General features: G+C 71.3%; 818 protein-coding genes, 22 tRNA genes, 3 rRNA genes, 1 other RNA gene, 21 pseudogenes and 3 riboswitches (2 of these 868 running past the window's edge). Of the genes and pseudogenes, 415 read left to right on the forward strand and 450 right to left on the reverse strand.

Annotated elements, in window-relative coordinates:
- The 6 genes from RNL97_RS14660 to RNL97_RS14685 all read right to left on the reverse strand — a co-directional run.
- Window positions 1-1,027 carry the 5' portion of an FAD-dependent oxidoreductase gene (locus RNL97_RS14660; RefSeq protein WP_030581916.1) on the reverse strand. Its footprint begins 632 nt before the window's first position, so 1,027 of the gene's 1,659 nt are visible here — the first part of the coding sequence; it begins with the start codon at window positions 1,025-1,027; its stop codon lies off the left edge, out of view.
- Window positions 1,028-1,036: 9 nt separating this feature from the next.
- On the reverse strand, window positions 1,037-1,951 hold the full coding sequence (locus tag RNL97_RS14665; RefSeq protein ID WP_030581918.1) for an AurF N-oxygenase family protein: 915 nt from the start codon (window positions 1,949-1,951) through the stop codon (window positions 1,037-1,039).
- A 255-nt stretch (window positions 1,952-2,206) separates the two neighbouring features.
- Window positions 2,207-2,992: an ABC transporter permease gene (locus RNL97_RS14670; protein ID WP_030581921.1), complete on the reverse strand. Its 786-nt coding sequence runs from the start codon at window positions 2,990-2,992 to the stop codon at window positions 2,207-2,209.
- Window positions 2,989-3,990 carry an ATP-binding cassette domain-containing protein gene (locus RNL97_RS14675; RefSeq protein WP_030581924.1) on the reverse strand — a complete coding sequence of 334 codons (1,002 nt, stop codon included), beginning with the start codon at window positions 3,988-3,990 and terminating at the stop codon, window positions 2,989-2,991. Before RNL97_RS14675 ends, RNL97_RS14670 begins: the two co-directional genes overlap by 4 nt.
- Window positions 3,991-4,597: 607 nt before the next feature.
- A complete protein-coding gene (locus tag RNL97_RS14680; protein ID WP_243314303.1) occupies window positions 4,598-5,488 on the reverse strand; it encodes a DUF4097 family beta strand repeat-containing protein in 891 nt (296 codons plus the stop codon).
- 112 nt (window positions 5,489-5,600) lie between these two features.
- Window positions 5,601-6,125, reverse strand: coding sequence for a toxin-antitoxin system HicB family antitoxin (locus RNL97_RS14685; protein ID WP_243314304.1), 525 nt, complete (start codon window positions 6,123-6,125; stop codon window positions 5,601-5,603).
- Window positions 6,126-6,429: 304 nt separating this feature from the next.
- Between RNL97_RS14685 and RNL97_RS14690 the strand changes: the two genes are divergently transcribed.
- Window positions 6,430-6,750, forward strand: a complete 321-nt coding sequence (locus RNL97_RS14690) for a hypothetical protein (RefSeq protein ID WP_313750778.1) — start codon at window positions 6,430-6,432, stop codon at window positions 6,748-6,750.
- 137 nt (window positions 6,751-6,887) lie between these two features.
- On the opposite strand, the gene RNL97_RS14695 is transcribed toward RNL97_RS14690, so the two are convergent.
- Window positions 6,888-6,961: transfer RNA gene (locus RNL97_RS14695), tRNA-Thr, on the reverse strand.
- 177 nt (window positions 6,962-7,138) lie between these two features.
- Between RNL97_RS14695 and RNL97_RS14700 the strand changes: the two genes are divergently transcribed.
- From RNL97_RS14700 to RNL97_RS14710, 3 genes are all read left to right on the forward strand, one after another.
- Window positions 7,139-8,275 carry an ABC transporter ATP-binding protein gene (locus RNL97_RS14700; RefSeq protein ID WP_030581935.1) on the forward strand — a complete coding sequence of 379 codons (1,137 nt, stop codon included), beginning with the start codon at window positions 7,139-7,141 and terminating at the stop codon, window positions 8,273-8,275.
- 232 nt (window positions 8,276-8,507) lie between these two features.
- Window positions 8,508-8,921: a hypothetical protein gene (locus tag RNL97_RS14705; RefSeq protein WP_243314306.1), complete on the forward strand. Its 414-nt coding sequence runs from the start codon at window positions 8,508-8,510 to the stop codon at window positions 8,919-8,921.
- Between the two features lie 89 nt (window positions 8,922-9,010).
- Window positions 9,011-9,727, forward strand: a complete 717-nt coding sequence (locus RNL97_RS14710; protein ID WP_030581939.1) for a nucleotidyltransferase family protein — start codon at window positions 9,011-9,013, stop codon at window positions 9,725-9,727.
- 83 nt (window positions 9,728-9,810) lie between these two features.
- On the opposite strand, the gene RNL97_RS14715 is transcribed toward RNL97_RS14710, so the two are convergent.
- The 7 genes from RNL97_RS14715 to RNL97_RS14745 form a co-directional block, all read right to left on the reverse strand.
- Entirely contained in the window at window positions 9,811-11,397 is a 1,587-nt protein-coding gene (locus RNL97_RS14715) for a DoxX family membrane protein (RefSeq protein ID WP_030581942.1), read from the reverse strand.
- A 213-nt stretch (window positions 11,398-11,610) separates the two neighbouring features.
- Entirely contained in the window at window positions 11,611-12,567 is a 957-nt protein-coding gene (gene rlmB, locus RNL97_RS14720) for a 23S rRNA (guanosine(2251)-2'-O)-methyltransferase RlmB (RefSeq protein ID WP_030581944.1), read from the reverse strand.
- 114 nt (window positions 12,568-12,681) lie between these two features.
- On the reverse strand, window positions 12,682-14,082 hold the full coding sequence (cysS, locus tag RNL97_RS14725; RefSeq protein ID WP_313750779.1) for a cysteine--tRNA ligase: 1,401 nt from the start codon (window positions 14,080-14,082) through the stop codon (window positions 12,682-12,684).
- A gap of 167 nt (window positions 14,083-14,249) precedes the next feature.
- Complete coding sequence (locus RNL97_RS14730) at window positions 14,250-14,654, reverse strand: PPOX class F420-dependent oxidoreductase (RefSeq protein WP_010063550.1); 405 nt, start codon at window positions 14,652-14,654, stop codon at window positions 14,250-14,252.
- 143 nt (window positions 14,655-14,797) lie between these two features.
- Window positions 14,798-15,346, reverse strand: a complete 549-nt coding sequence (ispF, locus tag RNL97_RS14735; RefSeq protein ID WP_030581947.1) for a 2-C-methyl-D-erythritol 2,4-cyclodiphosphate synthase — start codon at window positions 15,344-15,346, stop codon at window positions 14,798-14,800.
- Entirely contained in the window at window positions 15,336-16,103 is a 768-nt protein-coding gene (gene ispD, locus RNL97_RS14740) for a 2-C-methyl-D-erythritol 4-phosphate cytidylyltransferase (RefSeq protein ID WP_032765436.1), read from the reverse strand. The genes ispF and ispD overlap by 11 nt, the downstream gene beginning before the upstream one ends.
- Window positions 16,104-16,442: 339 nt before the next feature.
- Complete coding sequence (locus RNL97_RS14745; RefSeq protein WP_003953493.1) at window positions 16,443-16,925, reverse strand: CarD family transcriptional regulator; 483 nt, start codon at window positions 16,923-16,925, stop codon at window positions 16,443-16,445.
- A gap of 687 nt (window positions 16,926-17,612) precedes the next feature.
- Between RNL97_RS14745 and RNL97_RS14750 the strand changes: the two genes are divergently transcribed.
- Window positions 17,613-18,326: a hypothetical protein gene (locus RNL97_RS14750; RefSeq protein ID WP_030581953.1), complete on the forward strand. Its 714-nt coding sequence runs from the start codon at window positions 17,613-17,615 to the stop codon at window positions 18,324-18,326.
- Window positions 18,327-18,439: 113 nt separating this feature from the next.
- On the opposite strand, the gene RNL97_RS14755 is transcribed toward RNL97_RS14750, so the two are convergent.
- Window positions 18,440-19,120 carry a two-component system response regulator PhoP gene (locus tag RNL97_RS14755; RefSeq protein WP_003968183.1) on the reverse strand — a complete coding sequence of 227 codons (681 nt, stop codon included), beginning with the start codon at window positions 19,118-19,120 and terminating at the stop codon, window positions 18,440-18,442.
- Window positions 19,117-20,379 carry a two-component system sensor histidine kinase PhoR gene (locus tag RNL97_RS14760; RefSeq protein ID WP_030581956.1) on the reverse strand — a complete coding sequence of 421 codons (1,263 nt, stop codon included), beginning with the start codon at window positions 20,377-20,379 and terminating at the stop codon, window positions 19,117-19,119. Before RNL97_RS14760 ends, RNL97_RS14755 begins: the two co-directional genes overlap by 4 nt.
- Before the next feature lie 197 nt (window positions 20,380-20,576).
- On the opposite strand from RNL97_RS14760, the gene phoU reads away from it, so the two are divergent.
- Complete coding sequence (phoU, locus tag RNL97_RS14765) at window positions 20,577-21,254, forward strand: phosphate signaling complex protein PhoU (RefSeq protein ID WP_006125649.1); 678 nt, start codon at window positions 20,577-20,579, stop codon at window positions 21,252-21,254.
- Window positions 21,255-21,766: 512 nt separating this feature from the next.
- On the opposite strand, the gene RNL97_RS14770 is transcribed toward phoU, so the two are convergent.
- Window positions 21,767-23,095 carry an MDR family MFS transporter gene (locus tag RNL97_RS14770; protein WP_243314308.1) on the reverse strand — a complete coding sequence of 443 codons (1,329 nt, stop codon included), beginning with the start codon at window positions 23,093-23,095 and terminating at the stop codon, window positions 21,767-21,769.
- A gap of 218 nt (window positions 23,096-23,313) precedes the next feature.
- Here RNL97_RS14770 and RNL97_RS14775 point away from each other — a divergent pair, with 218 nt between their 5' ends.
- Window positions 23,314-24,075, forward strand: a complete 762-nt coding sequence (locus RNL97_RS14775) for a phosphoglyceromutase (protein ID WP_030120681.1) — start codon at window positions 23,314-23,316, stop codon at window positions 24,073-24,075.
- A 238-nt stretch (window positions 24,076-24,313) separates the two neighbouring features.
- Window positions 24,314-24,736, forward strand: coding sequence for a hypothetical protein (locus RNL97_RS14780; protein WP_313750780.1), 423 nt, complete (start codon window positions 24,314-24,316; stop codon window positions 24,734-24,736).
- A 70-nt stretch (window positions 24,737-24,806) separates the two neighbouring features.
- Here the strand turns inward: RNL97_RS14780 and RNL97_RS14785 are convergent, their stop codons facing one another.
- Entirely contained in the window at window positions 24,807-25,544 is a 738-nt protein-coding gene (locus RNL97_RS14785; protein ID WP_243314309.1) for a class I SAM-dependent DNA methyltransferase, read from the reverse strand.
- Window positions 25,545-25,617: 73 nt separating this feature from the next.
- On the opposite strand from RNL97_RS14785, the gene RNL97_RS14790 reads away from it, so the two are divergent.
- The 3 genes from RNL97_RS14790 (at window position 25,618) to RNL97_RS14800 (ending at window position 26,641) form a co-directional block, all read left to right on the forward strand.
- Window positions 25,618-26,004 carry a YunG family protein gene (locus RNL97_RS14790; RefSeq protein WP_243314310.1) on the forward strand — a complete coding sequence of 129 codons (387 nt, stop codon included), beginning with the start codon at window positions 25,618-25,620 and terminating at the stop codon, window positions 26,002-26,004.
- 149 nt (window positions 26,005-26,153) lie between these two features.
- Entirely contained in the window at window positions 26,154-26,402 is a 249-nt protein-coding gene (locus tag RNL97_RS14795) for a hypothetical protein (RefSeq protein ID WP_010063563.1), read from the forward strand.
- Window positions 26,399-26,641, forward strand: a complete 243-nt coding sequence (locus RNL97_RS14800; RefSeq protein WP_030581963.1) for a hypothetical protein — start codon at window positions 26,399-26,401, stop codon at window positions 26,639-26,641. Before RNL97_RS14795 ends, RNL97_RS14800 begins: the two co-directional genes overlap by 4 nt.
- Window positions 26,642-26,704: 63 nt before the next feature.
- Here the strand turns inward: RNL97_RS14800 and RNL97_RS14805 are convergent, their stop codons facing one another.
- From RNL97_RS14805 to mshA, 3 genes are all read right to left on the reverse strand, one after another.
- The gene (locus RNL97_RS14805; protein ID WP_243314311.1) at window positions 26,705-27,514 is read right to left on the reverse strand and encodes a hypothetical protein; all 810 of its coding nucleotides are present in this window, start codon (window positions 27,512-27,514) and stop codon (window positions 26,705-26,707) included.
- 336 nt (window positions 27,515-27,850) lie between these two features.
- The gene (locus tag RNL97_RS14810) at window positions 27,851-28,363 is read right to left on the reverse strand and encodes a type III secretion system chaperone family protein (protein ID WP_030581965.1); all 513 of its coding nucleotides are present in this window, start codon (window positions 28,361-28,363) and stop codon (window positions 27,851-27,853) included.
- 67 nt (window positions 28,364-28,430) lie between these two features.
- Entirely contained in the window at window positions 28,431-29,783 is a 1,353-nt protein-coding gene (mshA, locus tag RNL97_RS14815) for a D-inositol-3-phosphate glycosyltransferase (protein WP_030581967.1), read from the reverse strand.
- A 202-nt stretch (window positions 29,784-29,985) separates the two neighbouring features.
- Between mshA and RNL97_RS14820 the strand changes: the two genes are divergently transcribed.
- The 3 genes from RNL97_RS14820 to RNL97_RS14830 all read left to right on the forward strand — a co-directional run bounded on the left by RNL97_RS14820 (window position 29,986) and on the right by RNL97_RS14830 (window position 33,791).
- On the forward strand, window positions 29,986-30,771 hold the full coding sequence (locus RNL97_RS14820; protein ID WP_030581970.1) for a hypothetical protein: 786 nt from the start codon (window positions 29,986-29,988) through the stop codon (window positions 30,769-30,771).
- A gap of 239 nt (window positions 30,772-31,010) precedes the next feature.
- Window positions 31,011-32,096 (forward strand): C40 family peptidase, encoded by a 1,086-nt coding sequence (locus RNL97_RS14825; RefSeq protein ID WP_313750782.1) that lies wholly within the window; start codon window positions 31,011-31,013, stop codon window positions 32,094-32,096.
- Window positions 32,097-32,441: 345 nt separating this feature from the next.
- Entirely contained in the window at window positions 32,442-33,791 is a 1,350-nt protein-coding gene (locus RNL97_RS14830; protein WP_030581975.1) for a PP2C family protein-serine/threonine phosphatase, read from the forward strand.
- On the opposite strand, the gene RNL97_RS14835 is transcribed toward RNL97_RS14830, so the two are convergent.
- From RNL97_RS14835 to RNL97_RS14850, 4 genes are all read right to left on the reverse strand, one after another.
- Window positions 33,773-34,108 (reverse strand): DUF2516 family protein, encoded by a 336-nt coding sequence (locus RNL97_RS14835; protein WP_030581978.1) that lies wholly within the window; start codon window positions 34,106-34,108, stop codon window positions 33,773-33,775. The two genes, RNL97_RS14830 and RNL97_RS14835, sit on opposite strands and share 19 nt — an antisense overlap.
- 139 nt (window positions 34,109-34,247) lie before the next feature.
- Window positions 34,248-34,949 carry a hypothetical protein gene (locus tag RNL97_RS14840; RefSeq protein ID WP_030581981.1) on the reverse strand — a complete coding sequence of 234 codons (702 nt, stop codon included), beginning with the start codon at window positions 34,947-34,949 and terminating at the stop codon, window positions 34,248-34,250.
- A 34-nt stretch (window positions 34,950-34,983) separates the two neighbouring features.
- Window positions 34,984-35,463 carry a helix-turn-helix domain-containing protein gene (locus RNL97_RS14845; protein ID WP_030581984.1) on the reverse strand — a complete coding sequence of 160 codons (480 nt, stop codon included), beginning with the start codon at window positions 35,461-35,463 and terminating at the stop codon, window positions 34,984-34,986.
- Between the two features lie 107 nt (window positions 35,464-35,570).
- Window positions 35,571-36,749: an alpha/beta fold hydrolase gene (locus tag RNL97_RS14850; protein WP_030581987.1), complete on the reverse strand. Its 1,179-nt coding sequence runs from the start codon at window positions 36,747-36,749 to the stop codon at window positions 35,571-35,573.
- 103 nt (window positions 36,750-36,852) lie between these two features.
- Between RNL97_RS14850 and RNL97_RS14855 the strand changes: the two genes are divergently transcribed.
- On the forward strand, window positions 36,853-37,707 hold the full coding sequence (locus RNL97_RS14855) for an alpha/beta hydrolase (protein WP_030581990.1): 855 nt from the start codon (window positions 36,853-36,855) through the stop codon (window positions 37,705-37,707).
- Window positions 37,708-37,825: 118 nt separating this feature from the next.
- Window positions 37,826-38,521: an HAD-IA family hydrolase gene (locus tag RNL97_RS14860; protein ID WP_243314314.1), complete on the forward strand. Its 696-nt coding sequence runs from the start codon at window positions 37,826-37,828 to the stop codon at window positions 38,519-38,521.
- An 11-nt stretch (window positions 38,522-38,532) separates the two neighbouring features.
- Here the strand turns inward: RNL97_RS14860 and RNL97_RS14865 are convergent, their stop codons facing one another.
- Both RNL97_RS14865 and RNL97_RS14870 read right to left on the reverse strand, forming a co-directional pair.
- The gene (locus RNL97_RS14865) at window positions 38,533-39,222 is read right to left on the reverse strand and encodes a TetR/AcrR family transcriptional regulator (RefSeq protein WP_030581996.1); all 690 of its coding nucleotides are present in this window, start codon (window positions 39,220-39,222) and stop codon (window positions 38,533-38,535) included.
- A gap of 19 nt (window positions 39,223-39,241) precedes the next feature.
- Window positions 39,242-40,045 (reverse strand): TetR/AcrR family transcriptional regulator, encoded by an 804-nt coding sequence (locus RNL97_RS14870; protein ID WP_050500028.1) that lies wholly within the window; start codon window positions 40,043-40,045, stop codon window positions 39,242-39,244.
- Window positions 40,046-40,174: 129 nt separating this feature from the next.
- Here RNL97_RS14870 and RNL97_RS14875 point away from each other — a divergent pair, with 129 nt between their 5' ends.
- Entirely contained in the window at window positions 40,175-41,176 is a 1,002-nt protein-coding gene (locus RNL97_RS14875) for an ATP-binding cassette domain-containing protein (protein WP_313750783.1), read from the forward strand.
- The gene (locus RNL97_RS14880; RefSeq protein ID WP_243314315.1) at window positions 41,169-42,002 is read left to right on the forward strand and encodes an ABC transporter permease; all 834 of its coding nucleotides are present in this window, start codon (window positions 41,169-41,171) and stop codon (window positions 42,000-42,002) included. The genes RNL97_RS14875 and RNL97_RS14880 overlap by 8 nt, the downstream gene beginning before the upstream one ends.
- Window positions 42,003-42,005: 3 nt before the next feature.
- Here the strand turns inward: RNL97_RS14880 and RNL97_RS14885 are convergent, their stop codons facing one another.
- The 3 genes from RNL97_RS14885 to RNL97_RS14895 are packed head-to-tail and all read right to left on the reverse strand — an operon-like array spanning window position 42,006 to window position 44,978.
- Window positions 42,006-43,262, reverse strand: a complete 1,257-nt coding sequence (locus tag RNL97_RS14885) for a GNAT family N-acetyltransferase (protein WP_030582009.1) — start codon at window positions 43,260-43,262, stop codon at window positions 42,006-42,008.
- A 24-nt stretch (window positions 43,263-43,286) separates the two neighbouring features.
- Complete coding sequence (locus RNL97_RS14890) at window positions 43,287-44,273, reverse strand: asparaginase (protein WP_243314317.1); 987 nt, start codon at window positions 44,271-44,273, stop codon at window positions 43,287-43,289.
- 51 nt (window positions 44,274-44,324) lie between these two features.
- Window positions 44,325-44,978 (reverse strand): RsiG family protein, encoded by a 654-nt coding sequence (locus RNL97_RS14895; RefSeq protein ID WP_030582015.1) that lies wholly within the window; start codon window positions 44,976-44,978, stop codon window positions 44,325-44,327.
- Between the two features lie 115 nt (window positions 44,979-45,093).
- Here RNL97_RS14895 and dtd point away from each other — a divergent pair, with 115 nt between their 5' ends.
- A complete protein-coding gene (dtd, locus tag RNL97_RS14900) occupies window positions 45,094-45,543 on the forward strand; it encodes a D-aminoacyl-tRNA deacylase (protein ID WP_030582018.1) in 450 nt (149 codons plus the stop codon).
- Window positions 45,544-45,558: 15 nt separating this feature from the next.
- On the opposite strand, the gene ygfZ is transcribed toward dtd, so the two are convergent.
- From ygfZ to RNL97_RS14930, 6 genes are all read right to left on the reverse strand, one after another.
- Window positions 45,559-46,524 carry a CAF17-like 4Fe-4S cluster assembly/insertion protein YgfZ gene (ygfZ, locus tag RNL97_RS14905; protein ID WP_243314318.1) on the reverse strand — a complete coding sequence of 322 codons (966 nt, stop codon included), beginning with the start codon at window positions 46,522-46,524 and terminating at the stop codon, window positions 45,559-45,561.
- A 9-nt stretch (window positions 46,525-46,533) separates the two neighbouring features.
- On the reverse strand, window positions 46,534-46,998 hold the full coding sequence (locus RNL97_RS14910) for a Fur family transcriptional regulator (RefSeq protein ID WP_030582024.1): 465 nt from the start codon (window positions 46,996-46,998) through the stop codon (window positions 46,534-46,536).
- 61 nt (window positions 46,999-47,059) lie between these two features.
- On the reverse strand, window positions 47,060-47,632 hold the full coding sequence (locus RNL97_RS14915; protein WP_030582028.1) for a heme-binding beta-barrel domain-containing protein: 573 nt from the start codon (window positions 47,630-47,632) through the stop codon (window positions 47,060-47,062).
- A gap of 280 nt (window positions 47,633-47,912) precedes the next feature.
- Entirely contained in the window at window positions 47,913-48,863 is a 951-nt protein-coding gene (locus tag RNL97_RS14920) for a hypothetical protein (RefSeq protein ID WP_030582030.1), read from the reverse strand.
- Window positions 48,860-49,681 (reverse strand): hypothetical protein, encoded by an 822-nt coding sequence (locus RNL97_RS14925; protein ID WP_243314319.1) that lies wholly within the window; start codon window positions 49,679-49,681, stop codon window positions 48,860-48,862. The genes RNL97_RS14920 and RNL97_RS14925 overlap by 4 nt, the downstream gene beginning before the upstream one ends.
- On the reverse strand, window positions 49,678-50,520 hold the full coding sequence (locus RNL97_RS14930; RefSeq protein ID WP_374115131.1) for a hypothetical protein: 843 nt from the start codon (window positions 50,518-50,520) through the stop codon (window positions 49,678-49,680). The genes RNL97_RS14925 and RNL97_RS14930 overlap by 4 nt, the downstream gene beginning before the upstream one ends.
- Window positions 50,521-50,626: 106 nt before the next feature.
- Here RNL97_RS14930 and RNL97_RS14935 point away from each other — a divergent pair, with 106 nt between their 5' ends.
- Window positions 50,627-50,989 (forward strand): DsrE family protein, encoded by a 363-nt coding sequence (locus RNL97_RS14935; protein ID WP_093807666.1) that lies wholly within the window; start codon window positions 50,627-50,629, stop codon window positions 50,987-50,989.
- A gap of 4 nt (window positions 50,990-50,993) precedes the next feature.
- Here RNL97_RS14935 and RNL97_RS14940 read toward each other — a convergent pair whose 3' ends face one another.
- The 8 genes from RNL97_RS14940 to RNL97_RS14970 form a co-directional block, all read right to left on the reverse strand.
- The gene (locus RNL97_RS14940) at window positions 50,994-51,251 is read right to left on the reverse strand and encodes a DUF3099 domain-containing protein (RefSeq protein ID WP_313750784.1); all 258 of its coding nucleotides are present in this window, start codon (window positions 51,249-51,251) and stop codon (window positions 50,994-50,996) included.
- A 139-nt stretch (window positions 51,252-51,390) separates the two neighbouring features.
- A complete protein-coding gene (locus RNL97_RS14945; protein WP_003968135.1) occupies window positions 51,391-51,678 on the reverse strand; it encodes a DUF1416 domain-containing protein in 288 nt (95 codons plus the stop codon).
- A 39-nt stretch (window positions 51,679-51,717) separates the two neighbouring features.
- Complete coding sequence (locus RNL97_RS14950) at window positions 51,718-52,557, reverse strand: sulfurtransferase (protein WP_030582040.1); 840 nt, start codon at window positions 52,555-52,557, stop codon at window positions 51,718-51,720.
- A 186-nt stretch (window positions 52,558-52,743) separates the two neighbouring features.
- Window positions 52,744-52,824 carry a putative leader peptide gene (locus tag RNL97_RS33105; RefSeq protein WP_350310325.1) on the reverse strand — a complete coding sequence of 27 codons (81 nt, stop codon included), beginning with the start codon at window positions 52,822-52,824 and terminating at the stop codon, window positions 52,744-52,746.
- Window positions 52,825-53,053: 229 nt separating this feature from the next.
- Complete coding sequence (locus RNL97_RS14955; RefSeq protein ID WP_030582043.1) at window positions 53,054-53,743, reverse strand: LmeA family phospholipid-binding protein; 690 nt, start codon at window positions 53,741-53,743, stop codon at window positions 53,054-53,056.
- Between the two features lie 149 nt (window positions 53,744-53,892).
- On the reverse strand, window positions 53,893-55,284 hold the full coding sequence (locus RNL97_RS14960; protein ID WP_313750785.1) for a hypothetical protein: 1,392 nt from the start codon (window positions 55,282-55,284) through the stop codon (window positions 53,893-53,895).
- Window positions 55,285-55,294: 10 nt separating this feature from the next.
- A complete protein-coding gene (locus RNL97_RS14965; RefSeq protein WP_006125697.1) occupies window positions 55,295-55,549 on the reverse strand; it encodes a MoaD/ThiS family protein in 255 nt (84 codons plus the stop codon).
- A gap of 58 nt (window positions 55,550-55,607) precedes the next feature.
- A complete protein-coding gene (locus tag RNL97_RS14970; RefSeq protein ID WP_234313389.1) occupies window positions 55,608-56,558 on the reverse strand; it encodes an alpha/beta hydrolase in 951 nt (316 codons plus the stop codon).
- A gap of 269 nt (window positions 56,559-56,827) precedes the next feature.
- On the opposite strand from RNL97_RS14970, the gene RNL97_RS14975 reads away from it, so the two are divergent.
- The 5 genes from RNL97_RS14975 to RNL97_RS14995 all read left to right on the forward strand — a co-directional run bounded on the left by RNL97_RS14975 (window position 56,828) and on the right by RNL97_RS14995 (window position 62,125).
- Entirely contained in the window at window positions 56,828-57,634 is an 807-nt protein-coding gene (locus tag RNL97_RS14975; RefSeq protein ID WP_030582052.1) for a response regulator transcription factor, read from the forward strand.
- A gap of 24 nt (window positions 57,635-57,658) precedes the next feature.
- The gene (locus tag RNL97_RS14980; RefSeq protein ID WP_030582056.1) at window positions 57,659-58,699 is read left to right on the forward strand and encodes a LacI family DNA-binding transcriptional regulator; all 1,041 of its coding nucleotides are present in this window, start codon (window positions 57,659-57,661) and stop codon (window positions 58,697-58,699) included.
- Between the two features lie 90 nt (window positions 58,700-58,789).
- Window positions 58,790-59,851, forward strand: coding sequence for a S1C family serine protease (locus tag RNL97_RS14985; protein ID WP_313750786.1), 1,062 nt, complete (start codon window positions 58,790-58,792; stop codon window positions 59,849-59,851).
- Between the two features lie 70 nt (window positions 59,852-59,921).
- The gene (locus RNL97_RS14990) at window positions 59,922-60,662 is read left to right on the forward strand and encodes a response regulator transcription factor (protein WP_030582061.1); all 741 of its coding nucleotides are present in this window, start codon (window positions 59,922-59,924) and stop codon (window positions 60,660-60,662) included.
- A complete protein-coding gene (locus RNL97_RS14995) occupies window positions 60,659-62,125 on the forward strand; it encodes a HAMP domain-containing sensor histidine kinase (RefSeq protein ID WP_030582064.1) in 1,467 nt (488 codons plus the stop codon). The genes RNL97_RS14990 and RNL97_RS14995 overlap by 4 nt, the downstream gene beginning before the upstream one ends.
- A 22-nt stretch (window positions 62,126-62,147) precedes the next feature.
- On the opposite strand, the gene RNL97_RS15000 is transcribed toward RNL97_RS14995, so the two are convergent.
- Window positions 62,148-63,083 carry a phosphatidylinositol-specific phospholipase C gene (locus tag RNL97_RS15000; protein ID WP_243314324.1) on the reverse strand — a complete coding sequence of 312 codons (936 nt, stop codon included), beginning with the start codon at window positions 63,081-63,083 and terminating at the stop codon, window positions 62,148-62,150.
- Window positions 63,084-63,463: 380 nt separating this feature from the next.
- On the opposite strand from RNL97_RS15000, the gene RNL97_RS15005 reads away from it, so the two are divergent.
- The gene (locus RNL97_RS15005; protein WP_313751630.1) at window positions 63,464-64,129 is read left to right on the forward strand and encodes a fascin domain-containing protein; all 666 of its coding nucleotides are present in this window, start codon (window positions 63,464-63,466) and stop codon (window positions 64,127-64,129) included.
- A 124-nt stretch (window positions 64,130-64,253) separates the two neighbouring features.
- Here RNL97_RS15005 and RNL97_RS15010 read toward each other — a convergent pair whose 3' ends face one another.
- Window positions 64,254-64,595: a cupin domain-containing protein gene (locus RNL97_RS15010; RefSeq protein ID WP_030582072.1), complete on the reverse strand. Its 342-nt coding sequence runs from the start codon at window positions 64,593-64,595 to the stop codon at window positions 64,254-64,256.
- Between the two features lie 71 nt (window positions 64,596-64,666).
- Between RNL97_RS15010 and RNL97_RS15015 the strand changes: the two genes are divergently transcribed.
- Together RNL97_RS15015 and RNL97_RS15020 are read left to right on the forward strand one after the other, a co-directional pair.
- Window positions 64,667-65,665 carry a GlxA family transcriptional regulator gene (locus RNL97_RS15015; RefSeq protein WP_313750788.1) on the forward strand — a complete coding sequence of 333 codons (999 nt, stop codon included), beginning with the start codon at window positions 64,667-64,669 and terminating at the stop codon, window positions 65,663-65,665.
- 243 nt (window positions 65,666-65,908) lie between these two features.
- Window positions 65,909-66,703, forward strand: coding sequence for a hypothetical protein (locus RNL97_RS15020; protein ID WP_313750789.1), 795 nt, complete (start codon window positions 65,909-65,911; stop codon window positions 66,701-66,703).
- A 63-nt stretch (window positions 66,704-66,766) separates the two neighbouring features.
- On the opposite strand, the gene RNL97_RS15025 is transcribed toward RNL97_RS15020, so the two are convergent.
- Window positions 66,767-67,756 carry a GlxA family transcriptional regulator gene (locus tag RNL97_RS15025; RefSeq protein WP_243314326.1) on the reverse strand — a complete coding sequence of 330 codons (990 nt, stop codon included), beginning with the start codon at window positions 67,754-67,756 and terminating at the stop codon, window positions 66,767-66,769.
- A 153-nt stretch (window positions 67,757-67,909) separates the two neighbouring features.
- Here RNL97_RS15025 and RNL97_RS15030 point away from each other — a divergent pair, with 153 nt between their 5' ends.
- Entirely contained in the window at window positions 67,910-68,497 is a 588-nt protein-coding gene (locus tag RNL97_RS15030) for an isochorismatase family protein (RefSeq protein WP_243314327.1), read from the forward strand.
- Window positions 68,498-68,524: 27 nt separating this feature from the next.
- Here the strand turns inward: RNL97_RS15030 and RNL97_RS15035 are convergent, their stop codons facing one another.
- On the reverse strand, window positions 68,525-69,115 hold the full coding sequence (locus RNL97_RS15035; protein ID WP_030582087.1) for a helix-turn-helix domain-containing protein: 591 nt from the start codon (window positions 69,113-69,115) through the stop codon (window positions 68,525-68,527).
- Between the two features lie 122 nt (window positions 69,116-69,237).
- Here RNL97_RS15035 and RNL97_RS15040 point away from each other — a divergent pair, with 122 nt between their 5' ends.
- The 3 genes from RNL97_RS15040 to RNL97_RS15050 are packed head-to-tail and all read left to right on the forward strand — an operon-like array spanning window position 69,238 to window position 71,498.
- Window positions 69,238-70,074, forward strand: a complete 837-nt coding sequence (locus tag RNL97_RS15040; protein ID WP_030582090.1) for a DMT family transporter — start codon at window positions 69,238-69,240, stop codon at window positions 70,072-70,074.
- Between the two features lie 29 nt (window positions 70,075-70,103).
- A complete protein-coding gene (locus RNL97_RS15045; protein ID WP_243314328.1) occupies window positions 70,104-70,751 on the forward strand; it encodes an FMN-binding negative transcriptional regulator in 648 nt (215 codons plus the stop codon).
- A 39-nt stretch (window positions 70,752-70,790) separates the two neighbouring features.
- Complete coding sequence (locus tag RNL97_RS15050) at window positions 70,791-71,498, forward strand: B3/B4 domain-containing protein (RefSeq protein WP_030582095.1); 708 nt, start codon at window positions 70,791-70,793, stop codon at window positions 71,496-71,498.
- A gap of 135 nt (window positions 71,499-71,633) precedes the next feature.
- Here the strand turns inward: RNL97_RS15050 and RNL97_RS15055 are convergent, their stop codons facing one another.
- From RNL97_RS15055 to RNL97_RS15065, 3 genes are all read right to left on the reverse strand, one after another.
- The gene (locus RNL97_RS15055; RefSeq protein ID WP_313750790.1) at window positions 71,634-72,002 is read right to left on the reverse strand and encodes a hypothetical protein; all 369 of its coding nucleotides are present in this window, start codon (window positions 72,000-72,002) and stop codon (window positions 71,634-71,636) included.
- Window positions 72,003-72,050: 48 nt separating this feature from the next.
- A complete protein-coding gene (locus RNL97_RS15060; RefSeq protein ID WP_030582101.1) occupies window positions 72,051-72,734 on the reverse strand; it encodes a hypothetical protein in 684 nt (227 codons plus the stop codon).
- Window positions 72,735-72,844: 110 nt separating this feature from the next.
- The gene (locus RNL97_RS15065; RefSeq protein ID WP_313750791.1) at window positions 72,845-74,650 is read right to left on the reverse strand and encodes a bifunctional metallophosphatase/5'-nucleotidase; all 1,806 of its coding nucleotides are present in this window, start codon (window positions 74,648-74,650) and stop codon (window positions 72,845-72,847) included.
- A gap of 251 nt (window positions 74,651-74,901) precedes the next feature.
- On the opposite strand from RNL97_RS15065, the gene mshD reads away from it, so the two are divergent.
- The 9 genes and pseudogenes from mshD to pstB all read left to right on the forward strand — a co-directional run bounded on the left by mshD (window position 74,902) and on the right by pstB (window position 84,710).
- Entirely contained in the window at window positions 74,902-75,825 is a 924-nt protein-coding gene (gene mshD, locus RNL97_RS15070; protein WP_030582106.1) for a mycothiol synthase, read from the forward strand.
- A 52-nt stretch (window positions 75,826-75,877) separates the two neighbouring features.
- Window positions 75,878-76,097, forward strand: a pseudogene (locus tag RNL97_RS15075) (AAA family ATPase); the annotation flags it as partial.
- A gap of 421 nt (window positions 76,098-76,518) precedes the next feature.
- Complete coding sequence (locus RNL97_RS15080; RefSeq protein ID WP_030582112.1) at window positions 76,519-78,756, forward strand: RNA degradosome polyphosphate kinase; 2,238 nt, start codon at window positions 76,519-76,521, stop codon at window positions 78,754-78,756.
- A complete protein-coding gene (locus RNL97_RS15085; RefSeq protein WP_313750792.1) occupies window positions 78,743-79,954 on the forward strand; it encodes a CHAD domain-containing protein in 1,212 nt (403 codons plus the stop codon). The genes RNL97_RS15080 and RNL97_RS15085 overlap by 14 nt, the downstream gene beginning before the upstream one ends.
- Window positions 79,951-80,376 carry an NUDIX hydrolase gene (locus RNL97_RS15090; RefSeq protein ID WP_030582118.1) on the forward strand — a complete coding sequence of 142 codons (426 nt, stop codon included), beginning with the start codon at window positions 79,951-79,953 and terminating at the stop codon, window positions 80,374-80,376. The genes RNL97_RS15085 and RNL97_RS15090 overlap by 4 nt, the downstream gene beginning before the upstream one ends.
- Window positions 80,377-80,574: 198 nt before the next feature.
- Window positions 80,575-81,711 carry a phosphate ABC transporter substrate-binding protein PstS gene (gene pstS, locus RNL97_RS15095; protein WP_030582121.1) on the forward strand — a complete coding sequence of 379 codons (1,137 nt, stop codon included), beginning with the start codon at window positions 80,575-80,577 and terminating at the stop codon, window positions 81,709-81,711.
- 102 nt (window positions 81,712-81,813) lie between these two features.
- Window positions 81,814-82,815: a phosphate ABC transporter permease subunit PstC gene (gene pstC, locus RNL97_RS15100; protein ID WP_030582124.1), complete on the forward strand. Its 1,002-nt coding sequence runs from the start codon at window positions 81,814-81,816 to the stop codon at window positions 82,813-82,815.
- A complete protein-coding gene (gene pstA / locus RNL97_RS15105; RefSeq protein WP_030582204.1) occupies window positions 82,812-83,894 on the forward strand; it encodes a phosphate ABC transporter permease PstA in 1,083 nt (360 codons plus the stop codon). Before pstC ends, pstA begins: the two co-directional genes overlap by 4 nt.
- A 39-nt stretch (window positions 83,895-83,933) precedes the next feature.
- Window positions 83,934-84,710, forward strand: coding sequence for a phosphate ABC transporter ATP-binding protein PstB (gene pstB / locus RNL97_RS15110; RefSeq protein ID WP_030582127.1), 777 nt, complete (start codon window positions 83,934-83,936; stop codon window positions 84,708-84,710).
- Between the two features lie 150 nt (window positions 84,711-84,860).
- On the opposite strand, the gene RNL97_RS15115 is transcribed toward pstB, so the two are convergent.
- On the reverse strand, window positions 84,861-85,859 hold the full coding sequence (locus RNL97_RS15115; RefSeq protein ID WP_030582130.1) for an inorganic phosphate transporter: 999 nt from the start codon (window positions 85,857-85,859) through the stop codon (window positions 84,861-84,863).
- A 5-nt stretch (window positions 85,860-85,864) separates the two neighbouring features.
- Window positions 85,865-86,485, reverse strand: a complete 621-nt coding sequence (locus RNL97_RS15120; protein ID WP_030582136.1) for a DUF47 domain-containing protein — start codon at window positions 86,483-86,485, stop codon at window positions 85,865-85,867.
- A gap of 187 nt (window positions 86,486-86,672) precedes the next feature.
- Here RNL97_RS15120 and RNL97_RS15125 point away from each other — a divergent pair, with 187 nt between their 5' ends.
- Window positions 86,673-87,077: a metal-sensitive transcriptional regulator gene (locus RNL97_RS15125; protein ID WP_030582139.1), complete on the forward strand. Its 405-nt coding sequence runs from the start codon at window positions 86,673-86,675 to the stop codon at window positions 87,075-87,077.
- 18 nt (window positions 87,078-87,095) lie between these two features.
- On the opposite strand, the gene RNL97_RS15130 is transcribed toward RNL97_RS15125, so the two are convergent.
- Entirely contained in the window at window positions 87,096-87,299 is a 204-nt protein-coding gene (locus RNL97_RS15130; protein ID WP_243314332.1) for a hypothetical protein, read from the reverse strand.
- Between the two features lie 183 nt (window positions 87,300-87,482).
- Complete coding sequence (locus tag RNL97_RS15135; protein WP_030582150.1) at window positions 87,483-88,364, reverse strand: SCO4651 family lipoprotein; 882 nt, start codon at window positions 88,362-88,364, stop codon at window positions 87,483-87,485.
- A 113-nt stretch (window positions 88,365-88,477) separates the two neighbouring features.
- On the opposite strand from RNL97_RS15135, the gene RNL97_RS15140 reads away from it, so the two are divergent.
- Window positions 88,478-88,726: a hypothetical protein gene (locus RNL97_RS15140; protein WP_078652012.1), complete on the forward strand. Its 249-nt coding sequence runs from the start codon at window positions 88,478-88,480 to the stop codon at window positions 88,724-88,726.
- A gap of 128 nt (window positions 88,727-88,854) precedes the next feature.
- Here RNL97_RS15140 and RNL97_RS15145 read toward each other — a convergent pair whose 3' ends face one another.
- From RNL97_RS15145 to RNL97_RS15175, 7 genes are all read right to left on the reverse strand, one after another.
- On the reverse strand, window positions 88,855-89,586 hold the full coding sequence (locus RNL97_RS15145; RefSeq protein ID WP_030582153.1) for a phosphatase PAP2 family protein: 732 nt from the start codon (window positions 89,584-89,586) through the stop codon (window positions 88,855-88,857).
- A 343-nt stretch (window positions 89,587-89,929) separates the two neighbouring features.
- Window positions 89,930-90,901: a C40 family peptidase gene (locus RNL97_RS15150; RefSeq protein ID WP_050500031.1), complete on the reverse strand. Its 972-nt coding sequence runs from the start codon at window positions 90,899-90,901 to the stop codon at window positions 89,930-89,932.
- A 175-nt stretch (window positions 90,902-91,076) separates the two neighbouring features.
- Window positions 91,077-91,667, reverse strand: coding sequence for a hypothetical protein (locus RNL97_RS15155; protein WP_030582165.1), 591 nt, complete (start codon window positions 91,665-91,667; stop codon window positions 91,077-91,079).
- Complete coding sequence (locus RNL97_RS15160) at window positions 91,664-94,024, reverse strand: alpha/beta hydrolase (RefSeq protein WP_313750794.1); 2,361 nt, start codon at window positions 94,022-94,024, stop codon at window positions 91,664-91,666. Before RNL97_RS15160 ends, RNL97_RS15155 begins: the two co-directional genes overlap by 4 nt.
- Window positions 94,025-94,257: 233 nt before the next feature.
- Complete coding sequence (locus RNL97_RS15165) at window positions 94,258-94,713, reverse strand: hypothetical protein (RefSeq protein WP_030582176.1); 456 nt, start codon at window positions 94,711-94,713, stop codon at window positions 94,258-94,260.
- 80 nt (window positions 94,714-94,793) lie between these two features.
- Window positions 94,794-96,614: an alpha/beta hydrolase gene (locus RNL97_RS15170; protein ID WP_243314334.1), complete on the reverse strand. Its 1,821-nt coding sequence runs from the start codon at window positions 96,612-96,614 to the stop codon at window positions 94,794-94,796.
- A complete protein-coding gene (locus RNL97_RS15175) occupies window positions 96,611-97,027 on the reverse strand; it encodes a hypothetical protein (RefSeq protein WP_243314335.1) in 417 nt (138 codons plus the stop codon). Before RNL97_RS15175 ends, RNL97_RS15170 begins: the two co-directional genes overlap by 4 nt.
- 751 nt (window positions 97,028-97,778) lie before the next feature.
- On the opposite strand from RNL97_RS15175, the gene RNL97_RS15180 reads away from it, so the two are divergent.
- The 6 genes from RNL97_RS15180 to RNL97_RS15205 all read left to right on the forward strand — a co-directional run bounded on the left by RNL97_RS15180 (window position 97,779) and on the right by RNL97_RS15205 (window position 105,154).
- The gene (locus RNL97_RS15180; protein ID WP_003968086.1) at window positions 97,779-98,087 is read left to right on the forward strand and encodes a hypothetical protein; all 309 of its coding nucleotides are present in this window, start codon (window positions 97,779-97,781) and stop codon (window positions 98,085-98,087) included.
- Between the two features lie 181 nt (window positions 98,088-98,268).
- Window positions 98,269-99,141, forward strand: coding sequence for a hypothetical protein (locus RNL97_RS15185; RefSeq protein ID WP_243314336.1), 873 nt, complete (start codon window positions 98,269-98,271; stop codon window positions 99,139-99,141).
- Complete coding sequence (locus RNL97_RS15190; RefSeq protein WP_243314337.1) at window positions 99,131-100,501, forward strand: hypothetical protein; 1,371 nt, start codon at window positions 99,131-99,133, stop codon at window positions 100,499-100,501. The genes RNL97_RS15185 and RNL97_RS15190 overlap by 11 nt, the downstream gene beginning before the upstream one ends.
- Window positions 100,498-102,048 (forward strand): SCO6880 family protein, encoded by a 1,551-nt coding sequence (locus RNL97_RS15195; RefSeq protein ID WP_030582194.1) that lies wholly within the window; start codon window positions 100,498-100,500, stop codon window positions 102,046-102,048. The genes RNL97_RS15190 and RNL97_RS15195 overlap by 4 nt, the downstream gene beginning before the upstream one ends.
- Before the next feature lie 78 nt (window positions 102,049-102,126).
- Window positions 102,127-103,554, forward strand: a complete 1,428-nt coding sequence (locus RNL97_RS15200; protein ID WP_030582198.1) for an ATP-binding protein — start codon at window positions 102,127-102,129, stop codon at window positions 103,552-103,554.
- A 1-nt stretch (window position 103,555) separates the two neighbouring features.
- Window positions 103,556-105,154 (forward strand): type IV secretory system conjugative DNA transfer family protein, encoded by a 1,599-nt coding sequence (locus tag RNL97_RS15205; protein ID WP_243314338.1) that lies wholly within the window; start codon window positions 103,556-103,558, stop codon window positions 105,152-105,154.
- Window positions 105,155-105,221: 67 nt separating this feature from the next.
- On the opposite strand, the gene RNL97_RS15210 is transcribed toward RNL97_RS15205, so the two are convergent.
- Window positions 105,222-105,782, reverse strand: coding sequence for a GNAT family N-acetyltransferase (locus tag RNL97_RS15210; protein WP_243314339.1), 561 nt, complete (start codon window positions 105,780-105,782; stop codon window positions 105,222-105,224).
- 207 nt (window positions 105,783-105,989) lie between these two features.
- Between RNL97_RS15210 and RNL97_RS15215 the strand changes: the two genes are divergently transcribed.
- The 4 genes from RNL97_RS15215 to RNL97_RS15230 are packed head-to-tail and all read left to right on the forward strand — an operon-like array spanning window position 105,990 to window position 109,725.
- Window positions 105,990-106,946, forward strand: a complete 957-nt coding sequence (locus tag RNL97_RS15215; protein ID WP_243314340.1) for an ABC transporter ATP-binding protein — start codon at window positions 105,990-105,992, stop codon at window positions 106,944-106,946.
- Window positions 106,943-107,737: an ABC transporter permease gene (locus RNL97_RS15220; protein WP_243314341.1), complete on the forward strand. Its 795-nt coding sequence runs from the start codon at window positions 106,943-106,945 to the stop codon at window positions 107,735-107,737. Before RNL97_RS15215 ends, RNL97_RS15220 begins: the two co-directional genes overlap by 4 nt.
- 42 nt (window positions 107,738-107,779) lie before the next feature.
- Entirely contained in the window at window positions 107,780-109,063 is a 1,284-nt protein-coding gene (locus RNL97_RS15225) for a sensor histidine kinase (RefSeq protein ID WP_313751631.1), read from the forward strand.
- Window positions 109,060-109,725 (forward strand): response regulator transcription factor, encoded by a 666-nt coding sequence (locus RNL97_RS15230; RefSeq protein WP_313750795.1) that lies wholly within the window; start codon window positions 109,060-109,062, stop codon window positions 109,723-109,725. Before RNL97_RS15225 ends, RNL97_RS15230 begins: the two co-directional genes overlap by 4 nt.
- Before the next feature lie 81 nt (window positions 109,726-109,806).
- Here the strand turns inward: RNL97_RS15230 and rrf are convergent.
- The 4 genes from rrf to RNL97_RS15250 form a co-directional block, all read right to left on the reverse strand.
- A 5S ribosomal RNA gene (gene rrf / locus RNL97_RS15235) occupies window positions 109,807-109,923 on the reverse strand.
- A 78-nt stretch (window positions 109,924-110,001) separates the two neighbouring features.
- Window positions 110,002-113,125 (reverse strand): 23S ribosomal RNA (locus RNL97_RS15240).
- 303 nt (window positions 113,126-113,428) lie between these two features.
- Window positions 113,429-114,956, reverse strand: a 16S ribosomal RNA gene (locus RNL97_RS15245).
- Together the 16S, 23S and 5S rRNA genes form the textbook arrangement of a ribosomal RNA operon.
- A 674-nt stretch (window positions 114,957-115,630) precedes the next feature.
- Window positions 115,631-116,188 carry a MarR family winged helix-turn-helix transcriptional regulator gene (locus RNL97_RS15250; RefSeq protein WP_006125761.1) on the reverse strand — a complete coding sequence of 186 codons (558 nt, stop codon included), beginning with the start codon at window positions 116,186-116,188 and terminating at the stop codon, window positions 115,631-115,633.
- A gap of 132 nt (window positions 116,189-116,320) precedes the next feature.
- On the opposite strand from RNL97_RS15250, the gene RNL97_RS15255 reads away from it, so the two are divergent.
- A complete protein-coding gene (locus tag RNL97_RS15255) occupies window positions 116,321-117,649 on the forward strand; it encodes an MFS transporter (protein ID WP_313751632.1) in 1,329 nt (442 codons plus the stop codon).
- A gap of 35 nt (window positions 117,650-117,684) precedes the next feature.
- Here RNL97_RS15255 and RNL97_RS15260 read toward each other — a convergent pair whose 3' ends face one another.
- Both RNL97_RS15260 and RNL97_RS15265 read right to left on the reverse strand, forming a co-directional pair.
- On the reverse strand, window positions 117,685-119,349 hold the full coding sequence (locus RNL97_RS15260) for an ATP-binding SpoIIE family protein phosphatase (protein WP_313750796.1): 1,665 nt from the start codon (window positions 119,347-119,349) through the stop codon (window positions 117,685-117,687).
- 265 nt (window positions 119,350-119,614) lie between these two features.
- Window positions 119,615-121,066, reverse strand: a complete 1,452-nt coding sequence (locus RNL97_RS15265) for an NAD(P)/FAD-dependent oxidoreductase (protein WP_199814217.1) — start codon at window positions 121,064-121,066, stop codon at window positions 119,615-119,617.
- Window positions 121,067-121,409: 343 nt separating this feature from the next.
- Between RNL97_RS15265 and RNL97_RS15270 the strand changes: the two genes are divergently transcribed.
- Window positions 121,410-122,339, forward strand: coding sequence for a TetR/AcrR family transcriptional regulator (locus RNL97_RS15270; protein ID WP_390332227.1), 930 nt, complete (start codon window positions 121,410-121,412; stop codon window positions 122,337-122,339).
- Window positions 122,340-122,687: 348 nt separating this feature from the next.
- Window positions 122,688-124,685, forward strand: coding sequence for a sigma-70 family RNA polymerase sigma factor (locus RNL97_RS15275; protein WP_243314345.1), 1,998 nt, complete (start codon window positions 122,688-122,690; stop codon window positions 124,683-124,685).
- Between the two features lie 39 nt (window positions 124,686-124,724).
- Here RNL97_RS15275 and RNL97_RS15280 read toward each other — a convergent pair whose 3' ends face one another.
- Window positions 124,725-126,836, reverse strand: coding sequence for an asparagine synthase-related protein (locus RNL97_RS15280; RefSeq protein WP_030585504.1), 2,112 nt, complete (start codon window positions 126,834-126,836; stop codon window positions 124,725-124,727).
- 858 nt (window positions 126,837-127,694) lie between these two features.
- Between RNL97_RS15280 and RNL97_RS15285 the strand changes: the two genes are divergently transcribed.
- The 4 genes from RNL97_RS15285 to RNL97_RS15300 all read left to right on the forward strand — a co-directional run bounded on the left by RNL97_RS15285 (window position 127,695) and on the right by RNL97_RS15300 (window position 133,189).
- Complete coding sequence (locus RNL97_RS15285; protein ID WP_313750798.1) at window positions 127,695-129,278, forward strand: sporulation protein; 1,584 nt, start codon at window positions 127,695-127,697, stop codon at window positions 129,276-129,278.
- A 141-nt stretch (window positions 129,279-129,419) separates the two neighbouring features.
- The gene (gene lhgO, locus RNL97_RS15290; protein WP_313750799.1) at window positions 129,420-130,676 is read left to right on the forward strand and encodes an L-2-hydroxyglutarate oxidase; all 1,257 of its coding nucleotides are present in this window, start codon (window positions 129,420-129,422) and stop codon (window positions 130,674-130,676) included.
- The gene (trmB, locus tag RNL97_RS15295) at window positions 130,669-131,607 is read left to right on the forward strand and encodes a tRNA (guanosine(46)-N7)-methyltransferase TrmB (RefSeq protein ID WP_030585512.1); all 939 of its coding nucleotides are present in this window, start codon (window positions 130,669-130,671) and stop codon (window positions 131,605-131,607) included. Before lhgO ends, trmB begins: the two co-directional genes overlap by 8 nt.
- A gap of 76 nt (window positions 131,608-131,683) precedes the next feature.
- Window positions 131,684-133,189 (forward strand): PrsW family intramembrane metalloprotease, encoded by a 1,506-nt coding sequence (locus RNL97_RS15300; protein ID WP_313750800.1) that lies wholly within the window; start codon window positions 131,684-131,686, stop codon window positions 133,187-133,189.
- On the opposite strand, the gene RNL97_RS15305 is transcribed toward RNL97_RS15300, so the two are convergent.
- The 5 genes and pseudogenes from RNL97_RS15305 to RNL97_RS15325 all read right to left on the reverse strand — a co-directional run bounded on the left by RNL97_RS15305 (window position 133,170) and on the right by RNL97_RS15325 (window position 137,523).
- Window positions 133,170-134,117 carry an aldo/keto reductase gene (locus RNL97_RS15305; protein ID WP_030585517.1) on the reverse strand — a complete coding sequence of 316 codons (948 nt, stop codon included), beginning with the start codon at window positions 134,115-134,117 and terminating at the stop codon, window positions 133,170-133,172. The two genes, RNL97_RS15300 and RNL97_RS15305, sit on opposite strands and share 20 nt — an antisense overlap.
- Before the next feature lie 210 nt (window positions 134,118-134,327).
- Window positions 134,328-135,359 carry a M23 family metallopeptidase gene (locus RNL97_RS15310; RefSeq protein WP_030585520.1) on the reverse strand — a complete coding sequence of 344 codons (1,032 nt, stop codon included), beginning with the start codon at window positions 135,357-135,359 and terminating at the stop codon, window positions 134,328-134,330.
- A gap of 12 nt (window positions 135,360-135,371) precedes the next feature.
- A riboswitch (cyclic di-AMP (ydaO/yuaA leader) is annotated at window positions 135,372-135,523 on the reverse strand.
- 284 nt (window positions 135,524-135,807) lie between these two features.
- Window positions 135,808-137,034 carry a PP2C family protein-serine/threonine phosphatase gene (locus tag RNL97_RS15315; protein ID WP_030585523.1) on the reverse strand — a complete coding sequence of 409 codons (1,227 nt, stop codon included), beginning with the start codon at window positions 137,032-137,034 and terminating at the stop codon, window positions 135,808-135,810.
- A 142-nt stretch (window positions 137,035-137,176) separates the two neighbouring features.
- Window positions 137,177-137,332 (reverse strand): annotated as a pseudogene (locus tag RNL97_RS33110) (TipAS antibiotic-recognition domain-containing protein); the annotation flags it as partial.
- Between the two features lie 117 nt (window positions 137,333-137,449).
- Window positions 137,450-137,523 (reverse strand) — tRNA-Met (locus tag RNL97_RS15325).
- Window positions 137,524-137,791: 268 nt separating this feature from the next.
- On the opposite strand from RNL97_RS15325, the gene RNL97_RS15330 reads away from it, so the two are divergent.
- The 6 genes from RNL97_RS15330 to RNL97_RS15355 all read left to right on the forward strand — a co-directional run bounded on the left by RNL97_RS15330 (window position 137,792) and on the right by RNL97_RS15355 (window position 143,055).
- Window positions 137,792-138,643, forward strand: coding sequence for a hypothetical protein (locus RNL97_RS15330; RefSeq protein ID WP_063834865.1), 852 nt, complete (start codon window positions 137,792-137,794; stop codon window positions 138,641-138,643).
- Between the two features lie 112 nt (window positions 138,644-138,755).
- A complete protein-coding gene (locus tag RNL97_RS15335) occupies window positions 138,756-139,616 on the forward strand; it encodes a SigB/SigF/SigG family RNA polymerase sigma factor (RefSeq protein ID WP_030585531.1) in 861 nt (286 codons plus the stop codon).
- A 221-nt stretch (window positions 139,617-139,837) separates the two neighbouring features.
- Window positions 139,838-140,881, forward strand: coding sequence for a fatty acid desaturase family protein (locus tag RNL97_RS15340; RefSeq protein ID WP_313750802.1), 1,044 nt, complete (start codon window positions 139,838-139,840; stop codon window positions 140,879-140,881).
- 358 nt (window positions 140,882-141,239) lie between these two features.
- Entirely contained in the window at window positions 141,240-141,440 is a 201-nt protein-coding gene (locus tag RNL97_RS15345; RefSeq protein WP_390332240.1) for a hypothetical protein, read from the forward strand.
- Window positions 141,440-142,699: a PP2C family protein-serine/threonine phosphatase gene (locus RNL97_RS15350; protein ID WP_030585540.1), complete on the forward strand. Its 1,260-nt coding sequence runs from the start codon at window positions 141,440-141,442 to the stop codon at window positions 142,697-142,699. The genes RNL97_RS15345 and RNL97_RS15350 overlap by 1 nt, the downstream gene beginning before the upstream one ends.
- Window positions 142,696-143,055, forward strand: a complete 360-nt coding sequence (locus RNL97_RS15355) for an STAS domain-containing protein (protein WP_313750803.1) — start codon at window positions 142,696-142,698, stop codon at window positions 143,053-143,055. The genes RNL97_RS15350 and RNL97_RS15355 overlap by 4 nt, the downstream gene beginning before the upstream one ends.
- A 102-nt stretch (window positions 143,056-143,157) precedes the next feature.
- On the opposite strand, the gene RNL97_RS15360 is transcribed toward RNL97_RS15355, so the two are convergent.
- The 6 genes from RNL97_RS15360 to RNL97_RS15385 form a co-directional block, all read right to left on the reverse strand.
- A tRNA-Lys gene (locus tag RNL97_RS15360) sits at window positions 143,158-143,231 on the reverse strand.
- A 252-nt stretch (window positions 143,232-143,483) separates the two neighbouring features.
- On the reverse strand, window positions 143,484-145,637 hold the full coding sequence (locus tag RNL97_RS15365; protein WP_398866718.1) for a DEAD/DEAH box helicase: 2,154 nt from the start codon (window positions 145,635-145,637) through the stop codon (window positions 143,484-143,486).
- Between the two features lie 209 nt (window positions 145,638-145,846).
- Entirely contained in the window at window positions 145,847-146,434 is a 588-nt protein-coding gene (locus tag RNL97_RS15370) for a hypothetical protein (protein ID WP_030585551.1), read from the reverse strand.
- 203 nt (window positions 146,435-146,637) lie between these two features.
- On the reverse strand, window positions 146,638-147,012 hold the full coding sequence (crcB, locus tag RNL97_RS15375; protein ID WP_030585554.1) for a fluoride efflux transporter CrcB: 375 nt from the start codon (window positions 147,010-147,012) through the stop codon (window positions 146,638-146,640).
- Window positions 147,009-147,488 carry a FluC/FEX family fluoride channel gene (locus tag RNL97_RS15380; RefSeq protein WP_030585557.1) on the reverse strand — a complete coding sequence of 160 codons (480 nt, stop codon included), beginning with the start codon at window positions 147,486-147,488 and terminating at the stop codon, window positions 147,009-147,011. Before RNL97_RS15380 ends, crcB begins: the two co-directional genes overlap by 4 nt.
- The gene (locus RNL97_RS15385; protein WP_030298144.1) at window positions 147,485-147,835 is read right to left on the reverse strand and encodes a metallopeptidase family protein; all 351 of its coding nucleotides are present in this window, start codon (window positions 147,833-147,835) and stop codon (window positions 147,485-147,487) included. The genes RNL97_RS15380 and RNL97_RS15385 overlap by 4 nt, the downstream gene beginning before the upstream one ends.
- A 136-nt stretch (window positions 147,836-147,971) precedes the next feature.
- Between RNL97_RS15385 and RNL97_RS15390 the strand changes: the two genes are divergently transcribed.
- The 4 genes from RNL97_RS15390 (at window position 147,972) to RNL97_RS15405 (ending at window position 149,947) form a co-directional block, all read left to right on the forward strand.
- Window positions 147,972-149,585, forward strand: coding sequence for a metallophosphoesterase family protein (locus RNL97_RS15390; RefSeq protein ID WP_243314349.1), 1,614 nt, complete (start codon window positions 147,972-147,974; stop codon window positions 149,583-149,585).
- Between the two features lie 80 nt (window positions 149,586-149,665).
- A tRNA-Glu gene (locus tag RNL97_RS15395) sits at window positions 149,666-149,738 on the forward strand.
- A 38-nt stretch (window positions 149,739-149,776) separates the two neighbouring features.
- Window positions 149,777-149,851 (forward strand) — tRNA-Asp (locus RNL97_RS15400).
- 22 nt (window positions 149,852-149,873) lie between these two features.
- Window positions 149,874-149,947 (forward strand) — tRNA-Phe (locus RNL97_RS15405).
- A 41-nt stretch (window positions 149,948-149,988) separates the two neighbouring features.
- On the opposite strand, the gene RNL97_RS15410 is transcribed toward RNL97_RS15405, so the two are convergent.
- From RNL97_RS15410 to RNL97_RS15420, 3 genes are all read right to left on the reverse strand, one after another.
- A complete protein-coding gene (locus RNL97_RS15410) occupies window positions 149,989-150,858 on the reverse strand; it encodes a cytochrome c biogenesis CcdA family protein (protein WP_243314350.1) in 870 nt (289 codons plus the stop codon).
- On the reverse strand, window positions 150,855-151,649 hold the full coding sequence (locus tag RNL97_RS15415) for a DsbA family protein (protein ID WP_313750804.1): 795 nt from the start codon (window positions 151,647-151,649) through the stop codon (window positions 150,855-150,857). Before RNL97_RS15415 ends, RNL97_RS15410 begins: the two co-directional genes overlap by 4 nt.
- Window positions 151,650-151,721: 72 nt before the next feature.
- Window positions 151,722-152,204 (reverse strand): hypothetical protein, encoded by a 483-nt coding sequence (locus tag RNL97_RS15420; RefSeq protein WP_030585567.1) that lies wholly within the window; start codon window positions 152,202-152,204, stop codon window positions 151,722-151,724.
- Between the two features lie 132 nt (window positions 152,205-152,336).
- On the opposite strand from RNL97_RS15420, the gene hrpA reads away from it, so the two are divergent.
- The 3 genes from hrpA to RNL97_RS15435 all read left to right on the forward strand — a co-directional run bounded on the left by hrpA (window position 152,337) and on the right by RNL97_RS15435 (window position 156,898).
- Entirely contained in the window at window positions 152,337-156,269 is a 3,933-nt protein-coding gene (gene hrpA / locus RNL97_RS15425; protein ID WP_313750805.1) for an ATP-dependent RNA helicase HrpA, read from the forward strand.
- A gap of 128 nt (window positions 156,270-156,397) precedes the next feature.
- Window positions 156,398-156,472, forward strand: a tRNA-Asp gene (locus tag RNL97_RS15430).
- A 153-nt stretch (window positions 156,473-156,625) separates the two neighbouring features.
- Window positions 156,626-156,898, forward strand: coding sequence for a DUF6274 family protein (locus RNL97_RS15435; RefSeq protein WP_313750806.1), 273 nt, complete (start codon window positions 156,626-156,628; stop codon window positions 156,896-156,898).
- A 582-nt stretch (window positions 156,899-157,480) separates the two neighbouring features.
- On the opposite strand, the gene bldC is transcribed toward RNL97_RS15435, so the two are convergent.
- Window positions 157,481-157,687, reverse strand: coding sequence for a developmental transcriptional regulator BldC (gene bldC, locus RNL97_RS15440; RefSeq protein WP_003949541.1), 207 nt, complete (start codon window positions 157,685-157,687; stop codon window positions 157,481-157,483).
- Window positions 157,688-158,343: 656 nt separating this feature from the next.
- Window positions 158,344-159,189: a hypothetical protein gene (locus RNL97_RS15445; protein WP_243314352.1), complete on the reverse strand. Its 846-nt coding sequence runs from the start codon at window positions 159,187-159,189 to the stop codon at window positions 158,344-158,346.
- Between the two features lie 175 nt (window positions 159,190-159,364).
- Between RNL97_RS15445 and RNL97_RS15450 the strand changes: the two genes are divergently transcribed.
- A complete protein-coding gene (locus tag RNL97_RS15450) occupies window positions 159,365-160,456 on the forward strand; it encodes a Leu/Phe/Val dehydrogenase (protein ID WP_030585576.1) in 1,092 nt (363 codons plus the stop codon).
- 281 nt (window positions 160,457-160,737) lie between these two features.
- On the forward strand, window positions 160,738-160,995 hold the full coding sequence (locus RNL97_RS15455; RefSeq protein WP_006125824.1) for a DUF3073 domain-containing protein: 258 nt from the start codon (window positions 160,738-160,740) through the stop codon (window positions 160,993-160,995).
- Between the two features lie 146 nt (window positions 160,996-161,141).
- Here RNL97_RS15455 and purM read toward each other — a convergent pair whose 3' ends face one another.
- From purM to purS, 9 genes and pseudogenes are all read right to left on the reverse strand, one after another.
- Window positions 161,142-162,215: a phosphoribosylformylglycinamidine cyclo-ligase gene (gene purM / locus RNL97_RS15460; protein ID WP_030585579.1), complete on the reverse strand. Its 1,074-nt coding sequence runs from the start codon at window positions 162,213-162,215 to the stop codon at window positions 161,142-161,144.
- Window positions 162,216-162,275: 60 nt separating this feature from the next.
- A complete protein-coding gene (gene purF / locus RNL97_RS15465; protein ID WP_030585582.1) occupies window positions 162,276-163,802 on the reverse strand; it encodes an amidophosphoribosyltransferase in 1,527 nt (508 codons plus the stop codon).
- Window positions 163,803-164,133: 331 nt separating this feature from the next.
- A complete protein-coding gene (locus tag RNL97_RS15470; RefSeq protein WP_313750807.1) occupies window positions 164,134-164,973 on the reverse strand; it encodes an META domain-containing protein in 840 nt (279 codons plus the stop codon).
- Window positions 164,974-165,049: 76 nt separating this feature from the next.
- Window positions 165,050-165,847, reverse strand: coding sequence for a maleylpyruvate isomerase family mycothiol-dependent enzyme (locus tag RNL97_RS15475; protein ID WP_030585588.1), 798 nt, complete (start codon window positions 165,845-165,847; stop codon window positions 165,050-165,052).
- Between the two features lie 10 nt (window positions 165,848-165,857).
- Window positions 165,858-166,751 carry a M23 family metallopeptidase gene (locus RNL97_RS15480; RefSeq protein WP_243314354.1) on the reverse strand — a complete coding sequence of 298 codons (894 nt, stop codon included), beginning with the start codon at window positions 166,749-166,751 and terminating at the stop codon, window positions 165,858-165,860.
- A 39-nt stretch (window positions 166,752-166,790) separates the two neighbouring features.
- A pseudogene (locus tag RNL97_RS15485) lies at window positions 166,791-166,918 on the reverse strand (ArsR family transcriptional regulator); the annotation flags it as partial.
- Between the two features lie 141 nt (window positions 166,919-167,059).
- A complete protein-coding gene (purL, locus tag RNL97_RS15490) occupies window positions 167,060-169,309 on the reverse strand; it encodes a phosphoribosylformylglycinamidine synthase subunit PurL (RefSeq protein ID WP_030585594.1) in 2,250 nt (749 codons plus the stop codon).
- A complete protein-coding gene (purQ, locus tag RNL97_RS15495) occupies window positions 169,306-169,986 on the reverse strand; it encodes a phosphoribosylformylglycinamidine synthase subunit PurQ (protein WP_030585597.1) in 681 nt (226 codons plus the stop codon). The genes purL and purQ overlap by 4 nt, the downstream gene beginning before the upstream one ends.
- Window positions 169,983-170,234, reverse strand: a complete 252-nt coding sequence (gene purS / locus RNL97_RS15500; protein ID WP_010056446.1) for a phosphoribosylformylglycinamidine synthase subunit PurS — start codon at window positions 170,232-170,234, stop codon at window positions 169,983-169,985. Before purS ends, purQ begins: the two co-directional genes overlap by 4 nt.
- A gap of 420 nt (window positions 170,235-170,654) precedes the next feature.
- Between purS and RNL97_RS15505 the strand changes: the two genes are divergently transcribed.
- From RNL97_RS15505 to RNL97_RS15540, 8 genes are all read left to right on the forward strand, one after another.
- The gene (locus RNL97_RS15505) at window positions 170,655-170,990 is read left to right on the forward strand and encodes a histone-like nucleoid-structuring protein Lsr2 (protein WP_030585600.1); all 336 of its coding nucleotides are present in this window, start codon (window positions 170,655-170,657) and stop codon (window positions 170,988-170,990) included.
- Between the two features lie 182 nt (window positions 170,991-171,172).
- Window positions 171,173-171,244 (forward strand) — tRNA-Gly (locus RNL97_RS15510).
- 79 nt (window positions 171,245-171,323) lie between these two features.
- A tRNA-Gly gene (locus tag RNL97_RS15515) sits at window positions 171,324-171,396 on the forward strand.
- A gap of 128 nt (window positions 171,397-171,524) precedes the next feature.
- A complete protein-coding gene (locus tag RNL97_RS15520; protein WP_313750808.1) occupies window positions 171,525-172,532 on the forward strand; it encodes an ABC transporter ATP-binding protein in 1,008 nt (335 codons plus the stop codon).
- Window positions 172,529-173,350, forward strand: a complete 822-nt coding sequence (locus tag RNL97_RS15525) for an ABC transporter permease (RefSeq protein ID WP_030585606.1) — start codon at window positions 172,529-172,531, stop codon at window positions 173,348-173,350. Before RNL97_RS15520 ends, RNL97_RS15525 begins: the two co-directional genes overlap by 4 nt.
- Before the next feature lies 1 nt (window position 173,351).
- The gene (locus tag RNL97_RS15530; RefSeq protein WP_243314356.1) at window positions 173,352-174,788 is read left to right on the forward strand and encodes a sensor histidine kinase; all 1,437 of its coding nucleotides are present in this window, start codon (window positions 173,352-173,354) and stop codon (window positions 174,786-174,788) included.
- Window positions 174,785-175,405: a response regulator transcription factor gene (locus tag RNL97_RS15535; RefSeq protein WP_030585612.1), complete on the forward strand. Its 621-nt coding sequence runs from the start codon at window positions 174,785-174,787 to the stop codon at window positions 175,403-175,405. Before RNL97_RS15530 ends, RNL97_RS15535 begins: the two co-directional genes overlap by 4 nt.
- 23 nt (window positions 175,406-175,428) lie before the next feature.
- Window positions 175,429-175,504 (forward strand) — tRNA-Gly (locus tag RNL97_RS15540).
- A gap of 55 nt (window positions 175,505-175,559) precedes the next feature.
- On the opposite strand, the gene RNL97_RS15545 is transcribed toward RNL97_RS15540, so the two are convergent.
- From RNL97_RS15545 to ffs, 6 genes are all read right to left on the reverse strand, one after another.
- Window positions 175,560-176,474 carry a phosphoribosylaminoimidazolesuccinocarboxamide synthase gene (locus RNL97_RS15545; RefSeq protein ID WP_030585615.1) on the reverse strand — a complete coding sequence of 305 codons (915 nt, stop codon included), beginning with the start codon at window positions 176,472-176,474 and terminating at the stop codon, window positions 175,560-175,562.
- A 97-nt stretch (window positions 176,475-176,571) separates the two neighbouring features.
- Window positions 176,572-178,026 (reverse strand): N,N-dimethylformamidase beta subunit family domain-containing protein, encoded by a 1,455-nt coding sequence (locus tag RNL97_RS15550; protein ID WP_030585618.1) that lies wholly within the window; start codon window positions 178,024-178,026, stop codon window positions 176,572-176,574.
- 276 nt (window positions 178,027-178,302) lie between these two features.
- Window positions 178,303-179,997 carry a hypothetical protein gene (locus RNL97_RS15555; RefSeq protein WP_313750809.1) on the reverse strand — a complete coding sequence of 565 codons (1,695 nt, stop codon included), beginning with the start codon at window positions 179,995-179,997 and terminating at the stop codon, window positions 178,303-178,305.
- A 408-nt stretch (window positions 179,998-180,405) separates the two neighbouring features.
- Complete coding sequence (purD, locus tag RNL97_RS15560; protein WP_313750810.1) at window positions 180,406-181,656, reverse strand: phosphoribosylamine--glycine ligase; 1,251 nt, start codon at window positions 181,654-181,656, stop codon at window positions 180,406-180,408.
- Window positions 181,657-181,747: 91 nt separating this feature from the next.
- On the reverse strand, window positions 181,748-184,015 hold the full coding sequence (locus tag RNL97_RS15565; protein ID WP_313750811.1) for a DNA polymerase III subunit gamma and tau: 2,268 nt from the start codon (window positions 184,013-184,015) through the stop codon (window positions 181,748-181,750).
- 58 nt (window positions 184,016-184,073) lie between these two features.
- An RNA gene (ffs, locus tag RNL97_RS15570) (signal recognition particle sRNA small type) lies at window positions 184,074-184,170 on the reverse strand.
- Window positions 184,171-184,324: 154 nt separating this feature from the next.
- On the opposite strand from ffs, the gene RNL97_RS15575 reads away from it, so the two are divergent.
- The 3 genes from RNL97_RS15575 to RNL97_RS15585 all read left to right on the forward strand — a co-directional run bounded on the left by RNL97_RS15575 (window position 184,325) and on the right by RNL97_RS15585 (window position 187,325).
- Window positions 184,325-184,412 (forward strand) — tRNA-Ser (locus RNL97_RS15575).
- A gap of 505 nt (window positions 184,413-184,917) precedes the next feature.
- Window positions 184,918-186,549 carry an Eco57I restriction-modification methylase domain-containing protein gene (locus RNL97_RS15580; protein WP_313750812.1) on the forward strand — a complete coding sequence of 544 codons (1,632 nt, stop codon included), beginning with the start codon at window positions 184,918-184,920 and terminating at the stop codon, window positions 186,547-186,549.
- A 26-nt stretch (window positions 186,550-186,575) separates the two neighbouring features.
- On the forward strand, window positions 186,576-187,325 hold the full coding sequence (locus tag RNL97_RS15585) for a PaeR7I family type II restriction endonuclease (protein WP_313750813.1): 750 nt from the start codon (window positions 186,576-186,578) through the stop codon (window positions 187,323-187,325).
- 26 nt (window positions 187,326-187,351) lie between these two features.
- Here the strand turns inward: RNL97_RS15585 and RNL97_RS15590 are convergent, their stop codons facing one another.
- The 6 genes from RNL97_RS15590 to RNL97_RS15615 form a co-directional block, all read right to left on the reverse strand.
- A complete protein-coding gene (locus tag RNL97_RS15590) occupies window positions 187,352-187,942 on the reverse strand; it encodes a hypothetical protein (protein WP_313750814.1) in 591 nt (196 codons plus the stop codon).
- A gap of 455 nt (window positions 187,943-188,397) precedes the next feature.
- Complete coding sequence (locus tag RNL97_RS15595) at window positions 188,398-189,450, reverse strand: hypothetical protein (protein WP_313750815.1); 1,053 nt, start codon at window positions 189,448-189,450, stop codon at window positions 188,398-188,400.
- A 181-nt stretch (window positions 189,451-189,631) separates the two neighbouring features.
- Complete coding sequence (locus RNL97_RS15600; protein ID WP_030632948.1) at window positions 189,632-190,144, reverse strand: hypothetical protein; 513 nt, start codon at window positions 190,142-190,144, stop codon at window positions 189,632-189,634.
- A gap of 55 nt (window positions 190,145-190,199) precedes the next feature.
- The gene (locus RNL97_RS15605) at window positions 190,200-191,963 is read right to left on the reverse strand and encodes a tyrosine-type recombinase/integrase (protein ID WP_313750816.1); all 1,764 of its coding nucleotides are present in this window, start codon (window positions 191,961-191,963) and stop codon (window positions 190,200-190,202) included.
- Complete coding sequence (locus RNL97_RS15610; RefSeq protein WP_313750817.1) at window positions 191,960-192,256, reverse strand: helix-turn-helix domain-containing protein; 297 nt, start codon at window positions 192,254-192,256, stop codon at window positions 191,960-191,962. Before RNL97_RS15610 ends, RNL97_RS15605 begins: the two co-directional genes overlap by 4 nt.
- Before the next feature lie 177 nt (window positions 192,257-192,433).
- The gene (locus tag RNL97_RS15615) at window positions 192,434-192,922 is read right to left on the reverse strand and encodes a helix-turn-helix domain-containing protein (RefSeq protein ID WP_313750818.1); all 489 of its coding nucleotides are present in this window, start codon (window positions 192,920-192,922) and stop codon (window positions 192,434-192,436) included.
- A 321-nt stretch (window positions 192,923-193,243) separates the two neighbouring features.
- Between RNL97_RS15615 and RNL97_RS15620 the strand changes: the two genes are divergently transcribed.
- From RNL97_RS15620 to RNL97_RS15635, 4 genes are all read left to right on the forward strand, one after another.
- A complete protein-coding gene (locus tag RNL97_RS15620; RefSeq protein ID WP_161322221.1) occupies window positions 193,244-194,761 on the forward strand; it encodes a DnaB-like helicase N-terminal domain-containing protein in 1,518 nt (505 codons plus the stop codon).
- Window positions 194,762-195,013: 252 nt separating this feature from the next.
- Window positions 195,014-196,354 (forward strand): hypothetical protein, encoded by a 1,341-nt coding sequence (locus RNL97_RS15625; protein WP_313750819.1) that lies wholly within the window; start codon window positions 195,014-195,016, stop codon window positions 196,352-196,354.
- 165 nt (window positions 196,355-196,519) lie between these two features.
- On the forward strand, window positions 196,520-197,014 hold the full coding sequence (mobC, locus tag RNL97_RS15630) for a plasmid mobilization relaxosome protein MobC (RefSeq protein ID WP_313750820.1): 495 nt from the start codon (window positions 196,520-196,522) through the stop codon (window positions 197,012-197,014).
- On the forward strand, window positions 197,015-198,664 hold the full coding sequence (locus tag RNL97_RS15635; RefSeq protein WP_313750821.1) for a relaxase/mobilization nuclease domain-containing protein: 1,650 nt from the start codon (window positions 197,015-197,017) through the stop codon (window positions 198,662-198,664). It abuts the gene before it with no gap.
- A 312-nt stretch (window positions 198,665-198,976) separates the two neighbouring features.
- On the opposite strand, the gene RNL97_RS15640 is transcribed toward RNL97_RS15635, so the two are convergent.
- From RNL97_RS15640 to RNL97_RS15655, 4 genes are read right to left on the reverse strand one after another with little or no spacing between them, the layout of a single operon-like run.
- On the reverse strand, window positions 198,977-199,381 hold the full coding sequence (locus RNL97_RS15640) for an NUDIX hydrolase (protein ID WP_313750822.1): 405 nt from the start codon (window positions 199,379-199,381) through the stop codon (window positions 198,977-198,979).
- 53 nt (window positions 199,382-199,434) lie between these two features.
- Entirely contained in the window at window positions 199,435-200,349 is a 915-nt protein-coding gene (locus tag RNL97_RS15645; RefSeq protein ID WP_313750824.1) for an FAD-dependent oxidoreductase, read from the reverse strand.
- Window positions 200,350-200,353: 4 nt separating this feature from the next.
- Complete coding sequence (locus RNL97_RS15650) at window positions 200,354-200,923, reverse strand: cysteine hydrolase family protein (RefSeq protein ID WP_313750825.1); 570 nt, start codon at window positions 200,921-200,923, stop codon at window positions 200,354-200,356.
- A 22-nt stretch (window positions 200,924-200,945) separates the two neighbouring features.
- Complete coding sequence (locus RNL97_RS15655; RefSeq protein WP_313750826.1) at window positions 200,946-202,079, reverse strand: helix-turn-helix domain-containing protein; 1,134 nt, start codon at window positions 202,077-202,079, stop codon at window positions 200,946-200,948.
- Between the two features lie 210 nt (window positions 202,080-202,289).
- Between RNL97_RS15655 and RNL97_RS15660 the strand changes: the two genes are divergently transcribed.
- The 8 genes from RNL97_RS15660 to RNL97_RS15695 are packed head-to-tail and all read left to right on the forward strand — an operon-like array spanning window position 202,290 to window position 209,449.
- Window positions 202,290-202,757 (forward strand): NUDIX hydrolase, encoded by a 468-nt coding sequence (locus RNL97_RS15660; RefSeq protein ID WP_313750827.1) that lies wholly within the window; start codon window positions 202,290-202,292, stop codon window positions 202,755-202,757.
- Window positions 202,758-202,760: 3 nt separating this feature from the next.
- Window positions 202,761-203,408, forward strand: coding sequence for a hypothetical protein (locus RNL97_RS15665; protein ID WP_313750828.1), 648 nt, complete (start codon window positions 202,761-202,763; stop codon window positions 203,406-203,408).
- A complete protein-coding gene (locus RNL97_RS15670; protein WP_313750829.1) occupies window positions 203,405-205,204 on the forward strand; it encodes a DUF4254 domain-containing protein in 1,800 nt (599 codons plus the stop codon). The genes RNL97_RS15665 and RNL97_RS15670 overlap by 4 nt, the downstream gene beginning before the upstream one ends.
- Window positions 205,205-205,251: 47 nt before the next feature.
- Window positions 205,252-205,827: a phosphoribosyltransferase family protein gene (locus RNL97_RS15675; protein ID WP_313750830.1), complete on the forward strand. Its 576-nt coding sequence runs from the start codon at window positions 205,252-205,254 to the stop codon at window positions 205,825-205,827.
- Window positions 205,824-206,984 carry a glycosyltransferase family 9 protein gene (locus RNL97_RS15680; protein ID WP_313750831.1) on the forward strand — a complete coding sequence of 387 codons (1,161 nt, stop codon included), beginning with the start codon at window positions 205,824-205,826 and terminating at the stop codon, window positions 206,982-206,984. Before RNL97_RS15675 ends, RNL97_RS15680 begins: the two co-directional genes overlap by 4 nt.
- Window positions 206,981-208,117 carry a hypothetical protein gene (locus RNL97_RS15685; protein ID WP_313750832.1) on the forward strand — a complete coding sequence of 379 codons (1,137 nt, stop codon included), beginning with the start codon at window positions 206,981-206,983 and terminating at the stop codon, window positions 208,115-208,117. The genes RNL97_RS15680 and RNL97_RS15685 overlap by 4 nt, the downstream gene beginning before the upstream one ends.
- Complete coding sequence (locus tag RNL97_RS15690; protein ID WP_313750833.1) at window positions 208,102-208,863, forward strand: SDR family NAD(P)-dependent oxidoreductase; 762 nt, start codon at window positions 208,102-208,104, stop codon at window positions 208,861-208,863. The genes RNL97_RS15685 and RNL97_RS15690 overlap by 16 nt, the downstream gene beginning before the upstream one ends.
- Window positions 208,856-209,449 (forward strand): histidine phosphatase family protein, encoded by a 594-nt coding sequence (locus RNL97_RS15695; protein WP_313750834.1) that lies wholly within the window; start codon window positions 208,856-208,858, stop codon window positions 209,447-209,449. Before RNL97_RS15690 ends, RNL97_RS15695 begins: the two co-directional genes overlap by 8 nt.
- Window positions 209,450-209,603: 154 nt before the next feature.
- Here the strand turns inward: RNL97_RS15695 and RNL97_RS15700 are convergent, their stop codons facing one another.
- Window positions 209,604-210,296 (reverse strand): DUF6907 domain-containing protein, encoded by a 693-nt coding sequence (locus tag RNL97_RS15700; RefSeq protein WP_313750835.1) that lies wholly within the window; start codon window positions 210,294-210,296, stop codon window positions 209,604-209,606.
- A 591-nt stretch (window positions 210,297-210,887) separates the two neighbouring features.
- On the opposite strand from RNL97_RS15700, the gene RNL97_RS15705 reads away from it, so the two are divergent.
- The 3 genes from RNL97_RS15705 to RNL97_RS15715 all read left to right on the forward strand — a co-directional run bounded on the left by RNL97_RS15705 (window position 210,888) and on the right by RNL97_RS15715 (window position 215,352).
- Window positions 210,888-211,772: a phosphorothioated DNA-binding restriction endonuclease gene (locus RNL97_RS15705; protein WP_030585685.1), complete on the forward strand. Its 885-nt coding sequence runs from the start codon at window positions 210,888-210,890 to the stop codon at window positions 211,770-211,772.
- Between the two features lie 209 nt (window positions 211,773-211,981).
- Window positions 211,982-213,145, forward strand: coding sequence for an outer membrane protein assembly factor BamB family protein (locus RNL97_RS15710; protein WP_243314372.1), 1,164 nt, complete (start codon window positions 211,982-211,984; stop codon window positions 213,143-213,145).
- A gap of 389 nt (window positions 213,146-213,534) precedes the next feature.
- Window positions 213,535-215,352, forward strand: a complete 1,818-nt coding sequence (locus RNL97_RS15715; protein ID WP_313750836.1) for a lysyl oxidase family protein — start codon at window positions 213,535-213,537, stop codon at window positions 215,350-215,352.
- 110 nt (window positions 215,353-215,462) lie between these two features.
- Here RNL97_RS15715 and RNL97_RS15720 read toward each other — a convergent pair whose 3' ends face one another.
- Together RNL97_RS15720 and cobN are read right to left on the reverse strand one after the other, a co-directional pair.
- Window positions 215,463-216,656, reverse strand: a complete 1,194-nt coding sequence (locus tag RNL97_RS15720; protein ID WP_032765833.1) for a hypothetical protein — start codon at window positions 216,654-216,656, stop codon at window positions 215,463-215,465.
- Window positions 216,657-216,750: 94 nt separating this feature from the next.
- Window positions 216,751-220,356: a cobaltochelatase subunit CobN gene (gene cobN, locus RNL97_RS15725; protein WP_313750837.1), complete on the reverse strand. Its 3,606-nt coding sequence runs from the start codon at window positions 220,354-220,356 to the stop codon at window positions 216,751-216,753.
- Between the two features lie 93 nt (window positions 220,357-220,449).
- Window positions 220,450-220,535: riboswitch (cobalamin riboswitch) on the reverse strand.
- Window positions 220,536-220,806: 271 nt separating this feature from the next.
- On the opposite strand from cobN, the gene RNL97_RS15730 reads away from it, so the two are divergent.
- The 3 genes from RNL97_RS15730 to RNL97_RS15740 are packed head-to-tail and all read left to right on the forward strand — an operon-like array spanning window position 220,807 to window position 224,313.
- Window positions 220,807-222,111 carry a cobalamin biosynthesis protein CobG gene (locus tag RNL97_RS15730; RefSeq protein WP_313750838.1) on the forward strand — a complete coding sequence of 435 codons (1,305 nt, stop codon included), beginning with the start codon at window positions 220,807-220,809 and terminating at the stop codon, window positions 222,109-222,111.
- Window positions 222,112-222,168: 57 nt separating this feature from the next.
- Window positions 222,169-222,795 carry a precorrin-8X methylmutase gene (locus tag RNL97_RS15735; protein WP_243314374.1) on the forward strand — a complete coding sequence of 209 codons (627 nt, stop codon included), beginning with the start codon at window positions 222,169-222,171 and terminating at the stop codon, window positions 222,793-222,795.
- 3 nt (window positions 222,796-222,798) lie between these two features.
- Window positions 222,799-224,313, forward strand: coding sequence for a precorrin-2 C(20)-methyltransferase (locus RNL97_RS15740; protein WP_030585704.1), 1,515 nt, complete (start codon window positions 222,799-222,801; stop codon window positions 224,311-224,313).
- On the opposite strand, the gene RNL97_RS15745 is transcribed toward RNL97_RS15740, so the two are convergent.
- A complete protein-coding gene (locus tag RNL97_RS15745; RefSeq protein WP_030585707.1) occupies window positions 224,298-225,068 on the reverse strand; it encodes a cobalt-precorrin-6A reductase in 771 nt (256 codons plus the stop codon). The genes RNL97_RS15740 and RNL97_RS15745 overlap by 16 nt on opposite strands.
- Before the next feature lie 17 nt (window positions 225,069-225,085).
- On the opposite strand from RNL97_RS15745, the gene RNL97_RS15750 reads away from it, so the two are divergent.
- Complete coding sequence (locus RNL97_RS15750; protein WP_030585710.1) at window positions 225,086-226,195, forward strand: cobalt-precorrin-5B (C(1))-methyltransferase; 1,110 nt, start codon at window positions 225,086-225,088, stop codon at window positions 226,193-226,195.
- Between the two features lie 103 nt (window positions 226,196-226,298).
- Here the strand turns inward: RNL97_RS15750 and RNL97_RS15755 are convergent, their stop codons facing one another.
- On the reverse strand, window positions 226,299-226,943 hold the full coding sequence (locus RNL97_RS15755) for a dihydrofolate reductase family protein (RefSeq protein ID WP_243314376.1): 645 nt from the start codon (window positions 226,941-226,943) through the stop codon (window positions 226,299-226,301).
- A gap of 159 nt (window positions 226,944-227,102) precedes the next feature.
- Between RNL97_RS15755 and RNL97_RS15760 the strand changes: the two genes are divergently transcribed.
- The 3 genes from RNL97_RS15760 to RNL97_RS15770 all read left to right on the forward strand — a co-directional run bounded on the left by RNL97_RS15760 (window position 227,103) and on the right by RNL97_RS15770 (window position 229,484).
- A complete protein-coding gene (locus RNL97_RS15760) occupies window positions 227,103-227,660 on the forward strand; it encodes a flavoprotein (RefSeq protein WP_030585714.1) in 558 nt (185 codons plus the stop codon).
- Window positions 227,661-227,724: 64 nt separating this feature from the next.
- The gene (locus tag RNL97_RS15765; RefSeq protein ID WP_030076978.1) at window positions 227,725-228,195 is read left to right on the forward strand and encodes a cation:proton antiporter regulatory subunit; all 471 of its coding nucleotides are present in this window, start codon (window positions 227,725-227,727) and stop codon (window positions 228,193-228,195) included.
- Window positions 228,196-228,197: 2 nt separating this feature from the next.
- Window positions 228,198-229,484 (forward strand): cation:proton antiporter, encoded by a 1,287-nt coding sequence (locus tag RNL97_RS15770; protein WP_030585719.1) that lies wholly within the window; start codon window positions 228,198-228,200, stop codon window positions 229,482-229,484.
- A gap of 115 nt (window positions 229,485-229,599) precedes the next feature.
- Here RNL97_RS15770 and hemC read toward each other — a convergent pair whose 3' ends face one another.
- Entirely contained in the window at window positions 229,600-230,532 is a 933-nt protein-coding gene (gene hemC / locus RNL97_RS15775; RefSeq protein WP_030585722.1) for a hydroxymethylbilane synthase, read from the reverse strand.
- Window positions 230,533-230,725: 193 nt separating this feature from the next.
- Here hemC and RNL97_RS15780 point away from each other — a divergent pair, with 193 nt between their 5' ends.
- Window positions 230,726-231,181 carry a tellurite resistance TerB family protein gene (locus RNL97_RS15780; RefSeq protein WP_030585724.1) on the forward strand — a complete coding sequence of 152 codons (456 nt, stop codon included), beginning with the start codon at window positions 230,726-230,728 and terminating at the stop codon, window positions 231,179-231,181.
- Between the two features lie 34 nt (window positions 231,182-231,215).
- On the opposite strand, the gene RNL97_RS15785 is transcribed toward RNL97_RS15780, so the two are convergent.
- Entirely contained in the window at window positions 231,216-232,289 is a 1,074-nt protein-coding gene (locus RNL97_RS15785) for a PucR family transcriptional regulator (protein WP_243314378.1), read from the reverse strand.
- 416 nt (window positions 232,290-232,705) lie between these two features.
- Here RNL97_RS15785 and RNL97_RS15790 point away from each other — a divergent pair, with 416 nt between their 5' ends.
- The 4 genes from RNL97_RS15790 to RNL97_RS15805 all read left to right on the forward strand — a co-directional run bounded on the left by RNL97_RS15790 (window position 232,706) and on the right by RNL97_RS15805 (window position 243,094).
- Window positions 232,706-233,359, forward strand: a complete 654-nt coding sequence (locus tag RNL97_RS15790; protein WP_030585728.1) for a hypothetical protein — start codon at window positions 232,706-232,708, stop codon at window positions 233,357-233,359.
- A gap of 91 nt (window positions 233,360-233,450) precedes the next feature.
- Window positions 233,451-235,565, forward strand: coding sequence for a hypothetical protein (locus RNL97_RS15795; RefSeq protein ID WP_030585730.1), 2,115 nt, complete (start codon window positions 233,451-233,453; stop codon window positions 235,563-235,565).
- Between the two features lie 377 nt (window positions 235,566-235,942).
- A complete protein-coding gene (locus tag RNL97_RS15800) occupies window positions 235,943-241,060 on the forward strand; it encodes a DNA repair ATPase (RefSeq protein ID WP_313750839.1) in 5,118 nt (1,705 codons plus the stop codon).
- Window positions 241,061-241,090: 30 nt separating this feature from the next.
- A complete protein-coding gene (locus RNL97_RS15805) occupies window positions 241,091-243,094 on the forward strand; it encodes an NAD-binding protein (RefSeq protein WP_030585735.1) in 2,004 nt (667 codons plus the stop codon).
- Window positions 243,095-243,130: 36 nt separating this feature from the next.
- Here RNL97_RS15805 and trpS read toward each other — a convergent pair whose 3' ends face one another.
- Window positions 243,131-244,186 (reverse strand): tryptophan--tRNA ligase, encoded by a 1,056-nt coding sequence (gene trpS / locus RNL97_RS15810; RefSeq protein WP_030585738.1) that lies wholly within the window; start codon window positions 244,184-244,186, stop codon window positions 243,131-243,133.
- Window positions 244,187-244,567: 381 nt separating this feature from the next.
- Here trpS and RNL97_RS15815 point away from each other — a divergent pair, with 381 nt between their 5' ends.
- From RNL97_RS15815 to RNL97_RS15830, 4 genes are all read left to right on the forward strand, one after another.
- Window positions 244,568-245,659 carry an LLM class flavin-dependent oxidoreductase gene (locus tag RNL97_RS15815; protein WP_243314380.1) on the forward strand — a complete coding sequence of 364 codons (1,092 nt, stop codon included), beginning with the start codon at window positions 244,568-244,570 and terminating at the stop codon, window positions 245,657-245,659.
- 4 nt (window positions 245,660-245,663) lie between these two features.
- Window positions 245,664-246,323, forward strand: coding sequence for an FMN reductase (locus RNL97_RS15820; RefSeq protein WP_313750840.1), 660 nt, complete (start codon window positions 245,664-245,666; stop codon window positions 246,321-246,323).
- Window positions 246,324-246,437: 114 nt separating this feature from the next.
- The gene (locus RNL97_RS15825; protein WP_030585746.1) at window positions 246,438-246,860 is read left to right on the forward strand and encodes a universal stress protein; all 423 of its coding nucleotides are present in this window, start codon (window positions 246,438-246,440) and stop codon (window positions 246,858-246,860) included.
- Between the two features lie 143 nt (window positions 246,861-247,003).
- Window positions 247,004-250,516, forward strand: coding sequence for an ATP-binding protein (locus RNL97_RS15830; protein ID WP_313750841.1), 3,513 nt, complete (start codon window positions 247,004-247,006; stop codon window positions 250,514-250,516).
- Window positions 250,517-250,595: 79 nt separating this feature from the next.
- Here the strand turns inward: RNL97_RS15830 and RNL97_RS15835 are convergent, their stop codons facing one another.
- The 4 genes from RNL97_RS15835 to RNL97_RS15850 form a co-directional block, all read right to left on the reverse strand.
- Complete coding sequence (locus tag RNL97_RS15835; RefSeq protein WP_313750843.1) at window positions 250,596-251,453, reverse strand: ABC transporter permease; 858 nt, start codon at window positions 251,451-251,453, stop codon at window positions 250,596-250,598.
- Window positions 251,450-252,421 carry a daunorubicin resistance protein DrrA family ABC transporter ATP-binding protein gene (locus RNL97_RS15840; RefSeq protein WP_030585754.1) on the reverse strand — a complete coding sequence of 324 codons (972 nt, stop codon included), beginning with the start codon at window positions 252,419-252,421 and terminating at the stop codon, window positions 251,450-251,452. Before RNL97_RS15840 ends, RNL97_RS15835 begins: the two co-directional genes overlap by 4 nt.
- A gap of 77 nt (window positions 252,422-252,498) precedes the next feature.
- Window positions 252,499-253,068, reverse strand: a complete 570-nt coding sequence (locus RNL97_RS15845) for an NADPH-dependent FMN reductase (RefSeq protein WP_030585756.1) — start codon at window positions 253,066-253,068, stop codon at window positions 252,499-252,501.
- 94 nt (window positions 253,069-253,162) lie between these two features.
- The gene (locus RNL97_RS15850; protein WP_313750845.1) at window positions 253,163-253,570 is read right to left on the reverse strand and encodes a hypothetical protein; all 408 of its coding nucleotides are present in this window, start codon (window positions 253,568-253,570) and stop codon (window positions 253,163-253,165) included.
- Between the two features lie 131 nt (window positions 253,571-253,701).
- Between RNL97_RS15850 and RNL97_RS15855 the strand changes: the two genes are divergently transcribed.
- Window positions 253,702-254,631 (forward strand): hypothetical protein, encoded by a 930-nt coding sequence (locus RNL97_RS15855; protein ID WP_313750846.1) that lies wholly within the window; start codon window positions 253,702-253,704, stop codon window positions 254,629-254,631.
- A 78-nt stretch (window positions 254,632-254,709) separates the two neighbouring features.
- The gene (locus tag RNL97_RS15860; RefSeq protein WP_030585761.1) at window positions 254,710-254,955 is read left to right on the forward strand and encodes a DUF2630 family protein; all 246 of its coding nucleotides are present in this window, start codon (window positions 254,710-254,712) and stop codon (window positions 254,953-254,955) included.
- Between the two features lie 45 nt (window positions 254,956-255,000).
- Here RNL97_RS15860 and RNL97_RS15865 read toward each other — a convergent pair whose 3' ends face one another.
- Window positions 255,001-255,402 (reverse strand): RNA-binding S4 domain-containing protein, encoded by a 402-nt coding sequence (locus RNL97_RS15865; protein ID WP_030585764.1) that lies wholly within the window; start codon window positions 255,400-255,402, stop codon window positions 255,001-255,003.
- 85 nt (window positions 255,403-255,487) lie between these two features.
- The gene (locus RNL97_RS15870) at window positions 255,488-257,557 is read right to left on the reverse strand and encodes a PhoX family protein (RefSeq protein WP_030585766.1); all 2,070 of its coding nucleotides are present in this window, start codon (window positions 257,555-257,557) and stop codon (window positions 255,488-255,490) included.
- A 294-nt stretch (window positions 257,558-257,851) separates the two neighbouring features.
- On the opposite strand from RNL97_RS15870, the gene RNL97_RS15875 reads away from it, so the two are divergent.
- Window positions 257,852-259,429, forward strand: a complete 1,578-nt coding sequence (locus RNL97_RS15875) for a VWA domain-containing protein (protein WP_313750847.1) — start codon at window positions 257,852-257,854, stop codon at window positions 259,427-259,429.
- On the opposite strand, the gene RNL97_RS15880 is transcribed toward RNL97_RS15875, so the two are convergent.
- Complete coding sequence (locus RNL97_RS15880; protein WP_030585771.1) at window positions 259,363-260,628, reverse strand: sensor histidine kinase; 1,266 nt, start codon at window positions 260,626-260,628, stop codon at window positions 259,363-259,365. The two genes, RNL97_RS15875 and RNL97_RS15880, sit on opposite strands and share 67 nt — an antisense overlap.
- On the reverse strand, window positions 260,625-261,278 hold the full coding sequence (locus RNL97_RS15885) for a response regulator transcription factor (protein WP_030585774.1): 654 nt from the start codon (window positions 261,276-261,278) through the stop codon (window positions 260,625-260,627). Before RNL97_RS15885 ends, RNL97_RS15880 begins: the two co-directional genes overlap by 4 nt.
- 182 nt (window positions 261,279-261,460) lie before the next feature.
- Here RNL97_RS15885 and metG point away from each other — a divergent pair, with 182 nt between their 5' ends.
- A complete protein-coding gene (gene metG, locus RNL97_RS15890) occupies window positions 261,461-263,074 on the forward strand; it encodes a methionine--tRNA ligase (protein WP_030585777.1) in 1,614 nt (537 codons plus the stop codon).
- Window positions 263,075-263,159: 85 nt separating this feature from the next.
- On the opposite strand, the gene RNL97_RS15895 is transcribed toward metG, so the two are convergent.
- Both RNL97_RS15895 and aspS read right to left on the reverse strand, forming a co-directional pair.
- On the reverse strand, window positions 263,160-263,951 hold the full coding sequence (locus RNL97_RS15895; RefSeq protein ID WP_030585781.1) for a L,D-transpeptidase family protein: 792 nt from the start codon (window positions 263,949-263,951) through the stop codon (window positions 263,160-263,162).
- A 254-nt stretch (window positions 263,952-264,205) separates the two neighbouring features.
- On the reverse strand, window positions 264,206-265,999 hold the full coding sequence (gene aspS / locus RNL97_RS15900; protein WP_313750848.1) for an aspartate--tRNA ligase: 1,794 nt from the start codon (window positions 265,997-265,999) through the stop codon (window positions 264,206-264,208).
- Between the two features lie 164 nt (window positions 266,000-266,163).
- Here aspS and RNL97_RS15905 point away from each other — a divergent pair, with 164 nt between their 5' ends.
- Window positions 266,164-268,299, forward strand: a complete 2,136-nt coding sequence (locus tag RNL97_RS15905) for an ATP-binding SpoIIE family protein phosphatase (RefSeq protein WP_030585786.1) — start codon at window positions 266,164-266,166, stop codon at window positions 268,297-268,299.
- A 65-nt stretch (window positions 268,300-268,364) separates the two neighbouring features.
- On the opposite strand, the gene RNL97_RS15910 is transcribed toward RNL97_RS15905, so the two are convergent.
- From RNL97_RS15910 to RNL97_RS15920, 3 genes are all read right to left on the reverse strand, one after another.
- Window positions 268,365-269,459 carry an AI-2E family transporter gene (locus tag RNL97_RS15910; protein ID WP_030585787.1) on the reverse strand — a complete coding sequence of 365 codons (1,095 nt, stop codon included), beginning with the start codon at window positions 269,457-269,459 and terminating at the stop codon, window positions 268,365-268,367.
- Window positions 269,460-269,524: 65 nt separating this feature from the next.
- Window positions 269,525-270,481: a pirin family protein gene (locus RNL97_RS15915; RefSeq protein ID WP_030585789.1), complete on the reverse strand. Its 957-nt coding sequence runs from the start codon at window positions 270,479-270,481 to the stop codon at window positions 269,525-269,527.
- A gap of 176 nt (window positions 270,482-270,657) precedes the next feature.
- Window positions 270,658-271,125 carry an SseB family protein gene (locus tag RNL97_RS15920; RefSeq protein WP_006125898.1) on the reverse strand — a complete coding sequence of 156 codons (468 nt, stop codon included), beginning with the start codon at window positions 271,123-271,125 and terminating at the stop codon, window positions 270,658-270,660.
- 168 nt (window positions 271,126-271,293) lie between these two features.
- Here RNL97_RS15920 and RNL97_RS15925 point away from each other — a divergent pair, with 168 nt between their 5' ends.
- The 5 genes from RNL97_RS15925 (at window position 271,294) to RNL97_RS15945 (ending at window position 278,793) form a co-directional block, all read left to right on the forward strand.
- On the forward strand, window positions 271,294-273,120 hold the full coding sequence (locus RNL97_RS15925; protein ID WP_030585792.1) for an acyl-CoA dehydrogenase: 1,827 nt from the start codon (window positions 271,294-271,296) through the stop codon (window positions 273,118-273,120).
- A gap of 153 nt (window positions 273,121-273,273) precedes the next feature.
- Window positions 273,274-274,572, forward strand: coding sequence for a M18 family aminopeptidase (locus RNL97_RS15930; RefSeq protein ID WP_030585796.1), 1,299 nt, complete (start codon window positions 273,274-273,276; stop codon window positions 274,570-274,572).
- Between the two features lie 101 nt (window positions 274,573-274,673).
- A complete protein-coding gene (locus RNL97_RS15935) occupies window positions 274,674-274,895 on the forward strand; it encodes a DUF6458 family protein (RefSeq protein WP_030585799.1) in 222 nt (73 codons plus the stop codon).
- A 106-nt stretch (window positions 274,896-275,001) separates the two neighbouring features.
- Window positions 275,002-277,908 (forward strand): AfsR/SARP family transcriptional regulator, encoded by a 2,907-nt coding sequence (locus RNL97_RS15940; protein ID WP_313751634.1) that lies wholly within the window; start codon window positions 275,002-275,004, stop codon window positions 277,906-277,908.
- A 162-nt stretch (window positions 277,909-278,070) separates the two neighbouring features.
- Entirely contained in the window at window positions 278,071-278,793 is a 723-nt protein-coding gene (locus RNL97_RS15945; RefSeq protein WP_030585804.1) for a DUF4232 domain-containing protein, read from the forward strand.
- Window positions 278,794-278,805: 12 nt separating this feature from the next.
- Here the strand turns inward: RNL97_RS15945 and RNL97_RS15950 are convergent, their stop codons facing one another.
- Window positions 278,806-280,623: an NHL domain-containing thioredoxin family protein gene (locus RNL97_RS15950; protein WP_030585807.1), complete on the reverse strand. Its 1,818-nt coding sequence runs from the start codon at window positions 280,621-280,623 to the stop codon at window positions 278,806-278,808.
- Between the two features lie 64 nt (window positions 280,624-280,687).
- Here RNL97_RS15950 and RNL97_RS15955 point away from each other — a divergent pair, with 64 nt between their 5' ends.
- Window positions 280,688-281,179 (forward strand): LURP-one-related/scramblase family protein, encoded by a 492-nt coding sequence (locus tag RNL97_RS15955; RefSeq protein ID WP_313750849.1) that lies wholly within the window; start codon window positions 280,688-280,690, stop codon window positions 281,177-281,179.
- Between the two features lie 82 nt (window positions 281,180-281,261).
- On the opposite strand, the gene RNL97_RS15960 is transcribed toward RNL97_RS15955, so the two are convergent.
- Complete coding sequence (locus RNL97_RS15960) at window positions 281,262-282,053, reverse strand: carbon-nitrogen family hydrolase (RefSeq protein WP_030585813.1); 792 nt, start codon at window positions 282,051-282,053, stop codon at window positions 281,262-281,264.
- 201 nt (window positions 282,054-282,254) lie between these two features.
- Here RNL97_RS15960 and RNL97_RS15965 point away from each other — a divergent pair, with 201 nt between their 5' ends.
- On the forward strand, window positions 282,255-283,079 hold the full coding sequence (locus tag RNL97_RS15965) for a maleylpyruvate isomerase family mycothiol-dependent enzyme (protein WP_030585815.1): 825 nt from the start codon (window positions 282,255-282,257) through the stop codon (window positions 283,077-283,079).
- Between the two features lie 46 nt (window positions 283,080-283,125).
- On the opposite strand, the gene RNL97_RS15970 is transcribed toward RNL97_RS15965, so the two are convergent.
- Together RNL97_RS15970 and RNL97_RS15975 are read right to left on the reverse strand one after the other, a co-directional pair.
- Entirely contained in the window at window positions 283,126-284,433 is a 1,308-nt protein-coding gene (locus RNL97_RS15970; RefSeq protein WP_030585817.1) for an MFS transporter, read from the reverse strand.
- Complete coding sequence (locus tag RNL97_RS15975) at window positions 284,430-285,113, reverse strand: GntR family transcriptional regulator (RefSeq protein WP_313750850.1); 684 nt, start codon at window positions 285,111-285,113, stop codon at window positions 284,430-284,432. The genes RNL97_RS15970 and RNL97_RS15975 overlap by 4 nt, the downstream gene beginning before the upstream one ends.
- A 337-nt stretch (window positions 285,114-285,450) precedes the next feature.
- Between RNL97_RS15975 and RNL97_RS15980 the strand changes: the two genes are divergently transcribed.
- Window positions 285,451-286,350, forward strand: coding sequence for a D-alanyl-D-alanine carboxypeptidase family protein (locus RNL97_RS15980; RefSeq protein WP_030585820.1), 900 nt, complete (start codon window positions 285,451-285,453; stop codon window positions 286,348-286,350).
- Between the two features lie 288 nt (window positions 286,351-286,638).
- Window positions 286,639-287,514 (forward strand): D-alanyl-D-alanine carboxypeptidase family protein, encoded by an 876-nt coding sequence (locus tag RNL97_RS15985; protein WP_243314386.1) that lies wholly within the window; start codon window positions 286,639-286,641, stop codon window positions 287,512-287,514.
- 88 nt (window positions 287,515-287,602) lie between these two features.
- On the opposite strand, the gene RNL97_RS15990 is transcribed toward RNL97_RS15985, so the two are convergent.
- From RNL97_RS15990 to pdhA (RNL97_RS16000), 3 genes are read right to left on the reverse strand one after another with little or no spacing between them, the layout of a single operon-like run.
- Window positions 287,603-289,057 (reverse strand): dihydrolipoamide acetyltransferase family protein, encoded by a 1,455-nt coding sequence (locus RNL97_RS15990; RefSeq protein WP_313750851.1) that lies wholly within the window; start codon window positions 289,055-289,057, stop codon window positions 287,603-287,605.
- 11 nt (window positions 289,058-289,068) lie between these two features.
- Complete coding sequence (locus tag RNL97_RS15995; RefSeq protein WP_030585828.1) at window positions 289,069-290,049, reverse strand: alpha-ketoacid dehydrogenase subunit beta; 981 nt, start codon at window positions 290,047-290,049, stop codon at window positions 289,069-289,071.
- A 2-nt stretch (window positions 290,050-290,051) separates the two neighbouring features.
- The gene (pdhA, locus tag RNL97_RS16000) at window positions 290,052-291,212 is read right to left on the reverse strand and encodes a pyruvate dehydrogenase (acetyl-transferring) E1 component subunit alpha (RefSeq protein ID WP_243314387.1); all 1,161 of its coding nucleotides are present in this window, start codon (window positions 291,210-291,212) and stop codon (window positions 290,052-290,054) included.
- A gap of 348 nt (window positions 291,213-291,560) precedes the next feature.
- Here pdhA (RNL97_RS16000) and RNL97_RS16005 point away from each other — a divergent pair, with 348 nt between their 5' ends.
- The 3 genes from RNL97_RS16005 (at window position 291,561) to RNL97_RS16015 (ending at window position 293,921) form a co-directional block, all read left to right on the forward strand.
- Complete coding sequence (locus tag RNL97_RS16005) at window positions 291,561-292,220, forward strand: response regulator (protein WP_030585833.1); 660 nt, start codon at window positions 291,561-291,563, stop codon at window positions 292,218-292,220.
- A gap of 88 nt (window positions 292,221-292,308) precedes the next feature.
- Window positions 292,309-292,761, forward strand: a complete 453-nt coding sequence (locus tag RNL97_RS16010; RefSeq protein ID WP_030585836.1) for a pyridoxamine 5'-phosphate oxidase family protein — start codon at window positions 292,309-292,311, stop codon at window positions 292,759-292,761.
- Between the two features lie 128 nt (window positions 292,762-292,889).
- Window positions 292,890-293,921: a phosphotransferase gene (locus tag RNL97_RS16015; RefSeq protein WP_030585838.1), complete on the forward strand. Its 1,032-nt coding sequence runs from the start codon at window positions 292,890-292,892 to the stop codon at window positions 293,919-293,921.
- A 42-nt stretch (window positions 293,922-293,963) separates the two neighbouring features.
- Here the strand turns inward: RNL97_RS16015 and RNL97_RS16020 are convergent, their stop codons facing one another.
- On the reverse strand, window positions 293,964-295,556 hold the full coding sequence (locus tag RNL97_RS16020; protein WP_243314389.1) for a protein kinase domain-containing protein: 1,593 nt from the start codon (window positions 295,554-295,556) through the stop codon (window positions 293,964-293,966).
- A gap of 353 nt (window positions 295,557-295,909) precedes the next feature.
- Here RNL97_RS16020 and RNL97_RS16025 point away from each other — a divergent pair, with 353 nt between their 5' ends.
- The 6 genes from RNL97_RS16025 (at window position 295,910) to RNL97_RS16050 (ending at window position 303,556) form a co-directional block, all read left to right on the forward strand.
- Complete coding sequence (locus RNL97_RS16025) at window positions 295,910-297,550, forward strand: protein kinase domain-containing protein (RefSeq protein ID WP_030585843.1); 1,641 nt, start codon at window positions 295,910-295,912, stop codon at window positions 297,548-297,550.
- 188 nt (window positions 297,551-297,738) lie between these two features.
- The gene (locus RNL97_RS16030) at window positions 297,739-298,479 is read left to right on the forward strand and encodes a hypothetical protein (protein WP_243314390.1); all 741 of its coding nucleotides are present in this window, start codon (window positions 297,739-297,741) and stop codon (window positions 298,477-298,479) included.
- Window positions 298,480-298,549: 70 nt separating this feature from the next.
- Window positions 298,550-299,173 (forward strand): PadR family transcriptional regulator, encoded by a 624-nt coding sequence (locus tag RNL97_RS16035; protein ID WP_030585848.1) that lies wholly within the window; start codon window positions 298,550-298,552, stop codon window positions 299,171-299,173.
- A 92-nt stretch (window positions 299,174-299,265) separates the two neighbouring features.
- Window positions 299,266-300,045: an ABC transporter ATP-binding protein gene (locus tag RNL97_RS16040; protein WP_243314391.1), complete on the forward strand. Its 780-nt coding sequence runs from the start codon at window positions 299,266-299,268 to the stop codon at window positions 300,043-300,045.
- Window positions 300,042-302,897, forward strand: a complete 2,856-nt coding sequence (locus RNL97_RS16045) for an FtsX-like permease family protein (RefSeq protein ID WP_243314392.1) — start codon at window positions 300,042-300,044, stop codon at window positions 302,895-302,897. Before RNL97_RS16040 ends, RNL97_RS16045 begins: the two co-directional genes overlap by 4 nt.
- Before the next feature lie 110 nt (window positions 302,898-303,007).
- Window positions 303,008-303,556, forward strand: a complete 549-nt coding sequence (locus tag RNL97_RS16050) for a bacterial proteasome activator family protein (protein ID WP_006125928.1) — start codon at window positions 303,008-303,010, stop codon at window positions 303,554-303,556.
- Between the two features lie 51 nt (window positions 303,557-303,607).
- On the opposite strand, the gene RNL97_RS16055 is transcribed toward RNL97_RS16050, so the two are convergent.
- The 7 genes from RNL97_RS16055 to pdhA (RNL97_RS16085) form a co-directional block, all read right to left on the reverse strand.
- Window positions 303,608-304,597, reverse strand: coding sequence for an NAD(P)H-quinone oxidoreductase (locus RNL97_RS16055; protein WP_030585856.1), 990 nt, complete (start codon window positions 304,595-304,597; stop codon window positions 303,608-303,610).
- A 49-nt stretch (window positions 304,598-304,646) separates the two neighbouring features.
- Window positions 304,647-305,789, reverse strand: a complete 1,143-nt coding sequence (locus RNL97_RS16060; RefSeq protein ID WP_030585858.1) for a potassium channel family protein — start codon at window positions 305,787-305,789, stop codon at window positions 304,647-304,649.
- Complete coding sequence (locus RNL97_RS16065; RefSeq protein ID WP_243314393.1) at window positions 305,747-307,381, reverse strand: molybdopterin molybdotransferase MoeA; 1,635 nt, start codon at window positions 307,379-307,381, stop codon at window positions 305,747-305,749. Before RNL97_RS16065 ends, RNL97_RS16060 begins: the two co-directional genes overlap by 43 nt.
- The gene (locus tag RNL97_RS16070) at window positions 307,378-308,316 is read right to left on the reverse strand and encodes an NTP transferase domain-containing protein (RefSeq protein WP_243314394.1); all 939 of its coding nucleotides are present in this window, start codon (window positions 308,314-308,316) and stop codon (window positions 307,378-307,380) included. The genes RNL97_RS16065 and RNL97_RS16070 overlap by 4 nt, the downstream gene beginning before the upstream one ends.
- Before the next feature lie 85 nt (window positions 308,317-308,401).
- Entirely contained in the window at window positions 308,402-309,820 is a 1,419-nt protein-coding gene (locus RNL97_RS16075; RefSeq protein ID WP_243314395.1) for a dihydrolipoamide acetyltransferase family protein, read from the reverse strand.
- Window positions 309,820-310,851 (reverse strand): alpha-ketoacid dehydrogenase subunit beta, encoded by a 1,032-nt coding sequence (locus RNL97_RS16080; RefSeq protein WP_030585868.1) that lies wholly within the window; start codon window positions 310,849-310,851, stop codon window positions 309,820-309,822. The genes RNL97_RS16075 and RNL97_RS16080 overlap by 1 nt, the downstream gene beginning before the upstream one ends.
- Entirely contained in the window at window positions 310,848-312,008 is a 1,161-nt protein-coding gene (gene pdhA / locus RNL97_RS16085; RefSeq protein WP_030585870.1) for a pyruvate dehydrogenase (acetyl-transferring) E1 component subunit alpha, read from the reverse strand. The genes RNL97_RS16080 and pdhA (RNL97_RS16085) overlap by 4 nt, the downstream gene beginning before the upstream one ends.
- Window positions 312,009-312,247: 239 nt before the next feature.
- Between pdhA (RNL97_RS16085) and RNL97_RS16090 the strand changes: the two genes are divergently transcribed.
- Complete coding sequence (locus RNL97_RS16090; protein ID WP_078652073.1) at window positions 312,248-312,817, forward strand: Lrp/AsnC family transcriptional regulator; 570 nt, start codon at window positions 312,248-312,250, stop codon at window positions 312,815-312,817.
- 74 nt (window positions 312,818-312,891) lie between these two features.
- Here the strand turns inward: RNL97_RS16090 and RNL97_RS16095 are convergent, their stop codons facing one another.
- Window positions 312,892-313,491 carry a TetR/AcrR family transcriptional regulator gene (locus RNL97_RS16095; protein ID WP_030585874.1) on the reverse strand — a complete coding sequence of 200 codons (600 nt, stop codon included), beginning with the start codon at window positions 313,489-313,491 and terminating at the stop codon, window positions 312,892-312,894.
- A gap of 123 nt (window positions 313,492-313,614) precedes the next feature.
- Between RNL97_RS16095 and paaN the strand changes: the two genes are divergently transcribed.
- Entirely contained in the window at window positions 313,615-315,315 is a 1,701-nt protein-coding gene (gene paaN, locus RNL97_RS16100) for a phenylacetic acid degradation protein PaaN (RefSeq protein ID WP_030585876.1), read from the forward strand.
- A 3-nt stretch (window positions 315,316-315,318) separates the two neighbouring features.
- Here paaN and RNL97_RS16105 read toward each other — a convergent pair whose 3' ends face one another.
- The 3 genes from RNL97_RS16105 to RNL97_RS16115 are packed head-to-tail and all read right to left on the reverse strand — an operon-like array spanning window position 315,319 to window position 318,211.
- Window positions 315,319-316,002 (reverse strand): TrmH family RNA methyltransferase, encoded by a 684-nt coding sequence (locus RNL97_RS16105; protein WP_030585878.1) that lies wholly within the window; start codon window positions 316,000-316,002, stop codon window positions 315,319-315,321.
- Window positions 315,999-317,372 (reverse strand): HTTM domain-containing protein, encoded by a 1,374-nt coding sequence (locus RNL97_RS16110; RefSeq protein ID WP_313750852.1) that lies wholly within the window; start codon window positions 317,370-317,372, stop codon window positions 315,999-316,001. The genes RNL97_RS16105 and RNL97_RS16110 overlap by 4 nt, the downstream gene beginning before the upstream one ends.
- Window positions 317,369-318,211, reverse strand: a complete 843-nt coding sequence (locus RNL97_RS16115) for a DUF5819 family protein (protein WP_390332961.1) — start codon at window positions 318,209-318,211, stop codon at window positions 317,369-317,371. The genes RNL97_RS16110 and RNL97_RS16115 overlap by 4 nt, the downstream gene beginning before the upstream one ends.
- Before the next feature lie 115 nt (window positions 318,212-318,326).
- Here RNL97_RS16115 and paaA point away from each other — a divergent pair, with 115 nt between their 5' ends.
- The 6 genes and pseudogenes from paaA (at window position 318,327) to RNL97_RS16145 (ending at window position 323,246) form a co-directional block, all read left to right on the forward strand.
- Entirely contained in the window at window positions 318,327-319,436 is a 1,110-nt protein-coding gene (gene paaA / locus RNL97_RS16120) for a 1,2-phenylacetyl-CoA epoxidase subunit PaaA (protein ID WP_243314400.1), read from the forward strand.
- Window positions 319,433-319,723, forward strand: a complete 291-nt coding sequence (paaB, locus tag RNL97_RS16125; protein WP_010060350.1) for a 1,2-phenylacetyl-CoA epoxidase subunit PaaB — start codon at window positions 319,433-319,435, stop codon at window positions 319,721-319,723. The genes paaA and paaB overlap by 4 nt, the downstream gene beginning before the upstream one ends.
- Window positions 319,720-320,436, forward strand: a complete 717-nt coding sequence (paaC, locus tag RNL97_RS16130) for a 1,2-phenylacetyl-CoA epoxidase subunit PaaC (protein ID WP_313750853.1) — start codon at window positions 319,720-319,722, stop codon at window positions 320,434-320,436. The genes paaB and paaC overlap by 4 nt, the downstream gene beginning before the upstream one ends.
- Entirely contained in the window at window positions 320,430-320,927 is a 498-nt protein-coding gene (gene paaD, locus RNL97_RS16135) for a 1,2-phenylacetyl-CoA epoxidase subunit PaaD (protein WP_006125944.1), read from the forward strand. The genes paaC and paaD overlap by 7 nt, the downstream gene beginning before the upstream one ends.
- Window positions 320,928-321,986, forward strand: a complete 1,059-nt coding sequence (locus RNL97_RS16140) for a 2Fe-2S iron-sulfur cluster-binding protein (RefSeq protein ID WP_243314402.1) — start codon at window positions 320,928-320,930, stop codon at window positions 321,984-321,986.
- A 93-nt stretch (window positions 321,987-322,079) separates the two neighbouring features.
- Window positions 322,080-323,246: pseudogene (locus RNL97_RS16145) on the forward strand (acyl-CoA dehydrogenase family protein).
- Window positions 323,247-323,388: 142 nt separating this feature from the next.
- Here RNL97_RS16145 and RNL97_RS16150 read toward each other — a convergent pair.
- The 4 genes from RNL97_RS16150 to RNL97_RS16165 all read right to left on the reverse strand — a co-directional run bounded on the left by RNL97_RS16150 (window position 323,389) and on the right by RNL97_RS16165 (window position 326,811).
- The gene (locus RNL97_RS16150) at window positions 323,389-323,733 is read right to left on the reverse strand and encodes a rhodanese-like domain-containing protein (protein WP_030585891.1); all 345 of its coding nucleotides are present in this window, start codon (window positions 323,731-323,733) and stop codon (window positions 323,389-323,391) included.
- Between the two features lie 93 nt (window positions 323,734-323,826).
- Window positions 323,827-324,807: a J domain-containing protein gene (locus tag RNL97_RS16155; protein WP_313750854.1), complete on the reverse strand. Its 981-nt coding sequence runs from the start codon at window positions 324,805-324,807 to the stop codon at window positions 323,827-323,829.
- A gap of 101 nt (window positions 324,808-324,908) precedes the next feature.
- Entirely contained in the window at window positions 324,909-326,207 is a 1,299-nt protein-coding gene (locus RNL97_RS16160; RefSeq protein WP_313751635.1) for a DUF2252 domain-containing protein, read from the reverse strand.
- 253 nt (window positions 326,208-326,460) lie between these two features.
- A complete protein-coding gene (locus RNL97_RS16165) occupies window positions 326,461-326,811 on the reverse strand; it encodes a winged helix-turn-helix transcriptional regulator (RefSeq protein WP_030585897.1) in 351 nt (116 codons plus the stop codon).
- 147 nt (window positions 326,812-326,958) lie between these two features.
- Between RNL97_RS16165 and RNL97_RS16170 the strand changes: the two genes are divergently transcribed.
- Window positions 326,959-327,570 (forward strand): FMN-dependent NADH-azoreductase, encoded by a 612-nt coding sequence (locus RNL97_RS16170; protein WP_030585899.1) that lies wholly within the window; start codon window positions 326,959-326,961, stop codon window positions 327,568-327,570.
- Window positions 327,571-327,702: 132 nt separating this feature from the next.
- Here the strand turns inward: RNL97_RS16170 and RNL97_RS16175 are convergent, their stop codons facing one another.
- Both RNL97_RS16175 and RNL97_RS16180 read right to left on the reverse strand, forming a co-directional pair.
- The gene (locus RNL97_RS16175; protein WP_243314403.1) at window positions 327,703-328,533 is read right to left on the reverse strand and encodes a ScbR family autoregulator-binding transcription factor; all 831 of its coding nucleotides are present in this window, start codon (window positions 328,531-328,533) and stop codon (window positions 327,703-327,705) included.
- A 275-nt stretch (window positions 328,534-328,808) separates the two neighbouring features.
- Window positions 328,809-328,891, reverse strand: a tRNA-Leu gene (locus RNL97_RS16180).
- Between the two features lie 313 nt (window positions 328,892-329,204).
- Between RNL97_RS16180 and RNL97_RS16185 the strand changes: the two genes are divergently transcribed.
- The 6 genes from RNL97_RS16185 (at window position 329,205) to pknB (ending at window position 337,263) form a co-directional block, all read left to right on the forward strand.
- On the forward strand, window positions 329,205-330,062 hold the full coding sequence (locus RNL97_RS16185) for an FhaA domain-containing protein (protein WP_030585901.1): 858 nt from the start codon (window positions 329,205-329,207) through the stop codon (window positions 330,060-330,062).
- A gap of 10 nt (window positions 330,063-330,072) precedes the next feature.
- Complete coding sequence (locus tag RNL97_RS16190; protein ID WP_010060367.1) at window positions 330,073-330,591, forward strand: FHA domain-containing protein FhaB/FipA; 519 nt, start codon at window positions 330,073-330,075, stop codon at window positions 330,589-330,591.
- Between the two features lie 129 nt (window positions 330,592-330,720).
- Entirely contained in the window at window positions 330,721-332,220 is a 1,500-nt protein-coding gene (locus tag RNL97_RS16195) for a PP2C family protein-serine/threonine phosphatase (protein ID WP_030585903.1), read from the forward strand.
- Between the two features lie 22 nt (window positions 332,221-332,242).
- Complete coding sequence (locus RNL97_RS16200; RefSeq protein ID WP_030585906.1) at window positions 332,243-333,643, forward strand: FtsW/RodA/SpoVE family cell cycle protein; 1,401 nt, start codon at window positions 332,243-332,245, stop codon at window positions 333,641-333,643.
- Entirely contained in the window at window positions 333,640-335,097 is a 1,458-nt protein-coding gene (locus RNL97_RS16205; RefSeq protein ID WP_030585908.1) for a peptidoglycan D,D-transpeptidase FtsI family protein, read from the forward strand. Before RNL97_RS16200 ends, RNL97_RS16205 begins: the two co-directional genes overlap by 4 nt.
- Window positions 335,098-335,268: 171 nt before the next feature.
- Window positions 335,269-337,263: a Stk1 family PASTA domain-containing Ser/Thr kinase gene (gene pknB / locus RNL97_RS16210; RefSeq protein ID WP_313750855.1), complete on the forward strand. Its 1,995-nt coding sequence runs from the start codon at window positions 335,269-335,271 to the stop codon at window positions 337,261-337,263.
- A 91-nt stretch (window positions 337,264-337,354) separates the two neighbouring features.
- Here the strand turns inward: pknB and RNL97_RS16215 are convergent, their stop codons facing one another.
- The 6 genes and pseudogenes from RNL97_RS16215 to RNL97_RS16240 form a co-directional block, all read right to left on the reverse strand.
- Window positions 337,355-338,083: a class E sortase gene (locus RNL97_RS16215; protein ID WP_030585914.1), complete on the reverse strand. Its 729-nt coding sequence runs from the start codon at window positions 338,081-338,083 to the stop codon at window positions 337,355-337,357.
- A gap of 25 nt (window positions 338,084-338,108) precedes the next feature.
- On the reverse strand, window positions 338,109-339,437 hold the full coding sequence (locus RNL97_RS16220; protein ID WP_030585916.1) for a class E sortase: 1,329 nt from the start codon (window positions 339,435-339,437) through the stop codon (window positions 338,109-338,111).
- On the reverse strand, window positions 339,434-340,072 hold the full coding sequence (locus RNL97_RS16225; RefSeq protein ID WP_030585917.1) for an aminodeoxychorismate/anthranilate synthase component II: 639 nt from the start codon (window positions 340,070-340,072) through the stop codon (window positions 339,434-339,436). Before RNL97_RS16225 ends, RNL97_RS16220 begins: the two co-directional genes overlap by 4 nt.
- Window positions 340,069-340,257, reverse strand: coding sequence for a hypothetical protein (locus RNL97_RS16230; RefSeq protein WP_010060377.1), 189 nt, complete (start codon window positions 340,255-340,257; stop codon window positions 340,069-340,071). Before RNL97_RS16230 ends, RNL97_RS16225 begins: the two co-directional genes overlap by 4 nt.
- A gap of 65 nt (window positions 340,258-340,322) precedes the next feature.
- A pseudogene (locus RNL97_RS16235) lies at window positions 340,323-340,733 on the reverse strand (sortase domain-containing protein); the annotation flags it as partial.
- Window positions 340,734-340,781: 48 nt separating this feature from the next.
- On the reverse strand, window positions 340,782-341,549 hold the full coding sequence (locus tag RNL97_RS16240) for a DUF881 domain-containing protein (RefSeq protein ID WP_199814218.1): 768 nt from the start codon (window positions 341,547-341,549) through the stop codon (window positions 340,782-340,784).
- A gap of 151 nt (window positions 341,550-341,700) precedes the next feature.
- On the opposite strand from RNL97_RS16240, the gene crgA reads away from it, so the two are divergent.
- On the forward strand, window positions 341,701-341,955 hold the full coding sequence (gene crgA / locus RNL97_RS16245; protein WP_003967902.1) for a cell division protein CrgA: 255 nt from the start codon (window positions 341,701-341,703) through the stop codon (window positions 341,953-341,955).
- Window positions 341,956-342,288: 333 nt separating this feature from the next.
- Here the strand turns inward: crgA and RNL97_RS16250 are convergent, their stop codons facing one another.
- Together RNL97_RS16250 and RNL97_RS16255 are read right to left on the reverse strand one after the other, a co-directional pair.
- A complete protein-coding gene (locus RNL97_RS16250; RefSeq protein ID WP_313750856.1) occupies window positions 342,289-343,191 on the reverse strand; it encodes a rhomboid family intramembrane serine protease in 903 nt (300 codons plus the stop codon).
- A 175-nt stretch (window positions 343,192-343,366) separates the two neighbouring features.
- Window positions 343,367-343,894 carry a peptidylprolyl isomerase gene (locus RNL97_RS16255; protein ID WP_030585925.1) on the reverse strand — a complete coding sequence of 176 codons (528 nt, stop codon included), beginning with the start codon at window positions 343,892-343,894 and terminating at the stop codon, window positions 343,367-343,369.
- A 280-nt stretch (window positions 343,895-344,174) separates the two neighbouring features.
- On the opposite strand from RNL97_RS16255, the gene RNL97_RS16260 reads away from it, so the two are divergent.
- Window positions 344,175-344,894 (forward strand): DUF5324 family protein, encoded by a 720-nt coding sequence (locus RNL97_RS16260; protein ID WP_030585928.1) that lies wholly within the window; start codon window positions 344,175-344,177, stop codon window positions 344,892-344,894.
- A gap of 111 nt (window positions 344,895-345,005) precedes the next feature.
- Here the strand turns inward: RNL97_RS16260 and RNL97_RS16265 are convergent, their stop codons facing one another.
- The 3 genes from RNL97_RS16265 to RNL97_RS16275 all read right to left on the reverse strand — a co-directional run bounded on the left by RNL97_RS16265 (window position 345,006) and on the right by RNL97_RS16275 (window position 346,620).
- Window positions 345,006-345,590 (reverse strand): TerD family protein, encoded by a 585-nt coding sequence (locus RNL97_RS16265; RefSeq protein WP_010060390.1) that lies wholly within the window; start codon window positions 345,588-345,590, stop codon window positions 345,006-345,008.
- Window positions 345,591-345,771: 181 nt separating this feature from the next.
- A complete protein-coding gene (locus tag RNL97_RS16270) occupies window positions 345,772-346,371 on the reverse strand; it encodes a DUF6058 family natural product biosynthesis protein (protein WP_243316342.1) in 600 nt (199 codons plus the stop codon).
- Window positions 346,372-346,547: 176 nt separating this feature from the next.
- Window positions 346,548-346,620, reverse strand: a tRNA-Ala gene (locus RNL97_RS16275).
- 135 nt (window positions 346,621-346,755) lie between these two features.
- Here RNL97_RS16275 and RNL97_RS16280 point away from each other — a divergent pair.
- Window positions 346,756-347,304, forward strand: a complete 549-nt coding sequence (locus RNL97_RS16280) for a helix-turn-helix domain-containing protein (RefSeq protein WP_030585932.1) — start codon at window positions 346,756-346,758, stop codon at window positions 347,302-347,304.
- A 185-nt stretch (window positions 347,305-347,489) separates the two neighbouring features.
- The gene (locus tag RNL97_RS16285) at window positions 347,490-348,848 is read left to right on the forward strand and encodes a serine/threonine protein kinase (protein WP_313750857.1); all 1,359 of its coding nucleotides are present in this window, start codon (window positions 347,490-347,492) and stop codon (window positions 348,846-348,848) included.
- 39 nt (window positions 348,849-348,887) lie between these two features.
- Here the strand turns inward: RNL97_RS16285 and RNL97_RS16290 are convergent, their stop codons facing one another.
- Together RNL97_RS16290 and RNL97_RS16295 are read right to left on the reverse strand one after the other, a co-directional pair.
- Entirely contained in the window at window positions 348,888-350,216 is a 1,329-nt protein-coding gene (locus RNL97_RS16290) for a hypothetical protein (RefSeq protein WP_313750858.1), read from the reverse strand.
- 750 nt (window positions 350,217-350,966) lie between these two features.
- Window positions 350,967-351,101, reverse strand: a complete 135-nt coding sequence (locus RNL97_RS16295; RefSeq protein WP_003958712.1) for a DLW-39 family protein — start codon at window positions 351,099-351,101, stop codon at window positions 350,967-350,969.
- A gap of 290 nt (window positions 351,102-351,391) precedes the next feature.
- Here RNL97_RS16295 and RNL97_RS16300 point away from each other — a divergent pair, with 290 nt between their 5' ends.
- Window positions 351,392-351,769, forward strand: a complete 378-nt coding sequence (locus tag RNL97_RS16300) for a DUF6344 domain-containing protein (RefSeq protein ID WP_030585938.1) — start codon at window positions 351,392-351,394, stop codon at window positions 351,767-351,769.
- 264 nt (window positions 351,770-352,033) lie between these two features.
- Here the strand turns inward: RNL97_RS16300 and RNL97_RS16305 are convergent.
- The 9 genes from RNL97_RS16305 to dnaA form a co-directional block, all read right to left on the reverse strand.
- Window positions 352,034-352,110, reverse strand: a tRNA-Ile gene (locus RNL97_RS16305).
- Between the two features lie 78 nt (window positions 352,111-352,188).
- Entirely contained in the window at window positions 352,189-352,809 is a 621-nt protein-coding gene (locus tag RNL97_RS16310) for a DUF3566 domain-containing protein (RefSeq protein ID WP_030579525.1), read from the reverse strand.
- A 94-nt stretch (window positions 352,810-352,903) separates the two neighbouring features.
- On the reverse strand, window positions 352,904-355,546 hold the full coding sequence (gene gyrA, locus RNL97_RS16315) for a DNA gyrase subunit A (RefSeq protein ID WP_030579522.1): 2,643 nt from the start codon (window positions 355,544-355,546) through the stop codon (window positions 352,904-352,906).
- Window positions 355,547-355,593: 47 nt separating this feature from the next.
- Window positions 355,594-357,666 carry a DNA topoisomerase (ATP-hydrolyzing) subunit B gene (gyrB, locus tag RNL97_RS16320; RefSeq protein WP_030579519.1) on the reverse strand — a complete coding sequence of 691 codons (2,073 nt, stop codon included), beginning with the start codon at window positions 357,664-357,666 and terminating at the stop codon, window positions 355,594-355,596.
- Between the two features lie 469 nt (window positions 357,667-358,135).
- Window positions 358,136-358,720, reverse strand: coding sequence for a DciA family protein (locus tag RNL97_RS16325; protein WP_374115135.1), 585 nt, complete (start codon window positions 358,718-358,720; stop codon window positions 358,136-358,138).
- Window positions 358,717-359,847, reverse strand: a complete 1,131-nt coding sequence (gene recF, locus RNL97_RS16330; RefSeq protein ID WP_313750860.1) for a DNA replication/repair protein RecF — start codon at window positions 359,845-359,847, stop codon at window positions 358,717-358,719. The genes RNL97_RS16325 and recF overlap by 4 nt, the downstream gene beginning before the upstream one ends.
- A gap of 107 nt (window positions 359,848-359,954) precedes the next feature.
- Window positions 359,955-360,839 (reverse strand): phosphogluconate dehydrogenase (NAD(+)-dependent, decarboxylating), encoded by an 885-nt coding sequence (gene gnd, locus RNL97_RS16335; protein WP_313750861.1) that lies wholly within the window; start codon window positions 360,837-360,839, stop codon window positions 359,955-359,957.
- Window positions 360,840-361,003: 164 nt separating this feature from the next.
- The gene (gene dnaN / locus RNL97_RS16340) at window positions 361,004-362,134 is read right to left on the reverse strand and encodes a DNA polymerase III subunit beta (protein WP_003967886.1); all 1,131 of its coding nucleotides are present in this window, start codon (window positions 362,132-362,134) and stop codon (window positions 361,004-361,006) included.
- A gap of 979 nt (window positions 362,135-363,113) precedes the next feature.
- On the reverse strand, window positions 363,114-365,009 hold the full coding sequence (dnaA, locus tag RNL97_RS16345) for a chromosomal replication initiator protein DnaA (RefSeq protein WP_078651973.1): 1,896 nt from the start codon (window positions 365,007-365,009) through the stop codon (window positions 363,114-363,116).
- 380 nt (window positions 365,010-365,389) lie between these two features.
- Here dnaA and rpmH point away from each other — a divergent pair, with 380 nt between their 5' ends.
- The 9 genes from rpmH to RNL97_RS16390 all read left to right on the forward strand — a co-directional run bounded on the left by rpmH (window position 365,390) and on the right by RNL97_RS16390 (window position 372,300).
- On the forward strand, window positions 365,390-365,527 hold the full coding sequence (gene rpmH, locus RNL97_RS16350; protein ID WP_003967884.1) for a 50S ribosomal protein L34: 138 nt from the start codon (window positions 365,390-365,392) through the stop codon (window positions 365,525-365,527).
- A 19-nt stretch (window positions 365,528-365,546) separates the two neighbouring features.
- Complete coding sequence (gene rnpA / locus RNL97_RS16355) at window positions 365,547-365,918, forward strand: ribonuclease P protein component (protein ID WP_006125985.1); 372 nt, start codon at window positions 365,547-365,549, stop codon at window positions 365,916-365,918.
- Window positions 365,915-366,274: a membrane protein insertion efficiency factor YidD gene (gene yidD, locus RNL97_RS16360; protein ID WP_006125986.1), complete on the forward strand. Its 360-nt coding sequence runs from the start codon at window positions 365,915-365,917 to the stop codon at window positions 366,272-366,274. The genes rnpA and yidD overlap by 4 nt, the downstream gene beginning before the upstream one ends.
- 3 nt (window positions 366,275-366,277) lie before the next feature.
- Complete coding sequence (gene yidC, locus RNL97_RS16365) at window positions 366,278-367,543, forward strand: membrane protein insertase YidC (RefSeq protein WP_030579501.1); 1,266 nt, start codon at window positions 366,278-366,280, stop codon at window positions 367,541-367,543.
- A gap of 14 nt (window positions 367,544-367,557) precedes the next feature.
- A complete protein-coding gene (locus RNL97_RS16370; RefSeq protein WP_030579498.1) occupies window positions 367,558-368,073 on the forward strand; it encodes a Jag family protein in 516 nt (171 codons plus the stop codon).
- A gap of 109 nt (window positions 368,074-368,182) precedes the next feature.
- Entirely contained in the window at window positions 368,183-368,899 is a 717-nt protein-coding gene (rsmG, locus tag RNL97_RS16375; RefSeq protein ID WP_030579495.1) for a 16S rRNA (guanine(527)-N(7))-methyltransferase RsmG, read from the forward strand.
- Window positions 368,900-369,213: 314 nt separating this feature from the next.
- The gene (locus tag RNL97_RS16380; RefSeq protein WP_078651972.1) at window positions 369,214-370,290 is read left to right on the forward strand and encodes a ParA family protein; all 1,077 of its coding nucleotides are present in this window, start codon (window positions 369,214-369,216) and stop codon (window positions 370,288-370,290) included.
- A complete protein-coding gene (locus RNL97_RS16385) occupies window positions 370,287-371,378 on the forward strand; it encodes a ParB/RepB/Spo0J family partition protein (RefSeq protein ID WP_243314408.1) in 1,092 nt (363 codons plus the stop codon). The genes RNL97_RS16380 and RNL97_RS16385 overlap by 4 nt, the downstream gene beginning before the upstream one ends.
- 304 nt (window positions 371,379-371,682) lie before the next feature.
- Entirely contained in the window at window positions 371,683-372,300 is a 618-nt protein-coding gene (locus RNL97_RS16390; protein ID WP_243314409.1) for a GNAT family N-acetyltransferase, read from the forward strand.
- A 99-nt stretch (window positions 372,301-372,399) separates the two neighbouring features.
- Here RNL97_RS16390 and trxA read toward each other — a convergent pair whose 3' ends face one another.
- The 7 genes from trxA to RNL97_RS16425 form a co-directional block, all read right to left on the reverse strand.
- Complete coding sequence (trxA, locus tag RNL97_RS16395) at window positions 372,400-372,732, reverse strand: thioredoxin (RefSeq protein ID WP_030579479.1); 333 nt, start codon at window positions 372,730-372,732, stop codon at window positions 372,400-372,402.
- A 46-nt stretch (window positions 372,733-372,778) separates the two neighbouring features.
- Window positions 372,779-373,750, reverse strand: coding sequence for a thioredoxin-disulfide reductase (gene trxB, locus RNL97_RS16400; RefSeq protein WP_030579476.1), 972 nt, complete (start codon window positions 373,748-373,750; stop codon window positions 372,779-372,781).
- 125 nt (window positions 373,751-373,875) lie between these two features.
- Window positions 373,876-374,841 carry an anti-sigma factor family protein gene (locus tag RNL97_RS16405; RefSeq protein ID WP_030579473.1) on the reverse strand — a complete coding sequence of 322 codons (966 nt, stop codon included), beginning with the start codon at window positions 374,839-374,841 and terminating at the stop codon, window positions 373,876-373,878.
- Complete coding sequence (gene sigM, locus RNL97_RS16410) at window positions 374,838-375,554, reverse strand: RNA polymerase sigma factor SigM (protein ID WP_030579470.1); 717 nt, start codon at window positions 375,552-375,554, stop codon at window positions 374,838-374,840. The genes RNL97_RS16405 and sigM overlap by 4 nt, the downstream gene beginning before the upstream one ends.
- A 207-nt stretch (window positions 375,555-375,761) precedes the next feature.
- Window positions 375,762-377,492, reverse strand: coding sequence for a protein kinase family protein (locus RNL97_RS16415; RefSeq protein WP_243314411.1), 1,731 nt, complete (start codon window positions 377,490-377,492; stop codon window positions 375,762-375,764).
- Between the two features lie 129 nt (window positions 377,493-377,621).
- Window positions 377,622-379,781 carry a murein biosynthesis integral membrane protein MurJ gene (gene murJ / locus RNL97_RS16420; protein WP_313750862.1) on the reverse strand — a complete coding sequence of 720 codons (2,160 nt, stop codon included), beginning with the start codon at window positions 379,779-379,781 and terminating at the stop codon, window positions 377,622-377,624.
- Window positions 379,782-379,831: 50 nt separating this feature from the next.
- Window positions 379,832-382,126, reverse strand: a complete 2,295-nt coding sequence (locus tag RNL97_RS16425) for a DUF6049 family protein (protein WP_313750863.1) — start codon at window positions 382,124-382,126, stop codon at window positions 379,832-379,834.
- Between the two features lie 180 nt (window positions 382,127-382,306).
- Between RNL97_RS16425 and RNL97_RS16430 the strand changes: the two genes are divergently transcribed.
- A complete protein-coding gene (locus RNL97_RS16430) occupies window positions 382,307-383,749 on the forward strand; it encodes a CCA tRNA nucleotidyltransferase (RefSeq protein ID WP_313750864.1) in 1,443 nt (480 codons plus the stop codon).
- A 98-nt stretch (window positions 383,750-383,847) separates the two neighbouring features.
- Here the strand turns inward: RNL97_RS16430 and RNL97_RS16435 are convergent, their stop codons facing one another.
- From RNL97_RS16435 to RNL97_RS16450, 4 genes are all read right to left on the reverse strand, one after another.
- Window positions 383,848-385,116: an MFS transporter gene (locus RNL97_RS16435; protein WP_030579456.1), complete on the reverse strand. Its 1,269-nt coding sequence runs from the start codon at window positions 385,114-385,116 to the stop codon at window positions 383,848-383,850.
- A 126-nt stretch (window positions 385,117-385,242) separates the two neighbouring features.
- On the reverse strand, window positions 385,243-386,325 hold the full coding sequence (locus RNL97_RS16440; RefSeq protein WP_030579453.1) for an inositol-3-phosphate synthase: 1,083 nt from the start codon (window positions 386,323-386,325) through the stop codon (window positions 385,243-385,245).
- Window positions 386,326-386,384: 59 nt separating this feature from the next.
- Window positions 386,385-387,092, reverse strand: coding sequence for a PadR family transcriptional regulator (locus RNL97_RS16445; RefSeq protein ID WP_030579450.1), 708 nt, complete (start codon window positions 387,090-387,092; stop codon window positions 386,385-386,387).
- Between the two features lie 521 nt (window positions 387,093-387,613).
- Window positions 387,614-387,853 (reverse strand): hypothetical protein, encoded by a 240-nt coding sequence (locus tag RNL97_RS16450; RefSeq protein ID WP_078651981.1) that lies wholly within the window; start codon window positions 387,851-387,853, stop codon window positions 387,614-387,616.
- On the opposite strand from RNL97_RS16450, the gene RNL97_RS16455 reads away from it, so the two are divergent.
- Together RNL97_RS16455 and RNL97_RS16460 are read left to right on the forward strand one after the other, a co-directional pair.
- Entirely contained in the window at window positions 387,833-390,253 is a 2,421-nt protein-coding gene (locus tag RNL97_RS16455; RefSeq protein WP_030579448.1) for a transglycosylase domain-containing protein, read from the forward strand. The genes RNL97_RS16450 and RNL97_RS16455 overlap by 21 nt on opposite strands.
- Window positions 390,254-390,433: 180 nt before the next feature.
- Window positions 390,434-391,936, forward strand: coding sequence for a glycosyltransferase family 87 protein (locus RNL97_RS16460; RefSeq protein WP_243314412.1), 1,503 nt, complete (start codon window positions 390,434-390,436; stop codon window positions 391,934-391,936).
- Between the two features lie 27 nt (window positions 391,937-391,963).
- Here the strand turns inward: RNL97_RS16460 and RNL97_RS16465 are convergent, their stop codons facing one another.
- The 3 genes from RNL97_RS16465 to RNL97_RS16475 all read right to left on the reverse strand — a co-directional run bounded on the left by RNL97_RS16465 (window position 391,964) and on the right by RNL97_RS16475 (window position 394,707).
- Window positions 391,964-392,995: an alanine racemase gene (locus tag RNL97_RS16465; RefSeq protein WP_003967862.1), complete on the reverse strand. Its 1,032-nt coding sequence runs from the start codon at window positions 392,993-392,995 to the stop codon at window positions 391,964-391,966.
- A 79-nt stretch (window positions 392,996-393,074) separates the two neighbouring features.
- Window positions 393,075-394,193 (reverse strand): lipid II:glycine glycyltransferase FemX, encoded by a 1,119-nt coding sequence (locus RNL97_RS16470; protein WP_030579441.1) that lies wholly within the window; start codon window positions 394,191-394,193, stop codon window positions 393,075-393,077.
- Between the two features lie 172 nt (window positions 394,194-394,365).
- Complete coding sequence (locus RNL97_RS16475) at window positions 394,366-394,707, reverse strand: hypothetical protein (RefSeq protein WP_030579439.1); 342 nt, start codon at window positions 394,705-394,707, stop codon at window positions 394,366-394,368.
- A gap of 328 nt (window positions 394,708-395,035) precedes the next feature.
- Between RNL97_RS16475 and rpsF the strand changes: the two genes are divergently transcribed.
- The 4 genes from rpsF to rplI all read left to right on the forward strand — a co-directional run bounded on the left by rpsF (window position 395,036) and on the right by rplI (window position 396,763).
- Window positions 395,036-395,326: a 30S ribosomal protein S6 gene (gene rpsF / locus RNL97_RS16480; RefSeq protein WP_006126011.1), complete on the forward strand. Its 291-nt coding sequence runs from the start codon at window positions 395,036-395,038 to the stop codon at window positions 395,324-395,326.
- A gap of 74 nt (window positions 395,327-395,400) precedes the next feature.
- A complete protein-coding gene (locus RNL97_RS16485; RefSeq protein WP_313750865.1) occupies window positions 395,401-396,018 on the forward strand; it encodes a single-stranded DNA-binding protein in 618 nt (205 codons plus the stop codon).
- 43 nt (window positions 396,019-396,061) lie between these two features.
- On the forward strand, window positions 396,062-396,298 hold the full coding sequence (rpsR, locus tag RNL97_RS16490) for a 30S ribosomal protein S18 (RefSeq protein WP_003967857.1): 237 nt from the start codon (window positions 396,062-396,064) through the stop codon (window positions 396,296-396,298).
- An 18-nt stretch (window positions 396,299-396,316) separates the two neighbouring features.
- On the forward strand, window positions 396,317-396,763 hold the full coding sequence (gene rplI / locus RNL97_RS16495) for a 50S ribosomal protein L9 (protein WP_030576021.1): 447 nt from the start codon (window positions 396,317-396,319) through the stop codon (window positions 396,761-396,763).
- 160 nt (window positions 396,764-396,923) lie between these two features.
- Here rplI and RNL97_RS16500 read toward each other — a convergent pair whose 3' ends face one another.
- The gene (locus tag RNL97_RS16500) at window positions 396,924-398,261 is read right to left on the reverse strand and encodes an MATE family efflux transporter (protein ID WP_313750867.1); all 1,338 of its coding nucleotides are present in this window, start codon (window positions 398,259-398,261) and stop codon (window positions 396,924-396,926) included.
- 457 nt (window positions 398,262-398,718) lie between these two features.
- Between RNL97_RS16500 and dnaB the strand changes: the two genes are divergently transcribed.
- Window positions 398,719-400,197 carry a replicative DNA helicase gene (gene dnaB, locus RNL97_RS16505; RefSeq protein ID WP_030579434.1) on the forward strand — a complete coding sequence of 493 codons (1,479 nt, stop codon included), beginning with the start codon at window positions 398,719-398,721 and terminating at the stop codon, window positions 400,195-400,197.
- Between the two features lie 5 nt (window positions 400,198-400,202).
- On the opposite strand, the gene RNL97_RS16510 is transcribed toward dnaB, so the two are convergent.
- Window positions 400,203-400,922, reverse strand: coding sequence for a dienelactone hydrolase family protein (locus RNL97_RS16510; RefSeq protein ID WP_106978399.1), 720 nt, complete (start codon window positions 400,920-400,922; stop codon window positions 400,203-400,205).
- Between the two features lie 308 nt (window positions 400,923-401,230).
- On the opposite strand from RNL97_RS16510, the gene RNL97_RS16515 reads away from it, so the two are divergent.
- Complete coding sequence (locus tag RNL97_RS16515; protein WP_243314413.1) at window positions 401,231-402,607, forward strand: serine hydrolase domain-containing protein; 1,377 nt, start codon at window positions 401,231-401,233, stop codon at window positions 402,605-402,607.
- Window positions 402,608-402,672: 65 nt separating this feature from the next.
- Here RNL97_RS16515 and RNL97_RS16520 read toward each other — a convergent pair whose 3' ends face one another.
- Complete coding sequence (locus RNL97_RS16520; RefSeq protein ID WP_313750868.1) at window positions 402,673-403,125, reverse strand: GNAT family N-acetyltransferase; 453 nt, start codon at window positions 403,123-403,125, stop codon at window positions 402,673-402,675.
- A 41-nt stretch (window positions 403,126-403,166) separates the two neighbouring features.
- Complete coding sequence (locus RNL97_RS16525; protein WP_313750869.1) at window positions 403,167-403,625, reverse strand: MarR family winged helix-turn-helix transcriptional regulator; 459 nt, start codon at window positions 403,623-403,625, stop codon at window positions 403,167-403,169.
- 140 nt (window positions 403,626-403,765) lie between these two features.
- On the opposite strand from RNL97_RS16525, the gene RNL97_RS16530 reads away from it, so the two are divergent.
- Window positions 403,766-404,977 (forward strand): MFS transporter, encoded by a 1,212-nt coding sequence (locus tag RNL97_RS16530; RefSeq protein WP_030579422.1) that lies wholly within the window; start codon window positions 403,766-403,768, stop codon window positions 404,975-404,977.
- Window positions 404,978-405,094: 117 nt separating this feature from the next.
- Here RNL97_RS16530 and RNL97_RS16535 read toward each other — a convergent pair whose 3' ends face one another.
- From RNL97_RS16535 to RNL97_RS16555, 4 genes are all read right to left on the reverse strand, one after another.
- On the reverse strand, window positions 405,095-406,036 hold the full coding sequence (locus RNL97_RS16535) for a GNAT family N-acetyltransferase (protein WP_313750870.1): 942 nt from the start codon (window positions 406,034-406,036) through the stop codon (window positions 405,095-405,097).
- A gap of 649 nt (window positions 406,037-406,685) precedes the next feature.
- Window positions 406,686-407,165 (reverse strand): NUDIX domain-containing protein, encoded by a 480-nt coding sequence (locus tag RNL97_RS16545; protein WP_010060465.1) that lies wholly within the window; start codon window positions 407,163-407,165, stop codon window positions 406,686-406,688.
- Window positions 407,166-407,221: 56 nt separating this feature from the next.
- Window positions 407,222-408,346 carry a cystathionine gamma-lyase gene (locus RNL97_RS16550; RefSeq protein WP_313750871.1) on the reverse strand — a complete coding sequence of 375 codons (1,125 nt, stop codon included), beginning with the start codon at window positions 408,344-408,346 and terminating at the stop codon, window positions 407,222-407,224.
- 138 nt (window positions 408,347-408,484) lie between these two features.
- A complete protein-coding gene (locus RNL97_RS16555) occupies window positions 408,485-408,862 on the reverse strand; it encodes a phage holin family protein (RefSeq protein WP_243314417.1) in 378 nt (125 codons plus the stop codon).
- 87 nt (window positions 408,863-408,949) lie between these two features.
- On the opposite strand from RNL97_RS16555, the gene RNL97_RS16560 reads away from it, so the two are divergent.
- The 4 genes from RNL97_RS16560 (at window position 408,950) to RNL97_RS16575 (ending at window position 411,322) form a co-directional block, all read left to right on the forward strand.
- A complete protein-coding gene (locus tag RNL97_RS16560; protein WP_006126030.1) occupies window positions 408,950-409,267 on the forward strand; it encodes a cupin domain-containing protein in 318 nt (105 codons plus the stop codon).
- Window positions 409,268-409,423: 156 nt separating this feature from the next.
- Window positions 409,424-409,636, forward strand: coding sequence for a DUF5326 family protein (locus RNL97_RS16565; RefSeq protein ID WP_029182270.1), 213 nt, complete (start codon window positions 409,424-409,426; stop codon window positions 409,634-409,636).
- Window positions 409,637-410,006: 370 nt separating this feature from the next.
- Window positions 410,007-410,783, forward strand: a complete 777-nt coding sequence (locus RNL97_RS16570) for an IclR family transcriptional regulator (RefSeq protein WP_313750872.1) — start codon at window positions 410,007-410,009, stop codon at window positions 410,781-410,783.
- Between the two features lie 101 nt (window positions 410,784-410,884).
- The gene (locus RNL97_RS16575; protein ID WP_024263706.1) at window positions 410,885-411,322 is read left to right on the forward strand and encodes an SsgA family sporulation/cell division regulator; all 438 of its coding nucleotides are present in this window, start codon (window positions 410,885-410,887) and stop codon (window positions 411,320-411,322) included.
- Between the two features lie 65 nt (window positions 411,323-411,387).
- Here the strand turns inward: RNL97_RS16575 and RNL97_RS16580 are convergent, their stop codons facing one another.
- Window positions 411,388-412,734, reverse strand: coding sequence for a YibE/F family protein (locus RNL97_RS16580; protein ID WP_030579404.1), 1,347 nt, complete (start codon window positions 412,732-412,734; stop codon window positions 411,388-411,390).
- A gap of 198 nt (window positions 412,735-412,932) precedes the next feature.
- Between RNL97_RS16580 and thiC the strand changes: the two genes are divergently transcribed.
- Both thiC and RNL97_RS16590 read left to right on the forward strand, forming a co-directional pair.
- Window positions 412,933-414,723, forward strand: a complete 1,791-nt coding sequence (gene thiC / locus RNL97_RS16585) for a phosphomethylpyrimidine synthase ThiC (RefSeq protein ID WP_243314418.1) — start codon at window positions 412,933-412,935, stop codon at window positions 414,721-414,723.
- Window positions 414,724-415,039: 316 nt separating this feature from the next.
- Window positions 415,040-415,396, forward strand: a complete 357-nt coding sequence (locus RNL97_RS16590; RefSeq protein ID WP_030579399.1) for a DUF805 domain-containing protein — start codon at window positions 415,040-415,042, stop codon at window positions 415,394-415,396.
- Window positions 415,397-415,486: 90 nt separating this feature from the next.
- On the opposite strand, the gene RNL97_RS16595 is transcribed toward RNL97_RS16590, so the two are convergent.
- The 3 genes from RNL97_RS16595 to RNL97_RS16605 all read right to left on the reverse strand — a co-directional run bounded on the left by RNL97_RS16595 (window position 415,487) and on the right by RNL97_RS16605 (window position 418,984).
- Complete coding sequence (locus tag RNL97_RS16595; protein ID WP_030579396.1) at window positions 415,487-416,311, reverse strand: hypothetical protein; 825 nt, start codon at window positions 416,309-416,311, stop codon at window positions 415,487-415,489.
- A 204-nt stretch (window positions 416,312-416,515) separates the two neighbouring features.
- Window positions 416,516-417,712, reverse strand: coding sequence for a metallophosphoesterase (locus RNL97_RS16600; protein ID WP_243316350.1), 1,197 nt, complete (start codon window positions 417,710-417,712; stop codon window positions 416,516-416,518).
- Between the two features lie 159 nt (window positions 417,713-417,871).
- Complete coding sequence (locus tag RNL97_RS16605; protein ID WP_006126041.1) at window positions 417,872-418,984, reverse strand: LacI family DNA-binding transcriptional regulator; 1,113 nt, start codon at window positions 418,982-418,984, stop codon at window positions 417,872-417,874.
- Between the two features lie 405 nt (window positions 418,985-419,389).
- On the opposite strand from RNL97_RS16605, the gene hisC reads away from it, so the two are divergent.
- The 5 genes from hisC (at window position 419,390) to RNL97_RS16630 (ending at window position 428,672) form a co-directional block, all read left to right on the forward strand.
- Window positions 419,390-420,469, forward strand: coding sequence for a histidinol-phosphate transaminase (gene hisC, locus RNL97_RS16610; protein WP_030579390.1), 1,080 nt, complete (start codon window positions 419,390-419,392; stop codon window positions 420,467-420,469).
- Window positions 420,470-420,722: 253 nt separating this feature from the next.
- The gene (locus RNL97_RS16615) at window positions 420,723-422,234 is read left to right on the forward strand and encodes a cytochrome ubiquinol oxidase subunit I (RefSeq protein ID WP_030579387.1); all 1,512 of its coding nucleotides are present in this window, start codon (window positions 420,723-420,725) and stop codon (window positions 422,232-422,234) included.
- Window positions 422,235-422,250: 16 nt separating this feature from the next.
- On the forward strand, window positions 422,251-423,252 hold the full coding sequence (gene cydB, locus RNL97_RS16620; protein WP_030579384.1) for a cytochrome d ubiquinol oxidase subunit II: 1,002 nt from the start codon (window positions 422,251-422,253) through the stop codon (window positions 423,250-423,252).
- 87 nt (window positions 423,253-423,339) lie between these two features.
- Complete coding sequence (gene cydD / locus RNL97_RS16625) at window positions 423,340-426,864, forward strand: thiol reductant ABC exporter subunit CydD (RefSeq protein WP_313750873.1); 3,525 nt, start codon at window positions 423,340-423,342, stop codon at window positions 426,862-426,864.
- 101 nt (window positions 426,865-426,965) lie between these two features.
- Window positions 426,966-428,672 carry a sensor histidine kinase gene (locus RNL97_RS16630; RefSeq protein ID WP_030579378.1) on the forward strand — a complete coding sequence of 569 codons (1,707 nt, stop codon included), beginning with the start codon at window positions 426,966-426,968 and terminating at the stop codon, window positions 428,670-428,672.
- Between the two features lie 30 nt (window positions 428,673-428,702).
- On the opposite strand, the gene RNL97_RS16635 is transcribed toward RNL97_RS16630, so the two are convergent.
- Window positions 428,703-429,572, reverse strand: a complete 870-nt coding sequence (locus RNL97_RS16635) for an HAD family hydrolase (protein ID WP_313750874.1) — start codon at window positions 429,570-429,572, stop codon at window positions 428,703-428,705.
- Between the two features lie 149 nt (window positions 429,573-429,721).
- Here RNL97_RS16635 and RNL97_RS16640 point away from each other — a divergent pair, with 149 nt between their 5' ends.
- Window positions 429,722-430,624 carry an LLM class flavin-dependent oxidoreductase gene (locus tag RNL97_RS16640; protein WP_030579372.1) on the forward strand — a complete coding sequence of 301 codons (903 nt, stop codon included), beginning with the start codon at window positions 429,722-429,724 and terminating at the stop codon, window positions 430,622-430,624.
- Between the two features lie 51 nt (window positions 430,625-430,675).
- On the opposite strand, the gene RNL97_RS16645 is transcribed toward RNL97_RS16640, so the two are convergent.
- The 4 genes and pseudogenes from RNL97_RS16645 to RNL97_RS16660 form a co-directional block, all read right to left on the reverse strand.
- Window positions 430,676-431,218: an RNA 2'-phosphotransferase gene (locus tag RNL97_RS16645; protein WP_030579369.1), complete on the reverse strand. Its 543-nt coding sequence runs from the start codon at window positions 431,216-431,218 to the stop codon at window positions 430,676-430,678.
- A gap of 148 nt (window positions 431,219-431,366) precedes the next feature.
- Window positions 431,367-432,326 (reverse strand): MerR family transcriptional regulator, encoded by a 960-nt coding sequence (locus tag RNL97_RS16650; RefSeq protein WP_313750875.1) that lies wholly within the window; start codon window positions 432,324-432,326, stop codon window positions 431,367-431,369.
- A complete protein-coding gene (locus RNL97_RS16655) occupies window positions 432,323-434,095 on the reverse strand; it encodes an SDR family oxidoreductase (protein WP_313750876.1) in 1,773 nt (590 codons plus the stop codon). The genes RNL97_RS16650 and RNL97_RS16655 overlap by 4 nt, the downstream gene beginning before the upstream one ends.
- A pseudogene (locus tag RNL97_RS16660) lies at window positions 434,092-434,223 on the reverse strand (M24 family metallopeptidase); the annotation flags it as partial. The pseudogene RNL97_RS16660 and the gene RNL97_RS16655, both read right to left, overlap by 4 nt.
- A gap of 347 nt (window positions 434,224-434,570) precedes the next feature.
- Here RNL97_RS16660 and RNL97_RS16665 point away from each other — a divergent pair.
- The 5 genes and pseudogenes from RNL97_RS16665 to RNL97_RS16685 all read left to right on the forward strand — a co-directional run.
- Window positions 434,571-435,572, forward strand: a complete 1,002-nt coding sequence (locus tag RNL97_RS16665; protein WP_030579361.1) for an ABC transporter ATP-binding protein — start codon at window positions 434,571-434,573, stop codon at window positions 435,570-435,572.
- Window positions 435,562-436,470, forward strand: coding sequence for an ABC transporter permease (locus tag RNL97_RS16670; protein WP_030579358.1), 909 nt, complete (start codon window positions 435,562-435,564; stop codon window positions 436,468-436,470). Before RNL97_RS16665 ends, RNL97_RS16670 begins: the two co-directional genes overlap by 11 nt.
- Window positions 436,467-437,378: an ABC transporter ATP-binding protein gene (locus tag RNL97_RS16675; protein WP_006126057.1), complete on the forward strand. Its 912-nt coding sequence runs from the start codon at window positions 436,467-436,469 to the stop codon at window positions 437,376-437,378. Before RNL97_RS16670 ends, RNL97_RS16675 begins: the two co-directional genes overlap by 4 nt.
- A 30-nt stretch (window positions 437,379-437,408) precedes the next feature.
- Complete coding sequence (locus RNL97_RS16680) at window positions 437,409-438,128, forward strand: ABC transporter permease (protein WP_006126058.1); 720 nt, start codon at window positions 437,409-437,411, stop codon at window positions 438,126-438,128.
- A 270-nt stretch (window positions 438,129-438,398) separates the two neighbouring features.
- Window positions 438,399-439,015: pseudogene (locus RNL97_RS16685) on the forward strand (hypothetical protein); the annotation flags it as partial.
- Window positions 439,016-439,087: 72 nt separating this feature from the next.
- Here the strand turns inward: RNL97_RS16685 and RNL97_RS16690 are convergent.
- The 9 genes from RNL97_RS16690 to RNL97_RS16730 form a co-directional block, all read right to left on the reverse strand.
- A complete protein-coding gene (locus RNL97_RS16690; RefSeq protein ID WP_030579351.1) occupies window positions 439,088-439,912 on the reverse strand; it encodes an HAD family hydrolase in 825 nt (274 codons plus the stop codon).
- Window positions 439,909-441,186 (reverse strand): serine--tRNA ligase, encoded by a 1,278-nt coding sequence (serS, locus tag RNL97_RS16695; protein WP_243314424.1) that lies wholly within the window; start codon window positions 441,184-441,186, stop codon window positions 439,909-439,911. Before serS ends, RNL97_RS16690 begins: the two co-directional genes overlap by 4 nt.
- 641 nt (window positions 441,187-441,827) lie before the next feature.
- On the reverse strand, window positions 441,828-442,763 hold the full coding sequence (gene pheA / locus RNL97_RS16700; RefSeq protein ID WP_030579345.1) for a prephenate dehydratase: 936 nt from the start codon (window positions 442,761-442,763) through the stop codon (window positions 441,828-441,830).
- Between the two features lie 81 nt (window positions 442,764-442,844).
- Complete coding sequence (efeB, locus tag RNL97_RS16705) at window positions 442,845-444,170, reverse strand: iron uptake transporter deferrochelatase/peroxidase subunit (protein WP_030579342.1); 1,326 nt, start codon at window positions 444,168-444,170, stop codon at window positions 442,845-442,847.
- A 4-nt stretch (window positions 444,171-444,174) separates the two neighbouring features.
- The gene (locus tag RNL97_RS16710) at window positions 444,175-446,100 is read right to left on the reverse strand and encodes a copper resistance CopC/CopD family protein (RefSeq protein ID WP_243314426.1); all 1,926 of its coding nucleotides are present in this window, start codon (window positions 446,098-446,100) and stop codon (window positions 444,175-444,177) included.
- A 14-nt stretch (window positions 446,101-446,114) separates the two neighbouring features.
- Entirely contained in the window at window positions 446,115-446,576 is a 462-nt protein-coding gene (locus RNL97_RS16715; protein WP_030579335.1) for a copper chaperone PCu(A)C, read from the reverse strand.
- Entirely contained in the window at window positions 446,573-447,232 is a 660-nt protein-coding gene (locus RNL97_RS16720) for an SCO family protein (protein ID WP_030579332.1), read from the reverse strand. Before RNL97_RS16720 ends, RNL97_RS16715 begins: the two co-directional genes overlap by 4 nt.
- A gap of 43 nt (window positions 447,233-447,275) precedes the next feature.
- On the reverse strand, window positions 447,276-448,022 hold the full coding sequence (locus RNL97_RS16725) for a YcnI family copper-binding membrane protein (protein ID WP_030579329.1): 747 nt from the start codon (window positions 448,020-448,022) through the stop codon (window positions 447,276-447,278).
- A gap of 150 nt (window positions 448,023-448,172) precedes the next feature.
- A complete protein-coding gene (locus tag RNL97_RS16730; RefSeq protein WP_243314428.1) occupies window positions 448,173-449,039 on the reverse strand; it encodes a hypothetical protein in 867 nt (288 codons plus the stop codon).
- A gap of 292 nt (window positions 449,040-449,331) precedes the next feature.
- Here RNL97_RS16730 and RNL97_RS16735 point away from each other — a divergent pair, with 292 nt between their 5' ends.
- Window positions 449,332-449,826 carry an ATP-binding protein gene (locus tag RNL97_RS16735; RefSeq protein WP_030579325.1) on the forward strand — a complete coding sequence of 165 codons (495 nt, stop codon included), beginning with the start codon at window positions 449,332-449,334 and terminating at the stop codon, window positions 449,824-449,826.
- 37 nt (window positions 449,827-449,863) lie between these two features.
- On the opposite strand, the gene RNL97_RS16740 is transcribed toward RNL97_RS16735, so the two are convergent.
- Together RNL97_RS16740 and RNL97_RS16745 are read right to left on the reverse strand one after the other, a co-directional pair.
- Window positions 449,864-451,345, reverse strand: coding sequence for an aminopeptidase P family protein (locus RNL97_RS16740; protein ID WP_030579322.1), 1,482 nt, complete (start codon window positions 451,343-451,345; stop codon window positions 449,864-449,866).
- Between the two features lie 128 nt (window positions 451,346-451,473).
- Window positions 451,474-452,961, reverse strand: a complete 1,488-nt coding sequence (locus RNL97_RS16745) for a PP2C family protein-serine/threonine phosphatase (RefSeq protein ID WP_243314429.1) — start codon at window positions 452,959-452,961, stop codon at window positions 451,474-451,476.
- Window positions 452,962-453,579: 618 nt separating this feature from the next.
- Here RNL97_RS16745 and RNL97_RS16750 point away from each other — a divergent pair.
- Complete coding sequence (locus RNL97_RS16750) at window positions 453,580-454,332, forward strand: bifunctional DNA primase/polymerase (protein WP_030579317.1); 753 nt, start codon at window positions 453,580-453,582, stop codon at window positions 454,330-454,332.
- Window positions 454,333-454,726: 394 nt separating this feature from the next.
- On the forward strand, window positions 454,727-455,122 hold the full coding sequence (locus RNL97_RS16755; RefSeq protein WP_313750877.1) for a hypothetical protein: 396 nt from the start codon (window positions 454,727-454,729) through the stop codon (window positions 455,120-455,122).
- A gap of 241 nt (window positions 455,123-455,363) precedes the next feature.
- On the opposite strand, the gene RNL97_RS16760 is transcribed toward RNL97_RS16755, so the two are convergent.
- The 3 genes from RNL97_RS16760 to RNL97_RS16770 all read right to left on the reverse strand — a co-directional run bounded on the left by RNL97_RS16760 (window position 455,364) and on the right by RNL97_RS16770 (window position 458,081).
- Window positions 455,364-456,329: a DUF5926 family protein gene (locus RNL97_RS16760; RefSeq protein ID WP_030579310.1), complete on the reverse strand. Its 966-nt coding sequence runs from the start codon at window positions 456,327-456,329 to the stop codon at window positions 455,364-455,366.
- A 115-nt stretch (window positions 456,330-456,444) separates the two neighbouring features.
- The gene (locus RNL97_RS16765) at window positions 456,445-457,149 is read right to left on the reverse strand and encodes an ATP-binding protein (protein ID WP_313750878.1); all 705 of its coding nucleotides are present in this window, start codon (window positions 457,147-457,149) and stop codon (window positions 456,445-456,447) included.
- Between the two features lie 95 nt (window positions 457,150-457,244).
- Window positions 457,245-458,081, reverse strand: a complete 837-nt coding sequence (locus tag RNL97_RS16770; RefSeq protein WP_030579304.1) for a glycerophosphodiester phosphodiesterase — start codon at window positions 458,079-458,081, stop codon at window positions 457,245-457,247.
- A 201-nt stretch (window positions 458,082-458,282) separates the two neighbouring features.
- Here RNL97_RS16770 and RNL97_RS16775 point away from each other — a divergent pair, with 201 nt between their 5' ends.
- Together RNL97_RS16775 and RNL97_RS16780 are read left to right on the forward strand one after the other, a co-directional pair.
- Complete coding sequence (locus RNL97_RS16775; protein ID WP_313750879.1) at window positions 458,283-460,055, forward strand: S1C family serine protease; 1,773 nt, start codon at window positions 458,283-458,285, stop codon at window positions 460,053-460,055.
- An 86-nt stretch (window positions 460,056-460,141) separates the two neighbouring features.
- Window positions 460,142-460,231: transfer RNA gene (locus RNL97_RS16780), tRNA-Ser, on the forward strand.
- Window positions 460,232-460,419: 188 nt separating this feature from the next.
- On the opposite strand, the gene RNL97_RS16785 is transcribed toward RNL97_RS16780, so the two are convergent.
- From RNL97_RS16785 to RNL97_RS16850, 14 genes are all read right to left on the reverse strand, one after another.
- Window positions 460,420-461,601, reverse strand: coding sequence for a DUF5677 domain-containing protein (locus tag RNL97_RS16785; RefSeq protein ID WP_313750880.1), 1,182 nt, complete (start codon window positions 461,599-461,601; stop codon window positions 460,420-460,422).
- 314 nt (window positions 461,602-461,915) lie between these two features.
- The gene (locus tag RNL97_RS16790; protein ID WP_313750881.1) at window positions 461,916-463,319 is read right to left on the reverse strand and encodes a site-specific integrase; all 1,404 of its coding nucleotides are present in this window, start codon (window positions 463,317-463,319) and stop codon (window positions 461,916-461,918) included.
- Between the two features lie 60 nt (window positions 463,320-463,379).
- On the reverse strand, window positions 463,380-463,565 hold the full coding sequence (locus RNL97_RS16795) for a helix-turn-helix transcriptional regulator (protein ID WP_313750882.1): 186 nt from the start codon (window positions 463,563-463,565) through the stop codon (window positions 463,380-463,382).
- A 279-nt stretch (window positions 463,566-463,844) separates the two neighbouring features.
- Complete coding sequence (locus RNL97_RS16800; protein WP_313750883.1) at window positions 463,845-465,395, reverse strand: YfjI family protein; 1,551 nt, start codon at window positions 465,393-465,395, stop codon at window positions 463,845-463,847.
- Window positions 465,392-466,318 (reverse strand): bifunctional DNA primase/polymerase, encoded by a 927-nt coding sequence (locus RNL97_RS16805; protein WP_313750884.1) that lies wholly within the window; start codon window positions 466,316-466,318, stop codon window positions 465,392-465,394. Before RNL97_RS16805 ends, RNL97_RS16800 begins: the two co-directional genes overlap by 4 nt.
- Before the next feature lie 85 nt (window positions 466,319-466,403).
- A complete protein-coding gene (locus RNL97_RS16810) occupies window positions 466,404-467,015 on the reverse strand; it encodes a hypothetical protein (protein ID WP_313750885.1) in 612 nt (203 codons plus the stop codon).
- Between the two features lie 8 nt (window positions 467,016-467,023).
- The gene (locus tag RNL97_RS16815) at window positions 467,024-467,212 is read right to left on the reverse strand and encodes a hypothetical protein (RefSeq protein WP_313750886.1); all 189 of its coding nucleotides are present in this window, start codon (window positions 467,210-467,212) and stop codon (window positions 467,024-467,026) included.
- A 153-nt stretch (window positions 467,213-467,365) separates the two neighbouring features.
- Window positions 467,366-467,617 carry a hypothetical protein gene (locus RNL97_RS16820; protein ID WP_313750887.1) on the reverse strand — a complete coding sequence of 84 codons (252 nt, stop codon included), beginning with the start codon at window positions 467,615-467,617 and terminating at the stop codon, window positions 467,366-467,368.
- Between the two features lie 140 nt (window positions 467,618-467,757).
- Window positions 467,758-469,980 carry a cell division protein FtsK gene (locus RNL97_RS16825; RefSeq protein WP_313750888.1) on the reverse strand — a complete coding sequence of 741 codons (2,223 nt, stop codon included), beginning with the start codon at window positions 469,978-469,980 and terminating at the stop codon, window positions 467,758-467,760.
- Window positions 469,981-470,123: 143 nt separating this feature from the next.
- Window positions 470,124-470,519 (reverse strand): DUF3307 domain-containing protein, encoded by a 396-nt coding sequence (locus RNL97_RS16830; RefSeq protein ID WP_313750889.1) that lies wholly within the window; start codon window positions 470,517-470,519, stop codon window positions 470,124-470,126.
- A gap of 19 nt (window positions 470,520-470,538) precedes the next feature.
- The gene (locus tag RNL97_RS16835) at window positions 470,539-470,916 is read right to left on the reverse strand and encodes an RRQRL motif-containing zinc-binding protein (RefSeq protein WP_313750890.1); all 378 of its coding nucleotides are present in this window, start codon (window positions 470,914-470,916) and stop codon (window positions 470,539-470,541) included.
- The gene (locus RNL97_RS16840; protein WP_313750891.1) at window positions 470,916-471,560 is read right to left on the reverse strand and encodes a GGDEF domain-containing protein; all 645 of its coding nucleotides are present in this window, start codon (window positions 471,558-471,560) and stop codon (window positions 470,916-470,918) included. Before RNL97_RS16840 ends, RNL97_RS16835 begins: the two co-directional genes overlap by 1 nt.
- A complete protein-coding gene (locus tag RNL97_RS16845; RefSeq protein WP_313750892.1) occupies window positions 471,557-472,585 on the reverse strand; it encodes a DUF2637 domain-containing protein in 1,029 nt (342 codons plus the stop codon). Before RNL97_RS16845 ends, RNL97_RS16840 begins: the two co-directional genes overlap by 4 nt.
- Window positions 472,582-472,878, reverse strand: a complete 297-nt coding sequence (locus RNL97_RS16850; protein ID WP_313750893.1) for a hypothetical protein — start codon at window positions 472,876-472,878, stop codon at window positions 472,582-472,584. The genes RNL97_RS16845 and RNL97_RS16850 overlap by 4 nt, the downstream gene beginning before the upstream one ends.
- A 711-nt stretch (window positions 472,879-473,589) precedes the next feature.
- Here RNL97_RS16850 and RNL97_RS16855 point away from each other — a divergent pair.
- On the forward strand, window positions 473,590-474,348 hold the full coding sequence (locus tag RNL97_RS16855) for a helix-turn-helix domain-containing protein (protein WP_313750894.1): 759 nt from the start codon (window positions 473,590-473,592) through the stop codon (window positions 474,346-474,348).
- 2 nt (window positions 474,349-474,350) lie between these two features.
- Window positions 474,351-474,824, forward strand: a complete 474-nt coding sequence (locus RNL97_RS16860; RefSeq protein ID WP_313750895.1) for an NUDIX domain-containing protein — start codon at window positions 474,351-474,353, stop codon at window positions 474,822-474,824.
- On the opposite strand, the gene RNL97_RS16865 is transcribed toward RNL97_RS16860, so the two are convergent.
- Together RNL97_RS16865 and RNL97_RS16870 are read right to left on the reverse strand one after the other, a co-directional pair.
- The gene (locus tag RNL97_RS16865) at window positions 474,812-475,384 is read right to left on the reverse strand and encodes an HD domain-containing protein (RefSeq protein WP_313750896.1); all 573 of its coding nucleotides are present in this window, start codon (window positions 475,382-475,384) and stop codon (window positions 474,812-474,814) included. The genes RNL97_RS16860 and RNL97_RS16865 overlap by 13 nt on opposite strands.
- Window positions 475,381-475,767, reverse strand: a complete 387-nt coding sequence (locus tag RNL97_RS16870; RefSeq protein ID WP_313751637.1) for a GntR family transcriptional regulator — start codon at window positions 475,765-475,767, stop codon at window positions 475,381-475,383. The genes RNL97_RS16865 and RNL97_RS16870 overlap by 4 nt, the downstream gene beginning before the upstream one ends.
- A 288-nt stretch (window positions 475,768-476,055) precedes the next feature.
- Between RNL97_RS16870 and RNL97_RS16875 the strand changes: the two genes are divergently transcribed.
- The 4 genes from RNL97_RS16875 to RNL97_RS16890 all read left to right on the forward strand — a co-directional run bounded on the left by RNL97_RS16875 (window position 476,056) and on the right by RNL97_RS16890 (window position 479,030).
- Complete coding sequence (locus RNL97_RS16875) at window positions 476,056-476,961, forward strand: toll/interleukin-1 receptor domain-containing protein (protein ID WP_313750897.1); 906 nt, start codon at window positions 476,056-476,058, stop codon at window positions 476,959-476,961.
- Window positions 476,962-477,570: 609 nt separating this feature from the next.
- Window positions 477,571-477,647, forward strand: a tRNA-Ser gene (locus RNL97_RS16880).
- Between the two features lie 62 nt (window positions 477,648-477,709).
- Window positions 477,710-477,853, forward strand: coding sequence for a hypothetical protein (locus RNL97_RS16885; RefSeq protein WP_158709111.1), 144 nt, complete (start codon window positions 477,710-477,712; stop codon window positions 477,851-477,853).
- A gap of 829 nt (window positions 477,854-478,682) precedes the next feature.
- A complete protein-coding gene (locus RNL97_RS16890; protein ID WP_030579240.1) occupies window positions 478,683-479,030 on the forward strand; it encodes a hypothetical protein in 348 nt (115 codons plus the stop codon).
- A gap of 100 nt (window positions 479,031-479,130) precedes the next feature.
- Here the strand turns inward: RNL97_RS16890 and RNL97_RS16895 are convergent, their stop codons facing one another.
- Together RNL97_RS16895 and RNL97_RS16900 are read right to left on the reverse strand one after the other, a co-directional pair.
- A complete protein-coding gene (locus tag RNL97_RS16895; RefSeq protein ID WP_313750898.1) occupies window positions 479,131-482,103 on the reverse strand; it encodes a 3-keto-alpha-glucoside-1,2-lyase-like domain-containing protein in 2,973 nt (990 codons plus the stop codon).
- Window positions 482,104-482,343: 240 nt separating this feature from the next.
- Window positions 482,344-483,255 carry a bifunctional DNA primase/polymerase gene (locus RNL97_RS16900; RefSeq protein WP_313750899.1) on the reverse strand — a complete coding sequence of 304 codons (912 nt, stop codon included), beginning with the start codon at window positions 483,253-483,255 and terminating at the stop codon, window positions 482,344-482,346.
- Window positions 483,256-483,602: 347 nt separating this feature from the next.
- On the opposite strand from RNL97_RS16900, the gene RNL97_RS16905 reads away from it, so the two are divergent.
- The 5 genes and pseudogenes from RNL97_RS16905 to RNL97_RS16925 all read left to right on the forward strand — a co-directional run bounded on the left by RNL97_RS16905 (window position 483,603) and on the right by RNL97_RS16925 (window position 488,513).
- Complete coding sequence (locus RNL97_RS16905) at window positions 483,603-483,917, forward strand: hypothetical protein (protein ID WP_010064866.1); 315 nt, start codon at window positions 483,603-483,605, stop codon at window positions 483,915-483,917.
- A gap of 179 nt (window positions 483,918-484,096) precedes the next feature.
- Window positions 484,097-484,335, forward strand: a pseudogene (locus RNL97_RS16910) (acyl-CoA dehydrogenase); the annotation flags it as partial.
- Window positions 484,336-484,764: 429 nt separating this feature from the next.
- Window positions 484,765-485,925: pseudogene (locus RNL97_RS16915) on the forward strand (lipid-transfer protein).
- Window positions 485,926-486,105: 180 nt separating this feature from the next.
- Window positions 486,106-486,669, forward strand: a complete 564-nt coding sequence (locus RNL97_RS16920) for a SigE family RNA polymerase sigma factor (RefSeq protein WP_030579227.1) — start codon at window positions 486,106-486,108, stop codon at window positions 486,667-486,669.
- Window positions 486,670-486,860: 191 nt separating this feature from the next.
- A complete protein-coding gene (locus RNL97_RS16925; RefSeq protein ID WP_243314438.1) occupies window positions 486,861-488,513 on the forward strand; it encodes a long-chain fatty acid--CoA ligase in 1,653 nt (550 codons plus the stop codon).
- An 88-nt stretch (window positions 488,514-488,601) separates the two neighbouring features.
- Here the strand turns inward: RNL97_RS16925 and RNL97_RS16930 are convergent, their stop codons facing one another.
- Window positions 488,602-492,735, reverse strand: a complete 4,134-nt coding sequence (locus tag RNL97_RS16930) for a response regulator (protein ID WP_243314439.1) — start codon at window positions 492,733-492,735, stop codon at window positions 488,602-488,604.
- Window positions 492,736-493,114: 379 nt separating this feature from the next.
- Window positions 493,115-493,690: an SSI family serine proteinase inhibitor gene (locus RNL97_RS16935; RefSeq protein WP_030579076.1), complete on the reverse strand. Its 576-nt coding sequence runs from the start codon at window positions 493,688-493,690 to the stop codon at window positions 493,115-493,117.
- A gap of 299 nt (window positions 493,691-493,989) precedes the next feature.
- On the opposite strand from RNL97_RS16935, the gene RNL97_RS16940 reads away from it, so the two are divergent.
- Window positions 493,990-494,080 (forward strand) — tRNA-Ser (locus tag RNL97_RS16940).
- A gap of 205 nt (window positions 494,081-494,285) precedes the next feature.
- Window positions 494,286-494,358 (forward strand) — tRNA-Arg (locus tag RNL97_RS16945).
- 108 nt (window positions 494,359-494,466) lie between these two features.
- Here the strand turns inward: RNL97_RS16945 and RNL97_RS16950 are convergent.
- The 5 genes from RNL97_RS16950 to RNL97_RS16970 all read right to left on the reverse strand — a co-directional run bounded on the left by RNL97_RS16950 (window position 494,467) and on the right by RNL97_RS16970 (window position 497,430).
- Complete coding sequence (locus tag RNL97_RS16950; RefSeq protein WP_313750900.1) at window positions 494,467-495,333, reverse strand: GNAT family N-acetyltransferase; 867 nt, start codon at window positions 495,331-495,333, stop codon at window positions 494,467-494,469.
- Between the two features lie 88 nt (window positions 495,334-495,421).
- Window positions 495,422-495,586 (reverse strand): hypothetical protein, encoded by a 165-nt coding sequence (locus RNL97_RS16955; protein WP_313750901.1) that lies wholly within the window; start codon window positions 495,584-495,586, stop codon window positions 495,422-495,424.
- Window positions 495,583-496,707, reverse strand: a complete 1,125-nt coding sequence (locus RNL97_RS16960) for a radical SAM protein (RefSeq protein WP_313750903.1) — start codon at window positions 496,705-496,707, stop codon at window positions 495,583-495,585. Before RNL97_RS16960 ends, RNL97_RS16955 begins: the two co-directional genes overlap by 4 nt.
- 193 nt (window positions 496,708-496,900) lie before the next feature.
- Window positions 496,901-497,230 carry a hypothetical protein gene (locus RNL97_RS16965; RefSeq protein WP_313750904.1) on the reverse strand — a complete coding sequence of 110 codons (330 nt, stop codon included), beginning with the start codon at window positions 497,228-497,230 and terminating at the stop codon, window positions 496,901-496,903.
- Window positions 497,230-497,430, reverse strand: a complete 201-nt coding sequence (locus RNL97_RS16970; RefSeq protein WP_313750905.1) for a hypothetical protein — start codon at window positions 497,428-497,430, stop codon at window positions 497,230-497,232. Before RNL97_RS16970 ends, RNL97_RS16965 begins: the two co-directional genes overlap by 1 nt.
- Before the next feature lie 123 nt (window positions 497,431-497,553).
- Here RNL97_RS16970 and RNL97_RS16975 point away from each other — a divergent pair, with 123 nt between their 5' ends.
- Window positions 497,554-498,900 carry a hypothetical protein gene (locus RNL97_RS16975; RefSeq protein WP_313750906.1) on the forward strand — a complete coding sequence of 449 codons (1,347 nt, stop codon included), beginning with the start codon at window positions 497,554-497,556 and terminating at the stop codon, window positions 498,898-498,900.
- On the opposite strand, the gene RNL97_RS16980 is transcribed toward RNL97_RS16975, so the two are convergent.
- Window positions 498,878-499,411 (reverse strand): NUDIX hydrolase, encoded by a 534-nt coding sequence (locus RNL97_RS16980; RefSeq protein ID WP_030115012.1) that lies wholly within the window; start codon window positions 499,409-499,411, stop codon window positions 498,878-498,880. The two genes, RNL97_RS16975 and RNL97_RS16980, sit on opposite strands and share 23 nt — an antisense overlap.
- A 289-nt stretch (window positions 499,412-499,700) precedes the next feature.
- On the opposite strand from RNL97_RS16980, the gene RNL97_RS16985 reads away from it, so the two are divergent.
- The 4 genes from RNL97_RS16985 (at window position 499,701) to RNL97_RS17000 (ending at window position 506,959) form a co-directional block, all read left to right on the forward strand.
- The gene (locus RNL97_RS16985; RefSeq protein WP_313750907.1) at window positions 499,701-503,264 is read left to right on the forward strand and encodes a type I restriction endonuclease subunit R; all 3,564 of its coding nucleotides are present in this window, start codon (window positions 499,701-499,703) and stop codon (window positions 503,262-503,264) included.
- A gap of 5 nt (window positions 503,265-503,269) precedes the next feature.
- On the forward strand, window positions 503,270-504,679 hold the full coding sequence (locus RNL97_RS16990; protein WP_313750908.1) for a restriction endonuclease subunit S: 1,410 nt from the start codon (window positions 503,270-503,272) through the stop codon (window positions 504,677-504,679).
- Window positions 504,676-506,235 carry a type I restriction-modification system subunit M gene (locus RNL97_RS16995; protein WP_313750909.1) on the forward strand — a complete coding sequence of 520 codons (1,560 nt, stop codon included), beginning with the start codon at window positions 504,676-504,678 and terminating at the stop codon, window positions 506,233-506,235. Before RNL97_RS16990 ends, RNL97_RS16995 begins: the two co-directional genes overlap by 4 nt.
- Window positions 506,236-506,308: 73 nt before the next feature.
- A complete protein-coding gene (locus RNL97_RS17000; RefSeq protein WP_313750910.1) occupies window positions 506,309-506,959 on the forward strand; it encodes a hypothetical protein in 651 nt (216 codons plus the stop codon).
- 766 nt (window positions 506,960-507,725) lie between these two features.
- Here RNL97_RS17000 and RNL97_RS17005 read toward each other — a convergent pair.
- Both RNL97_RS17005 and sigJ read right to left on the reverse strand, forming a co-directional pair.
- Window positions 507,726-508,937 carry an NAD(P)/FAD-dependent oxidoreductase gene (locus RNL97_RS17005; RefSeq protein ID WP_313751638.1) on the reverse strand — a complete coding sequence of 404 codons (1,212 nt, stop codon included), beginning with the start codon at window positions 508,935-508,937 and terminating at the stop codon, window positions 507,726-507,728.
- Between the two features lie 93 nt (window positions 508,938-509,030).
- Window positions 509,031-509,984, reverse strand: a complete 954-nt coding sequence (gene sigJ, locus RNL97_RS17010) for an RNA polymerase sigma factor SigJ (RefSeq protein WP_313750911.1) — start codon at window positions 509,982-509,984, stop codon at window positions 509,031-509,033.
- Between the two features lie 132 nt (window positions 509,985-510,116).
- On the opposite strand from sigJ, the gene RNL97_RS17015 reads away from it, so the two are divergent.
- The 5 genes and pseudogenes from RNL97_RS17015 to RNL97_RS33115 form a co-directional block, all read left to right on the forward strand.
- Complete coding sequence (locus RNL97_RS17015; protein WP_030579067.1) at window positions 510,117-510,695, forward strand: hypothetical protein; 579 nt, start codon at window positions 510,117-510,119, stop codon at window positions 510,693-510,695.
- A gap of 57 nt (window positions 510,696-510,752) precedes the next feature.
- On the forward strand, window positions 510,753-511,637 hold the full coding sequence (locus RNL97_RS17020) for a DUF2797 domain-containing protein (RefSeq protein ID WP_313750912.1): 885 nt from the start codon (window positions 510,753-510,755) through the stop codon (window positions 511,635-511,637).
- Window positions 511,638-511,682: 45 nt separating this feature from the next.
- Window positions 511,683-512,567 carry an amidohydrolase family protein gene (locus RNL97_RS17025; protein WP_030579062.1) on the forward strand — a complete coding sequence of 295 codons (885 nt, stop codon included), beginning with the start codon at window positions 511,683-511,685 and terminating at the stop codon, window positions 512,565-512,567.
- A 129-nt stretch (window positions 512,568-512,696) separates the two neighbouring features.
- Entirely contained in the window at window positions 512,697-513,443 is a 747-nt protein-coding gene (locus tag RNL97_RS17030) for a response regulator transcription factor (RefSeq protein ID WP_030579060.1), read from the forward strand.
- Between the two features lie 9 nt (window positions 513,444-513,452).
- Window positions 513,453-513,670 (forward strand): annotated as a pseudogene (locus RNL97_RS33115) (two-component sensor histidine kinase); the annotation flags it as partial.
- Here the strand turns inward: RNL97_RS33115 and RNL97_RS17035 are convergent.
- Both RNL97_RS17035 and RNL97_RS17040 read right to left on the reverse strand, forming a co-directional pair.
- Complete coding sequence (locus RNL97_RS17035; protein WP_030579057.1) at window positions 513,670-514,836, reverse strand: serine hydrolase domain-containing protein; 1,167 nt, start codon at window positions 514,834-514,836, stop codon at window positions 513,670-513,672. The pseudogene RNL97_RS33115 and the gene RNL97_RS17035 overlap by 1 nt on opposite strands.
- 199 nt (window positions 514,837-515,035) lie before the next feature.
- A complete protein-coding gene (locus tag RNL97_RS17040; protein WP_030579054.1) occupies window positions 515,036-515,908 on the reverse strand; it encodes an endonuclease/exonuclease/phosphatase family protein in 873 nt (290 codons plus the stop codon).
- Between the two features lie 238 nt (window positions 515,909-516,146).
- On the opposite strand from RNL97_RS17040, the gene RNL97_RS17045 reads away from it, so the two are divergent.
- Together RNL97_RS17045 and RNL97_RS17050 are read left to right on the forward strand one after the other, a co-directional pair.
- On the forward strand, window positions 516,147-517,715 hold the full coding sequence (locus tag RNL97_RS17045) for an MFS transporter (protein ID WP_030579052.1): 1,569 nt from the start codon (window positions 516,147-516,149) through the stop codon (window positions 517,713-517,715).
- A gap of 242 nt (window positions 517,716-517,957) precedes the next feature.
- Window positions 517,958-518,701 carry a TetR/AcrR family transcriptional regulator gene (locus tag RNL97_RS17050; RefSeq protein ID WP_030579049.1) on the forward strand — a complete coding sequence of 248 codons (744 nt, stop codon included), beginning with the start codon at window positions 517,958-517,960 and terminating at the stop codon, window positions 518,699-518,701.
- A gap of 33 nt (window positions 518,702-518,734) precedes the next feature.
- Here the strand turns inward: RNL97_RS17050 and RNL97_RS17055 are convergent, their stop codons facing one another.
- From RNL97_RS17055 to RNL97_RS17075, 5 genes are all read right to left on the reverse strand, one after another.
- Window positions 518,735-519,724, reverse strand: coding sequence for an NAD(P)-dependent oxidoreductase (locus tag RNL97_RS17055; protein ID WP_050499993.1), 990 nt, complete (start codon window positions 519,722-519,724; stop codon window positions 518,735-518,737).
- A gap of 79 nt (window positions 519,725-519,803) precedes the next feature.
- Entirely contained in the window at window positions 519,804-520,274 is a 471-nt protein-coding gene (locus RNL97_RS17060) for a PPOX class F420-dependent oxidoreductase (protein WP_030579043.1), read from the reverse strand.
- 75 nt (window positions 520,275-520,349) lie between these two features.
- Entirely contained in the window at window positions 520,350-521,168 is an 819-nt protein-coding gene (locus tag RNL97_RS17065) for a YceI family protein (protein ID WP_243314444.1), read from the reverse strand.
- Between the two features lie 266 nt (window positions 521,169-521,434).
- Window positions 521,435-523,864 carry an MFS transporter gene (locus tag RNL97_RS17070; RefSeq protein ID WP_462983216.1) on the reverse strand — a complete coding sequence of 810 codons (2,430 nt, stop codon included), beginning with the start codon at window positions 523,862-523,864 and terminating at the stop codon, window positions 521,435-521,437.
- A gap of 124 nt (window positions 523,865-523,988) precedes the next feature.
- Window positions 523,989-524,501, reverse strand: a complete 513-nt coding sequence (locus tag RNL97_RS17075; RefSeq protein ID WP_030579034.1) for a MarR family winged helix-turn-helix transcriptional regulator — start codon at window positions 524,499-524,501, stop codon at window positions 523,989-523,991.
- A 270-nt stretch (window positions 524,502-524,771) separates the two neighbouring features.
- Here RNL97_RS17075 and RNL97_RS17080 point away from each other — a divergent pair, with 270 nt between their 5' ends.
- Entirely contained in the window at window positions 524,772-524,987 is a 216-nt protein-coding gene (locus tag RNL97_RS17080; protein WP_030579032.1) for a hypothetical protein, read from the forward strand.
- 62 nt (window positions 524,988-525,049) lie between these two features.
- Here RNL97_RS17080 and RNL97_RS17085 read toward each other — a convergent pair.
- The 7 genes and pseudogenes from RNL97_RS17085 to RNL97_RS17115 all read right to left on the reverse strand — a co-directional run bounded on the left by RNL97_RS17085 (window position 525,050) and on the right by RNL97_RS17115 (window position 530,703).
- Window positions 525,050-525,285: pseudogene (locus RNL97_RS17085) on the reverse strand (hypothetical protein).
- A gap of 698 nt (window positions 525,286-525,983) precedes the next feature.
- The gene (locus tag RNL97_RS17090; protein ID WP_030579030.1) at window positions 525,984-526,850 is read right to left on the reverse strand and encodes an RNA polymerase sigma factor SigF; all 867 of its coding nucleotides are present in this window, start codon (window positions 526,848-526,850) and stop codon (window positions 525,984-525,986) included.
- Window positions 526,851-527,084: 234 nt separating this feature from the next.
- Window positions 527,085-527,963: an RNA polymerase sigma factor SigF gene (locus tag RNL97_RS17095; protein ID WP_030579028.1), complete on the reverse strand. Its 879-nt coding sequence runs from the start codon at window positions 527,961-527,963 to the stop codon at window positions 527,085-527,087.
- Between the two features lie 186 nt (window positions 527,964-528,149).
- A complete protein-coding gene (locus tag RNL97_RS17100; RefSeq protein ID WP_030579026.1) occupies window positions 528,150-528,443 on the reverse strand; it encodes a Dabb family protein in 294 nt (97 codons plus the stop codon).
- Window positions 528,444-528,453: 10 nt separating this feature from the next.
- Window positions 528,454-528,618, reverse strand: coding sequence for a hypothetical protein (locus RNL97_RS17105; protein WP_010056643.1), 165 nt, complete (start codon window positions 528,616-528,618; stop codon window positions 528,454-528,456).
- A gap of 364 nt (window positions 528,619-528,982) precedes the next feature.
- Window positions 528,983-529,300, reverse strand: coding sequence for a hypothetical protein (locus RNL97_RS17110; protein ID WP_398866824.1), 318 nt, complete (start codon window positions 529,298-529,300; stop codon window positions 528,983-528,985).
- A gap of 356 nt (window positions 529,301-529,656) precedes the next feature.
- Window positions 529,657-530,703: a MarR family transcriptional regulator gene (locus RNL97_RS17115; RefSeq protein WP_313750913.1), complete on the reverse strand. Its 1,047-nt coding sequence runs from the start codon at window positions 530,701-530,703 to the stop codon at window positions 529,657-529,659.
- A gap of 911 nt (window positions 530,704-531,614) precedes the next feature.
- Here RNL97_RS17115 and RNL97_RS17120 point away from each other — a divergent pair.
- The 3 genes and pseudogenes from RNL97_RS17120 to RNL97_RS17135 all read left to right on the forward strand — a co-directional run bounded on the left by RNL97_RS17120 (window position 531,615) and on the right by RNL97_RS17135 (window position 535,027).
- The gene (locus RNL97_RS17120) at window positions 531,615-532,358 is read left to right on the forward strand and encodes a DUF6879 family protein (protein WP_243314447.1); all 744 of its coding nucleotides are present in this window, start codon (window positions 531,615-531,617) and stop codon (window positions 532,356-532,358) included.
- Complete coding sequence (locus RNL97_RS17125) at window positions 532,355-533,278, forward strand: Scr1 family TA system antitoxin-like transcriptional regulator (protein ID WP_199814156.1); 924 nt, start codon at window positions 532,355-532,357, stop codon at window positions 533,276-533,278. Before RNL97_RS17120 ends, RNL97_RS17125 begins: the two co-directional genes overlap by 4 nt.
- Before the next feature lie 868 nt (window positions 533,279-534,146).
- Window positions 534,147-535,027, forward strand: a pseudogene (locus tag RNL97_RS17135) (methyltransferase domain-containing protein).
- Window positions 535,028-535,131: 104 nt separating this feature from the next.
- On the opposite strand, the gene RNL97_RS17140 reads toward RNL97_RS17135, so the two are convergent.
- The 4 genes from RNL97_RS17140 to RNL97_RS17155 form a co-directional block, all read right to left on the reverse strand.
- A tRNA-Ser gene (locus tag RNL97_RS17140) sits at window positions 535,132-535,219 on the reverse strand.
- Window positions 535,220-535,309: 90 nt separating this feature from the next.
- Entirely contained in the window at window positions 535,310-535,738 is a 429-nt protein-coding gene (tadA, locus tag RNL97_RS17145; protein ID WP_030579011.1) for a tRNA adenosine(34) deaminase TadA, read from the reverse strand.
- Between the two features lie 185 nt (window positions 535,739-535,923).
- Complete coding sequence (locus RNL97_RS17150; RefSeq protein WP_243316355.1) at window positions 535,924-536,475, reverse strand: tRNA adenosine deaminase-associated protein; 552 nt, start codon at window positions 536,473-536,475, stop codon at window positions 535,924-535,926.
- A gap of 293 nt (window positions 536,476-536,768) precedes the next feature.
- The gene (locus RNL97_RS17155) at window positions 536,769-537,011 is read right to left on the reverse strand and encodes a hypothetical protein (RefSeq protein ID WP_030579004.1); all 243 of its coding nucleotides are present in this window, start codon (window positions 537,009-537,011) and stop codon (window positions 536,769-536,771) included.
- Between the two features lie 102 nt (window positions 537,012-537,113).
- On the opposite strand from RNL97_RS17155, the gene upp reads away from it, so the two are divergent.
- Complete coding sequence (upp, locus tag RNL97_RS17160; protein WP_010063062.1) at window positions 537,114-537,749, forward strand: uracil phosphoribosyltransferase; 636 nt, start codon at window positions 537,114-537,116, stop codon at window positions 537,747-537,749.
- A 114-nt stretch (window positions 537,750-537,863) separates the two neighbouring features.
- Here upp and RNL97_RS17165 read toward each other — a convergent pair whose 3' ends face one another.
- The 6 genes from RNL97_RS17165 to RNL97_RS17190 form a co-directional block, all read right to left on the reverse strand.
- The gene (locus RNL97_RS17165) at window positions 537,864-538,466 is read right to left on the reverse strand and encodes a LytR C-terminal domain-containing protein (protein ID WP_030579000.1); all 603 of its coding nucleotides are present in this window, start codon (window positions 538,464-538,466) and stop codon (window positions 537,864-537,866) included.
- Window positions 538,467-538,673: 207 nt separating this feature from the next.
- On the reverse strand, window positions 538,674-538,970 hold the full coding sequence (locus RNL97_RS17170; protein WP_003967677.1) for a type II toxin-antitoxin system VapB family antitoxin: 297 nt from the start codon (window positions 538,968-538,970) through the stop codon (window positions 538,674-538,676).
- A gap of 237 nt (window positions 538,971-539,207) precedes the next feature.
- Window positions 539,208-540,740, reverse strand: coding sequence for a M28 family metallopeptidase (locus tag RNL97_RS17175; RefSeq protein WP_243316358.1), 1,533 nt, complete (start codon window positions 540,738-540,740; stop codon window positions 539,208-539,210).
- Between the two features lie 175 nt (window positions 540,741-540,915).
- A complete protein-coding gene (locus tag RNL97_RS17180; RefSeq protein ID WP_374115137.1) occupies window positions 540,916-541,611 on the reverse strand; it encodes an HhH-GPD-type base excision DNA repair protein in 696 nt (231 codons plus the stop codon).
- A 74-nt stretch (window positions 541,612-541,685) separates the two neighbouring features.
- A complete protein-coding gene (locus tag RNL97_RS17185) occupies window positions 541,686-542,963 on the reverse strand; it encodes an RNA polymerase sigma factor (protein ID WP_313750915.1) in 1,278 nt (425 codons plus the stop codon).
- An 18-nt stretch (window positions 542,964-542,981) separates the two neighbouring features.
- Window positions 542,982-543,392 carry a YciI family protein gene (locus RNL97_RS17190; RefSeq protein WP_030578987.1) on the reverse strand — a complete coding sequence of 137 codons (411 nt, stop codon included), beginning with the start codon at window positions 543,390-543,392 and terminating at the stop codon, window positions 542,982-542,984.
- Between the two features lie 241 nt (window positions 543,393-543,633).
- Here RNL97_RS17190 and RNL97_RS17195 point away from each other — a divergent pair, with 241 nt between their 5' ends.
- Both RNL97_RS17195 and cobM read left to right on the forward strand, forming a co-directional pair.
- Window positions 543,634-544,905, forward strand: a complete 1,272-nt coding sequence (locus tag RNL97_RS17195; protein WP_030578985.1) for a bifunctional cobalt-precorrin-7 (C(5))-methyltransferase/cobalt-precorrin-6B (C(15))-methyltransferase — start codon at window positions 543,634-543,636, stop codon at window positions 544,903-544,905.
- A complete protein-coding gene (gene cobM, locus RNL97_RS17200; RefSeq protein ID WP_030578982.1) occupies window positions 544,902-545,651 on the forward strand; it encodes a precorrin-4 C(11)-methyltransferase in 750 nt (249 codons plus the stop codon). The genes RNL97_RS17195 and cobM overlap by 4 nt, the downstream gene beginning before the upstream one ends.
- A gap of 69 nt (window positions 545,652-545,720) precedes the next feature.
- Here the strand turns inward: cobM and RNL97_RS17205 are convergent, their stop codons facing one another.
- The 3 genes from RNL97_RS17205 to RNL97_RS17215 form a co-directional block, all read right to left on the reverse strand.
- Window positions 545,721-547,160 (reverse strand): flotillin family protein, encoded by a 1,440-nt coding sequence (locus RNL97_RS17205; protein ID WP_030578979.1) that lies wholly within the window; start codon window positions 547,158-547,160, stop codon window positions 545,721-545,723.
- A gap of 122 nt (window positions 547,161-547,282) precedes the next feature.
- A complete protein-coding gene (locus RNL97_RS17210; RefSeq protein WP_030578976.1) occupies window positions 547,283-547,792 on the reverse strand; it encodes a hypothetical protein in 510 nt (169 codons plus the stop codon).
- A 105-nt stretch (window positions 547,793-547,897) separates the two neighbouring features.
- The gene (locus RNL97_RS17215; RefSeq protein WP_030578974.1) at window positions 547,898-548,383 is read right to left on the reverse strand and encodes a peroxiredoxin; all 486 of its coding nucleotides are present in this window, start codon (window positions 548,381-548,383) and stop codon (window positions 547,898-547,900) included.
- A 221-nt stretch (window positions 548,384-548,604) separates the two neighbouring features.
- On the opposite strand from RNL97_RS17215, the gene RNL97_RS17220 reads away from it, so the two are divergent.
- Both RNL97_RS17220 and RNL97_RS17225 read left to right on the forward strand, forming a co-directional pair.
- Entirely contained in the window at window positions 548,605-549,354 is a 750-nt protein-coding gene (locus RNL97_RS17220) for an alpha/beta fold hydrolase (RefSeq protein ID WP_243314478.1), read from the forward strand.
- Between the two features lie 101 nt (window positions 549,355-549,455).
- Entirely contained in the window at window positions 549,456-551,186 is a 1,731-nt protein-coding gene (locus RNL97_RS17225) for a SpoIIE family protein phosphatase (RefSeq protein WP_243314480.1), read from the forward strand.
- Window positions 551,187-551,666: 480 nt separating this feature from the next.
- Here RNL97_RS17225 and RNL97_RS17235 read toward each other — a convergent pair whose 3' ends face one another.
- On the reverse strand, window positions 551,667-551,915 hold the full coding sequence (locus RNL97_RS17235; RefSeq protein WP_030578965.1) for a hypothetical protein: 249 nt from the start codon (window positions 551,913-551,915) through the stop codon (window positions 551,667-551,669).
- 204 nt (window positions 551,916-552,119) lie between these two features.
- Between RNL97_RS17235 and RNL97_RS17240 the strand changes: the two genes are divergently transcribed.
- Entirely contained in the window at window positions 552,120-553,490 is a 1,371-nt protein-coding gene (locus RNL97_RS17240) for a ParB/Srx family N-terminal domain-containing protein (RefSeq protein WP_243314482.1), read from the forward strand.
- A 40-nt stretch (window positions 553,491-553,530) separates the two neighbouring features.
- On the opposite strand, the gene RNL97_RS17245 is transcribed toward RNL97_RS17240, so the two are convergent.
- From RNL97_RS17245 to RNL97_RS17260, 4 genes are read right to left on the reverse strand one after another with little or no spacing between them, the layout of a single operon-like run.
- A complete protein-coding gene (locus tag RNL97_RS17245; protein ID WP_030578959.1) occupies window positions 553,531-554,157 on the reverse strand; it encodes a phosphatase PAP2 family protein in 627 nt (208 codons plus the stop codon).
- Window positions 554,154-555,440, reverse strand: coding sequence for an MAB_1171c family putative transporter (locus RNL97_RS17250; RefSeq protein ID WP_030578957.1), 1,287 nt, complete (start codon window positions 555,438-555,440; stop codon window positions 554,154-554,156). Before RNL97_RS17250 ends, RNL97_RS17245 begins: the two co-directional genes overlap by 4 nt.
- A gap of 46 nt (window positions 555,441-555,486) precedes the next feature.
- A complete protein-coding gene (locus tag RNL97_RS17255; protein ID WP_030578954.1) occupies window positions 555,487-556,074 on the reverse strand; it encodes a hypothetical protein in 588 nt (195 codons plus the stop codon).
- Between the two features lie 39 nt (window positions 556,075-556,113).
- Window positions 556,114-556,671, reverse strand: a complete 558-nt coding sequence (locus tag RNL97_RS17260; RefSeq protein ID WP_387971353.1) for a hypothetical protein — start codon at window positions 556,669-556,671, stop codon at window positions 556,114-556,116.
- A 411-nt stretch (window positions 556,672-557,082) separates the two neighbouring features.
- Here RNL97_RS17260 and RNL97_RS17265 point away from each other — a divergent pair, with 411 nt between their 5' ends.
- The 4 genes from RNL97_RS17265 (at window position 557,083) to RNL97_RS17280 (ending at window position 560,026) form a co-directional block, all read left to right on the forward strand.
- Window positions 557,083-557,406, forward strand: a complete 324-nt coding sequence (locus RNL97_RS17265; RefSeq protein ID WP_030578952.1) for a MerR family transcriptional regulator — start codon at window positions 557,083-557,085, stop codon at window positions 557,404-557,406.
- Between the two features lie 290 nt (window positions 557,407-557,696).
- Window positions 557,697-557,900 (forward strand): cold-shock protein, encoded by a 204-nt coding sequence (locus tag RNL97_RS17270; protein WP_006126182.1) that lies wholly within the window; start codon window positions 557,697-557,699, stop codon window positions 557,898-557,900.
- A 244-nt stretch (window positions 557,901-558,144) separates the two neighbouring features.
- A complete protein-coding gene (locus RNL97_RS17275; protein ID WP_030578948.1) occupies window positions 558,145-559,713 on the forward strand; it encodes a DEAD/DEAH box helicase in 1,569 nt (522 codons plus the stop codon).
- 103 nt (window positions 559,714-559,816) lie between these two features.
- Entirely contained in the window at window positions 559,817-560,026 is a 210-nt protein-coding gene (locus RNL97_RS17280; RefSeq protein WP_030578945.1) for a hypothetical protein, read from the forward strand.
- Window positions 560,027-560,060: 34 nt separating this feature from the next.
- On the opposite strand, the gene RNL97_RS17285 is transcribed toward RNL97_RS17280, so the two are convergent.
- The 3 genes from RNL97_RS17285 to RNL97_RS17295 all read right to left on the reverse strand — a co-directional run bounded on the left by RNL97_RS17285 (window position 560,061) and on the right by RNL97_RS17295 (window position 563,265).
- The gene (locus tag RNL97_RS17285; RefSeq protein WP_313750917.1) at window positions 560,061-561,149 is read right to left on the reverse strand and encodes an acyltransferase family protein; all 1,089 of its coding nucleotides are present in this window, start codon (window positions 561,147-561,149) and stop codon (window positions 560,061-560,063) included.
- A gap of 171 nt (window positions 561,150-561,320) precedes the next feature.
- Window positions 561,321-561,761 carry a universal stress protein gene (locus tag RNL97_RS17290; RefSeq protein WP_030578939.1) on the reverse strand — a complete coding sequence of 147 codons (441 nt, stop codon included), beginning with the start codon at window positions 561,759-561,761 and terminating at the stop codon, window positions 561,321-561,323.
- Window position 561,762: 1 nt separating this feature from the next.
- Window positions 561,763-563,265: an APC family permease gene (locus RNL97_RS17295; protein WP_313750918.1), complete on the reverse strand. Its 1,503-nt coding sequence runs from the start codon at window positions 563,263-563,265 to the stop codon at window positions 561,763-561,765.
- A gap of 193 nt (window positions 563,266-563,458) precedes the next feature.
- On the opposite strand from RNL97_RS17295, the gene RNL97_RS17300 reads away from it, so the two are divergent.
- A complete protein-coding gene (locus RNL97_RS17300; RefSeq protein WP_030578933.1) occupies window positions 563,459-564,229 on the forward strand; it encodes a peptidoglycan recognition protein family protein in 771 nt (256 codons plus the stop codon).
- A gap of 33 nt (window positions 564,230-564,262) precedes the next feature.
- Here RNL97_RS17300 and RNL97_RS17305 read toward each other — a convergent pair whose 3' ends face one another.
- From RNL97_RS17305 to RNL97_RS17375, 15 genes are all read right to left on the reverse strand, one after another.
- A complete protein-coding gene (locus tag RNL97_RS17305) occupies window positions 564,263-564,628 on the reverse strand; it encodes a PH domain-containing protein (protein ID WP_010063099.1) in 366 nt (121 codons plus the stop codon).
- A gap of 111 nt (window positions 564,629-564,739) precedes the next feature.
- The gene (locus tag RNL97_RS17310) at window positions 564,740-566,701 is read right to left on the reverse strand and encodes an ABC transporter permease (protein ID WP_030578929.1); all 1,962 of its coding nucleotides are present in this window, start codon (window positions 566,699-566,701) and stop codon (window positions 564,740-564,742) included.
- Between the two features lie 121 nt (window positions 566,702-566,822).
- The gene (gene modA, locus RNL97_RS17315; protein ID WP_030578926.1) at window positions 566,823-567,629 is read right to left on the reverse strand and encodes a molybdate ABC transporter substrate-binding protein; all 807 of its coding nucleotides are present in this window, start codon (window positions 567,627-567,629) and stop codon (window positions 566,823-566,825) included.
- Between the two features lie 134 nt (window positions 567,630-567,763).
- Window positions 567,764-568,159 carry a TOBE domain-containing protein gene (locus RNL97_RS17320; RefSeq protein WP_030578922.1) on the reverse strand — a complete coding sequence of 132 codons (396 nt, stop codon included), beginning with the start codon at window positions 568,157-568,159 and terminating at the stop codon, window positions 567,764-567,766.
- A 207-nt stretch (window positions 568,160-568,366) separates the two neighbouring features.
- Window positions 568,367-569,170 carry a VOC family protein gene (locus tag RNL97_RS17325; RefSeq protein WP_030578919.1) on the reverse strand — a complete coding sequence of 268 codons (804 nt, stop codon included), beginning with the start codon at window positions 569,168-569,170 and terminating at the stop codon, window positions 568,367-568,369.
- A gap of 123 nt (window positions 569,171-569,293) precedes the next feature.
- The gene (locus RNL97_RS17330) at window positions 569,294-569,494 is read right to left on the reverse strand and encodes a hypothetical protein (protein ID WP_078651964.1); all 201 of its coding nucleotides are present in this window, start codon (window positions 569,492-569,494) and stop codon (window positions 569,294-569,296) included.
- Between the two features lie 61 nt (window positions 569,495-569,555).
- Window positions 569,556-570,530, reverse strand: coding sequence for a TerC family protein (locus RNL97_RS17335; RefSeq protein WP_030578917.1), 975 nt, complete (start codon window positions 570,528-570,530; stop codon window positions 569,556-569,558).
- 24 nt (window positions 570,531-570,554) lie between these two features.
- Complete coding sequence (locus RNL97_RS17340; RefSeq protein WP_030578914.1) at window positions 570,555-571,370, reverse strand: enoyl-CoA hydratase/isomerase family protein; 816 nt, start codon at window positions 571,368-571,370, stop codon at window positions 570,555-570,557.
- Complete coding sequence (locus tag RNL97_RS17345) at window positions 571,367-572,494, reverse strand: cytochrome P450 (protein WP_030578912.1); 1,128 nt, start codon at window positions 572,492-572,494, stop codon at window positions 571,367-571,369. Before RNL97_RS17345 ends, RNL97_RS17340 begins: the two co-directional genes overlap by 4 nt.
- A gap of 269 nt (window positions 572,495-572,763) precedes the next feature.
- On the reverse strand, window positions 572,764-574,173 hold the full coding sequence (locus RNL97_RS17350; protein WP_030578910.1) for a cytochrome P450 family protein: 1,410 nt from the start codon (window positions 574,171-574,173) through the stop codon (window positions 572,764-572,766).
- A gap of 118 nt (window positions 574,174-574,291) precedes the next feature.
- Window positions 574,292-574,882 carry a GTP-binding protein gene (locus tag RNL97_RS17355; RefSeq protein WP_030578908.1) on the reverse strand — a complete coding sequence of 197 codons (591 nt, stop codon included), beginning with the start codon at window positions 574,880-574,882 and terminating at the stop codon, window positions 574,292-574,294.
- On the reverse strand, window positions 574,857-575,231 hold the full coding sequence (locus RNL97_RS17360; protein ID WP_030578906.1) for a DUF742 domain-containing protein: 375 nt from the start codon (window positions 575,229-575,231) through the stop codon (window positions 574,857-574,859). Before RNL97_RS17360 ends, RNL97_RS17355 begins: the two co-directional genes overlap by 26 nt.
- Window positions 575,228-575,632 carry a roadblock/LC7 domain-containing protein gene (locus RNL97_RS17365; RefSeq protein WP_010063113.1) on the reverse strand — a complete coding sequence of 135 codons (405 nt, stop codon included), beginning with the start codon at window positions 575,630-575,632 and terminating at the stop codon, window positions 575,228-575,230. The genes RNL97_RS17360 and RNL97_RS17365 overlap by 4 nt, the downstream gene beginning before the upstream one ends.
- On the reverse strand, window positions 575,629-576,918 hold the full coding sequence (locus tag RNL97_RS17370) for an ATP-binding protein (protein WP_030578903.1): 1,290 nt from the start codon (window positions 576,916-576,918) through the stop codon (window positions 575,629-575,631). The genes RNL97_RS17365 and RNL97_RS17370 overlap by 4 nt, the downstream gene beginning before the upstream one ends.
- Before the next feature lie 362 nt (window positions 576,919-577,280).
- Window positions 577,281-578,375: a LacI family DNA-binding transcriptional regulator gene (locus RNL97_RS17375; protein ID WP_313750920.1), complete on the reverse strand. Its 1,095-nt coding sequence runs from the start codon at window positions 578,373-578,375 to the stop codon at window positions 577,281-577,283.
- Window positions 578,376-578,512: 137 nt separating this feature from the next.
- On the opposite strand from RNL97_RS17375, the gene RNL97_RS17380 reads away from it, so the two are divergent.
- The 5 genes from RNL97_RS17380 to RNL97_RS17400 all read left to right on the forward strand — a co-directional run bounded on the left by RNL97_RS17380 (window position 578,513) and on the right by RNL97_RS17400 (window position 584,022).
- Window positions 578,513-579,457, forward strand: coding sequence for a carbon-nitrogen hydrolase (locus RNL97_RS17380; RefSeq protein ID WP_030578897.1), 945 nt, complete (start codon window positions 578,513-578,515; stop codon window positions 579,455-579,457).
- A 259-nt stretch (window positions 579,458-579,716) separates the two neighbouring features.
- Window positions 579,717-580,727, forward strand: a complete 1,011-nt coding sequence (locus RNL97_RS17385; RefSeq protein WP_234313359.1) for an endonuclease/exonuclease/phosphatase family protein — start codon at window positions 579,717-579,719, stop codon at window positions 580,725-580,727.
- A 65-nt stretch (window positions 580,728-580,792) separates the two neighbouring features.
- On the forward strand, window positions 580,793-581,569 hold the full coding sequence (gene cseB, locus RNL97_RS17390; protein WP_030578892.1) for a two-component system response regulator CseB: 777 nt from the start codon (window positions 580,793-580,795) through the stop codon (window positions 581,567-581,569).
- A 16-nt stretch (window positions 581,570-581,585) separates the two neighbouring features.
- Complete coding sequence (locus RNL97_RS17395) at window positions 581,586-582,860, forward strand: sensor histidine kinase (RefSeq protein WP_313750921.1); 1,275 nt, start codon at window positions 581,586-581,588, stop codon at window positions 582,858-582,860.
- A 199-nt stretch (window positions 582,861-583,059) separates the two neighbouring features.
- On the forward strand, window positions 583,060-584,022 hold the full coding sequence (locus RNL97_RS17400; RefSeq protein ID WP_313751640.1) for a D-alanyl-D-alanine carboxypeptidase family protein: 963 nt from the start codon (window positions 583,060-583,062) through the stop codon (window positions 584,020-584,022).
- 21 nt (window positions 584,023-584,043) lie between these two features.
- Here RNL97_RS17400 and RNL97_RS17405 read toward each other — a convergent pair whose 3' ends face one another.
- On the reverse strand, window positions 584,044-585,156 hold the full coding sequence (locus tag RNL97_RS17405; RefSeq protein ID WP_030578886.1) for an NADH:flavin oxidoreductase: 1,113 nt from the start codon (window positions 585,154-585,156) through the stop codon (window positions 584,044-584,046).
- Window positions 585,157-585,513: 357 nt separating this feature from the next.
- On the opposite strand from RNL97_RS17405, the gene RNL97_RS17410 reads away from it, so the two are divergent.
- From RNL97_RS17410 to RNL97_RS17420, 3 genes are all read left to right on the forward strand, one after another.
- The gene (locus RNL97_RS17410; RefSeq protein WP_030578884.1) at window positions 585,514-585,729 is read left to right on the forward strand and encodes a DUF4287 domain-containing protein; all 216 of its coding nucleotides are present in this window, start codon (window positions 585,514-585,516) and stop codon (window positions 585,727-585,729) included.
- A 144-nt stretch (window positions 585,730-585,873) separates the two neighbouring features.
- Complete coding sequence (locus RNL97_RS17415) at window positions 585,874-586,647, forward strand: polysaccharide deacetylase family protein (RefSeq protein ID WP_030578882.1); 774 nt, start codon at window positions 585,874-585,876, stop codon at window positions 586,645-586,647.
- 104 nt (window positions 586,648-586,751) lie between these two features.
- Entirely contained in the window at window positions 586,752-587,222 is a 471-nt protein-coding gene (locus tag RNL97_RS17420) for a hypothetical protein (protein ID WP_199814155.1), read from the forward strand.
- 51 nt (window positions 587,223-587,273) lie between these two features.
- On the opposite strand, the gene RNL97_RS17425 is transcribed toward RNL97_RS17420, so the two are convergent.
- From RNL97_RS17425 to RNL97_RS17440, 4 genes are all read right to left on the reverse strand, one after another.
- Window positions 587,274-587,705: a hypothetical protein gene (locus tag RNL97_RS17425; protein WP_050499967.1), complete on the reverse strand. Its 432-nt coding sequence runs from the start codon at window positions 587,703-587,705 to the stop codon at window positions 587,274-587,276.
- A 102-nt stretch (window positions 587,706-587,807) separates the two neighbouring features.
- Entirely contained in the window at window positions 587,808-588,050 is a 243-nt protein-coding gene (locus RNL97_RS17430; RefSeq protein ID WP_030578876.1) for a DUF6243 family protein, read from the reverse strand.
- A 54-nt stretch (window positions 588,051-588,104) separates the two neighbouring features.
- Window positions 588,105-588,548, reverse strand: coding sequence for a hypothetical protein (locus RNL97_RS17435; protein WP_243314499.1), 444 nt, complete (start codon window positions 588,546-588,548; stop codon window positions 588,105-588,107).
- Window positions 588,549-588,561: 13 nt separating this feature from the next.
- Window positions 588,562-588,897 carry a hypothetical protein gene (locus RNL97_RS17440; protein WP_030578873.1) on the reverse strand — a complete coding sequence of 112 codons (336 nt, stop codon included), beginning with the start codon at window positions 588,895-588,897 and terminating at the stop codon, window positions 588,562-588,564.
- 383 nt (window positions 588,898-589,280) lie between these two features.
- On the opposite strand from RNL97_RS17440, the gene RNL97_RS17445 reads away from it, so the two are divergent.
- Complete coding sequence (locus RNL97_RS17445) at window positions 589,281-591,692, forward strand: PA14 domain-containing protein (RefSeq protein WP_313750922.1); 2,412 nt, start codon at window positions 589,281-589,283, stop codon at window positions 591,690-591,692.
- A gap of 134 nt (window positions 591,693-591,826) precedes the next feature.
- On the opposite strand, the gene RNL97_RS17450 is transcribed toward RNL97_RS17445, so the two are convergent.
- The 13 genes and pseudogenes from RNL97_RS17450 to RNL97_RS17510 all read right to left on the reverse strand — a co-directional run bounded on the left by RNL97_RS17450 (window position 591,827) and on the right by RNL97_RS17510 (window position 609,640).
- A complete protein-coding gene (locus RNL97_RS17450) occupies window positions 591,827-593,206 on the reverse strand; it encodes an FAD-binding oxidoreductase (RefSeq protein WP_313750923.1) in 1,380 nt (459 codons plus the stop codon).
- A 952-nt stretch (window positions 593,207-594,158) separates the two neighbouring features.
- Entirely contained in the window at window positions 594,159-594,914 is a 756-nt protein-coding gene (locus RNL97_RS17455; protein ID WP_030578867.1) for a hypothetical protein, read from the reverse strand.
- Between the two features lie 12 nt (window positions 594,915-594,926).
- Window positions 594,927-599,675 (reverse strand): putative T7SS-secreted protein, encoded by a 4,749-nt coding sequence (locus RNL97_RS17460; RefSeq protein WP_313750924.1) that lies wholly within the window; start codon window positions 599,673-599,675, stop codon window positions 594,927-594,929.
- 3 nt (window positions 599,676-599,678) lie between these two features.
- The gene (locus RNL97_RS17465) at window positions 599,679-600,332 is read right to left on the reverse strand and encodes a hypothetical protein (RefSeq protein ID WP_030578865.1); all 654 of its coding nucleotides are present in this window, start codon (window positions 600,330-600,332) and stop codon (window positions 599,679-599,681) included.
- Window positions 600,329-600,792 (reverse strand): annotated as a pseudogene (locus tag RNL97_RS33120) (hypothetical protein). Before RNL97_RS33120 ends, RNL97_RS17465 begins: the two are co-directional and overlap by 4 nt.
- 360 nt (window positions 600,793-601,152) lie before the next feature.
- Window positions 601,153-601,641, reverse strand: coding sequence for a hypothetical protein (locus RNL97_RS17475; RefSeq protein WP_030578861.1), 489 nt, complete (start codon window positions 601,639-601,641; stop codon window positions 601,153-601,155).
- Window positions 601,642-601,661: 20 nt separating this feature from the next.
- A complete protein-coding gene (locus RNL97_RS17480) occupies window positions 601,662-606,395 on the reverse strand; it encodes a putative T7SS-secreted protein (protein ID WP_313750925.1) in 4,734 nt (1,577 codons plus the stop codon).
- A 3-nt stretch (window positions 606,396-606,398) separates the two neighbouring features.
- Complete coding sequence (locus RNL97_RS17485) at window positions 606,399-607,046, reverse strand: hypothetical protein (RefSeq protein WP_243314504.1); 648 nt, start codon at window positions 607,044-607,046, stop codon at window positions 606,399-606,401.
- The gene (locus tag RNL97_RS17490) at window positions 607,043-607,474 is read right to left on the reverse strand and encodes a hypothetical protein (RefSeq protein ID WP_030578855.1); all 432 of its coding nucleotides are present in this window, start codon (window positions 607,472-607,474) and stop codon (window positions 607,043-607,045) included. Before RNL97_RS17490 ends, RNL97_RS17485 begins: the two co-directional genes overlap by 4 nt.
- Before the next feature lie 391 nt (window positions 607,475-607,865).
- Window positions 607,866-608,267, reverse strand: coding sequence for a DNA-binding protein (locus RNL97_RS17495; protein WP_313750926.1), 402 nt, complete (start codon window positions 608,265-608,267; stop codon window positions 607,866-607,868).
- Complete coding sequence (locus RNL97_RS17500) at window positions 608,264-608,512, reverse strand: type II toxin-antitoxin system CcdA family antitoxin (RefSeq protein WP_030578848.1); 249 nt, start codon at window positions 608,510-608,512, stop codon at window positions 608,264-608,266. Before RNL97_RS17500 ends, RNL97_RS17495 begins: the two co-directional genes overlap by 4 nt.
- Window positions 608,513-608,941: 429 nt before the next feature.
- Window positions 608,942-609,361, reverse strand: a complete 420-nt coding sequence (locus RNL97_RS17505; protein ID WP_243314509.1) for a hypothetical protein — start codon at window positions 609,359-609,361, stop codon at window positions 608,942-608,944.
- 205 nt (window positions 609,362-609,566) lie between these two features.
- Window positions 609,567-609,640 (reverse strand) — tRNA-Gly (locus tag RNL97_RS17510).
- A 523-nt stretch (window positions 609,641-610,163) separates the two neighbouring features.
- Here RNL97_RS17510 and dcd point away from each other — a divergent pair.
- Both dcd and RNL97_RS17520 read left to right on the forward strand, forming a co-directional pair.
- Window positions 610,164-610,739, forward strand: coding sequence for a dCTP deaminase (gene dcd, locus RNL97_RS17515; RefSeq protein ID WP_030578791.1), 576 nt, complete (start codon window positions 610,164-610,166; stop codon window positions 610,737-610,739).
- 6 nt (window positions 610,740-610,745) lie between these two features.
- Window positions 610,746-611,246 (forward strand): phosphoribosyltransferase, encoded by a 501-nt coding sequence (locus RNL97_RS17520; protein WP_018514097.1) that lies wholly within the window; start codon window positions 610,746-610,748, stop codon window positions 611,244-611,246.
- 90 nt (window positions 611,247-611,336) lie between these two features.
- Here the strand turns inward: RNL97_RS17520 and RNL97_RS17525 are convergent, their stop codons facing one another.
- The 4 genes from RNL97_RS17525 to RNL97_RS17540 all read right to left on the reverse strand — a co-directional run bounded on the left by RNL97_RS17525 (window position 611,337) and on the right by RNL97_RS17540 (window position 616,933).
- Window positions 611,337-612,293: a Yip1 family protein gene (locus RNL97_RS17525; RefSeq protein WP_030578784.1), complete on the reverse strand. Its 957-nt coding sequence runs from the start codon at window positions 612,291-612,293 to the stop codon at window positions 611,337-611,339.
- A gap of 118 nt (window positions 612,294-612,411) precedes the next feature.
- Entirely contained in the window at window positions 612,412-613,551 is a 1,140-nt protein-coding gene (locus RNL97_RS17530; RefSeq protein WP_313750927.1) for an FG-GAP repeat domain-containing protein, read from the reverse strand.
- A 248-nt stretch (window positions 613,552-613,799) separates the two neighbouring features.
- On the reverse strand, window positions 613,800-616,067 hold the full coding sequence (locus tag RNL97_RS17535) for a (Fe-S)-binding protein (RefSeq protein ID WP_030578778.1): 2,268 nt from the start codon (window positions 616,065-616,067) through the stop codon (window positions 613,800-613,802).
- A gap of 104 nt (window positions 616,068-616,171) precedes the next feature.
- Entirely contained in the window at window positions 616,172-616,933 is a 762-nt protein-coding gene (locus RNL97_RS17540) for a sugar transferase (RefSeq protein WP_030578776.1), read from the reverse strand.
- A 314-nt stretch (window positions 616,934-617,247) separates the two neighbouring features.
- On the opposite strand from RNL97_RS17540, the gene dnaK reads away from it, so the two are divergent.
- The 6 genes from dnaK (at window position 617,248) to RNL97_RS17570 (ending at window position 622,284) form a co-directional block, all read left to right on the forward strand.
- Complete coding sequence (gene dnaK / locus RNL97_RS17545; RefSeq protein ID WP_030578774.1) at window positions 617,248-619,101, forward strand: molecular chaperone DnaK; 1,854 nt, start codon at window positions 617,248-617,250, stop codon at window positions 619,099-619,101.
- On the forward strand, window positions 619,098-619,751 hold the full coding sequence (gene grpE / locus RNL97_RS17550; RefSeq protein WP_030578771.1) for a nucleotide exchange factor GrpE: 654 nt from the start codon (window positions 619,098-619,100) through the stop codon (window positions 619,749-619,751). Before dnaK ends, grpE begins: the two co-directional genes overlap by 4 nt.
- 96 nt (window positions 619,752-619,847) lie before the next feature.
- Window positions 619,848-621,035, forward strand: coding sequence for a molecular chaperone DnaJ (gene dnaJ / locus RNL97_RS17555; protein WP_030578769.1), 1,188 nt, complete (start codon window positions 619,848-619,850; stop codon window positions 621,033-621,035).
- 1 nt (window position 621,036) lies between these two features.
- Window positions 621,037-621,480, forward strand: a complete 444-nt coding sequence (locus RNL97_RS17560; protein ID WP_030723102.1) for a heat shock protein transcriptional repressor HspR — start codon at window positions 621,037-621,039, stop codon at window positions 621,478-621,480.
- Window positions 621,481-621,733: 253 nt separating this feature from the next.
- Window positions 621,734-622,033: a hypothetical protein gene (locus RNL97_RS17565; RefSeq protein WP_030578767.1), complete on the forward strand. Its 300-nt coding sequence runs from the start codon at window positions 621,734-621,736 to the stop codon at window positions 622,031-622,033.
- Between the two features lie 8 nt (window positions 622,034-622,041).
- The gene (locus RNL97_RS17570) at window positions 622,042-622,284 is read left to right on the forward strand and encodes a hypothetical protein (RefSeq protein ID WP_030578764.1); all 243 of its coding nucleotides are present in this window, start codon (window positions 622,042-622,044) and stop codon (window positions 622,282-622,284) included.
- A gap of 100 nt (window positions 622,285-622,384) precedes the next feature.
- Here RNL97_RS17570 and RNL97_RS17575 read toward each other — a convergent pair whose 3' ends face one another.
- The gene (locus tag RNL97_RS17575; protein WP_030578761.1) at window positions 622,385-623,377 is read right to left on the reverse strand and encodes a helix-turn-helix domain-containing protein; all 993 of its coding nucleotides are present in this window, start codon (window positions 623,375-623,377) and stop codon (window positions 622,385-622,387) included.
- A gap of 166 nt (window positions 623,378-623,543) precedes the next feature.
- Between RNL97_RS17575 and RNL97_RS17580 the strand changes: the two genes are divergently transcribed.
- Complete coding sequence (locus RNL97_RS17580) at window positions 623,544-623,849, forward strand: helix-turn-helix domain-containing protein (protein ID WP_234313358.1); 306 nt, start codon at window positions 623,544-623,546, stop codon at window positions 623,847-623,849.
- A gap of 105 nt (window positions 623,850-623,954) precedes the next feature.
- Here the strand turns inward: RNL97_RS17580 and RNL97_RS17585 are convergent, their stop codons facing one another.
- Window positions 623,955-624,488 carry a hypothetical protein gene (locus RNL97_RS17585; RefSeq protein WP_243314545.1) on the reverse strand — a complete coding sequence of 178 codons (534 nt, stop codon included), beginning with the start codon at window positions 624,486-624,488 and terminating at the stop codon, window positions 623,955-623,957.
- A gap of 128 nt (window positions 624,489-624,616) precedes the next feature.
- Window positions 624,617-626,395, reverse strand: coding sequence for an ABC transporter ATP-binding protein (locus RNL97_RS17590; protein WP_030578753.1), 1,779 nt, complete (start codon window positions 626,393-626,395; stop codon window positions 624,617-624,619).
- 194 nt (window positions 626,396-626,589) lie between these two features.
- Between RNL97_RS17590 and lxmA the strand changes: the two genes are divergently transcribed.
- The 11 genes from lxmA (at window position 626,590) to RNL97_RS17645 (ending at window position 637,166) form a co-directional block, all read left to right on the forward strand.
- Window positions 626,590-626,805, forward strand: a complete 216-nt coding sequence (lxmA, locus tag RNL97_RS17595; RefSeq protein WP_010063176.1) for a lexapeptide family class V lantibiotic — start codon at window positions 626,590-626,592, stop codon at window positions 626,803-626,805.
- Between the two features lie 94 nt (window positions 626,806-626,899).
- The gene (gene lxmD, locus RNL97_RS17600) at window positions 626,900-627,508 is read left to right on the forward strand and encodes a flavoprotein (RefSeq protein WP_243314546.1); all 609 of its coding nucleotides are present in this window, start codon (window positions 626,900-626,902) and stop codon (window positions 627,506-627,508) included.
- Between the two features lie 17 nt (window positions 627,509-627,525).
- Complete coding sequence (locus tag RNL97_RS17605; RefSeq protein ID WP_243314548.1) at window positions 627,526-628,530, forward strand: hypothetical protein; 1,005 nt, start codon at window positions 627,526-627,528, stop codon at window positions 628,528-628,530.
- Entirely contained in the window at window positions 628,527-629,792 is a 1,266-nt protein-coding gene (gene lxmK / locus RNL97_RS17610) for a class V lanthionine synthetase subunit LxmK (RefSeq protein ID WP_243314550.1), read from the forward strand. The genes RNL97_RS17605 and lxmK overlap by 4 nt, the downstream gene beginning before the upstream one ends.
- Window positions 629,789-630,796 (forward strand): T3SS effector HopA1 family protein, encoded by a 1,008-nt coding sequence (locus tag RNL97_RS17615; RefSeq protein ID WP_243314552.1) that lies wholly within the window; start codon window positions 629,789-629,791, stop codon window positions 630,794-630,796. The genes lxmK and RNL97_RS17615 overlap by 4 nt, the downstream gene beginning before the upstream one ends.
- 5 nt (window positions 630,797-630,801) lie before the next feature.
- Complete coding sequence (locus RNL97_RS17620; protein ID WP_030578737.1) at window positions 630,802-631,668, forward strand: class I SAM-dependent methyltransferase; 867 nt, start codon at window positions 630,802-630,804, stop codon at window positions 631,666-631,668.
- Window positions 631,669-631,681: 13 nt separating this feature from the next.
- A complete protein-coding gene (locus RNL97_RS17625; protein WP_243314554.1) occupies window positions 631,682-633,133 on the forward strand; it encodes a M16 family metallopeptidase in 1,452 nt (483 codons plus the stop codon).
- On the forward strand, window positions 633,130-634,560 hold the full coding sequence (locus tag RNL97_RS17630) for a M16 family metallopeptidase (protein ID WP_243314556.1): 1,431 nt from the start codon (window positions 633,130-633,132) through the stop codon (window positions 634,558-634,560). The genes RNL97_RS17625 and RNL97_RS17630 overlap by 4 nt, the downstream gene beginning before the upstream one ends.
- Window positions 634,557-635,591, forward strand: coding sequence for a F420-dependent peptide dehydroalanine reductase LxmJ (gene lxmJ / locus RNL97_RS17635; RefSeq protein ID WP_243314559.1), 1,035 nt, complete (start codon window positions 634,557-634,559; stop codon window positions 635,589-635,591). The genes RNL97_RS17630 and lxmJ overlap by 4 nt, the downstream gene beginning before the upstream one ends.
- A 71-nt stretch (window positions 635,592-635,662) precedes the next feature.
- Window positions 635,663-636,427: an ABC transporter ATP-binding protein gene (locus RNL97_RS17640; protein WP_234313355.1), complete on the forward strand. Its 765-nt coding sequence runs from the start codon at window positions 635,663-635,665 to the stop codon at window positions 636,425-636,427.
- The gene (locus tag RNL97_RS17645; protein WP_030578723.1) at window positions 636,420-637,166 is read left to right on the forward strand and encodes an ABC transporter permease; all 747 of its coding nucleotides are present in this window, start codon (window positions 636,420-636,422) and stop codon (window positions 637,164-637,166) included. Before RNL97_RS17640 ends, RNL97_RS17645 begins: the two co-directional genes overlap by 8 nt.
- 75 nt (window positions 637,167-637,241) lie before the next feature.
- Here the strand turns inward: RNL97_RS17645 and RNL97_RS17650 are convergent, their stop codons facing one another.
- Window positions 637,242-638,282, reverse strand: a complete 1,041-nt coding sequence (locus tag RNL97_RS17650; protein WP_030578720.1) for a hypothetical protein — start codon at window positions 638,280-638,282, stop codon at window positions 637,242-637,244.
- A gap of 301 nt (window positions 638,283-638,583) precedes the next feature.
- Between RNL97_RS17650 and RNL97_RS17655 the strand changes: the two genes are divergently transcribed.
- Window positions 638,584-638,904, forward strand: a complete 321-nt coding sequence (locus RNL97_RS17655; RefSeq protein WP_003967571.1) for a Rieske (2Fe-2S) protein — start codon at window positions 638,584-638,586, stop codon at window positions 638,902-638,904.
- 136 nt (window positions 638,905-639,040) lie between these two features.
- Here the strand turns inward: RNL97_RS17655 and RNL97_RS17660 are convergent, their stop codons facing one another.
- On the reverse strand, window positions 639,041-639,442 hold the full coding sequence (locus RNL97_RS17660) for a pyridoxamine 5'-phosphate oxidase family protein (RefSeq protein ID WP_030578717.1): 402 nt from the start codon (window positions 639,440-639,442) through the stop codon (window positions 639,041-639,043).
- Window positions 639,443-639,630: 188 nt separating this feature from the next.
- On the opposite strand from RNL97_RS17660, the gene clpB reads away from it, so the two are divergent.
- Entirely contained in the window at window positions 639,631-642,222 is a 2,592-nt protein-coding gene (clpB, locus tag RNL97_RS17665) for an ATP-dependent chaperone ClpB (protein WP_243314565.1), read from the forward strand.
- Window positions 642,223-642,380: 158 nt separating this feature from the next.
- Complete coding sequence (locus RNL97_RS17670; RefSeq protein WP_030578711.1) at window positions 642,381-642,926, forward strand: YbjN domain-containing protein; 546 nt, start codon at window positions 642,381-642,383, stop codon at window positions 642,924-642,926.
- Window positions 642,927-642,996: 70 nt separating this feature from the next.
- On the opposite strand, the gene RNL97_RS17675 is transcribed toward RNL97_RS17670, so the two are convergent.
- A complete protein-coding gene (locus RNL97_RS17675; protein ID WP_313750928.1) occupies window positions 642,997-644,163 on the reverse strand; it encodes a pyridoxal phosphate-dependent aminotransferase in 1,167 nt (388 codons plus the stop codon).
- A gap of 136 nt (window positions 644,164-644,299) precedes the next feature.
- Here RNL97_RS17675 and RNL97_RS17680 point away from each other — a divergent pair, with 136 nt between their 5' ends.
- From RNL97_RS17680 to RNL97_RS17760, 17 genes are all read left to right on the forward strand, one after another.
- Complete coding sequence (locus RNL97_RS17680) at window positions 644,300-644,578, forward strand: hypothetical protein (RefSeq protein ID WP_243314567.1); 279 nt, start codon at window positions 644,300-644,302, stop codon at window positions 644,576-644,578.
- Window positions 644,579-644,902: 324 nt separating this feature from the next.
- Window positions 644,903-645,424, forward strand: coding sequence for a DUF2617 family protein (locus RNL97_RS17685; RefSeq protein WP_030578704.1), 522 nt, complete (start codon window positions 644,903-644,905; stop codon window positions 645,422-645,424).
- 67 nt (window positions 645,425-645,491) lie between these two features.
- Entirely contained in the window at window positions 645,492-647,090 is a 1,599-nt protein-coding gene (locus RNL97_RS17690; protein ID WP_030578702.1) for a polyamine aminopropyltransferase, read from the forward strand.
- A gap of 78 nt (window positions 647,091-647,168) precedes the next feature.
- Complete coding sequence (locus tag RNL97_RS17695) at window positions 647,169-648,038, forward strand: SRPBCC family protein (RefSeq protein WP_243314570.1); 870 nt, start codon at window positions 647,169-647,171, stop codon at window positions 648,036-648,038.
- A gap of 20 nt (window positions 648,039-648,058) precedes the next feature.
- Window positions 648,059-648,865 (forward strand): aldose epimerase family protein, encoded by an 807-nt coding sequence (locus tag RNL97_RS17700; RefSeq protein WP_030578696.1) that lies wholly within the window; start codon window positions 648,059-648,061, stop codon window positions 648,863-648,865.
- A gap of 48 nt (window positions 648,866-648,913) precedes the next feature.
- The gene (gene pyrE, locus RNL97_RS17705) at window positions 648,914-649,453 is read left to right on the forward strand and encodes an orotate phosphoribosyltransferase (RefSeq protein ID WP_010063206.1); all 540 of its coding nucleotides are present in this window, start codon (window positions 648,914-648,916) and stop codon (window positions 649,451-649,453) included.
- A gap of 145 nt (window positions 649,454-649,598) precedes the next feature.
- Entirely contained in the window at window positions 649,599-650,630 is a 1,032-nt protein-coding gene (gene fbaA / locus RNL97_RS17710) for a class II fructose-bisphosphate aldolase (protein WP_030578692.1), read from the forward strand.
- Window positions 650,631-650,719: 89 nt separating this feature from the next.
- The gene (locus RNL97_RS17715) at window positions 650,720-651,883 is read left to right on the forward strand and encodes a MalY/PatB family protein (protein WP_030578689.1); all 1,164 of its coding nucleotides are present in this window, start codon (window positions 650,720-650,722) and stop codon (window positions 651,881-651,883) included.
- Between the two features lie 119 nt (window positions 651,884-652,002).
- The gene (locus tag RNL97_RS17720; RefSeq protein ID WP_030578686.1) at window positions 652,003-653,511 is read left to right on the forward strand and encodes an MFS transporter; all 1,509 of its coding nucleotides are present in this window, start codon (window positions 652,003-652,005) and stop codon (window positions 653,509-653,511) included.
- A gap of 53 nt (window positions 653,512-653,564) precedes the next feature.
- Complete coding sequence (locus RNL97_RS17725) at window positions 653,565-653,978, forward strand: DUF3151 domain-containing protein (RefSeq protein WP_030578682.1); 414 nt, start codon at window positions 653,565-653,567, stop codon at window positions 653,976-653,978.
- 142 nt (window positions 653,979-654,120) lie between these two features.
- Window positions 654,121-654,969 (forward strand): tryptophan 2,3-dioxygenase family protein, encoded by an 849-nt coding sequence (locus RNL97_RS17730; RefSeq protein ID WP_030578673.1) that lies wholly within the window; start codon window positions 654,121-654,123, stop codon window positions 654,967-654,969.
- Window positions 654,962-656,200 (forward strand): kynureninase, encoded by a 1,239-nt coding sequence (kynU, locus tag RNL97_RS17735; RefSeq protein ID WP_030578670.1) that lies wholly within the window; start codon window positions 654,962-654,964, stop codon window positions 656,198-656,200. Before RNL97_RS17730 ends, kynU begins: the two co-directional genes overlap by 8 nt.
- 142 nt (window positions 656,201-656,342) lie before the next feature.
- Window positions 656,343-657,266 (forward strand): alpha/beta hydrolase, encoded by a 924-nt coding sequence (locus RNL97_RS17740; RefSeq protein ID WP_030578667.1) that lies wholly within the window; start codon window positions 656,343-656,345, stop codon window positions 657,264-657,266.
- 105 nt (window positions 657,267-657,371) lie between these two features.
- Window positions 657,372-658,199: an SDR family oxidoreductase gene (locus RNL97_RS17745; protein ID WP_313750929.1), complete on the forward strand. Its 828-nt coding sequence runs from the start codon at window positions 657,372-657,374 to the stop codon at window positions 658,197-658,199.
- 108 nt (window positions 658,200-658,307) lie between these two features.
- A complete protein-coding gene (locus tag RNL97_RS17750) occupies window positions 658,308-659,648 on the forward strand; it encodes a sensor histidine kinase (protein ID WP_313750930.1) in 1,341 nt (446 codons plus the stop codon).
- Window positions 659,645-660,313, forward strand: a complete 669-nt coding sequence (locus RNL97_RS17755) for a response regulator (RefSeq protein WP_006126329.1) — start codon at window positions 659,645-659,647, stop codon at window positions 660,311-660,313. The genes RNL97_RS17750 and RNL97_RS17755 overlap by 4 nt, the downstream gene beginning before the upstream one ends.
- Window positions 660,314-660,365: 52 nt before the next feature.
- Window positions 660,366-661,571, forward strand: coding sequence for a cytochrome P450 (locus tag RNL97_RS17760; protein WP_313750931.1), 1,206 nt, complete (start codon window positions 660,366-660,368; stop codon window positions 661,569-661,571).
- 489 nt (window positions 661,572-662,060) lie between these two features.
- On the opposite strand, the gene RNL97_RS17770 is transcribed toward RNL97_RS17760, so the two are convergent.
- Window positions 662,061-662,333: a DUF1876 domain-containing protein gene (locus RNL97_RS17770; protein WP_030578653.1), complete on the reverse strand. Its 273-nt coding sequence runs from the start codon at window positions 662,331-662,333 to the stop codon at window positions 662,061-662,063.
- A 50-nt stretch (window positions 662,334-662,383) separates the two neighbouring features.
- Window positions 662,384-663,268, reverse strand: a complete 885-nt coding sequence (locus RNL97_RS17775; RefSeq protein ID WP_030578650.1) for a diacylglycerol kinase family protein — start codon at window positions 663,266-663,268, stop codon at window positions 662,384-662,386.
- A gap of 186 nt (window positions 663,269-663,454) precedes the next feature.
- On the opposite strand from RNL97_RS17775, the gene RNL97_RS17780 reads away from it, so the two are divergent.
- The 3 genes from RNL97_RS17780 (at window position 663,455) to RNL97_RS17790 (ending at window position 667,019) form a co-directional block, all read left to right on the forward strand.
- Window positions 663,455-664,738 (forward strand): adenylosuccinate synthase, encoded by a 1,284-nt coding sequence (locus RNL97_RS17780; RefSeq protein ID WP_026237801.1) that lies wholly within the window; start codon window positions 663,455-663,457, stop codon window positions 664,736-664,738.
- A gap of 175 nt (window positions 664,739-664,913) precedes the next feature.
- Window positions 664,914-665,792 (forward strand): glycoside hydrolase family 19 protein, encoded by an 879-nt coding sequence (locus RNL97_RS17785; protein ID WP_199814165.1) that lies wholly within the window; start codon window positions 664,914-664,916, stop codon window positions 665,790-665,792.
- Between the two features lie 336 nt (window positions 665,793-666,128).
- Window positions 666,129-667,019 (forward strand): glycoside hydrolase family 19 protein, encoded by an 891-nt coding sequence (locus RNL97_RS17790; protein ID WP_030578644.1) that lies wholly within the window; start codon window positions 666,129-666,131, stop codon window positions 667,017-667,019.
- A 109-nt stretch (window positions 667,020-667,128) separates the two neighbouring features.
- On the opposite strand, the gene dnaN (RNL97_RS17795) is transcribed toward RNL97_RS17790, so the two are convergent.
- Window positions 667,129-668,268 carry a DNA polymerase III subunit beta gene (gene dnaN, locus RNL97_RS17795; RefSeq protein ID WP_313750932.1) on the reverse strand — a complete coding sequence of 380 codons (1,140 nt, stop codon included), beginning with the start codon at window positions 668,266-668,268 and terminating at the stop codon, window positions 667,129-667,131.
- Window positions 668,269-668,666: 398 nt separating this feature from the next.
- Between dnaN (RNL97_RS17795) and RNL97_RS17800 the strand changes: the two genes are divergently transcribed.
- Window positions 668,667-670,163, forward strand: a complete 1,497-nt coding sequence (locus tag RNL97_RS17800) for a helix-turn-helix domain-containing protein (protein WP_313751641.1) — start codon at window positions 668,667-668,669, stop codon at window positions 670,161-670,163.
- A gap of 79 nt (window positions 670,164-670,242) precedes the next feature.
- The gene (locus tag RNL97_RS17805) at window positions 670,243-670,926 is read left to right on the forward strand and encodes a hypothetical protein (protein WP_313750933.1); all 684 of its coding nucleotides are present in this window, start codon (window positions 670,243-670,245) and stop codon (window positions 670,924-670,926) included.
- A gap of 31 nt (window positions 670,927-670,957) precedes the next feature.
- Here the strand turns inward: RNL97_RS17805 and RNL97_RS17810 are convergent, their stop codons facing one another.
- The 3 genes and pseudogenes from RNL97_RS17810 to RNL97_RS17820 all read right to left on the reverse strand — a co-directional run bounded on the left by RNL97_RS17810 (window position 670,958) and on the right by RNL97_RS17820 (window position 672,771).
- Window positions 670,958-671,605 carry a TetR/AcrR family transcriptional regulator gene (locus tag RNL97_RS17810; protein ID WP_030578633.1) on the reverse strand — a complete coding sequence of 216 codons (648 nt, stop codon included), beginning with the start codon at window positions 671,603-671,605 and terminating at the stop codon, window positions 670,958-670,960.
- A 95-nt stretch (window positions 671,606-671,700) separates the two neighbouring features.
- Window positions 671,701-671,937: a DUF397 domain-containing protein gene (locus RNL97_RS17815; protein WP_243314578.1), complete on the reverse strand. Its 237-nt coding sequence runs from the start codon at window positions 671,935-671,937 to the stop codon at window positions 671,701-671,703.
- Window positions 671,934-672,771, reverse strand: a pseudogene (locus RNL97_RS17820) (Scr1 family TA system antitoxin-like transcriptional regulator). Before RNL97_RS17820 ends, RNL97_RS17815 begins: the two are co-directional and overlap by 4 nt.
- A gap of 156 nt (window positions 672,772-672,927) precedes the next feature.
- Between RNL97_RS17820 and RNL97_RS17825 the strand changes: the two are divergent.
- From RNL97_RS17825 to RNL97_RS17835, 3 genes are all read left to right on the forward strand, one after another.
- Window positions 672,928-673,335 carry a hypothetical protein gene (locus RNL97_RS17825; RefSeq protein ID WP_030578625.1) on the forward strand — a complete coding sequence of 136 codons (408 nt, stop codon included), beginning with the start codon at window positions 672,928-672,930 and terminating at the stop codon, window positions 673,333-673,335.
- Between the two features lie 151 nt (window positions 673,336-673,486).
- A complete protein-coding gene (locus RNL97_RS17830; RefSeq protein WP_030578622.1) occupies window positions 673,487-673,807 on the forward strand; it encodes a DMT family transporter in 321 nt (106 codons plus the stop codon).
- Between the two features lie 65 nt (window positions 673,808-673,872).
- Entirely contained in the window at window positions 673,873-674,289 is a 417-nt protein-coding gene (locus tag RNL97_RS17835) for a DMT family transporter (protein ID WP_030578619.1), read from the forward strand.
- Window positions 674,290-674,352: 63 nt separating this feature from the next.
- Here the strand turns inward: RNL97_RS17835 and RNL97_RS17840 are convergent, their stop codons facing one another.
- The 3 genes from RNL97_RS17840 to RNL97_RS17850 form a co-directional block, all read right to left on the reverse strand.
- Window positions 674,353-675,399 (reverse strand): MarR family transcriptional regulator, encoded by a 1,047-nt coding sequence (locus RNL97_RS17840; protein ID WP_243314579.1) that lies wholly within the window; start codon window positions 675,397-675,399, stop codon window positions 674,353-674,355.
- Window positions 675,400-675,767: 368 nt separating this feature from the next.
- Window positions 675,768-676,208: a MarR family winged helix-turn-helix transcriptional regulator gene (locus tag RNL97_RS17845; RefSeq protein ID WP_030578613.1), complete on the reverse strand. Its 441-nt coding sequence runs from the start codon at window positions 676,206-676,208 to the stop codon at window positions 675,768-675,770.
- 71 nt (window positions 676,209-676,279) lie between these two features.
- Window positions 676,280-676,828 (reverse strand): TetR/AcrR family transcriptional regulator, encoded by a 549-nt coding sequence (locus tag RNL97_RS17850; RefSeq protein WP_243314581.1) that lies wholly within the window; start codon window positions 676,826-676,828, stop codon window positions 676,280-676,282.
- A gap of 116 nt (window positions 676,829-676,944) precedes the next feature.
- Here RNL97_RS17850 and RNL97_RS17855 point away from each other — a divergent pair, with 116 nt between their 5' ends.
- Complete coding sequence (locus RNL97_RS17855) at window positions 676,945-678,195, forward strand: MFS transporter (RefSeq protein WP_030578607.1); 1,251 nt, start codon at window positions 676,945-676,947, stop codon at window positions 678,193-678,195.
- Here RNL97_RS17855 and RNL97_RS17860 read toward each other — a convergent pair.
- The 3 genes from RNL97_RS17860 to RNL97_RS17870 form a co-directional block, all read right to left on the reverse strand.
- Window positions 678,177-679,916 (reverse strand): serine/threonine protein kinase, encoded by a 1,740-nt coding sequence (locus RNL97_RS17860; RefSeq protein WP_313750935.1) that lies wholly within the window; start codon window positions 679,914-679,916, stop codon window positions 678,177-678,179. The genes RNL97_RS17855 and RNL97_RS17860 overlap by 19 nt on opposite strands.
- A gap of 173 nt (window positions 679,917-680,089) precedes the next feature.
- Entirely contained in the window at window positions 680,090-680,587 is a 498-nt protein-coding gene (locus RNL97_RS17865) for a MarR family winged helix-turn-helix transcriptional regulator (RefSeq protein WP_030578600.1), read from the reverse strand.
- A complete protein-coding gene (locus RNL97_RS17870) occupies window positions 680,580-681,203 on the reverse strand; it encodes a DJ-1/PfpI family protein (protein WP_030578598.1) in 624 nt (207 codons plus the stop codon). Before RNL97_RS17870 ends, RNL97_RS17865 begins: the two co-directional genes overlap by 8 nt.
- Window positions 681,204-681,371: 168 nt before the next feature.
- Between RNL97_RS17870 and RNL97_RS17875 the strand changes: the two genes are divergently transcribed.
- The 3 genes from RNL97_RS17875 (at window position 681,372) to RNL97_RS17885 (ending at window position 684,442) form a co-directional block, all read left to right on the forward strand.
- Entirely contained in the window at window positions 681,372-682,754 is a 1,383-nt protein-coding gene (locus tag RNL97_RS17875) for an aspartate aminotransferase family protein (RefSeq protein ID WP_313750936.1), read from the forward strand.
- A 233-nt stretch (window positions 682,755-682,987) separates the two neighbouring features.
- Window positions 682,988-683,731, forward strand: a complete 744-nt coding sequence (locus tag RNL97_RS17880; protein ID WP_030578592.1) for a GntR family transcriptional regulator — start codon at window positions 682,988-682,990, stop codon at window positions 683,729-683,731.
- 60 nt (window positions 683,732-683,791) lie between these two features.
- On the forward strand, window positions 683,792-684,442 hold the full coding sequence (locus RNL97_RS17885) for a hypothetical protein (protein ID WP_030578589.1): 651 nt from the start codon (window positions 683,792-683,794) through the stop codon (window positions 684,440-684,442).
- Between the two features lie 121 nt (window positions 684,443-684,563).
- Here the strand turns inward: RNL97_RS17885 and RNL97_RS17890 are convergent, their stop codons facing one another.
- The gene (locus tag RNL97_RS17890; RefSeq protein ID WP_313750937.1) at window positions 684,564-685,400 is read right to left on the reverse strand and encodes an SLATT domain-containing protein; all 837 of its coding nucleotides are present in this window, start codon (window positions 685,398-685,400) and stop codon (window positions 684,564-684,566) included.
- Window positions 685,401-685,699: 299 nt separating this feature from the next.
- Here RNL97_RS17890 and RNL97_RS17895 point away from each other — a divergent pair, with 299 nt between their 5' ends.
- From RNL97_RS17895 to RNL97_RS17930, 8 genes are all read left to right on the forward strand, one after another.
- Entirely contained in the window at window positions 685,700-686,044 is a 345-nt protein-coding gene (locus RNL97_RS17895; protein WP_078651959.1) for a YbaB/EbfC family nucleoid-associated protein, read from the forward strand.
- A gap of 102 nt (window positions 686,045-686,146) precedes the next feature.
- Complete coding sequence (gene recR, locus RNL97_RS17900; protein ID WP_030578582.1) at window positions 686,147-686,746, forward strand: recombination mediator RecR; 600 nt, start codon at window positions 686,147-686,149, stop codon at window positions 686,744-686,746.
- Window positions 686,747-686,835: 89 nt separating this feature from the next.
- Complete coding sequence (locus RNL97_RS17905; RefSeq protein WP_030578580.1) at window positions 686,836-687,495, forward strand: DUF5063 domain-containing protein; 660 nt, start codon at window positions 686,836-686,838, stop codon at window positions 687,493-687,495.
- A gap of 53 nt (window positions 687,496-687,548) precedes the next feature.
- Window positions 687,549-687,689: a hypothetical protein gene (locus RNL97_RS17910; RefSeq protein ID WP_158709104.1), complete on the forward strand. Its 141-nt coding sequence runs from the start codon at window positions 687,549-687,551 to the stop codon at window positions 687,687-687,689.
- 250 nt (window positions 687,690-687,939) lie between these two features.
- Window positions 687,940-689,211 (forward strand): aspartate kinase, encoded by a 1,272-nt coding sequence (locus tag RNL97_RS17915; RefSeq protein ID WP_030578578.1) that lies wholly within the window; start codon window positions 687,940-687,942, stop codon window positions 689,209-689,211.
- Window positions 689,208-690,278, forward strand: a complete 1,071-nt coding sequence (locus RNL97_RS17920) for an aspartate-semialdehyde dehydrogenase (RefSeq protein WP_313750939.1) — start codon at window positions 689,208-689,210, stop codon at window positions 690,276-690,278. Before RNL97_RS17915 ends, RNL97_RS17920 begins: the two co-directional genes overlap by 4 nt.
- Window positions 690,279-690,640: 362 nt before the next feature.
- Window positions 690,641-691,216, forward strand: a complete 576-nt coding sequence (locus RNL97_RS17925) for a SigE family RNA polymerase sigma factor (RefSeq protein ID WP_030578574.1) — start codon at window positions 690,641-690,643, stop codon at window positions 691,214-691,216.
- Window positions 691,213-692,742 carry a prolipoprotein diacylglyceryl transferase gene (locus tag RNL97_RS17930; RefSeq protein WP_313750940.1) on the forward strand — a complete coding sequence of 510 codons (1,530 nt, stop codon included), beginning with the start codon at window positions 691,213-691,215 and terminating at the stop codon, window positions 692,740-692,742. Before RNL97_RS17925 ends, RNL97_RS17930 begins: the two co-directional genes overlap by 4 nt.
- Here RNL97_RS17930 and RNL97_RS17935 read toward each other — a convergent pair.
- Together RNL97_RS17935 and RNL97_RS17940 are read right to left on the reverse strand one after the other, a co-directional pair.
- Window positions 692,712-693,587 carry an SURF1 family protein gene (locus RNL97_RS17935; RefSeq protein WP_030578567.1) on the reverse strand — a complete coding sequence of 292 codons (876 nt, stop codon included), beginning with the start codon at window positions 693,585-693,587 and terminating at the stop codon, window positions 692,712-692,714. The two genes, RNL97_RS17930 and RNL97_RS17935, sit on opposite strands and share 31 nt — an antisense overlap.
- 85 nt (window positions 693,588-693,672) lie before the next feature.
- The gene (locus tag RNL97_RS17940; protein ID WP_030578566.1) at window positions 693,673-695,490 is read right to left on the reverse strand and encodes a S9 family peptidase; all 1,818 of its coding nucleotides are present in this window, start codon (window positions 695,488-695,490) and stop codon (window positions 693,673-693,675) included.
- A gap of 90 nt (window positions 695,491-695,580) precedes the next feature.
- On the opposite strand from RNL97_RS17940, the gene RNL97_RS17945 reads away from it, so the two are divergent.
- Together RNL97_RS17945 and RNL97_RS17950 are read left to right on the forward strand one after the other, a co-directional pair.
- The gene (locus RNL97_RS17945) at window positions 695,581-696,420 is read left to right on the forward strand and encodes a class I SAM-dependent methyltransferase (protein WP_030578562.1); all 840 of its coding nucleotides are present in this window, start codon (window positions 695,581-695,583) and stop codon (window positions 696,418-696,420) included.
- A 68-nt stretch (window positions 696,421-696,488) separates the two neighbouring features.
- Window positions 696,489-696,926 (forward strand): nuclear transport factor 2 family protein, encoded by a 438-nt coding sequence (locus RNL97_RS17950; protein WP_390332675.1) that lies wholly within the window; start codon window positions 696,489-696,491, stop codon window positions 696,924-696,926.
- A 77-nt stretch (window positions 696,927-697,003) separates the two neighbouring features.
- Here the strand turns inward: RNL97_RS17950 and RNL97_RS17955 are convergent, their stop codons facing one another.
- Window positions 697,004-697,810 (reverse strand): SGNH/GDSL hydrolase family protein, encoded by an 807-nt coding sequence (locus tag RNL97_RS17955; RefSeq protein ID WP_313750941.1) that lies wholly within the window; start codon window positions 697,808-697,810, stop codon window positions 697,004-697,006.
- A gap of 388 nt (window positions 697,811-698,198) precedes the next feature.
- Here RNL97_RS17955 and RNL97_RS17960 point away from each other — a divergent pair.
- Both RNL97_RS17960 and RNL97_RS17965 read left to right on the forward strand, forming a co-directional pair.
- A pseudogene (locus RNL97_RS17960) lies at window positions 698,199-698,774 on the forward strand (DUF899 family protein); the annotation flags it as partial.
- 46 nt (window positions 698,775-698,820) lie between these two features.
- A complete protein-coding gene (locus tag RNL97_RS17965) occupies window positions 698,821-699,477 on the forward strand; it encodes a GNAT family N-acetyltransferase (RefSeq protein ID WP_313750942.1) in 657 nt (218 codons plus the stop codon).
- A 20-nt stretch (window positions 699,478-699,497) separates the two neighbouring features.
- Here RNL97_RS17965 and RNL97_RS17970 read toward each other — a convergent pair.
- Window positions 699,498-699,701 (reverse strand): annotated as a pseudogene (locus RNL97_RS17970) (low molecular weight phosphatase family protein); the annotation flags it as partial.
- Window positions 699,702-701,036: 1,335 nt separating this feature from the next.
- Window positions 701,037-701,516 (reverse strand): hypothetical protein, encoded by a 480-nt coding sequence (locus tag RNL97_RS17975; RefSeq protein ID WP_030578548.1) that lies wholly within the window; start codon window positions 701,514-701,516, stop codon window positions 701,037-701,039.
- 436 nt (window positions 701,517-701,952) lie between these two features.
- Here RNL97_RS17975 and RNL97_RS17980 point away from each other — a divergent pair, with 436 nt between their 5' ends.
- The 3 genes and pseudogenes from RNL97_RS17980 to RNL97_RS17990 form a co-directional block, all read left to right on the forward strand.
- Window positions 701,953-702,123: a Scr1 family TA system antitoxin-like transcriptional regulator gene (locus RNL97_RS17980; RefSeq protein ID WP_313750943.1), complete on the forward strand. Its 171-nt coding sequence runs from the start codon at window positions 701,953-701,955 to the stop codon at window positions 702,121-702,123.
- A gap of 217 nt (window positions 702,124-702,340) precedes the next feature.
- Window positions 702,341-702,694, forward strand: a pseudogene (locus tag RNL97_RS17985) (ATP-binding protein); the annotation flags it as partial.
- Window positions 702,694-703,164: pseudogene (locus RNL97_RS17990) on the forward strand (tyrosine-type recombinase/integrase); the annotation flags it as partial. The pseudogenes RNL97_RS17985 and RNL97_RS17990, both read left to right, overlap by 1 nt.
- Before the next feature lie 95 nt (window positions 703,165-703,259).
- Here the strand turns inward: RNL97_RS17990 and RNL97_RS17995 are convergent.
- The 3 genes from RNL97_RS17995 to RNL97_RS18005 form a co-directional block, all read right to left on the reverse strand.
- Window positions 703,260-703,333: transfer RNA gene (locus RNL97_RS17995), tRNA-Pro, on the reverse strand.
- A gap of 28 nt (window positions 703,334-703,361) precedes the next feature.
- Window positions 703,362-704,108 carry a Pr6Pr family membrane protein gene (locus RNL97_RS18000; protein ID WP_030578542.1) on the reverse strand — a complete coding sequence of 249 codons (747 nt, stop codon included), beginning with the start codon at window positions 704,106-704,108 and terminating at the stop codon, window positions 703,362-703,364.
- A 224-nt stretch (window positions 704,109-704,332) separates the two neighbouring features.
- Entirely contained in the window at window positions 704,333-705,271 is a 939-nt protein-coding gene (locus tag RNL97_RS18005; protein ID WP_030590900.1) for a metallophosphoesterase, read from the reverse strand.
- A 91-nt stretch (window positions 705,272-705,362) separates the two neighbouring features.
- Between RNL97_RS18005 and RNL97_RS18010 the strand changes: the two genes are divergently transcribed.
- Entirely contained in the window at window positions 705,363-705,827 is a 465-nt protein-coding gene (locus RNL97_RS18010) for a GatB/YqeY domain-containing protein (protein ID WP_243314614.1), read from the forward strand.
- A gap of 87 nt (window positions 705,828-705,914) precedes the next feature.
- Here RNL97_RS18010 and RNL97_RS18015 read toward each other — a convergent pair whose 3' ends face one another.
- Window positions 705,915-708,161, reverse strand: coding sequence for a transglycosylase domain-containing protein (locus tag RNL97_RS18015; RefSeq protein WP_243314615.1), 2,247 nt, complete (start codon window positions 708,159-708,161; stop codon window positions 705,915-705,917).
- A 627-nt stretch (window positions 708,162-708,788) separates the two neighbouring features.
- On the opposite strand from RNL97_RS18015, the gene RNL97_RS18020 reads away from it, so the two are divergent.
- Window positions 708,789-709,139, forward strand: coding sequence for a WhiB family transcriptional regulator (locus RNL97_RS18020; protein ID WP_003967458.1), 351 nt, complete (start codon window positions 708,789-708,791; stop codon window positions 709,137-709,139).
- Between the two features lie 31 nt (window positions 709,140-709,170).
- On the opposite strand, the gene RNL97_RS18025 is transcribed toward RNL97_RS18020, so the two are convergent.
- Together RNL97_RS18025 and RNL97_RS18030 are read right to left on the reverse strand one after the other, a co-directional pair.
- Window positions 709,171-710,652 (reverse strand): ArsA family ATPase, encoded by a 1,482-nt coding sequence (locus RNL97_RS18025; protein WP_243314617.1) that lies wholly within the window; start codon window positions 710,650-710,652, stop codon window positions 709,171-709,173.
- Window positions 710,649-711,623: an ArsA family ATPase gene (locus RNL97_RS18030; RefSeq protein ID WP_030590912.1), complete on the reverse strand. Its 975-nt coding sequence runs from the start codon at window positions 711,621-711,623 to the stop codon at window positions 710,649-710,651. Before RNL97_RS18030 ends, RNL97_RS18025 begins: the two co-directional genes overlap by 4 nt.
- Window positions 711,624-711,695: 72 nt before the next feature.
- Between RNL97_RS18030 and RNL97_RS18035 the strand changes: the two genes are divergently transcribed.
- From RNL97_RS18035 to RNL97_RS18050, 4 genes are all read left to right on the forward strand, one after another.
- Window positions 711,696-711,854 (forward strand): DUF4177 domain-containing protein, encoded by a 159-nt coding sequence (locus RNL97_RS18035; RefSeq protein WP_003967454.1) that lies wholly within the window; start codon window positions 711,696-711,698, stop codon window positions 711,852-711,854.
- Window positions 711,854-712,324 (forward strand): RidA family protein, encoded by a 471-nt coding sequence (locus RNL97_RS18040; protein ID WP_030590915.1) that lies wholly within the window; start codon window positions 711,854-711,856, stop codon window positions 712,322-712,324. Before RNL97_RS18035 ends, RNL97_RS18040 begins: the two co-directional genes overlap by 1 nt.
- A 188-nt stretch (window positions 712,325-712,512) precedes the next feature.
- The gene (locus RNL97_RS18045; RefSeq protein ID WP_313750944.1) at window positions 712,513-713,409 is read left to right on the forward strand and encodes an NUDIX hydrolase; all 897 of its coding nucleotides are present in this window, start codon (window positions 712,513-712,515) and stop codon (window positions 713,407-713,409) included.
- Window positions 713,406-714,242, forward strand: coding sequence for an MBL fold metallo-hydrolase (locus RNL97_RS18050; RefSeq protein ID WP_030590921.1), 837 nt, complete (start codon window positions 713,406-713,408; stop codon window positions 714,240-714,242). Before RNL97_RS18045 ends, RNL97_RS18050 begins: the two co-directional genes overlap by 4 nt.
- 48 nt (window positions 714,243-714,290) lie before the next feature.
- Here RNL97_RS18050 and RNL97_RS18055 read toward each other — a convergent pair whose 3' ends face one another.
- Window positions 714,291-714,965, reverse strand: coding sequence for a Crp/Fnr family transcriptional regulator (locus RNL97_RS18055; protein ID WP_003967450.1), 675 nt, complete (start codon window positions 714,963-714,965; stop codon window positions 714,291-714,293).
- A gap of 253 nt (window positions 714,966-715,218) precedes the next feature.
- Between RNL97_RS18055 and nth the strand changes: the two genes are divergently transcribed.
- The 3 genes from nth to RNL97_RS18070 all read left to right on the forward strand — a co-directional run bounded on the left by nth (window position 715,219) and on the right by RNL97_RS18070 (window position 718,429).
- The gene (gene nth / locus RNL97_RS18060; protein WP_279343915.1) at window positions 715,219-716,166 is read left to right on the forward strand and encodes an endonuclease III; all 948 of its coding nucleotides are present in this window, start codon (window positions 715,219-715,221) and stop codon (window positions 716,164-716,166) included.
- 204 nt (window positions 716,167-716,370) lie between these two features.
- Window positions 716,371-717,132, forward strand: coding sequence for an NUDIX hydrolase (locus tag RNL97_RS18065; protein ID WP_030590925.1), 762 nt, complete (start codon window positions 716,371-716,373; stop codon window positions 717,130-717,132).
- 91 nt (window positions 717,133-717,223) lie between these two features.
- Window positions 717,224-718,429, forward strand: a complete 1,206-nt coding sequence (locus RNL97_RS18070) for a MarP family serine protease (protein ID WP_030590928.1) — start codon at window positions 717,224-717,226, stop codon at window positions 718,427-718,429.
- Window positions 718,430-718,504: 75 nt separating this feature from the next.
- Here RNL97_RS18070 and RNL97_RS18075 read toward each other — a convergent pair whose 3' ends face one another.
- The 5 genes from RNL97_RS18075 to acs all read right to left on the reverse strand — a co-directional run bounded on the left by RNL97_RS18075 (window position 718,505) and on the right by acs (window position 724,133).
- Window positions 718,505-718,708: a hypothetical protein gene (locus tag RNL97_RS18075; RefSeq protein WP_073775647.1), complete on the reverse strand. Its 204-nt coding sequence runs from the start codon at window positions 718,706-718,708 to the stop codon at window positions 718,505-718,507.
- Window positions 718,709-718,823: 115 nt separating this feature from the next.
- Window positions 718,824-719,846: an alpha/beta fold hydrolase gene (locus tag RNL97_RS18080; RefSeq protein ID WP_030590931.1), complete on the reverse strand. Its 1,023-nt coding sequence runs from the start codon at window positions 719,844-719,846 to the stop codon at window positions 718,824-718,826.
- The gene (locus tag RNL97_RS18085; protein ID WP_030590934.1) at window positions 719,843-720,382 is read right to left on the reverse strand and encodes a phage holin family protein; all 540 of its coding nucleotides are present in this window, start codon (window positions 720,380-720,382) and stop codon (window positions 719,843-719,845) included. Before RNL97_RS18085 ends, RNL97_RS18080 begins: the two co-directional genes overlap by 4 nt.
- Window positions 720,383-720,422: 40 nt before the next feature.
- Window positions 720,423-721,847: a Na+/H+ antiporter NhaA gene (gene nhaA / locus RNL97_RS18090; RefSeq protein ID WP_243314623.1), complete on the reverse strand. Its 1,425-nt coding sequence runs from the start codon at window positions 721,845-721,847 to the stop codon at window positions 720,423-720,425.
- 285 nt (window positions 721,848-722,132) lie between these two features.
- Window positions 722,133-724,133 (reverse strand): acetate--CoA ligase, encoded by a 2,001-nt coding sequence (acs, locus tag RNL97_RS18095; RefSeq protein ID WP_313750945.1) that lies wholly within the window; start codon window positions 724,131-724,133, stop codon window positions 722,133-722,135.
- Between the two features lie 340 nt (window positions 724,134-724,473).
- Here acs and RNL97_RS18100 point away from each other — a divergent pair, with 340 nt between their 5' ends.
- Window positions 724,474-725,823 (forward strand): polysaccharide deacetylase family protein, encoded by a 1,350-nt coding sequence (locus tag RNL97_RS18100; protein ID WP_030590943.1) that lies wholly within the window; start codon window positions 724,474-724,476, stop codon window positions 725,821-725,823.
- Window positions 725,824-726,018: 195 nt separating this feature from the next.
- Here the strand turns inward: RNL97_RS18100 and RNL97_RS18105 are convergent, their stop codons facing one another.
- Window positions 726,019-727,014 carry an ATP-binding protein gene (locus RNL97_RS18105; RefSeq protein WP_243314624.1) on the reverse strand — a complete coding sequence of 332 codons (996 nt, stop codon included), beginning with the start codon at window positions 727,012-727,014 and terminating at the stop codon, window positions 726,019-726,021.
- 102 nt (window positions 727,015-727,116) lie between these two features.
- Here RNL97_RS18105 and RNL97_RS18110 point away from each other — a divergent pair, with 102 nt between their 5' ends.
- Window positions 727,117-727,941 carry a Fic family protein gene (locus RNL97_RS18110; protein WP_030590949.1) on the forward strand — a complete coding sequence of 275 codons (825 nt, stop codon included), beginning with the start codon at window positions 727,117-727,119 and terminating at the stop codon, window positions 727,939-727,941.
- Between the two features lie 416 nt (window positions 727,942-728,357).
- Here RNL97_RS18110 and RNL97_RS18115 read toward each other — a convergent pair whose 3' ends face one another.
- Window positions 728,358-729,203: an HAD family hydrolase gene (locus RNL97_RS18115; RefSeq protein ID WP_243314625.1), complete on the reverse strand. Its 846-nt coding sequence runs from the start codon at window positions 729,201-729,203 to the stop codon at window positions 728,358-728,360.
- A gap of 502 nt (window positions 729,204-729,705) precedes the next feature.
- Between RNL97_RS18115 and ssd the strand changes: the two genes are divergently transcribed.
- The 7 genes from ssd to RNL97_RS18150 all read left to right on the forward strand — a co-directional run bounded on the left by ssd (window position 729,706) and on the right by RNL97_RS18150 (window position 735,385).
- Window positions 729,706-730,842 carry a septum site-determining protein Ssd gene (gene ssd / locus RNL97_RS18120; RefSeq protein WP_398866885.1) on the forward strand — a complete coding sequence of 379 codons (1,137 nt, stop codon included), beginning with the start codon at window positions 729,706-729,708 and terminating at the stop codon, window positions 730,840-730,842.
- Entirely contained in the window at window positions 730,839-731,987 is a 1,149-nt protein-coding gene (locus RNL97_RS18125; RefSeq protein ID WP_313750946.1) for a TadA family conjugal transfer-associated ATPase, read from the forward strand. Before ssd ends, RNL97_RS18125 begins: the two co-directional genes overlap by 4 nt.
- An 8-nt stretch (window positions 731,988-731,995) precedes the next feature.
- Window positions 731,996-732,916 (forward strand): type II secretion system F family protein, encoded by a 921-nt coding sequence (locus RNL97_RS18130; RefSeq protein ID WP_313750947.1) that lies wholly within the window; start codon window positions 731,996-731,998, stop codon window positions 732,914-732,916.
- Window positions 732,913-733,755, forward strand: coding sequence for a type II secretion system F family protein (locus tag RNL97_RS18135; protein ID WP_313750948.1), 843 nt, complete (start codon window positions 732,913-732,915; stop codon window positions 733,753-733,755). Before RNL97_RS18130 ends, RNL97_RS18135 begins: the two co-directional genes overlap by 4 nt.
- A gap of 253 nt (window positions 733,756-734,008) precedes the next feature.
- On the forward strand, window positions 734,009-734,146 hold the full coding sequence (locus RNL97_RS33125; RefSeq protein WP_023607855.1) for a DUF4244 domain-containing protein: 138 nt from the start codon (window positions 734,009-734,011) through the stop codon (window positions 734,144-734,146).
- A gap of 175 nt (window positions 734,147-734,321) precedes the next feature.
- The gene (locus RNL97_RS18145; RefSeq protein WP_030590998.1) at window positions 734,322-734,654 is read left to right on the forward strand and encodes a TadE family type IV pilus minor pilin; all 333 of its coding nucleotides are present in this window, start codon (window positions 734,322-734,324) and stop codon (window positions 734,652-734,654) included.
- Window positions 734,655-734,851: 197 nt separating this feature from the next.
- A complete protein-coding gene (locus RNL97_RS18150) occupies window positions 734,852-735,385 on the forward strand; it encodes an Rv3654c family TadE-like protein (RefSeq protein WP_078652160.1) in 534 nt (177 codons plus the stop codon).
- A 46-nt stretch (window positions 735,386-735,431) separates the two neighbouring features.
- Here RNL97_RS18150 and RNL97_RS18155 read toward each other — a convergent pair whose 3' ends face one another.
- Window positions 735,432-737,912, reverse strand: coding sequence for a DEAD/DEAH box helicase (locus RNL97_RS18155; RefSeq protein WP_313750950.1), 2,481 nt, complete (start codon window positions 737,910-737,912; stop codon window positions 735,432-735,434).
- Window positions 737,913-737,991: 79 nt separating this feature from the next.
- Here RNL97_RS18155 and RNL97_RS18160 point away from each other — a divergent pair, with 79 nt between their 5' ends.
- The 11 genes from RNL97_RS18160 to RNL97_RS18210 all read left to right on the forward strand — a co-directional run bounded on the left by RNL97_RS18160 (window position 737,992) and on the right by RNL97_RS18210 (window position 754,945).
- A complete protein-coding gene (locus tag RNL97_RS18160) occupies window positions 737,992-738,345 on the forward strand; it encodes an STAS domain-containing protein (protein ID WP_003967428.1) in 354 nt (117 codons plus the stop codon).
- A 199-nt stretch (window positions 738,346-738,544) separates the two neighbouring features.
- Entirely contained in the window at window positions 738,545-739,006 is a 462-nt protein-coding gene (locus RNL97_RS18165) for an ATP-binding protein (protein WP_030591004.1), read from the forward strand.
- A 519-nt stretch (window positions 739,007-739,525) separates the two neighbouring features.
- Window positions 739,526-741,955, forward strand: a complete 2,430-nt coding sequence (locus RNL97_RS18170) for a sodium-translocating pyrophosphatase (protein WP_243314634.1) — start codon at window positions 739,526-739,528, stop codon at window positions 741,953-741,955.
- A gap of 400 nt (window positions 741,956-742,355) precedes the next feature.
- Window positions 742,356-742,997 carry a dynein light chain family protein gene (locus tag RNL97_RS18175; RefSeq protein WP_030591011.1) on the forward strand — a complete coding sequence of 214 codons (642 nt, stop codon included), beginning with the start codon at window positions 742,356-742,358 and terminating at the stop codon, window positions 742,995-742,997.
- Window positions 742,998-743,081: 84 nt separating this feature from the next.
- Window positions 743,082-744,617: a DUF7059 domain-containing protein gene (locus RNL97_RS18180; protein ID WP_313750951.1), complete on the forward strand. Its 1,536-nt coding sequence runs from the start codon at window positions 743,082-743,084 to the stop codon at window positions 744,615-744,617.
- A gap of 389 nt (window positions 744,618-745,006) precedes the next feature.
- Window positions 745,007-745,204 carry a hypothetical protein gene (locus RNL97_RS18185; RefSeq protein ID WP_030591017.1) on the forward strand — a complete coding sequence of 66 codons (198 nt, stop codon included), beginning with the start codon at window positions 745,007-745,009 and terminating at the stop codon, window positions 745,202-745,204.
- 281 nt (window positions 745,205-745,485) lie between these two features.
- Entirely contained in the window at window positions 745,486-748,374 is a 2,889-nt protein-coding gene (gene topA, locus RNL97_RS18190) for a type I DNA topoisomerase (RefSeq protein WP_313750952.1), read from the forward strand.
- Between the two features lie 183 nt (window positions 748,375-748,557).
- On the forward strand, window positions 748,558-751,788 hold the full coding sequence (gene tmk / locus RNL97_RS18195) for a dTMP kinase (RefSeq protein WP_313750953.1): 3,231 nt from the start codon (window positions 748,558-748,560) through the stop codon (window positions 751,786-751,788).
- A 157-nt stretch (window positions 751,789-751,945) separates the two neighbouring features.
- The gene (locus RNL97_RS18200; protein ID WP_030591026.1) at window positions 751,946-753,151 is read left to right on the forward strand and encodes a DNA polymerase III subunit delta'; all 1,206 of its coding nucleotides are present in this window, start codon (window positions 751,946-751,948) and stop codon (window positions 753,149-753,151) included.
- A 92-nt stretch (window positions 753,152-753,243) separates the two neighbouring features.
- Complete coding sequence (locus tag RNL97_RS18205) at window positions 753,244-754,773, forward strand: alpha/beta hydrolase (protein ID WP_030591029.1); 1,530 nt, start codon at window positions 753,244-753,246, stop codon at window positions 754,771-754,773.
- Between the two features lie 98 nt (window positions 754,774-754,871).
- Window positions 754,872-754,945, forward strand: a tRNA-Thr gene (locus RNL97_RS18210).
- Window positions 754,946-755,146: 201 nt separating this feature from the next.
- On the opposite strand, the gene RNL97_RS18215 is transcribed toward RNL97_RS18210, so the two are convergent.
- On the reverse strand, window positions 755,147-755,356 hold the full coding sequence (locus RNL97_RS18215) for a hypothetical protein (protein WP_313750954.1): 210 nt from the start codon (window positions 755,354-755,356) through the stop codon (window positions 755,147-755,149).
- 1,403 nt (window positions 755,357-756,759) lie between these two features.
- On the opposite strand from RNL97_RS18215, the gene RNL97_RS18220 reads away from it, so the two are divergent.
- From RNL97_RS18220 to RNL97_RS18240, 5 genes are all read left to right on the forward strand, one after another.
- Window positions 756,760-757,098: a MerR family transcriptional regulator gene (locus RNL97_RS18220; protein ID WP_030591060.1), complete on the forward strand. Its 339-nt coding sequence runs from the start codon at window positions 756,760-756,762 to the stop codon at window positions 757,096-757,098.
- A 481-nt stretch (window positions 757,099-757,579) separates the two neighbouring features.
- A complete protein-coding gene (locus RNL97_RS18225) occupies window positions 757,580-757,783 on the forward strand; it encodes a cold-shock protein (protein ID WP_030591072.1) in 204 nt (67 codons plus the stop codon).
- A 319-nt stretch (window positions 757,784-758,102) separates the two neighbouring features.
- Window positions 758,103-759,614: a DEAD/DEAH box helicase gene (locus RNL97_RS18230; RefSeq protein ID WP_030591075.1), complete on the forward strand. Its 1,512-nt coding sequence runs from the start codon at window positions 758,103-758,105 to the stop codon at window positions 759,612-759,614.
- Window positions 759,615-759,660: 46 nt separating this feature from the next.
- Window positions 759,661-760,065 (forward strand): CBS domain-containing protein, encoded by a 405-nt coding sequence (locus tag RNL97_RS18235; protein ID WP_030591078.1) that lies wholly within the window; start codon window positions 759,661-759,663, stop codon window positions 760,063-760,065.
- Between the two features lie 55 nt (window positions 760,066-760,120).
- On the forward strand, window positions 760,121-760,432 hold the full coding sequence (locus RNL97_RS18240) for an SCO5918 family protein (RefSeq protein ID WP_030591083.1): 312 nt from the start codon (window positions 760,121-760,123) through the stop codon (window positions 760,430-760,432).
- Between the two features lie 107 nt (window positions 760,433-760,539).
- On the opposite strand, the gene RNL97_RS18245 is transcribed toward RNL97_RS18240, so the two are convergent.
- Window positions 760,540-760,899: a hypothetical protein gene (locus RNL97_RS18245; protein WP_030591085.1), complete on the reverse strand. Its 360-nt coding sequence runs from the start codon at window positions 760,897-760,899 to the stop codon at window positions 760,540-760,542.
- Between the two features lie 467 nt (window positions 760,900-761,366).
- Between RNL97_RS18245 and RNL97_RS18250 the strand changes: the two are divergent.
- A pseudogene (locus RNL97_RS18250) lies at window positions 761,367-761,591 on the forward strand (protein kinase domain-containing protein); the annotation flags it as partial.
- Window positions 761,592-762,023: 432 nt separating this feature from the next.
- On the opposite strand, the gene RNL97_RS18255 reads toward RNL97_RS18250, so the two are convergent.
- Complete coding sequence (locus RNL97_RS18255) at window positions 762,024-762,437, reverse strand: hypothetical protein (RefSeq protein WP_234313503.1); 414 nt, start codon at window positions 762,435-762,437, stop codon at window positions 762,024-762,026.
- Window positions 762,438-762,453: 16 nt separating this feature from the next.
- Between RNL97_RS18255 and RNL97_RS18260 the strand changes: the two genes are divergently transcribed.
- A complete protein-coding gene (locus tag RNL97_RS18260; RefSeq protein ID WP_313751692.1) occupies window positions 762,454-762,624 on the forward strand; it encodes a hypothetical protein in 171 nt (56 codons plus the stop codon).
- Between the two features lie 85 nt (window positions 762,625-762,709).
- On the opposite strand, the gene RNL97_RS18265 is transcribed toward RNL97_RS18260, so the two are convergent.
- The 3 genes from RNL97_RS18265 to RNL97_RS18275 are packed head-to-tail and all read right to left on the reverse strand — an operon-like array spanning window position 762,710 to window position 765,096.
- Window positions 762,710-763,114, reverse strand: a complete 405-nt coding sequence (locus RNL97_RS18265) for a GntR family transcriptional regulator (RefSeq protein WP_030591087.1) — start codon at window positions 763,112-763,114, stop codon at window positions 762,710-762,712.
- A gap of 45 nt (window positions 763,115-763,159) precedes the next feature.
- Window positions 763,160-764,155, reverse strand: a complete 996-nt coding sequence (locus RNL97_RS18270) for an ABC transporter permease (RefSeq protein ID WP_030591089.1) — start codon at window positions 764,153-764,155, stop codon at window positions 763,160-763,162.
- The gene (locus RNL97_RS18275) at window positions 764,152-765,096 is read right to left on the reverse strand and encodes an ABC transporter ATP-binding protein (RefSeq protein ID WP_313750955.1); all 945 of its coding nucleotides are present in this window, start codon (window positions 765,094-765,096) and stop codon (window positions 764,152-764,154) included. The genes RNL97_RS18270 and RNL97_RS18275 overlap by 4 nt, the downstream gene beginning before the upstream one ends.
- Before the next feature lie 221 nt (window positions 765,097-765,317).
- Between RNL97_RS18275 and otsB the strand changes: the two genes are divergently transcribed.
- Window positions 765,318-766,169 (forward strand): trehalose-phosphatase, encoded by an 852-nt coding sequence (gene otsB, locus RNL97_RS18280; RefSeq protein ID WP_030591093.1) that lies wholly within the window; start codon window positions 765,318-765,320, stop codon window positions 766,167-766,169.
- A 102-nt stretch (window positions 766,170-766,271) separates the two neighbouring features.
- Here the strand turns inward: otsB and RNL97_RS18285 are convergent, their stop codons facing one another.
- Together RNL97_RS18285 and RNL97_RS18290 are read right to left on the reverse strand one after the other, a co-directional pair.
- Entirely contained in the window at window positions 766,272-767,672 is a 1,401-nt protein-coding gene (locus tag RNL97_RS18285; protein ID WP_243314642.1) for an alpha,alpha-trehalose-phosphate synthase (UDP-forming), read from the reverse strand.
- A gap of 64 nt (window positions 767,673-767,736) precedes the next feature.
- Window positions 767,737-768,687, reverse strand: a complete 951-nt coding sequence (locus RNL97_RS18290) for a glucosyl-3-phosphoglycerate synthase (RefSeq protein WP_030591099.1) — start codon at window positions 768,685-768,687, stop codon at window positions 767,737-767,739.
- A gap of 153 nt (window positions 768,688-768,840) precedes the next feature.
- Window positions 768,841-768,968, forward strand: a riboswitch (SAM riboswitch).
- An 18-nt stretch (window positions 768,969-768,986) separates the two neighbouring features.
- On the opposite strand from RNL97_RS18290, the gene thrC reads away from it, so the two are divergent.
- The 13 genes and pseudogenes from thrC to RNL97_RS18355 all read left to right on the forward strand — a co-directional run bounded on the left by thrC (window position 768,987) and on the right by RNL97_RS18355 (window position 781,542).
- Window positions 768,987-770,282, forward strand: coding sequence for a threonine synthase (gene thrC, locus RNL97_RS18295; protein ID WP_030591102.1), 1,296 nt, complete (start codon window positions 768,987-768,989; stop codon window positions 770,280-770,282).
- 35 nt (window positions 770,283-770,317) lie between these two features.
- On the forward strand, window positions 770,318-770,596 hold the full coding sequence (locus RNL97_RS18300) for a MoaD/ThiS family protein (RefSeq protein WP_003967347.1): 279 nt from the start codon (window positions 770,318-770,320) through the stop codon (window positions 770,594-770,596).
- A 433-nt stretch (window positions 770,597-771,029) separates the two neighbouring features.
- Complete coding sequence (locus RNL97_RS18305; protein WP_003967346.1) at window positions 771,030-771,236, forward strand: cold-shock protein; 207 nt, start codon at window positions 771,030-771,032, stop codon at window positions 771,234-771,236.
- Between the two features lie 350 nt (window positions 771,237-771,586).
- Window positions 771,587-773,209, forward strand: coding sequence for a chaperonin GroEL (groL, locus tag RNL97_RS18310; protein ID WP_003967345.1), 1,623 nt, complete (start codon window positions 771,587-771,589; stop codon window positions 773,207-773,209).
- Window positions 773,210-773,883: 674 nt separating this feature from the next.
- Window positions 773,884-774,015 carry a keywimysin-related RiPP gene (locus RNL97_RS18315; protein ID WP_106978462.1) on the forward strand — a complete coding sequence of 44 codons (132 nt, stop codon included), beginning with the start codon at window positions 773,884-773,886 and terminating at the stop codon, window positions 774,013-774,015.
- Between the two features lie 50 nt (window positions 774,016-774,065).
- A complete protein-coding gene (locus RNL97_RS18320; protein WP_313750957.1) occupies window positions 774,066-776,036 on the forward strand; it encodes an asparagine synthase-related protein in 1,971 nt (656 codons plus the stop codon).
- Window positions 776,033-776,284, forward strand: coding sequence for a lasso peptide biosynthesis PqqD family chaperone (locus RNL97_RS18325; RefSeq protein ID WP_030591111.1), 252 nt, complete (start codon window positions 776,033-776,035; stop codon window positions 776,282-776,284). The genes RNL97_RS18320 and RNL97_RS18325 overlap by 4 nt, the downstream gene beginning before the upstream one ends.
- Window positions 776,281-776,772 carry a lasso peptide biosynthesis B2 protein gene (locus RNL97_RS18330; RefSeq protein WP_243314645.1) on the forward strand — a complete coding sequence of 164 codons (492 nt, stop codon included), beginning with the start codon at window positions 776,281-776,283 and terminating at the stop codon, window positions 776,770-776,772. The genes RNL97_RS18325 and RNL97_RS18330 overlap by 4 nt, the downstream gene beginning before the upstream one ends.
- Entirely contained in the window at window positions 776,714-778,570 is a 1,857-nt protein-coding gene (locus RNL97_RS18335) for an ABC transporter ATP-binding protein (protein ID WP_032766504.1), read from the forward strand. Before RNL97_RS18330 ends, RNL97_RS18335 begins: the two co-directional genes overlap by 59 nt.
- Before the next feature lie 191 nt (window positions 778,571-778,761).
- Window positions 778,762-779,262 (forward strand): SigE family RNA polymerase sigma factor, encoded by a 501-nt coding sequence (locus RNL97_RS18340; protein ID WP_030591118.1) that lies wholly within the window; start codon window positions 778,762-778,764, stop codon window positions 779,260-779,262.
- On the forward strand, window positions 779,255-779,704 hold the full coding sequence (locus RNL97_RS18345) for a hypothetical protein (protein ID WP_078652157.1): 450 nt from the start codon (window positions 779,255-779,257) through the stop codon (window positions 779,702-779,704). Before RNL97_RS18340 ends, RNL97_RS18345 begins: the two co-directional genes overlap by 8 nt.
- 127 nt (window positions 779,705-779,831) lie before the next feature.
- Window positions 779,832-781,052, forward strand: coding sequence for a mannosyltransferase family protein (locus tag RNL97_RS18350; RefSeq protein ID WP_243314647.1), 1,221 nt, complete (start codon window positions 779,832-779,834; stop codon window positions 781,050-781,052).
- 44 nt (window positions 781,053-781,096) lie between these two features.
- A pseudogene (locus RNL97_RS18355) lies at window positions 781,097-781,542 on the forward strand (anthrone oxygenase family protein).
- 77 nt (window positions 781,543-781,619) lie between these two features.
- On the opposite strand, the gene RNL97_RS18360 reads toward RNL97_RS18355, so the two are convergent.
- Window positions 781,620-782,291, reverse strand: coding sequence for a TetR/AcrR family transcriptional regulator (locus RNL97_RS18360; RefSeq protein ID WP_030591127.1), 672 nt, complete (start codon window positions 782,289-782,291; stop codon window positions 781,620-781,622).
- Between the two features lie 111 nt (window positions 782,292-782,402).
- On the opposite strand from RNL97_RS18360, the gene RNL97_RS18365 reads away from it, so the two are divergent.
- Window positions 782,403-783,359, forward strand: a complete 957-nt coding sequence (locus RNL97_RS18365) for an NAD(P)-dependent alcohol dehydrogenase (RefSeq protein WP_106978463.1) — start codon at window positions 782,403-782,405, stop codon at window positions 783,357-783,359.
- Between the two features lie 229 nt (window positions 783,360-783,588).
- Here the strand turns inward: RNL97_RS18365 and RNL97_RS18370 are convergent, their stop codons facing one another.
- From RNL97_RS18370 to RNL97_RS18380, 3 genes are all read right to left on the reverse strand, one after another.
- Window positions 783,589-783,936, reverse strand: coding sequence for a hypothetical protein (locus RNL97_RS18370; RefSeq protein WP_243314649.1), 348 nt, complete (start codon window positions 783,934-783,936; stop codon window positions 783,589-783,591).
- A 321-nt stretch (window positions 783,937-784,257) separates the two neighbouring features.
- Window positions 784,258-784,683, reverse strand: a complete 426-nt coding sequence (locus tag RNL97_RS18375) for a hypothetical protein (RefSeq protein WP_243314651.1) — start codon at window positions 784,681-784,683, stop codon at window positions 784,258-784,260.
- A gap of 106 nt (window positions 784,684-784,789) precedes the next feature.
- Window positions 784,790-785,377 (reverse strand): DUF417 family protein, encoded by a 588-nt coding sequence (locus tag RNL97_RS18380; RefSeq protein WP_234313501.1) that lies wholly within the window; start codon window positions 785,375-785,377, stop codon window positions 784,790-784,792.
- Between the two features lie 941 nt (window positions 785,378-786,318).
- Between RNL97_RS18380 and RNL97_RS18385 the strand changes: the two genes are divergently transcribed.
- Together RNL97_RS18385 and RNL97_RS18390 are read left to right on the forward strand one after the other, a co-directional pair.
- Entirely contained in the window at window positions 786,319-786,780 is a 462-nt protein-coding gene (locus RNL97_RS18385; RefSeq protein WP_158709200.1) for a hypothetical protein, read from the forward strand.
- A 59-nt stretch (window positions 786,781-786,839) separates the two neighbouring features.
- Window positions 786,840-787,256 carry a hypothetical protein gene (locus RNL97_RS18390; protein WP_030593522.1) on the forward strand — a complete coding sequence of 139 codons (417 nt, stop codon included), beginning with the start codon at window positions 786,840-786,842 and terminating at the stop codon, window positions 787,254-787,256.
- A 77-nt stretch (window positions 787,257-787,333) separates the two neighbouring features.
- On the opposite strand, the gene RNL97_RS18395 is transcribed toward RNL97_RS18390, so the two are convergent.
- From RNL97_RS18395 to RNL97_RS18410, 4 genes are all read right to left on the reverse strand, one after another.
- On the reverse strand, window positions 787,334-788,764 hold the full coding sequence (locus tag RNL97_RS18395; RefSeq protein WP_030593525.1) for a GH1 family beta-glucosidase: 1,431 nt from the start codon (window positions 788,762-788,764) through the stop codon (window positions 787,334-787,336).
- A 65-nt stretch (window positions 788,765-788,829) separates the two neighbouring features.
- The gene (locus RNL97_RS18400) at window positions 788,830-789,744 is read right to left on the reverse strand and encodes a carbohydrate ABC transporter permease (protein ID WP_030593528.1); all 915 of its coding nucleotides are present in this window, start codon (window positions 789,742-789,744) and stop codon (window positions 788,830-788,832) included.
- On the reverse strand, window positions 789,741-790,721 hold the full coding sequence (locus tag RNL97_RS18405; protein WP_030593531.1) for a carbohydrate ABC transporter permease: 981 nt from the start codon (window positions 790,719-790,721) through the stop codon (window positions 789,741-789,743). Before RNL97_RS18405 ends, RNL97_RS18400 begins: the two co-directional genes overlap by 4 nt.
- A gap of 154 nt (window positions 790,722-790,875) precedes the next feature.
- The gene (locus tag RNL97_RS18410) at window positions 790,876-792,180 is read right to left on the reverse strand and encodes an ABC transporter substrate-binding protein (RefSeq protein WP_030593534.1); all 1,305 of its coding nucleotides are present in this window, start codon (window positions 792,178-792,180) and stop codon (window positions 790,876-790,878) included.
- A 235-nt stretch (window positions 792,181-792,415) separates the two neighbouring features.
- Here RNL97_RS18410 and RNL97_RS18415 point away from each other — a divergent pair, with 235 nt between their 5' ends.
- Window positions 792,416-795,241 (forward strand): glycosyl hydrolase, encoded by a 2,826-nt coding sequence (locus RNL97_RS18415; RefSeq protein WP_313750958.1) that lies wholly within the window; start codon window positions 792,416-792,418, stop codon window positions 795,239-795,241.
- A gap of 153 nt (window positions 795,242-795,394) precedes the next feature.
- Here RNL97_RS18415 and RNL97_RS18420 read toward each other — a convergent pair whose 3' ends face one another.
- The gene (locus RNL97_RS18420) at window positions 795,395-796,438 is read right to left on the reverse strand and encodes a LacI family DNA-binding transcriptional regulator (protein ID WP_030593540.1); all 1,044 of its coding nucleotides are present in this window, start codon (window positions 796,436-796,438) and stop codon (window positions 795,395-795,397) included.
- A gap of 188 nt (window positions 796,439-796,626) precedes the next feature.
- Between RNL97_RS18420 and RNL97_RS18425 the strand changes: the two genes are divergently transcribed.
- Complete coding sequence (locus RNL97_RS18425) at window positions 796,627-797,268, forward strand: hypothetical protein (RefSeq protein WP_030593542.1); 642 nt, start codon at window positions 796,627-796,629, stop codon at window positions 797,266-797,268.
- Between the two features lie 80 nt (window positions 797,269-797,348).
- Here RNL97_RS18425 and RNL97_RS18430 read toward each other — a convergent pair whose 3' ends face one another.
- From RNL97_RS18430 to RNL97_RS18450, 5 genes are all read right to left on the reverse strand, one after another.
- Complete coding sequence (locus tag RNL97_RS18430) at window positions 797,349-797,702, reverse strand: PRC-barrel domain-containing protein (RefSeq protein WP_030593545.1); 354 nt, start codon at window positions 797,700-797,702, stop codon at window positions 797,349-797,351.
- A gap of 237 nt (window positions 797,703-797,939) precedes the next feature.
- Window positions 797,940-798,560 (reverse strand): NADPH-dependent F420 reductase, encoded by a 621-nt coding sequence (locus RNL97_RS18435; protein WP_030593548.1) that lies wholly within the window; start codon window positions 798,558-798,560, stop codon window positions 797,940-797,942.
- A gap of 193 nt (window positions 798,561-798,753) precedes the next feature.
- Window positions 798,754-800,325 carry a PTS transporter subunit EIIC gene (locus RNL97_RS18440; RefSeq protein WP_313750959.1) on the reverse strand — a complete coding sequence of 524 codons (1,572 nt, stop codon included), beginning with the start codon at window positions 800,323-800,325 and terminating at the stop codon, window positions 798,754-798,756.
- A 44-nt stretch (window positions 800,326-800,369) separates the two neighbouring features.
- Window positions 800,370-801,341 carry an N-acetylmuramic acid 6-phosphate etherase gene (gene murQ / locus RNL97_RS18445; RefSeq protein ID WP_032766868.1) on the reverse strand — a complete coding sequence of 324 codons (972 nt, stop codon included), beginning with the start codon at window positions 801,339-801,341 and terminating at the stop codon, window positions 800,370-800,372.
- A 68-nt stretch (window positions 801,342-801,409) separates the two neighbouring features.
- Complete coding sequence (locus RNL97_RS18450) at window positions 801,410-802,327, reverse strand: MurR/RpiR family transcriptional regulator (protein WP_030593557.1); 918 nt, start codon at window positions 802,325-802,327, stop codon at window positions 801,410-801,412.
- A 139-nt stretch (window positions 802,328-802,466) separates the two neighbouring features.
- Here RNL97_RS18450 and RNL97_RS18455 point away from each other — a divergent pair, with 139 nt between their 5' ends.
- Together RNL97_RS18455 and RNL97_RS18460 are read left to right on the forward strand one after the other, a co-directional pair.
- Complete coding sequence (locus tag RNL97_RS18455; protein ID WP_243314664.1) at window positions 802,467-802,838, forward strand: hypothetical protein; 372 nt, start codon at window positions 802,467-802,469, stop codon at window positions 802,836-802,838.
- A complete protein-coding gene (locus RNL97_RS18460; protein WP_050500267.1) occupies window positions 802,835-803,161 on the forward strand; it encodes a DUF4031 domain-containing protein in 327 nt (108 codons plus the stop codon). The genes RNL97_RS18455 and RNL97_RS18460 overlap by 4 nt, the downstream gene beginning before the upstream one ends.
- 54 nt (window positions 803,162-803,215) lie before the next feature.
- On the opposite strand, the gene RNL97_RS18465 is transcribed toward RNL97_RS18460, so the two are convergent.
- From RNL97_RS18465 to RNL97_RS18475, 3 genes are all read right to left on the reverse strand, one after another.
- Entirely contained in the window at window positions 803,216-804,472 is a 1,257-nt protein-coding gene (locus RNL97_RS18465) for a Cmx/CmrA family chloramphenicol efflux MFS transporter (RefSeq protein WP_313751645.1), read from the reverse strand.
- Window positions 804,473-804,583: 111 nt separating this feature from the next.
- Window positions 804,584-805,819, reverse strand: a complete 1,236-nt coding sequence (locus RNL97_RS18470) for a PQQ-binding-like beta-propeller repeat protein (RefSeq protein WP_030593566.1) — start codon at window positions 805,817-805,819, stop codon at window positions 804,584-804,586.
- A gap of 175 nt (window positions 805,820-805,994) precedes the next feature.
- Window positions 805,995-806,720 carry an HD domain-containing protein gene (locus RNL97_RS18475; protein ID WP_313750960.1) on the reverse strand — a complete coding sequence of 242 codons (726 nt, stop codon included), beginning with the start codon at window positions 806,718-806,720 and terminating at the stop codon, window positions 805,995-805,997.
- Window positions 806,721-806,818: 98 nt separating this feature from the next.
- Between RNL97_RS18475 and RNL97_RS18480 the strand changes: the two genes are divergently transcribed.
- Genes RNL97_RS18480 through RNL97_RS18490 form a run of 3 tightly spaced genes read left to right on the forward strand, consistent with a single transcriptional unit; the run spans window position 806,819 to window position 809,147 of the window.
- Window positions 806,819-807,568 carry a LamB/YcsF family protein gene (locus RNL97_RS18480; protein ID WP_030593571.1) on the forward strand — a complete coding sequence of 250 codons (750 nt, stop codon included), beginning with the start codon at window positions 806,819-806,821 and terminating at the stop codon, window positions 807,566-807,568.
- The gene (locus tag RNL97_RS18485; protein WP_243314670.1) at window positions 807,565-808,275 is read left to right on the forward strand and encodes a 5-oxoprolinase subunit B family protein; all 711 of its coding nucleotides are present in this window, start codon (window positions 807,565-807,567) and stop codon (window positions 808,273-808,275) included. The genes RNL97_RS18480 and RNL97_RS18485 overlap by 4 nt, the downstream gene beginning before the upstream one ends.
- Complete coding sequence (locus tag RNL97_RS18490) at window positions 808,272-809,147, forward strand: 5-oxoprolinase subunit C family protein (RefSeq protein ID WP_243314672.1); 876 nt, start codon at window positions 808,272-808,274, stop codon at window positions 809,145-809,147. Before RNL97_RS18485 ends, RNL97_RS18490 begins: the two co-directional genes overlap by 4 nt.
- A gap of 52 nt (window positions 809,148-809,199) precedes the next feature.
- Here the strand turns inward: RNL97_RS18490 and RNL97_RS18495 are convergent, their stop codons facing one another.
- Window positions 809,200-811,518, reverse strand: a complete 2,319-nt coding sequence (locus tag RNL97_RS18495) for a heavy metal translocating P-type ATPase (RefSeq protein WP_313750961.1) — start codon at window positions 811,516-811,518, stop codon at window positions 809,200-809,202.
- Window positions 811,519-811,774: 256 nt separating this feature from the next.
- Between RNL97_RS18495 and RNL97_RS18500 the strand changes: the two genes are divergently transcribed.
- Window positions 811,775-812,464 (forward strand): copper homeostasis protein CutC, encoded by a 690-nt coding sequence (locus RNL97_RS18500; protein ID WP_243314675.1) that lies wholly within the window; start codon window positions 811,775-811,777, stop codon window positions 812,462-812,464.
- Window positions 812,465-812,547: 83 nt separating this feature from the next.
- Here the strand turns inward: RNL97_RS18500 and RNL97_RS18505 are convergent, their stop codons facing one another.
- Window positions 812,548-814,650: a HelD family protein gene (locus tag RNL97_RS18505; protein ID WP_243314676.1), complete on the reverse strand. Its 2,103-nt coding sequence runs from the start codon at window positions 814,648-814,650 to the stop codon at window positions 812,548-812,550.
- A gap of 426 nt (window positions 814,651-815,076) precedes the next feature.
- On the opposite strand from RNL97_RS18505, the gene RNL97_RS18510 reads away from it, so the two are divergent.
- Window positions 815,077-815,265 carry a hypothetical protein gene (locus RNL97_RS18510; RefSeq protein ID WP_030591159.1) on the forward strand — a complete coding sequence of 63 codons (189 nt, stop codon included), beginning with the start codon at window positions 815,077-815,079 and terminating at the stop codon, window positions 815,263-815,265.
- A gap of 26 nt (window positions 815,266-815,291) precedes the next feature.
- Here the strand turns inward: RNL97_RS18510 and RNL97_RS18515 are convergent, their stop codons facing one another.
- The 3 genes from RNL97_RS18515 to RNL97_RS18525 all read right to left on the reverse strand — a co-directional run bounded on the left by RNL97_RS18515 (window position 815,292) and on the right by RNL97_RS18525 (window position 820,299).
- Window positions 815,292-816,935 (reverse strand): DNA repair helicase XPB, encoded by a 1,644-nt coding sequence (locus RNL97_RS18515; protein ID WP_030591160.1) that lies wholly within the window; start codon window positions 816,933-816,935, stop codon window positions 815,292-815,294.
- A gap of 72 nt (window positions 816,936-817,007) precedes the next feature.
- Entirely contained in the window at window positions 817,008-817,793 is a 786-nt protein-coding gene (locus tag RNL97_RS18520; RefSeq protein ID WP_030591164.1) for a YqjF family protein, read from the reverse strand.
- A gap of 49 nt (window positions 817,794-817,842) precedes the next feature.
- Window positions 817,843-820,299 carry a helicase C-terminal domain-containing protein gene (locus tag RNL97_RS18525; RefSeq protein WP_030591167.1) on the reverse strand — a complete coding sequence of 819 codons (2,457 nt, stop codon included), beginning with the start codon at window positions 820,297-820,299 and terminating at the stop codon, window positions 817,843-817,845.
- 55 nt (window positions 820,300-820,354) lie between these two features.
- Here RNL97_RS18525 and RNL97_RS18530 point away from each other — a divergent pair, with 55 nt between their 5' ends.
- Window positions 820,355-821,626, forward strand: coding sequence for a hypothetical protein (locus tag RNL97_RS18530; protein WP_313750962.1), 1,272 nt, complete (start codon window positions 820,355-820,357; stop codon window positions 821,624-821,626).
- Between the two features lie 35 nt (window positions 821,627-821,661).
- On the opposite strand, the gene RNL97_RS18535 is transcribed toward RNL97_RS18530, so the two are convergent.
- Genes RNL97_RS18535 through RNL97_RS18550 form a run of 4 tightly spaced genes read right to left on the reverse strand, consistent with a single transcriptional unit; the run spans window position 821,662 to window position 825,681 of the window.
- Window positions 821,662-822,639, reverse strand: a complete 978-nt coding sequence (locus tag RNL97_RS18535) for an ABC transporter substrate-binding protein (RefSeq protein ID WP_030591174.1) — start codon at window positions 822,637-822,639, stop codon at window positions 821,662-821,664.
- Between the two features lie 2 nt (window positions 822,640-822,641).
- Complete coding sequence (locus RNL97_RS18540) at window positions 822,642-823,523, reverse strand: ABC transporter ATP-binding protein (RefSeq protein WP_030591176.1); 882 nt, start codon at window positions 823,521-823,523, stop codon at window positions 822,642-822,644.
- Window positions 823,520-824,620 (reverse strand): FecCD family ABC transporter permease, encoded by a 1,101-nt coding sequence (locus RNL97_RS18545; protein ID WP_050500184.1) that lies wholly within the window; start codon window positions 824,618-824,620, stop codon window positions 823,520-823,522. The genes RNL97_RS18540 and RNL97_RS18545 overlap by 4 nt, the downstream gene beginning before the upstream one ends.
- Window positions 824,621-824,631: 11 nt before the next feature.
- Complete coding sequence (locus RNL97_RS18550; RefSeq protein ID WP_030591182.1) at window positions 824,632-825,681, reverse strand: FecCD family ABC transporter permease; 1,050 nt, start codon at window positions 825,679-825,681, stop codon at window positions 824,632-824,634.
- 129 nt (window positions 825,682-825,810) lie between these two features.
- Here RNL97_RS18550 and RNL97_RS18555 point away from each other — a divergent pair, with 129 nt between their 5' ends.
- The gene (locus tag RNL97_RS18555) at window positions 825,811-826,446 is read left to right on the forward strand and encodes an HAD family hydrolase (RefSeq protein ID WP_313750963.1); all 636 of its coding nucleotides are present in this window, start codon (window positions 825,811-825,813) and stop codon (window positions 826,444-826,446) included.
- A 23-nt stretch (window positions 826,447-826,469) separates the two neighbouring features.
- On the opposite strand, the gene RNL97_RS18560 is transcribed toward RNL97_RS18555, so the two are convergent.
- Window positions 826,470-826,706 carry a hypothetical protein gene (locus RNL97_RS18560; RefSeq protein ID WP_030591188.1) on the reverse strand — a complete coding sequence of 79 codons (237 nt, stop codon included), beginning with the start codon at window positions 826,704-826,706 and terminating at the stop codon, window positions 826,470-826,472.
- Window positions 826,707-826,883: 177 nt separating this feature from the next.
- Between RNL97_RS18560 and RNL97_RS18565 the strand changes: the two genes are divergently transcribed.
- On the forward strand, window positions 826,884-827,267 hold the full coding sequence (locus tag RNL97_RS18565; RefSeq protein ID WP_006126557.1) for a cold-shock protein: 384 nt from the start codon (window positions 826,884-826,886) through the stop codon (window positions 827,265-827,267).
- A 102-nt stretch (window positions 827,268-827,369) separates the two neighbouring features.
- Here RNL97_RS18565 and RNL97_RS18570 read toward each other — a convergent pair whose 3' ends face one another.
- The 4 genes from RNL97_RS18570 to RNL97_RS18585 all read right to left on the reverse strand — a co-directional run bounded on the left by RNL97_RS18570 (window position 827,370) and on the right by RNL97_RS18585 (window position 831,039).
- Window positions 827,370-828,248: a 1,4-dihydroxy-6-naphthoate synthase gene (locus tag RNL97_RS18570; RefSeq protein WP_030591191.1), complete on the reverse strand. Its 879-nt coding sequence runs from the start codon at window positions 828,246-828,248 to the stop codon at window positions 827,370-827,372.
- 6 nt (window positions 828,249-828,254) lie between these two features.
- Window positions 828,255-828,983: a futalosine hydrolase gene (locus RNL97_RS18575; RefSeq protein WP_243314683.1), complete on the reverse strand. Its 729-nt coding sequence runs from the start codon at window positions 828,981-828,983 to the stop codon at window positions 828,255-828,257.
- A gap of 76 nt (window positions 828,984-829,059) precedes the next feature.
- A complete protein-coding gene (locus tag RNL97_RS18580) occupies window positions 829,060-829,545 on the reverse strand; it encodes a hypothetical protein (RefSeq protein ID WP_030591197.1) in 486 nt (161 codons plus the stop codon).
- 27 nt (window positions 829,546-829,572) lie between these two features.
- Window positions 829,573-831,039: an MFS transporter gene (locus tag RNL97_RS18585; protein WP_030591200.1), complete on the reverse strand. Its 1,467-nt coding sequence runs from the start codon at window positions 831,037-831,039 to the stop codon at window positions 829,573-829,575.
- Between the two features lie 397 nt (window positions 831,040-831,436).
- Here RNL97_RS18585 and RNL97_RS18590 point away from each other — a divergent pair, with 397 nt between their 5' ends.
- The 3 genes from RNL97_RS18590 (at window position 831,437) to RNL97_RS18600 (ending at window position 836,988) form a co-directional block, all read left to right on the forward strand.
- Window positions 831,437-832,378 (forward strand): DUF3027 domain-containing protein, encoded by a 942-nt coding sequence (locus RNL97_RS18590; protein ID WP_030591214.1) that lies wholly within the window; start codon window positions 831,437-831,439, stop codon window positions 832,376-832,378.
- Between the two features lie 363 nt (window positions 832,379-832,741).
- On the forward strand, window positions 832,742-835,951 hold the full coding sequence (locus tag RNL97_RS18595; RefSeq protein ID WP_030591217.1) for a sacsin N-terminal ATP-binding-like domain-containing protein: 3,210 nt from the start codon (window positions 832,742-832,744) through the stop codon (window positions 835,949-835,951).
- 176 nt (window positions 835,952-836,127) lie between these two features.
- Complete coding sequence (locus RNL97_RS18600; RefSeq protein ID WP_313750964.1) at window positions 836,128-836,988, forward strand: calcium-binding protein; 861 nt, start codon at window positions 836,128-836,130, stop codon at window positions 836,986-836,988.
- A gap of 64 nt (window positions 836,989-837,052) precedes the next feature.
- Here RNL97_RS18600 and RNL97_RS18605 read toward each other — a convergent pair whose 3' ends face one another.
- Window positions 837,053-839,530: an HAD-IC family P-type ATPase gene (locus RNL97_RS18605; protein ID WP_030591223.1), complete on the reverse strand. Its 2,478-nt coding sequence runs from the start codon at window positions 839,528-839,530 to the stop codon at window positions 837,053-837,055.
- 106 nt (window positions 839,531-839,636) lie between these two features.
- On the reverse strand, window positions 839,637-839,960 hold the full coding sequence (locus tag RNL97_RS18610) for a DUF2530 domain-containing protein (protein WP_030591226.1): 324 nt from the start codon (window positions 839,958-839,960) through the stop codon (window positions 839,637-839,639).
- Between the two features lie 210 nt (window positions 839,961-840,170).
- On the opposite strand from RNL97_RS18610, the gene RNL97_RS18615 reads away from it, so the two are divergent.
- The gene (locus RNL97_RS18615; protein WP_030591229.1) at window positions 840,171-841,625 is read left to right on the forward strand and encodes an NCS2 family permease; all 1,455 of its coding nucleotides are present in this window, start codon (window positions 840,171-840,173) and stop codon (window positions 841,623-841,625) included.
- Here RNL97_RS18615 and RNL97_RS18620 read toward each other — a convergent pair.
- Complete coding sequence (locus RNL97_RS18620; RefSeq protein WP_030591232.1) at window positions 841,618-841,857, reverse strand: hypothetical protein; 240 nt, start codon at window positions 841,855-841,857, stop codon at window positions 841,618-841,620. The genes RNL97_RS18615 and RNL97_RS18620 overlap by 8 nt on opposite strands.
- Before the next feature lie 134 nt (window positions 841,858-841,991).
- On the opposite strand from RNL97_RS18620, the gene RNL97_RS18625 reads away from it, so the two are divergent.
- The 4 genes from RNL97_RS18625 to RNL97_RS18640 all read left to right on the forward strand — a co-directional run bounded on the left by RNL97_RS18625 (window position 841,992) and on the right by RNL97_RS18640 (window position 845,890).
- Window positions 841,992-842,432 (forward strand): MarR family winged helix-turn-helix transcriptional regulator, encoded by a 441-nt coding sequence (locus RNL97_RS18625; RefSeq protein ID WP_006126571.1) that lies wholly within the window; start codon window positions 841,992-841,994, stop codon window positions 842,430-842,432.
- A gap of 132 nt (window positions 842,433-842,564) precedes the next feature.
- Window positions 842,565-843,899 (forward strand): MFS transporter, encoded by a 1,335-nt coding sequence (locus RNL97_RS18630; RefSeq protein ID WP_030591235.1) that lies wholly within the window; start codon window positions 842,565-842,567, stop codon window positions 843,897-843,899.
- A 116-nt stretch (window positions 843,900-844,015) separates the two neighbouring features.
- Complete coding sequence (gene thpR, locus RNL97_RS18635; protein ID WP_243314685.1) at window positions 844,016-844,612, forward strand: RNA 2',3'-cyclic phosphodiesterase; 597 nt, start codon at window positions 844,016-844,018, stop codon at window positions 844,610-844,612.
- 288 nt (window positions 844,613-844,900) lie between these two features.
- Window positions 844,901-845,890 (forward strand): aldo/keto reductase, encoded by a 990-nt coding sequence (locus RNL97_RS18640; protein ID WP_030591241.1) that lies wholly within the window; start codon window positions 844,901-844,903, stop codon window positions 845,888-845,890.
- A gap of 123 nt (window positions 845,891-846,013) precedes the next feature.
- Here RNL97_RS18640 and RNL97_RS18645 read toward each other — a convergent pair whose 3' ends face one another.
- The gene (locus RNL97_RS18645; RefSeq protein ID WP_030591244.1) at window positions 846,014-846,256 is read right to left on the reverse strand and encodes a DUF6411 family protein; all 243 of its coding nucleotides are present in this window, start codon (window positions 846,254-846,256) and stop codon (window positions 846,014-846,016) included.
- Between the two features lie 219 nt (window positions 846,257-846,475).
- On the opposite strand from RNL97_RS18645, the gene RNL97_RS18650 reads away from it, so the two are divergent.
- Entirely contained in the window at window positions 846,476-846,955 is a 480-nt protein-coding gene (locus tag RNL97_RS18650) for a hypothetical protein (protein ID WP_243314687.1), read from the forward strand.
- A gap of 51 nt (window positions 846,956-847,006) precedes the next feature.
- Here the strand turns inward: RNL97_RS18650 and RNL97_RS18655 are convergent, their stop codons facing one another.
- From RNL97_RS18655 to pip, 6 genes are all read right to left on the reverse strand, one after another.
- A complete protein-coding gene (locus RNL97_RS18655) occupies window positions 847,007-847,840 on the reverse strand; it encodes a phosphatase PAP2 family protein (RefSeq protein WP_243314689.1) in 834 nt (277 codons plus the stop codon).
- A gap of 1 nt (window position 847,841) precedes the next feature.
- Window positions 847,842-848,795 carry a YihY/virulence factor BrkB family protein gene (locus RNL97_RS18660; protein WP_313750965.1) on the reverse strand — a complete coding sequence of 318 codons (954 nt, stop codon included), beginning with the start codon at window positions 848,793-848,795 and terminating at the stop codon, window positions 847,842-847,844.
- Entirely contained in the window at window positions 848,795-850,633 is a 1,839-nt protein-coding gene (locus tag RNL97_RS18665) for a bifunctional phosphatase PAP2/diacylglycerol kinase family protein (protein WP_374115140.1), read from the reverse strand. Before RNL97_RS18665 ends, RNL97_RS18660 begins: the two co-directional genes overlap by 1 nt.
- 141 nt (window positions 850,634-850,774) lie before the next feature.
- The gene (locus tag RNL97_RS18670; protein ID WP_050500185.1) at window positions 850,775-851,215 is read right to left on the reverse strand and encodes an ATP-binding protein; all 441 of its coding nucleotides are present in this window, start codon (window positions 851,213-851,215) and stop codon (window positions 850,775-850,777) included.
- 27 nt (window positions 851,216-851,242) lie between these two features.
- Window positions 851,243-851,524: a DUF5133 domain-containing protein gene (locus tag RNL97_RS18675; protein WP_313750966.1), complete on the reverse strand. Its 282-nt coding sequence runs from the start codon at window positions 851,522-851,524 to the stop codon at window positions 851,243-851,245.
- A gap of 133 nt (window positions 851,525-851,657) precedes the next feature.
- Entirely contained in the window at window positions 851,658-852,635 is a 978-nt protein-coding gene (pip, locus tag RNL97_RS18680) for a prolyl aminopeptidase (RefSeq protein ID WP_243314692.1), read from the reverse strand.
- A 56-nt stretch (window positions 852,636-852,691) separates the two neighbouring features.
- Between pip and RNL97_RS18685 the strand changes: the two genes are divergently transcribed.
- Window positions 852,692-853,180: a hypothetical protein gene (locus RNL97_RS18685; RefSeq protein WP_030591269.1), complete on the forward strand. Its 489-nt coding sequence runs from the start codon at window positions 852,692-852,694 to the stop codon at window positions 853,178-853,180.
- 37 nt (window positions 853,181-853,217) lie between these two features.
- On the opposite strand, the gene RNL97_RS18690 is transcribed toward RNL97_RS18685, so the two are convergent.
- The gene (locus RNL97_RS18690; protein WP_243314694.1) at window positions 853,218-855,188 is read right to left on the reverse strand and encodes a serine/threonine-protein kinase; all 1,971 of its coding nucleotides are present in this window, start codon (window positions 855,186-855,188) and stop codon (window positions 853,218-853,220) included.
- 47 nt (window positions 855,189-855,235) lie between these two features.
- Entirely contained in the window at window positions 855,236-856,057 is an 822-nt protein-coding gene (locus RNL97_RS18695) for an SDR family oxidoreductase (protein WP_243314696.1), read from the reverse strand.
- 203 nt (window positions 856,058-856,260) lie between these two features.
- Between RNL97_RS18695 and RNL97_RS18700 the strand changes: the two genes are divergently transcribed.
- The 3 genes from RNL97_RS18700 to RNL97_RS18710 all read left to right on the forward strand — a co-directional run bounded on the left by RNL97_RS18700 (window position 856,261) and on the right by RNL97_RS18710 (window position 858,353).
- A complete protein-coding gene (locus RNL97_RS18700; protein WP_030591278.1) occupies window positions 856,261-857,022 on the forward strand; it encodes an SDR family oxidoreductase in 762 nt (253 codons plus the stop codon).
- A 41-nt stretch (window positions 857,023-857,063) separates the two neighbouring features.
- Window positions 857,064-857,957 (forward strand): LysR family transcriptional regulator, encoded by an 894-nt coding sequence (locus tag RNL97_RS18705; RefSeq protein ID WP_030591280.1) that lies wholly within the window; start codon window positions 857,064-857,066, stop codon window positions 857,955-857,957.
- A gap of 66 nt (window positions 857,958-858,023) precedes the next feature.
- Complete coding sequence (locus RNL97_RS18710; protein WP_030591283.1) at window positions 858,024-858,353, forward strand: hypothetical protein; 330 nt, start codon at window positions 858,024-858,026, stop codon at window positions 858,351-858,353.
- Window positions 858,354-858,378: 25 nt separating this feature from the next.
- Here the strand turns inward: RNL97_RS18710 and RNL97_RS18715 are convergent, their stop codons facing one another.
- The 3 genes from RNL97_RS18715 to RNL97_RS18725 all read right to left on the reverse strand — a co-directional run bounded on the left by RNL97_RS18715 (window position 858,379) and on the right by RNL97_RS18725 (window position 861,564).
- Window positions 858,379-859,824, reverse strand: a complete 1,446-nt coding sequence (locus RNL97_RS18715; RefSeq protein ID WP_313750967.1) for a PucR family transcriptional regulator — start codon at window positions 859,822-859,824, stop codon at window positions 858,379-858,381.
- 89 nt (window positions 859,825-859,913) lie between these two features.
- Window positions 859,914-860,720, reverse strand: coding sequence for an SAM-dependent methyltransferase (locus RNL97_RS18720; RefSeq protein WP_030591289.1), 807 nt, complete (start codon window positions 860,718-860,720; stop codon window positions 859,914-859,916).
- Window positions 860,695-861,564, reverse strand: coding sequence for a helix-turn-helix domain-containing protein (locus RNL97_RS18725; protein ID WP_030591293.1), 870 nt, complete (start codon window positions 861,562-861,564; stop codon window positions 860,695-860,697). Before RNL97_RS18725 ends, RNL97_RS18720 begins: the two co-directional genes overlap by 26 nt.
- A gap of 241 nt (window positions 861,565-861,805) precedes the next feature.
- Here RNL97_RS18725 and RNL97_RS18730 point away from each other — a divergent pair, with 241 nt between their 5' ends.
- A complete protein-coding gene (locus RNL97_RS18730; protein ID WP_030591296.1) occupies window positions 861,806-862,243 on the forward strand; it encodes a hypothetical protein in 438 nt (145 codons plus the stop codon).
- A 94-nt stretch (window positions 862,244-862,337) separates the two neighbouring features.
- Here RNL97_RS18730 and RNL97_RS18735 read toward each other — a convergent pair whose 3' ends face one another.
- Both RNL97_RS18735 and RNL97_RS18740 read right to left on the reverse strand, forming a co-directional pair.
- Window positions 862,338-863,612: an APC family permease gene (locus RNL97_RS18735; protein WP_313750968.1), complete on the reverse strand. Its 1,275-nt coding sequence runs from the start codon at window positions 863,610-863,612 to the stop codon at window positions 862,338-862,340.
- A 187-nt stretch (window positions 863,613-863,799) separates the two neighbouring features.
- Window positions 863,800-864,327, reverse strand: coding sequence for a DapH/DapD/GlmU-related protein (locus RNL97_RS18740; RefSeq protein WP_030591302.1), 528 nt, complete (start codon window positions 864,325-864,327; stop codon window positions 863,800-863,802).
- A gap of 114 nt (window positions 864,328-864,441) precedes the next feature.
- Between RNL97_RS18740 and RNL97_RS18745 the strand changes: the two genes are divergently transcribed.
- On the forward strand, window positions 864,442-865,374 hold the full coding sequence (locus tag RNL97_RS18745) for a LysR family transcriptional regulator (protein ID WP_030591305.1): 933 nt from the start codon (window positions 864,442-864,444) through the stop codon (window positions 865,372-865,374).
- 51 nt (window positions 865,375-865,425) lie between these two features.
- Here the strand turns inward: RNL97_RS18745 and RNL97_RS18750 are convergent, their stop codons facing one another.
- From RNL97_RS18750 to RNL97_RS18760, 3 genes are all read right to left on the reverse strand, one after another.
- Complete coding sequence (locus tag RNL97_RS18750) at window positions 865,426-865,758, reverse strand: type II toxin-antitoxin system PemK/MazF family toxin (RefSeq protein WP_030591309.1); 333 nt, start codon at window positions 865,756-865,758, stop codon at window positions 865,426-865,428.
- An 84-nt stretch (window positions 865,759-865,842) separates the two neighbouring features.
- The gene (locus RNL97_RS18755; protein ID WP_030591312.1) at window positions 865,843-866,037 is read right to left on the reverse strand and encodes a hypothetical protein; all 195 of its coding nucleotides are present in this window, start codon (window positions 866,035-866,037) and stop codon (window positions 865,843-865,845) included.
- Between the two features lie 114 nt (window positions 866,038-866,151).
- Window positions 866,152-866,937, reverse strand: coding sequence for an SAM-dependent methyltransferase (locus RNL97_RS18760; protein ID WP_313750970.1), 786 nt, complete (start codon window positions 866,935-866,937; stop codon window positions 866,152-866,154).
- Window positions 866,938-867,357: 420 nt separating this feature from the next.
- Between RNL97_RS18760 and RNL97_RS18765 the strand changes: the two genes are divergently transcribed.
- Window positions 867,358-868,260, forward strand: coding sequence for a CPBP family intramembrane glutamic endopeptidase (locus tag RNL97_RS18765; RefSeq protein ID WP_030591318.1), 903 nt, complete (start codon window positions 867,358-867,360; stop codon window positions 868,258-868,260).
- A 69-nt stretch (window positions 868,261-868,329) separates the two neighbouring features.
- Here RNL97_RS18765 and RNL97_RS18770 read toward each other — a convergent pair whose 3' ends face one another.
- Entirely contained in the window at window positions 868,330-868,929 is a 600-nt protein-coding gene (locus RNL97_RS18770; protein ID WP_030591321.1) for a TetR/AcrR family transcriptional regulator, read from the reverse strand.
- Window positions 868,930-869,073: 144 nt separating this feature from the next.
- On the opposite strand from RNL97_RS18770, the gene RNL97_RS18775 reads away from it, so the two are divergent.
- The gene (locus RNL97_RS18775; RefSeq protein WP_243314700.1) at window positions 869,074-871,356 is read left to right on the forward strand and encodes an exo-beta-d-1,3/1,6-glucosidase; all 2,283 of its coding nucleotides are present in this window, start codon (window positions 869,074-869,076) and stop codon (window positions 871,354-871,356) included.
- Window positions 871,357-871,615: 259 nt separating this feature from the next.
- Window positions 871,616-872,257 (forward strand): TetR/AcrR family transcriptional regulator, encoded by a 642-nt coding sequence (locus RNL97_RS18780; RefSeq protein ID WP_030591327.1) that lies wholly within the window; start codon window positions 871,616-871,618, stop codon window positions 872,255-872,257.
- Between the two features lie 66 nt (window positions 872,258-872,323).
- Here the strand turns inward: RNL97_RS18780 and RNL97_RS18785 are convergent, their stop codons facing one another.
- Complete coding sequence (locus RNL97_RS18785; protein WP_030591331.1) at window positions 872,324-873,112, reverse strand: GDSL-type esterase/lipase family protein; 789 nt, start codon at window positions 873,110-873,112, stop codon at window positions 872,324-872,326.
- On the opposite strand from RNL97_RS18785, the gene RNL97_RS18790 reads away from it, so the two are divergent.
- Entirely contained in the window at window positions 873,111-874,151 is a 1,041-nt protein-coding gene (locus RNL97_RS18790) for an SdiA-regulated/phytase-like domain-containing protein (RefSeq protein ID WP_030591334.1), read from the forward strand. The two genes, RNL97_RS18785 and RNL97_RS18790, sit on opposite strands and share 2 nt — an antisense overlap.
- A 36-nt stretch (window positions 874,152-874,187) precedes the next feature.
- Here the strand turns inward: RNL97_RS18790 and RNL97_RS18795 are convergent, their stop codons facing one another.
- Window positions 874,188-874,589, reverse strand: a complete 402-nt coding sequence (locus RNL97_RS18795; protein WP_030591337.1) for a PPOX class F420-dependent oxidoreductase — start codon at window positions 874,587-874,589, stop codon at window positions 874,188-874,190.
- A gap of 31 nt (window positions 874,590-874,620) precedes the next feature.
- Window positions 874,621-875,421, reverse strand: coding sequence for a TetR/AcrR family transcriptional regulator C-terminal domain-containing protein (locus tag RNL97_RS18800; protein WP_030591339.1), 801 nt, complete (start codon window positions 875,419-875,421; stop codon window positions 874,621-874,623).
- A gap of 126 nt (window positions 875,422-875,547) precedes the next feature.
- On the opposite strand from RNL97_RS18800, the gene RNL97_RS18805 reads away from it, so the two are divergent.
- From RNL97_RS18805 to RNL97_RS18815, 3 genes are all read left to right on the forward strand, one after another.
- Window positions 875,548-876,579 carry a daunorubicin resistance protein DrrA family ABC transporter ATP-binding protein gene (locus tag RNL97_RS18805; RefSeq protein WP_030591342.1) on the forward strand — a complete coding sequence of 344 codons (1,032 nt, stop codon included), beginning with the start codon at window positions 875,548-875,550 and terminating at the stop codon, window positions 876,577-876,579.
- Window positions 876,576-877,436 (forward strand): ABC transporter permease, encoded by an 861-nt coding sequence (locus RNL97_RS18810; protein ID WP_030591345.1) that lies wholly within the window; start codon window positions 876,576-876,578, stop codon window positions 877,434-877,436. The genes RNL97_RS18805 and RNL97_RS18810 overlap by 4 nt, the downstream gene beginning before the upstream one ends.
- Window positions 877,437-877,522: 86 nt before the next feature.
- Window positions 877,523-878,077, forward strand: a complete 555-nt coding sequence (locus RNL97_RS18815) for a GNAT family N-acetyltransferase (RefSeq protein WP_030591348.1) — start codon at window positions 877,523-877,525, stop codon at window positions 878,075-878,077.
- 53 nt (window positions 878,078-878,130) lie between these two features.
- Here RNL97_RS18815 and RNL97_RS18820 read toward each other — a convergent pair whose 3' ends face one another.
- Window positions 878,131-878,595: a MarR family winged helix-turn-helix transcriptional regulator gene (locus RNL97_RS18820; RefSeq protein WP_030591351.1), complete on the reverse strand. Its 465-nt coding sequence runs from the start codon at window positions 878,593-878,595 to the stop codon at window positions 878,131-878,133.
- Window positions 878,596-878,741: 146 nt separating this feature from the next.
- Between RNL97_RS18820 and RNL97_RS18825 the strand changes: the two genes are divergently transcribed.
- The 3 genes from RNL97_RS18825 to RNL97_RS18835 are packed head-to-tail and all read left to right on the forward strand — an operon-like array spanning window position 878,742 to window position 880,603.
- Window positions 878,742-879,398 carry a hydrolase gene (locus RNL97_RS18825; protein WP_030591354.1) on the forward strand — a complete coding sequence of 219 codons (657 nt, stop codon included), beginning with the start codon at window positions 878,742-878,744 and terminating at the stop codon, window positions 879,396-879,398.
- A gap of 42 nt (window positions 879,399-879,440) precedes the next feature.
- Window positions 879,441-880,163: a class I SAM-dependent methyltransferase gene (locus RNL97_RS18830; RefSeq protein WP_243314710.1), complete on the forward strand. Its 723-nt coding sequence runs from the start codon at window positions 879,441-879,443 to the stop codon at window positions 880,161-880,163.
- Between the two features lie 26 nt (window positions 880,164-880,189).
- Entirely contained in the window at window positions 880,190-880,603 is a 414-nt protein-coding gene (locus RNL97_RS18835) for a DUF4259 domain-containing protein (RefSeq protein WP_243314711.1), read from the forward strand.
- Window positions 880,604-880,616: 13 nt separating this feature from the next.
- Here the strand turns inward: RNL97_RS18835 and RNL97_RS18840 are convergent.
- The 8 genes and pseudogenes from RNL97_RS18840 to RNL97_RS18875 all read right to left on the reverse strand — a co-directional run.
- Window positions 880,617-880,727: pseudogene (locus RNL97_RS18840) on the reverse strand (Uma2 family endonuclease); the annotation flags it as partial.
- Window positions 880,728-880,781: 54 nt separating this feature from the next.
- Complete coding sequence (gene serC / locus RNL97_RS18845; RefSeq protein WP_030591359.1) at window positions 880,782-881,900, reverse strand: phosphoserine transaminase; 1,119 nt, start codon at window positions 881,898-881,900, stop codon at window positions 880,782-880,784.
- Between the two features lie 96 nt (window positions 881,901-881,996).
- Complete coding sequence (locus RNL97_RS18850) at window positions 881,997-883,226, reverse strand: cytochrome P450 family protein (RefSeq protein WP_030591361.1); 1,230 nt, start codon at window positions 883,224-883,226, stop codon at window positions 881,997-881,999.
- Window positions 883,223-884,485 (reverse strand): cytochrome P450, encoded by a 1,263-nt coding sequence (locus RNL97_RS18855; protein WP_030591363.1) that lies wholly within the window; start codon window positions 884,483-884,485, stop codon window positions 883,223-883,225. Before RNL97_RS18855 ends, RNL97_RS18850 begins: the two co-directional genes overlap by 4 nt.
- On the reverse strand, window positions 884,482-885,153 hold the full coding sequence (locus tag RNL97_RS18860; RefSeq protein ID WP_030591365.1) for a GTP-binding protein: 672 nt from the start codon (window positions 885,151-885,153) through the stop codon (window positions 884,482-884,484). Before RNL97_RS18860 ends, RNL97_RS18855 begins: the two co-directional genes overlap by 4 nt.
- Window positions 885,134-885,505 carry a DUF742 domain-containing protein gene (locus tag RNL97_RS18865; protein ID WP_030591369.1) on the reverse strand — a complete coding sequence of 124 codons (372 nt, stop codon included), beginning with the start codon at window positions 885,503-885,505 and terminating at the stop codon, window positions 885,134-885,136. The genes RNL97_RS18860 and RNL97_RS18865 overlap by 20 nt, the downstream gene beginning before the upstream one ends.
- Window positions 885,502-885,921: a roadblock/LC7 domain-containing protein gene (locus RNL97_RS18870; protein WP_030591372.1), complete on the reverse strand. Its 420-nt coding sequence runs from the start codon at window positions 885,919-885,921 to the stop codon at window positions 885,502-885,504. The genes RNL97_RS18865 and RNL97_RS18870 overlap by 4 nt, the downstream gene beginning before the upstream one ends.
- Window positions 885,918-887,489 (reverse strand): sensor histidine kinase, encoded by a 1,572-nt coding sequence (locus RNL97_RS18875; RefSeq protein ID WP_030591375.1) that lies wholly within the window; start codon window positions 887,487-887,489, stop codon window positions 885,918-885,920. Before RNL97_RS18875 ends, RNL97_RS18870 begins: the two co-directional genes overlap by 4 nt.
- A 232-nt stretch (window positions 887,490-887,721) precedes the next feature.
- Between RNL97_RS18875 and RNL97_RS18880 the strand changes: the two genes are divergently transcribed.
- Window positions 887,722-890,574, forward strand: a complete 2,853-nt coding sequence (locus RNL97_RS18880; RefSeq protein ID WP_313750971.1) for an FAD-binding and (Fe-S)-binding domain-containing protein — start codon at window positions 887,722-887,724, stop codon at window positions 890,572-890,574.
- Window positions 890,575-890,594: 20 nt separating this feature from the next.
- Here the strand turns inward: RNL97_RS18880 and RNL97_RS18885 are convergent, their stop codons facing one another.
- From RNL97_RS18885 to RNL97_RS18920, 8 genes are all read right to left on the reverse strand, one after another.
- The gene (locus RNL97_RS18885; RefSeq protein WP_398867043.1) at window positions 890,595-891,755 is read right to left on the reverse strand and encodes a prephenate dehydrogenase; all 1,161 of its coding nucleotides are present in this window, start codon (window positions 891,753-891,755) and stop codon (window positions 890,595-890,597) included.
- Window positions 891,755-892,135, reverse strand: coding sequence for a chorismate mutase (gene aroH / locus RNL97_RS18890; RefSeq protein ID WP_030591383.1), 381 nt, complete (start codon window positions 892,133-892,135; stop codon window positions 891,755-891,757). Before aroH ends, RNL97_RS18885 begins: the two co-directional genes overlap by 1 nt.
- A gap of 4 nt (window positions 892,136-892,139) precedes the next feature.
- Window positions 892,140-893,504: a class II 3-deoxy-7-phosphoheptulonate synthase gene (locus tag RNL97_RS18895; RefSeq protein WP_030591386.1), complete on the reverse strand. Its 1,365-nt coding sequence runs from the start codon at window positions 893,502-893,504 to the stop codon at window positions 892,140-892,142.
- A gap of 60 nt (window positions 893,505-893,564) precedes the next feature.
- On the reverse strand, window positions 893,565-894,410 hold the full coding sequence (locus tag RNL97_RS18900) for a class II aldolase/adducin family protein (protein ID WP_078652164.1): 846 nt from the start codon (window positions 894,408-894,410) through the stop codon (window positions 893,565-893,567).
- A gap of 93 nt (window positions 894,411-894,503) precedes the next feature.
- On the reverse strand, window positions 894,504-896,039 hold the full coding sequence (locus RNL97_RS18905) for an FAD/NAD(P)-binding protein (RefSeq protein WP_243314713.1): 1,536 nt from the start codon (window positions 896,037-896,039) through the stop codon (window positions 894,504-894,506).
- Window positions 896,040-896,156: 117 nt separating this feature from the next.
- On the reverse strand, window positions 896,157-896,693 hold the full coding sequence (locus RNL97_RS18910) for a flavin reductase family protein (RefSeq protein WP_050500188.1): 537 nt from the start codon (window positions 896,691-896,693) through the stop codon (window positions 896,157-896,159).
- A gap of 271 nt (window positions 896,694-896,964) precedes the next feature.
- On the reverse strand, window positions 896,965-897,228 hold the full coding sequence (locus RNL97_RS18915; protein WP_030591399.1) for a LysR family transcriptional regulator: 264 nt from the start codon (window positions 897,226-897,228) through the stop codon (window positions 896,965-896,967).
- Between the two features lie 122 nt (window positions 897,229-897,350).
- Entirely contained in the window at window positions 897,351-898,040 is a 690-nt protein-coding gene (locus tag RNL97_RS18920; RefSeq protein WP_050500189.1) for a ScbR family autoregulator-binding transcription factor, read from the reverse strand.
- 149 nt (window positions 898,041-898,189) lie between these two features.
- On the opposite strand from RNL97_RS18920, the gene RNL97_RS18925 reads away from it, so the two are divergent.
- Window positions 898,190-899,152 (forward strand): ScbA/BarX family gamma-butyrolactone biosynthesis protein, encoded by a 963-nt coding sequence (locus RNL97_RS18925; RefSeq protein ID WP_158709166.1) that lies wholly within the window; start codon window positions 898,190-898,192, stop codon window positions 899,150-899,152.
- A gap of 96 nt (window positions 899,153-899,248) precedes the next feature.
- Here RNL97_RS18925 and RNL97_RS18930 read toward each other — a convergent pair whose 3' ends face one another.
- From RNL97_RS18930 to RNL97_RS18940, 3 genes are all read right to left on the reverse strand, one after another.
- Window positions 899,249-900,481 (reverse strand): cytochrome P450 family protein, encoded by a 1,233-nt coding sequence (locus tag RNL97_RS18930; RefSeq protein WP_030591408.1) that lies wholly within the window; start codon window positions 900,479-900,481, stop codon window positions 899,249-899,251.
- 134 nt (window positions 900,482-900,615) lie between these two features.
- Window positions 900,616-902,097: an MFS transporter gene (locus tag RNL97_RS18935; RefSeq protein ID WP_078652167.1), complete on the reverse strand. Its 1,482-nt coding sequence runs from the start codon at window positions 902,095-902,097 to the stop codon at window positions 900,616-900,618.
- A gap of 92 nt (window positions 902,098-902,189) precedes the next feature.
- The gene (locus RNL97_RS18940) at window positions 902,190-903,401 is read right to left on the reverse strand and encodes an acyl-CoA dehydrogenase family protein (RefSeq protein WP_243314716.1); all 1,212 of its coding nucleotides are present in this window, start codon (window positions 903,399-903,401) and stop codon (window positions 902,190-902,192) included.
- A gap of 298 nt (window positions 903,402-903,699) precedes the next feature.
- Between RNL97_RS18940 and RNL97_RS18945 the strand changes: the two genes are divergently transcribed.
- Window positions 903,700-904,263: a CGNR zinc finger domain-containing protein gene (locus RNL97_RS18945; RefSeq protein WP_030591417.1), complete on the forward strand. Its 564-nt coding sequence runs from the start codon at window positions 903,700-903,702 to the stop codon at window positions 904,261-904,263.
- A gap of 47 nt (window positions 904,264-904,310) precedes the next feature.
- A complete protein-coding gene (locus RNL97_RS18950; protein WP_030591420.1) occupies window positions 904,311-904,721 on the forward strand; it encodes a PPOX class F420-dependent oxidoreductase in 411 nt (136 codons plus the stop codon).
- A gap of 94 nt (window positions 904,722-904,815) precedes the next feature.
- Here the strand turns inward: RNL97_RS18950 and RNL97_RS18955 are convergent, their stop codons facing one another.
- From RNL97_RS18955 to RNL97_RS18965, 3 genes are all read right to left on the reverse strand, one after another.
- A complete protein-coding gene (locus tag RNL97_RS18955; RefSeq protein ID WP_313750973.1) occupies window positions 904,816-906,489 on the reverse strand; it encodes an AMP-binding protein in 1,674 nt (557 codons plus the stop codon).
- Complete coding sequence (locus RNL97_RS18960) at window positions 906,486-907,238, reverse strand: class I SAM-dependent methyltransferase (RefSeq protein ID WP_243314718.1); 753 nt, start codon at window positions 907,236-907,238, stop codon at window positions 906,486-906,488. The genes RNL97_RS18955 and RNL97_RS18960 overlap by 4 nt, the downstream gene beginning before the upstream one ends.
- 82 nt (window positions 907,239-907,320) lie before the next feature.
- Window positions 907,321-908,208: a helix-turn-helix domain-containing protein gene (locus tag RNL97_RS18965; RefSeq protein WP_050500191.1), complete on the reverse strand. Its 888-nt coding sequence runs from the start codon at window positions 908,206-908,208 to the stop codon at window positions 907,321-907,323.
- Window positions 908,209-908,592: 384 nt separating this feature from the next.
- Here RNL97_RS18965 and RNL97_RS18970 point away from each other — a divergent pair, with 384 nt between their 5' ends.
- Window positions 908,593-909,516, forward strand: coding sequence for a PNPOx family protein (locus RNL97_RS18970; RefSeq protein WP_030591431.1), 924 nt, complete (start codon window positions 908,593-908,595; stop codon window positions 909,514-909,516).
- Window positions 909,517-909,529: 13 nt separating this feature from the next.
- Here RNL97_RS18970 and RNL97_RS18975 read toward each other — a convergent pair whose 3' ends face one another.
- Window positions 909,530-910,411, reverse strand: coding sequence for a LysR family transcriptional regulator (locus RNL97_RS18975; protein ID WP_030591434.1), 882 nt, complete (start codon window positions 910,409-910,411; stop codon window positions 909,530-909,532).
- A gap of 157 nt (window positions 910,412-910,568) precedes the next feature.
- On the opposite strand from RNL97_RS18975, the gene RNL97_RS18980 reads away from it, so the two are divergent.
- The 3 genes from RNL97_RS18980 to RNL97_RS18990 all read left to right on the forward strand — a co-directional run.
- Window positions 910,569-911,525: an EamA family transporter gene (locus RNL97_RS18980; RefSeq protein WP_243314719.1), complete on the forward strand. Its 957-nt coding sequence runs from the start codon at window positions 910,569-910,571 to the stop codon at window positions 911,523-911,525.
- 239 nt (window positions 911,526-911,764) lie between these two features.
- Entirely contained in the window at window positions 911,765-912,598 is an 834-nt protein-coding gene (locus tag RNL97_RS18985; protein ID WP_313750975.1) for a TIGR03084 family metal-binding protein, read from the forward strand.
- Window positions 912,599-912,696: 98 nt separating this feature from the next.
- Window positions 912,697-912,754, forward strand: partial view of an acyclic terpene utilization AtuA family protein gene (locus RNL97_RS18990; RefSeq protein ID WP_243316372.1) — the start only. 1,649 nt of this gene lie beyond the right edge of the window; the window shows 58 of its 1,707 coding nt (coding positions 1-58); it begins with the start codon at window positions 912,697-912,699; its stop codon lies off the right edge, out of view.

Below are 912,754 nucleotides of genomic sequence, written 5' to 3' on the forward strand. Positions count from 1 at the left end.
CGATCGCCGCCGCCGTCCGCGGATCGTGGTCGTCCACCACCAGCTCCACACCCGGCACATGCTTCAGCGCGAGGAGTTCGGAGCGGGTGTACGCGGCGTCCTCGGGGCCTCGCCGCCCCAGCACCACCACCTCCCGGACCCGGCTCGCCCGCAGCGCGTCCAGGGCGTGGGCGGCGATGTCGGTGGCCGCGAGCGCCTCCGGGTCGGCGACCAGGATCCGGGCGACGTCGAGGGCGACATTGCCGTTGCCGACCACGACGACCCGCTCGGCGGAGAGGTCGACGCACTGTGCGACGGCCTCCGGGTGGGCGTTGTACCAGGCGACGAACGCCGTGGCCGACAGGCACCCGGGCGTCTCCTCCCCCGGCGCCCCGAGCCGCCGGTCCGTGGAGGCGCCGACCGCGTAGATCACCGCGTCGTGGTGGGCCGACAGCTCCTCGGCCGTGACGTCCCGGCCCACCTCGATCCCCAGGTGCATCCGGACCCGGGGGTGGGAGTGGAAGCGGGAGAAGGTGTCGCCGACCTTCTTCGTCGCGGGATGGTCGGGGGCCACCCCGTACCGCACGAGCCCGCCCGCCACCGGCAGCCGGTCGATCAGGGTCACCTCGGCGGCGGTGTGCAGCAGCAGGTCCTGCGCCGCGTACATCCCGGCGGGCCCGGTGCCGACGACGGCCACCCGCAGCGGCCCGAAGTCGGAGGGCAGGCTCCGCCCGAAGACCGGCTCGCCCCAGACGTGGAAGTTCGGCCCTTCCACCTCGGCCCTGAGCGGTTCGGCGCCCTCGTAGTAGGCGGCGTTGATGTCGGCGTACTCCCGCTGCCCGGGCGACAGCGAGTCCACCGGGAAGATCGCGTCCACCGGGCAGGCGTCCGCGCAGGCCCCGCAGTCGATGCACGCCCGCGGGTCGATGTGCAGCATCTCCGTGGAGCCGAAGGCGCGTTCCTCCGGCGTCGGGTGGATGCAGTTGACCGGGCACACGGCCACACAGGTGGCGTCGTTGCAGCAGGTCTGGGTGATGGCGTAGGTCATGGCCCCGGCTCAGATCAGATTCGCGCGCTTGTAGAACGCGAGGGCGGGCTTGGTGAGCAGACGGGCGGAGGCCAGGAAGTCCATCAGCCCCGAACAGCTGGACCGCATCATCGACTTGTGGTGCTCGTTGGCTTTGGCGGCGGCCAGCGCACGCCGCTTGTCGAGGCCGGCCTTCCGGTAGACCTCCGGGTTCACCATGCTGGTCACGATGAAGTACGAGGCGACGGCGACGACGAACGCGTTGATCTGCCGCCGCGCCCACCCCGCGCCCTCCAGCCGCTTGAGGGTCTCGTCCCGGGCGAACTTCATGTGCCGGGACTCCTCCACGACGTGGATGTTGTTGATGGTGCGGACGAACGGCACGACCCGCTCGTCGCGCATCCAGTCCCGCTGCATCACGTCGAGGACCTCCTCGGCGACCAGGATCGCCGCGTACGCGGCCTCACCGAACGCCAGCGTCTTGAACGCCCGGCCCAGCTCCATCACCGCCCGGCGCGGCCGGTAGTGGGGCGCGCCCAGCTTCTGCGCGCCGCGCGCGAACATGATCGAGTGGCGGCACTCCTCGGCTATCTCGGTGAGGGCCCACTGGAACTCCGCACCCGCCGGGTTCTTCATGTAGATGTCCCGCAGCACCATCTGCTGGAGGATCATCTCGAACCAGATCCCGGTGCTGGCGACCGACGCCGCCTCCTGCCGGGTCAGCTCCTTGCGCTGCGCCTCGGTCAACTCGCCCCAGTAGGCGGTTCCGTAGAGACTGCTCCACTCCGGGCTCGCGCCGTGGAAATCCTTGTCCAGCGGCGTCTCCCAGTCCACTTCGGTGGCCGGGTCGTACGCCAGTTGCGCGGCCGAGTCGAGCAGCCGCCGTGCGACGTCGTCACCCTCGGGACTTTCCTGGACCTTCGACGGAACGGTGCTGCCGGCCATGCTGCGGCTCCTTGGGTCGAGTGCGGTGATCCTTGATCGTGGTGAGCTGCGGACGACGACGTCCCTGCCGTACGGGGCGGCCGCGCCGGACCTGACGCCGGCCGGGCGCCCACCCGCTTGTTAGACGCAAGGTATAACAAGGAGCCCGGGCCGCCTACCCCTCGGTAGAAATCGGCCCGGGACCTCACCACATCTCCTCACCTCACCGAGGCGCTCCACGGCGCTCCAGGACGCTCGGGTCCAACTCCGGTCCGACTACCGGGGATCCTGGGCGAACTTCGCGGTCGCCCAGAAGTAGCCGAGGACCACGAGACCGAGGCTCCAGCCGACGGCCAGCCAGCCGTTGTGGCCGATCTCGGTGCCGAGGAGCAGGCCGCGCAGGGTCTCGATCGCCGGGGTGAAGGGCTGGTACTCCGCGATCGGCCGGAACCAGCCCGGCATCGTCTCCACCGGGATGAAGGCGCTGGACAGCATCGGGAGCAGGACCATCGGCAGGGCGTTGTTGCTGGCCGCCTCCGCGTTCGGGCTGATCAGGCCCATACCGACGGCGATCCAGGTGAGGGCGGCGGAGAAGAGCACGAGCAGCCCGAACGCGGCCAGCCACTCCAGGACCGTGGCGTCCGTGGACCGGAAGCCGATGGCCACCCCGACCGCACCGACCACGACCACGCTCAGCACGCTCTGCAGCACACTGCCGACGACATGCCCGACGAGCACCGAACCGCGGTGGATGGCCATGGTGCGGAAGCGGGCGATGATGCCCTCGGTCATGTCGTTGGAGACGGACACCGCGGTCCCGACCACCGTGGAGCCGATGGTCAGCAGGAGCAGGCCCGGCACGATGTAGGCGATGTAGTCGGAGCGGTCCCCGCCGCCGATGCCCGCGCTCATCACATCGCCGAAGATGTAGACGAAAAGCAGCAGGAGCATGACAGGTGTGAGGAGCAGGTTGAGGGTGAGGGAGGGGTAGCGCCGGGCGTGCAGGAGGTTGCGGCGCAGCATGGTGGTGGTGTCGCGGGCGGCGAGGGCGAGCGAGCTCATCGGGCGTTCTCCTTGGGCTGGTTGTTCTGAGCGGGGACGGCGGAGGAGGTGAGGGCGAAGAACACGTCGTCGAGGTCGGGGGTGTGGACGGTCAGCTCGTCGGCCTCGACACCGACCGAGTCCAGCCAGTCGAGGATGGAGCGCAGTTCGCGCTGGCTGCCGTCGCTGGGGATCTGCAGCGACAGCGCGTCGTCGTCGCGCACGGCCTCGCGCAGGGCGGAGGCGGCGGACCGGTAGGCGCCGGGGTCGGTGAACCGCAGCTTGACGTGCCCGCCGGGCACGATCCGCTTGAGCTCCTCGGCGCTGCCCTCGGCGGCGATCTTCCCGTCGTTGAGGACGGCGATACGGTCGGCCAGCTCGTCGGCCTCCTCCAGGTACTGGGTGGTGAGGAAGACGGTGACGCCGTCCGCGACCAGGCCGCGGATGATGCCCCACATGGTGTGGCGGGAGCGGGGGTCCAGGCCGGTGGTCGGCTCGTCGAGGAAGATGATCCGCGGCCCGCCGACCAGCGTCATGGCGATGTCGAGGCGGCGCTTCATGCCACCGGAGTAGGTCGAGGCGGGCTTCTTCGCCGCGTCCACCAGGTCGAAACGCTCCAGCAGTTCGGCGGCCACCCGCCGGCCCTCACGCCTGGACAGATGGTGCAGGTCGGCCATGAGCAGCATGTTCTCCTCACCGGTGATCAGTCCGTCGACGGCGGAGAACTGCCCCGTGACGCCGATCGAGGCCCGCACGGCCTGCGGATCGGCGGCCAGATCGTGGCCGCCGACGCTCAGTTCACCGGCGTCGGCGGCGATGAGGGTGGAGAGGATCTTGACGACGGTGGTCTTGCCCGCGCCGTTCGGGCCGAGCAGGGAGAAGACGGTGCCCTGCGGCACCGACAGGTCGATGCCGTCGAGGACGGCCTTGTCGCCGTAGGACTTGCGCAGTCCGGTGGCGGTGATCGCCTGCGTCGCGGCCCGTTCGGCACGCGGCGCGGAGGCCCGGGTGACAGTCATGCTGATTCCCTTTCGAGAGCGGTGAGTCGAGGGGGTGGGGCGATGGGGGCGGTGCCGGCCGAGCCGGTTGGTGCCGGGCGGCGTTGAACTGCCTGGCGGCGTTGAGCTGCCGGGCCGGGGGGCCCGGGCTGCTGAGGTGGTGCGGGGCCTGGCCGGGCGGTGCAGAGCTGCCGGGCGGTACTGGCCGCACCGGGCTGAGGGCCGCAGGGCGGTACGGGACCGGGCCGGGCGACGCCGGGGCGGTGCTGGGCTGCTCGGTGGCGCAGGCCCGAGCAGGCGTGGGGGACTGGGCCGGCCGGTGCGGGGCGGTACGTGGTCAGCCGCCGGGTGACGCAGGGTTGAGCCGGGCGGGGCTGGGCTGCCGGGTGGTACGGGACCGGCCGGGCGACGCCGGGGTGGTGCTGGGCTGCTCGGTGGCGCAGGCCCGAGCGGGCGTGGGGGACCGGGCGGGCCGGCCCCGGGGGTGCTGAGCCGCCGGGTGGCACAGGGCCGAGCCGGTCCGAGCCGGGCGGAGCCGGTCGAGGCGGGGTCGGGCGGCACTCGCCCGACCGGTCCGCCTCGGGCGGCCTCGGGCCGGGCCGGAGGCCCCCGAGAACCCGGCGCGGGGTCAGGCGCGGCGGACGATGATGTCGCCGGCCCCGCTCCGGGCATGCACCTCGACGGTCTCGTCGGAGTCCTCGGGCCCCGCGGCGGCGCCGAGCGAGTTGCGTACGGTGCCGAACTTGGGGTTCAGGTCGAGCCAGGCGGCGGTGCCCTCGTGAATGCCCACCTCAAGGTCGCCGACGGACGTCCGCAGAGCGATCCGCCCGCGGATCACGTCGCCGACCCGGATGCGGCCGTTGGAAGAGGTCGCCTCCACCCCGGCGTGGGCGACGCCGATCTCGATCCGGCCGTTGGCGGACTTGGCGACGACATCGCCGTGCGCGACGCCCACGGAGACGTCGCCGTTGGCCGCGCTGACCTTCAGCTCCCCGCCGACCTCGTCGATCTCGGTCGTACCGTTGCCGTTCTTGACGACCGCCGCCCCGGCGACCGAGCCGATCTCGACCCGGCCCGAGCCGACGGCCTCGGCGTTCCCGGTGGAGCGTGCCAGCCGGATGTCGCCGTGGTCGGTGGTGAGCTCGGCACGGGCCGCCTCGTCCACATGGAGATCGCCGAGCGAGGTCTTCAGCCGCACCTCGCCGAGAGGGCCGTCGCAGTAGAAGCCGCCCAGCGCGGAGGTGCCCCGCAGGTCGGACCCGGCGGGCAGTTCGATGCTCACCACGACGGAGCCCGGCTTGCCGAACAGGGTCCGCTTCTTCGGGGTCTTGACGGTGAGACGACCGCCCGAGCAGGAGACCCGGGTCTGCTGCACGGCGCGTACGTCGTCCTGATCGGCTCCGTTGCCCGGCAACACCTCGACGACCGTGTCGGTGCGCTTGCCGGCGGTGATGCGGGCGGTACCGGCGTCCAGCTCGACGGCGGCGGAGATCGGCTCAGGGGTGTCGAAAGAAGGCATGGCTGTCCCGTCCTCTTGGCTCGGTGAGTTGATGGGCGATCAGCGACGATCGATGCGTTGCGTCGGCCGGATCAGCGACCGGCCGGTGAAGCGAGGTGTGCGCTGCCGACTGCTAACGGACCCAGCCGGTGAAGCCGCGCCCGCCCGGCTCCTTGCCCCGGCCCGGTGCGCTCGCGCGCCCCCCGCCGTCGAGGGCGACGGACACGGCCCGTACGAGCCAGGCGTTGACCGACAGCCCCTCCGCCGCCGCCGCACCCTCGGCGCGGCCCTTGAGGTGGGCGGGGAGACGGAGGTTGATCCGGACCATGGTGCCGTCGTCGGCCTCCGCGACGGGCGGCGCGGCCACGACGGGAGCCGCGACCGGTCCCTGCGCCTCCCGCACCGGCTCGGGCGCCGGCGGCGGTGTCACCACGAACTCGGGATCGAGCCCGCGCAGCCGCACGTCGACCGAGCCGGGAGCCAGTTCCCGGGTGACGTCGCTCATGGCCGCGGAGAGCACGTTGAGCAGGGTCAGCCGGGCAGCGGACTCCAGGGGAGCGCTGAGCCGCTCGGCGAGGGCACGGGCTTCTTCACCGCTGGCATCCGCAGCGACGGCGAGTTCCCGCCGGAGATGGTCGACGTAGGGGGTGAGATCCATGACGCCATCATGGCACACACGTGGCACCACGTCGAGCCACTATGGCGCCCGGATCCCCAAAGGGCCTGTGACCTGCACCTTCACAAACAGCAACCCCAGAACGACACCGCAGCAGACCCCGGAGCACCTGCGAATGGCGCCACATGGCACCACGTAGACACCACATGGCACCACCACGGCGCACCGGCACCTCCGCGTGGCACACCCACCCCCGCCCCTCCACCGGATGTACTGACGCAAGCACCCCGCGCACGACGCACGCACGACACCGCCCCAGCACCGAGCACCACCCCGGAGACCCCGCATGTCCGACGCCCGGGCCTACCTCGCCCTCTGCACCCACACCCACCTGTTCCCCGGCGCGCGCTGCCGCCTCCAGGACCTGCCCCACCCGGCGGCCTTCGCAACGGCTCCGGAGCCGATCGAGGTATACCTGTGCTTCTCCGACGGAACGGCCACCGCGGCAGCGCTCCACGCCGGGTCCCCGGCCGGCCCGACCCTCGCGGTCGCCGCCTACACCACCGCGGCCGGCACCCCCATCGACGACAGCACCTGGGCCGTCAAGGGCATCGCACAGAAGAAAGACGACGTGGAACTGACGATCGGCACCCCGAACCGTGCCTGACCACCCTCCACCAGCGCCGCCCGATACCACCCGGCGCAAGCCCAACGACCTCGACCGCACTGCAGCCGATGCATGCTCGCGGCCGGACCGACGCCAGAAGCCCAGGCCAGAGAACATCTGACCTGGGCTTCACGGTGAGCCCCCTGTCGGATTCGAACCGACGACCTACGCATTACAAGTGCGTTGCTCTGGCCAGCTGAGCTAAGGAGGCGTGCCGGAGCAGTCTAACCAACGCCGGGCCTCCGGCGTCCGCGATTTCCGTGTGCTCCGGACTACTGACAGATCGGGAAAGGGCAGGTAGCGTCACGGCAGGTTCGCGTCTGTGGACCAGACCACTCCCTACTCGGATCGTCCGGCACGTTCCTGCCGGTTGAGGAGAAGATTCAGCATGGCCAGTGTCACGTTCGACAAGGCGTCCCGCGTCTACCCCGGCTCCACGAAGCCGGCCGTGGACCAGCTCGAGATCGACATCGCGGACGGTGAGTTCCTCGTCCTCGTCGGTCCCTCCGGTTGTGGCAAGTCGACCTCCCTGCGCATGCTCGCGGGTCTTGAGGACGTCAACGGCGGCGCGATCCGCATCGGCGACCGCGACGTCACGCACCTGCCGCCGAAGGACCGGGACATCGCCATGGTGTTCCAGAACTACGCGCTCTACCCGCACATGACCGTCGCGGACAACATGGGCTTCGCGCTCAAGATCGCCGGTGTGAACAAGACCGAGATCCGGGCGAAGGTCGAAGAGGCCGCCAAGATGCTGGACCTCACGGAGTACCTGGACCGCAAGCCGAAGGCGCTCTCCGGTGGTCAGCGTCAGCGTGTGGCGATGGGCCGGGCCATCGTGCGGGAGCCGCAGGTCTTCCTCATGGACGAGCCGCTGTCGAACCTCGACGCCAAGCTCCGTGTCTCCACCCGTACGCAGATCGCCTCGCTGCAGCGCCGCCTCGGCATCACCACCGTGTACGTCACCCACGACCAGGTCGAGGCCCTCACCATGGGTGACCGGGTCGCGGTGCTCAAGGACGGGCTGCTCCAGCAGGTCGACTCACCGCGCAACATGTACGACCGCCCGGCCAACCTCTTCGTCGCCGGCTTCATCGGCTCGCCCGCGATGAACCTCGTCGAGGTCCCGATCACCGACGGTGGCGTGAAGTTCGGCAACAGCGTGGTGCCGGTGTCGCGCGAGGCGCTCTCCGCCGCGGCGGACCGCGGTGACACCACCGTCACGGTCGGCATCCGGCCCGAGCACTTCGACATCGTCGAGCACGGTGGCGCCGCCGCGAAGTCGCTGACCAAGGACACCTCGGACGAGCCGGCCGGTCTCGCCGTCTCCGTCAACGTCGTCGAGGAGCTCGGCGCCGACGGGTTCGTCTACGGCTCCACGCGGGTCGGCGGCGAGCACAAGGACCTCGTCGTCCGCGTCGGCGGCCGTGCCGTCCCGGAGAAGGGCACCGAGCTGCACGTCGTCCCGCGCCCGGAGGAGCTGCACGTCTTCGCGACCTCCACCGGCGAGCGGCTCACCAACTGACCCGCATCCTGCCGTGCACACGGCCCCGCATCGCCGGCAACGCCCGGCGGCGCGGGGCCGTTTGCGTGGTCCCGGCGGATTGGGGTTTCGGCGTCGCACGGTGTCAAATACCCCGGCACACTGGGCATTTCACCCCGGGGCGTCAACCTCGTATTCGAAAGGGCGCGTCGAACCATCCCCCGCGAGGGTGACGAATTGTCGCCAAGCCATCACCGGCCGCTACGCTCGCTGCGTGACCCACACCGCGCGCCGCATCGGCCGATCCCTCGCTCTCGTCCTGCCCGTCGTCATGGTTCTGTCCGGGACCCTCGCGGTCACCAGCGTTCCGTGGGCGGCGTCGGACAAGGACTCCCAGCTGCTGGCCGCCTCCTCGGAGACCGTCTCCAAGCCCGCGAAGCCGCATGCCCCGCAGGATGTCCTGCGGGAGAAGCTGCTCGTGGAGCTTCAGGAGAAGGACCCGGGCACCGCGCTCACGGCCCTCCAGCGGGCCGTCGAGCAGCGCCCGTCGCTCGCCCGCCACTGCATGTCGATCGCCAGGGCGCTCGGCAAGGCCGCTGTCGAGCAGTACGGCCCGACCCGGGCGCACCGCTTCTCCCGGCCCGTCTGCGACACCTCGTTCGCCTCCGGGGTCGCCCAGTTCAGCTGAGCCGTTCAGCTGATCCGGGACGCCGGGTCCGGGAGGCGGTCGCTCCGAGCGCCGCCTTCCGTCGGCGGGCACCGCATATCGTGCCTGCCATGCATACGTATCCGACGCAGGCCGTGATCCTTGCCGGTGGCCAGGGGTCGCGGCTGCGGCCGTACACCGACGACCGCCCCAAGCCGATGGTCGAGATCCCCGGGACGGGCACTCCGATCATCGGCCATCAGCTGTCCTGGCTGGCCGCCGAGGGGGTCACCGACGCCGTGGTCTCCTGCGGGCACCTGGCCGAGGTGCTCCAGGAGTGGCTGGACGAGGCCGTTCTGCCGCTCCGGGTCACCACCGTCGTGGAGACCGAGCCGCTGGGACGCGGCGGCGGGCTGCGGTACGCCGCCGAGCGGCTGCCCGACGCCGATCAGCCGTGGTACGCCACGAACGGTGACATCTGGACCCGTTTCTCCCTGCGGGAGATGGCCGCTTTCCATGCCGAGCGCGACGCCACCGCCACCCTGGCCCTCGCCCGGCCGCGCATCCCGTGGGGTGCGGTGGAGACGGACGCGTTCGGGCACATCACCGACTTCATCGAGTCGCCGCCGTCCCCGTATCTGATCAACGCCGGGGTGTACGTGTTCTCGCCCGCTTTCACGAAGCTGCTGCCGGACCGCGGTGACCATGAGCGGACCACGTTCCCGCGGCTCGCCCGCGAGCGTCGGCTGGCCGGGTATCCGCTGCCGAACGGGGCGTACTGGCGGGCCATCGACACCGCGAAGGACCTGACCGAGGCGGCCCGCGAGCTGGGGTCCCACGGCGCCTGACCGCCGCCCGTACCCACGAACGGAGGGCGCCGCCCACCCGGCAGCAGGACCGGGTGGGCGGCGCCCTCCGTGTGTCGTACGCGTCAGCCGAGGAGGCCGCCGATCGGGTTCCGGCCGCCGCCGCCCGAGGTGGAACCCTCGCCGCCGGAAGAGGTCGAGCCGCCGGTGGGGCCCGGTTCGGCGCCCCCGCCCGTGGAGGCGTCCCCGCTGGTGGAGCCGGACGAGGTGGGTCCGGCGCTGGTGGCGGCCGGGGGCTGCTGCGGGGTGGTCTGCTGCGGGGGCGCCTGCCCGGTGCCCTGGGTCTGGCTGGGCTGGGTGCCCTGGCCGGTGCTCTGACCGCCGCCGGAGTCGCGGGTCGCGCCGGGGCCGGCCTGACCGGTGGCGGGGGCGCTCGCCGCGCCGGAGGGGGTGGGTTCGGGCTGTCGCTGCTGCTCCGGGCTGCGGGAGGCCTGGCGTTCGCCGGTGGACTCCTGGGGCAGCGGCATGCCGGGGAGGCGGTTGGTGGGGTTGTCGTTGCGGCCGGGGACGGTGACGACCTCGGTGGAGCGGACCGCGCCGCCGAGGATGGAGCCGATGAGCAGGGTGAGGCCGACGACGACGGTCCCGACGACGGTGCCCCGGCGCAGGACCCGGCGGCGCAGGTCCCAGATCTCCGAGCGGGGGCCGAGCTTGCGCCAGGCCTCCCCGGCGAGCCGGCCGTCGACGGAGTAGACGGGGGCGCCGGCGATGATCAGCGGGCTCCAGGCGGCCAGCAGGATGATGTCGGGGGCGTCGTACACCGGGACCGTGCGCCAGCTGACCGTCACCAGGAGCGCGGCGGAGAGCAGGGCGCCGAACGCGGCGGCGACCCGCTGCCAGAGACCGAGGACGGTGAGGACACCGACGACGACCTGGAGGAAGGCGACGGTCAGTCCGGCGCCGACCGGGTGGGAGAGCGCGAAGTCGCGCAGGGGTTCGGCAACGGCCCAGGGGTGCAGGGAGGTCAGCCACTTGACCATCGAGCCGCGTTCGCCGCCGTCGAAGTAGACGGGGTCGCACAGCTTGCCCATGCCGGCGTAGATGGAGATGAAGCCGAGGAGGACCCGCATGGGGAGCAGGACGATGCCCAGGTTCATCCGGTGGCCCGGGTAGTAGGCGTGCCGGACGGGGTCACCCGTCCCGCGCCGGGCGCGGGAGTCGGCGGCTTCGGCGGAGTCCGGGGCGTCGTCATAGTCGTCGCCGGGGACGTCGGGTCCGTCGAGCGGGTCGTCGTACGCCCCGACGGCCTGCCGCATGGGCGGCAGCAGGGGGCCGGTGCGTCCCGGTCGCGGGGGGGCGGTCAGTACGGGGTTGGGCTGCGTCTCCTCCAGGAGCGGGATGACCTGTGTCGCGCCCGCTTCGTGGCCGTGCCCGCCGCCGGGCACCGCGCCGAGTCCGGCGTCGAGGTGTCCGGCGGTGGAGTTGCGCACGGCCTGGAGGAGGCCCGTCGCGCCGGGGTCGCCGGGAGCGGACTTGCCGCTCCAGACGACGGGTGCCCGCCTGCGGCCTCCGCCGGCGCCGCTCATGGCGGGGATGCGGGCCGTATCCGCGGGGGCACCGCGCAGCCGTGCGCGCTGGCCCGGGGCGAGCTGCACCCGGAAGCTGGCGTGGTTGACGATGACCTGCGCGGGGTCGCTGTCCACCTTGGTCATGCTCAGGGCGGGTTGCTCGTCGAACCGAGGCGTTCTGGTGTCCACACTCATCTAACCGAGTGATGTGTGGTTAGGACACTGCCTTGACCGCACCGGATGTGTCCGAGACCCGTCAAGATCAGGCCAAACTCGGGCATCCTGGATGGATGTTCGGGCGTTCGCCCGTCAACTCGCCCGTCGGACGGGCCTGTCGACGGGCGAACGCCCGACGTCCTAGGCGCGGCGGCGCGCCACCTCGTAGAGGACGATGCCCGCGGCGACACCGGCGTTGAGCGACTCGGCGCCGCCCGGCATCGAGATCCGCACCCGGTAGTCGCACGTCTCGCCGACGAGCCGGCCGAGGCCCTTGCCCTCGCTGCCGATGACGATGACGACCGGACCGTCCAGCTCTTCCAGGTCCTCCACCGTGTGCTCGCCGTCGGCGGCCAGGCCGACGACCGTGAGGCCCGCCTTCTGGTAGCCCTCCAGGGCGCGGGTGAGGTTGGTGACCCGGGAGACGGGGGTGCGGGCCGCCGTGCCGGCGGAGGACTTCCACGCTCCGGCGGTCATGCCGGCAGCGCGGCGCTCGGGGACGACGACGCCGTGGCCGCCGAACGCGGAGACGGAGCGGACGATGGCGCCCAGGTTGCGCGGGTCGGTCACGCCGTCGAGGGCGACGATCAGCGGGTCCTCGTGGTTCTCGTCGGCGGCGGCGAGCAGGTCGTCCGGGTGCGCGTACTCGTACGGCGGGACCTGGAGGACGAGTCCCTGGTGGTTCAGGCCGTTCGTCATCCGGTCCAGCTCGGGGCGCGGGGCTTCCATCAGGTTGATGTTGCCGCGGTCGCCGGCGAGCTTGAGCACGTCGCGGACGCGCTCGTCGTTGTCGATGTACTGCTGGACGTACAGCGTCACGGCGGGGACGCCGTCGCGCAGGGCCTCGTAGACCGGGTTGCGGCCGACGACCATCTCCGACGTGCCCTTGGCGCCGCCGCGCCGGGGCGCGGGGCGGCGGGCCGCGGCCTGCTTGGCCTGGGCGTTGGCGACCCGGTTCTTCTTGTGTCCCTTGCGGGCGGACGCGGGCGGGGTCGGGCCCTTGCCCTCCAGGCCACGGCGCCGCTTGCCACCGCTGCCGACCTGCGCGCCCTTCTTGTTGGACGTGCGGCGGTTCCTGCGCTGGCTGTTCCCGGCCATGACCTACCTGTTCCTGTCAATCCTCGATCCACATGCGGATGTGGACCGTGTACGTCTCATAAGTGTGCCGCCCGGATCGCCGGGCGGCACCATTGCCCTGCTCAGAGGGTGCGCTCAGCGCGGTCCCAGCGTCCACCGGGGGCCGGTGGGGCTGTCCTCGATGACGAGGCCGGACTGGTTGAGCTGGTCGCGGATGGCGTCGGCGGCGGCCCAGTCCTTGCGGGCGCGGGCCGACTGCCGCTGGTCGAGGACGAGGCGCACGAGGGTGTCGACGACGCCGTGCAGGTCCTCGCCGCGGTCGCCCTCGCCCGCCCACTGCGGGTCGAGGGGGTCCAGGCCGAGGACGCCGAGCATGGCCCGGACCTCGGCGAGGCGGGCCGCGGCGGCTTCCTTGTCGTCGGCGGCCAGTGCGCTGTTGCCCTGGCGGACGGTGGTGTGGATGATCGCCAGCGCCTGCGGGACGCCCAGGTCCTCGTCCATTGCCTCGGCGAAGGCGGGCGGCACCTCGGCGGCGGGGGCGACGGTCTCCCCCACCTTCTCGGTGACGCGCTGGACGAAGCCCTCGATCCGGGCGAACGCCGACTCGGCCTCGCGCAGGGCCTCCTCGCTGTACTCGATCATCGACCGGTAGTGCGGGGTGCCGAGGTAGTAGCGCAGGACGATGGGGCGCCAGTGCTTCACCATCTCGCTGACGAGGACGGAGTTGCCCAGCGACTTCGACATCTTCTCGCCGGCCAGGGTGACCCAGCCGTTGTGCACCCAGTAGTTGGCGAACGTGTCGCCGTAGGCCGTGGCCTGGGCGATCTCGTTCTCGTGGTGCGGGAAGATCAGGTCGATGCCGCCGCCGTGGATGTCGAAGGCGGAGCCGAGGTACTTGTGGGCCATCGCGGAGCACTCCAGGTGCCAGCCGGGCCGGCCCCGGCCCCACGGGGTCTCCCAGCTCGGCTCGCCCGGCTTCACGGCCTTCCACATGGCGAAGTCGCGCGGGTCGCGCTTGCCGGTCTCGCCCTCGCCGGAGGGCTGGCGCAGATCGTCCAGCTCCTGGTTGGAGAGGGCCAGGTAGCCGGGGAGCGAGCGCACGTCGAAGTAGACGTTGCCGTCGGCCTCGTAGGCGTGGCCGCGCTCGATCAGGCCGCGCATCATCTCGATCATCTCGGGGATGTGGCCGGTGGCGCGGGGCTCGTAGGTGGGCGGCAGGCAGCCGAGCACGTCGTAGCCGTCGTTGAACGCGCGCTCGTTCTCGTAGCCGATCGACCACCACGGGCGGCCCTGCTCGGCGGACTTCGCGATGATCTTGTCGTCGATGTCGGTGACGTTCCGGATGAACGTGACGTCGTAACCGCGGTACGTGAACCAGCGGCGCATGATGTCGAAGTTCAGGCCCGAGCGGATGTGGCCGATGTGCGGTGCTGCCTGGACGGTGGCGCCACAGAGGTAGATCGAGACACAGCCCGCGGTGAGCGGGACGAAGTCACGGATCTGCCGGGCGCTGGTGTCGTGCAGGCGAATAGTCACGCCTCAAGGGTAGTAGGCCGACACCAGTGCCCCGCGACCCTCGGGGATCGCGGGGACAACTTTCTGGTACCGGGATGGTTCTGGACACCCCGGAGAGCGTTTTCCGGCCGTACGGAAGGCCCCGGGGACGCCCCCGGGGCCTGCTGGTACGTCCTCTCGTACGGGCCTCAGATGCTGCCGACGACCTTGCGCGGCGAGATCCGGACGACCACACGGGGGTCGTCGGCGCCGGAGTTCGGGTTGAACTCCGCGTACGGCTTGCCGGTGTACTTCACCGAGAGCTCGTCGATCAGCTCCTGCCCGCCGTCCGTCGTCAGCGTCGCCTCGCCGCGGATCTCGGCGTAGCTGTACGGGGCGTCGAAGGGCTGGACGACCACGGTGACGCGCGGGTCGCGGCGGAGGTTCTTCTCCTTGCGGCGGCCGACGGTGGTGGAGATGAGGACGTCGTCGCCGTCGCGCTTGACCCAGACCGGGGAGACCTGGGGGCTGCCGTCGGGCTGGATGGTGGCGATGTTGACGAACACGGGGGTGTCGAGCAGGTTCTTGAGCTCGGTGGAGAGTGCGGCGGTCATGCGTACGTCCTCCTGTGTGCTGCGGTTCGGTCGGAGCTGTCCGGTGTTCCGAAGCTGCTCCTACCCGGCAACCGCGCGCGGTCCCGCATCCTTCCCGCCGCGTCCGGCCGGAAGGGTGAACGCCGGTGGTGCCTGGGGGTGTCCTAGCGAGTCCGGTAGACCAGGGCGGTGGCGATGCCGGCGACACCCTCGCCGCGACCGGTGAAGCCGAGCCCGTCGGACGTGGCGGCGGAGAGCGAGACCGGGGCGCCCACCGCGGCGGACAGCACCTTCTGCGCCTCCTCGCGCCGCTTGCCGATCTTCGGGCGGAGGCCGACGACCTGGACGGCGACGTTCCCGATCTCGAAGCCCCCGGCACGGACGATCCGGGCGGCCTCGGTGAGCAGGGTGATGCCAGCGGCCCCGGACCACTCGGGGCGGCCCGTGCCGAAGTGCTGCCCGAGGTCGCCGAGGCCCGCGGCGGAGAACAGCGCGTTGCAGGCGGCGTGCGCGACGACGTCGGCGTCCGAGTGGCCGGCGAGGCCCGGGCCCTCGCCCTCCCACTTCAGGCCCGCGCACCACAGCTCGCGGCCCTCCTCGAAGGCGTGGATGTCGGTGCCGATCCCGACGAGCGGGATGACGGGAGCGGCGGGGCTTTCCGCGCCGGTGTTCGCCGCGCCGGGGTCTGCCGCGGCGGAGGTCTCAGAAACCATCGTTGGCCCTCCTGCGGGCGAGTACCGCTTCGGCCAGTACCAGATCGAGCGGCCGGGTCACCTTGAACGCCTCTTCGTGGCCGGGGACGACGACCACGGGCTGCCCGAGGCGTTCCACCATGCCCGCGTCGTCCGTGGCGCCCTCGCCGTCGACCGCGACCTCGGCGTGCGCCCGCTCCAGCGTGTCCCGGTCGAAACCCTGCGGCGTCTGCACCGCGCGCAGCCTGGCCCGTACGGGGGTGGCGAGCACCGGCTCCGGCTCCCCGGGCGTCACGGCGGGCTCGACCTCCTTGACGGTGTCCGCGAGAGGCAGCGCGGGGACGACGGCGGGCGCCCCGTCCCGTACGGCGGCGGCCACCGCGTCGACCGTGTCGACCGGCACCAGCGGGCGCGCGGCGTCGTGGACCAGGACGACGGCGACGTCCTCGGGCAGCGCTTCGACGCCGAGGCGGACGGACTCCTGGCGGGTCTCACCGCCCGGCACCACCAGGTAGTCGGTGCGCTCGGGCAGGGCGTGCTCGTCGAGGAGGTGCTTCACCTCGGGCGCACCGTCCGGCGGGGCGACGACCACGACGAGGGAGACGGCACGGGACGCGGCCATGGCGCGAACGGCGTGGATCAGCATGGGCGTCCCGCCGAGCACCCGGAGGGCCTTGGGCGCGCCCGGACCGAGCCGCACGCCCCGCCCGGCCGCGGGGATCACCGCGGCGGTACGGGGAGGGCGCGGTCGGTCGGTCGGGGGTGGCGTCGATGACATCGGTTGCACTCCGAAGGTCCGAGGGGTCCGAGGTTCCGGGAGAAAGGTCCCGAGGTTCGGCAGGTTTGTTTCCACGACCGACATGGGTAGGGGCCCAGCGAGCCGGGCGTGACACCTGACTCGCACCGGGCCCCTTCCGTGAGCACCCGCCCGGTCGAGCGCGGGTCGCACCGGGCTCACGCAGCACCGGGGCCGCCTCCTGCTCGACGGCCCCGTGTACACGGATACGGGTTGTTCACGGATTCGGGTCCGAACATGCCGCAGCGCCCGACGACACAGCGTGAAAACGGCTGGTCAGCGGGCACCGCGGCACATTCATACGACCGGTGTGATCCGGTTTCAGGACGCGAGGACCTCGTCGAGCAGAGCCTCGGCCTTGTCCTCGTTCGTGTTCTCCGCGAGGGCGAGCTCGCTCACCAGGATCTGGCGGGCCTTGGCGAGCATGCGCTTCTCTCCGGCGGAGAGACCGCGCTCGCGCTCCCGACGCCACAGGTCACGGACGACTTCCGCAACCTTGATGACATCGCCGGAGGCGAGCTTCTCGAGATTTGCCTTGTAACGCCGGGACCAGTTCGTCGGCTCTTCGGCGTACGGCGCACGCAGCACCTCGAAGACCCGGTCCAGCCCGTCCTGCCCGACCACGTCGCGCACGCCTACGAACTCCGCATTGTCCGCCGGCACACGAACCGTCAAGTCGCCCTGGGCGACCTTGAGCACCAAGTAGGTCTTGTCCACGCCTTTGATCTGGCGAGTTTCGATAGCCTCGATCAGCGCGGCCCCGTGATGGGGATAGACCACGGTGTCGCCAACCTTGAACGTCATGTGACAGGTACCCCTTCCGTGGCTATCCAGAGTAACACGAGAATCGACTCTCCTGAATGGCGTTTTCGCAGGTCAGGGCACATCTCGGGGCTTGACAACAGCGACACGAACGTGCTGCGGAAGGCATCCGGAGGACGGTATTCGCAGGTCGGAGCCACTGTGCGCCCGGAGTGAAACATCCACGCCCCACAGCCCGGAAGCCCTACAGAAGAGGGCGAAAGTCCCGTTTTGTCGGTTTCGAGAGGGCGATCATTCCCTACTCCGTTCGGTGATCGCTCACCCGTACGGACGTAACTGTCCGGCCGCAATGAATTTGATCAAGCCAACTGCCGTGCGGCACTTTCCGCCCGGGTGCGAAGACGAACGCGAAGACGGAGAAGCCGCGCGGCGGAAAAGGACGAAGAAGCGGCAGGACGCCCCGGAAGAATTGATCACGCGGATTATGTGAACGGCGCATGGCCTACCGGCCGGTAGAACACCCCTGCGGTGGCCTGGCCCCGCCCTTGGTCGTCGATCGGACCCACCCCCGACCGACGAGACACCCCCTAGAGGCGGGTCGGGTGCAGGGCGAGCGCGGCGGCTCGGTAGCCTAAGGCCGCTGACACACCCTTAGGGCGGCTTTACACCACCGCTCGACGCCCGACGTCCGAAGTCCGCAGTCCGAACGTTCAAGGAGTTGCCGCCGCCGTGAGCCGCAGCCTTCGACACGGCGCTCTCGCCGCCACCGCCACCGCGCTCTCGATCTTCTCCCTGTCCGCCTGTGCGGCGGGCAACAACGCCGAGACGCTCAAGATCCGGCCGGACAACCCGGCCACCTCGGTGGGCAACATCAAGGTCCAGAACGTCAACGTGATCACGCAGCCCGGCGCCGGCGCGGACGGCCCCGCCGTCGTGGCCGCGACGCTGTTCAACGAGGGCACCGAGCGCGAGGTGCTGGAGGCGATCACGCTGCCCGGCAGCGACGTCGAGGTGAAGCTGCAGGCGGCCGGCGGCAAGGGCCCCATCGTGGTCCCAGCCGGCGGTCAGGTCATCATCGGCGGCAAGGGCAACGCCGCCGCCGTGATCGAGAACAGCGGCGAGGCCGCGCGCAACGGCGACGTGCAGCAGGTCGTCTTCAAGCTCAGCCGGACCGGCGATGTCGGCCTCGGCGCGAGTGTCTTCCCGGCCGAGGGCTTCTTCAAGGACTTCGGTCCCAGCCCGCAGGCCGAGGCGCCCGCCCCGAAGCCGAGCCCGAAGCCGTCCGGCTCCGCGACCGGCGACGCCGAGAACCCCGGTGCCGCCGAGGGCGCGACGGACGGCGCGGCCGCCGAGGGCGCCACGGGCCAGGGCGAGACGGGCACGCAGGGCGATGCGGCCACGCAGGGCGCGGGCGACGCCGCCTCGGCGCCCGCGGCACACTGACCGCAGCCGCCGGACCACGCGAGCCCGGCGGCACGCGCGCACAGCACGCCGAAGGGGCGCTTCCCGGCCGGGAAGCGCCCCTTCGGCGTGCACGGGACCGCGCGGCCCGCGGTTTACGGCTCGAACTTGTAGCCCAGGCCCCGCACGGTGACGAGGTAGCGCGGGGCGCCCGGGTCGGGCTCGATCTTGGCGCGCAGGCGCTTGACGTGGACGTCGAGGGTCTTGGTGTCGCCGACGTAGTCCGCACCCCAGACCCGGTCGATGAGCTGCATGCGCGTGAGCACGCGGCCCGCGTTGCGCAGGAGCATCTCCAGGAGGTCGAACTCCTTGAGCGGGAGGTCGACCTTGCCGCCGGAGACGGTGACGACGTGCCGGTCGACGTCCATCCGGACCGGGCCCGCCTCCAGGGCGGCCGGGGTGACCTCCTCCGGCTCGCCGCGGCGGCGCAGGACGGCCCGGATGCGGGCGACGAGCTCGCGGGAGGAGAAGGGCTTGGTGACGTAGTCGTCGGCTCCTATCTCCAGCCCGACGACCTTGTCGATCTCGCTGTCCTTGGCGGTGACCATGATCACCGGGACGTTGGAGCGGCTGCGGAGCTGGCGGCACACCTCGGTGCCGGGCAGGCCGGGCAGCATCAGGTCGAGGAGGACCAGGTCGGCGCCGTTGCGCTCGAACTCGTCCAGACCGTCGGGGCCGGTCGCCGCGATGGCGACCTCGAAGCCTTCCTTGCGCAGCATGTAGGACAGGGCGTCGCTGAAGGATTCCTCATCCTCGACGACAAGCACTCGGGTCACGGAAGAGCCTCCGGGGCAGGGAAGGGGTCAAAGGTGTCGGTCTCGTACGGCCCCTCGTCGTCGCCGTTGACGATAAGCGGTCCGCCGGTGGTGCGCTCCCTCGTGGCACCCGTTTCGGGCAGCCGGAGGGTGAAGGTGGAGCCCTGTCCCTCGGAGCTCCAGACGGTGACCTCCCCGCCGTGCGAGGCGGCCACGTGTTTGACGATGGCGAGGCCGAGACCGGTGCCACCGGTGGCCCGTGAGCGGGCCGGGTCGACGCGGTAGAAGCGTTCGAAGACCCGTTCGCGGTCCTTTTCGGAGATGCCGATGCCCTGGTCGGTGACGGCTATCTCGATGAGGTCCCCGCCGGGCGAGGCGAGGCGGCGTGCGGCGATGCCGACGCGGGTGTGGGCGGGGCTGTAGTTGACGGCGTTCTCGACGAGGTTGCCGAGCGCGCCGACGAGCTGGCCGCGGTTGCCCCAGACCGTGAGTCCCTCGGCGCCCGCGGAGGCCATGGTGATCTGTTTGGAGCCTGCCTGCTGGCGGCAGCGGTCGATCGCCTCGGCGACCAGTGTCTCCACCTTGACCGGCTCGGCGTCCTCCAGCGGGTCGTCGTTCTGCACCCGGGAGAGGTCGATGAGCTCCTGGACGAGGTTGGTGAGCCGGGTCGCCTCGATCTGCATCCGCCCGGCGAACCGTTCCACCGCCTCCGGGTCGTCGGAGGCGTCCATGACGGCCTCGGACAGCAGGGAGAGCGCCCCGGTCGGGGTCTTGAGCTCGTGGCTGACGTTGGCGACGAAGTCGCGCCGTACCGCTTCTATCCGGCGGGCCTCGGTGAGGTCCTCGACGAGCAGCAGCACCAGCCGCGAGCCCAGCGGGGCGACCCGGGCGGAGACGGCCAGGGTGTCCCCCCGGCCCGTGCCGCGCCGGGGCAGGTCCAGCTCGCCCTGTCGTATTTCGCCGTCCCGCCGGGTGTCCCTGGCCATGTTGAGCATCGGCTCGACGGCCAGCCGGCCGCCTCGCACCAGGCCCAGGGCGTACGCCGCCGAGCTGGCCTTGACCACGCTGTCGCTCTCGTCGAGGACCACGGCGGAGGAGCTGAGAACGGAGAGGACGGTGTCCACTCCGGGGGGAAGAGCCGCGTTGCTGTCGGGCCGCAGCGAGGTGCGCGTCGGCCGTTTCAGGTCGCGCTCGCTCCAGCGGAACGCCAGCATGGCGATCACACCGGTCAGGAGACCGGCGATCGCCGCAGCTGCGGCGACCGCCGCGTTCACGTCCATGCTTCAAGGTTATGCGGGTGCGACGAGTCCCTCCCAGCCGTCCGAGTGCCATCTCGAACACTCGTCGCCCAGAGTTCACTGAGGGGTAGGAGCCGGTTCACTTAGGGGGCCGGATCCGGACGCGTTACACCCCCACCGTGGCACCGTGGGGGTCGGTCCGAGACCCCGGCCTCAGTTGGAACTGGAGAGGGACTTCCATGCGCGACGCTTACCACGAGGAACTCGACTCGATCGGGGAAGGCCTGGTCGAGATGGCCCGGCTGGTCGGCTCGGCGATCGGGCGGGCGACCACGTCCATGCTCGACGCCGACCTGACGCTGGCGGAGAACGTGATCGCCGGCGACCAGAAGGTCGACGACCTCCAGCACGACCTGGAGGCGCGCGCCATCGCGCTCCTGGCCCGCCAGCAGCCGGTGGCGACGGACCTGCGCATCGTGGTGACCTCGCTGCGGATGAGCGCCGACCTGGAGCGCTCGGGCGACCTCGCCCAGCATGTGGCGAAGCTGGCCCGGCTGCGCTTCCCGCAGTCGGCGGTCCCGCACGACCTGCACGCCACCATTCTGGAGATGGGCCAGCTCGCCCAGCGCCTGATGGCCAAGGCGGCCGAGGTCATCATCACCAAGGACGTCGATCTGGCGCTCCAGCTGGAGCAGGACGACGACGAGATGGACCTGCTGCACCGCACGCTGTTCCAGCACCTGATGGACGACCGCTGGAAGCACGGCATCGAGACGGCCGTCGATGTCACGCTGCTGGGCCGCTACTACGAGCGCTTCGCCGACCACGCGGTGTCGGTCGCCAAGCGCGTGGTCTACCTGGTGACGGGTGAGCACGCGGACGAGATCCAGGCGGCGGCTCCGGTCGAGGGCGCGTAGGCGAGGGCGGGCTGCCGGCGCGGCTCCGGTCGAGGGCGCGCAGGGGACCGGCCGGGGCGCCTCCGGCATACCACCGGCGCTCCACCGGCGTACGCGAGCCGCACATACGTTCCTGCGCGTGTGCGCCGTTGATGCGCCCGCCGGGATGGGCATGCAATGGGGCGGGGACGGTGCCATGGCCGTGAGCGGTGGGTCGTGCCGTACGTCCCCGGCGGCGGCGCACCGGCGTCCGCCGCCCAGCCGTATGCCCTGAGGAGGGACCATGGCCGATTCCCCCACGACCGAACCCCAGCAGGAGACCCCGACCGAAGTGGTGCACCGAGTCGTGCTCGGCGCCTGCGGATGCGGGTCGGGCTGCGGGTGCGGCTGCCAGTCCGGTGCCCCGTGCCAGTGCGGCGGCTGCTCCGGCTGACCCGTACCCGTACAGGTACACGTACGGATGCGAACGCGCGGCGCCCGCCCGGTGCGAGGCCCGGGTGGGCGCCGCGCGACTGCGCTCTCCTGGATCCGGGTCAGCGGGCCCGTTCGACCGCCGCCGCGGGTGCGGCATCCGGTTCGGCCTGGTCCGGGCGGGCCTCGGCCGGGACGGGAGCGGGCTCGGGCAGGGCGTCGGCCGCGGTGTGCTCCTCGCGCGGCAGGTTGCGCATCAGCAGCCAGTAGCCGAGCCCGGCGACGGTGCCGATGACGGCGCAGGCGGCCCAGAGCCAGGCGGCGCCGTAGTGGTCGATCACGAAGCCGGACATCAGCGGCGCGACGAGCGCGGCCACCGACCAGGACATCGTGTACATGCCCTGGTAGCGGCCCCGGCCCTTGGCGGGCGAGAGCTGGACGACGATGCCCGTCTGGGTGGGCGCGTTCACGATCTCGGCCAGCGTCCAGACGCAGACGGTGAGGGCGTACGCGGCGACCGACCCGGCGAAGGCGGTGAGCCCGAAGCCGTACCCGGCGAGCAGCGAGGAGATGATCAGCAGCCGGCGCGGGTCGCGGTCCTGGATGAAGCGGGTGACGGGGATCTGGAGGACCACGATCAGCACGCCGTTGACGGCGATGGCGGTACCGAAGTCGGAGCTGGACAGCCCGTCCGTACCCATCGCCACCGGCAGCCCCACATACCCCTGCTGGAAGATCAGCGACACCAGGAACGACAGCCCCACGACCCCCATGTAACGGCCGTCGCGCAGGACGGTGGTCAGCCGCACCTCGTCCTTGGGACGCTTGCCGCCGACGGACTTCACCACCGCTTCCTCGGGCCGCGACTCCGGCACCTTCAGAAAGACGAGGACGGCGCAGACGAGGGTCATCAGGGCCTCGCCGAGGAAGCCGGCGAGGTAGCTGTACTCGGCGATGAAACCGGCCCCGGCGGAGGAGATCGCGAAGCCGAGGTTGATGGCCCAGTAGTTGAGCGAGAAGGCCCGGACGCGGTCCTTCGGGGGCACGATGTCCGCCATCATCGCCTGGACGGCGGGGCGGGACGCGTTGCTCGCCATGCCGACGAAGAACGCCACGGCGGCGATGGCGAAGGGGTGCTGCATGAACCCGAGCACCGCCACGGACACGGCGGTGGACGTCTGGGCGATCAGCATGGTGGGCCGCCGCCCGAGCCGGTCGGTCATCACGCCCGCGCCGAGCGAGGAGATGACCCCGCCGAGCCCGTGGAGGGCGGCGACGAGCCCCGCGTACGAGGCGGAGTAGCCCCGGTCCAGGGTCAGGTACAGGGCCATGAAGGTCGCGACGAACGCGCCGAGGCGGTTGACCAGGGTGCTGGTCCACAACCACCAGAACTCTCGGGGCATCCCGGAGACGGTCTCGCGGGCGGCCGTGCGCAGACCGGCGACGGACATAAGGATTCCCCCCACGGGACGGACGTACGGACGGATGCGGCAGGGCTCTCGGGTAACACCCCCGACCCCATCCGAGACATTACGAAGCCGGGCTCACCGCCCGCCACTGGATTGACGCCCCCCGTCAATCGTCCGCACGCCGGGCGCCCGGGGCCCGGCGCTGTCCGCGTTACGGGCGGGCGCGCGGGGGTCGCACGGGTTCGATTACGCTCGGGCTCATGGCCGACGCACCGTACAAGCTGATCCTCCTCCGCCACGGCGAGAGCGAATGGAACGCGAAGAACCTGTTCACCGGTTGGGTGGACGTCAACCTCACCGAAAAGGGCGAGAAGGAAGCAGTCCGCGGCGGTGAGCTGCTCAAGGACGCCGGTCTGCTCCCCGACGTCCTGCACACCTCCCTCCAGCGCCGCGCGATCCGCACCGCGCAGCTGGCCCTGGAGTCCGCCGACCGCCTCTGGATCCCGGTCCGCCGCTCCTGGCGCCTGAACGAGCGCCACTACGGCGCGCTCCAGGGCAAGGACAAGGCGCAGACGCTCGCCGAGTTCGGCGAGGAGCAGTTCATGCTGTGGCGCCGCTCGTACGACACCCCGCCGCCGCCGCTGGCCCGCGACGCCGAGTACAGCCAGTTCGACGACCCGCGCTACGCGACCCTCCCCCCGGAGCTGCGCCCGGACACGGAGTGCCTGAAGGACGTCGTCGTCCGCATGCTCCCGTACTGGTTCGACAGCATCGTCCCGGACCTGCTCACGGGCCGCACGGTCCTGGTCGCCGCACACGGCAACAGCCTCCGCGCCCTGGTGAAGCACCTGGACGGCATCTCGGACGAGGACATCGCGGGCCTCAACATCCCGACGGGCATCCCGCTCTCCTACGAGCTCGACGCCGACTTCAAGCCGCTGAAGCCGGGAGGCACGTACCTCGACCCGGATGCGGCGAAGGCCGCGATCGAGGCCGTGAAGAACCAGGGCAAGAAGAAGTAGAAAAAGTGGTCTGGCCCCTCACCTGCGTTTTTCGGGCAGGTGGGGGGCCCTCGCGTTTCTCGGCCCGCAGGGCGTCCCAAGGCCGTGTGAGTGCAGGCCGCTGGGTGCGACGGGCTGGTTACCTCAGAGGTAATTGATGCCGTCCAGCGGGCCGCCTAACTTCAGCACTGTTCGGCGGCCCCACGGAGAATCCGCTTCCGTATCGGGCAACTCCCTTGTGCACGAGAGGAAGACAGCGATGACTTCGACGCAGTACGACCGGGTTGCCTCAGACGCGGGGGCGAGGGGAACCGACGGTTTCGCGAGGTTGGCGCTCAAACTGGACGCGGTGGCCACCGGCCTCAACGGCATCGCGTACCTGGCATTCGCCACGGTCCTCGACTCCTTCTTCGGCGTCCCGACGGCGGTCCAGTACCCGGTCGGGGCGTTCCTGCTCCTCTACGCGGTGGGAGTGCTCGCCATCGGGACGCGGAAGGAGATCAGCCGCACGCAACTGATGGCGGTCGTCGTGGCGAACCTGCTGTGGGTCGTGCTCAGCCTGGTGGCGGCGGTCTCCGGTGCGCTCTCTCCGACCGGCGTCGGTGCGGTCTGGATCGTGCTGCAGAGCCTGACGGTCGGCGGCTTCGCGATCCTCCAGTGCATCGGGCTCAAGCGGATGTGAGCTCGTCCGGTCGGTGACGACGTACCGCCCGCTGAGCAGAGGTCTCGTCGGTGCTCGGGCCCAGAGGGCTTCAGTCCGGCTTGCGCCACACCGAGATGTGCTTGGCGGAGTCGTCCGTGAACGGCGTGCCGTCCCAGTCCCCGATCCGGCGTTCCAGCTCCAGCCCCGCGATACGGGCCATCAGGTCCAGCTCGGCCGGCCAGGCGTAGCGGTGGCGGGAGGCGCCCCGGCGGTAGCGGCCGTCGTCGTCGCGGGTGAAGTGGTGCGAGACGAGGAGCTGCTCGACCAGGTCGAAGGTGTCGAAGCCGAGATGCCGCTCGGACACGTCGAACGGCACCGCGACCTGCCCGGGCGGCAGGAACCGCAGCGGCGGCACGACCAGTTCGATGACGAAACGGCCGCCGGGGGCCAGATGCCGGGCCGCGTTCTCGAAGCATGCGACCTGTTCGTCCTGGGTGAGCAGGTTCGAGATGGTGTTGTAGACGAGGTAGACCAGGGTGAACTCGCCGGCAACGACCGTCGTGGCCATGTCCCCGATCACCACCGGGAGCGTCTTCTCGTCGGCCTTGCGGCGGAGCACCACCGCCATCGGTTCGGACAGTTCGATGCCCGTCACCGGTACGCCGCGTCGCCGCAGCGGCACGCCCACGCGGCCGGTGCCGATGGCGAACTCCAGGGCCTTTCCGTCTCCGGCGAGTTCGGCGAGGAGGTCGAGGGTCGGTTCGAGGACGGCGGGCGAGGAGTTCTCGGCCTCCTCGGCGTCGTAGCGGTCGGCGGTCTCCCGGGTCCACAGTTCACTGCTCGTCACGGGCGACCACTCTGCCGGGCTCCCGGGACGTCTGTCGACGCAATTGTCAGTACCCCCTGCCACGATGGCCATCATGACGATCCACCTCCTCACCGACATCGAGCAGGCCCTGCGCAGCAGTTGGAGCGCAGAGACCTGCACCCCGGAGTACCGCGACCGCTGGACTCCGGCCAATCCGGCGCGCGATCAGTGCGGGGTGACCGCCATGGTGCTCAACGACCTGCTCGGCGGGGAGCTGGTCCGGGGTGAGGTCCATGTCGACGGGGTGCGCACCGACTTCCACTGGTGGAACCGGCTGGGCATGGGCATCGAGCTCGACCTGACCCGGGAGCAGTTCGGACCCGAGGAGGTCGTCGTGGGCGGTGAGGCCGTCGTCCGGCCGCCCGGTGAGTTGCCGCGGCTCCAGGAGGAGTACGCGCTCCTGCGCGACCGGGTCGCGGCGAAGCTCGGGCGGAGCTGAGCCCCAAGTGCCGCATCCGGCCTGATCCGTGGCCGATCCGTGCCCGGCCGGGTCGGCCGGAATGCGCCTCGTACGCACTACGGTGAGCCCATGCCGACACGCCGCCCGTGACGGCACCGTCCAGGGCAAGGAGATCGAGGAGAGCGATCATGGGTGAGTCTCTGAAGACCTTCGTCGGCGGTACCGAGGTCGAGGTGCCCAACAGCATCCCGGACATCCGGGCCACGCTCCCCGAGGAGAGACGCGAGGAGTTCGATCTCGCGATCAACGAGGCGGGGGTGCACGAGATCCAGGCCGTCATGCGGCACTGGATGCTGGAGGCCGTCCCCGATCCCGAGGCCGAGAAGATCCTGGACCGGCTGGCGCGGGACGAGGCCGAGAGGCGGAGCGTCGCTTGAGCTTCCGCATCTCCTACGCACCGCCCGCCGACGACACCCTGGCCAAGATGCGCGACGGCGAGTCCTTCCGGGACGAGATGGTCCGCACCCTCGGCAAGGAGCCCTACGGGCACGCCTCCTCCGCCGTCAAGAGCGAACGGGACCGGCGTGAGGCGACCGTCGCCGGGGCCATCGTCCTCTACTACGTCTCCCGGTCCGTCCTGACCGTGACCGTCGTCCGGCTCGTGCCGCTGCCCTGATCCCCCACGGCCGCGGCGCCCCTGCCCCGTGGTGGATCAGGACAGAGGCGCCGCGGGCGTACGTCAGGCGAGCTTCTTGTCCTGGGCCGCCACGACCGCGGTCGGCAGCCCGAACTTCACGTCGCCGCCGCCCGCCGCCGCCAGGTTGAAGGCGAAGAAGGTCGCCACGCTGCCCCCCTTGCGCAGCGCGACCAGCTTGACCGGCATGGTGGTGCCGTCGTCCTCGGAGGTGACCGTCCAGGCCGCCGCCTCCTCGCCGCCGGTGATCTTCTCCTCGGTCATCGAGACGACCTTCGTCGGCGTCCCGGCGACCGTGGCGGTGAAGCCGCCCGCGCAGTCCGCCGCGGCCTTCTTCAGCGCGGCGAACGCATCCGGGCCCGCCGTCCCCTCGTACGAGTGCAGCGCGACGAAGGTGGACGTCAGGTTGAAGGCGTCCTTGAACGCGTCGGCGCCGTCGCCCTTCGCCACGTCCTCCAGCGACTTCTTGCCGTCGGCCTTCGGCTCGTCGATCACCTTGCGCTTCGTGGTGGCCACCGCACCCTTCTGCGCCACGCCGTACATGGCGTGGGCGACCGGCAGGCAGGCCTCCTTGTCGACCTTGACACCGCCCGCCGGGACCTCGTCGGCCGGACCGGCCTTGGTGACCTTCGTGCCCTCCACGTCGCCCTGGGCGAGAGCGGCCTTCTCCAGCTCGGCGGCGGTGAGCGCCTCGGCCGGGGCCTTCGGGGCCGAGCTGTTCCCGTTCGCGGTGCCCTTCTCGTCCTTGCCGTCCTTGCCGTCGGCGTCCGACGAGCCGCTGCAGGCGGTGGCCAGCAGGGCGAGGGCGGCCGCGGAGGCGGCGAGGGCGGTACGTCGTACGGCAGTGGCGCGCATGGTTCTTCTCTCCGGTTCGGTGAGCAACCGCCCCTTCTCCGTACGGCACTTCGACGCCGTCTGGGACGGGCCGTCGCAGTGATCCACACTTTACGATCGAACCCGTGAGCGAAGGCCGGTCCGGCAAGGCCCTTCCGTGATCGTGATTCCGCTGTGATCACCCTGTGAATGGATTGTGCGGAAGGGCTGTACAACCCCTCCCGAAGGGACGTCATCCACGTCTCCGACCGGGCCCCGCCCCTCCTCCACGTTCTGTACGGCCTCGGGGTCGGTGATCCCCGGGCCGTCGGACCGAAGCCGCCGACAGGACCTGGGAGTTACGCCCGGGGAGGAGCGTCAGCTGTCGGACGCACCCCGGGTCAGATGGCTGAACGCGTCCAGGTTCCGGGTGGACTCACCGCGCGCCACCCGCCATGCGTACTCCTTGCGGATCGAGCTCGCGAAACCCAGCTCCAGCAGGGTGTTGAACGCCCCGTCGGCCGCTTCGAGGACCACGCCGAGCAGCCGGTCCAGCTCCTCGGCGGTGACCACCGACAGGGGGAGCTTGCCGACCAGGTAGACGTCGCCGAGCGAGTCGATCGCGTAACTCACCCCGAAAAGGCGGAGGTTGTGCTCCAGCAGCCAGCGGTGCACCTCGGCGTCGTTCTCGTCCGGGTGCCGGACGACGAACGCGTTGAGGGAGAGGGAGTGCTTGCCGACGATCAGGGAACAGGTCGTCGACAGCTTGTGCGTGCCCGGCAGGGTCACCACGTAGTTGCCGCGCTCCGGGCTCTCCCATGCGAGCCCGGCATCGTTCAGCGTCGCCTCGATGACCTGGGCCGCTGCTGTCTCGTCGGGTGCGTCAGCCATGCAGCGAGCGTACGACAGCCCGGTGCGGGCGGCATGAGGGGCCTCAACCGTGGTGCGCCCGGGCGGCTCAGCCGTGGTGCGCCCGGGCCCGGCGGCGGTGGTCGCAGAGCGCGGCTGTGTACACGTCGGCGGTCGCCGATGCGGCCGTGTCCCAGCCGAAGGACCGGGCGTGCGCCGCGGCGGCCGCACCCATGCGGTCGACCAGCTCCGGCGCGTCCGCGAACCGCCCGAGCGCGCGGGCGTACGCCTCCGGCTCGTGCCCGGGTATCAGGAAGCCGCTGACCTCGTCGCGCACCGCGACCGGCAGTCCGCCCACGGCCGCCGCGACCACCGGCGTGCCCGCCGCCTGGGCCTCGATGGCGACCAGGCCGAAGGACTCGCTGTACGACGGCATGACCAGCACCGACGCGGCCCGGAACCAGTCCGCCAGCCGGTCCTGGCCCACCGGCGGACAGAACCGTACGACGTCGGCGATACCGAGGCGCGCGGCCAGTTTCTGGAGCCCCTCGGGCTTGGCGAGCCCGCTGCCGCTCGGCCCGCCGACCACCGGCACCACGATGCGCGAGCGCAGCGCCGGGTCCCGGTCCAGCAGCACGGCCACCGCGCGCAGCAGCACGTCCGGGGCCTTCAACGGCTGGATGCGGCCCGCGAAGAGCGGGATCAGCGCGTCCTGCGGCAGGCCGAGCCGGGCGCGCGCGGCGACGCGGCCGTCGGCCGGGCGGAAGCGGTCGAGGTTGACGCCGGGGTGGACCACGGCGACGGCGGCCGGGTCGGCGCCGTAGAAGCGGACGAGCTCGTCGGCCTCCTCGGCGGTGTTGGCGATCAGCCGGTCGGAGGCGTTCACGATCTGGGTCTCGCCGATGACCCGGGCGGGCGGCTCGGGGGCGTCGCCCTCGGCGAGCGCGGCGTTCTTGACCTTGGCCATGGTGTGCATGGCGTGCACGAGCGGTACGCCCCAGCGCTGCGCGGCGAGCCAGCCGACCTGGCCGGAGAGCCAGTAGTGGGAGTGCACGAGGTCGTAGTAGCCCGGGCGCTGACCGGCCCAGGCCTGCATCACGCCGTGGGTGAAGGCACAGAGCTGGGCGGGCAGGTCCTCCTTGGCGAGACCTTCGTACGGTCCGGCGTCGACGTGCCGGACCAGGACGCCGGGGGCCAGCTCGACCGCGGGGGCCAGGGAGCCGGTGGTCGCCCGGGTGAAGATCTCGACCTCGATGTTGATCGCGGCGAGGCGCTTGGCCAGCTCGACGATGTAGACGTTCATCCCGCCCGCGTCGCCGGTACCGGGCTGGTGGAGAGGGGAGGTGTGCACGGAGAGCATCGCGATGCGGCGCGGTTTGCGGGAGGCTCCGGAGAAGCCTCCGGGGAACCTGAGGCGCGCGGCCGTCCGGGTGGAGCCGAGCCGGGAGACGTACTGGCTCACCTCGTCGGTCCTCCTCGATAGGGGCATGCTGCGGGGGAGGGCGTGGGGGCCCCTCCGATGGTCGAAACAGTGGAATGCCGCCTTTCATTTCCGCTTTGCCAAATCATTACGCGGCCCGCGGCGCGTCCCACCGCGCGCCTGACCGGCGGGCAGGGACCAGGCGGAACCGGGCACCCCTCACCTCGTCGCATAGGCTCGACCCATGCGCCAGCGCCCCATCGGCACCGCCACCCGCGGGACCACCAACCCGAACCGGCTGCGCCGCATGGACCGCTGGATCGCCGACACGCACGGGCCCTCCCTGCGCCGCGCCGGGACGCCGGTGGCCGTCGATCTCGGGTACGGGGCGGCCCCCTGGACCGCGGTCGAACTGCTGGACCGGCTGCGCGCCGCCGAGCCGCGCACCGTGGTGGCCGGGATCGAGATCGACCCGGACCGGGTCGCGGCGGCGAAGCCGTACGAGCGGGAGGGGCTCACCTTCGTGCACGGGGGCTTCGAGGTCCCCTTGGCGGTGCGGCCCCTGCTCATCCGGGCGGCGAACGTGCTGCGCCAGTACGACGAGGACCAGGTCGCCGAGGTCTGGGCGCGGCTGTGCTCCCGACTCGATGCGGACGGGCTCCTGGTGGAGGGGACCTGCGACGAGATCGGCCGCCGGCACGTCTGGGTGGCCCTGGGGCCCGAGGGACCGCGCACGGTCACCTTCGCGACCCGGCTCGGCTCACTGGAGCGCCCGTCCGACCTGGCGGAACGTCTGCCGAAGGCGCTGATCCACCGCAATGTGCCGGGCGAACCGGTCCACGCGTTCCTGCGGGACTTCGACCGGGCGTGGGCGGCCGCCTCCCCGTACGCCTCGCTGGGTGCGCGGCAGCGCTGGATCGCGGCGGCGCGGGCGGTGGCGGCCGACTGGCCGGTGGTGGACGGGGTACGGCGGTGGCGGCAGGGCGAGATCACCGTGGAGTGGGACGCGCTGCGGCCCGGCAACCGCTGAACGCCGACCTGAACGCGGACCTGAACTTCTCCCCGATCGGGCAGAGATCGCCCGCTCCGGGAACGCCGCGGGGGCATCGTTCGTCCCTGTGGGTGGGGATGGCGAAGTGGCCCTGTGCGGGCGCTGTGTGACGTGCCGGGTGCCGTCGGCCTCTGTTGCTTTGGAGGACGGCATGGCACGATCGCGACGTCGCCGAGAAGTTACTGACGGTAAGTCAGGTGCGCCCGGAGGGGGAGCTCGTGAACCGACGCCACTGCGCCACGGCCGCCATCACGCTGGTCTGTGCGCTGGCCCTGCTGACGTCCACGGGCCAGGCATCGGCCGCCCCGGTTCCGGAGCCCTCGCCGTCCTCGTCCTCCTCCCCGGCCGGCTCGCCGCAGCGCTACTCCAACGCGGACCTGGAGAAGGTCCGCGAGCAGATCGAGACGCTGTACCGGAAGGCGGGCGCGGCGACCGACGCGTACAACCTCGCCGAGGAGCAGACGAAGAAGCAGTCCGGCGAGATCGTGAAGCTGGCCAAGGCGATCGTCGAGGGCCAGACGCGCATCGCCGCGCTGAAGGACCGGGCCGGCGCCCAGGCCCGCGAGCAGTATCGCAACGGCGGCCTGCCGCCCGGCGCGCAGCTGGCCCTGAGCAACGATCCGAAGCTCTTCCTGGACGGGATCAACAAGGTCCGCCAGGGCCAGCAGGCATCCAAGTCACTGCTGACCGAGCTGAACCAGACGCAGCAGGACCTGGAGACGTACACCCAGGACGCCAGCGCCAACTGGGAGAAGCTGGAAGCGGACCGGGTCAGGCAGGCCAAGGCCAAGAAGAAGATCAACGCGCAGATCAAGGCGGCGGAGAAGCTCGAATCGCAGCTGGAGAAGAAGGAGCGCGACCGGCTGCGCCAACTGGAGCAGGACGCGGCGAACGCGGCGCAGACCGCCTGGCTCTCCTCCGGCGCGATCAAGGACGTCAGCGGCGAGGCGAGCGAGGCCGGAGCGGTGGCGGTGGCCTTCGCGACGGCGCAGATCGGCAAGCCGTACGTCTGGGGGGCCGAGGGCCCCGGCTCGTACGACTGCTCCGGCCTGACGTCCCAGGCCTGGCTGGCGGCGAAGCGGCCGATCCCGCGCACCTCGCAGGAGCAGTGGCGGCTGCTGCCGCGCATCGACATCCAGGACATGCGCCCCGGCGACCTGATCATCTACCACGCCGACGCCAGCCACGTCGGGATGTACGTCGGCGACGGCGCGATCGTCCACTCCCCGCGCCCCGGCCGCAACGTCACGCTGGCGGGCGCGGGCTCGATGAAGATCCTCGGCGTGGTCCGCCCGGACAAGTAGGGGCCCGCCCGGACAAGTAGGGGCCCGCCCGGGCGAGTAGAGGGCCCACCGGGGTGACCCGGGCCACGTGAGCGCGCCCGTGCCGTCCGGTGCCCGGGCGGCTGTGAGCGGGGCCACGCCGCTGCCCGTGGGCGCGTGATGTTTGTCATGGGCGCACCCGCCCCGGTACGACCGCCCATCGCGCCGGATCCGTGTCGGGACGCGGCTTATGACGGCGCATAGGACAGGCACCGGTCCCCGCGCGCCATTCCGTTCCCCCACCGCGGACCGCTATCGTCCCCGACTGGCGGATCGTCGATCGTCGACCCGCCGCGCCCTCGGGGGGAGGGAAGGAAACCAGAACCGATGCCCGTACCCGTACCGCAGCAGCGCTCCGTGCCCGCTGCGGAGACCTCCCACGGCGACCTCACCCTGCTGGTGATCGAGGACGACCCGGCGGGCACCACCCTCACCGTCCCCGAGCTCTCGGCGGCGGCCGGGACCCGGGTCCGTATCCGTACCGCCCGCAACCTCACCGAGGCGGCGCGGCTGCTCACCGACGACGTGGACTGCATCCTGCTGGACCTGGCCCTGCCGGTCACGGGCTCCGACAGCGGCCCGGGCGACGGCCCCGTCTCCGCCCGGGCCGTCGAGCTGGCGGCTCTCACCCACGTACTCCGCATCGCCCCGCTCCACGCGGTCCTCGCGCTGACCGCCGAGGACGACCCGGAGCTGGCGGCCGAGGCGGTACGCGTCGGGGCGCAGGACTACCTCTTCCGGGGCGAGCTGGACGCCCGGGTGCTGAGCCGCGCCATCCGGTACGCCGTGGAGCGCAAGCGCGCCGACATGGCCCAGCACCAGCTGACCGAGTCCCGGCTGCGCGCCCAGGAGAACGCCCGCCTGGAACGCGGCCTGCTCCCCACCCCGCTGCTGGACGGCTCCGGCCTGAGCTTCGCCGCCCGCTACCGCCCCGGCCGCAGCCGTGCGCTCCTCGGCGGCGACTTCTACGACGTCGTCCGCACCCCGGACGGCACGGTGCACGCGATGATCGGCGACGTCTGCGGCCACGGCCCGGACGAGGCGGCACTCGGCGTCGAGCTGCGGATCGCCTGGCGGGCGCTGACCCTGGCCGGGCTGTGCGGGGACGAGCTGCTCTCCACGCTCCAGCAGGTGCTGGAGCACGAGCGGCAGAGCGAGGAGATCTTCGCGACGCTGTGCACCGTCGACATCGCGCCCGACGGGCGGCGGGCCGGACTCTGCCTGGCCGGGCACCCCGCGCCCCTGCTCGCCCGCCACGGCCGGCCGGCCGGGTTGCTCCCGTGCGAGGACGGCGGCCCGGCGCTGGGGCTGCTGCCGCGGGCCCGTTGGCCGCGCCGGCAGGTCGAGCTGGGCGGCGCCTGGAGCCTGATGATGTACACCGACGGGCTCATCGAGGGGCGCGTGGGGACCGGCGGCAGCGAGCGGCTCGGCCAGGACGGCATGGTCGCGATGGTCAACGGCCGGCTGGAACAGGGCCTGGCGGGCGAGGAGCTGCTGGAGGCGGCGGTCGCCGAGGTGCGGGAGCTGAACGGCGGCGAGCTGACCGACGATGTGGCGGTCCTGCTGCTGGGCCGCGATCCGGAGCGGATACGACGAGGGGGCGGCAGCGCACCGCGCTCCCGCCCCGCGTCATCCGTCGTCGCACGCCCCCTGGGCGCTCAGCGCCCGCCGTTGTAGGGGCCGTACGGGCCGTCGCTGCTGGAGCCGCCGCGGCGGCCACCGCCGCCGGAGACCTCCTTGAGCGCGGGGCGCACGTCGACCATGAACACGATCGACGCGACGACGCCCGCGAGCTGCAGGAAGAGCATCGGGATGAGCAGATTCACGGCGACGGCGATGCCGAGAATGATCAGCCAGAACGACTTCTTCTTCTTGTCGGCGGCACGGTAGGCGTCCTCACGGGCGGTCGCCGCGAAGACGAACGCGACCACGGCCAGCACCAGCATCGCCAGATAGAGCAGCTGGAGAATCGTGCCGAATCCTGAGAGCAACATGCTGTGTACCGCCTAGTGAGTGGATGAGCGCCCTGCGGCCGAGAGGGCCAAGGTACCGGGACAACGAACCGGCCACCCGTAAAGGTGCCCGCCCCGCGTCCCGGTCACGCGTACAGCGTCGGGCAAGGACCCGTGAGGGTCACTTGCCGTCGGCCGGCGGGGTCTTCCCGGCCGCGGGCTTGCGGGGCGCGGGCGCCTTCTTGGCGGGACCGGCCTTGGCCTCGGCGGACTTCGCCGGGGTGGCGGGCGCGGCCTTCGTCGCGGCGGGCTTGGCCGGGGCGGCCTTCACGGAGCCCCCGGCGGCCGGCGTGCTCCTGGCCGCGCCCTTGGAGGCGGCCTTGGAGGTGGCGGGCTTGGGAGTGGCGGGCTTGGGGGTGGCCTTCGGCTCGGCCTCGACGACGGCGGCGATCTCGACGATCTCGTCGGCCGTCTCCCCGCGCCAGGTCCGTACGGTCTGCTCGCCGTGCTCGGCGACCTTCTCGTACGCCTCACGGGCCTTGACGGCGTACTCGGCTGCCACGCCCACGCTGCGGAGGGCCAGGTCCTGAGCGCTCTCGCCGAGCTTCTTCAGGTCGGCGGCGTCGAAGGAACCGAAGACCTCGGTGACCTTCGCCTGCACGGTGGCCTGGGCCTCCTTGGCCTGCGTGGTCACCTTCTCCTGCACGGCCTTGGGGTCGGTGTTGCGCACGGCGTCGATCCGCTCGGGCGCCTCGGCCCGCAGCTGCTCGATCAACGCCGGCACCTTGCGCGCCTGCTGGACGGCCAGGTCGGCCGTACCGGCGGCGAAGTAGAGGGGGGTGGGGTCGGTGAGGGTCTTGCGCAGGTCATCGGTGATGGCCATGACTGTGGTCCTCCCGGATCATCAGAACCAGCTGCTAGCTGTGAGGGTCTTGGTCTTTGGTGGTGCCCGTACCGGCGTCGTCGCCGTTACGGGTCCCGGCATCGCTGCCGGCGTCCACACCGGCGTCCGCTTCCGCGTCCGCGCCCAGGTCGGCGTCGGGCCCGGGCGCGAAGCCGTTCTCGCGGCGGAAGGAGTCGTAGATCTGCAGCAGAACGTTCTTCTGCCGCTCGTTGATCGACGGATCGGCCAGAATGACCGCCCGAGTCTCCAGCTCCTCCCGCTCCCGCTCGTCGAGGATCCCCGCACGGACGTACAGGGTCTCGGCCGAGATCCGCAGCGCCTTGGCGACCTGCTGGAGCACGTCCGCGCTGGGCTTGCGCAGACCGCGCTCGATCTGGCTGAGATACGGGTTCGACACCCCGGTGGCATCGGCGAGCTGCCGCAGCGAGAGCTGCGCTGCACGGCGCTGCTCCCGCAGGTAGTCACCGAGATTGCCGACGTTGAGTGATGCCATGCCTCGATAGTGCAACACTCCTGCTAACTTTTGCAAGCACATGCTTGCAAAAGTGTCGCGTGCCGCGGATCGGAGCCGGGGGCTCCGCGGTGCCCCCGGAATGGTGTTCAGTGTGCGAGCAGGGGCCTCAGGGCCCGGGCGAACTCGGCCGGCTCGGCGCTTGCGCCGAGGTGGTTGCCGGGCATGTCGATCACAGGCAGCTCCAGAAGCCCGGCGAGTGCCTCGGTCGCCCGGCGCGCCATCTGGTGATGGCTCAGCGAGCCGGCGCACAGCGTCAGCGGCACGCGGCGGACGGCCTCGGCGTCGGGGGCGTAGAAGACCGTGGGGCCGGCCATCCGCCCCAGGAAGTAGCGGTTCCTGGCGAGCTCCCCGGCCGGCAGCGGGGGGAGCACCACAGGGGCCGGAGGCGTCTGATCCGGTCCCGTGCGGTGGGCGGCTCCGCTGAGGTCGAAGAACTCCCGCACGGCCCGCTGGGGGTCGGCCTCCGCCACACTGAACGCTGCCGCGGCCCGGGCCGCCAGGTCCGCGTCATCCAGGAGCGACACCAGGGGCGGCTCGTGCAGGACGGCCCGGCCGACCATCTCGGGATGCCGTCTGCCCAGCTCCAGCAGCGTTACGGCACCGCCACTGGTACCGACGAACAGGGCGGGTCCTCCGGTGAACCTGTCGACCAGCGCGGCAAGGTCCTCGGCCAGGACCTCGGGCGTGGGCGCGGCCATCCCCGGGACCGCACGGCTGGCACCGATACCGCGCGGATCGTGGGTGACGACGGTGAACCGGCCCGCGAGCTCGTGCGCCAGCGCCGCGAATCCGGCCCGCCCGGCAGGCGCGCCGACCAGGAACAGCAGGGGGCCCTCGCCCTGGGCGCCGAAGGAGATCGCGCAGTCGGGTCGTTCGAGAAGGTCCGCGGGACTGGTGGTCCGATCGCTGAAGTCCGCGATCTTCCGGGTGATGACATCGAGCGCACGGTCCAGCTCCTCGCGCCTGTCGTGGATGCGACGGCGATGAGCCGTCAGCAACTCCACCCGGAGCCTGGCGGGATCGGCCGCCTTGCCGGCGGCGCCGGTGAACTGCGCGATATCGGCCAGGGGCATCCCCGTCTCGCGGAGATGGACCAGCATGCGGATCAGCTCGATGTCGGCCGTCGTGTACCGGCGGCGTCCCGCCCCGTCGCGCTGTGGAGACGGTACGACCCCCTGGCGTTCGAAGTACCGCAACGTGTCGGGCTCCAGACCGATCGCGGCCGAGACCTCCGCGATACCGAACAGCTCATCTGCCTCACTCATGCCGCAAGCCTCACCCCTGGACCTCGGTCCAGGTCAAGCGAGAGGGAAGTCCGCGCCCCTTCCCGGCCCTTGTCCCGAAGATCGTTCTGTTGGAGGCTGAAGCATGCAGAATCCACCGACCTTCGTCCTCGTTCACGGAGCCTTCGCCAACTCGTTCTCCTTCGCGCCGCTCCAGGCCGAACTCGCCCTGCTCGGGCACCGGTCGGCCGCGGTCGACCTTCCGGGGCACGGCTTCGGGGCCACGTACCCCGCCGCCTACCAGACGCCCCAGGATCTCGGTGCGCTGGCCGCGGAACCGGGGGCCATCAAGGGGGTCACCCTCGCGGACAACGCGGCCCACGTGATCCAGGTCCTCGAACGGGCCAGGCGGAACGGGCCGACCATCCTCGTCTCCCACAGCCGGGGCGGCGCCACGGCCACCGCCGTCGCCAACGCCCGGCCGGACCTCATCGACCGGATCGTCTACGTCTCCGCCTGGTGCCCCGTCGATCTGGACGTGGGCGACTACTACGCCGAGCCGGAGATGGCCGACGTCGACGCGGGAGCCCTGGCCCTGGCACTCCTCGGGAACCCGGCCGAACTCGGCCTGCTGCGGGTCAACTTCCGCACCGCCGACCCGGCGGCCCTCGCCGCGTTCAGGCAGGCGTTCGCCGCGGATCTCACCGATGACGAGTTCCGGACCTTCCTCAACACCTTCCAGCCCGACGAGAACCTCGACGTCGGTACGTCGGCCGACCGGGCGCAGGCCGCGACCTGGGGCCGGATCCCCCGGACCTATGTGCGCCTGGCCGCCGACACCAGCCTCCCGCCGGCCCTGCAGGACCGCATGATCCGCGAGGCCGACGCGCTGACGCCGGACAACCCCTTCGACGTCCGGACCCTCGAAGGCAGCCATCTGCGCTGGCTCGTCCGCCCGCAGCCGGCCGCCGAGCTGCTCGCCGAACTCGCCGCGCTCTGACACCCGTACGGGGCGGCCGGCGGCCGGTAGCCGTCGGAGGAGGAGGCCGTCATCTCCGGCGCCGGCAGCGCGAGGCCGGCCGCCCCCGTCGAAGGCCACAACGGCGGGGAGACCAGGTATGAACACGGGCCATGGCCCCGACAGCGCCCCCGATCGCTCGCCCGGCGACCGCGCCTTCGACGCGGTGCTCTGCGATCTCGACAACGTCATCCGCTTCTACGACACCGCCCCCCTCGCCGCCCTGGAGCAGGCGGCCGGACTACCGGAAGGCACCACGACGGACATCGGCTACGCGCCCGAGATCGACCTCCCGCTGCTGCTCGGCCGGATCACCCCGGACGCCTGGGCGGAGTCCATCGCCGCCGGGCTCGCGGAACGGGTGGGCGCGGAGCGGGCCCGCGAGCTGGGCCGGGCGCTCGCGGACGCGCCGTTCCGGGCCGACGCGGAGGTGGTGTCGCTGCTGCGCCGGGCCAGGACCCACGTCCCGCTGGTCCTCGTCACCAACGCGACCCTCCAACTGGACGCGTACCTCGCGCTGTTGGGCCTGACCGACCTCGCCGACGCGGTCGTGAGCAGCGCGGTGGAGCAGGTGGCCAAGCCCGACCCGGCCCTCTACCGCATCGCGGCGGAGCGAGCGGGCGTACCGATGGAGCGGTGCCTGTTCGTGGACGACCGCCAGGAGAACGTCGACGCGGCCGCCGCCCTCGGCATGACCACCGCCCTCTACCGCGAACCGGCGGATCTGCGGCGGGCGTTGGGGCCCTGCTCGGCGGAGGCCGACGGGGCGGACGGGGCGGCGCTCACCCCACGCTGACGCCCACGCCCTCAGCCGCGCGGCCGCGGCGGAGGCTCCAAGCCCGTCCGCAGCTGGACGAACGCCTCCTCGGCCGCCTGGACCGCTGCCGCGTAGACCCGGTCCGCGCTCTCCCCCGCGTCGATCCGCCGCCAGTTCTCCAGGGCCAGGATGCGCAGGACGGCGATGACCTGTCCGGCCGCGAGCCGGTCGGACAACCCGCCGCCGAGTGCGCGGGCCAGGGCCGCCTCGGAGCGGCCCTGGTAGGCGTGGAGACGGGCGACCAGGGACGGTGTTCCGTACAGCAGGCGCAGGAACGCCAGCACCTGCGGTACGTCGCAGAGGCCGGTCACCGGGTCGCGGCGGTCGAGGCCGTCGAGGAAGTGGCGGCGCAGGGCGTCCAGCGGGGTCTCGTCCGGGGAGCGGCCCGTGACCACCCGGGCCGCCTCGTCCTCGTGGTCGGCGAACCGGTGCAGGACCAAGTCCTCCTTGGCGGGGAAGTACCGGAAGAGCGTCGGCTTGGAGATGTCCGCCGCGGCCGCCACCTCCGCCACCGACACCTTGTCGAAGCCCCGCTCCAGGAACATCCTGATCGCCGCGTCGGAGACCGCCTGATAGGTCAACCGCTTCTTGCGCTCCCGAAGGCCGCCCGGCACCGGCCCGTCGCCGGAACCGGAATCGGAACGGTCGCCGTTCGCGGGGTTCTCTCCGTTCATGACCATGAAGCGTACGCGCCCGGACTCAGGCGGACCCGACGTCGTCGGCACAGGCGCGGGGGCCGCCGCCCGCCTTCCGGACCAGCGCCTCCACCCCGTCCAGCAGACGCTCCAGCCCGAAGGTGAACTCGTAGTCCGGGTCCTCCGGTTCGCTCATCGCCCCGGACTCCAGCAGCAGGGAGATCCCAGGGTGCCGGACGGGGTCGACCAGGCGCTTGAGGGTGCGCTCGTAGGACGCCGTCACCTCCTCGGGCGACACCCCGCGCGCGGTCACGGCAGCGGCCAGGTCGGACATCAAAAGCGCCTCGCTGCGGACGAAGTTGGAGACCAGCAGGACCACCGAGGTCTTGTCGCCCTCGCCGAGCCCGCTGCCTTCCAGCGCCTGGAGCCCCTGCTCCCACCAGGCCAGCGAGTTCGGGGTGGCGGGCGGGCCCCCGACGGGGATCCGGAGCAGCCAGAGGTGGGCGTGGAACCGGTCCCGCTGCGCGGACGCCCACTCGGCCAGCGCCTCCCGCCACCCCGCGCCGGACTCCAGGGCGGACAGCGGTTCCGGGGGGCCGAAGGCGGCCTCCTGCATCAGGACGTACAGCTCGTCCTTGGCGGAGACGTACCGGTACAGCGACATCGTGGACGCGCCGAGCTCCTGCGCGACCCGGCCCATCGACACGGCCGCGAGCCCGTCGGCCGACGCGACGTCCACCGCCGCGGCCACGATCCGCTCCAGGCTCAGACCGGGCTTCGGGCCCTTCGCCGGGCGGTCCCGCAGCCCCCAGGCCGCCTCCAGGCTGGCCGGCAGGTCGCCGCCGCCCGAGCTGCTCTTCTCCGCCACCGCATCCCCTTCGCCCGGCTCCCGGTGTCCGAGGCCGTGCCCCGTGCCCGCGTACGCCTTGACCCCATCCTAGAGATGCGTAAGGCTTACGCAATAACGCGTATGCCATACGCAGAAGGGGGTCCGGACATGACCGACCCGATCCGGCCGAGCGGACACGCCACCGCCACCATCGAGGCGCACGGCCTCACCAAGTCCTACGGGAAGCCCGCCGTCCGGGTTCTCGACGGCATCGATCTCCAGGTCGGACGCGGCACCGTCTTCGCCCTGCTGGGGCCGAACGGCGCGGGCAAGACCACCACCGTGCGGATCCTCGCGACGCTGACCGAGGCCGACTCCGGCAGCGCCCGGGTCGCGGGGCACGACGTCGTCGCCGACCGGAGCGCGGTGCGCTGCTCCATCAGCCTCACCGGCCAGTTCGCCGCCGTCGACGGGACCCAGACCGGCGAGGAGAACCTGCGGATGATGGCCCGGCTCACCGGGCAGTCCCGGGCCGCCGCCCGACGCCGCGCGGCCGAGCTGCTGGAGCGCTTCGACCTCACCGCGGCCGCCCGTCGCCCTGTCCGGACGTACTCCGGGGGGATGCGCCGCCGGCTCGACCTGGCCGCCGGACTCGTCGGATCACCGGAGCCCGGGGTGTTCTTCCTGGACGAGCCGACCACCGGCCTCGACCCGCGCAGCCGCCAGGAGCTCTGGGAGGCCGTCCGCGAGCTGGCCGCACGCGGGGCGACCGTGCTGCTCACCACCCAGTATCTGGAGGAGGCCGACCGCCTCGCCGGCCGGATCGCCCTGCTGAACCGGGGCCGGATCGCCGCCGAGGGCACCGCGGCCGACCTCAAGTCCCGCGTCGGCGGTCACCGCCTCGACCTGGTCCTCACCAGCCAGGAGGCCTATCTGAGGCTCGCCGGCCGGGCCGTCCACCACTCCCCCGAGACCCTGACGCTCGGCATCCCCACCGACGGCTCGGCGGCCCAGGTGCGCGCCCTGCTCGACGAGATCGACCCGGCCGGCCGGGAGATCGAACGCTTCAGCCTGCACAGCGTGACCCTCGACGACGTCTTCCTGGCGCTGACGTCGAACGCACCCGCGACGGACGCGCCCTCGACCCCGGAGGCATCCACCCATGTCTGACACCGCCGTTCAGCAAAGGAGCCCGGACCGGCACTCCGAGCGGGCCCACGACCCCGGACGCGGGCCCGGTCCGCTCACCCACACCGCCGTCATGGCCGCCCGCGCCCTGCGCGTCAGCAGCCGCAACATCGACGCGCTGATCACGTCCCTGGCCCTGCCGATCATGCTGATGCTGATCTTCGTCTACTTCTTCGGCGGTGCGATCGACACCGGGACGGACTACGACTCGTACGTCATGTACGTCGTCCCCGGCGTCCTGCTCCTGTCCGCCGGGTTCGGGGCCGCGACCACCGCGACCGCCGTCAGCGAGGACATGAAGGGCGGCATCATCGACCGCTTCCGCTCCCTGGACGTCGGCGGTACGCCGGTGCTCGCCGGGCATGTGGCGGCCAGCACCGTCCGCAATCTCTGCGCCACTGCCCTGGTCTTCGGCGTCGCCCTGCTGATCGGCTTCCGCCCCGCCGCCACCTGGAGCGGCTGGCTCCTGGTGGCCGTCGTGCTGGTCGCCTACATCGTGGCCCTGTCCTGGATCTCGGCGGCGATCGGCCTGCTGGCCCGGACCCCCGAGGCGGCGAGCGGCTTCACGTTCTTCATGTCGTTCCTGCCCTACCCCAGCAGCGCGTTCGTCCCGACCGAGAACATGCCGGACTGGCTGCACGGCTTCGCCGACCACCAGCCGATCAGCCCGGCCATCGAGTCGCTGCGCGGGCTGCTGCTCGGCCAGGACGTGGGCAACACCCCCTGGATCGCGCTCGCCTGGGCGGCGGGGCTGCTCGCCGTGGCGGTCGGCGCCTCGGGGACGCTGTTCCGGATCCGGACGCGCTGACGCTCAGAACACGTCCGGGCACCAGGGCCGGCGGCCCGTGCGGAACACCGCGTCCGCCGTCGTCGCCGCACCCGGCCGCAGCTCCTCCACCCGGCCCAGGTCCACCAGCCGCCGCACGGACTCGTCGCCCAGGTACAGCGTGGACAGCTCCGCCACGTCCAGGGCGAGATCGGCGCTCCGGGTGGTGGGGGTGCAGCGTGCGCCGGAGTCCGATGCCTCCAGCAGGAAGCGGCCCCCGGCCAGCCCCGCGGCGTCCCGGACGTCGAGGACGAGCGAGGCCCCGACGGCGTAACTCCGGGCCTCCAGGGCGCGCGGCACGTCCAGCATCCGCAGCCACAGCCAGTCCACGTGGGTGACCATGCGGGCCGCACGCGGGTCGGGGAGCAGCAGCGGGAGCAGGTCGTCGGGGGCGCGGTAGCCCGAGCGGACCGTGGTGATCCAGTCGACCGAGCAGAGGTAGTGCCACAGAGCCCGCTCCGCTGCCGGGTTCAGCGCGATCATGTCCCGTACGGAAGCGGTGTTCAGCGGCTGCTTGGAGTCGCCCCACTTGTCGTCCACGCCGTACACCAGCAGGCCGTCGGCCTCGCCGTTCGCGGCGCGGTGCACGACGTAGAACGGCTCGGTCCACGTCTCGTGCTCCGCGCGGGGTGCGACGCCCGTACGCGTCCGCCACCAGCGCTCGCCCCGGCCGACGAAGCCGGGCTGCCGGGCCGCCAGCGCCGCGTGCACCTCGGGGCCGGTCTTTCGGACGTCGGCGCCGTCCACCAGCTCGATCCGGCCGCCGTCCGACGGCTGCCCGGAGCGGCGCGGGTCGAACCCGGCCCGGTGCACCGCGATCTCCCACTCGGCGGTCCAGGAGGCGGTGCCGAAGCCGTACCGCCCGTAGATCGGATACTCCGCGGCGATCAGCGAGGCGACCACCTCGCCGCGCTCCTTGGCCGCCGCCAGGTCCGTGGCCATCATCCGGCTGAGCAGTCCGCGGCGGCGGTGCGTGGGCGACACCGTCACCCCGGTGACCGCGTCGGCCGTCACGGTGGCCCCGCCGACCACGGTCAGCTGCTGGGCGAACGAGCGGAACGTCGCCACGCACCGCCCGTCGTCGAAGACGCCCTGCATACGGGAGAGGTCCGCGTCGCCGAAGCGGTCGGCGACCAGCTCCTCGCCCGGCTTCTCGGCGGTGGGGGTGAGGAAGCCGGTGCCCACCGCCTTCATCCAGTCGGCGGTCTCGGCGGGGGTGACGGGGCGGGCATCGAGGCTCATTCCTCCACGCTAAGCAGGCAGGGTTCAGAATGTCGCGCGAATTTCCCCGACCTCGGCCGCCCCGCCGAGCAGCGGCGAGCGTCCGATCCTGGCGACCACGGGGGCGTCCACGCCCAGCAGCTCCAGGGCCCGGGCGAGCACCGGGCCGAGCGCCCGGGCCGACCCGTCGTCGATCTTGAAGGCGAGGGCCCGCCCGTCGGCCAGGGCGACCGCCTGGACCGCCTCGGCGCCCATCTTGGAGAGCGTCCCGGGCACCTCGCGCATCAGCCACGTGTCGGGGCGCCGGGTGCCCGCGACGTACTCCGGGTGGGCGCGCATCGCGTCGGCGACCCGGCGCTCGGCGCTCCCCGGCTCCGCCCGCACGAAGGAGCGGAAGGCGCGGGCCAGACCGGTCAGCCCGATCGCCATCAGCGGAGCCCCGCAGCCGTCCGTGCCGACCGCCGCGACCGGCTCGCCCGCGGCTTCGGCGACGACCTGGCCGACGAGCTGCTGGAGGGGGTGGGCGGGGTCGAGGTAGGTGGCCGTGTCCCAGCCGTTGCGGACGCAGACGGCGAGCATCGCCGCGTGCTTGCCGGAGCAGTTCATCGTGATCCGCTCGCGTACGTTCCCGGCCGCGAGGTATGCCTCCGCCTCCACCGGGTCCAGCGGCAGGTCGGGCGGGGTCTGCAGGTCGGCGGGGCTCAGTCGGTGCTCGGCGAGCATCTTCCGCGCGAGGTCGAGGTGGAAGGGCTCCCCGGAGTGGCTCGCGGCGGCCAGCGCCAGCCGTTCGCCCGTCAGGCCGAGGCCGGCCCGCAGGATCGCGGCGGCCTGCATCGGCTTGTTGGAGGACCGGGGGAAGACCGGAGCCGCCGGATCGCCGATCGCCCGCTCCACGCTGCCGTCGGCGGCCAGCAGGACCAGCGACCCCCGGTGGTGGCCCTCGGTGAACCCGGAGCGCACGACCTCGGCCAGGACGGGCGGGGCGGCTGCCGGGACGGAGGATATGGCGGACGGGGCGGCGCTCGACGTCATGGGTGGCCTTCCGGGGACGGGGGTGCGGGACCCGCGCCCGGAAGGGTCGCTTCAGGCGAGCAGGTCGTCCACTTGTGCTTCCCCGTCACGGTACCTGCGGGCGATCTCCGCGCCGCAATCGTCGGCCCTGCGCTGGAGCTCGTGACGGCGCCGGGAGACCTGCTGTTCGTAGCGGACGAGCCGGCCCATCGCCGTGTGCAGTTCCTCGTCCGTCCGGGCGTCCAGGTCGGACAGCTCGACCTCGGCGAGGTTCTCGGCGGCGAGCTGCCGGAACTCGTCGCCGCGCGGCGTCGTCAGCGTGACGTGCCGGGCGGAGGAGCGGTGCCGGGACGGGGTGTCGGCCAGGATCTCCGAGAGCCGGCTCACCACCGCGGCGTCCTCCACCGGCGCCTCCGGATCCCGGCGGCGGGCCAGTTCGGCGCGGAGGATGTCGATCCGGCCCTGTACGAGCCGGCGTACGTAACTGAGATCGGCCTCGTCGCGCTGGGCCTCCCGGCGCAGCGTCCGCAGCTCCGGCAGCCGCAGCCCGCCGAACCCGGCGTCGCCGCCGGCCTGCTCCGGCACGGTGGCGGTGGCGGGCGTGGCGGGTGGCAGCACGGGACCCTGTCCCGGCAGACTGCGCTGTACGGGTGACCGCAGGGTGCCGGCGCGGTGACGTGCGCCCGGTACGGCACCGGGAGATTGTCCGGCTCCATATGTACTCATGCTGTTTTGTCCCCTCGACCGGTGCGTCGGCACACCGACATCGTGCATCGTGCCACCCCTGCCCGTGCCCCTGCTGACGTCTTGTACCCGTTCAGCCCAAGATAGGTTGGTCTGTATGCGTGCAGTGGTACAGAGAGTGGATGGTGCGAGCGTCTCCGTCGCCGGGGCGACGGACGACCCCTCGGCCCCCGGAGTCGTCGGGGAGATCGTCGGCGAGGGCCTGTGTGTACTGGTCGGGGTCACCCATGACGACACCCCGGGAAAGGCGGCGCAGCTGGCCCGCAAGCTCTGGTCGGTGCGCATCCTGGAGGGCGAGAAGTCCTGCTCCGATGTGAACGCGCCCCTCCTGGTGATTTCTCAGTTCACTCTCTACGGGGACGCCCGCAAGGGCCGCCGTCCCACCTGGAACGCCGCCGCGCCGGGCGAGGTCGCCGAGCCGCTGGTGGACGAGGTGGTGGCACAGCTGCGGGCGCTGGGGGCGCAGGTGGAGACGGGCCGGTTCGGAGCGGACATGCGCGTCTCGCTCACGAACCACGGCCCGTTCACGGTGATCATCGAGGTGTAGCCGTACGGGGAGTGCCTACGGCTCGACGACCGTCTCCTGGGCGGCCGCCGTGTCCCCGGCGATCAGCTCCGCGTCGACGGCCACGTTCCGCTTGACCAGGGCCAGGGCGATCGGGCCCAGCTCGTGGTGGCGGGCGGAGGTGGTGATGAAGCCGAGCTGGCGGCCCTCCTGGCCGTCGGCGGCCAGCCGTACCGGCGTGCCGTGGCCGGGCAGGTGCACCTCGCTGCCGTCCAGGTGCAGGAAGACGAGCCGGCGCGGCGGCTTCCCCAGGTTGTGGACGCGGGCCACGGTCTCCTGGCCCCGGTAGCAGCCCTTCTGGAGGTGGACGGCGGTGCCGATCCAGCCCAGCTCGTGCGGGATGGTGCGGTGGTCCGTCTCGAAGCCGACGCGCGGCCGGTGCCCCTCGACGCGCAGCGCCTCGTACGCCAGGATCCCGGCGGCGGGCCCGTGGGCGGCGGCGAACGCCTCCAGATCCTCGCGCGGCAGGAACAGGTCCCGGCCCTGCGGGGTCTCCCGTACGGACACCCCGTCCGGGGCCTGGGCGATGGAGCCGGCCGGGAGGTGGACGACGGCGATCTCCGGGGTGCGGTCGGCGACCTCGACCCGGTAGAAGAACTTCATCGACTCCAGGTAGGCGATCAGATCGGCCTGGGTGTCGGGTTCGACGTGCATCCACACCGTGGTGCCGTCGTCCACCAGATACATCGCGTGCTCGATGTGCCCGTTGGCGGAGAGGATGAGGGCCTCGGTGGCCTGGTGCGGGGCGAGATCGCTGACGTGCTGGGTGAGCAGCAGGTGCAGCCAGCTCAGCCGGTCGTCGCCGGTGACGGTGACGACGCCCCGGTGGGAGAGGTCGACGAAGCCGTTGCCGTCGGCGAGGGCGCGTTGCTCGCGGAACAGGTCGCCGTAGTGCGCGGCGACACCTTCGTCGCGGCCTTCGGCGGGGACGGCGCCGGGCAGGGACAGCAGGGGGCTCTTCATGCGCCCAGCCTACGACTTGGCGGAGGCGTCCTTCGCGGCGTCCCGCGCCGTCGCCTTCGCCGCCGTGCAGTCCGCGCAGCGGCCGAAGATGGCGAAGTGCTTCATGTCGGTGTCGAAGCCGAAGTCGGCGCGCAGCTTCTGCGTGAACTCGGCGACGACGGAGAGGTCCGCCTCGATGACGTCCTTGCAGTCCCGGCAGACCAGGTGGATGTGGTGGTGCCGGTCGGCGAGGTGGTACGACGGGGCGCCGTGGCCGAGATGCGTGTGGCTGACCAGACCGAGCTCCTCCAGGAGCTCCAGGGTCCGGTACACGGTGGAGATGTTCACGCCGGACGCCGTCTTGCGCACCTCGCACAGGATGTCGTCCGGAGTGCCGTGCTCCAGGGCGTCGACCGCCTCCAGGACGAGCTGCCGCTGGGGCGTCAGCCGGTAGCCGCGCTGCCGAAGATCGGTCTTCCAGTCGGTGGTCACCACACGCCCAGTCTAGGGCGTGTGGTCAAACCCCGGCCGGTCCCGCGTCCGGGCGCTTGCGGCTCTATTTGAAGAACGCGATGCCGTCGTCCGGCATGTCCTCGAGGTTCCGCGCCATCTCGGCGACCTCCTCGGGGGTGACGACCTTCTTCAGGTGCGCCGACATGTACGGGCGCAGCTCGACCTCGGGGGTGGCCTTCTCGCCGACCCACATGAGGTCGCTCTTGACGTACCCGTAGAGCCGCTTGCCACCGCTGTACGGGCCGGAGGCCGCCGTGCGGGCGACCGCGTCGGTGACCAGGTCGATCTGCGGCTTCTGGTCGGCCAGCTCGCCGTACCAGATCTCGATGACGCCCTGGTCGCGGGACATGACGACCTCGACCTTGCGGTCCTTGTCGATGCGCCAGTAGCCGCTCTCGGTCTCCAGCGGCCGGACCTGCCTGCCCTCTTCGTCCAGGACCCAGGTGTGGGAGACGTACTCCAGGAAGTCCCGGCCGTCGTGGCTGAAGGTGACTTCCTGGCCGAAATTGCACTTCTCGGCGCCCGGGAAGTCGGACACGCCCGCGCCCGCCCAGTTGCCGAGGAGGAAGGCCAGCGGGACGAGGTCCGGATGGAGGTCGGACGGAATCTCGATCATGAGCGGCTCAGACGATCTGTGAGGGTGCGGGGTGGGCGGGGAACCGTTGCGCGTCGAGGGTCAGCGCTGGCCCTGGTACAGCTTCTTCACGGTGATCGCGGCGAAGGCGGTGACGCCCACGCAGACCAGGACCAGCAGGGCGGTGAAGAATGCCTCAAGCACAGGGGGCTCCTCGTGACGAGCGGTTGGCGGCGGCGACGTGGCCGGGCCCCCAGCCTAATGGGTGGGGGCCCGGTCTTCTCGCTCAGGTGCCGGTCGCGGGCCGCGCCCGCGCGCGCCCTCAGGCGAGCAGCTGGTTCTGCAGGATCAGCGTCTGCTGGAAGGGGATGCGGGCCGTCTGCCGCTTTCCGGGACGCTCGTGCACGACCAGGGCCACCGTGTCCCCCGCCAGGGTGTACGCCTGCCGGACGTGCTCGGCCCCGAAGGGCGCCTGCTCGGCGAAGACGAACGAGGACAGGTTCTCGATGTCGTCGGCCGAGCCCCAGGCGGGGTCGAGGTCGGTGGTGTCCGTACGGGCCAGGGGCGTACCGGCCGACGACCCCACTTCCAGGTCGTCGATCATGCGACTCGCGAACGCCGTCGAGTTGAACCGCACCAGGTAGATCCGGGACGTCGTGCCGTCCGGCATGGTCCAGCCGCGGGCCGCGATGTGGCGCGGGGCCGCGTCCTTCAGGAGCTGGGCCACCGACCGCCGGTCCTGCTCCCGGTAGGCGTCGAGGAAGGTCTCCGTGGAGATCCAGCCGCCGGTCAGCTTCTTGTCGGGCTTCGCTCCGGCGGGGGCCGGAAGGAGCAGTTCGCGCAGGTCGGCGTGGTGGATCTCGGCCGGGTTGCCGGGCGAGAACGGCCGGGGCGAGCCGGCCGGGAGCGCGGGCAGGGACAGTTCCGGGTAGTCCCAGCGGCCGTCGCCCTCGGTGGCGAGCCCGGGGACGTCGGTGCGCTCCAGCGAGGCGATCCCGAAGGCCGTACCGGTGCCGAGCACTCCGAACGCCAGCGCGGCGGCCGTCCACCGCGCCACGGCCCGCAGCACCCGCCGGGGCGGCTTGGACGCCGCGTCGGCCGCGACGGGCACCCCGGGCGGGGCGACGGGGACCCCGGGCCGGGCCTCGGGCAGCGGGGGCGCGCCCTCGGGCACCGGGTGCGGGGCGGGCGGGACGGCCTCCAAAGGCGCGACAGGCGCCTCCGGCTCCTCGGGTGTCACTCCCGCCCCAGGGGTCACCGTCTGCTCGCTCATATGTACTCCCCCGGGGACGCGATGTGGTCGAGCTGGTCCTTCACCAGGTCCCCGACCTCGGACGGGCTGAACGGCTTGCTGCCGCTCGCTTCGACGGAGACCGAGACCTCACCCTCGTAGGCGATGCAGAGGACACCGTCGAGGGTGTCCTTGTCGCCCTTGGGCAGCCGGTAGCAGGCGGCCTTCTTGTGGCCCTCGATCGACGGCCCCCTGCGGAGCTCGTCGACGCCGTCCAGCAGCTCCTTGCGGTCGGCGTGGTTCCGGTGGACCGCCCGCTTGTCCCGCATCTTCACGACCTCGACGTTCACCAGGAGGTCGTTGGAGTCCGCGAGGTACGAGCGCTTCGCGATGCCCTGGATGCGCAGCTTGTCGACGAACTTGTTCAGCTCCCGGCGCTCCTTGCCCGCCAGGCCGCGTCCCATCTCCTTCATCGCCGCCGAGGCCTTGGCGCCGCTCGTCTCGCTGTCGTTGCCGAGATCGCCGATGTCCGGGCCGAGGCGGTACCCCTTCGGCACCGGGAGCAGCAGCTCGGCCAGCTCGGTGTCGTGGCGGCCGCGGGACGGATCGCCCGCCGGGTCCTTGCCCTTCGGTACGTGGTCCTCGTCCCAGATCGTGGTCGTGACCGTCCGGTCGGCGGCGTCCACGGTGTTCTTCGTGTAACCGGCCGCGCCGCCGATCGCGCCGAGCACCAGGACGACGGGCAGCGCGGTCAGCACCACCCGGCGCACCCGGTGTCCCCGGTGTCCCCCGTCGGGGGCGGGCTCGGTCGCGGGGTCGGCCACCGGCTGGGTCACGGGGTTCGTGTCGTCGTCGGTCACAGACGCTCCAACTGTCGCTCGGCCAGCGTCCGGATGTCCTTCTTGCTGATCGGGGAGGTGTCGAAAATGCTGATGTCGAGGGCGATGTCGCCGCGTACGGCGAGGGCCCTGGCCCGGTAGGACGGGAGGTATCCGGCCTTCCGCTCGACCGGGTAGAGGAAGTACCGGCCCTCGCGGCTGCCCTTGATCGCGTCGCCCGTGTTGCCCGCGCCGTCCTTGTCCCACGGCATATACATGATCTGGTCGTCGAACTGCTCCGACGCCCCGTGCTGATCGCCGGACCGGAACTGGAGCAGCCAGACCTCGGTCTCCCGGTGCCGCCCCTGCTCCCAGGCGACCGAGGCGACCCGGCGCAGGTCGAGCCCGGCCAGCGACTCGAACATGTAGTGCGGATCTTCGTAGTACCTCTCGACGTACTGGTCGAGCGGCTCCCAGCCGTCACCGAGGCCCAGTTCGTCGATGAGCGTCTTCCGTGTGCCCTTGGGCCGGTCGATGAGCAGCTTGCGCAGGTCTCCGTCCGTCTTGACCCGCCGGTCCTGCGCGGCGGGCAGCGGGGCCGGGGCCCGGTCGGCGGAGAGCGGCTTCCCTGGGTAGCCGACGCCGGGCTGCGACAGGGCGGCCGGCGGCGTCGGCTTCCGCTCCGCCTGGACGCCGTAGCCCACGGCGACCCCGCCCACGATCCCGAGCAGTGCCGCGGCCGCGATGATCAGCGTCGTACGGCCGCGCGGCCGCCGGCGGGCGGGCGGGGCGGGCGGCTCGACAGGCCCACCGGCGCCGGGCGGCTCAGCGAGCTCACCTGGGCCGGGCCGCGCGGCAGGAATAGTGTCGTTCGGTTCCAAAAGGGGTCCCCCCAAGAGACCTGAAGCGCGGGTTCCCTTACCTGCGCGCACAAGTGACCCTCAGGGAGGCAGGGAGGTTGTCTCCCTGACGATTACAGTTCGGCATATGCCGAAGAAGCTTGTGATCAAGGTGACCGCCGGACCCGAGGCCGCCGAGCGCTGTTCGCAGGCCTTCACCGTGGCGGCCGTGGGCGTCGCCAGCGGGGTGGAGGTCTCGCTCTGGCTGACCGGGGAGTCCTCGTGGTTCGCGCTGCCGGGCCGGGCCGCCGAGTTCGAGCTGCCGCACGCCGCCCCCCTGCCCGACCTGCTGGACTCGATCCTGGCCGGCGGCCGGATCACCCTGTGCACCCAGTGCGCGGCGCGGCGCGACATCACGGAGAAGGACGTGCTGGAGGGCGTACGCATCGCGGGTGCGCAGGTGTTCGTGCAGGAGGCCATGGCCGACGACACGCAGGCGCTCGTCTACTGACAGCTCAGCGCCGCTTCTTGCCGTCCAGCTCGTCCCACCACTCGTCGGACTCCGGGTCGCCGGAGGGGTCGTCCCACCAACGGTCCTCCGGTCCCCGCCGGTTGGCGGTCATCGCGGCGATCGGCGGGATCACCATGGCGAGGACGCACATGGCGATGGCGGCGGGCATGGACCACAGGCGCACCACGGACCAGGCGGACACGAAGAGCACGAGGCATCCGCCCATCATCAGGAAGTAGTTCCTCCTGCGTCGGGCGTACATGGTTCCAGCCTAGGACTCCGGCCGCCGGACGGCACGAAGGGCCGCACCCCGCGTCAGGTGGCGTCCAACCCCCTGGGGTGCGGCCCTTCGGCCGTTCGGTGTGCCGTGGGAGACGGCGTACCGCGGATCCGGTGAGGGATCAGACGGCGATGGCGACCTCGGAGAGTCCGCCGGTCTGCGCGACGACCGTGCGGTCGGCGCTGCCGCCCGGAACCAGGGCGCGGAGCGTCCAGGTGCCCTCGGCGGCGTAGAACCGGAACTGTCCGGTCGCCGAGGTCGGGACCTCGGCGGTGAACTCGCCGGTCGAGTCCAGGAGGCGCACGTAGCCGGTGACGGGCTCGCCGTCGCGGGTCACGCTGCCCTGGATGGTGGTCTCACCGGGCTTGATCGTCGAAGCGTCGGGGCCACCGGCCTGTGCTCCACACATGGTTCTGTCCTTCGGGTCGTCGTGGTGCTGGTCGGTGGGTTACTTGTTGGCGCCGAGCTCGATCGGCACGCCGACGAGGGAGCCGTACTCGGTCCAGGAACCGTCGTAGTTCTTGACGTTCTCCTGGCCGAGCAGCTCGTGGAGCACGAACCAGGTGAGCGCGGAGCGCTCACCGATGCGGCAGTAGGCGATGGTGTCCTTCGACAGGTCGACCTGCTCGGCCTCGTAGAGGGCCTTCAGCTCGTCGTCCGACTTGAAGGTGCCGTCGTCGTTGGCGTTCTTCGACCACGGGATGTTGCGGGCGCTCGGCACGTGGCCGGGGCGCTGCGACTGCTCCTGCGGGAGGTGGGCCGGGGCCAGCAGCTTGCCGCTGAACTCGTCGGGCGAGCGCACGTCGACCAGGTTCTGGTTGCCGATGGCCTTGACGACGTCGTCGCGGTAGGCGCGGATCGACTCGTCCTGCGGCTTGGCCGTGTACTGGGTGGCCGGGCGCGTGGGGACGGCGTCGGTCAGGTCTCGGGAGTCCAGCTCCCACTTCTTGCGGCCGCCGTCGAGGAGCTTGACGTTCTCGTGGCCGTACAGCTTGAAGTACCAGTAGGCGTACGAGGCGAACCAGTTGTTGTTGCCGCCGTAGAGGACGACCAGCGTGTCGTTGGCGATGCCCTTCTCGCTGAGCAGCTTCTCGAAGCCGGCCTGGTCGACGAAGTCACGGCGGACCGGGTCCTGGAGGTCCTTGGTCCAGTCGATCCGGATCGCGTTCTTGATGTGGTTCTTCTCGTACGCCGAGGTGTCCTCGTCCACCTCGACGATCGCGACCTGCGGGTCGTCGATGTGGGCCTCGACCCAGTCGGCGTCTACCAGGACGTCGCTGCGGCTCATGTTGTTCTCCTCCGGGGCAGTCTGCGGCGGGGTGGTGCGAGATGCGGAGTTGCTGGGTGCGGGTGTACACGCGGAGGCACGGAACGCGGCGCGTACGGGGCACGGGGCCGGCCCTGGTGACGGTCGAGGGGCGACGGTCGGAGGGCCGGGGGAAGCGGGGCGGCTGCGGCGGTGCGAGCGTCCCGCTCAGAAGGTGCGACAGAGCATGGCGGCGACGCGGCACAGGTCTACTGCCCGCCGCTTCGTGAGATCCGCCTGTCGCTTCATGCGTCCGATCGTAGGGAGGTACGGACGGAGATGTCACCGTCGTGTCGCATGGTGAGACACGATCATCCGTGATGCGAGACGGAAGAGCGGCGATCCGTCCCGGGATCCGCCGCCGGGACCCCCGGGCCTTCCCCGCATCTGCGGACCGGACGCGGGCGTCTCACCATCCGGATCGAGGGGTGGATCAGCCGGTCGGGGCGGCGTCGGAGCCGATCAGCCGGCCGGCCCGTCAGCCGGTCAGGGAGACGTCCGAGCCGGTCACCGAGATCTCCAGGCCCTTCTCGGTCACCTTGACGTCCTGGAGCTCCAGCCCCTCGGGCAGCCCGTCGATGTCGCCCTCGAAGTCGGTCCTGCTGCGGACCAGGTCCTCGACCCCGGGGATCCCCGAGCCCGGCACCTCGTCCGCGCGCACCTTGATCGTGTGGCCGTCGACGCGGGTCACGGTGGACAGCACGCTGCGCGAGATCGGCCGGCCGAGGATCTCGACCGTGCCGGTGACCTTCGCCTTGCCCTTGCCGCCGTACTCCACGACGACGCCGTCGCTGGCGACTGCCGTGAGGTCCTCGTAGGTGACGAGCGCGGTGCCGGCGGCGCGGGTGGCGGTCGCGCTGCGGTAGCCGGAGCCGAGCTTCACGTCGTGGAGCCGGGCCCGGACCTCGCTGACCCGGACCGTGCGGCCCGCGGCGCTGGTCTGCATCCCGGTGAGGTTGACGTCGACCCGGTCCAGCCGCGATCCGGCGAGCTGGGTGAGGAAGGGGAAGCCCTTGATCGAGATCTCCGTCGTGGCGGGGCCGCCCCCGCTGATCGTGACCCGGTCCTCGGCCTCGGACTCGGCGTACCAGACGGCCGCGCGGTCGACGGCGAGGAAGAGGCCGCCGAGCACCACCACCAGAACCAGCAGTATTCGCAGTGCGCGCATGTCTCGATTCCCCACCCTGAGCCGATCGGTCCCCCTGGCGCCCATGAGCCTACTGCGCCAGGAGTGGACGCCCTGGATGATCGACGACCGACGGCCCCCCGGTGGTTCCCGAGGGGCCGTCAGCAGCCGTCCGCAGCAGTGGCCGGCGGTCAGAGAAGGGCGCGGCCGACCACGTAGACGGCCGGGGCCGCCAGGGTCAGCGGGAGCGCCACCCCGGCGGTCATGTGCACGAACCGCGAGGGGTAGTCGTAGCTCGCCACGCGCAGCCCGATGAGCGCGCAGCCGGCCGCCGCGAGACCGAGCAGCGCGCCCTGCGGCCCGATGCCGGTCGTGTTGCCGAAGACGAGGCCCGCGCCCACCCCCGTGAGCAGCGCCAACGCGAGGGAGGCCGCGCCGGGCAGCGGAAGGGCGCGGACGAGTGCGGCCGCCGCGACGGCCGCCCCGCCGACGACCACCGCGTCCGGGGCCGCCGCGAGGTGTCCGCCCGCGAGCACCGCGAGGGACGCGGAGACGACGGTGGCCATCAGGCCGTACATCCGCTCGTCGGCTCCCGCGTGGCTGCGGAGCTGGAGGACCACGGTGAGCAGCACCCAGACGCCGAGGGTGCCCAGCAGCGCGGCGGGGCCGTGCTCCCGGCCCGCCGCGAGCAGGGCGACATCGGCGACCAGGCCCCCGGCGAAGGCGAGCGCGATGCCCTGGCGGGCGGGCCACATGCCGTTGAGCCGGAACCAGCCGGCGGCGGTCACCGCCTGGAGGAGCACCACCGGGACGAGCAGGGCGTACGTCCCGATCGCCGCGCCGCCCGCGAGCAGCAGGCCGAGCGCGGCGGTGAGCGCGGCGGGCTGCATCCCCGGCGCGATGATCGGCGAGCGCCCCTCGGCGCGGGCCCGCTGGGCATCGGTGATCCGGGCGTTGCCGAGCGTCGTGGGCGCGCTGTAACCGGTGTCGCCGGGACCCGGCTGCGCGGTGGCGGGCGCGGTCACCGGTTCGGACACGGGAGCAGGTGCGGGAGTGGCCGGTGCGGCGGGCGCGGCCGGGACCTCGGGCGGCAGCGGGTAGGAGCCCGAGGCCCCCTGGGGCGGCAGGTAGGCGGTGTCGGCGGCCGGGTGGGGGTACGCCTGCTGCTGGTGCTGTCCCGGGTACGGCTGCTGGTACGGAGGGTGCGGCTGAGGCGTCCCGTACGGATCGGGCGCGGGCTGCTGCTGTCCGTAGGTGTGGGGCTGGGGCCGCGTGTGGGGCTGGGGCTGCTGCCCGTACGGCTCCGACTGCTGCGGCTGCTGCTGGCCGTACCCGTGGCCCTGGCCGTAACCGTACCCCTGGCCCTGGCCCTGCCCCGGGTCCCCCTCCGGGCGGATCGCCGGCTGGTACTGCGTGTCCCAGGTCGGCGCCTGCCACGTCTGCGTGCCGCCCTGGTCGAAGGCGGCCGGGTCCTGGGGGCCGCCGTGCTGCCCGGCCGTGCCGTCGGGCCACTGCGGCGGCACGGGCCGCCGCGGGTGCTCGGGGTCGTACGGATACGGGTACTGCTGATCGCTGCTGCTCATGGCCTGCGGTTCACCCTCCTGCGAACGGCGGGAGCACCTCGACCGTGCCGCCCTCGGCAAGGCGTACGGTCTCATGCTCGCGGGTCCCCACGGGGTCCCCGTCGACGAGGAACGAGCACCGCCGGAGCACCTGGCTCAGCTCGCCGGGGTGCCTCTCGCGCACCGCGTCGAGCGCCTCGGCGAGGGTCGCCGCCGCGTACGGCTCCTCCGCGGTGCCCGCGGCGGCCTTCGCCGCAGCCCAGTAGCGGATCGTTCCCGCTGCCATGGCGCCACTCCTTCGGTCGGTTCGTCGGACGCCTCGTGCGTCAGCTCTCCATGATGGGTCACGCGGGCGGTGCGACCGTCGCCCAGTCGGCGATGCGGGCCAGGAGGGCGTCGTCCGCCGCGTTCTCGGCGTGGCCCATCCCCCGCTCCACCCACAGCTCCGCGCCGCCGGGGCCGGCCGCCTCCGCCAGCATCCTGGGGTGGTCCAGCGGGAAGTAGGGGTCCCGGTCGCCGTGCACGAGCAGCAGCGGGGCCGGGGCGATGAGCGGGACCGAGGCGACCGGGGAGAGCGGGACGGGGTCCCAGTCCTCGGTCGCGATCCGGGTACGGAAGCCGTAGCGGCCGACGAGGCGGCCCGAGGGGCGGGTGACCACCCAGTGCAGCCGGCGCATCGGGGCCGTCCCCCGGTAGTACCAACGGGCGGGCGCACTGACGGAGACCACCGCGTCCGAGTGCGCCTCTGTGCGCCGTATGCGCCCCTCGCGCTCCGGCACGCGAACGGGTGTACCCCCGGCCTCGGATTCCGCGCCTTTGGCGACGGGGTCCGCCGTATACAGAGCGCCGTGCCGGAGCACCACCGAGCCGCCCATCGAGAACCCGACCGTCACCACCCGGGTATGCCCGAGCTGCCGCGCCCAGGCCACCGCCGCCGCCAGGTCGAGCACCTCGCGGTCGCCCACCGTGGAGCGACCGCCGGACCGCCCGTGGCCCCGGAACGAGAACGTGATCACGGCCGCACGCTGGGCGAACACCCGGGCGGCACGGCGTACGGCGGGGCGGTCGGCCGACCCGGTGAACCCGTGCGCCACGACGATCGCGGGGGTCGTCGCCGGGGTCGCGGCAAGGGCCCCGGCGACCCGGTCGCCCGGCGCTCCGAAGCCCGCCGTACACGGCTCGTACACCGCTTCGACCGGCACGCCGTCATCCGTCAGCAATGTGGCGAATCGTGGGGGCGGCGTGAGCAAGGGAACAGAGGAACCCCGGAATCGACCCTCGGACACGGAACTCATGTGGGCTATTCTGCTGCGAAGAGGATCCGGGCAATGCAGCCCCCGGGTCCTTTTGTGCTTTACGAGCGTTGTTACGGCGACGTTTCCACAAGCTCAGCGGTCCCCGGGGCGCGGGACCGCACGCCATACCCGCTTGACGTACGAAGCAGTGCCGCATACTCCCCCGGGTCCGACCCGGGAGTGCCCCTCTCGCAGGGAACGAGGAGGACCGACGTAATGGGCGAGCGAACCGTGCAACACGATCGACCGAACCAGGCAGGTGGGCGGCGATGAGTTCACTCCTGCTTCTCACGAACGCACTCCAACCGTCGACGGAGGTGCTCCCCGCGCTGGGGCTGCTGCTCCACAGCGTGCGGGTGGCTCCGGCCGAGGGCCCGGCCCTCGTGGACACCCCGGGCGCCGACGTGATCCTCGTCGACGGCCGGCGGGACCTTCCGCAGGTCCGCTCGCTCTGTCAGCTGCTGCGGTCCACGGGGCCCGGCTGTCCGCTGATCCTCGTCGTCACCGAGGGCGGCCTCGCGGCCGTCACCGCCGACTGGGGCGTGGACGACGTCCTGCTGGACACGGCGGGGCCGGCGGAGGTCGAGGCGCGGCTGCGCCTGGCCATGGGCCGCCAGCAGATCACCTCCGACGACTCCCCGATGGAGATCCGCAACGGTGATCTCTCCGTCGACGAGGCGACGTACAGCGCGAAACTCAAGGGCCGGGTCCTGGACCTGACCTTCAAGGAGTTCGAACTGCTGAAATACCTCGCCCAGCACCCGGGCCGGGTGTTCACCCGCGCCCAGCTCCTGCAGGAGGTCTGGGGGTACGACTACTTCGGTGGTACGCGGACGGTCGACGTCCACGTACGGCGGCTGCGCGCCAAGCTCGGACCCGAGCACGAGTCGCTGATCGGGACCGTCCGCAACGTCGGCTACCGCTTCGTCGTGCCGGAGAAGGTCGAGCGCGCGGCGGAGGAGGCGAAGGACCGGGCCGCCGCCCGGCAGAAGCCGGACGGCACCGTCGCCCGATCGGAGCAGTCCTCTTCGGCCACGGCGGAGGAAGAAGCCCCGGTCCGGGCTGCCAAGGGATAGGTCCATCCGCGTAGACTGCCGCGCGTGGCCAAGGTGACGCGGGACGATGTGGCGAGACTGGCGGGGACGTCGACCGCGGTCGTCAGCTACGTCATCAACAACGGACCCCGGCCGGTCGCCCCGGCCACGCGCGAGCGGGTGCTCGCCGCGATCAAGCAGCTGGGCTACCGGCCCGACCGGGTCGCCCAGGCCATGGCCTCGCGCCGCACGGACCTCATAGGCATGATCGTGCCGGACGCCCGGCAGCCGTTCTTCGCGGAGATGGCGCACGCGGTCGAACAGGCCGCCGCCGAGCGCGGGAAAATGGTGCTCGTCGGCAATTCCGACTACCGCGACGAGCGCGAGGTCCACTATCTGCGGGCCTTCCTCGGGATGCGGGTCTCCGGGCTGATCCTGGTCAGCCAGGGTCCCAGCGAGCGCGCCGCCGCCGAGATCGAGGCCTGGGACGCCCGGGTCGTCCTGCTGCACGAGCGCCCCGAGGCGATCGACGACGTCGCCGTGGTCACCGACGACGTGGGCGGCGCCCAGCTCGCCACCCGGCATCTGCTGGAGCACGGCCATCCGTACGTGGCCTGCCTCGGCGGCACGGAGGAGACCCCCTCGGTCGGCGACCCGGTCGCCGACCACGTCGAGGGCTGGCGGCGGGCGATGCACGAGTCGGGCCGTTCCACGGAGGGCCGGCTGTTCCAGGCCCCGTACAACCGCTACGACGCCTACCAGGTGGCCCTCGGTCTGCTGTCAGGACCGGACCGGCCGCCGGCGATCTTCTGCGCCACGGACGACCAGGCCTTCGGTGTGCTGCGGGCCGCCCGTGAGCTGCGCATCGACGTGCCGGGCGGGCTGGCGGTGGCGGGCTTCGACGACGTGAAGGAGGCGGGTCTCACCGATCCGCCGCTGACCACCGTCCACTCCGACCGTCCGGCGATGGCCCGGGCGGCCGTCGACCTGGTGCTGGACGACGCGCTGCGGGTTACCGGATCGCGGCGGGAGCGGCTGAAGCAGTTCCCCTCCGCGCTGGTGGTCCGGCGCTCCTGCGGCTGCGGGGAACCCTCCGCGTCCGCCTGACCCGCTTCGGTCTTTTACAGCGGGCATACGCGGTTCTTCCGGGCTTCTCAGGACGTACTCAGGCCGTTCTCATCTTCGCCGATCAGCCTGATGGACATGACGGAGAACCTTCGCCCGAGCGGCGCGCACTCGACGGACCAGGACCCGGCCTCGTACCCGTACGACGGAACGGCGCACGACGGCACCGCGTACGCCACTGCGGCCGGGGGCTACCCGCCGCCGCCCCCGTACGCCCCCGCCACCGGCAGGCGCAAGGTGAAGCGGCCGGTGGCGCTGCTGGCGGCGGTGGCGATCGCGGCGGGCGTGATCGGCGGCGGCACCGCCACCCTCGTCGGCCAGCTGAACGGCCAGAACTCCGCCGCCACCGGTTCGGGCGGCGCGGTCAACGGCACCACCGTCTCGCAGAGCAGCAAGGGCACGGTGGCGGGCGTCGCGGAGGCCGTCTCGCCCGCGATCGTGGAGATCGGCGCGGCCTCGTCGGCGGGCAAGTCCACCGGATCCGGTGTGGTGATCACCGGGGACGGCGAGATCGTCACCAACAACCACGTCGTCTCGGGCGCGCAGCAGATCCAGGTCACCCTCTCCACCGGCAGGACGTACACCGCCGACGTCGTGGGCACCGACCCCGGCAAGGACCTCGCGCTCATCAAGCTCCGGGACGCGAGCGGGCTGAAGACGGCGACGCTGGGCGACTCCTCCAAGGTCGAGGTCGGCGAGCAGGTCGTGGCGATCGGCTCGCCCGAGGGCCTGACGGGCACCGTCACCAGCGGCATCGTCTCCGCGCTCGACCGGGACGTCACGGTCGCCAAGGACGACTCCGGCAGCTCCGGACAGGGGCAGGACCAGGGCCGCCAGGGCGGCCAGGAGTGGCCGTTCGAGTTCGGCGGGCAGCAGTTCAACGGCGACACGGGCGAGGAGACCACCACGTACAAGGCGCTCCAGACCGACGCCTCGCTCAACCCCGGCAACTCCGGTGGCGCGCTGATCAACATGGACGGGGAGATCATCGGCATCAACTCCGCGATGTACGCGCCCAGTTCCGCGGCTGCGGGCAGCGGTTCCTCGGCGGGCAGCGTGGGGCTCGGCTTCGCGATCCCGGTGAACACGCTCAAGGCCGACCTGGACGCCCTGCGCGCGGGGAACGGCTCCTGACCGTGCAAGGCTGAGAGCGCCCCCGCAGGGCGGACGGACCAGGTCGACACGAGAAGAGGACGAGACAGCGATGAGCCCCGCCGAAGACGATCCCCAGCGCATCCTGATCGTCGACGACGAGCCGGCCGTGCGCGAGGCGCTGCGGCGCAGCCTCGCCTTCGAGGGGTACGGGACGCAGGTCGCGGTCGACGGGTACGACGCCCTGGCGATGGCCGAGGCGTACGCCCCCGACCTCATCGTCCTGGACATCCAGATGCCCCGGATGGACGGGCTCACCGCCGCCCGCCGCATCCGGGCCACCGGTTCGACCACGCCCATCCTGATGCTCACCGCCCGCGACACCGTCGGGGACCGGGTCACCGGCCTCGACGCGGGGGCGGACGACTACCTGGTCAAGCCGTTCGAGCTGGACGAGCTGTTCGCCCGGATCCGGGCCCTGCTGCGCCGCAGCTCGTACGCGTCGGCAGCGGCGGCGGGCGCGGAGGCCCCCGACGACGACGTGCTGTCCTTCGCCGACCTGCGGATGGACCTGGCCACCCGCGAGGTCACCCGGGGCGAGCGGCGGGTGGAGCTGACCCGTACGGAGTTCACGCTGCTGGAGATGTTCTTGTCGCACCCGCGCCAGGTGCTGACCCGGGAGCAGATCCTCAAGGCCGTCTGGGGCTTCGACTTCGAGCCGAGCTCCAACTCCCTGGACGTGTACGTGATGTACCTGCGCCGCAAGACGGAGGCGGGCGGCGAGCCCCGCCTCGTCCACACCGTGCGCGGGGTGGGGTACGCGCTGCGTACCGGCGGGAGCGGAGAGGCGTGAGCGGATCGACGGCCGTCGCGGACGGACGGCGGCGGGGCCTGCGTCCGGTGCGCCGTTTCCGGGCGCTGCCGCTGCGCTCCCGGCTGGCGCTGCTGGTGGCCACGGCGGTCGCGGTGGCGGTCGCGGCGGTGGCGGTGGCGTGCTGGTTCGTGACCCGGGAGCAGTTGGAGGACCAGCTCGACGACTCGCTGCGCAACGCGAAGATGGACAACGCGCCGATGCGCGATCTGCTGACCTCGTGCCTGAGCGGCGGGCAGCTGCCCGCCCAGGAGTTCCCCGGCCAGTACACCGTGCAGATCGTCGCGGCGAACGGCGACTACTGCACGGCCCCGAACACGACGCCCGTCCCCGCCCAGCCCGACGACATCGCCGTGGCCGCGGGGCGGGAGCCCGACGCCCTGCACACGACGGAGAACGACGCCGGACAGGACATGCGGGTCTACACCCGCAAGCTGCCGCCGGTGGTCAGCTCCGGCCAGGCCAACAACGAGCTGGCCGTCTCGGTGGCCCGCCCGCTCAGCGAGATCGACGCGCCGCTCTCCACGCTCGCCTGGGTGCTGGCCCTCGTCGGAGGCATCGGCGTCGTCGGCGCGGGCGCGGCCGGACTGTGGGTGGCGCGGGCGGGGCTGCGCCCGGTGGACGAACTCACCGAGGCGGTCGAGCACGTGGCGCGCACGGAGGACCTGACGGTCCGCATCCCGGTCGACGGCGAGGACGAGATCGCCCGTCTGTCGAACTCCTTCAACTCCATGGCCGCCCGGCTCGCCTCCTCCCGCGACCGCCAGTCCCAGTTGATCGCGGACGCGGGCCACGAGCTGCGCACCCCGCTGACCTCGCTGCGGACGAACGTGGAGCTGCTGGCCCGCAGCGACGAGACCGGCCGGGTGATCCCGCCCGAGGACCGCAAGGCCCTGATGGCCTCGGTCAAGGCGCAGATGACGGAGCTGGCCGCGCTGATCGGCGACCTCCAGGAGCTGGCCCGCCCGGACGCGGCCGAGCCGGGCCCGCTCCAGGTGGTGGCCCTGCACGAGATCACCCGCACCGCCCTGCGCCGCGCCCGCCTGCGCGGCCCGGAGCTGACGATCACGGAGGACCTGGCCCCCTGGTACGTACGGGCGGAGCCGGCCGCGCTGGAGCGGGCGATCGTCAACGTCCTGGACAACGCGGTGAAGTTCAGCCCGCCCCGCGCCACGATCGACGTGCGGCTGCACCGGGGCGAGCTGGCGGTACGGGACCGGGGCCCCGGCATCCCGGCCGAGGAACTCCCCCACGTCTTCGAGCGCTTCTGGCGCTCCCCGACCGCCCGCCAGCTCCCCGGCTCGGGCCTGGGCCTGTCCATCGTGGCCCGTACGGTGCACCAGGCGGGTGGGACGATCGCCCTGCGCCCGGCCCCGGACGGGGGCCCCGGCACGGTGGCGGCGCTGACGCTGCCGGGAGCGCCGACGCCGCCGCCGGAGATGTGAGGGGCACCGGGGCGCCCTCCGCTCACCCCGTCGGGTTGTGCCGGATCAGCGACTCGACGAGCCCGGACCGCTGGTTCGGGTAGTCGAGCGGGACGATGCCGAGCCCCGTCCACCCGGCGGTCTCCGCGCGCTCCATGAAGGAGTGCACCTGCGGGTTGAGCCGGTCGGCGTTCCAGCGGGGCGGCATCAGGGCCGCCGTGGAGACGTAGTTCATGTAGAACTTGCCCGGCTGCGAAGCCGCCTTGCGGAACTGGGCTTCGATCTTCGGGTACTTGGCGAACGGCTCCGCCATGTAGTCGTCCTGGATGTCGAAGAGCGCCGGGTCCGCGTAGCGCACGCCGGGCAGCCCGCCGTTGTCCGCGAGCAGCACCACCTTGCCGCGGGCCCCGCCGAGGTCGGGGAGAGTGGAGTCGAGGCGGAAGAGGGACCGCCAGCCCCGCCGGTCGAGGTAGTCGTCGAAGACCGCCCGGAACGCGGTGTCGTTCTCGGAGGAGTGCTCCTGCTTGACCCGCATCAGCACGGTCTCGGTCGGGCGGTTGGCGAGGAAGTCCCGGCAGGCGATGAGGACATCGCCGAACATCATGTTCTGGAAGGACGCCCCGTGGTGGATCGCGAACGAGCCGTCGATGAGCCGGCACCGTACGTCGAGGAAGCGGATGCCGCTGGTCAACTGCTGCGCGATCGTGGTGTTCTGGCACTCCGACCAGGGCCCTCCGAACCGGGCCCCCGAGTCGTGCGTCCCCGGGATGGTCAGCCGCTGGAGCGCGGTGCCGTCGGGCAGGGCGGCCATCCAGTCCTGCGTCCCCCGGACCGCCCGGGCCTTCTCCCGCGTGGCGGCGACGGCGGGCCCCGTGCCCACGATCGCGGTGGCGGATACGGCGAGGGCACCGGCCAGGAAGCCTCTGCGGGAGGGCCGGGAAGAGGACGCGGACTCGGACGTGCGCGCGGGGGTGGACATGCGGGGTGCCTCCAAGGGCCGTGGGGGGGGCGGACCGGGCCGGGCCCGACCGGGCGGGAACCCTTGGATTCTGTCGGGTGCACGTCATTCGGGAAAGGGGACGTGCGCTCCTCCCCGCGGCGCAGAGCCGCGTCGAGGTTAACGGAATACCGCGGAACGGAATATTCAATGTGTCGTCGGCCGGAATTACCAAAGCCACACAAAAAGATTGCCCGAAATAGCGAAACACCTTTATTCTAGGGCCACTTGACCGGCCCTCTCCGCCGGTCTCGCGGCGGGGAAAAAGCGATTTACGGCAAGCCCACGAGCAGCGGTCGGCGCCTTCATTTCCCTCCGTCGCGGAATCCATCGAAAAAATGCGAGGAAGACCTGTGCGACGCATGACCTCCGCCCTGCTGTCCCTGAGCGCCCTGCTGGCCGCCTCCGCCCTCGCCGCCCCCGCGGCGGGCGCCGCACCGCAGAACGGCAGGCCGGCCGCCGCACCCGCCGGGTGGGAGAGGGTGGACGGGGCCGAGCTGGCGAGCATCGCCGGGAGCGACGGGAGAACCCCGGCCCCGGCCGCCGGGGGCCGCAGCGCCTCCGCCCAGGCGGACAACTCCGGAACGTTCGCCCTCAAGTCGGTCCGCAACGGAAAGTTCACGACCACCGAGAAGAACTACCCCGCCCCCGACACCGGTCTCCTGCGGGCGCGTTCCGCCGCGGTGACCGGGGCGTGGGAGGGCTTCGCCTTCGAATGGCACGAGGCCACCCAGACGTACGCGCTGAAGTCCCTGGCGAACAACCGCTATGTCGCGGTCGAGGGGAACTACACCGGCAACACGCAGAACGTCCTGCGCGCCCGTTCGACCGGCGCGGGCACCTGGGAGCGGTTCACGCTCTACTACAACGAGGACGTGGACCGCTGGGCGCTCCAGTCCGCGCTGAACGGCCGCTTCGTCGCCATGGAGAACGGCTACCCGGGTTCGCTCCAGTACGCGCTGCGCGCCCGGTCCCTCGAAGTCACCGGTTCCTGGGAGCAGTTCGAGCTCTTCGAGATCGGCAGCTGACACCACAGCGGGCGGCGGCGGGCCGCAACGCGGGAACGAGTCCGCCCCCGGCCGCCCGGTCCCCTGTTCCGGGCGGGCGGGGGCAGACCCCCGGCTCAGCACTCAGGCTCAGGCGCTCAGGCGCTCAGGCGCTCATCAGCGAGATGCCCAGCATCCGCGCCCCCTTCTCCGTACGCGGGCGGTGTTCGCTGCCCGGCGCGAACACGACGTACGCCCCAGGTCCATGGCGCTCGCCGCCGTCGATGACCTCGCCGCTCAGGACGAAGTACCGCTCCTCCGTGGCGTGTTCGTCGACCTCGGGCCACTCCGCGCCGGCCGCGAAGTCGATCAGCCAGCCCCGGGCGTACGCCGTGGCGGGCAGCCTCCGGCGCACGATGCCCGGGGCCACCTCGTGCGCCTCGACGTCGTCGACCTGGACGACGGTCTTCAGGGGGCTCGCCTCGTTCGTTCGCGTCTCCTCGCTCATGACTCCACCGTCTCGCGGGGCGATCATCCGCGGCGAGTGTCCGTTCTGACATCCTCGGGTACTTTCCTGCCATGCCCACGCCTGTGACCACCTCCCGGCCCCATCACGTGGTGGCGCTGCTCAACGATCCGCAGTCGCCCTTCGAACTCGCGTGTGCGGCCGAGGTGTTCGGCGACCACGCGGAACTGCCGGCGCGCTACACGTTCGAGGTCTGCGCGCGGCGGCCCGGCCCTCTGCCGACCACCGCCGGGTACCCGCTGCTCGTCGAGAGCGGCCTCGACGCCCTGCGGAGGGCGGACACCGTCGTCGTACCGGGCTGGCAGCCGCCCGGCGGACCGGTGCCGGACGACGTCCTCGACGCGCTGCGGGCGGCCCACCGGCGCGGGGCGCGCACCGTGTCGATCTGCACGGGCGCGTTCGTCCTCGCCCGGGCCGGGCTGCTGGACGGGCGGCGCGCGACCACGCACTGGCGGCGGACCGGACAACTGGCCGACGCCTTCCCCGAGGTGAGCGTCGCCGAGGACGTGCTGTACGTCGACCACGGCGATGTGGCGACCAGTGCGGGCAGCGGCGCGGGCATCGACCTCTGCCTCCACCTCGTACGGTCCGACCTCGGCTCCTCCTACGCCGCCCAGGTGGCCCGGAGCATGGTGCTGCCACCGCACCGGGACGGCAGCCAGCTCCAGTACGCGCCCCCGCCCGTCACAGGCGCCGGGACGGACGCGTCGCTGGCCCCCGTCCTGGAGTGGGCCCTGACCCGGCTGGCGACGGACCTCTCCGTCGGCCGGCTGGCCGCGTACGCCGGACTCTCCCCGCGCACCTTCGCCCGCCGCTTCGTCCGCCAGGTCGGTGTCAGCCCCGGGCAGTGGCTGCTCCGGCAGCGCGTCGACGCGGCCCGGTCCCTGCTGGAGCGGACCGACCTGCCCGTCGAGACGGTCGCGGCCCGGGTGGGCCTGTCGTCGGCGGTCAACCTGCGGCGGCGGTTCCGTACCGCGGTCGGGACGACGCCCGGAGCGTACCGCCGCCTCTTCGGCGAAGCGGCACCAGCAAAGAGTACGGTCGACGGCTGAGCGAACCGAGCCGATCGGAACGGACCCAGCAACCGCCGATGGCGCGACACCGTCTATCCCTTGTAAGGCAGTTCACCCGAACACCGCACGCGCCACCTGCCGAGCCACGTCACCCGCACGGCGGACACGAAGTCGTCGCACATGCAACCAACTACGCACCGGACGACGTCGTCAGAGCTGCCCGTGCCGGACACCGGCCCACGGAGTGCCTGCCTCTTTCACCGATCAGTCCCGGAGGATCCCGTGCGCGGACTCACCGCCACCCTGATGCCCCTCGTCTCCACGGCCGCCGTCGTCGGCACCATCCTGGCCGCCCCGACCGCCGTCGCCGCCGACACCTGGCGGACCCACGACAAGAACTGCGAGACCATCAACGACGTCGACGCCCAGCCGCTCGGCTCGGTCTGCGCCGAGGTACAGAAGCGCGTCACCCCGTCCGGCTCGGTCAACGGCTACCGGGCGCGCACCACCCTCACCCCCACCGAGGGCAACTGGCTGAAGCCGACCACCTACGTCTGGTCCACCTCCGGCGGGGTCGTCGGGGTGTGCGCCGGGGGCTGCCCGCAGCAGACCACCGCCTGGTCGTCCCCCTGGTCCTCGGTGAAGACGGTCCCGGGCAGCTACACGGTCCGGGGCGAGTCCACCGCGGGCAACTTCGACGTCTCCGCCTCCTGGAGCAACTGGTTCCAGCTCGCGGAGAAGTGCGCCACCTACTCCGGCGCCGGCGAGGTCTGCGTACGACGGCACGAGCGCACCCACCGCGGGGTCATGCAGGAGCGCGGCCAGATCGCCGTGCACCCCGCGAAGAGCAAGTGGATCGAGCCGCGTACGGTCCGGGTCGGCACCGTCAACGACGGCACGACCTCGGCCTCCAGCCGCGACCTGTGCGACCCGTCGTGCACCCGGCGCAGCGTCAACTGGTCGGCCACGGTCTCGCGGAACCTCGTCGGCCCCAGCGGCACCTTCGAGGGCTTCGCCTCGGCGTCCTTCGCCCTGCCGTCCGGCACCGTGAAGACCTTGAAGGCCTCCTACTCCTGACGGAACGCCGCGCTCCGCCCGGCCCACCGGGATCCACCACCGTCACGAAAGCCTCTCGCCCTGTCAGCGGGAGGCCCGGAACCGGCTCCGGTACTCCGTCGGCGTCGCGTTCAACCGCCGCCGGAACGCCCGTACCAACGTGTCCACGGTCCCGAACCCGCAGACGGACGCGATGCGTTCGAGGGTGGCGTCGGAGGACTCCAGTTCGTTACGGGCCTTCTCGACGCGGACGGACTCGATGTAGGCGTGCGGGGTCGTCCCGAGCTCGGTCCTGAAGATCCGGGTCAGGTGGCGGTCGCTGACATGCGCGTACTCCGCGAGGTCCACGACGGTGAGCCGGCGGCCGATGTTGCGCAGGATGTGGTGCCGGAGATCCTCGATGCGCCGCGTCGCCGAGATCTGCTCCAGCGGAACGCTGAACTGGCTCTGCCCGCTCTGCCGCTTCAGGTACATCACGAGCTGCCGGGCGACGCGCAGCGCGACGGCCTCGCCGAGGTCGTCGGCGATCAGGGCGAGCGAGAGGTCGAGGCAGGCGCTGATCCCCGCGCCGGTCCACACATCGCCCTCGCGGATGAAGATCGGGTCGGCGTCGACCTCGATCTCCGGGTGTTCGTCGGCCAGTTGCCGGGCGGTCGACCAGTGCGTGGTGGCGCGCTTGCCGTCGAGCAGCCCGGCGGCGGCCAGCAGATGTGCCCCGACGCAGACGGAGGTGGTCCGCCGCGTCCGCGCGGCGAGCGTCTTCACCCGTTCCACCAGCTCGGGATCGACGAGGGCGTGCACCCGCCGTTCGCTGTCGATCTCCACCGAACCGGGCACGATGAGGGTGTCGATGCTCCGCCCGGCGGCCTCGTCGAAGGTGGTGTCGGGCAGGATGCGCACCCCGGCAGCGGTGGTGACGGGCTCCAACGTCTCGGCGGCCAGGACGACTTCATATCCCGCGGCGTCGTCGGTCTCGCGGCGCGCGAGCGAGAAGACCTCGGGAGGCCCGGTGACGTCGAGCAGGTCGACGCCGCCGAAGAGCACGATGACGACGAGCCGTCGGACGGTATCCATGGGTTGCCCTCCTCCGCCGGCACGCCGCCTCATGTCGGTATCTGCATGCTAGACGTCATTGTGGACATCCGGGGCGACTCCTAGCGTGGAGAACGGCTCCCCGCACGGAACGGGCGAGCACTTCCCCTACGTACGACCCGAGGCGGTACACCCATGTCCCGAACCACCCTGCGCGAACTCAACGGCTTCGACGCGACCCCGGCCACGCTGACCGGCTCGACGCTGATCCTCGTCGACTTCCAGAACACCTACACCCGCGGCGTGCTGGAACTCGACGGCTGGCAGCCCTCGTTGGACGCCGCCGCGCACCTGCTGGCCCGGGCCCGCGAGGCGGGGACGAAGGTCGTGCACGTCATCAACGACGGCGGCGAGGGCACCCCGTACGACATCCGGGCCGAGATCGGGCGGATCCACCCGGCGGTCGCCCCGGCCGACGGAGAGCCGGTCGTCGTCAAGCAGGTCCCGAACGCCTTCCACGGCACGGACCTCGGTGAGCACGTGCCCGCCGGCCAGGACGTGATCATCACGGGCTGGATGACGCACATGTGCGTGGCGTTCACGGCCGAGGGCGCGTTCCTGCGCGGCAACCGTCCCACGGTCGTCGCCGACGCCTGCGCGACGAGATCCCTGCCGGCGCTCGGTTCCGACCTCGACGCCGCCCAGGTGCACCACAGCGCCCTGGCCACGATCGGCGACCTGTACGGGGTCGTCGTCGCGTCCCAGAAGGAGATCGCCCGATGAGCTGCTCCGCGGGCCCGGACCAGCGGGTCAGGCGGGCAGTCCTCGGGCGGGGGCGGGCGGGAGGTGGACGGTCATGATCAGGTGGCAGGTCCCGGTGCCCGCGCCGCGGTAGGCGTGGGGGACGTCGCCGTCGAACGTGGCGGTCTGTCCGGCCTCGACGGGATGCTCGGCACCGTCGGCGACGAGGACCATCCGTCCGGCGGTGACGCTGACGGTTTCCACGACGCCGGCCTGGTGGGGGTGGCTGGGGTACTCCTCGCCGGGCTCCAGTCTCCAGCGCCAGACCTCGACCGGGGCCGGCCCCGAGGTGGTCAGCATGAGCCGTGCCTCGCCGCCCTTCTCCCCGGCCCACAGGGGCATGACCGTGTCGCAGGACACGACGCGGACCCGGCCTTCGACCGGCCCCTCCATCAGTGCGGACACCGAGACGCCCAGGGTGTCGGCGAGGCGGACCAGCGTGGCGAAGTTCGGGTTGCCCTGCGCCTTCTCCAGGGCGACGAGGGCGCCCTTGCTGACCTTGGCCCGGCGGCCGAGTTCGTCCAGGGACAGTCCGGCGCGGGTGCGGGCCGCACGGACGTTGTGCGAGAGCGTTCGCAGCGCCGCCTCGGTCTCGGTCATCGCTGTCACCCCTCCAAGCGGGTCGGTCACTGCACTGGTCCACGCGGTCGGTCGGTTGACAGCCCACGGTCGGTGCGTTGTACGGTGTAGTCGTTCCATTGATAGTAAGGGATGTACTCCCCGTGATCGCTCTGCTGCTGGCCCTGGGCAGCTCCCTGGCCTACGGATGCGCCGACTTCCTCGGCGGCCTGGGCGCCCGCAAGGCCCATGTGCTGCGCACCGTGGTGATCGCCGCCCCGGCCTCGCTCACCGTCGAGCTGCTGCTGTGGCCCCTGCTCGGCGCCTCCTTCGCGCCGGCGACCCTGGCCTGGGGCGCCGCGTCCGGTGTGGCGTCGGCCGCCGCGTTCGCCCTGCTCTACAAGACCCTGGCGATCGGCCCCATGAACGTGCTGTCCCCGATCACCGCCCTGGTGTCGGCGATGCTGCCGGTCGGCGTCGGGCTGGCACAGGGCGAGCGCCTGGGGCCGGCCGGGCTGCTCGGCCTGCCGCTGGCGCTGGCGGCCGTGGTGCTGGTCAGCGCCGGGCACGGCGCGAAGTCGGCCCGCCCCTCGCGTACCGCGCTTCTCCTGGCCTTCGGCGCAGGGGCCGCCATCGCCCTGCAGCTGGTCTTCCTGCACCAGGCGCCCTCCGACAGCGGCGTCGGCCCGCTGATCGTCGGCCGCGCCGTGTCCTCCGCCGTCACCTTGGCCGCGGCCGGGGCGATGTTCCGGCGGCTGGGCGCGGAGAAGCCCGCCTACGGGATCTCCGCGGCGGCCGGGGTGCTCGACTCGATCGCCAATCTGCTGTTCCTGCTCGCCGCCCGCAGCGGCGACCTGGCCGTGGTCGCCGTGATCACCGCCCTGTACCCGGCCGCCACCGTCCTGCTCGCCCGCAACGTCCTGGCCGAACGCATCCACCGCGGCCAACTCATCGGCCTGGGCACCGCCGCCGTCGCCGTCAGCCTCCTCGCCCTCACCTGAACCACCACCCTCCACGGAAGGAGACCGGCATGTTCATCCAGCCCTGGGACGCCGCCCTCGACGACACCGAATGGCAGAGCTGGATCGCGAACGACCACGACTTCGGCCTGCTGAGCGTCAACGGCCTGCGCGGACACGCACCGGTCGTCGTGCCCACCCACTTCACCGTCGACGGCACGGACCTGCTCGTGCATCTCGCCCGCCCCAACCCCGTCTGGAAGGCGATCGAGGCCGACCCGGACGTCACCTTCACGGTCACCGGCGACTACGCCTTCATCCCCGGGCCCTGGCGCGCCAAGCCCGGTACCGAGCCCACCGACTCCGTCCCCACCAGCTACTACGCCGCCGTCCAGTTCCTCTGCCGGGCCTCCGTCGTCGACGGGCCCGAGGCCAAGGCCGAGCTGCTGCGCCGGCAGATGGCCCACTTCCAGCCCGACGGCGACCACGCTCCCATCGACCCCGACCAGCCGCCCTACGGCCGGATGCTGCCCGGCATCCGCGGCCTGCGCCTCGCTGTCGCCGAGGTCCGCGCGAAGTTCAAGTACGACGACCACAGACCCGTCGAGCAGCGCACCGGCACGGCCCGCCGGCTCACCGAACGCGGCACCGCTCTGGACGCACCCACCGCGGCCCAGCAGCTCCGCCGACTGGACCGCGTCGGCACCTGGAAACCCTGACCACCACCGTCCCGCCCCTCCCCGAACGGATTCCCCGCGATGACCACCTTCCGTATCAGCCCCGCCGTCGCCGACGCCTTCCCCGACACCCTCATCACCGTCGTCGGCGCCGGCGGCCTGGACGGCCGCGCGCCCTGGCCCCGGACCGCCGCCGCCATGGAGGAGCTGGAGCGGGACCTCGCCTCCGGCGCCTGGTCCCCCGCCGACGAAAGCGACCCGCGCATCGAGGCGTGGCACACGGCCTACCGCTCCTTCGGCACCAACCCCCGCCGCATCCGCCCCAGCGTCGACGCCCTGGGACGCCGCATGGCGAAGAAGGGCACCCTTCCCCGGATCAGCCCCGCCGTCGACTCCTACAACGCCGTCTCCGTCCGTCACGGCCTGCCCGCCGGAGCCTTCGACCTCGACCACGTCACCGGCGACATCGGGATCCGCTACGCGGAGGGCACCGAGACCTTCACCCCGCTCGGCGAACCCGACACCGTCGAGAACCCCAAGCCCGGCGAGATCATCTACGCCGACACCACCGACGTCCTCACCCGGCACTGGAACCACCGCGACGCCCACCGCACCCGCGTCACCGAAGGCTCCACCCACGTCGCCTTCGTCCTCGAAACCCTCCACGCCACCCGCGACGGCCACCTCCTCGAAGCCGCCGCCGAAGAACTGCGCGGCCTGCTCATCCCGCACGCCGCAGCGACCACGGTTCACCACCTCACCCGGAAGCAGCCTGAAGCCACCGTCTGAGACCGCCCGAGGTCCGTCACCGCCCGCGTCCCGTCACCAGAGGACGATCAGACGCGCGACCTTCCTGCCAGACCTGCGACGACTGCGACCGCGCCCTCCCGCGAAACCCGCGAGCACCACACGTACCGCGAGCACCTACTCACCGCGGCCCGGTCCGCCGGGCCCGCCCCAGCGCTGCTGCTCCCGCACCCGCCGCCTCATGTGCGCGCCGGGGATCGCGAGGGCCAGCAGGACGGGGACCGCGGCGGCGATGCCGAACCAGAGGAAGAGGGCGAGGTAGCCGTAGGCCGCGTTCCTCGTGTCCTGGTCCGCCCGTACGAGGAGGACGACGCTCACCACGAACGCCACCGCCATGAGGGCCCCCACGACGATCGCGGACCAGGTGAGGACTCCCGCCCAACGGCGGTAGCCGGCGGTCACCTCCGAGGGCTGGGGCGGCGCGAACTCCCAGGGCGCACCGGGCGGGTGGGGGCGGTGCGTGGGCGGTGGCTGCTGGGCGGGCATGGGCCCAGTTCTACGCCGCACCGCCCCGGAACACCACCCCGTCACGGGTCACGTCCTGTGGCCGTCCCACATCGCCGCGCCGAAGCTGCGCACCAGGGCGATCAGCGCCGCGCCCAGCCGCCAGTCCACCTCCGGTGCGTGCAGGTGCAGTTTGTCGCCCCGCGACCGGAACTCCAGCGGCATCCGGCCCGCCGCCCGCCAACGGATGCGCCGTGGGGCACGCGCGGCCCCGCCCTCGTTCCCCGGGGCGCCGTCGAGCAGGGTGGCGACGACGACCACCACCATGAGAGGCAGGCACAGCCACCACACGAACCACCACACGATGCGCCCCTTGTAACCCACCATCTCGGGGCCGCCGGGCTGGGTCACGGTCCAGCGGGTGCGCAGGCCCCGGCCCCGGAGCGCCTTCTCGCGCACGACCGTGCCGATCAACTCTCCCTGGGGGCCCAGTACCTGGAAGATGGCAACCCCGCCGTCGGCGGACCGGGTCACCACGGTCGCCACCCGTTCCCGGCGGTGCTCGTCGGCCCACAGCACGAAGGAGCGTGCACCGGTCCTGCGGGCCTCCAGGTAGGCGGGGACGCCGCCCGGGGGCAGTTCGCGCTCGGGGCGGGCCACCACGCTGTGCGTCCCCGATCCGTCGAAGAAGTCGATGGTGTCCTCGACCGTGGGCGGCGGGGTGAGGCTGCGGACCTTTCGCCGACCGCTGTTCATCCTCAGTACGTTGCTCACCCGGGACTCTCCTTGGGGGGGGTCCGACAACCGGCTGCCCACTTTAAGGGTCAACAAGAAAGGGCGGCAGGCCCGCAGGCCCGCCGCCCCTCCCTCACCTCACACCACGGTTACTGGATGACCGTGATCCGGTCCGTCGCCGGCGGGGCCAGCGGGGCGGTGGCCGTGGAGTGGGCCGCCAGGTAGGCGTTGAACAGGTCCAGGTCCGACGCGCCGACCAGTTTGTTCGTGCCAGCGCCCAGGGCCGGGAAGCCGTCGCCGCCGCCCGCGAGGAACTCGTTCATCGCGACACGGTAGGTGCGCGCCGGGTCGATCGCCTCGCCGTTCAGCCGGATGGTGTCGGCGACCACGCGGTCCGCGCCGCTCTTCGTCAGGTCGAGCGTGTAGGTGAGGCCCCTGGAGACCTGGAGGATCTTCGGGCTGGCCGCGTTCGCCCCGCTGACCTGCTGCTGGAGTGCGGCGATCAACTGGGCGCCCGTCAGGTCGACGACGTTCATCATGTTGGTGAACGGCTGCACGGTGAACGCCTCGCCGTAGGTGACGACCCCGTCGCCCTCACTGCCGGACGCCTTGTGCACCAGGTCCGCGCGGATACCGCCCGGGTTCATGAACGCGACTTCCGCGCCGCCCTTGTCGGCCGGGGCGAGCCCTTCGAGCTGGGCGTCGGCGATGACGTTGCCGAGCGGCTTCTCGGGGGCCGTGGAGCCGCGGCCGTTGATGTCGGCGCTGATCCAGCCCTGCGGCTTGTTCGCGATCGGGGCCGCGAGCCTGTTCCAGCGGTCGATGAGGCGGGTCATGTCGGGGGCCTTGGGCTGGTCCCGGGTCACGACGTGGTTCGCGGACTTCACCGACGTACGGACGATGTCGTTCGTGCGGCGGTCGTAGGTCAGCGTGGTGTCCGTGTACAGCTTGCCGAACGACGACGCCGACGTGACCATGCGCGGCTTGCCGGACGGGTCCGGGACCGTGCACACGTACGCCTGGTGGGTGTGGCCCGTGACCAGGGCGTCCACCTTCGGCGTGATGCCCTTGGCGATGTCGACGATGGGGCCGGAGATGCCGTCGCCCGCACCGGGGCTGTCGCAGTCGTAGTTGTACGAGGTGGAGGCGGCGGCCCCGCCCTCGTGGATCAGCGCCACGATCGACTTGACGCCCTTGCGGTCCAGCTCGCGGGCGTACTTGTTGATCGTCTCGACCTCGTCGTGGAACTTCAGGCCCTTGACGCCGTTGGCCGTGACGATGTCCGGGGTGCCCTCCAGGGTCACACCGATGAAGCCGATCTTGACGCCGTTCTTCTTCCAGACGGTGTACGGCCTCAGCAGCGGCTTGCCGGTCTTCTCCTTGGTCACGTTGGCCGCGAGGTAGGGGAAGTCCGCTCCCTTGAACTTCTTGCCCTTCTCGTAACAGCCCTCGACCGGGTGGCAGCCGCCGTTCTGGAGGCGGGCCAGCTCGGTGGCGCCCTCGTCGAACTCGTGGTTGCCGACCGCCGTGACGTCCAGGTCGAGACCGTTCAGCGCCTCGATCGTCGGCTCGTCGTGGAAGAGGCCCGACAGCAGCGGACTCGCGCCGACCATGTCGCCGCCGGCCGCCGTGACGGAGTACGGGTTGCCCTTGCGCGCGGTGCGCAGCGAGGTCGCCAGGTACTCGACGCCACCGGCCGGGATCGCCTTGACCGTGCCGTCGGGCTGCGTCTCGGAGACGTTGCCCGCCGAACCGGCCGGCGGCTCCAGATTGCCGTGCAGGTCGTTGAACGACAGCAACTGCACGTCGACGGTACGGGGCTTGTGGCCGTGCCCGTGGCCCCGGTCATGGGCCCCGGCCGGCATCGCGGCGACGAGCGCGCCCACGGTGGCCAGACCGGCCGCGGCGGCGAGCACCCGCCGGGACGCGCGGTTCTTCTGTGGAGTCGCTGACATCGGTCCCCTTGTGTGTCAGTGGTGTCAGTACTGCATCCTGCGTGCCGCAGCCTAGAGTCAACGCGCGTAGCGCAACAGGTGTTCGGGGTTACGGACTGGTTGCCATCCGGCCAAATGGCTCCTTTGCGCACCATGAACGGCCCGCCTTCCCCGCCGCGGACGGCCCGGCTCCCCGCCCCGCACGCGCCCCGACCGCGCACCCCGCCCCGCCGCGCCACCCCCGGGCGCGGCGTCGCCGTACGCTCGGAGGCATGACGACTGACGCACCCCTCCCCGCTCCCGGACGCGAGATTCAGACCCTCGACGCACTCGGCTCCGCACAGGCCGAGGCCGTCCTCGCCCTGCTCTCCGAGGCGGCCGCGTCCGACGGCCGGCAGGCGGTCTCCGAGCAGGGCAGGCTCCGGATCCGGGGCGGACACCGCGACGGCGTACGGCACTTCCTGCTCACCGTCGACGGCACGCTCGCCGGATACGCCCAGCTCGAGGACACCGACCCGGTCGAGGCCCCGGCCGCCGAGCTGGTCGTCCACCCCGACCGGCGCGGCAACGGACACGGCCGCGCGCTCGGCGCCGCCCTCCTCGCCGCGACCGGCAAACGGCTGCGGGTCTGGGCGCACGGCGGCACCGCCGCGGCCCGCCACCTCGCCCAGGTGCTCGGCCTCTCCCTCTTCCGCGAACTGCGCCAGCTGCGGCGGAGCCTGATCCCGCTCGACCTCGCCGAGCCGGTCCTGCCCGAGGGTGTGACCGTACGGACCTTCGAGCCGGGGCGGGACGATGCCGCCTGGCTCGCCGTGAACCGCGCGGCCTTCGCCCACCATCCGGAGCAGGGGTCGCTGACCCAGCAGGACCTGGACGACCGCGAGGCGGAGCCCTGGTTCGACCCGAAGGGCTTCTTCCTGGCCGAGCGGGACGGGGAGATCGTCGGCTTCCACTGGACGAAGGTGCACGCCGAGGAGCAGGTCGGCGAGGTGTACGTCGTCGGGGTCCTGCCGGAGGCCCAGGGCGGCGGCCTCGGCAAGGCGCTGACCTCGATCGGCCTGCACCACCTGGCCGCCGAGGCGCTGCCCACCGCGATGCTCTACGTGGACGCGGACAACACGGCGGCCGTGACGGTGTACGAGCGGATGGGCTTCACCACGCACGAGGTGGACCTGATGTACCGCACGGAGTCCTGAACCCTCCGTCAGACCTCCGCGGGGCGGCGTCACTTGACGCCGCCCCTTCCCGGCCCTCGCCCTCGGCAAGCGGCCCGAACTGATGCTGCTGGACGAGCCGGTGGCGGACCTCGACCCCCTCGCCCGGCATGAGCTGATGGGCGTCCTGACGGCGGAGACCGCCGAGCACGGCACCACCATCGTGATGTCCTCGCACATCCTCACCGAGTTGGAAGGCGCCTGCGACTACCTCCTGTTCGTCGGGCGGACGCGTCCGGCTCGGCGGCGGGGCGCCGTCGCCTCCTTCGCCGAGGTGCACCCCGCCTCCCCTTACTGGCCCCTCCAGCTCGTCGAGACCGGCATCCTCCCGGCCCTCGCCGCCCTCGCCGTGTTCGCCGCCTTCCGGGTCCTGCGCCGCCTGCACGGCTGAGCGGAGCATCCGGCGAGACCCGTCGTCCGGGCCCCACGAGGGGTGGGCCCGGACGACGAACACGTACAGTGACCGCGAGGGCCGCCCGCAGGCACACCGCTTCCTGTACGTCATGTCGCCGTTACCGGCCATTCAGACGCTCTTGCGACCCTCGCGGGATGCAGCCAGCTGTGCCCGCCCCCCGCCGCGACGGGAGAGCCCGTGACCCCGGGTTCCCCGGGCCTTCCGCGATCTTTCCGGGCTCCGACGCGCCTGAGGGGCGCTCCGCGCGGAACAATAGGTCCATGAGCCAGCAGCCCAGCTCCGAGGTCCCCGCCCAGCCGTCCGTCGGCTCGCTCGCCGCGCACCGGCCGCACGCCACCCCGGCGTCCCACGGGGTCGGCTTCTCCACCGCCGCCGACCTGGATCCCGATCTCGACGCCGACGCGGACGCCTACGAGCCCGACCGGGACGGCGACGAGCTGCCCCAGGGGCGGTTCCTGGACCGCGAACGCAGCTGGCTCGCGTTCAACGAACGGGTGCTGGAGCTGGCCGAGGACCCGGCCACGCCCATCCTGGAGCGGGCCAACTTCCTCGCCATCTTCGCCTCGAACCTGGACGAGTTCTTCATGGTCCGGGTGGCCGGCCTCAAGCGCCGCATCGCCACCGGCGTCGCCACCCGCTCCGCCTCCGGCCTCCAGCCCCGCGAGGTGCTGGACCTCATCTGGACCCGCTCGCGCGAACTCATGGCGCGGCACGCCGCCTGCTTCCAGCAGGACATCGCCCCGGACCTGTCCGACGAGGGCATCCAGCTGATCCGCTGGCCGGACCTGACCGAGAAGGAGCAGGCCCGCCTGTTCACCTTCTTCCGGCAGCGCGTCTTCCCGGTCCTGACCCCGCTGGCCGTCGACCCCGCGCACCCCTTCCCGTACATCTCCGGGCTCTCCCTCAACCTCGCCGTCGTCGTCCGCAACCCGGTCAGCGGCCACCGCCACTTCGCCCGGGTCAAGGTCCCGCCGCTGCTGACCCGCTTCCTGGAGGCGTCCCCGCAGCGGTACGTCCCCATCGAGGACGTCATCGCGGCACACCTGGAGGAGCTGTTCCCGGGCATGGAGGTGCTGGCGCACCACATGTTCCGGGTCACCAGGAACGAGGACCTGGAAGTCGAGGAGGACGACACGGAGAACCTCCTCCAGGCCCTGGAGAAGGAGCTCATGCGCCGCCGGTTCGGTCCGCCGGTGCGCCTGGAGGTCGAGGAGTCCATCGACCCGTACGTCCTGGACCTGCTGGTCCGCGAGCTGAAGGTGTCCGACGCGGAGGTCTACCCGCTGCCCGGACCGCTCGACCTGACCGGCCTGTTCGCCATCGCCTCGCTGGACCGGCCGGAGCTGAAGTTCCCCAAGTTCATCGCGGGCACCCACCGGGACCTGGCCGAGGTGGAGTCCGCCTCCGCGCCCGACATCTTCGCCGCCCTGCGCGAACGCGACGTCCTGCTCCACCACCCGTACGACTCGTTCTCCACCTCCGTCCAGGCGTTCCTGGAGCAGGCGGCGGGCGACCCGGACGTGCTGGCCATCAAGCAGACGCTGTACCGCACCTCCGGCGACTCCCCGATCGTGGACGCCCTGATCGACGCGGCCGAGTCCGGCAAGCAGGTCCTGGTCCTCGTCGAGATCAAGGCCCGCTTCGACGAGCAGGCCAACATCAAGTGGGCCCGGAAGCTGGAGGAGGCGGGCTGCCATGTCGTCTACGGCCTCGTCGGGCTGAAGACCCACTGCAAGCTCTCCCTCGTCGTCCGCCAGGAGGGCGACACCCTGCGCCGCTACTCCCACGTCGGCACCGGCAACTACCACCCCAAGACGGCCCGGCTGTACGAGGACCTCGGCCTGCTCACGGCGGACCCGCAGGTCGGGGCGGACCTCTCCGACCTGTTCAACCGGCTCTCCGGCTACTCCCGCCGCGAGACCTACCGCCGTCTCCTGGTCGCCCCGAAGTCCCTGCGCGACGGGCTGATCGCCCGTATCAACAAGGAGATCACCCACCACCGGGCCGGCCGCCCCGCCTACGTCCGGTTCAAGGTCAACTCGATGGTCGACGAAGCGATCATCGACGCCTGCTACCGGGCGGCCCAGGCGGGAGTCCCCGTCGACATCTGGGTGCGCGGGATCTGCGCGATCCGCCCCGGGGTCGCCGGGCTCTCCGAGAACATCCGGGTCCGCTCCATACTCGGCCGCTTCCTCGAACACTCCCGGATCTTCGCCTTCGGCAACGGCGGCGAGCCCGAGGTGTGGTTCGGCAGCGCCGACATGATGCACCGCAACCTCGACCGCCGGATCGAAGCCCTGGTCCGGGTCACCGACCCCGCCCACCGCGCCGCACTCAGCCGACTCCTGGAGACCGGTATGGCCGACACCACCTCCTCCTGGCACCTGGGCCCCGACGGGAACTGGACCCGGCACGCCACGGACGCGGACGGCCAGCCGCTGCGGCACGTCCAGGAAATGCTCATCGACGCCCGGAGGCGCAGGCGTGCGACGCCCTGACCAGCAGACGACGACCCGGCCCACGTCGGATCCCGCCCCGGGGACCGGCACCGACGCCACGGTGGACGCGCCGCCGGACGGGACCACGAGGGCGACAAGCCCTCCCGACGGAACCACGGCGCCGGGGCACCCCGCCGGACCCGGACCCTCCGGAACCAGCCCCGCCGGGCCCGGACCCTCCGGAACCGGCCCCGCCGCGGCCCGCGCCGCAGCAGGCCACCCTGCCGGGGACCTGACCACGGAGGCGGTCCTCGCGCCCTACCTCAGGGGGCAGGCCGCGGACTTCCTGCGCAGCCTGCGCCTGCACCACGAGCACAGCGCCCCCGCCGAGTCCGGGGGCCACGACGCCGCGGCCGCCATCCGCGCACTGCGCCGCGCGGCCCGCCGGATCAGCGGCTCCCTGCACACCTTCCGGGCCGCCCTCGACCCGCACTGGGCCGACCAGCTCCGCGCCGAGCTGGCCTGGCTCTCCGGCGTACTCGCCCGCGAACACGCCTACGCCGGCCGGCTCACCCGGCTCGTCGAGGCCCTGCACCAGCTCTCCGGGCCCGCCCTCCCCGCCGCCCGGGGGGCCAGGGCCGCCGGGGAAGCCGCCGCGTCCGACGCCCAGGGCCGTGCCGCGCTCGGGGTCGGGGCCGCGCGCGCCGGGGCGCTGCTGGAACGCCGCCTCACCCTCGCCCGGACCCGGTCGCACTCCGCCGCCCTCCAGGCGCTCGGCTCCTCCCGGTTCCACGCGGTCGCCGACGCCGTCGCGCTCCTGGCCTCCGACGTGCCGCTGGCCCCCGGCACCACGGCCCGGACCGCCGAAGCCCTCCTGGAGCCCGCCGAACGCGCCGAGCAACGCCTCCTCGCCGCGGTGGCCGCCCTCCCGCCCGCCGACTCCGAGCCGTACAACGAGGCGCAGGACGCGGCGTGGCACCAGGCCCGTCTGCTGCTGCGGCTCCACCGGTACGCCCACGAGGTCGTCCTCGGCGCCGCCTCCCCGGCCCTCGCCTCCTGCGGGCACGCCCTCGACCTGCACCGGGACGCGGTGGAGGCAGCCGCGGCGGCGGCCGCGGCGGCCCGCACACCCCGGATCGCCCCGGCCACGGCGTACGCGCTGGGCGTGCTCCACGCGGACCAGCGCCACGAGGTGGAGGCGGCGCGGGCGGTGTTCCGCGAGACCTGGCCGTATGCCACGGCCCTGACGGCGCCATGAGCGCGGACCCCCGCGGCCCCGTGATCCGCGCCGCGGGATGCGTGCTGTGGCGGCGCGGCCCGGACGGCGGCAGCGTGGAGGTGTGCCTGGTACACCGCCCGAAGTACGGCGACTTCTCCTTCCCGAAGGGCAAGCTCAAGCGCGACGAGGAGCCGCTGGCCGCCGCCGTACGGGAGGTGCTGGAGGAGACCGGGCACCACTGCGCGCCGGGCCCCCGCCTCCCCACCGCGCACTACATGGTGGACGGGCGGCCCAAGGAGGTCGCGTACTGGGCCGCCGAGGCGACCGGCGGCTCGTTCACGGCCAACGACGAGGTGGACCGCATCTTGTGGCTGGCCCCCGACGCCGCCCGCGCCCGGCTCACCCAGCCCCGTGACGTCCGGCAGCTGACCGCGTTCCTGGACACGCTGCCCAGGCCCTGACCACCGCTTCGGACCGGCCCCGCACCCGCCTGCCCGACACGGTTCACCTGCCGTTCACCCTCCCCCGTCGACGGCTTCACCTGTTCTGCCTAATTTCGGACGTACAAGGTGCGCGGCGGCAAGCCACGGCACCCCTCCTCATCGCACGCCGTCGTAGAACGAAACGACCACGGCGGCTCCTGGAAGGAACACCCGAAAGTGAAGCTTCAGCGCAAGAACCGGCTTCGTGCCACCGCGCTCGGTGCCCTCGCCGTCTCCGGCGCCCTGGTCCTCACGGCGTGCGGTTCGGATGACAACACGGGCGGCGGCACGGCCGGCACCGGCGAGAAGACGACCGCCGCGTCGAACGTCGACTGCGGCAAGGCCAAGGGCCAGCTCCGCGCCTCCGGCTCCAGCGCGCAGAAGAACGCCATGGACCTCTGGGTCAAGAACTACATGGCCGCCTGTTCCGGTGTGGAGATCAACTACAACTCGTCCTCCTCCGGCGAGGGCATCGTCGCCTTCAACCAGGGCACCGTCGGCTTCGCCGGCTCCGACTCGGCGCTGAAGCCCGAAGAGGTCGCCGACTCCAAGAAGATGTGCAAGACCGGCCAGGGCATCAACCTGCCGATGGTCGGCGGCCCGGTCGCGATCGGCTTCAAGCTGGAGGGTGTCGACAAGCTCACGCTGGACGCCCCGACCCTCGCCAAGATCTTCGACAGCAAGATCAAGAAGTGGAACGACCCGGCGATCGCCAAGCTGAACGACGGCGTCGACCTCCCGGACAAGGCCATCCAGGCCTTCCACCGCTCCGAGGACTCCGGCACCACGCAGAACCTCGGCAAGTACCTCGGCGCCGCGGCTCCGGACGACTGGAAGTACGAGGCCGAGAAGAAGTGGCCGGCCCCCGGTGGCCAGGCCGCGTCCGGTTCCTCCGGCGTCGCCGCCCAGGTGAAGCAGGTCGACGGCGCGATCGGCTACTTCGAGCTCTCCTACGCCAAGTCCCAGTCCATCCCGACCGTGGACATCAACACCGGTGGCGCCGCCCCGGTCCAGGCCACGTCGGAGAACGCCTCCAAGGCCATCGCCGCCGCCAAGATCAAGGGCACCGGCAAGGACCTGGCGCTCGACCTCGACTACACCACCAAGGCCGAGGGCGCCTACCCGCTGGTCCTGGTGACGTACGAGGTCGTCTGCGACAGCGGCAACAAGCCCGAGACGCTCGACACCGTCAAGTCCTTCCTCTCCTACGCCGCCTCCGACGACGGCCAGAAGATCCTGACCGACGCCGGCTACGCCCCGATCCCGGCCGAGATCAACGCCAAGGTCCGCGAGACCATCGGCTCCCTCTCGTAACACCCCGGGGCGGCCGGGTCCCCACCCGGGCCCGGCCGCCCCGGCCATCCGGTGCACCGCCGCCAGGGGAGCCACGGCTCCCCCACACAGACCGGAAAGACCATGGCTTCCACCACACCCATAGACATGCCACCGGCCCCGCCGGCCCCGCCCGAACGGGCCGGGCTCCCCAAGTCCAGCGGGCGCGCGGGCGACAAGATCTTCCTGGGCCTCTCCCGCGGCTCGGGCATCCTGCTGCTCGTGATCATGGCGTCGATCGCCGTGTTCCTCACCTACCGCTCGGTGCTCGCCATCTCGAAGGACGAGGGAAACTTCCTCACCACCTTCGACTGGAACCCGGCCGGGGACCCCCCGGTCTTCGGCATCGCGGTCCTGCTCTTCGGCACGGTCGTCAGCTCGATCATCGCGATGCTCATCGCGGTTCCGATCGCTGTCGGCATCGCCCTGTTCATCTCGCACTACGCGCCGCGCAAGCTGGCCGCCCCGATCGCGTACGTGGTCGACCTGCTGGCCGCCGTGCCCAGCATCGTCTACGGCATCTGGGGCGCCCTCGTCCTCGTGCCGTATCTGGAGGGCCTCAACCTCTGGCTCGACCAGTTCTTCGGCTGGACGTACATCTTCGAGAAGACCGAGGTCGGCGTCGCCCGCTCGCTCTTCACCGTCGGCATCCTGCTCGCGATCATGATCCTGCCGATCGTGACCAGCGTCAGCCGCGAGGTCTTCCTCCAGGTCCCGAAGATGAACGAGGAGGCCGCGCTCGCGCTCGGCGCCACCCGCTGGGAGGTCATCCGCCTCTCCGTGCTGCCCTTCGGCCGCTCCGGCATCATCTCCGCCTCGATGCTGGGCCTCGGCCGCGCGCTCGGCGAGACGATGGCCGTCGCCACGGTCCTCTCCCCGAACTTCCTCATCTCGCTGCACCTGCTCAACCCGGGCGGCGGCACGTTCGCCCAGAACATCGCGGCCAACTTCGGCGAGGCCGACGCGTTCGGGCGGGACGCCCTGATCGCCTCCGGTCTCGTCCTCTTCGTCCTCACCCTGCTGGTCAACGGCGCGGCCCGGCTCATCATCGCCCGCCGCAAGGAGTACTCGGGGGCCAACGCATGAGCCACGCACCCACCGGCGTCATGGAACGCCCGTCGCCCGCATCGCCCTCCCCGGAGAGCAGCCTCGGCAGCCGCTCCCTGCCCCGCCTCGCACCGCTCGGCTTCGCCGTCGTCTCCGTCGCGCTCGGCGTCGGCATCTCGCTGGCCGCCGGCTGGGAGAGCCGCATCCAGTGGGGCCTGATCTCGGCCCTGCTCTTCCTGGCCATCTCCTACGTCGCCACGACGGTCGTCGAGAACCAGCGCCAGGCCAAGGACCGCCTCGCCACCAGCGTGATGTGGGTCTGCTTCCTGATCGCCGTCGTCCCGCTCGCCTCGCTGCTCTGGACGACGATCGTCCGCGGCGCGGAGCGGCTCGACGGTTACTTCCTCACCCACTCGATGGCCGGTGTGCTCGGCTTCGAGCCCAGCGGCGGCGTCTACCACGCGCTGATCGGCACCCTGGAGCAGGTCGGCATCGCCACGGTGATCTCCGCCCCGCTCGGCCTGCTGACCGCCGTCTACCTCGTCGAGTACGGCAAGGGCTCGCTGGCCAGGGCCGTCACCTTCTTCGTCGACGTGATGACGGGCATCCCGTCCATCGTGGCCGGTCTCTTCATCCTGTCGATCATGCTGATCGCCAACCTGGAGCCCTCCGGCCTGATGGGCGCCCTCGCCCTGACGATCCTGATGATCCCCGTCGTGGTCCGCTCCACCGAGGAGATGCTCAAGCTCGTCCCCAACGAGCTGCGCGAGGCCTCCCTCGCCCTCGGCATCCCGAAGTGGCGCACCATTCTCAAGGTGGTCCTGCCGACCGCGATCGGCGGCATCACCACGAGCGTCATGCTCGCCATCGCCCGTATCGCCGGTGAGACGGCCCCGATCATCCTGCTGGTCTTCGGCAGCCAGCTGATCAACACGAACCCCTTCGCGGGCGCCCAGTCCTCGCTGCCGTTCTACATCTACGAGCAGTACAAGATCGGCGAGGCCGCGTCCTACGACCGCGCCTGGGCAGCGGCCCTGGTGCTGATCGCCTTCGTCATGATCCTCAATCTCGTGGCCCGCGGTATCGCCCGCTGGAAGGCCCCGAAGACCGGTCGCTGACGCGGCCATCAGCGACCTCCGAAAGAAGCAGTGATTCCCATGGCCAAGCGCATCGACATCAGCGGCCTGACCGCCTACTACGGCAGCCACAAGGCCATCGAGGACATCTCGATGACCGTGGAGCCCCGCTCCGTGACGGCCTTCATCGGCCCGTCCGGCTGCGGCAAGTCCACCTTCCTGCGCACCCTGAACCGGATGCACGAGGTCACCCCCGGCGGCCGCGTCGAGGGCAAGGTGCTGCTGGACGACGAGGACCTCTACGCCTCCAACGTCGACCCGGTCACCGTGCGCCGCACGGTCGGCATGGTCTTCCAGCGCCCCAACCCCTTCCCCACCATGTCGATCTTCGACAACGTGGCGGCCGGCCTGCGGCTGAACGGCAGCTACCGCAAGAGCGAGCTGAACGACGTCGTCGAGAAGTCCCTGCGCGGCGCGAACCTCTGGAACGAGGTCAAGGACCGGCTCAACAAGCCCGGCTCCGGCCTCTCCGGCGGTCAGCAGCAGCGCCTGTGCATCGCCCGCGCCATCGCGGTCGAGCCACAGGTCCTGCTGATGGACGAGCCCTGCTCGGCGCTCGACCCGATCTCGACCCTCGCCATCGAGGACCTGATCGGCGAGTTGAAGGAGCGCTTCACGATCGTCATCGTGACGCACAACATGCAGCAGGCGGCCCGCGTCTCGGACCGCACCGCGTTCTTCAACCTCGCGGCGGTCGGCAAGCCCGGCCGGCTCATCGAGATCGACGAGACGGAGCGGATCTTCTCCAACCCGTCGGTCCAGGCCACGGAGGACTACATCTCCGGCCGCTTCGGCTGAGCCACCCCGGCTCCACGCCCCCGATACGGCCTTGCGGTGCTGCATGGCGGTGCCACCACAAGGCGAAAGGGTCCGCCCCCGTACTCGTACGAGTACGGGGGCGGACCCACACGTGTCAGCAGCGGTTTCCCGCCACTCGGCCGAAAGGCGTCAGCCGAAGAGCAGCAGAACCGCCCCGTAGCTCAGCGCGGCGACCAGGGCCGCGGCGGGCATGGTGATGAACCAGCCCAGGATGATGTTCTTCGCGACGCCCCAGCGCACGGCGTTGACCCGCTTGGTGGCGCCGACGCCCATGATCGCGGAGGTGATGACGTGCGTGGTCGAGATCGGCGCGTGGAAGAGGAACGCCGAACCGAACATGATCGAGGCGCCGGTGGTCTCCGCCGCGAAGCCCTGCGGCGGGTCCAGCTCGATGATCTTGCGGCCGAGAGTGCGCATGATGCGCCAGCCGCCCGCGTACGTACCCAGCGAGAGCATCACGGCACAGGCGATCTTGACCCAGACCGGGATCTCGTCGTTCGGGCCCTCGATGTCGGCGATGACCAGGGCCATCACCACGATGCCCATCGTCTTCTGCGCGTCCTGGAGGCCGTGGCCGAGCGCCATGCCCGCCGCCGAGACCGTCTGCGCGATCCGGAAGCCGCGCTTGGCCTTGTGCGGGTTGGCGTTCCGGAACATCCACATGATGCCGACCATCACCAGATAGCCGACGATCAGGCCGACGAACGGCGAGATGAACATCGGGATGACGATCTTCTCCAGCACACCGGACCAGATGACGTCCGTGCCGCCGGCCAGCGCCGCCCCGACCATGCCACCGAACAGGGCGTGCGAGGACGAGGAGGGGAGGCCGTAGTACCAGGTGATCAGGTTCCAGATGATCGCGCCGACCAGCGCCGCGAACAGGATCCCCATCCCCTTCTGCCCCACGGGCGTGGCGATGAGGCCTTCACTGACGGTCTTGGCCACCCCCTGTCCCAAGAAGGCGCCGGCCAGGTTCATCACCGCCGCCATCGCCAGAGCCGCACGCGGGGTCAGCGCCCGGGTGGAGACCGAGGTGGCGATGGCGTTCGCGGAGTCGTGGAAGCCGTTCGTATACGTGAAGCCGAGCGCGACACCGATGGTCACGATCAGCGCAAAGGTGTCCACGAGGTTCAGGACTCCTTGACCGCGATGGTCTCCACGGTGTTCGCGACGTGCTCGAACGCGTCAGCCGCCTCCTCCAGCGCATCCACGATCTGCTTGAGCTTCAGCACATCCATGGCGTCGTACTTGCCGTTGAAGAGGTGGGCCAGCAGTTTGCGGTGGATCTGGTCGGCCTGGTTCTCCAGCCGGTTGACCTCGATCCAGTACTCGGTGAGGTTGTCCATGGTCCGCAGGCCCGGCATGGCCTCGGCGGTCAGCTCCGCCGCCCGGGCCAGCACCTCGATCTGCTGCTCGACGCCCTTGGGGAGCTCCTGGACCTGGTAGAGGACGACCAGGTCGACGGCCTCCTCCATGAAGTCCATGATGTCGTCGAGCGAGGACGCCAGGTTGTAGATGTCCTCGCGGTCGAACGGCGTGATGAAGGAGGAGTTCAGCTGGTGGAAGATCGCGTGGGTCGCATCGTCCCCCGCGTGCTCCGCTGCCCGCATACGCTCCGCGATCTCGACTCGGGAGGCAGAATCCGCCCCGAGCAGTTCCATCAGGAGTTTCGAGCCCGTGACAATGTTGTCCGCGGAGGCGGAGAACATGTCGTAGAAGCTCGTCTCCCTGGGGGTCAGACGAAAGCGCACGTGGGGTCCTCGGGGTGCTTTGGATTCGGTCAGGCTGATGCTAGGCGCATCATCCGGCCACGGCTAACCGGCGTTCTTCAGTGTCGCCCATCGGACACGGCGATCAGCAGGGACCCCCGGTCACGTTTCGGCAGGATTCGTTACCATATACCCGCCAGGGGTATATCAGGACAACGGGAGGACGCAGATGACCACGACCGGAACCGGGGCCGAGGCAGGGATCACGGGGACGGAAGCGGCGGATGCGGCCGCTCCGGACCCGGGGGCGACCGCCGCACCTGTGGACATCGTCACGGACCACGACCGCGGCATTCACGGCTACCACCACCAGAAGGACGAGCACCTCAAACGCCTGCGCCGGATCGAGGGCCAGATCCGCGGCCTCCAGCGCATGGTCGACGAGGACGTCTACTGCATCGACATACTCACCCAGGTGTCGGCGTCCACGAAGGCCCTCCAGTCCTTCGCCCTCCAGCTGCTGGAGGAGCACCTGCGCCACTGCGTCGCCGACGCGGCCGTCAAGGGCGGCGAGGAGATCGACGCGAAGGTCGAGGAGGCCACGAAGGCGATCGCCCGGCTGCTCCGCACGTGACGCGCTACCGCGCGGGCGTCACCCCCGGCGGGCGGCCTGCCGGGGGACCGTCGCCCAGGACTCGGCGCCCCGGACGTCGAGCACTTCGTCGATACGGTCGGGGCTGAGGCGCTCCTCGCCCGCGGCCGAAGCGGCGATCATCAGCTCGCCGCACAGCTCGATCTCGGCGAGGGCCACACAGTCCTGAGCGTTCGGAGCGCTGAGCGTCACCACGCGCGTCACCTCTCTCTGCCGTCCTCCCGGCCGTCACCGGCCTCTGGCACACCGACTCCCCAGCCTAGGGAGCGCGATACGTGCCGCGCATGGCACGGACGGACCATTTTGAGCCCCCTCCCAACCGGCCCCACCACCCGGCCCGTCCCGGTACCCGCGTCTCCCCCACCCCGCCGGACGCCTGCGGCACCCTCAGCCCTGCCGGATCTCGCCGGTGTAGATGGCGTCCTCGTCCGGCAGCGTCACCGTGACCGGCAGCCCGAACCCGTACAGCAGCAGCGTCGAGACCACCGACACCTCCGGGCCCCGGGCGTCGGAGGAGAAGGTGAAGCGGTGGCGGACCTTCCGCAGCCGGCCGTGTTCGTCGAGGTAGGCGTCGAAAGGCACGGCGTCCTTGCTGAACCCTTTCGCCGCCGCGCTCAGCGCCCCGCGTGACTGCGGCGAGGCGGCCCGGGCCGCCCGGACCAGGTCGGCGACGCCCCGGTAGTGGTGCACCGCCACCCCGGCCAGCTCGGTCTTCCCCGCGTACGTCACATCGGCCGCGCCGCGCAGCAGTTCGGCCGCCGCCATCGGGTCGGTGACCCCGCCGGTGACGAGGTTGCCGTCCTTCAGCCCGGTCGTGTCGATCCTGACCCACTTGTCGTCGGGCACCCCGGCGCCGCGGTTCTTCATGTAGAGCGCCCCGGGGGCCAGCAGCTCGGTGATCGGCCGGTGGCCGTCCGCCCCCGCGGCGTCCTTGCCCGCCGGGTCCTTGGGCAGCACCACCCGGAGCCGCCCCATCTGCTTGCGGAAGTCGTACGCGCCCTGCCCCCGGATCGTGACCCGCGTACCGCCGACGGCCGTCTCCATCGACGTACGGGTCTCCGCACCGCCCGCCTCGACGAGGACGTCCGCCGCCTGCCCGAGCAGATCGAGCGGCCGGTCGGCGGCCACGGAACGCTGCCCGGACCCGTCGGCCGTGCCACCGCCCCCGTCCCCGCCGAAGCACCCGGCGGTGACCGCGATCACTCCGGCCGCGGCGAGGGCGCGGACAGCACGGGCCCCGCCTCCGTCCCTGTACTGCTGCACCACCATCGCCTGCCAACCCCCAACGACTGCCGCCCGGCCGAGCCCTGACCCGCTCCGCATAACGACCGCCGCCGTCCCCCGTCACGCCGCGGGGGCGCTGCGGCCAGTACCGTGGACGGGTGCATGAGGATTCCCCCGCCGCGGCCCGCACCACCGCCGCGCCACGCACCCCCGTCCGGACCACCCCCGTCCTCGCGGAATCGCTGCCGGAGGCTCCCCCTCCGGGCCCGCCCGCCGGGCACAGCGCCACAACGATCGAACGAGGCTCGTTCTGCCTGGCCCGCTGCAGCTGCGGCTGGTCGGGCCCGGCGCGCAGATCCCGGGACCGGGCCCGTACCGACGCCGCCGAACACCTCGCCACCCCCTGATCCACCGCGCGGGTCCGCCGTACCGCTGCGCCGCACCCGGGCCCGTACAGCACGAACCCCCAGGCGCCGGGGACGCCTGGGGGAAGTGGAGGAACGGGAGGGGAGGCAGGAGAGGACCCCCGGGACCGTCAGGCGGCCAGGTCCTTCTCCCCCGGGTCGCCCCGCCGGGAACCGGGCCGCGGCTCGGGGATGCCGACCGCCTCGCCGCGCTCGTCCGCGTACGCGACGGCCGCGCTCTTCGACCGGACGAACCAGCCGACGCGCGGCGAGCGGGCGACCGCCGCCATCAGCGGGGTCAGCAGCGCCATGGCGAGCGGGGCGAGCAGCAGGGTGACGGCCGTACCGAGAGCGAAGCCGCCGATCACGTCGGTCGGGTAGTGGACGCCCATGTAGATCCGGCTGAAACCGGCGAAGAGCGCGAGGCCGATCGCGACGAAGCCGAACTTCCGGTTCGCCACGAAGATGCCGACGGCGATGCCCATGGCCAGGGTGGAGTGGTCGCTGACGAACGAGAAGTCCGTCTTGCCGTGGATCAGGACCTCAAGGCCCTCGTGGTCGTTGAAGGGGCGTGGCCGTTCGACGAAGCCGCGGATCGGGATGTTGATGAGAATCGCGATGGCGGCGGCGAGCGGCGCCCAGACGATGGCTGCGGCAGCCGTGACGGCGTCCTCGGCCGTCCCGCGACCCCGCATGCTCCACCAGCACCACAGGCCCACCAGAACGAGGCCGACCATGATCCCGTACTCGCCGACGTACTCCATGACCCGGTCGAACCAGGTGGGAGCGGCCTTCGCCAGGCCGTTGATGTCGTAGAGCAGACTGACGTCCGGGTTCGACCCGTCGAGTTCGAGTCCAGCCATCTGCTGCGGCCCCTTGCCTTGTCTGCTTCTCTGCTGCGACGCGCGTCCTTGCGTGCCGCCCTGGTCGAACCCCCGTATCCGGTGCGATCCGTTACCGCACTGCACCGCACAGCTTCACTGCCTCACTGCGACGCATGGTCAGTGCGTAGGGCGTTCCCGTTCCCCGTCCAGGGAACGGCCCGGGCGTCGCGTGCGTTCCGCTCTCCACCGAATGATCACTATGACGTTATCGAAGAGTGACTCGTCGTCGCAGCTCAGGGCCCAGGCTTCACGGAGAGTTCCCGCCAGGGCCGACTGCCCGTCAGCACCCTTCGCCGCTCCGGAAGCCCGCGCGAGACGTACGTCACCCCGTGGGCAGATCGGTCGGAAGGGCGGCGGCACCGTCCTTGGTGACCCGGGTCGCACCGAAGTAGTCCGGCGTATCGATCTTGTCGAACCGGATGACCGCCCCGGTGAACGGCGCATTGATCATATAGCCGCCCCCGACGTACAACCCCACGTGCCGGATGGCCCGCGAATTGGCGAGGTCGTCGGAGAAGAACACCAGATCCCCCGGGAGCAGCTCGTCCCGCGAGGGATGCGGCCCCGCGTTGTACTGGTCGTTGGCGACCCGCGGCAGCTCGATGCCCACCGTCCGGTACGCGGCCTGGGTCAGCCCGGAACAGTCGAACCGCCCCTGCTGCTCGGGCGTCCCGTTACCGCCCCACAGGTAAGGCGTGCCGAGCTTCTTCTGGGCGAAGTAGATGGCCCCGGCGGCCTGCCGGGAGGGCGCGACCCGGCCGACGGGCCGGGCGAAGCTCTTCTCCAGGGAACGAATGATCTTGACGTAGTTCTGCGTCTCTCTATAAGGAGGCACGCCGCCGTACTTGATCACCGCGTACGCGCCGGCGTTGTACGCGGCCAGCATGTTGTTCGTCCGGTCGCCCGGCACCTTCTTCACGTACCCGGCGAGCTCGCAGTCGTACGACGCGGCCGAGGGGATCGCGTCGGCGGGGTCCCACACGTCCCGCCTGCCGTCACCGTTGCCGTCGATCCCGTGCGTGGCCCAGGTGCCGGGGATGAACTGGGCGATGCCCTGCGCGGCGGCGTGGCTCTGCGCCCTCGGGTTCCAGCCGCTCTCCTGGTACAACTGCGCGGCCAGCAGAGCCGGGTTGATGGCGGGACAGAGGTTGCCCCACTTCTGCACCAGCGGCTGGAAGCGCGCTGGCACCGCCCCCTTGGCCAGCGCCACGGCGCCGCCGCCCCCCGAGCCGGCGAGGCCGGCGGCGGCGGAGTACGTACCGACGACGAGCAGCGCCAGGAAGCACATGACCATGCCGACGCCGATGCCACCGAAGACCCAGAATTTCCGCACCCCTCAACCATCCCCCATCGGGGCGCGCTTCAGGGGTGTTTTCGACGGTGTGTACGAGTCATCCGCGGCACACCACCGGCGCACCCGAAGCACACGGGGGCGCCGACGGCTCACCGGCATCAGGGCTGACGGCGCCTCATCCGCCGCCGCCGGACCAGAAGTCGGAACGGACATTGGGCCGGGGAAGCGGATAGACGTCCTTGTAGGCGGGACCGTTCGGCCCGGTCTTGGGGGCGGCGACCTTCGACTCCTTCACACAGGGGCTGTCGGCCTCCAGGAAGGCCTGCCCCTTCCCCCGGAAGGAGACGCTGACACCGAATCCGCTCCGGGTGACCGCGTAGACCGCCGGGAACTTCTCGTCCTTGTTGACCGCCTTGATCCGGTAGTCGTTCTTCCGCCAGAACGTCTCGGCGCGGTCCAGGAACGTCTGGCGGCGTTCGGGGGAGACGATGGTCATGACGGCACGCCGACGGGTCACCCCGCAGGCCCGCGTGGTGGTCGGCCCGTGAGCCCACTGCACGTCGGGGTCGATGCCCTTCAGGACGGCATCGAGCATGGCGTCGGACTGCTCGGCAGCCTCCTGCATATCCATCGTCCCGCTCTCCTTCCCGGCACTCGTGGCCTCCCCCCGCGAGCCGCTCTCGCTCCCGCACCCGGCCAGCGGAACCCCGAGGGCCAGGACCAGGACCACCGCGACGGGGGGCAGGGCCCGCTTCGCTCGCCTCACTTCGGTTCCTCCATCTTGAGCCGGTCGGCGTTGCCCGACACGATCAGGGCGATGCTGTCCGCGGACACGGCGTCGCGTTCCGGGCTGAAGTAGTTCGAGTGCGAGTCCAGACTGATGCCGCTCCCGCTGACCAGGGGCGGCCCGTCGGCCACCGGGAAGCGCCGGGCCCCGAACGCCTTGCTCGCGGGATCCTTCCCGAACCAGAGGTCGTCGTCACCCGGATCGGCGAGATCGCCGGCGACGTACGCCCCGCCGGGCCCGCCCAGGGCCAGCCCGAGCCCGCCGACCGCGACCTGGGTCTTCGAGGGCAGTTTGGTCACCGGGTCGTTGGCGGCGGCCCCCACGAAGACGTGCTCGCTGCCGACGCCGAGGTCCACGGCGTGGTCGACGCCGACCCCCGGGCTGCCGACGAGGATGATGTCGTCGACGCCGGGGATCCCCCCGGGCCGGGCCGCTGCCGCGCCCACGGTCCGGGACCCGTAGGAGTGCCCGATGGCGGTCAGATGCGGGTCCTTGTTCTGGTTGGTGACGGAGATGCCGCCCATGAAGTCACGGTAGGCCACCCCGCCCTTCTCGGCCCGCCCGGTGCCCATGACGGCGAAGTAGCCGGCCGCCCCGTCCTTGTCCGGCAGCTGCGGGGCGTCGTACCCGAGCCAGACGATGGACGCCGTGGACTCGTCGTACCCCTGCGCCCCGATCGCGGTGTCGCGGGCCCGCCCGAGGTCGTTCTTGGCGAACTCCTCGTCCAGGGACGTGTTGAGCCCCGGCACGTAAGCGGACACGTGCTGGGAGGCATCGGGGTTACCGAACGAGACCACAGCCCGCCCGTTGCCCTCATCCCCGATCCCGATGAGATACATGGGCGGCTTCCCGTTCTCGTTCAACTGCCGCTCGATCTCGCGCAGCCCGGCCAGCTGGTCGCGGGCCTTGTCGGTGTCGACGCCCTCCAGCTTGTCGATGAGCGCCGGAAGGTTGCGGCGGTTGGCGGCGTCCCGGGCGAGGACCGGGATGCCGTCGAGGTTGCCGATCCGCTCCGGGACGAGCTCGATGTACCGCTCCCGCTCCTCCGGCGAGAGCCCGTCCCACCAGGCCTTGCGCTGGGCGGGCGTGGCGTTCCGCGGGATCCGCTCGCTGAGGTGCGCGCGCTCGGCGTCCCGCACCTCGGCGTCGACCCGCGCCCCGGACCCGGGTATCGCCAGCCCGGCGCCGGCACCGCCGACGGCCTTGTTCCAGTCCCAGGCCGCACCGATGTAGTCGCCCCGCGCCCACTTCTGCTCCGCGCCACGGGTGTCGCGCCCCCACTGATCGGCGATGCGCTGCCCGGTCTCCCCCGGCCGCAGAACCGCGCCGACGACCCCTCGGACGTCACCCCCCACCCCGTCCCCGAGAAACCCACCGAGGAACCCGCCGCCGTGGGGACCTGCGGGTCTACCCGCGTCGACCGGCACGATGGGGTCGCCCTGGGGGAAGGGGTTGCCGCCTTGGGGGGTGTCGGGGTCTCCGGTGGTGGCGGTGTCGCCGGGGCGGCCGGTGGTGCCGCTCGTGCCGCTGGTACCGGTGGTACCGGTGGTACCGCTGGAACCGGGGGTACCGCTGGAACCGGGGGTGCCGCCGGTGGCGGTCTCACCCGTGGTACCGGTGCTGCCGGTACCACCGGTAAGGCTGGACTCGCCCTCCCCACCGCCTCCGTCGGCACCAGCGCCCAGGGAGTCATGGGGGCCGCTGCCGCTACCGTCGGCACTCCCGTCGCTGCTCCCGCCACCGGCCACGACGTCGCGTCCCGGCCCCGGGCACGAACTGCCGGTCAGTTCACAGATCGCGCTGCGGATCTCCGCGGTCAGCTGCTGCCCGGTCCCCGTGGCCATGAGCCCGCCGACGAGAGCGACGACGACCAGGACGAGGCCGAGGTACTCCAGCGCGGTCTGCCCGCCGTCACGGCGAAGCTTCATCATCCCGGCGAAGCTGAAGAGCCGTTGCTCGGCCCGTTGCTCCGGGCCGCTGCGGAACCACCGACGGCTCTCCGGCCGGCACAGCAGCACGATGACGGCCACCGGTACGGCCGACCGCGCCACGCCTTGCCCCTCGGCCCCGCCGCTCAGCTCGGCGAGGACACCGAGGACGATCCAGGCCAGCACGGCGAGGAGCCCGTACCAGACGCGAACGCCGCCGTGACGGACGTACAGCGACAGCACGAAGACGGCGGCCCCGGGTAACGACGCGTAGAGCAGCAGCCCGAGGAGGTACCCGTCGACCGCGTCCACCGAGGACGCCGTCGACAGGGCCCGGACGCCGCCCACCAGGGTGGCCACGAAGAGCACGTGAAGCAGGATCAGCGCCGCCTGCAACGGCCGGGGCATCAACCGCCCACCCGCCCCCGCTACGGCAGCGCTTACATCGACGCCAACAGGGACCGGGCTTCTTCGTATGCCGGACAAGAGCAGTCCCCTACCTCGTGAGTGGGCGGAACGGGCGACAGGTCAGTCACTCCGCGTATGCGACCACACGGGTAGGGGGCCCGACATGGGCCCCAGGACCCAATACAGGGCTCAAAGCCATTGCGCGTCAGCCGAGTTGAGCCACCCTGGCCCGATCACGACCCGCTTGCCGACCAGAAGTCGGAGTGAATGTCGGGACGGGGGATGAGCTCCGCGCCGGGGTCGAGGGAGGCGGTGGCCGGGCTGGTGGAATCGGCTACCTCGGAGTGGCGGACGCAGGGGCTGTCCACGTCGAAATGCACTTGGCCCTTGTCTGCGACAGTCAGGCTCACTTGAAATCCGTCGTGAGTCCGCACAAAGATCGCAGGGGCGTCGACATGGCTGTTAATCGCGGTCACGCGGTAGCCGCTTTTCCGCCAGAACCTATCCACCACGCCCAGCAGGCTACCTCTCCGCTGGGGTGATACGACGGTCATGACTGTTCGCCTCCGCGTGACGGTGCAGCCCCCCGTCGTGGTCGGGCCATGCACCCAACGCACACTCGGATCGATTTCGGCCAGCACACTGTCGAGCATCTCATCCGCGCGTTCAGCGGCATCCTGCATATCCATCTCTCTACCCCGATTCCCGGCACACCCCGCCAGTAGAGAACTTACCAAAACGGCCACCCCCGCTGATCGAAATCGGGCTATCAACGCGGCTCCTCCCTCTTGATTCTGTCCGCATGACCCGCAGTGATCAGTGCCATGTTTTCGACCGACGCTCGGTCGATTTCGGGATCGAAGTACTCCGAATGCGCATCGACGTTGATCTTGCCCTTCCCGATCAGGAATGGCCCATCACCCACCTCGAACCGCCTCGCCCCGAACGCTTCGCTGGCCGGGTCTCTACCGAACCAGACATCGTCGTCCCGCCGGTCGACCAGGTCACCGAAGGCATAGGCACCCGCCGGACCCCCAAAACCCACCCCTGCCATCCCGAGCGCTGATTCAGCCTTGGACGGAAGCTTGGTCACCACATCGTTTGCAGCGGCCCCGACAAACACATGATCCCGCCCCACTCCCAAGCCGTCGGCACTGTCGACACCCACTCCCGGGCTTCCGACAAACACGATTTCATCGACACCGGGAATTCCCCCAGGATGTTGCGCAGCACCGCCAACTGTCCGCGATCCGTAGGAGTGACCGATGGCCGTCATACGAGGATCATCATGGTCGTTAGCCGCTTTAATCCCTCCCATGAACTCATGGAACGCTCTGCCGCCCTGCTCTGCCCTGCCATCCACAGCGACAGCTAGGCTCCGGAGCCCGTCAGGCGACTGGGGTGCGTCGTATCCGAGCCATGCGATTGCAGCGGCGGGCGCTCCGTGTCGATTCGCGACGATGGACAGATCACGCGCCCGCTTCAGATCCCCCGTTGCAAACTCCTCGTCCAACGACGTATTCAACCCCGGCACATAAGCCGCCACATTCCGCGCCGTATCCGGATTCCCGTACGACACGATCGCCCGACCGTTCCCCTGATCCCCGATCCCGAGCAAGTACATAGGCGGCTCCCCCACCTTCGGCCCCGCTCGCAGCTGCCGGTCGATCTCCCGCAGCGCCGCAAGCTTGGTCGCCGAATCAGCGTCGTCCCGCCCCTCCAGTTTCCCCATCAGCAGCTGAAGGTTGTCCCGGTTCGCCGCGTCCCGGACCAGGGCCGGAATCCCGTCCAGGTTGCCGATCCGGTCCGGGTACACCGCGAGGTACTCCTCGCGCTGTTCGTCCGTCAGGCCGGCCCACCACGCCTTGCGCTCCGCCGGACTCGCGTCGTGCGGGATCGCGTCCTTCAGGTACCCACGCGCCGCATCCCGCACCGCCGCCGCATCGGCCGCCGCGTCCGTCCACGTCCCCACCGGAACGCCCAGCCCCTCGTGCGCCTTCAACGACCGCAGGATCCTGGTGTACCGCCAGTCCGCATCGGCCGCCGCCCGCACCGCCTGTGCCACCCGGTCCGCGATGTCCTGCGCCTTGCCAGCGTTCGGGTTGGGCGCGACGAGGCCCGGAGGCGGGGCCATGCCCGGGTTCGGAACCCCCGACGCCGTCCCGCCCGCCAACGGCTTCCCGTCGATCAGGCCGTCACCCGCCGCCGGATAGGTCACCGACCCGTCCGCGTGCACCGTGAAGCGCAACGCCGCCGCATCGTCCAGCGCCCCCTGCAACACCCGCTGCTGGGTCTTGATCTCATGGGCCAGGCTGTTCAGCGTGGTCCGCAGCAACCCGCACTCGGTGTAGATGTACTGGAAGTTCGTCCCCAGCCGCCGCAACCCCCGCACGGCCGCGTCCGGCGCCTCCCCCCTCTGCGTATCGCGCAGCCCCGGCAGGAGCTGTCCCTCGATACGGTCCCGGGCCGCGTCCGCCCGGTTGCCGACCCGCCCCCAACCGTCGGCCGCCTGCTCCAGTTCGGCCCACTTCACCTCACGTAACGCCGACCAGGTCAGCCCGGAACCCGCCCCGCCGCTCCGCCGACTCACCGCGCGCCACCCACGCTCGGCGCCTTCACCCCGTCGAAGCCGCTCTTCACCGCCTCGTTGGCCTGCGTCTGGCCCTGGACGACCGCCCGCATCTTCCCGCCGAGGCTCCCGCACTCCTTGCGCGCGTCCTCGATCCGGCGCTCCCACGAGGCCCGCACGGCACCCAGTTCCGCCAGCGCGGACAGCGCTCCGGCCCCCGCGGTCACGCCGCGGTGCGCCACCTCCAGTTCGCTCTTCACCGGGCCGAGGAGCGTGACCAGCTGATCGGCCCCGCCGGCGGCCCGCAACCATGGACCACGGCTGTGCCGGAGATCCCCTCCCCCGGCCGCCCCCGCCGATCCGGCCAACGCCCCCACCCAGTCCCGGCCGTCGTTCGGCTGCCCGACCACGGTCACTCCGCCCACACCGCTCACCCCGTTCTCTTGATCTCCTGATCGTGGAGCGGCACTGTGCCAAATCGGTGGTACACGACATGCCGTACGTCAGCCTGTGAGGCCCCAACGCCCTGCGCACCCGGTCCCGTGATTCCCGGCCGGGCGAAGCGGAGACCCTGCTCCCGTGGAACTCGCCCGGTTCACCCGAACGAAGGGGGAGGCGGACATGGGCGCACCCACCGGCGCACGGTGGCGGTGGACCGCGCCGGGACCCGGGTCGAGTGCCTCTCCGCCACACGGCGGAGCTCCGCACCCCGGGCCTCGTACAGCCGGACCGATGACTCAGGAACAGGAGCTGACGCCCCGCCACATCCACGAACCACGATGAACCGCATGCGAACCCGAAGGGACACCCCACCGGCCGCCTGGTGCGGCCGTCGGTTACCCGAACCCGACTGACGAAGCATCGAACGGGATGTCGACCGGCGCACCGACGGCTCTCGAACGGCGCATACGAACACGCCGTGCCCCGCGAACGCTGCAACCGCATCAGAACCCATGGCCACCGTCGTTGCTCCTGGTCACAGCCCGTGATACACAGAGTAACCAGCCATATGCGCGAAGAGTGGACGAGCCGCAGGTCAGGGCGGCCGCCCCGGTCAAACGTGCGAGATCCGGGTAAAGAGACCCGGGAAGACGTCGTGCGAGCGCGGTTTCATCAGCGAAGATAGAAGGCGACCCATGCCGGACGGCACGGGCAGCGAACTACCCAACAGGGGCGGTGACTTACATGATCCTGGCAGCAGAGAAGGGCGACATCACCACCATCATCGGCGGAATCGCTCCGGACTGGGGGCCGTTCGGGACGCTGGGCAACGAAGCGCGCATCATGATCGAGGTGGTGATGGCCATCGCCATCCTGCTCTGCCTCGGCATCGCGATCTGGGGTGCTGCGAAGCAGCGCATCGGAGCGACGGCACTGCGCGACACGTTCAGCGCGGAGCAGGGCAAGGGCCTGATCGTGGCAGGGCTGACAGGGGTCTTCATCATCGGCTCCCTGGGGACCCTGTTCACCATCGTGTACGGCATGGCCGTCTGACCCACCACCGGCCAGCTCCCACCGGGCCGTCCCAGCCCGCTCCCCACCATCCGCCCGTCGTGCCCACCGGCTGAGGTTGCGTCTCCCTGATGTCGAGTCACCACACCGCGCTCAAGCGGCAACCAGCACAGCTACCGTCGTCCTGCGCGGATCCGCACACGACCGAGGGAGCGAACGCGGCATGAGTCCCGGTGACGAGCACGACTACCGCGGCAAGGACCAGGGGGGCCGCGCGGACGACCCGTACAGCACGCTCGGCGGCACTCGTCAGACCCGTACCCGTCTTCCCGACGGCGACCCGGGCAACCCCAACGCGCGCCGCCCCGTCCGCAACTCCCGTTCCCTCGTGACGATCACCGGCATCGTCGTCCTCCTCGTCGCCGCCATCGCCTTCGCCAACCGGGGCGGTGGCAGCGACGACAACGCGTCCCCGGGCGCCAAGAGCTCCGGAGCCGCGGGAAGCGCCCCCACCGCGGCCACCGGCACCAAGCCCGTCGAGGGCAAGAACGGCACCATCCCCTCCGGCTTCGCCCACGACGAGCAGGGGGCGCAGAGCGCGGCGGCGAACTACTCCGTGGCGTTGGTTTCCGACGGCATGTTTTCTCAGGAGCGGCGCCGAGAGATTTCCAAGGCGGTATATGCGCCTGACGTAGCAAGCGCACGACAAGGTGACCTGGACAAGGCCTACTCCGACCAATCCTTCCTGACAGGCATCGGGTTGAACCCGGATGGCAGCGCTCCAGAAGGCCTGACCTTCATCTCTCGTGCCAACCCTGTGGGTACCAAGGTGGAAAAATACGCGGGCGATACCGCGAGCGTGGCTGTCTGGTACTCCGCCCTGTTCGGCCTGGCCGGCGAAGGATCCAAGAACCCGGTCTCGGAGAGTTGGTACACCACGACGTACGAGCTGCGGTGGGTCGGCAATGACTGGAAGATCTCCGACTTCCACCAGAAGGACGGCCCCGTGCCCGTCGGTCGCGACCAAGCCGCCTCTTCTGCGGAGGAGATGGCTGACGCCGTGCAGCAGTTTGGAGGGTTCACGTATGCGAGGTAAGCGATCCCTTCGCGCGCTTTCGGTCGCCACGGCCTTCGCCAGTATTCAAACGGCAGTCGTTCTGTTCGCTGGCCGTGCGGCCGCTGACCCCACACCAACTCCGTCTCCTTCGCCCAGCAACGACCCGTGCGACCTGATCCGAGGCCCCGCCAAGGACTACTGCGAAGGCGGCGAAGGCGCAGGCTCCCGTACCCAGGACGTCCCCCCCACCGACGCCCTCGACCCCCTCTCCTCCCTGGCCCGAGGCTGCGCCGACGCCGCCTCCTGGATCGTCGGCAAGCTCAGCGAGGCCGTCGACTCCACGGCCAACGTCGACTTCACCAACCCCAAGTTCCTCCAGCAGTACGCCGTCATCTTCGCGGCCTCCACCATCCTCACCCTCGTCCTCTGGCTCCTCGCCGTCGCCAAGCGCGCCATCCGCGGCGTCCCCCTCACCACCGCGATCTCCGAGGCCGTCGGCTTCCTCTGGCTCACCGTCCTCGCCTCGGCCTTCACCCCGCTGATCCTCTACACGATCGTCTCCGCCACCGACGGCGTCACCGAGATCATCGCCTCCGCCACCGGCGGCCAGACCGACGTCTTCTTCGGCTCGTTCGCGGAAGCTCTCAAGAAGGGCGAGGACATCGGCGGCGGCCCGATCATGCTGATCGTCGTCTCGCTCGTCTCGATCCTCGCCGCCGGCATCCTGTGGCTGGAGCTCGTCATCCGCGCCGCCCTGCTCTACGTCGGCGCGCTCCTCGGGATCGTCGTCTACGCCGGCCTCGTCGACAAGAACATGTGGGGCCACGTCCGCCGCTGGGCCGGCATCATGATCGCGGTCATCATGGTCAAGCCGGTCATCGTCATCGTCCTCGGCCTCGCCGGCGCCCTCTCCTCGGGCGACGGACCCGACGCCTTCTCCGCCGTCGTCTCCGGCCTCTCCATCATCCTGCTGGCCATCTTCGCCTCCGCCATGATCTACCGCTTCGTCCCCGGCTTCGGCGACGAGATCCAGGGCGCCCGCACCAACCGCAAGCAGGCCACCGACGGCTCCCAGGCCGCCGCCCTCATCAGCTCCCCGGCCGCCCTCGTCTCCCAGGGCATCAAGACCCACAGCGGCCGCAACGACCAGAGCAGCGGCGGTGGCGGCCCCCGCCCCGCCAACCCGGCCAGCGGCGGCGTCGCCGCCCACAGCTCCCGCACCTCCGGCGGAAGCGGAGGCGGCGGCGGGGCCGGCGGCGGATCTGTCCCCTCCGCCGCACCCTCGCCCCGCAGCGGCTCCGCGCCCACCTCCGCCACCCCCCACAGCAGCCGCTCCTCCCGAGGCGGAGGCGGCTTCGGCACCACAGGTAACTCGAGCACAGGAGGTGGAGGGCGTTGACGACCCAGTCCCACACAATGACGCCCCGCCGCACGTATCTCATCGGCCGCGCCCGGCCGAACGCGATCGTCGGCAAGAACCGCGAGACCGGCGAGATCGCCCTGATCATCGTCGGCGCGTTCCTCGGCATGATGAGCGGACTCCTCGTCCCCCTCCTCTCCCTCCGCATCGTCTGCCTCGTCGGCTTCCCGATGCTGGCCCTCGCCATCGTGTACGTCCCGTACAAGGGCCGCACCTTCTACAAGTGGTTCGAGATCAACCGCACCTTCAAGCGCTCCCTGCGCCGCGGCACCGCCTACCGCTCGGGCGCCATGGAAGCCGGCGTCAGCGCCGACGGCCGCGAGGTGGAGATCGGCCCGCCCCCCGGCATCGGCCGGATCAGCTGGCTCGCCGCCCCCTTCGGCCCCGACGAGATCGCCGTGCTCCTCCACGCCGACCGGCGCACCGTCACCGCCGCCATCGAGATCGAGGGCCCCGGCGTCGGCCTCCGCGACAGCGAGGACCAGGAAGCCCTCGTCGACCGCTTCGGCACCCTCCTCAAGCACGTGGCCAACGGCGACGGCTTCGTCACCCGCCTCCAGATGCTCGCCCGCACCCTCCCCGCCGACCCCGACGCCCACGCCAAGGACGTCGCCCAGCGCGGCGACAAGACGGCCCCGGCCTGGCTCCAGGACTCCTACGACCAGCTCCAGTCCATGGTCTCCACCTCCAGCGAGCAGCACCGCGCCTACCTCGTCGCCTGCATGCACTACAGCCGTGAACTGGCTGCCGAGGCCAACGCCATGGCCCGCGCCGCCCGCCCCCACGGCGGCCGCAAGCTCGACCGCGACGCCGGCCTCGCCGTCGTCATGGCCCGCGAGCTCACCGACATCTGCGCCCGCCTCGCCGAGGCCGACATCCGGGTCCGCCAGCCTCTCGGCCAGAGCCGCGTCGCCTCCCTCGTGCACTCCATGTACGACCCCGACCACCCCATCGACCACATCCAGGCCATGACCAAGCGCAACGCCTGGCCCGCCGAACTGGACGCGGTCGAGCCGACGTTCCTCCAGGCCAAGACCCGTGAGTCCGCCACCCGCGCCCCCTGGTGCCACGCCACGGCCTGGGTGAAGGAGTGGCCGATGACCCCCGTCGGCGTCAACTTCCTCGCCCCGCTCCTCGTCCACACCCCCGACGTCATCCGCACCGTCGCCGTCTGCATGGACCTCGAACCCACCGAGGTCGCCATCGAACGCATGCTGACCGAGAAGACCAACGACGACGCCGAGGCCAGCCGCCAGGCCAAGATGAACCGCACCGTCGACCCCCGCGACATCGCCGCCCACGGCCGGCTCGACCAGCGGGGTGAAGATCTCGCCAGCGGTGCGGCCGGAGTGAACCTGGTGGGGTACATCACGGTGTCGTCCCGGTCCCCCGAAGCGCTCGCCCGCGACAAGCGCACGATCCGCGCCTCGGCCGGCAAGTCGTACCTCAAGCTGGAGTGGTGCGACCGCGAACACCACCGAGCCTTCGTGAACACCCTCCCGTTCGCCACCGGCATCCGCCGCTGACCACACCTCACCGGCCGCCGCAGCACCGCAACACCGCCACCCACAGGTACGACCCCGACAAGAGAGGGCACCCCCACCATGCGAGACCCCCTGTCCGCATTGTCGGATGCCTTCACCTCCTTCCTCTTCGGCAAGGTGGAGACGACCCGCCTCCCCGTCCGTACGTCCACGGGCCAGGCCCAGGCCGTCTACCTCCCCACCGCCGCCCCCGGGCTCGGCGACTCCGGCGTGATCATCGGCCGCGAGGTCTACAGCGGCAAGGGCTACATCTACGACCCCTTCCAGCTGTACGGGCAACAGCTCCCCGCCCCCCACTGGCTGGTCCTCGGCGAGTCGGGCAACGGCAAGTCGGCGCTGGAGAAGACCTACGTCCTGCGCCAGCTCCGCTTCCGCGACCGCCAGGTCGTCGTCCTCGACGCCCAGGGCGAGGACGGCGTCGGCGAGTGGAACCTCATCGCCCAGGAGCTGGGCATAACCCCCATCCGCCTGGACCCGACCGCAGCCCTCAACGGCGGTATCCGGCTCAACCCCCTCGACCCGTCCATCACCACCACCGGCCAGCTCGCCCTGCTCCGTACGATCATCGAAGTCGCGATGGGCCACGGCCTCGACGAGCGTTCCGGCTTCGCGCTCAAGGTCGCCCACGCCTACGTCACCGCGACCATCACCGACCGCCAGCCGGTCCTGATGGACATCGTGGAGCAGCTGCGCCACCCCGAGCCCGAGTCCGCCGAGGCGATGAACGTCGACATAGACGATGTACGGGCCTGGGGCCTGGACGTCGCCCTCGTCCTGGACCGCCTCGTCGACGGCGACCTGCGCGGCATGTTCGACGGCCCCACCAGCGTCGGCATCGACCTCGACGCGCCCCTCATCGTCTTCGACCTCTCGCACATCGACCGCAACTCGATCGCGATGCCGATCCTCATGGCGATCGTCGGCGTCTGGCTGGAACACACCTGGATCAGGCCCGACCGCAAGAAGCGCATCTTCCTGGTCGAGGAGGCGTGGCACATCATCAACTCCCCCTTCGTCGCCCAGCTCTTCCAGCGCCTGCTGAAGTTCGGCCGCCGCCTCGGCCTCTCGTTCGTCGCCGTGGTCCACCACCTCAGCGACGTGGTGGACGGAGCGGCGGCGAAGGAAGCGGCGGCCATCCTCAAGATGGCCTCCACCCGCACGATCTACGCGCAGAAGACGGACGAGGCCAGAGCGACGGGCCGGGTCATCGGCCTGCCCCGCTGGGCCGTCGAGATCATCCCGACGCTCACCCCCGGCATCGCCGTCTGGGACGTCAACGGCAACGTCCAGGTCGTCAAACACCTGATCACCGAGGCCGAACGCCCCCTGGTCTTCACCGACCGCGCCATGACCGAGGGCTCGGCCATGGACCCGGACGACCTGCTCCCCGAGGACATCCGCGCCGCCGAACTGGAGGCGGAGCAACGGGCGGCCCGGATCGAGCACCAGCAACGGATGAACGAGTCGTCAGAGTCAACGGTGGCCTGACGTGGCACGCCAGGCACCCCGGGGCCGGGGCAACGGCCCCGCCCACCACGACGGATACGCCGCCCGGCCCCAGGGCGGCGGCATCCCGGACGGCCTGCTGATCGGCCTCCTGGCCCTCCTCCTCGCGGCCACCCTGGTCGCCTGGACGGCCACCGGCCTGGCCGGACTGTTCGCCCACGGGGCCTGGCCGGACGGCGTGGCGTTCACCCGCTCCCCGCTCGCCCTGCGCGAACTGGCCACCGCCCCCCAGGACCTTCCCGCGGCCTGGCCGGAGACCCCTGCGGCCCAGCTCTCCGGATACGGCCTGTTCTGGGGCCTGTTCATCGGCGAACTGATGGTGCTGCTGGTCCTCACCGTGTTCACGCTCGGAGCCGTGTCCCGTGGCCGTGCCGTACGGGAACGACGCCGCGAGGAACGGGCCTTCAAGGCATACGACGAGCCCCACCTCCCCGCGGACAGGCCGGCCCAAGAGCAAGCACCGCCACGGGAGCAGACACACCCGCAGGAGCGGGCACACCCACAGGGGCAGCCACGCCCGCAGGCCCCAGCACACCCCAAAGCCCCCCCAGCGACCCCCCGCCCCCCATCCAACGCCCCACCCCCCGCCGAGCAGACGTCCCCTACCCCCGAACCGGACACGGCCCTTCTCCCCTCCCCCCGCACCCCCCTCCTCGTCTACGCCCCCGCGCCCGCCCGGCGCCCCACCGTCGTCCAGGCGATCAACGACGCCGACGGCCCCGCCCTGGTCGTCACTTCGGACCCCACGGTCTGGGCCGAGACGAAGGACGCCCGGGCCAAGCACGGCCCGGTCCTCGTCTACGACCCGGGCCACCTCTGCGACACCCCCGCCCGCCTCCACTGGTCGCCCACCACAGGCTGCGAGCACCCCGACACCGCCTCCGCACGGGCCGCCGCCCTGCTCGCCCCGGTCCGCCCGCAGGCCAGGGTCGACGCGGCGGTTGCCGACACCGCGCAGACGCTCCTCCAGTGCTGGCTGCACGCCGCGGCGGTGGACGGCCGCCCGTTCCGCCAGGTGGCACGCTGGGCCTCGGGGTCCGCCGCCCACGAACCGGTACGCCTTCTCCGTACGCACCCCAAGGCCGCCTCCGGACTCGCCGGGCTCCTGGAGTCCGCGCTCACGGCCTATCCGGAGCGGCGCGAGGTGGCCCAGGAGTTGACCGTACGGGCCTTCTCGGCGCTCTCCTCGGTGCACATCCGCGAGGCCTGCACGGCCAACCGATCGGATGCGGCCGCGCTGGAATCTTTTGCCCGCGAGGGGGGAACGCTCTACCTGGTGGGCGAATCCATCGAGGATCCCCGCTCACGCCCGGGCGCGATGCCCCTCCTCACCGCGCTCGCCGCAGACGTGGTCGAGCACGGCCGCCGCATGGCCGCACGGTCAACCGACGGTCGGCTCGACCCACCAATGACGCTCGTCCTGGACGACGTCGCGGCCGTGGCGCCCCTCCCCCAGCTCCCCGAACTGCTGGCGACCGGCGAGACCCGGGGCATGCCCGCCCTGGTACTGCTCCGCTCCCAGGAACAGGGCCGATCCCGCTGGCGGGAGCCTCTGCACACACCGGCCCCGGGCATCGGCTAGGCCAAGACAAGCAGGCAGGCCGGGAGCGGACACGAGCCAACCAGCCGACCGACCTGCCAGGGCCGCCCTACCCCTCCCGGCCGAGGACGTACTCCATCTCCTGCTCGCCCCGGTCACCCGGAGCCGGAATCCGCCGACCGGACGGGACGAAGCCGAACTTCCGGTAGAACGCGGCGGCCCGCGGATTCTTCTCGTGCACGTAGAGGCGCACCCGCTCCATCCGGGGCGCGGACAGCGACCAGGCCCACGCGACGGCCTCGCGGAACAACCCCTCTGTCACCCCGGTCCCCCGCACCTCGGGCCGGACGAACACACCGACCAGGTGCGCCTGGTCCACCGGTGAGGCCTCCCCGAAACGCACCTCGCCGTCCGGGCTCTCGACGAGTACGGTGACCGACCCCACCCACTCCCCGTCGGACGACTCCGCGACGAACTGGCGGACACGGCCGGGTCCGTCCTCGGCGGCATCGGCGGCACGCTGCTGCCAGAACACGTCCGGCTTCGCCGCAGCGTCCTCGTACGACTCCAGGAACGCCACCGGGGCCGCCGGATCCTGCAGCGCTTCCAGCCGCAACTGCCTGACCTGCGGCCATTCGTCGGCCCGCACCACGCGCATCACATAGTCCATACCGCGATCCTCGCCCCCACCCGCCCCACGTTCAACCGAGTACTTCCCCGCACCGACGCCCAGCACCGGCACCGGCACCAGCACCAGCACCCGCACGCGTGCAACGCGCTGCCCACCCCCACTCCGTCGTACCCCGGTACTACGCCCGCCCCACGTCCCGCCCCCGGTCGGACGACCGGCCGCCGCCGGCTCCGTAGCGTCGACCGCATGATCACGGCCCACGGACTCACCAAACGCTACGGCGACAGAACCGTCGTCCAGGACCTCGACTTCACCGTCCGCCCCGGCACGGTCACCGGCTTCCTCGGCCCCAACGGCGCGGGAAAGTCCACGACGATGCGCATGCTGCTCGGCCTCGACACCCCCACGCAGGGCCGCTCCACCGTCAACGGGCGCTCCTACGCCACCCACCCCGCGCCCCTCACCCAGGTCGGCGCCCTGCTGGAGGCCCGGTCCGTCCACCCCGGCCGGTCCGCCTTCAACCACCTGATGGCCCTCGCCCACACCCACGGCATCCCCCGCCACCGCGTCGAGGAGGTCATCGACCTCGCCGGGTTGACGGACGCGGCCCACCGCAGGGTGAAAAGCTTCTCCCTCGGCATGGGCCAACGGCTCGGCGTCGCAGCCGCACTCCTCGGCGACCCCGCGACCCTCATCCTGGACGAACCGGTCAACGGCCTGGACCCCGAAGGCGTCCTCTGGATCCGCACCCTCCTGACCTCCCTCGCCGCCGAGGGCCGTACGGTCCTCGTCTCCTCCCACCTGATGAGCGAGATGGCCCTCACCGCCGACCACCTGATCGTCATCGGCCGAGGCAGACTCCTCGCCGACACCACGGTGGCGGAACTGATCCGGTCGGCAGGCGGAGCGTCCGTGAGAGTCGTCACCCCGCAACCGGAAGAGCTGAGGGCCCACCTCACGGCCCCGGACGTGACCGTCACCCTCATCCCCACCCCCACGCACGATGCCCACGAACTCCGGGTCCGAGGAGTGGACGCCGCGCACATCGGGCGCGTGGCCGCCACGCACGCGATCACGCTGCACGAACTCACGCCGCAGACCGTGTCGCTGGAGCAGGCGTTCATGGACCTCACGCAGGAATCGGTCGACCACCGACCGCAACGACGGCACCAGCCGACACCAGCCACCGGAGCAGCGGCATGACCACAACACACCCCACCGCCTCGCCGCCGTACCGCATCACCCCGCCCCGCATCCTGCGTGCGGAGTGGCACAAGCTCCGTTCCCTGCGCTCCACCTGGGTGACCGTCACCTCGGCGGTCGTCATGGTGCTCGGCGTCGGCCTGGTCATGGGCGCGACCTACACCTCCGGCGGCGGGGACTCCGACGTCGACACGGTCGTCCTGTCGCTGTACGGCAGCATGCTCGGCCAGCTGTGCCTGGTCGTCCTGGGCATCCTCACGACCGCGGGCGAGTACGCGACCGGCATGATCCGCTCCTCGCTCACCGCCGTGCCCGCCCGGCTCCCCGTCCTGCGGGCCAAGGCCGTGGTCTTCGCCGCCACCGTCTTCACGGTCATGCTGGCGACCTCGCTGGTCACGTTCGCCGCGGCCCAGGCCTTCCTCCACGACACCGACCAGGCCGCCTCGTTCACCGATCCGGGCATCCTGCGCGCCCTCGTGGGCAACGCCGGAGCGCTCACCCTGATGGGCCTGCTCGCCCTCGGCCTCGGCGCACTGCTGCGCTCGGTGCCGGGCGCGATCGGGGCGTTCATCGGCGGGGTCATGATCCTGCCGGAGATCCTCGGAATGCTCCCGTACGACGTCGTCGAGAGCGCCATCATGTACTTTCCCACCCAGGCCGCCGGCGCCCTCGGCTCCGCCACCCCCGTCCCGGGCACCATCTCCCCCGGCCCCGCCCTGCTCGCCCTGTCCCTGTGGGCGGGTACGACACTGGCCGCGGCGGCGCTGACACTCAAGCGCCGCGACGTCTGATCCACGAGGAGCGACCAGGTGAGCGACCAGGCAAGCGACCAGGTGTGCACCCCACCGAGGGACCGCGACCGGGACCGGGGCGCCGACGACACGGTTCCTCCCCTCACCCGGATCATCCGCGACGTCCTGGACCGGCTCCGCGCCTTCGACCGACGCCGACCACGGGTCTGGGACGCGGCGGTGACCGGGTTCTGGACCGTGGCCGCGGTACTCGACTACACCTCCGGCGGCTGGCGGAACACCGCCCACGACGACGTGACAGCGCCCGACTCCCTGGTGCTCCTGATGAGCCTCGGGTTCTCACTGCCGCTGCTGTGGCGCCGCACGCACCCCCTGGCCGTGCTCCTGCTCATGACACCGATATCCCTCGTCAACATCTGGACGGGTGCGGTGGTGCAAGCCTCCCTCCTCCAGCTGGTCCCGGTCTTCCAGATCGTCCTGCGCTCCTCGTTCCGTACGGTCGGGGCCGCGGCTCTGCTGTTCGTCGTCCCCGTCCTGTCGGGCGGTTTCCGCATCCCCTCCAGCTGGGGACAGGAAGTGGTCTCGTACGTCTGGGGCCTGGTCTTCGTCGTCCTGCTGGGGATCGCGGTACGTACGCGGCGCGAGTACACCGAGGCCCTGGTCGAGCGCGCCCACCGCCTGGAACACGAACGCGACCAGCAGGCCCGGCTCGCGGCCGTCGCCGAACGCACCCGTATCGCACGGGAGATGCACGACATCATCGGCCACAACCTGTCCGTCATCACGGGCCTCGCGGACGGCGGCGCGTACGCGGCCCGGAAGAACCCGGAACGCGCGGGCCAGGCCCTGGAGGCCATCGGCACGACCAGCAGAGCGGCCCTGTCCGAACTCCGCCGTCTCCTGGGTGTGCTGCGCGAGGACCACCCCGACGCCGAACGCGCCCCTCAGCCGACGCTCGACGAACTGACACCCCTCATCGATCGCGTACGCAGAGCCGGCCTGCCCGTCCAGCTGGAGCTGAACGGCGAACCCACCGCGCGGTCGCTCACCCCGGGACGCCAACTCACCGTGTACCGGGTCATCCAGGAGGCCCTGACCAACACCCTCAAGCACGCCACCGGCCCCACATCCGCGACGGTCACCCTCACCTACTCACACACGCACCTGGACGCCCGCATCACCGACACGGGCACCGGAGCCGGCAGAACCGCGGAAACAGAGGAAGCACCGCCGGCAGCCCAGGGCATCATGGGCATGCGCGAACGCGCCGCACTGTACGACGGCACCCTCGAAGCGGGCCCGCTGCCGGAACACGCCGGGTGGCAGGTACAGCTCCGCCTTCCCCTGGAGGACACGCACCAGTGACGACCGTACTCATCGCCGACGACCAGCCGATGCAGCGCTTCGGGTTCCGCATGCTGCTGGAGAGCCAGGACGACATGACGGTGGTCGGAGAAGCGGGCAACGGCACCGAGGCCGTCCACCTGGTCGCCCGCCACCACCCGGACGTGGTGCTGATGGACATCCGCATGCCGGGCCTGGACGGTATCGAGGCGACCCGGCGCATCGTCGCGTCGGGCGCCCGCACCCGCATCCTGATCGTCACGACGTTCGACCTCGACGAGTACGCGTACGACGGCCTCCGCGCCGGTGCCAGCGGCTTCCTGGTCAAGGACGCCCTGCCCGAGGAACTCCTCGCCGGTATCCGCGCCGTGGCCGCCGGCGACGCGGTGGTCGCCCCCACCCTGACCCGCCGGCTCCTCGACGCGTACGTCCACCATCTCCCGGCCGTACCCGGTGCCCGGGCCACCTCGGACCCGCGCATCATCGCCCTGACGGAACGGGAACGCGAGATTCTCACGGTGATAGGACAGGGCTGGTCCAACACCGAGATCGCCGCCCGCCTCCACCTCGCCGAGTCCACCGTGAAGACGCACGTCACCCGCATCCTCGCGAAGACCGGCGCAAGGGACCGCGTCCAGGCAGTCATCCTGGCCTACGACACCCGCCTGGTCACCCCGATGTAGAGAGGTGGGCGGGCTGCGGGCCCGGGTCCGGAACGCAGAAAAGCCCCGCACCAAAAGGTGCGGGGCTTCCCCGGAAAGATTGTTCGGCGGTGTCCTACTCTCCCACAGGGTCCCCCCTGCAGTACCATCGGCGCTGAAAGGCTTAGCTTCCGGGTTCGGAATGTAACCGGGCGTTTCCCTAACGCAATGACCACCGAAACACTATGAAAATTTGAACACCGGGCAACAACACGGCTGTTCGTTATTTCAGAACTAACACAGTGGACGCGAGCAACTGAGGACAAGCCCTCGGCCTATTAGTACCAGTCAGCTCCACCCGTTACCGGGCTTCCACATCTGGCCTATCAACCCAGTCGTCTACTGGGAGCCTTAACCCCTCAAGAGGGTGGGAATACTCATCTCGAAGCAGGCTTCCCGCTTAGATGCTTTCAGCGGTTATCCTTTCCGAACGTAGCCAACCAGCCATGCCCTTGGCAGGACAACTGGCACACCAGAGGTTCGTCCGTCCCGGTCCTCTCGTACTAGGGACAGCCCTTCTCAATATTCCTACGCGCACAGCGGATAGGGACCGAACTGTCTCACGACGTTCTAAACCCAGCTCGCGTACCGCTTTAATGGGCGAACAGCCCAACCCTTGGGACCGACTCCAGCCCCAGGATGCGACGAGCCGACATCGAGGTGCCAAACCATCCCGTCGATATGGACTCTTGGGGAAGATCAGCCTGTTATCCCCGGGGTACCTTTTATCCGTTGAGCGACAGCGCTTCCACAAGCCACTGCCGGATCACTAGTCCCGACTTTCGTCCCTGCTCGACCCGTCGGTCTCACAGTCAAGCTCCCTTGTGCACTTACACTCAACACCTGATTACCAACCAGGCTGAGGGAACCTTTGGGCGCCTCCGTTACTCTTTAGGAGGCAACCGCCCCAGTTAAACTACCCATCAGACACTGTCCCTGATCCGGATCACGGACCCAGGTTAGACATCCAGCACGACCAGAGTGGTATTTCAACGGCGACTCCACAACCACTGGCGTGGCCGCTTCACAGTCTCCCACCTATCCTACACAAGCCGAACCGAACACCAATATCAAACTATAGTAAAGGTCCCGGGGTCTTTCCGTCCTGCTGCGCGAAACGAGCATCTTTACTCGTAGTGCAATTTCACCGGGCCTATGGTTGAGACAGTCGAGAAGTCGTTACGCCATTCGTGCAGGTCGGAACTTACCCGACAAGGAATTTCGCTACCTTAGGATGGTTATAGTTACCACCGCCGTTTACTGGCGCTTAAGTTCTCAGCTTCGCCACCCCGAAGAGCAGCTAACCGGTCCCCTTAACGTTCCAGCACCGGGCAGGCGTCAGTCCGTATACATCGCCTTACGGCTTCGCACGGACCTGTGTTTTTAGTAAACAGTCGCTTCTCGCTGGTCTCTGCGGCCACCCCCAGCTCACCGAGTAAATCGGATCACCAAGAATGGCCCCCCTTCTCCCGAAGTTACGGGGGCATTTTGCCGAGTTCCTTAACCATAGTTCACCCGAACGCCTCGGTATTCTCTACCTGACCACCTGAGTCGGTTTAGGGTACGGGCCGCCATGAAACTCGCTAGAGGCTTTTCTCGACAGCATAGGATCATCCACTTCACCACAATCGGCTCGGCATCAGGTCTCAGACTCATGCACGACGGATTTACCTACCGTGCGTCCTACACCCTTACCCCGGGACAACCACCGCCCGGGCTGGACTACCTTCCTGCGTCACCCCATCGCTTACCTACTACAAGTCTGGTTCATCGGCTCCACCACTACCCTCAACTCCGAAGAGATCGGGCCGGCTTCACGGACTTAGCATCGCCTGATTCAGTACTGGGCGTTTCAAAGCGGGTACCGGAATATCAACCGGTTGTCCATCGACTACGCCTGTCGGCCTCGCCTTAGGTCCCGACTTACCCTGGGCAGATCAGCTTGACCCAGGAACCCTTAGTCAATCGGCGCACACGTTTCTCACGTGTGTATCGCTACTCATGCCTGCATTCTCACTCGTGAACCGTCCACAACTCGCTTCCGCGGCTGCTTCACCCGGCACACGACGCTCCCCTACCCATCCACACAGGCGTTGGCCCTATATGTGTGAATGACACGACTTCGGCGGTACGCTTGAGCCCCGCTACATTGTCGGCGCGGAATCACTTGACCAGTGAGCTATTACGCACTCTTTCAAGGGTGGCTGCTTCTAAGCCAACCTCCTGGTTGTCTCTGCGACTCCACATCCTTTCCCACTTAGCGTACGCTTAGGGGCCTTAGTCGATGCTCTGGGCTGTTTCCCTCTCGACCATGGAGCTTATCCCCCACAGTCTCACTGCCGCGCTCTCACTTACCGGCATTCGGAGTTTGGCTAAGGTCAGTAACCCGGTAGGGCCCATCGCCTATCCAGTGCTCTACCTCCGGCAAGAAACACACGACGCTGCACCTAAATGCATTTCGGGGAGAACCAGCTATCACGGAGTTTGATTGGCCTTTCACCCCTAACCACAGGTCATCCCCCAGGTTTTCAACCCTGGTGGGTTCGGTCCTCCACGAAGTCTTACCTCCGCTTCAACCTGCCCATGGCTAGATCACTCCGCTTCGGGTCTAGAGCGTGCAACTCAAACGCCCTATTCGGACTCGCTTTCGCTACGGCTTCCCCACACGGGTTAACCTCGCTACACACCGCTAACTCGCAGGCTCATTCTTCAAAAGGCACGCAGTCACGACTGCATGTGCAAGCACACACAGCGACGCTCCCACGGCTTGTAGGCACACGGTTTCAGGTACTATTTCACTCCGCTCCCGCGGTACTTTTCACCATTCCCTCACGGTACTATCCGCTATCGGTCACCAGGGAATATTTAGGCTTAGCGGGTGGTCCCGCCAGATTCACACGGGATTTCTCGGGCCCCGTGCTACTTGGGTGTCTCTCAAACAAGCCGCTGATGTTTCAGCTACGGGGGTCTTACCCTCTACGCCGGACCTTTCGCATGTCCTTCGCCTACATCAACGGTTTCTGACTCGTCTCACAGCCGGCAGACCGTAAAAGAGAGATCCCACAACCCCGCATGCGCAACCCCTGCCGGGTATCACACGCATACGGTTTGGCCTCATCCAGTTTCGCTCGCCACTACTCCCGGAATCACGGTTGTTTTCTCTTCCTGAGGGTACTGAGATGTTTCACTTCCCCTCGTTCCCTCCACACTGCCTATGTGTTCAGCAGCGGGTGACAGCCCATGACGACTGCCGGGTTTCCCCATTCGGAAACCCCCGGATCAAAGCTTGGTTGACAGCTCCCCGGGGACTATCGTGGCCTCCCACGTCCTTCATCGGTTCCTGGTGCCAAGGCATCCACCGTGCGCCCTTAAAAACTTGGCCACAGATGCTCGCGTCCACTGTGCAGTTCTCAAACAACGACCAGCCACCCACCACCCCACCCGCAACGGATGAGTTCACTGGGGCCGGATCAGAAGGAACAACCATAACGGCCGCACCCTCAGACACCCAACAACGTGCCCGACACAATCAACCCGTTCCCGTTTTCCACGCCGAAGCAGTACTCACGAAACCGTGCTCATCGTGCCGAATAGTCAACGTTCCACCCATGAGCAACCAGCACCGGACATTCGCCGATGTACTGGCCTCTGACCAAACCGAAGCCTGGTAAGAAATGCTCCTTAGAAAGGAGGTGATCCAGCCGCACCTTCCGGTACGGCTACCTTGTTACGACTTCGTCCCAATCGCCAGTCCCACCTTCGACAGCTCCCTCCCACAAGGGGTTGGGCCACCGGCTTCGGGTGTTACCGACTTTCGTGACGTGACGGGCGGTGTGTACAAGGCCCGGGAACGTATTCACCGCAGCAATGCTGATCTGCGATTACTAGCAACTCCGACTTCATGGGGTCGAGTTGCAGACCCCAATCCGAACTGAGACCGGCTTTTTGAGATTCGCTCCGCCTCACGGCATCGCAGCTCATTGTACCGGCCATTGTAGCACGTGTGCAGCCCAAGACATAAGGGGCATGATGACTTGACGTCGTCCCCACCTTCCTCCGAGTTGACCCCGGCAGTCTCCTGTGAGTCCCCATCACCCCGAAGGGCATGCTGGCAACACAGAACAAGGGTTGCGCTCGTTGCGGGACTTAACCCAACATCTCACGACACGAGCTGACGACAGCCATGCACCACCTGTATACCGACCACAAGGGGGGCACCATCTCTGATGCTTTCCGGTATATGTCAAGCCTTGGTAAGGTTCTTCGCGTTGCGTCGAATTAAGCCACATGCTCCGCTGCTTGTGCGGGCCCCCGTCAATTCCTTTGAGTTTTAGCCTTGCGGCCGTACTCCCCAGGCGGGGAACTTAATGCGTTAGCTGCGGCACCGACGACGTGGAATGTCGCCAACACCTAGTTCCCAACGTTTACGGCGTGGACTACCAGGGTATCTAATCCTGTTCGCTCCCCACGCTTTCGCTCCTCAGCGTCAGTAATGGCCCAGAGATCCGCCTTCGCCACCGGTGTTCCTCCTGATATCTGCGCATTTCACCGCTACACCAGGAATTCCGATCTCCCCTACCACACTCTAGCTAGCCCGTATCGAATGCAGACCCGGGGTTAAGCCCCGGGCTTTCACATCCGACGTGACAAGCCGCCTACGAGCTCTTTACGCCCAATAATTCCGGACAACGCTTGCGCCCTACGTATTACCGCGGCTGCTGGCACGTAGTTAGCCGGCGCTTCTTCTGCAGGTACCGTCACTTTCGCTTCTTCCCTGCTGAAAGAGGTTTACAACCCGAAGGCCGTCATCCCTCACGCGGCGTCGCTGCATCAGGCTTTCGCCCATTGTGCAATATTCCCCACTGCTGCCTCCCGTAGGAGTCTGGGCCGTGTCTCAGTCCCAGTGTGGCCGGTCGCCCTCTCAGGCCGGCTACCCGTCGTCGCCTTGGTAGGCCATTACCCCACCAACAAGCTGATAGGCCGCGGGCTCATCCTTCACCGCCGGAGCTTTCAACCCCGTCCCATGCGGGACAGAGTGTTATCCGGTATTAGACCCCGTTTCCAGGGCTTGTCCCAGAGTGAAGGGCAGATTGCCCACGTGTTACTCACCCGTTCGCCACTAATCCACCACCGAAGCGGCTTCATCGTTCGACTTGCATGTGTTAAGCACGCCGCCAGCGTTCGTCCTGAGCCAGGATCAAACTCTCCGTGAATGTTTACCCGTAATCGGGTGCACACACACGAGAGCGGAACAACCGGTCGGAATAAGACCCGTTGTTCACAGCGTCCTCGCTGTGTTATCGCCTACCACCACCACATGGTGGCCGTAGGACTTTCAAAGGAACCACCAACCTGCCGAAGCAGGCCGGGGTATCAACATATCTGGCGTTGACTTTTGGCACGCTGTTGAGTTCTCAAGGAACGGACGCTTCCTTCGGTCCCGTATCACCGGGGCCCTCCGGGCGCTTCCCTTCGTTCTTGCGTTTCCGACTCTATCAGACTCTTTCGTGTCCGATTCCCGGTCGAAGCGGGCCGTACAGTTTCGCTTTCCAGGTTCTCCACTTTCGCGCTTTCCCTTTCCGGCGAGTCCGACTCTATCAGATCCTTTCGGGCCTGATTCCCAGTCAGCGGGGCTTGTCTTCCCGGCTGTTGGGCCGTTCCGACGCTCAAACTCTAGCGGATTCTCCCGGCGGCTCATAATCGGGCCCTCGTCGTGAATTCCGGCATGCCGAAATCATCCCGAGTGGGAGATCGTGCTGAAGTTTGGTTGCCGCGTGCGCGGCGGGATCGGCTGCCCCGAAACCGTCCGGCTCCGTGACAACTCGGAGAACTTTACGGAGCCACCAGGGGTGTGTCAACCCTCCCCCCATGGCCCGACGCGTGGCCCTCAGTCCAGGTCGGTGAGCCGGCCGCCGGCGTCCGGCTGGGCATGCTCCACCCGGCGCAGGAGGCGGACCAGCAGCTCTCCGAGGACGCCGCGCTCGTCGCCGGACAGGTCCTGGAGGAGGTCCTCCTCGAAGTCGCTCGCCATGCGCATCGCCTCGAGCCACTTCGTACGGCCTTCGTCGGTCAGCTCGACGATGACGCGGACCCGGTTGTTCTCGTCGCGGTCGCGGGTGACCAGGCCCTCGCCCGCCATCCTGTCGATGCGGTGGGTCATGGCGGCCGGGGTGAGACCGAGGCGCTTCGCCAGTTCGCCGGGGCCCAGGCGGTAGGGGGCGCCCGAGAGAACCAGGGTCTTGAGGACCTCCCACTCGGCGTTGCTGATGCCGAGCGCGGCGACCTGCCTCCCGTACGCGACGTTCATCCTGCGGTTCAGGCGGCCCAGTGCGGAGACGACCTGCTCGACCTGGGGGTCGAGGTCGCGGAACTCGCGCTGGTAGGCGGCGATCTGTTCGTCGAGGCTCGGCTCGCTGGGGCCGGGCTCCTCGGTGCTCTCGGACATGGCGGGCAGTATGGCACGCCTTCACCACCCTTGAAGTCCTTCAAGCTGAAGTTTTCACCTTCTAAGTTTAGTGCTAAAGTCTTCGAGTCTGATTCCTTCAAGATCTTGAGGTAGGTGAGTGTGACCAGGGAGATGGGCGCAGCGCTGCGGCGGATCCAGCTGGGCAGCGCGCTGAGCGCGTTCGGGCTCGGGTTCACCGTTCCGTATCTGTACGTCTACGTGGCGCAGGTGCGGGATCTGGGCGCCGGGACGGCGGGGGTCGTCCTGGCGGTCTTCGCGATGGCAGCGCTGGCCGTTCTGCCGTTCACCGGGCGGGCCATCGACCGGCGGGGCCCGTTGCCCGTGCTGGTGGTGGCCGCCGCCCTGGCCTCGGTGGGCGCCGCCGCCCTGGGGTTCGCGAGCAGTGTTCCGGCCGCCGTGCTGGCCGCCGCGGTCCTGGGTGCGGGCACCGCAGTCATGCAGCCGGCCCTCGCCACGATGCTCGTGTGGTGTTCCAGCACCGCTACCCGTACGCGCGCCTTCGCCATGCAGTTCTTCCTGCAGAACCTGGGGCTCGGCCTCGGCGGGCTCGTCGGCGGGCAGCTCGTGGACGTGGACCGTCCGGCGAGTTTCACGATGCTCTTCCTGATCGAGGCCGCGATGTTCGTGGTGCTCGGTGTCGTCGTCACCACGGTGCGGATGCCCCGTACGGCTTCCCTCGGCGGTGCCCGGCCCTCGGGCGACGCTGCGGCCGAGGGCGGCGGGCTGCGGGCGCTGCTCTCGCACCGGGCCATGGTGCAGCTGTGCGTGCTGGGCTTCGTGCTGTTCTTCGCCTGCTACGGGCAGTTCGAGTCCGGGCTCGCCGCGTACGGCACGGAGGCCGCCGGGATCGAGCCCTCGACCCTGGGCTTCGCGCTGGCCGCCAACACGGCGGTCATCGTGGTCGCGCAGTTCGTCGTGCTGCGGCTCGTGGAGCGGCGGCGGCGCAGCCGGGTCATCGCGGCGGTCGGGCTGATCTGGGCGTTCGCCTGGATCGTGGCCGGGTACGCGGGGCTGGGCCACGGCAGCCAGACCATGGCGACGGCCGCGTTCATCTCGACGTACGCGCTGTTCGGGCTGGGTGAGGCGATGCTGTCGCCCACCGTCGCCCCGCTCGTCGCCGATCTGGCGCCGGAGTCGATGGTCGGGCAGTACAACTCGGCGTTCGCCCTGTGCAAGCAGCTCGCGCTGGCGGTCGGCCCGGCCGTCGGCGGTCCGATGGGGGCGTCGCTGCACGGCCCGTACATCGTGACGTTCGTGCTGTTCTCGCTGGGCATCACCGTGCTCGCGCTGCGGCTGGGGCGTCGGCTCACCCCCGTACAGGACCAGCCGTCCCTGGCCAACGCCCCCTCGCGGGTGGTGGCGGTGTCACTGCCCGAGGGGCCGGACGTCGCGGTGCCCGCCGGGAACACCGCCCCGGCTCCCGCCTCCGCGGGTCACTGACCGGACCTGCTGAACGTTCGCCCTGTCGCTCTGCATCACTGCGGCAGGGCGAACTCGCACCAGACCGCCTTGCCGCCGCCCGGTGTGCGGCGGCTGCCCCACGAGGTGGCGATCGAGGCGATGATCGAGATGCCGCGTCCCGCCTCGTCGGCCGGTTCGGCCTGGCGGCGGCGCGGCAGGTGGTCGTCGCCGTCGGTGACCTCGATGATCAGCCGGCGGTCCGTACGGCGCAGTCCCAGGCGCATCGGCGGGGTGCCGTGCTGGAGGGAGTTCGCGACGAGCTCGCTGGTGGCGAGGACGCCGAGGTCGCGGAGCTCGACGGGGAAGCGCCAGGAGGTCAGGACGCCGGTGGCGAAGGCGCGGGCGCGCGGGGCGGCCTCGATGCCGCCGAGGAGATCGAGTGCGGCGTTGTGGAACAGCTCCGCGTTCGCCCCCGTACGGGCGGGGTGCTGGACGACCAGGACCGCCACGTCGTCGTCGTGCTCGGCGGTCACGCCGAGGGAGCGGATCAGCCGGTCGCAGACCACCTGGGGTGACCCCTTGGCGCCCGAGAGGGCCCGGGCCAGGGAGGCGACGCCCTCGTCGATGTCCTCGCTGCGCCGTTCCACCAGGCCGTCCGTATAGAGGACCGCGGTGGAGCCGGGCGGCAGCGCGATGGTGCCCGAGGTGTGGACCCAGCCGCCGGTGCCGAGCGGGGGCCCGGTGGGGTCGGCGGCGCGGTGGACGGTGCCGTCCTCGTCGCGGACGAGGATCGGGAGGTGTCCGGCGGAGGCGTAGACGAGCTGTCCCTCGTTCGGATCGTGGACGGCGTAGACGCAGGTCGCGATCTGGCTGGCGTCGATCTCGGCGGCGAGGACGTCCAGCAGCTGGATCACCTCGTGCGGCGGGAGGTCGAGGCGGGCGTAGGCGCGGACGGCGGTGCGGAGCTGGCCCATGACGGCGGCGGCCCGCACCCCGCGGCCCATCACATCGCCGATGACCAGGGCGGTGCGGCCCGCGCCGAGGGTGATGACGTCGTACCAGTCGCCGCCGACCGCGGCGTCGGTGCCGCCGGGCTGGTAGGTGGCCGCGATACGGAGGTCGTCGGGCTGTTCCAGCTCCTGCGGGAGCAGGGAGCGCTGGAGGGTGACGGCCGTTTCGCGGTGGCGGCGCTCGCTGGTGCGCAGGCGTTCGGCGGCTTCGGCGTGGTCGGTGACGTCGGCGGCGTAGACGAGGACGCCGTCCTCGCCGGCGATCGGGGTGCAGGTCACCGTGTACGAGCCGCCCTCGGTGGTTCTGCGGGACTTGACCGTACGGGGGGTGCCGCTGCGCAGGACCTGGTCCAGCAGCGGGAGGACGCTGAGCCGGTCGAGCTCGGGCATGGCCTCGGCGGCGGGGACGCCGGACGGGCGGGGGCCGAACGCGGCCTCGTAGGCGTCGTTGACGTACGCGACGCGGTGGTCCGGGCCGTGCAGCAGGGCGACGGGGGCGGGGAGCCGGCCGAGGATCTCGCGGGCGGAGAGGTCGTCGAGGACGGGCCCGGGGAGGCCCTCCGCCGCGGCGGTGCCGGAAGGCGCCGGGGCGGCGTCGTCCGGCTGGGCGGGCGTGGCCTGCGGCCGGGCGTACTCGGCTCGGGCGGCCGGCACGGCACTGCGGTCGTCCCGCGCGGCGGCTCGGCGCTGCGTTCCGGGGAGGCGGGCGCTCCAACGCGTGAAGTTCACGGTATTTCTGGCCTCGTGTGTCGGTCTGGTCCGCTCGGGCGGGCTGCTTCTTCTGCCGTTTCCTCGGCCGTGTTCGGGGCTCCGGGGGCCGTACCCCCGGGAAGGCGCAGCCGGGCCTCGTCGTGCTGTTGGTGCGTCGCTGCTGGTCACTGATGGTCACTGCCGACCGGGTCACTCTGTGCAGGTGTGGGCCCACCTATGGTCACACGTCCAGTGTGACCGACCGTACTGACAGTTGCCGCCCGGACGCCCGGTCAACGGCCCCTCAGCTACCGGTCCGGCCGTCTCTCGGCGGTTCTTCGGGGCCTTTCGGGCGGCTGGGGCCGGGCAGTCCCGGGGTGCCGGAACCGCCGCCGCCCGCCGCGAGTTCGAATTCGGCGCGGGGGTGCTCCAGCGAGCCGAGGGAGACGATCTCGCGTTTGAAGAGCCCGGACAGGGTCCATTCGGCAAGGACGCGCGCCTTCCGGTTGAACGTCGGTACCCGGCTGAGGTGGTACGTACGGTGCATCAGCCAGGCGGGGTAGCCCTTGAGCTTGCGGCCGTAGACGTGGGCGACGCCCTTGTGCAGGCCGAGGGAGGCGACCGAACCGGCGTACGCGTGGCGGTACTCGGTGAGCGGCTTGCCGTCGACGGAGGCGAGGACGTTGTCGGCGAGGACCTTCGCCTGGCGCACGGCGTGCTGGGCGTTGGGGGCGGTCTCGCGGCCGGGTTCGGAGGCGGTCAGGTCGGGTACGGCCGCGGCGTCGCCCGCGGCCCACGCGTGCGGCATCTCCTCGACACCGAGGGCGGCGGTGCAGCGGAGCCGGCCGCGTTCGGTGAGGGGCAGGTCGGTGGCGGCGAGCAGGGGCGCCGGTTTGACGCCCGCGGTCCAGACGAGGGTGCGGGTGGGGAAGCGGGAGCCGTCGCTGAGGACGGCGACGCGGTCTTCACAGGTGTCGAGGCGGGTCTCCAGGCGGACGTCGATGTTCCGGCTCCGCAGCTCGCCGAGGGCGTAGGTGCCCATGGCCTCACCGACCTCGGGGAGGATGCGCCCGGAGGCCTCGACGAGGATCCATTTCAGGTCGGCCGGCTTGATGTTGTGGTAGTACCGCGCCGTGTAGCGGGCCATGTCCTCCAGTTCGGCCAGCGCCTCGACGCCCGCGTACCCGCCGCCGACGAAGACGAAGGTCAGAGCGGCATCGCGGATCGCGGGGTCGCGCGTGGCGGAGGCGATGTCCATCTGTTCGATGACGTGGTTGCGCAACCCGATGGCTTCCTCGACGGTCTTGAAACCGATGCCGAAGTCGGCGAGACCGGGGATCGGCAGGGTGCGCGACACGGACCCGGGGGCGATGACGATCTCGTCGTACCCGATCTCCAGGGCCCCGGTGCCGTCCTCGCCGGTGGCGAGGGTGGTGACGGTCGCGGTCCGTTTGGCGTGATCGACGCGCTGGGCCTCGCCGATGACGATCGTGCAGTCCTTCAGGACCCGGCGCAGCGGCACGACGACATGGCGGGGCGAGATCGAGCCGGCGGCCGCTTCGGGGAGGAAGGGCTGGTACGTCATGTAGGGCTCGGGCGTGACGACCACGATCTCGGCGTCGCCGCTCTTCAGTCTCTGCTTCAACTTCCGCTGGAGACGCAGCGCTGTGTACATCCCGACGTAGCCGCCGCCGACGACGAGAATGCGCACACCTGGCCGGGTGCCGGGGGTCGTCCCCCGGGAATCTGGAGCCATCACCACCCCATGACGCAACGGAGTCAGTGGTTTGTCCACAGGCCCGGCAAATTGTGTGACCGGAGGACCGGCATCGGCGCCCGGGACCCGTCGGCGGTGGAAAGCGACAGCCGTGCAGGTCAGGCGCTACGCACGGGGTGAGCGGAGGGGCGATGCTCCGGCGTCGATCGGATCGTGGTCCGATCGGGGGGCGTCCCATGCGGAACAACCCCCTTCTGAATTGACGCGGGCTCAACTATGTTCGTAACCCGTCGGGGTGTCGGGTGCGGATTTCGTTGTGCTCCGCTCCCCGGCTGAAACGGCGGGAAGTCTCCGGGGGGAGACGTCATAACCGGGGGAAGTTATGCATATTCAGGATACTCATGGCCAGGCTGCGCTCTCGCGCGCTTCCGAGGACAAAGGACGCCTCGGCTCCGTGGGTGCGCTGGGCGTCATGAGCTCGGCCGATGCTGTTCGTTCCGCGGCCGCGGTGAGTGCGGCGGCGCTGAGTTCGGCCGCTGCCGGACCGGGCCCGAGCGGGGCGACGACCACGGGAACGGCGACGACGGGGGCCGCGGGCGCGCCGCGCTCGGCTCCGCTGCGGGTCGACGCACAGCGCAATCTGGAGCATGTGCTGCGGGCGGCCCGCGAGGTGTTCGGGGAGCTGGGTTACGGCGCCCCGATGGAGGATGTGGCGCGTCGCGCACGCGTCGGCGTGGGCACCGTCTACCGGCGGTTCCCGAGCAAGGACGTGCTGGTGCGCCGGATAGCCGAGGAGGAGACCGCCCGGCTGACCGAGCAGGCGCGCACGGCGCTGGGGCAGGAGGAGAAGCCCTGGTCGGCGCTGTCCCGTTTCCTGCGTACGTCGGTGGCGTCGGGCGCGGGCAGGCTGCTGCCGCCGCAGGTGCTGCGGGTAGGGGTCGACGGTGAGGAGCAGCCGGGTGTGCCGGCGGCTTCGGCGCCGGACCCGGTGGACGAGACCCGGGTTCCGCAGCAGCGGCAGGGCGTGGGTCAGGACGGCTTCCGCGTCGCGGGCCGGCCCTCGGGCGGAGGCGGTGACGGGCTGGCCGGCCTCGGCGAGGAGACCGGTGCGGTCGAGCTGCTGGAGGTCGTGGGGCGGCTGGTGGACCGGGCGCGGGAGTCCGGCGAGCTGCGCCGGGACGTGACGGTGGCCGATGTGCTGCTGGTCATCGCCACGGCGGCTCCTTCGCTGCCGGACGCCGCCCAGCAGGCCGCGGCTTCGGCCCGGCTGCTGGACATCCTGCTGGAGGGCCTGCGGTCGCGGCCGGCGTGACGGCCGGGGCCGACGGCCCCGCTCGTCCCGGCCCGGCCGGGGGTTCGTCCGGCCGGGGGTTCGTCCGGCCGGGGGCTCGTCCGACCAGCTCGGCCGGGGGCTCGTCCCGCCGGTGGTCGGTGGGAGCGGCGGCTCGTGCGGCCCACTGCTCGCGCTGGGCCGCCCTCGTCCCCGTATCGCTCGGACGAATCAACGGGGAGTGATTCCCCGAAAGGGGGCTCTCTAGTACTCACATTCGGGAAAACGCCCCGGATGAGTGGTTGGCGGGAGTGAGGGGCCAACACGATTGAGCCATGTGGCAGTCTTGGCCGGTATTCGGGTCCGAGGGTGTATACGGGGGCTTCCGCGATGAGCGGTAACGAGCAGCAGGAAGAGCCGCTCGGCGAGATCGCTGCGGCCGACAGGGACACGAAGGCGGACGGGCTCTCCGCCGGGCAGGTGCCGGTCCAGGCCGTGCGCGGCCCGTCGGGCGGCGAAGCCGAGGGCGGCACCGTCCTGCCCGGCCCGTGGCCCGCCGTCGCCGAGGAGGACACGTCCGGCGAGGCGGATGCGGGCATCGGCCCGCACGCGGTTCCGCAGCAGCGCGCCGGTCGCAGCGGGGCCCCCGAAACCGGTCTCTCCGACGCCCGGCTGATCGAGGACATGCGGGCGGGCGACGACCAGGCCTACGAGGAGCTGTTCCGGCGGCATTCGGGCGCCGTGCTCCGTTACGCCCGCAGCTGCTGCCGGGACGCGCACACCGCCGACGACCTGACGGCCGAGGTGTTCGCCCGCACGCTCCAGGCCGTACGGGGCGGGAAGGGGCCGACGGAAGCGGTCCGGGCCTATCTGATGACCGCCGTCCGCCATGTCGCCGCCGCCTGGACCAAGAGCGCCAAGCGGGAGCATCTGGTCGACGACTTCGCGGTGTTCGCCACCCAGGCGACCCGCTCCTCCGAGCTCTCCGACGACGACACCCTCGAACTCGGCGCCGATGTCCTGGCGATGCACGAGGCCGAGCAGACGATGGCGATGCAGGCGTTCCGGAGCCTCCCGGAGCGCTGGCAGGCGGTGCTGTGGCACACCACGGTGGAGGAGGAGTCGCCGAGCGAGATCGCCCCGCTGTTCGGCCTCACCGCCAACGCCACCGCCGTGCTGGCCAGCCGGGCCCGCGAAGGGCTCAAGCAGGCGTACCTCCAGGCCCACGTCAGCCAGGCGCTCACCACGGGCGGGGACTGCGCGCAGTACGCCGACCGGCTGGGCGCCCACGCCCGGGGCGGCCTGCGGACCCGGGCCGAACGCGGACTGCGCAAGCATCTCGACGCGTGCGCCCGGTGCCGGGTGGCCGCGGGCGAGCTGGACCATGTGAACGCGGGGATTCCGGCGCTGCTGCCCGTCGCGGTCATCGGCTGGTTCGCCGCCGGGTATTCGCTCAAGGCCGCGGGCATCGTGGCCGGCGGTGCGGCCGGGGCCGCCGGGGCGGGAGCCGCCGCCGCGGCCACCGGGTCCGGCTCGACCGGCGGGGCCGCCGGTGGAGCCGCGGCCTCCGAGGGGCTGGGCGCGCCCGCCAAGGCGGGGATCGCCGCCGCCGTGGCGGTGGCCGCCGCGGCCGGTCTGGTGTGGGCGCTCGTCGGCGACGACCAGCCGAAGCCGGAGCCCAAGCCGGTCGCGAAGCCCCCGGCCGTGGCGCCCGCCGTGCCCGCGCCGGAGCCCCCGGCGCCCGCCCCGAAGCCGGTGCCCGAGCCACCGGCCGCGCCCGCACCGCCCGCGCCACCGGCACCGGCCCCGTCCGAGCCGGCGCCGAAGCCCACGCCCAGCCCCACGCCCTCGCCCGAGCCGCCGCCGAAGCCCGCGCCCCCCGCGCCGAGCCCGCCGCCGTCCCCGAAGCCGACGCCCAAGCCGCCGAAGCCCACACCACCGCCGCCCGCGCCGGAGGTGTACCAGGTCAGCGAGTTGGCGTATTCGGTGTTCGGCGACCGGAGCGAGCCGGAAGTCGTGCTGGGGCAGAGCAGTTGGGTCTGGCAGCGGTCGAACGTGTCGATCTCCTCCACCCGTTACGCGCACGGGGTGACCGTGCACGCCCGCTCCTCGGTGACCATCCAGCTGAACCGGCCGTGCACGCGTTACGAGGCCATGGTCGGGGTGGACGACCTGACGCTCGGCCTCGGCGCGGTGCGCTTCTCCGTGTTCAACGGGGACGGGGCCCGGCTGTGGCGCTCCCCGGTGATGGAGGGCGGCGAGCCGGCCGTCCCGGTGAGCGTGGGCATCGCGGGCCAGTCCTCGATCCGCCTCGTGGTGGAGCCGGAGGGGGCGATGGGCGGGGTGGCCCTGGCCGACTGGGCGGAGTCCCGGATCAGCTGCTCCTGAGCCGTACGCGCGCCGCGCTTCCCCTGCGGCGGGTTCCGGTCAGGGCTGAAGGGTGCGCCGGGCGGGGATCACTCCGCCCGCCACCGCGCGCTGGCGCGGGGCGGCCGTGCCCGTCCAGCAGGTGCCGCGGCGGGTCACCAGGCGGCGCAGCCACAGTTCGGTGGAGGCCAGGTCCGCCAGGCCGTCCAGGGGCAGCGGTTCGCCCTCGGACGCGGCGCGCAGGGCCTTGCGGACCACCCGGGCCTCGACCAGGCCGGCGTCGGCCAGCAGCGGCGCGTCGAAGAGGGCCATCAGCTCGGGCAGCGCGGTGCGCAGACCGGTCCGGGTGACGGCGGTGGAAGTGGCCTGGGAGGGCGTGCCCCACCCGGGCGGCAGATCGTGGATGCCCGCCCCGCCGAGCACCCGGCGCAGGATCGCGGCCCGTGCGCCGGGCTGGACGCGCAGCGACTCGGGCAGGGCGCGGGCCGCCCGGACGACCTGGTTGTCGAGGAACGGGGCGTGCAGCCGCTGGCTGCGGATCTCGGCGGCCTGCTCCAGGATCCGGTGGTCGGCGGCTCCCCGGGCGAGGGCGGCGCGGGCGCGGGCCTCTCCCGGGCGCTGGACGGAGGTGGGCCGGATCGCCGCCTCCTGGAGGCGAACCGATACTTCGGCCAGTGCCTCCCCCGTCAGCCAGCGCGCCGCGGGACCCGGGCGCGACCAGGCGAGGGCGGCGAGCGAGGCGTCGGCGGGGGTGGCGAGGTCGGGGGCGTGGCGGTTGGCGTCGGGGAGGAGCCCGGCGGCGGACTCCAGGCCGGTGCGGTACGACGTACGGGCCAGGCGGCGGGCGGCTCGGTAGACCGTCAGCGGGACGAACAGCGAGTGCGCCGTGGGGCCTTCGGCCTTGGTGAGGGCGGCTACGGGGCGCAGGAGGTGGCGTCTGCGCCGGTCCATCAGGAGGTCGGCGAGGCGGGCCGGGTGCGCGTCCAGGACCTGCCGGGCCCCGCTTCCGACGAGGTGGTCGGCGCTGCCCGCGGAGAGCCGGCGGCGGTGGCGCTCGGCGAGGACGAGGGAGGGGGCCGGTTCGTCGGTGAGCGGGCCGGTCTCCAACGAGGCGTACGGCAGGGCCTCTTCGCCCGCCGCGACGACGACGTGATGCAGGCGCGGGTTGGCGGCGATGACGCGGGCCCGCTCCATCTCCCCCTCGTTGCCACGGGTGGTGAGGTCGTTGAAGGTGACGGCGAGCAGCCGCTCCCCCGCTCCGGTGCCGTGGCCGAGGAGGGTGCCGGGCAGTCCGGGCAGCCCGGAGGCGAGGAGGGCGAGGGTGGCGGACGCGCTGCCTCCGGAGAGGTCGGCACCGATGCCCGCGACGGGTCCGCCCCGCGCGGCGCGCCGGTCGGCGGGGCCCATGCCGGGGACGGGCCCCGGGTCCTGCGGCATGCTCTCCGGCGCGTGGCGCGGGGCCGTGAGCCGGGCGCGTACGGCTTCGACGAGCGCGTCCCGTACGCCCTCCACCGCGTGCACCGGGTCGGCCTGGGGTGCGGCGACCGCGAGTGAGGCGACGGCCTCGTACCCGGTGATCTCCCGCGAGCCCTCGCGCATGATCAGCGCGTGGCCCGGCGGGACCCGCCGCACGCCCTCGTAGGGCGTGCCGTCGCCGAGGGCCTCGGGGGTCTCCGGGCAGGCGAGCAGGGCGGCGAGGTGCCCGATGTCGAGCTGGGCCTCGATGAGGTCGGCGAGCGGCAGGGCGGCGGTGGCGTAGGCGGTGCCCCCCGCCCAGGGGGTGTGGAAGACGGGCCGGGCTCCGGCGAGGTCGCCCGCGACGGTGATGCGGCGGCCGATCTGCACGACGGCGGTGTAGCTGCCGGGCCAGGAGGTGAGGTGGCGCATCGCGCCGCCGCGTGCGGAGAGCAGCCCGACGCGGAGCTGTTCGTCGGTGGCGCCGCAGCAGCCGAGGACCGCGAGGCGGGCGGTGGGGGCCCCTTCGGGGGTGGCGACGCCGATGACGCGGATCTCGTCGGGGCGCCAGTCGCCGACCGCCCACAGCGGATCCGGGTCGCCCCACAGGAGTTGGGAGCCGACCGGGTGGACCGTGCGCCCCTCCCCGCCGTTTCCGACGGCGCCGACGGTGCCGAAGCTCGCGGCGATACTGCTCCATCCCACCAACCAACGCATCGCCGCCTCCACAGGCTGTGGACAAAACGGCGCACGAGATGAGCGAGAACGCCGCTGCGGGACATGCTGCCACGACAACGCCGCAGGAGAGGGTGTACGGGCAGCGCACGCCGGAAGAGCATGCGCCCCTGGCAAAGGCCCGACGCGGCCTTCACCGCGTCGACAGCAACGGAACTTCTCGTTCCGGGAGTTGTGGAGGCCGGGCCGTGCGGTCCCCGCGCCGCCCCGGCCCGCCCCCCGAGGAGGGGGAGGGGCCGGCGCCGCCCGGAAACAGCGGCGATATCCGGCCATAGTCGGACCGTTGGCCAGACCCTCACCGGACCGTCGCTATTCGGCCATTCTCTCGAAGTGCCGCCCTGCGCGCATACCCGCGCCGCGCCCCCCTGGCGACCCCTCCACGCACAGTCCGGGAGGTGGGCCTCACCTCCCGGACCGGTCCGCCGCCCGCGGGGAATGGAGCGGCGGTTTCCCCCAGCCCACTGAGTCCAGTGCAGCGGGCCGACCCACGCAGGACTCAGCCAAGCGCCACGCGACGGGACGGGCCAGAGCGCACGGCCGGGCGCACGGCCACACACCGGGAGCACGCCGGACCCCGGTCCGCACCCCCCCCGGCCCCGAAGACCCGGACCGCCCGCACGGACAACAATCCCGCCATCCGGACGTCTGCCCCTTAACGGTAGGGATAGGGAGAACTACGCTGTGTTTACTGGTGTTCTCGACAGGGGGCATATTCCTCGGGGCTCGGCCACATGCGTGTGCAGGCGGAGTACGAGGGTTCGAACCTGGGGAGGCATCGGTACGAATGCCGCGCGCCGTCCTCGGTGACGCGGCGGCCGTCTGTGTGTCGAGGGGTGGCGCATGTCCAGGGAGCAACGCGGGCCGAACGAGAAGCTCGGCACGGTTCTCGCCCTCGCGGGAATCAGTAACGCCGGGCTCGCCCGGCGGGTCAACGACCTCGGAGCACAGCGCGGTCTGACACTTCGCTACGACAAGACCTCGGTGGCCCGGTGGGTCGCCAAGGGGATGGTGCCGCAGGGCGCGGCGCCGCATCTCATCGCCGCGGCGATCGGGGCCAAGCTCGGCCGCCCGGTGCCGCTGCACGAGATCGGCCTCGCCGACGCGGACCCGGCCCCGGAGGTCGGTCTCGCCTTCCCCCGGGACGTGGGCGAGGCGGTCCGGTCGGCGACCGAGCTGTACCGGCTGGATCTGGCCGGGCGGCGGGGCGGCGGCGGGATCTGGCAGTCCCTGGCGGGATCCTTCTCGGTGAGCGCCTACGCGACACCCGCTTCCCGCTGGCTGATAACCCCCGCCGACCCGTCGGTGGCCCGGGACCCGACGGCGGCGCAGGCGGCGATCCTCGGGGCGCGCGGCACCGGGTCCGAAGGCCCCGGCACGGCCGGAGCGCACGGTCCGGGGACCGCACCGGACGCGCGGGGCGCACACATCCTCCACACCGGCGGCTCCGCACCCGGCGCGGCGGGCTCGGTCCCGGTCCAGCCCGGTCCGGAGTCGGCGGCGGACGCCTCGCCGCTGCGGGTCGGCCACAGCGATGTGTCGAAGCTGCGCGAGGCGGCCCAGGACGCCCGGCGCTGGGACTCCAAGTACGGCGGCGGCGACTGGCGTTCCTCCATGGTCCCCGAGTGCTTACGCGTCGACGCCGCACCCCTGCTCCTCGGCTCGTACACCGACGAGGTCGGACGGGCCCTGTTCGGCGCCTCCGCCGAGCTGACCCGGCTGGCCGGCTGGATGGCCTTCGACACGGGTCAGCAGGAGGCCGCCCAGCGCTACTACATCCAGGCCCTGCGCCTGGCCCGGGCCGCCGCCGACGTCCCGCTCGGCGGCTATGTCCTCGCCTCGATGTCCCTCCAGGCGACCTACCGCGGCTTCGCCGACGAGGGGGTCGACCTCGCCCAGGCGGCCGTCGAGCGCAACCGGGGTCTCGCCACCGCCCGCACCATGAGCTTCTTCCGGCTGGTGGAGGCCCGCGCCCATGCGAAGGCCGGCGACGCACCGGCCGCGGGGGCCGCGCTGAAGGGCGCCGAGAGCTGGCTGGAGCGGTCCCGGGCGGGCGACGCCGATCCGTCCTGGCTCGGCTTCTACGGCTACGACCGGTTCGCCGCCGACGCCGCCGAGTGCTACCGGGACCTGAAGGCCCCCCGCCAGGTGCGGCGCTTCACCGAACAGGCGCTGTCCCGGCCGACCGAGGAGTTCGTCCGCAGCCACGGACTGCGGCTCGTCGTCTCCGCCGTCGCCGAGCTGGAGTCGGGCAATCTGGACGCGGCCTGTGCTGCGGGCACCCGGGCGGTGGAGGTCGCGGGCCGGATCTCCTCGGCCCGCACCACGGAGTACGTGCGCGATCTGCTGCACCGCCTGGAGCCGTACGGGGACGAGCCCCGCGTCGCGGAGCTGCGCGAGCGGGCCCGCCCGCTGCTGGTCACCTAGGCCTGAACCGGATGAGGAGCCGCCCGGTGAGAACCCGCCGGGCGAGCGCCTGCCGGACGGAGTGTGCGCCACGCCCTGCCCCTCCCGGGTTTGAGCCGGTTGTCAGTGGGTCAGTGCACTATCGGGGTGGGAGGTGGCGTGATGATGACGCACGCGGCGTACGACTGCGATGTGCTGGTGATCGGCGGCGGGATCGTCGGTCTGTCGACCGCGTATGCGCTGACCCGGACGGCTCCGGGCACCCGGGTCACGGTCCTGGAGAAGGAGCGCGGCCCCGCCCGCCACCAGACCGGCCGCAACAGCGGCGTGATCCACAGCGGCATCTACTACCGCCCCGGCTCCCTCAAGGCGCGGTACGCGCTGCGCGGCTCGGCGGAGCTCGCGGACTTCTGCGCGGAGCACTCCATCGCGCACGCCACCACCGGCAAGCTGATCGTCGCCACCGAGCGCTCCGAGCTGCCCCGGCTGCACGCCCTGGTGCAGCGCGGCCGCGAGCACGGGCTGCCCGTGCGGGAGCTGGGCCCGGCCCAGATCGCGGAGCACGAACCGGAGGTCCGGGGTCTGGCGGCGATCCGGGTCGCCACGACGGGCGTCTGCGACTTCACCGCCGTTGCCACCCGCTTCGCGACCGAGGTCACGGCGGCGGGCGGCATCGTGCGGTACGGCGCGGAGGTCACCGCGATAGACCGGCGCCCCTGGGGCGTCGCGGTGCGCACGGCGGACGGCCTGGTCGTCCGGGCCAGGGTGCTGGTCAACTGCGCGGGGCTCCACTGCGACCGGGTGGCCCGCCTCGCCGGGGACGACCCGGGGGTGCGGATCGTGCCGTTCCGGGGCGAGTACTACGCGCTGGCCCGCCCCGGGCTGGTGCGCGGTCTGGTCTACCCGGTGCCGGACCCGGCCTTCCCCTTCCTCGGCGTCCACCTCACCCGGGGCTTCGACGGCTCCGTCCACGTCGGGCCCAACGCGGTCCCCGCCCTGGCCCGCGAGGGATACACCTGGCCCCAGGTCCGCCCCGCCGAACTGCTGTCCACGCTGAGCTGGCCGGGCACCTGGCAGATCGCCCGCCGCCACTGGCGGTACGGGGCGGGCGAGGTGCACCGCTCGCTGTCCCGCTCCGCGTTCACCCGGGCCGTCCAGCGGCTGCTGCCCGCCGTCACCGAGGACGATCTGCGCCCCTCGCCCGCCGGGGTGCGCGCCCAGGCGGTGCTGAAGGACGGCACACTGGTCGACGACTTCCTGATCCGCGAGGCCCCGCACACCGTGCACGTGCTCAACGCCCCGTCGCCCGCGGCGACGGCGTGCCTCCCCATCGGAAGGGAGGTGGCACGGCTCGCGCTGCGCCGGGCTCGGGGGGCGGGGTGGAAGCCGCCCGCCGTAGAATCCGGTCATTGTGTCTGAGCAGCCCCTGAACCCCACCCCCGCCGGATCCCACGACGCCGAGGCGACGCCGACCGGCCCCGCGCGGACCGGCTCCACGGCGGCCGACGCGCTCGCCGACGCCGCGAGCGAGGAAGCCGCGGCCGACGAGGCCCGGGCCGCCGACGCCACGGCCGACGAAGCCGCCGCGCTGCGGGCCGCCTCCTTCGAGCGTGCGCGCCGGCTGCGCATGGAGCCGCGCTTCCCCGGAGGCCCCGCCGCCGACCCGGCCGGTTCGCACCACGAGCGCCGGATCCGCAGCTTCCAGCCGCGCCGCAGCCGGGTGACCACCGGCCAGCAGGAATCCCTGGAGCGGCTGTGGCCGAAGTGGGGCCTGGACATCGACGGCAAGCGCGTCCTCGATCTGGCCGAGCTGTTCGACGGGCTGCCCGTGGTCCTGGAGATCGGCTTCGGCATGGGCGAGGCCACCGCGCAGATGGCGGCCGACGACCCGGGCACCGGCATTCTCGCGGTCGACGTCCACACCCCCGGCCAGGGCAATCTTCTCGGCCTCGCGGACAAGGCGGGCTCGACGAACGTACGGGTGGCCAACGGCGACGCGGTCATCCTGCTGCGCGAGATGCTGGCCCCCGAGTCCCTCGACGGCCTACGGGTCTACTTCCCCGACCCGTGGCCCAAGGCCCGGCACCACAAGCGGCGGCTCATCCAGCCCGCTTTCCTGGACCTGGTGGCGCCGGTGCTGAAGCCGGGCGCGATCGTCCACTGCGCCACGGACTGGGAGCCGTACGCCGAGCAGATGCTGGAGGTGCTCACCGCGCACCCCCGCTTCGAGAACACCGCGGCCGACGGCGGATACGCCCCGCGTCCCGCGTTCCGGCCGCTCACCCGCTTCGAGGGCCAGGGCCTGGACAAGGGGCACGTCGTCCACGACCTGCTGTTCGCCCGCGTCTGACGCACGACGGCGTACGGCCATGTCCTGGCCGGATGCGCCGTCGCCGGGTGTCAGTGCTCCTCGTTAGGGTCGAGAGGTGTCCGACCCCTCCGTGCAGCATCAGCAGGCGCACCCGGCCGTCCCGTTCCTCCACGAGCAGCGGCTCGACGAGGTCCTGGGCGCGGCGCCGGAGCGTGGCCGGGCGCGTTACCGGCCACGCCGCGTCGGCATGGTGTGGCGCAGCAAGGCGTTCCGTGCCGGGGCCGTAATCGTGGCGCTCCTGCTGTGCGGCCTGGTGATCCTCGCGCTCGTCCGCGAACAGACCGGTCCTGAGGGGTTCCTGGTCGGCCTCGGTCTGGCGGTGCTTCCGGTGCCGCTGCTGATGGCCGCCTTCCGCTGGCTGGACCGGGTCGAGCCGGGGCCCTGGCGGAATCTGATCTTCTCCTTCGCCTGGGGCGCGTGCGCCGCGGCTCTCGTCGCGATCATCGCCAACTCCTTCGCCACGCGCTGGATAGCCACCGCGACGGCCGACCCGGCGAGCGCGGACACCCTGGGGGCGACGGTGATCGCCCCCGTCGTGGAGGAGAGCGCGAAGGCGGCGGCCGTGCTGCTGATCTTCCTGTTCCGCAGACGGGAGTTCAGCGGGGTGGTGGACGGCATCGTCGTCGCCGGCTTCACCGCGACGGGCTTCGCGTTCACCGAGAACATCCTCTATCTGGGCAACGCCTTCGGCGAGGACCAGCAGATCGGCAGCTCCGGGTTCGCCTCGGTGACGGCGGGGACGTTCTTCGTGCGGATCGTCATGTCCCCGTTCGCGCACCCCCTGTTCACGGTCCTCACCGGCCTCGGCTTCGGCTTCGCGGCCGTCAGCGCCCGCCGCCACCGGGTCCGCCGGATCGCCCTGCCGGTGCTGGGGCTGCTGCTGGCCATGGGGCTGCACGCCCTGTGGAACGGCTCGTCGGCCTTCGGCCCGTACGGCTTCTACGCGGTGTACGGGATCGTCATGGTCCCGGCGTTCGCCCTGGTGACCTGGGTGGCGATCTGGTCGCGCCAGCGGGAGCTGCGTACGCTCGCCGCCGAGCTGCCCGCGTATGCGGCGGCCGGCTGGCTCGCCCCCGCCGAGCCGTCGGCGCTCTCCTCCATGCGGGCCCGGGGCATGGCCCGCGACCTGGCCCGCCACTGGCAGCAGGACCGGACCCGGGGCCGGGCGGCGGCCCGCGCGGTCGCGGAGTACGAGTCGTTCGCGACGTCGCTCGCGGGTCTGCGCCGCCGGGCCCGCCACGGCGCGGTGGGCCCGGACTTCGGCGCCCGGGAGCGGGAGTTGCTGCACCACCTGTGGCAGCGCCGGGACGTCGCGGCCCCGGCCCTGACCCACGCGGCGCGCCTCACGTCCCGCCGGGGCCCGCACCACGGCCGCCACGCCCACTCCGGACACCACGCGCCGACGCCGTACGGGTACGGCCCGGGGCAGGGCTACGGCCCCGGGCCGGGAAACGGCCACGGATACGGCCCGGCGTACGGACAGCCGTACGGACAGACCCAGGCGCAGCCGTACGGTTACGGGTACGGCGACCCCGGCTCCGTCAGGCCGACGCCTCGGTGAGCAGGGCGAGTTCCCGGTCGGTCAGCCGCAGGTCGGCGACCGCGACGAGGGCGGGGAGCTGTTCGACCGTACGGGCGGAGGCGATCGGCGCGGCGACGGTCGGCTGCGCGGCGAGCCAGGCGAGGGCCACCGTCGCGATCTCGGCGTTCCGTTCCCCGGCCACCTGGTCGAGGGCGGCCAGCACCTTGCGGCCCTGCTCCGATTCCAGGTGTCCGCCCGCCTTCGCGGACCGTGCGCTCCGAACCGTCGTACCGGGGCGGTACTTGCCGGTGAGGAAGCCGGAGGCGAGCGCGTAGTACGGGACGGCGGCGAGGCCCGCGTCGGCCGCGGTGTCCTGGAGCGCGCCTTCGTAGGTGGAGCGGGAGACCAGGTTGTAGTGCGGCTGGAGCGCGACGTACCGGGCGAGGCCCTCGCGTTCGGAGAAGGCGAGGGAGGCCGCGAGGCGCTCGGGGCTGATGTTGGAGGCGGCGATGTGGCGCACCTTGCCGTCCTTCACCAGCTGGTCGAGGGCGGTGATGATCTCCTCGACCGGGACGGTCTCGTCGTCGAAGTGCGTGTAGTAGAGGTCGATGTGGTCGGTGCCGAGGCGGCGCAGGGACGCTTCGGCCGCGCCCTTGATGGTGCCGGCGGCCAGGCCCCGGAAGTCGGGGTGGGCGCCGGCCTTGGTGGCGACGACGATGTCGGACCGGTTGCCACGGGAGGCGAGCCACTTGCCGATGACGGTCTCCGACTCGCCGCCGTGGTTGCCCTCGACCCAGGCGGAGTACGCGTCGGCGGTGTCGATGAAGTTGCCGCCGGCCGCGACGTACGCGTCCAGGACGGCGAAGGACTGTTCCTCATCCGCCGTCCAGCCGAAGACGTTGCCGCCGAGGGCGAGGGGGAAGACCTGGAGGCCGGAGGTGCCGAGGAGAGTGCGCGTGGAAGTCATGCGAGGGTCCAACGGGCCGGGCGGGGACGGTATTCCGCCGCGTACTCCGTCCGGGATTCCGCCGCGTACGCCTTCCGGGCCTGTCGCCCCCTCCCCCGGACAGACCGGCAGCCCTGACGTCGGGGGGTGTGCGTCAGGGCTGCCGGGGTTTCGGGGCGGGCCGCCGGAGAAGGGCGGCCCCGGGCCGACGGCGCGCGCCGGCCCGAGGGCTCAGACCTGCAGGCCCTTGCTGGTCAGCCAGGCCATCGGGTCCATCGCCGAGCCGCCCGCGGTGCGGACCTCCATGTGGAGGTGGACGCCGGTCACGTTGCCGGTGGCGCCCATGCGGCCGATGGTCTCGCCCGTGGTGACCTTCTGGCCGACCGAGACGTCGATCGAGGACTGGTGGGCGTACCAGATCTCGGTGCCGTCATCGAGCTGGAGCACCGTGCGGTAGCCGTACGAACCGGACCAGCCGGCCGACGTGATCGTGCCGCTGTGCACGGCCTTGAGCGGCGAACCGGCCGCCCCTGCGAAGTCGAGGCCGGTGTGCTGGCCGGAGGACCACATCGCGCCGGACTGACCGTAGGTCGAGCTGATCGTGTACGAGGAGGCCGGCAGGGAGAAGCTGGCGGCGAGCTTGGCGAGACGCTCCTCCTCCGCCTTCTTCTTCGCCGCTTCCTCTGCCGCCTTCTTCTTCGCGGCGGCTTCGGCCTCGGCCTCGCCCTGCTGCTTCTTGGCCTCTTCCGCCGCCTTCTCGGCGGCTGCCTTCTCCGCCGCTGCCTTGGCCTCGGCGTCGGCGCTGGCCTGCTGCTGCTCGGCCTGCTGGAGGATCCGGGCGCGCAGTGCCTCGCCGGCGTCGGTGCCCTGCTCGGCCTCGGCGCTGGTGAGTCCGGCGGTGGTGAGCGGCGCGGCCGCGGCGACCGGGACGGCCTCCGCGTCGTCGGACATGAAGGACCCGACGCCGGGAAGGGACTTGGCGTCGGGGAGGTTGTCCGCGATGGAATCGGGAAGAGAGATGGAGACGGGTGCCTTGTCCTGAGCGGTGGCCATGCCCCCCGCTCCGACGGCCGCTATGACGCCGACCCCGAGGACGGTGGAGCTACGGGCCAGACCACGCTGCTTGGCGACGCGGTGCCTGCCGCGCACGGGACGGATGGAGTCCTCGGTGGGATTCCACTCCCCCACGGACCGCTCGGCGCCACCGTAGCTGTCGGGGCTGAAGGGTGACGGGGCCTCAGGGGCAGGCTTGTTGGACGCCACGTGGGCGCACTCCTTTCCTTCCTTCTCGCCTACCGGGTTAGCTGACGGGTTCGGAGCAGGAAGGTCTCCTACGGGCCCCTCCGCCTCTCACGAGACGCAGGCGTCCGATTCACCCCATGTAGGTGGTTCCCCGGTTCCCTTGCGGAATTCGGCGCTCGCGCGCGGCGCCGTCCCTGACGACGGCTGTGACGACCGCGCTGCGTTATCGAACGTTAATAGACACCCGGGCCCGATTCCAAGCTGTTCCTGTTGATCATTAACGAACAGGGGTGGGAGGTACGGGGCACAAGCGGGTGGAATCGGGCGACTTGACCGGAGCTCAGCCACACGTCTTTTTCTGACGGTGTATCAAATGTTATGCGGAGCGGTGCGCTTCGATCACACACCGTGTCATCGCTCCGAGTCCGGCGGTCGGCACGTACACGCGTGGACGCGTGGGGTCGCCACGTCAGCGGGCCGCGTCCTCGTCGCCCCGGCCCACGATCTTCACCGTGGTCCGGCGCACGGGCTGCCCCTCCGCCGGCCGGCCGACCGCGATCAGCGCCATGTCGTCCGTGGCATGCCCGCCCGTGTGCAGCCGTACGTCATCGGTCAGCGCCGACAGCAGCTCCTCCGGCCCCGGGAAGATCCGGCCGCGCAGCCGGGCGGCCGGATCGTAGAAGACCCCGTTCGCGTCCCGGGCCTCGGACAGGCCGTCCGTGAAGGCGAGGAGCGTCGCCCCGGGAGGCATCGCCCACTCCTCGGCGCGGTCCGGCCACACCCCCAGCTCCATCCCCAGCGGCAGTGCGGGCACCGAGGGCGCCAGCACCTCCAGAGCCCCGTCCGCGTGGAGCAGGATCGGCTCGGGGTGGCCGCGGTTGACCAGACGGACCGTGGCCGCCCCGGGCGGGATCTCGGCCAGTACAGCGGTGACGAACCCCTCCATGGCGTCCAGCCCGTACCGTCGCGTCCCCTCACGGGCCAGCGCCCGCTCCAGCCTCTGGGCCACGCCCTCCAGCGAACGCTCCTGCTCGGCGGCCTCCCGGAACGCGCCGATGATCACCGCCACCGCGCCGACGGCGTCCAGCCCCTTGCCTCGGACGTCGCCGACCACGATCCGTACGCCGTACGGGGTGTCCGCGACGGCGTACAGGTCGCCGCCCACGAACTCGTCCGCCTGGGCCGCCTCGTACCGTGCGGCCACCTGGAGCCCGCCGGTCCGCTCGGCGGGCGTCGGCAGCACGGCCCGCATGGCGGTCTCGGCGACGGCGCGGGCCGAGGCGAGCTGCTCGTTGCCGCGCCGCACGACGCCGTTGATGACGAGGGCCAGCACCGAGCCCGTGAGCACGGTGATCATCTCGATGACCGGGACCACCTGGGTGGACGTCCCGTCGGAGATCCGCATCACGGTGACGGAGATGACCGCAGCGATCCCGGTGCGGACGGTCCGGGACAGCGAGAAGAACGGGGCGGCGATGAGCGGGGCCGCGACGAAGAGGGGGACGGCGGTGAAGTTGGGCGGGGCCAGCCAGTCGAACAGCAGTCCGCCGACGATGAGCAGGGCGGGCAGCATCCGGATGAACCGCCCGGTGCCCCGTCCACCGCCGAACGTCAGCTCCCCCTCCCGGGAACCGAACACCGCACGGCCCACGGCATCGATGCTCCCCGCCGCTCCGCTGTGCCGTCTCTCGGCCATCCCCACCTGTGCACTCCTGCCCGGTCCACCCACGGCTGCGGACGGTACCGCGCCCCGCCCAGGCTTCCCGGAGCCGCGCCGAGCGGCGACTCCGCATCGGCCGAATAGGGGGAAACCCGAGTGGCGGCCCGGCCGACCGTGGTCAGTCGGAGAGCCGGTGCTGCGCGCGGACCGTCGGTGCGTCCCGTACGAAGGCGGCGGTGCCGTCCCCGTAGCGATCGTAGTTCTTTCCGGAGCACGGGTCGGCGACATACATCCCCCCGAGCCCGATCACGTACGAACGGCCGGCCGCGGGAGCCCGGACTCCCGCAGCATCGTGGTGCGGCCCGGCGGGCGATTTCCTGAATGGACCACTCCGTGCCGGGCAACGACTCGGGCCCGGCACGCTGTCTGCGTGCCGGGCCCGGATCTTCAGTAGCGGGGACAGGATTTGAACCTGCGACCTCTGGGTTATGAGCCCAGCGAGCTACCGAGCTGCTCCACCCCGCGTCGGTAAACACAACTGTACGGCATTCCCGGAGTGCGGCTGACCAATTGCTCCGGGCATCCCCCCGGCACGTCCGTTACGGCGAGGTGGCGCCGGAGACGCGCAGGGCCGAGCACCCGGCCGTCGGGACCTGCGGCGGGAGGAGGCGGCACCAGGAGCCGTCGAGTCGCATGGCAGGGCGTTCGGGCCTGGCGTAGCGTGAAATTCAGGGGTGGGGTTCGGCATGTGAGCTTCTTACGTGCACCGTCCGATTTGCCGGGAGGTCGCGGCATGGCACGGGGTATCCGTAACACCATCGGACTGATCTTGGCGGTCGTCGGCGCTGCCGCAGCTGTCTGGGCGCCCTTCCGCAACTGGTACGAGGGGCGGCTCGGACACGACTTCCGGGTCTGGGAGCTCTTCACCGGGGCCGGCATCACGGACTCGGGTGCGGGGCTGTTCGCCTCCATGTTTCTCCCTCTCTTCGTCGGGGCGCTCCTCACGGTTCTCGGCGTCGCGTTTCGATCGCGGCTCCTCGTCCTGATCGCGGGAATCATCACGCTCGGATTCGCCGTCCTCTGGATGGTCCGGCAGGCACAGGCGCAGGGCAGCCTGACCGTCACGGGCGACGGTGACGGGCTCGGCAGCGGCGTGGGACTGGCCCTGCTCGGCGGTCTCCTCATGCTCATCGGCTCGGCCGTCATGAGCGGGCGCGAACGCCGGGCGGTGCGAAACGCCCGCCATGAACGGGAGCAGCGAGGGCGCGACGCTCTGGACCGCGAGGAGGACACGGAGCGCCACCGCACCGGAGTCGAGCAGTCGTACGGTACGGCCGCCCGGGACGGGGCGGCCGGAGGCGAGACCGACCGAGCCGGTGCGACCGAGGCACGCCCCGACACCGACGCCGGCCCCGCTCGGGGCACGTCGGCCCAGGGCGACTCCCAGCGGCGCTTCGGTCGTCCTCAGGAGCAGACGTCGCCGCCGCGCGGCCGACCGGTTCCGGCGAGGGACGCCGGCGGCGAGCCCGGGCGGGGGGAGACGGACCGGACCCAGTACGAGCAGAGCGACCGGGCCAAGGGATCCGAGCGCCCCGAGGACGGCCCGTCGGGCAGGAGGTACCCGGATCGCGGAGACCAGTCGTAGGCGCACTGCCGCGCCCATCTGCCCGGATCGCGTATTCCGTCCGGATCCGGGTAGGTGAGCATGGTGCCGGCGGGTCTCCGGCGGCACCTTCTGGGGCAGGGGAATCATCGCAATGCCGATATCCACAACCGCTCCGGCTCCGGTCACCGCCGCGCCCCTCCCGGCGCTCCCGCAGATCCGCGACCCTCGCAAGGTGGCGCCGAGGGACGCCCGCGCTCTCAGTTCCGTCTTCTTCGAACGGCTGCAGGTGCTGGAAGAGGGCACGCATGAGTACCGGTACGCACGGAACACCCTGATCGAGACGAATCTGTCTCTGGTCCACTTCGCCGCGAGACGGTTCCGCAGTCGCGGCAACGGCGAGATGGAGGACATCGTCCAGGTCGGAACGGTCGGCCTGATCAAGGCGATCGACCGGTTCGACCTCAGCCGGGAGGTGAAGTTCACCTCCTTCGCCATCCCCTACATCGTCGGGGAGATCAAGCGGTTCTTCCGCGACTCCACCTGGGCCGTCCACGTACCGCGTCGCCTGCAGGAGCTGCGCGTCACGCTCGCCAGGACCAAGGAGGAACTCGCCGGAAGACTGGACCGGGATCCCACCGTCCCGGAACTCGCCCGCCATCTCGGGTTCAGCGAGGAGGTGATCATCGACGGTCTCGTCGCCTCGAACGGGTACACCGCGGGATCCCTGGACGCTACTGTCGGAGGCGAACGGAACAGCGCGTCGATCGTCACCCACGGTGATATCGAGGGGGACGTCGACCCCGCCATCGAGAAGGTCGAGAACCTTCAGACGCTGGCGCCCCTCCTCGCGGACCTGAACGAGCGCGACCGTTCCATCGTGGCCCTGCGCTTCGGCCAGGAGATGACCCAGTCCGAGATCGGCTTGCGGCTCGGCCTCTCCCAGATGCACGTCTCCCGGCTCCTGGCCCACCTCCTCGACCGGCTCCGCACCGGCATGCTGACGCAGAACTGAGCGGGATCGCGCGAACTCCACGCTGACCGGGCGGTGTGGAGCACGTACAGATACGTCTCGCCCTGACGCACCGGGTGCTGCCCGCACCCACCGCCTGGCCTGGTTGCCCTCAACGCCTCGCACGGTGAGCAGCGGCCCACCCCTCCGGGGTGCGGAGTCCGTACGCAACGCCGGTGACCGTCCAACGGCTGCCCGATGCCAGCCACGAGAGGTTCGTTCTCATGACCGCAGAAGTCTCCGTCAGCCCCGAGCGGACGACCGGGAGCGATTTCGCCCGGCTGTCCAAGAGAATCGTCGACCAGGGTCTGATGGCTCGGCGCCCCCGCTACTACGCGGTCCGCATCGTGGCCGTGAGCGCGCTGTACGTCGCCGGCTGGACCGCGTTCGTCCTCGTCGGCGCCTCCTGGTGGAACCTGGCCGTCGCCGTCTTCCTGGCCGCGGTCTTCGGCCAGGTGGCGCTGCTGGCCCATGACATCGCCCACCGCCAGGTCTTCCGGCTGCGGAAAGCGAGCGAGAGGGCGGGGCGCGTCGCCGCGAACGTCGGCATCGGCATGGGCTACGGCTGGTGGCAGGACAAGCACACCCGCCACCACGCCAACCCCAACCACGAGACGCTCGACCCCGACATCGAGCCCGATCTGCTGGTCTGGTCGCAGGACCAGGCCCGAGCGGCCAAGGGCCTGCCCCGGCTGATCGGCCGCTCGCAGGCGTACCTGTTCTTCCCCCTCCTCACTCTGGAAGCCTTCAACCTGCACGTGTCGGGGCTGCGGGCGCTGGCCGACCGTTCGCTCAAGCACCGCCTGCTGGAGGGGGCACTGCTCGTGGCGCACTTCGCCGTCTACCTGACGGCTCTCTTCCTGGTGCTGCCGCCCGGCATGGCGATCGCCTTCCTCGCCGTCCACCAGGGCCTCTTCGGTCTGTACCTCGGGTCGGTGTTCGCCCCCAACCACAAGGGCATGCCGATCCGGACCGGCAAGGACCGCCCGGACTTTCTGCGCCGCCAGGTTCTGACGTCACGCAACGTCCGCGGCAACTGGTTCACCGACATCGTCCTGGGCGGGCTGAACTACCAGATCGAGCACCATCTCTTCCCGAGCATGCCCAGCCCCAACCTGCGCAGGGCCCAGCTCGTCGTCCGCCGCTACTGCGAAGAGCTGGATGTCGCCTACCTGGAGACCAGCCTGATCGCCTCCTACCGGCAAGCACTCCGCAGCCTGCACCAAGCAGGCGCTCCCCTGCGCCGGACCGAGGCACGCGCCGCCTGATCGGTGGTCCGAGGCACGCGGCGTCTGATCGGTGGTTCCTGACCCGCCCGCCGGACCGTACTCACTCACCGCGACAGCGCGACGCGCCCGGCGCCCGACTCCGGGCGCCCCGCAGACGTACGACTCCAGGGCGGACCACGTGAAGCACACCACCGCTCCACCGTGGCGGCGCCCCCGGCAACGCTGCCGTACCGAAGACGCCTCGACAGGGCGACCTGTGGGCTCAAAGCCTCTCTGCCTGGGCGGCTGGGTTCCCCGCCGCACAGAGCTCAAACGCATGGCCTCTTCTCCTGCTGGGACCGGGGGACACGGCTCTCCACACCCGATCGCCCCGGCAGCCGTCTGCGAGGATGCGGGCATGGACGTCCGGAGCAGGAACCACGTCGAGGTGACCGGGCGGACCGACGGACCGTTGGACGGTCACGTCGCCGATGCCCTGGAGACCATCGGGGAGCCGGCACCGGGGCCGGTCGCGTTCGGGGGGCATTCGGTGAGCGCGATGGCGGCCGTGCCGGCCGCCGCGCGCGAGCCGGAGGCGTTCGCCGGGACAGCACCGTGATGTGTGAGACCGGCGACGCGGCGGACGGCAGGGACCAGGCACCGCTGGACGAGGAGGCCCGTTTCTCCGAGCTGCTGGAGGACAGTGCCGAGGAGCTCTACGAGCACGCCCCGTGCGGCTACCTCTCCACCTTGCTGGACGGGCGGATCGCCAAGGTGAACAAAACGCTGCTGGACTGGCTCGGCTACCAGCGCGGCGATCTGGTGGGCCGCATGGCCTTCTCCGACCTTCTGACCGTCGGCGGCCGGCTGTATCACGAGACCCACTTCGCCCCGCTGCTGCAGATGCAGGGCCGGATCAGCGGCATCGCCCTGGAACTCAAGGCGGCCGACGGCTCCCGCCTGCCCGTCATGGTCACCTCGACAGTCAAGACAGGCAGCGACGGACAGCCCCTGCTGATCCGCACCACCCTCTTCGACGCCCGCGACCGCCGCGCCTACGAGACGGAACTGCTGCGGGCCCGCCAGGAAGCCGACCAGGAACGCGACCGCCTCAAGCTCCTGAACACCACCCTTCAGAAGACGCTGCTGCCCCCCACGCTGGCGAACGTGCCCGGCCTGGACGTCGCGGCGCACTACCACATCGCTTCCGTCGACGAGGTCGGCGGCGACTTCTACGACCTGTTCCCCCTGGCCGCCGGGACCTGGGGCCTGTTCCTCGGCGACGTGTGCGGCAAGGGCGCCGCCGCGGCCGCCGTCACCTCTCTGGCTCGCTACACCCTGCGCGCCGCCGCCGTCTACGACCCGGACCCGGCCGCCGTACTCACCAACCTCAACACCGTCCTCAACCACGAGTACCAGGGCACCGACCCCCGTTTCTGCACCGTCGTCTTCGGCGTGCTCACCCCCGACACCGACCGCGGCGGCTTCCGCGTCACCCTCGCCAGCGGCGGCCACCCCCCGGCCCTGCTGATGCGCGCCGACGGTACCGCCGACTACCTGCCCACCCCCGGCGGACAGCTCATCGGCGCCCTGCCCGACGCCCACATCGCCACGACCGCCGTCCACCTCGCCCCCGGCGACACGCTTCTCCTGCACACCGACGGCCTCACCGAAGCCCGCACCACCGCCGCCGGAGACCAGGACCGCTACGGCGACGACGCACTCCTCGACTTCGGCCGCCACCTCGCCCCCACCACCGCGTCGGACACCATCGGCGCGGTCCGCGATCTGCTCCACACCTTCGGCACCGGCGTGGACGACGACACAGCCGTCCTCGCCATCCACGTCCCCCAACCCCTCAGTGAAGAGCAGCAGTGACCCGGTACTTGACCCTCAGCACCCGCACCACCGCCGCCGGCACGGTCATGGAACTCACCGGGGAACTCGACCACCACACCGCACCCCGGGTCCGCGACGCCCTCCCCGGGCTCACCCTGCGCCCGGGGCAGCAGCTCGTCATCGACCTGGAGGGCATCACCTTCTGCGACTCCAGCGGAATCACCGCCCTGATCGCCGCCCACAACCACGCCCTGGCCGCCGACGCGGCCATCGCGCTGGCAGCCCTCCCCCGACACCTCGCCCGGATCATCCGCATCATCGGCCTGGACCCGGTCTTCCCCGCCCATCCCACCGCACGGGACGCCGAGCACGCCTGGCGAACAGACGGGGACTGACCCGGCGTGCCATGGAGAGAAAAGACGGAGCGCCCCGACCGGCCGAAACCGACCGGGGCGCTCCCTCGCAGGTCGGAGGAGGTCTCCCCGCCCTGCTGCCGGTAGGCCGTGTGGGACTCGAACCCACAACCAACGGATTAAAAGTCCGCTGCTCTGACCAATTGAGCTAACGGCCCCTGCGACATCACCCCCCGAGCATAGCCCGCCCGGTCCCGGCAGCCGATCCGGTATCGGTCTTGGGCCCGTCGTGGCCTGTTCCCGGAGTCCGGCGCGGGCCCCGGACAGGCATGCCTGGAGGCCGGGATCAGCACACGACAGGGTGCAGGAACAGCAACAGGGCCCGTACATCACCGAGTCGGTTCGGTGGCGTACGGGCCCTGCCGGTCTGTCAGGCGGACCTGCTCGGCCGGGGGGCGGCCGGGCTGGGGTCAGCCGTTGCGCTTCCAGCGCGGCTTGTCGTCGCGGCGGCCGAACGAGCCGGTGTTGGTGCCGGTGTTGGCGCCACGGTGGTCGTCACGGCGGCCGGTCGGGCGGTCGCTGCCGCCGGAGCGGAAGCCACCCGAGGGGCGGTCGTCACGACGGTCGCGGTTGAACGGGCGGTCGCTGCCGCCCGAGCGGAAGCCACCCGACGGGCGGTCATCGCGGCGGTCGCGGTTGAACGCGGGGCGGTCGTCACGGCGCTCGAAGGAGCGGCCGCCACGGTCGTCCCGGCGGTCGTTGCCACCGGAGCGGAAGCCACCCGACGGGCGGTCGTCACGGCGGTCGCGGTTGAACGCGGGGCGGTCGTCACGGCGCTCGAAGGAGCGGCCGCCACGGTCGTCCCGGCGGTCGTTGCCACCGGAGCGGAAGCCACCCGACGGGCGGTCGTCACGGCGGTCGTTGCCGCGGTAGCCGCCACGGTCGCCACCGCGGTTGTCGCGGCGCTCGTAGTTGCCCCGCTCGTCGCGGCGCTGCTCGTCGCGGGCGGCCGGCTGCTCGGGGACGGAGATGGCGGCCACGAGGGCGGCCTCCGCCTCGGCGGTGACCTCGGCCACCGCGGCCTCCGGGTCCTCGCCCCGCTCGCGGGCGGCACGGGCGACCAGGCGATCGGCCTCCTCGCGCAGCTCGACGGCGCGGCGCTGGACGCGCTCCAGCTGCTTCGTCAGGTCGGCGGCCTCGCGCTCGGCCTGCTTGGCGGCGTTGTTCGCGGAGTCGGCCTGGACCTCGGTGAGCGAACGGGCGCCGGTGATCTCGGCGACCTCCGGCTCGAAGACGCCCGCGCCCTGGACGATGTGGCGCGAGGCGTCGACGCCCGCGTCCTCCATCAGGCGGAAGATCTGGCGGCGCTGGTGCGGGAGCGCCAGCGACACCACGACACCGGACTTGCCGGCGCGGGCGGTACGGCCCGAGCGGTGCAGGTAGTCCTTGTGGTCACCGGCCGGGTCCACGTTCAGGACCAGGTCGATACCGTCGACGTGGATACCGCGGGCGGCGACGTCGGTCGCGACGAGCGCGTTGACGTAACCCTTCTTGAAGTCCTCCAGGACCCGCGTACGGGCGCCCTGGGTCATACCGCCGTGCAGCGCGTCGGCCTTCACGCCCGACTCGATGAGCTGCTCGGCGATGCGGTCCGCGCCCAGCTGGGTGCGGACGAAGATGATGGTGCGGCCCTTGCGGGCGGCGATGGCGGCCGTGACCGGCGCCTTGTCCTTCGGCTTCACGACGAGGACGTGGTGCGACATGGTCGTGACGTTGCCCTGGGCGCTGTCGACCTCGTGCGTGACCGGGTTGGAGAGGTAACGCTTGACCAGCGTGCCGATCTCGTTCTCCATCGTGGCGGAGAAGAGCATCCGCTGACCGCCGGCCGGGACCTGGTCGAGCAGCTCGGTTACCTCGGGCAGGAAGCCCAGGTCCGACATCTGGTCGGCCTCGTCGAGGACGGCGACCTGGACGTCCTCCAGGGAGCAGGCGCCGCGGTTGATGATGTCGCGCAGCCGGCCCGGGGTGGCGACGAGGACGTCGACACCGCGCTCCAGGGCGTAGATCTGGTTGCCCATCGACGTACCGCCGCAGACGACCTTCATCTTCAGGCCGAGCACGTCACCGTACGGCTGGAGCGCGTCCGCGACCTGCATCGCGAGCTCACGGGTCGGGGTGAGGATGACGGCGCGGGGCTTCTTCTTCTCGGTGCGGCCACCGGCCAGCAAGGCCAGGGTGGGCAGGCCGAAGGAGAGGGTCTTGCCGGAGCCCGTCCGGCCGCGGCCGAGGATGTCCTTGCCGGCCAGGGCGTCCGGGATGGTCGCCGCCTGGATCGGGAACGGAGTGGTGACACCGTTCTGCGCGAGCTTGCGGACGATGCCCTCGGGCAGGCCCAGCTCGCCGAAGGTGACGGTCGGCTCGGCGGAGGCCCCGGACGGCTCGGCCTCGGGGGTCCCAGCAGCCTCGGGGGCCGAAGCGCCCTCGGGGGCCTCGTCGGTCTTCTCGGCGGCCGGGGCGGTCGCACCGGCGGGGGCCTCGGTCACGGCGGACTCGACCAGCTCGGCGAGCTCGGCGTTGTCGACGTTCTCGGGCATGACGGTGCGGTCAGAACTGGAAATTGACATGCGAAATGCGAAACCTTCCGGAGTCTCGGCACGCGCCCATAACTCCGTGATTCGCAATTTCGACCGCCTCAATGCGGTCCAGCCACGGCAAGGGAGAGTACGCGCCACACGGCGCTCTTCTGTGTCGGCGCCGGGCAATGGGATCAAACGATCTACCACCTTACGCACTCCCACCCACCTTGCGCAAACCGCCCTCGCTGTGACCGCGGCTACACCGGCCCCACCTGCGGCGATGCCTCCGGCGTCCGCAGCGGCCCGACCTGCTCCGGCCTGCCCATCGCATGGGCCCGGAACTGCGCGGCGGGCGAGGCCGAGGGGGGCGGCTCCGGCGGATCGGTGGGCTCAGGGTCCGGGTCCGGGTCCGGGTCCGGGGCGGGCGTCGGCGGAGCCGGCGGCTCCGGGATGACCGGCGGCGGCTCCCCCGGCCCCGGGGTCGAGGGCGTCGGCGTGGGCCGCACCCCGCCGCCGGCACGGGTGGGCTGCCCGGGGGCGGCCGGTTCGGGGCGGGCGTCCTTGGGGGCGGCCGACGGCAGGGCCCCGGAGGCGTCGGGGCGTGGGCTGCTGCCGGGAACACCCCGGTCCGAATGGGGGTGGGCGCCCCGGCCGCGTCCTCCGGACTGCCCGGAGCCGGGAACCGTGTTCCCGGCCGGATCGGTCTCGGACCCCTTGGGGCCGGCGGACCGCGAGGGCCCCGGCCCTCCGGCGCCGTCCTCGCCGACGCTCATGCAGCCGGTGGACGCGGCGATCGTCAGCGCGGTGACGGCTGCCCAGCGGACAGGGGCGGGGAACTGGCGCACGAGGGGCACCTCCGGGGCGAGGGAGCGGAAGCGTGGCGAGGGGTGGAGCCCGCGACGCCGGAGCGAGGCTTCGCACCGTGCCCAACTCCCCCGACCCCGCCGGAGACACGCCCGAAACCGCAACGCCCCGCACGCCACCCGCCGGAGCCGTCCGGCCACGCCCCCCGCCCTCCCCCGCACGGCCCTCACCGCACGACGCCCCGCTACGCCCCGAACCCGCCCGCCAGTTCCGCTCCCAGGAACACCGCGCCCAGCCCCGCCAGCAGGGACGCCAGCACATTGGCCGCGGCCAGGAAGGCGCGGCCCGTCTCGGCCAGGCGGAGGGTCTCGTACGAGAACGTCGAGTACGTCGTCAGCGCCCCGCACAGGCCCGTCGCCAGCAGGGCGTGCACCGGGGAGGAGACCGCGGCGCCGGTCAGCACGCCGAGCAGCAGGCTGCCCGCGATGTTCGCCGTGAAGGTGCCCCACGGGAAGACGTACGGGACGCCCGGTCCCTGGTGCGCCCGCACCGCACGGTCCGTGAGATAGCGCAGGGGCGCGCCCACCGCGCCGCCGATCGCCACCAGCAGCCAGGTCACGCCGTCCGCCCCTCGCCCCGCGCACCCGCTCGCGTGCCCCGGTCCAGCCAGGCCCGCGTCGCCACGGCCGCCGCCCACACCGCTCCGAGCGCGGCCACCGCCGTCGCCACCGTGTACGCCGTCGCCACCGCGGCCTCCTGACGGACCAGCAGGCCCGACACGTCCGCCGCGTACGTCGAGAAGGTCGTGTAGCCGCCGAGCACACCGACGCCGAGGAAGGGTCGCACCAGCGCACGGGTCACCCGGCCCCGCTCGACGGTCAGCACCATCAGCACGCCGATGAGGGCGCAGCCGGTCACGTTGACGGCGAACACCGTCCACGGGAAACCGTGGCCGGGCGCCGGCCACAGCACCAGCGCGCCGTACCGGGCGAGGGCTCCGAGCGCGCCGCCCACAGCGACCGCGGCCAGCACCCGGCCCTGCGGGGCGGCGGGCGGACCGGGCTCCGGCAGTTCCTCCGGGGCCTGCTCGCTCATCCGTAGCCCAGGGCGTGCAGCCGCTCGTCGTCGATGCCGAAGTGGTGGGCGATCTCGTGGACCACGGTGATCTCGGTCTCCGCGACGACGTCCTCCCGCGTCTCGCACATCCGCAGCGTCGGGCCCCGGTAGATGGTGATCCGGTCCGGCAGCACTCCGGCGTACCACTCGCCGCGGTCGGTGAGCGGGGTGCCCTCGTAGAGCCCGAGCAGATCGGGGTCGCCGGGGTCCGGTTCGTCCTCGACGAACACCGCCACGTTGTCCATCAGCCGCGTCAGCTCCGGCGGGATCCGGTCCAGAGCCTGGCTCACCAGCTCCTCGAACTGTTCACGCGTCATCTCCAGCACGCGGCCATTGTCCCGTACGGGGGCCCGGTACGGGCAGGTGGCGGCCGCCCGGCGTCGCGGCGACCAGGACCGTACGGACTCATGAGCGGTGGAGCCGCCCGGCATGGCGGAGGCCTTACCGGGGCATACGGGCCCAATGGTCCGCGTCCCGTTCCGTGCCGCAGCCGACCGCGTCCGGCACCGCCTCAGCCAGCTCGTCCGCCCGGCGTCCCGGAGCCGTACCGCCGCCCCGAAAGCACCCCGCGCGGCGGCCTCCGGCGACCTGGCGGCCCCCGCCCGCCGCCCCTGGCTCCGCGCCCTCGGCATGCTCGCCGTCGTCGTGCTGGGGGCGTGGCTGGGACTGCTCGCCGTGGGCTCCGTCCGTACGCCGGTCGGCCCCATGGACACCAACATGACGCTCCGCCCCTCCCTCACCGGCGGCAGCAAGATCAACGTGGCGCCGCTCGGCGCCCTGGAGCTGGACTCGCACATCGCGCCGCTGAGGCTCGACGTGGACGTGGACCGCCTCGACCCCGAACGCTCCCAGGCCCTGGTCGACCAGCCGGAACGGTTCTCCGGTCTCCAGGACGAGGTGACCCGGGACGTCGCCGCCGGGACCGAGGAGCTGGCCGTGCGCTCCTGCGTCGCCGTGATCTCCGGCGCGACCGCCCTCGGCCTCGTCGTCTACCGCCGCCCCCGCCGCGCCCTGGCCGCCGGCGGGCTCGCCCTCACGCTGCTGGCCGCGTCCGGCGTCAGCGCGTACGCCACCTGGAACCCGAAGTCCGTCCTGGAGCCGAAGTTCTCCGGGCTGCTCTCCAGCGCCCCGTCCCTGGTCGGCGACGCCCGCTCGATCGTCACCGAGTTCGACATCTACCAGCAGGAACTGGCCCGCCTGGTCACCAACGTCACCAAGCTGTACGACGCGACCTCCACGCTCCCCGTCTACCAGCCCGACCCCGGCACCATCCGGGCCCTGCACGTCTCCGACATCCACCTCAACCCCGCGGCCTGGCACATCATCGCCTCGCTCGTCGAGCAGTACGAGATCGACGTGATCATCGACTCCGGCGACACGATGGACCACGGCTCCGCCGCCGAGAACGGCTTCCTCGACCCGATCCGCGACCTCGGCGCGCCCTACGTCTGGGTGCGCGGCAACCACGACTCGACCGTCACCCAGGACTACCTGGAGAAGTTCAGGAACGTCCGCGTCCTCGACGACGGCAAGGCCGTCGACGTCGGCGGGCTGCGGATCGCGGGCACCGGCGACGCCTCGTTCACCCCGGACCGGACCGCCCCGGTCGGCGGCAAGGCGGCCGCGCAGCTCGAAGGCGCGCGCCTGGCCTCCGCGCTGCGCGACCAGGAGCGCGCGGGCACCCCGGTCGACATCGCCGTCGCCCACGACCCGAACACCGCCCGGGAGACCGACGGCACGGTCCCGCTGGTGCTCTCCGGCCACGTCCACCGCCGGATCAACGAACAACTGAAGCTCGGCACCCGGCTGAAGGTCGAGGGCTCCACGGGCGGCGGCGGGCTGCGCGCCGTGCAGAACGAGAAGCCGGAGAAGGTGCACGCCTCGGTGCTCTACCTGGACCGCTCGACCCGCCGGCTCCAGGCCTGGGACGAGATCACGCTGGGCGGTCTGGGACTGACGACCGCCGAGGTCAGCCGCCATCTGCCGGAGGAGAACCTGAAGAAGGACTCCCCCGGCTCGCCCTCCCCGTCGCCCTCCGCGACCCGCTCCCCGGGCCGCCCGACCCCGTCGCCGTAAACCGTTTTGGCGATAGCTCCACCCATCCCATATGCTTCTCACGTCCCCGACGCGCTGCAAAGCGAACCGGCGGGCCAATAGCCCTCATCGTCTAGTGGCCCAGGACGCCGCCCTTTCAAGGCGGTAGCACGGGTTCGAATCCCGTTGGGGGCACGTTTCACCGTGTGCGAGACTTGTTTCGCACATTGCTTGGTCCTGTGGAGCAGTTTGGAGTGCTCGCCACCCTGTCAAGGTGGAGGCCGCGGGTTCAAATCCCGTCAGGACCGCTTGCAGCCCCAGCGGCTGCGTGGCTGGGTAGCTCAGTTGGTACGAGCGATCGCCTGAAAAGCGATAGGTCGCCGGTTCGATCCCGGCCCCAGCCACTTCACGAAGGCCCCGTCCACCGGACGGGGCCTTCGCCGTGTCACACCTTCTCGGTCTCCGCCCCCTCCTGCCGCTCCGCCGGCACACCGGCGTCGCGCCGCCGCCAGGCCCGTACGCCCAGGGCCGACAGCGCCACGAGCACCACCGCCACCAGCGCGACCCCGTCCGGCACCCGTTCGCCGAGCCGCTGCGCCCACTGCTCGACCGCGAACGAGTCGTCGACCCCGAGCAGGCCGGGCAGCGCGGTCGTCCCGTCGTAGGCGAGGAACAGCGCGCCGAGGCCGATGAAGAACAGCCCCGACAGCAGCGACGTGGTGTGCAGCTCGAACCGTCCGAGCCGGACGGCCCGGCCGCGCAGCCAGGTCCGGCGGCCGAGGTCGAAGCGTTCCCAGAGCAGGGCGAGCAGGAACAGCGGCACGGCCATGCCCAGGGCGTAGACCGCCAGCAGCAGCCCGCCGTAGACCGGGCTCCCGCTGACCGCCGCGACGGTCAGCACGCTGCCGAGGATCGGGCCCGCGCAGAATCCGGCCAGGCCGTAGACCGCGCCCAGCGCGTAGACGGAGAACGCCGTGGTGGGGCGGATCCGGCCGCTGAGCTCGGCCATCCGCCGGGAGGCGAAGCCGAGGCCGACGATCTGCGCGAGACCGAGCACGATGATCAGCCAGCCCGCCCCGGTGACGAGGGCGTCGCGGTGGCCGTAGAACAGCCGCCCGGCGTACGAACCGGCCGCGCCGAGCGGGACGAGGGTGGTGGCGAGCCCGGCGTAGAAGATGCCGGTGCGGGCCAGCAGCCGGGAGGTGGAGTCGATGGAGTACGCGAAGAAGGCCGGGAGCAGCAGGGCACTGCACGGGCTGACCAGGGCGAGCAGCCCGCCGAGGAAGGCCGCGAAGTAGCCGATGTCCGCCGTCACTTGGCGGGCTCCCCGGCCCGGCCCGCCGCCCCCGTGGCCTTCGCCTGCTCGGCCGCGGCCTCGATGGCCCGGGTGAACGTCTCGTCCGGCTGGGCGCCCGCGATCGGGCGGCCGTTGATCAGGAACGACGGGGTGGACGTGGCGCCGATCCCGTACGCCTGCTCCTGGTCCTTCTCGACCGACGCACGCGCCGCGTCGCCGTCGAGGTCCTTCATGAACCGGTCCAGGTCCTTCACCCCGGCCTCCTGGGCGAGCACCTTCACCCGGTCCTTGCCGAAGCCCTTCTCCTTCGACCCCTCGGCGTAGGCGGCGCGGTGGAACTCCCAGAAGCGGTTCTGCTGCCCGGCGGCCCAGGCGCCGCGCGCGGCGTTCTCGGACTCCTCGCCGAAGATCGGGAAGTTGCGCCACTCGATGCGCAGCGTGCCGTCCTTCACGTACTTCCCGATCAGTTCCGGCTCGGTGTCCCGGGCGAACTTGCCGCAGTAGCCGCACTTGAAGTCGGCGTACTCGATCAGGACGACCGGGGCGTTCGCCGGGCCGATGGCCAGCTTGTCGCCGGCGTCCCGGCGGGCGAGCTTCGCCAGCTCCGGGTAGACGCCCGCGTCCGGGTCGGCGGAGACCTCGGCGGCGGGGCCGGTGGTGGCGGTGTCCTTCGAGGTGGTGCCGGGGGCGGTGGCCCTGTACGACGCGAAGCCGAGGAGACCGGCCGCGACGACGACCGCCGCGCCGTAGACGAGGGGCTTGCGCGCGTTCGCGGACTTCGAGGACTTCGGGTTCTTGGGCGTGGGCATGCGGCACTCCGTGCTGGTGATGCGGGAGGAAGGGCGGACGGCGCGGGCGGGCGGGTGCCCGCCGGGCATCCCCTACACCCGCAGCACGGAGAGTTCGACGGGGGTCGGGGTGTACGGAAGGGGGGCGCGGACCCGTATCCCCGGCGGCGGCTCGGCCGGCAGCGCGCCCGTCGCGGCGGGCAGCCCCCACGGCGCGAGACCCGGAGCGTGGTCGTGGACGGACCGGGCGCGGGAGGGGACGGCGGGCTCACCGTCGTGATCACGGAGCTTCCCGCAGCCGGGGACCGGGGCGCCCGCACCGGCGGCCTCGGCCACCGGGGCGTGGCCCGGAACCCGGGTCCGGTGCGGCGCCTGGGCCGGGGCCGAGCCCTGGGCCCTGTCCCGAGCCAGGGCGTCAACCGGGTGCGGCGCCTGCCCCCGGCCCTGCGCCGCGTGGACCACCGGCCCGGCGGCGTCCCCCGCCCCGGCGGCGGTGGACGCCGCCGGTCCGCACAGCAGCCCCAGCACCACCGCGAGCAGCGCCGTCAGGCTGCACCACTGCTGCGTACGGGACACGGGACCGGGCCTTTCTCGCGTGCGCGGCGGTTACGGAGCGTCCGACTGCCCGAAATGGTACGTGCCGCGTGACGCAGCCCGCGCGAAATGAGGTCGCCTCCCCACGGGCCCGGGTGAGATCCTGGGATCCGTATGTCTACTTCCTTCGCCGATCTCCAGTCCCAGCTCGGTCAGCTCTCGCTCCGCGACGCGAACCGGCTCGGCCGGCGCCTCGAAGGAGCGCGCCGCATCCGCAAGCCCGAGGCCCGCCAGTCCGTGCTGGACGAGATCGCGGCCGAGGCGGGCAAGGCGGCCGAACGGCTCGCGGCGCGAGCGGCCCGGCTGCCCGCCCTGTCGTACCCGGAAGAGCTGCCGGTCAGCCAGAAGAAGGACGAGATCCTGGAGGCGATACGCGACCACCAGGTCGTGATCGTCGCCGGGGAGACCGGATCCGGGAAGACCACGCAGCTCCCGAAGATCTGCATGGAGCTGGGGCGCGGCGTCCGGGGCATGATCGGGCACACCCAGCCCCGCCGGATCGCCGCCCGTACGGTCGCGGAGCGCGTCGCGGACGAGCTGAAGACGCCGCTGGGCGAGACGGTCGGTTGGAAGGTCCGCTTCACCGACCAGGTGAGCCCGGAGTCGACGTATCTGAAGCTGATGACGGACGGCATCCTGCTCGCCGAGATCCAGACGGACCGCGAGCTGCTGGCGTACGACACGATCATCATCGACGAGGCCCACGAGCGGTCCCTCAACATCGACTTCCTGCTCGGCTACCTGGCCCGGCTGCTGCCCCGCCGCCCCGACCTGAAGGTCGTCATCACCTCGGCGACGATCGACCCCGAGCGGTTCGCGCGCCACTTCGGGGACGCCCCGATCGTGGAGGTCAGCGGGCGGACGTACCCCGTCGAAGTCCGTTACCGGCCCCTCCTCGAAGAGGACAGCGAGGACTCCGACCGGGACCAGATCACCGCGATCTGCGACGCCGTCGACGAGCTGGGTCACGAGGCCCCCGGCGACGTCCTGGTCTTCCTCTCGGGCGAGCGCGAGATCCGGGACACGGCGGACGCGCTGAACAAGCGCAACCTCAGACATACCGAGGTGCTCCCCCTCTACGCGCGCCTCTCGCACGCCGAGCAGCACCGCGTCTTCCAGCGCCACACCGGACGCCGCATCGTCCTGGCGACCAACGTCGCCGAGACCTCGCTGACCGTCCCCGGCATCAAGTACGTGATCGACCCCGGCAACGCCCGGATCTCCCGCTACAGCCACCGCACCAAGGTCCAGCGGCTGCCGATCGAGCGGATCTCCCAGGCCAGCGCCAACCAGCGCAAGGGCCGCTGCGGCCGTACGTCGGACGGCATCTGCATCCGGCTGTACTCGGAGGACGACTTCGTCACCCGGCCGGAGTTCACCGATCCCGAGATCCTGCGGACCAACCTGGCCTCCGTCATCCTCCAGATGACCGCCGCCGGGCTCGGCGACATCGAGAAGTTCCCCTTCATCGACCCGCCGGACCACCGCAACATCCGCGACGGCGTCCAGCTCCTCCAGGAGCTGGGGGCCCTGGACCCGGTGGAGAAGGATCCGAAGAAGCGGCTCACCCCGCTCGGCCGCAAGCTCTCCCAGCTGCCCGTCGACCCGCGCCTGGCCCGCATGGTCATCGAGGCCGACAAGAACGGCTGCGCCCGCGAGGTCATGGTCATCGCCGCCGCGCTCTCCATCCAGGACCCGCGCGAGCGGCCCGCTGAGAAGCAGACGCAGGCCGACCAGAACCACGCCCGGTTCAAGGACGAGACCTCCGACTTCCTCGCCTTTCTCAATCTCTGGGCCTATGTCCGCGAGCAGCAGAAGGAGCGCGGCTCGTCCTCGTTCCGCCGGATGTGCAAGCAGGAGTATCTGAACTTCCTGCGCATCCGCGAATGGCAGGACATCTACGCGCAGCTGCGGACGGTCGCCAAGCAGATGGGCATCACCGTCGAGGAGCCCAAGGCGGAGGCGTCCATCCCCGAGCAGGCGGTGCACACCTCGCTGCTGGCCGGGCTGCTGTCACACATCGGGCTGAAGGACACCGAGAAGAACGAGTACGTGGGCGCGCGCAACGCCAAGTTCGCGATCTTCCCCGGCTCCGCGCTGTTCAAGAAGCAGCCCCGGTTCGTGATGTCGGCGGAGCTGGTGGAGACCTCCCGGCTCTGGGCGCGGGTCAACGCCAAGGTCGAGCCTGAGTGGATCGAGCCGCTGGCCCAGCACCTGGTGAAGCGCACCTACAGCGAGCCGCACTGGGAGAAGGACCAGGCGGCGGTGATGGCGTACGAGCGGGTCACCCTCTACGGCGTGCCGATCGTCGCCCAGCGCAAGGTCAATTTCGGACGTATCGACCAGGAGGCCTCGCGGGATCTGTTCATCCGCAACGCCCTGGTCGAGGGCGACTGGCGCACCCATCACCAGTTCTTCCACGACAACCGCAAACTGCTCGGCGAGGTCGAGGAGTTGGAGCACCGGGCCCGTCGCCGCGACATCCTGGTGGACGACGAGACCCTGTTCGACTTCTACGACCAGCGCATTCCCGAGCACATCGTGTCCGGGGCGCACTTCGACTCCTGGTGGAAGCAGAAGAGGCGCGAGGAGCCGGACGCGCTCGACTTCGAGCGCTCCATGCTCATCAACGAGAAGGCCGGGGCCGTCACCAAGGACGACTACCCGGACTCCTGGCGGCAGGGGAAGCTCAAGTTCAAGGTGACGTACCAGTTCGAGCCCGGCGCGGACGCGGACGGGGTGACCGTGCACGTGCCGCTCCAGGTGCTCAACCAGGTCACACCGGAAGGCTTCGACTGGCAGATTCCGGGGCTGCGCGAGGAGGTCGTCACCGAGCTGATCCGCTCGCTGCCGAAGCCGATCCGCCGGCACTACGTCCCCGCGCCGAACTACGCGGACAAGTTCCTGGACCGGGCGGTTCCGCTCCAGGAGCCGCTGCCGCAGACCCTGGCCCGCGAGCTCCAGCGGATGGTCGGCGTCCCGGTCACGGCGGACGACTTCGACCTCTCCCGCGTTCCGGACCACCTCAAGATCACGTTCCGGATCGTCGACGAGCGGCGGCGGAAGGTCGCCGAGGACAAGGACCTGGAGGCGCTGAAGCTCCAGCTGCGCCCGAAGGCCCGCCAGGCGCTCTCCAAGGCCGCCGCGGCGACCGCGGGGCCCTCCGGGGAGTCCATCGAGCGCTCGGGCCTCACGGACTGGACGATCGGCACGCTGAACAAGGTCTTCGAGACCCGGCGGGCGGGCCAGCCGGTGAAGGCGTACCCGGCCCTCGTCGACCAGGGCGAGACCGTCGCCGTTCGGCTCTTCGACACCGAGGCCGAGCAGCAGCAGGCGATGTGGCGCGGCACCCGGCGGCTGATCATGCTGAACATCCCGGTGAACCCGGCGAAGTTCGCATCGGACCGGCTGAGCAACCAGCAGAAGCTGGCGCTGTCCCGTAATCCGCACGGCTCGGTGCAGGCCCTCTTCGAGGACTGCGCGACCGCCGCGGCCGACCGGCTGATCGCCGCGCACGGCGGGCCCGCGTGGGACGAGAAGGCGTTCCGGACGCTGTACGACAAGGTGCGCGCGGACCTGGTGGACCTGACCGTCCGCACGATCGACCAGGTGCAGCAGATCCTGACCGCGTGGCAGGCCTGCGAGCGCCGGCTGAAATCGACGAACAGCCTGACGCTGGTGGCCAACGTCACGGACGTACGGGAGCAGCTGGCCCGTCTCGTACCGCCCGGTTTCGTTACGGCCACCGGGCTGCGCCGGCTGCCGGACCTCATGCGCTACCTCGTGGCGGCCGACCGGCGGCTCCAGCAGATGCCGACGGCCGTCCAGCGGGACACCACCCGGATGGAGAAGGTCCACGAGATGCAGGACGAGTACGCCTGGCTGCTCGAACAGTTCCCGCAGGGCAGGCCGGTGCCGCAGGAGGTGCTGGACGTCCGCTGGATGATCGAGGAGCTGCGGGTCAGCTACTTCGCCCACGCACTGGGCACCGCGTTCCCCGTCTCGGACAAGCGGATCGTGAAGGCGATCGACGCCCTCGCACCCTGACGCGGGGCCGCAGGAGGAGGCCGGGGGGCGGGTGACCGAGTCACCACCAGGAGTGAAGTCGACCTGGACCTCCCACCTCCTGTACAGTCTGGTTTCGCAGCAAGCCGCAAGGCAAGCAGCGAAAACCTGGTCCTGTGGAGCAGTTTGGAGTGCTCGCCACCCTGTCAAGGTGGAGGCCGCGGGTTCAAATCCCGTCAGGACCGCAGCAGGAGAAAGCCCGGATCGTTTCGATCCGGGCTTTCTCGCGTCTTGACGTGCCCATCCGCCGCGGGTACCCCGTAGAAGCAGAGGCCGTATCCGTACCCCCGGCGCTTCTCGCGGCGGGGGACGGCCGGGCCCGCCGGGAGGTGGCTCGTATGTCAGCGTCCGCAGCACGACATGAGACCCGCGCACTGCTGCGCGCCCACCTGGCGGCCGCTTCCGCCTATGGCCATCTCACCCGGCACTGCACGGTCTGCCATCGCCTCCTGCGCCTCGCCATGGAGCCCGGGGCGACCGTGGAGCCCGCAGGAGCGGCCGAGACCGCCCCGGACCCCGCCGGCGCCCCCGGCGGCCGTGAGGACGCCCCCGGCCGACCGGGCGGGGACGAGGACGAAAGACCCCCGGCAACACGACCATCGGCCGGGTGACTCCGCGTTCGGACAGTGGCAGGCTCGTAGTTGGCAAGCATCAGGTGATGTGACGGTAGTCACCGAAAGAGTTTTCAGACCGGGGGGCTTTACGCCTCCCCTACAACTGGTGAATTTAATATGTGCAATTGCACGGGGGCCGTGGAGTCGCGGGGACCGTTCCGTCCGGGGCTGTCCCACCGCGTCCGGGACGCTCACCCACACTCCCGCACAGACCCGCCCACAGACCCACGAACGCCCCCGTCGGTCCCCTGAAGCCGACCGACCGCCCGGTTCTGACTCCGAGCCGGTCCGGGCGCGGGAGCGGCCGGAAGAGCCCGTTCAGGAGTTATCCGACCGGTCCGGGAGCCGGCCGGAGATGCGCCGCCCGGGCATAAAAAGATCGCGCTGGACCCGGCGGAGTCCAGCGCGATCGGATACGACGAAACCCGTGGAACACAGGTATGACGCCCGTTGGGGCAGGCGTCCGTCGAGTGGAGCTATGGGCGGGCGGCTGGGGTTGGGGGACCTGGCAGCTGCCCGGATGTTGCGCTGTGCTGCGGTACTGCTGTGCTGCTGTTATCGCTGGTCGGCAGGGGTGTGTCAGGCCTCGCTGCGCTGCTGCGGAATACCCGCAAGCAGTGCGCGGACCTCTGCCTCGCGGTACCGGCGATGTCCACCGAGCGTGCGGATGGACGTGAGCTTGCCAGCCTTGGCCCAACGGGTGACCGTCTTCGGGTCCACGCGGAACATCGTGGCAACCTCAGCCGGGGTCAGCAGCGGCTCGGCATCAGGGGTGCGAGCGGTCATGAGCGGCCTCCTCGGGAGAACCGAACCTTCTCGGTTCTTTCCTCTAAATTCTGCACCTTGACCCGCGTTGCCCGAAATGGCGGACGCGGGCCGAGTCGGTTATAGGACGAACGGCTTGTCCTCGGCACTACAACTACACCATCCGTCCAGCCACGTCGGCCAAACCGATGGAATTGCCCTCCCAGGTGTTCATCAGCGACGGAAGCCGATGGACCATGCCATAGCGGACAGTCACGCCCCAGTGACGATCAGTCACAGAGCGATCAGGAGTCGTCAGACCCCCCATAGAGCGCAATGTCGAGCATTCTGCCCTTACTTGGACAGAAGGAGCCCTCCCCGGACTCCTTGTCCTATTTTGGCATGAGGGTTAGGGATAGGCGCAAGGGCCCCGTTAGTGCTGTCCATCACGCTTGAGGCAAAGGCCCGGTTCGGGACGTAGGTCCCGGGCCCAGCGGCATACGCCCCTGCCTCACCCGCCCCATGAGACCTCACGCGTCACACGGAACGCCGGTTCACAGAACACCGGTTCACGGATCGCCCGTCGGTTCACGGTCCGTCCGCCCCGCCTCCTCCCTCCTCTGCGCGCCCCGGCCTTTCGTCCTGGATGAAGGATGCCCCGGTTCCGTCACCTTGATGCCGCTGTGGGCCTTTTCACGTCAATTGGTGAACTGGAGGTCCCGGACCGCCCGCCAGCGCTCCGCGAGCCGCGCGTACGCCTCCCCCGCGCCCTCACTGTCGCCGTCCCGCAGCGCGGCGAGCCCCTCCGCCACATCCGCCGCCGACCGGTCCCCGGCGAGCCGGTCCGCCGGCAGCGCGTGGACGAGCCCCCCGTAGTCCAGCTCCACCAGCGAGCGCGGATGGAACTCCTCCAGCCAGCGCCCCACGTCCACCAGGCCCTCGGCCAGCGGCCCTTCCGGGGCGCTCTCCCGCAGCGTCCGCAGCGCCCGCGCCAGCCGGCGCCGGGCCTCGACCATCCGCGTCCGGTACCGCAGGACGGGCCCTGCCCCCTCCCCGTCCGCCGCCGCGTACTCCCGCTCCCCGTCGTGGAAGAGGACGAACCAGCGCACCGGGACCTGCCACACGGTGGTGCGGATCCACGGCCGCGCGTCCGGGTGGAGCCGCTGCCAGCGCTCGTGGTCCGCCGCCGCCTGGCCGCGCACCACCGCGGGCAGCACGGCGTCGAGCACGTTGGCCGGAAACATGCCCCCCAGCTCCTCCAGGGCCAGCCAGCCCCGCAGCCGGGTCCGCCACGGGCAGACGCACACGACCCCGTCCAGCTCCGCCACGAACGCGTCGCCGCTCTCGTGCACGGGCACCCCGACCGGTGGCGTCGCCACCAAGTCGGCCAGCGAGCGGCGCAGTTCGTCCTGGGCCGTGGGGAGCTCCTCGCGTTGCGCGTAACGCGCCCAGTGGCTGCGCTCGGGCTCCGCGAAGGCGGCGAGCGGCTCGTAGATCCGGAGGTAGGACGTGTAAGGGACGAGCACCGAAGACACCACCGACATGGAGCGCATCGTGTCACGGCCCCGCACCCCCGGGGAGTGATCCTTCGCGCAGGGGCAGATCCCCGCCGCCGGAGGACTTACGCTCTTGCCCATCGGACCGGCCGTGCCGGTCGGTCCGGGGCTCTCCCCACCCCCAGGAGGGCCTCCGCCGCTTCGTTGTTTGGGAGTCACCACAGTGACCGATGTGACTAGCGGGCACGTTGACGTACTGCAGACCCTGTTCCACTCGGATCAGGGGGGCCACGAGCAAGTCGTGATCTGCCAGGACCGTGCCAGCGGCCTCAAAGCCGTCATCGCCCTCCACTCCACCGCCCTGGGCCCGGCCCTCGGCGGTACCCGCTTCTACCCGTACGCCTCCGAGGCGGACGCCGTCGCCGACGCGCTGAACCTGTCGCGCGGGATGTCGTACAAGAACGCCCTCGCCGGCCTCGACCACGGCGGCGGCAAGGCCGTCATCATCGGCGACCCGGAGAAGATCAAGAGCGAGGAACTCCTCCTCGCCTACGGCCGGTTCGTCGCCTCGCTCGGCGGCCGCTACGTCACCGCCTGCGACGTCGGCACCTATGTCGCCGACATGGACGTCGTCGCCCGGGAGTGCCGCTGGACCACCGGCCGCTCCCCCGAGAACGGCGGCGCGGGCGACTCCTCGGTGCTCACCGCGTTCGGCGTCTTCCAGGGCATGCGGGCCTCCGCCCAGCACCTGTGGGGCGACCCGACGCTGCGCGGCCGCAAGGTCGGCGTCGCCGGGGTCGGCAAGGTCGGCCGCCACCTGGTCGAGCACCTGCTCTCCGACGGGGCCGAGGTCGTGATCACCGACGTCCGCGAGGAGTCGCTGCGCGCGGTCACCGACCTGCACCCCGAGGTCACCGTGGCGGCGGACACCGACGCCCTGATCCGTACCGAGGGCCTGGACATCTACGCCCCGTGCGCGCTCGGCGGCGCGCTGAACGACGACACCGTCCCCGTGCTCACCGCGAAGGTGGTGTGCGGCGCGGCCAACAACCAGCTGGCGCACCCGGGTGTGGAGAAGGACCTGGCCGACCGGTCGGTTCTCTACGCACCCGACTACGTGGTCAACGCAGGCGGCGTGATCCAGGTGGCCGACGAGCTCCACGGGTTCGACTTCGACCGGTGCAAGGCGAAGGCGACGAAGATCTTCGACACCACGCTGGAAATATTCGCACGTGCGAAGGCGGATGGGATTCCGCCGGCCGCGGCGGCCGACCGGATCGCCGAGCAGCGGATGGCGGAGGCGCGCTCCCGCTGACCGCCCGACCGCCCGTGACCGCCGACCGGCGAGACAAGACTCACGCCGGTCGGCGGGTCGTACCTCCACAAGAGGTTAAAATCGCAGTTGACCAGCGAGGACGGGGCTCCTCACTGGCCCTGTGCCGGGGACCGGGATGCGGGCGGCGTACCGTATGGCCACGGAAGCAGGTACCGTTAAAGCTCTACGGGCGCGGTCTCTCTACCGAGAGTCCGTCCTGAAACATGAACGCGTGTCAAGACTCTGGGGCCGTCGAGCCCCGTCACCGAGGGGGTCGAGCCATGGGGCGCGGCCGGGCAAAGGCCAAGCAGACCAAGGTCGCCCGCCAGCTGAAGTACAGCAGCGGCGGGACGGACCTGTCGCGTCTGGCCAATGAGCTGGGCGCATCGCCTTCGAGTCAGCCACCGAACGCAGAGCCGTTCGAGGACGACGACGAGGAAGATGACCCGTACGCACAGTACGCGGATCGCTACAACCAGGACGATGACGACGATCAGGACGACCAGTCCGGTCCGTCGTCACAGCGCCGCGGCGCTTGACCTCGCGCTGACACTTCAACCCGGTCCGGGCCTGCCCCGGGCCGGGTTCTGTGTGTCCCGGTCCGGGCTGCGCGCGGTGCGCGCCGGGGTCCGGTCCGTGCCCGGTGGGCCGGGCGGTCCGCCCGGCCCACCACCGCACGAGGTGCCTAGCGTGCGTAGGCCCCGGTCAGCTCGGCGCCCGTCGCGTGGTCGCCGCGGTCGGTGATCTCACCGGCGACCCAGGAGTCGACCCCGCGGTCGGCCAGCGTCGTCAGGGCCGCGTCCACCGAGTCGGCGGGGACGATCGCGATCATGCCGACGCCCATGTTGAGCGTCTTCTCCAGCTCCAGCTGCTCCACGTTCCCGGCCTTGCCGACCAGGTCGAAGACCGCGCCCGGCGTCCACGTGGAGCGGTCCACGGTGGCGTGCAGGCCGTCCGGGATGACCCGGGCCAGGTTGTTGGCCAGGCCGCCGCCGGTGACGTGGCTGAAGCCGTGCACCTCGGTCGTACGGGTGAGGGCCAGGCAGTCCAGGGAGTAGATCCGGGTGGGCTCCAGGAGCTCCTCCCCGAGCGTGCGACCGAACTCCTCGACCTCGCGGTCCAGGGACCATCCGGCCCGGTCGAAGACCACGTGGCGGACGAGCGAGTACCCGTTCGAGTGAAGACCGGAGGACGCCATGGCGATGACCGCGTCACCCTTGCGGATACGGTCCGGGCCGAGCAGGCGGTCGGCCTCCACCACGCCCGTACCGGCTCCGGCGACGTCGAAGTCGTCCGGGCCCAGCAGGCCCGGGTGCTCGGCCGTCTCGCCGCCGACCAGCGCGCAGCCCGCCAGGACGCAGCCTTCGGCGATGCCCTTCACGATGGCCGCGACCCGCTCGGGGTGCACCTTGCCGACGCAGATGTAGTCGGTCATGAACAGCGGCTCGGCACCGCAGACGACGAGGTCGTCCACGACCATGCCGACGAGGTCGTGGCCGATGGTGTCGTACACGCCCATCTGGCGGGCCAGGTCCACCTTGGTGCCCACACCGTCGGTGGCGGAGGCCAGCAGCGGGCGCTCGTAGCGCAGAAACGCCGAGGCGTCGAAGAGGCCGGCGAAGCCGCCGAGTCCGCCGAGGCCGGCGACCTCGGGGCGCTGGGTCTTCTTCACCCACTCCTTCATCAGCTCGACGGCGCGGTCACCGGCTTCGATGTCGACGCCGGCCGCCGCGTAGGAAGCACCTGTTGTCTCAGACATGGCCTGGGATCTTTCGTGTGGAGATACGGGGCTGGTGGGAGGGGGCGCGGCGCGTCCGGGTCACGGACGGCGCAGCGCGTCGGCCGCGGCGGTCGCCGCGGGGCCCGCCGCCAGCTCGGTCTCCAGCAGCTGCTTGCCGAGCAGCTCCGGGTCCGGGAGGTCCATGGGGTACTCACCGTCGAAGCAGGCGCGGCAGAGGTTCGGCTTGTCGATCGTCGTCGCCTCGATCATCGAGTCGATCGAGATGTACGCGAGCGAGTCGGCGCCCATGGAGGTGCAGATCTCGTCGACGGTCATGCCGTTGGCGATCAGCTCGGCGCGGGTGGCGAAGTCGATCCCGAAGAAGCAGGGCCACTTCACCGGCGGCGAGGAGATCCGGATGTGGATCTCGGCGGCGCCGGCCTCGCGGAGCATCCGGACCAGGGCGCGCTGGGTGTTGCCGCGGACGATCGAGTCGTCGACGACCACCAGGCGCTTGCCCTTGATGACTTCCTTCAGCGGGTTGAGCTTGAGCCGGATGCCGAGCTGGCGGATGGTCTGCGAGGGCTGGATGAAGGTCCGGCCGACGTAGGCGTTCTTGACCAGTCCGGCGCCGAACGGGATGCCGCTGGCTTCCGCGTACCCGATCGCGGCGGGGGTGCCGGATTCCGGGGTCGCTATGACGAGATCCGCCTCGACGGGGGCCTCGGCGGCCAGTTTCCGGCCCATCTCCACGCGGGAGAGGTAGACGTTCCGCCCGGCGATGTCGGTGTCGGGGCGGGCCAGGTAGACGTACTCGAAGACACAGCCCTTGGGCTTCGCTTCCGCGAATCGGGACGTGCGCAGACCGTTCTCGTCGATGGCGATGAGCTCGCCCGGCTCGATCTCGCGTACGTAGCTGGCGCCGCAGATGTCGAGTGCGGCGGACTCCGAAGCGACCACCCAGCCGCGCTCCAGCCGGCCGAGCACCAGCGGGCGGATGCCCTGTGGGTCGCGGGCGGCGTAGAGCGTGTGCTCGTCCATGAAGACGAGCGAGAAGGCGCCCTTCACGTCGGGGAGCACCTTGGCGGCGGCTTCCTCGATGGTGAGCGGCTTGTCGTTCTCGTCGCGCTGTCCGGCGAGCAGCGCGGTCACCAGGTCGGTGTCGTTGGTCGCGGCGACCTGGGTGGCGCGGCCGTCCTTGCGCGGGAGGTCGGCGACCATCTCCGCGAGCTGGGCGGTGTTGACCAGGTTCCCGTTGTGGCCGAGGGCGATCGAGCCGTGCGCGGTGGCACGGAACGTCGGCTGCGCGTTCTCCCACACCGAGGCACCGGTGGTGGAGTAGCGGGCATGACCGACCGCGATATGGCCCTGGAGGGAACCCAGAGACGTTTCGTCGAAGACCTGCGAGACCAGTCCCATGTCCTTGAAGACCAGGATCTGGGACCCGTTGCTCACTGCGATGCCCGCGGATTCCTGTCCGCGGTGCTGCAGGGCATACAGTCCGAAATAGGTGAGCTTGGCGACCTCTTCACCCGGAGCCCAGACACCGAAGACGCCGCAAGCGTCCTGGGGGCCTTTCTCTCCGGGGAGCAGGTCGTGGTTGAGTCGTCCATCACCACGGGGCACGGCACCGAGTGTAGGCGAGATCGACCACTGGTCCGAATTGGGGACCGGGCGGCAAACGCGCGGTGGAGCACGGGGAACGGGCCCGCCCGCCGCCCGGGGCGGGCGATTCGCGGGACTTCGGTCGGTGACCCTGCGTGACGCCCGCCCGGAGGGTGCGGAGCGCCCGGGACGGACGCGGCGCTCACTTCCGGGCCGAACGGCTGGTTACCGACGGGTAGCCCTGCTGGGCGGCGGGCGAGTGACCGTGGCGCTCGGTGAACCCGGCCGATCTTGGTCCGGGCCGCTGGCCGAACGCTCGTTTCGTGGTGAGCCTCACACCGGGGAGCCGGGTTCAGCCGTGCTGGGAGCTGTTTTCGGCCCCGGCGGGTGCGGCCGTGGCACCGATCCCCTTGCCGTCGTCGGCAGCGAGGGTGAGCGTGCTGCCCTTGATCGTGTACGTCCTCGTGCCCTTGAGGGCGGCGAGCACGGCGCGCTCCGTCTCCATCTCGGCCCCCGGGCACATCTTGCGGGTGCTGACCGTGGGCCCGAAGACGACCGTGGAGCCCTTGACCGTGGCCTTGCCGCTGAAGGAGTTGCAGCCGGCGTTGCCGCGTACGGTGCCGTCCTCGGCGAAGGTCAGGTGCGGCGTCCGCTCCTTCGGCAGGTCCGCCGGCACGGTGGTGGCGGTCTCCCCGTCGAGCAGCGTGTTCACCGTCCACCTGGTCCCCACCAGGTCGGCCGGCTTCTCCTCGCTGAGCGCCATGCTGTCCCCGCTTTCGGTGGTGAGGGTCAGCTTGTCGCCGGAGAGCTTCGCGGTGTGCTCACCGCCCATGGCGTCGATGGCGGCCTTCTCGAACTTCTCGGTCTTCACGTCGCACGCCATCTGCGTGGTGACCGGCTTGCCCAGGGTGATCCGGTCACCCTTCACCCGGGCGTCCACGCTGATGTGGTTGCAGCCGAAGTCCGCGGTGGCGCGGCCGTTCCGGTCGATCTCCAGGCGGGCCCCCTCCGGAGCCTCGGTCTTCTTCCCGCCGACGGTCACCGAGTCGACGCTCCACGCCACGCCGGTGACGGGGACATCGCTCTGCACGGTGTCACCGCCGTCGCCGGATCCCTTGCCGGAGCCGGAACCCGACTCCGTACCGCAGGCGGCGAGGGCGAGGAGGGCCAGGACACTGACGCTGAGGGTCATCCGTTGTGTGTGCATGGCGATGTGACGGTACGAGGGTCCGATCCGGTTCCGCCCGCTCCGCCGCCGGGCGGCCGGCTCAGCGCAGCAGCGGGAGCAGCGCGGCCAGGTCGGCCCGCTCCCCACTGGCGCTGACCTCGGCTCCGTCCAGGGCCCGCGCCCACTCCGTACGCCCGGTGGCGAGCCGGATCCAGGTCAGCGGGGAGGTCTCCACGACATTGGGCGGGGTGCCCCGGGTGTGCTTGGGCCCGCCGATGCACTGGACCACCGCGAACGGGGGGACGCGCACCTCGACCGAACCGCCCGGCGCCCGGTCCGCGAGGGTGTCCGCCAGCAGCCGGGTGCAGGCCGCCAGCGCCTGCCGGTCGTAGGGGATCTCCAGCCCGAGCGCCTCGTTCAGGTCGTCCGTGTGGACGATCAGCTCGACGGTCCGGGTGACCAGGTAGTCCGCCAGCCGCATGGAGCCGACCCGGGTGGGCAGCAGCCGGTCCCCCGTGCCGGAGTCGGGGACGTCCGCGACGAAGGCCGCCTCCACCTCCCCGTACAGCGCGAGGAGATCGGGGTGGGCGGCTGCCGGGGCGGGGGCCTCGGGGTCCCTGACGACTGCCGCGACGGCCGGCGGCCACTCCAGGAGGGTGGTCGCGGGCTTGGGTCCCGGCGGCTCCGGCAGGGCCAGGTCCCGGCTGACCGAGCCGAGCCCCTGCGCGATGTGCGCGACCAGATCGCGCACCGTCCAGTCGCCGAGCCGGGTCGGCCGGGCGAGCTGCCGCGGCGTCAGCGCGGCGACGGCGTCGCGCACATGGGCGTACTGGGCGAGGACCGCCGTCCGGGTCCTGAGGTGGTCGTAGGCGCGCGGGCGCTTCTTGGCCGGGGGCATGGGGCCGAGACTAACCGGCACCGCCGACATTCCCGGGCCGGACCGGTGCGGCGGGCTCCCCGGCGGCGGCCACGGTGAACGTCTCGCCGTTCGCCGGGACTCCGACGCCCCGCCAGGTGAACGGGACACCCCGGGCGTCGTCCAGGTCCGGGCTGTCCATCAGGTGGACGTGGAGATGCGGTTCGGAGCTGTTGCCGGAGTTGCCGCACCGCGCGATCTGCTGCCCGGCCCGGACGGTGTCCCCGGCCTTCACCCGGAGCGAGCCGCGCCGGGCGTGCGCGTAGACGGCGTACGTGCCGTCGCCGAGGCCGAGGATCACGTGGTTGCCGATGACCCGGTGCGCGCCGGCGATCGAGCGGATGTTGCCCTCGATGAGCATCAGGTAGACGAGCCCCAGGAGCGAGCTCCGGCTCAAGTGGTCGCGCTGGCCGTCGCTCGCGGCCACGACCGTGGCGTCGGCCACCGCCAGCAGCGGGGCGCCGAAGGCCGGGAAGGCGCGGTTGCGGCGGAAGGGCGGCCAGAGCCGGCGGAACTCCGGCCGGGCCGGGGCCTCCCCCTCCCCCGTCTCCGGATCGGCCACGATGTCGATCGCGTACGTCTGCCCGTACACGTGCGTCCCGTGGCTCGGCACCTGGTCCACCGGGCTGTTGAGGGCCGTCCAGCGGCCGGTGACCGGCGGTTCGACCTCGACCGGGGACCTCGGCTCGCCCCGGGGAGCGGCGGCCCGGGCCTGCAGGGCCGTCGTCGCCACCATGAGGGCGAGCACGATCATCGCGGGCAGGAAGGTGGTCGCCCAGCCCGGTCCGGGCAGGTCCGTGACGAACTCGCCGATCATCAGCGCGAAGAGGACCAGCCAGGACAGCCGCATGGCGACCGGAAGGGCTTTGCGGGCGGACGCGGACATGGTCATTTCCCCCTGGTGCTCCGAAGGCTCTGGTCGACTTCAGGGCCGCGCCGCCGCCCGCACCAGCAGCGGCACGACCCGGGCGGGCGGCACCTCCTGCCGCGCCCCGCCGCGTGCAGCCCGCCCGCGCCGGTCAGTTGGCGCGGGTGGTGGTAGATCTCTCCCGCCGCTCCAGCCCGGCGACGCGCTGCTCCATGGAACCAGCCTTACGCAATTGCGCAATCCCTGACAACAGTCTGCGGAGAAAGCCGAAGCCCCCGCCCGGACGACCCGGACGGGGGCTTCGAGAACGCCGGTGGGCGCGCGGCTCAGGCGAGCAGCGCGGGGATCGTCGTCTCGTGCGCCGTACGCAGCTCGCTCAGCGGGATGGAGAACTCGCCCTGGATCTCGATCTCCTCGCCGTCCACGACACCGATGCGGGCGACGGGCAGACCGCGCGCCCCGCACATGTCGGTGAAGCGGAGCTCCTCGCTGCGCGGGACCGCGACGACCGCGCGGCCCGCCGACTCGGAGAAGAGGAACGTGAACGCGTCCAGGCCGTCCGGCACGACCAGCCGGGCACCCTGCCCGCCGCGCAGGCAGGACTCGGTGACCGCCTGGATCAGGCCGCCGTCGCTCAGGTCGTGCGCGGCGTCGATCATGCCGTCGCGCGAGGCCGAAATGAGGATCTCCGCGAGCAGCTTCTCGCGGGCCAGGTCCACCTTGGGCGGCAGGCCGCCGAGGTGGTTGTGGACGACCTCGGACCAGGCCGAGCCGCCGAACTCCTCAGCCGTGTCGCCCAGCAGGTAGAGGAGCTGGCCCTCTTCCGCGAAGGCGATCGGCGTCCGCCGGTTCACGTCGTCGATCACACCGAGCACGGCCACGACCGGCGTCGGGTGGATCGCCGTCTCACCGGTCTGGTTGTACAGCGAGACATTGCCGCCGGTGACCGGGGTGCCAAGCTCCAGGCAGCCGTCCGCGAGACCGCGCGTGGCCTCGGCGAACTGCCACATGACGTCCGGGTCCTCGGGCGAACCGAAGTTCAGGCAGTCCGAGATGGCCAGCGGCTTGGCGCCGGAGGCGGCGACGTTGCGGTACGACTCCGCCAGCGCGAGCTGCGCGCCGGTGTACGGGTCGAGCTTGGCGTACCGGCCGTTGCCGTCGGTCGCCAGCGCCACGCCCAGGTTCGACTCGGCGTCGATGCGGACCATGCCCGCGTCCTCGGGCATCGCGAGGACGGTGTTGCCCTGCACGAAGCGGTCGTACTGGTCGGTGATCCAGGACTTCGAGGCCTGGTTCGGGGATGCGACCAGCTTGAGGACCTGCTCGCGCAGCTCGGCGGCGTTCGCCGGGCGGGCGAGCTTGCCCGCGTCGTCCGCCTGGAGCGCGTCCTGCCAGGACGGCCGGGCGAACGGGCGCTGGTAGACCGGGCCGTCGTGGGCGACCGAGCGCGGGGGTACGTCCACGATCTGCTCGCCGTGCCAGAAGATCTCCAGCTGCGAGCCGTCGGTGACCTCACCGATGACGGTGGCGATGACGTCCCACTTCTCGCAGATCTCCAGGAAGCGGTCCACGTGCTGCGGCTCGACGATCGCGCACATGCGCTCCTGCGACTCGCTCATGAGGATTTCCTCGGGCGAGAGGGAGGAGTCGCGCAGCGGCACGGTGTCCAGCTCGACGCGCATACCGCCGGAGCCGGCGGAGGCCAGCTCGCTGGTGGCGCAGGAGAGCCCGGCGCCGCCGAGGTCCTGGATGCCCGCGACGAGCTTCTCCTTGAAGATCTCCAGGGTGCACTCGATGAGGAGCTTCTCCTGGAACGGGTCGCCGACCTGGACGGCGGGCCGCTTGGCGGGGCCCGTCGACTCGAAGGTCTCGCTCGCCAGCACGGAGACGCCGCCGATGCCGTCGCCGCCGGTCCGGGCGCCGTACAGGATGACCTTGTTGCCGGGGCCCGAGGCCTGGGCGAGGTGGATGTCCTCGTGCTTCATCACGCCGATGCAGCCGGCGTTGACCAGCGGGTTGCCCTGGTAGCAGGAGTCGAAGACGACCTCGCCGCCGATGTTGGGCAGGCCCAGGCAGTTGCCGTAGCCGCCGATGCCCGCGACGACGCCCGGCAGGACGCGCTTGGTGTCGGGGTGGTCGGCCGCGCCGAAGCGCAGCGGGTCGACGACCGCGACCGGACGGGCGCCCATGGCGAGGATGTCGCGGACGATGCCGCCGATGCCGGTGGCCGCGCCCTGGTAGGGCTCGATGTACGAGGGGTGGTTGTGCGACTCGACCTTGAAGGTGACCGCGTACCCCTGGCCGACGTCGACGACGCCCGCGTTCTCGCCGATGCCGACGAGCATCGCGTCGTTCTCGGGGACCTTCTCGCCGAACTGCTTGAGGTGGACCTTGCTGCTCTTGTACGAGCAGTGCTCGGACCACATCACGGAGTACATGGCGAGCTCGGCGCCGGTGGGACGGCGGCCCAGGATCTCGCGGATCCGGGCGTACTCGTCCTCCTTGAGGCCGAGCTCCTTCCATGGCTGCGCGGCGTCCGGGGTCTCGGCCGCGTGCTTGACCGTATCCAGGCTCATGCGTTGACCAGCTTCTTGATGATCGAGGTGAAGAAACCGAGGCCGTCGGTGCGGCCGGTGCCGACGAGCGGCTCCACGGCGTGCTCCGGGTGCGGCATCAGGCCGACGATGTTGCCCGCGGCGTTGGTGATGCCCGCGATGTCGCGGAGCGAGCCGTTGGGGTTGCCGTCCAGGTAGCGGAAGGCGACGCGGCCCTCGGCCTCCAGCTCGTCGAGCGTGCGCTCGTCGGCGGTGTACCGGCCGTCCATGTTCTTCAGCGGGACGCTGATCTCCTGGCCGGCGCTGTAGTCCGAGGTCCAGGCGGTCTCCGCGTTCTCCACCCGCAGCTTCTGGTCGCGGCAGATGAAGTGGAGGTGGTTGTTGCGCAGCATCGCGCCGGGCAGCAGGTGCGCCTCGGTCAGGATCTGGAAACCGTTGCAGATGCCGAGGACCGGCATCCCGGCCTTCGCCTGCTCGATGAGGGTCTCCATCACCGGCGAGAAGCGGGAGATGGCACCGGCGCGGAGGTAGTCCCCGTAGGAGAAACCGCCGGCCAGGACGACCGCGTCGACCTGGTGCAGGTCCTTGTCGCGGTGCCACAGGGATACGGGCTCGGCGCCCGCGATACGGACGGCGCGCAGGGCGTCCTGATCGTCGAGGGTGCCGGGAAAAGTGACGACGCCGATACGGGTGGTCACTTCTCCTCCTCCACCTTCACGACGAAGTCCTCGATGACGGTGTTGGCGAGGAACGTCTCGGCCATCTCGTTAATACGGGCGAGGGCGGCGTCGTCGACCGGCCCCTCGACCTCCAGCTCGAAACGCTTTCCCTGACGAACGTCCGCGATTCCCTCGAAGCCGAGACGGGGCAGTGCGCGCTGCACCGCCTGTCCCTGCGGGTCGAGGATCTCGGGCTTGAGCATGACGTCGACTACGACGCGTGCCACTGGCACTCCCGGTGTGGTGGTGTGGTGCGGCTGTCTCTCCGGGGGGTTCCCCAGACCCCCGCGGGTCCACTCAGCGTACCTGGCCAAAATTTCTACGCGGGTAGATATCGGGCAGGACGGGCCCGATGAGGGCGCCGCGCAGATCACGTCCGCATATCGGCCGCGACACCGCACGGAAAAGCTTTGGGAAAAACCCGCCCGGATTGCACACGGATTGCACACGGACACGCGCAAGTAATTGGCTGGGCTTCACAATGCGGTACCCGCCGCTGTACAAATGATTACCGGGGAAAGCAGCATTGCCCCGGGGACAACGGAACAGTCGACATCTCGTCGATCCGCTTCCGCCCGCCCGGCAGCCGGAAGGCCGGCATCCGCGCACGCAGAACGCGCCGGTGCCGCAGGAAAGGACCGATATCCGTGGCTCAGCGTGTAGTGGTGACACTCTCCGACGACATCGACGGGGGAGCGGCGGCGGAAACGGTGACCTTCGCCCTGGACGGGAAGACGTACGAGATCGACCTCAATCCCGCCAACGCCAAGAAACTGCGTAAGGCGCTGGCGCCTTACGTGGCCGCGGGCCGAAAGCAGACAAATGCCAGTAAGCATGGCAGGACGCCCACGGCGTACCACCACACCTCCCTCGCCCCGGACCCGGCGGCCGTCCGCGCTTGGGCCCGCTCGCACCGGATGGACGTGCCGGCCCGCGGCCGCATCCCGAAGAAGGTCTACGAGGCGTTCGCCGCGGCAGGGTGAGCCGACCCGTACGACGCTCCGTCAGGCGGCCCCGGGCGGACCGCCGGACGGCCCGCCGGCCGGCTCGGCGGACCCGCTCGCCGAGCTCTGCGGGGAGCCGACTTGCGCGACACCCCCGCAGGTCGGATAGAGTCTGGAACACGCCGAGGGGCGAGGCCGCAAAGCCGGATCCCACGCAGCGTGCGGGTGTAGTTCAGTAGTAGAACAGCCCCCTTCCAGGGGGAAGGCGCAGTGTGCAATTCCTGTCACCCGCTCTGCACGACTCTTCGGAACCCTTCATTGGATCAGGTAGAGTAGTGCTCGCTCCACCGGTGAAAGCCGAGTGGTTGCACTGCGGACGTAGCTCAGTTGGTAGAGCGCAACCTTGCCAAGGTTGAGGTCGCCAGTTCGAACCTGGTCGTCCGCTCAGAGGCAAAGGCCCCGATCGTTTTCGATCGGGGCCTTTGGCGTTCTTCCGTCCCCCATGACGTTTGTCATGAGCGGTGATGACAGCGCGCACTGCCCCCGGGCCCGATCCGGCGGAAGCCTGGAAGCATGACCAGCGACGACATTCTCAGCGACCGCGCGAACGGTCCCGTGATCGAGGCGGACGGGGTCCGCCGCTGTTACACCGGCGGCTTCGAGGCCGTGTCCGGGATCTCCTTCTCCGTGGCCCGCGGCGAACTGTTCGCCCTGCTCGGGACGAACGGCGCGGGCAAGACCTCCACCGTGGAACTCCTGGAGGGCCTGGCACCGCCGACCGGCGGCACGGTCCGGGTCCTCGGCCACGACCCGTACCGCGAACGCGCCGCCGTCCGCCCCCGTACCGGCGTGATGCTCCAGGAAGGCGGCTTCCCCTCCGACCTCACGGTCATGGAGACCGTCCGCATGTGGTCGGCCTGCACCACCGGCGCACGGCCCGCCGGCGAAGCCCTGGAGATGGTCGGCCTGACCGTCCGGGCGAACGTGCGGGTCAAGCAGCTGTCCGGCGGTGAGAAGCGCCGCCTCGACCTGGCGCTCGCCCTGACCTCCCGGCCCGAGGTGCTGTTCCTCGACGAGCCGACGACCGGTCTGGACGCCGAGGGCCGGCAGGAGACCTGGGAGCTCGTGCGGGCCCTGCGGGACAACGGCACGACCGTGCTGCTCACCACGCACTACCTGGAGGAGGCCGAGGCGCTCGCCGACCGCCTGGCGATCATGCATCAGGGGAGGATCGTGACCACGGGGACGATCGCCGAAGTGACCGCGCGGCAGCCGGCCCGGATCCGGTTCGTCCTCCCCGAGGCCGTCCCGGCGGCCCGGCTCCCGCTCTCGCTGCGGGCGGCGGCCGAGGGGTCCCGGGTCGAGATCCGCACCCCCGCCCTCCAGGAGTCGCTGCACGAACTCCTGGAGTGGGCCCGGGAGTCCGGCGTACGGCTGCACGGCCTCGACGCCCGCTCAGCCTCCCTGGAGGAGGCGTTCCTCGACATCGCGAAGACCCAGCACGCGCCCCGGGACCAGGACCCGCGCCAGCTCCACGACCGCTCCGCCCGCTCCGGCGGCACGAAGAAGGTGACGGCATGACGACCACCACGCCCCCCGTCCGCGACCGGACACCCGCCGCCTCCTCCACGGATGCGGCGGCCGTGGCCCGGCGGCTGACCGCACTCGGCCGCGCCGAGCTGATCCTCCTGGTGCGCAACCGCACCGCGATCGTCGTGGCCCTGCTGCTGCCGCTGGCGATGATCTTCGCGATGCGGTCCTCGCTCGAACAGATCGACCTCGGCGGCACCGGACTGACCGTCGCGGGCGCCACCCTGACCGGCGGCATCGGCATGGTGCTCGTCCAGGTCGTCTACATGAACCTCGTCTCCGCCTATGTGGCCCGGCGCGAGGAGCTCGTCCTGAAGCGGCTGCGGACCGGCGAGATCTCCGACCGCGAGATCCTCATCGGCACCGCGCTGCCGTCCGTCGCGCTGGCGCTCGCCCAGTGCGTGCTGCTGGTGGTGGCCGGGGCGATCGCCTTCGACCTGAGCGCGCCGCACCGCCCCGACCTGCTGCTGGGCGGGCTGGTGCTGGGCTTCGTCCTGATGTCCGCCCTGGCGGCGGCGACCGCCGTGATCACCCGGACGGTGCAGACCTCGCAGCTCACCACGCTGCCGCTGTTCTTCGTCTCGCTGTTCGGCTCCGGACTGTTCGTCCCACTGGCGGTGTTCCCCGACACGATGGCCTCCGTACTGGAGCTGCTGCCGATGACGGGCGTGATGACCCTGATCCGGCACGGCTGGCTCGGCGGCGTCGGGAGCGGAGACCTGCTCACCGCCGGGGTGACCGCGCTGGCCTGGACCGCCTTCGGCGTGTTTGCTGTGCGACGGTGGTTCCGCTGGGACCCGCGCGGCTGACATGAAGGGGCTGAGAGGCGTGATCGGTCGGGTACGGGGCTGGCGGCGCGGCTGGCACGAGCGCAGCAAGCTCCAGCGCATCGACCTGTACACGCGGGTGACGCTGTGCTCGATCACCTGGTTCTTCGGGGTGTCCTGGGGGCTGTTGCCGCTCGGCGACGCCCTGGACGGCGGGCCGCTGGCCGTGTCCCTGGCAGGAGCTTTCCTCGCCGCCAACATCGCCCAGTCCGTGCTGAGCAACCGCAATCTGGCCCCCGCCTTCGACGACTACCGGGGAACGGAGCCGTTCCCCCCGGGGCGCTTGCGCCTGCCCGCCGCCCTCCAGGTGGTGATGACCGGCCTTCTGGTGGCGCTCGCGGCGGTGGGAGGCGTGCGGGAGGAGGGGCTCGTGCTGCTGGTGCTGGACCTGCCCGTGGCGTTCGGCATCCCCTACGTCCTGCTCGTCCCGGTCCGGAGGTTCCTGCTCCGGTCCGCCGCCTACTCGGCCGCCGTCGTGGCGCTGCTGGCGGCCGTGGGCGTGCCGGGCCGGCTGCTGTTCGGGGCGGTCGTCGCGCTGGTCGTCGTCGTGCTGCTGGTACTCGTCTCGGCCCGGCCGAGCGTCTGGAGCCTGTCCGTGATGTGGCAGGCGGAGGAGGCGCGGGACATGCAGGCCCGGCTGGCGGTGGCGGAGGAGCGGCTGCGGTTCGGCCGGGACATGCACGACGTGCTGGGCCGGAACCTGTCGGTGATCGCCCTGAAGAGCGAGCTGGCCGTGGAGCTGGCCCAGCGCAAGAACCCCTCGGCGGTGGACCAGATGGTCGAGGTGCAGCGGATCGCCCGGGCGTCCCAGCAGGAGGTCCGCGATGTCGTACGCGGCTACCGTGAGGCCGATCTGCCCACCGAACTCATGGGTGCGCGCGGTGTGTTGCAGGCCGCCGGCATCTCCGTCACCGTCGAGGGCGCGGACGGCCCGGCCGGTATCGGCGCTCCGGCCGCCGTGCAGGCGGCGCTCGGCTGGGTGGTGCGCGAGACCGCGACGAACGTCCTGCGCCACGGCGACCCGCGCCACTGCTCGATCCGGCTCGCCCGGACGCGGGACGCGGTGGTCCTGGAGGTCGAGAACGACGGGGCCGGCTCCACGGATCCGCTCGGCGGCGGGGGCGACGGCGGCGGTTCGGGCCTGGCCGGGCTGCGCGAACGGCTCGGGGCGCTCGGCGGCGCCGTCACCGCCGGACCGGTCGGGGACGATCGGTTCCGGGTGACGGCGACGGTGCCCCTCACGGCCTCCCGCCCGGACCCGGGCGGGCTGCCTGTCCCGGCCCCGGCCCCGGACGAACCCCCGGCCTCAGGCGGGCCCACCGCCTCCGGCTCGGGCGGACAGCCCGTCCCGGGCTCGGGCGGACTCCCGGCCGCCTCCCCTCCCTCCCTCGACCCTTCCGCCCTCCCGGAGGAACGATGACCACCGCGCCGCCCCTGCGCGTCCTGCTGGCCGACGACGAGCACCTGATCCGGGGCGCGCTGGCCGCACTGCTCGCCCTGGAGGAGGACCTCGTCGTGGTCGCGGAGGCGGCGAGCGGTCCCGAGGCCCTGGCGATGGCCCTGGCGCACCGGCCCGACGTCGCCGTCCTGGATCTCCAGATGCCGGGCGCCGACGGTGTGAAGGTCGCCACATCGCTGCGGGCCGAACTGCCCCACTGCCGCACCATGATCGTGACCAGCCACGGCCGCCCCGGGCACCTCAAGCGGGCGCTCGCCGCCGGCGTACGGGGGTTCGTGCCGAAGACGGTCAGCGCCCGGCGACTGGCCGAGATCATCCGTACCGTCCACGCCGGAAACCGTTACGTGGATCCGGAGTTGGCCGCCGACGCGATCTCCGCCGGGGACTCCCCGCTGACCGCCCGGGAGGCCGAGGTGCTCGAACTGGCGGCGGACGGGGCGCCGGTCGCGGAGATCGCCGAGCGGGCCTCGCTGTCCCAGGGGACCGTACGCAACTACCTCTCCTCGGCCGCCTCCAAGATCGGTGCGGAGAACCGGCATACGGCAGTGCGTCTCGCACGCGAGCGAGGATGGGTATAGTAGGCACCGCGCTTCGGCGCACTGCGGACGTAGCTCAGTTGGTAGAGCGCAACCTTGCCAAGGTTGAGGTCGCCAGTTCGAACCTGGTCGTCCGCTCCACGAGAAGAAGGCCCCGGACCTTTCGGTCCGGGGCCTTCTCCGTGTCCGCCGGTCGTCACGCCCAGCTGGTGCCGGTCAGCACCTCGAACGCCTCGATGTACTTGGCGCGGGTCGCGTCCACGATCTCCTGCGGCAGCGCCGGGGGCGGCTGCTCGCTCCTGCGGTCCCAGCCGGAGGCCGGCGAGGTCAGCCAGTCGCGCACGAACTGCTTGTCGTAGCTGGGCTGCGCGCGGCCGGGCTCCCAGGTGGCGGCGGGCCAGAAGCGGGAGGAGTCCGGGGTCAGCACCTCGTCGGCGATGATCAGCCGCTCGTTCCCGTCCCCGGTGGTCTCGAAGCCGAACTCGAACTTGGTGTCGGCCAGGATGATCCCGCGCTCGTGCGCGATGTCCCGGGCCCGGCGGTAGACGTCGAGCGTGGTGCGCCGCAGCTCGGCGGCGGTCTCCACGCCGACCGCGCGGGCGACGTCCTCGTAGCTGACGTTCTCGTCGTGGTCGCCGACGGCCGCCTTGGTGGCCGGGGTGAAGATCGGCCCGGGCAGTTCGGACCCGTTGACCAGGCCCTCGGGGAGACCGATGCCGCAGACCGTACGGGTGGCTTCGTACTCGACGAGCCCGGAGCCGGTCAGATAGCCGCGGGCCACGCACTCGACCTCGATCATCCGCAGCGACTTGCAGATGAGGGTGCGGCCCGCCCAGTCTGCCGGTGCGCCCGCGGGCAGCTCGGTGGAGATGACGTGGTTGGGAACGAGGTCGGCGAGCTGGTCGAACCACCAGAGCGAGAGCCGGGTGAGGACGCGGCCCTTGTCGGGGATCTCGGTCGGCAGCACCCAGTCGTACGCGGAGATACGGTCGCTGGCGACCATCACGAGGTCGCCCGCCTCGTTCCGGTACAGGTCACGCACCTTGCCGGTGTGCAGGTGGGTGAGGCCCGGAACCTGTACGGGCTCGGGCTTTTCTACAAAACCGGACACGGTGCCTCCGCGTAGATTGATCCAGGAGCGGTTCCGATTGTCCCGTACGAAGGGCGCGGAGCGCGCGCCGGGCTCGCCGCCGACGCACTCGCGCCCGTCAGTCGCGCTTGCAGATCCGGTCGAGGAGGTTGGCCGTGGCCCGCTGGATCCGGGGGTCGGTGTGTCCGGGGCGGTCGAGGGCCGGGGACCAGGCGAAGGTGCCGGAGGCGAAGACGAGCGCGCCGGAGGGGGCCTGGTAGAGCGAGGTCTCCTGGTGGCGGGTGGTGCCCTCGGAGTCCTCGTACGGGGAGTGGGCGAGCAGGATCCTGGTGTCGTGCTCGGGCAGGCTGGTGCGCGGGAAGTAGCGGTCGGCCTCACCGGCGACCAGGCCCGGGATCTCGTCGCCCTCGACCGCGCCGGTGGAGTCCCAGAGCCAGTGCTCGGCGTTGCGCACGACCAGCGGGCGGGGATCGGGGACCCGGCCCGCGTACTGGATGCCCAGGAGCTGCTGCTCGGGCCGGTCCACCTCGCGCCACAGGGCGGACTTGCCGGGCCCCCGGCGCTTGCGGCAGGTCAGCAGCCGGTCGGGCTCGCCGGACGCGGAGGGGGCGAGGCCCACCTGCCAGTACATGGTGTTGGCGGAGAGGAAGACGAGCGAGGTGCCGGAGTCCCGGGCGCGCTCGGCGGCCCGGCGCATCGGCAGCGACCAGTACTCGTCGTGGCCGGGGAAGACCAGGCCCCGGTAGCGGCTGGGGTCGACGCGGCCGGCGTGCAGGTCGCGGGCGTCGGCGTAGGCGAGGTCGTAGCCGTACCGCTCGGCCCAGCGGATGAAGTCGTACGCGTGCCCCACGTGCAGCGGCAGGCCCGATCCGGCGTACGGGCGGTCGAAGGAGATCGTCACGGCGGCGTCCTCCTCGCCGAGCAGCCGCCCCCGCTCGTCCCAGGCGTGGTAGAGGCTGGCGCCGGTGCGGCCGTCCTCCGGGTAGAGGTTGTACGCCTGCCAGGTGATGTCGGGCAGCAGGAGCAGCAGATCGGCGGGGTGGTCGTGGCGCACGGTGAAGGGGATGTGCGAGCGGTAGCCGTCGGCGGTGGTCAGGACGGCCACATACGCGCCGACCGACCAGTAGCTCGGGATCTGGAGCCGCCAGGACATCCACCAGTGGTGGCAGGAGACGGTCCGGTCGGCGGCGAGCGGCGGGGGCTGGACGATGCCGGAGAGCCGCGGGCTCGTGGTGATCTTGGCGGCGCCGTCGCCACCGTAATGACCGATCCGGTAGACGTCGACGGAGAACTGCTGGGGCGGGTCCACGGTGATGTGGAAGTCGACGGCCTCGCCGGGGGCCGCCGCCCCGGGCGAGACGAAGCCCTTGATCTGGCGGTGCACGTCGTCGGCGGTGCGGGTGCCGCCGCCGGTGGAGCGGGCGAGGTCGGCGTACCAGGGGACGACCTGGCCGGTGTCGTCGAAATACGTCTCACTGCCGCGCAGCCAGGGCAGCGGGCCCTGGCCGAAGGGATCGCTCACCGCGTGCGCGAGGGCACCCGACTCCCACCGGCGAATCTGCTCCGCCCCCATGCCGCGCCCCTCCCTCGGATCGCCCGCACTGACTCGGGCGACCCCCGGACAACTCTGGTGCGCCGAGTGTCAGCGCCGATCCCCAGCACATCACATAACGCACGCGGCCCGTCACCCTTCGTCGTGAATTGACGGGAACGGAACCATTCCTTCCGAACAGCGGGCTCCGCACCCCGGACGCGGCGGCCTGCGCCACGGCTCGGGGGATCCTGGGCTCGCGCCCGGCTTCGGCGCCGCGCGTCGGCCTGAGCGGGCGTGCCCCGGTCCCGTACGCGGTCACACCAGCCGGACCGGCTTGTCGGAGCGCACCCCCACCTCGGCCAGCCAGGACAGCAGCGGGTCCGGATCGCCGTCCTCCACGAGGCTGAGGACCGGAGCCGCGAGGTCCGCCCGGCGCTCACCGCCGAGGAGGAGCGCGGGACCGTCCAGCCAGTCCAGGCCGGGGGCCGCGCCCGCCGTGTCCACGGCCGCGCAGCAGACCATGGCCGCGACGTGGTCGGCGAGCAGTTCGGTGCCCGTACGCGGCGGCTGGAGCGGGAAGAGGGGCAGCGGGCCCGGCCCCCAGAGGTCGAGGGGGTCGTCGGCCGCACCGCCGTACCCCTGGCCGCCGTGCGCCGAGCCTCCTGCCCCCGGCCCGCCGTGCCCCGGGGCCGCGGCCTCCTCGCGGGCGACGGCGGCGCCGATGCCCGCCGCGAGCGCCTCACCCGGGCCGCCGGGCCCGCCGCCACCGGACAGATGCTCCATCACCCGGGCCAGCGTCGGGACGGCCGGATCGGCGGCGGCGGCCCGGGGGACCCCCAGGGTGTCCAGGACGCGGTGCAGGCGGGCCGCCTCGCTGCGCCACTTCCGGTCGACGACCTCGTCGGGGTACTGCTGCCAGTCCACCGGCGCCCAGCCCGGACCGCTCTCGGCGGGGCCGCCGTGGAAGAGCCGGGCGGCGAGCAGGGACGCGGCCTCGTCGGCCACCCCGGGCTCCTCCAGCAGGTCGCACGCGGGCCGCTCGCCCAGGCGCAGGGCGAACCCGTCCGCCAGCCGGTCCCGGCGGGAGAGCTCGGTGAGCGCGGAGACGACCCCGGCGTCCAGCCGGGAGGGCCAGCGGCCCATCCGCCAGGCGGGCAGTGCGACCCGGGTCAGCAGCCGGTCCCAGCCGGCGTAGGCGAGGCCGACCTGTTCCTGGGCGGCGATGCGCAGCCCGTAGTCGACCGTCTGGGCCCGCATGGACGCGGCGGCCGCCACACAGCGCTCCATCTCGGCGGCATGGCCCCGGCAGGCCCGCAGCAGCAGCCGGGCGACCCAGCCGGCGAAGGCGAGGGGAGCCCCGCGCACCGGGCCCCGGCCGGGGGCGGCGGCGTCGGCGATGGCGGCGTCCAGACCGCGGACGAAGCGGCGGGCGGCGGCTAGGTCGGGATGCGCGGAGGGACCCGTGCCCGCCACCACGGGGGCGAGGACCGCGCGGAGCTCGGCCACCCGCATCCACCACAGGAACGGCGAGCCGATGACCAGGACGGGGGCGGTGTCCGCGGCCTCCACCGAGGCTCCCGGGCCCCTCCGGAGCGCGCGGTGCGTCCGGTCCTCCAGCCAGCTGTCGCAGTCCGGGGTCAGCGCTATGGCCGAGGGCGCGGGCACGTCGAGCCGGTCCGCCAGGTCGCGGACCAGGCGGTAGAGGTCGGGGGCGCCTTCCTCCGGCACGGGGACGGTCGGGCTCATGGCGGGCCGCGCGCGGGCCACGGAGACGGCGACCAGGACGGTCACCAGCAGCACGACGACGGCGACGCCGAGGGCCGTCCAGCGCACGGCGTCCCAGGCCGGACCGGCCAGATGCCCCTGCGCGTCCGCCGCGAACAGCACGACGGCGACGGCCGTGGGCAGGATCGCCACGGCCAGGGCCCTGCTGCGGATCCGCAGCAGGGCGAGCGCCCGGGCCTGCGCGGCCCGCGCACCCAGCTCCTCACCCACATCGATACCGGACACGGCCGGACGTCACCCCCTCTGCCCTCATCGCGGCCCTCTCGGCCCTCGCGGCGGTGTAGCTCACTCCCCCACTGTGGCACCCGTCACCGACATCGCAATGCCGGTGGGCCAAGTGCCGGAACGCTTGCGCCGCACCCTAGTTGGGGGTCCGGCGGCCGTCATCCGGATAGCCCAGTCGTCACTCGATGGAATGGCTTTGGGCAAAGCTGCTGACGTGTTCGCGCCCATGGGGCAGGCCGGGGGACGGGCTGGTGGCACGGGACAGCCCCTCGCGCCTGCCGCGTACGCCGGTGGCGTAGGGGGGCGGGCGCGAGGGGCTGGGGGCCGGGGGCGTGTGCGGGCCGCGCGGACCTTCGTACGGACGGCACGAGCCGTACGGACGGGCTCGCAGGTGCTGTACGGCGGGTCTCAGCCCTGGGACGCCTTCAGCGCGATGTCCGTACGGTGCTGGGAGCCGTCCAGGCGGATCCGGCCGAGCGCGGTGTAGGCGCGCTCCCGGGCCGCCGTGAGGTCCTTGCCGGTCGCGGTCACCGAGAGCACCCGGCCGCCCGCGCTGAGCACCGCGTCGCCCTCGGCGCGGGTCCCGGCGTGCAGGACGTACGCGTCGGGCGCATCCTGCGCCGCGACGTCCGCCAGCCCGTCGATCGGGTCGCCGGTGCGCGGGGTGTCCGGGTAGTTGTGCGAGGCGATGACCACGGTGACGGCGGCGTCGTCGCGCCAGCTCAGCGGCGGGAGGACGTCGAGGGCGCCGTTGGCTGAGGCGAGCAGGACACCGGCCAGCGGAGTCTTCAGCCGGGCCAGGACGACCTGGGTCTCCGGGTCGCCGAAGCGGGCGTTGAACTCGATGACCCGTACGCCGCGCGAGGTGATCGCGAGGCCCGCGTAGAGCAGCCCGGAGAAGGGGGTGCCCCGGCGGCGCAGTTCGTCGACGGTCGGCTGGAGGACGGTTTCGAGGACCTCGTCGACCAGCTTGGGGTCGGCCCACGGGAGCGGGGAGTAGGCGCCCATGCCGCCGGTGTTCGGGCCCTCGTCGCCGTCCAGGGCGCGCTTGAAGTCCTGGGCGGGCTGGAGCGGCACGACGGTGGTGCCGTCGGTGATCGCGAAGAGGCTGACCTCGGGGCCGTCGAGGAACTCCTCGATGACCACGCGGTCGCAGGAGAGCGCGTGGGCGCGGGCCGCGTCCACGTCCTCGGTGACGACGACGCCCTTGCCGGCCGCGAGGCCGTCGTCCTTGACGACGTACGGGGCGCCGAAGGCGTCGAGGGCCTCGTCGATCTCGGCGGGGGTGGTGCAGACGTAGCTGCGGGCGGTGGGGACCCCGGCGCCGGCCATGACGTCCTTGGCAAACGCCTTGGAGCCTTCCAGCCGCGCGGCTTCGCCGGAGGGGCCGAAGCAGGGGATGCCGGCCGCGCGCACGGCGTCGGCGACCCCGGCGACGAGCGGCGCCTCCGGGCCGACGACCACCAGCCCGGCGCCCAGCTCGGTCGCGAGGCGCGCGACGGCGTCACCGTCGAGCGCGTCGACCGGGTGCAGTTCGGCCACCTCTGCGATGCCGGCGTTGCCGGGGGCGCAGTACAGAGCGGTGACATCGGGGTCGAGGGACAGAGAGCGGCACAGGGCGTGTTCGCGGGCGCCGCCGCCGATGACGAGGACCTTCACGGGATGCAGCCTAACCGCCGGGCGCGGGGAGCCCCGACGGCCGCCGGTGGGTGGACGCCGGGCGTACGGCGGCCTGGGGGCAGGGGACCCCTCACTGCTCGTTGGTGAACTCCTCGACGACCGTGGCGCCCAGCTCGCGGACGATCAGCTCGTGCCCGGAGAGGGCGGAGTCGACGAGATCGGGATCGTCGGCCTCCGCGGTGTCGTCCTCGGGGGCCACGGACCGCGGCGGCTCCGCCCCCCAGGAACTGCGGGAGGCCTCGGGGGCGGGGGCTGCCTCCCGGCCCTGCGGCGGCGCGGCGGGGCCCGGCTGCTGGGCCGACGGGGCGGACTGCCCCTGCGGCGCGGGCGAGGACTGCTGCGGGGGCGCGTGCTGGGGCCGGGGTTCGTAGGCGACCGGGGCAGCGGGGGCTGCCGGGGCGGGCTGGTACTGCGGGGCGGGACGTCCGCCACCGGACTGCGGGGGCGTTCCGCCGCCACCGGAGGGGTCGATGACCGCTTCGATGCGCCACTGGGCGTTGAAGCGCTCGGCGAGGGCCTGCTTCAGGACCTCCTCGCTGCCGCTGCTGGCGAAGTTGTCGCGGGCGCCCGCGTTGAGGAAGCCGAGCTGGAGCGTCGTCCCGTCGAACCCGGCGACCTGGGCGTTCTGGCTGAGCAGGATCCAGGTGAAGCGGCGGCGGTTCTTGACCGCCTCCAGGATGTCGGGCCACATGTTCCGCACCTGGGCGGCGCCCTGGGCCATGTTCTGCCCGCCCTCGGGCGCGGCCGGTGCGGCGGGGGCCGCCGGGGCGACCGGAGCCGCGGCGGGCTGCGGGGTGGCGGCGGGGGCCGGTCCGCTGCCGGGGGCGGACGCGGTGGGCCAGCCACCGGGCCGGCGGGCCTGCTCCCCGGCCCCGGGCCCTGCTCCGGATCCGGCTCCCGCGGCGGCGGGCCAGGAACCGGGCCGCTGGCCGGGCTCGGGGGCAGGCGCCGAGGGGGCCTGGGGGGCGGGCTCGGCGGCGGGCGGTACGTAGGCCGCCGGGGCGGGGGGCGGTGCCTCACCTCGTACGGCGGCTCGGGCGGCGTCAGGACCGGCGGGGCCCACGGGCGCGGGGCCCTGGGCGGCATGGCCCTGGGGCGCGTGCGCCTCCGGTCCCGGTACGTACCCCAGGGGGGCGGCACCGACGGGCGGGGCGGCGAACGTGGCGGCAGCGGCGGCCGAGGCTCCGCGCTCCAGCCGGTCGAGCCGGGACTGCAGCGACCGCTCGTCGTCGTAGGCGGCGGGCAGCAGGACCCGGGCGCAGATCAGCTCCACCTGGAGGCGCGGCGAGGTGGCGCCGCGCATCTCCGTGAGCCCGTCGTTGACGAGGTCGGCGGCGCGGCTCAGCTCGGCGGCGCCGAAGACCGAGGCCTGGGCCTGCATGCGCTCGACGACATCGGCGGGAGCGTCGATGAGCCCCTTGTCCCCGGCGTCCGGCACGGCGGCGAGGATCACGAGATCGCGCAGCCGCTCCAGGAGGTCCGCCACGAACCGGCGCGGATCGTTGCCGCCCTCGATGACCCGGTCCACGACCTCGAAGGCGGCGGCCCCGTCGCCGGCGGCGAAGGCGTCGACGATCGAGTCGAGCAGCGAGCCGTCGGTGTACCCGAGGAGCGAGGTGGCCATGGCATACGTCACACCGTCGTCGCCCGCACCGGCCAGCAGCTGGTCCATGACGGACATCGAGTCGCGCACGGACCCGGCCCCGGCGCGCACGACGAGGGGAAGGACGCCGTCCTCGACCGGGCTGTTCTCCCGCCCGCATACATCGGCGAGATAGCTGCGCAGGGTCCCGGGGGGCACCAGCCGGAACGGATAGTGGTGCGTACGCGACCGGATCGTCCCGATGACCTTCTCGGGCTCGGTCGTCGCGAAGATGAACTTGAGGTGCTCCGGCGGCTCCTCGACCACCTTCAGCAGGGCGTTGAAGCCCGCCGGGGTGACCATGTGCGCCTCGTCGATGATGTAGATCTTGTAACGACTGGAGGCGGGCCCGAAGAACGCCTTCTCCCGCAGGTCACGGGCGTCGTCCACACCACCGTGCGACGCGGCGTCGATCTCGATGACATCGATGGACCCCGGCCCGTTCCGCGCGAGGTCGCGGCAGGACTGGCACTCCCCGCACGGGGTCGGTGTGGGCCCCTGCTCGCAGTTCAGACAGCGGGCGAGGATGCGCGCACTGGTCGTCTTTCCACAGCCGCGCGGCCCGCTGAACAGGTACGCGTGATTGACCCGGTTGTTCCGCAGGGCCTGCTGGAGCGGGTCAGTGACATGCTCCTGACCGATGACCTCGGCGAACGACTCGGGGCGGTAGCGGCGGTACAGCGCAAGGGACGACACACCTACGAGGTTATCGGGGCGGACTGACAGCCGGCCCCACAGGCACCTCGCGGGGAACGCAAAGGGCCCCCCACGCACCCGCCAGAGCCAACCTACCCTTGCTGCCTTCCGGCCCTGGGGGAGTTCAGTCAGATAGCGCCACGTGAGGGGCTGACGCCCACCTTAGCGGATCCCCACCCCCTCCGGTCCACCCGCCCCCGACCACCGCCCACCTCGCGAGACCTCCGCGAGACGTCTGCGGGCCCCCTCAGGACGATCTCCGGGGATCGTGTTCGCGAGCACCCTCCAACGTCTTGTATTGTTTGCGGCGGAGGATTCGCCTAGTGGCCTAGGGCGCACGCTTGGAAAGCGTGTTGGGGGCAACCCCTCACGAGTTCGAATCTCGTATCCTCCGCCATTGCTCTCACCGGGCAATACGTTGAAGGGCCCCACCGTTCGCGGTGGGGCCCTTCGACGTTGCTGGTCTCAGTTCTGGTCTCAGTTGGCGCGACCGAGAGTGGGCGCCATCCCCAACGAGCGAGAGCTTCGGTCAGCGCCTGACCCCACGTGTCACACTCCGGGCCGTCGCCAAGCCATCTGCTACCACGACGTACAGGCCGCAGGTCTCCTGCGGCGGCTCCAGAGGAACGGGCGAGAGTTGAGGCGCAGCGCGCATGCAGTGGCGGGCGGAAGCTGAGCGAACCTCCCAAGGAGCTTGCTGGAGTGGGGGGCTTCGGGGCCCTGCTGCGACACGTGCCTGCTGCCGGAGGCACACGGGAACTTCGCTCATCACGAAAGAGAGCTTCGACGAGCCGCCGCGGCGACGAATCCGAGTAGCGAGGTGCGAGAAGTGCTCTGGCGGTCGCACCCACCGATAGCCTTGGAGCGAGGGCTCGTGCAGTGAGCCGTGACGAGAGGAACCCATGGCTGCAGCTGCCCCAGACGAGATCGAGTACGGCGAGGTCTTCACCCGACGATGGGTCGTCGAGACGATTCTTGATCTGGTCGGCTATACGCCAAACAAGGACCTAACCCAGATGAGGGTCGTTGAACCATCGCTCGGGTCCGGAGCGTTTTTCGTCCCAACGTTGGAGCGACTGCTCGAGTCTGCAAAGATCCATGGCGCCGAACTACCGGCACTGGCTGACTGCCTGTACGGCCTCGATCTCCAGCACGATCATGTCGCGACCTGCCGGAAGAAGTCAGAGGACATGCTCCAAGCCGCTGGGGCAAGTCCGACAGAAGCCCGAACCCTGTCCGCTGGCTGGCTGCATCACGGCGACTTCCTTCTCGACGCGGTACCGACCGATGCCGACTTCGTGATCGGCAACCCGCCCTACATCCGCACCGAGGATCTCGATGACGAGACCGAGGCTACCTACCGCAAGACATGGCGGACGATGCGTGGACGAGCGGACATCTACGTCGGGTTCTACGAGCGTTCGCTGTCCATCCTCGCAAGCGGAGGGAAGGTTGGGTTCATCTGCGCGGACCGTTGGATGCGAAACGCCTACGGGAAGCACCTACGGGGCCTTGTGACCTCACGCTACGCGGTCGAGTCGGTGTGGCAGATGCACGATGTGGACGCATTTGAAGCAGAGGTATCCGCCTATCCGGCGATCACGATCCTGACCAACTCCGAGCAGGGTAACGCCACGTTCATCGACACCACTGCCGCGTTCGGAGCGGCCTCCGCTAGCGAAGCCCTGTCGTTCGTGCGGGGCGAGGCGGAGGAGGCTTCAGGCAAGGGCTGGGAAGGCGCGCGCCTCCCCAGCTGGTTCGAGACCGACGACTTCTGGCCCGCAGGACCCCCTCGCACCATCAAGCTGCTCGAGCACCTACAGGATACGTTCCCGACGCTCGAAGCAGACGGCTCGACGAGGATCAGCATCGGGGTCGCGACCGGAGCCGACAAGGCTTACATCATCAGCCCAGAAGCCGGCATCGGTGTCGAGCAAGATCGGCTGACGCCCATCGTCATGGCCGACGACATCCGTACAGGTCGCCTCACGACGCCATCGAAGATGCTGCTGAACCCGTGGGACGACGAGGGCAGGCTCGTGGATCCCGGGGACTACCCGAAGTTCGTGGCCGCCCTCGCATCACACCCGAACGTCAAGCAGCGCTTCGTCGCGAGGAAGAACCCGAGCACCTGGCACCGCACCATCGACAAGGTCTACCCCGGCCTCGCCGAACGGCCGAAGCTGCTTCTCCAGGACATGAAAGCCCAGATCACGCCGGTACTGGAGCCAGGCGGCTACTACCCACACCACAACCTGTACTACATCGTCTCGTCGACGTGGGACATGGAAGTACTCGGCGGGCTGCTGCTGTCTCGGATCGCAGAGGCTTTCGTGAGCGCCTACGGGGTGAAGATGCGTGGCGGCACGCTGCGATTCCAGGCGCAATACCTGCGGAAGATCGCCGTTCCGCGCCCCGAAACGATCCCTGACGACATCGCCTCCAGGCTCCGTGACGCGTTCCGCGCCGGCGACAGGGCGGCTGCAACGCGTGCGGCCGAAGAAGCGTACGGGCTGCCCGTCGGCAGCATCTGAATATCCAGATAGAAGAAGAGGGGGCCATGAGCGACCTGACACCTGTCGAGACCTGGCGCGCCGCTGTTCTCGGCTACTGGAAGGGCCTGGACCTACAGGCCGCGAAGCAGGGCCAAGCGACCGGGGTGAAGGACACCGGCAATCGCGCAGCCGTCACCGGCGGCAAGCAGATGGACGCTATGCAGGAAGTCGTGGCGAAGATCTGGCGCGCCGATCCTGACATCACCCTTGAGGTGCGCACGACCGGTCACAACCATCTGCCGGCGTACTTTCGACCGGCGAAGAACTGGGATCTCCTGGTGCTCTACCGCGGCTCCCTCATCGCGGCGCTGGAGTTCAAGTCCCAGCGAGGCCCCTCGTTCAGCAACAACTTCAACAACCGGACGGAGGAAGCCCTCGGGCTCGCGGCCGACTCCAAGATGGCCGCGGAGCGCGGCCTATTCGGCAAGTTGAAGCCCTGGTTCGGTTTCATCATGCTCGTAGAACGCGCGCCGAAGTCATTGACAAAGGTCGAGTTGCCCAAGAACATGCCGTTTCCGCCGGACCCAATCTTCGAGGGAGCGTCGTACATAGGACGGTACAAGATCTTCTTCGAACGCATGGTCAAAGAGGGCAACTACGACGCTGCCGCGCTACTCACCGCCGAGGCGGGCAGCGAAGACTTCATCGAGCCTTCGGTGAGCTTGTCGTTGGCCAATCTCGAGGCAGCCATCCGTGCACGCATCGCGTACATCAAGACGCTGCCGGACGATGTATTCGACGAATTGACACTGTGAATCGATCCGTTCGAGAGCGTCGGTGATCACGTGGGTCCAGCGCCAGTACCGGTCGGGGGAGCGGGCACGGGAGAAGGCGGCAAGGCGCGGCGCGGCCGCGGGATGAGGCGGAGGGCGCGGCCCCCGGGGCGAAGGTGCGCTTCCACCGCGGCCATGTATCGCTCGCGGACATCCGCCAGCACCCGCAGGTCAACGACCGAAGTCGAGATCACCATCGCCGGATCGTCCCCCACTGGGGGCGAGCGCCACGCCTCCTTCATGCTCTGCCCCGCCACTGTCCGGGTGCGGGCTACGAGTTCGTCGTACGCGGCGCCCACCTCCGGAGCCTCGAAGCGGACCCATGCCTCGTGCCAAGTCAGTCTGGACTGGATCTCCCGCAGCTGCTCCGACAGGCGAACCCGCTCCTCGGCGGCAGCATCCGCGCGGCGGCGCCGCACGGCGTAAGCCATCTCCGCGTACTGAATACTCACCTCGTACGCGCTCGCGAACAATTCCTGCTTCCGCTCCTGCAGCTGAGCGCGACGGCCGATACGCGCCTGGACGCCGAGGACGAGGCCGGTCACTAGTGCGGCAAAAACAGCAGCGTAGGGGCCGAGGGCCTTGATCGCGTCAGCCAATTATTTGGTCCTGTTCGTCGAGGCCCGGTGAACCGAGGCCGTGGGGTGCTTCGAAGCCCGGCCAGACGCCGGTGGAGCGATAGGCAGACTCCCAGCGCAGATGGCGGACGATAATCGCGACGAGGAGTCGCCCGCCGTCGCCGGGCGACCACCGGCGCGAGGACGCGTCCTTCGGGTACCAAAGGCAAAGGGAACCGTCGGGGTTGCGGTGGGCCGGGCAGTCGGGTCCACGTGCGTGGACGCGGGGGAATGCTGGATCTCCGGGAGCGAAGACTATGCGGAGACTATGCAAGGGCAGGATCTGTACGTGCGGGTAGACCTGAACAGTGAAACCGGACGCGAAGTCGGTGGGCCTGTCCACCTCGCGCACGTCGAGCCCCGTTGAGCGCATCCCGGTCAACAGCTTGTCGCGGGCCGCGGGACGGGCGAACCAAGGACGGCGCGCGGCACGCCGGTCACCGCCCAACGGACACGTCTTCCCTCCACGAACGCGTCTTCGGAAGGAGCAGACTCGCGCCGGCGAGACCGAGGCTGGCGGTGGTGCTCAGGGGAGCGGAGGCGGCGGAGAAGGCACGCTCTCGTTCACGCATCGTCTTGGGGAAGAGCTGCTCCAAGACCTCCGCCACCGTGTCGATGTCGTCGGGATCGGCTATGGCCTTCGCGAGCTTGTCAGCGGCGACCCGCAGCCGCCGCTCCGCATCCGCGTCTGGGATCAGCGGCTTGAGGTCGGGCGAAACGGAGCGCGGATCCTCGGTCGGCTCGCCACGCTGGAGGCGCAGGGCGGCCTCCCGGAGCACCGCGTACACCGCGCCGACGAGGCCCATTCGCGGCTCAACGAACTCATACGCCCACACGGAGAGTTGGTGCGAGGAAAAGCCTGGCTTCGCAGCCTGGGCATTCCACGCCTTGAGGATGCGGATGGCGCGGCGCCGGGTGCGCCGCAGGGCGTCGGCGCCGGAAGTCAACAGCTCTACGTGGCCTTGGGGGTCGCTGGCACTCCATGCCTTCTTGGAGCCCTGGACCTGCTCCAGGTCGGGGATCCATAGTCCGCGCCCATCGCGGCGGCGCAGCGCCACGATGAGATCAACCGTGACATCCGTGCCGTTAACCGGAGCACCGAAATGAATCTTGAGGCCACGCCGGGACTTGCAAACTCGCGCTTTGGGGTAAGACGGGGTGCGCTCCGGGTCGCGGAGCTTCGGACCGATGAACGCGACGAGTGCGTCGGTGACGGCGTGCGGGGCCTCCCCTTCGCCGTCAGGACCAAGCTCCGGGTGCCGGACACGGTCCAAGATGATCCCGCCGTCCCCGTCGCTGACGGCTCCCCCGTGCGGCTGAACGTGGGTGCCAACGGGGATCGACCCCGAGCTGTAGGACGTACGGCCCTCGGGGTGCTTCTCAGCCAACGTGCGGGACAACACAAGACGTTCGCGCGTCGCCGCGAGGACGTCGGGTTCTACGTTGATCAGGGTGAGCAGGTCGTCGAACTGCTTGTGCAGATGTGCCATGACCGTTCCTTGCGGGTGCAGAGGAGTGAGAGGCGTGGACGGACGGCCAACACGGGTGTGCGCCGTGTTCCGAGTCTGACGCACACCACTGACAATGCCCCCGCGCACAGCAAGGGCACAGCCCAGCGCGCCCAGTCGATGAGACGGTCACCGAGAACACGGGCCGGCGCCGCCCACCGGGTCACGACTCCCCGGAGTCATCGGGTTCTTCCTTGCCCTGCGCCAGGATCCGGCCTCCGACGAAGACCACACCCAGAGCGAGCGCGGATCCGACACCGATCATGGTCTTCTTCAGCAGACCATCGACGTGGCGCTTGTGCTCAGTGTCCTTCTGAGAAGCAAGTCTTGCCGTTTCCTGAATGAGTTCGAGGATGTGCTTCCTCTGCTCCCAGGTCAGGTCGCCTCTGTGGAGTTCTCGCTCGAAGATCACCCGGTTCTCCCGGAGGGTCTGGTAGACCTGATCCAGGCTATGCCTGCCGTCGGCGAGAGTGGCCTCGTGGGCCTTCTCGATGGCTCCGAAAGCATCCGTGGCGAACTTCCTGAACTCGGGGAACTGTTCGACAATCTTCATGGCCACTTCGGTGTCCATGTCAGGCATCATGGCCGCGAACTTGACCGCTTTCTCCTTGGAGAGATGCCTCCAGGTGTCGATCCCGAGCGCGCGCATGATCTCGGCTTCGTTCTTGTACTTCATGCCGTGGGGCCTCCATCGCTCTCCTTCGCAACGCGTTCTTCCGCGCTGCGGGCCGCTAACTCTGATCGCCGTACGTGGTGGGATTACGCGCCCGGTCCACAGCCTGTGCGCACGCCTCCCCGTAGGCCGACGAGACCGCGTTCTCGTCCGTGCCACGCACGTGGGCCTCGATCTCCTGGCCTGGCCGACGAGAAGTGTGCCAGCGGACTGGCAGGTCCGTGTACAGATCGGGCTCGAAGTCCCAGGCCCATGTCGACCATCGGGCAGGACTCCCGACGTTGAGCCGTTCTCCTCCCGTCAGAAACACGGCATGAGCGTGGTGCACCATCCGGCGGTCGGGAACCTCGTGACGGATGGGCTGGGCTCCGCCGCCTGCCTCGGCCTCCCACTGCGCCCGCCCTATCTCCTCAACCTGAGCGGCTTGGCCTGGCCGATCCTCACTCCACTGAGCAACCACTCGCTCCGCGTGCTCACGGGCGGCGAAGGCCAGGCGTCGGCCGCCGAGGTTGGCGAGGTAGAGAGCTGAGTCGGCCGAGGCAGAGGCGGAGCGCACGGCGGCACTGGAGCCGGCCTCCACCGACACGTCCGCGGGCACGGTCCAGAGCAGCGCTCCGACCTTGGCGGCGGTCTGCTTCAGGACGGGGCCGGTCATGTGCTGGTAGCGGCGGCGCATCCGTGCGGACTTGCCGGGCTCCCAGCCCATGATGCTGTCGACGACGGCGTCGGAGATCCCGAGGATGAGCAGGACCGTGGCCGCCGTGTGTCGGGCGTCGTGAAGGCGGCCGTCGCGAACCCCCGCAGCCTTCAGCAGGTCCTTCCACCGGTGGAAGTCGGTGTTCGGGTTCAGGGGTTCGCCGACCGGCGAGGTGAAGACATACCCCTTCTCCGTCCAGAGGTCACGAGCGAGAGCGCACTCTCGGCCCTGCTGCTCCTTGTGCCGTCGGAGCAGAGCCATCAGCTCGTCCGGAACGCCGATGGGCCGCTGACCGGCTCGTGACTTCACGCTCTTGGTCTCGCGCCGAACGTTGATCTTCTGCGGGCAGTAGCCTGGCTTGCGCCCACAGCGGTTACCGCAGCCGTGCTCGTAGCGGGGCCGTAGGCGGCCTCGTCGGACACGGATGACTCCGAGCTCGAAGTCGATGTCGGTCCACTGCATGCCGAGGACCTCGCCCTGACGGAGTCCGAGCGCCAAGGCGATGACCCAGCGGGCCGCGTTGCGGCGCTTCCCCGCCTCCGCCAGGAGGCGTCGGACCTCCTCAACCGAGTACGGCTCGACTTCGTCCTCTTCGAGGCGCGGGGCCTTCGCGATCGTCGCCGGGTTCCGGACGGCGTGCCCCCGGCGCACGGCTTCGTTGAGCGCGGTACGGAGGGTGCGGTGCACCTGGTGGGCAGTGCCGGCGGCGCTGCCGGTCTCCTGCATCTTCCTGTAGAAGCGCTCCAGGTGCTCCGGCTCCAGCTTCTCCAGGCGGTGGGCGCCGAGGCCGGGGACGAGGTGATGGTTCACCGCGACCCGGTAGCCGTCGATGGTGTTCTCGGAGACGTTCGGCGCTGCGATGTTCTCGACCCAGTGGGTGAGCCAGGTCGCGAGCGTCCAGCTCTGGCCGGCCTTGCGCACCGCGCCCTTGTCGCGCTGGCGCTCCAGCTCGCGGACGGCCTTGGTGACCTCGGGTCGGGTCTTCCGGCTGACATGGCGACGGTCAGGGGTGCCGTCGTCCTTGACGCCGACGGTGACTCGGCCGTGCCAGCGGCCGTCCTTGCCGAGGTAGATGGACGAGGCTCCATTGGGCTGGCGGGACTGCGATTCGGAGGCGCGAGTCACGCGGCGGCCCCGAAATCGGTCGCCGACAGCCGGCGGGCCAGGAAGTCGTTCACCGCTTCTGCTGGGATGCGGCGCAGGCTACCGATCTTGACGGAGACGATCTCGCCGGAGGAGACGTACTCGTAGAGCTTGGTACGGCCGATGCCGATTCGACGGGCAGCCTCGGTGACGGTGAGAGCGACGAGAGTCGTGTCACCACTGGGGCGGCGTTCGGCCATCAGAGTACGCAGGGCGTCTTCGGGGACATCCAGAAGCTGGGCTATCTGGGAAATGGGCAGGCCGGGCTGCGGCATGGGGGGTGCTCCTCGCGTCGGCCGTGCGGCGTCGCGGGAGCGGCAACTCCCGTCGGCCTGGCCGGTGGCGTCGTTCAGGGATGGATGGGGCGGTGGATGGTAGTCGACGATGGCAGGCAGTTCGCCGTGCGTGGGGCTTCTCGGCGTTCGTAGCGCCACAGAAAGGACAGTGGTCGGCTACTCGCCGGCTGGTGGCTGGTTCCTCATACGCGCCCGGGACGGGTGCAGATTTCTCTGCTGGGTCCGTTCTTCGAGCCGTAGGAGTTCGTCGACCTGTCCTCTCTGCTCAGGACCCTTGTCACCGTAGGCGTTGAGTTCGACATCGATCTCATGCAGGTGCATCTGGTTTCGGTCGATCGCCGCCCGCAGTTGGCGGTACTCCAACGTCATCTGCACGTACTCGTGTGCGAGCTGGCGGATGCGGGGCGTGGCCAGCTCGTCCGGCGGTCCGGTCAGGTCCTGCATGGTGAGGTCGAAGACCTTGCAGAAGCCGAGCGCCTCGTCGAGGTTGACCCTGCGACGCGGCTTGCCGCTCTCGATGCGCCAGATCGCGGATTGGTTGATCGGATGACCGACAGCGGCCATCTCCTCGGCGAGCTTCACCGTGCTCCAACCGCGGACCTCGCGTTCCAGCTTGACGCGTGCGGCGACGTGGTCTTCCGGCACCGGTCGGCCTGGGCCGGCGCGCTCCGAGCCTTCCTCACCACTCACTCGCGCCTCCCTTCCCACGACGACAGATCCGATCGAACCAGCATCCGCAACTAAACATCGTTGCGGATTGAAATGCAAGGCATTGCGCTGCCGAAAATCTCGGCTATGGTCGTACTCCGCCGTACAGCGACGGACGGAACCGCACACGCAAGCGGCCCCGGTGCTACGAACACCGGGGCCGAAGTAGAGGCTCCACCGCACAACCATCCATCCCTGAACGATCGAAACCGTAGGCCGGGGTTGCCGCCCCATATGGCCTGCCGGGTGAGGAGCTCCGTGAACCAGGGTACGACCCTGCCCTCCCAGACGCCATCCCGCTTCGACGAAGGCTCCACCCCGACGGAGCAGCCGTTTAACCTGGACGCCGAGTGCGCGGTCCTCGGCGCCTGCATGCACAAACCCGGCATCATCGCCGCGGTCAGGCCCATCCTCGGCGATGACGCCTTCTACCGGCCCGCGCACGAGACCATCTGGCGCGCGCTCCTCGCGCAGCATCGCGAGGACAAGCCGACCGATCCGATCGTCCTCACCGAGCTGCTCCAGCAGCAGGGCGAGCTGCAGCGCGTGGGCGGCCCCGTCTACGTGTCCCAGCTCGCCGATGCCCCCTACGGCACCAGCAGCGCGGAGTACCACGCGGAGATCGTCCGCGCCAAGGCGGACCTGCGCCGCCTTGGAGCCTCAGCCGTGCGCACACTCCAGCGGGTCCGGGAGCCCGGCGCCGATCCCGAGGCGATCCGCAGCGAGGTCGAGACGGAAGTACGCGCCGAACGGGAACGCGCGCTCGCATCGGGACAGGGGCGGCTGTCCCGCTTCGCCACCGACGGATGGTCGTTCGTCAAAGAGAGCGGCGCAAACGCCCAGCCCTTGTGGGGCACGGGCGAGAAGACCGTCTGGGCCCCAGGCGAGAGCCTGATGATCGTCGGCGCTCCCGGCGTCGGCAAGACGACGCTGGCCCATCAGGTGATCTTCGCCCGCCTCGGCCTGACGGAAACCGTCCTGGAGATGCCTGTCGCTCCCAGCAGGCGCGTGCTCTACCTGGCGATGGATCGCCCCAAACAGATCGCCAAGGCCATGGCCCGCCGCGTCTTCCCCACCGACGAGAAGATCCTCCGCGAGCGGCTCGTGGTCTGGGAGGGCCCGCTGCCCACCACCCTCGACAAGGAACCCGATCTCCTCGCCGACCTCGCCGCCGCCCACCAAGCCGACACCATCGTGATCGACAGCCTCAAGGACGCGGTCAGCACGATGGTCGACGACAGCCTCGCGGTCGCCTTCCATAACGCCCGTATGCGCGCTCTGCGCAACGGGGTGGAGATCCTGGAACTGCACCACCAGCGCAAGGCGACCGCCGACGCGCCACGCGGCCAGCGCCCCAGCCTGGACCAGGTCTACGGGTCCACCTGGTTCACCGCCGGCGCGGGCAGCGTCCTGTTCGTCACCGGCAGGGCGGGCGACCCTGCGGTGACTCTGCATCACCTCAAGACGCCCACCGGCGAAGTCGGCCCCCTGGATGTCACCCACGACCATGTACGTGGGACCACCACCGTCGACCCCACCAAGGACCCCGCCGTCCTGCTGCGGAACGCCCCGGGCGGGCTGACCGCACGCGAACTGGCCACCATCCTCGTCGGTGGCGATCCCGAGCGAGCCGATGTCGAGAAGGCACGACGCCATCTCAGCCGCCTCGTCGACAGCAGCCTTGCCACCAAGACCGACGGCATCGCTGGAGGGGCCGGAGGCGGCCAGCAGGCCCGCTACTACGCCTCCGCTCGCCACCTCATCTCCGTGGGCTGATTCCCGCCCCGGCCCTGCCGGAGCGTTCACGCGACCGTACACGCGGCCCCCACAGCCGCAGACCGTCGTGGACCGCTCACAGCGCACACGCTCACAGAAAAACCGCAGGTCAAGCGATCACGCGAGCGTTCACGACGCTCACACGCCCGAGCGATCACGCGCGGGCCCCCCTTTAGAAGGGGGCCCGCGTGTACGCCCCCTCCGTGAACGCCGTGATCGTCTTCCCTGCCCTGTCACGGAGTAGCCCCCTACATGCGCCCCGCAATACCCGAAACGCTCGCCACCATCTCGCTCCCGAACGCCGACAGCCCGCTCCTCGCCGTGATCGTCTTGGCCGTCGCCGCCTCGGCGCTTCTTGCGTGCATGAGGACCCGGCGCAGCCGTCGTCCCGCCCGTGATCCGAAGCTGACGCCTCCGCCAGCAGTCGTCACAGCTGCCGTGGCGGCATTCGTGTGCACTGTCTACAGCGCCGACACGAGCTGGCGGTTCGCCGCCCACCACCTCGACATGCGCGATACCGCCGAACGCGCCGTGATGTTCGCGGCCGCTGAGCTCGCCCTGTTCTCGATGGCACTGATGGCCCGCCAGAACCTGCACGGGCCGAGGAACGCGGCCGGCCTGCCCGGAGTCCTGGTCTGGGTCATCACCACGGTGCAGGCCATCCCCGCGTACGCCGAGTCCGGCCCGGTCGGGGGCACCGTGCGCGCCTTCACAGGCCCCGTAATGGCCGCAGTGCTGTGGCACCTGGCCATGGGCATCGAGCTGCGCCAGCACACACCCGACTCCGCCTCCCGCGGGCTCGCAGCCGTCCTCAGCCGGCAAGCCCGCGAGCGGCTGCTCGCCCGCCTCGGGATCGCCGAGCGAGACCAAGGCGCCGCCCAGATCATCCACGACAGGGCCACGCGCCGGGCCGTCGCACTGGCCGCCCGTCTCGCTGAGATGCCGCCCGCGCAACGCACCGGATGGAGGGGCCGTCGCACCTTGCGTCGTCTGTCCAAGGCCCTCGCCCGCTCGGGTGTCGATGCCGACCCGCTCCGCAATGAGCGGCTGCTCCGCCAGCTCGCCACCCGCCGTCAGGCAGCTGATCTGGCCACCATCGACCTGCCCGGACGTTGGACCCCGCCCTCCGGGCAGCCCGCCAGCCCGCCCGCAGCACAGCCCGACCGCTCTCGGGCGGAGGCCGTCGAGCGGGCGAATGTTGGCGGTGATCGGGTGCAGAAGCAGCCCTGCCCACACCTTTCAGAGCCGGGCGACGAGGCACCCGGCCCCGGCGCTGGCCCGGGTCTCACCGCCCTCTCCAGCCCGGATCCTGCCCGCCCGCGAATGGCCGCTTCTCCTCCCACGGGCAGCCGCTCAGAAGCCACCACGGGCAAGTACTCCACACCGAAGCCGAAACGGCCCGGCCAGAAGCTCCGTGCTACCGAGGAGGTTCTTCGCGGCTACGCCCAAAGGCTCTTCGATGCGCACGGCCGGCTGTCTCGCGACCTCCTGGAGCAGGCCGTACGCGATGACGGATACAGCGTCGCTAGCGACCACGCAGGGGCCATGGTTCGGGCGGTCAAAGCCGAACGGCACGCCTCTCGCCACGACTGACGGCCATCTGCCCCCTCCAGACCGACAAGGAGACCCATGCCCCACCCCCTTCACGAACCCACCACGCCCCAGCTTCAGTCGACCACCCACCCAGCCCCGGGCGGAGCAAGGTATGGCGTTGGACCGTCCAAGGGCCGGTCCAACGCAGAAGCCTCCGCCCCGGGGGTGGCGGAGACGGGCCCCCGGCGCAAGGGCGCACCGGGGACAGCAGGCGGGCGTGCCGCCGACGAGGCCGCGCTGCGTCGTGTCGCCCAGCGTCGCGCCCGCAAGGACATGCAGCGTAAGGAGCGTGTCGATGTCCGCTACAGCGTCGACGAGAAGGAAGCGATCCTGGCCGAAGCCCGTCGCCTAGGTCTGGCCGGTGCGCACCTGGTCGGTGCGATCGTCATGGCTCATCTGGACAACGACTTCGTCCTGCCTGGCAATCGGACCGCAACCGATGACCTGATCGACGAGCTCGCCGCTTTGCGCGCGCAGGTTGCCAAGATCGGTACGAACGTGAACCAGGTTGCCCACCGCCTCAACTCCGGTGGTCATACCCACCCGGTTGACGCTGCCGTGCTCGCGGAGGCCGGACGGGTCCTGGTCACGGTCAAGCGGGCGGCCACCGCCGTCGACACCGCCGCCGACGCGGCGGCCACAAAGCACCAGGCGGCCTAGTTGATCGCGAACATCGTCAAGCCGGGGCACAAGACCCGGGGCGTCCTGAACTACCTCTACGGTCCCGGCCGCGCCAACGAACACACCGACCCCCACCTCGTGGCCTCGTTCGACGGTTTCGCCCCCGACCCCGGCCGCGACCCGGACGCGACACTCGCCCAGCTCGCCACCGTCCTCGACCTGAGGGTCAAGCAGGCCAACCACAAGGCGCCGAAGAACCACGTCTGGCACTGCTCGATCCGCGCCGCCCCCGAGGACCGCCACCTGTCCGACGACGAGTGGGCAACCATCGCCCGCCGCGTCCTCGACGCCACCGGCATCGCACCCGCCGGTGATACCGACGCCTGCCGCTGGGTCGCCGTCCGCCACGCCGACGACCACATACACATCGTCGCCACCAAGGTACGAGGTGACCTCCGTCCGCCCCGCAACTGGAACGACTACCTGCGCGCCGATAAGGAACTCGCAGCGGTCGAGAAGGAGTACGGGCTCCGACAGGTCCAACGGGGCGACCGCACCGCCGCCAAGCGCCCCACCCGCGCCGAGCAGGAGAAAGCCCGCCGCACGGGGAACACCCGAACCTCACGTGAGCACCTTCGTACCGTCGCCCGCACGGCGCTCTCAGCTGCCACGGACACCGAGGAGTTCTTCCGGCTCGTCGAAGGTGCCGGAGCCCTCATCGATGTCCAGTACTTCCCGTCCGGGGATGTCCGCGGCTACAAGCTCGCCCTCGACTGCGACACAAACGCCCAAGGCCAACCGGTGTGGTTCTCCGGCTCCACCCTCGCCCCGGACCTCTCCTATCCCAGGATCGCCGAACGCCTCACGGCCACCGAGACGACACCGAGGGAACCCACTGGCTCCACAGCTTGGCGGCGCCTCACCGTCGCCATCGACCGGACACCCGACCACCTTAGCAACGGTGGCACCGAAGCCGGGCAGGCCCACATCACCGTCCTCGCCGAAGCCCTCGACGTCCTGCCCCTCACCGCGCCCGCGAGCCTGCGGCCCGATCTCCTGCAAGCAGCAACCGCGTTCGAGCGGGCAAGTCGCTCCCGAATCCGCGCAGAGCACCGGCAGGCCCACACCACCCGCCGAGCGGTGAAATCGATCCTCCGTGAACCCGCCCCGAAGGACGGAGTCCTCCTCGCAGTCCTTCTCGACGCCGTTCTCTTGGCCGCCTTGGCCGCGCAGCACTGGCACCGTAATCGCGGCCACACCCAACAGGCCGAGGCCGCATCACAGGCCGCCGAGCACCTCCGCACCGCTTACCAGGCCGCTGCAGCCGGGCCGCTGGCCATGATCCATCAGCGAGGAACCCAACTGCCCGAATGGCTTCACCACCAACAAGCGGCCGCCGTGGGCCGAGCCCTCCCCGAGCAGGCCGAGAAGATCCTCACCGACACCGGCTGGCCCGCCCTGGCAGCCACCCTCGCCCAGGCCAGCAGCGTCGGCCTCGACTCCGCCGCCCTCCTCGCCCAAGCCGCCGAAAGGCGAGACCTGGACACCGCCATGAGCGTCAGCGAGGTTCTCATCTGGCGGCTGCACCGTATCGCCGACCTGAACCAACGGACCACCAGCCGTGGCCCGGCACCTCAGTCGGCCCCCTACCGACCCGCCCGCACAGGCCAGCAGCGCCGTACGCGCTGAACTCCTCGCAGTCCTACGGACATGGAGCACACGGGTGAGGCGGGAAGCTATCCAGCGATCAAGACAAGCCTTGCACCTCATCGCCGAGAACTGGGCCGCTGTCCAGGATCTCGCCGCCCGACCCGACACCCCCTGCGCCCGCGACGTTCTCGACGGCCTGGCACCAGAAGCACGCTCCCGTGCCCATGACTTGACCACCAGGCTCGACACGCTGAGCCCCTTGGGTGCCAGCACGGAATGCGCTGGCCTCAGAGAGCCTTACGTTCCCGAGCTGTATGAACGCCGAAGAGGCGGTGTCCGGCTTGGCCCGGATCACGAGAGTAGAGCCTCATCGAGATAGTCCCGTACCGGCTTGAACAGTCCGTAGGGCACGTAGTGCGGGATCTCGCCGTGCGCGACCCAAGCCAGATCGGCTACTTCGTCCGGACTCGCGATGCCCGCTTCGCCGCCAGAGCGTCTACACGCGACGTAGTGGATCTCCCATCCGGTCATGGGGTGAACCCGTTGCCCGAGCACGATCTGGGGAGTCACCAGCAGCCCAGTCTCCTCCCGGGCCTCGCGCGCCGCCGCCTCCCCCGCACTCTCGCCGGATTCGATCTTCCCTGCCGGGAACTGCCACGAAAGCGCCCCCTCCGACACGCGCCGTCGCACGAGCAGCACCCGCCCGTCCTGCACGACGACGGCGGCTGCGACCGCCGGATTGACCTCAGTGGTCATGGAGATCCCTTCCCGAGTGCGTAGGTCGTCGCGCGTATCCCACCGCTGTGGTCTCAGCCCTTGGTGGGCACGTCCCTGGCCGCGTAGTAGGCGTGCAGTGCGGCCTCGCTGCCTGACCCCAGTGCGGTCATGATCCGCTGGAAGCGGGCGGAGCGGAGGTCGCCGGCCACAATGACGCGGGGGTGCTGGTCGGTCGGCGGGCAGTATCCGTCCGGGCTCCGGGTGAGATCGCCGGGCGGGGCGGTCGGGGCGTTGCCGATGCTGAGGTAGGCCGCATCCGCTGTGATCGTCCGCCGCGTGCCGTCCTGGCCCACTGCTTCCGCCGACAACTGGGTGTCCTCTGCCGCCTGCAGCGTCAGGTGGTCGACGGGGACGAGGGTCACGCGGGGGTCGTCCTGGATTTCCTCGATCTTGTACGCGTCGGCTGCCGGGTACGCCACGAGCAGGCGGGTGTCTGCGGCCGGGTGGGCACGCAGGAACGTGCCGATCGGGCGGTCGCCACCCAGGACAAGGAGGGTGCGCCCCTCGGCGTCGTCGGCTTCTGCCTCCCAGAGCGGGGGCAGGACTGGGCCGTCGGGGGCGGTGATCCAGGTGACGTCGTGGGGCTGGAGGGGGCCGACGCCGGTGGCGACGACGGCGTACGGAGCCGTGAGACGCGCACCGGTGTCGACCGTGACGGTCACCCGGTCATCATCGGCGCGGAGTTCGGTGACACGCCTGCCGAGTTCGAGGCGGCACAGCTCGGTGCCCTTCAGTTCCGCCACGATGGCGTCGGCCAGGTCGGGGCCGTTGGTGTGGCCGCCGAGGACGTTGTTCAGGGCCGGGATCCGGTAGAGATTTCGGCACAGCCGGTCCGGCTCGACCAGGATCGTGCGCATGCCGACGCCTGCGGCCATGCGGGCGGCGGCGCAGCCCGCCGGTCCTCCGCCGATGATGATCAGGTCAGTGTCGAGCGGTGTGTCGGCCATGAGGCTATTCCAGCACCGGGTCGGCCACACGCGTATCGAGTTGGCTCATCACATGCTCGACGTCCACGAGTTGGCCTGTTCCGATCAGGCGCCGGGCGACGAGCAGACCGGCGTCGTGGACGTCCGGGCCGGCGTCGCTGGCACAGGCGTCCACGACGATCCAGGGTGCGTATCCGTGCTCGAAGGCGTCTGCGGCGGACTTCAGAACGCAGCTCTCGGTGGCGATTCCGCAGAAGACGAGGTCGGTCCAGCCGGCCCGTCGCATCAGTTCTGCGGCCTCGGGCGTGAAGAGCGTGTACCCGGTCTTGTCGACGCCTGCGTGCGCGTGGCCCGCCGCCTCGGCGAGCTCGGGAACGATGTCGGTCTCGGGTGGTTCCTGGAGGCGTCGCCACTGGAAGAACCGCTCGTACGGGCTGTCCGGATAGTTGAAGTACCGGGTGAAGACGACAGGGCGCCCGGCGGCCGACCATCTGGCGACGAGGTCGGCGACTGCGGGCACGACGTGGCGACTGTGACGGTTCACAAAGCCGTTCTGCATGTCGATCACGACCAGTGCGGCACTGCTGATGTCCATCGGCCCTCACTCCTGCCCGTTCTCAGCCGGCGCTCTCGCGCAGAGCTTCCTGCGCGGTGCGCAGCCGTTCGGCCAATCCGCTGGTCTTCATGATGGCCTCCCGCATCAGGACGTGTTGCGCGGTCTCCTGAGCACGGGCGGTGGTGAGCCGGGAAGCGGCGGCACGCAGGAATCGCCAGCCGTACCGCTCCGGCATGGAGGGGTCCTGGCCGTCTTCGACCATCTGCTGGATGTGGCGGGTGAAACACCACAGGGCCTGGACGGTCAGCTCGCAGGCGACCAGCTCGTCGGTGGTGAGGCTGCGCTCGCTGGAGTGGGAGGCGTAGGCGACGCCGGACCAGCCGGCGTAGGCGGTGGACACTCCCCGTACGCCGAAGGAAACGATGTCCGGGTGGTCGAAGCCGGTGGCAAGAAGCGACTCCTCGACCGTGCAGGCCAAGGGCGCGGGACCACCCGGTGCCCCGCGGTCGACCAGAACCGAGGGAGTGGAGAGCAGGCGCAGCGCGGTGTCGTAGGCGTCTGCGGCCCACGGACCGGAGGTGAGGCAGTAGAGGGAAAGGACGTATTCGGGGTTGGTGGCCCCGGCGTGGTCCCCTTCGAGGAGTTCGCGGATCTTGTCCCGGGCCCAGGGAAGGTCAGACGCGTAGGAGCGGTAGCGCCAGACGGCCAGGTCGGTCAGCGCGGCAGGTTCGTGCGGCTGGACAAGGTGGAAGACGGCTACCCCGCATGCGAAGACGTGCAGGACACAGCTCTGCGCCTCGGGGTGGTCCAGTCGGGTCGAGGAGGACTCCAGCCACTGAGCGCCCCCACTCGGTGTCAGATGCTCCCGAAGCCGGCCGGCGCGCTCGACACCGATGAAGACCGGCAGGAACTTGTGAGAGTCGACTTCTATCCGCCCTGTGACAGGTGCAGCCGTGTCACTCATTCCCTGCGCTTCCGCGAACCGGGTTCTCGCGTCGTCGGGTGCGCGACCGAGCGCGGTGTCGAGAATGCCCTGAGACTCGGCGCGAGGCTGGTAGCCGGCACCGCCTGCCTCCCAGTTCGACACAGTACGGTCGCTGACCCCCAGGTACGCGGCGAAATCCCGCAGGCTCATGCGCAGGGCATCGCGTAGCAGCCGGGCCTCCCGGCCGGACCATCTCTGCACCGTGACCACCGTGGCACCCCCTGTCCATCACCCGGCGAAACGACCGAACGACCAGCGTAGCCAGCCTTGTTCAGCAGCGCTGCGGCATTGCTGCAGCATCCGTACATCACACTCTGCAACCGTCTTGCTCCATGCTGAATCCACCGCGCCGGGGCCGGCCACCACCAGGCAGCCCCTCCGCCGTTCTCTCCTGCACCACCACCAGAAGGAGCAACCGGCATGACCGACATCGTCAAGCGCAACGCCCGCGCCATCCTCCTCGACGGCGACGAACTGGTCCTGATCAAGCGCACCAAGCCGGGCAGGGAGCCGTACTGGGTGACGGTCGGCGGAGGGGTCGAGACGGACGACGCGACCATCGAATCGGCTCTGCACCGCGAGGTGTTCGAGGAGATCGGCGGCAAGCTGGCGCGCGCCGAACTGGTCCACCTGATCACCGACCAGTTGGAGGGCGGCGTCGGCGTCCAGCACATCTTCGCCGCGCGCCTGGAGTCGATGGACCTGGCCGCGCGTACGGGAACGGAGTTCGCGAAGCCGGAACGGGGCGAATACGAGGTGGTACGCGTCCCATTCACCAGTGAGGCGGTCCGCGAACTGAACCTGATGCCCCCGGAGCTCGCCGAGTTCATCGCCGCCAACACGTACGCGATCACCTCGGTCCTCGACACCCCGATCCGCGAGGCGTGAGCGATGACGCGAGCCCCGGACTTCGTCAGCCTCAACGGCCCTGACAACGTCGGCAAGACGACCCACTTGGTGCGGCTGGCCGAACGGTGGAACGCCTTCCAGCCGCTGGGCGCGGTCCACGAGCACGATCCCGAGCCCTGGGCACGGGTGGCCACCGGCGACTACGCCCGGTGGTGGTTCGAGACGTCCACGACCGTCGAGCTGACCGAGATACTGCTCGCCGGTCATGCCAAGCGGGCCGCCGCACACGAGAGCGGGCGAACGGGTCTGCTGGACCGGGGCTTGCCCATGCTTCTCGCCGTGGCCGCTGCGACCTGCGTGGTCAAGGACGGGCTGACTGTCGGCGAAGCGTTCAAGACCGTGACGGGAATCGCCGGTTCGCGGGCCGCCACACCCGAGACCTCCATCCTCCTGCTCCCGTCGTCCGACGCCGAACGCAGTTACGCCATCACCAGCGCCCGCGAGGGCCGCCCCTGGACCGGGATCTACCCGGAGTACCAGAAGACGCTGCACGCCGTCCTGCTCCACCAGGTCGACCATGGTGCGTTCACCGCGGTCGTCGACTGCGAGGGCCGCTCCTTGGACGCCGTGCACAGCGATGTGCTCGATTGCCTCGGCCTCAGCCGACTCATCGACGGGAGTCCCCGATGACGCAGAACTCCCCGCCCCTGGTCCTGCCACACAGTCTGTCCCGCACCGTGGCAGCGCTCCAGGACAAGGACCGGAACCGCCTGGACGACACCATCACCCGACTCCACACCGTCAACGGGCGTCTGTGGGAAACCGAGGACCGGGTGCGCGGCACCTTACTCTCCGCCGCCCAGGTCGCCGACTGCAAGCGCGAGATCGACCAGCTCAATGCCGAACGGAACCTGCTCGCCGAACGGGCTGACGAGGTCCTCGGCTCACTGGCCGACGCAGGCCGCGCCGACGCACCACTGCACACCGAGACGCTCGCCTCCGTCATCGACCGCCTCTCGGTGCTGACACTGAGGATCTGGCACAGCGAACGGGCAGCTGCCCGGGACGAGTTGGCCCGCCGACGTGTCCCCGCCCTTCACGGCCAACGGGAGGAACTGTGCGCCGCCCTCGACGCGCTGGTCTCCGACGTCGTCGCAGGCCGTCGCCGGCTCCCCGTACCGGCTCGTTTCAAGCTGTACGGCCGGGACGACGCCGCCCCCGCAGAGATGAAACCGAGTCGGCGGCTGCGCCGGGTCCTCGCCTTCGGTGGACTGAGCGAGTGCGGCAAGAGCACCAGCGCCGAATTCGTCCAGCGCACCTGCGGTGCGCAACGCTTCAAGATCGGCTTCCTGTTGCGGCAGGCGGCCCACCGGGAGGGCCTCGCAGACCCGTACGCCCTGTCGGCCCGTCGGCAGGCCGAGCTGCTGCTCGGTGAGCTGAACCGTTTCGCGGACGCGCACGTCGACACGGAGCTGTTCACCATCGAGTCCGTCCACGACGACGCCTCGATCGCCGAGCTCAAGCGACTCATGGGCGACGCACTCCAGATCGTCTACCTGGACGCCTCCTTCGCCGTTCGCTTCGAGCGGTCCGGCACTCCGGCCCAGGCCGTCGCCGCGAAGGACGAGATCAAGATGAGCCGTGGCGCCCACCAGGTAGCCGCGCTCGCCGACCACGTCATCGACAACACCGGCAGCATCGCCGCCCTCCGCGCCCGGCTCCGGCGCATCGCCGCCCCGCCCGCATCCACGGCGCTACGCGCGGCCACTCCGTACGGGCTGGGACTGCCTGGCGCCATAGCCTCGGCGACAGCCGACTTCACCGACGCGGTACGGGCCTACGGCTCCTGCGTACGGCTAGCCGCCCTGACCGGCAGCCCCGGCGAGGGCAGCTGGATCGCCGGCTGGTCCGACCTGGACCTGCTCGTGATCGCCGAGCACGAGGCCATCGGCCGGGTCCACGAGGCCCTGGAGCAGTACCGGAGGGCCCTCGGCGGTGCGGCCGCCCTCGGCCCCACCCTCGTCACGCCCGGCGAACTGACCGCCCGGCGCCTCACCCCGCGCCTGGCGTTCGTCCTCCACCAGCTCCAGCAGGGCAGCCCCGTCCTGCACGCCGCACCCAGCCTCGAACTGCCGACGATCAGCCGAGGCGAGCTGGCGTTCGCCGCTGTCCGGGAACTCCCCCAGGTCATCCTGACCATGCGCCGTCTGCGCGCCGACGCGGGGCCAACCGCACTGCGGCAGCTCTACAAGCACCTCGTGCTCGCCTGCCGCCTGCTCCTGCGCGAGCACAACCAGTGGGAGTCCGGCCCCGATCGGATCCTCGCCGCAGCCTCCCGCATGCCGGGCCTGACGGCCCTCGCGACGCCCTCCCTGGCCGAGATCTCCAGCGCTTGGCGCGACGGCGAGGCCGAGCTCGTCCTCAAGCCCGTCACCGTGGCCGTCGACCAGCTCCTCACCTGGTACTCCGCCCAGCTCGCCGCCTGAACAGTCTCCCTCTCCTTCCTCGTTCTCCGTCCGACAGGAGCTTCGCCATGCCCGAAACCATCGCCGTGCCGTCCTTCACCGCCCGGATCGTCGAACGGCTCAGCGTCGGAGCTACGAGCCGCCGCGAGCGCGTCATCCATTCCCTGGACGGCCTGGAGCACCCGGTCCACCCCGATACCCTCACCACCACCGGAGCCGATCTGTGGCGTCTGCTTCAGGAGCAGGTGCCGGACGGGCTCGGCTCCGTGGACTTCCTCCTCGGCCTGGACGCCGGCGGCATCCTGCCGACCGTCTCCCTCGCCGGTGCCGCTCAGCTCCCGTACAAGATCGCTTGGAAGCTGCACCTCCCGCTCGACGGGGCAGTCCGCTTCAGCGAGCCCCACGCAATGCGCACCGACGTCTTCGCGTACGGCATCACTCCCGGCCAGCGCATCGTCATCGTGGACGACGAGATCACCACCGGCCGAACCCTGGCCGACCTCACCCACCGCCTCCGCGAGGCCAGCGCCGTCCCACTGGCGGCAGCCTGCCTGGTGGAGGACACGACCCGCGGAGCCCGCGACCTGCTCACCGACCTCGGCCTGCCGCTCGTCTCGCTCACCACGATCGAGGGCACGGCATGACAGCGGTCGCTCCGGCGAGGATCCGGTTCCACCACGGTTCCCTCGTCATCCCCGCCGGGGCCGTCCACACCACCCCGCTCGCGTACGACCGGGACAGCGTTCCCATCGGCGCACCGCTCCCGCTGGCCGCCTCCGCCGAGCTCGTCCAGCGCCTGAGCGGGTGCGGCGAGGTCGTCGTGGCCTTCGAGGGGAAACTCGGTGACACGCTCCTCGCGCTGTCGGGGGTCTGCGCTGTCCTCGACTGGCTGCGGCTGCGGTCGGTACGCGTGTCCGTCCGGGCAGTGGGTCCATACGCAGCACTGGTCGCCCGCACTGGGCTGATCACGCAGCCCCAGACCACCACGCCCAACGGCTGGCCGGCCGTGATCGGGGACCGCACGGGGGTTGAGGCGCACGGCTCGGAGGCGGCGGTGAGCCTGGTGCTCGACCCAGCCGCCCCGCCGTGCTGGTCGAGCGACGGCCGCGCCCACCCGGACCTGCCCGCCCGCCACTACCTGGCCCTGGAGCGCCGCCTCGGCATCCGCCTACCCGGCACGGCTCCTTTCGCTCCCACCCTCGCGACCGGGCCGAACAAGCTCGCGGAGGAACTGCGCTCGGTGGGCTGGCTGGGCGGTCTGACCATCGCCGCCATCACCGCCACCAGTTGGCCGGAGCGTAAGAACTACACCGCCCAGCGCTACATCGCCCTCGCCGAGCACATCGCCGAGGCACAACAGGCCCAGGCCCGGCTGCTACTCATCGGCGGCAACCTGGGCGACGGCCTCCGCGTCACGGCGGAGGCTCCCCGGCGTCACGTGCAAGCCCTCCACATCGACGGGATGCCGGCCGACGGCCTCGTCGACCTCTTCCCGCACTGCCATCTGATCGTCGGCAACGACACCGGCCTCACCCACCTCGCCGCGATGGCGCGCGGCGGCCGGGATGGCGGTGGCACGCCGGTCATCGGCCTGTACGCGCGCCATAGCCATAGCAAGTGGCACACCGGCCTACCGCACCACCACGCCGTCGCCACCAACCTGTCCGACCGCATGCACCAGGGCGACCTCTGCCCCGTCCGCGACGCCATCGCCCCGAACTCGGACGTGCACATGGACGCCTTCCCGCCCGCCGCGCTGGCCCATGTCGGCCTCGAACTACTCAACGAGGTGGGGCGATGATCTCCCAGCCCCTCCTTCGGGTCGGACCGGTGCGGCGCTTCACCCGCAACCTGCTCTGCCCGGTCGACCTCTTCGGCCACCCGCTGCTCCTGAAGTACACCCGCAACCCGGCCGAGGCCGGAGAGGAGATCCACGGCCACGCCCGCCTGGCCCGGCACTACCGTGTCCCCGCCCTCCACACCCACCTACGCGTACCGGGCGGACACCTCCTCGCGTACGAACGCCTGCCCGGCGGCACCGACCAGGGACTTCTCCTCGACCTTCTCAACACAGACGGGCCGACCAGCCACCTCCACACCTACATGGACAAGCTCACGGCCGCGTACCAGGACGTCATTCTCACAACGGCATGGCCGGCCGATCCGGCGCACGTCGTCCGCAAGCTGTACTGGGACCGCGCGGCACCCGGCGGCCGACTCGACACGTACTACGCCAGCAAGGACTTCCTGATCGCCGACGGCCTCGTCGACATCCCGGTATCCCGCCTCAGCACTTACGCCCTGAAGATCAACGGCCGCCGACAACACCTGGATTGGGCCGCCACCCTCCGCTGGCTGCGCGCGCACTTCGCCACGGCAGAGCCGGTCTGGGCGGCCCTCACCCAAGGCGACCCCACCGATGTCAACCTCGCCCACCCGCTCGCCTGGTTCGACTACGACACCGCGGGAATGAACAGCATCCCCGGCGAGTTCGCCAACTTCCTCTGGTACGCCTCCGCTCTCGGCGGCTGGCTCGTACCCACCTACAACCCAACCGCCTTCGCCGACCACCCCGCCACCTTCACCCACGTCCCGGCCAACACCCCCGAGATCCGACGAGCGGCGATCGACCACACCACCAGCACCATCCACATCGACTACACGCCGCGCCTCTCTGTACCTCGGCGAGCCGCCGTGACCGCGTACTGGAACAAGCTCGTACGACCGGTCGCGGACCGCCTCTGGCCCGGCGAGGACCTGGCGAACCTGCTCCGCCCCTACCTCGGCATGCGCATCCTCGGCGTCTACAACCTGGCCGACCTGGCCTCCGAGGACCGGCTCGTCCTGCTCGCCCGTCTTGCCGAGGCCATGAGCCCCGCCTTCGACCCCACCACCTACTTCTGCCCGCTGGAGTCGCCATGCCCGGCCCCCTGAACGGCCGCACCGCCCTGGTCACCGGAGCCACCGGCGGCCTCGGCTCGGCCATAGCCCGCCGTCTCGCCGCCGACGGCGCCACCGTAGCCCTCGCGCACCTTGATGACGCACTGGCCGCAGCCGAGCTCGCCGCCCACATCACCGGCAGCGGCGGCGCCGCAATCTCCCTGTCAGCCGACCTCCGCGACGCCGAGGCCGCGCGCGCCCTATGCCACCAGGCTCACGACCGGATCGGCCCGATCGACATCCTGATCAGCAACGCCGGCGCCTACCCCCGCCGCCCGTGGACGGAGACAACACCGGCTCACTGGGACGAGGCTCTGGCCTCTAACCTGACCAGCCACTACCACCTCGCCTACGAGCTGACCCCTGCCATGACGGCCGTCGGCGGGGGCCGGATCATCACCATCGGCTCGGTCCTCGCCGCGGCGGGCCGTCACGACCTCGCCGGCTACATCAGTGCCAAGGCCGGCCTCGAAGGACTCACCCGTGCCCTCGCACGCGAACTTGGCCCAGCCGGGATCACCGTGAACTGTGTCGCCCCCGGTTCCATCCGCGTCCCCGTTGAGGACACCGTCGTCGACGATCCGGAAGCCATGAGCGCCCGGCAACTCGCCCGCCAGTGCGTCCAGCGCCGGGGCCGCCCGGAGGACATCGCCGCGGCCGTCGCCTTCCTCGCCGCCGAGGACGCCGGCTTCATCACCGGCCAGACCTTGCGCGTCGACGGAGGCTGGATCCTTGGCTGACATCTGGCTCATGCGCCACGGCGCCTATGAAGGCCACCGCCCCGGCTACCACGCCCCGCACGAAGCCGCCCTCACGCAGGAGGGCCGCGAGCAGGTACGCCGCTCCTTGCCCCTCCCTGAGGGTGTCACCGCGATCGTCACCAGCCCGATCCCCCGCGCCCGTCAGACCGCCACCCTCGTCTCGCACCTCACCGGCCTGCCGATCGTGGCCACCTCCGGCCTCCTCGCCGAATGGCGCGCCCCGAGCATCGTCCTCGGCCGCACGGCCGAGACCTACCCACCGGCCTACCGCGCCTGGCGAGCCCGCCGCCTCGCCAACCCCTTCCTACGCTGCGAAGACGGCGAAAGCCTCACCGACCTCCACACCCGCACCCGCCACTGCGCCGCCTTCCTCCACCACACCGCCGGGCGCCACGGCCCCCTACTGGCCGTCTCCCACACTCTCTTCCTGGGCGTCCTCACGCGCCTTGCAGAAGGGCCCGCCGCGTTCGTCACCGCCGCGAAGACCTCATGGCAATTCGCCGAACTTCGAATCCTGACAACCCATCAACGAACTACAACCGGCCCACAGCGACCTGCCCCATAGATGGCCGACACGCTAGCCACCGCACCCACCAGAGACCCTCCGGTTCGTAGTACGTCTAGGCTCAACGCTTGCGCCCCGGCCCCGGCGCCCGGCTTCCAATGCCGAAAGAGAGCCAGGGCCGTGTCCCTTGATCCGTCCTTGCCAGCAACCTCAGTCAAGCGTTGGCTTCCCAGTCGATCCTTGCTTGAACGAGCATCTTGCGGGTCTCGTCAAGCCGTGCGGCCTGCGTTCGGAGCTTGTCGGCAATGTCTGCTAGGTCAGCGGGTCCGAGATTCTCCATCCAGCGACCCTCCACCACCTCTAGATCGACGTGCGGCACACGGGATGGTGGGTCGCTGTCGAAGGGGCGTACTTGCAAATGTCCGCGAAAGATCTCTTCGGGCTCGGCTAGGTCGTCGCACCCGGGCCCGGCCACACTCATCTCGACGCCTTCGACGGTAAGCCAGTGATCGATATCCACCAGCAAGCCGAGCCGGTCGGCGCGCAGCGGTTTCTCCGCATAGCCATCGACACTGCTGCGCTCGACCCACGGAGGGAGATAGCCGGAAAGATGCCCGCCCCCTTCGATGGTGATAGTCCAAGTAGTTGGCCGCTTCACGGTTTCGGCGGCCGGATCAGGCGAGTACGTCGTGGCTTGAAGCTGGTCAGCGAGCTCCACCACCTGGCTGGCAAACGCGCCGATCCTCATGGCATAGGAACGCAATCCGGCGACATCGAAGTCACCGCTGTCGCCTCGGTGGGTGACGCTGGCAGTCAGTTCACCGTCGCCATCGAGATCGTGGAGCCAGGCACGCAAGTGAGGGGCCGACTCCTGTCCAGTGCCTAGCACCTCGGCGACGACGCCCATGTGCGAATGGTGGTCGCCAGTGTCGGTGCACCATGTGTAGGCGGAACAAGCAGGGGTGGGGGCGATTGCAGGAAGTGGAGCCGACTCAACGGTGGTGGCCTTCATGCCGGAGGTACTACCACCACGAGAGTCGACCATGCACCCCCAGACACGGTCCACCCCACCGGGTGATCTATGTGTGAGGAAGGGGCTGCAGGGAATAGGTCCAGGCTTCAGCCTCAGCATAGAAGCGACTAGGGATGCCACGTTCGGCAATGGTGCGTTGACCGAGCGGAACGTGTCTCAGCAGGGTCTCAGTTCTAGTCTCATTCGCCCCCGTCCGAGCCCGTCCGGATACGGCAACGCCGAACGCTCCGCCGCAGGTCAGGACGCCCCCGACCCCCGCCGGACCCCCATACGAACATTTGGAAAGCGTGTTGGGGGCAACCCCTCACGAGTTCGAATCTCGTATCCTCCGCCATTGCTCTCACCGGGCAATACGTCGAAGGCCCCCGCAGCTCGCTGCGGGGGCCTTCGACGTCGGCCGCGTACACGTTGTCCCGGTCTCCGCCCTCGCGGGGGTGCAGTGGTGCGGCGATACGCTCGCGGACCATGGACTGGGTCGAACGTGCCGCGCGGTTGAGGCAGTGGACGAGGAGCGGGGTGCGGGCTCCGCACAAGCCCCTGCTGCTCCTTTACGCGCTCAGCCGGTTTCAGCAGGACTCCGACGGAGCGTTGCGCTACAGCGCGGTGGAGGAGGATCTGGGACGGCTGCTCGCCGAGTACGGGCCCGGGAACCGGACGACGCCCGCCTACCCCTTTCATCACCTGGTGAGCGACGGTGTGTGGGAGGTGCGCACCGAGCGGGGGCCGGGGAGCCCCGGGAGCGGGGTCGGGGAACTGCGTGCGACCGGTGCCGCCGGCCGGCTCGCGCCGGAGCTGCGTGCGGCGCTGCGGCGGGAGCCGTCCCTGCTCGGCCGGATGGCGCGGGTGCTGCTCGACCTCCATTTCCCGCCCTCCCTCCACGGCGAGTTGTGCGAAGCCGTCGGCCTGGCACTGGAGGAGGCCGAGGCCGGACCGGCAGCGGCCGCGCGCAGGCAGCGGGACCGGCGGATGCGGGAGATGGTCCTGACCGCCTACGAGTACCGGTGCGCCTTCTGCGGGTACGACGGGAGGATCGGAGCGGTGCCGGTCGGGCTCGAGGCCGCCCATGTGCGCTGGTGGGCGTTTGACGGGCCGGACGACGTCGAGAACGGCCTGTGCCTCTGCTCGCTGCACCACAAGCTGTTCGACAAAGGCGTCCTCGGCCTCGGCGAGGGTCACCGCATCCTGGTCTCACAGAGCTTCGTCGGCCGCAGCGCCGCCGCCCGCGAGCACGTCATCGCGCTCGCCGGCCGTCCGGTGATCGGCCCCCAGCCCGGCGTCCGCCCGGTCGCCGCCGACCATCGCTCCTGGCACACCGGCCAGGTCTTCCACGGCAGCCCCCGTCCTGCGTGACCGCCGGTACGACGATCACCGTGCCACCGGTCGGCGGCCCGCCGCCAGCGATCAACTGGCTTTAAATCAGCGGCGGTTGCCGCCCTCCTCGTGGACCATGGAGACGGAGACGGGTCAGCCGATCCGGGTCTGGCCCGCCGTGTGCGCATCGCCCGTGGCGGTGCCGGACGATGGGGGACATCCGAGTGAAGCTTCGAAGAACCGTTGGCGTGCTGTTCGGTGCGGCGCTGGCGGTCGTCACCTTCGTGACGCCGGTCGGCGCGCAGTCGGCGCAGACCGGCTCCTCGACCACGTACCAGATCAACGCACGGCACGACGGAAGCCTTGTCGATTCCGCCGTGGGTGCTCCGCCGCTCAGCCGGAAGTGGTCCCGTGACCTGGGTGGGAACGTCTCCTACCCCGTCGTGGCCGGCGGGCGCGTCTTCGTGACCGTCGCCTCGCCGGACGGGTACGGCACCGTCCTGCACGCCCTGGACGCGGACACGGGCGAGAACGCCTGGAAGCCGGTCGACCTCGGCGGCACCTACTGGTGGTCCGCGCTCGCCTACGGGGGCGGACGGCTCTACGCCCAGAACTACGACGGTGTGCTGACGGCCTTCCATCCGGCCACCGGGGCGGTGCTCTGGACCGTCAAGTTGCCCGACCAGCACTCCTTCTCCTCCCCGCCCACCTTCTCCGGTGGTCTCGTGTACACCGGCGGGGCCGGCTCGGGCGGCACCCTGTACGCGGTGGACGCCGCCAGCGGGGCAGTGCGGTGGACGCAGTCCGTCGAGAACGGGGACAACAGCTCGCCCGCCGTCACGGCGAACGGGGTCTACGTCTCGTACGCCTGCGAGCGGACCTACTCCTTCGAGCCGGCATCGGGCGCTCCGGTCTGGGAGCGCCGGACCGACTGCTCCGGCGGCGGCGGCCGTACCCCTGTCGTCGCCGACGGCGGTGTCTGGATCCGCGACGGCAGCGGCGGGGCCCCCGCGGTGCTCAACACCGCCGACGGGAAGGTCCGCGGCACCTACCCGGCCGACGGCTGGTCGCCGGCGCCCGCCTTCGACGGGCGCCAGGGCTACTTCGTCGATGACGGCGTTCTGCAGGAGCGGCACAGCCGCACCCTGGCCAGTCGCTGGACGTTCCAGGGGGACGGCCGCATCAGCACCGCGCCGATCGTCGTCAACGGCTACGTCTACGTCGGCTCCCTGAGCGGTCAGCTGTGGGCGCTCAACGGCGCCACCGGCCAGTCCGTCTGGTCCACCGACGTCGGCGCGCCGATCAACGAGCCCGACGAGCACAACGTCTCCCAGCCGCTGACCGGTCTCGGAGCCGGCGGCGGGCTCGTGGTGGTCCCGGCCACCAACCTGCTGGTCGCGTACGGACAGTGAGCCCTGGGGGTGGCTTCGGGTCCCGTGGCCCGGACGCCACCCCCTTTGCCCGTTCTGCGACCGACCCTCCTCGTACGGTCACGCCCACGGCCCGGCGCCGCAGGGGACGGGCGCGTCCGCCGGCGGGCCCCTGGCCGAAAAGCGAGCAGGGGCGCCGTCCGGCAGAGCCGCTGCGCAGGGACCGTGCCGAGGCTTCCCGCCCGGCTCCGTCACGGAGGCCCGGGCGGTACTTTTCGGACAACTGCGGGCCGTCCGGGTGACCGCAGACAACCCGACCACCCCGCGGGGCCTCTCACAGGCCGGACACAGCGTCGCCACAGGTGAGTTGAGTTGGGGCCGTGCTGATCGTCCACGTTCCATCGCGCACTCGGAAGCCGGAAGTACGAGGAATGATGACCAGATCCCCGCAGGGCCGCACCAACCGACTCACCCGCCCCTCGATCGCCGTCGCCGTGGCCGTCGCCGTGACGGCGGGTGTCGTTGCCGCCGCGCCCGACGCCAGGACGGCCGAGCCGACGCCGAAGCTCAGCCTGATCGCCGCCTCCACCTCGGTGACGCTAGACTCGTGGAAGGACGATCCCGGTGTCTATCTCGACCTCGGGACCTATCTGACCTCGGAGAACGGCGCCTTCGAGCTCAAGGTGACCCGGAAGTCGTACAAGGACCCGGTCGTCGCCACGCAGGTGCTCCGGAACGGCAAGAAGACCACCACCAAGGCGCTTCCCGCCGGACTCGTGAAGGACTTCTCCGGGCTGCCGGGCTTCGCGCAGATCTCGGTCACCGACGCGGCCGGCAAGACCGTGCTGAAGCAGACCGAGGCGTTCTGCCCCAACAACGCCTCCGGGCGGATCCGGCCGGACGCCCCCGCCAACTCGAAGTATCCGCAGAGCTGTCCGGTGAACCCCTTCACCCTCGGCTCGGTGTGGGGCGTGGAGAACGGCTGGGCGTCCAACACCTACGCCGGGTACTACGCCAAGCCGGTCCAGCTGGCCGCCGGGAGCTATACCGCCAAGATCTCCGTGACGAAGAAGTACCGCGACCTCTTCGGCATCGCGAACAAGCCGCAGACCGTCAAGGTCACGGTTCGTGAGCGCAGTTGGGAAGAGGAAGAGGGCTCGGGCTCCGCACCCCGCAGCGCGGCTCCCCAGTCCGCCAAGTCCGCGGCCGGACAGCCCGGACACCAGGGGCACACAGGGCACGGCGGCCATGAAGGCCACCAGCAGGCCGCCGACGCGCCCGCCGCCTCGGCCCATGCCGCGCACGGTGCCCCCGCCCGTCCCGAGGCCCCCGCCGCCCGGACGACCGGTGCCGCGCCCACCTTCAACGTCGGTCACGGGCCCTACCCGCCCGCTCCGCCCGCCCTGCCCTGGGCGCTCAAGAAGGAGTCCCTCCAGCGGCAGGCCTTCTCGGCCGCCAAGGTCGGCGACCGTCCCGGGCAGACCGACGGGTCGCGGCAGGCTCCCGCGGCGAGGCCCAACGCCAAGCGGCCCACCGGCAGAGCCACCGTGCCCGACGTGCCCAAGCCGGACCTGCGCTCGCTGCCCGCGTACGGCATCACCGTCAACGACGGCTACGAGGAGAAGGCGGGCAGGGACTACCTCGCCTTCAGCGCCAACGTGTGGAACGCGGGCCCGGCCAAGCTCGTCGTGGACGGCTTCCGCTCCCCGGGCAAGGAGCTGATGGACGCCTACCAGTACTTCTACGACGCCAAGGGCAAGCAGGTCGGCTACACCCCGACCGGCACCATGGAGTGGGACCCGCGTCCCGGCCACGAGCACTGGCACTTCACGGACTTCGCCAGCTACCGGCTGCTGAAGGCCGACAAGAAGGAGTCGGTGCGCAGCGGCAAGGAGGCGTTCTGCCTGGCCAACACCGACGCCGTCGACTACACGGTGAAGAACGCCAACTGGCACCCGGACAACACCGACCTGTCCACCGCGTGCGGCCAGGAGAACTCGATCTCCGTCCGCGAGGTGCTCGACGTCGGCTCCGGTGACACCTACACCCAGGACCTGCCCGGCCAGTCCTTCGACATCACGGGCCTGCCGAACGGCACGTACTACATCCAGGTCCTCGCCAACCCGGAGAACCGGCTCAAGGAGACCAACCACAAGAACAACAGCGCCCTGCGCAAGGTCGTCCTCGGCGGGAAGAAGGGCGCCCGGACCGTGGAGGTCCCCGCCCATGAGCTGGTGAACGCCAACTAGGACGGCGCCGTACGTCCGTCGGGGCACTGCCTCGTGCACGTCCCGCAGGCCCCGGGAAGCCTTCCCGGGGCCTGCGGCATGCCCGGGCCCGGCCCGCGGCCCCCGCCGCCTCACCCCCGGTCGGCCCCGCCCTCCCCCGCCGGCCGCCGCTCCAGGATCCGGGCCGTGGCGTCCGCGTCGAGGTGGGCGGTGCCCTCGTCGCCGGTGACCGTGACCCGGACCCGGGGCCCCGTGCCCGGCCCCGTGCCGGAGTCCGGTGCCACGTCGATGCGCCAGCTCTTCGGGGAGCGGACGCCGAGCGTCGTGCGGGCCTCACGGACCAGGGCGGGGAACAGTTCGTACGGGAGCATCTGGACGTGCAGCGTCTCGCCGGGCGGTCGGGCGGAGTCGCCGCGGATCTCCATGCGGCGCTCCTGGATGGTGATCGCGGTGACCTCCGAGGTGCCCGCGCGTTCCGCCAGTTCCGTGACCGTCTCCCGCATCCGGCCCAGGACCAGCAGCGAGGAGGAGTGCCCGGAGACCGTCGTGGAGGTGGTGAACGTCCGCGAGACGGAGACGGAGGCGGAGGCGGACGACGTGACGGAGGGCTGCTTCGGCGAGGAACCCACGTGGTCCTCGGAGGTGAACAACTCGCCCCGGAAGAGAAGCACCACCAGCGCCGCGCCCGCCAGGAACGTGACGAGCACCAGCACACACCAGGAGCCCTCGCTGAGCCCCGGTTTCTCCACCAGCGTGGATTCGGGCGCCGAGTCGATCTCCGCCGCCTCGGCCCGGCGGCTCCACTCCGGGGTCGGGCGGGTGACGATCCGCACGTCCCAGGGCTCGTCCGGGCGGTACTCCACCACCGCGATGCCGCGCGGCCGGTAGGCGGGGATGTCGACCAGGTTGACGGACTGGTCGACCTTCACGCGGTACGCCGGGCGGCCGTCCTCCGGCTCCGGTGCGACCGTCAGCAGGAACTCCACCGGTACGTCGGCCGATTCGCCACTCGTCGCCCGCAGGTCCTCGATCCGGGCGAGAGCGGTCCGGGTGACCGGCGGTTCGGCGGGCCCCGGGCTTCGCCGCCCGGCGGCGAAGCCGATCAGGACGAGGAGGAGCAGGACCCCGCCGCCCGAGAGGAACACCGGCACCCGCTCCAGGATCACGCCGACCACGAGGGCCGCGACCGCCGCCCCCGCCAGCCCCGACGTGAAGGTCAGGCGCAGCCCGGCCAGGATCCCCTTGATGACCGAACGCTCCCGCACAGCAGGTCCGTCGGCCTCGGCCGATTGCTGCGCGGCCGGTCTCTGCCCCGTTGTCCCCATGACCGTGATTGTGCCGGTCGGGAGCGGTCCGGGGCAGGTGCCGGACGAAGAAGGACGGTGCGGCCGGCGAGGACCGGCCCGCCGGCCGGCGGGGTCAGTCCTCGCCCTCCAGGTTGCCCTCAGTCTCCAGGTACACCTGGCGCAGCGCCTCCAGGACCGCCGGGTCCGGCTTGGCCCACATGCCGCGGGACTCGGCCTCCAGCAGGCGTTCCGCGATGCCGTGCAGAGCCCAGGGGTTGGCTTCCTGGAGGAACTGCTTGTTCTCCGGGTCCAGGACGTACGTCTGGGTGAGCTTGTCGTACATCCAGTCGGCGACCACGCCGGTCGTGGCGTCGTACCCGAAGAGGTAGTCCACCGTGGCCGCCAGCTCGAACGCGCCCTTGTAACCGTGGCGGCGCATCGCCTCGATCCACTTCGGGTTGACGACGCGGGCGCGGAAGACGCGGGACGTCTCCTCGACGAGCGTGCGCGTGCGGACGGTCTCGGGGCGGGTGGAGTCCCCGATGTACGCCTCCGGGGCCGTGCCCTTGAGCGCGCGCACGGTGGCCACCATGCCGCCGTGGTACTGGAAGTAGTCGTCGGAGTCCGCGATGTCGTGCTCGCGGGTGTCGGTGTTCTTCGCGGCGACCTCGATGCGCTTGTAGGCGCTCTCCATCTCCTCGCGAGCCGGGCGGCCGTCGAGTTCGCGGCCGTAGGCGTAGCCGCCCCAGACCGTGTAGACCTCGGCGAGGTCGGCGTCGGTGCGCCAGTCGCGGGAGTCGATGAGCTGGAGGAGGCCGGCGCCGTACGTGCCGGGGCGGGAGCCGAAGATGCGCGTGGTGGCCCGCCGTTCGTCACCGTGCTCGGCCAGGTCGGCCTGGGTGTGCGCCCGTACGTAGTTGCGCTCGGCCGGTTCGTCCAGCGAGGCGGCCAGGCGCACGGCGTCGTCGAGGAGGCCCACCGTGTGCGGGAACGCGTCGCGGAAGAAGCCCGAGATGCGGAGCGTGACGTCGATGCGGGGGCGGCCCAGCTCCTCGTACGGGATGGGCTCCAGGCCCGTCACGCGGCGTGAGGCGTCGTCCCAGACGGGGCGGATGCCGAGCAGCGCGAACGCCTCCGCGATGTCGTCGCCCGCCGTGCGCATCGCGCTGGTGCCCCAGAGGGAGAGGCCGACCGAGGTGGGCCAGTCGCCGTTGTCGGTCCGGTAGCGGGTCAGCAGGGATTCCGCCAGGGCCTGGCCCGTTTCCCAGGCCAGCTTCGAGGGGACCGCCTTCGGGTCCACCGAGTAGAAGTTGCGGCCCGTCGGGAGCACGTTGACCAGACCGCGGAGCGGGGAGCCGGAGGGGCCCGCGGGGACGAAGCCGCCGTTCAACGCGTGGACGGCGTGAGTGAGTTCGTCGGTCGTCGCCGCCATGCGCGGGACGACCTCGGTGGCCGCGAAGGTGAGGATGTCCGCCACCGCGTCGGGGAGGCCCGCCGCCACCCCTGCCACGGCCGCCGGGTCCCAGTCCGCGTCGTCCATCGCCTGGACGAGGGCGCGCGCCTGCTCCTCGATCTCGTCGGCGGCGGTGCGGGTGGCCGCCGATTCGTCGAGGCCGAGCGCCTCGCGCAGGCCCGGGAGCGACGCCGTACCGCCCCAGATCTGGCGGGCGCGCAGGACGGCGAGGACCAGGTTGACCCGGTCGTTCCCGGCGGGCGGGTTGCCCAGGACGTGCAGTCCGTCGCGGATCTGGACGTCCTTGATCTCGCAGAGCCAGCCGTCCAGATGCATGATGAAGTCGTCGAAGCCCTCGTCCTCCGGGCGGTCCTCCACCCCGAGGTCGTGGTCGAGCTTCGCCGCCTGGATCAGCGTCCAGATCTGTGCGCGGACGGCGGGCAGCTTCGCCGGGTCCATCGCGGCGATCTGCGCGTGCTCGTCGAGGAGTTGCTCCAGGCGCGCGATGTCGCCGTAGCTGTCGGCGCGGGCCATGGGCGGCACCAGGTGGTCGATCAGCGTGGCGTGGACGCGACGCTTCGCCTGCGTGCCCTCGCCCGGGTCGTTCACCAGGAACGGGTAGACCAGCGGGAGGTCGCCGAGCGCCGCGTCGGGGCCGCAGGCGGCGGAGAGGCCCGCGTTCTTGCCGGGCAGCCACTCCAGGTTGCCGTGCTTGCCCAGGTGGATCATGGCGTCCGCGCCGAAACCGTTGTCCTCGGCGGAGGCGGCGATCCAGCGGTACGCGGCCAAGTAGTGGTGGGACGGCGGAAGATCGGGGTCGTGGTAGATCGCGATCGGGTTCTCGCCGAAGCCACGCGGCGGCTGGATGAGGATGAGGAGGTTCCCGCGCCGCAGGGCCGCGAGGACGATGTCGCCCTCCGGGTTGGCCGAGCGGTCGACGAACATCTCGCCGGGGGCCGGGCCCCAGTGCTCCTCCACCGCCTCCCGCAGCTCCTGCGGAAGTTCGGCGAACCAGCGGCGGTAGTCGGCGGCCGGGATCCGGACCGGGTTCTTCGCCAACTGCTCCTCGGTCAACCACTCCTGGTCGTGGCCGCCCGCGTCGATCAGCGCGTAGATCAGCTCGTCACCGTCGCCGGAGACCAGGCCCGGGATCTCCTCCTCGGGCCCGAAGTCGTACCCCTCGGCGCGCAGGCGGCGCAGCAGGGCCACGGCGCTGGCGGGGGTGTCGAGGCCGACCGCGTTCCCGATGCGGGAGTGCTTGGTCGGGTAGGCCGACAGCACGAGCGCGATCTTCTTGTCGGCGTTCGGGATGGAGCGCAGCTTCGCGTGGCGTACGGCGATCCCGGCGACCCGGGCCGCGCGCTCGGCGTCGGGGACGTACGCGGGGAGCCCGTCCTGGTCGATCTCCTTGAAGGAGAAGGGGACCGTGATCAGGCGGCCGTCGAACTCCGGAACCGCGATCTGGGTGGCCGCGTCGAGCGGGGAGACGCCCTCGTCGTTCTCCTCCCAGGCGGTACGCGGGCTGGTGAGGCAGAGCGCCTGGAGGATCGGCACGTCGAGCCGGGTGAGCGCGCCCGCGTCCCACGACTCGTCGTCGCCTCCGGCCGAGGCCTCGGCGGGCTTGGTGCCGCCCGCCGCGAGGACCGTGGTCACGATGGCGTCGGCGGCGCGGAGCCGGTCGACGAGGTCGGCCTCCGGGGTACGGAGAGACGCGACGTACAGCGGGAGCGGGCGGCCCCCGGCGTCCTCGACCGCCGTGCACAGCCCGTCCACGAAGGCGGTGTTCCCGCTCATGTGGTGGGCGCGGTAGTAGAGGACGGCGACGGTCGGCGCACCCTCGGGCACGGTGCGGGCCTCCCGCTCCAGCGGGCCCCAGGCGGGGGCCGGGGCGGGCGGCTCGAAGCCGTGGCCGGTCAGCAGCACGGTGTCGGAGAGGAACCGGGCCAGCTGCTCCAGGTTGGCGGGGCCGCCGTGCGCGAGGTAGGCGTGTGCCTCGGCCGCGATGCCGATCGGCACCGTGGACGCGGCCATCAACTGGGCGTCGGGGGCCTGCTCACCGGTCAGCACGACGACCGGGCGGCCGGTGGCCAGCACCGCGTCGAGCCCCTCCTGCCATGCCCGTACGCCGCCGAGGAGCCGTACGACGACGAGGTCGGCTCCGTCCAGCAGCTCCGGCAGTCCGTCGAGGTCGACGCGGGAGGGGTTGGCGTACCGGTAGCTGACGGGCCCCTCGGAAGCGCGGGCGCTCAGGAGGTCGGTGTCGGACGTCGACAGGAGCAGGATCATGCTGCGTCAGGCCTTCCTCGGGGTGTCCACGCCCCGGGCGGGTGTCGGAGGGTCTCCCGGGCGGTCCGGTGGCTACCGGGCACTCGGAGAAGGGAGTTCCTGACTCGTCCGGCAGCCGGTGGTGGCGGCGGCCGGACTCACAGTGGCGGGACCGCGCCGGAATCTCACCGGGCTTCCTCCCCTGTCGCCGTCTGGCGATGGCGGCCTGAACGGACCACCGCCTGCATCCTAAGCCGCGGGGGCGGGCCAGGGGCAGGGGGCGGGGGTGCGGTGGTGATCACTGTTTGGCGCGGCGGCGCCCCTGGGTGCGGGGGGTGGGTGGAATCCCCGCATGGGGTGACGGGGTGGTGGCACCCTCCCTGCCCGCTGTTCCGCTGCCCCGCTTTCCCGCTGCCCTGTTGTCCCGCAGGTCACAGCAGCGGGCCCGTCGCCGGGAGCGGCCCGGTCGGTATGCTCGCCGCCATGCCCGATTCCGCCCCCTCCCGCCTCTCCACGGGCGGCCCAGTCCCTAGCGGCAGCGGCGACGCCTGCCCGGGAACGCTGCGGCTGCACCGGGCCGACGACGGTGCGCTGGCCCGGGTCCGGGTGCCCGGCGGGGTGCTGAGCGCGGACCGGGCGGACGCGCTGCTCGCGGCGGCCGAACGGTTCGGGGACGGTGAGCTGCATCTCACCTCGCGGGGCAACGTCCAGTTGCGCGGCCTCGACGCGGCGTGCGGCGGCGCCCTCGCCGAGCTGCTCACGGCCGCCGGGCTGCTGCCGTCCGCCGCGCACGAGCGGGCCCGCAACATCGTGGCCTCGCCGCTTGCCGGACTGGACGGCGGTCACGGCCGGGAGGGTTCGCCCGCACTCGGCCGCCTGCTGGCCGAACTGGACGGACTGGTCTGCGGATCGGCCGCCGCCGCCTCGCTCTCCGGCCGCTTCCTCTTCGCCCTGGACGACGGCCGCGGTGACGTGGACGCGCTGGGCGCCGACGTGACCCTGATCGCGGCGGGCGACGGCTGCCTCCTGCGGATCGGGGCCGAGGACGAGGTGTTCCGGATACCGAGCGGGGAAGGCCCGCGCGCCGCGCTCCTGGCCGCCGAGACGTTCCTGCGGGCCGCCCGCGATTCCGGCGCGTGGCGTGTGAAGGACCTGCCCGACGACGTACGGGCCGAGCTGGTTCGCACCGTCGGGGCAGCCGCGGGTCCGGCCGTCCGCCGCCCCCGTCCGCGTACGGTGGCTCCCCCCGCCCCGGGCCCGCACGGTTCCGCGGACGCGATCAGCGTCGACGTACCCCTCGGGCGGCTCACCTCCGCCCAGTGGCGGCTGCTCACCGGGACGGCCCGCCGGCACGGCGACGAGCTGCGGCTCACCCCGTGGCGCGGGATCGTCGTCCCCGGGCCGTTCGGGCGGCCCGAGGATGCGGCCGACGCGCTCGCCGCCCTGGCGGCTGCCGGGCTGATCACCGCCCCCGGCTCCCCGTGGACCGGGGTCGGGGCGTGCATCGGCCACCCCGGCTGCGCGAAGTCCCTCTCCGACGTCCGGGCCGAAGCGGGGGCCGCCGTCGGAGCGGTCGGGCGGCTCCCTGTGTACTGGTCCGGGTGCGAACGCCGCTGCGGCCACCCCCACGGGGAGTGGATCGACGTGGTGGTCACCCCGGACGGGCACCGGATCTCGCACGTACGCGGGGAGCGGCGGGACCCCCCGCAGACGGTCCGGGACGACCCGGCCGCGCTGGCTGCGGCGGTGGCCGCGGCCCGCGGCCGATCCCTCTGATCCATCAGCTCCGATCCATCAGCTTCCGACCCATCAGCTGAAGAAAGCGACAGCACTGTGCACCAGTACGAGAAGGACGGACCGGCGATCTACCGCCAGTCCTTCGCCACCATCCGCGCGGAGGCGGATCTCGCCGGGCTGCCCGCCGACGTCAGCCAGGTCGCCGTCCGGATGATCCACGCCTGCGGCATGGTCGACCTCGTGACGGACCTCGCCTTCTCGCCGAACGCCGTGGCCGACGCCCGCGCCGCTCTGCGTGCCGGCGCACCGATCCTCTGCGACGTGGCGATGGTGGCCAGCGGGGTCACCCGCAAGCGGCTGCCCGCGGACAACGACGTGGTGTGCACGCTGTCCGACCCGTCCGTGCCCGAACTGGCCGCGAAGATGGGGACGACGCGGAGCGCGGCGGCCCTGGAGCTGTGGCGGGACCGGATGGAGGGGGCGGTGGTCGCGGTCGGCAACGCCCCGACGGCCCTGTTCCGGCTGCTGGAGATGATCGAGGAGGGCGCCCCGCGCCCGGCCGCCGTGATCGGCGTCCCGGTCGGCTTCGTCGGCGCGATGGAGTCCAAGGAGGCCCTGGCCGAGCACCCGTCGGGCCTGGAGCACCTGATCATCCGTGGCCGGCGCGGCGGCAGCGCGATAGCGGCGGCGGCGCTCAACGCCATCGCGAGCGAGGAAGAGTAAGCGGTGAGCGAGATCAGCGGAAACGGCAGCGGCAGGCTCTACGGTGTCGGGCTCGGCCCCGGCGACCCGAACCTGATGACCCTGCGGGCCGTCCAGGCCATCGGCGAGGCGGACGTCGTCGCGTACCACAGCGCCCGGCACGGCCGCTCGATCGCGCGCTCCATCGCCGCCGCGCACCTGCGGCCCGACCACATCGAGGAGGCCCTGGTCTACCCCGTCACGACGGAGACCACGGACCACCCGGGCGGCTACCGGGGCGCGTTGGAGGAGTTCTACGAGAAGGCCGCGGCGCGTCTCGCGGCCCATCTGGACGCGGGCCGCACGGTCGCGGTGCTCGCCGAGGGCGACCCGATGTTCTACGGCTCGTACATGCACATGCACAAGCGCCTGGCGGACCGGTACGCGACCGAGGTCATCCCCGGCGTCACCTCCGTCAGTGCGGCCGCCGCCCGGCTCGGCACCCCCCTCGTCGAGGGCGAGGAGATCCTCACGATCCTGCCCGGCACGCTGCCGGAGGAGGAGCTGACGGCCCGTCTCGCCGCCACGGACACGGCGGTCGTGATGAAGCTGGGGCGCACGTTCCCGGCGGTCCGCGGGGCGTTCGAGGCATCGGGCCGGCTGCCGGAAGCGCGGTACGTGGAGCGGGCCACGATGGCCGGGGAGCGTACGGGCGAACTGGCGGACATCGAACCGGAGTCGGTTCCGTACTTCTCCGTGGCGGTGCTGCCGAGCCGGGTCGACGCGCCGCGCCCCGCCCCTTCGGCCTCCGGCGAAGTGGTCGTGGTCGGCACCGGCCCGGCGGGCCCGCTGTGGCTGACGCCACAGACGCGGGGCGCGCTGGCGGCGGCGGACGACGTGGTCGGCTACACCACCTACCTGGACCGGGTACCGGTCCGCCCCGGTCAGGCGCGGCACGGCTCGGACAACAAGGTGGAGTCGGAGCGGGCGGAGTTCGCGCTGGACCTGGCCCGGCGGGGCCACCGGGTCGCGGTGGTCTCGGGCGGCGACCCCGGGGTCTTCGCGATGGCGACGGCGGTTCTGGAGGTGGCCTCGCAGGACGCGTACGCGGACATCCCGGTCCGCGTGCTGCCCGGCGTCACCGCGGCCAACGCCGCCGCCGCCCGCGCGGGGGCGCCGCTCGGCCACGACTACGCCACGATCTCCCTCTCGGACCGGCTCAAGCCGTGGGAGGTCATCGCGGAGCGGCTCCGCGCGGCGGCCTCGGCGGACCTGGTGCTGGCCCTGTACAACCCGGGCTCCAAGTCCCGTACGTGGCAGGTCGGCCAGGCCCGCGACCTGCTCCTGGAGCACCGCTCGCCGGACACCCCGGTGGTGCTGGCGCGGGATGTGGGCGGGCCGGCGGAGTCCGTCCGTACGGTGCGGCTGGCCGACGTCGACCCGGCGGAGGTGGACATGCGGACGCTGCTGATCGTGGGCTCGTCGCAGACGCGGTGGGTGAAGCGGGGCGAGGACGGTCGGGGCGTCGTCTGGACGCCGCGCCGCTACCCGGAGGCGTAGAGCTGCGCCACCCACCGCACGGCCTCGTCGGGCGTACGGGCCACCGGCACCCCTTCCGGTACCGGTGGCCGCCGGACGACCACGACCGGGATCCCGGCTTCGCGGGCGGCGGTGAGCTTGGGGGCGGTGGCGTCCCCGCCGCTGTCCTTCGTGACGAGGACGTCGATGCGGTGACGCCGGATGATCTCCCGCTCGCCGTCGAGGCCGAACGGCCCCCGGTCGAGGAGCACCTCCATCCGGGCCGGGCCGGGCGGCGCCGGCGCGTCGACGGACCGCACGAGGAACCACAGCGCGTCCAGGCCCGCCCCGGAGAAGGCGGCGAGCCCCATCCGGCCGGTGGTGAGGAAGACCCGCTCGCCGAGTGCGGGCAGCAGCTCGGCGGCCTCGGCCAGCGATGCGGTGGAGTGCCAGAGGTCACCGTCCTGGGCGACCCAGCCGGGGCGGCGGAGGGCGAGGAGGGGAACATGGGCCAGAGCGGCGGCCTCGGCCGCGTTCCGGCTCATGGCGGCGGCGAAGGGGTGGGTGGCGTCGATGAGGGCGTCGACCCGGTGCTCACGGACCCAGGCTGCGAGCCCCTCGGGCCCCCCGAACCCGCCGACGCGGACCTCACCGGGCGGCAGCCGGGGTGCGGCGACGCGACCGGCGAGCGAGGTGGTGACCCGGACGCTCCGGTCACCGGCCAGGCTCTCGGCGAGCCGGCGCGCCTCGGTCGTACCCCCCAGAACGAGAACATGCACGGCAGCAGGCACAGGCATCGGAACGGACTCTTCTCATGAACGCTGAGGCGCAGGGCGGTCGCAGTGCACAACTCAAGCACACCGGTCTGCGCCCCGGCTGGACGACCGGCGCCTGTGCGACGGCGGCGACGACGGCCGCGTACACGGCGCTGCTGACCGGCGATTTCCCGGATCCGGTGTCCATCACGCTGCCGAAGGGCCAGACACCGGCGTTCGCGCTGGCCGTGGAGGAGCTGACAGCGGACGCGGCGAGCGCCGGGGTGGTGAAGGACGCGGGCGACGACCCGGACGTGACGCACGGGGCGCTCGTGAGGTCGACCGTACGGAGGCTGCCGCCCGGCTCCGGCGTGGTGTTCCGGGCGGGCCCGGGCGTGGGTACGGTGACGCTCCCCGGTCTGCCGCTGGACGTCGGCGAGCCCGCGGTGAACCCGGTGCCGCGCCGGCTGATGCGGGAGCACGTGGAGCGGGTGGCGGCGGAGCACGGTGCGGCGGGCGACGTGGAGATCACGGTGTCGGTCGACCACGGCGAGGAGATCGCCCGCTCGACGTGGAACGGCCGCCTCGGGATCGTCGGCGGCCTGTCGATCCTCGGCACGACCGGGGTGGTCGTCCCCTACTCCTGCTCGGCCTGGATCGACTCGATCCGCCGGGGCGTGGACGTGGCGCGGGCGGCGGGCCTGACGCATGTGGCGGGCTGCACGGGATCGACGTCGGAACGGACGGTGCGCGCGGAGTACGACCTGCCCGACATCGCCCTCCTGGACATGGGGGACTTCGCGGGCGCGGTGCTGAAGTACGTACGCCGCCATCCGGTGGACCGCCTCACCATCTGCGGCGGTTTCGCCAAGCTCTCCAAGCTCGCGGCGGGCCACTTGGACCTCCACTCGGGCCGCTCCCAGGTGGACCGAGCCTTCCTGGCCGACCTGGCCCGCCTGGGCGGCGCGGACGAGGAGCTGGCGTTGCGGATCGCCACCGCCAACACGGGCCTGGAGGCGCTGCGCCTGTGCGAGGCGGCGGGCGTCCCCCTGGGCGACCTGGTGGCGGCCCGCGCCCGCGCGGAAGCCCTGACGGTGCTGCGGGGCGCGCCGGTCGCGGTGGACGTGCTGTGCGTCGACCGGGCGGGGGTGGTGGTGGGGCGGGGGTAGTCGGCCCCACCACGAGCACGACGACGGTGCGAACGCTGCTGGGCCGGTGGGAGGAGGGGGAGCCGGCCCGCTCAACCACCGCCCCACTCCGGCCCTGCCTACGTCACTTCCGCCAGAACAGGTGGTGCGTCACGCCGCTCGGGCTCGGGACGACGTCCAGGTGGTACCGGTCGCGGAGGTCGTCCGGTGAGTCCCACAGGCTCAGGCCCGTGCCCAGCTTCACCGGGGCGACCGCCACGTGGAGGGTGTCGATCAGGCCGGCGTCGAGGAACTCGCGGATCGTGGTGACGCCGCCGCCGAGCCGGACGTCCTTGCCGCCCGCCGCTTCCCGCGCCCGCTCCAGCACCGTCACCGGGTCGGCGTCGACGAAGTGGAACGTGGTGTCGGAGAGCGCGAAGGAGGGGCGCGTGTGGTGGGTCATCACGAACACCGGTGTGTGGAAGGGGGGTTCGTCGCCCCACCAGCCCTGCCATTCGTGGTTCTCCCATGGGCCCCGCTGCGGGCCGAACTTGTTGCGGCCCATGATCTCCGCCCCGATGTTCCGCGCGAAGTCCCGTGTGAAGTAGTCGTCCAGGCCCCGGCTTCCGCCCGGTTCCGTACGGTTCGGCCAACTCGCCGTGGCTCCCGCCCAGGAGAAGAGCCGGCCCGGGTCGACGTGGCCGAACGGCCGCTCCAGCGTCTGGTCCTCACCGGCGGCGATGCCGTCACTCGACACCGTGAAGTTCTGAACTCGCAGCAGTTGAGCCATGCCGTCCTCCTGTGTCCCCTGGCGGTCTGAGTGGGTAGACCGGGGGCGCCGCCTCAACTCATCGGTTCCGGTCGTGTCCGCGGGCCTCTCCCCCACTATCGCCGTCCGCCGCCCGTACGCTGCTGAGCCGCACCGACTCAGCGATCAACAGGGGAGCCCATGAGCGATCAGCGCGACCGGCCGGGCCAGAAGCCGTTCCTGTACGTCGTCGTCTGCGCGGCCGGCGTCGTCCGTGACGTCGACCGGCTCTTCGTCGCGGCGCAGGACGCCGGCTGGGACGTCGGCGTCGTCGCCACCCCGCAGGGGCTGGGCTTCCTCGACGCGGCGGCCGTCGAGGCGCGGACCGGGTATCCGATCCGCTCCGGCTGGCGCGCCCCGGGCGACCCCCGCCCGTTCCCGGACCCGGACGCCATCGCCGTCGCGCCCGCCACGTTCAACACCATCAACAAGTGGGCCGCCGGGATCGCGGACACCCTGGCGCTCGGCATCCTCTGCGAGGCGTACGGGCTCGGCGTGCCCACCGCCGTACTCCCGGCCGTCAACTCCCTCCTCGCCCAGCACCCCGCGTACACCGAGAGCCTGGCCAGGCTGCGGGGCATGGGGGTCAGGATCAGCACCCGCGCACCCCGCACCCCCAAGTCCGGTGACACCGCCGACTTCCCCTGGGAGGAGGCTCTGGAACTGCTCGCCCGAGGACCGGATTCGGCCGCCCGATAAAGTAATGGGCGGATAAAGAGATCACCAAGTGCGCGTCCGCCGGCGCACGTCTCGGGAGGAAGCCATGGGAACCCGCCGTACGTCGCTGCCCGGAGTGGGTGCTCAGTACGACTTCACGACCGAGACCGGACAGCACATTTCGGTCGTCGTCCATCACGACGGACGCCGGTTCATCGGCTTCTACGAACAGGACGATCCTGATTCGTGCCAACTCTCCGTCCCCCTGACGACGACCGAGGCCACCGCTCTCGCGCACCTCATCGATCCGGCGCCCATCGACGCCGTACGGACCGAGGGCATCGACCTCGTCACCGAGCACATCCCGCTCGGGTCCCGCTCCCCGTACGGCGGGCGGCTGCTGGGGGAGACGCGGGCACGGACCCGGACCGGGGCGTCCATCGTCGCGGTGCTGCGCACCCACAGCGCGCACCCGTCGCCGGAACCGGATTTTCGACTGGCCATCGGGGACACGCTCGTCGCCGTCGGTACGCGTGAGGGCGTCGACGCGCTCTCCGAGATCATTGCGGAGGGCTGACCGTGCATGACACGACTGCGTTGCTGGTGGAGCTGGGGGCCGTCATCCTCGGGCTGGGCCTCGTGGGGCGGTTCGCCGGGCGGATAGGGCTCTCCCCCATCCCCCTGTACCTGCTCGCCGGGCTGGCGTTCGGACACGGTGGGCTGATCCCGCTCGACGCGAGCGAGGAGTTCACCATGGTGGGCGCCGAGATCGGCGTCATCCTGCTGCTCCTCCTGCTGGGCCTCGAATACAGCGCGTCCGAGCTGGTCACCAGCCTCAAGACGCAATACCCCTCCGGCGCGGTCGACTTCGTCCTCAACGCGACACCCGGCGCCGTCGCCGCCCTGATCCTCGGCTGGGGACCCGTGGGCGCCGTCGCGCTCGCCGGTGTCACCTGGATCTCCTCCTCCGGGGTGATCGCCAAGGTCATGACCGACCTCGGCCGGCTCGGCAACCGTGAAACCCCGGTCGTCCTCGGCGTCCTCGTCATGGAGGACCTGGCGATGGCGATCTACCTGCCGCTGCTCACCGCCATGCTCGCCGGGGTCGGCCTGGCCGGCGGCAGCCTCGCGCTCGTCATCGCGCTCGGGGCCGTCGGGCTCGTCCTCTACCTGGCGCTCCGCCACGGCCGTCTGATCAGCCGCGCGGTCTCCTCCGACAACCCGGAGATGCTGCTCCTGGTCGTCCTCGGCCTCACCGTCCTGGTCGCCGGTGTCGCCCAGCAGCTCCAGGTGTCCGCCGCCGTCGGCGCGTTCCTCGTCGGCATCGCGCTCTCCGGTGAGGTCGCCGAGGGCGCCCGCAAGCTGCTCACCCCGCTGCGGGACCTGTTCGCCGCCGTGTTCTTCGTCTTCTTCGGGCTCTCCACGAACCCGGCCGACATCCCGCCGGTGCTGCTGCCCGCGGCCCTGCTGGCCATCGTCACCACCTTCACCAAGATCGGCACCGGCTACTACGCGGCCCGCCGCGCCGGAGTCGGCTCGCGCGGTCGCTGGCGTGCGGGCGGCACCCTCGTGGCGCGCGGCGAGTTCTCCATCGTCATCGCCGGTCTGGCCGTGGCCACCGAGCCGCGCATCGGCCCCATCGCCACCGCGTACGTCCTGATCCTCGTCATCGTCGGCCCGCTCACCGCCCGGTGGACACAGCCCGTCGCCGCGAAGATCGAGGCCCGGCGCGGCGGTGGCGGCGGCGGCAAGACCGTAAGCGTGAGCGGCGCGGAGGCCGAGCCCGCCGCGAAGTCGGCCCCCGAGCGCCGGCTGGGCTCGCACGACGACCTCACCCCGGAACCGGCGGGCGAGAAGCACGAGTAGGCGCCGGCCTGCCGCTGATCCGCGCGGACCACGACCGAGCCCCCGGACACGTCTCCCGTGCCCGGGGGCTCGGCCGTCGTACGGAGCAGCCCGCTGATCAGTCCGTGTGCACGTCTCAGTGGGCGATGCCGTCGATCAGTTCCCGTGCTCCCTGCCGCAGGAGCGCGACCGCTACGGACGTGCCCAGGGTGGCCGGGTCCAGCGGGCCCGCCCATTCGTGCGCGTTCAACACGGTCTTGCCGTCGGGCGTGAACACCTTCGCCCGCAGCGAGAGGTCGCCGTTCCGTTCGACCTGCGCGTACCCGGCGATCGGGCTGTTGCAGTGGCCCTGCAGCACATGCAGGAACATCCTCTCGGCAATCGTCTCGCGGTACGCCGCCGGGTCGCCGAGGCCGCTCACGACGCCGATGACCGCGTCGTCGCCCTCGCGGCACTGGAGAGCGAGGACCCCCGCACCGATCGGCGGGCACATCACCTCGGGCGACAGGATCTCGCTGATCACGTCCGTGCGGTCGATGCGCTCCAGACCGGACACCGCCAGGAGCAGCGCATCGGCGTCGCCCCCCGCCAGCTTCTCCAGCCGGCGGTTGGCGTTGCCGCGCATCGGTACGCAGTCGAGGTGCGGGTGGGACGCGGCGAGCTGCGCGGAGCGGCGTACGGACGAGGTTCCGATCCGGGTCCCGGCGGGGAGTTCGTCGAGGGGCAGGCCACCGGGGTGGATCAGGGCGTCGCGGATGTCGTCGCGCCGGAGGAAGGCGGCGAAGACCGTGCCCGCGGGCAGGGGCCGGTCCGCGGGGATGTCCTTGACGCAGTGCACCGCCAGATCCGCGTCCCCGGCGAGGAGCGCCTGGTCGACCTCCTTGGTGAAGGCGCCCTTGCCCTCGACCGCGCCGAGATCGCCCATCCACTTGTCGCCGGTCGTCCGGACCGGGACGACCTCGGTGCGGACGCCGGGGTGGACTGTCGCCAACTTGGCTCGGACGCGCTCCACTTGAGCGAGCGCCATCGGGGAGTCGCGGGACACGATGCGGATCGGATCGGCGGACATGGCGCCCACGATAGAGGGTCGGCCCCCCACCCCTCGACCGGACGACTCGGCTGCCATGTCCCGCTCCGGTGACGGGTGTTGCACGTCGGTCAGATGTACGAGACCGCCCGGGTCGGCGTTCGCCTGTATTCTCTACACGTCTGTAGAGTTGTTGCCTCAGTCCCGGCTTCGTACCGCAACGTAGGGAGATGTCATGGCTCTGTGGGATCGCATCAAGGAGTCCGCGTCGTCGATGCAGACGCAGTTGGAGGCGAAGAAGAACGAGCTGAAGTCGGGGTCGTTCCGGGACGCGAGCATGGCCATGTGCGCCCTGGTCGCCGCCGCCGACGGTTCCGTCGACCCGTCCGAGCGCCAGCGCGTCGCGGCGCTCATCGCGTCCAACGACGTCCTTCGGAACTTCCCCGCCGACGACCTCCAGCGGCGCTTCAACGCCTACGTCGACCAGCTCACCGCCGATTTCGCGCTCGGCAAGGTCGGCGTGGTCCAGGAGATCGCCAAGGCGAGGAAGAAGCCGGCTGAGGCCCGTGCCGTGATCCAGATCGGCATCGTCATCGGCGGCGCCGACGGCGACTTCGACGCGACCGAGCAGGCCGTGGTACGGGAGGCGTGCTTCGCGCTCGACCTGCCGCCGCACGAGTTCGACCTGTAGCGGTCCGTCCGTGGGTCACCGGCCGGTCAGGGTGTCACAGCTCCTTGGCCGGCCAGTCCAGCAGCCGGGCGCCGATGACCGCAGTCTGCAGGCTGTACCGGTGCATCGGGTCCGAGGGGTCCGACCCGGTCAACTGGTGGATGCGCTCCAGGCGGTATGTCAGCGCCCGCACGCTCAGCGCCAGCCTGCGGGCGGTCTCGGCGGCGACGCAGCCCGCGTCGAAGTAGACCGCCAGCGTGTTCAGCAGCGGTTCCGCGCCGCCCCTCGCCTTCTGGAGCGGACCCAGCTCACTGCGCACCAGATCCGCCATCGCCTGCCGGTCCCGCGTCAGCACGGGGTAGACCAGGAGGTCCGAGGCGTACAGCACGGGGTCGTCCATCCCCATCCGGTCCGCCAGATCGAGGGCTTCGAGCGCCTCGTCGTACGAGTGGACCACCCCACCGGGCCCCTTGTGCGGGCGGCCGACCGCCACCTGCCCGCCGTCCGTCGCCGCGTGCGCCTGCTTGGCGAAGTACCGCAGGACGTCGGGCTGGCTGCCCGGCGCGATGCAGACGATCCGGCCGTCCTTCGTCGTCAGCAGGATCTTGCGCCCGCTGAACCGCGCCAGCAGCGCTGCCTCCACACTGCGCGGTACCGCGTCCGTCTCGGTGTACGCCTCCGGGCCCGACGCCACCGCGACGGCGTGCGCCCGGGAAAGCCGCAGGCCGAAGCGGGTCGCCCGCTCCGCGAGCCGGACCAGGTCGCTGCGCCCGTAGAGCAGGTCGTCGATGAACTCCCGGCGCGCGGCCTCCTCCCGCCGTACGGTGAGGCGTTGGGCCCGCTCGAAGCCCTCGGCGAACGCGTCGACCGCCTGCTCCACCGCGGCCAGGACGGCATCGGTGACGGCGGGGGAGTTTCCGGCAGCGGTCCGGGGCCAGGCTTCACGGGTCCGCGCCAGATGCATCGTCACCAGGGCCCGTAGCTGATGGCCCGCGTCCGCCGCCGCACGGCCCAGAGCGCGGCGCTCCTCCAGTTCGTCACGGGTCAGACGTCTCCCGGTGAGGGCGACTTCGCCCAGGATGTGGGCATAATCGCCCAGCATTTCCTCGGGAATCCTCGGCTCGGCCACGCGCTCCCCTTCAGCCCTGCAACAGACCTGTCATTTCCCCAACGGGTGTGGGGAGGTGCCGGTGACCGGCATGGGCAAAGCGTAAAGATTGCCGGGATCCGGCAATGCGTCGGGCCGGTCCCGGATGACAGGATCAGGTCAGCAACAACACGGGGGAAGCACACGGGGGAGGTAGGCGGGGACCCGAGGGAAGTACCCGGGGCCCCGGGGGGAGCAGGGGGAACGACCCGGCCGCTGCGGCAGATCACGACCACGCCGCGGTTGCCGGGCCCCGCCGCCCGCGGACCGCCTGACCGCCCGCGGACCGGGCACCCGTCGGTCGGGCGCTCATCAGCCGGCCGCTCGCCTTCCCCGTACCGGATCACGGAAACGCACGCCTCAGGGCCTGTGCGCCGAACCGCAGGGGGGTGGGATCGATGGACGAGTTCCTGAGCGCGGCGATCGGATTCCCCGCCGTCATCTTCGGTGCCGCCCTGGTGGTCGTCATCTGCTTCTGGCTGCTGGTGCTCGCCGGGGCCGCCGGCCACGACTCCTTCGACACCGACCTCGACACCGGTCCGGCCGGCCTCGGCGGGGTCCCGGTCTCCGTCTCGGTCTCCCTGCTGACCGTCTTCGCCTGGTCCGGGAGCCTGACCGGCACGGTCCTGCTCCGCCGGAGCGACACCGGCAGCGCTGCCCGAGCCGTGCTCGCGGTCGCCGTGCTCGCCGGCTCGCTCCTGCTCGCCTGGGCGGTCGTCCGCCTCCTCGTCCACCGCTTCCGCCGGTTCTTCCCGGCGGAACCTCCGCCATCCCGGCTGGACTTCGTCGGGAGCGTCTGCACGATCCGCACCGGCGCCGTCACCGCGACGTTCGGCCAGGCCGAGGTCGTCTCGCGCGACGGGTCCACCGCCATCGTGCAGGTCCGCCGGGCGGAGCCCTTCCCGTCCCCCTCCCGGCCCTCGGGGCCGGGCCCCGAGGACGCGCCGCTCGCCATGGGCTCCACCGGGCTCCTCTACGCGTACGACGGGGACGGCGAGTTCTTCTGGGTCTCGTCCTACGACGCCGCGCTTGATCCGGGCCCGAACGGCTGACGTTCGTCCGCCCCGTCTCCATGACCGCCGGGCGGCCACGCCGCTTCGCTGTGCCACTTCCGCGTACCCACCAGCCGCCAAGGACTCTTCTATGGATGCCATCTCCTTGGGCATCGGCGTGCTCGTCGCCGTTGTCCTGCTCATCGTCATCGCCATCGCCTTCGTCGTCACCCGGCTGTTCCGCAAGGTCGAGCAGGGCAAGGCGCTGATCATCTCCAAGACCAAGAAGGTCGACGTGACCTTCACCGGTGCCGTCGTCCTGCCCGTGCTCCACAAGGCCGAGACGATGGACATCTCGGTGAAGAAGATCGAGATCCACCGCGCCGGGCGCGAGGGGCTGATCTGCCAGGACAACATCCGCGCCGACATCCAGATCACCTTCTTCGTCCGGGTCAACAAGACGGTCGAGGACGTCATCAAGGTCGCGCAGTCCATCGGTACGCAGCGGGCGAGTGACAAGGCCGCCATCCAGGAGTTCTTCGCGGCGAAGTTCTCCGAGGCCCTCAAGACGGTCGGCAAGCAGCTCGACTTCGTCGACCTGTACACCAAGCGCGAGGAGTTCCGGGACCGGATCATCCAGGTCATCGGCACCGACCTGAACGGCTACCACCTCGACGACGCCGCGATCGACTTCCTTGAGCAGACCCCGATGTCGCAGCTCGACGGCTCCAACATCCTGGACGCGCAGGGCATCCGGAAGATCACCGAACTGACGGCGATCGAGCACGTGCGCACCAACGAGTTCCAGCGCACCGAGCAGAAGGAGATCACCCGGCAGGACGTCGACGCCCGCGAGACGATCCTGGAGCTGGAGCGCCGGCAGGCCGAGGCGGAGATCAAGCAGCGCCGCGAGGTCGAGAGCCTGAAGGCCCGCGAGGAGGCGGCCACCGCCCGGGTCCAGGAGGAGGAGCGGCTCGGCGCGCAGACCGCGTTCATCAGGACCGAGGAGCAGCTCGGCATCCAGCGCGAGAACCAGGCGCGGGAGATCGCCGTCGCGCAGAAGAACCGCGAGCGGGTCATCGCCGTCGAGAGCGAGCGCATCGAGAAGGACCGGATGCTGGAGGTCATCGGGCGCGAGCGCGAGACCGAGCTGAACCGGATCGCGGCCACGAAGGAGGTCGAGGCCGAGCGGCGCGAGGTCGCCGACGTCATCCGGGAGCGGATCGCGGTGGACCGCACGGTCGCCGAGCAGGAGGAGTCGATCCTCACCCTGCGCGCCGTCGAGGACGCCGAGCGGGCCCGCAGGTCGGTCATCATCGCGGCCGAGGCGGAGGCCCAGGAGAAGCTGGTCAAGGACATCAAGGCGGCCGAGGCCGCGGAGGCGGCGTCCGCGCACCTGGCGGCCGAGCAGCTCACGCTCGCCGAGGCGCGGCTCAAGACCGCGGACCTCGACGCGCAGGCCAAGCTGCGGCTGGCCGAGGGCGTCCAGGCCGAGACGGCCGCGCCCGGCCTCGCCGCCGTACAGGTGCGGGACGCGGAGGCGGACGTCACCGAGAAGGCCGGTCTCGCGGAGGCCGAGGCGACGGCGGCCCGGCTCAGGGCCGAGGCGGAGGGCGCGCGGCTCAAGGCGCTCGCGGAGGCCGAGGGTACGCAGGCGAGGGCGACCGCCGACGCGGCGGTCATCGGCGAGAAGCTGAAGGCGGAGGCCGCGGGGCTCACGGAGAAGGCGGCCGCGATGGCGGCGCTGGACGAGACGTCCCGTACGCACGAGGAGTACCGCCTGCGGCTCGACGCGGAGAAGGAGATCCGGCTGGCGGGGCTGGAGGTGCAGCGGCAGGTGGCCGAGGCGCAGGCGACGGTCCTGGCGGCGGGCCTGGAGAACGCCGACATCGACATCGTCGGCGGGGAGTCCGTCTTCTTCGACCGGCTCGTGTCGTCGGTCTCGCTCGGCAAGGCGGTGGACGGGTTCGTGGACAACTCGCGGACGGCGCAGGCGCTGGCGGGGCCGTGGCTGGACGGTTCGTCGTCCTTCACGGACGACCTGAGCCGGGTGCTGGGGTCGGTCTCCACGGGTGATGTGCGGAACCTGACGGTGTCGGCGCTGCTGATGCGGCTGATGGGGTCGTCGGGTGCGGCCCCGGGCCAGGTGGAGCAGTTGCTGGCGGCGGCGAAGGAACTGGGGCTCGCGGATCTGCCGGTGGGTTCGGTGGCCGGTACGAAGGTTGCTCCCGCGGTGTCGCTGAACGGGGCCGGCGCGAAGGGGTAGGCCGCCCGCGCCACCGCACCCGTTGCGGCCCGTCCGGCGCCTGAAGAGGGCCCCTCGGCCGGAGGGGGAGCGGGCCGCCGTTGCAGCCCGTCCGACGCTTGAGGACGGAGCCCTTGGGCCGGGGCCGGAAGGTCTGGGCGTGCGTCCCACGGGGGTGGGCGCACCAGGGCCTGGTCCGTCCGGCAGGGCGGGCCCTCCGGGTCGGGGGTTCCGTCCTCAAGCGCCGGACCGGCGGGAAATCCGGGCCCGCCCGCACGCCGGGCCCGGGCCCCAAGGCCCGGGGGCTCCGTCCTCGAACGCCGGACGGGCTGGGTGGTGCCCCGGAAAGCTGGAGCGGGTCCACCGGCACATGACGAAACACGTAGGGAGCCGTACGCATGGACAGCGACATCACCGACACCGCGACCGCGCCCCAGGGCGGCCAGGGCGATGTGGACGCCGGTGCCTACGAGGTGCTGCGGCGGCGGCTCTCCGCGCAGGCCGGGGAGCTCGTGCGGCGCGCCGAGGCGCTCAATGCCCGGCGGACCGAGGAGTTCGGGTCGACCGGGCTGCGGCTCCTGGCCACCGAGCAGGTACGCACCGAGCACGCCTCCGTACCGCGTGACCTCGTCGCCGTCGGCGAAAAGCTCCTCTTCGGGTTCGAGCGGGGGCCGGGCGCACGGGGGGAGGCGGCGCTCGATGACGTCCTCCTCGTCCGGGACGCCGGGCCCGAGGGCGGTGGGCCCGAGGGCGGTGGGACTCAGGATGCCCGGCCCGACGGCACCGAGTCCGACCGCGGTGGGCCGGAGGACCCGGGCGCCCCCGTCCCGGCGCCCACCCTCCTCGACGACGAGGGGTTCCGCCGCGAGTTCTCCTCCCTCCACCGCTACTTCCGCGACGCCCGCCTCCTCCGCCTGCGCCGGGCCGGCGGCAGGCTCCTCGCCGTCTTCCGTACGGGCGAGAACGCCGAGGACCTCCGCGTACTGCGCTGGGCCCTGGGCGCGGACGGGTCGCCGGGAGCGTTCCTGGACGCGCGGGGCGAGCGTGATCATGTCTTCCCGGCCACGCACGACTTCGAGTGGACCGTCGCCGGGCGCGAGGCCCACGTCCCGGGGCGGCACCCGCACATCGCCATCGGCAAGGGCGGCAGCCTCTTCGTCGACACGCTCGGCGGCACCCTCACCGTCAAGGTCACCGACGACACCGAGTCGCCGGACGGCATCTACGAGGAGCCCGTCGACGAGCCGTTGCAGTCGCTGGCCGACGCCGACGTCGAGTACGCGGAGGCCGGGCCGCTCGTGCTGCTGCGGGTGCGGCCGTACAAGGAGACGGACTGGCGCTATCTGGTCTTCAACTCACTGCTGGGCAGCGTCCAGCGGCTCGACTCCATCGGGCCCGCCTGCCACCGGCTTCCCGAGGACCAGGGGATCATCTTCCCCGGCGGCTACTACCTCACCACCGGCACCGCGAAGACCTTCGACACCGCCGAGGAACTGACCGAGCCGGTCTTCGAGGGCGCGGTCCGCTCGCCCAACGGGGAGGACGTGCTCTACGTCTTCCGCTCCCGCGACGGCCTCCGCAGCCTCCTCCTCCCCTACAACCTGATCCGCCAGGAGGTCGCCACCCCCCTCACCGGGCGGGGGCACGCGCTGCTGGACGACGGGACGCTGATCCTGCTGCGGGACAACCCGGACGGGCCGGCCCGTGTGCACCCGTTCCAGCGCTGGCAGACGCCGTACGTCTCCGACACCCACGCCGCCGCCCGGCCCGCCGGGACCGGTCCGCTCGCCCGGACCGGCAACGCCGATCTCGTACGCGGGATTTCGGACTGCCTCGCGCTGGCGCACGGGGTTCAGGACATGACGCCGACGACCGCGGTGTACGCCCAGCTCGCCGCGGACTGCGCCCGCGCCGAGGACCGCTACCACTGGCTGTCCGACCCGGAACTGGGCGCGCTCGGCGCGCCGTTGGCAGAGCTGCGGGCCACCGCGCACCAGGTGCTGGCCGAGTTCACCGCCGTACAGGATCTGACCCGGCGGGCCGCCGACGCGCTGGAGGAGACGGCCGGGCGCATCACCGCGCTGGTGCGGCGGGTCCGCGGCGAGGCGCCCGCGTCGGCGTCCGCGTGGGTCGAGCGGCTGGCCGAACTGCGTCAGGCGCACGGCCGCTTGGCGTCGGTCGGCGAGATGCGGTACGCCGACGTCGAGCGGATCGCGGAGCTGTCGGCCCGGACCGAGGACGACATCGCGACGGCCGCCCAGCGGGCCGTCTCCTTCCTCGCCCGCGAGAACGCGTTCGACGGGTATCACGAGGCCATCGCGGGGCTCGTGGCCGACGCGGAGGCGCTGGAGACCGTACGGGACGCCTCCGCCGTGACGGACCGGCTGGCGGCGATGACGGAGGGGCTGGCCACCGTCACGGATGTCGTCGCCGGTCTCGACATCGGCGACGCCACCGTGCGCACCTCGATCCTGGAGCGGATCGCGGAGGTGCTGGGCGGGGCGAACCGGGCCCGCGCCACGCTGGAGGCGCGCCGCCGGGAGCTGCTGTCGAAGGAGGGGCGCGCCGAGTTCGCCGCCGAGTTCGCGCTGCTCGGGCAGGCGGTCACGGGCGCGCTGGCCGCCGCCGATTCGCCGGAGGCGTGCGACGACCAACTGGCGCGGCTGCTGCTCCAGCTGGAGAACCTGGAGTCGCGGTTCGCGGAGTTCGACGACTTCCTCGCCGAGCTGGCCGAGCGCCGCACCGAGGTGTACGAGGCGTTCTCGGCGCGCAAGCAGACCCTCCAGGACGAGCGGGCGCGGCGCGCGGAGCGGCTGGCCGAGTCGGCGGGCCGGGTGCTGGAGACCATCGCCCGGCGGGTGACCGCCCTGGACGATCTCGACGCCGTCCACACCTACTTCGCCTCCGACCCGATGGTCGCGAAGATCCGGCGGACCGCCGACGAGTTGCGCGGACTCGGTGACCCCGTACGGGCGGAGGAGCTGGACGGGCGGCTGAAGGCGGCCCGGCAGGAGGCGGGCCGCGCCCTGCGCGACCGCACCGAGCTGTACGCGGACGGCGGGTCCGTGATCAAGCTGGGCCGCCACCGGTTCGCGGTGAACACCCAGCCGTTCGACCTGACGCTCGTGCCCTCCGGGGAGGGCCTCGTCTTCGCGCTGACCGGGACGGACTACCGGGCCCCGGTCACCGACCCGGCGTTCACGGCGGCCCGGCCGTACTGGGAGCAGCTCCTCCCGTCGGAGAACGCCGCCGTCTACCGCGCCGAGCACCTCGCCGCCCGCCTCCTCGACGAGCACGGGGCGAGCCGTCTGGCCGCGCTGTCCGACGCAGAACTGGCACGGCTGGTGGGGGAGTCTGCCGCCGAGGCGTACGACGAGGGATACACGCGGGGCGTCCACGACGAGGACGCCACCGCGATCCTGGCCGCCCTGCTGCGCCTGCACGCGGACGCCGGGCTGCTGCGCCATGCGTCGGCCGTCCGCGCGGCGGCCCAGCTCTTCTGGGCGTACGGCTCCGATGAGGCGCGGCGCACCTCCTGGACCAGGCGCGCGGTCTCCCTGGCCCGGGCCCGCGACACCTTCGGGCTCGCCCCGGCCATCGCGGTGCTCCAGGAGGAGTGGGCGGCTGCGATCGGCTCCCCGTCCCCCTCCGCACCGGCCCACGCCGTCGCCGCGTACCTCTTCGACGAGCTGACCACCGGACCCGCCGGGTTCGTCGTGGGCGCCACGGTCCGCGCCTTCCTGGACGCCTTTCACCGGGCCGTCGGCCCCGACGCGTACGCCGATGACCTCGCGGCATTGGGCGACGACCCGGCCGCCCGTCGACAGCTCGTGGAGGGCTGGCTCGCCCCGTTCGCCGAGACCACCGGGGCCGGCCTCGGCGACGGCGATCTGGCGGAGGCCGTGGCGGTGGAGCTCTGCCCCCAGCTGGAGCGGTACGTGTGCGACGCGCCGCTCACCAAGCGGCTGGAGGGCCTCCTCGGCGACCACCCGCGCATCGCGGGCGGCGGGGTCCTCACGGTACGGATCGACGAACTCCTCGCCCGTACGGCCGAGTTCCGCGCCGACACCGTGCCCGGGTTCCGTGCCTACCAGCGGCTGCGCACCTCCCTGGTGACCGCCGAGCGCGGGCGGCTGCGGCTGGACGACCACCGGCCGCGCGTGATGTCGGCGTTCGTCCGCAACCGGCTGCTCGACGAGGTGTACCTGCCGCTGATCGGCGACAGCCTCGCCAAGCAGCTCGGCACCGCCGACGCCGACCGGCGCACCGACTCGCAGGGCTTGCTCCTGCTCGTCTCGCCGCCCGGCTACGGCAAGACGACGCTGATGGAGTACGTCGCGGACCGGCTCGGCTTGGTCCTCGTCAAGGTCAGCGGGCCGAACCTGGGCCACGACGTGACCTCACTCGACCCGGACCGGGCCCCGAGCGCCACCGCCCGGCAGGAGGTCGAGAAGATCAACTTCGCGCTGGAGGCGGGCAACAACACGCTTCTCTACCTCGACGACATCCAGCACACCTCGCCCGGACTCCTCCAGAAGTTCATCCCGCTGTGCGACGCCACGCGCCGGATCGAAGGTGTGCGGGACGGCGAGCCGCGCAGCTACGACCTGCGGGGCAAGCGGTTCGCGGTGTGCATGGCGGGCAACCCGTACACCGAGTCCGGCGAGCAGTTCCGGATCCCGGACATGCTCGCCAACCGGGCCGACGTGTGGAACCTGGGCGAGGTGTTCAGCGGCCGGGAGGACGTCTTCGCGCTGAGCTTCGTGGAGAACGCGCTGACCGCCAACCCCGTCCTCGCCCCGCTCGCCGGCCGCTCCCGGGACGATCTGGCGCTGCTGGTGCGGCTGGCGGGCGGCAGCGACCCGGCCGCGCGCGCCGAGCACCTCGAACATTCGTATTCCGCAGTCGAGTTGGACCGCATCCTGGCGGTGCTGCGTCATCTCCTCACGGCCCGGGACACCGTGCTCGCGGTGAACGCGGCGTACATCGCGTCGGCGGCGCAGACGGACGCCACCCGCACCGAGCCGCCGTTCCGGCTCCAGGGCTCCTACCGCAACATGAACAAGATCGCCGAGCGGATCGCGCCCGTCATGAACGACGAGGAGCTGTCCGCCGTGATCGACGACCACTACGCGGGCGAGGCGCAGACGCTCACCACCGGGGCCGAGGCGAATCTGCTGAAGCTTGCCGCTCTGCGCTCCACGCTCACCGCCGAACAGGCGGAGCGGTGGGCGGCGATCCGCGGTTCCCACGTCCGTACGCAGGCGCTCGGCGGCCCGGAGGACGATCCTTCCCCAGGCTCTCAGCCGCGTTCGAGCAGGGGAGACCCCATCTCCCGTGCCGTGGCCGCGCTGGGACTGCTCGCGGAGCGGATCGCCGCGGTCGAGACGGCGATCCGGCGGGCGGCGGACGACCGGCTCCTGCTCGCGGGTGCCCAGGGTGGCGTCAACGGCGGAGCGGTCGAGGACCGGGCCGTTCCGGACCGGCGTGGGAAGATCACCAACACTCCACACTGATCGGGAAGACCGAGCCGGAAGGACCACGGCATGCTGGGTTTCGTGCCTCCACTTCCTCAGCAGCCGGGACGGCCGCCGTCCTTCGGCCACATGATCGTCTGCGGTGACGACGCCCTGGCGCGGCGGCTCGCGGTGGAGCTGCGCTTCATCTACGGGGAACGGGTCACGCTGCTCCTGCCGCCGGGCCGGGACGCGAACAACCCCGAGACCCCGCTGACCCAACGGGGCCGGGCGGCCGCCCTGTTCGGCCGGATGTCGGCGGCGATGAACCGCGCGGGCAGCGGCAACGCCGCCACCGGCGGCAGCGGCGACACCAACGCCGGGGTCGAGGCCGTCCGCATCATGGAAGCCCCCGAGCCCTCCGACGACGTCCTGGAGGAGGCGGGCATCGACCGGGCCGCCGCCCTCGCCCTCGTCTACGACGACGACGAGCGCAACATCCGCGCCGCCCTGACCGCCCGCCGCCTCAACCCCCGTCTGCGGCTGGTGATCCGGCTCTACAACCGCAAGCTCGGCCAGCACCTGGAGGAGCTGCTCGACCAGGCGGCGGCCGTCGCCATGCCCGGCATCGACCCGGCGCTGCTGGACGCCTCCACCACCGTCCTGTCCGACGCCGACACCGCGGCCCCGGCCCTCGCCGCCACCGCCCTGACCGGCAGCAGCAAGATCATCCGGGCCGAGGGGCTGCTCCTGCGGGCCGCCGAACGCCCGCCGCCGCGCCCCGGCGAGAGCGCCGACCCCGGCCTGTGCACCCTCGCCCTGCTCTCCTCCACCACCAACGACCCGGCGGGCGCGGAGGGTTCGGACACCAGCGGCGACGAGGCCCCGCAGCTCCTGCCCGACGAACGCGCCGTCGCCGAGGCGACCGGCCGGGGCACCGTGGTCCTCGAAGCGATCAGCCGCGCCGACCCGGACCGGCCCGCGACCCGGATGGGAGGCAGGGGCGCACCGCTCTCCCAGATCTTCTCGCGCCGGCTGCGCTGGTCTGCCCTCGGCTTCGCGCTGGCCGCGGTGGCGCTGGTGGTCGCCTCGCTGCTGACCACCGAGGACACCGCGCTCCACTCCGCCTACCTCACCCTCCTCGACCTGCTGGGCATGAACGACCCGGCCGAGGACGCGCCGCCGGCCCGGCAGATCATCCAGATCCTCTCCGGTATCGCCGGTCTGTTCCTGCTGCCGCTGCTGATCGCCGCCGTCCTGGAGGCGTTCGGCACGCTGCGCACCGCCTCCTCGCTGCGCCGCCCGCCCCGCGGCCTCTCCGGACACGTGGTGCTGCTGGGGCTCGGCAAGATCGGTACGCGCGTCCTCGTACGCCTGAGGGAACTCGACATCCCCGTGGTCGTCGTCGAGGAGGACCCCGAGGCGCGCGGCATCCCGCTGGCCCGTTCGATGCATGTGCCGACCGTCATCGGCGACGTCACCCAGGAAGGCGTCCTCGAAGCGGCCAAGATCCGCCGCGCCCACGCCCTCCTCGCGCTCACCAGCATCGACACGACGAACCTGGAAGCGACGCTGTACGCCCGCTCGGTGAAGCCGGACCTGAGGGTCGCGCTGCGGCTGTACGACGACGAGTTCGCCACCGCCGTCTACCGCACCCTGCGCACCGCGCACCCCCAGGCCCTGACCCGCTCCCGCTCGGTCTCCCACCTGGCCGCGCCCTCTTTCGCGGTCGCCATGATGGGCCGCCAGATCCTCGGCGCGGTCCCGGTCGAGCGCAAGGTGATGCTGTTCGCCGCCCTGGAGGTCGCGGGGCACCCCCAGTTGGAGGGCCACACGGTCGAGCAGGCGTTCCGGGCGGGCGCCTGGCGGGTCCTGGCGATCGACGCCACTCCGCCCGCCGACCGCAACCCGGACCTGGCCGCCCTGCCCCCGTTCGACCCGGAGGGCGACGCGACCCCGCCGCCCTCCGGCCTGGTCTGGGACCTGCACCCCGGCTACGTGCTGCGCGCCCAGGACCGGGTGGTGATCGCCGCCACCCGCCGGGGCCTCGCGGAGCTGCTGCGCCGGCAGCGGTCGGCGGTGGCGGGGCGGTAGGGGGCGGGGCGGGCTTCCCCGCCGCCCCGCCGAGCGCTACCGGAACGCGCCCATCGCCTCCCGTACCTCGTCCAGCGTGGCCTCCGCCAGGGCGTTCGCCCGCTCGTTGCCCGCGCGGAGCACCGACCGTACGTACGTCAGGTCCTTCGCGTACTCCGCCCGCCGGGCCCGGAAGGGGGCCAGGTGGCTGTTGACCGCCTCGGTCACCGTCCGCTTGAGCGCTGCCGCCCCGCCGTCGCCGATCTCCGCCGCGACCTCGTACGGGTCCCGGTCCAGGCAGAGGGCGGCCAGCAGCACCAGGGAGGAGACGTTGGGGCGGGTGTCGGGCTCGTAGGTGATGCGCCGGTCGGCGTCCGTGGTCGCGCCCTTGAGGAGGCGGGCGGTCTCGTCGGCGGTGGCGGAGAGCGGGACGGAATTGGCCCGGCTCTTGCTCATCTTCGTACCGTCGGTGCCGAGCAGCAGGGGCGCGGCGGAGAGCAGGATGTCCGGTTCCGGGAAGACCTGGCCGTACCGCTCGTTGAAGCGGCGGGCGATCGTCCGGGTGACCTCCAGGTGGGGCGCCTGGTCCCGGCCGACCGGGACCAGGTTGCCCTTGCAGGACAGGATGTCGGCGGCCTGGTGGACCGGGTAGGTGAGCATCAGCCCGCTGACCGCCGCCTGCCGCGAGTGTGCGATCTCGTCCTTGACCGTGGGGTTGCGGTTCAGCTCCGCGACGGAGACCAGGCTCAGGAAGGGCAGCATGAGCTGGTTGAGCGCGGGGACGGCGCTGTGGCAGAAGACGGTGGACCGGGCGGGGTCGATACCGAGGGCCAGGTAGTCCAGGAGCAGCCCGTCGGTGTACTCGCCCAGCCGCTCCGCGGTGTCCCGGTCGGTGATGACCTGGTAGTCGGGGATGAGGACGATGACGTCCACGCCGAGATCCTGGAGGCGGACCCGGTTGCGCAGGGAGCCGAAGTAGTGGCCGAGGTGAAGGGCGCCGGTGGGACGGTCCCCGGTGAGGACCCGGAAGCTGCCGGGGTCCTGGGCGATGCGGCGCTCCAGGCCGGCGGTGCGGGGCTCGGTGCTCCGGGGCTGGGCGGTGGTCGTGGTCATGGTGGGTGCCTCTCCTCGCGTGAGTGCTGCGTGAGGGACGGCCCCGCCGGTGAGCGCCGCTGCGCTCCGTCTCCGTGTCCGCGCCGTACGAGGGCAGCGAAAAGGGCCGTCCATGTCGAACGGCCCTGGTTCCGTGCGGATGCTGTGGCCGCTCCTATGAGGAGCGCCACCAGTTTCGGCACGGGACGGAGGTCATGGGCCGAGTGTACGCACGGGCCGGGGGACGCGTCGGGAAAGGCGGGAGGAAGCCCGTGGAATAGGCGGGAGGGGGGTCCCGTTGTAGGGTGTAGTTCAACGTTCAACCAAATCGGCGAAGGCTGCGGAACCACGGGATCGAAACCGGGTCCGGACCTCCGGCCGGGACTCAGGAAGGCGGACGCCATGCAGTTCGGGATCTTCACCGTCGGGGACGTCACGACCGACCCGACCACCGGCCGGACCCCCACCGAGAACGAGCGGATCAAGGCCACCCTGGCCATCGCGCAGAAGGCAGAGGAAGTCGGCCTGGACGTCTTCGCGACCGGTGAGCACCACAACCCGCCGTTCGTCCCGTCCTCCCCCACGACGACGCTCGGCTACATCGCCGCCCGCACCGAGAACCTGATCCTGTCCACGTCCACGACGCTGATCACGACCAACGACCCGGTGAAGATCGCCGAGGACTACGCCACCCTCCAGCACCTCGCGGACGGCCGCGTCGACCTGATGATGGGCCGGGGCAACACCGGACCGGTCTACCCCTGGTTCGGCAAGGACATCCGCCAGGGCATCCCGATGGCCGTCGAGAACTACGCCCTGCTGCACAAGCTGTGGCGCGAGGACGTCGTGGACTGGGAGGGCAAGTTCCGTACGCCGCTCCAGTCCTTCACCGCCACCCCGCGCCCGCTGGACGGCGTCCCGCCGTTCGTCTGGCACGGCTCCATCCGCTCCCCGGAGATCGCCGAGCAGGCCGCGTACTACGGCGACGGCTTCTTCCACAACAACATCTTCTGGCCCATGGAGCACACCAGGAAGATGGTGGACCTCTACCGGCGCCGCTACGCCCACTACGGGCACGGGACCGCCGAACAGGCCATCGTCGGGCTCGGCGGCCAGGTGTTCATGCGGAAGAACTCGCAGGACGCGGTCCGGGAGTTCCGCCCGTACTTCGACAACGCGCCGGTCTACGGCCACGGCCCGTCCCTGGAGGACTTCACCCGCGAGACCCCGCTGACCGTGGGCTCCCCGCAGGAGGTCATCGAGCGGACGCTGACGTTCCGGGACGCGGTCGGCGACTACCAGCGCCAGCTGTTCCTGATGGACCACGCGGGTCTCCCGCTGAAGACGGTCCTGGAGCAGCTCGACATCCTCGGCGAGGAGGTCGTGCCCGTCCTGCGCAAGGAGTTCGCCGACCTGCGGCCGGCCGGCGTGCCGGAGTCCGCGCCCGTCCACCCGGCGGTCGCCGCCGCCCGAGCCTCCGGGAAGGAGTCCTGACCCGATGTTCGCCACTACACCCCTGCACATCGTCGCCGTATCGGCCGGGCTCAGCCAGCCGTCCTCCACCCGGCTGCTGGCCGACCGGCTGGCCGCCGCCACCCGTGAGCGCCTCACGGCCGAGCAGGACAGAGGCGTCGAGGTCCGCGTCATCGAGCTGCGCGACCTCGCCGTGGACATCGCGAACCACCTGGTCAGCGGGTTCCCGTCGGCCGGGCTGCGCGAGGCGATCGACGCGGTGACGGAGGCCGACGGGCTGATCGCCGTGACGCCCGTGTTCACCGCCTCGTACAGCGGTCTGTTCAAGTCGTTCTTCGACCTGATCGACCACACCGCGCTGACCGGCAAGCTCGTCGTGATCGCCGCGACGGGCGGCACGGCCCGGCACTCGCTGGTCCTGGAGCACGCCCTGCGCCCGCTCTTCGCCTATCTGCGGGCCGTCACCGTACCCACGTCCGTCTACGCGGCCTCGGAGGACTGGGGTTCCTCGGGCGACGAGTACACCGAGGGCCTGCCGTCCCGGATCCGGCGCGCGGGCGGCGAGCTGGCCTCCGCGGTCCTGGGCCGTACGGTCTCCGGGGCCTCGCGGGCCCTGGGCCTGGACGACGGGGAGGACGCGGTCGTCCCCTTCGAGCAGCAGCTCGCGGACCTGCGGCTGGACTGAGGCCGGTGCGAGGGGGCGGGGCAATCGGGGCGGGGCATCGACCCGCCCCGATTGCCCTATTTGATTACAGTGAGACCGGATGCTGTACCGAGCACGACCGAGCTGGAGGCAGATATGGGCAGGATCGTTGTGGGCGTCGACGGCTCCGACTCCTCGATCAAGGCACTGCACTGGGCCGTACGCCAGGCCGAGCTGACCGGCGCCACGGTGGAGGCCGTGAACAGCTGGGAGTACCCCGCCACCAGCTGGGCGTCGATGATGCCGGGCATGCCGGAGGACTTCGACCCGCAGGCCCTGGCCACCGTCTCCCTCAACGAGGCGCTGGAGGAGGCCCTCGGCGCCGCGGGGGCCGCCGCGGTCAGCAAGGTCGTGGTCATCGGCAATCCGGCCCAGGCCCTGCTGGACCGCGCCCAGGGCGCCGACCTGCTCGTCGTGGGGGCCCGCGGCCACACCGGCTTCAAGGCCACCCTGCTCGGCTCGGTCAGCCTCCACGTCACCCAGCACGCGCCGTGCCCGGTGACGGTGGTCCGCGACTGAGGGAGGGGCGCGCCGGCGCGGGGCGACGGGCCAGGCGGGGGCAGAGCTGACGCCGGGGCGACGGGCCGGGGCGGGAGCGGGGCCTCGGTCGGCCCGCGGAGAAACAAGGGGCCGTTGTCAGTGGGGGCTCCTATCGTGAGGGCATGACCCCTGCTCTCTTCGGGCGCGACCACCCCGCGGGCGTTCTCCGCTCGGAGATCGCCCGGGCCACGGACAGCCACGGCGGTCTCGTGCTGGTCACCGGCGAGGCCGGGATCGGCAAGAGCACCCTCGTCACCGACGCCGCGCACGAGGCGCGGCGGCGCGGGGCGCTGGTGGTGGGAGGTTCCTGCTGGGACTCGGACAACACCCCGGGCTACTGGCCCTGGGTCCAGATCCTGCGCGGCCTGCGCCGGTCCGCCACGGCGACGGAGTGGGCGGCGGCCCAGGAGGCGTCGGACGGCCGGCTCGCCGTGCTCCTCGGCGACCCGGCCGGGGCCGCCACGGGCGGTGCTCACGGGGGCGAGCCCGGCGTGGAAGCCGGTGCGCAGGGTGACACGGGCCCGCCCGGCGGCGACCGACCGGGCGGGAAACCGCCGGGCTGGGGGCCGTCGGAGGGCGCCGAGGCCTTCGGGCTCTTCGACGCGGTGACCACGGCCCTCGTCACGGTCTCCCAGAGCCGGCCGCTGGTGGTCGTCCTCGACGATCTGCACAGCTCCGACCCGGCCTCGCTGCGGCTGCTCGAATTCGCCGCCCAGCACGCCTGGTTCGAGCGGCTGCTGCTCATCGGCACCTACCGGGACGTCGAGGTGGAGGCCCCCGGTCACCCGCTCCAGCAGCTGATCCTGCCGCTGGTCTCGCGCGCCGCCGCGACCCTCACCCTGACCGGCCTCGGCCGGGACGAGGTGGGTGCGCTGATGACGGTGACGACGGGCCGTGAGCCCGCGCCGCAGCTCGTCGACGAGGTCCACCGGCGTACCGGCGGCAACCCCTTCTTCGTCGAGCAGACCGCCCGGCTCTGGCACAGCGGATCCCCGGTCTCCACCATTCCGCCCGGTGTGCGGGAAGCGGTCCGCCGGCGGCTCGCCCTGCTGCCCGAACCGGTCGTCTCCCTGCTGACCAGCGCCGCCCTGCTCGGCCGGGAGTTCCGCCGGCAGGTGCTGGCCCTCGTGCACGGGGCGCCGGTCCCCCACGTGGACCGGCTGCTGGAGTCGGCGGTGATCGCCCGGGTCGTCGTTCCCCGCCCGTCCGGCCAGTACGCCTTCGCCCACGACCTCCTGCGCGAGACGCTGTACGCCTCGCTGGACGACGCCGAGACCCGCGCACGCCATGCCGCCGCCGTACGGGCCCTGGACGCCCACGGCGGCCTCGGCGACGCGGTGCCGCCCGGCGCCCTGGCCCGCCACGCCCACCTCGCCGGCGACGCCCTGGAGCGCGACCGGCGGATCGACCTGCTGCTGGCGGCCGCCCGGGACGCCTCCGGGCGCCTGGCCGACGAGGAGGCCGCCGGCCACTACCGGCGCGCCCTCGCAGTGGCCTCCGGCGAGGATCCGGACCTTCGGCGGGCCGTGCTGATCGGTCTCGACCTCGCCGGACAGCTCCGGCACGCGGGGGAGTCCGCCGAGGCGCAGCGCCTGCTGGACGGGACGGTCTCCCGGGCCCGGGAGCTGGACGACCCGGAGCTGCTGGGCCGGGTGGCGATCACCCTCCACGGCGACGCTTTCCTGGGCACCCCCGGCGGGTCCACGGAGGGCCTCCTCGCCGAGGCGCACCGCAGGATCACCGGCAAGGAGGGCCAGGAGAGCCTCTCCGACGACCGGCTCGCCCAGGAGCTGGCCATCAACTTCATGGCGCTGGCCCGGAGCGGCTCGGACGACGAGGCGCTGGCCTTCTCGCTCTGGGCGCGCCACGACTCCGTGTGGGGTCTCGGCTCGGCGGTGGAGCGGCTCGGGCTGACCGACGAGATGACCGTCGTCGGCCGCCGCACCCAGCACCACGACATGGAGCTGCACGCGGCGTCGATGCGCTGGGTGGCGCTGCTGGAGCTGGGCGACCCGGCCTTCCTCGACCAGTTCCGTACGTTCGTCCGGCTCGCCCGGCTGACCGCGCTGCCCCGGTTCGCCCTGGGGGTCGCCGTCGACACCAGCCTGATCGCCGCCCTGCAGGGCCGGTTCGCCGAGGCGGCCACCGCACTGGCGGACGACGCACTCGACCCGGAGACCCACGACCACGCGGCTTTCGGCTTCTACCACCTGCATTGGGCGCGTCATCTGCTCCAGGGCCGCTTCGCCGAGGCCGAGGAGGTCCTCGCCGACCTTCCGGCCTCCGGGTATCCCCACCCCGGGCTGCTGGAGGCGGTCACCGCGGTGGAGCAGGGGGACGCCACGCCCGCGCTGCGCCTGATCGCCGAGCACGCGGACCGCGCCGCCCCCTGCCCCCGGGCGTTCATGCCGCTCTGGCTCAGGCTGCTGGCCCAGACGGCCGCGGTGACGGGCGACCCGCGCCTCATCGCCCGCGCGGAGGACGAGCTGACCCCCTACACGGGCCAGTGGGTCGTCTCGCTGTACGGATGCGACATCGGCGGCCCCGTCGACCTCTGGCTCGGGATGCTCGCCGCCGCACGCGACGACCAGGACGCGGCGGTGGCGGCGCTCGCCGAGGCCGCCGCCTCCTCGGACCGCCTCGGCGCCCGCCCCTGGGCCGCACGCGCCCGGCTGTCCCTGGCCCGTTCCCTGCTCGCCCGCTCCGGCGCGGGCGATACGGACCAGGCCCGTCGGCTGCTCGGCGAAGTGGCCCGGGAGGCCGGCGAGTTGGCCATGGATCACCTGGAGGCCGAGGTCGCCGCCCTCCGTGCGGCCCCGCCCCTGACAGCCTCTGCCACGCCCACCACCCCTGCCCCGGCCATCGCGGCGGCCGATGCCTCCGCGGCCACCTCCGTCTCACGGGCACAGGACCCGGCCGCGGACCCGGACCTGAGCGGGGGCTGGCCCGGGGCCGGAGGTAAGGCGGGGGACAGGGGCGGAGGCGGGGCCGGGGTGTCAGCGGTCCGAGCCAGGGCAACGACGGTGCCGGACCGCGCCACGGCAACGGCGGCTCCAGGCCGGGACAAGGCTGCCGCGCCGGACGGGTCGTCCGCCGAATTCCGGCGGAACGGCCCGGTGTGGCAGCTGCGGTGGGACGGGGTGACCGTGCACGTCCCGGACGCCAAGGGCCTGCGGGACCTGCACAGCCTGCTGGGGCTCCCCGGCGCCGACGTCCCGGCCGTCCGGCTCCTCGCACCCGAGGGCGGGGACCTCGTCGCCGCCGCCGGGCAGCTCGGCAGTGATCCGGTGCTCGACGAGGAGGCCAAGCGCCGCTACAAGGCACACCTGGACCGGCTGGACGCCGAGATAGACCGAGCAGCCGCCCGGGACGACACCCAGCAGGTGGAGAAGTACGGCCGGGAGCGGCAGGCTCTCCTCGACGAGCTGCGCACCGCGGCCGGGCTCGGCGGCCGGACCCGTCGGCTGGGCGACCGGACCGAGCGGGCCCGCAAGACGGTCACCGCCCGGATCCGCGACACCCTGCGCAAGCTGGAGACCCTGCACCCCGCGCTGGCCGCCCACCTCAAGGCCTCCGTCACGACCGGAACCACCTGCGCCTACCGCCCCGACCACTCCCCCGACTGGCGGCTCTGACCCGCACCACCCCGGCCTCCGGAGCATCCCGCCCCGGCCCTTCGCCCGCCGACCCGGCCGGCCCGGCGCCCGCCGTCGGTCACTTGCGGTTGTACAGCCGCATCGTCACCACACCGAAGACCGCCATGAGCGCCCCGGCCCACCCCAGCGACCAGGCGACGTCGGCGGCCGGCCAGTTGCCCGCCATCAGCTCGCGCACCGCGGTGGCGAGATGGGTGACCGGGCTGTTGTTCACGAAGGCCTGGAGCCAGCCCGGCATCGTCTTCGGGTCGACGAAGACATTGCTGAGGAAGGTCAGCGGGAAGATCACCATCATGCTGACGCCCATCACCGACTTCTCGGAGCGCAGCAGCAGCCCGAACATGGTCCAGATCCAGGAGAACGCGAACGAGAACACGATCAGCAGCGCGATGCCCGCCAGCACTCCGAGCACCCCGCCCCCGGGACGGAACCCGATGAGCATGCCGATGGCGAGCATGACCGCCGATGCCAGCAGATAGCGCAGGACGTCGCCGAGCAGATAGCCGACCATCGGGGCGGGCCGCCAGATCGGCAGCGTGCGGAACCGGTCGAAAACGCCCTTGGCGATGTCCGTGTTCACCGCGACGCCGGTGTACATCGTGATCATCACGACGCTCATCACCATGATGCCGGGCAGCAGGAACTGGATGTACTCCTCCGTGGAGCCGGCCAGCGCCCCTCCGAAGAGGTAGGTGTACATCAGGACCAGCATGACCGGGAAAGCCGTCACGTCGAAGAGCTGCTCCGGCACATGCTTGATCTTCAGCATGGCGCGCCAGCCGAAGGTCAGCGATGCCGACAGGGCACTGGGCCTCGGCGGGCGGTCGTGGCCCACCAGGAGCGCGGAGAGGCGTTCCTGGTCCGGCGCGGCGAACGCGACGTCCTCGGGCTCCGTCTTGGCGGTCGCGGTGCTCATGCCGCCACTCCCTTCTTGTCCGTGAGTGCGAGGAAGACCTCGTCGAGGCTGGGCTGTCCCAGCGAGAAGTTGTCGACCGTGATGCCGCACCGGGCCAGCTCGGCCAGGGCACGCCCGGCGTGCTCCGCCGCGCCCTGCTCGGTGCTCTGCCCGTCGACCCGGGCGGTCAGCGCCACCGGGTCCGCGTCCAGCTGGACGTCCGCGTTCAGCGCGAGCGCCAGCACCCGCTGCGCCTCGGCCCGCTGGTCGGCGTTCCGCAGCCGCAGGTGGACGGTGCCGGCGCCGACGGATGCCTTGAGCTCGCCCTTGGTGCCCTCGGCGATGACCTTGCCGTGGTCGATCACCGCGATCCGGGAGGCCAGCTGGTCGGCCTCGTCCAGATACTGGGTGGTCAGCAGGACCGTGGTGCCGTGGGCGACGACCGCCCGCACGATGTCCCACACCTGGTTGCGGCTGCGGGGGTCGAGTCCGGTGGTCGGCTCGTCCAGGAAGAGCACGTCCGGGGTGTTCAGGATGGACGCGGCGATGTCGATGCGCCGCCGCATGCCTCCCGAGTAGTTCTTCACCTGCTTTCCCGCCGCCTCGCTCAGCCCGAACCCGTCGAGCAGCTGCTCCGCCCGGTGACGGGCCGCCGGCTTGTTGTGGCCCAGCAGCCGGGCGAGCAGGACGAGGTTCTCGGTACCGGTCAGGTCCTCGTCCACCGAGGCGTACTGGCCGGTCAGGCTGACCCGGCTGCGGACCGCGTCGGCGTCCTTCACGACGTCCTTGCCGAAGACGCGGGCCGAGCCGCCGTCGGGGCGCAGCAGGGTCGCGAGCATGCGGACGGCGGTGGTCTTCCCGGCGCCGTTGGGTCCGAGGACGCCGTAGACGGTGCCCGTGGGCACCGCGAGGTCGATGCCGTCCACCGCGCGGTTGTCGCCGAAGACCTTCACCAGCCCCGTTGTCTCGATGGCCAGTTCAGTACTCATGATCCATTCCTTGTTCGGTCGTCGGTGGAAGTCGGTGATCCGCACCCCGCTCCGGCTGCTCGTGAGACCGGAGCCGCTCATGAGACGTAGGGGCGGACGGCGCGCGCCTCGCGCAGGGCCCAGCCCCACCAGCCGAGCTGGTCGAGCATGAGAGCGACGGACCGGTCCCGTCCGGTGTCACCGGGGTGCCCCTCCAGCGGTTGCTGGAGGACGTCGAGCGCGACCCCGTTCCTCAGGGTGACCGTGTGCAGCTCGGTGAAGACCGAGCGCAGCTGCTCCACGGCGTACAGCCCGGCGGAACCGTGTCCGTAGCTCACGAAGGCGACCGGCTTGGTCTGCCACTCGTCGTAGGCGAAGTCGATGGCCTGCTTCAGCGAGGCGGGGAACGAGCGGTTGTACTCCGGGGTGACCACGACGAAGGCCTCGGCCCTGGCGATCTCCTCGGTGAACTCCGTCATCTGGCCGGTCGCCCGCCCCGGGTAGTGCACGGGGAAGACGAAATCGGCGAGGTCGAGCACGGCGAGGTCCAACTCGCTCCGGTGCCGGGCACGCTCCATGAACCAGCGGCCGACCGCATCGCCGATGCGGCCCTCGCGCGTACTGCCGATGATCACCGCTACCCGCAGCGGAGCGTTGTCCGTCGTCATCGCTCGTTCCTCCTCCCGCTCTCACTTCCTGGGCGCGAGACGGAGAGGCGCGGCCGCCAGATCGAATCTGGCGGCCGCGCCTCGCGGTGAGTCGTCAGGTCTCCCGCGAGTAGAGGTAGTAGTACGACACGACGAGGACGCCTGCCCCGACGGCCAGCCCCAGGGCGGTCGACCGCAGCACGCTGGTGTCGGTGAGGCTCACCAGGAAGCCGATCGCGCACGCGGTGAGCGCGCCGTAGGCGGCGGCCCGCAGCTCGCGGGGCAGCGAGTGCTGGATCCGGCCCAGCGCGAAGCAGATGACTGCCAGAGCGACCCCGGAGACGAGACCGAGCAGGACCTGCCCGCCGGTGCTGGGACCGCCGTCGCGGCGGATGAACGCCGCGTAGAACCCGTAGATCACGCCGAGCACCAGAGGCAGTGCCCAGGCGAGCGGGGTGTGGTGACGGGTCCGCGCATGGGCGCGGGCCCCCCGTCGGCCGGGCATGGCTGCGTGTGTGGCCATCGCGGACAGCTCCTTCCGTCGCCCCCGTCGCACGTCCCCGTTTCTCCAGAGCACACCCGACCGCGCCACCCGGCAACTCGAATGGCGTACGGTCCGGAGCGGCCCGGCTCCGGACGGGATTGTCTGGTGGGGTGCGGACCTCTACCTCGGCCACCTCCCCGACCCCGTCGCCCGCCCCGGCCTCGGGGATCTCGGCGGTCCCGGCGGTTCTCTCGGCGGTCCTGCTCCTCCTGCTCACCGTCCTCGTGCCGCTGAGCGCGCTCTCCGCCTGGGTCGACCTGGAGATCGACGACACCGACCGGTACGTCGCCGCCGTGTCCCCGCTCTCCTCCGACCCGGCGGTCCAGGCCACCGTCACGGACCTGGTCACTGAGGAGGCGATGCGGCGGATCGATCTCGGTCCGCTCCAGGACACGGTCCAGGAGTTCCTGCACGAGACCGTGCGCTCGTTCACCACCACCGAGGCCTTCCGCGACGCCTGGGACACCGCGAACCGCTCCGCTCACGAGGCGGTGAAGGCCGCCGTGGACGGCGACAGCGGACGGGCCGTCACGATCGATCTGGCCCCGGTGATCGACCAGGTCAAGCAGGACCTGGTGGGCGACGGGGTGCCGTTCGCGGACCAGATCCCCGTCGAGCGGACGGAGATCACCCTGCTCGGCCCCGGTCAGGCCGACGAACTCCGGGACTCGTTCCACCGGCTCCGTTACTGCAGCATCTGGCCGGCCGTCGCCACGCTGGTGCTGCTCGTCCTGGTCGTGGGCATCACGACCGTACGGGGCGGGCTGCGGGCCGGGCTGTGGGCGACCGCGATCGTGGGCGCCGGGTTCGTGCTCGGCGCGATCGTGCTCCGGGTGCTGGTCGCGGTCGGCCGCGGCCGGGTGCTGGACGAGGTGCCGAGCGGCGACCGGGACGCGGCCGCCGCGGTGGCCGACACCCTGACCGGCTCGCTGCGGGCCACGGTGTGGTGGGTACTGGGGGTCGGTGCGGTCCTGCTCGTGGGAGCGGTGCTGGCCCGGGTGCTCCTGCGGCGCGGGAAGGCCACGGCCGACGTGCGATGAGGCGGTGCCCGGGTGAGAGTGGGATCCGGGACCGCCACCGAGCGACGACCGCCGCCGAACGAACCCGAAAGAGGCGTCATGGCCGACAGCGACATCTTCGAGCACATCGACGAACTGGTCTCCGAGGAACGCGATCTGCGTGACCGCTCCGTGGCGAAGATGGGCCTGTCCACGGACGAGAAGGCCCGGCTGCGGGCGGTGGAGATCCAGCTCGACCAGTGCTGGGACCTGCTGCGCCGACGACGCGCGCTCAGCGAGTACGGCGAGGACCCCTCGACGGCGAAGGTCCGCCCCGCGGACGAGGTGGAGGGGTACCAGAGCTGACCCGGTGTTTCACGTGAAACACCGGGCCGGAGTTCCACCGTGGCCTCAGCTCTCCGGCGGGCGGCCCTGAAGTCGTTCCATCTCCCGGCGGTCGCGCTTGGTCGGGCGGCCCGCGCCCCGGTCCCGTACGGGCACCTGGATCGCGATCTCGCGGGGCGGCGGGGGCGGGCTGTTGTCGACGAAGCACTCCACGGCCACCGGCGGACCGACCCGCTTCTTCACGATCTTCGAGACGACGACCACCCGGTCCCGACCCGCGTGCCGGAGCCGCACCTCGTCGCCGACACGTACGGCCTGTGCGGGCTTGGCCCGGTCGCCGCCGACCTTCACATGTCCCGCCCGGCAGGCGGCGGCCGCCTGGGCACGGGTCTTCGTCAGCCGGACCGACCAGATCCACACGTCGACCCGGACGCTTCCTTCCGCCTGCGGCGCGTCACCGGAAACCATGCCTTCGACTCTAATGCGGACCGGGCGGCAGGCGAGAGCCGATATGGCCCCGCCTGCCGCCCGGTCTCCTCCTTCCTGCCGGACCTCACACGCCGATGTCGCGCCCGTCCTTGCGCCAGACGGCGACGACCGAGGGTCGGACGATCTTGCCCGGTCCGTCGGGCCAGACGCTCGCCGGCTTCTCCACGGAAGCCCCGTCGATCTCGCCCGGGTGCTGGACCGCCACCAGGACGCGGCGGTCCTGGATGACCGGGCCGCAGGTCTCGGCCCCGGTCGGAACGGTGAGGAACTGCTTCAGCTCACCGCGCCGGTCACCGTGGGTGGCCACGCCGAACAGCCCGTCGTGCGAGCCGAGCGCGTTGCCGTCCGTGGAGATCCACAGGTTGCCGTGGGCGTCGAACGCCACGTTGTCCGGGCAGGAGATGGGACTGACGCTCTCCTTGGGGAAGCCGGCGAAGTACGTCGCCGGGTCGTCCGGGTCGCCCGCCACGAGGAACAGCCGCCAGGCGAAGCCGTCGCTCGTCGGGTCGTCCCAGTTCTCCGCGAGCTCCAGGATCTGCCCGTGCTTGTTGGCGTTGCGCGGGTTCGCCTCGTCCACGCCGGGCTTGCCCTCCTTGCCGCGGTCCGAGTTGTTGGTGAGCGCCACGTACACCCGGCCGGTGCGCGGCGAGGGCTCGACATCCTCGGGGCGGTCCATCTTGGTCGCGCCGACCTTGTCACCGGCGAGACGCGTGTAGACGTACACCTCCTCGGCGGTCATGCCCGGGACGTGCGAGGTGGTGCCGGTGGCCAGGGGGATCCAGACGCCGCTGCCGTCGAACTCCCCGTCGTTGGGCAGCTTGCCGGTCCCGTCGATCTCGGTGACCGGCGAGTCGCCGGTCAGCTTGGCGACGTACAGCGTGCCCTCGTCCAGCAGCGTCAGGTTGTGCTCGCGGGCGGCACGCGAGTTCCCCTTCTTCATGCGTTTGCTGGAGACGAACTTGTAGAGGTAGTCGAACTTCTCGTCGTCGCCCATGTAGACGACCGGGCGGCCGTCGGAAGTGAGCCGGGGCTGCGCCGCCTCGTGCTTGAACCGGCCCAGCGCGGTCCGCTTGCGCGGGGTGGAGTCCGGGTCGTACGGGTCGAGTTCGACGACCCAGCCGAAGCGGTTGGCCTCGTTGGGCTCCTTCGCCAGGTCGAACCGCCGGTCGAACCGCTCCCACTTGCGCTCGGTGGCGCCCGTGCCGATCCCGTACCGCTTGTGCATGGCGGTGGTGCCGTTGGCGAAGTACTGGTTGAAGTTCTCCTCGCCGTGCAGCGTGGTGCCCCACGGAGTGGTGCCGCCCGCACAGTTGTTGAGGGTGCCGAGCACCTTGCGGCCGGTGCGGTCGGCGGACGTGCGCAGCAGGGTGCTCCCGGCGGCCGGGCCCGTCATGCGGAATTCGCTGGTCGCGGTCAGTCGGCGGTTGAGCGGGTGCCGGTTGACCGGGCCCAGCTTCCCGGTGCGGTGCTCCTCCTGGACGACGACCACGGAGAGTCCGTGCGCCGCCCAGGCGATCTCCACCTGCTCGCGGGTCGGGTTGGCCGGATCGTAACCGCGGAACATGAGGATCTCGTCCGTGTACTCATGGTTCGCGACCATGACCTGACGGCCGCGCTCGCCGCGCAGCGGGAGCAGGGAGAGGAAGTCGTTGTTGTAACCGAACTGGCCCGCCTGCGCCTTCGCCGTCTGCTTGTCCGGGTCGAAGGCGGGAGCGCCGCGCAGGATCGGCTCGCCCCAGCGGATCACCACGTTCTGGGCGTACCCGTCGGGGACCGTGACCTTGTCGTCCTTGTTGGGCGCGACCGGCGAGAACCGCAGGCCACGCGCGCCGGACGCTCCGGGTTTCTGGGGACGGCCCGGCTTGCCGCCGTGCCCGGCGAGCGCGGCGGCCTCGGCCTGCGGGGCGCTCGGGCCGGTCAGCGCGGCGGTCCCGGCGGCGGTGGCGACGGTGACCACGGCGGCGGCGCGCATCATCGAGCGGCGCGACACGGCACCGGCGATGATGTCGCCGGCGTACTCGTTGTCGCTGTTGTTGGGCGTCTCCTTGAAGCAGGCGTCCCCACAGCGGAAGCGGCAGGTCAGCGCGGAACGCCCACCGGGATGCGAGCTGATGAACGGCAGCAGGTTGCGCACGTGGATTCCCTCCGTCTGGTGTCGTGCGTGACGGTAGGGGGGCCTCCACCCGGTCCGAGGGACTCCCGGTGAACGGCGGGTGAAGTCCGGGCCACCGCTGTTCCTTTGCGGGCCAGGGGTGGACACCGTGGTGGACTCGGTCCGGGAACGGTTTCAGCTCGGTTGACGCAGGGGTGGGCCGCACCGGCGAACGGCCGGATCCGGCCGCTAACCTTACGTATCCGTCCTGGCCAGGGATGAATTCACCCCAGGTCGGACATTCACCGCACACAACTCATGCGAAAGGCCTCGCCCATGGGCATTCGGAGCTTGCTGCGTAAGGTGTTCGGCCGCACGGAGCAGGACGAGCCGACCACGGCCACCGTCCCGCCCCAGGCCGAGCGCACTCAGCCCAAGAAGACGGAGACGGAGACCACTTCGGCGGCGGAGTCCGCGGCGGAGCCGAAGGCGTCGATCCCGGCCCCGGCCTCGCCGTCGTCCCCCGTCGCCGGATCCACGGACCGTGACGGCTCGCTGGCCGCCGACCTGGTGGCGGAGGCCTTCGACAAGGCGGCCGCCGCGCCGACGTCCCCGACCGTCCCCGCGCAGGGGTCGGCCCCGGAGGACGCCCGCGACGACGCTCCGGCAGACGCCCCGAAGGGCACCCCGGAGGCGGAGAAGCCGGTGGCTGCCGAGAAGGCCGAGGAACCGGTCGAGGCCGACGAGCCGGCGGCCGCCGAGGAGCCTGTCAAGGCCGAGGCGCCGGCGCCGGCGCCGATCACGATCGACCTCGACGTCGACGAGACCGCGAAGGCCGCACCGGCTCAGGAGTCCACCCCCGCACCGGTGGAGGAGGAGGCGGAAGCACCGGCAGAGGCCCCGGAGAGCGCCCCCGAGGCGCCTCAGGCCGCCCCCGAGGCGCCTCAGGCCGCCGCCGAGGCCCCGAAGGCCACCGAGGCTCCTGAGACCCCCACGGCTCCCGAAGCCGCGACTACCCCGGAGCCCGCAGAGACCCCGGCCGTCGTAGAGACCCCGGAGCCCGCTGAGACCCCGGCGGTCGCTGAGACCCCGGCGGTCGCTGAGACCCCGGCGGTCGCTGAGACCCCGGCCGTCGCGGAGACCCCGGCCGTCGCGGAGACCCCGGCCGTCGCGGAGACCCCGGCCGTCGCGGAAGCCCCGGCCGCGGCGGAGCCCGCCCCCGGCAAGCCCGCCACCACGCTCGCTCGGGTCAAGTCGCGTGCTCCCCAGCTCGCCGCCCCGTACAAGGCGGCGCAGGCGGCGCTCAAGGCGCACGGGCTGACCGGGCTCCGCGCCCGCGTCTACCTGGTGCTCGACCGCTCCGGCTCGATGCGGCCGTTCTACAAGGACGGCAGCGCCCAGCACCTGGGCGACCGGACGCTCGCGCTCGCCGCGCACCTGGACGAGAACGCCACCGTGCAGGTCGTCTTCTTCTCGACGGACATCGACGGCACCGGCTCCCTGGAGCTCTCCGGCCACGAGGGCCGCGTCGACGAGCTGCACGCGGGCCTCGGCCGGCTGGGCCGGACGCACTACGAACGCGCGGTCGAGGAGGTCGTCTCGCACTACGAGAAGACGGAGGCCACCGGTCCGGCTCTCGTGATCTTCCAGACGGACGGTCCGCCGGACGCCAAGCAGGCCGCCCGGCAGGCCCTCACGGACGCGGCGCGGCTGCCGCTGTTCTTCCAGTTCGTCGCCTTCGGCGAGCAGGACGCGAAGGGCTTCGACTTCCTGCGGAAGCTCGACGTCCCGAACGCCGGGTTCTTCCATGCCGGACCCGCCCCCCGCGAGGTCGCGGACGCCGAGCTCTACCGGGAGATCCTCGCCGGTCTGCCGGACTGGACCGCCGCGCGCGAGGCCGGTTCCGGGGCCTGATCGACCGGCAGTCGTACGGTCACGGCGAGACCGCCGCCCTCCGGGCCCGGTACCGCCGTGACCGTACCGCCGTGGGCCACCGCGATCGACCGGACGATCGACAGACCGAGGCCCGACCCCGGGCCCATCCGGTCCCGGCCCTCGCCCCGCCGGAACGGTTCGAAGAACCCCGCGACATCGGCCTCGGAGACCACCGGTCCGGTGTTGCGCACGAGCAGGGCCCCCTCTCCGCTCAGCGCGACCTCCACCGAGCCGCCCGGCACGTTGTACGTGACCGCGTTGGCCAGCAGGTTCGCCACCAGCTGGGCGAGCAGCAGCCGGTTGCCGCGCACGGAGCAGGCGGCCACCGCGACGTTCACCACCGGGCCGTCGCCGCCTCCGGCCCGTGGCCCCGGATGCCGGACCGCCTCCTCCCTGACCACGTGATCGAGGCGGACCACCTCGCGCTCGTCCGCGGCCAGGCCCCGTTCGCTGCGGGCCAGCACGAGCAGCCCCTCGATGAGCCGCTCGCTGCGCCGGTTGGTGTCCAGCAGGGTCTGCCGGGTGCGGACGAGGTCCTCGGGGGACGGGTCGTCCAGGCCGATCTGGATCGCGGCGCGCTGGGTGGCCAGCGGCGTCCGCAGCTCGTGCGAGGCGTTCGCGATGAATCTCCGCTGGCTGTCGAACGCCTTCTCCAGACGGCCCAGCAGCGCGTCCAGCGTCTCGCCCAGCTCCTTGAGCTCGTCGTCCGGACCACTGGACGCGATCCGCTCGTGCAGGGTCTTCTCGGAGAGCCGGCGGGCCTTCGCGGTCATCGCGTGGACGGGCCGCAGGACCCGGCCCGCTATCCACCAGCCCACCCCGACCGCGCCCGCCGTCATCACGAGCAGCGCGGCGAACGACCAGTTCAGGAGCTGCTTGCCCGCCGCGTCGCTGACGTGGTCGGTGAGTTCGTAGGCGGTGGGCGATCCGGTGGAGCCGCGGACGATGAAGGGGCCGTTCGCGGTGTACCCGGGCGGGACGACGACCACAGCCGTGGAGGCGATGGCCCGCGCCTCGGTCTCCGTTCCGGCGCGGGAGGCCAGGTTGACGGTGGCCAGCAGGGCGGTGCCGAGCACCAGGAAGACACCGCCGTACACGAGGGCGATGCGGGTGCGGATCGTCGAGTGCGGCAGCTTCGAGGCGTCCGCCAGCCGCCGCAGCGGGGACGGCCGCTTCACAGGGCGTACCCGACACCCTGCACGGTGCGGATCAGCGCGGGCTCGCCGAGCTTGGCGCGGAGCTTGCTCATGCAGACGCGCACGGCACCGGTGAACGGGTCGGCGTTGGCGTCCCAGGCCCGCTCCAGCAGCTCTTCCGCGCTGACCGTGCCGCCGTCGGCCTCCAGAAGCAGTTGCAGCACGGTGAACTCCTTCGGGGAGAGGTCCAGGTCGCGGCCGTCGCGGAACGCCGAGCGCCGTACGGTGTCGAGCCGGATGCCGTGGCGCTCCAGCTGGGGCGGTACGGGTCGGGCGCTGCGCCGGCGCAGGGCGCGTACCCGGGAGACCAGCTCGGGGAACTCGAACGGCTTGGCCACGTAGTCGTCCGCCCCCAGGTCGAGCCCGGCGACCCGGTCCTCCATGGCGCCGGAGGCGGTGAGCATCAGGATCCGGGTGCGGGAGCCGGAGGCGACCAGGCGGCGGGCCACGTCGTCGCCGTGGACCCGGGGGAGGTCGCGGTCGAGGACGACGACGTCGTAGTCGTGGAGGCCGAGATAGGCGAGGGCCGCGTCCCCGCTGTAGACGGTGTCGACCGCGAACCCGGCCCGGCGCAGTCCGGTGGCGACCAGCTCCGCGAGGATCTCCTCGTCCTCGGCGACCAGTACCCGCATCGTGATGTCCCCTGCCTCGTGCACGCTTGTCCGCTCCCTCCCAGGATGCGACTTTCCTACGGGAACCATTACGTGAGGGGATGTTTCGCAAAGCTCTCCACCGGAGGGCCTTCCTCCGTCCGCGCGCCCGCCGCCGTTTATCGATGTGAGTGGATCTTGATCGGGCCGTTAGGATTTCGACCATGGCGGCCACTGGATCCGAGAAGCAGGGGGCGACGGCGTACTACGTCTCGACCCCCATCTACTACGTCAACGACGCTCCTCACCTGGGCCACGCCTACACGACCGTCGCAGGCGACGTGCTCACGCGCTGGCACCGCCAGCGCGGCGAGAAGGTGTGGTACCTCACCGGCACGGACGAGCACGGTCAGAAGATCATGCGCACGGCCGAGGCGAACGACGTGACTCCGCAGGCCTGGGCGGACAAGCTCGTCGAGGAGGCGTGGAAGCCCCTCTGGGAGCACCTCAACATCGCGAACGACGACTTCATCCGGACGACGGAGAAGCGGCACACCGACCGGGTGCAGGAGTTCGTGCAGGACCTGTACGACAAGGGCGAGATCTACAAGGGTGGGTACGAGGGCCCGTACTGCGTGGGCTGCGAGGAGTACAAGCTCCCCGGCGATCTGATCGACGGCGAGGGCGAGTCCGCCGGTCAGAAGCTCTGCCCGATCCACAAGAAGCCGGTGGAGCTCCTCAAGGAGGAGAACTACTTCTTCAAGCTCAGTGAGTACGGCCCGAAGCTGCTGGAGTTCTACGCGGCGAACCCGGACTTCATCCAGCCCGAGTCGGCGCGCAACGAGGTCGTGAACTTCGTCGAGCAGGGCCTGCAGGACCTGTCGATCTCGCGCTCGACGTTCGACTGGGGCGTCCCGGTGCCGTGGGACCCCAAGCACGTCATCTACGTGTGGGTCGACGCGCTGCTCAACTACGCGACGGCGGTCGGCTACGGCGCCAACCAGGAGAAGTTCGACGGTACGTTCCCGGCGAACGTGCACCTGATCGGCAAGGACATCCTCCGCTTCCACTCGGTCATCTGGCCCGCGATGCTGATGGCGCAGGGACTGCCGCTGCCCGGCAAGGTCGTCGCCAACGGCTGGCTGATGGTCGGCGGCGAGAAGATGTCCAAGTCGAACCTGACCGGCATCAAGCCGCAGGACCTGACCTCGCACTTCGGCGTGGACGCGTACCGCTGGTACTTCCTGCGGGCCATCTCCTACGGCAGCGACGGGTCGTTCTCCTGGGAGGACTTCTCCGCCCGCTATACCTCCGAGCTGGCCAACGACTACGGCAACCTCGCCTCGCGCGTGGCGGCCATGGTCGGCAAGTACTTCGGCGGGGCGCTGCCGGAGGACACGGCCGCCGGTGACGCCGAACAGGCCGTACGGGACGGCCTGGCGAAGGCCGTGGCTGCGGCCGACCAAAAGATCGGCGAGGAGCTGGACTTCCAGGGCGGCATCCTGGCGATCTTCGACTTCGTGAAGCAGGTCAACGGCTACATCACGGAGCAGGAGCCCTGGAAGGTGGCCAAGGACACCACCCCGGAGGGCCAGGCCCGCCTGGCGACCGTCCTCTACACGGCCGCCGAGTCGCTGCGCGGGGTCGCGGTGCTGCTCAACTCGGTGATGCCGGAGACCTCGCAGAAGCTCTGGGAGTCCCTGGGCGCCGAGGAGTCCCTGGGCGCCCTGGCCGACCAGAAGGTCCAGGACGCGGGCGTCTGGGGCACCCTGCCCGCGGGTGTGACGGTGACGAAGGGCGCGGTGCTGTTCCCGCGCCTGGAGGAGAAGCCGGCGTAACGCCTCTCCGTACGTACGCCGGGAGCCCGGGACCGCTGTTCGCGGTCCCGGGCTCCTCGCGTTCCTCCCCCTCCCCCGGCTCCCCTCACCGCCTCAGCGCCTCCGCGTCGCCCATCACGATCACCGGGTTCATCACCGGGTCCAGGGTGCGCAGAAGTTCCTCCATGCGCTCCTCGGGGACGGAGACGCAGCCCTGGGTCGGGCCGTCGTGGTCGACGTGGATCCAGATGCCGCCGCCGCGTTCGAGACCGAGCGGGCGGGTGCGGTCGAGGGGGCTGACACCCTCGGTGCGGTTGTAGTTGATGGCGACGACGTAGTCGAAGGAGCCCTCCAGCGGCTCGCCGAAGAAACCCTCGCCGTCCGCCGCGAACCGGGGGTGCTCGTCGTACGGCAGCAGCGCGCCGGGGTCGGGGAGCCGGCCGCCCGCGTCGGTGAGAGTGTAGACGCCCGTGGGCGATCTCCGGTCGCCCGCCACGTGGTGGTCCGTCCAGCCCTCCATGCCGTTGTGCGCCGGCCAGGGCCCCGCGACCGGCTCCCAGCCCTGCGCCGGGTCCGCGCGGCTGTACAGGACCGCGCTGGAGCGGTAGGAGTCCGCCTCCTCGCCGGTGACCACGAACGCCTGCCGGGCCTCGGCGGGGATCTGGGCCAGGGTCTTGGGTCCCAGGTCCGGGATCTCGGCGGGGGTCGGGGCGGGCGATGGGCCGAGGGAGGACCGGAGCGCGGACGCGGCGTCGGACTGCGGGCCCGCGGCGCCCTGCCCCGGGACGCCGACCGGGGCCTTCTCCGGAGCGGCGCCGGAGGAGCAGCCGGTGAGCAGCAGGGCCAGGGCGAGGAGTGGTGCGGCGAGCAGGGCGGGCGGGCGGCGGGGGAGGGACACAGCGGTGGGCTCCTCGGAGGGCGGCGGGCGGCGCGACGCGGCAGGACGGGCTGCGAGAGGGGTGTCTCGGTGCCAGTCTTTGCCGGGCCCGCCCCGATCGAACCCGAACCGGGGCCATCCGGCTGTACCACGTCGCCCGGCCGTCACCGGCGCTCGCGGGTATGCAACGAAACAGCCCCCGATCGGGTGATCGGGGGCTGTTTCACGTGAAACATCCGCAGAGCGGAGAGGGGCGGCAGGCCTCTGGGTCCGCCCTACTTGTCGGCGGGCTTCTCCGCCGCGCCCTTCGCGGCGACCGGCTTGCGCAGCTGGATGTTCAGCTCGCGCAGGCGGGTCTCGTCCAGCTCGGTCGGGGCGCCCATCATCAGGTCCTGGGCGTTGCCGTTGAGCGGGAAGGCGATGGTCTCGCGGATGTTCGGCTCGTCCGCGAGCAGCATGACGATGCGGTCGACGCCGGGGGCGATACCACCGTGCGGCGGGGCACCGAGGCGGAACGCGCGGAGCATGCCCGCGAACTCGTGCTCGACGGTCTCGCGGTCGTAACCGGCGATCTCGAAAGCCTTGAGCATCAGCTCGGGCTCGTGGTTTCGGATGGCGCCCGAGGACAGCTCGATGCCGTTGCAGACGATGTCGTACTGCCAGGCGAGGATGTCCAGCGGGTCCTTCTCCTCCAGGTCGGCGAGGCCGCCCTGAGGCATCGAGAAGGGGTTGTGCGAGAAGTCGATCTTGCCGGTCTCCTCGTCCCGCTCGTACATCGGGAAGTCGACGATCCAGCAGAACCGGAAGACGCCTTCCTCGAAGTGGCCGGCGCGCTTGGCGGCCTCGACCCGGACCGCCGACATGATCTTGGAGACCTCGTCGAACTCGCCGGCGCCGAAGAAGACGGCGTGGCCCGGGACCAGCGAGAGGCGCTCGGTGAGCGTCTTGACGTCGGTCTCGGTGAGGAACTTGGCGATCGGTCCGGCCAGCGTGCCGTCCTCGCCCACGCGCACCCAGGCCAGGCCCTTGGCGCCGTGCTCGACGGCGTACTCACCGAGGCCGTCGAAGAACTTCCGGGACTGGCCCGCGGTGTCCGGGACCGGCAGCGCGCGGACGTGCTTGCCGGCGAAGGCCTTGAAGCCGGAGTCGGCGAAGACGTCGGAGATGTCGACGAGCTCCAGCTTGGCGCGCAGGTCCGGCTTGTCGTTGCCGTACTTCAGCATCGACTCGCGGAACGGGATGCGCGGGAACGGCGAGGTGACCTCGCGGCCGTTGCCGAACTCGGTGAAGAGCTCGGTCATCAGCTTCTCGATCGGCTGGAAGACGTCCTCCTGCTCGACGAAGGACATCTCGACGTCGAGCTGGTAGAACTCGCCCGGCGAGCGGTCCGCGCGGGCGTCCTCGTCGCGGAAGCAGGGCGCGATCTGGAAGTAGCGGTCGAAGCCCGAGATCATCAGCAGCTGCTTGAACTGCTGCGGGGCCTGCGGCAGCGCGTAGAACTTGCCGGGGTTCAGCCGGGACGGGACGACGAAGTCACGGGCGCCCTCGGGGGAGGTCGCGGTGAGGATCGGGGTCGCCATCTCGTTGAAGCCGAGGGCCACCATCTTGGAACGGATGGAGGCGATCACGGCCGAGCGCAGCATGATGTTGCGGTGCATGCGCTCGCGCCGCAGGTCGAGGAAGCGGTACTCCAGGCGCCGCTCCTCGTTGACGCCGTCCTCGGTGTTGATCGTGAAGGGCAGCGGGCCGGCCTCGCCGAGCACCTCGACCTCGGAGACCTCGATCTCGATCTCGCCGGTCGGCAGCTCCGGGTTGACGTTGTCCGCGCCGCGCGCGGAGACCTTGCCGTCGATCCGGACGACGGTCTCCTTGGTGAGCTTCGCCAGGGCCTCGTTGCCGGGGGTGCCGGGGCGGGCGACGAGCTGCACCAGACCGTAGTGGTCGCGCAGATCGATGAAGAGGATGCCGCCCAGGTCTCGGCGATTGTGCAGCCAGCCGCTCAGCCGGACGTCGGTGCCGACGTCAGAGGCGCGGAGCTCGCCGCAGGTGTGGGACCTGTACCGATGCATCGTCGTTCATCCAGTCTTCGCGGTTAGGGGTGGATTGAGCCTCCCCAGGCTACCGCCCGGGGCCGGGGGCTTCATTTCCCTTTGCGCCGCCGTACCCGTAGCCCCCTGGGCAGGTGGCGGCCTCTCGGTGGCGTCCCCCGAGCAGATCTTCCTAAAGTGGGGCAATGCGCACCGAGGAAGTCCTGGCCGCGATCGCGACGGGCCTGTGGCGCTGGGACAACGCAGCCGGCACGGTCACGCTCGACGCGGAGGCGGCCCGGCTCCTCGGCCTGCCTCCCGAGCCCGGCAGCTACCGGGAGTCGGCGGTGCGCTCCCGTTTCCACCCGGTCGACTGGAACGAGATCTACGGGGTGGTGAACCTCGCCGTCGCCGAGGGCAGCCTCGCCGAGGCGCGGCTGCGGATCGTGGACGAGCGCGGGCAGGTCCTGCGGACCGTGCGCAGCCGCTCCAAGCCGGTCCTCCCGACGGGCGAGGACGCCGACAGCGGGGCCTATGTCCTCTACGGCACGCTCCAGGAGGTCGCCGAGCCACAGCCCGGCGCCACCGACGCCGCCCACACGCCGATCACGGGGGACTGGCGGCGGTCCCGGGAGGCGTTCCTGCTGGACGCCGGGCGGGCGCTCGCCGAGGCCCGGTCCACCGCGGAGGTGCTGCGGGTCGCCGGGTCCCTGTCCATGCCCGGCTTCTCCCCGGACGGGCTCGCGGTCTTCGGCTCCGCCGGGGAGCGGCTGACGATCATCGGGCACCACGGGCACAACATCGGGGACGAGGAGCCCTTCACGGACATGCCCCTGGACACCGACTACCCGGCCGCCGAGGTCGTCCGCACCGGCCGGGCGATCTACCTCCCCTCCCCCGACGAGTACCGCCGCCGCTATCCGGCCACCTGGCCGCTCGCCCGGCGCTTCGGGAGGCAGTCCTGGGCCTTCCTGCCCCTGGTCTCGTCCGGCCGCACGATGGGCGCCTGGATGGCGGGGTTCCAGCATCCGGTGGCGTTCTCCCCGGACGAGCGCGCGGTGCTCTCGACGGTCGCCCGGATGCTCGCTCAGGCCCTGGCCCGCGCCGGGGTCGCCGAGACGGAACGCGAGCTGTCGCTGGGGCTCCAGCGCTCGATGATGCCGACCCTGGGACCGGAGATCCCCGGGATGACGGTGGCCGCGCGGTACGTGCCGACCGGGGGCGGGCTCCAGGTGGGCGGCGACTGGTACGACATGATCCCGCTGCCCAACGGCCGTATCGCTCTGGTCATCGGCGACGTCCAGGGCCATGACGTGCGGGCCGCCGGACTGATGGGCCAGCTCCGCATCGCCCTGCGCGCCTACGCGTCCGAGGGGCATCGCCCCGACGCCGTGCTCGCCCGGGCCTCGCGCTTCCTGTCCGGGCTCACCGACGCCTACGAGAGCGTCGAGGGCGACGAGGAACCCGCGGCGCCACGCTTCGCGACCTGCCTGTACGCCGAGGTCGACCCGGAGGCCGGGACCCTGGACATCGCCCGCGCGGGCCACCCCGACCCGGTGGTGATCAGCGCCGACGGGACCGCGGTGATCCGGCAGACGGCCGGTGGGCTGCCGCTCGGGATCGAGACCGACTCCGACTACCCCACCACCCGGGTGGTCCTGGAACCCGGCGAGACGATCATGCTGTGCACGGACGGGCTCATCGAGACCGGCGGGCACGACATGGCGACCGGCTGGACCCGGCTGCGGCCGGTCCTGGAGAAGCCGGTCGAGGACCTGGAACAGCTCGCCGACGCTCTGGTCCAGGCCGTGCACGGGCCGACCTCGCACTACACGACGGGGCCGCTGGCGGACCGGCGGGAGGACGACATCGCGGTCCTGGTGCTGCGGCGCGAGAGCGCCCCGGCCCCGAAGGCGCCGCCGCGCCGCAGCGTCCTGACCATCGCGCAGGCCGAGCCGGAGCGGATCTCGGTGGGGCGGCAGCTGGTACGGGAGTTGCTGCACGACTGGAGCGATCCCGAGCAGGTCGACTCGGCGGTCCTGATGGTCTCCGAGATGGCCACCAACGTGCTCGTCCACACGGACGGGGACGCGCTGATGGTGGCGGAGATCTCCGGCGAGCGGGGCGAGCGGCGGCTGCGGGTCGAGGTCGCCGACGCGAGTGACGAGCTGCCGCACAAGCGGCGGCCGGGCGAGATGGCGTCCAGCGGGCGGGGCCTGGTGCTGATGGAGATGCTGGCGGATGCGTGGGGGGTGGATCCGCGGGGGGAGGGGAAGTCGATCTGGTTCGAGTTGTACGAGTCGGATGAGCCGGGGGAGTTTGCGGGGGCGGCGGTCTCCTGAGTGGGGCGGGCCCCGGGTCCTGGCTCTCCGAAGAGCTCGGGCTCGCCCGCGTAGCGGTTCCGTCCTCAAGCGCCGGACGGGCTGGGAGGGGCGTCCGACGAGCTGGGAGGGGCGGGACGGGCGCCGCCTCCCCCGCGTAGTTCGCCCAGGACGCCGAAGGCCGCCGCGCACAGCGGGACCGCCAGCAGCATGCCCATCAGCCCGGCCACGCTCGCTCCCGCCGTCAGGGCGATCATGATCATCGCGGGGTGCATCTGGACCGTACGGCTCTGGATCACCGGCTGGAGCACATGGCCCTCCAGCACCTGGACCGCGAGGACCACCCCCAGCGCCCACAGGGCGATCACGAACCCCCGGTCGGCCAGCGCGACCAGCACCGCCACCGCGCCGGAGAGGAACGCCCCCAGGTACGGGATGTACGCGCCGACGAAGACCAGCGCGCCGAGCCCCACCGCCCCCGGCACGTCCAGGATCAGCAGACCCACCGTGATGCACACGGCGTCGATCAGGGCGATGAACGTGGTGCCGCGCATGAAGCCCTCGACGGCCTCGAACGCCCGCCGCCCCATGGCCTCCACCAGGTCCCCGGTGCCGCGCGGGGCCACCGTGTGGGCCAGGTTCACCGCCCGGTCCGAGTCGCGCAGGAAGAAGAACGTCAGCAGCAGGGCCAGCACACCGGTCGCCACCAGCGAACCGATCAGGCTGATGCCGCTGAGCAGCCCGCCCGCCGCGCTCGCCCCGAACTTCTCGACCAGGCCCTTGGCGTTGTCGGCCAGATCGTCGACGTCCGTGGCCCCGGCGATGTCGAAGTGGTCGACGACCCACTGGCCCGCGTCCTTGAGCGAGGCGACGATCTGGTCGCCGGAATCGACGAGCGCGGTGACGACGATGTACCCGGCGCCGCCGACCACGGCGACGAGCGCGGCGCAGGTCAGCCCCGCGGCCAGCGAACGGTTGAGGCGGCGCGCGACGAGCCGGCGGTGGACGGGTCCGAGCAGAGCGGTGCCGAGCAGGGCCAGCAGCACCGGGGTGACCGCGGTCTTGAGGGCGACGACCAGCCAGATCGCGACGGCGGCGACGCCCACGACGAGCAGGACCACACCGCACCAGGCGGCGGCGCGGCGGGCGCTGTCGGGCAGGAGGGGCTTGGATGCGGGCACCCTCCCAGCCGATCACGGTGTGCGTCGGCGGGCCCGCCGACGCACACCGTACGGGTGACGGTACGTCACATGCCGTGGACCGCGGGGACCGTACCCAGGCGGCCGGCCTGGAAGTCCTCGAAGGCCTGCTTCAGTTCGGCCTGACTGTTCATCACGAACGGTCCGTAGTGGGCCATCGGCTCGCGGATCGGGCGGCCGCCGAGGAGGACGACCTCCAGGTCCGGGGTGTTGCCGTCCTGCCGCTCGTCCGCGCGGACGGTCAGCGAACCGCCGGTTCCGAACACCGCGGTCTGGCCCATCTCGATCGGGCGGCGCTCCGCGCCGACCGTGCCGCGCCCGGCCAGGACGTACGCGAGGCCGTTGAAGTCCTCGCGCCACGGCAGGGTCACCTCGGCGCCGGGCCGGACGGTGGCGTGGATCATCGTGATCGGGGTGTGGGTGATGCCCGGGCCCTGGTGGCCGTCGAGTTCACCGGCGATGACCCGGAGCAGCGCGCCGCCGTCCGGGGAGGCGAGGAGCTGGACCTCGCCGCCGCGGATGTCCTGGTAGCGCGGGTCCATCATCTTGTCGGCCTTGGGCAGGTTCACCCAGAGCTGGAGGCCGTGGAAGAGGCCGCCGGACAGGACGAGCGACTCCGGCGGGGCCTCGATGTGCAGCAGACCCGAGCCGGCGGTCATCCACTGGGTGTCCCCGTTCTCGATGGTGCCGCCGCCACCGTTGGAGTCCTGGTGGATGAAGGTCCCGTCGATCAGGTACGTGACGGTCTCGAAGCCGCGGTGCGGGTGCCAGGGCGTGCCCTTCGGCTCCCCCGCCGCGTACTCCACCTCACCCATCTGGTCCATCATGATGAACGGGTCGAGGTGCCGGTAGTTGATCCCCGCGAACGCACGGCGGACGGGGAAGCCCTCGCCCTCGAAGCCGCTGGGCGCGGTCGTGACGGCGAGCACGGGACGGGCCACGGCATCACCCGAAGCGGCCACCTTGGGCAGGGTCAGCGGGTTGTCGACAGTCACTGCGGGCATGCGAGCCACCTCCGGGCGAGTGTTCTGGAATCAATTTAGTTGAATGATGAACATCCTGCAAGGCGCCGCGCATTCCCGGAGGGCGGCCACGACGGGGCGAGGGCCCGCACCGAGTCGGCGCGGGCCCTCGCCCGACAGAAGAAACCGCAGGTCAGTGACGTACGGACACCGAATCCCTACCCGTACATACGGCGCATCGCGAAGTCGACCATCTGCTCGACGGCCTTGGCGTCGAAGACCATCCGGTGGTCACCCTCCATGTCCAGGACGAAGCCGTACCCCGTCGGCAGCAGGTCGATCACCTCGGCCCCGGTGATCACGAAGTACTTCGACTCCTTGCCCGCGTACCGCCGCAGCTCCTTGAGCGTGGTGAACATCGGGATCACCGGCTGCTGCGTGTTGTGCAGCGCCAGGAAGCCGGGGTTGTCGCCGCGGGGGCAGTAGACCTTAGACGTCGCGAAGATCTGCTGGAAGTCCTCGGCGGAGAGGGAGCCGGTGGTGAAGGCCCGGACCGCGTCGGCCAGGGAGGGCGGCGACGGTTCGGGATACAGCGGCTGCTCCCCGTAGCCGCCGCCCATCTGACCCATCTGGCCCATCTGACCCATCTGCTGCTGAGCACCAGGGTTCTGGTCGTAGCCGTACATGCTGCAAAGAGTAATCGGACACATCTACGGCTTGAGGGGTTGCGCCTTATTACTGACGGGTAGCATCATCGGAGAGGTCAGCTGATAGACCTACGCCTGCCTGTCGCCCGACCCGCATCACTCCCCGGGGCGCTGTGGCGCCACTGCTATTGATTACGGAGCCTTCCCATGGGGCACTACAAGTCGAATCTCCGCGACATCGAGTTCAACCTGTTCGAGGTCCTCGGGCGCGACAAGGTGTACGGCACCGGTCCGTTCGGTGAGATGGACGTCGACACCGCGAAGAGCATCCTGGACGAGGTCGCCCGCCTCGCGGAGAACGAGCTCGCCGACTCCTTCGCCGACGCCGACCGCAACCCGCCGGTCTTCGATCCGGAGACCAAGACCGCTCCGGTCCCGGCGAGCTTCAAGAAGTCGTACCAGGCCTTCATGGACTCCGAGTACTGGCGTCTGGGCCTGCCCGAGGAGATCGGCGGCACCACCTCCCCGCGCTCCCTGATCTGGGGCTACGCGGAACTGCTGCTCGGCTCGAACCCGGCCGTGTGGATGTACTCCTCCGGCCCGGCCTTCGCCGGCATCCTCTTCGACGAGGGCAACGAGGAGCAGAAGAAGATCGCGGAGATCGCCGTCGAGAAGCAGTGGGGCTCGACGATGGTGCTGACCGAGCCGGACGCCGGCTCGGACGTCGGTGCCGGCCGGACGAAGGCCGTGCAGCAGGAGGACGGCTCCTGGCACATCGAGGGTGTGAAGCGCTTCATCACCTCGGGCGAGCACGACATGTCCGAGAACATCATCCACTACGTGCTGGCCCGCCCCGAGGGCGCCGGACCGGGCACCAAGGGCCTCTCGCTCTTCATGGTCCCGAAGTTCCACTTCGACTGGACGACCGGCGAGCTGGGCGAGCGCAACGGCGTGTACGCGACGAACGTCGAGCACAAGATGGGCCTCAAGGCGTCCAACACCTGCGAGATGACGTTCGGCGACCAGCACCCCGCCAAGGGCTGGCTGATCGGCGACAAGCACGACGGCATCCGCCAGATGTTCCGCATCATCGAGTTCGCCCGGATGATGGTCGGCACGAAGGCCATCGCCACCCTCTCCACGGGCTACCTGAACGCCCTGGAGTACGCCAAGGAGCGCGTCCAGGGTCCGGACCTGGCTAACTTCATGGACAAGACCGCGCCCAAGGTCACCATCACGCACCACCCCGACGTGCGCCGCTCGCTCATGACGCAGAAGGCGTACGCCGAGGGCATGCGCTCCCTCGTCCTCTACACCGCCTCCGTCCAGGACGCGATCCAGGAGCAGGAGGCCGCGGGCGAGGACGCCAAGGCGCTGAACGGTCTCAACGACCTGCTGCTGCCGATCGTGAAGGGCTACGGCTCCGAGAAGTCCTACGAGCAGCTCGCGCAGTCGCTCCAGACCTTCGGCGGCTCCGGCTACCTCCAGGAGTACCCGGTCGAGCAGTACATCCGGGACGCCAAGATCGACACCCTCTACGAGGGCACCACCGCGATCCAGGGCCAGGACTTCTTCTTCCGGAAGATCGTCCGCGACCAGGGCGCCTCGCTCAACACGCTCTCCGAGGAGATCAAGAAGTTCCTCGCGGGCGCCCAGGGCAACGAGGAGCTGGCCCCGGCGCTGGACTCCCTCGCCAAGGCCGCCGTGGACCTGGAGGCGATCGTCGGCACGATGATCACCGACCTCACCGCGACCGGCGAGGACGTCAAGAACATCTACAAGGTCGGCCTCAACACGACCCGCCTGCTGATGGCCTCCGGCGATGTCGTCGTCGGTTACCTGCTGCTCAAGGGCGCGGCCGTGGCGGCCGACAAGCTGCCGACCGCCTCCGCGAAGGACGTGCCCTTCTACCAGGGCAAGATCGCCGCCGCGAAGTTCTTCGCCGCGAACGTCCTGCCGGGCGTCTCGACCGAGCGCGCGCTCGCCGAGTCGATCGACAACTCGCTGATGGAGCTGGACGAGGCCGCCTTCTAGGACCTCTCGGCCGCTCAGCACATCCGACAGCGCCGCCGCCCGGAGACCGTCCGGGCGGCGGCGCTGTCGCACGGTCGGCGGACCGGGGGCGACGGGCCGGTGACCGCGCGGTCACCGGATACCGGACCCCCGGTCCTCGTTACAGTGAAGAACATGAGTTCCCCTCTCCGGTTCGACCGTGCGCACACCGATGACCTGATGACCTTCCTGGCGGCCAGCCCGTCCCCGTACCACGCCGTGGCCAACGCCGCCGCCCGGCTGGAGGAGGCCGGCTTCCGGCAGGTCGAGGAGACCGCCGCGTGGGACGGTTCCGCGGGCGGGAAGTACGTGCTGCGCGGCGGGGCGATCGTCGCCTGGTACGTGCCGGAGGGCGCGCAGGCGCACACCCCGTTCCGGATCGCGGGGGCGCACACCGACTCCCCGAACCTCCGGGTGAAGCCGCTGCCCGACACCGGGGCGCACGGCTGGCGCCAGATCGCCGTCGAGGTCTACGGCGGGACCCTGCTCAACACCTGGCTCGACCGGGATCTGGGTCTGGCCGGGCGGATCTCGCTGCGCGACGGCACCCACCGGCTGGTCAACATCGACCGGGCCCTGCTGCGGGTGCCGCAGCTGGCCGTCCACCTGGACCGGTCGGCCAACACCGAGGGGCTCAAGCTCGACCGCCAGAAGCACATGCAGCCGATCTGGGGACTCGGCGATGTGGAAGAGGGCGGCCTGATCCGCTTCGTCGCCCAGGAGGCGGGGGTCGACGCGGAGGACGTCACCGGCTGGGACCTGATGCCGCACGCCATCGAGCCGCCCTCCTACCTGGGCCGGGACCGGGAGCTGGTGGCCGGGCCCCGGATGGACAACCTCCTCTCGGTGCACGCCGCGACCGCCGCCCTGGCCGCCGTCGCCGGCCGGCCCGACGCCGACATCCCGTACATCCCGGTGCTCGCGGCCTTCGACCACGAGGAGAACGGCTCGCAGTCCGACACCGGCGCCGACGGGCCGCTGCTGGGCTCGGTGCTGGAGCGCTCGGTGTTCGCGCGCGGTGGCACGTACGAGGACCGCGCCCGCGCCTTCGCCGGGACCGTCTGCCTCTCCTCCGACACCGGCCACGCCGTGCACCCCAACTACGCGGAGCGGCACGACCCGACGCACCATCCGGTCGCCAACGGCGGGCCGATCCTCAAGGTGAACGTCAACATGCGGTACGCCACCGACGGCAGCGGCCGCGCGGTGTTCGCCGCGGCCTGCGAGAAGGCGGGCGTGCCGTGGCAGAGCTTCGTGTCCAACAACGCGATGCCCTGCGGCACGACCATCGGGCCGATCACCGCCGCCCGGCACGGCATCCAGACCGTGGACATCGGCGTGGCGATCCTCTCGATGCACAGCGCCCGCGAGCTGTGCGGGGCTGACGACCCGTATCTGCTGGCAAACGCGCTCACCGCGTTCCTGGCCGGCTGACCGGATACTCCAACCCCCTCCGCGCACATGGTTGTTGCCGGGCCGGGTACGCGAGTCGTACACCGGCCCGGACTCACCGGGCGGTCGAGGAGGCGGAATTCATGGGACTCGGAGGATGCATTCTCCTGATCGGTGCGGGCGCGATCCTGGCGTTCGCCACCGACTGGAAGATGGACACCGTCAATGTCGACCTGGTCGGCTGGATCATGATGCTCGTCGGTCTCGTCGGGGTCTTCGTCTATATGAGCATCGCGCGGCGCCGCCGGATGGTCGTGCCGCCCACCACCACCGTCGTCCAGGACGACGAGCAGCGCTACCGCTGACGACCTGCGGCGACCGCTCTGCGTCGGCCCTGCGGGGAGCTCGATATCCTGGGACGGATCCCACGCCCCCACCGTGGGTGCGTACCGCCCGGAAGAGGAGCCGTTCGTGGAGTTCCGGCTGCTCGGCACGGTCTCCGTCGAAACACTCACCGGGCCGCTGCCGCTGGGGCCCGCCAAGCGCCGCAGCCTGCTCGCCGCGCTCTTGCTGTCCGCCAACACCCCGGTCTCCGTGACCCGTCTGACGGACTCCCTCTGGGACGACACACCACCGCTGCAGGCCCGCGGCGTGATCCAGGGACATGTGTCGCGGCTGCGCGCCCTGTTGGTGGGTGCGGACGCGGAGGCCTACGGGGTCGAGCTGGCCACGCTCGGCGACGCGTACGTCCTGCGGGTCCCGGAGACACTGATCGACGCGCAGCGGTTCGAGGAACTGCTGATGCTGGCGCGGGAACAGCGCGGCCCGGCGGACACCGTGCTGATGCTGAAGGAGGCCCTGTCGCTGTGGCAGGGCCCGGCCCTCAGCGGGGCGTTCACCGGGCCGCCGCTCCGGGCGGCCGCGCACTCCCTGGAGGAGTCGCGGCTGGCGACGGTCGAGCACCTGGCCCGTACGTACGGGGTGCTCGGCGAGCACCACCGGGCCGCGGCCCTGCTGGCGGCGGAGACCGCGGCTCATCCGCTGCGCGAGTCGCTGGCCGCGGAGCTGGTGCTGGCGCTGTACCGGGCGGGACGCCAGTCGGAGGCGCTGGACCGTTTCCACCGTACGAGGCGGCTCCTCGCCGACGAGCTGGGCATCGACCCGGGCCACGAACTGGCCGACGCGTACGCGCTGATCCTGCGGGGTGACCCGGGGAGCGGCGGGGCGGGGCCGAGGCCGGGGCCCGTGGCGGCTCCGGCCGGTATCCGGGCCCCGTCCCCGGCCCGTCCGGCGGCCTCGGTCGGCGCCGCGCCCCCGGCCGGTGCGGCGGCCCCGGACCCGGCCTCCGCCGGTCCGTCCGGTGCCGCCGGTGACGTGCCCGCGCGCGGTGGCGGTGCGGTGGCGTCCCAAGCCGCGCTGCGCCCGTCGTCTGTCGCACCCGCGCCGCACCCCGGAGAACCGCTCCCCGTCGACCTGCTCCCCCGGGCGCCGCGCGGCTTCCACGGACGGGGCGCCGAACTGGCCGCGCTCACGCGGGCGGCGGCGGGCGAGGCGCCCGTCTGCCTGGTCACGGGCCCGGCCGGGGTCGGCAAGACCGCGCTGGCGCTCCAGTGGGCGCACCGCAGCGGCGCGCTCTTCCCGGACGGCCGTCTCTTCGCCGATCTGCGCGGGTTCAGCGAGGCAGGCGAGAGCGCGCTCATCGACGTCCTGCGGGAGTTCCTGCTCGCGCTCGGCGTCGCGCCGCGCCGGGTCCCGGAGTCCGCCCCGGCAGCCGCCGCGCTCTTCCGCTCACTGACCGACCGGCGCCGCGTGCTGGTCGTCCTCGACAACGCCCGTGACTCCGCCACCGTCCGGGCACTGCTGCCGGGCGGCAGCGACTGCGTCACGCTGGTCACCAGCCGGCACCGGCTGGAGGGGCTCATCGCCTCGGACGCCGCCCGGCCCGTCCCCCTCGACACGCTGGAGGCCGACGACGGCACGGCGCTGCTCGCCGGGGTGCTGGGGGAGGAGCGGGTGCTCGCCGAGCCGGTGGCGGCCCGCCGCCTCGCCGAACTCTGCGGCGGGCTGCCACTCGCGCTGCGCGTCACCGCGGCCCGGCTGGCGGGACGGCCGCGCTGGACGCTGGCCGCCCTCGCCGACGAACTGGCAGACGAGCGGGGCCGGCTGGCGTATCTCGACGTGGACGACACGGGCGTCGCGGCCGCGCTGCGGCTGACCGTCCAGCACCTGCCACCGGAGGCCGTCCACCAGTTCGCTCGGCTCGGGCACCATCCCGGCGGCCATGTCGACCCGTACGCGGCCGCCGCGCTCGCGGGGACGGATCCGGTCGCCGCGGCGGCCGCGCTGGAGCGCCTCGCCGCCGCCCACCTCGTCGCCGAGACCGCTCCGGGCCGGTGGATCCTGCACGACCTGGTGCGCCTGTACGCCCGCGGCCTCGACCCGGCGTCCGCGCACGAGGCTCTCACCGGCGTGCTCGACCACTGCATCGCCACCGCGCTGGCCGCCGCCGACACGGCGGAGCCCGGCGGCGAGCCGTGCTTCGTGCTCCCGGACGGCTACCGCGAGCCCGCCGCCGTACGGGACTTCGCCGACCGTGCGGAAGCGATGCGCTGGCTGGCGGCCGAGCGCGAGAACCTGGCGCTGGCCGCCGTGGCGGCGCGGGAGGCGGGGCTGGCGGACCGGACCTGGCGGATCATCCTGCTCCAGTGGCCGCAGGTGGTGTGGCGGGTACGGGACAACTGGGCGCCCCTGCTGGAGCTGGCCCTGGAAGCGGCTCGCGCCGGGAAGGACGCGTACGCCGAGTCGCGGGTGCTCACCCTGCTGGGCTGGGTGCTGACGGAGGAGGGCCGGACATCGGAGGCCGCCGCCGTGCTGGAGCGCTCGCCGGTGCTCGCCCGCGAGGCCGGCGACCCGCTGGGCGAGGCGACCGCGCTGATCAACCTGGCCGTCGTCCAGGCCGAACTGGGCGAGTCGGCCACCGCGACGGAGAACTGCACCCGCGCCGTGGAGCTGGCCCGCGAGGAGGAGGACCGGCACACCGAAATGCTCGCGCTCCAGCACCTGGCACGGATGCAGCTCACCGCGAACCGCCCGCGGGAGGCGCTGGCCTGTGCGCGGACCGCGCTCGACCTGGGCCCCGAGCACGAGGAAGCGGTGCGCCGGTCGCTGCTGCTGGCGGTCTGCGGCGAGGCGCGCCTCGCGCTGGGCGAGGAGGAGGACGGCATCCGGCTGCTGGACCGGGCCGCGCGGGAGGCGGAGGAGGCCGGTTACGACGACGGGGCCGTACGGGCGCTGGAGGCGCTGCTGCGGGTGTCGGCGCGGACGGAGTACCGCCGGCGGTACGACGAGGCGCTCCGGCGACTCACCGCCGAGGGCTGACACGCTGACCGGGTGTGTCGTCGCCGCCCCGGGCATCAGCCGTACGTCAGCGGGACGGCAGCGATACGTGAGCGGCGGCGGGCAGAGTCGATCCCGTCAGCAGTTCGCGGGCAGGGCGCCTCGACCGGGCGTCCGCCTCACCGTCTCCCCGGGGGAATCTCCATGCGTACCTTCCGCAACCGCGCCACCGTCCTGGCCGCCGCGACCACGGCCGCTCTCGCGCTCACCCTCACCGCCTGTGGGGACAACGGTTCCGGCACCCGCTCGGAGGGCGTGGCCGAGAAGTCGGTGACCGCCGCCGCGTCGCCCGCCGAGTCCGGGAAGGGCGCCGGGGCTGAGAAGGCAGCCGACGACGCGGCAGGGACCGGCACCACGAGTGCCATCGGCACCGCTCGGCCGGCGGGCGCGGCCAAGAGCTCCGGCGGCTCCGGAACCACCGGCGGCACGTCCGCCAAGACCTCCGTCGCCCTCTGCACGGCGCAGGGCCTGAGGATCACCGCCGAGCGTCAGGACGGCCCGCCCTACACCCACCTGACGCTGTCCGCGAAGAACACCTCCGGCGCGAGCTGCGAGATGAAGGAGTACCCGCACATCCACTTCCTGGACAACGCGCGGGGCATCGTCCCGCCCGTCGCCAAGAGCAAGCCGCAGACCCCGGTGGTCCTGGAGCCCGGTCAGTCCGCCTATGCCGCTGTGCGCATGTCCGAGGGCGGCCGGAAGGAGACCACCGAGACGGTGAAGGAGTTCACGGTCACGCTGAAGGCCAACGGCGGCGGCATGGCGGTCGTGAAGTCGCCCGCCGCCGAGGGCCTTGCCGTCAACCCGCAGAAGTGGGCCACCGGTTACTGGACCACCGAGCTGCGCAACGGCGCCGACGAGTTCTGATCCGTCAGGCGGTCACGAAGGGCTGTCCATCCCGGCGAGCACCAGCGCCAGCCGGGTTTCACCCTCCGCGGTGACGCGGACCGGCACCCCCCAGTCCTGCTGGTGCACATGGCAGGCCGGGTACTCGTTGGCCGGGTCGTCGTCGCAGGACGCCGCCATCGCGGAGACGTGCAGCACGCCCTCCGTGACCCCGTCCGCGAGGACCAGATCTCGCCCGAGGTCGGTCCCCGCGCCGGAGCCGTCCGCCAGCAGCTCGGGCGGGGTGGCCGAGACCAGGAGCCGGGTCGAGGGCCCGTAGCGGGTGTCCAGCTTCTGCCCCGCGGGCGCCTGGAAGACCACGTCGAGGCGGAGGGTGCCCGGGGCGATGCCGGTCGCGGTCCGCTGGGTGCGGTGCGCCTGGTCGGCGACCTGGACCGCCTCCTCGGGCAGCCGGAGGCGGGTCAGCCGGTGGCGGGCCGACTCGACGACGACGAGATCGCCGTCGACCAGCACCGCGTCGCTGGGCTCGCGGACATCGGTGGCCAGCGTGGTGACCTCGCCGGACGCCGGGTCGTACCGGCGCAGGGCGTGGTTGTACGTGTCGCTGATCGCGACGGACCCGTCGGGCAGCGCGGTGACGCCGATCGGGTGCTGCAGGAGCGCCTGCTCGGCGGCTCCGTCGCGGTGGCCGAAGTCGAAGAGACCGGTGCCGACGGCGGTGTGGACGTGCTCGTCCCGGTCGACCCAGCGCAGTGCGGAGGTCTCCGAGTCGGCGACCCAGAGCCGCTCCCCGTCGGCGGAGACGGCGAGCCCGGACGGCTGGGCGAACCAGGCCTCGGCGGCCGGCCCGTCGACCAGGCCCTCGTTGGTGGTCCCGGCGGCCACGCGTACGGTCGCGCTCTGCGGGTCGTACGTCCACAGCTGGTGCACGCCCGCCATGGCGATCCACAGCCGGTCGCCGAACCAGGCGAGATCCCACGGCGAGGAGAGGTCCACCTCACGCGCCGGGCCGCTGGTCGGGGTCCCCTGCCACCACTGGCGGCCGGTCCCGGCGAGGGTGCTGGTCACCCCGGTCGTCAGGTCCAGGGCGCGGACGGAGTGGTTGACGGTGTCCGCGACGGCGATGCGGCCGTCCGGGAGCGCGGCGAGCCCCTGGGGTTCGCTGAACCGGGCCTCGTCCGGGCCGCCGTCGCTCAACCCGCGTTCGCCGGTGCCGAAGTGGCGTCGTACGGTCTCGCCGTCGGCGTCCAGCTCGACCAGGCGGTGCCGGGTGGTGTCGGAGACCAGGAAGCCGCCGTCCGGCAGGAGCAGCGCCTTGCCGGGGAAGCGCAGATGCGTGGCGACGGGTTCGGGCGCGACGTAGGGGCCGTCACCGCGGCGGAGCGTGCCCTTGGCCCCGTGCTCGGCCTCCAGCTCCTCGACGAGCTTCTCGATGGCGTGCGCGTGGCCCTCGCCCGCGTGCTGGGCGACGACATAGCCCTCGGGGTCGATCACGACGAGCGTCGGCCAGGCGCGGACGGCGTACTGCTTCCAGGTGGCCAGCTCGGGGTCGTCGAGGACGGGGTGGTGGACCTCGTAGCGTTCGACGGCGTCGACGACGGCCTGGTGCTCGGCCTCGTGGACGAACTTGGGCGAGTGGACGCCGATGATCACCACGGTGTCGCGGTGCTTCTCCTCCAGCTCGCGCAGCTCGTCCAGGACATGCAGACAGTTCACACAGCAGAACGTCCAGAAATCGAGGATGACGATGCGTCCTCGCAGGTCAGCGAGGGTGTACTGCTGGTCGCCTGTATTGAGCCAGCCGCCCTTGCCGATGAGTTCGGGGGCGCGGACGCGTGCACGTGTTGCCATGTCACCAGTCAACACCGTCCCGGCCTGCGCGCATTCCGCCGGGGCCCGGGGGAACCTGTGCCCCATGAGACTTCTCGTACGTGAGCGGCTGTTCGCCATCGGCGACGACTACTGGATCGAGGACGACGGGGGGCGGAAGGTCTTCCTGGTCGACGGCAAGGCGATGCGGCTGCGCGACACCTTCGAGCTGAAGGACGCCGACGGCCGGGTCCTGGTCGAGCTGCGGCAGAAGCTGGTCAGCCTGCGCGACACGATGCTCATCGAGCGCGGCGGCGAGGAGCTGGCCAAGGTCAAGCGCAAGCGGCTGTCGCTGCTCCGCAACCACTACCGGGTCACGCTGGTGGACGGTACGGAGCTGGATGTCAGCGGCAAGATCCTGGACCGCGAGTTCGCCATCGAGTACGACGGTGAGCTGCTGGCCCAGATCTCGCGCCGCTGGCTGACGCTCCGGGACACGTACGGCATCGACGTCGTCCGGGACGACGCCGACACCGCGCTGCTCATCGCTGTGGCGATGTGCGTGATCGTCTTGGCGGACAAGGACAACGAGGGCTGACCGCCCACGCGCGGCGGCCCGTTGTTTCACGTGAAACGTGAACGGAGGCCGCCGGGATCCCTCAGAACGCCGTCGGGCTCCGTCAGAGCGGTGACGTGAGTCCCAGGCGGCGGTCCTTCAGCGCCGGGAACTGCTCCCGGGTCGCGCGCACCTTGTCCGCGTCCAGATCGACGGTCAGGATCTCCTCGTCCGCGCCCGCCTGGGCCAGCACCTCGCCCCAGGGGTCGACGACGATGCTGTGGCCGGCCTGCTGGATGTCGCCGTGGGTGCCCGCCGTGCCGACGGCGAGCACGTACGCCTGGTTCTCCACCGCGCGGGCCTGCGCCAGGAGCGTCCAGTGGGAGCGGCGGCGCTCCGGCCAGCCCGCCGCGACGACGAGCGTCTCGGCGCCCGCGTCGACGAGCCCCCGGAACTGCTCGGGGAAGCGGAGGTCGTAGCAGGTGGCGAGGCCCAGGGTGGTGTCCGGCAGGGCGACGGTCACCAGCTCCTCGCCCGCGCCCATCATCACCGCCTCGCCCTGGTCGAAGCCGAAGCGGTGGATCTTGCGGTAGACGGCCGTGCGCTCGCCCTCGGGCGAGAAGACCAGACTGGTGTTGTAGAGGGTGCCGTCGCCCGCGCGCTCGACGAAGGAGCCCGCGTGCAGCCAGACACCGGCCTCGGCCGCCGCCTTCGCCATCGCCTCGTGCGTGGGGCCCTCCAGCGGCTCGGCCTCCGCCTCGAAGGCGGTGTAGGCGAACGCCCCGACCGGCCAGAGTTCGGGGAGGACCACCAGGTCGGCGCCGCGCTGGGCGACCACCAGGGACGCCGCTCGCGCCCTGCGGGCCTCGACGGATTCGTCCGGGTCTACTGCGATCTGGATGAGGGAGGCGCGCACACTACCACCGTCCTGGCATTCAAGCCGTCAACACGGGCCTACGATCGTCACACGAAAGCACTGCCGGGGTGCCTGCTCGCAGCGTAACTTAGCGGTCGAACCTCCCACGCAGCTCGCCGACAGTGCCGTCAGAGCCGGCCCACCCGCCAGCACTCCCTGCTCTCTCCAGCCCATGCACCGCAGAACCGCACGAGGGGTCCCGTGACCGTCCATCCCAGCCTCCAGCCCTACACCGACGCCGCGACCCACTCCATCGAGGCGATAGCCGAGCTGGTGAAGCCCCTCGCCGAGAGCGAGTGGAACCGCCGCACGCCCTGCCCGGGGTGGTCGGTGCGCGACATCGTGTCGCACGTCATCGGCATGGAGTGCGAGATGCTCGGCGATCCCCGGCCGATCCACACCCTGCCGCGCGACCTCTACCACGTACAGAGCGACTTCGCCCGCTACATGGAGATGCAGGTCGACGTCCGGCGGCACCACACCTCCCCGGAGATCACCGCCGAGCTGGAGTACGTCCTCATCCGCCGGGCCCGCCAGATCCGCAACGAGTCGCGCAGCCCCGAGACCAAGGTCCGCGCGCCCCTGGGAGCCGAGCAGACCCTCGAAACGGCCCTGAACCTGCGGGCCTTCGACGTGTGGGTGCACGAGCAGGACCTGCGCACGACGCTCGGACAGCCGGGCAACCTGGACTCCCCCGGCTCCCTGATCACCCGGGACATGCTGCTCGCCGCACTGCCGAAGGTGGTCGCCAAGAGCGCGGGCGCGCCCGCCAACTCGGCGGTCGTCTTCGACGTGCACGGCCCGGTGGAGTTCCTGCGGACGGTCCGCGTCGACGCGGAGGGCCGCGGTTCGATCGACGGCGCGCCGTCGCTGGGCCCCGCCGTGACGCTGTCGCTGGACTGGGAGACGTACGTCCGCCTCGCCTGCGGCCGGGTCCGTCACGCGGCCGTCGCCGACCGGATCAAGGTCGAGGGCGACCAGGAGCTGGCCACGGCGATCCTGGACAACTTCGCCGTGACCCCGTGACTCCGTTACCGCTTCACGGGCACGTGCCCGCGCGCCGGGGTGAGGGCTACGCGGGCACGTGCACGGCCTCGACACGGCTGACCACGTGGTGCTCGCGTTCCCTGAGGGCCGCCCGTCGGCGCAGCCGCAGGATCTGGGCGACGCCGAACGCCTCCAGGACGAAGACCGAGGCGAACGCGGCGCGGTAGTTGTCGCCGGTGGCGTCCAGCAGGACCCCGACGGCCAGCAGGGTGGTCATCGAGGCGACGAACCCGCCCATGTTGACGATGCCGGAGGCGGTGCCCTGACGCTCGGGCGGGTTGGCCGGGCGGGCGAAGTCGAAGCCGACCATCGAGGCCGGTCCGCAGGCGCCCAGCACCAGGCACAGGACGATCAGCAGCCACATCGGCGTGTGATCGGCCGGGTAGAAGATCGCGGACGCCCAGAGCAGGGCCGTCGTTGCCACCGTGCCGAGCGCGATCGGGGCCCGCGCCTCGTGGTGGCGGGCGATGATCTGCCCGTAGACGAGCCCCACCGCCATGTTGGACAGCACCACCAGGGTGAGCAGCGTGCCCGCCGTGCCCCGGCTCAGCTCCTGCGCCTCGACCAGGAACGGCATCCCCCACAGCAGCAGGAACACCATCGCCGGGAACTGGGTGGTGAAGTGCACCCACATCCCGAGCCGGGTCCCCGGCTCCCGCCAGGCGGCGGCGATCTGCCGGCGGACGTACGCGGCCCCGGCGTGTTCGGCGGGCGGCGGCTCGTGGCCCTCGGGGTGGTCCTTCAGGAAGAGCAGGAGCGGCACCAGCACCACGGCGCCCGCCAGCGAACTGCCCACGAACGTCGTGGTCCAGCCGTAGCTGTGCAGCGCCCGCGCGATGAACAGCGTCGAGACGAGGTTGCCCGCCATCCCGAACAGCGCGGCGACCTGCCCGATCAGCGGTCCGCGCCGGGCCGGGAACCAGCGGCTGCCGAGCCGCAGCACGCTGATGAACGTCATCGCGTCGCCGCAGCCGAGCAGGGCGCGTGCGGCCAGCGCCATCCCGTACGAGGGGGAGAGCGCGAAACCGAGCTGTCCGACGGTGAACAGCACGACCCCGAAAGTGAGGACCTTCTTGGTGCCGAGCCGGTCGACCATCAGCCCGACGGGTATCTGCATGCCCGCGTAGACCAGGAGCTGGAGGATGGAGAAGGTGGAGAGCGCCGAGGCGTTGACGTCGAACCGGTCGGCGGCGTCGAGTCCGGCGACGCCCAGGCTCGTACGGAAGGTGATCGCGACGAAGTAGACGGCGACGCCGATGCCCCAGACCCAGGCGGCACGCCGGCCGCCGGGCGGGTCACCGGGCAGGGAGAGCGTGGGGGCGGCCGAACTCACCGGCCCTCACCCCGCACCAGCTCCCGCACCCGGCCGACATGGCGGCGCACGACCAGGGCCGCCCCGTCGGCGTCCCCGGCCCGGATCGCCTCCAGCAGCTCACCGTGCTCGGTGATGTTGGCCTCGATCCTGCCCGGGTGCGCCTCCATCACCGCGACGCCCATGCGCAGCTGACGGTCGCGCAGCTGGTCGTAGAGGCGCGAGAGGATCTCGTTGCCCGCGTATTTGACGATCTCGGCGTGGAAACAGCGGTCCGTGACGGCCACCGCCGCCAGATCGCCGGCCTCCGCCAGCTGCCGCTGCTCCTCCAGGAGCTGTTCCAGGCGCTGGATCAGCTGCGGGGATGCGGGCACGGTCTTGCGCGCCGCGAACTCCTCCACCAGCAGCCGGGTCTCCACCACGTCCCTGATCTCCTGTGCGGAGACGGCGAGGACCAGCGCGCCCTTCTTCGGGTAGAGCTTGATCAGCCCCTCGACCTCCAGCCGCAGCAGCGCCTCGCGCACGGGCGTCCGCGAGACCCCGACCGCGTCCGCCAGATCCCCTTCGGTGAGCAGCGTCCCGCCCTCGTAACGCCGGTCCAGGACGGCTTCCTTGATGTGCGTGTAGACCCGCTCGGCGGCGGGCGGGCGCTTGAGGGACGAGGGCGTGGACCGTACGGGGGCGGCGGAAGCGGCAGGCATGCGCACAGCATAGATACAACATGCACGCATAGGGACCGGCGTCCGGATGGTGGACCTCCGGCACCGACTGCTGATGACACGCCCCCTCGGCCCCTCGCCGGCCCGCCGGGACGCCCTCGCCCGCCGGATACGGCTGCTGGTCGCCGCCACCACGGCATCGCGGTCAGGACGGACGCGAGGCGTGGCGCGGCGAGAGCCGCTGCGCGCCGACGACCCAGGGTCAAGCCTGCGCAAAATCACCCGTTCGGTAAGACATCCATTGCCTTTCCTCAGGAGTCTCATCCACCGAGCGGCACCCTTATGTGGCCGCATATCAGGGGCATTCGGGAGCGTTCAGTTGAAAACCAGCATCAAGTACATCAATCGCGTCTCCGTCACGGCCACCGTGACGCTCACCGCCGGTGCGGTGCTCGCGGGCAGCGCCTTCGCCTCCACGGCTCACGCCGCCGCGCCGCCGGCTCCGAAGATCGTCGCCAAGGGCGGCTTCCTGATGAACGACGGCACCGGGAAGACCCTCTTCACCAAGTCCGCGGACACCCGCCGGGCCACCGGTTCGACCACGAAGATCATGACGGCGCTGGTCGTCCTGTCCCAGAAGAACGTGAACCTGAATTCCAAGGTCACGATCCAGAAGGCGTACAGCGACTACATCGTCTCGAAGAACGCCTCGTCCGCCCGGCTCATCGTGGGCGACAAGGTGACGGTGGGCCAGCTCCTCTACGGCCTGATGCTCCCCTCCGGCTGCGACGCGGCGTACGCCCTGGCCGACAAGTTCGGCTCCGGCAAGACCCGGGGCGCCCGGGTGAAGTCGTTCATCGGCAAGATGAACGACACCGCGAAGAGCCTGAAGCTGAAGAACACCCGCTTCGACTCGTTCGACGGGATCGGGAACGGCAACAACTACTCGACCCCCCGTGACCTGACGAAGATCGCCGGCAAGGCGATGAAGAACTCCACGTTCCGCTCCGTCGTCAAGACCAAGTCGACGAAGCAGAAGGTGACCACCAAGAGCGGTGGCTACCGCTACATGTCGTGGACCAACACCAACAAGCTGCTCAGCAGCTACAGCGGCGCGACCGGTGTCAAGACCGGCTCCGGCCCGACCGCCAAGTACTGCCTGGTCTTCGCGGCGACCCGCAAGGGCAAGACGGTCATCGGCACGGTCCTGACGTCGACCTCCGAGGCGAACCGCACCGCCGACGCGAAGAAGATCATGGACTACGGCTTCAAGCTCTAAGGCCGCCTGCCCGCGGACAGACGAAATGCCCGGTGGGCCCGCGCGGTCGTCGCGCGGGCCCGCACTTCACGGGCTCACGGACAGATCTTCGCCCTGCCCGCGTACATCCTTGTGGGCCACTCATGAGTCTCGTATCGGGGCCTCTCCATATTCCAGCCCCTCAATGCATTCGCGAACTCGGAGCGTTCATTGATATCGAGCCACACGACCCGCCCCAAGGCCGGTCACAAGGCCCGCGGCAAGCGCCTGCGCAACACTGTTGTAGCAGCCGTCGTATCCGGTGGCGTGATGCTTGGGGTCACGCCCCTCACGTCGCCCGCCCACGCCGCTGCCGCCCTGCCGACCCTCAGCGCCAAGGGCGCGTTCCTGCAGGACAGGGCGACCGGCGCCAAGAAGTACGGCAAGGCCGCCGACATCAAGCGGCAGATGGCCAGCACCACCAAGGTCATGACGGCCGCCGTCGTCCTCAACACCCCCGGCGTCGATCTGTCCCGCAAGGTGACCATCTCGCAGACCTACCGTGACTACGTCACGGCCCAGGGCGCCAGCACGGCGGATCTGAGGTCCGGCGACAAGGCGACGGTCCGCCAGCTGCTCCACGCCCTGATGCTTCCGTCCGGCTGCGACGCGGCATACGCACTGGCCGACACGTTCGGCGTTGGCTCCACCCGGGCCGCCCGGACCAAGCAGTTCATCGGCCAGATGAACGCCAAAGCCGCATCGCTCGGGATGACCAACACCAAGTTCGACTCGTTCGACGGCATTTCGGCGGCCGGGGACAACTACTCGACCCCGCGCGATCTCGCGCAGCTCGCCAGCTACGCGATGCGGGGCTCGACGCTGCGCGGCATCATGAGCACCACCACGTACGTGGCCCCCGTGGCGACCAGCACCGGCGCGGTGCGCACGTACACCTGGTACAACACCAACAAGCTGCTCGGCTCCTACAGCGGCGCCGTCGGCATCAAGACCGGTACCGGCACCGCGGCCGGTCCCTGCCTCATCTTCGCCGCCACCCGGGGCGACAAGACATACGTCGGTGTCATCCTGAACGGCACCGACCGCTACAACGACGCGGCCAAGCTGCTGGACTACGGCTTCGGCTCCTCCACCGCGTCGACCATGAAGCTGCGCACGCTGCCCCAGGGCGCACAGCGCGACTGATCCGTCACCGGGCACCCCGGCCCGACACGACAGCACGACAGAAGGGTGCGGCCACCGATGGTGGCCGCACCCTTTGTCCGTCTGTCCGTCAGGCCCAGGTGATGAGCCGCTTCGGCTGCTCAAGGATCGCCGCGACATCGGCCAGCACCTTGGAGCCGAGTTCACCGTCGACCAGGCGGTGGTCGAACGACAGGGCCAGCGTGGTGACCTGACGCGGCTTCACCTTGCCCTTGTGGACCCACGGCTGGAGTTTGATCGCACCGACCGCCAGGATCGCGGACTCGCCCGGGTTGAGGATCGGCGTACCGGTGTCGACGCCGAAGACGCCGACGTTGGTGATGGTCACCGTGCCGCCCGCCATCGCCGCCGGGGACGTCTTGCCGTCCCGGGCCGTGGTGACCAGCTCGCCCAGCGCTTCCGCGAGCTGCGGCAGCGTCTTGTCGTGCGCGTCCTTGATGTTCGGCACGATGAGACCGCGCGGGGTGGCCGCGGCGATGCCCAGGTTGACGTAGTGCTTCTGCACGATCTCCTGGTCGGCCTCGTCCCAGGCGGCGTTGACCTCGGGGTTCCGCTTGATTGCGACGAGGAGGGCCTTGGCGATGATGAGGAGCGGGTTGACCCGCACCCCCGCCATGTCCTTGTCCTCCTTGAGCTCGGCCACGAGCTTCATCGTGCGCGTCACGTCGACCGTGACGAACTCGGTGACGTGCGGCGCGGTGAACGCGCTGCCGACCATCGCCTGAGCGATGGCCTTGCGGACGCCCTTGACCGGGATACGGGTCTCGCGGGCGGAATCCGAGGCGGCGGCGGGGACAGCGGCTGCCGGGGCCTGGGGGGCCACCGGGGACGCGACCGCCGCGGGAGCCTCGGAAGCGGCCGGAGCCGCCGCCGCGTGGACGTCCTCGCGGGTGATGATGCCGTCCTTGCCGGTCGGCACCACCGTCGCCAGGTCGATGCCCAGGTCCTTGGCCAGCTTGCGGACCGGCGGCTTGGCGAGCGGGCGGCCGCCTGCCGGAGCACCGGTCGGCGAGGCCGCCGCCGGAGCGGGCGCCGGCGCCCCGTGCCCGTTCAGCTCGGCCTGCACCGCCGCCGCGACGGCGGCGGCCTCGGGCGCGGCGGCCGCGCCCTTGCGCGGGCGGCGCTTGGTGGAGGTCTCGGCGACCCCGTAGCCCACCAGGACCGGCGTGCGGCCCTTCGGCGCGGCCTCGGCCTCCGGCGCCTCCACCGGCTCCTGGGCCGGAGCGGCGGCGGCCGGGGCGGGCGCGTCGCCGCTGCCCGGAGCCACGTCGATCGCGATGATCACCTGGCCGACATCGACGGTCGTGCCCTCGGGGAAGCGCAGCTCGTGCACCACCCCGTCGAACGGGATCGGCAGCTCGACGGCCGCCTTCGCCGTCTCGACCTCGCACACGACCTGGCCGTCGGTGACGGTGTCGCCGGGCTGGACGAACCACTTGAGGATCTCGGCCTCGGTCAGTCCTTCACCCACGTCGGGCATCTTGAACTCACGGAAGCGAGCAGACGTTTCGGTCATCGTCGTCACGAACCCTCTCCTCAGAACGCCAGCGAGCGGTCGACGGCGTCGAGCACCCGGTCCAGACCGGGCAGGTACTCGTCCTCCAGCCGGGCCGGCGGGTAGGGGACGTGGTAGCCGCCGACCCGCAGTACGGGGGCTTCGAGGTGGTAGAAGCAGCGCTCGGTGATCCGGGCGGCGATCTCCGCGCCGGAGCCGTAGAAGACGGGCGCCTCGTGGACGACCACGACCCGGCCGGTCCTCTCCGCCGACTTCTGGACGGCGTCGAAGTCGATCGGGGCCATCGAACGCAGGTCCAGGACCTCGATCGACTTGCCCTCCTCCTGGGCGGCCGCGGCCGCCTCAAGGCAGACCTTGACCATCGGCCCGTACGCGACGAGCGTGAGGTCGCTGCCCTCGCGGACGGTGACTGCCTTGTGCAGCGGGCCGGGGATGGACTCGGTGTCGACCTCGCCCTTGTCCCAGTAGCGGCGCTTGGGCTCGAAGAAGATGATGGGGTCGTCGCTCTGGACGGCCTGCTGCATCATCCAGTACGCGTCGCTCGCGTTGGACGGCGAGACCACCTTCAGGCCCGCGACGTGCGCGAAGAGCGCCTCGGGGGACTCGCTGTGGTGCTCGACGGCGCCGATGCCACCGCCGTACGGAATGCGCACGACGACCGGCAGCTTGACCTTGCCCAGCGCGCGGGCGTGCATCTTGGCGAGCTGCGTGACGATCTGGTCGTACGCGGGGAAGACGAAGCCGTCGAACTGGATCTCGACGATGGGGCGGTAGCCGCGCAGGGCCAGGCCGATCGCCGTGCCGACGATGCCGGACTCGGCGAGCGGGGTGTCGATCACCCGGTCCTCGCCGAAGTCCTTCTGCAGCCCGTCGGTGATCCGGAAGACACCGCCCAGTTTGCCGACGTCCTCGCCCATGATGAGGACCTTGGGATCGGTGTCGAGGGCGAGGCGGAGCGACTCGTTGAGCGCTTTCGCGATGGACATCTTTTCCGCGGCCATGGCTACTTGCCCTCCTCGGCAGAGTCGGCGAACGATGCCTGGTAGGCGGCGAACTGGGCGCGCTCCTCGTCCACGAGGGAGTTGCCGTCGGCGTAGGCGTGCTCGAACAGGGCCATCGGCTCCGGGTCGGGCATCGCGCGTACCGCTTCCCGTACCCGCTTGCCGAGGGTCTCGCTCTCCTCGTCCAGGGCGGTGAAGAAGGCGTCGTCCGCGAACTTCTCCTTCTCCAGGTACGCGCGCAGCCGCAGGATCGGGTCCTTGGCCTCCCAGGCGGCCCGCTCCTCGTCGGCCCGGTACTTCGTCGGGTCGTCGGAGGTGGTGTGGGCGCCCATGCGGTAGGTGAACGCCTCGACGAGGGTCGGCCCCTCGCCGCGGCGGGCCCGCTCCAGCGCGGAGCGGGTGACGGCGAGGCAGGCGAGGACGTCGTTGCCGTCGACGCGGACGCCGGGGAAGCCGAAGCCCTGGGCGCGCTGGTAGAGCGGCACGCGGGTCTGCCGCTCGGTGGGCTCGGAGATGGCCCACTGGTTGTTCTGGCAGAAGAAGACGACCGGGGCGTTGTAGACCGCGGAGAAGGTGAACGACTCGGCGACGTCGCCCTGGCTGGAGGCGCCGTCACCGAAGTACGCGATCACGGCGGAGTCCGCGCCGTCCTTGGCGACCCCCATGGCGTAGCCGGTGGCGTGCAGCGTCTGCGAGCCGATGACGATCGTGTACAGGTGGAAGTTGTTGCTGTTCGGGTCCCAGCCGCCGTGGTTCACACCGCGGAACATGCCGAGCAGGTTGGTCGGGTCCACGCCTCGGCACCAGGCGACCCCGTGCTCCCGGTAGGTCGGGAAGACGTAGTCGTCGTCGCGCAGGGCGCGGCCACTGCCGATCTGGGCGGCCTCCTGGCCGAGCAGCGAGGCCCACAGGCCCAGCTCGCCCTGACGCTGGAGGGCGGTCGCCTCGGCGTCGAAGCGGCGGGTGAGCACCATGTCCCGGTACAGGCCGCGCAGCTCTTCCGCGCTCAGGTCGATGCTGTAGTCCGGGTGCTCGACGCGCTCGCCCTCGGGCGTCAGCAGCTGTACGAGCTGGGGCTCGGCGCTCTGCGGCTTCTTGGCGGCGCTGGTCCGCTTGCTGGCGCGTCGCGGTTTACGCGCGGCGGCAGTGCTCTCCACGGTCACGTGCGTGCTCCTCCGTCGGTCCGGCCCCCGGGGTCTGCCGGGAACCAGTGCGGCTCGCCTGAGTCCGGAGCCGTGCACGGGGTGGGTGCCGGTCGGGCCGGGATCAGGCGTGACAGGTGCCCCGGCGAGCGCCCTGTCATAGGCACGTTACCCAGTGCATCGCATAACTGCGAAACCCTCTCTGACCTGCGATTTTGCTTGGATTTCCAAGTAAATCGAAAAAAACGCGAAGCGCTGCTGGTCAGGGCACTGGAAACAGCCTTGCAGGCCGCCGGAACAACGGCACGTTATCCCGCGGATCAGCGCCAGGGAAGAGCGGAGGGGAGGCGAGTATGTGAGACTGCGATCGTGCGCGAAGATGGAAAAATCACGGTATTTCTGCTCGACGATCATGAGGTCGTCCGGCGTGGCGTCCATGAGCTGCTCGCCTCCGAACCGGACATCGAGGTGGTCGGCGAGGCCGGCACGGCAGCGGACGCCCTGGCGCGGATCCCGGCGACGCGGCCCGACGTGGCGGTGCTCGACGTGCGGCTGCCGGACGGCAGCGGGGTGGAGGTGTGCCGGGAAGTCCGTTCCCAGGACGAGAACATCAAATGCCTGATGCTCACCTCGTACGCCGATGACGAGGCGCTTTTCGACGCGATCATGGCGGGCGCCTCGGGCTATGTGCTGAAGGCGATCCGCGGCGATGAACTGCTGAATGCCGTGCGGGACGTGGCGGCCGGAAAATCCCTGCTGGACCCCGTGGCGACCGCCCGGGTGCTGGAGCGGCTGCGTGACGGCGGCACCGCCAAGGGGGACGACCGGCTCGCGGGCCTCACCGAGCAGGAGCGCAAGATCCTGGACCTGATCGGGGAAGGGCTGACCAACCGCGTCATCGGGGAGCGGCTGCACCTCGCCGAGAAGACCATCAAGAACTACGTCTCCAGCCTGCTGTCCAAGCTGGGCATGGAACGCCGCTCGCAGGCCGCCGCGTACGTCGCACGGCTCCAGGCCGAGCGCCGCTGAACCGCCCCGGGCGGCGGGACTTTGGTCCCGCGCCACCCGGGGCAGGCGACTCTTACGCGGCCCCTACGCGCGGGGGACAGTGGAGGCCATGTCCTTCGACTCCCACGGCTCCCCCCGCGAACGCCGCGCGGTAGGCACGATCGAGCGGACCGGGCCGGCCGAGCCCCTCGATCTGCTCGGCCGGGTCCCCTACGGCCGCCTCGCGACCAGCATGCGGGCCCTGCCGTTCCTGGCGGTGGCCCGGCACGTCGTGAGCGACGGCCGCATCCTGCTGCGGATGCACCGGGGCTTCGGCCACCACGAAGCGTGCGACGGGAGCGTCGTGGCGTACGGGGCGGACAACTACAACGACGCGGCCTCGGGCGACGGCGGCAACCTGTGGTCGGTGCAGTTCACCGGGCCCGCCGAGATCGTGCGCCTCTGCCCCGAGCAGGAGGAACTGTTCGGCGCGGCTCCCGTCAGCGTCAACGGGGAGCCCTACGCGCCGGCGTACCTCCGGGTCGATCCGCACTTCGTCACGGAACACACGCTGGACTTCTGAGCCTGTGCCCCTCTAGCGCACCGGCAGGGGTGACCGCAAGTCCGCAAAGCGGCCACGCAGAGTGATCTAACATCTGGTAAGTGCCGCGCTCATATGTCACTCGTCCACCTGTTCCCCCGGTCGGCGAGGTGCTGCGCCGTTACCCCGGCGTGGGCGAGCCGCTCGCCTGCGAGCCGATCACCAAAGGCCTGCTGAACCACGGATACCGCGTCTCCACGACGAGCGGTTCCTACTTCCTCAAGCACCATCTCGACAAGAAGCACCTGGACGACACCAGCGGCGAACGCGCCGCGATCGTGCGCCAGCACCGTGCCACCCAGCGCCTGAAGTCGCTCGGTGTGCCCGTCGTGCCGCCGCTGACGGACACCCGGGGCGACACCGTCACCGTGATCGGCGAACGCTGCTACGCCCTGCACCCCTGGGTCGAGGGCCTCCACCGGGTCGGCGCCCAGCTGACCCTCGCCCAGTCGCGCCGGCTCGGCACGCTGCTCGGCACCGTGCACACCGGCCTGGAACAGGTGATGGCACCGCGCGACGGCCCGCCCCGCGCGAGCCCGCCCGGCCGGCCGGGACACCGCAGCCCCGACGCCGCCGACACCTTCGCGCTGATCGACGACCTGCTGGCCGCCGCGCGCGGCGAGGACGGCCGGGACACCCCGCGCGACGCGTTCGACGAACTCGCCGTGCACCGGCTCGTGGAGCGCCGCGCCCTGCTCGAACAGCACGCCCACCGCCGCCCGCCCACGCCGGAGGGGCCCGCCACCGGCTGGGTGCACGGGGACTTCCACCCGCTGAACCTGCTCTACCGGGGCGCCGACCCGGTCGCGATCGTGGACTGGGACCGGCTGGACGTACAGCCGCGTGCCGAGGAGGCGGTACGGGCGGCGGCGATCTTCTTCGTCCGGCCGGCCGGGGAGCTGGACCTCGCGAAGGTACGCGCCTACGCCCGGGCGTACCGGCGGGCCGCCGGGGCGGGGGCCGGGGAACTGGCGGCCGCGGTGCACCGGGTGTGGTGGGAGCGGCTCAACGACTTCTGGATACTGCGCTGGCGCTACCGCCTGGACGACCGCAGGGCCGACCCGCAGTTTCCCGCGGTGTCGGCCCTGGCGGTGTGGTGGACGCGCGAGTACGAGGCGGTGTGCGCGGCCTTCACGGAGTGACCGGCGCCGACCGGCGTGTGCCGGCCGGCTCCGGTGGATGCCTCAGCCCGTCGTGGCGCCCAGCGCCGTCTCGCCGGGCGTCGTGCCCGTACCGCCGTCCTCGCCGCCGGCCCCGCCGTCGTCACCGGCGCCGCCCGGGGTGCCGGGGTCGGTCGTCGGGTCCGTGGGCTCGCCCGTGGGCTCGCCGGTGCTGCCCTCGTTGGTGCTGCCGTCCGACGTGCCGCCGTCCGTGCCGGTCGGCGTCGGGGACGGGCTGAACGTCGGCTCGCTCGGGGTCGGGTCCGGGGTCCACTGCGGCGGGTTCGGCTCGGTCCGGCCACCGCTGGTGGTGTCCGGCTCCTCCGGCTCCTCGCTCTCCTCCTCGGTCGGCTCCTCCGAGGGCTCGTCCTCGGACTGGCTGACCGAGGTCGACGGGGTGACCGGGTCCTTCTTGTCGCCGTCGCCCTGCGCCGCGTTGAGGGCGAAGGCGACGCCCGCGCCGATCGCGATCAGGGCCAGCAGGACGAAGAGCCACATCTTGCCGCGCCCGCCGGAGCGCCGCTGCCCGCCGCCGTCGTACCCCCCGTCGTCCGGGTTGAACGGGGGCAGGATCGGGCCCTGCGAGGTGTCCCCGTGCATCGGGTGCCCCGTGCCCATCGCGCGGGTGGAGCCGGTCATGCCGTGCGGCGGAGTCTGGCCCCCCTCGTGCAGCGCGACCGGGCCGGTGTTCCAGGTGCCCGTGTGGCCGCCCTGCACCTGGAGCATCTGCAGGCTGTACTGGACGAGCCCGCGCATCTCCTCGGCGCTCTGGAAACGGTCGTCCGGGTCCTTCGCCAGCGAGCGCATCACCATCCCGTCCAGCTCCGGCGGGACCACGTCCGAGACCTCGGAGGGCGGCACCGGGATGTCCTGGACGTGCTGGTAGACCACCGAGAGCGGGGTCTCGCCGGTGAACGGGGGCCGCAGCGCCAGCAGCTCGTAGAGCAGGCAGCCGGTGGCGTACAGGTCGGACCGGTGGTCGACGGCCTTGCCGAGCGCCTGCTCGGGGGAGAGGTACTGCGGCGTACCCATGACCATGCCGGTCTGGGTCATCGTCGACTGCGCGCCGTGCAGCGCGCGGGCGATGCCGAAGTCCATCACCTTGACCGCGCCGGAATCCGTGATGATCACGTTGGCGGGCTTGATGTCGCGGTGCACGATGCCGTGCTGGTGCGAATAGGCGAGGGCTTCCAGTACACCCGAGACGATGATCAGCGCCTGCTCGGGCGGCGGGGCCTCGGCGGTCAGGAGCAGATCGCGGATGGTCCGGCCCTCGACCAGTTCCATCACGATGTACGGGACGGTCTGGCCGCCCACGACGTCCTCGCCGGAGTCGTACACGGCGACGATCGCATGGTGGTTGAGGCCCGCGACGGACTGTGCCTCGCGGGTGAAGCGGGCCTTGGAGACCGGGTCCTCGGCCAGGTCGGAGCGGAGCAGTTTCACCGCGACCGTGCGTCCGAGCCGGACGTCCTCCGCCGCGTAGACCTCTGCCATGCCGCCGCGGCCGAGCCGGTGGGTCATCCGGTAACGGCCGTCACCGACGACGCCGCCGACGCCCCAGGAGTCGGTGCCATCCGAGACTCCGCCGCCGTTTGCTTCGGAATCGGGTGCCATCAGTCCTCGCCGTCGTATCTGTCCGCGCGTCCGCGGGTTCTCACGGTGCCTTGCTGCATTGCCACGTCACGCTACAGCCTCCGCCGGACACCACGGTTCCGCTCCGGCAGGATCATCGGGCCGCCCGGCGCGTCCTGCACATGAATTTGATGCGTTTCCTGTAACGCTTCCGAGACGCTTCTTGTGCGTAGGGTCACGGAACGGGCACCCGGCTTGACGTGTCGGACCCCTACGGCAGACTTGGCGCGTAATCGCGTTGTACGGGAACCGCGTCGCACGCAATCACGTCAGACAGAAACACGTCGGACAGAAACACCGCGTGCGACCGCGCGCCGCCGAGGGGGATGCAAGTCATGAGCCAGGACGGCGCACAGGGCCGCTATGCGGGCGGGGCGGTCGCGGGCGGCCGCTACCAGCTGCGCGACCTGCTCGGCGAGGGCGGGATGGCGTCCGTCTACCTGGCCTACGACTCGGCCCTGGACCGCCAGGTCGCGATCAAGACCCTGCACACCGAGCTCGGCCGCGAGCAGTCCTTCCGCGAGCGCTTCCGGCGCGAGGCGCAGGCCGTCGCCAAGCTCCAGCACACCAACATCGTCTCCGTCTTCGACACCGGCGAGGACGAGCTCGGTGGTGCGCTGATGCCGTACATCGTCATGGAGTACGTCGAGGGGCAGCCGCTCGGCTCGGTGCTGGCGGCCGACATCCGCCAGCACGGCGCGATGCCGGCCGACAAGGCCCTCAAGGTGACGGCGGACGTGCTCGCCGCCCTGGAGACCAGCCATGAGATGGGCCTGGTCCACCGGGACATCAAGCCGGGCAACGTGATGATGACCAAGCGCGGCGTCGTCAAGGTCATGGACTTCGGCATCGCCCGCGCCATGCAGTCCGGCGTCACCTCGATGACCCAGACCGGCATGGTCGTCGGCACCCCGCAGTACCTCTCCCCCGAGCAGGCCCTCGGCCGCGGCGTCGACGCCCGGTCCGACCTCTACTCGGTCGGGATCATGCTCTTCCAGCTGCTCACCGGCCGGATCCCGTTCGACGCGGACTCACCGCTGGCCATCGCGTACGCGCATGTGCAGGAGGAGCCGGTCGCGCCCTCCAGCATCAACCGGTCGGTCACCCCGGCGATGGACGCCCTCGTCGCCCGCGCGCTCAAGAAGAACCCGAACGAGCGCTTCCCCAGCGCCGCCGCGATGCGCGACGAGATCGCCCGCGTGCTGAACGCCTCCGGCGGCCAGACCGGCGCCCCGATGATCGTGTCCGGCGGCGGGCCCGCCAACAGCGGCTCCGGCGTCGGCTCGGCGGTGTTCCCGCCGGTCGACCAGAGCGCCCCGGCGCCCCACAGCGTCCAGACGCCGTACCAGCCGCATCCGCACCAGCAGCCGGGGCCGTACAGCCAGCCCACGCCCGCGCCCACACCGAGCTACGGCTACCCGCAGTCCGGCCAGGTCCAGGGCTACCCGGCCCCGGGCCGGCTGTCCCACCAGACCCCGCCGCCGTACTCGATCAACCCGCAGCACGCGACGGCCGTGGGCACCACCGGTGGCGGCGGTTCGAAGCGGAACATGCCGGTCGTCGTCGGCTCGATCGTCGTGGCCCTGCTGGCCGTCGGCGGTCTGATCACCGCGATCGCCCTCCAGGGCGACGGCAAGGACGACGAGGCGGGCAAGGGCGGCGAGACGGGCACCGAGCAGGTGGAGGGCTACCGCCCGCCGGAGCGCAACCGGACGATGAAGGAGACGGAGTGCTCCAACGCCTCCGAGGACTCCAACGACCCGAAGAAGGTCCGCGCACCCAACTTCATCTACAAGGACATCCTGTCGGCGAAGTCGTGCGCGGCCGCCGCGGGCTGGACGATCAAGGTGATCGAGGAGCCGGGCAACACCTATGCCGAGGACCAGGTCGTCGGCCAGTTCCCGTCCTCCGGTGCGGCGGTCGACGAGCGCGGCGCCCACTTCGAGCTGAAGGTCTCCACCGGAAAGCCGTCCTGAACCACCGGGAAGCCGTCCTGGCCATCGGTATGCCGTCCTGAAACGCCGGTGTCCGAAGGTGATCGTTACGGTTCACGGATCTCGCCGGATCTTCGCCATGGACCGGTACGTGGACCGGTAACAGGCCCCTGTCTTCCGGATACCGCGTCCGGGATGCCGGATGCAGGGGCCCGTGTGACGCTGATCTCATGGCTCCAGGACTTCCGGCCGCATGGCCGTCGAGGTGTGCGGTCTGTCTGCTGGCGGCGGCCGGAGCGGCGCTGGGGCCGTCGGCCGGCTCCGCCCACGGTTCATCGGCGCCCCACGGTCCGCCGTCCGTGACCGCCACGGCACCGGGGACGTCGGGCCGTACCGCCACCGCATCCGCCGCCCCGTCCTCTCCGCCGCCCGCCCCGTCGGGCTCCGCGTCGCCCTCGGCGCTGCCTTCCGCGCTGCCCCTGCCGTCCGGCGTCCCGGCTTCCGGAGCGCCGGGGACCGGTCCGGCCCCGTCCTCCCCGGTGGCGACCGGAAGCGGCGCGCAGCCCCCCGGCGGAGCCGGTTCCGGGCCCGGGGCCGACGCACCGGAACCCTCTTCCTCCTCTTCCGCTTCGCCCGACGTATCGGGGTCGACGGCGCCCCTGGCCGGGCGCGAGGCCGGGGCGGGAAAGGCGCGTCCCGGGCGTTCGCTGTCGCCGATGGAGCTGGCGCGGGCCGGGGACCCCGTCGAGGAGGAACCGCCAAAGGAGACCGACCAGGGGATCGCGGACCCCGTCGACCTGCCTGCTTCCACGCCACCGCCCGACGCGTTCAGCGATCCGGGACAGCGTTCCGGGCAGGCGCTGGACGCCGCTGCCGTACGGCGGGTGCAGCAGGTCTCGCTCGGCACGGGCATCGCCCTGGTCGGGCTGGGACTCGGCTTCCTCGCGTTCCGTATGCGCCGCGCGAACTGATCGTCGCGCCTTTCCGTTCCGGCTCCGACGGAACTTGCCAGGACGAACATACTCGGTATACATACTCAGTATGTCCATTCGCCACGGCCTGCTGGCCCTGCTGGAGCGGGGCCCTCGTTACGGGTCCCAGCTCCGCACCGAGTTCGAGTCGCGCACCGGCTCCACCTGGCCCCTGAACGTCGGCCAGGTCTACACGACGCTCAGCCGCCTGGAGCGGGACGGGCTGATCGTCCAGGAGGGCTCGGACGACGCCGGGCACGACCTCTACGCGATCACCGACGAGGGCCGCACCGAGCTGCGCAGTTGGTTCGAGACCCCCGTGGACCGCACCAGTCCGCCCCGCGACGAACTGGCCATCAAGCTCGCCATGGCCGTGGGAGCCCCGGGCGTCGACATCCGGGACGTCATCCAGTCCCAGCGCCACCACACGCTCAAGGCGATGCAGGACTACACCCGGCTCAAGGCCCAGGCCCTGGCCGACGTCCCCGCCAACCGGGACGAGGTCGCCTGGCTCCTCGTCGTGGAGCAGCTGATCTTCCAGGCGGAGGCCGAGGCCCGCTGGCTCGACCACTGCGAGTCCCGGCTCGTCCGCCTCGCCACGGCCGCCGCCACGGAGCCCTCGACCGAGCCCGGCCGGGCGGCCACCCGCGGTCCGGCCCGTGCGCTGGCCGACCGCACCCGCTCCCAGCGCTGACACCGCGCCTCCCGGCCCCGGCACCGCCACTCCTGCCCGCCCCAGACCATTCCTGGTTTGTCACCAGTTGTCCCTAGGGGGAACCACCCGCCATGCCGTCCGCCACCCAGCCGCCCCCGTCGTCCTCCGGGACGCCCGGCGGCAGCCCCGTACTCGAACTGCGGGCGCTGACCCGTACCCATGGCTCCGGCGTCGCGGAGGTGCACGCCCTGCGCGGGATCGACCTCTCGGTCCACCCCGGTGAACTGGTCGCCGTGATGGGCCCCTCCGGCTCCGGCAAGTCCACCCTGCTGACCCTGGCCGGCGGGCTCGACACCGCCACGAGCGGCCAGGTCGTCATCGAGGGCCAGGACATCGCCGCTCTCGGTCCCAAGGGCATGGCCGCCCTGCGCCGCCGCAGCGTCGGCTACGTCTTCCAGGACTACAACCTCATCCCCGCCCTGACCGCCGCCGAGAACATCGCACTGCCCCGCGAACTCGACGGCGTCTCCGTGCGCAAGGCACGCAAGGAGGCCCTCGCCGCGCTGGCCGAGATGAAGCTTGCGGAGATCGCCGACCGCTTCCCCGACGAGATGTCCGGGGGCCAGCAGCAGCGCGTCGCCATCGCCCGCGCCCTGGTCGGCGACCGGCGCCTCGTGCTCGCCGACGAGCCGACCGGAGCGCTCGACTCCGAGACCGGCGAGGCCGTCCTCGCCCTGCTGCGCACCCGCTGCGACCAGGGCGCGGCCGGCGTCATGGTGACCCATGAGCCCCGGTACGCGGCCTGGGCCGACCGGGTCGTGTTCCTCCGGGACGGCTCGATCGTCGACCAGACGGTGACCACGGGAGCCGACTCCCTGCTCGCCGCCGGAACCACCGGGGCCACCGCGTGAACCCTCTCCCCGGCTGGCGCGCGGCCTTCCGCATAGCCCGGCGCGACGCGGCTCGGGCCAAGGGGCGCAGCGCCCTGGTCGTCGCGATGATCGCCCTGCCGGTCCTCGGCGTGACCGCCGCCGACCTCACCTACCGCAGCGCCCTGCCCACCAAGGCCGAGGAGCTGACGGCGGAACTGGGTTCGGCCGACGCCCGGTTCGCGGCCACGAGCATGGGCCCGGTGAAACTCCACCAGATGCCCGACGGCATCAACTGGAGCGCCCCCGAGGGCGCCCCCGACCCGACCCCCGAGGAGCAGGCGAAGCCGGTCGACGTGCCGACCGCCTTCCCGGAGGGTTCGCGGTATCTGACCGAGCGGAGTCTGCCCGCGGCGGTGACCACCCGGCACGGCATCGCCGACACCGCCATCACCGAACTGCGCATCTCCGACCCGATGATGCGCGGCCGGATCGAGCTGACCGACGGCTCCTACCCGCGCAAGAAGTCCGAGATCGCCGCGACCTCGGACTTCGTCAAGTCGGCCGGGCTCTCCATCGGCGACCGCGTCACCGTACGCGGCCCCGAGCAGACCTACACCCTCACCGGCACGGTCGAACTCCCCGCCGATCTGCGGGCTGACGCCCTCTACGCGCTCCCCGGCTCGGTCATCGCCCCGTGGCAGAAGTCCGCCGACCGCGACAAGACGATCCTGCCGCCCCAGCCGAGCGACCCGAAGTGGCTGGTGAAGGGCCCGGCCGGGGCGGGCGTGACCTGGCAGGACATCCTCGCGGCCAACAAGAGGGGCGTGGTGGTCGTCTCCCGCCAGGTCGCCCTGGACCCGCCGCCGGACTCCGAGGTTCCGATGGCCTCGATGAGCAGCGGGTACTCCACCGAGACGGAGACCACCGCCGCGGTTCTCACAGTGGCCGCCATGGCCGTCCTGGAGATCGTGCTGCTGGCCGGTCCGGCGTTCGCCGTGGGCGCGCGGCGTTCGCGCCGCCAGTTGGGCCTGGTCGGCTCGTGCGGCGGCAGCCGGGGCCAGGTCCGGGCCGTGGTGCTCGCGGGCGGCGCGGTGCTCGGCGGGGTCGGCGCGCTGGCCGGGGTCGGCGCCGGGTTCGGCCTGACCGCCCTGTTCCGCCCGATGATCGAGGACTACACGGGCAACCGCTTCGGCGAACTGACCGTACGGCCCTGGGAGATTCTCGCCATCGCCGTGCTCGGCCTGGTCACCGGTGTCCTCGCCGCGCTCGCCCCGGCGATCGTCGCGGGCCGCCAGTCGGTCCTGGAGTCGCTCACCGGCCGGCGCGGCACCCGGCGCAGCTCCCGCGTGCTGCCCGTGATCGGCGTCATCGCGCTCACCGCGGGTACCGGCGTCGCGGTCTACGGCGGGGTGGCCGGCGACACCGCCTTCGTCGCCGGCGGTTCCGTCCTGGCCGAACTGGGGGTGCTCGGCTGCATCCCGGTGATCGTCGGCTTCCTGGGCCGGCTCGGCAGGCGGCTCCCGCTCACGCCCCGGATCGCCCTGCGGGACGCGGCCCGCAACCGCGGCCGCACCGCCCCCGCGGTCGCCGCCGTGATGGCGGCCGTCGCGGGCAGCGTCGCCATCGCCACGTACACCAGCAGCCACGCTGTCGAGCAGGAGTACGACTTCGTGCCCAACATGACGCCGGGCACCGTCGCGCTGGCAGCCTCCGACATCGGGGCGGACGCCGAACTCCCCCGCTCCCGGGCGGCCGTCGAGCAGAACTACCCGGTCAGCGGCAGGCCCGCCGACTTCGGGCGGGTCTGGGCCGGCAGCGACTGCTCGGTCTACTACGAGGAGGAGAACGGCTGCGGCACCCTCGAACTCGTCAAGCCCACCGGCAAGGGCCACGCCTGCGCGCTCAAGGGCAAGGGCGCCAGGGAACTCGCCCTGCGGCTCTCCGCCGACGAGCACAAGCGGATGATGAACTCCCCGGCCTGCATGGACGAGAACTACACGATGGTCGCGTTCGGCACCGGTGACCACAAGATCGTCATCGGCGGAGCGGACGTCCTCGACACGTATGTGAAGCTCGACGACCCGGCGGCGGCGAAGGCCCTGGCCGAGGGCTTCCCCGTGCTGCTGAACCCGGCGTACGCGGAGAGGGGCGAGGTCACCCTCAAGGCCGCCCACATCTACAACGACCGGGACAAGAAGAACCGGGCCCGGCACCCCGGCAAGGCCCGCACCACCACGGATCGGCTGAAGGTGTACGTCGCGCCGGACCGCTTCGCCGCGACGCCCGGCATCCGGATGATCATGCCGCAGAGGACCGCCGAGCGGCTCGGGCTGCACGTCGAGGAGTACGGCAGCTTCTACGCGCTCGGCCGCGATGCCACGGACGCCGAGGAGCAGGCGGCCCACGCGGCCCTCGACCGGGCCGGTAACCGTGCGTACCTGATGAGCTCCAACGAGATCTTCCGGACCCAGGACGACACGATCCTGCTGATCCTCGCCCTCTTCGCCGGTGTGGTGACCCTGGGCGCGGCGGCCATCACCACCGGGCTGTCCAAGGCCGACGCGGAGGCCGACCTCACCACGCTCAGTGCGGTGGGCGCGCCCCCGGGCGTACGGCGTTCGCTGTCCGGCTTCCAGTGCCTGGTCGTGGCCCTGACCGGGGTCCTGCTGGGAACGGCGGCGGGGCTCGTCCCCGCGGTCGCCCTGCGCCTGACCGATCTGCGCGCGGCGCTGGCGGAGATGCGCGAGGACCCGATGCAGTCGGCGTACACGCCGATCGTGATGCCGTGGGAGACCGTCGGGCTGCTGGCCCTGGTCGTCCCGGTGCTCGCCGGTCTGCTGGCCGCCGCTCTCACCAGCTCCCGGCTGACCCTGGCCCGGCGCGCGGGCTGAACGGCGTGTCCGGGCCTCCCGGAAGGGTTCCGGTGCCCCCGAAGACGGTGGATCTTCCGTTTTCGGGGGCACCAACGTGGTGTACGGCACGTGTGCGAGACAATGGCGGCATGGAAATGCCGAGGAATGACCGGTCGCAGGAGCACCCGCAGGTCCTTGTCGTGGGCCAGGACGGAATGGCTATCGGCGGCGGTGCCAGTGACGACGAGTCGCGCGAGGTCCCGGTGACGGAAATGGTGGAACAGCCCGCGAAGGTCATGCGCATCGGCAGCATGATCAAGCAACTTCTGGAGGAGGTCAGGGCGGCTCCTCTCGACGAGGCGAGCCGGGTCAGGCTCAAGGAGATCCACGCCAGCTCCGTGAAGGAGCTGGAGGACGGCCTGGCGCCCGAGCTGGTCGAGGAGCTGGAGCGGCTCTCCCTGCCGTTCACCGAGGAGTCGGTGCCCTCCGAGGCCGAGCTGCGGATCGCCCAGGCCCAGCTCGTGGGCTGGTTGGAGGGGCTCTTCCACGGAATCCAGACGGCGCTGTTCGCCCAGCAGATGGCGGCTCGCGCCCAGCTGGAGCAGATGCGCCGCGCCCTGCCGCCCGGTATGGCCCACGAGGACGAGGAAGGCGGTGCGGACCCGCACGGCCCGATCCGTTCGGGCCCCTACCTGTAATTCCGTGTCCGTTCCCGATCCGGGCCCGGCCCGGATCGGGAACGGACCTGATCAGCCGGCCGCCGGCGTCACCAGCAGGACCTTGCCGATGTGCGCACTGGACTCCAGCACCCGGTGCGCCTCGGCGGCGTCCGCCATCGGCAGCGCCCGGTCCACCACGGGCTTGACCACCCCGCCGCCGATCAACGGCCACACGTGCTCGCGTACGGCGGCGACGATGGCGGCCTTCTCCTGGAGCGGGCGGCCCCGCAGGGAGGTCGCGGTGACGGCGGCCCGCTTGGCCAGCAGGGCTCCGAGGTTCAGCTCACCCTTGGCACCGCCCTGGAGACCGATGATCGCGAGGCGGCCGTTGACGGCGAGCGCCTGGACGTTCCGGTCCAGGTACTTGGCGCCGATCAGGTCCAGGATGACGTCGGCCCCCGCTCCGGCGGTGTTCTCCCGGATCTCCTCGACGAAGTCCTGCTCGCGGTAGTTGATGAGGATGTCCGCCCCCAGCTCCGCGCACCGGGCGAGCTTCTCGGGACTGCCCGCCGTGACCGCGACCCGGGCCCCGACGGCCTTCGCCAGCTGGGTCGCCATCGTGCCGATGCCGCTGGAGCCGCCGTGCACCAGGAAGGTCTCGCCGGGACGCAGATGGGACACCATGAAGACGTTGGACCACACCGTCGCGGTGACCTCGGGCAGCGCCGCGGCCTCCACCACGTCGACGCCCTCCGGCACTGGGAGGAGCTGGCCGGCCGGAACGGCGACCTTCTCCGCGTAACCGCCGCCCGCCAGCAGCGCGCACACGGCGTCGCCGACCGCCCAGCCGGTCACCCCGGGACCGAGCGCGACGACACGGCCCGCGCACTCCAGGCCGGGGTAGGGGGACGCGCCGGGCGGCGGGTCGTAGAAGCCCTGCCGCTGGAGCACATCGGCACGGTTCACAGCGCTGGCGACGACCTCGACGAGGACCTCGCCCTCGCCGGGTACGGGATCGGGCACCTCGGCCCAGACGAGCGCCTCGGGGCCACCGGGTTCGGGAATCGTGATCGCATGCATGGCCGCGAGGCTACTCCCGCCGCGCTCGCCGGGGCGGATGCCTCGTCGATCAGGGTCGCTGGTGCGGAGGCATCGGGTTCTTCGGCACCGCGGTCGAACTGGGGCTCGCTCGCACGATGGTGATGACCCGGTCCGTCAACTGCAGGGGGCTGGCCGCCGGATCGTCGTAACCGAGCAGCCGGTGTCCGCGCAGCACACTGACGACCAGATCATCCGTCTCCCGTACGCTCTTGCCCACCTCGGCCTTTATGACCGGCCGTTCGACGAGATCGAGGCCGCTGCCCTGCTGGATCAGGTCCTCCATCACGGTGCCCGCGCTCGGGCTGAGGACGGAGAGGCCGAGCAGCCGTCCGGCGGCGCTGGCGCTGGTGATCACAGCGTCCGCGCCGGACTGCCGGAGCAGGGGCGCGTTCTCCTCCTCACGGACCGCCGCCACGATCTTCGCCCCGCGGTTCAACTGGCGCGCGGTCAGCGCGACCAGGACGGCGGTGTCGTCGCGCTGGGTCGCGATGATGATCTGACGCGCCTTCTGGAGCTCGGCACGGAGCAGCACATCGCTGCGGGTGGCGTCACCGAGCACACCGGTGAAGCCCTCGGCGTTGGCGGCCTCGATCACCTTGGTGGCCGGGTCGACGATGACGATCTGGTCCTTCGACAGACCGGTGGCACAGAGGGTCAGAATCGCCGAGCGGCCCTTCGTGCCGAAGCCGACGACGACGGTGTGGTCTCGCAAGTTGGCTCTCCAACGCTTCAGCCGGAAGTCCTCCCGGGTCCGCTCCGTGAGGACCTCGAGAGTGGTACCGACCAGGATGATCAGGAACATCACGCGCAGCGGTGTCACGAGCACCACGTTGATCAGCCGTGCTCCGTCGCTGTACGGCGTGATGTCGCCGTACCCGGTGGTGGAGAGGGTGACCGTCGCGTAGTAGATCGCGTCCAGCAGGTCGACCTTGCCGTCGGCGTTGTCGTTGTAACCGCTGCGGTCGAGCCAGACGATCAGCACGGTCGCGGCCAGCACGAGCAGCGCCATCAGCAGGCGCTTGGCGACCTGGCGGGCGGGCCCGAGGGCCACCCGGCGGGGGAGCATCACCCGGGTCGGCACGACCAGTTCGTCGGCTCGCCTGGCCATCGCATCGTGGCCGGGAAGTTTCACGTGAAACACCCTTCCGTCCACGGCGTCGCCGGGGCCCATGGGAGATCCAGAATCTCCACCTCGGTGCCGGACCGTACCCCGCCCGGCGGCACCACAGCCAGTCCGTCGGCCGCGGCGATCCCCCGCAGCATCGCAGGGCCGTTGTAACGCAGCGGCGCGACATGGTCCCGGCCGCCCGCCCGGCCCGGGCGATGGACCACGGGGACGAGGCGGGTGTCGTGCGGATGGCCGTGCACCTCGGCGTGGACCAGGGCCCGGTACGGGTCCTGGGCAGCGCGGCCCGCGATGCCCGCGAGCAGCGGCTCCGCGAGCGTCAGCAGTCCTGATACGGCCGCGAGCGGATTACCGGGCAGTCCGACGAGATACGGCCCCTCCGGCGACAGCCGGGCCAGCAGCATGGGGTGGCCGGGGCGGACCGCGACCCCGTCCACGAGCAGTTCGGCCCCGAGGGCATCGAGGACCGGGTGCACATGGTCGACCGGACCGGCGGCGGTGCCCCCGGTGGTGACGATCAGGTCGGCGTCGGAGGAGGTGAGGGCGGAGCGCAGCGCCCCGGCGTCGTCCCCGAGCCGGCGGGGGCCGGAGACCTCGGCGCCGAGGGCCCGCAGCCAGGGGCCGAGCATGGGGCCCAGAGCGTCCCGGATCAGCCCGTCGTGGGGCAGACCGGCGTTGAGCAGTTCGTCGCCGAGGACGAGGATGTCGACGCGTGGGCGGGGCACGACGGGAAGCGCGTCGTACCCGGCGGCCGCGGCGAGGCCGAGCACCGCCGGGGTCACGACCGTCCCGGCCGGAACAAGCTGCTCGCCCGAGCGGCATTCCTGGCCCCGGGGTCTGATGTCCTGCCCGGTGGCCACGGACCGCCGGGCGTGCAGCAGCCCTCTGGCCTCGTCGACGTGGGCGTGCTCGCTGCGGATGACCGCCGTGGTGTCCGGCGGTACCCGGGCGCCGGTGGCGATCCGTACGGCGGTGCCGTCGGGCAGCGCGGCGGCCGGGCCGCGTCCGGCGAGGAGTTCCGCCCCGGTCTCGAACGTCCAGGGGCCGGGTCCGGCCACCGCCCAGCCGTCCATGGCCGAGGTGTCGAAGGACGGCAGATCGGTGAGCGCGCCGAGCGCCTCTGCCAACACGTGCCCCAGCGCACGGTCGAGCGGCAACCGGATCGTCGCGGGCGGGCCGCCCCGCCCCGCCTGGGCCGCGACCGCCCGTGCCCGGTCCCAGGACGGGGGCGGGGGCGTGGCTTCTGCGGGGTCGCCCGGGGAGGTCCGATCGGGGAGGGGCGGCTGTTCGCTGCCGGGCGCGGGGGTGGTGGCCGGAGTAGCGGAGCGGTTGTCGTACGGGTCGCTGTCGCGGCCGTCGTACGGGTCGCTGTCGCGGCCGTCGTACGGGGCGCTGCTCCGGCTGGCGTCCAGGCCCTCGTCCCGGGGGCCTCGGGAGTGCCGGGGGTCCCGGCTGCGGCTCGGACGCTCGTCCGACCCTCCGGACCCGTCGGACCGGCCCGCCCCGCCCGACCCGCCGACCAGGGCGAGCGCCTGCTCGACGGCCCGCTCCTCCTCCTCGCGTGCGCGTTCGCTCGCGGACCCGGCGGCACGGAAGTCACTGCCGGGCTCGCGGCGCGGCCCGTCGGAGCCGGTCACGGTGTCCCGGTCCCCTCGCGGTCGGCGTCGGGCTTCGCCTCGCCCGCCGTCCCGCCCGCCGCTTCGCCGCCCTGTCCCGCCGACTCGGCCGCCTCCGCTTCCCAGCGCAGAGCGAGGGCGGTGGCCTTGCGCGAGGCTTCCGCGACCGCAGCCGCGGCCTCGTCGGGGCCCGCACCGGCGCTCGCCCTGGCTGCCGCGTACCCGACCAGGAAGGTCGTGAGCGGGGCGGCGGGCCGGGCGACTCCGTGCGCGGCGTCACGGGCGAGGTCGAGCAGGACACCGGTGTCGACGTCGAGTTCGATTCCCAGTTCGTTCTTGACCGAGGTGATCCATTCGTCCAGCACGGCCCCATGCTCCCTGATCCGGGCTCGGGCGGCGGCGATGTCGCTCCAAGTGTCGCAGTCGAACGTGGCGACAGGACCCGCGTCGATCCGGGCGAGCTCCAGCTCGGCCGTCAGGATCCGGAGCGGCAGCCCGGCGGAGCTCCCGTACTCGGTGGCGATCAGGGCCAGCTCCCGACGGAGCGGCTCGGCGCGGTACGCGGCCACGAGCGGCTGTTCGCGCCCGTCGGGGTCGGTGCACAGAGCGCCTTCCCGGCCGGGCTGTCCGGCGGCGGAGAGCAGCGCGTCGACCGTGCCCGGGCCGAGGAAAGGCAGGTCGGCGGAGAGAACGAGAACGTACTCCGCCGTCGTCAGCTTCAGCCCTGCGCCGAGCGCCGCCAACGGGCCTCCGCCCTGAGGCACTTCCCGGGTCCAGAGGACCGGCCTGACGGTCGCGCGACGGTCACCCACCACGACGGTGCGAGCCGCGCCGTCGCAGGCCGCGAGGACCCGGTCGAGCAGCGCCCGGCCGCCCACCCGGACTCCTGGCTTGTCGGCGCCGCCGAGCCGCTTCGCGGCCCCTCCGGCAAGGACGATCACGTCGTAGGCGGTCATACGTCGAGTATGGGCGGGGCCCCGGAGCGACGCCCCCGCCGGGGTGGCCGGAAGACCGGCCCCCGCGACCGGGGCGCTCCCGCGACTACAGGGTGCGCAGCAGCACCGCCGGCTGCTCCACGCAGTCCGCCACGTACCGGAGGAAGCCGCCCGCCGTTCCGCCGTCGCACACCCGGTGGTCGAAGGTGAGGGACAGCTGGACGACCTGACGTACGGCCAGTTCGCCCTGGTGCACCCAGGGTTTGGGCATGATCCGGCCCACGCCGAGCATCGCCGCCTCCGGGTGGTTGATGATCGGCGTCGAACCGTCGACCCCGAACACCCCGTAGTTGTTCAGCGTGAACGTGCCCCCGGTCAGCTGCGCCGGGCTGAGCTTCCCGGTGCGCGCCAGCTCGGTCAGCCGGGCGATCTCGGCCCCGATCGACTCGGCGTTACGGGTATGCGTGTCCCGGACGACCGGAACGACGAGGCCCCGCTCGGTCTGGGCCGCGAACCCGAGGTGCACGCCGGACAGCCGGACGATCTCCCGGGCCTCCGTGTCCACGGTGGAGTTGAGCTCCGGGAACCGGGCCAGCGCCGCCGTGCAGATCCTCGCCAGCAGGGCCAGGACCGACACCTTCGGCCCGGCGGACGGGCCCGTGGCGGCGTTCATCGCGGCCCTGACCGCCATCAGCTCGGTGGCGTCGGCGTCGACCCAGCAGGTGGCGTCGGGAATCTCGGTCCGGCTGCGCGACAGCTTGTCGGCGACCGCTCCGCGCACCCCGCGCAGCGGGATCCGCTCGGCGTCCCGAACAGCGGCTACGCCGCTCGGAGCCGCGGCCACGGCTGCCGCCGGGGCCTGCACCGGAGCCTGGGCCGCACGTGCCGTCGCCGCCGCGGTCTCCTCCGCCGTCCGGATCGCCCGGTCGACGTCGGCGCGCAGGATCAGCCCCTCGGGACCCGAACCCGCCAGCCGTCGCAGATCGATGTCGTGCTGCCGGGCCAACCGCCGTACCAGCGGAGAGACCACCGGCACGGGCCCCTCGGACACCGAGGTTTCGGCCACGAGGACGTTGACCGCTGGTGCCTCGACCACCGGGGCATCGGCCACCGGCGCACGGGAGACCGGGGCCCCGGCCGCCGCCCGGTCGAGCCGGTCCGGGCGGATGCGCCGACGGCGTGCGGCCGGTGCGCCGGTCCCGTACCCCACGAGGACGTTCCCCGAGCCGCCCGAGGACTCCGAGTCGGGCCCGGAGGAGGAGGAGACCGGTCCCTCGGGTGCTCCGACGGCGACCGTCAGCAGCGGTGCGCCGACGGGAAGTTCCGTACCCTCCTCGCCGAACCGTGCGGTCACCACGCCCCCGTAGGGGCAGGGCACCTCCACCATGGCCTTGGCCGTCTCGACCTCGACGACGGGCTGGTCGATGGCGACGACATCGCCGACCTCCACCAGCCAGCGGACGATCTCGGCCTCGGTCAGTCCCTCGCCGAGGTCCGGCAGCTTGAATTCGAGCACCTGCGCCATCAGCTGTCCGCCTCCCACTGCAACCGGGCCACCGCGTCGAGCACCCGGTCCACTCCCGGCAGATGGTGCCGCTCCAGCATGGGCGGCGGGTAGGGGATGTCGAACCCGGCCACCCGCAGCACCGGCGCCTCCAGATGGTGGAAGCACCGCTCGGTGATCCGGGCCGCGATCTCGCCGCCGGGCCCGCCGAATCCGGGGGACTCGTGCACGACGACCGCCCGCCCGGTGCGGCGCACCGACGCGGCCACCGTCTCGTCGTCGAACGGCACCAGCGAGCGCAGGTCCACCACTTCGAGGTCCCAGCCCTCGGCGAGGGCCGCTTCGGCGGCCTCCATGCAGACCGGCAGGGAGGGCCCGTACGTGATCAGGGTGGCGCTGCGCCCGGGCCGGCGCACCACGGCCCTGCCGATCGGCTCGACCGCGGCGGGGGCCTCGGGCGACCAGTCGGCCTTGGACCAGTAGAGCCGCTTCGGCTCCAGGAAGACCACCGGGTCGTCGGAGGCGATCGACTCCCGCAGCAGCCCGTACGCGTCGTCGACCGTGGCCGGCGTCACGACGTGGAGGCCGGGGGTGGCCATGTAGTAGGCCTCGGAGGAGTCGCTGTGGTGCTCGACCCCGCCGATCCCACCGCCGTACGGCACGCGCACGGTGATCGGCAGCGGCATGGCTCCGCCGGTGCGGTTGCGCATCTTGGCGACATGGCTCATGAGCTGCTCGAACGCCGGGTAGGCGAACGCGTCGAACTGCATCTCCACCACGGGCCGCAGCCCGTACATCGCCATGCCGACGGCCGCGCCGAGAATGCCGGCCTCGGCCAGCGGGGTGTCGGTGCAGCGGTCGTCGCCGAACTCCTCCGCCAGCCCGTCGGTGATCCGGAAGACCCCGCCGAGCGTGCCGACGTCCTCACCGAGCACATGGACGGTGGGGTCCTCGGCCATCGAGTCACGGAGCGCGCGGCCGAGAGCCTGCGCCATCGTGGCCGGTTTCGCCTTCACGGGGCGGCCGTCGGCCGTCACTGCCGCGGTGGTCATCGTCCTGCCTCCGGGCCGTGCTCGTCGTGGTCCTGCTCGGCGTCCAGCTCGGCGCGCAGAGCGGTTGCCTGCTCCCGGAGCTGACTCGTCTGCTCGGCGTACACATGGGTGAAGAGGTCCATCGGGGCCAGCTCCGGATCCGCGTTCATCCGGTCGCGCAGGGCGGCGGCCATGCGTTCGGCGGCCTCCTTCGCCTGCTCGATGCCCGTGTCGTCCAGCAGCCCGCGCTCCGTCAGCTCACGCTCCAGCAGCCGCACCGGGTCGTGCGCCTTCCACGCCTCGACCTCGCTGTCGACCCGGTAGCGGGTGGCGTCGTCGGCGTTGGTGTGGGCCTCCATGCGATAGGTGACCGCCTCGACCAGCGTCGGACCCTCGCCGCGCCGGGCCCGCGCCACGGCCTCGCTCAGCACCTGGTGCACCGCCGCCGCGTCGTTGCCGTCGACCAGGCGGCCCGGCATCCCGTACCCGACGGCCTTGTGGGCGAGGGAGGGGGCAGCGGTCTGCTTGGCCAACGGCACGGAGATCGCGAAACCGTTGTTCTGGACGAAGAAGACGACCGGGGCCTTCCAGACCGCCGCGAAATTCAGCGCCTCGTGGAAGTCGCCCTCGCTGGTGCCGCCGTCGCCCACCATGGCCAGCGCCACCACGTCGTCCCCCTTGAGCCGGGCGGCGTGCGCCAGCCCCACGGCATGCGGGAGCTGGGTGGCGAGCGGGGTGCACAGCGGGGCGATGCGGTGCTCGCGCGGGTCGTAACCGGTGTGCCGGTCGCCGCGCAGCAGGGTCAGCGCCTCGACCGGGTCCAGGCCGCGCGCGACGGCCGCGAGCGTGTCGCGGTAGCTGGGGAAGAGCCAGTCGCGCTCCTCCAGCACCAGGGCGGCGGCGATCTCGCACGCCTCCTGGCCGGTGCTCGACGGGTAGACCGCCAGTCGGCCCTGCTTCGTCAGCGCGGTGGCCTGGGCGTTGTAGCGACGCCCGCGCACCAGCTCCGCGTGGAGCCGGAGCAGCAGCTCGGGGTCGACGTCGGCGACCGCGTCCGTACCGAGCACCCGGTAGGGCTCCGGGTCCGGGAGCAGCGGGGCGGGGTCGGTGATCGGCTTCCAGGCCGGGGGCGGCGTGGGCCGGTAGGCGGCCGCGCCGGGCAGCTCTTGGACCGTCATGGGAAGCACCTCCTGGCATCGAGGGAGATCGAGGGGTGTCGATCGGCGGTGTCGATCGGGAGCGAGACATCGAGGGCCGGGCGAGGCACGGGTGTGGTGTGCCTCACCTACCGATTGTTCGGTCGCGAGCGCATTTTGGCTACAGGCGCCTTCAGCCTGTGGACAAACGGTTCTCCACAGCCTGGGATGGGTACAGGTCGTCCACGACAGGGAGGCGCGGGCCGATGGCAGCTGAACAAATGGCCGACAGGGACGGGGAGCAGGACCGGACCCCGCCCACCGCGACCCCGTCGGCCCCCGTCCCCGCGAGCCCTGCGCCGGAGCCGGCCCCGGTTCCGCCCCCGCGGCCGCTGGACGCCGTCGACCGTGACATCCTGCGGATCCTCCAGACGGACGGCCGCGCCTCGATACGGTCCGTGGCCGAGCGGGTCCATGTCTCGCGGGCCAACGCCTATGCCCGGATCAACCGGCTCGTCGAGGACGGCGTGATCCGCGGCTTCGGCGCCCGGGTCGACCACGAGCGGGCCGGGCAGGGGGCGTCCGCCTACATCACGCTCAAGATCGTGCAGAACTCCTGGCGCACCGTGCGCGAGCAGCTCCAGGCGCTGCCCGGGGCCACGCACATCGCTCTGGTCAGCGGCGACTTCGACGTCTTGCTGCTGGTGCACACGCCGGACAACCGGGCGCTGCGCGAGTTGGTCCTCACCCGGATCCAGTCCATCCCCGAGGTGCTCTCGACGCGGACGCTGCTGGTGTTCGAGGAGACGGACCTCGGACCGCGCCCGGACCGGCCGGGCGAACTCGCCTGACCGTGCCGAGCGCGGTCACCTGGCCGCGCTCGGCACGGGAGCCCTACGACACGGGAGCCCGATGACCTGCGGGCTCAGCGGGCGCGGCTCGCCCGCATTCCCTCGAAGGCCAGCTGGACGACCGTGTCCGCGAGCTGCTCCTCCCCGGGGAAGCCGCCCGGCTGCGGCCGGTACCACTCGACCAGCGAGTTCACCATGCCGAACAGCAGCCGGGTCACCAGCCGTATGTCCACGTCCGCCCGGAGGTCGCCCTCGGCCACCGCGGCCTGGAGCAGCTCCGCCACCCGCTGGTCGAACTCGCGACGCCGCTCCAGCGCCCAGCGCTCCGTCTTGGTGTTTCCGCGCACCCGCAGCAGCAGGGTGACGTAGGGGACCTCCGCCATCAGCACGTCGACGGTCCGGCGCGTGACGTACTCGACCCGCTCGACCGCGCGCCCGCGCTGCGCCCCCGGCTCGTCGAGGATGGCGAAGAGCCCGTCGAGCGCCCGGCTCACGGCCCGGCGCAGCAGCTCCTCCTTGCCCGCCACATGGTGGTAGATGGAGGATTTCGAGATACCCGCCGCCCGGGAGAGATGCTCCATGGACGTGCCGTCGTAGCCGCGCTCGTTGAAGACACGGACGGCGACGGTGAGCAGGGTCTCCGGTGTGTACGTGTCCCGCTTGGCCGTGGTCATGTCCGCGATCCTCCCCCATGAGTTGTCCACAGGTTCCCTGGGGCCCCTTGTCCCGACCGATCGTTCGGTTACTCTAACTCCGTCCGCACGTCCCCGCCCGGCTCGATGAGGAGTTGGTCCGCCATGGCCTCCGCGCTCACCCCCCAGCAGCTGTCCGAGACCCACCGGCCCACGCTCGACCGGGCCCTCGACGTGATCAGCACCCGCGCGTACTGGTCCCCGCACCCCGAGCACCCGAAGGCGTACGGCGAGGGCGGCGCCCCGGGCAGCCTCGGTGCGGCCGAGGGCAAGGCCGCCTTCGACGCGCTGCTGGGCACCCGGCTCGACCTGGGCCAGCCGGGCACCGACGGCTGGGCCGGCGGCGAGGTCTCGCCGTACGGTCCTGAGCTCGGCATCGAGTATCCGCACGTCGACCCGGACGTCCTGCTGCCGGCGATGAAGGCCGGCACGGCAGCCTGGCGGGCGGCGGGACCGGAGATCCGGGCCCTGGTCTGTCTGGAGATCCTGTCGCGGATCAGCGCCCGCACCCATGAGCTGGCCCACGCCGTGATGCACACGAGCGGCCAGGCCTTCATGATGGCGTTCCAGGCGGGCGGCCCGCACGCCCAGGACCGCGGTCTGGAGGCCGTGGCCTACGCCTACCGCGAGCAGGTCCGCACCCCCGAGAACGCCGACTGGTCGAAGCCGCAGGGCAAGCGCGATCCGCTGAAGCTGCACAAGTCGTTCATCACGTCCGGCCGCGGCGTCGCGCTGGTCATCGGCTGCAACACGTTCCCCACGTGGAACGGCTATCCCGGCCTCTTCGCCTCCCTCGCCACGGGCAACCCGGTGCTGGTCAAGCCGCACCCGCGCGCGGTGCTGCCGCTGGCGCTCACGGTGTCCATCGCCCGTGAGGTCCTGGGCGAGGCGGGCTTCGACCCGAATCTGGTGGCGCTGGCCGTCGAGCGGCCCGGTGAGGGCATCGCCAAGGCCCTGGCGGTCCGCCCCGAGGTCCGGATCATCGACTACACCGGCTCGACCGCCTTCGGCGTCTGGCTGGAGGAGAACGCCCGCCAGGCCCAGGTCTACACGGAGAAGGCCGGCGTCAACACGATCGTCATCGACTCCACCGACGACTACCGGGGCATGCTGGCCAACCTGGCGTTCTCGCTCTCGCTGTACAGCGGCCAGATGTGCACCACCCCGCAGAACCTGCTGATCCCCCGGGACGGCATCGCCACCGACGACGGCGTCAAGTCCTACGACGACGTCGTCGCCGACCTCTCGGCCGCCGTCACCGGACTGCTCGGCGACGACGCCCGCGCGTCCGCCCTGCTCGGCGCGCTGGTCAACCCGGACGTCAGGGCCCGGCTGGAGGCCGCGGGCGGGCTGGGCGAGGTCGCCCTGCCCTCGCGGACGGTCGCCAACGCCGAATTCCCCGACGCGGCCGTCCGTACGCCGGTCGTCGTGAAGCTCGACGGCACCAAGCCCGACGACGGCGCGGCCTACTTCTCGGAGTGCTTCGGACCGGTGTCCTTCGCCGTCGCCGTCGAGTCGACGTCCGCCGCCCTGGACCTGCTCCGCCGCACGATCCGGGAGCAGGGCGCCATGACGGTCGGGGCGTACACCACCTCCCCCGAGGTGGAGCGCGCCGTCGAGGACGTCTGCCTGGACGAGTCGGCCCAGCTCTCGCTGAACCTGACCGGCGGGGTGTACGTCAACCAGACCGCCGCCTTCTCCGACTTCCACGGCTCCGGAGGCAACCCGGCGGCCAACGCGGCTCTGTGCGACGCGGCCTTCGTCGCCAACCGCTTCCGTGTGGTGGAGGTGCGCCGCCAGGCGTAGCCGCTACCGGCGGGGGTCCGGGACGTCGGCGTAACGCTGGATCCACGCGTGCATCGCGATGGCCGCGGCGGCTCCGGCGTTGATGGACCGGGTCGAGCCGAACTGCGCGATCGAGCACACCGTCGTGGCGTGCTCGCGCGCCTCCTCGGTGAGGCCCGGCCCCTCCTGCCCGAACAGCAGGACGCAGCGGCGCGGCAGCTCGGTGCGCTCCAGCGGTACGGCGCCGGGGAGGTTGTCGATCCCGATGATCGGCAGCCCCTCGGCCGCCGCCCAGGCGGTCAGGTCCGCCGTGTCGGGGTGGTGGCGCACATGCTGGTAGCGGTCGGTGACCATGGCGCCGCGCCGGTTCCAGCGCCGCCGGCCCACGATGTGGATCTCCTTGGCCAGGAAGGCGTTGGCGGTCCGGACCACCGAGCCGATGTTGAAGTCGTGGGTCCAGTTCTCCACGGCCACGTGGAAGTCGTGCCGCCGCAGGTCGAGATCGGCGACGATCGCCTCCCGCGTCCAGTAGCGGTACGCGTCACCGACGTTGCGCCGGTCGCCCCGGGCCAGCAGCTCGGGGTCGTACCGCTCGTCATCGGGCCAGGGCAGCGGGTGCGGCCCGACACCGATCGGCTGGCCGTAGCCGTCGTCGTACTGGAGGGGTTCCGCCGGGGGTTCTTGGGTGCTGCCGGTCTCACTGCTCACCCGACGAGCGTATGGCCCCCGCCGCCGCCCTGGAGCCGGGGCTCGTCCCTACCGCCGTGGCCGCCCTGCGCCGGGCCGTCCGCCGGACGTCCGTCCGCGTGGGTGGGCGTCCCGGGCTTCCCCGGCGTACGGGACAGGCCGGGCAGCCGGGAGAGCAGTCGCCGCCTGCCGGTCGTGGCCCGGGTGCCCAGCCACACGAGGAAGGCCGTCGGCAGGAACACCGCGTCGGCCGCGATCATCGCCATGGAGAAGAAGGGCAGCCCGAGAAGCAGGGCGATCCCCGCGTGCTCGCAGATCATGACGACCAGCAGGACGTTCTTGACCCGCCGGTTGAACAGCGTGAACGGGAAGGCGACCTGGACGATGACCGTGCCGTACGTCAGCACCATCACCATCAGCCCACTGGCCCCCAGGATGTCCGACAGGGCGGGCCACGGGGTGAAGTAGTCGAGGTTGAGCGGGTAGTAGAGCGCGGTGCCGTCCTGCCAGCGCGAGCCCTGGATCTTGTACCAGCCGGCCGTCGCGTAGATCAGACAGACCTCGGCCATGATCACGGCGAGCGTGGCGTTGTGCGTGAGATTGGCCAGCACATCGAGCAGGGTGCGGGGCTCACTCCGGGGCGCCCAGCGGTTCACGGCCCACCAGGCGGCGGCGGAGAGCCAGAGGATCCACAGCAGCGTCGGCAGCCACCAGGTGCCGCCGAGTCCGCCCATCAGGGTGGCCGTCGCGAGGACGGGGCCGAGGAGCACCCAGAGCACCGGGCCCACGATGTCCCGGAGGGGCGGAAGGCCCTCAGCGGCACGCTGCGCGTTGCGCGCCGCACGCCGGGCGTCCAGCGACCAGACCTGGGCGCAGCGCGTCAGCACCAGGTAGATCGCCATGAGGTGGACGACGTTGTCGCCGCCGTCTCCCATGAAGATGCTGCGGTTCTGCACCGAGAGCACGCCGACCATGAAGAGGACGGACACGGTCCGGGTCCGCCAGCCGACCATCAGCGCCGCCGCGGCCAGCAGGGTGAGGACGTACACCGCCTCGAACCAGACGGTGCTGTCGGTCCACATCAGGACGGAGAAGGCCTCGTTGCCGTCGGTGAGCTGGCGGGCCAGGTCCCAGTGCCACGGGCTGTCCGGACCGTACAGCTCATGGCGGTGCGGCAGCTCGCGCAGCAGGAAGAAGAGGTAGGTGGCGGCGAAACCGATCCGGACGACGGCGCTCTGGTACGGGCCGAGGGCCGCGGCGGTGACACGCTGGAGGCCACGGGCCAGACCACCACCGGGTCCACCGGCACCATGTGGCCGGGGCCCGGTCGACCGCGGGCCGGTCGGCTGCGGAGCCGGGTTCCGCGGGGTCTGGGGCGAGGGGATGGTCACTGGTTCGCCTCCGCACGGGCCGCGTCCCGGCCCTGTTCCGCCGCATGCTCGGGAAGATCGTCGGGGGTCACGGTCCACCAGGGGAGTACACGGTGGACGGGCCGGGTGCTGATCTTCTCGGTGCTCCACGGGGGCGGGGCGATGGAGCTGGTGGCGGAGCGGAGCTGGATGCGTTCGATCGTGCCGCCGTAGTCGTGCTCGCTCAGCCGCAGCATCGCGATGCGCCGCACGTAGCGTTCGGAGAGATCCCCGCGCAGGCCGTTGGGGCGGTTCTGGCTGTCGTGGGAATTGACGTAGAAGTCCCAGCCCCGGCGGAGCTCGTTCTGGTCGACATGGCTGGGGAAGAGGTTGCCGCGTATCCCCTTGCCGTCCTCGTGGGTCAGGTTCATCCACCGGGTGGTGCGGCGGCCGTCGGCGCCGACCACTTCGGCCCGCACATGGACGGCGACGTTCTGCTGGAGCGGGTTGGGCGCGAAGAGCTTCCAGTTCTGCTCGAACTCCGGGTAGATCCAGCGGTCGATGGTCTTCCCGTGCTCCTTGGTCAGCGTGTTGGACGGGGCGACGTGCAGGAACACCATGGCCACCTGTGTGCAGGCGAGCAGCCCGATCAGGGACAGCGCGAGGGCCGCGACCACCTGGTACGGAGTCGAGAACCCGGCTATGCCCCGGCCGGTGACCGAGGGGTCCGGCACCGGCGACGAGGGCATCGGGGGCGTGGTGACCGCGTGGTCCGGTGGTAGGGCATCGGGGGTGTCACGCGCTTCCGCCGGACGGTTCGACACCTGCGGCCAGGCGTCCTTCCCCCCGCCCGCAGAGCTCCTGTCGTGGTCCGAATCCATCCCGCCCCGCTCACCGTCGATCACCACTCAGTTATCCACAGGGTTGACACCCTACGGGCCTCCGACTCACCATTGAAGTCAAGGAACCGAACGATCGGTCGGTAGGGAGCCCGGGATGGCGGCAGTGACTGCGCACCAGACGACGCAGAAGACGCTCGGCACGGCGAATGCGGCGGGCGGCGCGGGTTCGACGGCTGCGGCGGGTGAGATGGACGCGGCGGCCGCGGACCACCTCGCGGCCTTCGACGCGGCCGTGGCGGCGGACGAGCGGATCGAGCCGCGCGACTGGATGCCGGACGCCTACCGGGCGACGCTGATCCGCCAGATGGCCCAGCACGCCCACTCGGAGATCATCGGCATGCAGCCCGAGGCCAACTGGATCACCCGGGCGCCCTCGCTGCGCCGCAAGGCGATCCTCATGGCCAAGGTGCAGGACGAGGCGGGCCACGGCCTGTACCTCTACAGCGCTGCCGAGACCCTGGGCACCAGCCGCGAGGAGCTGCTCGACAAGCTCCACGCGGGCCGCCAGCGCTATTCGTCGATCTTCAACTACCCCACGCTGACCTGGGCCGACGTCGGCGCGATCGGCTGGCTGGTGGACGGCGCGGCGATCACCAACCAGGTGCCGCTCTGTCGCTGCTCCTACGGCCCCTACGCCCGCGCGATGGTCCGCATCTGCAAGGAGGAGTCCTTCCACCAGCGCCAGGGGTACGAGCTGCTGCTCGCCCTCAGCCGTGGCACCGAGGCCCAGCACGCCATGGCCCAGGACGCGGTGAACCGCTGGTGGTGGCCCTCCTTGATGATGTTCGGCCCGCCGGACGACGCCTCGTCGCACTCCGAGCAGTCCATGGCCTGGAAGATCAAGCGGCACTCCAACGACGAGCTGCGCCGGCGCTTCGTCGACATCTGCGTGCCCCAGGCCGAAGCGCTGGGCCTGGATCTCCCGGACCCCGACATCCGGTGGAACGAGGAGCTGGGCAGCCACGACTTCGGCGCGATCGACTGGTCGGAGTTCCAGGAGGTCCTCAAGGGCAACGGCCCCTGCAACGAACAGCGGATCACCCAGCGGCGCAGGGCCCACGAGGAGGGCGCCTGGGTCCGGGACGCGGCAGCCGCGTACGCCGCCAAGCACACCCCGGCACAGGCATCGCCCCGGACACCGGCATCGGCATCGGCATCGGCACAGACCAGCGCGTCCGCGCAGCATGTGGAGGAGACGGCATGAGCAGCTCGACCGACTGGCCTCTGTGGGAGGTGTTCGTGCGTTCCCGGCGCGGACTGTCCCACACCCACGCGGGCAGCCTGCACGCGCCGGACGCCGAGATGGCCCTGCGCAACGCCCGCGACCTCTACACCCGCCGCTCGGAGGGCGTCTCGATCTGGGTGGTCCCGTCCACCGCGATCACCGCCTCCTCCCCCGACGAGAAGGACTCCTTCTTCGAGCCGGCCGGCGACAAGCCCTACCGCCACCCGACGTTCTACGAGATCCCGGACGGGGTGAAGCACCTGTGAACGCCGCACTCGCCCTCGGCGACGACGCGCTGGTGCTCTCGCACCGGCTGGGGGAGTGGGCCGGACACGCCCCCGTCCTGGAGGAGGAGGTGGCGCTCGCCAACATCGCCCTGGACCTGCTGGGGCAGGCACGGGTGCTGCTCTCGCTCGTCGGCGACGAGGACGAGCTGGCCTACCTCCGCGAGGAGCGCGCCTTCCGCAACCTCCAGCTGGTCGAGCAGCCGAACGGGGACTTCGCCCACACCATCGCCCGGCAGCTCTACTTCTCGGTGTATCAGCACCTGCTGTACGAGCGACTGGCGGCCGGGGACGGCGAGTTCGCCGGCCTGGCGGCCAAGGCCGTGAAGGAGGTGGCCTACCACCGCGACCACGCCGAGCAGTGGGTTCTGCGGCTCGGGGACGGCACCGAGGAGAGCCACGGCCGGATGCAGAGCGGCCTGGACGCGCTGTGGCGGTTCACCGGTGAGATGTTCCAGCCGGTCGAAGGGCTGGATTCCCCGGAATCCGGTGTCGACTGGCAGGCGCTGCAGAGCGGTTGGCTCGCCGCCGTCACCGACGTCGTCGAGCGCGCCACTCTGACCCTCCCCGCGGGCCCGCGGTCCGGAGGCTGGGCGGCGGGCGCGGGCCGGCAGGGCCTGCACACCGAGCCGTTCGGCCGCATGATCGCCGAGATGCAGCACCTGCACCGCAGTCACCCGGAGGCGTCATGGTGACCGACACGCTGTTGGAGGCGGAGCTGCGCGAGCTGGCCGGCTCCGTGCCCGACCCCGAGCTCCCGGTGCTGACCCTGGCGGAGCTGGGCGTCCTGCGGGATGTCCAGGTGGAGGGCCCGGGCCGGGTGACCGTGCGGCTCACTCCGACGTACACCGGATGCCCAGCGATCGAGGCGATGTCCGCCGACATCGAGCGCGTCCTGCACGACCACGGCGTGCCGGAGGTCTCCGTGGTCACGGTCCTGGCACCGGCCTGGTCGACGGACGACATCAGCGCCGAAGGGCGCCGCAAGCTCGCGGAGTTCGGCATAGCGCCACCGCGCGCCCACAGCACCGACGGCGGCCCCGTGCCGCTGACGCTCTCCGTGCGCTGCCCGCACTGCGGCTCCACGGACACGGAGCTGCTCAGCCGGTTCTCCTCCACGGCGTGCAAGGCCCTGCGCCGCTGCGTCGCCTGCCGTGAACCGTTCGACCATTTCAAGGAGTTGTAGATGTTCCATCCGCTCCGGGTCAGCGCGATCGAACGGATCACGGACGACGCGGTGGCCGTGACCCTCGCGGTGCCGGCCGAGCTGCGCGAGACCTTCCGCCACACCCCCGGCCAGCATCTGAACGTGCGCTACACCGTGGACGGCCAGGAGGTCCGCCGTTCCTACTCGATCTGCGCACCGGCCACCGAACAGCCCGGCGAACCGGTGCTGCGGGTGGGCATCCGCATGGTCGAGGGCGGGGCGTTCTCCACGTACGCCCTGAAGGAACTGGCCGTCGGGGACCAGGTGGAGGCCATGCCTCCGATGGGCCGCTTCGTCCTGAAGCCGCGCCCGGGCCGGTTCGCGGCGGTGGTCGGCGGCAGCGGCATCACTCCGGTGCTGTCGATGGCGGCCACCCTGCTGGACCGGGAGCCCACGGCCCGGTTCTGTCTGATCCGCAGCGACCGCACGGCGGCCTCGACGATGTTCCTCGACGAGGTGGCCGACCTCAAGGACCGCTATCCGGACCGCTTCCAACTGGTCACCGCGCTCTCCCGGGAGGAGCAGTCGGCCGGGCTCCCCTCCGGGCGGCTGGACACCGAACGGCTCACCGGCCTGCTGCCCGCCGTACTGCCGGTCGCGGAGGTGGACGGCTGGTTCCTGTGCGGACCGCTCGGCCTCGTCCGGGGTACGGAGAAGGCACTGAAGGCGCTCGGCGTCGACCGTTCCCGGGTCCACCAGGAGATCTTCCACGTCGACGAGGGCCCCGCCGATGTGACGGTGGCCAAGGTCGCCGCCCCGTCCGACTCGGTGCTGACGGCCACCCTCCACGGCCGCTCGGGCAGTTGGCCCGTGGAGAACGCGGAACCCCTGCTGGAGACGGTGCTGCGGGGCCGCTCGGACGCTCCGTACGCGTGCAAGGGCGGGGTCTGCGGGACCTGCCGGGCGTTCCTCGTATCGGGCGAGGTCCGGATGGACCGCAACTTCGCCCTGGAACCGGAGGAGACGGAGGCGGGCTTCGTGCTGGCCTGCCAGTCTCATCCGCTCACCCCGGAGGTGGAGCTGGACTTCGACCGCTGAGGCCCAGCGGGCCGCCGCGCTGTTCCCTTCGCCGAGAACCTGTTCCATCTTGACGACCCGTCAGCTAGTTCAGGTCAACGGGAGGCTGGGACAGTGGACTTCACCTCCACCGAGGAACGGCAGGCGGCCGCCGAGGCGGCCAGGGCCGTCTTCTCGGATGTCGCACCCGACCGCGCACCCAGCCACGCCCTGACCCCGGGCCGCAGTGGCGGAGGACATCGACCGGCACCTGTGGCACGAGCTGGCCCGCACGGATCTGCTCGGGCTCACGCTGTCGCCGGACCACGGGGGCGCGGGCCTGGACCCGATCGCGCTCTGCCTGGTCCTGCGGGAGTCGGCCAGAGTGCTGGCCAGAGTCCCGTTGCTGGAGAGCTGTGCGGCGGCGATGGCCGTCCAGCGGTACGGCGATCGCACCCTCGCGGCGGAGCTGCTGCCCCGGGCCGGCCGGGGCCAGCTGATCCTGACCGTCGGCGCCAACGGCCGCAGTGGCCACGATCCGGCCGAACTCGCCGTCTCCGCCCGGCCGTACGGGGAGGGTGACGGGGAGCGGCCCGGCCCGGAGCTCCGGCTGGGTGCTCGACGGGGTCCAGGCCGCGGTTCCGTGGGCCCGGGCGGCCGATTGGATCACCGTCCCCGCGCACACCGGCGGGGGCCACCCGGTGCTGGCCCTCGTGCCCCGTGCCCGCGACGACGTCACCTTGGCGGACCAGGTTCTCCACCAGCGGTGAACGCCTGGCCGAGGTCCGGCTCGACGCCGTGCGCCTGGAAGCGCGCGAGCTGATCGAGGCAGCCGGCTGCTGGGACTGGCTGCGGTCCCTGCTCACCACGGGGACGTGCGCACTGGCGCTCGGGCTGGGCGAGCGGGTGCTCGCGATGACCGCCGAATACACCGGCAAACGCGAGCAGTTCGGGTTTCCGGTCGCGACGTTCCAGGCGGTGGCGGTCCAGGCCGCCGACCGGTACTTCGATCTACGGGCGATGGAGGCGACCCTCTGGCAGGCCGCCTGGCGGATCTCCACAGACGCCGGGGGCCCGCTTCCGGCGGCGGGAGATGTCGCCGTGGCGAAGATCTGGGCCTCCGACGGAGTGCGACGCGTCGTGCAGACCGCCCAGCATCTGCACGGCGGCTTCGGCGCGGACACCGACTACCCGCTGCACCGCTACCACGCGTGGGCGAAGCAGATCGAGCTCTCGCTCGGCCCGGCAGCGGCCCACGAGGAGGCGCTGGGAGACCTGCTGGCCGCCCACCCGCTCGGCTGACACCGGCCCGCGCCGCCGGGCCCGGGGCCTGGTTCCGGGTTCCCGGACCGGGCCGAGCAGGCTCGGGGCCCGGCCCAGGCCCCGGCCCACCCCCGGTTCCGGTCCCGGATCCGGGAAAGCTCAGAGAACGATCCGGCAAAGCTCAGAGAACGAAGGCGGGCGTCCCGTTGTCCGTGACCATCGGACGACCCGCGCCGTCCCACGCCTGCATGCCGCCGTCGATGTTCACCGCGTCGATGCCCTGCTGGACCAGGTACTGCGTGACCTGGGCCGACCGGCCGCCCACCCGGCACATCACATGCACGCGCCGACCGTCCCCGGCCGCCTCGGTCAGCTCGCCGAACCGGCCCACGAAGTCGCTCATCGGAATGTGCAGCGCGCCCTCGACGTGACCAGCCGCCCACTCGTCGTTCTCACGGACGTCCAGGACGAAGCCGTCCGACGGCACCTCCGCGGCGTCCACCGAGGGCAGCGGGGCGAAATTCATGGGTCATGCCTTCTCTCGTACATACGCGGAAGAGTCGTCCACTCACAGAAGAGTCACCCGGAACGCTACTGCACCCCGCCTGCCGCACTCCGCCTACTGCGTCATCTCCGCGAGCTCGGCCTCGCGCCGGGACACCTCGCCCAGCAGCTGCTCCGCGATGTCCTCCAGCAACTGGTCCGGGTCGTCGGGGGCCATCCGCAGCATCGAGCCGATCGCGCCGTCCTCCAGCTCCTTGGCGAGTACCGTCAGCAGCTCCTTGCGCCGGCTGAGCCACTCCAGCCTGGCGTAGAGCTCCTCGCTCTCGCTCAGCGGGGCGGGCGGTTGCACAGGACCGGCCTCCCACTCCGCCACCAGCTCCTTGAGCAGTTCCACGTCGCCGCGGCCGTAAGCGGCGTTCACCCGGGCGATGAACTCGTCCCGGCGCTGCCGCTCCACCTCGTCCTGGGCGAGATCCGGGTGCGCCTTGCGGGCCAGCTCCCGGTAGAGCCGGCGGGCCTCCTCGCTCGGCCTGACCCGCTTCGGCGGCCGGACCGGCTGCTCGGTGAGCATGGCCGCGGCCTCGGGGGACAGCCCGTCCGTGTCCATCCAGTCGTGGAACAGCTCGTCGACCCCGGGCATCGGCATGACGACCGCCCGCGCCTCGCGCGCCTTGCGCTCGTCCTCCGGATCCCCGGTCTTCGCCGCCCGCGCCTCCGCGATGAGCGCGTCCAGCTCGTCGAGACGCGCGTACATCGGGCCGAGCTTCTGGTGGTGCAGCCGGGAGAAGTTCTCGACCTCCACCCGGAAGGTCTCCACCGCGATCTCGAACTCGATCAGCGCCTGCTCGGCGGCCTGCACCGCCCGTGCCAGCCGGGCCTCCGGGCGCGGCTCGGCGCCCTCGGAACCGGCGGACGCCGCGGACTCCCCGGCGCCGGAAGCGTCCGGCGACTCCGCGGCGTCCCGGTCTTCGGAGGCAGGCCCGGGCGCGTCCGGCTCGGCCTCGTTCTGCCGGACGTTGTCGCTGTCCTGCGGGACGTTGTCCTGCCGGTCTTCATCGTTCCGGGTGGTCGGCACCCCGGCGGCTTCGTGGGTCACCCGTCCAGCGTATGGCCACAGCCCGGCGGCACGGCACACGCGGTGGGCCCGGGCCGGGCCCACCGCCTCACGCGCGCGCCGGACACGGACCGGTCATACGGTCATACACCGAAGTCGGCGGCCAGCCTGCCCGCCTTGATCCCCCGCAGCAGCTCCGCGTGATCCGCTTCCGTACGGTCGGCGTACGTCACCGCGAAGGCGGCCACCGCCTCGTCGAACTCGTCGTTCTTGCCGCAGTAGCCCGCGAGCAGGCGGGGGTCGGCGCTGTGAGCGTGCGCCCGGGCGAGCAGCGCGCCGGTCATCCGCCCGTAGTCGTCGACCTGGTCGGCGGCGAGCGCGGCGGGGTCCACACTGCCCTTGCGGTTCCGGAACTGCCGGACCTGGAACTGCCGGCCGTCGACGTCCGCCCAGCCGAGCAGGATGTCGCTGACGACCTGCATCCGCTTCTGCCCGAGCACCACCCGGCGGCCCTCGTGCGCCACCTCCGGTGCGTCGAAACCGACCGCGGGCAAGTAGGGCGCGAGCACCGAGGGGCGCGCCTCCTTCACCTGGAGGACCAGCGGCTCTCCCCGGTGGTCGAGCAGCAGCACCACATACGACCGGGTCCCCACGCTGCCGGTGCCGACCACCCGGAACGCGACGTCGTGGATCGTGTACCGGGCCAGCAGCGGCACCCGGTCCTCGGAGACGGTGGAGAGGTAGCCGCCGAGGCCGGCGGCCACGGCCGCGGCCTCGGCGTCCGGCACCCGGCGCAGCACGGGCCGGGCGTCGACGAAGCGCCGGCCGCCGTCGCGGCACTCCTCCGTGGACCGGGCGGCGAAACGGGCGCTGGTGTTGTTGCGGGCCTTCTCCGAGACCCGCTCCAGGGTGCCGACCAGGTCACGCGCGTCGGTGTGGGAGACGAGCTCCTCGTCCGCGATCGCGTTCCAGGCGTCGAGGGCGGGCAGCCGGGCCAGCAGCCGCATCGTGCGGCGGTAGGCGCCGACAGCGTCGTACGCGCCCCGGCGGCAGGTGTCCTCGTCGGCCCCGGCGGCCCGGCCCGCGAGTACGAGAGAGGTGGCGAGCCGCTTGAGGTCCCACTCCCACGGTCCGAAGACGGTCTCGTCGAAGTCGTTGAGATCGATGACCAGGCTGCCCCGGGCATCGCCGTAGAGGCCGAAGTTGGCCGCGTGCGCGTCGCCGCAGAGCTGGGCGCCCACCCCGGTGACCGGGCTGCCCACCAGGTCGTGGGCCATCAGCCCGGCCGCGCCCCGCAGGAACGCGAAGGGGGTGGCCGCCATCCGGCCCACCCGTATCGGCGTCAGACCCGGCACACGGCCCCGGTTCGACTCCTCGACGGCCCGCACCGCGTCCGGCCGTCCCGGCGGCAGGACCAGCGAGGCGTGCGAGGACCGCGGCACCCGGTCGCGGAGCGCCTTGCCCGCCGCCTTCGGTGAACTCGCCGCCCCACGCCGGGCGAACCCGGGCACGACAGGAATACGCGGATCCGGCTCCTCGGCACGCTGTTCAGACGTCGTCGTCCCGGTCACGCCCATGGGGCGTCGCCTCCCCCACCCTCGTACGCGCTCGTCGGCTGCCCGGCTGTCCCGCCCGGCCAGCAGCCCTGCCCAGCAGCGGCCGAGCACGACGGTACCGCCGATTCAGGAGGCTGTATCAGCAGCCGCTGCCGGACTCCGGTGCCAGATAGGTGTCCGCCCACTGCCCCAGCTCCTTGAGCGCGGGCTCCATCGCGGTACCGGCCTCGGTGAGCCGGTACGCGACGCGCAGCGGTGGCCCCTCGTCGACCTCGCGGATCACCAGACCCGCCGCGCCGAGTTCGGTCAGCCGGTCCGAGAGCATGCGCTCGCTGATCCCGGGAATCGCCCTGCGCAACTCGGCGAAGTGCACCGGTCGCTGCAGCAGCACCGAGACGATCGGGCCGGTCCAGCGCTTGCCGAACAACTCGAAGACCCGACTGATCCCCACATCGACCCGCCGACAGGCCTCTTCGCTGTGATCCGCCATACCTCTAGCCTACTGCGCCGACGTCGGCAGCTTACTAAAAATAAGTAGCTATGCTATTAGTAGTTACGTACGTAACGGCTAGCTTCGGACGCCCGTGGGGCCTCGTCCGCCCACCCGCGCCCCCTTCCCCTCTCTGTGGAGATCCCCATGGCCACGCTTCTGCACCTCGACTCCGCCGTCTTCCCCCAGGGCTCCGCCTCCCGCGACATCACCGCCGCGTTCGTCGAGGCCTGGCGCGAGCAGCACCCGGACGGCACCGTCGTCCACCGCGACCTCGCCGCCGATCCGTTGCCCCACCTGGACGCCGGCGCCACGGCGGCGGGCGCCGACGACCCGCTGCGCCGCGAACTGGCCGACGAACTGGCCGCGGCGGACGCCGTCCTGATCGGTGCACCGATGTACAACTTCACGATCCCGTCCACCCTCAAGGCATGGCTGGACCAGGTGATCATCGTCGGGCACAACGCGGGCCCCGACTCCCCCATCGCCGGGACCCCGGTGACCGTCGTCGCCAGTCGCGGCGGTTCCTATGCTCCGGGCACCCCGCGTGAGGGCTTCGAATTTGTCCAGAATTACTTGGAGAAGGTGTTCGCGGGCATGTTCTCCACCGAGGTGGACTTCATCGTTCCGGAGCTGACCCTCGCGCACTCGCAGCCGTCGATGGCCGAGCTGGTCCCGCTCGCCGAGGCCTCCCGCGCCCAGGCGCTCGACGACGCCCGGGTGAAGGCGAAGGCCCTCGCCACCCGCCTCGCCGCCTGAGAGAACCGCAGACCTCAAGAAATGCGGCGGGGCCGCGGAGCTTCTACGAACTCCGCGGCCCCGCCGCATCATGATCAATCGGACGTTTCACGTGAAACATAGAACGTGAGACCCGGCACGTCCGCTCGTGGATCAGACAGCCCCTCCGGCTGCCGCCATCCCCGCGCCCGCGGGCTCCTCGTCGCCCTCGTCGCCGGGCTGCCCGGCCCGCGTACCGCGAGCGGAACCACCGCCCCGCAGACCCGCCCCGCCCGTCCGGGAGCCCGTCTCCGTCGCGGGATCGGAGCCGGCCTCCTTGGCCTCCGCGGCGATCCTGGCCTCCTGCTCCTCCCGCTCCGCCTTCTCACGCGCCTGGGCCGCCAGATCCACCCGGCCCTCGGGCTTGATGTGGGCGATGACACCGGGGTGAGCGATCGACGGCAGGATGTGGCGCCACATCTCCGCGACCTGCTCGCGCAGATCGGCCCGCCCGGAGTCGGCCTCCGAGACCAGCTGGATACCGGTGAACGAGGCGACGATGATTTTGGCCGACACCATCGGGTCGATCTGCGGGAACACCTCGCCGCGCTCCTGCCCCAGCTCCAGCATCCGGGCCGTCGCGTCGATCCAGTCGCCCCACGGATGCGGTCCGCCGAGGAAGACGCCCTCGATGGAGAGCCTGGTGCCGGCCCGGGCCATGGCGTTGTGGCGCAGCGCGAAAGCGAACTGCTGGCCACCGTCCACCAGGGACTGGAGCGGCGACCCCTCCTGCTCGAACTCGACCGTGGAGGTCTGCTCGTCCATGATCGCCTGCGCGATGGCCTCCTTGGAGGCGAAGTGGAAGTACAGGGCCCCCTTGGTGACCTTGGCCCGACGGAGAATCTCCGAGATGGCGGCACGCTCGTAGCCGTAGTCGTCGAAGACGCTCGCCGCGGCATCCACGATCGACCGCCACGTCTGGACCGCGCGAGCCTGCTTCGCCATTTCCTGCCTCCGGGACGTTCTGTGCGCTCAGCCCTTCACCGCCGAGCCGCCGTCGATCCAACCTCTGCGGCCAGCGTATGCAAGTGCGCCGTTGCACCGGCCATCGGTCTGTCCGGAAACCGTGCCCACATCCGCTGTCCGTACCCCGCCCGTCCGCCGAAAACACGGGGCAACTCCATCGGGAAACACGGAACAACGAAGAACCCCCGCTCCGGATCTCTCCGAAGCGGGGGTTCTCCCGATTCAACTTCAGCAGCTGCAAGCACCTGCCGTTGTGCGCGAGGGGGGATTTGAACCCCCACGTCCCTAAGGACACTGGCACCTGAAGCCAGCGCGTCTGCCGTTCCGCCACTCGCGCATGAGTGGTGTTTTCAGACTCTCACCTCGGGGGGTGAGCGCCTGGCGACAAACGGAAGATTAGCACGCTGGACAGGGTGGATTCACATCCGTTGTTTCGCCGGCTCCGGGAGGGGAAGCGGGAACCCCGAACCGTCGCCCCCACTCCTCCTGAGTGCGTCCCGGGTGCGGGACACTGTGAGGAGGCCACCTCTACGATCCGTGTGAGGGGTGACACTCATCCACAGCCCAGACAAGGGGAACCAGCCGATTTCCCGACGCGTGGATACGATCAGTAAGCAGTACAGGGACGATGACAACGGAGGAGGTGCCCCATGGGGGTCATGAAGCGTTTCGAGCAGCGCCTCGAGGGGCTGGTCAACGGCACCTTCGCCAAGGTCTTCAAGTCCGAGGTGCAGCCTGTCGAGATCGCCGGCGCCCTCCAGCGCGAGTGCGACAACAACGCGACGATCTGGAACCGCGAGCGGACCGTCGTCCCCAACGACTTCATCGTCGAGCTCTCCACCCCCGACTACGAGCGGCTCAGCCCGTACTCGGGGCAGTTGGGCGACGAGCTCTCCGGCCTGGTGCGCGACTACGCCAAGCAGCAGCGGTACACGTTCATGGGCCCCATCAAGGTCCACCTGGAGAAGGCCGACGACCTCGACACCGGGCTCTACCGGGTCCGCAGCCGCACACTGGCGTCGAGCACGTCACAGCAGGACCCGTCGGCCCACCCCCACCAGCCCCCGGCCGGACGGCCCGGCGCCCAGCCGGCTCCCGGCGGCTACGGCTACCCCCCGAGCGCCGCTCCGCCGATGCCCGCGGCCCCGCCGCCCGGCGCCGGACGGCCCTCGGCCCCCACGAGCGACCGGCGCCCGCCGACGGCGCCCGGCCCCCTGCCGGACGCCCGGACGCGACGCTGGATCGAGATCAACGGCACCCGCCATCAGATTTCCCGCCCGACGTTGGTGATGGGACGATCCACCGACGCCGACGTGCGGATCGACGACCCCGGCGTATCGCGCCGGCACTGTGAGATCCGGACCGGAACGCCCTCGACGATCCAGGATCTCGGGTCCACCAACGGCATCGTGGTGGACGGGCAGCACACCACCCGCGCTACGCTCCGCGACGGCTCGCGGATCGTCGTGGGCAGCACCACCATCGTTTACCGGCAAGCCGAAGGGTGAAGCGGGGGCAATGTCAGAGCTGACCCTGACGGTCATGCGGCTAGGTTTCCTGGCTGTTCTGTGGCTGTTCGTCATCGTGGCCGTACAGGTCATCCGCAGCGACCTGTTCGGAACGCGCGTCACGCAGCGCGGCTCACGCCGCACTGCCGCCGACACGCGCCCCCAGCAGGGGCGCCAACAACAACAAGCGGCGCCGCCCCAGCAGCGCCAGCAGCCGGGCCGGCAGCGCCGCGGGGCGCCGACCAAGCTGGTCGTGTCCGAAGGCTCGCTCACGGGCACCACGGTCGCGCTCCAGGGCCAGACCATCACCCTGGGCCGGGCCCACGATTCAACGATCGTGCTGGACGACGACTACGCGTCCAGCAGGCATGCCAGGATCTACCCGGACCGTGACGGCCAGTGGATCGTCGAGGATCTCGGGTCCACCAACGGCACGTATCTGGAACGGACCCGGCTCACCACCCCGACACCAGTTCCGCTGGGCGCGCCGATCCGTATCGGCAAGACCGTCATCGAGCTGCGGAAGTAGTACGACAATGAGCGAGCGGAGCGAGCGAGCCGCGGCGGTCCCGACGGCGGACGCTGCCCGGTTCCCGACCGGAGGGTGGGCAGTGTGGCTCGAGACAGGCTGTACCCCGAGCCGACGGGCGAGGTGCGCATGAGTCTGTCGCTGCGCTTCGCCGCCGGGTCGCACAAGGGCATGATCCGGGAGGGCAACGAGGACTCCGGTTACGCCGGTCCCCGGCTGCTCGCCATCGCCGACGGCATGGGCGGTCAGGCGGCCGGTGAGGTCGCCAGCTCCGAGGTGATCTCCACGCTCGTCCCGCTCGACGACGACGTACCGGGGTCCGACCTCCTGACCTCGCTCGGCTCGGCCGTGCAGCAGGCGAACGACCAGCTGCGCGTCATGGTCGAGGAGGACCCCCAGCTGGAGGGCATGGGCACCACGCTCACCGCCCTGCTCTGGACCGGTCAGCGCCTCGGCCTGGTGCACGTCGGCGACTCCCGCGCCTATCTGCTGCGCGACGGCGTCCTGACGCAGATCACCCAGGACCACACCTGGGTGCAGCGCCTCGTCGACGAGGGCCGGATCACCGAGGAAGAGGCCACCACCCACCCGCAGCGCTCCCTGCTGATGCGGGCGCTGGGCAGCGGCGATCACGTCGAGCCGGACCTCTCCATCCGCGAGGTCCGGGCCGGCGACCGCTATCTGATCTGCTCGGACGGCCTCTCCGGCGTGGTCTCCCACCAGACGATGGAAGAGACCCTCGCCAGCTACCAGGGCCCGCAGGAGACCATCCAGGAGCTGATCCAGCTCGCCCTGCGCGGCGGCGGCCCCGACAACATCACCTGCATCGTCGCCGACGTCCTGGACGTCGACAACAACGACACCCTGGCCGGGCAGCTCAACGACACCCCGGTCGTCGTCGGCGCGGTCGCGGAGAACCAGGCCCAGCTGGGCGACGGCGGGGCCATGCAGACGCCCGCCGGACGCGCGGCGGGCCTCGGCCGCCCCGTGCCCCCGCCCTCCGGCGGCTTCGGCCCGCCCGGCAGCGGTGACCCCGGCTACGGCGGCATGCCGGACGGCTCCTACGACTCCTATACGGACGACGACTTCGTCAAACCGCGCGGCGGCCGTAAATGGCTGAAGCGTTCCGTCTACATCGTGCTGGCGCTGGCCGTGATCGGCGGCGGTCTGTACGGCGGCTACCGCTGGACGCAGACGCAGTACTACGTCGGCGCGAAGGACGAGAACGTCGCGCTGTTCCAGGGCATCAGCCAGGACCTCGCCTGGGTCTCGCTCTCGAAGGTCTCGAAGAACCACCCCGAGATCGAGCTCAAGTACCTGCCGCCGTACCAGCGCAAGCAGGTCGAGTCGACGATCGCCGAGGGCAACATCACCGACGCCCGCGAGAAGATCGCCGAGCTGGCCGCCCAGGCCTCCGCCTGCAAGAAGGACGCGCAGCGCCGCGCGGCCGAAGCCGAGAACCGGGCCCGTACGGGCGAGGGCGAGGCCGGCGGCACCGCCGGAGCCCCCGCCACCAGGACTTCCGCCACGTCCTCCGCCAAGGGGACCAAGCCGACCACCGCTCCCACTCCCGGCCCCAGCCTCTCGGAGGAAGAGAAGAAGCTGGTCCCGCAGTGCGGTAAGCAGTAAGCCGTAGGGGGCCTTCAGCACCATGAGCGTTGTCACCAACACGACCACCATCGGCGCGATCGACGCACCGAGCCGCCGCAACACCGAGCTGGTACTCGTCGTCTTCGCCGTCGCCATCTCGGTGTTCGCCTACGCCAACGTGGGCCTCGCCCTCAACGGCGAACTGCCCTCGGGAATGCTCGGCTACGGGGCGGGGCTCGCCCTGCTCGGCGGGGTCGCCCACCTCGTGGTGCGCAGGTTCGCCAAGTACGCCGACCCGCTGCTGCTGCCCCTGGCCACCCTGCTCAACGGCCTGGGCCTGGCGCTGATCTGGCGCCTGGACCAGTCAGAACGCTTCCAGGCCCTGAGCACCTTCGCCCCGGCCGCCTCGAAGCAACTGCTGTTCTCCGCCATCGGCGTGGGCACGCTGGTCGCGGTCCTGGCCATCCTGAAGGACCACCGCATCCTGCAGCGCTACACGTACATCTCCATGGTCGTGGCGCTGTTCCTGCTGATCCTGCCGATGTTCTTCCCCGCCGTGAACGGCGCCAAGATCTGGATCAAGATCCCGGGCTTCGGTACGCTCCAGCCCGGCGAGTTCGCCAAGATCATCATCACCGTGTTCTTCTCGGGTTACCTGATGGTCAAGCGGGACGCGCTGGCCCTGGCCAGCCGCCGCTTCATGGGCCTGTACCTGCCCCGCGGACGGGACCTCGGCCCGATCCTCGCCATCTGGGCGATGTCGATCCTGATCCTCGTCTTCGAGACCGACCTCGGCACCTCGCTGCTCTTCTTCGGCATGTTCGTCGTCATGCTCTACGTGGCGACCGAGCGCACCAGCTGGATCGTCTTCGGTCTGCTGATGTCGGCAGTCGGCGCGGTCAGCGTCGCCACGTTCGAACCGCACGTCCAGCAGCGCGTCACCGCCTGGCTCGACCCCTTCGCGGGCTGGGGCGAGGTGGCCGCGAGCGAGCAGATGGCGAAGTCCCTGATGGCCTTCGGCTCCGGAGGCACGCTGGGCACCGGACTCGGGCAGGGCAATTCCGACCTGATCGGCTTCGCCGCCAACTCCGACTTCATCCTCGCCACGGTCGGCGAAGAGCTCGGGCTCGCCGGGATGATGGCCGTGCTTCTCGTCTACGGCCTGATCGTCGAGCGGGGCGTACGCACCGCCCTGGCGGCCCGTGACCCGTTCGGCAAGCTGCTCGCGATCGGCCTCTCCGGCTCGTTCGCCATCCAGGTGTTCGTCGTCGCCGGCGGCGTGATGGGCCTCATCCCGCTCACCGGTATGACGATGCCATTCCTGGCCGCAGGCGGTTCCTCGGTGCTCGCCAACTGGGCCCTGATCGCCATTCTGATCAGAATCAGCGATACCGCCCGCCGCCCGGCTCCGGCCCCCTCACCGTCGACCGACGCCGAAATGACCCAGGTGGTCCGACCGTGAACAAGCCGCTGCGCCGGATCGCCGTCTTCTGCGGAATCCTCGTCCTCGCGCTCCTCATCCGGGACAACTGGCTCCAGTACGTCCGTGCCGACGAACTCAACAGCCACAAGTACAACCGCCGCGTCGAGATCGAGCGGTACGCCCACGAGCGCGGCGACATCATCGTCGACGGCAAGGCGATCACCGGCTCCGTCGAGACCGAGGACAGCGACTTCAAGTACAAGCGGGTCTGGAAGAACGGCCCCCTGTGGGCCCCGGTGACCGGCTATTCGTCCCAGGCCTTCGACTCCTCGCAGCTGGAGAACCTGGAGGACGGCATCCTCACCGGCAACGACGACCAGCTGTTCTTCGACCGGACGCTGTCGATGTTCACCGGCGAGAAGAAGCGCGGCGGCAACATCGTCACGACGCTGAACGGCGCCGCCCAGAAGGCCGCCTTCAAGGGGCTCGGCGAGAAGAAGGGCGCGGTGGTCGCCCTCGATCCCAAGAGCGGTGCCATCCTCGCCCTCGCGAGCACCCCGTCCTACGACCCCTCGGTCTTCGCCGGGAACTCCATGGAGGACTCGGACAACCGGCAGAAGCTCCTGAAGGACAAGGACAAGCCGATGCTCAACCGGGCCTTGCGCGAGACCTACCCCCCGGGCTCCACCTTCAAGGTCGTCACCGCCGCCGCCGCCCTGGAGAACGGGCTGTACGACGACATCGACGCCAAAACGGACTCGCCACTGCCCTGGACGCTTCCGCAGTCCACCACGGAGCTCAAGAACGAGGGCAGCATCCCCTGCAAGGACGCCTCGCTGCGGGAGGCCCTGCGCTGGTCGTGCAACACCGTCTTCGGGAAGATGAGCGACGACCTCGGCAACCGGAAGATGATCGAGCAGACGGACAAGTTCGGCTTCAACAAGGAAGTCTTCACGCCCGTCCGCGCCGACGCGAGCATCTACCCCGAGGACAACAAGCCGCAGAACGCCATGGCCGGCATCGGTCAGGCATCGAACCGGACCACCCCGCTCCAGATGGCCATGGTGGCCTCCGCGATCGCCAACGACGGCAAGCTGATGCAGCCGTACATGGTCGCCGAGCGCCAGGCGCCCAACCTCGACCCGGTCTACACCCACGAGCCCGAGGAACTCAGCCGCGCGCTCTCCGGTGAGAACGCCCAGAAGGTCCAGCAGATGATGGAGACCGTGGTCAAGGACGGCACGGGAACCAACGCGCAGATCCCCGGCGTCACAGTGGGCGGCAAGACCGGTACCGCCCAGCACGGTCTGAACAACAGCGAGAAGCCGTACGCCTGGTTCATCTCGTACGCGAAGACCGACAACGGCTCCCCGGTCGCCGTCGCCGTCGTGGTCGAGGACGGCAACGCCAACCGGGACGACATCTCCGGTGGCGGCCTGGCCGCCCCCATCGCGCGCGACGTGATGAAGGCGGTCATCGACAGCAAGAAGTGAGACCCGCCACGGCTGCCGCCCGTCATACCGGACATCGCATACCGGTCGGATATCGGCTGACGGGTGCGGGCTGATCACGTAACCCGTGCCCGGTAGCGTATGCGCGAACAGCGCACCGCCGCGGACCACACACGGGTGCGGTCGGGACTGACGGAGAGGGCTGGAACAGTTATGGAAGAGCCGCGTCGCCTCGGCGGCCGGTACGAGCTGGGCTCGGTGCTCGGCCGTGGTGGCATGGCCGAGGTCTACCTCGCCCACGACACCCGGCTCGGCCGCACCGTAGCTGTGAAGACGCTCCGGGCCGATCTGGCCCGTGACCCGTCGTTCCAGGCCCGGTTCCGCCGAGAGGCCCAGTCGGCCGCCTCGCTCAACCACCCCGCGATCGTCGCCGTGTACGACACCGGCGAGGACTACGTCGACGGGGTCTCCATCCCGTACATCGTGATGGAGTACGTCGACGGATCGACGCTGCGGGAACTGCTGCACTCCGGCCGCAGACTGCTCCCCGAGCGCACGCTGGAGATGACCGTCGGCATTCTGCAGGCCCTGGAGTACTCGCACCGCGCCCAGATCGTCCACCGCGACATCAAGCCGGCGAACGTCATGCTGACGCGCACCGGTCAGGTCAAGGTGATGGACTTCGGCATCGCCCGCGCCATGGGCGACTCCGGAATGACGATGACGCAGACCGCCGCGGTCATCGGCACCGCCCAGTACCTCTCCCCGGAGCAGGCCAAGGGCGAGCAGGTCGACGCACGCTCCGACCTGTACTCCACCGGCTGTCTGCTCTACGAGCTGCTCGCCGTGCGGCCCCCGTTCGTCGGGGACTCGCCCGTCGCGGTGGCCTACCAGCACGTCCGCGAGGAGCCGCAGCCGCCGAGCACCTTCGACCCCGAGATCACGCCCGAGATGGACGCGATCGTGCTGAAGGCGCTCACCAAGGACCCGGACTACCGCTACCAGTCCGCCGACGAGATGCGCGCCGACATCGAGGCATGCCTCGACGGCCAGCCGGTCGCGGCCACGGCGGCGATGGGCGCCGCGGGGTACGGGGGCTACGACGGCTACAACCCCGACCAGCCCACCACCGCCCTGCGCCCGGCCGACCCGAACAACGCGCAGACCTCGATGCTGCCGCCGGTCAACCCGGACGACGGCGGCTACGGCTACGACGACCGCCAGGGCCGCCGGCGCCAGCAGAAGAAGAGCAACACCTCGACGATCCTGCTGGTCGTCGCGGGCATCCTGGTCCTGGTCGGCGCGATCCTGATCGGCCGGGTGATCTTCTCCGAGAACGGGGGCGACAACCAGGTCAAGGCCCCGAACCTGGTGGGCTCCACGCTCGAGGAAGCGCAGACGCTCGCGTCCAGATCCGGCGTCACCGTCGCAAAGGGCGCCGAAGAGCCGTGCGAGCAGCAGGAGAAGGGCCAGATCTGCTCCCAGGACCCGTCGCCCGACGCGATGATGGACAAGGACGGCACCGTCACGGTCGTCGTCTCGTCCGGAGCGCCGCAGGTCGAGGTCCCCAACGTCCTGGAGAAGTCCGAGGACGGCGCCCGCGAGGTTCTCGAAGGAGACGGCTTCACAGTCAACGTCACCACGGAAGAGTCCGAGAAGCCCGAGGGGACGGTGATCAAGCAGGACCCCAAGGGCGGCGCGAAGGCCAACGAGGAGTCCGAGGTCACCATCACCCTGGCCGTCCAGGCCACGCTCGACCTGCCCGACATGCGGACCCGCACGTTCGAGGCAGCGGAGCAGCAGCTGCGCGGCATCGGGTTCACCAACGTCTCGCGGACCGACGTGGAGTCGGACAAGCCGGCCGGCGAGGTGATCGAGCAGACCCCCACGGGCCCGAGCAAGCAGGGCAAGGACGTGCAGATCGTCCTCAAGGTCTCCAAGGGCCCGGCCCAGCCGGAGCAGGTCCAGATCCCCGGTGACCTCGGCGGCAAGTCGTACCAGGACGCGAAGGCCCAGCTCGAAGGACTCGGGTTCGTGGTCCAGCTCGCCCCGAACTCGGTCGACAAGCCGAACGCCCGGGTGATCACCAGCAGCCCGGCGCCGACCACCCAGGCGGACAAGGGCAGCACCGTCGTCCTCGTGACCATCGAGGGCGGCGGGAACGGCGGCAACGGCGGGGGCTTCATCGGAGGCCTGGGCGACGACTGAACCACGCCCACCGCACCCGACACGGGAAGGGCCCCGGTCACCATCCTGGTGACCGGGGCCCTTCCCGTGTGCGGGGAGTCCCGGCGAGGGCTCAGCGCAGCTCGGCCGGCTTCGTCCGGTCCTTGTCGACCTTCTCCGTACGCTCCAGCTCGCCCCAGACGATGTACCGGTACTTCGAGGTGTAGACCGGGGTGCAGGTCGTCAGCGTGATGTAGCGGCCGGGCTTTTTGACGCCCGACTCCTCCGGGACCGGCTGGATCACGTCGACGTTGAACTTCGAGGTCTCGGGGAGCGTCTTGTAGACCTTGTAGACGTACCAGGTGTCCTTGGTCTCGAAGACGACCGGATCACCGTTCTTCAGCTTGTGGATGTTGTGGAACTTCGCACCGTGCCCGTCGCGGTGCGCGGCCAGCGTGAAGTTGCCCTCGTCGTCCCACGGGAGGGCCGACTCCACGGGGTCGGTGTAGTAGCCCGCGATGCCGTTGTTGAGGGTCTTGGGGTCGGTGCCCTTCTTGACCAGCACCTCGCCGTTCTTCATGGCGGGCACGTGCAGGAAGCCGATGCCGTCCCTGGTGTCCAGGGCGCCCGGGCCGCCCGCCCACTTGCTGCGGACCGTGTCGCCCTGCCGTCCGGCCTCGCGGTCGGCGAGCACGTTGGTCCACCACAAGGAGTAGACGACGAACAGCGCGAGCACCAGGCCCGCGGTGATGAGCAGTTCGCCGAAGACGCCGACGGCCGTCGCCACGGGGTGGCGGCGGCGTACCGGGGGCAGGGACGCCGACGTGTCGGTCCGCTCGTCGTGCTCGGTCCTCGCTGCCACCGCACCGTCCCTGTCGTGAGGATGTTCAGCCGACGAGCGCGTCGGGCTTTCCCTCGCTGCGTGGCCGTTCGTCGACCATCTTGCCCCAGACGATCAGGCGGTAGGTACTCGTGAATTCCGGCGTACAGGTCGTCAGCGTGAGGTATCTGCCCGGCTTCGTGAACCCGGAACCGACCGGGATCGGCTCGATCACCGAGATGTTGGACGGCGAGGTCTGCGGGAGGATGCCGGCCATCTCGTACGTGTAGTACGCGTCCCGGGTCTCGACCACGATCGGGTCGCCGGGGTTCAGCTTGTTGATGTAGCGGAACGGTTCGCCATGGGTGTTGCGGTGACCGGCCACGGAGAAGTTGCCCTGCTTGTCGGAGGGCATCGCCGTCTTGAGCTTGCCCTCGCCGTAGTGGCCGATCATCCCCCGGTCGAGGACCTTCTCCTTGTCGATGCCCTCGGCGATCGGGGCGACCACGTCCAGCTTGGGGATGTGCATGATCGCGAAGCCCTCGCCGGGCGCGAACACCCCTGGTCTGCGGTCGCCGTTGGCCCATTCGTCCTGGATCCGGTTCGTCTCCTTGCCCGCGATCTGGTCGGCCCGGACGTTGGTCCACCACAGTTGGTAGGTGACGAACAGCAGCATCAGGACGCCCAGCGAGATGAACACCTCGCCGACCGCCCGGCTGGCGATGACCGCCGGGCTGTCCTTCGCCGCCCGAGCGGCGCGCCGGGCCTCCACCCGGGACATCGGCGCGGCGGCCGGGGCGGCCTTCTGCTGCGGGGACGCCCCCGGGCGCCGACGTCCGCGCCCCTTGGCCGCCCGCCGCCGCTCGGCCCGCCCGCCGGGGGCCGGGGCGGGGCCGAGCTCCGTCTCCGCGGGTATGCGGGCGAGCACTTCGGTGCGCGGCTCGGCGTGAAGGCCCGGCGGGTCCGGGACCGGGGCCGGGGCCGGTTCCTCGGCCGGAGCCACCGAGGGCACCGGGTCCGCCGGGGCCATGCGCGCAGACGGCTCCTGGGGCCCGTACCAGTCACGTTGGTACCCGGCGGGGTCATACCACTCGTTCGGGGTTCCCTGGGGCTGCTGAGGCCCTTGAGAGGGCGCTTGGTGAAGCTCTCGGGGGGCCGCGTACCCCGCCTCGTACGAGGACTGCGCCGCGGACTGCACCGCGTGCGGCGCCTCGGGTTCCGCCGCCGGGACGGTGTCCGACCGGAACCACGGCGACGTGTGCCCGCCGGGCAGCGGATCGTTGAGCGGATCCGCGAGGCCCTCCACCGCCGCCACGAACGCGCCGTCGGTCCCGTACGCCCCGTGCGCGTCGGGGCCTTCCGGTCCGGCGGCGTGCCCGGGGCGGCCTGCGGTCACGCGGCCGCCTTGCCCACCACCGGCGCGAGCCCCGCCGAGCGCGCGACGGCCCCCTGGTCTCCGCACTGCTCCAGCCAGTTGGCGAGCATCAGGTGGCCGTGTTCGGTGAGCACCGACTCGGGGTGGAACTGCACGCCCTCCACCGCCCGGTCGCGGTGGCGCAGCCCCATGATGATGCCGTCCGCCGTGCGGGCGGTGACCTCCAGCTCGGGGGGCAGCTCGCCGGGTTCGGCGGCGAGCGAGTGGTAGCGCGTCGCGGTGAAGGGGGACGGCAGCCCGGCGAAGACGCCCCTGCCCTCGTGGGTCACGGGAGAGGTCTTGCCGTGCAGCAGCTCGGGGGCCCGGTCGACGACTCCGCCGTACGCCACCGCCATCGACTGCATCCCCAGGCAGACGCCGAAGACCGGAACGCCGGTGTCCGCGCAGTGGCGCACCATCTCGACGCAGACGCCGGCCTGCTCGGGAGTCCCGGGCCCCGGCGACAGCAGGACGCCGTCGAAGCCGTCCTGGGCGTGGGCGGGAGTCACCTCGTCGTTGCGCAGCACCTCGCACTCGGCGCCGAGCTGGTACAGGTACTGGACGAGGTTGAAGACGAAGCTGTCGTAGTTGTCCACGACGAGGATGCGTGCGCTCACTGGCCGGCTCCTGCTCCACCGGCGCTCGCGCCGTCGACGGTCACATCACCGAACGGGAGCAGCGGCTCCGCCCACGGGAACACGTACTGGAACAGTGCGTAGACGACCGCCAGGATCAGCGCGAGCGCGATGATGCTGCGCACCCATGCGTTGCCCGGCAGATGCCGCCAGATCCAGCCGTACATGCTGACCCCTCCATTCGGTACCCGCACCAGACTAGAGGGCCGCGGCACAAGCGTGGGTCCGCTGGGGAAAAGGGGTCGCCGTACGTCCGCCGGTGGCCGGCCACCGCGAAGTTGCCCGTATCGCCGGGGCGGGCGGTTCCGCTGTAGTGCCCGAACCCTTTCTGCAAGGTCCTGACCGCGGTGTTCTCCAGGACGGGCCACTCCCAGCCGGAGCCGAAGCGGGGGATGTGCATCGTCGCGAAGGGCTTTCCGTCGCGGTACGGGGCCGGGGCCGGCGCGGAGGGCTCTGCGGAAGGGGGCGGCGGTGCAGGGGCCACCGGTTCGCCTGCCCACCGGCTCTGGAGGGTGTCGATCTCGCCCTCGGCCGCGTCGGCCGCTTTCACGCCGGTCCAGAACAGGAGGTAGGCGGCGAAGAGGACGATCAACGCGCCCAGGGTGATGCACAGTTCGCTGAAGGTTCTGACGACGAGCCGCACCGACGCCGGACCGGCCTCCCCGGGGCTCAGCCGGCGCTCGGCCAGGACTCACTCCACAGGCTGTGCGTAGTGGAGATCCACTGTGCCCGAGTACCCCGGAAGAGTCACCGCCTCGTCCTCGTCGACTTTCCAGCCCAGCCCGTACGCCTTCACGTAGAGCAGGTAGTTCTGGATCGCGGTGGAGCTGTTCAGCGCCTGCTTGAGTTTTCCGGGGTCGCCGACCGCGGTGACCTTGTACGGCGGGGAGTAGACGCGGCCCTGGAGGATCAGGGTGTTGCCGACGCAGCGGACCGCGCTGGTGGAGATCAGCCGCTGGTCCATCACCTGGATTCCGCGCGCCCCGCCCTGCCACAGCGCGTTCACCACGGCCTGCAGGTCCTGCTGGTGGATGACCAGGTCGTTGGGCTGGGGCTCGGGGTAGCCGGGGTTGGCCGTGGCGTCGGGAGGCGCGTCGTTGAGGGTCACGCTGACGGAGTCGCCGGTGATCTTCGTCGTGCCTGCGGCCTTCTCCAGGGCCTTCAGCCGGGCGTCCTCGGCCCGGGTGGAACCGTCGTCGCGCTGGGCGAGGGCGTCGATCTCCGCGCGCACGGACGCGGTCGAATCGTTCAGCTCGGCGTTCTTCTCGCTCCGCTCCCTGATCAGGTCGGAGAGCTTGAGGAGCGAGGAGTCACTGCGCAGATTGGTGCCCTTGGCCGTGTTGGCGCTGGTGACGAAGATGAGCCCGGCCAGGGCGAAAACCGCAGCGGTGAGCCCCCGGACCGCCCACACGGAGGTGCGCCGGGCCGGGCCTTCGGGGGAGTCGGCAGAATTGCTCAACGTACCCTTATCTCATCAGGCGCCAGGGAAGCACTACGCTAACGGACGCTCGGGGGAGGCAGCATTCCCCCTGGCATCCCCTGGCACCGGCCCCCGGCGCCCGCCACAGATCCCTGCGCGGTCACGCAGCGCATCGACAGGAGAGTCCCTCGTGCCGAAGTCACGTATCCGCAAGAAGGCCGACTTCACGCCGCCCCCGGCGAAGCAGGCAACGGCCATCAAGCTGACCAACCGCAGCTGGGTCGCTCCGGTGATGCTGGCCCTGTTCCTCATCGGGCTGGCCTGGATCGTGGTGTTCTACGTGACCGAAGGCGATCTGCCGGTCGACGCCCTGGGCAACTGGAACATCGTGGTCGGCTTCGGCTTCATCGCCGGCGGCTTCGCCGTGTCGACCCAGTGGAAGTAGCGGCCCCCTTCCGCTGCCTCGCCCTGGGCCCGTACGCGCGCCCGTAGCTGGTCGACGCCCTCGCGCGCAAGCCTTGCCCTGAGTTACCCACAGAGTTATCCACAGTCGGGGGAAAAGGTCAGACGATCTGTGGATAACCTCCACGCAAGTTGACGCCGGTGTGACTGCAGCCTCCCTCACCGAGGGAGGCTGCACCCCGTTGTACGGGCGGAAAAGCGCAGCTCAGCGACGAGGGGCACACCTGTTCCTCTTGCCATGCACAAGAATCCGCGCACACTGTGGACAACTTCGGTCAGCCTGGGGGCGGAGTTCCCTTCTCGCCGAGCATTCCGCTCAGGTGAGCGCCAGCGTCCGGGCTACGACGATTCCGAGGGACGCCAGCAGGACGAGCGCACAGGTGCCGGTCTGCACCGCCGTACGCCGCTCGCGCGGAGCGTGGACCATGCCGACGGCGATGGCGACGCCCGCGATCAGACCGCCGACGTGCGCCTCCCAGGCGATACCGCCCCAGGTGAAGGTGAAGACCAGGTTCAGCGCCAGCAGCACCAGCACCGGGCGCATGTCGTAGTTCATGCGGCGCATCAGGACGGCGGTCGCGCCGAAGAGGCCGTAGACCGCGCCGGAGGCACCCAGCGAGGGCTGGTTCTGCGCGGCGATCAGATAGGTCAGCGCGCTGCCGGCGAACCCGGACAGCAGGTAGAGGGTGAGGTAGCGGGACCGGCCGAGCGCCGCCTCCAGCTGTCCGCCGAGCCACCACAGCCCCAGCATGTTGAACCCGAGGTGCACCACTTCCTGGTGCAGGAACATCGAGGTCACCAGGCGGTACCACTGGCCCTCGGCGACGCCTTCGATGGATCCCGGCGGCGGGCTCGGGTCCCACGCCCGGCCGAGCAGCGTCAGATCGCCCACCAGCCCGGGGCGGACGGCGACCAGGAGGAAGACGGCCAGATTGATGCCGAGCAGGATCTTGGTGACCAGGCGCGGATCGGCGGCCACCGAGCCGCCCGCCAGCGTGCGCGGCCGGTCGGCCGCCGGGTGGTGCCCGGCGCCCGAACCCTGCCGTACACAGTCGGGGCACTGGAAGCCGACCGAGGCGCTGACCATGCACTCGGGGCAGACCGGCCGCTCACAGCGCGTACAGCTGATGCCGGTCTCGCGGTCGGGATGGCGGTAGCAGGTCGGCGTCGGCACACCGCTTTCCGTGGCGGCACGGTCTCCCGGCGGCTGCTGGTCCATCGGTCCTGGCCTGCCTCTCGGTCCTCGTCCCTCGTCGCTCGGGCGGCGGCACGGACAGGGCCACCCCGCTCGTCCGCTATGTATCACTACGGACGGGCAGGGCGGTTGGTTCCCGCAAGGACCGCCGCGGGGATTCCCGCAAGGGCTCCCTGCAACGCCGGGTGCGGGCGGGCCGTCAGCGGGTCTCGACGACGACGGACTCGATGACCACGTCCTGCAGCGGGCGGTCCGTGCGCGGGTTGGTCGGGGTGGCCGCGATGGCGTCGACGACCTTGCGGCCCGCGTCGTCGGCCACCTCGCCGAAGATGGTGTGCTTGCCGGTCAGCCAGGCGGTCGGCGAGACGGTCAGGAAGAACTGCGAACCGTTCGTACCCGGCCCCGCGTTGGCCATGGCCAGCAGATACGGCTTGGTGAAGGCCAGCTCCGGGTGGAACTCGTCGGCGAACTGGTAGCCGGGGCCGCCGGTGCCGTTGCCCAGCGGATCGCCGCCCTGGATCATGAAACCGCTGATGACGCGGTGGAAAACCGTGCCGTCGTACAGCGGGGCCGTGGAGGTCTCACCGGTCTCCGGGTTGACCCACTCGCGCTGTCCGGTGGCCAGTTCCACGAAGTTCTTCACCGTCTTGGGGGCGTGGAACGGCAGCAGCCGGATCTCGATGTCGCCCCGATTGGTCTTCAAGGTGGCGTAAAGCTGCTCGGCCACGATCTGCCTTCCTCTTCCCTCGCGTGCCGTCAAAACCTTCGCTGACGTCCGGCGATCCTCCCACGGACCGGGAAAAGTACGGCCGGATGCCGGGCGAACCGGCGCGTTCACCACCGAACCATGGCATTGTCGTCGGCACACTTCACATGAACCGTTTTGACCGCAAATGACGATCATGACCCGGATGCCCGTCCCGCATGCCGGGCATGGACCCAACAGGCATGATTTTGGACTGGGCGGACAGGCGGAGTACCTACCCGCCACCAAGGAGGAGGATCTCGTGACCCGCATCGACAGCGTGCGCGCCGCAACCGACTCGGCGAAGGACAGCGCGCAGCACGCCGCGGAAGTGGTGGCGCCCTACGCCGACACGGCCAAGGAGCAGGCGGCCCACTACGCGCACGAGGCGCGCGTACGGCTCGCACCGAAGGTGACGAAGGCGGCCCGGCAGGCCCGTGTCCAGTACGCGTCCCATCTCGCACCGCGCATCGAACAGGCCCGTACACACGTGCCGCCCCGGGTCGACGAGGCCGCGCACCGCGCCGCGGTCTCGACCCGCAAGGCCGCACGGAGCGCCGCGGACTACACCGCACCGCGCGTCGAGCACGCCCGTGCGGTGGCCCTGCCCGTCGCCGAGCAGGCGTCCGCCCGCAGCGCGGCCGCCCTGGCGGCGCTGCGTACCCAGGTGACGGCCAAGGAAATCCAGAAGCTGGCCCGGAAGCACCAGCGGCGGGCCAAGGCCGGCCGGGCCGCGAAGGGTTTCCTGGTGCTGGGCGTCCTGGCGGGCGGCGCCTATGCCGCCTGGCGCTGGTGGGACAAGCAGGCCAACCCGGACTGGCTGGTCGAGCCGCCCGTCGCCACCGAGGTGGGCGACGAGCGCTCGACGCTCAGCTCGGTCGACGGCAGCCCGCGGGCCGACCTCGACCCGGAGGTCGAGGCCAAGCAGGCCGAGGCCGAGTCGGGCGAGGGGGACACCCCGGGCCTCGACGACCGGCCCTGACCCGGTCGGCTGACAGGTCGGCGGTACGGCAGAACGAGCGCGGCCCGGACACCGCTCACACGGTGTCCGGGCCGCGCTCGCGTGTGCCCACCGACGCGCGGAAGGGGACGGCTACCGGCTGACGGCGAACCGCATCAGGGCATGCTCGTCGCCCTGCTTGATCTTCCCGGTCTCGTTGATGACCTGGAGCTTCCAGCCCGCACCTTCGCGGATCGCCTTGGCGACGGCGACGCCGTTGTCCTGGGTGAGCATGCTCGGCCAGATGTCGGCGACCTGCTGCGAGCTGCCGCCCGTCGCGTCGTACACCTTGAAGCTGATGTTGCGCGCGTTGCTGAACGAGCTGCGCTTCTTGTAGGCCGCCGCGATGAAGACGATCGACGTGATGTTCGAAGGGATCCTGGCGAACTCGACGGTCACCGTCTCGTCGTCGCCGTCACCGTGCCCGGTCTGGTTGTCCCCGCTGTGCACCAGCGAGCCGTTGCCCAGCGGGTCCAGGGAGTCCAGACCGGCCAGCCGCACCGGGTCGCCGCCCTGCAGCGCGATGGCGATCAGGTCGAGGTCCGTACCGGCCTTCTGCCGGATCTTCCCCATCAGACCGCCGCTGCTCCCGACCGTCGGGTCCCAGGACGCTCCGATGGTCAGGTGGGTCACTCCGCCCAGGTCCGCCGGGCCGTCTTCCTTCGTCAACGTGATCATGCCTGAGTCCTTTGTGGCTCGACTGTTTATGCATGAAGTGTGCCTGGTGCAGCGGCGGCGGAACGCAAAGGAACCCCTCCAACCACATTTCCGCAGGTTGGAGGGGTTCAATCAGGGGACCCGGAAGACCGCGGGCATGAACGGCCGCACCCGATGCACAGGCATCGGCCGTGCCCCCGGGTCACGGGCGCGGGAAGCGGGCGCGCATGGCGTCGATGCAGGTGTCCCGGGACGTGGGCCCGCCGAAGCGGAGACGGTCGTAGGCGGTGAACGCCGGTTCCAGCGCATCGAGTTCATCGATCAGGGCGTGCAGCCGCTCCGCCCACTGCGCCGAACCGGCATGCGGCTCGTTCGCTGCGGCACGTATCGCGGCCGTCAGGTGATCCTTTCGCTGAATGGCGGCCGGGTTCACGGAGTGCAGGCACACGTACTGCCCGCTGAGATACGCACGCCACTCCGCCTCCCCGGTGATCGGGTCGGCCCAGTGAGAGGTGAACCACGCTTCGATCCGGTCCACGCCGCCCGCTTCGTCGGCGAGGGCGAACAGGTCGGCCGGCACCATCTCAGCACCGTCGGAGCGCAGGTATCCCGGAAGCGGCAGACGCTGTCCCAGCATCAGCCGGCGGACCGCATCGCCGTCGCGGCCCTGGACCGCGCACAGTTCCTCCAGGGCAACGAACTGCGCGCTGACATACGCATCATCGGCCTGGGTCATCGGATGGTCACCGTTGACCTCGCGGAACCGCTCGGCGAGCTGCTGCTTCAGGGTTGTCTCCGACATGGGGCGGTCCTCCGGCGTCACAGCGCGGGGATCTCCCGCACCGGCTTCCGCACGCTAGCGGCCGGATGGTTCGGCGCTCACCGAACGATCGAACTCTCTCCGCGGGGCCGGGGTCGCGAAAACGAAAGAACCCCCTCCGGTCTGCGTTTACGCAGGTCAGAGGGGGTTTCTACCAGTGGAGCCTAGGAGATTCGAACTCCTGACATCTGCCTTGCAAAGGCAGCGCTCTACCAACTGAGCTAAGGCCCCGGGTCACCGTCGGGACCAGACTACCGGGTACCCCCCGGGTTCTTCCAAAAGGATAGGGACTCCCCGGGAACGACCACGCTCCGTAAGATGCTCGCAAGGTTCGCAGCAGCGAAGCGGCAGCGATGGGGAGACGCCATGGACGCAGCGCAACAAGAGGCGACGGCAAGAGCCAGAGAGCTTCAACGCAGTTGGTACGGAGAGCCGTTGGGGGCGCTCTTCCGTCGGCTGATCGATGATCTCGGCCTGAACCAGGCCCGGCTGGCCGCCGTTCTCGGACTCTCCGCCCCGATGCTCTCGCAGTTGATGAGCGGCCAACGCGCCAAGATCGGTAACCCCGCGGTGGTCCAGCGCGTCCAGGCCCTTCAGGAGCTGGCGAGCCAGGTGGCCGACGGCAGCGTCAGCGCGGGTGAGGCCACCGACCGCATGGAGGAGATCAAGAAGTCGCAGGGAGGCTCGGTCCTCACCGCGACCGGCCAGACCACCTCCACCGGCGGCGCTCCCACCGTTCGCCGTGTGGTGCGCGAGATCCAGTCCCTGCTGCGGTCGGTCGCGGCGGCCGGCGACATCATCGATGCCGCGGACGCCCTCGCCCCGACCCACCCGGAGCTGGCAGAGTTCCTCAAGGTGTACGGCGCGGGACGCACCTCGGACGCGGTCGCGCACTACGAGGGGCACCAGGGCTAGCAAGCGGCACCGGACCCGGCGGCAGCACGACACCGGCGACGGAACCACGAGGAACGACGACGGAGCCAGGGCACGCGCACCGCGCAGCGCCCTGGTGCCGGCAGGACACGGGCCGGGCACCGGGACCGGACACGGGCCGCGGCGGACGCCGCGGCACCCTACGAACGGGGAGCGGGCACAGCGCAATGGGTGAGGTCTTCGCCGGTCGGTACGAGCTGATCGATCCGATCGGACGCGGTGGGGTCGGCGCCGTCTGGCGGGCCTGGGACCACCGCCGCCGCCGGTACGTCGCGGCCAAGGTGCTCCAGCAGAGCGACGCGCACACGCTGCTGCGCTTCGTCCGCGAGCAGGCGCTGCGCATCGAGCACCCGCACGTGCTGGCCCCGGCCAGCTGGGCCGCCGACGACGACAAGGTCCTGTTCACCATGGACCTGGTGAGCGGCGGCTCGCTCGCCCATGTCATCGGCGACTACGGCCCGTTGCCCCCGCGCTTCGTCTGCCTCCTGCTGGACCAGCTGCTCTCCGGCCTCTCCACGGTGCACGCCGAGGGGGTGGTGCACCGTGACATCAAGCCCGCCAACATCCTGATGGAGGCGACCGGTACGGGCCGCCCGCATCTGCGCCTGTCCGACTTCGGCATCTCGATGCGCAAGGGCGAACCCCGGCTGACCGAGACCAACTACGTGGTCGGCACGCCCGGTTACTTCGCCCCTGAGCAGATGATGGGTGCCGAGCCCGACTTCCCCGCGGACCTCTTCGCGGTCGGCCTGGTCGCGCTCTACCTCCTCCAGGGCCAGAAGCCGGACGCCCAGGCGCTGGTGGAGCACTTCGCCGCCCACGGCACCCCGGGCGCCCCCGAGGGCATTCCCGAGCCGCTGTGGCAGGTTCTCGCCGGTCTGCTCCAGCCCGACCCGCACGCCCGGTTCCGTACGGCCACGGGCGCGCGCAAGGCGCTCACCGCGGCGGTCGAGATGCTGCCCGAAGCCGGCCCGCACGACGAGCCGGTGGAGGTGTTCGACCAGATCGGGCCACTGCCCGAGGGATTCGGCCCCGACGGGCCCGTCACCGCCTCGCAGGAGGTACCGCAGCAGCCGTCCGAAGAGCGGGCCCCCACCCCGCCCCCCGCCACGATGTCGGAGACGGGCAGCTTCCACCTCGCGCCGCCCCCCGCGGCCTCACAGCGATCCGCTGCCTCGCCCGGTGCCGCGCCTCCGCAGCAACAGCCCTACCCGCAGACGGGGTTCCGGCAGCCGCCGCCCGCACCGTACGCCGCGGAGGCGCCGCCCGCGTACACCGTCGGCGCACCGGACCCCTCCCGGGCGCCGACCTCCGGCGTACCGCACGATCCCTCCGCCACCCGCCCCTACACCGCCCAGCAGCACCAGCAGTTCCCGCCGGTGCCCGCCCCGCCGGTGCAGCACGCCGCGCCCCACCCGCCCGCACGGCGAACGCGCCCGGGACCGCCCCCGAAGGTGGCCGTCCCGGTGCTGGTGGTGGCGCTGATCTGCTTCGCGGTCGGGATCTGGGCCCTCACCCAGGTCTGACGGGCCCGTACCGCCTACGGAAGCCCCGCCGACTTACGGTTACCAGCCCTGCGCCGGCGGCTGGTGGCCCCCACCGCCCGGGTGACCGGCGGCCGAAGCGCGGCGGCGGGCCAGCAGCGTCCAGGCGCCCAGACCGAGCACCAGCACCGACCCGGTGCCGATCCCGGCCGCGGCGACCACGGTCATCGGGCCGCTCTTCGCCGCCTGCTCGGCGTTCTGCCCCTTCCGGGCCACTTCCCGGTCGTGGTCGGTGACGCCGAAGACCCCGGCGTCGCCCTCGTACGGGGATTCCTCGGCCTGGTTCTTCACCTGGACCGCCAGCTCGAACGGGATCGGCTCGGCGCCGTAGGAGTCCTTCAGCTTCGGGCTGAGGGAGACCGACAGGTAGTACCAGCCCGCGAAGCGCATGGCGCTGACCTGGGACGAGGAGTCGAACCGGTTGCGGTAGGCCACCGGCGGCAGGGGCCGCAGGGAGGCGGACGCGGGGCCGCCGGAGTACGAGAGGGTGGCGTCGGAGACCAGCCCCTGGGCGGGGTTGGCCAGCGACAGCGTGAGCGCGCTGCCCACGAAGTCCTTGGTGGCGCCGGTGCTGTTGGAGAGCCCGGCGGTGGCGTGGATCTGCTGGCCCCAGTCGACCGGCACCCGGTAGAAACGGGTCTGCCCCGGGGCGACCGTGTCCTGCCAGCGGCCGCTCTCCAGGCTGGTGGCCTCGGAGAACCCGGCCCCGCCGGACCGCTTCTGCTGCTTCCCCGTCAGCGGCTTCGCCGAGGCGGAGGGCCAGCTCTCGGGGGCCTCGGTCGGCATGGACGTACCGCTCTTGAGCTTCGGCTCCTGGAGGAAGCGCAGTTCCAGGTCCCAGGCCTCCGGGCTGGAGGTGGCCTCGCTCTCGCGCTCGACGAGGACGTCGTACGGGCCGCCCTCCTGGCAGATGCTGCCGCCCTCCTCGACGGTCCGGGAGGCGTACGCGGTGATGGGACGGCCGTACGCGCCGGAGCCGAAGGTCGCCTGCCCCGAGCCGCACTGGGTGTCGTCGGTCTCCCGGAGGCTGACGGTGATGCCGTCGCCGTAGGCGACCGCGCCGCCGTCGCCGGGCACCGCGACCGCCGAGACGTAGGCGGCGGAGACATCGTCCAGCGTGACCCGGTAGTAGAGCTTCTCGCCCGGCTTGATCATGCTGCGGTACGGGACGCCCTCGTCCAGCGTGGACGCCTCGACGTTGGTCACCGCGCCCTGCACGTTCTTCGCGTCGGGGTCGAACGCGTACACCCCGGGGGCCGCCGCGTGCGCCTGCGACGGCAGGACCACCGCCGCGCACATCGCCGCGAGTGCCGCGGCCGTCACCCGGCCCCTGTTGCGCTGCCTGTTCACGCGCTTCCCCTCGTCGTCCTCACCCACCGGTACCCCTCGGCCGCTCCGCCGCGGCGGCTACTGCTGCCGCGCCTGTTGCCGCTGCGGCGACGGACGAGGAGGAACCCTTCCGCCGCGACGACCAGGGCACCCGCCCCGGCAGCGGCCGCGATGCCGGTCCATCCTGCCCCGCCCGCACCGCCGCTGTCTGCGGCCGCAGCCGTATTACCCTTCTTGCCCTCGTTCCTCCCCTCGCCCTCCCGGCGCGATCCGAGCGCGTCGAAGTCGGCTCCGTCGTACCGCGTTTGACCCGGCCCGCCCTCCAACTGCTCACGTGCGGCGCCCTTTACCCGGCGCCGACCGTGTCGATCGCGGCCCGACGCCGAAGCGGGCGAGCTGATCGGCGACCCGACAGGGCTCCGGCGTACCGCAGTTGTCCTCGCCGTCCGAGATCAACAGGGTCATGCGCGTACCGGTCGCACCGACGGCGGGCACGGGCAGGTCCCGGGCGGCCTTCCGCAGGGACAGCCCGATGGGGGTGACGCTCTTGGCCGAACCCGTCCACGGCCCATCACCCGCTGCCCCCTCAACCAGGAAGCCCGAACCCGTCAGCCTCTTTGCTTCAGCAAGCTACTGATTCGCTTGAGTGAACTCGCGGGCGGGGCGTCACGGTCCCGCACCAACGAAAGGGGCCGACGCGTCGGCGTCGGCCCCGGACAGCACGAAGCCCCGGCCGCTCAGCGACCGGGGCCCGTAGCAGACTGTGTCGTCTCACACACCCGAACCTGCGGGCACGGAGTCGGTCGCCTCCGTCCACAGATCCTGCTCGGCGCGATCCGCCTGGATCTGGCGGTACACGAGGAGCCCGCCGATGGCGGCCAGTGCGACCAGGAGAAGCTTCTTCACCGCGCGACCTCGTCTTTCCTTGGCGTAAGGGCCTTATGTCGCCGACTATACACACCGGCCGATACCGATCGGTGACCTGCCCGGACCCCTGTGACACCCCCTCCACAGCGTCCGAACGACCTCCCGACACCCCCTCCTCACCGCCCGCGAGGACCTGTCCAGCCCGGTTGCACCATACGAGTGGTGTTAATCCGAAGATCGGCGCAGAGCGGGCGTCGCTCCCCGAAATCGCGGCCGGGATCCACATGATCGGAGAAGTCAGCAACCGGACCGTCCGAAAGCGAGGGGCCATGAGCACCTTCCAGCCCAAGAACCTCTGGACCGCCTTCATCACCGCCTTCTTCGCCCTCCTGGCGTCGCTGGGCCTCGCCACCGCCGCGGCGAGCACCGCGAACGCCACGAACGCCGCAGCGCAGCCGAGCACCACGACCCACGAGCACACGGGTGCCACCGCGGCAACCCCGATCGCTCCCTCGGTCCGATGGACCCTTCCGCGTGACCGGGCCCTCCCGCCCACGATGAAGCAGCGCATCCGAGCCGAGGCCCACGGCTCCTCCCCGGCCACCCGCCACCTGTCGCTCGACCCCGCGGAGACCGCCCGCACGACCGCTCTGAGCGGCTCCCACCACGCAGCCCCGGAAGGCGGCTCCCCGGTCCCGCCCCCCTGATCCCGGCGGCCCACCGCACTCCGGGGCCCCTGGTCCGGTTCACACCGGCCGGGGGCCTTTCCGCGTGCCCGGGCGGCCGGCCCCGGGACCGCGCCGCCGCCCGAGGAGGCCGAGGTCCCACCACGGTCCGGGCCGCGTCCGGCACTTGGCTGGAGACCATCGACGGAGGCGAGCCCGGCTGCCTCGCCCAGCCGGCCCTCGCCACTGACCGCACCCCGACAACGCGAAAGGCCCCCCACCGTCTCCGGTGAGGGGCCTTCAGTCTGGTGGGGCTAACAGGATTTGAACCTGTGGCCTCATCCTTATCAGGGATGCGCTCTAACCAACTGAGCTATAGCCCCGCCGCGCTGTGCTGCTCCGCGCTGACTTCTGAAGATTAGCGCACGTCGGGGCCAGTCCCAAAATCGATACCCGGCGCGCTACTCGTCCTCGGCCAGCGTGAGCTCCACGCCGCCCACGAAGCCCGCCGACAGGTTGTAGATGAAGGCGCCCAGCGTCGCCAGCGCCGTGGCCAGGACCACGTCGATCACGGCGATGACCGAGGTGAAGATGAGCACGCGCGGCAGCGACAGGAACGACTGCAGATCGAAGCCGTTGCTCTCGTTCGAGCCGGTCGCCTCGCTGATCGTGCCGCCGACGGTCTCGAAGACGCCCATCGCGTCCATGACCATCCACAGCACCGCCGACGCCACCACCGTGCAGATGCCCAGCGCGATCGACAGCAGGAAGCTGACCTTCATCACCGACCACGGGTCGGCCTTGGCCACCCGCAGGCGGGCCTTGCGGGTACGGGGCGTGGTCCGCGCCCCCGTGCGCGGCTTGCGCGTCGCCTGGGCGCCTCCCACACCCTGCGCTCCGCCCAGCGTGCCACCGCCCTCTCCGGGGCGCTGCTGGCCGCCCTGGGTGCCGCCGCCGGGCGCCTGGTACGCCTGGGGCGGGTGGTACGGCCCCGACGGCCCCGGTGCGGGCTCACGCTCGCCGGGCAGAGGCCCGGTCGCGTAACCCTCGTACTGGGGCTGAGGCCCTCGTGTGTCCGTCACAGTGCCCCCTTGGGAGTCCGTGGCAGGGCCACGGGCACCGTTCGCTCCAGCTCCGGAAGCGGCCGAACCGGCGCCCGTGGCTCCACTCACGCTCTTACTCCTCGTGCTCCCCGGTCGAAGGCTCCGTGCCCTCGACAGTGCCCTCTGCCGCGGTTACGGCGTGGGCCTCAGCCGTCTCGCCCTCGGCATCATCGGTCCCATCGACCTCTTCCGCCTCACGGCCGGCCTCGGCGTTGCGCGCGATGCCGACGACGGCATCACGCTTGCCCAGATTGATCAGTTGGACGCCCATGGTGTCACGGCCCGTCTCCCTGACTTCATTGACTCGCGTACGAATCACACCACCGCCGAGCGTGATGGCGAGAATCTCGTCGGTCTCCTCGACCACCAGCGCACCGACGAGCGACCCGCGGTCCTCCACGATCTTGGCGGCCTTGATACCGAGGCCGCCGCGGCCCTGGACGCGGTACTCGTCGACGGGGGTCCGCTTCGCGTACCCGCCGTCGGTAGCGGTGAAGACGAACGTACCGGGCCGGACGACATTCATCGAGAGGAGTTCGTCGCCCTCGCGGAAACTCATCCCCTTCACACCCGAGGTGGCGCGGCCCATCGGACGCAGCGCGTCGTCCGTCGCGGTGAACCGGATCGACTGGGCCTTCTTGCTGATGAGCAGCAGATCGTCCTCGGCCGAGACCAGCTCGGCGCCGATCAGCTCGTCGTCGCCGCCGTCCGGCATCTCGCGCAGGTTGATCGCGATGACACCGCCCGAGCGCGGGGAGTCGTAGTCCTTGAGCGCGGTCTTCTTCACGAGACCGCCCTTCGTCGCCAGGATCAGGTAGGGCACGGCCTCGTAGTCGCGGATCGCGAGGATCTGGGCGATCTTCTCGTCCGGCTGGAAGGCCAGCAGGTTGGCGACGTGCTGGCCGCGCGCGTCCCGGCCGGCGTCCGGGAGCTCGTACGCCTTGGCCCGGTAGACCCGGCCCTTGTTCGTGAAGAACAGCAGCCAGTGATGGGTCGTCGAGACGAAGAAGTGGTCGACGATGTCGTCTTCCCGCAGCTTCGTCCCGCGCACGCCCTTGCCGCCGCGCTTCTGCGAGCGGTAGTCGTCCGTCTTCGTGCGCTTCACATAGCCGCTGCGGGAGATCGTGACGACGATGTCCTCCTCGGCGATCAGGTCCTCGATGGACATGTCACCGTCGAAGGGCACCAGCTGGGAGCGCCGGTCGTCGCCGAACTTCTCGACGATCGCCGCCAGCTCCTCACTGACGATGGTGCGCTGCTTGGCGGGCGAGGCCAGGATCTCGTTGTACTCGTTGATCTTCGCCTGGAGCTCGTCGTGCTCGGCGGTGATCTTCTGGTGCTCCAGCGCGGCCAGCCGGCGCAGCTGCATCTCCAGGATCGCGTTCGCCTGGAGCTCGTCGATCTCCAGCAGGCCCATGAGGCCCTCGCGCGCGATCTCCACCGTGTTCGAGCGGCGGATGAGGGCGATGACCTCGTCGATGGCGTTGAGGGCCTTGAGGAGGCCGCGCAGGATGTGTGCCCGCTCCTCGGCCTTGCGCAGCCGGAACTTCGTCCGCCGGACGATGACCTCGATCTGGTGCGTCACCCAGTGGCGGATGAACGCGTCGATCGACAGCGTGCGCGGCACCCCGTCGACGAGCGCCAGCATGTTCGCGCCGAAGTTCGTCTGGAGGTCGGTGTGCTTGTACAGGTTGTTCAGGACGACCTTGGCGACCGCGTCCCGCTTGAGGACGACGACCAGGCGCTGCCCCGTACGCGAGGAGGTCTCGTCGCGGACGTCCGCGATCCCGCCGACCTTGCCGTCCTTGACCAGGTCGGCGATCTTCTGCGCGAGGTTGTCGGGGTTGGTCTGGTACGGAAGCTCCGTGACGACCAGGCACTGGCGGCCCTGGATCTCCTCGACCGCGACGACCGCGCGCATCGTGATCGAGCCCCGGCCGGTGCGGTACGCCTCCTCGATGCCCTTGCGGCCCACGACCAGCGCGCCGGTGGGGAAGTCGGGGCCCTTGATGCGCTCGATCAGCGCGTCCAGCAGCTCCTCGTGCGAGGCCTCGGGGTGCTCCAGGTACCACTGGGCGCCGGCGGCGACCTCGCGGAGGTTGTGCGGCGGGATGTTGGTCGCCATGCCCACCGCGATCCCCGCGGAGCCATTGACCAGCAGGTTCGGGAAGCGTGCCGGCAGGACCGTCGGCTCCTGGTTGCGGCCGTCGTAGTTGTCCTGGAAGTCGACGGTCTCCTCGTCGATGTCCCGGACCATCTCCATGGACAGCGGCATCATCTTGCACTCGGTGTACCGCATGGCGGCGGCCGGGTCGTTGCCCGGGGAACCGAAGTTGCCGTTGGAGTCCACCAGCGGCATGCGCATCGACCAGTGCTGCGCGAGGCGCACCAGGGCGTCGTAGATGGAGGAGTCGCCGTGCGGGTGGTACGTACCCATGACGTCACCGACGACGCGGGCGCACTTGTAGAAGCCCTTCTCGGGGCGGTACCCGCCGTCGTACATCGCGTACAGCACCCGGCGGTGGACGGGCTTGAGGCCGTCCCGTACGTCGGGCAGCGCACGCGAGACGATGACGGACATCGCGTAGTCGAGATAGGAGCGCTGCATCTCCGTCTCGAGCTGGACGGGCTCGACACGCATCCCCACACCGGGGATGGTGCCCTCCTCCTCGGGCGTCACGGATTCAGGTGTCACAGGGGTGTTCTCGTCGGCCATTGCTGGTCAAAGTCCTTTCGAGCTGCGGCGTGGCTGGTGCGGCCGACTCAGATGTCGAGGAAGCGGACGTCCTTGGCGTTGCGCTGGATGAACGAGCGCCGCGCCTCGACGTCCTCACCCATGAGCACCGAGAACAGGTCGTCGGCCTGGGCGGCGTCGTCCAGCGTGACCTGGCCGAGGACCCGGTGGTCGACGTCCATGGTCGTGACACGCAGCTCCTCGGCGTTCATCTCGCCGAGGCCCTTGAAGCGCTGGATCGAGTCTTCCTTGATCCGCTTGCCGTTCTGCTTGCCGAGCGCCACCAGGGCGTCGCGCTCCCGGTCCGAGTACGCGTACTCGAAGTCGTCCCGACCCCACTTGATCTTGTAGAGCGGCGGGCGCGAGAGGTAGACGTGCCCGGCCTCGACCAGCGGCTTCATGAAGCGGAAGAGGAAGGTCAGCAGCAGGGTGTTGATGTGCTGGCCGTCGACGTCGGCGTCCGCCATGAGAATGATCTTGTGATAGCGGAGCTTCTCGATGTCGAAGTCCTCGTGGACCCCGGTGCCGAACGCCGAGATCAGCGCCTGGACCTCGGTGTTCTGGAGGATCTTGTCGATCCGGGCCTTCTCGACGTTCAGGATCTTGCCTCGGATGGGCAGGATCGCCTGGTACATCGGGTTGCGGCCGGACTTCGCCGAACCGCCGGCGGAGTCACCCTCGACGATGAAGATCTCGCACTTGGTGGGGTCGTTCGACTGGCAGTCACTGAGCTTGCCCGGCAGCGAGGCGCTCTCCAGGAGCCCCTTGCGCCGCGTCAGGTCGCGCGCCTTGCGGGCCGCCACACGGGCGGTCGAGGCGGCGATGCCCTTGCGGATGATGTCGGCGGCCTCGTTGGGATTCCGGTCGAACCAGTCCGTCAGCTGCTCGTGGACGACCTTCTGCACGAAGGTCTTGGCCTCCGTGTTGCCCAGCTTGGTCTTCGTCTGGCCCTCGAACTGCGGCTCGCCCAGCTTCACCGAGATGATCGCGGTGAGGCCCTCGCGGACGTCCTCGCCGGTGAGGTTGTCGTCCTTCTCGCGCAGCAGCTTCTTGTCGCGCGCGTACCGGTTGACCAACGAGGTCAGCGCCGCACGGAAGCCCTCCTCGTGCGTACCGCCCTCGTGCGTGTGGATCGCGTTGGCGAAGGAGTAGACGCCTTCGGTGTACTGCGTGTTCCACTGCATCGCGATCTCGGCCGAGAGGAGACGGTCCTTGTCCTCGGCCTCGATGTCGATCACCGACTGGTGGATGACGTCGCCCTTGCGGGAGTTGAGGTACTTCACGAAATCGACGATGCCGTTTTCGTAGTGGTACGTGACCGAGCGGGCGGCCTCCTCCTCGGCGGGCTCGGCCGCGTCCGCGCTGTCCGCGCCCGCCGTCGCCTTCGCCGACTCGCGCTCGTCGGTGAGCTTGAGGGTGAGGCCCTTGTTGAGGAACGCCATCTCCTGGAAGCGGCGCGAGAGGGTCTCGAAGCTGTACTCGGTGGTCTCGAAGATGTCCCCGTCGGCCCAGAAGGTGACCGTGGTGCCGGTCTCCTCGGTGGCCTCGTGCTGCGCCAGCGGGGCGGTGGGGACGCCGAGCTTGTAGTCCTGGGTCCAGCGGTGGCCGTCGGTCTTGACCTCGACGGAGACCCGGGTGGACAGGGCGTTGACGACGGAGACGCCGACGCCGTGCAGACCGCCGGAGACGGCGTAGCCGCCGCCGCCGAACTTGCCGCCCGCGTGCAGCACGGTCAGCACGACCTCGACGGCCGGCTTCCCTTCGGACGGCACGATGCCGACCGGGATACCGCGGCCGTTGTCGATGACCCGCACCCCGCCGTCGGGGAGGATCGTGACGTCGATGGTGTCCGCGTGGCCCGCCATCGCTTCGTCGACGGAGTTGTCGACGACCTCTTGCACGAGGTGGTGCAGGCCGCGCTCACCGGTCGAGCCGATGTACATGCCAGGCCGCTTGCGGACCGCGTCCAGCCCTTCCAGCACGGTGATCGCGCTGGCGTCGTACGAGGTCTCGGGGACCTCGCCCGGCACACCGGCCGTGGACGGAATGTTCTCGTTGGGGTTGCCGGAATCGGCCACGAAGCGCCCTTTCTGGCACAGCACAGGCCGTTCTCCGGACAGGCGGGAGCGGCTGCGTCGTTCGGCTTGTATCGACGACTCCCGCCTCAGCGGCGGGATTACTCACCAGTCTACCGGTAGCGCTGACATGAATGGGGGTTTGCCGGTACCTGAGTACGCATGTGCCGCCCTGAATGAGCGACTGACGACTCCCCATATCCGGGAAGGGGCTCCAAGAGGCCCTGAAGGGCTTTGAGCGCTTCGGCCTGTCAACCCACCGCTACGGTGAGGGACGCTCCGGCCGTACCGTCCGGTTTCCTGGTGCGCGAACCCTGACGAACCCACCCAGAAGATCGCCCGGTACACGACAATTTTACGCCAAAATTGCAGCTCAGCGCTATCGAGCGGTGATCCGCACGGAACAGAAGGGGAGGCCGGGAACCCGACCGCGGCCACGGCTGCTTCCCGGTCCGGCCCCACGGCGGCCCGGCCGCCTCGGCCGGCGCCCCGAGGCTCATCCGTAGGTGTCGCCCGGGCCCTTGCTGCCGGGTGCCCGCAACGGGCCGTACCGGCGCTCCGGGCCCCCCGGCCCGACCACCTTGATCATCCTTACGGTGCCCTGCCCCAGATCCGCGTTCAACCGGGCCACCAGCTGGGGGGCCAGCAGCCGCAGCTGCGTCGCCCACGCCGTCGAGTCGCAGCTCACGGTCAGCACCCGGGCGGCCGGATCGTCGTCGTACCGCAGGGGGAGGCAGTGCTTCGCCAGGTCGTCGCCGACGATCTGCGGCCACCGGCCCATCACCCCGCCGACCGCCGCGGGCGTCTCCCAGCCCCGCTCGGTGATCAGCCGGTTGATCGCGGAGCCCAGCGCCTGCGGGTCCCGGCCGTCCGAGCGGGCGCCCGAGCGCAGTCCGCCACCCCGCCGTGCCTGCTTCTTCTGCTGCGCCGCCGCACCCCGCGCCCGGGCCTGCTCCTTCGCGGCCCGCAACGCGACCCGGGCCAGATCGACCCCGGACACCTCGGGCGGCTTCGGGCTCCCGGCCTCCGGCATACCGCCGACCGGGCCCGCCCCGCCCGGTGCCGCGTCCCGGCCGTTCATACGCGCTCCACCTCGCCCGCGGTCACCGCGTACCGCGTCCCCGCCAGCACGCCCGGCACGTCCTCCGCGACCGCCGCCGTCACCAGCACCTGCTCCCCGGGGGCCACCAGCTCCGCCAGCCGCTCCCGGCGGCGGGCGTCCAGCTCGGCGAAGACATCGTCCAGCACCAGCACCGGCTCGTTGCCCTCGGAACGCAGCAGCTCGAAACTGGCAAGACGCAGCGCCAGCGCATAGCTCCAGGACTCGCCGTGACTCGCGTACCCCTTGGCCGGCATCCCGCGCAGGCCCAGCAGCAGATCGTCCCGGTGCGGGCCGACCAGCGTCACGCCCCGCTCGATCTCCTGCTTCCGGACGCCCGCGAGCGCCGCGATGAGCTGTTCGTACAGCTCATCGCGGGTGCGCTCGGGACCCACGTCCTCGCCGACCGAGCTGCGGTACTCCAGCGACACCGGACCACCGCCCGGCGCGACGTCCCCGTACGCCTTGTCCGCCAGCGGCTGGAGCGCGGCGATCAGATCGAGGCGCTGCGCGAGCAGCTCGGCGCCCACCTGACCCAGGTGCTGGTCCCAGACGTCCAGGGTGGACAGATCCATCGAACGGCCACCGTGCCGCCGGGCCATCGCCGCGGATTTCAGCAGGGTGTTGCGCTGCTTGAGCACGCGTTCGTAGTCGGAGCGGACCCCGGCCATCCGGGGCGAACGCGCGGTGACCAGCTCGTCCAGGAACCTCCGCCGCTCACCGGGATCGCCCTTGACCAGCGCCAGGTCCTCCGGCGCGAAGAGCACGGTCCGCACGATGCCGAGCACATCACGCGGTCTGACCTGCGAGGACCTGTTGATACGGGCCCGGTTCGCCCGGCCCGGGTTCAGCTCCAGCTCGACCAGCTGCGAACGCTCGCCCTGGGTCACCGCCGCCCGGATCACCGCCCGCTCCGCGCCCATGCGCACGAGCGGGGCGTCCGAGGAGACCCGGTGGCTGCCGAGGGTGGCGAGATAGCCGACGGCCTCGACGAGATTGGTCTTGCCCTGGCCGTTGGGCCCTACGAACGCGGTGATGCCCGGGTCGAGAGGGACCTCGACCCGGGCGTACGAGCGGAAGTCGGCCAGCGAGAGATGCGTGACGTGCATGGTGGCCACCCTCTCCCGTTGCTGTCGGTGCTTCCGCTGCGCAGGCTGTTCCGCCCCGGTGCGTTGTTACGCGGTGCGCGCCGCCGGTTCTTCGGCGGCGGGCCCGGTCAGTTCTCGGTCTTGGACTCGACCGCGTGGCCGCCGAACTGGTTGCGCAGCGCGGCGATCATCTTCATCTGCGGCGAGTCGTCCTGGCGCGAGGCGAACCGCGCGAACAGCGACGCCGTGATCGCGGGCAGCGGCACCGCGTTGTCGATCGCCGCCTCCACCGTCCAGCGGCCCTCGCCCGAGTCGGCGGCGAAGCCCCGGAGCTTGTCCAGGTGCTCGTCGTCGTCCAGGGCGTTGACCGCGAGGTCGAGCAGCCAGGAACGGATGACCGTGCCCTCCTGCCAGGAGCGGAAGACCTCGCGCACATCGGTGACGGAGTCCACCTTCTCCAGCAGCTCCCAGCCCTCGGCGTAGGCCTGCATCATGGCGTACTCGATGCCGTTGTGGACCATCTTCGCGAAGTGGCCGGCGCCGACCTTGCCCGCGTGGACGGAGCCGAAGTCGCCCTCGGGCTTCAGCGCGTCGAAGACCGGCTGGACCTTCGCCACGTTCTCGGCGTCGCCGCCGTACATCAGGGCGTAGCCGTTCTCCAGGCCCCAGACACCGCCGGAGACGCCGCAGTCGACGAAGCCGATGCCCTTGATGCCCAGCTCGACGGCGTGCTTCTCGTCGTCGGTCCAGCGCGAGTTGCCGCCGTCGACGACGACGTCGCCGGGCGAGAGCAGCTCGGCCAGCTCGTCGATCGTGGACTGGGTCGCGGCACCGGCCGGGACCATCACCCAGACGACCCGCGGGCCCTTCAGCTTGCCCACAAGCTCTTCGAGACTGTGGACATCGGTGACATCCGGGTTGCGGTCGTAACCGATGACGGTGTGGCCTGCGCGGCGGATGCGCTCGCGCATGTTGCCGCCCATCTTGCCGAGGCCGACGAGACCGAGCTCCATCAGAGATTCCTTAAGCGTCGTGGCGATAAGCGTCGGGGCGTTTGCACCCACGACCGAGCCTACGCCCGGCCGGGGACAGCGCGGCGGGCCCGCTCCGCGCCGAGCGGGCCCGCCGGAAACTGCCGCGGAGAACATCCCCCCGATCGGGCGGGGGGGGCGGGGGATCAGCCGGAGAGGCGCACCGGCATGATCAGGTACTTGTACGCGTCGTCCGCCTCGGCGTCGACGGCCGGGCGGCCGCTGAGCAGGGCGGGCTTGGTGGACGTGGTGAACGAGAGCTGGGCGACCGGGGAGTCGATCGCGCTCAGTCCGTCCAGCAGGAACGTCGGGTTGAAGGCGATCGAGATGTCGTCACCCTCCAGCACCGCGTCGACCCTCTCCACAGCCTGTGCGTCGTCGCTGGAACCGGCCTCCAGGATGAGGACGCCCTGCTCGAAGCTGAGCCGTACGGGGGTGTTGCGCTCGGCGACCAGGGCCACGCGCTTGACGGCCTCGACGAAGGGGGCCGTCTCGATCACCGCGACGGAGTTGAACTCGGTCGGGAACAGCGTGCGGTACTTCGGCAGGTCGCCTTCGAGCAGCCGCGTGGTCGTGCGGCGCCCGGCGCCCTCGAAACCGATCAGGCCCTCGCCCGCGCCGGAGCCGGAGAGCGCCAGGGTGACGGTGTCGCCGCTGGTGAGCGCCTTGGCGGTGTCCAGGAGCGTCTTGGCGGGCACGAGGGCGACGGCGGAGGCGTCCGCGTTCTCCGGCTTCCACAGGAACTCGCGGACGGCGAAGCGGTAGCGGTCGGTGGAGGCGAGGGTGACCGTGTCGCCCTCGATCTCGATCCGCACACCGGTGAGCACGGGCAGCGTGTCGTCGCGGCCGGCGGCGATGGCGACCTGGGCGGCGGCCGAGGCGAAGACCTCGCCGGGGACGGTGCCCGTGGCGGTCGGCATCTGCGGCAGCGCGGGGTACTCCTCCACAGGCAGTGTGTGGAGGGTGAAGCGGGAGGAGCCGCAGACGACCGTGGCCCGCACACCGTCGGTGGAGATCTCCACCGGGCGGTTGGGAAGGGCGCGGCAGATGTCGGCGAGCAGCCGGCCGGAGACGAGCACCGTGCCGTCCTCGTCGATCTCCGCGTCGACGGAGACCCGTGCGGAGACCTCGTAGTCGAAGCTGGAGAAGCTGAGAGCCCCGTCCTCGGCCTTCAGCAGAAGGCCCGCGAGAACGGGCGCCGGCGGACGGGCCGGGAGGCTGCGGGCCACCCAGGCCACCGCCTCCGCGAGTACATCGCGCTCCACCCGGATCTTCACCGGAACCGCCTCCTGCTGTTGCTCGCTCGCCCTGCTGGCCTTCGTCGTCTGGACCGGAGTCCGCTGCCGAGGCGGCGGAGGCTCCGGGGTCCAGTCTGACGTACGGCACCGACAGCCGTTGCTGCTCGGGGTCAAGTCGGGCCGAGAGGTTCGCGGCGGTCGACGGTCGAGTTGTACACAGGCCCCACTTCGAAGCGGATTCCTGGCTAACTCTGGGTGGTAGTAGTAGTAGGCCTTGTGGATACCGTGGATAACGTCGTTTGCGCAGGTCAGCAACTGTTTTTTGTCCACCGGTCCTGTGGGTGGCGCCCGTGGACAACCCACGCCTTCTGTGGACGGACGAAAGTTCTGCACACCCGATGCACAGGAGGGGGCCACTTCTCCCCAGACCTGTCCCCAGCTTTACCCCTGTTCCCCACAGCCCAACCCAGCCCCTTGGTGTGACGCCTTTCACTCCGGGCGGTGAGAGCGTGTGTTGCGTTGCCGAACAGTGGACAGGGGTGTGGAGAAGCGGGGCGAAGCTGGGGACAACACCGCCCAGCCTGTGGGTCGGCGGTGGACAACCGCGACGCCTCCCTGTGGACGAAGATTCTGTCCACAGGCTGTGGATCATCCTTGACCACAAATCCCCAACCAGGTGACCTGGCCTGATGGAGTATCGGCAGCACGCCCTGTGGACGCAATATGGACAACTTCCCAGTCCCCAGGCTGTGGACGGAAGATTTCTCGTACATCTGTGGAGAAGAGCCTCTGAGCTGCTCGTATTCGAACAGCAGGGGTGGGTCGGGGCGCTCGTCACGGGCTCCGGAAGCCTCACCGAGCGCCTCGGGAAGCCCGTCGCGGACCCCGAAAACGCGAAAAGCGCCTGCCGCGGACCGTGGGAGGTCCGCGGCAGGCGCCTCGGAGAAGCGCTCCAGAAGAAGCCTGGGAAGGGTTCAGGAGAAGACGGGGAGCGTTTTCGGCCGGGTGGGAGCCGGGATCAGCCGTTCTTGATGCGGTTGGTCAGCTCGGTGACCTGGTTGTAGATGGAGCGGCGCTCCGCCATCAGCGCCCGGATCTTCCGGTCGGCGTGCATCACCGTCGTATGGTCGCGGCCGCCGAACTGCGCGCCGATCTTCGGCAGCGAGAGGTCGGTGAGCTCGCGGCACAGATACATGGCGATCTGGCGTGCCGTCACCAGGACCCGGCTGCGCGAGGATCCGCAGAGGTCGTCCACGGTGAGCCCGAAGTAGTCCGCGGTGGCCGCCATGATGGCCGGTGCCGTGATCTCCGGGGCCGACTCCTCACCGCCCGGGATCAGATCCTTGAGGACGATCTCGGTCAGCCCGAGGTCGACCGGCTGCCGGTTCAGGGAGGCGAAGGCGGTCACCCGGATCAGGGCGCCCTCCAGCTCACGGATGTTGCGGGAGATCCGCGAGGCGATGAACTCCAGCACCTCCGGCGGGGCGTTGAGCTGCTCCTGCACCGCCTTCTTGCGGAGGATCGCGATCCGGGTCTCCAGCTCGGGCGGCTGGACGTCGGTCGTCAGACCCCACTCGAAGCGGTTGCGCAGCCGGTCCTCCAGCGTCACCAGCTGCTTGGGCGGCCGGTCCGAGGAGAGCACGATCTGCTTGTTCGCGTTGTGCAGCGTATTGAAGGTGTGGAAGAACTCCTCCTGCGTCGACTCCTTGCTCGCCAGGAACTGGATGTCGTCGACCAGCAGGATGTCCACGTCGCGGTAGCGCTTGCGGAAGGTGTCGCCCTTCCCGTCGCGGATGGAGTTGATGAACTCGTTGGTGAACTCCTCCGAGCTCACGTAACGCACCCGGGTCCCCGGGTAGAGGCTCCGCGCGTAGTGCCCGATGGCGTGCAGCAGGTGGGTCTTGCCGAGCCCCGACTCCCCGTAGATGAAAAGGGGGTTGTACGCCTTCGCGGGTGCCTCGGCGACGGCGACGGCCGCGGCGTGCGCGAACCGGTTGGACGCCCCGATGACGAAGGTGTCGAAGAGGTACTTCGGGTTCAGCCGGGCGTGCGGTTCGCCGGGGCCCGGGGCGGGGGCCGGCTGGGCGCCCATCGGACCGGGAACCGAACCGCCGGTGCGCCCGGGCCCGTGGCCCGGACCGGTCTGGCGGTGCTGCGGCTGCTGGTGGTCCTGCCGGTCGGGGCGCTGCTGCTCGTACCCCTGGCGCTCGGGCGGCTGCGACCGGTAGTCGTGGCTCGGCTGCTGCGGGCGCCCGGTGCCGTACGGCTCGCGCCACTGCTCGGCGGGCTGGTCGCGGTACTGCTCGTTCTCCCGGTACGCGTCGCTCTCGCGGTACGGCTCACCGGCGGGCTGCTCGCGGTCCTGGTAGCCGCTGTGCCGCGGCTGCTGCCAGGAGAGGTCCTCCTGGGTACGCGGCCAGGCTCCGGGTTCCGGGCGCTGCTGCTGGTAGTCGGGGTAGGCCGGCCGAGCCGTCGGCATACCGTCGTCGGAGGGCCGGTGACCGTATCCGTCGTACGCGTCGCCCCGGGGAGCGTCGTCGCGCGGCTGCGCCGGGTAGCGGTGGTCCTGCTGGCTTCCGTGCGGCTGGTGCTGCTGATGCGACTGGTGCATCGGGGGCGCCGGCGGGGCGGGGGGTTCGCCCGCGGAGTCGTCGACGGTGATCGCGATCCGGATGGGCCGGCCGCACTCCCGGGTCAGCGTCTCACTGATGAGCGGCGCGAGCCGGCCCTCCAGGACGCGCTTGCCCCATTCATTGGGGACGGCCAGCAGTGCGGTGTCGGCGACGAGTGCCAGCGGCTGGCAGCGCTCGATCCACTGCTTGTCCTTCGGCTCGATGCCCTGCTGGCCCTCCCCGAGGAGTTGTTCCAGCACTCGCGGCCACACTGCGGCAAGATCGGCAGGTACGTCAGCCACAAGGCACGCTCTCTCGCATGTCCCACGAATGTGTGGTTCTCGGGACGGGATGGGTCGGGTCGGGTGAGCCCGGCAGTCGGGAAGGAAAGGAACCGGAGTTCAGCCACGGTAGTCAGGCCGACCCGCGCGGTTCAAGTTGTTGTCCACAGGCTGTGCACAATGAGGGGTCGCACGGAGCCGGTTTGACCGGATGGCGTAGCCGCGCGTACCGTGACCAGGTCGAGTTGTCGATGGCTGCTGCCGCCTGCCTCCGATGGGCAAAGATCACGATCTGTGATTGTGAAGCGGTGCACTAAGGCGTTTACGCGAGTTCCTCGTGGGCGCACGGTGACAGCCAGGCGATGTCCCGCCAAGACACGAATTATTTCTGGAGCCCCCGAGTGAGCAAGCGCACCTTCCAGCCGAACAACCGCCGTCGCGCCAAGACCCACGGCTTCCGTCTGCGCATGCGTACCCGTGCCGGCCGTGCGATCCTCGCGAACCGCCGCGGCAAGGGCCGCAGCAGCCTGTCCGCCTGATCGCTCACAGGTCCATGCCGTGCTGCCTACCGAGAATCGGCTGAGGCGGCGCGAGGACTTCGCGACCGCGGTACGACGAGGACGTCGAGCCGGACGTCCGCTGCTCGTCGTCCATCTACGCAGCGGTGAAACGGACCCGCACGTGACGGGGGAGACTGTTCCCCCGCCGCGTGCGGGTTTCGTTGTCAGCAAGGCCGTGGGGGGCGCCGTCGTCCGCACCGCGGTGAAGCGGAAGCTTCGCCACCTGGTCCGCGACCGGCTGGCTCAGCTGCCCCCCGGTAGCCTGGTTGTCGTACGGGCGCTGCCCGGTGCGGGCGACGCCGACCATGCACAGCTGGCCCGAGACCTGGATGCCGCTCTTCAGCGGCTGCTGGGAGGGGGCGCGCGATGAAGTACCCGCTGCTTGCTCTCATCAAGCTGTACCAGTGGACGATCAGTCCACTCCTCGGGCCTGTCTGCCGCTATTACCCGTCGTGTTCCCACTATGGATATACGTCGATCGACAGGCACGGTGCCATCAAGGGGACAGCGCTGACCGCTTGGCGCATCCTGCGGTGCAATCCGTGGTCACCCGGCGGTGTGGATCATGTTCCGCCCCGTAAGCGTCCGCGGTGGCACGAGCTGCTGCGCAATGCCCTGCGCGGCGAAAAGGGCGGGGAGTCCGCCGCTGATGTGCCGTCCGGGGGGTCGGTCTCCGAACCTCCGAGCCCGGCCGCAGAGACCTCGCCCAATGCTCAAGGAGCCTGATTAGTGGACACGATTGCCAGTCTGTTCAGCTTTATCACCACACCTGTCTCATGGATCATCGTCCAGTTCCACAAGGTCTACGGAGCGCTCTTCGGCGATGACTCCGGATGGGCCTGGGGCCTGTCGATCGTGTCCCTGGTGGTGCTGATCCGGATCTGCCTGATCCCGCTCTTCGTGAAGCAGATCAAGTCGACCCGCAATATGCAGGTGCTCCAGCCGAAGATGAAGGCGATCCAGGAGCGCTACAAGAACGACAAGCAGCGTCAGTCCGAAGAGATGATGAAGCTGTACAAGGAGACGGGCACCAACCCGCTCTCCTCGTGCCTTCCCATCCTGGCGCAGTCCCCGTTCTTCTTCGCCCTGTACCACGTGCTGTCGTCCATCGCCTCGGGCAAGAAGATCGGCGCGATCAACCAGGACCTGCTGGACAGCGCCCGTGAGGCCCACATCTTCGGCGCCCCGCTCGCCGCCAAGTTCACGGACAGCGTCGAGAAGGTCACCTCCCTCAACGCCGACCTGACGGACGTCCGGATCGTCACCGCGATCATGATCGTGATGATGTCCGCGTCCCAGTTCTTCACCCAGCGCCAGCTGATGACGAAGAACGTCGACCTCACGGTGAAGACCCCGTACATGCAGCAGCAGAAGATGCTGATGTACATCTTCCCGGTCATCTTCGCCGTGATGGGCATCAACTTCCCCGTCGGCGTCCTCGTCTACTGGCTGACCACCAACGTCTGGACCATGGGTCAGCAGATGTACGTGATCAACCAGAACCCGACGCCGGGCAGCAAGGCGCAGGACGCCTACCTCCAGCGGGTGCTCAAGAGCGTGACCTCCCACGGCGAGGTGCGGGGCCGTACCCGGCGCAAGATGATCAAGGCGATCGTCGCCAAGGGTTCCGACCGCAACGACATCGAGCGCAAGTTCATCACCGGTCTCGGCAAGCTGGGTCTCGTGGCCCAGGAGGACGGCACGGTGGCGAAGAGCGAGACCGCCTCGGCCGACGCCGAGGGCGGCCAGGCGCCCAAGCGCCAGCAGCCCAAGCGCCAGACCAAGGCGAAGCGCCAGACGACCGGGCACGCGACGGCGGGGGCCAAGGACACGGAGTCCGCGGCTGCCGGTTCCCAGACCTCGCTCGAGAAGCAGGACGCACCGCAGGACAGCAAGCCGAAGTCGGCGGGCAAGCCCGCCTCCGGCTCCTCACGCCAAGCCAAGTCCGGGCAGCGCAAGGGTCCGCAGCGGCCCAAGCACCCGTCCAAGAAGTAAGAAGGAGTCCATCCGTGACGGAAGGCACCACCTCCACGGCCGCCGCTGAGGCGGGCAGCGACACCCTGACCCGCCTGGAGCAGGAGGGCGAGATCGCGGCCGACTACCTCGAGGGACTGCTCGACATCGCCGACCTCGACGGCGACATCGACATGGACGTCGAGGCGGACCGGGCCGCGGTGTCCATCATCAGCGAATCGGCACGCGACCTCCAGAAGCTCGTTGGCCGCGACGGTGAGGTCCTGGAGGCGCTCCAGGAGCTGACCCGGCTGGCCGTCCACCGGGAGACCGGCGACCGCAGCCGTCTGATGCTGGACATCGGCGGCTTCCGGGCCACGAAGCGCGCGGTCCTCGCGGAGCTGGGTGCCAAGGCCGCGAACGAGGTCAAGAGCACGGGCGAGCCGGTGAAGCTGGACCCGATGACGCCGTTCGAGCGCAAGGTCGTGCACGACGCGATCGCCGCGGCCGGTCTCCGGAGCGAGTCGGAGGGCGAGGAGCCTCAGCGCTTCGTCGTCGTTCTCCCGGCCTGACCGGGTCCTTGTACTGTCGGCCCCGTCTGTACGCAGGCGGGGCCGATCTTTGTCAGCCTGATAGTCAGCCACCCACAGTGCGCGAGTGCGGTACGGAAGGACGGTCCCCGTGACGGAGGCAGCAGAGCTCCCCCAGGCACCTGCGGAGGCGCAGGCGGTGTTCGGAGAGCTCTTCCCGGAGGCTGTCCGGTACGCGGAGCTTCTGGCGGATGCCGGGGTCAAGCGCGGCCTGATCGGCCCGCGTGAGGTCCCCCGGCTGTGGGAGCGGCACCTGCTGAACTGCGCGGTGCTCTCCGAGGTCGTGCCCGAAGGCGTCACCGTCTGCGATGTGGGCTCGGGCGCGGGTCTGCCCGGCATCCCGCTGGCGCTGGTGCGCCCCGACCTCAAGATCACCCTGCTGGAGCCGTTGCTCCGGCGGACGAACTTCCTCCAGGAGGTCGTCGAGCTGCTCGGCCTGGACCATGTGACGGTCGTACGCGGCCGGGCCGAGGAGGTCCTCGGGACGCTGCAGCCCGTTCAGGTGGTGACCGCCCGTGCGGTGGCGCCGCTGGACCGGCTGGCGGGCTGGGGCGTTCCCCTGCTGAAGCCGTACGGAGAGATGCTCGCGCTCAAGGGCGACACCGCGGAGGAGGAGATCGCCGGCGCCAGGGCCGCGCTCAGCAAGCTCGGTGTGGTGGAGACCGAGGTGCTTCACGTCGGCGAGGGCGTCGTCGATCCTCTCTCCACGGTGGTCCGTGTCGTGGTGGGCGAGAGCCCGGGCGGTGTGAGGTTCGCCGCAAAGAAGGCCAAGGCCGCTCGCACGGGGCGCACGCGTCGGCGTCGCTGAGGCGGCGATATCGTCCGGCCGGGAGGACCCGAGGGCGCGCGTCATGCGCACTCTGTTACCCCTCGGGTTGCTTAGCAGTGTTTCAGGCGGAAAGTAGCGATACCTCACCACTGCGGAGTGTCGTGGCCTGCTAGTTGCTCCGCAGAGGCATCGTGTTTCACGTGAAACGTCGCTCTCTGCTGCAGGGAATCATCAGCCGCGGTCGTGCGGCTGCCACGCCGCGCGACCGCAAGCCCGGACGGGTGGCCGAGTCGTCCACACCCACGGATTCATCCACAGAACAGCGGGCCTCGCTGGTTCACGACCCCGAAAGCATGGCAGGCTCTGTTCATTGCGAGCCTGAAGTCGAGGAGAGTGAATCCTTGCGGTCCGACGCCAACATCGCGGGACCGATGACCGACCCGGTCCCCGGTCCCCGAACCGAGTCCGTGGGTGAGGGTGTTTCACGTGAAACACCGCCGCCGATGGACGACACCCCCATCGGCCGTGCCGCTCAGCTGGCGGTCGAGGCCCTTGGCCGCGCCGGCGAAGGGCTGCCCCGCCCTGACCGCACCCGCGTCATGGTCGTGGCCAACCAGAAGGGCGGGGTCGGTAAGACGACCACGACGGTCAACCTTGCCGCTTCCCTGGCCCTGCACGGTGCGCGCGTTCTGGTGGTCGACCTCGACCCGCAGGGCAACGCCTCCACGGCTCTGGGCATCGATCACCATGCTGATGTCCCCTCGATCTACGACGTCCTGGTGGACAGCCGCCCCCTCTCCGAGGTGGTCCAGCCCGTACCGGACGTCGAGGGTCTCTTCTGTGCCCCCGCGACCATCGATCTCGCCGGTGCGGAGATCGAGCTGGTCTCGCTGGTGGCGCGGGAGAGCCGGCTTCAGCGGGCGATCCAGGCGTACGAGCAGCCCCTGGACTACATCCTCATCGACTGCCCGCCCTCGCTGGGACTGCTGACGGTGAATGCCCTGGTGGCCGGCGCCGAGGTACTGATTCCCATCCAGTGCGAGTACTACGCGCTGGAAGGCCTGGGGCAGCTCCTGCGGAACGTCGACCTGGTGCGGGGTCATCTGAACCCGGATCTGCATGTCTCGACGATCCTGCTGACGATGTACGACGGCCGGACGAGGCTCGCCTCCCAGGTTGCCGAGGAGGTCCGTACGCACTTCGGCAAGGAAGTGCTGCGGACGAGCATCCCGCGGTCGGTGCGTATCTCGGAGGCGCCGAGCTACGGGCAGACCGTGCTGACCTACGACCCGGGATCCAGCGGCTCGCTCTCGTATCTCGAAGCCGCCCGGGAGATCGCCCTGCGGGGCGTCGGTGTGCACTACGAGGCTCAGCACGCCCACACGAGCAGCCAGAACAGCCAGCGACACGTTTCGGAGGGCCTTCAGTGAGTGAGCGTCGTAGAGGACTGGGGCGTGGGCTCGGTGCGCTGATCCCCGCCGCTCCTCAGGAGAAGCAGGTGCAGACGCCCGGAAGCGGCGCGGTGTCCGGCACGGGTCCGGTGCTGACGGCTGAGCGCGGGGTGGCCGCCGCGAAGGTGACCGCGCTGCCGTCCTCCCCGGTGGTGCCGGAGCCGGCGTCCGCCCCGGAGGACCGGTCCGAGCAGGGCGTCGGGACGTCCGGCGCGTACTTCGCCGAGCTGCCGATCGGGGCGATCACCCCGAACCCGCGTCAGCCCCGTGAGGTCTTCGACGAGGATGCGCTGGCCGAGCTGGTCGTCTCCATCAAGGAGGTCGGTCTCCTCCAGCCGGTCGTCGTCCGCAAGGTGGGCCCGGACAGCTACGAGCTCATCATGGGTGAGCGTCGGTGGAGGGCTTGCCGTGAAGCGGGCCTGGAGCGGATTCCCACGATCGTCCGCGCCACGGACGACGAGAAGCTGCTGCTGGACGCATTGCTGGAGAACCTCCACCGGGCTCAGCTGAACCCGCTGGAGGAGGCCGCTGCCTACGACCAGCTGCTCAAGGATTTCAAGTGCACCCATGACCAGCTGGCTGACCGGATCGGCCGCTCGCGCCCGCAGGTGTCGAACACGCTGAGGCTTCTGCGGCTGTCCCCGCCGGTGCAGCGCCGGGTCGCCGCGGGCGTTCTCTCCGCCGGTCATGCCCGGGCCCTGCTGTCCGTGGACGACTCCGAGGAGCAGGACCGGCTGGCCCACCGGATCGTGGCCGAGGGGTTGTCGGTGCGGGCCGTCGAGGAGATCGTGACACTGATGGGCTCGCACCCCACGAGCTCTCCGAAGTCCAAGGGGCCAAGGGCCGGCGGGCGTCTGTCCCCCGCCCTGACCGACCTGGCGACGCGTCTGTCCGACCGCTTCGAAACCCGGGTGAAGGTCGACCTGGGGCAGAAGAAGGGCAAGATCGTCGTCGAGTTCGCCTCGATGGAGGACCTGGACCGCATCCTCGGCAGCCTTGCCCCGGGCGAGGGCCGAGTGCTGGAGCGCCGACTCGCCGAGACGTCCGAGGAGGACGACGAGGGCTGAGCCTCAGGGCTTCATCGAAGGGCGGGCAGTGCGCCGGTGCATACCGGAACGCGGCCCGCCCTTTGCCCTCTCTCGGTATCCGCATCACCTCTGGGTGGATACGATGCGTTCTGGGACAGCGCATCCACGGTGAACGACCTCGGAGGAGGGCGGAGACCTTGCGAAGAGTGAGCCGCAGTCGGCTCGTCACGGTCGGTCTCGGCCTGGGCGCCGTCGGGGGATTCGTCGGCAGTCTGTTCCGCGAACGGAGTGCGCTGGCGGCCGCACGTGGTGCGGCGGGCGAAGGAAGTGAGGAATCGCCGTCATGGGGCGTTGGCTCGTACCACTCACCCTGGACAACCTTCCGGATCTCCCCGAACGTTGCCGCTCGTGCGTCTTCTGGGAGCTTGACCCGGTCAGTGGGGAAGCCGCAGTAAAGGCGGGCAAGCCGGAGCTGGAGAAGGAAGCCTGGATCTCCGCGGTTCTCCTGGAGTGGGGCTCCTGCGGCCGGGTGGTCTATGTGGACGATGTACCGGTCGGCTTCGTGCTTTATGCCCCGCCCGCGTACGTCCCCCGCTCGACGGCGTTCCCCACCAGTCCGGTCTCCCCCGATGCCGTTCAGCTCATCACCGGCCTGATCGTTCCCGAGTACCAGGGTCAGGGGCTCGGCCGTGTCATGGTGCAGACGGTGGCCAAGGATGTTCTGCGCCGGGGCTTCAAGGCGATCGAGGCGTTCGGGGACGCGCGGTCCGAGCAGGCTACCTGCGTTCTTCCCGCGGATCATCTGCTGGCTGTCGGCTTCAAGACCGTGCGGCCGCATCCCGTGCATCCACGGCTGAGGCTGGAGCTGCGCACGACGCTCTCCTGGAAGGAAGACGTGGAGATGGCGCTCGACCGGCTTCTGGGAGCAGTCCAGAAGGAACCGGTGTTGCGACCGTTGTGAGGCCGGTCCGCGTGCGGGCTACCGTGCGAAACGGGCCCACCCCTTCGAAGGGGTGGGCCCGTTTCACGTGAAACATTGCGCCGGGGCGCTGCTGTGCGGTCAGGCGCTGATGAAGCCTTCGAGGTCGCGGAGGATCGCGGCCTTCGGCTTGGCGCCGACGATGGTCTTGGCGACCTCGCCGCCCTGGTACACGTTCAGGGTGGGGATGGACATCACGCCGTACTTGGCAGCGGTGGCGGGGTTCTCGTCGATGTTGAGCTTGACGATCTCGATCTGGTCGCCGTGCTCTGCCGCGATCGCCTCCAGCGAGGGGGCGATCTGGCGGCACGGGCCGCACCAGGCGGCCCAGAAGTCCACCAGAACGGGCTTGTCGCTCTTGAGGACGACGTCGTCGAAGGTGTCATCCGTAACGTGCTTCAGGTCGCCGGCCACGGCGGCCTCCTTAGTCTCTCGGGGTGGTGGGGTGTGGTGCGGACGTTCAGACGGCCGGGGTCTTCTCCGGCTCGGCGGGCTCGGCGTCAGCCAGGGCCGCGAGGAATCGCTCGGCGTCCAGGGCGGCGGAGCAGCCGGTGCCCGCTGCCGTGATGGCCTGACGGTAGGTGTGGTCGACCACGTCGCCGGCGCCGAAGACGCCGGTGAGGTTGGTACGCGTGGAGGGTGCCTCGACCTTCAGGTAACCCTCGTCGTCGAGCTCCAGCTGGCCCTTGAAGAGCTCGGTACGCGGGTCGTGGCCGACGGCGATGAACAGTCCGGTCACGGGGAGGTCGGAGGTCTCGCCGGTCTTGGTGTTGCGCAGGGTCAGACCGGAGAGCTTCTGGTCGCCCTTGATCTCGGCGACCTCGCTGTTCCAGGCGAACTTGATCTTCGGGTCGGCGAAGGCACGGTCCTGCATGGCCTTGGAGGCACGCAGGGTGTCACGGCGGTGGACGATCGTGACGGACTTGGCGAAGCGGGAGAGGAAGGTCGCCTCCTCCATCGCGGTGTCGCCGCCGCCGATCACGGCGATGTCGTGCTCCTTGAAGAAGAAGCCGTCGCAGGTCGCGCACCAGGAGACGCCGCGTCCGGAGAGGGCGTCCTCGTTGGGCAGTCCGAGCTTGCGGTGCTGGGAACCGGTGGTGACGATGACCGACTTGGCACGGTGGACGGTGCCCGCGGTGTCGGTGACGGTCTTGATGTCACCGGTGAGGTCGACCGCGACGACATCGTCGGGGATCAGCTCGGCGCCGAAACGCTCCGCCTGCGCCCGCATGTTGTCCATGAGCTCGGGGCCCATGATGCCGTCCTGGAAACCGGGGAAGTTCTCCACGTCGGTGGTGTTCATCAATGCACCACCGGCCGTGACGGCGCCCTCGAAGACCAACGGGTTCAGCGAGGCACGGGCGGTGTACAGCGCGGCGGTGTACCCGGCCGGTCCGGAGCCGATGATGATCACATTACGGACGTCGCTCACGGGTTTCTTCCTCGTTTCTGCAGACTGCCTAACTGCCTACGGGGTCGGTCAACGACTCACACCCCACCCAACGGATCCTACGGCTGATGCATTCCCGAACACGCCGCGGCGGTCGCGGACGGCCTTCAGGGGCGGTTGTAGGAGCGTGCGAGCAGCAGCTGACCGGGGGACTCCGGAGCGGTGTCCACGCAGGAGGAGGCCACGACGTAGGCCTGGACGCGCGAGGAGTCGCTCGTGTGCGGAAGGACGACGAGATAGGCGTCCGTTCCCCGGTATGTCCCCTCGTCGAGGGCGAGGGCCGGCGTGGTGCGGCCCGTGGCCTTCTGCACGCAGGAGGGCACAGCGACGACGGGAGCCTTCATAGGGCTCCTGGAAGGCTCTGCTTCGGGGGTGAGGGCTTCGCTCGACGACTTGGTGTCGGCCTCCGGCGGAACCTTCTTGACGCCCGGGCTCTTCTGGCTCGCCTCATCGCCGATGAGGTCTCGCACCTGGGCTTCGAGTGTGCCGTCCGCGTAAGCGGGCGCGCTGCTGTCCGCCGCACTGACTCCGCTGTCGGTATCCGACGTGGACGCGTCGCCGGACGGGGCGAGGGACTGGAGGAAGAAGACGCTCATCCCGATGACCGCGGCGCCGAAGGCGGTGCCGAGGACCACGGTGCGCCGACGGCGGGTGGGACGGCGGCCCGGTCCGGTCGCGGCGGAGGAACGGCCCGCAGGGCGGTCCGGGGCAGGGGCGCTGCCGGTCACGGAAGCGGACCCGGTCGCCGTCCTGTCGGTCGTCGCGCCTTCGGCGGTCGTTGTTTCACGTGAAACAACGACCGGCTCGTTCTCCGTGGAAGGGGTGGGGCGGGCTTCCGCCGCCAGGGCCGCGTCGATGCGGGCGGCGATGTCCTCGGGCATCGGCTCGGCGTCGGGCATCGTCCCGAGCAGTCCGCGGATCTCCTCCAGGGAGTCCCGGACCTCTGCGCAGAGGTCGCACTCCGCGAGGTGCTGCTGGACTTCCGCGGTCCGGGAAGGGGCGAGCAGTCCCTCGGTGAGATCGGAGATCTCGGAGACCTCCGGGTGCTGAGCCGTGTCGGCCGTGGGTGTCACGGGTGCCCACCTCCTCCCTTCGTACCGGCAGGATCGCTTGCTCCTGCGTCTCTGGGGCCTGACGCAGGTGGGACGGATGCTTCGTGCGTCTGGTTCCTTCCGTCCGCGTTGTTCGCCTCGCCGGGGGTCCGTCCCCCGGTTTCCGCGCGCAGATGGCGGACCAGGGGCGCCAGTCTCGCCCGGCCCCGGGCGCACCGGCTCTTCACGGTGCCGGCCGGCACTTCCAGGATGCTGGCGGCCTCCGCGACGGGGTAGCCCTGCATATCGACGAGGACCAGGGCAGCCCGCTGTTCGGCGGGCAGTGTGTCCAGGGCTTTCTGGAGCTGACGGTGGAGGTCCTGCCGCACGGCGGGGGCCTCGGCGGATTCGTGGGGCTCCAGGAGCTGATCGAGCCGTTCGGTGTCGTCCACGGGGGACGTCTTGCGGGAGGCGGCCTTGCGTACCCGGTCGAGGCAGGCGTTGACGGTGATCCGGTGGAACCAGGTGGTGACGGCGGACTGGCCGCGGAAGGTGTGGGCGGCGCGGAAGGCCTTGACGAGGGCGTCCTGGACGGCGTCGGCCGCTTCCTCCCTGTCCCCCAGGGTCCGCAGTGCCACGGCCCAGAGCCGGTCGCGGTGTCGCCGTACGAGTTCACCGAACGCGTCGGGGTCGCCCGCCACATGCTGGGCCAGCAGGTCCGAGTCGCTCGGTGCCTCTGGTGGAACGGAATCCACCGTGCTCCCCCTCCGAACCGGATCCGATGTCACATATGGGTCGCGCCCGGTGGAGCGGTGCGACGGGAGAAGCCTGCCGTCACGGGCGTGACGGCCGCAACCCTTGTCGCCGCGGGTGCTCGGCGGGACGGACGGTCCGCCCCACAGTAGCGGTCGGGTGGGGGCGGTGATCACGGGCCGGTACGGGGATCCCGCACCGGCCCGTGATCAGCCGAGGACGGAGATGTCGGTGATGCCGCCGCGGTATCCACCCGTGCCGTCCGACGGGAGTTCCGTGATGTGGATGAGGACGTAGCGCGTGCGGACGGGCTCGTCGAGCGTCTCCTTGAGCGTCGACCCGGCGACTGTCCGCTTGACGATCTGCTGGTCGAAGTCGGCCGTCGTGGAGGGGGCCGAGGCGTCCGGGGACGCGGCGGAGACGGTTGTCGTCTGCCCGCTGCGGTACATGGACACATCGACTCCGGAGACGTCCCGCACCTTGCCGAGGTCGACGATGACGCCGCTGCCCTGCTTGCGCTGGGGGAGGTTGCCGAAGTTCGCGAAGCCCTCGTAGCGCGGGGTGACCCAGTGCGTTCCCCGGTCGCCGTCCACGGTGTTCGCCACCTCCCCCTGCTTGATTCCGGAGCCGTCGGGCGTGAACTCCGTGGCCCCCGCGATGTCCAGGGGTTCGGCGGACGGTGCGGGCTTGTCGTCCTTGTTCTTGTCGTCCTCGTTGGGCTCGGTGACGCCGGTGTCGCCGGAGCCCTTGGTGCGGTCGAGCAGCGCCTCCGCGAGCTGCCAGCTGCCGAGGCCCAGGGCGGCGATGAGAAGAGCGGACACGGTCCACTTGAGGACGCGGCCGGTACGGCTCTGCAGGGGCGCCGGAGGGGCCGGCATCACGGGCTGCGCGACGGCGGACGGGTGGGAGGACGGGCGTCCGTACGTGCCCTGCTGATAGGTCGTGCGCTGGTAGGCCGGCGGCGCGGTGAACGTGGGCTCCGGCGGAAGGATGCGCGGCATCGCCGCGACGGCCTTGGCCAGCTCGTCCGGGGTGGTGCAGGGCGGTTCCTGGCGGGAGGCGGTGGCACCGTCGTTGGCGAGTGCCCGCATGGCGAGCTCGGAGAGCCCGCGGTGGACGCCGGCCCGTACCTGGTCGGGGGCGATGAGGCCCAGGCCCTTGGGCAGACCGGCGAGTCCGTGGGCGTCCTCGCCGTACGGCCAGCGGTGGGTCAGGGCGGCGTAGAGGAGGGCGCCGATGGCCTCGGTGTCCGTACGGAGGGGGCGCTCGGCGGTGATGCCCCGCAGGGCGGCGTTCACGGCGAGGCCACGGATGCGGTACTGCCCGGTGGAGCTGCGCAGGACCGCGCCGGGGGTCAGGCGCAGATGGGAGAGGCCCTCGCGGTGGGCGGCGGCCATCGCCTGGGAGAGCTGGCTGACGAGCTGGTAGGCGTCGTGGGCCTCCATCGGCCCGGCGGCCAGCAGAGCGGTGAGCTCGGTGGCATCCGGCAGCCATTCGTGGACCACGTAGACGAGGTCGTTCTCCTCTACGGCGTCCAGGACCTGGACGAAGCGGGGGTCCCCGAGCAGGGCCGAGGAGCGGGCTGCGGCCAGCACCGAGCGGGCCCGCGGGTGGTCGGCGGGAAGCAGATGGACGCCCACCGCCCGGCGGAGCTTCTCGTCGACCGCGCGCCAGCTGCTGAAGCCGTCCAGGCGGGTGACGCACTCCTCCAGGCGGTAGCGCCCGGCGAGTTTGTGACCGCTGTGCAGATCGGGTGACGCCGGAACGGCCTGGGAACGCTTCTGCCCACCGTCCGTGTTCTCGGCGTCCTTGGGGCTCGCGCCCTTGGTTTCCTCGGCTTCCGCCGTCCCGTCGGTCGTGGCCTCGTCCGCCTTGGCGGTCAGCGGCTCGTCGCCGCTGTTGTCGGCCACGTCGACGGCAGCCGTGCTACGTTCCGCCACCGTCGTTCCTGCCTCCCCATCCGTTGCGCGATGCCAGCCAGCTCTGCACAGTCACGCCAATTGTGCCCACACTCCGGCGCTATGCACGACACGCGGAGTGCGGCGATGGTTGTGCGGGCGGGTGCTCATTCAGCGACCGAGCCGTCCACGGACCATGCCGACCAGGCCGTTGACCTCCTCGATACGCATCTTCTTCGCCGCGACGAAGAAGAGGCCCAACAGGAGGACGCCGCCGCCGATCAGTGCGGCCAGGGAGCCCAGGGCGCCGGTGCCGACCAGTTCCAGGATGCCGAACCCGACGGCGCCGCCGACCAGTGCGGCAGGCACCGCGGCCATGCAGAGACGCGCGTAGGTCCGCACGATGTGCGCGCCGTCCAGGTCGCCGCCCAGCCGGTTGCGCAGCCGGCGCCAGGCGACGCCGACGCCCACGGCGTAGGCCAGGCCGTAGGAGAAGGCCATGCCGACGACCGCCCAGCGGGCGGGCAGGACGACGTAACAGAGAGCGGAGGCCGCGGCGTTCACTGCGGCCACGATGACCGTGTTGTAGAAGGGGGTGCGGGTGTCCTCGTAGGCGTAGAACCCGCGCAGGACGACGTACTGCACGGAGTACGGGATCAGACCGAGCGCGAAGGCCATGAGGATGAAGCCCATGGAGCGGGCGGCCTCGGCGCCGCTGGAGGCGTACAGCAGGGTGCACATCGGCAGGCCGAGCGCGAGGAAGGTGAACGCCACCGGCACGATCGCGACGGCGGAGTTGCGCAGTCCCTGCGAGATGTCGTCGCGGACCGCTCCGGGGTCGTTGTCGTGGGCGGCCCGCGAGATGCGGGGCAGCAGCGCGGCCATGACGGAGACGGTGATGATGGCCTGCGGCATGCCCCAGATCAGCTGGGCGTTGGAGTAGGCCAGGAAACCGGTGCCGTCCCTGCCCGAGAGCTTGCCCGCCGCCGTGGCGAGCTGGGTGACGACCAGGACGCCCGCCTGGTTGGCCAGGACGAACAGCACGGTCCACTTGGCCAGTTTGACGGTCTTGCCGAGGCCGTGGCCCTTCCAGTCGAAGCGGGGGCGGAAGCGGAAGCCCGTCTCGCGCAGGTAGGGGATCATCGCCAGCGACTGGACGACGAGTCCGAGCAGGGTGCCGATACCGAGCAGGCGGACGCCCTCCGGCGGGATGGTGTCGACGCCCATCTGCGATTCGGCGGAGGTGCCGTAGACCCAGATGAACAGCCCGAACGTGATGATCATGACGATGTTGTTGAGGACCGGGGTCCACATCATCGCGCCGAACTTGCCGCGGGCGTTCAGGATCTGACCCATCACCACATGCACACCCATGAAGAAGATGGTGGGCAGGCAGTACCGGGCGAAGGTGACGGCGACGCTGTTGGCGGCCACGTCGTCGGCGATCGTGCTGGACATCAGCTGGATCAGCACCGGTGCGACGAGGACCGCGACGACGACGATCAGGCCGAGCGCGACCATCACCAGGGTCAGCAGGCGGTTGGCGAAGGCCTCGCCGCCGTCCTCGTCGTCCTTCATGGCGCGGACGAGCTGGGGGACGAAGACCGAGTTCAGACCGCCGCCGACGGTGAGGATGTAGATCATCGTCGGCAGGGTGTACGCGATGGTGAAGCTGTCGCCGAGCATCGCGGCACCGAGTGCGGCGGTGATCACCAGGGAGCGGACGAATCCGGTGAGCCGGGAGACGAGGGTGCCGGCGGCCATGACCGCGCTGGACTTGAGGAGCCCGGAGACCTTGCCGCCGCCCTTGCCGGGTGCGGGTGCGGGAGCCGGTTCGGGCTGGGGCGGTACCGGAGGCTTCCCCGACCCCTCCTGATCCCGGAAGAGGTGCGCGAAGGCGTCCGGCTCCTGCCGGTCGTCCGAGGCCTGGGTCACGAGGTCGTCGACGCCGACGAACTGCGTGGTCGCCGGACGGTCTCCGTACGGCAGGTGCCGGGAGGGCCCCGAGGGCTCGGGGGGCGGGGTCCGGGCCCAGATGCGCGGGTCCGGGGCGTACGGGGCGGGAGGCGGCTGCTGGTAGAGCGGCGCCGGTTCCTGGTAGGTGCCGGGAGGCGGCGGCGGGTGGGCGGCGCGGTCGTAGAGCGCCTCGTCCACCGGGTCCTGGGCGGTCAGGTCCTGCGCCCGGTAGGGATCGTCGTCGTAGGCGTGCTGGAGGTACGGGTCCGGCGGCACGGAGCCGTCCTGGCCCACGCCAGGAGGAACCGGAGGCCCGCCCGGAGACGCTGCTCCGCCCGCGCCCTGCCCGCGGTCACCGTCGTACGGCGCGTTCATCGAAACCCCTACCTCATCGTCCCCGGCCGACCGGCCACGACAGACATCGCTCAACGGTCCACTTTCTCACCCGTTCCCGACGGGGCCCCGCTTTCCGGTCCGGTGTCCGGAGCCGGGTCACTCGGCTGCTCGGGTCCACCGCCGTTGCCGTCGGCCGTGTCGCTTGCCACGGCGCGCTTGCGGTGGCTGTACATCCTGATGCCGGCCAGCACCAGAAGGAGCAGTCCGCCGGCGATCACGAGCAGCACGGTGGGCGTCACCTCGGAGACCTTCACGGTGAAGGTCATCTCCTTGCCGTACGGCGTGCCGTCCTCCGTGAACAGCCGGGCGGTCACCTGGGCCCGGCCGTTGGCGCTGGTCGCCGTGTCGAACTTCACGGACTGGCTGTGCCCGCCCGCGATGGCGACCGGCAGTCTGGCCGTGGTCCCGTCGTCGTTGAACTTGAGCCGGATGTTGTCCGAGGTCAGCTGGAGATGCAGCCGGTCCACGCCCTGCACCAGCTTGTTCTGCACGGTGACCGGAATGGTCGCGCTGCGCCCGGAGAGGGTGACGTCGGACTTCTCGATGAGCTGCACCTCGGAGGTGAGGCTCTGCAGGTAGTCGCGGACCGCGTCCCGGTACTGCTGCGCCTCCAGGGACCGCCCGCGCCAGGACGTCGACATCGAGCGGTTGACGGCGTTGCCGAAGGGCGTCACCACGCGTTCGGGCTGCGTCAGGATCGTCTCGAAGCTGTCGAGGGACCCCTGGGTCGTACGGATGTCCTGGAACGCCTGTGTGGGCAGTTCCTGGGCGCGGAGCTTCTTCGGGTAGGCAGAGGCGCGGGGAACCTTGGTCGTGGCCCTCGGGTCGGGCTTCACCTCGGCGGCGGCCACCAGGTCGAGGGGCTGCGTCCACCTGTTCCCGGACAGCCCCTCCAGGGCGCGGGCCATCGTCTGGGCCTGAGCGGCGGTGGGCATCCGCGGCGGGGCCACGACGATGCTGCGCTGGTTGTCCGGCGCCTGCTCGGTCAGCGCGAGGGTCTGCGCGAGGAACTTCTGGACCGCGAGGGTGGAGGCGCCCGCCCTCGACATATCGCCGTCGAACAGGGTCGACAGCCGGGCGTCCGCGACGACCGCGGTGGTTCCCCCGCCGATCGGCCGCGCCGCGCTCGGCGTGTACGGAAGCGCAGCGGTCTCCCGGAAGCTGTCGCTGCGGGCGATCACGTTGTGGGCGCCCGCCGACGTCGCCACATCGACGATGGAGGAGTCCACGGCGCCGTTCACGGGCCAGGCGAAGTCGGTGGACGGCTTCACATGGAGGATGGTCTCCACCGTGGTCGCTGCCACCGCGGAGGCGTTCTGCAGATGACTGAGCGTTCCGGAGACCGCCTTGCCGCGGTGGGCGATGGAGGCCAGATCCGGGTCGGCGAACGGCAGCGCGATCACCTTGCCGTCCTCGACCACCTTCTCCAGATCGGTGAGCCACTGCTTGGCGAGCGCCTGGTTCCTGCCCGGGACGGTCGTGTCACCCGACTCGACCTCGTACTTCCCGGCCATCGCCGCGACGCTCGCCAGGAGGTCCGGGTCGATGACCCAGGTCACGGGCAGCCGGCTGCCCAGGGCCACCATCTGCTCCAGCCGGCCGCTGGGCGCCAGCTCCTTGGCCAGGTCGTCGTCGGTGAACACGGGGGTCTGCTGCTCGTCCGAGCGGGTCTCCGCCGTGACATGGGGAGACGCGATCAGCGGCCAGAGGAAGGTGAGCTTCGTCCTCTTGTCGCTCGCTTCGGGCTGCCAGGGCAGGAACGAGCGCTCGATGCCCAGCACCTGCTGGTAGGGGGCCGTGGTCGTCCGGCCGGAGACCGAGACGCCGAGCTGGTAGACGCCCGGGTCGTCCAGGCCCAGCTTGTCGACGGGGACGGTGAGCGTGAAGTCCTGGCTGATGCCCCGGGCGAGCTTGGGGAACTTCACCGTGTACTTGTCCCCGACGGTGATCGGGTCGGCGCCGGGAACGTACGTGGAGCGCTTCGCGGCGTCGTCGACCTCTCCGCGCCCGGTGAGTCGTGGTCCGACCCGGAGATCGACCTCGGCGCTGCTGATCGTCTCCTTGCCCCTGTTGGTGAGCGTTCCGGAGACGGTCAGGGTGTCGTCCTCCGACGGAACGCTCGGGGCGAGCGTGTTCAGGGACACATCGACCGTGCGGGAGCCTGTGGGGGCCTTGGCGGGCGCGGCGGCCGGAGCGGCACCGGCGGCCGGAACGGCCAGGAGACCGGCCAGCAACGGTGCTCCGAGCACCGCCGAGGCCGTGCGCCGGAGCCACCGGCGGGCAGGAGAGGGACGAGTCCCCTGGAAGTCTGCCGCCTCGGCCACGCGCCTACCCGTCCCTCGTCGTCGTCAGCTGCTGTCGGTCGTTCGGTTCTGCGTCCCCGCATGGTAACGAGATGCGGCGGGCCGAAGTGCTGGGGTCCATCGCACATGATCGCGGGTATCCCGCAGGGCCGCCGTAAACGATGACGTCGCGCCCGGCCCGTGCACGTACCCTTTTCTGTTGTGCCGAACGCCAACGAAGAGAACGCCAGTGCACTGAGCCAGGTGCAGCACCGCGCGGTGAGTGAGCTGCTGCGGGTGTCCCCGGTCGCCGACGACCTCGCCCGCCGATTCCAGGAGGCCGGATTCGGTCTCGCGCTGGTCGGCGGATCGGTCCGCGACGCTCTGCTGGGCCGGCTCGGGAACGACCTGGACTTCACCACCGATGCCCGCCCCGAGGACGTGCTCAAGATCGTCCGCCCCTGGGCCGACTCGGTGTGGGAGGTCGGGATCGCCTTCGGCACCGTCGGTTCCCAGAAGGACGGTTACCAGATCGAGGTCACGACCTACCGGTCCGAGGCCTACGACCGGACCTCGCGCAAGCCCGAGGTCTCCTACGGCGACTCCATCGAGGACGACCTCGTGCGCCGAGACTTCACGGTCAACGCGATGGCCGTAGCGCTGCCGGAGAAGGAGTTCGTCGACCCGTACGGGGGGCTGAAGGACCTCGCCGACCGGGTGCTGCGCACTCCGGGCACACCCGAGGCGTCCTTCTCCGATGACCCGCTGCGCATGCTGCGCGCGGCCCGGTTCGCCGCGCAGCTCGACTTCGAGGTCGCCCCCGAGGTCGTCACTGCCATGACGGAGATGGCCGCGCGGATCGACATCGTCTCCGCCGAGCGGGTCCGCGACGAGCTCAACAAGCTTCTGCTCTCCCAGCACCCGCGCAAGGGTCTGGGGCTCCTGGTCGACACCGGGCTGGCCGCCCATGTGCTGCCCGAGCTTCCCGCCCTGCGTCTGGAGAGTGACGAGCATCACCGCCACAAGGACGTCTACGAGCACTCGCTGACCGTCCTGGAGCAGGCCATCGATCTGGAGGAGGACGGTCCCGACCTCGTCCTGCGGCTGGCCGCGCTCCTCCATGACATCGGCAAGCCACGCACCCGCCGCTTCGAGAAGGACGGCCGGGTCTCCTTCCACCACCACGAGGTGGTGGGCGCGAAGATGACGAAGAAGCGGATGACCGAGCTCAAGTACTCCAACGAGCTGGTCAAGGAGGTGTCGAAACTGGTGGAGCTGCACCTGCGCTTCCACGGGTACGGCGACGGCGAGTGGACCGACTCCGCGGTGCGCCGGTATGTCCGCGACGCCGGGCCGCTGCTGGAGCGGCTCCACAAGCTGACCCGGTCGGACTGCACGACCCGGAACAAGCGGAAGGCCAACGCGCTCTCCCGTACCTACGACGGGCTGGAGGAGCGCATCGCTCTGCTGCAGGAGCAGGAGGAGCTGGATTCGATCCGCCCCGATCTGGACGGCAACGAGATCATGGAGATCCTCGGGGTCGGGCCGGGGCCGGTGATCGGCAAGGCGTACGGCTTCCTTCTGGAGCAGCGCCTGGAGCACGGGCCCATGGAGCGGGACGCCGCCGTGGCGGCGCTCAAGGAGTGGTGGGCGCGGCAGGGCTGAGTCGGACCAGGCGATGTTTCACGTGAAACATCGTCGACGGGATGGGGCGAGGGGCGTTGTTTCACGTGAAACAACGCCCCTCGCCCCCTTCATGACCCCTACTGGTGGGCATCGGTACGTCGCCACCGGAGCATCATCACCGCCACCACCGCGTACAGCGCGGAAACGACCGCTAGGACGGTCACCGATCTGCCGTCCGGTGGGAGCATGAGCGCCGCCACCCCTGCGGCGCTCACGAACGCGACGTTGAAGAGCACGTCGTAGAGCGAGAAGACCCGGCCGCGGAAGGAATCGTCCACCGAGGTCTGGACGACGGTGTCGGTCGCGATTTTCGACCCTTGCGTCACGACACCGAGGACGAACGCGGCGATCAGCGTTGGTACGGGGGCGAAGGAGAGGCCCAGGGCGGGCACCAGGACCGCTGCCGCCCCGGCGCAGCCCACGATCCACCCGTACCGGCCGAGCCGGCCCACCGCCCACGGGGTGAGAACGGCGGCGATGAAGAATCCGGCGCCGGACACCGCGACTGCCAGGCCGAGCAAAGCCAGCCCGTCGGACTCGGTGTCGGACCAGGCGTAGCGGCAGAGCATGAGCACCATGACGGTGAGCGCGCCGTAACAGAAGCGGATCACGGTCATGGCGGCCAGGGCCTTGGCCGCGTGGGTCCGCTGCGCCAGATGGCGCAGCCCGGTGGCGAGCCCGCGGGCGGTGACGGCGAGTGCTGCCCGCAGCCGCATCGGGCTCTCGTCGATGTCCGGCCCCAGCAGTGTGCGGGGGAGGCTCAAAGAGACCAGCGCGGAGAGCAGGTAGAGCGCCGCCCCCAGCAGGACGACCGCCGCGTCGGACTCGTCGGCGAGCAGCCGTACGAGGAAGGCGAGGCCGCCTCCAGCGGTGGCCGCCAGGGTGCCCGCGGTCGGGGAGAGGGAGTTGGCGACGACGAGGCGGTCGGTGTCGACCACCCGGGGCAGGGCGGCGGAGAGGCCGGCCAGGACGAAGCGGTTGACGGCGGTGACGCAGAGGGCCGAGGCGTAGAAGAGCCAGTCGGGCACCGAGGCGAGAATCAGCAGGGCTGTGGAGCAGGCCAGGGCGGCCCGCAGGAGGTTCCCGTAGAGGAAGACCTGACGTCGGGGCCAGCGGTCCAGCAGGACCCCTGCGTAGGGCCCGATCAGGGAGTAGGGCAGGAGGAGCACGGCCATGGCGGAAGCGATGGCGGCGGCCGACGTCTGCTTCTCCGGGGAGAAGACGACGTACGCGGCGAGGGCGACCTGGTAGACGCCGTCGGCGGACTGGGACAGGAGCCGCACGGTGAGCAGGCGGCGGAAGTTCCGCAGGCGCAGCAGGGTGCGCAGATCACGCGCGACAGACATGGGAGCAAGCGTCACACACGTCGGGGGTCCGCGGGCGGATTGCCCGGGGACCCCCGACGTGCGGCAGGAAGAGATGAGCGTCTCCGCTCAGTACTCCCGGTGAAGCGGTCAGTCGAGAGGGCTGGTTCAGCGCTCCGTCTCGCCCTGGATGAACTTCTCGACGTTCTCGCGGGCCTCGTCGTCGAAGTACTGGACGGGCGGCGACTTCATGAAGTAGCTGCTGGCGGAGAGGATGGGGCCGCCGATGCCGCGGTCCTTGGCGATCTTCGCCGCACGGACGGCGTCGATGATGACACCGGCCGAGTTCGGGGAGTCCCACACCTCGAGCTTGTACTCCAGGTTCAGCGGAACGTCGCCGAAGGCGCGGCCCTCCAGGCGCACGTACGCCCACTTGCGGTCGTCCAGCCAGGCCACGTAGTCGGAGGGACCGATGTGGACGTTGCCCTCACCGAGCTCGCGGTCACGGATCTGCGAGGTGACGGCCTGCGTCTTCGAGATCTTCTTGGACTCCAGGCGCTCACGCTCGAGCATGTTCTTGAAGTCCATGTTGCCGCCGACGTTCAGCTGCATGGTGCGGTCCAGGATGACACCGCGGTCCTCGAAGAGCTTCGCCATCACGCGGTGCGTGATGGTGGCGCCCACCTGGGACTTGATGTCGTCGCCGACGATCGGGACACCGGCCTCGGTGAACTTGTCCGCCCACTCCTTGGTGCCGGCGATGAAGACCGGGAGAGCGTTGACGAACGCGACCTTGGCGTCGATGGCGCACTGCGCGTAGAACTTCGCGGCGACCTCGGAACCGACGGGCAGGTAGCAGACGAGAACGTCGACCTGCTTGTCCTTGAGGACCTGGACGATGTCGACCGGGGCGTCCGTGGACTCCTCGATCGTCTCGCGGTAGTACTTGCCGAGACCGTCGTGCGTGTGGCCGCGCTGGACGGTCACGCCCGTGTTCGGCACGTCCGCGATCTTGATGGTGTTGTTCTCGCTGGCGCCGATGGCGTCCGCGAGGTCGAGGCCGACCTTCTTCGCGTCGACGTCGAAGGCGGCGACGAACTCGACGTCGCTGACGTGGTACTCGCCGAACTGGACGTGCATCAGACCGGGCACCTTGCCGGCCGGATCGGCGTCCTTGTAGTACTCGACGCCCTGCACCAGCGAGGCGGCGCAGTTGCCCACGCCTACGATGGCTACGCGAACCGAACCCATTCCGGTTGCTCCCTGTGTAATCGGTGTTTCCGATGAAGTCGCCGCGGAGTGCGGTGACTTCACTTGGCGGTGTCGTCGGACGGATCCGGCGGGGTGTTGTCCCGATGCCGGGGCAGGCCGCCCGTCTCTCCAGGTGTGTCCTGCTGAGCTGAGCCGTCGGGCGAGGATCGTCGCCGATCCCGCCCCGACCGCTCGCTCTCGATGAGCTCGTTCAGCCAGCGCACTTCGCGCTCCACGGACTCCATGCCGTGCCGCTGCAGCTCAAGTGTGTAGTCGTCGAGTCGTTCCCGGGTGCGGGCGAGCGAGGCGCTCATCTTCTCCAGGCGCTCCTCCAGCCGACTGCGCCGGCCTTCGAGCACCCGCATCCGCACATCGCGTTCGGTCTGGCCGAAGAAGGCGAAGCGCGCTGCGAAGTGCTCGTCCTCCCAGGCGTCGGGACCCGTGTGCGACAGCAGCTCCTCGAAGTGCTCCTTACCTTCTGCCGTCAGCCGGTAGACGATCTTCGCCCGGCGTCCGGTCAGCGAGGAGGAGGAAGCGGCCGGGCGTCCGGTGACCGGCGCGGCATCCGCGGAGTCTCCGGCGGGCTCCTCGATCAACCAGCCGCTGGCCACCAGCGTCTTGAGGCAGGGGTAGAGGGTTCCGTAACTGAACGCACGGAAGATCCCCAGCGAAGTGTTGAGGCGTTTGCGCAGCTCGTAGCCGTGCATAGGCGATTCGCGGAGCAGGCCGAGAACGGCGAACTCGAGGATGCCGGAGCGTCGACTCACCGGTGCCTCCCCCTTCTCCCGCTGCTTCGGTCGGCACGGTTTCACCGGAATCACCGGCGTACTTATGCCGTGCTGATGTATCGACTCGATACATCAGCACGATAGATCGGCCGGTCCTGTTCGACAAGGGTGACCTTCGTGAGCGGCGTCACATCGACAATTCCCAGGGTTCGACTTGCGTCGTTTGGGGTGAAGTTCGGCCCTAGGCGGGTTTTGACCGTGCGTAGTCTGTGCGGCATGCAGACCACCGGGAACCGCGGAGCGCTGACGCGCGTCAGTCATCGCGGACTGCCGGATGTACTGCGGATGAGCCTTCCGCAGCGGCTTGTCCGTAATTCGGGGGGACCGGATCTCAACTGCCGCTTCCAGGCGCTCTCGCCTGCCCGAGGAGTAGTCGTTCCATGAGCGAGCACCGTCGCAAATCGCCGGAGCCACAGGGTGGCGGGCGTGCCGCGGCCAGACGAGCCGCCCAGCAGTCGACCGGACGCCGAGCGGCTCCGTCACGCAGAGCCACTTCAGTATCACCTTCCGAATCGCCGTCCGAGTCGTACGGCGAGGAGCGCCCGTACGGCAGTCGCGCCGAGGCCCGCCGCGCGGCGCAGCGCGGCGGCCGACGCCGGGGCGCCGACGCCGGCGGTCAGGGTGCGGGCGGCGGAGGCGGCCGGCGGCGTGGTGGCGGCGGGGGTGCCGACGGCCCGGGGGGCCGCGGGCGAGGCAACGGCGGCCCTGGCAAGAAGCGGTTGATCGACTACCCGCGCCACGGCAAGTACGGGTTCCGGCGCTGGGTGCCCTCGTGGAAGTTGGTCTCGGGGCTCTGTCTGGGGTTTCTCGCACTGTTGATGGGTGTGGGGGGTATCTCGTACGCCTTGGTGTCCAAGCCGAAAGTCAACGAATCGGCCAGGGCCCAGAACAACGTCTACTACTGGGCCGACGGCAAGCCGATGGTCGCGACCGGTGGTGCGGTGAACCGCCAGATCCTCAAGTACGAGCAGATCCCGGAGGCGATGCGCAACGCCGTGATCTCCGCCGAGAACAAGAGCTTCGAGTCGGACCGCGGCATCGACCCGATGGGCATCGGGCGCGCGGTGTTCAACATGGCCACGGGTGGTGAGACCCAGGGCGGGTCGACCATCACCCAGCAGTACGTCAAGAACTCCAGGCTCTCCCAGGACCAGACGTTCACCCGAAAGTTCAAGGAACTCTTCATCACGCTCAAGGTGGCCGGCGAGGAGAAGAAGGAAGACGTGATGGCCGGCTACCTCAACGTCTCGTACTACGGACGTGGGGCCTCCGGTCTGCAGGCAGCCGCCCGCACCTATTACAACAAGGACGCCAGCGAGCTGGACCCGAGCGAGTGCGCCTTCCTCGCCACCCTGCTCAAGGGCGCGAGCTACTACGACCCCGCCGGGGCCCCCGACATCGACAAGGAAAACGCGACGAAGGAGAAGAACACCGAGCGCGCCAAGGACCGGTGGAAGTGGATCCTTGACGAGCAGGTCAAGGACGGGCGGATGACGGCGGCTGAGCGCGCCAAGTACACCAAGTTCCCGATGCCGCGGCCGAAGACGCAGGACACCAAGCTGAGCGGCCAGACCGGTTACCTGGTGGATCTCGCCAAGAAGTACTTCCTCGCCAACAACGACAAGGGCATCACCGCCAAGGACCTCGAGCTGGGCGGCTTCGAGATCCACACCACCTTCCAGAGGAAGCGGGTGGAAGAGCTCGCAGCAGCGGTGGACAAGGTCTACAAGGCCAAGATCCGGCCCAAGGAGCGCCCCAAGACGGACACGCACGTCGAGTTCGGCGGGGCGTCCGTGGACGCGAAGACCGGCGCCATCATCGCCACGTACGGCGGTCAGGACGCCACGACGCACTTCACGAACAACGCCGACGCCACCGGCGCCCAGGTCGGTTCGACGTGGAAGCCCTTCGTGCTGGCGGCGGCCATGCAGTACGGCGTGCGCGATCCGTCCGGTCCTCCGGAGCAGAGCGAGTCCCAGCGCACCCAGATCTCCCCGAAGAGCATCTACAACGGCGACGACGGCCTGCGGATCAGGGACTACACGGGCAAGATCTGGCTCAACGAGGACGACGAGGAATGGCGTCAGACCAACGACGGCAACTACGACTACGGTGAGATCGACCTGCGGAAGGCCATGGAGCAGTCCGCCAACTCCCCGTTCGTGCAGCTCGGCATGGATGTCGGTACGGACAAGGTCAAGGACGTCGCCGTCGCCGCAGGTCTGAAGGACGACACCTTCATGGCGGACGCGACCGTTCCCTCGTTCTCCATCGGTACCTCGTCGCCCAGCGCCATCCGCATGGCCGGGGCCTACGCCACCTTCGCCACGAGTGGTCAGCAGAACGACACCTACTCGGTCACTGAGGTGAAGCGGGAGGGGCAGGTCGTCTTCCAGCACAAGAAGAAGCCGAAGCGCGCCTTCAGCCCGATGATCGCCGACAACGTCACGGACGTCCTGAAGAACGTCGTGGAGAACGGGACGGGCAAGCCCGCCCGTCTGGAGGGCCGTGAGGCCGCGGGCAAGACCGGCACGACGGACGGCAACCGGTCCGCCTGGTTCGTCGGGTACACGCCGCAGATCTCGACCGCCATCAGCATGTTCCGGCTCGACGACGACGAGACGAACAAGACGCGCGAGTTCGAGAAGATGTTCGGAACGGGTGGCGAGGAGAAGATCCACGGAAACTCGTTCCCGGCCTCCATCTGGCACGACTACATGACCGGGGCGATGAAGGGCAAGAAGGCCATCGCCTTCCCCGAGCCGCAGGACCCGGGCGACATCGTGTGGGGCGGCGGCGCGGTCAGCCCCAGTCCGACTCCCAGCCCCACGCCCTCCGAGAAGCCCTCCGAGGAGCCGAGCCCGACGCCGACGCCGACGCCGACCACCCCGAGCCCGACCCCGACGCCGACCAGGACCTGCGGCATCTTCGACCCGAACTGCCAGGAGGCCAACGGCGGGGCGAACGCGGGGGCGGACGGTGGTGGCGACAACACCGGCGCGGACGGTGGCGGCGACACCACCGGAGCCGACGGTGGGGGCGACACCACCGGAACGACCGACGGCACGGACAACGGCGGAGCCCAGGGCGCCAATGGCAACCCGGGCGGAACCGGCTCCATCTGGGGCAACTCCGGATAGCCGGACCGCCGGCCGCGCCCCGCAGGGCTCGGTTCGGGAACGCGGCGAGGGCCGCCGCACCCACCCGGGTGCGGCGGCCCTCGCCGCGTTCCCGGTGGCGTGCGGCATCCCGCGCACTCCTCCCGTGTCCCCCGAGCGGTCCTTGCCCCGGACACAGCCCCGTACGGCAGGATGTGCGGCATGCCAAGCCCCAGCGCAGAGGACACGAGCGTGCACGAGGAACCGCCCGTCGCGCGGCCCACCGATCAGGACGAGGTCGCGGCGGCCGGGAGCGAGCTGTTCGGTGGCCGGGCGGGGCGCTGGGCGCGGCTGGGCGACGGTCCGCTCACACCCGTGCGCGTCGTCGCGCTGGTCATGATCGGGATGTTCGCCCTCGGCATGGTGCAGAAGATCCCCTGCTACGAGTGGGCCTGGTTCCGCGGCGCCACCTCGCAGTACACGCACGCCTGCTACTCCGACATTCCGCACCTCTTTCTGGGACGCGGGTTCGCCGACGGCCTCGTGCCGTACTTCGACCGGCTGAGCGGCGATATGCAGTACCTGGAGTACCCCGTGCTGACCGGGGTGTTCATGCAGGTCGCGGCCTGGCTGACGCTGACGCCCGACAGCGACCCCATCCAGCAGCGCGAGCAGATGTACTGGATGGTCAACGCGGGCATGCTGATGATCTGCGCGGTGGTCATCGCCGTGTGCACCGTCCGCACGCACCGGCGCCGCCCCTGGGACGGTCTGATGGTCGCGCTGGCACCCGCGTTCGTTCTCACCGCGACCATCAACTGGGACCTGCTGGCCGTCGCCCTGACGGCCGCGGCGATGCTCATGTGGTCCCGGGGCCGGGTGCTCGCCTTCGGGATCCTCATCGGCCTCGCCACGGCCGCCAAGCTCTACCCCGTCCTCCTGCTCGGCCCGCTCCTGGTGCTCTGCTGGCGGGCGGGCCGGTGGCGCGAGTTCGGGACGGCCCTGCTGGGCGCGGGCGCGGCCTGGCTGGTGGTGAACCTGCCGGTGATGATCTTCGCCCCCGAGGGGTGGCGGAAGTTCTACACCTTCAGCCAGGAGCGGCCGATCGACTTCGGTTCGTTCTGGCTGATCATCACGCAGCGCACCGGCAAGCCCATCGACGTGGAGACGGTCAACACCGCCTCGGTCGTCCTCATGGTCGTCTTCTGCGCGGGCATCGCCGGTCTGGCGCTCTCCGCGGCCCGCAGGCCGCGCTTCGCCCAGCTGGCGTTCCTGGTGGTGGCCGCGTTCATCCTGACGAACAAGGTCTACTCACCGCAGTACGTGCTCTGGCTCATCCCGCTGGCCGTCCTGGCCCGGCCGCGCTGGCGCGACTTCCTCGTCTGGCAGGCCTGCGAGGTCATGTACTTCCTCGGGATCTGGTCCTACCTCGCCTACACCAGCGGCGGGGACAAGCACCAGGGACTGCCGCAGGAGGGCTACCAGGTCGCGGTCGCCCTGCACCTGCTGGGCACGCTGTACCTGTGCGCGCTGATCGTCCGGGACATCCTGCAGCCGGAGAAGGACCCGGTGCGCGCGGACGGGTCGGACGACCCGTCGGGCGGTGTGCTCGACGGGGCTCCGGAGGCGTTCGTGCTGGCGCCGGAGGCCCGCCCGTCCGGGCACGCGGCTCGGACGGACGGGCCTCAGGTGGAATGGGGCGCAACGCCCACCCGGAACGGCTGAGCCGGGGGGTTTCTCGGCACGGGCGGCTCAGCGGTCGACGAGCCGGTCGTACTGGGTGGTGGTGTGGCGCAGATGGGCGACCAGTTCGTCGCCGACCCGCGGCTCCTGGGCGTCCGAGGGGACGAACAGGATCGACACCTGCATGTGCGGCGGCTCGGCGAACCACCGCTGCTTGCCCGCCCAGACGAACGGCGACAGGTTCCGGTTGACCGTGGCCAGGCCCGCGCGGGCGACGCCCTTGGCCCTCGGCATCACGCCGTGCAGCGCCTTGGGCGCCTCCAGGCCGACTCCGTGGGAGGTGCCGCCGGCCACCACGACCAGCCAGCCGTCGGAGGCGGCCTTCTGCTGGCGGTAGCCGAACCGGTCGCCCTTGACGACGGGGGTGACGTCCAGGACGGCCCCCCGGTACTCGGTGGCCTCGTGGTCGCCGAGCCAGAGCCGGGTGCCGATCCGGGCGCGGAAGCGGGTCTGGGGGAACTGCTGCTGGAGCCGGGCCAGCTCCTCGGCGCGCAGATGGCTGACGAACATGGTGTGCAGCGGCAGCCGGGCCGCGCGCAGCCGGTCCATCCAGCCGATGACCTCCTCGACGGCGTCGGAGCCGTCGGTGCGGTCCAGCGGCAGGTGCAGCGCGAAGCCTTCGAGCCGTACGTCCTCGATCGCCGCGTGCAGCTGCCCCAGCTCCTCCTCCTTGACGCCGTGGCGCTTCATCGAGCTCATGCACTCGATGACGACCCGGGCGCCCACCAGCGCGTGCACCCCGTCGACGGAGGAGACGGACCGGATGACGCGGTCCGGCAGCGGTACGGGCTCCTCACCCCGCCGGAACGGGGTCAGGACGAGCAGGTCCCCGCTGAACCAGTCCTTGATCCGGGCCGCCTCGTAGGTCGTCCCGACGGCGAGGGTGTCGGACCCGAAGCGGATCGTCTCGTCGGCGAGGCGCTCATGGCCGAAGCCGTAACCGTTGCCCTTGCAGACGGGTACGAGCCCGGGGAACTGGTCGATCACGGACTTCTGGTGCGCCCGCCAGCGCGCGGTGTCGACGTAGAGGGAGAGCGCCATGGCCGGCCCGGAACCTTTCTGGTGGCTGCGGTGAATCAGGGGAGCGAACGGGTGGTGCCGCGAGGGGTGGTGAAGCCGGTCAGCGGCGCGACATATACATGTCGAGCGCCTTGTGGAGCAGCTTGTTGAGCGGGAAGTCCCACTCGCCGACGTACTCGACCGCCTCGCCGCCGGTGCCGACCTTGAACTGGATCAGGCCGAAGAGGTGGTCGGTCTCGTCCAGCGAGTCGCTGATGCCGCGCAGGTCGTAGACGGTCGCGCCCATCGCGTAGCTGTCGCGCAGCATGCGCCACTGCATCGCGTTCGACGGACGGACCTCGCGCCCGATGTTGTCGGAGGCGCCGTAGGAGTACCAGACGTGTCCGCCGACGACGAGCATCGTGGCCGCGGAGAGGTTCACGCCGTTGTGCCGGGCGAAGTAGAGCCGCATCCGGTTGGGGTCCTCGGAGTTGAGGACGGTCCACATGCGCTGGAAGTACGAGAGCGGGCGCGGCCGGAAGTGGTCGCGCACGGCGGTGATCTCGTACAGCCGCTGCCACTCGGCCAGGTCCTCGTAGCCGCCCTGGACGACCTCGACGCCGGCCTTGTCGGCCTTCTTGATGTTGCGGCGCCACAGCTGGTTGAAGCCCTTGAGGACGTCTTCCAGGGAGCGGTTGGCCAGCGGCACCTGGAAGACGTAGCGGGGCTGTACGTCACCGAATCCGGCGCCGCCGTCCTCGCCCTGCTGCCAGCCCATCTTCCGCAGCCGGTCCGCGACCTCGAAGGCGCGCGGCTCGATGTGGGTGGCCTCGACGTCCCGCAGGCGCTTCACGTCCGGGTCCTGGATGCCGGACTTGATGGCCGCGGAGTCCCAGCGGCGGATGACCACCGGCGGGCCCATCTTCACGGAGAAGGCGCCCTGCTGCTTGAGGTGGGCCAGCATCGGCTGGAGCCAGTCGTCCAGGTTCGGCGCGTACCAGTTGATGACCGGGCCCTCGGGGAGGTACGCCAGGTAGCGCTTGATCTTGGGCAGCTGGCGGTACAGGACGAGGCCCGCGCCGACGATCTGGCCGTCCCGGTCGAACCAGCCCAGGTTCTCCGAGCGCCATTCGGTCTTCACATCAGCCCACGCCGGGACCTGGCAGTGACTGGCCGAAGGCAGGCTCTGGATGTACGCCAGATGCTGCTCTCGGCTGATGGTCCTCAGGGTCAGGCTCATGCGGGGCGCTCCTCGGCAGGTGTGTCCCCATCGGTCAGGGGCTCCGGCTCTCGCGCCGAAGCCTACTGCGACCGAGGGGTGCCCGGCCTGGCCCCGGGGGGACGGAATGCGACGCGGACCGGTGCGGGTGCCCGGGCACCCGCACCGGTCCGCGTTCCGGCCGGTGCTCCGGTCAGGTGATCACGCCGCCGAAGAGGCCGCCGTGGGCCATGCCGAGATAGAAGCCGACAGCGGAGGCCCCAAGACCCATGATCAGGCCGAACCTCTCCCAGGTGGTCTTCGAGATGTACTGGCCGTAGGCGCCGGTCAGGATCCCGATGAGGCCTGCCCAGGAGCTGATCAGGTGCAGATGGTGGAACATCGCCGTGACGAAGGCGAGGATGCCGAGCACCCCGGTCACCACCATCAGGACGTCCTGGACGGGGTGCGGCTTGCCGTCGGTCGCGAAGAGCGAACCGGTGGCGCGGCGGCCGGCCGGGGACCGGGAGCCGGCGGGGCGGATGGTCTGTGCCATGGAGTACCTCCTGGCCGACAGGTGGGCGGTGGATCACGCCTCTCCCGCTGCGGCGGGTGTAGCGCCTCTCACACCGCATCTGTCTCGATTGTGCCCTCTGAGCTCCTGATTTCAACCGGAAGCCGGTCTACGGGTAGTCTGTACGGTCTGCACCGGTGTCTGCCCAGGCCAGCACGGCGAGCTCCTCCTCGAACCTCCCCCACGGGATCGTTCGCGAGCGGATTGTCAGTGCTGGGTGTTCTCCTCGGGAACGCCGTTGCATCACGCATCACGACCCTCCTGCCACGGAACGACCGTGGCCGCTGAGTCCAAAGGAGGTGGGTTCCACATGCGTCACTACGAGGTGATGGTCATCCTCGACCCCGATCTCGAGGAGCGAGCAGTCTCCCCGCTGATCGAGAACTTCCTCTCCGTCGTCCGTGAGGGCAACGGAAAGGTGGAGAAGGTCGACACCTGGGGCCGTCGTCGGCTCGCCTACGAGATCAAGAAGAAGCCCGAGGGCATCTACTCGGTCATCGACCTGCAGGCCGAGCCTGCGGTCGTCAAGGAGCTCGACCGCCAGATGAACCTGAACGAGTCGGTCCTCCGGACCAAGGTCCTCCGTCCCGAAGTCCACTGAGCATCTAGCTCAGCGGTTTTCGGGTCCGAGTAGCAGCAAGCAGCCAGAAGCAATCCCCGCCGAGAGGTTCACCCATGGCAGGCGAGACCGTCATCACGGTCGTCGGCAATCTCGTCGACGACCCCGAGCTGCGCTTCACCCCGTCCGGTGCGGCGGTCGCGAAGTTCCGTGTCGCGTCCACTCCCCGCATCTTCGACCGGCAGACCAATGAGTGGAAGGACGGCGAAGGCCTGTTCCTCACCTGCTCGGTCTGGCGTCAGGCGGCGGAGAACGTCGCGGAATCGCTCCAGCGAGGCATGCGCGTCGTCGTGCAGGGCCGGCTGAAGCAGCGGTCCTACGAGGACCGTGAGGGCGTCAAGCGCACGGTCTACGAGCTGGACGTCGAGGAAGTCGGCCCCAGCCTCAAGAACGCCACGGCCAAGGTCACCAAGACCACCGGTCGCGGTGGTCAGGGCGGCCAGGGTGGATACGGCGGCGGCCAGCAGGGCGGCGGCAACTGGGGCGGCGGTCCCGGTGGCGGTGGCCAGCAGGGTGGCGGCGGTGCACCCGCCGACGACCCGTGGGCGACCGGCTCGCCGGCCGGCGGCCAGGGCGGGGGACAGCAGGGCGGCGGGGGCGGCTGGGGCGGAAGCTCCGGCGGTTCCGGCGGCTCCTCCGGCGGCGGCGGCTACTCGGACGAGCCTCCCTTCTAGGGCTGCTCGTACCCCCACTTCTTGATCACACAGGAGAAACACCATGGCGAAGCCGCCTGTGCGCAAGCCTAAGAAGAAGGTCTGCGCGTTCTGCAAGGACAAGACCCAGTACGTGGACTACAAGGACACGAACATGCTGCGGAAGTTCATTTCCGACCGCGGCAAGATCCGTGCCCGCCGCGTCACCGGCAACTGCACGCAGCACCAGCGTGACGTCGCCACGGCAGTCAAGAACAGCCGTGAGATGGCGCTGCTGCCCTACACGTCCACCGCGCGATAAGGGAAGGGTGACAACAGCATGAAGATCATCCTCACCCACGAGGTCTCCGGCCTCGGTGCCGCCGGCGACGTCGTCGACGTCAAGGACGGGTACGCCCGCAACTACCTGGTTCCGCGTGGCTTCGCCATTCGCTGGACCAAGGGCGGCGAGAAGGACGTGGCGCAGATCCGCCGCGCCCGCAAGATCCACGAGATCGCGACGATCGAGCAGGCCAACGAGATCAAGGCCAAGCTCGAGGGCGTGAAGGTCCGTCTGGCTGTTCGCTCCGGCGACGCCGGCCGTCTCTTCGGCTCCGTGACCCCGGCCGACATCGCCTCGGCGATCAAGGCTGCCGGTGGTCCCGACGTCGACAAGCGTCGCGTCGAGCTCGGCTCGCCGATCAAGACGCTCGGCGGACACCAGGTGTCCGTCCGTCTGCACCCCGAGGTCGCAGCGAAGCTCGGCGTCGAGGTCGTTGCTGCCTAAGGGCAGAGCTCAGCAGAGCCACTGAAGGGCCGCACCCTCTGGGTGCGGCCCTTCGCTGTGTCCGGAGGCGCCACGTTCGGGGGCGCGTTGTTTCACGTGAAACGAGGGGGCTGTTTCACGTGAAACAGCCCCCCTGGAAACCGGCGGCGGACCCAACTGGTCAGCGGGTGGCCCCGGTCACGATCCACCGGCCCGACCGGGTACGCAGCCACAACGTGATCAGGCGGACGGTCATCATCAGGGTCATCGCCCACCAGAGCGCGGTGAGCCCGCCACCGAGTGAGGGAACCAGGAGCGCGACGGGAGCGAAGAGGGCGAGCGTCACCAGCATCGCCCACGCGAGATAGCGTCCGTCACCGGCTCCCATCAGGACCCCGTCCAGCACGAAGACCACGCCGGCGATGGGCTGGGAGACCGCCACGACCAGGAGGGCGGGGAGCAGGGCGTCCTTCACCGAGGGGTCGCTCGTGAAGAGCGGGATGAACAGCGGCCGGGCGAGCACGATGAGGACGCCGAGCACGATGCCGCAGCCGATACCCCACTCGACCATGCGGCGGCAGGCCTCGCGCGCGCCCTTCTCGTCGCCCGCCCCGAGATACCGGCCGATGATCGCCTGACCCGCGATGGCGATGGCGTCGAGCGCGAACGCGGTCAGGCTCCAGAGGGAGAGGATGATCTGGTGCGCGGCGATGTCGACGTCCCCGAGCCGGGCGGCGACGGCGGTGGCGATCATCAGGACGGCGCGCAGGGACAGGGTCCGGATCAGCAGGGGTACGCCGGCCCGCGCGCTGGCCCTGATCCCGGCCGCGTCGGGGCGCAGGGAGGCACCGTGCTTTCGTGCTCCGCGGATCACCACGACGAGGTAGGCGGTGGCCATACCCACCTGGGCGATCACCGTTCCCCACGCGGATCCTGCAATGCCGAGCCCGGCGCCGTAGACGAGGGTCACGTTGAGGACGGCGTTCGCCGTGAAACCGCCGATGGCGACGTACAGCGGGGTGCGGGTGTCCTGGAGGCCGCGCAGTACACCGGTGGCGGCGAGCACGACGAGCATGGCCGGGATGCCGAGGATGGAGATCCTCAGATACGTGATGGCGTACGGAGCCGCGGTGTCGGAGGCGCCGAAGACGTCGACGAGCCAGGGAGCCGTCGGGATCGCGAGGGCGACGGTGGCGGCTCCGAGCAGAAGGGCGAGCCAGATGCCGTCCATGCCCTGGCGGATGGCGGCGGGCAGATCGCCCGCCCCCACGCGGCGGGCGACGGCCGCCGTGGTCGCGTAGGCGAGGAAGACGAAGATGCTCACGGCTGTCATCAGGAGGGCTGCGGCGATACCGAGACCGGCCAGCTGCGGGGTGCCGAGGTGGCCGATGACGGCGCTGTCGACCATCACGAAGAGGGGCTCGGCGACGAGTGCGCCGAACGCCGGGACGGCAAGGGCGATGATCTCGCGGTCGTGTCGTCGGCGGCCGTTCTTCGGGGTCGCGGGGGCCTGGGTCATGGGGTCAATCTAATCTTCCACAGGTAAGAGATGCAATGCTTCAGTGGTCCTTACGTACGTCCTGTCGGAGCCACGCGTCCCACGCCGTTTGCGGTGATCTTGAAATGAGGGCGAAAGTTTTTCTCCCCCACAGTCAGTGGACGGAGAAGGTGCAGGTCAGGGCGGTCGCGGGGGAGGACCTATGAGTTTGTCCACAGTGCTGTCCCCCGGTCCGTGCACAGGTTCGGCAGGGTTCTCCACAGCATCTGGTCCGTCGTCCACATGGCCTGTGGATAACCAGATTGGCTGACGGTGCCGAGGGGCCTACCGTGGTGCGGCGCCCGCACTCCGTTCCGGCACCGGAATCCACCGAACCAGACGCGCCGGAAGTGGAGTCGGGCGACCTGTTTGTCGGTGCCGTGCCGTAAGAAAGAGTGGCACGGCTAGGTCCGCGATGCGGACGGGAGGAGGCGGCCCGGTGAGCATTCCCGAGCCTTTGGACGACCCCTGGACCGAGACCGGTCCCGGGGACCGTCTGCCTGTCTCCCGTCAGCGTCGCGGGGACCGCAAGGGGGGGCGCGAGGACCGCCATGACCGGGGCTCGGACGAGGCCTGGGACAGTGGTGCCCCCAGCTTCGAGCGGGTCCCGCCCCAGGATGTCGACGCCGAGCAGTCGGTCCTGGGCGGCATGCTGCTGTCCAAGGACGCGATCGCCGAGGTGGTCGAGGTCATCAAGGGCCACGACTTCTACCGCCCCGCCCACGAGACCGTCTTCACGGCGATCCTGGACCTCTACGCCAAGGGCGAGCCGGCCGACCCGATCACGGTCGCCGCCGAGCTGGTGAAGCGCGGAGAGATCACCAAGGTCGGCGGAGCGCCGTATCTGCACACGCTGGTGCAGTCCGTGCCCACCGCGGCCAACGCCTCGTACTACGCCGAGATCGTCCACGAGCGGGCGGTGCTGCGGCGACTGGTCGAGGCGGGCACGAAGATCACGCAGATGGGATACGCGGCGGACGGGGACGTCGACGAGATCGTCAACTCCGCGCAGGCCGAGATCTACGCGGTCACCGAGCAGCGCACCAGCGAGGACTACCTCCCCCTCGGCGACATCATGGAGGGCGCGCTCGACGAGATCGAGGCCATCGGCTCGCGCAGCGGCGAGATGACCGGTGTGCCGACGGGCTTCACGGATCTCGACGCCCTGACGAACGGCATGCACCCCGGCCAGATGATCGTCATCGCGGCCCGCCCCGCGATGGGCAAGTCCACCCTCGCGCTGGACTTCGCGCGTGCCGCGTCGATCAAGAACAACCTGCCCAGCGTCATCTTCTCCCTCGAAATGGGGCGCAACGAGATCGCGATGCGTCTGCTGTCGGCCGAGGCGCGGGTGGCCCTGCACCACATGCGGTCCGGCACGATGACGGACGAGGACTGGACGCGGCTCGCGCGCCGGATGCCCGAGGTCTCGGCCGCTCCGCTCTACATCGACGACTCCCCCAACCTGTCGATGATGGAGATCCGCGCGAAGTGCCGTCGGCTCAAGCAGCGCAACGACATCAAGCTGGTGATCATCGACTACCTGCAGCTCATGCAGGCGGGCGGGTCGAAGCGGTCCGAGAGCCGTCAGCAGGAGGTTTCGGACATGTCCCGAAACCTGAAGCTGCTGGCCAAGGAGCTGGAGGTCCCCGTGATTGCGCTCTCGCAGCTGAACCGTGGCCCCGAGCAGCGTACGGACAAGAAGCCGATGGTGTCCGACCTGCGTGAGTCCGGCTCCATCGAGCAGGACGCCGACATGGTCATCCTGCTCCACCGTGAGGACGCGTACGAGAAGGAGTCACCGCGCGCGGGCGAGGCCGACATCATCGTCGGCAAGCACCGTAACGGTCCGACGGCCACCATCACCGTGGCCTTCCAGGGCCACTACTCCCGCTTCGTGGACATGGCGCAGACCTGACGGGCTCAGCTCTTCGCCAGCGCGCGGGTGAGGAGCGGGAGCAGGCGGTCCCAGTGGAGCCGCAGGCCGGGCGGGTCGAAGGCGTCGGTGTCGGACATGGTGAAGCCGTGGACGGTGCCGGGGTAGATCTCCGAGGTGTAGGCGATCCCCGCGCCCTCCAGGGATTGGTTCAGCTCGCCGAGTGCCTCGGGGGTGATGTCCGTCGCGGCATGGCCGAAGTGGACGTCGGCGGTGAGGCGGACCAGGCTTTCGGGCCCGGCGGCGGCGACGGGGGCGTGGAACGCGGCGAGGGCGGCCACCCGGTCGGGGTGGGCCGCGGCGGTGCGGGTCGCCAGGAGGCCGCCGATGCAGTAGCCGGTCACCGCGACCGGTCCCGTGGCGACCTCGGGCTGCGCCGCGAGAAAGCCGAGGTAGGCGTCGGCGTCGCTCAGGACGCGTTGGGGGGTGAGGTCCTTGATCAGGGGCATCAGTCGGGCGACGAGCGCGGACCGGTCCGCTTCTCCGATGTGTTCGGGAAGGTCGATGATCGGTGTGGGCCCTTCCCGGTGGAAGAAGTTGGGGACGAGCACGTAGTACCCGTGCCCGGCCAGTTCGTCCGCCAGGTCCCGGATGGTGGACCGGATGCCGAAGGCGTCCGGGTACATCAGCACGCCGGGGTGCCGCTCGCCTTGGTCGGGGTAGGCGGCGAAGGCATCGGCCAGGCCGTCCGCGGTGGGGATCTGCACGGTCTTGGTGGGAATGGTGGATCTTCCTTCTCGGGAGTTCGTCGCGCTCCGGCGTTCGCCGGAGCGACGGGCGGGGCGGTGTGTTCAACGAGTATGCGTGTCAGACGATTTGGCCGGGTGCGATTTCGCTTCGGGGCAGGGCGTACGTTCACGCACCCCGCCGAGGACCCGTCGGGCACACCGTGCACGACACCGTCCCAGGGGAATTCGCCGATGCTGTCAGAGGATTCCTCCACTCGCTGTGACCATGCCGGCGCTGCCCGAAAATGGGTTCGTCAAGGAGCGGCCGGTCGGATAAGGGTTGGACCATGACTTCTCTCGGTGAAGACCTGCTTCCCAGTACCCGGCGCGCCCTGCTGCACCGCATCGCCGTCGCGCAGCGGGACGGGCGTGCGCCGTCCGTGGTGGCCGCGGTGGGGCGCCAGGGGCGTACGGCCTGGAGCGGGGCGCGTACGTGTGTCGACGGGCATGCTCCCGATGCCGATACGCAGTACCGGATCGGCTCGATCACCAAGACTTTCACGGCCGTTCTGGTGCTGCGGCTGCGGGACGAGGGCCTGATCGACCTGGACGACCCCCTGGAGAAGCATCTTCCCGGTACGGGAGCGGGCGCGGCGACCGTCTTTCAGCTGTTGTGCCACAGCGCGGGGCTGGGAGCCGAGACGCCGGCCCCTTGGTGGGAGCGGACGCCCGGCAGCCTGCGGCCGGAGATCGCCGATGTCCTGGGAGACCGGCCGCAGATGCATCCGGCCGGGCATCGGCATCACTACTCCAACCCCGGTTACACCCTGCTCGGTTCGCTGGTGGAAGCGGTTCGCGGCGTCTCCTGGGAGGAGGCGCTGCGGTGGGAGATCCTGGAGCCCCTGGGCATGCACCGGACGACGAGCGCCCCCGTGGCACCGCACGCGGGCGGCTGGGCCGTCCACCCCTGGGCCGATGTGATGCTGAGTGAGCCTGCCGAGGACCTCGGGATCATGGCGCCCGCCGGTCAGCTCTGGTCCACCGCGGAGGATCTGCTGAGGTTCGCCGCCTTCCTGACCGAGGGCGACGACCGGGTCCTCTCGGCCTCCTCCGTACGGGAGATGCGTGCGCCTGCGGCGCCGGTCGAGACAGGCGGCAGCGGCTACGGTCTCGGGCTCCAGGTCGTCGGGGGCGAAGGGCGCGTGCTCTTCGGGCACTCGGGATCGCTTCCCGGATTCGTCGCCGGCCTCTGGGTCTGCGAGGAGGAGGACGTGGCTGCGGTCGCCCTCGCCAATGCCACCTCCGGGCTGCCCGCCGCGACGGTGGCGGCCGAACTCCTGGGCATCGTCGTCGAGGCCGAGCCACGGATCCCGGAACCCTGGCGTCCGCTGCCCGAGGTGGACGACGAACTGCTCGCGCTGACCGGCGTCTGGCACTGGGGGACCAGCGCGTTCACGCTGAGCCTCACAGGGGACCGGGGTCTCCAGCTCACGCCGCTCGGCGGCAAGGGGCGCGGCGCGGCCTTCACGTACCGGCCGGACGGCACCTGGACCGGCCAGAACGACTACTACGCGGGGGAGGTCCTGCGCGTCGTACGCAAGGACGACGGCTCGGTGGACCACCTCGACCTGGGTTCGTTCGTCTTCACACGTGCGCCGTACGAGGCGGGGGCGGCGGTGCCCGGCGGCGTGGACGCGGAGGGCTGGCGCGGGTTCGACGGCTGAGCTCTGGGCCTCAGGACGCAGAAGCGGGGGGTGTTTCACGTGAAACGCCCCCCGCTCTCTTTCTCTCAGAGCGCCAGCTTGAAGCCCACATGGCTCGCCGTGAAGCCGAGCCGCTCATAGAAGCGGTGCGCGTCCTCGCGGGTGACATCCGAGGTCAGCTGCACCAACTGGCAGTTCTGGCGGCGGGATTGGTCCACCGCCCACTGGATGAGCCGGGTGCCGAGACCGCTGCCGCGCTCGTCGCCGTGGATGCGGACGCCCTCGATGATCGACCGTGTCGAGCCCCGGCGGGACAGCCCCGGGATGATGGTCAGCTGCAGGGTGCCGACGACTCGGTTCTGGCGGACGGCGACGACCACGTGCTGGTTCGGGTCGTCGGCCAGCCGCTGGAGCGCCTCCTGGTACGGGGTGAGGTCCTCCAGTGACTCGCGCTGCGCGCCCAGAGGGTCGTCGGCGAGCATCGCGACCACCGCGGGCAGGTCGTCCGGGGTGGCGGGGCGTATTTCGAGATCGCTCATGATCGGCATCTTAAGGCGGGTGCCGGGGACGCCGGGATCGGTCAGACCGGGGCCTTCAGCTCTTCGACCGCCCTGACCAGAGGGGCGAGCTCCGGGTTCTCCGCCGCCTCGTCCAGGGCCGCCCGCAGCGCGCTGTCGTTCGTCGGCCGGGCGGCCTCCAGCAGCGCGAGCCCCGCCTCCGTGACGTCGGTGTAGATGCCCCGACGGTCGGTGTCGCAGAGATACCGGGTCAGCAGCCCACGGTCCTCCAGCCGCGTGACGAGCCGGGTGGTGGCGCTCTGGCTGAGGACGACGGCGTCGGCGACCTGCTTCATCTGAAGATGCCCGCCGACCCCGTTGTGCTGCCGGCTCAACACGTCTAGCAGGGAGTACTCGCGTGCGCTGAGCCCGTGACCGGCCTGGAGAGCCCGCTCGACACGGGCCTCGATCTTCCCGTGGAGCAGCGAGAGCGTGCACCAGCTCTGGGCAATGGCGGTCAGGGCGGGATCGGTCGCTGTCATGGCTCTCTCCTCCGTGCGGGAGCGGTGTGCCTCCAGGATAGGGGACATCCGCAATAGCCCGCGCTTGCAATTAACCAGCGTCTGCAATTATTGTGGACGCTCGTAACACGCAGACGCAATCTCCAGGGAAGGTCAAACCCATGCCGCTAGCGCTCCTCGCTCTCGCCATCGGGGCATTCGGGATCGGAACGACCGAGTTCGTGATCATGGGGTTGCTCCCCGAGGTCGCCGGTGATTTCCAGGTCTCGATCCCGACTGCGGGCTTCCTGGTGACCGGCTACGCGCTCGGTGTGGTCCTCGGGGCCCCGCTGATGACGCTGCTGGGCACCCGCGTCACCCGTAAGCGCATGCTGATGCTGCTCATGGGGCTGTTCGTCGTGGGCAACGTGGTGTCCGCGCTTGCTCCGGTCTTCGGCGTCATGCTCGCCGGGCGCGTGATCGCCTCTCTGGCGCACGGTGCCTTCTTCGGTATCGGCTCGGTGGTAGCGGCCGATCTGGTCGCCCCGCAGAAGAAGGCCGGGGCCATCGCCATGATGTTCACCGGACTCACCGTCGCCAACGTCGTCGGCGTTCCCCTCGGCACGTTCATCGGACAGACCGCGGGGTGGCGGACCACGTTCCTCGTCGTCGCCGTCCTGGGTGTCGTGGGACTGCTCGGCGTCGCGAAGCTCGTCCCGGAGCAGCCCAAGGCGGAAGGTGTGCGCATCCGCCACGAACTGGCCGCGTTCCGCAACGTCCAGGTCCTGCTGGCGATGGCCATGACCGTCCTGGGCTTCGGCGGGGTCTTCGCCGCTATCACCTACATCACCCCGATGATGACCGAGGTCGCCGGTTACTCGGCCTCGTCCGTCACCTGGCTGCTGGTCCTCTTCGGCCTCGGCATGGTGGGCGGCAACCTGATCGGCGGGAAGTTCGCCGACCGCCGTCTGATGCCCCTGTTGTACGTGTCGCTCGGCGCGCTCGCCGTGGTCCTCGGCCTGTTCACCGTGACCGCGCACAACAAGGTCGCCGCGGCCGTCACCATCGTCCTGATCGGCGCCCTGGGCTTCGCGACCGTGCCGCCGCTGCAGAAGCGCGTCCTCGACCAGGCGGCGGGCGCGCCGACGCTGGCCTCCGCGGTCAACATCGGGGCCTTCAACCTCGGCAACGCCCTGTCCGCCTGGCTCGGCGGTCTCGTCATCGCGGCCGGCCTCGGCTACACGGCCCCCAACTGGGTCGGCGCCGCGCTCGCCGCCTCGGCGCTGGTCCTGGCGGTGCTCTCCAGCATCCTGGAGCGCCGGGAGACCGGGAAGGGCCGCATCGTCACCGGGAGCAGCTCGGAGCCGACTCCCGTCGCGGCTGCCCGCCACTGAGCCCCACCACCTCCGGGCCGCACCGCGATTCAGCCGCACGGCGAATCGGCTGCCCCGCGCTCCCTCCCGAGCGAGATACAGCCGCACCGTCCTCGTGGCGGTGCGGCTGTTTACGTGTCAGCCCGTCGCGACGGTGAGCGGGGCGAACCTGCGGGCGGCGTCACCGGGCAGGTCCGGGATGCCGTACGTCATCACGGTGGTCCGGGAAAGGGGCTCCAGGCCGTGCTCCGTCAGCCAGCCGAGCAACTCCTTGTGCCGGGCGTCGACATCGGCCCGCAGCGGCCGGTCCGTCGTGGCGGCCAGGGCCGCGATCAGTGCCTGCGCGGTGGCCGTGTCCCGTGCGATCAGCGGCCCCACCACCTCGGCCTGTCCGCTCGGCCAGAGCGCCGCGTAGCCGACCAGGTCGCCGTGCTCCTCGGCGACCTGGAGCCGGTCGGAGAAGGCGGGCAGCCGGGCGAGGAGGTGCGTCCGGTCGGTGCCGAACGCGGGGAGGTCGAGCCGGACCATCGCCTGCAGATCGTCTGCCGCGGCCGGCCGGGTGGTCACGGACGAGGCCGACGAACAAAGCGCCGACGCCGGGTCAGCCGACGAGGAGGGGGCGGCAGAGGCAGAGGCTGCGGGGGAGCCGCCGGAGCCGATCGCTTGGAAACGGCCGCCGACGCGTTCGGCCCGGCCCACGGGGGAGAAGCCGAGGGCTTCGTAGAGCGGCTGACCCTGCTCCGTGGCGTACAGGGTGAGCGGGGTGTCCCGCGCGGTCTCCATCACATGCCGCATGAGCCGGCGGGCGATCCCCTGACGTGCGTAGCGTCCGGCGACGAGCATCATGCCGACCGCGGTGAAGTCGGATCCGTAGGGCATGGTCAGGCAGGTCGCCGCCAGACCCTTGCCGTCCGGGGCGTCGATCCCGTACCCGGTGCCGGCCGAGAGGAGCAGCCCCCACCGGTGTTCGTCGCGCGGCCAGCCGCGGTCCTCGCAGAGATCGGCGCAGGGGACCAGGTCTCCCCGGTTCAGGCGTCGGATCGGCAGGTCGACGAGGGAGCGGGGTGAAGGGCTGTGCATGGGGTCAGGCTGTCTGACGGGATGATCGCGCGTCCACCGGTTTCGCGGAACTGGCCGAGAACCGCAGCCGCCTGCCGCGCCGGGTGAGCCCCAGGGCTTGAGGATCGAGATCGCGGTGATGAAGAGATAGGTGGCGGTGGCCACCGACGGTGCGATCACGAGATTGATGTCGACGGCTCCGTCGGCAGCCGCCGCGTCGATCCCGGGGCGCAGGGAGAAGATCGACAGACTCGCCGTGATCAGGGTCAGCCAGAACTTGGTCCACACCCAGCGATGCCGGGCCGGACCCCACGGAGTGTCCAGCGCCAGCACCAGACCGCTGACCAGGGCGAGCAGCGCCACCGGAACCACCAGCCAGTCCCGAAGATCTTCACGGCCCGGGTCGCGGCCCCCACGGTGGCCGGATCTCCGGTGGCGAACGCGGTGATGCCGAGCGCCAGCAGACCGGCGGTCAGGCCGAGCCAGCTGACGGAGACAGCGACATGGGCGACGAGGAGCCCTCGGCGTACGGGCGCTTGAGTGGTTTCACGTGAAACACGATGCCGGGCCCGACGCCTCCCGGGGCGTCCCGCAGCGGGAGTATCCACGGGTACCGGCCGGGGAGCAGATGCCTCGGCCGGTACCGGGGCGTGGCACCGGCGCGGGGACGTCAGCCCAGGTCGGGGGCGTGCATCGCGCGTACGCCTTCGATATTGCCGTCCAGGTAGTGGCGCAGGGACAGCGGGACGAGGTGCACGGCCGCGATCCCGACCCGGCTGAACGGCACCCGGACGATCTCGTACTCCCCGGTGGGCTCGTCGATCTCCGGGCCGTGCCGCAGGGAGACGTCCATCGACGCCAGCCGGCAGACGAAGAAGTGCTGGACCTTCACCCCCGTCACGCCGCCGTCCGCGATGTGCTCCACCGTGTCGACGAAGCACGGGACCACGTCGACGATCTTGGCGCCGAGCTCCTCGTCGACCTCGCGGTGCAGCGCGTCGACGACGGTGGCGTCCTCCGGCTCGACCCCGCCGCCGGGCGTGAGCCAGTACGGATCGACTCCCGGCTTCGTGCGCTTGATCAGGATGAGGTCGTCGCCGTCGAGCAGGACGGCGCGTGCGGTGCGCTTGACCACAGGACGTTCGGTCATGGCAAGAGCGTGGCCCGTGGAGAGCCGTCTGAAACTCCCCCGGCCCACGACAGGCCCTACCGGACCGCCGCGTCCAGCGCCTGTTCGACGTCGGCGAGCAGGTCCTCGGGGTCTTCCGCCCCGACCGAGAAGCGGATGAAGCCCTCCGCGACGGCGTCGCCGCCCCAGCGGCCCCGGCGCTCCGCGGTGGATCGGACGCCGCCGAAGCTCGTCGCGTCGTCCACCAGGCGCAGCTCGGTCAGGAACCGTTCCGCGGTGTCCCGGTCGGCCAGCTCGAAGGAGACGACGGAACCGAAGCGCCGCATCTGGCGTGTGGCGACGGCGTACGACGGGTCGGTGGGCAGCCCCGGATACCGCAGGCCCGTCACCTCCGTCCGCTTGGCCAGGGCCTCGGCGAGGGCGAGAGCGGTGGTGCACTGCCGGTCGATGCGCAGCTGGAGGGTGGACAGCGAACGGTGGGCGAGCCATGCCTCCATCGGTCCGGGGATCGCCCCGACGACCTTGCGCCAGCGCCGGACGTCCGCCGTCAGCCGGGGGTCGCGGCAGGTCACATGGCCGAGCAGGATGTCGCCGTGGCCGGTCATGCCCTTGGTGTCACTCGCGACGGAGAAGTCGGCGCCCAGCTCCAGCGGGCGCTGGCCGATCGGGGTCGCCAGGGTGTTGTCGACGGCGACCAGGGCGCCCGCCGCGTGCGCGGCCTCCACCAGCCGCCGGATGTCGCAGACGTCCAGGCCCGGGTTGGACGGGCTCTCGATCCACAGGAGCTTCGCTCCCGTCAGCAGGGCCAGCTGGGCGTCACCCCCGGTCGGCGCGGTCCGGACCTCGACCCCGTACGCCGCCAGCTGCTCCCGTACGAGGGGGAGCGCCTGGTAGCCGTCGTCGGGCAGGACCACGGCATCGCCCGAGCGGACCTGGGAGAGCAGTACCGCGGTGATCGCCGCCATGCCCGAGGCGAACACCGTCGTGCCCACGTCCTCGCCGGGAGCCTCCAGCTCACCGATGGCCCGCTCCAGATGGGTCCAGGTCGGGTTGGTCTCCCGGCCGTAGGTGTACGGGCCCACCGGTTCGCCGGAGAGGTGGAAGTGCGCGGCGAAGACGGGGCCGGGCAGCGTGGGTGCGAACTGCTCCGGTTCCGGAAGCCCGGCACGTACCGCACGTGTTCCGTCGCCCATGGTGCTCATGCCTGCTCCTTCGCTGTTCTCCCCGGTGGAGACCGGTGTCCCCTGCACTCTTCCAGAGAGGCTCGGGAGCAGCCTTCCGCCGGGTCCCGGAATCCCGAATGCTGGAATCGCGGATGCCGGAGCCCCGAAAGCCCCGCGTCAGCTCTCGTCGGGCAGGACGACGTTGAGTGCCCAGGACACGACCGAGATGATCAGTCCGCCGAGCACCGCCGTCCAGAACCCTTCGACGTGGAAGCTGAGGTCGACCACGCCGGCCAGCCAGGAGGTCAGCAACAGCATCAGGGCATTGACGACCAGGGTGATCAATCCCAGCGTCAGGATGAACAACGGGAAGGTCAGGAGCTGGACCACCGGCTTCACCAGAGAGTTCACCAGCCCGAAGATCAGCGCCACCAGGATCAGGGTGAGGGCCTTGCGGCCCGTGCTGCCGCCCTCCAGCGTGATGTTGCCGATCAGCCAGATGGCCACGGCCAGCGCACCCGCGTTGGCGATCGTCTTGACTACGAAATTCTTCATGTGTCTGATCGTGGCAGACACGATCGGTGGCGGACACCGACAGCACAGGTACAGCCGACAGCACGGGCACAAGGGGCGGGACGGGCCATGAAGGCATTCAGACTGGACGAGCTGGAGGCGGAGCGGGCCGCCAACGACGGCGCCTATCTGCAGTTCGTGCGGGAGCGCAACATGTCGGTGGGTCTGTACGCCCTGGACGCGGGAGAGCTCGATCCGCAGCAGCCCCACCAGCAGGACGAGGTCTACTTCGTCGTCAGCGGACGTGCGTCGATCACGGTGGGGATGGAGACGACCCAGGTCGGCAGGGGAAGCGTCGTCTATGTGCCCGCGGGCGTGGCCCACAAGTTCCACCACATCACCGAGGACCTCAGGGTGATGGTCGTCTTCTCGCCCCCGGAGGGCTGAGCCACCTGCCCCGGACCATGCCGGGAGCTCGCGTTTGCGTCAGGGATCCCTAGGGGCTCGATCAGGGGTCTTCAAGGGCTGCACGCGCCCGTCGCGGGCCTTCGCGCCTTTAGCATCGAGGCAAGGACCCAGAGAGACGAGGTAGAGGCGATGGCCGTGCGGGAGATATTCGCGGGAATGCCCTGGTGGGTGAAGTGGATCGCGGTGCCCGTCATTGCGATCTTCGTGTTCGGCGGTCTGATCGCCAGCGTGGTCGGCTTCGTGATCGGCCTGCTCTTCAAGGCGCTGATCTTCGTCGTGCTGGTCGGCGGACTGATCTTCGTCGTCCGCAAGTTCATGTCGTCGTCGTCCTCGCGCGGGGACTGGTAGTCCGCAGGACGACCGGGTGCCACGGACCGCAGGCCGGCGCGGGGGCCGGCCTGTCCCGTCCGGCCCGCGTGGGATTAGCCCAGCAGAGCTAAGTCCCGGAGGAAACCACCCGTCTGCCGCAGGCGGCCGATACAGTGGCAAACCGCTGCCGCCATCCGGAATGTGACCTTCCGTCACCTTGTCGATCGCCTGATCGCTCCTGGGTACGACAGTCCGGTCGTTGGCCTCCGAACTCCGGCGCCCGGATCGGTCCTCGCCGGTCATGGTCACCGGATCTCCGGTCCCCTCCGGCCCTCGGGATCGCGGCAGGCCCGTGGGGGCGGCCCCCACGGGAGGGCCGACGGCCCGTCACCACGCCTGGGGGTGGCCTTTGACCACGGCATCGAGCACCGCTGTCCCGACGTTGATCGGTTCGGTTCAGCGGGCGTTGAGGCTGCTGGAGGCTGTGGGCGCTCATCGGGACGGGGCGCCTGCCAAGCAACTGGCGCGGGAGGCGGGGCTTCCGCTTCCGACCGCGTACCACTTGCTGCGCACCCTGACCCATGAGGGCTATCTCCGCCGTGAGAACGGTGTCTTCCTCTTCGGCGCCGCCGCCGAGAACCTGACCGCGGCTCCCGGGGGCAGGAGCCGGCCCCGCCCCGTCTCCGTCGCCGACTCCCTCGACCGGTGGCGGGACGTCATCGGAGCGCCGGTGTACTGGGCCGTCTACTGCGACGGCGAGATCGACCTCATCGCGGTCGCGGACGCCCCCGACACCCCGGCGGTGGAGGAGTGGGCTTCGTTCCGGGAGACCGGCCACGCGCACGCCATCGGCCAGTGTCTGCTCGCCCAGCTCGACGAGAGAGCCCGCGAGGACCACCTCGACCGGCACCCCGTTCGGCCCCTCACCCGTTACTCAGTGCGAGATCGCGCCACACTTCTGGAACGGTTGCGCACCCTCCGACGAGGTGAACCGGTCATCGAACGCCAGGAGTACGCACTGGGGACCGTCTGCGCCGCGATTCCGGTCACGGCCGGTGCCACCATTGCGGCGATGGCCATTTCCGTACCCCTGGACCACGAAGATCGGTTGCTCCCCGCAGTCGAACAGCTACGTGGCGAAGTCGCCAGCCTCTTGCGTTCGTTCGTGTTCTCTATCAGTATCTGAAAAATCACTCCTTGTGATCTGCTATCGCGTGCACCACGATGGCGTCAATAGGGCCATGGGGGATCATTCCTGGCCAGTTTCATCTACTGCGGGGTTGAACGATGCGCGAGTCGGTTCAAGCAGAGGTCATGATGAGCTTCCTCGTCTCCGAGGAGCTCTCGTTCCGTATTCCGGTGGAGCTCCGGTACGAGGTCGGCGATCCGTACGCCATCCGGATGACGTTCCACCTGCCCGGCGATGCCCCTGTGACCTGGGCGTTCGGACGTGAACTGCTGCTGGACGGGCTCAACAGCCCGAGCGGCGACGGAGATGTGCACATCGGCCCGACCGAGCCCGAGGGACTCGGAGATGTGCACATCCGGCTCCAGGTCGGCGCGGATCGGGCGCTGTTCCGGGCGGGGACGGCACCGCTGGTGGCGTTTCTCGACCGGACGGACAAGCTCGTGCCGCTCGGCCAGGAGCACACGCTGGGTGACTTCGACGGGAACCTGGAGGACGCGCTCGGCCGCATCCTCGCCGAGGAGCAGAACGCCGGCTGACCGGCCGCACCCCGCCCTTCCCGCCCGCTCGTCCCCTCGGCTCGCCCCCGCGTCCCGGCGGCCCGTCACCCCGTCTTACGGCGACGGCCCCGGCCGGTCCGCGCGGGTGCGGCCGTAGCCGCCTGTGCGCCGCCCGACCCCGCGCGGTCCGCGGAGACGACCAGCGCGGCGAGCACCGTGGTCACCGGCACCGAGGCGACCAGCCCGATCGACCCGACCAGCGTGCGGACGATCTCCTCGGCGACCAATTCGCTGTTGGCCACCGTCCCCACACTGCTCTGGGCGATGGAGAAGAGCAGCAGCAGCGGCAGCGCCGCGCCCGCGTACGCCAGCACCAGGGTGTTGACCACCGAGGCGATGTGGTCCCTCCCGATGCGGATACCTGCCCGGTACAGCCCCTTCCAACCCATCTCCGGGTCGGCCTGGTGCAGTTCCCAGACCGCGGAGGTCTGGGTGACCGTCACATCGTCGAGCACGCCGAGCGAACCGATGATGACGCCCGCCAGCAGCAGCCCGCTCATGTCGATGTCCGGGTAGAGGCCGTGGATGAGGCCGGTGTTGTCGTCGGTGTTGCCGCTGAGGCTGGCCCAGCCGATGAACAGGGAGCCCAGCAGGCCGATCAGCAGCAGCGAGATCAGCGTGCCGACGACCGCGACCGACGTTCGGGCCGTCACCCCGTGGCACAGGTAGAGGGCCGCCAGCATGATCGCGCTGGCCCCGATCACCGCCACGACCAGCGGGTTCGAGCCCTGCAGGATCGCCGGCAGGATGAACAGCGTCAGCACGGCGAACGACACGGCCAGCGCCACCAGAGCCATCACCCCGCGCATCCGCCCGACCAGGACCACCGCCAGAGCGAAGATCCCGGCCAGCACAGCCATCGGGACCTTCCGGTTCACATCGGTCACGGAGTACTGGAGGTCGCGCGGCGCGTCGGGGGCGTACGCGACGACCACGCCCTGACCCTCCTTCAGCTGGCGCGGCGCGTCCGGTTGGACCACCTCGACGAACCTGCGGCCCTTGTCGTCGCCGCTGGTCACCTCGATGGTGGCCTTGGCGCATTCCCCCTCCTGCTCGTTGACGGCCTCCCGCCCCGAGGGCGTGGAGGTGTCACCGGTCGGGGGCACCTGCGCGGCGTTGACGTCCGCGCAGTCGACCTTGACGACCTGGACGACCTTGCCGTCCTGGGTCTGCCGGTCGAATCCGACACCGGTGCGCTCGTGGTCGGGCGCGCCGCCGGGCCAGAAGGCGATCAGGCCGACGACGACCGCCGTCGCGAACGGGATCACCACGGCGGCGATGACCTTGCGCAGATGCCGGGAGACCGGGGCGGCCGGCCCGTGGCTGTGCGTGTGGGCATGGGTGTGGCCCTGGGGCGGCTGGGATGCGGGGTCGTTTTGAGGGGAGGTCACGGGGCGATCATCGCAAGAACGGGAGGGCCCTCTGGTCAGCTCGCCGGAAAGGACGCTAGCGTGGAGGCACTTTTGCACACGCGGGAGCTCGGAGCACCGGGCTGAGAGGGCGCTGAGATCGCCGTACATCTGTACGGGACACGCTGCGCCGACCGCCGAACCTGTTACCGGGTAATGCCGGCGTAGGGAGTAGGTCTCATGACCACATCGGACGCACGCACGCCTGCCTCGAAACAGAACGCCGAGAACGAGGGCGACGAGGCCGGGAAGTCCATCGGCTGGCACAAGGGGTACGTCCAGGGCTCCCGCCCGGACCTCCGGGTGCCGGTCCGACAGGTGCACCTCACCAACGGCAAGGACGTGACGCTGTACGACACGTCGGGGCCGTACACCGATCCCGCCGTCGACACCGATGTCCGCCGGGGCCTCGCGCCGCTGCGGGAGAACTGGATCATCGCCCGCGGCGACACCGAGGAGTACGCGGGACGCCCCGTCCGCCCGGAGGACGACGGGGTCAAGCACACCTCGCCGCGCGGTGGACTGCGCAACCTCGACGCGGTCTTCCCCGGCCGCCCGCGGCAGCCGCGCCGCAGCCGCGACGGACGCCCCGTCACCCAGCTCGCGTACGCCCGACGGGGGGAGACCACCCCGGAGATGGAGTACGTGGCGATCCGGGAGAACGTCGGGGCCGAAGTCGTACGGGAGGAGATCGCGGCGGGCAGGGCGGTGCTGCCGGCCAACGTCAACCACCCCGAGATCGAGCCGATGATCATCGGCAAGCGGTTCCTCGTGAAAGTCAACGCCAACATCGGCAACTCGGCCGTCACGTCCTCCATCGAGGAGGAGGTGGACAAGATGACCTGGGCGACCCAGTGGGGCGCCGACACGGTCATGGACCTGTCCACCGGCCGCAACATCCACACCACCCGTGAATGGGTGCTGCGCAACTCCCCCGTGCCGATCGGCACCGTGCCGCTCTACCAGGCCCTGGAGAAGGTCGACGGCCGGGCCGAGGAGCTGACCTGGGAGATCTACAAGGACACCGTCATCGAACAGGCCGAACAGGGCGTGGACTACATGACGGTGCACGCCGGAGTGCGCCTGCCGTACGTCCCACTGACGGCCCGTCGTAAGACCGGGATCGTCTCGCGCGGCGGCTCGATCATGGCGGCCTGGTGCCTGGCGCACCACAAGGAGTCGTTCCTCTACGAGCACTTCGAGGAGCTCTGCGAGATCTTCGCGGCGTACGACGTCACGTACTCGCTGGGCGACGGGCTGCGTCCGGGGTCGATCGCGGACGCCAACGACGAGGCGCAGTTCGCAGAGCTGCGCACGCTGGGCGAGCTGAACACCATCGCCAAGCGGTTCGGCGTACAGACCATGATCGAGGGCCCCGGGCATGTCCCGATGCACAAGATCAAGGAGAACATCGACCTCCAGCAGGAGATCTGCGAGGAGGCGCCGTTCTACACGCTCGGCCCGCTGACCACGGATGTCGCGCCCGCCTACGACCACATCACCTCCGGTATCGGCGCCGCGATGATCGCCTGGTGGGGCACGGCGATGCTCTGCTACGTCACGCCCAAGGAGCACCTGGGGCTGCCGAACCGGGACGACGTGAAGACGGGCGTGATCACCTACAAGATCGCCGCCCACGCGGCCGACCTGGCCAAGGGGCATCCGGGCGCGCAGGAGTGGGACGACGCGCTCTCGGACGCGCGGTTCGAGTTCCGCTGGGAGGACCAGTTCAATCTGGCCCTCGACCCGGACACGGCCCGGGAGTTCCACGACGAGACGCTGCCCGCCGAGCCGGCGAAGACGGCGCACTTCTGCTCGATGTGCGGGCCGAAGTTCTGCTCGATGAAGATCTCCCAGGACATCCGCCGTCAGCACGGTGGTTCGCGGGAGGAGATCGAGGAGGGCATGGCCGCGAAGTCGAAGGAGTTCGCGGCGGCGGGGAACCGGGTCTACCTGCCGATCGCGGACTGACCCCTCCGGGCGGATCAGGTGGGCCCGGCGGCCGAGTCCGTCGGGCCCACCTCCGTCGGTCCGCCGAGGCCCGGTCCGAGGTCGGAAGAGTCTGGGCGTTCCGTGCCTTACAAGTAACTCCGGCTGGTTCGCGGTTGTTTGGCGTGATTGGGCACCTTGTTAAGCGACAGTATGGACACGGTCGTGTGGCAGCTCTATGTACGTTCAGGCCAGGGGTCAAACTGACTTGACCCGTTCCTTATCTGTGGCTTACTTTCCGGCTTGCTTGGCTGAAAGTTGGCGGCCCTGAATCAAGGGCCCGGGGAGGGGAATCACCATGAACTGGTACCTGGCCGTACTCAAGAACTACGCAGGCTTCAGCGGACGCGCGCGCCGCAAGGAGTACTGGATGTTCACGCTCATCAGCTTCGTCATCAGCCTGGTGCTCACGATCATCGGCAGCGTGATCGGCGCGGAGTTCATCTCCTACATCTACTCCGTCGCTGTCCTCGTCCCGACGCTCGCGGTCGCCGTGCGCCGTCTGCACGACACCGGCCGTTCGGGCTGGTGGCTGCTGATCGCGCTCATCCCGCTCGTCGGTGCCATCGTCCTGCTCGTCTTCCTCGCCTCCGAGGGCAAGCCGGAGACGAACGAGCACGGCGTCAACCCGAAGCTGTCTCCGCAGGCCGTCTGATCCACCGCTCCGGTCCGTCCGGAGCGTCCCCCGGGCCGGGCGCGGCACTTGCCGCCCCGGCCCGCGGTGTGTCCGGGACCGCGCGTCCCCTCAGTCCGGCTGGTGCTCCGGGCCGCCGAAGTCCGGGCTCGTGAAGTCGGGGCTGGTGAAGGTCGGCCGGGGGCCGGCCGCCGGGCCGTCGTCCGGGCCCGAGAAGTCCGGCCTGCTGTACCCGACCTTCGGGATGCGGTTGGGCGAACGGTGCGGGGTCCGCGCGGCGGGCCCGGCGGTGGGGTCGGCCAGGGCGTCCCGGAAGAATGGGAGGATGCCGCGCTCCAGCAGGGCGTGGCGCCACGCCTCCCTGGCCCGTGCGACCTCCTCCGGAAGCTCCTGTTCCTCCTCCTCCGCGGCCGTCGCGCCGTTGCGCAGGGCGGTGACGAGCAGTCCGACGGCGGCGACGAGGATCGCCGCGGCGGCGACGCAGGCGAAGAACCACCCCGCCGTGACCAGGGTGCGGCCGAACGTCAGCGACGGGCTGACTGCCTTCAGCAGATAGCCGACGAGCAGGAAGATGAGCGCCGCGGTGCCGGCCAGCAGCGGGGTCAGGACCGTGATGACCGCGCCTATGCCGGCGCCCGGTCCGGCCGATGTGCTCTGCGGCCCGTCCAGTCCCGGCAGCCCGTCGGCGCCTTCGGCGTTCGACGCGCGGCGCAGTTCGCCGCGGGCCTTGATGTAGTGCTCGTACTCGGTCGCCGCGGCCGCCGTGATCAGCGCCGTGGCGCCGAGCGCCATGGTGCGCAGCTGTTCGGTGTTGAGCCGGTCCCCGACGCCCTCCAGGTCCGGGCGTTCGTGAGCGTGGCGCAGTGCGTCGCCCAGGATCCGCTCGTACTCGGGTCCGTCCTCGGCCAGCAGGTGCGGAGCGCTTGTCATCTGCATCCCCCGATGCTCCGTCGGTGCCCGGCTGCCCGCGTTGGACCGGGCGATCGGGCGGAAACGGAGGAGAGCCTGCCACTGATAGGCCGATGGTAGAGCGCTCACGGCAAGGGGTGACAGGGGGTTTCCAGAATTGGACCCGGTGACGGGCCCGGCGATCGGCGAGGTCGGCGCGGACTGAACCTGAAGCGCCTTCCCCGCCGACGGTCAGTCATGCAGCGGGAGCTGGACCACCAGCAGCTTTCCGGCCATGGTCACTCCGCCGTCCATGGCGATGGCGAGGCCGTCCGCGTACACGTGCGGGCCGTTGATCACGGGACCCGAGCTGTCCTCGCCCTCCTCCGGCCCGACCTCGCCCAGGAGGTACGGAATGGGGCTGTGACCATGGACGACGCGTTGTCCGCCGTACGTCGTCAGCAGCTCGCGCACCGCCTGGGAGCCGCCCTCGTCGCGGAAGGCGAACCGCTTGGTGAGCTTGCGGAAGAGATCCCAGCACTCCTCGGCGTCGTTACGCGTGAGAATGGCCGTGATCGTGTCGTTGACGTCCTCGATGGTGGACCCGTAGTCGAGGTAGGCCGTCGTGTCGGAGTGCATCAGCAGATGCCCGTCCTCCTCGACGACCGCGTCGAGCCGGGACATCCACTGGAGGTGGACGTCCTGGAGACGGTCCATGTCGTTCTTCTGGCCGCCGTTGAGCAGCCAGGCCGCCTGGAAGGTGGCGGTGCCCGCCCCGGAGTTGACGGGGGTGTCGGCGAACCGCTTGGCGCCGATCAGCAGCAGTTCGTGGTTGCCCATCAGGGCCTTGCAGTAGCCGCCGGCCGCCGCCGCCTCGGCGGAGAGCCGCATGACGAGGTCGATCACGCCGATGCCGTCGGGGCCGCGGTCGGTGAAGTCGCCGAGGAACCACAGCCGGGCGTTGCCCGCGGCCCAGTTCCCGTCGGCGTCGATGAGGCCCTGCTCGCCGAGGGCGGCCAGCAGCTCGTCCAGGTAGCCGTGGACGTCGCCGACGACGAAGAGCGGGCCGCGTCCGTCGTCGGACGCGGGGCGCGGCTCGGCGACCGTCTGCACCTGGACCGTGTCGCCGCGGCGGATGACCGGGAGGTCCCGCTCGGTCGGGGTGTAACCCTCCGGCTGCTCGTCGCCCACGACCGCGTTCCCGGGGTGCGGCGGGCGGGGCGGCGCGGGGGTGTGCGGCGGGACGGACGCCGCGGGCGGCGGGACGGGCGCGCCCGGTGCCGAGGGGTGCGGATCCGGCGCCTGCGGCGGGAGCGAGGAAGGGGGCGCCCCCTGAGCCTGTGGTGGCACGGGTGTCTGCGCGTACGGCGGAACCCGGAAGTCACGCAACGTCGCCGTCCGCACCACGGGTTCCTGACCGGCCCCCTGAGTCATCGACCCCTCCACCACCGTCGCGCCGCCGTACACCTGACGGGCCCTGCCTGGTAGAGGTGGTCCGCGGTGTCGTGCGCCCATCATAGGAATGCGGATCGATCTGTGTGACGCACCAGGGGTGGTGAATCCGGGCGCACGCACGGTTCACCGGCCGATTAGTCCGAAAAGAGACGATCAATCCCCGCTGGGGGAGCGTGGCGCGCTGACCGTGGTGCGTGGTGGGCGGCGTTGCGAGGAAGTCCGGACGATGAGCTCCGTCGGTATGACCTGCTCCACCGGCCCGTCGTGCTCGACCCCCTCGATGGCGTCGATGAGGAGCTGGACGACGGCCGTGCCGATCCGGCGGGGCTTCAGCGAGAGCGTTGTGATGGGCGGCTCGGTGGCCGCGTACACGGTGGACTCGCTGCAGCAGACGAGCAGCAGGTCCTCGGGGACGCGCAGTCCGTAGCGGCGGGCCGCCGCGAGGAGGTCGGTCCCGTTGGGGTCGAAGAGCCCGTAGACCGCGTCGGGCCGGTCCGGCCGGGCGAGCAACCGGTCGGCGGCGACCGCCCCCGCGCAGGGGTCGTGGGCCGGGTAGGACTCGTAGACGGGGTCCTGGCCGACCCGCTCGCACCAGTGGAGGTAGGCGGTGGTGGAGAGGCGGGTGTACGTGTCGGTGGTGTTGCCGGTCAGCAGGCCGATGCGGCGGGCTCCGGCGGCGGCGAGATGGTCGAGGAGGTCGAGCACGGCGGCCCGGTGGTCGTTGTCGACCCAGGCGGTGACGGGGAGCGTCCCGGCCGGGCGGCCGTCGGAGACGACGGGCAGGCCCTGGCGGACGAGTTCGGTGACGACCGGGTCCTGGTCGGAGGGGTCGATGACGACGGTTCCGTCCAGCGCGACGTTCGACCAGACGTCGTGCCGGGAGGTGGCGGGGAGGATGACGAGGGCGTAGCCGCGGGCCAGCGCCGCGGAGGTCGCGGCTCTCGCCATCTCCGCGAAGTACGCGAATTCGGTGAAGGTGAAAGGTTCATTCCCGTACGTGGTCACGGTCAGGCCGATCAGTCCCGACTTGCCCGTACGGAGGGTTCGGGCCGCGGCGGACGGGCGGTAGCCCAGGCGCTCGGCGACCTCGCGGACATGGCGGCGGGTGGCGTCCGGGAGCCTGCCCTTGCCGTTGAGCGCGTCGGAGACGGTCGTGATCGAGACTCCGGCCGCGGCGGCCACGTCACGGATCCCCGCCCGGCCCGGCCGGCCGCTGCGCCGGGGGGTCTCCGTCCGGCTCACCTGGTGCTTCCCTGCTGCTGTCATGGCGAGCCGATAGTAGGGCTCCGAGGGGCGGTCGGTCCGGTCGCATATGCACACGTTGACAGGCACGTTTCTGCAAGGTCACGTGCCATCAACTTCCTTTCAATGCAAGGAAGTTGAAGGTTACTGCATGTATGTGTCAGGTAGGGAAGGGTGGCAGCCTGCTGAATGTGCGATGTCTCGAAGAGGTCTCAACTCACCACTTCGGGGGACGCGCGCCACGGCGCGAGCCACCGGCGCGCGCCGGAACCGGAAGTGCTCCCCCGGGTGGAGCCGTCGGGCCGGCCCCGGGGGAGGTCCCATTCCCGGGCACTGCGGTCGATTTCCCGCTCGGGCCATTCGCAGCGGGGGCCAATCCTCATAGGGTGTGCAGTATTGCTGTGAACGGACGGTCGAGGAGGACCTGCGGTGAGCGAGACGAGCCCCAAGCTGCGCGCCGAGCTGGACGGCGTTCCCGCCTATGTGCCGGGCAAGCCTGCGGCGGCCGGCGGACCGGTCGCGTACAAGCTGTCCTCCAACGAGAACCCCTATCCGCCGCTGCCGGGCGTCCTGGAGTCGGCGCTCGCCGCCGCGGGGAACTTCAACCGCTACCCGGACATGGCGTGCACCGGCCTGATGAACGAGCTGTCCGAGCGTTTCGGTGTGCCTCTCTCGCACCTCGCCACCGGAACGGGGTCGGTGGGGGTGGCCCAGCAGTTGCTCCAGGCCACCTCGGGCCCCGGGGACGAGGTCATCTACGCCTGGCGGTCCTTCGAGGCGTACCCGATCATCACCCAGGTCAGCGGTGCGACCTCGGTCAAGGTGCCGCTGACCGAGGGGGATGTGCACGACCTCGACGCGATGGCGGAGGCGATCACCGACCGGACCCGGTTGATCTTCGTCTGCAACCCCAACAACCCCACCGGCACGGTGGTGCGCCGAGCCGAACTGGAACGGTTCCTCGACCGCGTGCCGAGCGATGTGCTGGTGGTGCTGGACGAGGCGTACAAGGAGTTCATCCGCGACGCCGCCGTGCCCGACGGCATCGAGATCTACCGTGACCGGCCCAATGTGGCCGTGCTGCGGACCTTCTCCAAGGCGTACGGCCTGGCCGGACTGCGGGTCGGGTTCGCCGTGGCGCACGAACCGGTGGCCGCGGCGCTGCGCAAGACCGCCGTCCCCTTCGGTGTGAGCCAGCTCGCCCAGGACGCGGCGGTGGCCTCGCTCCGGGCGGAGGACGAGCTGCTGGGTCGGGTCGGTTCGCTGGTCGCCGAGCGGGCCCGGGTGAGCGCGGAGCTGGCGCGCCAGGGCTGGACGGTGCCGGAGTCGCACGCGAACTTCGTCTGGCTGCGGCTCGGCGAGCGGACCCTCGACTTCGCGAGGGCCTGTGAGCGGGCCGGTGTGGTCGTCCGCCCGTTCGCGGGCGAGGGCGTACGGGTCACGATCGGCGAGACCGAGGGCAACGACCTGTTCCTCAAGGCGGCGGAGGCGTTCCGCGCGGAGCTGTAGGGCTCGGCCGCACACAAAGGGCCCCGGACCTCGATCGACGAGGTCCGGGGCCCTTTGTGTGCGGCCGGAGACCCGGCGACGCGGTGCGGGAACCGAAAAGGGGTACCCCCGGCGAAGGCCCCGAAAGTGTGTGCGCCATAATTGCTTGTGAATGTGAACGCGTTCACAAGCGTGCCCTGCTTTCTCCCGTAATCAGGGGGATCAAAGGGGCGTAGTGCCGGTGTGACCACGGCGATGTAAGGAGACTGACGACGTGGACCTAGCTCTGGCGCCGGAGACCCTGGCGCGATGGCAGTTCGGCATCACCACCGTCTACCACTTCCTCTTCGTCCCTCTGACGATCTCGCTCGCCGCGCTCACCGCCGGCCTGCAGACCGCGTGGGTGCGGACGGAGAAGGAGAAGTACCTCAGGGCGACCAAGTTCTGGGGCAAGCTGTTCCTGATCAACATCGCCATGGGCGTCGTCACGGGCATCGTCCAGGAGTTCCAGTTCGGTATGAACTGGTCCGACTACTCGCGCTTCGTCGGCGACGTCTTCGGCGCTCCGCTCGCCTTCGAGGCGCTGATCGCCTTCTTCTTCGAGTCCACCTTCATCGGTCTGTGGATCTTCGGCTGGGACAAGCTGCCGAAGAAGATCCACCTGGCTTGCATGTGGATGGTCTCGATCGGCACGGTCCTCTCCGCCTACTTCATCCTGGCCGCCAACTCCTGGATGCAGCACCCGGTCGGCTACCGGATCAACGAGGAGCGCGGCCGCGCCGAGCTCACCGACTTCTGGCGGGTGCTCACCCAGGACACCGCGGTCACCCAGTTCTTCCACACCATCACGGCGGCGTTCCTGGTCGGCGGGGCCTTCATGGTCGGCATCGCCGCGTTCCACCTGGCGCACAAGAAGCACATCCCGGTGATGCGGACGTCGCTGCGCCTGGGGCTGATCACCGTCGTGGTCGCCGGACTGCTCACCGCCGTCAGCGGCGACAGCCTCGCCAAGGTCATGTTCCGGCAGCAGCCGATGAAGATGGCCGCCGCCGAGGCCCTGTGGGACGGTCAGGAGCGGGCGCCCTTCTCGATCTTCGCGTACGGGGACGTCAGCAAGGGCCACAACTCCGTGGAGATCTCGCTCCCCGGGATACTGTCCTTCCTCGCCAACAACGACCCGGACTCCTATGTCCCGGGCATCAACGACATCAACAAGGAATCGCAGGAGAAGTACGGGCCCGGCGACTACCGGCCCAACATCCCGGTCGCGTTCTGGAGCTTCCGGTGGATGATCGGCTTCGGGATGGCCTCCTTCGGCCTCGGCCTCCTGGGGCTCTGGCTGACCCGGAAGAAGTTCCTGCTGCCACCGGCGCTGCGGACCGGCGAGGACGAGGTGCCGCATCTGGTCCTGTTCCGGAACAAGGCGCTGAGCCCGAGGCTCACCAAGCTCTACTGGCTCGTCGCGCTCTGGACGCTGCTCTTCCCGCTGATCGCCAACTCCTGGGGCTGGATCTTCACCGAGATGGGCCGCCAGCCGTGGGTGGTCTACGGAGTGCTGCAGACGCGTGCCGGGGTCTCCCCCGGTGTCTCGCAGGGCGAGGTCATCACCTCGATGACCGTCTTCACGCTGCTCTACGCGGTGCTCGCCGTGATCGAGGTGAAGCTGCTCGTGAAGTACATCAAGGCCGGGCCGCCGGAACTCACCGAGGACGACCTCAACCCGCCCACGAAGATCGGCGGCCACGACGAAGACGACGCCGACCGGCCGATGGCCTTCTCGTACTGAGCACAGGAGCTGAGAGATGGAACTCCACGACGTCTGGTTCGTGCTCATCGCCGTCCTCTGGACCGGCTACTTCTTCCTGGAGGGGTTCGACTTCGGCATCGGGGTCCTCACCAAACTGCTGGCCCGCGACCGCAAGGAGAAGCGGGTCCTGATCAACACGATCGGGCCCGTCTGGGACGGCAACGAGGTCTGGCTGCTCAGCGCGGGCGGCGCGACCTTCGCCGCCTTCCCCGAGTGGTACGCCACCCTCTTCTCCGGCTTCTACCTGCCGCTGTTGATCATCCTGTTCTGCCTGATCGTGCGCGGTGTCGCCTTCGAGTACCGCGCCAAGCGGCCCGAGGAGCGGTGGCAGACCAACTGGGAGACCGCGATCTTCTGGACCTCTCTGATCCCCGCCGTGCTGTGGGGGGTGGCGTTCGGGAACATCGTCCGGGGCGTGAAGATCGACGCCGACATGGAGTACGTCGGCAACTTCTGGGATCTCCTCAACCCGTACGCGATCCTCGGCGGGCTCGTCACGCTCACCCTCTTCACCTTCCACGGAGCGGTGTTCGCCGGCCTCAAGACGGCGGGCGACATCCGGGTCCGGGCCCGCGCCCTGGCGCTGAAGCTGGGACCCCTCACCGCGCTCCTCGCGCTGGGCTTCCTGCTCTGGACCCAGGCCGAGAACGGGGACGGCTGGAGCATGGGAGCCCTGATCGTGGCGGTGGTGTCGCTGCTGGCCGCGATCGGAGCCGTCGCCAAGGGACGTGAGGGCTGGTCGTTCGCGTTCTCGGGCGTGACCATCGCCGCGGCGGTCGCGATGCTCTTCCTGACGCTGTTCCCGAACGTCATGCCGTCCTCCCTGAACGACGCCTGGAACCTCACGGTCACCAACGCCTCGTCCAGCCCGTACACGCTCAAGATCATGACCTGGTGCGCGGGCATCGCCACGCCCGTCGTGCTGCTCTACCAGAGCTGGACCTACTGGGTCTTCCGCAAGCGCATCGGCACCCAGCACATCGCCGACGCGCACTGACTCCGGTGAGCTGCTGCGGGCCTGGCAAGGCCCGCAGCAGCTCCCGATCCCGCAGAGCTCACCGACCCCGCCGGGGGGATGTTTCACGTGAAACCGATCGATCCGCGTCTGCTCCACCACGCACGGGCCACCCGCCTCTTCCTGGCGGCCGTGGTGGCTCTCGGCCTGGTCGGCGCCCTGCTGGTGATCGCCCAGGCGATGCTCATCGCCGAGATCGTGGTGGGCGGCTTCGAGGACGGGCTCACGGTCACCGAGCTGCGGACCCCTCTTCTTCTGCTCGCGGCGGTCGCACTCGGCCGGGCCCTGGTCGCCTGGCTCACCGAGCTGGCCGCCCATCGCGCCAGCGCGGCCGTCAAATCCGAACTGCGCGGCCGGCTCCTGGAGCGGGCCACGCGGCTGGGCCCCGACTGGCTGAGCGGTCAGCGCACCGGTTCGCTGGTCGCGCTGGCGACCCGGGGGATCGACGCGCTCGACGACTACTTCGCCCGCTACCTCCCACAGCTCGGTCTCGCCGTCGTCGTGCCGGTGGCGGTGCTGGCCCGGATCGTCACGGAGGACTGGGTTTCGGCGGCGATCATCGTCGTCACCCTGCCGCTCATCCCGCTGTTCATGATCTTGATCGGCTGGGCCACCCAGTCCCGCATGGACCGTCAGTGGCAGCTGCTGTCCCGTCTCTCCGGCCACTTCCTTGACGTCGTCGCCGGGCTGCCGACCCTGAAGGTCTTCGGACGGGCCAAGGCCCAGGCCGAGTCGATCCGCACGATCACCTCCGACTACCGCCGGGCCACCCTGCGCACCCTGCGGATCGCCTTCCTCTCCTCCTTCGCGCTGGAGCTGCTGGCGACCCTGTCGGTGGCCCTCGTCGCCGTCACCATCGGCATGCGGCTCGTCCACGGCGAACTCGACCTCTACACCGGCCTGGTGGTCCTGATCCTGGCACCGGAGGCGTATCTGCCGATCCGCCAGGTGGGGGCGCAGTACCACGCGGCCGCCGAGGGGCTCTCGGCCGCCGAGGAGATCTTCGCGGTCCTGGAGACCGAACCCCGGGCCCCGGGCACCGAGGACGTCCCGGACACGTTGCGGCTGGAGCTTGCGGACGTGACCGTACGCCACGAGGGCCGCGCCGACCCGTCGCTGGATGCCGCGTCGCTCACCGTCGAGCCGGGGGAGACCGTCGCCCTGGTCGGCCCGAGCGGCGTCGGCAAGTCCACCCTGCTGAACGTGATCCTGGGCTTCGCCCGGCCCGACGAGGGGCATGCACGGGTCGGTGGCCGGGACCTCGCGGACCTGGACCTCGAACGCTGGCGGAGCCGTATCGCCTGGGTCCCCCAGCGCCCCCACCTCTTCGCGGGCACGATCGCCGAGAACGTCCGCCTCGCCCGGCCCGACGCCGACGACGAGGCGGTCGTCACGGCGTTGCGGGACGCTGGCGCGTACGACTTCGTCGCCGCCCTGCCGGACGGGGTGCTGACCGCGCTCGGCGAGGACGGCGCCGGGCTCTCGGCGGGGCAGCGCCAGCGCATCGCCCTCGCCCGGGCGTTCCTCGCCGACCGGCCGCTCCTGCTGCTGGACGAGCCGACCGCGAGCCTGGACGGCGAGAGCGAGGCGGGCATCGTCGACGCCGTACGGAGGCTGGCCGCCGGGCGGACCGTGCTGCTGGTCGTGCACCGCCCGGCGCTGCTTGCGGTCGCCGACCGTGTGGTGGCGCTGGAACCGCGCACCGACGCCCGTACGGAGCCGTACGGGGAGCCTGTCGCGGGCCTGGCGGCCCCGGGCCCCGCCGTCCCGGAGCCTCTCGCCGGCGGCGAACTGCCGACCTCCCGCCCCATGGAGTCCCTCGGCTCCCCCGCCCCGGTCGGAACCCGCCCGGGACGGGTGCTCGCCCGGGTCCGCGCGTCGGCAGGGACCCAGCGCGGACGACTGACCCTGGCCCTGCTGCTGGGCAGCCTGGCCGTCGGATCGGCCGTGGGGCTCATGGCGGTCTCCGGCTGGCTGATCTCCCGCGCCTCCGAAGAGCCGCCGGTCATGTACTTGATGATGGCGGTCACCGCGACCCGCGCCTTCGGTATCGGGCGGGCCGTCTTCCGCTACGCCGAGCGGCTCGTCTCGCACGACGCCGTGCTGAAGCTCCTCGCAAGCCTGCGCGTCGCCGTCTACCGGGGCCTCGAACGCATCGCCCCCGCCGGTCTGCGCACCACCCGGCGCGGGGATCTGCTGTCCCGCCTCGTCGCCGACGTGGACGCGCTCCAGGACTACTGGCTGCGCTGGCTGCTTCCCGCGTCCACCGCCGTCGTGGTGGGGACCGCCGCCGCCGGGTTCACCGGCTGGCTGCTCCCCGAGGCGGGCGTGGTCCTCGCGGTCGGCCTGCTGCTCGCCGGGGTCGGCGTCCCGCTCGTCAGCGGCGCCTGCGCCCGCCGTACGGAGCGCCAGCTCGCGCCCGCCCGCGCCACCCTGGCCACCCGGGTCGCCGACCTGCTCGGCGGCACCGCCGAACTGACCGTCGCGGGCGCTCTGCCCGCCCGGCAGGAGCAGCTGCGCGCGGCCGACACCCTCCTGACCCGGGTCGCCTCCCGCGCGGCCGCCGCGACGGCGCTGGGCGGCGGTCTCTCCGCCCTGGTCTGCGGGCTCACCGTGGTGGCCGCCGCTGCCGTCGGCGTCCCCGCCGTCAACGACGGACGGCTGTCCGGGGTCGCGCTCGCGGTGGTGGTGCTGACCCCGCTCGCCGCCTTCGAGGCCGTCGCCGGGCTGCCGCTCGCCGTGCAGTACCGCCAGCGCGTCGCCCGGAGCGCGGAGCGGGTGTTCGAGGTGCTGGACGCCCCCGTACCCGTGCAGGAGCCCGGGGCCCCGGCCGAGGAACCCGACTCGCCCTTCCCGCTGGAGGTACGGGGGCTGAGCGCCCGCTACCCGGGTGCCGGGCACGACGCGCTGGCCTCGCTCGACCTGACGCTGACGCCCGGACGGCGCATCGCGGTCGTCGGACCATCCGGCTCGGGCAAGACGACGCTCGCCCAGGTGCTCCTGCGCTTCCTGGACGCCTCGTCGGGGACGTACCGGCTCGGCGGCGTCGAGGCGTGCGCCCTGGACCCGGACACGGTCCGGCGCTCGGTCGGGCTGTGCGCCCAGGACGCCCACGTCTTCGACAGCACGATCCGCGAGAACCTGCGGCTGGCCCGGCCCGGGGCGACCGACGCCGACCTGCGCGACGCGCTCTCCCGCGCCCGGCTCCTGGACTGGGTGCGGGCCCTGCCGGAGGGCCTCGACACGGCCGTCGGCGAGCACGGCGCCCGGCTCTCCGGCGGCCAGCGCCAACGTCTCGCCCTGGCCCGCGCACTGCTCGCGGACTTCCCCGTACTCGTCCTGGACGAGCCCGCCGAACACCTCGACCTGCCGACCGCCGACGCCCTCACCGCCGACCTGCTGGCCGCGACCCGGGGGCGCGCGACGGTCCTGATCACCCACCGGCTGGCCGGCCTGGAGGCGGTCGACGAGGTGCTGGTGCTGGACGCCGGCCGGGTCGTGGAGCGCGGGCCGTACGCCGAACTCGCCGCCGAGGACGGGCCGCTGCGCCGCATGCTGGAGCGCGAACGGGAGACGGTCGGGGCGGGTGTGTAGGGAGGTGGGGGCCGCAGGCGGGGCGTCGGACGCCGGCGCCCGGCGGGCAGCAGGTGTATTCCCGACTTTCGCCCTGAATCGGGACTAACTAGGCTCGGGCCATGGCAGAGCCCGACCCGAAGGACTCCCTCGACGCCGCCACCCGGGCCACCCGCAGCCTCCAGGGGCTGTCCACCGAACTGACCGCGCGGGTGCCGCAGCTCCTGGAGGCGATGCGGTCCGTCGGCGCGGGGTTGGAACTGCACTCCACTCTGGACCGGATCTGCGAGACGGCCGCCGAGCTGGCCCACGCCCGGTACGCGGCCATCGGCGTCGTCGACGAGGGGGGCGAGGGTCTTTCGGACTTCGTCACCTACGGCGTCCCTCAGGACGTGGCCGAGGAGATCGGGCGACGGCCCGACGGCCGGCGGGGTCTGCTCGGCGCGCTGATCCACGACACCGCCCCGGTCCGGCTGGCCGACCTGTCCACCGACCCGCGGTCCGCCGGGTTTCCCCCGGGGCACCCCCGGATGCGGTCCTTTCTCGGGGTGCCCATCCGAGTCCAGGGGGAGATCTTCGGCAACCTCTACCTCACCGAGAAGCACGGCGGCGCGGAGTTCAGCGACTACGACCTCCACATGGTCCGGGTGCTCGCCACGGAGGCCGGGATCGCCATCGGCAACGCCCGGCTGTACGAGGCGGCGCGGCAACGGGAGCACTGGATCGACGGTTCGGTGGCGGTCACGACGGCGCTCCTGTCGGGCGGGGACGCCGATGAGGCCCTGTCCGTGGTCGCCGAACAGGCCCGCCGGCTTGCCGACGCCGCCGCCGGGATCGTGCTGCTGCCCGCTGAGGGGGGCGGTCTGGAGATCGTCGCCGTATCGTCCGACGACCCCTCGTCCTCGCTCGGGGTGATCATCCCCGGCCGGAGCGCGGTGGTGGCGAAACTCCTCGCGGGTGAGGCGGTGTTCATCGACGACTCGGCCTCCGACGGCCGGATGGTGACGCGACTGGCCGACCGGTTCGGCCCCAGCATGCTGCTGCCGCTCCAGAGCGGCGGCCGGGTGCTCGGCGCGCTGGCCACTCCCCGCTCCCGGGGCGCGCGCCCGTTCACGGCGGCCGAGCGGACGCTCGCCGCGCAGTTCGCCTCCCAGGCGGCGCTGGCGCTGATGATGGCCGAGGCGCAGCGGGACCGGGAGCGGCTCGCGGTGTACGAGGACCGCGACCGGATCGCCCGCGACCTCCACGACCTGGTCATCCAGCGGCTGTTCGCCACCGGGATGATGCTGGAGAGCGCCCAGCGCAGATCGGTGGTGCCGGAGGTGCGGACCGGTGTCGGCCGGGCGGTCGACGAGCTGGACGTGACGATCCAGGAGATCCGTACGGCGATCTTCGCGCTCCAGCAGGAGCCGGCCGAAGCCCCCTCGGGGCTGCGTACCCGCGTCCTGCGGGAGATCAACATGGCGGCCGTCCCGCTCGGTTTCAAGCCGTCGCACCGCTTTCTGGGCCCCGTGGACTCGCTCGTCGGGGAGCTGACCGGCAAGAACCTGGTCGCCGCGTTGCGCGAGGCCCTCTCCAACGCCTTCCGGCACGCGGAGGCGTCGCTGATCGATGTGGTCGTGGACGCGACGGTGACGCTGCCGGACGGGCGGGCCGCGGTACGGCTCTCGGTCGCCGACGACGGGGTCGGCATCCCGCAGGGCGGCCGCCGCAGCGGTCTGCGCAACCTGGCCCGCCGGGCCGAGTCCCTGGGCGGGTCGAGCCGGATCGAGCCGGGCATCGGGGAGGGCGGCGGCGGTACGACGGTGGTGTGGGAGGCGCCGCTGTGAGCGGTCGCCTACCCGTTGTGCCGAAAGGTTTCAGCGGGCCTCGGTGCGGCCCTCCGCGCGGGCGGCGAGGATCCGCTCGATGACGAGGGCCACCCCGTCCTGCTCGTTGGCCGCGGTCCGGCCCGTGGCGGCGGCCAGCACGTCCGGGTGGGCATTGCCCATGGCGAAGGAGGCACCGGCCCAGCTGAGCATCTCGATGTCGTTGGGCATGTCGCCGAAGGCGACCACCTCGTCGGGAGAGATGCCGCGCTCGGCACAACAGGCGGCCAGGGTCGTGGCCTTGGAGACGCCGAGCCCGCTGACCTCCAGCAGCGCGGTCGGGCTGGAGCGGGTGATGGACGCCCGGTCGCCGGCCGTCGCACGGGCCAGGGCGAGGAACGCGTCGGGCGCCAGCTCGGTGTGGTGGGCCAGCAGCTTGAGCACGGGCGCGCCGGCGCCCGGGGTGTCCTCGTGCAGCAGCTTCTCGGCGACGGCCACCGTGGCTCCCGGGTCCAGGTGGAACGGCGGGTAGGACGGTTCGTAGTTGATGCCGGTGGTCATCTCGACGGCGAAGGAGGCGCCGGGGGCCGCCTCGCGCAGGGTGCGCACGACGTGGAGGGCGGCGTCCCGCTCCAGCGCCCGTACGGCCAGGAGGTCGCCGTCCGTCCGCAGATCGGTGACCACGGCGCCGTTGGCGCAGATCGCCGTGCCGTGGCTCTGGACGTGGTTCCGTACGACGTCCATCCAGCGGGCCGGCCTGCCGGTGACGAAGAAGACCTCGATCCCGGCCTCCTCGGCTGCCGTGAGGGCCGCGACGGTGCGCGCGGACAGCGTCTTGTCGTCGCGCAGCAGGGTGCCGTCGAGGTCGGTGGCGATCAGCCGGGTCACGGCGGGAATAGGCGTATCGGTCACTGAGGTCACCGGGCCATTCTCGCCCACGAGAGTGCACGGGCGTGCGAAGGGGCGCACATTTGAGTGGGTGGAGCCGCTGATCTGCGGAAAAGTCCTCTGGCATATGCCAAAGCCATCGAGGGGGCGCGGAGCGAGGGCACGGTCGTAGGCTCAGAGGCATGAACCCCCGTCTGAGCACCGTGATTCTTCCCGTCCACCGCTGGAACGAGGGCGGTCGCGACCGCTGGCGGCGCGCGGAGGAGCTGGGCTTCCACACGGCTTACACCTACGACCACCTGTCCTGGCGGACCTTCCGGGACGGCCCGTGGTTCGGGGCCCTGCCCACGCTCACCGCCGCGGCGACGGCCACCGAGCGCCTGCGGCTGGGCACCCTCGTGACCTCGCCGAACTTCCGCCACCCCGTCACGCTGGCCAAGGAGCTGATCTCCCTGGACGACATCTCGGGCGGCCGGATCACGCTCGGCATCGGAGCCGGAGGCAGCGGATTCGACGCCACCGCGCTGGGCCAGGATGCCTGGACCCCGCGCGAACGTGCCGACCGGTTCGCCGAGTTCGTAACCCTCCTGGACCGCCTGCTCACCGAGGACGCGGTGACCGAGCGCGGGACCTACTACACCGCGGACGAGGCCCGGAACATCCCCGGCTGTGTCCAGCGGCCCCGGCTGCCCTTCGCGGTCGCCGCCACCGGGCCGCGCGGGCTGAAGCTCGCCGCCCGCCACGGGCAGGCGTGGGTCACCACCGGCGACCCGAAGCTGTACGAGAACGGCACCCCGGAGGAGTCGCGGGCCGCGCTGCGGGCGCAGAGCGAGAAGTTCTCGGCGGCCTGCGCGGAGATCGGCCGGGACGCCTCGGAGCCGGACCGGATCCTGCTGACCGGCTTCACCCCGGACCGCACCTCCCCGCTGGAGTCCGTGGACGCGTTCGTCGACTTCGCGGGACGCCACGCGGAGCTGGGCTTCACCGAGATCGTTCTCCACGCCCCGGTCCCGGACTCGGTCTTCGACGTCGACCCGAAGGTCTTCGAGCGCATCGCCACCGAGGCACCGGCGCAGCTGGCGTAGGCCGAACGGCCCGGCCGGCGCAGGCCCGGCGGTTCCCGCTCCCGGGGCCCTTCAGCCGCGCAGGAGCAGGAAATTCGGCGGTACGGCGTCGGCGAGCCAGACACCGTTGGCGCTGACCCGGAAGACGTGCCCGGCACGGTGCATCGCGCCCGCGTCCACGGTGAGGACGAGGGGGCGGCCGCGGCGGGCGCCGACCCGGGTGGCCGTCTCCCGGTCGGGCGACAGGTGCACGTGGTGGCGGGTCATGGGGCGCAGGCCCTCGGCCCGGATCGCGTCCATCACCCGGGCGACCGTGCCGTGGTAGAGGTACGCGGGCGGTTCGGCCGGCGGCAGGTCCAGGTCCACGGAGACGGTGTGGCCCTGATGGGCGCGGATGCGGTCGCCGTCGACCGTGAAGCGGCGCTTGTCGTTGACGGCGACCACGTGGTCGAGCTCGGCGCGGCTGATGGTGAAGCCGTGGGAGGCCGCCGCGCTCAGCAGCGTCCCGACGCCGACCCAGCCGTTCTCGTCGAGCGTGATGCCGATGCGCTCCGGCTGGTGCCGCAGATGTTTCGAGAGGTACTTGGACACCTTGACGGTGCGACGTTCGTCCATCCCGCCAGAGTGCCTGTGCGCGGTTCATCGGTGCATCCGGATTTCTTACAGGCTTCTTTTCGTCTTTCTCCGCGCCGATGTTTGATCCACAGCCAACTTGACTTATCCACAGGCTATTTGGCGTCTCTGTGGACAACCGGCGTTCAATTCAGCCTTTTTCACCAACTTTGTTGGCTGTTGCGTGAGATGAGGCAAGTGCGTCCAAGGTGCGTGCCTGAACCTCGCGTTCGGCCGCTGCCGCGATGAACGCTGCCACCTGATCGGCGCCAACAAGTTTCTGCACAGCCTGCGTTGTCCGGCGCGGCAGGAGCACCGGGCGGGTCTCGCCCCCTTCGATGGGGCTTTCTTGGGCGCTCAGGTGGTGTTGCAGGTGCCGCGTGGCGAACAATCGCATAGCACGGGCTAGTTCGGCGTCCACCGTCTGCTGCGCGAGTGGCCGCAGGCGGCGCACCATCGACGTCGCCTCTGCCGCGTCGGCGTCGGTGGGCGGCCGGTGGCCCAGATAGCGGGCGAAGACGTGCTCGGTGGTGAACTCCAGGAAACGGGAGGCTATGTGCTCGACCTGGCCGCGAAGTTCCCGCAGATGGCCGGAGATTGCCGTGAGCGGCACCCCGGCGGCGTGCAACTCGACCGCGACCGAAAGTTCTTGCGGACTCGGTACGAGGAACTCGTCGGCCTTGTCCGGGATCCGCTCCAGCACGCCGAGCGCCACGGCCTCCGCGATCGCCTCGTCGTCCTGCGCGCCGCCGAACTTCGCGTCCAGCTCCGTTCGGGTGATCCGGTCCGCCTCCTCGTCCGTCCACGGCCCCTGCACCTCCGCGACGAGCCCGAGCACCCCGCCGAGCCCTCGCCCGGCGTCCCACGCCTCCAGCAACTCCTTGATGCTGGCCAGGGTGTAGCCCCGGTCGAGCAGGTCCGCGATCTGCCGCAGCCGGGCCAGATGGGCCTTGCGGTACACATTGGCCCGGCCACGCCGCTCGGGCGTCGGGAGCAGCCCCCGGTCCTGATAGGCACGGATCGTGCGTACCGTGGCCCCGCTGGCGTGCGCGAGGTCCTCGATCCGGTACTCGGGGGCTCCGGCCCCCGCTTCCGTCCGGGCCCCGGTCACAGCGGCGGCTTCAGCCGGGCGACGGAGCGCAGCGTCCCCGGGCTCAGCCGGGACAGCAACCGGGCGCCGCGCGCCTCCGGGGTCACCGGGACCACGGCCTGGTTGCGCACGACCGCCCGCAGGATCGCGTCGGCGACCTTCTCCGGCGGGTAGTTGCGCCGGCCGTAGAGCCGGCTCGTCCGCTTCCGCAGCCGCTCCTCCTCCGCCGCGTCGACCCCGGCGAACCGTGCGGTGGAGGTGATGTTGGTGTTGACGATGCCGGGGCATATCGCGCTCACGCCGATCGACTTCTCCGCCAACTCGGCCCGCAGGCACTCGCTGAGCATCAGCACCGCCGCCTTCGACGTGCTGTACGCGGGCAGCACCCGGGAGGGCTGGAAGGCCGCGGCCGAAGCGGTGTTGACGATGTGGCCGCCCTGACCCCGGTCCGCCATCTGCTTGCCGAAGAACCGGCAGCCGTGGATGACTCCCCACAGATTGACGTCGAGGACCTTCTTCCACTCGTCGCTCGTGGTCTCCAGGAAGGACCCGGAGAGCCCGATCCCGGCGTTGTTGACCAGGACGTCGACGATTCCGTACTCGGCGGCGACCCGGGTGGCGAGCTTCTCCATCTCGGCCTCGTCGCTGACGTCCACGGCCTCGCCCCAGGCCGCGGGGGACCCGATCAGGCGCGCCATCTCCGCGGTGCGGGCGGCGCCCGCCGCGTCGCGGTCCACGGCCACGATCCGGGCGCCCGCCTCGGCGAACGCGAACGCCGTGGCCCGCCCGATCCCGGAGGCCGCGCCCGTCACCAGGACCAGCTGACCGCCGAACCGCTCGGCATAGGGCCCCTGCGCCACCGCCCGCTGCACGGGCCCGCCGTCCCGCGCGGCGGACTCGTTCGCGGTGACGAACTCGTCGATCCAGGACGCGAGCTGGTCCGGCCGGGTGCGGGGCACCCAGTGCTTGGCCGGCAGCGAGCGGCGTACCAGCGTGGGGACCCAGTCCTCAAGTCCGTCGTAGAGCCGCTCGGAGAGGAAGGAGTCCCCGGTGGGGGTGATCAGCTGGACCGGTGCGTGGGCGTAGGCGTCCGGGCGGGGCCTGCTCAGCCGGGCACGGATGTTGTCGCGGTAGAGCCAGGCGCCGTGCGCCGCGTCGTTCGGCAGGGAGGCGGTGGGGTAGTCGCCGGCGGGGACCTTCTCCAGCCGCTCCAGGATCCCCGGCCAGCGCTTGCCGAGCGGCCCGCGCCAGGCGAGCTCCGGCAGGACGGGCGTGTGGAGCATGTACACGTACCAGGATTTCGCTCCCTGGCCGAGCAGTTGGCCCACCTTGCGCGGGGTGGGGCGGGCCATGCGGCGCTTGATCCAGTGCCCGAAGTGGTCGAGGGACGGCCCGGACATCGAGGTGAAGGAGGCGATCCGGCCCTCGGCCCGGCCGACCGTGACGAACTCCCAGGACTGGACGGACCCCCAGTCGTGACCGACCACGTGCACCGGCCGGTCCGGGCTGACCGTGTCGATCACGGCGAGGAAGTCATCGGTCAGCTTCTCCAGGGTGAAGCCGCCGCGCAGCGGCTTCGGGGCGGTGGACCTGCCGTGGCCCCGCACGTCGTACAGCACCACATGCCAGTGCTCGGCGAGGCGTACGGCGACGTCCGACCAGACCTCCTTGCTGTCCGGATAGCCGTGGACCAGCACCACGGTCGGCCGGCCCGCGTCGCCCAGCTCGGCGACGCACAGCTCGACGCCTCCCGTACGCACGGTCCGCTCACGTGCCTGAGACAGATTCACGCCGCCACCTTCTCCTCGGCCCAGCGCCGCACATGCGGCAGATCGTCGTCCAGCCAGAAGGCGCTCTGCTCGGGGTCCCTGGAGTCGGTGACGACCAGGATCTCCTCGAACTTCGCGCCCGTACCCCGCGCAGGCGTAGGCGAGGCGCTGAACCTCTCTGAACCCCCCAGCTCCGGGGTCTCTGTGGCCTGCACTGCCTTGGCCAAGCCGGTCATGCCACCGTCCGTTCCCTGCCGTGTGCGGTACGCGCCCGTAACGTGACACTGATGAATGTGACAATGTCCGACGGCTGCGTCAAGGGGTGTGCACGGCCTGTGGAAAACCCTGGCTCCGCGGCGGATCCACGACGCATCCCCCTACGGGCGTGTACACCTGGAGGCTGACGTGGATCCAACCGTCAGGGCTGACGACCCCTGTGGTCCGCGCCACTAACGTCATTTCCGTGACAGCCGTAATCGCTACCGAAGCCCTGAGCATGCGGTTCCCCCGGGTGACCGCGCTTGACCGGCTCACGTTGGACATCGGACCGGGTGTGACCGGTCTGGTGGGTTCCAACGGAGCCGGCAAGTCCACACTGATCAAGATCCTGCTGGGTCTCTCCCCCGCCACCGAAGGCCGGGCCGCGGTGCTCGGGCTCGACGTCGCGACCAGCGGCGCCGCCATCCGGGAACGGGTGGGATACATGCCCGAGCACGACTGCCTGCCGCCCGACGTCTCGGCGACGGAGTTCGTCGTGCACATGGCGCGCATGTCGGGGCTGCCGCCCACGGCGGCCCGCGAACGGACGGCCGACACCCTGCGCCACGTCGGCCTCTACGAGGAGCGCTACCGCCCCATCGGCGGCTACTCGACCGGCATGAAGCAGCGGGTGAAGCTGGCCCAGGCGCTGGTCCACGACCCCCAGCTGGTCCTGCTCGACGAGCCGACCAACGGCCTCGACCCGGTCGGCCGGGACGAGATGCTCGGGCTGATCCGGCGGATCCACACCGACTTCGGCATCTCCGTGCTGGTGACCTCGCACCTCCTCGGCGAGCTGGAACGCACCTGCGACCACGTCGTCGTCATCGACGGCGGAACGCTCCTGCGCTCCAGCTCCACCAGCGACTTCACCCAGACCACCGCGACCCTCGCGGTCGAGGTGACCGACAGCGACACCCACCCCGACGGCACCGGTGCGCTGCGCAAGGTCCTCACCGACGCCGGGGTCACGCTCATCGGCCACGACGGGATCGACACGGAGGGGCTGCCGGGCGCGGGCCACATCCTGCTGATCGAGGCGACGGGCGAGGAGACGTACGACGTGGTCCGCGACAGCGTCGCCGGGCTCGGGCTCGGCCTGGTCCGCATGGAACAGCGCCGCCACCAGATCGCCGAGGTCTTCCGTACCGAACAGGGCGCGGCGCAGGCCGCCGCCGTCCCGGCCGCCGCCACCGCCGCGGCCGTCCAGCAGAAGGGAAGCGGTCGCGATGAGCACTGAGACCAAGGCCGCGGCCGGGGGCGACGCCTCCCGGATCCACAACATCGGCTACCGCTCCTACGACGGACCGCGGCTCGGCCGGGCGTACGCCCGCCGCTCCCTGTTCTCGCAGACCCTGCGGGGCTCCTTCGGACTGGGCCGTTCCGCCAAGTCCAAGGTGCTGCCCATGCTGCTGTTCGGCGTGATGGCGCTGGTCGCGGCGATTCTGGTGGCGGTCTCCATGGCCGCGCCCGACGCCAGCAAGCTGGTGGTCAAGTACACCTCGTACGCGATCTACCTCCAGGCCGTCATCGGCCTCTTCATCGCCGCCCAGGCCCCGCAGGCGGTATCCAGGGACCTCCGCTTCAAGAGCGTCCCCCTGTACTTCTCGCGGCCGATCGAACACGCCGACTACGTGATCGCGAAGTTCGCCGCCACCGCCTCCGCGCTCTTCATCCTCACCGGTGCGCCGCTGCTCATCCTCTATGTGGGCTCTCTGCTCGCGAAGTTCGACTTCGCCGATCAGACCAAGTGGTTCGGCCAGGGGCTGGTGTCGGTGGCGCTGCTGTCCGTGCTGTTCGCCGGGCTCGGCCTGGTGATGGCCGCCCTCACCCCGCGGCGCGGCTTCGGCGTCGCCGCGGTGATCGCCCTCCTGACCATCACCTACGGCGCCGTCTCCACGGTCCAGGCCATCGCCTGGGAGACCGGGTCGGAAGGCGCCGTGCAGTGGCTCGGCCTCTTCTCGCCGATCACCCTGATCGACGGCGTCCAGACCGCGTTCCTCGGCGCGACCTCCGCCTTCCCCGGAGGGGAAGGCCCCGGCGCCGGAGTCGGCGTGGTCTACCTGATCGTTGTTCTCGCGCTCGTCGCCGGCTCGTACGCCGTCCTGATGCGCCGCTACCGGAGGGTCGGGCTGTGACCACCATCGAGATCGACCACACCTCGCGCTGGTTCGGCAACGTGGTCGCCGTCAACGACGTCTCCATGACCGTGGGCCCCGGCGTCACCGGACTCCTCGGCCCGAACGGCGCCGGAAAGTCCACCCTCATCAACATGATGGGCGGATTCCTCGCCCCCTCGACCGGGAAGGTCACGCTCGACGGCCGGACGATCTGGCGCAACGAGGCCGTCTACAAGGAGATCGGCATCGTCCCGGAGCGGGAAGGGATGTACGACTTCCTCACCGGCAAGGAATTCGTCGTCGCCAACGCCGAACTCCAGGGTCTGGGCGGGGCCGAGGCGCAGAGGGCGCTCGCCACGGTCCAGATGGAGTACGCGCAGGACCGCAAGATCGCCACGTACAGCAAGGGCATGCGCCAGCGCGTGAAGATGGCCTCCGCGCTGGTCCACGAGCCCTCGGTGCTGCTCCTGGACGAACCGTTCAACGGAATGGACCCGCGCCAGCGGATGCAGCTGATGGAGCTGCTGCGGCGGATGGGTGCCGAAGGCCGCACGGTCCTGTTCTCCTCGCACATCCTCGAAGAGGTCGAGCAACTGGCCTCGCACATCGAGGTGATCGTGGCGGGCCGGCACGCCGCCTCCGGAGACTTCCGCAAGATCCGCCGGCTGATGAAGGACCGGCCGCACCGCTATCTGGTGCGCTCCAGCGACGACCGGGCCCTCGCGGCCGCGCTCATCGCCGACCCCTCCACGGCGGGCATCGAGGTCGACCTGACCGAGAAGGCGCTGCGCATCCAGGCCGTCGACTTCGGGCGGTTCACCGAACTGCTGCCGAAGGTCGCCCGTGAGCAGGGCATCCGGCTGCTCACCGTCTCGCCGTCCGACGAGTCCCTCGAATCGGTCTTTTCCTATCTCGTAGCGGCCTGAGTAGTGGCCTGAAAGGAGCTGTGCACCGTCATGTACGACCCCACAGTCGCCCGGCTCACCTACCGGGCCCTGCTCGGCCGGCGCCGGGCCGCCATCCTGTTCGTCCTGCCCGCCCTGCTGCTGCTCATCGCCGCGGCCGTGCGCATGTTCGCCGGGGCCGACGACCAGATCGCCTCGAACGTCCTCGGCGGCTTCGCCATCGCCACGATGGTGCCGCTGATCGGCGTGATCGCGGGCACCGGGGCGATCGGCCCCGAGATCGACGACGGCTCGATCGTCTACCTGCTCGCCAAGCCGGTGAAGCGGCCCACGATCATCTTCACCAAGCTGATCGTGGCCATCGCGGTGACCATGGTGTTCTCGGCGCTGCCGACGCTGCTCGCGGGGCTGATCCTCAACGGCAACGGCCAGCAGATCGCGGTCGCCTACACGATCGCGGCACTGGTCGCCTCGATCGCCTACAGCGCCCTGTTCCTGCTGCTCGGCACGGTCAGCCGGCACGCGGTCGTCCTCGGCCTGGTCTACGCGCTGGTCTGGGAGGCCCTCTTCGGCAGCCTGGTGGCCGGTGCGCGGACGCTCAGCGTCCAGCAGTGGTCCCTGGCGGTGGCCCAGAAGGTCGCGGGCGACGGCGCGGTGACCTCGGAGGTCGGCCTGCCGCTCGCCACGGTCCTGCTGGTCGTCGTCACGGCCGCCGCCACCTGGTACGCGGGCCAGAAGCTGCGGGCGCTGAAGCTGGCGGGCGAGGAGTGAGGCTCCCGGCCTGAGCCCACCGCTGCGTCCCGACGACCCCCGCCCTTGTCCTGGCAAGGGCGGGGGTCGTCGTATGACCGGACAGACGTGTGCGTGCCATTGTTTATCGGGTCGTTGAGCACGGTGCGTGGAGGCAACTGGAATCCGTGGCGTCGTAGCGATCGTGAAATCGGGGAATGCCGGCACCGGGTGAGGCTCAGCCGCCCGGGGTGTGGGCCGTCCTCGTCATTCCCTCGTACGAAGGCATACCCATGCCCACGGAAGTCGCCCCTTGTCATGCTCCCGGACGGATTTCCCGTTCGCACAGAGGAGGTTGTTCGTTACTTCGAAATATCCACAGGGGCGGTCAGGAGGCTGACCGACCGGCATCAGGAGGAGCTCGCCGAAAACGGTCTGCGCGTGCTGCGCGGCGCTGAGCTGCGATCCTTCCATAGCGACATGGTGTCGCTATGGGGCCGTGGCGGGGTGGAAAGTTATCCACAGGCAGCCACGCAAGTGCGGCTCTACACCCGTCGGACCGTCCTCGACATCGCGATGCTTCTTCGCGACAGCGACATCGCCCGCTGCGTGCGCACGTACCTCCTCGACGCCGAGGAGTCGCTCCGCACGCAGTACGCCTCCCTCGACCAGCGCGTCACGGCATCGAGCGCTGCCTCACCGGAGTCGGCAGTGCGCTGCAGGAGCTCGGGCCGGTGCTGGTGCGGATGTCGGAGCGGCTCGACGGCCTGGACCGGAAGGTGGAGATGACGCATCAAGTGGTCGGGGCGATGAGTCTGCGGCTGACGGATGTGCAGCAGGACGTCGTGCGGCTGGACGGGCGGATGGACGCCTTCGCGGGGCAGCTGAAGGACCTGCGTCGCCGTAACGGGCAGCGCGGGCAGCGCTGAGTGAGGCGGCCCGGCACCGTGGGAAACGGTGCCGGGCCGCTGTCGCGCTTTCCGGGCTGCGGGTGGTGCGTCCTACCGCACGGGCTGTACGGCCGCCGAGCGGAGCAGCTCCTCCAGCACCACCGCGATGCCGTCGTCCTCGTTGGACGCCGTGATCTCGTGGGCGACGGCCTTCAGGTCGTCGTGGGCGTTGGCCATGGCCACGCCGTGGTGGGCCCAGCCGAACATCGGGATGTCGTTCGGCATGTCGCCGAAGGCGATCGTGTCGGCCGCCTTCACCCCGAGCCGGCGGGCGGCCAGCGAGAGGCCGGTCGCCTTGCTCAGGCCCAGTGGCAGGATCTCGACCACTCCGGCCCCGGCCATGACCACGTCGACCAGGCTGCCGACGGCCGCCCGCGCGGCGAGGGCCAGCGCGTCGTCGTCCAGCTCCGGGTGCTGGATGTAGACCTTGTTGAGCGGGGCCGTCCACATCTCGGTGGCGTCATCCACGAAGAGATAGGGAAGGGGCCCCTCCTGCACCTGGTAGCCGGGGCCGACCAGCACTTCGCCCTCGAGACCGTCGCGGCTGGCCGCCAGATGCAGCGGGCCGACCTCCGCCTCGATCTTGGACAGCGCGAGACCGGCGAGCTGCCGGTCCAGGGTCAGCGAGGTCAGCAGCTTGTGCTCGCCCGCGTGGTAGACCTGCGCGCCCTGACCGCAGACGGCGAGCCCCTCGTAGCCGAGGTCGTCCAGGATGTGCCGGGTCCAGGGGACCGCGCGTCCGGTGACGATGATGTGCGCGGCGCCGGCCGCCGTGGCGGCGGCCAGAGCCTTGCGGGTGCGCTCGGAGACCGTGTCGTCCCCGCGCAGCAGTGTGCCGTCGAGGTCGGTCGCGACGAGCTTGTAGGGGAAGGTCACTTGGCGACCGGTTCCAGGACCTCGCGCCCGCCCAGGTAGGGACGGAGCACCTCGGGAACGCGGACCGAACCGTCGGGGAGCTGGTGGTTCTCCAGGAGCGCCACGATCGTGCGCGGTACGGCGCAGAGCGTGCCGTTGAGCGTGGCCAGCGGCTGGACCTTCTTGCCGTCGCGCATCCGGACGGACAGGCGGCGGGCCTGGAAGCCGTCGCAGTTCGACGCGGAGGTCAGCTCGCGGTACTTGCCCTGGGTCGGGATCCACGCCTCGCAGTCGAACTTCCGCGAGGCCGAGGCGCCGAGGTCACCGGTGGCGACGTCGATGACCTGGAAGGGCAGTTCGAGACCGGTGAGCCACTGCTTCTCCCATTCCAGGAGCCTGCGGTGCTCGGCCTCGGCGTCCGCCGGGTCGACGTACGAGAACATCTCGACCTTGTCGAACTGGTGGACGCGGAAGATACCGCGGGTGTCCTTGCCGTACGTGCCGGCCTCGCGGCGGAAGCACGGGGAGAACCCGGCGTACCGCAGGGGCAGCTTGCCGGCGTCGATGATCTCGTCCATGTGGTACGCGGCGAGCGGGACCTCGGAGGTGCCGACCAGGTAGTAGTCGTCCTTCTCCAGGTGGTACACGTTCTCCGCGGCCTGGCCGAGGAAGCCGGTGCCCTCCATGGCGCGGGGGCGGACCAGCGCCGGGGTCAGCATCGGGGTGAAGCCGGACTCGGTGGCCTGCGCGATCGCCGCGTTGACGAGTGCGAGCTCCAGGAGCGCGCCGACGCCCGTGAGGTAGTAGAACCGCGAGCCGGAGACCTTCGCCCCGCGCTCCATGTCGATGGCGCCGAGCGCCTCGCCGAGCTCCAGGTGGTCCTTGGGCTCGAAGCCCTCGGCGCCGAAGTCGCGGATGGTGCCGTGCGTCTCCAGGACGACGAAGTCCTCCTCGCCGCCGACCGGCACGTCCTCGTGGACGATGTTGCCGAGCTGGAGCAGCAGCCGCTTGGCGTCGGCGTCGGCCTCGTCCTGGGCGGCGTCGGCCGCCTTGACGTCGGCCTTGAGCTGCTCGGCCTTCTTGAGGAGCTCGGTGCGCTCCTCGGGGGTGGCCTTGGGGATCAGCTTGCCGAGCGACTTCTGTTCGGCGCGGAGTTCGTCGAAGCGGACGCCGGACGACCTGCGCAGCTCGTCGGCGGAGAGCAGGGCGTCGACGAGGTCGACGTCCTCTCCACGGGCGCGCTGGGAGGCGCGAACACGGTCGGGGTCCTCACGGAGCAGGCGAAGGTCAATCACCCCACCAGGCTACCGGTGCGCGGTTCTGGCACTCGAACCGATATTGCCGAGCGTGTCTCTATGACCGAATTGCCGGAATTGATATTTCTGGGGAGGAATCAGGGACGGCGGTGGCATCGGGCGGGGGGAGGGGGTCGATAACGGCGGTCAACTCCCCTGAACAGGGCAGAAGGCGCGGCTCGCCTTGACGTACCGGCCTTGGTCGGGGCGGGAGTTGGGGGTGCGCCCGTCACTGTTGTCCACAGGGGGGTCTGCGCCGGAATAGTTATCCACAGGCTGTGTGGAAGTTCTGTGGATGCCGGAGGGGCATTGTTCCGGAAGGTGGACGAAGTGCCATGGAATCTCCGCCCAAACCTGTCCCGCGTGCTCATTCGGATGGGATTCCATCGCCCCAAAGAGTTGATCAAGGGAATTGAAGGGACGTGCGGCGACTCATGCGCCCTCAGGTGACTGTGGACGGCTCTGGGGTCGCTGGATCGATTTGTCGACGATGTCGCATTGGGGTGTCGACTTGTCCCCAGGTCGAGAGTCCCTCCTGTGGATAACTCACCGGAGTGCGTGACTATCTGTAGATCGGACCGCTGCGGAGCGCGTAAGGAGGCCTCCGGAGCCTTGCCGCCGGGGCGCCTCCCTGCTCTCCGTCAGATCCGGCCGTCCTGGCTGCGCGCCAGCCAGTCGGAGGCTTCGGTGAACGCCGCGTCCGACGTGCCCGCCCGCAGCGGCCGCACCTCCTCCGGCGAGACACCCGCCCGCGGGTACGAGCCGAGGAACCGGACCTTCGGGCTGATCCGCTTCAGCCCCATCAGGGCCTCCCCGACCCGCCGGTCCGCGATATGCCCCTCCGCGTCGACGGCGAAGCAGTAGTTGCCGATGCCCTCGCCGGTCGGGCGGGACTGGATCAGCATCAGGTTGACGCCACGGACCGCGAACTCCTGGAGCAGCTCCAGCAGGGCGCCGGGATGGTCGTCGTCCAGCCAGATCACCACGGAGGTCTTGTCCGCGCCGGTCGGTGCGGAGGGCCGGGCGGGCCGGCCCACCAGGACGAAACGGGTCTGGGCGTTCGCCGCGTCGTGGATCTCCGTCACCAGCGGCTCCAGGCCGTAGGTGGCGGCGGCGAACTCTCCGGCGAACGCGGCGTCGTACCGCCCCTCCTGGACCAGCCGGGCCCCGTCCGCGTTGGACGCCGCCGACTCCCACAGGGCTCCCGGAAGGTGATCCGCCATCCACTTGCGCACCTGCGGCTGGGCGGCCGGGTGCGCGGTGACCGTCTTGATGTCCGACAGCTTGGTTCCGGGCCGTACCAGCAGCGCGAAGGTGATGGAGAGCAGCACCTCGCGGTAGATCATCAGCGGGTCCCCGCCGGCCAGCTCGTCCAGCGTCGCGGTGATACCGCCCTCGACGGAGTTCTCGATCGGTACGAGCGCTGCCGCCGCCTCCCCGTTCCGTACGGCGTCCAGAGCGGCCGGTACGGACAGCATCGGGACGAGTTCCCGGGTGGCGGCCTCCGGGAGCGTACGGAGGGCGACCTCGGTGAAGGTGCCTTCGGGGCCGAGATAGGCGTAGCGCGTGGCTGACATACGGTCACCCTAATGCGCCGCGCGAGGCTCGCCGCGCTGTCTCAGGATGCGGTCGAGCACCCTCCCCGGCCGTCCGCGCGACTACGACTCCAGGAGCCGCTGTCCCACGTACTCGCCCTCCGCCGCCCCGCCCGGGACCGCGAAGACCCCGCTCGCCTCGTGCCTCAGGAACGGCGACAGCGCGTCGCCGCGGTCGAGCTTGCGCTGCACCGGCACGAAGCCCCGGAACGGGTCCGCCTGCCAGCAGATGAACAGCAGCCCGGCGTCCGGAGTGCCGTCCTCCGTGATGCCGTCGTGGTACGAGAACGGGCGGCGCAGCATGGCGGCCCCGCCGTTCTCCTCGGGCGAGGAGATCCGGGCGTGGGCGTTGTCGGGGATCACGAGCCTGCCGTCCGGGCCCGCCTTGCCGAGGTCCATCTCCGTGGTCTCGGTCCCCCCGCTCAGGGGCGCCCCGTCGGCCTTGCGCCGCCCGATGACCCGCTCCTGGCGCTCCACCGGAAGCTTCTCCCAGTCGTCCAGGAGCATCCGGATCCGGCGGACGACGGCGTACGAACCGCCCTCCATCCACTCCTGCGGCTTCCCGGGGGACGCGGGGACGAAGACCCGCCGGTCGAAGTCCTCGTCGGACGGTTTCGGGTTGCCGGTCCCGTCGATCTGGCCCATCAGGTTGCGGGCGGTCATCGGCCGGGCGGTCGCGCCGGGGGTGCGGTTGAAGCCGTTCATCTGCCATCGCACCCGTGCCGTCCCCGCGGCCTCCTTCTGGAGCGCCCGCAGTGCGTGGAAGGCGACCAGCGCGTCGTCCGCTCCGATCTGCACCCACAGGTCGCCGTTGGAACGCCGTGCGTCGAGGGCGTCGGCGGAGAACGCCGGCAGCGGGTCGAGCGCGGCGGGCAGGCGGGCGGCCAGACCCGTGCGCGCGAAGAACGTACGGCCGAAGCCGAACGTGACGGTGAGGGACGAAGGACCCGCGTCCAGGGCGATCCCGGTGTCGTGCCCGGGGCCGTCCGGCGCGCCCGCCGCCGGGCGGCCCGCCATCAGCTCCTTCGCCACCGAGGACCAGCGCCGCAGCAGCGCCGCCGCCTCCTTGCGCCCCGCGCCCGCCACCAGATCGAAGGCGACGAGATGGCCCCGGGCCTGAAGCGGAGTGGTGATCCCCGGTTGATGTTTCCCGTGAAACATCGCCGTGGTCGCGCCGACCGTCGTCAGAGCCGTCGGCTCCTCGGGGCGGGTGGCGGCGTATCCGGCGGCCCCGCCCCCGGCGCCCAGCACCAGCCCCGTGGCGCCTGCGGCGCCCGTCGTGCCCAGCAGCCGCCGCCGCGAGACGCCGGTGGTGGCGGCACCGTCGCCGTCGCCCGGGGCGACGGTCGTGGCGGCCTGGGCGGGAGCCTGCTTCCTGGTCTTGCTCACGTGCTCAGCCGATCTTCGCGTTCTTGTCGATGGTGACCTGGTCGATGTCCGACGTCCGTACCGTCACGTCGATCTTCCAGTCCCCGGCCATCGGAATCTGTACAGCACTCGCCGACCAGTGCCCCTCGGCCAGCCGGTCCGGGACGACCGGCAGCGGCCCGATGTCCTTCGACTCCAGGGTGAGGGCCAGCTTCAGCTCGGGGACGTCCATGGGCTTGCCGTCCCTGCCGTCGATCCACACGTGCAGATCGTTGGAGCCGGTGCGGCCGGGTTCGATGTCGATGCGGACGGTGCCCTTGCCGTTCCGGCCGCCGGTGTCGAACGGCATGCTCAGGTTGACCGGGCCGCCGGCGGCGGGAGCGCTCGCGGACGGGTTGCCGCCCGCGGCCTCCTCCTCCGTACGGCCCGGCTCGGTGGACGTCAGCATGGTGGTGACGGCCAGCAGGACGACGGCGACGGCGGCTTCGGCCAGGACCGAGCGGCGCAGTCCGGAGCGCTGCGGGTCGGCGTCCCGTATCCGCTTCTTCTTCGTCGCGGTCAGGGCGGCCCGCTGACGGGCCAGTTGCGCGGCGCGCTCGGGGTCGGCGTCCTCCGTCACGTCGTCCGCCTCCGCGGCCTCGTCCTCGGCCGCGTCCCCGGGAGCCTCTTCGGAAGCGACCGCCGGGTCCGTCAGCCGTCCCGTCCAGCGCCGGGAGAACCAGGCGACCATGAGCAGGACGGCGATCAGCGCCACCTTGAGGATCAGCAGCTGCCCGTAGCGCGTACCGGTCAGCGCCGACCAGGAGCCGACCTGCCGCCAGGACTGGTAGATCCCGGTCGCCGCCAGGACCACGACACTGCCGAACGCGACCGTGGAGAACCGACGGACCGCGGCGCTCCCGATGTCCGGCGTCCGGTACAGCGCGACCAGGAGGGAGGCGAGTCCGCCGAGCCAGGCGGCGACGGCCAGCAGATGGAGGACGTCCACCGGCATGGCGATGTTCGCCTGGATGCCGGTCGAGGCGTGCTCGGACATGGCCCAGGTGGCGGCGATGCCCGTCGCGACGACCCCGCCTCCGACGGCGAGTCCGAAGGTGAGGTCCTTCTTCTCGCGTTCGTCCTCGCGCCGTGCGTACGTACCGAACAGCACGGCGATGAACAGGGCGGCGGCCCCGAGCAGCAGCAGCCGGGAGACGAGGGCGGCGCCGGGCTTGGTGTCCAGGACGGACTGGAGTCCGGCGAGGTCGAAGGCGTCGGCGAACTTCCCGCTGCCGGTGTACGGGTTGCGCAGCAGCAGCATGACCAGGGTCGCCGCGGTCAGGGCGAGCCAACCGCGGACCACGAGCCGCTGCATCGGCAGGGCGGTCACCCCGCCCCGCCAGCAGACCAGGACGAACACGCTGCCGCCGACGAGCAGGACGAATCCTGCGTACGCCGCGTAGCGCGCGATGTCGTAGACGGTGCCGACCGGGCCGCCGCCCGCCTCCTGGGAGGGCAGGGCCACCGTGGTGTCGGAGGGGGCGCCGATGGAGAACGTGAACGCGCCGGAGATCGGATGGCTGTCGGCGGAGATCGCCTGCCAGGCCACCGTGTAGGTGCCGTCCGGCAGTCCGGAGTGGAGCGATACGCCGTAGCGGACGGTGGAGCCCTCGGACAGGTCCTTCGGCTCGGCCTCGGTGTCGGCGCGCTTGCCGCTCGGGTCGAGGACCCGGATGGAGTCGTCGCCCACGGCGATCGCCTCGGAGAAGCTGAGGGTGACCTCCTTGGGCGCGGTGTCCACCACCGCCCCGTCCCCCGGGTCGCTCCCGGTGAGGGCGGCGTGCGCGGACGCCGGGCCCGCGCCCGCCAGCAGCAGCCCGAACACCAGGCTGACCAGCGCGGCGAGGAGCGCGGCGGCGGCGAGCGGCCGTCGTATCGGGGAGGGCCCGGCGTAAGGGGCGGTGGCAGACATCTGGATTCAGTCCCTCACTGCTTCTTCGGGTTGTGGGTGGTTTCCTTCACCGGCAGGTCGACCGTGATGGGGCCGGCCTTCTCGAAGTGCAGCTCGACGGAGACCTTCTCGCCCTGCTTGGGCTTCTGCTTGAGCTTCATGAACATGATGTGGTTGCCACCGCGTTCGAGATCGAGCTCACCGTTCGCGGGCACCTCGAACGAGGAGACCTCGCGCATCTTCTGGTTCTTCGTCTCGTGGATCGTGACGTCGTCGGAGAGCGGACTGGTCACCGAGGTGAGCCGGTCCGCGGTGCCGCCGCTGTTCTGCACGACGAGGAAGCCGGCGGCCATGTCGCTGACGGGCTGCGGCATGTAGGCGCCGACGACCTTGAGCTCCGGCTCGCCGCCCGAACCGCTGTCCGACGAGCACCCGGCCAGCGTCAGCCCCGCGGTGAGGGCGAGGGCGCCGGCGAGAGCCGTGCGGCGGCGGTTCACGGGGTCTCCCCCTTGATCAGCTTGGGGAGGTCCTTGGTGTACTCCTCGGCGGAGGTGTCCTCGCCGTAGAGCACATACCCCTCGTCCGTCTTCGGGGAGAAGGCGATGACCTGGGCGCCGTGCATCGAGACGACGGTCCCGTCCTTCTCCTTCTTCGGCGCGTCGATGCCGATGCCGATCTGCCGCGCCCCGGCCTGGATGGTCGGGAAGTCGCCGGTGAGGCCGGTGAAGGTGGGGTCCTGGGCGGAGAGCCACTTGCCGAGCGAGGCGGGGGTGTCGCGCTCGGGGTCGGTGGTGACGAAGACGACCTGGAGCTTGTCCTGGTCGGCCTTGGGCAGCTCCCGTTTGGCGAGGGAGATGTTGCTCATGGTCAGCGGGCAGACGTCGGGGCAGTTGGTGTAGCCGAAGTAGATGAGCGTCGGCTTGCCCTTGGTCGCCTCGCGGAGGTCGTACTCCTTGCCGTGGGTGTCGGTGAGGACGAGGTTCGGCTTGGTGAACGGCTGGTCGAGGACGGTGGCGGCCTTGTCCTTCGGCGCGGCGCTGACGTCGGCGATGGCCGAGGAGCCCGCCTTGTCGTCACCGGTGCCGCAGGCGGAGAGGGCCAGTGCGGCCGCGGCGGCGAACGCCACGGCCGTCACTGCTTTTTTGTTGCGCATGAAGAGGTGTCCTGAACGTGGTGCGGGTGAGGGAACCGGCCGGTCAGGCCGAGCGGCGGCGTCCGGCGAGCACGCCGAACGCGACACCGGCGACACCGATGACGATGCCGATGATGCCCAGGGTGCGGGCGGTGGTGTCGCTGGAGGAGGAGGACGCGGCGGCGTGGGTCTCCTCGGTCGCCGCGGCGGTGTCGGCGGCCTTGTGGTCGTCGCCTTCCTTGGTGGCGGCCGCCCCGCTGCCGTGGTGGTCGTCGGCGGCGGCGGACAGCTTCAGGACCGGGGCGGGGCTTTCGGGCTCCTCGCCGCCCTCGGTGGGCTCCTCGATCCAGCGGACGACTTCCTTGTTGTCGTACGTCTGGATCGCCTTGAAGACGAGCTGGTCGGCGTCCTCGGGGAGCGCGCCGACGGAGACCGGGAACTGCTGGAAGTAGCCGGGGGCGATCTCGCTGTCGTCCGCGGTCCAGGTCACCTTGGAGACGGCCTCGGTGATCTTCTTGCCGTGCACTTCGAGAGGCTTGTCGAGCTTGCTCTTGTCGATCTTGATCTTCCAGCCGGGGACGGCCTGCGGGGTGACGGAGGAGAGCGGGTGGTCGGCCGGGAAGTTGACTTCGAGCTTCACCGTCGAGGCCTGGTCGCGCTCGTTGGGGACCTTGAAGTTGAGCGTGGCGTATCCGCCCTTGGCGGCCTCGCCCACCGGCTGGACGCTGACATGGGCGGCGGCCGGGCCGGCGATCAGCAGGACGGTGGACGCGGCGACGCCGCCGGCGAGGGCGATACGGGAAAGCTTCATGGCAGGAATCTCCACAGGGGAACGGAACACGGTGGTCCGGCGCGCGGACGCGCGGCGGCATCACGACACCTCGGGATGCGGTTCTGTGCGGACGGTCGCGTGCACAGGGGCGTGCGCGAGCGGCCCGCGGGGCCCGGTGGAGGCGTCGCGTCAGGCTGCGAGGGCGTACGGGGCCGGCGGCCCGCGCCTGATCACCAGGTGCTGCAGAGGATCCCCGGCGGTCGGCAGGGGGACGTCGTCGCCGTGGCGCGGAGCGCGCGGTCCGGCCACCAGCTGCTCCCGCTCCCCCGCCCGCAGCGAGCGGACGAGGGCGAGCGCGGCGCGCAGGGACCGGAGCCGGGCCCCGGCCGCCAGCGCCTGGGCGCTGTGGGCGGAGAGCCGGGCCAGCGCGAAGAGGGCGATCTCGCCGCGGCGCAGCAGCCAGCCGGTGGCGAGCGCGACGAGGACGTGCGCCAGGAACATCGGCAGGCTCGGCAGCATCGCGGAGACCGCGGCGCAGACCTGTGCGATGCCCGAGGCCCCGTCCGGTCCCGCCGACACGGCGGCCTGGGCCGCTCCGGACGCCCCGCCCGCCGCGAGATGGCCGTGGCCGCCCGGGAGCGTCAAGGGGTCGATGCCCGCCGAGGAGACGATGCGGTGCGCTTCGGCCGCGTTCAGCCGGGCCGTTCCCTCGCCGCACACGAGTCCGGAGGCGAACCGGATGAGCGGGTTGTCGCCGCCCGTGGCCCCGGCGCCGGCCGGGGCGCTGCCATGGCTGCCGTACGCGAAGAGCACGTGCAGGAGGATCTGCCCGCCGGCCAGCGCGCCCACGATGCCCGGAAGGGAGCGTTCCCGTCCGGCGAGGAGGGCGGCGAGAGCGAGGACGCCGAGGAATCCGGCGAGCAGCGTCCACGCGGGGACCGCCGTACCGGCGGCGAGCATGTGTCCGGCCGCGGACAGCACGACGCAGACCGCGGTGAACACCGCGGCCCTCATGAGCCGCAGACCGGCTCCGGCGCGTGCGAGAGGCGTGGACATGGCCGGGACATCATCGCACTGCACCCCCGTGCGCCGTACGGCAGGTCCGGAAGATCACCCTCCGTCCCCAACCGTGCTTGTTGCGCCTGTTCGCGGGGGATGTACAGGCCGGGGCGCGCACCCCGGTCACCTGGACGGGACCCCGGTGGCCCGCGACCGGGCCGGTCCATACACCGGGCGGCCGAATATCCACATCCGCCGAACGAGGGCTCTCCCACCCGATCCGTGCTTACGAAGTGCCGGGGGCGGCAATACGTATCGATACGTCGAGCCGCAGCCAGGAGGCTGAAAGATGAGCATCTGGTGGTCTCTCCATTTGCGGCGCGAAGCTGCGAGCGTTCCGCTCGCCCGTCGTTTTCTGCTCGGCACCATGGAAACCGCGGGGGTGGATCCGGACATCTCCTTCGACCTGTCGGTCGCGCTCAGCGAAGCCTGTGCGAACGCCGTCGAGCACGGCGGCGACCGGACGGTGCTCGGGGAGCCCGGGGATTCCGGGACCGCTCGCCCTCGCGCGGACTCCGGGCAGTACCGGGTGACGGCCTATCTGGACGGCGAGAAATGCCGTATCGAGGTCAGTGACTCGGGGCCGGGATTTCCCGCCCGCCGCGCGCTTCGCCCAGCCGCGCATTCCCCCCGGGCCGAGGCCGATGCCGAGAGCGGCCGGGGCCTCGACCTGATCCAGCAGCTCTCCGACCACGTCCAGTTCGGCAACCGGCCGGGCCGCGGCGCGGTGGTGAGCTTCGACAAGGTCCTGAAATGGCGCGAGGGCGCGCTGCTCACGGTGTAGTGAGCGGCGCGCCCCGGCGCGTGTCGTACGGGAGGGGTCAGCCCTTCAGCCGCGCCATCCAGGCTTCGACCTCGTCCGCCTGACGCGGCAGCGAGTCGGAGAGGTTCCGGTTGCCGTCCTCGGTGACGAGGATGTCGTCCTCGATCCGGACGCCGATGCCCCGGTACTCCTCGGGCACGGTCAGGTCGTCGGCCTGGAAGTACAGACCGGGCTCGACGGTCAGGCAGACGCCCGGCTCCAGCGTGCCGTTGACGTACGTCTCGGTGCGCGCGGCGGCGCAGTCGTGGACGTCCATGCCGAGCATGTGGCCGGTGCCGTGCAGGGTCCAGCGGCGCTGGAGGCCCAGCTCCAGGACCTTGTCCACGGACAGGTCGCCGAGCAGACCCCACTCGACGAGCTTCTCGGCGAGCACGCGCTGCGCGGCGTCGTGGAAGTCGCGGTAGTCGGCGCCGGGCTTCACGGCGGCGATGCCCGCCTCCTGGGCCTCGTACACCGCGTCGTAGATCTTGCGCTGGAGCGGCGAGAACGTGCCGTTGATCGGCAGGGTGCGCGTCACGTCGGCGGTGTAGAGGTCGTTGGTCTCGACCCCGGCGTCCAGGAGCAGCAGCTCCCCGGCGCGGACCGCGCCGTCGTTGCGGACCCAGTGCAGGGTGGTGGCGTGCGGCCCCGCGGCGCAGATCGAGCCGTAGCCGATGTCGTTGCCCTCGATGCGGGCGCGCAGGAAGAACGTGCCCTCGATGAAGCGCTCGCTGGTCGCCTCGGCCTTGTCGAGGCTCTTCACGACGTCCTCGAAGCCGCGCGCGGTGGCGTCGCACGCCTTCTGCAGCTCGGCGATCTCGAAGGCGTCCTTCACCAGGCGGGCCTCGGAGAGGTGGACGCGCAGCTCCTCGTCGCGCTCCGCGGTGACCTTGTCGGTGAGGGCGGCCTCGATGGCGGCGTCGTGGCCGCGCACGTTGCGGACGGGGCCGGTGGCCTCGGCCAGCGCGGCGGGCAGCTCGCGGACGTCCTTCGCGGGGATGCCCAGCAGCTGCTCGGCCTCGGTGAGGGAGTGGCGGCGGCCGACCCACAGCTCACCCTGGCCGTCGAGCCAGAACTCGCCGTTCTCGCGGTCGGAGCGCGGCAGCAGGTAGATGGTGGCCTCGTGGCCGGAGCCGCCCGTCGGCTCCAGGACGAGGACGCCGTCCTGGGTCTGGTCACCGGTGAGGTACGCGTACTCGGTGGAGGCGCGGAAGGCGTACTCGGTGTCGTTGGAGCGGGTCTTCAGGTTGCCCGCGGGGATGACCAGGCGCTCGCCGGGGAAGCGGGCGGAGAGCGCGGCACGGCGGTTCGCCGTGTGCTCGGCCTGGGGGATCGGCCGGAGATCGCGCAGCTCGGTGTCGGCCCAGCCCGACTTCATGTTCTCGGCGAGCTCGTCGGAGACGGCCGGGTAGAGGCCGTTCTTCCGCTGCTTGATCGCCTCCGCTGCTTCGTTCTCTTCGGTCTCCTGCTCCGGGGTCTCCGGAATGATCTCCTCAGACACGATTTGTCTCTCCTTGATACGACACTGGACCATCACCCATCGTACGGGCGTACGGAAGGGGGCTCAGGGCCGAAGGGCCTGTTACCGCGGAGAGCGTCGGGGAGGGCTTCGCAGGGGCCGCCGAGGCGTCAGTCGAAGTGGGCGGCGAGGATCACGACGTCCTCGGTGGAGTCGCTCCGGTCGAGGCCGTCGGGGAGCATCGTGCGCAGGACGTGGTCGGCCACGGCTGCCGGATCGTGCCGGCCCGCCTTCGGTACGGAAGCGGCGGCGGAGTGCAGCCGGGCGAAGGCGCGGTCCATCGCGTCCCCGGTGCGGCGCAGCAGCCCGTCCGTATAGAGAAGCACCGTTTCGCCGGGAGCCGGACTGAGCTCCACACTCGGCGCCTCCCAGCAGGCGAGCATCCCGAGCGGGGCGGAGAGCGTCGTCTCGACGTACTCGCAGCGCCGGTCGCCGAGGATCAGCGGCGGGGTGTGCCCGGCCCCGGCCAGCACGACCTTGCGGGCGGTGGGCTCGCAGTAGGCGAACAGGGCGGTGGCGGTCCGCGCGGGTTCGGTGAGCCGCAGCAGCAGCTCCAGGTCGGAGAGTACGGCGACGGGGTCCTCGCCCTCCATCACCGCGTACGCCCGCAGGCTGGCGCGGAGCCGGCCCATCGCGGCCATCGCGCTCGGCCCGGACCCGCCGACGGAGCCGACGGCGAGGCCGAGGGCGTGGTCGGGCAGCGGCAGCGCGTCGTACCAGTCGCCGCCGCCGCGGGGGCCGGTGCGGTGCCGGGCGGCGAGCTGGACGCCGGGGATCCGGGGGAGCCGGCTGGGCAGCAGCTCCTCGGCGACGGCCGCGACGTCCGCCCGGGCGCGCTCCAGTTCGACCAGGCGGGCCAGGTGCTCGGTGGCGTAGCGCGCGTAGAGGCCGGCGAGGTGGCGCTGCTTCTGTGCGGGCTCGGCCGGTTCGTCGTAGAGCCAGAGCGCCGCGCCCAGACGGCCGGCCGTCTCCGAGGCGAGGGGGAGGGTGTAGCTCGCGGCGTAGCCGAGCCGGGTGGCGACGTCGCGGTGCCGGGGGTCGAGGTCCTGCTCGCCGAGCAGGTCGGGGCTGGCGATGCCGTCGGCCGTGTCCGGCAGCCCGTCGAGGACGCGGCCCAGCGCGGTGGCCGTGCGCGGCACGGTCTCGATATGCCCGAGCTCGGCACGGGTGAGCCCGAGACCGCGAGTGGCGGAGGGGCCTTCGCCGTTCGCCTGTTCCAGAACGAGAAGTCCGCGGCGGGCCCCCAAGAGGGCGGCTCCGGCCTGCAGCAGCTCGTCGAGGGCGGAGTCGAGGGTGCCCGTCCCGGCCAGCCGCTCGGTGAGTTCGTGCAGGGTCGTGAGGTCCGAGACCCAGCCCGCCAGGCGGTCCTGGATGAAGGCTCCGGGCGGTCCCGGGACCTCTCTCAGGGGCGCGGAAGTGTGTGTTGAAACCGGAACCTCTGGATCGATTCCAGCCACTTTCGGCAGGTGTGGGGCGCTCATGGCAGCCAGCTTTCCGACCGGTACGATTCGTCGAATAGCATCGCAAACCCCCATGTGATTCTGCGCCACTATCAGTGCATCCACATGTACACGCACAAGTAACCCGATGTCCAGCATTGTCCCTTCGAGGACGGGGCGATTCGTGCTCTCCCAGTGTCGGTTAACTTGGCCAAAAAATGCACCCTATGGACGCTATTTACGATCGACTGGGGCTGCTCGACAGGGGTACCTCCGGGGTCAAGTCGCCGGAGGAGCGTCATCCCGGGCATGCTGGGTACGTAAACGGTGATGCGCGGGCGCAGTTGTGATCGCCCAGGAACCCGCCAGCGGGTTCGGGCGTCCTAACCCGTGAACGTGACGCCCCCGCCCCGGACGGCGGGGTTCGCACCAGGGACGGCAGGCGAGGCGCGGGCCACCCTCGCCCGGCGACCGCCGGCCCGGCTCGACCCGCTCGGTTCGACCCGCACGACTCCGCCGGAGCAGCACGACTCCGCTCGGTCGGTGAGGCCTTGTCCGGTTCGACTCCGCTCGACTCTGCTCGGTTCGGCTCTGTTCCACCTCGGATCGGTTCGTCTCGGATCGATTCCTGCTCGGCTCGGCTCACGCTCGGTATCGACAGCACGCCCGTACCGCGGAACTGACGAGCATGTACGCACAGCGAAGAGATACGCACGTGGTGTCACACACGCGTGGTGCCATGTGGACTCGGCGTTCAACGGAAAGGAACGAGCGCTCATGCGCGAGATCCTCGGAAGGCGACGCAGGCTCCGGCTCCGGCGCAAGGAGGCGACCGCCCGGCTCGACGCGGCCCTGACCTGCGCCACCGTATGGCAGTGGCCCGTGCTTCCCGGAGTGGGGACGGCGCAGGCAGCCGCTCCGTACGGTGAAAGCGCCGGCCTCGGCTGCGCCTGCCCCGAACCCGACTGCGCCGTACCGGGCGCACACCCCTTCGAGCCCGGCCTGCTGGCGGCCACCACGGACGAGCGCATGGTGCGCTGGTGGTGGACCAACCGCCCCGCCGCCCCCGTGCTGCTGGCGACCGGCGGCCGCGCGCCCTGCGCGGTGAGCCTGCCCGCCGTGGCCGGCGCCCGAGCGCTGAGCGCCCTCGACGCGCTGGGCCTGCGGCTCGGCCCCGTCGTGGCGACGCCCACCCGGTGGTCGCTTCTGGTCGCGCCGTACACCCTGGAGCGGCTCGGCGAGCTGCTGTACGCGAAGGACTGGGTGCCCAGCTCGCTCCGGTTCCACGGCGAGGGCGGCTATCTCGTCCTGCCGCCGTCCCGGACCGGCGCGGGCCAGGTCCGCTGGGAGCGGCACGGGGGGCCGATCGGAGCGGCCGCTTCCGTTGCCGCCCCGGTGTCCCGCGGGCGGGCGAAGGACGGCGCTCCGGCGGTCGCGTCCCCCTGGCTCCCCGATGTCGAAGCGGTCCTGGACGCCTTGGTCGAGGCGAGCACCGGTGCGCCGGGCGGGGGCAGCCGGCTCGCCTACTGACCTCCTGAGGCTTCGGTCGGGGCAGCCCGGCGTCCGGCTCACTCGAACGGGTGTGAGCCGGGCGGGATCCGAGGCAATCGGGTGCCGGGCGCCCCGACGGCACGTATTCCGTCGATATCGTCGGCCCGTCGTCAGGAATTCCGCGCAGTTGCCAGGTGGGGCCACCATGAATCTCCGCATGATCGGTCTCACGGCAGCCGTGGCGTGCGGAAGTCTTGTTCCGCTGGTTGCGTCCGCGGATCCCGCCGTTGCTCCGGATGCCGTATCGGCTGATCCGGTCGCCGAGAAATCATCTGGCGGATCGCCAGAAAGTCTTAGGCCAAAGGTTTCTGATCGGCCATCCGGAGATGATCCCGCCGCCCTTTCTTCGACATTGCCGAAATCACCATCGGGAATGAGCGCGGAAGCCGGTTCCCTGGCGGAGTTTGATCGTTCGGGTGCGGCGGCGCGGTGCGGGCCCGAGGTGGTCGCACCGGAGGGCGTCGAAGCGCAGACCTGTGTCATGGCCCGGGGGGATACGGTGTGGGCGCGCGTCTACTACCGGAACGCGACCGGTGAGGAACTCCGTTCCGTGCTCACGTTGATGGGGCCGGGCGGGCGGACCGTGGAGCTGCACTGCGCACCGGCCGCGCACGACGAGCCGGACACCTGCCAGACGCCGGGCGTCCCCTCCTCGGGCACGCCCGGATCCGCCACGGCGGTCACGGAGTTCGTGGGCGCGGGGCCGGTGGAGGAGGCGCCGCTGCTGCTGCGCGCCGGATCGGAACGGCCACCGGTCACCGGGGGCTGAGGAACGGGCACCGGTCGCCGGGGCTGAGGGCCGCGCCCGGGAGTGTCACGGGGCGGGCCGCAGCCGGAGACGAGAACGCCCGGTCGCTGGCGACGGGGGATGCACCAGCGACCGGGCTTCCAGAACCGTAACAAGAGATCTGCTGTTCGCAAATTCGATCTCGCCTGTAGGGACGCCGATTTACTTACGAGTACGGTGAGTTGTGACGCGGGTCACCGTCTGCGGCGTCCTGGTGCCACCCTCAGCTGAGGGTCACCTGACGGTTGGTGAGACCGCCCCGGGCGCGGCGTTCCTCGGCGGTGAGCGGGGCGTCGGACGCGAGCGCCGTCGCCAGTCGCTCGGCGAACTCGACGGCGGGCTTCTCGCACGCCTCGGCCCCCATCGAGCTCGGCAGGTCCCAGACGGGAACCACGAGGCCGTGCGCCCGGAACGACCCGACCAGCCGGGTGTCGTCGCCGAGCGAGGAGGTGCCCGCGGCGTGCAGCCGGGCGAGCGCGTCGAGGAGCTGTTCCTCGGGGTGCGGCATGACCCAGCGCAGGTGGTTCTTCTCCGGGGTCTCGCACCAGTACGCGGCGTCGACGCCGGACAGCAGCGTCGTCGGGATCGCGGCGGCGTTCGCGCGCTCCAGCGATGCGGACACCTCGGCGGTGGCGTTCTCCGCGTCCGGCACCCAGAACTCGAACCCGGAGTGCACCTCCGGCTCAAAGGCGGCGTCCGGGTCGAGGAGGTCCTGGAGGCGCGGACCGTCGGCCGGTACACGGCGGGCGGCGACCGGGGTGCCGGGCTCGGCCTCCAGGGCGCGCTGGAGGGTGTCCGCGAGGTCGCGGCTGAGGTCGCCGGAGGAGGTGTCGTTCTGCAGGGCGAGCAGGACGGAACCGTCGTCGCGGCGCAGCGCCGGCCAGGCCATCGGCAGGACCGTCGCGAGCTTCACCGACGGAACCCCGTCGGGCAGCCCGTCCTTGAGGGTCAGCTCGACCGTGGCGGCGGGCACCAGCTCGCGCAGCGCGACCCAGTCGCACTCGCCCGCGAGTCCCTCGAAGGGGCGATGCACGAGCTCGGTCACGGCCTGGGCGGCGGCGCGTCCGTGACATGCCTTGTAACGGCGGCCAGATCCGCACGGGCAGGGCTCACGGGCCCCGACGACCGGGATCTCACCGTCCTTGAGCTGCTGCTTCCCGGCCTTGGACTGAGGGCGCTTCTTGGCCATGGTGGGCATTCTCCCGATTGCGACAGTGCGGACTCGGCGCGAGCCTAGCCGCCCGGGGAGCCGAGCCCCGCCCACGTACGCGCCAAGCCCCTTCGCTCCGGTCGTCCTCCGGCTCTCAGCCCACGTCGTCGAAGGCCTCGGAGAAGTCCAGGCCCTCGAACCCGGTGAGACCGCCGACGCCGTTCGCGGCGACACCGCTCGTACCGCGGCCGTTCCTGTCGGAGACGTTCCTGCTGGATCCGCTCGCGGCGGATCCGTTCGCATCGGAGCCGCTGCCTCCGATGCCCGGCGACTTCTTCGAGGAGACCAGGGCCCAGACGGTGACCTCGCCTGGTGCGTCGTCCCGTACGCCCCACTCCTGGGCCAGGGCGCTGATGATGTTGAGACCCCGGCCGCCGCGCGCCGTCACCGAAGGGGTGGCCGGAACCGGGCGGGTCGGACCGCCGCCGTCCGTGACCTCCACGGTGAGCCCGCCGCCGGTGTCCACCCGCCAGGCGGCGCGGATGTCCCCGTCGCCGACGTCGGTGTGCCGTCCGAGCGGCCTGCCGTGCCGGCAGGCGTTGCTGAGAAGTTCGGAAAGGATCAGAACAGCGTCGTCGACGACCGCGTCCGACACCCCGTTACCGCGCAACTGCTCACGCATCCGGTGTCGTGCCTGCCCCACGCCGGCAGGGCCATGAGGAATGGCCATGCTCGACGACGCGGGCACCTCTTGTGCCACCACCAACGCCACCCCCGAGACCTCCTTTGCCCCACGCCACGGGTTGGATGCCCCACTGAGCTGGACCGGAAACCGGCCAATGCACTGCGGGTGACGCACTCGTAACGATCGGACGCGCAGTGAATGCGCCGGAGCACACCCCGTAACGGTCGAGGTCGGAGGCGCGGCACGTCCTCTTCCGTACCGATTCCCGACTAAAGGCGGCCCAGTTGGGACAGAACCTGCTTCGGGCGGTTGGTGATGATCGCCTCGACGCCGAGTTCGGCGCACAGTTCGACGTCGGCCGGTTCGTTCACGGTCCACACGTGCACCCGGTGACCCGCGCGGTGCAGCCGCTCGATGTAGCCGGGGTGGCTGCGCACGATCCGCATGCCGGGCCCCGCGATCCGGGCTCCGGCGGGCAGCCGCCCGTCGCGCATGCGGGGGGAGACGAACTGCATCAGGTAGACCGTGGGCAGGGTGGGGGCGGCCGCCTGCACGCGGGTGAGCGAACGGGCGGAGAAGCTCATGACGCGGATGGGCGAGGGTCCGTCGGCGGGCGGTCCGGCCAGCCCGAAGCGCTTCAGCAGTTGCAGGAGCCGCTCCTCGACCTGTCCGGCCCAGCGGGTGGGGTGCTTCGTCTCGATGGCCAGCTGCAGGTCCCGCCCGGTGGCCCGCACCTCGGTGAAGAGCTCCAGGAGCCGTTCCAGGGTGAGTACGGAGGTGAGCTCGCCCGGCACCGGATCCCAGTCGGGCGACTCCTCGCGATCCTTCCAGGAACCGAAGTCGAGGGCGGCGAGGTCGGCGAGCTCCAGGGCGGACACGGCGCCGCGCCCGTTGGACGTACGGTTCACCCGCCGGTCGTGGACACAGACGAGGTGGCCGTCGGCGGTGAGCCGGACATCGCATTCCAAGGCGTCGGCACCGTCCTCGATCGCCTTGCGGTAGGCGGCGAGGGTGTGCTCGGGAGCGTCGTCGGAGGCCCCGCGGTGGGCGATGACCTGGATGGAGGTGTGCGCGCTGCGCTGCCGTGCGTGGGTCACCCGGGCCATGGTGTCACCGCCGCGGGGATGACTGAGCACATGTCACCCTGGAGGTCTGTTTTGTCGGATGTAAAGATTGGTGTGCGGATGCACAGGTCCTGCTTACAGTGGCCCGACGTGTTGTGGGAAAAGCTGACCGCAGACACGTGCACAGCGGATTTCTTGCCGAATGCCGACTGGATGCCGAGTGGAACCGAGGAGTAAAGAGCTGTGAGCACCGAGAACGAGGGCAACGAGGACCGCGCGGTACCGGCCGTGCCGTCTGTTCCGTCCGCACCTCCCGTGCCGGCCGACACTCCTGAACCGGCCGCCGACGACACCACGTCTCTGCCGCGGACGCCCGCGGTCCAGGACGCGCCCGCGCACGAGTCCGCGCAGGACACGGCGCTTCTCCCGGTGCACGACACGGGCGCGCCGGGCGCCGCCGCTCCGGGCGCCTCCGGCGCTCCGGGCTCTGACGGCGTATCCGGCGCGGGGGCCCCTGCCGCCGCTCCGGCGCACGCGGAGGCGCCGCGCCACAACCCGACGCACCAGGGAGCTCCGGCGCCCCAGGGCTCCTCGGGCACGCCCGTGTACGGGCAGGGCGCCGCCCACCCGACCCCGAACCAGCCGCCGCAGCCGCCGCAGCACTCTCCGTACGGAACGACCCCCGCATACGGAGCGGAGCCCGACCTCCCCGCGGGCGCCGCTTCCTGGCCGCCGCCGCCCGCCGTCCCGTCGTACGCCGGCGGGGACGCCGGTCACGCGCCCGGCCACGCATCCGGTCACGCGTCCGGCGGTATCGGCAACGGCGGCGGCCACGGCCCGGTCTGGGGCGCTCCGGTCCCATCCGGCACGGATCCCGCGGGCGGCAAGAACGGCAAGGGCCGGGCCGGCGGTCTGGTGGCGGCGGTGGCCGTGGCGGCGCTTGTCGCGGGCGGCATCGGCGGAGCCCTCGGTTTCTGGGCGGCCGACCGCAACGACGACGGCTCGTCCGGCAGTTCGACCACGGTGTCGGCTTCGGATACCCCGAGGGACCTGAAGCGCCCGGCGGGCACGGTGGCGGGCGTCGCGGCGAAGGCACTGCCCAGCGTGGTCACGATCGACGCACAGGGCGGCGACGGCGAGGGCGGCACGGGCACCGGCTTCGTGTACGACAAGGAAGGCCACATCCTCACGAACAACCACGTGGTGGCTTCCGCCGCGGAGTCCGGCGAACTGTCGGCGACGTTCTCCGACGGCAAGAAGTACCCCGCCGAGGTGGTCGGCCGGGCGCAGGGCTACGACGTGGCGGTCCTGAAGCTGAAGAACCCGCCACAGGGCTTGGCGCCCCTCCCCCTGGGCAACTCGGAGAGCGTGGCGGTGGGCGACTCGACGATCGCGATCGGCGCGCCCTTCGGCCTCTCGAACACGGTCACCACGGGCATCATCAGCGCGAAGAACCGCCCGGTGGCGTCGGGGGACGGGTCCAGCAACAAGAACTCGTACATGAGCGCCCTGCAGACCGACGCCTCGATCAACCCGGGCAACTCCGGCGGCCCGCTGCTGGATGCGACGGGCGCGGTCATCGGCATCAACTCGGCGATCCAGTCGACCGGCGGCGGCCTCGGCCAGTCCCAGGCCGGCTCGATCGGCCTCGGCTTCGCGATCCCGGTCAACCAGGCCAAGAACGTCGCCGAGCAGCTGATCAAGACCGGGAAGCCGGTCTACCCGGTGATCGGCGCGACGGTGACGATGGAGGAGAAGACGGGCGGCGCGGCGATCTCCGCCGAGGGCGCGGGCGGCACCCCCGCCGTCACCCCGAACGGCCCGGCGGCCAAGGCGGGCCTGAAGGCGGGCGACGTGATCACGAAGTTCAACGACACCGTGATCGACAGCGGCCCGACCCTGATCGGCGAGATCTGGACCCGCAAGCCGGGCGAGAAGGTGACCCTGACGTACGAGCGCGACGGCAAGGAGGCCACGGCCGAAGTCACCCTGGGCCAGCGCGAGGGCGACAGCTGACCGGCTAGGCTGTCCCACGCGTCGAACCGGCCCCTCGCGGGCCTGACGGCCCATCGGCTTGCACAGCGACCGGGCGGGCGACGCGGGGTGGGTTGCCCGAGCGGCCTAAGGGAACGGTCTTGAAAACCGTCGTGGCAGCGATGTCACCGTGGGTTCAAATCCCACACCCACCGCCAGGTGAGAGAAGTAGCAGGTCAGAGGGCGGGTCTCCGAACGGGGGCCCGCCCTCTGCGGTCACCTTGTCTCACCTCGCGCCCTTGATTCCCGGTGCCAGCCAGGGCGTGTGGGCCATACGCGGGCCAGGATCGGCCCTCCTTCTCTGCTTAGCGACCGACCGTCCACCATCGATCCACTCGGATCGGGGCTACTTGGCGTTAAACCAGTTGACGTTGTGAGGCTCCAGCGGCAGGAATATGGCATCGGCCGGGAACCATTCGGCCCCCTCTAGAGGAGCGACTTGAAGGTCGTGTACTGCAGTCGTAATTGGCCTTCCTTGAAGGTCAGGAAAAATTAGCTCACCAGAAGCGACCTTTTTCTTGAAATCCTCTTCAATCCAATCCGCTTCTTCCGGCCGATGAGCGCGCTTCAGTAGCATGTAGGCTGGCTCCCAGAGAAACCAGCGTGTTCCGCCGCCTGGGTACAGGGCCAAAACTGGGGCGGGGCTCGGCGGGGGTTCGATGGGCCATGTGTCCTTATCGAGCGCTTGTAGCGCATCTCGATAAATTGGCCAGTACGCTATTACCTTTTCCAGCGCTATCACGAGTTCTCGTGTTGGGATGGCCTGGTGAGATTCAATCTCTCGTGCGAAATTGCGAAAGAAGGTCATTCCTTCGAGGTAAGAGATTACGGCCAACTCAAGCGATGGTCCGCCCGTGCGGTGAACTGCGGAGCCTGAGATGTGGGTGTAGCTGCCCAACACTCCACCGCCGCTACCGTGTGTGACCTGGGAGAGGAGTCGATAGACCTCGTAATCATCGCCGTATCCGTGCGCCACGGCACGGTCGCGTAGGTTGCGAGACGCCCAGTCGCGCCGGAAGGATTTTCCGAACTTGGCAACAGCGGCCCTCAAGTCGCTCTCGCTCTCGCGCCCTATTTTCGCGAGGCGCTGCCGCTCGCGCTTGTAGTCCCTTCCCTTGAGCTGTTTCAGGCCGCCATCTAGTCGACTCAATGATTCAGCGGTCACTGCTCGATGGGCGACGTACCTTTCGGCTGCCTCATTTGAGGTGACAACTTCGCAGTAGTTGACGAGGTGTTCGTAGAGGGAGCGGCAGGCTCTTGCTGCACTTCTACCGTCCCCAACGATTAGGGCGTCGATCAGTCCGTCGAAATCATTAAAGGCGTGATTACCGACGATCGAGGCGGCCTGATTGGCCGTCTCTGTAAAAAATCGACGTACAACTGTAGCCAGTTCCTCAATGACGGCGTTTAGTAGTTTTGGAAGTTCGTTTAGTGTCCTCTGTACGCTGCTTTGTAGCTCTCCTCTGGCTGAGATCCCGTAACGCTTCGAAGCGAGTGAGCTGAAGTTTATGCTCCCATGTGTGCTCATTAGGATGCCCCGACCTCGTGCATGGAAGGCCTCTGCGGCCCACCTGTAGAGCTATCTCAGCAGATAACTGCGTCCAGGAGGAGCTGGTTTTATCGGTAGCCCGATCGATTCGTAGTGCCGGGCTGAGCCCAGCTTGTTCGCTCGATCTTGTTTCGTCGTACCAGAGGTGGTCTTCGGCTGCTGACGCCGATGCCAAAGCGAACTGAGGGGCAGGCTGCTCGCACCGGTTGCCCCTCAGCCCGTCTGCCTCGATCTTCGCCCTTGATTCCAGCGCCGACCAGGTTGAGTAGCAGAAGCATGGAGGGAGGTTGGCTCTACATCTCGGCGCGAAGTCCCGCCTCAACGAGCCGGTTGGCCGCTGCCGATCCACCCTTGAGGAGCTTGGCGTAGAACCGGTAGAGCACCGCGAGGCTGTGGCCAGCGCGGCAGGCAGCCTCCACCGGATCCATGCCGGACTTGATCCACAGGGAGATAGCCGCATGCCGTAGGGAGTACGGGACCTCCGCCAGTGCGGTCCGAAGCTCCTGCTCGCTGAGCACCGCCTTCCGCGCTTCGCTCCAGACCTCGGAGTACTCGTTCGACGTCAGACGACCGCCACGCACCGCCCGAAACAGCCGGCCGTCCGGTGCAACGCCGAAGCGCGCGATGTGGGTGCGAACCATGCGCACGTATATCGGCGGGACGGGAACGGCCCGTACAGCCTTCCGAGCCCGGTGCTTCAGGCCGCGCTCGTCGTGGGACTTGCCGCTGTCGGTCCAGCCTCCCCCGACCTCCGGGTGGCTCTCCGACACGAGCACTTCGCCCCACGCTTCCGGCTCGCTCTCCGAAGGCAGGATGAAGTCCGACTCCTTGAGTGCCGCGGCTTCGCCGGGACGCGTCGCCACGTAGTAGACAGCTCCGTAGAACGCCTCCAGTTCCTCACCCCGTTCTCCCTGCGCGGCCACGGCGGCGAGCAGAGCGCGAGCGAGTCGAGGGCCGGGCACCCACCGGAAATCGACCTCGTCCGAGGTCTGCGGAGCGGCCCAGTCCACCGACAAGAACGGGTGGCGGGTGAGGAGGGCCCGTTCCTCAACCGCATAGCGGAAGGCATTGCTCAGCACCATGCGCTTCCGGTTGGCGGTGGTCTCCGCCGCAGGCTTGCCGCTAAGGAGCCGGGAAAGCGCTGTGAGCGCCGCGCGTACGTTCTCCGGCTTCGCGGCTTCGTCCACGCGCATCGAATGCTGTCCAAGCCACTCCAGTGCCTTTCGGACGTCGTCGGGAGGCTCTTGGGCGTCGGCGCGCGAGACGAGCTGATTCTTCTGCCCGTCCACGGCTCGGAAGGCCCACTGGTACAGAGCGGCGCGGAGCACGCGGGCGTCAGGTCGGGTGCCGGTGCCAGTCGTGAAGACGGGTGTTACCACCGCGAGGGATTCCGCGATGCTCGCTCGATGCTTCGCCGCCGCCCCGGGCCACTTCATCAGGGCGTACGCCTTCGCGTGCTCAAACCACGTCGGCATCGCCAGGGCGGCAAGCTCCTTCTCGGGGAGCCCGGTCTCCTCGTCAAACTGCTGCCCTGCTCGTAGAGCAGCCATGAGCTGGGAGCGTCGACCGTCGGCCTGCGGTTTCACGGTGAAGCTCTTCGAGTGCCCCTCGGCTCCGACGCGCCAGCGGAGTTCCCAGGGCTTCGGTCGGCCTTTGCGCTGCCGGATGGACCAGATGACGACGTCGAAGGTGAGCATGTCTCTCCATGAAGAGAGGGCCCGCCGTGGCGGGCCCTCTCAGGTCTGGTCGGTGTGGACTCAAGCGGCTTCCTCGTACCTGGCCAGCCAGGCATCAAGGTCGGCGCGGCGCACACGAACTTGGTGGTTGGGGAGCTTGATGAGCTTGGGTGCGAGGCCCCGCGCGCGAAGGCGGTAGAACGCGGTGCGAGACATGTTGAGTTCGGCGAGGACTTCGGGGAGCTTGAGCATCTGGGGGCGGGCCATCGTGTGGCCTCCTTCGAGACGTCTCGCCGCCACAGAAACCACGTAATACACAGAAACCCTGTTTGGGTGGTCTGACCTGGGGGTTTGGTGGTGGGGGTGGGCTGCCACAGAAAGCGCGGGAAGTTCCACAGAAATAAGGGGCCGGTGGGCGGCTCGTATTTGTGTGGTTCTTCTGCGGGTTTCTGTGGCAGCCGCCCCGGGACCGCGTGGGGCGGTGTTGTCGCAGGTCAGGGGTGGTGTTGGGTTATTTCTGTGATTCTGTGGTTTCTGTGGCGGGGTTCAGGCGGTGGGTTCGCTGAGCTGGGGGTGGGTGAGGTAGCGCGGGGAGGGCGGCCGGCCGCGTCCTCCGGTCTTGGCGACGGGTTGGGCCCGGACGTACCCGTGGTCTTCCAACAGGTCCAGCGCGGGGTCGAGGTCTGCGACGGTGGGGAACTCGGCCCGGGAGAGCTTGCTCATGACTTCGCGTTTGCTGACCTCGGCCCACTGGTTGGCCCGGAGCAGGTCCAGGACGGTGCGGGCGCGGTTGGCGGTGTGGTCGGCGCCCATGAGGTCGAACACCGCCAGGGCGTGGCCGGTGAAGTAGTCCGCGAGCTTGATGGCGTCGCGCATGGTGTCGGCGGTGACGGGCTGGGTGTGCCCGTTGTCCGTGTGCGCGGCCAGGTGGAGCAGCCCAGCAAGTCGGGCGGTCGCGCCGCCCAGCTTCGCGGCCCAGTTCCTGATGTGCCCCAGGTCCCCGCCCCGCTTGCGCAGCCGCGGTTCCTGCCGACGCTCGTAAGCGGCCAGCGCCTCATTGGCCTCGGGAGTGAGCTGGAGTACAGCCGGGTCGGTCCACCCAGCCAGGGACATCACCAGGGAGGTCACGCGCTCCTCGTACAGGTCGGCCACGTCCTCGGCCAGGGGCTCGGGGGTGACTTCCCGATAGCCCACTAGGTCCTCCGGGAGGGAGTACAGGAACCTGCCCAACAGGCCCCTGTCGCCCGCTCCCTTGATGCGGCTGATGTCTTCCAGGACGGAGGGCTGAACGGTCTGGCCCATGGTGAGGGCGGGGGAGTCGATGAACTCCTCACGCCCACGGCGGTCCACCCGCAGGCGGTCCCCTGCGTGGCCCTTGAGGAAGGGCTCCATGTTGGGGGTGCCGGAGTAGCGTCCGGCGATGATGTCGAAGATCCCGCCCTCGGCCGACATCACCGACAACCGTCCGCCCTGTTCGGCCAGCAGCGAGGAGATGACCTCCGGGGTGGCGTCGTCGGCCAGCAGCCGGGGCTTGTTGGGCACGGTGACGGCCTCGGCGGCTTGTCCGAGGCTGATGGCTTCGGCCATGAGCTGATCGCGCTTGTCGGCGTCCGCGCGGGCTGCCTTAGTGGCTGCGTTGTCCGCGACTTCCTTGGCGAGCCTCGCGGTCAGTTCGGCCTCGATGATGGCCCCGGCCGCCTTGGTGGCCATCAGCTTCTCGCACGTGTAGAGCGGGTCCGTCATCAGCCCGAACACGGCGCTCTTGCGGCTGCCCGGGGGCAGAGCCATGACGACGAAGAGGTTCGTGGGCTCCCGCCACCGGCCCCGGACATGGACGGTGGCGCGGCCTCCGGCAGCGGTCGCCAGGACCGCGAGCGCGAGCGACCCCGCAGCATCCACCGCCGTTTGCGTCTCCTCCGCGACCCCACGCACGAAGTCACCGAGCCAGGGAGGGAAGACCTCCGTGGGAAACGCCGGCAGTTCGCGGCGGGCGGTCAGCGGGATCGGGTCGTCCCACGCGGACACGGCTTCCTGCTGTGCGTCCAGAGCGGCGAACCCGGGCCACAGGTCCGCACTGTCCACAGGCTGTGCGCTCATGCCGCACTCGCCTCCAAAGCGCCGCCACGGACGAGGCCGGAGCGGATCGCGGTGCGGCACTCCGATGCGGACAGGCCGACCGACAGTCCGGCGCTCATCAGCTCACCGGTGACGGTGGCCTCGGTCAGGTCCTCAGTGCGGATCAGGCGGGCCAGGGCGTAGGCGGCGAAGTACACCGACCGATTACGACCGCCCTCACGGGCGGACAGCACCTTTTCCAGCTCCCCGCGCAAGGCGGTGGTGCTGTAGGCGGTGGCGTTGCGCATCCGGGCCGACAGCTCCGACAGGGGCATCGGTGCGGGTGCGGGCCGGGTGGTGAGCAGGTCACCGAGCCACGCAGGGAGGGGGGCGGCAGGGGCCTCGTGAATGACCTCATAGCCCCCGGTGCCGATCAGGCTTCCGGCGCCGACCACGTACCCGCCCCAGGCTCGGGTGTCGACCTTCCACCCCAGGGTGCCGCCCGTGCTGCGTAGCGTCTTTCCCTCGGGGGCGGTGAAGTACAGGTGCTGTCCGCCACGGCGGGTGCGCACGGTGTACGTCTCGGTCGGCAGCCGCTCACCAGCGCGCTCGCACAGGGCGGCGAACACGTCCAGACCATCGGCCATGCCCGCCCACTCTGACGGTGCGGTGTCCTCGGCGTCCTTGGGCAGGTCCAGGTCCACCACGACGAGACCAGCGGGACCGGTGGCGATCCCCACGTTGTACGGGGCCGACTCCCAGCAGACGCGGATGCTGTCCGCGCTCAGGGTGGCGCGCTGTTCCGGGGTGCGGTGGCCGTCCGTGCAGCGGCCGGTGCCGGGGCAGGTGCGTTCCGGGTGTCCGGCGGGCCGCTTGTCGCCGGGGCGGATGGGGAAGACGGGCCAGCCGCGCTCTGCGGCGGCGAGGGCTGCGGACAGCAGCGGGGCCTTGCGGTCATGCGTCATGCTGGAGGTCTCCAGTTCTGTTGAGGGCTGGGAGACAAGGGCGGCCCCGGATCTTTTGCCGAGAAGGGGGCCGCCCTTGGCGCAGCTACTGGTCGTGCTTGAGGTCGACAGCGGGGAGTTTGGGGAGCCCGGCGCGGTTGATGGCGTGCGGGTTGTAGCCGGGCAGGGTGGCGCGGGTGATGAGTGCGGTGGCGAGCTGCTCGGCGTACGCGGCCCCGGTCCGGGCGGCTTCGATCTGCGCTCCGGCGCGCAGGGCTTCGACGCGTTCGACGTGTGCGTGTTCCTCACGCCGCACGGTGGTGTGCCGTTCGTGGGCGGTGCGTTCGCGGCGGTCGGTGCGCCAGTAGCGGGCGGCGATCCCGTACGCCACGGCGGTGGCCACCGCCCACAGCAGGATCGGCAGCGACCAGCCGTCGGCGTATCCGGAGACCCCGGCCAGGGCGAGGGCGCCGGAGGTGGCGAACGCGGTCCCGGCGAGGACCCCGTCACCACCTCCGTGCCCGGCCGCGGCGAACGCGCCGGCGGTTGCGGCTCCGGCCGCGAGGGCGACCATCAACACGGCGTTGCCGGTGGAGTGTTCGGCCCCGTTGGCGTTCCAGATCCGCCCGAGCATCAGCACCGTCGAGGTGCCGATGGCCGGGGCCACCTTCGGGGCCGCGAGCGCGGCCCAGTGGCGTTGGACGAGAGGTTCGTTCATCGCATGCCTCACAGGTCCGGGATGGAGTTGATGACGGCGGTGGTGAGTTCGTTGATCGGGGTGGAGGCTCCGGTGGAGGCGAGGAAGAACCCGGACATCACGGCGATGAACGCGGAGCCCGCTCCGAGCGACTTGGAGCGGAGCAGGAAGAACAGGACGAGTCCGAAGAGCAGGACGAGGGAGACGGTGACAGCCACGGCGGGAACTCCTTTGAGGCTGGTTGGGGGTGATGGGTAGATTGCGTGGGCCCCGGGTGCTCGCAAGTTCGGGGCCGGAGCGGCGGTCACGCTGGCGAGCGCCTGACATGGTCGGGATCGCCTCAGGGCGGGTGACCGCCGGTCCCCGGGGCGTCAGCGGGTGCCGTCGCGGTGGAGGCGGGCGGCGACGTTGTAGAGGTGGCGGCCGATCCGGATGCGCTTGCCGGTGGCCTTGCAGCGGCGGCAGTCCTTGCCGCGCTTGGCCCGGCCCTTGCGGTCGGTCTTCATCGCGAAGCCCCAGCCGCGGCACTTGTGGCAGTTCCCGAACGGCGAAGCCGCACACAGCGATGCGTAACTGAGAGTGATGAACGTGAGAAGGGTGCTAGCGAGCAGGGCAGGGGTCATCAGGGGCCTCCCAGGCCTGTTTCCGGGGTTCTCGCAGGTGGGGCGCTAGGTACTAGCGTGCTGATCAAACCGCCTATGGGTCGCTAGCGGTGCCGCTAGACCTAGCGGGGGTGGCTGCTAGATCTAGCGGCGTTGCGGGGTCAGCTCGCGTCCCGCTTTCCGTCACGCTCCGCAATCACGGCGAGGATGCGGGAGCGTTCGATACCGCGCCGGTTCGCGCCCTTCCCGGCCTCGGTCTTGCCCCACACCTGACCGGTGGGGACGCCGTGCGGCTTGAGCGCGGTGGCGAGCTGCTCCGGCTCCCAGCCCCCGTACACCTCGGGCCGGAGGTCGGCGAGGCGGGCGACGACGGTCTCGGACCACAGCTTGGGCTCTTCGGCCGGCACGATGGCGAGGATGTCGGCGAGCAGGTCGAACCCGCTCGTCTCCCGGTCCTCGAAGGACTCGCCTGCGGCGTGGCCGGTGAGGGTTCCGGCGGCTTCGCGCAGGCGGCGGGCCCGCAGCCCGATCACCTCGGCGGTGGGGGCGTCGACGTAGACGGACGAGACGATCCGCGCGTCGGCACCTTCACCGACGAAGTAGTGGATCCCCTTGTCCTTCCAGCTGAACATCGTGGCCCGGATGCCCCGCTTGTAGCTGGACGTGCCGAGGACCATGTCGTTCTCCAGCTGGCCCATGACCTTCAGGCACCACCGGGCCGACGCGTTCGCCGAAATGCCGGTGGGCAGGGCCTTGGCGTCCGGGCGCTGGGTGGCGAGCAGGAGCACGATCCCGGTCGCGGGGCCGCGCTTGACCAGGTCAGTGCAGATCTCTTCGAACTCCCCGCCGTGCTTGGGGTGCTCGAACCAGACCTGGCACTCATCCACCCCGATCACGATCGGGTGGAGCCCGAGTTCCTTCTTGTTCGCCAGTTCGGAGGTGACCTTGGACTCCGGGCAGATGTCCCGGGGAAGCGACCGGATCATCTTGGCCCGGCGGCGCAGCTCGGTGCGCAGGGCCCGCAGGTCCTCAAGGGCGTACTCGATGTCCTCGTCGTCGTCCCCGGCCCGGTGCCGGTGCGAGACTCGCTCGCCGACGGGGTCGAGGTCGCCGGTGCCCTTGAGGTCGTAGGTGTGGACCTCGGCACGCGCGTCCAGGGCGGCGATGAGCAGGAGCAGACGTAGGAGGAACGTCTTGCCCATGCGGGGGATCGCGCCGATGACCCCGGCGATGTACATGAGGGTGATGTCGACCCAGCGTCCCCGCTGGTCGGTGCCGAAGGAGACGGGCTTGAACAGGTCGACGGAGCCGCCCTTGATCAGCGGCCATGCGGGCTTGGCGGCGGTCGACATGTCCTGATCCCCGACCCAGAGCACGAGGCGGCCGGTGTGCTCGTCCGGGACGGCTTCAGGCCAGACGCAGCCGAGCGGGCGGCGCAGGCCGGAGGCGAGCTTGTCGCGGCGCTCGATCACGTCAGTGACCGTCACGCCGTAGGGGAGGTCGCCCTCGGCACGCCATCCGGGCCCGTCCCGGGTGATCGGGGCGGTGAACGTGAAACCGTCCCGCCCCTTCCCCTGAGCCTGGCTGATAGCCGAAATGCCGAGCGCACCGAGGGCGCGCAGGACGATGTCTGAGGTGAGCTTGGGCGCCTTCGTCATCTCGACTGCGCGGGTGACGACCGGGGCGTCGGCCTGCGTGCCGGCCGACCCGAGAGCCATCAACAGTGCTCCGACGGTGAGGAGTTGGAGCCATCCGGGAGCGAGGACATAGATGGCGAGCGCGGCACTGACCCCGACGAACAGGGCCAGCGTCGCCACGACGGTGCGCAGCCGCACCCGGCCGTCCCGCTGCCGGGACAGCTTGAGGTACTCGGCTGCGTCCTCGCGCCGGACGGACGCGAGGCGGACGGGTTCGCCCTCGCGGTCGGCCACCCACCGCATCATCCCGCCCACGAACTTCGCTGCACCGGCCGGAGCCTGGAACGTGAGGCGGGCGGCGTAGTACGGGGAGCGCAGGGCGTGGTACCCGGCCAAATGGCCGTAGTGTCCGGCCGCCCACTTCGCTGCGGTCCGGAACTCCTTGCCCGACCGCAGCCAGGCCGGGACGATCGCCCGCCGCTTCGCCCCCATGAGTCGGCCCATGAAACCGGGGCCGACTTCTGTGGGCCCGTCGACCATCACGGGCTCGGTCGGGTCGCCCGACTCGACACCCGACTCGTCGGGCCGGGAGTCGGCCGACCGGTCGGTGCTCGGGTCGGCCGACTCGGCGCGGGCGGATCGGGCCTTGTCGAGGTCGACCACCGACCCGACCGCGTCGGGTTCGACGGGGGTGTTCATGTCGGCTTCGAGTCGGTTGAAGAGTTCGCTTTCGTCGTCGTGATTCACTGACTGTCCTTCCTGGACAAGGGAGTGGGCACGGGCCCGGCCGACGCTGTGAGAGGTGAGCGGTCGGGCCCATGTCGCTGATACTCAGTCCCCGGAGTGGGGACGAGGGGCAGGATTCCTGCCCCTCGTTCAAGGGTTCGATTTCAGGCGGCGAGGGCGAACGCGGCGACCACGAGCACGAGAACGTGCGCGGTCTGGTCGACATGGGCAGCCCCGCCGTTCTTCGCCCATCCGGCCTGCTTGGCGAAGTTCATCCAGCGGGCGACGGGCCACCGCCGGTCGATGAAGGCGTGGGTGGCACCGATCCACAGCAGCACGGCGACGACGACCGGCACGGACAGCACCACGTCGTCGAGGAGCAGGGCCCCCACGATCAGGGCGGCGGCGCAGGTGACCACGTGGGTTGCGGCGTGGGTGAGATTTGCGACCCACCCGACCGCGTTGCAGTCGGCCTTGTGGGCGGCCTGGTGGTCGGTCTGGAACGGGTAGTCGGCCAGCAAGTGACCGAGGAAGAGGAGGACGAACAGTGAGCCGAGCATGGCGATCAACCCTTCCGGGTCAGGCAGAGGAGGAGTAGGCACACCCGGGGCACATGCCGAGCGAGGTCGGGATGCAGTACCCGACGTCCACCCGGCACTCCGGGCACGTGCGGCGCGCGGTCATCGCGGCGGCGAGCGCGGCCGTGCGACCCGGGGTCATCGGGCGGACGGGCTTGGCGAGGTCCAGGCGATAGAGATAAGCGACCGACACCCCGCCCTTGCGGCGGGAGGCGCGGCGCATCACCTGTGCAGCAACGGGCTGGCCGCCGGGGCGCAGCCCTCGGGCGCGGAGCTGGCGGCGGGTGGCGTAGCCGTTGGGGGCGTACTTCCACGGGAACGTCGGCACCCCGTGCACGGCCCCGGTCGGGTCGTAGCACTTGCCGAATGCCGGGGACATCAGGCTGCGTCCCCGGGGCCGGCGAGGGCCGTGCCGCGTCGGCCGGCACGACGACCAGACCATGTGGCCAGGAACCTGCCGAGCCCGGCTCGACGGACCCCGGCCCGTGCCTGCTTCGCTGTGTACATCGCCTCGTCCGCCCGCCGCAGCAGGCCGGAGAGGTCTTCGCCGGGGTGGTCGACGGCGCGCACCCAACCGAGCGACACCGTGGTGCGCACAGCCAGGTCCATGCCGTCGGCGGGGCGGGCGAGCACGCCGTGAAGCACGGCGAGGAGGTCCGCGATGGTGCCGTGGGTGTCGATGACGACGGCGGCGAACTCATCGCCACCGAGTCGTCCGGCGACCCCGTCCCGGCCCACGTAGTGCGCGAGCCGGTCCGCGGTCGCCTTCAACAGGGCATCCCCCGCTGCGTGGCCGTACTGGTCGTTGATCTGCTTGAAGTGGTCGACGTCCGCGAGGACCACCACCGCGCGCGGGTCCTTCAGCAGGACGTTGGCGCGGCGGGTGAAGCCGTCGCGGGTGCGTAGCCCGGTGAGCGGGTCACGGCGAGCGCTACTCAGGGAGCGGCGCAGCCACACCGTGTGGACCGACCACCCGGCCGCGAAGGGACCGGCGGTGGCGAGGGCGGTTAAGAGGGTGCTCATGCCGCCACCGCCCCGGGCTGCTCGTCAGGGGCCACGTCGTGGTCCTGCTCGGTGTCGACGCTGTGCAGGGGCTGAGCGGCGCGCTCTGCCTTGAGGGTGTCGCGCAAAGTGCGAGCAGTGGCCTGCGAGACGCGCACCGCCGTACGGATGCCGTCAGCGGTCAGCGCCGCGTCCGGCCACGCCGTGGTGACCTCCCGCGCCTCGGCAAGAATCTCCTCCGGCGACCGCTTCGGCTGCTTCGCCTTGACCGGACGGCGCGCAGGCCGCTTGGCCTTGGGCTGCGGCTCGGTCTCCGGGGCACCGGAGGGTTCCGGGTCCGAAACCTTGTCGGGCTCCGGAGCGGGCGGTTCCTGCTCGGCGGCGGGGTTGAGTTCCCCGAGCTTGAGGAGGACGCGTTCGCGGCGGGGGGTCTGCGAGCGCCACCGGCGGCCGTGCCGCTCGCGCAGCTCGGCGCGGGCCAGGAGGCGTTCGCGTTCGCGGGTGAGGGCGTCGGCGTAGGAGGTGACCTCCCACAACGTCATCCGGCGCCACAGGGCGAAGGTGGAGGGGAAGGCGAGCAGCCACCGGGAGGCACGGATCTTGTCCATCCTGCGGCCGGTCACCGCGCCGATGCGGGAGGCGTAGATGTGCGCGCCGATCTCGGAGAACACCACCCACAGCAGCGGCATCGTCCCGTGCGCCACCTTCGCCCACAGCCCGTGCCCGGCCGAGACGTTCAGCCCGCACGTCACCAGCGTCAGGATCCAGGGGACGAAGCGGACCCACGCCAGCGGCATGTCCATGCGGATCAGGAGCAGGTTGGCCACCGAGAACACCGGGATCGCGACGTCCATCCCGACCGGCACCATCCACGCCTCACTGAACCCCCACCCCGCCGCTGCGTCGGACACGGCGTCGAAGGAAGAGATCAGCCCGAGCGCACCGACACCGGCCGCGGCGAGCGCACCGAACCCGGCAAGACCCATCTCCGGGCGGGTTAGCGGCGGAACCGCCGCCCGCGCGGCTTCCTGCGTCGTCGTGGTCATGCCGCCACACCGCCCCGGTACGGGCGACGGCCGGCCGGGCGGCGGGCGGGGAGCAGGGTGACGTTGAACAGCTCCGGGGCGTGGGCCTCGATCGCCTGCGCGGCGACCTGGCTCACGCGGTTGGGGAAGTCGGGGTTGTCGGCGAGGATGTCGCGTGCCGCGTCCTCGCGGGCCGCGCGCTCCATCTCGCTCTCGCCCTCCACGCCCAGCCAGAGGTCCAGCGGGGTACCGAGGGCCAGCTCGATGAACTCGGTGGTGCTGGCCGCGATGCGACCGGCCACAATGCTCTTCATGGGTCGTTTTCTCCTGTCGGTGGAACGGCCCAGAACAGCGGCCCCGGTGTTCCAGCACCGGGGCCGCACGCCGTTCAGATGGGATGAAGCTGGAAGGTCTTTCTCCGGCTCCCCTCAGCCCCGCCCGTCCGGCCCTCGGGTCGTACGGGCGGGGGAGACAACCGGCAGGACTTCGCCGGTCGGCCGCTACCACGGCCGACCGATCCCGAGCCTGCGAATCGGTGCGTCATCGTCACTGCTCTGACGCCAGCAGAGCGGCGCGTACCGGGTGGCAGCGAGGCGCTGACCTCCAGGGATGGAGGGATGATCGCCAGACTGTTCTCCAGAGCCAGCACGCCAAAAGGGGCCGCCGACGACATCACCCGGACCGCCGCGGGGGCAGGGAGTTCCACCCTGCCGTTCGTACTTGGCACGCTGTTCAGTTCTCAAGCTACGAGCGCTTCCTTCAAACCCGTTTCATGGGGCTCTCCGGGCGCAGGTAGAACCGTTCACTGCGGTCCCCCGTGCAAGGAGTGATGCAGTACCTCTATTACAGGTATCGCATGGATGCCCGTCAAGCTCATCGGCAGAACCTCTGGGCTTCGCGCCGGACCTTTTTGGCGCACCATCAGCATCGGTGCAGGCCAGGGGCGTTGGTTACCCCCTCCATGGACACCTTGGGTCGATCTGGCTACCGTCGAGAAGTCCCAAGACGTCCCACCGGGGGTAGAGATGACCAACGAGCGCTTACGTTCGGCCCTGCTCGCTCAGGGCATGACCGTCCGCGACCTGGCCGAAGCCATCGACGTGAACGCCAAGACGGTGGAGCGCTGGATCACACAGGGGAAGGTGCCGTACCGGAGGCACCAGTACGCGACGGCCTCTGTGCTCGCCGTGGACGTCACGACGTTGTGGGACGACGGCAGGGCTGTCGGCAGCGCTACCGATCTGAGCAAGGCAGAGATCGTCACGGTCTACCCGCACCGCCACATGGTCCCGAACGGACTATGGCGGGAGCTGTACGCACGGGCCCGCACCCACCTCGATGTCCTGGTCTACTCCGGACTCTGGCTCTCGGAGGACCCTCTCTTCCACGGCCTCCTGAAGGCCAAGGTCGAGGGCAACGCGCAGGTCCGGATCATGCTGGGAGACCCAGGCTGCGACGCGGTGCGGCAGCGCGGCATAGACGAGGGGCACCGCATCATGGACGGCAAGATCCGCAATGCCTTGGTGAACTACCATCCGCTCTTCGCGAGCCACCCAGATATCGGCTTCCGGCTCCATGACGCCACGCTCTACAACTCGCTCTTTCGATCTGACGACGAGATGCTCGTGAACACGCACGTCTACGGAATCGGCGCCTACATGGCCCCTGTTCTGCACCTGCGCCGACTGCCGGGCGGCGGGCTCTTCGACACCTACGCCCGTAGCATCGAACAGACTTGGGGCAACGCACGCCCGGTCACTGACGCCGACATGGTGGGAGCCTGAACATGGGACGCATCGACTACCTTCACGACCCGGACGCCCCGCCGGCCAACTCGGTGGTGCCGTCCGTCGTGGCGTTCGTGCGGAATGAGGAAGGTGCCGTCCTGCTCATTCAGCGCTCGGATAACGGCCGTTGGGCTCTGCCTGGTGGCGGCCATGACGTCGGCGAGTCCATCAGTGACACCGTTGTGCGCGAGGTCTGGGAAGAGACCGGCATCAAGGCCGAAGTCATAGACATCTCTGGCATCTACACCGACCCCGGGCACGTGATGCTCTACGACGACGGAGAGGCACGGCAGCAGTTCAGCATCTGCTTCCGCGCTCGCCCCGTTGGTGGTGATATCCGAACGAGCGACGAAACAACTCAGGTCCGCTGGGTCACCCCAGCGGACCTGTCCACGTACGACATCCACTCGACCATGCGGCTCCGAATCGAGCACGCCATGGACGAGGCGCGGCCGACGCCCTACATCGGCTGACGCTTGACCTCTGCCAGCCGCAGCACGACCCGTGCAGTGCAGGCGAGGATCTCCGGTTCCGCACGCCGGATAAAAGTACCGATGAGGCTGTCGGGCCCGTACCGACCGGCGATCTCGTCCACCCGGTCCACCGGGTTGGTCGACGTGCCGTCTGGCGTCGTGTTCATGTCGCAGTAGCAGAGCGCGTCCGCAAGGTCAGGGTGCTCGCGCGGGAACTCGGCTTCCAGCTCGTCGCGCATTCCACGCGCTTCGGCTTCCATCCACGCACAGGAGTGGTGCGCGACCAGGCGCACGATGCGCTCGTCCGCATGCGCGACATCCCGGAGGTATCGAGCGCCGTCGAGCGGGTGAAACCCAGTCTTGGCCAGGTCGGGCGCGTACCCGATGTCGTGCAGTACGGCGGTGGCCTCCAGCAACTCGGCGTCGCTCCCGAGGATCGGGGCCAGGCTTCGGGCCCGCTCGGCCACGCCCTGGCAGTGCGCCCACCGGCGCGGCAGCGGATCGGCAAGCAGCTTCTCCGCGAGGGGGAACGCCCACTCGATCAATCCCGTGGTCGTCAAGGTTCCGGAGACTCCGTTCGCTTCGGCAGCGCACGAACAGTGCGCTGCTTGCCTTGCCGGGCCCCGGAAAGCAGGCCGGCGGATTCCAGCTTGCCAAGAGCCTTGGTCACGGTAGGCCGCGAGACACCGAACCGAGTGCTGAGCTCTGTCGTACTCGGGAAGCTTGCCCCCACCGCGAGGTTGTCATCCGTGATGACGTCCTCCAAGCGTTCAGCCAACGGCCGACGATCCTCTCCTGAACCTGGCCTGACTACTCGCCACCGCCCTCCCGGGACCGGTTCGGCAAGCCCATCCCGGTGCAGGACCGCGAAGGCTCGTAGCGCCACGCCACGAGATACTGCGTAGTCGCGCATCAAAGTGCGGAGTGAGGGGAGTTCGGACATGTTCCCATCGGCTTCGATCTGCCTCCGGAGAGCATCCGCGATCTTCAGGAAGGTCCCCCGTGGGCTGGTCTGCTGCGGCACGCGCTAGCCCTCTCGTCGTCGTTGTCTCCAGCCTGCCACGAACCATGAGAACCAGCGGGGGCGCTTCTCGCGCCAACATCGCTGGATGGCTCTCGCCATGTGGTCACCCTTCGAACCCGTCCAGCGTCTACACACAGAACGAGCTGACAGTGGAGGGGTGACCAGGCATCATATCTGGTTAGCGGAACCATTCAAGGGGGCTAGGGCATGCAGATCTTTATCAGCTGGTCAGGGGAGAATTCAAAGCAATGCGCGGAAGCGCTCAGAAGTTGGCTTCCGCTAACGAATCAGGAAATCTCGCCGTTCGTATCTTCGCAAGACATATCAAAGGGAGAGCGCGGCCTTTCGGCAATCGCGAGCCGTCTCCAGGAGTGCTCCTTCGGGATAGTATGTGTTACTCGCGACAATCAATCAGCTCCGTGGATCAACTTCGAAGCCGGGGCCCTATCGCGAGAACTGGGTGAAAGCTCACTCATCCCATTTCTTCTTGACATGCCAATCAAAGACCTATCTGGCCCGCTGTCACAGTTTCAAGCAACAGACAGTCTGAGCGATAGCGACGTATGGTCGATGGTGAAATCGATCAACGACAAGTGCAAGAATCCAATAGACCAAGAGCGACTGCGGAAAATCTTCGACGCATTTTGGGATGAACTTGCGCAAAGCTTGCATGGTATTCGATCAAAGCGGACGGAGGAGAGGGTCGTACCTGAGCGCGGCACTCCTGACATCCTCAATGAACTTGTCGGACTGGTGCGCGAACAGAGTAATCGCATCGGCGCCCTGCAAGGTTTGGTCCGCGAAACGCAGGGATCCGTATCCCACTACACCATCAATGAACCACACGAGGTGAAAATTTCCTCCGAGTCGGAGAGTGAAAAGGATGCAAATAGAAGGCTCATCAATACCTCCGCGACAATTAGGAAAATGCTCGGTGCCGAGAAAATCATAGACATCAGCCGAACGAATTACGGACTCAAGGTCAAGTGCGGCGCCGAGCATCTCCCTTTCGTGCAAGCATTGGCCTCTAGGATCCAAGATTTGGCAGCCAGGAACTCGGTAGCCTTGGACATCTATTGCGGTACCGAGGTGGTCGTTTTTGCGCCGTTCTAAGCATCGAACGACGAAGCCTCAGCTACCTCTTCCCCTGGGGGCGGCAGGTTGCGGCTCCGACTTGTCTTTAGGGCGACCGTCCGAAGCTGTGCTTCCATGCATCGCGTGTACGCCCTCCCCGGCGCGAGCGCTGTGTAGCAGCCTCCTTGGGGCCAGAAGTCCTTGACCTGCATAGGGGGCGACGAAGTGGGATCTCAGTCGAGGTGCGGCGCACGCACCAAAGCTGGCACGGCCTGCCGAAACCTCGCGGTAGTCGGCACATCTCGTTGCGCGAAGCACCAAGGTCCTTGGTCGGCCTACGGAGTCGCTCAGCGCAAGGAGAGAGAAGCCAGGGCGAAGAAGCGCAAGATCCGCAAAAAACGGTAGTCGCCGCCACCGCGACGTTCAGAGTCGGCGCAGTCTCATCCGTCGCCTCGTTCGCAGCCGTTCATTATCTCGGCAGACCTGACGAGTGGACCCGCGCGGACTAGGGAGAACGATGCCGTGCGGGGTTGGAACGCGTGTTGCTGATGTGGTGCCGAGGACCAGCCGCGTCTCCAGGCGTGGGCCATGTACGGGCCAGGCCGTAAGCCCGGAGAGCCGGATCGGGGATAAGTGCAGGTCAGCGATATGGCAGTTGGCTGGGCTGACCGGTCTTGAAAACCGTCGTGGCAGCGATGTCACCGTGGGTTCAAATCCCACACCCACCGCAGGCGAGAGGCCCCCGACCAGTACGTAGGGTCGGGGCCTCTGCCATAGGGTCGTGCTCATGGGGGATGCGAAGACTCGCAAGTGCGTCTGGTGCGAGAAGCAGTTCACGCGGCGTTCGTTGTGGCGGGCGAAGCGCTACTGCAAGCGGCGGCACCAATGCGCGCACTACGGCGCGATACTGGTGGGCTCCCTGTTCTCCTGAACGGTCAGGTAGTTCAGTGGCCGGCCGAGCAAGCGCACGCCTCAGAGGTCGGCTGCACGCCGCGGGTTGCCCGGGCCCAGTCGACCATGCGGGCCCGGTCGCCCGGGGGAGCGTGGCAGCAGGAGACCGTTGCCGACGTCTTCGAGGCGATCGAGGAATCCCTGAGCTGACGGCCGCCCCCGGGGGCGGGACCGTCCGTTCGCGGTGCCGGTGCCCGCGCGGAAACCGGGGAGCTCCCGTGGGAGGCCCCGACGTACGGTGGCCGCATGGTCGATCGGCTGGAGATCAGGGTGGTGTCGCGGGGGCCCCGGTTCGGGGCCCATCTGCGGTTCCTGGTCAATGGTGAGGACGTGGTCACCGGGGCGGTCGGCGAAGGGGGACGGGGGCTGTTCGCCGTCGGGCCGGTGGGTGCGGAGCTCGGGCCGTTGCGAGGCAACGGGGAGGCGGTGCGGGTGGAGTTGGGGGGAGCCGGAGTGTTCGGGCGCCTGCTGCGGGTTTCTGTCCGTGATCGTCCAGCGGTTCGGGGGCATCGTGCAGTGGTCCGACTGGCAGGTTCCGGATGGGGAATCCGCTCCGCCGGAGTTCCACTTCGATGCCGGTCAGTACGACGCCGAGCCGGCTCGCGTGGACGCGGAGCCGGGGCGGCCCGGGTCTTCCTAGAGCTGGCCGGTCCGAGGGCCTTCGGGCGTGCCGCGCTTGTGCGCTCCCCTCGAGGCGGGCCTTACGTGCTTGGCGCGGCCGTACCGGGGCATCAGCCCGGTGACGCGATCGGCAAGGCGTCGTAGGGCGTTCGGCCTTCATGGCCGGGTGGGAGTGAGGAGACGTGCCTGTGGGCGATGTGTGGGCGTTCGGGCGGGACAGTGGCTTCGTCGCGGGGCAGGCGCTGGTGGGCTTCGACGTGGAGTCCACCGACGGGGTCATCGGGCATGTGGAGCGCCTGGAGGACGAGCCCGGTCGGCAGCACCTGGTGGTCGACACCGGGGTGTGGAAGTTCGGCAGGAGCGTGCTGATTCCGGCCGGTGCGGTGACCGTCGTGGACGGTGAGGAGCGGAAGGTGAAGGTCGCGGCGTCCCGGGAGGAGATCAAGGCGGCTCCCCGGTTCGCCACGGACAGCGAGACGACCGACCACGGGTATCTGACCGAGGTCGGGGCGTACTACGTCGCCCTGCGTGCCTGAACCCGCAGGACGACCGGGGGAACCCCAAGGGTGTGGCCCCCTCCTCCGACGTCGGAGGAGGGGGCCACACCGCTTGGCGGTCCCGTCGTGGACCCGCTTATCAGAGCCGTTCGATCCAGATGTTGCGGAACCTCGGGTTCTCACCGGGGTCCCCGTGGTCCTGCAACTTGATGTGGCCCGGTGCGGGGCCCTCGGGGCGGCCCGCGCCGGTCGGGCCCGCGATGGCGACGTTCTTGTGGACCGTCCTGCCGTTCCACCGGAGAGTCACCCGCGCGTCCTCGGTCTTCTTGCCGTCGCTGTCGAAGCGTGCCGCCCGGAACTCGATGTCGTAGCTCTGCCAGGTGCCGGGCGGCTTCGCCGCGTTGATGTCGGGGGCCTTGCGCAGGTAGATCGAACCGGCGTCGTTCGTGGCGGGTGCGTCGATCCCGAAGGACTCCAGTATCTGGAGCTCGTAACGCTCCTGGATGTAGACCCCGCTGTTGCCCCGGGCCTGTCCGGTGACGTCCGGCGGGTAGTGGGGCTGGTACCACTCGGCGTGCATCCGGAAGTCGCCGAACGTCTCCTTCGTCCGGATGTCTCCGCCGAACGACTCCACGGAGCCGTCCTCCGCCACCGGCCACTTCGCCGGGCCGCCGTCGTTCGATTCCCAGGCGTCCAGGTCCGTGCCGTCGAAGAGCGCGGTGCGCTTCGTCGGGGTGACGGTGAGGCTGTCGAGGTTCACATGGCCGTCGTCCTCGGGTCCGTAGGCGTACGTGATCGTGTTCGCGCCCTGCCGCAGGGGCACCGATTCGATGTGGGTCGCCCACGTGTTCCAGGCGACGGTGGAGTTCAGCCAGATCTGTTTGTGGCGCTCGCCGTTGACGTACAGGGTCATCGACCGGGGAGCGGGTCGCGGGTCGGAGTTCTGGCCGTTGGCGTACCGCAGCGCGAGGTCGTGCTTCCCCTTCTTGTCGGCGCGTACGGCGAAGGTGGTGCGGGAGCCCGGCTCCCAGTTGTTGTCGATGAAGCCGGTACCGGAGTAGCCGGAGTGGTTGTCGTTGAACTTGGTGCCGCCGGACAGTGAGGCGGACTCCGCCTCGTACACCGGCGGCGGCTTGGACCCGTCGGGCAGCGTGTTCAGGCTGTACCAGGCCTCGGTGCTCCACAGCTCCGCCCCGGACTCCGCGGCGAAGGGGCGCGGGGACTGCACGTGCACCACCCTGCCCGGGCGCAGGCCGTCCATGGCCAGCGTCACCGTCCTGCGGTCCTCGGAGAGCGTCGCGGACGTGACGTCGAGGGTCTCCTCGTCGACCTTCGGGCCGCCGTACCTCGGGGTCGCCACATAACGCCACTGCTGAGCTTCGTACTTGGCCGCCAGGTCCTCGGCGGTCTCCGCGGAGAGCGGCTGCGTGTACTCGATCTCGAAGCCGCCGTCGACCGCCCGCATGGCGCGCATGTCGAAGGCCCCGTCGCCGGTGAGCGCGAGCTTCTGCAGGCCGAACTTGAGCTTGCCCTCCTGGCCCCAGTTCCCCGCGTCGCCGATACCGCCGGCGTAGATCGCCCCGTCCGGGCCGAGGCTGATCCGGTTGATCCCGGCCTCCAGGCCCTGCGTCATCCGGAACACCGCGCCCTGGTACTCGCCGCCGACCTTCTCCAGGTAGGCCCGCTGGAGGCCGCCGTAGGTCACGTCGCCGAAGACCATCTGTCCGGCGAAGGGGCCTTCGGGCAGGAGGAGGGGGTTGCTCGGCGAGTTGGAGATCTCCCCGTGCGGCAGCCAGAGCACCGGCTCGGTCACCGGCTGGTCGTCGTAGACGCCGTCCGGGTTGGTGTGGTGGTTGTAGAAGGCGCCCTGCTCGATCCGCACCAGCTTCGACGTCGGCACGTACGCGCCCTGGTTGTCGGTGGCGAAGATCTCGCCCTCCGGGCCCCAGCCGAGGCCGTTCGGCGTGCGCAGCCCCCCGGCCACGTACGACACCTTGCCGGTCTTCTTGTTGATCTTGAGGGTGGACCCCCGGCCGGGCACGTTCTGCGGGTCCTGGGTCGCGCCCCCGGGGACCATGGCGATGCCCGTGCTGACGTAGAAGTGCCCCTCCTCGTACAGCAGCCCGAACGCGAACTCGTGGTAGTTGCCGCCGAACGGCCAGGTCGCGATCTGGCGGTACTCGTCGGTGACCTCGTCACCGTCCTTGTCGACCAGTGCGGTCAGGCCGTCCTTCTCGGAGACGTAGAGGGTGCCGTCGACGTACTTGAGGCCCATCGGCTCCAGCAGGTTCTCGGCCACCAGCTTCTTGGTCACCTTCGACGGGTCGGTGTTCCCGGTGACGTTGTCGAGCAGATACACCTGCCCGAGCTCACTCTCCCTGCTGCCGCCCCAGGTGCTGACGGCCAGTCGGCCGTCCGGCAGCCAGTCCATGCCGGTGACCTGCGGTTCGAAACCGTCGGGGCGCAGATCGGTCAGCGTGTAGTCGGGGTGCACTCCGGCCAGCGGCAGGCCGTCGCCCGGTGACTCGTCGATGCCCTCGCACAGCTTGCGGCCCGGGGAGGTGACCCGGGTGACATCGGCGTCGGTGCTCAGCACCGAGGTGGGGACGACGGAGTACGCGCCCGCCCCGGGCGGACGCCACTCCAGCAGGAGGCGCTGGTCGTACTCGCCGTCCCAGTGGTCGATGCGCAGCGCGTGGTGGCCCGCGGCCAGCTCGGCCGAGCCTTCCTTGGGCTGGGCGCCGTGCTTGCCTCCGTTGTCGATGATCTCCGTGCCGTCGATGATCAGCCGGGATCCGTCGTCGCTGGTGATGCGGAAGTCGTACGTCCCGGCCGACCCGACGTTCAGGTTCGCGGTGACCTCGGTGACGAACTTGCCGCTCAGCCCGAAGTCGTCGGCGGTGGTCCAGTCGATCGTCGGCTTCAACTCGTCGACGTTGGGCGTCTGTCCGGGCTTGAGCGTGCAGAAGTCCTCCAGGGCCATCTGTACGTCGAAGACCCGCATGGTCACGCCCGGTTCCTGTGGCGGTATGTCGGGAGGCTGGGCGGCGGCCTGGCCCTGGACGAGGGTGGAGAGGAACACGGCTGAGACGAGTACGGTCAAGCGCCGCATGGGCCTGCCTCCTTGGGGGCCGAGGCAGCTGGCGGTCGGTGGCTGACGGGCTGCCGCACATCAGTGAAGGGCAGCCCCCGCGGAAAAGGCAACAGGTCGGCAAGCGCTTTCTATTTTATCGTTGTACATGGGGTGGGTGTTTGATCATCGGAGTCGGTTCCTATTCGCTTGCGTCTCCTGCGGAAGTGGGGCTCACGACGTTGTTGGATGCAGACAGAAAGCGCTGTCTTGAATGCTCCTTCAAGCCATGCCGTTCGTCTCCTCGCCGCGCCTTGTCGTCAGTCGGGCCGCCGAGGCGATCGCGGCGCGGGCCTCGTGTTCCGGCAGACCCGTGCGGACGGCGGCCGCGGTGAGCGCGTCGGCCAGGGCGTCGCCGAAGCCGTGTTCGTACGCGCGGCAGGCCGCCCAGAACAGTCGGGTGTTGCGCTGGCCCTCGTGGGCGGCCAGCACGAACTGGATCAGGCCCTCGCCCCGGCGGTCCGGAGTGGGGGCGAGGCCCGCACCCGTGGTGGCCGTGGGCGGGCGGCGGGGCTGGGTGAGGAGGCGGAGCAGGGCGCGGGGGCACGGGGCCGGTGCGAGGTGGGCGGTGCCGGGGGCCAGGCGGTAGCGGCCGCGGGCGGTGACCGAGCCGGGGCCGACCAGGTAGCCGCCGCTGCCGCGGATGTCGATGCCCGGGGCGAGGCGGCCGGCGGAGTTGGGGACCGTCGCGTCGGCGGGCCCCGCCAGCCAGAGGTGGCGGCCGCCGCTCGGGGTGAGCACCGTGACCGTCGGCGGGATCGTGAACAGGTGCTGGAGGGCCAGCTGACGCAGCGCGCCCGCCGCGTCGCTGCCGTACGCCGGGTCGACGTCCAGGTCGATGCCGATGAGGCGGTGCGGGGCGCGTCCGCAGGCGATGCCGTAACCGGTGGCCCGGGGGGCGGCGGCGAAGAGGGCGCGGACGGCCGCGGGGTCGGTGGTGGCGTCGTGCACTCCGTGTCCCGGCAGCCCGCACTCGCCCCGGCAGTGCGTCGGGGGCTGCTGATCGCCGCGGTGGGGGGAGCGCAGGGCGGGGAGCTTGGTGGCGGAAAGGGGGAAGACGGGGAGGCCGCGCCCGGCGGCGGCCAGGGCATGGGCCAGGGCCAGGGTGTGGGTCTGCCGGTCGGTGGTGGCCATGGAACGAGTTTCGTACATACGTTCGAAGAAGGGAAGGGGGGGGTGGTCGGGAGGCGGGCGAGGGCAGGCTCGGGGGCGGCCGATGAGGGTGAGTGGCGGAACGCTTCTTCCCCGGCGCCCCAACGGTCGCCGCGATTCCCTCGCTGACCTGGACTTCTCTGCGGCTTGGGAGGTTTATCCGCTCTTCGTCATACGGGAGAGGGAATCGGGAGGTGGTGAGGGATTCGCCGGGGATGTGCTGGGCAACTCTGGTCTCGCGACGTTGTGAACAGCACCGGGGTGGTCGGCCGACTTCCCCGGAATCGGCCGAAGATGAAGCCGCAGTTCCGCTTTCTGGAGGAAATGACATGGCAAGTATCCGTACCGCTCGCGTCCTCGCCGCCGTCGCTGCTCTGCCCCTGACCGTCGCGCTCTGCGGCGGGGTCGCCGTGGCGGACAACGGCTCCTTCGCGAACGACGGATCGAACGCGGCCGTGGCGACGATCGGCGGCAGCGGTGTCGGCGGCAACAACTCCGGCAACTCGTCCACGACCCAGCAGCAGGCCGTCGGCGCCGGTGCGTCGAACCAGAACACGTCCGCCCAGGTGAGCAACTCGGCCTTTGTGCCGATCGATCAGTCGGACCACAGCGTCGCGGTGAACTTCACGCCGTTCTTCTGGTGATCCGTCCGGTGATCCTCATCGGGTGACGTGTGCGTCGGGACCTCCCGGGGGGTGGGTTCCGGCGGACCGGACGGCAGCCCGCACGGCGGCACTTCGGTGCCGCCGTGCGGGCTGCCCGCGTCTTGACGGGAAGTCGAGATCTGACGGACAGCCAGATGTGATGCTCTGGAGGCCCCTGCGTGCATCTCGCTCCTACGGAACGCCAGCAGTGACCCCCGTCGAACTTCGTTCGTTCTTCCGTGCGTTGACGGACGACGAGGCCGCGCCGGGGAGCGAGCGGCAGCGGTGTCGGCTGCTCCGGCGGATCGGCGCCGACCGGCTGCTCGGGCTTGGCCGGCCCGAGGCGTACGGGGGCCGGGGCCCCGGCCCCCACGAGCAGTTCGTCTTCTTTGACAAGGCGTACCGGGCCGGCGCCCCCGCCCCGGCGAGGCCAGCGGGGTGAAGTTCGCGGGCACGGAGGGCGCGGTCGAGGTCTACCGGATGTGTCAGGAGGCCGTGGGCGAGAGGGGGGGTGGGGCGGGAGCTGAAGCCGTACGGCCGGAGGCCGACAACGGCCGGCGAGGCCGGGCGCGATGAGCTGTCCGACGTGCTCCTGTGCTTCGTCGGCCGTGCCGCCGCCACCGCCGGGCGCGGCAAGGACCCCGTCAACGAGTCGGCGCTCCCAACTACCCGGGCGACGTGCTGCGGTTGACCGGGCGGATTACGGAGGTGGCCGGCGAGGGACAGGCCGAGCCGGTCGACGGGGGGTCGGTCGAAGCGGTCGTCCAGGTCATCGGCGGCAACGGCATCGGCCGCCACGTCACCGGCACGGTCACCATCGCCCTCCCGCGGAAAGGCGAAGGGAAGCATGAGCATCCGAAGAGCCGACTTGCTCGGCGGGAAGGCCGCGATCGTCGGTATCGGGGCCACCGAGTTCTCCAAGGACTCCGGCCGCGGCGAGCTGAGACTGGCCGTCGAGGCGGTCCGTGCCGCTCTCGACGATGCCGGCCTCGCCCCCGCCGATGTGGACGGGCTCGTCACCTTCACCATGGACACCAGCCCCGAGATCACCGTCGCCCAGGCGGCCGGGATCGGCGAGCTGTCGTTCTTCTCCCGGATCCACTACGGCGGCGGCGCGGCCTGCGCCACCGTGCAGCAGGCCGCGCTCGCGGTGGCCAGCGGCATCGCGGACGTCGTCGTCTGCTACCGGGCCTTCAACGAACGCTCCGGCCGCCGCTTCGGCTCCGGCGTCCAGCGGCCGAGCCCACGGCCGAGGGCACGGCGCTCGGCTGGAACCTCCCGTACGGGCTGCTCACCCCCGCCTCCTGGGTGGCGATGACGGCCCAGCGCTACCTGCACACCTACGGCCTGGGGCCGGAGGTCTTCGGGCACGTGGCGGTGGTCGACCGGCTCCACGCGGCGCGGAACCCGGCGGCGTGCTTCCACGGGAAGCCCATCACGCTCGCCGACCACGCCGCGTCCCGCTGGATCGTGGAGCCGCTGCGGCTGCTGGACTGCTGCCAGGAGACCGACGGCGGCCAGGGCTCGTCGTCACCGGCGTGGAGCGGGCCCGCGATCTGCCCCGGCCGCCCGCCGTCGTCGTCGCCGCGGCGCAGGGGGCGGGCCGGTCGCAGGAGCAGATGACGAGCTACTACCGGGACGGGCTCAACGGCCTGCCGGAGACCGCCGTTGTCGCCCGGCAGCTCTGGCGCGGCTCCGGGCTGTCCCCGGCCGACATCGATGTGGGCATCCTCTACGACCATTTCACCCCGTTCGTCCTGATGCAGTTGGAGAAGTTCGGCTTCTGCCGACCGGGGGGGGCGACTTCGTCGCGGCGGACGCCCTGCCCCTGAACACCCATGGGGGCCAGCTGGGGGAGGCGTACCTCCATGGGATGAACGGCATCGCGGAGGCCCTCCGGCAGATCCGCGGCACCTCGGTGAACCAGGTGGCGGGCGCGGCAAGGTCCCTGGTCACGGCCGGTACGGGCGTTCCGGCGTCGGGCCTGGCCCTCGGTACGGACGGCTGAGCGGCACCTTCCGGGTACGGGCGGCTCCCCGGGGCGCTCGGGGGCGGACCCTGACGGAGGGGGGAAGGCCCGTCCACCTTCAGGAGGTGCAGGGTGGACGCCCCCTACAACCTGAGGCGGACAGCGCTTCGGGACCTGGGGCCGATCCCCTCGGCGGCGCCCGCTCCTAGCGTTGAGTACATGACCACGCCAGTCTGCACGGGCGCCTCCAGGGCGGCCTCCGCCACCGCCGGACACCACCCCCACCCGCCCTACGCGTCGTTCTCCTCGTACGTACGGGCCCGGGGACCGGTCCTGCTGCGTACCGCGCGCTCGCTCACCGCGAACCCGTGCGACGCGGAGGACCTGCTGCAGACCGCGCTCGCCAAGACGTACGTGGCCTGGGAGCGGATCGAGGACCACCGGGCGCTGGACGGCTACGTCCGCCGGGCCCTGCTGAACACCCGCACCTCGCAGTGGCGCAAGCGCAAGGTCGACGAGTTCGCCTGCGAGGAGCTGCCCGAGCGGGAGAGCCTTCCGACGCCGGACCCGGCCGAGCAGCAGTCGCTGCACGACGCGATGTGGCGCGCGGTGCTCAAGCTCCCGGACCGCCAGCGTGCGATGGTCGTCCTGCGCTATTACGAGGACCTGAGCGAGGCCCAGACGGCGGAGGTCCTCGGCGTGTCGATCGGTACGGTCAAGAGCGCCGTCTCCCGCGCCCTCGGCAAGCTCCGCGAGGACCCGGAGCTGACACCGGTCCGCTGACGCGAGCCCGCAGACTCCGGCCCGTCGAAGCGAGTCCGCGCCGACGCCGGCATGCCGGTTTCACGATCCCGGAAGAGTCTCCCGCAAGGCCCCGGTCAGGAATTCCGTCCCGCGAGTAGTGACATACCGCGTGGTATGTGCGCAGAATCAGCGGAAACCTACTGCCGCGTAGCGCCCACCGGGAGGACGCCGTGCTGAGCACCATGCAGGACGTACCGCTGACTGTCACCCGCATCCTGCACCACGGGATGACGATTCACGGGAAGTCGCAGGTCACGACCTGGACCGGCGAACCCGAGCCGCACCGCCGTACGTTCGCCGAGATCGGCGTCCGCGCCACCCGGCTGGCCAATGCGCTCCGCGACGAGCTGGGCATCGACGGCGACCAGCGGGTCGCCACGCTCATGTGGAACAACGCGGAACATGTCGAGGCCTACCTCGCCATCCCCTCCATGGGCGCCGTGCTCCACACCCTCAACCTCCGGCTCCCGCCCGAGCAGCTCGCCTGGATCGTCAACCACGCGGACGACAAGGCCGTGATCGTCAACGGTTCGCTGCTGCCGCTCCTCGTGCCGCTGCTGCCCCACCTGCCGAGCATCGAGCACGTCGTCGTGGCCGGTCCCGGCGACCGCTCCGCCCTCGCCGGGATCACGCCCCGCGTGCACGAGTACGAGGAGCTGATCGCGGGCCGCTCCACCACGTTCGACTGGCCCGAGCTGGACGAACGCCAGGCCGCCGCCATGTGTTACACCTCCGGCACCACGGGCGACCCGAAGGGCGTCGTGTACTCGCACCGGTCGATCTACCTGCACTCGATGCAGGTCAACATGACCGAGTCGATGGGGCTGACCGACAAGGACACCACCCTCGTCGTCGTGCCCCAGTTCCATGTGAACGCCTGGGGTCTGCCGCACGCCACGTTCATGAGCGGCGTCAACATGCTCATGCCGGACCGCTTCCTCCAGCCCGCCCCGCTCGCCGACATGATCGAGCGCGAGCGCCCCACGCACGCGGCCGCCGTGCCCACCATCTGGCAGGGCCTGCTCGCCGAGGTCACCGCCAGCCCGCGCGACCTCACCTCCATGGCCAACGTGACCATCGGCGGCGCGGCCTGCCCGCCCTCGCTGATGGAGGCGTACGACAAGCTCGGCGTCCGGCTCTGCCACGCCTGGGGCATGACGGAGACCTCGCCGCTGGGCACCATGGCCCACCCGCCCGCCGGGCTGAGCGACGAGGAGCAGTGGCCCTACCGGGTCACCCAGGGCCGCTTCCCGGCCGGAGTCGAGGCGCGGCTGGTCGGCCCCGGCGGCGAACACCTCCCGTGGGATGGCGAGTCGGCCGGTGAGCTGGAGGTCCGGGGCCCCTGGATCGCCGCGGCCTACTACGGTGGCTCCGACGGCGAGCACCTGCGCCCCGAGGACAAGTTCAGCGAGGACGGCTGGCTGAAGACCGGTGATGTCGGCGTGATCAGCACCGACGGCTTCCTCACGCTCACCGACCGGGCCAAGGACGTCATCAAGTCGGGCGGCGAATGGATCTCCAGCGTCGAGCTGGAGAACGCGCTGATGGCCCACCCGGAGGTCGCGGAGGCGGCGGTCGTCGCCGTACCGGACGAGAAGTGGGGGGAGCGGCCGCTCGCGACCGTGGTCCTCAAGGAAGGCGCCGCCGATGTCGACTACGAGGCGCTGAAGGCGTTCCTCGCCGAGTCGGGCATCGCCAGGTGGCAGCTGCCGGAGCGCTGGTCGGTGATCCCCGCCGTGCCGAAGACGAGCGTGGGGAAGTTCGACAAGAAGGTGATCCGCAAGCAGTACGCGGCAGGCGAGCTGGACGTCACCCAGCTCTGAGCTTCCGCGCCGCACGTTTCACGTGAAGCAGGGCGGGGGCGGTACGGAATCCCGTACCGCCCCCGGCCTGTTCTGCTTTCGCGTGCGCTCAGTTGGTGCCGATCTTCGCCAGCAGGTCGACGATCCGCGACTGGACCTCGTCGCTGGTCGACCGCTCCGCCAGGAAGAGAACGGTTTCACCCGATCCGAGCCGCGGCAGCTCCGCCTGGTCCATCCCGGCCGAGGTGTAGACGACCAGCGGGGTGCGGTTCAGCTGCCCGTTGGCCCGCAGCCAGTCGACGATCCCGGCACGCCGACGGCGAACCTGCATCAGGTCCATCACCACGAGGTTCGGCCGCATCCGGCCCGCCAGGTCGACGGCCTCGCTGTCCGTCGCGGCGCGCGCCACCTGCATCCCGCGCCGCTCCAGGGTCTGCGTCAGCGCCACCGCGATCTCCTCGTGCTCCTCGATCAGGAGCACCCGCGAAGGATGCTGTTCACTGTCGCGCGGGGCCAGCGCCTTGAGGAGGACGGCCGGGTCCGCCCCGTACGCCGCTTCCCGGGTCGCCTGCCCGAGACCGGCGGTCACCAGCACCGGGACCTCGGCCGCGACGGCGGCCTGGCGCAGCGACTGCAACGCGGTACGGGTGATGGGACCGGTCAGCGGGTCGACGAAGAGCGCGGCGGGGAACGCGGCGATCTGGGCGTCGACCTCCTCGCGGGAGTTCACGATCACGGGACGGTAGCCCCGGTCGCTCAGCGCCTGCTGGGTCGGTACGTCGGGGGCGGGCCAGACCAGCAGTCGGCGCGGGTTGTCCAGCGGCTCGGGCGGCAGCTCGTCGTCGACCGGGTGCGGGTGCGGCCGGTTGGCGACCTCGACCGCGCCCCCGGGCCCGTCCAGCGGCTCGGGACCCTCGGCACCCTCGTCGGGCGCCCCTATGGCGTACGCACGCCCCTCCGCGACCGGCGGCGCGAGCAGCTGCCCCTCGCCGTAGGCGGCGCCGGGCCCGCCGCCCGTGTGACCCGGCTGACCCGGTTGTCCGAGCTGACCCGGCTGGGCGTGCTCGTGAGGCGGGGCCACGGGCTGGTTCTGCTGCGGTCCGGGCGGGGGCGTGGGCGCGTTCGTGGTCGCGGGAGCGGGCGTCGGCGCCGTCGGCGGTGCGGCCTGCTGGTTGCCGGGGGCCCGGGCCGGGGTGCGGTCGCCCTCCGGCGGGGCGGCGAGCTTGCGACGCCGGCCGGCCCCACCGAGACTCTGGTGCGGCTGGTTCTGCTGATGCGCGAGGTGCTGGGCGAACGGCACGCCCTGGCCCAGCGTGCGCACGCTGAAGGCCCTCCCCTGCGTCGAGTCGGGACTGGTGCCCTCCGGCATCGGCTCCTCGGCGGGCAGCGGCTGCCGCCGAGCGTCCGGGGCCGGAACGCCCGGGTCACCGTCGGCCGGCTGCGCCTCGGGGCCGGTGACGGCGGCGACGCCGGTGGTGTGCGCGGTCTGCCCGGTGTCGCCCCAGGAGCCGGTCTCCGGACCCTGCCCTGCTGCCGTCCCCGGCGCCGGGGGCAGGCCGTTCCCGGACGTATCCGCCCCGGGCAGGCCCTGCCCGGAGTGCGCGTCCGTCTGCGGGAGGTGGTGCGCCGGGGCCACGGGGTGCGCCTGCGGAGGGGTGTGGCCGACCTCCGGTGCGGTCCGTGCGTGATGGGCGCTCGCGTCGACGCCGGGGCCCGCCGGGGCGTCGGGGGCCAGCGGCGCCCGGTCCGCGTCGGCGGGCGGCAGGGCGAAGGCGGTACGCGGACCGGCGTCCGCCGCGGTGCGCTCCTGGGCGGCGGCCAGCGCGCGCCGGGCCCGTCGGCCACCCGGCTGCTGGGCCGGGTCCGGGGGTCCGCTGTTGCCGCCGTTGCCGCCGTTGCCGGACGCCAGGGCGGGGAGGGCGGCGGGCTCGCCCTCCCGACGGGCGCGCCGTCCGGTGGGCGGAACGGGCTGCTGCGGGTCCATCGGGACGCCCTGGGGTGGCACGGTCTGCCCGAGCTGCGGACGGCCGCCGCCCTGGGCGTTCTCGGCCGCGGTGACGACCGCCCCCTCCGAGGGCGCGGTGGGGGCCCCGGACGGGGCGGAGGTCAGGGCCAGTGCCTGGCGCTGCGGTTGCGGCTGCTGCTCCCGCACGCCGCTACCGGTGTTCCCGGCGTCCGTCCCGGGAACGGTGGTCAGGGCCGCTTCGGCGGGGCTGGGACGCCCGCGCCGCCGCCCGGAACCCTCGCCCTGCTGGGCCGGGATCAGCTCGGATGCCTGCTGCTCCTCGGGCGCGGCCGGTCCACGGCGCGCCCGCCGCCGCCCGGTCGGCTCGGCAACGGGCCGGTCGTCGGCGGCGGGAACGGAGGCGGAAGGTGCACCGGGAGCCACGGCCCCGGCCGTGCCGTCGGCAGCGCTCTCCGGCGTACCGGCCGGGCTGTCCAGGAAAGCGTCGGTGGAGGACCTGCGCGCCCGGCGCCGGCCGCCGCTGGTGACGCCCGGCGCTCCGACGCCTTCCGGCGACGACGAGGACATCGGGGCGGTGGGCTCCGGCGACAGGCCGTTCGCGTCCGGCTCCGGGGGCGCGATGGTGCCCGACGCCGCGCCGATGGGCACGTCGAGGACGTACGCGCTGCCGCTCATGCCGGGCATCTCGTGGGTCTGGAGGACCCCGCCGTGGGCCTGGACGATGCCGCGGACGATCGGCTCGTGCACCGGGTCGCCCCCGGCGAACGGTCCACGCACCTCGATGCGTACGACGTCACCGCGCTGAGCGGCGGCCACGACCACGGTGGAGTCGACGTAGCCGCCCCCGGGGACGGCCCGGGTCTTGCCGGTCGAGTCGACACCGCAGACGTCCGCGACGAGATGGGCGATGGCGGTCGCGAGCTGACGCGCGTCGACCTCGGCCTCGATCGGCGGGGCGTGCACGGCGAACTGGGCGCGCCCGGGGCCGATCAGCTCCACCGCCCCGTCGATCCCGCCCTTCACGATCCCCTCGATCAGGGCGGGGGCCTTGTGCAGCCCCTCCACCCCCGCGTCGAGGCGCTGGTAGCCCAGGACGTTGTCGACGAGCGTGGTCATCCGGGCGTACCCGGCGGCGAGGTGGTGCAGGATCTGGTTGGCCTCGGGCCACAGCTGGCCGGCCGGGTCGGAGGCGAGCGTGGACAGCTCGCCGCGCAGCTCCTCCAAGGGCCCGCGCAGCGAACCGCCGAGGACGGCGGTGAGCTGGGCGTGCTGGGCGCTCAGGGAGGCGAGCTGCTCGGCCTGACCCTCGATCTCGGCGGCGTACCGCTCGCTGCGGTCGGCGAGCTCGGCGGCGTGCGCCTCCTTCAGCGCTTCCAGTTCGGCCGCGTGCGCTTCCTTGAGCGCGGTGACCTCGGCGGAGTGGCTCGTGGTCAGCTCGGCGACGACGTTCTTGTGCTGGGCGGACAGCTCCTCGTACGGCCGGCGGTCGGTGAACGTCATCACCGCGCCGACGAGCTGGTCCCCGTCGCGCACCGGCGCGGTCGTCAGGTCCACCGGCACCCGGGCGCCGCTCTTGGACCACAGCACCTGCCCGCGCACCCGGTGCTTGCGCCCGGACTTGAGGGTGTCGGCGAGCGGGGAGTCCTCGTACGGGAACGGCTCGCCCTCCGCCCGCGAGTGCAGGATCAGCGGGTGCAGCTCCTGGCCGCCGAGGTCGCTGGCCCGGAAGCCGAGGATCTGCGCGGCGGCGGGGTTGACGAGGACGACGCGCCCGTCGGTGTCCGTACCGACGACGCCTTCGGACGCGGCCCGCAGGATCATCTCGGTCTGCCGCTGCGAACGGGCCAGCTCGGCCTCGGTGTCGACGGTGCCGGAGAGATCCCGTACGACGATCATGAGGAGCTCGTCGCCGGTGTAGCTGGAGTGGATGTCGTTGTACGCGGCCTGTCCGCTGTCGAGGCTCGCGCTGGTGACCTCGACCGGATACTCGTGGCCGTCGGTGCGCCGCGCGGTCATCCGCGTGGGCTTGGTCCTGCCCTGCTCGTCCGCAGCTTCGGGCCGTCGCATCGACCCCGGGATCAGCTTGGAGTCGAACTCCGGCAGCAGATCGAGCAGTCCGCGACCGACGAGCGCGGTGCCCGGGGTCTCGAACATCTCGAGGGCGATGGCGTTGGCGTTGACGACCGTGCCATTGCAATTGACGAGCAGAAGCCCGTCAGGAAGGGCATCGAGTATGGCTGCGAGGCGAGCAGTGCCTCGGGATGGCCTGCTGCTCACGACGACGCTTCCTCCCTGATTACCGCACCTTGCCGACAGCGGGCTCCATCTTGCCCCTCGGGCCGCAGACTGTCACTGGAGGAGTCTAAGGCCAGGGGAGGCCCCGGGGGCGGCGGATGAGGGGGAGCTCTCACCAAGGTTCTGTGCGCGCGGTGTACGCCAGGGGCCCATGCCGTGAGCGTCCGCACACCCTGTGACGTGCGCGGACGCGGGGCCCGGCGGTTCCTCCCGGGCCCCGGGAGCGCCCTGCGCCCCTTCGCCGGTGCGAACGTCTTTACGCCGTCGCCTTCACGCCGCCGACGAGGCCGCCGCCGACGGGTCGGCCGTCGGCGGGCCGCCGGTGCCGCCCGCCGCCGACGACGGGCTGCCGGACATCGGGCTACCGGACATCCGGGAGCACCGGTACGAGGCTGTTCCAGCGCGCGATCTCGCATCCGTCGCGGCGGCTGGCGGTGGTGTCCACGGCCCGGCCCTCCCAAGTGCCCACGATGCGCGCGGTGGCGTCGCCGCCGTGGATCATCGTGCACATCGTGCCCTCAGGGGTCTCCCGGAACAGCTCCTGCCGCCCGGCCCGGGTGGCCCCGGCCTCCGCCAGCCGGTCACAGGCGGCCTGCCCCTCCGGGTGGGTGCCCCCGGTGGGCCCGCACTCCAGCTCGAAGGTGCCGTCGGCCCCGGGGACCCCGGTGTTCTCCACGCTCACGGTGAGCCGCGTCCGCGCCTCGTCGGCCTCACCGGACCCGTTCCCCTCCCCGTCGTCCAGGAACCCGGGCAGCGGGAGGGGCACGGGCAGCGGGCCGAGGGCGGGCCGGGCGGCGGCGAACGGTCCGGAGGTCGGCACGGCGGAGGGCACCGGCCCGGAGGACGCGGCCCCGGAGGCGGTGGCGGTGGACGCCGGCACGGCGGCGGCGAGGACGGCGAGCGGGACGACGGCGGTGAGGGCGAGACGGCGCAGCATGCGAAAGCTCCAGGATCTCTGCAGCGGGGTCAACCGCGGGCGGTGGTCACGGGCGATCACGGACCCGCCCCGGTGCCCCGCTGACGGACGACGAACGGGCGACGACGACTGGACGACTGGCGGAGACCCGAGGCCCCCACCCCTCTCTAACGCGCACCGCGCCCGGACGTTGCGCCACCACGCCGAACTGCTTTGCCCTGCCCCCCGGAGGCCTAGTAACGTTGGCGGCGATTGGTGGCACGACGCTCGACTGTGTCATCATCTGCACGCACCACTCGCGTCCGCGCGAGGAGTGTGGAGGAGGCGTCGCCTAGTCCGGTCTATGGCGCCGCACTGCTAATGCGGTTTGGGTCTTAAAGCCCATCGAGGGTTCAAATCCCTCCGCCTCCGCTCCATCCCGAAGCCCCGTGCCCTTGGCATGGGGCTTCGGTCGTTCCGGGGACGAGGGGGCGCGCGGAGGGCGCGCCCGGGGTGGGCTTCAGAGGTCGTTTCCGCAGCTCAGCGGTGGTGCGGCTAATGGATTTCGCGTCACGGCGCAGGTCATGTAATGTTGTTCTCGCAACGCCGACCGGGAAGAAAAAGCCCGGAACGCCAAGCACTCGTAGCTTAACGGATAGAGCATCTGACTACGGATCAGAAGGTTGCAGGTTCGAATCCTGCCGAGTGCACAGCAGGCCAGAGGCCCCCAGGAGAAATTCTGGGGGCCTCTCGCGTTGCCCGTACAGCAGCGAAGTACAGCAACGGTAGTGGCCGTCGCGGTCTTCCCCCTTCAAAGGCTAGACGTGCGTCGTGCGACTGAACCCGAGGGAGGCCAGCCCTTCTGAGTGACACAGTCGATCCGAAGGGCCGCCGACCTCGGTCTGGAGAAGTTGGTAGGCGGCGCCGTGGGACTGCCCCCAGTGCATCGCCGCCCGCCACAGGATGCGTCCGATGCCCTTGCCTCGGGCCTCGGGTAGGACGGCGAAGTACTGGGGCATGAGCTGGGGGCATCCGATCGGATCCACGCGTACTTCCATGGGGCCGATCGCGCCGACGATGCGGTCTTCGATGGCGGTGGCGAGGACGGGGCCGCACCGGCCGGTCTGCATCTGGGTGTGGAGGAAGGCCAGGCCGTCGGCGGCCATCGTCTCGGCGAACGGGACGAAGGTGTTCTGCACGACGGTCGGCCAGGCGGTGATGGGGCGGACCGGGCCGTCCGGGGCGGGGCAGGGGCCGTTGGTGAAGTCCTTCAGCTGGATGCGGGTGCCGCGCGGGTGTGCAGTCTCGGGACCGAGAGGGCGTACGACCCGGGCGCCCGCCACGTCGTGCGTGGAGGCGAGCTTCGCGGCCAGCTCGGCGGCCTCATCCACGACGGTGTCGCGGGGCCCGTAGGCGAAGACCTTCACAGTGCCGCGTCCACGCCGACTCAGGGTGGGGATGAGAGTGTGCTCGGGCTGGTGAACCACGTCCTCGCGGAGGACTTTCTCGTCCTTCTCGCCGCCCCAGCGCCGGTCCTTGTCGTAGGGCAGGAAGTCACCCGTGTCGGCCGCTCGCAGGATGTCCTCGAACACGCTGACGGTCAGGGCATCGGGGTGGATGGGACCGAGAGTCGGCACGATCGGCGCGGTCAGTTGGGGCCGGAGCCAGTCCCAGCGGAAGAACATGAGCGGCACCCTAGCGGTGGGACGGGCAGGGCTCAGGCCCTGACGCGAGTACGCCGGGGCCTGAACGGAGTTGACCGGATCGTGTCGGTCAGTGGGGGTTGTCGTCACCGGCGTCGCAGGAGCACTCCGCGCTCTCCACGATCACGTCGAGGTCCTGGACGGCGGTGATCGACGCGGTCGCGACAGGCGGGGCGGCGCAGCGGGCCGAGGCCGGCGGGCCGGGGAGGATGGTCACCGGTACGGGCGGGGTCATGAGGCGTTCTCCTTGTCTCCGTGCTGGCAGTAGCTGTGCAGCGGCGCCTTGGCCTCCTGGTAGTGCTTGGCCAGGGGGCGGCAGACCCGGCAGGTGCCGGACAGGGCGCAGCCCTCGCACCCACCGGTGCGAAGCATGAGGCGGTCGGCGATCGCGCCGAGCCGGGTGAGGCCGTCGATGCCTTCGGCCATGAGGTCGATCTGGTCGTCGCGGCTGACCTTGCAGATCGACACCTTGGCGTGCGGGTCGGCGTGGAAGAAGGTGTGTCCCGCGTTGCAGCCGGCGAACGGCTTGCGCTGCCGCAGGTGGGCGGCGGACTGGGCGAGCAGCGGCTCACCGCCGCCGTAGATCGTGGGCGTCATGTTCGTGTACGCGTGGTTCTCGACGTTCCACTCGTCGGCGAGGGCGGCCATCTCGTCGGCCTCGGAGGCGTTGTCCTCGGTCACCACGACGTTGATCCGCAGCGGAAGCCCCGCCTCACGGGCGGCGTCCATGCCGCGCCGGAACGCCTTCCACGCCCCGCGGCGCTGGGTGAGCGTGTCGAAGGACTCCTCGCTCGCCCCGTACATGCTGAGCACCAGGCGGTAGGGCGGGCAGTCGCGGAAGAGCTTGAGGAGGTCCGGCCGCCAGAGCAGCGAGCCGTTGGTGGAGATGGTGAGCATCATTCCGGCCTGCCAGGCGTACCGGTACGCGCCCTGAAAGTGAGGATCCATGGTGGGCTCGCCGCCGGTGATCTGGAGCCAGAGGACACCGGCATCGCGCATGATGTCCAGCAGCCGCACCTTCTCCTCCCAGGCGAGGCCGGAGAAGGGCCGCTCGCCGAGGTAGCAGTGCTTGCAGCCGAAGTTGCAGCCGAGGTTGATCTCCCAGGAGGCCCGGCAGTAGCCGTACGGGGACGGCTCGCGTACCAGCACGGTGCCCTGCGCGGTCTGGCCGTCCAGGTCGAGGCCCCACATGTCGGCGGCGGTCTGTACCGCCCAGGTGGGAAGCGACCCACCGTCGGTGGCGGTCTGGCGCAGGCCCTCGTAGTGGTCGGCGGAGATTCGGGCGCCGGCCCGTGCTCCTGGCTTGAGGAGAAGGTGTCCGTCGAGGAATGGGGAGGCGATCAGAGCGTGGGCCATCGGTGGCCCTCCTTCCGGATCACGGAGCGGGACAGCACACGGGACTCCTGGCGGCCGGCGAGGCAGTGGATCTCGCCAAGCCCGTTACAGGTGCCGCAGGTCTTGCCGGACGAGTTGGCGCCGCTGCCACCGCAGTCCCCGCACCGTTCGTTGCGAGGCGAGCGAGGGCGCCGGGGCTTGTGCGGGCTCGCGATCAGCTGGTGCACGAGACCTCCTCCAGGGCGTCTTCCCAGGTGTGCTGCTTGGCGTGGTCGGCAAACAGACAACAGCCCTCACCGTCAGGGACCGGGGCGGCCACCGGGCAATCCGGCAACACGACAAGTTCCGCCTCGTCCGTCCCGTGCCAGCGGAGCCACAGCGCGGTCCCGTACGCGCCGGCGTCGGTGAGGAGACCGAAGTGCTCACCCTCGTCGTGCGCGGACAGCTGGCACTGCACCGCCCTGTCGATGTACTTGGCGGTCGACTTCTCCCGTGCTTCCTTTGCCAGGTCGAGGGCCACCCGGCGCCAGTGCGCGCAACGCATCACGACACCATCCGGAAGGACACGACGGCATTCCGTTCCTGCTGCGAGCACCGGGGGCAGACGCACGGCGGGTAGCGGCCCGGGTTCTCCGGGACCGCCGGGTCCTCGCCTACGCGTACCTCCGTGCGAGGTCCCCACGTCTGGCCGGAGTCGCGGGAGACCCGCAACGTCATCTGTACGTCGTCCTGTCCGTTCGCCATGGCCAGGAGCATCGCGATCCGTAGTCCCGGCCAGAAAGGCCAAGCGGATTACCCAACTTGGGTAACATCACCCTCGGTTGACCAAGTGCAGCGATCCGTAGTCCTCATGCCGGAGCGTGCCCAATGCCCGAGCCATCTCGCTCGAAGGAACTCCCGGTCAGCCTGCTCATGGACCCAGTGATGATCGAGGCATGCCAGGCCAGAGACTTCAGCCGCATCTTTCAGCTGGTCAAGGCACGAGCTGGCATCTATCCGTCGATGGTCGCGCGTCGCTGCGACCTGACCCCGAGCCGCGTGGGCGAGGTGATCGCCGGACGGCGGCAGCTGCTGCACATGGACGTGATCGAACGGATCTCGGACGGACTGCGCATCCCCGGACACATGCTCGGCCTTGCTCGACGCTCCTGGGAGACGCCGCCCAGCCTGACGGTCACGCCTCGCGATCCGGCCGAGATGCCGACCTCAGCCGTCGAACCACTGGCCGCCGGACTACCGGGGGCGGACGTCGACAGCATCCTCGCCCTGGCGGCCGAGCGGGATCTCAGCGCCTCGACGCTGGACGCGCTGCATTCGTCGATCGCGGACTACTGGCGCCGGGACGACGAGCACGGCGGCGAGACCTTACGGCCGGCGGTCGTCGGCCAGCTCCGCTACGTCGTCGACCTCCTCAAGGAGCAGCGTCCGGCTCCTTTACGGGACGGCCTGCACAGCATCGCGGCCGAACTGGCCCGGCTCACCGGATGGACCTACTTCGACGCCCGCCAGTACAACCAGGCACGCGTCTACTTCACTGAATCCCTCGGACTGGCCAAGGCCATCGACGACCGCCAGTTCATGGCCAACGTCCTCGCCTGTATGAGCCTCCAGGCCACCTACCAGGACAAGCCCGGCGACGCCCTCGCACTCGTCACGGCCGCCCAGGACCAGGCCCGAGCGGCCGTGGGGACGACACCGCGCGTGCTGTCCATGCTCGCGATGCGCGAAGCTTTCGCCCACGCCACCCTTGGCAACCACGGCGCGACCCACACCGCGATTTCGGAAGCCCACACCCAGTTCGGACGGATCGGCGCCAGCGATCCGGACCCGGCATGGGTCGCCTACTTCGACGAACCGAAGCTGATCGTGGACACCGGCATCGCGCACGGCCGCCTGGGCGAAGCCGCCCTCGCCGAACCCCTCATCGCGGACGCCCTCCGCCGAGAACACCGGACGAACCACCGAGGCCGCGCCTTCCACGCCTTCTGGCTCGCCCGCACCCAGCTCCAGCGCGGCAAACTCGACGAGGCGTGCCACACGGCCATGGACGCCCTGGTCCCGGCGGCGGCCGTTAGCTCACAACGAGTCGCCGGCCACCTTCGGGAGTTCTACGAGCAGCTGGAGCCCTTCCGTCGGGAACCGGCCGCGGTGGCGTTCGAGTCCCGGCTCCGGGAAGTGCTGCCCCGTCAGGTCAGCGGATCGCCTCGTCCATGAGCACGTAGAGCAGCCCGACCAGAGAGCCACTGCTGACGATCTCGCGGCGGTCGATCATGCCTCGTACGTCGGCCAGCGGGATCCACTCGATCCGGTCCGATTCGTTCTTCTCGGTCGGCGGGCCCTCGTACGTCGCTCCGTCGGCCCGGAAGACGTGGTGCTGGGAGTCGGTGATGCCGTTGGCAGGCTCGGCGTAGATGAGGGGTGTGATTGGGCCGGGCCGCCAGCCGGTCTCCTCCAGCACCTCACGGGCCGCCGCATCGGCCGGCGTCTCGCCCTCCTCCACCAGACCCATGGGCAGCTCCCACGCCCAGGCGTCCGTGATGAAGCGGTGCCGCCACATCATCAGCACCTCGCGTCGCTCGTTGACGACGGCGGCCACGGCCAGGTGCCGGAGCTTGACGACGTGGTGCTCCCAGCGGTTCCCGTCCGGCGTCTCGACGTCGGTGAGCCACAGGTTCACCCAGCTGTTCTCGTAGATCGGACGTTCCCCGTGGATCTTCCACTGCATCGCTGCGGCCCCTCTCGATCGACCTCCAGCATCGCAGAGCAGCCAGGAGGCTGAAGCGCGTTCCTTGGATTTGCGTCATTCTGACGAGATGAGGCGCCCGTGAGCTCTGTCACGAGCTCACGGGTGCAGTTCTGGCTTGAGTACTCGGCGCGTCGTGGCTGCGAACCATGCCAGCCGCAGGGCGCTCGGGGTAGCGACTGAATCGACGATCACCAGACTCATCCACGCCCAGCTGCGTAAGCTGGACTGTCAGCAATTGGCAGGGCGCGATGGTGGGGGATAGACCAGCATGGACGACCGGCTTCGCGACTTCGCGAAGGGCTCACCCAACTTCGGGGTGCTGTATCAGCACCAGCCTCTGCTCTCCTTGTACGGAGCTTCTGCCGAAGCGACCGTGTTCACGAACCCCAATTCCTCACTGGTCCAGGCGGGGCAGTTTGGCGAGGTTCTCGCTGAGGAACTGGTCGCCCGTATAGGGATGCGGATCGAGGGCGATCGACAGATCGACCGGCTGACCGCTCTGACCAGGGCCGGAGTCCTCGTTCCGGAGATCCGTGACGACTTCGACCGGCTGCGCCGCGACCGAAACAAGGCTGCCCACAGCCACCTCTTCGACACGGCGCGGGCCCTTGCCGCCGTACGGGTCTGCTACAAGCTCGGCCTCTGGTTCCACGATGCCATCGACGGCCGGCGGACCGTCGCCGAGTTCGTGCCGCCCACGGACCCCGGTGACAGTGCTCAGATCACGGATCCAGCAGAGCTGGCCGAGCTGCGCGATGCCCTCGACGGCCACCGGCAGGCGCTCACGCAGGCCCGCACGAGGCTCGCCGAGGCAGGCGATGCGTTGGAGGCAGAACGCAAGGCGCGAGCCGAGGCCGAGAGACTGATCGCTAGCGCCGATGCGAACAAGACCGAGTTGCTCTCCAGAGTGGAGCAGCTGAGCAGCCAGATCGAAGAACTGCGCAGCGCCCAGCATGCGAAGTACGAGACCGCTCGAAGGCAGCCGCGCTCGGTCGATGCCAAGCGACGCGAGGCGATCATCCATCGTGCGCAGCGGCCGGCCGCGCTCAATGAGGTGCAAGCTCGTGAAGCCATCGACGAGATGCTCTACGCGGCGGGATGGGTCGTCCAGGACCGCCACGAGGTCAACCCGGGAGAGAACCAGGGCGTTGCGGTGCGGGAGTTCACGCTGGCCACTGGCCGCGCGGACTACGTCTTGTACGTCGACGGCAGGATTGTTGGCGTGATCGAAGCCAAGCGGGAGGGCGATCACCTCTCCAGCGCCGTGGAGCAGAACGACCGGTACGCGGCTGGCGTCCTCAAGGAGCACCGGCTCGCCGTCTGGCGGGAGGCGGAGCCGTTCGCGTTCCGCTACGCGACGACCGGCACCGAGACCTATTTCATCAACCGCCTCGACCCCGACGCCCGCTCCCGAGAGGTGTTTTCCTTTCACCGCCCCGAGACGGTGGCGGCCTGGATGCGTCGCGCCGACGGGACACCGGCTGCCCCGACGTTCCGGGCCGCCATGCGCCGGCTGCCCGTGCTGGAACCGAACGGGTTGCGTCTTGCTCAGATCGACGCCATCAGCGGCCTGGAGAAGTCCCTGGCAGAGGACCGGTCGCGGGCCCTGATCCAGATGGCGACGGGCGCGGGCAAGACCTTCACTGCCGTGGCGCAGACCTACCGGCTGCTCAAGCACGCCAAAGCGCGTCGGGTTCTGTTCCTCGTCGACCGCAATAACCTGGGCAGGCAGGCGTACGACGAGTTCCGAAAGTTCACGACGCCGGACGACGGCCGCAAGTTGTCCGACATCTATAACGTCGACCGGCTCGGGGCAGCTGGCCTTCAGGACACTTCGTCGGTAGTCATCTGCACGATTCAGAAGATGTACTCGCTGCTGCGCGGGGAGACCCTCGTCGATGACGAGCAAGCGGACGAGACCTCGGACAGCACGGCGTACGAGGACACGTACGCGACGGACCTGCCCATCGAGGTCTCCTACAACCCGAAGGTCCCGATCGAGTCCTTCGACCTGATCATCGTGGACGAGTGCCACCGCTCTATCTACGGTCTGTGGCGGGGGGTACTGGAGTACTTCGACGCACACCTGGTCGGCCTGACCGCCACCCCTACACTCCAGACCCTCGGCTTCTTCGGCCGCAACCTGGTGTCCGAATACACCTATCCGCAGGCCGTTGCGGACGGCGTGAACGTCGACTTCGACGTCGTACGGATGCGCACCGACCTGCGCGAGAAGGGCGCCGCGACCATCGAGTCGGGCACGACGGTGCGAGTCAAAGACCGTAAAACGCGAAGGCAGCGCTACCAGGAACTGGATGACGACTTCACCTACACGACCGGGCAGATTGGCCGCTCGGTAGTGACGGTGGACGAGATCCGAGCGGTGCTCACTGCGTACCGGGACAACTGGCGGCGCTGGTTCCCCGGCCGGACTGAGCTTCCGAAGACGTTGATCTTCGCGGTCGGCGAGGACCATGCGGAAGATGTCCTCGCCCAGGTCAAGGAGGTCTTCGGGCGCGGCGACGACTTCGCGAAGAAGATCACGTACAAGAGCCGCCAGGCCGGCGAGGATCCGGACGAACTCATCCGAGCGCTGCGGACCTCGCCCCGGATGCGGGTCGCCGTCACCGTCGACATGATCGCGACTGGTACGGACGTGAAGGCCCTAGAGTGCGTGATCTTCCTGCGCGAGGTGCGCAGCGCCGTCCTCTTCGAGCAGATGAAGGGTCGCGGCGCTCGCACCATCGACGCGACGGAGCTCCAGGAGGTCACACCGGATGCGGACGCGACGGTCCGCAAGGACCGGTTCGTACTCGTCGACGCTGTCGGGGTGACGGACTCCCCGCTGGTGGACGCCAAGCCGCTGGTACCCGCGGGCGAGCGGCAGGTCTCGCTTGCCAAGCTGCTGGACAAGGCCGGTACGAAATCGATCAGCGCGAGTGAGGCCGAGATCCTGGCGGGACGGCTGGCGCGGCTCAACCAGCAGTTGACGGAGGAGGAGCGCGAGCAGCTGACGCGCGCCTCAGGCGGGCAGACCCTGTCCGAGATCGCGGGCGCCATTGTGAAGGCGGTAGACCCGGACCGGCAGGAGCGGGCTCTGGAGCAGGGTGGCCAGGCGGCGGCTAGACGGCTCGTGGAGGACGCGATCGCTCCGCTGACGGAGTATCCCGACCTGCGGCGGCATATCATCGAGATCCGGCGGGACAAGGACTACCTCTTCGATGAGTTCACGGCCGTCGAGGTGACGGACGTCGACGAAATCCCACGTGAGGAGCGGGCCCGGGAGCAGGTAGGCCGGTGGAGCCAGCTCCTGAAGGACGAGCGCGACCGCATTGCGGCAGTCAGTATCGCCTTGACGAGCCCCCGGTCGGTTTCACCGGCGGAGACGTACGCTGCGCTGAAGGAACTGGCCCTGGAGATCCGCCGCCCGCAATTCGCCTGGACGCCGCAGGTGCTGTGGACGTACTACGAGGACTTGGGCTCGGCGGTCCATTACGACCCAGGCCGAGAGGCCGGGGTACCCGATCTGATCTCCCTGATCCGCTACGAGCTGGGCGTGGATGAGGAGCTGCGGCCGTACCGTGAGACGGTGGAAGAACGCTTCGAGGCGTGGCTGCTCAAGCAGCAGCAGGCGGGGGCGGACTTCTCGAAAGAGCAGCTGTGGTGGCTGCGGTCCATACGGGACGTGGTGGCGAGCGACGTCGGCATCAGTCCGGCAGAGTTCAATGCCGAGCCCTTCAAGGGGAAGGGCGGAGGTCGGGGGTTCGCCCATGCGTTTCCGGGGCGGGATGTTCGATCGTTGTTGAGTGAGCTGAATCGAGAGTTGGCTTGAGCGGGTTGAGTGACGTCGAGCTTCCGGCGGGGTGGGCTAGAGCCCTCCTCGGAGATATTTGCATCCCTGTCAAAAAAGTAGGGCCTGAGGGATTTGACAAAGATCGATTTCAATATATTGACATTGGTTCAGTAAGCGGGCCCGACCGCCAAATCACTGCCGCTAGCTGGATTGAATCTTCAGATGCCCCGGGAAGGGCTCGGCAAATCGTCAAGGAGGGAGACACTGTCTATTCCACAGTGCGCCCGTATCTGCGAAATATTGCCCGAGTACCCGGCACGCTTGAGGGGCACATCGCCTCCACCGGCTTCGCCGTCATTCGACCACACCGCGAGATCGACTCACGGTACATCTTTCATGCCGTACAGGGTAAATTTTTCGAGGAGCAACTTTTTCCGAAACAGCGAGGCGTAAGCTACCCGGCAGTGCGAGATGCAGACGTATTTGAGACGACGATCCCAATTCCGCCGATGCGTGAACAGCAGAGAATCGTCGAGGCCATCGAAGATCATCTCTCTCGCCTCGATGCGGCTGGACGAGAGCTGCAAACTGCACAGAAGAAGATCGCCTCGTTCCGCAAGTCCGTCCTCCTGTCGCTGGTGCCCGAATCCGTTCCCGACTCATGGGAGATGAGTACGGTCGGAGAGGCTGGCACTATTGGGCTCGGGAGGCAGCGCCACCCCGATTGGCACCATGGCCCAGAGATGCGCCCGTACTTGCGTGTGGCCAACGTCTTCGAGGATCGCATCGACACCTCGGACGTCATGGAGATGGATTTCTCAGGAGTCTTCGACCGGTTTCGACTGGAACCTGGCGACGTTCTCCTCAATGAGGGACAGAGTCCTCACCTTGTGGGGAGGCCTGCGCTATACCGGGGGACTCCGCCCAACGTCGCTTTCACTAACAGCCTCCTACGGTTTCAGGCGCGCCCCGATGTGCTTCCAGAGTGGGCCCTTATGGTGTTCCGCCGCCATCTTCACGCCCGCCGCTTCATGCGCGAAGTGCGCATTACCACCAACATTGCCCACCTTTCGGCCAAGCGTCTGAAGCCTATCGAGTTCCCTGTCCCGCCGCTTGAGGAACAGAAACAACGGGTGCAGGCTTGTGACGAATTGATGAGCTACGCCGATGCGATGGAGCACGCTTTGAAGCGCAACGTTGTACGCGCAAAGCACCTCCGGAGCGCGGTACTGCAGCGTGCATTCACCGGCCGCCTCGTTCCCCAGGACCCCACCGACGAGCCCGCCTCCGTCCTCCTCGACCGCATCCGCGCCAAGCGCGAGGCTCAGGGCGACAAGCCCAAGCGGGCCGTCCGCCGCTCCCGCAAGACGGCCACCGCAGACGCACCACCCCCACCCCCTGCATCCTCAACGCCTTCCCCCAACACCGCCGTTCAGCAGGAGCTTCCGCTGTGACCCCCGCATCTCCCACCCTGGCGCACGCGCAGACCAACAGCCTGGTCGCCAAGCTCTGGAACTACTGCAATGTCCTGCGGGACAACGGACTGTCCACCATCGAGTACGTCGAGCAGCTCTCGTACCTGCTCTTCCTCAAGATGGCTGACGAGATCGCCTCCGACCCCTTCACGGAGGAGGAGGCCAAGACCGTCGTCCCCGCCGAGTACGACTGGCAGTCCCTTGCTCGCCTCAAGGGCATCGACCTCGAAGTCCACTACCGCAAAACCCTCGAAGCGCTCGCCAAGAACCCCGGCACCACTCTCGGCACAATCTTCGCGAAGTCCCAGAACAGGATCACCGAGCCCGCCCTGCTCGAAAAGCTGGTTGTCGAGCTGATCGGCAAGGAGGACTGGACGGTCCAGGGGACGGACCTCAAGGGCGATGCCTACGAGGGTCTGCTTGCCAAGGGCGCGGAGGACACCAAGACGGGCGCTGGCCAGTACTTCACGCCCCGCGCGCTCATCGACGCCATGGTCGACGTGATGCAACCGGGTCCCGAAGACACGATCACTGACCCGGCCTGTGGTACCGGCGGCTTCCTGATCGCTGCGCATAGCTACATCCGTAAGCACCACATGCAGCACCTGTCACGGGAACAGCGTCTCGCGCTCGGGTCCGGCAAGATCTGGGGCAACGAGCTGGTCACCGGCACGGCCCGTCTGGCCGCGATGAACATGCTGCTGCACGGCATCGGTGACGCCGACGGCGAGTCGCTCATCACCGTGGGTGACGCGCTTGCCGACAAGCCCGAGCGCCACGCGTCGCTCATCCTCGCCAATCCGCCCTTTGGCAAGAAGTCCGCGATCACGATCGTCGGCACGGACGGCAAGGCCGAGAAGGAAGACATCTCGTACGAGCGGGACGACTTCCGCGCCACCACCACTAACAAGCAGCTCAACTTCCTCCAGCACATCATGTCGCAGCTGGAGATGAACGGGCGTGCGGCTGTCGTCCTGCCGGACAATGTGCTCTTCGAAGGCGGGGCGGGCGAGAAGGTACGCCGCCGCCTGCTGGAAGAGTTCGACTTGCACACGATCCTCCGCTTGCCGACAGGCATCTTCTACGCGGGCGGTGTCAAGGCCAACGTCCTGTTTTTCGAGAAGAAGCCCCCCCGCAGTGGGGGCGCCCACAACACCTCGCAGCTCTGGGTCTACGACTTCCGTACCGCCAAGCACTTCACCCTGAAGCAACGCCCGTTGACGCGCGCGGCTCTGGACGAGTTCGTCGAGGCGTACCTGCCCAGCAAGCCGCGTAGCGAGCGGGTGGAGTCGGAGCGTTTCAAGCCCTTTGACTACGACGAGCTCATCGCCCGTGACAAGGTAAATCTCGACATCACGTGGATGAAGGACCCGGCGCTTGACGACGCCGACAGCCTCCTGCCGCCCGAAGTGATTGCCCAGGAGATCGTCGAGGACTTGCAGGCTGCGCTGAGCGAGTTCGCGGCCATCGCGGAGGCTCTCGGCGGTGAGGTCTCGGCCGACACCGATGCAATTGAGCCAACTGAGAGTGGTTGATCCACAACTGGGTTGCCCCTCCCCCGACCCGCCGGAATCCTGAGTTCCCAGACCAGCGAGACGGGGGAGTTTCATGCCGGCCGCACAGCCGCAGACACGCGAGTTCCGGGCGTTCCTGACCAACCTCGAGTACGCCCGGAAAATGATCGTGGCGGGTCAGAGCCTGGCTGCCTTCCAGTCCCCGGTTATCGACATCGGTGACTTCTACCGGGCCGCCTGGGTGCAGGCCGTCAGCGCCATCGACCACTGGTTCCACGAGGAGCTGTACCGACGCGTCGCCGAGCTGGCCGCCGCGGACAGCCCCGGCATGCCCTACCAGCTGACGAAGTTCGAGCTGCCCCTGGTCAAGGTGGAGGAAGTCCGGCGCGGTACGACGACGCTCGCCGACGCCGTCTCCGAGCACGTCAAGGCGAAGTGGGGCAACGCGGCACTGCAGAACCCTCGCAAGATCAGCGAGGCGCTGAAGCTGGTGACGGAAGAGGACATCTGGGCCAAGGCCGCCGTTCAGCTCAACGAGTGGAACCACGGCCGTACGTCCATGAACGCCCAGACACTGAAGCAGAAGTACAACTCGATCACCGAGCGCCGCAACAGGATCGCCCACGACGCGGACCTTCTGGACGGCGACCTTAAGCGTCGCCGCCCCATCTCCGACGCTGACGTGACGGACGCGATCGACTGGATCGAGCGAATCGCCCTCGCCATCGCCACAGTGCTGGGATGAGGCGACCTCTCAGGCACCGTCATCGCGCCTACGCCACCGTTCGAAGTTGACGGCAGTCCTGACGGCAACGACGGCACATAGACGCGCACGATCGCCATCCTGAGCGATTGCAGCAGGAGGCCGCGGGCACTCCTCGTCGCGTGCTGCCCGATCCTACGGATCAGAAGGTTGCAGGTTCGAATCCTGCCGAGTGCACAGCAGGCCAGAGGCCCCCAGGAGAAATCCCGGGGGCCTCTCGCGTTGCCCGCGAAGCGGGCGCCCGGCGGCTAGCGCCGCTTGCGGCCCAGGCGGGCACGTAGGTCTTCGAGGAGTTCGGCTGCCTCGGGGTAGGCGCGAAGCGCGTGCAGCGTGGTGGCGACGCCATAGGCGGACTGAAGGTTCCGGCGGTGGTCGTCGCCGAGGGTGCGACGTCGACGGGCGAGGACGTCCACATGCAGGCGACGGGCTGAGGCTGCTCGCCGAGCTCGTGGAGGCTCATGGCGAGAGCGTCGGCGAAGTGAAGGGTGTCGGGGTGGTCGTCGCCGAGGGTGCGGCGGCCCAGGGGCGGTCCAGACCCGCGTAGCTGATGAAGGTCCGCTGCGAGGTCGTGGTCATCGTGGCCCCCGAGTCTCCCTGTGCCTGACACTCCGTCTCGGGCAATGATCCCGTGTCGGGCGGGCGATGACGTCGGGAAACGTCAAAGTCACGTTTGGGGAGTGGGAGTCGCCGAGCCCCCAGGGGAAGCCGGGGGCCTCGTGCTTCGGATCGGCTCTGACCGGCCGGGACCTCAAGCGGCCGTCACGCTCGCCCGCGCCGCCCGTTCCGCCGTCACCCGGCGGCGGCGGGTCGGCAGGCCCATGGTGGGGTTCGCCACGCCCCAGGCCGCGGCCTTGCAGACCAACTCCTTGTACAGGGCGGCCGGGCGGCCGGTCAGGGCCGCGCTCACGGCTCGGTCGTCGGCGGTGACGTACTGGATCAGGCCCTCCTTGCGGCCCAGCGAGATGCACTGGTTGAAGTAGCGGGCCGAGATGGTCGGGAGCTTGCTGTCGGTCAGACGGGCCGCGATGGCGTCGGCGGCCTGCCAGGCGGTGGGGACGCCCGAGGCGCACGACATGCGCAGCGGCTTGTCGCCGGGGCCGGCCACCAGGGCCGCGTCGCCGATGGCGTACACGTCCGGGTGGGAGACCGAGCGCATGGTGGCGTCGACCACGATCTGGCCCGTGTCGCCGGTCCGCAGTGTCGTCGCCCGGGCGATCGGGTGGACCGCGAAGCCCGTCGTCCAGATGGTGACCGCGGCCGGGATGTCGCCCTCGGTGGTGGTGACGCGGTCGGCTTGCACGGCGGTGACGGTGGTGTGTTCGTGGGCGGTGATCCGCAGACGGGCGAAGACCTTCCGCAGATGGCGCGCGCCCTTGGGGGAGAGCCAGTCGCCCAGTCCGCCCCGGGCGACCAGGCAGACGTCGAGGTCCGGGCGGGTCTCGGCCAGCTCCGTCGCGGCCTCCACGCCGGTGAGGCCGCCGCCGACGACGGTCACGGGGGTGCCGGGGGCGAGGGCGGCCAGGCGGTCGCGCAGGCGCAGGGCTCCGTCGCGGCCGGCGATCTCGTGGGCGTGCTCCGTGGTGCCGGGGACGCCCTGGGTGTTCCAGGCGCTGCCGAGGGCGTAGACGAGGGTGTCGTACTCCAGGTCCTGAGGCCCCTCGGCGTCGTCCGCGCCGGTGACGGTCACCGTCCTGCGGTCGACGTCGATGCCCGTCACCCGCCCGAGGCGCAGTGTGACGCCCGTACCGGCGAACATCTCGTCGAAAGGACGGGGGCGGAGGGTCTGGCCCACCGCCAGCTGGTGCATCCGGACGCGCTCGACGAAGTCCGGTTCGGCGTTGACGAGGGTGATGGAGACGTCCTCGCCGCGCAGCCGCCTGGCGAGGCGTCCGGCGGCGCTCGCCCCGGTGTATCCGGCTCCGATGACGATGACGCGGTGCTGCTGGATGGTCTGCGGCATGTTCTGCATGTCCCTGCACTCCTGTCTCGCGCGGTTTCGCCCCTTGAACCGGGCAGGCCGTCGTTTCCTGACAGGTGGCAGACGTGACGTGGGTCACATGTGCTGGTGGATACGGAAGAGCGGGGCCCCGTGGTCCGTGGCCGCCCACTGGCGCGTCGCGCGTTCGAGCTTGTCGGGGTTGACCTGGCTGCGGAACGCGGCGATGCCGTCCGGCGTGAACTCCAGGCAGATCACGCCGATGATCCGGCCGTCGACCAGGACCACCAGGGCGGGCAGCCCGTTGGCGGACGAGACGTGGATCTCCGCGGTGCCGCCGAGGAGCCGGCGGGCGGCCTGGTTGGGGGTGAAAAGGCTCCGCATGAACGTCGCGACGGCCGCGGCCCCCTCGAACGCCTTCGCGCGGGCCGGTACCTTTCCGCCGCCGTCGCCGACCGCGATGGCGTCCGCGGTGAGCAGCTGGACCAGCGGTTCGGTCCGGCCGCTGGTGGCCGCCGTGAGGAACTCCTCGACGATGCGCCGGGCGGCCGCCTCGTCGATCTCGGTACGGGTCCGGCCCGCCGCGATGTGCTTCTTGGCGCGGTGGAGGATCTGCTGGGCGGACGCCTCCGTGATGTCCAGGATCTCCGCGATCCTCCGGTGCGGGTAGCCGAAGGCCTCCCGCAGCACGTACACCACCCGCTCGTTGGGGGACAGCCGCTCCATCAGCGCGAGGACGGCGAACGAGACCGACTCGCGCTGCTCGGCGGTGTCTGCCGGGCCGAGCATCGGGTCGCCCGCGAGCAGCGGCTCCGGCAGCCACTGGCCCACGTACGTCTCGCGGCGGGCGCGCGCCGAGGTGAGCTCGTTGAGGCAGAGGTTGGTGAGGACCTTCGTCAGCCAGGCCTCGGGGACCTCGATGCGGTCGACGTCGGCGGCCTGCCAGCGCAGGAACGTGTCCTGCACGGCGTCCTCGGCATCGCTCGCCGAGCCGAGGAGGCGGTAGGCGATGGCTTTGAGGCGGGGCATGGCAGCCTCGAACTGGTCCATCTGGTTCCCGGTCAGCGCCATGGTCCGGATCCTAACGGGGGCGGGAGCGGGGGCGGGAGTGAAGGCGGGCGCCGGTCGTTCGCCGTGGCGGGGGCGGGGTAGCCGACGAGTTACGGGGCGTGCTGGGCGCCCCTCCGTTCGGAGGTGGGCGCGATGGGAGCGAAGGGGCAGGCGGAGCAGGGGCGTTGGCGCGATCAGTGGTGGGCCGTCGGGCTGCTGGTGCTGGTGATCTGGGTGGCCGTCCGGCTGGCGTTCCGCGGCTGGTCCGCGTGGCCGGAGACGCTGGCAGGGGGCGTCTTCTACGCCGTCTTCCTGACGTGGTTCCTGATGCGGCGCAGGCGGCGGGACGCGAAGGCCGTGGGTACCGAGCCGGCCAGGGTGCCGGAGCTGGAGCGGCGCATCGCGAAGAACGGCGAGCTGCCCGACGACCCGGCCGAGCAGGCGGCCATGATCCGGCTGATCCGGCGGCGGGAGGAGAAGCTGCGGCGCAACCGGTGGTGGGCCTTCCCCACGCTCGGGCTGATCTTCCTCGGGATGCCCCTCCTCTGGTTCACCGCCGGGAACGTGCCCGCGGGGCTGTGGGCGCTGGGCTTCGGTGTGGCCTTCATGAGCTGGATGATCTGGTTCAACCGGCGCTTCGTGCGCCGCATGGTCGCGATGCGGCAGCGGATCGAAGGTGTCGGGGGCGTCGGCGGCGTCGGTGGGATCGAGGGTGTCGGAGGGCGCGCGTAGCATCCCCGGATGACGTGTGGGGTCCGGGAATCCGGTGGCGGGTGGCGGTGTGCCGGGATGCGGTGGCCCCGGGAGGTGCCCGAACTGGCGTGGAGCCGGGGCGGTAACCGGCGGGCGAGTGTGCTCGCGTACGGGGCCCGCCTCGGGTTCCGGGCCGTCGGGGAGCGGCACTGTGCGGGCGCCCGGGGGAACGTCTGCCCGCTGGGGGCCGTCGTGCCGGGGCGCTCGACCGGGGGGCGGTGCGCCGAGTGTGCGCGGCTGGACCGGGCGCATTCGGTGGCCGCCGACACGATGGCGGACGACCCCCGGACGTACCGCGTGTACCTCGCCTGGTTCGGGCCCGGCATGGTCAAGGTCGGGATCACCGGGGAGGAGCGCGGGGCCGCCCGGCTGCGGGAGCAGGGGGCCGTGGCCTTCAGCTGGCTGGGGCGCGGGCCCCTCATGGCGGCGCGGCGGACCGAGGAGGTGCTGCGGGCGGCGCTCGGGGTGCCCGACCGGATCCCGTACGCCAGGAAGCGGGCCGTACGGGGGCAGTTGCCGGGGCCGGAGGAGCGGGCCGGGGCGGTGGCGGAGCTGTACGCGCGGGCGGCGGCGCTCGAAGGGCGTGGCTGGCCCGAGTCGTTGGAGCGGCTGCCTCTTGAAGTCGTCGACCAGGTCGGCGTCTTCGGGCTCGACCGTGCGACCGCAGCCGCCCGGCCGGTACGGGAGGGTGCGCCCGCGCCCGTCCGCGCGGTGCGGGAGCTGGTCGACGGCGGAGTCGTCGCGGGGCGGCTCGTCGCGGCGGCCGGGCCCGATCTGCATCTCGCGGTGGCGGGCGGGGGCGTGGTCGTGCTGGATACGCGGCTGATCACCGGGTGGGACCTGACGGCGGAGGCCGGGAGCGATGTCCGTGTCCCCCTCATCGACATCGGCGGCGGCGGTGTGCAGGGTGGGTTGTTCTGAACGACCGCGTGGGTTGTTCAGCACGACCGGCGAAAGGGCCTGCGCATGGAGCTGGGAAGCGATGGCGTGGTGCGGTTCCGGGAGCGGCTCGGGCTGCCCGGGATCATCGACGTGCACACCCACTTCATGCCCGAGCAGGTCCTGCGCAAGGTGTGGGCCTACTTCGACGCGGCCGGGCCGCTCACCGGGCTGGAGTGGCCGATCACCTACCGGTACGAGGAGGAGCGGCGGCTCGCCCTGCTCCGGGCGTTCGGGGTGGTCCGGTTCACCGCCATGCTGTACCCGCACAAGCCCGGTATGGCCCGCTGGCTGAACGGCTGGGCCGCCGACTTCGCGGGCCGGACCCCCGACTGCCTGCACACCGCGACGCTCTTCCCGGAGGAGGGCGTGGAGGTGTACGTGAAGGAGGCCGTGGAGGCAGGGGCCCGGGTGTTCAAGTCACACCTTCAGGTGGGGGCGTACGACGCCAACGACCCGTTGCTGGACGCCGTGTGGGGGCTGCTCGCGGAGGCCGGGATCCCGGTGGTCATGCACTGCGGCTCGGGGCCCGCTCCGGGGAGGTTCACCGGGCCCGAACCGATCGGGCGGCTGCTGGCCCGGCACCCCCGGCTGCGGCTGATCGTCGCGCACATGGGGATGCCGGAGTACGCGGAGTTCCTGGCGCTGGCGGAGGCGTACCCGGAGGTCCGGCTCGACACGACCATGGCGTTCACCGACTTCAGCGAGCGGCTCAGCCCCTTCCCCGCGGCGGAACACGGGCGGCTCGCCGCCCTCGGGGACCGCATCCTGCTGGGGACGGACTTCCCGAACATTCCGTACCCGTACGTCCATCAACTGGAGGCGCTGGAACGGCTCGGGCTGGGCCACGCGTGGTTGCGGGCGGTCTGTCACGGGAACGCCGCCGCGTTGTTCGAGCTGCCGGCCGCCTAGAACCCGCCGGCCCCGCGTCATCCTCATCGACTCGGGGCCCTGTTCGAGAGCCTCAGCCGTGGTGCTTTCTCAGGGAATTCACAGGAACGGGTCAGGCTTCTCTCACGGGCGTCTCACAGGGTGGGGCCCATGACGACGACGACCTCGCCCCAGGGGCGTACCGAACTGCTCAGGCCGGACCGTACCCCCGTCCGGGTCCTGGTCGTGGACGACGAGGCTCCGCTCACCGAGCTGCTCTCGATGGCCCTGCGGTACGAGGGGTGGGAGGTGCGCAGCGCCGGTGACGGGGCCGCGGCGGTCCGGGCGGCACGCGACTTCCGGCCGGACGCGGTGGTCCTGGACGTGATGCTCCCCGACATGGACGGGCCGGCCGTGCTGGGCCGGCTGCGCCGCGAGTACGCCGGTGTGCCCGTCCTCTTCCTCACCGCCCGGGACGCCGTCGAGGACCGGATCGCCGGGCTCACCGCGGGCGGCGACGACTACGTCACCAAGCCGTTCAGCCTGGAGGAGGTCGTGGCCAGGCTGCGCGGGCTCATCCGCCGCTCGGGCTCGGCCGTCGCCGCCGGGCGCGGCGAGTCCACGCTGACCGTCGGGGACCTGGTGCTCGACGAGGACAGCCACGAGGTGAGCCGGGGCGGGGAGGCGATCCACGTCACCGCCACCGAGTTCGAGCTGCTGCGCTTCCTGATGCGCAACCCGCGCCGGGTGCTCAGCAAGGCCCAGATCCTCGACCGGGTCTGGAACTACGACTTCGGCGGCCAGGCCAACGTCGTCGAGCTCTACATCTCCTACCTCCGCAAGAAGATCGACGCAGGGCGCACGCCGATGATCCACACCCGGCGCGGGGCGGGGTATCTGATCAAGCCCGGTGAGTAGGGGCCCCTCATGAAGGTGTTGCGCAGGCCCTGGACGCCGCGGACCCGGCTCGTCGTCTCCGCCGTGTCCCTGATCGCCGTCGTCGCGGCCGTCATCGGGTCCGCCCCCGCGACCGCCTTCCACAGCCTCATGTACGGCAAGCTCGACGACCAGTGCACGCCGGCGTCGAGCGCGCCGGGCGGCCGTCCGGTCCCCTCCCGTTGCCCGGGACGCTGCGCGAGGCGGGTCAGAACCCGGCCGCGTACGTCCAGAAGTCCCGCATCACCTCGGCGGCGGACGGCCCGCCCAGCTCCATCTGGGTGAGCAGGACGGCGACCGTGCCCGTGGCCGGGACGACGTGGGCCGTGGTGCCGGTGCCGCCGACCCAGCCGTACCGGCCGAGCACGTTCCAGGGGGCGGCGATCTCGACGTCCACCGCGCCGCCGAACCCCCAGCCCTGGCCCTCCGTGAACAGCCCGCTCGCGGCGCGCTGCTCCGGGGTCAGGTGGTCGGTGATCATCTGGCGGACGGACTCGCCGGCCAGCACCCGGTCACCGGCGTCGTTCAGGCCCTCGGTGAGCAGCATCCGGCCGAAGGCGTACCAGTCGTCGACGGTCGAGACGAGGCCCCCGGCGCCGGAGGGGAAGGGGGGCGGGCTGCTCCACTGCCCGTCCGGGGCGTCGATCAGCTCGGGCTCGCCCCCGTCCCCGCCTGCCCCGGCCCGGTAGTAGCCGGTGAAGCGGTCCAGCGCGGCGGGCTCCACCCAGAAGCCGGTGTCCTTCATGCCGAGGGGCTCGAAGATCCGCTCCGACAGATACGCGGGCAGCGGCCGGTCGGCCACCCGGGCGATCAGGACCCCGAGGATGTCGGCGCACGTCTCGTAGAGCCAGCCGTCGCCCGGCTGGTGGAGCAGCGGGATTCGGGAGAGGGCGGCCATCCAGGCGTCCGGCGACGGCACCGCCTGCGGCTGCGGCGGCCCCTGCTTCAGCTCGGTGAAGAGCGGGGCGAGGGCGGGGAGCGAGAAGTCGGACGGGAAGCCGTACCCGGCGCGGAAGGTCAGCAGGTCCAGGAGGGTGATCGGACGGACGGCCGACACCACGTCGTCGACCGGCCTCTTCGGGGTCCGGACGACCAGGGGCGAGGCCAGCTCGGGCAGCCAGGCCGCGACCGGGTCGGCGGGGGCGATCAGGCCGTCGTCGACGAGCGTCATGGCGGCCGCCGCCACGATCGGTTTGGTGATCGAGGCGAGGCGGAACAGCGAGTCCCGCCGCATCGGCGCGGACCCGGCGAGGCCGGCCGTACCGGCCGACACGACCTCGGCCCGCTCGCCCCGGGCGACCAGCGCCACCGCGCCCGGCATCGATCCCCTGGCGATGTGGGTGTCCAGCAGTTCGTGCAGGCTGGTGGTGGTCATGACCATCCTTCGTCCGTCCGGTACCGCGTGGTCTTTCACGGCGGCCCTCGGTAAGGAGGACGCGTTCCCACCGCAAAAGGAAGCAATTCGCGCCGAAAAAGGAGACTCCGGAAGCTCCCCGGACTCATCGCCCCGGACTCATCGCCCCGGACTCGTCGGCCCCGGCCCTGTCGTCCCCGCTCCCGTCCCCGCCCCGCCGTCACCTCCGCAACAGCAGGTCCGCCACCACCGCCCGGTGGTCGGAGGCGAGGCTCTCCGGCACCCACGCCCTCCGCACACCGGCCCTGTTCTTCGACACCGTCACGAAGTCGATCCGCTTGACCGGGTCCTGCGCCGGGAACGTGGGCGCGCCCGGGTCCGCGTCCGCCAGCTCCCGCCACAGCGGGGCCAGTTCGGGGGCGTCGGGCTCCGCGTTGAAGTCGCCGAGCAGGATCTTCGGGCCCCGGTCCTCGGCCATGATCCGCCGGGTGTCGGCGACCTGGGCGACGCGGACGGCGGGGTCCGGGCGGTAGTCGAGGTGGGTCACGTACACGTGCACCGGCAGCCCCCGTACCCGTACGACGACCTCGCCGAAACCCGGGGCGGGCGCGGGCACCGGGTTCGGGTCCTGGGTCGAGAGACGGGTGATCTCGTGGTTCTCGGCGCTCACGATCCGGTGCCGCGACAGCACGGCCACCCCGTACTCGGCCCGCGGCCCGCCCGGTTCGGCCGGATCGAGGCTGTAGATCGGCGCGAAGGAGACGTGCATCCGCAGCCGCCGGGCCAGTTCGCCCGCGAGATCCCGCCACTCGCTGCGGGGGCCCCAGTGCCGGTCGACCTCCTGGAGCCCGATCACATCGGCTTTCAGTGCCCGGAGTTCGGCCGTCTGACGCTCCAGGTCGAAGACGCCGTCCATGCCCGCACCGGCATGGATGTTGTACGTGGCGACCCGCAGCGGCAGGACTCCGCCGGCTCCACCCGAGGGGGAGCGGTGGACCGACGCGGCAGCGGCGGCCGGTGCGAGGAGCGCTCCCAGGAGGGAGGCGGCGAGGAGGAGGCGAGGGGCACGAGACGAGCGGCGACGCAGCGACATGGCTCTCCCAATGGCCGGAAATCGCGCATTTGGTCAGAAAACTTGTCAGGTCAGCGTCGAGAACCGTACCGCCGTGCCACCCCTCGGGTCCCAGCGGCGCGACCGGTCCGGCTCGAAGGAAATCGACTTGTACGTCGTACAGGGCTGCCTTACGGTGTACAGGACCCACTCCCGTACACCGTACAACCACCGGCCGCACCACCACGGGCCACCCATCCACGGAGCCCAAGGAGCCCGCATGACGGCGCCCGCCGCAGAGCGACCCGACCTCTCCCACCAGGGACATCCGCAACGCTGGCTGATCCTCGGCGTCATCTGCCTGGCCCAGCTCACCGTGCTGCTCGACAACACCGTCCTCAACGTCGCGATCCCCTCCCTCACCTCGGAGCTGCACGCCTCCACCGCCGACGTGCAGTGGATGATCAACGCCTACTCACTCGTCCAGGCGGGTCTGCTGCTCACCGCGGGCAGCTCGGCGGACCGCTACGGGCGGAAGAAGATGCTGATCGTGGGCCTCGCCCTGTTCGGCATCGGCTCGCTCGTGGCCGGGCTCGCCCAGTCCTCCGGCCAGCTCATCGCGGCCCGCGCCGGGATGGGCGTCGGTGGCGCGCTGCTGCTCACCACCACCCTCGCCGTCGTGGTCCAGATCTTCGACGAGACCGAGCGGGTCAAGGCGATCGGCATCTGGTCGACCGTCGCCTCCCTCGGCTTCGCGGCGGGCCCGCTGTTCGGCGGGTTCGTCCTCGACCACTTCTGGTGGGGCGCGATCTTCCTCATCAACCTCCCGGTCGCCCTGATCGGCCTGGTCGCCGTCGCCCGGCTCGTACCGGAGTCCAAGGTCGCCCAGGGCGACCGGCCCGACCTGCTGGGCGCGCTGCTCTCCACCATCGGTATGACCGCGGTCGTCTTCGCGATCATCTCGGGGCCCGAGCACGGCTGGGGGTCCGGCCGGGTGCTGCTGACGGTGGTCGTCGGCGTCGCCGTGCTGGCCGGATTCGTGCTGTGGGAGCTGCACATTCCGAACCCGATGCTGGACATGCACTTCTTCCGGAACCAGAAGTTCGTCGGCGCGGTGGCCGGCGCGATCCTGGTCGCCTTCGGGATGACCGGCTCACTCTTCCTGCTCACCCAGCACCTTCAGTTCGTTCTCGGGTACGGGCCGTTGGAGGCGGGTCTGCGGACGGCCCCGATGGCGCTCACCGTGGTCGCCCTCAACCTCACGGGCGTCGGCGCGCGGATGGTCCAGAAGTTCGGCACGCCCCTCGTCATCGCGGCCGGGATGAGCTGCCTGGCGGCCGGTCTCGCCGCCATCGCGGTGCTCGGCGGGGGCGACGGCGGGTACGGCGGCATGCTGTTCGGCCTGATCGTGATGGGTGCGGGCGTCGCCCTCGCCATGCCCGCGATGGCCAACGCCATCATGAGCGCCATCCCGCCGGAGAAGGCCGGGGTCGGCGCGGGGGTCAACGGCACGCTCGCGGAGTTCGGCAACGGCCTCGGGGTCGCGGTGCTGGGCGCGGTGCTCAACGCCCGGTTCGCCGCGCTCGTACCGGCCGCCGTCGGCGCCGTCTCCCTGCCCGCGGCCCTGGCCGCCGCCGACGGGCCCGCCGCCCGGGAGCAGATCAAGGACGCGTTCGCCGCGGGCCTGGAGACCAGCCAGCTCGTCGGCGCGGTGGCGGTGCTGGCGGGCGGCCTGCTCGCCGCGCTGCTGCTGCACCGGGCCGAGCGGATGGAGGCGGAGGTGCGGCGGCAGGAGGCCGACGCTTCGCAGGCGGGGGACCGGGCAGACGCGACGGGACCGGCGGCATAGCATCGGATACGACGCGCGTACCGGACCGTCGGCGTCCGGTACGCCGTTCTCCGGCGGGCCCGCACGGCCCGGCGTTCGGCAGGACCGCTCGGTGGCCGATCCGAGCACGACGAGGAGAGTGCGCCATGGTGTCCGGGCCCGGTTCCGAACCCGATTCCGCGTCCGCGCCGGCGTCAGAGGCTGTGTCCGCGCCCGAATCAGCTGCCGCTGCCGTTCCGTCCGGCGGCTCGAAGGACGCCACCGTGCGGACCAGTGTGTGGCTGGACCGAACGGCCCCCTCGCGCTCGCGCCGGACGGAGTCCCCGGCGGGTCTGGACCGTAACCGGATCACCGAGGCGTCGGTGCGGCTGCTGGACGCCGACGGGCTCGCCAAGTTCTCGATGCGCCGGCTCGCCGCCGAGCTGGACGTCACCGCGATGTCCCTCTACTGGTACGTCGACACCAAGGACGACCTCCTGGAGCTGGCGCTCGACTCGGTGTACGCCGAGATCGACCGGCCCCGTGAGGACGCCGACTGGCGGGACCGGCTGCGGGAGCTGGCCCGCAGCTACCGCGAACTCCTCGTCCGCCACATCTGGATCTCGCCGCTCGCCGGGACGTTCCTCAACATCGGCCCGAACTCCATGCTGTTCTCGTACGCCGTCCAGGACGTGATCCGGGACACCGGCCTGCCCCTGGAACGGCAGACGGGCGCGCTGTCGGCCGTCTTCCAGTTCGTGTACGGATTCGGCACCGTGGAGGGCAACTTCAAGGCGCGGTGCGACGCGACCGGGCTCACCCAGGACGCGTACCACCAGCAGGCGATGGGCACGATCCGGGCGGAGCCGCGCCTGCGGGAGATCTCCGACTACTCCGACGAGATCATGTCCGCCCGGGGCGGCGAGACGCTTGAGGAGATGCGCGAGCGGGACTTCGTCTTCGCGCTGGACCTGGTGATCGCGGGTATCGAGGCGGTGCGCGACCGGACCGGGTCCCCGGCCCAGTAGCTCCGTGCCCGGCCGGGCAGCCGCTTCACCGGCTCAGTAGCCGCGTGCCGTGTCCACCGTCAGCCCGGGGCGCCGGCCCTCCGTCACGTCCCGCCAGCAGGCGGTGAAGTCCACGGTGATGTCCTCGTCCGTGGTGATCCCCGCGGAGTGCGCCGTGATGACCGTACGGGGCAGCTGCCACACGGGGTCTTCCGGCGCGGCCGGTTCCGCGGGCAGCACGTCCAGCACCGCCCGCCGCACCCGGCCGTCCCGCAGCGCGGTCTCCAGCGCCCCCAGGTCCACGGTCGCGCCCCGCCCCACGTTGACGAACGTCGCCCCGCGCACCGCCGCGAACCGGTCGGCCCCGAAGAAGCCCTCCGTGGCCGGCGTCAACGGCAGGGCGGAGATCACCCAGCGGGCCTCACCCAGCACCCCGGTGTCCTCGGCGGCCCCGATCACCCGGTCGAATCCCGGCGGCACCACGCGGTCGGTGCCGGGCTCCGGGCCGTACCGCGTGGTGCGGGCGACGCCCACGGTGCGTACGCCGCAGGCCGCCAGCAGCCGCCCCACCGCCGCGCCGATGCGGCCGGTGCCGTAGATCAGGGCGGTCTGTCCGGCGACGAGCTCCGAGGGGAGGCGCTCCCAGTGCGCGCGGGCGTGCTGCTCGGTGAACTCCGGTACGGACTGGCACTCGGCGAGCATCCAGCCCAGGACGTACTGGGCCATCCGCTCGCCCATCCGGCCCACGGTCCGGGTCAGCAGCGCCGGTCCGGGCCAAGGGCCCCCGGAGAGCAGCCGGTCCGTCCCCGCGGTGATGCTGTGGAACCAGAGCAGCCGGTCCGTCCGCAGGGCGTCGGGCAGCGCGTCGCCCACGCAGAGGAGGGGTGGGCCGGACGGCGGCGGAACGTCCGTCAGGGGCTCCGCGGCGCGCCCGGTGATCCGCTCCAACACCCGTACCAGCTCGGAGTCCAGCGAGGGCGCGACGAGCAGCAGGGCCCGTGCGAGGGCGTCGGGCGCGGGCAGCGGCGGGGGCGGGACGGGCAGCCCGCACGCGAGGAGCGCGTGGGGCTGCCCGGCGGCGGGCTTCTCCGGAACAGGCAGCGCGCTTGCGCTCATCGCGCGATCAGCTCCCCGGGGCGAGGTGGGCCGGGAAGCCGCCGGTGGCGACGGGGCCCCAGCGCTCCGGGGTGACCCGGATGATCGACTTGCCCTGCTTCAGCATCGCCGCCCGGTACTCGTCCCAGTCCGGATGCTCCCCCGAGATGTTCCGGAAGTACTCCACCAGGGGCTCGACCGAGTCCGGGGCGTCGATGACCTCCGCTGCACCGTCGACCTGCACCCAGGGCCCGTCCCACTCGTCCGACAGCACGATCACGCTGACCCGCTCGTCGCGCCGGGCGTTGCGGGTCTTGGCGCGCTCGGGGTAGGTCGACATGACGATCCGCCCCGAGTCGTCCACGCCGCAGGTCAGCGGGGAGCCCTGGGGGCGGCCGTCTGCCCGGGCGGTGAGCAGGACCGCCCGGTGCCGGGGGCGTACGAACGCCAGCAACTCATCGAGGTCCACGGCGGTGTTGGTCGCGATGTTCGGTGCCATGCCCACCACCCTACGACCGGGTCCGACGGTCGGCCGGGCAGCGCCTCGCGCGACCGGCGCGAGGCGGCCCGGGGGTCACGGCATGGGCAGCGCCTCGCCCTGCACCGCCTGGATGTCCAGCTCCACACGCAGGGTCGTGCCGATCGCGGAGATGCCCGCCTGGACGACCTGGTTGTAGTTCATCGCGAAGTCGTCGCGGCGCAGTTCGGCGGTGGCGTGGAAGGCCGCGCGCACCCCGCCCCACGGGTCGGGCCCGGTGCCGAGGTAGGTCAGGTCCAGGTCGACGGGGCGCGAGACGCCGTGCATGGTCAGCTCGCCGTGGACGGTCCAGCGGTCGGGGCCTGCCGGGTCCAGCCCGGTGGAGCTGTAGGCGATCTCCGGGTACCGGTCCACGTCCAGGAAGTCCGGCGAGCGCAGGTGTTTGTCCCGCATGCCGTTGCCGGTGTCGATGCTGGCCGCCCTGATCACCGCGTCGACCCGGGAGGCGCCGGTCGCCCCGGCGATCTCGATCCGGCCGCCGAAGTCGGTGAACCGGCCGTGCACGCTGGAGATCCCCAGGTGCTGGGCGACCGCGCCCACCGAGGAGTGCGCGGGGTCCAGCGACCAGGCGCCCGGCGGCGGCAGCTCCACCCCGCCCTGCCGCGCCAGCACGATCTGCCCGGCCTCGATCCGGCCGCTCGCGGTGACGAGGGCGGTGGAGGCGGCGGGGGCGTACCCGACCGCCGTGACGATCACCGTGTACGCGCCGGCCGTCAGGGAGCCGTCCGTGCGGACGGCCCCGTCCTCGTCGGCCGCGGCCCGCAGCACCTGGGCGCCGGTCATGTCGGTGACCGTCACGACGGCGTGCTGGACCGCCCAGCCGTCCCGCGTCCGTACCTGTGCGCGAAGTCCCATCCGTATCTCTCCCAGAAGCCCTAGCTCGATGACTCGACGATCCGCGTGCGACGCCCCGACGACCCGACGTCCCGACGGAACGCGGGGGTCACACGAGTCGGGCCCCGGGGCGGTCACGGCCGGCCGTCCCCTGCCTGCCGTACCCGCCACGGGGCCCCTTTCCACCCGGTCGCGACAGCCTCTCCGCTCGAAGTGCCGCCCGACCAGGGGTCTTCGCGATCCCTTCACGTGAGCGCGTGCTTTTCACGTGCTCACGTGAGGGGCCGTCACTCGCCCGGGTGGGCGAGCTCGATGTCGTGCCCGTCGACCCCCGTACCGCTGACGGTGAGGGAGCCCGCCACCGGCGGGTAGCCGGTCGCGATGACCGAGTACTCGCCCGCGTCCAGGTCGGTGAAGGCGTACGCCCCGTCCTCACCGGTCGTCGCGGTGGCGACGACGTTGCCCGCCGCGTCGATCAGGGTCACCCGGGCGTCGGCCAGCGGGCCCCGGGCGGACCCGGCCCGCACGGTGCCCCGGACCAGCGCACCGGACCGCAGCGCGGCCTCGACGCGGGTGACGCCCTGGCCGCCGATCTCCACCGGCAGCGCCAGCGGACGGAAGCCGGCCGCGTTGACCGCGACGGTCACGGAGCCCGGGATCAGCTCGCCGAAGGCGAACTCCCCGGTCGGGCCGGACGCGCCGGTGGCCAGCACGTCGCCCCGGACGTCGGTCACGATGACCATCGCGCCGTCGACGGGGGCGCCGGACTCGGCGGCCCTGACGGTCCCGGCCAGTCCGCTCGTACCGGACAGCAGGATGTCGAAGGCCAGCGGCTCCTCGCCGACGACCACCGTGGACGCCTGCGGCTGGAAGCCGTCGGCGGAGGCGATCAGGACGTAACTGCCGGAGCCGGGGGCGTCCAGCGTGTAGCCGCCGTCGCTCCGGGCCACGGAGCGCCCGAGCTGCCGGCCGCCCAGCGAGATCAGGGTGACGGCCGCGCGGGCGACCGGAGCGCCCTCCGCGCCGCGCACCACTCCGTGGACGGGGGTGCCCCGGACGGTGTCGTGAGGGGCTTCTGCCGTGTCGACCGAGGTGACCCCGGCCGCGCCCTCGGAGACCAGCCCGGCCGCGCCGACCGCGGCGGGGACGGGAACCTCGGCCGTCTCGACGGCGGCCGGAGCCTGGTCCGACGCCTCGGTGGGGGCGTCGTTCGCCGCGCTGGTCTTCAGGGCGACCTCCTTGATGAAGATCGTCACGATGAAGGCGACGAGCGCGGCCGGAGCGGCGTACAGGAAGACGTCGCCGACGCCGTGCCCGTACGCGGCCTCCATGACCAGCCGGAACGGCTCGGGCAGCTTGTCCAGGTCGGGGATGCCCCCGCCGCCGGTGCCGCCGTGGCCGAACTTGGCGCCCTCGGGGCCGAGCGCGGCGAGGCCGTCCTTGACGTAGTGGGTGACCCGGTTGCCGAGGACCGCGCCGAGCGCCGAGACGCCGATCGCACCGCCGAGGGAGCGGAAGAAGGTGACGACGGAGCTGGCGGAGCCGAGGTCCTCGGGAGCGACCTGGTTCTGCGTGGCGAGGACCAGGTTCTGCATCATCATGCCGATGCCGAGGCCCATGACGAACATGAAGACCGCGACGTGCCAGTACGGGGTGTCGTACCGGATCGTGCCGAGCAGCCCGAGCCCGGCCGTGACCAGGAAACCGCCGGTGACCAGCCATGCCTTCCAGCGCCCGGTCTTGGTGATGACCTGGCCGGAGATCGTCGAGGAGAGGAAGAGCCCCGCGATCATCGGGATGGTCATGACGCCGGACATCGTCGGCGACTTGCCGCGCGCCAACTGGAAGTACTGGCTGAAGAAGACGGTGCCCGCGAACATCGCGATGCCGACGAACAGCGAGGCGATCGAGGCCAGCGTGATGGTGCGGTTACGGAAGAGGCGCAGCGGGATGATCGGCTCGGCGGCCCGCGACTCGATGAACACGAAGATCAGGCCGAGCAGGACCGAGCCCGCGACCATCACGTACGTCTGCCACGACAGCCAGTCGTACTTGTCGCCCGCGAAGGTCACCCAGACCAGCAGCAGGGAGACGGCGGCGCTGATGAAGAACGCGCCGGACCAGTCGACCTTGACGCCCTCGCGCTTCACGACGGGGAGCTTCAGGGTCTTCTGGAGCACGATCAGCGCGATGACCGCGAAGGGCACGCCGACGTAGAAGCACCAGCGCCAGCCCATCCAGCTGGTGTCGGTGATGACACCGCCGAGCAGCGGGCCGCCGACGGTGGCGACGGCGAAGACCGCGCCCAGGTAGCCGCTGTAGCGGCCGCGCTCGCGCGGGGCGATCATCGCGGCCATGACGATCTGCGCGAGGGCGGAGAGACCGCCGACGCCGATGCCCTGGACGACGCGGCAGGCGATGAGCATGCCGCTGCTGGTCGACAGACCGGCGACGACCGACCCCAGGACATAGATGACCAGGGCTATCTGGACCAGCAGCTTCTTGCTGAAGAGGTCGGAGAGCTTGCCCCAGAGCGGGGTGGTGGCGGTCATGGCCAGCAGCGAGGCCGTCACGACCCAGGTGTAGGCGCTCTGGCCGCCGCCGAGGTCGGAGATGATCTCGGGCAGGGCGTTGGAGACGACCGTCGACGACAGGATCGCGACGAACATGCCGAGCAGCAGCCCGGTCAACGCCTCCATGATCTGCCGGTGTGTCATCGGCGTGCCGTCGGGGGTGCCGGAGGCGTTGCCGCCGTGCCCTCCGTGCTTGGCGTGGCCGCCCCGCACACCGGTGGGTGTGGTCGTAGCCATTGAGTTCCTTATCCGTGCGTATTTGCTTCTGTTACACAGGTGTACGGGCGTGAGCCTCGTCGCCGAGGCCGGTCCTGCACTCGCCGGTGTGACGTCCGGGGACGCAGCCGCCGGATCCGCGACAGGCGAAGCTGTCACGCAGCCGGGACAGCAGCGCGATGAGCCGGCCGACGTCGTCGTCGGACCAGTCCTGGAGGTTGTGGGCGAACACCTCGGTGGTCCGCCGGGTCAGTTCGTCGAGCTGCGCGTGCCCGCCGGGGGTCAGCCGCAGGATGCGGGACCGCTTGTCCGCCGGGTCCGGAGACCGTTCGATCCAGCCGCGATCGGCCACATGCGCCACGTGGCGACTGGTCACCGACATGTCCACGGACAGCAGCTCGGCGAGCCGGCTGATCCGCATCTCGCCGTGCCGGTCCAGGAGGGTCAGTACGGCGGCGGATCCCGTGGGGCACTCGGGGGGCAGCGCTCGGGCGAGCCCCCTCTTGACGGCCCCGACGGCGCTGAGCTGTCGGGCCAGTTCCTCGTAACTACTCCGTGCGGCCACGGGAACCCCCAGCACACTCACGACTATGTTGTTGCTTAGGGCAACGATAGAAGCCGTTGGTTGCTGCAGGCAAACGAAAACGGCCTTGCAGAAGTAAAGGAAGGCAAAAGCCTCCGTAGGGTCGAGGTCAAGCGCGTGCGCTGCCGGTCTCCCGGCCCGGTGTCCGTGCGATTTTCGGACGATCTTCAGATGCCCCGCCGCAGGTAGGGCGGGGTGCCCGGTGGCCCCGGGGGTTGGGTCGGGGGCCCGAGTTCGCTAGGGTCCTGCCCCATGGCACACAACCCCCACGCCCCCCAGCCGGGCCCCGAGGGCAACCACGACCCGGCGGGCAGCACGCAGATGTTCCGCGCCTTCGTCGACGAGGGCGAGCCGCAGCGCCGGCAGCAGCCCGCGGCGACCTCGTCCGGGCCGAAGGCCGGGGTGATCGCGGCCGTGATCGCGGTCGTCGTCGTCCTCGGCGCGGTGGCCTGGCTCGCACTGGGCTGACGAGCTGCCGTACGGCGGTGCTGCCGCACGGCAGCACGCTGATACGACACACGCCGTGGACGTCACTCCCACACGGCGGAGACGTCCTGGGTCTCGACGCGCATCCCCAGCGGGACCCGCCAGGACTCCACGCAGACGGTGTACGTCTTCGACCGCGTCGAGCCCGCGCCGATCGGGGCGGGCAGCGGCTGGGACGGGATGATGGTCGCCCAGTCGACGCCGAGGGCGCCGATGATGTGGGTGGCGAAGGTGACGGTCCCCGAGCGCGCCGGGAGCCTCCGGTGTTGCGGAACTCCACGGTCACCTTCTCGCACCACCGCTTGTCCGTCCCGGCGCGCTGCGGGGCGCTCAGTGTCAGCGCGGCCGGGGTCGCGGGCGGAGCGGGAGGTTTCGGGCCGCTGGGCGTGCCGGGGCTCGGAGGCGACGGGTTTTCCGGGCTGCCGCCCGGCGGGGAGCCGGTTTCGCCGCTGTCGCCCGGCTTCGTGGGCGCGGTGGGGTCTGCGGGCTGCGAGGGGGCTTCCCCCGGCCCGTCGGACGAACCGGCCGCCTGACGCCCGCGTGGCGTCCCCGTGCGAGCCCCGCCGGATCCGTCCTGGGCTTCGCCGGGCCGGCCGTCCCCCGGGGAACCGGCGCTCGGCGGCGTACCGCCGCTCGATGACGTACCACCGCCACCACGCCCCTGCCCCCAGCGCTCCCGCTCCCGTCGAGGGGGGTGAGCGTCACCTCCCCCGAGGGCGCCCAGTCCGAGGGAGGCTTCGAGCTTCCGGCCGCGCCCACGGCCGTGTAACCGTCGCCCGGCCCGCCGCCGCAGCCGGACAGGAGGCCGGCGCCCAGGCGCAGCGCGGCCGCCGAGGCGGCGATGGCCGGGCCTCGGCGGCCGGTGGAGCCGCATGCCTGACGTCGCATCGCGTGCGCGTGCCTGACGGGCCGTCACATAAGAACCCTCGTGAACCGTTTTTCCGGCTCTTCGATTTGCCGGTTCCCCCGTCTTCCGGCTCAGTCGGCGATGAGCCCTTCCCTGAGCTGCGCGAGCGTGCGGGTCAGCAGCCGGGAGACGTGCATCTGGGAGATGCCGACCTCCTCGCCGATCTGCGACTGGGTCATGTTCGCGAAGAACCGGAGCATGATGATCTGGCGCTCGCGCGGGGCGAGTTTGGCCAGCAGCGGCTTGAGCGACTCGCGGTACTCGACGCCCTCCAGTGCCGTGTCCTCGTACCCGAGGCGGTCCGCGAGCGAGCCCTCGCCGCCGTCGTCCTCGGGGGAGGGGGAGTCGAGCGAGGAGGCGGTGTAGGCGTTGCCGACGGCGAGGCCGTCGACCACGTCCTCCTCGGAGACCCCGAGCGCGCGGGCCAGCTCCGGGACGGTCGGCGAGCGGTCGAGCTTCTGCGCGAGCTCGTCGCTGGTCTTGGTCAGAGCGAGCCGCAGCTCCTGGAGGCGGCGGGGGACCCGCACGGACCAGGACGTGTCGCGGAAGAAGCGTTTGATCTCGCCGACGACGGTGGGCATGGCGAACGTCGGGAATTCGACGCCGCGTTCGCAGTCGAACCGGTCGATCGCCTTGATCAGGCCGATCGTGCCGACCTGGACGATGTCCTCCATCGGTTCGTTGCGGCTGCGGAACCGCGCCGCGGCGTACCGCACCAGCGGGAGGTTCAGTTCGATCAGTGTGTCCCGCACATAGGTCCGCTCCGGACTGTCCGTTCCCTCGGGGCCCGAGGCGGGGCCGAGCGCGGCGAGCCGCAGGAACAGGGAGCGGGACAGCGTGCGGGTGTCGATGGCTTCCGGCGAGCTGGTGAGCACGGCGGGTGCCGGCACGCTCTTCGTGAGCGTGAGCACCTTCGAGCTGCCCTGTTCTTCGGACATGCCACCCCCTTGAGGTCGCGGACGGTCGCGGCGGCCGCGACCATCGGAGGAACGCAGCCTCCACCTGAATACCGGAGGTGGGGCTGCGGCAAACGCGCTTCGAGCAGAATGTCACATGTCGGCAACACGCTGTAGTGACATGTCGACAAGTCAGCGCCGAATCCGCCCTGGAAACAGGGGGTGTGGCCTTTTTATGCCGTCAGAACTGGTCTGTGGACGGTCTACCCGTTCCGGTTACGCCTCGATCCTGTTTGCGGATCTCAAGCGGGCGAAACTTCTGGCGAGGAGCCTTGACACATGCATCTGGGAGACGCCGAGCTCGGCGCTGATCTGAGACTGGGTCAAGTTGCTGTAGTAGCGCAGCAGAAGGATGCGCTGTTCGCGCTCGGGAAGCTGGACGAGGAGGTGCCGGACGAGGTCGCGGTGCTCGACGCCCGCGAGCGCGGGGTCCTCGTAGCCGAGCCGGTCGAGGAGCCCGGGCAGTCCGTCGCCCTCCTGGGCGGCCTCCAGTGAGGTCGCGTGGTACGAGCGCCCGGCTTCGATGCAGGCCAGTACCTCGTCCTCGGAGATCTTCAGCCGCTCGGCGATCTCGGCGGTGGTCGGGGACCTGCCGTGAGCGGTCGTCAGGTCCTCGGTGGCGCCGGTGACCTGGACCCAGAGTTCGTGCAGTCGGCGGGGGACGTGGACGGTGCGCACGTTGTCGCGGAAGTAGCGTTTGATCTCGCCGACGACGGTGGGCATCGCGAACGTGGGGAACTGGACGCCGCGCTCCGGGTCGAACCGGTCGATGGCGTTGATCAGGCCGATCGTGCCGACCTGGACGACGTCCTCCATCGGCTCGTTGCGGCTGCGGAAACGCGCGGCGGCGTACCGGACGAGGGGGAGGTTCGCCTCGATGAGGGCGGCCCGGACCCGGCGGTGTTCCGGAGTGCCCGGCTCCAGGTCCTTGAGCTGACCGAAGAGGACCTGTGTGAGCGCCCTGGTGTCGGCGCCGCGAGCCCGGGCGGGCGGGGCCGATGGGTCCGGGGTCTCGGTCTGGATGTCCTCGGCCGGAACGGTCGGCACGGCTTGGGCGGTCTGGGGAGGCACTTGAGGCGCTGTACTGGCCGGCACGGTGACGCCACCCCTTTGCGGTCAACTACGGTCAACTCATCCGTCAAAAGCGGTCATAGCATCACAAGACATGTCCACTGTGTGCAAGCACCTCATAGTGCCGTGTTGACGGCATAAGGGTTTAAAAGGAACAGAGAAACCCCCCGCCTGAACGGCGAGGGGTCGACGGAACCGGGACGAGCGAGGTCAGAAGGGGTAGTCCGCGATCACCCAAGTGGCGAATTCGCGCCACTGTCCGGCGGCGGCCTGGTGGGCGGGGTGCTCGATGTACCGCTTGAGCGCGTCCTCGTCGGCGACGGCGGAGTTGATGGCGTAGTCGTACGCGATCGGCCGGTCGGTGATGTTCCAGGCGCACTCCCAGAACTCCAGCTCAGGAACCTGCCCCGCCAGCTCCCGGAAGGCCCGGTCCCCGGCCACGACCCGCGGGTCGTTCCGCTCGACGCCGTCGTTCAGCTTGAAGAGCACCAGGTGGCGGATCATCGTGCGGCTCCTACTTCACCAGTTCTGACATGAAGTCACCGACGCTCTGGGCGGCGGTGGAAATGCCTTCGAACCCTACCTGGACCAGTTCGGCGGCCCGCTGGGGAGACATGATGATCGTGTACAGCACGAAGACCACCAGCATGTAGATGATGATCGTCTTTGCCTTGGCCACAACCGTGCCTCCCCGTCGACCTCACGTGCGATCGGGCGATTCTATCCGCACGAATGGCCGTATCCGGTGGCCGTTTTTGATCACTGATGTGCCTTTTAAGGACCTACGACCCAGCCATCAGGGCCTTTCGCCGGACCCCACGAGCCTCGCCGCCCGGCACGATGGACAACGAGCCCGACGGGACCAGGCAGGACCCGGAAGGCAGGAACAGGGCCTCTCTGTGGGGCCGCCCGCCGCGCGATTCCCCCCTGACCGCGGCGGACGACCAGCAGGCCCTGTTCTCACCGGGGGAAGCGGCTTGTCCCCCCGATGCCGCTTCCCCCGACCTGACCTTCGGGTTTCGACTCGGAGGTCACTTCCACGCTCAGCGGTGTCTGGTCGGGGGAAGCGCGCTGCCCCCCTTCGCGAGTTCCTCCGGTACGACAGCGGTATCGGGGATGTACCAGGTGGACGAGCCGGGCAGACCAGGATTCCCGGCCCCTTCGACGCAGCCGAGTTCGTCTACGCGCTTCTCAAGCTGACGGCGTACGAGCTTCGCGGCACGCTCGTGGTCCCACGTCGGTGACACCGGTTCGATGATGCCCTCGATGATCTGGACGCGATCCCCGCGGATCCGCTGCACGGCGAACTTCAGGGCGCGCTCGGCGTTGATGCCTTGGCTGTAGTCCGGTGCCCTGGTCATTGCATCCTGCTTCCATCCACGTACGAGACAGAGGTGTGACGCATCCCGCCCCGTCGGCACGGACCGCCGGGGTGCGCGAACCATTGCCTTTCACCCGGTCGGGGGGCGTGAGCTGATGGCCCTGCGTGCGCGGAGCGACGGCGGCTTTCACGGGGAGACCCTCCCGCATGCGCGGGGCCCCGTGGCTTCCATGCGGCAGTGGTGATTCTGCCCGCAGCGGGCAGAACAGCGCGGCCTCCTCGCGAGGGGGTCTTGTCCATCTGGTTTTCAGGGACCGTGTGTTCGTCTTGCTGAGTGCGCTCTGTGCTGCGATTTCGTAGTCCGGGCAGCGGCGATCCGATCAGCCGCGATGGGGCTCAGACGGGCTTGAGCAGGGTGCGGAGGTTGTCCATGTGGGCCTTCACTGCGGCGATCTCGGTGGGGTCGGGTGTGGCATCGCCGGCCGTGGTCTGGGCTCGGTGGCAGGGGCGGCATAGGCCGTCGGGGAGGGCTTCCGGGAGGCCGGGGCGGCCGCAGTCGGTGCATTCGACGAGGATGCGGCGGGTGGGAGCGGGCGCGTCGGATGCGGAGCTGGCGCCGGCCGGCAGCCGGGGCGGCAGCTTGTCGATGAGGCGGCGGCGGAGGAGTCCGACGGGTGAGTCGACCTGGGCGGGGAGTCCTGCGGTCAGGGCGCTGGTGAGGTAGTCGACGGTGACGCCCCGGTCGAGCCATTGCGCCGCGAGGGGTTCGAGGGTGGCGCAGTCGTCGGCGGAGAGGCCCAGGCGGTGGTCGTCGCGGCCGAGGCGGACGAGCGCGAAGTAGGCGGGGGAGGGCTCGGTCGGCTGCGCGGGCACGGCGGCGGGTGCCTGGGCCGGGGTGCGTTGGGGCGGTACGGCGGTGGGTGTGGGGACCTGTTCGGCCGCCGCCGGGCTTTCTGGCCGCGTGGGTGGCGGCGGCTTCCCGGCCGGGACCCACGGGGGCGGCGGGGCCGTGTCGGGTGCGGGCGCTGCGGTCTGCGCGGCGGTCTCGGTGGCGAGGTAGGTGTTCCACCACTCGTTGTCGCGGGCGGTGCGGGACCAGAACGTGCGGAACACCCACCGGGTTTCGTCGCCGGCGCCGACAGGGCACCGTACGCGCCGCAGGTGCCCGGCGACGGACAGGGCCTTCAGGGCGGTGGAGATGGCCTGCTGCCCGTACAGCGGGAGCTGCTTGGCCAGTTCCTTCACGCTCATCGAGGCACCATCGGGAAGGCGGTCGACGAACCCGGCGACGTATCGCTCGCGCGTCGGCAGCAAGGCGAAGTCATCACGAGCACGCGCTTGTTGGCCGGGTGCGGAGCGTTTGCCGTACCCGGGCTTGGCCATCGGGTAGGCGGGCGAGACTGCGGGGACGTGCAGGGCAGAGCTAAGGTGCTGAGTAGCCACGGGATCGTCTTTCTAGGGTATCGATCTTGCGGTGAGACCCCGGCCTGGTGCGACAACACCGCGTCGGGGTCGTTTGGTTCTGGCACCGTAAGCGGCCGTCACGCTGCGCCGCAAGCTGTCACGATTAGTCATACTGGCTGGCCGTGGCGGGGTGGGGAGGGGGGAAGGTCTTCCCCAACCCCCCCCTTTTCCACCCCCCGGTTAAAGAAGGCGCTCGAACCCCGGGTCCCGCATCCCGACGCCGGAATCCCGGGTCCCGAGCTTCGGGCCGGAGCGCCGTCCGCGTACCCCCGGAAGAGTGACCCGACCGACCTCGAAGCCCGAGTCTCGCGGCCCGGGACCCGAGCTTCGGGACGAGTAACGTCGTTCTCTGCTGGGCCTGTTGGAGGCCTGCCGGTGGGAATGTTCGGGCTCGGTGGGGCAGCCGGTATAGGCGATGCCCGGTCGCGGTGCCCGCGGCCGAGTTCCGTGATGAGGGCCCGTTCCTCTTCAGGGGGTACGTCACGGGCCCAGGCGTCCGCCAGCACTTGTCGTTTGCGATGGATGTCCGGGATGCGGTGCCCGCGGCTGCGTTTGTGCGGCTCGGTGCAGATCGGCCACGACTCATCGGCCGACCACATCAGAGGACCGCTGACCGAACTGTCCGATGCGGCCGGGTGCCCCGGCCGCGGAAGCAGGTGCGTGGTCACGCCCCGGAGCGCCCCAGCTTCGGGAAGAGCCCCTGGATATGTATGGGGCGCGGCGGCCTAGTTCTGGTCACGGCGGTGACAATAGGCCACCGGGCCGGCCCGGCCGACAGTTGCGCGCAACTGCTCTACCTTGATGACGATCTGCAATCCTGCGCAATCGGTCGGCGGCCGAGTGCTATTCACCGCATCCTGGATTCCCACCCGGCGTAGACGGAGGGCACCATGACGCGCCTCAGGTTCCTTGGTACCACCAGCGACGACGGCGACTGCCCCACGCTTTACGAGGTCGAGGGCACTACTGACGTCCTTGTCCAGGGCGATCGCGTGACCGACCCCGAACAGCTGGCCCAGCTCCGCGACGTGAAGGACGGCGAGACGTTCGTGCTGGTGCCACGCGATCTCCTGGTCCGCTTCGCCCCACGCACCATCGCTCCGGAAATGGTGCCCTTCTCCGAGATCGTCACGCAGTTCCGCGAGTTCAAGCACACAGCCTTCCGGCTGGAGACCCGGCGCGGATACGCCTCCGACCGCAACAGTCCGAAAGGGGGGCGGTGGAAGAGCGGCGTCGATATTTCGGCCGAGCCGGACAACGCATGGCGCGAGAACGTCCGGGCGCAGACAGCTGAGGGCAAGCGGTTCGAGCGGGTTCGGCTCGTCGACCAGCCTCTCACCGAGGGGCAGCAGTTTCTGCTGGACAGCGGCCATAGCAACGTGGCGGCCGGTGAGGACGTCCGTAACCTGCCACGGCCCGAGGCGGACCGGCTGGGCCTGCCGGAACACGACTTCTGGCTGTTCGACTCCCGGCTGGTCGCCCGTTTCGTCTTCGACGAGGACGACACGACCCTCGGCGTCATCCTGAGTGAGGACCCGGCCGAGGTCCCGCTCGCATGCCAGGCGCGAGACGCGGCCTGGCACCACGCGACGCACACCGCGGACTTCGCGAGGGCGGTAGCTTCGACCGGGTGAGCACCGACTTCCAAAACGCGCGGGTCGCTCTGGGAGCACGCCTCCGCGAGCTACGGAGCGGAGCCGGTCTCAACGGCAAGGAAGTGGCCGAGACACTCGGCTGGCAACGCTCGAAGGTCTCGCGCCTGGAGACGGGGAAGCAGACCCCCACCGCGAGCGACCTCACGCAGTGGTCCCAGGCGGTGGGGCGGCCTGACGTGGCAACCGAGTTACGGGGACGGCTCGTCGGTCTGGAATCGCAGTACCGGTCGTGGCGTCGACAACTCGCCGGTGGCCATCGGGCACGCCAGGAACTGGCCGTCACCGAGACGATGACTACGCAGCTCATCCGAGGCGTGGAGGTGTCCCGCATTCCGGGGCTGTTGCAGACTGCGGACTACGCCCGGCACACGTTCGAGGCGAACGCCGATTTTCGCAGGATCCCTCGGGACGTCGAGGCAGCGGTCCGGGCACGTATGCGCCGTCAACAGGCTTTGTACGAGGCGGGCAAACTCTTCCGGTTCGTGGTGTGGGAAGCGGCGTTGTACGTGCTGACGTGCCCCCGTGAGGTCATGGCCGCACAACTGGACCGCCTGGCCGGGCTGATCGGCCTGGACACCGTCGAGATCAGCGTCCTCCCCCTCGGCGCTCAGCTGCGGCGCGCACCTGGCCACGGGTTCTGGATCTACGACCGGCGTCGCGTGATTGTGGAGACGATCAACACTGAGATGTGGCTCGACGACGAGGAGAACGTCGTTCTCTATGAGCGGGCGTGGGATCTGATGGCCGAAGCCGCAGTCCAGGGGCCTCAGGCGCGGCGTTTGATCGGCCGCGCGCGAGCTTCGCTGGAGCTAGCTCGATTGAACAACTGCGCTCAACATGGTGACGGGTATTCGCAACCCGGCGCAATCGCCCAACGCCCCCCCACCTCGGCTCCCTAACGTGCTGGTCGTGGCCACGCGAATGCGTGCCGATCACGATTCCCCCACCTGCCGAAGGAAGAGCCATGAGTGCGCGGACCATGCCCTCACGCTGGCCGGAAGCTACCTGTCGCACCCTTCTTGACCACACCACAACCTGTGCCGCTTGCCGCGCCGGAGCTACCTGCCCGACGGCCTTGAGCTTGGGACGTGCTTGGCGGGAGGCGCGGCGCGGATGAGGTGTTACGTGGACGGGGAGGCGCACGACCTGTCGGTCGAGGACGAGACGGGGGCTTACTGCGTCGAGCGTGGGTTGACGTTGTTGTGGCGTGGTGATCCGGTCACCGCCGCCGAGGGGGCCGGGGGGCCGGTCGTTGCCCAGGACGCGCTGTCACCTGGGGCGGACGGTCCGTGCAGCGTTGTGTGCCGAAGTGCGCTGGTGACGGACCTGGCCGACGTGCACGTCCTGTGCCGCCTGCCAACGTGCGCCTGCCCGTGCCATGCGGTGGCCACCGCTCTCCGGGACGCCTGATGACGCTCAACTTGTCGGTCACGGATGTCCGTACCTGCGAGGCGTGCCGGCTATCCCCGGTAACCGCCGCCCGGCGCAGCGCCCTTGGCCGGGATCTGTTGTGCCGGGCGTGTGCTGAGGGTGGCTGCCCGCGTCGGGTCGATCTGTTTCCGCCGTACGGGATTTACCGGCTTCGCCCCACCGAGAGCCGGTCAGTGGTATCGAATGCACCGATCAGAGGAGACGGACGATGATCACCACCCCCGTGCACATTCAGGCCGGGAAGCATGGCGGGGCCCCGTCGGACAAGCCGTGGACTCCGCCGCAGGAGCCGAAGCCGTCGCCGGATGGCAGCCGGCCTCAGTTCGTGCCGCAGTCGTGAGCGGCGTACCGCAGGCACCTGCGTACCCGGATCTGGTGCGGGATCTCGCCGATCGCGGGTTGCTCACCGGTCGATGGCGGCAGGTGTTCGAGGCGGTGCCGCGCAGCCGCTTCGTCCCGGTCGATGTCTGGCGGCAGCTGTCCGACCGGTGCGAGCCGGTGGTGGGGACTGACGCGTGGCTCGCGCTGGTGAACAGTGACGAACCGGTGGTGACCCAGCTCGACGACGGGGCCGAGGGCGGGCCAGGTGTGGCGACGTCGTCGAACTCGATGCCCTCGATGGTGGCCCGGATGCTCGGGCTGCTCGATGTCCAGGACGGCGTACGGGTGTTGGAGATCGGCACCGGCACCGGGTACGTCGCCGCGCTGTTGTGCGAGCGGCTTGGCGACGACCTGGTCCACAGCGTGGAGTTGGACCCGGTCGTGGCCCGGCAGGCCGCCGAGGCCTTGGCCCAGGCCGGGTACCGGCCGCATCTGCGGGTCGGGGACGGTGAACAGCCGTGGCCCGGCCTGGGGCTGGTCGACCGGCTGATCGCCACGTGTGCGGTGCGGTACGTCCCGCACGCGCTGCTGCGGCAGGTCCGGCCCGGCGGGATCGTCGTCGCCCCGCTCGCGAGGGAGTTCTGGTCCGGAGCCCTGGTCCGGCTTCGGGTTCAGGACGACGGCACTGCGATGGGGCTGCCATGGCCGCCACCGGATAGGAGGTGTGGCAGTACGGGCCCGGGTTCCTGTGGGAGGAGATCGAGCAGACCTGGTGGGAGTACGAGACGAAGGGCCGGCCCGACGCCGAGCAGTTCGGCCTGACCGTCGCCGGCCGGGGCCGGCACGCCGTCTGGCTGCGGGACCCGAGCGAGGTCATCCGGCCCGCCAGGGCGTAACTCGCGCAGGGGCGCAGAGACCGCCGAGGTGCTGGCCCGCCTGGACGCGCCGGAGGGCAAAGCGAAAGGCCCGGCTCAATCGAGCCGGGCCTTTCGTCCACAAGCGGTAGCGGTGGGATTTGAACCCACGGTGACGGGTTACGCCACACTCGCTTTCGAGGCGAGCTCCTTCGGCCGCTCGGACACGCTACCGAGAGAGAGCTTAGACCATCCCGGGCCGTGGACAGAAATCGGTTCTCGGGGGCGGGGTCGTCCACGGCCAGGCGACTGGGTCGTGCCTGGTCAGAGGGATCGGAAGAACGCCGTCAGCTGCTCCGCGCACTCCGGCTCCAGGACGCCCGCGATGACCTCCGGGCGGTGGTTCAGGCGGCGGTCGCGGATCACGTCCCAGAGGGATCCCGCCGCGCCGGCCTTCTCGTCGCGGGCGCCGTAGACGACGCGGGCGACGCGGGACTGGACCAGGGCGCCCGCGCACATCGTGCAGGGCTCCAGTGTGACCACCAGGGTGCAGCCGGTCAGGCGCCATGCGCCGAGGGCCTCGGCCGCCCGGCGCAGGGCCAGGATCTCGGCGTGCGCGGTCGGGTCGCCGGTGGCCTCGCGCTCGTTGTGTCCGGTCGCCAGCTCGGTGCCGTCGGGGCCGAGCACGACGGCGCCGACCGGCACGTCGCCGGCCGACGCCGCCCGCGCGGCCTCGGCCAGCGCGCGGCGCATCGGGGCCTGCCAGGGATCGCGTACGGGGTCGGGCTCCGGTACGCGTACGGGATCCGGGGCGGGCTCGGGTGAGGGGTCCGGCGGTCGTGCGGTCACTCGCGGACCCTAGCGGACGGGGTGGGGTGGGCGGGTGGTGGGAGAGATGGATGGACGGGTGCGCGGGACCTCAGCGGGTCGCGGGCCCCTCAGCGGACCGACTCCAGGACCTCCGCCGCTCCCACGGCCTCAGCGATCTCGGAGAGTGCGTCGGTCTGCAGGGTGAGCAGCTCCTTCTCGGACATCCCGAGGTCGGCCAGGACCCCGAGCTCGCCGATCGGGCCCGCCGGGACGGCGTCCGGGTCCGGGGCGTCGTCGTCCGTGTCGGCCACGGGAGCGGTCCGTTCCGGTTCGCCGTCCTCCGTGCCGTCCAGGTCGACGAGCTCCTCCAGGGCGGCGATCTCGTCCTCGGCCCCTGGTTCGCGGCCGAGCAGTTCGTCGGTGAGCAGGATCTCCCCGTAGGAGGAGCGGGCGGCGGCGGACGCGTCCGAGACGTAGATCCGGGGGTCCTCCTCACCGTCCACCCGGACGACGCCGAACCAGGCGTCCTCCTGCTCGATGTAGACCAGGACCGTGTCCTCGTCCACCGAGGCCTCCCGGGCCAGGTCCGTCAGATCGGACAGGGTCTCCACATCGTCGAGCTCTGTATCGCTCGCTTCCCACCCGTCTTCGGTGCGCGCGAGCAGTGCGGCGAAGTACACCGTGACTCTCCCACTGGTCATAGGCGAATCGGTCCGACGGGAGGGCGAACGGTGGTCCGTCCGTCCTGAGCCCCGCCCAATCGGCATCGTGGCAGAAACAAGCGCCGTGCGAGACCTCTTCGGCCGTTGCGTCGGCCATCAGTTCCAGGAGTGCCTGGTCGGCCCTCACCCTGACGCACCGATCGGCGGGGGAGTGCGCCGGTGGTACGTGGAGGGCTCACCCGGGTGCTCACCAGGGGTTTCGTCAGATGATTCGCCCGTCGTCGTCCGTCGGTTCACCGCCACCCGCCGGTTCACCAGCGGAACGTGCGCATCCGCATCTGTTGCCGCATTCGGGCGGCCCGGGCCCGGCGCGGCTGCACCCGGTCCCTCAACTGCTTGGCCTCGTGCAGCTCACGGAGGAACTGGGCGCGTCGTCGGCGGCGGGCCGCGTCACTCTCCCGCGCGTCCTCGGCCGCGTCCGCCACGCCCTCGACGCCGCGCCCCTCGCGCGGTCCGCGCGAGGCCGCGTTGTCCCGCAGGTCCCCGTCAGCCATCGACACACCACCCCAGTACCGGGTCCGTATGCCCCCACCTTCCCCCCGAACAGGTGGTTGATGCCAGCGCAGAGTGCCGGGCCGCGCGGTTACTGTTGACGCATGCGGATCCACGTCGTCGACCACCCGCTGGTGGCGCACAAACTCACCACGCTGCGCGACAAGCGCACCGACTCCCCGACCTTCCGGCGGCTCGCCGACGAGCTGGTCACCCTCCTCGCCTACGAGGCCACCAGGGATGTGCGTACCGAGCAGGTCGACATCGAGACCCCGGTGACGCCCACGACCGGGGTGAAGCTCTCGCACCCCCGGCCCCTGGTCGTCCCGATCCTGCGGGCCGGTCTGGGCATGCTGGACGGCATGGTGCGGCTGCTGCCGACCGCCGAAGTGGGCTTCCTCGGCATGATCCGCAACGAGGAGACGCTCCAGGCGGAGACGTATGCGACCCGGATGCCCGAGGACCTCTCCGGCCGCCAGGTCTACGTCCTCGACCCGATGCTGGCCACCGGCGGCACCCTCGTCGCGGCCATCCAGGAGCTGATCAAGCGCGGTGCCGACGATGTCACCGCCGTCGTCCTCCTCGCGGCGCCCGAGGGCGTCGAGGTGATGGAACGCGAGCTGGCCGGGACCCCGGTCACCGTCGTCACGGCCTCCGTCGACGAGCGGCTCAACGAGCACGGCTACATCGTGCCGGGCCTCGGCGACGCGGGCGACCGGATGTACGGGACGGCCGAGTAGGGCCCAGCCCCGATCCTCTCCTTACGACTTCGCGCCCCGTTCCGGTGCGTACGCACGAGGCCGCGCGTACGCACCGGAACGGGGCGCTTTTGTGTGCGCCGGGGTGTGCCCCCGTCAGCAGGAGGGGGAGGGGGATGGGGCCGGCCTCGTCAGGGCCGTCATCGCCGCCGTGGCCTCCTTCGGGGTGCTGAACGCCTTGAACTTCGCACCGAGAATCAGATCGACCTCACCCGTCTTCCGGGTGTCCGTCTTCTGCACCGTGCCCGCCAGCTGGGTGCCGAGCACCGTGAAGCTGCCGTTCTTCGCGGCCGGGGCCGCGAGCAGCACGCCCGTGCCCGGTACCTTCTTGTCGTACTCCTTCGGCGCGTTGCCCACGTCGCCGATGGCGAAACCGCGCTTCTTGAGCTCCTCGGCGGCGGCCTTGGCCAGCCCGGTCCGCGTCGTCGCGTTGTAGACGTTCACCTTGATCGCGGCCGGTTTCGGGAGCGCCTTGACGGGGGCCACGGACGGCTTCGCCGTGGGGCAGTCCCGCTGGTGGTCGGCCGCGTTCGCGCTCTTGTCGCCGCCGGTGAACACCTCGATGAGCTGCAGACTGCCCCAGCCGACGAGACCGAGGACGACGACGGCTCCGATGCCCGCGAGGACCAGCCTGCGGCGGTGCCGGGGGCGGCGCATACGGGGGTAGGTGTCGCCCGTGATGCGGTACTTTCCGCCCATGCCGGGGGGAGTGAGCATGCTCATGGAGGCAGCGTAGTGCGACCCGGTGATGATGCGTACTAAATGATCAACGTATGGCACCCGGATGAGCGTGAAAGCACCCGAAAGCCCGAATCCGGGTCTCGGGAGGATGCCTCAAGATGCGCAAACCCCAGTGGGGTGGGTGAGGGTGCCGCGGGGGCAGGTGCGCCGGTGCCGGGAGCGGTGTCAGCCCAGGTCGAGGACGCGCGCGTGCAGGACCTGGCGCTGCTGCAGCGCGGCGCGGACCGCCCGGTGCAGCCCGTCCTCCAGGTAGAGGTCGCCCTGCCACTTCACGACGTGCGCGAACAGGTCCCCGTAGAACGTGGAGTCCTCGGCGAGGAGGGTCTCCAGGTCCAGCTGGCCCTTGGTGGTCACGAGCTGGTCCAGGCGAACCGGACGCGGCGCGACATCCGCCCACTGGCGGGTGGATTCCCGGCCGTGGTCGGGGTACGGCTTCCCATTTCCGATGCGCTTGAAGATCACACGGAAAGCCTACCGGTCAAGAGCCACCGGGCGCAGCCACGGAAGCTCACCGCTATGCCGGTGCAAAGGGCGTATAGCGCTGGATAGGGCGGGATACCGGGTCAGCGGGGCATCCCAGGGGTGGTTTCGTCCGTCTGCTCCCGTCGACGCCGCTCCCGCCCGCCGGCGTTGTTCCGTACGCCGGCTCCCGCCTCCGGTGCTTACGGGCTCCGGTGGCGGGAGCCCGTAAGCCGGCCGCTACTCCGTGACGCGGCCGTGGCCCTCGCGCAGGCCGCCTCCGCTGCCGCCGCTGCCGGGCGTCCCGGCGCCGGTGTCAGGGTCGGCCGGGCGGGTCAGCGAGCGCAGGTCGTGCGCGTACGTCCCGACGGCGTTGGCGATCACGTCGATGTTGGTGTCGAAGTGACCCATGTCGATGTTGTCCAGGTCGTCGCAGGCCGCGTGGTAGCAGGGGTCGTACGCGATCCCCGCCTCGCCGCCGAACACCTCGGCCTGGGCCGCCGTCTTGATGCCCTCCGCCCCGGTGTCCGTACCGCCGGAGGGGATGCCGACCTCGATGAACGGCCCGTAGTCCGAGCGGCCGGTGAAGTCCGTGCCCTCGTGCGGCTTGCCCTTGCCGTCGAGGAACGCGTTGATGTCCCGCTCCAGTTGGGCCGAGCCCTCCGGGCCCGGGCCCTCGCCGACCTGGTCGGAGTTGTCGCCGTCGAAGACGAACTGGACACCGTTCGGCGAGGCGATCATGTCGAAGTTCAGATAGAGCTTGATCTGCTCGCGCTGCTTGTCGGAGAGCGCCGCGACGTACTTCTCCGAGCCGATCAGGCCGTTCTCCTCGGCCGACCACCAGGCGAACCGCACCTTGTTGGCCGGCTCGCTCTTCGACTTCGCCAGCTTCAGGGCGACGTCGAGCAGACCGGCGGAGCCGGAGCCGTTGTCGTTGATGCCGGGGCCCTCGGTCACCGAGTCGAGGTGGGCCCCGAGCATCACGGTCCGTGCCGCGCTGCCGCCGGGCGTCTCGGCGATGACGTTGCGGGTGGGACGGTCCTCCTGGAGCTCGCGGACCTCGAAGCCGACCGTCACCTCGCCGGCCGCGAGGTCGGCGGCGAGCTTCTCGCCCTCCTCCTGGGTGAGCCCGCCGGTCGGGATCTTCCCGGCGGCGACCTCGCCGAGCGTGCCGGACAGCGCACCCTCGACGTTGTTGTAGATGGCCGCTCCGGCCGCGCCCGCAGTGGCCGCCGCCGCCTGCTTCTCGGCGAAGGAGCAGCCGCCGCGCTTGATCAGCGCGATGGCGCCGGTGAAGTCCGCGGCGGCGTAGTCGGCGGCCTCGCAGCCGGTCGTCCCGTCGACGGGTACGGCGACGAGCCGTGCCGTCAGGCCGCCTTCCTTCGTCGACGGCGTGTACGTCATGGCCTTGATCGTCACGTCGCGGGGCGTCGGCGACACCACGGCGAGCTTTTCGGCCAGGGTCTCCGTGTAGGTGAAGCGGAAGCTCTCGTACGAGACCTGGTACCCGGCGCGCTGGAGCTGCCGGTGGACGTACGCGGCCGAGGCGTCGTGGCCCAGCGAGCCGGCGGCGCGGTGGCCATCGGCGGAGTCGGCTATCGCCTGGAACCGGCGGAGGTGTTTGTGGGCGTCGCGTGCGGACGCGTTCCTCACCAACTCCCGCGACAGCTTGGCAGCTTCTTTCCCGGGGTCGTGCGGCGCGGGGCGTCCGGGGTGCGGTGACGCGGCCAGGAGGAGCGGTGTGGCCAGGGCGGTGGCGGCCACGACCGCCATGGCTCTGCGACGGGTTGCGTGCACAGGAGTCCTTCCGGTCTGAACGGCTGAACGAATGTGCTGCGAAAGCTAGCGAGTGGGGTGACGCCTGTGAACCGGTGTGGCTGATTCTGGTCCGGGGGGAAGGGGGCGTCGGCCTGCTCCGGCACATGGCGGTGCCCTATCTGTGCCCGCGTCACTTCTTCCGTGACGTCCCGGGCTTTCTCGCGGTGTTGGCCGCCTTGGCCGCCGCTTTGGCCTCCTGTTTGTAGGCACGTACCTCGACCAGCGACTCCGGGCCCGTGATGTCGGCCACCGACCGGTGCGATCCGGCCTCCCCGTACGGGCCCGCCGCCTCCCGCCACCCCGGTGGCCGTACGCCCAACTGCTTGCCGAGCAGCGCCAGGAAGATCTGGGCCTTCTGGGCGCCGAAGCCGGGCAGGGCCTTGAGGCGTTCCAGCAGGTCGTCGCCGGTCGCGGCGTCCCGCCACACCGCGCTCGCGTCGCCGCCGTACTCCGCGACCAGGTACCGGCACAGCTGCTGCACCCGCTTCGCCATGGAACCGGGGTAGCGGTGCAGGGCCGGTTTGGTGGTGAACAGCTCGGTGAAGGCGTCCGGGTCATAGGCGGCGATCCGCCCCGCGTCCAGGTCGTCGGCGCCCATCCGTTCCGCGAGGGTGTACGGGCCCGTGAACGCCCACTCCATCGGCACCTGTTGGTCCAGCAGCATGCCTACCAGGGCGGCCAGCGGGCTGCGCCCCAGAAGCCCGTCCGCCTCCGGATTCTGGGCGATCCGCAGGGTGGTGGCCGCGCCCGTGCCCGTATCCGCCCCCTTGGCTCCGCCCTTGCCGCCGGTGCTGTCGCTGCCGCTCGTGGTCATGCTGCCGATCATCGCGAGCGCGGCGGGCGGCGGCGACCGGGGCTGCGCCGATGGCCTCTTCCCTGTCGGCCGAAGGGAGTAACCCCCTATCCGTCCGGCCGGTCCAGCCGGTCCGCGCGCCGGCGCAGGTAGCGGGCCTCGGGCTCGCTGAGGGTGGCGTCGGCGGCCGCGCGGTAGGCGGTACGGGCGGCGTCGGGCTCCCCCGCGCGTTCCAGGAGGTGGCCGCGTACGGCGTCGACCCGGTGGTTCCGCCGCCCCGTGGCCTCCGCCAGCGCGCCGACCTCCGCCAGCCCCGCCCGGGGCCCGCGCACCATGGCCACGGCGACCGCCCGGCCCAGCGCGGCGGCGGGGTCGGGGGAGCGCCGCACGAGGAGGTCGTACAGGGCGAGGATCTGCGGCCAGTCGGTGTCCTCGGCGCGCTCCGCCTCGTCGTGCAGGGCGGCGATCGCGGCCTGGAGCTGGTAGTCCCCGGCGGGCCCCCGGGCGAGCGCCTCCTCGGCCAGGGCGATGCCTTCGGCGATGGCCGTACGGTCCCAGAGGGCGCGGTCCTGTTCGTCGAGGGGGATCAGCCCGCCGTCCGGGCCGGTGCGCGCCGGGGTGCGCGCCTCGGTGAGGACCATCAGCGCGAGCAGCCCGGTCACCCGCCCCTCGTGGGGGAGGAGGCGGCGGACGGCGCGGGTCAGGCGGATCGCCTCGCGGGCCAGGTCCGTGCGGTGGAGGTCGGGGCCCGCGGTGGCGGTGTAGCCCTCGTTGAAGATCAGGTAGAGGACCTGGAGCACGGCGGCGAGCCGCTGGTCGCGGTCCCGGGCGTCCGGCTGCCGGAACCGCGTACCGCGCACCGCCCGCTTGGCCCGGCTGATCCGCTGCGCCATCGTCGCCTCCGGCACCAGATGGGCGCGGGCGATCTCGGCCGTGGTGAGGCCGCCGACCGCGCGGAGCGTCAGCGCGATCTGGGCGGCGGGGGAGAGCGCGGGGTGGCAGCAGAGGAAGAGCAGGGTGAGCGTGTCGTCCTCGGAGGGGGCCCGGCCCGGGCCGGAAGGCCCTGTCCCGGCGGGCCCCTCCCCGGGCGGCGGGGTGACGAACGCGTCCGCCGGGGTGAGGGCTGCCGCCGTCTCCTCGCGCCGGCGGCGGGCCTCGTCGCTGCGCAGCCGGTCGGTGAGGCGGCGGGAGGCGACCCGGATGAGCCAGCCGCGCGGGTTGTCGGGGATCCCGGCCCCGGGCCACTGCTCGGCGGCCGCGATCAGGGCCTCCTGGACGGAGTCCTCGGCCGGGTCGAAGTGCCCGTACCGGCGGACGAGTGCGCCGAGGACCTGCGGCGCGTGACGGCGCAACAGGTCCTCGATGTCGTCGGCCGCTCGGCCCACCTGGACCTTTCGGTTCGGTCAGTCGTCGATCCCGCCGTCCACCGGCCGGATCAGGACCGGGTACTCGGGCGCCCCGGCCGGCTGCGGACAGCGTGCCACGCGGGCGGCGATCTCGGTCACCCGCTCCAGGCTCTCGCAGTCGAGGACCCAGAACCCGGCGAGCAGTTCCTTGGTCTCGCTGTACGGCCCGTCCGAGACGACCGGCCGGCCCTCGGCGTCGACGCTGACGGCCCGGCCCGACGCGGGCTCGCGCAGCCCGTAGCCGGTGACCAGCTCGCCCGACTCGGCGAGGTCGTCGTTGATGCTGCCCATGTACGCGAACATCTCCTGCATGGCCTTCTCGTCCCAGGCCGGGCTGTCGGCGCTGCCCTTGCCGGTCTGCGCGTCGTAGTCCGCCTGGGTGCCCTGGACCATCACCAGATACTTCATGACCGTCGCCTCCTGGTCGCTCGTGTCGTTCCGTGGTCGTTCTTCCTCTTGCACAGGGGACGTCGGGGCCGATGAGGGCTTCTCGACACCACGCGCGAAATTCCTTCGGATTCACCCGGCGGGGTGGGGGGAACGGGCGTTCAGTAAAGTGCGGCTGCGCCTCGTTTCCGCTCGTCGCGCCCGCTTTCCACCCTCCTGAACCCCGAATCCTCCTGAGCCCCGAACGACGAGGTCCCGGCCCGTGCCCGCATCCCCAGCCCCGCGTCCGTACCCCGTCGCCGTCGTGGGGATCGGCGCGGACGGCTGGTCCGGGCTCTCCGGCACGGCACGGGAGGCGCTGCGCGGGGCGGAGGTGCTGATCGGCGGAGCGCGCCAGCTGGACCTGCTGCCGCCGGAGTGCGCCGGGGCACGGGTGGCCTGGCCGTCCCCGCTGCGGCCGGCCGTCCCGAGGCTGCTCGCCGAGCACGGGGAGCGCCGGATCGCGGTGCTGGCGAGCGGGGACCCGATGTTCTACGGGATCGGCCGGGCGCTCGCGGAGGAGCTGGGGCCCGAGGGGCTGCGCGTGCTGCCGCACCCCTCCTCCGTCTCGTACGCCTGCGCGCGGCTGGGCTGGCCGCTGGAGGACACGGAGGTCGTGACGCTGGTGGGCCGTCCGGCGGCGCGCCTGGCCGCCTCCCTGTACGAGGGGCGGCGGCTGCTCGTCCTGAGCGCGGACGCGAGCACGCCGGCGACGGTCGCGGCGCTGCTGACGGACCGGGGGTTCGGCCCGAGCAGGGTGCGGGTGCTGGAGCAGCTGGGCGGCGAGGGCGAGGAGCACGTCGAGGGCGTCGCGTCGCGGTGGGCGCACGAGCCCGGGGACCGGCTGAACGTCGTCGCGATCGAGTGCCGGGCGTCGGCGGAGGCGCTGCGGCTCGGCACGGTGCCCGGTCTGCCGGACGAGGCGTACGAGCACGACGGCCAGCTCACCAAGCGGCACATCCGGGCCGCCACGCTGGCCACGCTGGCGCCCGCGCCGGGGGAGTTGCTCTGGGACGTGGGGGGCGGCTCGGGCTCGATCGCGATCGAGTGGCTGCGGGCCCACCGGTCCTGCCGGGCGGTGAGCGTGGAGCGGGACCCGGTGCGGGCCGAGAGGATCACCCGCAACGCGGAACGCCTGGGCGTCCCCGGCCTGCGGGTCGTCACGGGCCCGGCGCCTTCGGCCTTGGCCGGACTCGGCGTTCCGGACGCGGTGTTCATCGGCGGCGGCCTGACCGCGCCGGGCCTGCTGGACGCGTGCTGGGAGGCGCTGCGGCCGGGGGGCCGGCTGGTCGCGAACACGGTGACGCTGGAGTCGGAGGCGCTGCTGGCCGAACGGCACAAGGCGTACGGGGGAGAGCTGGTGCGGCTGTCGGTCGCGCACGCCGTCCCGGTCGGCGGGTTCACGGGGTGGCGTCAGGCGATGCCGGTGACGCAGTGGTCGGTGACGAAACCTTCGGCTTCAGAGACACGTTCGTACAGAGGAGACAGACGATGACCGTGTACTTCATCGGCGCGGGCCCCGGCGCGGCCGACCTGATCACGGTGCGCGGCGCCCGGATCCTCGCCGCCAGCCCGGTCTGCCTGTACGCGGGCAGCCTGGTCCCGGTGGAACTGCTGGCCGAGTGCCCGAAGGACGCCCGCCTGATCGACACGGCGAACCTGGACATCGACCAGATCACCGCCGAGCTGGTCCGGGCCCACGCGGACGGCCACGACGTGGCGCGGCTGCATTCGGGGGACCCGTCGGTGTTCAGCGCGGTGAACGAGCAGATGAAGCGCCTGGACGAGGCGGGCGTGCCGTACGAGGTCGTCCCCGGCGTCCCCGCGTTCGCCGCTGCCGCCGCCGCGCTCAAGCGCGAGCTGACGGTCCCGACGGTCGGCCAGACGGTGATCCTGACCCGCATCGCCCAGCGCGCCACGGCGATGCCGGAGGGCGAGGACCTGGCGACCCTGGGCCGCAGCGGCGCGCTGATCGTGCTGCACCTGGCGGCACGGTACGTGGACCGCGTGGTCGACGAACTGCTCCCGCACTACGGGGCGGACTGCCCGACGGCGGTGGTGGCGATGGCGTCCCGCCCGGACGAGATCATCCTGCGCGGCACCCTGGACTCCATCGCCGCACAGGTGAAGGCGGCGGGGGTGATCCGGACGGCGGTCATCATGGTGGGCCGCACGCTGGGCGCGGAGCAGTTCCGGGACAGCCACCTGTACTCCCCGGAGCGGGACCGCCACGTGTGCTGACGGGGACAGGGGCGTGCCCGGCGGCGAACAGGTCGCTGCCGGGCACCGGTGCGCGTGGCGTGCTTCGCGTCAGCCCTTGATCTCGATCTCGCCGTTCGCCGCGGGTGCGTCCGGGGTGGTGGCCGGGGACGGGACCGTCGTCGTGCGGTTCTTCAGGTTCTCCAGGAGGGACGCGAGGTCGACGCCCGTCGTCGAGCTGAGCAGTTCCATGCCCTGCGCGACGTTGTCGGTGACCGTGCGGGCCAGCTGGCTCGCGCCGTCCGTGGAGATGACCGTCATCTTGTCGATGGCGCTCAGCGGCTCCGAGGCCTTCGCGACAACACTCGGGAGGACCTCGACGAGCATCTGGAGGACGGCCGCGTCGCCGTACCGGGCGAACGCGTCGGCCTTCTTCTGCATGGCCTCGGCCTCGGCCGCACCCTTGGCGGCGATGGACGCGGCCTCCGCCTCGCCCTCGATGCGGACCGCGTCGGCCAGAGCCGAACGGTGCAGCTTCTCGCCCTGACCGGTCAGGCGCGAACGCTCCGCGTCGGCCTCGGCCTCCTTGACCTGGGCGATGCGGCGGGCTTCCGCCTCCTGCTCGGCCCGGTAGCGGGCGGCGTCGGCGGGCTTACGGACCTTCGTGTCCAGCTCGCGGTCGGTCAGGGCGGCCTGGCGCTCGGCGACCTTCTCCTGCTCGGCGAGGACTTCCTGCTGGCGGGCCGCCTCGGCGAGCGGGCCCGCGGCGTTGGCCTTGGCGGCCGCGGCTTCCGTCTCGGCCTTGATCTCGGCCTGCTTCAGGTAGTACGTCCGCTCGGCGATGGCGATCTCCTCGGCCGCCTTCAGCCGGGCCTGCTCCGAGGCCCGCTTGGCGATGGCCTCGGCGATGTCCGCCTCCTGCTTGGCGCGGGCGGCCTCCGGGCGGCCGAGGTCCTCCAGGTAGGAGCCCTCGGTGGTGATGTCCTGGATCTGGAAGGCGTCCAGGATCAGGCCCTGGCCGGAGAGGCTGGCCTCGGCCTCCTCCGCGACCTGGCCGGCGAACGCGGCCCGGTCCCGGATGATGTCCTCGACCGACATGCGGCCGACGATCGCGCGCAGCGCGCCGGAGAGCACTTCCTGGGTGAAGCCGACGATCCCGTCCTGCTGCTGGAGGAAGCGCTGGGCCGCGGCGCGGATCGCGTCCTCGCTGCCGCCGACCTTGACGATCGCGACGCCTTCGAGGTTCGACTTGACGCCGCGCAGCGTCACCGCGCCGCGCACCGAGATCGGGATGTGGCGGCTGGAGAGGTCCAGGGTGAACTTCTGCTGGACGAACGGCACGACGAAGACGCCGCCGCCCACGACGACCTTCTGGCCGCTGTTGTCGATGCTGGTGCGTCCGGTGACCGGGTCCGTCGACTTCTTGCCGCGGCGGCCGGTGATGATGAACGCTTCGCTGGGCCCGGCCACCTTGTAGCGCGTGATGACGACGAGGCCGAGCAGGACGAGGAGTACGACGATGCCGATGACGGCGATGACTACTGGACTCATGAGGTCTGTCCCCCCTGCCTCCCTTGGGGGACGGCAGATCGTTGTGGAGCGGGCCGTGCTGTGGAGTTGACCGGGGTGGGGCGGTGGGCTCGGGGCGGGCGGGTGGAGCCGGTGATGCGTGGTCAGCGCTCCACCGGGCGTACCGCGACCGACGTGGTCGACAGGGCCTCTTCCACCCAGATCTCGGTCCCGCGCGCGACGGGCGTCGCCGATTTGGCCGCGTACTTCACCGGCTGGCCGCCCAGGCGCAGCAGCACCTCGCCGTAGCCCCCGGCGGGGATGGCCGTCACCACGGAACCCGAGGTGCCGACCAGGTCGGATTCGCGCGGGGTGGCGTGCGTCTGGTCGCGCATCAGGGCCCTGCTGAGTTTCCAGGTCAGCCAGCCCGCGACCAGGCCGGCGGCGCCGCCGACGACGGTGGCCACGAGCGTCCCCGCACCGGTCGCGCCGAGCACGATCGCTCCGCCGAAGCCCAGCATCGAGAGGAAGCCGGCGATCACCGGCAGCGAGAGCAGTCCGTCGAAGAGACCGTCCACCACGCCGTCGAAGAGACCTTCGAGGACCCCGTCGAAGATCAGGGAGAGGGCCAGCAGGACGATTCCCGCAATGCCGAGACCGAGAAAGAAGGTCACGCGATCACTCCCCTGCCTGTCGACTTCCCCCGAGTGTTTTTCGTCGATCTGGCTGGATGGTCCCATACGCGGTCCGCTCCGGTCACTGCCGGGATCCGGCAATCTTTACGCGTCTTTGATGCCGGACAGACGGTTCGTGAGGGTGTCGAGTGACTGGAAGGTCGCTCCGAGCAACGACACGTGCTTCCAGCGCAGGACCCCGTCCGGGCCGATGAGGAAGACCGCCCGCCGCACCCCGATGCCCGGCGCGGAGACCCCGTACGCCTTGGCGATCTCCCGGCCCTCGTCGGCCAGGAGCGGCATGCGCAGGCCGAAGGCGCGGGCGAACGACTCATGGCTGTCCACACCCTGTGGACTGATTCCCCAGACGTCGGCGTCGAGGCCCTCGAAGGCTTCCATGCCCGAGGAGTACGAGCACAGCTGCTTCGTGCAGACCGAGGTGTTGTCCCCCGGGTAGAACGCGAGGACCACGGATCGGCCACGGGCGGCGGAGAGGCGGTAGTCGGCGCGGTCGAAGGTCTCGCCCGACAGGACTCCGCCCGGGAGGGAGAAGTCGGGTGCCGTGCTGCCGAGTTGGGGGCCTGATGCCATGGGAAGGCTCCTTCTGTGTCTGGTACGCGGACGCTCCGAGGTCGTGACCGTACCGGGGGCGGCACTTTCCGGGGCCGGTGAGTCGTTGATCCGGCGGGATGCCGTCGGGTTCCGTCGGGTTCCATCGGCATCCGTCGAGCCGTTCGCCCATCCGGGGCGGCCTCGGCGCCGAATACGGGGAGAGGGGCGCCCGGGCCCCGCACCCGGACCTGGAGGTACGCGTGGCCCAACGACCGCCGTCGGCAGCGGTTCTCGTCCTGCACGGAGGGCGCGAGACCGGTACGGAGCCCCCGCCGCCGGGTCTCCTCAATCTGCCCGGCACCCGTATGCGCCCCTTCGTCCGGGCCGTCGACCGGGCCGCCCGCGCCACCGGAGGCAACGTTCTCGTGACGCAGGTGCGGTACGGCCGCCGGGGCTGGAACGGCGACCGCGCGGACCCCCTCCACGACGCCGTGGCCGCCCTCGACGCGCTGCGGGAGGCAGCGGGCGACGACCTGCCGGTGGTGCTCCTGGGCCACTCCATGGGCGCGCGCGCCGCCCTCCGCGCCGCCGGGCACCCTCTCGTGCGGGGCGTCGTCGGGCTCGCTCCGTGGTGTCCGCCGGGGGACCCGGTCACCCAGCTCGCAGGCCGTGACATCGTCCTCGTCCACGGCAACCGGGACCGGCTCACCAGTCCCCAGGCCACCCAGTCCCTCACCGCCCGGGCCCGCCGCGCCGGCGCCCGTACGTGCATGGTCACCGTCCGGGACGGTGACCACGCCATGATCCGGCGGGCCTCCGCCTGGCACCGGCTCACCACCGGGCTGGTCACCGGACTGCTGGGTTCCGGCAGTCTGCCGGGTCCGATCGGCGACGCCCTCGCCCTGCCGCCCACCGCCGAGGCCACCGAAGGCACCCTCGATCTGGACCTCGATCTGGACCCCGGCCCGGGCCCGGATCCCGGGCGGTTCCGGGCCCGGACGCGCGCCTAGGGCCTGGCGAGAGTCCCGGGCCCCGCCTGCCCTCCTGCGGATGCGGTACGGGAGGGCGCGGCCGACGATGGAGGCTCGGGGGCCGACGAGCGGTGGGAGGCATGCTCTTGCAGGCCGACACATGCGACGACGGCATGCCGTCGTTCTTCGATCCGAAGACCGTCGCGGCCCTGTTCGACGGCAATCCCGCCGCCGTGGCGGTGCTCGACCACGATCTTCGCTACACCTACGTCAACCCCGCCCTCGAACGGCTCAACGGCCTCCCCGCCCGCTCCCACATCGGGCGGACCTTCTCCCAGGTGCTGCCCGGGCTGCACGGCCAGGCCGCCGCCCTGCGCGAGGTGCTGGCCGACGGCAAGCCCCGGGAAGTGACGATCAGCGGGCGGACCTGGGCGCCGACCGAGGAGGAGCAGCAGCTCTGGCGGGCCACGTACCACCGGCTCGACGCGGAGGGGGAGGGCTGCGGGCTGATGGCGATCGTCGTCGAGATCACCGACATCGCCCGGCAGCGCGAGGAACTGGAGCAGGCCCGCGGCCATGTCGCCCTGCTCTCCACCGCCGCCGTCCGGATCGGCACCACCCTCGACATGGACACCACCTGCCGGGAGCTGGCCGACTTCGTGGTGCCCGACTTCGCCGACGTCGCGGTGGTCGACGTGTTCCCCGCCGAGGTGGGGCACTCCGTACGCCGCCCGGCCCCCGGCGTCGTACGGCTGCGGCGGGCCGCCCTGCAAGGTCACGGAGAACTCGACGCGCCGGTGCAGCGGTTCGGCCACCCCGGCGAGTACGTCGACTTCGCGGCGGACTCCGCGGTGAACCGCTGCCTGACGGAGAACGAACCGGTCATCGACGACTGGGACGACCGCGGCGAGGAGCGCGGAGGCCCCACCGCGGACCGGATCGCCGCCACCCGGGCGTTCGGGCTGCGCCAGGTGCTCGTCGTCCCGCTCACCGCCCGGAGCCGTCCGCTCGGCACGCTCAGCCTCGTCCGGGCCGAGGGCTCCCCCGCCTTCGGCGACCAGGACGTGGCCGTCGCCCGGGAACTCGCCGTCCGGGCGGGCGTCGACCTCGACCACGCCCGCCGGTACGACCACGAGCACAGCATCGCCCGCGAGCTTCAGCGCTCCCTGCTCTCCGAGCCGTGGGGCCCCCACTCCCACGTCGAGGTCGCCACCCGCTATCTCCCCGCCGACGAGGGCGTCCTGGTCGGCGGGGACTGGTTCGACGTCGTACCGCTCCAGGACGGCCGGCACCTCAAGGCGATGGGCGACGTGATGGGCCACGGGGTGGAGGCGGCCGTCGCGATGAGCCAGTACCGCTCGCTGCTGCGGCTGCTGGCGGGGGAGGACCTGCCGCCGCACCAGATCCTGGAGCAGCTCGACACCATGGTGGAGCGGTCCGGCCTGGACCGGGCGGCGACCTGTCTGCTCGCCGTCGTCGACCGGTTCGGCGGGGTGTGCGAGGTGGCCAGCGCGGGCCATCTGCCCCCGGTCTTCATCGACCCGGGCGCCACCGGGGCCCGGGTCGTGCCGGTGCCGGTGGGGCCGCCGCTCGGCACGGGGTTCGGCGGCTACCGGACCGCGTCCGTGCCCTGCCGCCCGGGGACCGTGCTGTTCATGTACACCGACGGTCTCGTGGAGCGCCGGGGCGAGGACATCGATGTGTCCGTGCAGCGGCTGGCCTCGCTGACCGTGCCGCCGGGCGGTCACCTGGAGGACTTGCTGGACCGGGTGCTGGACCGGTTCGGCGAGGACGCGGAGGACGACATCGCCGTGCTCGCCTCCCGGATCCGCGAGGGCCCACCGGTGGTCCGGCCGACCCCGCCGGAGTGACCCCCCGGGGTGCTTCTCGCTGTCCGGCGGAGTGCCCCTTGCGGAACCGCGGAGTGTCCCCGGCCTCCGGAGCGGTGGTCGCGGTCTGCCTCAGCCCGGTTTTAGGCTCGTGATGCCGTACAGGTCCGGCCGGTCGATCACCGGTTCCGGGCCGCGGTACATCCGCGCCGTGTCGAACGACGGGGCCAGGCCCAGTTTTCCGGCCGGCCGCGCGCCACCGGATTGACCTCGGGTACGTCGACGGCGACCGGGCGGTCCCGTGCGGGTGGCCGCGACCGCGCTGACCGGGGCCGCCGCCACGGCGGGCGAGTCGGCGTACAGGGGGCCGATCCCGGGACGCGGCGCGGCAGGCCCGCAGCACCGCGAGGCCCTGGAGCCCGCCGTCCCCGGCCGCCGCGAGGGCCGTGCGGCCGGGGCGGTGGTCCAGGCGCGGAAGCGGGGCGGTTTCCGGCCCTTCGGGCGGGGCCGGAGAGGGCGCGCTCAGGCCGCTTGCGGGTTCTCCCGCTTCCGGCTGCGCAACTGCCGCAGGACGAGGGCGGCCGACGTGATCAGCGGCAGGATCCCCGCCACCGCGTCGGCGGTGTTCAGCTTGTCGTGCGTGCCCTTGGCCCGGCGGACCTGCTTGGACGCCCTGACGACCGCGAGCGCGCTGCTGCCCAGGCTCATGACGAGCCCGGTCTTGCTGCCGCGCAGGCCCCGGGCGGGCGTCGCGGACCGTTTCTTCGCCATCGGGGACACCTCCAGTCGGCGGGGCCCGCCCGTTCGCGGACCCGCCCTCCCCGTCCACGTAACCGGGTCTCCGCCGCCCCCGCAAACGCGGGAGGCCCCTCGCGGCACCCCGGCGCCATCCCTCGTTCACGTCACGTCCGTGCGGGGGTCGTCGGGCCTTGCGATGGTCCCCGGGGGGAAGACCATTTCGCGGAGGGGATGTCCATGAACAGATCGAGGGCACGGCTGCCGAGGCGCGGAGCGCTGCTGGTGGCCGGGGTGCTGGCTGCGGGCACGGTGGTGGCCGGGGCGGGCACCGGGGCGGCGGCAGCGGACCCGTGCGCCGGGGACGGGCCGCTGCCGCGGACCTGCGCGCAGCCGGGGGACCTGATCGACGTCACGCTCGGCGAACTGCACCCCACCCAGGCGGTACTCGGCTTCGACCAGGTCTTCTACAAGCTCGGCCGGTACGGCGGCGGCCGCGACGAGGCGGCGGGCGACGTCAACAAGCGCTTCGACGACTGGTGCGAGACCAACGGCCAGGAGGAGGCGGCCTCGGCCGGTCCCGGCGCCCGGTTGGACGACCCTTCGAGCTTCTCCTGCACCGTGCCGGTCGGGCAGGAGACTGCCGAGACGATCGCGCCGATGAAGACGGCCGTGATCGGGCCCGGCGGCAAGCTGTACCTCACCGACGGGCACCACACGCTGACGTCCTTCCTGGAGGGGCCCGACGGCTCCCCCCGGATGCATGTCCGGCTCCGCGTCACCGACAACTTCAGCGCGCTGTCCCCGGCGGCCTTCTGGCAGCGGATGACCGCCGAGAAGAAGGTGTGGCTGCGCGACGGGAACAACCGGCCGCTCGGCGTGGAACAGCTTCCGGACCGGCTCGGCATCACGCACTTCCGCGACGACCCCTACCGCAGCCTCGTCTACTTCACCCGGGACATCGGTTACGAAGTCCCCGACGGGGCGACGGAGTTCCTGGAGTTCTCCTGGGGGGCCTGGCTGCGCGGCGAGCACGACACGGCCGCGTACGACCTGACCGCCCCGGGCCCCTACCTGGACCTGGTGAAGCGCGCCTCGAAGTCGATGGCGGCGCTCGCCCCCGACGCGGTCGTCGACGACGGGAAGACCGCCGCCCAACTCGGCCGGATCGACGAGTGGAACGGCGGGAAGAAGGAGACGGGCGGGGAGTTCGCCAAGCTGGCCAGACCGCTGAGCGACCCCAAGCCGGGCAAGCTCGCCGAGGCCCTGGAGTACAAGGCCCGCGTCCTGCCCCTGCCCGCCTGCACCACCACGGTCACCGGGCCCCGCGACGGGCCCCTGGTCGTGACCGGCGGCGTCACCTGCCTGGAGCGGGCCGCTCAGCGCGGCCCCGTCGTCGTCCGCCCGGGGGCGGCCCTCGTGGTCACCGGCTCCACGGTGGAAGGCCCGCTCCAGGCCGACCGGGCGACCGCGGTCCACCTGTGCGGTTCGCGCGTCGCCGGGCCCGTCGTGGTGAGCCGCAGCTCCGGCCCGGTACGGATCGGGGGCCCGGGCTGCACCGCGAACACCATCGCGGGACCCGTCGTGCTCACGGGCAACGCCGCACGCTGAGCAGCGGCAGCCCTCCGCCCGGCCCTGGCCGCCCGCGCTCTCAGACGAACGCGTACGCCACCGTCGTCGCCGCCCCCAGGCCCGCGCCCGCCAGCGTCTGGGCGACGGTGTGGTAGCCGAGGGCGACCCGGGACCAGCAGACCGCCGCGGTCAGCGCGTACGCGGCGATCCACCAGGGGGAGTGCACGACGGCGAGGAGCGAGACGGCCGCCGAGGCCACCGCCGAGTCGACCGAGATCTTCCACACCGTGTTGACGGCCAGCAGACCGATCGTCATCACCCACAGCGCGAGCATCGCGACGAGGATCCCGGTCGGCGCGTTCCCCAGCACCATCACCACCGAGCCGGCACCGATCGAGCCCAGGATCACGAAGAAGATCGGCGCCCGTTTCGTACGGTCCACCACGTGGCGGTCGCCCCAGGTGCCGCGTCCGCGCTCCCACTCGATGTACCCGGCCGGGATCAGCCCGGCGCAGAGCGCCCCGAGGAAGCCCCAGAGCAGCCCGGTCCAGTCGCCGCCCGCCGCCGCGAGGCCGATCCCGAGCATGCCCGCCAGCAGGACGTTGCGCGGCTGGAGGACGTCGGTGACGGTGCGCGCCGCAAAGGCCGTGCGGGCGGGGGCGGCGGGGGTTTTCCCGCCGTTCGTGGTGGCCGTGCCGCCGGTCATGCGCTCGTCTCCGTCGTGCGGGTGGTGGTCGTGCGGGCGGGTTCGGCCGACGCGGCGGCCAGGACGGCGCGGGCGCGCTCCTCGTCGACCGTCCGGTACGCGGCGGCGACCCGGACCAGCCGGGCCACCTCGCCGTCCTGGTCCGCGGCGTGCTGAGAGGCGACCGTCGCGGCGCCCCCGGCGGGCGCGCCGGACTCCTTCGCGAGCAGGGCGGCCCGGATCCAGTAGGCGTCGGTGAGGGGCGCGGCGCGGCGCGGATCGTCCGTGTCGCGGGCGGCGGCCCGTCCGGCGGCGTCGAGCAGCCCGTCGGGCACGTAATGGCGGAGCTTCTCGGCGGCGTCCGCGATGTCGGCGGCCCAGCGGTCCACCCGCAGGTCGGCCGGGACGTTGAACCGGGTCAGCTCGCGGGGCAGGGAGGCGGGCGGGTCGAACGGCTGCTCCGGGAACGCGGTCATCAACTCGTGCCAGAGGGCGTGCAGTTTCACCTGGGCCCGCCACAGCCTGGCCCGGCGGGCGCCGGCCGCGAAGGCGGGGATGGACGCGCCGAGGGCGAAGAAGGCGAACAGCACCAGTTGCGCGGCCTCGGTGATCTGGTCGAAGCGCAGGGCGAACGCCTCGGTCGGCTCGTCGACCACGCTGATCCACAGGAAGAGCGTGCGGCTGACGGTGTAGCCGACGCCGATGAACATCGCGAACGTCATCATGCCGAGCCCGATGCGCAGATGGCGGCGGCGGGCGTCGAGGGTGGCCAGCGCCCACTGGAAGGCGCAGACGGCGGAGGCGGCCCCGAGGTAGAGGTAGAAGACGCTCATGTAGAGCGTGGCGCCCCACTCCCCGGCGTGGTCGGAGACGAAGCGGTCCGAGGGCTCGGAGCGGTCGACGACGGTGAAGAACAGGACGGTCAGCAGGATCAGCGTGGCGACGGAGGCCTTGGCCGCCAGCTTCTGGACGAGCCGCGCGAACCGTACGTGGCGGGGGACCGCGCCCTCTTCGGGGTAGCTGCCGTAGATGGCCACGATGTAGCTGAGGATGGCCAGAATTGCCACCGTGGCGGTGTAGTGCTTGATGAGGACGGCGAGGTCGGTGACGGCGCTGTTGTTGAGGCCGATGCGGACCGCCTCGGTCTTCGTCCACAGGGCGATGGCGAATCCGGCGTAGCAGCCCCACAGGGCCCGGCGTCGGCGGTCCTCCTCGTCGCCCCACAGGGCAGCGGGCATACGCCACAGGGCAACGGCCGTCATCAGGCCCGCTATGAGGTAGCCGGCGAGATCGAGGGGGGTCACGGCGGTGTTCGTCCTCGGGGTCGGGGGCGGAGGCCGGTGGCACGTGTCAGGTGTCGCCGGACCGTCTTCCGGGGAAGAGGCCGCGCCTCCGGTGGGCCACCGGGCGGGACAGGGAGTTGTCCAGCCGCCCCACCATGTCATCGGTGGTGAGGTCCCGCGCCATCCGGGGGATCAGGGAGGCACCGAATTCGGCCATGCGTTCGTCATGGGTGTCGTACTGGGACCGGGCCTGGACGGTGCCGCCGCCGGAGGCGAAGGACTCGGCGGCGGCCGGGGAGATCGTCCGGGCGATCAGCGAGGTGTCGAAGACCGGCAGGAGTGTGCGCAGTTGCTCCGCGTCGAGCGTCGTGCCGTGGTCGAACCACTCGTGGCACAGCTCGTGCAGGATCACGTGCTGGGTCTGGTACGCGGTGGGCCTGCGGCGGTAGAGGACGAGGCTGATGGAGCCCGCCTTCAGGCGCAGCCCGCAGGCGGCGTTGACGCGGGCGAGACGGTCCGGCATCTCGTGCAGCCGGATCGTGCGCCCGCTGGCCTCCTCCATGTTCGCGACGAGTCCGTCCAGCGTGAAGGGAACCGGGATGGGCAGGTCGGCGAGCCCGGCCTCGCACTCTTTCCGCAGTTTCCGCAGGGACATGACGAAGACGCTACGCTGCCGGGCCCGGGGGAGGGTGCTTCACCGCGGAATCTCTCCCGCCGCTCCGCCCGTTCCCCCGCTCCCGGGGCCGTCCTTCTCCCGAGCGGCGTCCTCCAGCAGGGACAGGGCGAACCGCAGCAGTTCCGGCGGGAGCCCGTCGTCGTCCAGACCCCGGCCGGCCAGGCCGCTGATCTCCCCGGTGCGCCGCTTGGCCAGGAACTGGAGCCCGGCGACGACGTCGTCGACGACCTCGGACTCCTCCTTGAAGAAGCGCCAGTCCACGCCGAACCCCAGCCCGAGGGCCTTGAGGATGTCCTCGGAGGGCTGGGTGACCTTGCCGGCCAGGATGTTGGAGAAGTAGCTGTGCGACAGCGAGCCGCCGCGGTCGCGGACCAGCTCGGCGAAGACCCGGCCCGAGATCTTCTGGCCGGGGAAGGTCTTCTCGACCATGTACTCGACTTTTTCCCGCAGCGAGTCGAGGCGGGGCAGCTCACCCGGGCCGGGGGCGTCGACGGCCTCCGGACCGCGTTCGTCGCCGTCGTCCATGGCCATCCGGGCCTCCACGATCATCTCGGAGTCGGAACTGAGCTTGCGCAAACACTCTACGTCACTGTTAACTCGAAAAAACACGGGCAGGGGGCCACGAGGGGAGTCCCTTGCCCGTGAATGACCCTGTGCCCCGCCGCGCCCGGAGCAAGCTCCGGGCTCCGGACAGGGGTGTAGCCCTTCACGACGGGGGATGCGTGAAGGGCTACGCGTGCATTATGGCCCCGCGGTACTCCCGACGACAACTGACCGGTCGGTCAGTGATCCGCGGAAGGGCCGTGAGGGCAGATCTGCGCTGCCCTGCGCGGCCACCTGAATCTGTTCCGGTCGCGATAGACATGCCCTCGCGGGGCGATTAGGGTTTCTTGTGCAGTCACGGGAAACAGTGGTACGCAGCAGAGGTGCACCCCGCAGGCGTACGGCGCCCGGCTCCTCCGGGCGCGCGTGACGGAAGAGGTGCAGATGCCCCCGGAGACCCCCTCGCACGCCGCCGGCCGGCTCGACGACGACGACTACCCCGCCTACACGATGGGGCGAGCCGCGGAGATGATCGGTGCGACGCCGGGGTTCCTCCGGGCGATCGGCGAGGCCCGCCTGATCACCCCGCTGCGGTCCGAGGGCGGACACCGCCGCTACTCCCGCTACCAGTTGCGCATCGCCGCCCGCGCCCGCGAGCTGGTCGACGGCGGCACGCCCGTCGAGGCCGCCTGCCGCATCGTCATCCTGGAGGACCAGCTGGAGGAGGCGCTGCGCCTCAACGAGGAGCTGCGCGGCCGCGCCGGTTGAATATCTGCATTCGACAGCACAGAATTTCGCGCAATGCGCGATGAAGCTTTTTGCAGTCCGGTCCTGCCGGCGATTTCAGCACTGCCTCTTCCCGAGCATCGTGCTAGTCTTGATCTCAGTTGCAGTTGTGGTTCCCAAAAAACTTCAAGTGCTCCTGCCGACCGGATGTCGGCGGGCGCACTTTTGTCTTTCCGGTGTTCTTGTTTCTTCCGGACGGGGTAATCATCGCGGCGACGTGGGGTCCGCACAGTGCGGGCCCACGGGCTCTGCGCCCTTAAAGGAGATATGACATGGCTACTGGCACCGTGAAGTGGTTCAACTCGGAAAAGGGCTTCGGCTTCATCGAGCAGGACGGCGGCGGCGCCGACGTCTTCGCCCACTACAGCAACATCGCCTCCAGCGGCTTCCGTGAGCTGCAGGAAGGCCAGAAGGTGAGCTTCGACGTCACGCAGGGCCAGAAGGGCCCGCAGGCCGAGAACATCGTCCCCGCCTGATCAGTCAGGCAGCACGGCGCAGCTGGGGCCCGCACCTTGGGGTGCGGGCCCCGGCTCGTTGTCGTTTCCAGGGCCCGCTGCGCGCGGCCCTTGGCGGAGCCGCGCCCGGTGACCTGATTCCCGGCGGCCGGGCTCCGTCTTCCTTTGTCATTTCATCGGCTCGTTCTTGCGATTCCGGGTGCCGTTCACGGTCGCTTCCCGAAAAAGAATCCCTCGATACGTGCCCATCGAGGAAAGGTTCTGCATGAATCGCGAACGCACCCCCCGCTCGAACGACCGATTTTCCGGGAGCCGTTCCGGCGGCGCCCCCCGCTACTCCGGCGGTGGCGGCGAGCGCCGGGCCGCGGGCTTCGGCGGCGGGCCCAAGCGGTCCGGCGGCTCGGGGCGGTCCGGTGGCTACAGCCGCCGTTCCCCCTCCGGCGCCAAGGGCGAGTTCGCCCTGCCGGTGACCGTCACCCCGGCGCTCCCCGCCGTCGAGACCTTCGGTGAGCTGGACATGCCCGCACCGCTGAAGACGGCGCTCGCCGCCGAGGGCGTGACCGTGCCCTTCCCGATCCAGGGCGCGACCCTGCCGAACTCGCTGGCCGGCCGGGACGTCCTTGGCCGCGGCCGCACCGGCTCCGGCAAGACCCTCGCCTTCGGCCTCGCGCTGCTGGCCCGCACGGCCGGCCGCCGCGCCGACGCCAAGCGCCCGCTCGCCCTGGTCCTCGTCCCCACCCGGGAACTGGCCCAGCAGGTCACCGACGCGCTCACCCCGTACGCCCGGTCGCTGAAGCTCCGTCTCGCCACCGTGGTCGGCGGCATGTCCATCGGCCGGCAGGCGAGCGCGCTGCGCGGTGGGGCCGAGGTCGTCGTCGCCACGCCGGGCCGTCTCAAGGACCTGATCGAGCGCCGCGACTGCATGCTGGACCGGGTCACCGTCACGGTCCTCGACGAGGCCGACCAGATGGCCGACATGGGCTTCATGCCGCAGGTCACCGAGCTGCTCGACCAGGTGAACCCGGACGGGCAGCGGATGCTCTTCTCGGCCACGCTGGACCGCAACGTCGACCTGCTGGTGCGTACGTACCTGAAGGACCCGGTCGTGCACTCCGTCGACCCGGCCGCCGGCGCGGTCACGACGATGGAGCACCACGTGCTGTACGTCCAGGGCGCCGACAAGTACGCCACCACGACGGAGATCGCCGCCCGCGACGGCCGCGTGATCATGTTCCTGGACACCAAGCACGCCGTGGACAGGCTCACCGACCATCTGCTGCAGAGCGGGGTCCGGGCGGCGGCGCTGCACGGCGGCAAGTCCCAGCCGCAGCGCACCCGCACCCTGGAGCGGTTCAAGACCGGGCACGTCACGGTGCTGGTCGCCACCAACGTCGCGGCGCGCGGCATCCACGTCGACAACCTCGACCTGGTCGTCAACGTGGACCCGCCGACCGACCACAAGGACTATCTGCACCGCGGTGGCCGGACCGCCCGCGCCGGGGAGTCCGGCAGCGTCGTCACGCTGGTGCTGCCGAACCAGCGCCGGGAGATGACCCGGCTGATGGCGGACGCCGGGATCAGGCCGCAGATCGCCCAGGTCCATTCCGGCGAGGCCGAGCTGAGCCGGATCACCGGTGCGCAGGCGCCCTCCGGTGTCCCGGTCGTCGTCACCGCCCCGCCCAAGGAGCGCTCCGGCCGCGGTGGCGGCGGCGCCTTCATGGGCCGTGGTACCCGGCGCGGCGGCGCGGCCCCGGTCCGGCGCGGCCGCCCCGGAGTGCCGACGCCCGAGGAGCGGGCGGCTGCCGTGCAGCGCCGCAAGAACCGCGCGGCGTGACCCGTACGGCCCCGGTGCCACCGTCAGGTGACTGTCTGTAACAACGTGCCGGGGTCGGCGTCGGTCCCCGACCCGGGGCCCTGCCGCCCCCAGGATGGGCGCCATGATGAGGAAGCTGACCGTGTTGGGCGTGGCGGTGGTGGCGTCCACGCTGCCCGCCGCCGTCACCGTCGCCCGAGCCGACGAGACGCACACCGGCTCCCACAACGGCCCGCAGGTGGCCCTGATCACGACGGGCCAGATCGACGATCCGCTGGAGGACGTCCTGGAGCACGTCGCGGTGCTCGGCCGGACCGTCGTCGTGGATCACTGAACCCCCGCCTCCGACCCGGCCGTTCGGCGGCGTCTCAGGACGCCCGGGCGGCCGGTGGCTTCTGCCGGGCCCACGCCATGCGCGGCTCCAGCAGCGGGCGCAGCAGCCGCCGGACCGGAGGCGTGCAGAGCAGGGTGATGACGACGACCGCGCCCAGGGTGACGGCGACCGTGCCCAGCGTGGTGTCGAAGAACGGGTCGTCGTAGAAGCCGCCGTACTTCAGGCCCCGGACGACGAAGCCGTGGAGCAGGTACCCGTACAGCGTGCAGGTGCCGAGCGCGGTCATCCAGCTCCTGCCCTTGGGCACCCACGCGAGGAAGCAGGCGCCCAGCACGAGCGCGGCCAGGAACAGCAGCACGGTGACGGTCGGTCCGGTCCACTCGGCCATGTCCAGCTGGTCGGTGCTGCTCTTGCGGTAGAACCACGAGGTGGACGTCCGGGGCACCAGCCAGTACGCCGCGAGCAGCCCGAGGGCGAACACCGGCACCGAGACGATCCGCACCCAGGTGGAGCGCAGCATCTGGAAGTGTTCGGGGCGCAGCCGCATGCCCAGTACGTAGAACGGCAGGAACTGCAGGATGCGCTGGACCTGGAGGGACCCGTCGGCCGCCGGTGACACCGTCGCGAAGGCGGCGATCGCGAGGGAGACCAGCACCGGGAAGCGCACGGTCTGCCAGACCGGGGTGGACAGCCGCCAGAGGAACAGGGCGGGCAGGAACCACAGCAGCCAGTAGGGCGACAGCAGCGAGAGGGCGAAGTCCGGCCGGTGCGTCGCCCGCTCGAAGAGCGTGTAGACCACCTCGAAGAGGACGTAGGGCACCAGGAGGCTGGTGACCAGCTTCCACACCCGGTCCGGCCGCAGCTCGAAGTTCCGCGAGAAGTAGCCCGCCACGAGGATGAACACGGGCATGTGGAACGTGTAGATGAAGGTGTACGCGGCCTCGACGAGGCGGCCGGAGGGCAGCGGCTCCCACGCGTGTCCGATCGCCACCAGCACGATCGCCAGGTACTTCGCGTTGTCGAAGAAGTGGTCCCGGCCGTCGGCCGGCGGCTTTCCGGTCTCCGGGGCAGCGGCGGCAGCGGCGGTGGGGCGCGGCTGCTCGGAGGTGAGAGGGGCAGGCATCCTGACACCCTAGAACGCGGAGGCGCTCCCTCCAGCCGCTGTGTCGTGCATCACTTCCGGACGGTCCGCGCGGGCGGCTCCGCTCCCCCTCGGCGTCCAGGGACCGTACGGCTCGGTGAGGGCGTGGCGAACCAGCCCGTACCGCTCGGTGAGGCACGGCCGACCGGCCGCCTACGGCTGCGACCGCTCGGGGTCCTCCTCCGTCGGTACGCACAGCACCGGGACCGTCGACATGTGCAGCAGCTTGTGCGGGGTCGAGCCCAGCAGGGCCCCGCGCATCGGGCTCTCGCCCCAGGTGCCGACCACGATGACCCGGGCCCCGTGCCGTTCGGCGGCGTCCAGCAGGGCCTGTGCGGGCTTCTCGTCCAGCACCTCGACCGAGGCCGGGACGCCCGCCTCCTCGGCGGACGCGAGCGCGTGCTCCAGGCCGGTGCGCCCGGCCTGCCGGATCGCGTCGTAGTGGCTGCGGTACTCCGCGCCGTCCCGCAGCCCCGGGGCGGCGGCCCCGTAGACCATCACCAGCTCCTCCCCGTACGCGGCCGCCACCTCGATGGCGATGCGCAGGGCGCGGGCGGCGCCGGGGGATTCGTCGTAACCGAGGACGACCGACATCTCAGGGCCCCTTTCGGCTCGGGGCGTGCACCAGCTCCGGGTCCGCGACCCCCGGCCGCTCCTGCCAGAACACCGCGTCGCGCAGCCGCCACACCACCATGAGGAACACGCCGGCCAGGGCGATCGCGATACCGATGACGAGCGGCGGGCCGAGCCCGAACCAGGAGGTGCCGCTGTAGGAGTTGGCCGGGTCGGACATGTCGATGACCGAGCGCACCAGCAGCCAGGTCAGCAGCCCGGCGCCGACCACCGGTCCGAGCCCGATGAGCAGGAAGTTGCGCAGGTTCTCGGTGAGATGGCGCCGGTAGTAGACGGCGCAGGCCACCCCGGTGAGCGCGTAGTAGAAGGCGATCAGCAGGGACAGCGCGGTGAGGGAGTCGAAGAGGGCGTTGGCGGAGATCTGGTTGACGACCAGATACCAGGCGATGGCGATCCCGGCGACCCACCACGTACTCACGTCCGGGGTGCGGAACCGGGGGCTGATGTGGCCGAAGTGCCGCGGCAGCGCCTGGCGGCGGGCCATGGACAGGGCGGTCCGGGAGGCCGGGATGATCGTCGTCTGGGTGGAGGCGATCGCGGAGGTGGCCACCGCCAGCAGCAGGATCCAGTCCCACCCGCCCAGGACGTCCCCGGCGAGCTGGGCGAAGATGAACTCCTCCTCGCCCGCGTTCTCCGCCAGGAACGCCGTCCCGGCGAAGGCGACGACCGCGATGGCGACCGACAGGTAGGTCACCAGGAGCACGACGGTGGACCACAGGCCCGCCCTGCCGGGCGCGCTGGCCGAGTCCTCGGTCTCCTCGGTGAGGTTGACCGCGGACTCCCAGCCCCAGTAGATGAACACGCCGAGCAGCAGCCCGCCGGTCAGCGCGGCGCCGCCCGCGCCGAAGGGGTCGAGCCAGCCGACGGACGGCTCGATCGAGTCGAAGCCGGTCGTGCCCGCGTACACCCGGTAGAGCGTCACCCCGACGAAGACCAGCAGGAACGCGATCTGGAGGAGGATCAGCACGTTCTGCACCTTGGCCGACAGCTCGGTGCCGATGACGCAGAGCCCGGTCATCACGATGATCAGCAGCACGGTGAGCAGCTGGCGCGCGAAGTCGTTCTCGACCCAGCCGTCCAGACCCAACGCCAGCAGCGTGAAGCTCACCGCCACATCGGCCAGCGAGCCCACCACCAGGACACCGGTCATCGTGATCGCCCAGCCGCCGAGCCAACCCGCCCACGGGCCCATCGCCCGGGTCACCCAGGAGAACGTCGTACCGCAGTCCTGGTCGACCTTGTTCAGGTAGTAGAACGCCGAGGCGATCAGCAGCATCGGCACGAACGAGGCGAACATGACGCCCGGGGCGTAGATCCCCACCAGGGCGACGATCGGGCCGATGACGGCGGCCAGCGAGTACGCCGGAGAGGTCGCGTTCAGACCGATGACGAGGGCGTCGACGAACCCGATCGCATTCGGCTTGAGGCCGACATCCGGTTCGTCCCGCACACGGTCGTGGGCCATGGTTCCTCGCTCCGCCGGGCACCCCCGCCGGGAGCGGGCGATGATCCGGATCTCATCGTAAGAAGACCTGGCGGAACCCGCATTCCGGACGGAACGCCCGGGCTGCGGGACGAGCTCGCGGAGGCCCGGTGCCACGTCACCCGATCGGCCCGCTCCTCTGCGAACCAGGAGGCCAGGGCGCAGGGTGGAATCCATGTGGTCCCGCCGACTCGTCCTGGGCGTCCTGGTCCTGCCCCTGGCCCTCCTGGTGTTCGGGGACGGTCCGGCGTTCCGTGCGCCGGGGGCGGAGCTGGCCACCGGACCCCGCCCGCCGCGCGGGCTCCCGCAGCCGGCCATGGTCAGCCGCCGGGACTGGCACGCGGACGAGAAGCTGGTCCGGGAGGGCCCGCACTACACGGGGGCGGCCCGGGCGGTGTTCATCCACCACACCGGCAACCCCAACGACTACGACTGCGCGGACGCCCCCCGGCTGATCCGGGCCGTCCAGCGCGACCACATCCGGCAGGACGGCTGGGACGACATCGGCTACAACTTCCTCGTCGACCGCTGCGGCACCATCTACGAGGGCCGGGCCGGCGGCGCCGGCCGCTCGGTGCTCGGCGCCCACACCAAGGGGTTCAACGCCGACACGGTCGGCATCGCGGCGATCGGGAACTTCGGCGCGGGGGCGAAGGTGCCGAAGCCGATGACGGACGCGCTGGTGCGGCTCGCCGCCTGGAAGCTGCGGCCCGGGGCGGACCCGCTGGGCACCGTCGACCTGGTCTCGACGAACGACGAGAGCCGCTTCGACGAGGGGCAGGTGGCCCGTCTGCACGTCATCTCCGGCCACCGCGACAGCTTCGAGACCCGCTGCCCCGGCGACGCGCTCTACGCGCTGCTGCCCGAACTGCGGGAGCGCGCCGCGAAGCTGCGCGCCGCCGTCCCCGGCCACTCGGCGGCGGCCCGGCTGCGCCCGTCCCTCTGAGCCTCTTGCCTTCGAGCCGGGCGATGCGAGGGGCTACCGGGCGACGAACTGCGTGAGTATCGCCTGCACCTCGTAGATGTCGACGCCCTTGGTGAACGTCTTCTGGAGCGGGGTCGGAGTGCCCGATATCCAGATCTTCAGCTCGGCGTCGAGGTCGAACGTCCCGGCCGTCTCGACGGCGAAGTGCGTGATGCTGCGGTACGGCACGGAGTGGTACTCGGTCTTCTTGCCGGTGATGCCCTGCTTGTCGACGAGGATCAGCCGCCGGTCGGTGAACAGGATCGTGTCGCGGATCAGCAGGAACGCGGCGTGCACCTGCTCGCCCTGCCCGAGCAGCTTCGCGTAGTCCTGCTGGGCGGTGGCCGGGTTGATCGTGTGGGCGTTGCCGAACAGTGCCATGGGGCCCCGTTTCTCCGTTGTGCGTCAGGAGGCGTAAGAAGTACGTACGCACTTGTATGAAGTACGTCCGTGCGGGTGTTCCGGTTCCCGGGCCCGGCCGGCACATCCCCACTACAGCGGTACGACCGTCGCCTCCGTCGCCTTCACGCTGGTCCAGACGGCGCTCCCGTCGGCGATGCCCAGCTCTGCCGCGGCCCCCGGGGTGATCTCCGCGACCAGGTCCGGGGCCTCGGACGAGGTGATCAGCAGCCGTAGCCGGCTGCCGCCCGAGGTGATCTCGCGGACCGTGCCCGGCCAGACGTTCCGCGGGGAGCCGGTGGGCCTCTCCCGGTGTACGGAGACGGCTTCGGGCGCGATGACCGCGAGGGCGTCCGTGCCCGCCGGGAGGGGCTCGGCGACCACGAGATGGCCGCCGCCCTCCGGCGCGAGCCCGTCGGCGGTCGCGGTGCCGGGCCAGGCGTTGCGGCCCAGCATCCGCGCCACCCAGGGGGAGCGCGGGTGGCGGGCGACCTCGGCGGGCGGCTCGTCCTGAAGGGCCCGGCCGTCCTCCAGCACCAGGACCCGGTCGGCCAGCGAGACCGCCTCGACCGGGTCGTGGGTGACGATCAGACAGACCCCGCCGAACTCCGCGAGGTGCCCGCGCAGGGCGTGCCGCACCCGGGCCCGGGTGGTCTGGTCGAGGGCGGCGAGGGGCTCGTCCAGCAGCAGGAGGCGCGGGCGGGCCGCCAGCGCGCGGGCCAGGGCGACCCGCTGGGCCTGGCCGCCGGAGAGCTGGGCGGGCTTGCGGTGGGCGAGGTGGCCCACCCCGAGCCGGTCCAGCCGGCCCTGGGCCTCGCGGCGGGCCTCGGCGCGCGGCACGCCGTGGGCGCGGAGCCCGTACGCCGTGTTGGCCAGGGCGCTCAGATGCGGGAAGAGGGCGCCGTCCTGGGGGACCCAGGCCACGCCCCGGCGGTGCGGGGGGAGGCCCGTGACGTCGTCGTCGCCGAGGCGGAGTTCCGCGTGGGCGCGGGGGGTGAGGCCGAGGAGGGCCCGCAGCAGCGTCGTCTTGCCCGCGCCGTTGGGGCCGACCACCGCGATGGTGGTGCCGGGGCCGGCGTCCAGGGTGAGGCGGGTGAAGCCGGTGACGTCGGCGTGCAGCGGCCACGGCTCGGGCCGGGCCGTGCCGAGCGGGTCGGCGGAGGGCGCGGGGAGGGGGTCCGGGACCGGGGCGGCCGGGTCGTCGGGGCGGGCCGCCGCCGCCCGGCTCGCGGGGTCCCGCTGCTCGCCCGGGGTGCCGGTCCAGCGGCCCCGCAGCGCGATGAGCACGACCATCGCGATGGCCAGGAGCAGCAGCGACACGGAGGTGGCGGCCTCCGGCGAGTCCTGGAGCAGCAGATAGACCTGGAGCGGCAGGGTCTGCGTGGCACCGGGGAGGTTTCCGGCGAAGGTGATGGTCGCGCCGAACTCGCCGAGCGCCCGCGCCCAGGTCAGGGCCGCTCCGGCGATCAGCCCGGGGGCGACCATCGGCAGCGTCACGGTGAGGAACACCCGGATCGGGGAGGCCCCGAGCGAGGCGGCGGTCTCCTCGTACCGGGGGCGGAGCCCGCCGAGCGCGCCCTCCAGCGAGATGACCAGGAACGGCATCGCGACGAACGTCGCCGCGAGCACCGCTCCCGAGGTGTGGAAGGGGAGCGTGACGCCGAAGGTCTCCTCCAGCCAGGGGCCGAGCAGCCCGCGCCGCCCGAACGCCAGCAGCAGGGCGACACCGCCGACCGTGGGCGGCAGCACCATCGGCAGCAGCACCAGCGAGCGGACGAACGCCTTGCCGGGGAACGGCACCCGGGCCAACAGCCAGGCCAGCGGCACCCCGAGCAGCAGGGAGAGCCCGAGCGCCCACAGGGAGACCAGCAGCGAGAGCCGCAGCGCCTCGGTGGTGGCCTCGGCGGTGAGGTGGTCGCCCAGCTCCCCCCAGGAGGTGCGGACCAGGATCCCGGCGAGCGGCAGCATCAGGAACGCCACGGCCAGCAGGGCGGGCACCGTCAGCAGCAGGGGCGGGCGGGCCCCGGGCGTACGGCGGAGTGCCGGTCGTCTCATGGTGACCTCGTCGGGCGGCGGGGGGCGGACGGTGCCCGGCGGGCCCGTAGGAGACGGTACGGGCCCCGCCGGGACGAGCGGGGTTGTCGGGAACGTCCAGAGCGGTCGGGCGGGGTCGCGGTTACGGCTGCTGGAAGCCCGCACCCCGGAGGATCTTCTGCGCCTCGGGCGTGGAGAGCCAGGCGACGAACGCGGCGGCCGCCTCGCTGTGCTCCGACGTCTTCAGTGTGGCGGCCGGGTAGGAGGCGATGGCGTTCTCCGCGTCCGGGATCCCGATCGCGTCGACCTTGTCGGTGGCGGTCGCGGCGTCGGTCCTGTAGACGAGCCCGGCGTCCGCCTCGCCCAGCTCGACCTTGCTGAGGACCGCGCGGACGTTGGGCTCCTGGGAGACCGGCTCCACCTCGATCTGCTGCGCGTCGAGGATCTGCCGGCTGTAGCGGCCCACCGGTACCTCGGGGGCGGCCACGACGACCTTCAGCTTCGGGTCGGCGAGGTCCCCCAGGTTCTCGACCTTCTCCGGGTTGCCCTCGCCGACGGCGATGACCAGACGGTTCCTGGCGATGACGGTGGGTTTGCCGGTCTCGCCGGAGAGGCCGTCCATCGTCTTGGTGTCGGCGGTGACCAGGGCGTCGGCGGGGGCGCCCTGGTTGACCTGGGCGGCCAGTTCCTGGGAGCCCGCGAAGGAGAACGTCACCCTCGTGCCGGGGTTCGCCTTCTCGTACGCGGCCCCCGCCTCCTTGAAGGCGTCCGTGAGGGAGGACGCGGCCAGCACGGTCAGATCGGCCTGTGGGGCGCCCGACGCGGTACCCGAGCCGCCGGCCTTGTCCTTCGCACCGGAGTCGTCGTTGCCGCAGGCTGCGAGCGGGACGAGGAGCGCGGCGGACAGGACGGCGGCGGCCGTGCGGCGGCGGGCGGGCAGGAGAGTCATGAGGGTGAGGCTCCTTGGAGGCGTGGGCGTGAGGCGCGGGACGCGGGCGTACGCGCGGGTGCGGTACCGAAGGACGGGACGGGCAGCGGCGGTCGCGTGGTGGCGGACCGTCGTCGCTCTGTCCCGGGCCGAGCTCAGGTGCGGTCGATGTGCACGCTGGTCGACTTCACGCGGGCGGTCGCCTCCATGCCGACCTCCAGGCCCAGCTCCTCCACCGCTTCCCGGGTCAGGAGCGAGACGAGCCGGTGCGGTCCGGCCTGGATCTCGACCTGGGCCGCGACGTCGCCGAGTTTCACCGCGGTGACGATGCCCGGGAACGCGTTGCGGGCCGAGGTGTAGGGGACCTCCTCCTCGCCGCCCGCGCTCCGGGCGACCTCGATCGAGAAGGCGGCCAGCGCGCGGCCGTCGATGAGACGGCGGCCGGCCTCGTCGCGATGGGTCGTGACCCGGCCGGCGTCCGCCCAGCGGCGGGCGGTGTCGGGGCTGACCCCGAGAAGTCGTGCTGCCTGGCCGATTGTGTAGGACTGCATGTGCGACAGGCTAGGCCCACTGGGGTGGCAGGTGCGAACCTCTGGATGATGTTCCATCGCAGATGCGGGGGCGTCGGAGGAATCTACGGACGCCATGGAGCCCCGGAGTGACGCCCAGAAACCCCGGAGGGGTGCGCGGCGGACAGGCGAACGGGCCGCGCCGGTTTCCCGGCCGCGGCCCGTCGGCGGCTGACGGCCCGGATCGGTTCAGGTCACCGGAGTCATCCCCGGCATCTCGCCCTCGGTGGTGGTCACGTCGATCACGGAGAACGCGGCGCCCTGCGGGTCGGTGATCGCCGCGAACCGGCCGAACGGGCTGTCCATCGGCCCGAACTGCAGCACCGCGCCGCGCTCGGTCGCCTTGGCCACCGCCGCGTCGCAGTCCGGCACGGAGAAGTACACGTTCAGGAACGAGGGCAGATCGGGCGGGAAGTCCTTGCCCATCACCATCCGGCCGAGCACCGGCCGCCCCTGGACCTCGAAGACGGCGAAGTCCATCGTCGCCTCGTCCATCTTCTGTTCCGTGTACGGGAAGACCCCCGGGTAGAACGCGTCCACCGCCTTCGCGTCCCGCGTGAAGTCCTCACCCCAGCAGTACCCGCCGGGCGCACCCATCTCCGTCTCGAATCCTTCGTGGGTGTTCGCCTGCCAGATGCCGAACACGGCGCCGCCGGGATCCCGGGCCAGCGCCATCGTGCCGAACGTGCCGACCTCCATCGGCTCCACCAGCACCTCGCCGCCGTTCCCGCGGACCTTCGCGACGGTCGCCGCGGTGTCCTGCGAGGCGAGGTAGAGACACCAGGACGAGGGGTTTCCCTCCTCGCCCGGCATGGGCGGGGAGACGGCGGCGGCCGCCTTGCCGTCCGCGTAGGCCGTGGTGTAGTAGCCGAACTCCGCCTGGCTCTCGCCGAACGTCCAGCCGAGCACGTCCGCGTAGAAGCTCTTCGCGCCCTCGACATCGGCGAACATGGCGTCCGCCCAGCACGGGGTGCCCTCGGGTTGTACAGCCATGGCGCGCCGGTCCTTCCCTGAGTCCCCGAGTCCTGCCTTCGGCCCCCACCCGTCACGGCCAACGCTAGTCAGCCGGGGGCCGGTCCGCGCGTCGGGCGGGGGCCGGCCCCCGGCCGGGGGGCCTCAGGAGTGTGAGCGGTGCCCGGAGTGCTGCTCCCGGGGGGCGTATTCCGGGCAGTCGGGGTTCTCGCAGGGGCCCGCGCGCCATACCGGGACGAAGATTCCGAGGGACTTGTGGCGGTGGATCTCGGAGGGGACGGACTGTTTGCAGGCGGGGCACATGAAAGCGGCCCGCTGGTGGAGGTCACGCTTTTCGCTGTCCATTTACTCACGATAGGCCCGGCGGAGGATTTGGGAAAGTCTTTCCCTTTGCTTTGCCTCCGGCCTACGTGTTCGCATCGGTGTCGGAGGCGCCCGTACCGCTCTCGTTCTGCGGTGGGCGGCGCATGCTCAGGGTCACCGACACCGCCAGGATGACGATGATCACCGCGAGGCTCACCGGCGACGGGATCTCCGGGATCGAGGTGCTGATCATCTTGTGGGACGCCTGGAGGATGAGCTTGACCGCGATGAAGGCGAGGATGACCGCCAGGCCGTGGCTCAGGTAGTGGAACCGGTCCAGCAGCCCCGCCAGCAGGAAGTACAGGGCCCGCAGCCCCAGGATCGCGAAGGCGTTGCTGGTGTAGACGATGAACAGGTCGTCGCTGACCGCGAGCACCGCGGGCACGCTGTCGACCGCGAAGATGAGGTCGGCCGCCTCGATCGCGGCGACCACCGCGAGCAGCGGCGTGGCGACCCGGCGCCCCTCCTTGTGGACGACGAAGTGCGTGCCGGAATAGTCGTCCTGGACCGGCATGATCTTCCGCAGCAGCCGCACGGCGAAGCTCTTGCCCGGGTCGAAATTCTCCTCCTGGCCGCTGAGGATTTTGTAGCTGCTGTAGAAAAGGATCGCGGCGAAGAGGAACAGGACGAAGGTGAAGCGGTTGACCACTGCGACGCCGAGGGTCAGGAAAACCGCTCGGAACACCAGGGCGCCGATGACGCCGAAGAAGAGCACCCGGTGCTGATACTCCCGGGGCACCTTGAAATACGCGAAGATCAGCGCGAAGACGAAGAGGTTGTCGACCGACAGGCTCTTCTCCAGCAGCCACGCGGTCGTGTACTCCGTTCCGGCGGTCGTCCCGAGGGTCAGGAAGACGACCCCGCCGAAGACCAGCGCGAGACCCACCCACAGGGCGCTCCACAGCCCGGCCTCCTTGAAGCCGATGACATGCGCCTTGCGGTGCGCCAGGAGGTCGACGGTCAGGGAGACGACGACGGTCACGGCGAACACGATCCACAGCCACACCGGTACGTCCACGCCGGAGACCTCCCACTCGGTTTTTTACGAGTGTGACCCGCCCGTCCCGTTGCCGCCCGCCGGGGCACGCCGGGTGGCGGCCGCGACCGAGGCCATCAGCTCCGCGTCGAGGAACGAGGGGTCGGCCAGCCGGGTGGCGGCGGCGTAGGAGTTCAGCAGCGCCTTGGTGACCCGCAGCGCGGCCTCCGGGCGGCGGACCACCGGCTTCGCCCAGGCGGCGACCGCGTCGTCCAGCTCCGCCTCGGGCACCACCCGCTGGAGCACGGACAGCTCGCGGGCCTCGGCGGCGTCGAAGGCCCGGCCGGTCAGGATCAGCTCGCGGACCCGGGCGGCGCCCACCTCGTGGATCAGCCGGGGCAGCAGCCCGCCCCAGGCGGTCGGCAGCCCGAGCGCCAGCTCCGGCAGCCGGAAGGAGGCGTTCTCGGCGCCCACCCGCAGATCGCAGGCGAGGGCCAGCGCGAACCCCGCGCCGACCGCCTTGCCCTGCACCCGGGCGATGGTCACGGCCCGGCCGCCGGAGAGCGCCTCGCAGACCCGGCGGGCCTTCTCCCCGGCGACCCGGATGCCCCGGCCCGTCGGGTCCTCCTCCAGCCACTGCCCGAACTCGGTGCGGTCCCCGCCCAGGCAGAAGTCGTCCCCCGCCGCGCCGAGCACCAGCACCCGCACCTCCGGGTCCGGGACGGCGACGACGTCCAGCAGTTCGTCGAGCATCGCCTCGGTCACCGCGTTCCCGCTCGCGGGCGCGTTCAGCTCCACGTGCAGGACGGCGCCCTCGCGCCGGGTCCGTACGGTTCCGGCGCGGTCGTTCGAGGTGAGGAAGTCGGGCAGCGAGAGCTTCACAGCGCCACGCCCAGCGAGGTGATCCGGCGGAAGACCATCCGGGTGGCGTATTGCGGCGGTGCGACCGTCCGCAGGGTGGGGAAACGGTCCAGCATCCGCGCCAGCAGGGTCCGGGCCTCCAGCTTGGCCAGCGCGGCGCCCAGGCAGTAGTGCACCCCGCCGCCGAAGGTGAGGTGGCTGCCGCCGCGCAGGATGTCGAAGGCGGCCGGGTCCGGGTTCCGCCGCGGATCGTGGTTGGCCGCTCCGTACAGGACGTGGATCATGCTGTCCTTCTTGATGGGGACCCCGGCCAGGACGGTGTCCTCGGCGGCGATCCGGGTGTTGATGTGGATGGGCGGGTCGTAGCGCAGCACCTCGTCCACGGCCGCGTCGATGTGTTCCGGGTGCTCCCGCAACCAGGCCCACCGGGCGGGCTCGGTCAGCAGGTGCGTCATCGAGGTGAGCAGCGTCGCGGTGGTCTCCAGCGAGGCGATGGTGACGAACATGGTGAGCCGGTAGAGGATCTCGTCCGCCCGCTCCCGGTCCGGCTCCATCGCGTCCCAGGTGTGGATCCAGCCGGTGAGCACGTCGTGGCGGGGCTCGGCCCGGCGGCGGGCGATCAGCTCGGTGAAGTAGGCGCGCAGCGCCAGGGTCGCCTCGGCGGAGACGTCGAGCTGCGACCTGGTGGGCAGCAGCTCCTGGGCGAACACCTGGTTGTGGGTGATCTCCAGGATGTGCGGGTGGTCCTCGGGCGGTATCCCCAGCCAGGAGCCGACGGTGCTGATCGGCAGCTGCTCGCTGACCGTGGAGACGAAATCGGCCTCGCCCCAGCGGAGCTTCTCCGCCAGCTCGTCCAGCAGCCGGTCGGCGTCGCGCTCGACGTCGGGGGCGAGGCGTTCGATGGTGGAACGGTCGAAGAGGTTGCCGAGCGAACGGCGCTGGCAGGTGTGCTCGGGGGCGTTGAGCCGGGCGAGGGTGGTGGTCATCTCCCGGGTCGCGACCGCGTCCCACTGTCTGGAGTCGTCCTGTCTCTCCTGCCAGGCGAGGTCCGGGGCGAGCCAGTCACGGCCCCGGAGCACCTGGCTGCAGGTGTCGAATCCGGTGACGAAATAGCCGTTCCACGGAGCGCGGACGACGTCACCCATCGTCCGCAGCTCCGCGAGTATTCCGTACGGTTCGGCCTGGCCCTCGGGTGAATTGAGTCTGCGGAGCAGACCGATGACCGCGCGCCGGCCGTCCGGGGTCCTGCCTGTACCACCCGTGATGCTCACGCAGAGTTCCTTGACCTAGGCCCGTGGTTACCGACCTGAACCTACCCCTCCGGATATCTGCGGCAAGCATCGATATCTGTTGCCCCCGTCACATGCAATCGTCACAAATGCCCGTTCTCACGAGCGAATTGTCGGCCTGTGAGTCATACGCGGAACACGTCGAGGAACGAACTCCACCAGCCCTTCTGCTTCTTGGCCGGCGCCGATGCGTGACGGGGAGTCACCGGCGCGCCGGAGGGGGCGTTGCCGTACGGGTCGGGAAGCTGGGCCGAGGTCCGCGCCGGGGGCTGCACCCCGGCAGCCGCCCGCCGCGCGGCCGTCGGCGTGAACCGTACGGGCAGGGCGACCAGTGCCCGGTGGAACGGGCCCGGACGCCAGGCCACACCCGAGGCGGGCACGGCCAGCGAAAGGTCCGGGACGGTGTTGAGGATCTTCTCGATCGCGGTCAGCGCGATCAGCGTCGCGGGCGATTTGGCCGGGCAGACGTGCGGGCCGGCGCCCCAGGCCAGATGGGCACCCTTGCTGAGGGTCTGGCGGGCGTCGGTGAGCCCCGGGTCGCTGTTCGCGGCGGCGAAGCTGATCAGCACGGGCGTGTCCGCCTTCAGCACCACCCCGTCCAGCTCGATGTCCCGCACCGGGTAGTGCGTGGCGTAGTTGGCGATCGGCGGGTTGTTCCACAGGACGTCGTCCAGCGCGTCCTCGACGAGCATCCCCGAACCGCGCCGCTCGGGCGCGCCCGGCTGCTCTCCGGCGAGCATGAGCAACAGCGCGTTGCCGATCAGGTTGCGCTCCGGCTCCACCCCTGCGCCCATCAGCATCACCAGCTGGTCCTTCAGCTCCTCGTCCCGCAGTCCCGCCGGGTGCTGGACGAGCCAGGAGGTGATGTCGTCGCCGGGCTGGCGGCGCTTGATCGAGACCAGCTCCATCAGGCACTCGGTCAGCTCGGCGTTGGCGCGGAGCACGTCCTCGCCGTCGAAGATCGCCGACATCGAGCGGGTCAGCCGGTCGCCGATGTCGCCCGGGCAGCCGAAGAGCTGGTTGAACAGGAGCAGCGGCAGGAGCTTGGCGTACTCGTTGAGCAGGTCGGCGGTGCCGCGCTCGATGAACTGGTCGATCAGGTAGTCGGCGATCCGCTCGACGTCCCGGCTCAGCCGGCTGCTGTTGAGCCGGGCCAGCGACTCGGTGACCGCCTTGCGCAGCCGCAGGTGCTCCGCGCCGTCGGTGAACAGGCAGTTGGGCCGGTAGATCATCATCGGCAGCACGGGGCTGTCCATGGGGACGGCGCCCTCGCGGAGCGCGGCCCAGCGCCGCGAGTCCCGGGCGAACAGCGCCGGGTTCTGCAGCACCCGCAGCGCCGCCTCGTGCTGCACGATCAGTGTGGCGTCCACCCCGGGGGCCAGCTCGATGGGGGCGGCGGGGCCGTGCGTCCGTGCCGCGTCGTAGAAGCGGTGCGGATCGGCGGCGAACTCCGGTCCGTACAGCGACGTCTGCTGCTGGTGCATGGGGCACCCGGCGGGGGCGTTGTACGGGGTGGCTCCCGGCTGCGGATCCATGTCGGCTTCCTCGGTGTGATCGCGGGGCCGTCGGGGGCCCCGGCTTCGTATACGTCTACGTCGTGGTGTGCGCGTCGGGCCGTGTGCGCGTCAGGTCGCGTGCGTCAGGTCGCGTGCGTCAGGTCGCGTGCGTCAGGAGGTGGCGGACCAGGGTGATCAGGGCGTGCCCGGAGGACTTCTGGTCGCGGGCGTCGCAGAAGACGACCGGGGTGTCCGGCAGCAGATCGAGCGCCTCGCGCAGTTCGTTCTCGGCGTGCTGCGAGTACGGGTCGAAGCTGTTGACGGCGACCGCGTACTCCAGCCCGTACGTCTCGATGAGGTCGATGACCGGAAACGTGTCGGCGAGCCGCGCGGGGTCGACCAGGAGCAGCGCGCCCAGCGAACCGCGCGCCATGTCCTCCCACAGCTCCACGAACCGCTGCTGCCCCGGCGTACCGAACAGGTAGAGCACCAGCTCGTCGCTGAGGGTGAGCCGGCCGAAGTCCAGGGCGACCGTCGTCGTCTTCTTGTCGGGCGCCCCGCGCAGGTCGTCGACCTGCGCGGCGGCCTGGGTCATCCGCTCCTCGGTGCGCAGCGGCGTGATCTCGGACAGGGTTCCGATCAGCGTCGTCTTGCCCACCGCGAAGTGCCCGACGACGAGGATCTTCGCCGCGCGCTGGACGGCTTCCGGCACATAGATGCTCTCAGCCGAACCGGACTTGGAGTCCATGCAACACCTCTTCGAGGATCTTCCTGTCAACGAGCTGGGCCGGCGGCGGCGCCTTCCGGCGCAGCAGGTGTCCCTGCTGGTGTAAATCCTGGAGCAGCAGACGGGCCACCCCGACCGGCAGGCCGAGGTGGCCGGCGACCTCGGCCACCGAGAGGTAGCCGCCGGAGCACAGCTCCCAGATCGCCTTGACCTCGGGGCTCGGGTTCGGCGGCGGCTGGCGGTCGGGGGCGAGGGTGACCAGCGTGACGAGGGAGAGATCCTCCGCGTCGGGCAGCCCCCGCCCGCCGGTGATGACATAGGACCGGACGAACCCGCTGCTGACCTGCTGCTCCTCGCCCGGCGCCGTCATATCTCGCTGTCCGCGGTTCGGCGGGGCGGCGTGGTCATCGCCTTGCCCAGTGCGGTGACCTGCTGCTGCATCCGGAAGGACATCGCCTCCATGTCCACGTCGGCGGCGGCGGTGGCGGCGAGGTAGGCGCCGGTGCCGGCGGCGATCAGGAAGATCCAGCCGTCCTCGTACTCCAGGAGCGTCTGCCGCCACCTGCCGGGATCCCGGGTTCCGATGAAGGGGGCGACGGCCCGGCTGAGGGACTGCATGGAGCTCATGGCCGCGGCGACGGTCTCCGCGTCGTCCCGGCCGATCTCGCTGGAGTTGGCGAGCAGCAGGCCGTCGGCGGACACCAGGATCGCGTGCCGGGCGCCGGGTACCTGGAGCAGGTCGTTGAGTACCCAGGACAGATCGGGGTTCACTGGAACTCGGTTCCTTCCGTCGTCGTCGTGTCGCGTCCGGACCGGGTGCCCCGCTGGAAGGCGCCGAGTCGCGACGCGGTCTCCTCGTTGCTGCGGACGGGCGCCGGTTCGGTCGATGGCACCGCGGAGACCGGGCTCTTGCGACGACGCTTCGGCAGCCCACCGGCGGTGGTGGTGATCTGGGCGAGCGGCTGGGTGGCGGTGTCCGGCTGGGGGGCCGGCGGGAAGAGCGGGGTCGGCGCGGGGGCCGGGCTCGGGGCCTGCGCCTGGTGCTGGGGCTGGGCCTGGGACTGTGCCCGGGCCTGCCACTGGTCCGGCTGCCGCCCCTGCGGCGCCGGGGAGAGCGCCGCTTCGGGCGCCTCGGCCGGCGCGGCGGGCGGCGCCTCGGTGGTGAGCAGTTCGTCGGGGATGAGGACCACCGCGCGGACGCCTCCATAGGGGGAAACGGAGTCCACCGAGACCCGGAAGCCGTAGCGGGCGGCGAGCATCCCGGAGACGGCGAACCCGAACTGCGGCGGAATACCGAGGCTGGAGACGCTGATCGCGGCCTGGGGGGAGAGGAGGGCCGCCGCGCGGTCCTTCTCCTCCTGGCCCATACCGAGACCGGCGTCGTCGACGATGAGGCAGACGCCCGTCGGCACGGCCTGGATGTTGATCTCGACCGGGGTGCCGGGGGCGGAGTAGTTCGTGGCGTTGGCGAGGAGTTCGGCGAGGACCACGGCGACCGGTTCGACCGCGCGGCTGACGACGGAGAAGTTCACCTGGCCGTTGACCCGGACCCGGTCGAAGTGCCGGATACGGCCCTGGGCGCTGCGGGCCACGTCGAAGACGGAGGCCACGGTCTCGCGTCGGCCGAGCCAGCCGCCGCAGAGCACGGCGATGCCCTGGGCACGCCGGCCGAACTGGCTGTTGGCGTGGTCCATGGCCATCAGGTCGGCGAGGATCCCGGGGTCGTCCCCGTACTTGCGCTGGGCCTTTTCGATCACGACCTGCTGCTCGTCGGCGAGGCCCTGGAGGGTGCGGACGGCTGCCTTGAGGACGGCCTTGGTCTCCTCCTCGGCGTCCTTGCGGACCTCCGCGAGTTCGGCGGACTGACGCTGGAGCAGAGTGTTGTGGACGACGTGGAGTTCGTCCCGCTGGTGGAGGAGGGCGTCGCGCTCCTGGCGCAGCTCGGCGTGGTTCCTGCGGAGCTTGACGTTGATCGCGCGAGCGCGCAGAACGGCACCCACGGCGACCAGGGCTACGACAACCAGCGCCCAGACGAGTGGGCCCTGTGCAAATGTCATGAGACTCACTTCAAGTGCCATGGCGGAAACGGCTTGACACCCCGTCAGGCGGCACGCAGCCAGGGCTCTTTCGCCGCGACCGTGCGCCGCTTCGGGAGGTGCCCCTCCGAAGGTGGGGCCGAGGAATCCATTCCTCCCGGAATGCCCCCATACGCCATCAGCCCACTGGAAGTAAGATGATCTTATCATTGGCCGCCCGACGAAATGTCAAGGCCGCCACGCCCGTTGCCACTTGACGCAGAATGTTCACGTTGCGGAGATGTGGCGGAGGGACTCCCGGAGCCGCCGATACGCCTGGCGGGCACCGGAGTTCGCGGCGGTCCTAGCGTCCGTCGGATGCGGGTCGCCGGGTGTCGCGCCGCTCAGGCGGGCCCGGTCGACGCGCGGGCCTCCAGGGACCAGGTGTGGCGCCGGACGGTGTCGGGGGCGGCCCGGTCCGCGAGGATGTCGCAGAGCAGCTCGGCGCAGGCGCGGCCGTACGCGGCGGGGCGCAGGTCGACGGCGGTGACGGCTGGTTCGGCGGTGCGCGTGGCGGGGCCGTCGACGCAGGACGCGATGAGCAGGCCGGTGAGCGTTTCGCCGGTCCCGCCGGACCTGCCGCCGGCCGTCCCGGCCTTTCCGCCCGTTCCGCCGCTTCCCGTGGCTGCGCCGCCTCCGCCGGTGGTGCCCACCTCGCGGCCGAGGGCGGTCGCCGCGCGCAGGACGCCGGGGGCGGAGCCGTCGGGGGCGCAGATCACGGCGTCGACCGCGGCGTCGGCGGTGAGCAGGGCGCGGGTCGTCTCCTCGGCCTCCGCCGGGGTCGCAGCGAACGGTACGGTGCGCAGCGCCACCTCCACTCCGTGGGCCAGCCCCCAGGACCGGGCCGTGGCGCGCAGGGCGGTCGCCCAGGCGGAGGAGCCGGACGGCGCGAGGACGGCGGGGCGGCGGGCGCCGCGCTCGGTGACATGGTCGAGGAGGGCGGTCAGCGACGCGGCGTTGTCGCAGACCACCGCGGCGCTGGGGCCGGTGGCGGGCCCGAGGTAGCGCTCGCCGGTCACCACCGGGACGCCCGCCTCGAGCAGCCCGGGCACCGCGCTGTCGCCCGCCTCGGGGTCGATGACCAGCAGCCCGTCGACGCGCGAGGCGATCCGCCCGCCCGCCGCCCCCGACGGCGCGAGCAGCACCATGTCGAGCCCGTCCTCCTGGGCGCGCTCGACCGCCCCGAAGGCGAGGTTCATGTAGTAGTCCAGCCGGGTCGCGGTGGCCGGAAGATGCAGGCCGACAGCCCCGGTGCTGGCCCGCCGCAGCCGTCGGGCGGCGCTGTTGGGGCGGTAGCCGAGCTCCTCCGCCACCGCGCGGACCCGGTCCCGGGTGGCCTCGGCGACCCGTCCCGAGCCCTGGAGCGCGTCCGAGGCGGTGCTCTTGGAGACCCCGGCGGCACGGGCTACGTCGAGCAGGGTCACGGTCCGGGAGGTCACGGGGGTGAAGTCTAGACGCCGGCCGAGGAGCAGGCCGAAGGGTTGCCGGAACGTTCCGGCAGGACTAGATTCGACTCCGTTGCCGGAACGTTCCGGCACGCTTCCGCGCCCTCGTCCCCACGCCCCTGGAACTGGTCATGCGTCTGATCACCGCGTACAACCCGCCCGCCTCCCCGACCCGGACCCGGCCCGCCGAGCGCGCCCCTCTGCGCGTCGCGGCCGTCCAGCAGCGCTGGCACCGCGACCCGGCCGAGCACCGGGCCGCCCTGCGGGAGGGCATCCGGCTCGCCGCGGCGGAGGGCGCCCGGGTGGTCTGCCTCCAGGAGCTGACGCTCTCGCCGTACTTCGCGGTGGTCCGCCGCGCCGACCACCCCGAGCCGGCCGCGCCGGAGGAGCTGCTGACGGGCCCCACCTTCACGTTCGCGGCCGAGGCCGCCCGTGAGCACGGGGTGTACGTCCACGCCTCGCTGTACGAGAAGGCCCCGGCGCCCGGCGGCGAGGACGACGGCCTCGGCTACAACACCGCGATCCTGGTCGCCCCCGACGGCACCCTCGCCCAGCGCACCCGCAAGACCCACATCCCGGTGACCGAGGGCTACTACGAGGACGACTGGTTCCGGGCAGGCCCCGCGGGCGACGACGCCTTCCCGCTGGTCGAGGTCGACGAGGCCCGCTTCGGCCTGCCGACCTGCTGGGACCAGTGGTTCCCCGAACTGGCCCGCGCCTACTCGCTGGCCGGCGCCGACATCCTCGTCTACCCGACCGCCATCGGCTCCGAGCCCGGCTTCCCCGGCTTCGACTCCCAGCCGCTCTGGCAGAAGGTGATCACCGGCAACGCCATCGCCAACGCCACCTTCATGGTCGTCCCGAACCGCATCGGCGCCGAGAACGGCCTCACCTTCTACGGCAGCTCGTTCATCGTGGACCCGTACGGCCGCGTCCTGGCCCAGGCCCCCCGCGACGAGCCCGCCGTCCTCGTCGCCGACCTCGACCTGGACGCCCGGCGCGACTGGCTGGAGCTGTTCCCGTTCCTGACCACCCGCCGCCCGGACGCGTACGGCCCGCTCACCGGGACCCGCTGAACCGCCGGCCGGGCCGGAAATCCCGCGCGGCGGGCTGCGCGGAGGGCGCTGTGCGCGACGCCCGGGCGCTGCTGGGCCTGCCCGCGCCCCTGCCCTCCTGACAGCCGGCCCCGGAGCCGCGACACCCACGCACCGATACGTACCTGAAACAGAGCCGTGCGGCGTTCGAAGTACGCCCCTGACCGGCCGGAAGCGGCGTTCCCGGAGGCTGTCGACGTACCCGACCCCCCAGGTACGCGACCGTCAGGAGACCAGTGCCGTGCAGAGTCCACCACAGCCCGCAGCGCCTGCCACGGCCCCGGCACCCGATCCCGCTTCCCCGCCCGCCGGACGCGTCGGCCGCCGCCGTCCCGCCGCCGCCTCTTGGCTCGCCGCCGCAGCAGCCGTCGTCTGGGCGGCGGCGATGGCGCTGCACGCGTGGATCCCGAACACCGGCGTCAACGCGGGCAGCCTCTTCCAGACGCTGCTGCCGTGGACGGGTCTCGGCGTTCCGGTCCTGCTCGTGCTCGCCGCCGTACTCCGGTCCCGGCTCGCCGCCGTGGCGGTGCTCGCGCCCGCCGTCGTGTGGGTGACGCTCTTCGGCGGGGCCCTCACGGACAAACGCTCCGCCGGTGTCGGGGACGGCGGACTGACGGTGGTCAGCCACAACGTGGACGAGGGGAACACCGACCCGGCCGGCACCGCACGCGCGCTGGCCGGGGCGGGCGCCGACGTCCTGGCGCTGGAGGAACTGTCCGACGCGTCGGCCGCCGTCTACTCCCGTGAGCTGGCCGCCGCCTACCCGCACCACGCGGTGATCGGCGGGGTCGGCCTCTGGAGCAGGCACCCGCTGGCGGACGTGCAGGCGGTGCCGATCATGCCGTGGACCCGCGCGCTGCGCGCCACCGCCCGGACCCCGGACGGGCCCGTCGCCGTGTACGCGGTGCATCTGGCGTCGGTACGGGTCTCGGCGGCCGGTTTCACGACCGGCCGGCGCAATGACGCGGCCCGTGAGCTGGCCGCCGCACTCCGGGCGGAGCCCGCCCCACGGGTGGTGGTGCTGGGCGACTTCAACGGTACGTATCAGGACGACGCGCTGGCCCCGGTGACCGCGCGGCTGCGTTCCGCGCAACGGGAGGCGGGCGACGGCCTGGGGTTCACCTGGCCCGCCGCTTTCCCGATGGTCCGCATCGACGACGTGCTGGTACGGGGGATGACCCCGCGCGCCGCCTGGACCCTGCCCGCCACCGGCAGCGACCACCTCCCCGTCGCGGCCACGCTGAGCCGGTGACCGGGCCCTCCGCCCTCCCCCGACTACGATGCGAGCGACCGAACGGCCCATCGCCTCATCGACCGATGACCTCGAACGCCCAGGTAGGCAGCGTGTCCGCAGCACGAGGGCCGGCCCCGGCCCCCGGCCCCGCCCCCGTCCACGTGCTGGTGGTCGAGGACGACGCCACCATCCGCCGCGCCGTCCAGCTGGCCCTGGAACGCTACGGCTACCGGGTCGACGTGGCCGCCGACGGGCTCAGCGGTCTGGAGGCCTTCCGCGCGGGCGCGTACGACCTGCTGATCCTCGACGTGATGCTGCCCGAGCTGGACGGCATCGGCCTCTGCCACCGGATCCGCGAGGAGAGCCCCGTCCCGGTCCTCATGATGTCCGCGCGCGGCGACGCCCTCGACGTGGTCGCGGGCCTGGAGGCGGGGGCCGACGACTACGTGATCAAGCCGGTCGACACCGCCGTCATGGTCGCCCGCATCCGCGCCCTGCTGCGCCGTGCCACCTTCCGCCCGGACGCGGAGAGCCCCGCACCGGGGAAGTCCGACCGGGACCGGGCCCCCGACCACATCCTGGCCTTCGGCGACCTGACCGTCGACACCCTCGGCATGGAGGTCCGCCGGGCCGGCGCGACCGTGTCGCTGACCCCCACCGAACTGCGGCTGCTGCTGGAGTTCGCCGCCGCGCCCGGCTCGGTCCTCGACCGCCGCCGGCTGCTGCGCGACGTGTGGGACTACGGCTGGGAGGGCGACACCCGGGTCGTGGACCTGTGCGTGCTGCGGCTGCGCAAGAAGATCGGCAGCGGGCGGATCGAGACCGTCCGCGGCTTCGGCTACAAGCTCGTCCGCGGCTGAGCGGCCGCCGATCGCCGTGGACCTCCTCAACCCCCGCGCCCTGCGCTGGAAGATCGCGGCCCTGGCCGCCGCCGCGTGCTGCGCGGTCGCCGCCGTGGTCGGCTTCCTGGTGCACGACGCCACCCGGGAACGCGGTCTGCGCGTCGGCACCGACCGGACGCTGACCCGGCTGATCGCCGCCGAGCGGGAGTACGACCGTACGGGGAGGGCTCCGGCCGACATCGACGTACGGAGCGGCGACGAACTGCCCGGACCGCTGGCGCGCGACCTCGCCGGCGTCGCGGACCAGCCGCGGACCGACCAGCCGGACGTCGGCGGATACGCCACCTGGTACGACGCCGATCCCCCCAACTGGTTCTGGATGTGGGGCGCCGTGGAGGTCGACGACGACCGCTTCCTCGTCGTCCGGGACGACATGAGCACCGAGGTCCGCAGCCTCCAGCTCCTGGACCGCAGCATCGTGAAGTCCGTCCTCGCCGCCCTCCTGTTCGTCGTCCCGCTCGCCGCCCTCGCCACGGAACCGATCAACCGGCGGCTGCTCCACGGGGCCCGTACCGCCCGCCGGATCGCCGACGGCGACCTGGACGCCCGGATCGGCCCGTCCGGGCGGGCCCGGGACGAGGTCACCGAGATGGCGGCGGCCGTCGACGACATGGCCGCCGCCCTCCAGCGCAAGCTGGAGAACGAGCGCCGGTTCACCGCCGACGTCGCGCACGAACTGCGCACCCCGCTCATGGGCCTGGTCACCGCCGCCGGGCTGCTGCCCGAGGACGACGAGGCGGCCGGTCTCGTACGGGACCGGCTGCGGGCCCTGAGCGCGCTGGTCGAAGACCTGCTGGAGATCTCCCGCCTGGACGCGGGCGCCGAGCGGGCCCGTCTCGACCCGGTTCCGCTGGGCGAACTGGTCGCCGACGTGGTGCGGCGTACGGGCACGGACACCCGCGTCACCATGGCGGACACCGAGGTGGTGGAGACCGACCCGCGCCGGGTGGAGCGGATCGTGGCCAACCTCGTCACCAACGCCCACCGGCACGGTGCGGCCCCCGTCGACGTGACCGTGACCGGGGCGCGGATCGACGTACGGGACCACGGGCCCGGCTTCCCGTCCGACCTGCTGGAGCGCGGCCCGCAGCGGTTCCGCACCGGTGCCGGCGAACGCGGCCGGGGGCACGGTCTCGGCCTGACCGTCGCCCAGGGCCAGTCCGAGGTGCTCGGGGCCCGGCTGACCTTCGCGAACGCCCCGGACGGGGGAGCGGTCGCGACCCTCGACCTGGCTCCGCGGTCCACCTGATACGGAACCGCAACGCACTCTCGCGGCCGTGGAAACGGTGCTGTGCGGGTCCGGAAGAACGACTCCTCGAAGGTGGCACCGGTACGGGAAACCGCACCGGTGCCATCTGGAGGAACCCATGCCCGCAGCCCTCGCCGCCACCCCCGCTCCCCCTTCCGCCGGGAAAGCCGTCCGCTTCCGACTCCGGCTCCGCCTCCTGCTGCCCCTCCGTCGCTCGGTCCTCGTACCGCTGACCGCCGCCGTGGTGCTCCTGGCCGGGACGGGAGGGTGGTACGCGACCGGGGGCGGCGGCCGGTCCGCGAACGGGCCGGGCGGCGGCGACGGCCCGGGGGAGGGGACGGCGCCGCTCGCCCGGTCGCTGCATCTGCCGTGGCCGCGCGAGGGCCAGGCGAGCGTGGCGGTGGAGGGGCTCGGCAGCCTCGGCACCCGGGGCGAGCAGAAGCCGGTTCCGATCGCCAGCGTCACCAAGGTCATGACGGCCTACGTGATCCTCAAGGAGCACCCGATGCGGGCCGGCGCCCCCGGTGCGACCGTGGTCGCCGACCGGCGGGCGGCCGACGAGTCGTACTCCTCCGTCGAGACGACCGCTCCCGTGCTCGCCGGTCGGAAGTACACCCAACGCCGTCTGCTGGAACTGATGATGGTGCCTTCGGGCAACAACGTGGCCCGTTTGCTGGCTCGTTGGGCCGCGGGTGACGAGAAGGCGTTCGTCGCGAAGATGAACCGGGCCGCCGCCGGGCTCGGCATGCGCGCCACCACGTACACCGGGGTGAGCGGGATGGAGACGAGTACGCGGAGCACGGCGGAGGACCAACTGCGCCTGGCCCGCGCCGCGATGCGGGACCCGGCCTTCCGGCAGATCGTGGCGACCGCCTCCGTCACGGCCCCGGGCGCCGGGGTGACCTTCCGCAACACCAACAAGCTGCTCGGGCACGACGGGGTCATCGGCCTGAAGACCGGCTCGTCCACCCCGGCGGGCGGCAACCTCGTCTGGGCCACGAGGCAGGAGGTCGCCGGGGCCGGTCGTCTGGTCATCGGCGTCGTGCTGCACCAGCGTGCCGGTACGTCGCCCGCCGAGGGCAGCGCCGCCGCCCACGAGGCGAGCCGCGCCCTGATCGCCGCGATCCGCGCCGAGCTTCCGGAAGCGGCGAACAGGGCCTAGGGACACGCCGGTCAGGGGTCGTCAGTGCAGCGCCTTCAGCATCTCCGCGGCGAACGGGGTGATGTCGGCGGTGCGCCCGCGCAGGGTCTTCGCCGCCCACTCGGGGTCGGCGATCAGGGCCCGCCCGACGGCGACCATGTCGAACTCGTCGCGCTCCATCCGGTCCAGCAGCTGCTCGATGCCGGTGACGCTGGAGTCGTTGCCCTGGAAGGCGCTGAAGAAGTCGCCGTCCAGGCCGACCGAGCCGACGGTGAGGGTCGGCCGACCGCTGATCTTCTTCACCCACCCGGCCAGGTTCAGGTCGGAGTCCTCGAACTCCGGCAGCCAGTAGCGGCGGGTGGACGCGTGGAAGACGTCGACACCGGCCTCGGCCAGCGGCGTGAGCAGGGCGTCCAGCTCCTGCGGGGTCTCCGCGAGCTTCGCCTCGTAGTTGTCCGACTTCCACTGGGACATCCGGAAGAAGAGGGGAAAGGCGTCGGACACGGCGGCGCGGCAGGCGGCCACGATCTCGGCCGCGAACCGGGTGCGGGCGACCAGGTCACCGCCGTAGGCGTCGGTCCGCCGGTTGCTGCCGGACCACAGGAACTGGTCGATCAAGTAGCCGTGGGCACCGTGCAGTTCGGCACCGTCGAAGCCGAGGCGTTCGGCGGAGGCCGCCGCGTCGGCAAAGGCGGCGATGACGTCGTCGAGGTCCTTCTGCGTCATGGCGCGGCCCTTGGGCTCGCCGCTGAGGGACAGACCCGAGGGCCCGACCGGCTCGGCGTCCGGGACGGGCCCGGCGCCCTCGGCGCGGGTGACGCCCACGTGCCACAGCTGCGGGATGATCGCGCCACCCGCCCGGTGCACGGAGTCCGCCACGTGGGCCCAGCCCGCGAGCGCGGCCTCGCCGTGGAAGCGCGGGACCCGGTCGCTGGTCCCGGCGGACTCGTGGTCGACGTAGGTGCCCTCGGTGATGATCAGCCCGACGTCGGCGGCGGCGCGGCGCGTGTAGTAGTCCGCCACGTCCTGCCCCGGAACGCCGTCCGGGGAGAACTGCCGGGTCATGGGCGCCATCGCGATCCGGTTCCGGGCGGTGAGCCCGCGCACCGAGAACGGCCGGGAGAGGGCGTTCGCGGCGCGGTCGGCGGCGCTCACGACGTCCGCCGCGCCCGTCGGGTTCGCGGTCGTCGCGCCTGCTGTCGTCGTCTCTGTCACGTCGGTGTCCTGTCCGTAGCCGGGGGTGTCCACCCGGGGCCAACACGTACGGGCCGCGTGGCCATCCCGGCTTCGGCCGCGATGAGGGTAAAGAGTCGGCAAAGAACGGAGCCACCCTCCGGTGACCTGCCCGGCTCGGCTCACTCGGACGTGGCGTCGCCAGACGAGATCAAGCCGTAACGCGATCGCCGACCGGACGCCGATGACTTCGCGGCCCGGCGCCGGTCATATGCGCGACACCATGCGAACCGCATCCGAATTGCTTTGAACCGCATCCGAACCGCAGACGGGACAGACATGACCGACAACGCCGTGAAGGGCCCTGCCAGTTACTTCCCCTCGATCGAGAAGAAGTACGGCCGCCCGGTCGCCGAGTGGAAGGACCTCATCCGCGCCTCCCCGCTGACCAGGCACATGGAGTTGGTCGGCTGGCTCAAGTCCGCACACGGCCTGGGCCACGGGCACGCCAACGCCCTGGTGGCGCACACGCTCGCCGAGGACAGCGCCGGCTGACCCCCGCGTCACGGAGGACCGGCGTTTGTCGCCGCCTGCCCGCAGATATGTCCGCGCTCGGTAACCGAGGCATCCCACCCGGGCGTTCGCATGTCTGGATGGGTGCACGGCATCGGGTGGACACGGCAAAAGGGGCGGGCGGACATGGCGAAGCACAAGGGACGGGCCTGGCACGGCAGGCTCCTCGCGGCGGCGCTCGGCGTGACCGCGCTGGCCGCCGCCACCTCGGTGTGGACCGCCCAGGCCGACACCACCGGAGGGCAGCCGCAGGGCGGCGACTCCTCGGCGGCCGCCGACGCACACCGGGTCGAGAAGGTGGCGGCGGAGATCGCGCACGCCTCGGAAGCCGGCCCGCGGGGCGTCAACATCACCATCGACGACGGGCCGGACCCGGTCTGGACGCCGCAGGTGCTGCGCCTGCTGAAGGACGAAGGCGTGCAGGCCACCTTCTGCATGGTGGGCACCCAGGCCAAGGCCTATCCGGACCTGGTCAAGAAGGTCGTGGCGGACGGCCACCGGCTGTGCAACCACACCGTCTCGCACGACACCGCCATGGACACCAAGCCCGAGGCCTACCAGTCCCAGCAGATCCTGGACGCCGAACGCATGATCATCAAGGCGTCCGGAGGCGTCCGGTCGCAGTACTACCGGGCGCCGGGCGGTGCCTTCACCCCCTACAGCCGGCAGCTCGCCGCGTCCCACGGGATGCGACCGCTCGGCTGGAACGTCGACACCAAGGACTTCGAACACCCCGGTGCGGACACGATGGTCGCCACCGTCAAGCGCGAGATCCCGGGCGGCCCGACCGTCCTCTTCCACGACGCGGGCGGCGAACGCTCCGAGACCGTGGCGGCCCTGCGCGAGGTCCTGCCCTGGCTGAAGGAGCAGGGCTACTCCTTCGGCTTCCCCGTGCGCTGAGCCAGGCTCCGCGATTCAGTCGCCCCGGACGGACGCGCAATCTGCCCACGCCAGTAGAGTGCGATGCTTGTTCGATTCGCCGGGAGGCGGAGGGGGGAGGGATCGTGGGGGCACAACTGCGCGACACCGCCACGGAATTGGCGGGCGTTCTGTGGCGCGAGCACACCGTGTACCGGGAGCGGTCCGGGGGGATGGTCATCCGGGGCGAGCACGTACGGCGCTGGATCAGCCTCGCCCCGGCGGGCGGCCGGGACGAGATCCTCGTACGCGCCGGCCGCATCCTGGACGGCGGCACCACCGCCCCGGCGCGCTCGGAGGCCGTGGTGCCCCTCACCGCCGGTACGGACGTACTCGCCGCAGCCTGCCGACGCCTGCTGGCCGAGGCGGCAGCCGATGCGGCGCGGCCCCCGCGGGGCGGGACGGCGTCCGGCTCCGGCCGGTCCCGCCGCCCCGGAAAGACCGCGCGCCGCAGAGGCAGGGGACGGCACACCGGCTTCGGCTCGTGGGTGATCGTCCTCTGCGTCGTCGGCGTGATCGGCCTGTACGTCTACAGCAACGCGGCGCTGCACGGCTGACGGCGACGGCCGGGCCGCGCTCCGGCCGCAACGGGTTCACGTACAGAGGCTTCACGGCGGAGCATCGGAGAAGGGGTCGGCGGTCTCACCCCAGGAGAAGGCGAATCCGCCCCGTGAAGCGTCGTACGTGACCGCGGCACCCGAGCTCTCCAGATCGAAGCGCTCATGGAGCCACCCGTCCATGGCCAACGCCGCCGCCTCGGACCGGTAGTCACTCAGCGGACAGTCGAGTGAGGACGTGCGAAGGAGAACGCCGTCGGGTACGAGCTCGCTCAGGGCGCGGGCGTTGAGGGATACCCCGAACGCCAGCCAGGCGGCGTCCTTCCAGTGCAGGCCGGCTGTCGGCAGCCCGAGCCAGATGTTCCGGTGGATCTGCACGCTGTGGGCCGGGATCCCGCCTTCGAGCGGAGCGACTTCAGCCCGCAGATTCACCGCGAGCCCACCCGCCGGAGCTCGAAAGCGGAACGCGAATTCGTGGATCACGATTCCTTCATTCGCTGCGATCCGCGGATCCGCGCAAGGGGCGCGAGGGCTTGGCCGGCAGGAAGCCGTTCACCGCTCCGGCCCCGGCCCCTGCCGCACGCGTCACCCCTGCGCGCTTCCATCGCCCGTCTGCCCGGAATCCTCGATCGCGGCAGTCTGCCCGGAGCCCTCGGCCGCGCCGGTCTTCTCGCGCATCTTGCGCACCAGCTCCGCCTTCTGCTCGGCAGCGCTCTCGCGGTCGAGGTTGCGGTGCGGCCCGTTGTTCTGCCGCTCGGCGCGGGACTGCCGCTTGCGCTGGCCTCCGCCCATGCCCACGGGGTTGTTGATGTTCTTGCTGTCGGTCATGGATTCTCCGGAATGAGGTGGAAATCAGGTGAAGCGGTCTGCGGAATGCGGCGGTCAGCCCGTGCTGTCCCGCTCCGCAGACCACACGGCGGCCTTCTGGACCGTGGGCCCCTCGACGCGGACCGCGCCCGCCGTGAAAGCGGCCCAGAGGAGATCCTGGCATCCGAAGAAGGACTCCCCCCAACTGTCCACCCAACCATGGACACGGGACGGTCCGGCCACGGTGGCGTCCCACCACTCCCAGCCCCGGGAGTCCTCGTCCGGGTCGAAGCGGTACAGCCAGTCCTGGAGATCCCACGGCCGGCCGCCCCCGGTGTGCTCCGCGTACGCCTCGCGGCCCGCCCGGGCGAACTGCGGTGCCCGCTCCTCGCCCCCGGACCCGGAACCCACTGCGGCGAACCAGCCCGGGATCTCGTCGACCGGCAGGCTCTCCTGCTCGAAGTCCGCCGTGCAGCCCCGCCGTACGGCCGGCGCGAGCACCGAGCGCAGGCGCTCCACGTACTCTGCGGGGTCACGACACGTACGCCTTCACGCGCGTGTCACGGAACTCCTCCTGAGCCTTCCGGAGGCAGGCGCACACGTAGGCCAGGCACCTCCGCACGAGGAGGGGTGTACGTTCGTCCGCTGTGGGCGGGAGGTCGTAGCCGGTCATTCCCCTCCCACTGACCGTCGTCTCCTCCGAGAGCCGGTCGGCGTAGGTGCCGGGCACTTCCGGACGGAGGTCGGTCAGCCCCCGGCCACCAGCGGCTGTGCGGGACCACCCACGTTCCATGACCTCATGGAACATAGGCGGAATGTCCCGGTCACTGAGGCCGGTGAGGTCTGTCGTACGCAGGATCTCCCGCATCCGAGGATTGCTTCGCATGCCTGCCCCTCGCCCAGTGCGGCGAGCCCCTTTCCGATCCCTGCGATGAAACCCGGATCGTTTCCGACGGCTTTCTCGACGCTCCGTGGAAGCCCCTCGGATTTCCCTGTCTCGCAGTCGTACTGGTACTTCGCGCCCTTGTCGCTCCGGTCCTGGAAGTGGGGTCTTGCTGGTGAGGGAGCCGCACCTGACCGCCGTTGTCCGCTCCGCCGGGCGCGGACGGAGCACGGGAGGCCGCTACGGAGACGGTCCCCCGGCACCGGAGCTGTCACGGCTGTGGCTCGTACAACCAATCGATCTTCTGGGCTGTCTTGCTCGACGACGCTCGAAGATCGACATCGTCGCCGGACAGGACTGAAGGACTGATGAACCCAGCCAGACGCATGACCGCCACCGCCCTGGTCCTGGCCACGGCAGGCGGAGTGCTCCACGCCACCGCCCTGTCCGCCTCCGCGGCGGTGAGCTGCGCCTCTCCCGTCTTCCAACGGCAGTTCTTCGCGAACACGACGTTCACAGGCACGCCGAAGAAGACGGACTGCGATTCCGTGATCGACCAGAACTGGGGCACGGGCGCACCCGCCTCCGGCCTGCCGTCCAACAGCTTCGGCGTGCGCTGGTCGGTGACGCGCGACTTCGGCTCCGGTGGCCCCTTCACGTTCACGGCCTCCGGCCGGGACGGCATGCGGGTCTACCTCGACGGCGTCCGCAAGATCGACGTCTGGAAGAACGGCTCCGCCACCGTCAAGAAGACGGTGAACGTGACGATCCCCCCGGGCAAGCACACGCTCCGCTTCGACTACGTCAACTGGACGGGTGCCGCGAACGTCTCGTTCGCCTATGCGCCGCGCACCTCCGCCACGTACGACAAGGTCACGCCCCTCGCCCCGACGGGCGCGGCCGTCTCGTACAACTCCGCCACCGGTGCGGCCAAGGTCTCCTGGACCAGGAACAAGGAGATGGACCTGGCGAACTACCGGGTCTACCGGCGGCTGCAGGGCACGCCGTACGGAAGCAAGCAGCTCGCGACGACCACCGCCACGTCGTACACCGACAGCACGCTGCCCAAGACGGGCGCGGCCTACTACTACGAGGTGCGGGCCGTCGACAAGGCCGGCCACGTCTCCGGCGGCAGCTCCGACAAGCTCGTCACCACCATCGACAGGACGCCGCCCGCCGCCCCGTTCGTCGAATGGGACGCCTGCCCGGCCGACCAGCCCTACGCGGCGCCGCAGCTGGTCACCACCGCGAAGAACGCCGCCGACATCGTCCGGTACGAGATGCAGCGGCTCGACGCCGCCACGCAGCGCTGGAGCACCGTCCACTCCGGCCCCAAGGGCGCGATCTGCGACACCGGCTACCGGGCCGACGGCAGCAAGGTCACCTACCGGGGCCGGGCCCGGGACGCCGCCGGGAACTGGTCGGCGTACTCGGCCGCCACCACGTTCACCACCCCCGACCTGACCCCGCCCGCCGCCGTCACGGGGCTCCGCGCCGAGTACCGGTCGGGCGTACCGCATCTGGTGTGGTCACCCGTCTCCGGGGCCGCTTCGTACCAGGTCCTCCAGTACGACCCCGCGACCGGCGGCTACGTCGACGCCCGCCCTGCGGGGACCCCCGGTGCCCGGACCGACGTGGTGCCGCGCCAGTCGGCCGCGGTCGCCGACAGCTACCGGTACGCGGTGCGCTCCGTGGACGCCGAGGGCAACGCCGCCACGCCGGTGGAGATCACCCTGAAGATGGCCGACCGCCCGGAGGCCGTCCCCGCGTTCAAGACCACCGCCAGCAGGTTCGACGAGGGGGTGATGGTCGCGTGGAGCAGCGTCGACCCGTGGACCGTCGACGAACGGCCCCTTCCCACGTACACGATCCTCCGGACCGACACCGCGACCGGCGAGACCGCCGTCGTGGACGGGTGCAAGCCGTTCACCTCGGTGGACCAGCCGTTGGCCGACCCGGAAACGTACTGGACCTGGGCGGGCGACGATGCCCCCCTGTCCGCCCGCAAGCAGGTCAACGGCAGCTGCTGGGACGTCCAGGGAGCGTCGGAGACGGCGTACGAATACCGCGTCGTGACGACCGACCGCCACGGCCGCGTGTCGCAGCCCGGCCCGCCCGCGACGGCGACCACCCCGGACACCCAGCGCCCCGCCCCGGTCGAGAACCTCAGCGCGGAACGCGTCCCGCTCGGCGTCCGGCTGACCTGGACGCCGCCCGCCGACACCGACGTCCGCGGCTACCACGTATGGCAGGGCGTCACCGACCCGGACAGCGGTGAGACGGTCTGGAAGGAGAACTGCTGGTTCGGCAGTTCCCTGGCCGCCACCGAGATCCTCTGCCCGACGGTCGCCGACGGCGCCACCCACGTCTACAAGGTGGCAGCCACGGACGACCGCCTTCTGCACGACGACGACCCGCTCGACGTCCTGCACCCCGCCGAGGTCGCGGTGACCCTGCCCGACACCCGGCCGCCGGGCTGGACGGGGACCGAGGTCCACGAGGGCCAGTACCCGCAGCTGTACGTCGGCTGCTCCGAAAGCTCCGGCCTCGGGGACTGCTCCCGTTTCGCGAGCTACCGGGTGGAGCGCTGGGACCCCCTCACGGCCGCCTACGTCACCTTGGCGGAGGGCGCGACGGGCGACGCGTCGTCCTACATGGACACGACGGTCCACGAGGACCGCCTCGGCCTGTACTACTACCGCGTCGTACGCCTCGACGCCTCGGGTGCCGAGGCCGCGACGCGTTCGTCGGCGCACGGCATCTGGGACTCCTGGCTCTGAGCCGGGGCATGTGCGGGGGGGGGGGGGGGGGGGGGGGGACCGAGGAGTTCTTCGGTCCCCTCCCCCTTCTGTCCTGGCGCAACGAAAAGCAGCGGAACGTCACTCGCTCCTGTGATCCGCAGGCGCCGGTCGCCCTACGGTTTGATGTTCTGGTTCACATGGAACAGGTTTCCGGGGTCGTAGGCCCTCTTGACCTCGACGAGGCGTTCGTAGTTGCCCCGGTAGTTGGCCCTGATGCGGTCCTGGTCGTCCTCGGCCATGAAGTTGATGTACCCGCCTTCTTCCGAGTGCGGAGCGGTGGCCTGGTAGTAGTCGCGCACCCAGGCGGTGTTGGCCTCGTTGTCGGCGGGGTCGGGCCACATCCCCGCGATGACGGTGGCGAAGTTGGCGTTGCGGTAGGCGAAGGCCGTGTCCTCCGGTGCCACGCGGTGGCAGGCGCCGTTGACCGGGTAGATGTGCACCGTCGAATTCATGGCGGGCAGCCGAGGCGCGTGATCGAGGTGTGCGGTGATCGCCGCATCACTGAGCTCGGTCACGAAGTTGGCCTTCCAGTAGTGCTGCAGGCCCGGCGGTACCAGCGCGTCGAACGCGCTGTTGAGAGCGGGATACGGCATGGGGCCGACGTGCTCGGCGACCACCGGTGCGATGTCCCGGAACCGCTGGACGGCGCGCTCTCCCTCGTTCATGGGTCCGGCCCAGCACGCGACGATGAGGATGAAGGTGTCACCGTGCCGGTCCTCCGGGATGAACGGCAGTGGCGGAGCGATCTGGAAGGCGGGGAAACCGCCGAGCTCCTCCGGGGCGTCGGCGATGAGTTCGCGGAACGCCCGCAGGACCGTGCCCGCATCCGTCAGCTCGTACAGGATGGGCCCGCCGTAGATGTCCTCGACCGGACTGAGCCGGAACTCGAACGATGTCACCGCGCCGAAGTTGCCGCCGCCGCCGCGGAGGGCCCAGAACAGGTCCTCGTGTTCGTGCTCGCTCGCGACGAGCAGCCTGCCGTCCGCGGTCACGACATCGGCCGAGACCAGGTTGTCGCAGCTCAGCCCCAGACCGCGGGCGAGGTACCCGATCCCTCCGCCGAGGGTGAGCCCCGCGACACCGGTGGTCGAGACGATCCCGCCCGTGGTCGCCAGGCCGAACGTGTGCGTCGCCGCGTCGAAGTCGCCCCAGGTCGCACCGCCGTCCACACGCGCTGTCCGCCGCCGGGGATCGACGCGGACGCCTCGCATGCCGGACAGATCGGCCACCACCCCGTCGTCGCAGGTCCCGAAGCCGGGCACACTGTGCCCACCACCACGCACCGCGAGGTCCAGCCCGTTGTCGCGTGCGAAGTCGACCGCAGCCATGACATCGCCCGCGTGTGCACACTGCGCGACGGCCGCCGGACGCCGGTCGATCATGGCGTTGTAGACCGTGCGCGCCTCGTCGTAGCCATCGCTGTCAGGCGTGATCACCGGCCCCCGTACACGTTCCCGCAACTGGTTGATCGATGAGATGTTCACCAACCTCACTCCTTGCGCGCTGGTGCCGCGAGTTCCGGTGGTACGCAACCCTCAACGCCGGTCGCCCCGGCTCCCCTGCCATCCAGCGACCCGGCTGCCCTCATCCGGGCGTCTTCCACGCTACGCCGATGAGCCGGATGCTCAACTTGACGGCCGTGGGTGCATTCCCGCCGTCGGTGTCACCGATCACGGGTCCCCGCCGACTGGCGTCCGCCGCCGGCCTCCCTTTGACGCCGGTCCGTCGACAGCTGCGCGAATGCCCGCCGCTGTCAGCGCCGCGGACTCGCGGGCGCTGAGCCCACGTGACGGGAGGGGCGGGGGCCACCGTGGCCAGTGGGGAACCGCGTTCTCCAGTCCCGTGGGGGCAGATCGCGCCGCACCGGGACGAACGGGAAGCGGCCGCGGTCGGCATAGCGCGCGGTCCAGGCAGGGTTTCGTGGAGCGGGTGACGAGAATCGAACTCGCGCTCTGAGCTTGGGAATCAGCGGTTCTTGGGTGCCGTAGCGGCACTGACCTGCACTTCCGCAGGTCACAGGCGGAGGGCTTCGGTCGGGGAGCCGTACCTGACCGCTGTTGTCCGCTCCGCTGGGCACGGATGGGGCACGGCCGTTGAGGTCTGAACAGCCCGATGCACAGCTGCCGAGCGTCCGGCCTCATGCGGTCATCAGTCTTCGTGCGGAACTTCCCGTTCCCGGGGCCGTTCGCCGATGTCGTAACCCATGCCTGTGCCCATTGCCGCGGCCCGGTGATTGCCTGCTCGTCGAGTGCGTAGGCGCATCTCGTGTCGCCGATCCAGTCGGCTCCGCCCTGCCGCGCCTACAAGTCGCTCAGGCCGAAGGAGTCACCGGCATGGCACCGTCCGAGCTCCTTGGGTTCGGCATGGTTCCATCGGTTCGCCGCGGCTCGTACGTCGAGATGTCGGGGCGAACAGCGAGTGAGGCAAACCCACGTCCTGCCCCACTCACCAGCTCTCGTAGTCCTCGATCAGTCGGACCACAAGCCGGTGGAGCGCTGCTGCCCTGTTCAGGTCCTCCCGCTGTTCGCGCAGGGCCCGCTCGGTCGTCCGGAGTCGGTGCCAGGCGTCTGGTTCCTTGTCCATCACGTCGTCGACCAACGGCCGGGTGATCAGTGCGAGGCACTCGGCCAGTCGCAGCCTGGTGGATGGCGCCGGCGGCACCGGGTCGGCGACGGCGTACCCGGTCGTCAGGTATCGGGCAGGGTCGGCCAGGCTCCAGCCGACGACCGCCCCAGCCCGGACCAGGAGCGCCAGGTCGGGGGCGATGCCGATCCGGGTGTCCGGCGGAGTGTCGAGGACGGCAAGATCCCGCAGGCAGGCCAGTTCCGTCGCTTCGCGGTCGCAGCACAGCACCGTGGTCTGCGCGAGGGCGAAGTCGTGTGCCTCCTCCGCGCGGAGCCCGCCCCGGACGGCCCGGGGCTCGGTGGAAAGGTGGACCACGGCCTCTGGCGGGGCGGATACGGCGGGCAGGTGGAGGCCCACGCCGACCAACTCGCGGCTGTCGTTGTCGAACAGAACGTCGTCGTTCTCCGACCCCAGCCACTCCTGGCTTCCGAAGGTGCCAGGCAGAAGCCGCTCGAATTCCGCCCGGTCGGTGAACTCACCGACGACCAATTGAGGGATATCGAGGGCGAGGCGCGGGGTGGATGTGAGCGGAGTGTCCGTCACCACGGCGCGAAGAGTGTTCAGGGCGATATCCACAGGTGTCCCACCTCACCGGATCTGATCGGCGGGCGCCAACGTGCCGCCTCGGCTGTCCGGAATGTTGCCGTTCACAATATCGTCATGGGTCACCGGCAGGCCGGGGTCGTCGGGCGACCCGCCGAATGCCTTGGCACCGCTTTCCCCTCGGGTCCCCGAAGGCCCGTACGCGGTGATGGCATCGCCCGCGCCGGCGCCCGGCCCCTTGGTGATCACGACGTCTTCTCCTTGCCGGAAGGTGAGGTTCCCCCGCTGTCCCTGGGAGTGGTAGACCGCGTCGGGGTTCTTGAGGATCTCCAGAACCCGGTCGTCGCTGAATTGGTGTCGCGTGTCGGCGTGGTAGTTGCCGGACTTCCTCATCTTCCCCTCCTGAGCCCGTTCGATCACCTGGTCGGAAACCTTCCGGGCTCTCTCCTTGGGGCACTTGGGCATGAGGCCCAGAGGGTCGCACCAGGTGGAGGGGTTGTCGACGTAGGCGACGGGATTGGGCCCGGGCGCCAGACCGAGAGGGTCGGGGGAGACGTAGCGGCCGGCTTCCGGATCGTAGTGGCGGAAGAGGTTGTAGTGGAGGCCGGTCTCCGGGTCGTAGTACTGGCCCGGAAAGCGCAGAGGGGTGTAGGCGGTACTCGCCCGGGCCCAGGCGGTGGTGCCCCAGATGGTGGTGCGGGTGCGCCAGGCTATGTCGCCCGACTCGTCGACGAGTTCCGTGGGGGCGCCGACGAGGTCGGTAGCGATGGCGAAGAACCGCCGGTCGATCTCGTCCTGACGGGTGTCGGCGGTCAGGATGCGTTCGGTCTGGGCGAGAGGGACTCCGGTGCGGTGATCCCATGTGAGGACAACGGTGTTCGGGAGAGCGGACTCTCGCATGGTCTGTTCGCAGAGGGTGATGCCGTCCCAGGCGAACCTGACCTCCTCGGCGATGGTCCCGCCGTCGGCGGACAGGCGCTGTTTGGCAGTGCGACGTCCCAGGGGGTCGTAGCGGTAGCGCCAGCGAGTGCCGTCGGGGGTGATCACCGAAGAGAGACGGTTTTCGGCGTCCCATGTGTAGCGCCAGATTTCCGGCTTGCGGGAGAGCCGTGCCCTTCGGCGGAGGGTGACGCGCCCGAGGGCGTCGTACTCGAAACGGGTGCCGCCGGCCCGAATGAGCTTCGTGCCGACGTAGGACCTAGGTCCGGCGCCGTCGCTGCCCGGATGTGTGGCAGGCCAGACTGCCTCGGTCTGGTTGCCGTCGGCGTCGTAGGCGTAACGCTCTGTCCAGCCTCGCGCGTGCACCGCGGTGACTCGGCCGACCGAGTCGAGGTCGAAGGTACGTGAGCCCGACAGCCGGTCGGACAGTTCGGTGAGGTGGCCGTCCGAACGGTAGGCGTAACTACGGCCGTTGAGGGCGCGCCCATCGGCGGTCAGTTCTTCGGCAGAGAGCCGTCCGGCCTCGTCCCACGCCGAGGCGACGGTGAGGAAGCCGTCGAATACGCGGGCTGTTTCCCGCCCGGCGACATCGTGGGTGAAGCCGACCCGGCAGCCCCCTGCCGTCAGGTGTGCGGGTCGTCCACCGCTGTCGTAGGCGTACGAGGTCACTTGCCCGGTGGGTGTGATGCGGCGGGTACGGCGGCCCACGGCGTCATACGCGTAGGCCATGGCGTATCCGTCCACCAGCTCGGTCTTGACCTGGCCTCGGCGGTCGTACCGGTAGAGGATTTCGCTGTCCGGGTTCGACGCCTGCAGAAGGCGTCCGGCCTGGTCATAGGCATAGACGGTCACCCACCCGTCGGCGTCCTTCTCGACGACTCGACCGAGTTGGTCGCGCTTGAACGAGATGGTCTGGCCGAGGGCGTCGGTTCGGGAGCTGAGCTGTCCGTCGGCGTCATAGTGGTAAGACACGGTGCGGCCGTCGAAGTCGGTCTCCGAAATCATGCGGCCGGCCGCGTCGTACGCGTAACTCCAGGTCATACCTTGGGGGTTGGTCACCTCGGTGAGCTGAAGATGGGTGTCGTAGCGGAATGAGTAGCGGGTTCCGTCCGGATGAGTGCGGGCCGCCGGCAGGTCGAAGTGGGTGTAGTCGAAGGACGAGACGCCACCGACCGGATCCGTGTGGGTGAGGCAGTTGCCCTCGCCGTCGTAGGTCCACGATTCGGTGGCACCGCCCGGGGCCACCCTGCGGGCCAGTCTGCCGTCCACGTCCCACTCGAGACGGGTGGTGCCGCCGACGGGATCAGTGATGAGCACAGGGCGCCCCAGTGCGTCGCGCTTCACCTGGGTGGTGCCGCCCGCAGGATCCGTCACCTCCGTCGGCATGCCGGCTGAGTCACAGCGGATCGTGGTGGTGGCCCCGAGCGCGTCGGTGACCGAGGTCGGCCGCCCCTGTGCGTCGAAGTTCCAGCGGGTGGTGTGCCCGGCCGCGTCGGTGACCGCTGTCAGGTTGCCCTGCTCGTCGAACTCCTGAAGACGGCGCGCGCCGTCCGGCCCCCGCGTTTCCCTATGGCTTCCCGACGGGTCGTGCTTCGTCGTGAGTCGGCTGCCGTCGGGGCGGGTGACGGTGAGCAGACGACCTTGTTCGTCGTACGTGAAGTCGGTGACTCGGCCGAGCGGATCAGTACGGGTGAGCTGTCTGCCGTGGCTGTCGTACGTGGATCGGGTGGTGTGGCCGAGCGGGTCGGTGGTGGCAAGAACCCGGCACCCGGCGTCGATCAGGTACCGGGTGGAGTGGCCGTCGGCAGTGGTCAGGGTGGTCACGCGGTGGCCGGTGGCCGAGTCGGGGCGACCGTAGGAGAGCTGGAGTTCGACGTGCCCGGCTTCGCCTCCTGCCGCGATCACCCGGTCGTGCTCGTCGTACTCATACGCGTACCGGCTCCGGTTGGAGTCGGTCCAGGCTGTTATCCGGCGGGCGTCGTCGTATTCGAAGGTGAGGGCCGACCCGGACGGTTGGGTGATGGTGGAGAGGTTGCCGGACGCGTAGCCGTAGGACCTGAGGGGGTGGACCGCTCCCGTGGCGTCCATCAGACTCAGTCCGGTGACTCGAGCTTCGGTCACGGTCAGGATGAGGCGGTGGCCGGCCGAGTGGACGAGCGCGAGGGGCGTGCCGTCGTCAGCGCGGTCCAGGCCAATGGTGTTGCTGTTGCGGTCGGTGATCTGGACGAGCCAGGCGGTGCCGTCTTCGCCGGGTGCCGCCCCGGGAGGCCCAGCGAAGTGCTTGGTCAGTCGGGTCTCGGGATCGGTGAGCGTGTAATCGCCTGCGGCGTCGCGGCTCAGGGCGCTCCGTGAGGTCCCGGATTCCGGAAGCGTGGGCAGCCCCGGCACGGGGTGCGGGTAGGTGATCAGCAGTCCGTCGTCGGTGACGTGGATGACGCCGACCGCGTCGATCTCCAGGCGTTCGTCGACGGTTGAGGACCAAGAGGGGCCGAAGAACCGGCCCGCGGTGTAGCCCGACTCGGCTCGGCGGGTGAAGACGAGGGGCAGCACGCCGGGGAGGACCACGTCGGTCTGGGGAAGGAACATGCGGCCGGAGGCGAGGTCGACCGGGTCGGTGCCCCCGGTCGTACGCTCACCGTCGGGCCGGTTGTGGGTGCCGTCGGGTGCAGCGCGCTCCAGGTTGCGCGCGTCGGAGGCGAGGTCGGCGGCCTCCTTCACCACCCGGGCCCCTTTGACACCGGCGCCCGCGCCGCCGGTCGCGGCGGTGAGGGCCAGGTCGGGCAGGATCCGCCCGAACCCCTCGGCGGGGTCCTTCATGAACCCGTCGATCATCTGCTTGCCGGTGCCCCAGGGGTCGTTGGCGACCCGGACGAGCCCGGCGGCGGTGTTGTTCAGCGCGAGCGCGTACTCCGCGGGGTGGGTGATGTTGTACGGGTCCGTGGGGTTCACGCTCCGCGCGAAATTCAGGATGCCCGCCGCGCCCTTGACGACGCCGCCCGCGATATGGGTCCTGATCACCTCGTATTCGGCGAGCCCGTCCATGGCCTGCTCGGCGTACCGCGGCTTCGGCGGCGCGGCGTCCCGGGCCGCGGTGACGGCCTTGCGCGCGGTCTCGGCCGCCGTGTTGCGCTGCTTGCGCGCCTCGGCCAGCAGCTCCTGTGCCTCCTCCATCCGCCCGTTGCCCGGATCCTTGAACGCGCCGGGCTTGGGCGGCAGGGTGGAGGGGTCGCGGTCGTCGGCGGGCTTGGCGTTGTAGGCGTCGACGGCCTTGTTGTACGTATCCGCCATCGCGTTGTACGCGTCCTTGGCCTCCTCCGACGCCTTGGTCCCGGCCTTCCACTTGTCGATCGCGGACTGCGCCTGCCCCTGCGCCCACTCCACGGTCCCGGCGAAGGAGTCGAGGGCACCGGCGGCCTTCTCGAAGGCGTCGGCGGCCTTGAACCACTTGGGCGGCTCGATGGACACGGAGTCCCGGAAGGCGTCGGCCGCCTGCCCCTTGAGCGCGGAGGAGTCGACTCCCTTGAGCCCGCCGCCGACCTGGTCGAACGACCCCTGCAACTTACGCAGATGGGTGGCCGTCGCCCGGATCTCGGACGGGCTGCCGTAGATGAGCTTGGTCTTGTCCTCGGTCTGCCCGAGGTCCATCTCGTCGACCTCGGCGCCCATCCGGTTCGCAACCGAGCGGGACTTCTCCCGGACCCAGTCCGCCCCCGACTCCCAGCCGGCGTCCTCCAGCCGGTCACCGGTCCAGTTCCCGGCGTCCTCGACCCGGTCACCGGCCCACTCGACACCGTCCTCGACCGCGTCCTCGACGACATCGGGCGTGATGTCGCTGACGAAATCCCCGAACCCCATGGCCTAGTTCCCCCCGCCGCCCTGCTGCTCCTGCTGCCGGGCGCGCTCCTCGGCTGAGGGCCCGAACGTGTCGTCAACGGACCGGTCGAAGGCTTCCTGATCCACCCCGAACAATTCGTTCAGCTGGTCCGCCTGACGCCCGCCATTCCCTTCCGTGACGAGCGCCCGCCCGGTGTCCTTCCAGGTCTGCCCGGCCTCGTCCGATGCCCGCTCGAAGGACTCGCGGCTGTAGTCGGGGCTCAGATAGTCCGGGGTGAGCACATCGCCCCACCCCTGCTTGACGATCTCGTCCTCCGAGGCATGAGGATTCCCGACGCCCGCGTTCACGGCGATCTTCAGAGTGCCCTGGACGTACTGGTCCCCCTCCCACACGATCCCCGCGGCCAGCCCGAGCTTGGCCGCGATCGCGTTGGCGTCCTGGACGAGGGCCCGAACACCCCATTCCCACCGCTCGCAGAAGTCCTCGAAGTCCACGGACAGCCCGTGATGCCCGGCCTCCATCCCGGTCATCGACAGCTCGGACAGCCCCTTGCCCAGCACGGCCCCTGTGCCGTCCCCGATCTCCCTCAACTCGGCCACGGCCCCGCGCAGCCCGCTGGTGATCTTCTGAACGCTGACCGGATCGACGTTGAGGTCCTCGGCCCCCGTACCGCTCACAGGTCCCGCCCCTCGTTCCGGTCCCGCCCGCCGGGGGCTACGGCACCGGGTACGCCGGCATCGACGGCGACGACGTCCGGCACGATCCCCACGACCGGCGGGAAGAGCATCGACCCGTCCGGATCGGCCACGTTCACCGCGACCCCGGCCGGTACGCCCATCGCCGGAATGACCTCGTCCAGCAACCGGGCCCCGCGAAACGCGGCGTACGCCCAACTCCTGGAGCGGCCCCGGCCGTCCCCTCGACCACAGCCCGCTCCTCGGCGAACCGGGCCAGCGCGGCCTCATCGGTGAACCCGCACACCCACCGGATCCCACCGAACTCGGCGGTCCACAAACCGCCCCGGTCGTACGGCACGAGCACCGGGGCCCGCCGCAGCTCCCCCACCAGGGCTTCCGGGTCACCGACCCCGGCCCGCCGCTCGGCTATTCGATCCACCAGCGCTGCCTCGTCACCCACCGGAAGCCTCCCCCGTACGCGGCTCGTCACCCTTCCCTTCCGCACACGTTAGGACACCACGCCCATCCGCAACCACGCGGTTCCAACCGTCCGCACGGCCTCCACACACGACGCCGAGCCGAGGCCGAACGCAAGAAGGGCCCTGGTCTACGACCAGGACCTTCTTCAAAGAGCGGGTGACGAGAATCGAACTCGCGCTCTGAGCTTGGGAATCAGCGGTCCTTAAGTTGCTGCAGAGGCTCTGACATGCGATTTCGGGGTGGTCAGATCAATGGCTTTCGGTCTCTGGGAGCCATATCCGACCGCTGTTGTCCGCTCCGCTGGGCACGGATGGGGCACGAGCAGAGGGGCAAGGGGTCCTCATGACCAAGCCGAGCAGTCCTCCAGCGAGATCTCCGCGATGGCCGCGTCCGTCACAGTCTCCAAGTTCGGGATGTAAGGGCGAACATCAGGAAGAGGGGTGCAGAAGGTGACATTCGAGGTGAGCAGGGCCTCCTCGGTATCGGCGAAGGAGAGGGAGACATACGCCTTGACCTGAGTGTCGCGGAACTCCTCCTGTGCCTTCCTGAGGCAGGCGCACGCATACGCCAGGCATCTCCGGACGAGAAGGGGCGTGCGTTCACCCGGTGCGGCCGGGAGGTCGTAGTCGGTCATTCCCCTCCCGTTGATCGTTGTCTCCTCCGCGAGCCGGTCGACGTAGGTGCCAGATGTTTCCGGACGGAGATCGGTCAGTACGCGCCCACCGGCGGCTGTGACGGACCACCCGCGCTCCACGACTTCACGGAACATGGGGGGGATGTCCTGATCGCTCAGGTTGGTGATCTCTGTCGTCCGCAGGATCTCCCGCATCCGAGGGTTACTCCGCATGCTTATCCCTCGCCGAGTGCGGCGAGCCCCTTTCTGATCCCTGCGATGAAGCCCGGATTGTTTCCGACGGCTTTCTCGACGCTGCGTGGAAGCCCTTCGAATTTTCCGGTCTCGAAGTCGTACTGGTACTTCGCGCCCTTGTTGCTCTGGTCCTGGAAGTGGAGCTGTCCCGGTCGTCCGCCGGGGTCCGGGTTTTCCACGTCGATCCGGTACGGTCCATGGTTCCACAACGTCTTGCTGGTGATCTGCGTGCCGTTGGCCCCGATCATCCCCTTGGCATCAGGGTCCTTGACGCCGTAAAGCTCGCGATTCCCCTCGATTCGCCTCTCGACGACGTCAGGGTGATAGGGATCCCTCTCGAAGCCCGGTGACGAGGTGTAGCCCTCGCGGAGAGGGTCGTACGGGGCGAGGCCGAGCGGGTCGCACCACCGATAGGGGTTGTGGACGTAGGCGACCGGGTTGGGAGCGGGGCCGAGACCGAGCGGGTCCGGAGTGAGGTAGCGGGCGGTTTCCGGGTCGTAGTGGCGGTTGACGTTGTAATGCAGACCCGTTTCCGGATCGTGGTACTGGCCGGGAAGGCGCAGTGGGGTGTGAGCGGTGCTGTCCCTCGCCCAGGTGGTCGTTCCCCAGAGAGAGCTCCGCGTGCGCCAGGCGAGATCGCCGGACTCGTCGATCAGCTCCGTCGGTGCGCCGATCAGATCGGTGACGATGGCGAAGTACCGTTGATCGATGGTCGACTGGGTGGCGTCCCCGGCCAGGATGCGCTCGCTCTGTGCCAGTGGCCGCACTCCTTGGTGGTCCCACGTGAGGGCGACGGTGTGGGGCATGTCCGCCGAGGTGGTGGTCTGCTCGCAGAGGGTGAAGCCGTCCCAGGTGAACCTGGTCTCCTCGACCACGGTCTGCCCGTCGTCGCCCAGTCGCTGCTTGCGGGTACGCCGCCCCAGCGCGTCGTATGCGTAGCGCCAGCGAGTGCCGTCCGGGGTGACGGCCTCCGTGAGGCGGTCCTCGGCGTCCCAGGTGTACCGCCATGTGTCGGGTTTCCGGGACAGCCTGGTCCTCTGCCGCAGGGTGATGCGGCCGAGCGCGTCGTGTTCGTAACGGGTGTCTCCCGCGCGTGTGACGACAGTGCCCTCGTAGGAGCGGGAGCCGTTGGCTGCGCCGCCCGCTTGGGACGGCGGCCACGAAGCCGCCGTCTGGTTGCCGGCCGAGTCGTACGCGTACGTCTCTCTCCAGTCCGCCGCGGTGACTGCGGTTACTCGGCCTGCGGCGTCCAGCCGGAACGACCTCGCGCCACGTGCGGTGTCGTCCAGACCTAGGAGATGTCCGTCCGGCCGGTAGCTGTAGGTGCGACTGATGAGCGTTCGGGTGGCGTTGACGAAGCGCTCGGCACAGAGACGGCCTGCTTCGTCGAAGCTCGACGTGAGCGTCACCATGTCACCGAAGGAACGCTCGCGTTCGCGGCCGTTCGCGTCGTAGTCGAAGGCGATCCGATGACCGTCTGTGGTGAGATGGGCGAGACGGTCTGCGTCGTCGTACCCATAGGTCGTGAGCCGCCCCGTGGGAGTGACGCGGCGGCTGCGGCGGCCCCGGGCGTCGTAGGCGTACGTCATGACCTGACCGTCGACCATTTCTGTCTTGACCCGGCCCGATCGGTCGTACTGGTAGATCAGCTCGCTCTGCGGGGCGGCGGCCCGGATCATGCGCCCGGCCTTGTCATAGGCGTACGTCGTGATCTCTCCCGCCACGTTCTTGCGGATCACGCGGCCCAGCAGATCGTGCTCGTAATCCACCCTGTCACCCAGCACGTCGGTCCGGCTGGTCACCTGACCGGCCGGGTCGACGCCGTACGCAAGGGTGCGACCGTCGAAATCCGTCTCGGCTATCAGCCGCCCAGCCGGATCGTAGGTGTACGACCAGGCCAGGCCCTGCGGGTTGACGACCGTTGTCAGACGCAGATCGGCGTCGTGGACGAACGTGTGGCGGGTGCCGTCCGGTCCTGTGCGGGCGGAAAGCAGGTCGAAGTGGGTGTACTCGAAACGGCTTGTACCGCCCGCGGGGTCGGTGTGGGTGAGCCGGTTGCCCTCACCGTCATAGCTCCAGCTCTCCACCACACCGCCGGGGCCCGTGCGTCGAGCCAACTCGCCGTTGGTCGTCCACTCGAACTCCGTGACGGCTCCCAGCGGATCCTCCATCCGTACGGGACGGCCGAACGCATCCAACTCGAAGCATGTCGTGGCCCCGAGCGGATCGGTCACACGGAGGGGGGATCCCGCGGAATCACACTGGACCTCCGTCACGGCCCCCAGCGCGTCCGTGACGGAGACGTACCGGCCGTGGTTGTCGTACGAGTAGCGCGTGGTGTGACCGGACGGGCCGGTGAGCGCGACGCGGTTGCCTCGGTCGTCGAACTGCTGTTGCCAACGGGTGCCGTCCGCAAGGGTGTAGGTGGACCGAAGACCCGTCGCGTCCCGCTCGCTGTGATGTTCGCTGCCGTCGGGGCGGACGACGGTGGTGAGTCGCCCTTCACTGTTATGGACGAAGGAGGTGGTACGGCCCAGCGGATCGGTACGGGACACCAGGTTGCCGTGCGTGTCGTACGCGAAGCGGGTGGTGTGCCCGAGCGGGTCCGTGGAGGCCACGACGCGGCAGTGGCCGTCGATGAAGTAGCGGGTGGTGTGCCCCTGCACGTTGGTCAGCGTGGTCACGCGGTGGCCGGTGGCCGGATCCGGTTCGCTGTAATCGATGACGACCTGCAGATGCCCGTGCTCGCCGCCTTCAGCGGTGACGCGGTCGCGGTCGTCGTAGGCATAGTCGTAGCGACGACGGTTGGAGTCGATCCAGGCCGTGATCCGGCGGTGGTCGTCGTACGTGAACGTGAGGGTGGCGCCGGAGGGCTTGGTGACGGTCGTGAGGTTGCCCTCTGTGTAGCCGTAGGACCTGACGGGGAGCGCCGCCCCGTCCTTGTCCCGCAGGGACACCCCGGTGACCCGCGCTTCGACGGTGGCCAGGGCGAGGTGGTAGCCGGCGGAATGTACCAGCGCCAGGGGTGTGCCGTCGTCGGCCCGATCGAAGCTGATGGTGTTGCTGTTACGGTCGCCGATCTGGATGAGCCAGGCGGTTCCGTCCTGACCGGGCTCTGCTCCGTTAGGGGCGGCGAAGTGCTTGGTCAGACGGTTGTCGGGGTCGGTGAGGGTGTAGTCGCCGGCCTCGTCGCGGCTCAGGGTGCTCCGTGAGGTCCCGGATTCCGGAAGCGTGGTCGTCCCCGGCACGGGGTGCGGGTAGGTGACCAGCAGACCGTCGTCGGTGACGTGGATGACGCCGCCGGCATCGACCTCCAGGCGCTCGTCGACGGTGGAGGACCAGGAGGGGCCGAAGAAGCGTCCGACGGTGTACCCGGACTCGAAGCGGCGCGTGAACGTCAGGGGCAGTACACCGGGGAGCACCACATCGGTCTGGGGGAGGAACATGCGACCGGAGGCGAGGTCGACGGGGTCGGTGTCCCCGCTGGCGCGCTCGCTGTCGGGTCGGTTGTGGGTTCCTTCGGGTGAGCGGTTCTCCAGCTTGCGGGCGTCGGAGGCGATGTCGGCGGCCTCCTTCACCACCCGCGCACCTTTGACGCCTGCCCCGGCGCCGCCGGTGGCAACGGTGAGAGCGGCATCGGGCAGGAGCCGCCCGAATCCTTCGGCCGGGTCCTTCATGAAGTCGCTGACCATCTGTTTGCCGGTGCCCCAGGGGTCGTTGGCGACCCGGACGAGCCCGGCGGCGGTGTTGTTGAGCGCGAGCCCGTACTCGGCGGGGTGGGTGATGTTGTACAGATCCACGGGATTGACGCTGCGCGCGAAGGTCAGGATGCCTGCCGCGCCCTTGACGACGCCGCCCGCGAGATGGGTCTTGATCACCTGGTACTCGGCGAGCCCGTCCACGGCCTGCTCGGCGTAGCGCGGCTTCTGAGGGGCGGCGTCCCGGGCCGCGGTCACGGCCTTGCGGGCGGTCTCGGCGGCGGTGTTGCGCTGTTTGCGCGCCTCGGCGAGCAACTCCTGGGCTTCGTTCATCCGCCCGGTGCCCGGATCGCTGAAAGTGCCCGGCTTGGGCGGCAGGGTGGAGGGGTCGCGGTCGTCGGCGGGCTTGGCGTTGTAGGCGTCGACGGCCTTGTTGTACGTATCCGCCATCGCGTTGTACGCGTCCCGGGCCTCCTCCGACGCCTTGGTCCCGGCCTTCCACTTGTCGATCGCGGTCTGCGCCTGACCCTGGGCCCACTCCACGGTCCCCGCGAAGGCGTCGAGCGCGGCGGCCGCCTTCTCGAAGGCGTCGGCGGCCTTGAACCACTTGGGCGGCTCGACCGACACGGAGTTCCGGAACGCGTCCGCCGCCTGACCCTTGATCGCGGACGAGTCCACGCCCTTGAGCCCGCCGCCGACCTTGTCGAACGCGCCCTGGAGCTTACGGAGGTGGGTTGCGGTGGACCGGATCTCGGACGGGCTGCCGTAGATGAGCTTGGTCTTGTCCTCGGTCTGCCCGAGGTCCATCTCGTCGACCTCGGCGCCCATCCGGTTCGCCACCGACCGGGACTTTTCCCGGACCCAGTCCGCCCCGGACTCCCAGCCGGCGTCCTCCAGCCGGTCGCCGGTCCAGTTCCCGGCATCCTCGACCCGGTCACCGACCCACTCGACACCGTCCTCGACCACGTCCTCGACGACGTCGGGCGTGACGTCCCGGACGAAATCCCCGATCCCCATGACCTAGTTCCCCCCGTCCTGCTCCTGCTTTCGGGCCCGCGCCTCAGGCGACAGCCCGAAAGCCTCGTCCACGGACCGGTCGAACGCCTCCTGATCCACGCCGAACATCTCGTTCAGCTGGTCCGCCTGGCGTCCTCCGTTCCCTTCGGTGACGAGCGCCCGCCCGGTGTCCTTCCAGGTCTGTCCGGCCTCGTCCGATGCCCGCTCGAACGACTCGCGGCTGTAGTCCGGACTCAGGTAGTCCGGGGTGAACACATCGCCCCAGTCCTGCTGGACGATCTCGTCTTCTGAGGCATGCGGATTCCCCACGCCCGCGTTCACGGCGATCTTGAACGTCCCGTGGACGTACCGGTCCTCCTCCCACACGATCCCCGCCGCGAGCCCCAGCTTCGCCGCGATGGCGTTGGCGTCCTGGACCAGCGCGCGGACGCCCCACTCCCACCGCTCGCAGAAGTCCTCGAAGTCCACCGACAACCCGTGGTGACCGGCTTCCATCCCGGTCATCGACAGGTCCGAGAGCCCCTTGCCGAGCACCGCGCCGGTACCGGTACCGATCTCCCTCAACTCGGCAACGGCCTCACGCAGCCCGCTGGTGATCTGCTGAACACTGACGGGATCGACGTTGAGGTCTTCCGCCCCCGCACCGCTCACCGCTGCTGCCCCGCGCCCGGGACGTCCGCGTCGACGGCGACGGCATCCGGCACGATCCCCACCACCGGCGGAAACAGCATCGACCCGTCCGGGTCGGCCACGTTCACCGCGACGCCGGCCGGCACACCCATGGCCGGGATGACCTCATCCAGCAACCGAGCCCCCCGGAACACGGCATACTCCCAACTCCGCGAGGTGGCCCCGGCCCCCTCCACCACAGCCCGCTCCTCCGCGAACCGGGCCAACGCCGCCTCATCGGTAAACCCGCACACCCATCGCACCCCGCCGAACTCGGCGGTCCACAGCCCACCACGGTCGTAGGGCACCAGCACCAACGTCCGCCGCAGCTCACCCACCAAAGCCCTCGGGTCACCGACCCCGGCCCGCCGCTCGGCTATCCGCTCCACCAGCGCTGCCCCGTCACCCACCGGAAGCCTCCCCCGTACGCGAGTCGTCGCCCTTCACTTCCGCACACGCTAGGACACCACGCCCACCCGCAACCATGTGGTTCCAGCCGTCCCCCACAGCCCCACACCACGGACCGCCGCCGAACACGAAGAAGGCCCGGGTCGATGGCCTGGGCCTTAGTCGTGGAGCGGGTGACGAGAATCGAACTCGCGCTCTGAGCTTGGGAATCAGCGGTGCTTGAGTGTCGAGAAGGGCTCTGAACTGCGCTTTTCTGCGAGGAAGCTGGGGTCGCCATGGTCTCTGGGGGCTGTACCTGACCGCTGTTGTCCGCTCGGCTGGGGACGGATTGGGGCACGAGGGCGGCGGTGCAGCGGACCCTGGCAAGGGGCGTGCTCGGGGTGGGGCGGCGCGTCAGAGAGGGATGATGCGGACTTGGTTTCCGCAGAGTTTGGTCATGTCGTCGCTGTCGGAGGTGAGGAGGGCGACGGGTTTCGGCTGACGGAGGGCGACCTCGGCGACTGTGGCGTCGATGGCGTACTTGTGTCCGTGCAGTCCGGCACCTTTGAGAAGTTCCGCTGCTGCTTTCGCCGCTTGTTCGGTGACGGGCTCTACCTTGACGCGGGACAGGGCCCAGTTCAGGCGAGGCATGTTGGTGCGGGAGTGTGTCACTTCCACGATGGTGTTGGCCCCGATGACCAGGTCGGCTCCCATGTCGTGGAAGACCTGCAGCATCGCGAGGAGCTTGCGGTCCTGCGCGATCCAGGCGGAAAGTCCTTCCGAGTCCAGGACGACGGTCTCGACACGCTCGCTCACGCGGCATCCGCGCCCGTGGAGGTGCCAGCGGAGCCGAAGATCTTCGCGCGGGCTTCGGCGAGCTCCTCATCGCTAAACGGCCCGTGCTCCTCCTCGTGACGGCGAAGGTCCTCGCCCAGGAGCTGGTGCCGGATCTGACGGGCTACGGCTTCCGCCACGTATCCGGAGACGTTGTCCGTGAGCTTGCGGAGCTCCGCCACCTGGTCGCTGGGGAGCGTGACGGTGATGCGAGTCGTTGAGGACATAAGTCCAAGCATACTTGAGTATGCACACGCTGGCTCGGGTTTCTGGTCCCCAGCCTTGACGCCAGCGGTCGCAGGTTCCGGGTGACATGGGCGCGATCACTCACAGGCTGTCCCTGGCGAGTGACGCTACGAGCCGGTGCCGGTGGACGGCAAGCAAAAGGCCCGAGTCATTGACCAGGGCGCTTTCGTCGTGGAGCGGGTGACGAGAATCGAAATGGCGCTCTCAGCTTGGGAATCACCCGGCCTTCGACCATTCGCATGGGCTCCGACCTGCTGAAATGTTCTCCGATGGTGAGGTACTGACTGGTGTCCGTTCCTTTGGTGGCCGCTGTTTACCGCTCCTCCTGGCACGTTCTGGCACGGCTTCCTGCGCGGTGGCATGGGGAGATTTGGCAGGGGGTGTGCGTTGCCCAGGGGTACGGCAGTTGCTCAGGTGGAGGCCGAGAGCACCTTGATCGCAAAGGGACGATAGTCGTCATCGCTTGGCTCCGCGACGTATCCAAGTGCCCCCAGCATGCAGAGGATCGTCGATGCCATCCGCTCGTGAATGCGGCCCGCGGATGCGATCACCGGGTCATCGAACCGTTGTCCCCGGAGAGCCTCGCTCGTCGCTTTCCGGAGGGAAGGGTGTACCTCCCAGTGGAGCCAGATGCCGCCTGCGGCGTCGTCGAATTCATCCACTTCGACTCTCAGGCCGCCGGCCGAATTCTCCCGGTACTGATTCTGCTGGCCGGATATGACGAGCCCGGATCGGGCCAGGTCCGCCGCAACTGCTGCGGCGAGCCCCCGGAGGCGGTTGACCTCGCTTGGTCCGAGTGGCCGCAGCCCCCATTCGTTCTCCTCCGCCATGGCGGACACGGTACAGCCGAGGTTGGTGGGGGGCCGCGGAGCCGGACCCCTCAGCCGCGTGCCGGCCGTTTTGCCTCGGTTGGTGCGCACCGAGCGCGTCCGACGGCCGGGCGACGCCGGGCGGAGACAGGGCCCTCTGTTGTCCGGACCCCTGAACTGGTCCGGACAACAGAAAACCCCGGGCCGCTGGCCTGGGGCTTTCATGTGGAGCGGGTGACGAGAATCGAACTCGCGCTCTGAGCTTGGGAAGCTCATGTTCTACCATTAAACTACACCCGCGAAGCATGCCGATCACCGGCTCTGCATCGTTCCACACTGTACCCCATGTCAGGCCCCCGGCGGATGCGCCGAGGGGCCTCTCTGTCGTGTGGACCGGGGCAGGGGAAAGGTGGACGGGGGCGTGAAGGGCGGGAGTTGGGGGCGTAGCGTGGGTGGTCGGAGTGCCGCGTGGAGTGGCGTCCTGTTCATCCCCTAATGTGGCTTTCTCGTCCAGATGCGGTTGGGGAAGGGACTTGATGGAGTCGATGGAGCGCACCGTCGTCCGCTGTGCCGAAGGGCACGTTTTCACTACCTCGTCGTTTCCGATGCAGCAGCTCGGGGCCGACAGGATCGGGCCGGGGCGGTTGATCCGGTGTCCCCGGTGCGCCCGGTTGCGGCAGGCCGTTCCGGTGGCGTTCGAGAAGCGGTAGGCCGGGCGAAGCGGCAGCCGGCGGTAGTGGAGCGGCAGCCGCAGAGACGTGGAGCAGGGGCGCGCGGGTGGTCCGGTTGGGGCGGGCTCGCGCGTTCTGCGTATCCTCGGGGCGTGCTTCTCTCAGACAAGGACATCCGGGCCGAGATCGACGCCGGGCGAGTCCGTATCGATCCGTACGACCCTTCGATGGTGCAGCCGTCGAGCATCGACGTGCGGCTGGACCGCTACTTCCGGGTGTTCGAGAACCACCGGTACCCGCACATCGATCCGGCGGTGGAACAGCCCGATCTGACGCGGACCGTCGAGCCCGAGGGCGATGAGGCGTTCATCCTGCACCCCGGCGAGTTCGTGCTGGCTTCCACGTACGAGGTGATCTCGCTCCCGGATGATCTGGCCTCGCGGCTGGAGGGCAAGAGTTCGCTCGGGCGGCTCGGGCTGGTGACGCACTCGACGGCCGGGTTCATCGACCCCGGGTTCTCCGGGCACGTGACCCTGGAGCTGTCGAACCTCGCCACGCTGCCGATAAAGCTGTGGCCGGGGATGAAGATCGGGCAGCTGTGCCTGTTCAAGCTGAGCTCGTCCGCCGAGTTCCCGTACGGGTCCGAGCGGTACGGTTCGCGGTACCAGGGGCAGCGGGGGCCGACGGCTTCGCGGTCCTTCCAGAACTTCCATCGGACCCAGGTGTGATCGACCATGGCTAGTGACGTGCGGGAAAACCTTACCTACGAGGGCTTCGGGCGCGCCGTGCGTGAGCTCGCGCAGGCCGTCGCCGATGACGGGTACGAGCCCGATGTCGTGCTGAGTATCGCGCGGGGCGGGGTGTTCGTCGCCGGCGGGCTCGCCTACGCCCTCGACTGCAAGAACATCCACCTCGTGAACGTGGAGTTCTACACCGGGGTCGGGACCACCCTGGAAATGCCCGTCATGCTGGCGCCCGTCCCCAACGCGATCGACTTCTCCGACAAGAAGGTCCTGATCGCCGACGATGTCGCTGATACCGGTAAGACGCTCAAGCTCGTCCACGACTTCTGCGTCGACCATGTCGCCGAGGTCCGCAGCGCCGTCATCTACGAGAAGTCCCACTCCCTCGTGAAGTGCGAGTACGTGTGGAAGAAGACCGATCAGTGGATCAACTTCCCCTGGTCGGTCGAGAAGCCCGTCGTCCGGCGGGACGGGCAGGTCCTGGACGCGTAGTCCCGTCGCCCGTCCGTCAGGACTCGTGGGACCCGTGATGCAGAAGGCCCCGGAACGCGGAAGCGTTCCGGGGCCTTCTGCATCACTCGCTCAGATCGTGCCCAGCTTGATGATCGACAGCAGTGCGATCAGCTGGATCGCCGACGCTCCCAGCGCCTTCGGCCACGGCAGGTCGTGCGACTTGCTCACCATCGACGTGAACAGCGCGCCCGCCGCCAGCCAGGTCAGCCAGCCCACGATCTGGACCAGGGAGTTCTCGCCGCCCAGGAAGAGGGCGAAGAGCAGGCGCGGGGCGTCCGTCATCGACATGATCAGCATCGACAGGCCCACCGTCGGCTGCCACGAGCCCGTGCCGCCGAGCTGGCGGGCCAGGGTGTGGGTCACCGCGCCGAGGACCAGGCCGCCGATGACGAAGCCGACGCCGGTGAACAGGACGTACGGGATGGCCGTCGAGATCGTCGCGTTGATCGCTTCTTCGCGCGCCTGGTCGAAGCCGAAGAGCGCGAGCAGGCCGTAGAGGAACGTGATGACCAGCGCCGGGCCCCAGACCGGGTAGTCCCGCATCTGCCAGAACGTCGGTCCCGGGCGCATCACGATGCCGCTCAGCAGTTCCTTCCAGCGCAGCCGCGGGCCCGCCGGCTGGGCGGGGGCGGCACCGGCGCGGTAGGTGTTGCCGTCGCCGTACGGGTCCTCGTCGACGCGGAACGCCTGCGTGTGGCCCGGATTGTTGGCGTACGGGTCGTGGGGCGCGGGGTCCGTGTACGGGTCGCCGAAGTACTCCGGTTCGCCGTGGCCCCCGGGTCCGCCGCCCTGGCCGCCGTGTCCGTGTCCGCCCTGGCCCTGGTAGCCGCCCGCGTTGTACGGGGCGCCCTGCGGGGCTCCGTACGGCGGTGGCGCCGCGCCGTTGCCGGGGCCTCCTTGCGTCGGCCACGGCTGAGCACCGTACGGCGGCTGTGGTGCCTGCCCTCCGTACGGCTGCTGCCGCTGCTGCTGCGGTTGTTGCGGGGTGCGGTTGTCCCGGCCGCGTCCGATCCTGAATCCAGCCACCCGTCGAACGTACCTGGTCCCCGGGGGCGGGGGGTGGGGGCCGGGGGAACCGGGGCGCCATTGCGGCCGAGCTGTGACATCCCCTAGGGGCCGCGCCCCGGGCCCCCGGAGGGGGAGTTCAGGGGAGGAACAGCGCCGTGGAGAAGGTGACGAGGGGCTGGTCCGTGGTACCCGCCGGGTAGAGCGCGATCAGGTCCTGCCGCTCGCCCCGGTACGTCCGCACCACCGTGTCCGGCTTCTTGTCGCCGTCGTAGTCGCCGTGGTTCAGGAGGGCGGTGCGGGTGGCGCCCGTCGCGTTCAGCGGTGCGGTGGGGAGGTCCTTGGCCGCGAACGCGTACGCGCCGCCCGGGCGCGCCGGGCCCTTCGCGGAGCCGAGGAGGAGGGTGCCCTTGCCCGCCCGTCCCGGGGCGTGCGGGCGGGCCGCCGCGACGAGGTCGTCGTAACCGTCGCCGTCGGTGTCGGACCGGGGCTCGGGGGCGTAGAGATACGGGCCGCCGTCGGGCAGCAGTTCCGCGCTGCGCGGGGCCCCGGTGCGGGTGAAGGGGCCGTGCAGGAAGGTGACCTGGCCGGCGCTGGCGGTGACCGCGAGGTCGGCCTTCCCGTCGCCGTCGAAGTCGCCGCAGACCGGCTGCTCGGGCCACTCGTTGCCGAACCGGGCCTGCTGCGGGATGCGTACGGTGACCGCCTTGCCCGTCAGCCCCTGCGGGGAGCCGAAGAGGATCTGGAGCGGTACGGGCGGGGCGCCGATGCCGTTGTACGGGGGGTCGGTGGAGACGATCAGGTCGGTGAAGCCGTCCCGGTCCAGGTCGCAGGCCGACTCGGCGTCGAAGGCGGCGGGCAGGGTGTCGCCGGACTTCGCCGCGTTCACCCGGGCGCTCAGCAGTTGCCGGGTGGAGGGGTCGAGGGGGCGGTCGCGGTCGTCGGAGCCGTACACGACGCCGATGCCCGCGTCGTCGCCGTGGCTGTCCTCGGGCGCCTTCACCAGGTCGTCGACGACCAGGTCACGGTGTCCGTCGCCGTTGAAGTCGTACGGGACGCGGCTGCCGGTGCCGCGGGGGACGGGGGCGCTCACCGTCTCCGCCCGGGTCCGTGCCTGTGCCGGGGGCGGGGTGTCGCCGTTCTTGCCGTCGGACGCGGAGGACGGGCCCGAACAGGCCGTGAGCGCCAGCAGCAGGGCCGTACAGCCGACGGCGAGGGAGGCCGCCACCCTGCTGGTGACCGCTGCCTGCGGGTGCTCGGTGCGGGTGTGTGGGCGCACGGGGGCCTCGTTCGGTGTTCGTCGAGCTGTGGCCCCCCGGTCGGCGCCGGGGAGGTGTCCCGGACGCCCTGGCGGGCTTCTCCGGGGCACATGATGCTCCAGATACGTCGTCGCGTACATGTCCGAGTTCACAGTTCCTCTGCGGCGGTCGTCACGTCGGCCCCCGGCCGCCCGGGCCCGGGCACGACGAAGCGGCCGGTCCTGCCCCCGAGGCAGGTCCGGCCGCTTCGTCGCGCCGATGCGTTACGTCACTGTGCCGGTTCCGGCTCCGGTGCGTCCACCTGCTCCGGCTCACCGGTCGGGTCCATGGGCGTCTTCACGGACTCCAGGAGGAGCTGCGAGACGTCCACGACCTGGATGGACTCCTTGGCCTGGCCGTCGTTCTTCTTGCCGTTGACCGAGTCGGTCAGCATGACGAGGCAGAACGGGCAGGCGGTGGAGACGATGTCCGGGTTGAGGGCGAGGGCCTCGTCGACGCGCTCGGTGTTGATGCGCTTGCCGATCCGCTCCTCCATCCACATCCGGGCGCCGCCGGCGCCGCAGCAGAAGCCGCGCTCCTTGTGGCGGTGCATCTCCTCGTTCCGCAGTCCCGGGACCTTCGCGATGATCTCGCGCGGCGGGGTGTAGATCTTGTTGTGCCGGCCCAGGTAGCACGGGTCGTGGTACGTGATCAGGCCCTCGACCGGGGTCACCGGGATCAGCTTGCCCTCGTCGATGAGGTGCTGGAGCAGTTGGGTGTGGTGGATGACCTCGTACTCGCCGCCGAGCTGCGGGTACTCGTTCGCGATCGTGTTGAAGCAGTGCGGGCAGGTCGCGACGATCTTCTTCGACGACTTGGGCTTCTTCGTCTCCGGGTCGTCCTCGTCCTCGCCGTACGCCATGTTCAGCATGGCCACGTTCTCCTGGCCGAGCTGCTGGAACAGCGGCTCGTTGCCCAGGCGGCGGGCGGAGTCACCGGTGCACTTCTCGTCGCCGCCCATGATCGCGAACTTGACGCCCGCCATGTGCAGCAGTTCCGCGAAGGCCTTGGTGGTCTTCTTGGCCCGGTCCTCCAGGGCGCCCGCGCAGCCGACCCAGTACAGGTAGTCGACCTCGGTGAGGTCCTCGACGTCCTTGCCGACGATCGGGACCTCGAAGTCGACCTCCTTGGTCCACTCGACGCGCGCCTTCTTGGCGAGCCCCCAGGGGTTGCCCTTCTTCTCCAGGTTCTTGAGCATCGTGCCCGCCTCGGACGGGAACGCGGACTCGATCATCACCTGGTAGCGGCGCATGTCGACGATGTGGTCGATGTGCTCGATGTCGACCGGGCACTGCTCGACACAGGCGCCGCAGGTGGTGCAGGACCACAGGACGTCCGGGTCGATGACGCCGTTCTCCTCGGCGGTGCCGATCAGCGGGCGCTCGGCCTCGGCGAGGGCGGCCGCGGGAACGTCCTTGAGCTGCTCCTCGGAGGCCTTCTCCTCGCCCTCCATGGTCTTGCCGCCGCCTGCCAGCAGGTAGGGGGCCTTGGCGTGCGCGTGGTCGCGCAGCGACATGATCAGGAGCTTCGGCGAGAGCGGCTTGCCGGTGTTCCAGGCGGGGCACTGCGACTGGCAGCGGCCGCACTCGGTGCAGGTGGAGAAGTCGAGGATGCCCTTCCAGGAGAACTGCTCGACCTGGGAGACACCGAAGACCGCGTCCTCGGCCGGGTCGTCCCAGTCGATCTCCTTGCCGGCCGTCGTCATCGGCTGGAGCGCGCCGAGCGCGACCTCTCCGTCGGCGTTCCGCTTGAACCAGATGTTCGGGAAGCCGAGGAAGCGGTGCCAGGCGACACCCATGTTGGTGTTGAGCGAGACCGTGATCATCCAGATCAGCGAGGTGCCGATCTTGATCATCGCGGTGAAGTAGATGAGCGTCTGGAGCGTGCTGATGCTCAGCCCCTTGAAGGCGAGCACCAGCGGGTACGACACGAAGTACGCGGCGTCGTAGCTCTCGACGTGGTGGATCGCGCCCTCAAGGCCGCGGAGCACCAGGATCGCGAGGCCGATCGTCAGGATGACGTACTCGACGAAGTACGCCTGCCAGGCCTTCGAACCCGCGAACCGGGACTTGCGGCCGGCCCGGGAGGGCAGGTTCAGCAGCCGGATCACCATCAGCGCCACGATGCCCACGACCGTCATCAGGCCGATGAACTCGATGTACATCTCGAACGGCAGGAACGTGCCGATGATCGGCAGCACCCAGTCGGCCTGGAAGAGCTGGCCGTACGCCTGGAGCAGTGTGGGCGGCAGCGTCAGGAAGCCGATCGCGACGAACCAGTGGGCGAAGCCGACGATGCCCCACCGGTTCATCCGGGTGTGGCCGAGGAACTCCTTGACCAGCGTGATCGTGCGGGCCTTGGGGTGGTCGGTGCGGCTGCCTGCTGGTACGGGCTGGCCCAGGCGGACGAAGCGGTAGATCTGTGCGACGGCTCGGCAGATGAGCGCAACGCCGACGACCGTCAGCACCAGCGACACGATGATCGCGGCGAGTTGCATGAGTGGGGCTCCTCGGGCCTGCGAGAGCGGGATCCGGTTGGTTGCGTGATACTGCCCGCTACTACTAAGCAGTAACTTATTTAGTCTGTGCTGACACTATCCACTTAGTCCACCCTCCCGCAGGCGGGCGGGCGGTGATCTGCGTCGCTCAGGTGTGCCTTGGTTCGGCGGGCCTTCCGGAGCCGGTCCCGCAAGGGGTTGCGGGCGGCTTCGGCGAGGATCGCCAGGTCGAGCACCACTCCATGGTGCTCTGCGTAGTGCTGGTCCAGCAGGGCGGGGTCGTCCCACGGCATGCCCGAGCGGGCGCGCACCTGCGCCAGACCGGTCAGTCCCGGCCGCAGTTCCTGCCGCCACCGCCGGGCGCCGGACCCGGTGGACCGGGGGTCGCCGGGGGCCAGCGGGGCGGGGCCGACCAGGGCGAGGTCGCCGCGCACGACGTGCGGCAGCCGCGAGAACAGGTCCAGACGGAGTCTCCGGGTCCGCAGGGTGCGCAGCTCGAAGACCCGGCCGCCCAGGCCCGTCCGGGGCCGGTGGTCCCAGGCGCCGCCCGGGGTGCGCCGCGCGGTCAGGACGAGCGCGGCCACGGCGACGGCGGGGCAGGTCAGGGCCAGCAGTGCGGTGCCCAGCACCAGGTCCAGGGTGCGTTCGGCCGTCGTGCGGGGGAGGGCGCGGTCCGCGAGCCGGCGCACCCGGTCGGTGAGGCCCGCGAGGCGTGCGGCGGGGCGGGAGGGGAAGTGGCCCCTCTCCGTGCCGGACTCGGCCGCGTACGCGTGTGGGCGCGGCTGCCCTGTGCCTCCTGTCCGGCTTCCCGTCCGCCGGTTCTCCGGTCGCGTCTGCCGTACGTGCCGCTTCCTCGCGTCCTGCATCGCGCCCGCCCGGGGTTCGAGGTTCGATGGGGTTCTGATGGGTGACGATCCACGCTGAAACCTGCCGGTCGGGGACGGTTGTGGCCGTCTCGCGGCAATTTGTGACAGAACGATCCCATGGTGGGACGGTGGGTCGGGGGGTGCGCGAGGGGCGTGGCGTGCGCCGGTGCGGTGGTGTGGCGGGCGGATCGGCGCAGATAAGTTCCACGTAAGCATTTAAGTTGAGCCTGCTCGGCTCAGGTCTGTTGACTCACGGGCGGGCGTCATGCATTCTTGAGTCAGATCCACTCAAGTAATCCGTTGGAGGAATTGAAATGGCACGTGCGGTCGGCATCGACCTGGGCACGACTAACTCCGTCGTCAGCGTTCTCGAAGGCGGCGAGCCCACCGTCATCACCAACGCCGAAGGCGCCAGGACCACGCCGTCCGTCGTCGCCTTCGCCAAGAACGGCGAGGTGCTCGTCGGCGAGGTCGCCAAGCGCCAGGCGGTCACCAACGTCGACAGGACCATCCGCTCCGTCAAGCGCCACATGGGCACTGACTGGAAGATCGACCTGGACGGCAAGAGCTTCAACCCGCAGCAGATGAGCGCCTTCATCCTGCAGAAGCTGAAGCGCGACGCCGAGTCCTACCTGGGCGAGAAGGTCACCGACGCGGTCATCACCGTCCCGGCGTACTTCAACGACTCCGAGCGTCAGGCGACGAAGGAGGCCGGCGAGATCGCGGGCCTGAACGTCCTGCGCATCGTCAACGAGCCGACCGCCGCCGCCCTGGCGTACGGCCTCGACAAGGACGACCAGACGATCCTCGTCTTCGACCTCGGTGGCGGCACCTTCGACGTGTCCCTCCTGGAGATCGGCGACGGCGTCGTCGAGGTGAAGGCCACCAACGGTGACAACCACCTCGGTGGTGACGACTGGGACCAGCGCGTCGTCGACTACCTGGTGAAGCAGTTCGCCAACGGGCACGGCGTGGACCTGTCCAAGGACAAGATGGCTCTCCAGCGTCTGCGCGAGGCTGCGGAGAAGGCCAAGATCGAGCTCTCGTCCTCGACCGAGACCACGATCAACCTGCCGTACATCACGGCGTCCGCCGAGGGCCCGCTGCACCTGGACGAGAAGCTCACGCGCTCGCAGTTCCAGCAGCTGACCGCGGACCTCCTGGACCGCTGCAAGACCCCGTTCCACAACGTCATCAAGGACGCGGGCATCCAGCTCTCCGAGATCGACCACGTCGTTCTCGTCGGTGGCTCCACCCGTATGCCCGCCGTCGCCGAGCTCGTCAAGGAGCTGACCGGCGGCCAGGAGGCCAACAAGGGTGTGAACCCGGACGAGGTCGTCGCCATCGGCGCCTCGCTCCAGGCCGGTGTCCTCAAGGGCGAGGTCAAGGACGTCCTGCTCCTCGACGTCACCCCGCTGTCCCTCGGTATCGAGACCAAGGGAGGGATCATGACCAAGCTCATCGAGCGCAACACCACGATCCCGACCAAGCGCTCCGAGATCTTCACGACGGCCGAGGACAACCAGCCGTCCGTCCAGATCCAGGTCTACCAGGGCGAGCGCGAGATCGCGGCGTACAACAAGAAGCTCGGGATGTTCGAGCTGACCGGTCTGCCGCCGGCCCCGCGCGGTGTCCCGCAGATCGAGGTCGCCTTCGACATCGACGCCAACGGCATCATGCACGTCGCCGCCAAGGACCTCGGCACCGGCAAGGAGCAGAAGATGACCGTCACCGGCGGCTCCTCGCTGCCGAAGGACGAGGTCAACCGGATGCGCGAAGAGGCCGAGAAGTACGCGGAGGAGGACCACGCCCGCCGCGAGGCCGCCGAGTCGCGCAACCAGGGCGAGCAGCTCGTCTACCAGACGGAGAAGTTCCTCAAGGACAACGAGGACAAGGTCCCCGGCGACGTCAAGACGGAGGTGGAGACCGCGGTCGAGGAGTTGAAGGAGAAGCTCAAGGGCGAGGACACCGCCGAGATCCGTACGGCCACCGAGAAGGTCGCCGCCGTCTCCCAGAAGCTGGGCCAGGCGATGTACGCCAACGCCCAGGCCGAGGGTGCGGCTCCGGGTGCCGAGGCCCCGGGCGACGGCCAGGCCAAGGCCGATGACGACGTCGTCGACGCCGAGATCGTGGACGACGAGAAGGACACCAAGGGCGGTGCGGCGTGACCGAGGAGACTCCGGGCTTCGAGGAGAAGCCCGACGTCCCCTCCGGCGCCACCCCTGATGACGCCGAGCCGAAGGCTGCCGCTCCCTCCGAGGAGGAGGCGGCGGCCCCGGCCGGGGACACCGATGCGACCGTCGGTCTGACGGCGCAGCTGGACCAGGTCCGTACGGCGCTGGACGAGCGCACCGCAGACCTCCAGCGGCTCCAGGCCGAGTACCAGAACTACCGCCGCCGCGTCGAGCGGGACCGGGTCACGGTCAAGGAGATCGCTGTGGCGAACCTCCTGTCCGAGCTCCTGCCCGTCCTCGACGACGTCGGCCGCGCGCGGGAACACGGCGAGCTGGTCGGCGGCTTCAAGTCGGTGGCCGAATCGATGGAGACCGTCGTCGCGAAGCTGGGCCTCCAGCAGTTCGGCAAGGAGGGCGAGCCCTTCGACCCGACGATCCACGAGGCCCTGATGCACAGCTACGCGCCGGACGTCACCGAGACGACCTGCGTGGCGATCCTTCAGCCGGGGTATCGCATCGGCGAGCGCACCATCCGCCCCGCGCGGGTGGCCGTCGCCGAGCCGCAGCCGGGCGCCACGCCCGCCGCGGCGAAGGAAGAGAAGAAGGCAGACGACGAGGAGAGCGGTGGCACCGAGGAGGTCTGACGGCGACACGTCTGATCACCGCGGTGCACACCGACCGGCCCGGCGGCCGGCCCACGGGCCGGCCGCTCGGCCGATCGTCCGGAAGGAGGGACGTCGATGAGCACGAAGGACTTCGTCGAGAAGGACTACTACAAGGTCCTCGGCGTCCCCAAGGACGCCACCGACGCCGAGGTCAAGAAGGCGTACCGGAAGCTCGCCCGCGAGTTCCACCCGGACGCCAACAAGAACGACGCCAAGGCGGAGGAGCGCTTCAAGGAGATCTCCGAGGCGAACGACGTCCTCGGTGACCCCAAGAAGCGCAAGGAGTACGACGAGGCGCGAGCCCTCTTCGGCAACGGCGGCTTCCGGGCCGGCCCCGGTGGTGCGGGCGGCAACTTCAACTTCGACCTGGGCGACCTCTTCGGCGGGGGCGCCCCGGGCGGCGGACAGGGCGGCGCGGGCGGCGGCTTCGGCGGCGGCGGTCTCGGCGACGTCTTCGGCGGGCTGTTCAACCGCGGCGGCACGGGCACCCGGGTCCAGCCCAAGCGCGGCCAGGACATCGAGTCCGAGGTGACGCTCAGCTTCACCGAGGCGGTCGACGGGGCCACGGTCCCGCTGCGGATGTCCAGCCAGGCGCCCTGCAAGGCGTGTTCCGGCACCGGTGACAAGAACGGCACCCCCCGGGTCTGCCCGACCTGTGTCGGCACCGGCCAGGTCTCGCGCGGCAGCGGCGGCGGCTTCTCGCTCACCGACCCCTGTGTGGACTGCAAGGGCCGGGGCCTCATCGCCCAGGACCCCTGTGACGTCTGCAAGGGCAGCGGCCGGGCGAAGTCGGCGCGCACCATGCAGGTGCGGATCCCGGCGGGCGTCTCCGACGGCCAGCGGATCCGGCTGCGCGGCAAGGGCGGTGCGGGCGAGCGCGGCGGACCGGCAGGCGATCTGTACGTCGTCGTCCACGTCGACGCCCACCCGGTCTTCGGCCGCAAGGGCGACAACCTCACGGTCACCGTGCCCGTCACGTATCCGGAGGCGACGCTCGGCGGCGAGATCAAGGTCCCCACGCTCGGCGGACCCCCGGTCACGCTGAAGCTTCCCGCCGGCACCCCCAACGGGCGTACGATGCGCGCCCGGGGCAAGGGCGCGGTGCGCAAGGACGGCACCCGCGGCGACCTGCTGGTCACCGTGGAGGTCGCGGTCCCCAGGGACCTGGGCCAGGAGGCCAGGGACGCCCTGGAGGCCTACCGGAAGGCGACCGCGGACGAGGACCCGCGGGCGGAACTGTTCCAGGCCGCGAAGGGAGCTTGAGATGGACGGCCGTCGACGCAATCCGTACCAGCTGACCGATGAGACACCGGTGTACGTGATCTCGATCGCGGCCCAGCTCTCGGGGCTCCACCCGCAGACGCTGCGCCAGTACGACCGTCTCGGCCTGGTCTCCCCGGACCGTACGGCCGGGCGCGGCCGGCGCTACTCGGCCCGCGACATCGAGCTGCTGCGCACCGTGCAGCAGCTGTCGCAGGACGAGGGCATCAACCTCGCGGGCATCAAGCGGATCATCGAGCTGGAGAACCAGGTGACCGCGCTCCAGCAGCGCGTCGCCGAGCTCTCGGCGGCGGTGGACGGCGCGGCGGTCGCCATGCAGCAGCGCGAGGCCCAGGTCCACGCCTCGTACCGCCGCGACCTCGTGCCGTACCAGGACGTGCAGCAGACGGGCGCGCTGGTGGTGTGGCGGCCGAAGCCGAAGCCCTAGCTCCAGGACGGGCCTTCCGTACGGAAAGACGGCCGGGGGCGGAAGAACACCACGTGTTCTTCCGCCCCCGGCCGTCTCCGTCTGTCCGGGTGTGTCTGTGCCGTCTCGTGGTGGCGGATGGCTGGCACCAAGTGGCCGGAATCGTGCAGCAAGTTGACAGCGATCCCCGTCCGGAGCGGATCGCTCCGCTGACAAGGTGGTGCATGTCGGCGGGAACGAGCCGACGAGACACGTGACGTACGGGGAGGAAGACATGGGCGTCTACGCGTTCACCGGAAAGACGGTCGGTACGGGGGGACTGCTCCTGGGACTGGTTCTCGGAGCGGCCGTCGCACCGGCCCACGCGTCCGCCGGCCCGGGGGCCGGCACCGTGGCGGAGGCGGCCGCACCGCTGACGGCCGGGGCGGGGCCGGGGGCCGGGATCGGGGGCCGGGGCGAGGAGATCGCGTCGGAGGTGAAGGAGGCGGTGAACCGGCTTCTCTGCGGGGCGCCGCTGCCGAAGCCGCTCGCGCCGTTCATGGGCAAGGTGAAGTGCGTCAACGGCTGGCAGTAGAAGACCCGGTGGAGATCACGGTGGCGCGGGTCTCCGGCGACGCCGCGCCCGCCGGAATCGCGGTGCTCCGGCTCATCGGGATGCTGCCCGCGGAGTGGGAGTGCGGCCAGCGCATCGAGGAGGACCGGATCACCGTCCTGGTGCGCGGTTCCGGGCGGGACGCGGAGGAGGTGACCGGCGTACGGCAACGGTGCGCGGAGGCGCTGCGGGACCGGACGCTGGAGGGGTGGGTCCTGGAAGGGGCCGGTTAGGCCCTCCGCCGCCGCTTCCGGGGGCGTGTCCGGGGCCCCCGGGGAGCGGGATCCGGACGGCCCCGCCCGCCGGGGCTCAGATCCGGCCCCGCTCCCGGGCTCAGATCCAGCCTCGCTCGCGGGCCAGCAGGGCCGCGTGCGGGCGGCTGGTCGCGCCCAGGATGCGGAGGACGTCGGCGACATGGCGGCGGTACGTCCGCACCGAGATGTCCAGGTTCCGTGCGCCCGTCTCGTCCTTGGCGACCCGGCACATCTCCTCCATGACGCGCTGCTCCATCTCGGACAGCACGTCGGAGGGCGAGGAGTGGGTGTCGATCAGGGTGGACAGGTCCGTGGACTCGGCCCAGATCTTCTCGAACAGGGCCAGGATGTTGGAGACCAGGCCGGCCTGCTGGGTGACCAGCGCGCCGCGCGAGGTGTCCGAGGGGTCGACGGGCACCAGGGCCGTACGGCGGTCGTACACGAGGATCCGCTCGGACAGCTTGTCCGCGGCCCTGATCGACGCCCCCTGAGCAGTGAGTTCGCGGAGGTAGGCGACGGTCGGCGGGTGGTCGAGCGCTTCCCGCAGCACCACGCTGCGGATCTGCACGCCCCGGCGCAGACACCGGGTGTCCAGGGGGCGTGCGTGCGCGATGTTCTCGGCGGTGAGGGCGGTGTACGGCTCGACGGAGAGGATCTCCTGACGGGCGAAGAAGGCCAGGTCGTCGATCCGGTCGCGGATCTGCGGGAGCACCTCCAGCCGTTCGACGCCCTGGGTGGCGAGGGGACGGGTCTGCTGTTCGGCGGTCAGCTCGGCGATCAGGTGCCGGGACCTGGTGACCTGGTGGAGCTGTTCGTGCAGCTCGCGCAGCCGTATCTCCGTGAGCCGCTCGACCGCGGTCTCCGGGGCCGCCGCCGAGACGCCGCCGTGTTCGTCGGTCCGCAGCAGGCCCAGCTCGTCGAGGCGGGCGAGGGCCTTCTCCACCTCCTCACGGGGGCTGTGGAGGAGCACCCCGATGTCCTCGGTGCCGGTGCCCGGATTGCGGAGGAAGTGCCGGTAGGCGCGTTCCTCCGTGATGTCCAGACCGAGTATGGACAGGCTTCCGCCATTCACCGCTGCCGCCCCCCGCGTGCCGCACGACTACCGACGGCGCACTGCGGCATGGGTCAAATGCCGCGCAGCCGTCGAACCGATGAGGGAGAGGGTAATCGATAGGTAAAGCAGCAGGTAGTCCCGGTCGTCCGGGTGACGGGCGCGGGACGGGGGACGGTGACGATCAATGGAGGAGACTGCTGTGACGATGATGGCCGACGAACAGATGAGGGCCGGCGGACGGGCGGGGACCGCAGTCGGCGCCCGGCGGGCGATGGACTTCGCCACGCTCACCGAACGTGAGCTGGAAGTGCTCGTGCTGCTGGCGAGCGGGGAACAGAACCGCTGGCTGGCCCGGAGACTGGGCATCACGGAACGGACCGTCCGGGCGCACACGTCGAGCATCGTGCGCAAGCTGAACCTGAAGTCCCGGTTCGAGGCGGCGATCGTGTCGTATCTGCACGCCGAGGACATCAGGGGGCTGCGTCCGTGACCTGACGCCGGATCGCGTTCTGCGTCCTGCGCCCTGACACGTCGAAGTCCCCTGCCGGAAGTCTCGCTTCCGGCAGGGGACTTCCGGCTGTTCCGGCACACCCGCCTACGGCAGGGCGGCACTGACCGCGTCCACCAGCATCATCCACATCGGCTGACCGCCCGTCCCGAACGCCGCCGCCAGCGCGTAGCCGATGGCCGCGTCGAGGGGCTCGGGGGTTCCGGCCTCCTCCTGCCACTCGGCTATCACCCGGCGGTCGCCGTCCGAGGAGAAGTCCCCGAGGTGCTTGCCGTCGCGGGTCAGCTTGCTGAACGGGATCGAGTTCGGGACGAGCCGGTAGTGGATGCCCCCGTGGTGGACGTCGACCCGGTAGGTCTGCCGCCGGAGCTTGCCCTTGCCCGGCTTGATCGTCGCGTCCTCGCCGGCCACCGTGATCGTCAGGTACCGGGGGTCGCGGGTGCCGATGACGATGTGGTCGTCGACCTCCGCCTCGGGGGCGCGGACGATGGTGACGGTCGGGATCCGCCCGCCGCTGACGACGAGCTTCTCCCGGTTGTCGCCGAGGAGTTCGACGGAGATCTCCCCGTAGTGGTCGTCCTCGGTGGAGGCGGGCAGCGGGAGGGAGGTGGTGTCGGTCATCTGGATCCTTGAACCCTTCGGTCGTGCTGGGGGGTGTTCGCGGAGCATCACTGCCGTACGGAGTCACGGGTGCGCAGCGCACCTGCGTACGGGAATTGTCCCAGGAGCGTGCCGTGCTCCGGTGCCGGTCAGTGGGCCCCGGCGGTCGCGACCGCCGGGCCGGCGGTCAACTGCGTCGCGGTGAGGTCCTGGTAGAGGGTGCTGCGCTCCAGCAGCTCCTCGTGCCGCCCGTGGTCGCTGACCCGGCCGTTCTCGAACAGCACCAGCCGGTCCGCCGTGGTGACCGTCGAGAGCCGGTGCGCGATGAGGAGCACCGTGCAGTCCCGCGCGGCCTCCTCCACCGTCCGGCGCAGGGCGGTTTCGCTGAGCCCGTCGAGATGCGCGGTGACCTCGTCGAGGAGCAGGACCTGCGGGCGGCGCAGCAACGCCCGTGCGATGGCGAGGCGTTGACGTTCGCCGCCGGAGAGGGCCAGGCCCCGGGCGCCGACAGCCGTGTCGAGGCCGTCCGGGAGGGAGGCGACGAAGCCGTCGAGCAGGGTGCGGCGCAGCACGTCGGCGACGGCCTCGTCGCCGGCGTCCGGCGCGGAGTAGAGAAGGTTCTCCCTCAGCGTGCCCGCCAGCATGGGGGAGTCCTGCTCGACATAGGCGATCCGGCGGCGCAGTTCGGCCCGGCCCAGGGAGCGGATGTCGGTGTCGTCCAGCAGGATGCGGCCGCCCTCGGTGTCGTAGAACCGCTGGATCAGCGAGAACACCGTGGTCTTGCCGGAGCCTGACGGGCCGACGATCGCGGTGACCTTGCCCGCCGGTGCGACGAAGCTCGTGCCGTCCAGGACGGCCGTGCGCCCCTCGTAGCCGAAGGTCAGCCCGTCGACCGTGACGCGGGGCGGCGGGCCGGAGGGCGCCCGCGGCGTACCGTCCACGTCGTCCTCCGCCGCCATGGACCGCACCTCCTCGATCCGGGCCAGCGCGCCGAGCCCCTGTTGCAGGGCGGTGGTGCCGCCGACCAGGGACAGGACCGGACCGCCCAGGTTGAACAGGTAGAGCAGGAAGCCGATCAGCGCGGCCAGTTCGAGGGTGCCCATGGCCACCAGCGCACCGCCGAAGCCGATGACGGCGAGGAACGAGGCCTGGACGATCAGCCCGGCCAGCACCGCGATCAGCGCGTGGTAGCGGGCGCCCTTGAGCCCCGCCCGGTAGGCGCGTTCGGCGGCCTCGGTGGCCCGCTCCGTCTCCTTCGCCTCACCGCCGTTGGCCTTGACGGTGCGGGCCGCGCCGAGCGAGCGGTCGAGCGCCGCGCCGATCTCGCCGACGGAGGTCTGCGCCTCCGTGGTGACCCGCTTGATCCGGGGCATGACGACGCCCATCGCGATGCCGACGACCACCAGCACGGCGGAGGTGATGCCGAGCAGCGGCAGGCTGACGATGCCCATCAGCACGATCGTGGCCAGCAGATGGATCGACCCGTCGACGAGCTGGATGAGACCGCCCGTCGCCGCGTGCTGCACCAGCGTGCTGTCGGAGGTGACGCGCGTGGTCAGCCCGCCCGGCTCGGTGCGGTCCAGCTCGGCCGTACGCAGCCGGATGAGCCGCGCGATCAGACCGCGGCGGACCTGGAGCACGACGCGTTCGGCGGTCCGCTCGCTGAGCCAGGACTGCAGCCAGGTGAGCCCGATGGAGGCGAGCAACAGGCCGGTCAGCAGCAGGATGTCCTCCCGCAGCCCGTCACCCGTCATGAGCTTGGCCAGCACCGACTGGATGACCAGCGGCTGGGCCAGACCGGCGGCGCTGCCCGCCAGCGTCAGAGCCAGCACCGTGAGGAGGATGCCGCGGTGCGGACGCGCGTACGAGAGCAGCGCCCGCAGTGCGGGCCGCTCCGCCGGAGACTGTTCTGCGTCAGGTGTGTTCACACCCGTAGTTCTATCCTCTTCCACCCGCGCGGGGAACTGTCGTTTGCGGCAATGCCGCAAGAGCCAATGGTGCGGAGCCGGCGGCGTGGGTCAACATTCTTTCTGTCCGCAACGGACGCCGGTAAACCAGGCATCGGCGAGATGCGCGAAGTGGCCGGTCGTCAATTCCCTTTCATGGAACGAAGGAAAGACTCATGCAGAACGTCACCGAGAAGGACCTGTTCGACGGCTACACCGCCTACACCTCCGCCGAGGAGCTCGGCCTGCACGACGGCCAGGAGGCCGCGCCGGCGTTCAGCCCCACCATCCCGTGGGCCATCCGCGCCACGATCATCACCGCGCGTTCCTCGCAGCAGTGCGCCGCCGCTCTCGGCTCGCTCGCCGCGAAGACCGTCGAGAACAAGTGCTGACCAGCGACTCTTCGCTGTGAGCCGCGGGGGTCGGCCGGAGATGCGGTGCGCATGCTCCGGTCGGCCCCCGGCCCCAACGCGCACAGGAGGCGTCGTGGAGGAACAGCAACGGGACTTCGAGCGCATCCTCGTCGTGGGGACGGGAGCCCTCGGCGTCGCCTTCCTGCCGTTCTGGATCAACTGGCTCGGGAATTCCTTTCCCGACCTGGAGAAGCGGGTCGCGCTGACCCGTTCCGCATGCCGGTTCGTGTCACCGGACGCGGTGGCCGTGCTCTCCGGAAAAGAAGTCTTCATCGACGACTGGAATGCGTTCTCCGGTGTCGATGTACCCCATGTGGACATCGCGGAATGGGCGGATCTGATTCTCGTCCATCCCGCCACCTTGAATTTCGTCGGCCGATACGCCCTCGGGGTCGCCGACACCCCGCTGATGGTCGCCCTGCAGACCACCCGCGCCCTGGTCGGCGTCGCCCCCTCGCTGCCGCCCGGAGCGCTCGGGAGCCCGGTCGTCCAGGGGCACCTGGCGGCGCTGCGCGAGCGGCCCGGAGTGGTCCTCGCCCCGACGATCCCCGCGCGGAGCGCGCGTACGGGCGAGGTGGAGGACGGGGGCTCGGCACCGCTGAACGAGTTGTACGACCTGTGCGTCGCCCACCGCAGGAACGGCGGAGGCGCCGACGCGGACGCGGCCGAGGGCTCGTCGTGAACGGGGCAACTCGGACCATGGATCTGGGGGTTCCGGTCGCCGAGTACGGGACCGGTCTTCAGGTCACCCGGGTTCACCGAGCGCCCGGCGGCGGCGCCGGTGACTTCCTGTGGTGGCACGGTCCGGGGCCCCGGCGCGTCGGCCCGCTCCGCGTGCCCGCCCGGCGGGCCGCCCTCGTACCGGATCTGGGATCCGCCGAGGGGGCCGCGCTGCTGGCCACCGGCACGCCCTACGGAGACGGGCTGCTCCACCGGGCCGCCGGGGCCGCCTCGGCCGCCGCCTGGCTGCGGGACCCCCGCCCGCAGGCCGGGCGGCTCGTCGCCCACTCCCTCGCCGCCGCCGCGCGTGCGCTCCGGGCCCTGCACGGGGTCTCCCTGCACCCGGGCCCGCGGCCGTCCCCGCCACCGGGGATGCGGCGGCTGCGGGAGTGGGCGGCCGGGACCGGGCCGCTCGCCCCGGCGGCCGCACGGCTGCGCCGGCGTGCGCGGGAGGTGTGGGGCGGCGACCGCACCGAGCGGCTGCTGGGCTGGGCGGACGACGCCGTACACCCCTCGGGCCCCGGAGCCTCGGTCGTGCCGCTGCACGGCTGGGCGTCGACCGGTTCGCTCGTACCGCCCCGGAGCCGGGGCCGGGTCGCGCTGCTCACCGGTGAGGACCTGGGCGCGGGCCGGCGGGAGCTGGACCTGGGCTGGATGCTGGGCGACCTCGTCGAGCTGGCCTGGTCCTCGCCGCTCCACCGGGCGGCGGGGGAGAGCGCGGGGCTGCTGTCCGTCACGGACCTCCAGCGGGTGTTCCTCGGCGCGTACGGCGCCGCCGGGAGCGAGGGCGGCGGCCGCGGGCACGCGGGGCCGTTCTACGACCCGGTGGCCGTCGGACGCTGCGCCGTGCTCCGCGTCGTCACGCACATGCAGGACTTCGCCACCTACTGCGAGTGGAGCGACGAATTGCTCGACTACCTCGCCTTCACTGCCGAGTTGATCGATGAGGAGGGCCGCCGGGCGGTCCCCCGAGGAGTGTCATGACGACCACGACGAGTACGACGGCCGCCCCGACGGAGGCGGTGACCACGGCGAGCGCGGCGGACACGCCCGCGCTGATCAGGTTCCGGCCGACCGGACTCGACACCGCGCCGGAGGTGAACGCGCTGCTGGAGCGGCTGGGTCTCGGGCCCTTCGCGCCGGAGGGGCTGACCGCCTTCGGCGGCCGCAACGACAACTGGGCCGGTACGACCACCCGCGGCCGGCAGGTCTTCGTCAAGACCGTCGCCCGGGCCCCCGACGGCAGCCGGCCCGAGATCGACCGCGCCCTCGCCTTCGAGGCGTCGGCCGCCCGGCTGCCGGCCGGTTCGCCGCTCCGCACCCCCGAACACCTGGGGACCGACCGGGACTCGGCCGTCAGCGCCTTCCGCCTGCTGCCCGGGTCCCGTTCGGGCTCGGAGGTCGCGTTGGACGGCGACTTCGACGAGGCGCTGTGCCGGGAAGCCGGGCGGGCCGTTGCCACGCTGCACACGCTGGGGACGGCGGACGGCGACGCCGCGGACCCGGCTTCGGCCCCCGCCATCGACACCGCCGAAGCCCCGCTGCCGCCGATGCGCTGGCTCCGGGCGTTCCCGTGGAGCGAGGTCCAGGACCGCAGCATGGCGCAGATCGCGGCCTGGAAGCTCGTCCAGGACGACGCGGAGGTCGTCGCCGCGCTCCACCGGCTGCGGGAGCGGGAGCGTACGGCGCCACGCGCCCCCGCCCACTGCGATCTGCGCTTCGACCAGTTCCTCGTCCACGACGGGCAGCTCTACCTGTGCGACTGGGAGGAGTTCCGGCTCGCCGACCCGGCCCGCGACGTCGGCGCTTTCGTCGGTGAATGGCTCTTCCAGGCCACGTACTCCGTCTTCGCGCCGACGGGCGAGCCCGCCTCGGCCCAGGATGCCGTCGCGCTCGGTTTCGACCTGTCGCACGAGGAGATCGTGGAGCGGGGCGCGGCCGGACTGCGCCGCCACCTCCCCCGTATCGCGGCCTTCTGGGAGGGCTACACCGAGTGCCGCACCCCGGACCCCGAACTCGCCGAACGAGCCGTGGGGTTCGCGGGATGGCATCTGTACGACCGGCTCATCGCCACGGCGCAGGCGCACGCCGTCCTCAACCCGGTGGCGCGCGCCGCCGCCGGGATCGGGCGGACGCTGCTGCTGAACCCGGCGGGTGCGGTGGCCACCCTGCGCCTGGCCGACCCCGTTGTGCCGCGTCCCGCCGTGCCGCATCCTGCCGCCGCCCCTTCAGGGAGCCCCCGATGACCCTCACCCCTGCCCCGGTCCGGCCCGCCGGGCTCGCCCCGCGGCTCGCCGCCGCGCTCGACCTCGTGGACGTACGCGCCGACGGTCTCGAAGCGCGGTTCGCCGGGCGGACGTTGACCGCGGACAGCCCCCGCGATCTGCGCGGCCGCCTCACCAACGCGCTGTACGAGGAGTTCCACGCCGGGAACGGGGCGCACCGCCGGGACGCGGACGCCGCTCCCCGCCGCACGTTGCGCGACTCCGCGCTGGAACGCCGTCTCGCCGCGGCCGTGCCGCACCCCACGACCCCGGTCACCGGGCGGCTGCTGGAGGTCGGGGAGGGCGGTGAACTGGTCGTACGGCTGCCGGAGATCACCGCCCGGCTCGCCGCCGACCGGCTCATAGGCCCCGCCGCGCCCGCGCCGGGCGACCTGGTCCAGGTCGCCCTGGAGGCGGCGCGGCCCGCCCTCTCGCCCGGCTTCTTCTACGTGATGGGTTCGCGGCCCCTGCCGGTTCCGGCGGGCCCGGTCCGCCGCCTCTTCCTGCACGCCCGCGACGCGGACGCGGCCGTCGGACTGTGGGCCGCCGCGCTGGCCGCCCTGGAGGGCGCCGGGGCGCTGTACCACGCCAAGGTCCTGTCCGACGAGGACGACTACCCGCGCCGCGACAGCGTCGTCGTCTATCTGCACGGTGACCACGCGCCGGCCGAACGGGCGGTGGCCGACGCCGTCCGGGACCTGCCGGGGCTCGGCGGCGACACCTCGCTGTTCACCGCCCGGCTCGCCCCCGGCGTCGCCGCCGCCTGGGACCCGCGCGACCCGCGCCCCGGCCGCGACGGCATGAGCTTCGGGCAGCACCGCAGCTTCGCGCTGGCCACCGCGCTGGTCGACCACGCCCAGGGGGCCGGCCCCGGCGACGGCCTCGCCGATCACGTCGTACGGGCCTTCCGCGCGGCGGGGATCGACCCGGAGCACCCCGAGAACAACCTTGCCGGAACCCCCTCGACCGCGACCGCTGGAGTGTGAGCCCGATGACCACGACCGAGACGACACAGCACCCCGAGACGCTGGCGACCACGGAGACAGTGGCGTCTGCCGAGCCCGCGGGGACCGGCGAACAGGCTTCTGCCGCAGGGGGGTTCGGCGCGGCGATCACCGTCGCCTACAGCGACGCGCTGGCCGGTGTCTACGACGACATCTACCCGAGCACCCCGGACCTCGACGACATCGCCACGTACCTGCTCACCCTCGCCGCACCCGGCGCGAGCGTCCTCGAACTCGGGGTCGGCACCGGCCGGGTGGCGCTTCCGCTCGCCGAACGCGGTTTCGACGTCACCGGTGTCGAGTCCTCCGAAGGGATGCTGGCCCGCCTCGCGGAGAAGGACCCCGAGGGCCGGATCACGCCGGTGCGCGGCGACTTCGCCGGGCTCGACCTCGGCCGCTCCTTCGACGTCGTCCTCGCCCCGTTCAACGTGCTGTGCTGCGCGATGGCGGTCGACGAGCAGATCGCGCTGATGCACGCCATGGCCCGGCACGTGACGGCGGAGGGGCACGTGGTCATCGAGACGTTCGACCCGAGCGACTACCACGTACAGAAGAAGAACGAGGTCAACACCTATCCGATCGGGGCGCGCGGGGCGCTCATCGAGTCGGTGGGTGTGCTGCCCGCCTCGCAGAACATGATGCTGCAGAGCACGCTGTTCCTGGACGGCGACGCCCCGAAGTCCGCGACGACCGTGATGCGGTACGTGTGGCCGGGCGAGCTGGACCTGCTCGGCGCGATCGCCGGGCTGGAGCTCGTCGGCCGGTACGCGGGCTGGCGCGAGCAGCCCTTCGACGGGGGCGACAGCCGCAAGATGTGCGTGTCCGTGTTCCGCCCGCTGAACCAGGCCGGTTGAGATGAGCCCGAGCGTGTCCGTGCTCCCCGGCGGGCTGCGGGTGTGCGTCGACGCGGTCCCGCAGTACGGGCGGGGCCTCGCCGCCGTCGCGCTCACCGTGGCGGCGGGTGGCGACGACGACCCGGCCGGGCGCCACGGTACGGCGCATCTCGTCGAACACCTGATGTTCCCGCGCTCCGGCAGGGAGGGCTCCGCCGACCCCACCGGGGAGGGGTACGCGGCGCTGGTCGCGGGCGCGGGCGGGGTCTGCAACGCCGAGACCCACCGCGACCACACGGTCTTCCACACCACTGTCCCCGCCGATTCGCTGCCCGACGCCCTGGCCTGGGAGGCCCGCCGCCTGCTCGACTTCGCGCCCACGGATGACGTGATCCGCACCGAGACCGACGTCATCGGCGAGGAGATCCGCGGAGCGGGGGACGCCGGCCGGTACTGGGAGTCGGCGCTGGGTGCGCTGTACCCGGGCAGCAGGGACAGCTTCGGTACGCGGGCGGAGCTGGCGGGCATCACGGCCCGCGAGGTGGAGGCGTTCTTCCGGTCGCACTACACGGCACCGCGGATGGTCCTCTCGGTCGTGGGGGACGTGGACCCGGCGCGGGTCATGGCGGTCGTGCGTGAGGTGTTCGCGGGGGTGGGGGAGGTCCGCGCCGCAGGGGAGGCCCGTGTTGCGGGGGAGGCCCGCGTTGTGGGGGAGGTCCGCGCCGCAGGTGAGGCCGGCGTTGCGGGGGAGGCGCGCGTCGCAAGGGAGGACCACGCCGCGAAGGAGATCCGCGCCGCAGGTGAGGCCGGCGTTGCGGAGGAGATCCCCGCCGCAAGGGAGGACCACGCCGCCGCGAAGGAGGTCCGCGCCGCGAGGGAGATCCGCACCGCGCCCCTGCCCGCGGGACGGCTCGGTGTCGCGGTCGGGCATCCGCTGCCCGACCCCGTCGCCGACCGCCCCGCGTACCTCGCCCAGGCCGTGCTCGCCCAGGTGCTCGGCCGGTCCCGGCTGCCCGCGCTGGCCCGGTCCGCGCGCGACGGGCGCCACCTCACCTCCGCCACCGTCACCTGCGGCTACCACGGCCAGTGGCTCGCCTCCGCCGCGCCCGACCTGACCCTCGCGGTGCTCGGCCGGGCCCCCGGCACCGAGGTCGGTGCGGCCGTCGACATCTGGCGGTCGGTCCTACGGGCCGTGGCCGACGGCCCGCTCCCCGAGGCCGAGCACCGGCGTGCGGTGAACTCCCTGCTCGTCGCCTGGCACCGGCAGGCCGACTCGCTCCCCACCCGGGCCGTCGCCCTCGGCCGCGACGCCCTGCTCCTGCCGGGCTCGGCGGGCCCCGACGCGCTCCCCGCCGAGCTGCGCCGCACCACACCCGCCGAGGTGGCGGCGGCGGCCCGCGCGCTGCTCGAAGGACCGGTCACCGTGACCGAACTCGCCCCGCGGGCAGGCACCGAACCCGCCCCGCAGAAAGGCACCGTCGGATGACCCTGGCCCCTGCCGTCGCACGACCGGCCGGAGTTCCCCCCACCACGCCGGGCCGGACCTCCTCCGCTCCGCCCTCCGCCGGGCCGCGCACCACCCTGTCCGCCGCTCTCCCCACCGGGCTGCGCGTTCTCGCGGCGCACGCTCCCGCCGCCCCGCTCGCGGAACTGCGCCTCGTCATCCCTTACGCGCGCACCGAACCGGGGCTCACCGCCGCCCAGGAGCTGCTCGCCGCCTGTCTCGGAACGGGCAGCCGGGAGCGCACCCGGCAGGACGTCGCCGACCGGGCCGCCGACCTCGGGGCGGAGTTCAGCACCGTCGTCACCGCCGAGTCCCTGATCCTGTCCGTCAGCGTGCTGGCCCCCGGACTGCCCGGTGCGCTCGACCTGCTGGCCGACCTGCTGCTGCGCCCGCGTTACGAGGAGGGCGAGGTGGCCATCGCCCAGCGCCGGGCGGCCGCCGCGCCGCGCGCGCCCGCGCCCCGGGTACGGCTGCGCCGCGCGGCGCTCGCGCACGGGTTCGGCCCGCACCCGTTGTCCTGCGGGTCCGGGGGAACGGCACCGCTCCTGGACGTGGTCTCCCTGGTTCCCGACGACCTCCTGGCCCTGCACGCCCGCGCCGTCGTCCCCGGCGGGTCGTCGCTGGTCGTGCTCGCGGGCGAGGAGCCGGACTCCGTGCTGCGCCTGGTCGGCGAACGGCTCGCGCCCTGGTCGGGAGGCCCGTCGGGGCTCACGCTCCCGCCGTTCGCACGCCCCGTCCCGCGTCCGGGCCCGGTGGAGCTCACGGAGCCGGGGACGGGCACCTCCGGGGACGGCCGGGGCGACGCCTTCGGGGGGCAGTCCCTCGTCCTGACGGTCGGGCCGGGCGTTCCCACCGCCGATCCCCTGCACGCCGCCTTCCACGTGGCGCAGTTGCTGCTGGGCGGGTACGCCTCGGCCCGGCTCGCCCGGCAGGTGCGCGACCGGCTCGGGCTGGCGTACGACGTCTCCGCCGGGCTCCGCGAGAACGGGGCGGGCAGCTGGCTGGAGATCGCGTGCGCGGGAGCGCCGGGCGGCGCGGGCCGGATCGCCGCCGAGATCACCCGGTGTCTCCGGGACCTCGCCGAGCACGGCCCGTCCCGGGCGGAGGTGGACCGCGCCCGTGCCTACGCGGCCGGCTTCACCCGCTTCGCCCTCGCGACCCGCGCGGAGGAGGCGAGCGCGCTGGCCGGCTTCGCCGCGGCGGGCCTGGAGCCGGACTGGCTGGACGGCTACCGGGACCGGCTGGCCGCCGTCACCCCCGAGCAGGTGGCGGAGGCGGCCGCCCGCCATCTGGCCCCGGACCGGGCCGTGGTGGCGACGTACGAGCCGGTGCCCCCGGCGCACACCGGTCCACACGCGCCCGACTCCGCCCCCGCCGTGCCCCACGACCAGAAGGGTGCTCATCCGTGAACCCGGCCGTCCTCTACCCCCTCCAGCCCGACCATCCCGAACTCGTCGCCCCCTTCGCGGCGCTGGTCCGGCGTACCGGGGCCCGCCGCCTGTGGATGTGCCAGTCCTTCCAGGCCGAGACGCACCAGGTGCTGGCGTACCTGGCGGGCGCGGGGCACACCGTGCCGGTCGGGACGAGTGTGACCCTGCTCCCGCTGCGGCACCCGTACGAGGCGGCCCTCCAGGCGCGTTCGCTGGCGCTGCTCACCGACGAACCGGTCGTCGCGGGCTTCGGCATCGGCAACCCGGACTTCGTGGCGGGCCTGACGGGGCGCCCGTACGACAGTCCGCGTACGGCGGTCCGCGACTACCTGCGTTCCGTGCGCGCCCTGCTGGACGGGGAGCGGGTCGATGCCGGGGGCCCGTACCACCACCTGGACGGCGTACTGCCGGTGCTCCCGCACGCGCCGCGGGTCGACGTGGGGGCGGGGGTGCTGCGGCCCGGGATGGCGCGGACGGCAGGGGAGGCCGCGGACGTGGCGATCACCTGGATGACGCCGCCGGAGTATGTGGCGGGGACGCTGCGGCCCGCGCTGGAGGAGGGGGCGGCAGCGGCCGGCCGGTCGCGGGCGCCCCGGATCGCCACCGCCGTCCACGTCGTCCTCGACCGGCCGGGACGTGACGTACGCGCCCTGGCGCTCTCCGCGACCGCCGGGCACCGCGAGGCCCCGCACTACGCGGCGATGCTCCGGACGGCCGGTCTCACCCTCGACCCGCACGACCCGGCGGGCACCGCGGACGCCCTGCTGCGCCACCGGGTGGTCGTGGCGGGCAGCGCGCAGGAGATCGCGGGCGCGCTGGACGCGTACCGCCGCAGCGGGGTGGACGAGGTGCTGCTCAACCCCACGGGGGTGCTCCTCGGTGAGGGGGTGAACGCGGCCGTGGAGGACGTCGAGGAGATCCTCGCCGCCTGCCGCAGCTTCCTGCCCGACGATCGGCAGGAAGCTGCGTCCGTGGAGCCGGGGGAGCGGCCTGACCGGCTGGTTGGCTGAGGGACACCCGCCGACGCGTGACCGGCGTCGGTGCGGACCGGATTGACCGAACGGCAGGACAGGAAGAACACGTGCGACCAGAGCATCCGCCCCGGGCAGGGGGAAGCGTCGTCTTCGACGGCGTGAGCAAGAGGTTCGGCGACCATCAGGCCCTCGACGACGTGAGCTTCGCGCTGCGGCCGGGCAAGGTCACCGGCCTGCTCGGGCCCAACGGTGCGGGCAAGAGCACTCTGCTGAGAATCCTGCTCGGGCTGGCCCGCCCCGACGCGGGGAGCGCCGAGGTCCTGGGCGGGGAGCCGCTGTCCGCCCCGGAGAGGGCGCAGCGGGTCGGCGTGGTCATGGACGCGATCGGCTTTCACCCACGGGTGACGGTCCGCCGTCAGCTGGAGATATCCGCCCGGTCGCTGGGTCTGCCATCCTCGCGTATCGCCGAGGTGATCGGGCAGGTCGGCCTGGACGGTGCGGAACGCAAGCGGGTCAAGGCGTGCTCGACGGGTATGCGGCAGCGCCTGGCGCTGGCCGTCGCCCTGCTCCCCGACCCCGAACTGCTCATTCTGGACGAACCGTTGAACGGTCTCGATCCGGACGGGATCCGCTGGATGCGCCGTCTGGTCGAGCGCTCTGCCGACGAGGGGCGGACGGTGCTGATCGCCAGCCACATGCTCTCCGAGGTCGAGCAGAGCGTGGACGACGTGGTCGTGCTGCGCCGCTCGGTGCTGTTCACGGGCTCGCTCCGGGAGCTGGTGCGGCGCGGCGGCGGCCGTTTGGAAGACGCCTACTTCGCACTCGTCGAGGGCGCGGACGCCGCGCCGCGTCCGGAGGTCACCCGTGCCTGAGGTCCTGCGCAACCAGCTCTCCGCCGAACTCCTCAAACTGCGCACGGGTCTGGCCCTTCCGGCGCTTCTCCTGGTGGCCCTCGCCTTCTGCGCGTTGGGCCAGCTGGGCCTGGTGTACGCGGAGTCGGACCCTGCGTCCGCCGGTGCGGAGCTGACGGAGAACATCGTCGGGCTCGGCGCGTCCGCCGCGCTCTTCGCGACGCTGCTCGGGGCGCTGCACGTCACCAGCGAGTTCAGCTCCGGCTCGATCGGCCGCACCGTGCTGTACGCCCCCGGCCGTTCGGCCGTCGTGGGCGCCAAGCTGCTGGCCACGACGGTGTCGGGCCTCTGCTTCGGTGTCGCGGCGGTGGTCTGCTCCCTCGCCGTCGGTTACGCGGCGCTCGCGGCGAAGGATTCCGGTCTCACCGTCGACGGCTCCACCTGGACGACCGCCGCCGCCGTCCTGACGATCTGCACCCTGGCCGGCCCGTGGGGCGCGGCGATCGGCTTCGTCGTCCGCAACCGGCTCGCCGCGGTTCTCGGCCTGGTCGTCTGGGGCACGCTGGGCCAGGTGCTGGTGCTGGGCCAGCTCCCCGAGCTGGGCCGCTTCCTCCCCGAGGGCGCCCAGTTCGCCCTCCTCGGCGACGCCTCCGGCTTCCCGGACGCGCTGGCGGCACCGTACGGCCTGCTGCTGCTCGTGGGCTGGACGGCGGCGATGTCCCTCGCGGGCACCCGCCTCTTCACCCACCGCGACGTCTGAGAACGACCCCCGCCGGGGAGCGGTGAGCTTCCCCGGCCCGCCCCCGGCCGTGGCCGCGCGCTCTCCTGTGTGCGGTCACGCCCCGGTGCCGTGGGGGATGGCGTGGTCGGGGCCGGATTCCAGTATTCCCGACCGTGCGATGAGGTAGCCGAGTTGGGCACGGCTGCTGCTGCCGAGGGCGGCGGAGAGTTTGGCCACGTGGGCACGGCAGGTGCGGACGTTCATGCCGAGCCGGCGGGCGATGGAATCGTCGACGTGCCCCTCGACGAGCAGCTGGGCGATGGAACGCTGAACACCGCTGATTCCCTGGGGCATCGGGTCGTACTTGATCTCTTCGAGGAGTGGTGCGGCCCGGGTCCAGAGCTGTTCGAAGACCTTCACGAGATATTCGACGAGGCCGGGGTGGCGCAGTTCCAGTGCGACCTGGCGGTCGTCCTGGGCGGGGATGAAGGCGACCGTGCGGTCGAAGACGATCAGGCGCTCTATGAGCTCTTCGAGCGTCCGGATCTCCACGTTGTGGTTGGCTATGCGCTCGGCGTAGGCCAGGGTGCTGGGGCTGTGGCGCACCGTGTGCTGGTAGAGGGTGCGCAGGCGTACCCCGCGGTGGACGACGGAAAGCCCGCGCTCCAGTGACTTGCTGAGCTGGTCCTCGTTCCGTCCGCCGCCCGGCTGGACGGTGAGCACCTCGGTCCGGCATTCCGTGGTCGCGAGGTCGAGGGCGGCGTTGATCCGGTTGACGCCCTCCAGCACCGTGATGGCATGCGTCATGGGCGGACCCTGGGCGCTGATGTCCATAAAAGGTTCGAAGCACTCGGTCAGTTCCACCGAATGCCGTCGGCGTTCCTGGATCTCGCGTTCTATGGGGTGCAGGTGCTGGGCCAGCGCCGCTGACGGTGGTACCGGGCGGAGCCAGCCCGGGTCGTCAGGGTCGGGATGGAGCAAAGCGAATTCCATCAGGCACGGAGCGGGTTCCAGTTCGGATCGGGCGATGCGGCCGGACCGGAGCGCGGTGGCGTAAAGACGCCCCCCTGCTTCGCATAGTTCGGTGATCCCGTGAGGATGTGTCGTTTTTATGTGGCTTGTGGTCATTTCTCCACCCCCCAGGTTCCTGAACATTCAGGAACATGATGCATCGACCCGGTGGTGTTCGTGTGCCCAGGTGAGACATCGTCTTAGGTGCGGGGGAGAAGAATCCACAAGTGAGGACGAAGCCGACTATGTACAAGCGAATGCTTCGCTCGGCGCTTGCCGCCTCGTTCGTCGCGGCCCTTGGACTCGGGCTGACGGGCGTCGGCGCCACGGGCGGCAGCGGCGAGCAGAAGGCTGTTCAGGCTGCAGCACCCAGCGACATCGGTTGGATCGCACCTGCCGCGGCCCCGGGGGACATCGGTTGGGTCGCTCCGGCCCGTACGGTCGCATGAGCACCCCGCCGGACGACCGCACCTTCCGGCGCGAGATGGCAACCGCCTATCGCTCAGGGTGGCATTTCATCGATCTGCTCACGGCCCTCCCCCGCCGTGGCGACTCGTTGATGGTCACCCTGTTCGGAGAGCCGATCGTCGTGGTGATGGAAGAGGACGAGGACGTCCGCGCCTATCGCTGCCTCCGTCGGCCCCGCGGTGCCCCGCAGCCGGTTCGCTGTGCCGTCAGGTACGGCATGATCTTCGTCAATCTCGATCAGCGCGACCACGAGCTGTTCGACGCAGAACCCCTTTCCGCCACCCCCCGCAGTGCCTGAGCGATTCCCCCGTCGTCACCTGTCGCTCCAGGCGCTTCCCCCACACAGCGGCGCCACCGTGACCTGAACACGGTGGCGCCGTTGTGCTGTTCCGGGCCGGGCCGGGCTCCGGCCGGCCGGTCTCGGCCCGGCGGCCTCAGGCCTTGCCGAGCGCCCGGTCGAGGGTGATCTCGATGACGACCCGGGTCGGATTGATCCGCGGCGGACGGCCGTAGCGCTCCTCGTGGCGGGCCTCCGCGTCCTTGACGGTCTCCGGCTCGGTGCGGACGACCGCGCGGCCCTCCAGGGTCGCCCAGCGGGCCCGGTCGATCTGGCAGACGGCCACGCGTGCCCCGTCGGGGCCGGCCGCGCGGATGTGGGCGACCTTGCGGCTGCCCCCGTCGGTGATCACGCGCGCCACCCCGGCCTCCGGGTCGTACGTCACACAGACCGGCACCACGTGCGGCGTGCCGTCCGGGCGGGGGGTCGTCAGCGTGGACAGGTGGCTCTCGCGCCAGAACGCGACGTATTCGGGGGAGGGATTGCGTACGTCTGCCATGGGGGCAGCGTACGAGAGCCCTCGCCGGGACCTCGCGGCGCGTGCGGGCGGCAAACGCCGCCCGATCGCATCCCGCAGCGCGTGCGATCATTGCCTTGAGTGGAATAGACTCAACTTTGTGTACGTTGAATAAGTCAATGTGAGATGCAGGTACGCACGCCCCCAGCTGCGAGGAGGAGTAACCACCCGTGGACGCCGAGCTGACCAACAAGAGCCGCGACGCCATCAACGCGGCCACCGACCGGGCCGTGAAGGACGGGCACCCCGACCTGACCCCGGGGCACCTGCTGCTCGCGCTGCTGGAGGGGCAGGACAACGAGAACGTCACCGACCTCCTCGCCGCCGTCGAGGCCGACCAGGCGCTCGTGCGCGGCGAGACCGAGCGGCTGCTCGGGGGGCTGCCCAGCGTCACGGGGTCCACCGTCGCCCCGCCGCAGCCCAACCGCGAGATGCTCGCCGTCATCCAGGACGCGGCCCGGCGGGCCAAGGAGCTGGGCGACGACTACATCTCCACCGAGCACCTGCTCATCGGTGTCGCCGCGAAGGGGGGCCGGGCCGGTGAGATCCTCGACGGACAAGGGGCCGGCGCCAAGAAGCTGCTGGCCGCGTTCGAGACGAGCAGGGGAGGGCGCCGGGTGACCACTCCCGACCCGGAGGGCCAGTACAAGGCCCTGGAGAAGTTCGGCACCGACTTCACGGCCGCCGCGCGCGAGGGCAAGCTGGATCCGGTCATCGGCCGCGACCAGGAGATCCGCCGCGTCGTGCAGGTGCTGTCCCGCCGGACGAAGAACAACCCCGTCCTCATCGGTGAGCCCGGCGTCGGCAAGACCGCCGTCGTCGAAGGGCTCGCCCAGCGCATCGTCAAGGGCGATGTGCCGGAGAGCCTCAAGGACAAGCGGCTCGTCTCGCTCGACCTCGGCGCGATGGTCGCGGGCGCGAAGTACCGCGGCGAGTTCGAGGAGCGCCTGAAGACCGTCCTCTCCGAGATCAAGGAGAGCGACGGCCGGATCATCACGTTCATCGACGAGCTGCACACCGTCGTCGGCGCCGGCGCGGGCGGCGACTCCGCCATGGACGCGGGCAACATGCTCAAGCCGATGCTGGCCCGCGGCGAGCTGCGCATGGTCGGCGCGACCACGCTCGACGAGTACCGCGAGCGCATCGAGAAGGACCCCGCCCTGGAGCGCCGCTTCCAGCAGGTGCTGGTCGCCGAGCCGTCCGTCGAGGACACCATCGCGATCCTGCGCGGCCTCAAGGGCCGTTACGAGGCCCACCACAAGGTGCAGATCGCGGACTCGGCGCTGGTGGCCGCCGCGACCCTCTCCGACCGCTACATCACCTCCCGCTTCCTCCCCGACAAGGCCATCGACCTGGTCGACGAGGCCGCGTCCCGGCTGCGGATGGAGATCGATTCCTCGCCCCTGGAGATCGACGAACTCCAGCGCTCCGTCGACCGGTTGCGCATGGAGGAGCTGGCCCTCAAGAACGAGTCCGACCCCGCCTCCAAGCAGCGTCTGGAGAAGCTGCGCCGCGACCTCGCCGACAAGGAGGAGGAGCTGCGCGGCCTCAACGCCCGCTGGGAGAAGGAGAAGCAGGGCCTCAACCGGGTCGGTGAGCTCAAGGAGCGCCTCGACGAGCTGCGCGGCCAGGCCGAACGCGCCCAGCGTGACGGCGACTTCGACGCCGCCTCCAAGCTGCTGTACGGGGAGATCCCGGGCCTGGAGCGGGAGTTGGAGGAGGCCGCCGAGGCCGAGCAGGAGGCGTCCAAGGACAAGGACACCATGGTCAAGGAGGAGGTCGGGCCGGACGACATCGCGGACGTCGTCGGCGCCTGGACCGGCATCCCGGCCGGGCGGCTGCTGGAGGGCGAGACCCAGAAGCTGCTGCGCATGGAGTCCGAGCTGGGCAAGCGGCTGATCGGGCAGACCGAGGCCGTGCAGGCCGTCTCCGACGCCGTACGCCGGACCAGGGCCGGGATCGCCGACCCCGACCGGCCCACCGGGTCCTTCCTGTTCCTCGGCCCCACCGGCGTCGGCAAGACCGAGCTGGCCAAGGCCCTCGCGGACTTCCTGTTCGACGACGAGCGGGCCATGATCCGCATCGACATGAGCGAGTACGGCGAGAAGCACAGCGTCGCCCGCCTCGTCGGCGCCCCGCCCGGTTACGTCGGGTACGAGGAGGGCGGCCAGCTCACCGAGGCCGTCCGCCGCCGCCCGTACAGCGTCGTGCTCCTGGACGAGGTGGAGAAGGCCCACCCCGAGGTCTTCGACATCCTGCTCCAGGTCCTCGACGACGGCCGGCTCACCGACGGCCAGGGCCGCACGGTCGACTTCCGCAACACCATCCTCGTCCTGACCTCCAACCTCGGCTCCCAGTTCCTGATGGACCCCCTGGTGAAGCCCGAGGTCAAGAAGGAGCAGGTGCTTGAGGTGGTGCGGGCGTCCTTCAAGCCGGAGTTCATCAACCGGCTCGACGACCTCGTGGTCTTCTCCGCCCTGTCCGGTGACGAACTGGCCCATATCGCCGGGCTCCAGATCGACCGCCTTGCGGCCAGGCTGGCCGACCGGCGGCTCACCCTCGACGTCACACCCGAGGCGCTGGCCTGGCTCGCCCAGGAGGGCAACGACCCGGCCTACGGTGCGCGCCCGCTGCGCCGGCTCATCCAGACGGCGATCGGCGACCGGCTCGCCAAGGAGATCCTGTCCGGTGAGGTCCGCGACGGTGACACCGTACGGGTGGACCGGGCCGAGGACGGGCTGATCGTCGGCCCCGCCTCGTAACCGACGGTCACGGGCCGTCGCACGCTGTGAGCGAACGCTCGGCGAGCCCCGTATCGCCACGCTGTCTGTCAGCTTGTGGCTGATCGGGGCCGCCGGGGCTTGCCATGCCCCGCCCGCCATGGGAGAGGATGGCCGCAACCGCACGAAGGGAAATAACGGTGAGCATCGATCCGTCCTCGATTCCTAATTTCGGGGGCCAGCCCGAACCGCAGGCGGCAGGACCGGAGGGCCCCGTCGTCCCTGACCAGGACCTCGTCAAGCAGCTCCTCGACCAGATGGAGCTGAAGTACGTCGTCGACGACGAGGGCGACCTCGCGGCGCCGTGGGAGGAGTTCCGGACGTACTTCATGTTCCGCGGCGAGGCGGAGCAGCAGGTCTTCTCGGTCCGTACGTTCTACGACCGCCCGCACGACCTGGACCAGCGTCCTGTCCTGCTGGACGCCATCGACGACTGGAACCGCCGCACCCTGTGGCCCAAGGTCTACACCCACGCCCACGAGGGCGAGGAGGGCGAGACGGGTTCCGTCCGGCTGATCGGTGAGGCGCAGATGCTCATCGGCACCGGCGTCAGCCTGGAGCACTTCGTCTCCTCGACGGTGAGCTGGGTGCGCGCCTCGATCGAGTTCGACAAGTGGCTCGCCGAGCGCCTCGGCATCCAGCCCGCCGAGGGCAAGACGGACGGCGAGGAGCCCGCGGGCGCCTGAGCACCGGGTCCACGGCCCGGGCAGCGGTCATCGCGACCGCCGCCCGGGCCGTTGCCGTACCCCTGGGGGCTCAGCCCAGCCGGGCCAGCCGCTCCACCGCCGCCTCCAGCACGTCGTCCCTCTTGCAGAACGTGAAGCGGACCTGGCTGCGGCCCGCCTCCGGGTCGTCGTAGAAGACCGAGTTCGGCACCGCCGCCACCCCGCAGCGCTCCGGCAGCGCGCGGCAGAAGGCGTACGCGTCCTCGTCGCCGAACGGGGAGATGTCGGTGGTGATGAAGTACGTCCCCTCCGGCTCGTACACCCGGAAGCCCGCGGCGCGCAGGCCCTTCGCCAGCAGGTCCCGCTTGCGGTGCATGTCCGCGCGGAAAGCGGTGAAGAACGTGTCCGGCAGGGCGAGCGCCTCGGCGATCGCGTACTGGAACGGGCCCCCGCTGACGAAGGTCAGATACTGCTTCGCCGCGCGCACCGCCGCCACCAGCGGCGCGTCACCGGTCACCCAGCCGATCTTCCACCCGGTGTACGAGAACGTCTTCCCCGACGACGAGACGGACACCGTCCGCTCGCGCATCCCGGGGAGCGCGGCGATCGGGTGGTGCGCCCCGGTGAAGACGAGGTGCTCGTAGACCTCGTCGGTCACCACCAGGAGGTCGAGCTCCACCGCGAGGGCCGCGATCCCGGACAGTTCGTCGGGGGTGAGCACCGTGCCGGTCGGGTTGTGCGGGGTGTTCAGCAGCAGGAGGCGGGTGCGCGGGGTGATCAGGGTGCGCAGTTCGCCGAGGTCCGGGCGGAAGTCCGGGGCGCGCAGGGTGAGCGGTACGCGCTTCGCACCCGCCATGGCGATGCAGGCGGCGTACGAGTCGTAGTACGGCTCGAACGCGATGACCTCGTCGTCCGGTTCGAGGAGGGCGAGCAGCGAGGCGGCGATCGCCTCCGTTGCCCCGGTCGTCACCAGCACCTCCGTCTCCGGGGACCAGGTCAGGCCGTAGAAGCGCTCCTGGTGGGCGGCGACGGCGTTCCGGAGCTCCGGGACCCCGGGGCCGGGCGGGTACTGGTTGCCGTGGCCGGCGCGCAGCGCCCGGACCGCCGCCTCCCGGATCTCCTCGGGTCCGTCGGTGTCGGGGAAGCCCTGGCCGAGGTTGATGGAGCCGGTCCGCCCGGCCAGCGCGGACATCTCGGCGAAGATCGTCGTGCCGAACGCGGCGAGGCGGCGGTTGAGCAGCGGTCGTCCCTGTGTCATGGCGCCATCCTGGGCCGAAGCTCTGGAGTTGCTCAAGTCCGCTTTGACGCGCGGGGGCCATGGGAATCCCCCTGTCACAACAACGGGGAAGCGACGGGGGACCTCGCTTCGGGGGAAGGAAAGGCGGGTGGGGGCCATGGGCGTCTTCATCGCGGTGCTGATCTCGGTGCTCGTCGTCGGAGGACTGCTGGCCGTTCTGCGGGCCACCGGCGGGAGCAGGACGGCGCACGCGCGCACCAAGGGCCGGCGTTCCTCGTCGGCGTCGGCGGGCGGCGAGAGTCTCGGCGCCGGTGACTCCGGCGGCAGCTGGTGGTCGTCGGGCGACTCCGGGTCCGGCAGCGACTCCGGCTCGGGCGGGCACTCCTGCGGCGGCGGCTCGTCGTGCGGGGGCGGCTGCGGCGGGGGCAGCAGCTGACCGGGCTGTCCAACGACCGATCACCGGCAGGGACTCGGTGGCGGGCGTCCGGAGGGTGAACTCCCTTCGGGCGCCTTTTTGTTGAGCGACGCGGACGTTTTCGGTTGAACAGTTGAACCGTGGGGCCCCCGAGGGGATGGAAACCACGGCAAGTTGGGCGAAAACGCTGTGAGTGCGGCGTACTTCGTGATTCCCTCGTCGAAGAGAACATTCAGCCCTCGGACCCCAGTTGGACCAGATCGGGCGCCCCTCACCTCCCACGCGCAGTCATCGGAGGGCGTTCCGCTGTCCATGTGTGTCCACGTGTGTTTGCGGAGCCCATCCATGCTCACCACCCTCCAGACGGCCTATTCCGATACCCGCGCCGCCGACCTGGCCTGGATGCTGGGGCGGGAGCCGCTGCCCGCCCTCGCGGTCCTCGACCTCCGGTTCGACGGCGCCGAACTCCAGTTGAGGCTGCTCGGCGCCTCCCACCAGGTGCTCCTCCAGGAGGAGCACGGGGTCTGTTCCGAGACCGTGGCCTGTATGCCCGGCAGCAGCACCCCCCTGCCCCTCGGCGTCTCGAAGCGCCTCGGGGACCGGGAGTACGAATTCGCGGCACGGGTGGAGACCCTGACCCAGGGGCAGTTCGCCGGGCGCGCTCAGGAGCTGCTCGCCCTGGTGAGCGACCACCCGCACGGGCTGGTGGGCACTTTTCCCGGGAGCCCGTACGCCTTCACCGCGATGCTCGCCCAGCGCACGGAGGGGCAGGTGCGGTGGCGCACCTGGCACGCGTACCCGCAGGAGGGGCAGTTGGTGGTGACCCGGACCCGGGTCGGCGTGCGGATTCCCGCGTCAGCGGCCTGAGTGGCCAGGGCACTTACACCCGTGTGGGTGACAAGGTGCGACGGTGTCGTGACGTAGCGTTCGCGTCATGATCGACCAGCAGATGCCGCTGCGAGGGGGCGCGGCGCGGCTTCCCGTACGGCCGAGGACCGGCCGGTTCCTCGTGCTGGCCGCGGTCTTCGTCTGCGCCGCCTGCGGTCTCGTCTACGAACTCGAACTGGTCGCGCTCGCCTCCTATCTCGTCGGCGATTCGGTCACCCAGGCGTCCGTCGTGCTCTCCGTGATGGTGTTCGCGATGGGCATCGGATCCCTTCTCGCGAAACGTTTGCGCTGCCGTGCCGCCGTCGGGTTCGGGATGATCGAGGCGGCCCTCGCCCTGGTCGGCGGCTCCTCGGCGCTGGTCCTCTACGCTTCGTTCGCCTGGCTCGGCGATTCCCAGTACGCCCTGGTCGGGTTCTCGCTGGCGATCGGGGTGCTGATCGGTGCGGAGATCCCGCTGCTGATGACGCTGATCCAGCGTGTCGACCGGCAGGACGCGGGCGGGGCCGTCGCCGATCTCTTCGCCGCCGACTACGTGGGCGCGCTGGTCGGCGGGCTCGCGTTCCCCTTTCTGCTGCTGCCGATGCTGGGGCAGTTGACCGGTGCGCTGTTCACCGGCGCGGTCAACGCGGCGGCGGGCGGGGCGCTCGTCCTGTGGGTGTTCCGGCGCGATCTGAGCCCCCGCTCCCGCTGGCTCCTCGTCCTGGCCAATGCCTCGGTGATCGCGGTGCTGGCCACCGCCACGGTGCTGGTCGACGACTTCGAGCGGGCGGCGCGGCGGGCGGTGTACGGGGACCAGGTGCGGGTCGCCGTGCAGACCGGGGTGCAGGAGGTCGTGGTGACCGGTGCCGACCGGGACTCCCTCGGCCTCTATCTGGACGGCCGGCTGCGGGTCAGCGCCCGCGACGAGTACCGCTACCACGAGGCGCTGGTGCACCCCGCGATGAACGGGGCCCGCGCCCGGGTGCTCATCCTCGGCGGCGGCGACGGCCTCGCCGCCCGCGAGGTGCTGCGCTACCGGGACGTGCGCGCGGTCACCGTCGTCGAGCTGGACCCCGCCGTCACCCGACTGGCCCGTACCGACCCCGCCCTCTCCGAGTTGAACGGCCACGCCTTCCGCGACCCCCGGCTCACGGTGGTCGGGGCGGACGCCTTCCCCTGGCTCCGGGCCGACCACGGCCGGTACGACGTGGTGGTCTCCGACCTCCCGGACCCGGGCATCACCGCGAGTACGAAGCTGTATTCGGCCGAGTTCTACGGGCTGATCGCGGAGGCCCTGGCCCCGGACGGGCGGCTCGTGGTGCACGCCGGACCGCTGGGGGCCCGGCCGCGGACCTTCTGGACGGTGGAGGCATCGGTGCGCGCGGGCGGCCTCGCGACCCGCCCCTACCGCGTCACCGGCCGGTACGCGGGTTTCGCCGCGAGCCCGGACCGGGGCGGCGGGGAGGACCGGGAGCGGGAGGACTGGGGCTTCCTCCTCGCCGGCCCGGGCGAGGCCCCCCGGGCCGCGCTGGCCGCCGGAGGGCCCGAGCCGCGCTCGCTGCGGGGCCGGGAGCTGCGCGAGGGAGCGCGGGCCGCGGCCGAGGCCCGGCTGCCGGGGCTGCTCCCCTCGACGCTGGTCCACCCGAGGTACTGGGAAGAGACGTGAGCCCGCCGTGCGCGGTCCTCGGCTTTCGGCGGCCGAAGCGCTGACGTTCGGGGCCGTGGCCGATTAGGCTCGGTTGCCATGGAGCATGAGGTGTTCGTTCCGGTTCCCGTCCCGACCCTGCTGCGCACTCTGGGCGATCCCGCCCGGGTCGCCCGCTGTGTCCCCGGCCTCCAGCAGGACGCCGACGCGTCGGCGTCGCCCCTGGCGGGCCGGCTGAAGCTGCGGGCCGGCGGCCACACCATCACCTACCGGGGCGAGCTGCGGCTCACCGGCCCGGAGGGAGACCGCTTCTCCGTCACCGGGAAGGGTGTGGAGGCCCGGGGCACCGGTGCGGTCGAGCTGGCCCTGACCATCGGCCTCACGGCGGCGGACGGCGGGACGACGATCGCATACAGCGGTACGGCCGACGGGGACGGGCGGCTGGTCGAGCTGGAGGAGGGCGCGGCGCTCGCGGCCGCCCACCGGCTCCTGGACCGCTTCACCCAGCAGCTGGTGACGGAGTCCCTGGCGGCGCGGGATGACGGGCACGCCGACGCCGACACGGGCGCCGACGCGGACGACGCCGTTGCCGCGGAGGGGCTTGAGGGCGACGAGAGCGACGGGGCCGACGCCGTTGCCGTGGAGGGGCTTGAGGGCGACGAGAGCGACGACGGCTCCGGGTCCGTCTTCGACTCGCCCGTGCCGCCGCCCTCGCTCGACCCCGTCGCCGGGGTGGAGTTCACCGTTCCGGACGAACTGCCCGCCGAGGCCGCACACGCCCGCCGCACCATGATCGGACGCAGCGCCGAGGAGGTCGACCACGCACCGCCGCGCGGCCGCTACGCCCCCGTGCCCTCCCCGGAGGCGGGCGGTGCGAGCACCACCCTGCGGTGGGTCGCCCCCGCCGCCGCCCTCGCGCTCGCCTCCGCCGTGGTGCTGGGCCGTGCGTTGCGGCGCCGGAGGCCGTGAGCCGCCAGTAGGGTCGTCGGGTGAGCAGCAGCGAAGAGAACGTCAGGCTGACCGTCGGCGCAGCCGAGTTGACCGTCGACCCCGTGCACGGCTGCCGGATCAGCAGCCTGCGGATCGGGCCCACCGAACTGCTCCGCCAGGGCGATCGGTACGGCTGCTTCCCGATGGTCCCCTGGTGCGGACGTACGGGGTACGGGCAGTTCCGCAACGGCGACGAGCTCCACGAGCTGCCGCTGAACTCCCCGCCGCACGCCATCCACGGCACCGGCCGGGACACTTCCTGGCACCCCGCCCACACGGCCGCCGACCTGGCCGAGGGTCGGGCGGCCTTCTACTACGACCTCGCGAAGCCCTGGCCGTACGAGGGCCGGGTGACGCAGACCTTCGAGCTGACCGAGGACACGCTCACGCTGGGGCTCGCCGTCGAGACGTACGGCACCTCCTTCCCGGCCCAGGCCGGCTGGCACCCCTGGTTCCACCGCACCCTCGACGGCCGGGACGCCGAGCTGTCCTTCGACGCCGCCTGGCAGGAGGAGCGGGGCGGGGACCATCTGCCGACCGGGCGGCGCACCGACCCGCGACCCGGTCCGTGGGACGACTGCTTCGGCATGCCCGACGGCGTGGACGTGAAGATCACCTGGCCGGAGCGGCTGGAGCTGACGGTGAAGAGCCGCGGCGAGTGGGTGGTGGTCTACGACGAGCAGGACGAGGCCGTCTGCGTGGAACCGCAGTCCGGTCCGCCGAACGGGCTGAACACCGCGCCCCGCCTGGTGACCCCGATCGACCCGCTGGAGATGACCACGACCTGGAGCTGGACGCGGCTCTGACCCGGTGCCCGGCGGTGGGCCCGTGCGGCACCGCTTACCCTCGTGGACATGACTGACGTACGCGCTGACCTGCTCCAGCAGATCAAGGACAAGGCCGTGGTGCACGGCAAGGTGACCCTTTCCTCGGGTCTGGAAGCCGACTGGTACATCGACCTGCGCCGGATCACGCTGGACGGCAAGGCCGCGCCGCTGGTCGGGCAGGTCATGCTCGACGCCACCGCCGAGCTGGACTACGACTGCGTCGGCGGGCTGACGCTCGGGGCCGACCCGGTCGCCACCTCGATGCTGCACGCCTCCGCCGCCCGGGGTAAGAGCCTGGACGCCTTCGTCGTCCGCAAGGCGCAGAAGGCGCACGGGATGCAGCGCCGGATCGAGGGCACGGACGTCAAGGGCCGCCGCTGCCTGGTCGTCGAGGACACCTCGACCACGGGCGGCTCGCCCCTGACCGCCGTCGAGGCGGTCCGTGAGGCGGGCGGCGAGGTCGTCGCCGTCGCCGTGATCGTCGAGCGCGGGGCCGCCCCGGCCATCGCCGAGGCCGGTCTGCCGTACGTCCACGTGTACTCGGTGGCCGATCTCGACCTGGGCTGAACCCGCTCCGGACCCGGTTTCACGTGAAACCGGGTCCGCCGGGTGGAGCCCGGGGGCAAGTCTGGGAAGATGGGGGCGACGATGACGTCGCCCCCAGGTCAGGGACTCACAGCCTGCACACCCGCACATCCCAAGGAGCGGTCAGATGCCCATCGCAACCCCCGAGGCCTACGCCGAGATGCTCGACCGGGCAAAGGCGGGCAAGTTCGCCTACCCGGCCATCAACGTGACCTCGTCCCAGACCCTGCACGCCGCGCTGCGCGGCTTCGCGGAGGCCGAGAGCGACGGCATCGTCCAGATCTCCACCGGTGGTGCGGAGTTCCTGGGCGGCCAGTACAGCAAGGACATGGTCACGGGCGCCGTCGCCCTGGCCGAGTTCGCCCACATCGTTGCCGCGAAGTACGACGTCACCATCGCGCTGCACACCGACCACTGCCCCAAGGACAAGCTGGACGGGTACGTACGTCCGCTGCTCGACGTCTCCGCCGAGCGCGTCGCCAAGGGTCTGAACCCGCTGTTCCAGTCCCACATGTGGGACGGTTCGGCCGAGACCCTCGCCGACAACCTGGCCATCGGCCAGGAGCTGCTGGCCAAGGCCGCCGCCGCCAAGATCATCCTTGAGGTCGAGATCACCCCGACCGGCGGTGAGGAGGACGGCGTCACGCACGAGATCAACGACGAGCTGTACACGACCGTCGACGACGCGCTGCGTACCGCCGAGGCGCTCGGCCTGGGCGAGAAGGGCCGCTACCTGCTGGCCGCCTCCTTCGGCAACGTCCACGGTGTCTACAAGCCGGGCAACGTCGTGCTCCGCCCCGAGCTGCTGAAGGACCTCCAGGCGGGCGTCTCCGAGAAGTACGGCAAGCCGGCCGGCAGCCAGCCGTTCGACTTCGTCTTCCACGGCGGCTCGGGCTCCACCGCCGAGGAGATCGTCACCGCGCTGGAGAACGGCGTCGTGAAGATGAACCTCGACACCGACACCCAGTACGCCTTCACCCGCCCGGTCGCGGACCACATGTTCCGCAACTACGACGGTGTCCTGAAGGTCGACGGCGAGGTCGGCAACAAGAAGACCTACGACCCCCGCACCTGGGGCAAGCTCGCCGAGGCCGGCATGGCCGCGCGCGTCACCGAGGCCTGCGCGAACCTGCGCTCCACGGGCACGAAGCTGAAGTAGTCACCCGTCCGCACGGACGTACGGTGCCGGGCCCGGTCCTCCTCGGAGGGCCGGGCCCGACGCCGTGCCGGGAGAGAAGAGGATCTGCTGTGGGCGCGCCCTACGATTTCGATACCGCCGTCGACCGCCGGGGCACCTGGTGCGTCCAGTGGGACGGGGTCGCCGACCGTTTCGGCGTCGACGGCCTGCTGCCGTTCACCATCTCCGACATGGACTTCGCCACCGCCCCCGAGGTCCTGGCCGCGCTCCGGGCCCGCCTGGACCACGGGGTGTTCGGCTACACCACCTGGCAGCAGGACGACTTCCGCTCGGCGATAGCCCACTGGTACGCGACCCGGTACGGCACCGAGATCGACACCGGGCAGCTCGTCTACGGGCCGTCCGTGCTCAGCCAGCTCTCCCAGCTGCTCCAGATGTGGACGGAGGAGGGAGACGGCGTCGTCGTCCACACCCCTGTGTACGACGGTTTCCGCAAGGCGATCACCGGGCTCGGGCGGGAGCTGCGCGGGGTGCCGGTGGGGGACGAGGAGGCGCTGGAACGGGAGCTTTCGCGGCGCGATGCGAAGGTGCTGGTGCTGTGCTCGCCCCACAACCCGACCGGCCGGGTGTGGACGGCCGACGAGCTGGCCCGGACGGCGGCGCTCGCCGAGCGGTACGGGGTCGCGGTGATCAGCGACGAGATCCACGCGGACTTCGTGCACGACGACGGTGCGGGGCGCGTCCATGTGCCGTGGACGCGGGTGGCGGGCGACGGCCGGTGGGCGCTGATCACGTCCGGGTCGAAGGCGTTCAACTTTCCTGCGCTGACCGGCTCCTACGGGTTCATCGGGGACCCCGGTGACCGGGCTGAGTTCCTGCGGCGGATGGAGACGGCGGAGGGGCTGGCCTCGCCGGCCGTCCTGTCGCTGACCGCGCACATCGCGGCGTACCGGGAGGGGGCGGCGTGGCTGGACGCGGTACGGGCGTATGTGGCGGGGAATCTGGGTCACGTCGCGGAGCGGCTGGGGGCCGCCTTCCCCGAACTGGGCTGGCGGCCGCCGCAGGCCGGATACCTGGCCTGGATCGACCTGCGGCCACTGGGAGTGGATGAGTCCGCGTTGCAGCGGGTGCTGGTGGAGCGGGAGAGGGTGGCGATCATGGGGGGTTCGGTCTACGGGGCGCCGGGGTTCGTCCGGCTGAACGTGGGGTGTCCCCGGGGGAAGGCGGAGTTGGGGGTGGAGGCGTTGGTGCGGGGCGTGCAGGCCGTGCGCTAGTCGCTGATTTCGGGGGTTCCGCCCCCGCCCCCGGTCCTCACTCGCCGGAGGGGCTTGAAGTGCGGGCCCCTTGGTGCTCCTCAATCGCCGAAGGGGCTCGATTGGGGCACGCTGGCCTCATGGTTCCAGCTTCCTCCGCCCCCGGGGAGATCCGGGTCGCCTCGCCCGTCGGGCGCTGGGTCGTGCTGACCACCGTGCTCGGGTCCGGCATGGCGATGCTCGACTCCACCGTCATCAACGTCGCCCTGCCCCGTATCGGCGAGGACCTCGGCACCGATCTGGCCGCCCTCCAGTGGACCGTCAACGCCTACATGCTCACGCTCGCCGGGCTGATCCTCCTCGGCGGGGCGCTCGGGGACCGGTACGGTCGCCGCCGGGTGTTCGTCGTCGGGGTGGTCTGGTTCGCCGTGGCCTCGCTGCTCTGCGGGATCGCGCCGAACGCCGGCGTGCTCATCGCCGCCCGGGCCCTCCAGGGCGTCGGCGGGGCGCTCCTCACGCCGGGGTCCCTCGCGCTCATCCAGGCCAGTTTCCATCCGGACGACCGGGCGCGGGCCGTGGGGCTCTGGTCCGGGTTCGGCGGGGTCGGGGCGGCCGTGGGACCGTTCGTGGGCGGGTGGCTCGTGGACGGGCCCGGATGGCGGTGGGTGTTCCTGCTGAATCTGCCGCTCGCCGCGATCTGCGTACCCGTCGCGCTCCGGCACGTACCGGAGTCGCGGGATCCGGCGGCGCACGGGCGGTTCGACGTGCTCGGGGCCGCCCTCGGGGCCCTGGCCCTCGCCGGGGTGACGTACGCGCTGATCGAGGCCCCGGAACAGGGCGCCTCCCCGCTCGTGGTCGGGTCGGCCGCCGGCGGTCTGCTGCTGGGGGCCGCGTTCGTGCGGGTGGAGCGGCGGCGGGCCGACCCCATGGTGCCGCCGTCGATCTTCCGCTCCCGGCTGTTCACCTCGGTCAACCTGGTGACCTTCTGCGTCTACGCGGCCCTCGGCGGCTTCTTCTTCCTCTCCGCGATCCAGCTCCAGGTCGTCGCCGGGTACTCGGCGCTGGGGGCCGGTACCGCGCTGCTGCCCACCACCGTGCTGATGCTGCTCTTCTCCGCCTCCGCCGGTGAGCTGGGGCGGCGCATCGGGCCCCGTGTCCCGCTCACCGTGGGGCCGCTCCTGGCCGCCGCCGGGATGCTCCTGATGCTGCGGGTGGGGCCGGGCAGTGCCTCCTTCGGCGGGTACGTCACCGAGGTGCTGCCCGCCGTCCTGGTGCTCGGCGCCGGGCTCGTCGTGGTCGTCGCGCCGCTCACCGCGACCGTCCTGGCCGCCGTGGACGCCGGACGGGCCGGTCTGGCCAGCGGCATCAACAACGCCGCCGCCCGGGCCGCCGGGCTCATCGCGGTGGCGGCCCTGCCGCTGCTGGCCGGGATGGGGCCCGAGGCGTACCGGGACGCGGGCGAGTTCGCCACGACCTTCCGGCGGGCGATGCCGATGTGCGCGGCGCTGCTGGTCGCCGGTGCGGTCCTCGCGTGGTGGACGGTGCGCGCCCCGGCCGCCACCGCCGCCGTCCGGGGCGAGCGGCCCGAGTGCGCGGTGCACTGCGGGGTCACCGCCCCGCCGCTGGAGCCGGAGCGGCGGGAGGGGTGAGACCCGCCCGGGGCGCGGTCCCGCCGGGACGTGACGGCAGGCACACTTGGACCATGTCCATCCACGAGAACCTGCTCGGGGGCCCCGCCCCGACCCACCTCCCCGACGACCCCGAGCCGCGCGAGCTGCTCGCCGCCGGCACCCCGCCCACCGAGGTCGCCGCGAAGTACCCCACCTCCTCGCTCGCCTGGGCGCAGCTCGCCGACGAGGCGTTCGAGGGCGGCCGGGTCGTCGAGTCGTACGCATACGCCCGTACCGGCTACCACCGCGGACTCGACTCCCTGCGCCGGGCCGGCTGGAAGGGCCACGGGCCCGTCCCGTTCGAGCACGAGCCGAACCGCGGCTTCCTGCGCGCCCTGCACGCCCTGGCCAGGGCGGCGGGCGCGATCGGCGAGACGGAGGAGCACGAGCGCTGCACGACGTTCCTGCGCGACTCCTCGCCGACCGCCGCCGACATCCTGGGCTGAGCCCCGCCGCGCAGACCCGAGCCGCTCCCCGCCCGAGCACGATGGGCGGGGAGCCGCTTAGTATGCGAGCAGGGGACCGGAGCTCCATCACCTCACGGAAGGGGCGGACCGCTACCCGGAAGCTCGTGTCGAGGAGACAGAAATGTCGACCAACCACCCCGACCCCGAAGCCACCGGTGCGGACACCCCGTACCTGGACTTCGCGGGCACGACTCCGTACGAGGACTATGTCCAGGCGGATGTCCTGACCCACCTCCAGCACCTGCGCTCGGACGATCCCGGCGAGATGGTCTTCCTGGTCACCACCCAGGTCATGGAGCTGTGGTTCACGGTCATCGTCCATGAGTGGGAGACCGCCACCCGCGCCCTGCGCGAGGACCGCATACCCGTCGCGCGCGACGCCCTGAAGCGTTCGCTGCGCGAGCTGGAGGCGCTCAACGAGTCCTGGCGGCCGCTGGCCGGACTCACCCCCGCCCAGTTCAACTCCTACCGGGGGTCCCTCGGCGAGGGGTCCGGGTTCCAGTCCGCGATGTACCGGCGGATGGAGTTCCTGCTCGGCGACAAGTCCGCCTCCATGCTGGTGCCGCACCGGGGCGCGCCCCGCGTCCACGCCGAGCTGGAGAAGGCGCTCGGGGAGCCCAGCCTGTACGACGAGACCCTCGCCCTGCTGGCCCGGCGCGGGTACGCCATCCCCGAGGCCGTCACCAACCGGGACCTGACCAAGCGGTACGAGCCGTCGCCCGAGGTCGAGGCCGTGTGGGCGGAGATCTACGCCTCCGACGACCAGAACGACGAGCTGGTCCGCCTCGGTGAGCTGCTCACCGATGTCGGCGAGCTGGTGTGGCGATGGCGCAACGACCACCTCGTCGCCACCCGCCGCGCGATGGGTTCCAAGACCGGCACCGGCGGTTCCGCCGGGGTTGCCTGGCTGGAGAAGCGCGCCACGAAGAACGTGTTCCCGGAGCTGTGGACGGCGCGTAGCCATGTCTGAGACCACCACCGCGACCAGGACGGAAGACCTCCGCGCGCGGGCGCTGAAGCTCGACGCCACCGACCCGCTCGCCGCCCGCCGCGAGCTCTTCGCGCTCGACGACGGCGTCTACCTCGACGGCAACTCGCTGGGCGCGCTGCCCGTCCACGTCCCCGCCCGGGTGCAGGACGTCCTCACCCGCCAGTGGGGCCAGCTGCGCATCCGGTCCTGGGGCGAGAGCGGCTGGTGGACCGCGCCCGAGCGGATCGGCGACCGGATCGCCCCGCTCGTCGGGGCCGCCGCCGGGCAGATCGTCGTCGGCGACTCGACCAGCGTGAACGTCTTCAAGGCCGTCGTCGCCGCGGCCCGGATCGCGGGCGAGGGACGCGACGAGATCCTGGTTGACGCGACGACCTTTCCCACGGACGGGTACATCGCGGCGTCCGCCGCCCGGCTCACCGGCCACCGGCTCGTGCCCGTCGCGCCGGACGACGTACCGGCCGCGCTCGGTCCTCGTACCGCCGTGGTCCTGCTCAACCACGTCGACTACCTCTCCGGCCGGCTGCACGACCTGCCCGGGCTGACCGCCGCCGTCCACGCGGCGGGCGCGGTCGCGGTGTGGGACCTCTGCCACAGCGCCGGCGCGCTGCCCGTCGGGCTCGACGAGCACGGGGTGGACCTGGCGGTCGGCTGTACGTACAAGTACCTCAACGGCGGCCCCGGTTCGCCCGCGTACCTGTACGTGGCCGAGCGCCACCAGGCCGCCTTCGACTCGCCGCTGCCGGGCTGGAACTCGCACGCCGACCCGTTCGGCATGACGCCCGGCTACGCCCCCGCGGACGGTTCCGTACGGGGCCGGGTCGGCACCCCCGACATCGTCTCCATGCTGACGCTGGAAGCGGCGCTCGACGTCTGGGACGGGGTGTCGGTGGACACCGTACGAGCCAAGTCCCTGGCGCTGACGGACTTCTTCCTGGAGTGCGTCGAGGCGTACGTTCCGGCGGGCCGGGTCACCTCCGGCACCCCGGCCGCGCACGCCGAACGCGGCAGTCAGGTCGCCCTGCGCTGCGACGAGGCCGAGCCCGTGATGCGCCGCCTCATCGAGCGGGGCGTCGTCGGCGACCTGCGGCCGCCGGACGTGCTGCGGTTCGGCTTCACCCCGCTGTACGTCGGATTCGCCGACGCGGAGCGGGCGGCGCGGGTGCTGGCCGAGGTGCTGGCGGAAACCCCGCCGTCCGGCCCGGCCGCCTGACGGGACGTCAAGGTCTGTTCGACCGGACGGGGACGGTGCCGAGTGCTGGTACCGTCCCCGCAGGTCAACCCAGTTGGCCACCGGACGCGGGAACAGAACGCAGGCACAGGCGCAGGCCACGGGCAGAGGACGGTTGAGCAGCATGTCGGATTCCCCGGGATTCCCGGACTCTGCGGCGCGTGATCGGGACGAGGCGGAGAGCGCGTCGGCGTTCGCCCATCCTTCCGTCGCCCCCGACGCCACCGCCGCCTACGGGGACCACCCGGACCAGGTCGTCGACTTCTACGCCCCGCGCGACGGCCGCACCGGCGCCCCGCTCGTCGTCTTCCTGCACGGCGGCGCCTGGCGCTCCCGCTACGACCGGGTCCACGCCTCCCCGCTCGCGGACTTCCTGGCCCGCCGGGGCTTCGCCGTGGCCAACGTGGAGTACCGGCGCGGCGGCGACGACATCCCGCAGCAGCGCGGCGGCGGGAGCGGGCCGGCGCCCGCCGGTGCGGACCCGGTCGCGGGGCGCTGGCCGGAGACCTTCGACGACGTGGCCGCGGCGCTGGACGCGATGCCCGTGCTGGCCGCCCGCGAGCTGCCGGGCGCCGATGTGCGGCGGATCGTGGTCACCGGGCACTCGGCTGGCGGGCACCTCGCCCTGTGGGCGGCGGCGCGCCACGTCCTGCCCGAGGGGTCGCCGTGGCGGCTGCCCGCCCCGCCGCCGCTGCGCGGGGTCGTCGCCCTGGCCCCGATCGCGGACTTCGCGACGGCGGTCCGGCTGGGGGTGTGCGGCGGTGCGGTCACACAGCTGCTGGGCGGGGAGGCCGGTCTCGCGGACCGGGCGGCGCACGCCGACCCCGGGGCGCTGCTGCCGACCGGGATCGCCACCGCGATCGTGCAGGGAGTCGATGACATCGTCGTCCCGCAGGCCGTCTCCGAGGCGTACGTCGACGCGGCGGCCCACGCCGGCGAGACGGTCGGGCTGACGCTGCTCGGCGGCGTCGGGCACTTCCCGCTGATCGACCCGGCCGCCGACGCCTGCGCCGTCGTCGCCGAGGAGATCACCCAGCTCGCCTGGTGAACCCTTCCCGGAACGCGTGAATAGAGGACGGAAACTGTCCTCCAGGGTCTCTACCTTGGTCGTGTTGCCGCTCGGACGGAGTCGCAACCGACGAAGGAGATCCTCATGACGATCCTGGTGACCGGAGCCACGGGAACGGTCGGCCGCCGCGTGGTCGAGCAGCTGCTGGAGCGCGGCGAGCACGTCCGGGCCCTCACCCGCGACCCGGAGCGGGCGCAGTTCCCGGCCGGGGTCGAGGTCGCCGGCGGCGACCTCACGGACCCGGCGTCGCTGGCTCCCGCGCTGCACGGCGTGACCGGGCTGCACCTCATCACCTTCGGCGGAGCCCTCTTCGCGCCGCTGGAGACCGCCGACGAGATCCTCGCCCTGGCGAAGGAGGCGGGCGTGCGCCGGGTGACCGTGCTGCACGGCGGCGGGGACACCCCGATGGAGACGGCGGTGCGCGCGAGCGACTTCGCCTGGACGGTCGTGATGCCCGTGGAGTTCATGGCGAACGCCTTGGAGTGGGCCCCCGGCATCCGGAGCGAGGGCGTGGTCCGCGAGCCGTTCGTGGACCGGCTGAGCGCGATGGTCCACGAGTCGGACATCGGCGCGGTGGCGGCCGTCGCACTCACCGAGGACGGTCACGGCGGCCAGGTGTACCTGGTCACCGGACCGGAGGTGCTGACCGTCCGCGACAGGACGACGACCATCGGCGCGGCGCGGGGCGCGGAGGTGGAACTGGTCGAGCTCACCGAGGAGCAGGCGCTGGAGACCTGGCGGGGCCAGGGCATGCCGGAGGACGTGATCGCGTTCCTGATCGGCGTCTACCGGGACACCCCGCTGGAGGGCCGGACCGTCTCCGGCACGGTCGAGAAGGTCACCGGGCGGCCGGCCCGGACCTTCGCCCAGTGGGCCGGGGAGCACGCGCACCACTTCCGCGCGGAGGCCTGACCGGACCTCCGGGACGGTACGGGGGAGGCGGGTAGTCCCTGAGACGGACGCTCCGGAATCCGTAGCGATGCTGACGACCCGCCGTCCGCCGCCGCCTACCGTGGAAACGTGACCGAGACCCAGACGAAGACCAGTAGCCCGGAGTTCCGGGCAGCCGCAGGGGCGATAGACGGCCTGCGGGACGACCTCCTGCGCAACGTGTTCGCCTACCGGCCGTTGCCGCCGCTCAACCCCGACGGACGGATCGTCCGGCGGCTGCCCGAAGGGCTGCGCAGGGTCGTCGTCTGGACCCCGCACGCCCTGGTGCTGTTCGCCGCCTTCCTCGTGATGATGGCCGGGTTCGCCGAGTGGGAGTTCCGCTTCCTGATGGGCGTGGTGCCCGCGATTCCGGTGGCGATGACCCTCATCAGGCCGGTCGCCGCGTTCTGGGCGTCGATGGTGGCGACCGTCTTCTGCGCCGTCCTCGGCAGCGAGGGGCTGTGGGGGCCGAGCGCGTTCATGGCCCAGGTGGTGGTCCTGGTGGTCGTGGCCGCCCGGACCCGCCCCCGTGCGGCCGCCTGGATGTGGCTGCTGACCCTGTTCTTCGGGATGCTGCTGGAGGGCGGCGACCCGTCGATCACCGCGCCCGTGGCCACCCTCTCCGCCTTCGCGCTGCTCGTCGTCGCCGTGGTCCAGATCCGGCGCGACGCCGAACGCGAGGTCACCGTCCAGCGCACCGTCACCGCCGTCGAGCGCGACCGGCGCACGTTGCTGGAGGAGCGCACCACCATCGCCCGGGAGCTGCACGACGTGGTGGCCCACCACATGTCGGTCGTCGCGATCCAGGCCGAGGCCGCCCCCTACCGGGTGGAGAATCCGCCGCCGGAGCTGGAGCAGGCCTTCGTCACCATCCGGGAGAACGCCGTGGCCGCCCTCACCGAACTGCGCCGCGTCCTCGGGGTCGTACGGGCGGAGGACTACGAGGCCCCGGACGCCCCGCAGCCCACCCTCGCCGCGCTCGACGGGCTCCTGGACAACGTCCGCGAGACGGGCCTGGAGACGGAGAAGGTGATCACCGGGGCCGTCCGCGAGCTGCCGCAGGGCGTCGAGCTGTCGGCGTACCGGATCGTCCAGGAGGCCCTGAGCAACAGCCTGCGGCACGCGCCGGGCGCCTCGGCCAGGGTCGAGCTCGGCTATGTCCTCGGCGGGCTCGGGCTGCGCGTGGTCAACGGCCCGCCGCGGGGCCTGGCCAAGCCCTCACCCGGTGCCGGGCACGGGATCACCGGGATGCGGGAGCGGGTCGCGATGCTGAACGGCGAGATGACGGCCGGGACGACGGCCGACGGCGGGTACGAGGTCGCGGTGTTCCTCCCCGTGCCGCTGTCCGAGCAGCCGGAGCGGCCGGAGTCCCGGGACGCGGCCGAAGGCACCGCGGACACCGTCGTCGTCGACCGGGACGGCCGGGCATGAGCGACACCGACATCCGGGTCCTGATCGTCGACGACCAGATGATGGTCCGCGAGGGCTTCTCGGTCCTGCTCAACGCGATGCCCGGGATCACCGTGGTGGGCGAGGCCCTGGACGGCCGGCAGGCGCTCGACCAGGTCGCCGCCCTGCGCCCGGACGTCGTCCTGATGGACATCCGCATGCCGGAGATGAACGGCATCGAGGCGACCCGCGAGATCGTCGCGCGGGACGCCGACGCGAAGGTCCTGGTGCTGACGACCTTCGACCTCGACGAGTACGTCTACCAGGCGCTGCGGGCCGGAGCCTCGGGCTTCCTCCTCAAGGACGCCTCGGCCCGGCAGCTCGCCGACGGGGTGCGGGTGGTGGCCTCGGGCGAGGCGCTGCTCGCCCCGACGGTCACCCGGCGGCTGATCACCGAGTTCTCCAAGCTCGCGGAGACCCCGCGGCCGCCGGCGCTGGCCCGGATCGGGGATCTCACCGAGCGTGAGACGGAGGTGCTCGTCCTCATCGCGCAGGGGCTCTCCAACGCGGAGATCGCCTCGCATCTGATCGTCGCCGAGTCCACGATCAAGACGCATGTGAGCCGCATCCTGGTGAAGCTGGGGCTGCGCGACCGGACCCAGGCGGCGGTGTTCGCGTACGAGGCGCGGCTGGTCACCCCGGGGTAGCGGACCTGCGCCGGGGTCTTGCGGCGGGCGTGGGCGCGGGTAGCGTCGGGCCATGCACGTGTCCTTCGACCCCTGGTCGCCCGCGTTCGTCGCCGATCCCTACCCCGCCTACACCGCGCTGCGCGCCGCCGGCCGGGCGCACTGGTTCGAGCCGACGGGGCAGTGGCTGGTCCCGCACCACTCCGACGTGTCGGCCCTGCTGCGCGACCGGCGCCTCGGGCGTACGTATCTGCACCGCTTCAGCCACGAGGAGTTCGGCCGGACCCCGCCGCCGCCCGAGCACGAGCCGTTCACCACGCTCAACGGGCAGGGCATCCTCGACCTGGAGGCCCCCGACCACCCCCGGATCCGGCGGCTGATCTCCAAGGCGTTCACCCCGCGTACGGTCGAGGACCTCGCCCCGACCGTGCGGCGGCTGGCGGCCGAGCTGGTCGACGCGTTCGTGGCCAAGGGCGGCGGGGACCTGCTGGCGGAGGTCGCGGAGCCGCTGCCGGTCGCCGTCATCGCCGAGATGCTGGGCGTCCCGGAGGCGGACCGGGGGCTGCTGCGGCCCTGGTCGGCGGCGATCTGCGGGATGTTCGAGCTGAACCCGTCGCCGGAGACCGCGGCCGCCGCCGTCCGCGCCTCGGTGGACTTCTCCGCGTATCTGCGCGGGCTGATCGCCGAGCGGCGCACCGACCCCGGCGACGACCTGATCTCGGCGCTCATCGCCGCCCACGACGAGGGCGAGCGGCTGACCGAGCAGGAGATGGTCTCCACCTGTGTGCTGTTGCTGAACGCGGGCCACGAGGCGACGGTGAACACCACCGTCAACGGCTGGCGGACCCTCTTCCACCACCCGGAGCAGCTGGCCGCCCTGCGCGCCGACCCCGCGCTGCTGCCCACCGCGATCGAGGAACTGCTGCGCTACGACACCCCGTTGCAGATGTTCGAGCGCTGGGTGCTGGACGACATCGAGATCGACGGCCAGGTGATCGGGCGGGGCGCGGAGGTGGCGCTGCTGTTCGGCTCGGCCAACCGGGACCCGGAGCGGTTTTCGCGTCCGGACGTCCTGGATCTGTCCCGTACGGACAACCCGCACATCACCTTCGGCGCGGGCATCCACTTCTGTCTGGGCGCCCCGCTGGCCCGGCTGGAGCTGGCCGCGTCCTTCGGGGAGCTGCTGCGGACGGCGCCCGCGCTGCGGATGACCGCGGAGCCGGAGTGGCAGCCGGGGTATGTGATCCGGGGGCTGAGGGAGCTGCGGGCGGAGGTGTAGGCCGCCGGCCCGGGGGCGTCGGCTCAGCAGGGGCCGGAGCACTCCGGACTCGGAGCCCCGGCCAGCGCGTCCGCGGCGACGCCGAGCGCGAAGAGGACGGCGATGGCCGCGACGAACGAGTGCCCGCTTCCCGTCGCCCCGGACCAGGAAGAACACCGCCAGGGCCGCCGCCGTCCCGCCGAGGACCATGAGGGGCAGGCCGACCCAGAGCACGTTCCAGTTGGAGGCGCCCTCGAAGCCGTCGAGGAGGCCGTCCTTGCCGTGCGGCGCCCAGAGCACGATGCCCGCGAGCGCTCCGGCGAAGGCGGTCACGCAGCCGGAGGTTCCGACGACGGCTTCGCGCCGCGAGTCCTGGAGCTCCATGAGCCGGGAGACGCGCCGCGCGCGGGCGCGGTTCCGCTGTTTCCGGGGGGCGCGTCTCAAGCCCCTCCGGCGATCGAGGAGCGGGGGGGCGGGGGCAGCGCCCCCGGAACGGCAGCGCCCCCGGAACTACGTCAGCGGATACGACTTCCGCCCCGACGCCTCGTCGATCTCGTCGTGCGCCTTGGTCAGCAGTTTCATCGCCAGTTCGTTGAGCGCCCTGGCCCCCGCGATCTCCTCGCCGACCCGCTGCTGGTCGGCGTCCGAGGGGTGGCGGCTGGCGTAGCCGTGGGCGCGTACCTCTGTTCCGTCGGAGAGGCGGACGAGCGCCGCCGCGCGCGTGCGGTGGGCGTCCTCCTCGAATTCGAGGTCGATGTGCCATCCGACAGCGATCCTGGTCATGACGGTCACCTCCGGGACCGGGCGGGAACGGGACGGCTCCGGGCCGTCTCCTACCAGCGTGCGCCCGCCGCCGGGTCCGCGCTCGCCGGGCCAGGCAGCATCAGCCCCCAGGCGCCCGCCCGGACGGTCCAGGTCCGGGTCCGCACCGGCCCCCCGGTCTGTATGTCCGCCCGGTAGCGGAAGTCCGCGCCGGAGACCGTGACGGCCTTGGCCTCCGCCGTCACGTCCTCGCCGGAACGGGTGCGGACGACGACGTCGGCGAGGCCCCCGCCGCCCTGGGAGGTCACCGAGAGGCCCCGGACGGGCGTGTCCAGGTCGCTCAGCAGCACCCCATCCGCCTCGATGCGCAGGCGGTGCGTGCCCGGGTTCGTCGTGGCGGCGACCGGGGCCGGGCGGACCAGGGAGGTCACCAGCGAGCGGCAGGTGTCCCAGACGGTCGTGGCACCCGTGTGCGGGGTCCCGGAGCCGGGCGGCGGGGGTGGCTGGGCCGGGATGCGCAGGCGGCCCAGGACCACGCCGTCGCTGTCGTCGACCAGCAGGTCCAGGCGGCGCACCGCACCGTCCAGCGCGGTGCGGGCCGCCGCCACCGCGCCCCGGGGGACGCCGAGGGCGTGGGCGACCTCCAGCGCGTGCGCCGCGCCGACCGGGATCAGGGAGAGGACGCCGGCGGCCAGCTCCCGTTCGCGGTGCAGCTGGGCGACGGCGCGCAGCAGCGCATGGTCGTCACCGACGACGACGGGCCTGCGCGCACCCCGCCGGGACAGGGCCCGGGCGAACTCCTCGGGGGTGTCCGGAAGGCAGATCTTGGCGTGCGCACCGGCGCTCAGCACGTCCTTGGCGATACGGACGGACTCGCCGTCGGTCCGGCGGGCGACCGGGTCGATGACCACCAGGAGCTGGTCGTCGCCGTCGCCGGGGGGCTCTGCAGCCGACACCTCGGTCCTTCCTCGGGTAGCATCTTGGTGCAAGAGCCCCTTGCGCTATTGCGCCAGGGGCTTCGTCTATTCCGGGGCACCCGGTTCGACGGCTCAGGCTTTGCCGTACATCGTCGTACGGCAGGTACGACCTAGACGTACGCCCCCTGACCTTGGACATGCCCCGCCCGGAAGGGGTGTACGCCTGTGCCCGCACTTGTGCTGCTCGGTGCTCAGTGGGGTGACGAGGGCAAGGGGAAGGCCACCGATCTCCTCGGTGGATCCGTGGACTATGTCGTGCGATACCAGGGCGGTAACAACGCCGGTCACACGGTCGTCGTAGGCGACCAGAAGTACGCACTTCATCTCCTCCCCTCCGGAATCCTGTCGCCGGGGTGTACCCCGGTCATCGGGAACGGTGTCGTGGTCGACCCGGCGGTCCTGCTCTCCGAGCTGAGCGGTCTGAACGAGCGAGGCGTCGACACGTCCAAGCTTCTGATCAGCGGCAACGCTCATTTGATCACTCCGTACAACGTCACGCTCGACAAGGTGACCGAGCGCTTCCTCGGGAAGCGCAAGATCGGCACGACGGGCCGGGGCATCGGTCCGACGTACGCCGACAAGATCAACCGGGTGGGGATCCGCGTCCAGGACCTCTACGACGAGTCGATCCTGGAGCAGAAGGTGGAGGCGGCCCTGGAGCAGAAGAACCAGCTCCTGGCCAAGGTCTTCAACCGCCGGGCGATCGAGGCCGGCAAGGTCGTGGAGGACATGCTCCAGTACGCGGAGCAGATCAAGCCGTTCGTCGCCGACACGACCCTGATCCTGAACGAAGCCATCGACGACGGCAAGGTGGTGCTCTTCGAGGGCGGCCAGGGCACCCTGCTCGACGTCGACCACGGCACGTACCCCTTCGTCACCTCGTCGAACCCGACGGCGGGCGGAGCCTGCACCGGCGCCGGTGTCGGCCCGACGAAGATCAGCCGTGTCATCGGCATCCTCAAGGCCTATACGACGCGTGTCGGAGCCGGTCCGTTCCCGACCGAGCTGTTCGACGAGGACGGCGAGGCGCTGCGGCGCATCGGCGGCGAGCGCGGTGTCACCACCGGCCGTGACCGCCGCTGCGGCTGGTTCGACGCCCCGATCGCGCGGTACGCGACCCGGGTCAACGGCCTCACCGACTTCTTCCTCACCAAGCTCGACGTCCTCACCGGCTGGGAGCGGATCCCGGTCTGCGTGGCGTACGAGATCGACGGCAAGCGCGTCGAGGAGCTCCCGTACAACCAGACCGACTTCCACCACGCGAAGCCGATCTACGAGACCCTGCCGGGCTGGTCCGAGGACATCACCAAGGCCAAGACCTTCTCCGACCTGCCGAAGAACGCGCAGGGTTACGTGAAGGCCCTGGAGGAGATGTCGGGCGCCCCGATCTCCGCGATCGGCGTCGGCCCCGGCCGGACCGAGACGATCGAGATCAACTCGTTCCTGTAGGCGGTGCTTCGTCCGTGGGGCCCGGGATCGACATGATCCCGGGCCCCACGGCTTTCCCTGACGGACCCACACCTTGACAGGTCCAGACCAATGCGGTTTGGCTGAGGGCTCCCCCCATGTCGGCCCGCCGGAGCGCCCGGGCGTTCGGTGTGCCGCGTCGAAGGAGTGAGCAGCCCTGTCTCGCATCGATCGCTTCACGAAGTTCCTGGCCGCGCCGGCCGCTCTGGCCGCCCTCGTCACGGCGGCCCCCGCCGCCGCCTCGGCCCCCGCCGCCGAGCCCTGCGCGCCGCTCCACAGCGCCACGGCCGACTACCGCGCCGGGGACACCGTCTCCCACCACGGCCGCAACTGGAGCGCCAAGTGGTGGACCCGGGGCGAGAATCCGGGGGCGGGGTCCGCCTGGGCGGACCGGGGGGCCTGTGCGGGAGGGGTGTCCGACTTCGTCATCGGTGAGGAGGAGTTCGACGCGATCTTCCCGGAGCGCGACCCCTTCTACACCTACCAGGGCCTGATCGACGCGCTGCACGCCTACCCGCGCTTCGCCAACGTCGGTACGCCGCAGACGCGGGCCCGGGAGGCGGCGGCGTTCCTGACGCACGCGGACTTCGAGTCGGTGGGGCTCAGGTACGTCAAGGAGATCAACGAGGCCAACTACTGGCGCAAGTGCGACGACACCCAGCCCTTCGGCTGCCCGGCGGGGCGCGAGGCCTACTACGGGCGCGGGCCGATCATGTTCAGCTGGAACTTCAACTACAAGGCCGCCGGGGACGCCCTCGGGCTCGACCTGCTGAACGATCCCTGGCTGGTCGAACGGGATCCGTCCGTCGCCTGGGCCACCGCCCTCTGGTACTGGAACACCCAGAACGGTCCCGGCGCCATGACCTCGCACGACGCGATGGTCGGCGGCGCGGGCTTCGGCGAGACGATCCGCTCGCTCAACGGGGCTCTGGAGTGCGACGGCGGCAACCCGGCGTCGGTGGCCGCGCGGGTGGAGCGGTACGAGCGCATCACCGGCATCGTCGGGGTGGCGCCGGGGTCCGGGCTCACCTGCTGAGTCCGGGGCCGGGCTGTCTTTCGGCAGTCCGGAGGGGAGCGTGCGCTGTCCGCAGGGGGAGCGCACGCTGTCCGCATGCTGGGCGGGCCGGAAGATTTTACTCTGGCCGCCACCCCGGTCAGCGGGCGATCCGGATGGACTCCCTCCGGAATAGCGGCTGTTGAGAGCGCTCATGGCGCGCCGGTCGCGGGGTGTCGCGACCGCCATCGGTGGAACCCCCCTCATTCCGTGCATGGTCTAGACCTTGACAGGTCCAGACCATCCTCGCTTGAGTGTCGGGCACCCCCACAGCGGCGCACGGCCGGACGTCGCGCCGCGTCCTAGGAGTGTGATCACGTGATCCGACGTGTCATGAGCCTGCTGGTCGCGCTCGGCGCGGTCGTCGCGGCGCTCGTCGTCCTTCCCGCCGCCACCGCGCAGGCCGCCACCTGCGCCACGGCCTGGAGCTCCTCCGCCGTCTACACGAACGGCGGCGCGGTCTCGTACAACGGCCGTAACTACACGGCCAAGTGGTGGACCCAGAACGAGCGCCCGGGTTCGTCGGACGTGTGGGCCGACAAGGGCGCCTGCGGTACCGGCGGGGGCGGTGAGGACCCGGGCCAGAGCAACGGATTCGTCGTCAGCGAGGCCCAGTTCAACCAGATGTTCCCGAACCGGAACCCCTTCTACACGTACCAGGGGCTGACCGACGCCCTCAGCGCCTACCCGGCCTTCGCCAACACCGGCAGTGACGAGATCAAGAAGCGCGAGGCCGCCGCCTTCCTCGCCAACGTCAGCCACGAGACCGGCGGGCTGGTGTACATCAAGGAAGTCAACGAGGCGAACTACCCGCACTACTGCGACGCGAGCCAGCCCTACGGCTGCCCGGCCGGCCAGTCCGCGTACTACGGCAAGGGCCCCATCCAGTTGAGCTGGAACTTCAACTACAAGGCCGCCGGTGACGCGCTCGGCATCGACCTGCTGAACAACCCCTACCTGGTCGAGCAGAACGCCGCCATCGCCTGGAAGACCGGCCTCTGGTACTGGAACACCCAGTCCGGCCCCGGCACCATGACCGGCCACAACGCCATCGTCAACGGCGCCGGCTTCGGCGAGACCATCCGCTCCATCAACGGCGCGATCGAGTGCAACGGCGGCAACCCGGCCCAGGTCCAGAGCCGGATCAACAAGTTCACGCAGTTCGCCCAGGTTCTCGGCACCACCACCGGCTCGAACCTGAGCTGCTGAACCCGAGCGCGGCCCCGGCCCGCGAGGGCCCCAGAAGGACCCCACCCGAGCGGGGGGTGTGTCCGGCGCGAGCCGGAGCGCACCCCCCCGTTTCGGCGTCCGGGGGCGGTCACACCAACTGCGGCCGCACCGACATCAGCAGATGCCGGTGGGCGCCCGTGCCCGCCCCGTCCGTGATCAGCGCGCGCTGTCCGGCCCCCAGCAGAAGGAGCCGCAGCGACGGCTCCTCGAACGACGCCAGGGCGTCCGCCAGATACGCCGGGTTGAAGGCCACCGTCAGCTCCTCGGCCCCCTCCAGGGCGGCCGGGAGACGCTGGGAGGCCACGTCGTCCTCGTAGCCCGCCCGGAGCGTCACGGAGGCGTCGGCGCGGGAGAACGTCATCTGGAGCGGGCTGTCCCCGTCGGCGACGACGGAGACCCGCCTGACCGCCTCCGTCAGCGGGGCCCGGTCCACCACCGCCACGGCCGGGTCCTCCAGCGCGAACAGCTTCTCGTGGCGCGGCAGTCGGCCCTCCAGGAGCCGTACGGTGGTCCGCATGCCCGCATGCTCGAAGCCCGCCGAACCGGCGTCCAGGGCGACGCTCACCGGCCCGGGGCGGCCCAGCGAGCGGGCGATCTCGGTGAGCCGGCGGGCGGAGACGATGACGTCGGCGCTCTCGCCGGGCGCGGCCGCCTTCCACGGGACGGTCCGCACGGCGAAGCGGTAGCGGTCGGTCGCGGCCAGCGTCATCGTGTCGCCGTCGAGCCCCAGCCGGATCCCGGTGAGCGCGGGCAGGGTGTCGTCCCGCCCCGCCGCCACCGCCACATCGGCCACCGCCGCCGCGAACAGCTCCGCGTCCACCGCGCCCCGCACCTGCGGGAGCGGGGGCAGCGCCGGGTAGTCGTCCAGCGGCAGCACGGAGAGGCCGAACCGGGCCCCGTCGCCCGCGACCGTGAACCGGGAGCCCTCCACCGCGCACTCCACGGGTCCGTCGGGCAGCACCTTGCAGATGTCCAGCAGCCGCCGCCCCATGACCAGGACCTTCCCGGGCCGCAGGACCTCGGCCTCCGCGTCGATGCGTGCGGACGCCTCGTAGTCCAGCCCGGAGATCCGCAGCCGCCCGGTCCCGGTCCCGGCCCCGTCCCCGGATCCGGCTTCCGCGTCCAGCAGCAGCCCGCCCAGGACGGGGACGGGTGAGCGCACGGGCAGCACACGGGCCGCCCAGGACACGGCCTCGGTCAGGGCACTGCGTTCGATGCGGAACTCCATGGGGCGCCTTCCTCGGACGTCGAAGCCGTCAGCCGACTCCTGCGTACGACGTTAAGAGGCACCACTGACAATCGGGCGCGGCCACAGCGCGGCCCGTGCGCGGCCCTTCCGCGCAGGAGCGCGGCAACCGGCGACAGCGACCACCCCCGTGAGCCCCTGCCGCCGCGTTCCCGCGATCCCGTGTTCCGGCCTCCCCCGTCGTCCCCCGACGTTCCGGAACACGTTCGGACGATAGATCGGAGGGTAGGGGGAACGGGAGATTCAATACGCCCAGTGGGACGGCCGCAGGGGTATCGGTCCGCACAGTCAGAATGGCCGGATCACCGGCGACACGTGTGTGTCCTGGGCGGAACGGGGGACCGATGCGAGCACGGGAGCGTGCGGACGATCTTCTGCGGATGCACCGGCTGGCCCGCACCGGCGGAACGGCCGAGCTGCTGCGCTGGCTGGCCGGGCGGGCCGAGGGGTGGGCCGGGCTCGTCGGGCCGGACGGGACGGTGCTGCACGCCGCGGCCCGTACGGCGGGGGCGATGGTCCCCGATGTGGCGGGACTGGTCGCCGAGGGCGCGAGCGCCCTCACCGAGCGCGGGCTCCGGGCGTATTCCGTGGACACCGGTGCGTACACCGCCCTGCTCTTCCCCCTGGGCGTCTCCCCTGCGGGCGTCGGCGACCCCGCCGCCGACGTGCTCGCCGTCGTCACGCCCCGGCCGGTGGCCACCGGGCTCTCCATGCTGCTGGCCGACGTGGTCCTGCCGCTGTCCCTGTGCCTCCAGGCCGAGACGCTGGAGCGCAAGCGCCGCCGGGTGGACCTCGCCGAATCACGGGGCCGCGAGGCGGTGCTGCACCTGCTGATGACGGGCCAGCTCTCCATCGCCCAGCAGGTCGCCGGTGCGCTGCGCCCCCGGCTCCCCGATCCGGTGCGGGTGTGCGTCGTGGAGTGTTCCGGCGGCGGGCGCGACGAGGTGGCCCGGGTCTGCGTGGACGCGGACGGCGGCCGCTCCTGGATCGTGCGGTGCCCCGTCTACGCCCGCCACCTCATCCTGGTCATGCCCGCGGAGGAGGCGTCGGAGCCGGGTGCCGTCCCGACCGACGAGACCGTCGCCGCCCGGGTGGGCGACTGCGTGGTGGGCGTCAGCGAGCCCGTGCCGCTGGCCGACACCGCGACCGGTTACCGCCAGGCTTTCCACGCCCTGGCCGTCGCCCGCGAACTGCCCACCCGGCACGCCCGGTTCGGGGCCTCGCCGGATCCCGCGCTCGTCGTCGGACCGGCCGGCCGCCGGTGGGCGGACGAGCTGCTGAACCCGCTCCTGACCCATGTTCCGCGCCGCCCGCAGGACCCCGGGAGCCAGGAGCTGCTGGCCACGGCCGTGTCCTGGCTGGCGTTCTCGTCGCACGCGACCGACCATCTCAAGGTCCACCGCAACACCCTCGCCGCCCGGCTGCGGCTCATCGGCGAACTGCTCGGCCTCGACCTGCACCGGCTGGCCGGCCAGGCCGCCCTCGACCTGGCCCTGCGCGTCCGTTCCACCCCCGCCCCGGCGTGCGCCCCCGAACCCGCGCAGTCCGGATCACCGGCTTCCGGTACGTCGGAGGTGGCGGCCGGCCTTGACGCGATCCTGGTCCGCCCCGCCGTGCGCGAGTGGGCGGACCAGCAACTGGCCCCCGTCCTCGGGGCGGAGGAGACCCTGCGCACCTGGCTGCGGTGCGAGGGCCGCCTCGGCCCGGCCGCAGCCGAGCTGGGCATCTCCGTGCCCGGCGCCCGCAAGCGCCTCACCCGGCTCGAAACGGCGCTCCAGCGCTCGCTGCTGCGGCCCCCGAGCGCCCGCTACGACCTGTGGCTGGCGCTGAGGTCCCGGGATCTGGCGGCATCGGCCCGGGCGGCCCGGACGGACTAGGCGGCCTGGACGGGTCGGTCACCGTACGTGACCAGTACAGTGTGTTAGTTTGGTTGGGAGATGGAAGTAGCACACCGTATTGGTCGCGATCGGGGAGGGCGTCACCATGGGGCTGAGCTGGAACGACCAACGACTTGAGCGCCGCGTGAAGCCGGGCGACGGGAAGCCGCTGAAGCCCTTCCGCTGGTGGCAGATGACCCAGCGCTCGCTCCTCTCGATCGCGCTGCCGGTGGGCGGCGGGCTCTCCGCGACGTACACGGTGGAGGTCAAGCACGGCGGCGACGCCGAGACGGGAGTGGTCCGGGCGCGGCTGTACCGCGACGGGCTCTGCGAGGCCGAGTCCAAGGTCCCGGCGCGCTTCCCGGTCCCAGGCGGGCACATCGAGGTCCGCAGGGGCAGAGTGGGCATGCGCCGCTGCCACTTCGTCGCGGACGACGGCAGGGAGACGCGGCTCGTCCCCGACCCCCGCTCGGGGGAGGGGCGGCGCATGAACTTCGCCCGCGAGCATCCTCAGGCCAGCGCTCTCCTCGGGGCCGTGTCCGTGGTGCTCCTGCTGATCGGGGTCGGCCTCAATCTGCTCCAGGCCGCCCAGCCGATCTCCGAAATCCCGGCCATCGCCGAGTCGTGGGGCACCATCGAGTCGCCGCTCCGGCTGCCGGTGTGGCTCAACGTCACGCTCGGCTTCGGCGCGGCCCTCGGTGCGATCGAGCGGGCCATGCGGATGCGTTACCACTGGCTCCTGGACAGCGGAGCCGGTACCTGACGCACGCAGCGTGCGGGCGGGACCGCCCGTCTCAGATCCGGTTGTCCAGCACGAGGTCGACACCCGTGCGGAGCATGTCCAGCTCGGTGGCGATGCGCGCGTCCTCGCTCGGCAGCACCTGCTCGATCGAGACGCCGTTGACCAGCGTCAACAGGAACCGAGCCCGCCGCGTGGTGTCCCCGGCGGGTAGCGCCCCCTCCTCGACCAGCGCGTTCAGGCACTCCTCGACCCGGCGCGTCACCTCGCGCTGCATCGCCTGGTACTCCGACCGCATCGCCTGGGTGGGCTCCGAGGCGATGTACCGCTCGTGCACCGTCAGCCACGCCTCACGCGCGCCTCGGGCGCTGTCCTGCGGTACGAGCAAGCCCTGTACACAGCCGAGCAGGCGGTCACGTGGAGGGATGGACGTGTCCCGGAAGCTCTCCTCCGGCAGGACGAGATCGAAGACGACCTTCAACATGGCGTCCATGAGAGCGCCTTGCGTGGGGAAGTGGTGCCGCAGCGATCCAGTGCTCACCCCCGCCCGCTCGGCGACGGCGCGCACGCTCAGCGCGGCCCCCGCGCCTTCGCCCAGCATCGTCGAGGCGGCCCACAGGATCCGGTCCCGGCTCTTGAGCCCCTCGGGCGGCGTCGGGTGCGCCGGTTCCGGCGCGGTGTCACCAGCACGCTGTACTGCCATGACGCCGACGCTAACACGCCCGCCACCAGCGCATACGGCAGGACCCCCGGCTCCCGTCAGCGGGGAAGCGGCGGTCCGTCGGGGGTGAGCTCGGCTCACTCCGCCCAGGTGACGAACGCCGACCAGGCGTCGGGCGCGACGGCGAAGACGGGCCCGTCGGCGACCTTGGAGTCACGGACGTGGACGGAGTGGGGGCAGGCGGCGACCTCGACGCAGTCGCCGCCGCTGGAGCTGCTGTGGGAGGACTTCCGCCAGTCGAAGGCGACCTCGATGCACTCGCCGCCGCTGCCGCTGCTGTAGCTCGACTTGAACCACCGGAGGGTGCTGCTCATTCCGTCACTCCTGCCAACCGCTTGATGAGGTCCAGCGATTCACGAGGACCCAGGGCCTGTGACCGGATCTTCGCATAGCGCTGAGCGTAGACGCTCACCTTCGCCGGGTCACTGATCAGGATGCTCTCGTCCTGCGGCTCCAGGTAGACGAGGCGTTCGTGCTCCGGGGTCTCCAGCAGGCTCATCGAGCCGCGATCTCCCGCGTACTCCCCGTGCTTCCCCACGTCCAGCGGCAGCACCAGCAGCGTGACATTACGCCGCCGGGCGCACTCCACGAGATGGAGCAACTGCTCCCGCATGATCTCCTCACTGCCGATGACGCGCCGCAGAACCGCCTCATCGATGATGATCTCGATCATCGGGAGCGGGTCGCGATCGAAGAGGGCCGTGCGGGCCATCCGGAGCTGAACCAGCTCTTCCACACGCTGGTCGGGGAGCGGGGGGAATGAGCCCCCGATGAGCGCCCGCGCGTACGCCTCCGTCTGGAACAGCCCGTGGACGACGTTCGCGGCGAACAACTGGAGGCTGAGGGCGGCCTCCTCCAGCAGCGCGTAGTCCTGGAACTGCTCGGGCAGCCGCTCCATCCGCATGTACTTCCGTGCCGTCTCGAAGACGGGCGTGCCGTTGCCGTGCACCCGTTGCAGCTCGACGAGCATCGCGTCGCTGGCGGGCTGGGCACACGTCTCCATCGCAACTGATCGCCGCCGCCGAGTAGCCGATCTCCTTGCCTTGCTGCTCCTGGGTCCACCCGCGCTGGATACGGAGCGTCCGGGCCATCTCGGCCACCATCCGGGCCATCGGGCTCGCGGTTTCCTTGTTCTCAGCACTCGCCATTACGCGATCTCTTTTCGACTCGACCGAACTCAACCGGTCACTACTCGATGCCATCGAACTCAACGCGGCTCCAGCGAAGTTCGTGCAGGTCAACGGCTTTGCGACGCACCTCAGCAGACAGGGATAACGCTAGGTGATCAGGGTCACAATCATCCCGTGAACGCAACTAATGGCGGTGTGACGGCGGGCTGGATTCCGGAGTACGGATTTCATCTCCGCAAGGCGGGCGTGCAATTCGACGCGGTCCGCGTGGACGGTGACGCCGGGCGGCGGCTGGCCGATCTGATGGAGGAGCTGGTCGGGGGTGAACCGGGGCCCGTCGTCAGCGAGTCGAACGGCCGACGCGGGGTCTACTTCCTCGTGCCGCCCGGGTCGACGGCGGGGCGGCCGTGGCCGCGTGAGGTGACGACGCTCAACTCCGCTACAGGCCGGATCAGTTACGTACCGGTACCGGCGCTCGGAGGTGACACGTGGCCGCTGATGTGGCGGTACCCGCCGACGCGTGCTGGGCGGTTCGTGCACACGTTGATTCTGTTCAACGCGGCGTATGCGTTACTGAGTTGAGCGTCCGGGGTCGGTTGTGGAAGGCCATGGTTGACACTTGTTGCTTGCACATGCAAGAGTCTGTGACGTGAGGGCGGCGCGGATCGGTGCTGGCACTCAATTGCATGTACGTGCAAGCATCAGTCAAGCGCACTCCATGGAAGGACCTCCCATGCACTGGCTCTACCTCGCCGTCGCCGTCGCCTTCGAAATCCTGGTCGCCATCGCCGCCGGAAAGGCCGAGGGCTTCAAGAACCGCAAGTGGACGTCCATCACCCTGGCCGGCGGTGCGGCCGCGACCTTCTTCCTCAGCAAGGCGTTGCTGACCTTCGACGTCGGTGTCGGCTACGCCCTGTGGACGTCGGTCGCGGGGGTCGGCATCACCGTGCTCGGTGCGCTGTTCTTCGGTCAGCGCCTGAACTGGCACAAGGCGGTCGGCATCGTGCTCGTCATCGGCGGGGTCGTCGGGCTGCAACTGAGCGGTTCCGCCTGATCCGCACATCGCGCAACGCACCCGCGCACAGCACCTGACGACTTCCCGAGAAAGGCTCCTTTCCCATGCCTGACGCTGGCAAGAACTCCACCGCCGCCAATAACTCCTCCACCAACGCCTGGCTCTCGCTCCTGCTCGCCGGAGTCTTCGAGATCGGGTACGCCCTCGCCGTGGGCGGCAGCGAAGGCTTCACCGTCCTCACCTGGTCCCTCGTCGCCGTGGTCTTCTTCCTGCTGACGCTCTACGCGCTGAGCCTCGCCCTCCGCACGGTCGACGTGAGCATCGGCTACGCGGTCTGGGCGGGGATCGGCGCGGTCGGCGCCGCTGTTCTCGGCCCGCTGTTCTTCGACGAGACCTTCACCGTGGCCAAGGGGGTCTGGCTGGCCGTCATCATCGTCGGCGTCATCTGGCTGAAACTCGCCGACCGCACGAAGCCCGCCGAGACGTCGGCTCCGGCCGAGCGTCTCGCGGTCCGGGCTTGACGCGCTTGACCGTTCGTCCCGCGTGGTACTGCCGCCCCCCCCTCCAGGCCCGGAGGGGGGCTCCTATGGTGCTTTGAGGAGGTCCCGGAGGTTGGCCATGTGTGCCTTCACGGCGGCGATTTCGGTGGGGTCGGGCGAGGGTCGGCCGTCTGCGGAGTGGGCGGTGCGGCAGGGGCGGCAGAGGCCGTCGGGGAGGGCTTCCGGGAGGCCGGGGCGGCCGCAGCCGGTGCACTCCACGAGGATGCGGCCGGCTGAGGACGGGGCGCTGGCTGAGGTGTCCCGGGTGGTGGGGAGCTGGGGTGGGATCTTGTCGGTGAGGCGGCGGCGGACGAAGCGGGGCGGGCAGTCGACCTGGGCGGGCAGTCCTGCGGTGAGGGCGGCGATCAGGTAGTCGGCGTTCACGCCACGGGCGAACCACTGCGCGGCCTGCGCCTCCAGGGCGGCGCAGTCGTCGGCGGACAGCGTCAGCCGGACGTCCCTGCGGCCGAGTTCGGCCAGGGCGAGGTAGGCGGGGGAGGGGGCCACCGTAGGGGCTGTCGGCGGGACCGTCCGGGCTGAGGGGGTCGCCGGAGTCGTCGCCGGTGCCGGTGCCGGACTCGTGGGCTCGGGCGCGGTGCGCTGCTGCGGTGCGGCGGCGCGGGCCGGAGCGTTCGGCGCTGAGGCGGGCGGGGACGGGGCGGTCGGCGCCGCATGGGCGTTCCGGGAGGCGTCCTCGGTGGCGAGGTAGGTGTTCCACCACTCGTTGTCACGGGCGGTCCGGGACCAGAACGTGCGGAAGGCCCAGCGTGTCTCGTCGCCCGCGCCGACAGCACACCGTACGCGCCGCAGGTGCCCGGCGACGGACAGGGCGTTGAGGGCCGTGGAGACGGCCTGCTGCCCGTACAGCGGGAGTTGCTTGGCCAGTTGCTTGATGCTCATCGCAGCCCCGTCGGGGAGATGGTCGACGAATCCGGCGACGTACCGCTCGCGGGTCGGCAGCGAGGCGAAGTCGTCCCGCGTGCGGGGTTGTTGGCCGGGCGCGGAGCGTTTGCCGTAGCCGGGCTTGGCCATCGGGTACACGGCCGGGACTGCGGGGGCGGACAGGGCGGAGCTAAAGTGCTGGGTAACCATGGGATCGGCTTTCTAGGTGATCGATCTTGTGGTGAGACCCCGGCCTGGTGCTGTAACACCGCGTCGGGGTCGTTTGGTTCTCGCACCGTAAGCGGCCGTCACGCTGCGCCGCAAGCTGTCACGATTAGTCATACTGGCTGGCCGTGACGGGGTAGGGAGGTGAGGGTGGCTTTCCCAACCCCCTTCTTTTTCCTCCCGGTTGAGGAAGGCGCTCGTGTCCCGGGGCTCGTATCCCGGCACCCGGGTCCCGGCACCCGGGCTTCGGGCCCGGAGCCCACGCACGTACCCCCGCACGAGTGAACGCCGCGCTCCGGCGCTCGTGTCCTGAGCGCCGGGCTTCGGGCGTCGGGGCGGACGGCCTGATCGCGTCAGGCGGCGCCGCGCAGCGCCTGCACCGCTCGGGCGAGCTGGTCGTCGGCGCTCGCGGTGTCGAGGGCCGAACCGAGGACGTCGGCGTAGGTGGCGCGGGCGTCCTGGTAGTGCTTGCGGCCCTCGTCGGTGATGACGGCGTAGACGCCGCGCTTGTCGTCGGCGCAGGTGTCCTTGTAGGCGTATCCGGCGCTCTCCAGCCGCCCGACCAGCCGGGTCACCGAGCTCTGTCCCAGGCCGATGCGGTCCGCGAGCTCCTGCATCCGGTGTTCGCCCTTCTCGGCCCGGGTGAGGACCTCCAGGGCCCGGTACTCGGACAGGCCGACGCCGAAGCGGCGTTGCAGGGCGTGCGCGAGCTGCCGCTCCACGAACGTGTGCAGACCGAGGACGGAGTCCCACATGGCCTGATCGGAGGCGGCGCGGGGCTGCGGGATCGTCATGGAAGGGCTCCCCGTGTCGACGGCGCGGAACAATAATATACATGTCCATGCAATCATTTGGGGGGTCAAGCCTAGGGGTGCGGGGTGGTGATGCGGCCGATCGCCTCGACCGTGAGGGCGCGCTCGTGGGGCTCGGTCTCCAGGGCGCGGTGGATGGACAGGCCCTCGATGAGCGCGTCGAGCTGGCGGGCGGTGGCCGGGTCGAAGTGCCATTCCAGGGCCCGGCGGCTGCGGCCCATCCAGGTTCGGGTGAGTTCGCGGTAGGCGGGCCGGCGGGCGGCGAGGGTGTACAGCTCGTGGGTGAGGATCAGCTCGCGCTGGTTGCCGCCCGAGAGGTGGTGGACGAGGTCGGCGACGGCCTCGCGCGCCTCGTCGGGGGTGGTCGCCGCACCGAGGCGCTCCTCGAAGACGGCGACGATCGTCCCGGAGAACCGGGTGAACGCCTCGTGCAGCAACTCGTCCATGCCGGAGAAGTGGTACGTCATCGAGCCCAGGGGCACGCCCGCGCGGGTGGCGACCTTGCGGTGCGAGACGCCCGCGACGCCCTCGTCGACGATGAGGTCGAGCGCCGCGTCGATGATGCGGTCCCGCCGCTCGGGGTCGGTGCGCCCTGTCGCCACGCGTGCCTCCTCGGCGTCGGTCGGTTCTGGTCTCGGCCCCGGTCGGCCCGGTCTGCCCGTGTCTCCGCGCAGCATAGAACGGGGGAGGGGAGTGTACGGGCGTACGCTCGTACCCCATGAAGAACGCACAGGTCGTGGACGCCGCCACGCGCCGATGGCGCGCGGCCCTCTTTCTCTTCATGCTCGCCACCGGGGTGAGCATGGCCTCCTGGGTGGCCAGGACCCCCGCCGTACGGGACGCGTTGGACGTGTCCACGGGGTCGATGGGCCTGGTGCTGTTCGGGCTCTCGATCGGCTCCATGGCGGGCGTGCTGGTCTCCGGCGGCCTCGTGCGCAAGCACGGTGGACGGCTGGTGATCACGGTCGGTGCGGCGCTGCTCGTCGCCGGGCTGCTGGTGATCGCCGGGGGCGCGGCGCTGGAGGGGTCCGGCGGGGTCTTCGGCGGACTGGCGCTGTTCGGGGCCGGGATGGGGCTCGCGGAGGTGGCGTTCAACATCGAGGGCGCCGCCGTGGAGCGGAGCGTGGGGCGCCCGGTCCTGCCGGTGCTGCACGGCTGCTTCAGCCTGGGGACCGTGGTCGGCGCGCTGCTCGGGATGGGACTTACGGCGGCCCGCTTCCCGGTGGGCTGGCACCTGGCGGCAGTCGCGCTCGCGGTCGCGGCGGCCGGGTTCTGGACCGTGCGGGCGGTGCCGGCGGGGACGGGACGCGAGGAGCCGGGCGCCGGGGGCGAGGGCGCGGGGCGGACCGGGGGAGTCCGCGGGCACCTGGCCGTCTGGCGTGACCGGCGGCTGGTGCTGATCGGCCTGATCGTGCTGGCCATGGCCTTCGCGGAGGGCTCCGCCAACGACTGGCTGCCGCTGCTGATGGTGGACGGCCACGGGACGGGGGCGACGGCCGGTTCGCTGACCTTCATGCTGTTCGCGGTGGCGATGACGACGGGCCGGTTCACGGGCGGGCCGCTGCTGGTGCGGTACGGCCCTGCGGCCGTGGTCCGGGCCAGCGCGGTGGTGGCGGCGGTCGGCGTGGCGGTGGTGGTCTTCTCCTCCAGCGCGCTGCTGGCCGGGGCGGCGGTGGTGCTGTGGGGCCTCGGTGCCTCGCTGGGCTTCCCGGTCACGATCTCGGCGGCGGGGGAGGGCGCGAAGCCGGGGGACGCCTCGGCCCGGGTCGCGGCGGTGTCGACGGCGGGCTACGCCGCGTTCCTGGTCGGACCGCCGTCGCTGGGCTTCCTGGCCGACCATGTGGGGCTGCGGAACGCGATGGTGGTGGTGCTCGTGCTGCTGGGCGGCGCGGCGCTGATCACGGGGGCGCTGCGGCGACCGGGTACCCAGGCGTCCGAAGTGTCCCCCGCTCAGTCCGACTTGGTGTAGATCAGGCTCTCGCCCGTGCCGGTCGTGGTGCGGCGCAGAGTGCCGTCCGGGAGCAGGGTCAGCTCGGTGGGCTTGCCGGGCGTGCAGGAGGCGGCCGGGCTCCCGGAGGACACCGTGGAGGGGCCGACGCGGACCGGGCCGTCCCCGGCGGGGCTGTCGGCGAGCGGGGCGCTGAACTCGCAGTGGTACGTGGACCCGGAGGCGAGGGGCCCTTCGGCGGTGAGGGCGAGGACCTGGTCGCCGACGTCGCCCTGCCGGATGGTCAACGTCCGGGTGGAGGAGCCCTGTTCGCCGGGGATGGAGCCGGACCAGGTGCCGAGGAACCCTTCGGGTACGGCCCCTTGGCCGCCGCCCTGCTGCCCCTTGCCGACGCTGCCCGCGTCGGCGGAGCCGGAAGGGCCGGGGGAGGCGGTCGTGCCCGGCCCGTCGCCCTTCATGAACGCGTACACGGACCCGCCCGCCCCTGTCGCCACGACCACGGCGACGGCTATGAGCGCGACGGTGGCCCCGGTGGCGCGGCGTTCCCGGGCGGGCGGGGGAGGCGTGGGCGCGAAGTGGGCCGGGGGTATGGGGGTGGCGGGGCAGGCGGGCTGGGTGGGTTGTGCGGGCGGTGGGGGCCATGGAGGGCTTGCGAGGGTGCGTGGTCCCGAGGGCGACACGGCTGATCCGGTTGACCTCTGGGGCCCTCCCGGCCTCTGCGGCCCTCCCGGCCTGCCCGGCTCCTCCGGCCTCTGCGGTCCATCCGGACTGCGCGGCCCTTCCGGACTGCGCGGACCCCGCGGCTCCTCCGGGTCTTCCGCGTCGAGCAACCCCACTGCCTGGCGGCCGAGTTCGGCGAGGAGGGTGGCGGGCAGCCAGGGCTCGGCCGCGTCCGCCTCGCCCAGGCGGGCCAGGATCTCGTCGGTACCGGGGCGGGCCGCCGGGTCCTTCGCCAGGCAGTCCCGGACGACGCCGGCCAGCTCCTCCGGGACCCCGGTCAGGTCCGGGTCCTCCTGGGCGATCCGGAACATCAGGGCATGGACCCCGCCGCTCTCCGCCGTACCGAAAGGCAGCCCGCCCGACGCGGCGTACGCGAGGACGGAGCCGAGGCAGAACACGTCGCACGCGGTGGTCACGCGCTCGCCGCGCACCTGCTCCGGGGCCATGAATCCGGGCGAGCCGACCAGGACCCCGGTGCGGGTCAGATCGCCGTCGGCCACGGACTCCAGGGCGCGGGCGATGCCGAAGTCGATGACCCGGGGGCCGTCGATGGTCATCAGGACGTTGGAGGGCTTCAGGTCCCGGTGGATGAGCCCGGCACCGTGGATGTGCTGGAGGGCGTGGGCGAGCCCGGACCCCAGGAACCGTACGGAGCGGGCCGGCAGTGGCCCGTACGCCCCCGAGGCCGTGACCGGGGCGCCGGGGCGGCCCGAGACGATGCGCTGGAGGGAGGGCCCGGCGACGTAACCGGTGGCGACCCAGGGGACGGGGGCCTCGGTGTCGGAGTCCAGCACCGGTGCGGTCCACGCGCCGCCGACCCGGTGCGCGGCGTTCACCTCCTGGCGGAAGCGGGCGCGGAACTCGGGGCGTTCGGCGAGCTCGCGGCGGACGAGCTTGAGGGCGACGGTGCGGCCGCGGTCGGAGCGGGCGAGGAAGACCTGGCCCATGCCGCCTTCGCCGAGGCGGCCGAGGAGCCGGTACGCGCCGATACGGTGCGGGTCGTCGGGCCCGAGCTTGTCCATGGTGCGCTACCTCCCCCGTGCGGCCCGCACGAGGATAGCGCCGCGTGTATCCAGCCCGTCCGGCGTTTGAGGACGGAACCTTCGAGGGGTCGGGCCTCGGCCTGAACGTCCCGGGCACCCCGGGGCATCGCTCCGGCATGCGCACCGCCCTCGTGCGGTCGGGAGTTCCGCCCTCAAGCGCCGGGTGGGCTCGAAGTGCCCGGGTCCGCGGCCGTCAGGGTGTCCAGGGCCTGCGACAGGCGGTCCAGGGCGCCCAGCGTCTCCGCCAGGTTCTCCACCCCCATCTCTGCCGCCAGCCGGGCGGCGAACTCCGCGTGGGGCGGCCCGATCCGGGCCACCGCGTCGCGCCCCGCCCCCGTCGCCCGCAACAGCTTCGCGCGGCGGTGGGCCGGGTTCTCCGCGTACTCCGCTAGCCCCCGCTCGACCAGCAGGTCCGCGATCCGCTGCACGCTCTGCCGGGTGATGCCCATCGTCCGGGCGATCCCCGCCACCGGCAACGGCTCCACCAGCACCGCCCCCAGCACCTGCCACCACGCCGACGTGAGGCCCCCCGGCCGCGCCAACTCGTCGGCCACCGACAGGAACTGCCCGTTCAGCCGGAACACCGTCAGCGCCGCCCGGCTCAGCAACTCCTGCTCGGACGGGACGCGCCCCGCACCCTCGCTACTCACCCTGCAACACCTCGTACGCGCTCGCGTCCGAGTCGTGGAACAGCCGGTACCACGCGTCCAGCCTCTTCGCGTCGTACACCCCGAGCAGCCCGAACACCTCCCGCGCGAACGCCACCGGCTCCGTCGGCCCGGCCGTGATCAGGCGCCCGGCCCCGTCCGCCCCGGCGTCCGTGACCGCGTCCGCCTCCACGTACCGCTCGCCGCCCGCGTACCCCGTCGCCGCGAGGTAGAAGGAGACCGCGCTCGTGTGCGCCCGGTCGTCCAGCAGTCCTTCCCGGGCCAGCCCGGCCGTCGCCCCGCAGATCGCCGCGACCGGCACCCCCGCGGCGAGGAAGCCCCGGGCCGCCCGCGCGAACGGGGCCAGCGTCTCGCCCGTGTCCCAACCGGCCGCACCGGTGAGGATCAGCAACGCGCTGTCCTGCGCCCGCAGTTCGTCCAGCGCCAGGTCGGGCTGGACACGCAGGCCGCCCATGGTCGTCACCGGCTCCCGGGAGAGCCCCACGGTCCGCACGGTGTAGCCGTTCTGTGTGAGATGGGCGGTCGTGTACCCCGTCTCCCAGTCGGCGAAGGTGTCGTAAACGGCGAGATGCACGGTTCCGGCACTGCTGCTGGTCATGATGGTCTCCTCGACTCGATGACAGAAGGCTGTCATATCGACAGCGTACTGTCAATGAGGAGGAGGGGGGAGGGGTGGGGGAGAGGCGACACCTTGCCGAACCATCCGTCCCAGGCCGTACAAGGTGGCCATGGAGGCCACCCCCCACCAGCACTTACGCTCGGCCGCATGACCCCTCATGCCCCTCATGCCCCGAACGCCGACCCCGCGGCCGGTGCGGCCGTGAAGGCCGCGGACCGCGCGCACGTGTTCCACTCCTGGTCCGCCCAGGGCCTCATCGACCCGCTCGCCGTCGCCGGCGCCGAGGGATCCTACTTCTGGGACTACGACGGCAACCGCTATCTCGACTTCACCAGCGGGCTCGTCTACACCAACATCGGCTACCAGCACCCCACCGTGATCGCCGCGATCCAGGAGCAGGCGGGCAAGCTCGCCGCCTTCGCGCCCGCGTTCGCGATCGAGGCGCGCTCCGAGGCCGCACGCCTCATCGCCGAGCGCACCCCCGGCGACCTGGACAAGATCTTCTTCACCAACGGCGGCGCCGAGGCCGTCGAGAACGCCATCCGCATGGCCCGGCTGCACACCGGCCGCCCGAAGGTGCTCTCCGCCTACCGCTCGTACCACGGCGCCACCTCCACCGCGATCAACCTCACCGGGGACCCGCGCCGCTGGCCCTCCGACAACGGCTCGGCGGGCGTCGTCCGGTTCTGGGCGCCGTTCCTCTACCGCTCGCCCTTCTACGCGCAGACCGAGGCCGAGGAGTGCGCCCGCGCACTCCAGCACCTGGAGGACACCCTCGCCTTCGAGGGCCCCTCCACCGTCGCCGCGGTCATCCTGGAGACGATCCCGGGCACGGCGGGCATCATGACCCCGCCGCCGGGGTATCTGGCGGGCGTCCGCGAGATCTGCGACCGGTACGGGATCGTCTTCGTGCTCGACGAGGTGATGGCCGGATTCGGCCGCACCGGCGCCTGGTTCGCCGCCGACCACTTCGACGTCGTGCCGGACCTGCTGACCTTCGCCAAGGGCGTCAACTCCGGTTACGTACCGCTCGGCGGCGTCGCCATCAGCGCCGAGATCGCCGCGACCTTCGAGACCCGCCCCTACCCCGGCGGCCTCACCTACTCCGGGCACCCGCTGGCCTGTGCCGCCGCCGTCGCCACCATCGGCGTGATGGAGGACGAGAAGGTCGTCGAGCACGCGGCCCGGATCGGCGAGACCGTCCTCGGCCCCGGCCTGCGCGAACTCGCCGAACGCCACCCCTCGGTGGGCGAGGTGCGCGGCCTCGGCGCGTTCTGGGCGCTGGACCTGGTCCGCGACCGCGAGACCCGTGAGCCGCTCGTCCCGTACAACGCCTCGGGCGAGGCCAACGCCCCCATGGCGGCCTTCGGCGCGGCGGCGAAGAAGCAGGGGCTGTGGCCGTTCATCAACATGAACCGGACCCACGCCGTCCCCGCCTGCAACGTCTCCGAGGCCGAGGCCAAGGAAGGGCTCGCGGCCCTGGACGTGGCGCTCTCCGTGGCCGACTCGTACACGGTGCAGGGCGCGTAGAGCGGCCCGTGTCCGCTTCCGGTCCGTACGCGGAGTAACCGGATGACTCGATTCCGTACGCGATCGACCCCGTACGTCTCCCCGCCGTGCCCGGAATCGGGCACGGCGGCGGCCCTGGCTTAAGGTGACCCGAACCAGAGATGACCCCCACCGGAAACGGTCGGCGAGCGGGGCGGTCGTGCACGGGCGACGGGTACGCCGGGTACGTACGGGGACGGACGGAAGGGGTCGGCATGAGTCCGAGCGCAGGTGTGACGCGCAATACCCTGCGCCAGCAGATCGCCGACGCACTGCGTGACGAGGTGCTCGCGGGACGTCTGCCGCCGGGCCGGGAGTTCACGGTCAAGCAGATCGCCGAGCAGTACGGGGTCTCCGCGACGCCCGTCCGCGAGGCGCTCTTCGACCTCTCCGCGCAGGGACTCCTCGCCTCCGACCAGCACCGGGGCTTCCAGGTGCGGGAGTTCACCGTCGCCGACTACCGCGCGATGGCCGAGGCCCGGGCCCTCGTCGTCGAAAGCCTCTTCCGCGACCCGGCCGAACGGGTCGCCGTCCGGCCCGAGGGGCTGGCCTCGATCCGCCGCCGGGCCGCGGAGGCGGTCCGCGCGGCGAAGGGCGGCGACCTCGACGTCCTGATCGGGTACGACCTGCGGTTCTGGCGGGAGCTGGGGCAGTTCGTCCTCAACCCCTACATCGCCGATTTCCTCACCCGGCTCCGCGTCCAGGCCTGGGTGTTCGCCGTGCACCGGCTGCGCCGCGACGGCATGGACGAGAACGTGCTGTGGTTCGGCCACGAGGAGCTGGTCGAGGCCATCGCCCGCGGCGACCGCGATCAGGTCCACGCCGAGATGCGCTCCTACTACGGGCACGCGCTCGCCTGGGCGGGCCGCCTGGAGGCGCGGGAGGCGGAGGGGGACGCCGACGGACCGCCGGGACCGGGGGCCCCGATGCCTCCCGAGTCCCCGGGGCACTGTGCGTGAGGTTCGCCCCGCATTACGCTGTCCCGACGACCGCCCGAACCCTTCCGAGAGCGAGACTTCGTGGCCTGTGACCTGTGGCTGGTCCCCCTCGTCGACGTGCTGTGCCACAGCCCCGACAATCCCTTCGCCGAAGAGATCGCCGTCTACGACAAGGCGCTGAACGACGCCGGGCTGCCGCCCGTCCCCGTCTACGCCTACATGCCGGGCCTCACCGGGGACGTCGCTCCCGTGGCCGGCTTCGACTACGACGCCCTGCACTTCCTGCGCCGCGCCTATCTGCTCCAGCTGAGCGGGCTGGCCGTCACCCCGGTCGCCGGTCTCGACGGCGACTACGAGCAGCTCCTGGAGATGTTCGAACAGGGCGCGCAGCAGTCGCATCTGGTCTGGCACTACGACCACGCCGGGGCGTACGTCCCGGTGGACTTCCCGGCCCCGCTCTCCGACGACGACCTCCTGGCGGGCGGCGGCCCCCTCGGCTCCGCGCACGGGCTGCTGCGGGAGCTGGAGTTCGTGGCCCCGTCCATCGGCATCGACCCGGCCAACCCCCCGGCCGCCCCGCAACCCCCCGCGGGCCCCACCGCCCTGGAGGAACCGGCGCACCCGATCCCCCACGACGACAGCCCCTTCGCCCGAGAACGCCACGTCTGGCTGGGCCTGCACGCCGCAGCGACCCGCAGCCTGGCCCAGGGCTCAATGATCATCTTCAGCTGACCGAACCCTCACGGCCCGGGGGCCGAAATCGCGCCCCCGTGCCTCACGGCCCGGGGCGCCCACATTCAGCCCGTCCGGCGATTGAGGACCGGGGGTCCGGGGGCGGAGCCCCCGAAACAACTCACCGCGGCGGCGACTCCGGCGGCCGCTGCCGCGGCATGTTCGGCCGCGCCGCAACCGACGGCATCGAGAACCGCCCCGGCACCACCCCCGGCTCACCGCGCCCCGCACCCCCCGCCGCCAGCGCCTGCATCCCCATCGGCGCGGGCCCCGCCCGGAACTCCACCATCCAGTCCGCCGTCTCCGACCGCACGAGCTCCGTGACGTCCTCGGAGAACCTCCGCAGCACCCCCAGGCACCGCTCGGTCGCCTCGCTGGCCGTGCCCTCGGCCGGCCCGAGCGTCTCCCGTACGCACTCCGAGGCCCAGTCGAACTGGAGCACCTGGAGCCGCCGCTGCACGGCCTGGGCCGTGGCCAGGTTCCTTATCCACCCGGAGGTGAGGCCGAAATACCGGTCGCAGGCCATACAGGCGGCCCCCAGCAGCAGCGAAAGATAGCCCCAGCCCGCCGATCCGCCGAGCGCGCCGGTCAGGTCCAGCAGCGGCAGGGCGGCCCCGGCGACCACCCCGGCGGCCGTGCCCACCCGCAGGGCCCGGGCGGCCCGGCGCTTTCGGACCCGGTCGTTCAGATACCAGTCCGCGGTGTCCAGGGCGCCGGTCTCGACCCAGCGGTAGAGCTCGTCGAGCCGCTCGGCCGGCTCGCCCCAGTCGCCGAGAGGGAACGGGCGCCCGGTCAGGTCGCGCCCGCCGGCCCCCCACCCGGCACGGACGCCGGAGCGCCCGCCGGCACGCCCCTCGGCAGGGACTCCCGTAGCGGAATGCTCGGCTCCGTTCTCACCGGATCCCGCATCGGACTCCTTGCGGGGCGGCCCCTCGGGCTGCATCTCCGGCTGACTCACCGGGGCACTCCTCTGCACTCTGACGGACGGGACGGACGCGTAGGGGGTAACTCTGCGTCACCGCACATGCACGCTCGTGTGTCGATGTGCATGCCCTTCCTACCGCCGAATGGTGGGCCGCGGGGTCGAAATCGCGGGATTCCCGCCTGGGCACGGCCCCTGGTCAGGTATAGGAGCACTCACACCGGTTCCGAGATCTCACTCGAAAGAGTTGGTCCCCGGTGGGTGGAGCGCGGTGACCGGGGAGCACGTAGGCTCGGCTTACCGAAACATTTGTCGTCGAAATGCCAGGAGTGACCGTGATTCCCGGTGGTGGCCAGCCCAACATGCAGCAGTTGCTCCAGCAGGCCCAGAAGATGCAGCAGGATCTCGCCGAGGCCCAGGAGGAACTGGCCAGGACCGAGGTCGATGGACAGGCGGGCGGCGGCCTCGTCAAGGCCACGGTGACCGGCTCCGGCGAGCTGCGCGCCCTGGTGATCGACCCGAAGGCGGTGGACCCGGAGGACACCGAGACGCTCGCCGACCTCGTCGTCGCGGCCGTCCAGGCGGCCAACGAGAACGCGCAGACGCTCCAGCAGGAGAAGCTCGGCCCGCTGGCGCAGGGCCTGGGCGGCGGGGGCGGCATTCCGGGTCTGCCGTTCTGACCCGACCGGCCACAGGCCATAGGTTCCGCAGGCCCCCGGGGCCTACTGGTACCGACCCGTACCCACTACGGTACGGAGCAGGAAGCGAAGAAAGGCGTTCCGTTGTACGAAGGCGTTGTTCAGGACCTCATCGACGAACTGGGCAGGCTGCCCGGCGTCGGTCCCAAGAGCGCGCAGCGGATCGCCTTCCACATCCTGCAGGCCGAGCCCACCGACGTACGCCGGCTCGCCCACTCTCTCCTGGAGGTCAAGGACAAGGTCCGGTTCTGCGAGGTGTGCGGCAATGTCGCGCAGCAGGAGCAGTGCGGGATCTGCCGGGACGCGCGCCGCGATCCGAGCGTCATCTGCGTGGTCGAGGAGCCCAAGGACGTCGTGGCGATCGAGCGGACGCGTGAGTTCCGGGGCCGGTACCACGTGCTGGGCGGGGCGATCAGCCCCATCGAGGGCGTCGGCCCGGACGACCTGCGGATCCGCGAGCTGCTGGCGCGGCTCGCGGACGGCTCCATCACGGAGCTGATCCTCGCGACCGACCCCAACCTGGAGGGCGAGGCCACCGCGACGTACCTGGCGCGGATGGTCAAGCCGATGGGGCTGAGGGTGACCCGGCTGGCCAGCGGTCTGCCGGTCGGCGGCGACCTGGAGTACGCCGACGAGGTCACCCTGGGCCGCGCCTTCGAGGGAAGGCGGTTGCTGGATGTCTGACACCGCCGCCGTACGCCCCCGGCCCGGGCCCCTGCATGCACTGCCGTCCGCTTCACCGTCTGTGACCGCGCCCACGGGAGGTCCCCTCGATGTCTGACGCCACGCTGAACTCCGTCACGCAGGACCCGGGCGACTTCGCCGTCCAGATCGCGGACCAGATCAAGACGTTCATCGTCGCGGTTGCCGAGGTGTCCAAGGTCGACGAGCCGGAAGAGGCCGTCCCGGTCCTGCTCCTCCAGGTCTCGCAGCTCCTGCTGGCGGGCGGCCGCCTCGGCGCGCACGAGGACGTCCTGCCCGACGAGCGGTACGAGCCGGACCTCGGCGCGGAGCCGGACGCGGACGGTCTGCGCGAGCGGTTCGCGGCGCTGCTGGAGCCGATCGACGTCTACTCCGAGGTCTTCGACCCGTACGAGCCCCGCAAGGCCCCGGTCCCGCACCGCATCTCCGACGACCTGGCCGACCTGGTCACCGACCTCGGCCACGGCCTCGCCCACTACGAGGCGGGCCGCACCACCGAGGCGCTGTGGTGGTGGCAGTTCTCGTACTTCTCCAACTGGGGCTCCACCGCCTCCGCCACCCTCCGCGCCCTCCAGTCCCTGGTCGCCCACATCCGCCTCGGCCAGCCCCTGGAGGAGCTGGACGGCCTGGACACCGACCAGGACCCGGGCGAGGAGAACCTCGCCGAGGAGGCGGGCCGCGTGATGCTCCAGGAGATCGCGGGCCCGCTGGGGCTGCGGCCGGTGAAGTAGAGCCCGCGGAAGGCTCCTTGGCCTCGACCGCGGTGGAGGGAACGGGCTCCGGGGTGAACGGCCGACCCGGCGGCCGCATTCCGCAAGGAGATCCCGATGAGCGCCACGCCCCCGCCGCCGTGCCCACCGTCCTCGGCGTCCCGGCCCCGCAGAACACCCAGGTCCTCGACGCGGAGACGTTGACGGCGGGCTGAGCGGTTCCGCGCGCCCAGGAGTACGCCGACTGCCCCTCCCGGCTCGCCGGTCCGTGTCCGATCGTGTGGGCTGGGACACAAACGGGAGTGTGCGCGGTCGGGCTGGGCAGCAGCCCCGTACGAGCAGCTCGGAGCGACACGCCGTACCGGGTGGTGAGCGGGACATCTCACCATCTGGTAATGGACGGGTCGATTCCGGACTGCTCGTTAAACTGAGCCGACCGCAGTAATGACTGAGCGAGGAGCGCACGTGGGCCTTGTCGTGCAGAAGTACGGAGGCTCCTCCGTAGCCGATGCCGAGGGCATCAAGCGGGTCGCCAAGCGAGTCGTCGACGCCAAGAGGAACGGCAACCAGGTGGTTGTCGTGGTGTCCGCGATGGGCGACACGACGGACGAGTTGATAGATCTCGCCGAGCAGGTGTCCCCGATGCCCACCGGCCGGGAATTCGACATGCTGCTGACCGCGGGCGAGCGGATCTCCATGGCCCTGCTGGCGATGGCGATCAAAAACCTGGGCCACGAGGCCCAGTCGTTCACGGGCAGCCAGGCCGGTGTCATCACCGACTCGGTCCACAACAAAGCGCGCATCATCGACGTCACCCCGGGCCGTATCCGGACCTCGATCGACGAGGGCAACATCGCCATCGTCGCCGGGTTCCAGGGCGTGAGCCAGGAGGGCAAGAACATCACCACCCTCGGCCGCGGCGGGTCGGACACGACCGCCGTCGCGCTGGCCGCCGCGCTGGACGCCGAGGTCTGCGAGATCTACACCGACGTCGACGGCGTCTTCACCGCCGACCCCCGGGTCGTGAAGAAGGCGAAGAAGATCGACTGGATCTCCTTCGAGGACATGCTGGAGCTGGCCGCGTCCGGCTCCAAGGTGCTGCTGCACCGCTGCGTCGAGTACGCACGCCGTTACAACATCCCGATCCACGTCCGCTCGTCCTTCTCCGGACTGCGCGGCACCTGGGTCAGCAACGAGCCGCAAGGGGACCAGAAGGTGGAGCACGCGATCATCTCCGGAGTCGCCCACGACGTCTCGGAGGCCAAGGTCACCGTCGTCGGCGTCCCGGACAAGCCGGGCGAGGCGGCCGCGATCTTCCGCGCCATCGCGAACGCCGAGGTCAACATCGACATGGTGGTGCAGAACGTCTCCGCCGCGTCGACCGGCCTGACGGACATCTCCTTCACCCTGCCCAAGGCCGAGGGCCGCAAGGCCATCGACGCCCTGGAGCGGGCCAAGGGCACCATCGGCTTCGAATCGCTGCGCTACGACGACCAGATCGCCAAGATCTCCCTGGTCGGCGCCGGTATGAAGACCAACCCGGGCGTCACCGCCGGCTTCTTCGAGGCGCTGTCCGACGCGGGCGTCAACATCGAGCTGATCTCGACATCCGAGATCCGCATCTCGGTGGTCACCCGTGCCGACGACGTCAACGAGGCCGTGCGCGCCGTGCACACCGCCTTCGGGCTCGACAGCGACTCCGACGAGGCCGTGGTCTACGGAGGCACCGGCCGATGACGGAGCACCGCCCTTCGCTCGCGGTCGTCGGTGCGACCGGGGCGATCGGCGGTGTCATGCTCCGGATCCTTTCGCAGCACGCGGATGTCTGGGGCGAGGTCAGACTCGTCGCCTCACCGCGCACGGCCGGCAGGAAGCTGGCCGTGCGCGGTGAGGAGAGCGAGGTCCTCGCGCTCGCCGAGGACGTGTTCGACGGCATCGACGTGGCCCTCTTCCTGGTGCCGGACGAGGTGTCCGCCCACTGGGCCCCCATCGCCGCCGCCAAGGGCGTCGTCGTCATCGACGACTCCGCGGCCTTCCGGCTCGCCGACGAGGTCCCGCTCGTCGTCCCCGAGATCAACCCCCATGCCGCACGGCTCCGGCCGCGCGGCATCGTCGCGTCCCCGAGCTGCACCACGCTGTCGCTGATCGTCGCGGTCGGCGCCCTGCACGCCGAATTCGGGCTCCGCGAGCTCATCGTCTCCTCGTACCAGGCCGTCAGCGGCGTGGGCCGCGACGGCGTCACCGCCCTCCGCGAACAGCTCGCCCTGGTCGCCGGTACGGAACTGGGCACCCAGCCCGGAGACGTACGCCGGGCCCTGGGCGACGAGGCCGCCACGGCGGACAGCCCCTTCGCCGCGCCCGTCGCCCTGAACGTGGTGCCCTGGGCCGGTACGGACGCCGGCGACGGCTGGTCCTCCGAGGAGATCGCGCTGCGCGAGGAGTGCCGCAAGGTGCTCGGCCTGCCGGATCTGAAGACCACCGCGACCTGTGTGTACGTCCCCGTCGTCGCCACCCACTCGATGTCCGTCCATGCCCGCTTCGAGAACGAGGTCGCGGTCGGCAAGGCGCACGAGATCCTGGCGACCGCCCCCGGCGTGGTCCTGTTCGACAACCCGGCCTCCGGGGACTTCCCCACCCCCTCCGACGTGGTCGGCACCGACCCCACCTGGGTGGGCCGCGTCCGACGGTCGATGGACGACCCGCATGCGCTGGAAATGTTCCTTTGCGGGGACAATCTCCGAAAAGGTGCGGCTTTGAACGTGGCGCAGATCGCCGAATCGGTCGCCGCCGAATTCCCTCGATGAGGTTCGAATCTATTTTGTAGGATCTGTGAACGCCCTATGAGGAATTCGCTGGTCTGAACCTCTTGAGCTGGGACGTTGTCGTGTCCGACGATGATCTCCCGGCCATCTGCAACCGCACCTCGGCCGGGTTGCGTCTATGCCGTCACTTTGTGCGTGGCTGGACGCCGTGACGGGGCATTTGGGGAAGAGCAGGTACGTATGAGGGCATGTCGCACAGCGTCGAACGTGGCGCGGTCCGCGTACAACCCTGACGGGGGGCAGCGTGTCCAACAGGCGTGGCAGAGGTTCTCGACATCACAGTGGTGGGCCCGTTGCGAGGCGCTTCGGTGCGCCCGCTCCGGCGGCCCCGCGCGCCCGGCGGCATGCCGGTGATCGCGCCCATGCCCGCTGCGCGCGCGGCCTCGTTGCCCTCGCAGCGCGGAGGTGCTGACGAGACGGTGGCAGCAGGAACCACGGTCGACCACCTCACCGAGACCTACCGGGCCCACTACCGCTCCCTTCTCGGCCTCGCGGCCCTGCTGCTGGACGACACCGCGTCCTGCGAGGACGTGGTGCAGGAGGCGTTCATCCGGGTGCACTCCGCGCGCAATCGGGTCCGTGAGCCCGAGAAGACCCTCGCCTACCTCCGGCAGACGGTCGTCAACCTCTCGCGCTCCGCACTGCGCCGCCGCATCCTCGGGCTGAAGCTGCTCTCCAAGCCGATGCCGGACATGGCGAGTGCGGAGGAGGGCGCGTACGACCAGTTGGAGCGGGACGCGCTGATCAAGGCCATGAAGGGGCTCCAGCGGCGCCAGCGCGAGGTGCTGGTGCTGCGCTACTTCGCGGACATGACGGAGGCTCAGGTCGCCGAGACGCTCGGGGTCTCGCTGGGCTCGGTGAAAGCGTACGGTTCGCGGGGCATCGCGGCGCTGCGTGTGGTGATGGAGGCCCAGGCATGAGCGGGTCCGATCAGCACCCCGATATCCCTGAGCACAGGCACGAGAACGACCCGACGGGAAACGGAATTGTGAACCAGGGGCCGGAGAAGACTCCGCACACCGATCCGGACCGCCCGCAGGGTGGGAACGCGGGCCCCGAAGAGAGCGGGCCCTGCGAACCCGCGCCGCCCGCGAGCGCGGCCGACGAGTCCACCGAGGACCCCGACGAGCGGGACCCGGCGGCGGCCACCCCGGCCCCGGCGGACGGGACCCCATCGGACCCGGCCGCGAAGGCCCCGGCGGACGGCGACGCGGACGCCCGCACGGAGACCGGCGCCGATGCGCGTACGGAGACCGCTGACGACGCGGGGACGGGGGCCGGCGCGGACGAGCGTACGGAGACCGCCGCCGCCACCCGTCCCGGTGCGGGCAAAACCCCCGGTGACGCCCCCGCCGACACCCCCGCAGCGTCCGACGACGACTTCCTCGCCACGCTGACCGACCTCTTCGCCGAAGGCCGTCGCGCCCCCGCCCTTGACCGTCCCGGCGAGCTGGACGAGGTGGCCCTGCGCCGCATGCTGCACGGTGCGGTCCGCGACATCACCCCCTTCGAGGGGACCCTCGACCACCTCCACCGCGCCGTCCCCGCCCGCCGTGCCCGGCGGCGGCAGGCCGTCGTCGGGGCGGCCGCGGCGGCCCTGCTGATCGGCACCGCCGTCCCCGCCTTCGTCCACGTCGCGACCTCGGACGGCTCGTCCACCGCCAACCCCGCCATCGCCGGACACGGCGAGCAGGCCCAGGGGGGCAACGGCGAGAAGCCCGGCCCCGAGGAGCCGGGCCGGCGGACCGTGGCGCCCACGGAGCGCGAGAGCGAGGGCGGCGAGGGCGAGGCCGCTCCGGACCCCAGCCCCTCCCGGGGCGAGGGAAGCGACCCGGACGGGGCGGTGGCGGGCGAGAAGCCCGACTCCCCGAGCGTGGACTACGCGTCCCTGCCCGTCTGCGACCCCGGCCAGCTCGGCGTCGCGTCCGCGAGCACCGACGCGCCGGGGGCCGACGGCACGGTCTACGGCAGCTTCAGGATCGCCAACGTGTCCGGCACGGACTGCACGGTCAGCAGCAACGGCACCGTGGGCTTCACCGCCCTCGGCGCCGCCGACTCGCAGAAGATCGTCGTGGTCCAGCACGCGGCGGGCGACGCGGCCCCCGGTCTGCCCGACCCGTCCCAGGAACCCGGCACGGTGCTGCTGAAGCCGGCCATGGCGTACGAGGTGCGGTTCGCCTGGGTGCCGACCGACACCTGTCCGACCACGGGCCCCTCACCGACCCCGACCCCCTCGGCGGACGGTGCGGGAGGCTCGGTCGGCGAGGGCTCCGAGAACCAGTCCGGCACGGACCCGCAGTCGCTGTACGAGGACGGCGGGACCACGGCCGAGGGCAGCGTCGCCGTGACGCACACCCCGGAGTCGGGAGCGCCCACCGCGCAGACGGAGATCCCCAACGCCTGCTCGGGCACGATCTACCGGACGGGCGTGCTCGCCGCCTCGTAGTCGGGCGAGGACGGGTCCTCGGGGGCGTCCCGCGGGGCGTCCGCCGAGGGCTTCGGGGCTGGAGCAGCGGATTCCTCCGGTACGAGACCGAGCGCGATGTCCCGCTCCGCCTCGGCCTCGCGCCGCACCAGCCGGAACCACATGAAGAGCACGAACGCCGCGAAGACGAACCACTCGCCCGTGTAGCCGAGGTTCTGGAAGGCCTTCAGATCGAGGCCGCTGCCCTCGGGAGCCGCCGCGGGCACGGGCTTCATCGCGCCGCCCGTACCGCCCGCCTCGGCCTCGGGAAGCGTCACCCAGGCGTCGTACACGTCGTAGGGGACGAGGTTCACCAGCGTCGCCGCGCTGATCATGCCGACCTGGCCCGAGGGGAGGCCGCCCCGGACGTTCACGCCGTCGCTGTGGGTGTTCTCGGAGGCCTGGAGGTCGCCGGTCACCGTGACTTCGCCCCGTGGCGCGGCGGGGACCCGGGCGCCGGTCGCGGACCCGGGCAGCCAGCCCCGTACCACCGGCAGGGCCTTGCCGCTGTCGGTCCGGAGCATGTTCAGGACGTAGAAGCCCTGCCGCTCGTCCAGCTCACGGCCGGGCACCAGGAACTGGTCGGCGTACGTCCCCTTGGCGGTGGCCGGGCGACCGGACGTCACCTTGTCGACGGGCAGCAGCTCGTCCAGGGGTTTCGCGGCCCGGGTGCTCGGATCGGGCGCCTTCTCCGCCTGTTCGTGCGACTGGACGCGGTCCTCGAAGCGGCCGAGCTGCCAGGTGCCCATGAACACGCAGAACGGGATGGCCAGCACGACGAAGAGGTTGATCCCCCACCACCGTGGGGTCAGCAGGAACCGGTACACCCCTCAAAGGTACGGTTCCCCGCCCCGGGTATCCGGAGCGGGGTCCGTGATTTATCCGGCTCTTACGCCCGCCGACGGCGCGGGATCACCCCGCCGCGCCGATCACCGGGCCCCCGCCCAGGTGCTTCAGGGCGAACTCCAGCTCCAGCCGCACCTGCTTGATCCGCTCCTCCACCACGAGCGAGCCGTGCCCGGCGTCGTAGCGGTAGACCTCGTGGACCGCGCCGCGCGCCGCGAGCCGGTCCACGTAGTTCTCCACCTGACGGATGGGGCAGCGCGGATCGTTGACGCCCGCCGAGATGTAGACGGGTGCCCGCACCGCGTCGACGTACGTCAGCGGGGACGAGGCCTCGAAGCGCTCGGGCACCTCCTCCGGCGTACCGCCCAGCAGCGTGCGGTCCATCGCCTTCAGGGCCTCCATCTCGTCGTGATAGGCCGTGACGTAGTCCGCGACGGGGACGGCGGCCAGACCCAGCGCCCAGGAGTCGGGCTGGGTGCCGAGGCCGAGCAGGGTCAGATAGCCGCCCCAGGATCCGCCCGCCAGGACCAGGCGCTCCGGGTCCGCGAGCCCGGAGGCGACGGACCACTCCCGTACGGCCGCGATGTCCTCCAGCTCGATCAGGCCGACCCGGTGCTTCAGCGCGTCCGTCCAGGCCCGGCCGTAGCCGGTGGAGCCCCGGTAGTTGACCCGGACGACCGCGAAGCCGTGGTCGACCCAGGCGGCGGGGCCGGAGGCGAAGGCGTCGCTGTCGTGCCAGGTCGGCCCGCCGTGGATCTCGAAGACCGTGGGGAACGGGCCCTCGCCGGTCGCGGGCTTCTGCACGAGGGCGTGGATCCGGCCGCCCGGCCCCTCCACCCACGCGTCCTCGACGGGCACCGACGGCGGGGCCTTCGCGCCCGGCGGGTCCAGGACCACCGCGCCGCTCGTGGAGCGCACCACCGGCGGCCGCTCGGCCGAGGACCACAGGTACTCCACGGTGCCGTCGGGGCGGGCTGTGGCGCCCGCGACCGTACCGGCGGGGGTCTCCACGCGTTCCGGCGCGTCCGCCCCCGGCTCATACCGCCACAGCTCGCTGCGGGCCTCGAATTCGTGCTCGACGAGCAGCGCGGAGCCGTCCGGATACCACTCGGCCCCCACATCGCCCGGCAGGTCGATCGGCAGCGGGGTCTCGGTGCCCGTGACCGGGTCCCAGATCATCGGCTCCCAGCGGCCCCGCCGCTGATGTCCGACGAGGAGCCGGGTGTCCCCGGCGACGGGCGCGAAGCCCAGCACGCTGAGCCCCAGCTCCTTCGTGCCGCCCTCGGTGTCGTCCAGCTCGGCCACGGTCGAGCCGTCCGGGCGGACCACGCGCAGCGCGGAGTGCATCGCGTCGCCGTGCTCGGTGTGCTCCAGCGCGATCAGCGTCCCGTCGTGGGAGAGGTCCCCGACGCCCGCGGACTCCCGGTGCCGGTAGATCTCCACGGGCTCGGCGCCCGGCGCCCGCACCAGGTGGACCGTCGTGCCGTCCTCGTCGGTCGAGCGGCCGATCACCGCCGAACCGTCCCGCCCGATGGCCAGGCCCGCCGGGTAGGAGGGGGCGAGGCCCGGGGCGGCCGGCTCGTCCTCCCCGCCGCCGAAGGGCTGGCGCATCCACACCCCGAACTCGTCGCCGTCGGTGTCGCTGAACCACCAGACGGCCTCGCCGTCCGGCGTGAGCACCCCGTCGGTGGTCCCGTTGGGCCGGTCGGTCACCTGGCGCTGCCGCCCGCTCGCCCGGTCCCAGGCGTACAGCTCGTAGGTCCCGGTGGCGTTGGAAACGAACAGCGAACGGTCGGGGGCGTCCTCGGCCCAGTCGGGCAGCGAGACACGGGGCGCACGGAACCGCTTCTCCCAGTCGGGCGCGGCTGCAGCATCAGTCGTCATGCCCCCATCCAACCCGATGACTCACGGGGATCTTGAGGGCGTCGAATAACCACTCGCGCCCCCGCCCGGCCCGTCGGTAGCTTCCCGGACATGTACTCCCCGACTCCGGACGACTGGCACGAGACCAACCGCGCGCGCTGGGACGAACGCGTGCCGATCCACGTGGCGAGCGACTACTACGAACTGGACGCGTTCCGGGCGGGCAAGGACGTGCTGCGCGCCTTCGAGCTGGCCGAGGTCGGGGACGTCAGGGGCAAGACCCTGCTGCACCTCCAGTGCCATTTCGGCATGGACACCCTGTCCTGGGCGCGGCACGGCGCCGCACAGGTCGTGGGGCTCGACTTCTCCGAGCCCGCCGTCGAGACCGCCCGGGGCCTGGCCGGTTCGCTCGGGCTGGGCCCGGACCGGGCGGCGTTCGTCGTGGCCGACGTGTACGACGCCCCGGCCGCCGTCCCCGATTCCGCGTACGACATCGTCTACACGGGCATCGGCGCGCTGGGCTGGCTGCCCGACATCGACCGCTGGGCCGAGACCGCCGCTTCGCTGGTCGCGCCCGGCGGGTTCCTCTACCTGGCGGAGTTCCACCCGCTGACCGACGCGATGGACGAGACCGGTTCGGTGGTCACCGACGACTACTTCAGCCGCGACGCCTGGGTGGACGAGACGCCGGGCACGTACGCCGACCTCGACGCGCCGACCGTGCACAACCGCAGCGTCGAATGGCAGCACCCGGTGGGCCGGGTGGTGACGGCGCTCGCCTCGGCGGGGCTGCGGATCGAGTTCCTCCACGAGCACGATGTCTCGCTCGTCCCGCGGTTCGCCCCGCTGGAGCGCCACGCGGACGGCCACTACCGCTTCCCGGCGGGCCGCCCGAGGATCCCGCTGATGTACTCGATCAAGGCGTCGCGCCCGGCGGAGCGTCAGGCATAGCCGCAGGTGGGGGCCGCCCTGGGGGCTCATCCGGCCGATTGTCAGTGGTGGGGGCCACACTCGTTTCCATGACCGACATGACAGGAAGCGCTTCGGGGACGACGACGGCCGCGCTGCGCGGGGCGGTGGAGACGTACTGGTCGGCGGCCGAGGCGCGCGACTGGAGTGCGTTCGGGGCGACCCTCGCCGAGGACGTGGTGTACGAACTGCCGCAGACGCGTGAGCGGATCGTCGGCAAGGAGCGGTATCTCCGGTTCAACCAGGAGTATCCGGGCGACTGGCATGTCCGGGTCGAGCGGATCGTCGCCGACGCGGAGGGCCGGCAGGCCGCCGCCCGGACCGGGTTCACGGTGACGGGGGAGCAGGAGGGCGCGTCGCCGGAGGAGTTGGACGCCATCCACTTCTTCACGTTCGACGAGGAGGGGCTGATCACCGGGGTGACGGACTTCTGGCCCGAGTCGTACGAGCCCCCTGCCGGCCGGGAGCATCTGGTCGAGCGCTCCTGAGAACGGTCGAGCGCTACGGAGAACGGCGGCCCACCGGTCGTCCGGTGAACCGCCGCTCCTCTCCGATGCCCGAGGCCCTACACCGCCGAGCGGAAGGCGGGCAGATAGCCGCCCGACTGCCCTGCGGCCTTGGGGTGGTAGGAGTTGTAGACCGGGACGGTGACGCTGTGCAGCCAGGCGTCGCCCGAGCACAGCTCGTGTCCGGTGAACTCGTCCACCACGCTGGAGAAGGTGAACCCGGCGTCGGCGGACCGCTTGGCGATGACGTCGTTCAGCACGTCCGACGCGTTGTTGATCGCGGCCCGTTCGGCCTCGCTGAGCCCGGCGACGCAGCTGCCCGACAGCTGGTAGAAGCGGGGGTAGCCGAGGACCACGACCTGGGCCTGCGGGGCGCGGGTCCGGATGCCGTCGTAGAGCGAATCCAGGCTGCCGGGCAGGGTGTTGTTCATCTGCCCGACGGCCGCGTCCACGCTGCTGAGGCAGGTTGCCTCGCTGCCGAGCACGCAGTCCTGCATGACGTCGGCGAACCCGACGTCATTGCCTCCGGCGGTGACGCTGACCAGCGAGGTGGACGCGCTGAGCACGCCGAGCTGGCTGCTCGCCACGGACGAGGTCGTCGCCCCCGAGCAGGCGACGAAGTCGAAGGAGGCGGGGGAGTTCGCCGCCTGCCACAGGTAGGGGTAGGCGGCGGTGCTGCGGCGGCAGTCGCCGCTGTCGGAGAGGTAGCTTCCGGCGCCGACGCCCGAGGAGTAGGAGTCGCCGAGCGCGACATAGCCGCCCGCGGCGGCCGAGTCGGCGGCGGAAGCCGGCCCGGCGACACCGAGGGCCGCCACGGCGGCGATCGCGAGAGTGGAGAGGGATGCCCAAATTCTTCGTACTGACATGGCTGCCAGCCCTTCGAAGCGTGGGGGGATGTGGGGAATGCAGTTTCTAGCAGCTCTCGGTACCCGCCGGTAATGGCCGTGCAAGAAGTCGTCTGATATGCCCGAAGGATCGTTCGGCGGGTCGTGCTCCGCGCGTAGATAAACCTCAACTCCGTGACGGAACAGGCAAGTTCGGGGAAATTATGTGCGCCCGGATGAGCCTCCACGAGCCCGGTGCGTTCATCCGGACGGCCCAACGCGGGGCGCGCGGAAGGGCGGTGAGGTTCAGCCTTCGGTGTACGGGGGAGACGGGCGGCCCCGGCCCGGACCCGGGTGATGGAGCTGACGCGGCGGGCCCCGCACCGGGCCCGGGCATCACCGGCCGGCTGCCGTCCGGCTCCCCCTCGAACTGACCGGCCCGGACGGCGCGGTCTCCCTGCTCGACGCGTTCGAAGGGCGCCGGCAGCTGATCGCGTACTACTTCATGTGGCACGACGGCCACGACGCGGCAGGCCAGTGCGAGGGCTGCACCTGGGTCATCAACCAGGTGCGGGAGCTGGCCTTCCTGCACTCCCGCGACATCACCTATGCCGTCCTCTGCCAGGGCCCGTACGAGGAGAGCCGCCGCTACCGGGACTTCATGGGCTGGGAGATGCCGTGGTACTCGGCGCTCCCCTCGAACGACGAGCTGCTGACCGGTCGCCAGGTCGGCAGCATGCACGTGGTCTGCTACCTGCGCGACGGCGACCGGGTCTACGAGACGTACTGGACGACGCTGCGCGGGGTGGAGGTGATGGACTACGACTACGCGCTGATGGACCTGACCGTGTACGGCCGCCAGGAACTCTGGGAGGACTCGCCCGCCGGCTGGCCGCAGACCATGGACGCTCCCCCCGAGCACCCCATGCGCACCAACGGCCGCCCCATCCCCCAATGGTCCCGTATCGAGGCAGGACGGTCGGACGACCTGACGTCCGGCTCCTGAAGAGGCGGCCTGCTGACGACGAGTCATCTCGTCGTAGGGTCGCGTCATGCCCCCGGCCGATGACACCCCTTATGAAATCCGCACCGCCACCCCTGAGGACACCGGGCTCGTCGAAGCCCTGGACGGCTCCTTCACCACGGCCACCGTCTTCCGCGTGGAGATGGCCGAGAACGGCTTCACCCTGCGGGAGACCCCGGTGGACCCGCCTCTGACCAAGGTGTTCCCGGAGGACGAGAACGACGAGGGCTCCGGGGCCCAGGGGGACGAGGGCTCAGGGGCCCAGGGGGACGAGACCTCAGGGCCCCTGGGGGGGGGCGAGGCCTCAGGGACCCAGGGGGACGAGGGGGACCGAGCGGCCCAGGGAGACCCCACCTTCCTGGCCCTGGCCGCCGACGGCTCCCTGGCAGGCTTCGTCTCCGTCACGTACGCGCGATGGAACCGCCGCCTCACCATCGAGGACATCGAGGTCGCTCCGGGCCACCGGGGCCGGGGCGTAGGCAGGGCGCTGATGTCCCGGGCGGAGGAGTTCGCCCGGGAGCAGGGCGCGGGCCACATCTGGCTGGAGGTCACCAACATCAACGCCCCCGCCATCCACGCGTACCGCCGGATGGGCTTCTCGCTCTGCGGCCTGGACACCTCGCTCTACGAGTTCACCGCCTCGGCCGGCGAGTACGCCCTCTACCTGAGCAAGCCCTGCCGCTGAGGGGAGGGGCAGCTGACGCCCTACCGAGAAGCAATCTCTGCAAGGAGGGCGTCGACGCGCTGCCTGATCTCGTCGCGGATCGGACGAACGGCATCGACCTCCTGGCCTGCCGGATCGCCGAGCTGCCAGTCGAGGTACGCCCTGCCGGGGAAGACCGGGCACGCGTCGCCGCAGCCCATGGTGACCACGGAGTCGGATGCCTGGACGGCCTCGGCGGTCAGGACCGGCTGCTGACGCGGACTTCTCCCTCGGGCCGGCTCGCCCCGTGCACACGCGCAACGCCAGAGGGCCGGTACTGGAATCAGTACCGGCCCTCTGACCTGCTGCTTAGCTGTCGGGGTGGCGGGATGTGAACCCACGACCTCTTCGTCCCGAAGCAACTTGGGCACCGGTGCTGCCTCGGGCTGGTGCGGCTCTCACCTGCGCTGATGGTCCGCTGACGTTCGCGCTCGCCCGCCGTTGTTCGTCGGCGTTGTCACGCAGTTAGACGCTCACCGCTCGACGGTCGATCGCTGGCGAGTCGGTTGTCAGTGCTGGCGTCTATGGTCTCAAGCGCGCGGTCGGCTTCCGGGGGTTCCAGCTCTGAAGGGAATGGTTGCATCCCCGGCCTGTCTGGGGGCGGCCCGGAGAATCGTCCGGGACCTAACCGACGGTCGGGCTTCGTCGATGGCCAGCGGATGACCTGCCAGAGCCGACCGTGCACCCCTCCCGCGTGGACAGACGCACGCTGTCCAACTGTGGTGATGGGTGGGTACAGGGGCGTTCACCTGCGTTCATGGGCGGCTGGTCGCCGGTGCTGGAAGCGCGGCGCGTCCCGGCTGAACGTCCGCGAATGGGTCTGAATGAGACGGAAACTGAGACGGCCGCCCACGGTCCTAGAGCTGGCCTCGCCACCATGGCACGTCCAGGCTGTCAGCCGGGATGACCACTGCCCTTGCCAGAATTTTCCGATCGAGGACCCGTACGAGGGCGCGCAACTCACGCGCGCTCTTCCTTGGCAGCGCGTGAAGCACGGCTTCGAGGTGCTCGCGGAAGCCGGCGCCGTAGCACCCGCACTCAACGATGCCGCAAGCAGGTCCTGCGAGTGGATCTACGAGTTGTCTGAGGGGGCCATGGGCAAAGGCCTGCCAGTGCCAGAACGCTTCTTCTGTGGCTTCAGGCCAGAAGCGGGTCCGCTCCAGCCGACGCAGGTCAGCCGTGCAAGATCCTGAAAGGCGATCAATGAACGGATACCGTCGCCGCCTCAGGGAACGGACAGGGAGGTCGCCCCGCAGGGCTGATGGGCGCCTACGCGGCATTGCCCCTTCGGTTCTCGGTCATGCCGGCAAGGTACAGAACGATGTGCCCGGTGGCCACCGGATATCCGGTGGCCGAAGCCCTGAGCTTGGCAATCGCAGGTAATGCCAAGCCAGCACACCATCTGACCAGCAGCTATGTGTCTGTCAGGTCGCAAGGGGCAGTGTTTCGGTAGCCGCCGTTGACCGCAGTCCGCTGTACCAATTGGTGCGCATCTGGTGCGAGCCGTCTGCGGCTGCGGGCTACCGTTCCCGGGCTGCGTGTCACGGTGCCGCGATCGACTTGGCCGCCCCAAGGTCAAGGCGCATGACGGTACGGAGCTCGGTCACGGCAGCATCGAACCTCTCCTCCAATTCCACGTAGGTCGCGTCGTCGACCGAGGCACCTGCCACGAGTAGGTCTCGGGTGTCCCTCAGGACCACGAACGCTGATCGTGAGGCTTCCACGATCTCCGGTGGTGCGACGATGGCCAACTGGTGACGGATCTCGTACGCACCAGGCGTCAGGAACACCTCACGGATTCTCCGTGGCCGGTCTACGGCTGGGATGTCCTCGTGCGCGCACTCATTGAGCGCTGTGCGGATCCGTGAGAGCGCAGCGGTGTAGTCGGCGTACAACTGCCGTCGCGCATCGAGGTCCTGGCCGGCGCGGTCCCTGCGCCATCTGGCCCGATCGGCCAACAAGGTGGAGCCAACCCCGATTGCCGCACCAAGTGCCGTACTGACCAGCGGTATCCACTCCATGACAGGAGAGGCTAGAACCTTCGCCCGTCGGCCGCCCGGCAGTTATGACTCACGGCTGTAACCCGTGCTGTTACGGAGCTTGTGGATCAACGCACGCTCTTCCGTGATCAGGCGTCTGACCAGTGCTGGTAGAGACCGCCAGGTGAGTCTTAGACGATGACAGCGCCCCTTGATGTCCGTCGCTGCCCCTCCCTTCTGGCACGTGTATGGCAAGGCTGTGGAACGGCTGTGGAACCGGCCGCTGAGACACCTGGGATGCTCTGCTACGGCACCACATTGCTGAGGTGGAGTACAGCTCCAGGCCGTTGAACAGACCGCTGTTGAGAGCGCCTCGGACCGGGCAGCAGTGGCCACCCTGCCTCTCGGCTTGACCGTTGATGACGCCTTGCGATCGGCTCTACTGGTGCGCTCGTTCCAGTGCGTGGTGCTGCCGGCCATGTTGCAGAGCGCCGAGTACGCCCGGCACGTGTTCAGCAGCGCGCCGAACGCCACTCCGGAAGCCGTGGGAAGTGCGGTCGCTGCGCTGGTGGAGCGGCAGAGCGTGCTGTACGAGCCGCAGCGGGAGTCGGTCTTCGAGAGCGGGTGTCCGCCGACTCGGACGAACTAGCCACGTACGAGGAGGAGGTCGGGCGCTTCGAGGGTGCGGCGGTCTTCGGTGGTGAAGCGAGAGAACTCCTGTTGTGTGTGATGAAGGAGTTCCAAGGTTTGGGTCCGGCCACTCACTCGTAGAGGAACAATTCCTCAAGACGCCTGGCTTGGGCTAGCGCATAGGAATGCTCTGCCTTCGGGATGTCTAGTCCCCTGGACGATGCCGAGGAGTGTTCATGCGTACCGAGTGGTGCCGTGTTTTCCCTGGTCTGGCCGGGGAGGTGGCCGAGGCCCGTCACTTCGTGGCTTCCCTGGCGGAAGGCCATGCCTCTGTCGATGACGCCGTTCTGGTCGTGAGCGAACTGGCGACGAACGCCGTCCGGCACTCCCTGAGCGGGGCGGACGGCGGGTGGTTTCTGGTGGTCCTCGGTTTCGGGGACGATCTCGTGCGGATCGAGGTGATCGACCAGGGCGGTGAGCGCGAACCGCGTCTGTGTGACGTGACCGAGCAGGAGGAGGGCGGTCGCGGTCTCGTGTTGGTCGCTGGGTGCGCCAAGGACTGGGGAGTCGGGAACTGGGCCGACCGGCGCCCCGCACCGCCGTGTGGCGGTCGGTCCGGCGGAGCGGCGACACCAAGACCCGAAAGTCCCGGCGCACGCTCGCCCTGCCGTCCCGCTGTATCGATGCGCTCTGGCGGCAGTACGAGGATCAGGGCTGGGACCGGCTCGCCGCCGATGACGAGTGGGAGGAACACGGGCTCGTCTTCTCCTCGGCCGTCGGCAAGCCGCTCGAAGCTGCCAACGTCCGCCGTGCCTTCCGCCAGGCGCTCAAGGACGTCGACGGGGTCGAGGCTGCCGAGTGGACGCCCCGGGAGCTTCGGCACAGCTTCGTGTCACTGCTCTCCGACCGTGGCGTCCCCCTGGAGGAGATTTCCCGGCTCGTCGGTCACTCGGGGACGGCCGTGACCGAGGAGGTCTACCGGAAGCAGATCAGGCCGGTGATCCAGACGGGCGCCGTGGTCATGGACGGCATCTTCGGCGCGGACCCCCGGCAGCCGTAGGCACGCAGGAAGCGATAGTCACGCAGATAGACACACAGCAACGCCAGAGGGCCCTTACCGATTCGGTAAGGGCCCTCTGACCTGCTGCTTAGCTGTCGGGGTGGCGGGATTTGAACCCACGACCTCTTCGTCCCGAACGAAGCGCGCTGCCAAGCTGCGCTACACCCCGATGTCCACCGGACTCCCGGCGACATCGATTACTTTAGCCCACCGGCGGCCGGAGGCGAAATCCGGTTTCTTCGGTGCTGGATCCACCCCGCCACGTTCGGCCGTATGTGGTCCACGGCGGTGATCAGGGCAGCCAGGGCGGTGAAGAGGAGGCCGAGGGCGAGGGCCTGGGTGAGGGTGCCGGCGTAGCCGTACGTGTCGACGTCGAGGAACGGGTACGGGTAGCGGGCCGGGGAGCCGGGGGAGAGCAGGGCTCCGCGGATCAGGGTGAGGCCCAGGTAGGCCGCGGGGGCGGTCAGCCAGAGCGGGATGTGGGCCAGGCGCAGGGTCCGCGGCGCGGTCAGCAGGAGCCAGTCCGCGGCAACCGTCAAGGGGGTCGCCGTGTGGAGCAGGAGGTTCGCCGCGAGAGGCCAGCCCGTTGCCGGGGCCGGACTCTCGGCGTAGTTCACCAGCACCAGGTGGTGCATCAGGCCGGTGATCGCCGCGAGCAGGAGCACCCCGCCCGTCAGGTACGGCGGGAGCGGCGGAGCGCCTCGCCACGAACGTACCGCCGACCAGCCGAAGGCCACCGCGACCAGCAGGTTCGCCAGGACCGTGAAATGGATCAGGGGCGGTGGGGCGGTCCCGGTCGCCAGGGCGATGGCCGGGCCTGCGGCCGCCGCCCCGCATGCCAGGGTGCGCAGAGCCGTGGCCCAGGGGCGGCGGGGGCCGGTGGGGGCCGGGAGCACCTCTGCCGCCCGGGGGCGGGGGAGCAGGGCGGCCCGGGGCGCGGTCATGATTCGTACGGTAAGGGGGTGGGAAGACCCCCGCGATTCGTGGGCCGCCCGCCGCTACCCGCGACGGGCCGCCCCGCCCCTCCCCGTCGCGTAGGTCGCCCCTCCGGCACCCCCGGCCCGCCCGTTCCGGCGCGTCCGCAGCCTGTCTCGCCCGCCGATCCGGCGCCCCCGGCCCGTCGCGTAGGTCGCCCCTCCGGCGCCCCCGGCCCGCCCCGCCCGCCCCCTCAGGTCTTGGCCACCAACGTCAGCAGCGTCGCCTCGGGCGGGCAGGCGAAGCGGACCGGGGTGTAGCGGTTGGTGCCGCAGCCTGCGGAGACGTGGAGGTAGGCGCGCTTGTCGCCGACCGTGTGGCTCGACAGGCCCTTGACCCGGTCGGTGTCCAGGTCGCAGTTGGTGACCAGCGCTCCGTAGAACGGGATGCACAGCTGACCGCCGTGCGTGTGGCCCGCGAGGATCAGGGGGTAGCCGTCGGCCGTGAACGCGTCCAGGGAGCGGAGGTACGGGGCGTGGACCACGCCGATGGAGAGGTCGGCGCCGGTTTCCGGGCCGCCCTGGACCTCGGCGTAACGGTCCCGCTTGATGTGCGGGTCGTCCAGGCCGGTGAACGCCAGCTCCATGCCCTCCAGCTTGAGCCGGCCCCGGGTGTTCGACAGGTCCAGCCAGCCCGCCTCGTCGAAGGCGTCGCGCATGGGCTCCCACGGATTGTGGACGACGCCGACCGCGGGGGCGTTGCCGTTGAGGCCGTGCTTGCCCTGGACCTTCTCCAGGAGGTAGCGGGCCGGGTTGCGGAGCTTGGGGCCGTAGTAGTCGTTGGAGCCGAAGACGTACACGCCCGGGAACTCCATCAGCGGGCCCAGCGCGTCCAGTACCTCGGGCACCGCCTCCGGGTCGGAGAGGTTGTCGCCGGTGTTCACCACGAAGTCGGGGCGCAGGCCCGCCAGCGACTGGAGCCAGGCGCGCTTCTTGCGCTGACCGCACACCATGTGGATGTCGGAGACCTGGAGCACCCGCAACGGACGCGCCCCGTGCGGGAGTACGGGAACGGTGACCCGTCGCAGGCGGAACGAGCGGGCCTCGAACCCGGCGGCGTAGGCGAGCCCGGCGGCGCCGACCGCCGCGCCGACTGCCGTGACTTTCAGGGGTACTCCGTAGCGTGCGCGCATGCGCCCATCGTCGCAGAAGCGGAACGCCGAGAGAAAAGGCGAGAGGGAAACCGGGGGGCGGCCCCGGCCCCGTACCTGTCACAATCACGGCATGACCACGCTCAAGTCCAAGCTCAAGGAAGACCTCCACACGGCCATGAAGGCGCGTGACGAGCTGACCTCGTCCACCCTTCGGCTCACCCTCACCGCGATCACGAAGGAAGAGGTCAGCGGTACGTCGGCGCGCGAGCTCTCCGACGACGAGGTGCAGAAGGTGATCGCCAAGGAAGCGAAGAAGCGCCGTGAGGCGGCCGAGGCCTTCGCCCAGGGTGGCCGGACCGAGCAGGCCGAGCGCGAGAGGGCGGAGGGCGAGCTGCTCGACGGCTACCTGCCCAAGCAGCTCTCCGACGACGAGCTGAACGCGATCGTGGCGTCCGCCGTCGAGGAGGCCAAGGCCGCCGGGGCCGAGGGGCCGCGCGCGATGGGCACCGTCATGAAGATCGTCAACCCGAAGGTTGCCGGGCTCGCCGAGGGCGGCCGGGTCGCCGCCGCGGTGAAGAAGCTCCTCGCCGGCTGAGGCGACGCCGAGGGAGTAGGGAAAAAGGGGTGGGCGCCCGGTCCCCGACCGGGCGCCCACCCCTTTTCGACCAACAGCCCCGTACGGTCAGGGGCCCTCGTTGCCGCCGCCCCGGCCGCCGCCGCCCGGTCCGCCGATCACGCCCTCCGGCAGCTCGATGCCGGGGAACCGGTTGCCGTCGTTGCCGGGCTTGTCGTCGTCGTCACCGCGGTCACGGCCCCGGTCGCGGTCGCCCTTCTCCGCGTCCTTGTCCTCCTTCTCCTTGCCGCGAGGCACGGGGACGGTATTGAACCCGGGAGTTTCGGACGCGTCCAGCGCTCCGGTCATCGCGATGCGCCAGATCGGGCCGGGCAGACAGCCACCGCAGACCTTGTCGTAGTACTGGCCGCCGATGGTGACGTTGAACATCGAGCTCTTCTCACCGATGTCGTCACCGACCCACACCGCGGTGGAGAGGTTCGGCGTGTACCCGACGAACCAGGCGTCCTTGCGGTCGTTGGTCGTACCGGTCTTGCCCGCGTTGTCCCGGTCGCTGAGTCCGGCCTGCGTACCGGTGCCGTCCTCGACGACGCCCTTGAGCATCTGGTTGATCGTGTCCGCGGTCCGCTCGCTCATCGCGCGCGAGCAGGATGTCTTCGGCACGTCGAGCGCCTTGCCCTGCGGGTCCTTGATGGACTCGATGGCGATCGGTGTGCAGTACGTGCCGCGGTTGGCGAACGCGGCGTAGGCGCCGGCCATGGAGAGCGGTGTGCTCACCTCACTGCCGAGGGTGATCGACGGGTTCTCGACGATCTTCTTGCCGTCACCGCGCTCGTAGCCGACCTTCTTGGCCATCTCGACGGTCTCGCAGAGGCCGGCCTTCTGCTCCAGCATCGCGAAGTAGGTGTTGATGGACTTGCCGAGCGCGCTCGTCATGTCCCAGCTGCCCTTCTCGGACTCCAGCTCGTTCTGGAGTTCCCAGGGCGCGTAACCGGCCGGGGAGCCCGAGCAGTTGCGGAAGTCCCGCTCCTGGAGCGTCATCTTCCAGTCCGAGGAGAACGTCGTCGCCGGGCTGATGCCCTTCTCCAGCGCCGCCGCCGCGGTGAACGGCTTGAACGTGGAGCCGACCTGGAAGCCGTAGGTGCTGCCGCCCATCCTGTTGCTGACGGCGAGGTTCAGGACGGTCTCGTTCTGCTTCTGGTCCAGGCCGTACGGGCGGGACTGGCCCATCGAGAGGATCTTGCCGCTGCCCGGCTGGACCTGCACCACGGACGCCGCGAACTTGTCGTCCTTGTTGACCCTCGCGGTGGCGGCCTCGTTGGCGGCCTTCTGGGCGCGCGGGTCCAGCGTGGTCCGGATGGTCAGACCGCCGAGGTTCCAGAGCTTGGCCCGCTCCTCGTCGGTCTTGCCGAAGGCGGGGTCGGTGAGGATCGTCTTGCGTACGTAGTCGCAGAAGAAGCCGGAGCCGCTGACGGCGGTGATGCAGCCGTTCTTCGGCCGGGACACCTTCAGCTTGATGGGCGTCTCCATGGCCTTGTCGGCCTCGGCCTGCGTGATGCTCTTGACCGCGGCCATCCGCGCCAGCACGGTGTTGCGGCGCTTGGTCGCTTCCTCCGTGTCGTTGACCGGGTCGTAGCGGCTCGGCGACTGGACGATGCCGGCGAGCAGCGCGGCCTCCTCCACCTTGAGGTCCTTGGCGTGCTTGGAGAAGTAGCGCTGGGACGCGGCCTCGACGCCGTACGCCTGCTGCCCGAAGAACGTGATGTTGAGGTAGTTCTCCAGGATCTTCTTCTTGCCGAGCTCTTCCTCGACCTGGATCGCGTACTTCAGCTCGCGGACCTTGCGGCCGAGCGTCTGCTGCGTGGCCTCGGCGACCTTCTCCGGGTCGTCGCCCGCCTCCTCGACGAAGACGTTCTTCACGTACTGCTGGGTGAGGGTCGACGCGCCCTGCGCGGTCCCGCCCGCCTGTACGTTGCGGTTCATCGCGCGCAGGATGCCCTTGAGGTCGACCGCGCCGTGCTCGTAGAAGCGGGAGTCCTCGATCGCGATGATCGCGTCCTGCATGTACGGCGAGATGTCCTTGAGCGGCACGACCGTGCGGTCGCGGGAGTACACCGTGGCGATGGTGCCGCCGTCGCGGTCCTGGATCGTGGTCCGCTGGCTGAGCGGCGGCGTCTTGAGGTTGGAGGGGATCTCGTCGAACCCTTCGACCGTCCCCTTGGCGGCGAGCCCCAGCGCTCCGGCTGCGGGCAGCGCGATGCCTGCCAGGACAGCTCCGGAGAGCGCGGCGACACCGACGAACTTGGCGGCCTGCTGAGTCGTGGTGAGACCGCCGCCCGAGCGCTTCTTTGGCATAGGGGGCAGCCTAATCCGTAGTGATGAACGTGTCGCAGGAGCAGGGGCCTCTCGGAGCGTTCCCGTACCAGACCGTGACATCCGGGCGGGTCGGAGACGCGGCACACCGTCTCGGAGCACGGCGCACCGTCCTCGCGTGGGCGCGCGCGGACATGGATGTGGGCGCGCTCGGAACACGGACGTGAGCGCAGAGGGCCCGGGTTTCCATTCGCCGGACAGACGGGCAGGCGTTGGCCTAAGCTGCTCTCAACTGTCACAGCAGTCCGGTTCCGTATCAAGCCCCCTGCCGCCCCATGCGCATCTTCTGGTCATTCTTCGCCCGGTCGATGTGTCACCGCACCGCCCTTCACGCACCCAGCGAGGCGCTCCCGAATTCGCCTCGTATGTCACGAGAAGTCCGTTGCGACTTGAGTGCACTATCCCATTTTCATGGTGATAGTCGCGTATGTCCTCGGCTCACTCCCCTGGGTGATCTGCCGCATACGCATAGTCCGTTCGGACCATTCAAGATTGGGCCCGAAGGGGGTGTTGTGCTGTCCCCACCTTCCGTAACGTCCTCAACTGGCAGCGGTGAATATGCCGCTACCGCCGTGGGGGAGCCTCGATTCGGGAGAGGACGGCGCCGGCATGGGCTGGGTAACCGACTGGAGTGCGCAGGCAGCCTGCCGCACTACCGATCCGGATGAACTGTTCGTACAAGGGGCAGCGCAGAACAGAGCCAAGGCGGTGTGCACCGGATGCCCGGTGCGGACCGAGTGCCTGGCCGATGCGCTGGACAATCGCGTCGAATTCGGCGTGTGGGGCGGAATGACGGAGCGGGAGCGCCGCGCACTGCTGCGCCGTCGGCCGACCGTCACGTCCTGGCGCCGGCTGCTGGAGACCGCACGCAGCGAATACGAGCGGTCCACCGGCGTCCTGCCCGGAGTCATCGGGCTGGAGGACGAGGAACTGCACGAGACGTACGCCGCCGTCGGGTAGCGCGTCGGCCGCGCCGCACGGCGCGCCGGCTCTACGCCGCTCCGGCAGGGGCCGGGGCGGAACCGTCCGCCAGCAGGTCGCCGATGGCCCGGAGGCCGTCCAGGTCGTGTACGTCGCCGGGCAGCGCTTCGACGGCCGTCACCGGGACCTCCGGGTGGAGCACGGTGAAGCGGTCGCGGGTGCGGTTCTCGCGGGCGACGACCTGCATGCGCTCGGCGTGCAGGCGCAGGAGACCCGCCGTCAGTTCCTCGATGCTGATGACGTCGGTCGCGTCGGTGTCCGACGCGCCGGCCGCGTCCACCACATGGGCGGCGTCGGCGGTGTCCCCCTCAGGGGCGGTCGCGGCGTGCGCGATGTTCTCGTGGGGCGGCTCGTTCTCCGTCGGGTCCTGGTGCTCGGCTGAGGTCTGCGGACCGGACGCCTGCCCGGCCTCGGGGGAGAGGGGCGGCTCGGTCGTTCCGGAAGCGGTGACCGCCGGGTCGGGGGTTCCCCGGTCACCAAGGCCAGCTTTCCCGGCCCCCTGATCCACAATGCGGGCGTCGTCAAGATTTTCTGCGGCGGCCAGCGCCTGGTCCGCGGAGAGCCGTGAAGCCTCGCTGCCGTGCACGCGGTTGAGGACCAGACCGGCCAGCGGCATGTCCTCGGCGGCCAGCCGCTCCACGAAGTAGGCGGCCTCGCGCAGCGCGTCCTGCTCCGGCGTCGCGACCACGAGGAAAGCCGTGCCGGGCGCCTGGAGCAGCTTGTACGTGGCGTCCGCCCGGCTGCGGAAACCGCCGAACATGGTGTCCATCGCGGCGACGAACGTCTGGACGTCCCGCAGGAACTGGCCCCCGAGCAGCTTGCCCAGCGTGCCGCTCATCATCGACATGCCGACGTTGAGGAACTTCATCCCGGCCCGGCCGCCCACCTTCGCGGGCGCCATCAGCAGCCGGATGAACTTCCCGTCGAGGAAGGACCCCAGCCGCTTCGGCGCGTCCAGGAAGTCCAGCGCGGAGCGCGAGGGCGGGGTGTCGACGATGATCAGGTCCCACTCGTCGCGTGCCCGCAGCTGCCCGAGCTTCTCCATCGCCATGTACTCCTGCGTACCGGCGAACCCGGCCGACAGGGACTGGTAGAAGGGGTTCTCCAGGATGGCCCTGGCCCGCTCGGCGTCCGCATGCGCCTCGACGGTCTCGTCGAAGGTGCGCTTCATGTCGAGCATCATGGCGTGCAGTTCGCCGTCGCCTTCGATGCCGTCGACCCGGCGGGGCACGTTGTCCAGCTGGTCGATGCCCATGGACTGGGCGAGCCGGCGGGCCGGGTCGATGGTGAGGACGACGACCTTCCGGCCGCGCTCGGCGGCCCGTACGCCGAGGGCCGCGGCGGTCGTGGTCTTGCCGACGCCGCCGGAGCCGCAGCAGACGACGATCCGGATGTCCGGGTCGTCCAGCAGCGCGTCGGTGTCCAGCCCGGCCGCGGCCGTAGCGTCCGTCTCCGGCCCGCCTTCGGCCGCCGTGTCCGTGTCCGCGCTCATGCGTCCCCCTCTTCCCCCGCGCCCTGCTTACGGAGCTCCGTGGCCAGGTCGTGCAGCGCGGCGAGGTCCACCCCGTCGCCCATCAGCGGCAGCTCCGCCGTCGGCAGGCCGAGACCGGCCAGCACCGCGCGCTGCTCCCGCTCCAGACCGACCCGCTCCGCGTGCTCGGCCGCCTGCGCGACCAGCGGACGTACGAGGGCGGCGGAACCGGTCACTCCGGCCCGGGTCAGCGCTTTGGCGATCTCCTTGCGGCGCCCGCCCGCCGCGGTGCGCAGGGCGTCCTCGTCCAGCAGATGCGGGCGGACCATGTTCACGAAGACGCTGCCCACGGGCAGTTCGGCGGCGCGCAGCTCGGCGATGCCGTCCGCGGTCTCCTGGACCGGCATCTCCTCCAGGAGGGTCACCAGGTGGACCGCGGTCTGCGGGGACTTCAGGACCCGCATCACGGCCTGGGCCTGGTTGTGTATCGGGCCGATCTTCGCCAGTCCGGCCACCTCGTCGTTGACGTTGAGGAAGCGGGTGATCCGGCCGGTCGGCGGGGCGTCCATGATCACGTGGTCGTAGACGAACCGGCCCCGCTTGTCCTTGCGGCGTACGGCTTCGCACGCCTTGCCGGTCAGCAGGACGTCCCGGACGCCGGGCGCGATGGTGGTGGCGAAGTCGATCGCGCCGAGCTTCTTCAGGGCACGGCCGGCGCTGCCGAGTTTGTAGAACATCTGGAGGTAGTCGAGGAGCGCGCGTTCGGCGTCGATCGCCAGCGCGTGCACCTCGCCGCCGCCCGGCGCGACGGCGATCCTGCGCTCCTCGTAGGGGAGCGCGTCGGAACCGAAGAGCTGGGCGATGCCCTGCCTGCCCTCGACCTCGACGAGGAGGGTGCGCCTGCCCTCGGTCGCGAGGGCGAGCGCGAGGGCGGCGGCCACCGTGGTCTTACCGGTACCGCCCTTGCCGCTGACGACCTGGAACCTGCTCACGTATTCGAGCCTAACCAGTCCTGCCCCGGCCTACGCACGGGACCGTACGTGCCAGGCGTTACAGTCGGGCCCATGACCAAGTGGGAATACGCGACCGTGCCCCTTCTCGTGCACGCGACCAAGCAGATTCTGGACACCTGGGGCGAGGACGGCTGGGAGCTGGTCCAGGTCGTTCCCGGCCCGAACAACCCCGAGCAGCTCGTGGCCTACCTGAAGCGGGAGAAGGCGTAGTGGCGGGCGCCGTCGAGTCGCGCCTCGCCGAGCTGGGTCTGACCCTGCCCGCCGTCGTGCCGCCGCTGGCCTCGTACCAGCCGGCCGTGCAGTCGGGGGTGTACGTGTACACCTCGGGCCAGCTGCCGATGGTGGACGGCAAACTCGCCGTCACCGGCAAGGTCGGCGCCGAGGTCACGCCGGACGAGGCGAAGGAGCTCGCGAAGACGTGCGCGCTCAACGCGCTCGCCGCCGTGAAGTCGGTCGCCGGTGACCTGGACCGGATCAAGCGCGTCGTGAAGGTCGTGGGCTTCGTCGCCTCGGCCTCCGACTTCACCGGCCAGCCCGCCGTGATCAACGGCGCCAGCGAGCTGCTGGGCGCGGTCCTCGGCGACAAGGGCGTGCACGCCCGCAGCGCCGTGGGCGTCGCCGTGCTGCCGCTGGACGCACCGGTCGAGGTCGAGGTCCAGGTGGAGCTCGACGAGGCCTGAGGACCCGTTCCCGTACGTTTCCGATCCCGCCCGGTCCCCGCGACCGGGCGGGATCGCGTGTGTACGGGGGCCACGACGGGCGGATCGCGTGTGTACGGGGCATGGCGGGCGTGTACGGGGCAAGTCGGGTCGCCGTGATGCTCAGGGAGCCTCTCGAACATCGGCGCGGTTCCGGATAGCCTCCGGCCATGTCCCAAGGTCAGTGGTACCCCCCGGAATGGCCCGACCGGATCAGGGCCCTCGCCGCCGGTGAGCTGACGGCCGTGACGCCCCGGCGGGCGGCCACGGTGATGCTGCTCCGCGACCGTGGGCCGCAGGCGCCGACGCCCGGCCCCGTCGTGCACATGCTGCGCCGCCGTACGTCGATGGCGTTCGCCGGAGGCGCGTACGCCTATCCGGGTGGCGGTGTCGATCCGCGGGACGACGACCGGCTGATCGGGTGGGCCGGGCCCCCGTTGGAGCAGTGGGCCGACCGGCTCGGCGTGGCGACGGTCACCGAGGCGCAGGCCGTCGTCTGCGCGGCGGTGCGCGAGACGTTCGAGGAGGCGGGCGTCCTGCTCGCCGGGCCGACCGCGACGACCGTGGTCGGCGACACGACCGGGGACGACTGGGAGGCCGACCGGGAGGCGCTGGTCGCCCGGGACCTGTCCTTCGCGGAGTTCCTGGACCGGCGCGGCCTGGTGCTGCGCTCGGACCTGCTGGGCGCCTGGGCGCGGTGGATCACCCCGGAGTTCGAACCGCGCCGCTACGACACCTGGTTCTTCGTCGCCGCGCTCCCCGAGGGGCAGCGCACCCGGGACGTCTCCACCGAGGCCGACCGTACGGTGTGGATCGCCCCGGCGGAGGCCGCCCGCCGCTACGACGCGGGCGAGCTGCTGATGATGCCGCCCACCGTGACCACGCTGCGGGCCCTCGCGCCGTACAGGACGGCAGAGGAGGCCCTGGAGGCCGCCGACGTGCAGGACATGGCCCCGGTCCTCGCGCAGGCCCGGCTGGAGGGCGACGAGCTGGTGCTGACCTGGCCGGGACACGACGAGTTCACCAAACACGTGCCCACGGCGGGCGGGGGAGGCGGTGCCGCATGACCGACGCAGCCGCCCTGCCCGGACAGCCGCGCGGAACCGTGGTCTCCGGGCCCGCGACCGCCCGTACGGTCAACGTCCTCGCGCCCAACCCGTCCGCGATGACGCTCGACGGGACGAACACCTGGGTCGTGGCCGAGCCCGACTCCGAGCTCGCCGTCGTCATCGATCCCGGGCCGCTCGACGACGTACACCTGCGGGCCGTGATCGAGGCGGTGGAGCGGTCCGGGCGGCGCGTGGGCCTCACGCTGCTCACCCATGGGCACCCCGACCACGCGGAGGGCGCGGGCCGCTTCGCGGAGCTGACGGGGACGAAGGTACGGGCCCTGGACGCGGCGCTGCGGCTGGGCGACGAGGGCCTCGCGGCGGGCGACGTGATCACCACCGGCGGCCTGGAGCTGCGCGTGGTGCCGACGCCGGGGCACACCGCGGACTCGCTCTCGTTCCACCTGCCCGCCGACCGGGCGGTGCTGACGGGCGACACGGTCCTCGGCCGCGGTACGACGGTGGTCGCGCACCCGGACGGGCGGCTCGGCGACTACCTGGACTCGCTGCGGCGGCTGCGGTCGCTGACGGTGGACGACGGCGTCCGCACGGTGCTGCCGGGCCACGGGCCGGTGCTGGATGACGCGCAGGGGGCGGTGGAGTTCTACCTGGCCCACCGCGCCGGCCGGCTCGCCCAGGTGGAGACGGCGGTGGAGGCCGGGCACCGTACGCCGTCGGATGTGGTGGCGGCGGTCTACGCCGACGTGGACCGCTCCCTGTGGCCGGCCGCCGAGCTGTCGGTCCGGGCGCAGCTGGAATACCTGACCGAGCACGGGCTGATCCAGGGCTGAGCCCTGGATCAGCGCCGGGGCGCCCTCGGGGCGCCCCGAGGACGCGTCTCAGCGCGAGCGCTTCGCCAGCCGCTCGACGTCCAGCAGGATGACCGCGCGGGCCTCCAGGCGCAGCCAGCCGCGCCCCGCGAAGTCCGCGAGCGCCTTGTTGACCGTCTCGCGGGAGGCGCCGACCAGCTGGGCCAGCTCCTCCTGGGTGAGGTCGTGCACGACGTGGATGCCTTCCTCGGACTGGACGCCGAAGCGGCGCGACAGGTCCAGGAGGGCGCGGGCGACACGGCCCGGCACATCGGAGAAGACCAGGTCGGACATCTGGTCGTTGGTCTTGCGCAGCCGTCGGGCGACCGCGCGCAGCAGCGCGGTGGCCACCTCGGGCCGGGCGTTCAGCCAGGGCTGCAGGTCGCCGTGGCCGAGGCCGAGGAGCTTGACCTCGGTCAGCGCGGAGGCGGTCGCCGTACGGGGGCCCGGGTCGAAGAGCGACAGCTCCCCGATCAGCTCGCCGGGGCCGAGCACGGCCAGCATGTTCTCGCGCCCGTCGGGCGAGGTGCGGTGGAGCTTCACCTTGCCCTCGGTGACCACGTACAGGCGGTCACCCTGGTCGCCCTCGTGGAACAGCGCGTCTCCGCGCGCGAGGGTCACCTCACTCATCGAGGCGCGGAGCTCCGCGGCCTGCTCGTCATCGAGCGCCGCGAAAAGCGGGGCGCGCCGCAGAACGTCGTCCACGAGTTCTCTCCTTGTCGGCCTGTCCAGGGAACCGTGGTCCCCATCATGCCGGACGGTAAAACAGTGCGATCAATCACAAACCAGTTTGACGCACGGGCGTGCCGGACCCTACGGCAGGGGGCCGATCGGGGGCGGATACGCCGTGGCAAGGGTGGTTGTCGGTGCCTGGCCCTAGGCTGGCCGGGTGTCCGGATCACCGGGGAGAGCGCAGGCCAAGGGGGCTGACGGGGTGGTGAAGGGGGAGGATTCCGCCATGGGCGAACAACCCCGGCCGCGCCCGAAGAATGCCGCGAATGGCTCCCCCGGAGACGCGCACGGTTCCCCCGGAGGGCCGGGGAAGACGTTCGGGAAGTCGGCCAGGAGGTCCGCAGTGTCATCGTCAACGCCCGGCACAACCGGAAAGAAAGTGAAGGCGGCCCCGCGCAAGGCGCCGAAGGCCGAGTCCCGTCTCGCGATGGTCCGCCGGGCGCGCCGGATCAACCGCGAGCTCGCCGAGGTCTATCCGTACGCCCACCCCGAGCTGGACTTCCGCAACCCCTTCGAGCTCCTCGTGGCCACGGTCCTCTCCGCCCAGACCACCGACCTGAGGGTCAACCAGACGACGCCCGCGCTCTTCGCCGCGTACCCCACGCCCGAGGACATGGCGGCGGCGGTTCCGGAGGAGATGGAGGAGATCATCCGGCCGACCGGGTTCTTCCGGGCCAAGACGAAGTCGCTGCTCGGCCTCTCGGCGGCGCTCCGGGACGAGTTCGGCGGTGAGGTCCCAGGGCGTCTGGAGGATCTCGTCAAGCTGCCCGGCGTCGGCCGCAAGACCGCCAATGTCGTTCTCGGCAATGCTTTCGGCGTCCCGGGGATCACTGTCGACACGCACTTCGGGCGCCTGGTGCGGCGCTGGAAGTGGACGGACGAGGAGGACCCGGTGAAGGTCGAGGCGGTCGTCGCCGGGATCTTCCCCAAGAGCGAGTGGACGATGCTGTCGCACCGCGTCGTGTTCCACGGCCGCCGGATCTGCCACGCCCGCAAACCCGCCTGCGGGGCCTGCCCCATCGCCCCGCTCTGCCCGTCGTACGGGGAGGGCGAGACCGATCCGGAGAAGGCCAGGAAGCTCCTGAAGTACGAGATGGGCGGTTATCCGGGGCAGCGGCTCAGCCCGCCCGCCGACTACCCGGGCAAGCCCGCGCCCGCGCTGGGGAACGGGTGAGCGGCCAAGGGGTGAGGGACCAACGTGTGAGGGACCTCGGAACGGACCGCGCGGAGTGACCGGAACAGATCGCCCCGAGAACGGATGAAACCCCGGGACGGATTCCTTCCTCAGGTTCACTCTCAGGGCGGATTCCTTCCCCAGGACGGAGCGGCTCGGAACGAAATGGCCGATGACAGGCGTTGTGAATCGACGGGGGTGCCTATGACGCACACGCATGCACACAGCACGGCGCAGGCCGGGAACGGCCCCGCCGGGAGCCCGCCGGGCCACGGCCCCGTCAGCCGTGTTACCGGCATGGCCGTCGACGTCACCACCGACGGCCTGCCCGCCTGGCTCGACCCCGTCGCCGCGGCCGCGCGCAGCGTCCGGCCGCATCAGCTCAGCCGTTTCCTGCCGCCCGAGAGCGGGGCGGGCCGGCAGTCCGCCGTCCTGGTCCTGTTCGGCGAGGGGGAGCGCGGACCCGAACTGCTGCTCATGGAGCGGGCCGGGACCCTGCGCTCCCACGCCGGGCAGCCGTCCTTCCCCGGGGGCGCGCTGGATCCCGAGGACGGCGACCAGGCCACCACCGGGCCCCTGCGCGCCGCGCTGCGCGAGGCCGAGGAGGAGACCGGGCTCGACCCCCGGGGCGTCCAGCTCTTCGGCGTGCTGCCCCGCCTCTACATCCCGGTCAGCAGCTTCGTCGTGACGCCCGTGCTCGGCTGGTGGCGGACGCCCAGCCCGGTCGGGGTGGTCGATCCGGCCGAGACGGCCCGGGTCTTCACGGTCCCCGTGGCGGATCTCACGGATCCCGAGAATCGGGCGACGGCCGTCCATCCGAGCGGGCACAGCGGCCCGGCATTCCTGGTCGAATCGGCCCTCGTCTGGGGTTTCACGGCCGGAGTGATCGACCGGATCGTGCACTACGCGGGCTGGGAACGCCCCTGGGACAGGACCAGACAGGTGCCGCTCGACTGGCGCGCATGACACGCTGGCTGTTCTGCTGCGCTGTTCCGGGCCCGGCCCGGACCCCGTCACCACCGACGGGCCAGGTGACGAAACTGCGAGGCTACAGACGGTGAACGTGCTGGACATCCTGCTGCTGCTGGCTGCCGTGTGGTTCGCGGTCATCGGCTATCGCCAGGGTTTCGTCGTCGGCATCCTGTCGGTGATCGGCTTCCTCGGGGGCGGCCTCGTCGCCGTCTATCTGCTGCCGGTCATCTGGGACCGGGTGACCGAGGACGCCGAGGTCTCCACGGCGGTCGCCATCGGCGCGGTCGTCGTGGTGATCATCTGTGCCTCGGTCGGCCAGGCCTTCACCACCCACCTGGGCAACAAACTCCGCCGGTACATCACCTGGTCGCCCGCGCGCGCCCTGGACGCCACCGGCGGCGCCCTGGTCAACGTGGTGGCCATGCTGCTGGTGGCCTGGATGATCGGCCTGCTGCTGGCGGGCACCTCGCTGCCGACCCTCGGCAAGGAGGTCCGCAGCTCCTCGGTGCTGCTCGGCGTCGACCGGGTGATGCCGAACCAGGCGCCCAGCTGGTTCCAGGACTTCTCCTCCGTCCTCGCGCAGAACGGCTTCCCGCAGGTCTTCAGCCCGTTCGCCAACGAGCCGATCACCGAGGTGAAGGCCCCGGACCCGGCCCTCGTGGGCAGCCCGGTGGCCGCCCGCGCCAAGAAGTCGATCGTCAAGGTCGTGGGTACGGCACCGAGCTGCGGCAAGGTCCTCGAAGGGACCGGCTTCGTCTTCTCCGAGCGCCGGGTGATGACCAACGCCCACGTGGTCGGCGGCGTGGACGAGCCCACCGTCCAGATCGGCGGCGAGGGCCGGCTGTACGACGCGAAGGTCGTCCTCTACGACTGGCAGCGCGACATCGCGGTCCTGGACGTCCCCGACCTGCGGGCCAGGCCCCTGCAGTTCACCGGCCCGGACGACGACGCGGAGACCGGCGACAGCGCGATCGTCGCGGGCTTCCCCGAGAACGGCGCGTACGACGTGCGCTCGGCCCGCGTCCGCGCCCGGATCAACGCCGACGGCCCGGACATCTACCACCGGGGCACGGTGCGCCGCGATGTGTACTCGCTCTTCGCGACGGTACGCCAGGGCAACTCGGGCGGACCGCTGCTCACTCCGGACGGAAAGGTGTACGGAGTGGTGTTCGCCAAGTCGCTCGACGACCCCGACACGGGCTACGCGCTGACGGCGGACGAGATCCGTGAGGACATCGAGATCGGCCGCGCCGCCAACCAGCAGGTCGACAGCCAGGGCTGCGCCCTCTAGGGCCTGTCGTCAGACCCCGCGGCCGGGGCAGGACCCCGGGGAGCCTTTCAGGCCCCGGGGATCCTCTGGCGGGGGTCAGTTACGGGGGTGGCGGAGCCGTGCCGAGACCCAGCGGGCCCGACGGCGGAGGATGCGGGAAATCCCGAGACGGGAACGGTGAAGGTCATGCACTTGGTGCACCCGGCCGCGAGGGCCGCCCCCCTCATGAGTGCTCACACCGGCTGAGACGGTGGAGCGGCGGTTGCGTGCTTCGTCAGTGAAGTCGTGCGTCCAGCCCATACCCCGACGTCTGCCCGTGACCCAAGGTCGGTAATCGTGCGCGAGTCAGCCAATTGGCCTATGCGGCAGGCAATTGGCTGTTCGTCGGACACCTGTGCCAGGGCGGGGCCGGCGGCTACCGGTCCGGCTCGGGGTCGTTGAGCCAGTTGATGAGTTCGGTGGAGAAGCCGATCGGATCCTCCTCGTGCGGGAAGTGCCCGACACCGTCGAAAAGTCGCCACCGGTAGGGCGCCTCGACGTACTCGCCGGACCCGGCCGAACTGCGGGTGCGGACCGCCGGGTCGAGTGAACCGTGCAGGTGCAGCGTGGGCACCCGGACCGGGCGCTTCATCCGCCGGTTGAACTGGATCCCGTCCGGACGCGCCATCGACCGCACCATCCAGCGGTACGGCTCGATCGAGCAGTGGGCGGTCGAGGGGATGCTCATGGCCCGCCGGTAGACGCCCAGGGTCTCCTCGTCGGGGAACTCCGGGGTGCGGGGGCCCGCCCAGTCCTGGATGAGATTCCCCACCAGGGCGGCGTCGTCCGCGAGGAGTTGACGCTCCGGCAGCCACGGGCGCTGGAAGCCCCAGACGTACGAACCGGCCCGCGACTGGGCGAAGTCCGACAGCATCGAGGAGCGCCAGCGGCGCGGGTGCGGCATCGAGGAGACGACGAGCCGGCGGACCAGCTTGGGCCGCATGACGGCGGCCGTCCAGGCGAGGTAGCCGCCGAGGTCGTGGCCGACCAGGGCCGCGTCGGGCTCACCGAGGGAGCGGATCACGCCGGTGACATCGAGGGCCAGGTTGGCGGGGTCGTAACCCCGCGGCGTACGGTCGCTGCCGCCCACCCCGCGCAGATCCATCGCGACCGCCCGGAAGCCGGCGTCGGCGAGCGCGGTCATCTGGTGGCGCCAGGTCCACCAGAACTGCGGGAAGCCGTGCAGCAGGAGCACGAGCGGCCCGTCGCCCAGCTCGGCGATGTGGAAGCGCGCACCGTTGGCGGCCACGTCGCGGTGGGTCCAGGGGCCGTCGAGCCGCACCGGCCCCCCGGCCGCGGTCCGGCCCGAGGGGCCGGTGGCCGGGTCGGACGGGGCAGCCGGACCCTCCGGGTCCCCGGGACCCGTCGGGCCGAATGCGCTGGAATCGGGAACGGTCATGTGGACGAGCGTGCCACAGCGTCGGCCTTGTCCTGACCGGAGCCGCCTTCGACGCTCTTCCTCGCCGGCGAACTGCCGGAGACGGCGGAGCGCTCGATGATCGCGGCGGCCTCGATCGACGGGCGCGGATGCGGCTTGGCCTTCTGCAGGACGGCGGCGGTCTGCTTGGCGGAGGCGATGGACTTCTCCGGCGGCTTGATCTTCTTGAACTTCCGCAGGCCGATGAAGGCGATCAGCGCGGCCAGCAGGATGAAGGCGCCGGCCACGATCAGGAAGGACCAGGCCAGGCCCAGGCCCAGGTTGTGGATCCCGTACGCGGCCGCGAAGCTCAGCATCGGCATCGTGAACAGCAGCAGCACGCCCGCGGCGATGAACGCCGCACTGCCGACCGCCCCGCGCTTGACGTCCTGCCGCACCTCCGCCTTGGCCAGGGCGATCTCGTCGTGCACCAGCGCGGACATCTCGGCCGTCGCCGAAGCGACCAGCTGCCCGATGCTCCGGTCCGTACTGCCCGCGTAGTTGCCGGGGTCGCTCATCCCTGACTCCCTCTCCGTCTTCGACACATCCGATGTCAGATCATGCCGGACTGTTCGGCTTGTTGCGCGCTGCCCTCGCCCGCTCTTCGGCGAGACGGCGGTGTTCGGCCGCTTTGCGCTCGTGGATGGCGGCCATTCGCAGGTGATATTCCGGATCATCCTGCTCGTAGACGTCCGGTACCCCGGATTCGTCCTCGTCCAGCTCCTCGGCCTCGTACAGCTCCCGGTACTTGCGTACGCGGAGCTTGAGCAGCACACAGGCGATCAGGGCGGCGGTCAGCGACCCGATCAGGACGGCGGCCTTGATCTCGTTGACCATCTCCGGGTCGCCCTCGAAGGCGAGTTCGCCGATGAGCAGGGAGACGGTGAAGCCGATGCCGGCGAGAGAGGCGAGCGCCAGGACATCGGCCCAGGCCAGATCCTTGTTCAGCTCCGCCCTGGTGAAGCGGGCGGCCAGATAGGTGCCGCCGAAGATGCCGACGGTCTTGCCGACGACGAGACCGAGGACGACGCCGAGCGTCTCGGGCCGGGTGAAGACGCCCGCCAGCGCCTCGCCGTTCAGCGCGACCCCGGCCGAGAACAGGGCGAACAGCGGGACGGCGATCCCGGCCGACAGCGGGCGGACGAGGTGCTCGATGTGTTCGCCGGGGGAGTGCTGCTCGCCCTCGCGCCGGGTGCAGCGCAGCATCAGGCCCATGGCGACCCCGGCGATGGTGGCGTGGACGCCGCTGTTGTACATCAGGCCCCAGATGACCAGGGCGAGTGGGACGTAGACGTACCAGCCGCGTACGTCGAAACGGAGGAGGAGGTAGAAGACGGCCAGGCCGAGGACAGCCCCGCCGAGGGCCAGGAAGTTCAGGTCCGAGGTGAAGAACACCGCGATGATCAGGATCGCGAAGAGGTCGTCGACGACGGCCAGGGTCAGCAGGAAGGCGCGCAGCGCGGACGGCAGCGAGGTGCCGATCACCGCGAGGACGGCGAGGGCGAAGGCGATGTCGGTGGCTGTGGGGACCGCCCAGCCGTCCGTCGAGCCGCCGCCGATGACGGTGGTGAGGAAGTAGACGAGGGCGGGCACGGCCATACCGCACAGGGCCGCCACCACGGGGAGGGCCGCGGCCTTGGGATCGCGGAGTTCGCCCGCGACCAGTTCGCGCTTCAGCTCGACACCGGCGACGAAGAAGAAGACGGCGAGCAGTCCGTCCGCCGCCCAGTGCGCCACGGAGAGGTCCAGGCCGAGGGCGCCGGGGCCGAAGTGGAAGTCGCTGACGTCCTCGTACGAGCCGCCGAAGGCGTTGGCCCAGACGAGTGCCGCGACCGCTGCCACCAACAGCAGGACACCGCCGACGGTCTCGGTACGGAGGGCCTCCGCCACGTAGTTCCGCTCGGGGAGCGAGAGCCTGCCGAGCAGCGGGCGGCGGGGCGGCGCGGGGGCGGGCGGCGGGGTGTGCCGGTTGGGCGGTGCCACGGGAGAGACCTCCAGCTGGGGACGGCGTACGGGCATGATCGGTCGACGTGCCGACCAGACTTCCCGGCGCCCCTGTGGAGATGTTCTCTGAAATTGTCCGAACGGGTCGGTGAAGCGCCCACCCTACCTGGGGGTGCGGAGCGGGATCGTACGAGGTGATCATCGGCCTGAATGCCCGATGGGCACCCGGCGTGTCGCCGGATGCCCATCGGAGCCTTACTCGTGCAGCTGTGTCTCGCGTGCGGTGATGTCCGTGCGGCCGTACGCGTGCGGTGTCCCGTGCTGTCAGTCCTCGTCGGACGAGGAGGACGGCAGCTGGGTGGTGATCAGGTCCATCACCGAGGAGTCGGTCAGCGTCGTGACGTCGCCCAGCTCGCGGTTCTCGGCGACATCGCGCAGCAGGCGCCGCATGATCTTGCCGGACCGGGTCTTCGGCAGCTCGGCGACCGGCAGCACCCGCTTGGGCTTGGCGATCGGGCCGAGCGTCGCGCCGACGTGGTTGCGCAGGTCCGCGACCAGCTCGTCGGAGGCGGTCGCCGTACCGCGCAGGATCACGAACGCCACGATGGCCTGACCGGTCGTCTCGTCGGCGGCGCCGACCACGGCGGCCTCGGCGACCGACGGGTGGGAGACGAGGGCCGACTCGACCTCGGTGGTCGAGATGTTGTGCCCGGAGACGAGCATGACGTCGTCGACCCGGCCGAGCAGCCAGACGTCGCCGTCCTCGTCCTTCTTCGCCCCGTCGCCCGCGAAGTACTTGCCCTCGAAGCGCGACCAGTAGGTGTCGATGAAGCGCTGGTCGTCGCCCCAGATGGTGCGGAGCATGGAGGGCCACGGCTCGGTGAGGACGAGGTAGCCGCCCCCGCCGTTCGGCACCTCGGTGGCCTCGTCGTCCACGACGGTGGCGGAGATGCCGGGCAGCGCGCGGTGGGCGCTTCCCGGCTTCGTCTCCGTCACTCCGGGCAGCGGCGAGATCATCATCGCGCCGGTCTCGGTCTGCCACCAGGTGTCCACGATGGGGCACTTGTCGGCACCGATGTTCTTCCGGTACCACATCCACGCCTCGGGGTTGATCGGCTCACCGACCGAACCGAGGACGCGGAGCGAGGACAGGTCGAACTTGGCGGGGATGTCGTCGCCCCACTTCATGAACGTACGGATGGCCGTCGGGGCGGTGTAGAGGATCGTGACGCCGTACTTCTGCACGATCTCCCAGAACCGCCCCTGGTGCGGGGTGTCCGGGGTGCCCTCGTACATGACCTGTGTCGCGCCGTTGGCCAGAGGCCCGTAGACGATGTACGAGTGGCCGGTGACCCAGCCGATGTCGGCGGTGCACCAGTAGACGTCGGACTCCGGCTTGAGGTCGAAGACCGCGTGGTGGGTGTACGACGCCTGGGTGAGGTAGCCGCCGGAGGTGTGCAGGATGCCCTTCGGCTTACCCGTGGTGCCCGAGGTGTAGAGGATGAAGAGCGGGTGCTCCGCGTCGAAGGCCTCGGGGGTGTGCTCGGCGGACTGCCGGGCGGTGATCTCGTGCCACCAGACGTCGCGGCCCTCGGTCCAGGCGGTGTCCTGGCCGGTGCGGCGGACCACGAGGACGTGCTCGACGCTGTCGAACCGGGCGACGGCGTCGTCGACGGCGGGCTTCAGCGCGGAGGGCTTGCCGCGACGGTAGCCGCCGTCGGCCGTGATGACGACCTTGGCGTCCGCGTCCTTGATACGGGCGGCGATGGCGTCGGCCGAGAAGCCGCCGAAGACCACGGAGTGCGCGGCGCCGATGCGGGCGCAGGCCAGCATCGCGACGGCGGCCTCGGGGATCATCGGCAGATAGACGGCGACCCGGTCGCCCTTGCCGACGCCCAGCTCGGTGAGGGCGTTGGCGGCCCGGGAGACCTCGTCCTTCAGCTCCGCGTAGGTGATGGCCCGGCTGTCGCCCGGCTCGCCCTCGAAGTGGATGGCGACCCGGTCGCCGTTGCCCGCCTCGACGTGGCGGTCCACGCAGTTGTACGCGACGTTCAGCTTGCCGTCCGCGAACCACTTGGCGAAGGGCGGGTTGCTCCAGTCGAGGGTCTCGGTCGGCTCGGTGGCCCACGTCAGGCGGCGGGCCTGCTCGGCCCAGAAGCCCAGCCGGTCCGCCTCGGCCTGCTCGTACGCCTCTGCGGTGACGTTGGCGTTGGCGGCCAGCTCGGCAGGCGGAGCGAACTTCCGCTCTTCCCGAAGCAGGTTGGCCAGGCTCTCGTTGCTCACGACTTCTCCCAGTCCCAGGGTGTCCGTTGTGTCCCGGGGCATAGCTCATCAGGCGCGAGGCCGGGTGACAAGTGTCTGCCGGGAATTGGTTTAGACCTGTGTTCTCGTGTATGGGGCCATGATCCCGCTCCGCGTTCCGGGGCCGCCGAACGGCGCGTGGCGCGTGGTATTTCCGGCCATCCGAACGGGGTCGTCTGATGGCACGGGTCTGGGCCCCGTCCGGTTCAGGCAGGAGGCGTTCGGGCTAGTTGGTAACCCTTATCGGCGAATAAGAAGCTTTTCATTCGGTATGTCGCCCTTGTCTATGCGGGACTGTGTGCGAATTTGGCCGCGCCGTGTCGGCACTCCAACGCAAATGACCTGCAAGGAAGAGGGTGGGCGGATGATGGCCGCCACGAAGAGGATCGCTATGGGCGTCATGTCCACGGCCCTGGTCGCCGTTCTCGCGGGCTGTTCCGGCTCTGTATCCGGCAACGGAACCGGAGGGTCGGCGTCGGGAGGCGCGGAGACCGACGCGGAGAAGGGCGCCCACGGCGCCAAGGAGAACCCGCCCGGCAACGCCCCGAAGAACGCGGTCAAGCTCATCGGGGACGGCTCCACCGCCTTCACCGGCGTCCAGCCGAACATGCCTGCCGTCAAGCGCCTCGCCCCCGGCGAGAAGCCTCCCCAGTTCGTGGTGTTCTCCTGGGACGGCGCCGGGGAGGACAGCCAGAAGCTCTTCTCGCACTTCCGCGGCGTGGCCAAGAAGTACAACGCCAAGATGACGTACTTCCTGAGCGGCGTGTATCTGCTGCCGGAGCAGAAGAAGGACCTCTACAACCCGCCCCAGCACGCGCCGGGCCGCTCCGACATCGGTTTCAACGACACCGAGGGCATCCGCGACACCCTCGCCGAGGTCCGAGCCGCCTGGAAGGAGGGCAACGAGATCGGCACCCACTTCAACGGCCACTTCTGCGGCGCGGACGGCGGTGTCGGGACCTGGTCCGTCGACGAGTGGAAGAGCGAAATCAGCCAGGCGAAAGCTTTCGTCAAGGGCTGGAAGACCAACGCCCCGGAGCTGAAGGGCGAGGCGCCGCTCCCCTTCGACTACGAGAAGGAACTGATCGGCGCCCGCACCCCCTGTCTCGAAGGGAAGGAGAACATGGTCGCCGCCGCCCGGACCATGGGCTTCCGCTACGACTCCAGCGGCGTCGGCAACCAGGTCTGGCCGCAGAAGAAGGGCGGGGTCTGGGACATTCCGCTCCAGCTCGTCCCGATGCCCGGCCGTGCCTTCGAGACCCTCTCGATGGACTACAACTTCATGGTCAACCAGTCCGGCACGACCACCCAGGGCGACCCCTCCCAGCACGAGTACTGGGGGAACCAGATGCGGGACGGGCTGCTCCAGGCCTTCGACCGCTCGTACAAGGGCAATCGGGCTCCCCTGATCATCGGCAACCACTTCGAGTCCTGGAACGGCGGCACCTATATGCGCGCCATCGAGGAGACCATCGCGAACGTGTGCACCAAGGAGGACGTGCGCTGCGTGTCCTTCCGGCAGCTCGTCGACTGGCTGGACGCACAGGACCCGAAGACGCTGGCCAAGCTCACGACGCTCGGCGTCGGCGAGGCCCCCAAGACGGGCTGGGCGTCCTACCTCGGCAAGCAGCAGGGCGCCGCGCCTGCGGAGAAGCCCGCGGGGAAGCCCGCGGAGGCCGACGCGGGTGCGCCTCCCGCCGGGGCGACTGGCTGAATCCCGACTGACCTCACCGCGGTCGCCCAACCAGGGTGTCGCCGCATCACCGCATCGTTCGCCGGCCACCTCGGGGTGGCCGGCGAACGACGTTCAGGGGCCGGCGTTCCGCGACGGCTACCGGGCGTGCGGATTCAGGCGGGTGTCGCGAACGCCTGCCCCGGCGTGTTGCGACACCTGTCCCGGCGTGCGGATTCAGGCGGGTGTCGCGACGCTCGCGCTGGCGTGCCGTTCGTCGAGTACGAAGGCCGGGTCGACCTGGGCCGCCAGGTCGGCGCCGGTCTTCTCGTTGCCCCAGCTCTCGGCGTTCTTCAGGTGGAAGTGGACCATCTGGCGCGTGTAGCGCTCCCAGTCGCGCAGCTCGTACGAGTCCTCGGCGGTGTCCTGCAGCGTCTGCAGGGCCATCCGGTTGTCGGCCTCCAGCAACTCGAACCTGGACGGCCGCCCCTTCTCCATCGACCGCACCCAGTCGGAGTGGCCGATCCCGATCAGCAGGTCGTCGCCGACCTCCGCCCGCAGGAACTCCAGGTCGTCCGGGCCCTGCACCTTGTTCCCGACGACCTTCAGGGCGACGCCGAAGTCGCGTGCGTACTCCTTGTACTGGCGGTACACCGACACCCCCTTACGGGTCGGCTCCGCGACCAGGAACGTCATGTCGAAGCGGGTGAACATGCCCGAGGCGAACGAGTCCGAGCCCGCCGTCATGTCGACCACGACGTACTCGTCGGGGCCGTCGACCAGGTGGTTGAGGCAGAGCTCCACGGCCCCGACCTTGGAGTGGTAGCAGGCGACTCCGAGGTCGGACTCCGTGAAGGGCCCCGTCGCCATCAGCCGGATGTCTCCGTCGTCGAGCCGCACCGTACGCGCACACGCGTCGAAGATCGGGTTGTCCTCGCGGACCCGCAGCAGGCGGGAACCCTCGCCGGGCGGAGTCGTCTTGATCATCGTCTCGGCGGAAGCGATACGGGGGTTGGCACCCCGCAGATAGTCCTTGATGAGGGGGAGGTGGGCGCCCATGGCGGGCAGCGCGGCGGCCTCCGTGTCGTCCAGTCCGAGGGCTGCCCCCAGGTGCTGGTTGATATCGGCGTCTACAGCGATGACGTGGGCTTCATTGGCAGCGAGGTGGCGGATGAAGAGCGAGGACAGCGTGGTCTTGCCGCTGCCGCCCTTCCCGACGAAAGCGATCTTCATGTTCACCTAGGGTAGTGGTTCCATCGCGGTGCGCTGTCATCGTTCGTGAAGAAGGCCACTTGAGGGTGGTCCGGGCGGGGTGGGCGCGTAGCCTCGCTACCTATGAGTACGACTGCCTCAGACCCGCTTGCCGCGCTCGGTTCCCTGCCCGGCGTGCCCGATGCCGTGGACTCCGTGCGCAGGGCCGTCGACCGGGTCTACGGCCACCGCGTCATGCGACGCCGCAGCAACGAGGTCACGGCCGAAGCCGCACTGCGGGGTTCTCGTGGTTCGGCCGCACTGGCCGGTGCCGACTGGAACCTCGAAGAGGTCCGACGGCGTACCGACTTCAGCGGGGAGGACGAGGCGCGCACCGTCGGTGCGGCGCTGCGACTCACCGCGGAAGCGGGGCAACTCCTTTCCATCTGGCGGCAGTCGCCGCTGCGGGTGCTGGCCCGGCTGCATCTGGTGGCGGCCGGCGGGGCGACCCCCGACGACACGGTGGGGCGCCCTCGGCTCGCGGGTGAGGTCGTGGACGAGCCGCTGATCGAGGCGCGGCTTCCCGGAGCCGAGGAAGTCGCCGGACGACTCGAGGGGCTCTCGCGCCTGATCATCGCGGGCGGCAGCGCCCCCGCCCTGGTCACGGCCGCCGTGGTGCATGGTGAACTGCTGGCGCTGCGCCCCTTCGGCTCGCACAACGGTCTGGTGGCCCGGACGGCCGAGCGCATCGTCCTGATCGGCAGCGGGCTGGACCCGAAGTCGATCTGCCCGGCCGAGGTGGGGCACGCGGAACAGGGCCGGGCGGCCTATGTCGCGGCTTTCGAGGGCTACACGGCCGGAACCCCCGAGGGCATGGCCGCCTGGATCACGCACTGCGGGCACTCCATCGAGCTGGGTGTGCGCGAGTCGACCGCGGTGTGCGAGGCCCTCCAGCGAGGCGCCGCCTGAGAGCCCGGCGATGGCCTACGCCGGCGGCGATGGCCTGCGTCGAGTGGTGGCTTGGCCCGGGGCGGTGGCCCGGTGCAAGGGTTGCGGCGGTACCGGAGTGCGGTACCGCCGCTGGCACGTCGGCCCAGTTACCAAGCGTCCTCGTAAATTGCCCATCAGGTCGGGTGCTTTGCCCGTTACCTGGTGCGGCTGGCCCGTATTCGACGGGTCGACGTCGCGTGGGTGCTCGGCTTTCGTGCGCGGTCCGTGGGGCCGTTCTGCGTACAACAGGTCATCCTCGCGGATGTCCTTGGTCTCGCGGGCCGTTATGTCCTTTGTACTCCAGGACCAGGGGAACGGAAACCCCTGGCCCCGCTTCTTTACTTTTAGGTTCAATCAAGGGCGAATCGGACGGGTGTCGCCGCCTGGTTTCCGTTTCACCCGGGCAGGACGGCCCCGGCGGTACGGCGTCGACTGGCGTACCAGACGAGTCCGGCGGTGACGGCCGCCGCGCCGACTGCGGCCGCCGCCACGAGGGCAGGGCGTGGCGGCATCGAGAAGGCGGGCAGGCGCTGCTTGAGCCGGACCGGGCGGTTGAAGACGAGAATCGGCCACTCCCGAAGGGTCGCTTCGCGGCGCAGCGCGCGGTCGGGGTTGACCGCGTGCGGGTGGCCGACCGACTCCAGCATCGGTACGTCGGTCGCCGAGTCGCTGTAGGCGTAGCAGCGCGAAAGGTCGTACCCCTCTGAGGCTGCGAGCGCCCTCACGGCCTCGGCCTTGGTGGGTCCGTAGGCGTAGTACTCGATCTCGCCCGTGAAGCAGCCGTCGTCGCCGACGACCATGCGCGTGGCGACGACGCGGTCGGCGCCGAGCAGTTCACCGATGGGTTCGACGACTTCGGCGCCCGAGGTCGAGACGATGACCACGTCGCGGCCTGCTGTGTGGTGTTCCTCGATGAGGGTGGCGGCCTCGTCGTAGATGATCGGGTCGATCAGGTCGTGCAGGGTCTCGGCGACGATCTCCTTGACCTGCTGGACGTTCCACCCCTTGCAGAGGGCGGAGAGGTATTCACGCATCCGCTCCATCTGGTCGTGATCGGCGCCACCGGCGAGGAACACGAACTGTGTGTACGCGGTGCGCAGTACAGCGCGGCGGTTGATCAGTCCGCCTTGGTAGAAGGACTTGCTGAAGGTCAGCGTCGAAGACTTCGCAATGACCGTCTTGTCCAGGTCAAAGAAGGCTGCTGTGCGCGGCGAGAAGCAGTTTTCCACAGCGCTGAGCATAGGGGCCCACCATTCGGCGTAAACTCCGGCGCGTGGGTTTGCCTGAGAAGGGCCTCGGGTACACCATGGAAGTCACGGATCGTTCGCGACCGTGCTAACCCGGTCCGACTCCTCCCCCCCCCCGAGTCGGCCGTGGGGACGACCCCCGCTCTCCCCCCCGGCGGGGGTCGTCGCATGTCCGGACGCGTTTTAGGGGCGGGAACCACCTTATGTCTCCCGTCTGGCCGTCATCGGCCTGATCGTGTGAGCCGACCTTCGTGCGACTCGTCTCGTCACAGTGTGTAGCCACGGGGCTGCACTCCGGAAGTCGCTGGTATGGGTGACGAAGTTATTCACAACCCCGGGGTTGTCCACAGTTTTCCATCAAGATCCACATGTTTTTCCGTGGTGTTGCACGTTGATTCCACCCGCGAAGTCCGCGGAGGTCGGAATCGCGCATCTCGGAAACGCTCCGAGAACGCCGCGAACCGCACTGAAGGGCAGTGAGAAGGGGGCGGAGATCGTGGCTGGATCCCTCGCAGGAGAAGAGGCGACGGCCGTCGGCGGGCGGCGCGGCGGCCCGCTGATCGTGACGGAGGACGTGGAGCTGCTCGACGACCTGCTGCGGCTGTGCGCGGCGGCCGGTGCCGAGCCGGAGGTCCATCACGGGCCGCCCGGGCGTCGTGGCAGCTGGGAGCGGGCTCCGATGGTGCTGGTGGGCGATGACGCCGCCGCGCTGTGCCGCGGCGCCGGCCGGAGGAAGGGGGTGATGCTGGTCGGCCGGGACCAGGACGACCCGGACGTATGGCGGCGGGCGGTGGAGATCGGGGCCGAGTATGTGCTGCGGCTCCCCGATTCCGAGGGCTGGCTCGTCGATCAGATCGCCAACGCCGCCGAGGGCGTGGGACGGCCCGCGCTCACCGTCGGCGTGATGGGCGGCCGGGGCGGCTCCGGCGCATCGACGCTGGCCTGTGCCCTTGCCGTGAGTGCGGCGAGGTCCGGTCGGCGGACGATGCTGATCGACGCCGACCCACTGGGAGGCGGCATCGACGTCCTGCTCGGCGGCGAACGGGCCGAAGGCATGCGGTGGCCGGATTTCGCGCAGTCGAAGGGGCGGCTCGGGGGCGGAGCCCTTGAGGACTCGCTGCCCGCGCTCCACGGGCTGCGGGTGCTGAGCTGGGGACGCGACGACGAGGTGGTGATCCCGCCGCAGGCGATGCGGGCGGTGCTCGCCGCCGCGCGCCGACTCGGCGGTGTGGTGGTCGTCGATCTCCCGCGCCGGGTCGACGAGGGAGTCGCCGAAGCCCTGGCCCAACTCGATCTCGGGCTGCTCGTGGTGCCGGGCGAACTGCGCGCGGTGGCCGCGGCCAAGCGCGTCGCGTCCACGGCCCGCATGGTGCTGGACGACCTGCGGGTGGTGCCCCGGGGGCCGTATGCGTCGGGACTGGACGGGCGATGGGTCGCCCGGGCCATCGGTCTTCCGCTCGTCGGTGAACTCCCCTGGGAATCAGACCTTCTGGACTCCCAGGACGACGGCACCCCGCCCGGAGGTAACGCCCGGGGCTCGCTGGCCCGGTTCTGCGCGGCCTTCTGGGACCAGGTGGCGGTGGCCGGAGACACGAGCCCCGTGACCGGCCCGCCCGGGGGAGGGACGGCATGACGGACGAACTGCTCGACGCCGTACGTCAGCGCCTGGCACGCAGTGGTGCCGCTCCCACACCGGCCGGAGTGGCCGCCGCCCTGCGGGCCCAGGGACGGCTGCTGGGGGATGCCGAGGTGCTCGGGGCAGCGGCGGAGCTGCGCGGCGAACTCGTCGGCACGGGCGTGCTGGAGCCGTTGCTCGCGGATCCCGAGGTGACCGATGTGCTGGTGTCCGCACCGGACCGGGTGTGGGTGGACCGGGGCGGCGGTCTCCAACTGACGGGCGTCACCTTCTCGGACGCGGCGGCGGTCCGAAGACTGGCCCAGCGTCTCGCGGCGGTGGCCGGCAGGAGGCTGGACGACGCACGGCCCTGGGTGGACGCACGACTGCCCGACGGCACACGGATGCACGCCGTGCTGCCCCCGGTGGCCGTCGGCTCGACCTGCCTCTCCCTGCGTGTGGTGCGGCCGCGGGCCTTCTCGCTCGCGGAGCTGGTGGACGCGGGCACGGTGCCGCCAGGTGGCGACCGGATCCTGCGGGCCCTCGTGGAAGCCCGGATCTCCTACGTGATCAGCGGGGGCACCGGGGCAGGCAAGACGACGCTTCTCTCCAGCCTGCTGGGCGCGGTCGGCGTGAACGAGCGGATCGTGCTCGCCGAGGACTCCGCCGAACTGCGACCGGACCATCCGCATGTGGTCCGCCTGGAGTCCCGCCCGGCCAATCAGGAGGGCGCGGGACGTGTGACGTTGCGCGATCTGGTGCGGCAGGCGCTGCGCATGAGACCCGACCGGCTGGTGGTCGGCGAGGTGCGCGGCGCTGAAGTCACCCAACTGTTGGCCGCCTTGAACACCGGACACGAGGGAGGGTGCGGCACCGTTCACGCGAATGCCGCCGAGCATGTCCCCGCCCGGTTGGAGGCGCTGGGTACCGCGGCCGGCCTCGACCGGGTCTCCCTGCACAGCCAGTTGTCGGCCGCGCTCTCGGTGGTCGTCCATCTCGTACGGGACCGCGCGGGGCAGCGACGGGTCGCCGAGGTGCACGTCCTGGAGCGGGATGCTGCGGGCCTCGTCTTCACGGTCCCGGCCCTGAGTTGGGGTGTCGGGGGGTTCGTTCCGGAGCGGGGATGGGAACGGCTGCGGTCGCTGATCGGCGGTGCGCTGTGACGGCGGCGATGGCGGCGGCGACATCGGCGTACGGGGCTCACGCTGTGGCTCTCTGCGCGGGCTCGGCGGTGTGGCTCGCGATGATGCGGGACCCGGGCGTGCGGCGGGCGCGGGCACTGTTCGTGGACGCTCCGCCCGAGACGCGATGGCCGTGGGGCTGGTGGTTACGTCTGCTCAGGGCCTGGGGGCACGTGACGGAGACGGCCCGACAACGCGGGGAGTGGTGGTGCGTTCCGGGCGCGGTGGTGCTCGCGGTGCTGGGTAGTTCGGTGCTGCCGCTGGCCGCGGGAGCCGTGGCGATCCCGTTGGTACGCCGATGGCTGCGGAGGCGGGCCGGGGCGCGGGAGGCGGAGAAGGGCGCGACCGCGGTCGCGGCGTTGTGCGGAGCTGTGGTCGGGGAGCTGCGGGCGGGGCGCGAGCCGGGGCAGGCGTTGCTGATCGCGCTGCGAGAGGGCCTCGCGGAGGACGGGCCCGCCACGACGACCGCTTCCGGCAGCAGGCTGGGGGAGGCGGAGGCCGCGGTGCTGGCGGCGGCACGGTTCGGCGGCGATGTGCCGGCTGCGTTGCGGCAGGCGGCTGAGGGCCCGGGGATGGGCGGCCTGTCCGGGATGGCCGCGTGCTGGCGGGTGGCCGTGGACGGCGGGGCGGGCCTGGCGACCGGGCTGGAGCGTCTGGAGGCCGCGCTGCGGGAGGACCGGCGCAGAGGTGCGGAGTTGCGTGCCCAGCTGGCGGGAGCGTGGTCGACGGTTGTGGTCCTGGCGTTGCTTCCCGTCGCGGGTCTGGGGTTGGGCGCGGCCCTCGGCGCCGAGCCCTTGCGCGTACTGCTGCACACCCCGGGCGGCCTGGCCTGTCTGGCGGTGGGCTCGTTCCTGGAGGCGGCCGGGCTGTATTGGGCCCGCCGAATCGTGCGCGGAGGGGAGGCTGCGTGAACGCGGTGGGCGGAGAAGTTCTCCACAGCCTGGGGGTGTCGGCGGCGGCGCTGGGGACGGCGGCGCAGGTGGCAGCCGTGATCGCTGCCGGATATCGGAAGCGAGCGGTTCGCGGGCGGGGGGCGAAGTTGTTGGGGACGGATGCGGCACCGGGGCCCGGCAGGCGGGGCCGACTGGTCGCGCGGCTCGGGTCGAGCGAGGGCTCGAGTCCTTCCGGGGCAGCTCGGCGGTGGGCGGCTCCGGGCGGTGCCTGGCTGACCGGATGGATTCTGGTGGGCGGTGTGCTCGGCTGCGCGGTCGGTGTGGCCGCGGCGTACGGGACGTGGCGGTGCCAGCGGACCAGGCCCCGTGGCCGTCCCGGTCACAACCCCGCGGAGCGCGCCATGATCGCCGGGCAGCTCCCCCTGGCCGCAGACCTGCTGGCCGCCTGTGTCGCGGTCGGGGCCGGCCCCCGGGAGGCGGCCGAGGAGGTGGGCCGATCCATCGGCGGCCCGGTCGGAGACCGGCTCGCCCGGACCGCCGTCGAGATCCGGCTCGGCGGCGAACCGGCCGAGGCGTGGGGCCGGTTCGGGGAGATACCGGGCGCCGGCCCGCTGGCCCGCTGCCTGCACCGGGCAGGTGCGACGGGGGCCCCGGCGGCGGAGCCCATTGCCAGGCTGGCCGCGTCGATACGTGCCGAGCGGGCCGCCGCGGCGGTGGCTCGGGCGCAACGGGCCGGGGTGCTCATCACCGCGCCGGTGGGCCTCTGTTTCCTCCCCGCCTTCCTGGCGGTCGGGGTGGCGCCGGTGATCATCGGCCTGGCCGGCGACCTGCTCGCGACCGGCGGTCCGGGCCGGTGAGGCCGCGCAGGGTTCGCGGTCGGCGGCTGCCTACCCGTTGTTCTGGCGGCCATTCAATTTCGTTGTCACTCAAGGGTGTTCCGGTCGGGCACCCGTTCGTCATCGATGCTCATCGGGGGATGAAATGGAATCGAAGTTCTGGGACCGGGCCGTCGGCGCTCTGCGCGGCGGACGGCTGTTCACGGGGTGGCCGGACCGGCGGGGGAAGTGGTCCGCGCGGTGGTCGGATCGGCTAGGCCGGTCCGATCGGGGGATGACCACATCCGAGTACGCGGTGGGAACGATCGCGGCGTGTGCCTTCGCGGCGGTGCTCTACAAAGTGGTGAACAGCGGGCCGGTTCTGTCGGCGCTGCAGTCACTGGTCGAGGACGCACTCGATGCGAAGTTCTGAGATTCGGTCGGGGCCAGTCCTGGGGGCCCGGTTCGGACAGGCGTGCAGGTGCCTCTCCCGGCGCCACTTCCGGTGTCCCGGCCGGAGGCTCTCGCGGGGTGCCACTCGCGGGCGGCACCGGGGCCGGGCCCCGAGCGGCGAGGGGGGCGGTGGCGGGGTCGGCGATCGGGGGGCGGTGACCGCTGAGGCGGCTGTGGTGATCCCGGTGCTGGTGGCGTTCTCCCTCGCCCTCCTCTGGGCGTTGATGGCCGCCGCGGACCAGATCCGGTGCGTGGACGCGGCGCGGGCGGGGGCTCGGGCCGCGGCCCGTTCGGAGCCGGAGGCGGCGGCACTGGGCGCCGCGCGTGACGCGGCACCCCAGGGTGCCCAGGTCGAGATGGAGCGGGCGGGCGACCTGTGGCGCGTCCGGGTGGAGGCGCCGACCCGGGGCCCCGGTGTGCTGGCCCTGACGTTGACCGCCGAGGCGGCTGCCCTGGCGGAGGACACGGTGGGGGGTGCCGCGCCATGAGGGCGAGGTGGCTTGGGGGCCCGGGGCCGAGTGGCCTAGGCCTGGGCATGGGGTGGGGCACGTTCCGGGGGTGGGACAGTGGCCGGGGCCGGGGCCGGGGCCGGGGCCGGGGCCGGGGCCGGGGCCGGGGCCGGGGCCGAGGCATGGGCATTGGCAGGGGCATGGGCCGGGGTAGGGGCGCGATCCGGGGCCGCGGCATGGGCCGGGGCTCGGGTGGTGGTGCGGACCGGGGCGTGGCGACCGTGTGGGTGGCTGTCACCGCAGCCGGTCTGTGCACCGTGTTCGCCGTGGTGCTCGTGCTGGGGCAGGTGGTGGCTGCTCGTCACCGGGCGGGCGGGGTCGCGGATCTGGCGGCCCTCGCCGCTGCGGACCGGGCGTTGGAGGGAGCTGAGGCCGCGTGTGAGGCGGCCCGGAGAGTGGCTCTGGCGCAGGACGCCCTGGTCGTTCGCTGCGCGGTGCAGGGAGAGGTCGCCGATGTGACCGCCCGCGCGGGATTCGGGCCCTACCAACCCACCGTCAGGGCCAGGGCCGGGCCTCCGGCGGCTCCTTCGGCCGGAACTCCGACCGATCCTCCGCTCCGGCCTCCGGCAGGTTCCTCCGGCGGGGGCCCGGCCGACCCTTTGGGCATGCCTCCGGCAGGTCCCCTGGCCGGGGCTCCGACCGATCCCCCGGTCCGGTCGCCGGCACATTCCTCGGCCGGGGCTCCGGGTGAGCCGCGTGCCGGGTCCTGACGTCTCCTCGGTGGGGCGGCTGTCCGTCGGGTTCCTCCTCGTCGGGTCAGTCCTTCGGGGTGGCCGGTTCGTCCGGTTCCAGGGGGGCGGCCCTGAGGAGTTCGGTGAGGAGGCGTACGGCTCCGCGTTTGTGCAGCGGTTCGTTGCCGTTGCCGCACTTGGGGGACTGGATGCAGGAGGGGCAGCCCGCCTCGCACTCGCAGGACGCGATGGCCTCCCGGGTCGCCGTCAGCCAGGCACGGGCGGTGTGGAAGGCCCGCTCGGCGAATCCGGCTCCTCCGGGATGGCCGTCGTACACGAAGACCGTCGGCAGGAGGGTGTCCGGGTGCAGGGGCACGGAGACGCCGCCGATGTCCCAGCGGTCGCAGGTGGCGAAGAGGGGGAGGAGGCCGATCGAGGCGTGTTCGGCGGCGTGGAGCGCGCCGCCGAGGATCTCCGGGTTGATGCGGGCGGCGTCGAGTTGGTCCTCGGTGACCGTCCACCAGACGGCTCGGGTGCGCAGGGTGCGGGGCGGCAGGTCGAGCTTGGTCTCGCCCAGGACCTCCCCGGTGATCAGTTTGCGGCGGAGGAAGGAGACGACCTGATTGGTGACCTCGACGGAGCCGTAGCAGAGCCGGCCCTGGCCCCAGGGGATCTCGGTGTCGGTCTCCAGGACGGCGATGGCCGTGGTGTCGCGGGCGACCGTCGAATACGGGGGTTCGGCCTGCTCGACGAGGGCCACGGAGTCCTCCAGGTCCAGTTTCCGGACCAGGTGGGTGCGGCCCTGGTGGAGGTGTACGGCCCCCTCGTGGACGGCGGTGTGGGCCGCGGCCGCGTCGACGGTGCCCAGCAGGCGGCCGGTGCCCTCCTCGACGATCTGGACGGGGCGGCCGCCCCCGCCCCGGATGTCGGCGAGGTCGGCGGCCCGTTCGCGGCGGGTCCAGTGCCAGCCCGATGTCCGTCTGCGCAGCAGTTTCGCCGCTTCCAGTTGTGGCAGCAGTTCGGGTACGGCGGGGCCGAAGAGCGCGATGTCGGCTTCGGTGAGGGGCAGTTCGGCGGCTGCGGCACAGAGGTGGGGGGCCAGGACGTAGGGGTTGTCCGGATCCAGCACCGTCGACTCCACGGGCTGCCGGAACAGCGCCTCCGGGTGGTGCACCAGGTAGGTGTCCAGCGGGTCGTCGCGGGCCACGAGGACGGCCAGGGCGCCCTGGCCCGAGCGGCCGGCGCGGCCAGCCTGCTGCCAGAGGGAGGCCCGCGTGCCCGGGTAGCCGCAGATGACCACCGAGTCGAGGCCGGAGACGTCGATGCCGAGCTCCAGAGCGGTGGTGGCCGCCAGGCCGAGCAGCTCGCCGGAGTGCAACGCCCGCTCCAGGGCCCGGCGCTCCTCGGGGAGGTAGCCCCCGCGGTAGGCGGCGACCCGCTTCGCCAGCGAGCGGTCGACCTCCGCGAGGCGCTCCTTGGCGATCACCGAGATCAGTTCCGCGCCACGCCGGGAGCGTACGAAGGCGACCGAGCGGACGCCCTGGAGGGTCAGGTCGGTGAGCAGGTCGGCGGTCTCGGCCGTCGCGGTACGGCGTACGGGGGCGCCCTTCTCGCCGTGCAGGTCGGTCAGCGGGGGCTCCCACAGGGCGAAGACCAGCTCGCCGCGCGGGGAGGCGTCGTCGGACACCTCGACGACCCGCAGGCCCGTCAGACGCCCGGCTGCGACCGCCGGGGCGGCCGCTGTGGCCGAGGCGAGCAGGAAGACCGGGTCGGCCCCGTAACGGGCACACAGGCGGCGCAGACGGCGCAGCACCTGGGCGACATGGGAGCCGAAGACGCCCCGGTAGGTGTGGCACTCGTCGATCACGACGAACCGCAGGGCGCGCAGGAACGAGGACCAGCGGGGATGGGAGGGCAGGATGCCGCGGTGCAGCATGTCGGGGTTGGTCAGGACGTAGTTGGCGTACTGCCGTACCCATTCGCGTTCCTCGACCGGGGTGTCGCCGTCGTAGACCGCGGGCCTGACGGCGTTGCCGAGCGGGGCCGCGAGCGCTTTCACCGAGCGCCGCTGGTCGGCTGCCAGGGCCTTGGTGGGGGCGAGGTACAGGGCGGTGGCCCCGCGGCCGTTCGGGGCCTCCGAGCCGTCCAGGAGGGTGCTGAGGACCGGCGCGAGGTACGCGAGGGACTTCCCGGAGGCCGTGCCGGTGGCGATCACGACCGATTCGCCGTCCAGAGCGTGCTCGGCCGCCGCCGCCTGATGCGCCCACGGATGGTCGATCCCGGCTTCCTCGATCGCCGAGATCACTTCTGTCCGCACGCGATCCGGCCAGATGGCATGGGTTCCCGATCTCGGGGGCAAGTGCTCCGTATGAGTGATGCGCGCGGCCCGGCCCGCCCCTGTGGCGAGCCGGTCGAGGATCATGGCGGGAGAGGGGCGCGAGCCCCTGCTCTCGGCTGGTCGTCGGGGACGGTGATTCTTGGCCATCGGCACCGAGTGTGTCACTGGCGTGACGGACAATGGTCCCAAGGCGTCGTGCATGGCTGCTGGTAAGTGATTGAATGCCATCGCGGCTGGCGATCCGTCCCCTGGCCTCCGTCGGGGAGACCGAGGGGCGACCGCTCGATAGCAAGGTGCTGGAGGATCCGTGGACCTGTCCCTGTCGACTCGCAATGTGTCCGGCCCTGGTGGCGACCGTACGGTCGTCGAGGTCGGTGGCGAGATTGATGTGTATACCGCGCCCAAGCTGCGCGAGCAGTTGGTCGAGTTGGTGAATGACGGCAGCTACCACCTGGTTGTCGACATGGAAGGCGTCGACTTCCTCGACTCCACCGGCCTCGGCGTGCTCGTGGGCGGCTTGAAGCGTGTCCGGGCCCATGAGGGCTCGCTGCGCCTGGTCTGCAACCAGGAGCGCATTCTCAAGATCTTCCGGATCACGGGTCTGACCAAGGTGTTCCCGATTCACACCACGGTCGACGAGGCTGTCGCCGCCACCGACTGAGGTCGGAGCGGACCGGCCTCCGGGCCGGTCGGCAGGCAGTGAACAGGCCGGCAGCGGCAGCGCATGGGCCGCGACGGGCAGGCGGTCGACCTTCGGGTCGGCTGTCGGCTTTGTCGGCTTCCGGAGGAGAAGAGCAGGGGTGCCGGGCGACACGCCCGGGGCCCCTGAGGCGTACGCCCAAACGTGGGAGGGGGATCGCATGGCCACCGTTGAACTCCGCTTCAGCGCCCAGCCTGAACATGTCAGGACGGCCCGCCTGGTGGCGGCCGCCGTGGCGCGCCGGGCCGGCGTGGACGAGGCGGTGCTCGACGAGGTCAGGCTCGCTGTCGGCGAGGCGTGCAGCCGCGCGGTGGGGCTGCACCGCAGTCACGGCATCACCGCGCCGGTCAGCGTCGCGCTGACCGAGGAGGAGAAGGCGTTCTCCATCGAGGTCGGGGACAGCGTTCCCGATCCCGGCGCCGATCCGGCCGAGTCCGGGGCGCGTGACGCCTCCGGAGCGGGCCGGACGCGGTCCGGCTCCGAGGCCGACGGTGAGGGCGAGGACGAGATGGGTCTCGCGGTCATCAGCGGACTCGTCGACGACGTGGAGGTCCGTTCCGGTGCGGGTGGCGGAGTGATCCGCATGAGCTGGCCGACGGCCGACGCCGCGGTACGGCCCTGAGGTCGCCGCGGTACGGCCCTGAGGCTGCGGTACGGCCCTGAGGTCGCGGTTCGGCTGTGCGGCCGCAACCCCGGCCCTGGAGTCGCCGTACGGCCATGAGGCCCGCGCCCGTGCCTGCGGCCTCACCTGTGTACTCGCACCCGTACCTGTGTCTGTGACCGTTCCGGCGCCTGCGTTCATGCCGTGCACGTGCTCCTTCCTGCACTCCTGTGCTCGCGCAGGAGGCGACCGCGGCGGGCGGCGGCTGGGGCCCTGGGTCCCCAGGCGTTCGGGTGACGTGATGTTTCGTTTTTCCAGGCCCTGCTGAGCAGGGCCTTTTTTTGTCGAGAGGTCGTCGAGGGGTCGTCGAGGCATTCCGGGTAATGCGTCTGCCTCGTTACTGCATTCGAGCAGAATCACTCCGCTGATCTTTCGGCGTTGGAGGGAGAGCGATCAATTCTCTTCCCGCCCACTGTTTTGATCAGGTTCCGCTCCCTACAATCCGTCCACGACTTGAGCGCTGAGCGTCAAGGAGGACGTATGGCGGAGTTCTTCACCACCCCAATGGCAGTACTGACGCAAGAATCCGCACTTTCCGACCGGCCCGCTTCCCTCGCGGCGGCGGCACTCACCGACGGCAACCGGCTGATCGTCATCGTCGTGGCGGTCGTCGCCGTCGCCGCGCTGATCGTCGCCCAGCTGCTCGTACGCCAGGTCCTGGCGGCCGGCGAGGGCACCGAACGGATGAAAGAGATCGCCGCGGCGGTCCAGGAGGGTGCGAACGCCTATCTGGCCCGGCAACTGCGCACCGTCGGTGTCTTCTCTGTCGTCGTGTTCTTCCTGCTGTTCCTGTTGCCGGCCGACGACTGGTCGCAGCGCGCGGGGCGTTCCCTCTTCTTCCTGGTGGGTGCGCTTTTCTCGGCGGCGACCGGATACATCGGCATGCGGCTCGCCGTTCGGAGCAATGTGCGGGTGGCCGCAGCCGCGCGGGAGGCGACTCCGGCGGAAGGCGAACCGGAAAAGGATCTCACCGCCGTCTCGCACAAAGCGATGAAGATCGCTTTCCGTACCGGTGGTGTGGTCGGAATGATCACGGTGGGACTCGGTCTGCTCGGGGCTTCCTGCGTGGTGCTCGTCTATGCCGCCGACGCGCCCAAGGTACTGGAGGGGTTCGGCCTCGGCGCGGCGCTCATCGCCATGTTCATGAGGGTCGGTGGCGGGATCTTCACCAAGGCCGCGGACGTGGGCGCCGACCTGGTGGGCAAGGTGGAGCAAGGCATCCCGGAGGACGATCCGCGCAACGCCGCCACCATCGCCGACAACGTGGGGGACAACGTCGGTGACTGCGCGGGCATGGCCGCCGACCTCTTCGAGTCGTACGCCGTGACGCTCGTCGCCGCGCTCATCCTCGGGACGGCCGCGTTCGGCGACTCCGGTCTCGCCTTCCCCCTGATGGTCCCGGCGATCGGTGTCGTCACCGCGATGATCGGGATCTTCGCGGTCGCCCCGCGCCGCGCCGACCGCAGCGGGATGACGGCGATCAACCGCGGCTTCTTCATCTCCGCGGTGATCTCGCTCGGCCTCGTGGCCGTGGCCGCCTTCACCTATCTGCCGTCCTCGTACGCCGAGCTGGACGGGGTCACCGACGAGGCGATCACCGCGCACGGCGGCGACCCGCGGATCTTCGCCCTGGTCGCGGTGGCCATCGGGATCGTCCTGGCCGCGCTCATCCAGCAGCTCACCGGCTACTTCACCGAGACCAACCGCCGCCCCGTCCGGGACATCGGGAAGTCCTCGCTCACCGGCCCGGCCACCGTGGTGCTCGCGGGCATCTCCATCGGCCTCGAGTCGGCCGTCTACACCGCGCTGCTGATCGGCCTCGGCGTCTACGGGGCGTTCCTGCTGGGCGGTACGTCGATCATGCTGGCGCTCTTCGCGGTCGCGCTCGCCGGGACGGGGCTCCTCACCACCGTCGGCGTCATCGTCGCCATGGACACCTTCGGTCCGGTGTCCGACAACGCCCAGGGCATCGCCGAGATGTCCGGGGACGTCACGGGGGCCGGCGCCCAGGTGCTCACCGACCTGGACGCGGTCGGCAACACGACCAAGGCCATCACCAAGGGCATCGCCATCGCCACCGCCGTCCTGGCGGCGGCCGCGCTCTTCGGGTCCTACCGCGACGCCATCGCCACGGCGGTCGACGACGTCGGGGCCGGAGCGGGCGAGCTCGGGCTGAGCCTGGACATCTCACAGCCCAACAACCTCGTCGGCCTGATCCTGGGCGCGGCAGTCGTCTTCCTGTTCTCGGGGCTCGCCATCAACGCCGTGTCCCGGTCCGCCGGATCCGTGGTCTACGAGGTCAGGCGGCAGTTCCGCGAGCATCCCGGGATCATGGACTACTCGGAGAAGCCGGAGTACGGACGCGTCGTCGACATCTGCACCCGCGACGCCCTGCGAGAGCTGGCCACGCCCGGGCTCCTCGCGGTGCTCGCACCGATCGCGGTCGGCTTCACCCTGGGCGTCGGCGCGCTCGGCTCGTACCTCGCCGGCGCGATCGGCACCGGAACGCTGATGGCGGTGTTCCTCGCCAACTCCGGCGGTGCCTGGGACAACGCCAAGAAGCTCGTCGAGGACGGCCACCACGGCGGCAAGGGCAGCGAGGCCCATGCCGCGACCGTCATCGGCGACACGGTCGGCGACCCGTTCAAGGACACGGCGGGCCCGGCGATCAATCCGCTCCTCAAGGTGATGAACCTGGTCGCCCTGCTCATCGCCCCGGCGATCGTGCAGTTCAGCTATGGCGTGGACGCGAACCCCTGGGTGCGGGCGCTGGTGGCCGTCGTCGCCATTGGGATCATCGTCGCCGCGGTGTACGTCTCCAAGCGGCGGGGCATCGCCGTGGGCGACGACGACGCCTCGGGGGACGCCGGTCCCTCGGTTCCCGCGCCGGATCCGGCAGCGGCTCCGTGACCCGTAGGCAGGGGACCGGGGAGGGCTGAGGGGCCGGTGGCGGCCTTGTCGTGAGATGACGTGTGATCAAGAGGCGGGTGGATGGCCCGGGCTGACGGGCCGTTCGCCCGCCTCTTCCTCTGTATCGCCCTGGGTCTGTGTCGCCCTGCGTCCCTCCGGGGCGGCTCCCGTCCGTCCCTGTTCGGCGTGCGCGGACCGGTCGCACCGGACGCCGCCGATGCGAAATCCGCCATTCGGATGAGTTACCGCTCATGCGTACGGTTCTCTCCGCGAGTGGCATCTCCCTCATTTCCCTTGGTGCAAATGGCTTCAAAAGGGTGCATAAAGGATGAGCGGCACCCGGCTGTCGTCCCCTCGCCGTGTAAGTTCCGGGCCGAGAGCCTTGGAAGGGACCGATCCGGTGAACAAGAAGCTTGCAGCCGCACTGTCCGGCGGCGCGGTACTCGTACTGACGCTGTCGGGCTGCAGCGACGACAGCGACAACAAGGTCAACGACTGGGCCAAGAAGGTCTGCGACCAGGTTCAGCCGCAACTCCAGAAGATCAACAACGCCAACGCCTCGATCCTCGAGAAGACCGGCGACAACAACAAGCCCGCCGACGTCCAGAAGGCCGACTCGGTCGCCTTCCAGGAGATGTCCGAGGCGTACAAGGCGCTGGGCAAGGCTGTCGACTCGGCCGGCCCGCCGCCCGTCGACGGCGGCGACGCCACCCAGAAGGCGGCGGTGAAGGAGCTCAACGCATCCTCCAAGGCATACGCCGACCTCAAGACCCAGGTCGACGCACTCGACACCAAGGAGCAGAGCAAGTTCGCCGACGGGCTGAAGACCATCGCCGACGAGCTGAACAAGATCAGCACCGGTGGTGACCAGGCGCTGAAGAAGCTCCAGTCCGGCGAGGTCGGTGTCGCGATGTCGAAGCAGGAGGGCTGCCAGAAGCAGACTGCCTCGACCGGTCCCTCCGGTTCCGGGGCGTCCTCGGAGAGCTCGGCCCCCGACAAGAAGGAGTCGGAGGACAAGGGCTCCCCGGAGAAGAAGTCCTGAGCGCTGTCCTCCTTGTGACGGCCCGGACCCCCGGTGGGTGTCCGGGCCGCTGCCGTTGTCGGTGCGACCGGACACAATGGGAGGGTGAGTAAGAGCAGCCTTCCCGCACCCGACCACGCCGCCGCCCTCCGTGAGGCCCTGCTCGCCGCGGACTTCACCGCGGACGGGCTCCTCGAACGCCTCGGCGCGCCCGCCTACGCCGCCCTCGCGCGCAGCGAGACCGTCCCCGCCCTGCGGGCGACCCGGGGCGACACCCCGCTCGACACGCTGGTGCGGCTGTTCCTTCTGCAGCGCCCCGTCGCCGAGGAGCGGGCCCGTGAGGCCATGCCGCTGGAGGAGTGCGTCGCGGACGGCTGGGTGACCCGCGAGGGCGGTGCGGACGGGGAGGTCCGCGCATGCGTCGACGTACGGCCGTACGGGGGGCCGGACGGCGAGGACTGGTTCATCGTGTCCGACCTCGGATGCGCGGTCGGCGGCGCGGGCGGGATCGGCTCGCGCGGGGAGGGCGTCGTCCTCGGCGTCGGCGGGGCCTCCACCACCCTCGCCGGGATCACCGTGCGTACGCCGGTCGCCTCGGCGCTGGACCTCGGTACGGGCTCCGGTATCCAGGCGCTGCACGCAGCCCAGCACGCGACCCGGGTCACCGCCACCGACCTCAACCCCCGTGCCCTGGACTTCACCCGGCTCACCCTCGCCCTGTCCGGCGCCGCCCCCGCCGATCTGCGTGAGGGGTCCCTCTTCGAGCCGGTGGGCTCCGACACGTTCGACCTGATCATCTCCAACCCGCCGTTCGTCATCTCGCCCGGCGCCCGCCTCACCTACCGGGACGGCGGCATGGGCGGCGACGACCTGTGCCGCACGCTGGTGCAGCAGGCGGGCGACCATCTGAACGAAGGGGGCTACGCCCAGTTCCTCGCCAACTGGCAGCATGTGGAGGGCGAGGAGTGGCAGGACCGGCTGCGTTCCTGGGTGCCGTACGGCTGCGACGCCTGGATCGTCCAGCGCGAGGTCCAGGACGTCACGCAGTACGCCGAGCTGTGGCTGCGGGACAGCGGCGACCACCGCAGCGACCCCGCCGAGTACGACCAGCTGTACGAGGCGTGGCTCGACGAGTTCCAGACCCGGGGCACCACGTCCGTCGGCTTCGGCTGGATCACCCTGCGCAAGTCATCCGCCGCGGCGGCCGGGAACCCCTCGATCGTCGTCGAGGAGTGGCCGCACGCGGTGCAGCAGCCGCTCGGACAGGCCGTCCAAGAGCACTTCGCCCGCCAGGACTACCTCCGCGACCAGGACGACGCGGCGCTGCTCGCCGGGCATTTCTCCCTCGCCGCCGAGGTCGTGCAGGAGCAGGTCGGGCTGCCGGGCGCGGAGGACCCCGAGCACGTGGTGCTGCGTCAGCACCGGGGCATGATGCGGGCGACCAAGGTCGATGCGGTGGCCGCCGGGTTCGCCGGCGTGTGCGACGGGTCGCTGCCCGCCGGGCGGATCCTGGACGCGATCGCGCAGCTGATGGCGGAGGACCCGGTGCTCCTGCGCGACCGGACACCGCAGGCGATCCGGCTGCTGGTCGAGGAGGGCTTCCTGGAGCCGGCGTCCGGCGTCGTGGCGCGGGGGGAGTAGGCCGACCGCGCCGGAGGCGCGGGCGCATGGCCGCCCGCCCGGCCGCCGCCCCGGTGCGGGCCGGCGCCTTCCGGTACGGGCCGGTGGTGGTCGTTGTCCGGGGCGCGCTGTCCATATCAACCAGCGCGTTCGTGTCCCCATCCTCCCGCGGCGCGCCCGGCCCGCACATTCCGCTCATGGGTGCCCGGGGCCCTGCCCGTACCGCCGATGGAGTTCCGCCCGTCGGCGGGGGAGCGCTGTTCACCCGGGGTTCGCGTGGGCGATGCCCCCGGGTGACAACCTCCCCGTGCCGGGCCGCCGAGGTCCGGCTCCGACGGGCCGGCCCGGCCCGCCCCGGGCGGCTCCCGTACGAGTCCCCCGACGGGTCATACGACGTCTAGGGGTACGACATGGAGAGCGCCACCGCAGTCTTCGCCGGTACGGCCCTGGCACTGTTCGGCGCCGCCCTCCTGATCTGGACAGGGGCGCGAGCCCTGCACCGCGCGCCGGTGGCGCACGGTGTGAGCCCTGTCGCCTCCACCGCACTCACGACGCTCTTCGGCGTAGTTTTCCTCGGCCTCGGTGTGTGGGCCTTCACGCAGGTCTGACCCCCGCCCCCGGCCGGGCGGTGCCCGGGCCGACCGGTCTTCCGGCGGACACCGCGACCGTCTCCGAAAAGCCGCAGGCCGAGGCCCCGCGCGGCGCGGACCCGGCGGTCCGGGCGGCAGGAATGGCGGAAGTCGGGTTACCGTTCGAGTGGCCGTTGCGGGCTTTTGCCGTTTGACACGGGGGCGGGTTGTACCGTCACACTCCGCAGCGACAGCACCGCGGGCGGCGTCATGACGCCGCCCGGATGCCCACCGAGTGTCGACCGGAGAGAAGAGCGAAGTTGTCCCCGACCAGCGAGACCGCACAGGGCGGCCGCCGACTCGTCATCGTCGAGTCGCCTGCCAAGGCGAAGACGATCAAGGGCTATCTCGGCCCCGGATACGTCGTCGAGGCGAGCGTCGGGCACATCCGCGACCTCCCGAACGGCGCGGCCGAGGTCCCGGACGAGTACACCGGCGAGGTGCGCCGCCTCGGCGTGGACGTCGAGCACGACTTCCAGCCCATCTACGTCGTCAACGCGGACAAGAAGGCCCAGGTCAGAAAGCTCAAGCAGCTGCTGGCCGAGTCCGACGAACTCTTCCTCGCCACCGATGAGGACCGCGAGGGCGAAGCCATCGCGTGGCACCTCCAGGAAGTCCTGCGGCCCAAGGTCCCGGTCCACCGGATGGTCTTCCACGAGATCACCAAGGACGCGATCCGGGCCGCCGTCGCCAACCCGCGCGAGCTCAACCAGCGCATGGTCGACGCCCAGGAGACCCGCCGTATCCTCGACCGCCTCTACGGCTACGAGGTCTCGCCGGTCCTGTGGAAGAAGGTCATGCCGAAGCTCTCGGCGGGCCGCGTCCAGTCCGTCGCCACCCGCCTCGTCGTCGAGCGGGAGCGCGAGCGCATCGCCTTCCGCTCCGCCGAGTACTGGGACCTGACCGGAAAGTTCGCCACCGGACGCACCGGTGACGCCTCCGACCCCTCGAACCTCACCGCCCGCCTCAGCGCGGTCGACGGCCGCCGGATCGCCCAGGGCCGCGACTTCGGCCCCGACGGGCAGCTCAAGGCCGGCTCCGCCCAGACCCTGCACCTGGACGAGACGAACGCCCGGGCGCTCGCCGCCGCGCTCGCCGACTCCTCCTTCACGGTCCGGTCCGTCGAGTCGAAGCCGTACCGCCGCTCCCCGTACGCCCCCTTCCGGACCACGACCCTCCAGCAGGAGGCGAGCCGCAAGCTGGGCTTCGGTGCGAAGGCGACCATGCAGGTGGCGCAGAAGCTGTACGAGAACGGCTTCATCACCTATATGCGTACCGACTCCACGACCCTCTCGGACACGGCGGTCGCCGCGGCCCGGGCCCAGGTCACGCAGTTGTACGGGGCGAACTACCTCCCCGAGAAGCCGCGCACGTACGCGGGCAAGGTCAAGAACGCGCAGGAGGCGCACGAGGCGATCCGCCCCTCCGGCGACCGCTTCCGCACCCCCGCCGAGACCGGGCTCACCGGCGACCAGTTCCGGCTCTACGAGCTGATCTGGAAGCGGACCGTCGCCTCCCAGATGAAGGACGCGACCGGTAACTCGGTCACCGTCAAGATCGGCGGCCGGGCGAGCGACGGCCGGGACGCCGAGTTCTCCGCGTCCGGCAAGACGATCACCTTCCACGGCTTCATGAAGGCGTACGTCGAGGGCGCCGACGACCCGAACGCCGAGCTGGACGACCGCGAGCGGCGGCTGCCGCAGGTCGCCGAGGGCGACGCGCTGACCGCCGACGAGATCACGGTCGACGGGCACGCCACCAAGCCCCCGGCCCGCTACACCGAGGCCTCGCTGGTCAAGGAGCTGGAAGAGCGCGAGATCGGCCGCCCCTCCACGTACGCCTCGATCATCGGGACCATCCTGGATCGCGGTTACGTCTTCAAGAAGGGCACCGCGCTCGTTCCGTCCTTCCTGTCCTTCGCCGTGGTCAACCTGCTGGAGAAGCACTTCGGCCGGCTCGTCGACTACGACTTCACCGCCCGGATGGAGGACGACCTCGACCGCATCGCGCGGGGCGAGGCCAAGTCCGTACCGTGGCTGAAGCGCTTCTACTTCGGCGCGCAGCCCGGTGACGACGCCTCCGGCGCGGGTGCGGCCTCCGACGCGGGCAACGGCGACGGCGACCACCTCGGCGGTCTGAAGGAACTGGTCACCGACCTCGGCGCGATCGACGCCCGGGAGATCTCCTCCTTCCCCGTCGGCAACGACATCAAGCTCCGCGTCGGCCGCTACGGCCCGTACATCGAGCGGGGCGAGAAGGACGCCGAGGGCCACCAGCGCGCCGACGTGCCCGATGACCTGGCCCCCGACGAGCTGACCGTCGAGCTGGCCGAGGAGCTGCTGGCCAAGCCCAGCGGCGACTTCGAGCTGGGCGCCGACCCGGTGACCGGCAACCAGATCATCGCCAAGGACGGGCGCTACGGCCCGTACGTCACCGAGGTGCTGCCCGAGGGGACGCCGAAGACCGGCAAGAACGCCGTGAAGCCGCGGACCGCCTCCCTCTTCAAGACCATGTCCCTGGACACGGTCACCCTCGCCGACGCCCTCAAGCTGATGTCGCTGCCGCGCGTCGTCGGCGAGGACGCCGAGGGCGTCGAGATCACCGCGCAGAACGGCCGGTACGGCCCGTATCTGAAGAAGGGCACCGACTCCCGGTCGCTGACCTCCGAGGACCAGCTCTTCGACATCACCCTCGAAGAGGCCCTCGCGATCTACGCCCAGCCCAAGCAGCGCGGGCGGGCCGCGGCCAAGCCCCCGCTGAAGGAGCTGGGCACCGACCCGGTCAGCGAGCGGCCCGTGGTGGTCAAGGACGGCCGCTTCGGCGCGTACGTCACCGACGGCGAGACCAACGCGACGCTGCGGACCGGGGACAGCGTCGAGGAGATCACGCCCGAGCGCGGCTACGAACTGCTCGCCGAGAAGCGCGCCAAGGGCCCGGCCAAGAAGAAGACGGCCAAGAAGGCCCCCGCGAAGAAGGCCCCCGCGAAGAAGGCGACGGCCAAGAAGACGGCCGCGAAGAAGACGACGGCCACCAAGGCCACGGCCGCCAAGAAGACCGCGGCGAAGAAGACGACGACGGCCAAGAAGGCGGCGGCCACGAAGACCGCCGCCAAGAAGACGGCTTCGTCCTCCGCCCAGTCGGACGACTGACGCCTCTTCGTACGGGCCGGTCCGTCGTACGTCTTCCCACCGCCGCCCGGCGCTTCGATCTCCGTGATCCCGGCGCCGGGCGGCGGTGCGTCATGGGCCGGTATCGGCCTGGCCGGAAGTTGTCCACGTCCATATGTTCGGACGGGCCGACAGTCACCGCACCGCTGCCGATAGGCTGGGCGGATGACGCGAGCCGAGCAGCCAACGGTCGTGAGCCCCACCTCCGACACACTTGCCGCAGACTCACGCGAGCGCGCCGTACGGGCCCTGTTGCGTATTCCTCCGCTGAAGCGGTTGTGGAGCGCCCAGCTCGTCGGCGGTATCGGCGATGCACTCGCCCTTCTCGTGCTGGTGCTGCTGTCGCTGCAAGCGGCGGTCCTTGAGGGCTCATTCGGCACCGGATACCGCGGGGCGGCCTTCGCCGTCGCCGCCGTCTTCGGTGCCCGGATCCTTTCCACCCTGTTCTTCGGAGCCGTACTCCTGGGACCGCTGACGTCCCTCACGGGGCCCGGCGGAAGGCTGGACCGGCGATGGCTGATGATCGGGGTGGACGGGCTGCGCCTGGCGCTGCTGGTCGTCGCCCCGCTGTGGATCGACTGGACGCCCGACAAGGCGCTCATGATGATCCTCATCACCGTCTTCGTGACCGGTGCCGGTGAGCGCCTGTGGGCCGTGGCCAAGGACAGCGCCGCCCCGGCACTGCTGCCCGGCCCGCCCCTCGAAGGCGCGGCCGTACGCCCCCTGCCCGACCACCTCGACGCCCTGCGCCGTCTGTCGCTGCGGACGAACTTCCTCGCCGTGCCCGCCGCCGCGGTGGTCCTGCTGGCCGCCACACTGGTCGGCAACCTCCTCGGCTCGGGCCTGGAGTGGTTCTCCTTCCACCAGGCGGCCCTGGGGTCCTACGTCGCGGCGGGGCTCTTCTCCGCCTCCATCTCCACCCTGTACTTCCTGGAGTTCCCCACCGACCGGACGCCCCGGCCGCGCTCCCCGCTGGAGGGCCTGCGCCGCCCCGCCACCGGCACCGGCCCCGACAAGGGCCGCACCGGTGCCGTCCCGCTGCTGGTCGCGGTCTGCGCTGCCGTCGCCGGCGCCGTCGCCGCCGCGGCGGCCGTATCCGTCCTGCACGCCTACGACCTCGGCGGCGGGCCGGCCACCTTCGCGCTGCTGATCCTCGGACTGACCGGCGGCACCGCCCTCGGTATCCGCACCGCACGCCACGTACTGCCGACCCTGTCGCGCCGCCGTCTGCTGGCGCTGGCCACCGCCGTGACCGGCCTCGCGCTCCTCGCGCTCGGCCTGGTGCCGGACACCGCGACCGGGATCGCCATCTCCCTGCTCGCCGGTTACGCCGCCGGGGTCGCCGCGAACACCGGGCACACCCTGATCGACCAGGAGACCGAGGCGTTCCGGCAGGCCCGGACCACCGACCACCTCCAGGCCGTCGTCCGGGTGCTCGTCGCGCTCGGCGCGGTCGCCGGCCCGTTGCTGGCCGCCGCGATCGGGCGGCACCGCCTGGTCGCCGGCGACTTCGTCTTCGCCCACGCCGGGGCCGCCTTCACCCTGATGCTGCTCGGCGCCCTGTTGCTGCCCGTCGCCGCCTTCGTCCTCGCCAAGACGGACGACCGGGCGGGCGTGCCGCTGCGCCGGGACCTGCGCGAGGCGCTGCGCGGCGGCGAACCGGCCGTCGCGCCCGCGGCCACCGGCTTCTTCCTCGTCCTGGAGGGCGGCGACGGAGCGGGCAAGTCCACCCAGGTCGAGGCGCTCGCCGACTGGATCCGGTCCAAGGGCCACGAGGTCGTCGTCACCCGCGAGCCCGGGGCCACCCCCATCGGCAAGCGGCTGCGCTCGATCCTCCTCGACGTGTCCTCCGCCGGTCTCTCCAACCGCGCCGAGGCCCTGCTGTACGCCGCCGACCGCGCCGAGCACGTCGACTCCGTCGTCCGCCCGGCGCTGGAGCGCGGCGCGATCGTCATCTCCGACCGCTACATCGACTCGTCCGTGGCCTACCAGGGCGCGGGCCGGGACCTGGCTCCGACCGAGATCGCCCGGATCTCGCGGTGGGCGACGAGCGGCCTCGTACCGCATCTGACGGTGCTGCTGGACGTCGACCCGGCGACCGCGCGGGAGCGGTTCACGGAGGCGCCGGACCGGCTGGAGTCGGAGCCGGCGGAGTTCCACGAGCGGGTACGGTCCGGGTTTCTGACCCTGGCCGCGGCCGACCCGACCCGCTATCTGGTGGTGGACGCCGGCCAGGAGCCGGAGTCGATCACCACGGCCGTACGCCACCGGCTCGACCGGCTCCTTCCGCTCTCCGCGGCCGAGATCGAGGCCATCGAGGAGGCACGGCGCAAGGCCATCGAGGAGGCGCGGCGCAAGGCGGAGGAAGAGGCCGCCCGCAAGGCCGAGGAGGAGCGCCTGGAGAAGGAGCGCCAGGAGCAGCTCGCCCGGCTGCGCGCCGAGGAGGAGGAGCGCAAGCAGCGCGAACTGGAGGAGGCCCGCCGCCGCGAGGCCGAGCGCCAGGCGGAGGAGGCCCGGCAGCGCGCCGAGGAGGCCCGCCGCCGCGCCGAGGAGGACCGGCTCCGGCTGGAGGCCGAGGAGCGGGTCCGCGCGGCCGAGCAGGAGCGGCTGCGCCTGAGGGCCGAGGAGGAGGCCCGGCAGCGCCAGGAGGCCGAGGCGCAGCGGCTGGAGAAGCAGCGCAAGGCCGAAGAGGCCCTGCTGCGCGCGGAGGAGGCCCGCCGCCGGGCGGAGGCCGAGGCGGCCGTCCGTACGGAGGCGGCGCGGGCCGAGGCCGAGCGCGCGGAGGCGGAGCGGGCGTCCCGTTCCCGTACGGAGTCGTCCTCGCGCTCCGAGGGCGCGCCGGGGCCGACGGTGCCGGAGAACGAGATCACGGTCCCCACGCCGATCGTCAACCCGAACGAGATCACGCAGCCGGTTCCGACGGCGCGACCGGAGGACGACGGTCCTTCGGGTTCGGGTTCCTCCGGCTCGGGCTCGGGTTCCGGTGCGGCCGCCGGGGACGAGGAGACGGCGATGCTGCCGCGCTTCACGGACCAGCGGCCGACGGGGTCGGCACGACCCTCGGGTCCTCGGCAGGCCCGGGACGCCGACGAGACGGCCGTGCTGCCGCCGGTACGGGACGACCAGCCGTCCGACCGGGTGCCCCAGGGCTTCTTCCGGGACGAGAGCCCGGCGCCCTCGCCCGCGGAGAGCGAGAACGAGCGCACCCGGGAACTGCCGCAGGTCGAGGACCCGAACGCCCCGGCCCCGGACCGGCAGCAGCGGACCCGCAAGCGCCCCCGCTCGGACTGGGCGGAGGAGACCCCGCTGGACGATCTGCCGACCCTGGCGGACGAGCTGCTCGGCGGCCAGGACGACGAGGGCCGCGGCGGCAGGGGACGCCGCCCGCGCGGCTGAACCCAGGCGCCCGGCGCGGCGCCGGAGTGACGTACCGGCCCGTCCGTCCCTCCGGGGGCGGGCGGGCCGGACTGTCAGAGGCGTCCCCCACAATGGAGAGCGACGACGCACCGCGGTTCGCGGGCAGTGCACGACACCACCGGAAGGGCGGTGACCCATGACCGTCTGGGACGACCTGGTCGGACAGGACCGAGTGCAGGAACAGCTCGCCGCTGCCGCCAGGGACGCCGATGCGCTGGTCACCGCCGTGTCCGACGGCAAGCCGCTGGACCAGGGCTCGAAGATGACGCACGCCTGGCTGTTCACCGGACCGCCCGGTTCAGGCCGGTCCACGGCGGCGCGGGCGTTCGCCGCCGCGCTCCAGTGCACGAGCCCGGACCGGGCGCTGGGCGGAGCCCCCGGTTGCGGCTTCTGCGACGGCTGCCACACGAGCCTGATCGGTACGCACGCCGACGTCCAGGTCATCCGCACCGACCTGCTCTCCATCGGTGTGAAGGAGACCCGGGACCTGGTCAGGCGCGCCCAGCTCTCCCCGGCGGTCGGGCGGTGGCAGGTCATCGTCATGGAGGACGCCGACCGTCTCACCGAGGGCGCGGGAAACGTCCTGCTGAAGGCCGTCGAGGAGCCCGCGCCGCGCACGGTGTGGATGCTGTGCGCCCCCTCGCTCGAAGACGTCCTGCCGACGATCCGTTCCCGCTGCCGGCACCTCACCCTGAGCACCCCGCCGGTGGAGGCCGTGGCCGACGTCCTGATCCGCCGCGACGGCATCGACCCCGAGCGGGCGCACAACGCGGCGCGCGCCACTCAGGGGCACATCGGGCGGGCCCGCCGTCTCGCCACGGACGAGCGGGCGCGGGCGCGGCGGGCGGCGGTGCTGAAGGTCCCGCTGCGGGTCGCCGACGTGGGCGGTTGTCTCAAGGCGGCCCAGGAGCTGATCGACACGGCGACCGACGACGCCAAGCAGCTGGCGGAGGAGGTCGACGCGAAGGAGACCGAGGACCTCAAGGCGGCCCTCGGCGGGGTGGCCGGCGGCCGGATGCCGCGCGGTACGGCGGGGGCGATGAAGGAGCTGGAGGACAAGCAGAAGCGCCGCAAGACGCGTACACAGCGCGACAGCCTGGACCTGGCGCTGACCGAGCTGACCGGGTTCTACCGCGATGTGCTGGCGCTCCAGCTGGGTTCGAAGCTGGCCATCGCCAATGTCGACGTGCAGGACTCCCTCGACCGGATCGCGGAGTCCTCGACGCCCGCGCAGACCCTGCGCAGGATCGAGTCGGTGATCGCCTGCCGGGAGGCGATGGACCGGAACGTGGCGCCGCTGCTCGCGGTGGAGGCGATGACGATGGCGCTGCGGGCGGGCTGAGGTTCCTGGAGCCTTGTGCGGTCGCGGGGCCCCTGTTCACCCGAATGAGCAGGGAATCGTACGACTCGTCACCCGGCGGATACGCTCCCTGAATGGATACCAGGCGCCTGCTCCGCACCTTCGCCATCGGGATCGGCACTGCCGGCCTGCTCATCTCCGGCTGCAGCAGCAGCGGCTCGTCGCCGAACGCCTCGGCCACCGGCACCGCGGCCCCCGAGGGGCTGTCGTCGTACTACACGCAGAAGCTGAGCTGGCGCGACTGCGGCGTGGAGGGGTTCGAGTGCACGACGATGAAGGCGCCGAAGGACTACGACAAGCCGGACGACGGGGACATCGAGCTCGCCGTCTCCCGTAAGAAGGCCACCGGCCCCGGCAAGCGGATCGGTTCCCTCCTGGTGAACCCGGGCGGTCCCGGCGGCTCCGCGATCGGCTATCTCCAGGGGTACGCGGCACTCGGCTATCCCGCCCCGGTGCGGGCCCGCTACGACATGGTGGCCATCGATCCGCGCGGCGTCGCCCGCAGCGAGCCCGTCGAGTGCCTCACGGGCAAGGAGATGGACACCTTCACCCAGGTCGACCAGACACCGGACGACGACGCGGAGGTCCGGCAGCTCACCGCCGCCTTCGAGAAGTTCGCGGCGGGCTGTGAGAAGCGGTCCGGCGAGATCCTCCCGTACGTCTCCACCGTCGAGACGGCCCGTGACATGGATGTGCTGCGCGCCCTGCTCGGCGACGAGAAGCTGCACTACGTCGGAGCGTCGTACGGCACCTTCCTGGGCGCCACGTACGCGGACCTCTTCCCGCGGCGGGCCGGCCGGCTGGTCCTGGACGGCGCGATGGACCCGTCCCTGAAGGCCATCGACATGAACCGGGACCAGACGGCGGGCTTCGAGGGGGCTTTCCAGTCCTTCGCCGCCGACTGCGTGAAGCAGCCGGACTGCCCGCTCGGCACCACGAACACCGCGGATGCGGCAACCGCCCTCAAGCAGCTTTTCACGGACCTGGACGCGAACCCCGTCCCGACCGGCGACGACCGTGAGCTGACCGAGTCGCTGGCGACCACCGGGGTGATCGCCGCGATGTACGACGAGGCGGCCTGGCCGCAGCTCCGCGAGGCGCTGGAGGGCGCACAGCGCAGCGACGGTTCCGGCCTCCTCTCGCTGGCCGACAGCTACTACGAGCGCGAGCCGAACGGGAAGTACGCGAACCTGATGTTCGCCAACGCCGCCGTGAACTGCCTCGACCTGCCGCCCGCCTTCGAAGGCCCCGACGCGGTCGAGAAGGCGGTCCCGGACTTCGAGAAGGCCTCCCCGGTCTTCGGGCGCGGCTTCGCCTGGGCCTCCCTGAACTGCGCGTACTGGCCGACGAAGGCCACCGGCACCCCGCACCGCACCGAGGCGAAGGGAGCCGCCCCGATCGTCGTCGTCGGCACCACCCGCGACCCGGCCACCCCGTACAAGTGGTCCGAGGCCCTGGCGGACCAGCTCTCCTCCGGCACCCTGCTCACCTACGAGGGCGACGGCCACACCGCGTACGGCCGGGGCAGCGACTGCATCGACACGGCGATCAACACGTACCTCCTGGAGGGCACCCCGCCCACCGACGCCAAGAAGTGCACCTGACCAGCACAAACGCCTCCGGGGATGCCGTGTGCGGAGCACCCCCGGAAACTGTGTAGACTTGGCTCCGCTGCTGATCGCACCATAGTGCGACAGGGCGCGCCGCCTTAGCTCAGTTGGCCAGAGCAACGCACTCGTAATGCGTAGGTCTCGGGTTCGAATCCCGAAGGCGGCTCAGAAGAACCCCAGGTCACGTAACCCGTGACCTGGGGTTTTCTGTTGTGGGGGCCGTGACGTAACGGTAGATGGTTCTGATACACCGGAGCCCGTCGGCCGAGTGGTCTCTTGCTCCGCCTCGCTCGCGACCCAGCTGTGCGCACCCGAGCCGCCGTGCGCCGCGGACGCGCCCTTGCCGGTCCGGCGCGACAGTCTGCTTTCAGGCGTTCGACCAGGCTTCGAGGAAGGCTTTCCGGCCCGCGCGATCGTCAGACCTGCGGTCCGCGTGCAGGACGTGCCAGGCGGTGAGTTCGAGGTCACGGAGCCATAGTTCGCCGATGACCTGGGTCTTGAGCTCCGGAAGGTGGTCGGACTCGATGAGGGCTCGGCCGATCACCTCTCCGGCCGCGAGGCGTTGGGGCGGGGTCATCTCGTCGACGGCGGAGAGGATCTGGCCGGCCAGGGTGGTTCCCTCGCCGGTCAGTGATTCGAGGACCCCGGCCTTGATGGTCGCGGGCAGGAGGTAGGCGGTGCCCGAAGACCTCCACAGGTCCGACCAGAAGCGTTCTCCCGCCTCGGTGGGGGCGGGGAGCGCGGCAAGGAGTCCGAGGAGATGGCCGATTGCCGCGTAAGCCGCCGGTGTGGGCAGCTGCGACGACTGCGATGCCCGCGACGCGCTCCACGTCGACCTGGCCGGCTTCCGAAGCGGGGCCCAGCTGATGTTCCAGCTGATCGGCCAGAGGGGCGGACAGGTGGGGGTGGACTTCAGGAAGCATGGGCGCTCCTTGCGGGTGGGCGAGCGGAGATGCCGCTTCGGAAGCTCTGATCGTTCCCCACGGCCGGCCCGTCTACTCGGCTCCGGCAGGCCGAACCGGCGCCGTGGTCGCGGCGGGTTTGCACGACGGAGTCAGGCCCTCATGGGCGGCACGCCCTTTTGCCCGGACTGCTTGAAGAGCTTCGCGTGGGTCGTGCCAGGAGGCCATGTCGGCAGTGACGCCCGTGCTGCTCTGGTGGAGCAGGCTGTCGACCGGTGGAGTCGGTCGAGCCGAGGCCGGGGCGTGCCCGGTCGGGGTGCCAGGGGCGGCCGGGATGGCCTGCTCGTGCGCCGTCGGCGGCTCGGGTAGAGAGTCTGCCCGGCGAGCATCTGAAAATCTGTTCTGGCTGAGGTAGACATTGGCGTGCAGGGTGGCTATGGTTTCTCTCGTAGCCAAGAAGGACAGCAGGGCCTGGCAGAGATGAACTGCCAGGCAGCAGTACTCAGCAGTTGCAGTGTGCAGGTCGGTGCGGTGGTGGAGTCCCGAAGCCGGGGTTGTTGCAGGATGGCGACGGGGCTGGCGACCGGACCGGGTGGCCCGAGGTTTTCAGGGGCTGCCGTGAGCAGTACCGCAGTAGGTAGGTGCAGTCAGCAGTACCAGTGGTTCCTCGGTAAATGGCGTCAGGCTGCGGCGCGCGTGCCGGGAGGTTCGGCAGTGGGGTTCCAAGCCGGAGCAGATGCAGGACGGGCGACGGGGCTGGCTGCCGAAGTGGCGCTTGGAGAGGCCACGAGAAGTAGGGAAGTAGTTTGTCCAGAGGGAAGAACGGAGGAGTTGAGCACCATCAGGATCGCCCGGGCGAACGTCATGGGCCCGGGTACCGCAGGACATCGATAGTGAGGTGGTCTCCGGTCAAGCAACCGCGATCCCCGCAGCCCCCGGGCCTCTTCCCGGCAGGTGTGCGGAAACATAGAGCCGGCGTAGCCGATCTCGGCCGGCTGATGGTGTAGCAGTTCCTTCGGGGCCCGGGTGCCAAGTGGCACTCGGGCCCCTCCGACGCGTGTTCCACAGGAAGGTACAGATGACAGCAGGCGACTCGTTCGACCGCCTCGACGACGACGATTACCCCGCCTACACCATGGGGCGGGCCGCCGAGATGCTCAACACCACGCAGGGGTTCCTTCGCGCCATCGGCGAGGCCCGCCTCATCACCCCCCTGCGCTCCGCGGGTGGCCACCGCCGCTACTCCCGCTACCAGCTCCGCATCGCCGCCCGCGCCCGCGAGCTCGTCGACGCCGGCACTCCGATCGAGGCGGCCTGCCGCATCGTCATCCTGGAGGACCAGCTCGAAGAGGCCCAGCGCATCAACGCCGAACTCCACCGAGGCGCCGAGCCGCCCAGCGCGCCACCCGCAGCCTGAAGGCCTGCGGGTCCGGATGGAAGTCCGGCAGGCGCCGCCCCCCCGCCTGCCGGGAGTGCGCTCAAGGGGCGCCCCCGCCGCGGTGGCCGTTTCGTGAGCGTGCTCCCGCCCGGGCGTGGGAGCTGCTCGTGAGCGTGCTCCCCCCCGGGAGGAGAGCCCTGCCGGTAGCCCTTCAACGCTGCGCTCGGGGCGGGGCAATATCTGTCGCCACGGCGTGAGGGTTCAATGCGCCGTGCCGGGAGTGTTATTGCGGCGACAAAGACAGTGCAGTTATTCGGCGTACGCGGATCATTACGGCATGCTACTGTCGATCTCGGTTGCAGTTGTGGTTCCCAGAACTTCAGGCTTCTGCGTGGGTAATTTTCGACCAGTGGAAGCTTCATTGTATTTCCGGTTTTCTCCGGTCGGGGCATCATCGCGGCGACGCGGGATCCGTACCCCACGGGTCTCGGCGTACCTGCCCCCCTGAAGGAGATGTGACATGGCGTCCGGCACTGTGAAGTGGTTCAACGCGGCCAAGGGTTTCGGCTTCATCGAGCAGGACGGCGACGGCGCTGACGTGTTCGCCCACTTCTCGAACATCGCCGCCGACGGCTTCCGCGAGCTCCTTGAAGGCCAGAGGGTCACCTTCGACATCGCACCGAGCCAGAAGGGCCCGACGGCCGAGAACATCGTTCCCGCCTGACGCTGACGCGCACTTCGTAACCGGGTCCCGCATCCTTCGGGGGCGACCCGGCTCCGGGCGTCCTCCCGGATCGGTACCACCTGCGGCGGGACCTTCGCCCGCAGAGTCACCGCCCACTCCTTCGGGGTCCCACTGGCCAGTGGGCCGGATTCCTTGCCCAGGTGGCCTCACTCATCGCGTGGCCCTGCAAACCCGATCCGGGAAGAACCACCGGCCACATCCCATTTTTGTATTTCGCTCGGCCCGTTCTTGTGATTCCTTGCGCTGTTCTTCCGCTGCGGGAATTCCTTGATACGTGCCGTATCAAGGAAGGTTCTGAATGAACCCCACCCGTACGAACAACCGCTCTTCCCGCACACGCAGCCGTACGGCCGACTCCGGTCGTGGCGGCAGCCGCTTCACCTCCGCCGCCCCGACCCGTTCGGGCGCGCCCGCCCGTTCCGGCGGTCCGGGTCGCTCGGGTGGCCAGGGGCGGCGGCCCGCCGCGGTCCAGGGCGAGTTCGCTCTGCCGGCCACGGTCGCTCCCGCGCTTCCCGCGGTCGAGGCGTTCGCCGACCTCGACATGCCGGCGCAGCTGCTGGCGGCGCTGACCGCGCAGGGTGTGAGCGTTCCTTTCCCGATCCAGGGGGCGACCCTGCCCAACACTCTCGCGGGCCGTGATGCCCTGGGCCGGGGGCGGACCGGCTCCGGCAAAACCCTGGCCTTCGGCCTCGCCCTGCTGGCCCGGACCGCCGGTCAGCGGGCCGAGCCCCGACAGCCGCTGGCCCTGGTGCTCGTGCCGACGCGCGAGCTGGCCCAGCAGGTGACCGACGCGCTGGCCCCGTACGCCCGCTCGGTCAAGCTGCGGCTGGCCACGGTCGTCGGCGGAATGTCGATCGGCAGGCAGGCCAACGCGCTGCGCGGGGGCGCCGAGGTCGTCGTGGCGACGCCGGGCCGGCTCAAGGACCTCATCGACCGCGGTGACTGCCGGCTCGACCAGGTCGCGATCACCGTCCTCGACGAGGCCGATCAGATGGCCGACATGGGCTTCATGCCCCAGGTCACCGAACTTCTGGACCAGGTCCGCCCCGGAGGGCAGCGGATGCTGTTCTCCGCCACCCTGGACCGCAACGTCGACCGCCTGGTCCGCCGCTACCTCAGTGACCCGGTCGTCCACTCCGTCGACCCCTCCGCCGGTGCGGTGACGACGATGGAGCACCACGTGCTGCACGTCCACGGCACCGACAAGCTCCGGGCGACGACCGAGATCGCCGCGCGCGAAGGCCGGGTCATCATGTTCCTGGACACCAAGCGGGCCGTGGACAAGCTCACCGACCACCTGCTGGCGAGCGGTGTGCGGGCGGCGGCTCTGCACGGCGGGAAGGCGCAGTCCCAGCGCACCCGGACCCTGACCCAGTTCAAGACCGGGCACGTCACCGTGCTCGTGGCCACGAACGTCGCCGCCCGCGGCATCCACGTCGACAACCTCGACCTCGTCGTCAACGTCGACCCGCCGACCGACCACAAGGACTACCTCCACCGCGGCGGCCGGACCGCGCGGGCGGGGGAGTCCGGCAGCGTCGTCACCCTGGTCACCCCCAACCAGCGCCGCGACATGACCCGCCTCATGACCGCCGCCCGCATCGTGCCCCAGACCACCCAGGTCCGCTCCGGCGAAGAGGCACTCGGCCGCATCACCGGCGCCCAGGCCCCCTCGGGCGTTCCCGTGACGATCACCGCGCCGGTGGCCGCGCGGCGTCAGCGCAGCGCTTCCTCACGCGGCCGGCGCAGCCCCGCCTCCGCGGCCCGGCGCGTGAGCGCACATCAGGCCGCCTTCGACGCGGCGGCCTGAGAACTTCGTGATCCGGAAGCTGACTCACCTGTGCAGGAGGCACCTTTTGACGCTGGTCCAGATGCAGCCCCGCTCGACCGAGGCCACCGCTGTGGGCAGGACCGTGGCCGACGCCATGGACACCGCCGGGCCGCAGGTGTACGACGACATGACCGTCGAGGTGGCCCTGTCCGTCATGGCCAGTGCCCGTACCGGGCATCTGCTGGTCTGCGACGACAGCGGCCTGTGCAGCGGACTGGTCACCCACGCCCGGCTCGCGGCAATCCGTGAGAGCTCGGGCTACTCGGACAGGGTCCGGCTGCGGGACATCCTCGGCGACCGAGGACCGTTCACCTCACCGGTGACCACAATGGCCGAAGCCGGGCACATGATGCGCCACAGCGACGTCGTTGCCCTGCCCGTGGTCGACGAACACGGCAGTGCGCTGGGCGTACTCGCCCTCGCCCGCTGAGCCGTCCCGTCCGCGGCGAAACCACCCCTCCGCGTTTCTCTCCCTGTGAGGCATCATGCGCTGTGTCATCGCCCGCTTCCCGTTCGACCTGACCAGGAGCGGCGTCCTGGAATCGATGAAGGGCATCAAGCCCGAGCACGTCACCGGCGAATCGGTGATCATCGGCCGACGCACCTACCCCGTCAAGCAGGTCGGACAGGTCATCACGCGTCAGGACCGCCGCGACTTCAGCGCGGGAGAAGTCCTGCGGGCCATGACCCAGCTCGGTTTCACCTGCCGCGACCTGGCCCCCGCCCCCGCGCCCACCCGCGTCCTCGACCCGGTGCAGCAGGCATCCGCGATGCTCGGCGCCCCCGTGGCCGCCTGACCGAACGGGCAGGGCGCGAGCTGTCCGCGAGCATGGGTGAGGGTCCGGCCGGAGCACTCCGGCCGGACCCTCACCGCGTATCGAGCTGCCCCGACAGGGGCAGCGGGTCAGTGGTCGGAGTAGCTGAAGTCGCCCATCGTCCAGGCACTGACGTCCTCGATCGCGACCCGGTACATCCCGCCGGTCTCCGGGATTCCCACCGGCCCCTGCAGAATCCGGGCCACGTGGAAGTGCAGATGCGTGGGAGGCCCTTCCGCGGGTGCGGCAGCGGTGAACATGGCGGAGAAGTCGCCCAGGCTGGCCGAGTCCGCGAGGACCTCCGACACCCGCTGCCGCCAGACGGCTTCCGGTGCCAACCGGCCCGTGATGACAGCTCCACCGGCGACCACGGTCAGAGACATCTGATTGCTGCGCCCGGATTCCACCAGGGCGACAACGTCAACAAGCAGCGCGTCAGGCTTCGACATGGGGCCGATTATATTCGTCGAACATTGGCAGGCATTCCCGCGCCGCCGCTCCGGGCAGGACGGCGCTGAGACCCTGTCGCCGGAGGCGCTCGGCCACCATGGGCGTGGACGGCGCCGCTCGTCACCGCGGCCCGGCCGCAAAGCCCTGCCGCTCATGCCGGCGTGATCGCCCCCGGCCTGTCCTGATCACGCGCGCGGCTCCGGCCGGGCGTCAACGACCGCAGGGGATAAGGCCATCGGGAGATCGAGGCGGCCCGCCGCGTCGGTGGGCGCCACACCGCTCCCGTGCTCGATGCCGACGCCGATGCCGACCGGCCGTGGGTGGCCACCGGGTACGTGCCCGGCCCCTCCCTCGAACAGGCCGTACGGGAGCACGGCCCGCTGCCGGCCGCATCGGTCAACGCCCCGGCTTCGGCATCGCCCGCGCGCTCCAAATCTCCGTGGAGTCCCTGCTGACCAGTACGGGCATGGTCATCGGCTCACCCGGGTTCATGGCGCCCGAGCAGATCCTCGGCGAGGAGACCGGGGCGGGGGCGGACGTCTTCTCCCTCGGCTGTGTGCTGATGTACGCGGCCACCGGGCGGCTGCCCTTCGGGTCCGGGGCGAGCAACCAGCACGCGGTGATGTTCCGGATCGTCCAGTCCCCGCCGGACCTCGACGCGGTGGAGGACGCGTCCCTGCGCGAGCTGATCGAACGTTGTCTCACCAAGAGCGCCGCCGAGCGCCCCGGAGTGGACGAGCTGGTGGAGGGCCTGGGGCCCGACCGGTCCTCGGATGCCCTGCGGGGTGCCTGGCTGCCGCCGGTACTCCTGGCCCGGCTGGCACAGCAGTCGGCGCTGCTGCTCGACGCGGATGTGCCGGAGGCCTTGGACGTGCCGGAGCGTGCGGTCGTGCCGGAGCGTGCGGTTGTACGGGAAGCCGTGGACGTACCGGAAAGGGCGGAGTCCGCGGAGCCGGAAGGCGGCGCCGAGCCTGTATCTCCGGTGGTTCCCGAGCCTTCGGGACCCGAGCCTCGTGACCTCGGTACGGCCGATCTGCGGCCGGCACCGGCGAAGAGCGACGAGGCGGGCGGCCCGTCCCCGGACCCGGCCCCTTCGCCGGCATCGGCCCCGTCTCCGTCTCCCTCACCCGAACCGGCTCGTGCCGCCGCCTCTGTCGTCCAGGAGGTCCCGGCTGCCCGAGACCGGCCACGGCGTCGTGCCTGGGCCGTCGCGGCCGTCGTCGCCGCCGTGCTGGCCGCCGGCGGCGCCACCGCCTTCCTCAACCGCGACCCCGGTGGTTCCGACCCCCGGGGCGGAGACGCCGCCGCGCCGCCCGCCGCCGGTGACGGCCCCTCCGGCGACCCGGCTGCCCCTGCCGGAAAGGACGACGGCAAGGACGGCTCGAAGGGCGGCGGGAAGGACGAGGACAAGGGGGACGCGCAGGGCAAGGAAGGCGCGGAAGAGGAGCAGGGCGGAGGGGACGGCGGCGACTTCGGCGGGCAGAGCGCCGAGGGCGGCGACGGGGCTGTTCCACGCGGCGTTCGGGAACGCGTACACGGCGAAGCTCAGCTCCGTGGCGGACGGCGGGAACCGGATCAACATCGGTACCGCCGTGGTCGACACGGCGCGTTCCGGCGGGATGTGCCGCGACACCGACCCCTCGTTCTTCACCGTCGCCGGCTCCGGCATCCTGCACGACGTCGGGCCCGCCCACGGCAGCGGCTATCGCTACAACCGCGCCTGAGCGGGCCCGTCAGTCCGGAACCGGCACGCTCCGCAACTGGCCGCTCCGAGACCGGCAGGACGGTACGGCCGACGTCCGGAGCCCGTCAGTCCGGCGCTTCCCCCGGGTACGCGTTCCCGAACGCCGCGTGGAACAGCGCCGTGACGTCCCTGCCCGTCAGGCCCTCGGCGCGGGCCTGGGCCAGCCAGTCGGTGAGGGCGGTGCGCAGCGGGGAGTCGGGGCCGGACTGGGGCTGGGCGAGGGTGCGGGTGATGAACGTGCCCGCTCCCTGGCGTACCTCGGCGAGGCCCATGCGCTCCAGTTCGCGGTAGGCCTTGAGGGTCGTGTTGGGGTTGACCTTCGTGGTCGCGGCGACCTGGGCCGCGGTGGGCAGCCGGTCGCCCTCCTCCAGCGCGCCCATGCGCAACGCCTGTTCGACCTGCCGGACGATCTGGAGATAGGTCGCCACTCCACTGCGCCGGTCGATGCGGAACACGACCACGGACTTCACCTTCCGCTCGATTGCCGACACTTTACGTAGGGGAGGGGGCGGTGATCACAGCGGGCGGCGCGAGGTCCACCAGAGGGTGAACGCCGTGAGCAGGATCGTTCCGGCGAGGAGGATGCCCGCCGCTGTCCACTGCATCGTCGCCATCTGGCCGTAGTCGAGGTACTGGATCACGTCGTTGACGATGCCGTGCTCCTTGATGCACGCGTTCTGCGCCTTCTCGGTCGCCTCGGCGCAGGTGCCCCAGCCGTACAGGGTGCCGTCCGCGCTGCCGACCCAGCGGTCCATCTCGTACACGTCGTGGAAGCGGGCGGGGAGTTCGGTGTCCATGGGGTACGTGAACATCTTTGGGGAGCCGAGCCGTACGCGTACCTCGTCCCAGACGAACATGGTGGTGACCGCCGTGAAGAGGAACGCGCCCACCATGGCCGGGAGCACCCGGCGGACCAGGGCGCCGATGGTGATGCCGACGGCGGTGAGGAAGAGCAGGAAGGCGGGGAGGACGGGACCGGTGTTGTCGAAGATGACGCCGTCGATCCACTGGCTGAGGAAGAGCGAGCGGTGCGGTTCCCACCACCAGGTGAACAGCGCCGAGAGCACCAGGCCCGGGACCAGCGCGAGGGTGTAGGCCAGGCCCAGCTTGGCGGTCAGCCACTGGCGCCGGGTCACCGACTGGGTGGTGACGAGCTGTGCGGTGCCGTTCTCCTGGTCGCCCGCGATCAGCGGGGCGCCGATGAAGACGGCGAGGATCAGCGGCAGGCCGTTGATGATGCTGGTGATGTACTCGTAGCCGCGGTTGTTCTCCATCGGCCGGCCGGGATCCTTCTCCGGCCAGCCCTTCGCGTCGAGCAGCTGCACCAGTTCGTGGCGCTCGTACACGATCCAGAGCGCGGTGAGCACCGTGAGGCCGAGGACGCAGGCCAACGCGACCCGGTGCTGGCGGACGACGAGCCAGGGAAGGCCGCGCAACAGGCGGCGTCCGGAACCGGGTCCGGAGGGCTTCCGGGCCTTTCCGGGCTTCTCGGTGAGGGTGGTGCTGCTCATGCTGCCTGGGTCCCTTCGGCATCGACGCGGGCGCCCTGGGTGTAGAGCGGGGGCGCGTCCGGGGAGCGGAGATGGGCGAGGAGGACTTCCTCCAGCGAGGGCTCGGCCCGCTCCCAGTCGGCCGGGAGCGGGCCCCCCGGCCGGACCATCGCCTGGAACTGCCGCCCCTGGACGCGGGATTCGACGACCGTGTGGCCGGCGAGCTCGGGCGGCAGCGAGCCGTCCCGGGACACCCCGGTGACCAGGGTGTGGGCCGGTACGAGCGCGTCGGCGTCACCGGCCATGCGGATACGGCCCTCGGATACGACCAGCAGGTAGTCGCACATGTCCTCCAGCTCGGTCAGCATGTGCGAGGACATCACCACCGTGGTCCCGCGCTCGACGGCCTCCGCCATCAGCAGGGTGCTCATCTCGTCCCGGGCCAGCGGGTCGAGGTCCGACATCGGCTCGTCCAGGAGCAGCAGGTCGGGCCGCTTGCCGAAGGCGAGCGCGAAGGCCACCCGGGTGCGCTGGCCGCCGGAGAGCGTGCCGACCTTCGCGTCCGGCGGGACGTTGCCCGCGCGGACGATCCGGTGCGCGGCGTCCGCGTCCCAGCCGGGGTTCAGCTCGGCGCCCATCCGCAGCGTCTCCGCCACGGTGAACCGCTTGAACAGCGGCTTGTCCTGGCCGAGGAACGCGACCTGCGGCAGTACGGCGGGGTCGTCGACCGGTACGCCGAAGACGCGCAGGTCGCCGGTGGTCGGCTGCACCTGCCGGGTCGCCAGCCCGAGCAGGGTGCTCTTGCCGGCTCCGTTCGGGCCGACCAGACCGCAGATGCGGCCCGCCGGGATCCGGAAGGAGCAGTCGCGCAGCGCCCAGCCGCGCCGGTAGCGCTTGCCCAGGCAGCGGGCCTCCAGTGCCCAGTTGCCGGACGTCGCGTTCGGGGTGCTCGTGTCTGCCACGCGCCTCACCTCGGTTCCGTGATTCCGTGATTCCATGAATCAATTAATGGAATCATGGAGTCGTGAGGGAATGACTGTCAAGCCGGGGTGATGGGGCCCGAAGTGCTGGTGGCTCCCGTGAACAGCCGTCCGGGCGGGCACCTGCGGAGCCGTCCGGGCGCCTCCGCGGTGCCGGGGCGAGCACGCTCGTGCTCCATCCGTCCAGGGCTTAGGCTCGCCCCATGGGCAGTCACCCGGAACGTCTTCCGAACCCGACCACCCCGGCCGGCCGCGAGGGGCTCGACGCCGTTCTCGCCCGGCCGGACCGCGCGGTCGTCGCCCTCGACTTCGACGGCACGCTCGCCGACATCGTCCCGGACCCCGAACAGGCCCGCGCCCACCCCGGCACCGTCGAGGCGCTCGCCGCGCTCGCGCCGAAGGTCGCCGCGATCGCCGTGATCACCGGCCGTCCGGCGGGCGTCGCCGTCCGCTACGGCGGCTTCGCGGGCGTCCCCGGGCTGGAGCACCTCGTCGTGCTCGGACATTACGGGGCCGAGCGCTGGGACGCCGTGACCGGCACGGTCCACGCCCCCGCTCCGCATCCGGGCGTCACGGCGGTACGTGCCGAACTCCCCGGCTTGCTGGACGAGTCCGGGGTCCGGAACGACACCTGGATCGAGGAGAAGGGACAGGCCGTCGCCGTCCACACCCGGCGGGCCCAGGACCCGCAGGCGGTCTTCGAGTCGCTGCGCGGGCCCCTCGGCGAGCTGGCGGTGCGGCACGGGCTGATCGTCGAACCGGGTCGGCTGGTGCTGGAGTTGCGCCCGCCCGGCATGGACAAGGGCGTCGCGCTCGCCGGGCTCGTCGCGGAGCTGGACGCGGAGTCCGTGATCTACGCGGGCGACGACCTCGGGGACCTCGCCGCGTTCGCCGCGGTGGAGAAGCTGCGCAGCGAGGGCCCGGACGGCATCCCCGGTCTCCTGGTGTGCAGCGGCAGCGCCGAGGTGCCCGAACTGGCCGAGCGCGCCGACCTGGCGGTGCCGGGCCCGGCCGCGGTGGTGGACTTCCTGGCGGCCCTGGCTGACCGCCTGTAGGTCACCGGAGGAGCGCCGCCGACGGCCCCGGCGGCCCGTTCCCCGGCGGCCGCCGGCGCAGCCGCCCGGGGCCGGAACACCACGAAAGCCCCGGTCGGCCCCTCACTCCTGCCGCAGCGCCTCCAACTGGTCCAGGAACCACCGCTGCGGCGGGAGCGCGGTCGCCGCCTCCGCCAGCCGCTTCGTCCGTCCCGACCGCTCGTCCCCGCTCATCGTCAGTGCCTCGTGCAGCGCCTCCGCCGTGCCCGTCACGTCGTACGGGTTCACCACGATCGCGTCCTCGCCCAGCTCCTCGTACGCCCCCGCCTCCCGCGACAGCACCAGCGCGCAGCCGTGGTCCGAGACGACGGGGACCTCCTTGGCGACCAGGTTCATGCCGTCGCGGATCGGGTTGACCAGGGCCACGTCCGCCAGCCGGTACGCGGCCAGCGAGCGGGCGAAGTCGTCCTTGACGTGGAGGACGACCGGCGTCCAGCCCTCCGTGCCGTACGCCCCGTTGATCTCCGTCGCCAGCGACTGGACCGCCGCGGTGTAGTCCCGGTAGACGGCGAGGTCCTGGCGGGAGGGGTAGGCGAAGGCGACGTGGACGACGCGCTCGCGCCACTCGGGGCGGGTCTCCAGCAGCGTGCGGTACGCGTGCAGCCCGCGCACGATGTTCTTGGACAGCTCGGTGCGGTCCACCCGCACGATCGTCTTCCTGTTCTCGCCCACCTGCTCGCGCAGCGCCGCCATCCGCTCGTCCACGTCCGCCTCGTGCGAGCGCCGGCGCAGGAAGTCCGCGTCGGCCCCCAGCCCGTGCACCCCGATCCTGGTCCGGCCCGTGCCGCCGAGGATCTCCGTACAGCAGCCGATGAACGCGTCCGCCCAGCGCCGGGTCAGGAAAGCGGCCCGGTCCGCGCCGAGGATGCCGCGCAGCAGCTGCTCCGCGATGTCGTCGGGCAGCAGCCGGAAGTAGTCCACGGGCGCCCAGGGAGTGTGCGAGAAGTGGCCGATCTTCAGGTCCGGCCGCAGTTCGCGGAGCATGCCGGGGACCAGGGCCAGGTGGTAGTCCTGGACGAGGACCGCCGCCCCCGGCCCCGCCTCCTCCGCCAGCGCCTCCGCGAAGGCCCGGTTGTACGTCTCGTACGCCGCCCACTGCCGCCGGAACTCCGTGTCGAAGACCGGCTCGACGGGGGTCTGGTAGAGCAGGTGGTGGACGAACCACAGCACGGAGTTCGCGATGCCGTTGTACGCGTCGGCGTGCACCTCGGCGTCGATGTCCAGCATCCGGACGCCCGGCTCGCCGACCCCGCGGCGCACCGCCTCGCGGTCCCCGTCGCCGAGGGCCGCGCAGACCCACAGTTTGTCGTCGACGGCGCTCAGCCCGGAGACGAGACCGCCGCCGCCGCGCTTGGCGTCGAGCGTCCCGCCCTCGCCGAGCGTGTACGTGATCGGGCCGCGGTTGGACGCGACGAGGACCTGGGCGGTGGACGGGGCGGTGGCTTCGGCATGCTCGGTGACCATGTAGCGGAACCTAGCCCGTGGGGGAAGCCGCCAAACGCCTCAGAGGGTCACGCGGCCCACTGCCTCACGCCGCGTGGCGCCGCGCGTACTCCGCGATCTCCCGCATCGGCGGCCTCTCCTCCGTGTCCACCGCATGGGTGCGCGGCACGAAGCCGTCCTCGCCGCGCTCGAACTGGGTCAGCGCCGGGCGCACCAGATGGCCCCGGGAGAGCCGCAGCTGCGCCGTGCGGTAGATGGCCGCCGCCATCCGGCCCAGCGCCTGCCCGTCCTGGTGGCGGTGTCTGCGCACGCCGACGTCGACCTGGCCCAGCGCGTCCAGGCCCACGGTGTGCAGCGCGTCCACGAGCAGCCCCAGCTCCACTCCGTAACCGACCGGGAACGGCAGCCGCTCCAGCAGGGACCGGCGCACCGCGTACTCACCGCCCAGCGGCTGCACGAAACCGGCCAGCTGCGGCCAGTGCAGATTGAGCAGCGGGCGTGCCACCAGTTCAGTGACCCGGCCGCCCTGGCCTGCGCTGTCGCCGAGCGGGCGGTCGTACATCGCCTTGACGAACTGGACGGCGGGATCGGTGAGCAGGGGGCCGACCGTCCCCGAGACGAAGTCCGCCGAGAAGTCCTTGAGGTCGGCGTCCACGAAGCACACGATCTCGCCGCTGGTCACCAGGAGCGAGCGCCACAGCACCTCGCCCTTGCCGGGCAGCGCCGGGATCCGGGGCAGGATCGCGTCCCGGTGGACCACGCGCGCGCCCGCCGCCCGGGCCACGGCCGCGGTGGCGTCGGTGGAGCCGGAGTCGATCACCACGAGTTCGTCGACGAGCCGGACCTTCTCCATCAGCTCGCGGCGGATCGTCGCCACGATCGCGCCGACCGTGGCCTCCTCGTTCAGCGCGGGCAGGACCACGCTCACGGACGTGCCCCGCGGGTCGGCGGCCCGGGCGTCGGTGAGCTGGTGCGGCGGGCGGTCGCCGGACGACCAGGAACGCCTGGTCAGCCAGCGTTCCACCTCTTCGAGCACGGTCGGCACTCCCTGTGTGTGATCCATCTCGCGGTTCGGACGACTATCTCAACGGTCCGGTGCTTCGGTTACAGTCTTGAACAACGCGGAGGGCCGTCGCATGTCGGGGTCGGACCGCACATAAACGCCTGGATCGAAGATCCAGCGCCATAGAGCTCATCCAGAGGGACTGAGGGAACGGCCCGTTGAAGTCCCGGCAACCCTCCTGCCGACCGCGAGGTCACGGTGGGGAAGGTGCCAATTCCGTCTTGCGGCGAAATGCGTCGTGAGGAAGATGAGGAGAAAGGGCCTCCGCCATCATGGCTGTTCAGACCGTCGCAGGTAATGCCACCACCGCTTCCCCGGACCTCGGTCCCGCCGCGGCGCTTTCCTGCCGCGAGTGCGGCGAGCGTTTCGAGCTCGGCCCCCTTTTCGCCTGTGCGTCCTGTTTCGGGCCGCTCGAAGTGGCCTACGACCTGCCCGCCGGCTCGCCCGAGGAGCTGCGCAAGCGCATCGAGGCCGGTCCGGACAACATCTGGCGCTACGCCCCGCTGCTGCCCGTCCCCGCCGACGTCGCGGACAAGCCCAACCTGAACCCCGGCTTCACCAAGCTGGTCAAGGCCGACAACCTCGCCCGTGAGCTGGGCGTCACCGGCGGCCTGTACGTGAAGGACGACTCCGGCAACCCGACGCACTCCTTCAAGGACCGCGTCGTCGCGATCGCCGTCGAGGCCGCCCGCGCCTTCGGTTTCACCACCCTCTCCTGCTCCTCCACGGGCAACCTGGCCGGAGCCGTCGGCGCCGCCGCCGCCCGCGCCGGACTGCGCTCCTGCGTGTTCATCCCGCACGACCTGGAGCAGGGCAAGGTCGTCATGGCCGCGGTGTACGGCGGTGAACTGGTCGGTATCGAGGGCAACTACGACGACGTCAACCGCTTCTGCTCCGAGCTCATCGGCGACCCGCTCGGCGAGGGCTGGGGCTTCGTCAACGTCAACCTCCGCCCGTACTACGGCGAGGGCTCCAAGACGCTGGCGTACGAGATCTGCGAGCAGCTCGGCTGGCGGCTGCCCGACCAGATCGTCATCCCGATCGCGTCCGGCTCGCAGCTCACGAAGATCGACAAGGGCCTCCAGGAGCTGATCAGGCTCGGCCTGGTCGAGGACCGGCCGTACAAGATCTTCGGCGCCCAGGCCGAGGGCTGCTCCCCGGTCTCCACGGCCTTCAAGGCCGGTCACGACGTCGTCCGGCCCCAGAAGCCGAACACCATCGCCAAGTCGCTGGCCATCGGCAACCCGGCCGACGGCCCCTACGTCCTCGACATCGCCCGGCGCACCGGCGGCGCGGTGGAGGACGTCACCGACGAGCAGGTCGTCGACGCGATCAAGCTGCTGGCCCGCACCGAGGGCATCTTCGGCGAGACGGCGGGCGGGGTGACGCTCGGCGTGACGAAGAAGCTCATCGAGGCCGGTGCCATCGACCCGACGCTCACCACCGTCGTCGTCAACACCGGTGACGGCCTCAAGACGCTCGACGCGGTCTCGGCCACCTCCCAGGCCACGGCCACGATCAAGCCGAGCCTGGACGCGTTCCGCGCCGCGGGCCTCGGCACCGCCTGACGACCACCCCGCAACGAAGGAAGAAGGGCACCACCATGAGCGTCAAGGTCCGCATCCCCACCATCCTCCGTACGTACACGGGCGGCCAGGCCGAGGTCCCGGCGGAGGGCGCGAAGCTCTCCGAGGTCATCGAGTCCCTGGAGAAGGACCACCCGGGCATCGCCGCCCGCGTCCTGGACGACCAGGGCAAGCTGCGCCGCTTCGTGAACGTGTACGTCAACGACGACGACGTGCGCTTCGAGGGGGGTCTGGACGCGGCCACCCCGGACGGCGCCGGCGTCTCGATCATCCCCGCGGTGGCCGGCGGCTGCTGAACCGCCCGGTGAGTCCCCACCGCACCTGCGTGTGACCCCCGTTGCCCCCTCCGCGAGAGAAGCGGAGGGGGCAATTCTGCATGGTTGAGCGCGGTACAGTTGGGGAAGGCCCATCCGCTGCCCGTGCCGCCCGCATATGAGAATGCGCCCGGCCCCGATAAGAAGCAGCCAAAGTGCGTGAACCTCTTGTGGCATAAGTGCCCTTTGCCTGGCCCGACTTGCCCGTAAATCTCAGCAAACCCGCATATTCGCGTGTTCCTCCGGGCTCAGAATTCTCGTCCGATTGACCTGTTGCAGAGGGCAGTTGGGCGGATACATTCGGCCGCGGTCGACGCGCTGCGGCGCCGCGCACCCTCTCCTGTCGGAGGGTGAGTTCCGACCCGGGGCCGCGAAGTGCGGTCCCGTGCAAGGGCCAGTAATAGGGGAGTTAGGCATGGCTCAGGGCACCGTCAAGTGGTTCAACGCGGAGAAGGGGTACGGCTTCATCGCGGTCGACGGTGGTGCGGATGTTTTCGTCCACTACAGCGCGATCCAGATGGACGGGTACCGCACCCTCGAAGAGGGTCAGCGAGTTGAATTCGAGATCTCGCAGGGCCAGAAGGGGCCCCAGGCCGACATGGTCAAGCTCGCCGTCGGCTGAGCTCGGCGCGGTCGTCCGACGACACCACTCACGCACGTAGGGCCCGACCCCGGGATCAGGGGATCGGGCCCTACGCGCGTCCGGGTGCGGGCGGCGGCCGCGACCCGGTACCGGCAGGGCTTCGCGCCCCTCGACCGCATGGCGGGCACTGGCCGAAGGCGCTTGCACTCTCGGGGGTCGAGTGCTAATCATTGGCGTTAGCACTCTCCAGGTGAGAGTGACAGAACTTGGATCGGGCCGGTGAGGCCCGCAGGTGCGATGGGGCAAGGAACCATCGCACGCGCAGGCCGTCCGTCGCGGGCGCCTCCCGGTCCGGAGAAATCCACCCCTGTCCGGGAGGACCACTTCACATGGCCAAGATCATCGCGTTCGACGAGGAGGCACGGCGCGGTCTCGAGCGCGGGATGAACCAGCTCGCCGACGCCGTCAAGGTCACCCTCGGCCCCAAGGGCCGCAACGTCGTCCTCGAGAAGAAGTGGGGCGCGCCCACGATCACCAACGATGGTGTTTCCATCGCCAAGGAGATCGAGCTCGAGGACCCGTACGAGAAGATCGGTGCGGAGCTGGTCAAGGAGGTCGCCAAGAAGACGGACGACGTCGCCGGCGACGGTACGACCACCGCCACCGTTCTCGCCCAGGCCCTCGTCCGCGAGGGTCTGCGCAACGTAGCCGCCGGCGCCAACCCGATGGCCCTCAAGCGCGGTATCGAGAAGGCCGTCGAGGCCGTCTCCGCCGCTCTGCTGGAGCAGGCCAAGGACGTGGAGACCAAGGAGCAGATCGCTTCGACCGCCTCCATCTCCGCCGCCGACACCGAGATCGGCGCCAAGATCGCCGAGGCGATGGACAAGGTCGGCAAGGAAGGCGTCATCACCGTCGAGGAGTCCCAGACCTTCGGTCTGGAGCTGGAGCTCACCGAGGGTATGCGCTTCGACAAGGGCTACATCTCGGCGTACTTCGCCACCGACATGGAGCGTATGGAGGCGTCGCTCGACGACCCGTACATCCTGATCGTCAACTCGAAGATCGGCAGCGTCAAGGACCTGATCCCGCTGCTGGAGAAGGTCATGCAGTCGGGCAAGCCCCTGCTGATCATCGCCGAGGACGTCGAGGGCGAGGCGCTCTCCACCCTGGTCGTCAACAAGATCAAGGGCACGTTCAAGTCCGTCGCCGTCAAGGCTCCGGGCTTCGGCGACCGCCGCAAGGCCATGCTCGCGGACATCGCCATCCTCACCGGCGGCACCGTGATCTCCGAGGAGGTCGGTCTCAAGCTGGAGAACGCCGGCCTGGACCTGCTCGGCCGCGCCCGCAAGGTCGTCATCACCAAGGACGAGACGACGATCGTCGACGGCGCCGGTGACAGCGACCAGGTTCAGGGCCGCGTCAACCAGATCCGAGCCGAGATCGAGAACTCCGACTCGGACTACGACCGCGAGAAGCTCCAGGAGCGCCTCGCGAAGCTGGCCGGCGGCGTGGCCGTCATCAAGGCCGGCGCCGCCACCGAGGTGGAGCTCAAGGAGCGCAAGCACCGCATCGAGGACGCGGTGCGCAACGCCAAGGCCGCCGTCGAGGAGGGCATCGTCGCCGGTGGTGGCGTGGCTCTGCTCCAGGCCTCGGCCGTCTTCGAGAAGCTCGACCTCACGGGCGACGAGGCGACCGGCGCCAACGCCGTGAAGCTCGCGCTGGAGGCCCCGCTCAAGCAGATCGCCGTCAACGGTGGTCTGGAGGGTGGCGTCGTCGTGGAGAAGGTCCGCAACCTGCCGATCGGTCACGGCCTCAACGCCGCGACCGGCGAGTACGTCGACATGATCGCCGAGGGCATCCTCGACCCGGCGAAGGTCACGCGCTCCGCCCTGCAGAACGCCGCGTCCATCGCCGCGCTGTTCCTCACCACCGAGGCCGTCATCGCCGACAAGCCCGAGAAGGCCGGCGCGGCCGCTCCGGGCGGCATGCCGGGCGGTGACATGGACTTCTGATCGGCTCCCGGTTCACGCCGGGTCGATCGATCGAAGCTCCGCGTACGTCCCACAGGGGCGGCATCTCCTTCACGGGGGATGCCGCCCCTGTGGCGTGTCCGGGTTCCCCGGGGCCGTGCCCGGGCCCCGGGGACGATGGCGTGAGGGGGTGCGGCCGGTCGGTCGCGCGGGGACCGCGTGGCCGAATGACCACTTGCCGCGGCCGCTCCCGTACGGCAGCACTTTCCGGCGCGACTGTGCCGAGGGCGGTGGCGCGCCCGCGGTCCCTGGGGTAGAGCGGCCGTGGAGCCCGCGCCGAGGCCCGTTCCCGCCGGTTCGCCGGGTCCGCCGACGGCCGCTCCCCGTCGTGCCAGCTCACCGCCCGGCCCGGCGGCGCCTTCAGTCATTGGTCCAGTCCACCGAGCGCCCCCGCCCGGGTCGTGTGCGACTGCACAGGGCGGTCGGAGGGTTGCCCCGGCCGGGGGCCGCGGTATCCCGAATCGGCCCGCCCCCGATCTCGGCGCTCGCGCTATCCGGCCAACTTCGCACGGTAAGTCGGAATCATGCGTACCGGTTCAACAGCCGGACATGATGGCTCTGGTGTTCGCAGGGTGAACACCAGTCGCACCAATAACTCCAGTTATGCAGAGCCCTTTGGGCATAACGGTCGTCAACCGCGCAGAAGGGAAGGTGTCATGAAGCAGCAGAAGCAGCAGAAGAAGGCTTACGTGAAGCCGTCGATGCACCAGCAGGGCGACTTCTCGAAGAAGACCGCCGGCTACTTCGTCGGCTCGTACAAGGAGTACTGGACCCGGCGCATCATCTGATCCGCCGATCCGATCCCTGCGCAGCGCGTGAGAACTTCCGAAAGGTGAAGATGCCCGGTCAGTTGCGTGACTACTTCGTCGTCCTGCCGGACAGCGCGGCGGGAGCGGCAGCGGCCGGGCAGCTTCCCGTGCCGGAAGCGGCCGCCGGGCGGTCCTCCGCGCCGGAAGCCACCGGGCCCGCCCGGGAGGCGGGCGACACCCTGACCGTCGCCCATCCCTCGGGCCGGCCCTGGGTCGTCGCCCGTCCGCTGGTGCGCAGGGTCAGCCACCTCGCGCGAGGCGAGGACGCCCTCGTCCTCATCGGCCCGGACCGCGTCCCCGAGGCCGTGCTCGCCCGGATCCTGGAAGGCGCCCGCGACCGGACCGGCCTGGAGCGCCGCCTCGCCCGGCTGCCCGGCCTCTACCACGTGGTCGCCCGGCTGTCCGGGGAGAGCTGGATCCGGGGCACCGCCACCGGACTCCGCCGCATCTACCACGCCCGGCACCCCGCGGCCGGAACCATCGCCTCCGACCGCCCCGCCGTCCTGGCCCGCCTGATCGGCGCCCCCCTGGACGAGAGCGCGCTGGCGCTCCGGCTGCTGGACTTCCTGCCGCACCCCCTGAGCCGCCGCGCCGTGTGGCGGGGCGTCCACGAGACCGGCGCCGGGTACGGCCTGGCCCTGCCCGTCGCAGTACCGGGCACGGCCGCCGTCCCCCATCCCGCGGAGCACCGCTGGTGGGAGCCGCCGCCCGGGGAACTGCCCCTGGCGGAGGGGGCCCGCAGGGCCGCGGACGCCATCGCGGCCTCCGTACGGGCCCATGTCGGCGGCCTGGACCGGATCAGCTGCGAACTCTCCGGCGGCCTGGACTCCACCGTCCTCGCCTTCGCCGCCCGGGAGACCGGCCCCGCGTCGCTGTCCCTCCTGACGGTGGCCGCCCGGGACCGCTACAGCGAGGACGAGACCTGGGCGCGCAGGGCGGTCGAGGCGGCACGGAACACGGCCGCGACCGCCGTGAACGGCCACACCGCCCTGGACCACCACGTCATCCCCGCCGACGACGCCCCCTACTTCTACGCCGATCTCGCCTCCACCGCGGCCGAGTTGAACGACGAACCGCTCCCCGTCGCCCCCGGCCGGGCCCGTGCGGAACTGCTCCTCGGCCGCGCCCGTGCCACCGGCTCCCGCTACCACCTCACCGGCTACGGCGGCGACGAGATCTTCCTCGGCCTGCCCCACGCCTACCAGGACCTCTTCCACGGCAACCCGTTCACCGCCTGGAGCCACCTCGGCGGCCTGCGCCACCAGCTCGGCTGGCCGTTCCTGCCGACCCTGAAGGCCCTGCTGGACCGTTCGGCGTTCCCCCGCTGGATCGCCGGGGCGGTCACCGCCGAACCCCAGCCCGTCGCCCGGACCCCGCTGCTCTCCTGGGGCGTACGGCAGTCCCTGCACCCCTGGCTCACCGAGCACGCGAACACCCTGATCGCCGGGGAGTTCCGGACCGCCGCCGAGCACGCCGAACCGATCGACCCGTGGCGGGGACGGCACGCGGACATCGACGGCGTACGGATGGGAGCCCGGCACTTCCAGGCGATGGAGGACATCGGCATGACGATCGGGCTGCCGGTCGCCGCGCCCTTCTACGACGACCGGGTCCTGGAGGCGACCCTCGCCGTACGCCTCCCTGAGCGCATCAGCCCCTGGCGCTACAAGCCGCTGCTCGTCGAGGCGATGCGCGGGGTGGTGCCCGACGCGCTGCCGGCCCGGACGACGAAGGACCACATGGCCTCCGACGAACACCAGGGCCTGCGCGAACACGCGGCGGAACTGACCGAGTTGTGGACCGGCTCCCGCCTCGCCGAACACGGCCTGGTCGACGCCCGCCACCTGCTCCGACTGGCGGCCGAACCCTTCTCACCGGTCCTGGTCGAACACTCCATCAGCTCCACCGTGGCCGGGGAGACCTGGCTCCGCACGGCCGAGAACGCCTGGCCCACACCCCGGCCGACCCCCACGACCACCCCCAGCGAGGCAACCCTGTGAAGCTCAGAAAAGGCATCGCCGTCACGACCACCGAGTACGGCGGCGTCCTCCTCGACGAGAAGAGCGGCAGCTACTGGCAGTTGAACGACACCGGCGTCATCGTCGTCGAGACCCTCGCGGCCGGCCGCGCCCCCGGGGCCGCCGTCGACCGGATCGTCGCCGAGTTCGACGTCGAGCGCGCCGAGGCCGAGTCGGACGTCGCGGAGCTGACCCGCCGGCTCGTCGAGGCGAAGATCGTGCGCCCATGACCACCGAGATGACGATGCCGCGCAGTGGCGCCGGAGCGGGCGGGGTGCGGCTGCGGACCGCCATCGCCGCCGCGATCGTCCTGGCCCGGCTCAAGCCCGGCCGGCTGCGCCGGGTGCTGGCCCGGTGTTCCCGGGGCGCGCGCCCGGCCTCGTACGCCGAGACGCTGGAGGTGCTGGAGGCGGTCGTCGCCGGCAGCCCCCGCTGCGCGAGCCGTTACGGCTGCCTGCCCCGGTCCGTGGCCGTCGCCCTGGCGTGCCGGCTCTCCGGTGTCTGGCCCGACTGGTGCGCGGGGGTGTGGGCGTCCCCGCCGTTCTCCCCGCACGCCTGGGTGCTGGCGGAAGGACGTACGGTCGGGGAGCAGGCAGAGGCCGCCGATCTGCGTCCTTTGATGGTGGTGACGGTACGCGAGGGGGTTCGGGGTGAGCGCGGTGGCGGGGCCGGTGGCGGGGCCGGGGCAGGCGGGTCAGGGTCCGGGCAGACAGCCTGAGAGCACAGAACCGCCCGGCTCGGCGGCACCCCCGGGCCCGTCCCGCTCCACCCCGGCGGCTGACCCCGGCCCCTCCCCCCTCCGGCTGCTCCTCGCCCGGGTCCGTCCGCACCGGGGCGTCCTGATCCGGGCGGGCCTGCTCTCGCTCGCCGGGTCCGGGGCGGGGCTGGCGATGCCGCTGATGGCGAAGCACGCGGTGGACACGTTCGCCGGGGGCCGCTCGCCCGTGGCCCCGCTCGTCGCGCTGACCGCGCTCGTGCTGGCGGGAGCCTGCCTCTCCGCGTACGGGAGCTACCTCATGTCCCGTACGGGGGAGGGAGTCGTCCTCCGCGCACGTGACCAACTGGTGGGCCGCATCATGCGGTTGAAGGTCCCGGCGGTGGACCGGCTGACGCCCGGCGACCTCCAGTCGCGGGTCACGAGCGACACGACCCTGCTCCGTACGGTGCTGTCCAGCGGGCTCGTCGAATCGTTCAACAGCGTGCTGATGCTGCTCGGCACGATCGCTCTCATGGCGTACATGGACCTGACGCTGCTCGGCGTGACGCTGGTGGTGGTCGTCGGCATCGGGGCCGTGACGTCCCTGCTGATGCCGCGCATCCAGCGGGCGCAGCTCAGGGCGCAGGAGTCCGTGGGCGCGATGGGCGCGGCGCTGGACCGGGTGCTCCAGGCGTTCCGTACGGTCAAGGCGAGCGGGGCGGAGGAGCGGGAGACGGCGGCCGTCGCGGCGGCGGCCCGGCATGCGCACGACCGGGGCGTGTCGGTGGCGAAGTGGTCCTCGGTCTCCGACGTCACGATGATGATGTCGATCCAGCTGGCGTTCCTGGCGGTGCTGGGCGTCGGCGGCGCGCGAGTCGCCTCCGGCTCGCTGGAGATCTCCTCCCTGATCGCGTTCCTGCTGTACCTTTTCTACCTGATGGGCCCGATCGGCGGTCTGGTCGAGGGCTGGACCGGCCTGCAGAGCGGGCTCGCGGCGGTGCGCCGGATCGACGAGGTGGAGTCACTGCCGGGTGAACCCGCCCAGGAATGCGCCGGGTTGGCGAAGAAGGGCGGCGGCCCGCTCGGGGTGGCCTTCCAGGACGTGACCTTCGGGTACGGGGACGAGCGCGCCCCTGCCCACCGAGGGGTGACCTTCGACGTGCCGGCCGGCGGGATGGTGGCGTTGGTGGGCCCGTCGGGGGCGGGCAAGTCGACGGTGTTCAGCCTGCTGGAACGCTTCTACGACCACGAGGCCGGCGTGATCACCGTGGGCGGCCGGGACATCCGCGCCTGGCCGCTGGCCGAGCTGCGCGGCTCGCTGGCGTACGTGGAGCAGGACGCGCCGGTGCTGGCCGGGACGCTGCGGGAGAACCTCCTGTTCGCGGCCCCGGACGCAGACGGGAAGGAGCTGGCGGCCGCGGTCGCCCGTACCCGGCTGGACGCCCTGGTCGAGCGGTTGCCCGAGGGCCTGGACACCGCGGTCGGCCACCGGGGCGTCACCCTCTCCGGCGGCGAACGCCAGCGCATCGCCATCGCCCGGGCCCTGCTGCGCCACCCCCGGCTGCTCCTCCTCGACGAGGTGACCTCGCAGTTGGACGCGGTCAACGAGCAGGCGCTGCGCGATGTGATCCTCGAACTGGCCGAGCGGACCACGGTGCTGGTGATCGCGCACCGCCTGTCCACCGTCCGGCACGCGGACCGCATCGTGGTCCTGGAGGAGGGCCGGGTCCGCACGGCGGGCACGCACGAGGAGCTGGTCGACGGGGACGAGCTGTACCGCGAGCTGGCGACGACCCAGCTGGCGGCGGACGGGCGGTGAGAAGAGGGGCCGGCGGGGCCGGGCGCGGAGCTCAGGCGCCGGTTCGCCGAGGAGGTCGACCGGTCGAAGGCGGCCGGGCCGGGGCGAGCACCGGCTGTGACGACGGTCACCCTTTCGCTTCTCCGGTGATGTAGACCGGATGTACGTCGGCGGGCGTATACCCGGTGAAGCGAAAGACCCGGGAGCAACTTTTGACCGTCGAGGAGTTCGAAGAGTTCTACGCCCAGGCGGTCGCACGTCTCACCGGCCAGTTGTACGTGATGACCGGCGACCTCCAGGAGGCGCAGGACGTCGTGCAGGAAGCGTTCGTCAAGGCGTGGGTCCGGCGGGGGCGGCTGGAGCGGGACGGGCAGCCCGAGGCGTGGATCCGCACCGTCGCCTGGCGGCTGGCGGTGAGCCGTTGGCGCTTGTGGCGGCGGTCGGCGGACGCCTGGGGCCGGGGGAGCGGTGGGGCGGAGCACGTCGCGCCGCCGGATCCGGACCACGTGGTCCTGGTCGACGCGTTGCGGGAGCTGCCCGCTCAGCAGCGGCGGACGTTGACCCTGCACTACCTGTGCGATCTCACGGTCGAGCAGATCGCCGGGGAGACCGGGCTTTCCACCAGCACGATCAAGACGCATCTGGTCCGTGGACGGGCGGCGCTCGCCCACCGTCTGCGGGACCCCCGCATCGAGGAGGCTCCTGATGTCTGAACCGCGGGACCCGCAGGATCCGTTGCGGTCACTGTTCCGGGAGGCAGGGGAGTTCGGGCAGGCCCTTACCGACCCGGACACCGCGTCGAGCATCACCCGGCGCGGCATGCGCGCGCAGCGACGCCGGATGGCCGCGGTCGCGGTGGGGGTGTGCCTGGTCGTCGGCGGGGGCGGCGCGGTCGCGGTGGGCCTGCTGCCGGTACGGCCGGAGCCGGTGTCTCCCGCCACGAGCCCGTCGCCCGGTTACCCGTCGCCCGCACCGTCGGAGGGCCTGCCCACAAAGCCGCCCTCACCGCCGCCGTCGCCGAGCACCACGATGCCGGGGACGGAGGGGACGTCGGGCCGGACCACCGAGCCGGGCGGACCGCCCACGGGCACACGTACGAGCACGACGCCACCGACGGCATCGGCGACGACCGACAGGGGCGCGTCGACGCCCTGACGCCCCCGCGCGGCCGCCTCTCTTCCTTCCCCCCCCTCCTTCCCCTTCCCTTCCGTCCCCCGGCGGCTTCCCGGGCGATCCGGCGCGCCCCGACGTCCCCGCGAGGCGTGCCCGAAAGGTGTCTGCGTTGTCCACGCTCTCCCCCGGGCTGCGGCCGTCTCCGGTCCGTCCTGCGGCACCCGCTGCCCCCGGGCCCCGGGCGGCGGGGTTCCGTCTCAGCCCCGCCGATCGCGGCGTCCTGTGGCTCTACCTCCTGACCCGCATATCCCTGTGGATCACAGCCCACTCGGCCCGCTGGTTGTTTCCCGCGCAGTCCGGCGCGAGGGAGGCGGCCCCGGTCCTGGCGCCGTTTCAGCAGTGGGACGCGAACCACTACCTCCACATAGCGCGCGACGGCTACTTCCCGGCGGGCGCGGGGCCGTGGACGAGCGGCTGGGACAACCGGGAGGCGTTCTTCCCCGGCTACCCCCTCCTGCTGCGCGCCGTGCACACGGTGGTGCCGGACTGGACGGCGGCGGGGCTGCTGATCTCGTTGGTCGCGGGTGCCGTGGCCGTACTGGCCCTGGCCCGTCTCGCGCGGGCGTACCTGCCGGAGGAGGGGGCCGGCCACCGTACGGCGGCTCTCTTCCTGCTCTCGCCCTGCGCGGTGTTCCTGGCGGCGGGCTACACGGAGGCGCTGTTCCTGGCGTTCGCCCTCCCCGCCTGGCTCGCGGCGATGAGGCACCGGTGGGCGCTCGCCGCCGTACTGACCACGCTCGGGACCGCGGTACGGGTCTCCGGCCTGTTCCTCGCGGCGGCGATCGGGCTGCTGTTCCTGCTGTCCGTACGTGCGGGCGGGGTCCGGTGGAGCCGGCGAGCAGCGGGCTGGACGCTGCTGCCTGCCCTGCCCCCGGCCGCGTACAGCTGGTATCTGCACGCGCGCACCGGCGACTGGATGGCCTGGAAGCACGCGCAGGAACGCGGTTGGTACCGCACGTTCCACCCGCCCTGGGAGGCGTGGGCGAACACCTGGACCGGGGCGTTCGGCGGCACGCAGTCGACCGGCTACGCGTTCATGTTCCAGGCGGAGTTGGCGGCGATGCTGGTGGGTCTCGCCCTGGTGGCGCTGCTGGTACGCCGACGCCGCTGGCCGGAAGCGGTGTACGTGGCCCTCAGCCTGTGGGCGTTGGGCACCTCGTACTGGTACACCTCCGTCCCGCGCGCGACGCTGCTGTGGTGGCCGCTGTGGATCGGCCTGGCGGCGCTGACTCTGCGTCGGCCGTGGTTCAGGACGGTGTGCCTGTGCGTGGCGGCGCCGGTGACGACGCTCGTCGCGCTGACGTTCCTGACGGGGAGATGGGCGGGGTGAGGAGACGGGACCGGTTCCCCGGCCGGTCCCCCTCCGGGGTGTACCTGTCAGAGCACGGCGAGCCGGTCACCACCGTGATCGTCGGACTGCTGGTGGGGGTGGAGTTCTCCGTCGCCTTCGTCATCAACCGGATCCTCGACGCTCCCCCCGGCGACAGCGCCCAGCTCGGGCGGAGTCATGGAGGCCGGATGCTCGGCGCCCTGATGCCGTTCTGGTACATCGGCTCGCTGGCCTTCAGCGCGGTCTGGGCCATAGCCGGCCGGCGCGACGAGGCGTCGGCCTGGTCGTCGCCGCGGCCGCGCTCCTGCTCCTCAGCGTGGTCATGTCGCTTCTGCTGCTCGTCCCGATCAACAACCGGGGCAAGACGTGGGCCCCGGAGAACCGGCCCGAGGACTGGAAGGAGCAGATGAACCGCTGGGACCGCTGCCACTACGTCCGCGTGGCCGTCCTCATCGCCGCCTTCGCATCGCTGGTCACGGCCCTGGCGTGAGCCGGGGGTCGAGCCGATGGGCCTGTGGGCGGGGAGCCCTCGCCCGCACCGGACCGAACCCGCCCAGCCCCGAGCTTTCACCCGGCCCCGCCCACCCGGTCCAACTCCAGCCCCACAGGCGGCGGGAGCGGCCCGGTGGCGGGGCCGGCCCGGAACGACTCCAGCAGGTAGCCCACCAGTCGCCGGGACGCCGCGGCGGCTTCCGGGCCCGCCCCGTTCGCCACGCCGTTGTTGGCCAGGAGGGCCAGCACCACGTCCGAGGCGTCGAAGTCCGGGCGCAGCGCTCCCGCCTCCTTCGCCCGCCGGACCAGCAGGGCGAGCCCTTCCTCCGCCCGGTCGCGCTCCCCGGCGTACGCCGTGTCGCCCGGGAAGCGAGCCAGGAACGCGTGCGTGAACCCCCGGTCGGCGGCCTGCATCGCGCACACCTTCCGGAACACCGAGCAGAAGCCGCGCCACGGGTCCGGGTCCTCCAGGGCCTCGTCCAGCGCGCCCGCGCACTCGGTGAGCTGCTCGACGAACGCTTCGGTGATCAGTGAGGTCCGGGTGGGGAAGCGGCGGTAGAGGGTGGCGACGCCGACGCCGGCCCGCCGTGCGATGGCGCTGATCGGTACGTCGATGCCGTGCAGCGCGTACGCCTCCCGGGCGGCCCGCAGGATCCTCTCCCGGTTCTCCCGGGCGTCCGCCCGCAGCGCTCCGGGGCCGGGAACCAAGGTGGCGGACGGTGGGTTGTGAGAGGGCTGATCAGGCATGCCTCTCACTTTAGGGTAAATGGAGGGGGTAATCCGTTTATCCGCCTACCGTGGACGGAGCGGGAGCGGCACTCCGTCCCGTACCGACGCGACAGACAGGGCCCCTCCACCGTGAACGACATGCGCGCCGCGCTCCACGACAGCTACGGGCCGCCCGAGGTCCTCTACGAGGGGCGGGTCCCCGTACCGGTCCGCAAGCCGGGCGAGGTGCTCGTCCGGGTCCACGCGGCGAGCGTCAACGGCGGTGAGCTGTACGGGCGCGCGGGGAAGGTCCGGCTGGTCACCGGCCGCCGCTTCCCGCAGCGGACCGGGCTCGACTTCACCGGTGAGGTCGCCGAGGTGGACGCCTCGGTCCCCGGGCTGCGGGTCGGCGACCGGGTGTGGGGCATTCTGGGACGCTCCTTCGGCAGCGCGGCGGAGTACGTCGCGGTCCGGCCCCGCCAGATCGCGTACGCCCCCGGGAACGTCACCCTGACCGAGGCGGCCTCGCTGCCCGCCGGCGGCACCACGTCCCTCACCGCCCTGCGTGACAAGGCCGGACTGCGGGCGGGCGAACGTCTCCTCGTGCGGGGGGCCTCCGGCGGGGTCGGCAGTGTCGCCGTCCAGCTCGGCAAGGCTTTCGGGGCCCACGTCACCGGCCTGGTGAGCGCGAAGAACGCCGACTTCGTCAGGGAGTTGGGCGCGGACGAGGTGCTCGACCATCGCGCCACGCCGCTGGCGAAACTGGATCGCTACGACGTCATCATGGACACGGTCGGAACCGAACACCGGCTGCTGCGAAACCGGTTGGCGCCCGGAGGCCGTCTGGTCTCCATCGCCTTCGACATCGACCATCCGGTCCGGAGCATCGGCTACCTGCTGGGCTCGGCCGTGCACGGCCGGCAGCGCGTCCGCTTCTTCAGCGGCAACCCGAAGCACGACCTGTTCGCCGAGCTGACCGCGTACGTGGAGCGCGGTGACCTGCGGCCCGTCGTCGACACGGTCCACCCGCTGGCCGGCATCGCCGCCGCGCACCGCGCTCTGGAGGCGGGTGGAGTGCGGGGCAAGCATGTGATCCAGCTGGTGTGACCGTCGTGAGGGGGGATGGCCCTGTCCCTGGAGCGCTTCCGGGCGACGCCCGCCACCCGGCCGAGGGGAGTCGCGCCCGGGCTCACCGATCAGCTTCTGGGCGATCCGGCCCAGCACCCCGAGTTCCTCGGATGTCAGCCGGTCGACGAAGTGCCGCCGTACGGAGGCGGGACGGGTGGCGAGACGCGAGCACATCACGAACTCCAACGTTGTTCCGGCCCGGTGCCCGCTACCGCTCCAGTTCGTACACCCGGCACACATCCGGGTCGCCGAGCTGGGCGAACAGCAGGGGCTTCGCGTCCCCCTCCCCTCTGCCGACCTCCAGCTGTTGGAGTGGTGTACCCGACGACCCGGTAGCGCGGTTCTCGAAGCTCAGGCGGATCAGCCCGGGCTCGCCGGGGTCGTTCACCAGCGACCAGGTTCCCTCCCCGTCGAAGGACGGGGCGTCCTCCGCGAGGATGCCCACGCCGTTCTCGGTGGGCCAGTCGCGCGCGGTGAAGGTGACGGTGGTGCCGCCGATGTTCGTCAGCGTGAGCCGGGATCCGTGGGGGCCCGCGTACGTCCCGTACAGGTCCATCTGGCTGACCTCGTCCAGTGGGGGCGGTCCGCAGAGCGCGGCGTCGGAGCAGCCGGTCGTGAACGAGGTCGAGAACGCCCGACAGCGCCTTCGCCACCTTGTTCGCGGCGGTCAGCTGGCGGGCGATGTCGTCGATCAACGACCAAGCGTGCGGAGCTGCCGCGCCTTCCCAGTACCCCTTGTCGCGGAGTGGCCTGAGGACTTCGTCCATCATTCGCTTCGGCAACTTCTCCGTAGCGGTATGGGAGTCCCGCCACGTATCGGCGAGGGCGTCCAGCACCGAGAGGTCGGTGTCGAGCAGTTCTCGGTAGAAGGCGGGCATCAGCCGTAGGTCCTCAGCACACTGAACTGCTGACCGACGGCCTGGCTCGTCGAGGTGTACGCCTGAGACGAGGCGCGCAGGCTTTCCGCGATCCGGATCAGCCACGTCTCCGCGGCCTTCGACTGGTTCTGCCAGTTCTTCAACGAGGTCCGCAAAGCCGCCGCGCTCTCCCAACCGGCCAGCTCACGCGCTGCCTTCGCGGTCGGCTCGTCCACCGACCGGGCCGGCTTGCGGAAGTCGTCGAATACCTTGTCGGCGACCCCCGCCGCCTTCGTGAGGACCCCCTCCGCGATAGCGAGCCGGGGTCCGAACCCCGGGGGCGGGGTTCCGAGCGGCGGCGGGTCCAGCGGACCGCGCGCGCCAGGCGGCAGCGGTGCGAAGGGCAGTGGTTCGTCGCCGGTTCCGGCGGCCGGTTCCTTGGTCATGCGCGAGGACTCTCCCATCCATCAGGACGCCCCCGTCGGCAGATCCTTCACGCAGGCTAATGGGGTGGAGGAGTCGGTGGTGGCCCCGGGGATGCTTCCAGCGGCGTCAGCCCGCCCCGTCCGGCCTCCGGCGGCCGTTCCCGTGACTCCACTCGTGCGCGGCCACGACCAGGCACACCGCCACCAGGACCACGTTCTTGACGACGTACTGCCCCTCCATGGTCGGGGCGGGGGAGTGGGGCTGCCACATCGCGTCCGGGAGGAGGAAGAGGGTCGAGAACACGCCTCCCATGTGCAGGAAGAACGCGACGAGCGCGGGGCGCAGCATGCGGCGGCCGACGATCAGGCCGATGCCGATGGCTGTTTCGAGCGCCGCGAGGGAGAGCAGCAGCACGGTCTCCGGGACAAGGCCCAGGGTCATCTTCGTGGCCGCGTCGACAGCCAGCTGCTCTGCCGGGCTGGCCGAGGGGAACAGCTTCAGTACGCCGAAGCCGACGAAGACGATGCCGACCGTTGCCCTCAGCAGGGCCAGGGCGTGGATGTCGACGTGGGCGGCCAGCCGGGTCAGGGCGCGACCGAGGGGTGGGGCGGTCGGGCGGGGCCGCTGTGCTGTGGCGATCTCATCCTCCGGAGAGGCGAGCCGAGCTGCTGCGCCGGAGGTGGACGGGCTCGTCGCTGCGGTGCGAATCCTCATGAGCGTTCTCCCGAGAGGTGTCCGTGGGGGTGGGGAAACGTGCATGCGTGGCCCGCGTCGCGTCTCGGCGGGCATTCAGGGGGTGCGGGGGGACGGGGTGTAGGGGGAGGGGAAGCTGGTCTGATCGGCGTCCGCGTCAGGCGTCGGGCGTCAGGCGTCGGGCGCCGACGTCGTGTCGGTGGGGGAGCGGGGCGCGAGGTGCTACGCGTGATCGACGCGTCGTCCGCCCCTCGCGGCTTGGTCTAGACCATCGGATGGAGGTCGGTGGCGCGTCAAGGGGTGTGTGTCGAGCACCGGCCGACGAGAGAGCATTCGCGCCACTTTGCAGCGGGTGGCGTACCGGGGCGCGGCAGCGGTGCACGGATGTGGTCCGTGGACGGCGGCAGCGGCCGTGAGCGCAGGGCACGGCCGAGCTCGCTCCGCGGGCTCCGGGCCGGGTCGGCTCGCCCTTCACCCCTGCTGAGCAGCCCGGCCGCCTCGGCGTCCGCCTCGATGGGCGGTGAGGCGGCCGGGCGCGGTCCTGCGCCGCGCACCCTTCCCGCGCTTCGCGACCGGTGGGCGTGCGCCTGTGGACGGGAGGGGCGGGACGCTCCACCGCACGGCCGGTCGGCGAGCTTCATCCGGCTGGAAGTAGTCCGTCCGAGTCCGTGCTCGTAGGCCAGGATGCCCACCCGGCAGGGCGCAAGGTCGCCGGATCACGTCCCGCCTCATCACGCGGGCCATGTGACGGGCGCTGGTGCGCAACGGTCATGGTCCGGTCACGTGTGCCGGATGGCGCGGTCACGCAGGGCTGTGAGTCTGCTGTGCGTCCCCGCGGTCGATACGGGGGACCGCGGGGCTCCGACCGCACCCGGCGCTGCCCGTGCCGGCCGGCCCCGACCGCGCAACCCCGGCAGGTCTTCTCCTGGCCGGGCCCGGCTACCGAAAGGCACACCATGTTCATGCAGAAGACCGCAGACCGGACGCGGGAGGCGCGGCGGAGCCGGAACACACGGCTCAGCCGGTGTGGGCTCGCGCTGGCGGGTGCGGGGGCCGCTCTGGTCACCCTGGTGTCCGGCACTCCTGCGAGCGCCGCCGGCAACGGCGGTTGCACCAACATCCAGCAGGGACTCGGGCTTCTCTGTGCCCGGTGGGACGGCCAGTCCCCCACCTACTTCGACACGATCCAGGGGTCGTTCCACTCCACGCTCGGCGTCGGCAACCCGCGCATCCACGTGCGCATCCTGGACGCGCAGAACCGGGAGATGTTCAGCCGGGACCGCTCCTGGGGCGGCAACCGGCACGACGAGGAGGCCCGGTTCGACGTCACCGTCCTGATGCCCCGGTCCGCCTCGCGCGTCTGCGCCAGCCTCTACGAAGGAGGCGGCCTCGTCGACACCGCCTGCGCCCCGGTCTACTTCTGAGCCGGCCATCGGCTCGACCCGCCATCCCCGTACGCACCCGAAAAGGGAGAAGCCCCACCATGAGGCATCGCACCGCCGCCGCGGCGGCCACCGGAATCATCCTGGCGTCCCTCGCCGCCGCCCCCGCGTCAGCCGCCCCGGCCGCCGACCGCCAGAGCTGCCAGTCGACCACGCTCTTCGTCAACCACACCCTGTGCGTGACCTTCCAGGGCGACCTGTACAACGCCGACGTCGTGAAGATGGACGTCCGCGCCTCCACCAGCACGGGCATGGGCCACTGGGAGCTGTACGGCCCGCGCGGCACCGTCAAGAACAGCCTGGACGGGGAGTGGAAGAACCGCACCCACGACTGGTCCGGGTGGCAGGACGGTGCGCACGGTGACCTGTGGTGCGCGGTGTTCTGGAAGGACATGGGGGGCGGGAGCGGTTACATCAAGGGCACCCAGCCCCTGTGCGTCACCGCCCGCGGCATCTGACCGCGGCCTCCTCGCCGTCTCCCGGCCCCGGGCCCCGCATGGTGTGCGGAGGACCGGGGCCGGGAGACCGCGCGCCCTCAGCCCTTCAGCAGCCCGCCCCGCCCGATGACCTCCGCGTACCACCGCGCGCTGTCCTTCACCGTCCGCCGCTGGGACGCGAAGTCCACGTGCACGATGCCGAACCGCTTGCTGTAGCCGTACGCCCACTCGAAGTTGTCCAGCAGCGACCACAGGAAGTAGCCGCGTACGTCCGCCCCGTCCCCGATCGCCCGGTGCACCGCGCCCAGATGACCGTCCAGGTACGCCACCCGCTCCGGGTCGTGCACGTCGCCCTCCGGGTCCGCGTAGTCGTCGTACGCCGCCCCGTTCTCCGTCACCAGCACCGGCACGGAGGGGAGTTCGTCGCGCAGGCGGGTCAGCAGTTCGTACAGGCCGTCCGCGTCCACCGGCCAGTCCATCGCCGTGCGCGGGCCCGCCGCCGGGGTGAACGCCACATGCTGCTCCGCGCCCGCCCACGGGGACGGAGACGGGGACGTACCCGCCGACACCACGCTGGGCGAGTAGTAGTTGATGCCCAGCGAGTCGATCGGCGTCGACGTGACCTCCAGGTCGCCGTCCTTCACGAACGACCAGTCCGTCACCGCCGCCGTGTCCGCCACCAGGTCCTCCGGCAGCCGGCCGTGGAACACCGGGTCCAGGAAGATCCGGTTGGCCACCGCGTCGATCCGGCGCACCGCGTCCCGGTCCGCCTCGGTGTCGGACAGGGGGCGCAGGGCGTGGAGGTTCAGGGTGAGGGAGACCTCCGCGCTCTCCGGGAGGCGCTCGCGCAGGATCCTCGCGCCCGCGCCGTGCGCCAGGTTCAGGTGGTGGGCGGCGCGCAGGGCCGCCAGGTCGCTGGTCCGGCCCGGGGCGTGGACCCCGTTGCCGTACCCGAGGAACGCCGCGCACCAGGGCTCGTTCAGCGTCGTCCACGTCGACACCCGGTCGCCCAGCGCCCCCGCCACCAGGCCCGCGTACTCCGCGAACCGGTGCGCCGTGTCCCGCTCCGGCCAGCCGCCCGCGTCCTCCAGCTCCTGAGGCAGGTCCCAGTGGTAGAGCGTCGCCACCGGTCTGATCCCGGCCGCCAGCAGCTCGTCCACCAGGCGGCGGTAGAAGTCCAGGCCGCGCTCCACCGCCGGGCCCCGGCCGGTCGGCTGGACCCGGGGCCAGGAGACGGAGAACCGGTAGTCCGTGACGCCGAGTTCCTTCATCAGGCGCACGTCGTCCGGCATCCGGTGCAGATGGTCGGCGGCGATGTCGCCGGTGTCGCCGTTGCGCACCTTGCCGGGTGTCCGGCTGAAGGTGTCCCAGATGGACGGCGTACGGCCGTCCTCGGCGGCCCCGCCCTCGATCTGGTAGGCGGCGGTGGCCGTGCCCCACCGGAAACCGGTCGGGAAGCGGAGCACCGTACCGGTCTCGGGTCGGGCGCCGGGGGAGGTCGCCGGGCGGGCTTCATCGACAGCGGTCATGAGACGGACACTCCAGAGTGAGGGGAGGAGGGGGGAGGAAAGCGGGCAACGGGAGGGCGCTCGGGTCAGCCCTTCACCGCGCCCTGCATGATGCCGCCGACGATCTGCCGGCCCAGCAGGCCGAAGACCAGCAGCACCGGCAGCGTGCCGAGCAGCGTGCCGGCCATGATCACCGACTGGTCGTTGACGTACCCGCCGCCGAGCTGGCGCAGCGCGACCTGCACGGTCGGCTCCTGCGAGGACAGCGCGATGATCGGCCAGAAGAAGTCGTTCCACGCCGTCATGAAGGTGAGCATCCCGAGGACCGCCATCCCCGGCCGCGCGATCGGGACCACGATCGACCAGAAGATGCGCGCGGTGGACGCGCCGTCCACCCGGGCCGCCTCGATCAGCTCGTCCGGCAGCGACTGCACCAGGTACTGGCGCATGAAGAAGACGCCGAAGGCCGAGACCAGGCCCGGCAGGATCACCGCCTGGAGCTGGTTCACCCACTGGAGTTCGGCGATCAGCATGAAGAGCGGGATCACGCCGAGCTGCGGCGGGATCATCATCGTCCCGACCGTCAGCGTCAGCAGGGCGCCCCGGCCCTTGAACTTCAGCTTGGCGAAGGCGAATCCGGCCAGCGTGCAGCACAGGACCGTGCCGACGGTGATGGAACCCGACACGATCAGCGAGTTCAGCAGCGCCTTGCCGATGTCCGCCTCTTCGAGGACCTGCTCGAAGTTCTTGATCAGATTCGGGCCCGGCAGCAGGCTCGGCGGGACTTTCGCCATGTCCGCGTTGGACCGGCTGGCCGCGACGATCGTCCAGTAGAACGGGAACGCCGAGATCAGCAGCGCGAAGCCGAGGATGAGGTAGGAGAGCCAGCCGCCCTTCATCGTGCGGCCCGCGCCTCCCCGGCCGATGCGCCTGCCCGGCGGCGGGTTCTGCGACGGGCCGCCCTTCTCGGGCGCGGTCGGCGGTGCGGCGAGCGCGGTCATCGGCCGGCCTCCTTGCGTGCGCGGCGGCGCGCGATCAGAGCGTTGGCCCCGACGAGCACCACGATGAGGACGAACATCACCCAGGCGATGGCCGCGGCCCGGCCCAGGTGGAAGAAGCCCCAGCCCTGCTCGTACATGTACAGGCCGAGGGTCTGGTACTGGTGCGAGATACCGCCCGAGATCGACCCCTCGAACAGCAGCGGTTCACCGAAGAGCTGTGTCGCGCCGATCGTCGAGATGATGACGGTGAAGACGATCGTGGGACGCAGGCCGGGCAGGGTGACGTGGACGAACTGGCGCCAGCGTGACGCCCCGTCCATCTCCGCCGCCTCGTACAGCTCGTGCGGGATCGACTGCATGCCCGCCAGATAGATCAGCGCGTTGTAGCCGGTCCACCGCCAGATGACGATCGACGACACCGCGATCTGCGACGCCACCGTGCCGGTCTGCCAGTCCACCGGGTCGAAGCCGACCAGCCCGATCACGTAGTTGATCAGCCCGAAGTCCTTGCCGAAGAGCTGCGCGAAGACGAGCGTGGCCGCGGCCACGGAGGTCGCGTACGGGAGCAGGATCGCGGTCCGGATGAAGGTCCGGCCGCGCAGCTTGTAGTTGAGCAGGTGCGCGAGGCCCAGCGCCATCGCGAGCTGCGGGACCGTGGACAGCACGCCGATCGTGAACGTGTTGCGCAGCGAGGTCCAGAAGTACTCGTCGGTGAACAGCGCCGTGTAGTTGGCGATGCCCCGCCACTCCATCTCGCCGCTCGTCTGGAGCTCGACCCGGTAGAGCGAGACGAACGCGGTGTAGAGGAGCGGGAAGAGGCCGAAGGCCAGGAAGAGCGTGAAGAACGGGGCGATGTAGGCGTAAGGGGAGGCCTTGCGCCAGGTGCGCCGGAGCGCGGCGGCCCGGCCGTCGTCGGGGCCGGGCCCGGTTCCGGCGGGGCTGCGGGGCCCGGCCTTCGCGGTGGCGGTGAGGGACACGGTGCGGCCCTTCGGGATCGGGGGCGGGGAGTCACGGGGGCGGGGCCGGTCCGCCCGCGCTGCGGGGGCGGACCGGCCCGGTGGGGAGCGGGGGCGGAGCGTCCCGGACCGGCCGGTCAGCTCGCCCCCGGGAAGAGGACAGCGCGCGTCGGCGTCAGCCGATCACGTTGTCCACGCCCTTCTTCGCCGTCCCCCACGCCTTGTCCGACGACACACCCTTGCGCTCGACCTCGCTCAGCGCGTTCGTGATCTGCTGCATCACGTTCTGGTCGTGCACACCCAGCACCTGGACCGGGGACTCCTTCGCCGCGTCACCGAAGATCTGGCCGATCGGCGCGCCCGAGAAGTACTCGTCCTCGGCGTCCGCGATCGTCTCGATGGCGCCCGTCGAGGACGGGAAGTTCCCCTGCTTCTGGAAGACCTTCGCCTGCTGCTCGGGGGCGGTCAGCCACTCGATCAGCTTGTACGCCTCCTCCTTGTGCTCGGCCGCACGCGGGATGGAGAGGTACGAGCCGCCCCAGTTGCCCGCGCCGCCGGGCAGCTTGGCGATGTCCCACTTGCCCTGGCCGCCGTCACCGGCCTGGCCCTTGATGTAGCCGAGCATCCAGGCCGGGCAGGGGATGGTGGCGAAGGAACCGGCGGCGAACGCCTGGTTCCACTGCGGGGACCACTGGTCGAGCTTGGCGCTCAGGCCCGCCTCGGCCGCCTCGACGGAGGTGTCCCAGGCTTCCTTGACCGCCGGGTTCTTGTCGTAGATCAGCTCGCCGGAGGCGTCGTAGTAGCGCTCCTTCTCCTGGCCGATCATGATCCCGTAGAGCGATCCGACGCTGTCCAGCCAGGCGCTCTTGGCGGGGGCCTTCTTCTTGTACTCCTTGCCCAGCTCCAGGTAGCCGTCCCACGTGGCCCACCTCGATGCGAGCTCCTCGCGGTCCGTGGGGAGCCCGGCCTCCTTGAAGAGGTCCGTGCGGTAGCACATCGCCTCGGGGCCCACGTCCGTGCCGAGGCCCAGGATCTTGCCGTCCTTGGTGGTCGCCGCCGACCACTTGGCCTCGGCGAACTCGCCCTTGAGCTTGTCGGCCCCGAACTCCTTCAGGTCCTGGAACTTGTCGGACTGCTGCTGGGTGACCGACGCGATACGGCCCACCTCCACGCCCTGCACGTCCGCCAGGCCGCCGCCGCCCGCGAGCCGGGTCTGGAGCGACTTCCAGTAGTCCGCCTCGTCCTGGGTGTCGCTCTGCTTGATCGTGATGTTCGGGTTGAGCTTCTGGTACTCCTCGTACAGGCCGGCCTCCTTGAAGCCGAAGGACCCGAAGAGGTCGACGTTGAGCGTGACCTTCCCGCCCGCGCTGTCGGAGGAGTCCGACGAGTCGCTGGATCCACAGGCGGCGAGGAGGGCCCCGGCGAGGACGACCGCGCCGAGGCGGGCGGTGGCTCTCTTGGCGGCTCGGGCGATGGGCATGGGAAGCCTCCCTTGGCTTCGGGATGAACCGAGCGCCTTGAGAGCGCTCTCAAAACCTGCGTCTGGAGCGTCCCCCACCACCCCCGCCCCGTCAAGACTCGAACGCATAACGGCTTGGGGTTACATGGGACGTCCGTCCAACTGCCGTCCGTGTGCGTTCTCTTGACACTCACGTTTCAGGAGTTTTACGTTCCTTGGCACTTGAGAGCGCTCTCGAACGCGCTCTTCGCCCCCCATGATCGAGGTGCTGCTCGTGCTGACCTCCCTCTCCGGACTCGTTTCCCGAGTCACCCCCAGACCCGCGGCCGCGACGCTCCTCGCGATCGCCGTGGCCGCCGTGGGCCTGGGCCCCGCCGCTTCCCCCGCTGCCGCCGCCACCATCCCCGCCGGCGCCGGCAGCTACACCGACTCGCGCCCGGCCGGCACCCAGGGGCCGACCACCAACACCGGCGCGCCCGTCACCCCGAAGCTCACCAGCGCCGTGCGGGACAAGCCGGTCCCGACCAACGACTGGTGGTCCTCGCTGGCCTTCCAGCGCTACGGCGACAACCCGTACAGCACCCCCATGTACGGTCACCCGCTCACGTACCAGGCCAAGGCCTCCGGCCTGGAGGTCGGCTATCCGACCACGCCCGCGATCGTCGGCGACGGCCGCCAGTACGAGTACGCCCACAAAGCCGACCTCACCGTCGGGCTCTCCGGCCTGAACTCGCCCGACACCAAGGCCGACGCCTGGTCCGACTGGACCGTCACGCCCTACTGGGCCGACGCGTCGCGCACCTTCCGGGCCACCATCGGCCACGGGATGCCCTTCGTGTACGCCAAGGGCTCCGGCGGCGACGCCCGCATCACGACCGCCTCCGCGCCCACGGTCTTCTCCGACCAGGGCAACGTCCTCGGCATCACCGTCGCCGGGCACCACTACGCGCTCTTCGCGCCGACCGGCAGCGACTGGAACATCTCCGGTTCCACGATCACCGCCGGGCTCGGTTCCAAGGACTACTTCTCGCTCGCCGTGCTGCCCTCCACGGACGCGCTCGCCACCTACCGGAAGTACGCCTTCAGTTTCGTCACCGGATCCCAGGTGGCCTGGCAGACCACCGGCGGCAACGTACGGGCCACCTACAGCCTGACCACCGAGGCCAAGGAGGGCACCGAGCGCGGCACGCTCCAGGCCCTCTACCGCCACCAGTGGCTGCACACCTCCGACGCGCTGACCCCGTACACGTACGTGTCGCCGCGCGGCACGATGAAGGTGCGCGAGTCCGCCGCCTTCACCACCAGTCAGAAGAACAACGGCGTCGTGCCGGCTCTGCCCGCCTCCAGCGGTGTCGACAAGGCCCGGCTGACCGGCTACCTCAACGAGGTCGCGAACGCCGCCGACCCGTTCTCCGGAGCCACCGACACCTACTGGACCGGCAAGGCGCTCGGCCGGCTCGCCCAGCTGGTGCCCGTCGCCGACCAGATCGGCGCGACCGCCACCCGCGACAAGCTCCTCGGCCTGATGAAGGGCCGGCTCCAGGAGTGGTTCACGGCGGGCGGGGCCAGTGAGTTCAGCTACGACAAGGACTGGAAGACCCTCACCGGCTACCCGGCCTCGTACGGCAGCGACACCGAGCTCAACGACCACCACTTCCACTACAGCTACTACGTCTACGCGGCGGCGATCGTCGCCCAGTACGACCAGGCGTGGGCGGCCGACTCGGCCTGGGGCACGATGATCAAGCACCTGATCCGTGACACCGCCAACCCCAGCCGCACCGACTCCGCCTATCCCTTCCTGCGCGGCTTCGACGTGTACGCGGGCCACAGCTGGGCCTCCGGCCACCAGGGCTTCGCGGCGGGCAACAACCAGGAGTCGTCCTCGGAGTCCATCAACCTCAGCGCGGGACTGGTGCTCTGGGGCTCGGCCACCGGCGACAACAACCTCCGCGACCTCGGCAGCTACCTGCTGACGACGGAGTCCGAGGCGATCACCCAGTACTGGTTCGACGCCTCGCAGCAGGTCTTCCCCGCGTCCTTCGGCCACGACACGGTGGGCATGGTCTGGGGCAGCGGCGGCGCGTACTCCACCTGGTGGACCGCCAACCCGGAGGAGATCCACGGCATCAACGTCCTTCCGGTGACCGGCGGTTCGCTCCACCTCGCCCGCGAGAAGGCCGCCATCAAGCGGAACATCGCCGAGATGGAGCGCGAGAACGGCGGACCCGCCCAGGAGTGGCGCGACCTGCTCTGGGAGTTCGAGTCACTGTCCGACCCGGCGTCCGCGAAGGCGAAGTGGGACGGGGTGAACGGGAACTACACCCCCGAGCAGGGCGAGTCCAAGGCACACACCTACCACTGGATCAACACCCTCGCGGCGGTGGGCGCCCCCGACATGACGGTCAGCGGAGACATCCCGACCTCCGCCGTCTTCTCGAAGAACGGGACCCGCACCTACACCGCGCACAACCACGGCTCCACCGCCCGTACCGTGACCTTCTCCGACGGCAAGACCCTGTCCGTGCCCGCCCGTTCGACGGCCACGAGCACCGGGCCCGGTGGCACCGGCCCCGACCCGGAGGAGCCCGGGGAGCCCGGCACCGGCAACACCTTCCGCCTCAAGACCGGCGGCGTCCTCACCACCGCCACCACCGACCCGGCGGGCGCGGACACCATCGCCTCGGCCGACGGCGTCAACCGGGACGGCACCCCGTACCGCCCGACCGTCTACGAGGTGAAGAAGGTCAACGGCAAGGTCACCGCCGGGGCCGCCACCGCGTTCCGCCTCCGGGTGGACGCGGGCACGAAGGTCGGGCTCGCCCCGCAGGTCCGGGTCAGCTACGACCTGACCGGCGACGGCACCTTCGACCGAGCCGAGACCTTCCGCTACTTCGCGACCGACCCGGTGGGCGGCTGGGAGGAGTACACGCAGGCGGCGGGCGTCCAGGCGGCCACCGGCAGCCTGGGCGAGCTGAAGAACGGCACGGTCCGGCTGGAGATCTGGAACGCGCTCGGCAACGGCACGTCCCAGGTGCAGACCGGTACGGACGCGGCGGTGCTGCGGATTCCGTACCAGTGACCGCGGCCGGCCACCGGGCGGCCGACGGCCGGTGGACGGTGATCCGTACCGGCCGGCCCCTGGGGGACGGCCGGTACGGGTGACACAGGACGCGGCGGGTCTCCGGCTCCTCGGGCGGAGGCCCGCCGCCCGCATGCCCGGGGCGGCCCGGCTTCAGGCGGAGGCCCGCCGTACCAGTGTGGTCGGCGTGATCACCGACTCCGGGACGTCGCCGCTGCCCGTACGCTCCCGGTCCAGGGCGCGCAGCAGCAGGCGGGCCATCAGCCGCCCCTGCCCCTCGATCTCCTGGCCGACGGTCGTCAGCGGCGGATCCGTCTCCGAGGCCACCGAGTCCATGTCGTCGAAGCCCACCAGCGCCACCTGCTCCGGCACGGAGATCCCCCGCTCGCGCAGGACCCGCAGCGCGCCCGAGGCCATCAGGTCGTTGGCGACGAACACCGCGTCCAGGTCGGGTCGCCGGTCCAGCAGTTCCGCCATCGCCCGGGCCCCGCTCTCCACGGTGAACGCCCCGTCCGCGACGAGCGTCGGGTCCACGTCCAGCAGCACGTCCCGGTAGCCGTCCAGCCGGTCCATCGCGGAGGTCTGGTCGGCGGGCCCGGCGATGTGCGCGATACGCCGGCGCCCCAGGTCCCGCAGATACTGCACGGCCAGCCGCGCCCCGCCCCGGTTGTCCGCGTCGACGTACGGAACGGCCTGGTCGCCCGGGTCGGCGGTCCAGCTCGGCCGCCCGCCGTACACCGCCGGAATGCCCGCCCGCCGGGTGATGGCGGGCACCGGGTCGTCGGTGTGCAGCGAGAAGGCGAGCGCCCCGTCGACATGGCCGCCGGAGAGGTACCGGGCGATCCGGTCGAAGTCCCCGGGCCCCTCCACCAGCAGCAGGACGAGCTGGGTGTCGTGGGCGGTGAGCTCCTTGCTGATCCCCCGGATCTGCTGGGAGAAGAAGGGGTCCGAGAAGAACCGGGTCTCCGGCTCCGCGATGACCACGGCCACCGCTCCGGTGCGCCGCGTGACGAGGGTCCGCGCCGCGTGGTTCGGGATGTAACCCAGCTCCTCGACGGCTTTGAGCACCTTGTCCACGAGCGGCTTGCGGACACCGTCGCCCCCGTTGACGACCCGCGAGGCGGTGGCCCGCGACACCCCCGCGCGTGCCGCGACGGCTTCCAGGGTGGGCCGGGACCCGGGGGACTGCTCGGGCAAGGCGGTCGCTCCTTGTCGACGGGGCGGCGACACGCGGGCTGGTGCGTGCGTCTGCGGGTGCGTCTGCGGCCCGTGTGGACGGGTGCGTGGCGCGGGCTCGGTGTCGCCGCCGGATCGTCTACAGCCTAGCGCCGGGCGCCGACAGCGTTGAGAGCGCTCCCAGGAGCGGCTGTCGTTAGGCTGCTGCGATGACCGGTGACGAGGCGGTACGTGAGGGAGTACGGGCAGGGGCACGGGCGGCACGCCGCCTGGTGGAGCTGGGCGGGTGCGAGCTGCGACCCGGTCTGAGCGATGCGGAGTTCGACCGGATCGAGGCGGAGTACGGCATCGCGTTCGCCCCCGACCACCGCGGTTTCCTGGCGGCCGGGCTGCCGGTGGACCGGGCGGCGCCGCGGGAGGAGGGCGAGTCCCCGCGGAACCCGTGGCCGAACTGGCGGGACGGCGACCCCGAGCTGATCCGGGAGCGGCTGGGGTGGCCGGTGGAGGGGCTTCTGTTCTCGGTGGAGCACGGCTGGTGGCTGCCCGGCGGACGGTGGGGGCCGCGCCCGGCGGACCCGGCGGAGGCCGTCGCGGCGGCACGGGCCGCGCTCTCCTCCGTGCCGACACTGATCCCGCTCTACTCGCACCGGTATCTGGCGTCGGAGGCGGGCGCGGAGACGGGTGCTCATGGGCGGCCGGTGCTCTCCGTCGTCGGTGCGGACACCATCCACTACGGGCGGGACCTCGCGGAGTGGGTGGAGCGGGAGTTCGGGGACCCGGGCCCGGGGGAGCGGTGGCGGGAGCCTGCCGCCGGGGACCGGGTGCCGTTCTGGTCGGGCCTGGCGGGATGAGGGCTCACGCGTGAGACGGCGGGGCCGACCCCTCCTCGGGGTCGGGCCCGCCGCCGTTCGGGGGCGTACGCCGGTCGCCGTCACATGACGCGGTACGCCATGTAGTGCGCGGACAACTGCTCGTGGTAGGCCGGGTCCTCGGTCTGCTGGTGACGGTCGAACTCCGGGGAGTCCTTGACCTGCTCCTTGGTGAGGTCGACGTAGACCTTCCGGTCCTCCGCGTCGATGCGCTTCACCGTGCCCGCGGGCAGCAGGACGTGCTTGCCGAAGATCCAGACCCCGGTGTCGACGAGCAGATAGGCCGAGCCCACCTCGTCGGAATGCTTGTCGACCTTTCCGATACTGCCGTCGGTCGCCTCGACCGAATAGCCGGTGAGATCGATGCCCGCGGTGTGACCGCTCGACGGCTGGTAGCCCCAGAGGGAGTCGCTCATTGTGGCTCCTTTCGCGAAGGTCGCCTGGCTCGTTCTTGTGGCGTTCTTACGGCGGATCATCGATGCATGGCCGCTGTTTCCGCTGGACTTCGTGTGCCCGGGGAGGGGCGGCCTACACCCGGTGCGACCACCGGTACCACCGGCCCCGTCGGCCGCCTCTGGCGGCGGGGCGGACGCAGAACCCACGTGCGGCTGCCGACGGGGGAGTTCCCGGGCGCTTCGTGATCCGTCGAGCGGCTACGGACGGGTGACCACCTTGATGTTGAAGGTGTGGGAGTCCACCCCGCCCGCGATCCCCATGAACAGGAACGCGAAGTGCTCCTGTCCGCGCGCGGTCGTGATGCCGCCGATGTCCAGCTGGGAGGAGGCCGGCCAGCCGAGGTCCGTGAGCAGCCGGCCCGTGGTGGCCTTGGCCCCGGGGTCGTCGCCGGAGAGGAAGACCGTGCCCGGCTCGGTGAGCTCGCCCGGGGCGGCCATCGTGGTCGAGTCCATCGTGCAGAGCGTCTTGACGACGGGGGTCAGGGGGAACGCCTCCTGGATCAGTTCGCCCAGGCTGCTGTTGGGGTGGGTGAGGGCGCTGAAGTCGTCGGAGAGGCCGACCCCGACGTCGATCAGCAGGGTGCCGGCCAGCGCCGGGGCCCCGATCGAGCGGAGCAGGTCCACCGAGACGCCGCCGGGCGTCGCGTTGACCAGGACCTCCGCGTGTGCTGCCGTCTCGTCGAGGCCCGCGACGGGCAGGCCGAGATCGGTCCGTTCCTTCGGATGACGCGATCCGAGGAGGACGTCGTGCCCCGCGGCGCGCCAGCCGGTGGCCAGGGCGCGGGCGACATTTCCGGTGCCGAGCAGTCCGATGCGCATGAGGACGACGCTAGGCGGCGGGGCGCGGCGGGCGGATCGGTCCGGAGACCGGTGTGGGGCGGCCCTTGAGGCGTAGTCCGCAGGACGCGGTGCGCGGTCCGTGGGACGTGGTCCGTAGAACGTGTCGGCAGGACGCGGCCGGGGCGCCGCCCACAGAGGTGGGTCGGCGCCCCGGCCGCGCGCGAGCCGGAGGTCAGACCCCCGCCGGGGCCTTCGCCGGGGAACCCGGGTCCGTGTTGCCGGAGTCCGGGCCGCCCGGGGTGGGGGGCGTGGTCGCCGGGGGCGTGCCGCCCGTGGCGGCGATCGTGGACGCGGTCGGTTCCTGGGAGACGTCGAACTCGGCCAGCAGGTCCTTGCTGAAGCCGAAGAAGTACGTCGTCAGGAAGCCGGCGACGTAGCCCACCAGCAGGCCGCCCGCGTAGATCGCGATCGTCGAGCCCAGGCCGTGGTTGCCGTCCAGGAGCGGGAACAGGGCCCAGCCGGACGGGCCGATGGCCGTCGAGCCCACCGTGTCGCCGAGCTGGTTGAACAGGCCGACGAAGCCGCCTCCGAACGCCCCGCCCACGCACGCCGTGACGAACGGGCGGCCCAGCGGGAGCGAGACGCCGTAGATCAGGGGTTCGCCGACGCCCAGCAGGCCCGCCGGGAGCGCCGACCTGATCGTGCGGCGGATCGACTCGTTGCGGGGGAGGCGGAAGTAGACCGCCATCGCCGCGCCGACCTGGCCCGCCCCGGCCATCGCCAGGATCGGCAGCAGGACCGTGTAGCCCTGCTGCTCGATGAGGGTCGTGTGGATCGGGATCAGCGCCTGGTGCAGGCCCAGCATGACCAGGGGCAGGAACAGGCCGCCGAGTACGAAGCCCGCGCCCGCGCCGCCGTTGGAGAGCAGCCAGTCGGCGAACGTACCGATCGCGGAGGAGATCTCCCCGGCCACGTACATCAGGCCGAAGATCGTGGCCAGCCCGGAGATCAGGACCGTCAGGGTCGGGGTGACCAGGACGTCCAGCGCCTCCGGCACCCACCGGCGGCACCACTTCTCCACGTACACCGCGAGCACCGCCGCGCCCAGCGCACCGAGCACACCGCCCTGGCCCGACGAGAGCGTCTGGCCGAAGGCGTCGATGTTCGCGACGCCCGGGAAGACGATGATCGCCGCCACCGCACCGCCCAGGATCGGCGTCCCGCCGAACTCCTTCGCCGTGTTGTAGCCCACGAACACCGCGATCAGCGCCATGAAGCCCGACGCCATCGCCGCCAGCGCGGGCGTCACGGCGGGCAGCCACTCCAGGTTCACCAGCAGGCCGTTGAGGCCCGCGATGATCCCGCAGCCGATCAGCGCCGGGATCAGCGGCACGAAGATGTTGGCGATCTTCCGCAGGAACAGCTTGAAGGGGGTCGCGTTCTTCGCCTTCTGCTGTGCTTTGATCGCCGCGCCCTGCGCCGCCAGATCGTCGGACGAGACGGCGGCCGGACCCCCGGGTTCGGGTGCCGGGGCGCTCTCGCGCTCCTCCTCGACCAGCTGCTCGAACTCCGGGGTGACCCGGGCGACCGTGCCCGGACCCAGCACGATCTGGTACGTGTCGTCCTCGACGACGCCCATCACGGCGGGCAGGGCCTTCAGCGCCTCGTCGTCGACGAGGGACCGGTCGTGCAGCCCGAGACGGAGCCGGGTCATGCAGTGGGCGATGGAGGCGACGTTCGCGGCCCCGCCGACGAGCGGCAGGATCGCGGCCGCGGTGGCGCGGTTCTTGTCTTCAGTGGCCATGGTGCTGGGTGCCTTGCTGTGCGGGGGTGGGGAGCCCGGGTGGGTCAGGTGGTGCGTACGGCCGCGAGAGCGGCGCGCAGGTGGCCGTCGGACTCGGTGAGGAGCCGGGCGGCGGTGGGGCCGTCGACCTGGCCGAGGATGACCAGGATCGCGTTCTTGACCTCGCCGTCGGTGGCGGCGAGGGCGGCCTCGATCGCGGTGTCGGACGCGCCGGTGGCCAGGGAGACGATGTGGCGGGAGCGGGCCCGCAGCTTCTCGTTGGAAGCGCGGACGTCGACCATGAGATTCCCGTACGTCTTGCCGAGCCGGATCATCGTGACCGTCGAGATCATGTTGAGGACCAGCTTCTGCGCCGTGCCCGCCTTCAGCCGGGTCGAGCCGGTGAGCAGCTCGGGTCCTGTGACGACCTCCAGGCCGTGTTCCGCCGCCGCGGCGAGCGCCGACTCCGCGTTGCAGGAGAGGCCGATCGTCAGGGCCCCCCGCTCGCGGGCGTGCTCGACCGCGCCGATCGCGTACGGGGTGCGACCGGAGGCGGAGATGCCGACCACCGTGTCGTCGGCCGTCAGCTTCAGCGCGTCCAGGTCGGCGGCGGCCAGCTCCTTGCTGTCCTCCGCGCCCTCGACGGCGGTGACCATGGCGGAGGGGCCGCCCGCGATCAGGCCGACGACCTCGGACGGGTCGGTGTTGAAGGTGGGCGGGCACTCGCTGGCGTCCAGCACCCCGAGGCGGCCCGCCGTGCCCGCGCCCGCGTAGACCAGCCGGCCGCCGCGGGCCATGCGCTCGGCGGTGGCGTCGATGGCCGCGGCGATCTGCGGCAGCCGCTCGGCGACGGCGGCCGGGACCGTGGCGTCCTCGCCGTTCATGATCCGCGCGATCTCCTCGGTGGACAGCCGGTCGATCTCGGCCAGCTCGGGGCGGAACGCCTCGGTGGTGAGGGTGGCCAGCTGGGCACGGAGCTCGCCGTACGTCCCGGAGGTCCCGGGGGTGTCGGTGTTCGCGTCGGTGGTGGAGGTCATGAGGTGCGGCTCAGCTTTCTCGGGGTGCTCGGACGTGTACGCGTACGGGTATGGGGCGGCGGTGGCTGTCAGCGGGTGCGCGGGGTGTGGCGGTGGGCGAGCGCCTCGTAGGAGGCGGCCAGGGCGGGCGCGGCGGTCTCGTAGGTCCGCTGCGCGACGCCTATGAACAGGCAGTCGACGACGAGCAGCTGGCTCGTCCGGCTCGACATGGCGGCGGGGCGCAGCTCGCTCTCGCGTGCGGTCGACGTGGTCAGCACATGGTCCGCGTACTGCGACACGGGCCCGTCGGGCCGCCCGGTGATCGCGATCGTCGTCGCCCCGCGGTCGAAGGCGACCCGCAGCGGCTCGATCACATCGCCGGTGGAGCCGGAGTGCGTGATCGCGATGGCCACGTCGCCGCTGCGCAGCTGCACGGCGTTGGTCACCGCGAGGTGCGGGTCCATGTGGGCGTGGGCGATCAGCCCGATCCGGAGCAGCTTCTGCGCCAGGTCCTGGCCGACGAGGGAGGACGCCCCGACACCGTAGACGTCGATGCGGCGGGCGGTCGACGCGGCGGCGACGGCCGCCCCCAGCTGTACCGTGTCGAGCCCGGCGGCGGTGTCGGCGAGGGTCTGCTGCTCGTCGTAGGCGAGCTTGGCGACCACGTCGGCGATCGGGTCGTCCACCGCGATGTCGGCGGTGACGGCCGGGGCCCGGCCCGACTCCTGGTGCGCGGCGAGGCCGGCCAGCGCGAGGCGCAGGTCCCGGTAGCCGGGGTAGCCGAGGAGGCGGGCGGTGCGGACGACGGTGGCTTCGCTGGTGCCGGTGCGCTCGGCGAGACCGGTGACGGTGAGGGCGGCGCAGCCGGCCGGGTCGCCCGCCACGGCTTCGGCGACCAGCTGCATCGAGCGGGTCATGGAGGGGGCGAGGGTCCGGACCTTGGCGGCGAGGGCCGCGGGGGCCGGCGGCGAGTCGCTGCTGAAAATTTCCTTCACATCACTGGTCACATCTGAAAGATATTTTCAACCTCGGGGTCCGTCAACCCTCTGTGGTCCGGACCTCTGGCGGGATCTCTCGCCGGGTCTTCGGCGGGGGTCCGGCGAGATCTCCGGAGGGGCCTTCCGCGCGCGGGCGCACAATGGGGGCATGGAGTTGAACCCCCTGGAGCAGGCCCTGCACGCCGCCCGCGCACGCGTCATGGCCGATGTGGCGGCGGCCGACGTCGCCGAGGCGGACGTCGTCTCGCTGGTCGAGGACGCGGTGACGCACCGCCGGTGGTGGCTGGAGCAGTGGCCCGAAGGCGCGGAGTTCGTCGCCGGCCTGGTCGCCCAGGACGTCCAGGACGCCCTGCTGGAGCGGTACGGGCGGTGGCCGCTGTGCCCCGCCTGTTCGCCGGAGGACGAGCCGCACGCCCTGGACGTCGAGCCGGAGCTCGGGCCCGACCCGCACTGGGTCTGCACCAAGGCGGCGGTGGCGGTGGCGCCGGTGGGGGCGCTGGGCGAGGTGCTGCGGCGGTGACGCTCTACATCGACCCGCCCACCTGGCCCGGACACGGCCGCCTCTGGTCGCACCTGGTGAGCGATGTCTCGTTCGAGGAGCTGCACGCCTTCGCCGCCGCGATCGGCTGCCCGCCGCGCGCCTTCGAGCGCGACCACTACGACGTACCGGAGGCGCACTACGCGGACGCGGTACGGGCCGGGGCCCGGGAGGTCGGCTCGAAGGAGCTGGTCCGGCGCCTCACCGCGGCCGGGCTGCGCAGGCCGAAGGGGCGGCCGGCACCGACGGGGAGTCCTGCGCCCACGGCGCGCCGTGCGCCGGCGGAGCCCTCGACGCCCGGGTAGCGGGCCCGCCGGGGGGTGCCGGCGGTGTGCGGCTGCCCGGTCGTGGGCCGCCCCTCACGCGCCCGTCGAGGGGACCGAGTCCGCTCGCGCCGGCCGCTCCGCGCGAGCCGCCGTGCTCTTCGCGATCAGCCGGGACCGGGACCGCGTCCCGCCGGTCCCGTCCGCGCCGCCGCGCTGGAGGCGTAGCGCCACGCCCACCGCCGCCAGGGCCAGGGCCGTCATCGCCGCGCCCGCCCAGGCCGTGGAGGCGAAGCCGAAGTCCAGGTCGATCACCGTGCCACCGAGCCACGGGCCACTCGTGTTGCCCAGGTTGAACGCCGCCGTCGTGGTGGCTCCGGCCAGCGTCGGGGCGGCCCCGGCAAGGTTGAACATCCGGGCGTTGAGCGCGGGGGCCGTGAAGAAGGCGGACAGGCCCAGCAGGAAGGACAGCGCGATCACCGCGATCTGGCTGGAGGCGAACAGGGCCAGCGCCACCAGGAACACCGTGGACGCCGTGATCCCGCTCAGCAGCACCCCGAAGAGATGCGCGTCCGCGACCCGGCCGCCGACCATCGTGCCGATCAGCGCGCCCACCCCGAACAGGCCGAGGATCCACGGCACCCAGCCCGAGTCGAGGCCCGCCACGTCCGTCAGCAGCGGTGCCAGGTAGCTGAACGCGCAGAACACCCCGCCCGCCGCGAGCGCGGTGATCACGATGGCCAGCCAGACCTGCCGGTCCCGGTAGATCGCCAGCTCCCGCTTCAGCTCGGGCTTCTTCTCGGGCAGCGGGATGCGCGGGATGCGGGTCACCACACCGGCCAGGGCCACCGCCGAGGCCGCGCCCACCGCCCAGAACGCCGACCGCCAGCCGAGGTGCTCGCCGAGGAAGGCCCCCAGCGGTACGCCCAGCACGTTGGCGACGGACAGGCCGCCGATCATCACGGCCATGGCCCGGGCCCGCTGGTTCACCGGGATCATCGCGATGGCCACGGCCGCGCCGACCGCCCAGAAACCCGCACAGGCGAGCGCGCTCACGACGCGGGAGGCGAAGAGGATCTCGTACGTCGGGGCCAGCGCACCGGCGATCTGCCCCAGGCCGAAGACCGAGATCAGCGCGATGAGCGTGGTGCGGCGCGGCAGCCGCAGCGTGGCGACGGCCAGCAGCGGGGCGCCGACCACCATGCCGATCGCGAACGCCGATATGAGGAGCCCGGCCTGCGGGATCGACACGTTCATGTCGTCGGCGATCGGCGGGAGCAGGCCCGACAGCATGAACTCGCTGGTGCCGAGTGCGAAGACCGAGAGGCCGAGAATGTATACGGCCAGGGGCATGGGTGCGCGGCGGGAGGGAGAGTCGGGCATGACTCGTCCCAACGCCGGAGAAGGCTTCCGCATTCCCCGGCGCCGGGAGGGCGGCCCGCCTGTTCACGCCCCCGTCATGTGTCACACGGGCAGGGCGTGGAGCTTCTTGCCGTGCAGGGCGTAGACGCGCTTCCCGTCGGTGGCCACCAGCCAGGCGTGGTGGTCGCCGGACTTGTCGTTGAACGTCCAGCGCAGCCCGCCCGTCTTCGCGTCGAAGGCGTGGACGCCGCCCTGCGGGTCCAGGTCGGTGGCCGCGTAGAGGGTGCCGCCCGCCTTGACGAACTGCCGGGGCACCTGCGCGCTCGCGTCCTTGAGGGCCGTGGACTGCCAGACCTTCTTTCCGGTCCCCGGCCGCAGGGCCCACAGCGTGCGGCCGCTGTCCCCGATGTACAGCACGTCCTCCACGATGCTCGGCTCACGGAACGTGGTGAACTCCTCGGCCTCGACCGACCACTTCTCGGCCCCGTCCGACAGCGCGAAGGCCTGGAGCCGCTGCCCCTGCGGAACGATCACCAGATCCTGGTGGACGACGAACGGCCCGTAGCTCGTCTTCGTCGTCTTCTGCGTCCACACCTGCCTGCCGGTGGCGGTGTCGCGGACCGTGAGGTTGTTCTTGAAGTCGGTGTAGACGAGATAGCGGCCCTGTACGGCGGCGTGGATGCCGTTCTGCTCGGTGCCGAGGTCGCGCTGTTCCTTCCAGGCGACCTTTCCCGTGGTGCTGTTCAGCGCGGCGATCACGTTGGTGTGGGACGAGTGGTCGGCCTCCAGGATCTCGGCGATGACGTACACCTGCTCCCCGTCCACCGCGATCGGCCTGGGCTGCCGGTACTCCTTGCCGAGGTGGCTGCGCCAGGTCTCCTTGCCGGACCCCGGTACGTAACCGATGACGTTGCCGTCGTACCGGCCGCTGGCCAGGTACAGCGTGTCGTTGCCGAGCAGCAGCGGCGCACCGGGCACCGCGCCGCCGGGCAACGACCACCGCTCCTTGCCCGTCGCGCCGTCGAGCGCGGCCAGCGGATCGCCGCTCGCGATGACCACGCCGTCCACGGTCACCAGCTCGTCGTTGTCCCCGTACGTCTGCGCCGAGACCGACTTCGTCCACAGCGGCGCGGGGGCCCCGCCGTCCGAGGGCGCCTTGCCGTTCTCGGGGGAGGCGCTGCGCGGCGGCGGCGTGCTGCCCTCGCCGCCGGTCGCGAGCTCGTCCTCGCAGCCGGTCAGGCCGGCTCCGAGCACCGCCATCGTGAGACCGCCCCCCGCCAGTCGCAGGATTCGCCGCCGGGAGGTTCTGCCGACCGTCGTGCCGAGTCCCTTGGACATTTCGCCTTACCCCCGTGGAGTTGTCTGAGCGGAAAGATGAACAGGCTGCCTTTGCAGGGTGTGTGCATCTGCGATGCCCGACGTTAGCGGTCGAGGGGCTCCACCGGTCGGACGAGGGCATGACCGGGACGACACCGTGAACGAACCGGAACATTCACGGGGGTGTGACGCGTGGTCAGCCGGTGCCGGTGCCGGTGTCTGTGCCTGTGCCTGTGCCTGTGCCGGACGAGGTCAGCAGCTCCAGCTCCGTCGCCAGGTTGTGCCGGGCCCGCGCCTCCCACTCCGCCGCGCCGTAGGGGGTACGGAACAGCCGTGGCAGGCGCAGGAGTTGGCGCAGGACCGCCGCCCGGCCCGCCCGGAACGCCTCGTCCGGGACGAAGCCGTACTCCTCCCGGACCTGGGCCGCGTACGCCGCGTACTCCTGCGGGCCGCCCGCCAGGATCGCCAGGTCGGCGTCGCACAGCACCTCCCCGTTGCGGTCGCCGTCGGCAGGGTCGTGCGTGACGGTGAGCCGGACCAGCCGGGCGACCTCCGCCGACACCGCGGCCGGCACCCCCGCCTCGGGCAGTGCGCGCTCGGCGAGGGCGGCGCTGCGCTCCTCGTTCTCGCTCCGGTCGGGCCGGTACACCGCGTCGTGGAACCAGGCGGCGAGCCGTACCGCGTGCACGTCGTCGGCGTGGCCGGCCAGCGCGTCGACCCGGTCCAGGACCGTGCTCAGGTGGGCGGTCGTGTGGTAGCGGCGCTGCGGTTCGGCCCAGCGGGCGAGGAGGTTTTCGGCGTACGGCAGCGGATCGGGGCCGTCCGCCCCGGCGCGCGCGGCCACCAGCGTGTCGTGCCAGCGGCCCCGGAGGCCGGCCTCGGCGTCGGATCCCTGGGGCGGGTGGGGGCTGTGGTCCGTCATGGGGCGACTCTAGGACGTACGGGTTCCGAGGAGGGATTCCGCCCTCCGGACCGCCCTTGTCGCCCCGGCCCGGACGGGCCTACCGTGCGCCCGTGATGATGGATCTCAACGCCGACCTCGGCGAGGGCTTCGGCACCTGGACCCTGACCGACGACGACGCGCTCCTCGCCTGCGTCACGAGCGCCAACGTGGCCTGCGGCTTCCACGCGGGCGACGCCTCCGTGATGCGGCGGGTCTGCGATGCGGCGGCGGCCGGCGGCGTACGGATCGGGGCGCAGGTCTCCTACCGCGACCTGGCCGGGTTCGGGCGCCGGTCGATGGACGTGCCGTCCGCCGAGCTGACCGCCGAGATCGCCTACCAGATAGGCGCGTTGCGGGTCTTCGCCCAGGCCGCCGGATCCACCGTCTCGTACGTCAAACCGCACGGCGCCCTCTACAACCGGGCCGTCTGGGACGACGACCAGGCCGCCGCCGTCGTCGCGGGCGTCCGTCTCGCGGGCGGAGACCCGGCCGTGCTCGGGCTGCCCGGATCCCGGCTGCTCGCCCACGCGTCCGAGGCCGGACTGCCCGCCGTGGAGGAGGCCTTCGCCGACCGCGCGTACACCCCGCAGGGCACCCTCGTGCCGCGCGGTGAGCCGGGCGCGGTGGTGCACGACCCGGACGACGTCGTACGCCGGAGCGTCGGGATGGCCGTCGAGCGGGTGGTGACCGGGGCGGACGGCAGCCGGATACCGGTCTCGGCGCGCTCGCTCTGCGTCCACGGGGACACCCCGGGCGCGGCGGCTCTCGCCCGCCGGGTGCGGGCCGCACTGGAGGAAGCGGGCGTCGCGGTACGGGCGTTCGCGTGACCGGCCCGGGGGAGCTGCGCGTCCTGCCCGCCGGCCCGCACGCGCTGCTCGTCGAGCTGGCCGACGGCGAGCACGCCGAGGCCTTCCACGCCGAACTGCTGAGGCGTCGCGAGCGCGGCGGACTCCCCGCCGTGCGCGACATCGTCCCCGCCGCCCGTACCGTCCTGCTCGACGGGATCGCGGAGCGCACACCCGGGGCCCGGGACCGGTTGGCGCGGGAGCTCGCCTCGTGGCGGGTGGAGCCGCTGCGCCGCGAGAGCGTCGAGCCGGTGGAGGTCCCCGTGGTCTACGACGGCCCCGATCTCGACGAGGTCGCCGCGTTCTGGGGCGTCGGGGCCGACGGGGTGGCCGCCCTGCACTCCCGTACCGCGTTCCGGGTGGCGTTCTGTGGGTTCGCCCCCGGGTTCGGCTATCTCACCGGGCTGCCCGAGCGGCTGCACGTGCCCCGGCGCACGACCCCGCGCACCCGGGTCCCGGCCGGGGCGGTGGCCCTCGCCGGCCCCTACACGGGGGTGTACCCGCGCCCCTCGCCGGGCGGCTGGCAGATCGTCGGGCGGACGCCGGATCCGGGGGCCCTGTGGGACCCGGGCCGGGAACCGGCGGCGCTGCTGGTGCCGGGGACGCCGGTCAGGTTCGTCCCGGTGGGGGCGGGGAAGGCGGCCACGCTGCCCACTCCCCGCGCGGACGGCGACCGGGTGGACACATGACGCCCGCCGCCCGCCACCACCTGCACGTCGTACGCCCCGGAGCGCTGACCACCGTGCAGGACGCGGGCCGCCCCGGCCGGGCGCACCTCGGGGTCGGGCGGGCCGGGGCGCTGGACGCGCCCGCCGCCCGGCTGGCCAACCGGCTGGTGGGCAACCCGCCGGACGCCGCCGTCCTGGAGACCACCCTCACCGGATGCGCGGTCCGCCCGGACCGGCCCGTGGTGGCCGTCGTGGGCGGGGCCGGCTGCCGGGTGACGGTCGACGGGCGGCCGGTGGCGTGGGGGGCGCCGGTACGGGTCCCCGCGGGCGCGGTGCTGGACGCGGGGCCCGCCGGGACCGGACTGAGGAGCTACCTGGCGTTCGCGGGCGGGCTGGTGCCGGACCCGGTGCTGGGCAGCCGTTCGGCGGACCTCCTCTCGGGGCTCGGGCCCGCCCCGCTGAGCGAGGGCGACGAACTCCCGCTGGGTGACCCGGCGTCGGGCGGCCCGCCGCCGCACGCCGGTCCCGTCCCCTGGCCGGGCGCCCCCGCCGAACTGGTGCTCCCGGTTCATCCCGGGCCCCGCCACGACTGGTTCACCGAGGCCGCGCTCCGTACGCTCCTCACCGCCGCCTACCGGGTCTCACCGCACAGCAACCGCATCGGCCTGCGCACGGAGGGCCCGCCGCTGGAGCGGTCCCGTACGGAGGAACTGCCCAGCGAGGGCATGGTGCTGGGCGCGATCCAGGTGCCGCCCGACGGCCGGCCCGTCGTCTTCCTCAACGACCATCCGACGACCGGCGGTTACCCGGTCGTCGGGGTCGTCCCCGAACGGGCCCTCGCCGCGGCGGCGCAGGCGGTGCCGGGAACCAGGCTGCGATTCGTACGCGCCTGAGCGCGGCGGGACCCTCCCGGTCCCACCGCGCTCAGGCTCCGTGACGGAGGCCTCACGCCGCCTTGAAGGTGCGCAGTCGCAGGGAGTTGCCGACCACGAAGACCGACGAGAAGGCCATCGCGGCCCCGGCGATCATCGGGTTGAGGAGCCCGGCGGCGGCCAGCGGGAGCGCGGCGACGTTGTAGGCGAAGGCCCAGAACAAATTGGTCCGGATGGTGGACAGCGTGCGGCGGGAGAGGCGGATCGCGTCGGCGGCGGCGTTGAGGTCGCCGCGGACCAGGGTCAGGTCCCCGGCCTCGATGGCGGCGTCGGTGCCGGTGCCCATCGCGAGCCCCAGGTCGGCCTGGGCGAGGGCGGCGGCGTCGTTGACCCCGTCCCCGACCATCGCGACCGAACGGCCCTCGGCCTGAAGGCGCTTGACCACGTCGACCTTGTCCTGCGGCATGACCTCCGCGTACACCTCGTCGATGCCGACCTCGGCCGCGACGGCCTCCGCCACGGCCCGGTTGTCACCGGTGAGGAGGATCGGGGTCAGACCGAGGGCGCGGAGCCGGCGTACGGCCTCGGCGCTCGTGTCCTTGACCGCGTCGGCGACCTCCAGTACCGCCCGCGCCTCGCCGTCCCAGGCGACGGTGATCGCGGTGCGTCCGGCGGCCTCCGCGGCCTTCTTCGCCTCGGCGAGAGGGGCGGGAAGGCGGATCTCCCACTCGGCCAGGAGCTGTTCGCGCCCGACGAGGACGGTGTGGCCCTCGACGGTGCCCTGGACGCCGAGGCCGGGGATGTTGGTGAAGTCCTCGGGGGTGGGGAGGGGGCCGGTGGCGGTGGTGGCGGCGGTGGCGACGGCTTGGGCGATGGGGTGTTCGGAGGCGTTCTCCAGGGCTCCGGCGATCCGGAGTGCTTCGGTGGTGTCGGTGGTGTGGGTGGTGTGGGTGGTCTGGAGGGTCATGCGTCCGGTGGTGACGGTGCCGGTCTTGTCGAGGACGATGGTGTCGACGCGGCGGGTGGTCTCCAGGACTTCGGGGCCTTTGATGAGGATGCCGAGTTGGGCTCCGCGTCCGGTGCCGACCATGAGGGCGGTGGGGGTGGCGAGGCCGAGGGCGCAGGGGCAGGCGATGATGAGGACGGCGACGGCTGCGGTGAAGGCGGCGGTGAGTCCGGCGCCGTTGCCGAGCCAGTAGCCGAGGGTGGCGAGGGCGAGGGTGATGACGATGGGGACGAAGACGGCGGAGATGCGGTCGGCGAGGCGTTGGGCGGAGGCTTTGCCGTTCTGGGCGTCCTGGACGAGTTCGGCCATGCGGGCGAGTTGGGTGTCGCCGCCGACGCGGGTGGCTTCGACGACGAGGCGTCCGCCGGCGTTGAGGGTGGCGCCGGTGACGGTGTCGCCGGCGGTGACCTCCACGGGCACGGACTCGCCCGTGAGCATCGAGGCGTCCACGGCCGAGGAGCCCTCGACCACTGTCCCGTCCGTCGCGATCTTCTCCCCGGGACGGACGACGAAACGGTCGCCGACCTGCAACGCCGAGGTGGGGATCGTCGTCTCCGCGCCGTCGCGCAGGACCGTGACCTCCTTCGCCCCCAGCTCCATCAGAGCCTTCAGCGCCGCCCCGGCTTTCCGCTTCGAACGCGCCTCGAAGTAGCGTCCGGCGAGGATGAAGGCCGTCACCCCGGCCGCGGCCTCCAGGTAGATGTTCCCGGCGCCGTCGCTGCGGGCGATGGTGAACTCGAAGGGGTGCGTCATGCCGGCCATGCCCGCCGTCCCGAAGAACAGCGCCCACACCGACCAGAGGAACGCGGCCGACGTACCGACGGAGATCAGCGTGTCCATCGTCGCCGCGCCGTGCTTCGCGTTCGTCCAGGCGGCCCGGTGGAACGGCCAGGCCGCGTAGGTGACGACCGGTGCGGCCAGCGTCAGGGAGAGCCACTGCCAGGAGTCGAACTGGAGCGCCGGGACCATCGCCATGGCGATCACCGGTACGGCGAGGAGGACGGCGGTGACCAGCCGCTGGCGCAGGGTGGTGAGCCCGTCGTCCTCGGTCGCGTGCCGTTCCGGATCACCGCTCCCCGGGGGCGGGGCAGCGGTTTCGGCTGCGGGCGGAGCGGGCGGCCGGGCGGTGTAGCCGGTGGCCTCGACGGTGGCGATCAGATCCTCGACGGACACGTCGGTGCCCGCGTAGGTGACCTTCGCCTTCTCGGTGGCGTAGTTGACGGTGGCTTCGACGCCGTCCATCCGGTTGAGCTTCTTCTCGATACGGGCCGCGCACGAGGCGCAGGTCATCCCGCCGATCGCGAGCTCGACCGCGGTGGTACCGGCCTCGGCCCCGGCGGGGGTTTCGGCGGCGGTGGTTGCGGTGGTGGCGGAGTGCGCGGACACGGGGGTCCTCCCTGAAGCCGTCCCATATACCCCTAGGGGGTATATCTAACTCTCCTCATGTATACCCCCCTCCCCTATGAAGTGCAAGGTGTGGCGGGAGGGGTGCGTCACTCGTCTGCGGGGCCGGGTCGCGCCCCGTCGCGCCTGTGCGTTCAGATAGAGGGCTGCGCGGCCCGTCGGCCACCCGTAGGCTGGCCATTGGACTAGACCTATAGCCGTGTAGGCCTGTAGTTGTGTATCGGAGGAATGGGGACCCATGAGCAACCGTGCAGTCCTGGAGGTGATCGCTCTCGACGCGGAGGACGCGGTCGCTGCCCAGGCCGGTGGTGCAGACCGCCTCGAACTGGTCACCGACATGGCCGCCGACGGTCTCACACCGTCCCGGCAGACCTTCGCGGCGATCAGGTCCGCCGTGGACATTCCGCTGCGCGTGATGCTCAGGACGGCGGACGGCTTCGCCGCCGGTGACATCGATGTACTGGTCGGCCGGGCCCACGAGCTGCGGGAGGCGGGGGCCGAGGAGTTCGTGTTCGGCTTCCTCGACGCGGAGGGCCACGCCGACCTCGTCGCCGTCGAGCGGCTCGCCGCCGAGCTGGACGGCTGCCGGTGGACGTTCCACCGGGCGATCGACCGGTGCGTCGACCGCGACGCCCTGCGCAAGCAGCTCGCGGACCTGCCGGGCCTCGACACGTTCCTCACGGCGGGCTCCCCGGCCGGGGTGGACGCCGGTATCCCGACCCTCCTGGCCGAGGCGGCCCGCAGCGGCGAGCCGGGATACCAGGCGCGGGTCCTGGTCGGCGGCGGCCTGCACCTGCACCACCTGCCCCAGCTGCTGGCGGCGGGGATCGACGCGTTCCACATCGGCGGCGCGGCGCGGCCGGCGGGCTGGTCGGCCCCGGTCGACGCGGCGGCGGTTCGGGAGTGGCGCGAGGCGCTGGACGCCTGAGGCCCGAGGCCCGGCGGGGGAGTGGAGGGGGCGGGACCCAGGGACCGGAGAGCCCCGCCCTCCGCATCCCGCCCCCCCCGGGTCTACGCCTGATCCTGAACCAGCACCTCCGGCAACGGGGCCGAGTGCAGCACGGTCAGCCCCGACACCGCACGGGTCAGCGCCACGTACAGCCGCCGCAGCCCGGTCCGCTCGTCCGGCTCGCCGTCCACCACGGCCGCCGGCTCGTCCAGCACCACGTAGTCGTACTCCAGGCCCTTCGCCAGCGACGCGGGCACCAGCGTCAGCCGGGACGCGGCGGTGGTCTCCTCACCGGGCGAGAGATACGCATGGCCCGCCGCCTCCAGCGCCGCCCCCAGCACCGGGACGCGGGCGTCGGCCGCGATCAGCCCGATCGACCCCTCGTGGCGCAGCGACTCCTCGCAGGCGGCGACGACGGCCGCGTCCAGCTCATCCGCCGACGCCACCTCCCGCACGGCCAAGGAGCCCGGCGACTCCCGCACCGACTCCACCGCCGCCAGCCCCGGCGAGATCGCGGGCAGCAGCCGGGAGGCGTACGCGATGACCTCGCGCGGCACGCGGAACCCCGCCGTCAGTTCCTCCACCACCGCGTCCGCCTTGCCCAGGTGGAACAGCGCCTCGCCCCAGCTCTCCGTGGACCACGGGGTCGTCCCCTGCGCGAGGTCGCCGAGGACGGTGGCCGAGCCGGTCGAGCAGCGCCGCCCCACCGCCCGGTACTGCATGGGGGACAGGTCCTGCGCCTCGTCGAGCACGACATGGCCGAGCGAGTGCGTACGGGCGACGAGGTCACCGGCCTCGTCGATCAGCACGGCGTCGGCCGCCGACCACTTCGCGGACTTCACACTGCGGGCGGGCTTCGCCCACAGCAGCCGCTTCTGCTCCTCCTCGCTCAGCACCCCCTCCGCGTTCGCGGCCAGGAACTCCGCGTCGGACAGCAGCCGCAGCACGACCTTCGCCGGGTCCACGGCGGGCCAGACCGCCTTGACGGCCGCCTTGACCGCGGGATTCCGGGCCACGGCGTTCTGCACCCGGTCGTCGGGGGCCTCCCCGGCCTCCTCCATCCGTACGAGGACGGCGTGCGCGATCCGCTGCGGCAGCGCCTCGTGCGCGGCCCCGTACCGCATGTCGCGGGCCAGCAGCTCGTCGACCATCTGCTGGATCTCGTACGCGGGCACCCGCCAGCGCCGGGAGCCGCGCACCACGACGACGGGCTCGGTGGGAGCGGTCACATGCGAGCGGACGGCCCGCCGCAGCACCTCGGCCATGCGGGCGTCGCCCTTGACCACGGCGGTGGCCGCCTCGTCCTCGCCCCGCACCTCGACACCGGTGCGCACCAGATCGTCGACGGTGGCCTGCTTCACCTCCAGCTCGCCGAGGGCCGGCAGCACCTGCTCGATGTAGTGGAGGAAGGAACGGTTCGGCCCGATGACGAGGGTGCCGGTACGGGCGAGCCGCTCGCGGTGCGCGTACAGCAGGTACGCCACCCGGTGCAGGCCGACGGCGGTCTTCCCGGTGCCGGGCCCGCCCTGCACGCAGACGGTGCCGCCGAGGCCGCTGCGGACGATCTCGTCCTGCTCGGGCTGGATGGTGGCGACGATGTCGCGCATCGGCCCGACGCGGGGCCGCTCGATCTCGGCCTGGAGGAGCCGGCTGGTGTGCTCTGCCTCCGCCGGATCGGTGAGGTGCTCGTCCTCGTACGCGGTCAGCTCACCGCCCGTGTAGCCGAAGCGGCGGCGCAGCCCCACGTCCTGGGGGTCGGCGCGGGACGCCTGGTAGTACGGCTGGGAGACCGGGGCGCGCCAGTCGATGACCATCGGGTCACCGGCGGCGTCGTGGACGTGGCGGCGGCCGATGTAGAACCGTTCGCCGTCCGCGCCCTCGGCCAGTTCGCCGCCGACGGCGTGCAGATAGTCGAGGCGGCCGAAGAACAGCGGGGTGTGCGAGAGATCGGCGAGCGCCTTGATGCGGTCGTCGATCTGGGCCTGGAGCACGGCGGCGTTGACCCAGTTCGCGGTGACATCGCGGATATCGAGGGCCTGGACGTCCTCGCGCATCCCGCGCAGGGCGGCGCGGGACGCGGCGAGATGGGCACGTTCGTGCGCCAGGGGGTCGGTGCCGCCGGTGGGGTCGGGGGTGGGATCGCTCTCAGCTACGTGCGCGGGCACGGTGTTGCCTCCGGCTCTTCAACGCAGGACGGCGGGCCGCGCGCCGCGACCGGCGTGGGCCGGAGCAGGGCGGTCCGCTCGGAAGGTTGGTTCGCGTGGGTGCCGGCCGGTTTCCGTCCGGCCGACGGCGCTCCCCCGGCTGCCGGCAGCGAAAGGCCGGTACCACGGTGCGGGAGGCGGGCAGACCGGCGATTGTAGCCACAGGGCGGCGCACGGTCGAAACGAATTACAGGGTTCCGCCGGCGTACGGGCCCGGCCGGCGACGGGCTCCGCCGTCCGCACGGGCTCCGCCCGGGGGAGCGGGTCCAAGGGGTACCCGTAGGGGATGCCGGGCCCCGGCATGGCACCGCAGACCTACCCGCCCGCTCACCGGCTTCCGTCTGCGGGCCGACGCGCCCGAACGGGTGACGGGAGCACCATGGATACATGAGCACAGCCACCCTGAACCCACGCACGACCGGCCCCGCGCACGGCGCGACCGCGGCGACCGGTGACCACCGACCCCACCGCGTCGGCGACGCGCTGCGCGCCGTGAAGGTGTTCGTGACGACGGCGTTCGGCGTCGCCGTCCTGGGGGAGTACGCGGAAGAGGCGGGCGTGCGGCGGGCCCGCTGAGGGCCCGCCGCGGCCTTCTCGGTCCCTCAGCTCCCGGCGAGGAGCTCGTCCGCGTCGACGATGCGGTACGCGTACCCCTGCTCGGCCAGGAAGCGCTGGCGGTGCGCCGCGAAGTCCTGGTCGATGGTGTCGCGGGCGACGACCGAGTAGAACCGGGCCTCGTGCCCGTCGGCCTTCGGCCGCAGGACGCGGCCCAGCCGCTGGGCCTCCTCCTGGCGTGAACCGAAGGTGCCGGAGACCTGGATGGCGACGGTGGCCTCGGGCAGGTCGATGGAGAAGTTGGCGACCTTGGAGACGACGAGGACGCTGATCTCCCCGTTCCGGAACGCGTCGAAGAGCTTCTCGCGCTGGGCGTTGCTCGTCTCCCCCTTGATGACGGGCGCGTCCAGGTGTTCGCCCAGCTCATCCAGCTGGTCGATGTACTGCCCGATGACGAGCGTCTGCTCGCCGCGGTGCTTGCGCACCAGCGCCTCGGTCACCTTCCGCTTGGTGGCGGTGGTGGCGCAGAACCGGTACTTCTCCTCCGTCTCGGCGGTCGCGTAGGCGAGCCGCTCGGAGTCGGTGAGGTTGACGCGGACCTCGACGCAGTCGGCGGGCGCGATGTAGCCCTGCGCCTCGATCTCCTTCCAGGGCGCGTCGAACCGCTTGGGCCCGATGAGAGAGAACACGTCGGACTCCCGCCCGTCCTCCCGCACGAGCGTCGCGGTCAGACCCAGCCGCCGCCGGGCCTGGAGGTCGGCGGTGAACTTGAAGACGGGGGCGGGCAGCAGGTGCACCTCGTCGTAGACGACGAGCCCCCAGTCACGGGAGTCGAAGAGCTCCAGGTGCGGGTAGACGCCCTTCCGCCGGGTGGTCAGCACCTGGTAGGTGGCGATGGTGACCGGCCGGATCTCCTTGCGGGTCCCGCTGTACTCGCCGATCTCGTCCTCGGTGAGGGAGGTCCGCTTCACCAGTTCGTGCTTCCACTGGCGGGCGGAGACGGTGTTGGTGACGAGGATCAGCGTGGTGGCCTTGGCCTGGGCCATGGCACCGGCCCCGACGAGGGTCTTCCCGGCCCCGCAGGGGAGCACCACAACCCCCGACCCACCGTGCCAGAAGCCCTCCACGGCCTGCTTCTGGTAGGGCCGCAGCGCCCAGCCGTCCTCGGCCAGCTCGATCGGATGGGCCTCCCCGTCGACGTAACCGGCGAGGTCCTCGGCAGGCCACCCGAGCTTGAGCAGCGTCTGCTTGACCTGCCCGCGCTCGGAGGGGTGCACGGCCACGGTGTCCGGGTCGATCCGGGCCCCGACCAGCGGCTGGACCTTCTTCGACCGGAGGATCTCCTCCAGCACGGGCCGGTCGGTGGTGGTAAGCACGAGCCCGTGCACGGGGTGCTTGGAGAGGGTGAGCCGCCCGTACCGCGCCATCGTCTCGGCGATGTCGACCAGGAGCGCGTGCGGCACGGGATACCGGGAGTACTCGACGAGCGCGTCGACGACCTGCTCGGCGTCGTGCCCGGCGGCGCGGGCGTTCCACAGCCCGAGCGGGGTGACCCGGTACGTGTGGATGTGCTCGGGCGCACGCTCCAGCTCCGCGAACGGCGCGATGGCACGACGGCAGGCGTCCGCCTGGTCGTGGTCGACTTCGAGGAGCAGCGTCTTGTCGCTCTGGACGATGAGGGGTCCGGTCACGCGCTTCGGCCCTTTCTGCGGGGTACGGCCACGGCTGCGGCCAAACGTCCAGTGTGCATCATGCGCGGGCGATCACGCCTGGCTCCCGCCGGGACGGGCCCGCCGCTGCGGCCCGAACCGCACCGGCACCCCCGGGGAATACAGCACGCTCATCGGCTCCCCGACGGGTGCGGGCAGTCCGCCCGCCGCGACCAGGTCCTCGTCGCACTCCAGCAGCTCCGCCCGGTGGAGCGGCCACCGGGGATGGACGTTGGGGAGGTGGGCGGTCCGCCCGAAGAACGCGGTGTGCAGGGCCCAGCGGGCGGTCAGGAAGTGCTCCAGCGGTGTGGGTTCGGCGATCGCGTCACCGGGCCGGAGCACGATCCTGCTCCCCGCCCCGCGCGGACCGGGCCACCGGCGCCTGCTCGTGTACGTGACGGTGCCGCCGGACCGCTCGATGCCCATCCGGGACCACACGTACGGCAACCGGACCGCGGCCCGCGCCACGAGGACCGGGACGAGCCGGGAGGCGTCGAGGGACCGGAAGACGACAGCACGCCGACCGCGTCCGTCGACGGAGTACAGCCGGACGTTGGTCTCGGGAAAGGTCCCCAGGTACGGAATCCCCGGCAGCCCGAGCACCCCCACCCGGTACATCCGGAACGCCACGAGCCCCACGTACGTCGTCGCCCCGTCGAACGTGTCCGGCACCGTCCCCGGCGGCAACAGCGGCGCGACGTCCGCCGGGTCGACCGCCCAGTGCAGGAACGCCAGATCCAGCCAGGACTGCGTGAGCAGGGGCGGCATCGGGGCGGCGGGCGGGTGCGGCGACACCGGCTCGGGTGACACCGGGCCGGTGGCGGGGCGGGCTGTGGACATGCCCGCAGCATCGCAGACGGGTACGCCCGCAGACGAGAAGCGGCCGCCCCTACCCCTCCTCCGCCAGCTCCGCCACCCCCGTGATCCGGTGCAGCGGGTAGGTGCGGACCTCGTCGGCCGTGTGGTCGTAGGCCGTGACGAAGCCGCCCTCCACGCGGACCGGGGCGATCACGCGTTGGCTGGCCGCGCCGTCCGCGTTGACGTAGCCGATCCAGACCGTGGAGCCCGTCATCGCGGCCGCCTGGACCGTGGCCAGGGTCTCGGCGGGGGTGGTGCGGGGGAGGGCGCCGGAGGGGCCGGTCGACGGCGTGCCCTCCGGTGGCTCCTTGCGGGCCACCGTGGCGGCCGTGTCGCCCGCGCGGATGGCCCGGACCGCCGCGCCCAGGAGGGTGTCGTCCGGGACCGGGGGGCCTTCGGGGACCGGGACGGGAGGGGTGCGGGGCGGGGTGCGGCGGGCGCCGGCCCGGGTGATCAGGACGTCGCCCTCGGCGGATTCGGCGGCCGGTGCGTAGCCCATGTCGCGCAGGGCTTCGAGGAGGGAGCCGGGATCGGACTGGGCGGCCAGGACCGTGGGGGCCAGCCGGCGCAGGCGCAGGCCCGTGGAGCGGCGGTCGGCCAGGATCTCGTTGAGGACCGCCTCGTCGTCGCAGCGCACGTACGCGGACGCCGCCCCGATCCGCAGGTGCCCGTGGCGGCGGGCCACGTCGTCGATGAGGTAGCTCAGCGGCTGCGGTACCGGCGTACGGCTGTGTGCGGCCAGGAACGCGTGCAGGTCGGCCGCCGCCTGCCCGGCGTCCAGGGCGCGGCGGACGGAGCCGGGCGTGAAGCGGTACACCGTCGCCCCGCCCTTCGACTCCACGTCGGCCAGGACGGAGAGCGTGTCCGCCAGCGGGCGTTCCAAGGGGCCCGGGGCCACCGCCGTCAGGTCCGCCTGGAGCAGGACGTGGTCCAGGGGCTCGGGGAGGAGCGGCGCCAGGAGGGCCGCCGCCGTCTCCTCGCCCTCGTTCAGGAGGGCGCGGGCCTGTGCGGACAGCGCGCCCCGGCCCGTGATGCCCAGCAGCTCCGCCTCGTTGAGTGTCCACAGGGCCAGGCGGGAGCGGAGGTCCGAGCCCTCCGACGTCGGCGCCGAACCGCGCAACGGGCGCTCCCAGCGCAGCCGTCGCAGCAGCGACTCGGGCTCCGGCGCGGTGCCCGGCGGGAGTTCGGCGAACAGGGCCAGTACCCGGCGGCGCACGTCGGGGGCGGCCGAGCGGTCCAGCTCCGGGCCGAGCGCGGACAGGGCCCGCCCCTTGGCGTCCTGGCCGCCGACCAGGCCCGGGGTCCGGGTGGCGGCGAGCCAGGCGGTGGCCAGATGCGTCCAGCGGTCCTCGGCGGACAGGTCGCGCCACTCGTCGGACGCGGGCGTCGGCGCGTACCGCTCGTCGGTCTCCCCGTCGGAGGCCAGCAGCCCCGCCCCGTAGGCCAGTTCGATCCAGAACGCGGCGACGGGCTCGGTCACGTCCAGCGAGGTCGCGGCGCGCTTCAGCTCCCGTACGCTCAGGCCGCCCGCCCGCAGGATCGTGGGGCCGCCGCCGTCCCAGAGCTTCAGCAGCTCCTCGACCGTGGACAGCGCCGTGAACGCCTGACCCGCCGCCGCCCTGTCCACAGCCTGTGGATCCCGTTCGGCCGCCGCCGCGACGGCCGGGGGGACCGGTTCCGGCACGCGGTGCGCGCGCCCGGCCCGGAGATGGAGCGCCGCCTCGCGCGGCAGGACCACCGTGCGCGTCGACACCGGCAGCAACAGGCCCCGGTCGCGCAGCCACTTGACGGGAGGAGTGGGGTTGGGCGTGACCTCCCCGTAGGGCGGGCCCCACACCAGCCGGTCCAGCACCGACAGCGCCTCCACCGGAGCCGTGTCCAGCAGTTCCGCCATCCGCGTCCGATCCGTGAACAGGGCGGACAGCGCGGCCACCGCCGAGACCGGGTCGTGCGTCGCGGGCAGGCCCGCCGCCGCCAGGATCTCCTGGAGGCGGCCCGGCGACATGCCCGCCGTCGCCTCCGCGACCGTGGGGCCCAGGCCCGTGGGGGAGGGGTGCTGCGGCGACGGGGCGAGCAGTTCGCGGGCGGTGCGCACCAGCCGCAGCCGGTCGTCCCCGCCCCAGACCAGGGCCTGTTCGCGCAGCGTCACCAGCGCGCCCGGCAGCGCGGCGGTGATCGCCGCGCCCACGTCGTCGCGCTGCTCGCCGTCGTCAAGGCCGTCGCCGGTGAGCAGGGAGAGCAGAGTCTCGTACGGTGCCGGGTCCGGGGCCACCGCCAGCGCCTCGGCGGTCTGCAGCGCGAACCGGTCCAGGTGCTCCAGCGCGCGGACGACCGACGCCCGGGTACCGGCCCGGGTGGCGAGCTGCGTGATGTCGTTCGGCACCGGATTGAGGAGGTCGGGGCGGGCACGCAGCAGCCCGGCCAGCGATTCGTCGCCCCGGGCGCGCAGGGCTTCGGCGAGCGTGCGCGGTGGTGTGGTCGTCCCCATCCGTCCCACGGTAGCCGCTGGAACGCTACCGTCGGGGCAGGGCCGGGTAGAGGGGATGCGCCGCGTGGGGATCGAGAGCGACCAGCTCGTGTACGACTACCTGAGCCGGGTCGGCGACCTGGCTCAGCAGCAACAGCTCCCGTCGGGGGCCCGGATGCGGCTCGTCTCGACGCTGCGGGGTGAGATCGACCGCCGACGCACCACGGAGGGCGCGGACTCCCCGGCGGCCGTGCGGCGCATCATCGGCAGGCTCGGCAGCCCGGACGAACTGGTCGCCGCGGCGGCGCGGTCCGCCGACGGCCCGGCCCCGCTGCCGTCCGCCGGGGCCGGTGCGGGCAGCGGGGAGCCGCGGCGGCGGGGACTGCCCCGGCCCCGGAGCGGGCTGCTGCGGAAGGAGCCGGGGGAGGCCGGTCCCCCCGCGGACGAGGGGCGGGAGGCCACGGCTCCACGGATGCCGAAAGCCGGTTTCGGGCGGGGCGCGTCGCGCCGCGAGCCGGAGGGGCGTGCGGATGAGGCCGGTGGGGCGGGAGCCGTCCCTGCTGACGGTGCCGCCGCCGTGCCTCGTCCCGGGCCCGCCCCCGACGACGTCCACGCCCCGGACGACGTCCCCGTCCGCGCCTGGCCCGACCCCTCCGCCCCGCACATGCTCGGCCAGGACCAGCAGGGAGGCGCGGACGACGCGACCGACTGGTGGCGCCTGGAGCCGGGGCCCTTCGACGAGGGGACCGCCGTCCCCGGGTTCTTCGGTGGCATCGAGGCCCCGGAACTGCTCGGCAGGCGGCCGGTCCCCGTCGACCGGGACAAGAAGGGGGCGAAGGGCGAGGAGGAGGACGGGGCAGGCAGCCCGGAGGGCGCGGGCGACGGCAGGGCCGGGGATGCCGAAGGCACCGCCGCCCGCCGCCGCGCCCTGCGCCTCGTGAAGCTCCGCCGCCGCAAGCCCGCTGCCGTCGTCGCCGAACCCGCGGTCGCCGCCCCCGGCCCCCGCGGCGGCTTCGCCCACCCGCTGCTGCTCCTGGCCGCCGTCCTGCTCATCGCCGGCGTGGTCACCGGTTCCTGGCTGCCGCTGGCGGGCGGCTGGCTGATCGCTTACAGCTCGCGCACCCTCTCCCGTACGGAGGCGAAGTGGGCGGCGCTCGGCCTCCCGGGCGTCGTGGCGGCCGGGGCCCTGGTGTGGGTGTGGGGGCGGATGGAGGGGCGCTGGGGCGAGCCGATCCGCGAGGGCGCGATGCGGGACGTCCTGCTGGAAACCTGGCCGGTGGTCGTCCGGGTCGCCGCCGTCGCCTCCGCGCTCTACCTGGTGTGGCGGGCGCGGAGGCGTACGGGGTGAGAGCCGGGCCCCCGGCTCTCGGCCGGGGAAGACGGCTACTTCGTCAGGCTCTTGTGGAGTTCGCCGAGGATCTTGTCGGCCGCCGTGTAGCCGATGCCCTGGATCCACAGCTGGTCGTCGACCGCGAAGACCTTGCCGTTCTTCACCGCGTCCATGTTCTTCCACAGGCCGCTGCCCGTGGTCTCCGTCTCCTTGGCCTTCTTCGGGTCGCCGTACGTCGAGTGGAAGACCACGTCCGCGTCCGCGAGGTCGATCCTCTCGGGGCTGACGTCGTAGGAGAAGCCGTCCTCGGCCTTGTCGGTGATCGCGGGGCGGCCCAGCCCCACATCGGCCAGGATCGTCGCGATGTAGTTCTTCCTGCCGTAGATACGGATGTCCGCACCCTCGACGAAGCGGACCATGCTGACCTCGGTCGCGGCGACCCTCTCCTTGCCGCCGAGCGCCTTCGTCACGTCCGCCACGTGGTCCGCGTACCCGTCCGCGACCATCTTCGCCTCGGCCTCCTTGCCGAGGGCCTCCGCGTGGACCTGGAAGTTCTCCTTCCAGGGGTAACCGGTGTTCTCCGTCATCACCGTCGGCGCGATTTTGGACAGCTCGTCGTACTTGTCGCCGTGCCGGATCTTGCTCGTGAGGATGAGGTCGGGCTTCAGAGCGGCGATGGCCTCCAGGTTCGGGGTCATCATCCGGCCGACGTCCTCGATTCCCGCGACCTGGTCCTTCGGCAGGTAGCCGAGGAAGCCCGACGCCACGTCCGCGTGGGTCGCGCCGACCGGCTTCACCCCGAGGGTGAGGGCCGAGTCCAGTTCGGCGGTGTCCAGGACGACCACCCGCTGCGGGGCCTTCTCGACCTTCACGTCGCCCATCGCCGTCTTCACCGTACGGGTGGTATCGGAGCCGGACGCGGCGTCGGAGCCGGAGTCGTCGGACGAGCCGCAGGCGGCCAGGGTCAGCGCGGCGACGGTCGCCAGGGACACGGCGGACAGGGCACGGGGGCGGAAGCTGCGCGGGGTCATGGTCACAGGACCTTTCCGGGGGTCGGTGCGGAGACGGAGGGGGAGGGCGACGAAGGGGTCCACGGAGCGCCCGGGACGACGAGCGGCGAGCCCGTCACTGGGTCCGGGACGATCACCGCCTCCAGGCCGAAGACCTCGCGGACGAGTTCGGCGGTGACGATGTCCCCGGGTGCGCCCTCCGCCACGATCCGGCCCTCCTTCATGGCGACCAGACGGTCCGCGTACCGGGCGGCCTGGTTGAGGTCGTGCAGCACGGTGACGACCGTGCGGCCCCGGGCGCCGTCCGCGGCGGGGGCCGCCAACTGGCGTACCAGGTCGAGGACTTCCACCTGGTGGGCGATGTCCAGATACGTCGTCGGCTCGTCGAGGAGCAGCAGGTCCGTGTCCTGGGCCAGCGCCATCGCGATCCACACCCGCTGACGCTGACCGCCCGACAGCTCGTCCACCGCCCGGTCGGCCAGCTCCGTCACATCCGTACGGGACATGGCGTCGGCCACCGCCCGCTCGTCCTCGTCCGACCACTGCTGCCACCAGCTCTGGTGCGGCTGGCGGCCCCGCGCGACCAGGTCGGAGACGGTGATCGCCTCGGGCGCCACCGGGGTCTGCGGGAGCAGTCCGATGGACCGGGCGATCTGCTTCGTCGGTATCCGCGCCAGCTCCGTACCGTCCAGCAGGACCGCCCCGCCGCGCGGCCTCAGCAGCCGGCCGAGCGCCCGCAGGGTGGTGGACTTGCCGCAGGCGTTCGGGCCGACGATGACGGTGACCTGCCCATCGGGCACGGTGAGGTCCAACTCGTGGACCACGGTGCGGTCCTCGTACGCGAGGGTGAGGGAGCGGGCGGCCAGGCGGGAGCCCGGCTGCGCTGCGTCGGTCGTCGGGCTCATGCGGTGCCTCCACTGCGGCTACGGTGACCGCGGATGATCAGCCAGATCAGATACGGGGCGCCGACCGCCGCCGTGAGGACGCCCACCGGCAGTTCGGTGGGGGAGAACAGCCTGCGGGCCAGCAGATCGCCGAGGACGACGATCACCGCGCCCAGCAGCGCCGAGGACAGCAGCGGGATCTGCGCGGTCCGGGTCATCCGGCGGGCGATCTGCGGGGCGAGCAGCGCCACGAAGTCCACCGGGCCCGCCGTGCCCGTCGCCACGGACGCCAGGACCACGCCGAGGGCGACGAGTCCGAGCCGTACGCGCCCCAGACGTACGCCGAGGCCGGTCGCGGTGTCGTCGTCCATCGTGACGGTGCGCTGGGCGCGGGCCGCCCAGGCGATGGCGGGCAGCAGCACCAGCAGCGTCCAGCCGATCGGGGCGGCCTCCGACCAGCCCCGCCCGTTGAGCGAACCGGTCATCCAGATCTGCGCCTGCTGGGCGACGAGGTAGTCGCCCTTGGTCAGGAACAGCGTGGTCACCGACCGCAGCGCGACGGCGAAGCCGATGCCGATGAGGACGAAGCGGGTGGCGTGCAGGCCGCCGCGCCAGGCGAAGACGTAGACGAGCGCCGCCGCGGCCACTCCGCCGATGACGGAGAGGTAGGGCAGGACCGTGTACGAGGTGATGCCGAAGGTCATCGCGCCGACCGTGAGCGCGCTCGCGCCCTGGCTGATGCCGATGATGTCCGGGCTGGCCAGCGGGTTGCGGGCGACCGTCTGGATCAGCGCCCCGGCGACCCCGAACGCGGCGCCGACCAGCAGCCCGACGACCATGCGCGGCAGCCGCAGCGTGCCCACGACCAGCTCGGCCGACGACGGCTGCCCGAGGATCACCCTCACGACCTCGCCGGGCGCGACGAAGCTCTCCCCGACGCAGAGGTAGGCGACGCAGACGGCGGCGAGGAGGACGAGCAGGGCCGCCGCCACGACGGACGCCCTGCGGTGCAGCAGGAACCGGCCGCGCGGCCCGGCCTTCACGACGGCGTACCCGGCGGGCCGGACCCGTACGGACGTCGAGGCCCCCACGGTCCTGACGGCCACGGGCGCGTTCATGGAGGTCCCGCTCATGCCGGCACCGCCTTCCGGCGTACGAGGGCGACCAGGAACGGCACCCCGATCAGCGCCGTCATCACGCCCGCCGGGACCTCGCCGGGCGGGAACACGATCCGGCCGACGACGTCCGAGACGAGCAGCATCACGGGCCCGGTCAGCGCCGCCATGGGCAGCACCCAGCGGTGGTCGTTGCCGACGACCGCGCGGGCGATGTGCGGGACGGCGAGCCCGATGAACGCGATCGGCCCGGCGGCGGCGACCCCGACCCCGGTCAGCACGGTCGCGCCGACACCGCCGACGATCCGGACCGCCGCGACGTTCTGCCCGAGCCCCTTCGCCACGTCCTCGCCGAGCGCGAGCGCGTCCAGGCCGCGGGCGACGGCGAGCACGAGCACCGTCCCGACGAGGAGGAACGGCCACACCTGCTGGACGACGGCCGCCTCCCGGCCCGCGATCGAACCGACCTGCCAGAAGCGGAACTCGTCCAGCGCGGACGCCTTCGTCGTGAGGATCCCCATCGTCACCGACACCAGCAGCGCGTTGATCGCCGCACCGCCGAGCGCGAGCTTCACCGGGGTCGCGCCGCCGCGTCCCCGGGAGGCGACGGCGTACACGGCGACCGAGGCGACGGCCGCGCCCGCGAAGGCGAACCACACATAGCCGGTGAGCGTGTGGACCCCGGCGAACGCGATGGCCATCACCACGGCCACCGACGCGCCCTGGCTGATGCCGAGGATGCCGGGGTCGGCGATGGGGTTGCGGGTGATGCCCTGGAGCACCGTGCCCGCGAGGGCCAGCGCCGCGCCGACCATCAGCCCGATGAGCGTGCGCGGCACCCGCATCGTGCGGATCACCTCGGCGGCGTCCGAGTGCCCGCCGTGCAGCAGGGCGTCGACCACCTCGCCCGGCGGGATGGACCGCGCGCCCACGGCGAGGCTCAGCAGGACGGCCAGCAGCAGGGCGACGACGGCCGCGGCCGTCGCGGTCGCGCGTCGGGTGAGGCGGGGTGCGCGGGGCACACCGCAAGGCGCGGCGGCCCGCACGGGCGCTGACGCTGACATGGGAACCAATCGGGACGGACGCGGAAGGCGGCGGTACGTGCCGGGCCGGTAAGGCTTGGCTAAGTACGCGCTTCAGTCTAGGCGGCGCGATTTCGCCCCCGACAGCGGCCGGTCGGCAGAATGGCAGGCATGGCATCCACGGTTCAGCACCCTCTGACGGTCGGCTTCGACCTCGACATGACGCTCATCGACTCCCGCCCCGGCATCGCCGCCGCCTTCCGGGTCCTGTCCGCGGAGACGGGGGTGCCGATCGACGAGGAACTGGTCGTGAGCCGGCTCGGCCCGCCGCTGGAGACGGAACTGGCGCACTGGTTCCCGGCCGAACAGGTGGCCGCCGTCGGTGACCGCTACCGGCAGCTCTACCCCGACCACGCGATAGCGCCCAGCACGGCCCTCCCCGGAGCACGGGAGTCCGTGGACGCGGTGCGGGCGCTCGGCGGCCGGGCGATCGTCGTGACGGCGAAGTACGAGCCGAACGCCAAGCTGCACCTCGCGCACCTCGGGATCGAGCCGGACACGGTGATCGGCTCGCTCTGGGCGGAGGCCAAGGGCGAGGCGCTGAGGGAGCACGCGGCGCGGGTGTACGTGGGCGACCACGTGGGAGATGTACGAGGAGCGCGCGCGGCAGGCGCCCTGTCGGTGGCCGTGACGACGGGCCCGTGCGACGAGCGGGAGCTGCGGACGGCCGGCGCTGACGTGGTGCTGGCGGACCTGACGGAGTTCCCGGCCTGGCTGGCCGCCTTCGCCGCGGAACGGGCGGCGTAGGCGGCAGGGGAGAACCCGGGCCCCTACGGGTTGGTGGCCCGTTTCGGCGAGTTCACCCACGCCGAGCGGACCACGCCCGCCCCGGCGATCAGGAACCCGACGCCCATCAGCATGCAGACGCCGTACGCGATCGGCGGGAACGGGTCCGTACCGAGGAACAGAGGGGCGACGGTGACCAGCGTGGCCAGTGCGCCGACGAAAAAGACGATCGCGCCGACCTGAACGAGCCGGTCGCCTGCGCCTGAAGGAGTAGTACTCACGCGACCAGGGTAGTTCCCAGCCCGGAGGAACTCTCCGGCGACGTCTTGTCACCGGCCGTAGGGCCATTAGCCTGGGACCGGGCGGGTCACGGTGACCCGCTGTATTGCTATCCGGTGCTTTTCGGAGCCGTTTTCCGGCTCTCCCGCACACCGACGAGTACGAGGACGAGGACAGACGTGCCCACCGGCAAGGTCAAGTGGTTCAACAGCGAGAAGGGCTTCGGCTTTCTCTCCCGCGACGACGGCGGCGACGTCTTCGTCCACTCGTCGGTACTCCCTGCCGGAGTCGACGCACTCAAGCCCGGCCAGCGCGTGGAATTCGGCGTGGTCGCGGGCCAGCGCGGCGACCAGGCCCTTTCCGTGGTGGTCCTCGACCCCACCCCGTCCGTCGCGGCCGCACAGCGCCGCAAGCCGGACGAGCTGGCGTCGATCGTGCAGGACCTGACGACGGTCCTGGAGAACATCACGCCGCAGCTGGAGCGGGGCCGCTACCCCGACAAGGCCGCAGGCGCGAAGATCGCGGGCCTGCTGAGGGCGGTCGCCGACCAGCTCGACGTGTAGGGACGCGACGCGCGGATACGGTTCAGGCCCGGCTCTCGGCGAGGAGCCGGGTCGACCGGCCCGGGGCCGACTGCCCGCCGCCCGTCGCCCCCCGCCCGTCGCTCAGGGAAACGCCAGCGCGTCCGGGCCCAGCGGGGGGACCAGCCCTTCGGCCGCCGCGCGGGTGAGCAGGCCGCGGACCGCCGCGTAGCCGTCCTCGCCGAGGTCGGCGGTGAACTCGTTCACATACAGCCCGATGTGCTGGTCCGCGACGGCCGGGTCCATCTCCTGGGCGTGCTCCAGTACGTACGGCCGGGAGACCTCCGGGTGGTCCCAGGCGAGGCGGACCGAGCTGCGGGCGGCGTCGGCCAGGCGGAGCAGGGTCTCCTCGCCGAGGGAGCGCCTGGCGATGATCGCGCCGAGCGGGATCGGGAGGCCGGTGGTGTCCTCCCAGTGGCGCCCCATGTCGGCCAGGTTGTGGAGCCCGAAGTTCCGGTAGGTGAAGCGGGCCTCGTGGATGACCAGGCCGGCGTCCACCTTGCCGTCCCGTACGGCGGGCATGATCTCGTCGAACGGCATCACGACGACCTCGCCGACGCCGCCCGGGACCATCTCCGCCGCCCAGAGCCGGAACAGCAGGTACGCCGTCGAGCGCTCGCTCGGCACGGCGACGGTCCGGCCGGTCAGGTCGAGGCCCAGCTCCTTGCTGAGGACCAGCGGACCGCACCCCCGGCCCAGTGCCCCGCCGCAGGGCAGCAGCGCGTACTCGTCCAGGACCCAGGGCAGGACGGCGTACGACACCTTCAGGACGTCCAGCTCGCCGCGTTCGGCCATGCCGTTGGTGATGTCGATGTCGGCGAAGGTCACGTCCAGCGCGGGCGCGCCGGGGACCCGGCCGTGCGCCCAGGCGTCGAAGACGAAGGTGTCGTTGGGGCAGGGCGAGTAGGCGATCCGGATCGCGTCCCCGGCCGGGCTGTCGCTAGCTGCGGTGTCGGTCGTCATGCCGGTTCAACCTTCCAGGTCCTCGTGGCTGTTCCAGCCTTCCAGTACGGATGCCGCCTTTCCGAACGCGTCGGTGAGCGCGGCCAGCGCGTCGCCGATGCGCCAGGCGTCCCGGTCGCGGGGGCCGACGGCGTTCGAGACGGCCCGCACCTCCAGTACCGGCACGCCGGCCCGGGCGGCGGCCTCCGCGACCCCGAAGCCCTCCATGGCCTCGGCCAGCGCCCCCGGGTGCGCGGCGAGCAGGGCGCCGGCGCGTTCGGCGGAGCCGGTCACGGTGGAGACGGTGAGTACGGGGCCGGTGGCCGCGCCGGCGGCGGCCGCGACCTCCCGTACCAGCGTGGGCGGCGGGGTGAAGCGGTCCCGGCCGAAGCCGAGCGCGGTGACCGGCAGGAAGCCGTCGGGGGTCTCCGCTCCCAGATCGGCGGCGACGATACCGTCCGCCACGATCAGCGAGCCGAGCGGGGTCACGGGGGTGAACGCCCCGCCGATCCCGGCCGAGACGACGAGCCCGTACGGAGCGGACGCCGGTGCCCCGGCTGCCGGTGCCCCGGACGCCAGGGCGAACGCGGTGGCCGCCGCTGCGGCGGCCGGTCCCGCCCCGCCCGCCAGGACGTCGAACGCGCCGCGGCGGTGCAGCTCGGCCCCCGGCAGCGCCACGCGCTCCTCGGCGTCCCCGAACGCACGCGTGACCGCGTCCCGTTCCACCGGGACAGCGGTCACGACGAGCACACGCACGGATGTCAGCCTCAGAGTCGAGGACGGGGAGCAGAGGGGTCGAGCGGGCGGAGGGGCCGGTCCCCAGGCGCCGGGGTCAGTCCTTGTCCTTGTTCTTGAACTCGAACTGCCAGACGCCCGTGAGCTTCTTGCCCTTGGTCTCCACGATGGAGACGGTCGTCTTCTCGGCGGTCTGGCCCGTCTGGCTGGCGAGGAACGCGTTCCCGGGGATCGTCCGGTACGTGTTCTTGTACGGCTCCTGCTCGGCCTGCTGGCCGTTGATGAAGAGCGTCCAGCCGTTCTCGGCGATCTCGGGGTCGACGCCGAAGCGGACCTTGTCGTCCATGGAGATCTTGACGACCTTGTCCGCCTTCTTGTTCAGGCAGCCCTGGATCAGCGATTCCTTGATCGGGTCGCCGTCGTTGTAGCAGGCGGCCTCGGTGTTCACCGAGTCGCTGCCGACCGTCACGGTCGCGAGCGGCGTCGGCTTGTCGCAGGCGGAAAGGACAAGGAGTCCCGCGGACACGGCACCAAGAGCGACGCCGATTCGACGGCCCTTACCGGAGAAGAACGCAACGGTCATGGGCCGAAGGCTATCGGTCGTCCTCGCTCACGCCACGCGGGGGTGCGGCGTGCCGCGCCGCGCCGCCCCCAGGAGGCCCCGTACGGAGGCGGCCGCCCCGAGCGCGAGGATGCCCGCGGCGACCGACATGCCGAGCCCCGCGTTGAGCGGCAGGGCGATGCCGATACCGCCGCCGACCACCCAGGCCATCTGGAGCAACGTCTCGGACCGGGCGAACGCGGAGGTGCGGACCTCCTCGGGCACGTCCCGCTGGATCATCGCGTCGAGCGACAGCTTGGACAGGGCCTGGGTGAAGCCCGCGACCGCGGCGAGGGCCGCGACCAGCACGGTGGAGAAGAACACCGCGGCGAGGACCGCCACGCTCAGCGCGAGCCCCAGCACCGTCGCGACGATCACCTCGGGGCCGCGCGCCCGGAGCCAGGAGCCCACCGCCGTACCGCAGGCGTTGCCGACCCCGGCCGCCACGCCGACGATGCCGAGCGAGACCGCCGCGCTCTGCCCCGCCAGCGGGTGCTCGCGCAGCAGGAACGCCAGGAAGAAGATGAGGAAGCCGGAGAGGGCCCGGTGCGCGGCGTTGGCCTGGAGGCCGTGCAGGACGGACCCGCCCACGGACCGCAGCCCGGGCGGCCGCTCCTTGGCCGGTTTCTCCCCGTTGCCGGCCCTGCCACCGCTCCTGCGCAGCCCGGCCCGGGTGCTGCCCTTCCTCCCGGCCTCCCGGCCCGGGGCGGGAGGCCGGGAGGCGGCCCCGTCGTGGTGCGGGACGATCAGCCGCGCCCGGCGCTCGCCCTTCGCGGAGTCGACCTTGTGCGGCAGGGTGAAGGCGAGGAAGGTCCCCGCGACGAAGATCGCGCACGCGCCGTAGAGCGGCCAGGCGGAGCCGATGGTCTGGAGGCCGGCCCCGATCGGGGCCGCCACCCCGGTGGCCAGCAGCCCGGCCAGGGTGACCCGGGAATTGGCCTTCACCAGGGAGAAATTCGGTGGCAGGAGGCGGGGCACGACCGCGCTGCGCACCACGCCGTACGCCTTCGACGAGACCAGGACGCCCAGCGCGGCCGGATACAGCTCGAGTCCCCCGGTGGCGACCGCGCCCGACATGGTGACCGCCAGCAGCGCACGGGCCAGCATCGCGCCCGCCATCGCGGCGCGGCGGCCGTGCGGCAGACGGTCCAGCAGCGGGCCGATCACCGGGGCGAGCAGGGTGAAGGGGGCCATGGTGATGGCGAGGTAGAGGGCGACGCGCCCGCGCGCCTCGTCGGTCGGCACGGAGAAGAAGACGGTGGAGGCGAGGGCGACCGTGATCATGACGTCGCCCGCGCCGTTCACGGCGTGCAGTTCGATCAGTTTGCCGAGGCCGGACTCGCCCGCGCCGTGGGCGTGCGTCGCCTTGCGGATGGAGCGCGCCGTGCCGGTGAACGGGGCGCGCAGGGCATGGCCCGCCGCCCGTCCCGCCCTGCGGAGCGGGCCGGGACCGTCGTGCGACCTGGCGGCAGTCACCTCGTCATAGTGCCCCAACCCCGGCCGGTATGAACGGTGATCGGCCGCGGACTCGCGCGGGTTGCCGAGGGCGACGCCCTGTCGGGCGAGCCGCGGCGGTGCCGTACGCGGACGGGCGCCGGGGGAACGGATCCGGCACGTTTGGGACGGGCAGGTGGGCGCAGCGCGGCGGAGAGGGTAGCGTGCGTAACGCGCCACCGGCGGTTGTTCTTGGCCGCGCGCCTCTCGGCGATCCCGCAGAATGGGTGGCAGAAGGCGCGCCCGAGGCAGGCACAACGGGTGTGGACGTCGACGCGGCCCCCAGGTCCGCTCCGCCCGCACTTGTCTGGCCGAAAACGGCAATCGTGCAGCAGCTGGCGCGCTCGTGAGACTGGCGTATGGAGAGAAGCGAAGACCTGTGAGTGCTGCGACGACCACGCGAAGCCGTACGACCCGTGCGACCCGTACCCCGGTTCCCGACCGCCTGTGCGCCGAGGCGGTCGACCTTGCTCGGTCGGCCGCCGAGGAGGCCGCCGCGCCCGGTGTGGTCGGTGAGCACGTCGGCGTGGTCTCCGAGGGGGACCGGGTCGTCACGCACTACTTCGAGGCCAAGGAGCCCGGCTACCGCGGCTGGCGCTGGGCGGTGACGGTGGCGCGGGCCTCCCGCGCGAAGAACGTCACCCTGGACGAAACGGTGCTGCTGCCGGGGGCGGACGCGCTCCTGGCGCCGGAGTGGGTGCCGTGGAGCGAGCGGCTGCGCCCCGGCGACATGGGCCCCGGGGACCTGCTGCCCACCGAGGCGGAGGACCTGCGCCTGGAGCCCGGCTGGACCGGCGAGGACGAGCCGCCGCCGAACTCCGTGGTCTCCGAGGAGCTGGCGGAGCTGGTCGACTCGGAGGACGCCGAGCTGACGGACCGGCCGGTGGCCGCGACCAGCCGGGGTTCCATCGCCGCGGTGGCCGAGGAACTGGGTACGCGCCGGGCGCGGGTGCTGTCGCGGTACGGGCTGTACGAGGCGGCCGACCGGTGGGACGAGGCGTTCGGCCCGCAGACGCCGATGGCCCAGGCGGCCCCGGCGACGTGTGTCAGCTGTGCGTTCCTGATCCCGATGGCGGGCTCGCTGAAGCAGGCCTTCGGGGTGTGCGCGAACGAGTTCGGTCCGGCGGACGGGCATGTGGTGTCGCTGGCGTACGGGTGCGGTGGGCACTCGGAGGCGGCGGTGATGCCGAAGCCGGTGCGGCCGGCGGATCACGCGCTGGACACGATGCGGGTGGACGCGTACGCGTTGCGGCCGGAGCGGGGCGAGGGCTCGGTGCCCGCCGAGGCGGACGGCGACGCGGAGGACCTGGGGCACTCCTGACGCTCCTGCCCGCTGCGGGGTCCGGGCTCGCGGCGCCCGGGCATCGCGGCGCACTTTCGGCCAGCCCCGTTTTGGTGGGTCTATCCAGCCCGTCCGGCGTTTGAGGACGGAACCACCGACGTGGTCCGGGACACGGCTTCGAGGGCCCGGGCTCCTGGAACCTGCTCAGTGACCGCTCACCCGCGCACGGGTTCCGTCCTCAAACGCCGGACGGGCTTGAAGGGGCACAGGCCGTCGCGGACACCGGCTTGGCCCGGGACGCCGGTACGGGAGGGGCGGCGCGCGCGGTACCTTCGGGCGCACACTGGGCCGCACAGGCATACGCGGGCCACCCACAACGCGGACGGAGTCGAGAGCGTGAGCATGAAGGCGACCGAGGGGGCCGATCCGTTCGGGACGGCACGGCTGCGGCGCGGCGTGCTCGACGCGTGGGGCGCCGGGCCCGCCCGGTTCCGGGAGGACGCCAACGCCGAGGAGGACCTCGCGCTCGGCGGCTACCGCGACCGCCTCGTCGTCGAGCTGGCCCAGAACGCCGCCGACGCCGCCGCCCGCGCCGGGGCCCCCGGCCGGCTCCGCCTCACCCTGCACCCCGCCGCCCCCGGCGACCCGGACGCCCGCTGCGTGCTGGCCGCCGCCAACACCGGCGCGCCCCTGGACGCGACCGGCGTCGAGTCCCTGAGCACCCTGCGGGCCTCCGCCAAGCGCGAGGGCCACGAGTCCGCGGTGGGCCGCTTCGGCGTCGGGTTCGCCGCCGTCCTCGCGGTCAGCGACGAACCGGCGGTGCTCGGCCGCCACGGCGGCGTCCGCTGGTCGCTGGCCGAGGCGCGCGAGATGGCCCGCCAGGCGGCCGTCGGCTCCCCCGGCCTCGGGGACGAGTTGCGCCGCCGCGACGGACACGTACCGCTGCTGCGCCTGCCACTGCCCGCCGAGGGCTCCGCGCCCGAGGGGTACGACACCGTCGTCGTGCTGCCGCTGCGCGACGGCACCGCCGAGGACCTGGTGGCCCGGCTGCTGGCCGCCGTGGACGACGCGCTGCTGCTCACGCTGTCCGGCCTGGACGAGATCGTCATCGAGACCCCGGACGGCACGCGGACCCTGAGCCGGTCGCAGCACGGCCCGTACACCCACATCGACGACTCCGCCCGCGGTCTCAACCGCTGGCGCACCGTCCTCCACCACGGACCCATCGAGCCCGCCCTGCTCGCCGACCGGCCGGTCGAGGAGCGGCTGCGTCCGCACTGGTCGGTGACCTGGGCGGTCCCGGTCGACGAGTCCGGCGCTCCGCTCCACCCCCGTACGGCACCGGTCGTGCACGCCCCGACCCCCACCGACGAACCCCTCGGCATCCCCGCCCTGCTCATCGCCTCGCTCCCGCTGGACACCGCCCGCAGGCACCCCGCGCCGGGGCCGCTGACCGACTTCCTGGTGGAGCGGGCGGCCGACGCGTACGCGGAGCTGCTGGACGGCTGGCGGCCCGTGTCGACCGGGACGATCGACCTGGTGCCGGGCCAGCTCGGCAAGGGCGCGCTGGACGGGGCCCTGCGCGGGGCGATCCTGGCCCGGCTGCCGAGGGTCGCGTTCCTGGAGCCCGCCGCGCCCCGGGACCCCGAGGCCGAGAGCGGCTGGGGCGACGACTGGGACCGGGACCGTACGGAGGACACCGCATCCGACACCTCCGCCCTGCGGCCCGTCGAGGCCGAGGTCGTCGAGGGCGTCGGGGCCGAGACCGTAACGGTCCTCGCCGAGGTGCTGCCCTGTCTGCTGCCCGCCGGTCTTGAGCGGCGCACCGAGCTGCGTACCCTCGGGGTCGCCCGGGTCCCGCTGACCGAGGCGATCGACCGGCTCGCCGGCCTGGAGCGCGACCCCGCCTGGTGGCACCGGCTCTACGAGAGCCTCGCGGGCACCGACCCCGACCGGCTCACCGGCCTCCCCGTCCCGCTCGCCGGTGACCCGGAGGACGAGCGGGCCGGCCGCCCGCCGCGCACCACCATCGGGCCGCGCCAGATCCTGCTGCCCCTTCCGGACGCGCTGACCGGCCCCGTCCTCGGCCGCCTCTCCCGGCTCGGCCTGAAGGTCGCCCACCCGGACGCCGCCCATCCCCTGCTGGAGAAGCTGGGCGCCCTGCCCGCCACACCCCGGGCCGTACTGACGACCCCTCAGGTGCGGTCCGCCGTCGCCGGGTCGCTGGACGCGGGGGAGATCTGGGACGAGGACGCGCTCGACGCCGACGAGCTGGCCGAGACCGTGCTCACCCTCGTCCGCGACGCCGAACTCGCCCCCGGCGACGAGCCGTGGCTCGGCGCGCTGGCCCTGCCCGACGAGGAGGGCGAGCCTGCCCCCGCCGGTGAACTGGTCCTGCCCGCAAGTCCGTTCGCGCAGATCATGCGGGAGGGGGAACTCGCCCTCGTCGACCAGGAGTTGGCCGATCGCTGGGGCGAGGCGCCGCTCACCGCCTGCGGGGTGCTCGCCACCTTCGCCCTCGTCCGGGCCACCGACGTGGTCCTCGACCCGGACGAACTGGAGCCCCGCGACAGCGACTTCGCCGAGCCCGACGACGCCGGGCTGCTGGACGCCGTCGACGTCTGGTGCGAGGACCTGCTCGACCAGCTGCCCGAGACGCCCGTGCCGCCGGTCGCCACCGAGATCGTCGCCGTACGGGATCTGGACCTGGTGGACGACGATGCCTGGCCGCAGGCGCTCGCGATGCTGGCCCGGCCGCCGCTGCGCGACGCGCTGACGCAGCCGGTGCGGGTGCTGCTCCCGGACGGCACGACGCAGTCCGTGCGCGCGTACACCGCGTGGTGGCTGCGCGATCACCCCGTGCTGGACGGCCGCCGCCCGGCCGGACTGCGCTCGGCGGGCGGTGACCCGCTCCTGGCCGGGCTGTACGACGCGGTGGACGCGACCGGCTTCGACGACGCCCAGGTGCTGCGGGCTCTCGGGGTACGGACCTCGGTCGCCGCCCTCCTGGACGAGCCGGGCGGCGCGGCCGAACTGCTGGGCCGCCTCGCCGACGAGGAACGCCCCGTCACCCCCGTGCAACTGCACGCGCTCTACACGGCCCTCGCCGAACTGGACCCGGACCAGGTGACGTTGCCGGACGAGCTGCGCGCGGTGGTGGACGGGCAGGTCACGGTGGTCGACGCGGCGGACGCCGTGATCGCGGACGCCCCGGACGTGCTGCCGCTGACGGCGGGCCTGCCGCTCCTCCCGGTCGCCCCGTCCCGGGCCGCCGAGCTGGCCGAGCTGCTCCAGGTGGGCCGCCTGGGCGAGACGGTCGAGGCGGACGTCACCAGCGAGGGCGAGGAGCACCGCGTACCGGAGTCGGTACGCGTCCTGCTCGGCCCCGCCACCCCCGACGCGTACATCGAACACCCCGAACTCCGCGCGGGCGGCGTCGAACTCGACTGGCGCCGCACCCCGGACGGCGTCGTCCACGCCGCCACCCTGGAGGGCGTGGCGGCGGGTCTCGCCTGGGCCGCGGGCCAGTGGCCCCGCCGCTTCGAGGTCGCGGCCCTGCTGGAGGACCCGTCGCGTACGGAGGAGCTGGCGCGGGACCGCTGGTTCGACTGAGGGTCGGCGGTGTCCCGGGAGTGAGCTGCGGGTTCACAGAAAAGTCACAGACCTGCACAACCGTTCACCTGGTTCGTGTGTCTGTTCCTGTGAGCCAAGAGGCTCATGGACCAGATGGGTCCCGCCGGGCTGACGACACAAGCGCGCCCCGGGACCCCTTCTCCACTTGGGGACACATGCGTATTCGTGCCACCGTGGCCGCCGTTTCCGGCGCCCTGGCCCTTTCCGCTTTCGCAGTACCGGCCGCGCAGGCCGATGACGGTCGGTCCTGGAACCCGGACAGCGGCTTCACCGCCGCCCAGCCCTCGGCCGGTGAGAAGTCGAAGCGCGGGTTCGCCGCCGCGAAGGCCGCAGCAGCACCGAAGATCACCTCGGCGGTCGTCAACGGCGGCAAGCCGATTCCGGTCGGGACCAAGTCGAAGCAGACGGTGCCCTTCACCGCCACGGCCACCGCCGAGGCCGGTGTCGGCGGCGTCGCCGCGTTCATCTGGATCGGCTCGTCCGTCGAGGACGAGGACAGCTTCGGCTTCGGCCCGAACGGGAAGTCGATCTCCTGCAAGGTGGTCAGCGCGACCACCTCGACCTGCAAGGGCACCATCACCCTCGACCCGGGCCTGATGATCAACTCCGATGCGACCTGGTGGCGCGTCGGAGCGTCGGCCGTCACCGAGGAGGGGGAGGAGTTCCAGCATGACGCTCTCTCCAAGGTCCGCGTCCAGCGCTTCTCCAAGCTGACCGTGAACGCCTCCCCGGAGCCCGTGAAGAAGGGCAAGACCATCACGGTCACCGGCAAGCTGACCCGTGCCAACTGGGACACCGGCACGTACAAGGGCTACAGCAAGCAGGCCGTGAAGCTCCAGTTCAAGAAGAAGGGCGCCACGAGCTACACGACCGTCAAGACGGTCACGACCAGCTCGACCGGCACTCTGAAGACCACCGTCAAGGCCTCGGCCGACGGCACGTGGCGCTACAGCTTCGCCGGCACGCCGAGCACCCCGGCGGTCTCGGCCAAGGGCGACTACCTCGACGTGAAGTAGTAATCGCCTACCGAAGCCCCCGGGAGGATCACCGTCCTCCCGGGGGCTTCCCGCTGTCCGCGGCCTACGCCCCGAAGCGCCGCCCCACCCCTCGCCAGACGAACTCCAGCAGCGCGGCCGCCGCCACCGCGATGGCGACCGCCGTCCACGGCATCGTCGTGCCGACCAGCTTCAGCGCGAAGAAGTCCTGGAGCCACGGCACCACGAGCACGATCAGGAAGCCGAGCCCCATCGCCGCCACCAGGCCGATCCGCCACCAGGTGTACGGGCGGGCGATGATCGCCAGGACCCACATCGCGACCAGGAACAGCGTCAGCGTCGCCGCGCTCGTCTCGGCGTCCAGTGCGCCCTCGCCGCTGTAGTGGTGCCGTGCCACCAGGTACGTGGTGAAGGTGGCCGCCGCCGCGATGACGCCCGAGGGGATCGCGTACCGCATGACCCGGCGTACGAAGTGGGGCTGGGCCCGTTCCTTGTTGGGCGCGAGCGCCAGGAAGAACGCGGGGACGCCGATGGTCAGCGTGGCCAGGAGGGTCAGGTGCCGCGGCAGGAACGGGTACTCCACCTGGGTGCAGACCACCAGGATCGCCAGCAGCACCGAGTAGACCGTCTTGGTCAGGAAGAGCGTCGCGACCCGGGTGATGTTGCCGATCACCCGGCGGCCCTCGGCCACCACCGACGGCAGCGTCGCGAAGCTGTTGTTCAGCAGCACGATCTGCGCCACCGCCCGCGTCGCCTCCGAGCCCGAGCCCATCGAGACCCCGATGTCCGCGTCCTTGAGCGCGAGGACGTCGTTGACGCCGTCACCGGTCATCGCGACCGTGTGGCCGCGCGACTGGAGGGCGGCCACCATGTCCCGCTTCTGCTGCGGGGTGACCCGGCCGAAGACCGCGTTCTGTTCCATGGCCGTGGCCATCTCGTCCGGGTCGGTGGGCAGCCGGCGGGCGTCCAGCGTGTTCTCCGCGCCCGCGAGGCCCAGCTTCCCGGCGACCGCGCCGACCGAGACCGCGTTGTCGCCGGAGATGACCTTGGCGGCCACGTTCTGGTCGGCGAAGTAGGCGAGCGTGGCGCCCGCGTCGGGCCGCAGCCGCTGCTCCAGCACGACCAGGGCGGTGGGGGCGGCCCCGGAGGCCGCGCCGGGCGCGTCCAGCTCCTCGCCCTGCGCACGGGCCAGCAGCAGCACCCGCAGCCCCTGCTCGTTGAGCTGCTCGATTTCGGCGAGGGCCGCGTCGCCCTCGGACAGCAGGACGTCGGGCGCGCCGAGCAGCCAGGCCGAGGCCGTCCCGTCGGCCTCGGCGAACGCCGCGCCGCTGTACTTGCGCGCCGAGGAGAACGGCATCGCGTCGGTGACCGTCCAGCTCTCCGCGCCCTCGGCGTCCGCCGGGTAGGCGTCGATGATGGCCTGGAGACTGGCGTTGGGCCGGGGGTCGGAGGACCCCAGCGTCCGCAGCACCTGCCGTACGTATGCCTCGTCACTCCCGTGGAGCGGCCGGACCTCCGTGACGTCCATGCCGCCCTCGGTCAGCGTGCCCGTCTTGTCCAGGCAGACCACGTCGACCCGGGCCAGGCCCTCGATGGCCGGCAGCTCCTGCACCAGGCACTGCTTGCGGCCCAGGCGGACGACACCGATGGCGAAGGCGACGGAGGTGAGGAGGACCAGGCCCTCGGGGATCATCGGGACGATGCCGCCGACGGTCCGGGCGACGGAGTCCTTGAAGTTGTTGTCCTTCACGACCAGCTGGCTGATGATCAGCCCGATCGCGGTCGGCACCATCATCCACGTGACGTACTTCAGGATCGTGCTGATGCCGCTGCGCAGCTCCGAGTGGACGAGCGTGAAGCGCGACGCCTCCTCGGCGAGCTGCGCGGCGTACGCCTCGCGCCCCACCTTCGTCGCGGTGAACGCCCCGCCGCCCGCGACGACGAAGCTGCCCGACATCACCGGGTCGCCGGGCCGCTTGATCACCGGGTCGGCCTCCCCGGTCAGCAGGGATTCGTCGATCTCCAGGCTGTCGGCCTCGGCGACCGTGCCGTCCACGACGACCCTGTCCCCGGGGCCCAGCTCGACCAGGTCGCCGAGGACGATCTCGGAGGTGGAGATCTCGGCGGCGGCCCCGTCGCGCCGCACGGTCGGCTTCGCCTCGCCGATCACCGCGAGGCTGTCCAGGGTCTTCTTGGCCCGCCACTCCTGGATGATGCCGATGCCGGTGTTGGCGACGATCACGAAGCCGAAGAGGCTGTCCTGGATCGGCGCGACGAACAGCATGATCACCCAGAGCACGCCGATGATCAGGTTGAACCGGGTGAGGACGTTGGCGCGGACGATCTCGGCGAGCGAGCGCGAGGACCGTACGGGTACGTCGTTGACCTCGCCGCGCGCGACCCGTTCGGCCACCTCGGCGGTGCTCAGACCGTCCGGCCGATGGGGCGGCGGCGGTGGCTCCATGGGGTGCACGGGGTCGAGTTCCGCCCCCGCGTCGATCATGGCCGGCCGGGAGGGTCCGGGGGTCTGCTCCCCGGAGGAGTCGAGTGCCCGCTGCGTCATGGGTCCGACGTTACGGGCGCCCGCGGTGAATCTCCCGCCAGGGGGTCGAAGATCCGACCAGGGGAGGACGAAGTCGGTCCCGTGGTCGTACGGAGACGCGAGCGGGTCAGCCGGTTCCGTCCGGCTGGTCGCCGCTCAGCGCCTTGTCCGCCGCCTCGGCTCCCGCGGCGTCCTTGACCTCGGCCCGGGCCGCGTGGCGCTTGAGGGCGGCGTCGCGGCCGCGCACGTACCAGATCCCGATCAGGCCGAGCCCGGCGCCGGCCAGCGGGGTCCACACCCACCAGGTGTGGCCGCGGTCGGCGAACCAGCCGTAGAAGGGGAGCTGGGCGAGGAAGAGGACGAACCAGAGGATCGTGCCGCCGACGACGGTGGCGACGACGGGGCCCTCCAGGGGTTCGGGCGCCTCGTGCTTCGGTGTCCACTTCTCCATGCGTTCAGTGTATGGGGCCCCGTCCTGACCCCCCGATCGGCGGGTGACGGGGCGGTCGGCCCCAGGGTCTACGCGCGGAGATAGCGATCTTCGCTTGATGTATTCATACTGAATCTGCTTTGGGCTGGCTCGAATTGTTCGTCGGAACATCCAAATTCGATCACCTCTCGTCCTTTGCTCCGCCTCCCCTACGTACGACTGAGGTCACCCATGCCCCCCTCGGCCACCGCTCCGGTCGACTCGCCGCCCCCCGCGGCTCCGCAGCCCCAGGGCAGCCTGGACCGGTTCTTCAAGATCTCCGAGCGGGGGTCGACCGTCGCCCGCGAGTTCCGCGGCGGGTTCGCCACGTTCTTCGCGATGGCGTACATCATCGTGCTCAACCCGATCATCCTGGGCAGCGCGAAGGACATGTACGGCCACCAGCTGGACAACGGTCAGCTGGTCACCGCCACCGTGCTCTCCGCCGCCTTCTCCACGCTGCTGATGGGCGTCATCGGCAATGTGCCGATCGCGCTCGCCGCCGGCCTCGGCGTCAACACCGTCGTCGCGCTCCAGCTCGCCCCCCGGATGAGCTGGCCGGACGCGATGGGCATGGTCGTCCTCGCGGGCGTCGTGGTGATGCTGCTGGTCGCCACCGGGCTGCGGGAACGCGTGATGAACGCCGTGCCGAGGTCGCTGCGCAAGGGCATCGCCATCGGTATCGGTCTCTTCATCCTCCTGATCGGCCTCGTCGACTCCGGCTTCGTCTCCCGCATCCCGGACGCCGCGCACACCACCGTGCCGCTCCAGCTCGGCGGCGACGGCCACCTCAACGGCTGGCCGGTTCTCGTCTTCGTCCTCGGCGCGCTGCTGACCCTCGCGCTGATCGTGCGCAAGGTGCCCGGTGCGATCCTGATCTCGATCATCGCCATGACGGCCGTCGCCGTGGTCATCGACGCGGTGGCGGGCCTGCCCGAGGGGGCATGGGGTCTGACGACGCCCTCGTGGCCGGGCAACCCGGTCTCCGCGCCGGACTTCGGGCTGCTCGGCGAGGTCAGCCTGTTCGGCGGCTTCGAGAAGGTCGGCTATCTGACCGGCGTGCTGTTCGTCTTCACCGTGCTGCTCTCCTGCTTCTTCGACGCGATGGGCACCATTCTCGGCGTCGGCGACGAGGCGAAGCTGATGGACGAGAACGGCAACTTCCCCGGCATCAACAAGGTGCTGCTGGTGGACGGCATCGCGGTCGCCTCGGGCGGGGCGACCTCCGCCTCCGCCACCACGTGCTTCGTGGAGTCCACCGCCGGTGTCGGCGAGGGCGCCCGCACCGGACTGGCGAGCGTGGTGACCGGCCTGCTCTTCTCGGTGGCGCTGTTCCTCACACCGCTGGCGACCATGGTCCCGTCGCAGGCGGCCACACCCGCCCTGCTGGCGGTCGGCTTCCTGATCATCGCGGGCTCGGTGCGGGACATCGACTGGAGCGACTACACGCTCGCGGTCCCGGCGTTCCTCGCGATGGTGATGATGCCGTTCACGTACTCGATCACCAACGGCATCGGCATCGGCTTCGTCGCCTTCTCCGTGCTCCGCCTGGCGGCGGGCCGGGGCCGTGAGGTGCCGATCGCGATGTACGTGGTGTCGGCGGTCTTCGTCTTCTACTACGCGATGCCGGCGCTCGGCCTCACGTGATCGGCGGCGTCACGCTCCTCCTGGAGTCGAGCGGAGGCGTCACGCTTCCCCTCGCGTCGCCGTAGAACTTCTCCGTCTCCTCGACGGCCACCTTGAAGCGTTCGTCGAAGTCGTCGCGAATGAGCGTCCGGACCACGTAGTCCTGGACGCTCATTCCGCGTTTCGCGGCGTGCTGCCGGAGCCGGTCGAGCAGCTCACCGTCTATCCGCAGGCTGAGCACTGTCGATCCCATGTCCAGCAGGGTCGCCGCCCCGGAGCGCTCTTTGCGTCACTTTCCGCTTCCAACTCACTCGTTCGGGTGATCGGAATTTACGGGAGGCGTAACCGGGTGGTATTTAGATTGGGTAATGAGTTACGCTAACGAACATGCCTGACCTGATCCACGACGGCGACAGTGCCGCCGCCGTGAGCTCCCTCCGCTCCGCCGTGATGCTGCTGGGCCGTCGCCTGAAGCACCAGCGTGTCGACGAGTCGCTGAGCCCCACCGAGATGTCGGTGCTCGGCACCCTGGCCCGCTGCGGCTCGGCCACCCCCGGTGAGCTGGCCCGCAAGGAGCATGTGCAGCCGCCGTCGATGACCCGCATCGTCGCGCTGCTGGAGGCGAAGGGGCTGGTCAGGCTGGAACCGCACCCCGATGACCGTCGGCAGAAGAGGGTCAGCCAGACCGAGCAGGCCGAGGCCATGCTCGCGGAGAGCCGCACCAAGCGGAACGCCTGGCTGGCCCACCTCGCCGAGGGCCTGGACGAGGACGAGTGGGAGACGCTCCGGGCCGCCGCGCCCGTGTTGGAGAAGCTCGCCCACCTGTGACCCCACGGGCGCGCCGACGGTGACCCGCCGGGCCGTATCCCTGGATACGGCCGGACCGGATCACCGCCGGAGCGCCCGTCGTCACGTCCTCGTCGGACCGCACGCCGCAGACGTACGAGGAGATGAACCCTTTTGAGTACGGGACCCGGAGCAGACTCCGCCCCCGCACCGACTTCCACCCACGAGAGCACGACCGGCGGGACCTTCTCGTCGCTGAAGATCCGTAACTACCGCCTGTTCGCCACGGGCGCCGTGATCTCCAACACCGGTACCTGGATGTCCCGCATCACGCAGGACTGGCTCGTGCTGAGCCTGACGGGTTCCGCCACCGCCGTGGGCATCACCACGGCCCTGCAGTTCCTTCCGATGCTGCTCTTCGGCCTGTACGGCGGCGTCATCGCCGACCGCCTCCCGAAGCGGCAGATCCTGCTCGTCAGTCAGGCCATGCTCGGCCTGTGCGGTATCGCGCTGGCCGTCCTGACCCTCTCCGGGGTCGTCCAGGTCTGGCACGTCTATCTGGTCGCCTTCCTCCTCGGCATGGTGACCGTCGTCGACAACCCGGCCCGCCAGTCGTTCGTCTCCGAGATGGTCGGTCCCGCGCAGCTGCGCAACGCGGTCAGCCTGAACTCGGCGAACTTCCAGTCGGCCCGGCTCATCGGCCCCGCCGTCGCGGGTGTCCTGATCACCACGGTCGGCAGCGGCTGGGCGTTCCTGCTCAACGGCCTGTCCTTCCTGGCCCCGCTCGTCGGCCTGCTGATGATGCGGACGAACGAGCTGCACGCCTCGGTGACCGTGCCCCGCGCCAAGGGCCAGCTCCGCGAGGGCCTGCGCTACGTCCGGGGCCGCCCCGAGCTGATCTGGCCGATCGTCCTGGTCGGCTTCGTCGGCACGTTCGGCTTCAACTTCCCGATCTGGCTGACCGCCTTCGCCGACGAGATCTTCGACGGCGGCGCGGGCATGTACTCCTTCTTCAACATCCTGATGGCGGCCGGTTCGCTGGCCGGCGCGCTGCTCTCCGCCCGCCGCCGCTCCTCGCGGCTGCGGATGCTGGTGGCGGCGGGCACGGCGTTCGGGCTGCTGGAGATCACGGCCTCGCTCTCCCCGACCGTCTGGCTGTTCTCGATCCTCCTGGTCCCGATCGGCATGCTGGGCCTGACGACGAACATCACCGCGAACACGAGCGTCCAGATGGCCGCCGATCCGGAGATGCGGGGCCGGGTGATGAGCCTGTACATGATGGTCTTCGCCGGGGGTACGCCGGTGGGGGCCCCGATCGTCGGCTGGATCAGCGACACCTACGGCGCCCGCACCGGCTTCGCGGCCGGCGGTGCGATCTCGGTGATCGCCGCCCTGGCCGTCGGCTTCGCCCTCGCGCGCGTCGGCGGTCTCCGCCTGAAGGTCGACCTGCGCCCGGGCCGCCCGCACGTCCGCTTCGTCCCGCGCGAGCAGCTGGCGACGGCGGCGTGACAGAGACGGGAAACGCCCCCCTTCCGGACCGGGAGGAGGGCGTTTTCCGTGCCGGGGCGCCCGGTCGCGCGGGACGGCGCCGGGCCCGGCGCCCCGGAGCTGCCAGACTCGCGCGCATGAGCAGCAGCGAACCCGGTCGTCCCGCCACCCAGCGGCTCTTCGCCGCCGTCCTGCCGCCCGGCGCGGCCGTCGCCGAGCTCCGCACGGCCCTCGCGCCGCTGCACGCCCTGCCCGGTGCGCCGGATCTGCGCTGGACGAGCCCCGAGGGCTGGCACTTCACGCTGGCGTTCTACGGGGAGGTGCCCGAGGACGTGCGGCCGGAGCTGGAGGCGCGTCTGGAGCGGGCCGCGCGTCGCACCGAGCCCTTCGCGCTCCGCGTGCACGGGGCCGGACACTTCGGCGGGCGGGCGCTGTGGGCCGGGGCTGCGGGCGGGCTCGACACGCTGCGGCTGCTCGCCGAGCGCGCGGAGGCCGCCGCCCGGCGGACCGGGCTGCCGATGGAGGAGCACCGCCGCCACACCCCGCACCTCACCCTGGCCCGCAGCCGGGGCGCGGCGGACCTGCGGCCCCTCGTCGCGGCGCTGGCGGGGTTCGAGGGGCAGCGCTGGGAGGCCGCCGAGCTGACGCTCGTACACAGTCACCCGCCGGCGTCCGGGGTGCCGGGGGAGCGACCGCGCCACACGGCGGTGCGGGCCTGGCCGCTGGGCGGGTGAGCGGTGCCGCCGCGCCGGGCCGGGCCGCGGTGCCGGTACGACGGCCCGGGCGGGCTGGCGGTCGGCCCGGTGAGCGGTGCCGTTACGCTCGCAGGGTGGACCCGAAGACCAGAAACCGCATCATGGCGGCCGTGCTCGTGCTGATATTCGTCGTCGTCGCCGTGGGGGCAGCCCTGGGCGGCTGAGACCCGGCGGGCCGTCGGGCGGCGTCCCACGCCGCAGGGCGGCCCGGCGCGTCCGGGGTGCGTGCTTGCCTGGAGTGGACTCGAAGGAGTTGGCTTGGGCGTCATGAAGTACACACAGCTCGGACGCACAGGACTCAAGGTCAGCAGGCTCGTCCTCGGGACGATGAACTTCGGCCCGCAGACCAACGAGTCGGACAGTCACGCGATCATGGACTCCGCGCTCGGCGCGGGCCTGAACTTCTTCGACACGGCCAACGTCTACGGCTGGGGCGAGAACAAGGGGCGCACCGAGGAGATCCTCGGCACCTGGTTCGCCCAGGGCGGCGGCCGACGCGACAAGGTGGTCCTGGCCACCAAGATGTACGGGAACATGGGCGCCGACGGCGAGGCCTGGCCCAACCACGACAAGCTCTCCGCCGTGAACATCCGGCGCGCGGTCGACGCCTCCCTCAAGCGCCTCCAGACCGACCACATCGACCTGTACCAGTTCCACCACGTCGACCGGAACACCCCCTTCGACGAGATCTGGCAGGCGATCGACGTCCTGGTCCAGCAGGGCAAGATCCTCTACGTCGGCTCGTCCAACTTCTCCGGCTACAAGATCGCCCAGGCCAATGAGCAGGCCGCCCGGCGCGGTTCGCTCGGCCTGGTCAGCGAACAGTGCATCTACAACCTCGTCGAGCGCCGCGCCGAGATGGAGGTCATCCCGGCCGCGCAGGAGTACGGCCTCGGGGTCATCCCCTGGTCCCCGCTGCACGGCGGTCTGCTGGGCGGCGTGATCAAGAAGACGACCGAGGGCGGCCGCCGCGCCTCGGGCCGCGCGGCCGACGCCCTGGCCGACCCTGCCACCCGTGCCCAGCTCCAGGCGTACGAGGACCTGCTCGACAAGCACGGCCTGGAGCCCGGCGAAGCGGCCCTCGCCTGGCTGCTCAGCCGCCCCGGCATCACGGGCCCGATCGTCGGCCCGCGCACCGCCGAGCAGCTGGACAGCGCGCTCCGGGCGCTTGAGCTGGAGCTCCCGGAGGCGGTGCTCACCGGCCTGGACGAGATCTTCCCGGGCCCGGGTCCGTCGCCGGAGGCGTTCGCCTGGTAGGGCGGCGGGCGCCCGGCACGGTCACCACCTGGCGTACGTAGACCACGTGGTGCAGGAAGAAGGGGCCTCCCGGCACTCTGCGGGAGGCCCCTTCGACGGGGTCGTGGAGCCGGGGCACCACGGTCAGAACGGCATGTGGCCGCGGGCACGGCGACCGGCCGAGCCGCTGCGGCCGACGGCCTTGGAGCTGCTGCGGAACGGCTTGCTGAAGATCCGGCCCAGAATGCCGGGAGCCTTGCCGCCGGCGCGCGAGCCCAGGCCCAGCGAGCGCTGGGTGCCGCGCTCCGGGCGGCGGGAGAGGCGCGGTACGAAGAAGGCGAGTACCGCGAGCACGACGCAGACGGCGACTATTCCGACGACCATCATGGAGATTCCTTGTCCTGGTGCTGTGGTGGGCGAGTGGTGTCTGCTCCGCGTGCCCCGTCGTCGGCTCCCCGAACCCCGGGTGGTGCTGTCGTCCGCGCGCGGCGGAGGGATCCGGTCTGACCGGGAGATACCCGGGCAGGAGATGCTGGGCCGGGCCCGGGGGGACCGTCCGGCGAACGACGAACGACGAAGGACGACGAGAAGGGGAGGGACGCAACGATGTCTCCGGTGACCGAGAAGTGGGGCGAGGTCCTGCGCACGCATCTGGTGCTCGGCGTGGAAGGCTCGCCCGTCCGGGCCGCCGCCGCGTTCTCCGCCGAGGCGGGGTTCTTCGCGGTCGCGGGGCGGGGTGACGAGGACGCGTGGCCGTACTTCCGCTCGACGGCGCCCGACGCGGAGGGCGCGGACGATGTCGAGGCCCTGCGCACCGTGTGCGCGGAGGCCGTCCACCCCCGGGGGTTGCGGATCGCGGGCACGCTCTGGCGGCGGGAGAGCCGCGAGGTGGTCTCCGACGTCGTCACCGGGAGCGAGCTGGAACTCGCCCTGCTGCGGGACGGCGACCGTGTGATGTGGGTCGTCCGGGCGGCCCAGGGCGTCTGCACGTTCGTGCTGGTGGACGGGGACAGCGAAGCGCGGGTCTCCGAGGCCCGGTCCCTGGCACTGGACTTCGACTCCTATCTGGTCGGGCAGGGGTACTGACTCCGTTCCCGGCCCGCCGGGCGGCACCGCCCCCGTTCCCGGCCGGCCCGGTCATCCCGGCGAGCCGCTGCCCGTGCCGTACGCCTCCGGCTCCGGCTCGTCGTCCGTCAGCTCGGGCTCCAGGCCCTCCGACACGTCCGCGCGGGAGAGGCCCGCATCGCTCCGCCAGGCCTCGAAGGCCCAGCCGGTCAGGACGACGACCGCCCCGCCCAGCAGCCATCCGCCGATGACGTCGCTGAACCAGTGGACGCCGAGCGCGATCCGGGTGAACCCGACGCCCAGGGCGGAGATGCCCGCCGCCGCCCAGCACAGCCCGCGCCACCGGCGTGGCACCAGCGGCAGGAGGACCAGCAGGAGGACGGCGCACGAGGTGGTGGCCGTCATCGCGTGGCCCGAGGGGAACGAGTAGCCCGGCGCCTCGGCCACCGGGTCCTGGAGCGAGGGCCTGGCCCGCTCCACCACGAATTTCACGAGCACCCCGATCAGCGCGCCCCCGATCGCGGTGGTCGCCGCCCAGGCGGCCAGCCGCCACGCCCGCCGGTACAGCAGCCAGCCGGTGAGCAGGGCGACCGCGATCCGCAGCGTCGCCGGGTCCCAGAGCCAGTCCGACAGGAAGCGCAGCGTCGCCGTCCACCCCGGGTGCTCCAGGGCCACCTCGTGCAGCCGCCGGGCGGCCCCCGCGTCCAGGCGCAGCAGGGGCGGCCACGCCCCCTCGACGAGGAGCAGGAGCAGACCGAACGGCACCGCCGCGGCCGCGCCGGCCCCGACGGCCACCAGCAGGCGTACGCCCAGGCGGCGGTCGGCGCGGCGGGTGCGGGCCTGGCCGGCCTGGTGTGCGGCACGGTCCGGTTCCGGGGCGGGGGGTTCGGTGAGGGATCGTGGCACGTCATGCTCCGGGGTCGGCGGTGATCGGTCCGGGCCTGCGGGCGCGGGCCGCCTCCAGCTGGGCGGCGAAGGCCAGTCCGAGGAAGAGGGCGATGGAGGTGAGGTAGGCCCACATGAGCAGCGACATGAACGCGCTCAGCGGACCGTAGACGGTGTCGAAGGAACCGCTGATCCGGAGGTAGAGGCTCAGGAGCCAGGTCAGCGCCGTCCACAGGACGAGGTAGAGGGCCGCTCCGAAGGCCAGCCACGTGTAACCGGGCTGTTTGCGGCGCGGGGACCGCCGGAAGATCGTGCTCGCCGAGACGAGGGCGAGCAGGAAGCCCAGCGGCCAGCGCAGCAGGTCCCAGGTGTCCCGGGCGGTGTCGCCGAGACCGTACACGGAGGCCGCCGCCGAGACGAGCTCCCCGCCGGCCACCATCATCACGGAGCCGATGCCGAGCGGGATGCCGGCGCTCAGGGCCATGACCAGACCGCGCAGGTACTTCAGGTGGAAGACGCGGTCCCGCTCCACCCCGTAGATCCGGTTGGCGCCGCGCTCTATCTGGCACATCGCGGTGGTGACGTTGGCCACGGAGAAGGCCAGCCCCAGCCAGAGGGCGACCTCGGGACCGTCGCCCTCGCGCCGCTGGTTGCGGTTCAGGGCGTCGTCCACCACCTCGGCGCTGGGGCCCTCGCTGATGCCGCGAATGGTGAGTTCGGCGAGCCGTCCCACGCTCTCGGTGTGCAGCTCGGCCGAGAGACCGACGAAGGCGATCACCAGCGGGATGATCGCCAGGATGGTCTGGAGGGCCAGCGCGCGGGCGTGGCTGAAGCCGTCGGCGTAGCGGAAGCGCACGAAGGCGTCCCGCATCAGGGGCCAGCGGCCGTACCGGCGCAGGGCCGCGAGCGCCTCGTCGCCGGACAGCTCGTCCCCGCTCATGTCACGGGTCATCGGGACCCGGGCCGCCGTCCCCATCAGCGTTCCCCTGCCGGGAGCATGACGGTCAGGGCGCCGGGCCTGACCTCCGCCGTGAGGCGCAGGCCGGGGCCCACGGGGTCCCCGTCGATCTCGCGCGGCTGCGGCCCGGCGAAGGTCAGCTCGGCCCGACGGAAAGTGTGGAACTCGACGGGGACCCCGTCGCCCGCGTCCGTGCCGGTCACGCCTTCGCCGCCCGCACCCCGGCCCTTCGCGCGCAGCAGCACCCCCGCCGCGCGGAGCCAGCCGCCCGCGCCCCTGGGGTCGAAGACCGCGAGGTCCAGCAGGCCGTCGTCGGGTTTCGCGGCGGGGACCGGGGCCGCGCCCGCTTGGACCGTACCTATGTTGGCGAGGAGGACCATCCGGGCGGTGCGGCGCAGCTCCGGCCCGCCGTCGAGCCGGACGGTCAGCCGCATCCGGGGAGCGCGCAGCCCCTTGGCCCCGGCGAGAACGTACGCGGGCCAGCCCAGGACCGACTTCGCGCGGTCGGAGGTCTCCTCCAGCATCGCCGCGTCCAACCCCGCCCCGGCCATCGCGGTGAAGTGGACGGAGGGGAATCCGTCGCCCTCGATCCGGCCGAGGTCCAGGACGCGGGGCTCGCCGGTCAGTCCCGCCGCGAGGGCCTCGGCCGGGCGGAGCGGCAGGTCCAGGTTGCGGGCCAGCAGGTTGCCGGTGCCGGACGGTACGAGAACCAGCGGGACGCCCGTGCCGGCCAGGGTGTCCGCGACCGCCCGGACCGTGCCGTCGCCGCCGCAGACCACGATCAGCTCCGCCCCGGCGCGCAGGGCCTCGGCCGTCTGGCCGCCGCCGGTGTCCTCGGCGGTGGTGTCGACGAACGGGGTGTCGCGGTGGCCGTGCTGGGCGAGGACCAGGCGCAGCTGCTCCTGGGTGGCCCGATCGGTCACCGTCGGGTTGACGATGACGGTGACCTGCTTCCGTGCCGGGGCGGTGCGCTGGTCGGCGGCGGCCACGGCGATGTCCAGGGCATCGGCCGGAGGCCGGCCCGCCCAGGAGTGCTCGGGGAGCACGGCCCGGCCCAGGACGAGCAGGGACAGTGCGCCGTTCGCCAGTCCGCCTGCCACGTCGGTGGGGTGGTGCATGCCCCGGTAGAGGCGCGCCAGCCCCACCAGGAGCGGGAGGAGCAGCAGGAGCGCGGCCAGCGGCTTGCGCCACGGGGCCCGGACCCGGGACAGGACCAGGACGGCGAGCCCGGCGTACAGCGCGGTGGCCGCTCCGGTGTGCCCCGAGGTGTAGCTCGACGTGGGCGGGGAGTCGTCCATGCGCTCCACGTCCGGGCGGGTCCGGTCGACGGAGGCCGTGATCAGGACGAAGACCGCCGACTGGAGCGACACGGCGACCGCGAGGAAGGCCGCCTCACGCCAGCGGGGCAGCCGGGGAACCAGGACCAGCGCGAGACAGGCCAGCAGGGTGAGGCCCACCACCGTGGAGGTGTCGCCGAGGGCGGAGGCGATCGAGGAGGCCGTGTCGAGGGTGGCGGTGCGGGCGTCTTCGAGCGCCTGGACGGCCGCGTCCTCCGCGGTCATCGGCCACAGTTCCCGGGCCGGCCCGGTGATCAGCAGGCCGAATCCGGCGACGACGGCCGCCTGGCAGACCGCGAAGGCGCCGATCCGGGCCGCCTCCCGGGGGATGCCGGTGGAGAGAGCGGGGGAGCGGCCGGGCCGGCGGGGAGCGGGCGTTCCCCGACGCCCGCTCCGGCCACTCCCGCTGTTCCCGTCGGCTTCCCCGGACCGGCTGCTCCCGTCGGCCTCCCCGGGCCCGCCGCTCCTGCCGGTCACCCCGCTCCCGCTCGCGTCTCTCGCCGGAACGCTCGTGTTCATCGGGTCCCCCCACGTCTGCTCCGCCGCACGGCGGTTCGCGGGAGACCGTTTCTCCCTCGGCGATACGCCGTATGCCCTGTCGTGAGCGGGTCAGACTTCCCGGGCCCGTGCTCTCCGGCCCCGCCTCTCGCTCCTCGCGGCTCAGGGCCCGGAGAGCGGCACGGCCGCAGTGATGGAACGGCCGCCTCCGGGCAGCCGCGTGATGTCGACCTGGTCGGCGAGCTGGTGGACCAGCCACCAGCCCGCTCCCTCCAGCCCGCCGCGGTCGGCGACCGGGGCGAGAGGGGAGGCGGGGAGGACGTCGTCGCAGGGGTCGGTGACGCTGATGGTGATCTCGCCGCGGCTCAGCGTGCAGACCAGGAAGCAGTCACGGGAGAGGTCCGCCCGGTGGTGCAGCACATGGCCGACGAGTTCGGAGGCGATGAGCGTGGCGTCCCACACGCCGGCCAGATGCGCCGAGCGGTAGCGGGCGTCGGGCGAGCAGGACAGCGGGTAGAGGGCGAACTCCACCTCCTGTCGCGCCTCGGCGGCCGTCCTCGGCCGGGACACCAGCCTCGCCGTATCGGCCCCCTCGCTCTCCACGGGCCGGCTCCCTTCGTGTCGTGCGGGTCAGGTCGTCCGAGGCTTCGGCACGGAGGCGCCGGGGATCTTCATGCGCTGGATCGGGACGCCCGACTCCGCCTCCTCCTCGGCCGCCGCCCTCCGCAGGATCGCGTCGGCGGCCAGCAAGGCGTCATGGACGGTGCGGGTGCCGGTGCTCACACACAGCGTGTACGTCACGTCCTCCAGACTGCGCTGCAGTTCGTGGTCGGAGTCCTGGGAGTGACGCAGTTGCAGGTCGTTGTAGCGGGCCAGCAGGGTCCGCATGGCATCGGGGCTCGGGGTCAGCATCCTGTCCTCACCAGCCGTCGCAGAGGCAATGTGGCTCACCTGGTGCCCCGGAGGGCCCGCCGCCATGCCTCCACTCCGCCGCCGCGTTCGCGGGAAGAGGCCCGTACGGGGGTTTCCCGGCCGGCGGAGGCCCTCAACCGCGGCGCGCGAAGCCGTCCAGCGCCGCCAGCACCGCCCGCCGGGTCTCCGTGCCGCCCATGTGGCCCGCGTTGTCGATGACCGTCAACGTGGCGTCGGGCCAGGCCCGGTCCAGTTCCCAGGCGGTGATCAGGGGGCCCGCGAGGTCGAAGCGGCCGTGGATCAGGGCGGCCGGGATGCCGGTCAGGCGGTGGGCGCGGGAGAGGAGTTGGCCCTCCTCCAGCCAGGCTCCGTGGGCGAAGTAGTGGGAGCAGATCCGGACGAGCGCCAGTTGCTCGCGGCCCGGGCGGCTGCCGTACGGGGGCGGGCCCGGGATCGCCTCCATCGACAGGACCGCGTCCTCCCAGGCGCACCAGTCCGCCGTCGCCTTCTCCCGTACGGCGGCGTCCTCGCTCTCCATCCGGCAGGCGTACGCCGCGACCAGGCCGGCCGGGTCGCTCGTCTCGGGGACGCCCGCGCGGAAGGCGGCCCAGGCCTCGGGGAAGAGCTGGCCTGCCCCCCGGTAGAGCCAGTCGATCTCGCTGCGGCGGGTCGTCGTCACCGCCGGGATGACCGCCTCCGTGACCCGCTCCGGGTGCTCCTCGGCGTACGCCAGGATCAGCGTCGAGCCCCACGAGCCCCCGTACAGCAGCCACTTGTCGATGCTCAGGTGCTCCCGCAGGCGTTCCATGTCCGCGATCAGGTGGGCCGTCGTGTTGTGCCGCATGTCGGTCGCCGGATCGCTCGCGTGCGGCGTCGAGCGGCCGCAGCCCCGCTGGTCGAAGAGGACCACCCGGTAGCGGTCCGGGTCGAAGTACTGGCGGGAGCGGGGTGTGCAGCCGCTTCCGGGGCCGCCGTGCACCACGAGGGCCGGCTTGCCGTCCGGGTTGCCGCACACCTCCCAGTGCACGAGGTTGCCGTCCCCGACGTCCAGCATGCCGCTGTCGTACGGTTCGATCGGCGGATACAGCGTGCCGTCCGGTGTCCGGTCCATCCCAGAGCCTCCCTCGTGAGCCGGACAGCCTACGGCAGCGGCGTAGCCTGGACGCCGTGAACGCCGCTCCCCGGGTCCTCGCCCGCATCGCCGATCTGCTGGCCGCCGCCGCTCCCGACGAGCGCGGTGCGCTGTGGCATCTGGCGGAGCCGGGGCGGGAGTTGGACGCCAATCTGGTGCGGCTGCCGCCCGGCGCCGAGGTCGGTGAGCACCAGGAGGACGTGCTCGATGTGCTCCTCGTCGTGCTGGCGGGGGCGGGCAGCGTCAGGGCGGGCGACGGCCAGGTCCTGGACCTTGCGCCCGGCACCGCGCTCTGGCTGCCCCGTACGTCCCGGCGGGCGCTCGCGGCGGGGCCGGACGGGCTCACGTACCTCACCGTCCACCGCCGCCGCCCCGGCCTCGCGATCAAGCCGCCGAGCGGGGCGTACGAAGGCGGCGAGGGGCCCTGCATGCTGGACCGGGTCTGCCCGGAGTGCGGGCGGCTGTCGCAGGACCCCGCGCCGGTGTTCTGCAGCCGGTGCGGGGAGCGGTTCCCCGGGCAGTGAGCCGGAGCGGGCCGGAGCGCTCGACCGGTACCGCCCCTCAGAAGCCCTCGCACTCCGTCAGTTCCGGCCGCCCCGGCGGGTTCTTGTCGCCCACCAGCCTCGACAGGTTCTCCTTGTACATGTCCTCCCACACGCGGCCGGCCAGGATCGTCCGGAGCGCCGAGCACACCTCGCGCTTCAGGGTCGGGGTCCCCGGACGCATCGCCACGCCGTAACCCTCCGCGCCCTGGATGTTCTCCAGCCGCCGTACCTTGCCCGGATTGGCCTCGACGTACCCGGCGAGGATGATGTCGTCCGAGGCCACCGCGTACACGTCGGACTTCGGGTCCAGCAGCTTGTCCAGGCAGTCCTGGTAGGTGTTGGGCTGGGACTCCGCCATGGTGAAGCCCTGCTTCGGAAGCGCCTTCTCGTACGTCGACTGCCGTGCCGTGCACACCTCGACGCCCAGGTCCCGCAGATCGCTGGAGTCGTTGATCGTGTACTTCGCCGACTTCTCGCGGACCAGGAAGCCGCGGCTCGCCTCGTAGTACGGGCCCGCGAAGTCGACGCTGTAGCCGTCGGGGGCGGCCGTCTTGCGGTCGTCGGTGATGCTGTACGAGGCGATGACCAGGTCCACCTGTTTGGTCTTCAGCGCGGTGGACCGGTAGTCCGTGGCGACCGTGGTGAAGGCGACCTCGCCCTTGCCGTACCCCATGCTCTCGGCGATCGCGTAGGCCAGGTCGATGTCGTAACCCTGGTACGTACGTGTCTTCCTGTCGAACTTGCTCAGCCCGGGCTGGTCGTCCTTGACGCCGATCTCCAGGGTGGGGTGCGTGTCCTTCCACCGCTCCTGGCTGCCGCTGCCGGCCTGCCCCCGGTCCTTTGCCGAACCGGCCCGGTCGCCCTGGCCGTCGCCGCCCCGCGCGGCCAGCCAGCCCGCCCCGGCCAGCAGCGCCACGCACACGACGGCCGCCGCGACCTGCCACCCCCGGTACCGGGAGCGCCGCCGCCCGCTGACCGCCGCAGGCGCGACGGCCGGGCGTAGTGCGGGCGTCGGAGGCGTCGAGGGGTCCGGCGTGGAGACCGCCGTGGGCGGATGCGTCGCCGCGCCCCCCGCGCCGGCGTTCGGCGAGGCGGGGTCGTCGAGCACCTCGCGGAGCATCGCCTCCGCCGTGGCCGCGTCCAGGCGCTCCCGGGGGTCGGTGACCAACAGCCCCTGGATGACCGGGGCGAGGGGCCCGGCGTACCGCAGGACGGGGTCGGGGGACTGCCGGATGTTCTCCTGGACCTCCCACACCTCGTGCCCGGCGAAGGGCAGGCGGCCCTCGACCGCCTCGTACAGCGTGACGCCGAGCGCCCACAGGTCGGAGGCGGGCGTGGGGCCGGGGGAGGCGGGGGCGAAGAGTTCGGGGGCCAGGTAGGAGGGGGTGCCGATCACGCCGCCGGTCCGGGTCACCCGGTCCGCGCCCTCGAAGGTGGCGATGCCGAAGTCGACCAGGATCGCGAGGCCGTCGTCCCGGACGAGGACGTTGCCGGGCTTCACGTCACGGTGGACGACCGATGCCGCGTGGACCGCCCGCAGGCCGTGGAGGACCTGGAGGCCGATGTTCGCGGCGCGCGGTACGGCGAGGACTTTGTCGCGGCTCAACAGGTCCCCGAGGGACCGTGCTTCGAGCAGCTTCATCACGATCCAGACCTGGTTGTCGGTCTCGACCTGGTCGTGGACCGTCACCACGTTCTGATGCTCGATCTTGGCGATGGCCTCCGCCTCGCGCCGGGCGCGCTGCATCGCCGTCGCCTGCGTGCCCGGAGTCATGGCGTTCCGGTCGAGCAGGCCCTTCACCGCGACGTACCGGCGCAGCCGCAGGTCGTGGGCCTTCCAGACCTCGCCCATCCCGCCGCTGCCGATCTGCTCCAGCAGCTCGTAGCGGCCGTCGATCACGGTCCGGGGGGCGTCGTCCGCCCGGCGGCCGGCAAGGCGCCGGTCCTGCCCGTCGTCCGCTCTGCCGACGCTGTCTTCGTTGTGCATACGCCCCCCCCTGTGCACTACATGGACCAGGCCAGACTAGACACCTTCTAGGCGGCCGCGCCGCCGTTGCTCTTCAGCAACTGGCCGTTGATCCACTGACCTTCGGGGGAGCACAGGAAGTCCACCAGGTGGGCGGTGTCCCGCGGGGTGCCGAGTCGGCCGAGCGGGGTCCCCCGGACCAGGGCCTCGCGCAGCTCGTCGGACATCCACCCGGTGTCCACCGGGCCGGGGTTGACGACGTTCGCCGTCACCCCGAGGTGGGCCAGCTCGTGCGCGGCGGCGAGCGTGATCCGGTCCAGGGCCCCCTTGCTGGCGCCGTAGGGGAGGTTGCCCACGGTGTGGTCGCTGGTGAGCGCGACGATCCGGCCGGCCGGGGTGCGGGGCGCGGTGTCGGACGGGGTGCTGCCGGTGGCGCTCCGGAAGCGCAGCCCGTACTCCCGGATCAGCAGCCAACTGGCCCGGGAGTTCACCGCGAAGTGCCGGTCGAACGCCTCCACGGTGGTGTCCAGCAGCCCCGAGTCCACCGACTCCGCGTGCGAGAGGACGAGCGCGGTCACCGGGCCGCCGAGGCGCTGCTCGGCCTCGTCGAAGATGCGGGTCGGCGCGTCGGGGTCGGTGAGGTCCGCCTCGATCGCCGCCGTACGGGCTCCGGCCTCCGCCAGCTCCTTCGCGATGGACGCGGCGGCCCCGGGTTCGGCGCCCCACTCCATACGGCGGTCGTACGGCGTCCAGTAGGTGAAGGCGACGTCCCAGCCGGAGGCCGCCAGCCGCCGCGCGATGCCCGCGCCGATGCCGATGCTGCGGCCGACGCCGGTGATCAGGGCGATGGGACGGGCCGGGGCGGGCGAGGGCTGCGCGGTGGTCGTCACGCGGTGATCCTTCGTGGCCCCCAGGCGTACGTCAATGACGTTTCCGGTCACCGCGGCGACCCGCGCCGACCTGTGCTGACCTGCGGCGACCCATCTTCCTGGTGGGCCGACGCGATCTTTCTGTTTCCCCTCGGCGGTCCACGCTCCTAACGTGGTCCACGGAAACCGCAACGAACGGTACATATCGGAGAGAGGGATCCGTCATGAGTGAGCAGCAGCAGTCGTTGAAGGGCAGGACCGCGGTGGTCGCCGGCGGCGCGAAGAACCTGGGGGGCCTGATCAGCCGCTCCCTCGGCGAGGCCGGAGCGAACGTCGTCGTCCACTACCACGGCGAGAACACCGCCGCCGATGCCGAGAAGACGGCGGAGGCCGTACGGGGCACGGGCGCCCAGGCCGTCGTCGTCCGCGAGGACCTGACCCGTGTCGAGGGGGTGCGGAGCCTCTTCGACCAGGCGCTGGACGCCTTCGGCGGGGTGGACGTCGCCGTGAACACCACGGGCATGGTGCTGCGGAAGCCGATCGCCGAGACGACCGAGGAGGAGTACGACCGCATGTTCGCGATCAACTCCAAGGCGGCGTACTTCTTCCTCCAGGAGGCCGGTGCGCGGCTCAACGACGGTGGCCGCATCGTCAGCCTGGTGACCTCCCTGCTCGCCGCCTTCACCGACGGATACGCCACCTACGCGGGCGCCAAGGCCCCGCTGGAGCACTTCACCCGGGCGGCGGCCAAGGAGTTCGCGCCGCGCGGGATCTCGGTGAACAATGTGGCCCCTGGGCCGATGGACACGCCGTTCTTCTACCCGCAGGAGACGCCGGAGCGTGTGGAGTTCCACAAGTCCCAGGCGATGGGCGGCCGGCTGACGGAGATCGAGGACATCGCGCCGCTGGTCACGTTCCTCGTCACCGAGGGCGGCTGGATCACCGGTCAGACGATCTTCGCCAACGGCGGCTACACGGTCCGCTGACCCCTGTCCGCCGGTTCTCGTCGGCGTGAGGAGAGGACCGCGTGAGTCTGGACCTGCGCAAGCTGGAGCATCTCGTCGCCGTCGCCGAGGAGGGCGGGTTCACCCGGGCGGCCGAACGGCTGCACCTGAGCCAGCAGGCGCTGAGCACCTCCATCCGCACCCTGGAGCGGCACGTCGGCGTCCGGCTCCTGGACCGGGGCCACCAGCACGTCACCCCGACCCCGGCCGGGCAGGCCCTCATCGACGACGCCAGGGCCCTCGGCGCCCAGGCGCTCGCCGCCCTGGACCGGGCCCGCCGCATCGGGCGCGGGCAGGCCGGGCATCTGCGGATCGGCCACACCCCGGCGGTCACGGCGGAGGAGGTCGTGGAGCTGCTGACCCGGGCCGGTACGGAGGAGCGGGGCGTACAGGCCCACGTCCGCCAGCTCTTCCCCGACGAACTGCGCGAACAACTCCTCACAGGCGCCTGCGATCTGGGCCTGAGCCGGGCCATGCCCGCCGACACGGGGCTGACCCGGGCCCGGATCGCCGAACACCGCCTGCGGGTCGCCGTCCCCGCCGGGCACCCCCTCGCCGCCCGCTCCGCGGTGGCCCTGGCCGACCTGCGCGGCCAGCCGCTCACGGTGTGGGGCGAGGCGGGCTCGTCCGCGTACACGGACCTCCTGATCGGCCTGTGCCGTCAGGCGGGCGTGGAGCCGGACACCCGGCGCAACCCGGTCCAGGGCACCCCGCCGATCACGGCCGTCACCGCGACCGGCCGCATCGCCTTCGTCACGACGCCCGCTGGCCCGGCGGCGGGCGGCGCGGCCCACGTCGTCGACCTGGACCCGCCCGTCCACGTACCGGTCCACGCGCTGTGGCCCGCGCACACGACGTGCCCGGGGCGGGACGTCTTCCTCGCCCGCGCGGGCGACGAACAGCAGCCGGACCGGTGAGGGACGGCATGCGGGAGTGGACCCGCCGACAGAGACTCGGTGGGAGGAAGGAAGAGGAGGAACACGATGACCACATCGATCAGCGACCCGGTGGTGGAGAAGTTCATCGCCACGGTGAACGCGGGCGACAAGGACGCCTTCTTCGCCGATGTCCTCACCGAGGACGCCACCATGTCCGACGACGGCAGCGAACGGGACCTGGCGGCCTGGACGGAGAAGGAGATCTTCTCCCCGAAGGCCAACGGCCGTATGCAGGTCGTGGAGGCCTCCGACGACGGCCGCGTCCTCGTCGTCGACTACACGAACGACACCTGGGGCACGATGCGGACCCGCTGGGTCTTCACGGTCACCGGCGACCGGATCAGCCGCTTCGAGACGGGCCAGGCGCCGGCCTGAGGGCTGCTGACCCGTCCGGCGCCGGTCACAGCCGGCGGTAGGTGCGCCCGCCGCGCCGGGGGAGGGCCGCGGGGTCGTCGGGGCCGGTCCGGGTGGCCCGCAGCGCGAGGTGGACCTCGGCGCGCACGGTGGCGTCGCCGAGGTTCCGCGCGAGGTGTTCGGCGCACTGGGTGAGCCAGTTGGCCAGGGTGGTGCGGTGGACGTGCAGTTCGGCCGCGGCGGGGGCGGTCCGGGCGTGGTGGCCCAGCCAGCAGGTCAGCGCGATCCGCAGGTGCGGCTCCAGACCGCCGACCAGGCCGAGCGCCCAGGACCGGGCCGCCTCGGTGTCCAGGAGGCCGGCCGGCAACGTCTCCAGCCGGGCAGGGCCGGTGGGCGGTCCGCTGTCGTCGACGGGGGCGGGCGCGCGGAGGGCGAGCAGCAGATGTGCCTGCACGGTGGCGTCCTCCAGATCCGCGCGGAGCAGCCGGGACAGCTCGCGTATCCGGGCCCGTACCGTACCGGCGGACAGACCGAGCGCGGCGGCGGCCCGGGGCTTGCTGCCGGTGCGGAGCCATACGAGGAGCAGGTGCTGGTGGGCCGGGGTCAGCGGGCGCAGCACGGCTCCCGCCCAGCGGGCGTACGGGGCGGCGGGCAGCAGGGGCGTGAGCCGGGAGGTGCCGACGGCGTCGGCGGGGACGATGCGGCGGTCGGGGGTGGCGCTGTGCCGGGCGGCGGCGGCGTCGCTGTGGGCGGTGGCCGTCTCGGCCAGTGGCAGGGGTCCGGCCATGCCCCCCAGCAGGTGGTGGCGCTCGCTCACCCGGGAGACCAGTCGCAGGACCCGGCCGTCGTCGCCGCCGCGGTGGAGTTCGGCGACGACGAGTTCGCCGTCCAGCCGGCCCAGCAGGGTGCAGGCGTCGGCGTGCGGGGCGAGTGAGGGGCGTACGGCCCGCCACAGGACCTGGTGGGCGGTGGGGACGTCGGCGCCGGTGAGCCGGTAGACCGTGACATGGGTGAGCCCGTTCCCGCCCAGGGTGTCGGCGACGGCGGTGGTGTGGCCGCCCAGCAGCAGCCGGACGAGGGTGGTGTGCAGCCGCATCTGCTCGCCCCGCAGCTCCGCCGCCCGCTGCCCGCGCACCTCCAGGAGGGCCGCGGTGGTGGTGGCGACGCGGGCGGCCCGCTCCGGGGAGACGGTGGGGCCGGGGGCCAGGACGAGGACTGCTCCGGCGGCCGGGCGCTGGAGGCAGTGCGGGTGTTCGTGCGGGTCGGCGGCCGCGTGCACGCCGTCGGCGGCCGCGGCGGCGGGGGTGCTGTAGACGGCTCCGGCGATCGGGTCGGCCAGTACCGCCCACCCCTTGACCAGCAACGCGGCCTCGGCGATCAGATGCGCACCGGACCGGGTGGCCGCCCGCAGCAGCCGGTCCGTCGTCTCCCGCGCGTGCCGGGCGCCGCCCGGGCAGGCGGCCTCGTGGCCGGTCGTACCTGTGCTGCTCATGGGGGAGAGCCTCTGCGGGCCGTGCGTACCGCGTACGGCGGCATCCCGTACGCGGCACGGCAGTGGGGGAGGTGGGATCGAGTCGCGGATCAGGGGATGCGGGCGACCGCGCCCCATCCGGCCCTGGCCGTGGTGGTTCCGGTGTTCGCGTCGGGCCGCCAGTTCGGCCAGGACACCATCCCCGGCTCGACCATCTCCAGCCCGTCGAAGAAGGCGACGGTGGTCTCCGGTTCCCGGAAGATGTACGGGATCGCGCCGCTCGCGTTGTACTCGTCCTGGACGGCCCGGTGGGCCTCGTCGGAGGCGGTGGAGTGGCTGAGCGAGAGGTAGCTGCCGGAGGGCAGGCGCTCCACCAGCCGGCGCACCAGGGACAGCGCGTCGTCCCAGTCCACGATGTGCCCCAGGACGTCACTGATGACGAGGGCGACGGGCTGCTCCAGGTCCAGGGTCTTGGCGGCCCCGGTGAGGACGGTCCCGGTGTCGCGCATGTCCGCCTCGACGTAGGCGGTCGCACCCTCGGGGGTGCTGGTCAGCAGCGCGTGGACGTGCAGGAGCACCAGGGGGTCGTGGTCGACGTAGACGATCCTGGACTCCGGGGCTATGCGCTGGGCGACCTCGTGCGTGTTGTTCGCGGTCGGCAGCCCCGCGCCGACATCGAGGAACTGCCGGATCCCGGCTTCCCGGGCGAGATAGGTGACGGTCCGGCGCAGGAAGTCCCGGGACTCCTTCGCGAACGTCTCGATCAGCGGGTACTTCCCCCGGTAGGCGTCGCCCGCCGCCCGGTCCGCCGGGAAGTTGTCCTTGCCGCCGAGCCAGTAGTTCCAGACACGTGCGGAGTGCGCGACGCTCGTGTCGATCTGCGCGGGCAGTTCAGGCCCATTTCCGGTCGTACTCATCCTGCAACACCTCTCTGGTTCGGGCCGGCCGTATCGCCATCACGCACGACACGTCCAGCATTCCCTGATACGTCTGCACGGGGTGGGGGCTGTCCCACACCTCCGCCGTGCCGGGCAGCCCGCCCTCCCGCACCACATGGTCGGCGATCTCCTGGATCTCCACCCGGTACAGGGAGAGCGCCGGGACGCCGGTCAGCGGATGCGGCGGTGCGTACTCGGGGTGCAGCTGTATCGTCACATCCCCTCGCCCGGCGGTCTGTTGGAGCATGTGGAACTGCTCGCGCATCACCTCGTCGTCGCCCACCTGGCAGCGCAGCGCGGTGACGGGCAGGACGGCCCAGAGGCGGGTCTGCTGTTCCTGGAGCCGTTTCTGACGCTCCACCAGGAAATCGGCCCGCCGTCGCCGATCGGCCGCGTCCCGCTCCGGGAACATGACCTCGTCCACGGCCATCGCGTACGCCGGGGTGCGCAACAGCAGCGGGACCAGCGCCGGATGCCAGGTACGGACGACGCCGGCCGCGGACTCCACGCTCATCAGGTCCATCAGCCAGGGGGCCATGGCGTCCCGCCAGGGATGCCACCAGCCGGGCATGTTGGCGGCGTTGAGCCGGCCCATGATGTCGTCGGTCTCCGCCGCGCCGGCCCCGTAGAGGTCGAGCAGGGCGGACACCTGCCCCACGTCGAGGGAGGTCTGCGCCTGTTCCAGCCGTCGCAGCGTGGAGGGATGCCAGCCCAACTGCGTCGCCGCCTGCGGTACGGACAGGCCCGCGCCCTCCCGCAGGTGCCGCAGGCGGGCCACCAGGACCAGGTGCCGGGCCGTACGGCCCGACCGTTCGCGCGCCACGGTTCCCCCTTCCCGCTCCGGCTCGATCTGTCCGACATTCCGCGCAGTCTGCGCGCAGTGCACACAGCGCACCTTGCGACGCTCGCACGGCGCTCCCAAGGTAAGCATGTCCGACTCCATCGCACGCCAACTCGGTAAGACCGGGCCGATCTTGCACCATGCCCCGCCGCAGCCCCTCCGCCTCCGCCCCTGCCGTTCCGTGCACCGTCGTTCCGGCGGCCCGTTCTCTGGAGCCCACCGCATGAACCACCCGACCGGCCTGACCGAGCCGACCCCGCTGAACCACCTGGCCGAGGTGACCCCTCTGGTCCGCCCGAAACTGTGGTCCGTCGTCACGGCTCCCCGGCCCGCCCAGCCCCGCCCGCTCGACCTGCGCGTCCGCGCCCAGCGGATCCAGATCGACGAACTCGTCGTCGACGACCCCCACCAGGTGCTCGCCCACGCCCGGCAGGCCGCCCTCGACGACCCCGAAACGGCCGAGCAGTTGGGGTACAGCACCACGGAACCGCTGCCGCTCCCGGACGCGGCCGCGCTGCTGTGCGCGCTCTTCGACACGGACGCGCTCACGGCGATGGGCCTGCGCCTCACCCGCCACACGACCCGCGTCTCCGCCTCCAATCAGCAGACGGAGCCGGTCTCGTTGGTGCGGTCGGCGATGCCGGAGGACCAAGAGGACTGATCTCCCCGGTCGCACCGCGAGGCGCGGGGCCGGCACGAGGCCCCGGCCGTCGGCCAGGCGGTCCGACCGCCGCAGTGCGCCGGGGAGCAGCCGTCTACCGGGATGCCGCGCGGCGGACGCCGTACGCGGCGGCGCCGATGAGGAGGACGGCGGCTCCGGTGATCACGGAGGGCAGCGGCAGGGCGAAGGCCAGGGCGAGGCAGCCGGCCAGGCCGAGCACGGGGATGAGCCGGGCCGGGCGGCCTTCGGCGGGGGTCAGGGTCCATGCGGAGGCGTTGGCGATGGCGTAGTACGCCAGGACGCCGAAGGAGGAGAACCCGATCGCTCCGCGTACGTCCGTGGTCGCGGCGGCCACGGCGACGACGGCGCCCACGAGGAGTTCGGCCCGGTGGGGGACCTTGAAGCGTGGGTGTACGGCGGCCAGAACGTGGGGGAGGTGGTGGTCGCGGGCCATGGCCAGGGTGGTGCGGGAGACGCCGAGGATGAGGGCGAGCAGGGAGCCGAGGGCTGCGACGGCCGCGCCGACGCGTACGACGGGTACGAGCCAGGCGGCACCGGCTGCCCGCGCGGCCTCCGTGAGCGGGGCCCCGGCGGAGGCGAGCCCGCCGGGGCCGAGGACCAGAAGGACGGAGACGGCGACGAGGGCGTAGACGACGAGGGTGATGCCCAGGGCGATCGGGATTGCGCGGGGAATGGTGCGGGCCGGGTCGCGGGCCTCCTCGCCGAGGGTGGCGATGCGGGCGTAACCGGCGAACGCGAAGAACAGCAGTCCGGCCGCTTGCAGCACCCCGGCGGCCGTGGCGTCCGAGCCGATCTCCAGGCGGGCCGCGTCCACCCCGTCGGACGTCAGGGAGGCGGTCGCGACGGCGGCGAGCACCGCCAGGACGACCGCCACGATGACGCGGGTGAGCAGGACGGACTTCTGGATGCCCGCGTAGTTGACGGCGGTCAGGGCCACCACGGCGGCCACCGCGATCGCGTGCGCCTGGCCCGGCCAGACGTAGGAGCCGACGGTCAACGCCATCGCCGCGCAGGAGGCGGTCTTGCCGACGACGAACGCCCAGCCGGCCAGGTAGCCCCAGAAGGGGCCGAGGCGCTCCCGCCCGTAGACGTAGGTGCCGCCCGAGGCCGGGTAGAGGGCGGCGAGCCGGGCCGAGGAGGTGGCGTTGCAGTAGGCGACGACCGCGGCCAGGGCGAGCCCGAGCAGCAGGCCGGACCCGGCGGCGCGGGCGGCGGGGGCGAGCGAGGCGAAGATCCCGGCGCCGATCATCGACCCCAGGCCGATCATCACCGCGTCCGGTACGCCGATGTGCCGCTGGAGTACGCCCGGGGTTGTGGCTGCCGTAGGGCGCGGGAGCTTGCTGTCCAAGCCTTCTCTCCTTGCGGACATGTTCGATCGGATGTACCTGGACGGGACCCGCTGGACCAGCCACTCCCCGTCGCGCATCAGGGTACGGCCGGTCATCTCCGAGGACGGCCGGAAGCTCCTCGCGGGTCAGGATGCGCGCGCGTGGCCGTGGAGCAGGACACCATCCGCCGCGGCAGCACGGTCCGACTCAGTCGATCGTCCTGACCACCCGCGCGGGCACTCCGGCGACCACCGTGCCGGCGGGAACGTCACGCGTGACCACCGCACCGGCGGCGACCACCGCACCGGCACCGATGGTCACCCCCTGCGTGATCACGGCAGCCGTCCCGATCCAGACGTCGTCCTCGACGACGATCGGGGCGAAGGAGAGGAACGCGCGGCGTTCGGCACGGGGCAGCGGGTGGCCTCCGGTGATGAGGCTGGCCTTCGGGGCGATCATGACGCCGTTCCCGATACGGATGCCTCCCTTGTCCATGAAGGTGCATCCCTGGTTGACGAAGACGTTCTCCCCGAAGGTCGTGTTCAGGCCGTACTCGGTGAAGAACGGCGGGTAGATCGTCACCGACTCCGGCAGCGGGCCACCGAACACAACGGAGAGTAGTTCTGCGCGGCCTTCGCTGTCGTTGAACGGAAGCAGGTTCAGGCGGGACGTCGCATCGGTCACCTCCGCGATCCGTTCGGCATGGCGCGCGAACTCGGGCGTCTGGACGTACATCACGTGATCTGTGCGAGTGGACATGCGCCGATCCCACCACCGTGCAGGTCACTCGATCAAACAACCCCGCACTCCTCCAGGAACAACCAGTGGTTGTGAAAGTAGGGTGGATGTGTGGATGCTGAAGCGCTGCGGACGTTCGTGACCGTCGCCGAGACCGGCCAGTTCCAGGCTGCGGCCGACGAGCTGGGGGTCAGTCAGCAGGCGGTCTCCAAGCGGATCGCGGCCCTGGAGCGGCACCTCGGGGTCATGCTCCTGGTGCGGACCTCCCGAGGCTCCCGGCCGAGCCCGGACGGACAGGTCTTCCTGCCGCACGCGAAAAGGGTCCTGGCGGTCGTCGAACAGGCCGAGCAGGCCGTGCGCCCCGGAAGCCGTCCCCTGCGCGTCGACGTCCTCAACCGGCGCATCCTCCCGGCCCAGGCCGTCCACCGGTTCTACCGCTCCCACCCGGAGACGGAGCTGGACGTGGTCACGCTGAGCACGGAGAACGCCGCCCAGGCCGCCCAGGCGGTGCTCGAAGGGACGGTCGACGCGTCCTTCCGTGCCCTGCCGGCGGACCAGGTCCCGGCCGGCATCAGTGTCGAACGGCTGATGGACGCACCCCTGGAGCTCCTGGTCGGCCCCGGCCACCCGCTGGCCGACGCGCCCGGGGTCAGTCCTGCGGAGCTGGCCGGTCACCGCATCTGGATCCCCGGGATCATGCCGGGCACGGAGTGGGCGGCGTTCTACCGGACGCTGTCCGAAGCCTTCGGCCTGAGCATTGACGCCCTCGGCCCCGACTTCGGTCCCGAGGCACTGATGGACGCGCTGGCGGAGTCGGACTCCCTGGCCACCCTGGTCGGGCGTGGAGACCGCTATCTGTGGCCCCAGGCCCACGACCTCCGGCGCATCCCGTTGCGCGACCCGACCCCGGTCTACCCGCACGTGCTGCTCTTCCGCAGCGGGGACCAGCACCCCGTGCTGACCGCGCTGCGCGCCTATCTGCGCAGCGCCGGCCCGCGCACCCCGCCGGACGTGTGGGTGCCGGAGTGCACCGTGAGGGGGTGAGTGAGGCCGGGGTGTCACTCGTGGCCCGGCAGCCCCACCCGCTGCCCCGGCTTACGCGAGCCCGCCGAGCCGGAGGGCATCCTCGATCTCGCCGAGCTTCGCTGAGGACAGGGCGCCCGCCCGCTCGATCAGGTCGTCCCGGGACACGGTGGTCAGCCACGTGCAAGGGGTGAGGCCCGGACGCGGCAACGCGAACCGCAGCACGCCTTCGAAGGGCAGTCCTTCCCTCGCGCCTACCGCCACTTCGATGCCCAGGCCGCTGATGTCGACGCCGGCCGGAGCGACGACCTGCATCACGCGGATCCCGCAGGCGTCGTCTCCCGACAGCAGGACGACCGGCCGCCGCTCGTCGAACTCCACCCACCAGACTTCACCACGTCGCACATGCCCTCCTGACACAGGACGGCGGGCCGACGCCGCGCGAGTCCGACGCGCCGTGGAGACGTGCACGAGAGTACGGCGTCGTTGTCAGTCGGCCGGCCTCATACGGAGCCGCCGTACGTCCACCACGAGCGCGTACACAGCACCGAGGAAGGCCGCGGCTCCGAAAACGAGCCAGAGAACCGTGGCCCCGGAACGGTACTCACGAACGGCGAGAGCGAGCAGCAACCCGGCGGCGAATACGCCGAAGGCGGAGATCAGAGCGCTGATGTGATGGGTCACCCGCACATCTTCGACGACAACCTCGACCGGCGGAAGTGATGTGGGGACGGCCTGGTTCCGCGGGTGCGGCCGGCACTCACGCCGGTTCGCCCTCGTAGTGCGCGAGGCTTCCGGTTACGGGACCCGGGCCACCGCGACGTACATGCCGCTGTGCTCCTGCTCGGGCGCGGGGGTTCCGTTGAACCACTCCGGAGCCTTCACCAGGCCGGGGGTGACGATCTCCAGGCCCTCGAAGAACCGCGCGAACTCCTCCCGCGTCCGCAGGGCCAGTTGGATGCCGCCCTTGTTGTACTCGTCCGCGCTCTGCTCCCCCTTCTCCTCGTTCACGTCGGACGCGCCGTGGGACAGCACGACGTAGCTGCCGGGCGCCAAGGCGTCCGTGAACGTGCGGACGGTGTCGATCGGCTTCTCGGCGTCGGGGAGGAAGTGGAGGAGGCCGAGCAGGGAGAGGACGATCGGGCGGTCGAAGTCCAGGGTCTCGCGGGCCGCGTCGAGGATGATCGCGGGCTCGCGCACGTCCGCGTGGACGTAGTCCGTCACCCCCTCCGGCCTGCTGACCAGCAGCGCTTCCGCGTGGCGCAGGACGATGGGGTCGTTGTCGCAGTAGACGATCCGGGCGGAGGGCCGGATCTCCTGGGCTATCTGATGCAGGTTCGGCTCGGTGGGGATGCCCGTCCCGATGTCGAGGAACTGCGTCACACCCTGGCCCGCCAGCCACGCCGTCGCGCGGTGCATGAAGGCGCGCTGCTGGTGGGCGCCGATCTTCGCTTCCACGGGCAGGAGTTCGGCCACCTGCTGGTCCACCGGGTAGTTGTCCTTGCCGCCGAGCAGGGCGTCGTAGACCCGGGCCGAGTGCGGCTTGCTGGTGTCGATCGGGGGGTGAGGCGCCTGTGCCGTCATGCCGAACTCCAGATAGACGTGGTGTGGACCATTCAGTCGACGCAGTCTGCCACGGCAACACCGCCGGCACGCAGGGGTCTTCGGTCGTCAACCGGGGGCGGGAGGGGAGGGGGCGGCCGGGGGTCTACTCGTACGCCGCTTCCCGATCCCCCGTGACCGTGGCGCTGCGATGGCCGTGAGTCTGCTCACCCGCGCCGGTCAACGCTTTGACCTCGTACGCCCCGCACGCCCAGGATCGGCGGTGTGAACCCTGACGCGCCCCAGCCGCCGCACTCGTCCTCCTCGCCTCCCCCGTCGCCCTGGACCCCGCCGTCGTCGTCGGGCGAGCCGCCGCGCCCGCCCGGGCAGCCCTGGCCGGGCCTGCAGAGCGGTCAGGGCTGGGACAGGCCCCCGGAGTGGAGCCGCCCGCCGACCGGGCCGGTGCGCGCGCCCTCCGGGTCCCGCTACGACGAGCAGGGACGCAACGGGCAGGGTGGACGGTTCGGTTGGATCGGCGAGCTGTCGGCCGTCGTGGGGCTGGTCCTGCTGGCCGTCGTGGTCGTCGGCATCGTCGGCATGGTCCTCGCGGAGCTGCTGGACGCGGCCCCCGCGGACCCGGACAGCGAGCTGTTCTTCAAGGACCCCGTCGCCGATCTGGTCGTCCAGCTCCTCGGCATCGCGATCGCCATACCCATCGTCCTGTGGGGCGCCCGCGTGCTGGGCCGGCGGCCCGCCGGGACCGTGTCGTCCGTCGTCGGGCGGCTGCGCTGGGGCTGGCTCGGGCGGTGCGCCGCCGTGGGATTCCCGCTGATGGCTGTGCAGATCGGTCTGCTGATCGCGTGGACCTGGGACGACGAGCCGGTCGGTGAGTCGGGGAGCGGCTTCCCGGGGTGGCCGGTCTTCCTGCTGAGCCTGGCCGTCATCCTGGCGCTCGTGCCGTTCCAGGCAGCCGCCGAGGAGTACGTCTTCCGGGGCTGGCTGGTCCAGGTGGTCGGCCGGGTCGCGCGTTCGCCCTGGCCCGCGGTCGTCGTCGCGTCCCTGCTGTTCGCCCTGGCCCACGGGTTCGGTGAACTCTCGGGGTTCCTCCTGCTGTTGTACTCGGCGCTGTGGTGGGGCTGGCTGGTGATCCGTACCGGTGGGCTCGAAGCCGTGATCGTCATGCACGTCGCGAACAACCTGCTGGCCTTCGGCCTGGCGGCCGGTTTCGGCGAGCTGGCCAGCACGGAGACCGCCGCCGACGCCCCCTGGCAGGCCATGGCGGCCGAACTCGTCTTCGCCCCGCTGTACTGCCTCACCGTGGCCCGGATCGCCGACCGCCGCGGGATCGAGCGGGTGAGCCCCTGACTCCCTGACCTCGCGCGCTTCTCCCTCCCCGCGTCGTCTTCGGCCGAGGAGCGCGGCGGGGGGACCGGTTCAGAACTCCACGGTCAGCTGCGCGCGGACGTGCGCCCGCAGCACCCCCGCCATGTCCGTCGCGCAGTCGCTGATCAGCCACTGGATCTGGAGGCCGTCCATCAGCGCGATGAGCTGCTGCGCGGCGGCCGACGGGTCGACGTCGTCCCGGAGTTCGCCCGCCTCCCGGGCCTGGAGGTAGGCGCGTTCGGTGTTGGCGACGGACGTACGGTAGCGGGCCTCGAAATACGCGTGCGCCGGGTGGTCGGGGGCCGTGGCCTCCGCCGCGACCACCGAGAACAGCTCGACGATCCCGCGCCGCTTGGCGTTCAGCTCGGCGAGGTCCACCAGTCGGCGCAGATGGTCCACGCCCCGCGTGACACCGAGGGCCAGCCACGCGTCGTCCACGTCGTCGCGGCGCTGGAGGACGGCGAGGAGCAGCGCCTCCTTCGTCGGGAAGTGGTGCAGGAGCCCCGGGTGGGAGATGCCGCAGCGGGTGGCGATGACGCGCAGCGACGCCCCCCGGTAGCCGGCCTCGCCGAACAGGGTCATCGCCTGGTCGAGGATCTCGGTCCGCTTGGCCCGGCCCTTGGCGTAGCCGCGCCGGGTTCCCGGGGTCACGCGTATTCACCCGCTGTCATCGGACGCCTCTCTCGTTCCGCCCCAGATTCTCACAGGGGTGAATACTTACCAAGCGGTCGGGATTGAGCGTACGGTACTGCGAGTGCCGCCATAGCCGTCGTGGCCGTCGTGAAAGGACGTCCTGTGGGTCCCAAGCCGCCGTATCTCGACCCCGCGCTGCCCGTCGCGGAGCGGGTCGCCGACCTCCTGGGGCGCATGACGCTGCCCGAGAAGGTGGGCCAGATGCTCCAGCTCAACGCCAAGGAGGGCGTGCGGCACCTCGTCGAGGACCTGCACGCGGGCTCGATCCTGCACGCCTCGCCGGAGCGGATGCGCGAGGCCGCCGAACTCACCGAGCGGACCCGGCTGCGCATCCCGCTGCTCGTCGCGGAGGACTGCATCCACGGGCACTCGTTCTGGGAGGGGGCCACGATCTACCCGACGCAGCTCGGGATGGCCGCCACCTGGGACCCGGAGCTGGTGGAACGGATCGCGCGGGCGACGGCGGTGGAGGTCGCGGCGACCGGGGTGCACTGGACGTTCTCGCCGGTGCTGTGCATCACCCGGGACCTGCGGTGGGGCCGGGTGAGCGAGACGTTCGGCGAAGATCCCTTCCTGATCGGCGAGCTGGCCTCCGCGATGGTGCGCGGCTACCAGGGTGAGGGCCTGGAGGACCCGACCGCGATCCTGGCCTGCGCCAAGCACTTCGCCGGGTACTCCGAGACCCAGGGCGGCCGGGACGCCAGTGAGGCGGACATCTCGCGCCGCAAGCTGCGCTCCTGGTTCCTGCCGCCGTTCGAGCGGGTCGCGAAGGAGGGCTGCCGGACCTTCATGCTCGGCTACCAGTCGATGGACGGCGTGCCGATCACCGTCAACGACTGGCTGCTCAACGAGGTGTTGCGCGGCGAGTGGGGCTATACCGGCACCCTGGTCACCGACTGGGACAACGTCGGCCGGATGGTGTGGGAGCAGAAGGTCTACGCCGACTACGCGCTGGCGTCGGCGGCGGCGGTCCGCGCGGGCAACGACATGGTGATGACCACGTCGAACTTCTTCGAGGGAGCACAGGAGGCCGTCGCCCAGGGTGCGTTGACGGAGGCGGAGATCGACGCCGCCGTCCGCCGCGTCCTGACGCTCAAGTTCGAGCTCGGGCTCTTCGAGAACCCGCGCCACCCCGACGCCGACCGGCAGGCCGAGGTCATCGGCAGCGGGGCGCACGCGGCGCTGAACCTGGAGGCGGCCCGCCGCTCTCTGGTGCTGCTGGCCAACGACGGCACGCTGCCGTTCGCGGGCGGCCTGGAGTCCGAAGGGGAGGGCCGGGCCACGGGGCCCGGCCCCCGTACGGTCGCGGTCGTCGGCCCCAACGCTGATGACGCGCAGACCCAGTTGGGCGACTGGGCGGGCTCCTCCGGACAGGCCGACTGGCTGCCGGACGGCCAGCCGCGCGCCATGATCCGTACGGTCCTCGACGGCTTCCGCGACCATGTGCCCGCCGACTGGACCGTCGCGTACGCGCCCGGCGCCCGCATCCTCGACGTGGGTCCGGACCCGGAGGGTGCGTTCTTCCCGGACGGGCAGCCCCGCCCGGAGGTCGTCCACCCGGCCTCTCCCGACGCGGAGTTGATCGCCGAAGCCGTCGCCGCCGCCGAGGCCGCCGACCATGTCGTGGCCGTCGTCGGCGACCGCATCGAGCTGATCGGCGAGGGCAAGTCGACGGCCACGCTCGAACTGGTCGGCGACCAGGTCGCGTTGCTGGACGCGTTGGCGGCGACGGGGAAGCCGCTGGTCGTCGTCGTCATCAGCTCCAAACCGCTGGTGCTGCCGCCGTCCGCGCTCGGTGCGGCGGCGATCGTGTACGCCGCCAACCCCGGCATGCTCGGCGGCCGGGCGATCGCCGAACTGCTTCTCGGGCTGATCGAGCCGACCGGGCGGCTGCCGCTGTCCTTCGCCCGGCACGCGGGCCAGCAGCCGACGTACTACAACCAGGTGCGCGGCCAGCACGGTACGCGCTATGCGGACCTCACCCAGCGACCGGCGTTCGCGTTCGGCGAGGGGCTGAGCTATTCGACGGTCGCCTACACGGACCTGGAGGTGCTGACGGCGGTGGTCGACGAGTCGGAGACCGTACGGGCCCGGGTCACGGTGACCAACACGGGGGCGCGGCCCGCGCTGGAGACGGTCCAGGTGTACGTGAGCGACACGGTGACGTCGGTGACCTGGGCGGAGAAGGAGCTCAAGGCCTACCGGCAGGTGGCGCTGGCCCCGGGGGAGGCGCGCGAGATCCTCTTCGGTCTCCCGGTGGCCGACTGCACGCTCGTGGACGCGGAGGGCGTCCGCAGGGTGGAGCCGGGCCGCTTCGAGCTGCTGGTGGGCCCGTCGTCCCGGGACGAGGCGCTGCTGCGGGGGGAGTTCACGGTCAAGGGCTGAGCCCTGGACGGTGGGCGGCGCCCGCCGACGGCACCGTGAGGTCCGCACCCGGCTCCGGGGCCTCGGCCTCCTGGCCGGAGGAGCCGGCCGGCGCACGCCCGTTCGGGGCGCGCAAAGAAGAAGCGTTTCCGCGTACGGGTATTACCCCGTACGGGTGTGGCGCGGCCGTCCGGACGGCGGTGGGGTGAGCACAATGGGGCGGCGGTTCGTGCAGAGGCGCGCAGGCCCCTCTCCCGCACCTTGCGCTCAAGGAGGACCGGTGGCGGACAGCTGGACGGTTCAGCGGACCGGGCTCGGGGAGGCCGCGCGCACGCAGGCGCGGGAACGACTTCTGGAAGCGGCCAGGGAGCTGTACGGCGTCAACGGATACCGGGCGACGGCCGAGCACGACGTGTGCGAGGCGGCCGGTGTACCGGTCGAGGTGCTGCGCCAGGAGTACGGGTCACGGGAGGGACTGCTCATCGCCCTCCACAACCGGGTCACGACGACCGGGCTGCGGGCGGCGGAGGGCGCCCTGCTGACCGAGGGCATCGAGGAGTGCTCGATCGAGGAGCGGGTCCGGCTGCTCTTCGACGCGTACGTGGAGGCCGTCACCAGCGATCCGCGCGAGGCCCGCGTGACGTTCGTCGAAGTGCTGGGCGTGAGCGCCGTGGTGGACGAGCACTGCAAGCTCTGGCGGGCGCTGTGGACGGAGTTCCTCACGGGGGAGGCCGAGCGGGCGGTGGACCGCGGCGAGGCGGAGGACCGGGACCACCGGGTCGACGTGATGGTGATGGTCGGCACGGTCCACGAGCTGATGGCCCACCATGCCCGCCGCGGCCGCCGGGCCCGCCCCGACGAGGTCTCGGGCGAACTGACCCAGCTGGCCCTGACGATGCTCGGGTCGCAGCGGAGCGGATGAGCGCGGCGGCACGCGAGGACGTGGGCCCGCACGGCTGGGCGGCGCGGGAGCCGTGGCGGCCGGGGGTCAGACCAGGGCCGAGACCTGGGCCTGCGCCGGTACCCGTGCCGTGGACCCGCCTGCGTACGGGCCGCCCAGCCCCCACGCCTGGTGCATCGCGTCCGCGAAGGCCGCCGCCAGCAGGTGTTCGCCGCTCGGGCCGGGGTGCGTGCCGTCGTACGTGTCCGTGTGGATGTCGTAGCCCGGCGGACGCGAGGCCAGCAGGAGCGGGGAGGCGGGGGTGTCCAGATCCGCCACGGCCTTGGCGAGCAGTTCGTTGAAGCGGGCGCAGGAGGCGGCGAACGGGGCGTCCGTCTCGGCCCGGATGTTCGGTATCACCGGCAGCAGGACCATGCGCAGCCGCGGGTTCGCCGTGCGGGCCGCCGTGATGAAGGCCCGGGCGTTGGCCGCGGTCTGCTCGGCGTCCGTGTAGAAGCCGAGGTCTATCAGGCCCAGCGAGGCCAGCAGGACGTCCGCCTCCGCCTCGCGCACCGCGTCGGCGATCACCGGCGCCATGTGCAGCCAGCCCTCGCCCCAGCCGGACAGATGGCGGCGGGCGGCGGGCGGGAAGGACGGGTCGGCGTACGCGTGGGAGAGCGGGGCGCCCGCCTCGGCGTCGTACAGCGTCGAGCGCGGGCCGACGATCTCGTACGGGAGGGCGGGGAACGCCTCCAGGTGCTGCCACATCCGGTAACGCCAGGTGAAGTCGCCGGCGTGCCCGATGGTCATGGAATCGCCGACGAAGAGGAAACGCATGGCGTCATCATGGCCGATCACGGCTCCGGGCTGCGACGTGACGATGGACACTTGGGCCATGCGCCTGTATCCGACCGGGCCGGCCGGCCGCGCCGCCGCCGCTCTCGCCACCTCCCTCGCGGTGCTCGTCCCGCTGTCCGCCGGGGCCGGTCCCGCCGTGGCCGACGACGGGCGGCCCGACCGCGACTTCACGATCGAGGACCCCCGTATCACCGAGTCCAGCGGCCTCGCCGCCAGCCGCGCCCACGCCGGCGTCTACTGGACGCACAACGACAGCGACGACGGCCCCTACGTCTTCGCCGTCGACTCCCGCACCGGGAAGACCCTCGCGACCATCACCCTGCGCGGTGTCGGGGAGCCGCGCGATGTCGAGGGCATCTCCATCGGGCCCGACGGTGACCTCTACGTCGGCGACATCGGGGACAACCTGGACGGCTCGTGGAGCCATGTCTGGATCTACCGCTTCCCCGAGCCGAAGGAATTGCGCGACGCCACCGTCGACGCCGTCCAGTACGACGTGAAGTACGCGGACGGGGCCCGCAACGCCGAAGCGCTGATGGTCCACCCGAAGACCGGCCGCGTCTACATCGCTTCCAAGAACGAGGACGGCGGCGGCCTCTACGAGGGGCCCGCGAAGCTGACCGCCGGGGCCGTGAACACCTTCCGGCGGGTCGACGAGGTGCCGTGGGTGACGGACGGGGCCTTCTCGCCCGACGGGACGCGCCTGGTGCTGCGCTCGTACTTCAGCGCCCGCGAGTACGCCTTCGAGAACGGCCGCCTGGGCGAGGACCGTTCGGTCGCCGCCCCGTTCCAGCGGCAGGCGGAGTCCGTGACGTACACGGCGGACGGCTCGGCCCTGATGTTCGGCTCGGAGGGGGCGGGCAGCGAGGTCGTCCGGGTGGAGGCGGAGGGCGGCGGCCGCGGGGGCGGCCAGGAGCGGGGGGAGCCCTCGGGGAGCGGTGGCGCCGGTGGCGAAGCCGGCGACCGGGGCGGTGGCGAGGAGGGCGACGGCAAGGGCGGCGCCGGGCTCGGTGCGGCGATCGTCGTCGGGGCGGGCGTCCTGTGGTTCGCCCTGCGGCGGAAGCGGGGGCAGGGGTAGTCCCCCCAGCCCTGGCTGCCCCAGCCCCGGTTGCCCTCAGTCCTCGTCCGTCACCGGCCACACCTCGTAGTGCAGTGTCCGGTCCCGCTTCAGGCGGTGCGCGAGCGGGACCAGCACGCCCTGCACCACCGGGTACTTGCGCGACAGCATCCGCGCCGCGTGCGTGTTCTCCTTCGTGCCCGGCCGCAGCAGCCGTGCGTGCGCCCTGATCTGCGGTCCGGTCGGGACACCCCGCACTGTGCAGGGGGCGAGCTCCACCCGCGGGTGGTTGCGCATCCGCTCGACCTTCCAGGCGGACGAGAACGTGCGGATGAACGCGTGATCGCCCTCGACGGCGATGTTGACCGGTGTGCCGACGGAGGTCCCGTCCTGCCGGTGGCTGCTCAGCAGGACGGTGTACTGCTTGACGAAAGGAGCGAGCTCCGGGCTGGCGTCCATATATCCATTGGGGCACGGGCCGGCCGCGCTGTCATGTGCGGGACGCCGCCCGCTCCCGCACCAGCGCGTCGAAACCGGCGATCAGCCGTTGCAGCCCGAACTCGAACTGGTCGAACTCGGAGCTGAAGGTGTCCTCCGCCATGCCCGCCATCATCGGGTACGCACCGCTGAGCATGGCCCGCTCCAGGTAGGGCCGCTGGTTGTCCCAGAACGCCTCGTCGCTCAGCCCGGTCTGCGCCACCGCCTCCGCCGCGTCGGCCTGGGTGCGGGCGAGGCCCTCCACGAAGCTGTTCACCGTGATGATCACGCCGATCAGCTCGGGGTCCCGCAGCCCCATCCCCCGCAGCCCCGTGAGCGCGAGCTCCAGTCCGCGCAGGGCGCTGGGGCCGAGGACGGTACGGGCCTGGTTGATCTTCAGCAGCCAGGGGTGGCGGCGCAGGGTGTCCAGGTGGCCCCGGGCCATCCGGTCGACCGCCTCGCGCCAGTCGGCGGGGGGTTCGCCGGGGTGGTCGGCGAAGGGTTCGCCGAGGACGCGGTCGAACATCAGGTCCAGCAGCTCGGATTTGCCGGGGACGTACCGGTAGAGCGACATCGTGCCCGCGCCCAGCTCGGTGGAGAGGCGGCGCATCGAGACGGCGGCCAGCCCCTCCGCGTCGGCGACGGCGACGGCGGCGGTGACGATCCGGTCCAGGGTCAGCCCCGGTTTCGGGCCGCGGCTGGGGCGCTCGCCGGTGCCCCACAGCAGCTCCAGACTGCGCGCGATGTCGCCGCTCCCGGTGGCCGACCCGTCCGCCCTCGACGCTGCCCCGGCTGTCGTTGCCTCGTTCGTCATGGCCTCAGCGTAAGGGCCGGAGAAAAACTGGGTACACCGTACTCGCAATCGGGTACGGTGTACTCAATTCATGCGGCCGGTCTGTGGCCGATCTGCCGGGACCCGTGCGGAATCAGGGGGTGTGTCATGTCCGTATCCGCGTCCGGATACGCGGTGCTCGCCGAGGGCGTCGTGAAGCGCTACAAGGAGAAGCGGCACAAGGGGCAGGGGGAGCGGGGCGGGGGCGGCGGACAGCGGGCGCTCGACGGGTTCGACCTCGCCGTCCGCCCGGGCACCGTCCACGGCCTCCTCGGCCCGAACGGGGCCGGCAAGACCACCGCCGTGCGGGTCCTCTCCACCCTCCTGCGGTACGACGCGGGCCGGGCCGAGGTCGCCGGGCTCGACGTGGCGCGCGAACCCCGCCGCGTACGGAGCCGCATCGGCCTCACCGGCCAGTACGCGGCCGTCGACGAAGGTCTCACCGGGCGGCAGAACCTGGAGATGTTCGGGCGCCTCTTCCACCTGGGCAACCGCCCGGCCCGGCAGCGCGCCGGGGAGTTGCTGGACCGGTTCGGCCTGACCGGGGCGGCCGACAAGGCCGCCAAGGAGTACAGCGGCGGCATGCGGCGCCGGCTCGACCTCGCCTCCTCGATGATCCTCCAGCCCGACGTGCTCTTCCTGGACGAGCCGACGACCGGGCTCGACCCGCGCGGCCGGGGCGAGGTCTGGGAGGCGGTCCGGGCGCTGGTGGCGGACGGTACGACGGTGCTGCTGACCACGCAGTACCTAGAAGAGGCGGACCGGCTCGCCTCGCACATCACCGTCATCGACCGGGGGCGGGCCATCGCCGACGACACCCCGGACGCGCTGAAGAACCGGGTCGGCGGCGACCGGATCGAGGTCGTCTCCGCCGACCCGGGGGATCTGGACGCGGTGGCCAAGACCGTCGGCCGGGTGGCCGGAGGCGGGCTCGTCGTCACCGACACCCCCGCCCGCCGGGTGCACGCCCAGGTCGCCGACCGGGTGGCCGCGCTCACCGAGGTGGCCCGCGCCCTCCAGGACGACGGCATCGCGGTGGAGGACATCGGGCTGCGCCGGCCGAGCCTGGACGACGTGTTCCTGCGGCTGACGGGCCACGGCACCGAGAACCACGACGCCCCGGAGGTGGCGGCGGCATGACGACACGGCTCCAAGATCCCGGGACGACCGGCGTACGCCGCCCCAAAGACGGCTCCGACCGCGGCCACGGCCTCGCCTACTGGGCCGTCTCCGACTGCTGGAACATCACCCGCCGCACCCTCACCCACTACCAGCGCCAGCCCGTCGCGATCGTCTGGCAGCTCGGCTTCCCGATCCTCTCCCTCCTGCTGTACGGCTACGTCTTCGGCAGTGCGATGAAGGTGCCCGGGGGCGGGGGCTACCGGGAGTTCCTGATGCCCGGCATGTTCGCCATGACCATGGCCATGGGCTTCATGAACACCGCCGTGGCCGTCGTCACCGATGCCTCGAAGGGGGTCGTCGACCGCTTCCGGTCCATGCCGATGGCCCCGTCCGCGTTCGCCTCCGGACGCGGGGCGGGCGACCTGGTGGTGGCCGCCGCCGAACTGGCCATCCTGGCCGTCACGGCCCTGCTGATCGGCTGGCGCGCGGACGGCGGGGTGCCGGGCGCGCTCGGGGCGTTCGGACTGCTCCTGCTGCTGCGGTTCAGCCTGATCTGGGTCGGCGTCTGGCTCGGCATGCTGGTCCCCACCCCGGAGGCGGCGGGCGGGCTGTACGCGGTCGCCTTCCCCCTCACCATGATCTCCAGCACCTTCGTCTCACCGTCCCTGATGCCGGACTGGCTCGGCTTCGTCGCGGCCTGGAACCCGGTCTCCTCGACCGCGACGGCGACGCGCGAACTGTTCGGCAACCCGGTGGCGGGCGGCGGGACCTGGGTCGAGGAGCACGCGCTGCTGATGGCGGTGGTGTGGCCGTTCGTGATCACGCTGGTGTTCCTGCCGCTGGCGGTCCGCCGCTTCCAGCGCCTGAGCCGGTGAGGTGCTGAAAGGGGCCGGGCGGTGGCGCCGGTGAGACGCGGAAGAGCGAGGTCGGGGCGGGCGCGGGGCGCGTAGGGTCGGGCCTCGTGCCGACGACCACCGCTCCGCTGCCCATCACCCCGCCGCCCTTCACCACCGCCCGCCTCGACGCGCTCCCCCTCGAACCGGCGTACGCCGAGGAGATGGAGGCCGTCCTGGCTGACCCGGCGCTGTACGCGTTCACCGGGGGCGAGCCGCCGGCCCCGGCTGCGCTGCGGGCCCGGTACGAGCGCCAGTGCGCCGGGTCGCCGGACCCGGGGGAGCGGTGGTGGAACTGGGTGCTCCGGGTCCGCGCGGCCGGGGAAGAAGCGGCCGGGGAACTCGCCGGATACGTCCAGGCGACCGTACGGGGATCGCGCGCGGAGATCGCCTGGGTCGTCGGAACGCCGTGGCAGGGCCGGGGTTACGCGAGCGAGGCCGCGCGGGGCCTGGCGGCGCACCTGGTCGCGGCCGGGGGCGTGCGGGAGCTCGTCGCCCACATCCACCCCGACCACGCCGCGTCCGCCGCGGTGGCGGTGGCGGCGGGCCTCGGCCCGACCGAGGAGTGGGAGGACGGCGAGCGGCGGTGGGCCGCCAGCGTGACGCTGCCCCCGATGCCGTAGGCGTGGGGGTCGCGGACGGGGAACGGGACGGGCCGCCGTCACCTTGGGTCCCGTCAGTCGGGCTGCTTCTCCAGGTGGGCGAGGACGCGGTTCGAGATCCGGGCCAGGGTGTCCAGCTCCTCCGGGGTGAGGGCGTCGATGAACAGTCGTCGGACATGCTCGACATGCACGGGCGCGGCCTCCTCGATCGCCTCGCGGCCGGCCGGTGTGGCGACGATGAACGCGCCGCGTCCGTCGTCGGGGCACTCCTCCTTGGCCACGAGGCCGCGCTTGGCCATCCTTGCCACCTGGTGGGACATGCGGCTCTTCTCCCACTCCACCAGCTTGGTGAGGTCCATGAAGCGCATGCGCCCGCCTGCCTCGGTGAGTTTGGCCAGCACGATGTAGTCGGCGGGGGACATGCGGGAGTCTGCCTGGACCCGGCGTGAGAGCCGTCCGATGAGCTTCTCCTGCATGCGGATGAAGCCGTCCCAGGCGGCCTGCTGCTCCGGGTTCAGCCAGCGAGGCGTCGCGTTCATGCGAGGAGCGTAGCGAGGCCGTCCCGCACGTCTCCATCGGAGGCCCGGCGTTCGCGGCAAGTCCCCCGCCCACGGCATTGGTTGACGCATCAACCGTCCACGCCTAGGGTGGATGACACGTCAACCATCTGGTGGAGGGGAATACCATGAGCGCCCAGAACAAGGCCGGACTCGACGCGCTGCTGACGCCCGAGGAGAGCGTCGTGGTGCTGATCGACCATCAGCCGTTCCAGTTCGCCAACCTGAACAGCCATGAGCCGACGATGGTCGTGAACAACGTCGTCGGCCTCGCCAAGGCCGCCAAGGCGTACGGTGTCCCGACCATCCTGACGACGGTGCTGGAGGAGCGCGGCGGCCTGCTGATCCAGGGCATCCAGGACGTGTTCCCGGAGCAGAAGCCGATCGACCGCACTCTCATCAACACCTGGCAGGACGAGCGCGTCGTCGACGCCGTGAAGGCGACCGGTCGCAAGAAGCTGATCCTCGCCGGGCTGTGGACGGAGATATGCCTGGCGATGCCGGCCATCCAGGCGGTGGGTGAGGGGTTCGAGGTCTACGCCGTCACCGACGCGTCCGGGGGCGTGTCGGCCGAAGCCCACGACATGGCGGTGCGCCGCATGGTCCAGGCGGGCGTCGTGCCGATCACCTGGCTGGCCGTGATGGGCGAGTGGCAGCGCGACTGGGCCCGCGAGGAGACGATTCCGGCCGCCGCCGAGGTGCAGGCCCAGCACGGCGGCGCTTCGGGTGTGGCCTTCGCCTGGGAGACGCAGCTCCTGGCCGGCCGCGACCGCAGCGCCGCCTGACGCCGGGACAGGATGCCTGACGAGGCCCTAGGGTGATGCGCCATGACCACCCCTGACCTGTCGCCCGACTTCCTGCTCGCCACCCGGACCTCGTACGACGCCATGGCCCCCGCCTACGTCGACTTCGCCCGCGGCGAGCTGGCTGCCAAGCCCTTGGAACGTGCGCTGCTGAGTACGTTCGCGGAACTGGTGGCGGCGGGCGGCGGCGGCCTCCCGGTGGCCGATGTGGGCTGCGGAACGGGCCGGGTGACCGACCATCTCCACGGACTCGGCCGGGGACTGGACGTGTTCGGGATCGACCTCTCCCCGCAGATGGTCGCGGTGGCGCGGCAGGAGCATCCTGGGCTGCGGTTCGAGGAGGGCTCCATGCTCGCCCTCGACCTGCCGGACGCGGCGCTGGGCGGGCTGCTCGCCTGGTACTCGACGATCCACGTCCCGGACGGGGAACTGCCGCGCGCCTTCGCGGAGTTCCACCGCGTACTGGCCCCGGGGGGCTACGTGCAGCTGGGCTTCCAGGTCGGGGACGAGCCGCTGCGGCTGACGGAGGCGTGGGGCCTGGAGGTCTCGCTCGTCTTCCACCGGCGGCAGCCGGAGAGGATCGCCGGACTGCTGCGGGAGGCGGGCCTGGAGGTGGTGTCCCGGGTGTGGCGGGAGCGGGAGACGGACGGGCCGTTCCCGGAGCGGGCGCCGCAGGGGTTCGTCCTCGCTCGCAGGCCCCTTGTCAGTGGCGGCTGTGAGGATGGGGACATCAGCGCAACGGACTGACCGGCACACGGATTGAGGGGGACCCCATGGGCGCCTGGGACATCGGCCACTTCGACAACGACACCGCGGCCGACTTCGGCGGCCGGGTCGACGACGCGGAGCCGGGAAAGAAGGCGGACGTGCTCCGGGACGTCCTGACCGCCGTCGCGGACGCGGGCCCCGAGGACTACGTGGACGGCGGGGAGGAGGCGGTGGCCGCCGCCGCGCTGGTCGCGGCCCAGTGCCCCGGCGGGGACCCCGTCACCACGTCGTACGGCCCGAAGAACCCCCTGCCGCCCCTCCCCGCCGATCTGCGCCCGCTGGCCGTCCGCGCCCTGGACCGCCTCACCGCGGAGAACGCGGAGCCGCTGGACCTGTGGGCGGACGCCGGGGCGGAGCAGGAGTGGCTGGCGGGGATAGCCGCGCTGCGCGCGGTGCTGGCGGCGGCTCCGGGCGAGTGACCTCGCGTAGACCTCAGCGTTTCGGGCTGCCCGCGCGCACGATCCCGTCGACGTCCAGGGAGACTTCGGCGCCGATGGATACGGGCAGCGGGGCCTGCCGGCCGGGGGCGTAGACCTCGTGGCGGCCCGGCACCCACGCGGGTGCCGGGCCGTCTCCGTACAGCGGTGAGCCGAAGCGCTACAGCTTCTCGATGACGTAGTCGACGCACGCCGTCAGGGCCTGCACGTCCGCCGGGTCGATCGCCGGGAACATCGCCACGCGCAGCTGGTTGCGGCCCAGCTTGCGGTACGGCTCGGTGTCCACGATGCCGTTGGCGCGCAGCACCTTGGCGACGGCCGCCGCGTCGATCTCGTCCGCGAAGTCGATCGTGCCGATGACCTGCGAGCGCTTCGCCGGGTCCGTGACGAACGGGGTGGCGTACTTCGACTCGTCGGCCCAGCCGTAGAGGTGGCCCGAGGACGCGGCCGTGCGGCCCGTCGTGAAGTCCAGGCCGCCCTGGGTGTTCATCCACTTCAGCTGCTCGTTCAGCAGGAAGAGGGTGGACAGCGCCGGGGTGTTGTACGTCTGGTTCTTCAGCGAGTTGTCGATCGCCGTCGGCAGCGAGAAGAACTCCGGGACGTGCCGGCCCGAGGCGTGGATCCGGGCCGCGCGCTCCAGCGCCGCCGGGGAGAAGACGCCGATCCACAGGCCGCCGTCGGAGGCGAAGGACTTCTGCGGGGCGAAGTAGTAGACGTCGGACTCGGTGATGTCGACCGGCAGGCCGCCCGCGCCCGACGTGGCGTCCACCAGGACGAGCGCACCCTCGTCGGCGCCCGCGACGCGCTTGACCGGCGCCGCGACACCCGTCGAGGTCTCGTTGTGGGTGAAGGCGTAGACGTCCACGCCCGCCTCGGCCCGCGGGTCCGGGTGGGTGCCCGGGTCGGAGGCGATGACGGTGGGGTCGGACAGCCAGGGCGCGAGCTTCGCGGCCTTGGCGAACTTCGACGAGAACTCGCCGAAGTTCAGGTGCTGGGACTTCGAGTCGATCAGACCGTGCGTCGCCACGTCCCAGAAGGCGGTGGAGCCGCCGTTGCCGAGGATGACCTCGTAGCCCTCGGGCAGGGAGAAGAGCGCGCGCACACCGTCCCGTACCTCGCCGACCAGGTTCTTGACCGGGGCCTGGCGGTGGGACGTACCGAGCAGGGAGGTGCCGGTGGCGGCCAGCGCGTCGAGCGCCTCCGTCCGCACCTTGGAAGGACCGGCGCCGAAGCGTCCGTCGGCGGGCTTGATGTCAGCGGGAATCTGGATGTCGGCCACGGGACGGAGCGTAGTCCCTCGGTGGCACGGCTTCGTAACCGTGTCCGTCCGATGAGACGTGCGCTCCGGCCCGTGGACGTCACCCGCGGCGAGCGGTCAGGCGTCGCCGCCGAACGGGCAGCCCAGCTTCACCGGCAGCTCGTACAGGTCGTTCTGCGTCACGATCGGCCTGTTGCGCAGTTCGGACGCCGGGACCGCCAGGTCCAGTTCCGGGAAGCGCTCGTAGAGGGCCGGGAGCGCGATGCCCGCCTCCAGGCGGGAGAGGGCCGCGCCGGGGCAGACGTGCGGGCCGTGGCCGAAGGCGATGTGGCGGTTCGGGGTGCGGGCGGCGTCGAAGTCGCCCGCCGTCGGGCCGTACTGCTCCTCGTCCCGGCCCAGCGCGCCGAACGAGATGATCAAGCCCTCGCCCTTCGGGAGGATCTTGTCGCCGACCTCGATGTCCTCCGTCGCGAAGCGGATCAGGACGTGCGAGGTCGGGGTGTTCCAGCGCAGCGTCTCCTCGATCACGCCCTCCCACCCGATCTCCCCGTTCAGCACCTTCCCGCGCTGCTCGGGGTGGGTCTGGAGCGCCTCGACCACGTTGACGATCAGGCTGATCGTGGTCTCGTGTCCGGCGGCGATGATCAGTTGCAGTGTGTTGACGATCTCCTCGTCGGTGAGGTGGTCACCGTTCTCCGAGGCCGCGATCAGGGCGCTGGTCAGGTCGTCGCCCGGGTTCGCCCGCTTGTCGTCGACGATCTTCGTGAAGAGGGCCCCGAGGTCCGCCATCATCTGCGGGACCTCATCCGGCGGGGTCTGCGTCGAGAAGAACTTCTCGAACAGCTCCTTCAGCCGCGGGTGGTCCGCCGCGTCCACGCCCATCAGCTCGCTGATCACGTTCATCGGCAGCGGGTAGGCGAACTCCGCCTTCAGGTCCACCGGCTCCCCGGCGGGCAGCGCGGCCAGCTTCTCCAGGCTCGCGTCGGTCAGGGCTTCGATGCCCGCCCGCAGCCGCTCCACCCTTTTCACCGTGAGCGCCTGCGCCACCAGCGTACGGAGACGGCGGTGGTCGGCCCCGTCGACCGTCAGCATCGAGCGGCCCGGGTTGGCCAGGCCGATCAGCGGCCAGTCCATCGGTATCTCGCCGCGCCGCCAGGCGTTCCAGACGTTGATGTCCTTGACCACCCGGCTGTCGGTGAGCAGCGCGCGGGCCTCCGCGTGGCGGGTGACCGCGTACACGTGTACACCGCCCGGCAGCTCCACCTCGGCCAGCGGGCCGGCGGCCCGCAGCGCGGCGCTCTCGCCGTCGAGGTCTCTGACGAAGGGGTCGAGAGCGATGCGGGTCATGCGGGGCCTCCGTGGCTTCCGGGTCTGCCGAGGGCAGGTGTGGGAGTGAAGAGCACCGGCAGGTCCGTCAGACCGCGCAGCCACGGCGACGGGCGGCGGGTGAGCTGCTCGGCGGGGACGGCGAGGTCCACGTCCGGCAGCCGGTCGAGCAGGACCTCGATACCGGTGCGGGCGATGACCTCGGCGGTCTCCTGGGCCGGGAACGGGCAGCGGTGCTCGCCGTGGCCGAAGGAGAGGAAGGCGTTGTTGCCGCCGGTCAGCGCCGATCCGTCGGTACGTACCTGCGGGTCGCCGTTGGCGGCGGCGAGGCCGAGGAGCAGCAGGTCGCCGGCGCGGATGTGGCGGCCGCCGAGGTGGGTGTCGCGGGCGGCCCAGCGGCCCGCCACGTTCTGCGTCGGGGTGTCCTCCCAGAGGACCTCGTTCATGGCCTCCGCGACGCTGTGCCGGCCGCCCGAGAGCGAGGCGGCGAACCGGTCGTCGGTGAGCATCAGGCGCAGCGAGTTGCCCATCCAGTCGGCGGTCGGCTGGTGGCCGGCGGCCATCATCACCATGAGGTCCTGGGCGACCTCCTCGTCGGTGAAGCCGCCGGGGTCGGCGAGCATCCGGGTGGCCACGTCGTCGCCGGGCTCGGCGTGCTTGTCCGCCAGGAGCTGGAACATCGACGCGCCCAGGTGCTGCTGTCCGGCGAGCGCCCGCTCCCGGCCGTCGATCATGTCGTTGAGCGCGCCGACCAGCGGGTGGGCCTCCTCGTCGGAGAAGCCGTAGATCCTGGCCAGGACCAGGGCGGGCAGCAGCTTGGCGTACTCCGCGATGATGTCGACCGAGCCCTTGGTGCAGAACCGGTCGATCAACTCGTCGGCGAACTCCTCCGCGTACCGCTTCAGCGAGAACGGGTCGACGCCCTCCAGCGCGTTGCTGATCATCATCGCCCGGACGCTGTGGCGCTCGCCGACCGTGTAGAGGATCGAGGGCTGCCTGCGCCCGATCATCGGCAGCAGCGGCCAGCCGTCGGGGATGTTGTCCCATTGGTTCCACAGCTCGGAGTCCCGGCTGAAGAGGACCGGGTCGCCGGTGACCTGGTGCAGTTCGCGGTAGCCGAGGACGAGCCAGGCGGGGACGTCGCCGTCGAGGACGACCGGGGCGATCGCCCCGTGGTCGCGCCGCAGGTCCCGGTAGAGCTGGACGGGGTCGCTCTGGAAGCGGGGCCCGGACAGCGGGACGGAGGTGTGGGTGACGGGGCAGCCGGAGGCAGTGGTCACGGGGCGGGCTCCGGGGTCGGGCCGGCCGCCGCCAGGGCCGCCGCGGGGGCGACCGCTTCGGCGGCCGTTGCGGGGGCGTGGAGGCGGGCGGCGGAGAGCGCGGCGAGGTGCTCGACGAGCGTGATCAGCACGTACTTGCTGGAGGACCGGTCACGCGCGTCGCACTCCACCAGCGGTACGTCCTCCGAGAGGTCCAGGGCCTCCCGGATCTGCTGCTCGCTGTGGAGCGGTCCGCCGAAGTCGTTGCACGCCACGATGAACGGCGTGCCGTGGTGCTCCAGGCGGTCGATGGCGTACCAGGAGTCGGCGAGGCGGCGGGTGTCGACGAGGACGACCGCGCCCAGCGTGCCGGCGAACAGCCGGTCCCACAGGAACCAGAAGCGCTCCTGGCCGGGCGCGCCGAAGAGGTACAGCACGGAGCGTTCGTCGAGCGTGATGCGGCCGAAGTCGAACGCCACCGTGGTGGACGTCTTGGCGTGGACGCCGGCGAGGTCGTCGACGGCCTCACCCGCGCGGGTCATGGTCTCCTCCGTGTTGAGCGGGCGGATCTCGCTCACGGATCGGACCATGGTGGTCTTGCCGACGCCGAAGCCGCCCACGACAACGATCTTGAGTCCGTTGTCGGCGGTGGAGCTCAGGGTGGCGCGGTCAGAGGTTGCGGAGTCCAACGAGCACCTGTTCCAGGATGTCGGGGTCGGGGAGCCGGTCCGCGACACGGGCTGTACGGGGGTGGCGGGCGCTGATCCGGCCGGTGTCGAGCAGGTCGCAGAGCAGGATGCGGACGATGCTGACCGGCAGTTTCAGGCTCGCGGCGATCTCGACGACGGCGGCGGGGCCCTGGCACATCCGCAGGATCGCGACGTGCTCGGACTGCATCCCCGGGGACGGGTCGCACTCGGCGACGACGAGCGTCACCAGGTCGAAGGCGGCGGAGTCGGAACGGCTGCGTCCCCCGGTGAGGGTGTACAGCCGGTCCGGATCGTCGTCGCGGCCCGGTCGGGGGCGGGGCGCCGTCGTCATACGGCCGGGGCCTGGGCGGGTTCGCGCGGCGGCGCGACGAGGTGCTCGCCGAGCTGCTCGACGAGCTCGCTCATGTTGTGGCCGACGAGGCCCACGTCGGAGTCCTCGTCGGCGACGACCGCCAGGTGGGCCCCGGCCCCCGCCTCGACGATGAACAGCACGCCGCCGTAGAACTCGGCCATCGCGGACCGTACGCCGCCGGTGCCGTCGCCGAACTCGATGGACGCGCCGTGCGAGAGGCTCTGGATCCCGGCGGAGATCGCGGCCAGCTGGTCGGCCTGGTCGACGGAGAGCTCGGGGGTGCGGCACAGCTTGAGGCCGTCGCGGGACAGGACGAGGGCGTGGCGGGTACCGGGGGTGCGGTCGAGCAGCCCCTCCAGCAGCCAGTTGAGCTTCTCGTCGGTGGTCGCGGTCATCGGGTGTTGCCTTCCGGGTGCGGGGAGTTGGCTCGTACCGCCTTGCTGAAGGTGCTGAAGCGCGTTGCCTGGACCTTCGGGTCGGTGGTACGGGCCCGGGGGGCGTCGGCTCCGCCGGGGGCGGCGTTGCCGGTACGGGCTTCGGCGGCGGCCAGCGTCCGGCCGCGGCGGCGCTTGGGCAGGCCGCTGTCGCCGAACTCGGGCACGCTGCCGGTGGACTCGGAGACCGGGTCCACCGAGGAGACCGGGGGCTCCGCTTCCGCCGCCGGGGTCGGGGGCGTGGAGGCGTCGTTCCCGGCGGGCGTCCGGGCCGCGCCGGCGGCGTCGGGGGCGTCCGCTCCGGCGGCCGAGGCGTGCGAGGGCTCGGGCTCGGCGGGGAGCCGAACGGCCGGGGCGGTGTCCGCGGCGGCCGCCGGGGGCGTCGGTGCGGTCGCCGTCGGTGCGGCCGCGCGGGAGATCAGCTCCTGAGGGAGCATCATCAGCGCGCCCGTGCCGCCGCGGGCGGACGGGCGGAAGGAGACGGTCAGGCCGTGCTTACGGGCCAGCCGGCCGACGACCGCGAGGCCGAGGCGGGTGCCGGAGAGGTTCGTGAGGTCCTGGTGGTCGGCGGAGACCGCCCGCTCCGCGCGGCGCAGCTGCACCTCGCTCATGACGAGCCCGCTGTCCTCGACGGTGATGACGATGCCCGCCGGGACCTCCTCCACGTACACATGCACCTCGGCGGTGGGCGGCGAGAAGTTGGCCGCGTTGTCGAGGAGTTCGGCGAGCGCGTGCATGACGCCCTCGGCCGCGTGGCCGGCGATGGCGACATCGCTGGTGGAGTGGAGGCGGACCCGCTGGTAGCTGCCGATCCGGCCCATCGCACCGCGCAGGATGGACTCCATGACGATCGGCTTCGCCCAGCGCCGGCCGGAACGGGCCCCGGTCAGCACGGCGATGGAGTCGGCGAGGCGGCCCGCCTGGGCGGTGCGGTGGTCCAGGTGGAGCAGGTCCCCGAGCACGGACTCGTCGGTGTGCCGGTGCTCCATCTCGCGGAGGTCGGCCAGCATGCTGGTGGACAGGGCCTGCATCCGGCCCGCCGCGTTGGCGCAGGCGGCGACGGCCGCGGAGCGCTCGGTCTCGGCGCGCGTGGCACGGGCCGCCAGCCGGTCGACGCTGACCTGGAGGCGGGCTTGTTCGGCGGCGGCGGCCGCGACGATCCGCTCGTTCTCGGCGCGGGCCTCGGCGACGAGCCGGGCGGTCTCGGCGGCGGCGGCGCCCTTGATCCGGGCGGTCTCCGCCGTGAAGCGCTGGGCCTCGACGGCGGAGGCGGAGACCAGGCGCGCGGTCTCGGAGGTGAACCGCTGGGCGTCGGCGGCCCCCTGGGCGCGCAGCGCCCGCGCGGTCCCCAGGGTGTGGACGGTGACGGCCACGCAGACGCTCAGCAGCACGGCGGCTGCGCCCGCGCCCCAGGCCAGCGGGGTCCGTACCGTGTCAGGGGCCGCGGCGACGGCCCACAGGGTCAGCGTGCCGGTTGCGGCTGCCGAGATCAGCAGGGCGAGTGCGGTGGGCCGGTGTGAGGGGCGCAATCGGAGTCCTCGGTGGCGGACGGTGCGGGGCGGCGGGGCGAATTTAGGACACTTCGTCACAGGTGTGGGCGATCCCGCGCAACTGGAACTGACAGTTCCTGCGCAAGTCTTGGTCACTATAGGAGACTTGACGGTCTGTTTGGGAAGATCTTGTGGGCTTTTTTGTGAGGCTTGTGTACTTTCATCCGTGCGCATCCCAAGAGTTCATCCGTACCGGCGGCATGCTGAGGGAATGGCCGAACAACATCGACCGCATACCGGACCGTCTTCCGCGGCCTCTCCGGTTTTCGTCGCCGCGCTCCGCTCCGCCGTGCGCGGCGCGAGCGACTTCGGCCCCACGGCACGGGCGTTGACGACGATGGACGCGTCCAACTACCGCCGCGTCCCCCTCGGCGTGCTCGCCCCGCGCGACGCGGAGGACATCGCCGCCGCGCTGACGGTCTGCCAGGAGCACCGGGTGCCGGTCGTCCCGCGCGGCGGCGGCACGTCCATCGCCGGACAGGCCACCGGCACCGGCCTCGTCCTCGACCTCACCCGCCATCTGCGGGCGATCCTCGACCTGGACCCCGCCGCCCGCACCGCCGTCGTCCAGCCCGGGGTGATCCTGGACGACCTGCGGGCCGCCGCCGCACCGCACGGTCTGACCTTCGGCCCCGACCCGTCCACCCACGGCCGCTGCACCCTCGGCGGGATGATCGGCAACAACTCCTGCGGCGCGCACTCGGTTGCCTGGGGCACGACGGCGGACAACGTGCGGGGGCTGTCGGTCGTCCGGTACGGGGGGCAGGCGCTGCGCCTGGAACAGGGGAGCGGCGCGGGCCCGGCGGGCGTCGACGCCCTCGTCGCCTCCCACCTCGCCCTCCTGCGCACCGGCTACCCCGACCTCCCGCGCCGCATCTCCGGGTACGCGCTCGACGCCCTGCTCCCCGAACACCCCGGAGGCCCGGACCCGGTCCGGGCGTTCTGCGGCAGCGAAGGCACCCTCGGCGTCGTCACCGAGGCCACCGTGCGCCTGGTCGAAGCGCCGCGCGCCCGCGCCCTGGCCGTCCTCGGGTACGCCGACGAGTCCGCCGCGGCCGAGGCCGCCCCGGGCCTCCTCCCGTACGGCCCGCTCACCGTCGAGGGCATGGCCGCCGATCTCGTCGCCGAACCGTCGGGACTGCTGCCGCGCGGGGCCGCCTGGCTCTTCGTCGAGACCGGCGGTGCGACCCCGGCCGAGGCCCGCGCCCACGCCGAACGCGTCCTGCGGGCGGCCGACGCGGTGGACGGGGCCGTCGTCACCGATCCGGCAGGGCAGCGGGCCCTGTGGCGGATCCGCGAGGACGCCGCCGGGACCGCGACCCGGATGCCCGACGGGAGTGAGGCCTGGCCGGGCTGGGAGGACTGCGCGGTCCCGCCCGCCCGGCTCGGGGCCTACCTCCGCGACTTCCGCGCCCTCCTCGCCGAACACGGCCTGCGCGGCACCCCGTACGGCCACTTCGGCGACGGCTGCATCCACGTCCGCATCGACTTCGACCTGATGACCGACGCCGGGGTGGCCCGCTTCCGCCGGTTCTCCGAGGAGACCGCCGACCTGGTCGTCGCCCACGGCGGCTCCCTCAGCGGTGAGCACGGCGACGGGCAGGCGCGCGCGGAGCTGCTGCCCCGGATGTACGGGGACGACCTCGTCGCCCTCTTCGGCCGGTTCAAGGACCTGTGGGACCCGGACGGCGGCCTGAACCCGGGGATGCTGGCCCGCCCGGACCGCCTCGACGAGAACCTCCGCTTCTCCGTCCTCCCGAGGCGCCCGGTGGACGTGGAGTTCGGCTATCCGCAGGACGGCGGGGACTTCGCGGGCGCGGTCCGCCGCTGTGTCGGTGTCGCCAAGTGCCGTACGACCGAGGCGAGTGGCGCGGGCGTCATGTGCCCGTCCTTCCGCGCGACCGGAGAGGAGGCCCACTCGACCCGGGGCCGGGCCCGGCTCCTCCACGAGATGCTGGCGGGCGAGGTCATCACGGACGGCTGGCGCAGCACGGAGGTCCGGGACGCGCTCGATCTCTGCCTCTCCTGCAAGGGCTGCCGCAGCGACTGCCCGGTGGGCGTCGACATGGCGACGTACAAGGCGGAGTTCCTGCACCACCACTACCGGGGGCGCCTCCGGCCCGCCGCCCACTACGCGATGGGCCGCCTGCCGCAGTGGCTGCGTCTCGCGCGCCCCTTCGCCCGTCCGATCAACGCCCTGGCCCGGCTGCGCCCGCTCGCCGCGCTCGCGAAGCGGCTGGCGGGGATCGCGCCCGAGCGCACGATCCCGGTGCTGGCGACCCGGACGTACAGCCGGTGGCTGCGCGCCCGGCAGGGCACGGGGACACGCGTCCTGTCCACGGACCGGGTGGTGCGCCTGTGGGCGGACACCTTTACCGAGCATCTGTCCCCGCAGGTCGGCCGGGCGGCGGTGCGGGTGCTGGAGGAGGCGACGGGGCGTACGGTGCTGCCGCCGCCGCGCGGGGTGTGCTGCGGCCTCACGTACGTGTCGACCGGGCAGCTCGACGCGGCCCGCAGGGTGATGCGCCGCACCCTGGACCGGCTGGGCCTCCTCCCCGGCCAACCGCTCGTCGTCCTGGAGCCGAGCTGCGCCGCGACCCTCCGCACCGACCTGCCCGAACTCCTCGCCGACGACCCGCGCGCCGCCGAAGTGGCCGCGGCCGTTCGCACGTTCGCCCAGTACCTGGAGGAGTACGCCCCCGACTGGACACCGCCCCGCCTGGACCGCCCGGCCGCCGGCCAGACCCACTGCCACCAGCACGCGGTCCTCGGCGACGCGGCGGAACGGCGGCTGCGCGAACGGCTGGGCCTGACCGGTGAACTGAGCGGCGGCTGCTGCGGGCTCGCCGGGAACTTCGGCTTCGAGAAGGGGCACGGGGAGGTGTCCGCCGCCTGCGCGGAGGAGCGGCTGCTCCCCGCCGTGCGGGAGATGGCACCGGGGACGGAACTCCTCGCGGACGGCTTCTCCTGCCGGACGCAGCTCGACCAGCTGGCCGGACGCAGGGCCCGGCACCTCGCGGAGGTGATCGCGGAAGAGCTGGAAGGCGCCCGGCCCCCTTCGTGACGGGGACCGGGCGCCCTTCCTCAGACGGTGGCGGCCGGAGCCGCTTCGGCCAGGAGCCGCCCCAAAGGCGCGGGGCGCCCCTGCGTGGCCGGCGCCGACCCCTGCTGGACCCGCCAGCCGTACTCGATGAGCCGCTGCTCCATGCGGACCGTCGAACCGGTGTCGACCAGCAGCTCGACCAGGCCGCTGCGGTCCTCGGGCGAGTGGTCGATCGTCACCTCCTCGACGTTGATGCCCAGGTCCGCGACGGTGGCCAACAGGGAGGCCAGCTCACCCGGTTGGTCGCCGATGAGGACGCGGACCAGCGCCCCGCCCCGGAGCGGTGCGCCGTGCTTCGCCGGTACCCGCTTGCGCCCCTCGCAGCCCCGGCTCAGCAGATCGGCGACATGCATCATTCCCTCGGCCCGGACGTCCGTACTGTCGGTGGCCAGCCCGCGCAGGGCCGTCACCGCCACGCTCAGGTCGTCCGCCAGCTCCGCCAGCACATCGGCCACCGCCGCGGCGTTGGCGTCCAGGATGTCGCCCCACAGGTTGGGGTCGCCGCCGGCGATGCGGATCACGTCCCGCAGCCCCTGCCCGGCCAGCCGGGTCGCGTCGTCGGGCATGTGCTGGAGCCGTGCGGCCATCAGTGCCGCGACGACATGCGGGGTGTGGGAGACGAGGGCCACGGCCCGGTCGTGGGCCTCACCGTCCATGACCACGGGGACGGCCCCGCACAGGGCGATCACCTCCAGGGCCCGGTTCAGGGTCTGGGTCGTCGTGTCCGGGGTCGGGGTGAGCACCCAGGACCGCCCCTCGAACAGGGCGGCCGTCGCGGCGAGCGGTCCCGACAGTTCCCGTCCCGCCATCGGGTGGCCGCCGATGTAGGAGGACGGATCGCCCAGCGCGGCCACGTCCCCCACCGGCCCCGACTTGACGCTGGCCACGTCCATGTAGGAGTGCGCGAGCCCCTTCGACTGCTGAACGGCCAGCACCTCCCCCACACTCCCCGGCGGCACCGCCAGCAGGGCGATGTCCACGGGGGCGGCGGGACGGCCCACCGTTCCGGCGCCCAGTGAGGCCGCCGTCCGCGCCGCCGACTCGTCCAGGTCGAGCAGATGCACCCGCACCCCCTTCGCCGCGAGGGCCAGGGCCACCGAGGTACCGATGAGACCCGTTCCCACCACCGCTGCCGTGCTGATCATTCGCTGCCTCCGGGGCGTGCTGCCTGGTCGGGGCGCAGAACGGCCGCGCCGTCGAGATACACATGGTGGATGTCACGCTTGGGCAGGTCCGTCTCGGCGTGCGCCAGGATGCGGACGACGCGCGGCAGCGCACCGGGCACATCCAGTTCCTGGGCGCACATGAGCGGGGTGTCTGCCATGCCCGCCTCGCGGGCGGCGGCCGCCGGGAACGCCGAGCGCAGATCCGGGGTCGCCGTGAAGAGGACGCTGATGAGGTCGTCGTGCCGCACCCCGTTGGCGTCCAGCATCTCCTTCAGGAGCCGCTTGGTGCCGTCGACGACGGCGTTCTCGGAGTCTTCGCGCAGCTGGACCGCGCCGCGCAGACCGCGTACCGCCATGCCGTCACCCCGCCCCGTGGCCGCGGTCGCGGAGCAGCTCCGCCGTCTCGAAGGCGAGGTCCAGCGCCTGGTGCCGGTTCAGACGCGGGTCGCACGCCGACTCGTAGCGACGGGCCAGGTCGTCCACGTCGACGGCCGCGCCGCCGCCCACGCACTCGGTGACGTCCTCGCCGGTCAGCTCGATGTGAATGCCCCCGGGATGGGTGCCCAGCGCGTGGTGCACGTCGAAGAACCCCCGGACCTCGGCCAGGATGTCGTCGAACCTGCGGGTCTTGAGGCCGCTGGGCGCGGTGAAGGTGTTGCCGTGCATCGGGTCGCAGACCCAGGCGACCTGGGCGCCCGAGGCGGTGACCTTCTCCACCAGCGGCGGCAGCAGGTCGCGTACCCGGTCCGCGCCCATGCGCGTGATGAAGGAGAGACGGCCCGGCTCACGGCGGGGATCGAGCTTCTCGATCAGCGCCAGGGCCTCGTCGGCCGTTGCGGCGGGCCCCAGTTTGACCGCGATCGGGTTGCGTACCCGCGCCGCGAACTCCACGTGTGCCCCGTCGAGTTGGCGTGTGCGCTCGCCGATCCAGATCAGATGGCTGGAGACGTCGTAGTCATGGCCGCTGAGCGAGTCGCGCCGGGTGAGCGCCTCCTCGTAGTCGAGGATCAGGGCCTCGTGGCTGGTGAAGAAGTCCACATCGCCGAACTCGTCCGGCCTCACGCCGCAGGCCCGCAGGAACGCCATGGCCCGGTCGATCTCGCCGGCCAGCCGTTCATAGCGCTCACCGGCCGGTGACGCGGAGACGAAGTCCTGGTTCCAGGTGTGCACCTGGTGCAGCCCGGCGTAACCGCCCTTGGTGAAGGCGCGGACGAGGTTCAGCGTGGCGGCGGACGCCTGGTACATGCGCCGCAGCCGGTCCGGATCGGGGGTGCGGGCCTCGGCGGTGAACTCCAGGCCGTTGACCGCGTCGCCCCGGTAGACGGGCAGCTCGACCTCTCCGCGCCGTTCGGTGGGCTGGGAACGGGGCTTGGAGTACTGCCCCGCCATGCGCCCCACCTTGACCACCGGGACGGAGGTCGCGTACGTGAGGACGGCCGCCATCTGGAGCAGCGTCTTCACCTTGTCGCGTATCCGGTCGGCCGTCACCCCGTCGAAGGTTTCGGCGCAGTCGCCGCCCTGGAGGAGGAACGCCTCACCGCGGGCGACGGCGCCGAGCTGGGCGCGTAACCGGTCGCACTCGCCCGCGAAGACGAGCGGAGGGAGGCCGGCGAGGTCCGCCAGCACCCGGTCCAGCGCCTGCTGGTCCGGCCACGGCGGCTGCTGCGCGGCGGGCAGGCCCCGCCAGGTGGCGGGGGAGGTCGGAAGTTCCGGTCGGTGAGTCATGTGCCTTTCCCCTGTCGGGAGTCGCTGTCGAACCGGGTGGTGGTGCCTGCCGGGCCCCGTCTACTCCTCCAGCAGGTCGGGCTGCTCGGCGACGATCTCGTCCCAGAGCAGCTGGAAGCTGAACCAGCCCAGCTGCTCGTCGCCGAAACCCGCACCGGCGGCGGTCGCCTGCTCGTGGGTGAACATCTCCGGGGTACCGGCGGCGCGGGCCAGCAACTGGACCTGGGCGCAGCTGTCGTAGGTGAAGAACCAGTGCACCGCCTCGTCCAGCGAGCCGCCCACCGTGATCAGCCCGTGGTGGCGCAGCAGGATGGCACGGTTGTCGCCCAGCTTCTCGGCGATGTCGCGGCCCTGCTCCAGGGAGACGGACGGCCCCTCGTACGCGTCGTACAGCGTCTGGCGTCCGTAGAAGGCGGCCGATTCCTGGTCGATGGGGTCGAGGAGACGGCCGATCGCGCCCAAGGCGCGGGAGTGCGCCGTGTGACCGTGGGCCGCGGCCGTGGCGCCCGGGTGCAGTTCGTGGATCTGGGAGTGGATCACGAAGGCGCTCGGGTTGACCCGGTGCTTGCCGTGGACGACGCGGCCCTGGGAGTCGACGCAGATGAGGTCGGCCACCCGGACGTGCTTGAACGAGACGCCGAACGGGTTCACCCAGAACTGGTCCGGGTACTCCGGGTCACGCACCGATATGTGGCCCGATATGCCCTCGCCGAAGCCGTATTTGCCGAACAGCCGCAGGGCGGCGGCCAGGCGCTGCTTGCGGTGGCGCCGGGCCTCCTCGAAGGTGGCGAAGTCGGGCTCTCCCGGGATCGGCAGGCCGGTCGCCGTGTCGGCGAGGTAGTCGGCGGGACCCGTCGCGGCGGAAGTGGTCCCGTGCGGGTGGGTGAGGGGCGAAACCGTGATCATGGCGACTCCGTTATCAAAGGAGGGCAGGAAGGGAAGGGGGAGCGGGAGGAAGGCAGGAGCAGGAGGAGCGCGGAGGGCGCGGACGGGCCCGGCTCAGGCCGGCAGCAGCGACTCGGCGGTGTGGCTCGCCGTCCGCGCGGAGGCGTGCTCCAGGATGGCGTCCACGATGTCCACACCGCGGTCGACCAGCGACTGGACACCGAAGGTGAAGAAGAGCGAGCCCGCCGCGATGGTGCCCAGTCCGTAGAGCCGCGGGTCCGAGGCGCCGTCCGTCGTCAACTGGCTCGTGGCGCGAAGGACATGCAGCCCGCCGTGCGGGTGGAGGCTCGCGGCACGGTCGCCGATCAGGGTGTTCACGAGCGGTGCGGCGCCCTGCGGTATGCGGCCCTCGGAGGCGCTGACCGCGTTGATCACGCGGTCCGTCCGCAGGACCGTTCCGTCCAGCAGGCTCAGGGTGAGGCCGCCGCCGCGTCCCGCGGCGGCGGAGTCGAGACCGGACCGGATGTCCAGACGGCCCTCGTCGATCAGACCGAGCAGCACCGCGGCGCTGCTCGGCGGCATCGGGCAGCACAGGCTCATGACGGTCCGGTAGTGCAGGCGCAGCACCTCGGCCCGGTCCTGTTCCCCGAGCACCGGCCAGACGTCGGGCCCGATCTCGGGGACCGCCCGCTGGAGAATGCGCAGGCCCAGGTCGGAGGCGTTCACGGCGGCGAACTGCCGCCTCAGACGGTCGGCCGGCGGCTCCCCGTCGAGGGAGGCCAGCTCGGCGTGGAGCGCCGGCATGTCCACCCCGGCCTCGTGCAGTTCCCGCTGGACGACCGCGGTGAACTCCTGAACGGAGATCTCCCGTCGGCTCCGGGCCAGGGCGCGCATGCGTTCCTGCGTCAGATGGCGCAGCTCGAAGTGGGCCTCGCGCTGCCGGACACCGGGGAGCACCCCGCGCCGGGACACCAGGCTGATCGGTCCCCGGTGCCCCTGGGCCGCCAGGGAGAGGACGATGTCGACGGCGGTGAGACCGCTGCCGATCACCGCGACCCGCTCCGCGGCGCCGATCGTGCGCAGGTTCTGCGAGACGGGATACGGGTCCGCGATGAAGCCCGGGGAGCCCGCCAGGCCGTACACGTCCTTGGGCCCGTCACCGCCGACGCACAGGACGACGTAGTCGAAGGAGCTCGTCATGCCCCGCCCGGTGCTCACCACGACCTGGTCCTCGGTGCGCCGCGCCGACGTGACGGAGTCGCCGACGAGGTCGACGCGCCAGCCCTGCCTGCGGAGTTCGGCCAGACCGGCGTACGCCGTCTGTTCCAGGTACTCGCCGTAGACCGTGCGCGGGGCGAACCGCGCTCCGGAGAAGGGGTCCAGGCCGTAACTCTCGCCGAGCATGCGCTCACGGGCGCCCAGCCAGCGGATGAAGTGGTGCGGATCGCCTGCCCGTACGGACATGTCGTCGGGAGTGGCGTTGACCTTGATGGTCTCGCTGTCGACCTGGTAGGCGCGCCCCCGCCAGAGGTTCGGCGACGGCTCGAAAACCGTCAGGCTGCCTGGGCCGCCTTTGGCCATGACCAGGGCGTCGATGAGGCAGACAGCGGATGCGCCGCCTCCGACAACACCTATCGAGATTGCGGACATATGTCAGTCACCTATCGATGCGGGGTGGCGGGGGAGGGCGGGTCATGTGACTCCGTCGGCCCTCGCAGCACCCTTTTCTGGATTGCTGCCGGACCCTGTGCGAAGAAGTCGACCCGGTCAGACCTGTTCGCGTTCGAAGCGGTGAAATCCGCCGTGCAGGAATACCAGGGGCGAGCGGGTGCTGTCGGCGCCCAGGCCCACGACCTCACCGATGACCAGGACATGGTCGCCGGTGACGACGTGCTGGTGGTATCGGCATTCCAGCCAGGCCGCGCCGTCCAGGACGACCGCCCCGGTCGCGGACCCCGGCTCGGTGGGCAGGCTCCGCAGTGACCTCCGGCGCTCGTCCTCGGGGCGGGCGAAGATCCTGGCGAGGTCCTCACCGCCGTCGTCGAGGACGGACACGGCCCACACACCTGACTCCATCAGTTCGTCGAGGAATGTGGATTCCAGTCGGATGCTGATGGAAATGAGGGGTGGGCTCAGCGAGAGAGAGGTGAGGGAATTGACCGTGAGTGCGTTGTGTATACGGCCGGACGGTGCGTCGGTGAATGTGCTCACCACGCAGACTCCGGTGGCAAAATTACGCATGACCGAACGGAGTTCGTTTTGAATGGTGATGACTGGCCGGCTGGTGGCGGATACCTCGCCCATGATGTGTCCTCTCCAGGAAATCGGCGATACGCCGCCCGTCCGAAAGGGAGGGCCGGTGCGATGTCGATGACACTACCGAGTTCCGGCCCGCATCAATTGCTGGAGAACGCACCGTCAATTGCGCTTGCGCGCGCGGCCGGTGGAGCGCGGACAGCCGTCCGCCCGCCCCGGTGAGCGGGGCGGGCGGACGGCTGTGCGGGATGATGGCGTGGAGGCGGCCGGAGAGGCGCCGAGCCGGCCCGGAGGCCGGCGGATCGGTGCCGGCGGGCCCCTACACGGGGGAACGGGCGACGTGCCGGTGTGCCGACTCGGCGAGACTGAGCATCGCGTTCGCGTAGGGCAGCAGCCTGACACCCGCGTCGGTCAGGACGATGCCCCGGCTCCCGCGCTCGAAGAGGGGTGCCCCCAGGAAGTCCTCCAGGTTCTGGATCTGCGACGTCACGGTGGACTGCGCGTAGTGCAGGTTCCTGGCTGCTTTGGTGAAGCTGTGCACGCCCGCGACCTCGCAGAACGTACGTAACTGGTGCAGGTTCACGACGACCGTCTCCCGTCCGAGATCCCTGGTGCCAAGAAAACCAGCATGCACGTTTTTTGGGCATAGGCCAAGCGGGCTTTCTGTCCGTGGACAGTCCTGACCACGTGTCGGACCGCCATGGATCAGAGCGTCTCCGTGAGCCCCGGGGGCGCGGGGCGCAGGGCCTTGGTGCCGACGCCGGCCTCGGCCAGGACCCGCTCTCCGCGGTCCGTGGCGATGTCCAGCCTGGCCAGCACGGCGGGCACGGCGATGGTAGGCAGCAGATGCGCGAGGAGGGCGGCGACGCGGACGGTCAGATCCCGGCGGCCGGTGAGGATGTGCGAGAGGATCTGGGCGCCCGAGAAGGACGAGACCATCAGCTCGGCGACCTCTGCCGTATCGACGTGCGAGTACAGCTCGCCGTGGTCGTTCGCCTCGGTCAGCGCCCGCTGGTTGTGGTCGATCCAGGCGACGAACGGCCTTTTGCGGTCCAGTTGGTGGGCGCCGGACTCCAGGGAGAGGTTGACGCTGCCCTGGAGCATGCTGTCGTGCATGAGCCGGTGGGCGAAGACGAACCCCGCGTCGACCAGCTCCTGGAGCTTCACCTGACGCGGCAGGATCGGGTACCCCTGACGGTCGACCTGTATGGAGAGGACCTCCTCCGCCAGGTCCTTCTTCGAGGAGAAGTGGAAGTAGAAGGCCCCTTTGGTCAGCCCGGCCCGGGAGTAGACGTCGGACACGGTGGCCCCGTCGTAACCCCGTTCGGCGAAGACCGCGCCTGCCGCTTCGAGGATCGCGTCCTTGGTCTTCCTCGCCCGTTCCTGTTGTGCCATGCCGCTGTCCTTTCGTCCGGCAACAACGCCCCCGGTTTGCCGCTCCTTGGTGCCTTGTGTCATGAAGACCATACCGCCATGCACGTATCTTTAGTATCCTGGGCGGGGGACCTCGGAGCCTCTGCCTGCGTGATCCACGAGGGGGAACCATGCACAGTTCGGCCTTCCGTGAGCACCTTTCACCACCCGCCCCGGGGGACGATCCTCCGCAGGGCCCGCCGACCGGGGCCGAGGGGTGGGAAACCGTCCCCCGGGAGCTGGTGCACCGGCTCCGCGCGGACGATGTGCTGCTGACCGGCTGGGAGCGTGTCGACGACGACCGGTTCCGGGTGTCGGTCCGCTGGCCCGACCGGCACGACTACTTCACCCCGCGCCACCGTCAGCACCCGCCGCAGCTGGTGGGGGAGACCGTGCGCCAGGCCGCCATGCTGCTCTCGCACGCGGAGTACGGGGTGCCGCTGGAGGACCAGTTCCTGATCCGGGACCTCGACTACCGGCTGCGGCCCGACCGGCTGGAGGTGGACGAGGAGCCCGCCCGGATCGAGGCCGAGATCGTCTGCTCCGCCGTCCGCCGCCGGCGGGGCCGTCTGGTGGCCATGCACTGCCGGATGACGGCGCGCCGGGGCCAGGAGGTGGTGGCCGTCGCCGCGGGGAACGTCAGCGTCACGACCGCGGCGGTCTACCGGCGGCTGCGCCGGACCCGTCCACCGGCCGAACTGGCGGCCCTCGCCGTGCCGGTGGCGCCCGAGCGGGTCGGCCGGATGGACCCGCGCCATGTCGTGCTGGCGCCGACGCCGCAGGCCGAGCGCTGGCAGTTACGGGTGGACCCGCTCAACGCGACGCTGACGGGGCGCTCGCGCGATCACTACTCGGGCCTGATCCTCATGGAGGCCGTGTACCAGGCGGTGCTGGCCGGGCCCGGCCGGCAGGACTTCCGTCCGGCCTCCTTCTCCATCGACTTCTTCCGGTACGCGGACTTCGCGCCGCCCTGCTGGATAGAGGCCCACACCGTGCCGGCGGACACGCCCGGAGCGACGACGGTGGTGGTGACCGGCCGCCAGGAGGGGCTGAGGGTCTTCGAGGCGGCCGTCGGGGACGCCCGCGCGTTCTGACCGTACGCCCCGCCCGCTGCCGCCGGGCGCCGGTGCCCCGGCGGCAGCAGGCCGGCGTGCGTACGCCGGAACCCGCCCCCTCCGTCCGGTACGAGCTCAGGGCCGCAGTCTGACGAGCAGTTCACGGTGGCCGTTGGAGATGAACGACGCCAGCGGTTCGGCCGGCCGCTCCGGGTCGGCCAGGGCCATCTCCGGGAAACGGGAGAAGAGCGCGTCGAGGGCCACCGTCGCCTCCAGGCGGGCCAGCGGGGCGCCGAGGCAGTAATGGACCCCGTGGCCGAAGGAGAGGTGCTCCTTGCGGGTGGGCCGGGTCACGTCGAACACATCGGCGTCCGCGCCGTGCAGCTCGGGGTCCCGGCCCGCCGCCGCGTACGAGATGACGATGGCGTCGCCCCCGCGGATCGTCACCGTGTCCAGGTCGATGTCCTCGACCGCGTACCGCAGGATCGCGTGCGCGCCGGGCGCCTCGTACCGCAGGGTCTCGTCGATGACGTCCTCCCAGCCGGCCTGTCCGCCGCGGACCAGGGCGAGTTGGCCGGGGTTGCGCAGCAGGGCGTCGACCGCCTGGTCGAGGAGGTTGACCGTGGTCTCGTAGCCTGCGGTGAACAGGAGGATCAGGTTGTCCGCCAGCTCCTTCTCGCTGAGCCGCCCGCCGTCCTCGTCCCGGACCGCGATGAGGTCGCTGGTGAGGTCGTCGCCGGGATGCTCCCGTTTGTGGGCGAGGACTTCGGCCATGGTGGAGTACAGGGCGAATCCGTTGGCGCGCGCCTCCTCGGGGGTCGCCGAGGTCCGGAAGAACCCCTGGATGATCGTGCCGATGACGTCCCGCGACTGCTCGGGGACACCGAAGAGTTCGCACATGACCCGGTTCGGCACGGGGTGCGCGAAGTGGCGCCGCAGATCGACGGGTGCGTCCGGGGGCAGGGCGGCCAGCTCGTCCAGGACCTCGCGGGTCGTCTCCTCGACCCGGGGGCGGAGGGCGGCGACGCGGCGGCCGGTGAAGGCGGCCGCCACGGGTCTGCGGAGCCGGGTGTGCTCCTCGCCGTAGGCGGTGACCATGTTCTGCACGGACACCCAGATCGCCAGCGGCCAGTCCGGGGGGATCTCGCCGCGGGTCCAGGCCGGCCAGTGCCGGTAGGCGTCCTTGGAGACCCGCGGGTCCAGCAGCAGGCGCTTGATGGTCGCGTGGTGGGTGACCGACCAGGCGTGGACGCCGCCGGGCAGTTCCACGCGGACCACCGGCCCGCGGGCGCGAATACGGGCGATCTCGCCCTGGATGTCGCGTCCTTGCGGATCGAGGGCGAAGGGGCAGGTGGCGGTACGGGGCATGCTCGGCTCCTGTTCGTGACGGCGGCGCGGGTCGCTGAGAGGTGGTGGGCCGCCCGCACGCGGCAGCGGGGTGTCACCGGGTTCCGTGAGGAACCGGGTGACACCCCGAGTGTCCGCCGCCGGGACGGAATGATCTAGACGGTGATGTCCGCCGAGGCCCGGCGCCGCGCGGAGGCCCGGACCGCGGCGACGGTGGTGAGGGCGACCGTCACGGCCGAGATGGCCACGAGGACCCAGAGGCCGCTGTGATAGCCGTCCAGCGTCTTGGCCCCTTCGCCGCCCCCGGTGTGGTCGACCGCCATGGTGGCGGTCACCACGGCGAGCACCACCGCGGCGCCGACCTGGTAGCCGGTCTGCAGGACGCCGGCCGCCAGGCCCTGTTCCTCGTCGGCCACGTTCGCGGTGGCCTGGACGTTGGCGGCGGGGAAGGAGAACGGGAAGGCGATGCCGATGAGGAGGATGCTCGGCAGGATCACCCAGAGGTAGCCGGAGCTCTCGTCGATGCGGAGGAAGAGCAGGTAGGAAGCGGTGTACGCGACGAATCCCGCGACGATCATCCACTGCACGCCGAACCGGGAGATGAGCTTGCCGGACCGGGGCGCGATCGTCGCGATGAGCAGCCCGATCGGGAGGAAGGCCAGGGCCATCTCCATCGGGGACCAGCCGCGCAGCGTCTGGAGGTACAGACCGCCGATGAACTGGAAGCTCATGTAGGTGCCGAGGATCGCCGCGGCCACCAGGCTGGCCCCGACCAGGGACCGGTTGCGCAGCAGTCCGAGGCGCAGCAGCGGCTGGGCGGTACGGGACTCGATGACGGCGAAGGCCGCCAGGAGCGCCACCGCCGCCGCGAACACCAGCAGGGTGCGAGCGGACAGCCAGCCGGCGTTGGGCGCCTCGACGATGGCGTACACGAGGAGCAGCATGCCGGCGGTCACGGTGACGGCCCCCGCCACGTCGAACGAGCCCCGTGCGCGGTCCGCGACGGTGTCGCGCGGGACCAGGGTCAGCCCGCCGACCAGGGCGGCGATCGCCACGACGACCGGCAGCAGGAAGGTCCAGCGCCAGTTGATCTCGGTCAGCGCTCCTCCGACGATGACGCCGGTGGAGTAGCCGACCGCGCCGCAGGCGGTGTAGATGCCGACCGCCCGGTTGCGCTGCGGCCCCGCGGGGAAGTTGGTGATGATGATCGACAGCGCGGCCGGTGCGGTGAACGCGGCGCCGATGCCCATGACGAACCGGGCGGCGATGACCACCAGGCCCTCGTCGGTCACCCCGCCGACCAGCGACCCCAGGGCGAAGACGGCCACGCCGACGAGGAACACGCGCCGGCGGCCGATGAGGTCCGCCATGCGGCCGCCCAGCAGCAGGAAGCCGCCGAAGCCGAGGACGTAGGAGCTCACGACCCACTGCACGGCCGCGGTGCTCATCCCGAGATCGGCCTGGATCGGCGGTACGGCGATCCCGACCATGATGTTGTCGAGGGCGTCCAGGAAGAACGCCGCACAGACGCTGACCAGCAGGCCCCACTCGCGGAGCCCCCAGGATTTCTGGGTGCCGTCGGCACCGACCTTCTTGTCGCCCGCGGGCTCGACTTGTACTTCGCCGGAAGTTGCCATCAGCTTTCCTGATTCCTTGAGTGAGGTGCCGGCTGGTCCGGCAAGGGGTGCTGGTCGTTCCTTCGTCCCCGGCCGCGCTCGTCGCGGTGGGGTCAGCCCTTGAGCCCGAGAGGGAAGGGCGCCTGGGGGGTGCCGCCGATGAGGTGGGCGCCGGCGGACTGGGCGATCTGCTCCTGCGCCAGGATGTGCTGGCACATGGTGTGCAGGTCGCGCAGCCAGCGGTCCAGCGGCGAGGTCCGGTAGATGGACGCCGTGCCGACGAGGTCGGAGAGGCGCTGCACGATCGACCGTGCCGTACGGAAGGCGTTGAGCCGGGCGAGAGCGGCGGCGACCTGCTGGTCGGGGGTCGCCTCGACGCCGTCCCGCAGCCGGTCCCACAGCTCGTCGAGCGAGCCGTAGACGGCGTAGCGGGCCGCGGAGAGCTGCATCTCGGCCTCGCCGATGGCGGTCTGCACGCGGTAGCTGTCGGACCAGGGGGTGTCGGTGGCCCGCTCCACGCGGTGCGCGGCGAGTTCCCGCACGTGGTCGAGCGCGGCACGGGCCACGCCGAGCGGCACGCCCGGCACGTTGCCGAGGAAGGCGTCGGGTGCGGAGAACGGGCTGGAGTCGCGGGGGGTGGTGAAGTCGAACGTGCGGTCCTCGGGGACGAAGTGGTCCGTCACCCGGTAGTCCGTGCTGCCGCTGCCGGCCAGGCCGTGGGTGTGCCAGGTGTCGACGGTCTCGACCTCCTCGCGGCGCACGAGCATCAGCCGCCAGTTCACCGGGGCGCCGTCCTTGCCCGGCTCCGGGACGCCGTCGCTGTGGACGACGCAGCCGCCGACGACCCAGTCGGCGTGCGTGATGCCGCTGCCGAAGGGCCAGCGGCCCGTCACCCGGTAGCCGCCCGGGACCCGGTCGGCCCGGCCGACCGGGAAGATGAGCCCGGCGGTTATCGCGTCGGCGTCGGCCAGCATCTCCTTGACCACGGTCTCGTCGAGGTAGCCGGCGTAGATCCAGGTGTCCATACCGATCATGGCGCACCAGCCCGCCGCCGAGTCACCGTAGGAGAGTGCCTCGATCACCCGGGTCTGCTCCGAGAAGGTCAGCTCGGGCCCGCCCCACTCCTTGCGCATGCCGATCTGGAACACGCCGGTCCCGCGCACCAGCCGGACGGCCTCCTCCGGGAGGCGCCGGCCGCGTTCGATCTCCTCGGAGAGTTCCCGCAGCCGCGGTGCCGCGGCTTCGGCGCGGGCCAGGATCGTCTCGGCGGTCAGGGTTTCCCGCTCGGTCGCCGCGACGGTGGGCGGGGTCTGAGAGATGGTCATGGAAAGCCTCCTATGCGTGCCTGCTGCCGGTTCTCGGCGAACGGCTCCGGTGCCGTGCCGCGCATGTCGTCGCGGGTGGTCCGGCGTCCGCGCTCCCTCACGTTAGGGACGGTCGGTCCGTGGCTGTCGCGTGAACGCGCACGTGATCTGACACGTCTGCGTGCGGTCTCCGTGAGCTCCAGGCACTCCCCCTTGGCTAACTGTCAAACGTGACTTTAGGAGTTAGGGAGAGGGTTTGCAACCGCTCAAGTACACTTGAAGGGTTAGTGCTCCTCGGTACGGCCTGGAGGGATGCGCGATGGCCCTGACCGACCCCCGCCCGTTCGTCGGCGAACCTGTCGCCGTCGACCTGTTGAACACGCTCTGGAAGGCCGACGGGCGCCGGCACGACCTGCTGGACTCCCTGCCGGGCCTGCGGACCTGGCTCGACGGCCACGGCCTGGGCGACCGCTTCCCCGCCGACGCCCAGGCCGCCGAAGCGCTGGTACGGACCCGGTCGGCGATCGCCGCGGTCTTCGCCGACCCGCGCTCGCCCGCCGCCGCCAAGAGCCTCGACGAGGTGCTGGAGCACGGCCGGGTCCGGCTGGTCCTGACCCCGGAAGGGCCCGGCGAAGAGGCCGAGTTCGCCGATCCTTCCTGGGGCGCGGCCTGGCTGGCCGCCCGCGACTACCTGCGGCTCCTCGACACCGCCCCGGACCGGATCCGCCGGTGCGCCCAGCCGGACTGCATACGGCACTTCGTCGACACGTCCCGCAACGGCACGCGCCGCTGGTGCTCCATGGCGCTGTGCGGAAACCGCGCCAAGGTGGCCCGCCACTACGTCCGCAACCGCGAGACCCGGGCCGGGGCCGCCGACGCATGACGGGCGCCCGCCCCCACCCCACCGAACACGGAAGGCCCCACCCGTACATGAGCCCCACCCGAGCCCTCCCCGACCGGCTCGTCTCCACCCTCGGCCGGGCCAACCCCGCCGTCATGTCCACCCTGCGCCAGGACGGCGCACCCGTCTCGGTGGCGACCTGGTACCTGTGGGAGGAGGGGCGGGTCCTGGTGAACCTGGACGCCGGACGCAAGCGCCTGGCCCATCTGCGCGCCGACCCCCGCGTCTCGCTCACCGTCCTGGACGCCGACAGCTGGTACCGCCACATCAGCCTGCAGGGTCGCGTCGTGACACTGGAGGACGACGAGGGGCTGCGGGACATCGACCGGATCGCGCAGCACTACATCGGCGAGCGGTACCCGGACCGGGAGCGGCCGCGCGTCAGCGCCTGGATCGAGATCGAGACCTGGCACGCCTGGGGCATGGACGACACGCCTTGAGGGGTGCTCGTGGGGCGCCCGGGGCGCCCGCACCGAAACGCCGGGTGGGGCCCGCGACCTGAGTCGTGGGCCCCACCCGGGCTCCGCCGCCGGATCAGCCCACCGGAGCGGGCTCCGCCGAGAAGCCGGCCGCGCCCGCCGCCTCGAACTGCTCCCGCAACTGGGCCCGTCGGAGCTTGCCGATGCCCGTCTTGGGCACGTCCTCCATGCCCACCGGCACCGTGTGGGCCACGGTCACGCCCAGCGTCCGGGCCAGTTGGTCACGGACCATCCGGGCGGCCGCGGCCGGCTCCGTCCCGCCGCGCGGGTGGAAGAAGACCGCGAGTTCCTCGGTGCCCGACTCCGGCCCGGTCACCGGGCAGGCGACGGTGTAGGACGGCACGACCACGTCCAGCTCCTCCACCCGGGCCTCGATCTCGTGCCCGTGGTAGGTGACGCCACCGAGCTGGATCACGTCGTCCGCACGGCCGGTCACCGTGAGAATGCCGTCCCGCACATAGGCGAGATCCCCGGTCCGGAACCAGCTGTCCGTGAAGGACTGCCGGTTCTGCCCCGGGTTGCGGTAGTACCCCGAGGTCACACTCGCCCCGCTGACCTGCAACAGGCCCGTCGTGCCCACGGGAACGATCCGGTTGCGCTCGTCGACCACGCGCAGGGACGTGCCCGGCTGCGGCCGCCCCACCGGCACGTACCGGTCGTCACCCGCGTTGACGGCCCAGAACTCGCAGTCGGCCACCCCCGCGGACGTCTCGGACATGCCCCAGCCCGGCCACATCGCGTCCCGGGGCAGCCCGAGGGGGGCCAGCAGTTCCAGGAAGCGGCGCACCACGCCGCTGCGGACGGCCTCGCCGCCGTTCATGATGTACCGCAGACAGCTCAGGTCCCACGAACGCCCCTCCAGCCGGTCCGCCAGGTCGTTGATCAGGCCGAAGGCGAAGTTGGGGGCCCAGGTGGTGTCGGCGCGGTGCCGGTCGATGCCCTCCAGCCAGCGCAGCGGGTCCCCGAGCACCCACTCGATCCCGGCGTGCACCTGGTAGCAGCCGAGGTAGACATCGCGTACGTGGAACATGACCAGCCCGCCGACATGGTCGAGGGGCATCCAGTTGAAGCTGCGGGTCGTGGCCCCCAGCCGGTTCAGCCGCACCGTGGCGGATGTGCGGCTCAGCACGTTGCGATGGGTGAGGGTGACGGCCTTGGGCACCCCGGTGCTGCCCGAGGTGAGCAGCAGGACGGCCGGATCGTCCGGCGCCGCCCGGTGCCAGACGCTCTCGGGTGCGCCGGAACCGAGCCGGTCCGTGTCGCCGAGCAGGGCCTGCGGCCACCGCGGGTCGGCGGCGACGGCCTCGGCGATCTCCTGGCCGGGACCGGTGAGGACCTTCGGCCTCCCGTACCCCTGCCACACCCGCTGGAGCAGCTCGGGTGCGGTGGCCCGCTGGTCCGCCGTGGCTCCGGCGTTGACCGGCATGGGGACGAAGCCGCCCAGCACACAGGCCCAGAAGGCGGTCAGCAGCGCCGGCGGTTCGGCGACCTGGAGGACGACCGTCTCGCCGGGCACGAGACCCGCCGCACGCAGACCGCCGAGGAGCCGGGCCGCGCCGTCCAGCAGTTCCGGGTAGGTCAGAGCCGTCTCGGAGCCGTCGTCGCCCACGAAGCAGATGCCGGCCGAGGCGGCGGTCTCCGCCGCCCGGACCAGGGTCTCGCCGAGGTCGCGGACCTCCGTGGGGACGGCGGGCCCGCCGTCGAGGAAAGAGACGTCGGTGGTCGTCATATCGCTTCCTTCGGAGTGGGGGCGGCGATGAGCACCAGCGGCCCGCGGCCGTGGCCGGGGGCGGGCTCCTTGCGGAACCCGCCGTACTCGGCGGTGACGGTGAACCCCGCCTCGGTGAGCAGGCCGCGCACCTCGGGCCCGGTGAGGACGGACTGGTCGAAGAAGTTGTCGTACATGGACACCCGGCCGTCTGCGTCGCGCACCAGCAGCGTCTCCTCGTTGCGCCAGGTCGCCGCGTGCGGGTTGACCGACTGGCGGGCGAGCCGCGTGATGAGGACGTCATCGCCGCGGTGGTGGGCGACGGTGTGCTGCTGGTAGCTCTCGACGAAGTTCAGCAGGTGGCCGAATTCCAGGACGAGCCGTCCCTCGGGCGCCAGGTGGCGCCGCGTCGTCTCCAGCAAGGACCGCAGCTTGTCGTGCGGCAGGTAGTTGAGGGTCATGAAGAGGCTGTAGACCAGGTCGAAACGGCGGTCCGCCTCGAACTTCTCGGCCCGGCCGTGCACGTACTCCACGCCCGCGCCGCCCGCTCGCCGGGCGTACTCCACGAAGCTCGCGCTCTGGTCCACCCCCACGCAGGAGTAACCGAGTTCGCCCAGTCGGCGCAGGTTGGTGCCGGTTCCGGAGCCGAGGTCGAGGACCCGGCTGCCGGGGGGAGCGCAGGAGGCCAGGAACTCCGTCTCGGCGTCGAGGTTCCGGAAGTCCCGACGCATGATCTCGTAGTACTCACCGGGGAATTCGAAGCTGGTCAACGTTTCACCTTTCGCAGCGGTGATGGCACGCCGGACCGCGTGACCGGTACGGCGTGAGGGAGGGGGGGAGCGGCGGAGGGCGTCAGGCGGTGAGAGCAGACGGCCGCATGGTCTTGCGGTACTCCCGGGGTGTGACGCCGTAGCGGTCCCGGAACAGCCGGCTGAAGTGCGAGGCCCCGTAGAAACCCGAGCGCTCGCCGATCGCCGCGATGGAGAGGTGGGCGAGGCCGGGATCGGCCAGTTCGGAACGGCAGCGGGCGAGCCGCTCGTCCCTGATCCACCGCGCGGGGCTGGTGTTGTGCTCGTTGAAGATCTTCTGCAGATAGCGCAGCGAGACGTTGTGCTGCTGGGCCACGGTCACCGGGCTCAGCTCCGGGACCGCGATGTTGTCACGGATGAAGGCCTGCACATGCACCATCAGGGTCTGGCGGCCGACGCCCGTCGCGGCCGCCGCACTGCGGATGCGCTCGGCGAACAGAGCGCCCGCCAGCCCCGCGACGCTGCCGCCGAGCAGGTCGATCGCGGTGTCGACCTCCTCGCCGTACCGCTCCAGTCCGGCGAGCAGCTCCGACATCAGGGCGCCGAGCCCCTGGGAACCGTGCCACACCCTCGCGGTGAGCAGGTCCGACTCCTTGGGCGTGAGGCCGATCGAGCGGTGCGGCAGGGCGAGCGTCACCATGCGGAGGTCCTCCGGCATGGAGATCCGGTGCGGACGGGAACTGTCGTAGCAGACGAGCTGGGAGCTGCAGGCGACCGCCCGGCGGCCGTCCTGTTCCACATGGACCTCTCCCGCGAGCGGACGTAACACCCGCAGGTAGGTCTCGGCCGCCGGTCCCGCCCGCCCCGGTCTGCTCACCTCGCCCGGGCCCCCCTCCACCACACAGACCCACGCGTCGCCGAAACGCCGGCTGACCGTCGTCCCGGCGAGTTCATCGCCGTGCTCGGCGACGGCGCCCGGACCGGTGTCCATGCGTATGTTCCGTCTCGTGCGGCCGGTTGCCGCCAGCTGTCTGCTCGGTTCACTGGTGCAGAGCATGAGTTCCCCCGTTACCTGCCCGAAGTGCGGTGCCCGGGCGTATGTCGGCCGCTCCGTTGCGGCCGGACGCCGCCTGAGCGGTGGCTCTCTTTCCGTGCCTTCCGTGGATCCGTCAGCATGGGAACATACCTGCATGCTGGTTTTCTACGGCCCATCGAAACCTTTGATGGGCCACTTCCACCGGACCCCGAAAGGGCGCAACTCGGGCAGGAAGCATGCGCGATTGGTCAACAGTGGGGGAGGTGTCGCCGTTAGCGTCGCTCACGCCCGCCCGGCCCCGCCTGCGACGGCCGCTCCCTCCCGCACGAGGAGACCGAAATGATCAGATCGCCTCACCACGAGGGCGAGCAGGCCGTTCAGCGACGGGCGGGAGAAGGGCACCCGGGCTGGGGGTCGCCCATGTTCGACAACACCGTCCAGCCGGGGTTCGCCGTGTTCCTGCGGGAGCAGCGCATGCTGTTCCTCGGGGCGGCCGACGCCGACGGCGCGGTCTGGGCCTCCGTCCTCACCGGTGCCGCCGGCTTCGTCGACACGGTCGGTCCGCACCAGGTCGTGGTCGACGCCGCACCGGTTCCCGGCGACCCCCTGGCCGACGCCTTCAGCGCCCCGCGCGATCTGGGCGTCCTCGCGCTCGACCCCCGCACGATCCGGCGGATCAGGCTGAGCGGGGTGGCGCGGCGGCAGGGCGGCCGCCTCCACATCGCCACGGAACAGGTTCTGGGAAACTGCCCCAAGTACCTCCAGCAGCGGGATCTCGTGGAGTCCGACGCACCCGCCGGAGACACCCCCGCGGTCGTGCGCCACGAGCTGGGCCCGCGGGAGCGCCGGTGGATCGCGGAGGCGGACACCTTCTTCATCGCCAGCCGCGCGCCCGGCCACGGGGCCGACGCCTCGCACCGCGGAGGTGAACCGGGCTTCGTGACGGTCGAAGGCCCCCGCAGGCTCTCCTGGCCGGACTACCCGGGGAACTCCTTCTACATGACCCTGGGAAACCTCTCGCTGGACGCGGCGTGCGGGCTGCTCTTCCTCGACTGGGAACGGGGCGGCACGCTCCAGCTGACCGGCCGTGCCCGCATCGACTGGGATCCGGACCACCGTGCCGCGCTGCCGGGCGCCCTGAGGAGGATCGAGTTCGACGTCGAACGAGTGGTCACGATCCGCCGGGCCGTCCCCCACCGGTGGGCGCTGATGGCCAGGTCGCGGTTCAACCCGCCGCCGCCCGCGAGCTGCGTGGCCCCCTGAGCGCCCGGGCCCCTCACCCCCGCGCGACGATCTCCCGGGCCAGTGCCGCCAGTTCCGGCAGGGCGGGGTGGCCCGGGGCGTCGCGGCGGGCGAGGAGGACCGGGACGGCCGGGGCGTCGACGAGCGGAAGGTAGGCGACCCCCGTGTGCGGGTGCTGGTCGGCGGTCGACGTGGTGGACACCCCGCTGCCGCGGCCGGCGGCGATGGCGGTGAGCCAGTCGTCGGTGTTGCCGACGGTGAGGGTGGCGGCCGGGCGGGCGTGCGGCGGCCACAGGTCCACGGTGGTGGTGCCGGAGACGGTGTTCAGGACGACCGGGCCGTCCGCGAGATCGGCGAGTTCGAGCGCGGCGCGTGCCGCGAGCGGCCCGTCCGCGGCCACCGCCGCCACCCGTACCTCGGTGAACAGCACCTCGGCGACCAGCCCCGGCGCGTCCACCGGGCCGCGCAGCAGCGCCGCGTCGACCTCGCCCCGGGTCAGACCGGCGGTGCGGTCGTCGATCCTGAGCAGTTCCAGCGGGGTGCCCGGGAAGCGTTCCTGCCAGGTCCGCAGCAGCGGTGTGGTGTAGGGCCCGAACGCGGACCAGGCGTGCCCGAGCCGCAGCGGCCAGGTGCGCAGCCGCCCGGAGTCGAGCGCGTCGTCGAAGGCGGCGACCGCGGCGGCGGCCTTGTCGCGGAAGGCGTCGCCGTCGGGGGTGAGGACGAGATGGTGGGTGGAACGGTCGACGAGCCGGACCCCGAGGTGCCGCTCCAGCGCGGCGAGGGTGCGGGACACGGCGGGCTGGGTCAGCCGGAGGCGGGCCGCGGCCCGCGTGATGTTGAGCTCGTCGGCGACCGCGAGGAAGGCCCGCAGATGCCGGAGTTCCACGGGGCGGCCGGTGGCGCGTTCCTCGCTCATGCGTCGGGAGCATAACGGGAGCGTGATCGGCATTTCACGGAACGCGCGGACGTCCTTACGGTGAAGGGGGAACCATGGCGGGCACGGTTTCTCATCCTGTACCGTCCAGTCCATTGCAGTGCACTGACTCACTCGCTCGCCCCTGGAAGGCCCTCCCGTGAACGACCAGCGCAGCGCCGCCGAACCGGCCGCCGCAGCCGTCGCCGTCTCCGAAGCGGTGACGGCACTCGAAGGCGCCGGACGGTCCTGGGCGGACCGCCGGGCGGCGCTGGCGCCGATCGCGCTGGTGGTCGCCGGCGGCCTCTCCGTCCAGTTCGGCTCGGCGGTCGCGGCGCTGCTGATGCCGAAGGCGGGCGCGCTGGGCGTCGTCACCCTGCGGCTGGTGGCCGCCGCTCTGATCCTGCTGGTGATCTGCCGCCCGAAGCTGCGCGGCCACTCGCGTGCCGACTGGGGCACGGTGCTGGCCTTCGGTGTCGCCATGGGCGGCATGAACACGCTCTTCTACCTGGCGCTGGACCGGATCCCGCTCGGTATCGCCGTCACCCTGGAGGTGCTCGGCCCGCTCGCCCTCTCGGTGTTCGCCTCCCGCCGCCTGATCAACGTCCTGTGGGCCGGGCTCGCCCTCGTCGGTGTCGTCCTGCTGGGCGGCGGCGGTTTCGACCGCCTCGACCCGGTCGGCGCGGCCTTCGCCCTGGCGGCCGGGGCGATGTGGGCGGCGTACATCGTATTCAGCGCCCGCACCGGCCGCCGCTTCCCGCAGGCGGACGGGCTCGCGCTGGCGATGGTGGTCGCCGCGGTCCTCTCGCTGCCGCTCGGCGTCATCGAGTCCGGGGCGAAGCTGACGGTTCCGTCCACCGTGGCGCTCGGGGCAGCGGTGGCCGTCCTCAGCTCGGTGCTCCCGTACACCCTGGAGCTGATGGCCCTGCGCCGTCTGCCCGCGCCCACGTTCGCCGTGATGATGAGCCTGGAGCCGGCCATCGCCGCCGGTGCGGGCTTCCTGATCCTGGACCAGGCCCTCTCCACGACGGACGCCCTCGCCATCGCCCTGGTCATCGGGGCGAGCATCGGAGCCGTACGCAGCCGGTCCGGGCGGGCTCCGCGACGCGAGGCGTGAGCCGGGGCTCGCCCGCCACCCCGCAGGAGCCTCAGCGGTCGGCGGGCAGGATCCGGGCGAGGCCGCGCGACGGAGCGGGTGGGGACGTCGGCCATGGACAGCGAGGGGCCGACGGGGCGGAGTGGCGGGGTGGGTGCCGCCCTGCGTTCTGCGGCAGCAAATCATGCAAGCGCGCTTGATTGTTTCCCGGGGCGCTGCCATGCTCCTGGGCACCACACCCGGTCCCGAGGGGAGCGCACGTGTCCGCTGTCGTAGCCGTGATCGACGATCTGCGCGAAGAGAGCGACGAACTCGACCAACTCGTGGGGGTGTTGGACGGGCCGGGCTGGCGTGGACCGACACCCGCCGACCGGTGGACCGTCGCCCACCAGATCGCCCATCTCAGCTGGACCGACGAGGTCGCCCTGCTGGCCGCCACCGAGCCGGACCGGTTCGGCGACGAGGTCGCCAAGGCCCTGGCCGCCCCCGAGTCCTTCGTCGACGAGGCGGCCGACGCCCTCGTCGCCGCCCACGCCCCGGACGCCCTGCTCGCCCGCTGGCGCGAGGGCCGGGCGCGGCTCGACAAGGTCCTCCGCGACGCCCCGGCCGGCACCCGGATCCCCTGGTACGGGCCGCCGATGAGCGTCGCGTCCATGGCGACCGCCCGGCTCATGGAGACCTGGGCCCACGGCCAGGACATCGCGGACGCCCTCGGCGTGACCCGGACCCCGACCGCCCGGCTCCGGCATGTGGCGCGGATCGGCGTACGGGCTCGGAACTACGCCTACGCGGTACGCGGGATCACCGCACCCGAGGAGGAGTTCCGCGTCGAACTCCACACGGCGGACGGCGAGATGATCGCGTACGGGCCCGAGGGCGCCGCCCAGCGGATCACCGGCCCGCTCCTCGACTTCTGCCTCCTGGTCACCCAGCGCGCCCACCGCTGCGACCTCGCGGTCACCGCCGAGGGCCGCGAGGCCGACCAGTGGCTCGGCATCGCGCAGGCCTTCGCCGGCCCGCCGGGACCGGGCCGGCTGCCGCGCGCGGAACAACCGGGACAACCGGATCGCACGGAGCGGGACGGCCACCGGTGAGCGCCGCCGCCGGGCCCGTCCCCGAAGCCGCCCGCGCCCCCGAGGCCGACCCCGTCTCCGCTCCCGCCCCCGTACCCGCCCCCAGTCCCGTCCTCCGCATCGGCAACGCCTCCGGCTTCTACGGCGACCGCTTCGACGCCCTGCGCGAGATGCTCA

Origin of the sequence: Streptomyces parvus (genome assembly GCF_032121415.1) — a bacterium.
GTDB classification, from domain to species: domain Bacteria; phylum Actinomycetota; class Actinomycetes; order Streptomycetales; family Streptomycetaceae; genus Streptomyces; species Streptomyces globisporus_A.

Coding starts and splice junctions, on each gene's coding strand:
- RNL97_RS18370 (WP_243314649.1), bottom strand. CDS start 783,936: ATGGACCTGTACGGGACGTACGCGGGCCCCCACGGATCCCGGCTCACG.
- RNL97_RS17120 (WP_243314447.1), top strand. CDS start 531,615: ATGACGCGCCTCAGGTTCCTTGGTACCACCAGCGACGACGGCGACTGC.
- RNL97_RS18215 (WP_313750954.1), bottom strand. CDS start 755,356: ATGACCCCGCCCCAACGCCTCGCGGCCGGAGAGGTGATCGGCCGAGCC.
- RNL97_RS18620 (WP_030591232.1), bottom strand. CDS start 841,857: ATGGGATCGACAGTGCTCAGCCTGCGGATAGACGGTGAGCTGCTCGAC.
- RNL97_RS16075 (WP_243314395.1), bottom strand. CDS start 309,820: ATGGCGCAGGTGCTCGAATTCAAGCTGCCGGACCTCGGCGAGGGACTG.
- RNL97_RS17295 (WP_313750918.1), bottom strand. CDS start 563,265: ATGGCCCACGACCGTGTGCGGGACGAACCGGATGTCGGCCTCAAGCCG.
- RNL97_RS15335 (WP_030585531.1), top strand. CDS start 138,756: ATGCCGATATCCACAACCGCTCCGGCTCCGGTCACCGCCGCGCCCCTC.
- RNL97_RS17920 (WP_313750939.1), top strand. CDS start 689,208: ATGACGGAGCACCGCCCTTCGCTCGCGGTCGTCGGTGCGACCGGGGCG.
- RNL97_RS17270 (WP_006126182.1), top strand. CDS start 557,697: ATGGCTACTGGCACCGTGAAGTGGTTCAACTCGGAAAAGGGCTTCGGC.
- RNL97_RS18570 (WP_030591191.1), bottom strand. CDS start 828,248: ATGACGACCGACACCGCAGCTAGCGACAGCCCGGCCGGGGACGCGATC.
- RNL97_RS33105 (WP_350310325.1), bottom strand. CDS start 52,824: ATGAAGCGACAGGCGGATCTCACGAAGCGGCGGGCAGTAGACCTGTGC.
- RNL97_RS14890 (WP_243314317.1), bottom strand. CDS start 44,273: ATGACGTCGAGCGCCGCCCCGTCCGCCATATCCTCCGTCCCGGCAGCC.
- RNL97_RS15165 (WP_030582176.1), bottom strand. CDS start 94,713: ATGGATATGCAGGATGCCGCTGAACGCGCGGATGAGATGCTCGACAGT.
- RNL97_RS15470 (WP_313750807.1), bottom strand. CDS start 164,973: ATGACCCTCAGCGTCAGTGTCCTGGCCCTCCTCGCCCTCGCCGCCTGC.
- RNL97_RS18605 (WP_030591223.1), bottom strand. CDS start 839,530: ATGACGCAGCGGGCACTCGACTCCTCCGGGGAGCAGACCCCCGGACCC.
- RNL97_RS17535 (WP_030578778.1), bottom strand. CDS start 616,067: ATGCAACTCGCCGCGATCATCGTGTCGCTGGTGCTGACGGTCGTCGGC.
- RNL97_RS16935 (WP_030579076.1), bottom strand. CDS start 493,690: ATGCTGCGCCGTCTCGCCCTCACCGCCGTCGTCCCGCTCGCCGTCCTC.
- RNL97_RS16560 (WP_006126030.1), top strand. CDS start 408,950: ATGAAGGCATTCAGACTGGACGAGCTGGAGGCGGAGCGGGCCGCCAAC.
- RNL97_RS16680 (WP_006126058.1), top strand. CDS start 437,409: ATGTACGACCCCACAGTCGCCCGGCTCACCTACCGGGCCCTGCTCGGC.
- RNL97_RS18900 (WP_078652164.1), bottom strand. CDS start 894,410: ATGATCACGGTTTCGCCCCTCACCCACCCGCACGGGACCACTTCCGCC.
- RNL97_RS17800 (WP_313751641.1), top strand. CDS start 668,667: ATGCACCGGCTGGCCCGCACCGGCGGAACGGCCGAGCTGCTGCGCTGG.
- RNL97_RS18825 (WP_030591354.1), top strand. CDS start 878,742: ATGAGCGCCCAGAACAAGGCCGGACTCGACGCGCTGCTGACGCCCGAG.
- RNL97_RS17300 (WP_030578933.1), top strand. CDS start 563,459: ATGTGGTCCCGCCGACTCGTCCTGGGCGTCCTGGTCCTGCCCCTGGCC.
- RNL97_RS18015 (WP_243314615.1), bottom strand. CDS start 708,161: ATGCCAAAGAAGCGCTCGGGCGGCGGTCTCACCACGACTCAGCAGGCC.
- hemC (WP_030585722.1), bottom strand. CDS start 230,532: ATGTCCGCCGATCCGATCCGCATCGTGTCCCGCGACTCCCCGATGGCG.
- RNL97_RS18715 (WP_313750967.1), bottom strand. CDS start 859,824: ATGAGCAGCACAGGTACGACCGGCCACGAGGCCGCCTGCCCGGGCGGC.
- RNL97_RS17855 (WP_030578607.1), top strand. CDS start 676,945: ATGAAGAACGCACAGGTCGTGGACGCCGCCACGCGCCGATGGCGCGCG.
- RNL97_RS16605 (WP_006126041.1), bottom strand. CDS start 418,984: ATGACAGCAGCAGGGAAGCACCAGGTGAGCCGGACGGAGACCCCCCGG.
- RNL97_RS17875 (WP_313750936.1), top strand. CDS start 681,372: ATGACCCCTCATGCCCCTCATGCCCCGAACGCCGACCCCGCGGCCGGT.
- RNL97_RS17480 (WP_313750925.1), bottom strand. CDS start 606,395: ATGGGGATCGGGGATTTCGTCCGGGACGTCACGCCCGACGTCGTCGAG.
- RNL97_RS18500 (WP_243314675.1), top strand. CDS start 811,775: ATGAGCAACCGTGCAGTCCTGGAGGTGATCGCTCTCGACGCGGAGGAC.
- RNL97_RS16760 (WP_030579310.1), bottom strand. CDS start 456,329: ATGGCCAAGAAGCGCCCTCAGTCCAAGGCCGGGAAGCAGCAGCTCAAG.
- RNL97_RS18475 (WP_313750960.1), bottom strand. CDS start 806,720: ATGACGGACCACAGCCCCCACCCGCCCCAGGGATCCGACGCCGAGGCC.
- RNL97_RS15345 (WP_390332240.1), top strand. CDS start 141,240: ATGGACGTCCGGAGCAGGAACCACGTCGAGGTGACCGGGCGGACCGAC.
- RNL97_RS14770 (WP_243314308.1), bottom strand. CDS start 23,095: ATGTCCGTCGCCGGTCTGCGCACGGCCGCCCGCGAGACCGTCTCCGGG.
- RNL97_RS17880 (WP_030578592.1), top strand. CDS start 682,988: ATGAGTCCGAGCGCAGGTGTGACGCGCAATACCCTGCGCCAGCAGATC.
- RNL97_RS17180 (WP_374115137.1), bottom strand. CDS start 541,611: ATGATCGGCAGCATGACCACGAGCGGCAGCGACAGCACCGGCGGCAAG.
- RNL97_RS14965 (WP_006125697.1), bottom strand. CDS start 55,549: ATGGCAGCGGGAACGATCCGCTACTGGGCTGCGGCGAAGGCCGCCGCG.
- rpsF (WP_006126011.1), top strand. CDS start 395,036: ATGCGTCACTACGAGGTGATGGTCATCCTCGACCCCGATCTCGAGGAG.
- RNL97_RS18820 (WP_030591351.1), bottom strand. CDS start 878,595: ATGAACGCGACGCCTCGCTGGCTGAACCCGGAGCAGCAGGCCGCCTGG.
- RNL97_RS17005 (WP_313751638.1), bottom strand. CDS start 508,937: ATGCCGCAGACCATCCAGCAGCACCGCGTCATCGTCATCGGAGCCGGA.
- RNL97_RS18650 (WP_243314687.1), top strand. CDS start 846,476: ATGTCTCCGGTGACCGAGAAGTGGGGCGAGGTCCTGCGCACGCATCTG.
- RNL97_RS17225 (WP_243314480.1), top strand. CDS start 549,456: ATGCTCTTGCAGGCCGACACATGCGACGACGGCATGCCGTCGTTCTTC.
- RNL97_RS16630 (WP_030579378.1), top strand. CDS start 426,966: ATGGCAGAGCCCGACCCGAAGGACTCCCTCGACGCCGCCACCCGGGCC.
- RNL97_RS14895 (WP_030582015.1), bottom strand. CDS start 44,978: ATGAGTACATATGGAGCCGGACAATCTCCCGGTGCCGTACCGGGCGCA.
- RNL97_RS15055 (WP_313750790.1), bottom strand. CDS start 72,002: ATGCCCGCCCAGCAGCCACCGCCCACGCACCGCCCCCACCCGCCCGGT.
- RNL97_RS16090 (WP_078652073.1), top strand. CDS start 312,248: ATGGCCGACAGGGACGGGGAGCAGGACCGGACCCCGCCCACCGCGACC.
- phoU (WP_006125649.1), top strand. CDS start 20,577: ATGCGCGACGCTTACCACGAGGAACTCGACTCGATCGGGGAAGGCCTG.
- RNL97_RS15380 (WP_030585557.1), bottom strand. CDS start 147,488: ATGAGCGAGCAGGCCCCGGAGGAACTGCCGGAGCCCGGTCCGCCCGCC.
- tmk (WP_313750953.1), top strand. CDS start 748,558: ATGACGCGAGCCGAGCAGCCAACGGTCGTGAGCCCCACCTCCGACACA.
- RNL97_RS17930 (WP_313750940.1), top strand. CDS start 691,213: ATGAGCGGGTCCGATCAGCACCCCGATATCCCTGAGCACAGGCACGAG.
- thiC (WP_243314418.1), top strand. CDS start 412,933: ATGACCACATCGGACGCACGCACGCCTGCCTCGAAACAGAACGCCGAG.
- RNL97_RS16770 (WP_030579304.1), bottom strand. CDS start 458,081: ATGGCCCGGGTGACCCACGCACGGCAGCGCAGCGCGCACACCTCCATC.
- RNL97_RS18115 (WP_243314625.1), bottom strand. CDS start 729,203: ATGCTCAGCGCTGTGGAAAACTGCTTCTCGCCGCGCACAGCAGCCTTC.
- RNL97_RS17440 (WP_030578873.1), bottom strand. CDS start 588,897: ATGCGGGAGATCCTGCGTACGACAGACCTCACCGGCCTCAGTGACCGG.
- RNL97_RS15305 (WP_030585517.1), bottom strand. CDS start 134,117: ATGACTTCCACGCGCACTCTCCTCGGCACCTCCGGCCTCCAGGTCTTC.
- RNL97_RS14855 (WP_030581990.1), top strand. CDS start 36,853: ATGCAGAATCCACCGACCTTCGTCCTCGTTCACGGAGCCTTCGCCAAC.
- RNL97_RS18225 (WP_030591072.1), top strand. CDS start 757,580: ATGGCGTCCGGCACTGTGAAGTGGTTCAACGCGGCCAAGGGTTTCGGC.
- RNL97_RS17760 (WP_313750931.1), top strand. CDS start 660,366: ATGCACGTGTCCTTCGACCCCTGGTCGCCCGCGTTCGTCGCCGATCCC.
- RNL97_RS16470 (WP_030579441.1), bottom strand. CDS start 394,193: ATGAGCCTGACCCTGAGGACCATCAGCCGAGAGCAGCATCTGGCGTAC.
- RNL97_RS17280 (WP_030578945.1), top strand. CDS start 559,817: ATGATGAGGAAGCTGACCGTGTTGGGCGTGGCGGTGGTGGCGTCCACG.
- paaD (WP_006125944.1), top strand. CDS start 320,430: ATGGTGACCGACACGCTGTTGGAGGCGGAGCTGCGCGAGCTGGCCGGC.
- RNL97_RS17360 (WP_030578906.1), bottom strand. CDS start 575,231: ATGACGGCGCCGGGCGAGGAGCAGCAGGTCAGCAGCGGGTTCGTCCGG.
- RNL97_RS18400 (WP_030593528.1), bottom strand. CDS start 789,744: ATGACCGCGCTCGCCGCACCGCCGACCGCGCCCGAGAAGGGCGGCCCG.
- RNL97_RS17580 (WP_234313358.1), top strand. CDS start 623,544: ATGGAGGAGACTGCTGTGACGATGATGGCCGACGAACAGATGAGGGCC.
- RNL97_RS15185 (WP_243314336.1), top strand. CDS start 98,269: ATGAGTCCCGGTGACGAGCACGACTACCGCGGCAAGGACCAGGGGGGC.
- RNL97_RS16720 (WP_030579332.1), bottom strand. CDS start 447,232: ATGCGCAACAAAAAAGCAGTGACGGCCGTGGCGTTCGCCGCCGCGGCC.
- RNL97_RS15995 (WP_030585828.1), bottom strand. CDS start 290,049: ATGGCCGCGGAAAAGATGTCCATCGCGAAAGCGCTCAACGAGTCGCTC.
- RNL97_RS18470 (WP_030593566.1), bottom strand. CDS start 805,819: ATGTCCAAGGGACTCGGCACGACGGTCGGCAGAACCTCCCGGCGGCGA.
- thpR (WP_243314685.1), top strand. CDS start 844,016: ATGAGCAGCAGCGAACCCGGTCGTCCCGCCACCCAGCGGCTCTTCGCC.
- RNL97_RS16860 (WP_313750895.1), top strand. CDS start 474,351: ATGGGACGCATCGACTACCTTCACGACCCGGACGCCCCGCCGGCCAAC.
- RNL97_RS17925 (WP_030578574.1), top strand. CDS start 690,641: ATGCCGGTGATCGCGCCCATGCCCGCTGCGCGCGCGGCCTCGTTGCCC.
- RNL97_RS17355 (WP_030578908.1), bottom strand. CDS start 574,882: ATGGACTCCAAGTCCGGTTCGGCTGAGAGCATCTATGTGCCGGAAGCC.
- RNL97_RS14880 (WP_243314315.1), top strand. CDS start 41,169: ATGTCTGACACCGCCGTTCAGCAAAGGAGCCCGGACCGGCACTCCGAG.
- RNL97_RS18945 (WP_030591417.1), top strand. CDS start 903,700: ATGGCCCTGACCGACCCCCGCCCGTTCGTCGGCGAACCTGTCGCCGTC.
- RNL97_RS16055 (WP_030585856.1), bottom strand. CDS start 304,597: ATGCATGCGATCACGATTCCCGAACCCGGTGGCCCCGAGGCGCTCGTC.
- RNL97_RS18720 (WP_030591289.1), bottom strand. CDS start 860,720: ATGAGTACGACCGGAAATGGGCCTGAACTGCCCGCGCAGATCGACACG.
- RNL97_RS17040 (WP_030579054.1), bottom strand. CDS start 515,908: ATGTCGCTGCGTCGCCGCTCGTCTCGTGCCCCTCGCCTCCTCCTCGCC.
- RNL97_RS17015 (WP_030579067.1), top strand. CDS start 510,117: ATGGGAGCGAAGGGGCAGGCGGAGCAGGGGCGTTGGCGCGATCAGTGG.
- RNL97_RS16230 (WP_010060377.1), bottom strand. CDS start 340,257: ATGTACGGCTGGATCTGGCGGCATCTGCCGGGCAACGCATGGGTGCGC.
- RNL97_RS16590 (WP_030579399.1), top strand. CDS start 415,040: ATGAACTGGTACCTGGCCGTACTCAAGAACTACGCAGGCTTCAGCGGA.
- RNL97_RS16185 (WP_030585901.1), top strand. CDS start 329,205: ATGGGGGTCATGAAGCGTTTCGAGCAGCGCCTCGAGGGGCTGGTCAAC.
- RNL97_RS17680 (WP_243314567.1), top strand. CDS start 644,300: ATGGGCGTCTTCATCGCGGTGCTGATCTCGGTGCTCGTCGTCGGAGGA.
- RNL97_RS17155 (WP_030579004.1), bottom strand. CDS start 537,011: ATGGCTGACGGGGACCTGCGGGACAACGCGGCCTCGCGCGGACCGCGC.
- RNL97_RS15390 (WP_243314349.1), top strand. CDS start 147,972: ATGGTCCGCGTCCCGTTCCGTGCCGCAGCCGACCGCGTCCGGCACCGC.
- RNL97_RS15455 (WP_006125824.1), top strand. CDS start 160,738: ATGGGGCGCGGCCGGGCAAAGGCCAAGCAGACCAAGGTCGCCCGCCAG.
- RNL97_RS18790 (WP_030591334.1), top strand. CDS start 873,111: ATGCGCCTGTATCCGACCGGGCCGGCCGGCCGCGCCGCCGCCGCTCTC.
- RNL97_RS15030 (WP_243314327.1), top strand. CDS start 67,910: ATGTCCCGAACCACCCTGCGCGAACTCAACGGCTTCGACGCGACCCCG.
- rplI (WP_030576021.1), top strand. CDS start 396,317: ATGAAGATCATCCTCACCCACGAGGTCTCCGGCCTCGGTGCCGCCGGC.
- recF (WP_313750860.1), bottom strand. CDS start 359,847: ATGCACGTCACGCATCTCTCGCTGGCCGACTTCCGCTCGTACGCCCGG.
- RNL97_RS17035 (WP_030579057.1), bottom strand. CDS start 514,836: ATGACCACCACCAGCCTGCACGAACTGCTGGACACCCACATCGCCAGG.
- RNL97_RS15215 (WP_243314340.1), top strand. CDS start 105,990: ATGATCACGGCCCACGGACTCACCAAACGCTACGGCGACAGAACCGTC.
- RNL97_RS14780 (WP_313750780.1), top strand. CDS start 24,314: ATGACTTCGACGCAGTACGACCGGGTTGCCTCAGACGCGGGGGCGAGG.
- RNL97_RS15535 (WP_030585612.1), top strand. CDS start 174,785: ATGACCACCGCGCCGCCCCTGCGCGTCCTGCTGGCCGACGACGAGCAC.
- cydB (WP_030579384.1), top strand. CDS start 422,251: ATGGAACTCCACGACGTCTGGTTCGTGCTCATCGCCGTCCTCTGGACC.
- RNL97_RS18965 (WP_050500191.1), bottom strand. CDS start 908,208: ATGGACACCGGTCCGGGCGCCGTCGCCGAGCACGGCGATGAACTCGCC.
- RNL97_RS18425 (WP_030593542.1), top strand. CDS start 796,627: ATGACCGGTGACGAGGCGGTACGTGAGGGAGTACGGGCAGGGGCACGG.
- RNL97_RS18835 (WP_243314711.1), top strand. CDS start 880,190: ATGGGCGCCTGGGACATCGGCCACTTCGACAACGACACCGCGGCCGAC.
- RNL97_RS15955 (WP_313750849.1), top strand. CDS start 280,688: ATGAGACTTCTCGTACGTGAGCGGCTGTTCGCCATCGGCGACGACTAC.
- RNL97_RS18975 (WP_030591434.1), bottom strand. CDS start 910,411: ATGAGCGAGGAACGCGCCACCGGCCGCCCCGTGGAACTCCGGCATCTG.
- RNL97_RS18345 (WP_078652157.1), top strand. CDS start 779,255: ATGTCTGAACCGCGGGACCCGCAGGATCCGTTGCGGTCACTGTTCCGG.
- RNL97_RS17240 (WP_243314482.1), top strand. CDS start 552,120: ATGAACAGATCGAGGGCACGGCTGCCGAGGCGCGGAGCGCTGCTGGTG.
- RNL97_RS17695 (WP_243314570.1), top strand. CDS start 647,169: ATGGAGCATGAGGTGTTCGTTCCGGTTCCCGTCCCGACCCTGCTGCGC.
- RNL97_RS16435 (WP_030579456.1), bottom strand. CDS start 385,116: ATGTCTGTCGCGCGTGATCTGCGCACCCTGCTGCGCCTGCGGAACTTC.
- RNL97_RS17770 (WP_030578653.1), bottom strand. CDS start 662,333: ATGACCAGGATCGCTGTCGGATGGCACATCGACCTCGAATTCGAGGAG.
- RNL97_RS16195 (WP_030585903.1), top strand. CDS start 330,721: ATGAGTCTGTCGCTGCGCTTCGCCGCCGGGTCGCACAAGGGCATGATC.
- RNL97_RS18130 (WP_313750947.1), top strand. CDS start 731,996: ATGGCGGCGGCGACATCGGCGTACGGGGCTCACGCTGTGGCTCTCTGC.
- RNL97_RS17265 (WP_030578952.1), top strand. CDS start 557,083: ATGCCCCCGGAGACCCCCTCGCACGCCGCCGGCCGGCTCGACGACGAC.
- RNL97_RS15265 (WP_199814217.1), bottom strand. CDS start 121,066: ATGGCTCCAGATTCCCGGGGGACGACCCCCGGCACCCGGCCAGGTGTG.
- RNL97_RS17305 (WP_010063099.1), bottom strand. CDS start 564,628: ATGGCACTGTTCGGCAACGCCCACACGATCAACCCGGCCACCGCCCAG.
- RNL97_RS18690 (WP_243314694.1), bottom strand. CDS start 855,188: ATGCACAACGAAGACAGCGTCGGCAGAGCGGACGACGGGCAGGACCGG.
- RNL97_RS18170 (WP_243314634.1), top strand. CDS start 739,526: ATGGCGGAGTTCTTCACCACCCCAATGGCAGTACTGACGCAAGAATCC.
- RNL97_RS15435 (WP_313750806.1), top strand. CDS start 156,626: ATGTCAGCGTCCGCAGCACGACATGAGACCCGCGCACTGCTGCGCGCC.
- RNL97_RS18645 (WP_030591244.1), bottom strand. CDS start 846,256: ATGATGGTCGTCGGAATAGTCGCCGTCTGCGTCGTGCTCGCGGTACTC.
- RNL97_RS15275 (WP_243314345.1), top strand. CDS start 122,688: ATGAGCGGTAACGAGCAGCAGGAAGAGCCGCTCGGCGAGATCGCTGCG.
- cseB (WP_030578892.1), top strand. CDS start 580,793: ATGACCTCGAACGCCCAGGTAGGCAGCGTGTCCGCAGCACGAGGGCCG.
- pstA (WP_030582204.1), top strand. CDS start 82,812: ATGAGCCACGCACCCACCGGCGTCATGGAACGCCCGTCGCCCGCATCG.
- RNL97_RS14970 (WP_234313389.1), bottom strand. CDS start 56,558: ATGAGTTCCGTGTCCGAGGGTCGATTCCGGGGTTCCTCTGTTCCCTTG.
- RNL97_RS15750 (WP_030585710.1), top strand. CDS start 225,086: ATGAACGCTGAGGCGCAGGGCGGTCGCAGTGCACAACTCAAGCACACC.
- RNL97_RS14945 (WP_003968135.1), bottom strand. CDS start 51,678: ATGTGTGGAGCACAGGCCGGTGGCCCCGACGCTTCGACGATCAAGCCC.
- RNL97_RS16140 (WP_243314402.1), top strand. CDS start 320,928: ATGTTCCATCCGCTCCGGGTCAGCGCGATCGAACGGATCACGGACGAC.
- ispF (WP_030581947.1), bottom strand. CDS start 15,346: ATGGTTTCTGAGACCTCCGCCGCGGCAGACCCCGGCGCGGCGAACACC.
- RNL97_RS15125 (WP_030582139.1), top strand. CDS start 86,673: ATGACCACGACCGGAACCGGGGCCGAGGCAGGGATCACGGGGACGGAA.
- RNL97_RS14955 (WP_030582043.1), bottom strand. CDS start 53,743: ATGCGCGCACTGCGAATACTGCTGGTTCTGGTGGTGGTGCTCGGCGGC.
- RNL97_RS18415 (WP_313750958.1), top strand. CDS start 792,416: ATGATCGAGGTGCTGCTCGTGCTGACCTCCCTCTCCGGACTCGTTTCC.
- RNL97_RS15480 (WP_243314354.1), bottom strand. CDS start 166,751: ATGTCCGCGTCCGCCCGCAAAGCCCTTCCGGTCGCCATGCGGCTGTCC.
- RNL97_RS17500 (WP_030578848.1), bottom strand. CDS start 608,512: ATGTCCTCAACGACTCGCATCACCGTCACGCTCCCCAGCGACCAGGTG.
- RNL97_RS14715 (WP_030581942.1), bottom strand. CDS start 11,397: ATGACCAAGGTGGACAGCGACCCCGCGCAGGTCATCGTCAACCACGCC.
- RNL97_RS16250 (WP_313750856.1), bottom strand. CDS start 343,191: ATGGACCAGCAGCCGCCGGGAGACCGTGCCGCCACGGAAAGCGGTGTG.
- RNL97_RS15035 (WP_030582087.1), bottom strand. CDS start 69,115: ATGACCGAGACCGAGGCGGCGCTGCGAACGCTCTCGCACAACGTCCGT.
- cobM (WP_030578982.1), top strand. CDS start 544,902: ATGACCGTGTACTTCATCGGCGCGGGCCCCGGCGCGGCCGACCTGATC.
- RNL97_RS16270 (WP_243316342.1), bottom strand. CDS start 346,371: ATGTCGGAGACAACCCTGAAGCAGCAGCTCGCCGAGCGGTTCCGCGAG.
- RNL97_RS17410 (WP_030578884.1), top strand. CDS start 585,514: ATGACCGACAACGCCGTGAAGGGCCCTGCCAGTTACTTCCCCTCGATC.
- RNL97_RS18230 (WP_030591075.1), top strand. CDS start 758,103: ATGAACCCCACCCGTACGAACAACCGCTCTTCCCGCACACGCAGCCGT.
- RNL97_RS15080 (WP_030582112.1), top strand. CDS start 76,519: ATGAGCCAGCAGCCCAGCTCCGAGGTCCCCGCCCAGCCGTCCGTCGGC.
- aroH (WP_030591383.1), bottom strand. CDS start 892,135: ATGGCGGTACGCGGTCTGCGCGGCGCGGTCCAGCTGCGCGAAGACTCC.
- RNL97_RS14795 (WP_010063563.1), top strand. CDS start 26,154: ATGGGTGAGTCTCTGAAGACCTTCGTCGGCGGTACCGAGGTCGAGGTG.
- RNL97_RS16980 (WP_030115012.1), bottom strand. CDS start 499,411: ATGCAGTGGAAGATCCACGGGGAACGTCCGATCTACGAGAACAGCTGG.
- RNL97_RS17725 (WP_030578682.1), top strand. CDS start 653,565: ATGTCCATCCACGAGAACCTGCTCGGGGGCCCCGCCCCGACCCACCTC.
- RNL97_RS18540 (WP_030591176.1), bottom strand. CDS start 823,523: ATGAGCCCGACGACCGACGCAGCGCAGCCGGGCTCCCGCCTGGCCGCC.
- lxmK (WP_243314550.1), top strand. CDS start 628,527: ATGACGACCACGACGAGTACGACGGCCGCCCCGACGGAGGCGGTGACC.
- RNL97_RS15365 (WP_398866718.1), bottom strand. CDS start 145,637: ATGTCAATTTCCAGTTCTGACCGCACCGTCATGCCCGAGAACGTCGAC.
- RNL97_RS17565 (WP_030578767.1), top strand. CDS start 621,734: ATGGGCGTCTACGCGTTCACCGGAAAGACGGTCGGTACGGGGGGACTG.
- RNL97_RS15180 (WP_003968086.1), top strand. CDS start 97,779: ATGATCCTGGCAGCAGAGAAGGGCGACATCACCACCATCATCGGCGGA.
- RNL97_RS17740 (WP_030578667.1), top strand. CDS start 656,343: ATGTCGGATTCCCCGGGATTCCCGGACTCTGCGGCGCGTGATCGGGAC.
- RNL97_RS18200 (WP_030591026.1), top strand. CDS start 751,946: ATGACCGTCTGGGACGACCTGGTCGGACAGGACCGAGTGCAGGAACAG.
- RNL97_RS16440 (WP_030579453.1), bottom strand. CDS start 386,325: ATGGGTTCGGTTCGCGTAGCCATCGTAGGCGTGGGCAACTGCGCCGCC.
- RNL97_RS14790 (WP_243314310.1), top strand. CDS start 25,618: ATGACGATCCACCTCCTCACCGACATCGAGCAGGCCCTGCGCAGCAGT.
- RNL97_RS18660 (WP_313750965.1), bottom strand. CDS start 848,795: ATGGGGACGGCGGCCCGGGTCCCGATGACCCGTGACATGAGCGGGGAC.
- RNL97_RS15905 (WP_030585786.1), top strand. CDS start 266,164: ATGCGCACCGAGGAAGTCCTGGCCGCGATCGCGACGGGCCTGTGGCGC.
- otsB (WP_030591093.1), top strand. CDS start 765,318: ATGGGCAGTCACCCGGAACGTCTTCCGAACCCGACCACCCCGGCCGGC.
- RNL97_RS17255 (WP_030578954.1), bottom strand. CDS start 556,074: ATGTCCCTGCGGAAACTGCGGAAAGAGTGCGAGGCCGGGCTCGCCGAC.
- RNL97_RS18545 (WP_050500184.1), bottom strand. CDS start 824,620: ATGAACGCGCCCGTGGCCGTCAGGACCGTGGGGGCCTCGACGTCCGTA.
- RNL97_RS18530 (WP_313750962.1), top strand. CDS start 820,355: ATGCGCCGCGTGGGGATCGAGAGCGACCAGCTCGTGTACGACTACCTG.
- RNL97_RS17620 (WP_030578737.1), top strand. CDS start 630,802: ATGACCACGACCGAGACGACACAGCACCCCGAGACGCTGGCGACCACG.
- RNL97_RS17905 (WP_030578580.1), top strand. CDS start 686,836: ATGTCTGACGCCACGCTGAACTCCGTCACGCAGGACCCGGGCGACTTC.
- RNL97_RS16475 (WP_030579439.1), bottom strand. CDS start 394,707: ATGGCACAGACCATCCGCCCCGCCGGCTCCCGGTCCCCGGCCGGCCGC.
- RNL97_RS14810 (WP_030581965.1), bottom strand. CDS start 28,363: ATGGCTGACGCACCCGACGAGACAGCAGCGGCCCAGGTCATCGAGGCG.
- RNL97_RS18320 (WP_313750957.1), top strand. CDS start 774,066: ATGCCCGGTCAGTTGCGTGACTACTTCGTCGTCCTGCCGGACAGCGCG.
- RNL97_RS15650 (WP_313750825.1), bottom strand. CDS start 200,923: ATGGACATCAGCAGTGCCGCACTGGTCGTGATCGACATGCAGAACGGC.
- RNL97_RS15585 (WP_313750813.1), top strand. CDS start 186,576: ATGAGCGACCTGACACCTGTCGAGACCTGGCGCGCCGCTGTTCTCGGC.
- RNL97_RS16575 (WP_024263706.1), top strand. CDS start 410,885: ATGCGCGAGTCGGTTCAAGCAGAGGTCATGATGAGCTTCCTCGTCTCC.
- metG (WP_030585777.1), top strand. CDS start 261,461: ATGGCGGCCACTGGATCCGAGAAGCAGGGGGCGACGGCGTACTACGTC.
- RNL97_RS16875 (WP_313750897.1), top strand. CDS start 476,056: ATGCAGATCTTTATCAGCTGGTCAGGGGAGAATTCAAAGCAATGCGCG.
- RNL97_RS17720 (WP_030578686.1), top strand. CDS start 652,003: ATGGTTCCAGCTTCCTCCGCCCCCGGGGAGATCCGGGTCGCCTCGCCC.
- RNL97_RS18555 (WP_313750963.1), top strand. CDS start 825,811: ATGGCATCCACGGTTCAGCACCCTCTGACGGTCGGCTTCGACCTCGAC.
- RNL97_RS16520 (WP_313750868.1), bottom strand. CDS start 403,125: ATGAGCGATCTCGAAATACGCCCCGCCACCCCGGACGACCTGCCCGCG.
- RNL97_RS15015 (WP_313750788.1), top strand. CDS start 64,667: ATGCCCACGCCTGTGACCACCTCCCGGCCCCATCACGTGGTGGCGCTG.
- RNL97_RS14960 (WP_313750785.1), bottom strand. CDS start 55,284: ATGAGCAGCAGCGATCAGCAGTACCCGTATCCGTACGACCCCGAGCAC.
- RNL97_RS16920 (WP_030579227.1), top strand. CDS start 486,106: ATGACCACGCCAGTCTGCACGGGCGCCTCCAGGGCGGCCTCCGCCACC.
- RNL97_RS16755 (WP_313750877.1), top strand. CDS start 454,727: ATGAGCGCGGAAGCCGGTTCCCTGGCGGAGTTTGATCGTTCGGGTGCG.
- RNL97_RS18300 (WP_003967347.1), top strand. CDS start 770,318: ATGAGCGTCAAGGTCCGCATCCCCACCATCCTCCGTACGTACACGGGC.
- RNL97_RS17285 (WP_313750917.1), bottom strand. CDS start 561,149: ATGCCTGCCCCTCTCACCTCCGAGCAGCCGCGCCCCACCGCCGCTGCC.
- RNL97_RS15475 (WP_030585588.1), bottom strand. CDS start 165,847: ATGCCCCCGGCCAAGAAGCGCCCGCGCGCCTACGACCACCTCAGGACC.
- RNL97_RS17945 (WP_030578562.1), top strand. CDS start 695,581: ATGTACTCCCCGACTCCGGACGACTGGCACGAGACCAACCGCGCGCGC.
- gnd (WP_313750861.1), bottom strand. CDS start 360,839: ATGGAGCTCGGTCTCGTCGGCCTCGGCAAGATGGGCGGCAACATGCGC.
- rlmB (WP_030581944.1), bottom strand. CDS start 12,567: ATGGCCGGGAACAGCCAGCGCAGGAACCGCCGCACGTCCAACAAGAAG.
- RNL97_RS18360 (WP_030591127.1), bottom strand. CDS start 782,291: ATGCCTGATCAGCCCTCTCACAACCCACCGTCCGCCACCTTGGTTCCC.
- RNL97_RS18580 (WP_030591197.1), bottom strand. CDS start 829,545: ATGACCGTTGCGTTCTTCTCCGGTAAGGGCCGTCGAATCGGCGTCGCT.
- RNL97_RS15865 (WP_030585764.1), bottom strand. CDS start 255,402: ATGGTTTCCGGTGACGCGCCGCAGGCGGAAGGAAGCGTCCGGGTCGAC.
- RNL97_RS18480 (WP_030593571.1), top strand. CDS start 806,819: ATGGATCTCAACGCCGACCTCGGCGAGGGCTTCGGCACCTGGACCCTG.
- RNL97_RS33125 (WP_023607855.1), top strand. CDS start 734,009: ATGACCACATCCGAGTACGCGGTGGGAACGATCGCGGCGTGTGCCTTC.
- RNL97_RS18150 (WP_078652160.1), top strand. CDS start 734,852: ATGGGCCGGGGCTCGGGTGGTGGTGCGGACCGGGGCGTGGCGACCGTG.
- pip (WP_243314692.1), bottom strand. CDS start 852,635: ATGGACCGGACACCGGACGGCACGCTGTATCCGCCGATCGAACCGTAC.
- RNL97_RS15835 (WP_313750843.1), bottom strand. CDS start 251,453: ATGAGCACCGCGACCGCCAAGACGGAGCCCGAGGACGTCGCGTTCGCC.
- RNL97_RS16670 (WP_030579358.1), top strand. CDS start 435,562: ATGAGCACTGAGACCAAGGCCGCGGCCGGGGGCGACGCCTCCCGGATC.
- RNL97_RS14860 (WP_243314314.1), top strand. CDS start 37,826: ATGAACACGGGCCATGGCCCCGACAGCGCCCCCGATCGCTCGCCCGGC.
- RNL97_RS15150 (WP_050500031.1), bottom strand. CDS start 90,901: ATGGTCATGTGCTTCCTGGCGCTGCTCGTCGTCGGTACGTACTCCGCC.
- RNL97_RS16795 (WP_313750882.1), bottom strand. CDS start 463,565: ATGGCCCGCCCCCAGATGCTCAAGCTCCCCGAAGTCCTCGCCGAACTC.
- RNL97_RS15530 (WP_243314356.1), top strand. CDS start 173,352: ATGAAGGGGCTGAGAGGCGTGATCGGTCGGGTACGGGGCTGGCGGCGC.
- RNL97_RS17560 (WP_030723102.1), top strand. CDS start 621,037: ATGGACGGCCGTCGACGCAATCCGTACCAGCTGACCGATGAGACACCG.
- RNL97_RS17860 (WP_313750935.1), bottom strand. CDS start 679,916: ATGGACAAGCTCGGGCCCGACGACCCGCACCGTATCGGCGCGTACCGG.
- RNL97_RS17000 (WP_313750910.1), top strand. CDS start 506,309: ATGCCGGCCGCACAGCCGCAGACACGCGAGTTCCGGGCGTTCCTGACC.
- RNL97_RS14805 (WP_243314311.1), bottom strand. CDS start 27,514: ATGCGCGCCACTGCCGTACGACGTACCGCCCTCGCCGCCTCCGCGGCC.
- RNL97_RS15860 (WP_030585761.1), top strand. CDS start 254,710: ATGGCCGACAGCGACATCTTCGAGCACATCGACGAACTGGTCTCCGAG.
- RNL97_RS18665 (WP_374115140.1), bottom strand. CDS start 850,633: ATGAACACGAGCGTTCCGGCGAGAGACGCGAGCGGGAGCGGGGTGACC.
- RNL97_RS16550 (WP_313750871.1), bottom strand. CDS start 408,346: ATGAGCACCATGGGCGACGGAACACGTGCGGTACGTGCCGGGCTTCCG.
- RNL97_RS14670 (WP_030581921.1), bottom strand. CDS start 2,992: ATGAGCTCGCTCGCCCTCGCCGCCCGCGACACCACCACCATGCTGCGC.
- RNL97_RS18185 (WP_030591017.1), top strand. CDS start 745,007: ATGGAGAGCGCCACCGCAGTCTTCGCCGGTACGGCCCTGGCACTGTTC.
- RNL97_RS16025 (WP_030585843.1), top strand. CDS start 295,910: ATGAGCCAGGACGGCGCACAGGGCCGCTATGCGGGCGGGGCGGTCGCG.
- RNL97_RS15280 (WP_030585504.1), bottom strand. CDS start 126,836: ATGCGTTGGTTGGTGGGATGGAGCAGTATCGCCGCGAGCTTCGGCACC.
- RNL97_RS18920 (WP_050500189.1), bottom strand. CDS start 898,040: ATGGCACAACAGGAACGGGCGAGGAAGACCAAGGACGCGATCCTCGAA.
- dtd (WP_030582018.1), top strand. CDS start 45,094: ATGCGTGCAGTGGTACAGAGAGTGGATGGTGCGAGCGTCTCCGTCGCC.
- cobN (WP_313750837.1), bottom strand. CDS start 220,356: ATGATCCTGCTCCTGTCGACGTCCGACACCGACCTCCTGAGCGCCCGC.
- RNL97_RS15250 (WP_006125761.1), bottom strand. CDS start 116,188: ATGTCCGAGAGCACCGAGGAGCCCGGCCCCAGCGAGCCGAGCCTCGAC.
- yidD (WP_006125986.1), top strand. CDS start 365,915: ATGAAGTACCCGCTGCTTGCTCTCATCAAGCTGTACCAGTGGACGATC.
- RNL97_RS17505 (WP_243314509.1), bottom strand. CDS start 609,361: ATGGCGGAGGAGAACGAATGGGGGCTGCGGCCACTCGGACCAAGCGAG.
- RNL97_RS17275 (WP_030578948.1), top strand. CDS start 558,145: ATGAATCGCGAACGCACCCCCCGCTCGAACGACCGATTTTCCGGGAGC.
- RNL97_RS15525 (WP_030585606.1), top strand. CDS start 172,529: ATGACGACCACCACGCCCCCCGTCCGCGACCGGACACCCGCCGCCTCC.
- RNL97_RS18710 (WP_030591283.1), top strand. CDS start 858,024: ATGACCACATCGATCAGCGACCCGGTGGTGGAGAAGTTCATCGCCACG.
- RNL97_RS18910 (WP_050500188.1), bottom strand. CDS start 896,693: ATGGGCGAGGTATCCGCCACCAGCCGGCCAGTCATCACCATTCAAAAC.
- pyrE (WP_010063206.1), top strand. CDS start 648,914: ATGACTGACGTACGCGCTGACCTGCTCCAGCAGATCAAGGACAAGGCC.
- RNL97_RS18305 (WP_003967346.1), top strand. CDS start 771,030: ATGGCTCAGGGCACCGTCAAGTGGTTCAACGCGGAGAAGGGGTACGGC.
- RNL97_RS16115 (WP_390332961.1), bottom strand. CDS start 318,211: ATGGATTCGGACCACGACAGGAGCTCTGCGGGCGGGGGGAAGGACGCC.
- RNL97_RS15135 (WP_030582150.1), bottom strand. CDS start 88,364: ATGGTGGTGCAGCAGTACAGGGACGGAGGCGGGGCCCGTGCTGTCCGC.
- modA (WP_030578926.1), bottom strand. CDS start 567,629: ATGACTCTCCTGCCCGCCCGCCGCCGCACGGCCGCCGCCGTCCTGTCC.
- RNL97_RS16515 (WP_243314413.1), top strand. CDS start 401,231: ATGACTTCTCTCGGTGAAGACCTGCTTCCCAGTACCCGGCGCGCCCTG.
- groL (WP_003967345.1), top strand. CDS start 771,587: ATGGCCAAGATCATCGCGTTCGACGAGGAGGCACGGCGCGGTCTCGAG.
- RNL97_RS16710 (WP_243314426.1), bottom strand. CDS start 446,100: ATGTCTGCCACCGCCCCTTACGCCGGGCCCTCCCCGATACGACGGCCG.
- RNL97_RS18385 (WP_158709200.1), top strand. CDS start 786,319: ATGCAGAAGACCGCAGACCGGACGCGGGAGGCGCGGCGGAGCCGGAAC.
- mshD (WP_030582106.1), top strand. CDS start 74,902: ATGACGACTGACGCACCCCTCCCCGCTCCCGGACGCGAGATTCAGACC.
- RNL97_RS18850 (WP_030591361.1), bottom strand. CDS start 883,226: ATGACCCGCATCGCTCTCGACCCCTTCGTCAGAGACCTCGACGGCGAG.
- RNL97_RS15000 (WP_243314324.1), bottom strand. CDS start 63,083: ATGTCCACCCCCGCGCGCACGTCCGAGTCCGCGTCCTCTTCCCGGCCC.
- RNL97_RS18970 (WP_030591431.1), top strand. CDS start 908,593: ATGATCAGATCGCCTCACCACGAGGGCGAGCAGGCCGTTCAGCGACGG.
- RNL97_RS14990 (WP_030582061.1), top strand. CDS start 59,922: ATGAGCCCCGCCGAAGACGATCCCCAGCGCATCCTGATCGTCGACGAC.
- RNL97_RS18430 (WP_030593545.1), bottom strand. CDS start 797,702: ATGAGCGACTCCCTCTGGGGCTACCAGCCGTCGAGCGGTCACACCGCG.
- RNL97_RS16950 (WP_313750900.1), bottom strand. CDS start 495,333: ATGTTCTTCCGCTGGGACTGGCTCCGGCCCCAACTGACCGCGCCGATC.
- RNL97_RS18880 (WP_313750971.1), top strand. CDS start 887,722: ATGGCCGAACAACATCGACCGCATACCGGACCGTCTTCCGCGGCCTCT.
- RNL97_RS16745 (WP_243314429.1), bottom strand. CDS start 452,961: ATGCTGGACATCGGGTTACTTGTGCGTGTACATGTGGATGCACTGATA.
- RNL97_RS15885 (WP_030585774.1), bottom strand. CDS start 261,278: ATGCGGGTACTGGTCGCCGAGGACGAGGAGATCCTCGCGGAGCTGGTC.
- RNL97_RS18520 (WP_030591164.1), bottom strand. CDS start 817,793: ATGTCCACAGCCCGCCCCGCCACCGGCCCGGTGTCACCCGAGCCGGTG.
- RNL97_RS15935 (WP_030585799.1), top strand. CDS start 274,674: ATGGGACTCGGAGGATGCATTCTCCTGATCGGTGCGGGCGCGATCCTG.
- RNL97_RS17655 (WP_003967571.1), top strand. CDS start 638,584: ATGAGCACCCCGCCGGACGACCGCACCTTCCGGCGCGAGATGGCAACC.
- RNL97_RS18100 (WP_030590943.1), top strand. CDS start 724,474: ATGATGGCCGCCACGAAGAGGATCGCTATGGGCGTCATGTCCACGGCC.
- RNL97_RS17650 (WP_030578720.1), bottom strand. CDS start 638,282: ATGTTCAGGAACCTGGGGGGTGGAGAAATGACCACAAGCCACATAAAA.
- RNL97_RS15340 (WP_313750802.1), top strand. CDS start 139,838: ATGACCGCAGAAGTCTCCGTCAGCCCCGAGCGGACGACCGGGAGCGAT.
- RNL97_RS14865 (WP_030581996.1), bottom strand. CDS start 39,222: ATGGTCATGAACGGAGAGAACCCCGCGAACGGCGACCGTTCCGATTCC.
- RNL97_RS15815 (WP_243314380.1), top strand. CDS start 244,568: ATGCAGTTCGGGATCTTCACCGTCGGGGACGTCACGACCGACCCGACC.
- RNL97_RS18270 (WP_030591089.1), bottom strand. CDS start 764,155: ATGAGCAGCACCACCCTCACCGAGAAGCCCGGAAAGGCCCGGAAGCCC.
- RNL97_RS16645 (WP_030579369.1), bottom strand. CDS start 431,218: ATGGACGAACGTCGCACCGTCAAGGTGTCCAAGTACCTCTCGAAACAT.
- RNL97_RS15350 (WP_030585540.1), top strand. CDS start 141,440: ATGTGTGAGACCGGCGACGCGGCGGACGGCAGGGACCAGGCACCGCTG.
- RNL97_RS17615 (WP_243314552.1), top strand. CDS start 629,789: ATGACCCTCACCCCTGCCCCGGTCCGGCCCGCCGGGCTCGCCCCGCGG.
- sigJ (WP_313750911.1), bottom strand. CDS start 509,984: ATGGCGCTGACCGGGAACCAGATGGACCAGTTCGAGGCTGCCATGCCC.
- pstB (WP_030582127.1), top strand. CDS start 83,934: ATGGCCAAGCGCATCGACATCAGCGGCCTGACCGCCTACTACGGCAGC.
- RNL97_RS15915 (WP_030585789.1), bottom strand. CDS start 270,481: ATGCCCGCAGTGACTGTCGACAACCCGCTGACCCTGCCCAAGGTGGCC.
- RNL97_RS14875 (WP_313750783.1), top strand. CDS start 40,175: ATGACCGACCCGATCCGGCCGAGCGGACACGCCACCGCCACCATCGAG.
- RNL97_RS16020 (WP_243314389.1), bottom strand. CDS start 295,556: ATGGCACCCGATTCCGAAGCAAACGGCGGCGGAGTCTCGGATGGCACC.
- RNL97_RS15520 (WP_313750808.1), top strand. CDS start 171,525: ATGACCAGCGACGACATTCTCAGCGACCGCGCGAACGGTCCCGTGATC.
- RNL97_RS14680 (WP_243314303.1), bottom strand. CDS start 5,488: ATGCCTTCTTTCGACACCCCTGAGCCGATCTCCGCCGCCGTCGAGCTG.
- RNL97_RS17030 (WP_030579060.1), top strand. CDS start 512,697: ATGACGACGACGACCTCGCCCCAGGGGCGTACCGAACTGCTCAGGCCG.
- RNL97_RS17630 (WP_243314556.1), top strand. CDS start 633,130: ATGACCCTGGCCCCTGCCGTCGCACGACCGGCCGGAGTTCCCCCCACC.
- RNL97_RS16460 (WP_243314412.1), top strand. CDS start 390,434: ATGCCAAGCCCCAGCGCAGAGGACACGAGCGTGCACGAGGAACCGCCC.
- RNL97_RS16035 (WP_030585848.1), top strand. CDS start 298,550: ATGTCCATTCGCCACGGCCTGCTGGCCCTGCTGGAGCGGGGCCCTCGT.
- RNL97_RS15065 (WP_313750791.1), bottom strand. CDS start 74,650: ATGTCAGCGACTCCACAGAAGAACCGCGCGTCCCGGCGGGTGCTCGCC.
- RNL97_RS18315 (WP_106978462.1), top strand. CDS start 773,884: ATGAAGCAGCAGAAGCAGCAGAAGAAGGCTTACGTGAAGCCGTCGATG.
- RNL97_RS16790 (WP_313750881.1), bottom strand. CDS start 463,319: ATGCTCACCTTCGACGTCGTCATCTGGTCCATCCGGCAGCGCAAAGGC.
- RNL97_RS17690 (WP_030578702.1), top strand. CDS start 645,492: ATGATCGACCAGCAGATGCCGCTGCGAGGGGGCGCGGCGCGGCTTCCC.
- RNL97_RS15415 (WP_313750804.1), bottom strand. CDS start 151,649: ATGCCCACGCCCAAGAACCCGAAGTCCTCGAAGTCCGCGAACGCGCGC.
- RNL97_RS18245 (WP_030591085.1), bottom strand. CDS start 760,899: ATGTCGAAGCCTGACGCGCTGCTTGTTGACGTTGTCGCCCTGGTGGAA.
- RNL97_RS17100 (WP_030579026.1), bottom strand. CDS start 528,443: ATGATCCGCCACCTGGTGCTCTTCAAGCTGAACGACGGCGTCGAGCGG.
- RNL97_RS15745 (WP_030585707.1), bottom strand. CDS start 225,068: ATGCCTGTGCCTGCTGCCGTGCATGTTCTCGTTCTGGGGGGTACGACC.
- RNL97_RS16975 (WP_313750906.1), top strand. CDS start 497,554: ATGCCCGAGCCATCTCGCTCGAAGGAACTCCCGGTCAGCCTGCTCATG.
- RNL97_RS17835 (WP_030578619.1), top strand. CDS start 673,873: ATGCCTGACGCTGGCAAGAACTCCACCGCCGCCAATAACTCCTCCACC.
- RNL97_RS15845 (WP_030585756.1), bottom strand. CDS start 253,068: ATGACGACGGACAACGCTCCGCTGCGGGTAGCGGTGATCATCGGCAGT.
- RNL97_RS16070 (WP_243314394.1), bottom strand. CDS start 308,316: ATGACCGCCTACGACGTGATCGTCCTTGCCGGAGGGGCCGCGAAGCGG.
- RNL97_RS16165 (WP_030585897.1), bottom strand. CDS start 326,811: ATGGCGGATCACAGCGAAGAGGCCTGTCGGCGGGTCGATGTGGGGATC.
- trpS (WP_030585738.1), bottom strand. CDS start 244,186: ATGACCACGACCACCGCCCAGCCCCGGAGCACCGAGCCCCGCACCGCC.
- RNL97_RS15005 (WP_313751630.1), top strand. CDS start 63,464: ATGACCTCCGCCCTGCTGTCCCTGAGCGCCCTGCTGGCCGCCTCCGCC.
- RNL97_RS15210 (WP_243314339.1), bottom strand. CDS start 105,782: ATGGACTATGTGATGCGCGTGGTGCGGGCCGACGAATGGCCGCAGGTC.
- RNL97_RS18740 (WP_030591302.1), bottom strand. CDS start 864,327: ATGTACGTCCAGACGCCCGAGTTCGCGCGCCATGCCGAACGGATCGCG.
- RNL97_RS18035 (WP_003967454.1), top strand. CDS start 711,696: ATGACCAAGTGGGAATACGCGACCGTGCCCCTTCTCGTGCACGCGACC.
- RNL97_RS18795 (WP_030591337.1), bottom strand. CDS start 874,589: ATGGACGCCAGCCCGGAGCTCGCTCCTTTCGTCAAGCAGTACACCGTC.
- RNL97_RS18440 (WP_313750959.1), bottom strand. CDS start 800,325: ATGGCCACTGAAGACAAGAACCGCGCCACCGCGGCCGCGATCCTGCCG.
- RNL97_RS15690 (WP_313750833.1), top strand. CDS start 208,102: ATGCCCGGCCCCCTGAACGGCCGCACCGCCCTGGTCACCGGAGCCACC.
- RNL97_RS16960 (WP_313750903.1), bottom strand. CDS start 496,707: ATGGCCCACGCTCTGATCGCCTCCCCATTCCTCGACGGACACCTTCTC.
- RNL97_RS17190 (WP_030578987.1), bottom strand. CDS start 543,392: ATGAAGTATCTGGTGATGGTCCAGGGCACCCAGGCGGACTACGACGCG.
- RNL97_RS15050 (WP_030582095.1), top strand. CDS start 70,791: ATGACCACCTTCCGTATCAGCCCCGCCGTCGCCGACGCCTTCCCCGAC.
- RNL97_RS16525 (WP_313750869.1), bottom strand. CDS start 403,625: ATGACAGCGACCGATCCCGCCCTGACCGCCATTGCCCAGAGCTGGTGC.
- RNL97_RS17290 (WP_030578939.1), bottom strand. CDS start 561,761: ATGTCGGTCGTCCTCGGTTACGACGAATCCCCCGGCGCCGCCCGCGCC.
- RNL97_RS18375 (WP_243314651.1), bottom strand. CDS start 784,683: ATGACCAAGGAACCGGCCGCCGGAACCGGCGACGAACCACTGCCCTTC.
- RNL97_RS16870 (WP_313751637.1), bottom strand. CDS start 475,767: ATGTCCGAACTCCCCTCACTCCGCACTTTGATGCGCGACTACGCAGTA.
- RNL97_RS18955 (WP_313750973.1), bottom strand. CDS start 906,489: ATGACGACCACCGACGTCTCTTTCCTCGACGGCGGGCCCGCCGTCCCC.
- bldC (WP_003949541.1), bottom strand. CDS start 157,687: ATGACCGCTCGCACCCCTGATGCCGAGCCGCTGCTGACCCCGGCTGAG.
- purL (WP_030585594.1), bottom strand. CDS start 169,309: ATGAGCCTGGATACGGTCAAGCACGCGGCCGAGACCCCGGACGCCGCG.
- RNL97_RS14835 (WP_030581978.1), bottom strand. CDS start 34,108: ATGTTGCTCTCAGGATTCGGCACGATTCTCCAGCTGCTCTATCTGGCG.
- RNL97_RS17965 (WP_313750942.1), top strand. CDS start 698,821: ATGCCCCCGGCCGATGACACCCCTTATGAAATCCGCACCGCCACCCCT.
- RNL97_RS14690 (WP_313750778.1), top strand. CDS start 6,430: ATGTCCGACGCCCGGGCCTACCTCGCCCTCTGCACCCACACCCACCTG.
- RNL97_RS15930 (WP_030585796.1), top strand. CDS start 273,274: ATGAGTTCCCCTCTCCGGTTCGACCGTGCGCACACCGATGACCTGATG.
- RNL97_RS16835 (WP_313750890.1), bottom strand. CDS start 470,916: ATGTCCCCGGCATTCGGCAAGTGCTACGACCCGACCGGGGCCGTGCAC.
- RNL97_RS15680 (WP_313750831.1), top strand. CDS start 205,824: ATGACAGCGGTCGCTCCGGCGAGGATCCGGTTCCACCACGGTTCCCTC.
- RNL97_RS17810 (WP_030578633.1), bottom strand. CDS start 671,605: ATGGCAGTACAGCGTGCTGGTGACACCGCGCCGGAACCGGCGCACCCG.
- RNL97_RS18625 (WP_006126571.1), top strand. CDS start 841,992: ATGCCTGACCTGATCCACGACGGCGACAGTGCCGCCGCCGTGAGCTCC.
- RNL97_RS16810 (WP_313750885.1), bottom strand. CDS start 467,015: ATGAACGAACCTCTCGTCCAACGCCACTGGGCCGCGCTCGCGGCCCCG.
- purM (WP_030585579.1), bottom strand. CDS start 162,215: ATGTCTGAGACAACAGGTGCTTCCTACGCGGCGGCCGGCGTCGACATC.
- RNL97_RS14710 (WP_030581939.1), top strand. CDS start 9,011: ATGCATACGTATCCGACGCAGGCCGTGATCCTTGCCGGTGGCCAGGGG.
- RNL97_RS16735 (WP_030579325.1), top strand. CDS start 449,332: ATGAGCATCTGGTGGTCTCTCCATTTGCGGCGCGAAGCTGCGAGCGTT.
- RNL97_RS18455 (WP_243314664.1), top strand. CDS start 802,467: ATGGAGTTGAACCCCCTGGAGCAGGCCCTGCACGCCGCCCGCGCACGC.
- RNL97_RS16150 (WP_030585891.1), bottom strand. CDS start 323,733: ATGAATTTCGCCCCGCTGCCCTCGGTGGACGCCGCGGAGGTGCCGTCG.
- dnaJ (WP_030578769.1), top strand. CDS start 619,848: ATGAGCACGAAGGACTTCGTCGAGAAGGACTACTACAAGGTCCTCGGC.
- RNL97_RS15025 (WP_243314326.1), bottom strand. CDS start 67,756: ATGGATACCGTCCGACGGCTCGTCGTCATCGTGCTCTTCGGCGGCGTC.
- RNL97_RS15920 (WP_006125898.1), bottom strand. CDS start 271,125: ATGTACGGCTACGACCAGAACCCTGGTGCTCAGCAGCAGATGGGTCAG.
- RNL97_RS18165 (WP_030591004.1), top strand. CDS start 738,545: ATGGCCACCGTTGAACTCCGCTTCAGCGCCCAGCCTGAACATGTCAGG.
- RNL97_RS17415 (WP_030578882.1), top strand. CDS start 585,874: ATGGCGAAGCACAAGGGACGGGCCTGGCACGGCAGGCTCCTCGCGGCG.
- RNL97_RS16850 (WP_313750893.1), bottom strand. CDS start 472,878: ATGAAGAGCATTGTGGCCGGTCGCATCGCGGCCAGCACCACCGAGTTC.
- paaB (WP_010060350.1), top strand. CDS start 319,433: ATGAGCAGCTCGACCGACTGGCCTCTGTGGGAGGTGTTCGTGCGTTCC.
- RNL97_RS16985 (WP_313750907.1), top strand. CDS start 499,701: ATGGACGACCGGCTTCGCGACTTCGCGAAGGGCTCACCCAACTTCGGG.
- RNL97_RS15675 (WP_313750830.1), top strand. CDS start 205,252: ATGCCCGAAACCATCGCCGTGCCGTCCTTCACCGCCCGGATCGTCGAA.
- RNL97_RS16730 (WP_243314428.1), bottom strand. CDS start 449,039: ATGTCCACGCCTCTCGCACGCGCCGGAGCCGGTCTGCGGCTCATGAGG.
- RNL97_RS16785 (WP_313750880.1), bottom strand. CDS start 461,601: ATGAGCACACATGGGAGCATAAACTTCAGCTCACTCGCTTCGAAGCGT.
- RNL97_RS16080 (WP_030585868.1), bottom strand. CDS start 310,851: ATGACCACCGCGGCAGTGACGGCCGACGGCCGCCCCGTGAAGGCGAAA.
- pdhA (WP_030585870.1), bottom strand. CDS start 312,008: ATGACGGTCCAAGAGCTGCCCGGCGCGGCCGCCTACCGGCCCACGCCG.
- RNL97_RS18525 (WP_030591167.1), bottom strand. CDS start 820,299: ATGGGGACGACCACACCACCGCGCACGCTCGCCGAAGCCCTGCGCGCC.
- RNL97_RS18285 (WP_243314642.1), bottom strand. CDS start 767,672: ATGGTCACCGAGCATGCCGAAGCCACCGCCCCGTCCACCGCCCAGGTC.
- RNL97_RS15730 (WP_313750838.1), top strand. CDS start 220,807: ATGCTCGCCGCCATGCCCGATTCCGCCCCCTCCCGCCTCTCCACGGGC.
- RNL97_RS18760 (WP_313750970.1), bottom strand. CDS start 866,937: ATGACGGCACAGGCGCCTCACCCCCCGATCGACACCAGCAAGCCGCAC.
- RNL97_RS18435 (WP_030593548.1), bottom strand. CDS start 798,560: ATGCGCATCGGACTGCTCGGCACCGGAAATGTCGCCCGCGCCCTGGCC.
- RNL97_RS14985 (WP_313750786.1), top strand. CDS start 58,790: ATGGACATGACGGAGAACCTTCGCCCGAGCGGCGCGCACTCGACGGAC.
- RNL97_RS17045 (WP_030579052.1), top strand. CDS start 516,147: ATGACGGCGCCCGCCGCAGAGCGACCCGACCTCTCCCACCAGGGACAT.
- RNL97_RS14950 (WP_030582040.1), bottom strand. CDS start 52,557: ATGAGCCGCAGCGACGTCCTGGTAGACGCCGACTGGGTCGAGGCCCAC.
- RNL97_RS15190 (WP_243314337.1), top strand. CDS start 99,131: ATGCGAGGTAAGCGATCCCTTCGCGCGCTTTCGGTCGCCACGGCCTTC.
- RNL97_RS14885 (WP_030582009.1), bottom strand. CDS start 43,262: ATGAGCCTCGATGCCCGCCCCGTCACCCCCGCCGAGACCGCCGACTGG.
- RNL97_RS18465 (WP_313751645.1), bottom strand. CDS start 804,472: ATGCCCCTGGCCGTATACATTCTCGGCCTCTCGGTCTTCGCACTCGGC.
- RNL97_RS16895 (WP_313750898.1), bottom strand. CDS start 482,103: ATGCGGCGCTTGACCGTACTCGTCTCAGCCGTGTTCCTCTCCACCCTC.
- RNL97_RS16200 (WP_030585906.1), top strand. CDS start 332,243: ATGAGCGTTGTCACCAACACGACCACCATCGGCGCGATCGACGCACCG.
- RNL97_RS18610 (WP_030591226.1), bottom strand. CDS start 839,960: ATGGAGAAGTGGACACCGAAGCACGAGGCGCCCGAACCCCTGGAGGGC.
- RNL97_RS18550 (WP_030591182.1), bottom strand. CDS start 825,681: ATGTCAGCGTCAGCGCCCGTGCGGGCCGCCGCGCCTTGCGGTGTGCCC.
- RNL97_RS15580 (WP_313750812.1), top strand. CDS start 184,918: ATGGCTGCAGCTGCCCCAGACGAGATCGAGTACGGCGAGGTCTTCACC.
- RNL97_RS15330 (WP_063834865.1), top strand. CDS start 137,792: ATGGCACGGGGTATCCGTAACACCATCGGACTGATCTTGGCGGTCGTC.
- RNL97_RS15800 (WP_313750839.1), top strand. CDS start 235,943: ATGGACAGCGACATCACCGACACCGCGACCGCGCCCCAGGGCGGCCAG.
- RNL97_RS18110 (WP_030590949.1), top strand. CDS start 727,117: ATGAGTACGACTGCCTCAGACCCGCTTGCCGCGCTCGGTTCCCTGCCC.
- RNL97_RS18935 (WP_078652167.1), bottom strand. CDS start 902,097: ATGGCAACTTCCGGCGAAGTACAAGTCGAGCCCGCGGGCGACAAGAAG.
- RNL97_RS16640 (WP_030579372.1), top strand. CDS start 429,722: ATGAACCCCCGTCTGAGCACCGTGATTCTTCCCGTCCACCGCTGGAAC.
- gyrA (WP_030579522.1), bottom strand. CDS start 355,546: ATGGCCGACGAGAACACCCCTGTGACACCTGAATCCGTGACGCCCGAG.
- RNL97_RS16280 (WP_030585932.1), top strand. CDS start 346,756: ATGGACGCAGCGCAACAAGAGGCGACGGCAAGAGCCAGAGAGCTTCAA.
- RNL97_RS15160 (WP_313750794.1), bottom strand. CDS start 94,024: ATGCCCCGGCCGTTGCAGGCGGCGCTGATCCTGCTTCACGTGCTCTTC.
- RNL97_RS15760 (WP_030585714.1), top strand. CDS start 227,103: ATGAGCGATCAGCGCGACCGGCCGGGCCAGAAGCCGTTCCTGTACGTC.
- RNL97_RS18930 (WP_030591408.1), bottom strand. CDS start 900,481: ATGCCCCGTACCGCCACCTGCCCCTTCGCCCTCGATCCGCAAGGACGC.
- RNL97_RS17955 (WP_313750941.1), bottom strand. CDS start 697,810: ATGTCAGTACGAAGAATTTGGGCATCCCTCTCCACTCTCGCGATCGCC.
- ygfZ (WP_243314318.1), bottom strand. CDS start 46,524: ATGAAGAGCCCCCTGCTGTCCCTGCCCGGCGCCGTCCCCGCCGAAGGC.
- RNL97_RS18155 (WP_313750950.1), bottom strand. CDS start 737,912: ATGGCATTCAATCACTTACCAGCAGCCATGCACGACGCCTTGGGACCA.
- murQ (WP_032766868.1), bottom strand. CDS start 801,341: ATGACCTCCACCACCGACGCGAACACCGACACCCCCGGGACCTCCGGG.
- RNL97_RS18380 (WP_234313501.1), bottom strand. CDS start 785,377: ATGAGGATTCGCACCGCAGCGACGAGCCCGTCCACCTCCGGCGCAGCA.
- RNL97_RS14975 (WP_030582052.1), top strand. CDS start 56,828: ATGAGTTCACTCCTGCTTCTCACGAACGCACTCCAACCGTCGACGGAG.
- RNL97_RS17165 (WP_030579000.1), bottom strand. CDS start 538,466: ATGGGCGGAAAGTACCGCATCACGGGCGACACCTACCCCCGTATGCGC.
- RNL97_RS18700 (WP_030591278.1), top strand. CDS start 856,261: ATGAGTGAGCAGCAGCAGTCGTTGAAGGGCAGGACCGCGGTGGTCGCC.
- RNL97_RS18950 (WP_030591420.1), top strand. CDS start 904,311: ATGAGCCCCACCCGAGCCCTCCCCGACCGGCTCGTCTCCACCCTCGGC.
- dnaN (WP_313750932.1), bottom strand. CDS start 668,268: ATGGAGTTCCGCATCGAACGCAGTGCCCTGACCGAGGCCGTGTCCTGG.
- RNL97_RS17445 (WP_313750922.1), top strand. CDS start 589,281: ATGAACCCAGCCAGACGCATGACCGCCACCGCCCTGGTCCTGGCCACG.
- RNL97_RS15145 (WP_030582153.1), bottom strand. CDS start 89,586: ATGGCTGGACTCGAACTCGACGGGTCGAACCCGGACGTCAGTCTGCTC.
- RNL97_RS16325 (WP_374115135.1), bottom strand. CDS start 358,720: ATGAACGGCCGGGACGCGGCACCGGGCGGGGCGGGCCCGGTCGGCGGT.
- RNL97_RS15270 (WP_390332227.1), top strand. CDS start 121,410: ATGCATATTCAGGATACTCATGGCCAGGCTGCGCTCTCGCGCGCTTCC.
- RNL97_RS15945 (WP_030585804.1), top strand. CDS start 278,071: ATGCGTACCTTCCGCAACCGCGCCACCGTCCTGGCCGCCGCGACCACG.
- RNL97_RS15705 (WP_030585685.1), top strand. CDS start 210,888: ATGGACTGGGTCGAACGTGCCGCGCGGTTGAGGCAGTGGACGAGGAGC.
- RNL97_RS18895 (WP_030591386.1), bottom strand. CDS start 893,504: ATGACTCACCGACCGGAACTTCCGACCTCCCCCGCCACCTGGCGGGGC.
- RNL97_RS18025 (WP_243314617.1), bottom strand. CDS start 710,652: ATGAGCGCGGACACGGACACGGCGGCCGAAGGCGGGCCGGAGACGGAC.
- RNL97_RS18490 (WP_243314672.1), top strand. CDS start 808,272: ATGACGCCCGCCGCCCGCCACCACCTGCACGTCGTACGCCCCGGAGCG.
- RNL97_RS15315 (WP_030585523.1), bottom strand. CDS start 137,034: ATGGCCGAGAGACGGCACAGCGGAGCGGCGGGGAGCATCGATGCCGTG.
- RNL97_RS15660 (WP_313750827.1), top strand. CDS start 202,290: ATGACCGACATCGTCAAGCGCAACGCCCGCGCCATCCTCCTCGACGGC.
- RNL97_RS16845 (WP_313750892.1), bottom strand. CDS start 472,585: ATGACCACGACGACGCAGGAAGCCGCGCGGGCGGCGGTTCCGCCGCTA.
- RNL97_RS18065 (WP_030590925.1), top strand. CDS start 716,371: ATGACGCACACGCATGCACACAGCACGGCGCAGGCCGGGAACGGCCCC.
- fbaA (WP_030578692.1), top strand. CDS start 649,599: ATGCCCATCGCAACCCCCGAGGCCTACGCCGAGATGCTCGACCGGGCA.
- lxmA (WP_010063176.1), top strand. CDS start 626,590: ATGCAGAACGTCACCGAGAAGGACCTGTTCGACGGCTACACCGCCTAC.
- RNL97_RS16175 (WP_243314403.1), bottom strand. CDS start 328,533: ATGGCGAAGCAGGCTCGCGCGGTCCAGACGTGGCGGTCGATCGTGGAT.
- RNL97_RS17345 (WP_030578912.1), bottom strand. CDS start 572,494: ATGGGTGACGTCGTCCGCGCTCCGTGGAACGGCTATTTCGTCACCGGA.
- RNL97_RS18805 (WP_030591342.1), top strand. CDS start 875,548: ATGTCCGTATCCGCGTCCGGATACGCGGTGCTCGCCGAGGGCGTCGTG.
- RNL97_RS18075 (WP_073775647.1), bottom strand. CDS start 718,708: ATGGGCTGGACGCACGACTTCACTGACGAAGCACGCAACCGCCGCTCC.
- dnaK (WP_030578774.1), top strand. CDS start 617,248: ATGGCACGTGCGGTCGGCATCGACCTGGGCACGACTAACTCCGTCGTC.
- RNL97_RS16190 (WP_010060367.1), top strand. CDS start 330,073: ATGTCAGAGCTGACCCTGACGGTCATGCGGCTAGGTTTCCTGGCTGTT.
- RNL97_RS17330 (WP_078651964.1), bottom strand. CDS start 569,494: ATGGACAGCGAAAAGCGTGACCTCCACCAGCGGGCCGCTTTCATGTGC.
- RNL97_RS17430 (WP_030578876.1), bottom strand. CDS start 588,050: ATGACCGACAGCAAGAACATCAACAACCCCGTGGGCATGGGCGGAGGC.
- RNL97_RS16500 (WP_313750867.1), bottom strand. CDS start 398,261: ATGACCCAGGCCCCCGCGACCCCGAAGAACGGCCGCCGACGACACGAC.
- RNL97_RS18925 (WP_158709166.1), top strand. CDS start 898,190: ATGCACAGTTCGGCCTTCCGTGAGCACCTTTCACCACCCGCCCCGGGG.
- RNL97_RS15285 (WP_313750798.1), top strand. CDS start 127,695: ATGTCCAGGGAGCAACGCGGGCCGAACGAGAAGCTCGGCACGGTTCTC.
- RNL97_RS16040 (WP_243314391.1), top strand. CDS start 299,266: ATGCCGTCCGCCACCCAGCCGCCCCCGTCGTCCTCCGGGACGCCCGGC.
- RNL97_RS15780 (WP_030585724.1), top strand. CDS start 230,726: ATGGCTCTGTGGGATCGCATCAAGGAGTCCGCGTCGTCGATGCAGACG.
- lhgO (WP_313750799.1), top strand. CDS start 129,420: ATGATGACGCACGCGGCGTACGACTGCGATGTGCTGGTGATCGGCGGC.
- RNL97_RS18595 (WP_030591217.1), top strand. CDS start 832,742: ATGAAGGCGACCGAGGGGGCCGATCCGTTCGGGACGGCACGGCTGCGG.
- RNL97_RS17980 (WP_313750943.1), top strand. CDS start 701,953: ATGTTGCAGAGCGCCGAGTACGCCCGGCACGTGTTCAGCAGCGCGCCG.
- RNL97_RS18080 (WP_030590931.1), bottom strand. CDS start 719,846: ATGACCGTTCCCGATTCCAGCGCATTCGGCCCGACGGGTCCCGGGGAC.
- RNL97_RS16530 (WP_030579422.1), top strand. CDS start 403,766: ATGCCGCTAGCGCTCCTCGCTCTCGCCATCGGGGCATTCGGGATCGGA.
- RNL97_RS18870 (WP_030591372.1), bottom strand. CDS start 885,921: ATGACCGCGACCACCGACGAGAAGCTCAACTGGCTGCTGGAGGGGCTG.
- RNL97_RS18390 (WP_030593522.1), top strand. CDS start 786,840: ATGAGGCATCGCACCGCCGCCGCGGCGGCCACCGGAATCATCCTGGCG.
- RNL97_RS14675 (WP_030581924.1), bottom strand. CDS start 3,990: ATGACTGTCACCCGGGCCTCCGCGCCGCGTGCCGAACGGGCCGCGACG.
- RNL97_RS18085 (WP_030590934.1), bottom strand. CDS start 720,382: ATGAGCGACCCCGGCAACTACGCGGGCAGTACGGACCGGAGCATCGGG.
- RNL97_RS16095 (WP_030585874.1), bottom strand. CDS start 313,491: ATGACCACGGCCAAGCGGGACACGTACACACCGGAGACCCTGCTCACC.
- RNL97_RS16485 (WP_313750865.1), top strand. CDS start 395,401: ATGGCAGGCGAGACCGTCATCACGGTCGTCGGCAATCTCGTCGACGAC.
- RNL97_RS17320 (WP_030578922.1), bottom strand. CDS start 568,159: ATGCAGTCCTACACAATCGGCCAGGCAGCACGACTTCTCGGGGTCAGC.
- murJ (WP_313750862.1), bottom strand. CDS start 379,781: ATGAACGCGCCGTACGACGGTGACCGCGGGCAGGGCGCGGGCGGAGCA.
- RNL97_RS16465 (WP_003967862.1), bottom strand. CDS start 392,995: ATGGCGCTCTCCCTCTACGTCGACACCGCGCGCTGGCGGGCGCACCAG.
- RNL97_RS16965 (WP_313750904.1), bottom strand. CDS start 497,230: ATGCGTTGCGCGCACTGGCGCCGGGTGGCCCTCGACCTGGCAAAGGAA.
- RNL97_RS14920 (WP_030582030.1), bottom strand. CDS start 48,863: ATGAGCGAGCAGACGGTGACCCCTGGGGCGGGAGTGACACCCGAGGAG.
- RNL97_RS16905 (WP_010064866.1), top strand. CDS start 483,603: ATGGCAAGTATCCGTACCGCTCGCGTCCTCGCCGCCGTCGCTGCTCTG.
- RNL97_RS15975 (WP_313750850.1), bottom strand. CDS start 285,113: ATGCCTGCCGCTTCCGCCGCCCCCGTACGGTCCACGCCCTCGTCCCTC.
- RNL97_RS14845 (WP_030581984.1), bottom strand. CDS start 35,463: ATGGCATCACTCAACGTCGGCAATCTCGGTGACTACCTGCGGGAGCAG.
- RNL97_RS18640 (WP_030591241.1), top strand. CDS start 844,901: ATGAAGTACACACAGCTCGGACGCACAGGACTCAAGGTCAGCAGGCTC.
- RNL97_RS15445 (WP_243314352.1), bottom strand. CDS start 159,189: ATGTCGGTGGTGTCTTCGGTGCTCGTCCCTTACACGTCCTACCTCCGG.
- RNL97_RS16900 (WP_313750899.1), bottom strand. CDS start 483,255: ATGGCCACCACCGACCGGCAGACCCACACCCTGGCCCTGGCCCATGCC.
- RNL97_RS17325 (WP_030578919.1), bottom strand. CDS start 569,170: ATGGCTGTACAACCCGAGGGCACCCCGTGCTGGGCGGACGCCATGTTC.
- RNL97_RS18125 (WP_313750946.1), top strand. CDS start 730,839: ATGACGGACGAACTGCTCGACGCCGTACGTCAGCGCCTGGCACGCAGT.
- RNL97_RS17605 (WP_243314548.1), top strand. CDS start 627,526: ATGGATCTGGGGGTTCCGGTCGCCGAGTACGGGACCGGTCTTCAGGTC.
- RNL97_RS17070 (WP_462983216.1), bottom strand. CDS start 523,864: ATGACACACCGGCAGATCATGGAGGCGTTGACCGGGCTGCTGCTCGGC.
- aspS (WP_313750848.1), bottom strand. CDS start 265,999: ATGCATCGGTACAGGTCCCACACCTGCGGCGAGCTCCGCGCCTCTGAC.
- RNL97_RS14830 (WP_030581975.1), top strand. CDS start 32,442: ATGCCCGTACCCGTACCGCAGCAGCGCTCCGTGCCCGCTGCGGAGACC.
- RNL97_RS15255 (WP_313751632.1), top strand. CDS start 116,321: ATGGGCGCAGCGCTGCGGCGGATCCAGCTGGGCAGCGCGCTGAGCGCG.
- RNL97_RS18395 (WP_030593525.1), bottom strand. CDS start 788,764: ATGACCGCTGTCGATGAAGCCCGCCCGGCGACCTCCCCCGGCGCCCGA.
- RNL97_RS15045 (WP_243314328.1), top strand. CDS start 70,104: ATGTTCATCCAGCCCTGGGACGCCGCCCTCGACGACACCGAATGGCAG.
- RNL97_RS15645 (WP_313750824.1), bottom strand. CDS start 200,349: ATGGCCGACACACCGCTCGACACTGACCTGATCATCATCGGCGGAGGA.
- RNL97_RS17020 (WP_313750912.1), top strand. CDS start 510,753: ATGCGGTGGCCCCGGGAGGTGCCCGAACTGGCGTGGAGCCGGGGCGGT.
- RNL97_RS17845 (WP_030578613.1), bottom strand. CDS start 676,208: ATGACGATCCCGCAGCCCCGCGCCGCCTCCGATCAGGCCATGTGGGAC.
- RNL97_RS17350 (WP_030578910.1), bottom strand. CDS start 574,173: ATGGATCCGCAGCCGGGAGCCACCCCGTACAACGCCCCCGCCGGGTGC.
- RNL97_RS18010 (WP_243314614.1), top strand. CDS start 705,363: ATGACCACGCTCAAGTCCAAGCTCAAGGAAGACCTCCACACGGCCATG.
- RNL97_RS17830 (WP_030578622.1), top strand. CDS start 673,487: ATGCACTGGCTCTACCTCGCCGTCGCCGTCGCCTTCGAAATCCTGGTC.
- RNL97_RS17245 (WP_030578959.1), bottom strand. CDS start 554,157: ATGACCGGCGGCACGGCCACCACGAACGGCGGGAAAACCCCCGCCGCC.
- RNL97_RS16170 (WP_030585899.1), top strand. CDS start 326,959: ATGGCCACGCTTCTGCACCTCGACTCCGCCGTCTTCCCCCAGGGCTCC.
- RNL97_RS17475 (WP_030578861.1), bottom strand. CDS start 601,641: ATGCGGGAGATCCTGCGGACGACAGAGATCACCAACCTGAGCGATCAG.
- nth (WP_279343915.1), top strand. CDS start 715,219: ATGGGCGAACAACCCCGGCCGCGCCCGAAGAATGCCGCGAATGGCTCC.
- RNL97_RS15875 (WP_313750847.1), top strand. CDS start 257,852: ATGGGCATTCGGAGCTTGCTGCGTAAGGTGTTCGGCCGCACGGAGCAG.
- RNL97_RS16010 (WP_030585836.1), top strand. CDS start 292,309: ATGTCCTTCGACTCCCACGGCTCCCCCCGCGAACGCCGCGCGGTAGGC.
- RNL97_RS16535 (WP_313750870.1), bottom strand. CDS start 406,036: ATGCACAGCCCTTCACCCCGCTCCCTCGTCGACCTGCCGATCCGACGC.
- RNL97_RS16050 (WP_006125928.1), top strand. CDS start 303,008: ATGGAAATGCCGAGGAATGACCGGTCGCAGGAGCACCCGCAGGTCCTT.
- RNL97_RS18050 (WP_030590921.1), top strand. CDS start 713,406: ATGACCGACGCAGCCGCCCTGCCCGGACAGCCGCGCGGAACCGTGGTC.
- RNL97_RS15670 (WP_313750829.1), top strand. CDS start 203,405: ATGACGCAGAACTCCCCGCCCCTGGTCCTGCCACACAGTCTGTCCCGC.
- RNL97_RS15795 (WP_030585730.1), top strand. CDS start 233,451: ATGGATGCCATCTCCTTGGGCATCGGCGTGCTCGTCGCCGTTGTCCTG.
- RNL97_RS15755 (WP_243314376.1), bottom strand. CDS start 226,943: ATGGCTCAACTGCTGCGAGTTCAGAACTTCACGGTGTCGAGTGACGGC.
- RNL97_RS17520 (WP_018514097.1), top strand. CDS start 610,746: ATGGCTAGTGACGTGCGGGAAAACCTTACCTACGAGGGCTTCGGGCGC.
- RNL97_RS17205 (WP_030578979.1), bottom strand. CDS start 547,160: ATGAGTCCAGTAGTCATCGCCGTCATCGGCATCGTCGTACTCCTCGTC.
- RNL97_RS15715 (WP_313750836.1), top strand. CDS start 213,535: ATGATGACCAGATCCCCGCAGGGCCGCACCAACCGACTCACCCGCCCC.
- RNL97_RS15625 (WP_313750819.1), top strand. CDS start 195,014: ATGCGCCCCGCAATACCCGAAACGCTCGCCACCATCTCGCTCCCGAAC.
- RNL97_RS18410 (WP_030593534.1), bottom strand. CDS start 792,180: ATGCCCATCGCCCGAGCCGCCAAGAGAGCCACCGCCCGCCTCGGCGCG.
- RNL97_RS18000 (WP_030578542.1), bottom strand. CDS start 704,108: ATGACCGCGCCCCGGGCCGCCCTGCTCCCCCGCCCCCGGGCGGCAGAG.
- RNL97_RS15820 (WP_313750840.1), top strand. CDS start 245,664: ATGTTCGCCACTACACCCCTGCACATCGTCGCCGTATCGGCCGGGCTC.
- RNL97_RS17110 (WP_398866824.1), bottom strand. CDS start 529,300: ATGACCAGGGCACCGGACTACAGCCAAGGCATCAACGCCGAGCGCGCC.
- RNL97_RS18905 (WP_243314713.1), bottom strand. CDS start 896,039: ATGTCCGCAATCTCGATAGGTGTTGTCGGAGGCGGCGCATCCGCTGTC.
- RNL97_RS18600 (WP_313750964.1), top strand. CDS start 836,128: ATGCGTATTCGTGCCACCGTGGCCGCCGTTTCCGGCGCCCTGGCCCTT.
- RNL97_RS15685 (WP_313750832.1), top strand. CDS start 206,981: ATGATCTCCCAGCCCCTCCTTCGGGTCGGACCGGTGCGGCGCTTCACC.
- RNL97_RS17950 (WP_390332675.1), top strand. CDS start 696,489: ATGACCGACATGACAGGAAGCGCTTCGGGGACGACGACGGCCGCGCTG.
- RNL97_RS18510 (WP_030591159.1), top strand. CDS start 815,077: ATGAGCACAGCCACCCTGAACCCACGCACGACCGGCCCCGCGCACGGC.
- RNL97_RS17730 (WP_030578673.1), top strand. CDS start 654,121: ATGTCGACCAACCACCCCGACCCCGAAGCCACCGGTGCGGACACCCCG.
- RNL97_RS18240 (WP_030591083.1), top strand. CDS start 760,121: ATGCGCTGTGTCATCGCCCGCTTCCCGTTCGACCTGACCAGGAGCGGC.
- RNL97_RS15665 (WP_313750828.1), top strand. CDS start 202,761: ATGACGCGAGCCCCGGACTTCGTCAGCCTCAACGGCCCTGACAACGTC.
- RNL97_RS16300 (WP_030585938.1), top strand. CDS start 351,392: ATGAGCACCTTCCAGCCCAAGAACCTCTGGACCGCCTTCATCACCGCC.
- RNL97_RS15700 (WP_313750835.1), bottom strand. CDS start 210,296: ATGGGCGTCGTCGCCGAGGTGCTAGGCACTGGACAGGAGTCGGCCCCT.
- RNL97_RS17235 (WP_030578965.1), bottom strand. CDS start 551,915: ATGGCGAAGAAACGGTCCGCGACGCCCGCCCGGGGCCTGCGCGGCAGC.
- RNL97_RS18675 (WP_313750966.1), bottom strand. CDS start 851,524: ATGCTGACCCCGAGCCCCGATGCCATGCGGACCCTGCTGGCCCGCTAC.
- RNL97_RS15595 (WP_313750815.1), bottom strand. CDS start 189,450: ATGGCACATCTGCACAAGCAGTTCGACGACCTGCTCACCCTGATCAAC.
- RNL97_RS18105 (WP_243314624.1), bottom strand. CDS start 727,014: ATGAAGATCGCTTTCGTCGGGAAGGGCGGCAGCGGCAAGACCACGCTG.
- RNL97_RS16800 (WP_313750883.1), bottom strand. CDS start 465,395: ATGAGCGCACAGCCTGTGGACAGTGCGGACCTGTGGCCCGGGTTCGCC.
- RNL97_RS15090 (WP_030582118.1), top strand. CDS start 79,951: ATGAGCGCGGACCCCCGCGGCCCCGTGATCCGCGCCGCGGGATGCGTG.
- RNL97_RS17065 (WP_243314444.1), bottom strand. CDS start 521,168: ATGGGACTTCGCGCACAGGTACGGACGCGGGACGGCTGGGCGGTCCAG.
- RNL97_RS16545 (WP_010060465.1), bottom strand. CDS start 407,165: ATGACCGAACGTCCTGTGGTCAAGCGCACCGCACGCGCCGTCCTGCTC.
- RNL97_RS15825 (WP_030585746.1), top strand. CDS start 246,438: ATGGGCAGGATCGTTGTGGGCGTCGACGGCTCCGACTCCTCGATCAAG.
- RNL97_RS16805 (WP_313750884.1), bottom strand. CDS start 466,318: ATGACGCATGACCGCAAGGCCCCGCTGCTGTCCGCAGCCCTCGCCGCC.
- RNL97_RS18810 (WP_030591345.1), top strand. CDS start 876,576: ATGACGACACGGCTCCAAGATCCCGGGACGACCGGCGTACGCCGCCCC.
- RNL97_RS18785 (WP_030591331.1), bottom strand. CDS start 873,112: ATGGCCCAAGTGTCCATCGTCACGTCGCAGCCCGGAGCCGTGATCGGC.
- RNL97_RS16955 (WP_313750901.1), bottom strand. CDS start 495,586: ATGACCCCGCCCGTACCGGTGACCATCCTCCCCGGCCCGCCGGCCTCG.
- RNL97_RS16390 (WP_243314409.1), top strand. CDS start 371,683: ATGGGGCGTTGGCTCGTACCACTCACCCTGGACAACCTTCCGGATCTC.
- RNL97_RS16595 (WP_030579396.1), bottom strand. CDS start 416,311: ATGCAGATGACAAGCGCTCCGCACCTGCTGGCCGAGGACGGACCCGAG.
- RNL97_RS17060 (WP_030579043.1), bottom strand. CDS start 520,274: ATGGCACCGAACATCGCGACCAACACCGCCGTGGACCTCGATGAGTTG.
- RNL97_RS16555 (WP_243314417.1), bottom strand. CDS start 408,862: ATGAAGAATTTCGTAGTCAAGACGATCGCCAACGCGGGTGCGCTGGCC.
- RNL97_RS16970 (WP_313750905.1), bottom strand. CDS start 497,430: ATGGCGAACGGACAGGACGACGTACAGATGACGTTGCGGGTCTCCCGC.
- RNL97_RS17745 (WP_313750929.1), top strand. CDS start 657,372: ATGACGATCCTGGTGACCGGAGCCACGGGAACGGTCGGCCGCCGCGTG.
- RNL97_RS15950 (WP_030585807.1), bottom strand. CDS start 280,623: ATGGCAACACGTGCACGCGTCCGCGCCCCCGAACTCATCGGCAAGGGC.
- RNL97_RS16820 (WP_313750887.1), bottom strand. CDS start 467,617: ATGACCCCTGCCCTGCTCGCTAGCACCCTTCTCACGTTCATCACTCTC.
- ispD (WP_032765436.1), bottom strand. CDS start 16,103: ATGTCATCGACGCCACCCCCGACCGACCGACCGCGCCCTCCCCGTACC.
- RNL97_RS14685 (WP_243314304.1), bottom strand. CDS start 6,125: ATGGATCTCACCCCCTACGTCGACCATCTCCGGCGGGAACTCGCCGTC.
- RNL97_RS18045 (WP_313750944.1), top strand. CDS start 712,513: ATGTCCCAAGGTCAGTGGTACCCCCCGGAATGGCCCGACCGGATCAGG.
- tadA (WP_030579011.1), bottom strand. CDS start 535,738: ATGCGCCGCGCGCTGGCCGAGGCCGCGCGGGCGGCGTCGGCCGGCGAC.
- RNL97_RS16030 (WP_243314390.1), top strand. CDS start 297,739: ATGGCTCCAGGACTTCCGGCCGCATGGCCGTCGAGGTGTGCGGTCTGT.
- RNL97_RS15640 (WP_313750822.1), bottom strand. CDS start 199,381: ATGACCACTGAGGTCAATCCGGCGGTCGCAGCCGCCGTCGTCGTGCAG.
- RNL97_RS18830 (WP_243314710.1), top strand. CDS start 879,441: ATGACCACCCCTGACCTGTCGCCCGACTTCCTGCTCGCCACCCGGACC.
- RNL97_RS17090 (WP_030579030.1), bottom strand. CDS start 526,850: ATGTCCGAAGAACAGGGCAGCTCGAAGGTGCTCACGCTCACGAAGAGC.
- RNL97_RS15600 (WP_030632948.1), bottom strand. CDS start 190,144: ATGAAGTACAAGAACGAAGCCGAGATCATGCGCGCGCTCGGGATCGAC.
- RNL97_RS14745 (WP_003953493.1), bottom strand. CDS start 16,925: ATGACGTTCAAGGTTGGCGACACCGTGGTCTATCCCCATCACGGGGCC.
- RNL97_RS14700 (WP_030581935.1), top strand. CDS start 7,139: ATGGCCAGTGTCACGTTCGACAAGGCGTCCCGCGTCTACCCCGGCTCC.
- RNL97_RS15790 (WP_030585728.1), top strand. CDS start 232,706: ATGGACGAGTTCCTGAGCGCGGCGATCGGATTCCCCGCCGTCATCTTC.
- RNL97_RS17080 (WP_030579032.1), top strand. CDS start 524,772: ATGGCACACAACCCCCACGCCCCCCAGCCGGGCCCCGAGGGCAACCAC.
- RNL97_RS15805 (WP_030585735.1), top strand. CDS start 241,091: ATGCTGGGTTTCGTGCCTCCACTTCCTCAGCAGCCGGGACGGCCGCCG.
- RNL97_RS14775 (WP_030120681.1), top strand. CDS start 23,314: ATGGCCGACGCACCGTACAAGCTGATCCTCCTCCGCCACGGCGAGAGC.
- thrC (WP_030591102.1), top strand. CDS start 768,987: ATGGCTGTTCAGACCGTCGCAGGTAATGCCACCACCGCTTCCCCGGAC.
- RNL97_RS17675 (WP_313750928.1), bottom strand. CDS start 644,163: ATGACACAGGGACGACCGCTGCTCAACCGCCGCCTCGCCGCGTTCGGC.
- RNL97_RS17815 (WP_243314578.1), bottom strand. CDS start 671,937: ATGAGCAGCACCCTCCGGTGGTTCAAGTCGAGCTACAGCAGCGGCAGC.
- RNL97_RS16380 (WP_078651972.1), top strand. CDS start 369,214: ATGGCAGGCTCTGTTCATTGCGAGCCTGAAGTCGAGGAGAGTGAATCC.
- acs (WP_313750945.1), bottom strand. CDS start 724,133: ATGCCCCGGGACACAACGGACACCCTGGGACTGGGAGAAGTCGTGAGC.
- RNL97_RS16665 (WP_030579361.1), top strand. CDS start 434,571: ATGCGGTTCCCCCGGGTGACCGCGCTTGACCGGCTCACGTTGGACATC.
- RNL97_RS14940 (WP_313750784.1), bottom strand. CDS start 51,251: ATGTACGCCCGACGCAGGAGGAACTACTTCCTGATGATGGGCGGATGC.
- RNL97_RS16265 (WP_010060390.1), bottom strand. CDS start 345,590: ATGATCACGTTGACGAAGGAAGACGGCCCGGCGGACCTGGGCGGAGTG.
- RNL97_RS18220 (WP_030591060.1), top strand. CDS start 756,760: ATGACAGCAGGCGACTCGTTCGACCGCCTCGACGACGACGATTACCCC.
- RNL97_RS15925 (WP_030585792.1), top strand. CDS start 271,294: ATGGGGCACTACAAGTCGAATCTCCGCGACATCGAGTTCAACCTGTTC.
- rpsR (WP_003967857.1), top strand. CDS start 396,062: ATGGCGAAGCCGCCTGTGCGCAAGCCTAAGAAGAAGGTCTGCGCGTTC.
- RNL97_RS14840 (WP_030581981.1), bottom strand. CDS start 34,949: ATGGCCATCACCGATGACCTGCGCAAGACCCTCACCGACCCCACCCCC.
- RNL97_RS15200 (WP_030582198.1), top strand. CDS start 102,127: ATGCGAGACCCCCTGTCCGCATTGTCGGATGCCTTCACCTCCTTCCTC.
- RNL97_RS17660 (WP_030578717.1), bottom strand. CDS start 639,442: ATGGCAGACGTACGCAATCCCTCCCCCGAATACGTCGCGTTCTGGCGC.
- RNL97_RS16750 (WP_030579317.1), top strand. CDS start 453,580: ATGCGCGAGATCCTCGGAAGGCGACGCAGGCTCCGGCTCCGGCGCAAG.
- RNL97_RS17840 (WP_243314579.1), bottom strand. CDS start 675,399: ATGGTTACCCAGCACTTTAGCTCCGCCCTGTCCGCCCCCGCAGTCCCG.
- RNL97_RS16840 (WP_313750891.1), bottom strand. CDS start 471,560: ATGAGCACCCTCTTAACCGCCCTCGCCACCGCCGGTCCCTTCGCGGCC.
- RNL97_RS17685 (WP_030578704.1), top strand. CDS start 644,903: ATGCTCACCACCCTCCAGACGGCCTATTCCGATACCCGCGCCGCCGAC.
- RNL97_RS18940 (WP_243314716.1), bottom strand. CDS start 903,401: ATGACCATCTCTCAGACCCCGCCCACCGTCGCGGCGACCGAGCGGGAA.
- RNL97_RS14760 (WP_030581956.1), bottom strand. CDS start 20,379: ATGGACGTGAACGCGGCGGTCGCCGCAGCTGCGGCGATCGCCGGTCTC.
- RNL97_RS17460 (WP_313750924.1), bottom strand. CDS start 599,675: ATGGGGTTCGGGGATTTCGTCAGCGACATCACGCCCGATGTCGTCGAG.
- RNL97_RS14730 (WP_010063550.1), bottom strand. CDS start 14,654: ATGACCGCCGCACTCTCCACCGAGCTCAAGAACCTGCTCGACACCCCC.
- RNL97_RS16855 (WP_313750894.1), top strand. CDS start 473,590: ATGACCAACGAGCGCTTACGTTCGGCCCTGCTCGCTCAGGGCATGACC.
- RNL97_RS18615 (WP_030591229.1), top strand. CDS start 840,171: ATGCCCCCCTCGGCCACCGCTCCGGTCGACTCGCCGCCCCCCGCGGCT.
- RNL97_RS15610 (WP_313750817.1), bottom strand. CDS start 192,256: ATGCCGCAGCCCGGCCTGCCCATTTCCCAGATAGCCCAGCTTCTGGAT.
- RNL97_RS18005 (WP_030590900.1), bottom strand. CDS start 705,271: ATGCGCGCACGCTACGGAGTACCCCTGAAAGTCACGGCAGTCGGCGCG.
- RNL97_RS18020 (WP_003967458.1), top strand. CDS start 708,789: ATGGGCTGGGTAACCGACTGGAGTGCGCAGGCAGCCTGCCGCACTACC.
- RNL97_RS18330 (WP_243314645.1), top strand. CDS start 776,281: ATGACCACCGAGATGACGATGCCGCGCAGTGGCGCCGGAGCGGGCGGG.
- RNL97_RS15985 (WP_243314386.1), top strand. CDS start 286,639: ATGCTTGGGGTCACGCCCCTCACGTCGCCCGCCCACGCCGCTGCCGCC.
- hrpA (WP_313750805.1), top strand. CDS start 152,337: ATGTCTACTTCCTTCGCCGATCTCCAGTCCCAGCTCGGTCAGCTCTCG.
- RNL97_RS17585 (WP_243314545.1), bottom strand. CDS start 624,488: ATGACCGACACCACCTCCCTCCCGCTGCCCGCCTCCACCGAGGACGAC.
- RNL97_RS15550 (WP_030585618.1), bottom strand. CDS start 178,026: ATGGGGGCGGAGCAGATTCGCCGGTGGGAGTCGGGTGCCCTCGCGCAC.
- RNL97_RS15765 (WP_030076978.1), top strand. CDS start 227,725: ATGGGAACCCGCCGTACGTCGCTGCCCGGAGTGGGTGCTCAGTACGAC.
- pheA (WP_030579345.1), bottom strand. CDS start 442,763: ATGTCAGCCACGCGCTACGCCTATCTCGGCCCCGAAGGCACCTTCACC.
- RNL97_RS17870 (WP_030578598.1), bottom strand. CDS start 681,203: ATGACCAGCAGCAGTGCCGGAACCGTGCATCTCGCCGTTTACGACACC.
- pknB (WP_313750855.1), top strand. CDS start 335,269: ATGGAAGAGCCGCGTCGCCTCGGCGGCCGGTACGAGCTGGGCTCGGTG.
- RNL97_RS17370 (WP_030578903.1), bottom strand. CDS start 576,918: ATGACATTTGCACAGGGCCCACTCGTCTGGGCGCTGGTTGTCGTAGCC.
- RNL97_RS17755 (WP_006126329.1), top strand. CDS start 659,645: ATGAGCGACACCGACATCCGGGTCCTGATCGTCGACGACCAGATGATG.
- RNL97_RS17540 (WP_030578776.1), bottom strand. CDS start 616,933: ATGCAGGACGCGAGGAAGCGGCACGTACGGCAGACGCGACCGGAGAAC.
- paaA (WP_243314400.1), top strand. CDS start 318,327: ATGGCGGCAGTGACTGCGCACCAGACGACGCAGAAGACGCTCGGCACG.
- RNL97_RS18205 (WP_030591029.1), top strand. CDS start 753,244: ATGGATACCAGGCGCCTGCTCCGCACCTTCGCCATCGGGATCGGCACT.
- RNL97_RS18730 (WP_030591296.1), top strand. CDS start 861,806: ATGAACCACCCGACCGGCCTGACCGAGCCGACCCCGCTGAACCACCTG.
- RNL97_RS15830 (WP_313750841.1), top strand. CDS start 247,004: ATGACCCCTGCTCTCTTCGGGCGCGACCACCCCGCGGGCGTTCTCCGC.
- RNL97_RS16060 (WP_030585858.1), bottom strand. CDS start 305,789: ATGGGCCCCGGCGACGCCGTGGACGGAAGGGTGTTTCACGTGAAACTT.
- RNL97_RS14850 (WP_030581987.1), bottom strand. CDS start 36,749: ATGAGTGAGGCAGATGAGCTGTTCGGTATCGCGGAGGTCTCGGCCGCG.
- RNL97_RS16885 (WP_158709111.1), top strand. CDS start 477,710: ATGGGGGATGCGAAGACTCGCAAGTGCGTCTGGTGCGAGAAGCAGTTC.
- RNL97_RS17025 (WP_030579062.1), top strand. CDS start 511,683: ATGGAGCTGGGAAGCGATGGCGTGGTGCGGTTCCGGGAGCGGCTCGGG.
- RNL97_RS17940 (WP_030578566.1), bottom strand. CDS start 695,490: ATGACGACTGATGCTGCAGCCGCGCCCGACTGGGAGAAGCGGTTCCGT.
- kynU (WP_030578670.1), top strand. CDS start 654,962: ATGTCTGAGACCACCACCGCGACCAGGACGGAAGACCTCCGCGCGCGG.
- RNL97_RS14915 (WP_030582028.1), bottom strand. CDS start 47,632: ATGATCGAGATTCCGTCCGACCTCCATCCGGACCTCGTCCCGCTGGCC.
- RNL97_RS16830 (WP_313750889.1), bottom strand. CDS start 470,519: ATGCTCGGCTCACTGTTCGTCCTCCTCTTCCTCGGTCACTTGCTGGCC.
- RNL97_RS15720 (WP_032765833.1), bottom strand. CDS start 216,656: ATGGGGACAACGGGGCAGAGACCGGCCGCGCAGCAATCGGCCGAGGCC.
- RNL97_RS17975 (WP_030578548.1), bottom strand. CDS start 701,516: ATGGAGTGGATACCGCTGGTCAGTACGGCACTTGGTGCGGCAATCGGG.
- RNL97_RS16285 (WP_313750857.1), top strand. CDS start 347,490: ATGGGTGAGGTCTTCGCCGGTCGGTACGAGCTGATCGATCCGATCGGA.
- RNL97_RS17215 (WP_030578974.1), bottom strand. CDS start 548,383: ATGGCATCAGGCCCCCAACTCGGCAGCACGGCACCCGACTTCTCCCTC.
- pstC (WP_030582124.1), top strand. CDS start 81,814: ATGGCTTCCACCACACCCATAGACATGCCACCGGCCCCGCCGGCCCCG.
- RNL97_RS15010 (WP_030582072.1), bottom strand. CDS start 64,595: ATGAGCGAGGAGACGCGAACGAACGAGGCGAGCCCCCTGAAGACCGTC.
- RNL97_RS18865 (WP_030591369.1), bottom strand. CDS start 885,505: ATGACGACGGCGCCCCGCCCCCGACCGGGCCGCGACGACGATCCGGAC.
- RNL97_RS14935 (WP_093807666.1), top strand. CDS start 50,627: ATGCCGAAGAAGCTTGTGATCAAGGTGACCGCCGGACCCGAGGCCGCC.
- RNL97_RS18535 (WP_030591174.1), bottom strand. CDS start 822,639: ATGACCCCGCGCAGCTTCCGCCCCCGTGCCCTGTCCGCCGTGTCCCTG.
- RNL97_RS15220 (WP_243314341.1), top strand. CDS start 106,943: ATGACCACAACACACCCCACCGCCTCGCCGCCGTACCGCATCACCCCG.
- RNL97_RS14820 (WP_030581970.1), top strand. CDS start 29,986: ATGCGCCAGCGCCCCATCGGCACCGCCACCCGCGGGACCACCAACCCG.
- RNL97_RS18800 (WP_030591339.1), bottom strand. CDS start 875,421: ATGACGAACGAGGCAACGACAGCCGGGGCAGCGTCGAGGGCGGACGGG.
- RNL97_RS17175 (WP_243316358.1), bottom strand. CDS start 540,740: ATGGCGGTCGTGGCCGCCACCGCCCTGGCCACACCGCTCCTCCTGGCC.
- upp (WP_010063062.1), top strand. CDS start 537,114: ATGCGGATCCACGTCGTCGACCACCCGCTGGTGGCGCACAAACTCACC.
- RNL97_RS14665 (WP_030581918.1), bottom strand. CDS start 1,951: ATGGCCGGCAGCACCGTTCCGTCGAAGGTCCAGGAAAGTCCCGAGGGT.
- RNL97_RS15840 (WP_030585754.1), bottom strand. CDS start 252,421: ATGAGTACTGAACTGGCCATCGAGACAACGGGGCTGGTGAAGGTCTTC.
- RNL97_RS16725 (WP_030579329.1), bottom strand. CDS start 448,022: ATGAAGCTTTCCCGTATCGCCCTCGCCGGCGGCGTCGCCGCGTCCACC.
- RNL97_RS17310 (WP_030578929.1), bottom strand. CDS start 566,701: ATGAGACGACCGGCACTCCGCCGTACGCCCGGGGCCCGCCCGCCCCTG.
- RNL97_RS15850 (WP_313750845.1), bottom strand. CDS start 253,570: ATGGCCACACACGCAGCCATGCCCGGCCGACGGGGGGCCCGCGCCCAT.
- paaN (WP_030585876.1), top strand. CDS start 313,615: ATGGCCTCCGCGCTCACCCCCCAGCAGCTGTCCGAGACCCACCGGCCC.
- RNL97_RS17380 (WP_030578897.1), top strand. CDS start 578,513: ATGCGTCTGATCACCGCGTACAACCCGCCCGCCTCCCCGACCCGGACC.